A 922,746-nucleotide genomic window follows, 5' to 3' on the forward strand; every position below is an offset into this window, starting at 1 on the left:
TATCCAAAGAGGAGAAAAATCTGCTGTGAAAAGAATTATTAAAAATTGATTTGAAGCGTATCTAAAAGGAAAGCCCGCCTACTTGGCGGGCTTTTTTATGTCATCAAGGGGGAGATAATTACCTCCTTCTCAAAATAGTTGTTCCACCTATCCAGCAGCCAACTTCTATTTCTGCGCCTTCTTCTAGCCCGGCCGTAAAGATGTCCTGAATAGAAGGGAATTGTTCTTTGGCAGCAGCCTTTTTTGAACTGTTTCCTGCTTTTTCATAGGCATCATAGGCCGCTAGGTAAATAGCCCTTTGTTTTACAGGATTCATCTCTTTACAGCTTTCTCCTGAATGCATGTACATATCACCTATGACAGTATACGCTTCCGAAATTTTGGACTTGTCAAGGGAGACGGCTTCATAAGCCATCGACCGCGCCTTGGTGAATTGTCCGTTTTTTGAGAGTATTTTAGCATATACGAGATAGTATTTTGCCGCTTTTATAGGATCTTCTTTTGCAAGGCTGATCGATTTTTGGTACCATTCCTCTGCTTCTTTGTAATTTTTATCAGAGGCAAATGACCTAGCTATGATCGATGCCATACCAGCGGTAGGTTCGGCATTGAAAGCACCTTTGGCAGCCGTAATGAAATTGGGGTTGTCATAACATTTGGCAAGTGCGTAATATTTAAGCGCCCTTTTGTTCAGTGCTCCATCTTCAGGATGGGCAAGGATTTTTTCAGCAAAAAACTCATCTACTTTTTCACAATTAATCTCGGTTACTTTTACCAACAGCTCATCTACTTTCTTACCAGCCTCTTTCCATTTCTCCACTTCTTCTTCCTCTGTTTCACTTTCTATATGAAAATCGATTACATTCATTATTTTTTCATAATGATCAAACACTTCTGCCTCTTCAATCTCTTTTGACTGCTTCATGAGGGCGACAGAAGCCATGTAATATTGCAGATTATACCTTTTGCTTTCCGTTCCTTGCAGGTCGTAAAGCCCTGTGTATAGTTCATAAAGGGCTTTGTAATATCCGCTGCCACGATTTACGAGGTAAGGGTAGGCTTTGCTTCCTTTAATGCTCAATACTTTAGCGGAGTTTCCGAAGTACTTATACCGATTGTCTAAAAGCATTAAAACCTTGTCTTCCAGTTCGGTTTTCCTTTCTGGAGTTTCAGCCTTTTTAAGGCAGAAATTATAAATCTTGTATCCATTGATATAAAGAGACTCGTGAAGGTAAGGGATATTTGTTATCAGCCAGGTGAGTGGTTCTTCGGCAGATTCCCAATACTCTTCGCCCCAGCTAAACCTGTCTGAGTAAATGGCAAATTTATCTTTGCCTTCATCTCTGTTCTCTCCCCAGCAGTAACCATCTTCGTCGCAGTTGGTGGCATCTGGGTGCTCACTTTTTTGTGCCGAGGTAAAAAATGGTGCAGAAAGAGAAAAAACAAAAATGGCAGTTTTAATCAAGTCGCTAATAGTTGTTGACACTGACTTTTTCATGAGAGAGTTTCGCTAAATTTATTGTAAAAAAATGTTACAGGTATAAACTTACGATTCCCCTATGGAATGGTTATGAATTTTACATGACTAAATTGCTATAAAAAAAGCACCCAAACGAATGGACTCGTTTAGGTGCTTGAAATGGTTGAAATATTATATTGTTTACTGAACAATAACTTTGAAAACCGCCCCCTCAAGGTCAATAAAGTACAATCCCGCTGGCCATGTTTGTACATCCACCGTAGCTTTACCATTTTGGGTTTGTCCTCTGGCCACTTCTCTGGCAGACGAATTTTTGATTATGAATGGTAAATCCCTTTCGCCATGCTCAATTTTGAAAATACTATTGGCAGGATTTGGGTATACAACCGTATTTGCCAACAACTCATCTTTAATTGAAGTTACCACACCTTCATCTATTTCTAAGGTTATCGGTTCGGTAGCATCAGTTGTCTGGTTCTCGTCTTCGTTAAAAGCAACAACAGAGATTTCGATGTCTTCTTCATACCCGCTAACATCAAATGTGTATTGTTCAGTATTTGCTGGTACAGTGGCAAGGGTGTCTACAATTCCTTCAGCTGACTTAACAATTATTTTAAAGCCACTTTCTTGAGTTGAATTATCCTGCCATTTTACCGTAGTTTCGGTTTGGGTTATATTAGTGAAAGAAATATTTGATGGAGCTAACATCCTAGTGAGTTCATCTACTGTTTCATAGTAATATGAAGAGTTGTTTTTATAATAGGACGTCAGTGAAATTTCAATGGTTTCCGTAAGTTCAAATCCTATCTGGGCAAGGTTAAAGGATACCTCGTTGATTGTTTTTGGTAATAAAGTGTCAAAAGCAATGTCATTAGTTCTGTAGAGGGTTACTTTATATCCTTCTGAAAGGCTAGAGTTGTTCTTCCATGATACCAATATTTCTGTCTTGTCCTTTTCCCATGTTGCCATTGCATCAGTTGGTACTTTAAATTTCGTGAGTTCTAGCGTATCTGATGTATAGGTATTGCCTTGTATTGATGATACCATCCTTGCTTGTGTAACTTCTGCTGAATCTGGTATTGAATAATCGTAGAAATAACTATTATTCGATATAGAATCGATAAAAACAAATGGACCATAGTTGTTAGCAATTTCAATTTTAACGCTCATCTCTTGATTTTGGATGCCAAAACTTGCCCTAGCTGTTTTTTTTGTATCATTAAATTCGTATTTGTATAGATTAGGCGCACCTGGAATCATTGCCGTGGCTGTATTGCTTCCTGAGGATGTCCTGTCCTCATTAAATTGCACTAATTTATAATGGTGGGTAGAGTTCTCTTCTAAATTATATAAAGTATAGCTGTTTTTATCACTGCCAATAGTATCTATAGAAATGACAGTGTCTGGTAACACTTCTTGTACAATAAGTTGTTCTGATCGAGAGTCAATACCAGTCCAATTCAGAACGACACTATCTGGAAGAACTGTCGAAGCTGATAAGGTTTGAACATCACTTAATTGCAATGGGTCAAATTTGAAAATGCTATAACTGTTCCAATCGCCCTCGGCTATTACGTAGAAATCAGAATCTGTTTGGAAACTTGTTTGAGGCTGATAACTATCATCAGTGAAGTAGGGAATAGACACCCATTTGTTTGTGTTTGGTAGATATTTCCAAAAATCCCCTCGCACATTATTGGTTACCTCACCTCCACCAAAAAGACCACTAGAATTGTTAGAGCCTGAGACAGAATAATAGCTCAGGTTACCTGGGAAATCTGCCATTTGTTTCCATGTATCGTTTGCTTGATCGTAAAGATATAAGTCGTTGTATTTTTTATAATACTGCCACTGGTTTCTGATGGTAGCTCCACTGTAGTTTTGTCCAAGTCCTACAAAAACCGAATCTCCTATAACTATCGTTGCCATCGCTTCTCTATTTCCACCAACAAACGGTTTTTTCTCTGTCCATTTGTCCATTGAAGGATCATACTCCCAAAAATCAGATGTTTGTACATTGCCCGAGGTGCTTACAACTGTATCCCCACAAACTATATATCCTTTGTTTTTGATAGCAAATGCCGTTGCACTTATTCGCCCTGCACTTGGAAAGTCGTTCAAACGTTTCCATTTATCAAGTTCGCTATCATATTCATATACTTCTTGCGACATGAAAGCTTTTTGGTTTTCGTATACTTGACCTGATATAAAATAGGCTTTTTTACCAATGACGAATACATTAGCTAACTCGAGTAATTTTGGGAAAGAGCTCTTCTCAGAAAATTCACCTTTAGTGAGATCATACATCAATACCGAAAGCTGGTCAGATTCTTTAGATGTGAGGTAAAGTTTATCCTCAATTGAAAAAGAGTGTCTAAAGTCAATCCACTTGTTTTCCTTAAAAGAGAAAACTTCCGACCAACCTCCTAGGGCTTTCTTGGTTACACCAGGATATTCTAATGAATATAAAGATAAAAGGGAGTCTTGGATATAAGCTGCTACTCTAAAGTAATAAGTATTGCCTTCAGAAAGCCCTTCGTATAAATAACTAGTGGTATTAATAGGCAAAGAGTCGACTACCGTGAAGGTTGATGTGTCGTTAACAGACATTTCTACCACAAACCCATCTTCTCTTGTGGAATAATCTTCCCAGGTCAATTTGGCTGTGTTGCCTTGCAGTGACTTGGCTATTAGTTTTCTAGGCTCTTCTAAATATTTTTTAGTGGTAGGGTAATAGTATTTTTTGTCTGAATCTCCAATATTGTTGTAAGCCCAGATTCTTGCCGTATATTTAGTATCTGACGATACATTGTAAGTGGTAAAAGAAGTACTGTCAGCAGGAATGGTGTCTAATGAGATTAGATCGTAACTATTGTAATCAAGAAGCTCAATAATGTATCCTAATTCATTATCCGATTCGTCTGACCAATAAAAGGTGATGAAATCGTAGTCTAGGTCATAAAGCTCATTGTCTTCAGCGTAACCCGGCTTATTAGGTTTGGTTGGTGGGTTGATGTAATAAGTCCATACATCAGCTTTTTTCTCGTCAGAAAACCCACTTAGGTTAAAATAATTACCTCCTACAACTAAGGCATAACTGCCAAAAGCAAGTGCAGAGCTATTGGTTCTATTACCTTCACTGCCAACTACAAGTGATTCTCCTTCAGTCCAGCTATTACTGCCAGCATGATATTTCCATAAGTCTAGTCCTGTGCTTCCTCCAAAAACATAGGCCGTATCACCAAGTACAAAAGCTGTTGCATTGAGGCTAGTCAAATGATTTTCTGCAAAAGATTTTTCTTCCCAACTATCATCTTCTGGATTATAAGCATAAAAATCATTTGTCATCATAGTTCCGCCATCCGTATTTTGTCCTCCACCTACAAACACAAGGCTGTCCAAGGAAAATGCGTTGGCAGATTGTCTTTTTTCTGCGGTTAAATTTGCTTTTTGTACCCAAGTAGCATTTGTTGGGTTATATTCCCACCAGTCTTTCAACTGATCATTACTGTTTCTACCTGTTCCAATGTACGCCTTTCCATTTGCGACAGCCGAAACAGCTAAGCTACGCCCAGAGCCAGGAAAGTCCGAAAGCTGTTGCCAGCTATTCTCGGCTGGCAAATACATGTAGAAATCATTGTGATAAACTCTTGTTCCAAGAGAGTCACCTTGGCCAGTTACAACGTAAACCGTATCGTTCAAGGTGAAGGCTAGGGCATTTTGCCGGCTTTCACCAGGGAAATTGGCTTTTTGTGTCCATGTTAGGGTGAGTGGGTCGTATTCCCACCAGTCGGCTAAATAATTGGTACCGTCTGAACCTGTTCCATAGTACCCTTTTCCACTTGCCTCTGCAAAAACGGCACCCGATCTAGCTGTTCCGGGAAAATCATTTGATTGAAGCCATTTTGTCTGTGAAAAAGCCAAATACTGAGAAAAAGTTAGTACAAGACTTAGAAGAATAGTAATCCTTGGGGTCATAATTCTAGTTTAAAGTTAAGTGTTATATGTAATTAACCCTTTGACCCCTGTCAATATTTTGTACTTTTCGTGTTTTATAAATATGATGTTTATAGCATGTTAAATATGCATGAAAGTATGTTGTAACTTATCAACAACAATCTGCTTTAAGAAGTTGTTGATATTCAATTATTTCGTAGAGATCAGGCTTGGTTTTGTTCCCAATTCCAAGAACACTGGTAGGTGATCGGAACCGATATTATTGCCTATTTCTCTTTTTAGGGTGATGAGATCGTTGCTGAGAAGGCAATGGTCTATGCTTATACGCAACGGGTAGAAGCCCGAAGGCCATGAGGTCTGTAAGCCAAAACCCTTGCGGGAATCGTAAAGCCCAGCTGTTTTTTTCCATGAACGGAAATTTTTTGAGAAGGAGGTGTTGTTAAAATCCCCAATAATTATTTTGCTTCCCTTTTGAGTGTTCAAGTATTCGGTAATTGCCTTCATCTGACTATTCCTAGATTGATAGTGCTGAGGACTTTTAGGAGGACACGGGTGAGTGTTGACCAAGGTGATATTTCTTCCATCTACTTGGAAATGTATGACGATGGAGGGCAGGTTTCGGAGTGAATCAAAATACGCTATTTCGCTTTTTTCTAATGGCAATTTGCTGTACACCCCAATACCAAATTTATCTTCTCTAGCTATCACTTTTGAATAGGGGTACTTGCCGCCAAGCGGCTGGAGTGCTAACTTCCATTGGGCATCAATTTCCTGAATGAGCACAATGTCTGCATCTTTGCTTTCTATTTCGTCCAATACTTTTTCAATCTCTTGGTTAGGCGACCAAATATTCATTTGGAGGAGGGTAAAGGAGGTTTCGGCAACGGCTGCTTGGTTTGGAATATATAAACCCACTGTGGGTGTGATGTTGAACAAAAGCAAAACCCAACTAAGCATGAGCAACAAATATTTCTTTTTGAAAAAGAAATAACCAACAGGAAGTAAGGCTAAATATGCGGTCTGTACCTGAAACTGAGAGAAAATATCGCAAATGTAATGATCAAAAAAATTGAAAGAAAGAAAGGTTGCGACGGTAAGAAGGAAGAAAGAAATGTAAAAAAAAATGTCTAATATTTTCCGAGCCATATAAGGTTTGTTTGGTATCAAGCTTCGAAAATATCAGGCTTTGCCGAGCTTCGCAAATTAATAACTCATGAACTCTTTATTAGTAAGTAGTCTGCCCTTGGAAAACCCTAGACTCGGATAGGGGAACAAGCTCTCCCGCAAATGTGATTTTGTCCCCAAAGTCACCCGAGATAAATGCCCTTACAGTTCCTTCTGCGGGAATGGTCAGCGACATGGTTGCCGAACCTGTTGAACCGCTGGTGCGCAAACGAACCGTGATGGACTGGTTAGGTTTTCCTTCTATCACTTCCCATCGGCTAGTATTTCCTTCTAACGTGATCCCGCCTACGCCGTTCCAGCCTACAATTCCCATAAAGGAAAGCTGAATCACCGATTTGTCTTCGTTGAGCATAACAAAATTAGTGGTGGGTGACATCTGGTAGCTCATTCCTCGACTACCGTAAACTGTATGTGCTTCAATCACAAACTTTTTAGAGTTTATGATATCCATTTTTAATTTCTTGTTCTCAATGGTTTTTTGCTCACGCAAGGCTTTTCGTTCCTTTTTGCTCAGCTTTTTGTTTTCTTGAGCCAAAAGAGCAGCTGAGGAAAGCAATGTAACTACTAAAAATAGAGTCAGTTTTTTCATTGTTTTAAGCATTAGGTATAGTATTGGATTTCACCTAAATTAATAAGTATTTAGGTGAAAAACCAAGTCACCAATAAGTTTAGCCTTTTGCTTTACAGGTATTATTTTCCTGGCAATGTTTCATAGGAAAGAGTTCCTGTTCTGTAGTCTAAAATGATTTTTTGGAACAGCAACGTATAACGAGCACTAGCCTTGTCTACCGAGGCCGAAATGAAATTGTTGGTAGCAGTGGTCACATCTACAATAGTTGCGTTCCCTAGCTTGTATCGCTCTTTTTGGGTGTTCATATTAAGTTCTGCGGCATCGAACTGTGCCACGGAAGCCTCGTAGGTAGCAATTGCTGCTTCGTAATCTTGCAGAGCGGTGAGCACTTCTGTATAAATCGTGTTTTTTAGCCTGTCAATTTCCAGCATTGAATTTTTATGGGTCACTTTCGACTGGGCAATATTCAGCCTGTTTTGGTAGCGGCTGAATATTGGGATATTGAGTGTCACGCCATATGCTTTTGAAGGGTTTATTTCTCTCACTTGCTCATTGAACGAAAGGTCTTCACCATCTCTTTGTGCCGAACTGTTGTAATAAGAATCGTAGTTGAAAAAAGCAGCGACCCTAGGCATCAGATTCGATTTTGCCATACTCACCGAATACCCGTTTGCTTTTTCTAAAGATGTTAGTTGCTTAAGGTCTTCTCTATTTGCAAGAGCCGTTTGGTACAAGCTTTCAAGCGTGTATTCATTGATCATTTGATCTTCTAATGTCCAATTTGGCTCAACTACTTTTATATCGGAAAGAGGATCTAACAATAAAATTCTAGCTAAAACCGCCTTGTCATTTTTCAGCTGGTTGATGGCTTGAACTTCCGCCAACTCAAGGCTTTTTATTTCTGCTTCTTGGTTGTATTGGTCGCCTACGAAAGTGATACCTGCATCTACAAAGCCCTTTATCCTATTAAGGAGCGTTTCTTGGGCTTCTATATTTTCCTTGGCAATTTTGACATATTCTTGGTCGAGCAACACGGTCATGTACTGGTTTGTGACCAAAGCGATGATTTCTTGCTCAGTATTTTTTATATTGTGGTGCTGTGCTTCAAATCGGTGGTTGGCTCGCTTCAGATTATTCACATTGCTCATTCCATTGAATAATGTGAGGTCGGCAGAAAACTGTGGGAAAAAGTCATCTGCAGTGGTTTGGATAAGTTCTGCTTGCTGGGGAATGAAAATATTACCGCTTTGTCTTCTGAACTGCATGAAAGCGCTGGCCGATGGAGCGAACTGCGCACGACTTTGCACTTTCTCCATTTTTACCGCATCCATTTCATTGACTTGGATTTTGAGCGTAATGTTTTCATCGAGTGCCCTCGTAACGGCTTCTTTGTAAGTGAATGTTTGTTCTTGGGCCTTGCTCTCCGAAAAAAATGCCAAGATTCCCATTGCGATGATAAACGTAATTTTCAAGCTAGATATAGTTCCTTTCAATTGTCTTATTGTTTAGTAATTAACTCCACTATCTTTTTACAATCCAAATGCCACAAATAAAGTACATATAATCAGTAGGTTATGTAAATTGTGATTAGAAAAGGTGTCCGCAAGCGGATAGTTTTGTTCGTAGCAGAACAGAAATTTCTATATCGGGGAGAGTATCCGCAGCTATATTTCAGCCTTTTGAGAAATTGATTTGAAAGGACTTTCCAAGAAAAGGGCAAAGAGTTGGCTGCTTTTTAGGAATTGAATTTATATTTGCCCGTGGAACATTTTTGTTTCACGCAGAAATACCATCACACATTTGTTTTACAATAGCACAGGCTAGGGTAGAAAAAGTTTTGAAATAGAACAAAACAATGCCCTATTTTTAATTAGTCAAGTTTTTTTATACCTATTAAAATAAAGAAAACGCATAGATGGGTAAAATAATAGCAATAGCCAATCAGAAAGGAGGAGTTGGGAAAACGACCACAGCCGTAAACTTGGCCGCAAGTTTTGCCGCTTTGGAGTATAAGTCATTGGTAGTTGACGCAGATCCGCAAGCAAACTCAACTTCAGGTTTAGGTCTCGATCCTAAACAACCTCGCAAGACCATTTACAATTGTATGGTGGATGGTACTCCTGTAAAAGAGGTGATAGAACCGTCGGAATTTGATTACCTTGATGTGATCCCTTCGCACATAGATTTGGTAGGTGCCGAAGTTGAGATGATTGAAGACGAGGACAGGGAAGATAGGATGAAAAATGCATTACTTCCTATTAAGGATGAGTACGACTTTATTCTGATCGACTGTTCTCCATCGCTAGGCCTCATCACAGTAAACTCCCTTACAGCTGCCGATTCGGTGATAGTGCCTGTGCAATGTGAGTATTACGCATTGGAAGGGTTAGGTAAGTTGTTGAGTACCATCAAAATCATACAGTCTAGGCTCAATCCCGAGATGTTGATTGAAGGTATTTTGCTTACTATGTACGATGTAAGGCTTAGGTTGGCAAGCCAAGTAGTGGAAGAAGTGAACACTCATTTTTTGGATATCGCCTTCAAAACCATCATTCCAAGGAATATTAAACTTAGTGAAGCTCCTAGCTTTGGTGTACCTGCTTTGGCACACGATGCCGAGAGCAAAGGGAGTATTGCTTACCTAAATTTGGCGCAAGAGATTTTGGAAAAAAACAACATGGTTTAAGGCTGTAACTATTGCTTTGACCAGTGTTTTTATAACAATATTAGTATATTCATTTTTTGTGTAGGACATTAGTTATTCTACACTTAGCTTATGTGAAAAAAAGAATTAGGCAACGTTTTGTTTCTTTTGAAATGGATGAACATTACTTGCTTATTCGGAAAGATAAAAAGGATCCATGGCAGAAGAACCACAAAAGAAAGTATTGAAGAAAAGGCAAGCCTTGGGAAAAGGGTTGGGGGCTCTGCTTTCCGACTCTGACTATACCAAGAAAGACCATTCTAACCAACCTGAAAAGTCAGTTTCTGATAGCGTTTCGGAGGTTTTGTTAGCAAATATTGAAATGAACCCCTTCCAACCGAGGCAAGATTTTGATAAGGAGCTCTTGGAAGAACTTGGCGCTTCGATCAAACTTCATGGAATTATACAGCCTGTTACCCTAAGAAAACTTTCTTCCGACAAGTATCAATTGATTTCGGGTGAAAGAAGGTGCCAGGCTTCCAAGTTGATTGGTCTTGAAAAAGTGCCTGCATATGTGCGCACAGCTAATGACCAGCAAATGCTGGAAATGGCACTGATTGAGAATATCCAACGGGAAAACCTTAACCCGATAGAAATAGCGTTCAGTTACCAAAGATTGTTGACAGAGTGCGAGCTTAAACAAGAGGAGCTTGGTGATAGGGTTGGCAAGAAAAGAGCCACTGTTACGAATTATTTGAGGCTGTTGAAGCTTCCTCCCGAAATTCAAGCTGCGCTTCGCGACAAGGAAATTAGTATGGGCCATGCAAGGGCATTGATCAATATTGAAAATATTGATATGCAATTGGCCATATTGAAAAAGATTCTTCACGATGACCTTTCAGTAAGGAAAGTGGAGGAGCTTGTAAAGAACATTACCAAAGGTTCACCTAAAACTGAAGAGAAGAAAGATCTGGCGCCAACTGCTGAGTTCGAATACGAGCTTAAAAGGCTTCAAGCTAAACTTTCCTCTAGGTTCAGCTCAAAAATCCAAGTGAAAGCTAGCACTGGGGAGAAAGGTGAAATTAAAATTCCTTTCGAGTCAACAGATGATTTGAACAGAATTCTTGACTTACTGAATTATTCATGATAAGGAACAACAAACAAGCATTCTATTTCTTTTTATTATCATTTGTAGGGGGATTGGTTTTTACCGCAAATGCCCAAGATGATTCTTTGAATGTTAGCCAAACCGAAGCCCAAGAAGTTGTTGATACTTCTTCGGTAATATTGGATGCATATTTGGAAACAAAGAAACTGAATGAACCAAGTGAAGCAGCTCTTTTAGGAGCGATTTTGCCTGGGTTTGGTCAGATCTATAATAAACAATATTGGAAAATACCGATAGTGTATGGTGGTTATGTAGTGTTTGCCTCACTTATCGATTATAATCATGTCCGCTATATTGGATTCAGGGATGCCTTATTTTTAAAATCAGATGGCGATCCTGATACCAATCCAGATGGTATTTATGCAGATTTTCCTGAAGATCAGCTTCGGCGTGGACGGGATTTGTATAGGCGAGACCGAGATTTTAACATAATCTTGACTTTTATGTGGTACGGACTTACCATAGCCGATGCTACGGTAGATGCACATTTAAAAGATTTTGATGTGTCTGATAATTTGTCGGCAAGCATAAAACCAGGGCTAGTTCCCAATGATGCGAATATTTTTGCCCCAGGCGTACGGTTTGTATTGACGTTTAAATAAATAAACCTAACCATTCTACTAAAATTAAGATGAAGCTCGCTTCCAAATCGATATTGGCGATTTTGATAAGCTGCCTTATCTCTGTTCCACTCTTTGCCCAATATTCTAACTTTCGCTCTTACGACCAAGCTGACGGGCTTTCCCAGTCTTATGTATATAGCGTAGCCCAAACCCCAGACGGCTACCTCTGGTCTGCCACGGGCGATGGTCTTTCTAGGTTCGATGGTTCTGTTTTCAAGACCTACACCGTAAACGATGGACTGGCAGAAGATTTTGTGACTTCCCTGTATGTGGATGCTTCGGGTACTCTTATAGCAGGGCATTACCAAGGGGCGGTAAGTATATATGATGCTTCACTAAAAAGGTTTAAAGTTGTAGCTATTGATTCTACAGCAAATAGCCGTGTGAACCAACTTTATGTTGATGAAGACAAGGCAATTTGGGTGCTTTTCCAAAACGAAGGGCTATTAAAAATTCAAGATGGAAGCACAGCATTCTACTCTCTTCCTCAGCAGTTGAGTTATTTTTCTTTTCAATTATTAGAAAACAGAAAAGTGCTTTTGGGCACGAATGAAGGTTTGTGGTTGGGAGATTTGAAGAAGGATGATCTTGGGGCAACCTCATTCCCTGAGTTCGCTTATCAAAAAATAAATGCAATTTCTGGAGATGGAGAATCTTATCTGATTGGTACGGACGGGAAAGGGCTTTTTAGATATAAAGATGGAGAAATCTTGGATTTATCTAAAACTTATCTCCTCGAAAATGAGCGAATTCAAGCAGTTTTATCTACTAAAAAAGAGATTTGGGTTGCTTTAAAATCATCAGGCTTGGTCTTATTGTCCTCCGAAGGAAGCCAAAAATATTTTAAGGAAGAAAATGGTCTGCCCAGTAATTACCCGCTTTGCCTTTTTCAAGATATGGAAGGAAATGTGTGGACAGGTTTGAATGGGGCGGGGTTGTCCATGTACATGGGCGGAGCTTTTGAACTTGACCCTCTTGGCAGTCTTCAAAATGATGTTACTGCAATTCTTCTTGCCAAAAAGGATGGAAAATGGATTGGGACATCCAAAGGCTTGCGTAACGAAAGGAAAAGTGTGGCAGTCCCTTCAAGCTTACCTAGTTCAACCGTTACTGGGATAGCCGAGGACAAGGAAGGTCGGCTGTGGGTTGGTTTTGCTGAAGAAGGACTTTTTAGGTGGGACATAGAAAAAAACAAAGTTGAGCGCTTGACTGGAAAGAATGGCTTTGATTCGAAAAATATCAATCAAGTTATAGCAGATAAAAATGGCGATGTCTGGGTTGGGACACAGTTTTTAGGTGTTTTTCATTTTATTGAAAATTCAATTGTTCAATATTCTACGGAAAATGGGCTTCTTCACAACAACGCTAAGGATTTGTATTGCGATAAGGAAAACAAGGTCTGGGTGATTACGCCTAGTACAGGTGTTTGCTATATTGGGCAAGGGAAAGTTGGTTATTTTGACACAGATCCTGTACTCAAAACAATCGGGTTCAACTGCTTGGTAGAAGACAAGGATGGAGACCTTTGGTTTGGGACAAATGGGAGCGGGGTGCTCTATTACGATGGGGCTGAATTTGTGAACTATACTTCAGCTGAAGGCTTGCTATCAAATTATATATACATGATTGTAGCTGACGAACAAAAGGTATGGGCAGGTTCGAGGAACGGTCTTTCAAGTATAAGCAAGTCGGATAATTTGATAAATGAGCATTCTTACCAAAATGAACTGAAGGATATTGAACTCTCCTCTAAGGCTGTTTTTTGCCCCATAGAAAATGTGATTTATTTTGGAACAGATAAAGGCTTGTTAGTTTACAATCCTGCTAAAAGCCCTGAAGTAGTTGAACCAATCATCCAGCTTACCCGGTTGTTGGTGTTTGATGATACACTTTCCAACCCTTCAGCTATCCAACTTCCCTACGATAGCTACCGCCTGCGTTTTTCTTTCAAAGGTATAAGTTTGAAAAAACCTGAATCGGTTAGGTATCAATACAAACTAGAAGGTTACGATATAGATTGGTCTGACGTCACCACGGAAACCCTTGCACAATACCCTCGGGTTGAAGATGGGGAATATGAGTTCAAAGTTAGGGCGCTGAACGGTGACGGGGTTTGGAGCAGCCAAGAAGCAACCATTCGGTTGGCAATCGAAAAACCTATTTGGAAACAGTGGTGGTTTTTTGTGCTTGTTGCAGTGGCGCTGAGTTCAGCTGGGTATAGTTACAACTATATAAAACTGAAAAGGCTTACCAAAAGGAACAAGGAGCTAGAGGTAAAAGTGGCTGAGCGCACTGAGCAATTGGAGGCTAGAAAAACAGAGCTTGAAGAAGCAAATGTGCAATTGGATAGCCAGAAGCAAGAAATAGAAACTGCGTATAAAAAATTAGTTGACCTAGAGTCTTTCAAAGATTCTATGACGAACATGATTGTCCATGATCTTAAGAATCCACTAAACTCTGTAATAAGCATGTCTGATGGCACACCGATAATCAGGCAAGCAGGTCAGCAAATGCTCAATATGGTAATGAATATATTGGATGTCCATAAGCTTGAAGAAGCAAGTCTAAAATTGAACTTGGAGCATTATCCAATGAAATTGGCTGTTGATGAAGCCATTTTCCAAACTGAGCTACTGGTAAGAGAAAAAGGCTTGACCTTTCGCGAAGAGCTTAAAGGTGACCTTATTGCCAATATGGATTATGACCTAATAGTGAGGGTAGTAGTGAACCTAATGACGAATGCTATAAAATACACTCCGGTTGGAGGTGAGATTTCAGTGGATTGCCATCAAGAAATGATGGATGGGAATAGCTTTGTAAAGGTAAGCGTGAACGATACTGGTCCAGGAATTCCAGCAGACTATAAAGATCAGGTTTTTGAAAAATATAAGCAGATCGATCAAAAAAGTTCTGGGCTTACGGCTTCTACAGGTTTGGGTTTGACTTTTTGCAAGCTAGCTATTGAAGCTCACGGCGGTAAGATCGGGTTAGAATCTGAAGAGGGGAAAGGGTCGGAGTTTTATTTCTTGTTAGAAAGCACCAAAGATTCGCTAGAATCGGAAGGTAAAGTGGAAGAGTTTACCATTGGGAAAGTAGAAATCTCATTGACACCAGAAGATAAGCAGGAAATAGAGCCCTACTTAGCAGAGCTCAACTCCTTAGATATTTTTGATACCAGTGAAAACATTGATATCATCAAAAAAATTGATGCGAATTCGAAGACTTTAGCCACTTGGAAGTCTGAATTTGAAATGGCTATCTATTCCTTCAATGAGAACCGCTACCGAGAGCTACTTGAGATGGTGGGTTGAGTTTTTTTAGTATAAACAGCCAATAAGTTCCGACCTTCAATAAAGTTTCTAGCATATACTTTCCTTATCGGCTTAGTGGCATTGAATAAGAAAGTCAAAAAATAGTTGTTTTTTATAGATTTTGATTCTTCATACATTGCATCCCAATATTCATTTACATTTACATGTAGTGGCTCTACTTTGAGTTCATCAAGTGTTATGTTATAATGGTCTTGAAGCCTTGATAAAGTGTCTTTATCCCATAAGCCAGCATGATGAGGGGGGAGGTTCATAGCATGGAATTTATCATATTTATACAAGTATGGGTTGCTGTTTGGCACTGCAATATAAAGTTTGCCATTTGGTTTCAATAGCCCAAGTGCTGCATCAAGAAAGCCTTTTACATCATATACATGTTCTAAAACTTGAAAGAAGCAAACAACGTCATATTTTTCATGATTATTTACCAGATGAGCGTCTGAGAGTTCATTTCTTATATCTAAACCCTGTTTACTGCAATTTTCAATTGCTGCTGGGTTTAATTCAAGACCTGTGCCTTCAATATTTTTGGTTTTCAGCAAATTCAAAAAAGCACCAAAACCAGAACCAATTTCTAATACCTTATCTTCTTTGGAAATAAAATTGATAGTTAGCTTGTGTTCCCATCTTATTTCAGGATAGTAGGCCTCTCGTTCAGCAAGTTCTACATAGAAGTTTTTATCTCCAATTGTTGAATAAGGATAATAAAATCGATACCCTGATTCATTGCATTTCAATATTTTTATAGAGGATATCCCTGTATAGTTATTTGTTACGTCTAATCCAATTTTTTTATACTCATCAATGATTTTCTTAACTGATAATTCTTCGCAAATAGAAACATCTTTTTTCCCTGTTATAGGACTTTCTATATCAAATATATTCTCCATGGGTTAACCTAGGCTAGTTTATCGTATTTATTTTTTGGTAATATGCTTGTTTAAAACATCTTGCAATTTAGAAATCTGGATTGAATTATTTCCATGTTCCTTGATATGTTTATAAGCCATTTTTGAAAAGGTATTGTATTTTTCGGGCTTAAATGAAGCTATCTCAATCATTTTTTTTCCCATTTCCTTAACATCACCTTCTTCTACTAAAAAGCCAGTAACACCTTCGACAACTTGTGATGTTATACCCATGTGTTTTGTGGATATGACAGGAAGACCATATGCGCCTGCCTCACCTACTGTAAGAGGCCAACCCTCTGCATCTCCATTTGAAGCTACTATCGAGTGTTGAACAAAAGCATCAGCTTTCAAAAGTTCTTTTTGTACTTGAATGTGAGGTAAAGGACCTTTTAAAAATATTTTATTCTTATAATCACTTTTTGAAACATAGCTTTCTACCTCTTCAAGCAATTCACCATCTCCAACAAATGTAAGGGAAACGTTAGGGTGTTTTTTTGCACAGAGCTCGAATGCTTTTATAGTATTTAATGGTGCTTTTTTTTCTACTAACCTACCAATAGCGAGAAAGCGAAAAGGCGAATGCGGTGAGTTTTGTTTGTATGGGCAACTTAAGGGAACTTCTACTCCACAGGGGATGAAATGAATTTTTTCCTTGGGAAACCCAAAGTCCAAGAATATTTGCCTCATATTTTGATTAACTACTATTATCTCTACAGCTATTTTAAGTAGCTGTTTGATTTCATGAGAGTAGTATTTATTTTGAAGTAGTTGAGAAGCATCTTTACCATGAAAATGAACCACTAGTGGTATAGATAATTCTTTGCAAACGTTCATTACATTGATACCTGTTGTGCCAAATTGTGCTAATACCACATGTATATCCATTTCTTGGAGTCTTTTCTTTAAGGTTGACTTACTATTTGGTATCCAATGGTATCCAGGGTATTTAAATACTTTCCATAAAATCACCTTGCTCCACCAATATATTTTTTTGTAGAGTGTTGGGATATTATCTGATAAGTCAACAATTTTGGGTAGCTGTTTATCCTGTTTGTTTAGAATTTCTTGTGCTATCTTATAAGCAAACACAAATCCGCCTATTTTGTAGGCCTGCTTCCTTATGAAGGTTTCGGATAGGCGAGGGTAAACCTCTGTTATGATTGCTATTTTTGACATGTTCTTAAGTAAGGTCATTTTTTTTTTGCAACTAAGCAATAACCTAATGGATAAGACTCAGAAGTTCTTTTCCTCCAGTTAGCAAACCATTTTGAGTTTCTAAACAAAGCAGTGATGCCCATAAATGCTTTTGCTAAGTAAATATTTGACACTAACTTTTTGTTAAGTAAGTCTAATAAAATATCTGGGTATCCTCCATAAGGCTCAAGTACAACTATAGATAAGTTATTGTCTTCACAAAAGCGTTGTAAGCTAAACTTTGTATATCTATAGAAGTCAAAGGGGGGTTCGTGTATCCAATAAAAGAAAGGGACGGTAATGATTAATTTTCCATTAGGCAAAAGAACTCTTTCTATCTCTTTAATTAGTTCATGAGGTTTATATATGTGCTCTAATACATCAGTGAGTAATACGGTATCATACTTTTCGCTTTCTAATGGTAGAGGTTGGTTGAGGTCTGCAAAAACATCTAGAAAACTAGTTTTATGATCACTATTTTCCCAATCGACACAGGTATTGTTTTTTATGAGATCTTTATACATAGAATAAAAAGGAACTAATCCGCATCCAAGATCAAGTAATTCACCTTTAACATGTTGTTTTATTATTTTAGCATAGACAGGTATGATTACAGAATTGAGGTAGACAGAGCGTGGGTTTACATTTTCTAATCGAACTTCGTATTTGTTGGATTTCTCTATATACCTGTACTTTTTATTTTGCCACTGATCTTTGTTTTTCATTTTTTATTCCTTCTCCCTTTTCTAATTGAAAGCAAAATTAAGAGAGAATTCTAGAATCTAAGAAGAGAAGTTTAAAACTGTTGAATTTATTTTCCAAACCCATAGGTCAAGCCAGCTGTTATTTTAAGGCCATTGATGTAAAAGTCATCATCAACGATTTTATATTGCCCGAAGATCCCGATGTATCTGGCTAGAATCTCGAGATGATAATTTTTTCCCCAAAAGTTCCCAACACCTAAGCCTAGTGAAAATTTTGTACCTGTTAAACTTTCGGTAAATGGGTTTGGTGTTGTAGACAATCGTTCAGAACCGTTTCCCCAACCTAGTTGCGCTTCCCCAAACATGCCTTTTGGAAAGTAATATCTAGTAAACCCATTGAGGCTTTGAAAGTTGAATTGGTAATTGTTGCTATAATTTATGGAAGCTAATGAAGTATAATAATCATAGGCAACCCCCACCATTAATCGTCTGAATGGATAAAAACCAACTTTAGGATTGATATTGAAGTCAAACAGTACTGTACTCTCGTTTAGAGATGTATTTTGATTCCTGACTCCTAAACCTAGGCCAAAGTTTACGCCTACGAAAATATTATATTTGGATGTTTGATGTAAAAAATTCTCTCGTTCATCAACATGTTTTAATGAGTCTGTTTTTTGAGCTTGGAGTTGAGTACACAAAATGAAGACGAAAAAGACCAGTAAAAATGTTTTGTTTGAAAGCATTCGGAACAATGATAAAAATTAGTAAGATTTACAACATAAGTCTAGTGGTTTGACTATCAAACTACGTAACTAGCAGATAGGTTGCCCAATTATTTGACAAAATTGGAAAGACGTCCCCTTAAATTTGTGAGCATGAAAATATCTTTACAAAATAGGGGAGAGGTTGTAGAAAGAAAATACGTTTTTGCAATTGATTGATATTTAGTGTTGTAGGGAATTAATAAACAAAATGAGTCTCAAAAAGAATTTTTTTAAAAATATACTCACGGTTGGCTTTTTTGCCTATTTGGCACAAGCTTTTAGTTATTTAGCATCTATTTTTATTTTTAGAATCATTAGCCCAGAAGAATATGGCGTAGTGTCAATGATCGTGGTGTTCTCTGGTTTTATTGCTATTTTTTCCGATGCAGGTTTTTCCTTTTCTGTGATTAGGGGCAATTATAACGAAGATTTTTTACAAAGACTATCGGGAGCAACTGTACTGTTTGGGCTGTTACTTTCACTAATATTAGCATTATTCGCTCAACCTATCAGTTGGTTTTACGGTTCACCAGAATTGCTGACACCTACTTTATGCCTGGCTACTACATTTTTTTTGCAATCCTTTTCAATTATACCTAAGGCAAAACTACAAAAAGAAGAAGCTTTTAAATTTATTGGTATAGCCACAGTCGCAACACAGGGAGCAAATTCTGCTGTTCAGCTTACCTTGGCGTATTTAGGGTTTTCATATTGGGCGTTCATCTGGGGGCCAATAGTTGGTTATACTATTCAGGCATGCATGTATCTTTGGAAAACAAAGCTTATCATCACATACGGAAATGCGAGAGAAACACAAAAGGTGATCAGTGAGGTGAAATCACTAGTAGGACATGTTAGTGGCTTTAATTTGATCAATTATTGGGCGAGGAATAGCGATTATTTGATGATAGGAAAGTTGTATGACAAGGCTACGCTTGGCGTATACCGAAATGCCTATTTCTTACTTATGTTGCCATTAAATTTTGTTGGTTTAGTGGTCAATCAAGTGCTTCTTCCTACCCTGCAAAAAGTAATTGATACTGGCCAAAGCATTGAAAAAGAGTATAAGTATGTAGAAGGAGCGGTTACATTATTGATGCTCCCAGTTTCATTGCTTTTTATCATTTTTCCCGAACCATTTATCCAGCTACTTTGGGGTGAAAAATGGCGCGGTGTTGCTGAGTATTTGCCCTATTTTGGGGTTCTCTGTTACTGTCAGGCAACTTTGTATCCAATAGGTGTAGCGTTTGTCTTGCTCAAAAAAGAAAAGGAGATGTTTAAGGCAGGGGGCTTTAATGCACTGGTATTGATAGTGGCGATAGTTTCTGGAGCGTTTATTTCTGTTAAAATGATGGTCTTTACTTATTCAGTGGCATATTTTCTTATTTGCTGTCCAATTGTGATTTATATTGGTTTTATCAAGTCATTTGGTTTCGATAAGCAACAAGCTATTAGTTATTGGCTACCAAGGTTACTGTTGGGGCTAGCAATGTTGATAGGCATTCATTTTGATTATTTGATGGTGGCCTATGTTGCGTTAGGTTTACTTAGTGTTTTGACAATAGTTAAAGAATATAGTAAAGTTTTTTGGGTGTGGAATTATATCTTTGAACATTTAAAGACTAAGGTATGATTATAGATTATTATAATTAAATGAACTTCACGACTTTTTTAATTGCTATAGTAACTTTTTTGTCAATTCCTGAAATGGTTTTTGCACAAAACATCAATCTTAACAGTGGATTAGTTCTTTACCTTCCTTTCAATGGAAACCTATTGGACAGTTCGGGACATGATATCAATGGAATGAGTAGTGGGGTTAGCTTTGTAGAAGATTTACTCGGAAACCCAGGTCATGCATGTTATTTTGATGGTTATGATGATTTTATTGATTTAGGCTATTCTCCCTTGTTGAAAAGGTACAAATCAGATTTTTCTTTGAATGTATGGCTGAATTTGGAGGATTATTCTCGATCAGCAGGATATATTATTCTTTCAAATAGAGGCAATGATACACCATTTACTGGTTCTGCACCTTCTATCGAAGGTTATGGTAATTCTACAAATACTTGGGGAAGACCTGTGTTAACTGTAAAAGGCTTGGGTTTCAGTAGTTGGGTATTTGCAGAAGAATCCTTAGATCTTGAAAGGTGGTATATGGTTACTATTACTTTCAATTTTAATCAGGGTCAATATAATGTAGGGCAGGTTTATGTAAACTGCAAATTAAGTAATATAAATCAGCAAATGGATGACATAATAGACCCTGGAGCGACACCAACATATATAGGATATGAGCCAGAAATTACAGCTCCAATAGAATACCATTATAAAGGTAGAATGGATGAATTGAGGCTATATGATAGGGTGTTAAACCAAGAAGAAGTAGAAGCTTTGTATTTTCAGATGAAACCAATAGACTTAGGTTTAGGTGCTGATTTGATATCTAAATGTATGGATTTTCCGTTGACTTTAAGCGCAAGAATGGCTTTGATAGCTATTTATGGAATAATGGGAGTGTACACTCTTCTATAGAAATCAGTAAGTTTGGAAAGTACTGGGTAGAGGCAGATAATGGTTGTGAAATTATCACAGATACTATTGAAGTAATACCCGAAAAAGTTTTTGTTGATTTGAATTTATTTGAAGATACAATTGAAGTATGTAACGAAACCGGGTATAACCCCCAACTTCCTGATGGTTCTTATAATATATTATGGAGCGATGAGAATACTGAAAAAGATAGAACAATTTATGAGGAAGGGGCATATTGGGTTAATATGGACAATGGTTGTGAGGTTTATTCAGACTCCTTTTATTTAAAAGAGGTAGAAAGTCGACAGCCTTTGGATATGTTTGATGATACCATAAATATTTGTGATAATGCTGGTTACCTTTTTGAAATTCCTGTAGTACAGGGAGAGGTTTTATGGAGTGATGGTAAAATTGATCACAAAAGAACTATTACAGAAAAAGGACTATACTGGGTAAATGTAATAAAAGCTTGTGATGTATTTGTAGATTCTATTTACATTAATCTTATTTCTGATGATTTATTGACTATTCCAAATGCATTTTCTCCTAATAGTGACGGAATCAATGATTTTTTTGAATTACCATTGGAACATGGAACTGTAGAACTGTTTGTTTATAACAGGTGGGGTGAAATAGTCTATGAAAGTATGGATTATCAAAATGATTGGGACGGCAATTCACTACCATCAGGAGAGTATTACTACTTTTTTAGCTCCACTGGTTTATGTAAAGAATATAAAGGAATGATTTCAATAGTTAAGTGATTCTTAATTAGGTATATAATAAATAATTGAAAAAAATCATCTTATAACGTTCATGTTACCAACTAAAAAGTAACCTAAACCTGACTTCTGTCATACTAAAAGTTTAATTGTCAAACTAAATTAGGACTCGCCCTTTCAAGCTGAGAGCATGCCTCCCTTCTCAGAAATTGTGCATAGGAAGTAAGTTGACGGAATGTTTGGGTTACTAGCAAAAAAGACCGATCCCATCGGTTTGTTTTTTCACCTTAAAACAATTGGTAAATATGAAAGTATTTGATAACAAGCACATCAAAAACGTAGTCCTGCTGGGCAGTGCCAAAGCAGGCAAAACAACCTTGGCCGAAACCATGCTATTTGAAGCAGGGATTATCGGCCGAAGAGGAACCGTTGAGGATAAGAATACGGTTTCCGATTTCCACGAAATTGAGCACGAAAGGGGCTATTCTATTTATGCGACTAGCCTTCACACCGAATGGCGGAACTACAAGATCAATATAATTGATACCCCAGGGCTAGATGACTTTTCTGGAGAGATCGTTTCTTCCGTTAGGGTGGCAGATACCTGTATAATGGTATTGAATGGACAGACTGGAGTTGAAGTTGGGACTGAGCTTATCTGGAACTATGTCGATACTTTCAAAAAACCGACGTTGATTGCGATCAATCAGGTTGATGGAGCAAAAGCTGATTTTAATAATTCTTTTGAGCAAGCTAAAGCGACTTTTGGCGATGCTGTTACTCTGATGCAATATCCTGTTGATTCGGGTGCCAATTTCAGCCGTATTGTCGACTTGCTGAAAATGAAAATGTATATTTTCCCTGCCGATGGAGGCAAGCCAGAGAAATTTCCAATTCCTGAAGCAGAACTTGAGAAAGCCAACCAATTGCACAATGAACTGGTAGAGAAAGCTGCTGAAAATGATGAGGATTTAATGGAGTTGTACTTTGAAAAAGGGAATTTAAGTGAAGATGAGCTCAGAAAAGGGTTAAAGATTGGGATGATGAACCATGATGTTTTCCCTGTATTTTGCCTTTCTGCAAAGCAAAACAAAGGAAGCGGACGAATGATGGGGTTTATTGATAATGTAGCGCCAGCCGCCAATGAATTGTACCCAGAAGTTACTGTAGATGGAAAGGAGGTCGCTTGTGATCCTTCGCGGCCAGCGTCAGTATTTGTTTTTAAAACATTAGTAGAACCATATTTGGGTAGAATCACCTTTTTTAAAGTTTGTTCAGGTGAGGTAAAAGTTGGAATGGATTTGGTCAATTCCCAAACGGATAATACCGACAGGATAAACCAGCTTTTTATAATGGATGGTAAGGAAAGACATCCTGTAGAAAAGCTGGTAGCTGGAGATATTGGGGCTACTGTAAAACTAAAAGATACGCAAACAAACCATACGCTACATGCCAAAGGGTTTGAGGTAACTTATGACCCCATGCTTTTCCCTGAGCCTAAAGTTAGGATGGCCATAAGAGCGGAAGATAAAAATGACGAGGATAAAATGGCGGAAGTGATTAGGGAAATGCATGAAGAAGACCCTACGCTTCAAGTTGAATATGCAAATGAGCTAAAGCAGTTGATTATGTCTGGCCAAGGTGAGTTGCACCTTCAGCTTGCAAAGTGGCGATTAGAGAATATTTACAAAATGGGGATAGAGTTTTACGAACCAAAAATTCCGTATAGGGAAACTATTCGCAAAAAAGCTACATCGAGTTATAGACATAAAAAACAGAGTGGGGGAGCAGGTCAGTTTGCCGAAGTGACCCTAACAGTAATACCATATAAAGAAAACATGCCTAAACCGTCCGATTTTAATATAAGGGGAGAGGAAGTAGTTGATTTGGAATGGGGAGGGAAACTAGTATTTTACAATTGTATAGTTGGAGGCGTAATTGACGCTAGGTATATTCCTTCTGTGTTAAAAGGGGTGATGGAAGTTATGGAAGATTCTCCGCTAACTCGCTCTTATGCGAGGGATGTTTGTGTTTTTCTTCATGATGGTAAAATGCACCCAGTTGACTCTAATGATATTTCCTTCAAAATAGCTGGAGCTCATGCTTTCAAAGAATGCTTTGTAAATGCTGACCCGCTTATAATGGAGCCAATTCAAAATATTGAGGTAAGGGTTCCAGAAGACTTGGTTGGAGATGTGATGACCGATTTGCAAGGTCGTCGCGCACTTATAATGGGTATAGATTCAAATGATCGTTTTCAGATCATCAATGCGAAAATCCCATTGGCAGAATTAGGAGGGTATTCAAGTTCGCTCAAGTCCCATACCCAAGGGCGGGCAAGCTTTAAAACCAGCTACAGTGGGTACGAGCAGGTTTCTAACGATATCCAGCAAAAGCTAATTAAAGAAGGTGATTTAGAGATGGCCTAAACAGCTTATAAGAATAACAACAAAAAGCATGTCTCGCAGATAGTGAGACATGCTTTTGAATTTTAAAATGTATCTGAATGAATTTAACCTATTTCTTTCAATTTTTGCTTTAGCTCGATTATAACAGTCATCCCCATTTCATAGACATTGCTTACCAAGTTTTCTACTTTGTTCAGTTGGGATTGATCTTTGCACAAATTTTCAATGTTAGATAAGTTTTTGTGCATTTTATCCACACCCATGAATTTGGCAGAGCTCTTCATAGAATGGGCAATGTCACCTGTTTGTTTCCAATTTTGATTCTCGTGAGCTGTAATAATTAGGTTTAAATCTTTGGGAAGCTGCTCGAGATAAGTGGTAAGCATTTCTTTTAAAAACTTCGTGTCATTTCCACTCAGCTCATTTAAGACATCAAAATTCGTAAGTTGACTTGTTAGTTTCATTGTGTTCATAAGTTTGTTTGATAGTGTTATGATAGATTTATGAGTGTTATTTTAAAAACGAAAAAAAATGATTTTCTGATAATTAGGCATAAAAAAGCCACAAATATTAACATTTGTGGCTTTGCAAAATATTGCAATGTAAAATTACTTTTATAAGAAATTTTCTTCTTCCATTTCCTTCAAGTATCTATAAATTGTCGACTTACCTATATCAAGTTTGTCAGCTACCTTCATCACATTTTCATCGTATTTTTTTAGGTAGTTTTTAACTATTTTAAAAGTATATTCTTTCAAAGTCATTTCTTGGGTAAGAAGATCGATTTCCTTGTTTAGTTCGTTAAACTGGATATCTTCGGCAGTGATTCTATTATCGTCGCACATCACGGCGGCCAGCTCTATCACAGCTTTTAGTTCTCTTACATTTCCAGGGAAAGGATAAGTAAGCATTTTTTTCTGGGCATCTGGGGTTAGCGTTATTTTCGGTAGTTTGTTGTCTTTACAGAAGCTATCTATCAAGTGCTTGGCAATTACTAACACATCGTTTTCTCTTTCCCTAAGTGGGGGGAGCACAATTGGAAGTCCCAAAAGCCTGTAATACAAATCTTCTCGGAAATTGCCATTTTTAACTTCTTCAGCCAAATCTCTATGAGTAGCAGTGATGATTCGCACATCAAGTTTAACTAAACTGTTGCCACCAATTCTTACTAATTCTCTTTCTTGTAGCACCCTTAAAAGCTTGGCTTGAAGCTCCTTTTCCATCTCACCTATTTCATCAAGAAAAATGGTGCCGTTTTGAGCTTCTTCAAACTTTCCAATTCTTCGGGTATTTGCTCCTGTAAAAGCACCTTTTTCATGGCCAAAAAGCTCGCTTTCTAATAATGAAGTTGGAATAGCTGCAATGTTCACAGGGACAAACGGTTGCTTTTTTCTTGGGGAATTAAAGTGTACTGCCTTAGCGATCAGCTCTTTACCTGTTCCTGTTTCGCCTGTTACTGAAACTGTGATATTAGTTTTCACCGCTTTTTCCAGCATCTTGAACACTTTGTTCATTCCACTGCTTTGACCTATAATATTTTTACTAAAGTCGTATTTTTCGGTAAGTTCTTCGCGAAGCACCTCCACCTCTTTGGCGAGTGAAATACTTTTCTTCGCATTGTTTACAGTATTAAGTAACCGTTCGCGTATATCTTCATCTTTAGTTATATAATCGTAAGCCCCTTGTTTCAATAGCTTTACAGCAGTCCTTACATTTTCTTGTCCTGATATAATGACAACAGGTAAGTCTGGGTTGTAATATTTTACACGCTTTAGCAAGTCCTCACCGGTCATATCCGGCAGGGAATAGTCTAAAGTCACAATATTGGGCTTGTAATGGAGGTTGTTAAGCAAGTCCATCCCATTGTCGAAAATCTTTACTTCATTTTCGGGATCCATTGTAAGGATGTAATGGAGCATTTTGGCAAACGCAGGATCATCTTCTACGGCAAAAATCCTTAAAGACTTTTCTTTCATACTAATATTAATTTAAAGATCACTATCTCTCCAGCTTTGTTGCCAAAGAGTAGAAACTTTTCTTGTTAAGGAAATTATTCTTTTTAGCAAGAAAAACTTCTCGTCTGGTTTATATTGTTTTGGTAAAACTTATCTATAAAACTTTTTGAACTTGATAATATTATGGCGATTCTCTTTGAGTATATTGGCGTGCCAGTTTTAGAGTATATAAGCATGTAAGAATGTACTAAACTGTGAATCTGAAGAATGAAATATTGAGTTTTTCTTCTCTTAAAATGCTATTTTTCGCAAGAGGAAATATTTGAACGCAAGTAGGATCAAGGTTTTGAAATCTTGTTTAAAATATCTTTACTAGTAGAATAGATGAATAAAAAGAGGTTTTTAAATATAAATGTAGAATGTTTTTGTGTCATTTTCTTTTTTAAGAAATTATATATGAATTCTAGTATATACAGATTTTATGATAAAGTTATTGTTAATTCAGTGTGAATCTATCATGTAAAACAGAGGGTAATGTTTTGCTGAAAAAAAACTATAATTAGATTTTAAAAGGAAAGTGGCGATTACCCTTTTTGTAAAAAAACAATGTTAAATTTCGTTTTGGGAAAATTCCCACCTTAACTATGAGAACTTCCATTTTTATACTTTTTCTCGTATTGGCATCATGCCACAATTCTTTGGATATAAATAAAAAAGATCGAAAAGAAGGTTTGGTGATAGAAGGGTGGTTGGATAATTTGAATACAAATGATGAAATCCAACTTAGTTTTTCAACAGATTTTACCAGCACAACTAATCCACCAGTCTTGAGCGATGCCAAAGTTGCAGTAGTCATAAATCAACAAGACACTTTAGCCTTTGAAGAAAAAACGGCGGGTGTTTATGTCCCCAAAGGCAGATTAATAGGTCAAGTAGGAAATGTGTACGCTTTAATAATTGAAAGTAAAGAGGGTGTGATTTATCGGTCTTCAGATGAAAAAATGCAAAGTGTGGCTGCTATAAATACAGTAGAGGTTGATCTTGAAATCTTAGATCCATTCGATGTGGAAGATGTAGATACTACTTGGGTGATTAATATTCAGTTTCAAGACCCTGCAGATGAAGTGAATTATTATAGATGGATTTTGTATATAGATGGTGAGCAACAAAATGCTGCCGAGGATTTATTTGTGAAAAATGACAAGCTGACAAATGGTCTAGTCAATACTGTGAAAATCAGGAAAAAGCAATTAAAAAGTGGTTCCAAAATCATAGTTCATCAACTTTCCCTTTCTGAAGATGGCTATGGTTTTTTAGAGGAAGTACGTGTCCATATGAATGAGCTTGGAGGTCCGTTTAGTCCTGCGCCTTCTAGCATTAGGGGAAATATGTTCAATGTAGATAATACTGCCGAATGGGTAGTTGGTTATTTTGGGGCTTCGGCAGTGAGTGTCGATTCAGTTATAGTGCCTTAAACGAACGGTCATAATTTGCTTTCGTCCAAAGGCTCCCAAAGCTCTATTTTATTCCCATCGGCATCCAGTATCCATCCAAACTTTCCATAATCATACTCTTCTATTTCACCAACTATTTCAACACCCTCTTCTTTCAATACTTTTAGCAACTCCACCAAGTTTTCTACTCGGTAGTTAAGCATGTATTCCTTTTCGGAAGGTTTGAAATACTCTGTTTTTTCATCAAAAGGCGACCAAGCTGTACCCCCAACTTTATCAGGATCATCTTTCTCTCTCCATTTGAACATTCCTCCGTATTGGTCGGTTTCAATGCCCAGGTGTTTTTGATACCATTCTTTTGTTTTGGCAGGGTCTTTTACTTTAAAGAAAACGCCGCCTAATCCTGTCACTCTTTTCATATAGATGAATTTAAAAGGTTAAGAATCTATTCTGTTTTTACTTCGGGCTGGAGCTTCCAGCTCACTGTAGTAGTGTCAAATACATATTCAGGCATAGAAATGTTGTGCTTATTGAGCAGTTTCCTCGATTGCTCTGCATATGTTTTGAAGGCGGAGCTTTGCCCTTGCTTAAAAAAATCTGCTTTGTGTTCGTACTGCGAAACAGGCATGAGGTAATATTGAGACTTCCCATTTTCTCGAGGTCTATAAACCCAGGTGAGAAAATAGCCAGCTTCGCCCAGCCAAGATTCTTCCTCACATTTACAAATCTCAAATTTCACCATCGCTCCTCCATCGGTTTTGAGTTTTCGCTGGTTAGAAATAAAATTTCCAAGGGAATAAACTAATAGGTTTTCTTTTCCTAGGGAGTCTGTTGTCCGTTCAAATGGCTGGATGACATGAGGGTGAGCGCCAATAACATAATCCGCTCCATTTTTAAAAGCAAATTGGGCAACAGTCTTTTGATCTTTGGAGGGTAGAGATTGGTATTCCAACCCCCAATGATAGAATACAATTATTTTATCTGGACTGTGCGCTTTGGCCTTTACCAAGTCATAATAGATTTGAGTGGTGTCTATCAGATTGACAATGTTTGGCGCTCTGGTAGGTAGGCCGTTGGTGCCGTAAGTATAGTTCAACAAAGCTATTCTTATGCCTTTTTTATTTATTATTAATGGGTATGTATAATCTCTTGAATAACTGTCTTTAAAAGTGCCGGTATGAACAGTGCCCAAGGTGTCAAGAATTTTTATCGTGTTTTCCACTCCTTTTTTGCCTCTATCATTAGAATGGTTGTTCGACGTAGCCAATATGTCAACCCCAGCTTTTTGTAAAGCGACTGCCAATGCTGCAGGCGAGCTGAAGCGAGGGTAACCATCGTAAGGGGTAATTCCTAGGGTTACTTCTAAGTTCCCAATACTGATGTCTGCTTCGCTCAAGAGCGGTTTGATGTAATGAAAACTGCTATCGTAGTCATAAGATTTGGTAGAATCTACATAAGCAGCATTTATCTGTGGGGAATGGCCCATTACATCTCCAAAGAAAAGAAGCGAAACACATGTTGTGTCCTCCTGAGCCAAACCAAGCCTTGTGAAACTAACAAAAAGAAAAAACAGAAAAAATTTATACATACTTTATGGGTTCTCCGTTAAGCTTAAAAAATGCATGACCAGCTTCAAATTTAACCTTTATAGCATAATTTACTAGTTAATAATTCATCAAACACACCTATCAAATATTTCTTTATCAACCAGCTCTCAGATAGTAAAGAAAGGTAAAATAATGCAATTACAAGGTAATTTTCATTAACTCTTAACCATAATAATACCCGTACTTTGAATACTGCTGACAAAATATTTCTATTTAAAGCAAGATTGATTTAAGTAACAAAGTTGTTTGAGTTAGCTTCTTACACTTTGCGCAAAGCTTTGACTTGCGAGGAGTTGAATTAATATGTTTCTTGCGTAGAACATAACTGACAAATACTAAAGAATAGCGCTACTTATGAGTAGCCGTACAACCACTAACTATTTAACTAATAAGGGTATTTTTTTACTAACCATCATTAAAAGGTTGTCAATTATGAAAATGAAAAATATGAAACTAAAGCGTTACCTACTTTTTAACTTTTCTAAGTTCCTTTAGCGAAGTTATTGCTGATATCCAGCAGCTATCGTCCTTTCAAAATTTCAGAATCTTCGACGGAATGCCTTATAGAGGCTTCTTGTATGCTAGAAAACATTCTAAAGACATCCTCTTTAGCATATGTCTTTGACCGGCTTTGTATTTTCTTTTTTAAACCAAAAAAAACAAACTGAAATAAGCTTGTAACAAAGATAAATTAATCACCTAAACCTAATTTTATGAAACACTTTAACAAAGTTTATTTAGTGTTTATTACGCTGGTCATGTTGGCTGGTTTGGTAAGCGCTCAGGATATGAAAATAACCGGAAAGGTTACCGATGATTTGGGAGAACCTTTGCCAGGTGTAAACATTGTTCAGAAAGGCACAGTAAATGGCTCAACTTCTAATATGGATGGAGAGTTTAGCGTATCTGTGGCACAAGGATCTGTATTGATCTTCAGTTATATAGGGTTTGTTACTCAGGAAGTTTCTGTTAATAGCCAGACTGTTATAAATGTATCTTTAATACCAGATTTATCTCAGCTTGATGAGGTAATTGTAGTAGGATATGGTACCGTAAAGAAGAAAGATGTAACAGGCTCAGTAGGTTCGCTTTCATCAGAAAAACTACTTGAAAACCCAATTACAGACCTTGCAACAGGTATGCAGGGTAAAATCGCAGGTGTGAGTATCCAAAATACTTCTGGTGCTCCTGGCCAAAATATGAAAATCCGAATTCGTGGTGGTAGCTCTATTAACTACAGCAACGAACCTCTTTACGTAATTGACGGCTTTATTGGGGCAAACATCAATAATATCAATCCTAATGACATTGCGTCAATCGATATATTGAAAGATGCTTCAGCAACGGCCATTTACGGTTCTAGGGGAGCAAATGGGGTGGTTTTGATTACAACTAATACGCCAGAAAGTGGCGATTTAAAAGTTTCGCTAGAGGGAAATGTTGGGTTCAGCAAGATGGTGAATAAATATGAGTTGATGCCAGCAGGAGAGATGGCTGAAACAATGAACCTACAGGATATCTCAAGGGACAAGCCAACTAACTCTTTCACTGCTGAAGAGATAGCATATTTTAAGGGAAATGGAGGGACTGATTGGCAAGATTTGGTTACTCAAACTGGTCTTACTCAAAACTATACCATTAACGCAAATGGTGGATCTGACAAGTTGAAATATTTCTTTTCAGGTAACATGGTGGATGATAAGGGTGTAATCAGAAATTCATTCTACAAAAGGTACTCTTTACGTTCAAATATTAGTGGTAAAATTTCGGATTGGATCGATGTTCAGTTTAATACATTTGCTACTCATACGTCTTCACAAGCAAACGGAAGTGGATCGAATGGAGCTGCTAACCCAATTGGTGCAGCAGTTAGGTTTCCTATATTTTGGGATGCTTATGATGAAGACGGGAATTATGCGGATCCATTGAGCTACCCTAGTTACAATGGCAGGTTCTTGCCTGGTAGAGAGCAAAGTCCATTGCAAGCTACGGATCAAAACCAAGAGTCGTTTGGGGAAAGCATCACTTCAAACTTAGATCTTAACTTTAACTTGGGGCATGGCTTCTCATTTATGGTTAAAAATGCAGGTAGTTTCTCTACTGGATTTTATGGGCAGCGTAATTTAGTAAATGGTGTGGACTTTAATCGAGAAGATGTAGCTGCGCAGCAAAACTACAATCGGGGAACAACCTATTTGAACACAGAGATTTTAACTTATAAAAAAGAATTTGGTAAGCATGATCTGAAAGTGGATGCAATTTATGAGTTCCAAAAAAGTGCATGGAGAAGTAATTCTGCTAAAGTTGCAGACCTTACTACGTTGGCCAATGAATGGTATATTTTGAACAATGGCTCACCTTCTATTACAGAGTCAGGTTATAGCGAATCTAAAATACGCTCTTATATGGGGCGTGTGAACTATGGTTACAACGATAAGTACTTATTGACTTTGAGCTTGAGGGCTGATGGAACTTCAGTGTTTGATGAATCTAACAGGTGGGGTTATTTTCCTTCGGCTGCCGTGGCTTGGAGGATTGCTGATGAGGCATTTATGGATGCTGTTGGGGTTGTTTCAGATTTGAAATTGAGGGTTGGGTATGGAGAAACTGGCAACAGGGCTGTTGGATCATACTCAACATTGCCTAAATTAGAATTCCACAATAATTATCAATGGTATGTATGGGATGGAGAAACTCCAGTATCAGGTATTCTTCCTGGTGATTTTGCCAACCCTGATTTAAGGTGGGAGACTACAAGGCAGTTAAACTTAGGTCTTGACTTTGCATTTTTGGAAGGAAAAATTAGTGGTACATTAGATTTGTACGACAAAAATACTGAGGATGTAATCATCAGTAAAACCATTCCAAATTACACAGGTAAAAACTCTTTGACGGGTAATTTTGCTGAAGTAAGAAACAAAGGTATTGAGTTTAGTATGAATGCGTACATCATGGACAAAGCTGATTTTAGATGGACGGCTAACTTCAATATCTCTAGGAATGTAAATACTATAGAAGACTTAGATGGCAATGATGAAATCTTTGTAGCGTCAGAAGAGCCATTGGGCATTTGGAATATAGTAGGAGGCAACAAGTTCATCGTAAGAAAAGGCGAGTCAATGGGTTCTTTGTTTGGCTTGAAAGCTGTTGGGATTTGGCAAGAAGACGAAGCTGAAGAAGCGAGTGCCTTTAATGCATACCCTGGTGAGGTGAAGTATGAAGACTTTGACGAAGACGGTCAGATTTCAGGTACAGACAGGCAAATTATAGGACAGGCAGCACCTGATTTCACTTATGGTATAGGAACAAACTTGTACTTCAAAAACTTCGACTTGGCTATCCAAGGTGTGGGGATGCACGGTAATGAAATCTACAACTGGTCTAGAAACCTTATGAACCAAGATATCTTAACACCTGACTATCGCAACAGATGGTCTCCAACAAACACAGGGTCTACCCAGCAGATAATGCCAAGAGGAACAGATCAGTCGTTGACTTATGTAGTGAGCCAATATGTGGAAAGTGGTTCTTTCTTCAAAATAAACTTGATTACTCTTGGGTACACACTACCTGAAAGCATTGCCAATACAATGAAGATTGGCGGGGTACGATTCTATGCTAGTGTAAACAACCTTGTTACTTTCACTAAATACTCTGGGTTAGATCCCGAAGGGTCAAGTACTCCTTTGAACAGTGATTCACAGGCTGGTATCGATGCATTCTCTTATCCTCTCACAAGAACATTTACTGGTGGTCTTAAAGTAAACTTCTAAAGAAAAAATCATGAAAAAATTCAATATATTCATAAAGTTATTTTTACTCGGGGCGTTAACTTGTGCCTCATTTACAGGGTGCGAGACCCTAGATGAAGATCCGAAAGGGGCAGTGACTGCTGCTACATATTATGCAGATCCGTTGAGTTTGGAAGCTGGTGTAATTGGTATTTATGGAACGATGCACCGGGCTAGTTGGGGTGTAGATATTTTGGCAGCTTATACAGGTGCAGATGACCTGACTTCGCACGATCAAGGCAACAAATGGGTATTTCTAGAAGGTGACCAGTTCAATAAAACTGGTGGTAACCAAAGAACTATTGGTATCTGGAACGGATATTTCCAAGCAATCCATGCAGCTAATGCGTTTATAGAAAATGCAAACCCTGAGGGCGTAGAGGAAGATGTACTCAATAAGTTTAAAGCTGATGCGCATTTTGTAAGAGCTTTACTTTACTTCCGTTTAACTACTATTTTTGGTGATATCCCAATGCCAATTGACCCAGTTCCTGATTTCGAAATGACAAAAACTTCATCTCGTGAAGTGATTGCACAGGTAATCAGCGACTTGGAATTCACGGAGCAATGGGCTGTAAACGAAAGAGATTCGAACACAGATATGCAAGATGGTCACTCTAGTAAAACTGCTGCAAAAGCATTTTTGGCAAAAGCATATATGCAACTGACTGGCTATCCTTATAATGAAGCAGACAAGTGGACTCAGGTGAAAAAATACACCAAAGAAATCATTGATGCCGGTGTGTACGGTCTGATGGAAGATTATATCCACAACTTTGCGCAACCTTGGGAAGGAAATAAAGAGCTAATTTTCTCACACCAATTCGACAAGCAACCTTGGCCAATCCTTACACAAGGTCGTTGGTATGGTTTCTTCTGGAGAGATTGGATGGATATGTACATAGAATGGGATTTCTATGACAACTACCCTGAAGGCTACCGCAAAGCAGCTACTATGAGCTCAACGAATGAATTTGCTCTTGCGTGGGAACACCCTGTACTGACTAAGTTGACCTATGGTACTATCAATGGCACTCCTGAATTTGAGCACGTGTGGCAAACTTCAAACGACATGCCTGCTATGCGTTACGCTGAAGTGCTTTTGATGTATGCCGAGGCTTGCGCCAATACAGGTGAGAATGCCGAAGCAATTGAGGCACTTAACAAAGTAAAGAGAAGGGCTTATGCGAAAGGATCGACTACTTCTGAAGAGGTGGCTCTACTTCCTGAAGGATACTGGGCTGTTCCAGATCCAGCAATAGACTACACTGCAGCTGATTTGAACACTCCAGAAAAGATAATAGACGCAATAGTAAAGGAGCGTTCTTACGAATTTGTAGCAGAGGTTGGTGGTAACCGTTGGTTGGACTTGGTCCGTTTGGAAAAAGTTGCTGAGGCAAACCAAGACAGAAGTAGAGAATTGCCAATTTTGGGTGATCCTTCTGATAAAAGCACTTGGTATGCGCCAATTCCAGAAACAGAAATTGACTTGAACCCTAACTTAGGGCAATAGTGTTTCGCTTGTATTAATTTAATACCAATTATGTAGAGGCCGTGCTTCATTCGAAGGCGGCCTCTTTTTTTATAAAAAAACTTTTTAAGTAAAAGGTTTTCACAGAATAAACTTGTCAAAAATTAGGTCGGGTGTGGTTCATTTTGGAACTTTAAAACCAAGCATTTACCTAAGGGCTTGCTTAAAATTCATGTTTTCATGCGAAACAGATAAAATTTAAATAAGCTCTGATTTACTATCTCAAAAAATATCAAAATGAAAACGTTTAGTATTTTAACTTCACTAATGCTCTTAGCATTTTTTGCACAAGCCCAGCAACCTAATGTCATAGTTGTTTTGGCAGACGATATTGGTGTTGGCGATATCTCCCACTACCGGCGCATGCACTCCGACAATATTATTTTAGAAACCCCCAATATAGATAAGTTGGCGACTTCGGGAATGGTATTTACCGATGCCCACGCACCCGCTGCCTTGTGCGCTACTTCCCGCTATTCCATCATGACGGGTAACAGCTGTTACCGAAGCCCATTTCCTTGGGGAGTTTGGTCTGCTTATGCAAAATCCCCTATTGCCGACGACCAGCTGACCTTGGGCAAGCTCATGATGCAAGCCGGTTATCAAACTGCCTTCTTTGGCAAATGGCATTTAGGAGGAGATTTTAGAAGAAAAGACAACCCAAGTAAGGTTTACAGAACAACTAAAAAAACGATGCCCGAATTGGATGTGGATATCACAAAAATGCTAGATGGTCCTCCACAAAAAGGCTTCGATTACAGTTTTACCCTCCCAGCGGGAATCCAAGACGTCCCTTATGCGGCATATGAAAACGGAGAATGGTATCCATTACAAGAAGGCGGTAAAATCGTCCATATTACCCAAGCCAAAATGGATGAAATAGGTGTGAAGCTAGACAAGGACGAAGGGCTTGGGGACAACGGCTGGGATCCTCGATTAATGGGACCTTTGTTGGCAACCAAAGCTGTCGATTATATTGCCGGTCATTCCAACAAGGAAAAACCATTTTTCATGTATTACTGCTCACAAGCGGTTCACCTTCCCCACAATCCTCCGGTCGAACTGAACGGGGTGAAAATAGCGGGAACAACCCCTTCTGCCCACATGGATATGATAAAAGAGCTGGATGTGCAGATGGGAATGATGGTGGCTGAGCTAAAAAAACAAGGAGTGTATGAAAATACTATTTTTATTTTTACTTCGGACAACGGAGGGCTTCATGTAAACAAAAAAACATTGGCATCAGGCCACAAACCAAGTGATATTTACAGAGGAAGCAAAAATACCCCATTTGAGGGTGGTCATCGTGTACCTTTCATCGTTTCTTGGCCTGCTGAAATTGCAAAGAAGCAAATAGCGACCGAGCCGATTTTGGGCTTAGATATTATGGCAACGCTGGCGGCTATCACCAAAACAAAAATAGAGGAGGGGCAAGCGATGGATTCGTACAACCTCCTTCCAATTCTTCAAAACAAGAAAAAAGCCAATACGCATCCATACCTGATGGTGCAAGGAGGCTCCCACCACGAAGTGCTCATTATAGACCAAGGTTGGAAGTTGATAGTGCAGGTGGACAAAAAGGATAAATCTGATAATACGAGGACGCCAACTGCCCTCTTCAACTTGAATGAAAATATAGTGGAAGACGAAAAGTTCAATCTAATTAAAGATCCAAAGTATCAGGCTAAGGCACAAGAGCTTTTTGAGAAGTACAATGTCACCAGAAATGGCAAAGCTTTTACAGGAAAGCATTTTTAGGATGCTCTTTTCATAAGGTATTGATTATCGTTATCAAGTTCGCCATCTAATTAACTAGGCTTCAATAAATATCAACTAAATAAGTATCCGAATTATCATTATACATTATGCAACATTTCAAATTCCTATTCACCTTGGTTTTTGTGGGTGTATTGAGCTTAAACGCAAGCAACGACCCAACAAAGAAACCTGCTCAAAAACCCAATTTTATTTTTATACTTACCGACGATCATAGGTACGATTACCTTGGCTGCACGGGAAACGAACTTATTCAAACCCCGAACATTGACAAGTTGGCTGAAGAAGGGGTTCTTTTTAATAATGCACATGTAACTAGCGCTATTTGCACGCCAAGCAGAATCTCTATTTTGCTAAGTCAATTTGAGCGCAAGCATGGGGTGAATTTCAACTCAGGAACGAGTGTGGCTGATGAGGCATGGGAACAATCGTATCCAATGGTGATGCGCAGAAATGGGTATTACACGGGGTATGTGGGAAAAAACCATGCGCCAATTGGGGAAGGAGGCTACGGAAGTGGTCTGATGGACAAATCTTTCGATTATTGGTATGCAGGCCATGGTCACCTTCGGTTTTACCCCAAGAAAGGGCATAAGATTTTTAAGGCGGCCAAGCACGATACCCAAGTTGAGATTTTGGACGAAGGGGTTACCGACTTTTTGAGCAACGAGCATAGTATGGAAGGCGCAACCCATTTTTTGGATAACCGACCAGACGATAAGCCTTTTTGCCTAAGCCTTTGCCTTAATGTTCCTCACGGGTCGAGCACGGGATCTATGAAGTTGCTCGAAACTGATTCTTCTATCTACCGCACGCTGTACCGTGACCAAGAAATTCCTCTGCCCAAGCATTATACGAAATGGGACGATATAAAAGAACCAAAGCTTCCGGCAGATATTCATTTTGCAGAGGAGAGGCAAGCGGGCTATAACTTTGTGAATACCGAAGACGAACTTAGGGAGCGGATCATCAGAACAATGCAAACCGTTACAGGTGTAGATGGGCTAGTTGGGAATTTGAGGGAAACGCTAAAAAAGAATGGCTTGGATAAAAATACCATCATTGTTTTTACTTCCGATCATGGCTTGTTCTTTGGAGAGTTTGGCTTGGGCGGAAAAGCGCTGTGCTACGAGGTAACCACGCATGTCCCTTTCATTGTTTACAACCCCATGGCTTCCAAAAAGGCAAGAGGGAAAGTTTCTGATGAACTGGTTCAGTCGATTGATGTTGCACCTACGCTTTTGGATTATGCGGGAATTGATATCCCTAAGGAGTTTCAAGGGAAATCGATCAAAGGGCTTATTGAGGGCGAAGATGCTCCTGTTCGGGAATATTTGTTTACCGAAAACCTGTGGTCTACGCAGTTTGGAAATCCCCGCTGCGAGTCGGTGCAGGACAAAGAATGGAAATATATCAGGTATTATAAAAATGAAAACCTACGGGCTTCTGTTAAAATCAACACAGCAAAGGCTTTAGGGATTCCGGTAAATGACATGTTGTACGCCCAGCATGATCCGGATATTGCCTTGTACCGAGCATTTGCCGAAGGCCCACTGAATGGAGAGGAAGCTGTATACGAAGAATTATTCCACCTAAGTGAAGATCCGGATGAGACTACTAACTTGGCAAGTGCCAAAAAGCATGAAGCGGTTTTAGAAAAAATGAGAGGAGTGTGGAAAAAGCAGATTGAGGAGGCAAGGGGGGAAGGTAGTCCTAAAGTTTTGCGCTACACCAAAGATAGCATGCTAGAAAGTGGAAAGCCTGTAGTGCATGAGTAGGGTATTATATAAAGAATGAAATTTTTTCTTTGAAAAACCTAAGGCTTTTTTACAAAAAGCTTTTTTCGACTTAACTTACCATTCTGTTCATTTTTGGAACAGAAAAAAAAATCACATTAAAAAATATGAAAAGGATGACTAGAATAAGTATTGGACTTTTTTGCCTGCTATTTTTTACAGTTACAGCTCAGGCGCAGCCAAAAGTTCTCAAAGCGCTCATAGTTGATGGGCAAAACAACCATGTGGTGTGGCCCAAGTCCACCATCATGATGAAGCAATATTTGGAAGAAACAGGTTTGTTTGAAGTAGATGTTTACCGTTCCAAATTCACATGGAAGGCAGAGCGTGAAGAGAAATACCTTGCCATGGTCGGTGTAGGGGAGACACAAAACTTGAAAGATCCAAAGTCAGACCCAGATTTTGCGCCAGATTTTTCAAAATACGATGTAGTGGTTTCAAACTTTGGTTGGAAAGCTGCTCCTTGGCCAGAATCTACTCAAAAAGCACTAGAAGAATACATGGAAAAAGGCGGTGGTTTTGTCTCGGTTCATGCTGCGGATAATTCTTTTCCCAAGTGGGAAGAATACAACAAAATGATTGGCATAGGAGGCTGGGGCAATCGTACTGAAAAAGATGGTCCTTATGTTTATTATACCGACAAAGGAGAAATTGTACGCGATTATGCTCCTGGTGGAGCTGGCGCTCATGGCCCTCAGCACAATATCCCTATCACGGTACGAGTAGCCGATCACCCAATTACCAAAGGAATGCCAGAGGTTTGGCTTACAGGTAAAGACGAATGCTATGCTAAGCTTCGCGGGCCAGCGGTAAACATGACTGTTTTGGCTACGGGCAAAGATGCTTCGGGCAAAGCTCCGACCGACCGCCATGAGCCAATGCTGATGGTACTAGATTACGGAAAAGGAAGAATCTTCCACACTACTTTGGGGCACGACGACTATTCTTGCGAAAATGTTGGCTTCATTGTTTCTTTCCTCAGAGGGACGGAGTGGGCTGCTACTGGAAAAGTTACCCAGCCAATCCCCGATGATTTCCCTACTGCCAAAGAGGCAAAAAGCAGAGAATTTATATTGAAACAGTAATTGATATGCCCCCGATGCCGACAAGTAGGCGGGGGCAATTTTATTTTTTTCTTATTAAGAAGATGTTTCCTCCCAGTTATTCCATAACACACATACAAGACATCATTTTCCTATCAACTCTTTTGTTTTTACAAACAGACAACTTCTTTTCTCTTTGCTCCATTTCCAAACTTAGGAGATAGAAAAGGTAAGTCTTGCCTAATATGAAACCAAGGTTTGAGCTAGCAGGATAAGGGGGAAGTTTGGGGTTTATGGGACTCCAGACCATAGAAGATGCGAATTTAGTATCCTCTATGGTTATTCACTTTTCCTTTTGCTTTCAATCTCTTGTAAACCCTCCCAGAAAGTATGCAATATATAATCGATTTCTTCTTTGGTGATGATTAGTGCAGGCTTAATATTTAGGATATTACCTTGGATTAGCTTCAGCGAAATATTTTTTTTCATACAAAACTCCATCAACTGATGCGCTTCTTCCACTGCTCGTTCTTTTGTAATTCGGTCTTTAACCAGATCGAGGGCAAGGTTCAAGCCCAAGCCGCTCACATTTCCGATCAGGGAAAACTCTTCTTTTAGCACCTCCAAGCCATCCTTGAAATAAACGCCAAGTTCAGCCGTACGCACTACCAAGTGATCTTCTTCTACACAGTCGATCACTGCGGTGGCAACTGCTGAGCAGAGCGGGCTTTTTTCGTGGGTATAATGGCCAATAGATTTGTCTTGAATAGTGTTAAGTCCTTCTTTTCCAATGATGCCGGCAAAGGGAACAACCCCTCCACCAAAAGCTTTGCCCACTACCAAAATATCAGGTGTAACGAAGTGCTCCGAGGCAAACATCTTTCCCGTTCTGCCAAAGGCTGTGTAGATTTCATCAAAGATTAGTAGAATTCCATTTCGTTCGCAAATATCTTTTACCCTTTGCCAGTAATATTTTGTAGGCACGGTAGAATTGTAGAAAATAGGCTCGGAGATGAGTGCGGCAATTTCTGGGTTGTATTCAATTTGGGTTTCGAGCTGGCGAAGATATTCCTCATCTATTTGTTCTTGGTTGGTCCAGCCCCAGGGGTTGCGGTAATAATCGGGCAATTCCAAATGAATAGCTCCTGGCATCACAGGGCCAAGTCGTTGCCTAAAATGTGGATCGGCTCCGATAGAGACCGCTTGGAAACCTGCTCCATGAAATGTACCATAGTACGACAAGGTTTTCCACTTTCCCGTGGTGAGTTTTGCTAACATGGTCGCCATTTCTATAGCTTCTGAGCCACCAGGGCAAAAGAGCACTCGAGAAAGCCCTTCAGGAGCGACAGCCACCAATTTCTCAGCGAGCGTAACGGCTTGTTCATTGGTGAATCTGCGGGGGGCAAAGCTCATACCAGAAGCCAATTGATTTTGGATGGCAGCTAATACCTTTGGGTTATTGTAACCTACTGTATGGACACCATTTCCGTGCAGGTCTAAATACCGATTTCCTTCTCCATCTATAAGATACGCCCCGTCCACACCGGTCACCGAATTGAAAACTGGCGAAGACAAAGCCTGGTGGAAAAAGACCGAACTATCTCGGTTGATTAACGCTTGGTTCGTTTCAGAGCGATTCACGCTTTGGTGCAAATGTGTAATATTCTCTCCTTGGTTTACAGCCATTTTATAGGGTTCTTTTAAACCGTGAAAGTAATAAATGGCAGATTACGCTTTTGTGAAGTTTTGAAAGCGAGGTTTGTGTGCTTAAATAGAGTTGCTGAATTTTTTCGTTTCGTATTTCCAAAGCAACCTAGCAAAGGGTTTTTGAATTGATTACTTTTAGGGACTCATTTTAATTAAAGAAAGCTCTGAGTCCAATTTTATCGAAATAAAACTAATGACAAATATTATGAGAAAATCTATTTATTATCTATTATTTACTTTGTTTTTGCTAAACACAATTCCTTCCCAAGCCCAATTCTTAAAAGACCTTAAAAAGTCATTGACGAAAGGTGCTGCAGCAGCTGGGTTTACGGAAGAAGAGGCAGGAGCGGCTATTAAGCAAGCATTGGAGAAAGGTGTGGTAAAAGGTGTGGAGCTAGTTGCCCAAGAAAATGGTTTTTTTGCCGATTCTCTTATAAAAATCCCTTTTCCAGCAGAGGCGAAGCTCATGGAACAAAAGCTGCGTATGATGGGGATGGACAAGCAAGTCGATCAGGTGATTTTAACATTTAACCGTGCAGCAGAAGATGCTTCTATTAAAGCGAAAGATATATTTGTTGGGGCTATTAAAGAGATGACCTTAACGGATGCGATCAATATAGTGAAGGGAGAAGAAGATGCGGCCACCCAATATTTGCAAAACCATACGACAAGTGGGCTTGTAACTGAGTTCAGCCCTATCATCGATGAATCTCTTGATAAGGTATTGGCGACAAAGTACTGGGAAGAACTAGTGACTACTTACAACAAGCTTCCTTTTGTAAGAAAGGTAAACCCTAATCTTACCGAATATGTCACTGAAAAAGCAATTGAAGGGCTGTTTGTGAAAGTAGCTGATGAGGAAAAGCTGATCCGAGAAAATCCTGCTGAACGTACGACCGAATTGCTTGAAAAAGTATTTGGAAAAAAATAAGTCGAGAATGAAATGTAGAACATAAAAGAAAGGCTGCCGAATTCAATCGGCAGCCTTTCTTGATTTGGGGAATATTGGTTTTCTTAGTTCATAACCCCAACGGCTTTTTCAATATTTTTGCTGAAACCGAGTAATACATCGGCTAAAATTTCAATTTGTTCATTGGCTTCTTGAAATTCTCGTTGTTCTATCGCTTCTCTTACTCCAGGCAAGGTTTTCACTCCATAGCCTGTATAAAAGCCAGGGGCATAAATATGGTTTCTGAACCAAGGACGCTTAGGCAATCCATGTTCCCTCGTTAAGGATTGCTCTATGCTTTTGAGCATGTTGTTTAGTGCTTTTGCTTTTTCGCTTGTTACATCAAACTTTTGATAAGCTTGCTGAAAGGCATCAGCTTGCTTTTCCAATTCAGCCATCGCATTTTCAATGGGTGCAAAATTCAGGTAGGGGACATCTTCTTTTGGTTTTGGGAGAATATTCACTTCGTTCGGGTTCGCTACCAAGGCATAAATACCATCATTAATGAGTTTGTTTTCCTTTTCGGTTTCCTTTCGCATTTCTTCTGCCAGTTTAGTCACTTCATCTATATAGGTTGAAATAGTGGAAGTAAAATGTTGGAACTCGAAGGGTAAAACTTCTGCATTTGCCAGTCGTAAACTAGTGCGCCCTGCAATTTTGACAAGTGTAACCCCATACTGGAACGTTGGATCTTTGAACCGTTTGAACAGTTCATAAGAATCGTACATGGTGTGGTATTCCCCGCCACTACTTTCCCCACCAAAGCCCATATTGAAAGAGGCAATGCCCAAGTGTTGGAAAAAGGGTGAGTAGTCAGAGCCAGAACCCAATGCACCTAATTTGTAATCTGTCCAAGCATCTTTTCCCCTTACCAATTCTAGGGCGTTCCTTCTTTCAAACACCGTCACCTCTTTTTGAGGGTCGGTCACCACTTTGGTAATTTCCCCGAAGAATTTTTCAAGTGTATGCGAGCCTCCCGCAGATAAAAAACCAGCACCATTTCCATCCGTATTGATGTAGGCAACAGCTTTTTGTTTCAACTCTTCTGAATGGGTTTCCACCCATTCGGTCGAGCCTATCAAGCCAGGTTCTTCTGCTCCCCACGCACAATAGACTAGCGTTCGTTTAGGGCGTTCGCCCTTTTTTACCAACTCGCTCACCGCCCTGGCTTCTTCCATGAGCGCCACCATTCCGCTTATGGGGTCGGCTGCTCCGTGTACCCAAGCATCGTGATGGTTTCCTCTGAGGATCCACTCGTCTGGATAGGTGCTTCCTTTCATAGTGGCAATTACATCGTAAGCAGGTTTCATATCCCAATTAAATTCTAATTTCAGATGCACTTTTGCTGGACCAGGGCCTATGTGATAAGTAATCGGTAATGCACCTTTCCAACCGTCAGGAACTACTGGTCCTTCTAAAGCTTTCAAAAGCGGCAAAGCATCGTGGTAAGAAATGGGTAAAACAGGGATTTTGGTTAGTGAAGTTGCTTCTTCTATTTTGATTCGCTTGGCATCATCGGTTGCACCGTAGCCGGGTGTAAGCACATCGCCGGGAGATGAGGGCAGGTCCATCACAGCACCTCGCTGAACACCGTATTCGTTTTTGAATGGGCCTACAGGGTACACATCTCCGCGGTAAAAACCATCATCTTTCGGGTCTGAATAAATAATGCAGCCAATTGCACCTTTTTCCGCAGCCACTTTAGGCTTTATTCCTCGCCAAGAACCATAATATTTTGCAATTACTATTTTGCCTTTTACATCAATTCCTCGCTTCTCCAGTTCTTCATAATCGGCTGGAAGACCATAGTTTACATATACCAAATCTGCAGTTACGTCACCGTCTATAGAGAAGCAATTGTAGCCGGGAAGTGCTTCTTCTATTTGAGCTGAAGAACGGTCGCCCTCAACGGCTGGCTCTTTCAGCTTGGCAGTGAATTTTGTGGGTGCTACTAACTCCAGAGATCTGATTTTAGGGGTAGGGAAGAGAACGTCAAATTTTTCGACTTTTACATCAAACCCCCATTTTTTAAATTTGGCAACCATAAAATCAACTACTTTTTTGTCATATTTGGAACCTACATGGTGCGGCTCGGCACTCATGTATTTCATCCAATCATCGAGGTTCTGGGCTTTGAGTAATTTGTCAAATTCGGCTTCCAGTGCTAGCTGTTTGTTTGTGTTTTCGGCTGAGAAACCTTGGATTTTAGCCGGTTGGGCTGTTGCAATTAACCCAGAGAGAAAAAAGGCAAGAAACAGAAATACATTTGATTGTTTAAGATTCATAGCTATTGTTTTAATTGAGGTTGTAGATACAAGATGTTGTTATCGTACTAAGATACCAAATTTGAGACAAAATGAACCTTTCTCCATTTATGAATAATTAGAATAAAGCTCCGAGGATTGTACAAGTAGTTTTAATTGAGGCTGTTTGTAACAAAAAACAATACCTCCGTATTAAAAAGGTGTTTCTCCGATTTGTGAAAGATAATTTTAGTAGATTATAGAAATTACTAATTATATCCCACAAATTTATGAAGACACTGAAACTACTCATTGCATCTGTTGCAATATGCCTTTTTTGCAACTCCCTAATAATGGCACAGGTACAGGGAATCAACTATAAAGCTTTGATAAAGAGCGAAGGAAATGATGTGCTAGCCAATCAAAATATTATTATGCAATTCACCATTTTGGAAGGGGCTGGGCAAACTGTTATCTACCAAGAGACACACAATCCAGCTACCGATGCAAACGGAATCGTTATCGTCAATATCGGTGAAGGCACGGTTGTAAGTGGTATTTTTGAAGATATAGATTGGAGCGGGGAAATCCTTTCTCTGAAAACGGAAATAAATACAGGAAACGGGCTTGTTGATATGGGAACTACCGCTTTTAAATCCGTACCCATGGCGCTATCTTCCATAACTGCTCAAAAATCAATAATAGCCAATATGGCAAAAACTGCATTTGCTTCCGACTCAGCTCAAGTTGCATTGAAAGCTGAAGAGGCAACTTTTGCTTTCAAATCGGATTCTGCAAGGGTCGCTATGAAAGCTGATTCCTCATTGGTTGCAGTAATGTCTGACACAGCAAAAGTTGCCATGAAATCGGAAGATAATAAATGGGAAATAAGTGGGGATGATATTTTTAACAACAATTCGGGAAGGCTTGGGTTTTCGGTTTCTGATCCAAAGGTCAAATACCATTTTGCGGCAGATGAAAGGCTTCTTATAGGAAACGATACGGTTGGCGCTGGCGATAAGATAATGTGGTTGCCCGATTTGCATGCGTTCCGTGTGGGTACGGTAGCGACAGGAGCAGCCAGCACTTATTGGGATAGAGATAGCACGGGGCTTTATTCCTTTGCCTCGGGCTTGAATACCAGAGCACAAGGTTTTGGCGCTACTGCAATGGGAAGGGATACGGAGGCTACCAATAGTTATGCCTTTGCCTCAGGCTTTTTCACCAATGCCGATGGGCAATATTCAACAGCTATGGGTTTCAATACCGATGCTTTTGCGTTAGGATCAACTGCTTTGGGTTATTCTACTGATGCCGAAGCTAGTTATGCATTTGCGGCAGGTTATTTTGCCGAGGCACAAGCCATTTACTCTATAGCACTTGGTAATGCTGTAAAGGCCCAATCTTACTCCTCTATTGCACTTGGTAGGTACAATGAAGGGGTAGGGAATGCTGCTTCTTGGGTTCCTACAGACCCTATTTTTGAAGTTGGGATTGGAACAGGGCCTTCAACGAGGGCAAATGCGGTAACTATTCTGAAGAACGGAGATGTAGGCATTGGTACAACCAGCCCCATAGTAAAATTACATATTGCTGGAGGTGGCGATGCTTCATTTGCCGATGGGTCGGGCTATTTACAAATAGGGAATGAATGGGGAGCGAATGTAGTGTTTGATGAAAACGAAATCATTGCACGGAGCAACGGAACAGCCTCGACTCTTTTTTTACAACATGAAGGAGGCGATGTATCGGTAGGAGGTTCTGTTGTACACTCTTCTGATAGGCGACTAAAGAAAGACATCAACCCAATTCATTATGGATTGAAAGAAGTGATGGCTTTAAGGCCTGTTGCCTATTACTGGAAAAATAGGGAGCAAGAGCATAAGTCATTAGGCTTGATAGCTCAAGATGTGAAGCCGGTTATTAGTGAAATAGTCCAGCAAAGCAATCCGGAGAATGATATGCTAAGTGTGGATTATACCGAAATCATTCCTGTGCTCATAAAGGCATTGCAAGAGCAACAAGCTATCATAGAAAAGCAGAAAAAGGAGATTGGTAGCCTAAAAACAGAAGTAAGCCAACTTAACGAATTGGATGTGCGGGTGAAAAAAATGGAGGAACTCTTAAAAGCGATGAAACAATGAAAGTGATTTATCTTATTGTAGCAATGGCTTTTAGCCAATTTGTAGTAGCGCAGAGCTTGTACAAAAGTAGTATTGATGCTGGTGGGGCAAGTGTTACCAATGAGGGGTTGGAGGTGATTTATACCATAGGTGAAATATTTGTTTCAGAGAAAAAGTCAGTAAGCACGGGTCTTTCCGAAGGCTTTATAAGCGACTGGTTTACCACGGTAGTAGCCTTGGATGATTCTGGATTTCAACAGCGTTTGATACTTTATCCAAACCCATCTTCCTCATTTTTTGCTATATCAACTGACCTCAAAATAGATAAGCTGATCATCTATGATTTGCACGGAAAGGAAGTAAGGGTAGTGGGAAAAACTGATGGGCAAATTATGATAGAAGCTTTACCCGCAGGGCTGTACACGCTCAAATTTTTCGTAGGCAAACGTTTTTTAACTAAAAGACTAGTGGTTGAGAAATAAAAAATCCCACCTAATTGTACATGGTTAGGTGGGATTTGTAACCTTCACTAATATGCAAAGCAATGATTGTGAGTGCTCATCATTATTTTCCTGACAGCCGCTGATCTTGTTGCTTTTTGTTAAGTCCTTGTGAGAAATAAACATCGGGCTTAAGCCAAATTTGTGTGTTTTTCATTCCTGGGTCGTCTACATCTAGGCTGAGGTCGCAATCGAACCTAGCCAGTGCGCTGTAGTTCCTTTCTCTTGATTGGGCAAAGTTTGTGAAATGGGAAAGTCCCCAAGTGATCCCTCTTCCGTTTCCCTTGCTATCGAATGCATCGGGGACAAAAGGACCAGCGGCAGTTGGCATTAGAGAAGTTACTGAAGCAATGTTGAAATTCACTCCATCAGGAGCGTATTGGATCGTGTTGCTTTCGTTGCCGTTTCGAATCACCAACGTCGCAATTCCTTCTTTGAAAGGGAAGTAGGCGGTCTCGTGGCTAGAGTTCAAAACCGGATTGAGGGGATGTTTGGCAAATGGTCCTAAAGGATCTTCTGCTGTCGCAAGTCCATTGGCTACCAAGTATTCGGGGCGATCTCCAAAAGCTGCTTTGTAGTAAAGGTAAATTTTGTCCTTATACACCAAAGGATAAGGATCGTGGATTGAAAATTGGTCCCAAGTGCCAGGCTTGCCGTTTTCCACCACTATTTTGCCACAAGCAGTCCAAGGGCCATCGGGCGATTCGGCTGAGGAAGCAGTTACTGGGCAATGATCGCCTTTTTTTCCACTTGCTTCCATAAACCCTTGGTAATACAGGTAGTATTTTCCCTTGTACTTCAATACATCGGGTGTGGAGACCGAGCGCCAGCCTACCTCAGGTTTTGGAGGGCGAGGGACTGCCACTCCTTGCTCTTCCCAGTTGAGCCCGTCTTCGCTTGTCGCATACCATATTTCGCACAAATCCCAGTCGGTAGAGGGGATTGTGTCGTTGCTTTTGTCTGCGCCTTGAGGGGGAACGGGGGTGTCTCTTTTTGTGTACCACACATAATATTTCCCATTTTCAAACATCACTTTGGAAGGGTCTCTTCGGGAGACTGTGCCATCTCCACCGTGGTAATCGAAGCCTTTGAGGCGTGTGTATTTGAAGCTTGAAAACAGCTCGTTGTCTTCGGGACGAGGGGTGAGGTAGTTGGTGTAAAGGCGTTCCATTGCCTCGCTCATTTCCCGGTCAGGCTTTTGCTGAGGAATGTCCCACGGAAAATCTCCTTGGGCTGGCTGACCTCCTTTTTGCTGCTGAGAACACGAACTTAAGATCAGACTTGTTGCTAAAAGCGAAAGAATGGTTGCGATATACGGATTGAATTTCTCTATCATTTTTACGGTAGTGGTTTCTTTGAAAAGGAAAAATAGTGTAGCTGAGGACTAAACTATCGCCTCAACTACACTTTGGTACAGGTGTCAAAATTATCTTCCTCCTTCGCTTACAGGAGTCATATCTTCCGAAATAAGCTGGATAAATTCATCTAAGTATTTTTCGTATACGGCTCTTGGCGAGTCGTTGTATTTTTTGCACACATAAGCGGCATAGCCAACAGCTTCACCCATCATCCCACAGGTTTTCATCACTCGGGTGCTGCCAAAGGCTATGTGGGTGGTACTTATGTCTCGCCCTGCCATAAAGAGGTTGTTCACGTTCCGTGAGTACAAGCAACGGTAAGGAATGGTGTATGGCTTTACGCGAATGTGCTTGGTAGAGGCAAAGAATTCTTGTCCTTTGAAATACTTGCTGTTTTCCTTGTTGGGGAAATGGAGGTCGATCGTCCAAGTAGCGGTTACGCAGCCATCAGGATACATTTTGCCTTCTTCTATGTCCATTTGGGTGAGGATGTGGTCACCCAAAATTCTTCTCGATTCTCTTTTTCCTCCAATGTGGGCTACCCAAGCTAGTTCTCGTTTAGCATATTCTTCAGGCTTATTTTTCTTGAGGTACGACCAGTTGCCATACACAGCTCGGAAGTTATGGTCACGTATTTTTTCTGCTTCGTAGATCGTATTGAAGTTTCCGAAGCCTGTTTCCCATTGCCAGTCTGAGCGAGGCTCGTCTATGTGGTATTCATCTGAAAACGGCAACGCCCAAGGTACTTCGGGAAAGCTGCTAACCGTATCGTGTTCCAGTGAAGCCCAAAGGTTAGAGGTTCCCAAGGTAAAATTGTCAGCTTTTTCAGGTGCATCAGGTTCGTTGGTTTCCGCCTTGCTTTCCCTTCCCATGCGGAAGTCCGCTTCAGCCAAAAAGCCAATCGTGCCATCGCCTGTGCAGTCGGCAAATAACTCACCTTCAAATCTTGATTCCTGATTCGTCTCTATATTGCGGGTAATCACCGCTTTGATTTTGTTTCCTTCTTTTTCTACTTTAAAAGCATGATTGTTCAAAAACAAGGAAAGATTTTTCTCCGCATTAACCACTTCTAGTTTCCGCTTGTCTCCGTAGTGTTTTGCTACAGGGTTTCCGTTTCCAGGATCGCCGTTATCCAGCTCACGTACAATTCTGCCGAGCTTCGAATAATGGTTCTTGTCGATCCTTCCCATGAGGTGTACCCTTATTTCTGAGCTGTTATTTCCACCCAAAACAGGGCGGTTTTGGATGAGCGCAACCTTTAGTCCCATTCTCGATGCAGAAATAGCCGAGCAAAGTCCTGCCATTCCGCCACCAACAACCACTAGGTCAAATTTGCCTGCCTCTTTAGGGGTCATTAGCTCGGGCATCATTTCCTTGCGAAAAGCCTTGAGAGCTTCGTTGTCTTGTGGAGGCGTGAATTTCTTCGATTTTGTGATCAAAATAGCGTCACACCTTCCTGCAAAACCTGTAAGGTCTTTCAGCTTTAAAGTAATGTTTTCCGAAGCTGCTTCAAATGCTCCGCCTTCGTACCACAACCATTCGTCGTTTCCACTTTCGCCAAATGTGCCACCAACTGGTTTGCCATCAATAAGCACTTGGAAAGTACCAGGTCCTTTGGGGAAGGGCGCCCAGTCTTTGGTGCGAACCCAGAGGTAATACTTGCCAGCCTTGGGCAACGTGACTTTGGTAGAAGCGTCTTTTACAGGCCTGCCCATGCCGTGGGCAAGCAAGTAAGAAGATTCTATTACATCGAAAGATTGTTGGTCTATGAGCCAACCTCCTTTTTTATCAAATGATTCTGTCTCTAGAAAGATAGGATCTTGGGCAAAGCTGCCAAATGCTATCAGAAGCATTGCTATGAATATCAGTCCTTTTTTCATATTCTATAGGTTTTGTGATTTAATCAAAGTAATAGTTAGGTGGGGAATGTTTTTTAGGGTATTTGTATTTTCTTGCTTTCCTTATTGCCTTTTTTGATTTCTTGCTTTTGGGAAAGTATTTAATTAGAGCATTTTCTGCAGGAACTGAGGTTTTTCCATAGTGGTGTTGCAGGATTTCTATATAATAGTTTTCTACTTCAAGTGGCAATGATTCTTGACGTTTAAAAATAGCATGCTTATAGGCGAAGTGACCATATGTCTCATTTTCAATATTCCCAGATAGTCTGATGATAGATTTTTCTGATATTGTAATAGATGATTCCCAAAATCTTTTGAGCAAACTAAGTTGTAAACTGTAATGGAGACTTTCGTAATTATTTAAAAATGCTAATTGGTGACTTTCTTTTTCAAGGTATGAATCAGGTATGTTTTCTATAATATACCTTGCCAAAAAATAGCTTTCACCTTCAAATTTCCTGAACACTTCCTCCTTAAGTTCTTCAAAAAGTGCAGGTTCTTCAAATACTTTATCGACAGCGAAGTAGTGGTAATGATAGTTGTCGCTTTGGAAAAAACGTAGGAGCTCTTTAGGGTTTGCTAGTTTGTCGGTTATGTTTAGTATTTCCTTTTCGATATCTCCGTTTGCCAAGTGCCAGAGGGTGTGGCAGGTATAAACCGCACCTTCTATCACCTCTTTTTTTACCGTTTTTAGCGTTGCTCCTGTTACGCCATCTACTCCATTTACCACGGTTTTGCCACCTACTAACTCCTCCATTTTATAGTCTTTGAGCAAGGAGTTTTTGTTGGCTAAAATCGCTTGCATTTTTTCATAATCTGTTGGAGCGAATTCTTCGTGATCTAATTTGGTGAGGGTTTTCCCCGGTGGGAAATCGAAGCTTAGGTAGTTCCCAACCAAGTCCCAATAGAGGTTGATGTACACAGGCTGGCATACATTGGTATGGCAAACGGGGGTGAAAATATTTCTGAAAAAATAAATAGGCTGGTTGAGAGAGTCATAAGCAAGTTTTAAAACATAAGAGCTTGTGTCATTTTCCTCAATCAAAAACTCTTTTACCTTATAAGGCACAGGCATCTGTTTACTTCCAATCTTCTGATTTTGAGGAAGCTCAAACGCCATTATAAGGAGCAAGCAAAAGGGGTATATGTGAAGTCTTTTCAATTTCAATTATTAGTAATTTTTCTGATGTGTAAACCAAATGTAGTTCATGGGAGAGCAAGAAGAAACTTTTGCCTTATCCAGAATAAACACAGAACCTGTTCATAATTTATGAACAAGTTATAACTTTGGCTATCTGTGATTTAAGCGTATAATCAAAAAGGAAACATAACAGGGATAGAGAGAGATGCCATCAAAAACTGAATCGATTTCAGAGCTGAATTATTTGAATCAGTGTTGCCAAGACATTGAATCTAAGTTGAATTGGGGGGAAGCTGGGCTTTGGACGAACAGTAATTTTTTGGATTTGAGCAATGAGGTAAAGCGAAGTTCTGGTTTGAGGATAAGTGCAGCTACGCTCAAGCGAATTTTTGGGAAGGTAAAAACAACGGAGAGATATAATCCCCAACTTGCTACCAAGAATGCCCTTGCCCAATTTTTAGGCTACGAAAGCTGGTCCGAATATAAAATAGCCAACCCGATTGTAAGCGAGGTTACGATCATAAGCCCTACCGAATTTACCGTGTTGCCAAAGGGCAACAGCCGCAGGTTTATGAAAATATCTGTTTTTGCCTTGCTGTTGGTTTCAATCTTTTTTGCTGTTTGGTATTTCAATGATTCCAAAGTTCCGCAAGGGGATTTTACTATTTCAGGGAAATACTTGGAAGGAAATGCCTACCATACGGTAGTATTTGATTACGACATAGCAAAGCTTAATGCAGAAAAAGTCTACCTGGATTTTGGAGATAGCTCAAGAAAAGTCTTGCCCAAAAGAGCCAATACCATTTCCCATTATTACCGTTCTCCTGGCTTTTATAAAGTAAAACTACTTGCAGAAAATAACGTGCTTTACGATACAACAGTTACGCTTTCTACCAATGGATGGGAAGCTTATATTTATTATGTAAGCCCTGCCAAAATCACAGAGTATTTGCCCGTTCCCAATTTTATCGATTCGCTGAGCGGAGCATTTTCTATACCGAGGAGTACCCCTGAGCAGAAAGGGATAGATACAACCAAAATGTATTGGACACAATTTGTAAATGTGCAAGAATTTGGGGTAGATGGAGATGGTTTTTCCCTAAGTGCCGAGCTCAAAAATGATTATGAAATAGTAGCTGCTCGTTGCAATCATTTAAAGATGATAGTGGTAGGTGAGCATGAAAAAATAGAGTTGTACTTTCTGAGAGAAGGTTGCTTCAAATGGTCGAAGCTTCAGTTTTCGGAAGTGGCGCTAGATGGTGAGTACGAGGATCTTTCAGCCTTTGGAAAAGACTTTTTAGATTGGAAAAAAGTAGGGCTGAACGTGGAAAAAAAAACCGCAAAGGTTTTCTATAATGGTCAGGTAATATTTGAACAGGCTTACAAAAGGCCCTTGGGCAAGATCAAAGAAGTTCGCTTCCAGTTTTCTGGGACAGGGGGCGGGGTGAGGGGGTTTCAGCTAGAGGTTGTGGAGTAATAACTAACGCCGTTGCTCTGAGCAACGGCGTTAGTAAGCTAAACTTAATCTACTTCCTCTCCCCAGCTAAAGGGCTGATCATAATATGCGCCCTGTGCGTGCCGGGGTTCATGATCCACGGATGGTTGGCGGCAACGGGCTTTTCGGGCAGGCCAGTCGACTCGGCAGTTGCCCATGGCATATAGACTACGTAGCGGTAATGTGCCCCATCTACTTCCGAGGTCTCGGGGTCGTAGTTCGTTTCTGAACCAAAGTAGATGTGTAAGGTCGTCCCTGCTTCTCCCATTGTAAGCTTGCCTGATTTCACTTCCTCTTCTCTGATGTCAAATATTTCCTTAAAGGATTTGCCTTCGGCTTTCAATTCTCTACCTCTAGCCATAAACGGCTCAAGGCTTTTGTGATAAGATGCAGTGCTAAACCCTTCTTTTTTTGGGTCGTCTGCAAGGCAGATAAATTCATTTTCCCCCTCTTTGAGCGTGACAAATTCCCCAGCCATGTGTAACCTATCACTTTGCACCCTGCTCGGCTTTCTGCGGGTGCAGCCATCAGTGCTGTTGCAATCAACGCCTCGTCTGAGTCGATTGCCTTCCATTGGATGGATGGCTCTTCGGGGGCTGTCTCAGCTATCTCCGCTGCCGATTCTTTTACTTCGGCCTTTTTCATTTTAGTTTCTGAGCTACAGGAAAATAATATTCCTGCAAAGGCAAGCATTGTAATTATTCTTTTCATGATATGGGTTTTGTGATTGAGTGTATACTCGTAATTTAACCTAAAAATCAAATTGGGACAAGGAAGGGTAGGAGATGGTAACACTTCTAGTCTCCCGATAATGTCTTCTAAGCATCGGCGATCATATAAGTAGGTCTGACCACTATCGTCCTGTCTTCCCCAAATTCCTTTTCTATGGTAAGCTCCGAATTGGCTTTCATCACTCCGTGCCAATGTTCTATTTTTCTCAATCTCCTAGGGTTCTTCCAATAGTAATCTTTGCCTCAGTCTTCCCTCTGGTGAAGGTAATTACTTTTCCCTTCTATACACTCCTGATGGGAAAACTACTTGGCTTTCCGTGCCATCTTTTCCTACAGCCGCTACACCGAAGAGGTAGTTGTCAATCACGATTCCTTCCAAAAGGAACTCGCTTATCTTGCCTACAAACCGGGAATATTGCCACTGTGGAGCGGTGGTTTCTCTCCAGTAGATTTTGTAGCCAACCAAGTTTTCGTCTTCAATGGCTTTCCATTTTAGCGAGGTAGATGGCTGAACCATCCCTGCGATTTCTACCTCGGCAGGAGCAGGCGGTGCCCACGCCAAGCCAGCCAAATTGATGGCATTCACCGCCGTGAGTTTGGCTGCATAGTCGAAGTTCACACCTTCTATCACGTCTCCATATTTGATGCCATCTTCTTCTCGCAAATCTTGGTGCTGACGAGTATAGTTCTCATTTGTTTCCATGATTCGAATGCCTGCAAAGCCTGTGTCGTTGAAGGGGCGGTGATGCCCTCCTCGCCCAAACCTATCCAGTCGGTAAATCATGGTCGGGTTCATTTCAGGCATGTACTTAGAGGTCATTTTATGGACATAGCGAGCTAGCTGCCTAGAAATGCCATCTACTTCACCTCCATAAAACCTTCTGCGGCTGCGTTGCCTTTCGGTTTCCGTAACTGGGGTTGGCTCGGAGAATATTCGGAAACTCCTGTTGTCTATCACGCCATTAACTCCTTCAATGTTGCCGATCATATCATTGTTCAATACGCCGATGATTTCCCAGCCTTCTTTTTTGGCAAATTCCGCCATGTATTTGCCTCCAAAAAGGCCCTGCTCTTCACCCGAAAGCCCTGCGAAGATAATGCTCGACTCGAAGTCGTACTTCGAAAGCACACGTGCAGCTTCCATAGCGCCAGCCATGCCCGTGGCATTATCATTTGCCCCAGGAGAGTCGGCGGTTGCGTTCATTACATCGCTCACCCGGCTATCAATATCACCCGACATAATAATGAAACGGTTCGGATATTTTGTACCTCGCTTTATCGCCAACACGCTTACTATTGTGAGGTCTTCTTTTATCCTCGTTTCAGGATCGCCTTTTACTACATTGCTCAAGAAGCTCACCTCCAAACAGCCGTCACAGTCAGTAGAAATTTTATCAAACTCAGATTTGATCCACCTTCTGGCCGCACCTATGCCTCGGGTTTCGGAAACCGTATCGGAAAGGGTATGCCTAGTGCCAAAAGAGACAAGCTTTTTAATGTCCTGTTCGATGCGGTCGGCTGAAACTGCTTGGATGATGTCGTAATACTTTTGGTCTTCCGAGTCCGCCGTTTGGGCAGATAGCGACAGTGAGAGTAAAATGGCACTGAGGGTGCTAAATAATTTCATAGTTCTATTTTTGTGGTTATTTAAGTCTTTAGAGCCTAGTTGAATATTTGCTCTTTGTAAATTTATAATATATCGGGAGAAAGTAAAGCAGTTAATGATTTCCCGTCGAGCGGGGTATGACACTGTTTTTTTTCTTTTCCTATTTTTAATCCCATCCCTAATTACAGCCATTTATCACAAATACGTTAGAATACACTTTCTTTCTCTTCAAATCTGATAATTTTAGGCAACCTTAATTGAGCTAGGGTAAAGACTTGGCCAAGGTATTTTTTTAACAATCACAATTTTAAAACTATCGATCAACAATGAAAACATTTCAAAAAACTATTCTGGTAGTATGTTCCTTCTTGCTTTCGGCAAGTTTGTGGGCGCAAGAAGCCAAGCCTACTATCAATCAGGATTCGCTCTTTATGCGGGAGAACTATATGAAAAAGGAGTTCATGATCCCGATGAGGGACGGGGTGAAGCTGTACACTGCGGTGTATATGCCCACAGATGAAAGCGAGAAATATCCTTTTTTGATGAAGAGAACTTGTTATTCTTCTAGGCCCTATGGCGAAGATATGTTCCCTAGGTCTTTGGGACCTTCGAAGTTCCTGATGCGCGATAAGTACATTTTTGTGTACCAAGATGTGCGAGGCAGGTATATGTCGGAAGGAACGTTTGATAATATGCGTCCCCACATTGAAAACAAGAAGGGCAAAAAGCAAATAGATGAAAGCTCCGATACGTACGATACCATTGAGTTTTTGCTGAAAGAGCTAAAGGGCAAGCACAACGGAAGGTTTGGCCAGTGGGGGATTTCCTACCCTGGGTTCTATACCATAGCCGGAGCGGTAGATGCGCACCCTGCGCTAAAGGCTTCTTCGCCCCAAGCGCCTATTTCAGATTTCTTCTTTGATGATTTCCACCACCACGGTGCGTACTTGCAAAGCTATTGGTTGGCTACACCAGTGTTTGGTTATCAGAAGTCGGAACAAACTACCAGCAGTTGGTACCCTATGGTAAGGCCAGAAACCAACGATGGTTATGAGTTTTATATGGACATGGGACCGCTCAAAAATGCGGATAAGTATTTTAAAGAGGACAATTTCTTCTGGCAGCAATTGAAGTCGCATCCCAATTACGATGAGTTTTGGCAGAAGAGAAGTATTTTGCCCCATTTGAAGAATATCAACCATGCAATTATGACCGTAGGCGGTTGGTTCGATGCGGAAGACTTGTTCGGCCCGCTGAATATTTACAAGACTATTGAAAGAACTTCGCCCGATACCTACAACACCATAGTGATGGGACCTTGGAGTCACGGAGACTGGGCGAGAGAAAAAGGCTACCAAGCGGTGAGCAATGTCTATTTTGGCGATAGTATCTCTACATTTTACCAACGAGAAATAGAATTTAACTTCTTTGGCAAAATGCTGAAAGATAAAACTACAGAGGCGTTGCCCGATGCCTACATGTTTGACACTGGCGTGAAGGAGTGGAAGAAGTTTGATGTATGGCCACCGAGAGATCAGAAGCCTGTTCGCTTGTTCTTCAAGGAAGGGGAGCAGCTGGTGTTTGAAGAGCCTGCGGATGCGGACAAAACCAAGTTTGAGTACTTGAGCGATCCTGCCAAGCCTGTTCCTTATACCGAAGATGTAAAGGTGGTATTTACCCCAAGGAAATACATGGCCGATGATCAGCGCTTCTCAAGCAAAAGACCAGATGTAATCACCTTTGAGACGGAAGTGCTGGAAGAGGATATGGTACTGGCTGGGGAGATCATAGCCAAGCTTATGGTAGCTACTACCGGCACAGATGCCGACTGGATAGTAAAACTGATAGATGTGTACCCTTCTGACCATGAGGATTATGATATAAACCCGAAGCACATCAAAATGGGTGGGTATCAGCAGTTGGTGCGAAGCGAAACGTTCCGTGGTAGGTTCAGAAATAGCTACGAGAAGCCTGAGCCGTTTGAGCCGGGCAAGCCTACGGAGGTAAGCTTTCCTCTGCAAGATATCTTGCATACTTTTAAGAAAGGGCACAAAGTCATGATCCAAATCCACAGCACGTGGTTTCCTTTGATAGACCGAAACCCTCAGAAATATGTAGACAACATCTTTGAGGCCAACGAAGAGGATTTCATAAAAGCTACCCAAACGGTTTATGGCTCGTCTTTTATTCAGGTAGGTGGTACGCACGGAATGAACTCGCTGGAGATTATTAAGAAGTAGTAGGAGGTTTTACGACTTCCTTTATAAACATGAAAGCCAGCCCTGTGAGTGAGGGGCTGGCTTTTTGTATGTTGAACTTGCTTAGGTTAACTCAAGAATTTCTTCTTTATTTCCTCAATTTCGTTGTCTTCTATTGGTACCATGTTGCCAATAGACAGGCTGCTGATCAGTGATTTAGCACTAAACTCTGCTACTTCCAATCTGTCGAAAGTTTCAAGCAACGATTTGCCTGTCACCAAAATAGAATCGTTTTGGATGAGGGCGATCGGTGTTTCTATAGAAATGGTTTTAGGAATCAGGTCGCTGTCTTTGAACTGGTTTCCAAATGGGATCATTGGGATGTCCTTGAGCAAAATATAACTTTCGGGAATAGTATGTGTATCCAGTTTTTCGTAGGCAATTGAATATGCCGTAGCATGTGGAGATTGCGTAAGGATGATAGAGTTTATTTCAGGATTTTCCGCATAAATTTTTGCATGCAAGTTAACTGAACGGCTAGGTATTTTTCCTTTTTCACGTTTTCCATTTTTAATTTGGACAATGTCACTCAAGTCAATATGCCTACGGTCTATGCCCGTTGGGGTAATGAGGAAATCGTTATCTTTCCATCTTACCGAAACAGTTCCGTAAGAACTGATCATCAAATGCTGACGGCAAGCCCTTCTCACAAACTTGCAGATGTCTGTCCTTATTTCCCTTTCGTCAGAAGGGTAAAAATCTACATCAAACTCGGGAAGTAAATTGTCTTGGTGTTCAAATTTATGAATCTGCTCGTCGCTGAGGTATCTTGGTGTTCCAACCTGGCTAGCTTGGATAATGGTTCTAGCACAAAACTCCAGTGTCTCGAAGCGTTGGAAGGTTTTGAACAAGCTGCTTCCGCCTACTACCGTACCGTGGTTTTCCATGATCACGGAGTTTAGCCCCTTTTTAAATTCCTCGGCTATGCTTGCGCCAAGCTCTTCGCTACCCGGAAGTTTGTACGGGGCGTAACCTACTTCTCCGCATAGGTACTTTGCTTGAGGAATTACTTTTGTGTTTGGTATTTTCCTTACTATACTGAAAGAAACCAACGCTGGTGGGTGCGCATGGATGATCGCTTTGAGATCGGGGCGGCATTCGTAAATAGCTCGGTGGAAAGGAAATTCGGAAGAAGGCTTGTGCAAACCTTCAATAGTTCCATCTTTCTTCACGCAAACTATGTCTTTTGGGGTAAGCGTACCTTTGTCTATGGCACTTGGGGTAATCCACATGTTACCGTGAACATCCAAAACTGAAACATTTCCACCCGAAGTGGTTGTCATTTCATCTTTGTAGATCAGGTCGATAATCATGTGTACCTGATCCCTAGGGTGCATCATTTCTAAATTCATAGTTTATACAGTTTAAACTGGGTATTATTTAATTTACTTAACGCAGAACAAAGTTAGGAATAAATTGCTCTTCAAAAGCTGATATTTGTTTGGTTTAGATTTGAGATGTGCTTTATTTGACTTGCCGTTCATGTTGGTGTAATGCCATATTAAATATAATTCGACAGGCTTACTTGTGCTTTATTTTGGGTAAGTTGCAGTAAAGCAGGTGGCTGAGGTTTGTTGCTTAACAATTTATTTATGAAAAAGATACTCTTATTTTCCCTGTTGATTTTTACCTCTGTTCAGGTTTTTTCCCAAGTTACTTGCACCAAAGCCGATACCGCAAGGGTAGAAGCACTTCTTATAAAAGCGAAGGCGAATGATTGGAAAGGTTTGCCCATGGGCGATTTGGTTATCCGAGTGGGAAAAGAGTTTTTGGGGACTCCCTATGTGGCTAAAACCTTGGAGGTAAATGGGCTGGAAGAGAAGTTGGTAGTTAATTTTTCGGGCTTAGATTGTACCACTTTTTTGGAGAATACGGTAGTTTTTGCTCGCATCATCAAGCAAGGAAAGTTTAGTTTTGATGCCTACCTCAAAGAGCTAGAAAATGTGCGGTACAAAGGTGGGGAGCTGAACGGATATCTTTCACGGCTGCATTATTTTTCAGATTGGATACGCGAGAAATCTGAGCTTGGGATGGTCACTAATGTAGGTGTGCAAATAGGGGAGACCTACCAAAAATCACTGGACTTTATGAGCAAGCACCGTAGTGCTTATACCCAATTGGCAGACGATGCTACTTTTGAAGCGATACAAGCTTACGAAACTACGCTGAAAAACAGTAAGATAAGCCATGTGCCTCAAACTAAAATTGAAGGTTTGGAACACCTCATTCAAGATGGCGACCTGATAGCTTTTACCACCAACCTCGATGGCTTAGATGTTACCCATGTTGCTATTGCCATTCATCAAAAGGGCAGGCTGTATTTCATGCATGCATCGAGCAAAAGCAATGAGGTGGAGATTTCCCCTAAAACCGTTGCCGATTATGTAAATGGCAGGAAAATCTCCACGGGGATAATGGTGGCTAGGCTGTTATAGACCCTTCGCTTCTTCCAAGGCTTTCTTATATGTTTCAATGGCTCTTTCCCTTGCTGGTTTGTGTTCTACAATAGGTTCAGGGTACTGATCTGTGTCGAGTTCGGGAATCCATTTGCGGATATACTTTAGGTCTTTGTCAAACTTATCGGTTTGGGAATAAGGGTTGAACACTCGGAAATAAGGCTGGGCATCAGTGCCTGTTCCCGCAGCCCATTGCCAGCCCCCGTTGTTGGACGCTAGCTCAAAATCGAGGAGCTTTTCGGCAAAATAAGCTTCGCCCCAGCGCCAGTCAATCAGCAAGTGCTTGGTGAGGAAGCTTGCCACGATCATCCGTACTCGGTTATGCATAAACCCTGTTTCGTTTAGCTCACGCATTCCCGCATCTATTATTGGGTAGCCCGTACGTCCCTCGCACCAAGCTGCAAATTCTTCCTCGTTATTTCTCCATGGTACAAAGTCGTAGTTTGATTTAAAATTCTCTTTCACTACCTGAGGGAAATGATGCAAGATCATCATGTAAAAATCTCTCCAAATAAGTTCGTTGAGCCATTTTTGACTTGTATTGTAGCCCTTTTGCGCCAAATGACGGATGCTCACCGTGCCGAAGCGCAGGTGCACGCTTAGCCTTGTAGTTCCAGCCACCGAGGGGATATCTCGTTGCTCTTCGTAGTTTTCTACAGTTGCTTTGATGAATTTCCTTTCGGGGAAGAAGCTTTTGTCAACCTCCTCAAAGCCTATTTCTTGAAGAGTAGGAAGGGGGAAGTGGTTGGTTTGCAAATAATTATCAGAGTACTTTTCGGTTGGGTAAGAGCGTGCATAGAACCCCTTTTCAGATTGGAATTTCTCTATCCATTTTCGGCTGTAGGGTGTGAAAACGGTGTAGGGCTTTCCGTCATTTTTTACCACCTCGTCCTTTTCAAAAATACATTGGTCTTTATAGGTATGAAATTTAATTCCTTTGCTTGCGAGAAACCTCTTTATTTGGGCGTCTCGCTCTAGGGCATAAGGCTCGTAATCGTGGTTGGTGTAAACAGCCTCTACCTCAAATTTTTCGGTTAATTCTTTCCAAATTGCTTTAGGGTTTCCATGCTTTACCAAAAGACTGCTGCCAATTTGCTCTAGTTTTTCCTTTAGCAAACCAATGTATTGGTGGATGAAGGCAACCCTTTTATCTTGCTTGTTTTCAAGCTTATCGAGGATGTTTTTATCAAAAATAAAAAGAGGTAAAACGGGGCTGTTGCTTTTGAGGGCGTGATATAATCCTGCATTGTCAGCCATGCGGATGTCCCGCCTATGCCAAAAAATTGTTACTTTCATACAAAGTTTTCTTTACAGAATGCTTAATTCGAGTGTTAACTCACTGTAGAGAAAGAATGTTTGTAAGAGATGTTTTTGTTTGATTAAGAGTTTGATCAGCTAATGAAAAGTAACCAGATTTTCTTTTTGGGTGTAGTAGGTATTGTAGTGCTTATCATGTTTTATGCTTTCAGTGGCGAGCAGCTGACCCATACCTATGTGGATGAAATAGAGGAGTATAGGAAGGATAAAGATGTGATGTTTAAAACGGGGGCGGCTTCTCCGCTAGACAGGCATAGCAAAGAGCTTTTTGACTCCTTATCTTATTTTGATGTGAATCAGGCTTATAAAGTGGAGGCAGAACTGACTAAATATGCTGTGCCGGAGCTCGTGAATGTAGGGACAAACAATGGGAAAAAGCGTCGCTTCACCAAGTATGGAATTGCCAAGTTCCAGATGAATGGAAGAGAGCATAGTTTGCTCCTTTTGCGCTCCATGGACAGAAGAGCCAAAGATATTTTGTTCCTGCCCTTTACCGATGCTACCAATGGCTTTGAAACCTATGAAACAGGGAGGTATTTGGATTTGGAGATTCCTAAAACCGATAAGATTATTTTAGATTTTAATATGGCCTATAATCCGTACTGCGCCTACAATGTAACCTACGAATGCCCAGTTCCGCCTAAGGAAAATATGCTGGAAATTGAAATCTTGGCAGGAGAGAAAAAGTTTTTTAAAAGAGATTGACCATCATAAACACAACAAACCTCGGCTGCCTAGCCGAGGTTTGTTGTTCATTCAATAAATGAATTTGTTATTTTTTGAAGAAGAAATCACCCGTAAGAGAAGTAGACTCCCAAGGTGTTTGTTTTCCATTTGATTTTTCCACTACCTTGGCACGAACCCTTTGGAACATTTGCAAAATGGTTAGGTTTGGATTTTTCATCTCTTCCAAAAGGGATTCGGTATAAAGGCCGTTTGCGCCATAGCCGTCCGAAGCGGTGTTTCCTGGGGCAGTTGCATAAGCGATGATTGAGCCGCTAGGAGCATTCATGAAGGCAAGTCCCGTTCCCTTAGCGCTTCTTTGCCAGCTACGCTCAAATGGGTTGTCACGACAAGCATCTAAAATCACGATGTTTGTTTTTGCGCCAGCACTCTCCATTTTTGCCAAAACCCTGTCCGCCCTTACGCAGTCATATTCTACATCGTTAGCCGTTTCCAGCTTTGCATTGATGGGTACGAGGTAGTTGTTCCCATTTACTTGGATTCCGTGACCTGCGTAGAAAAACAACCCTATGTCATAACCTTGTAGTTTTGCACCAAACTCATCGATGGCTCTTTTCATAGAGCTTTGTGTACAGTCTTCAGCTTTCAGTACAGTAAACCCAAGTTGCTCAAGTGAAGCTTTAATCGAGCGAGCATCGTTCAATGGGTTTCTAAGGCTTCCACCGTTGGTATAGTTTGAGTTGCCTACTACTAGTGCAAGCCTTTTTTGTGGAGGTAGGGCAGCTCCGCCGCCAGTTTGAACGGCAACTGCGCCCCCGTTTCTTTCAATTTTGAAAGTTTGTTTTGCTGCCAGCATTTTTACATCAGTGGCTTTTACTTCGATCGTATTATTACCTACTGCCAGTGGTACATCTAAGCTGAAGAACCCATTAGATTGCAAGTTAGCTTCCATGCCGTTGATAAGTACTTCATATACACCGTCTGGGTCAGTTGCCATCCCCGAAACCCTCACCGTTTTGAACTGTACTACTTTGAAACCGCGGCTGATGTCTGGCTCGGTGATCACAAGCTTAGGAGGTGTGTTTTGAGCCACAACTTGGGTCACTTCCTGAGGAGCTCCGCCTTCTAAGTAATGTACATTCAGGTAATCTACGTTTATGATAGATGATGGTGGACATACAAAACCAATTCTGTCTCCATAAAAAGGCTCAAAGGGCATAGAGTGCGCAAGGACTTCATTGTAGAAGAAATACATTTGATTTCCCACTTTCCTTACAGTAAGTTTGTTGTAAGAAGTTTTGTTTACGCCATCAAAGAGTTGCCACTTTAAGAAATCAACCCATTCGCCTACATATTTATCTATAGTAATTTTACCATTTCCATTAAATCCCAGGTCATAGCGATATCCGCTTTCTCCTCTTCCCCAAAACATGGATACCATTGAAGCTTCTTTGCCTCTTACGAACCTGATCCTTGATTCTATCTCAAAATCTTTTGATTGGTCTATTTTGATTGTGTGCCAAGTTGAAGCAGCACTTTCATTTTTAGACTCCCATTGATAGTAGCCATTTATTATTTTAGCCACTCTTTGATTGCTTTCTCCAAAAGTTCCTTCTGCGAAATCTTCTGTGCTACTAGAAAAACTTTGTGTATATAATGCCCTTTTATTTGAGCTGTTGAAGTCGTAATAATTTCTTCCTTTGCTTGAGTTGTAGTTCGTATTACTTACATACGAGCTGCCACTTTTGAGGTAAGAAACTCTCAAATAATCTACATGGATCACCGATTTTTCACCAACCTGAAACCCTATTTTCGAACCGAAAAATGAGACATACCCCATCGTATGTACTAATTCTTCATTCATAAAGAAATACATGGTGGAGCCTTTCTTTCTTACCGTGAGTTTGTTGTAATCGTACTTTCTTACAATTGAGCTTTCTGTCCAGTCTTTGTATTTGTGGTATTTTCCTTTGTATTTGGTTATTTCGTATTTGCCATTGGCACTAAAGAAAAAACTATAATCGCCATAAGGGTCAGAGTTAAGCCCCCAGAGCAAGCCAATTCCAGATGTTTCCACACCACTGGCAAATTTAATCCTAGCCTCTATCTCAAAATCCCTGCTTTCATCTAGCTTGATAGACTTATGAGTAACACCCGCTTTTTCTGTTTTAGATTCGAAGTAATAATACCCGTTTTGGACAGCCCCTTTTCTAGCACCATTTCCCAGGTTATTTCCCTCGGCCCAGTCGTTGCGGTTATCCGAAAAACCATCGAAAAAGATGTCCTCTTTTTGGGAGCTATTGTAGTCGTAGTATCCCGTTTGGGCTTGTGAAAAATGGAAACAGAAAAAACTTAGGGCAATTAGTAAAATTTTAGCTTTCATTGTGGTGAACATAGTTTTATCCAAACTTAATTTCTGTGTAAACGCAAAAAACTGATTTTTAGCCAATCAAAAAAAGGTTTATTCAACGTTTTTTTTGGTATAATGTTAACATACGCAAATGAGGCTGAGCGTAAAGTGTTTTGTAAATAGACGTAAAGTCCATTTTATGTGTTTCAGCTTTGAAGAGCTGAGTTGGTAATGTTTACTAATATACTGACCGTAAGAATCCAAAATTTAAAATAGTCTACACTCTGTGGTTTAACATCAAGTTTCCTTAACTAAATTACTACGAGCTCTTTAGGAAGGTATGTGAAAAAGGACTTGAAAATAAATGCTGTGCGAAACTCAAGGATTAGGTTTATAGAATTGTTACCTATTTCCAACTCACCGCAACTTTACCAATAGACTGCCTGTTTTCCAAATACAATTGAGCATCGCCAATTTGTTCAGCGGGGAAGGTTTTTCCACAATAAGGCTTCAATTTCCCATCGGCAGCAAGTTTGATGATTTCCTTTATGCAGCGCTGGATTACTAACGGTTGGTTATCTGCCATTCGGAGCATATTTACCCCAATGAGCGATTTGGAGCTCATTATGAGCGTAGCCGGGATGATGAGACCCATTTGCCACAAAATTTTCAGCCCAGCCAAGTGACCGCCTCTTCGGGCAGCCATGCCATAAAGCACGACTCTTCCTCCGCTTCCTATCAGTTTCCAGTCTTTTTTGAAAGATTTTCCTCCAACAGCATTAAATGCTACATCTATTCTTCCTTTGCCCAAGATCTTTTTCATTTCAGCTTGGTAGTCCTGCTTGCTGTAATTGATGGCATGGTCAACCCCATTTTTCTTGATGAACTCAATCTTCGCATCGGATCCCGCTGTTCCAAAAACCTCACAACCTTGGAGCTTCGCCATCTGGGTAAGGGCAATGCCGACGCCTCCGGCAGCGCTGTGTACCAAAACTTTATCACCTGGGTGTAGGCGAACTGTTTCATAGATGGCAAAATAAGCAGTAGCATATTGAGTGGCTAGAGCTGTTGCTTCTCCCATTGGCATGTCTTCTGGAATTTCGGCAACTGCCAGTTCGTTGGTGACAGCATACTGCGCATAGCCTCCAAATCGGGTAAAGCCGACAACTCGTTTGCCTATTAGGTTTTTATCAACTTGGTTTCCTACTCCCTCGACTCTCCCTACTACTTCATAACCAAGTACGCTGGGCAAAGGTGGCGCATCAGGGTATAAGCCTTTTCTTGCCATAGTATCGGCATAGTTTATTCCGAAGCCTTCGGTTTTGATCAAGACTTCATCAGGCTTGGGGTTTGGAATAGCTCTTTCTTGTATTTCAAATGCGGTATCAGGATGCCCTGTTTTTACCAGTACGATTGCTTTCAAGGTTGTTTTTTTTGAGGTGTGAACAGTTTGAGCCTTCAATCTTTAAGAAAAAAAGCAGTAAAACAAATGTATTGCCGAAAATGCACTGAATCATTCGGCTTTCTTGCCAATTCTTTCTTCTTTATAAGCTCCCTGCTACCATTCAATTTCTTCAATTCCTTTGCTTTCCAAAAACTCATTGGTTTTACTAAAATGTTTATTCCCGAAAAAGCCACTATGCGCAGAGAAAGGGGAGGGATGAGGTGATTTGAGCACATGATGCTTTTCTGCATCTATCACCGAGCCCTTTTTTTGTGCATATGCTCCCCAAAGCAGAAAGACGAGATTTTCTTTTTGTTCAGAAAGAACTTTTATCACTTGGTCGGTAAATTCTTCCCAACCCTTTTTTTGATGCGACCCTGGGGTTTTTGCCCTTACAGTGAGTGTTGCATTCAAAAGTAATACACCTTGCTCTGCCCAGCGTTCGAGGTTGCCAGAAAGTGGGATAGGTTTTCCAAGGTCACTGTTTATCTCCTTGAAAATATTTACCAAGGAAGGAGGGGGTTTAATGCCATCATTTACTGAGAAACATAGACCGTTGGCTTGCCCCTCGCCATGGTAGGGGTCTTGCCCTATAATGACCACTTTGGTATCTTCAAAACTACACTTTTCAAATGCATTGAAGATTAGTTTGCCAGGAGGGTATACCGTATATTTTTGTACATCCTCTTTCACAAAACTGGTCAGTTCTATGAAGTAAGGTTTGGTGAATTCTGGTTCAAGTTTTTTATGCCAAGAAGGGGCGATTTTAACACTCATAGTAAGCTTGGTTAGGTTTGGGTTGAATGGGCTAAAATAACTGTTTTACAAAAAAAACTACAAAGGATTTGTAATTTGGATACTTAAGAAAAGTACTTAGCGTAATTTAAACAAGGCTTAATAAAAATTGTAAAACTGAAACATTACTTATACATTTATAAAGCATGAGGAAAATAGCATGTTTGATTTCGTGCTTTTTTGTGCCCAATTCATCAGGTTTATCGGTTTTTTGAATCAAAAAGCTCAAACCTCTCGTAAGTTACATTGTTGTCTGATGAATAAGTAGTGCTACGGGTTAAGCCTTAAAACTTAGGCATTCCTGTTAGTTCGGTAATAAGAGAATTGATGGTGAAAAGAACAAACAACAATCCGAGCCTTTTATAAATTAAACAAATTGAAGAATGGTTACAGAAATAACCCAAGGCATCAAAGTTAGTGTGGAAACTGAATACCAGCCAGAATATTCAAATCCAGAAAACAAGCACTATGTTTTTACTTATAGGGTAAGTATTGAAAACCATAGTGAGTACACCGTACAGCTACTTCGTCGCAGATGGCTCATTTCTGAGTCGGATGGAAGCAGAAAGCAAGTGGAAGGCGAAGGCGTAGTAGGTCAGCAACCTGTGTTAGAGCCTGGTGAAGCTCATCAATATGTTTCTGGCGCACATCTCAAAACAGGGTTTGGGAAGATGTGGGGCAATTATGAAGTAGAAAGAATGCTTGATGGAGATATGCTCCAAGTAGCTATTCCTGAGTTTAACTTGATAGTTCCTTATCGAATGAATTAGAATTCAGTATTTATATGAAACAAGAAAAGCTACCGGTTTAGGTAGCTTTTCTTGTTTTGCGACATAAGTACTTACCCAAAAGAAATCAGTTATGCCTAGGGCTGTGAGGTACAGATCTGTTGTTCTAAAAGTGGTTTGTGTGCCACAACCAGGGATTTTTATTGTTCGGTTATATTTGTTCACTTGCTCAATGTTCATTAAAGATATTTTTGAGATAGGTATTGAGAAAAATACCTGAAGGATCCTGCTCCTTTCTAATCTCTTTGAAAGCTCCCCAAAGGGGATAGCTTTTGTTGAACTCGTCGTGGGAAAAATTATTTAGCTTTCCATAATGAGGCCTGCCATTGTACTTTTTGAAAATAGGTTCTAACGCATCAAAGTATTCTTTATAGGGCATCCCTTTGTACATGTGGACGGCAATATATGCCGAATCTCTTTTGTAGGCAGGACTTATTGTAATGTCATCAGCTTTTACAAACCTACATTCCAATGGGAAGTGAACATTGATTTTTTTGACTTTAACCAACTCTTTTATTTCCCTGATTACTTTTTCCACATGCTCAACAGGGATGTTGTATTCCATTTCCTGAAAGCGAACTAGCCTTTTTGTAGAGAAAATTTTATGACTATCGTCTACATAAGAGCCTGTGGAAACGCCCCATGCAGATATTTTGGAAGTTTGCTTGCTGACAATTGGAAAAACCCTTGTGAACTCGCTCAGTCCCCAAAAAACACCATTGTCTACCACTAGGTCATTAAAGTTTTTAAGAGCTGTATTTTGGGTCGATTCTTCCTCAACTCTGTTCATTTTTTTAGTTTGAACTGTTTCTGTATGAGGAAACCAATAGAACTCAAAATGGCGGTTTTCAGAATTGTGCTTTTTGATATTGAGCAAGCAGTTTTCCAATGTTTCCTTTTCGCAAACATATTTCAACTTGTAGCTTGGAAGGCACTTTAGTGTCATTTGAGTAATTACTCCCAAAGAGCCTAGTGAAATTTGAGCCGCTTTGAACAACTCTGTGTTTTCATCTTCCGAGCAGTAAACCTTTTCTCCTCTTCCGTTAATAAACACAAGGGAATATAACTGATTAGCGAGTATCCCAAATGCTACGCCGCTTCCATGGGTTCCCGTACTTAAAGCACCAGCAATGGATTGGACATCGATATCTCCCAAATTTTCCATGGCCATTCCTTCCTTGTGAAGAAGCTCTCCCAATAGTTTTAATTGAGTCCCTGCTTTTGCAGTAGCGCGCATATTTTGCCGATCCACCGAGAGAAGTCCTTGGAATTTGTCGAGGCTTATTAAGATTTCATCAGTGTTAAACAACGGCATCCAACTGTGAGCAGATCCTTTGATCCTAATCTTTTTCCCATTATTGAAAGCAAACTTTACCATCCCGATGATATCTTCTTCGGATGCAGGGTACATATGGTCTTTAGGCTCGAATTCTACGGTGCCTCCCCAGTTTCTTACTTTCATAAATCTTGTGTTAAAACTGTTGTAGAAATAGTGGTTTTTTCATGATGCTGATCGAATATACTTAAAAGGCGATCTCCTCTATAAGTTGTTGCTTTTTGTAAAATTTCCTGCTTTTTGATCAAATATATACTATCAAAGTGCTCACATAGCTCCCCAGCTTTTGCGTGCCTGAAAAATATAGGGTCGCCAATGGAAAGACTTTCTTTGCTTTTAACAGGCGTTTGTACTTCTCCGAAGCCTTCATTTTTAATTATAGAAATATCTGCTGGTAAATACGGCTGGGGTTGCTTTTCTAGTCCAATAGGACCAGAGGCAATATACCCTCCACCAAAGCAGGTATAAGTGTTCTTTGCAGGTTTTCTTACAATTTCCAGAGCAAAACCTGCTGCAGGCAGGTGCTTGAAGTTGCTGAAATGGTCGAAGGTAGTTGGGCTGAAAAAACCTGAGCCGACAGTTACCTCCGTCACCAATTCTTCCATACCAGAGCTTTCGAGGCTACCCGTGCCCCCTGCATTTACAAATTCGAGTGTTGCCCCTTCATTTATTAATGCGTTTACCACTTCCGCTCTATGGATTGCAATCAAGGTTTTTGCTTTCTTCTTTAAAGCACGTATTACTACACTTTTTAGTTTACCTGAAGGCGCTCTGTCTGGAATGCCTGCTATTTGGGCTTCGTAACCCATGAGCCCTACCAAACGGATGTTTTCGTGTTTTTTAATTTTCTTGTAAAAAGCAACTGCTTTTTTCTGGCTATTGATAGAAGAACGGAAAACCCCAAAGTATATGCCAGGGAAATGGTTGCTCATGTCAAGGTCTATGCAAATGGGAATAGTTATTCCATATTCTTTGGCAGCCTTGTCCGCTGCGGCTAAATGCTCTTCTAGGTCGCACATTAGGGTGATTTGACAGCCTTTCTTTATTTCTTTGGCTATGGCGCTCAGGAAAGTGGGGTTGCTGATGGGATAGCCTATTAATAGGTTACTGAACCCTTTTTGAGCAAGGTAAACTGTATCGTAGGGAGAATATGTCATGATGCCATTTGTATTTAGCTCACTCTCCATTATCCGTTGAAGTACCGAAAGGCAACGAATAGACTTGCTCGCTATCCTTACTTTTTTACCTAGGCACCGCTGTTTTATATCCTTGATGTTCTGGTCAAGAAAATCGAGGTCTATGTAAGCAAAAGGGGCTGGGACCTCCTTAAAGATGCTGTTGTATAGTTCGTATGTTGGAGCTGTAAAGTTCATTTAGTATGTTCTTGTTCAGCAAAATAGTCTTTTTTTAACATTTTACCTTGCCAAAACACAATTTTTTAGGCTGACCTCGCTGCCATTTGTCAGGAATTTCTTCCAATTATCCTTTTTTTACCGGTTTTCTTTGCTGCTAGTGAAACATTATCTACCTTAGTGGTGTATTAGTAATGTAGTACACTAATCCACAAGGCGACATGATACGAATCAAAGGGCTGTCTTACAGCTACCAAAAAAAGAAAAAATTATTTGAAGGCTTGGACCTAGAGCTTGAAGCTGGCAATATATATGGATTGCTAGGGAAAAATGGAGCAGGTAAATCGACTTTGCTAAAGATAATAGCTGGGTTGGTCTTTCCTGACGATGGTGAGTTGGAAGTAATGGGAAGAAAGCCTTCCGACCGAAACCCGGCATTCTTGGAGGAGGTTTATTTTATACCGGAAGAGTTTTCCATGCCAAGCGTCTATATTAAGGACTTTGTGAAAATTTATGCCCCTTTCTATCCCAAGTTTGACCATGCTACTTTCAACCAAAATCTAATTGAGTTTGATCTGCCTTCCGATCAAAAACTTAACAAGATGTCTTATGGTCAGAAGAAGAAATTCTTAGTATGCTTTGGATTAGCGACTAATTGCAATTTGGTAATCTTAGATGAACCGACCAATGGTCTGGACATTCCTTCTAAAAGTAAGTTCAGGAAAATTGTAGCCTCTGCCATTACCGAAGAAAGGGCTTTCATTATTTCTACCCATCAGGTGCGCGACATGGAAAACCTTATCGACCCTATAGTGATTGTGGACAATGGGAAGATCATTTTCAACCAGACCTACGAAGAGGTTTCTAATAAGTTGGCATTTAAGACAGAGATTGAACTTTCTGATCCAGATTATACGCTCTATGCCGAATCTGCACTAGGTGGCTATACTGTGGTAAAAGAAAATACAACAGAAGAGGCTACAAGAACCGATTTGGAAACACTGTTCAATGCGGTATTGAATAATAAAGATAAAGTGTCAGAAATATTTAACAAATAACAATATGGAACTAGCATTTGATTTCAAAAGATTTGCGCTTTTGATCAGGCGGGAGAGCGCATTGAGTTATAAGCCTGTGTTGATTGCCCTTGGCGGTATTCTTGGGGCTTTGGTCTTGAACTTTATATCTATTGTAATGGATCAATATAGTTCTCCAAGGGAATTAAGCTTCCACGAAGGTGCTTATACGGCCTTCTTGCTCATTGGAGGATTTGTATTTTCTAGCCTAGCTTTTTCAAGCTTACATCATCCACTAAGGAAGTTTGGCTACTTGCTTTTACCAGCATCTAGTTTGGAGAAGTATTTAAGCATGTTGGTCTTGACATCTATTGGTTGGTTGTTAGGTTTTACGTTGGTCTATAAGGTGTTTGCTGAAGTTGCCAATGGTATTACACATGCAATTACTCCAGTAACCGTAATACCTTTCAACCCTTTTGGAGAGACTGAATTGGGTGGGATAAAGATTTATATTATAGTTCAGGCAATGTTTTTATGTGGAGCCGCTTACTTCAAAAATTATACGCTCTTTAGGACACTTTTAACTTTGTTAATTGTCGGTATGCTTCTCTCTTTTGCCGCCTATTTAGTTTTTGCAGATATGATTTATGTTGGTGAGAATATTCAGGAACCCAACGAATCTTTTAAAGAGTTTGTGGAAAAAGATTTGCCTGAGATAGCCGAATTTATGTTCCACTGGGTAATGGCTCCACTGTTTTGGGTGATAGGCTATTTTGCCGTAAAAGAAAAGGAGGTATAAGATTATGGAATTCAGAGATAACCAAGCGATTTACCTACAAATAGCAGACTACTTCTGCGAGAAAATCTTGCTGAAAAAATGGGAAAGTGGAGAAAAAATCCCTTCAGTAAGAGAGCTGGCAGTTGATATAGAAGTAAACCCTAATACGGTGGTGAGAACATATAATTTTCTGCAAGAGAAAGAGATTATTTTCAACAAAAGGGGGATTGGGTATTTTGTAGCCGAGGATGGGTTTGAGAAGACCCGTGCCTTCAAAAAATCTGCCTTTATAGAACAAGAATTACCTGCGGTTTTTAAAACCATCCGGTTGCTCAATATCGATATAGAAGATATTAAAACCATGTTTTTAGATGGCTTTTCTTCCAATGGTTTGGGCAACGCTGCAAATGTATAAAGCCTAATAGTTCAGTAACTTAGAAAATAAATACGATGAAAACAGCTAGTAAAATATTAATAGGGCTTTTTGCTTTCATGCTGGTGAGTGTGTTAGCATTTAGCATCTCCCTGCGTGCCAGTTTGACTGATGAGCATGATTTGGCAAATAAGCTCCCGCAAACTGTTTATACTCAGTCAGACTTTAATACGATTAGTGCAAAAGGGAAGCATGTTTCAGTAGAAGTGAAGCAAGGAAGGGAATTTCAAGTTGTGGCGATTGGGCTAGAAGAAGAGCTAAAAGAACAGGTTTTTGTTGTACAGAAAGATAGTGCTTTGGAATTGAGCGTGAAATCAGATTCACTATTCACTCGACGAGTTCATTTTGTAGTTACAATGCCTGACTTGGTTGCTGTTGAAGTTGTTGATGATGCCATGCTCAATCTCAACAAAATGCATTTGGATAGTGTATCAGTTGTGGTAAAAAACTGGGGACGTGTAGATGGGAATGAGAATGTGATCAAATGGCTGGGTCTTGAAAATCAAAATGCCCGAGTACAGATTGATTACAGCGATATTAGCCAAGCAGATATTTTGCTAAAAGGGGAGGGGCGAACTTCCATTTCCCTCGAAAGGGTAAAGGGCAAAGTGATGGATAAATCTAGGTTGGATTTGTATAAAGAAACAAAAAGCATGAACCTTGAAGTAGCTGAAAATGCATATGTTAGAAAATACGATTAAAACCTCTGTCAAAATTTGAATACACTAACTCTTACTCATGACAAGTGCTTGATTTACACTTGGTCAGCTGTATGCTAGAATGAGAAACCCCGCCAATTTTGGCGGGGTTTCATTTTTATTTATTATACTTTTTCTAGAGCCAACTGATTATATAATCGTCATATTCTGCTCCAAGAGCAGTTTCGTGCAGGTAATCAACTTTTACCCCACTCACGTTTGTTTTTCTTACCAGGCCATCAAGCAGTCCTAGTTGAAGCTTGCTGTTAAAGGTTTGGGTCCGGCGCATTACTATTTCTTTTTTATCAAAAGAAATGATTTCCCAACCTCTTCCCTCAGGATCTTGAATCATACTTGAAGCTACCATTTTCAAGGCATTCATGGCATCGATAGGAGTTGCATTTTCTTGGAGCATATTGAATTTTCTAAAAGTTTCATATACGGTTTCTCCAATTTTTCGTCCAACTATGATCAAGTTAAACTTACCTAAGTTTTCTTCTATCCATGCGCAAAGATTATTGTAGAGTTCCATAGATACTTTGCCATTTGGATCTGAAAGGTCTGTGCCTTCGGCCATTGCATGTAGATCTTGGTAAGATTCTTTGTCATAATAGCTGAGGATATCGCTGACAAAAACGGCGTTTAGAGTTACATCTTTTACTGAAGTGTTCATAGAATTTGTTAGAGGATTGAATATATAAAAACTTTGTTTCTATAACATGGCAGTTACTGATATCTTATGTGGGCACATGTATAATATAGCATAAAATAAGTTTGTGTTTCAAGAGCCTGAGAATAAAAAAATCCCTTACGCGTGGCTGTAAGGGATTGTGTACTAATGAAAGTATGGTTGCAAACTTATAACTTTTTGATTTTTATGCTTTTGAAATATACAGCATCACCGTGGTCTTGAAGACCAATTGGTCCCGTATTAGCTTTGCCATATTCGGGCATGTCTTTAAATTTGGTAGAAGCAACTAATTCCTTCCATTCATCGATCCAGAGCTCATAGCTTACTGTTTGCTGGCCATTGAGCCAGTGTTCTACTTTGCCTTGGTTCACTATTATTTTGCCAGTGTTCCATTCACCAGCAGGTTTGTTAGCTTTTACCGAAGGTGGGTGAAGTGCATAGTTAGCACCAGTTTTTTGCCCTTCTTCCAACTCGGCAGGGTAGCCCTCATCGTCTATCAACTGGTATTCTGGTGCGGTCAGGTAAGGGGTACTGTATTTTGGGTCTTCTATGATATTGAAAAACACTCCGCTATTGCATTTTTCATCAATCCGCCATTCAAACACCAGCTCGAAGTTTTCAAATTCAGCATCTGAAACCAAGTCTCCACTTCCTCCTTTTGTAAACAGAACGCCATTTTCCACTTCCCACCCGTTCACGTTATCCTTCAAGTAATTGTGCCAGCCTTCAGTGGTTTTTCCATCAAACAAGCTGATCCACTTCTCTTTAAGTATTTCCACCTCTATTTCCTCTTCCACTGCTACCTCTTCAGCATCTACGTCTTTTTTGGCAGTGCAGAAGACTAAGAGTGGGACTAAAAGTAAAAGATAAAATGTTTTCATAGTATAATAATGGTTTTGGTTCGGAACGGACTGTTTTAAGATATTTTTTTGCCAATTTTCATCAGTAACTCTTTGGTGGCCATAATGCCTTCATCGTCGCTTAGGTGACCTCCGCCGCCGCCCCATTCTATTCCTATAAAACCTTCAAACCCTGCAGTTTTCACAATTTGCAAAAGCTTGTAATAATCAAGTGTGGTTTCATCTCCATTGCTATCAAAATTCATGGACTTTGCACTTACACCTTTGGCGTAGGGCATTAGTTGGCTAGTGCCGAGAAGCGGATCGTACAAAATCCCTTTTTCTCTGTCAATGGCGAAGTTCCCAAAATCAGGAAGCGTTCCGCAGCGGGGGTGATTGACCATTTTCATCAATCCGCTAAGCCAATTTCCGTTTGATGAAAAACCACCATGATTTTCAATCATTACATTAATATCCAGCGGATCGGCAAATTCCACCAAGGTTCTCATACTTTCTGCCATCGTTTTTTGTGCTTCTTTGTAGACCTTCCCCCCATTCGCATTCACCCTTATTCCTTTGCAACCAAGAGCGTTTGCCGCTTCTATCCATTTGTAGTGCTTTTCAACGGCTTCCATTCTTTTGCCCTCGTCTGAAGTAGCCAATGAGCCCTCATTGTCAATCATAATCAGTACATTGTTCATCCCCAAGTCATCGGTGCGCTGTTTAAGATCCTTGAGGTATGCCTTGTCTTTGGCTTTGTCCATGAAAAACTGATTGACATATTCCACAGCGTTTATACCATAGGTTTTTTGGGTATATGAAGGGAAATCAAGGTTGGTGATTTCTTCTTTCCAAAGCTTATTTCTGAGAGACCATTCGGCTAGGGAAATTTGGAAGAACATGCTTGCATCGGTTTCAGCGGGCGCATTGGCAGTGTCTTTGGGTTGGCAAGCTTGCATTAGCCCTGGCAAAAAAGCCGACATTCCGGCTATTGCCCCAAGTTTAGATGCATTGCTCAAAAACTCTCTTCGCTGTTGTAATTTGTTGTTTTTCATATTCATGATAAAGTGTATTGATAAAGTATTTGTGAATGTAAATGAGATTCTTGCTGAGGTTAGCCCTTGTCAGAATTTTTTTTTGTAGATGGGATATCTGCAAAGGTGTAGCATGAAATTGCGGTAGCTCCTGTGGATCTTTTCTTTTTTTTCATATTCCGGAATGTATGGTTAGTATTAGCAATCTAATTAGAACATCTGAATTTAGGGTAATTCCATTTATTTATCGCAGCCTTTCAGCAAAAAAGGTTGTTTTGATTTACTTCTCATGCTCTATAATGGCTCCTTTTCTTATGGTTTGTACCTATCTGAAAGAAGCAAAATAAGCGGCAAGGAATTTTGATTTTTCCTTAAATATTTCTATATTCAAGAAATTGCGGTAGTGTTTCCAAGACCTAATCCCTAGCTAATTTTTCTTTTTTGGCTAGTTGGTAGATTACGAATTTAAATTCAACATTCTCCTCTTCAGTAGGATAGAAGCCAAACTTCATTTTTTCAACTTCCCAAAAGAATAAACTAACAGCCGGGTGTAACATTTGTTGAAAGCTCGAAAAGTACAAATTGATAATTTCTTTTGACCATCACTCCCGCAGTTGTAGAAGGTTCAAATTTTTCTAACCAAAACATCAGACCATTATGAATTTTACACCTAGAAAAGCAGATGATGACGCAACTACAACCGTTAAGCTACCTCAATACGAGTTGGTAGAAAAGTACATGGCAACCGATTTGATCACTTTTAACCTAGATAACAACATGGCCGAAGTGATAGAGAAAATGGTGCGGTACAAAATATCTGGTGCAAGTGTTGTGGATGAAAACAACAGATTGGTAGGCGTTATTTCCGAAATTGACTGCATGAGACTGATGATAGACAGTGCTTATCACAATTTGCCCCTCAGGGATAAACACGTAAAAGATTACATGACCAAGGTTATAAAAACAGTAACTCCTTATATGAACATCCTCGATGTTGCAGGTGAGTTTGTGAAAACAAATCTGAGGAGATTCCCCGTAATCAGTAATGGAAAGTTAGTTGGCCAGATCAGCCGCCACGATGTGCTGAAGGCTGCAAACAAAATGAAGAAAACAACTTGGGGCAAATAGCCCTAACCATGATTAAATCTGCTCAATCATGTTGATCGTCCTGTGGAAGCAGGACGGTTTTTTTGTGCAAAAAAGCCAATACTTCCCTTTGGAAAACGGCTAGATTTTTTTCACCCATTAAGCTGGGAATAGCCACCAAATGCCTCACCGATTTGGTAGGATGTTCAAACCCGATGGTTTTCCAAGGTAATTTGTACTCTCTTACTGTTTTTCTTATTCTGTGAAAGCTAACCACTTCGTCTTTTGGGTGCATCAAAAGCAATACAGGAGCTTCGATGTTTTCGTAAGCCGATTGGTAAAGCCCATCCCTCAATTCTATCATCGCATTATATACATTCAAAGGCATCCATCGGTAGAGGTTGAACCGCTTGGAAGCAAGGCTGTAAATACTGATGGTGTCTTTCCAAGGCAGCAATACCCTGCCTAAGTTAGCGAAAAAGCGAAATTCGATGGCAGGGGCAAGTAATAGTATTTTGGAGAAAACTGTTGGGTGCTTTTGTGCATAGGCTAAGCCTACTGTTCCGCCAAGTGAAAACCCGAGATAAATCAGAGGTAAGCCAGGGTACTTTTTAGTGAAGCAACCTACAGCTTGATCAATGTCGTTTACCAAGTCATCTTTTGTAAGTGTCTTTAATTTTTCACTATCGCCCCTGTGGCCTGATAAGCTGCCAATCAGGATATTAAATCCATTCTTCTGAAGAAACTCTCCAAGCTCATTCATAAGGCTTGGAGGATTATTGAGCCCGTGGAATAGTATGATATTGCCCTTAGCGGGTTTGCTAGTTGCTTCTAGTATCTCCATAAATCCGTTGTGGTTTCTCTCAAAGATAACAAATGATTTGTTCTGTGTTAATGTTCTGGTTTTAATATAAATTTAGATTAGGCTAAAAATATATTTAGAAAGATATAAATAAAGTATTATGTTTGTTGTAAAATTAATTATTCAATACTAAAAAGCATGCGGAATTATGTTGAAAAAATACTGTATATTATTGATATTGAGTATTGTATATGGATTTGGATATGCTCAATCTATAAAAGGAAAGGTGGTTGACAAAAATGGCGAGCCTATTTTTGCCCATGTTTTTATAGTAGGCACTACCGTAGGGGCTGCCACTGATTTAGAAGGAGCATTTGAAATAAAAGACACGCCAGCAGGTCAGGTTTTGGTGCGTGCCCAAAGTATTGGCTATTTATCTGAAGAGAGGTTGCTAAAAGTAAAAAAAGGAGAGGTGACTGAGCTAGATATCCAGCTGAAAGAAGACCTTTTTAAACTAGAAGAAGTGGTGGTGACGGGTACAAGGACAAGCCGAAAACGAACAGAAGCACCCGTGGTGGTGGATGTATTGGATAATCGAACCTTGGAAATTACGCAGTCGCTCATGCTTTCCGATGGGCTGAGCTTCCAGCCAGGGCTTCGGGTAGAAACGGATTGCCAAACATGTAACTATACCCAACTTCGCATGAACGGGTTGGGAGGAAATTATTCCCAAATACTGATCAATAGCAGACCAATTTTCAGTGCTTTGAACGGGCTGTATGGTTTGGAACAAATTCCTTCCAACATGATAGAAAGGGTAGAAGTAGTGAAAGGTGGTGGTTCGGCTGTTTTTGGCAACAATGCCATAGGCGGTACGGTAAACATCATCACCAAAGAACCGAAAGAAAATACGTTTAGCCTTTCGTATAACCATGCGTTTATAAGGGGCGAAACTCCTGATCTTCAAATGCAAGTAAATGCTTCTGCGGTGAACGATGCCCAAAATGCGGGTTTCAGCATTTTTGGAGTGTACCGCGATAGAGATGCTTGGGATGCCAATGGGGATGGCTTTTCCGAAATGCCCCTGATTAAGAATATTTCTTTGGGAATCAATACGTTTATCAAGCCTGATAATAAATCGAAGCTAACATTGGAGCTTCATACCATCAATGAAAAAAGAAGGGGAGGAGACCAAGTTGAAGCTGCACCTCATGAATCGGAGCAGGCGGAAGATCGTGTGCACAACATTGCAGGTGGGGGACTTACCTATGAGCGTTGGCTCAACCCAACTACAGAATTTTCAGTTTACACGAGCGGGCAAGTAACCGACAGGGCACACTATACAGGCTTTAAAGGAGATGATGCCTATGGCAATACGGACAACCGAACCGTGATGGCGGGGACTCAGTTGAACAAAACAATCAATAAACTTTGGGGTACAAAATATAACATATTGACAATAGGAGGAGAGTACGTATACGATTGGGTATTCGATGAAATAAAAGGATATGATTGGTTGGTTGATCAGACCACGCACCAGGTCGGCTTGTTCGCCCAGTCGGACTGGCAACTTTCTAAAAAGCTTTCCGCATTGGTAGGGCTTAGGCTTGACAATCACAACTTTTTAGAGAACTCCGTGCTGAATCCAAGGGTGAATGTGAAGTATGATCTAAGCCAATATTTGCAGCTTCGCGGTTCGGTAGGCACTGGCTTTAGAGCACCTCAGGCTTTTGATGCAGATTTGCACATTGCCTTTTCGGGCGGTGGGATAGCTTATGTTCAGCTCGACCCTGAGTTAAGGAAAGAGCGTTCCATAAGCTATAGTTCTTCGTTAAATTTCGATAAACCTTCGGAGCACTACATTTTTGGGTTCACCCTCGATGCTTTTTATACCAATCTCGATGATCCATTTATATTGGAAGAGCTGGATAACGATACCAATGGGAACACCGTGCTATTCCGAACTAACGGTGATGGGCAATTGGTACAAGGAGTTTCCGTAGAAGGCAGGGTGAATTTTGATGGTTTCGTGCAGTTTGAAACGGGAATGACTTTCCAAAAAAGTGAATACGCTTCAGTAGTATCTTGGTCACAAGAAGTAGAGGGGACAAAAAAAGCATTAAGAACTCCTGAGCAATATGGTTTCTATACGTTGACCTACATTCCCGCTCCTAAATGGGATTTGGCTCTTTCGGGCGTGATTACTGGACCTATGTTAGTCCCTCATTTTGGAGGTGCTCCTGGTGTAGATGGAGACAGGCTTTACCGTTCCCCAACCTTTTGGGAGACTAACCTGAAAATTGCTTATACTGTGTCCATGAAAAGCTTTGGGCAAGACCTAAAGCTTTTTGCCGGTATCCAGAATATCTTCGATGAATATCAGGATGATTTTGATACGGGACCTAACCGAGATTCCAATTATGTTTATGGACCTTCTCGCCCCCGTACTTTTTACTTCGGGCTTAAGTTTGGAAAGTTTTAAGCTAGCCATATGGTTTTTGCAGAGCAGTAGATATGTTGCTCTACAAAAAAACTAAACAAATCTTATCAAAGGATTCTTCTTATATTAGCGGTTGTCAAATTCATCATCAACAAGGAACAAGAATCCTCCACAATGCAAAGGCAGGGCTTTTTAACGCAAGAAACTTCCAATCAATTCAAAAAAGCCCTTGGCTTGCTTGTCAATAGCAATGTGTGGATTGCAATGAATGCTTCTGCACTTGTACTGATGAGTGGTAAAGTTTTGCATATTGCCCCCAAGATAAATGTGCTTTTGTTGGTATTCTTTTCTACTCTAGCCGACTATAATCTTCAAGCCATTGCCGACGCTAAAACCTCTTTTCAGGATAAAGGGTTTCGGATAATAGGCAGGAAGCATATATTGTTCCTTGTTGGGGTGTTGGCTATTCTTTGGCTTTGCCGAGGGTTTGACAGGTACCAACTTTTATACTTAGCCCATTTGGCTTTTATTTCTGTGCTTTATGCAATTCCTACCAAAATATTGGACTTGCCACCACTGAGAGAAATCCCTTTTCTGAAAATATTTCTGATCACTTATGTGTGGGTAGGGGCAACCGCTATTTTTCCCTTTTGGAGCTATATTGACGACCCAAAACTTTGGGCTTTAGTAGCCGAGAGAGCCTTGTTTATCTTTGCAATCACGCTGCCTTTCGATATTAGGGACGAGAAGCGGGACTTGGAGAAAATGCTTTACACTATAGCCAACCAACTAGGGGCAACCCAGACCAGATGGATAGCAATTGGCTGTCTAGTTGCCTCTTTTTTAGTAGTTGGAGTATATCTCAAAGAGCTACTATTGCCTTTTACTCTTACCTATCTAATAGCAGGATGGCTCATCTTCAAATCAGATAGAAAGCTGGATAACCTCTACTTTACGGGTCTGCTTGATGGGACGATGTTGCTGCAAACACTATTGGTTTATTGTTTTTTAGTTATGTGATGTTGCTTTTCACAATTCCCCCTCAATCAAAGGCCAAGAATCAAAATCACGGTCCATCACCTTACCATCTCCTGAAATCATGACCCATTGGTCTTTTTTGGAAAGTACATCATACGTTAGCGATTTTCCATTTGGAAACATGAAAGAATGATTGAGTTCCTCTGGCGCTGAATTTGCTTTCATTACCTCTTTAAAAATAGAAACAGGCTCAATATCTTCGAATACGGCAATGAGCCCTAATTTTTCTGAGGAATAAGCAACAACGGTCGTATTGACTGCCACCGAATAAACAGACCAGTTTCCTTTTTGAGCTTCAGGAGCCATTCCGCGAGGGATAGATACCGGACCGGCGGCACATGCAAAGTTTTTATATACCCCTGTGTTATTCCATCCCATAAAATCATCTCCTGGCCCTGCAAGGTGTATGATTTCGGAGAGATGGTCAGAGTTGTCGTTTAGAAACAAACAAATAGGTCTGGCAACTATCAATGAGCGTTTCCCTCTATTGACTCCACCTGCACTAATTAAGAAATTCTTTCCTGCACTGCTTATCTCTGGTGAAGCGCCTGGGCCATGACCTTGTTTAATAAAATACCCATCTTTTTTATGAAAGAGCATTTCTACTACTTTATCGGCAGGGCGGTAAGGCATGCATGCCCCCATTAATGCATGCTCTTTCCCTACTCCAATACTTTGTTCATAGTCCTGAAAGTCCGAAAAGCTCAGCCACGATTTCATAAAGGCGGTATGGTAGTCCACTTGTAGGTCTTGTATCGCTGCTTTTTCATACCGCCTCCGCATTGGTGGGTAATGATTCAACTTGTAACTATTTATTGCATAGCTCCAGTTCAAATAATCCAACACAGCTCTTGCATCCGCGCTCACTTTTTCAGATGCGAAAGCTTCAAGGTTCAGCAACGCTGTGATTGTATAGCCCAGGTAAGGAACAGAGTTAAATTCGTATAATCCATTTTGCTTCATTTCCCCCAAAAGTGATAGCAGCTTTTCCTCCATCCCATTTTCCTCATTATTGAAGTAGGCATCTTCATTTCCATGCAATCGAATCCATCGGTTTTTCAAATACCTGGATCCCTCGGTCATGAGCATATGGTTTTCGGTATCTGTTACCAGCCCCAACGTTTTTGGAGCTGTATAGCTGAACTTGCCCCCATCTTCCGACAATACCACATCCAACAGATGCTTTTTAGTTTCAGGATAAATTATGTCTGGGTGCTCCCCAAATTTCCAAAGTATGGTAGTAAGTATGGTTAAGGGGAAGTCATAATCTCCTTTAGGGTTCAAAGCCCAAGACGACCCGCAATTTCCCCATACGGTGAGTTTTTGTAAGATTTGGTTCACCTCGTCTACGTTCTGCTTCAGCATCAACCTGGCGAGTAAAATCCGAATGGTATAACCTTTTTTTGCAAGCATCTCTTCGGTAATGGGCCTGTCTGCTATAGATTTATAAATGCGATTGGCGAAGGCAGATTCGTCCTTCCACTGCAGGTCTCTTTTAGATGGGGTTCCAATATTCCCAGCGCTCATTTCAATACCTTTTCGGTACTTTATTGCTCCAACGACCTGTGATTTTAGTTGCTTGTTGAAGAATAGTATAAGCAGTAATAAAAACCCAAATGGAAGAGCTATGAATTTTAGTTTTTTACTTCTTTTCATTTTCAAGAAAATTATATTATCTTGTTGTTATTTAATTAGTTGTGAATATTTCTGACCAGCACAGTTTGAATTAAAAAAAATCGATATACAATGTTTTATTGGATATAAACCTCTAGTAACTATTGGTTCAGTTTTATCTTTTCTAAAAAAATTATTTAATCAATTTGCTGGGTGCATATCCAAATTGCTTTTTAAATCGTCTGCTAAAATAGAGAGGGTCATTAAACCCAACGGCATTGGCAACTTCAGACACGTTATAGTTTTTGGTTTTCAACAGAGAAGCAGATTTTTTCAGTCTTATCGTCCGTATAAACTCATTAGGCGACATATCTGTGAGTTCAGTGATTTTTCTATATAATTTTGATGAACTGAGACCCAATTTAGAACACAGAAATGCAGGGGTAAGCTCAGAGTTCCCTAGGTTTTCTTCTATGATTTCCTTGGCCTTTGATATCAGGTCAATATCAATTTGTGAATGCGCCAAGCTGGTCACATCGCTTTCTGTTTCCTCGGAAAACTGCTGCTTTATATCAAAACGAATTTTGATAATATTATCAATTCTTGATTTTAATAACGAGGGGTCGAAAGGTTTTACCAAATACCCATCTACCCCTATTTTATACCCTTTTATTCTGCTTTCGTTTTCTCCCAATGCGGTCAATAAGATCACGGCCGTATGGCTTATTTTCTCATCGCTTTTAAGTGCATTTACAAATTCAAAACCATCCATTATAGGCATCATCACGTCTACTACACAAACCACCGGCTTCACCTTCCTACAAAGCTCTAGTCCTTCTTTCCCATTTTCTGCCCCATACACTTTATAATACCCAGAAAGAAATTCCATTACATAATTTCGAAGTTCTGGGTTGTCATCAATTACTAATACAGATGATTTTACATCTGTGTTAGATTTTGGGGCTATATAAGCACCCAAGGAATCTAGTGATTTTGTGGAGCCCAAAAAAACTTCTAGTTCCGGTTTTTCAGGAACAAAACTCGATATTTCACTATCTTCAAACGCATTTCTTGAAATGGGTAATTCTACCGTAAAAATACTACCAGCATTTGTAGAGCTTTTAACGGAAATTTTACCTTTATGAACCTCTACCAGCGCTTTTACAAGTGAAAGTCCTATTCCCGTACCTGTGGTGCTTTCTTTGCTATTTCTAGCTTGGTAAAACCTGGAAAATATTTTTTCTTGGCTTTCTTGTGGAATTCCAATACCGTCATCACTGACCTCTATTAAGAGGGTTTTAGAGTCATTTTCTTTTACTCCCACAAACAGGTCAACATGCCCGTGGTTGTTAGTGAATTTTATGGCGTTAGACAGCAGATTATAAAGAATTTTATTGTACTTGTCCACGTCTATCCAACAAACAATGGATTCTTCTTCTACATTAAAATTGATGTTGATGTTTTTTGAATGGGCCAACTCTATGAAAGAATAAAAAATATCGTTCGTATTGGGAACTATGTCAACTTCTGTTGCTTTTAGTTTGATTTCCCCTGCTTCTGCACGCCTGAAATCAAGAATTTGATTGACCAACCTCAGCAGCCTATTGGTGCTATGATTTATCAGGTTAGCTTTGCTTTTTATATAATCATTGCTGTTTTCATGTTCTAAAATTTGTTTCACCGGGCCCATTATCAATGACAGCGGTGTCCTCAGTTCATGTGAAATATTGGTGAAAAAACGAAGTTTTTCATTGCTGAGCTTTTCATCACGCTCCCTTTTGACCTTTTCTGTTAATAGCTCTTGTTTTAATTTGATTCGAACCTTGACCTGCTTCCTGGTAAAATAAACTATTAAACCCGTAAGGAATAATAATAATGCAACCCCTTGGTAACTTGCCCAAAAAGGAGGAAGTATTTTGATACTGTACGACGAAGCTTCGCTCCAATTTCCATCACTATTGCTTGAGCGAATTTTGAAATTATAGGTACCATAACCCAAATTAGTATATTGTACAGTTCTTGAGTTGCTACTGGCTCTTACCCAATTATTGTCAAAACCTTCCAACATATATTCAAATTTATTTAGGTGCTGGTTGGTAAAAGACGTGTTTGAAAATTGAATAGAGAAGTTCCTGTTTTTATACTCAAGGCTTACTTCTCTAGAGTAATTTAAAGATTTAAGAAGGGGGACTTGTCCATTTATTTCTACCCCTGGCAAAACCAATTTATTATTCACTTTAAACTCAGTAATTATTGGCTTGGGAGACCATTTGTTCTCCTTAATATCCAAAGGAGAAAAACTGATAATCCCATTTTTTCCTCCTAAATAAATTTTTGAATTATTGAAGTTATAAAACCCGCTCGAGCTAAATATGTCAAGCCTGTTACCACTGCTTACATTATAGATGTTGGCAAGGTTGTTTTCAACATCATACCTAGATATATTATTATTATTCATGTTTAGCCATAAAAAGCCATTTGCGTCTTCTACAATATCTGTTACCCACTTGCTTTTCAATTCTTTAGGCTCTAGGTTTTGTTTAAATGTGTTGGTTTTTGGGTCGAAAACGCTCAGACCTTTTCTGGTAGCTGCCCATACTAATCCGCGAGAATCGATCAATATGTCACTTACGTTGTCATGTGGAAGCCCTTCATCTGAACTGATATTTGCTTTGAATTCAATGGTTTTGTCCTCAATTAAATTATACTTGATCACTCCATTTTCAGTAGCAAACCATAAGTTGTTATTGGTATCAATAGTCACTTTGTTGATTTCAAAGCTTGGTATTATATGCTTGAATGGTTTTAAGGTTTGCTTTTTTAAAAGTTTAGCACCTTCTCCAAAAGAACATACTACTAAATTGTCATCGTATTCTATAAAATTGAAGACAGGTGAGTTTGCAAAACCTACATCAATGATCTTTGACTCTTTTTGGAGATGGTTATACAGCAGTATTTTGCCATTCCATAAACCACAAAAGAAAGTGATCCCATCATAAGAATATATACTTGCTATATCATAACTTCCATTGAATAGGGGGGCAAAATCCTCGTTGTTAGAAATGAAAAGACCATTATGCCTTGTTGCAACTACTATCTCATTTAAATGAGTTTTTGAAAAGCCTCTAATTCTGGGAACTTGATTTTCGATATACTTCGATATATCCTTGTTGATTTTAAATTGATTTTCGTAAGGGTCGTACTTATCCAGACCTTCTTCGGTCCCGATCCACAGCACACCTGATGGGTCAAAATACAGGGCAGAAACCAAATTATCCACTAAAGACTTGTCTTCTGACAGTACCGAAAAATACCATTGGAAGTCTCCTTTGTTTATATCCTCCAATGCGTTACAAACTAACAAACCTCCGAGTGTGCCCACCCAGTATTTGCCATCTGGGGCTTGAGCCACACTTAAGAAATAAGGCCCTAATTTTTCCCGTATTTCATCATCGGCAATGTATAAATTTATAAAGGAATTGAGGGGTTTGTCAAATTTGTAAAGTCCTTTACGCGTCCCTACAAATATATCGCCCCTTTTATCTTCATATATGAAATTTAAATAAGGGTTAATAGCTTTAGATTTTGGTATGGACAATGTGAAATATTCTATTTTTGAAATAATTCCTGTACTACCAAGCTTGATTTTGGCAACACCGGCAGTATTATAAGCACCTACCCAAATATTGCCTTTTGTATCTTCAAAAATCTCTTTGACATAATTAAAACCTTCCAGCGGAACTTTGGTAAAGGCATTTTCATCAGGCTCAAACAAAAATAAGCCAGCATCTTTTGTACCGACCCAAACCCGATCGAATTTATCTAAATAGACAGAGCGAACTTCCTCGTCAGGCAAGCTATTTGGGTCATTTTCATCGGACAAATAGGTGGTAAATACGTGCGTATCGAGCTGCAAATGAGACAAACCTTTTCTTGTTCCAATCCATAAACTACTAGTTGTACTATCTAGTTTTAAAGCAGTAATATCAGCATTATGTAAGGTGTTAATCCCTTCTCCGTAGCTTAAATAGTTTTGGAATTGAAATCCGTCAAAACGGTTTAAACCATTGAACGTGCCTAACCAAAGAAAGCCTTGATTATCTTGAATAATATGCCTGATTGAATTATGAGATAATCCATCTTTATCATTGTAGTGTTCAAATTTTAAATGCTGTGCACTGATTTTTGCATTTAGCAAAAAAATGCAAAAATAAATTATCTTAGTTTTAAAGTTCAATTTAATATGTGCCAAGTTATAGTTTAAGCTTTACAATAAAATACCTGATTTTGGATCTAAAAGTAGGTTTATACTTGAAATTAATAAACTTATATCTTTTAAGCACCTGTTATCTTCATCACTTTATTGCTAATATAAGGCGAACAAATTCTAATTCCATTCCAATCGCTATTGCTTAATATAGATGTGTTATTGCAACTGAATTCTAAAAGCTGTAATAGGGATTTCACCCTCATTATAAATAGGCATTTTTATTTTTAACCCTTTCTTATTCTGTTTCCAGTTCACATGTTTATCACTTCCCAATTGTTCTATACTTTTTACTTTATCATTTGGAGCAAATGATTTTATAAGCACTTGAGGTTGGTGATAGCTGCATACGTAGGCATAGACATAACCTCCCTTAGTTGTGAATTGGACTTCTGGTATAATTTGTTTAGAAGTGGCATCGTTTACAGCATCTTTTAAGGTGTTTTTACTCTCTTTTTCTTGTGTTACTTCCGTTTTTTGGATGTTAGATAGTAATTCATTTTGAACTTTCCATGGTCTTGAACTATAAATACCTTCCGAATTGCCTTGCATCCATTTTCCGATTTTCCTTAGTCTTTCTTGAGCTAGGTCTGTGATTTCTCCTTTGGCTGTAGGTCCATTATTGAGCAATAAGTTACCACCCTTGCTTACTATTTCCAGTAATTGCCGCATCATCAATTCTGACGACTTATACATGGTGTCATATTCAATATACCCCCAGTTTTTCCCCATGGTTATGCATGCTTCCCAAGGTTTGGGTTCTAGCCCTTTTACAATTTTTTGTTCCTGAACTTTATAATCGCCTAAACCATTGCCAATTCGGCTGTTTATGATACAGTTTGGTTGAATATTTAAGATAAGCTCCCGCAGCTCCTTGCTTTCTTCCGGACTTATAAGCTCTGGTGTATCAAACCAAATAATATCAATTTTTCCATACTGAGTTAGCAGCTCTTTTACTTGAGGCTTTACCTTTCTCTCAAAATACTTGCTAAATACTTTTATATCTTCATTTGGGTAGTCCACTAGGTTACTTCTTCCGCCTTTATGTGGCCAATTGGTAGCAACATCTGGATCTTCCCAATCGCGACCTAAAGAATAATAAAACCCAAATTTCATGTCGTGTTTATGGCAAGCATCTACCAATTCTTTCATCGGGTCTTTGGCGTATGGTGTTCGCTCTACAATATTATAATCATTAGAAGGAGAATCGAACATAGCAAACCCATCGTGATGCTTGGACGTGATTATGATGTACTTCATGCCTGCTTGTTTTGCAGTAAGCACCCACTTTTCGGCATCGAAATTTACAGGGTTAAAATCATCAGCAATGGTAGTATACTCTTTTAATGAAATTTTTTCATGAATCATAAAATGCTCATTTCCTTTAGCGATATGCCCATCCCAATATCCAGCAGTTTTTGAATACAAACCCCAGTGCATGAACATCCCGAATTTAGCATCTTTCCACCAGTCCATTTTATCAGATGATTGGGCGGAAGCATTGTTTGCTAAAAGTACTATTAGAGTAATAATAATGTACGTTCTAAACAACAAATTAGACTTCATTGTGAATTAGTTATTTATAGGGTAGGGGAATATATTTTTATGGTTGAACAAACTCAACATTGGTAAGCTTTACCACTACTGCGTTTGGCCAAATTTTATTATTATACACTCTGTGTGCCCTGCTAATTGAAATTTCTAAACTAGCATCATGCTGTTTAAAGTAAGACGTTGGGATGTTTTCTGGCCAATACTCGACCACCAAATCGTTTTGCCCCAATACGGAGATTTCCGTCTCTTCTGTTGCCCTTATTTTTTTAAGCAAAAAATTCCTTCTAAAACCTTTGAACCAATCTTTTTGGTTTGTTATAAAAACATAGGCCGTATTTTCCTCTTTGGCTTTGGTAAACCACAAATCCCCTTCTTTAATAATAGTGGGCACAGTCCTTACATTCTTAACCGCTTCGTTGTTCACAAATATCCAAAGGGCTATTTCACGCAGGCGTTCTTCTTGCTCTATGGGAATTTCCCCGTTAGGCTTAGGGCCAACGTTCATCAAAAAATTGCCGCCCTTAGCCCTGATTTCAATCAATTTATTTATCAAATCCCCGCCGTCTTTGTATTCTTCGTTGGTCGGTTTGTAGGCCCATTGAGTACCCATGGTCATGCAAGTTTCCCACGGCCCGGGCATAGCTCCGTTAGGTATCTTTTGCTCCGGAGTGTTCATTTCGCCACGGGTCACTACAATATTTGGAGCTATTTCATGTACATATTGTGCCATAGGTTTTGCATGGAAAGCATCAAAAAACATGACATCAATTGGACCATAATTTTCTATTAGTTCCTTAACCTGAACTTTATCGTATTCAAATAACTCTTTATTGGCTGTGACTTGGGTCATAGGTCCTTTTCTGGAAATCAGGTGGCCTTGCTTGTGTATAAAGCTAAAATCTTCGGGAGAAAAATAGAACCCTACTTTCAGCCCATATTTTCTCAAGGATTTGACCAACATACCAGTAATATCTTTCCCGTAAGGGGTGTTCATGATATTAAAATCGGTGGTCTTGGTATCCCACATACAAAAGCCATTGTGGTGCTTGGTTGTGAAGACTACATATTCTGCCCCTGTTATTTTGAATAACCTTGCCCATTCGTCCGGATCAAATTTATCGGGATAAAAGGTTTTGGGGAGCTCGTTCATATAGCGTTGTACATAGTCTTCCGACGCTCCCACCATAGAGTGGCTGATGACACTTCCCAACTGCGAGTCCATGCTCCAATGGATGAAAATACCGAAGCCCATATCCATAAAGTCTTCTTCTAGCTCGGGCTTGTTTTTTAGCTGGGCAAAGGATGAGAAACTGGCTAATATGAATACTAAAAGTAATTTTAACTCTTTGTTACAAATCATTTTTAACTTCGGATTTTATTATGTTGAAGTCCATTTTTGGCTGTTTGGTCATTTGAAGAACTAGCTTCCCGCCTCTCGTGATTTGGCTATGGTAGACTACATAACCATTGACGGGTTGGCCATTTAAAACTACCGAATCTACATAAACATTTTCTTCACCATTGTTGACGGACTCTATAGTAAAAGTAGAGTTTGAATAATAGTCAGGGTTTAGCTCTATACTGACCTTGTCGAAAGAGGGGCTTCCTATCTGATATTCTGGGTCTCCATCAACACCACCGTTCATCTGAAAGAGACCTATTTTCATTAAAACTGCTAAGCTCCCCATTAATCCTTGGTCCTCGTCCCCATTATAGCCTGTTGAGGGAGATAAACCACTAAATGTTTTCTTCACCACATTGCGGGTCCAATATTGGGTAAGGTCTGGTCTGCCTATTTTATGGAAAACGTATGCCGTCTGTATGGATGGCTGGTTTCCATAATTAATGGGGATTCTCCTGTACTCAGGGTGTTCTTCCAGGTCATGGGATGTCCCTGCCGTAAAGCCCAATTTGTCGGCTGTTTCAAATTGTGAGTTTAGTTTTTCCACAGCTTTGTTTGTTCCCCCCATTAGTTTGGTCAAACCTTCTAGGTTGTGCGGTACAAACCAAGTAGCCTGTGCACCGTTGGCTTCTACAAACCCAACTTTATATTGGTAGGGGTCAAAATCTTCATACCATTTGCCATTAACATCTTTAGGGCGCATCCATCCTGAAGCTCCATCGTACACATTCTTAAAGTTTTCAGAACGCTTTAAAAAGTAATTGTAATCGTCTTGGTGCCCTAGCTTCTTAGCCAGTTGGGCGAGCGTCCAATCTTGGTAAGCATACTCCATGGTAAGGCTTGCCCCGTCTTGATGTCCTCCAAAATTTCCTTCGGGTATAGGGTAGGGGACAAAGCCATTTTCCACATAGTATTTAAAACCTCCGCCGTGATTAGTATCATGCTCATAACCTGCCTTTTCCATAATGCCGCCCAGCATATGGTTCTTTTTCAAGACCTGATAAATATTTTCTAGGTCTTCTGTAATTAACCCTTCCTGAATGGCACTGACTATAAATGGGGTGCTAGAAGAACCAGTCATCACGTAGGTATAATTTCCCCCTGATGGTCCTCTGGGGATCAGGCCGCCATCTTTTTGATATTGTAAAAGCGAATAAACAAACTCTTCTTTGATTTCTGGGTAAACAAGCCCCCATAGGGTGTTGATTGTCCATTGAGCACCCCAAAAAGAATCGGAGTTATAATGATTGAATTTAGGCTTTCCGGTTTCGTCAAGCGGTAATTGCCCTATCCTAAATTCATCTCCTGTATTGTCAGGGTAAGCACCATTTGCATCGCTTATAATTCTCCTCCCTTGCAGCGCATGCCATAAATCTGTATAAAACCTCCTCTGTTCAGTTTCCGTCCCGCCTTCAACCTTAATTCTGCCCAATAACTCGTCCCACTCTTTTTTTGATTGAGATACAACATCCTCAAAATTCCAATGCGGCAATTCTTCTGTAATATTATAATTGGCATTTTCTACAGATGTATAGGAAATACCAACTTTCATAAGAACTTTCTTTTTAGGGTTGATGAGATTCACCAAATAGTTTCCTGTCTTTTCATTTTTATCTATAGAGGCTATATCTGTATTTAATTTTACTTTAAAAAATACTGTTAATGGCTTGGGTCTTCTGCGGGTTGGCTTCATCACCACTCTTCCCGAAAGCTCATTATTACTGTTTTTTTCCATCTCCCCGCCGATGTTTTCGCATGGTCCTAACATGGTATTAAGGTTAAATAAGATGCCTGCTTGGTTGTGGTCAGTTGGGAAAGTGTATTGGTGAAACCCTACGCGTGCTGTACTGGTCAGTTCAGATGTTATTTGATACCTATCGAGTTCTACGTAATGGTAACCGGGTGATATTTTTTCGGTTTCGTGGCTAAACTTTGAATAAAAGTCTTCATAAACAGTGTTTTTGTTAGTTGCTGATATCGTAACTGGCATAACTGAAACGCCAGACATTTGCCATGCATGAATATGGCTGAATCCTTTTATTGTATCTGTTTTATACCTATAACCGCTTCCCCAAGCACCGTCTATTTCAGTATCGGGACTTAGGTTTACCATTCCAAAAGCCCTGCTCGCTGACGAAAAGAAAAACCACCTGGAATTCTCTGTATCAAGGGCAGGATACACCATTTCTGAAAAAGTAATTTGTCCTTCAGGTTTGCCTTCCGTTTTTACTTCTTGTTTGCAAGAACATATTATTCCTAAAGTGAGGTAAAGTAGTATTTGTCTATAGAGTTTGTTCTTATTCATGTGTTTTCTCATTAAATCAACTTGGTTAAAATTTTTCGTTTTAATTAGAGACCAGCAAAAAATCATCGAAGCACCCTTTGGTTTCAATGCTTTTTCTCTCAAGTTACCTGTCCATTTGATGCTTTGCGAATAGGTCTCCTCACCATTGTCTTTTTCTTCATCAAAAACATGAATTGAACGATAACCTATTTTTTCTAACCTCGGATTTTTATAAAAAGGCAGATAAAAGGTTTCATCTGCCTTTTTATATACTAATTATGAATTTGTTTTGAAAAACAAGGTTTTTAATATCCAGGATTTTGAGGAATTGATGGAATTGATCTATCAATCTCTTTCTGGGGAATTGGGCGTAAATAGTGCTTGCTCTCCATTTGACCCACTGCTGCTGTCCATGGGTTCATTAAGGTAGTTCGTTCAATCAGTTTTTCTGTTCTTTTCAGATCAAACCATCGGCTGTATTCACCCATCAATTCCCTTGCCCGCTCATCCAATATCATATCGATATCCAGGTTTCCGTTTGCACGGTAGGATACCGTATTCATGGAGGTCAAATTGGCTGGTTCTGCTGCACACAACGGGTCAGTACCTGCATTGACACCAAGTGCACGGTCAACTATAGCATTGTAGTAAACTTCTGCGTCTCCCAAATTACCATTAGCAGCTCCTTTCAAGATGGCTTCTGCAGCAATTAAATATGCTTCGGCAGAGCGGAATAGAGCTAGATCAAAGGTTCCCTGAGCATCATCGTAGGGGATGCCTGGTTCCCAGAACTTCCACATTAGTGGAGTTTTATTATCTGTGTGATAAGGAGAAATTGGATTAATACCAATTTCAGCTACATTCAGTACTGCGTAAGGCTTGCTGCCTCCTACATCCATGCCTTTATCATCGTCACTGGCTGGATTATTCCATGGTGGGAAATACAATACTGTATCACCTTTTGCAATGTTGATGGTGGTAGATGGGTCATCAAAATCCGGGACAAAACCATCAACATCTGTCATTGCGTACATCGCTTCTACAAAATTGTGGTGGTACCTTGTATCAATATCCGGATCAAACAACCTATAAGTAGCAGGGGTCACGATATAGTTCCCTTTCCCTCCATGGCGGTTATAGTGACTTGTTCTTCCCAAAGAACCTGGAATATCTTCAGCACCACCACCGAAAATCGAATGGTAATCATTTCCTATTGCATATTCGCTAGGTTCATCATCATCACTGCCATTTGTCAATATATTATCGCTGAATTGTACTGCAAATACTATTTCATCATTTTTATCATTTTTGGCTGGGAAAGTTTCTTCCAGAGGGTTCTCAGCATGAAGTGGGAATAAATTGCGGTATTCCGGCTCCAGTGGATAATCGGCTATGATCATATCGGCATATTTAACGGCCTTGTCAAAATCGGCTGCTGTTCCACCCAGGGAATTGTTGAAATTCCAGCCCCTTGTCAGGTGAACTCTTGCCAAAAGGAACTGTGCGGCACCTTTTGTAGCCCTACCATACTCGGTATTGCCTTTGGCAGGTAGTATCGCTTCTGCCTCTTCCAAGTCCTGGATAACCTGGTCATAAACCTGAGCAGCAGGTACTTTGTTAACTTCCCTACTGGCAGTGGTAGTTTCCTCTAAAGGCATAGGAATGTCACCCCATTGTTGTACTGCATAGAAATAAGCATATGCTCTGAGAAACTTAGCTTCTGCCACTCTGATGGCAAGAATATCCGGATCCATTCCCTGAACTTCTTCCTGTCTGGAGATTGCAGTATTTGTCCTGGAAATTTGCTTGTATAGCAAATCCCATAGAGCAGTGGTCGCACCTATATTAGGGGTAAAGCGGATGTCATACACGTTCAATACACCACCTTGGTTTCCATTTTGCGCTTCGTCCCAAGAAGTACTGGTAAATATATCAGTACCCATCATAACTAAATCACGCTCTTTGTGTATTTCTCTGAGCTTGGTATAGTTTGAGCGGACAAGGTCTTCGAATCCCTGCTCAGTAACATAATAATTATCTGTAGTCTGGTAAGAGACCGAATTTTCATCCAAAAAATCCTTGCAACTGGTACTTAATAAAGTCATAAAGACCAGTGTTGTAATATATTTTTTATTAAATAATTTCATATTTTAAAATTTTATCTGTCCGAAATAAAATGATTAGAATGAGAGGTTTAGACCTAACAGATAGGTTGCCGTTGGTATACCATCATTGTAAGTGCTGGAATTAAATTCCGGATCCATCCCGTCAAAATTGTGGAAAACAAATGGGTTGCTAACTTGGGCGTACATCCTAAATTTGCTAAAGCCCATTTTGTCCAACGTTGTCCGTGGCAAGGTATAACCGAGAGTAATATCAGAGACTCTTACAAAACTTGCATCCTGATATTGGATTGCGGACTTATGAGGGTTTGGAACGCCTGGTCCGTAGTAATCATTGGTAGGATTGTTAATCGTCCAGTAATTGAGGTTCAGTACATTATATCTTCCGCCACCTATATCACCCATAGTGCCACTTAGCATACTATTTCTAAACATGGCTCCTTGGCTGGTATAGATCAGGAAAGAAAGGTCGAAGTTTCCGTAAGTGAACTTATTCGTCATACCCATTGTCCAATTAGGCTGTTCTGAACCAATGATTTTCCTGTCATCCATGCCCTCATTTGAAGAAATAATGCCATCATCATTTTGATCGACTACCTTTACCGAACCTGGTACCTGACTATACTCAGCAGCCTCCGATTCTTCATCTAATTGCCAGATCCCCTCAAATTCATAGTCATAGTGCGCTTCTAAGGGATGACCTACAAAAAGACCGGTAGCTATATCTGCCTGTATTCCATCACTACCAATAGAGAGTACTTCATTAACATTTTTGGCAAAGTTGATATTTGTGGCCCAGGTGAATCTATCTTTGGCGATATTAACCGTATTAAGCGATAACTCAATTCCTCTATTGGCTACCTCACCAATGTTTGTGGTTACACTGCTAAAGCCTGAAGAAGTCGGAATTTGTTCCTGATAGATCAAATCAACTGTTTTTCGATTATAAACCTCCAAAGTAGCGGTAATCCTGTCATTGATGAATCCCATATCAATACCGATATTCAATTCCTGGCTTTTTTCCCAGCCCAGAGAATTATCAGCCAGATTTTCCGGAGCAAAACCAAAAGCCGGTGAACCATCAAAATCATAGACTGTTTTGAGCAGTCTTGCCTGGGTACTGTAAGGATCTACCGCACTATTTCCCACAAAACCATAACTCACCCGGAATTTCATGTTAGAAATAGCATCCACATTTTGGATAAAATCTTCGTCTCCCAATCTCCATGCAAGGGCGACTGAAGGGAAAAAGTCCCATTTGTTACCTTCACTAAGCTGAGAAGCGCCATCCCACCGGCCGGTAAGTGTCAGCAGGTATTTATCTTTGAAACCGTAAATAACCCTTCCCATATATGAAAGCAAAGTTCTTTCGGTTAGTTTTGTGTCTAATTGGACAGGCCTTCCAGTTCCAAAGGCATACCATAATGAACTATATGGTAGCTCATCTACATAGCTATCCATTTCTTCATTTCGCTCTTGGAAGCTACTTTGTACACCAGTAATCGTGAAATCATGATCACCACTCTTCTTTTTATAGGTGATTATATTATCCAGTGTATAATTGGATTTGTCATCCGTTTGGCGAAAGGCTCTTGGCAATAGAGTAGTTTTTCGATCCTTGGTCATTGTTCCTCTAAATTGACCCCACCTAGAATTGTTAATATTTGTAGAAAAGGAAGATCGGATCGATAATCCTTGTACAGGAACCAATTCTATATAAGCATTACCAAAGAAATTATCAGCCCTTGTTTCATCCTGAAAATTATCAGCATCTTTTTCGATAAGGGGATTTAATACCTGCTTATCATTGATGCCCATCCATGCAGCATAGCCATTCCAGGAGAAATCCTGGTTTTCATCTGGGTTAAGCACATCATCATACATGGCGACACCAGTCGGACGTGCACGGTAAGCACTTCTCAATGCCTCATTAGAACCTAATTCTGTTTTGGCAACACTATAATTAGCCGTAAAACCAACATTTAGGAACTTAGTTAACTTACTATCTAAACTTCCCTTGATGTTGTATCGCTTGAATTTTGTATTATCCAAAGCACCTCCTTCATTCAAATATCCACCTGAAAAATGGTAGTTGGTATTTTCGCTTCCTCCACCCACAGATAAGGAATGATTTGTTTGTAATGTTGATCCGGAAATTTCATCAAGCCAATCTGTGTTCCTTCCGGACTCAACCATGTCAAGTTCGGTTGAAGTGAAAGTACGACCCTGAGGATATCCATTTAATTCACGATCAGTCACGCTAGCCTTGTAGAACTGTTGCGCATTCATCATTTCGGGAAGGTGGGCAGGAGTCTTAACTCCAACATAACCATCATAGCTTACTACTGGCTTACCTTTTTTACCTCTTTTGGTAGAGATAATAATCACGCCATTTGCTCCTCTAGAGCCGTAAATAGCAGTAGATGACGCATCCTTCAGAATATCCATAGATTCAATATCCGCTGGGTTGAGCGCATTTATATCTCCGCCCATCACACCATCAATTACCACCAATGGCTCGTTGCTGTAATTAATCGAACTTAAACCTCGAATATTAATGTTATACCCTGCTCCTGGTCGGCTGTTCTGCTTAGTGACAATCACACCGGCAGCCTGACCCTGAATAGCCTTAGCAGCCTGTACTGGATTTGCACGCACAATATCCTTTGACTCAACAGAGCCTATTGCTCCTGTAACATCTTTCTTTTCAACCTCACCATAGCCAATAACTACAACTTCTTCCAGTGAGGTGATATCAAGATTCAAGGAAACGTCTATTACGGAGTTGTTTCCAACGCTGACTTCATGAGGTAGAAACCCTATAAAACTAAATACTAATACAGAGTTCTGATTTGGCACTTCAAGTGAATATTTACCTTGAACGTCTGTTATTGTACCAATTGAAGTTCCTTTAATAAGGATGTTTACGCCAGGAAGTGGATCGTTCCTTTCGTCTGTTACTACTCCTGAAATTTTGGTCTGAGCCCAGGAAATGCTCACATAGCCTAATAGTAAGGCAATCAATAATAGTTTGCGTTTTTTCATATTTACTTAATTTTAGTTTGAAATACCCCAATCAAATGCGGGCTATTGTTTCCGAAGTAAGAGGAAACGTGACATTTTGAAATGGATTTTTTCTTCAAAAATATGGACAGTCCATTTTTTTGTGAAATAAAACATGTTTAAGCCCTTTTTTCGTCATTTAAATCGGTTGCAAAACGAGAACTTAACTCAATATCAATGGATCTTGATGATTTTATCTGAGGTTCCAGAAAACCTAGCCGAAGGTTTGAGAGAGGTTAGAAAGTTGAAACTAAAGCTGATAAAAATGTTCTTTTGGAATTTTGCTCTTTTCTAACTTCTTCACTATTCGGAAGTTTTATCAGGTTGTGATCAGGATAGCATTAAATAGAAAAGCCTTATAAAGGGCTAAAGCTTTATAAGGCTGGGAATTAACAATTCGGATTCTATTTCATAGACTATACCTCAAAAGGCTGTTTATAAAAACGCTTCCCTGTAGATTGGTATAGTGCATTGGCAACCGCAGCAAAAACAGGAGGGAAGGCAGGTTCGCCCAAACCTGTAGGGTCAATTGTGTTTTGGGCAAAATGAACATCGATTGATTTGGGGGCTTCCCGCATCCTTATCATTCGGTACTGATGGAAGTTGTTTTTATCAGGCACGCCATCTTTAAAAGTCAGTCCTCCATACAGTGCATTTCCAATCCCATCTACAATTGCCCCTTCTATCAGGTTGGTGGCAGCATCTGGGTTGACCACAATTCCGCAATCAACTGCACAGCAAACATTTTCTATCGAAGGCTTGCCGTTTTCTATTTTCATATCTAACACTTCCGCAGCGTAGGTGTTATGGCAGAAGTAGGCAGAAAGCCCACGGTGAACACCCTCAGGCTTTTGATCCCAGCCCGATTTTTCACGGAGAAGTTCCAGTACACCTGCATATCGAGCTGCATCATAATCATTCTTTTCCCCAACAGGATTGTTTTTTGCCTTCTCCAAAAGTTCTAACCGAAAATCGAAAGGGTCTTTGCCAGCTTCCTCGGCCACTTCGTCCAGAAAGGATTGTTCGGCACTTGCCATAAAGTTAGAGCGTGGGGCACGGAAAGAGCCGACGGTTAAGTTGCTGTCAACCGCCCATTCTTCAGCGAGGTAATTGTCCACAGCACCGGCAGGGAAGCGGTCGGCATAAAGAGGGCTTTCCGGAATCCCGCCAGCTTTCACATGGAAAGCGATCAGGTTGTTGTTCTCGTCCAGAGCTGCGCGGTAAGTGGCATGATATGTAGAGCGATAAATACCAGAGGTCATGTCATCTTCTCGGGAATAGATAAGCTTGATAGGCGCATTCATTTTTTGTGAGATAAGTGCAGCTTCTATCAGCCAGTGGGCATACGAGCGGCGACCGTAGCCTCCGCCCAAGCGAGTCATTTTTATATCGATATTTTCCACAGGCATTCCGAGGCGAGCGGATAAAGCTTGCTCGGTGAGTTCTGGCTTTTGGAGAGGCCCTATCAATTCTGCTTTGTCGCTAGTCACATGGGCAAAGAAATTCATGGGTTCCATACAGTTATGGGCTAGGTAAGGGGCGGTGTAGCTTCGCTCAATGACCTTGCTGGCATTCTTGAAAGCGGCTTCTGGGTTGCCATCTTTCCTGCGGACTTCCCCTGGCTTAGCGGTCATATCTTCCATTTTAGCCAAATGTTTTGTTGTGCTTTCTAATCTGGCAGGTGTATGCCAGCTAAGTTTCCTGCCAAAGCGGTTAATTGTTTCCGTCTTATCCGAAATAGGTTCAAACTCTACTTGGAGCGCTTTTTTTGCGTTCATTACTTCCCAAGTAGAGTTGCCGACTATAACCGCAACCTCATTGAAGGTAAGGGTATCGAAAAATTGCTTTTCGTAGGTATCTTCAAATATTTTAATAGAGAAAATATCTTTTATGCCAGGCATTTTTCTTGCTTCCGAACCGTCTATTGATTTCAGTTTCAAACCAAAAGCTGGCGGATGAACAATCATGGCAATTAGCATTCCTTCCTTGTAGGTGTCAATGCCGAACAGTGGTTTTCCGGTTACAATGTTCTGTGCATCAATATTCTTTTTGGAAGTGCCAATGATCTTGAAATCTTGAATGTCTTTCAAGTTCACTTCTTCGGGAACAGGGAGTTTGACTGCGGTCGAAGCCAATTCGCCATAGCTTGCTGATTTACCACTTTTTTTGTGCAGCAATGTGCCCATTTCGGTAGTGACTTCTTCTACGGGGACTTGCCAAGCTTGAGCTGCGGCTTCACGTAACATATGACGAGCCGATGCGCCAGCTATTCTCAACCCCTTCCAGCTCTGGCGGATGGCTTGGCTGCCTCCTATAAACTGCCGGCTGTATAATTCTGTGTTTAAGGAAGCTTGTTCTACCACCACCTCTTCCCAGTTTATATCCAGTTCTTCTGCCACTATCATGGGCATAGAAGTTTTTACATTCTGTCCACCTTCGGGGTTGGGCGACATAAGGGTGATGAGCCCGTTATCGGCAATTTTTACGTAGCCATTGAATTCGAACCATTCTTTGGGTATGTTGGAAAGCTCTTTTTCAGAAGGGCTTTGGCAAGATGCCAGCCAGTTGAAGCTGATCATCATTCCACCTCCAGCAAGGAGGGAGCTTTTTAAAAAGGAACGCCTGTTGTAAGATGTTTTTATGATTGCCATTGATAGAGTGTAGGTTGGTGAGGGTAAGCAGATGGATTTTCGTTACAATTTCTTTTAAGGTAACTATTTTTTTAACTTTTTCAAAAACTGGAGAAACACTCTTTGCTTATGGTAGCAGTCTTGGTTTAGGGTAATTAGAAACTAATATTGTCTTTGTCAGATACTTCCTATCTTTAACTTTTCATTTTAACAAAGAAACTATTCAGACATATGCCCAATAACTCTACTGATGAAAAACTAGATGCTTTTGGTCGCCTACTCAAGATTATGGATGAGCTGCGGGAGCAATGTCCTTGGGACAAAAAACAAACGCTAGATTCCTTGCGCTACCTGAGCATAGAAGAACTTTATGAGCTTTCAGATGCCATTTTGGAGAAGGACTATGAGGAAATAAAAAAGGAAATAGGCGACCTAATGTTGCACATGGTGTTTTATGCCAAGATAGCCTCGGAAGAAGGTAAGTTTGATATCGCTGATGTGCTCCATGGGATTTGCGATAAGCTAGTGGCGAGGCATCCTCATATTTACGGAGATGTAGAGGTTAGTTCGGACGATGACGTGAAGCGGAATTGGGAGTTGCTGAAGCTAAAAGAAAAGGGGAATAAGGGGATATTGAGCGGAGTGCCCCAGTCTTTGCCAGCCGTGGTAAAGGCGATGCGGATTCAGGAAAAAGCGAGGGGAGCAGGGTTTGATTGGGAGAAAAAGGAGCAGGTTTGGGAGAAAGTGGAGGAGGAAATGCAGGAGTTCCATGAGGAATTTAAAGCAGAGGAGGGCGGCTTTTCGAAGGAAAAGGCCGAAGCAGAGTTTGGTGACTTGTTGTTCTCTCTCATCAACTACGCTCGCTTTGTAGATATCGACCCTGAAACGGCGCTGGAAAAAACCAATAAGAAATTTATCAAGCGCTTTGAGCACCTCGAAAAAGCTTCGGCAGAAGATGGCAAGAAAATGGGGGAGATGAGCCTTGAAGAGATGGATAAGTACTGGAACGATGCGAAGAAGTTGCCATAAACCCACCTCTTAAACAGATGGGTTTATATTTATTCTACTTCGGTGCTTACATGAAATAAAGCATCGCCTTTATACACAATAGGGGCGGTGTTTAAGCCGAAAACAAAACAGTCGAAAGGGGCATAGACGTTTCGTTCAAACTCACCATAAGGATCTGAAATGCGTCCGATGAGAGCTTTGTTTTTTACTTTTGAACCATTTTTGATGAGGGATTGAAATATTCCGGAATGAGGCGCGCGTACCCATTTGCTTTTTTTAATGACCATGGGGGCTCCTTTTCTGGTATTACCTTTTTGCATGTGCAAATATCGCATTACGTTCAACGCCCCTTTTACGCCACAACTGATCACATAGGGATCAAGATCAAGAGATTTCCCCCCTTCATAAAGCAAAATAGTCTTGCCCATTTTATCCATGGTTTCTCTTATAGATTTATGGATATAGGAAGAATTGACGATAAGTGGAGCGCCAAAAATTTTGGCAAGCTCTACGTTTCGCTCTTGCGTAAGCACACACCTGATGTTTGGGTAGTTGTCTCTTCCGGCCCCTCCTGTGTGGAAGTCTAGTATATAGTCTACGAAAGGAGCTATTTCCTTTGTGAATTTGTAGGCGAATTGTGCTGCCAACGAACCGTTTTTTGAGCCGGGAAATACCCGGTTTAAATCCCTGCCATCGGGAAATTCCCTGTGCTGGTTCAGATATCCAAACACATTGAAAACAGGGATGCATATTATAGTCCCATTTTTAGGCTTGTTGTATCCTTTCCTGATTATTTCACGAACAATGGCCACCCCATTTGTCTCGTCGCCGTGTACTCCTCCCATGAGCAGCAAAACAGGGCCATCGTGGATAGCCCGTTCTATAATTACTGGAATGCGCAGGCTATTTCTCGTATGGAGTTTAGCAACTTCCATCTCAAGCACCACACGCTCCCCTTTTTGTATTTCTCTACCCAGTATAGAAAACTTTTTGCTAGACGTTCCTTTCAAGGTATTTTATGATTTCCTTTGCAATATCTTTTTTGGTAGCAGCCTCAATACCTTCTAAGCCTGGAGATGAATTGACTTCGAGTACTAAAGGACCTGATGAGGACTGTAACATATCAACCCCTGCTACTCCAAGCCCCATTGCCCTAGCTGCTTTTATGGCCGTAAGCTCTTCTTGGTCCGATAGTTCAATGATGGAAGCGGACCCTCCACGGTGCAGGTTTGAGCGAAATTCCCCTTCTTTCCCTTGGCGTTTCATTGCGCCTACAACTATGCCATCCACCACAAAAGCTCGAATATCAGCACCACCAGATTCTTTGATAAATTGTTGGGCAATCACCCTGGCTTTCAGCCCATTAAATGCTTCTATTACTGAACTGGCAGCATTTTGAGTTTCGGCTAGCACAACTCCTAGGCCTTGCGTGCCTTCCAATAATTTCAACACTAAAGGAGCACCTCCTACAGAATCTATTATATGGTCAACATCTTTGGTATAATTGGCAAAAACGGTTTTAGGCAGTCCGACACCTGCTCTAGCCAATATTTGTAAGCTTCTCAATTTATCTCTGGACCTGACCAAGGCCTGCGATTCCACTGCGGAAAATACTCGCATCATTTCAAACTGGCGAACTACTGCAGTGCCATAAAATGTAACAGACGCCCCAATTCTTGGAATAATGGCATCGATACCTTCCAGATAATTACCATTATAAAATATTCTTGGGTTTTTCTTTTCCAATTCGATAATACACTTCGAATGATCTACCACTATTGCTTCGTGGCCTTTTGCTTCTGCTGCTTCTACTAGCCTTTTAGTAGAATACAATTTTGTATTTCTGGATAAGATTGCAATCTTCATGTTTCCTTTATTTTAATGTTTTTTCTTTTTGATTTTTTCTTGTTTCACTCTGAAGGAGATGTTTTTCAAAGAGGTGTCAACAACAAATTTCTCGCTTAGAAACTTTCTCCCGAGCAATATAGGATATTTCATGTTGCTTCTTTCACTTAAAGATAGTTCGATAGGATATTCCTGTTCAAAAATCAAAATATTGGTCTTGATGACGAACCGATCCTCAACAGAACCAAATGAACTTTTTACAGCTTTTTCCTTATAATTATGCACCTTAAATGCTTTGTGATTGTATTTCTGATGAGAAGGGTCCAATAGTTTGAACTCTATATATTTTACCCCATCTTCTTCAACTTCTTTAATATCATGACTATGTATGGAGGAAGTATAGGCGCCCGTGTCAACTTTTAATTGGATGTTTTTTAGGTGTAATTCTGGAAAGTCTGCTTTGTCTATTCTTCCTATTGTCTTCATATAATGTGTAAGTTAAGCAAATGCAATCAGTAAAGTAAAAAAGTAGACTGTTATAAGAATATGATAGGTAGGTTGCAGGTTTAGCGGGGGATTAAAAACAAACTCTGGCGTTCGGACATAGAGCTGAGAAATACTCTGTAAACTAAATTTTCGTACGTTTTTTAAACCTTTTGTTAATTTATGACAATCGCTGATTGTTCTTGGTTATTAGTTCTTTTAAAAAAAATGTTGAAACCATAACCTGCAACCGTCAGCAGGGTCTAACAATCAACATTATGAGTACTATTAAAAATACTCGGTTATTTAGTTTATAAGGTAGTAAATGTCTTGATCATGCTACTTGACCTATCTTCCAAAGGAAACACTGTAGGGTGTTTTTTGTTCGGAGGAAGAGGAGACCGGTAGGCAGGAAAAAAAGAATGAGGCTGAACTCTTTCTGGCCAAGCATCAAATTATAGTGGTGCTTGGCCAGTTTTTTTTAATAGTGAAGGTCATTCGAAAGGGTTAATGACCATGGCGTCTTTTTCTGGGCGGGGTTTTTCAAATTCCCAGTAGTCGAAAAGTTCAAAATTTTTATCCTTATAAGCTTCTTTTACCTTATTTATTTCAACTCTTCCGGCAACTTCATCGGCTAAGTCATTCCAGAACTTTTCGGAGGTCATGCCTATGAGCAATAGTGGAATTCCCCATCCAGAGCGTTTCGCACTTGTTTCGTATGCTGTTTTCATAGTTTTGGTCTGGAAAGCCAAAATCTTGGAAATTGGGATTGCTTTTTTCTCATTCTCTGCTTGGAAATACATAGTTTCGTTGGAAACGAAAAGTACTTCTCCGGTAGCCTCTACCACTTTATGTTTTTCCATCCAAACAAAGGTTGCTTTTTCTCCAGGCATAAGCCAGATTTCATCGCCCGTGCCCTTGTTGATCATGGTCGGATATTGTGCAAAGAGGTTGCTAACTACAAAGAAAAAGAATGCGATGGTTATGTTAAGTGGTTTCATGACTTGGTTCCTCCTAGGCTTTTGTCGCCTTTTTTAGTGGATATTTATAGGATGTTTTGCTTACATGATTTCAAAACTCCTGTTACTTATATGTACGACAAATGAACAGGTAAGTAGGGACATTTCTAATATTTGTTTGTCGAGCTGGAATAATTGCCGATAAGCAGGATGTGATGAGGTTGGGTTAAAAATTTGCTTCGTACCACTTTTTACTTTTGGCATAGCAATCGCACAAATTGTTTAATATTGAACAGGCTAACGCTATAAATTCAAACTAAAACTCGTATTTCGATTATGGACAACACAAGTGGTAAAACCAATAAAGTATTGCTAGGTATTTTGGCAACCTTAATGCTTCTGTTTTTTATACAAGATGGCTTTGCAACAACTTACGAACCTCAAGATAGCAAGATAGATACTACTTATTCTAAAAGCTTTTTCGTGAAGCTGAACGATAAGGTAGATATCAGAAACAGGTACGGTAGCATTAAACTGGATCAGTGGGATAAGGACTCTGTTTCTATTGAGGTTTCTATACAAGCCCAAGGAAAGACAGAAGAAAACACATGGAAGATAATGGACAGGATTGATGTGGATTTTCAACAGTCTGGGAAACAACTCACCATTGAGACCAAGCTAGATGGCAAGTCGAGCACGGTGGGCGGCATGCTTAAAGGTGCTGGAGATTATTCTAAAAATGTATTGGGCAAAAATCCTATGAAAATTGATTTTGTGGTCAAAGTGCCAAAGTATGTGAACCTAGAAGTTACGCAAAAAGATGGGGTGGTGACCATAAGCAAGTTAAAGAATAAAACGAAGATCAACCTTTCGGACGCTGTGCTTGAAGCTGATAGTTTTACCGAAGAATTAAACTTAGAACTTCGTTCCTCAAAGGTCAGTATCAATTCCTTGGGTTATGCTTTTTTAGATGCTAAAAGTACCGATGTGGATATTAAAGAGGTGAAAAAGGTTGATATCAATTGTACGTCTGGAGAAATCACTATTCAGAAAGCGAAGGAGGTATATATAGATGCACGAAGCGCGAAGTTGAACCTGATGGAAGTGGAAGAAGTGGATGGCGAGGCTGATATGACGAAGACTTTTATCTCCAAACTAAAGACGAGTATTGATTTCACAAACTCTCTGGGGAATGTTCAAATAGAGGAGGTAGAAAAAGGGTTTGAGAAAGTGAACATCATAAGTAAAATGGCTGATGTTGAAATAGGTTTTAATAAGAATGCGGTGGTGAATTTTGATGTGAAATGTAAGGCTGGGAAAGTTACGCTTCCAAATCCTGATACAGGTTTGAGCAAATCTGATATCAATAAGGAAACACATGTGACAGGAACGCTTGGTGGAGAGAAGGGAAAAGGCGGTGACTTGATGATAAATGCACCTAGCGGAAAAGTTATTCTTGGTTACAAATAGTTTTCCTGCATAAAAAAATGAACCGCAGCTAAACTAGCTGCGGTTCAAAACCAACTGATTCAATTGACACTTCTCAGCATTTTTTTGATTAATATTTTGTTCAATCTGATTGTTTATTAATTATTTTGGTAATAAAGGATGGCGTTCAACTTAGTTAGGTAAAATCACCTTATCTATCGCATGGATTACACCATTGGTCGCTTGTACATTAGGTATGATTACCGTAGCATCTGGCGAATCGTTGTTGCCATCTTTCAATACAACACCTGACCCTATTTCCACGGTTACTTTTGCATCAGTAAGTAAAGTTTGAACATCTCCATTGCTAAGATCTGTTGAGAATGCCCTTCCTGAAACTACGTGGTAAGACAATATTTCAGTCAATTGAGCATCTGTAAGGTCATCAGGATTAATACCTAAATCTTCGAACGCTTTGTTGGTTGGGGCAAACACGGTGAATGGTCCCTCGTCGTCTAGTAATTCTTCTAGGCTAACTCTCTGTAGCAAGCTTACTAGCGTAGAGAACTCAGGGTTAAGGCCTAATGCTACTTCTACAATGTTTTTAGATGGAGGAAGCAACACGCCATCTATCACATGAACCACGCCGTTTGACTCTTCGATATCAAGCAAACCAGCGTTTAGCGGAATCATGTTGTCATTTGCGTCTACTAGATCCAATCCATTTGCATCAAATTTGATAGCGCCGCCATTAAGTGTAGGGTAGAATTTACCATCTACTAAGTCAGAAGAAAGTGCCGGAGCGTCTAACCCAAGTACGTGGTAGGTCAAGATTGGGGTCAATGCTTCTTTGGTAAGGGTTGGGTCATCTACACCGCTAAAGCCAAGTGACTGAATAGCTGCGTCAAGTGCTGTATTTGTTGGAGCAAAAACGGTAATGTTTTCTGCCATATCTAATGTCTCAACTAACTCAGCTTTTGTTAAAGCCGCAACTAGCGAAGAAAAGCTTTCATTGTAAAGAGCAACATCAACAACTGTTCTTTTTGGCAACAATACTTCATCAACTACGTGGATAACACCATTGGTAGCTAGTATATTAGCCGAAGCTGGTTGTACGTTCAATTGATTATTCAGCGTGATTCCACTTGACAAGTCAACACTTAATGGTTTTCTTGCATTCAAGGTTGCAAAGTCTGTAGAACTTAGGTCAGATGAGAATGCTCTTGCACCAATTACGTGAAACAATAGGATGTCTTTTATTTCAGCATCACTTTTTCCTTCTATAGCTGTTTCGATTGCTTTAAAAGCCTCGTTGGTAGGGGCAAATACTGTGTAAGGGCCGTCTGCGCTCAATGCATCCACTAAGTCATATTTTTGCAACAGGGAAACTAGTGTGCTGAAGTTAGGGTTACCAACGGCAATTTCAACAATAGAGCCAGAAGCTGGTTCTAATACATTGTCAATCACATGGATAATGCCATTGTCGGTTTCTACATCTGCTTGAGTTACAGTCGCTATTCCATTAATAATCACACCATTGTTTACATTTACAAAGGCATCGCCATTGAGAGTAGGGACTGCGCCGTTGGTAAGGTCTGTGCTCATTGCAGCAGTTCCGCTTACCACATGGTATTTCAATATTTCATCCAACTGATCACTAGCAAGCAATTGGTCAGCTGTTAATCCTTTTTTAGTAAGATAAGCTTCAAATGCTTCATCGGTTGGTGCGAATACGGTAAAAGTACCTTCTGCTGCAAATGTTGAAGCTAAGTCGGCTTGGTTTAGTGCAGCTAGTAAAGTAGTAAACCTATTATCATCACCTACCACATCGGCAATAAATACTTTTGGTTCTTCTGGTGGCATGTCGTCTTCTTCGTCGTTGCATGCACTCAGAATAGTGAGTGAGAATAATAGGAATAAAACGGTCTTCCAATTCTTGACGGTAAATAGTGTTTGAAACGTTTTCATTTTCTGCTGAATTTTTTTGTTTAATTAATTTTCTTCAAATTCTGAGAAAGGATTTGCCAATACTCAGAATGTTTAATTTTATTTTTTGTTGATTCAACAGTGGGTATACTAATTGTAAATGCTATTTGTTTTGTTTTATAATATCATTAATACATTAAACAAAATAACAATTACTATAAAGTATTGATATACAGTTAAAAGTGTTTAGGTGTTTTTTTGTAAAAAAATAAAACTTTACCAGAGTGATTTGTAAGAGGTTTGTGGAAAGTAAGTTGTTTTCATGAATAAGGGAGGAAAAGATGCTGATTGCTTAATTGTGTTGAACTAAAATTAAACAAAAATAATTATCTCATTAGGCTTTTACCTGTCTCATCGCTCATATAAATGCATCTTGGAGAAGTTAATATTGGATAAAAGGGTTGGGACAAAGCAACTTGTTGTTAAAAAAAACATTTTACTGAAGTAAAGTCTTTTAAAGGATTTAATGTGTCTTAATGAAGGTGGTTTTTCCTTGAAAGCAGATTGGTTTGGTAATTTATTTGCTCCAATCTTTTTATTAGATATATTTAATATTGAATCAGGAACAACTTCGTTGATTTAATAACATCTGACTACATAACTGCAACACTAACCATCTCAAGTTTTGAAAATTTTTTGTCTGCTATTATTTTTTCTTATCGGGTATACCTGCAAGCTTCTTGCCCAGCACCATGATAAAAAATGGATGAAGGAGTTTTGCTCGCCAGGTTTATCGGGAATGACGCCAAGCAAAGGTATTTCTTACGAGAAAAATATAGCTCCAAGTTATAGACTCACCTCTGTTTCCCACCTTGGAACAGAAGGGATAAATGGATCGGATAGGGTGGAGGAGCAAGAAAGAATGAAGCTAAAGCTGAAAGTTCCTGTCTGGAATGGAGATAACTTAAAAGTTGTGATGGGTTTCCGCTATTACAAGGAAAGTTTTGAATTTGATGATGACCGCTCTATTAATCTTAATTTACACCAAGATTTAGCTTCGTATAATTTACGTACCTTAGGTTCAGAGATCAACGTTTTGAAACCGTTTAGGGGAAATAAATACTTAATTGCTAGAGGTGCTTTTACAATGAGTGGTATGTTTGACAGCTTTAGCGAGTTGAATAGAGATTACCTAAGCTATTCCTTTACTACTCTTTTTGGCAATAAATTTAGTGATGACCTTGAAATGGGTTTGGGGATTTATTACTCCAATTCACTCGGTCTTCAGAGCATTTATCCCATAATGCTCTATAACCATAACTTTAATGAGAAGTGGGGGATTGAAGCAGTTTTGCCCAAAAAGCTGACCCTCCGGAGAAACCTTAACGAAAAGCAGCTGCTTTCCCTTCAAATAGCTGGGGAATCGGGCAAATACTTTATTCCAAATGCTGATTTTGCCGGAAGCGACAATCCTATTAACCTCCGAATGGAATACACTGATGTAAAGGTTGGGCTATCCTACCAACGTGAGATTTTCTCGATATTATGGGGAGGAGTCGATGTTGGATACCGCAAAAATCTAGATCTTTCATTTGCCAAATTCGGTTCTGACAGGCGTTCTTTTATCTACCAATCCGATGTTCGCGGCGGTCTTTTTGTAGACTTCTCCTTGTACATCACCCCTCCAAAAAAATTCAGGAAATAAACCTGTCTAGGTTGTTTTATCTTTGTTTCCCGTTTCGCTCAATAAACTAGAACTCTTTCTCGGGTAGCAGCAGGAGTAAAAGTTTTTCTACGGTAACATGCGTTGAGTCAAATTATTGACCCGTCCTTCATCTTAATGGCAGAAAGAATTAGGTTTACACCTACGGGAAATTGAAAAAAAATCGTAACAAAAGAAGCCTAGGAAGCGAGACTTAGCTGAAAACGAAAAGTTGGTATTAAAAAAGTTTGAAAGAAAAGTATCGATTTACCTTTCTCTTGTAGTTCGTATAAGCATCCCCATGTACAGATTCGAGATAGGCTTCTTCTTCTAAGATCATATGGTGGAAAACCCCAACTAATATAGCGTAAAGTATAAATATGATGGCGGATGGGAAAATACATATATATCCAAAAATCAGGATGTTGTAAGAGAAAAAGTAAGGGTTGCGGCTGACCCTATAAATACCCGTAGTTACCAATTCGGTTTTTTGATCATATTTGATGCCCACACGCCAGGAGTTTTTCATGGCTATTAAGGCAAGAATCCCCATGGCAAAACCAAAGGATACCAAAATTACCCCAAAAGTTTTTATAGCTGAAAAACCTGCTAGGCCTAGTTCTAAGATCCATGAAGGGCTTAGGACGGTCAGCCTCAAAAAGATAAGGAGATAGATCAAAGTTGAAACCAGGATTGACATCGTCAGCTTCAATGACTTCCCCTTGATGGACTGTTTTGTTGCTAGGTATGTTTTTAAATTTTTAGTGGCAAAGGCTAGGATGAAAAAAAGGAGGGTCGCTCCTAAATAAAACGTTAGTATCATTTTGTCTCAGTTGGATTTACTGCCCAAGATAGCAAGCAAATATTTCTTTTTCAAGATGCTAACATTGTTTTAAAATGCAATAAAGTTGCAAAATGTATTACTAATATCTTCTTGTCTAATAATTACCTACCCTTTTAAGTAGGAACAATTTATTCGATCCCAAACATAATCCCCACCATAACCCCCAAGTTATTTCTCCAAAGGTCGTAAGGGATGTGCTTCTGCGTAATTGAAAGGAGATTGACTGAATAGGTTGGACCGAAAACAAGTTTATTTTTTGTAGATACAGGATACGATACCAAGATTTTACTTTTACCCATTACTCCATGCGTGTCAAATGTTCCATGTTCTTGAAAGGTAAGTGTTGTTCCTTCGGTATGGTCATATGTATAGCCTTCAATTTGAAAGGCGTACATATATCCAGCTTCCAACATGAGGGTTAAATCCATTTTTTTGGAAATGCTCATTACGTAGCCAACTGCTAAACTTGCCGATAGGGTATTCAGCTGATTGTTGCTATTTAGTTCTGAAGTATTGAACTTTTCATGAAAAGAATGAAAGCCAAGGTCTACAGAATATCGATAGTTGTTGCGGTGAAGTGTGAGTATGGTACCCAGTCCATAGCTGGTTTTTTGAGAAGTTGCAGCATCTATCTCATCGTAATAGATACGAAAATCACTGTGGGCTTTTACGTAGTCAAATGCATAAGCTATTTCTACATAAGGTGTGATAGAGTAGCGTAATAGTTTCGGGGTTTCTTTAGCAGGCGTAGCTTGTGGCTTTACATATATTTGCTTTTTTATAATAACAGGTTTCTTTATGATATAAGTCGTATCATTTCGGATGATGATGCTATCCTGCTCTTGGGCAAAGACTAAATTGCAAAAGAGCAGAAAGGAAGTTAAGGTTATAAGTTGCTTGGTGAATGTCATTTTTTCGGAGGTAGTTGGATAGTGTCTGTTACAACAAGTGTATCTTGTATTATCACCACGGAGACTACTTTTTTCTTGGGCTTGAGAGTATCTTTTGGCTGATTAATAGAGTCTAACAGTTGAATTTGCCCTATTTCAGAAGAATCTATTACCAATGAGTCAACAGGTATTTCTAACGGTTCTATTAAGGAATCAGATGGCAATGGTTTAACTACTTCAGGAACAGTAATAAGTATAGGCTTTTCCTCAACTACTTTAGGCAATTCAATTTGAGAAGCCTCTTGACTGACCTTCGTTTCAGCTTTTTCTAGTGTATCGGGCATACTTTGGCTTGCTGTCTCTATAGCAAGAGTATCGGCTAATGATTGAGAGGAATCAACAGCTACTAATATATTAGCATTTTCTGGAGTGTGGCTAGACTGTATTTGTGTGTCATTTCCCGTTTTTCCCCAATTGAGAATTATCACTGTGATCACTGCACTAATTGCCAAAGCAATAGCTGAAACAGTAAAAAAGTTAAGGATATTCCACCATGGTTTTACCATTGATTTAGCCAGTATTTTTGTTTGCAATTCGTTCCAAAAACTAGCAGGTTTTTCTATTGATTTCCCTTCGAGTCCCTCAAAGAAAAGATCATCTATATCTTCAAAGTCTTTCATATTAATGAACTTTTTTTGTGGCTAAATCAACTAATTTCTTTTGGAGTATTATTCGGGCTCTCAACAACCTAGACCGTGATGTCTCTGTTTTTATAGAAAGTGTTTTTGCAATTTCTTTATGACTGTATTTTTCAAAACAATATAAGTTAAACACAATTTTGAAAGGCTCTGGAAGCGATTGCAATGTCGTTAATAATTCTTCTTGCGAAAAGTTCATGCCTTTTATCCCAACAGGCTCTTCGTTGTCTGGCTCAGCTATGTTTTCATCAATAGGCTCATCGGAAGCCATCAGCTTTTTTTTCTTTCGTAATGAATTCAATGCTTCATTAATCATAATGCGCCTTATCCATCCTTCAAATGACCCTTTTGCTTTATAGGTTTTTATCGATTCAAATACTTTAATAAACCCTTCTTGCAAAATATCTTTTGCCTCGTCTTCATTATTCATGTATCGTGTGCAAACCATCAGCATTTGAGGGGCATATTTGTTAAATAAGAAAGTGCAGGCATTTTGGTCATTTTTTGAACATGCATCAATCAATTCTTTTTCTTCCATTGAGTAGAATATGCTTAGACAAAGTCTAGTGAGTTACCTGTTGTATAACTGGGCAAAGATAGTATGGAAGATTTTATTATACATAATGCTTTTCGATTCAATTATTTTTCTCTCTTTTTTAGAGAGGTAACCTGTACATATTCAGCTAGATATAAACCATACCCGAAGCCCTTGTGAAAAAAATACAAAAAAAAGCGGGAACGAAATACAACTTGCAGCATCTATAGGGCAAAAGGATTTTGATTCTCTAAAACTAGTAAGGTACCTATTAGACTTTAGAGATATTCATTTATTAAATGGTTTTGATTTAAAACACAAATTTCATGAATAAGTCACTAATAAAAATATTTTATTTTCTGTTATCAGTTGGTAGTTATAGTTGTATCACAGAATACGATTGTGGTGAAGGAGGAAAAGGACCAGGCGAACCAACATCTGATCTCCCAGAAATAATTTACTCAACTCGACCTTATGGAACTCCTAACAGTGGATGGCTATTAGGGGATGCGTATATTTTTTCTGCAACAAAGCAGGGTGATGTTAGCGATGTAAATTTGATGTACGATGTGTCGTATAGCCCTTATACAACAGATATCGCCCTTAGCCCTGAAGGAAAAGTATATTGGAGTGAACCAAATTATAAAGATGATGAAAAAACATACCATCATTCGTTTGTAGAAGGAGATGTAGCAAGTAGCCCATACAAAAAAAATGTTTTTTCCTATGAGAATCCTGAAATGTTTGAGGTTAAAGAACTGACTTATCATTTGGGAAATATCTATTTTGCTGGGTCGACAAGCTCAGGTGGTGCTATTATTCTTCGTGGTAATATTAGCACACGACAGGTTGACACTCTCTATCAGCGAACTTCAACTGATAAGGTAGAAATTGGTGGGATTAAATTTATGAACAATACTATTTATTGGGTGGAATATGATAAGGGTTCAAATTCAATGAGATTGCTAGAAGGCGATTTTACCAGTAGTAAAATAGTGCACGAACATGCGGGCATTAACCCGACCTCTTTTGCCATAGATACAAAACGTGGTAAAGTGTATGTGGTGAATAATATCTCCTATATTCCTGACCCGGAGAACTCAGAGGATGAACTGTACGTGGGAAACCTAGATGGTTCGGGGGACTTAACCAAAGTTGATTTTGATGCCCCCATGGTAGATATGGTAGATATAGAAGTCGATGCTTATGGCAAATACCTTTACTGGATGGACAGATCGCTTGATTTTGAAGAAAAAAGTGTTTTGTTGCGTGTGCCGCTCAGCGAATTTCCAGACAATTCGAATGTAGAAAAACTGTATGAAATGGAAGCCTGTTATTCCTTCGAATTGGTTTCTGAAGAGTGGTAAATGTTATAATTATTAGCAAATCAATAAATTTTAGGTTTGCTAATGATTGCACAAAAAGCAGCTTCAGATAGAACATTAATGTTCTATCTGAAGCTGCTTTTTTAAAGTGTATATAACTTTTTAGTAGTTTTTTTGAGTTCAGCTTGGGGTAAAAATTGGTCTGAAATAGTCAAAATTGCATGTAGGTTATTTCTCAATTTGTCCAAATCAATTTCCTCAGGTTTTAGTGCAGTTTGTAACAGGTGTAGCGCCATATCTGCCAATAAGATCCGCTGCTTTTCTAGCCATTCGGCATCTTCCTTTCCCGCTGGATTATTGAGGTAGCTTTGCTCTACCACGCTATGTATTTCCCAGCTTGTTTTTATCAATTCCTTTTTTTGTGTTTCCGTCATATTGTTAAATGTTTTTTATCTAAGTGCTAATCTTGTTTTTCGAATTATATCTATTTTGAGGCTGTCAAGAAAATATAAAAGAGACACTAACAAAAGCGAAACGAAGAAGGTTTCTTTTAAGCCGTCAACCCTCTTCTCTTAGAGGGTTGACGGCCATTTTACAAACCAATAAATGCGAATACATGCTAGACAAAACGAAGAAATTCGCCATTAGCGAACATGCCAACTGCAACCATATGTACGATGGGAAACCTTATGCTACTCACCTGCAAATGGTTGCTGATGTGGCAGAACGCTTTCTATACCTCATCCCTGAAGCAAAACGGGAGACGGTGCTGTGCGGATGTTGGGTGCACGACCTTATAGAAGATGCAAGGCAAACCTACAACGATGTGAAGAAAGAAACTAACGAAGAGATAGCCGAGCTCGCCTATGCGCTCACCAACGAGAAAGGGAAAAATAGGAAGGAGCGAGCAAACGATAAATATTACCAAGGTATTCGGGAGACTCCTTTTGCGTCATTTATAAAAATGTGCGACAGGATAGCAAACTTCGAATATTCAAAAAAATCGAGGAGTAGAATGACGGAAGTCTACAAAAAGGAAAATGCGGAGTTTATCAGTAAAATTTATGTAGAAGGGCTGGATGACATGGTTGATTACCTGAAACACTTATGATAAATTAATGTGTACTATACCATTTTGTAATTATTACTTGCTATTTCAATACTGATTAGTTTCTATCTTTGAACCACACAACTAAAGTCTACATAGCACGAATGATTCACAGAACAAAACAAACCATCTTTTTACTCCTCCCTTTTCTTTTTTTATTTGCCTGCAAAGATGAACCAACCCCTGTTGGAAGTAAAACGGGAGAAAAAGAGCAGTTAACCATCTTTTTTCTCAACGATCAGCACGGGCAGTTAAATGACTTCCCCAAAGTGAAGTACTTGGTAGAGAAGGAGAGGGCAGCCAAAAATACTTTACTGGTATGTGCCGGAGATATCTTCTCGGGAAACCCAATAGTCGACCAGTATTCGGAGAAGGGCTTCCCTATGGTAGATGTGATGAACAAGGTCGGGATAGATATTTCGGTGTTGGGAAACCATGAGTTTGACTACGGGATAGATGTGTTGAAAGAGCGAATGGGACAGGCAGAGTTCGAATGGGTCTGCGCCAATGTAGATATGCTGAATAGCGGAGTGCCTCAACCAAATGCCTTCAAAACCTTGGAAGTAGGGGAGTTGAAAGTAACTTTTCTGGGCTTGGTGGAAACCTTTGGAAAAGACGACGATATCATTCCTTCTACCCATCCTTGGCGAGTAGCCCAGCTGTCTTTCGAAAGACACTACGATATAGCTGGTGATTTTGAGCAACTTAAAGATGAAGAAGATGCTGACTTGCTGATAGCGCTTACCCATTTGGGGTCGAGTTCAGATATTTCCCTAGCCGAGGATTTCCCTTTTTTCGATGCGATTATTGGCGGGCATTCCCACGAAGTGATCGATAGAAAAATAAATGGAATTCCCGTGGTGCAGGCAGGCTCATATCTTTCGTATTTGGGGAAGATGGAATTGACTATCCAAGACAGGGAGATCGCAGAAACATCTGTGCAGTTCATTAACCTCGACACGGCCAGTTCTTACGATGAACCCTTGGCAAAAGTGATAGCGGATTACAATGATGCGCCCGAGTTCGATAAAGTAGTAGGCTTTGCCAACAGCCATCATTCAAGGAATGAACTAGGTTGCTTTTATACGACTGCCCTAAAAGAATACTTCGGGACGGATATATCCTTTCAAAATGGCGGCGGAATTCGGGCGAACATTGATGAAGGCGACATTACCGCTTTGGAAATCTTCAACATGGATCCGTTCAACAATCAAGGGGTGGTATTTACCCTAACAGTAGGGGAGATCAAAGAATTCTTTGCCCAAACAGGTGCAGGCTTGCATGTTTCGGGAATATCATTGGAAAGGGATGAAAGGCGCGTTGTCATCCGTGATGAAGCTGGAAAGGAACTTAGTGATGACGAAACCCTGACCATAGGCATCAATGATTATATTCCTGCCGTGTACGACAGTTATTTTTCCCTAGAAAAAGCAGAAATAAAAGAGATTACCACAGCCGAGGCAATCATCCAGTATCTTTCCAACAACCCAACGGTAGATTACGAAGGCTGCTCAAGGTACTTTGATTATGATAATTGATTAGAAAATACAGTTTTTCAACTGCTTAAGTATTTGTTTTATAAGTATTTAAGTAGTTGAAAAAGTTGATACTCTTCAATGCATTTGGTGTTTCATTCGTGATCTTTTAATCTTCATTTTTTGGAGCATCCATTCAGGATATTCAGAGCTGTCTTCTGCATTATAGATACGCACATGTTGGGATTCATCAGCTTTAATTAATTCATCTTGTTTGCAGTTAAGGATATTTGCTGCCGCTTGCACACCAGAGTAAGTTGCCCCAGCCACACCATGTGCCATTATACTTGCGCCGCATAGGTGCAAATTTTCGATTTCACTTTCTGCTTTAAAAGCAAAAGGTCCAGTTTGCTTGAAACTCTTCTCTGTGCCGTAAACGTTGCCTTCAGTTGAATTAACATAAAACTCATTCGTCAATGGAGTGCCCAGTTCTTGCAGTACAATTTTACCACTGATGCCAGGCAAAACTTTTTCGAGTCCATTGATGATTTTCTTAGATAAGGTTTCTTTAAACTCTAGATATTTCTGAGAGCGTTGATTTTCTTTTTCCTTAAATTGTCCGAATGATTCACGGTTGATGAACGTGACAACTTCAAGCACATGGTACCTGCCATCAAAACTTGTTGGGTCTTTAAGTGTGGTGCAACTGATAAACAATCCTGGGAACTCATCGCCCGATGCAATGTCAATTTTCATCATTTCTTCAAAGAGGTCATCCGTATCTTTGTCAGTCATCATCCATATATTACCCGAATCAAGCCCTGCTTTGCGCACGTCCATATCTACAGTCAAAAATAGCATGAGTGAAGTACATGAATACTTTGTCTTGGCAAGCTTCTTCGACAGTTTGGGGCTGAGGTTATCTTTGCCTACCAGGTTAAGATAGGTGGTGTTAGGATCCGCATTAGAAATAATTCTTTTTGAATAAATTTTTTCTCCGTTCTCAAGTTCTACCCCAACGGCTCGTTTTTGTTTAGTTCCTTCCAATAGAATACGTTTCACTTTCTGGCTCGTTCGTACTTCGCTGCCATTGTTTTTGATAGCCTTAGTCATTGCCTTTACAATAGCACCACCACCTCCCATCGGATAAAAACCTCCACCAGCATAATGATCCATCACAGCACAATGCAGTGGAAAGCTTGCCTTGGCAGGTGACAATCCATGATCTCCACATTGTACGTTCAAAATTTTCTTTAACAATGGGTCTTTGATATGCCAATCAATGACTCTTTTCAGACTAAATAAGCCATACTTACCTAAATGCCTCGTACGCCAAGCAATAGTGACGTTATCCCAAAAGCCACTCATCTGAGGAATGAGATGTAACTGGCTGCTTACGTTACGCACCGTAGTGAGATACTTGGCAAGCCCCTTTTTTTCCTTAGGAAAACGTTGGGAAAGTGACAGGAATAATTCATCAAAACCCGCAGGCATGTCAATACGGTCATCACCTATCCAGCAATGTTCATAAGAAGCTGGGTTCATTTGAAAAAAAACCAAGTCATTTGCAATTCCCAGTCCTTCATACAGTAGGCTTGTTGATTTGCCTTTTCCAAGCGACCCTATGTAGTGCACTCCGGGGTTAAAACGATAGCCATTCAAGTAAAAATTATGGCACCAACCACCTGGTACATCATGCTGTTCAATAACCAGCACACGCTGGCCAGCGCGAGAAAGACAAATTGCTGAGGAGAGGCCTCCTGCACCTGAACCGATAATAATAGTATCTATTTCCAAATTTTCTTTTTTACTGGCGTGTATTTACTTGTTTATTATCTATACTACTTCTAGCTTCCTTCAACAATTTCTTACAACATTCGTGTATTTGCAATTGGCATATATGTCGTAATATAATTATAAACTTGATTTTTTTGTAAAAGTCATTATTCTAAATAAACCATTTCAACTATACACCATCCATAGAGACAATACATGCCATGGGTCTACGGGTACCAGCTCAACTAGGGGGGGATATCGCTTTTCTTCTGCTTGAGTTATTGTTTTTCTTAGTACATGACAAAAAGCAAAACAACTTTATACTTATCTGCAAAAGAGTACTTTCAACCATTGTTATCCCCTTGGACAATTTAAGTATCTAAGCTAACTTGCGGGACCATTTAATAAACTCCACTGGGCTTACATAGTATGCTAGTGGCTACCGTAACAGAAGAAGCAAAAAATTCGATTAAATTAACTAATGGCTTACTACAACCTGGCTAGAAAGCGTATAGAACGAATATATAGAATAGGTAAATACATTTTATATAAAGAAACACTTGTTGATTTTAAAGATAAGTTTTGGTCGTTTTTGGGTTCTTTTTTCGGCATTGGAATTATAGCCCTTATCCAAAGTGCCTACCTAACCGAAAATGACAATGTGTTTTTAATTGGTTCATTTGGTGCAAGCTGTGTGTTGATTTATGGCGCAGTGCAAAGTCCATTGGCCCAACCAAGAAACCTGATAATAGGGCACATGGTAAGTGCTATAATAGGCGTAACCGTTTGTCAGTTTTTGCCTGACATCATCTGGTTGACCGTGCCTTTGGCAGTATCACTTTCCATTATAGCTATGCAATATACCAAATCGTTACACCCACCAGGAGGCGCAACGGCTTTAATAGCGGTAATAGGCTCAGAAAAAATAAAAACGTTAGGCTATTTATATATTGTTTTCCCTGTTTTATCAGGAGTGGTTATTTTATTTTCAGTTGCTCTCATTACAAATAACATGACTTCAAAGAGAAAATATCCAAACGATGGACGGTTTTCACGGAATTTAAAATGGATAACAACTCCAATCAGTCATTATTCACAAAAAATTAAAGTAAAAAGAGCAGATTAGATACAGACAAAAATGCTCTTTGGTATTTGTTATTCCCAAGCCGATTTTACTTTTACCAGCTAGTGCCATATTTTTCTTTCGGCTCAGTTAAAAAAAATATTTATAAGTGAGACCCTTGAATCGGACAGGCATTTCTGAAGTTGTTTGCAGCAAAATAGATGGAATTTAAATAGGCTCTTAATCAAATAGCGCTACAACTCTTGCTGGTGCCGCTGATGCCCCAACAATTTTTAGAGGGAAAACGGCAATTTTGAAACCATTGTAAGGAAGTTCGTCTAAGTTCACTAACTGTTCCATATGGCAATATTCTTTGTCTTTCCCTACTAAATGAGCCTCCCAAAACAATTCTGAATCATTAGTTTCTTTTGCTTTTTTCAGCATATAGGGCAAGGGCAAATCCCATCCCCAAGAATCAATACCCATAACTTTTATTCCACTATCAATGAGCCACTCCGTTGCTTCAGCGCTCATTCCGGTCCCTATCTTATGAAAATCTTTTGTGCCATTAAACTTATCTCTTCCCGTTTTAATAAGAACAATCATATTTGGCTCTATAGTCAATTCATTTTCATTTATGAACTTCTTGATATCGGCTACAGTAATCGGGTCAAAATCTGCTTTATGTTTCATATCGATAACTAAACCCTCTCCATAACACCATTCTAGAGGTACCTCATCTATAGTCTTAGATTTTTTTCCATTGGTTGTTGGGCAATAGTGCCAAGGGGCATCTATATGTGTGGTAGAATGTACTCCCATTTTTTGTATGGTATCATCTGCCCAGCCAATAAAACCCTTGGGAAACAGTCTAAATGGAAGTCCTAAAAAGCGAATTAGCCATTTAGCTTTTCGATGCGGTTTATGTTTTATTTTAACTTTCATAAACCAAGGGTCAGATTTATTGTATTTGATCGGCTTAGATAAATCTACAATCTTTCTCTTTGTTGTCATTGTTCTACTTTGTTGTATGTAATTATTTGAGGGCGGGATAAGTGAATAATAAAAAGTGGGTTAAATTAAATGTAAAATGCAAAAGTATAGCCCCTTCAATCCTTTTAGACTTATGATACATATAACCATAAAATATCCCCGCCAATGCAGCTGAAATTATGTAAACGACCCCTCCTTTATAGTGGACCAGTCCAAATAGAGCAGAAGCAACGGATATACTTATAGCTGCTGTGTATTTTCCCTTTGAAAAATCAGCTATTCTTTGTTGAAGAAGCTTTCTGAACAGAGCTTCTTCGGCCATACATGTAAAAAATAAGTTGGCAAGAATCCATGCCGGAGTAAAGTAAGGGAGCTTTGGGTCAAATTTAGAATAACCTAATGTTATTGCTAAAACAAAGAAAACAAGGATCATCAATACTAGATTGATAGCTAGTAATTTTAAAATCGGTCGCAACTCTATTTTCTTATAGTCAAAGCTAAAGCCAATTATACATACCCCTACTAAAGTTTTATCTAAATTGAAATACAAACTATAAGGGGTAGAACTAGCTGTTAGCGTAATATTATGCAGATACCTATAATTGTTGAAGCCGAGAATTGGGAGATGGATAAATAAGGGGATGGATAAAGCTAACACTACAAAAAACAGCCATATGTTCTTTGTTTGATAAAAGTAATAGACAGAAAGCCCAAAAAGCAGCGTATAACCTAATGATATAAATGAAGCTTTTTCAAATATGATAGCTAGAACGAATGAACTAGCTAATAAAAACATCCATAAAGGTATTTTATTAAATAGCTTGAGCCGTACCCATATAGAAATAACACTAAACAATAATAAACCATATATTAAAATAATACTTACATCCATAAGTTTATTTCCTGTTTTTTCAGTTTTGGGTCTGTTTGTGAAAGTTATATAATGGCAATAATAAGTATAATTATAACACTTTCCATGAAAGTGCGTGCGCCTTGGAAGCTAGTTTACCTATATCCATCCATTAGGTCACTGATGGACTGCTATTGCCTAAGGCATACCTTGTCTCTAACAAATGGTTGTTTTCAGGATTGAATGGATGTTGCTATAATTCCCTCGGTGTAGTTGTACCAAGTTTCTAGCTCTTCGTTGCCCTGTTATCAAACTTGGTTATTTTAAATAATTGCACTGTTTAATATTTCGGAAATTGCGATTTGTTACTTCTTGTTCCTCAAGATAATGGGATATCATTTAATAAAAATAGCGACAAGGTATCCTTGTCGCTACGGGTTATGGGTGAGACAAAAACTTATAATGCTACCTATCCTGAACTAGGACATGCAATTTTTGACTTGAACCATCTTTAAAATATACATTTAAAATGTACTGTCCAGAAATTAGTTTTTTGTCAAAAACTAATGCTAAGTCCGATTCAACATTATTTTGAAAACTCTTTTCATAAACCATTCTACCAAGAATATCTACCATAGAAATATACTCTACATCACCAGCATCTAAGCCATCTAATGCAATATGGATATCATCCCCACTAGTAGGGTTAGGGTAAACTATAATATTACCTCTTCTATTATGACTATCTAAAGTAACTGTACGTACATTGCTATATTCATGCTTTCCATCATAATCCACCTGTCTTAATCTATAATAAGTGGTGCCACTATAAGGGTAGTTATCTACATAGCTATAATTGATCAATTGATTGCTTGAGCCTGCTCCATTTACTTTGGAAAATACCTCCCAGTCCAAACCATTTTTAGATTTTTGCAATTCAAAATAATCATTATTGAACTCAGATGCAGTTGTCCAGTTTAAATGTGTTTTATTATCTATTAAAGATGTACTAAAAGACACCAGCGAAACGGGTAAAATTATAGAACAATTTATATCGGCAGAAGCTGGGCTCACTGTTATTGCGGTTATTGCAAATCTATTCGAACCACTAGTTGTCATGCCAATTTGATTGTTATCAGTGCCCACAATAGGAGAAGCTTTCGATGCCAAACCAAATCTGTAAGTTGCCCCTGATCCTTGGTCGTCCACTTCCTCAGTAGTGCCATACGCTCCATTAGTAAATGCGTTTTCGTTACCATGGGATCCCATTACTAGCATAAAATCTTCATCAGTTTCGGCTGATAATGACACAGATAAGTTATTGGTATCTCCTGTAGCACTGTCATTATCATAAATTGGGTTGGTCTGGTTCACCCCTTCTAAGGTAATGACAACAACAGCAAAATTGGTTACAGTACCATTGTTGGTTACAATTATATCATAGCTTACACCATCTGTAAGGGCTGACAAGGCCAACTCGTCTAAATAGAAAAATTGCGTATAATTATTTCTGCTACCATCAAATGCCTCTGCCAGAGGACTAGCCGCTGTCATGGCAATCCCTCCGTAAGTAATGTCAGTTACGTTGTGGAAGCCAGTATCATCCTCACCAGAAACCCCTATCACTAATAGCCTGCGTTCTCCAGAAAATAATTGGTACGCACCGATTGTTGTTACAGTACCAGTATTATCGGAATCGACCGAGAATACCGAGCCTGACACTGATGAAGCGGGACCACATCCATTGTCTATACTGTAACTAACAGTAACCGTAGTAGCCGAATTGTTGCAATCTGTAACTACATCAGCATTAACATCTATGGTAATATTTCCTGAACCGGTTGGTGTTATATCGGCTGTATAGGTATTCCCATCCACAGCAACAAAATTGGATGCTGTTCCATTCCCAACAGTAATATCTCCGATTACAAAATCTGTTACATCAGTATCAAATTCGAATGTAACATTAAATGCAGCTATTGTTGAAACTGAAGATGGCGCTCCAGAAATTACTACGTCTGGGCAAGTTGAACAATGAGCCGCTACTACAAAGCCTACCATTACGTTTTGTACGTTTGTATTCCCGTTATCAGACACTATCTGATTTGAGCCTACATTTGGCGTGCTGTTGGCAGCAAGTATATTCCTGAAGTTCCCAGCATTAACATCAAAGGACTCTATTGCCCCTGTCACAGTTACATTATTCCCCGCATCCCCATGGATATTCATGGCAACGATGAAGTCTGTAGTGGCATTCGCAGTCAAATCAATATCTACATTATCATCAGTCTCGTTGTCACTGGCATTATCAAGTATGAGCGCTGTTTGGTCTACATTTTCCAACAACATCACATTCAAGGCAAAGTCCCCGACATTCCCATTGTTGGTTACTACGATGTTATGATTTCCAATACCTAAGCCTGCAAGATCAGATTCTGCCAAGTAAAAAAATCGGGCAAAAACACTTGTTGCCCCATTTTGTGTGTGTTCAGCTAGATCCGTAGCAGCATTCATCGGTATGCCCCCATACGTAACACCCGTTACATTATTATCACCATTATTGTCCTCTCCGCCCACACCGACGACGAGCAACCTATTTGAAGCAGGCCTTAGCTGGTAGCTGTGGCTCGAGGTAGTCCCCGAAGTGTTGAAGGTGCTCTCTGAAGATGTCACTATCCCCACAGGGTCGCAACTATAGCCACAAGTAGCTTGTGAGACTACAAAGCCTACCATTACGTTTTGTACGTTTGTATTCCCGTTATCAGACACTATCTGATTTGAGCCTACATTTGGCGTGCTGTTGGCAGCAAGTATATTCCTGAAGTTCCCAGCATTAACATCAAAGGACTCTGTTGCCCCTGTCACAGTTACATTATTCCCCGCATCCCCATGGATATTCATGGCAACGATGAAGTCTGTAGTGGCATTCGCAGTCAAATCAATATCTACATTATCATCAGTCTCGTTGTCACTGGCATTATCAAGTATGAGCGCTGTTTGGTCTACATTTTCCAACAACATCACATTCAAGGCAAAGTCCCCGACATTCCCATTGTTGGTTACTACGATGTTATGATTTCCAATACCTAAGCCTGCAAGATCAGATTCTGCCAAGTAAAAAAATCGGGCAAAAACACTTGTTGCCCCATTTTGTGTGTGTTCAGCTAGATCCGTAGCAGCATTCATCGGTATGCCCCCATACGTAACACCCGTTACATTATTATCACCATTATTGTCCTCTCCGCCCACACCGACGACGAGCAACCTGTTTGAAGCAGGCCTTAGCTGGTAGCTATGGCTCGAGGTAGTCCCCGAAGTGTTGAAGGTGCTCTCTGAAGATGTCACTATCCCCACAGGGTCGCATTGAGCATACAGAAGTGAACTCAACTTTAGTGAGAATATGAATATGATTAGTAATCTTTTTTTCATTTAGGGTTGACTGATATAGTTATAGTATAATAGCTTATGAATTGTATTTTTTGGAGGAAAATTTTAAATATTCGGTTACACAAACGCATAACGTCTTATCAATCTTTGTTATTGGATTCTTTTTAAAGAAGTTGTGATTCTTAATAAAAAATTAAGGTAATAGTATATATTATATGTTGTATTCTATGTTTATTTGTCCGGAATTGCTTTTAACAAAAAGCAGGAATATAAACTATTTTAGATTTGAGTCTTCTTACTATAGTTATGGAAGGGTATTTCCTTGTTATAAGGTATGCTAATAGGTTGATTCTCTGCTTTCGGTATTTGAGCAAGATATCCAGAAAACATATTTTTGATCCTGTACACTAGTATTGTAGCTTACAGGAATAGATGGTGCATTATAGAAAGAAAAAAAAGCCAAAAAAAACTGAAGTGCACCCCAAATGTATAGTTTAACTTTTTGGGGTGCACTTCAGTTTCGCCAGGCTTTCTAGTGTTGCTAAAATGAATGCGGAACTATGCCTTTTTGAGCTTTCGCTTTTTCCATGCTTCTATAGTTCCCTCGGTGTGGCAGAACCACGTTTATAGACAAAGAAGACTTTTTTATCGTCCGTCCCTACCAATCAATTGGTCTATAGTCTTTTAGGAACTTACCGCACCAGTGCTTGCCAGTGTTTATACCGTCGAAAAGTGGGTCTAATACTCTTGCTGCTCCGTCCACAATGTCCAGCGGGGGCTGGAAGTCGTGGAGTTCTTCTTTCCGCTTGGCTAGTTCGGCAGGGTCTTCGTCTGTTACCCAACCCGTGTCTACCGCATTCATGTAAATGCCGTATTTGGCAAAGTCTGAAGCGGCGGTATGTGTCATCATGTTGAGGGCGGCCTTTGCCATATTGGTGTGCGGATGCCTATCTTCTTTGTGCCAGCGGTGGAATTTTCCTTCCATGGCCGAAACGTTGATGATATGCTTCATGCCCGTGTTCTCTTTTTTCATGAGGTTGGCCAAACGGTTGCAGAGCACGAACGGCGCTACCGAATTGACGAGCTGCACTTCCAGCATTTCATTGGTATGGATCTCACCCAGTTTCAATCTCCAGCTATTAGTCTTTCTCAGGTCGACTTGCTGCAAATCGGCATCCAGTTTGCCAATGGGGAACACCTCTTCGGTAGGCAGTGAGTTATCGATACTGTACGGAATCTGGGAAAGCTTGGCGGAGGCATGCAAGCCTATTCCTATTTGTTTTCCATGCCAGCTTACGGGCAAGTTTTTCTGCTCGTTTTTGGAAAATGTTTCGCTAAGAGACCTTAGCTCTGTCAAACATGCGGTATGGTCGGTAAGCAGTTCTTGCGCATAGGCGGGCAGCTCTCTTGTTGGCTTTTCTTCGTTGGCCATAAGGTGGTGGTAAAAACCTGCGGGCCTTCTTACGGTCTGAGCTGCGTTGTTTATCAATATGTCGAGCCTGTCGTATTGCTGCTCAATAAAGTTACAGAAAATTTCCACGCTTGGTATATGCCTGAGGTCAAGCCCGTGGATTTTCAGGCGATGTCCCCATTCTTGGAAATCGGACTCTTTGGAATATCTCAAAGCCGAGTCGACGGGGAAGCGGGTAGTGGCAATCACGGTTGCGCCAGCGCGAAGCATCATCAGCGTGATATGGTATCCAATCTTGAGCCTAGAGCCTGTCACCAAAGCAACTTGCCCCCTGAGGTCAGCCGTTTGAAAACGCTTGGCGTAGTTGAAATCGCCGCATTCCTTGCACATGGTATCGTAGAAATGGTGCAGCCTGTCAAACTTCGTTTTGCATACATAGCATTCCCTTGGCGATTCCAACTCCACTTCCTTTTCTGCTTCTTTTCCCGTGAGGGCAATCATGGCTGGAGCTTCAAATACAATTGCTTCTCGGGCAGATCGGATACCCGTAGCGTTACGTGCTTGTTTGTCTTTGAGTCTTAGCTTTTTCTTTTCCTCTTTTTTTGCAGCCCGCTTGCGTCGGGTAAACTCGTCTTTATTTGGCCGTGAGAACTGCCCCGCTGCCATAATAAGGGCAAGGCGTTTGTCTTTCGGAATATCGAAAATCTGATTGGTATCTGTGTTCAGCTTCTCCAAAACTGCCAGACATTGATCTATTTGTTCTGGTGTGACTTTTTCTTGTTTGTCCCCACTTTGTAATTCTTCCATCATAGCGTATGTTTATGCCGCAAAAGTAGTAATAAATAAATCTCAAATGCTATAAGATAAGCACGTTGCTTGTTTCTAATGCGATTGAGAGTTACTGGTTTTGTTATTTTTGGGGAGAAGAGTAAGCTGGTAAGAATTAATGAGATCACTCAAAGTGATCTCATTAATCTGTATTGGTATAAGAAATAGAGAATAAGACGTTATTTCCCCATAAAGCAAGGTGCTATGGTTTCATTTTTGCAACTGGATGTTTGAAGAGAAACCGGGGAAGAAATAACAAACAAATGACAAAGAGAACTATCAAGATCGTATTTATTTGGATGATAATTGGGTTTTTGGCGCAGTCTTGCGGACCGCCTATGTGCCCATTAAAACCCTCAGAAAAAGGAGGGAGTGGTTGCAATGTTCGGATGCAGCATGTGCACGGAGGAGAAGTGTATAAGGGGAAAGCGTGGTACAAGCCGCAGCATTTGAAATATGGGCAGAAGACCAAGCAGCCACCCAAGCATAAGTATAAAAAAACACCTTTTTGGAAAAGGATATTCCAGCCAAGGAAAAGTAAATGTATCAATAGGCAGCCTAGTTAAAACTAGGCTGCTTTTTTTGTTATTTATCAAGGCGTTATCATTTTCTGGTCAACTAACACTTCAATTTTGAAACCCGTATTTAGAACCAGAAACCAGTACTATGTTTTAAACATACTTCTCTGCTCGCATCATAAGCTCCATGCAGGCTCTGCCGTTGTGATAGGGGCATTTCCACAGCCCGGCTTTGTCTTCCTCTCGGTATGGTTTTCCTTCTTTGCTTACCTTAAAATGCCATTCTCCATCTTTTCGGTCCACAATGAACTTTGAGAGGTATTCCCAGGTTTGCTGGGCTTGGGCTAACCACTTTTCCTCTTTGGTGAGCTGCCATGCATTTACGAAACCAACTACCGCTTCGGCTTGTGGCCACCAATGCTTGTCGGTATCGAGCTTACCGCTGGCATGCAGTTCATAATATAGGCCGCCGTCTTCATCAATACCTTTTGCAAGCGTAGCTTCCGCCATTTTCACGACAACGGTCTCTACTTGTTTTATCAGGCTTTCGTCGCCAAGGGCTTCGGCAGCTTCTTGCAATAACCAACTTCCCTCTATATCGTGGCCATAGGAAACACCTTTTGATTTCAGGTGCCAATATTCATCAAAGAACAAGTTGAAATGGAAGGTTTGCGGATCGATGAATTTTTCTAGGAAAAGCTCAATCAGGTTTTTCAATTGCTTTTTCAACAGCGGGTCGCCCCACACCTGTACCAAAGTGGTATACGCCTCCAATACATGCAAGTGCGTATTCATTGTCTTCTTCTCGTTGGCATCCTTTTCGCTAAGGCGGAGATCCTCCATTAGTTGCCAATCTTTGGTATAGGCTTCAAAGTAGCCGTTTTCTTCGGTGTCAAAACTGTGCTTTTCTATGAGGTGGAAAAGGTTTTTTGCCAGCTCTAAGCTTTCAGAGCTTCTTGTTGCTTTGTAATAAGCCGTAAGGGCATAAATGCCAAAAGATTGGGCGTACACTTGTTTTTTTGTGTCGAGTGGCTTGCCTTCAAAATCAACCGACCAATAAACCCCACCAAGTTCTTTGTCAAAGAAATGGGTTTTGAGATAGCCATAAGCCCGCTGGGCAGATTCTAAATAGTCGGGATTGGGAGAGAGGAAGTAGGCTTCGGAAAATGTCCAAAGGATTCGGGTGTTGAGCACTGCACCCTTGGGCGCATTTTTTACTAGCTGGTTAGCGCCAGTGATCTGCCCGTAAAAACCACCGTTTTCGTGGTCTGTCATTCTGTCCATCCAATAGGGGAGGATGCGTTCGAAAAGCTCGCTAGAAGCTTCTTCTTTCAGTTGTTGTAAAATCATTGTTACATTTTTAAATGTTCATTTTCAATTGTGTTAGTTATCTCATCCCTATTAAAAAAAATCTCCTGCAAATCTAATCAGAATAGACTTACAGGAGAGTTGATTATAGCTATCTTGTTGATTTTATTTTTCACTTTGAACAAACACCGATTCATAAGGTGAAACCTGAACTTGATCGCCTTGTTTTAGGCTTGTGTTTCGGCTGCTGAATAATATATTTTCAAACCTTTTGGGGATTTCTATATTTTGGATTTTTTCACTTAGGTTATGAATAACAAGCACTTCTTCCTTTTCATATTTTCTAATAAAAACGAGCAGGCCAGGTGCTTTGGTTTGGTATTCGACCAACTCGCCAGAAGTGAGTGCTTTAGAGCGGTTTCTTAATTGGATAAGGGCAATGTATTGATTGAGCAGGGAGTGTGAATTTTCCAGCTGTACCGAAACAGGATCAACAGTGTTGTCGGTACTATGGATAGCTTCTTCCCATTTAGTTCTAAACTGATCATTTTCTTTAGTGTCCCACAAGAATGGTTCTCTGATATTTTCATCGGGCTTCTTGCCTCGCATACCTATTTCTTCACCGTAGTAAATGTAAGGAGTGCCGGGGAGGGAAAGCAATATGGCCGACGCTAAGCCGGCTTTTTCGAGGTTATTATCGAGCATGCTCATGATGCGGTTCTGGTCGTGGTTGCTTAAGAACACGGCATCCTGGAAATCGTCGGTCACGGCTTGGTATTTTGCCATGGTGGTGAGATAAGCCGAGGTAAGTGTCGTGTTTTCATCCACTTCCCAAGCAGAGCCTTCTATGTAGGCAGAGACATTTTTTTCACGTTTTACCGATTCTAAAATGCTGAATGCCATATCGAAATTGAACATGGCGGGAAGCCCTTCGGTAAACGGGGCAATGAAATCCGATTTGTCCCATACTTCGCCTACTATGTACACATCTGGCTTTATTTTTCTCATAGAAGCCTTGAAAGATTTCCACCATTCTACATTGTCGGTCACCCGATGGTCTTCGTAGATATGCTTGGCGGCATCCATCCTAAACCCATCTACACCAACTTCCTCAAGCCAAAACTTTCCAATGTTGATCACTTCTTCCCTCACGGCAGGGTTGTCGTAGTTGAGGTCGGGCATCTGCCCAGTGAAGTAGCCGTAGTATTTTTCTTCGCTCCCTTCCGAGTCGTGCCATTGGGTGATGTTGTCAGAGTCGCCCGTGGCTTCTTTTTCCATCGAACTGATGCTGTCAATTTGTGTTTTAGTTGCCCAAATGTAATAGTCCCTGTACGGATTGTCTTTTCCTTTTTTCGATTCTAAAAACCAAGGATGCTGATCGCTGGTGTGGTTGATGATCAGGTCAATGATGATTTTTATATCGTGATTGTGGGCTTCTTGCACCATTTTCTTGAAGGTGGGCAAATCGCCATAGTTGGGGTGGACATCTTTATAATCTACCACATCGTATTTGTGGTAGGATGGAGAAGGCATAATTGGCATTAGCCAAATGGCTTTGATGCCTAGGTTTTGTAAATATCCTAATTTTTGGGTGATGCCATTTATATCGCCAATTCCGTCGTTATTGGTATCGGCAAAAGATTGGGGGAAGATCTCGTAAGTTACGGCATCTGGAAATGCACAGACTTCTGTGTTGGAAAGTAATGTTTTATCTACATAAAACCCTTTTCCTTTTTTCTGTTCGCAGCTGCTTATAAATATCATACAAATGGTTAAAAGGCCAATACTGAATTTTAGTCGATTTTTCATATTTATAAGATTTGTGATACCGAAATTGGTAAGGTAAAAAATAGATTTGTAAAAAATGGAAATCATTGTTTAATACTCAAATAACCGAGTGCATAAGGCAATAGTTTTAGGTAGAAAACGCCATGGTCAAAAGGGATTTCTTGTTTTGGTAAGTTATCAAAATTGGATACATCTTCCATACAAGCTTCTACATTTGTTTCGTCTAAGCTGAAAAACGTGGCATTAGTCCCTTCTATCTGTACTTCTATTTCTTGCTGTTTGTGAGAGAAGTTAGCAATGCAGAGCCAAAGCGTTTCCTTTTCTTCTATTGCCAGCCCATCCGCCATAAGTGGGTGGCTGCTTTTTAAGGTAAGGAGCCGTCCGTTGGTTCTTTTCATCACTTCTCTAAATACGTAGTACATAGGAAAAACTTCACCGGCTTTTGCCCTAAACTTCTGTGGGTGAGGACTGTCTTTTTTGCCCATCATGATACCGCCAGGGCCTACCGTGTTGTAATACGTAAGGTGGCGTGCCCCAGCTTCGGTCAAGTATTTCAAGCTCCCTAGCGTCCAGCAAGCTCCGTACAATGACATTTGCCTTGGGTCGTAGAGAGAAGGGAGACCCCTTGGGGGCTTGGTGGTAAGTGGGCTAGTGGCATCAGGGTTAAACCGGGGCTTTAGGGTTATTGGGGAAATGTGGACTGGTTGCCCCCAAGAAAATTGCCTTGCCGAACCTACGGTGTAGCCCTGTGCTTCCAAGGTTTCTGTAAGAGAAGGGTTGTCGAAAGCATGTACCTGTGGATTGAGGGAATAGGTAAGGAAATCGAGCCAGTTTATGGGTACTCTGTCTTTGTTCAGTTCAGCAAAATAGGCATTGGTGCCTGCACCTATCAGAGAGTCTGGAAAGTTTCTCTGAAGAATTCCTAGTACCGACTCTATCAGTTCGTCGGGCGTTACTTTATGGGTTGCGCTATAAATGTTTATTGCAGAGATATCATATTTTTTAGCGTATTTCACGTATTTCTCAACTTCTTTCTTGGCATTTTCTGTAAAGAAGAGTGCCGACTCCAAAGAAGCCCCGAGCGACTCGGCTATAGAAGCTCCTTTTTTAAGATGTGAATGCCAATTTCGTTGGTTGAAATGGGTTTCTAACCGATAATGTGTAAAACGAGCTTGCTTCAACAAAGCGAGCTCTTTGTCCGATTTCCTGTTTTTTTGCTGTAGTTCTAGTCCAATTGATGGCAGAGGTATCCTTTTTTTTGAGTGTCTGTCAATAGAAAGGCTGACATGATCGGAATCGGAAGTATATATAGGCAAATCGCCTTTAAGTGACAAGCTTACCTTTTGCTTTACTTGCTCGCCTTTTTCTATTAAAACAGGAAAAGGGGCTGAAAGTGGGGTGCAATGGAGCTTGTAAGAAGCGTCTGTCCAATTGCGTTGATCTTTCATCTCAAATACATCACCTTCAAACTCTAAAATAGCCATGCTGTCTTTGCTAAGCTTCCAATCAAATTGAGCAATATTTTCAAATGGTTGGTGGGGGCTTATAAAATTGGGGAAGGAACTGTCCGTTCGGTTTCTGTCGGGGTCGGTAACGCTACATTGCTCTCCGGCAAAGTTCTTTATAGGGTTGAGGACACAAAATCCTATCCTATTTTTGTGGAAAGAAGTAAGGGCTTCTCCACTGATGGAAAAGGTGATGTCATTATTTGACTTGCCTTCAATTATACATTTCCACAAAAACGATATTTCGTTTTGCTGGCAAAGGCAATCGTAGGTGATCTTGAAAGAATCATCTTTTTTCTCAATCTTTTCGTTACTGATTTTATGTGGGAGCGTTCCCCAGTTCTCATCTCGGACCGCATGATAGATCATGCGGATTATTTCATAATCACCAAGGCTGATGTATCTCAAAAAACCATTTTCATAGAGCATCGATAAGTCGCCCGCTCTTAGCATCACCGGCTCTTTTATAGGCTGTGTGGTTCCGTAATAAAAAATTTCTTTGCTTCGATGCATATTGCTCTGGAAAAAATGTAAGGTAAGTGCAACTGCATCAAATTAGGTGAATTTGTTGAATTTCAAAACAAAAACCACAACAAATCTTTGTTGTGCTAAGGTAAAATGAGCTAGTCGCTTATTTACCGATTCTGATCCTTTCTATAAAGTCCTCTTTTTGGGAGGAAATATCTCCAATGACCAACTGTTTGTTATTAAAAATATCCCTAGTGGAATGGAGCAGGCAGATGGGCAATCCGTAGCCAAGAGGGTAGAGGGTTTCCATAGCTTGCACATCCATTTTGCTCAACCGCTCTATTGCCCCACCATTTGGAGAGATAAACACTCTTCCGAAATCGAGGTTTTCCAAAAAGCTTCTAAATGTTTTGCCATAGAACAAATGGGGAAAGTCCTTTGAACCATTTTCTAGCACAAAAATGATGTTCTTGCCTTTTTGGGCTAAGGCTTGTGCAATTTGTTCTTCTTTGTTTGCAGGGTTTATTTCAAAAATCTTGTATCGATCTTGTTGGGCACACCAGTCAAGTTGGGCTTGGGGGAAATTTTCTCCACGTTCTACTACCGCAACCAACGTATCCACCGGGCCAGGAGAGGCAGGAGGAGAAGGTTTCATGAGTTTGCCAGAGTGTTGGAAGTATGCGCAGATAGCTTCTGCCATTCCCGAGCTTCCGGCCAAGAGTTGCGTCCCTTGCTTTTTGAGCTCGCACACCAGTTTCCCCACTTCTTGGAGGTGCTCTTCTTTAAGAATATCAAACAAAATGAATTCGCCCGATTCAGTATGCAAGTCTCTGAAAGATTCTACCCAATTAGCATTATCTTTTATTTCCAATGAAAACACATCGAAAAGTTTGACAGGCCTGTAGGTTTGTTTGGCTAAGATGGCTTGCACATCGCTGTTGGAGGCAGTATTTGCGTCCTTTTTTAGCATTTGGTAATTACCTTTTTCCTTTTTGAACAGGCAGCCAAAAACACTTAAACAGTTTTCGGAAGGGGCCGCCATTAGCAGGGGAATGAAGTTAGAAGGATAAAATTCGTAGGCGAGGTCAATGGCATGGCCGATGCTTCCGTGGGAAGGTTCTGCATGAAGTGCATAATCGGTAACATACTGGAAAAAACCCGCATTAAGGTCGCTTATATCTTCCAAAACCTCGGGCAGCTTTTCTTCCATTTCCTCAGGAGACATTTGCGCACTATTTCCCAAAAGACCTAACGCGCCAATTCTGCCAAAAAGTTGGTTTTGGTTCCATTCGTCTTTCAACCTGAACTTTTCTACAGTAGAAGCGCTAGGAGCTTGTGTGAATAAGGCTACGGGCAAGCCGTTGAGGGCAAGCTTCATGGAAAAATCGAGGGAAGAAGCTAGGCTTTCGCCATAAAAACCGAGTAAAATCTGTGAGTCGCGCATAGTTATGCTGTTTAAGTTGGTTATTGGTCTTGTCGATAACTGTTTCAAATAAAAATGAGTAAAAAAAATCCAGTGTTATCGACTATTAATTTAATTATTAGATTTGCTTAATAAAAATTCTGTAGGAAGAACTTTTAGGTTTATCCAAGTTTTTCATTCATTTCATAACTAATCAATCATTCATCAAATCACATAATCTATTATGAAATTGGTCACAAAACATGTACACATAACTATTCTAGGGCTGCTTATCGGCATGGGCTTAGTAGGATGTGACAAAAAAGTACAAGAAGGAGCTGAGACGGCTGCTCACGATCATGATGGGCATGACCACGACCATGCAGCAGAAGAAGCTGAAATGCAAGAAGTTGCCAGCTCTGATTCTAAGCTGTTGGTTAGCTATTTTGCCTTAAAAGATGCATTAGTGGCTACCGATGTAGAAGCGGCGACAGCAGCAGCAAAAGAACTAGCAGAAAATTCAGATAATATCATTAAATCCAGTGCAGAAGCGGTTGCTTCGGTAAGCGATGTGGAAGCGCAAAGAATCGCTTTCGAGTCGGTTTCGAAAGAAGTGTATAAATATGTGAAGGCACAAGGCTCTAACATAGATGTGTATAAGCAGTATTGCCCAATGGCTTTCAACAATACGGGAGCTTTTTGGCTAAGCGATAAAGAGGAAGTATTGAATCCTTACTTTGGCGATAAAATGCTAAAATGCGGTAAGGTAGAAGAGGTGATAGCTTCTAAGTAAGTATGTTGCAAGATAGATTAAACGCCCCTAGGGAAATCCTAGGAGCGTTTTTTGTTTACAAAGCTTTCACAGGTACGCAAATATCCACGATGATCTTTCCATCCCTTGGTGGTTCTGGGTACACCTCGAAGCAAAGACCGTCCGCAGGTTGGTAGCCACTTTGGGGAAGCCAAGTTCCGAAAACCCAGCCCCAAGCTTGTTCAAATTCCATTTCCCCAAGCTCGAACCTAGCTACTATATGCTTGCCGGGCTGCAGTTCCATTTTCCCGATTTCCCCCTCGGTCTTGGTGTCGGCAGGAACGTTGATTCCTACGCTCATGCGGAGCTTGTCTTCATCGGTCACGCTCGGGTCGTCGTGATAGACCACCACTGTTTTCAAATCGTGCTGCGCCATGAGCCCTCGTGGGCCTGCCCAAGCATAAACCTTGTTGAAAAGGCTTTCAAACAGTTTGCCATCTCCTTTGTAAGGTCCTGTGTGGCGTACGTAAGCTAGATGAGTTGTAGGAAGTTCGAGCACTTCCACGCTTTTGTTTTGTTCCATAGTAGATTTCCATTTAATAGTTTTTGATTCGTTACAAAAGTACAGGGAAACCTCTCCAGCCGATTGACGGGAATTGCTATGCATTTGACTTATATTGCTTTCTTCTTTTTTGGCTCGCCACTGGGTAGGCGTGTGGCCAAAAAAGCTCTTGAAATTGCGGGAGAAAATGGAAAGGTCAGTAAACCCGCAGATGATGGCAATTTCCGAAATGGACTTCGTGGGGTTGGTGGCCAGGAGGCTTGCGGCGCGCTCCAGCCTCACCCTATTGATGAACTGGAAAGGGCTTTCACCCACCATCCCAAAAAACACCCTATGGAAATGGAACTTGGAAAAACTAGCCACTTCGGCCAGCTCTTCCAAGGTGAATTGCTTATCAAGGTTTGAATCGATGTGGTCAAACACCTTATTGATGCGGGCGGTGTATTCCCGCACCTGTGCTTGCTTTTTGTTAGAAGACATAAAAGTGAAGTGATTACTTTGGTTAAAAAATGTGTGTGCAAGTTAACTTTTATGCTTTGGTAGAACAAACCGATGTAGATATTACGCTTCTAAGCAAGAGCTTCGGCTGAGGAAATGTTGGCAGATACGTGCCCTGGCCGAAGTCTATACCTGCTCCGATTCGCAAGAGAAGTTCATCGTAGACTTTGTAGCCGCATGGGACAAAGTAATGAACCTAGACCGCTTCGGTCTGAAATAAGAATTGATTGCTGAAAATTGAGAGGCAGCCTATGAGGGGCTGCCTTTTTTTGTGCCTTGCTAATTAGTGTTGCACAAAAAGTAATTGATATTGTTGCTAGAAAGAAAATGAGCTTATTTTTAATATTTTATTTGAATGTATAAATTTCATTTTGAACAAGTCTTTCATATTAGCTTTGTCTAAAATAGATCCTGTTAGAATCTTTACATTTCAACCCGATCAATCACTTTGTTTGCTGCACCTCTGAATTTTTTAGTTTTGAGCATTTTATCAAACAGAGCCATGGTTTTATTTAGATGTTTGAGGTTCTTTGTTTCTAAACTGGATAGAGAGTTGTATATCCCGATAAGGACTTTGACAGGTTCGTCATCATAGTAGCCTGCCTGGGAAATACCAGGTTTGTCGTATGTATTCACATGTTGTAGAAGTTCAAGACATTCAACTGGATGCTTTTTTGCACATTTCAGCAGGTATTCGAAATAGTAGTGCGGCTCTTTTCTGACCACATTAGATCGAGCGTATTTTTGAAGCAATGGATAAACTTCAAGGAACATTTCAGGGGTAAGATCCAAGAATGCGAACGAATACTCTTGCGTTACTTTTTCATTGGTAGAGTGAAGAAATTTTAGAAAGATTTGGCGGCATTTTGCCCGAACACTTTCTTTTTTATCCCCAAGGTTTTTGACGGCCATATCTACCAGCTTTGCTTTTGCTTCATCACTGCTTTTAAGCAGTGAGTCTAAAAGCTGATAGCTTCCTTCTTTTTCTTTTAACCACGCTTCACCCAAAACAACGGCAATGGTATCGTGTATAGATTCCAGTTTTATTGCTCGTTGGAAGTAGTTGTTGAGCTTATCGAAGTTGTTATTGAGCAAATATTGAACCGACCAGATGGAATGCTTCATTATTTCTGGTTCGTCTGAGCTTACCAGCTTTAGAAAGACTTCTAGTGTTTTTTGCTCATTAAGGTTCATCAGCACCGCAAGGCGTGACATTATCGCAACCCGAACACTTAGATTGGGGTCTTCTGCTATTTGGTGAAGTGCTTCGAAAACAGGGTTTTCAAAAGCTGGATTGAAGTAGACCTGACTAATATTTCCTGCTGCCGATCCACGCACATTATTTAAGCTATCCATTAATGCATCATGCCGAATGGTGTTATCCTCAGGGTCCTGGTGATTCTTGGCAATTTCGATCAAGTATTCTAATACATCCTGATCAAGGATTTTGGCCTCAACGAAATATGAGGACACCCAAACGAAGTAAAGCGTGTATTCTCGATCAAATGGAATAGACAGGGCTTTTTTGTAGATACGCTGCGTTTCGGTAGGATTGTATTCTGCCTCTTTTAACCCTGTAAAACCTGCGATTATATATTTGTAATGTACTTTGTTTTCATCAATCAGATTTTCAATAAATGGAAAGAAATATGATGCCCTTTTTTTTACTTCTGCCTGAAATGCCCGGGAATGCTCTAAAAGAGACCCACTGAACGATGCGAACTCGGCTTTGTATTCTGGATCATATTTTTCAAATGCTTGCTCCCATTGATCGAATGTCATTTTATCATAGGCCGAACTATCCATAGGTGGACCAACCATCTTATTAGGTTCACTATCCGACACTTTATTGAATTTCCTTTCTAACTCTAAAAAAACCTTTTTCAATAAGGGACGTTCATACAATTCGGTTTTAGGAACTGTACTCAGATATAAGTACTTTTTGTGACCATACTCCTTTAGCCTATGGTGCTTTTTCCCGTTTTCGTCCTGAGAAATATCAAGCTCGTATTTTGATTTTATTGAAAGTAGAACCTCGTCTATTTGATCCTTTTGGGCGTTGTCAAAATGTGGATAAACCTCTTGCAACAACTGTCTGAATTGGAATTGAATCCTGTCACCTCCCTTCAGTCCACCTTTTTGATGAAATAGCTCCATTAGTTGCAAAATCTCGTTAGCATAATGAGCTGGGTTTGCCAACAACCCAAAGAATACCAACCTTAAGATGGTAATGGAATTGCTGTCCTGATAATCTGCCAAGAACTGATCAAACCATAGAGTAGTTTTTTCTGATTGCTCTTGCACTTTATTTACGAGCAGATGATATATTGCTTCGTGCCCGTGGGAACGGCTATGGCGCTCATAGTCAAACATCCAAAATCCAAAGTCGATGTATAATTTTGATTTAACCTCACCTCTTGTTTTTGTAGTAATCCGCTTAATAATATCCAATGTGAAGTCGAGTGCTTTAATAGTATCAACCTCGAATATCTTTTTAAATAGTTCTTCATCCTGATACTCAAAATTGGGCTTATCGGTTGCACCTTTAATAGCTTCAATTTTATCGAGGCAATGGATTTTGTACCTCTGTATTACCCAATCAACATTGAAGACCAAAGCATCTTCAAGTATCTTATAGTAAACAAATCGATCACTATCTGCTTCGGCTTCATATTTTTCAAAAAGCTGGAAAGCTAATAGAATATCCCACTCTTTAACATGGTAGAGTAACCTAAAAACAAACTTTGATTTCCCTTCAAATTGAGGGCAATTCGAAAGAAAATCACAAACAGGTTTTCTATTTTTGGGTAGTTGTTTGAACAAAATCTGCCTTAGTAGATTAACTTGTGAATCCCACCTTTCAGATATGCTTTTATAGTGTAGAAGGGTTTTGATTTTATCTACAATTTTATGTGCTTTTCCCCATTCATGTTCAACGAGTTTATTGAACCAGCCAATCCTCTGGGTGATCAGCTTATTCAGTTCCCCTTCTTCAAGAAGAAACGTAAACCAACTATTACCTGTAACTGACTCTAGAAAAGGCAATTCCAGTTCTTTACTCGGTAAAATATGGGATCTTACAAGATGCTTTTCCTTTGTTGTTGGGACTTCTTCAAAGCCAAGTAGATTCAATAGGATTAGTTTAATATGGAAGCGATACTTTGAGGAAAGCAGGATAGTTTCGAGAGCTTTTATATATGCAGCATGATCTTGTTCACGCAGAAAGCTGATAATCATTTTCAAGCTGGATCGAATGAAAAGACCTTGGTGGTTCTCAAGTATGTAGTTGGTTACTAGATTTCGCTTCTGGATGAATTGTTTAGCAAAAGCAAAGTCAAAAAATGTTTGATGGAAAAATTGGACTTCCTTATCTGTTTCCGTTACAATCCCTATGCTTTTCAAATAGTCCAACTCATCCGTGAACGCTACGAAAAATGACGTTGAAGAGGTGCTGATTCGCTGCGCTTCATGCATCTGTTTCGCAATAGCAAAAACTAGGCTTGTGCATTTATCACCATTGGCTGGTGATTTAATTGGAACCTTGGTTATTTGTTGAACCCAAAGACTTTCATACAAGTCATGTAATGTAGTTATTGATCGAAGGTTGATTTGCGAATCGTACACCTTGCAAAACACGTTTAGATGATGTGGTATTTGCAGAAGATTGAGCAATTGCTGGGGTACTTCATTCTCTCTTATCCTAAGTTTGGTAAGCACTTGTTTAACCTGACCTGTATCTAATAAACCAACTTTGAAGCTTTTTTGGTTTTGGTAGAACTTCAGTTCATTGTCGTAATCAAGATCGTATGCTCTAACGGAAATAACCACTCTTACCCGATCAATGGCAATAAGCTTTCTAACAAGAAGGTTGTAGGCATCGAGGTATTCTCGTTTGGCTGATAAAGACTGGGAAAGCGCATCTATCTGGTCAATAAGCACAACAACCCGTTCGCTGGCTTCGCTTAGCGTGCGAACTACTTTTTCGAATGAGTCTTCGAGGTCAATTTTGTTTTGTAGGTCTGTAATACTTTCAGCATAAAGCCTATCTGCTTTTAAGGCAATTGTAGGTATCCTGGTTTCCTTAAGCTTCAGAAACACATCTTTAAGAATAACCGTTTTTCCATTTCCGGCACCGCCAACTAGCAAAACAACTGGTTGCTCATCTTTTCCCAATGGCGACTTGATCCATTGAAGCAATTCATTCGTTTCCTTTCTTTCAATGTGCGAATTATCTACCCCTTCAAAAGAGCTATTGTAATCCGTTAAGTAGTGGGAGGCATGATCAAATTTTTGCAGAATGACATCAACAGGGATATTGGAAGTATATTGGTATTCACCCTGCTTTCTCAGCTCTTCCGTCAGCTTTTCAACTGGCTCCGATTCAATCACCATTTTAACCTCGAAAAAGGTTTTGATGACAGGTTGAAAGCCTTCTGTATTTAGTAGATCATTTAAGTCTTGAGGAATTATTTTCTTAACCGTGATTGTTTTGAGAACTGCTTTCAGGTTAGGCTCAATGTTGGTGTATTGAAGGTGCTTGAGTTCTTCGTTGTTTCTTATAACCTCCTCTGTCCAGTCTTTTAACTTAGTCTGGTTTGCTATTTCATTATTAAAGTCGGTGAGTAATTTGAGTGCTGGTTCGGAAAAACCAAATGAGACAGTAAAGTAATAGGTGAAATTTTTCGGGTCGTGAATCAGGCTATTGTCAATCTGGTAGTGTAGAACAAACTTGATGATTTCCTTCGCACATTCTGGCCTGGCAATTCTGCGGTCATCGTGAATACTATGTTTGCACTGAATTAACCCAAGTGATTTGCCATCCAAATGCAAACTACAATCTCGACCACGTTCCCGAACTCCTTGCAGAAGGTTGATTTCATCAAATTGTCTATGCCAGTCGCCTTTTTCAATTCGAAGTTTACCAATTGAGTATAGCAATTCCTCAAACCTTCGGTCGTCAAGGTCAGAATATGGATAACCTTTATTTGGCAAAGCTACAGGCTTATTCGCTGATTCTTTTATTTCTGGTTGAGTATAAGATAAGGTCATCGAGAAAGTTACAATTTTGAATTAGGGTACTTTTTTTATTGTTTTACTTAATGTTTTTGCTCCATAGTGGCTTCTCTTTCCATTATGATGCTACCCCAAGTTAAACCATAAATCTAAGTTTTTCAAAACAATAACAATGTTTCTTGGTGTTTATGTTGTATGCTTAGATAGTTAAAAGAGAAGAAGGAAGCAAGGCTTTTAACCCAAACGGCAACAAAAAAAGCCATCACCAACCGGCAACGGCTTTTCAGCAGATGTCAAAAAAAACACGTCAAAATAATTTTATTTCTGTTCTTCCTCTATCTCTATATCTCGCCAAGCTTCTATAATGTTCTTGGCTTCGTTGTACCAGTTTATCAGCTCATCGGTTTTGACAGTTACCGCTTCTCTGGCTTGCTCATACTCGACTTCAGCACTTTGTTGGATGCGTTTAAGTGCCATTGTATCTACAAATAGATCCAGCCCTTTTTGCATATGGGCTTGGGTGATGTTCTTTTTCTTAAATTCGGCTGCTATCTCAGGGTTTTCCATCCCCATTTTATAAAAAGCAAAATACTGCAATTTGATATTGTTGAATTTGGTACTCCTTCTTCCTTCTAGGTCGAGCAAGCCTATTTTTTCCCTGTCATTCTTAAAGAGTGTACGGGCTATTTTCAACAGAGGTTTGTAATGTTTTTTTATTTCAATTAAAGCATCACTCACGCCATCGGTCGCACTTTTCTGCCTGCCCAGCATTACCTCCCTCACCTGCCTAAGCTCTACTATTTCATCGTGTAGCTTCAAAGCATTGTCGATGGACTTTTTTGAATAGCCTGCTTTGTTGGCTATGGCTAGCTCACTGGGGTCTGCCAATAGTTCATTGATGTACTCCCAGGTTTCATTTACTTTTTTGATGTTCTTAAAGTTCTCCATTCTGATTGGATTTCGTTTAACAATTTATTTGCTGTATAACGCAGGTTCTTGTCCTTTATGAAGTATAAACACTGTGGACGCTATACATATGTAAGCTGTCAACGGAAATGGATACTATATTTAGACTATTTGTAAGTGGTTTATAGACAAGTATATAGGTGTATAATCGTAGTTGAAAGCGGGTTTTGTGTGATTATTGTAAGATCCTACAGCAAGCTAGGTTATGTAGTTTTTGTTTGTAAGGTTGTTAACCTTCCTAGGGATAGGATGTAATAAATGTTACAAGTGTGTGTGGTTTTTTATATTTTTGCTTCTTACTTATTCGTGAGCTTACATCTTCTTCCACTTTTGAAAAATATAACTAACTGAAACAGAATATAATATGGTGATAAGCCTGTTTTGTATGGTTATATGCGATGAAAATGTGGTAATCTATGCTCGAAAAGTAGTTGCAAGCCCTCCAAAGCAGGTCAAATACCTTCCAAAAGCAGTCGTGAACACTCAAATTATAGTCAAATGCCCTCCAATAGTAGTCGCGAGGGGTCAATAGCTGGTCAAATACCCTCCAAAAGTGGTTGCAAGCCCTCCAGCATAGGTCAAGTATCGGTCAAAAGCAGTTGTGAAGGGTCAGGAAGTGGTTAGAAGCTTTTCGAAAATAGTTATAAGGCTTTTGATTGAATAAATAACCGTTATACTTCTAGTCAAAAGTGCTCTGAACCTATTTAATCTGATATTAGGTATAGAGTATCGGCATTACTGCGTAGTAATGCCGATACTTTTTTGGAGCAGCAAGGAGGCTGCTTACTACCTATCCAAAATATGCCGTGAAATAACCAGTCGCTGAATTTCCGAAGTGCCTTCGCCAATTTGCAACAAGCGTTGGTCTCGGTAGAAACGCTCTACGTCGTATTCTTTCATTAGCCCGTAGCCACCGTGTATCTGAACGGATTCGTCTGCCACTTCTTTGGCTATTTCAGAGCAGTAGAGCTTGGCCATGGCAGCCTCTTTCCCAAAAGGTTTTTTCTTCTGTTTTAGCCAACAGGCTTTGTACAGTAGGTTTCTGGCGAGTTCAATTTTCAGTGCCATATCTGCCAGCTTGAAAGAAATGGCTTGGAATTTTGAGATTTGCCTGCCAAACTGCCTTCGCTGTTGGGCATAGGCAAGTGCCAATTCGTAAGCTCCTTGGGCGCAGCCTAGCCCCATGGCGGCAATGGAAAGTCTGCCGCTATCAAGTGTTGTAAGCATGATTTTAGAGCCTTGCCCTCTTTTCCCCAACACGTTCTTTTTGGGCACTCGGCATTGGTCAAAAAACAACTGGGCAGTATTCGAGCCTCTCCACATCAACTTGCCGTGCATAGTCTGCGTACTGAAACCTTCCGTGCCTTTTTCCACCAAAATAGTTGATATTTCCTTTCGCCCATCTTTGTGGATATCGCTGATAAGCTGAACTGTTACACCTCCTGTAATCGGCGTGTCGGCGTTGGTAATGAATATTTTAGACCCATTTATTTCCCATTCGTTGTTTTCTAATTTACCCGTAGTCTGGCTTCCACGGGAGTCTGAGCCAGCTTCTACTTCGGTAAGCCCAAAAGCCCAGAGTTTCTTGCCAGAGCATAGGTCGGGCAGGTATTTCTCCTTTTGTTCCTTGTTTCCAAATTTCATGATTGGCCCGATGCCCAAGGAATTGTGCGCCGCAACCGTAGCTGCCTGCGAGCCATCAATTCGAGCAATTTCCTCCACGGCGATGATGTAGGAAAGTACGTCCATGCCATGGCCGCCGTAGCGAGTGGGGGCGGTCATTCCAAAAATGCCCAACTCGCCCATTTGCTGAGTGATTTCTACGGAAAAGCATTCCTTTTCATCCAGTTCTCTGGCCTTGGGTTTGATGACCTGCTCGGCAAAATCTCGAACAGAGCTGCGTATAAGCTCGTGGCGTTCATTGCAATATATGTCCATGTTATGTGTGGTTGTTTTGGTTAAGGTGTTGTTGGAATTGGTTGATAGCTTAGTGTTGATTGTTTAATGAGGAGGTGAGTAAATGCTTATAGAGATTATGCTACGGAATCAATTTCCTCGGCACAAAAACTTTTTGCGCCAAGAAAGCCGCAGCAATCATTTTCCCCTGAGGATCTAGCCTCGACGATTTTGTGCCGCCGCCATCCAGTACATCGTTCAGCACAAAATTGAACCCTCGAAGGCTTTCCCATTCATGCCGAATGATTTCTCCATGGCACTGATCTTTAAACCATTGTTTAACCAAGTCGGTTTTTAGGTGCTTTTTCAAGAAATCGAATATTGCTTCGCTGCGAGCCAATACGCCTAGGTTTGCCGTGTTGCCTTTGTCACCAGACCTCGCCAAGCACAAGTCTTTCATGCTGACTTCGGCAAGCTCTACCGATGGGGTAAGCAAAGTGAAGTCGCCTTTGTCAGGTTGGATATGTGGGGAGCTAATCTGCTCATATTTTTCTTTTGCCATATGTGGATAGAACGAATTGATTTCACGCTCTTTGGCTTGGAAAGGAACGTCCCACAGGATTTGCTTTATGTTTCGTTTGTCAAGCAATGTAGGCCAGTAGGCTATCACTTCTTGGGGTTTTGGTCGCCCGCCATAAGCCGCAACGCCTTGCGGTCCAGCCAAAATGATTCCTGCTACTTCTTTGGCGAAGGTCTGCAAATGGGCACGCTCTAGATCAAAAGCGACGAATTGTAGCAGGATTTCCCTGCTTTCTTCTTTGGCCAAGGCATTGCCAAGTGCATTTGCACCAATAAAATTTGTAGCTGTTCTGTAAAATCTAGTTGAAATTCTTTTCCAAAATATTTTGCTAAGCAACTCGGCTTTCTCCAAGGCATTTTTACCGCCTACCACCACTTGCCCAACGGCTTTGTACCCATCCCTCAGTGCCATGGATACTTTCCACGTTTGTGGTGCTGGTTTTCCTTTCACTCCACTTACCGCTACTTTGTGTTCCCCAACATCTGTGATAGAGATTTCACTCATGTCGGCAACTACATCTGGTCCCATGTAGTTTGTCGGGTCAGAAACTTCGTAAATCAACTGTTCCTTCACCGTCCATTGGTTCACTAGCCCGCCTGTTCCCTCAGCTTTGGTAACTTCAAACGATCCATCGGCGTTCATTTCCACTATTGGGTAGCCCATTTCCGTCCATTGACTCACCTGTTGCCAATCGGTGAAATTCCCTCCGCAAGCTTGAGAGCCGCATTCCAAAATATGCCCTGCCACCATCCCCGCAGCAAGTTTATCCCAATCATCCAGCTCCCAATCCAGTTCATACACGCAAGGGGCGATGGTGAGCGCACTGTCCGAAGCCCTTCCCGCAATCACGATATCAGCTCCTGCTTGCAACGCTTCCACTATGCCTTGGGAACTGGTATATACATTGGCACTGACCAATTGTTCAAGCGGATAGTTAAAAGAGTTGCCCGTTTCAAAGTTCTCAAATTGCTCTCCATCTGCTTGCAGTTGATCGATCTGCTCCATGAGGTTATCGCCTGTAACCGCCATCACTTTTTTGTCGAACCCCATGCTGTGTAGGGCTTCTTGCAAAGCTTGGGCGCAAGCGATAGGGTTCATCCCACCTGCATTGGTGATGATCTTTGGGAAATATTGTTTCAGTGCATCTTCGGCTAATTTGATATGCTCGATGAAGTCGGCAACATATCCCTGTTGCGGATTTCGTAGTTGTTGCTTTGCCAAAATGCTCATGCTCACCTCGGCAAGATAATCTGCCGTGAGGTAATCGAGCTTACCAAGGAGTACCTGCCTTCGCATAGCCAACGGCTCATCGCCCCAAAAACCGCTGCTGTTTCCTATTCGGACTTTTCTTTTCATATTTTTTCGAATTAAATAAGTACGTCATGCCGCACGTAGATGCGGTATCTCTTTCCTAAGCTCATCAAACTCTCCTTTTTCGGAAAGTCGCAAGGGCTGCAGGATTTCTCTGCTTCGTAGGCTGGAGATCCCGAATCAAGTTCGGGATGACTCGAATTTTTCCACCCACTTCGGTTTTCTTTTCTCTAAGAAAGCAGCCATCCCTTCTTGCCCCTCTTCCGACTTTCGGGTTTCGGCAATCATCTTTGCCGTGTTAGAATATGCTTCTTCAAATGTCCAGTTGTTCACCACTTCGTTTATCAGCTTTTTGCACTCGGTCAAAGCCTGCGGACCAGAAGTCTTTAGTTGATTTAGAAATAGCGTTAGTTCGCTTTCTACTTCTTGGGCATTCCCAGAAAAGTTGACAAGCCCCAGTCTTTCCGCTCTTACTCCGTTGATCCTCTTTCCGCTAAGCATCAGCGATTTTGCATTGAATTCTCCGACTCTTTTGATCACATAGGGGGATATACAGGCAGGGATAAGCCCAATCTTTACTTCGCTCAAGGAAAAGACACAATCGTCGTGTGCCAATGCGAAATCACAGGCTGCAAGCAACCCGTTTGCCCCGCCAATGGCAGCTCCTTGTACCACGGCAATGGTGGGTTTGGGGAAGCTGTAAAGAAGTTGAAAGCACTTGGAAAGATTGAGGCTTTCTGCCAAATTTTGCTCGTAAGTATAAGCAAGTGCCGAACGCATCCAATTAAGATCAGCACCAGCGCAGAAGGATTTTCCTTTCCCTTTTATAAGTAAGATGTTACACGAGGTGTCTTGGGAAAGTTCTTCCAAGCAATCGATGATTTCCAAAATCATTTCTTCATGGAAGGCATTGTGCACCTCAGGTCGGTTGAGCCAAAGAGTGACAACCCCATGGTTGTTTTCGGTTGTTATGCTTTTCATTTTCTTATTATTTTTTGGGAGACAAGGCATGCATTGTCTCTACGGTTTTTCTTATTTCTAATCACATTCTGAATACCCCAAACTTTGATTCTTTGATCTTTTTGTGGAGGCAGGCTTCCAAGGCTCTAGCTATTACATTTCGGGTTTCTTTTGGTTCTATGATGCCATCGTCCCAGATGCGTGCGGTGCTGAAATAGGCACTTCCTTCTTGCTCGTATTTATCAAGAATTTTTTGCTTTAACGTTTCTAATTCTTCTTCATCCACTTCTTTTCCTGCCTTTTGAGCTTGTTCTTTTTTGATGGTAAGTAAGACGTTTGCCGCCTGCTGCCCACCCATCACCGAAGTTTTTGCATTGGGCCAGAGGAAAAGGAAGTTGGGATCGTACCCTCTGCCCGACATGGCATAATTTCCCGCCCCAAACGAACCGCCTACTACCAAAGTGATTTTGGGGACTTTGGCGTTTGCCACCGCATGGATCATTTTGGCTCCGTCTTTTGCCAAGCCGCCTTGTTCGTAGCGTTTGCCCACCATAAAACCCATGATGTTTTGTAGAAAGATAATGGGTATTTTGCGGGATGCGCAAAGGGTAACGAAGTGTGCTCCTTTGAGGGCAGATTCGGAAAACAAAATGCCGTTATTGGCAATAATGCCGACTGAAATGCCTTTGATGTGGGCAAAACCTGTGATAAGCGTGCGCCCGTATCGAGCTTTAAATTCTTGGAAATCGCTTCCATCCACTATGCGGGCGATTATTTCTTTTAGGTTGTAAGATCTCCGGAGGTCGTCGGGGATGAGGCCATGGAGCTCCTGAATATCGTATAATGGTTCTTGGTATTCCGCTAATCGGTTTTTGACTTTCTTTTGGCGGATATGACGGAAAATATCTTGACAGATTCGGAGAGCATCTTCGTCGTTTTGGGCGAGGTGGTCGGCTACTCCGCTTACTGCGGTGTGCATTTCCGCTCCACCGAGTTGCTCAGCGCTCACTTCTTCGCCCGTTGCGGCTTTCACCAGCGGAGGTCCGCCTATAAATACGGTTGCTTGGTTTTTGACCATTATCACCTCGTCGCTCATGGCGGGGACGTAGGCGCCACCTGCTGTGCAGCTACCCATCACCACGGCTACCTGCGGAATCTTTTTAGCCGAAAGGCGAGATTGGTAATAGAAGAAGCGTCCGAAATGGTTTCGGTCAGCGAAGACATCCGCTTGGTCAGGTAAGAATACGCCGCCGCTGTCCACCAAGTACACGCAAGGGAGCTTGTTTTGCAAAGCGATCTCCAATGCCCTCAAATGCTTTTTGATTCCCTCGGCTATGTACGTGCCGCCCTTTACCGTGGCATCATTGGCGATGATGACCGTGTCTATCCCATTGATTTTTCCTATGCCTGTCACCAACCCTGCGGAGGGGAATTGGTTCTTCTTGATGTCCCAAGCCGCTAGGGCAGAAAGCTCCAGAAACGAGCCGTCATCTACCAAATATTCCACCCGCAGCCGAGCCGTCCACCTTCCTTTTTCAACAAATCGCTTTACGGATGCTTCCTCGCTTCGGTCTTTCACCGACTTTAGGCGGCTGCGGTATTCTTCCAGCACGTTTTCATATAGATCGGCATTCCTTGTAAACTGTTCGGAATCCGTATCAATCTTGGTTGTTAGTATGGCCATGTTGTTCGTGGTTTGTTGGTGTAGGTAAAACCACAAAATGAAGCATCATGTTTAGGATTTATATTCGCAACTTCTTTTAGCCTTTTGGGTATTGTTTGGCGCAGGGGAATGTGGAGGGAGGTAATATTGTCTATTTTGATTGATAACAAATGATTTGAACAGGTTTGGCAGGGGGGGGGGAGTTCATCACTATTTAGAACAGAAAGATCTCGTCTCTGGAGGTAGCCAACATAGGGGGAGGGGAAATGTTTTTGTAGGAAAGAGTGTTCTCTAAACAATAAAGCCCCGCCTTAAAGCAGGGCTTTGACTTGTCTTCCAATTTTACTTAATATCCCTAACAGCTCTTACAAAATTATATACATACCGAACATCCCCCTGAGGACCAAAAAACTGGGGGTAGGCATTTTTGTCGCCACTTTTAGGGTCGCTTCTTTGGCAGCCCGAACCATGAACGTCCATTAGCATACCGTTCATCTGCCCTTGACCTTCGCCGAAGGCAATATAAACAGCACTAGCATAGGGGTTTGTTCCATCTAAATGTGTAGTACTTGTCCAAAAGAAAGGGTATTGTCCTGTATTTCCTTCTGGGTCGGCGATTTCTGTGGTGCTGAAAATAGCATCTATGGAAGGGGTATTTGAAGTTTGAGGAGATTTGGAATAATCAACAATGCTTTGTAGTTCTTTGGCATTGGGTAAACGCCAATCATTATATGCCGAAAGTTCAAGGCTTTCACAGTATTCCAAGGCTTCTTGCCAGTCACGCGAAACCCCATCGTCTGATTTTTGCCACATCAAACCTGTTGCCTTGTCGCTTACCGTGCCATCTCCATTATCGACATAATTATTTTTGCCATATTCTATGTTTCCCCTCACCAGTCGAAAATACATTGTATTAGCAGAACCTGTGCTTTTTTTAAATTTCGGATAGCCTTTAATTCGACCGTCTACGAAATTGACTCCAAACACTGTTTCATCGCCACCCATTGTCCGACCAACATATTCTGTAGAAGACCAAGTTTGGGCATCAATCTCTCGTTCCCTTACAGATAGGTCTCCTAATGCTTGGTCAAAATAATAAGTATCGATAAACATTTCTATCGCTTCGGCACCTTTCACCTGACCGGTAAAAATGATGAGAGAATACAGTTCTTTTATACTTGGGACTCTCCAATCCGAATAACCGCCCAATGTTGAATTTGCTGCTTTTTGAAATGCTTCGTCATAAGTTATTTTAGATCCCATATCTTTCTCCCACATTAACCCTGTTACATTGTCCGTTATAGTGCCATTTCCATTGTCTGTATAAGAAGGTTGATAGCCTTCATGATTTGCATCTTGTCCATAAAACTCGTCCCCCAACGACGGAGCAGGGATCATGTCAAAATCGCTGTAGGAATCTGTCACTTTGGTATCAACTATAGGGTAAGTTAAACTTGGGGTTGGTGTAACTTCTGGTGTTGGAGTATTCTTGTTTTCACAAGAAAAAAAAGCAGAGAATAGAAAGAATAACAAAAACATGGATTGTTTCATTTGTTTAAGTTTAAAAAATATGATTTTACGTTTGATCATCCATTAGAGCTTTTTTTACATAAAAGGTTTAATCTGTTTCAAGGTAACCAAAAACTTTGTTGAACTGGACGTACTTTCCCCATTGCCCTGTAAGAGTTTTGCTACATGCGGGTTTGTTTTTGTATGTGTGACCTAATAATAAGGTTTTTAAAATATCCCCGTATCATGCCCATCGATACTGGTGGTGTTTTTCTTTTGCCAGTATTCTTTTATGCGGTCTTCGCCTTGTTTGGTTGCCCAGGTGTTTAGCTCTTCCCGTTCTTCTTTGTAGTCCATAAAAGGCACTGCCATGCCGCAAGAGGTTTGCACAAGGTCGATGTCCAGCTCGAAGATCTGTCTTGCCCCAGCCAGCGGTGTGAACTTACCGATGTGCTCGTCCCATTCTTTGTCCCGCTGGTGGTAGACCTTGGCTGTACCGTAGAGTCTCAAGATCATCGGCTTGCCTTCAAAAGCGCAGAACATGATAGTCATTCGGTTGCTTTCTTGTACGTGCGTAGCAGTCTCGTTTCCGCTACCCGTTACGTTGAGCCAGATGGCCTTGTTTGGCCCCAGTACCTTGAAGCTGTCCATGCCTTTTGGGGAGATATTTACTTTTCCTTCTTTCATGGCCGTGCCTACAAAAAAGATGTGTTGGTTTTCTATGAATTCTTGGAGCTGAGGGGTGATTTCTGCGAGTTGTTTTCCCATTGGTTTATGTTTTGTTTTACGAAGGTAGAAAATTACATCTAGGTCTCGAGTTCTAAAACCTACCTCATTTCAAGGCTATCAAATTTTTCTAAGGTATCGGGGTTTACCACTTCCATGGTGACTTTTTTGCCATCTACGTGGAAAAGTACCAGAGCGTTTTGCGTGGTAAAACCAGAAACAAACGGCGTCCAAGGGGTTTGTTCTTGGGCATAATAAGGAGCACCGGCCGCACCATTGTTTATTTGGTAAATCGTTCTTTTCAATCGTATCCTTTTGGGCTCATAATCCTCATTGTACCTCTGCATTTCAGGGCTTATTTCCGTTCGGGCATAGTTATGTTCATCCCCTGTCAGTACGGCGATCACCTTCGTACTTTTGTTTACCAGCGTATTCAGCAGCTGGTCCCTTCTTTGGATGATGCCGTAAGCGAGTGGTTTTCCATTGATATAAGGCCTGTAAGAGTTGTCGCCATTGTACCACATATCGTCACTCACATGGCCTCCGTTGGGGAACATTGGCGTATGTTGGGTCACAAAAATATGGTCTATGTTTTCGTCCTTCTCCAAGTCTTTAATGGTATTTTCTAGCCATTTCAACTGCATGCTCATGATATAAGCATGCAATCCACCACTTGTATGGGGGATGGCCATATGGCTTGGCGAATAGAGGTAGTTGGAGTTTAGGACAATAACTGCAACATTGTCATAGGTGTAGTAGAATACATTTTCCTTATAACTAGGAAAATCTGTTTTCCGGCTATTGGGATCGTAAGCTGCCCCATCTTCACTTTCTGGACCATTTTCAGGGTTTACAAAATTTCTGTTAAAAACAGCTTCGCCCGATTCTGTGTCGAAAGGAAACCTGTCTACTAGGAAGTTGCCTTTGTTATCTGGTCTGGAAAACACGCGCATCAAAGCCTCGTGGTTTCCCATGCTCACGTATATTGGGAGGTGATGCCAAAATGGCTCGACCGACCTTTTCCAGTTAGCATATTGCAAATCCATTTCGTTGGGGTTGGTAAGGTATCCATTGATAAGATCGCCCGAAAACTGCAAAAATGCCATATCGTTTTGCGTGCCCAATGCCATTATTTTTTTCATGATATAAGCATTTGCACCGTAGATACTTCGCTCACCGCCACCGTTTCCATTTCTAGAGTCGCTGGCATAGGCAAAGGTAAAAGGCTTGCGAGAGCCAGGGGTGGGGGCAGTTTTAAATTCAAACTCTAAGGGAATGCCTCCATACTCTACTTTATAGCCATATTTAGTACCGGGCTTCAAGCCGGTAATGTCAATTTCATGTTGGGTTTGCCCATCTTCTCCTTCAAATGTTTTGCCGTCTACCGTTACCATACCTTTTGTTTCCCTATTGGTAGTAAAAGAAATAGTGGCACCTTCGGGTGTTACTTTGTTCACGAAAGGTCCTTCCACTATGGTCTCATCTACTTTAAAAGGACCTTTTCCTTCAAAGCAAATCCTTCCGTCGTAGATCATTTTCCCTTCGTCGTTAATGAGCCTGTACCCAATGATTCCCTGTCCTCTCTCTTCCCAACCTATCATATCATATTTCCCTCCCATCAATTTTATTTTGATGGTCGCTCTGCCAGTGACTACTTTTTCGGAAGACCGAAAATAAACGGGAAGTGGGTGTTTAGAATCTCCGTAAGGGATAAATCCATAATAAAGCGTGCCGTTCAAGTCTGGATTTTGGAAGTCCAAGAATAGCCCCAAAGGAATACCCGTAACTGTGCCTTGCGCTTGTTGCAAAGTAAAAAATGGTTTTTCAATTTTTTCGTAAGCCTTTTCCCCATTTACGTCTATGTATAATTTCCCATCTTTATCGTGCATCATGTTGCTATATATAGAGGGGATCTCTATTTTTTCGGTAGCTTGGCCTAGCGCCAAATCAAGGGAAAGCAAACCAATGATTCCCGAGAGAACGAGTGATTTCATGTATGTAATTGACTTAGTTTAATAATGATTAGTGTGGTATTGGATTATAGCAAAGCTTAAAGCTAATAGATAGAGAATTATATCACAGATTTTTTCAAAGAAATGTGACTTGTTTTGCCCCGAAAGAATAATTGAATTACTTTGCTTCTTTAATTATTAAGATGGGTCTTTATTGATTTCTTTATACCTCAGAAAACTTAGTCCATGGGGGTAGTAAGTAGGTTTTTAAAGAGTCTTAATGTGTCATTCTGATAAGGATGACAGCAAGTACAACCACAGATTTTTTTGATAAAATGAAAACGATCTACCTTTTGCGCCATGCCAAATCGAGTTGGGATGATCCAACGCTCAACGACTTTGACCGACCGCTGAACGAGCGAGGGAAAAGAGATGCGCCTTTTATGGGCAAAAAACTGAAAGAGAAGGGTATAATGCCAGATTTGATTGTTTCCTCATCTGCCAAGAGAGCTAGTAAAACAGCTAAAAAGGTGGCGGCAGAGATCGGGTATCCTAAAAATAAAATAGAATTTCAGGAAGAGATTTACGAGGCGTTCACCAAAGATCTGCTTAGGTTGGTGAGAGGGTTGGACGATCAACTCCAATCGGTGATGGTTGTGGGACATAATCCAGAGTTCACGGCCTTTTCCAATTTGCTATCCGATATTCATATTTACAACATTCCTACTTGCGGTATTTCTTGCATTTCTTTCGAGACTGAAACCTGGAAAGATATAGATCCCCAAACGGGGAAAAGCTTGTTTTTTGATTACCCAAAAAAGTATTTGTAAAAAGGGGCTTTTCCATATGCTGTATGGAAATAAAATTGACTATATTTTGGGCTTGAAAGTTCAACTCTACTAGCAATTTTTTATCATAAAACAACATGTGAAAATGGCTCAAAAACCACGATTAAGTTTTTGGCAAATTTGGAATATGAGCGTCGGGTTTCTCGGGGTTCAGTTCGGCTTTGCCCTTCAAAATGCGAATGCTAGCAGAATTTTACAAACTTTCGGTGCAGATGTAGAACACCTTTCATGGTTCTGGCTCGCTGCCCCGCTCACGGGGATGATTGTCCAACCTATTATCGGTCACTATTCTGATCGTACCTGGACAAAACTGGGAAGGAGAAGGCCTTATTTCCTTTTTGGAGCGTTGGCAGCTTCCATCGCCTTGGCATTTATGCCCAATTCAGCCATGTTGTCCCATCTTCTGGCGCCCATGTATATAGGAGCAGGCATGCTCATGATTATGGATGCTTCGTTCAATGTGGCCATGGAGCCTTTCCGAGCGTTGGTTGCCGACCTGCTTCCGGCTGATCAAACTACCTTAGGTTTTTCCATCCAAACTTTTTTGATAGGGATAGGGGCTGTGGTCGGGTCATGGTTGCCCTACGTGATGGCCGAATGGCTAGGTGTTGCCAAGGTTTCAGAAACAGGCGGCGTGCCCGACAATGTTATTTTCTCTTTTTATGTAGGTGCAATTGTTTTGGTGGGGGCAATCCTCTGGACGGTAATAAGTACCAAGGAATACCCACCAGAAGTACAGGCAACATTTCAGGAAGGTGAGGAAGTAGAGGAAGAATCAGGTGGCTTGATGCAAATCTTTAAAGACTTTGCCAAGATGCCTACAACTATGAAGCAACTTGGCTTGGTACAGTTTTTCTCATGGATAGCCCTGTTTTCCATGTGGGTATTTACCACGCCTGCCGTGGCGCAACACCACTTCGGCTTGCCTGTGACCGACACCAGCTCCGAAGCTTACAACGATGCTGGAAACTGGGTGGGAATTCTCTTTGGAGTGTACAATTTTGTAGCAATGATCTATGCGATTTTTCTCCCAACAGTTGCCAAACTGACAAGTAGGAAAATGACCCATGCCATCTCTTTGGGTATTGGGGGAATTGGAATGATTTCCATGTACTTCATCCAAGACCCTAACTGGCTTATCTTCTCCATGATTTGTATCGGTATAGCTTGGGCAAGTATTTTGGCTATGCCTTATGCCATTCTTGCTCCTTCATTACCAGCCAAAAAAATGGGGATTTACATGGGTATCTTCAACTTCTTTATCACTTTCCCACAAATAATGAACGGGATATTCGGAGGCCCTATGGTTAAAAGGTTGTTCGATTCGGAAGCTATTTTTGCTATCATATTTGCAGGCGTGGCCTTCTTGGTAGCAGCTGTTTCCGTGGTGTTTGTGAAAGACAGGGTGGGGGATTAAATCTAGGTAGTTAGAAATTAGAGGTTGGAGGTTAGAAAATAGATTGTAGAGCCAAGGCACGCCTTGGCTGCTTTTAGGTAGTAAAAAACAAGGCCGTTACGTAAAAGTAACGGCCTTGTTTTTATCCAGACATTTCTATTTTTTCCTAATTTGTACAAATGACAAACCCATAAAAAACACTATTGAAAGCACTAAAGGAAATAGTGTAGCTATCCATTCCATCTTTCCATTCACCTGAAAATATTCTGGTTTGAAACGGTCCCACTCCACACTTTCTGGATCTTTGTCAGAGAATATTTTTGGATAAAAATACAAACGGGTTTGTTCATGAAATTCATTGGTATGAGACAAGAAATCCATGTGGTCAAGCAGACCCGTTCCGGCAATATTGTTCAGCGCCAACTGGGTATGCATTGAAGGGATTACCTGTGCCCATTGCTTACTCATCTCTTCTCGCAATCGTATCTTTTGCTGCATGGCTTGGCTATCTTCCCTCGATTCTACATCGCCCAAGTGCTGCATGGCATAGTACCAACCCCAATCAAACCCTTTTTCGGGAGGGAAGCCAAAGCTGGCAAACTGTGGGTAATCCTTGTAAAATGCTTCTAATGTCTCTTTCTTGTTCGAATCCCACTTCTTATGTGTGCCATCTCGCTGCTTAATCATGGTACTCAAGGCTTCGGGGACAGGATGCTTGGTGGTGATGTAGCTATTGATAAATGCTGGAAGCAATACCACCAAAACTAGCCAGATGGAAAGCAATGCAAGTGCGTTAAAGTTCGAGTTACGCTTTAGGCAAATGAGCCAGAAGCAAAGGGCAAACCAAAAAGTGAGGTACAGCAACGAGGTCATTACAAATAGTAGCAATGCGCCGTCAAAAGAAATCCCCAATACAAGAGCGCCAACAACAAGCAAAAGTATCATCACTAAAGCCAATAACACAAAGCGAACCGAAAGTTTCGCTACTAAAAAAGCCAGTGTTGATTTTGCCATGACATTTACCAACTTCCACGTACCCGATTCCTCTTCTTCCGAAAATAGGTTATAGGTAAAGGCAATGATCAGCAAGGGAAACACATACACGATGATAAAACTAAGATCAAGGTTGCCGTACAACAGTTTTGTAGGGTTTACCAGATCGGTATCGTATTTCTGCCCTTCCAATGTCAAGATAGTGACCGATTGCACACTTGGGTTCAGGTCTCTTTGCCCAATAGAAAACCCAGATAATGGATGCGTTGCATGTACCAAGGTGAATTTTAGGTAATAAAGCAATAGGGGCAGATCGTCACCGTGCAAATCTATGTTTCGCTCAATGTGTGTCAACTGCTTTTCAACCACTTGGTCTGCAATCTTTGCCTGATTGATAAGAAATTGCTTTCCAGTAATAATGCTAATGCCTCCCAAAAGCAGCACAAGCGCCAAGCCTATTTGGCAGGTTTTCGTTCTTACAAATTGTCGAAAAAGTAATCTATACATAATTTAAAGTGCGCTTGCTTTGTTAGACCAATAATTCATCATTCCTACGGAGAACAGCATCCAACATGCGATGGACACGATAGCAATCAGCTCATTTTGAAGTGCTGGGCCAACTGTTGGGTATTCGTACGAAAAATTGGGAAAAGACTCCCATTCTTTGCTGTCCACCACATTGACTGCACCTTCAGAACTAGATACATTTGCCTTTATATACTTTACCTGAAGCTCATTCATAGTTTGCGCTAGGTTGTATCGGTAGTCTTCTGCCTGGTGCTGAAAGCCCACATAAGACTCTAAATCTGTTCCGCAAAGTGTCATGGATAGGTTTTTTACCCCTAAGTAGGGGTTGACCAATGCTAGTAATTTCGTCCATTGGTTTTGCTTCCGGTATTGGTTCAGAAGTTCACCGTGGTGACTTTTGTAAATTTCGGCACTGATTTTTTCTCCCACAGACATCTGAAATCCACCATAGTTGAAAGGCAATGAGTCTATAGATTGGACATTGTGAACTTTTAGGACTGAGTCGCGAATTGCTGTGAAATAGGGATCGTTGGGGTCGTGGCTATCGCCAAACTGAATGACTTCTTCTTCAATAGCCCCTTTGAACTCCAACTTAGTGGGTGTGGGGTGAAAATAAGACCCGACTGCTTGGGACGCCCTAGGCAGCACTACCACAAACAACAGCCACAGACCTAATAATTTTACCAACGCATTTTTAGATGATTGGCTGCTCACAGAAACAATCATCGTGAGCATGGCGAGTATTGCAAGGTAGAGCAAATACGTAAGTAGCACAATGAATAGTCGAATCCAATCATCGCTAGTGGAATGCCCATCTGTTATCAGTATCAACACCATAATCAAGGCAAAAGGCAAGTAGAACAAGGAGGAAATACTGAACAATCCTATCGCTTTTCCATAAAGTATTTCCTTCCACGTAGCTCCTTGGATGAGTAAAATCTTTAACGTACCATTTTCTCGGTCTGCCACGACGGCTGTGTAGCCAATAAAAAAGATGATCAGTGGCAAGATAGTTTGTAAAACCATGGCCATGCTTAGCTCTCCAAAACGAATGAGGCTTGTGGAAAAGCTAGCTTCTGAAAAATTGACCATGTTTTGCTTGTGGGCTTCCAGAAATACCACATTTCCTGTAAAGCTTTCTATACCGAAGTCGAATGTGCTGAGAGGGTGCTTCATACGGAAAGCAAACGTGCCAAAATGCGCCATCCTGTGAGGGTGCTTGTCTGGGTTTGCCTCCCAACTTTCCCGTGCCATTTGCTGGTGGTTTTCCCGAAAGTGGTTTTGGTCATGGTACTGTATGCCACCATAGGCGGCATACAGCAATAGCAATACCATTAGCCCTAGCAAAAAATAGATTGCTTTGGACTTAAACGCGCTAGCCCAAAATTGCTTAGCGATCAAAAAAAGGATTTCTTTTCTCATGTGATCAGAACTTATAAGTAATTGTCATGAGTAGGTTTCTGGGTGCTCCCGGTGCTAACCTAAACTGGTTCAATGCCCCAGACCAATAAGTCTTATCGGTGATATTGTTCACTTTTAGGATGAGCTGGATATCGGAATTCACAGGTTTGTAGTACAAGGCTCCATCAAAAACGGTGTATGCTGGCAAAAGCAATCGGTCATTAGAAGAATACGAATACCAAGAATATTTATCTCCTCTGTATTGCATGCCCAATCCAATGCCTAACCCTCTCAATGTGCCGGTTAAAAGATCGTACCTTCCCCAGAAGTTGGCGCTATGCTTTGGCGCACCGCCAATCCGTTCGCCAATAAGCGCTACTTCTTCATCTTCTACTATCACTGCATCGGTGTAGGCATAAGAAGCAACTACTTGTAGGTTTTGTAAAATATATCCAGACACGTCCCACTCAAAGCCTCTGCTTCGTTGCTCGCCTCTGGCAGTTAGGTTTTCCAAATCGTAGGTATCTCCAATCAATACATTTTTTTGGGTAATCTCGAACAGGGCTAAGTTTCCTTGTACTTTGCCATTAAAGAACTCTCCTTTTAGCCCTAATTCTTTCAAGTCGCTTAGCAATGGGTCAAAATCGCCCGGGGAAGCAGACCAGAAGAATCCTTCGGTAGCAGGTGAAAGGCTTACGGTATTTGTCTGAGGTTGAAAACCTTCCAGATAGGTAGCATACGCGCTCAGGCTTTTTGACAACTCATAGGTCAAGCCAATTCTGGGGATAAATGCCTCGTTCTTAAACTCTTCTTCATCGTTTTTGTAATCAAAGATATCTGAAAACCACTCATACCTAAGGTTTAGCAAAGCTGAAAACTTCCCTAGTTTAAACTGGTTTTGAATATACACGCCATGTGTAGTGGTCAAGTTGGCTGGTATTCCAAATTCACCAATCACGTAATCTTTTGTTTCCCGGATACCATTGAATTGATTCACCAAATCGAAGTGGGGGACATTAGGAACGGGCATTGTAACGCCGTCTACTTCCATCATCTGGAAATCAGCGGCATTTTCAGGGTTGTATGAAGCAGCCGTTCCATCATTCTTCAAATACCTGCGAGCCGAGTTTTGCCCACCACCAATCGTGCGTTCCCATCTACTTCCATCGTATCCAACCAACACTGTGTTTTTTATACGATCGCCACCGAGGCCTACATTGAAAAAGGCATTGAAATTATCTGTATCCCAATATTGTTCACGCTCTACGTACCGCATAGCTGCCAATGTTGGTATAGCATTTCCATCAATGTCAACCGCTGCCCTGTTTTCCGTTCTGTGCTCTACCAAGTCTTCCGTCCAAGTCTGTTTCATATAAGACGCATTGAACTCGATCTTCTCTCCAAAGGATTTTGAGAAATTAGCCATCATGGTCAGTTCCTTTGACTTGTAGTAGTCGTTGGAAGCGCCCACGTTCATAGAAGTAGGAGTGCTGTTCAAATCAAACTCACCGTTGATCCTCCCAAAGATGGGCTGCCCCCTGTCCAAATTGCCCACACCGCTGCTGTATATAAGTTCTGCATTCAATGCTGTGGAGCTATTAGGTAAATAACTGATAGAAGGGCTAATTAAGAGCGCATTATTTTGAACTAAGTCTCGAAAAGACCGTGCTTCTTGAAAAGCTGCATTGAGTCTATAGAGTAAGGTCTTTTCTTCATTTAGTGGCCCTGTAAAATCTGCAGCGCCTCTTATAGTTCCAAAACTTCCTCCGGTGATAGATACTTCGTTCCTAGCTTCTGCCAAAGGCTTTTTGGTGACCATGTTTACCGTACCTCCCGGGTCTACACTGGAAAATGTAACTGAAGAAGGTCCTTTGATCACTTCCACCCGCTCTATGTGCGAGGTAATAGGTTGAAGGAAGTAATACTGCCTCGTGCGCATTCCGTTGATAACCTGCCCATCTTCTGCTTGTGTGATTCCGCGAATGTTAAAGTGATTGTAGTTTCCTGTTGAAGTTACGCTACTCACTGCCGTTACGGCATCTGCCAATTGAAAGGCTTGCCTATCGCTGATAAACTCTTTGGTAACTGTTGAGATGGCTTGTGGCATTTCTCTGTTTTTGATGGCCACTTTTGAAGCAGAAAAAGAGTAATCACTGTTATAATCCTCTCTTTCACGTCCAATTATCTCCACTGACTGCAATTGCCTAAATTCTTCAACTAATTTGATTTCGCCCAAATCATAAGAGTTGTTTTCTTCTACTTCAAGCACTAGCGAGTGCGATTTGAAACCTATATATCTTAATTCTACATTGTACGTTCCAGCACTTTGGAACGATATATTAAACTTTCCATCCGCATTGGTGATGCCTCCTTCTGCCTTGCCATTTTTTGTAAGTGAAACAGAAACACCGGGCAATACCTCATTTTTTTTGCTTGATACGCTACCAGTTACGCTGATCTGAGCATTTGATTGAATAAAAGTAAGTAGGAATAGTATAGAGAGTAAATGTTTGATTTTCATAGATTAAATAGATTTTAGATATAATTCTTGTAATTCGCTTGCATTGATGTTGGAGGTTTCGGTAGAATAAACCAGCTTTCCTTCTTTCATTATCCCTATCCGTGTACCCACATTCACGGCATTGAAAATATCATGTGTGGCCATTAAAATAGATTTGCCCTCTGCCGCAAGTTCTTTGCAGATAGTGGTAAACTCATCTGTAGCTTTTGGGTCCAGGCCTGAGGTAGGTTCATCCATGAAAATGACCTGCGCATTTTTAGAAAGTGCAATGGCAATGCCTACCTTTTGGCGCATTCCTTTTGAATAAGACGAAAGCCTTTTGGTGTGTGCCTCTTCTTTCAGCCCCACCTTGTGGAGGAGGCCAATAAGCTCATTTTTGGTATGGCTAAACCCGGCAAGCTTGCTGAAGAATTCTAGGTTCTCAATTCCATTCATATTCCCATAGAGCTGCACCACTTCCGGGATGTAAGCAATCATGGACTGGGTCTTTCCAGCAGGTTTTACCTCTACTCCATTAATAAGGGCCTTGCCGCCCGATGGCTTGATGAGCCCAAGGAACAAATTGATAGTAGTGGTCTTGCCCGCTCCATTTTGCCCCAACAGGCAATAGACCTCGCCAGGGGCAATGGTTAGACTTAAATCTTCCAATGCAAACTGCTCCTCGTACTTTTTAGATAGATTAATTGCTTCTAGCATAATTTTAATAAGACTTATTGCAACAATGTTGCAAATATAGTCTAGCTTCTCATAAATGCAACGGTGTTGCGTTTGCAGAAAAGTTAAATTAGTAGGAATGTTGCGGATACATCGCTAATAGCTTAGCCCTTTGCATTAAATTGATAACTTGTTACGAATATTTTTCGCTTCTATTACCGATGATGTTTCTCCCTTGTGCGGCCAAGTGTTTTTGAATTAATCTAAGTTTTTTGTGTATTTCGTGTATCTTTTCAATAGAATAGCATTATGTTAATAAATGAAGTCTATTTCCTTGAATAACTTTTACATGAAATACCTCCTTGTTTTTTTATTTATTCCAACTGTAGCATTTTCTCAAAATAAATCTGAAGAATTCGGCTTAAAAAGAGCTTCGGAAAAAGAATATGCTTTATACAACAAGCTGAAAGGAAAAACTACTGCCGACAATTATAAGAGTACGTTCCTGGCAGGAAGCGAAATCTACATAGTCTTTTCTAATAAGCGTTTTTTTGAGCTGCTCTTCAGTAATAAGAACGATGGGATAGCAATAGATGTAGTTACGAAAGAGCAGTATGGTTGTGGTCAGGATATATCGTTGAAGGAAACGTCATGGCCAAACAAAGGGAGGCTATTGCCTCCTATGTACAAAGATGAGTTGCTTGAAAACAGCTATACCAGTGAAGATGGAAGGTTTGTTGTTTATTATGGGCAATTGCCGAATGAATTTGACTTACTTAATACAGAGTGTAATTTATTGACACTGCAAAAGAACTACCTGTGCGAATATCAAGTCTTCTCCAATGGAATTGCTGCCCACTGGAATATTTTGGAAATGGGCTTGTACAGAGATACACTTTCTGCGGATGAGGTAAAAAGGTTAGAAGTTGCTTCTTTGAAAAAAATGGAGTTTTCAATTCCTTTTGAAAAAAATCAATCCAGCTTTAGCCAAGAGGATATCCAACCTATTTACGATTCCCTAAATCTAACCAATTATACAATCAAGGAGATTCGAATCCTTGCCTACACCTCGGTGGAAGGTTCATACGAACGAAATATGGAGCTTCAAAAAGAAAGGGCAAACAGTATAGTAAAGGCTTTGCAGGCTTACCAATCCGATTCTATACGTTCAAAAGTGATTGCAAAAGAAAATTGGAGAGAGTTTGCGAAAGATATAAAAGGGACGGAGTATAAATTTTTGTTAGAGAAGCCATCAAAAGAATTAGTAAGAACTGAATTAAACAATAATAATGAGCTTTTAGCTAAGCTTGAGCCAATTCTTGAAAAACATAGAAAGGGTCTTGTTCGCCTTGTGTTAGAAAAAAGATTCTTATCAGAGCATGCAAGTCCTCAACAAATTAAAAAATACTTTGATCAAAGTATTAAAAGCAAAGACTTGCCTCAAGCAATCCATATCCAAAACATACTTTTCCTGAAAGCAAGGCATGATGAGATTCCTAACGATTTCATAGGAAAGCTAGATGTGCCTCAGGAATCTGATTTTGCACCTCTATTAAACAACTATGCGGTTTTCAATTTTGACGACGGAGTTTTTCTGTTTGATAATATCTCAGCCTTTGAAAACCTATTAAAAATTGCTCCTAATAGCCCTCAAATCATTTATAACCTGACTTCGCTAAATATACAAGCTTGGGCACTGGGGTTACCTTTTGGAGAGCATCATAAAATCAAAAAGTTAATTGACAGATTAAAAACTCTTGAGTTTGAGGCTTCACTTATCAAAAGACTTGAAATCAATTACTTAATTCTTCTAACGCAACATTACCAACTCACCCAAGAATACGACAAGAAAAATAGAACTATACGAAGTGTATATAATACATATAAATCTCTGGATATCAGTAACCAAGAGGTGTTGAGTTTAGCAAAATATCTAGTTGCTTATCGTATGAGGCAATGGTCAGAAGAGTTGCTGTTAGAAAAACTGCAAACGCCAATCCCAGATGAAGAATTACTATTTTATTATTTGAGCCTTACTATCCATAAAAGGGATTATTACTCAAAAGCTGACTATCAATTAATTTTAAAAAAGGTAATTGAGATAAATAAAGGAAGATTTTGCCGTTTATTCCTTCCTGTTCCGCAAGGTGGGAATACGTTCCAGCTACTTGGAGAAAAATACTTACAACATATCTATTGTAAAGAATGTAATGGCTTTGATTTTTAATTAATACCCATGAAAAAGCCCACATCCTAGATGCGGGCTTTAACTTTTAAAGTTTAAACTATTTTTATCCCAAAAAAGAAATCAATACCCCAGCGGCTACTGCCGAGCCAATTACACCGGAGATGTTACTGGCCATGGCGTATTGCAACAGGTGGTTTTTTGGGTCGTGCTTTAAGGCTATTTCATTAGCTACTCGTGATGCCATAGGTACGGCACTCAAGCCAGTTGCGCCAATCAATGGATTGATTTTTTTCTTGGCAAAAAGGTTATAAATCTTGACTGCGAAAATACCGCCTGCTATAGAAATGGCGAAAGCCAAAAATCCTCCAACAATGATCATGAGCGTTTTAGGGTTGAGGAAAGAGGTCGCTGTCATGGTTGCGCCAACGGTCAATCCTAAGAAAATAGTCGCTGCATTCATGATAGTTTTTGATGCAGCTTCGAACAAACGCTCGGTATCTGTTCCAATTTCCTTCACCAAGTTTCCGAAAAGCAACATTCCTAGTAAAGGAACAGAAGAAGGCACTAAAAGCGCTACTACTGTGGTGAGCAAAATAGGGAAGATGATCTTCACCATTCTCAAGTTTTTGATCGGTTTGGCAGAAGGGTACAGCTTATCTTGCTGACGCATGTTGATCGTAAGCTCCGACTTGCTCATGGTAAACTTCACTACCAAAGGGATGATCACTGGCACAAGTGCCATGTACGAATAAGCTGCTATGGCAATAGGCCCTAGCAAATGCGGGGCAAGCTTGATGGTGGTAAAAATAGCCGTTGGTCCATCAGCACCGCCAATAATTCCCAGCGAAGCCGCTTCTTTGAGTGTGAAGCCCAAGCCAATAGCTGCAAGCAACACGGAGAAAATCCCGATCTGGGCCGCTGCGCCAAACATAGCCAAGCGCAAGTTTCTGAGCATGGGACCAAAATCAGTAAGCGCACCCACGCCCATAAAAATGATGGGAGGGAGGAAGCCTGTTTTGATGAGGGCGTAGTATAAAAAGTTCATGATGCCATAGTCCTTGGCTATTTCTATCAAGGTCATGTGCATAATATTGTTGGCATCGTCCGAAGGGATAACACCCATCTGCCCGCCTGGGAAGTTGGCTAGCAACACCCCAAACCCAATGGGGATCAGGAGCAAAGGTTCAAACTTTTTGCCTATGCCCAAATAAAGCAAAACGAAGGCTATCAGCAACATCAGAATAGAGCCTGGGTTGGCTACGATGTCGCTAAAAGCGGTCATTTTATACAAGTTCTCTAATATGTCCATATCTTTTGGTTCTCGGTAATGTGGATAAATCAAGTTGAGTGAAAAAGTTGGCTGCTTTCTTTTCAAAGCAGCCCTGAAAATTATTTCAACTTGATGATTACGTCATCTTCTTCAACGTCGTCGCCATCTCCGAAGCAGATATCTGCAACTACGCCGTCTTGCTCCGCCACAATTGCGTTATACACTTTCATGGATTCTATGTAGCAAACAACATCGCCATTTTTCACTTGATCGCCCACTTTCACCGCCGTTTCAGCAGATGATTTGGTCAAGAAGAATTTGCCCTCGATTGGGGCAAGCACCTCAGAAACATTCACATCTGATATAGGGGCTTGGCTCTGCCCATTGGCAGTTTGTGCAGCGGGCACAGGTGCGCTAGCAGGTGCAGCCGCATCGCCGTACGCAACATTCACCAAGAATTTCTCTCCGTTTACGTCTATGTTCAAAGTTTTTGGTTCAAAGTTGGGAACAGGAGCTGCGCTTGCCGCCGGTGCTGCTGGAGTAGTTTTAGCTTCTTTCTCATCTCTTCTTTGTGCCAAGTCCTCTTCAAAAGCTTTCTTCGCTGCACCAGATTTGTAGGCTCTGTATTGCTCAGGGTGCATCGCCAACTCCATCAATTCCTCGTCGTCTTGCCCATAGTCCCATCCGTTGTCGTCCATTTCCTTTCGGTACTTGTCCAACTCGTCTGGGTAAAGATCTTGAGGCTTTCCTGAGTAAAACTCTCTCCCTTGTTTGTTCGCTAGCTCTACTAGTTCGGGAGCAAGTTTACCTGGAAGGCTTCCTGATTTGCCAACCATCATATCCCATACATTGTCAGGAATCATACTCCAACGTTCTTTACCTTTCTCCATCTGCATCACGTTCATCAAAGCGATGTTTTTCACATATTGGCTATAAGGAGTGACCAAAGGTGGGTAGCCCATTTTAGGCCAAATATATTCTACTTCGTTGAAGAGCTTGATCAGCAATTCGTCTTGGGTAATGGATGGCTTGTTGTTTTTAGCAAACCATTTGTTGAGGCTGGCTAAGTTGTTTTCAAGGTCGGCCATTAGCGAGCCCATCATGCCACCTGGCAAACCTGGTCCGATTAATAGTGAGTTCAAGAAACGGTTTCTTGGGTTAATGTAAAAGCCAAGGAAATCATCGATAAACTCTTGGGTGAGGGCGCGGACTTTCATGTAAGCGCCCATGTCGTAATCTGGAACACTGAAGCCAGCATCTTTCAGCAACTCGTAAGTTGTGATAAGATCGGCGTGACCTGTTCCCCAAGAAAGAGGCTCCATTCCTACATCTATGATTTCAGCTCCTGCGCGGGCAACTTCCAAGATAGAAGCTGGTGTGAAGCCTGGGCCTGTTTGCCCGTGGTATTGAATAAGTGTATCAGGATAAGCTGCTTTTATTCCTTCTACTATTTTACCCAAAGAAACCGGACGTCCAATTCCCGCCATGTCCTTCAAGCAAATTTCGTCAGCGCCTGCTTTTATGAGTGTATCTGCCATTTCCACGTAGTAGTCAACCGTGTGGATTTTAGAATGAGTGAGGCAAAGTGCCGCTTGGGCCACCATTCCACCTTCCTTGGCATAATTAATTGAATCTATAATGTTTCGGGTATCGTTCAGCCCATCAAATGAACGAGCTATATCCGTGCCTTGCTTTTTCTTCACTTTGAACATAAGCTTTCTTACGTCCACTGGTACAGGGCTCATTCGGATGCCGTTCAGACCTCTTTCGAGCATGTGCGTTTCAATGCCTGCATCGTTAAAAGGTTGCGTCCAATCCCTTACCGATTTGTTGGGGTTTTCTCCAAAAAGCAAATTGATTTGCTCGAAGCCCCCACCGTTGGTTTCTACCCTTGCGAAACAGCCCATATTTACTATTTCTGGGGCAACTCTTACCAATTGGTCAACTCTCGGCATATACTTGCCAGAGGATTGCCACATATCTCTATATACGAGTGAAAATCTGATATCCTTTCCCATTTTCTTTTATTTGTTGTCTTACTGATTGTGAATAATTATATAAAAAAATAGTGCCTTAGGCGGGGCACTTGTTATTTCCTCTTTTCTATACTCGAAACCTTGCCCTTGCCTTGAGTTGCTATATCAACCGCGGTGACAATTGCAGCCAGCTTAGATGCTCCAATTTCTCTTTGAGGATTTACGGTAGCTACTTGGCGGACTGGAGTTAAGGGCTTGGCCTCTTCTGGGAAGAATCGGTTGACAAGGCTTATTAGGATATTGCCCGAGACTATTACCAAAGCTAAAATAGTACCTACAGTAATCATCCCTACGGCGAGCAACATAAATGCGGAGTTGAATCCTTCTTCTAGCATATTTTTGGTGGTAGGATGGTGTTTGAAAAAAATGATTTACATGGGCAAACTAGGAAAAAAGCAGGGAACTTTAAAATGATATTTATCACTTAAGAGAATTTATTTATATGATAAAACCAACATCTATCAGGAAAGAGCAAAAAAATGAGCATTCGGTAGATGTTTGGAGCCAAACACAACCCTTTTCTTGGTTGGCTATTCTTGTTTTTCAAGTGGTAGGCAGATTATGATAGCGGTGTCCTGCCCCAGCTCAGAGGAGATCTTGATCGTCCCCCTATGTTCTTGAGCGATCCTGAAGGCAATAGAGAGACCCAGACCAGTGCCTTCCTTAGGGGGTTTGGTCGTAAAAAAGGATCGGTGATTCTACTCAAGTTTTTCTCGCTAATTCCTATGCTCGTATCGGTATGCCAAAAAACGTCGGGTTGGCTTCAAACAACTCCGACAGGGCAAATTGTTTGAGCCTTTTCTTGTGTTTGATAGTGTTTTGAAATAGTGCAAATGTTCAAAATCCTTTTGATTTTGTGCCAAGTCATTTACTCTTGAAAAGAGAAACATTAACTTGCCGCCGAAATCTATAATCATTGGAGTGTCATAACTTCGAAAACATACACAAAAGGTTCAAATGAAGATATATTACGATCAGCGAGTATTTAGGGCAAAGAGCAATTCGAGTGCGGGAGAGGTAAGCGGAGAAACAGTTTTTGAGTATTTCCAAAGGGGAACTGTTTTGACAGGGACTTATGGCGGAGGAAGCATTAGCCAAGGGCAACTTTTAGGCAACGTCAATGAAGGTGGTAGCCTTTCTTTTATTTACCAGCACCTCAATGCCGAGGGTGAGTTCCGAACAGGCAAATGTGAATCTGTGCCAAGGCTACTTGCCGATGGTCTGGTAGAATTGAGCGAGAAATGGGAATGGACCAGTGGTAAAAGCGGGAGTGGGGAATCCGTGTTGGAAGAATTTATCCCTGAAGTGATGAAGAAAAAGTATTTTCTCTTGGATGTATTTACCGATCGGAAGTTTGGGGGGAACCAGTTGGCGGTTTTTACCAATGGGGGAAATCTCAGTGGGGAAACTATGCAGAAGGTAGCCAAGGAACTTAACCTTTCGGAAACGACTTTTATCCTTCCTCCTGAAAGCCTAGAAAACGATTATAAAGTACGGATTTTTACTCCGGGTAAAGAATTGCCTACGGCAGGGCATCCGACATTGGGGACTTCCCACATCATAGTCAGTGAAAAGCTAAAAATGGTAGAAGGAGAAAAGGCTGAACTTAGGTTGGAGCAAAAAGTGGGCATGATTCCCGTTGACTTGGAACTGTCTTCTGAAGGGTTTCCACAGCGGATTACTATGGAAGCTCCTTTGCCAAATTTCTTGGATATATTTGAAGACGTGGCACAAATGGCAGAGGTATTGAATCTCCAGCCTTCTGATATTAGATTGGCTTCCCCTATGCAACTTGTCTCTTGCGGAGTTCCATTCTTGATTGTTCCGCTCAACAGCTTGGCAGCGGTGGAAAATTGCAAAGTCAATTCAGTAGCTTTGGAAAAGTACTTAGCCGATTTTCCTGTAACGGAGCTTCTGGTTTTTAGTACTGAAACTGTGGAGGGAAACTCAGATGTACATTGCCGCATGTTCGCCCCCGAGTTCGGTATAGTGGAAGATCCAGCCACGGGAAGTGCCAATGGACCGCTTGGTAGTTATTTGATTGAACACGAGGTTTTTCCTGTCAAAGAAGTGAATGAATTTGTAAGTGAGCAGGGTTTTGAAATGGGTAGGCCAAGTTATTTGTATCTTACCATTGTCATGGAAAATGATAAGATAACCAAAGTGAAAGTAGGTGGGCAGAGTGTGATAATGGGTGAAGGGATGATGGAAATAAAAAGCTGATGGTTAGCAGTGTAGGGAATGATTTATATTTATACTCTTCTTTAAAGAGTAAAACCCAAAGAATATCAATTAGTTATGTTGAAAACTATAAAGTTTATTCTATTAGCAATTACCCTTTTTGGGAGTTCTTTTTCTGGAATTGCCCAAAGAAAGAAAATTGATCCGTATAAAAATTCGAAACTTCCAATAGAAGAGCGGCTGGATGATCTTTTTGCACGTATGACCTTGGAGGAAAAAGCGATGCAGGTTTTGTGTATTTGGGATCAAAAAGCTGAATTGATTTTAGATGAAGATGGCAACTTTTCTTTGGAAAAAGCAGCACAAAACTTTCCGAATGGGTTAGGTCAAATTGCCCGTCCGAGCGAAGCATTGGAGCGTGTGCAAATGCAGAACAGGACGCCAACCCAAATGGCGGAACTTACCAATGAAATCCAACGCTATTTTGTAGAGAAAACAAGGCTGGGAATACCAGTAGTGTTCCATGAAGAAGTACTGCACGGGCATGCAGCGAGGAAAGGAACTCATTTTCCTGTTCCTATTGCCCTTGCCAGCTCGTGGGATACCGATTTGATGGAACGTAGTTTTTCTGTCATAGCCGAAGAGGCGAGGAGTAGGGGGGCGCAACTTGCCTTGGCTCCTGTATTAGATGTGGCTCGCGACCCTCGTTGGGGAAGGTTTGAAGAAACTTATGGAGAAGATCCGTTTTTGGTCTCGGAGATGGGCTTGGCAGCGGTAAAGGGGCTTCAAGGTACGGAAGAGCAAATTGGCTCTGCTAAAATGATGGCTACGCTCAAGCACTTGGCTGGTCATGGGCAACCCGAAGGTGGGGTGAATACTGCACCTGCAAATATTTCGGAAAGGTTGCTCAGGGAAGTGTTTTTGATGCCCTTCGAGAAAGCTATAAAGCAAGGTGGGGCAAAAAGTGTGATGGCTTCTTACAACGAAATTGACGGGATTCCGTCACACATCAATTCTTGGTTGCTCAAGGATGTATTGAGAAATGAGTGGGGTTTTGATGGGCAAGTTGTAGCCGATTATGGTGGGATTTCCGACTTGTATCGCAGGCATTTTGTAGTGAAAGACAGTACTGAAGCAGCTAGGGAAGCCTTGCTTGCCGGGGTAGATATAGAATTGCCAGATATGGTAGACTACCCTTCATTGTTGAAATATGCAGCACAAGATTCAGTCATTGCAACTGCATTGGACACGGCTGTTTATCGTTTGCTCAAAAACAAATTTCTGCTTGGACTGTTCGACGAACCCTATGTGGATGTTTCTTCTACCGAGAAAATAGTAGGTTCTGAAAAAAATGGAAAACTTGCCCTAGAGGCTGCCCAAAAATCCATTGTCCTTCTTAAAAATGAGATGAACTTGCTTCCCTTAAATACTTCCTTTTACAATACGATAGCTGTGATAGGACCGAATGCAAAATCGACGTTGCTGGGAGGCTACAGCGATGTGCCGCCTTATTATGTTGATTTGGTGGAAGGGTTGAAAAATCGATTGGGGAATAATGGCGAGGTGGTATTTGCAGAAGGCTGCCGGATAACCGAACCAGGTAGCTGGTATTTAGACCCTGTTCAATTGCCTTCACCCAAAGCAGATGAGGGTCGGATTGAACATGCCGTCACTATTGCGGAGCGGAGTGATTTGGTTATTTTAGCTATTGGAGGAAATGAACTTACCTCAAGAGAGGCTTGGAGCGATACACATTTAGGTGACCGCACCAGTATTGAGTTGGTAGGGAAGCAACTGGAATTATTCAATAAGTTGAAAGAAACGGGCAGGCCGGTAGTAGTGGTACTGTTTAATGGCAGGCCACTCGATTTGTCGTATTTGAAGGAAAATGCACAGGTGTTGTTGGAGTGCTGGTACTTGGGTCAAGAGACTGGAAATGCGCTTGCAGATGTATTGCTTGGCAATGTAAATCCGTCAGGAAAGCTGCCTTGCACATTCCCCAAATCTACTGGGCTTCTACCTGCTTTCTACAACCACAAACCGACTGCCAAGCGCCCCTATTTGTTTGACGAACATAAGCCTGTTTACCCTTTTGGTTTTGGCTTGAGCTATACTGATTTTTCTTATAAGGATCTTACAGTCAACCCTTCTGTTATTGGGATGAACAGCAAATCCTTGGTTTCGGTGACTGTAACGAATACTGGTGACGTGAGAGGAGATGAGATTGTCCAACTGTATATTAGGGACATGGTAAGTTCGGTTACTCGACCTGTAAAAGAGCTAAAAGGATTCCAGAAAGTACAGCTGAGACCTGGGCAGGAAAAAGTTGTGACCTTTGAGGTGACTCCTGAACTGCTAAAGTTTTACAATAAAGATATGGAAAATGTACTTGAACCCGGACGATTTAAGCTTATGGTTGGTTCTTCGTCCGAAGAGTATATAGAAGCCTATCTGAATGTGGTGAATTAGCATTTCCCTCAAATTTTATTATTTTAGGAAAATGCATTTTTAACTTTTGTTATAGAGTTGAAGAATAATTGTGTTTATTTGAGAAATAATTTAATTATTTTTAGTCAGAGACTTTTTGGTTTTCATTCCCAAACTGCTTCTAAGCAATAAACGTAGGGTGTTGATTTTACTAAAAGTAAAAGAGGAGCCTCGTAAAACTGAAATATATAAATGAAGCTCAAGATTACACTAAGTTTCCTGTTTCATCTATTTTGGCTCCCACAACTAATGGCTCAGTTTTATCAAGCTCAGGTACTTGATGATGAAGAACATGGTATGCCTGTCAGTTTGGTATATGATATTGCTCAAAGTGCTGAAGGTGAAATATGGTTTACTACTATTGCAGGGGTTTACACCTACGATGGGCAATATTGGACACTAAAGTCAGATGATACCGTGCCTTTTCCCAATTCAGAATTTAATATTATAAAGTCATTACCCGATTCTAGCATTTGGCTTACTGGCTTTGATGGAGAGGGGCATCGGATCATGTGCTATAAAAATAATCAGTGGCTTAATTTTCCTGCACCGCCCATCGATTTCGGCTTTTTTATCCACCATTTTGATTTCGATGTAAGGATTGAGGCAGATGGCTATCATATTGCCATTCATGATTATAACAATAAGTTGTACTACTTCAATACTTATCTTAATTATTGGAAAGTGATTGATGTACCTGGAGAAAATACTACTATCAACAGGTTGCGCTTCCATAAAAGTAGTTTGTACATTGGGACTAGTGTTGGGCTTTACAAAATGAAATTTGGAGGCATTTCCAAAGTAGGAAGCTTTTCCCAAAGTATTTATGGGATAGATTTTGGTGGTGATACTTGTTTTGTGAGGCTTAGTAATTCGATAGGTTACCTTTTGGAAGGAGATTATACTGAGCTAAAAAGCCCCTTGAAGAACCCCGTTGTGTTGCCATTAGAAAGCAATGAGTTTTTTATAGATAATAAGCATAACATATACTACAGTTATCGGTCTCCACTAAGTAGAATAAATAGAAAAGACAATAACAAAGAAGAAAATATTCAAGTAGACCATGACCTGATGTATTCGATAGCTTCTGGCGCTTTGGTAGATACAGACCAGAATATTTGGGTTTCAACAGTTAGGGGTTGTTATAAGATTGAGAGTGCGGCTTTTCTCAATTATACTAAAAGGAGTGGTCTGCCTGAAAATGAAGTAAGTGCTATTTTAAATTTGCAAAATGGTAAAATTGTTTTAGGAGGTGTTAAGGACTTGTCTGTTTTAGATAAAAAGGGAGAGATGCATAATTACTATTTGGCCAATCAAGATATCATATTTCAATCGAGAATATTGGATTTGGCAGAAGGAGTTGACGGTACTATATATATTGCTGCAAATAAAAAAGGCTTAGGAGTATTACCCAAAGGAGCAGAACAGATAAAATGGTACTCGACAGGTAATGACATTTATGATGCAGTTATTGCTTGCGAAGTGATTGATGGAAAAGTGATTGTCGCCCTCATAAATAGTATTTGCGAGTTCAAAAATGGGCAGTTGACATTGCTTACTAGTGGGGTTGGTTATGTCAGATCAATCTCCAAGCTATCAGGAAATAGGGGATTGTTGCTTTGTAGTAGAAATGGGCTATTCCATATAAAAAACAATAATGAAGCGCCTATAAACTATGTTAGTAAGGACATGAAGTGTACCAATACCTATTCTTCGCTTGAGTATGAAGGAAAAATATTGATAGGGACGGCAGGTGGGCTGTGTGAACTGAGAAATGATAGCATAATTGACCTTACTTTAGGAGGGTTGCAGCCAGGCATTCCAATATACAAGTTGATGTTGGATAGCAAAAAACGACTATGGGCAGGTACCAACAATGGCGTTTTTACCTATGAAAAAGGAAAAGGTTGGAGGCATTTTACGGTAAAAGATGGGTTGGTGGGCCCAGAAGTAAATAGGAAAGCCATTGAAGAAGATGAAGATGGCAGGGTGTGGATAGGCACTAATAAAGGGGCTTCTGTTTATTTTGAAGAATACGATTTCTCAAAAAAGCTTATTCCTCAAACCAAAATTGACTCAATATCTTATGGTGTGACAAATACTCGCTCAACAAATGAGTCCATAGAGGTTGCTGCAAAGGATAATGATCTTTCTTTTTATTTCCGTGGGGTGATTTTTAACCGAACCGATAGTCTGAATTATAGGGTGCAACTGGAGGGGTTTGATAAGGACTGGCGGTATATAGTGAATGGCAGGGAAAATTCAGCTAGGTACACTAACTTGCCAGGAGGGACGTACCGTTTTAGGTGTCAGTCTAGAGTAGGGGATAGGGAGTGGAGCAAGGAAGTTTCTACCGGATCTATAAAAGTGTTTAATCCTTTTTATCTCACGTGGTGGTTTGTTGCTTCAAGTATTATTGCCGTAGCCTTGTTTGTCTATTTTATATATAGGCTAAGGATGAATATATTGGAACGGCGAAACAGAGATCTTGAAAAAGAGATTAAAAAAAGGACTACAAAGATATTAGAACAAAGTACAGAGATATTAAATAAAAATAAAGCGCTTGAAGAAAAACAATACAAGGTGTTGGTGCAAAATGAAGAACTTCAAGCACAACAAGAAGAACTTTCAAATAAAAATGATCAACTAGAGGCCACACTTGAAAATCTTAAAAATACCCAAAGTCAATTAGTTCAAGCAGAAAAAATGGCTTCTTTGGGAATCCTGACGGCAGGTATAGCACATGAAATAAATAATCCAATCAATTACATCAATTCTGGTATAGAAGGCTTGCGAACTGCAATAAGCACTATTGGGGAGATTGTTGATAAATATAATGAGCTTACGGCAGAGAACTTTGTCGAGAAGATGAAGGAGATTGAAGAGCTGAAGAGCCAAGTAAAATACGAACGCTTGCTGACATTAGTAAAGAAAGCTCCTGAAAATATTGGTGTTGGGGCTAAACGGGCTGCAGCAATAGTGAAGGAATTACGAACTTTCTCTCGGATCGATTCTGATGATTCACATAAGTTTGATGTGCTGCAAGGGGTAGATTCAGCACTGGTGTTGCTCAGGCACCAATATAAAGACAGGATTGAAATTGTAAAAAGCTATGATAAAATCCCTCTGATAGAATGCTTTCCTGGGAAATTGAACCAAGTATTTATGAATGTTTTGAGCAACTCTATCCAGTCAATTCCCGAACAGGGGACAATTACGATTACTTCAAAATTATTGACCGATGGTAGCCTTCTTGACAAAGATTGTGTGTCTATTATCATTACAGATACTGGCATTGGGATTCCGAAGGAGAATCTGAACCGGATATTCGAACCGTTTTTTACTACAAAAGATGTGGGGAAAGGTACTGGGTTAGGGCTTTCCATTTCGCTAGGTGTAATTGAAGCACATGGAGGTAAAATGCTGGTAGAAAGCGAGGTGGGAAATGGTACGTCTTTTACAATTCTTTTACCTTTGCATCAGTAACGCCACAATACTGTTTCTTAAGAATATAAATGGTGATGTGTACACATAACAAACAAATATGTTAAATAATGAAATCGTTCAAGAAGTTTTTAGCAATCACAGCTGCTATTTTATTACCTTTTATACTTACTAGTTGTGAAGAAGATAACCCTACGCCAGACAATACTCCAAGTGACGAAAAATTTGAGTATTTTACTCCTAACAGCCCTCAGCCAAAAGGCGATCGGCTTTTTGGGATTAATATTACAAAAGATAAAAATGGTTTTTTTTCAGCATTTGAAAGAACGGATGAACTTCCTATTGAAATAGTTGAAATAAATATTCCATGGGACTCAATTGAAGTTTCCGAAGAGGTATATGTGAACCCTTTGGGCAATGTACTTACGGCTATCGACTATTACGCTTCAAAAAATGTAAAGGTTTCTATAAGTTTAGCCGTGTTGAATACAGTGGGAAGGACAACTCCTGATTACTTAGATGGGTTGCCTATGAATGACCCGAAAGTGATTGCCGCTTTTAATAAGCTTAGCGATTGGGTAATGAATACCGTCCCTTCATCGGTAGATGTACCAGGATTTAGTATTGGAAATGAGGTTGATTTGGTGTTGGAGGGAACTGAGTGGGATGAGTATATCGAGTTTTATGAGGCAACATCAACGCATTTTAAAACAAACCATCCTAACATAAAAGTTGGTTCAAAAGCAACAGTAATGGAAGGCGTATTGGGATCTAAGTTGGCTAAGGTTAAAGAGCTGAATCAGTATAGCGATGTAGTCATGCTTACTTATTATCCGCAAGAAGGGGATTTTAGGGTGCTAGATCCAGGGTTTGTGACGAAGCATTTCTTGAGTATCAGTGGAGCATTTACAGATAAACCAATTTGGTTGATGGAGGTTGGATATCAATCAGGCGAGGATTATTGCGGAAGCTCAGAAGAACTGCAAGCTGAATTTTACCATAATCTCTTTAAAGCTTGGGATACTAATAAAGATAAAATTGAGGTAATAAACGTGAACTGGTCACATGATCAGTCGGCAGAGCAAATTGAAGAATTTAAGGCGTATTATGGTTTATCCAGCCCTGCTTTCATTGAATACCTTTCTACTTTGGGGATTTCTAACTATGACGGTAGCTCGAAGTTTGCATTTGGTCAAATCGCAGAGGAAACTGAAGCAAGAGCTTGGTAAACGCTTCAGTAGCATAACACAAAATATCTATTCTAAAAGGGGCTTTGATTAAGTAAATCAGAGCCGCTTTTTTTTTGATTAATTAAATTTAGAAACAAGTTTTTCATGCTGGTTTGTCTGCATTTAGATAAATAAGTTAATTTAAGGCTTTCGAATTTAATCCAGATCTAACTCGTACCTATTATGCCTAAATACTTTAGAATTTTATCTATTGATGGCGGTGGAATCCGTGGTGTTTTGCCCGGGCAAGTCCTCTGTCATGTAGAAAAATATTTACAAACCATAACTCAAGACAAATCAGCTCGTTTGTCAGATTTTTTTGACATGGTAGCAGGAACAAGTACTGGCGGGATACTTGCCTGTGCATTTCTTTTACCCGATTCCAGCAGTCGCCCGAAGTTCAGGTCGAATGAAGTAGTAGATCTTTATTTGAACCGAGGTGAAGCCATTTTTGACAGACCTTTTTTCAAGAAACTGAGAACCTTAGGTGGAATTACCGATGAGAAGTATCCTGAAAAAGGCTTGGAAAAAGCGTTGGAAGAATACTTTGGGGAAACCAAAATTTCCCAGCTCTTGAAACCCTGTGTGATTCCTTCTTATGATGTCACGCGGAGAAAAGCAACGTTCTTCCGTCAACACTCAGCAAAAAAGAAAGGCGATTGCGCTGATTTCCTTGTAAAGGACATAACAAGGGCTACGTCTGCCGCACCTACCTATTTTGAATGCGCAAATATCAAATCATTAGAGGGAGATGAGTATGCGATGATAGATGGAGGAATCTTTGCCAATAATCCTGGGCTTTGTGCATATGCCGATGCAAGGCGTTTTTATGGAAAAACAGCGAGTGAAATGGTTATCTTTTCCTTGGGAACTGGCGAGAAGAAAAAAAGCTATCCTTATGATAAAGTAAAAAACTGGGGGTTGGTGCAGTGGCCTGCTCCATTGATTGATATCATGATGTCATCGGTCGCCGAAACAGTTGATTTCCAGTTAAAGCAAATTTATGAAGCGGTGGAGCAGCCTAGTCAGTATTTGCGGGTGAATGAAACCCTGCCAGAATGGGTAAATGAAGAGATGGACGATGCCAATGAAGAAAACATGAGAGCTTTGCAGCAGTTTGGCGATCAAGTTTTTGCCAAACATAAAGTTGCAATTGAGAGCTTTGCCAAAAAATACTTGGTTCAAGATGATGGCGATGATCTTATCGCTTGATGCCATACATAAAACAAACAAAAAGGGTTGCGGTAAACTACCACAACCCTTTTATTTTTCTAATCATTTACGTATTATGTCAAATTACAGCATTTTTAATTCCTTTATATACTATCAAAAAGCTGATGACGGATGGCATATTTCACCAAGCCAGCCATGTTTTTAGCTCCTGTTTTTTCTAGTAAGTTTCGCTTATGGGCATCAACTGTCCGTGGGCTGATGAACAACTTATCGGCGATTTCTTGATTGGAAAACTCTTGGACTATCAGTTCCAATACTTCTTTTTCCCTTTCGGTAAGTGGTATTTCCATATCGGAAAAAGAACGTGATTTTTTCCCGCCAAGGCTATTCATAACCGTATTGGTTACTTCTGCCGAATAGAACTTTTCTCCAGAAACAACTGATTCAATCCCCCTAATAACTTCCTCCTGCCCGCTGTTTTTTAGCAGGTAGCCCGAAGCGCCCGAAGCCATGATGCTTTTAATGTATTGGGGTTCATTGTACATGGACAGAACAAGGACTTTTATATCTGGGTACAGCTTAGAGACCTCTTTTGTGCAGGTGATCCCATCCATCACATCCATCCTAATATCCATGATGATGGCATCCACCTCTGTTTTTTCGAGCCTTGCCAATACTTGCTTGCCGTTAGAGGCCTCTGCAACAATCTGGAAGCGATCGTTTCCTTCCAAAAAAGAACGGATTCCATCTCTGATTACCTGGTGGTCATCCGCTAATAATATTTTTATCACCTCTGACATCTACTTAATTGTTTATTGGTTGATGTTTTAAGAATTATAGTAAGTGGTTTTCATTTTTAAGTGGAACCTGAACCGTGATATTTGTTCCTCTGCCCAAGTGACTATCTATGCTAAGTTCACCTGAGATAGCCTTCGTTCTGGTAGACATGCTGTTCAAGCCAAAACCGCCTGGCTTATCTGGTTCAAAACCTTTTCCATTATCCTCAACGGTCAAAATGACCATATCTTCATATTTCATAAGCTGTAATGTTACTTTGTTTGCTTCAGCGTGTTTTAGTATGTTGTTAAGTGCTTCTTGAGTGATCCTGAAAAGCCCATTCTCCATGCTTTCTTTTAGCCTTTGCTCTCCTAGGTTGTGGAAAAAATCTATGTCCATCCCATTTACTCCTTGAATACCTGTGAGTAAATCTTCTACGGCAGAAACATATCCAAAATCACTAACGGTTTTGGGCATTAGGTTATGGGCCATGTGTCTGCTGTCCGAAATAGCCTTTGTCAAAAAGTCCATGCCTTTTTTGAACATTTCTTGACTTCTTTCATCCAGTGTTTTTATTTCGTTTCTAATCACATCGAAGTTGAGCGAGGCTACTGTTAAGTGTTGCCCCATTCCGTCGTGAAGCTCGTGAGCCATACGAGTTCGCTCCTTATCTTCGGTCTCAAGTATGGTGGCAATAATCCGTTCCTCAGCTCTTCTTTCCTCGGTAATGTCTTGATGAAGAGAAAAATAATGAGGCTTGTCTTTTATTTCAATAGTGAGGGTTGATGTACGAACGATGCGTATTTTTTTATCTGACGTAAGGAATTGATGTTCAAAATTAAATAGCCTGCCTTCTGATCTGATAATGCCCATCACTCGCTCCCTTTCTACTTTTGAGCCCCAATAAGAAAGCTCTTCAATACCTTTTCCAACCAACTGCTCTTTTTTTTGCCCTACAAGATCTTCAAAGCTTTGATTCACATCCGAAAGCATCGAGCTTTCAACCTCAATCATGCTCATGGCAACAGGAGCAATGTAAAAAGCAAGAGAAAACTTCTCTTCCGATTGTTTTAGCTCTCTGTTTTTCTGCTTAAGGTTTTTGATCAATAACTCGTTTTGTTTTTTCAACCTGTAGGCACCAAGTGCATTATCTATATTGACCTGAAGTTCATTCTTCTTCCAAGGCTTGGTGATGTATCGGTAAACCCTGCCCACGTTGATAGCTTGCATCATTGCCTCGGCATCGCTATATCCAGTGAGAATTATCCGGATAGCATCTGGGAAACACTCAGCTACTTTTTCTAGGAATTCAATTCCCGTCATCTTGGGCATCCTTTGGTCAGTAATCACTAGTTGGATTTCCCTGTTATTGTGAGCGCACGACTCAAGTATTTTCATGCCTTCATCACCTGAAGAAGCCGTATATACCTCATATCGCTTACGGAATACATATTTAAAGCTGGTAAGGTTTTCTACTTCATCATCCACATAAAGTACCCTGCCGCCCTGAGAAGGGGGAGTGAATTTTTGGGTTCTGACTTCGGCATTTTCCATGTTTTGCTAGTGTTATTATATACTCAAGTTATACTGAGATAGCTAGTCCTCTTCAATTTAAGGCGTTTTTGCAAAGCTTAATAAGAAGCCGTTACTGGGAGGAATATCTTAAAGTTAGTTCCTCTGTTCTCTTCGCTTTCTAATTCAAAAACGCCATTGTGTTGCTGAATGATTCCTAGGCTGACGCTAAGCCCAAGCCCAGTTCCTTCGCCCACGTCTTTTGTTGTGAAAAAAGGTTCAAATACCTTGTCCCTAATTTCTATTGGGATTCCAATGCCCGAATCGGCTATGTTTATTTCCACCCAATCGCTAGAATTGCTCAATTTGAGTAGCTGAACGTCACCTTTGCTCAGCAGTTTTGTTTGGATGAGAATAGATCCGCTTTCAGGAAAAATATCTCCCTTTTCTTTCTCTATTGGTAACGGCTTTTTCCCCGTATAATTCTTTTCCTTAGCCTGAATTGCATGAATAGCATTCAAGATTAAGTTCATAAATACTTGGTTGAGTTTTCCAGGGAAACATTCGACCTGCGGAAGCTCGCCAAACTGCTTGTTTACTTGGATAATATCCTTGTATTGACTGCGGAGCATAACCAAGGTCGATTCTATACTTTTATGCAAGTCCACTGTTTTTACTTCTGCTTGGTCTACCCTCGAAAAGGCCTTCAATTCATTTACAATCTCAGCAGTTCTTTCCACCCCTGTGTGGATATTGTTCGTTAGAAGATCAATTCCTTCCAGCAGTTCGTCATAGCCTAGTACATGCTTTAGTTCTTCAATCTCTGTGATTTTCTCTTCTAGGTTTTCCTTATTTACCCCCTCGTACTTGTTCAATATTTCGAGTAAGTCACCCATCACATCTCGCAGCCCTTCTATGCTTGAGCTTATGAAATTGACAGGGTTGTTTATTTCGTGGGCAATGCCTGCTGTCAACTGCCCGAGAGAAGCCATTTTTTCGGAATGAATTAGCTTCGACTGCGCAGATTTTAGCTTGAGTAGTGTTTCTTGTAAATCTTTGTTTTGAGTATTGAGAATACTTTCTTTCTCTTGGAGTTGGCTCGATTGCTTTTGCGTTTCTTCCAACAGTTTTTCAAGCTCCTTTGTTCTTTCGGCAACTGTTGCTTCCAGTACTGTTTTCTGGTTAGTGATGAGCGCTTGCCTTTCTTTGTACGAAGCGATCAATTCTTCCTCAGCTTTTTTGTTATTGGTGATGTCGAACAAAAAACCTTCAACGGCTTTCAGTTTCAAGTCATCATAAATACCAATTCCCTGTTCCCAAATCCATTTTTGCTCGCCATAAAGTGTAGTGATTCGGTAATCAACTTGGTAAGAAGTGCCAAGCTCTAAAGCTGATTTTATCTTTTTAGTGACACCTTTCCGATCCTCAGGCAAGATCAGAGAACTCCATCTGACCGAGTTCTTTTTCTTCAGAAAGTCTTTCGGGGCAACTCCAGAAATCTGATGGCAGCCTTCGCTGATAAACTCCAGCTTCCAAGAATCATTGCTTCTAAACACAACCCCGGGCAAGTTTTGGATAAGTGTGGTAAATTTCCTGTTGCTTTCCTTAAGCTCAGTTTCCGCTGTTTTCCGAATGTGAAAATTACCTATTTGACTGCTCATGGTTTCGAGCATATTATTTTCTTTCAAATAAAAAGATTCTTCCACTAGCATATCAGGCGCATCGGAATGGTACACTTCCAAAGCGCCAATCCTTTTCTTTCCAGCCAATACCGGTTTTTCCGTTTTCCAAATTGTTTCAGAAAACCCTTCACTCTCAAAAGCCTTTCCTTTAAAAAGAATACGGACATGGCTTTGCCTATCATCGTCCCAAGCCGAAGGGATGAGAAGGGCAACCTGTTGCAGCACAAAATCTTCTTCTTGGGAAATATCTACCGTTAGCCTTGAGATTTTGTAAAGGCAATCTAGTTCTTTCATTCGCACCCGAATATGCTTCAATAGCTTACGCTCTCCTTCTTTCGCTTTCAGCTTTTCAGAAATATCTTTTGCTGTTACCACAGCGCCTATCACCTTCCCATTTTTATCTTTTATCCCCGTGGAAATATATTCTACAGGAAAAGTGGTGGAGTCTTGCCGCCTAAACACTTCATATTCCACCTCATTTTTTTCCCCATTTTCCAAGGTAAGGTCAATTGGATGGTTCTTTTTTGACGATAGACGTTCTTCTAAAATATCTTGGATACTAACCTCGGTGCTCAGTTTTTCCCTAGAAGAAAAACGAAGCATTTTTTTGGCAGGCTTGTTCATATAAATGACCTTACCCTGCTTGTCGAGCTGGAAAATCCCTTCTCCAGCAGCATCTAATATAAGTGTGTTCACTTGATCAGCGGCTGAGCTTGCTTCGGCTTGTTGTGCAGCTTTTCCGTGTTTCTGCACCACTTGCTTAGTGGCAGCTAAAAGCAAAGGAAGGTACGGGGCTTGGAAAAAGAGCGTGTTCTTTGCGCTTATATAAGAGGCAAGGTACTTTCTGTTTTGGATGGAGAATGGGATAAATAAAGCTTGAGTGCCTTTAGCGACCTTTCTTTTATTCTCCTCATTTACATCTTCCAACCAAAAGAAGTCTTTTTCTACTAATTCGGCTTCGTTTTTAAGCAACAAACTGATTGAGTCCGACGATAAAAACTGCTTTCCATTTGCCAGAAGTTCTATTGTTTCTTTTTGAAGAGAAAATAACTGGACAGTATCTGCCGAAAGGCTGTTGGCAAGGTGGGAAATAGCTTGTATAGATGGCTTTTGAAGCTCCCTATGCACAGCAAGGTCTTCCATTACCTTGGCTATATTATCCATAAAAGCTTTTGAATTCTCTTCCAAGTGTGTAGATGCGTTGTTGTTATAAATCTTAAAAAGCTAACGAATTAGGTTTAGCAAGGTTAAAAAACCTTAGAAGGATATGATTATAACCATATTTTCATTAGAATATTTTAAGAGTTATAGGCAATTTGCCTATTGTCTTTCTAATGGTATTTTATAAGCAAAAAAAGGAAACCGAAGCCTCCTTTGTATTCAATGAACCGCTAAAGGTTTTACCCTCGTTCCTTCAAAAAAGCATCTATCTCTGTTCGTTTGTGTGCAGAAGGTTGTGCCCCCATTTTGGTAATGGCAAGTGCCGACGCTGCCGAGGCAAATTTTACCGCTTCCTTCAAGCTCTTTCCTTCCACAATTGCCACAGCCAACGAGCCGCAATAGACATCGCCAGCAGCAGTAGTGTCAACAGCCTCCACATCAAAGGCAGAAACCCTGATTGCCTTGTCCCCATCTAAAATATACGAACCTCCAACGCCAAGGGTGATGATCACCTTTTCAGGACCGAGCTGTTGTAAGGCTTTGGCTGCCTTTTCTGTATTCTCGTCTCCATCAGGATTTATCCCACATAGAAATTCTGTTTCGCTCTCGTTCACCACCAAGTAAGTGAGCCCTTTGAAATAGCTCAGGTCAAACGCACGGGCAGGGGCAAAGTTGAGCAGAGTTGGCTTTCCTATTTTTCGGCAATAATCCAGTACATAGGTGATAGTCTCCTCTAAGATTTCGTATTGCATCACTACAATTTCCGCAGCTGCTATTTCATCTTTTATCTGGTCTATATAGGCAGGAGTGAGGCGGTAATTTGCTCCTGGGGCTACTGAGATACAATTGTCCCCTGCATCGCCAATCATGATGAGGGCAGTGCCGCTTGCAACGCCTGTTTCCTTAAATACATAGCGGGTATCCATGCCGTCCTTCTCAAAGTTTTTGACCATAACAGGAGCGAAGGCATCATCGCCCACGCAGTTTACAAAAACGACGTTTCCCCCAGCTCTGGCTGCGCTCACGGCTTGGTTCGCACCTTTGCCTCCAAACACTTGCATAAAGTCTGCATCGGTCACGGTTTCCCCACGCTTGGGCAAGCGGTCCATTTTCATGATCATATCTACATTGGAGCTGCCAATGACTACTATTTTCTCTGACATTGTTTTATGTTTTATCGGATTGCAAAATCTGTTTATCTAAAAAAATGGTTCTTCTTAGAAGCTGTTTGGGAATTATATTTAAAAATTGTTATCGCTTTCTTACAAATAGCACCTTTCTTTTAGTAGAAGTGGACTTGTAACTTTTTTTGGATAAAAAGTTGAGCCACCTTTTCATTATATGATTCTATAAATTCTGAAGGTGTTTTATACCCTAGAACTACTGGACAAAACCAAAATATTAAGAATATCAACCTCTAACTTGTTGGTTATACAGCGGTGTTACACATAAAGTCATCCTTAGGAAGATACAACTTATTGTAATACAAGGGAATATTCGCCAATACTTATCACAAAACAATCAGGTTGAATTGAAATACCTCAAATTAATAATTGGGATATTACCAATATGTGAACAAATATGTCATTATAGTAAAAATGTCTAGTATAAATTAGGAGATAATTTAAAAAAACGGCTAATTTTATATTACAATATAATACATTCACCTCATCCGCTACTAATGAGTCTGGGCGATTGAAAAAGTATTGCTAAATATGAAAATGATTTTGTGAAACCGTTTAGGCTTTACATCAAAAAAACTTTAGTCAACGCAAACTTACTATATGTAAAAATTTTACTTCTATCCCTTATGAGTAGCGAATATCTTTTTGTATACGGCACACTGATGTCAGATTTTGACAACGGTATGGCCACATTGCTTCATATGAATGCAGCGAAAATTGGAACAGGCACGGTTCCTGGGAAAATGTCGGCAGTAATGGACTGGCACTTTCCCTACCCAATGGCCTATCATATACCTTCCTCTTCCAAACTGGTAAAAGGAGAAATATATGAATTTGACGATATAGAACTATTCGATATCGTAATCCGAGAAATAGACAAATACGAGGGGGTTAAGCCCAAAAACGACATTCCCAGCGACTATGATCGCGTAAAAGTAGGAGTAACTACCGAAGATGGGAATGAGTTAGAATGTTGGATGTATGTTGCCGAGGATTTGAGAAAAGATCAAAATACGATTGCCTCAGGTGATTTTAACGAGTTTATGAAAGATAAGAAAAAGTAGCCGAGCTATATTTTCACAAAAGTCCCTTGGTCATTTTACCAAGGGACTTTTCTTTATCCTTAATTTGTGGCTTTCAATTCTTGTGCCGGCTCAGCTTGAAGAGGTAAAGAAATGATGGCTGTCGTCCCTTTGTTTTCTTCCGATTGGAACTCTAGCAACCCTTTGTGCTCTACTACAATCTTTACCGTGATAGATAAACCTAAGCCTGTACCTTCTCCTGGTCGCTTGGTGGTAAAGAATGGGTCGGTGATTTTAGAAATATATTCATCGCTAATCCCACAGCCATTATCCTTAATTCTTACTACTACTTTATCATTCTCAATGGATGAATTTATTTCTATTAGCCCCTCTTGCTCTATAGCCTGAATTGCATTTGATAAAATATTGAGGAAGACTTGGTGCAACTTTCCATCATTTCCCATTACCTCAACCAGCTCTTTTGTATAGTCTTTTTCGATTCTAATAAGCCCCTTGTGCTTGTGTTGTAGCATCACCAGGCAATTCTCAATAATGTTATGGATGTCACAAACTTCATCTTGAGCCACATTGCTTCTGCTGAACTGCCCAAGGCTTTTGACAATAGATACCACTCTTTTTATACCAGTTTTAATGGTGTTGATAAAGAAAACCGTATCTTTTTTATTTGCAATCTCTGGGTTGTTGAGCTGGTTTTCAAGTCCATTTACACCCGAATGAATAAAATTCAAGGGGTTATTTATTTCATGGGCAACGCCAGCAGTAAGCACACCTAGAGAAGCCATTTTTTCAGACTGAACCAGTTGGGTCTGTGTTTCTTTTAAATGTTCAATGATCGATTGGAGTTCTCTATTTTGATCTTTTATCTGCTTGCTTTGTAGGCTCAACTCTTTATTTGCCAACTCTAATTCTCTTGTACGCTCTTTTACCAATTCTTCAAGTTGTTCTTTATGCAAAAGCAACTGATTTTTCTGAGCTTCAATCTCTTCCTGATTGTTTATAAGCGCTTGGGTAAAATAATGTCCTATAAAAAGTAGCCCTATAGAAGCTAGAACTAAATCGACTATTCTTTCTACCAGCCACAGACTACTGTTTTCCAAATACTCGGACATATCAAATGGATATACCAAAACCCCTTCTAAAAAAAGTATACCAAAAGTCACATACATCAAAATAAGGAACAGCCACAGGATAAATGACTTTTTGATGGAAAGGTTGAACGATGCAAAAATAGGAAGGGCTACTATAAAAACAGAACTAGACGCCAAGATCCCAAAAGAATACAGTCCAGCAGCAATAGCTATAAAAACCACAAAAATCAATATGTACACCTTTAGCCCAAAAGAAAGTTTTTTCCTGTATATGGCAAGTGTAATAAGCATGAGTAAAGCACAAGTCTGTATATAGAAAGTAAGGCTTAATGCTTCTCCCCAATCTACCGCTATGGCAACGGTATGGGCAACAAAACCAATACTGGCACATGCAACTAGCGCTACATTAAGAACTTTGTTTTTTATCTCTAACAGTGCTCCCTTATTGGTATTATTCATAATAGTTGGAGAAAAATGTACTCATCATTAGGTATATAAGTAAGAACGGATAGCTTTAGGCAAGCTGTATGCCAAACAAGTAATACCTTTTTCCCTAAAAATACAAATCAAAACCTATAACCAGCGCTATCTATCAAAATTCCCGAACATAAATTTATCTAGGTTGTTTTATAGGATCGAATATTTCTATTTTTGGAAGTTTGGCATTTACCACCGCCCAACGAACTCATATTTGAATCTTTTCAAGCTAATATCCTATGGATTTCAAACTAGTCTCAAACTATCAACCGACTGGTGATCAACCAGAAGCCATCAAGCAACTGACCAAGGGAGTCAACAACAACGAGCCTGCACAGGTATTGTTAGGTGTGACCGGTTCAGGCAAAACCTTTACCATGGCCAATGTAATTGCCCAGACTAACAAGCCAACACTTGTATTGAGCCACAATAAAACCCTGGCGGCTCAGCTCTACGGAGAGTTCAAGCAGTTTTTCCCTGAAAACTCTGTAGAATACTTCGTGTCCTACTACGATTACTACCAACCTGAGGCCTATATAGCAGGCTCAGATCTATATATTGAAAAAGATTTAGCCATTAACGAAGAAATTGAAAAACTTCGGCTTTCCGCTACCTCCGCACTGCTGAGCGGAAGAAGAGATGTGATAGTAGTAGCTTCAGTTTCTTGTATTTATGGTATAGGAAATCCAGAAGAATTTGGCAAAAATGTAATTCGGTTCAAAAAAGGCGATACGATTCCCCGCAATCATTTGCTTTATGCTTTGGTAGATATTTTATATAGCCGGACCGAAGCGGATTTCAAGAGGGGAAATTTCCGAGTAAAGGGCGACACGGTTGATATCTATCCCGCTTATGCTGATTTTGCCTACCGCATTTTCTTTTGGGATGATGAAATAGAAGACATCCAACGAATAGAGCCCGATACTGGAAAGAAAATATCTAGTGAAGCTGCTATTAGTATTTTCCCAGCCAACCTGTTCGTGACTGGAAAGGATGCGGTACACAAGGCTATCTACGAAATCCAAGATGACTTAGTAGCCCAAATGACCTATTTTGAAGGGGACAGAAGATTTCTTGAAGCCAAAAGGTTGAAAGAAAGAACCGAGTTCGATTTGGAAATGATCCGTGAACTGGGTTACTGCTCAGGAGTGGAGAACTACTCAAGGTATTTTGATAGAAGAGAACCTGGTCAACGACCTTTCTGCCTGATAGATTATTTCCCAGATGATTTTCTCTTGATGGTGGACGAAAGCCATGTAACCATGCCGCAAATACGAGCCATGTGGGGAGGAGACAGGGCAAGGAAAACTTCATTGGTAGAGCACGGTTTTCGATTGCCATCTGCTTTGGATAACCGACCTTTGACCTTCAACGAATTTGAAGAGTTGGCGCACCAAAGTGTATATGTAAGCGCTACTCCAGCCGATTATGAACTAATGAAATCTGAAGGGGTAATTGTAGAACAAATCATCCGACCTACTGGCTTGTTGGATCCTGAGATTTTTGTTCGCCCAAGTGTCAACCAAATTGATGATTTGCTGGATGAGATAGACAAAACCATAAAAGCTGGAGAACGAGTCCTGATTACTACGTTGACCAAACGAATGGCAGAAGAGCTTACCAAGTACCTTGATAATATCCGTATTAAAACCCGCTATATTCACTCCGAGGTAAAAGCATTGGAAAGAGTCGAGATTTTGAGAGAGTTAAGGCTCGGCGTCTTTGATGTGCTTGTAGGTGTAAACTTGCTAAGGGAAGGACTTGATTTGCCAGAAGTTTCCCTTGTAGCAATTATGGATGCCGATAAAGAAGGCTTTTTGAGAAACGAACGTTCACTTATACAGACCATAGGACGCGCAGCAAGGAACTCCAACGGAAAGGTGTTGATGTATGCAGATAAAGTTACTGCTTCGATGCAACGGGCTATAGACGAGACCGCCCGAAGAAGGGCAAAGCAAATTGAGTACAACAAGGAGAACGGCATCACGCCTACTACAGTCATCAAATCGAAAGATGCGATCATGCAACAGACCAAGGTTGCGGATTCTAAAAAGACCACCAAGAACTATTATATAGAGGAAGAAAGCACCATTGCAGCCGATCCGGTAGTGGCGTATATGAAATCCGATGAGATAGATAAACTCATAGCCCAAACCAAAAAGAACATGGAAAAAGCAGCCAAAGACCTTGATTTCATGGAAGCTGCCCGCCTAAGAGATGAAATGTTCGAATTGGAAAAATTGAAAGCAGAGAAAAATGCTTAGAAACGAGAACTAAGACATTCTTTTATAAAAGAAATGGACGTAACCATAGAATTGATCATTATCCTTTTTTCATTTTTGGTGGCTTTTGGGATATTGATCTACAATCCAGCCAAATTTTTGGGTATTCCAAGTTTGGTGATTTTTATGGGAATAGGGCTTGCTTTGGGAAATGGAGAAGGAGGGTTGCCCGTTTTCGATTTTCCAGAATTTACCAGTTTTATTAGCTCACTTGCCCTCAACCTTATTATCTTTTCTGGAGGCTTTCAAAGCCCTATGGAAAAAATCAAAGGAGCATTTAAAGAAGGAATTGTTTTGTCCACTGTAGGGGTTCTCATCACCGCCATAACCATAGGGTTTATTACCCATTGGGTAACTGGGTTGCCCTTATTGATTTCCATACTTTTTGGGGCAATCGCATCTTCTACAGATGCGGCTTCGGTTTTCTCTATCATCGAATCTAAAAATATAAAGTTCCGACACAGAACCGATACCATCCTCGAATTTGAATCTGCTACCAATGACCCTATGGCACTCATCCTCGTGACGGTTTTTACACTGATCCTTTCCAGCAAAGAAGGTGCAGAAGTATCTTATTTCTATTATGTATTCTTGTTTTTCAAACAACTCACCCTCGGTGGGCTAGGCGGTTGGGCAATGGCTACAGGAGTTGGTAAGTTATTGCAAAAAATCACCTTGCAAGAGCGAGGCAGCGTCCCTATATTCATCATTGCAATCTTGATGATAACCGTGTTTGGAATTGATTTGCTTGGTGGAAACATGCTTATCGCAGCCTATGTATTTGGGGTTGTATTAGGAAATAAAGAATTTCAAGGAAGGCAATTGAGTGATACATTTTTCCATTCTTTCTCTTGGCTGGGGCAAGTGACCATGTATCTCTTTTTAGGCTTGCAACTTGCCCCCAATAAATTAATCGATGACTTTTGGATTGCCCTCTTACCCGCCTTGTTGCTGATTGTTATTGCCCGACCAATCGGAGTACTAATCAGCTATCTTCCTTTCAGAAAAGTGCCCTTAGGCAAAAAGCTATTCATTTCCCTCATTGGGCTAAAAGGCGCTACACCAATTGTATTTGCCTTCATGCCCATACTGGCAGGAATTGAAGGAGCGCATATTCTTTTCGATATGGTCTTCTTCGTTGTTGTCTTTTCTATCTTTATCCAAGGCAGTTTGCTTGCGCCTCTTGCCAGAAAGTTCAAGCTAATAGACGAAGAGGACTAAACCTGTCTTTTGGCTATTTTCGAGCGAACTTTCATTGTCAAAATCACCCCCGAAAGAGCAGTGGTAATCACATTGGCAATTAACAAGGGGACGTCTCCAATATAAAGCCCATAGGTACTCCAGCAAATTGTTCCAATAAACATCATTGAAAACGTGGTAAGGCTAAGGCTTTCCGTATTACCCGTCTTAATGGTTTTGAGTGCTTGTGGCAAATAAGCCCCGGTTGTCAAAACTGCTGCAATAATTCCAAAATTCTCCATCTTACAATGTTAGGTTAAAAGACATTAGACAAACCTTCTCGCTATCAAGAGGGTAAGCCCGAATAAAGACCTGCAAAACTAATCTTTTTTCAATTGATTGTTGTCAGAAAAACTAATCGTGAAGCAGATTGCCAAAACAGTTATTTCACTGCTAGCACTACTTTATACTTCCAAAGGTCTTCTTGAAGAGCCTTGTACTGATAATACCCACATTTGTAATGAGACTTGGCAAACCGGGTTACCCTTGGGTGAAAAAGGTTATATAATTCGGATGGGATTGCCCCCATAAGCGAACCGGCATACATTCGTCGAGCACTTTTTTTTATATTACGAGTATAATCGAACAGATCAACCTTGCTGAAACCAGCTTCATCAAGTTTACTTGCAAAATATGACGCCGAAACAAAATTAGGCACTCCCCAAGTATTCCCCCATTTGGTTATCCATTCATGCTTATCCTCTTGCCTTTCTTCTGTAAGGAAAAAATCACTCATGATAAGCCTTCCTCCTTTTTTTAACAAACGGTATGCTTCCTTTATAAAATCATTTTTGTCTGGAGTATGGCAAACAGATTCACAAGCCCAAACAACATCGAAAGACTCGGCAGGAAATGTTGTTTGGGTAAAATCCATAAACTGAAAGTTCAAAACTTCATCCAACTCTCTATGTGCGACAGTTCGTTGGGCAAAAGCCAGTTGCTTTTTACTTAGGGAAAGCCCCGTAACTTTAGCCCCTACTTCTTTGTGGATAAAAAAAGCAGCACCTCCTACTCCGCAACCCGCATCCAATACATTGTCCCCTTTTCGAATCCCAGCCTTTTCCAACAAAACAGCATTAGTGTTTGCCAGGGATTCTTCAAAAGTACGCGTGTTCTCATCCCATATCCCATAGTGAAGGGACAGGTTTTTTCTCAACCCCCACCACTTTTCATAATGTACGTGAGTTTGATCGTAATAATCTCCTACCTCTTTTGCTGAAAACATACATGTTTACTTCACGCCTAACCATTTTTTTGCCTCCTCAATATTGCAAAAAAACCTTGAGATATATCCCGTATCTGCTGCTTCTATTTCTTCAAACACTTGCTCTACTGCCAACTGTGGAATAAGCAGTTCGGGCAAAATGACAGCTTGTTTGAGCAAGCCAGCTGCAACTATCCTGGGTAAAACATTGTTGACAGTCCAATTTTGCAATTCAGGTGTGATGGCAAAGCGCATATCGAGTGCATCTGTCAATAAACCAACAGCCCTACATTTCTCAATCATATCCACAGATTCGCTCAGGATATTTTTGTAATCTTCTCCACTCATTTGCCCAGAGCTCGGGAACCATTTAGTATATATCAGATTATTTGTAGGGTCGAAATAACGCTCTACATGTTTATTTTCAATTTTTTTCATGTTCCAATCTCAATTTTAAATTCTTCTTCGCTACTACAACATTAGATATATCCTATACCTCCGCTCTTTTTGCCTATTTCAAATTGGCAAAAGAGCATGTTATAAAAACAAACAAAGCTAATGAGTGCAATATAAGTATTGGGGAGCGGATAGAAATTCCTCAAGCAAGCGCTGAAGAAAATCAAAACGAACAAAATGCTTTTTATATCTCTATGGCGAGCCGCTTGATATAAACAAGAGTGACATTACCATTGGAAATAGTGATGGAAAAAGGCTCGGAGCCTTCTGTTTTTGCCCGCTGCTATTATATAATTTGTTGAAGGGAGTTGTACTTGGTGCACTTGTTTTGCGCTGCTAACGATGTTATTCTAATTTCAAGAAGGTGGGGTGGTTCATCCCCACCTTCTTGAATGCTTTAAGCATTTCCCAAAGCTATTTGTTGCCCACAAACGTCTTTCCTACTACTCCGTTTGTGAACTCTTCTGAAGTAGAACACAAATATATTTGAGAGCAATACACTTCCAAAAATGGTCAGCCCAATAGGCACTAAGTCGTTAGTGTGGAACAATGCCGTGATGGAGCTGGAAAAAAAGCTGATCACAAATCGGGTTACCCCAATAGTAGCATTGGCTGACCCACTAATTTCTGGCAGCAAGTTTAATATAATTGCCGTTCCATTTCCAAACACCAAACCCAGCGTCCCAATCAGAAGGACCATGGATGGAAATATGATCCAAATGGGAGGGTGGGGAACTACCAAAACAGTAATGGCAATGACTGTACCCGCCAATAGTTGCAAGTTAATTCCCGTTCTCAAAATTTGTTCAGGTTCAAACCATTTAAGCAGTATTGTATTCAAAAAAGAAAGAATTATGCTCAAGGCGATGTTTGCCCCAAACAGAATAGGAAACATCGTTTTTGAAAAACCATAGTAGGTCAGGTACATGAATGATGAACCTGTAACAAAGACAAACAAGCTTGCTGATGAGAATCCCAAAGTAAAAAGCATCAGCACCGCTTTTTTAGATTTGAAAAAAGGAATGTATTTCCCAAAAAACTGTTTTGAGTTCAATTGCTTAGTTATCAGTTCAGGTTTCCTCGACTCTGGCAGCACTAATGTGATCACCATGAATAAGACTGTTGCAAAAAATGCTAAAAAGAAAAAGATTCCTTTCCAATCAGATTGATGGATGATAAATGTGCCGATTATCGGTGCAATCATAGGGGCAACCATCATGATCATACCAATGATTGTGGCCATGCGAGCCATTTGCTTCCCCTCAAACCAATCTCGGACAAATACCATGGAAGTTACCGTGCCAAAACCTCCGCCAAATGCTTGGATAATTCGTAAGGCCCATAATTGTTCTATCTCAGTGGTAAATGCCATTAGAATAGAGCTAATGCCGTATAATGACACCCCTATGATGGCGATGGGTTTTCTGCCGAAAGAATCGGACAGAGGGCCGCCAACAAAATTGCCCAAGGCAAAGCCTAAGAGATAAAGGGTGATGGTGAATTCGATTTTACCAATGGGTACCCCAAAGAATTCCGCCATTTCTGGCATAGCAGCCAAGTAGGTGTCGGTAGCAAAAGGCGACATAGTGGCGAGAATAGCCACTGCTATGGACATAATTGGGACAAAATATTTGTTTGATCTTTTGATGGACATAAAATTCGTATTTTGTTAAAATGTCGAAGGGTATCACTCTTCAATTGGATTTATATTGTTGAGCATTCGCTCAAGGAACTCGTAGGCTAATAGTTTTTCCCCCGGAGAAAACCCTTCTAGGAGGTTATGATTCCACTGGTTCAGTACTTCCTTTATTGCTGGGTATGTTTCTTCGCCTTTTTTTGTAGGGAAAATACACGTAGCCCTTTTGTCTTTTTCATCTGCTTTGCGGGTGATGAACCCGTTTTTTTCTAAGCTTTTTATCACCACCGAAACAGTTCCACGGTCAAGGTTGAAATAATCTTGAATTTTGTTTTGTGAGCTACCATGGTGGTGCATAATAAAATTCAAAATCCTAAACTGCCCCTGGGAAAGCTCCATTTGCTTTGCTTCTTTTTGGAAAAAAACCGCAGAAGCTCGGTGCAACATGCTGATGAGCCGCCCGATAGATTTTTGTTTGTTCTGTTTCATGATGGTGAATGAGTGAGCCTTTTCTATTTTCAATAGTTACTAACTTGTAAAAATACTTGTTTTGATAATTGGTATTCCAACTTGTTTTATGCGAATAATGTATTTAATAATGATATAACTCGACAAAACTAGTTGTAGTTCCAACTAATGTAAAAAAGTATTATTCCTTGCTCGACAAGGAATCTCCATCCAATGCATCAGCAAGCTTTGAAAATAGTGGGAAAGAGATTCCAGCTCAGGACCGAATGACTCGATATGGGACTTTTTCTGTTACCCAACCAACCCCAACAACCAACTAGGCTGGAAGAAGATCGCTAGTAGCGAAAGGGAAAGGATCGCCAAGAAAAGGATTTCAAAAATACTTGGTTGAAACGTGGTTTTACCCTCTTCTTTTTTGAAGAACATTACAAAAGGAATGCGAATGTAATAGAACAGGGCGACCAAGGTGTTGGCTAAGCCGAAGATGAACAGGGTGAGCAACAGTTGATTTCCACTGGCAGAATAGGCTTCCCACAAGCCTGAGAAAATGAATAGCTTCGCGGTGAAACCTGCTGTAGGTGGCAAGCCTGTCAACGAGATCATCACAATGATCATAAGGATGCCTAAGAAGGGCAACCTCATTCCCAAGCCGTTCATAGCGTTGAACAAGGCAGAACCTTTTTGTTCTTCCACAAAATGTACCAAGCCAAAGGCTGCGAAGTTCATGAGGAAATAAGTGCCGATGTAAAACAACACCGCTTCCTTGCCCGAATACTGCCAAGAAAACAGAACCAACATCAAAAAGCCTGCATGGGCGATGGACGAATACGCCAGCATTCGCTTGGCGTTCTTTTGCCAAATGGCGGAGAAGTTCCCAATCAACATGCTCAAGCCAGCGGCTATTGCCAAGAAGCTAAGCAAAGCGGTTTGGTCTGAGAAGTTGGCAATGCTTTGGGTCAGGTTGATGAATACGCCAATGCCCGCTGCTTTGGGTGCAACGGAAAAAAACGCTGCCAAAGGAGTGGGGGCAGACTCGTACACATCGGGCGTCCAGACGTGGAAAGGTGGTGCAGAAATCTTGAAAAGCAAACCTCCGAAGGTGAGCGCTAAGGCCACAAAAGAAACCATTGGGTTGGTAGCAGATAAATCCATGTTTAGTGAGAGCGAGCCGTTCATGCCGTAGAGCAGGGAAATCCCGTAAAGCATCACAGCAGAAGAAACTGCCCCAAATAGCAAGTATTTCATGCTTCCCTCTGCCGATTTCTTATCGAACTTGAAGAAGGTTAGGGTGTAAGAGCTGATGGAAACTAGTTCGATGGCGAGATAGACCATAAGCAGGTTGCTTGCCATTACCATCAGGTTCAAGCCCAGAATAATGGCGAGTAAAATAACGAAAAACTCGCCAGGCGTGCTTTTGGCTTTTTTGCCCATCAGGGTAAGCAGCAATGTGGCAATTCCGCTAAGGACGAAGATGTTTTTGAAGAAAGTAGCCGTAGCGCTAGGAGCGAGCATGCCCAAAAACAGATCAGCGGGAATGCCTTCCGCAGGTTGGTTGATGAAAAACAAACTTACGACCAAGCCTGCTATAGCGATGTAGAGCAAGCTGGTTTTGTTCTCCTTTTTGAGTAAAATCAAATCCAACACCAAAATAGAAGAAAGCAACAGCACTAGCCAAAGCTCGGGCGCAACCCAAGCCATACTTCCAATGATTCCCTCTAATTTTTTTGATATATCTAGCATTCTGTTTCTTAATTCTTAACTAGTTCAAGCGTCCGCTTGGACTGCTTACTTTTGCAGGCACCTCGCTTGTGGCATAAGATGTTTTTTATTTGCTGGCGCGATACCTCTGGTTCGTGCCTTTGTTACTACTTCCCAATCACTTCCAAATTTGCCGCTCCCGTTTGTTGTACGAAGTCCACAAAGTAGCTCACCGAGCTGTTCATGGTATCGAGCACTAGGTTGGGGAAAATCCCAAAGAGCAAAGCCAAAATGGCTAAGGGAACTAGCATTAATAATTCCCTGCTGCCCACATCGGTCATTTTCTCTGCCGAGAGTCCATCTTTGATGAAGAACTTGCCCAAGTACATGCGTTGCAGTGTCCAGAGGTAATAGGCAGCACCTAAGATCAATCCTAAAGTTGCGACTACTGGCATCCACATCGGTACAAGCCCGTTCACTTGATGCGAATTGAATCCACCTAAGAAAACAAACAACTCTGCTACAAAACCTGAGAAGCCTGGCAAGCCCAACGAAGCAAAAAAGGCAACGACGGTCAACGCACCATATACGGGCATCTTACCCATCAACCCTTTGTAACTTTCTATTTCTAAATTCTTATTTCTCAAATAAACCACGCCAGCTATTAAGAACAACATGGCGGAAATAATTCCATGGCTGAACATCTGGAAAATAGCTCCGTTGATGCCCTCGGTGGTGAGAGATGCCATTCCGAGCATCACAAAGCCCATGTGGGAAACGGAAGAGTAGGCAATCAATCTTTTCAAATTATGCGTGCCCAAGGCGATGTATGCGGCATAGACTATGGCGATGACGCCAAAAAGCCCAATCCACCAAGCATAGTAAATTGCTCCTTCGGGGAAAATGCTGTAGGCGATACGAAGCATTCCGTACCCGCCTATTTTCAGGAGGATTCCTGCTAACACCACCGAAATGGCAGTAGGTGCTTCCACGTGGGCATCTGGCAACCATGTATGCACGGGCACGGCAGGAAGCTTGATAGCGAAGCCTATGAAAAGCAGCAAGAATGCGATTAAACGGGCATTTCCACCCAATAGCCCTACTAAAGAACCTTTGAAGAAAATACTGTCGGGAATGAAATTCCCACCGTCCATCATGGCGGTCATGTTGAATGTTTTTACCAAATACTCAGAAGAGATTTCCCCTCTCGAAAGCATTTCTTGTACCTGTTTTATTACCTCTCCGCCCACTGGAGTATCGGCGGAAGCCAAGCCCATTTTTACCGCCGTAGCCGCTGGGTCAATCACCGAGGTATAAAGCCCAATCATCACGATGAGGATGAGGATGGAACCGGCGAGGGTATAAATGAAAAACTTGATGGAAGCATATTCGCGATTTGCCCCGCCCCAAATCCCGATGAGGAAATACATGGGGAGCAACATGAATTCGAAAAAGAGGTAAAATAAGAAGAAATCGAGCGCAGCGAAGCATCCCATTATGGCGGTGCTAAGCAGAAGGAATAGCGCATAAAACCCTTTCCTTTTTTCTTTGATCTCAAAGGAAGAAATAGCGGCAATAAACATGACCAAGGCGGTGAGCAAAATCATGGAGATACTCATGCCGTCCAAGCCAATAAGGTAGTCGATCTTGATCGTTCCCAAGCTGCCCAAGTCCACATTTATCCAGTCAGCCTGCTTGACCAGCTGATAGTTTTCCAACTGGTTGATGCCCGTTGGTGCGCTTTCTCCAGTTTGGAGCAAGGTCATGGCGAAAATAGCCAACACTAATTGCAGCCCGGTTGCCACCAGGGCGATGCCTCGGAATGCCTTCACGGCAGTGCCTGGCAAAGCCAAGACCAACAATGCTGCTGGTAGGGGTAAAAATATGATGAGTGAAAGTATGATTTGCTCCATTTGTGTTTTATATACTTTTACTAGCGAGTAGCGTTTATCGCTTTTCTCCGTCATTCCGCATTTGATGCTGAACCTCCTGCCTATTCCCCAAAAGGTTACATTTCTAGGTTTTGGTAGGAGATTCCTGCTTTCGGAGGAATGACGTTGATTTATTGTTTCATTATAAAGGTTCTAAAAAAAAGCTTACGCTGGCGCGACGCCTCTGGCTCGTGCCTTTTCATGTATCAAATTATAAAATATATCAAAAGAAAAATCAATCCAAACAAGGTCCATGCAAGGTAGGACTGAATTTTCCCTCCTTGTATAGAACTTGTATATTTTCCTACTTTTCCCGTCATGAATACAATGCCGTTCACCAATCCATCTACAAAAAAGCGGTCGAACCATGCGCTTACATGTGCCGTCACCACATGCAAAATTGCCAGATCGTTTACCGATTTATCAATGACCCTTCGGTCAAATTTTGCCGTTTTTCTACTTATCCAAAGTACCACGTTTTTGAGGTGGATTTCAAATATTTTATCCAAATACCAGAAGTTGAAAGAAAGCTTTCGCCAAAAGTTGTCTTCGGGGAAAAGACTGTTTTTCAATGCCAATAATTTTCCATTCCCATAGACCAACCATGCGATGAACAAGCCTGTGGAGGCCAATGCGAAGGATACAATTCCAGTTAGCAATTGGAAGGGGCTGTGATGACCAACATCGAACGGGTGCATGAACCAGCTGCTGTGTGCGTTCAGCGGATTGAGGGAAAAGACAAAACCGATGGTGAGAAATGCGAGCAACCCGATTGGGAACAGCATTTTTAACGGCACTTCTTTGATCGCTTCGCTTGCTTTTTCAAATTCGTTTTTCAATCTGTTCTCTCCAAAAAACACCAATAGCAATTGCCTGCCCACATAGAAAGCGGTCATGAGTGCGGAAACTAAAAGTAAAATAGGTGCGATGAATAGGAGAGGGCTTCCACTTGCAGCCATATCGAAACTTGCCGTAATGATGGCGTCTTTCGATAAGAATCCTGAAAACAAAGGCAAGCCTGCCAAACCTAATCCAGCAATGCTAAAAGCCAAAAAGGTCGTGGGCATTTTCTTTCTCAAACCTCCCATCAAGCGCATGTCTTGCGCATCGAAATGGGTGTGCAAATCGTGGGCTGCTACGTGTAAGGCATGGATAACCGCTCCTGCTGAAAGGAAAAGTCCAGCCTTGAAAAATGCGTGAGTGAGCAAGTGGAACATGGCTGCATCCATTGCTCCTGAGCCAATTCCAGCCACCATGTAGCCCAATTGGGAAATGGTGGAATAGGCTAATACTTTTTTGATATCCGTTTGGGAAAGAGCTGAGACTGCTGCCAAGAAGGCGGTAATTGCCCCAATGATGGAAATAACGACAAATACTTCTGGAGTGAAGAAAATCATCACCCTTGCTAAAAGGTAAACTCCCGCAGCAACCATAGTGGCGGCGTGGATCAAAGCTGAAACGGGCGTCGGACCTTCCATGGCATCGGGCAGCCAAACGGAAAGTGGGAATTGCGCCGATTTGCCAACTGCCCCGCAAAACAATCCTAAACCTGCAATGGTCGCCATCGTTCCTTCGGGTAGTTGCCCTGCTTCTACCAGTGGGAAAATTTCGGAAAGCTCTAAGCTGTTGAACGTGGCGTAGAGTGCCAATAGCCCAATCAGGAATCCTGCATCGCCAATTCTGTTTAGTAGAAATGCTTTCTTAGCTGCTCTTCGGGCGGTGGATTTGTGTTGCCAAAAGCCGATGAGTAAGTAGGAGGAAAGTCCCACTAATTCCCAGAAAATATAGATAATGGCAAGGTTAGAAGTAAGCACCAAGCCGAGCATGGAAAAGGTAAACAAACCGAGGTAGGCGAAGTAACGGTTGTAGTTTTCGTCGTCCTTCATGTACTCCATGCTGAAAAGATGCACGAGCGTGGAAACCAAGGTGACCACCACGAGCATAATGCTGCTTATTCCGTCAATCTGGATGTTTACAATAAAAGGTTTTGCCCCAATCTTGAACCATTCGAAGCTACTGCCTATTTCAGCCTTTCCTTCGCCCAACATCCAAACTTGGAAAAAAGCATAGAGGGAAATAAGCAAACTGATGAATACGGCTGCAAAAGCGAGCTTGTCGGCGGGGAATCCTTTTTTTCTTTCCCACAAAATATTGGGCAGAAAAATGCCAAGTGGCAAAATAGCTGCAACTATTGCCCAAAGAGGTAAGTGGGGATCAGGTAGAAAATGTTGGTCCAACGGATTAGTAATTTTGTTTCCGAGGGGTAAGCCCTCTGTATTATCTTCTTTCAAAAAAATCCAATTCTATTGCTTCAATCCTTCAAGCTATTCAGGTCATCTAGCTCAATAGAGCGATAATAATGATACGCTTTCAGGACAATCGCCAAGGCAACGGCAGCTTCTGCAGCAGCCACAATCATGACGAACAGGGCAAACATTTGACCGTTGATAGAGGGGTCGTACTTGCTGAAAGCCACTAGGTTAATGTTAGCGGCATTTAGCATTAGCTCAATCCCCATCAATACCACAATCGCATTCTTTTTCACGAGCACAATAGCCACACCTATGGAAAATAGGGCCGCACTCAGTAAAAGAAAATGTTGAAGAGGTATCATCGATCAGTATTTATTGTTTGCCAAAGATTGGGCAAATATAAATGAAATATGGAATTAAGCCTGTTTAGCAGTAGAATTGATTTCAAAGAACGTGAAAATCGCTTTCCGACCTCGTCAAATAGACTCGTGACTTAAATAGAACCAATATAGATGGTGAGGCTCGAATTAGAGGGAAGTCCCATTTTTTTGCGAATCCTGTAGCGGGAAGTATGCACGCTTTGGAGTGAAATGTTCAATATTTTAGCCATTTCGTGGCTGTTCAAGTTGAGCTTGATAAGGGCACAGTGTTTTAGCTCTGTGGAAGATAAATTAGGGTGTTTTTTGCACAAAGTAGAATAAAAATCATTGTTGACCTCTACAAATCGCCTGTTAAATTCTTCCCAGGAATTGTTTGTCCCTTTAGCATATTTTTTTTTAAGTAGCTGATAGTTTTCGGGATGGGATTTTTTTACCACATCCAAAATTGCGTTCACTGCATCCTCCATTTCTATCATCTTTATGGCATAGGATGTCAGCTCCTTGCTTTTGATTTCTAATACCGCCTTGTTTTTAGCTCTGTCAAGCTCACCTACCAATGAGAGTTTTTTGATCTTGTTGCGCTGGTAATACAAAAGGTACACACTGATGAAGATGATAAGAGTAAGTCCAAATAATAGAAAAAGCCGGAATAATTCCTCGTTTTTTTGTTCAATAAGGCTCTCTTGGCGTTCAATCAATTTTTGATTTTCGGTTATCTCAGCTTTGTATTTGTTTTTGATTTCGAATAAGCGTTGGCTGCTCTTGCTGCTTGTGCTAAATAATTGTTCGAAACTCTTTTTGGATTCCTTCATGCTGCTTACGGCTTTCAGGCATTCTCCTTTTATCGTATAGATTTCACTTATTTTTTCGAGTAGGTCTGGCTTAAACTCCAAATGGACATTTCTTTCGTCCATTAACTGGAGACTTTTGTTGTAATATACCAATGCGCTATCGTATTGAAATTGCTCTTTTTTCAGGTCGCCTATAAACGACAAGTTTGCCACTACATAAGGGGCATTCATATTAACGAGGTGGTGCTGTGCCCTAAAAAGGAGTTTTTCTGCCTCTGCAAGGTTTTCTAGTTGCAAATTGCAAAAGCCCCTATCTGCCAATATATAGGGAAGGATTCTTGGGGGATCAAAAATAATCGTACATGAATCTAAATACACCAATGCTTCCTCATAATTTTTTCGATCTCTCCAAAATGTAGCAATGGAAAAATAACTTGAAACCACCTGGTGTTTGGTGTAAGGTTTGTCTATAGCCAGTTCTTTCGACAAACTTAAAGAAGTGTATAAATGCTGTAAGGCTAAGGAGTCCTTCTCGTAAATATCATACAATATTCCAAGCCCTCTATAAATGGTGATTAGTTGATTGTCCAATTGTTGTTTTTCCGCAATAAGTAGAGCATCCCAAAGCCTGTCGAATGCAAGGTCATAATCGCCTCGGTACCTTTCTATTTGGGCAAGATCTATCAAGCACTTTACTATAGCCAAAGTATCCTTGTTTACAAGGGCACTTTGGTGTTCTTTGGTAAGCTCTTCATGTGTTTTGGTTTGCTTAGGAACCATGCCCTTATCAATACCATACATAGTATGACTTGAAATGACGCAGAAAAAAATTAAGACTGAATACCTTATTGATTTAATAACCACCATGTGCCAAATATAATCTATTGATAGAAATGGAATAGGGGTAACAGTTTTTTGAATACTTGGAATATAGCATAAGTGGCTTAAAATCAGTATAAAATCTATATGCTGAAAATAGCTTGTCTAGTATTTGACTATTGGGGACTTCGTTTTGAATAGTTATAGAATAGTAAAAAATAGAGAAATGAAGGATGGTATCGCCAATTTTAAAGCACTATAAATATTATGCTTGATATTTTTCATGCATACAACTTCACAGATACCACAAAATGAAAAGAACTGTACTAATTGCCCAACTGTATATCCTGTTCGGATTGGTTGGTTGTCAGCAAGCTTCACATCAAGAAACAAAAGATTTCTTCCTCCAAGTAAAAAATGAAAAGATAATCTCTGACCCCTCCGTAGAATGGAAAAACTTCGGTCCGGGAATGTCTGGTTACTGCGAAGAGTTTTGGTGTCACCCAACTGATACCAATGTGATGTTCATGGGACCTGATATGCACGTGAGTTTTGGTACTTGGGACAATGGAAAATCTTGGCATACCATTAAAGATTCGGACGGGATGGGGCAGGATATGAAGCGAGTGTTAGACATTGAATTTTCTCTCCAAAATCCTGATTACGGAATGTCCATTGATTGGAATGGTTGGATATATGAAACGACCGACCGAGGAAGAAGCTGGAATAGGACAGGTGAGTTCGGGAAAAGTTATAAGGATATTGGAATTGATCCAAACGACCCAAAGTCATTTGCCAAGGGTTGGTATTACGAGCAAAAAGGGACTCGGCACAGTGAATTGGCCTTAGATCCTACAAATGATAAAATATGGTATGTGGGTGCGGGTGATTTTTGGAATGTAAAGAGTAACCATCGATCTGCTGCCCAGCCAAACGGTGTTCAGCTCAAATATGCCGCTTACGGGTATATTTGGAAAACAACTGACAAGGGAGAAACTTGGACGAAAATAACCAGCGGACTTCCTGAAAATACGGAGGTAGGAAAGATCATAGTCAACCCAAATCATGCAGATAGCGTGATTATGGCGACCAACGATGGGCTGATGATCAGCGGGGATGGAGGCATGTCTTGGAAAATCAGTGCCTCAGGCCTGCCAAATAACTTGCCCCGAGATTTGACTTCTTATCACAACAAGCAAACTGGTGAGTTTGAACTTTATCTTGTAGAGCAAACAGTCTATGAAGAGAAGGAGAATACGGTAGCAGCTAAAGGTGGAGCATATAAAAGTACAGATGGAGGGGTAAGTTGGGAAAGTATTACCGGCAACCTTTATTTTGACTTGAACGCCATCACTTTTCCAGCAGAAATCGACCGCTTTCACAAAACCATGGGCTATTGGTTTGGTATCTCAAAGAAAGAATCAAAAGCCAAGTTCACACAACTTCCTAAAGAAACCCTTCCAGTCTATAACCGCATAGTTGTCAATCCACTGGACAAGGATGAAATTTATGTGACATACAACAAAAAGCATGATTTTACTTTTGGACCTGGAGATGTCTGGAAAACTGAGGACGGAGGCAAAACTTGGTTTGTGTGTGCACGCCAAGGAGCTTATTGGAAAAGTGGAAAGGATTTAGAATATTGGAAAAAGAGAAATAGTCCAGTTGGTACAAACGTAGAGTTTGCCCACCTACAATCATACATGGATGCATCTAATGCAACATCTGGCAACCGGACTTTGGTTATCAATTCCATTGGTCAAGTGTTTATAGGAATAGATCAACAAACCCTGAAATCGACTGATAATGGAAAGTCTTGGAAACAGGTAGACGACTATGAAACATCGCCCGGGAGTGGGAAATGGATAGGGCGAGGAGGGAGCAATTTGCCCGGCAGGTTTATGTTGCACGAAACAGGAATCTTGGGCAGAAGGCTGTTGTGCAGCGGAGAGCACGGCCTTTGGCAAACCACTGACCTAGACGGCTGGCCCGAGAAACAAGCAGTTGCCGTAGAACAAATCGAAGGGCAAGTCCATGATGGCAAAGGCAGGCATGGAGCGCATTCCATTTCCACAGTTGCGGTTCACCCAAAAGATCCGAATACTATTTATTTCTTAAGCTGGCGTCAAGAGCACAGGGGGAAACTCCGCAAAACAACCGATGGGGGCAAAACATGGGAAAATATCGCCACCATTTTTGACGCGGCAAACAATTCTTGGCAAGGTGTTGCTCCACAGAATTCATTGATTATCGATCCAGTAAATCCTGATAATATGTATTTCTGCTCCACTTTTCATAAGATTTCTGAAGTGGGAGGTGGCAAAGCGCAAGAGTTGACCAAAGGTGGATATGGGTTTTATCGCTCGTCTGATGGTGGTTATACTTGGGAATTGAGCAATAACGGATTTCATGAAAAATCAAGTGTGAGAAGAATTGTTTTTCATCCCGATAATCCAGAAATTATCTATGCCGCGCTAAACGACAACAATGGTGGTTTGTTCAAAACAACCAACAAAGGAGATGTCTGGGAGAAAGTGGAAATCCCATCGGTTATCAAAGCAGTGAATAATGTTTTTATTGATAGAAATACCAAAGAAATACTGATAAGTACGGGCAGGCGTACAGGCTCGTACGAAGAAGGAGGGGTTTGGCGAAGCAAAGACGACGGACAAAATTGGGAGCAGATATTTAAAGCGCCATGGGTTTGGCAAGCAGAAACATCGCCGGTTAATCCAAAACTCATTGTGATAAGTGCCGCTGGCCAAGCCGTGAGCATGGCTCATGAATTTGCAAACCCCGGTATTTATCTTTCAATGGATGAGGGTGAAAGTTGGAAAAAAATAAACAAAGGGCTAGGGCAGCCAGACAAAATAGTGGATGTAAAACCTGATCCCTATAATGAAGATGTACTTTGGCGTGCCTCGTGGGGATGCGGTTGGTTTGTGGCTTACCTCAATGGTACTGAAAAAGGGTGGATGAAGAACTAAATATAATACATTGAAAAAATGAAGAAATGAAGAAATGAAGAAATGAAGAAATTACAAAAAATTGCATTACTGATTTTTATCGCTTTTGCCGTGGTATCGTGCTCACAATCAGAAAAGAAAGCTGAGCTTGAAGCGAAGCTCGAAGCCGAAGTTACAGGCGCATTCCCGTTTGAAATGCCTGCCGAAAAACCGAACCGCCCAATGAGTGCGGCCATGGAGCGGATTTATACGGATTATGAAGCTCCGCAACCTCAAAACAACGAGCTGTTTAGCCAATTCAAATACACCGAGCTGAAAGGCTTTGATTACAACGGTTACGATGGAACCATTACCAGAAGAGATCCTTCGAAAATCATTCGGCACAATGGGAAATACTACGTATGGTACACTTATCGGAATACTCCAACACCTCCTCAAGGTGCAGAAAAGTCGACAGATTTGATTCCTTCGTCTGACTGGGACTTGTCGGAAATTTGGTATGCTACTTCTGCCGATGGCTTTACTTGGAAAGAACAAGGCGTGGCCATTAAGCGTCCTGAAAAACCCTTGGTAGGCTGGCGATCGGTAACCACGACCGATATCTTAGAATGGGAAGGAAAGTTCTATTTGTATTACCAAGGCTTTATGGAAGCCAGCGGCAAGCGTGGTGACGATTGTCCGGTAGCTGTTTCTTATGCCGATTCTCCAGAAGGACCTTGGACGCCCTACAATAAAATTGTCATTCCAAACGGAGCAGAAGGCGAATGGGACCAGTTTTCCATCCACGATCCTTATCCTTTGGTGCACGATGGCAAAGTATATATTTACTACAAATCTGATTTTGGTAAAAAACCACATTTGGTACGTATGCAAGGCTTAGCGATTGCCGACAATCCATTAGGGCCATTTACCAAGCATCCATTGAACCCGCTAATCACCTCAGGGCATGAAACTTCCCTGTTTCCATTTAAAGAAGGGGTAGCAGCTTTGGTGTATAAAGACGGCCCTGAGCACAACACTATCCAATATGCAAAGGACTGGGTGAATTTTGAAATTGCTTCTATCACTGAACTGATGCCTTATGCTGCTGCGCCTTACGTGCCAGATGCTTTTACCAATACCAAAGATGGTCGGGGGATCACTTGGGGATTGGCACACTTTATAAATACAACGGGTGATTGGAGCAAGTTTAATTCAAAACTGGTTCGGTTCGATTGCGATTTGAGCAGAGATATCCACGATCCTGAGATGAAACAGCACCGCGTAAACCATAAGCCAGATGTCTATTTCCGCCAAGGCTTGAGCAAGAAGCAACAGGAGCGAATTGAGGAACAAAATAAGGGATTGGAGTAATGAGATAGAGAATAAATATTTATTCTCTTTTAAAATAGCCAATAGATTTTTTGAATGAATTACGATAAAAAAATGAAAAAAAGCCTTCTAAACCACAAGCTTATCACTGTCCTGCCACTAATTCTGTTCTCAATAGTAGTTCATGCACAAGAGGTGGATTTTACCTTTTTCGATAACAGTCTTCCCCTCGAAGAACGAGTGGAGATCCTAGTCTCTCAAATGACAGTGGAGGAAAAAATTAGCCAATTGACCAATGGTGCAGCAGCCATCCCTCGGCTTAGCGTGCCCGATTACGATTGGTGGAACGAAGCCCTCCACGGGATCGCCCGAAATGGGAAAGCGACTATTTTCCCCCAAGGAATAGGAATGGGGGCAACTTTTGACCCGGAATTGGCAGAAAGGGTAGCTTCTGCAATTTCGACTGAGGCAAGGGCTAAATACATTATTTCCCAAAAAATGGGAAACCATAGCAAATATGCTGGACTGACCTTCTGGACACCAAATGTCAATATTTTCCGTGATCCTCGCTGGGGGCGTGGTCAAGAGACCTATGGCGAAGACCCATTTTTGATGTCGAAAATAGGAGTAGCATTTGTAAAAGGCTTGCAGGGAAACGACCCGACCTATTTGAAATCCGCCGCCTGCGCCAAGCACTTTGCCGTGCATTCAGGCCCTGAGGAGGTTAGGCATACATTCAACGCCATTCCCAACAAACAAGATTTGCACGAAACCTATTTGCCAGCCTTTGAGGCATTGGTGACCGAAGCCAAGGTTGAAGGTGTCATGGCAGCATACAATGCGGTTTATGGAATCCCATCTGCTGCGAGTCCTTTTCTTTTGCAAGATATTTTGCATAACCAGTGGGGTTTTGACGGCTACGTCACATCCGACTGCGGGGCAATAAGTGGGGTGACGGCTAAACTCAACTATGCAAAAACTCCAGCCGAAGCTGCTGCTGTTTCCCTAAAAGCTGGAACTAATCTTAACTGTGGGAAAACTTATAAAAGGCTTGTAGAAGCTCTGAAACAAGGCTTGGTAACGGAAGAGCTGATTCACGAAAGAACCAAGCAACTTTTTAAGACTCGTTTCCGATTAGGCATGTTTGACAAGGACGTAGACCACCCTTATTTCAAAGTTAGCGGAGACAATATCCACAGTGATGAGCATGTAGCCTTGGCGCGTGAAGCTGCTCAGAAGTCGATTGTTTTGCTTAAGAACAAAAACAATATTCTTCCCCTTCCAAAAGATATCAAAGTCCCGTATGTAACTGGCCCTTTTGCCAACTCAAATGACATGCTCATGGGGAGTTACTATGGCATAAGCACCAATATAGTGACCATTTTAGAAGGGATTGCTGATGCAGTTTCCTTGGGGACTTCTTTGAATTACCGTAGTGGCGCACTCCCTTTCCACGACAATATCAATCCTAAAAACTGGGCGCCATTTGTTGCTGGCGAATCGGATGTTACTATTTGTGTGGTAGGTCTCACGGCGGACAGGGAAGGAGAAGAAGTGGATGCAATAGCTTCGTCGGATATAGGAGACAAAAGGGATTTGAAACTGCCTGCCAATCAAATTAATTATGTGAAGCAAATCATTGAAAAGAAAAAAGGACCATTGATTTTGGTAGTAGCCAGCGGTAGTCCCGTTTCGCTCGAAGGAATTGAAGAAGACTGCGAGGCAGTGCTGCAAATTTGGTATCCGGGCGAGCAAGGGGGCAATGCCGTTGCCGATGTGCTGTTTGGCGATATTTCCCCTTCTGGAAAACTACCAATCACCTTCCCAAAAAATATAGCCCAGCTTCCTCCATACGAAGATTATTCCATGCAAGGACGCACCTACAAATACATGACCGAAGAACCAATGTTCCCCTTTGGCTTCGGATTAACTTATTCTACAGCTGAAATCAGCAACTTGACTCTCAGTGCTGAAAAACTAAAGAAAACCCAATCGCTAGAAGTTCAGGTAGAAATAGCAAACACAGGCGAATACGATATTGATGAAGTAGTGCAACTTTACGTTTGCCCAACGGACACCACAGGTGGAATCCCTTTGAAAAGTTTGAAAGCTTTTGAGCGTGTTCCTTTGAAAAAAGGTGAGAAGAAATCAATAGGGTTTTCCTTGGACCCTGAATCCTTAAAAGTGGTCAACGAGGAAGGCGAAAAAGTGTGGAGAAAAGGAGAATACAAAATCATAGTTGGAAATTCTTCGCCAGGAGAATTAAGTGTAAAACTAGGAGCTGCTGTTCCGCAAGAAGAAATCATCACCTTAAAATAATAAGCCATGTCAACTTATATAAAGAACTTCACACTAACAGGATTGATCGTACTGGTGTTTTTTTCATGTACAGAACCTCAAAAGCAAGAAATCCCAAAAACTGTAGAACCTCAGGTATTTCCTCACAAAATGCCAGAGGAAAAGCCCGACTTTCCAATGAGTGCTGCTGCAGAGCGCATGTTCGACTACCCAGCTCCGCGTGTGCAGGACAATGAATTGTATTCGCTTTTCAAATATACCAAATTGGAAGGGTTGGATTACAACGGCGGCGACGGCACTATCACACGCCGAGACCCTTCACGCCCCGTGTTCGTGAATGGGAAGTATTACATGTGGTACACCAAGCGGCACACAAAAGTACCGCCAGTTGGTGCAAGCAATGCCGATCAGGCTACTGATGAAATCCCTTCCACCGATTGGGATTTGTGCGATTTGTGGTATGCTACGAGTGAAGACGGCTTTACTTGGGAAGAACAGGGCATCGCAGTGGCTCGACCAGAAAAACCTGCACTAGGTTGGAGGTCTATCGCTACACCGGATATCTTGATCTGGGAAGGGAAATATTATCTCTATTTTCAAGCGTTCAACGAGCCAAGTGGTACTCGTGGCGATTGGTGCCCGATTTCTATGGCTTATGCCGACTCGCCTGACGGACCTTGGACGCATGTGGGCAAACCCGTTGTTCCTTTTGGCAAAAAAGGAGAGTGGGACCAAGACCAAACGCAAGATCCGCACCCAATTATTTATAAAGGAAAAATCTACTTGTACTACAAAGCCGCATACAACAAGTGGCCTGACAAACGAGACAAATATGCTGTTGGTCACGGCTTAGCCATTGCCGATAATCCTATGGGTCCATTTGAAAAACACCCATTGAACCCTGTGCTGAATTCCGGTCACGAGACAACGTATTTTCCATTCAAAGAAGGAATTGCCGCATTAGTCATCAAAGATGGGAACGAGCACGAAACCATGCAATACGCCGAAGATGGAGTGAATTTCAATATTGCTGCTGTGGTGGAGCTTACACCGACTGCCGCTGGGGCATTCACGCCCGATGCCTTTACGGGAACGGATTATGGCAAAGGAATCACTTGGGGAGTTTGCCATTTCATCAATGCAGGAACTACCCGTGAAAACAAACATTCCATCATAGCAAGATTCGACTGCGATTTGAGTTTGGACACCCACGAGCCTTGGCTTAAAAGCACAGGTGTTTGGCATCGACCTGAAGTATATTTCAAACAAGGTCTGGGCGGATTAAGAAAAAAACGTGAAGGGCTTCCCAAATAAGACTTCCTTAAACTATTGATATGAAAGTTTTCAACTATTTTTTATTCATCATTTTTAACCTGGTAATTGTTGCTTATGGGCAGACGCCAGAGTTCTCAACTCCCGAAATTGACGCCAAAGTAGATGCATTGCTGGCAAAAATGACCATGGAAGAAAAGCTGGCGCAAATTACGGGCACTCGGCTTAGAGAAATCATGGTAGATGGAAAAGTTTCCATAGAAAAATGCAGGGAACACATTCCACATGGTATAGGTCATTTTTGCCAGTTTTCTACTGGTCAAAATCTTTCCCCAGAAGAGTTGAGGGATTTGGTGAGGGAAGTACAACACTACCTCATGACCGAAACAAGGTTAAAAGTTCCAGCAATTTTCCATGAAGAGGCCATTACCGGTTTTACCACTTTGGGAGCTACTACTTTTCCCCAGCAAATAGGCGTAGGTTGCACTTGGAATCCTGAGTTGGTATCGCAAAATACTGCTTCAACTCGAAAGAGTATGCGGGCTGCAGGAGCTACCTTTGCCCTGTCGCCTATGCTCGACCTTAGCCGAACAGCGCACTGGAACCGCCACCAAGAGAGCTATGGCGAGGATGCTTATTTGACTTCGCGCATGGGAGTTGCATTTGTTAAAGGCTTGCAAGGTGACGATTTCAGAACAGGAGTTGCAGCCACAGTTAAGCACTTTGCGGGGTACGGCACAAAAAACAACAGCGAAAAGGTCTTGTACGAAGAATACCTCATGCCACACGAAGCGTGTATAAAGGTAGCTGGGGCAAAAAGCGTCATGCCTTCGTATGGGGTCTACAAAGCGCTCCCTATTTCGGTGAACCCCACTATGCTCACGCAAATGCTTCGGAAGGATATAGGATTTGATGGGCTGGTGGTGAGCGACTACGGCGCCATTACTCAAGTATTCAAAAAATACAAAAGAGCGCCCGACTTGATGACTGCAGGTGCCATGGCGCTGAATGCAGGCTTGGACATCGAATTATCCTCACCTACGGCATTTCCCCTTTTGCCAAAGGCACTTGAAGAAGGCTTAGTGACTGAAGAGCAGATAAATACTGCGGTAAGACGTTCGCTGACCATGAAAGCCAAATTAGGCTTGCTCGATGAACATCCTCAAATTGGTGTAGATGGAGATTTAGATTTTGACCCTCCTGCCAATAGGGAATTAGCGTACAAAACGGCTGCCCAATCCATCGTGTTGCTTAAGAACAATGGTGTTCTTCCACTAAAGAAAAATGTAAAAAAAATAGCTCTTGTAGGACCAAACGCAGCCACTGTACACGGACTTTTGGGCGATTATACCTACCAAGGAATGAGGGCTTTTTGGAAGCAAGCTGAATTTGACCAAAACAACCCCAAATTGGTTACAGTGAAGGAAGGTTTGGAGCAAAAGCTTGGCAGAAAAGTGAAATTGCAACACGAAAGAGGTTGCGATTGGAGTGCTGCGCTTGAAGCCAAAATAGATACAAAAACATTTGGCGACAGCCGAGTAGAACAGTTAAAACTACTTACTATCAAAGACTTGCCTCAGCCCGACTTGCAAAATGCGCTGAAGATTGCCAAGGAAAGCGATGTAGTGATTGCCGTAATGGGCGAAAATCTTTACCTCAACGGAGAAGGGCGTTGGAGAAAAGGTATCCGTTTGCCCGGAGAGCAAGAAGCGTTTGTTGAGAAACTAATTGAAACGGGTAAGCCAGTTGTTCTAGTAATCTTAAGCGGCAGGCAACAGGTAATCAGTGCCATTGAAGGCAAATGTGCTGCCGTTGTTCAAGGATGGTTTCCTGGCGAAGAAGGAGGCAATGCTATAGCCGATGTACTACTGGGCAACGTGAACCCATCGGGCAAATTATGTGTGTCTTATCCAAGTACCGAAGAAGAAGTGGAGATCAATTACCAAAATGGTTACCCTGATATTGCTCCCCAATATCCTTTTGGGTTTGGCTTGTCCTATACCACTTACGAATACGGAAACTTGGAAATGCAACCTCAAGCAAAGGTTACCGACGACCGGTTTTCAATTTCTTTTACTGTGAGAAATACGGGAAAAATGGATGGAGCTGAAGTTGTTCAACTATACGTTTCCCCAATTGAAAAGACGTCTGGCATGAAACCTATCCAACTAAAAGGTTTTCAACGGGTACCACTCAAGGCTGGAGAAGAGGAAAAAGTCACTTTTGAAGTTTCTCCCCAACAATTGGCGCAATATATAAATGGTGAATGGGTGATAGAAGCTGGAAAATATGAATTCAAGGTAGGGGCATCGTGTACCGATATTAAGCTTAGCGGTACTGTTGAGCTAACAGGACAAGATATTTTTCTGGAAAATGGACGTCAAGTATTTTTCTCTACTACTTCGGCAAAATAAGATGATGTTCAAATAAAAAATAATGTTACCATAACAAAATAAAAACATAAATATAATGAACGATTATTCATTAAAAAATATAATGGCACTTGGAATATTAGCTGTTGTTGTATTTGTTGCTCCTCAAGAGGTGTTTGCCCAGAAAAAAACAAACATCATTTTACTGTTTGCCGACGATGCCGGGTATCATGATTTCGGCTTCCAAGGTAGCAAAACTTTTAAGACTCCCCATCTCGATCAATTAGCATCGGAAGGGATGGTGTTTAAAGAAGCTTATACAACGGCAGCGGTTTGTGGTCCATCTAGGGCTGGTTTACTTACGGGCATGTACCAGCAGCGCTTTGGCTTTGAGGAAAATAATGTCCCCGGCTACATGAGTGCATCGTCCAAGCTGATGGGCGACGATATGGGCTTGCCGCTGAATCTGAAAACCGTTGCAGATTACTTGAATCCTTTGGGTTATCAGTCTATTATATTGGGCAAATGGCACATGGGTAATGCGGACAGGTACCACCCGCTTAGGAGAGGCTTCGATGAGTTTTACGGTTTTAGAGGCGGGGCAAGAAGTTTCTTTCCCCTCACACAAAAAGAAGCATTTGATAAGCCCGAAGATAGGTTGGAAAAAGGCTTTGGAAACTTTAAAGAACCAGAGAAATACTTGACCGATGACCTGGCAGATGAAGCCTGTGATTTTATAGATAGGAATAAAGAAAAACCATTTTTCATGTATGTTTCTTTCAATGCGGTTCATTCTCCATTGCATGCTACAAAAGAAGATTTGGCGAAAGTAGAAGGGCTTACAGGTAAGCGTAAGATATTGGCAGCAATGACCATTGCAATGGACAGGGCTTGTGGGCAGATCTTGGCAAAGCTGAAAGAGCATGGTTTGGATGAAAACACCTTGGTGGTATTTTCCAACGACAACGGAGGCCCTGACGGAACACACACCTGCAACTATCCTCTGAGCGGTTGTAAATCCAACAACCTTGAAGGTGGAATAAGAGTGCCTTGCATCATGAAACTTCCTTCGGTAATCGAAGAAGGCTCGCATTACGATAAGCCGGTGAGTATGCTCGATATGCTTCCTACTTTTGTAAACGCCGCTGGCGGTAATGCTTCAAAAATAAAAGGATTAGACGGTGTTGATCTCCTTCCTTTTGTCACTGGAGAAAACAAGTCAGCTCCTCACGAAATCCTTTTTTGGAAAAAAGAAAATAGGGGGATTGTCCGAAAAGGAGATTGGAAAATGCTCCGCTTTCCAGATCGACCGGCAGAGCTGTACAACATTGCCAAAGATGAAGAAGAAAATAACAACTTGGCTTACGAACATCCTGAAAAAGTCAGAGAAATGTTCAAGCTATTGTTTGAGTGGGAAGGGGAGTTGGAGCGACCGCTTTGGCAACTTAAGCGGATCTACGAAGTAAACGCCATGAAGCGGATGGACGAGAAAAGAACGCCGGTGCTCGATTAGAATTCTGATTAAACCTACTGCTTTAATATATTTATTATGAAGTGTTTTGCTTGTAACTGTTCAATTATAAAAATAAGTGTTTTAACAATGCTTTTTTTGGGGCTCGGGTATGTAGCCAAGGCACAAGACCGCCCAAATATGATTGTGATTATTGCCGATGATTTGGGATACAATGATGTAGGGTTTAATGGCAGTAAAGAAATCCAAACCCCAAATTTGGATAGACTTGCCGATAATGGGGTGGTCTTTACCAACGGTTATGTGACGCATCCCTACTGCGGACCTTCTAGGGCTGGGCTAATTACGGGTCGTTACCAAGCACGGTTTGGGTTGGAAATCAATTTGACTAACTCGTTTTTTGACACCCATAGTGGGTTGCCCTTGACGGAGACTACATTTGCAAAACGCCTTCAAAAATCGGGTTATCATACAGGAATTATAGGTAAATGGCACTTGGGAGGTTCCCATCCTTACCATCCTAACAACAGGGGCTTCGATTATTTCTATGGATTCCTATCTGGCGGGCATACTTACTGGCCAGAAAATGTAACCACAACTCACCCTCTTTACTTGGATAATGGAAAACCTCATTATTCAGCCAACGAAGGAGGGTATTGGCCATTGATGCGTAACAACAATGCAGCTGAGTTTGATGAATACCTCACTACTGCACTGAGCAGAGATGCAGCGAAGTTTGTGAAAAGTAGTGACAAACCATTTTGCCTTTACCTAGCTTACAATGCACCGCACGCTCCTTTGGAAGCGCCAAAAGAGTTGATCGATAAATATTCAAACATCGATCACAAACAAAGAAGAATCTATGCGGCCATGGTTGATGCGATGGATCAGGGAATTGGGATGGTAGTCCAAGCCTTGGAAGAATCTGGTAAACTTGACAATACGCTCATTTTCTTCATTTCCGACAATGGAGGAATTGTAGATAAGTCCCGTAAAGAATCAGATCCAAGAGGCGAGAAAAATGACTGGGGAGATAATTTTCCCTATCGGGGTGGAAAAGGCAGTATGCTAGAAGGAGGCCATAATGTCCCGTTTATTGCCCATTGGCCTAAGGGGTTAACTTCAGGGAAAACCTATTCTTTACCAGTATCGGCATTGGACATTGCAGCAACTTTTGTTGCCCTTGGCAATGGAGATAATTCAGGGCCTGAGCTCGAAGGCGTAAACCTTATCCCGTATGTGGTAGGTGAAAAGAGAGGGGTGCCTCATAAAGCAATCTACTGGAGAATGAAAGATGGGGTAAACTGGGCAATCCGTACACCTGAGGCAAAATACCTGTTGCCACGAAAAGAACACGGAGGTGCTCCTATGCTTTTTGATATGAACAAAGACCCTTATGAAAGTAAAAATATCATTAACGAGCGTCCCGAATTAAGGAAAAAGCTTGCAATGATGTGGAATGAGTGGAATGCTCAAAACCAACCGAATAAATACTTGCAAGCTGGGGAGTATCAAAAAGAACGCCTGAAGTTTTACGAAGAGCAAAGAAAGCGCCTTGATGAGGAGGCGAAAAAGAAGAAGCCCTTGGTCATCGAGTAAGTCTGAAAAATGATAAATAATCACTTGAAATATAAAAATGAAAAGTATATATATAGTTTGTTTTCTAGTATTACCATTCTTGACAGGTTGTGATCAGCAGTCAGAAACGGAGACTGATCCAGTGCTCGATTTCTTGAATTTAAAATTTGGCATGTTCATCCATTATAACATGGGTACGTACCATGCCGAACAATGGGCAAAGCCAAATCATGACCCTAAGTCATTTGCTCCTACCAACCTCAATTGCGATCAGTGGGCAAAAGCAGCAAAATCGGCTAAAATGAACTATGCTGTTTTTACTACAAAACACCATGATGGCTTTTGCTTATGGGACTCTAAAGTAACGACTTATGATATAGGCAGCAGTTCTTACAAAGGCGATATAGTAAAAGAGTATGTTGATGCTTTCCGAAAACAAGATATTAAAGTAGGGCTCTATTTTTCAGTATGGGACCGTCAGCACGATATTCAGCATGGATCAGTTACGCCCGAAAAAATTGAATTTACAAAAGAGCAATTACGCGAGCTTTTGTCGAACTACGGAAAGGTAGAATGTGTGGTAATAGATGGATGGGGCTCAAAATGGGGGAATGGACCTGATTTTGACGACATCCCTTTTGATACCTTGGCAAATGTAATCCATGCTTTACAGCCCAATTGCCTAGTGATTAATCATAGCTGCAAAACTGATCTGAATGTAACCCAATTGGTGCATTACGAAGCTACACACGGTCAGCATTGCCCATCTGACAACACCATTCCCTCGCAGCAAGGCCCCACCATTCAGCCAGCTTGGTTTTGGGAAAAGCATTTTGCAGACTTGGATCTAAAACCAGTTGATGATGTGGTAAAAGAGCTAAACTTTGCCAATTCGCATTATGCCAACTACCTGCTAAATGCTGCCCCAAATGATAAAGGTTTGATGGACGATAATGTAATTGAACGGCTAAAAGAAATAGGGGAAGCTGTAACGCTTTCAGAGCCTTTAGCTGCCTTGCCAGAAATAAAACCTGTTCATATGGGCGTAAAGGCAACTTCTTCTAGCTCCAACGGAGAAGAGTTTGGAGCTAGCAATGTAATCGATTGCGATTTGTTTACACGTTGGCAATACACAGAAGGAGATAGTGCACGCTGGCTCGAATTAGATTTTGGATCACCAAAGGTCTTTAATAAGGTGATTTGCGGTGAGTACAAATCAGGGGTAGAAGCTTTTAAAATTGAGGCTTTGGTAGATGACCAATGGAAGCTGCTAGTTGAAGGTGGGAAAATGACCTTCAATTTCAACCGAAGCTTTGAGGAAGTTACCGCTCAAAAATTCCGCTTGACAATACTTGAAGCAAGCCGTTTGCCGCGTGTTGCCGAATTGACGTTTGTAAAATATTAATGCTTATTGCCCTTGGATGAACATTGGGGCGAGCTATTATATGCAAACGTTTGACTATTGAGTGAAGGGGAATATAAGTAGCTTTGGTTAACTAACTACATAGGGTCATAAGTAAAGCTAGCAATGAATGGGACTCCATCTCAAGTAGAGATGGTTGTTAGTTATTATTAGACGAGTAAATATGAAATCATTTTTTCAAAGCTTAAGGCTACTTGCCTTTATTTGTTTAGCCTTCAATAGTAGTTGTACAAAAGAAAAAGAGGCTTCAGTTGGGGAAGCTGCAGAAGTAATTCCTACTACACACACCTCTGATGCATTGGCTATAGATGTGATTGTTCCTGAGCACGGCATGGCCGATCCTCACGCATGGGTTCAAAACGATACTGTATTTATCATTTGTGGTCACGATGAATCTTGGGAAGGAAAAGGTTCTTTCCGTATGGATAGGTGGGAAGTCTGGTCTTCGGCTGACTTAAAAAACTGGAATCATCACAGAGATATCCTACCTTCTCAAACCTATATAGGCGACCAAGCAAATTGCTGGGCGGGCGATATTTGCGAAAGGGATGGTAAATACTATTGGTTCTTTTCCAACAGAAATATCAATACAGGCGTGATGGTCGCCGAAAAAATTACTGGAGAATATAAAGATTTATTAGGCAAGCCTTTGTTGCCTGAAGGAATCGTCCCCGTTCACCCTTACGATCCTGAAATTTTTATTGAAGACGGAGTTTATACAATTTGTTTTGGGGCAGGCACTTATTATATGGCCACATTGGCCAAAGACATGAAGTCGTTAAGCACTGAACCAAAGCCCATCCTTATTCAAGACGAAGAGGGAAATAAATTGGGTACAGAAGACAAGCCTACCTTATTCAAGCGCAATGACTGGTATTATTTAGTGTATGGAAGCCGTTATTCAATGTCGAAAAACCTTTACGGGCCATACACATTTAAAGGAGCTTTTTTAGAAGGAGGACATACTAGTTTTTTTGAATGGCATGGGCAGCTATATGTTCTCCAAGAAAACCACGATATCAGTGCATTTTATAGAGGCGCAAGCTTAAAACCTGTCTTTTTCAATGAAGACGAAACTATCCTCATCCCCGAAGATGATCGGATGTACCCCGCTCCTGGAAGGCCGTGGAAATTTATCAATAGTACCATGGGGTGGAAAGCGCTGAGTGGGACAGACCTTGTTTTTCGAGATGGTATTCTTACTGGGAACATCTCAGATAAAAATGCGACTATCCAAAGTGCTCCTTGGCTTTATACCGATACACAAGAATGTTCTAAAGTTACCTTCAAAATAAAAAACAATAGCGAGGCAACACAAATGAAGTTTGCCATTTTTACCCGCAACCAAGGCCCTGGCTTTTGGACTGCTGGAACTGAGTCTTTGGACTGGAATAAGCAAGAATGGGTAACTATTCCTATCAAGGCAAATGATAGCGATTTTTCTACATATAGCATTGAGTTATCTCAATTCAAAGTAGTAAATGAACGACTGATGCAAGTTGCTTTGCAACCTGCTTCGACTGCGCTAAGAGGGACTTGGGAAATCGATGAAATAGTGATAGAATAAAAATAGATAATTAAACGTATAACAAAATGAAAAAAAAGACCTTAGTCTTAATGGTTTTATCTGTGCTGGGTGTATTTAGCTCAATTCAAGCACAAGAAAAAACGAAGTACAAAGAATCGTGGGAATCGCTTTCGACTGTTAATCAAACACCTGATTGGTTTTTAGATGCCAAGCTGGGGATTTATGCTCACTGGGGACCAGTTTCTGGGGCATTTGAAGGTGCTGACCCTAAGACTCACTACCGTGGATGGCATGGCATGATTATGTATTTGGATGGGAAGATTGTACCTACTAAAAATGGAAAGCCATCGAGCAATTATGTACACCACAAAAAGAAGTATGGAAAGCCTTCTAAGTATGGTTACAAATACATAATCGAGCAATTTGAACCTTCCAAGTTTGATGCGAAAGTTTGGGCGGATTTGTTTGCCAAGTCAGGGGCAAAGTTTGCAGGCCCAGTGGCTATGCACCACGATAACTTTGCTATGTGGGATGCAAAATCGACCCGTTGGAACTCGATGAACTATGGCGGAATCGATCCTTCAGCAAATTTGAAAAAAGAAATAGAAGCAAAAGGCATGAAGTTTATGGCTTCTTTCCACCATGCGTTTACATGGAAATATTATGCTCCAGCGCATGCTCACGGAAATATTGATGAAGCAGATTATGACCTTTATACTAATCCGCACAGCATAGAATCCGATGTGCCAGACGAAAGGTTTATAAAAGAATGGTGGGCAAAACTGAAGGAATACATAGATACATATCAGCCTGATTTGCTTTGGTTCGACTGGTGGTTGGAAAACCTGCCGGAAGCTGACCGCCAAAAGTTCTTGGCTTACTACTATAACGAAGCTCAAAAGTGGGGCAAAGAAGTGGGAGTGGCTTACAAAGAAACTACTTTTCCTATAGAAACAGCTATTAAAGACTACGAACGCGGCCGTCCGAACCAACCTAAAAATCCTGCTTGGTTGACCGATACATCACCAGGGGCATGGTTTTACCGCCCAGGGGCAAAGTTCAAAGAACCTAATGAACTGATCGACATTTTGGTAGATATCGTAGCCAAAAATGGCTTGATGCTTTTGAACGTACCACCCAACCCAGACGGATCTATTCCAGAAGAAATGGTCTATTTACTTACTGAAATGGGAGCGTGGTTAGATGTAAACGGTGATGCAATCTACAAAACCCGTCCTTGGACTGTTTTTGGCGAAGGACCAACCCGTTTGCCAGAAGGTGGTCACAAAGTAGAGGAGAAGATAAAAATCGCCTATACAAACACAGATATTCGTTACACCAAAAAATCGGATAAAGAATTTTATGCGATAGTGATGGATAAGCCAGAAGGCGAAATTGTGATGAAAACGCTAAGCACCGACATAGGTGCATTGAACTCAAAAATCATGAATATCAGCTTGCTTGGCAGCGAGGAAAAAATTGAATGGGAACGTGATGCAAGAGGTTTGGTTATCAAAGCACCAAAATCTTACCCAACGGATTATGCCCACTCCTTTAAAATCGTTCTCGAAGGTTACACGGAAAACGACATAGGAGGCGGAGTAGAAGCCCACGAAGATTAATAAGATGTTAGAAGCTGGAGGTCAGAAGTTAGGTAATAAAAATCTGACTTCTGACCTCCAGTTTTTACATAGAAATACTTCAACAAATACCTAAAACAAATGACTACTAGAATAGCTGTTTTTCTTTTGGCATTTTGCCAATGCTTTTTGGGTTTTTCTCAAGCCAAAGCCCAATCCAAGAAGCCAAATATCATCCTGATTTTTGCAGATGATATAAGCGCTCGAGAACTACCCATTTATGGCTCTACGGTGTGGAGTCCCGCTCCCCAAGGAGGCAATACTTCCGACCCGAAATTCAGGGCAAAAACTCCTGTGCTAGATAAACTTGCCAACGAAGGTGTTTGGATAAAAACGACGTGGGCAGCAACCATCTGCTCTCCCAGCCGGGCTATGATGATGACTGGTCGCTATGCCCATTTGCATAAGTGGTGGCACAACAAAGACAAAGGGCAGTGGACGAACAAGAAGGGCAAAAAGGAGACGATACCTCTTTACGAAAGTTCGCCACATACCATAGGCCATGTGGCCAAAGCGGGTGGATATGCTACCTATTGGGCTGGAAAAACCCAGATGGCAGGAGTGGATAATTTTGGGTTCGACGAAGCTTGTTTTACTCCAGGAGGGATTGAAACCGGTAAGGGGAACCCTTATACCGACTTCAAAATTGTGCAAAAAAAGGTAAATGGTAAAAAAATACTGATCAATGAGGATACTGGGATGGAAGTGGATTATTACCAGCAATTTGGTTGGTATTGGAAACCTCATGTAGAACTGATGAACCATCCAAGTGCTCAGAAAAAGTTTGAATTGTGGCCCAATACACCTGAGTCTAAAGCTTCTTATGGGCTGAACACGTACGGTCCTGATGTAGAATTGGAGTTTATCTTCGATTTTATGGAAAGGAAAAATAAAGAAGCAGAACCGTTTTTTATCTACCACACCAGCCACTTGGGACACGACGGTTGGGATTTTTTCAGTGCTGAAATAGACAAGGAAAAGAGAAACAAATGGCCGGGCACGCCTAAGATAAAATGGGAAGATGGGAAATATGAAAGGACGGCGCCGAATGTGACAGGAGATGCAGGCGAGTATGATACACACGGAACGGTGACCGAATCGGGAATCCACACACATGTGAACTACCTCGACTACCAAGTGTGGCAGTATTTGGAAAAACTAGAAGAACTAGGCATTGAAGATAACACTATCCTGATCTTTTGTGCGGACAATGGTACGAGTGGATATGGAAAGGGCAGTTTTACCTCTCAGCAAGGTACGCATGTCCCCCTCATTATTTATGCTCCTTGCCTCGATATGACCAAAAAAGGAGCACAAGATGTATTGGTAAATATTGCTGATATATTGCCTACCATAGCCGATGTTGCCGGTGTGGGAATTCCTGAAAGTTATGAAGTGAGCGGAGAGAGTATGCTTCCATTTCTGATCACCAACAAGGAAGAGCACAGAGAGTGGATTTATTCATACCATAAAGAAAAACAGCTTATAAGAGGAAAATATGTGTTGATAGACGGGAAAGGAAAAACTTACGATGTATCTGAAAACCCGGCTGATCTGATAAGCTTTCCGGAAATCAAAAATTGGGACAAAGCATCAAAGAATCATAAAAAAGAAAAGAAAGAATTGAAGGCTGTTCTTCCTGCTCTCGATTTACACTCCACGGCGCACGACGCCCTGGAAAGGCAGAAGCTTTGCGGTTGGGGAATGAGTAAAGGGCAGAGGCTTTATAGAGGCTGTTTTAGAACCAAAGTGAATATGAAAAATTGAATAATATCATGAAAAAGCTTTATAACATTATCATCCTTTTTGCAATTGGCTTGCTAACCCAATCTTGTTCTTCTACAGAAAAAGAAAACACGAACCAACCAACTCAGCCAAATATTATTTATATCATGTCCGACGACCATTGTGCGCAGGCTATTGGGGCGTATCAAATGCGTTTGGCAAGTTTGAATCCTACGCCTACCATCGATCGCCTTGCCAATGAAGGGATGTTGTTTGAAAATGCATTCTGTACCAATTCAATCTGCACGCCGTCGCGTGCTTCTATACTAACTGGTCAATATAGCCAAACCAATGGAGTGCTTGACCTAGGTGGGCGAATTGGCGAGGCAAAGCAATATTTGCCGAAGGAAATGAAGGCGCTGGGCTACACCACTGCGATGATGGGGAAATGGCATTTGAAGGAAGCGCCCGAGGCATTTGATTATTACAATGTGTTGCCCGGACAGGGCGATTACCATAACCCGACACTTTATGCCAAGGAAGGGGATAGCCTAACGGAATTTCGTTTTGAAGAAGATTTGGTGCGTAAAGTTTACGCTACCAAATACGAAGGGCATTCCTCAGATGTAATTACCGATTTGTCGCTCGATTGGTTAAAAAACAAACGTGACAAATCGAAGCCCTTCTTTCTGATGCAGCATTTTAAAGCACCGCACGATTTTTTCGAATTCGCCAAACGCTATGAAAACTATTTGGAAAATGATTCCATTCCTGAGCCTTCCAGCTTGTGGGACAATGAAAATAACGGTTCGGTAGCGACACGTGGGATCAACGACAGCTTGATGGATACTATTGGTTCTTCCATCGGTCATCGGAATGTGATTCGGAACATGGGCATGCACATGAAGATTGACCCGAACATTCCCGATCCTGAATACAAGCACTTGGCCTACCAAGAATACCTAAAGCGTTACTTGCGCTGTGTAAAAGGAGTGGATGACAATGTGAAACGCTTGTTCGATTACCTTGAAGAAGAGGGCTTGATGGACAATACAGTAATTATTTACACTGGCGACCAGGGTTTTATGCTGGGAGAGCACGACTACATAGATAAGCGCTGGATGTATGAGGAGTCGATGCGTATGCCGTTTTTGGTACGCTATCCAAAATCGATAAAGGCTGGTTCAAAAACCGATGCAATTATCAATAATACAGACTTTGCCTCCACTATTATCGAATTGGCAGGAGGGACTACTCCAGAGTACATGCAGGGAAATAGTTTCAAGAGCATTTTGGAATCGGGGCAAGAGCCTGAGGGTTGGCAACAGGCTACTTACTATCGCTATTGGATGCATATGGCGCACAAGCATAATAACCCGGCGCATTTTGGCATTCGCACCAAAAAACACAAACTGATTTTCTTTTATGGCAGTGATTACAAGGAACGCAATACGGCAGCACAATCGTGGGCGCATAACCCTGAATCTATGTCTGAGTTTAAAACTATTCCGGCATGGGAATTTTACGATTTAACCAAAGACCCTCATGAAATGAACAATGCTTATGGCGATGAGCAATATACAGAAGTAATAGCCGAATTGAAAACACAACTAAAAGGCTTGCGGGCGTCAAAAAACGAAGAGGATGCAGACTATCCACACATCCAAAAAATCATTGATACGCATTGGGATGATTAATGAACGTGCCTTTAACCGAACTGAAAGACGAGCTAGCCAGCTTAAGGGCTGAGTATGAAGTGGTGGAATAAGGAATGAAATATAGAAAAATGAAAATGTTCAAGGTTTTAAGCAATGTGTACATGGAAAATGGAACTCTCATATTAAATATACTCACGGCGATATTTATTTTTGTAGTCTCAACTTCTGAGGCTCAAACTAGCAAAAAATCCTCGCCCAACGTCATCTTGGTTTTGACGGACGATCAGGGAATTGGTGACCTCGGATGCCACGGCAACCCTTGGTTAAAAACGCCTAATATTGATGCGTTTTATAAGGAATCGGTCCGCATGACCGATTACCATGTAAGCCCGTATTGCGCACCAACTAGGAGTGCTATTATGACTGGTCGTTATCCAATAAACAATGGGGTTTGGGCTACGTACAAAGGGCGGGATGCCCTGACAGGAGGCGCTCCAACAATGGCGGATGTTTTCAGGCAAAATGGTTATAAGACGGGCATGTTTGGGAAGTGGCATTTGGGTGATAACTACCCAGTTCGCCCAACAGATTGCGGGTTTGATGTTGCTGTTCAGCACAAAGCTGGCGGTGTTGGCGAGCTTTCAGACTATTGGGGCAATAGCTATTTTGATGATATGTATTATGTCAATAACGAGCCTAAGCAATTCAAAGGCTATTGTACCGATGTTTGGTTTGAAGAAGCTATTAAGTTTATTGATGAGAATAAGGACAAGCCTTTCTTTGTTTACCTACCCACCAATGCCCCTCATAGCCCATGGAAAGTCGATGAAAGTTATGCCGGCCCCTACAAGGAGCTAGAGGGTGAGAAAATAGTGAATGCCAACTTCTATGGGATGATTGCCAACATCGATGAGAACTTTGGCAAACTAGAAGCATTTTTGAAAGAAAAAGATCTTGCCGATAACACAATTCTGATCTATATGACTGATAATGGCTCTAGCGGAGGCATTAGCCGCGATGGCAAAATTGGGTACAATAAAGGATTTAGGGGGATGAAAGGTGGCAAAACCGAGGGAGGTCATCGTGTGCCTTTCTTTGTTCGCTGGAAAGATGGCAAACTCAAAGGAGGGAGGGACATAAACGAATTAACCGCCCATGTAGACTTGCTTCCTACATTGGCTGCTTTGTGTGAGCTTAAACTTCCTTCAAACCTAAAACAGGACGGTGTTGACCTTTCTTCATTACTGTTAAAGAAAGAAAAAAAACTTGCTAAAAGAACCGTCTATGTGCATCATCGCCAAGATTGGCGTCCACCAATGGATGTGGAAAAAACTTGCCTGATGACTGAGAATTGGCGTCTGCTAAATGGAAAAGAGCTATACGATGTAGAGCAGGACCAATACCAAGAAAACAATCTTGCCGGTGAGTATCCGGAGATTATTAAAACCCTGCTGAGTGAGAATGCCAGATTTGTAAAAGCGGCTAAGGCTGGACTAGAGTATCAGGAATTGCCTGCACATGTGATAGGGAATGAAAACCAAGAAGAAATAACACTTACTATCCAACATGCCATAGGCGAAGATGGCGGAATTTGGAAGTCAGAGCAAGTTTCGGAAGGTATGAAAAATAGCAATAACAGGCATGCGATTAAGGTCGAAAAAGCAGGCTTATATGAAATTGCTTGTTGTAGGTGGCCAAAGGAATGCCCCGGACCAACTTGGGGAATACCTAGTAAAAACCCTAAGAATATGTACAATTACCAGCCTATTAAGCCTGAAAAAGTGAGGATTAGCATTGCAAATCAGCTACATGAAAAACAAATAACAGGAGACGAAGAGGCAGTCTTGTTTCAAGTAAAACTTCAGGAGGGAAAGACCTTTTTGGTAAATGATTTTATTGAAGGTGACGAAAAGTACGGGGTGTATTATACCTACATAAAGTACCTAGGAGCTGAATAGAGTTCTGTAAAAACGGGAAGTGAGGGTAAGCGATAATAGCAGGCAAGTTTCGACAGGATAAATGTTTTGGTAGGAAAAGTCAATTTCCGAATTACATAAAGAATTTCACAAACCCATTAACATTAAACATATTATTATTCATGAAAAAGTACACTTTAATCTTTTTGGCTCTGGGCATGAGCCATTTTCTGTTTGCCGACCCTCCAACACCACCTGTTGGGAAACGATGGGTGCTGAACCCCGATTTTTCGGATGAGTTCAATGGGACGGAACTGGACGCGAGCAAGTGGTTCAATTATCACCCAAATTGGAAAGGTCGGAAGCCAGGCTTGTTTTTGCCTTCTCAGGTTTCGGTGAAGAATGGCTATATGCAGATTAGGGGAGAGAAAATGGAGAAAGACACCATCATCCATGCGTATGGGAAGGACATGACCTTCAATATTGCTGGCGGAGCAGTGGTTTCCAAAAAGTCAGTCTATTTGGGGTATTACGAATGCAGGTCAAAAGCAGCGGCAACTACCATGTCCACCACATTTTGGTTTTCTGGTGGTGGCGGTGTTGGTCCAAACGAATGCGATACATACAAGCAAGAATGGGACATACAAGAGTGTATTGGTCGGGGCGGTGATTTCAAGGGCGACTATTTTGCTTATGGAATGCACTCGAATGCTCACTATTGGTACACCGACTGCGATGGCGAAAAGCATGACCACCGAGCGGCGCAAGTAAGGTTTGAAGACTCAGAGCTGGCTTCCGAAGATTTCCACGTGTACGGCGGATGGTGGCGCGATGATGTTTCTGCAAGTTATTACTATGACAATCGCCCACCAAAGCACCAACAGTTTTACAATAAGGTGAGCGATAAACCAATGGACAAGCCCATGTACATGCGCTTGGTTTCTGAAACCTATCCTTTCCCATGGATTGAACTTCCTAATGACGAGGAACTGGCAGACACAACTAAAAATACCGTCTATTACGATTGGGTGAGAGGGTACAAATTAGTTGATGTAGATGCGCCAAACGACAGTGACCTGAATCTAGAGTCGGAAATTGGGTTGTATGATGAAAACGTCTCATTTCCATCTGCTACTTACGAACTAAGCTCTTCTGAGACGTTAAAAATCCCATTTACTTTTCAGGCAAACGAGGACAGGGAAATCGAATTGAAACTGCATGACCCTGAAGGGAAGGTGGTTGCCAAAACGGTAGCTTCTGTTTATGCTGGTTATGGCAATATGGTCTTCGACTTTGAGGTAGGACAGACGCTAGAAGCCAAGGCAGGTTACAAACTGGTTGCCAGTGTCCTTCCTGCTGGAGGCGAGAAAACCAACAAGCTAGACACCAGCACCTTGATACTTGACCTGAAAAACTAAGCTGATTTTTTATAAAACAACAAAAATATCTAAATATGAAAAGGAGAAATTTTATCAAAAAAACTGCTGTAGTAGGAGCTGCGGCATCGGTTCTGCCACATTTTAGCATTGGAAAACCAGGGCTTTCTGCCAATAGCAAACTGAATATAGCCATGATTGGCGCTGGCAATATTGCCGGGATGGCATACGGTGGCTGCAAAGGAGAAAATATTGTTGCCTTGGCAGATGTAGATGCCGCTATGTTTGGGCAGCATGTACCTAAGAATCCTGAAATTGCTAAAGCAAAAAAGTTTGAAGATTTCCGTGAGATGCTCGACAAGATGGACAAAGAAATTGATGCGGTATGTATCAATACTCCTGACCACACGCATTTTGCCGCAACTATGCATGCCATGCAGATGGGCAAGCATGTGTGTACCCAAAAGCCATTGACCTATAGCATTTGGGAGGCGCAAACGCTGAAAAAAGCGCAGAAAAAATATGGTGTGGTTACGAATATGGCAGTTCAAGGTCATACGTTCGACGGTATCAGGCAAATGAAAGAATGGTATGAGGCAGATGTGTTTGGGCAGATCAATGAAGTGCATTCATGGAAATCCGGCCCCACTTGGGAAACAGAATATCCTGGCAAATGGGGCTATTGGCATAAAATGACATCTTTCCCACCTAAAGCAGATCCAATTCCTGATGGACTCAACTGGGACCTTTGGCTAGGGCCAAGACCAGCCGATACTACATTTAATAAGCTGTACCACCCCAAAAGCTGGAGGGGTTACAGTATGTTTGGAAATGGGATTTTTGGCGATTGGATGCCTCATATAGCAGATGGGCCTGTATTTGTCTTGGATTTGTACAAGCCTGTTGTGGTAGAGCTGGAAGAAAAAACGGGTGGTAATGAATGGATGTTCCCAGAAGGAAACCGAGTGCGATGGGAGTTCAAGAAACGTGGCAAAAAAGCCCCTTGTACGTTCTATTGGTACAACGGTCCTGTTGGCAACTCTCAGTTCATGCCTAAAACCCCCAAAGAATGGACAGGGGGCAAGAATCTTCCCGGTGGCGGAACATTGTATTATGGAGACAAGGCAGTTGGGTTTACAGATCAGCGCTCTAACAATCCAAAACTGGTCAATGCTGATGAAATGAAGGCTTTTGAAGAGAAAGGATTTCCTGCTGAGAAGTATCCGAGAGTGAAGGGAGGACCTTTTGCCGAATGGATAAGAGCTATAAAAGGAGATGGACCAACCCCAGGGGCAAACTTTGATTTTGCAGTTCCTTTTACAGAAATGATGTTGCTCGGAGTATTAGCGGCTAAGTTTGGTGGAAGGATTGAATGGCATCCTAAAAAAGGAATTACCAACAGGCCTGAGCTGAACAAATATGTAAAAGGGGCGACACCTCGGAAGGGTTGGGATTATGGTTCTGATCTTTGGAAGTAAAGTATTGCACACCTGAGCGGGTTTCCACTCAGGTGTATACCTCATTCTGCAGTTGACTAAGAAAAACCAACTTTTTAAACTAGGGTATTGATATGGAATTGAAAAGAATAATTAAAAAAGCTCTGGTAGTCAGGTCTTTCGCCTTTATGGCCTTGGCAAATATAAACCTTGCCTTTTCCCAAGAAAAAGAACCCCAAAACTGGCACATGCCAGAACTATCCGAATCAGCAAGGAGTAAGGTGGGCAGTGGTATTTTTCCAGTGTAGAATAGCCAAGCCGTGGAGTGAGTGTGGATAAGCTTACTTGGAAAGAGGCTGTAATTAGTGAATAAAATATTGACTAGAACAACAATGAAAACTTTTTTTTATTACTTGTTTTTTGTGCTATTACTATTTGCTCAAAAATCTCGTGCCCAACTAGTTCTTCTGGGCGACAATACGCCACATGCAAATGTGAATGATGGTGACTTTGAGGCTGTTAAAGGCTACTGGCGTCAGTCCAAGCAATCTCCATTTTGGACGACCAAAAACGTGGAAGGACAAGGCGAATACCCAATGGGTTTACATCACGGTTCTCTTTTTAGTGACAATGACCTTGGCATCGCCGAGTCAAAAGTGCTTGATACGAATCCAAAATACCAAACACCCAAAGCTGGGGATGTGCTGAACTGGAGCTTTGGTGCCGACTTGGAATACATAAGCAAAGGCACTATTTCCCTTAGCTTGGTATTTGGCAAACATGATCGTGTTCTGGCTAAGAAAGTGAAGCTCATCGGGTCCGACAAAACCATTGAGCATTTTAAAGGAACGTATGTGCTTTCGGAAGAAGATGCAGCGGCTGGACTACCCTTTGTACGAGCTGCTTTTTATTCGGAACAGCAGGTAAAGGTTTATCTTCACTACGTGAACATTAGTGTGGAGGATTCTTCCATTGCCGGACCAGAACTAAAGGCGGAGGTGCAAGAAGAAGGAATTCGCTTGCAGTGGAAAGATGGTTTAGCTAGCAAGAATAGCAAATTCTATATCTATCGACAGTTCAATGAAAATCAAAAACATAAGAAGCTAGGAGAAACGAATACAACTTCGTTTTTAGACAAAACGCTGATAAACGGAGTGTCCTATTCTTACGTAGTTACCCGAATTGATGCAGAAGAGTCAGGAGCTTCCAATAAAGTGGTGATTGCAAAAAAGGACAACGATGCTCCCGCACCTCCCACCGAAGTACATGCTACGGTTTATGATACAGAAATAAAACTTAGCTGGACAGAAAGCATCGACCAAGATGTGGCAACTTATTCGGTATATCGAGGCGATGCCGATGGGAATAAGTTGCAAGAGATTTCCCATGGCATAAAAGGGAAATCGTACCTGGATTTCACTCCTCCCAAAGGTATTGAGAATACGTACATCGTCTATGCCTATGATTACAGTGGGAATAAAAGCAAAGCCTCGGAAGTGATAAAGGCGAAAGTGAAAACAGTAATGGGGACTTCTTTCAGCGATTTGATTTTGCCTATGCCAATCCATAAAAAACTCCGCTCGGATATTTGGGGAGCAGATGGGGTATTGCCTCGCGATCCTGGTAATGGAATTGAGGATCCCGAATGGAGCTATTGGGGAGGGCGACCCGTGGAAGATAAAGATGGAAAGTTCCACATGTTGGTGACCCGTTGGCCTGCCAATGCGACCAAAGGACACTGGGAATGGCCGCATTCTACAGTTGCCTACGCCGTTGCGGAACTCCCAACAGGACCGTATAAAGTCCAACGGGAATTAGTGTATGATTTTGCAAAAGGGCTTGGCCATAATCCTGATGTCATTCTGCTAAACGACGGGACTTATATGTTGTATTCCCTCATAAACTGGGAAGCCACCTTGTTCACTTCTGAGTCCATGGAAGGTCCTTGGAAAAGGCTTGGCATATTAGAAGTTGACCTCAGCACTTCTAAAGACGATCCAGATAAGAGCTACCGCTATTATAGAAACTTGTCGGGTGTTCATTTGGACGATGGTAGGTTTCTTTTTGTGACCAAAGGCGGGGCTATGATGATCAGCGAAGGTAAAAACCCTTTGGGACCTTATAAGGCACTGACAAGCCCTTTGCAAGGCAACTCGATTATTCCCGAAAAGTACCGCAATTCTAATTACGAAGACCCGGTTCTTTGGAAAGACGATGTTCAGTACCACATGATGATCAATGCATTTTGGGATTACCGAGCCATTTACCTTCGCTCTCCAGATGGGATTCACTGGAAGTTCAACCCCGGAACGGCTTATACGCCAAACAATACTTTTTATGAAGACGGTACGCAAACGCATTGGTACAAACTTGAAAGACCGCATGTGTTGCAAGATAAATATGGAAGGGCGACCCATTTGTCATTAGCCGTAATTGACGTGCCAAAGGCTGACGACTTGGCGAAGGACAAGCACAATTCAAAAAATATCATTCTACCTCTTACCCTTCATAAACGGATGAAAATACTGAACAAGAAGGTTGTAAACAAGGATACAAAATCTATCAAAGTTTTGGTAATTTCAGAACCTGGTTTCGATGCGCAAAATGATATTGATCTAACTTCCTTAAGGTTTGGGGCTTCGGAAGAGGAGCTAAAGTGAGAAAAACTAAGAAAAAAGGGAAAGACCTCATCATTGAGTTTGATGGGGCAGGGAACGGCATAGACAATGGCAACTTTGCCTGCAAAATGCTGGGCAAAACGAAGGCGGGCAAACTACTGATAGGGTTTACAAAATTATCGGCACAGTAGTATGTATTAATTCAACTTCTTAAAGAGTCTCATGAATCCATTAACATTAAACATATTATTCATAAAAAGCACATTTTAATCTTTCTGGCTCTGAGCATGAGTCATTTCCTGTTTGCCGACTCTCCAACGCCGTCTATAGGAAAGCGGTGGGTGGTCAGGGTTGTTTTATCCGTCTCAGATTTCGGTTAAGAATGGACCCCGGTAGGCGTAAAATATTCCACGCGTTCTCAGGGACCGTCCCATTCGAGCAAACCATCGCTGGTAACTTTGCTTGTCAAATCAATAATACTTGATTGCCTGATTGAGCCAATTGAAATCGGCTTGTTTTTACATTGAATTGCCTATACCTACCAATACTACTGATAGAAGTATCACACCAATACCTGTGGTGATCGTCCATTTTGTCTTTGGAGCTACGCCTTTCCACTCTTTGCGATAAATCCCCCACAAATTTGCCGTAAGGATAATTGTGGACATATGGAGTATCCAAGAGCTTGCTCCATTCCCCATTTTGCTTTCTCCCATACCGTAGAAAAAGAATTGTAAAAACCAGATAGTCCCTGCCAAAGCTGAGAACATGATGTTTTTAGAAATAGGAGTGGAACGATCTGTAAAATCTTTGTACGCCTTGCTTTTCAAACTCAAAACAGTAGTCCAGATGAGGTTGGTGGTTAAGCCTCCCCAAAGTATCACCACAAAGGTTACGTTGTTTTGGTAGAGCGGGTTGAAACCAGCCTCTACAGCAGCATCGGCCAAGGGCTTTCCAGCTTCAATTCCAAAATTGAAAAATGAACTTAGAATCCCCGAAAGTATCGCTACTGCTAGCCCCTTGGTCATGTTGAATTCGGCAACACTTTTTTTCTTGTCCTCATCCGAAAGCTCATTCTCTTTCAGAATACCTGCTCTTCCAGAAATAGCAATTCCGACAAGGCAAACGAACACGCCGAAGAGTACCATTTGCCCTCCCGATGAGGCCAGCATATCTGTAAATGAAACTTTCCCTTCAGTAGGGCTAAGGTTGTAATAAATAGGGGGGACTAAAGCACCAAAAGCCGAACAGAAACCAAGTACTACCGAGTTTCCTAAAGACATGCCCAAGTACCTTACGCCAAGCCCGTATGACAATCCCCCAATTCCCCACAACAATCCCATGAGGAATGTAAAAAACAAGATTTGGCTAGAGCTAGAAACAATGATATCCATAAAGCCCGGCAGGGTAAGCCAAGCTGCAATTGGGGGAACGATCAGCCAAGAAAACAATCCGCCTACCATCCAATAACTCTCCCATGCCCAACCCTTCACTCTATTGTAAGGCATATAAAAACTGCCAGAAGCCATGCCTCCCAACGAATGGAACAAAATCCCTAGTAATGCTTGCATAAATTTATATTTAGAATATTAGTTGATTTGATGTATTTGCTATCTACAGAACCTGCCCCTCCCTTTTCGCATACTAAGAAGAAAAGCTATGCCAAAAAGCTATTTACCATTGCCGTATATACAACATGAGCTTTTGCTCAGGGAATGGTAATTGACAAGGGGTTGAGAGTTTTCAAAAAGAAATTCAGGTTGATTTAAGACATTCTTTAACAGCTCAGAAAGGCGGCTAATGAGGACTAATAACCCAATAAAATGGGAGTGATATCTTTGAGGAATACTGTGTCTTTCGGACTTTGTGCTTTTCATATTTACTGGAGGATCTTTAGGGGAGTTGTTTTATCAAAATATGCAATTCGCATAATTGATTTGATAGTTATGTTGTGTCGTCCATCCTGAATTTTGCAATTTAAGCTGCTTCTGAGGACAATGCTTGTTGTAAGTGAATTACCCCTGTTTTCTGTTATATTTTCAAATCATAAATTACGCACATAGTTACTTCAAATTCAATTGACAATCTGATATTTTTTTTAAACAAAATGGCAGGTTTATAAAACCTATCATTTGTGATGATCGAAAAAAACACCTAAAGCTTATGAGCCAGTTAGCTAAAGGGAGGCTTTTTAGACAAACGGCAGATTCCTTCCCCTCAAAGGCAGCTGCTGTTTTCAATGAATCCGTATCTTTGCGACGCAACAACTTCAGTGAATGATCTATGCGGTTTTTTTCAAAAACTATAGCGACAAGTATTCTATTTCTTCTCATTACTACCCAACTTTTTGCCCACCCTATTTCCATTACGTGGGCGGAGGTGAAAGTAGGAGCGGACAAAATAGAAGTGCGCCTTCGGGTACTTGCCGAAGACCTATTCCTCTTCCACCAACTGGAAGCAGATAACGAAGATTTTATTTCCCTCGCCCAATGCCAAAAGGCTACGGAAGAACACAAGCCTTTCCTTTTAAAGCATTTTTATCTCCACGATGGAAAGGGTAGAAAGCTTCAGGCAAAGATCACCAAGGTAGAGCCATTGGAAGCTCCAGCTAAGGGGATTAATGTTGCAGATTTGATGGAATACTCCCTCTACTACCATATAGAGTTTGCTTGCCCATCCAGGCCAGAGTCTTTGCAATTTACCCAGCATTTTGGGGGAAAAGAATCGGTGATCAATGCGATCATGATGCTGGAGATCTCCCAAGAGGGCTTAGGTGACTTGCCACCCTCAGAGGTGCGAAAAGAAAAGCCGACAATAATTGACCTTGACTGGAACAGAGCGCCCGAAACAGTAGATGGCCGCCGTCAACGCTTCGAGGCGATGAAGGCTAAGAAAGAAAAGGAGAACTTGGGAATTAGCAGTTATAGCTCCATCTACTCATTTATTTACATAGAAGACTTTGAAGTACGTCATGAAGTGCTTGTTCCCATTGCCATGGCCGAAAGTTGGTTTCCAATTGAAAGAAAAAATGCAGAGGAATTGACCGTAGCTGAACAAGAGGTTGCCAGAAAGCAATTTGAAGATTTCTTCTCCAAGCAAAACCCTGTGGAAATTGACGGAAAGCAGGTGAAACCTAAGGTAGAGCGCATCGACTTCTTTGGCTTGGACTTCAAGGACTTTGCCAAGCAAGCCGAACCTAAACCTTTAGATGTTGCTCATGCTCGTGCGGGCATTATCTTGAGCTACCCTGCAAAAGGAGCTCCGCAACAAGTGAAAATGAACTGGGATAGTTTTAACAAAAACATCCGAACGCTCAAGTCGGTGGTGTATGCCTATGAGGACAATTCCCAAGCTAAGTTTACCCGCCTAAGCCCAAGCTTTAAATGGGAAAATACGGGGCAGAGCAGTGTGGAAGAAGTAAAAGCACTTAGGTCGGAAGAGAACGAGGCTTGGTATTCTTTTTTTGTAGATGACGAAGTGGACGAGGAAGAAGCAGATAAGATTTCAGAAGCCCTTTTGGGAAATATTTACAAAGCTTTCAAGTACCAAACGGAAAGCGAGATTTACGATGCCTTGGCACTGAGTGTAGAAGGGGACTTGCTCTCCAAAATCTATCTCGACTTTAAGAAAAACCTAGTGATGCAAGAGCAAGGTGGGGCTATTTCCAAAGTAAAATCGGTGGAGGTAGTCAGTGGAAACAAGCAGGACTTGACAAACGAGGATGAAAACACCTTCGGGTACCTGTGTACGTGGAAGGTAAGTGGGACAGTGGAGCACTGGGGGCATATCCATGAGCGGGAAAACGAGTATATGGCGCTATTTTCTATCAAAGATATAGACGGAGCGTGGAAAGTAGTTGAGCTAAAGCCGCTTAACCAGAAACGCTTGAAGTTTAAGACCAGCGTAAGAGAAATGTTTTAGGCTAGTTGCTGGTTTCTGGTTTCGGGTTGCTAGTTTCTAGTACACCTCTCGCTCAGCTCTGGCCGAGTGAGGAATATTGCCGAGCGTCCTCGCTCGTAAAAAAAGTAAACGATGTCAAACAACAATAATCAATAACTAAATAAAAACAATGAAGCTACAACAGTCACTGATTTTAGCCCTGATAGTTCTTTTTTTTACAGCCTGTTCGCAGGGAAAGAAAGAGGAACAAGCAGAAGTTACCGAAGCGAAAGCTAAAAAGGTAATAGCCGTAACCAATTACCCTATTTATTATTTCACGAGCAGGATAGTAGGAGAGAAGGCAGAGGTAATCTTCCCGATGGCTGATAGCGGAGATCCTGCCTATTGGGACCCGAAACCAGAAGCCATTGCCCACATGCAAGATGCCGACCTGGTCTTGCTCAACGGTGCCGATTATGAAAAATGGCTCAATAAAGTTAGCCTTGGTTCGTCTTCATTGTTCAATACTTCCGAGGGCTTCAAAGAGAACTACATAGAAGTTGAAAACATGGTGACCCATACCCATGGTGACGAGGAAGAACACAGCCATGCAGGCATAGATTTTACCCTTTGGCTGGACTTTTCCCAAGCGGCACAGCAAGCAGAGGCTATCGCTGCTAAACTTGCCGAGCTAATGCCCGAAGACAAAACAACTATAGAAGAAAATGCGCAAACCTTGGTGGCAGAACTAATGGCGCTGGATAAAGAAGTAATAACGATAGTTGCAGGAAAAGAAGAAATGCCTTTGGTCGTTTCCCACCCTGTCTATTCTTATTTTACAAGGAAGTACGGCTTGAATGTAGAAAGCCGCCACTGGGAACCAGGCCAAATGCCCTCTGACCATGCATGGGAACACTTCGACGAGCTCTTGGAAACACACCCCGCCAAATGGATGCTGTGGGAAGGAACGCCAGACCAAGCCATAGTAGATAAGCTAGCAGAAAAAGGAGTAAGCTCGGCCGTATTCGCTCCGTGTGCCGGCAAGCCCGACTCAGGCGACTTCATGAGCGTGATGCAGGAAAATATAGAAAGGTTGAAGAAAGTTTTTGGAGAAGTATAAAAGGTTTTCTGGTTGTGTTTTTTCACCAGCCCTTTTCTGTTGATACAAAGATGAAGTAACGCCATTGCCCTGAGTTAATGGCGTTACTTTTCTTCTCTTATCTCAGGCATGTCTGATGTATTTACCAACAAGGTAATCACGAGCGACAACAAAGCAAGCTATTTTTCTATCCACCTAAGTTTGCCTTATTTGCAAGCGGTTATATGACGTTACAAAACTCAATGGCAATGGCAAAACCACGCCTAGCATTAACCAAATGTTTGTGAAAAACTACCTACACGCTCCAGAAACAAGGAAATTCACCGCCAAAAAGAGATAAAAGAAGAAAAATAAGAGCTTATGCATCTTTGATAAGTCTAACTTCCCCATTGATAAGTCATATCTCCCGGGAAATAAGTCTTCATTCCCCATTGATTTTTCATATTTCCCCATTGATAAATCCTATTTCCCGAGAAATAAGTCCTTGGTAACGGGTAAAAAGTATTGATGCAACGATGATTTTTAGTGATGCAAGCATCAAACAAAACCAGTGAGGTGTCCTGAAATAAGTTGACACCAAAAGAGTCAATAATGGAAAAAGAAGAAAAAGGGCCTGACTTATCAAAGTACAAAAAGATAGGGGTCTGCCGCACTTGATGCAGATTGGGGTGGGGAAAGAAAAAAATACAGTGTCATTCTGGCCCTGAGCCAGAATCTCCTTCCGATGCACCAACAAGCATTGCGGAACTTAACTCTTTTTTGGACCGTGCCATGACACGGCATCTCCCTCCTCCAATACGCTACAAAAAAACAGTGTCATCCTGTGCTACGACACAGGATCTCTCTCCAATACACCAACAGGCATTGCGGAACTAGGCTCTTTTTTCGGAGCTGCGGGTCATTGTTTGGCAGTAGGTCGGAGATCCCAAATCAAGTTTGGGATGACTCGAATGGGGGAGTGTGAAAAACCGGTGTCATACCGTGCCATGACACGGCATCTCCCTCCTCCAATACGCTACAAAAAAACAGTGTCATCCTGTGCTACGATACAGGATCTCCCTCCAATACACCAACAGGCATTGCGGAACTAGGCATTTATTAGGAGCGGCGTGAGTCTTCGGGTACATGGGTTGGAGATTCCCAGACTCGCCGTCGGGCGTCAAGTTCAGGATGACTCGAATGGGATGAACGACTCGGGTTGGGTAGGAGCAGGGAGAGCGATGGAAACGAGTTAAAACAAGCCATCATACAAATCAACCATTTCAGGATTTACACTTCTGATCAATTCATCCTTCCATGCCCTTTTCCAGTTCTTCAACTGCTTTTCCCTTTCAATAGCACCAAGGATGGTGTGGTGGTGCTCGTAATAGATCAAGTGGGTACAGTTGTATTTCTTGCAAAAAGCCGAACCTGTCCCTTCTTTGTGTTGGGTAATCCTAGTAGCCAGGTCTGAGGTGACGCCTATGTACAAAGTAGTGCGGCGTGCATTGCTCATGATATATACAAACCCGTCTTTTCCCATGTGTGGATAACGTGGGTTGGGTCTTCTTCTTGTTTTTTATATAAAAACACAGTCATCCCATTCCCAGTGTCATCCCGGGCACAGACCTGGGATCTTCCTCTGATACACCACAAAAAAAACAGTGTCATGCCATGTCAGGCACGGTATCTCCTTCCGATGCATCAACAGGTATTGCGGAACTAGGTTCTTGTTCCGGAGCAGCGTGAGCCTTCGGTGCGTAGGTTAGAGATCCCGTGTCAGGCACGGGATGACTCGAATGGGAGAATGATGGAAAAACCGAGTCATCCCAAACTTGATTTGGGATCTCCCACCGATACACCAACAGGCATTGCGGAACAGTAGGTCGGAGATCCCAGATCTCCGCTTTGCTACGTCTGGAATGATACGGATATATTTTTGTTTGATAATCCTTCTTTCTCCAACAAACCTTACTTGTCCTCCCCTTTCTTTTTCTTAAAAATCACTTGATAAAGCATTTGTACTATTGTAACATAAAATAGTAGGATATATAAATGGTCTTAGTTTCTGTAAAAAACAGGGTAATCTATTGCAAAAGAATAGGTTATCTTCTTGTTTGTAAATAGTTGGTTTCTTTTTTAAAAAATGTACATGGTAGTTATTGGCGTAGAAGAAGGTATAAGACTATACGTTATTTAGGCGAAGTTTTTTTATAATCTAAACCATGAAACAACATGTCATCAAAAAACACTATTGCAAGTAAGTTGGAGAATATTTGGGGTTTTATAGACCAAACCCTTACTACTCCAAAGGAATTGGAAACGGCTATTGCAGCTGGTTTTACCAAAAAGGAATTTGAAACCCGCCTCAAGCAGTTCAATGCGATTATAGCTAAAAGGCAAGAGCATAACGTGGCTATAGGCAGGAGGAAAAATGCGACTAAAGCACTCAACGAAAGTATTGAAGAGCTACAAAAGCATTATGCCAAGTTGGTCGACCTTGCCAGAAATATGTACGAAGATGATGAACCAGAAAAACATGCCTTGTTGGGCTTGGAAGGTAGGCGTGAAAAAGCATATAGCGAGATGAAATTCCAAGTCTTCCAATTCTATACGTTAGTATTGAACAATAAGCCTGTGCTGGATGATTTTGCGAATAAAAGAATTACCAAAGCATTTATAGAGAAGGGTATTACGCTTTATAAAGAAATATTGGAGCTAAAGCGTTTTCAAGAAAGTGCGGAGATGTTGCGTAGCGAAGAATATGACGAGTACGATGAAGACTTTACTGACTTGGATAAATGGTATCGCAAAACGAATAAGATGATCAAAAGCTGGAAGAAGTTGGGGATAGAGCTAGAGGAAAAAGCTGCCAAGTAATGTTTTGTTTATGAAGTTGTTTGTTGATTAAGCCCAGCGTTTGCCGGGCTTTTTTTGTTAGGTTGTTTTAAGGTTAGAGGAGAGAGAAAGTAAGAAAAAGCGAGTCATGCCACGCTTGACGCGGTATCTCCTTCCTAATATACAGTAGGCATTGTGAGACTGTGCTCTTATTAGGAGCAGCTTGGCTCTGCTGGTGTCTCGGAGGGAGATCCCGTATCAAGTACGGGATGACTCATGGGGAGGATGGGAATCCCTACTCACTCTTCAAACTCTTCACAGGGTTGGCGAGGGCGGCTTTTATCGATTGCCAGCTAATGGTCAGTAAAGCAATGGACAAAGTACCGATTCCGGCTAGGGCAAAGAGCTCTACTCGCAAACCTACTTGGTAGGCGAAGCCTTCTAGCCAGCGGGTCATCACATACCACGACAGGGGAATGGCAATGAGCAAGGCTATGAAGAATAATTTTAGGAAGCCTATGGAAAGTAGGGCTACGATATTTCCCACCGAAGCACCCAATACTTTTCTGATACCTATTTCTTTGGTGCGTTGGCTGGTGGTGTAGGCGGTAAGCCCAAAAAGACCCAAGCAGGCTATGAGAATAGCGATGCAGGCGAATACTCCGAATATCTGCCCGAACCTGTTGTCGGCTTGGTATTGCTTATTGAAGGAATCATCTAAAAAGCTGTATAAGAAAGGGCGATGGGGAACGAGTTCGTCCCACGTTTTTTCAAGCTCGGCAATGGTTTTGGGGATGTCTTTGGAATTGATCTTTATCGAAAACTTCCGCAAGCTCCTTGGGTCGTAACGGAGGGAGAGGGGTTCTACGCTTTTGTGCAAGGACTTGTAGTTGAAGTCTTTTACCACGCCTATAACCGTTCCCGATTTGCCCCATTGGTCAAATTCCTTTCCTACAATATCTTCTGGATTGCTGTATCCCCACATTTTTGCCGCTGCTTCATTTATCATGAGAGCTTGGGCAGAGTCCATAGGGAAATCCCTTGAAAATGAGCGCCCAGCAGCTAGTTCTATCTTATAGTTAGAGATAAAGTCTTGGTCAATTTCATAGATAGTAGGGGAGTACATGGTTTTCGTTCCATCTGGTGCTTCTATATAGGTGCCTGCATTTGGAAGAAAACCGCCCGGAACAGCCCTAGAGGAAGCAATGGATACCACATCTGGATTGCTCAGGTAGGTTTGTTTGATAGCATCCATCTGCCTTTTCACTTCGCTGTCCCAAGCAAAATCTACAATGACCATTTGTTCTTGGTCAAAGCCCAAATCATGGTTTCGTAAGTATTGAAGTTGGGAAAACACGACTGCCGTGCCGACCATGAGCGCTATGGAAAGGCTAAATTGGAATACCACCAAGCCTTTTCTGAGGGCAATGCCTCCACCGCTCGATTTGAATGCACCTTTTAGCACTTTTGTAGGTTGGAAGCGGGAAAGCAAAAGGGCAGGGTAGCTCCCGGCTAATAAACCGATTAATAAAATCACCCCTGTGGCTATTGGCAAGTTTTCCCACACTAGTAGGCTTTTGTAAGAAATAGGTTTTCCTGAGATGTCTTGCAGCACAGGAGAGAGCAATACGACGAGTACCATCGCCAATGCGGCAGCGAACAGGGAAAGCAAGATGAATTCGGAAAGAAATTGCCCAATCAGCGTATAGCGTCGTGCGCCAACTACCTTTCGGATGCCTACTTCTTTGGCTCGCTCAAGTGAGCGGGACGTAGAAAGGTTGATAAAGTTGATACATGCTATGAGCAAGATGAAAAGTGCTACCGAAGAGAAGATGGTGAGGTTGGCGATACTTCCTGTTTCACCCGGTTGGCGAGCTGCTTCTGAATGCAAGTAGGCATCTGCCATAGGCTCGAAGGTGATCTCGTAATCAGAATCTTCCCAGTCGCCCGTATAGCGATCTACAAACTCAGAAGTCTTGCTTTTGAGGTTGGCGATACTGGCATTTTCTTGAAGGATGAAATAGGTGTAAAAATCTACATAGCCCCAGCTATCGAAAATCCCAGGGCGGAAATCGCGGAAGGTGCTCATGGACACCAATCCGTCAAATGTAAAATGGGAATTGGCTGGTACGTTTTCCATTACCCCCGTCACTTTTATGGCTGTTTCCCCTTCTCGCAAGGTTTTCCCAATAGGATCTTCCTCGCCAAAGAATTTTTTTGCTACTTTTTCGGTAAGTACAATGGAGTAAGGCTCGTCTAGTGCCGTTGCAGGATCTCCTGCTATCATCTTCCAACTAAACATCTCGAAAGCGTTGGAATCTGCAAAAACGATGTTGTCTTCTTGGAAGCGTTTGTCTTCGTATTCGAAGAGCCAGTTAGAAGGGCTGGTAAATCGGAAATAACTCTCTACTTCGGGAAAGTCTTTGATAAGCGCAGGACCAACCGGGGCAGATCCCCATACTTGGTAGTCTTCGGGGTTGGTAGGTTTGCCCTTTTCTCCTTGGGACTTGTAGGCATGTAGCACTCTGTAAATACTATGCAAGTTGGTGTGGTACTGATCGTACGACAACTCATGTTTTACATAAAGAAGGATCAAGATACAGCAGGCCATGCCCACGCCTAGTCCCGTAATATTGATGAATGAATACAGTTTCTTTTTGAAAATATGTCTCCAGGCAATTTTGAAGTGGTTTTTGAACATGGCTTGGTGTATGAAGAGGTTAGGAATTGAAATTGGTTTGATGAAGTCTGGCCTGAAATGTCGGAGGACGAGCCAAAAGAAAGTCCAGTTGGCTTTTTTGGGTGCAGATGCTAGTTGGTTTTCAAATAGTTCTGTCAAGTCGCCTTCTATTTCCTCTATATAGTCTTCCCGACAATACCAGCGCAAGAAGTCTAGGGCAAATTTTGGAGGTGCAATTTTTTTCATCCGAATGAGATTTTAGGTATCTGGTTATAAATTCGGGTTCGCAGAGCGTATTGCTGATCTAACTTGCGTTTTCCCAAGGCTGTGATGATATAAAACTTTTTGCGCCTCCCACCTCTGTCACTGGTGATCCCGCCAAACCTAGATTTTACAAAGCCTTTGTCGTCCATGCGCTTTAAGGCTACATGAATTGCACTGATATTTAGCTTTTTACCTAGTTGATCCTCCAAACTTTCTAAGATGGACACCCCATAAGCTTCGTCGTGCTGAGCAGCCACAGTGAGCAGGACCAGTTCCTCAAATTCTCCTAGTGATGGTTCTTTCATTCTTGTATTAGATTTACTTAACAAAAGTAAAGGTAATGGATTACTTCTACTTTTGTTAAGTAAATAGGTGAAGTAATCGCTTTTTTCTGTTGAAAGGTTTCATTTTCGGATCAGAGGTAGGAGAGAAGCAAAAAAAAGGCCACAAGCATACACTTGTGGCAATTGGGCTGGTTAAACTTATCTTGAATTTTCTTCTATTCGAACTCGCCTATTAGTACGCCTGAAATGTTCCATGCGCTAAAACTTCCGCCTTCTCGCTCGCCAAGGGGAATGGCAATTTGCATGCTGTGCTTCCCTTCTTTCAGTTCGGTTAACGGAATGGTCACTGGGTTGGTGGCAGTGCCGGGACACCAGCCTGAGCGGCTAAGGTCGGAGGAGGAAATGCCGTTCCAAAAGTTTCCTGAAGCAGGGTTGAATTCTCGGTAAGTGGCACAATCCGACCTCCAAGGTATATAGGTATAAACTTTATCGCCATCTAGAAAAATCTCGTTGAGCTTTTGGTTGAACTCGTCACCGCCACCCCAGCCTCCATGGCCCGTAGAGATATATTCCATGCGTACATTTTTAAGCCCTGCTGGCACGTCGAAAGAAACTTTCAATGAATCTCCGTTGAACATCGTCCCATATTCTTGCCCAGCCATTTCCATGAGGTTCAAGGTGTTGAACAAAGGCTTGATCCATTGCTTTTTTACTTCTTCCTTTTGGACTCTATTGCTTCCAGGATGGTATTGGAGCTTGAGGGAAAGGTTGTGGCCTCCACCGTCATAATTTCCAATAAATGCTCCTATCCAAACTTCTCCTTGTAGCTTAGGAAGCAAATAAGTGACGTCTTGTTTGTACACCGTAGAATCTTTCCAGGTCAATCCAGCTACCGTCCTTTTTTCATTGAAGGCTTGTGTACCAAAGGCAGTGAAGAACCTGACCATTTCAAGGGCTGGCTCATAGTTTTCGGTGGCGACTACTCCTTGGAATTCTTTACCATTCATATCTATATATTTGGGAAGTACCTCTTTGCCATTTCTCAAACCGTCTAAAAAGCTACTTTCTTTTTCTGTTGGGATCAAAAATACGCTTCCGGTTCGGTCATAAGCATCGCCACTCGAATATTGAATTATTTCTGCAAAAACTGTATAATCCTCCGCAACTTCAGGCAGTTTTACTTTTTTGGCAATCACCGTTCCTCCTGCAAAGTGGTAGGTTATATCGGTAGTTTCTTTTTCCGGATTGACACTTTTATTTCCCCAATTGATCTGCTCATGATCAAAAACGGGAACGGTTGTTACATAATTATCGGTAATCCTTGCCTTGTAAATCGTCGCATCCACCAACTCACCCAAGTCATCGGGCAGGAGCTTTTCCATTTTTTTTTGTTTGATATATTCAACTTTCTCGGCCACTATTTCATAATTCCCATTTCTCACTGATTTCAACACAACACCTTCGGGCAAACCAGCATTGGGGTAAGGGCTTCCTTGTAAGCCTGTTTCCCCAGTAAACCACAAGTCGATGCGGTTAGAGAAAAGGACGATAGTCGCTTTTTGGCAAGTATAGCCAAGTATTTCCTGCCTTTCATCCGTAATTTCCAACTCTGGGAGCTCACTAAATGCTTTTGAGGTATGGAACCGACTGCCTGTGTTCAATATAGCTAATTGCATTAATTTGCTCGTGTTATAATCAATAAAAGCAGCTTCGTCAGGCACGGTTGGAATAAGTTCAGCACCCTTAGTTTCAGTTCGTTTGATGGTGGCAACGCCTTCATGGTAAATCACCTCTGTTTTACCAGCTCGGGCGCTTTCTTGCCCATTGACAATCGTCTTATAAATGATTTTTCCTGATTTCTCTTGGGCGTAAGCCTTACTGAAAATTGATTGGGAAATGAATGTGAGTAAAAAGTAAGAAATGATGGAATACACTTTCATGTTTTTAATGAAATTTTGTTTGCGGGATAGAAGATTTTTATCCAACCTTAAGTAGGTTGAATGGCCTAAGTTAAAATACAAAAACAGACTACGCCAACTATTTTATAAATTAGTCTGCTAAAATAGAAAATAAGGCTGTTTTCCTATGTGTGCGGGAACACTATTATGAGTTCAGTAAAGCTTTTTAAGAAAAATATAATAATTGGATTAATAAAGGGAGCTTCCTTTTGATGTAGAATGCTAACTTTTATTTTTCAGTCCATGACATAGCAAATAGACGTTTCGACTATTTGCTATGTCATGGACTGCTGATTTCAATCATTAGTACAAATGAGGTCTGTCATATTTTTCAACCTGCTAAATGTTGTTTATTTGTATTGTACGCATGAAACTAATGCACCTCATCCAATAATAACCAACAACAAACAACCATTTCAGTCCATCTAATCCTTTCGAATAGCTGGGGAAACCCTAATAGCGCTATTTGTACACTAGCAGGGGTATAATTCAAATTACACTTATTTAAAAGGCGGAATTGCTCTCCAGCCTATTCTTCACAAAATACAGTAGTAATTATTTATGTTAAGTCTGTCCGGTAAACTAAAATCACTGTTAGAAATGGGAGGTTTTAGTTTTTCTTCTATCGAAGATGGTTCATTTAGTGCACACATTGACAATGCAAAATCAGATACCTATTACTTGGTCTGTTTCAATGGATATTGTCATTTTAGTCTCAGGATAGGGGAGCAGTCCCTGCTTCTTATAGATAACTTCAAGGTTATCAGTGACAAAGAATTATTGATGTTGCTTTCTGGTAACATCAAGTTTAGGCAAGATTTTGCCCAAACAGCTTCCCTATTTGAAGGTTTTTCAGAAGATTTTCTGAGAGAGCACATGAGCGAAAATACTAATGCTCTTTTTTAAGCTAGCTATGGAAAAAGAGCTACTTTTACTCTAAAGTAAAATTGACATGACAGTTGTTACAGATGAATTACTGCAAAGCTTGAGAGAAATCGGTTTTGCCGTGGACCAAATAGGGTACACTTCTTTTGTTGCCCATATCTCCAAAGATTGGGGGACGTTTTATGCACTTAATTGTGTGAGTGGAGTTTGTGATTTGATTTATTATAGTGGTTCTCGGAAAGAAGTTCTTGTAAAAGGTTTACATGTTTCTAATGCCCAAGAAACCCTACTGTTGCTGCTGTCTTCCCAGAAGTTTGCCGCTGATTTCCCAGAAGCAAGGGAAGACTTAAAAGAGGTGCTGGCTGGTTTGCTGCAAAGTAATTGAACTCCTATAGAAAAATAAAAAAAACGGGTGGAGGCATCATATTGCTGCCACCCGTTTTCTACAGTAATTCAGCTTATTTTCCTGATAAATATATTTTTGAGGATTGCGATAGTCCTGAGCTTGTAATAACCATCAGCAAATACATTCCTTGTTTAGTGCCTTCTAAAGAAAAATCCCAAACACTGCTGCCTTTTGGAACTGATCGTTGTCCACTGGCTACCTTTTTCCCGCTTAGGTCTGTCACTATGTATTGGAAAGCGGTTGGGATATTTGTTGAAATTTCCACATCAAAACTGTTCGTTTCGGTGATGGGAAATACATGGAGGCTTGTACTTTTTCCAAAATTAATTAAAACTACTTTGCTATAGGTTGTTGTGCCATCGTAATCAACTTGCTTAAGACGGTAGTAATTCTGATGCGTAGTAGGGTGCTCATCGTAAGCCTTGTATTTCTGCACGGTTAGACTGTTTCCATCATGGCTATTGATTGTTTCAAGTGTATTGAAATTGATGCCGTCCAGTGATTTTTCTACTACAAAAAAATCATTATTGAACTCTTGTGCAGTAGCCCAGTAAATATTAATCGCTTCCCCTTCTATCACCGCTCCAAAATTCAGTAATTCAACTGGGAGTAAAATGGTAGATTGTTCTGGGCCGGTTGAAGCAAAGTCGGAAGGGTCGTTGATATTGGCATATTCTATGGAAATCCAATCAGCATCCCTAATCGAATTTTGTAAATGCAGCTCGTCTATTCCTCCCCTAAAAGGGTTAATGCCATTGGATAAAGCTCCTATAGCGAGTGGGTAATCAGTCTCGTAATTATAATAATCAACAGGCGTAGCATTGTCAGCAGTGGTTTTGGTATTTATCAGGTTTCCGTTCAAATAAAATTTTTGTTCTTTATTTGAGTCGTCGAAGGTGCCTACAAAGTGGTACCATTCAGTGTTGCTGGTGAGCGTATTGTTTGCAGACGGATTTAGCACATAATTACCATTTGTCCTGCCTGTCTGAAACCCTCCCATTGTCACATTATCCCTCAGTTCTAGTGTATAAGATGAATGGGGGGCGGCCTCTCTCCCTTTTGAGAACATCTTGGCATAGGCACCACCTTGTGTGTCATCTCTTCTAAACCAACAGGAAATGGTAAAAGTAGCAGGTTCGAGTGAAGCATTGTCGGGAATAGTAACATAATTGTTATTTCCATCAAAATCGAGGCCTTTCCCAACTTTTGAATCTATTACATTGCCGGCACCCATACCTCCATTTGCCGTTCCATTTAATCCATTTCCTGATGAATCTAAAATCTCAAAAGTGCCTCCATTGTTATCAGGAATTTGGGATAAATGCCATACGCCATTATAATTACCATCCCAAGTATCATCGGCATTGGAGGAAGAGGTGGTTTGCAAACTGTTTCCATAGTACATGTAAATCACTGTGTTAACAGTAGAAGATAAGATGGGGATTCGTACCCATGCCGTTACATCAGCTCCACCTGCTGAGCTCTCGTACCATTCAAGGTCATGATCTAGTTGTGTTCCGTAATCGGATTCAAGGGCAAATACGATATCATAACCTTCTACCTGGGTGACACGCCCTCCATCACCGGTATACCTTAAGTCAAGATCGTTAGTGTATTGGATTAGAAGGGGGAAGTTAGTTTGGTCAGAGGGAATATCTGTAGCATCAATAGTGATCACTTTGTAGTATTGATAGTCTTCGTAGAGTTGACAATATGCACTTAATTTGAAAATCAATAACAAGGTTAGTAGGTATAGGTTTTTCATAGCTAATGTTGGATTCGTAATACAATACTTGAGTAGTCATAATAAAAACTGTATAAATGCTCTTAATATTTCTAAATGAACCCTTATTTCTATGACAGAACCAACAGAATCATACTTTTTTATTTAAAGAGAGTCAAAATCATGTTTTTTTTTGCAGCGGTTTGATTAAATTCAAATTATATAAACTTAATAAGCGATGTTAAATTTTTAAATCACAAGGGCAAATAAACATGTATTTGCCCTTGTGATTTAATATTCTTGATTCTACCAATCATCCGTTCTAAAAGGAACAGCGGGGAGTTCTTCCTGATTGTAAAGGTTGCAATCAGGATTGTTGCCCCATGCATATCGCACGACCACCGGCGATTGGATGTCGGGGTGGCTAACCGCAACTTCGTTTTTGCCAACCACTACAGCTTTTGCCCACTTAAACTTCTTGTCTTCTCCAGCAATTGCAAAACCTTTGAGCTCTTGCCCTTTTACCAACAGCCTGCTCTTAGGGTTGTCAAACTTTATGGAGATTTTACCACCTTTTATCTCCATTTTCTCATACATAGGCCCTGCGTGGACAAGCTTTTTGTCGTAAGCTATTTTCAATCCTGCCAGTGCTAAGCGCTTGCCCACATCTTGTTTGTTGCGTGGGTGGATATCATGCGTTTCCCCAATGTCTATTGTGACTGCCATCCTGGTATTGGGAAGGGAAAGTGTCTTGGTTTGCGCTTCCCTAAGTTCAGCCCAGCCGCTTTGAGCAGGAGGTTCTTCGTCTTTAGGTTGAAAGTTGGCAAGTTGCACAAATAAAAAAGGCATATCGGGCTGTTGCCATTTCTCTCTCCAACTAGTAATCAGCGTTGGAAATAGCGTTTGGTATTGCTTGGCTTTGTCTGCATTAGATTCGCCTTGGTACCAAATAAACCCTTTTGAGGGGTAGCTTATGATAGGATCTACCATGGCGTTGTACAGTAGTGAAGGGATGAGGGAGGGACTTGTCTCAAAGTTGACAGTGCCTTCGCCCAATTGCACTTCCCAAGGTTTTCCTGCAAGCATCGTGTTCTTGCCGTTCATTTCTATGAAAATATCCTTGGCTGCACTTAGGAACCCTCCGTTTACAGCATTTGTCTCAGTTACTTTTACCAGCAACTCGTTTTTACCTTCTTTCAGAGCCGACGCTGCTATTTTATAAGCTCTTACAGTCTCTGGATCATCTTTTGTATTGCCCACTTTCTTTCCGTTTATCCAAACTTCATCTGAATGCCCTATTTTGCCCAAACTCAGCACAGCATCAGAAGGCTCAACCCCTTCTTGGGTTTCAAAAGTGGTCTTATACCATACTTCACCATCCCATCCATATAACCCGCTCCATTCCCAGTGGCTTGGCATGTTCATTTTTTGTGGTTTGGCGGGCTGGGTATCGCTGTTGTGCACGCCAAACTTTTCTATGTATTTCGCTTTTATATATTCCGCCTTTTCTGCTACCGAACTTTTTTGCAACACAGCCACTTCCTCTTGGTAAAAAGGGACGCTCATCATGGCTTGGCTATCTATCCAAGATTCTACTTTCGTTCCACCCCAGCTGGTATGCAAAATCCCTATGGGTACTTGCAGCTCTTCGTAAATACTTTTGGCAAAGAAATACCCAACAGCAGTGAAGTGTCCAACTGTTTCGGGGCTTGTTACTTTCCATTCGCTTTTTTTGATATCTTTTTCAGGGCTAAAAGCCACATCTCGCTCTACTTTAAAATGGCGAATAAGCGAGATATTGGAGGCTTGAATCTCTTCTTCTGCATTTTTTACATTATTCACTACCCACTCCATATTCGATTGCCCCGATGCGATCCATACATCTCCAATCATCACATTTTCAAAAGAAATTCTTTCTTTTCCCGAGCTTATTTCTACGTTGAAAGGGCCTCCTGCTTTTTGCTTGGGAAGTGCAACCAACCATTTTCCTTCTTCGGAAACCTTAGTTTGTGTTTTTACATCACCCAGCAGAACTTGTACCGAAGCTCCAGCTTTTCCCCAACCCCAAATATTGATTTCATGCCCTCTTTGAAGCACCATGTTGTCGGTAAAGATGTTTGCCGTTTTGAGTTGGGCAAAAGAAGCAGCGTATATAAAAAATGTAAATAACGTTACAAAAATTCTTTTCATTAGTTGATTTGAGTTAGTGAAAATAAGTCTTTTGGTTTGGGTAAATATACAAAGCTTAAGGTAAGGAAAAAGCCACATAACTGTCCCCCGATTTTGTTCCAATTTTACCGCCACCGCAGGCAATTACTACATATTGCTTTCCATTTACTTCGTACACACTAGGGGTGGCATAGCCCGCTGCGGGAAGTTTGTACTTCCACAACTCTTCTCCCGTTGCTTTGTCAAACACACGGAAATGTTCGTCTTTGGAAGCTGCAATAAAAATAAGCCCTCCGGCAGTGACCACAGGGCCTCCGTAGTTTTCAGTCCCTGTTTTGGGGATTCCCCGTTCGGTCAGCTCTTCAATTTCCCCCAAAGGCACTTGCCATTTTATAGTCCCATTTACCAAGTCTATGGCGGTAAGGTTCCCCCAAGGTGGCTGTATGGCTGGGTTGCCTTCTTCGTCTAAAAATCTATTGTAGCCCGTGTGGGTATAAGGCACGTCTGGGTCTACCGCATCTTTTCCTATTTCGTGCGCATCGGTGAGTTTGGCAGGCGCATCTTCTCCCATGAGCAATGTCACTATAGCCTGTTGTTTTGGATCGTCGATGTATTCAAAAGCTGGCATAAAGCCTTTTCCTTTTTTGATAATGTTCAACAATTCTTCTGGGGTGTACCTTTCACTTACAGAAAGCAAATCGGGGTAAGAAGGCGAGCCTTCCATTTCTACTCCGTGGCAAACAGCACAGTTTACTTTATAAGCCATAGCACCGACGCTTAGCTCTTCTTTTTCTTTTATATCAATCAGTGTCAGAATCCAAGGCATCTCGCTGCTGTTCACATATAAGAGACCTTCGGCTTCGTCGAAAGCTGCGCCGCCCCATTCTCCGCCGCCATCAAAACCGGGTAAGATTATCGTTCCTTCTTTGCTTGGGGGCAAATACTGTTGGCCGCTTTTTACTTTTCTAAACTGCTCCAAAGCCTTTTCGTGGATTTCTGGACTGATGTCAGAAACTAGGTCTTCGGTAAAGAGTTGCCTGGCAAATGGGGGAGGTGCTACAGGAATAGGCTGCGTAGGCCACGCTTCTTCTCCCTCTATGGTGGAAGCAGGCATAGGAATTTCTTCAATATCGAAAATAGGACCGCCTGTTTTTCTATCAAACAAGAATACATAACCCTGCTTGGTGATTTGGGCTACGGCTTCTATTTCCTTTCCGTCTTTTTTGAGGGTTATCAAGTTTGGAGGAGCGGGTATGTCCCTGTCCCAAATATCGTGGTGGGTGGTCTGGAAATGCCAGATTCTTTTGCCAGTGTTGGCATCGAGAGCCAAAAGGCAGTTAGCAAATAGGTTTTCGCCTTTTCTGTTTCCTCCGTAAAAATCGAAAGCAGCCGAGCCTGTAGGGACAAATACCATTTCATTTTCAAGGTCGAGGCTTATTCCTGCCCATGAGTTTGCGCCTCCTATTTTTTTATAGGCATCTTTAGGCCACGTGTCGTAACCAAATTCCCTGGGTTCGGGAATGGTTTTGAATGTCCAGACCACCTTTCCTGTGTGGATATCAAAAGCGCGGACATAGCCCGAAACGGCGTCGGTGCTTTCAGAAACACGCTGCCCAAGGATCAATAAGTTTTTAAAAATGACACCTGGTGTGGTAGAGACAATATATCCGTCTTCTGCTTTTACATTTAATTCTTGTCTGAGCGAAGCCTTGCCATTTGTACCAAAACTAGACACAGGCAGTCCTGAGAGGGCATCGAGGGCAAACAGTTCATCGCCCGATGTGAAATAGATGCGTTTTTCTGTTTTTGTTTCATTTTCCCAATAGCTCAGCCCTCTGTTTACATTCAGCCCGCTACCATCCGCTAGGTTTGGATCGAATTTCCAAAGCTCTTGCCCAGTGGCAGCATTGAGGGCAAATACTTCTATCCGAGGGTTTGTACCATAAAGCACACCGTCTATAATGAGCGGGTTGCATTGGATTTGAGAGTAGTTTCCTTCGCTTTTCCCACCCGATTTGTATTCCCAAGCTACCTTAAGCTCGTTTATGTTTTCTTTGTTGATGAGGGTAAGTGGGGAAGATTGGCTGCTGGCAAGGTCACCCAAATAGGCTGGCCAATCTGTACTACTTTTTACTTGAATTAATTTCTTTTCCGTCTGGTCTTGGCAAGTGATCAACAGGCTCAGGAAAAGTAAGGGAATCAGCCCTTTGGTTTTCAGTTTCATATGGTCCTTGAGTATTTGATGAGTTATAAAAAAGTAATATCCCTTCTATAAAGATTTTCGGAGGGTTTGTAACCTAAAGAATTTCAAACCAAAAATCTGCTTCTTTTCACTAATGAGTAGGAAAAGGGAGATATTTAACCCCAAAATCGGCAGAATTTCTAAAGAAAGTGAGCTCTTTCCTTATTTTTTCTATCTTTACAGTATCGCTGGAATAAAAACCAGTCCTTCTCACCTTACCACCACATATCCACTTCATTTTATTGAGTTTAATTATCCTTTCTTTTAGCAAGGATAGAGTTGATACATAACAAACCGCAAATGATTTTATCTATTATGAAAACAACTACAATTTACACTTCGATCAGTTTATTGTTTCTTACACTCTTGCTTGGCTGTGGTGGCGCTAAAGAAGCAGAAGAACCAACCTTGGCAGATGCGGAAGCATTAGCAAAAAAGTACATCATTACCGATGGTCACGTAGACTTACCATTCCGTTTAGCTGTTAAAATGTTTCGAGTAGAAAAAGTCCTTGAGGATGTAACAAAAGAGACAAAAGGTGATTTTGATTATCCGAAAGCCAAAGCAGGCGGGCTGGACGCGCCATTTATGTCCATATATGTGCCATCGTCAAGGCAACTAGATGGGACAGCCAAATCGCTTGCTGACTCTCTTATCGACATAGTGGAAAACATTACTATAGAGCATCCCGATAAATTTGCCTTGGCAAAAACCCCTGAAGATGTAGAGGCGAATTTTGCCAAAGGATTGATCTCTTTCCCAATGGGCATGGAAAATGGCGCACCTATTATGGATAGCATTTCTAATGTGAAATACTTTTACGACAGAGGCATCCGATACATCACGCTTACTCATGGAAAAGACAACCAGATTTGTGATTCTTCTTACGACACTACTTACACCTACAATGGATTAAGTGAGTTCGGTGAGGAAGTAGTAATGGAAATGAACAAGGTGGGAATCATGGTAGATATCTCTCATGTTTCAGATAGTACTTTTTACGATGTGATGAAACTGACAAAAGCTCCGGTAATTGCTTCGCATTCTTCTTGCCGTGAGTTCACCCCTGGTTTTGAGCGTAACATGAACGATGATATGATCAAGAAGCTTGGAGAAAATGGTGGAGTTATCCAAATCAACTTTGGCTCTACGTTTTTGGATGGAGCACTTCAAGAAAAGAGAAAAGCGAACAGGGAAGTGGTAATGGCTTATGCCGAAGAAAATGGTTTGGAAAGAGGTGATTCTTTGCTGACAGTTTTTTCTGATTCGGTAACAGCAGCGAACGATCCATTTTCTTCGGTACAAAAAGTGGCTGACCATATCGACCATGTGGTGAAACTTGCAGGAATTGACCATGTTGGATTAGGATCGGATTTCGATGGAGTAGGAGACTCCTTGCCAGTTGGACTGAAAAATGTATCTCAGTACCCTAACCTTATTTTGGAATTGATGAAAAGAGGATACTCTGAAGAAGACATAGTAAAAATTTGCTACCAAAATGTATTTAGAGTTTGGAAACAAACTGCAAAAGTAGCTGCTGAATTGGGAGCAGAAGCTTAAGATTCGAGATAAAATAGAAACAGGTTTAAAGGGAGGCAAGCTGATGTGAATCGGTTTACCTCCTTTTTTTGATACTACCATTTATTTTTGGCGTTTGGAACTTTGGGTAGGAATGAGTAGTTAAACACTCATATCTAGACTAAACAAATCAAACTCAAACAACTATGAACTCCAATATTATTAAAGATGCCGTGCAGTTGAATGTCTCAGCACCAAAATTCAAACTCCAAGATATATTTGATAGGGAGATTGATCTGGAAAGCTACCGAGGCAAAAAAGTGTTTATCGCGTTTTTCAGACATGCAGGCTGCCCTTTTTGTAACTTGCGTGTGCACCGACTTCAGAAAGTACACGAAGATTTGAAGGCAAAAGGATTGGAAATGATCTTTTTCTTTGAATCTCCAAAATCTGCTTTATTAAACAGTACTTTCCACCAAGAGATTTCCCCAATTCCACTTATTGCAGATCCTGAAAAAATCTGGTATAGCACATATGCGTTAGAGCCTTCCTCATCAAATACAGCTAAAAGCCACTTGACTTCATTTATTTCAACGGCGATAAAGGCTAAACTAAATTCTCTGCCCCTAGGACCTCCAAAAGACGGCGAATCGCTAACGACCATGCCAGCCGAGTTTTTGCTAGACGAGGATTTGATACTTCGCAAGTTGCATTATTCTAAAGGGTTGAACGATCGTATAGCGATTGATCATTTGTATGAATTTGCTGGACAGAAAGCGAAAAAGCTTAAAGTAGCTTGAGATTCTAGTAATTTAACTGCATAATCTTATTTTGAGAAAGACATGCTTTTTTTGTTGACGTACTATTTCAGATTCTGAAAAAAATTGGTGCGCCAAATATACTCTTGAAGAAGTACCAACCAAAAGAGATGCAAAGTTTATGGCGTCGTTTATGACATCTTACATACGGTGGGGAGAATGGAAATAAAGCATTTGTATGATTTTGTAGAAGAGAAGGCTGTATCTGAAGTAATCTTCTTCAAGGACTAAGTAGCTGCGGGGTTCCGTAGCTTTTTTTATTTCCTTTAGTGCGAAATATGAATGGAATGTTGCACCTACAACAACAAAGTTTGTACTTTTAGGCAAATATTTTTCTACCTATTAACTACCATAATGGACAGTATTTTTTCCGACCGTATCTCCGATGCCCCAAAGTCATTTATCAGAGAGATTTTAAAAGTTGCTGTGAATACAGAGATCATCTCTTTTGCAGGCGGCTTGCCTAATCGCAACTTATTTCCAGTCAAAGAATTGCAAGCTGCAACCAACAAAGTCTTTGACTTGGCAGGGAAAGATGCTTTGCAGTATAGCAACACGGAAGGGTATTTGGAACTTCGTCAGTTTATCTCCAATAGGTACAAAGAACAAAAAGGGTTTGATATTCCAGTTAAGAATATTTTGATCACTTCAGGATCGCAGCAAGGTTTGGATTTGTTGGGAAAAACATTCATCAACGAAGGAGATGACGTGATCATAGAAGAGCCAGGTTACTTGGGTGCTATCCAAGCTTTTTCCATTTATAGGGCGAAGTTCAACACGGTTACGCTCAATGAAGATGGTCTGGATTTGAACCAGCTTGCCGGGGTGTTGGATAAAAAGGAACCAAAATTGATCTATACCGTCCCTAATTTTCAAAACCCTTCTGGCATCAGCTACTCTGCGGAAAATAGAAAGGCTATTGCAGAACAGCTCAAAGAAGTGAGAACTCTTTTGGTTGAGGACGATCCCTATGGCGCCTTGCGTTATTCTGGAGAACCAAAGGCTAGTTTCTATTCGTACATACCAGAGCAAACGGTTATGCTAGGCACATTTTCCAAAACGGTTGTACCTTCCTTTAGAATAGGATGGATGGTTGCTCCAGATTCGATCATGGAGCGGTTGGTGATAGCTAAGCAAGCATCTGATTTGCATACGAACTACTTCTCTCAACGTGTGCTGGCTCAATACCTTGAAGACAATGATATTGATGAGCATATAGAAAACATCAGGTTGCTTTACGGCAAGCAAAGACAAGCAATGATAGAAAGTATTAAAGAGCATTTTCCTGAAGATGTTCATTATACCTTGCCCGAGGGCGGCATGTTTTTGTGGGTGACTTTACCCAAAGGTTATTCGACCATGAACTTGTTTGATATCGCAATTAAAAAGAATGTAGCTTTTGTACCTGGCTCACCTTTTTATGTGGGCAAAAACGATACGAATACCTTCCGCTTAAACTTCTCTTGTGTAGACGAAGGAAGCATAAAAACTGGGATTGAACGATTGGCTCAATCCATGCGAGAGCTGATTAGCTAAAATCATATTTTTGCAAGAAACAATTAGTAAGTAGGCTGGTTTTGATAGCATTGTTTTATCAAAATCAGCTTTATTTTTTCATGACCAAGACTTATAATAAAACTGCATGTATCATTGGTGCTGGCATAGCAGGTTTGGCTACAGCCATTCGCCTTTCTCAACTTGGGTACAAGGTTACAGTTTTTGAAGCAAATGCGTACCCTGGGGGAAAGCTCACCGAATTTGAACAAGATGGCTATCGGTTCGATGCTGGTCCTTCACTGTTTACCATGCCGCAATACGTGACCGAGCTTTTCCAGCTTTCGTCGAAAAACCCAGATGATTATTTCAAGCACAAAAGACTTCCCGTGATTTGCAGCTATTTCTATGAAGACGGAACTGAACTAACAGCTTATGCAGATCATAATAAATTGGTAAAAGAGTTTGAAGATAAGCTGGGGGAGGATCCGGAAAGCATCCGTAAGTTCATTGCCAAGAGCAAGGAAATGTACGATCTTACCAAGAATGTTTTCCTAAAAAAATCCTTGCACAAACTGTCTACTTATCTAAACATAGGCACATTGAAATCTTTTTTGCAGTTGTACAAATTGGACATCAATAAGACCATGGACGAGGTAAACACTAGCTATTTTAAAAACCCTAAAACTGTTCAGCTTTTTAATAGATATGCTACCTACAACGGCTCAGACCCTTATCAAGCTCCTGCAACCCTCAATATTATCCCTCATCTGGAATATGGTTATGGAGCTTTTTTGCCCAAGGGAGGTATGCACTCTATTACTAAAGCCATCTTCCGACTAGCCAAGGATGTTGGTGTCACCTTTCACTTCTCAAGTCCAGTTTCCCAGATTATGGTTGAGAAAAAAACTGTAAAAGGTATCAAAGTAGCTGGGAAAGTCCATCGTTACGATTTGGTGGTGAGCAATATGGATATGGTAAATACTTATAAAAAACTGTTGCCCAACAACCCTCATCCAAATCGTTTGTTGAATCAGCCTAAATCTAGCTCGGCACTGATTTTTTATTGGGGGATAAAAAAACAGTTTGAGCAAATGGATGTACATAACATCTTTTTTAGCGAAGAGTACCAGCAAGAGTTTGAGACGATTTTCAAGTCCAAAGACATTTTTGATGACCCTACAGTATATGTCAATATCACTTCTAAGGTTGAGAAAAAAGATGCTCCTGAAGGTTGTGAAAATTGGTTTGTGATGATAAATGTCCCTAATGACCAAGGACAGGACTGGCAGGCTTTTATTGAAAAGGCAAGGAAAAGCATTTTGGCAAAACTTAGCAGAATACTTGGTGAAGACGTTGCTGTATTGATTGAAACTGAAGCTATTTTAGATCCGCCTACTATTGAGAAAAGAACTTCTTCTTTTGGAGGGGCGCTTTATGGCAATAGCAGCAACAATCCATTTGCCGCTTTTCTCAGGCATCCTAACTTTTCAGGAAGCTTCAAAAACCTGTATTTCTGCGGAGGGAGCGTTCATCCGGGAGGTGGAATTCCTCTTTGCCTTCTTTCAGCTAAAATTGTAGGCGATTTGGTTTCAAAAAGGAAGCAGAGTAGTTGATTGAAAATATTCGAGCTTTATATCGGTATTTGGTAAGAAATCATGATAGGCGTCATAGGAAATTTGAAAAAGGAAAAGTAACTTATTAGTACCTACCAATAAAACACACTATTATGATAGAAAACCATAATAATGAGGTGGTTATATATTATAATTCTAACCACTCAGTCGACAAAGAGGTGATTGCCTACGCACAGACTCATTTTAGATTTGTCCGTACGGTAAATGTGATCGAAAGCCGCTTGACCGGAACCCGCCTTACAGAAATAGCCAGCAGATTGGGCATGCCCTTAGACTATTTAGTTTGCCTTACCAGCGATGCAGCCAAAACCATTGGTCTAGACTTTGGAAACATGGACGACATTGACCTTATAAAATTACTCCAGCATTATCCTGATTTGATAAAATCCCCAATAGTAATTTCTAAGAACAAAGCAGTTGTAGCAACTGGAGCGAAGGATATTTATGAAATGGCTGAAACCTATAGCGAGATTATGTAACCCACACTCTGCAGGGTGGAGGGCCTAAAATTTCCTCCTTAAGCTAAACTCGCCCCTTTAGCACGAACTTGTTGAATTGTTCTCTAAAGCTAGAACCAATGGGCAAATAATTGTTTTTTACCTTCACCCTGCTATTTTTAATATCTTGGATTTTGTCTATTGAAACAATATAAGAACGGTGTGTTCGGATGAACAAATCACTGTTCAGTTGCTCTCCAAATGCCTTCAAACTTTTTATGGTCAGGATTGGTCGCTCATTAGAGGTGTAAATTTTGACATATTCTTTGAAACCTTCTATATAATATATATCTGAAAGTGCTACCTTGATCATATGATGTTCTGAATTGACAAAGATAAAATCGGAAAGGAATGCATTTTGGGGAATATTTGATGAATCTTGCTTATTGTTGGCTTTGTTTACAGCTTTCAAAAAACGGTCGAAGCTGTAAGGTTTCAATAAATAATCTGTTGCATCTAAGTCGAATCCTTCAATTGCATATTCGGAATGAGCTGAGGTGAAAATCACCTTCGGCTGCGAACAAAGCGATTTCACAAAGTCAATACCGTTGATGTCGGGCATGTTTATATCTGTAAAAACAAGGTCGACAATAGTACTGTTTAACATTTCAAGCGCGTCAAATGGGCTTAAAAAAGAACCCATAAGTTTGAGGAATGGAACTTTTTGGATGTACCGCTCAATTAGCTCAAGGGCAAGTGGCTCGTCATCTATGGCTATGCAGTTCATCGGCAAGTTGGAAAGGTGTAGTAGTTTGGTTGTTGTATATACCTAGGGAAATTACAGCTTCCCTAGGTAAGGTGATGAAAGTCGATTTAATCCTCTTCGTCTTCTTCTTCAAATGGCTTGAATTCCCACATATCGTCAAAATAGGAACTCCCTGTTCTTCCAGTAGTCACAAAACCTCTGTTATTTATAGAAAATGCTGCCGCATCTATTCTTGCCGCTCCTTCAAAAGATGTTTTTTCGTACCAATAGTCGGCAGAAGGGTCATATTCCCAAACAGATCGGGAAACTGTTCCTCCAGAACCGAGCATAATATACCCAAGTCCATTCATAGAAAATGCTGATGCATTTTCCCTTGTGAGGTCATATTCGTCTTCGCTGTCGAGATCTGCCACGCGGGTCCAAGGATATTCTGGGAGTAGGGTAGGATCGAATTTCCAGAAGTCCTCTTCGTAGGTACCGTTGTCAGTTCCAGTTCCAACATACGCATATTCCCCAATCACGAACACAAGTGCATTTTCTTTTTTCTTGCCTATTCCAGGAATTTCCGTCCAAGTGTCGGTTGAAGGGTCATATTCCCAAAAATCGTTTAGGTTATTTCCATCGTCGCCAGTTCCCACATACCCTTTTCCATTTAGTGCAAAGGCCACGGCATTTTTGCGAGCTGTACCTCCGAAATCGGCAATTTGTTCCCACTCGTCCGAACTAGAGTCGTACATATAAAAGTCGCCCATTTCTTCATCTCCATCGAACCCTAATCCAACATATGCCTTGTCATCTATGGCAAATGCAACAGCAGCACTTCTGCCAACTCCCGGCATTGTACTTTTCGACTCCCAAAAATCAGTGTTTACATTGTACGCATAGAAGTCTGTGTAGTATTCGTCTTCGTCTCCATTATAGCCAGTGCCCACGTAGGCTGTTTCTCCTATCACAAAAGAAACCGTATTCGATCTTCTAATACCTTTGAAGTCACTTTTTTCAACCCAGTTGCCAAGCAACTCGTCTTCATCCTCGTCTTCACAAGCGCTAAGTGTAAATGAGAAGAAAATTACTCCTAAAGCGTAAAAAAGGATTTTGATATTCTTATTCATGTTTGTCATCATTTTTTAGTTTTCAATTGAATAGTCAAGAATTAAAAGTTCTAGATGTGATTTGTATTTATTTTCGCTATCGCCAAGTGTGAGTTGGTTTACTGTGAGCCCGAGTGTTTCGTTTCCACCTTTTAGGTAAAGTGCCTCCTCAATCTCTCCCACTTGCTCTACTTTAGACTTTATATACTCTGTTATATCGATCCTATATTCGGTAGCTTCCCCAAATTCTTCGTCTACATAAAGCGTATTGACCAAGCTCAGTTCTTGTAGAATCCTATTCTTTTTATCAATTTCATAAAAGGTTAAATTGGTAGGAAGAGGACGATAATTCCCATAAGTGCCTTGAACTGGTTTCAGTACTAAAACTGCGTCTATAACAATATTTTTACTTAGTATTTCTTTGACTTCCGTGAGGGAAGGGAAGTTGATTTTGATACCCATCCCAACACCATCATTCATGTACGATTGCCTATCTGTAAGTTTTGAAGAAATAGCATCTGTAGAAGTGAGCAGGTCCTTTAGTTCTGTATTTGATCTGTCATTTGAGATCTGGTTGAAATTAAGCCCTGAGCTTGGGATGGTAAATTCGAGATCTTCTCCAGACCTGCGGTAATGGAAAGTAAGCTTACTCTGAGTACTGAATCCCAAAAAGCAATTAGCATAGTTAGTATCAGCTTCTATTACAAAGCCTGGGTAGTTATCGTAAAAGTCTTCAATAAAATCACCTTCGTCCGTTGCTTGTGCATACTCAAAAAATGCTTGTGCAAATGATTCATCTAGAGGGACTAGTAACGATTTTTGCCTTCTGGGTTGCGGTTTGAAAATGAGCTCTCCAAGAGGTGTTTGTTCGTAGGGAAAAGTTGATGTATTGTATAAAGCATCATCTTCATCCAATTCCAATTCTTCTTTCATTGCATGAAAACTGAGGCTAAATTCTTGCGTGGTATCGTGGTAGAAATAGCCATCGTAGACCAGCTCAAATTCAGCATACTTATACCTTGCGTCTTCATCTGGGTAATTTTCGACAGAATCAGCCTGAAATTTGAAATACGCTTTTGATTGCATAGAGCCTATGTTTTCAGTTTCTACATAACCAATAAGGTGCCTAGAGCTATTGGCTGTATTTAAGGAATCTGATATAATAATAGTTGACATCCCAAGGCTTATAGTGTCAATAAACACGACATCCAACAGCTCCCTTTCTACTATATCATTCCCTATCTGAGTAGGGTCGGTGCATTGCAGCAAACTCATTGCTAGAGAAATACTAAATGCTATTTTTATCAAGTTTTGTTTGTTCATATTTTCAATTCTAATATCAAAGCATTCAGAATATATTTTGATTTGGACAACAGAAATTCATATCGCTTTGGTTAAAAAGCAAGTCAGTTTCATACGCACCTTTAATGACTTTAAATATCAAAAAGGCGATGATAAATTTCTCTTAGTGCATGCCCAAAGGGCTTGTGAGTAGTAGTAATGAGGCAGAATTTTAATACTTCTTACTTAGAGTATAGGTGATCTGTCTTAATTTGTATATTCTAAATCGTGTTTCCCTATTTACGATCCATACTTTAAATATTCTATCTACAAGTCTCCCATTTTGTGTTGGAGCAAATAAGGCTTGTTTTTTTTTGTTTCCAAAATCCTTATCTGTGGTTTAAATGCATTAATATTTTAAAACGTTGCCCAAAGAAGGGGAGTAAAAGCTTTAATGGTTAATATAATCAACTAACACCGAGGTTTTATCAACGAATAGAGTCGATTCGACCTACAAACCAGGAAAAACGAGCTTGAATAGTATTTGGGAGGCATTGCTCGCTCTTTCATTGAAGAAATGTGGCAATTCGTTGATTTTAATTTGGGTATTCAAAAAAAAACTAGTCATTTGTGCCACCAACTAATAATAGCATAGCTCTGCAGTGCCTATTATGTATGCATAATTGGTGTTATTTTTTATTTGTGTTTCCCACATACATTTCCACTAAATATTTTTCACCTTTTTAAGGCGAAAAACAGATCTCATTTTAGTTGCGAGCATAGGTTTATACATCGTTGGACTTTTAAAAACTCTGCTCACGCTAATGAATAAATATTTCTTTATAATACTTATGCTTATACCATCTACATTGGTATTGGCCCAAAACACCCCAAGCTCCCCTTATACATATTTTGGGATAGGGGATATTTACCAAAAAGGATTTGGGCATAATGCCATGAAGGGCGGCACCGGAATAGCGGATAGGGACCCATTTTCCATCAATAATTTAAACCCGGCATCGTACAGCAGTATTGCTAATTCTCCATTTACATTTCTAAATGAGTTTGGACTGAGTGCTTACATGAGCACTCGAAATGATGGAGATGAGAATGGGGTAGAATATGGGATGGATTTTCCGTATTTGGCAGTAGCGTTTAAAACAGGCAATAGTTCTGGAGCTTCCATTGGCTTAAGAAAATACAGCAATGTGAATTATAGTATTCTGAGCGAAAGTAATTTCAATGGGATTACAGGCTCTTATCAGACGAATTATGAGGGATCGGGAGGGTTGAACGAAGTGTATTTTGGCTATGGTAAAAGCTTTGGCAGAAACCTTTCCATAGGTGTGCATGGTTCGTATATTTTTGGGCAAATAGAAAACACACAAACTATCCAAAGTTCCACCGTGAATTATAGCATGCTTGTGGAAGACAAGAACTTTTTGCGAACCTTGAACTACGATTTGGGGATCCAATACACCGTCCCTATAAAATCTTCATCTATCACTATAGGAGCTACTTATGCGCCCAGTACCGATGTTACCGGCTCAAGAGATATTTTGATTGCAGATACGAGATCAGGAATTGGAAACGATCAGGATACCATCGCATACGAACCTTTAGAAGATCGCTCTTATATTTTACCTCACTCGTATGGGCTTGGTATCGCTTGGGATTACAAATCTAAGTTCAAAGTAAATGTTGACTATAAAACTCAGCTATGGGGCGAAAGCGACCTGAGCGGAAAAGATTATGAATTGCGAGACAGCCGTAGACTTGCATTTGGTTTTGAAAAGCTGCCTAACTATAAAGGAAATAGGTATGATCAATTTGTAAGCTGGGCAATTGGGGCGTATGCAGAAGAATCATATTTGGAGATAAGCGATGAAGGGCTGAACAGTGTTGGTGTTACCCTTGGCTGTAGCTTGCCAATTGGCAATAAAGGGATGCTTAGGCTTGTAGCCGAAAGAGGTACGAGAGGACAAGGGCTAGAAAACTTTTTTACTGAAAGCTATAACAAATTAACCATTGACATAACCTACATGGACAGGTGGTTTTCCAAAAGACGAATAGACTAGTTAAGATATTAAAGAAAAGCCTTTATAAGGTTTATATTAGTGTTAAAGAACGATGCTGCATTAATCCTCTTTTTTAAAGAGGATTAATGTTTTTTTAAAAAGTATCTTTTGGATATGAGCAGGGGATGCTCTTATTTTGCACGCTTCACTGACGCATGATTGAACCGCCTGTAAATTAAATCCCCTTAAATGGATAGTATTTCTATTGAGTTTTTAAAGAAGTTCATAAAGTTTGGACTTGTAGGCTCCTTTGGAGTTGTAATAGATTTTGGCTTTACATATTTGATTAAAGATGTACTCAAAAAGCACAAATATCTGGCAAATAGTGTAGGTTTTATGTTGGCAGCGTCTAGTAATTACATCCTCAATCGCATTTGGACCTTCCACGACAACAACCCCGATATTGCCCTGCAATATTCTAAGTTTCTAATTATTTCCGCTATCGGGTTGGGCATAAATAATTTCATCATTTGGGTGCTTAACGACAAGTACAAAATGAATTTCTACTTGGCTAAACTATTTGCCATTGGGGTAGTGATGCTCTGGAATTTCTTTGCCAATTATCTTTACACTTTTGCTTAAAAAACCTATTCGTTCTTAAAAGTCGAGTAAATCTAATTGATATTCTTCAATTGCTTTTTTGAGCAAAGCACACTCTTCTTCAGTTTCAGAAACGGTGAATATCCATTCGTTCATATTGTTTCCATTTGCATTTAGCATGTCGACCATTTCAGTATCTTGGATGGCAAGACTATTCGACCTAAATGCGTCCTTATAGGATGCAAAGGCACGATCGCCTTCATCAAATATGTCATTTTTGTAGACCAAAGTTCCTTTTTTGCTTTTTATTATTATCAGAGCTAGTTGAATGGAGGCGGGAATACTGCTTTTTTCTTGCTCAGCAAGCGCATACCTTACAATCCCTTTATCAAAAAGGTTGGCTAAGTCTTTAGGATAAAGGTTATTAGGAAGGTTTAATAGAATATTGTAATTAAAACTGTCCTCAATTTCCCTGTATAAATTATTTATAGAAACGGTTTTGCCATGAGCTGATGAGTTTTTCGTAAGAGAGAAAAGGGCAAAAGCCTTCTCTCTTTCTGCAATAAAAGCCCTTTTTGATTCTACTAATGCTTTTGTTGCTATTTCCTCTAATTTTTTTTCAGCAAATCTTACTTCCTCCACATTTACATCTTGAAAGGAAAATATAGCTAAGCACATCAAGATAAAAAGCTCAAAAGTATGCTTGCCTACTTTAATAGATCGAACTGTTAGGATAGGGGAGAGGCTTGCCTCTTGTGTGACGGTTACTGTGTTGGTTTCTTCCATGACTATTGTTTTTAGTATTGCCAATATTTTTAACAAAAATACTATTAAAGAAAACAAAAGTCAATATTATAAACATTTATACGCTATTTAAATTGCCTTTTGTGTATATAATGACTAATTTAGTCGCAACTTGCAACTAAAAATGTTAATTATATGAACATTCTTAAAAGATTAAATCTACTTGAGCAAATAGAAAGGGAACTTGCGAAAACATTGAAAGATGATAAAAAGAACTGGGTAAAAACAGCAAGGCTCTTATATAAAATAGAAAATGAGAATTTGTACGAACTGAAAGCAAAAAGCTATACCCAATACGTAAAACAATTGGCGACAATTAACCATATCAATGTTTCTACGCTGTGGAGAGCAAAAACTGCTGCTGGCACTTATATGGAGTTAAGCAACTTGAAAGATGTAGACTTGCTTGACGAAACTCTCATAAAGACAACACCTGAACAATTGGAAACTTTCAAAAAAGTGAGAACCATTGCCCCCACGCAAATTACCTCAGCTCTCAAAGAGAAGCTGTTGAAAGGGGAGAAGATCAGAAATGAGCTTCATGACATATGGGAGACTTACAAACCTTTGAAAAAAGGTAAAACCGAGCGAGGCAGAAAAAATTCGGCAAAGCCCGAGCCTGTGTTTGCCGAGCCTGGTTATTTTGGGCTAGGAGGGGAGGATACTGTTTCTGACGCCGAGAAAATGTCAAAATATTTCATTTCCGAAGATGAACTTACTTCTGCCAACATTAAAAACTCCTTGCGGGACAAGTCTTGGGTTCAGCGAACATTGGGAAAATATTACTTGCCTTGTTTTGCCACCTTCACCGATTTGGTAATCCGAGATGAAGAAGATAATTCGATTAACAAAATAGACATAGTAGCCATATCTAAAACAAGCAACACGAAAACAGGAAAACCTGTCACCTTAGGAGTATCAATTTTATCAGAATTAGGAAGTAATTTGGAGAGCAAATTACGCTGGGCTAAATACTTCCATTATTTTTATATAGCAGTTCCTTTGGGAACTAGCAATATAGATATTTCTGGGCAAAACAATTTTGGGTTACTCACCATTTCCCCAGAAACAAAAAAAGAGGGTTTGACTCACCATATTCAAATACTGAGCCCTGCCAGAGCCCTAGAGGTAAGCGATTCTGCTCTTTCAATGACCTACAGCCAAATTCTGCAAAGATCTTTGAGGTGGTAACAGTATTAATAATAGCTCTACGAATACTATAAAAAGAAGCAAACTGTTTTAAAAAAGATTATTCTATTATAATTGAACTGAATTTGTTTCAGCATCGAACATGAAAAAACTTTTTAAAATTTTTGGATTTATCCTATTGGGAATAATTCTTCTTTTTACAGGGCTTGTTGCTACCGCTTGGGCTATGGAAGAACGGCTGACCAAATTGGCTGTAGAAGAGCTGAGCGAGTACCTAGATGCCCCCATAGGAATGGAGAGCGTAACTTTCTCACTTATCAAAGAATTTCCATTAGCTACTTTTCAATTCAATGGATTGTGGCTAGGTGAACACATTGAAAACTATAGTGCCAGATCTATTGCACCTATCGATACGTTAGCTTATTTTGACAAACTATACATCTCCGTTATGTCTGAGCCTTTGCTAGACAATATATTTCAAGTCCGAGAAGTAGAGATCCGAGGAGGACAGCTCAAATATGAAATTGATACAGCGGGTATTTCCGGTTATGATTATTTGATCACTCAAGACTCTGTTATAGAAGAGCAGGATACGGTTGCACAAGCAACTAACTTCACTTTAGACAAGCTGACTTTAGCTGACCTTGAGCTCTACTATAGAGATGATCAAAATAGCGCTAAGGCAAAAGCGTATATTGAAGAGATTGCAGGCTATGTAATAATTGATAGCTTAACCACCGCCATAGCGACTAAGGGTGTGGTTAGATTATCAGATTGTGAATACGGAGAAACCAATCTGTACAAAATGAAACAAACTGATCTGAGCTTTGACTTTGAGCTTGTATCAGATAGTATTTCTATCGAACGATTGGATATTAGAACAGAAGGAGGTTCACTAGGAGCAACAGGCAGGGTTTCTTTTGGAAATAATGGCGAAATAGGCACAGAACTGGATCTTTCCGCATCAGATTTGATTTTAGAAGAATTGCTGAAATATGTCCCAGCAAACTATTTGAATGAATATGAACTCAGCCAGGTTAAAGGCCTAGCCAATGTTACTTCTAAGGTTCGAGGTGTATATTCGGAAGATAAGCTACCTCATGTTGAAGCTGATTTTAGCCTTTCAGAGGGGAATGCAAAATGGGCAGATTATCCTGAGTTGAACCATGTTTTCTTAAAAGGTTCAGCTACTAATGGGAATTTGCAAAACAACACAACAACTTCTATTTCAATCGATTCACTTGGCGTTCAAGCAATTGGGAATAGCTTTACCTTAAAGGGGACTTTGGCTAACCTTGATGAGCTTAAATACGATTTTCGATCAAAATTGAGCGCTAATCTACATTCATTAAACCCTTTCATACCCGATTCTGTAGCTCAAAACCTTGCTGGGAAAGTGGTAATAAATTTGCAGAGTAGGGGAGTCCTTCCCGATTCTATCAATGACGAGTTTACAGAGTATTTACTAGATAAAACTCAGGCTACAATGGATCTGAAAAATATTGGTGTTGACTTAGATTCCACACTTTCTGTGAAAGAAATGTCAGCCAAACTCGGGTATAAAAATAGAGCCCTTACCTTGGATAGCTTTGATATTAATATCCCAACATATGATATTCAGCTTTCGAAGAACTCCTTCAAAGCCAATTGGAGTGGACCAATATCAAACCTAGATTCTCTTCAGCTCAACCTGGTTTTAAACAAACTGGAAACTGTGGGGATTTCAATGAAAGGGAACATATCTGTAAAAAATTTAAACCATCCCTCTTTTGTGCTTCAAAACACAATAGATGTTGATCTCCTAAAAATAAAAAAGTTTATTCCCGATTCACTTATTGATGATATCAAAGGCTCTGTAAAAGCTGTAATTCACTCTGAGGGCACATTAGATCTTGAGTCTGATTCACTGCCCGAGCAGGTGATGAATATCGTTTATGATCAGAGTAACTTTGACCTTAATCTTTCCGACGTAACATTAGACATGCCAGATTCGTTGATGGATGTGCAGCATTTGAATGCACAAGTAGAGGTGACGCCTCAGTTGGTAAGGGTGCAAAACTTGAGTGGGACTTATAGTGGAATAGAATTCTCATCGGACTCTACTGTGATCAAAAATTTGTATACTACAGTAGTAAAAGACAAGCCTGGTAGATTGGAAATAGATGGAGTGTGGAGGGTAGGGGACTTAGATTATGCCATGCTTGAAACATTTATGGTTTCTGATAGCTCCGATGTAGAAGAAGATATTGACACGCTTACAGTAGATTCTGATACTCCAACTTGGGATATGGATTATACGGTCAAAGGAAAGTTTTATGCAAATAGCCTAAAATATGGGGATGCCCTTTTAGAAGACATTTCCACATTGATGAATATCAAACCGACTACATATATCATTGACCAGTTAAAACTCAAGGCATTCAAGGGAGACATTAATACATCTCTTAGGATAGAGATGAAGGAAAATGAGAGAATGGAGATGGATATTAAATCAAAAGTAGACGATTTAGATATCCGGACATTGCTGTTGGAAATGGAAAACCTTTACCAAGAAGAAATCTATCCTGAAAACATTGAAGGGCTTCTTTCAACAGAAGAGTTTTTTTTGAAATTGGTAATGGTTGGGGATTCAATTGTATATCCAGACATGAGGGTATCGGGCGATCTGATGCTTGAAAATGGAGCTATTCACAAATATGAACCAGTTAGTTCACTGGCACCTTTGATTCCAGGTGCCAAAAAATCTGATTTGGATCCTCTGGTGTTTAAAACCATAAACACACATTTGTTCATTTTCCAGAACGCCATATATGTTCCAAAAACATACATTGTCAGCAATGCTTTCGATATTTCGGCACTTGGAATGCAGAGTTTTGGGGATGATTATCAGTATCACCTCCGAGTTTATGTAAATGATATACTTTTTGGTAAAAGCAATAAAAGAAAAGAAGAACAAGATGAGATGGGTGATGATCAAGTTGAAGAAAAACGCACCTCTATTTACTTAAGATCGTATAGTTTAGATGGAAAAGATAAAAATGGACCAGATAGCAAAAAGGATAGAAACCTGATGGGGGTGAGGGTTAGAACTAAAGAAGCTATGTTGAATCTTATTTTCCATCCAAAATTAGTGTCTTTTGAAACAGGAGTAGAATAATTATGAAAAGTAAATATGGAGAGATGAAGTATTTAATTATTGTATTGAGTTTTCTGACGATTAACGTATCTGCGCAGCAGTTCAAAGTAGGGGATGTAGTTCCTGAAATTGTAATGTCAAATATAGATGGAGAAGAAGTTAAGCTTTCTTCTTTGAAAGGAAAGGTAGTCTTGATAGATTTTTGGGCATCTTGGTGCAAACCTTGCCGGAAAGAAAACCCTAACTTGGTAGAAGCCTACCATACCTACAAAGACAAAGAGTTTAAAGGAGGTGAAGGGTTTACTGTATTCAGTGTTTCTCTTGATACTAAAAAAGCTGCTTGGAAACGAGCTGTCCAGATGGATGATTTGGAATGGGAGTATCATGTGAGTGACCTGAAGGGCTGGAACAATGAAGTATCCAAAGCTTATAGAATTAATAGTATTCCACAAAGCTACCTCATAGATGGTTCTAGGCGAGTAATTAGTGTGAATCCTAGGGGAAAGCTCTTAGAAAAGGAACTAAAAAAAGCTACCAAGAAAAAAAGCCCTGGTTTCTTTAACTGGTGAAGGCTATTTGAGGGATAGGAGGGGCATAAAAAACAAAGCAGAATACTACTCGGCGTTCTGCTTTGTTTTTTTACTAGATGTTTGTTTTGTTTATTCTAAGCCTGATTTAGCTCTTTGAACTAAAGCTCTCAACTGGTTGATCAATTGCTCTCTTTCCTCAGAGTCTGCTGATAATCTAGCACTTGAAGCACACCCAAGATCATCCGCCAACTCGTCAAGCTGAGCTTCTGAATATTCTTTCCCATCAAATTGATAGGTACACACATCTTCATCACAGCAAGCTGTTACATTTTTTGCAGTACAAATTTCTTCTTGTGAACAAGATTTTAATGGATCATCTCCCTCGCTACAATTTGTAAGAGTTAATACCATCGCTCCAAGGAGAAGAATCAGTGCTACAATGCTACCGTTTTTCATAAACTATTTTTTTTAAATTTTGGATTCATTTAACTGTTGTAAACTTACAACGAGTTAAGTAGTCCGTACTTATTTTATACATGAAAAAATCGTGCGACTTTTTATTAGCTATAGTATTATAGTTATATTTGTTTTATAATATATATTATGTTAAATAGTAGATTCTAACTCTATCTCCATTACTTCGAATTTATTTTTCTTTCCAATTGATTTAAAAAGGGTAAAACATTTTAAGAGTAGGTGAAATAAAAAAAACAAATAAATCACAAGCCCCTCTCCTACTGAAGTGGGTTTACACGAAAAAGAAGCCTCACCATGATAAGGCTTCTTTTAAGACTCTTCTAAATGTTTTATTGGATTGATTATCTGCTAATTATACCCTGGGTTTTGCTCTAACACCGCGTCTTTATTGAGATCTATTTCATCTTGTGGAATAGGCATCAACATATGAAAGTCTTGTAAACCATTTGTGGTCTCAATATTTCCATCTGCTCTTGGCGCTGTACCATTCAATCTTTTTGCTCTTTCTACAAGCGTACCAGTACGTACAAGTGTCATCCTACGGTTTTCTTCTCCTACCAGTTCTCTTGCTCTTTCATCAAGAATAAAGTCTAAGGAGATATCACTAGCATTCACAGTGCTTGTATTTGCCCTGTTTCTCAACATATTAATATCATCTGCTGCCCCAGAAGCATTTCCTTGTTTAAATCTAGCTTCAGCTCTAAGCAGATATGTTTCTCCTAACCTCATGATCATAAAGTCTTTCCATTGCCCCCAACCAAAGGTATCTCTATCGTCAAATTGCTTCCATTTTAAGGTATATGGAGCGTATTTATAAACTGAATCAGCTTCAAATATATTAATCGTTGATCCATCGGCAAGGGTAAACTCTGCATTTTGAGCATAGGGAACTGGTAAACCTCTTATTGGATCATAGTTCTCCCCTGGATTATTGAAATAATGCTGACGCTTAATAGTGTATTGAGAGTTTCTCATATCACCGTCTTCGTACAAGCCGTACAGCACCCAGTCATTGAGCCTAATTCTCGCTAACCCTCTTCCTCCCAACGAATCGGCAGGTACCATACCTGGAATGTCGTGGTAAGAACCACCCCAAACCCTTCTTTGTTGAGGAGCGCCAGTACTACCGCCAGGCACATCAGTAGGGTTTTCTTGTTCCAACACCCAAATAGCTTCTGAATTACCCTGCGAACGACGTAGATTTCCTACATAAAACATATCGGAAAATGGGTCGCCAGGATCTCCAGCATGTACACCGTAGCGTGAATTTACAAGACTAAACCTACCACTGTTGATAATTGCCGAAAGTTGAGCTTCAGCCAAAGCTGGCTCATCCGTTCTCAAATAAGCTTCCCCTAATAATTGGCGAGCCATAGATTGGTTTGCTCGAGCTTCGTATTTAGTATCATCTATAGTAGGAAGGTTTTGGGCTGCATAAAGCAAATCTTCTACAATTAGGCTATTCACCTCGCTTATAGGGTTTCTAACAAAATCTGTTCTAGCACTTTTTACAGGTTCTGACAACAAAGGAACATCGCCATACAAAGTAGCAAGCATGTTATATGCATATGCCCTAAAGAATTTACCCTCTGCACTATACATCTTGCTTTGCTCGGCAGTGATCTGTGCATCTCCTCCCTCTGCATTTTCTATGAGTATATTTGCATTGTTTATCATCTTGTAGAGGTAAATCCATATTTTCTTTGATGCCCAATCGGTAGAGGTCAACGTTGTATAATCAAAATATGGTCTTGCGTCTCCATTTGACCTGCCACTTGGTGCCCAAGTAATATCCGTCCCCAACTGGAATACGCCAAGTAAGGTTTGATCATCTGTTCTTGTATACATAGTACTAAAGTGATTGTACAAACCAGTAGCAGCAGCTTCAAAACCCAACTCATCTCTCAAGGTTTCTGGTGCATATTGATCTTCAACAACTTCATCTAGAAAGTCATTGGAACAACTTCCTAAGATGAACAAACTTAAAAAGAGGGTTAGAATATATTTAAATAAGTATTTCATATCTATATATTTTATTATAAAAGGTGAAACCAGTGACTAAAGAGATAGGTTGACGCCAAATGAAATCGTTCTGGTCAGTGGGTAATTGTTTGTCCAATTATCAGAACCTCTTGAACTATAACTCATCTCAGGATCCCACCCGAACCAATCTGTGAAAGTGTAAAGGTTTCTACCTGTAGCATATACAGTTAAGCCCTTAATTTTATATTTTTCCAAAAGAGTGTTAGGTATATTATAGCTGAAAGTAACATCTTTGATTCTAACGTAGCTATAATCTTCATTGAAACCATATCCTCTATAATTTTTATAAGCAGACAATGAAGGCCAGTAGTTACTTGGATTTTCAGGTGTCCAATATTGGAAACCATCAGGCAAGTTTCTTCTACCTGCTTCGTCGGCATAAGTAAGGTCTCTGTTTGACCTCAAGCCACCTTGTGAAGTCTGAAGGAAAATCCTTAGGTTGAAGTTTTTATACTTAAACGTATTAGTCATACCACCAATCCACTTAGGATCTGTTCTGCCAAGAATTACCCTGTCATCAGCAGTGATTTGCCCATCTCCATCTTGATCTTTGAACTTCAGGTCGCCAGGTTTTGCTACAGGATCAGAAGATGCTGCATCCTCCCCTTCTTGCCAAATTCCTATTTTTTCGTAGTCATAAGCTATTCTCAATGGCTGACCTATAAACCACCTGTTACCAACATCATCTTGACCATCACCGTAGAGTTCTACGATTTCGTTTTTAAAGGTAGAGAAGTTTAAATTAGTTTCCCAAGTAAAGTCATCGGTACTGACATTGACGGTATTAAGGGTGAATTCAAAACCAACATTCTGCATTTTACCCAAATTATCCCACACATTGGTATAACCAGTGATCCCAGGCAAACTTCTCCTTAGCAAGATGTCATTTGTGACAGTTTTGTAGACTTCAATAGTTCCATTTATTCTACTCTGGATAACACCAAAGTCTAAGGCAAGGTTAGAGCCTGTAGTAGTCTCCCAATTAAGGTTGGAATTGCCAAGTTTGTCATACAAAACTCCAGTAAGGGCGGTGCCACCAAACGGATAACGAACAGTTGCAGCCGTAGAGGCTGTTTGGTATACACCAATTGCTTGATTACCAGATTGACCGTACGAGAACCTAAGCTTCAGCTGATCTAACCAAGAAACATCTTGCGCAAATGCTTCGTTAGCAATGTTCCATCCTAAAGCCATTGATGGAAATAAACCATACTTATCTGTATTTGAACCAAATGCAGAATATCCGTCTCTACGTGCAGTCAAGGTTAGCAAGTACCTGCCATCATAAGAATAATTAAGTCTGCCCATTTGTGAAAGCAATGTATAACTATTGCTATAAGAATCAGTACTTTGAGATGTGCCTGCGCTTAGTTCTTTGTAAGATAAAGCATCGTTGATAAAAACCCTTGAAGTAGCATAAACGCCCATATCACTTACTTCTTGGGCACTATAAAGGGCGGTAACATCAAAATGGTGTTTGTTTATGTCTTTTGTATAGGTAAGGATGTTTTCAACAACCCAGTTTAAATTTTCCCAATTGTTTATATTGGCTGTTCCGCTGTTATCATTGTTTTGACGACCACTGTATTGTGAAAAACGGCTTAACTTGTAGGTATAAGAAGCATTTAATTTGTACTTCAAACCTTCAATGGGAGTTATTTCTGCATATCCAGTTCCTGTAAGGTTTCTTTGTCTGTCAACCCTATCCACTGAAAGCCCTAACAATGGGTTTTCAAATAGCTGCTCAGGAGCCATCGGGTAAATTATATTATTACCATCTTCATCCGTCGGCACAGAATAAGGACTCATAGCAGTAGCTTCAAGTAAGTTGACTCTACCTCCATCTGAATTATTTTCGGCAAAATATGCAGATGTACCAACTTTTATAAAAGGATTTATAGTGGCATCAATGTTGGTTCTGAAGGTAGTTTTCTTAAACTCATAACCCTTAATAACACCGTCTTGCGATAAGCGAGAGCCCGAAACGTAGTATTGCAAATTATTAGTACTACCTGAAATACTTAAGTTATGCTCTGTCAATTTGCCAGGTTGCGTTGCCAAGTCTAACCAATCACTTGTAACACCGTTGTTATAATTTTCAATCTCAGCAGCATTTGGAAGAACAGTAGTTTGATCAAGATCATTTGCTTCCATAAAGTCAGCATATTTTTGGACGTATTGATCAGGTCCCATAGGAGTCAGCTTATTTGCAATACCTTCAAAACCGACATACCCATTGTACCGGATGGTAGGTTTGTTGTCTAAAGATGATCCTCTCTTGGTAGTAATCAAAATAACTCCATTTGCACCACGTGTACCATAAATAGCTACAGCAGATGCATCTTTCAAGATTTCGATTGACTCGATGTCATTCGGGTTTATATCATTTGTTACGCCAAAGAATGGCACACCATCTAGTACGATGAATGGGCTAGTATTCGCATTGATCGAGTTTACTCCCCTAATCTGAATATTGGCAGAACTACCAGGAACTGATGAAGTCTGCGTGATATTCAAACCTGCTGTAGTACCTTGAATAGCTTGTAATACGTTTGTTACAGGTAAGTTAGAGAGCCTTTCCTTAGGAACCGATGCTACAGAACCTGTAATATCAGAACGTTTTTGCGTACCATATCCAACAACAATTACTTCCTCAAGTTGAGCCAAATCGGGTAATAACGATACGTTAATTTGAGTTTGCGTGCCTACAACAACTTCTTGGGTAACAAAACCGATATAGCTAAACTGTAAAACTGCACCATCAATTACATCTAAAGAAAATTCGCCTTCAATATCCGTAGTGGTTCCAGTTGAAGTGCCTTTAACTATAATACTTACTCCTGGAAGCGGTTCCCCATCTTCTTCCGAAAGAACTCGACCAGTCACTTTTTGTTGGACCACGTCAAAATCGCTCTTTTCTTCTACATAAGCTAATGAACTATAAGATGGAGAAACGGAAATATTATCGTTTATCCTTTTAAAAGCCAAGCCTGTTTTACTTGAAACTTTACCTAGAATAAATCCTAGTGACTTATTGTTGAATTTGAAATTGAACTTCGAGTCCATTTGCTGATTCAATTCACCTTCAAAATAAGTAAACGCAAATCCTGTTTTGTGTTCAATTTCTTGAAACACCTCTGTCAAACCTGCCTCATCTACGTTGAGGCTTAATTTGATTTCATAAATCGATCCTTTCTGTCCGAGAGAGTCTTCAGGCATTAAAAAACTAGATAAGAATACCTGGATCAACACTCCATAAAACATGTACTTTGCCATGCCCCAAATTTGAAGTAATACTTTTATTTTCATATTTTTGGTTATTAATGGTGTAAATCATTATGTCTAGATCAACTTGATATTCAGTTCTCGCCAAAGTATTGATTTATCAAGTTGGTTTTTTTTATGGGAACTACTCCCCTAGCCTATTTCAGCTGCTATTGAATTTGTAGGTTTTCATATTATTTTTATGGTTAGACAAACACTTTTTTTCTTAATCTCAGGTTACTTTATAATCACTTTTTTGCCCTTTATCTCAAAGTCAAATTTCCCAGCAAAACTGATATTTTCAAGAACCTCTTCAAGAGATTCATTCTCAAAACGTCCTTTAAAGCTTTTTTTTGAGGAAATATTCCCTTTCTGAACTATGAATTCTACTCCATACCACTGCTCTAACTGATCAACTAATTCATTAAAATCTACATTCTCAAAAAACAGTATGCCCTTACTCCATACTATTTCATCTGGAGAAAAAGTTTTTTTGACAATACTATTTTTCTTTTTGTTATAAACACCCTTATCGCTTGGCTCAAGCAATAACTTAACCTCTTCACCATTGCTTACTTCTACGAGACCTGTCACCACAGAAACTTTAATATTATTTTCATCTTTGTATGCTTTGACGTTAAAAGAAGTTCCTTTTACAGTAATGTTAAGTTGTTGGGTATGAATAATAAAAGGGTGACTTTCGTCTTTAGCCACATCGAAAAATGCCTCACCTTCTAAAAACACTTCTCGAATATCCTGTGTAAACCTTTCTGGAAATTTCAACTTGCTTTCAGCATTTAAAATAATAACCGTGCCGTCAGAAAGCTTTATAGTTCTTTTCTCCCCTATCTTGTTCTCTCTGCTTATTTGGGCAACATCCTCTACTTCCACGTTCTTTGGAGGCAAAAGGTAGAAGTGATAGTACCCCAGCATAAAAAGTATTGCGGACGCGGCGACTTTAGCAAATAAGCTGAAATTAAAATATCTCTTTTTGCTATGTCCAAGTACTTTTTCTTCTTTAAAAATATTCTTATCTATTTCTACCCAAACCCTATTCATAGAGCCTTTATTTGCATACTGCTTATGTTTCCAGTACTTTTCCATCTTCGTAAAAGCATTCTTATTCTCTTCTGATTGAACCTTCCATGCTTCAAGTACCTTCTTTTCTTCCTCGTTGAGGCTGTCTTCGGAAAAAGCTTTTATCAGAATCTCATCTATATTCAACATTGTAGTTAATTCTAAGTGTAAAGAACCATTTATTTGACATAGAGGAATACATAGCCTATTTGTTGCTCAAAAGGATTTTTCCTGATACTACAAATGGTTATCAAACATTTGATTGTCTCTTCAACTATAGGACTAAATTTTTAGAAAGATAGACTACTTGTTAACTAAAAAAAGCAAAAGGTTTTGCAACAACACGAGTAAAGGAGCAAAACGCATAATGTTTTTGAATGAAGTTTTGTGGGAATTTTGTTGCTTTGCAGCCATGGTCAAGTATTCTCGAATGCGTTTTACAGCTTTCAGTACTTGATTTTTAACCGTAAATGGAGAAATTTCAAGTATCTCTCCAGCTTCGGCATATGTCAGATGGTCCTCTTTTACCAATAAAAATGCGTTTTTGCAGGCTATCGGGAGTGTATCTACCACTTTGTCAATTTCATTTCGCAGCTCTTCGGCAAAATAAGAGCTTTCAGGAGTGAAATTTTCAATGGCAAAATCAAAATGAGACTCATCTAACGACAGATGGGCATTTTTTTCTTTTAAAGACTTTTTAATGATGGTAAGTGAAAGGTTTTTCACCAATACATACAGATAGGTATCTAGGTTTTTAATTTCAAGGAGTTTGCTTCTATCGATCCAAACTTTGGTAAATACCTCAGAGACCACTTCTTCGGCCAACTCTCTTGATTTTAAGAAGCGAAGAGCAAATGAAAATAATTTTTCGAAATAAAATTCATAGAACTGCCTGAAGGCAATTTTATCATTTTTATTAGCTATTCTCTTCTTGATAGTAATTAAATCATTCATTTTCATATTATTTAATTGATGCGAAAAGAAGAGGAGACAATCGCATGCAACTAGCACAATTTACAGAAAATTATTGCTAATTAAAATCAAAATTGTACTAATACATGTTAGAAATCAACTTATCAATCATATTTGATAAGTTGCACATTACCATTTTTGAAAATTACCTTTACGGTATTTCCTTTTTGGGGCTTAATACTTTTTACAATATCAAGCTCATCATCCGCCCAAGGCTCCCCAGCAGGTTTCCATAACATCAACGTAGCCAATACTTCCTGCTGCTTTGAGGTTGGCTCATAGTTTTTGCTCAAGTTCATGATGGTACTTTCCTCGGTTTCTGGGTGTAAGCCACTGGTTGTAATAGTTTCAGCACTGTCCCACCCTGAAAGTGGAACAAGAGCTAATTGGTATTCACCATTTCCAATGATTTGCACCTTGTATTTTCCCACTTTCCGCTTTTCTTTATGTATAAAGTTATTGATGTGAGGTAGTGCATAATGCCCTAACCTAAAGTGGGTTGATGACTTGCTGTTCAATTGATCAACTCGGAGGATACCATTTTTGAGGGGAATGTCAGCAAGCTTGAATAATACATCTTTATTGCTTTCTACCTCCAAATCTCTGTAATATACTCCTTCATCAAATTTTTTGAACGTATACAATCTTCCAGCTTCCCAAGCTACTTTGCCTTCTTTGAACAAATAGTTCATGGCAACTTCTCCATTTTCCCCATCTGCTTGCCACGGAAAGGCGCTGCTGTAGGATAATCGATTGTAGTTTTCGCTGCCTCGGAATTTCTCCCATTGGTTTTTCAAAGGAACGTTACACCAAGCTCTTATTTCCGATGCTCCTATATTAGTATAATCAGTCACAAGGATTTCTGATTTTTCAAAAAAGATATTGTTTGCCTCATCAGGGCTAAGCTCTTTTCCCCATGCACCTTCAGTTTCAGTAGCAGTCCAAAACGGGCTGTCCTCAGGTGTGAGCAACCCTAGGAAAACTTTTCCCATCCAATAGACACTTCCCCTACAACTGTAGTACTGCACAGCTGGGTCAAATTCTCCATAAAAGCCGAGGGTAGGCACGCCGTCTTTCATCATGAGCGGATGCTGCAGAAACTGCTGCAATACTCCCGAAGAAATCCGCCTATTCCATCCCCAATTGGCATCCATTTCAGTATAATAACCCATAAGTGGAAATGGCACTACCGAACCAATACGGTAACTTATACTCCTGCCCCACATTATCATTTTGCCATCTTGGCTGAACATGTGGCTGTAATTTCCTTTTAACTCCTTAAAGTTTTCGATGAACTGGTCTGCTATTTCAGGAAAATGTTTTTTGCCGTATAGCTCTGCCCACAAGCTACCATACATTTGAAACGCCCACATACTATAGTAATCATAAGCAGGGTTGTCGTTGTACCAGCCGTCACCTCGGTAGTGATCCAATGACTTTTCAAGATACTCCTTGAGCAATGTTTCGTTTAATTTATAACCTTGTTCTTTGAAAAAACTCAAAATGAAAATATTAAAGAATTTCCAGTTCGACGGAACAGTTGGGCCATCGGCATAACTTATCATTTTCACTGCCAATGAGTCTTTTTGAGCTTGCGTTAGCGGTTCCCAAAGTATTTCTGGAATAGCGGATAGGGAAATAGCTAACGCTCCAAATTCTACTAGTATTTGTGAAGGACCAGCTTCTCTTTTTTTATTTTTTAAAAAAGAAGGGCTTTCAGGATTGAGCAATTGTAAAATTTGGTGGCGATAGTAGTCTGCTACTTTTATATTATTAAAAGTAAGGTCAGGATTTTCACGTAAAATTGGCGCAGCAATAAACAACGTCCGGCAAAGGCCTTCCAGTTTCTCAATTGGTATTTGTGAAGCTTCTCTTGGGTAACTCCTACCTTCGAGCTTAGGGAATTTCATTGGATCATCTATTCTTTGGATATAACCAAATGCTCCTTCCAAGACATAATTAGCTGCATCTTTCCAATGTTCACGAGTCATGCCGGTATACGGGCTTTTGTCATAATCAGGGTTTTCTATTTGAAAAATAGGTTGCCCGCCATACATTTTATAAACTTCAGATCCGGCTGATAAAAATGCCCCAGTGCCATAAACTTCAGATTTATCTGGCCAGGCACTACCTGGAGCCGCTCCAATAGGCTGCACATATCCCAACATCCCTTCTTCTGTAATATAACTCACTAATGCACTCCATGCTTTTACCACTGCTGGTTCATATGTAGCTCGATCGAGTACGCCATTATTAATTCCCCACGCTAATCCGAATGTAAAAAATGAAGTGCCACTTGTTTCAGGAGTAGGATATTTTTCTTGCCCCAACAAACTCATAGCCCAGTGACCTTCAGGAGTCTGAATTTCAAGAAGCTTTTTCGCCATTTTTTTATAAATGCCTAAAACGTATTTATATTCTTCCGAATCAGGCTCATATTCATCCATCACCAAAGTAAGTCCGCCAAACACCCAACCATTCCCTCTGGCCCAGAATATCTTATGCCCATCGTCATCAAGTCTACCTTTGAAACTCCCATCCCTGAAGTAAAGGTTTTCTTCTTGGTCAAACAAGTGTTCAGTGGTAGCCTTGTATTCTTTTAGCATAAAGTCAGAATACTTTTTGTCACCTGTTATGCTAGCCAACTTAGCCCAAACGGGAGGCGCCATAAATAGTGCATCGCACCAGCTCCACCTATCTTGGTTGTTAGGAGATTCCCATATTAACGTTGCCGGTGAGGGGTTGTCCAATATATAATCGAAACTGTTTTTTGTGCCTGCAAGCATTGCTGTATCACCGTACTTGCGATACAGCTCCAAATACATTTGACCTACCGTATGGTCATCAGCCATGTATTTGCGTTCGTGAAGCTCCCAATTCCCCTTCTCTCCTATTTCCCGAAGCCATTTGTAATAAGTATCAGTTGGAGCCATCGCTGCCCATTTGGTCATTCCCACATAGAGAGCTCCATTGGTCCAATCTCTTATATGGTGTGGGCTCTTGTAACTATAAGAATCACGGAAATGATCAATTTGCCAATCAGCTACTCTCTGCATTTCCCTGCGTACCGATGTGGGGGTGATAGTTTGAGCAATGGATAGTTGAACCCAACAAAGCAATATGGCTAAGGTAAGAATGGTAAGTTTTTTCATATCATATAAAGTGTATAAAATACAAGAATTGATGCAAGGTGTGATTTAACATGTAAATTCTGTAGCTTTATTGCTGCTTAACGGTACTTGTAACGGTTAAATAGGAGGGTTAACTAATTGATTTACAATACAAAACTCCTTCGTCTTAAACTTTAAATTACTTGAAACAAAATGCTAAGCAAACAAGATAAATTAAAATCGTTAGCTAAAGTGATCAATAGTACTACCTTTGCCCACTCACCTACAAGTAGTGCGCTGCTCCAATTTTTAGTGACTTCAACAATAGAAGGTCAGTATATAAAGGAGGCGACTATTGGCATAGAACTGCTTGGCAAAAGCTATGATCCTGAAAAAAGTAATGCCAGGGTAAGGGTAAATGTGTATAATCTTAGGAAAAAATTAAATTCTTATTACAAAACAGAAGGTAAAAATGACCTATGGCTAATCACCATAGAAAAAGGGCAGTATTTGGTAAGTTTCGAGCCAAGAAATGACAATACATCTCTTCCACCAAATGATAAAAACAAACACTACAAATATTTATGGTCTACAATTGCCATTTTGATACTTCTTCTTTGTTATACAACCTTCAAGCCTTATTATACTCCTACTATACCCATTTGGAGTTGTTTTTTTAAAAACCACCATGCCACTACGCTTTTTATTGGCGATTTTTTTGGGATAATGGGAAAGACATCAACGGGTAGCACAGGCTGGAATAGAGATTATAATATAAATAGCTTAGAAGAGTTTTATGCTTTCTGTGAAGCCCATCCGGAACTAAAAAATGAGATTTCTGCAGCTAATTACAATTATGTTACAGGAATGAGTGCAATAGCTACCAAACACCTGACAAAACTTTTCGCTAAGCAGAAACAAGACTTTTTAATTCGCTTTACAAACACTTCTCATTATCAGGATATAAATGCGGGGAATGCTATTTATGTAGGGGCAACAAAGAACAATAATAAGTTTATTGGGTTATTTAATGATCACAACAAGCATTTTGATTTTAAAAATGATACACTGATTTACCATTCTTCCTCACAGAATAATGATACTTCTTTTTACTTCGACAGCATGGCTGGTGACTCAGAATATGCCTTAGTTGTAAGTCAAAAAGGTGCGGATGATACCGAACAGTTAATGTTCTTTTCTAATCATGATATGGGTGTGATGGCAACCGTAGATTATTTTACCAATACAGATTCTCTTCAAGTTTTTGCCAACACATATTTGGTTGACAAGCCATATTTTACCGCTCTTTATCTAGTAAAAGGAAAAGAGCGGACAAACATGGAATTGGAAATGGTCTTGATAGATATAGAACCATAAAAAAACAGGAAAGCCTTATGCAAAATGCTTAAGGCTTTCTCATTTATATGTAAATATGAAGATGTTCTTAAATTAATTAACAGGTTCGATTCCTTTTAAAGTAGGTTTCACTTGAATGATTGAGCCATCTTCGGCAAATTTCAATTCATCAATGCAAACCTCTCTGTGGAAACCCGCTGACCTGCCCATCGACTTCCCTTTTGGGTAGGTGAACCGATGGTAAACTATATACCATTCGTCTCTGCCTGGAAGTTGAATCACAGAATTATGCCCTGTGGCAAAGATTTCTTGTTCAGCATCTTGTGCTATGACAATGTTGTTTCCAGGGATGGTAAAATCACCCATAGGGGACGTCGCTGTTGCATAGCGAACCTTGTAATTCGGGCTGCGTGTATCATCTTCCGACCACATGAAGTAATAAGTGCCGTTGCGATAAATCACATACGCCCCTTCTCTGTAGGTTTGATCAGGCGTCAATAATTTCAATGTTTCTTTTTTGAGTGAAACCATATCATCGTTAAGCTCTGCGGCAGCCATGTAGCCATTGCCCCAATACAAATAGCTCTTTCCAGATTGAGGGTCGGTAAATACATCAGGGTCAATTTCTTGCCCTCCTTTAACGCCTTCTGGTTTCCAATCTATCAATGCCTTGCCTGAGTCTACAAATGGACCAGTTGGATTGTCCGCCACTGCCACCCCTACTTTTTGGGCTGCCGTGAAATAGTAGAAATACTTGTATTCCCCATCTATTTCCTTCTCCACTATGCAAGGCGCCCAAGCATTTCTATTTGCCCAAGTAACCTCGCCTTCCTTTTTTAAGTCTAGAATGATTCCTTCATCTGTCCAATCAACCAAATTATCTGAAGAGAATACTTTGAAGTAATAACCGCCCCAGCCATTGAAGCCATCTGAAGTTGGATATAAGTAGTATTTTCCCGTTTTTTCAGCATACAACACATCTGGATCTGCATAGTAACCATCAAGCACTGGATTGTGATCTACCGATACTTCTACAGTACATGGTTCTGGACTTTTACCTTCAACGCTCACCGTATATTCCACTCCTCCATCTGAAAAGTCTTGCGGCCCTTTAGGGTTGATTACAACTGTAGGAAAAGAAGTGAACTCAGGATCGAATTGCGTTAAATCCGTGCCGTTTTTTACGGGCAATTTTATTTTTCGTTCTTGTCCATTTTTTACAATATTCAATTTTTTGATAGAAGACGAAGTTGCATCAACTAACGGATCTTCAGGACTTTCCCACTTTTGAATAAGTAATTTCAGCTCACTATCTGTAATGGGCAAAACTGTTCCGTGCCTTGGGTGGAAATTCATGGAAATATTCTCGTCTATCACTGCAAACTTTTTCAGATCACTACTTTTTGTAAACTGGTAGCCACCTTGTGTATAGACATCGTACATCAAAATCCACTCTTCAGAATTGTTTAATTTGAAGATCCCACTTCCTTCCACAGGGTTGGTTTCTGAATCCACACGATCATTACTCACCAGTTCATAACCTTCCGTAAGCTTGTCTGAAATAGCTAGTTTGATTCCCGGCTTTCCGTCTTCAGCTTTGTGGAAAAGATGGAATTTCCCGTCTTTATAAATAATATCTCCATCTATACAAGCTTTGTTATTGCTGGTCGCAGGAGGGAAATAAAGCTGTTTAGGGAGTGTTTCTAGCGCAGTAAAATCCTCATTTGCATAAGCATAATAAATTTTATCAGGATCTTCTTTCTGCTTCATAGAAAAATAGATCATGTATTTTTTTACTTCCTGATCGTAGATGGTTTGTGGAGCCCATACCCTCCAAACATCGCCAAATTCTTCAGGGAAAGTCTCAGGGATATTTATTTTAGAAGAAGTCCAATTGATTAGATCAGTTGATTTCAATAAAACCATTGCATAGTTTTTCCAACCCATTTCTGGTACATAAAGGTCAGTTACCACCATGTAAAAATCACCATCTGCACCTCTCAATATATGCGGATCACGCACACCGCCCGATGTACTGATTTCTTTAGAATCTATAATTGGTTTGTTATTGTTGAGCGCTCTATAATGATACCCGTCTGTACTCACCGCAAAATGAATAGCTTCTTCACCAGGTGCATTCCCTGTAAAATAAGTGAATAGGTATGCAGTAGTTTTCTCTTCCACTTGTGTGCAGCCTGTAAATACGGCAAATGCACAAACTAAAGCTAGTAAAGACCTTAGTATTCGAGAATTTGTCATTTTCATATTAGTTTTAGGGTTTTGTGATCTAAATAGATTTTGCTCGGATTACGGTAAAAGAATATGCCGGAATCTTGTATTCTAGGTTGTCTGAAATTTGAATGTTCTTTTCTATTGGAATTACGGTTTCGTCTTTTGGTTCACCTTCCATGATAGTCAAAACCCCTTCACTTTTTAGCTGAAAATCGCTCAAATCAATTGTTGAACTAACCTCAACTGGCAAAAGGTTCACTAATTTGATAATCAAATCTCCAGAGTCCTCGTCTTTCACTATGGAGACGCCAACACGTTGTTCGACTTTATTGTCTCCCGCTGATAAATCTACAAAAGATGGGATGTATTGCGTACCCACATTTTGGCCATATAGTTTTTGTACATAATAATCGACTGTTGGTTTTACTTCCGTATTGTTGAAATAAATAAGGTCAGGAGTCCAACTCATATGTTTTTCTTTGGCCAATAAAGGAGCAAATGATGTCATTGAAACTATATCTCCATTTCGCTCTACAGCAGTCAAGTATAAGGCTTCACATAAAGAAGTTTCTATGTTCATCCTTCTTCCACGAGTATGGGCTGCGTACTCTCCTAAATAGACCTTAGGCCCATTGCGGTCATATTTGTCGTAGAAATCTTGATTGTTTATAAACCATCCTGGAGGTTGGTAATAGTGCTCATCTACTATAGGCACTTCCAACTTCTTAGCCAATTCCCAACCTTGTTCGTAATCCGTTCCTCTATAAGTCGGCCCCACAGTGCCAATTACCACTATCTCTGGGTACTTTTCCTTGATCGCATCATAGATCATGGTAAAGCGCTCTTCAAAGATATCGGTGATCAAATCCTCATTTCCCACACCAAGGTATTTTAAGTTGAAAGGTTCAGGATGCCCAGCTTCAGCTCGCTTTTTCCCCCATTTGGAGTTCTTGTCTCCATTTGCCCATTCTATCAAATCTAACACGCTCTGCACATAATCACCCATCTCTTCCATAGGAATTCCACATTGTTGCCCATGACCTCCGGTCGCAGAATTTTGACAAGGCACACCCGCTGCAACAACTGGCAATGGAGCTGCTCCTAAATCTTCACAGTACTGGAAATATTCATAATAACCCAATCCTGCAGTTTGGTGATAATGCCAAATATTTTTTTGGGGCACTCTGCTCTCCAATGGACCAATGGTGTTTTCCCAACGGTAAATATTGTCTAACCCATCACCATGTGCAACACAACCACCTGGGAATCTGATGAATGTAGGATTCAGATCAGCTATTGTTTGTGCAAGATCTGCACGCAACCCATTTTTCCTGTTCTTGAACGTATGCTGAGGAAATAAGGAAATCATATCCAATTGGATTGTTCCAATTATTTCAGGAACTACTTCTAATGTAGCATTACTCGCAGTTTCAACTACTTTGATGATAGTGCTTTGCTTTTTCCATTCGCTTCCTATTTTATTTATCTTGCCCTCTCCCAGTATTTTTCCATCAACAACTAATCGGATTTTTAGCGAACCTTTATTTCCTTTGGCTGTTTTGACAAAAATGGAAAAATCATATTTTTTGTCTTTTTCTACTGGAATTCCATCCCAGCCTTCATTTGTGAGGGCAACACCTTTTTCCTTAATGTCAAGCACGGCAAAATGCCTATTATTTGGGTGGATAGGGTTAATTGTATCGATGTTGAAAGTAGCATTTCCACTTACAGTCCACGCCTTCTTGCTTGTCCAGGTTTTGTCTCTATTCTCTTTTTCATTGAGGTTGTATTCGAAGTCTCTGTTTTGAACTAGCTCTGCATAAAGCCCACCATCGGCAGCATAGCTGATGTCTTCAAAAAATATCCCGATGAGCATATCACTAATCCTTTTGGACTCATCAGACTTAGGGGTGATTTTAGCTTCTAGAGGTTTGAGGTTGGCAAACTGCATTGGATCATCTGTCAAAGTTTCCGCCCTTTCACTGTTGTGAAATTGCATCCACTCATAATTTTTAATGAGTTTATCCACCAAATCCCAACTTACTTTTTTTAGTTGCCCCTTGTGTTTTTTCCCATTAATCAACACTTCTTTTCGAACACTTAAGCGATCATTCTTTGGGTAAGACTTGGTTGCAGTATAGGTTTTGAAATCTTTAGTAGTAGCTGAAAAGTATCCTTCTTTTTCTCCTCCTTCGCTTTTCCAACTTATGAGGAAGTGATCACCTTGTTGGGTGACTTCAGGTTCCATAAAATTACCCGATGCCATTACTTGGGGGTAAGATTGTCGCCCCCATTCATATAAGTTGGAGGAGGTAGTATGAGCAAACTGCCCCGCATCCGAATTTAGTTGCCAAATGCAGTGCCAAGTCCCAGATTCTTCTTGAAACAAGTAAGGCGAGAACATCCTTTTTTGTGCTCCCCATCTTCCAAAATCGGAAAATAAAAAGCAGTGTTCTGGACCTATGGCATGCCAGTTTGTTTTATCAACACTCCAAGCCAATGTCAAGCCACTTCTTCCTTCATTGACTGAATAAGCAAACACAAAAACCGAATCTGCATTTCTTGGTGAGGAAATACTATTTCCTACCAGCAAAACCAACATGAAAATTGTCAAAACTCCTTTTCGCATCATTCTTCATATTTATTAATGTAGTATTTACATTTATAAATGTACAAACTTTTAAATTCTAAAGAAATATATAGCAAAATAAATGTTTAGGACTGAAGGTTTGAGGTAGGTGGATAGCTGTTTTTTGCATAAAAAAAGAGCCTTATAAAGTATATATAAGGCTCATTGGATTTATTTTTTTGACTATGCTCTCAAATTTTCGAAAAGTCGTAGTCGTCTAAAAACTTGGTCGTAAAATGTCCACTCTGGAACTGTTTATTGTCCATTAAGCTCAAGTGGAATGGAATTGTAGTTTTAATTCCTTCAATCACAAATTCTTCCAATGCACGTTTCATTCTTTTAATTACATCTTCACGTGTCGGTCCCGACACGATTAGCTTGGCAATCATAGAATCGTAGTTCGGAGGAATAGTATAACCTGTATATACGTGAGAATCTACTCGAACCCCCACGCCTCCGGGCATATGAAGCGTTGTTATTGTTCCTGGACTCGGTCTAAATCCGTTCCTTGGGTCTTCTGCATTGATCCTACACTCCATAGCAAACCGCTTTGGGTAGTAGTTTTTTCCTGATATTTCTATTCCAGCAGCAGCCTTTATTTGCTCTTTTATAAGGTCATGATCCACCATAACTTCTTCTGTAACAGGGTGTTCTACTTGAATTCTGGTATTCATTTCCATAAAATAGAAATCACCATGTTTATCGACCAAAAACTCAATAGTTCCTGCTCCTTCATAGTTTACAGCCTTAGTTCCAGCAATCGCGGCCTTGCCCATCCTTTCACGTAAATCGTCATCAACGGCAGGTGATGGAGCTTCCTCTACCAACTTCTGGTGTCTTCTCTGAATAGAGCAATCCCTTTCCGAAAGATGACAAGCATTACCATGGCTATCACCAAAAACCTGTATCTCTACATGCCTTGGTTCTTCCACGAACTTTTCAAGGTACAAGCCATCGTTTCCAAAAGCCGCACCAGACTCAGCTTTTGCACTGTCCCACGCTTTTTTGAAGCCACTCTCTTCTTCCACTATCCTCATTCCTTTTCCACCACCACCAGCAGTAGCTTTCAAAATAACAGGATATCCAATTTCTTTTGCAATCAACACTGCTTCCTCCATGTCATCCACTACCCCATCAGACCCAGGGATAGTCGGAACTCCAGCTTTTTGCATAGTTGCCTTTGCCGTAGCCTTATCACCCATAGAACGAATCATTTGGGCAGAAGCTCCTATGAATTTGACATTGTATTCTTCGCAAATCTCAGAAAACCTGTCGTTTTCGGCAAGAAAACCGTAGCCAGGATGGATGGCATCTGCATTGGTGATTTCTGCAGCAGCCATGAGTCTTGGAATGTTCAAATACGATTCTGAGCTGACAGCAGGACCAATACAAACGGCTTCGTCAGCAAACCGAACATGCAAGCTGTCTTTATCTGCTTTAGAGTAAACAGCCACCGTTTTTATCCCCATCTCTTTACAGGTACGGATAATTCTGAGGGCTATTTCTCCCCTGTTTGCAATTAATATTTTTTTAAACACGATAATTAGGTTTGTAATAAAATTTGACCAAATTTATTAGGAAGGATCGACCAAAAACAATGGTTGGTCATACTCAACAGGTGTTGCGTTATCTACCAAAACTTTCACGACTTTGCCAGAAATTTCTGACTCAATTTCGTTGAAAAGCTTCATGGCTTCGATAATACAAACGACTTTACCTGCACTTACTTGGTCGCCTACGCTTACAAAAGCATCGCTATCTGGATTAGGAGAATTGTAGAAAGTACCGATCATTGGTGATTTGATCGTGATATAATTATTGCTTTCAGCAGGAGGTGCTGAAGGAGCAGCGCTTTCAATTGGAGCGGCAGCAGGCTGGGCTACTGGCTGAGGAGTGGCAACAGGTTGCTGCGCAACTACTTGTTCTACTACTTGAACGCCATCAGATTTATGCTGCTTAATGATGTGAAGTTTAATCTCATCTGTTTCGATATTCACTTCTGCCAATCCAGAGCTTGATATAAAATCAATTAATTCTTTAATCTCTTTTGCTTTCATAATTAATTTCGTGTAGTTTTTTTTAACTCTTTCCCTTCTATTCTATAATCAATAAAACAAGTTATTCTTTCACCCTTTCCGAGTAAGAGCGAGTACGCGTATCAATTTTTATAAGAACATCTTGGTCCACAAACAAAGGGACTTGGATTTCAGCTCCGGTTTCTAAGGTAGCAGGTTTGGTAGCATTGGTCGCCGTATCTCCTTTTATACCAGGTTCTGTGTAAGTCACCCTCAAATTTACAAATGGGGGCAATTCACAACCCATCACTGTTTCTTCTTCTGCATGGACGATCACTTCTACTTCTTGCCCATCTTTCATGAGGTCGGCATTTGACACCAAATCCTCTTCTATGCTCATCTGCTCATAGGTTTCGGCATCCATAAAGTGGTACCCCAAATCATCCTTGTAAAGGTATTGGTATTTTCTCCTTTCAATCCGAGCTGTGGTGATCTTATGTCCGGCAGTGAAAGTGTTGTCGATTACTCTTCCGTTGCTAAGGCTTTTCAGTTTTGTCCTTACAAAAGCAGGACCTTTACCTGGCTTTACATGTTGAAACTCCACAATTGTATATATGCCGTGGTTGTATTCAATACATAAACCGTTTCTAAAATCTGCAGTAGTTGCCATAATTAATTTACTATAATTGATTTATGATATTTCGAAAAGGTATTCTATTTTGGATCATAAGCCCATTTCAGGTAAAGCGAGCCCCAAGTGAAGCCGCCGCCAAATGCAGCTAAAACTAAATTGTCTCCTTTCTTAAGTTTGTTTTCGTAGTCCCAAAGGCACAATGGAATAGTAGCAGAGGTGGTGTTTCCATAGTTTTGAATATTGAGCATAACTTTGCTGTTGTCTACTCCCATCCTGTTGGCAGTTGCTTCAATAATTCGTTTGTTAGCCTGGTGAGGTACCAAATAAGCTACGTCATCGCCGGTTAAGTTGTTTCGTTTCATGATCTCTTCTGCTGCATCGGCCATGTTGGTCACAGCAAATTTAAAGACCGTCCTCCCCTCCTGATGGATAAAATGCTCTCCATTATCCACAGTTTCGTGAGATGCAGGCCTCCTACTTCCACCAGCTTTCATGTTCAAGAATTTCTCTCCAGAACCATCTGTTTTCAAGTAAAAATCTTGAATGCCGAGCCCACTTTCGTCAGGCTCTACCAAAACTGCTGAAGCTGCATCACCAAACAAAATACAAGTAGTCCGATCGGTATAATCGACTATACTAGACATTTTCTCAGCGCCTACTACCACTACTTTTTTGCATCTCCCTGTTTCTATATATTGAGAAGCATTAGAGAGCGCAAACAAAAAGCCTGAGCAGGCGGCGTTCATGTCGAAGCTAAATGAGTTGGTTGCTCCTACTCCATTGGCTATAATATTTGCCGTAGCAGGGAACATCATATCTGGTGTAACTGTGCTACAGATGATCAGATCTATATCTGCAGGATCTGTATTGGTTTTTTCGAGCAAGTTTTTGACCGCTCTTATTCCCATATAAGAACTGCCTTTGCCTTCTCCTTTTAATATTCTTCTTTCTACAATTCCGCTTCTCTCACGAATCCATTGATCATTCGTGTCCACAAGCTTTTCAATTTCCTGGTTGGTAAGCACATATTCGGGCAAATAGCTTGCTACTCCCGTTATGGCTGCTTTTAGGTTGTTCATCTGATCTAAAAAAATGTTTGTTTTGTTTTTGAAAGCATATGCTGTCCGAAACTGTTTTGCGTCTGCCTTTATCGCACTTTAACAATACATAAAGTCTGTGAACTGCTGCATGGTTTCCAAAAACACCTGTTTAATCATGTTCGTAAACGGTGCAAAGTACAACAGGAATGGCTTAATCTCCAAATTGAGCTGGGATTATCTGCCTGATTTTGGCTTCGCAATTTAGAAAGAAAAATGGTGGTTTTTTAACAAAACATTAATCTAATGAGCACTTAAAGCTGAAAGACAAATGTTTATGTTGGGCAAAATGACAATAAAACTAGTCCACAAAAAAAGAGAAGCCGAAACTTCTCTTTTTTTAATGATCTGAATGTCGGTAGCTTATACAGCAACTTCTTTTTCCATCACAACTTTACCTTTGTAGTACAACTTACCTTCTGACCAGTGAGCATGGTGGAAAACATGAGTTTCACCAGTAGTTGGGCATGTAGCCAACGTAGGCAAAGTAAGTTTTTGGTGCGTACGTCTTTTATCTCTTCTTTGCTTGGAAATCTTTCGTTTAGGATGTGCCATTTTATTCTTACGTTTTTTGTCTTAATTAAAATTTCAAGTTTTTCAATTTATCCCATCGGGGATCAGTATTGGGCTCTTCATCTTCCGAATCACCAGCCGTGTTACTATCTTTATCTGTACTAAAAAACAGCGGTTCGCTATCTTCAGCATATTTTGGATGAATCTTTTTTGCCGGCACGCACATCATAATGAAGTCGTACAGGTACTGGGACAAATCAAGTTCGTATGTCCCCTGTGGTATTACAATGATCTCATCAGACATCTCTTCAAAGCTTTCCCCAAACTTGAAGAACAACTTTTTTTGCGTTTCGATCATAAAATCAAAAGGCTCAAGAGACCTGTCACACAAAAGCTTTACAGTTCCTTTAATGTCAAACCTTGTTTCGAGCATGGTAGCAGAGCTTACTATTTCGGCTTTCGCCTCTAGCTTCCCCCCTTCTACCAAATCTGAACCAAAGTGTTCAAAAAAACTATCTTCTATATCGAAAACAAATTCCTTTTCAGCTTTTGTTTTGAATACTATATTTACAATAAACTCTTTCAAAAGCGCCTCCTTTGATTTTTCAAGCTGCAAATTTAAAAATTATTTATTTTTTCTGAGCATGAATTTGTGATATTTTATCATTAAATCACATATTGCCCGAATAAACTAAACCCAAATTGGTAATATAATAAGGAAATGTACTTGTTTTTTGAAGAAAATATCAGCGAAACCACAGAATATTTCAATTTATCGGAAGAAGAGTCGAGGCATTGCTGTAAAGTGATGCGCCTCGGCAAAGGTAGCCAAGTTATGGTTATAAATGGGAAAGGCGGTCTGTTTACTTGCGAAATTACTGAAGCAAATTTCAAAAAGACCGGTCTTAAAGTAATGAGGCATGAAAATAAGAGCCCTAAAAAAAACTATAGTATCCATATAGCCATCGCTCCTACCAAAAACAATGACCGGATCGAATGGTTTATAGAAAAGTCGGTGGAGATTGGCATAGATCGCATTTCCTTTATTTTGTCCCAAAATTCGGAGCGAAAAGTATTGAAGCTGGACAGACTTAAAAAAATAGCGCTAAGTGCCATGAAACAGTCTTACGCATATGATATGCCTAAAATACACGAACTAGTCAAGCTTCCTGATTTTCTAGCGTCTATTGAAAAAACCAGTTTTCAGAAATTTTTAGCACATGAAGCGCAAGACCCAGACCAAACGTTGTTTAAAAAAGCAATAAAAGGCTCCAACTACCTTATATTAATAGGCCCTGAAGGAGGATTCTCGGAAGAAGAAGTGGCACAGGCTCGTCAAGAAGATTTCGAAATTGTAAGTTTAGGGGAGAAAAGGTTAAGGACAGAGACAGCCGGTGTAGTAAGCTGCACCACGCTCAATTTATTAAATCAGATATAATTCGATCATAAGCTATGTTCAAAAAAGCTCTATTACTCATAAGCACTACGTTCATTATTTGCTCAGCTTTTGGGCAAGATTATTCCTTTAAGTTGGCAAAACTTAAATACAACGGTGGTGGGGACTGGTATGCCAACAAGACCGCCTTGCCCAACCTTATTCGTTTTTGTAACCAAACCCTAAACCTGAACATAAACCCCCAAGATGAAATAGTGGAAGTAGGAAGCCCAGAGTTGTTTTCCTATCCGTGGGTGTACATGACTGGGCACGGCAACGTTGTGTTTTCGCAAGCAGAAGCCGCAAACCTTAGAAATTACTTGATCTCTGGAGGCTTTTTGCACATAGATGATAATTATGGATTAGACAAGTTCATTAGGGTTGAAATGAAAAAAGTATTCCCAGAACTAGAATTTATAGAAGTCCCATTCGACCATCCTATTTACAGTCAAAAATTTAGATTTACTGAAGGGATACCCAAAATCCATGAACATGACAACAAACCTCCCCAAGGTTTTGGCATCATTTACGAAGGCAGGCTTGTTTGTTATTATTCTTTTGAAAGCGACTTGGGAAATGGCTGGGAAGATCAAGTAATTTATAATGACCCTGAAGAAGTAAGGTTGAAAGCACTTCAAATGGGCGCAAACATTCTCTCCTACGCCCTTACCCAATTTTAGACTTCCGCTTTGAAAAAGGAGTTGTCCCAATTTCCATGTATGTCCCAATAAATCTCGCCGCTATTTACCGTTAGTGGCGAGTTGATATTATTAGAATAAAGCATGCCTGTCCCTAGTCCTTGGGGCATTTCGACAGGATATGCGGAAGTCAGTTGGCAAATAGCATTTAGACCAATATTTGATTCTAAAGCTGAAGTGATCCACCAACCAATGTTCATTTCTTCGGCAGTTCTAATCCACTCCTGAGTTGCCAAAAAACCTCCAAGTAAAGAAGGTTTCAAGATAATAAAAGGAGGTTTGATCGTTTCCAACAAATTCTTTTTGTCCTTCACCCCTATCAGCTCCTCGTCTAAGGCAATGGGAATTGGAGACAATTCGCACAAACTTGCCATGCGTTCCAGTTGTCCTTGCTTAATGGGCTGCTCTATTGAATGCAATTCAAATTCAGAAAGTCTTTTCAGCTTTTCAATAGCATTTTTAGGTGAAAAAGCACCGTTTGCATCCACCCTCAAAGTTATTTCCTCTGCTGAAAATTCATTCCGGATATATGCTAAGAGTCCGCACTCTTCTTCAAAATCAATTCCACCTACTTTTATTTTGATACACTCAAACCCCTCGTTCAACTTCTTCTTTATTTGGTCAAACATGAATTGCCTGCTTCCCATCCAGATAAGACCATTTATTGGAATTCGAGATTCCCCTTTTTCAAAACCTGTTACAAAAAATGCTCTCTTCCCTTTGCCAACAAAATCCATATAAGCCATTTCGAACCCAAATTGAATACTAGGATAAGAAGACAATTGCTCAATAATTTTGTAATAAGAAGGATTATTTGAGTTTTCCCATTGAGTGCAGGCAGACTTCAAGTAAGGCAGATAAGAAGATCCATATTCGGGACTTAAGCCAGAAAGCGGGCTGCACTCCCCCACTCCATATATATAAGGTGTACTGTCATCATACAACTTTATGAAAAATGTCTCTTTGGTTTTAAGGCTGCCCCTTGAGGTTCTTGCGTCAAAATGAAACTTGAGTGTATGTGGGATGATATCTACTTTAATTGCCATAAATAATTCTTGTCTTTAATATTCAGCGGTTTAACGAATATTTAGTCTTTAATGTTAATAAGTAAGAGAAGATGTGCACGATTTGTGCAGCACTAACGTTTGTAAACTGAGTAAAAAAATCACATGCAAATTTTAAGATAATCAACTTAAAAATCACTAAACATTATGAAAAGCATCCTTTTTATTGTTTTTCAACTTTTTGCTGTAAGTATTGTAGGTTCTGCCTTTGCTCAATGCAATGCGGATCTTTACAGTGAAAAAAGCATGAAAAATATTTCCTCTGGGTTTCTCTATGAAAAAAGTTACCGTGTAGATGGGAAAAGCGGTAGAAAAAGAACGATTGAGTATTCGTGTATTTTGAGCAAGGACACCAACTATTCTTTCACTATGAGCACCAAAGATGGTGGTGCAAATGGTTTGGTATTTAGCTTGTTGGATGGTGAACGAAATACGGTCGCCACCAATTATTACAACAACAAGTTTTTTGAAGGACTTCAGTACAAATGTAAATCGACAGGCTTGTATTTTATGAACTTCTCCTTCAAGGAGTCCAAAAGCCATTGCGGAGCGGCAGTACTTGCTTTCCGACGGTAAACAACCAATTTGAATCAATAAAAACCCCCTTCTCAAAATAAATGAGAAGGGGGTTTTTATTCAGTCCATCCCCAGCACATTCTGTACTCAAACGGACAAAATTGACCGCCAACGGTCATCAGTTGTTACATCAAACTTTTACTTTATAATGCTATACATTGATTTTCAACCTCTTGCAAAGTGGTATTAATATTGGAATTGATATAACAAATTACCTATCCACTAAAACGTGTACTGACCATGAAATCAATTGCAATTGAAATACCCAATGTGCCAGGAGAGCACGAAATTGAGGTAGATGTCAGGGTTAATGGCGTCAAAACCAGCTACAACTACAGGGTTGAAATATTCAAATGGGAAGATTGTGAAGAGCCTCAAGAAACTCGTATTGAGTGCATAAAAAAAATAGTAAACATGTATGATGACGAATGGCAACTAACTCACATTGGAATGCCTAATGATGAATACATCCCCATTACATTCCAGAAAAGAATGGGCAAAAAAACGAAGACGGGAGATGTCTAAGTTGCTTTGTTCACGAGGACTTAATTTGAATTATACCAATCAGTAATACCAGATTTTTAAAAATCCATTATTTCTAGTTAATATTGCCTATAAATTTCATAAAAACAGAGGGCAAATTACAGAGTGATGAAGAAGTATTATCTGAACAACTTAAGAGAACTGGAAGCTGAATCCATGTTTGTTATCAGGGAAGTGGCTGCTCAGTTTGAAAGACCTGCTATTCTTTTTTCAGGTGGAAAGGATTCCATAATAATGACCCACCTTGCAAGAAAAGCATTTTATCCTGCCAAAATTCCTTTCCCATTGATCCATGTGGACACCGGGCACAATTTTGAAGAAACCATCCAATTTAGGGATAACCTAGCCGAAAAAATAGGAGCAAAGCTTATTGTAGGTTCAGTTCAAAAATCTATTGACGAAGGCAAAGTACAAGAAGAAACTGGTTACTACGCAAGTAGAAATGCACTTCAAACAGTTACACTTTTAGATACCCTTGAAGAGCATAAAATTGATGCTGCTATGGGCGGCGCTCGTAGAGATGAAGAAAAAGCAAGGGCTAAAGAACGTTTTTTCTCTCACAGAGATGATTTTGGGCAGTGGGACCCTAAAAACCAAAGACCAGAGCTTTGGAACCTGTTCAATGGAAGGAAAAATATGGGCGAGCATTTTAGGGTGTTCCCTATTAGTAACTGGACCGAAATGGATGTATGGCAATATATTCAATTGGAAAACATTGACATCCCTCCTATTTATTTTACCCACGAAAGAGAAGTGATTGAACGTGATGGATCGTACCTTGGCGTGAGCCCTTTCCTTAACCTCAAAGAAACAGAGATTCCCAAGAAAATGAGAGTGCGTTTCCGCACCATTGGCGACATGACCTGTACAGGAGCTGTGGTTTCTGAAGCACACAACTTAGACGATGTGATCAAAGAAGTGGCTGCTTCAAGAGAAACAGAACGTGGCACAAGGGCTGATGATAAAAGATCGGAAACAGCCATGGAAGACCGTAAGAAAGACGGTTATTTTTAGTCAAATTATTTTCACAGGGACACTTACAAAAATTGGCATAAGCCAAAAAAAATAAAGAAATGATTGAAGATTATGCAAATATGGAGCTCCTGCGCTTCACTACCGCAGGAAGTGTGGATGATGGAAAAAGTACGCTGATCGGGCGTTTGCTTTACGATTCAAAATCAATTTTCGAAGATCAAATTGCCGCAGTAAAGACTTCAAGTGAAAAAAAAGGTCTAGAACACATTGACCTATCATTGCTAACTGACGGATTGAAAGCCGAAAGAGAGCAAGGAATCACTATTGATGTGGCGTATAGATATTTTGCCACTCCCAAAAGAAAATTTATCATAGCAGATACTCCAGGGCACGTTCAGTACACTCGTAACATGGTTACTGGTGCATCAACGGCAAACTTGGCTTTGGTTTTGGTAGATGCGAGACACGGAATAGTTGAACAAACTAACCGTCACGCTTTTATCGCTTCATTGCTAAAAATCCCTCATTTGGTTGTTTGTATCAACAAAATGGACTTGGTTGATTATGACCAAGATGTATATGAAAAGATCGTGGAGGATTTTAAGAGGATGGCCGGCAAGTTAGACGTTAAAGACATTAGCTACATCCCAATGAGTGCCTTGAACGGAGACAACGTGGTTGACCGTTCGGAGAACATGAAATGGTACGACGGCTCTACCCTGCTCCATTTATTGGAACATGTCCACATCGCAAGTGATACCAACCACTTGGACATCAGGCTTCCTGTTCAATATGTAATACGCCCTCATAGCGAAGAATATCACGATTTTAGAGGCTATGCTGGCAGATTGGCTGGAGGCATCCTTACCAAAGGCAAAGAAGTAACCGTATTGCCTTCAGGTTTCAAGTCAAAAATCAAGTCAATAACCGATCTCAACGGTGAGCTAGACGAGGCTTTTGCCCCAATGTCGGTAACTGTTGAGCTTGAAGATGATATTGACATCAGCAGAGGGGATATGCTGGTAAATGGGGAAAGCGAACCTTTTAATTCTCAAGATATTGAGGTGATGCTTTGCTGGCTAAACCCTAAATCACCTGCTCCTCGCACTAAATTCGTTGTAAAACATACTACAAGGGAAGTGAAGGCAATGATCAAAGAAGTAGTTAATAAAATTGACATTGAAACCTTGGAGAACATTCCAAACCCAGGGGAAGATTCAATTAAAATGAATGATATTGTGAGGGTGAAGTTAAGAACTACCCAGCCTTTATTTTTTGATGTTTACAAAAGAAATAGAACTACTGGGAGCTTGATCATGATCGATGACTCTACCAACGAAACAGTAGCAGCGGGAATGATTGTTAGCAGTAAGTAAGACTCAAGTTTCATAGATTGATTTTTAAACCAGCCTCAATTGGCTGGTTTTTTTATGCCCTTCCCTGAATTAACATTTAGTTCACACGCCTTCCATTCCCTCCTATCATTTTTCAACCACAACTTGTTTCCTGACTTCATAACAAGATGATTTATGATGTATATCAAAAAAACAGCCCTAATGTTAAGTTTTTAGAAAAAGATGTCTTGTTATTTTTAGTTTACGTTATATTAATATATAATTAACACATGAATTAAAAAACAGGATTGTATTCACATAAAATTCAATTTAAAAACAAAGATTCAGCACATGAAAGCTTTAAATAAAACCATCGCATCTATAGTTACTTTTGTCGCACTTTTTGCATCAGCTCAACTCGCTTTTGCCCAAATGGCAACTACAGAAATCCGTTTTTCAGAAGCAGAAGGATCTGTCACTAAAAATGTCTTGAACCCTATACCGACTAACTATGCTGAAATAGCTAACAAGATTGTGTACCCAAGAGAATTGCGAGAGACTCAAATAGAAGGAAAAGTAATAGTAGAGGTTACAGTAAACGAAAAAGGGCAAGCAGCTCAGTATAAAGTAGTCCATTCTCCAGGCCAACTACTTTCTTCTGCCTGCCTCGAGCATGTGGATGAACTGACTTTTGAGCCTGCACTGTTAGCAGGAAAAGCAACTTCCAAGGTAGTCTATGTACCATTCAGATTCAGGTTGACTGGCGAGTAGTAAGAGAAGATTGATTTTATAAGGTATTTAGTGAAAGCTTGCTAATAAAGCAAGCTTTTTTTGTGCGTTAGGATTACTTTTGACTAGCCTTGAAAGTTTTTTGCAATCTTATTAATATATTGTGCCTTACTTTTTCAAGATTCTATCGTTGTATGAAAGATAGCACAACTAGACAAACCTAACGCCTGATAAACAAGCATGAGGGAAACCGATTTTATAAAGCAAAACAAAAAGAAGTGGCAGGACTTTGAGGAACTTCTCAATCAAACAGATAAAAAACCTGACGAGCTCACAAGGCTTTTCATTGAAATAACCGACGACCTTTCCTATTCGCGTACATTCTATCCTAATCGCCTAGTTGGTGCCTACCTCAACAACGTAGCTCAGAAAATATACAAGTCGGTTTATGGAAAAAGGCATGAAAACTTTAAAGCGAAACTTAAAGACTTTTGGTTTGAAGAAGTGCCTGCGGTAGTTTATGCAAGCCGAAATGAGATGATTATTTCGCTAGTCGTATTTCTGTTTTCTGTTTTTATTGGGATTTTCTCCAGCATGCATGACCCCGAGTTTGTCAACCTGATTTTAGGAGACAGCTACGTAAACATGACCCTTGAAAATATTGAAAATGGAGACCCAATGGCAGTCTATAAAGGCATGAACGAAATAGACATGTTTTTAGGCATCACTATCAATAATTTAAGTGTCGCATTTTTGACTTTTGTGACCGGAGTGCTGATGTCCATTGGTACGTTGGCTGTTTTGCTCCGAAACGGGATCATGGTCGGTGCTTTCCAATATTTCTTTATAGAAAGAGGGCTGTTTTTAGATTCTTTCTTGACCATTTGGATGCATGGTACGCTGGAAATATCAGCTATCGTCATCGCTGGCGCAGCAGGCTTGACCATGGGAAGAGGACTTGTTTTCCCAGGCTCCTACTCACGCATTTATTCCTTTCAGCTCTCAGCCAAAAGAGGGATTAAGATCATGATGAGTATTTTCCCTGTTTTTGTATTGGCGGGTTTCATCGAAGGTTTCCTAACCCGATACACCGACCTCCCAGATATCATAAGGCTATTTATTATCCTGATATCTCTTGCTTTTATTATAGGCTACTATATTTATTACCCTTATATAAAATCTAAAAGCGGTTTCAAAAACAAGAAAGAACAACCGATCAATTTTGGTAGAAACGACAAGAAATTAGACAAAGGCGAGCTGAAAGACAACGGTCAAATCTTCACTGATATATTTGCCGTTTACCGTGTTTTCCTAAGAAAAACCTTATTGTACTTCCTGCCTCTATCAGCTGTTTTTGGGATTTATATCACTTATACCACTACGCAAGGTTTTACAGAACAATTTGGTTATATAAGCTCAAATTGGGCGTTTTCTCAAATAGAAACCATATTCAATTATGATATTTTCTTTCAGTTTGCGATAGCTAATGGGGCAATGCTGGCAGGCAGCTTGTTTTTTTGTGTAATCATTTGCAAAGTTATCTTTGGTGAGAATGGGACTATAGATCCTCGTTTTGGGAAAGAAACTATCTTTGCCACCTTCAAAAGCCACTTTGTCAAAGTCCTTTTCATTTCCTCGCTTATCACTCTCATTAGTTGCCTAGGTTGGATTGGGTATTTTTTACTGCTCATGACATATCCTTTCATCCTCTTATGGATGTTTGAAAGCATTAATAAAGGAAAGAATTTGATGTCTTCATTTAAGAACGCTACCAGTTTGCTTGGAGGGAGTTTGGCAAAGATCATTGGGCTAAACATTATACTGTTGATAATATGTACCGTTTTTCTATTTACATTAAACTCTTCCATCGTCTGGTTTTTGGTAGAATCATTAAGCATAAACTTTTTGCTTTCTGAAAATGCCATGAACTTTGTTTTCAATGGGGTCTTTAGCAGCATTGTGATGTATGGAATATGCTTGACTTTGCCGATCTTAATAATTGGCAATGGAATTCTCTATCATTCTTTAATCGAATTATCTACTGCCCAATCGCTCAAAAAAACAATCAGAGAATTTGGTTCAAACAAAAAAGTTTATGGATTTGAGACAGAGAGCTAAGAGTGTATTATTCCTTCTCGGGTTAGTTGTTACCTTAAACTTTTCTGCCAGCGGCCAAGATTTACAGGAGGAATATGAGAACTCGGAAATAGCAGAAAAAGAGCTCAATAGGGAGAAATGGAAATCTATTTCCAATACGCTAGTTTATACTCAGAAGGAGAAAAAAGAAGTTGATTTGGACAGGTCTCCTTCGTTTTCCATTCCTTCAGGGGCATTGCCCATATTGAAAGTAGTAAGCCTTTTATTGGTAGGTGGAATATTGGCATTTATGCTCTACAAACTTTTTGGTAATAGGTCAGGCTTAAATAAAAAAGTGGACAGGACAAAGCTTAGTGCGGAACTTCTTGATAACCTTGAAGACCATATTCACGAGGCCGATTTTGATAAACTTTTGAAAGAAGCGATTGGAACGGGCAATTATCAAGCAGCGTGTAGAATTCTATACATCAAATCCATAAAAACCATGAGCGACGACGGTTTGTTGGTTTGGAAAAAAGAAAAAACCAATGCTAGTTACTTAAGCGAGATAAGAGAATATTATACGTTATATAGATTGTTTTTTAGTCTAACTCTCAGCTACGAAGAGGCCTGGTATGGAAACAAGGTCATGGATAGGTTTAAGTTTGAAAGCATAAAAGATGCCTTTGATAAGTTAGAAGGCGTATTGGGAACACTAAGGAAAGGGCAAGAAGCCGGGGCAAATCCAGATTGACGTTTTTTTTTGTTGTTTCAAATTGAACACCTAAGAACACTGATCATCTAGATCAAATTTCACAAAACTGATTCATAATTTAGTATAAACATTGAAAAAGAATCCAACCATATTTGGCGTAGCCATTATCTGTATAGGTCTCTTGATTTATTTTTTCATAAATCAGGGTGAGGAGGAAACTAGTTGGTTTGAAAGTTATAAGAAAGAAAGCAAGGAACCTTATGGAACGCTACTCATAGCTAGCCTGCTAAATGGCTTTTTTCCAGAAAAAAACTACACTGAAATAGATGAACCACTAGAAACATATTTAGCCGAAAACAGCTTTGATGAAGCTACAAATTATGTATTCATTGGGCGATCCATGTACCTTTCCGATAGTTCTCAAAAAGAGCTATTATCTTTTGTGGAAAAAGGGAACAATGCCATGATCATTTCTACTGCACTTCCCCAGCTAATGTTCGATACACTTTTTTCCTATGACGATATTTATGAGCCGAACTATGATTACCTGTATGATAATGAAATTAAGCTGACTTTCAAGCACCCTAACCTAATGGATTCGGTGTTTGCGGTCAACTATTATTACGACTTTGACACAACCTCTACCTACTGGTCATACCATAACAGAGATGTTTATACACCCAAAATAGAAATGGTAGAATTGGGTATACTCAACAGAGGGCTCAGCTATTTTGTGAAGATAAAATGGGGTGAAGGGTACTTCTATTTGCACACCGTCCCACTTGCATTCAGCAACTATTTGCTGAAAAAAGAGAAAGGTTTTTCACATGCTCAAACTGTATTTTCTAACTTACCCGAAGGCGATATTCTTTGGGATGAAGTGAGTAAAATTTATGTCGAACCGCCTTTTGAACAAGAATTCTCCCCTAGCCCTCTTAAGTTTATTCTTTCTCACGAAAGCTTACGATGGGCTTGGTACCTGCTACTAGCGTTAGTTGTTTTTTATGTTCTTTTCAGATCGAAAAGAACCCAACGAATTATACCTATTTTAGATCCATATCTCAATACATCTCTAGAATTTGTCCAAACCGTGGGCAAGCTTCACTTCAAGCAGCTAGATCACAAAGGGTTAGCCCAAGAAAAAATGCAGTTGTTCCTAGGAGATATTAGACGGAAATACAGAGTTTCCACTAACAATTTGGATGATGCTTTTATCAAATCTCTTTCGGTAAAAGCGCAAGTAGAACTCGAGATTGTACAAAAAGTATTTGCCACATTCGAAACTATAAATAATTTTTACAAGGTGGGCGAAGAAGATCTCAAGAGGTTATATCTCTCGATAGAAACTTTTAACAAGCATGCTAATTCAACTAAACTGAAACCTGCCGAACAAGTTGCCAAGTAGGTTTATCATAAAATTGACCCAATATATTTAACTAATAATGATGGAAAACGAAGAAAATAATTTGAATCCAACTCCTTCGAACGAACCAGAAGAGAACAAAGAACAGCGTATTGAGCAAGAAACACCGGTTCAAGAGGCGCCAGTCCATGCGGTAAGCAACAAAAAAATTGCGGACGAACACTTGGTGAAAGTAAGCAATATTGTCCAAGGGGTGAAGGATGAAATTGGGAAGGTGATTGTAGGACAAGAGGAAACCGTTGACCTCTTGCTAGCGGCACTTTTCACCAATGGGCATGTACTGCTCGAAGGCGTTCCGGGTATAGCAAAAACACTCCTTACAAAAGTGCTTGCTAAAACACTCACGGCTAATTTTTCAAGGATTCAATTCACTCCTGACCTGATGCCAACAGATGTTTTGGGTACAACCATTTTCAACCTAAAAGACTCGGAGTTTGTGTTTAAATCAGGGCCTATTTTCTCAAATATCATCTTGATAGATGAGATAAACCGCGCCCCTGCAAAAACTCAAGCCGCTCTCTTTGAGGTGATGGAGGAATTCCAAGTCACCTATGACGGGACTACTTACCCAATGTCGAAGCCGTTTTTTGTAATGGCAACCCAAAACCCAATCGAACAAGAAGGTACGTATTCATTGCCCGAGGCTCAGTTAGATAGATTCGCATTCAAACTCCACCTCAGCTATCCTTCTGTTTCCGAAGAAATTCAAATCCTGAAAAGGTTCCAAGAGGATTTTAAGCAGACGCAAACTGAAACAGTACAACCCGTTCTTGCCCCTCAAGACATTGAGTTCTTCAAAAAGCAAGTAGAGTTGGTGTACATAAAAGATGAATTGATAGAATACATAGCCAAGGTGATTGGTCTGACAAGGGAAATCAACGACTTGTTTCTCGGGGCATCACCAAGGGCATCTCTTGCTATCCTCAAAACATCAAAAGCTCTTGCGCTCATGAACGGCAGGTATTTCGTAACGCCAGATGACATCAGACGAGTGTCCTACCCTGTTTTGAACCACAGGATTTTACTTAGTCCTGAAAAAGAAATGGAAGGTGTAGAAATTTCAGATGTAATAAACGATGTGCTCCAAAAGGTAGAGGTACCAAGGTAATTTGGCATATAGTGCTAGAAGTACGAAAAGCTTCTAGCATCTATTTTCTTCTCAAAACTCACCTTCCTACTTCTATTGCACACTAAGTAAGCGTAAGCCATGAATATTTTTAAATTTTATAAAAACCTTTATCTCCCCAATCGGTTTTTCTACGTCTACAGCGTGATTTTCGGCTTATTGGCATCTAGTTTTGCCATTCCTTTTATGTTGCCCTTTGCCCAAACTGCATTGGTAATTGGGATTATTTTCACTGCTTCAGACTGCTTTATTTTGTTCAATGGGAATGCTAAAATTTCCGCAGAAAGATCGATACCCGACTTGCTTTCACTTGGTGATGAAAACCCCATTAAAATAAGTATCACCAATAATTCTGGGCTGACTCTTTCCCTAATGGTAATAGACGAGCTGCCTTACCAGCTTCAGGAAAGAGATTTTTTCTTTGGGTTAGCATTAAAAAATGGAGAATCACAAACCCTATCTTATAAGATAAGACCAACCAGAAGAGGCGAATATCATTTTAATAAGTTGAATGTGTATTCAACATCCGTACTGGGTTTGGTAAGAAGGCGACACCCGTTTAAGGCTCATCAAATGGTTCCGGTTTTTCCTTCCGTATTACAAATGAAAAAGTATGAGCTTTTTGCTTTTTCAAGTATATCGAGATACCAAGGAATCAAAAAAATCAGGAGACTGGGGCATAATTACGAATTTGAACAGATCAAAAACTATGTTCGCGGAGACGATTACCGGTCTATCAACTGGAAAGCATCGGGTCGCAGAGGCGAACTAATGGTAAACCAGTATCAAGATGAAAGAGCACAGCAAGTGTATAGCGTAATCGATAAAAGCAGGGCAATGCGACTCCCTTTCAACGAGCTTACCTTGCTTGATTATTCTATCAACACCTCCTTGATGATATCCAATGTGGCACTTCACAAGCACGACAAGGCTGGCTTGATCACTTTCTCCGATAAAATAGGAGCAATTCTGAAAGCTGATTACAAAAAAGGGCAGTTGCACAAAATACTGCAAACCCTTTACAATCAGGAAGAGCGCAACTTGGAGTCAAACTATGAACTGCTTTACTATGCGATAAGAAATACGATAAAGGGCAGAAGCCTCCTGTTTTTATATTCTAATTTTGAAAGCATTTATGCGGCCGAAAGAGCACTGCCAATCCTAAGAAAACTGAACAAGCTGCACTTGTTGGTCATTGTATTTTTTGAGAATAGTGAGATTGAAGAATATGGACAAGAAGAAGCAAAAGACTTGGAAGAAATTTATTTGAGGACAATTGCCCAAAAATTCACAGCGGAAAAAACTCAAATCCTACAAACATTCAACCAATACGGAATCCAAACCATTTTGACCAAACCTCAAGATTTGTCTATCAATACACTCAATAAGTACTTAGAGCTAAAGTCAAGAGGACTTATCTAGCCAAGAACCAAACTAACTACATTCTGGAAATGATAGTAATAGCAGACAGTGGATCTACCAAAACAGAGTGGTGGTTTTTGAAGGGAAATGCAATAAAAAAGATTCGAACCAAAGGCATAAACCCGTATTACCAATCCTCTGAACAAATTTCTGAAAGCATCAATGACGGTTTTAAGGGAGAGGTTTTCACTAAAGTCACTTCACTGTTCTTCTATGGAGCTGGCTGCAACGAACAATCGGCAGGCAAGCTTGAATCATCATTGGAATCTCAATTTCCAAATACCAATATTTCCATTTACGACGACTTGCTAGCTGTTGCAAGAGCCACTTGCCAGCACGAACCCGGCACGGCTTGTATCTTGGGAACTGGCTCAAATTCTTGTTTTTACGATGGAGAAAAAATAATCAACCACATCCCTTCACTTGGTTTTGTTTTAGGTGATGAAGGAAGCGGAGCGGTGATGGGAAAAAAACTGATCAATCTCTACTTCAAAAAAGGGCTGACCTCCAATTTGGAAGAAGCTTTCCGTGGAAAGTTTCAATTGAGCGAAGCTGAATTGCTGCAAAAAGTATATAAAGAACCATATCCTAATAGGTACCTAGCTCAGTTTAGCAAGTTTTTAGCCGAACACAAAAAAGACCCTTTTATCAACTCATTCATTTTGCTTAATTTCAAGGAGTTTTTGAAAACAAATACCTTGAAATACGAGGATTCCCCGAAGTATCCTATTCATTTTTGCGGCTCAATTGCGTATTTCTTTCAAGATATTTTGAAAGAAGCTATCCATGAAATGGGCTTGCCTCTAGGCAGCATTCATCAAACCCCAATGGAAGGCTTAAAAGCATTTCACTTAAAAAACAAAAACCAATGATAAATACGACAGAATCATCTTCGAATCATGAAAATCTTGAAAAAAAGAGTGTTGGAGAGCTTTTAAAAGGAATAAACCAAGAAGATAAATCAGTGCCCCTGGCAGTTGAAAAAAGCATCCCTGCCATTGAAAAGCTCGTGATAGAAATAGTGAGGAGAATGAAACAAGGAGGCCGTTTGTTTTACATTGGCGCAGGTACAAGTGGAAGGCTTGGAATTGTGGATGCATCCGAATGCCCTCCTACCTACGGTGTTCCCCATGGCTTAGTGGTTGGCATCATGGCTGGCGGTGATAAAGCAATCAGAAAAGCCGTGGAGTTTGCCGAGGACGATCCTAAACAAGCTTGGCTCGACCTCGCCCCTTTCAACCCTACTACAAAGGATACATTGATAGGCATCGCTGCTTCTGGCAGGACTCCTTATGTTATTGGCGGCTTAGACCAAGCAAGAGAGTTTGGAATGCTTACGGGCTGTATAGTTTGCAACTCAGGCTCTAAAGTGGCCGCAGCAGCCGAGTTCCCTGTGGAAGTGGTCGTTGGTCCTGAATATGTGACGGGTAGTACCAGAATGAAGTCAGGAACCGCTCAAAAACTTGTGCTCAATATGATCTCCACTTCTGTGATGATCCAGCTAGGCAAGGTCAAAGGCAATAAAATGGTGGACATGCAGCTTAGCAACAAAAAACTAGTAAAAAGAGGAACACTGATGGTTATGCAAGAAACTGGTCTGGAGGAAACAGAAGCACATAAACTGCTTGAAAAATATGGTTCGGTAAGAGCTGCGGCGGATGCTTACTTCGAATCGAAGGAATAAAAAAAGAGGCTAGAAAAAGCCTCTTTTTACTTTTTATGAAACCGCCATTTCTGGTTTGTTAAATACTTGTCGGTAATCGGTTATTCTCAAGCCGCCATGCTTTCCCTTCTTATAATAACTACTACTTGAATACTTGTAACTTTCAGGGTTGAAAACCAATCCGTTTCGCAGTGGAAGAACATGTAATTCGTTAAGCGATTGTTCCAAGTCGTTATAACTTTTCAGATGAGTACTTTCGAAGTTGGTCGCCCACACTTTGTGTTTACGAGCATTGCTGCCCATCTTTATTTGGTTCAACAAATCCTTTTTTCCGTCTTCTTCCAAAAAACGTATAAGCTCCTGACGGCTTAAGTTCTTTAGTGTTTCCACAAAATTAGTCAATCTAGTTTGAGGCAAACCACAGGTAACAATCTTAATTCCATTTGGCAAAAAAACATAACCAAGCAAATTGAGCTTGTACTTTTTGGATATGATGGTAAGGCAATCGAACATTAGGTTGAAATATTTATGGTTTCTCAGTAATGGCAAACCATGGTTTGTATGCATAGTAATAGTATAGCAATGGCTGCTAATAGATAATGATACAGGTTTTTTCATAGTTGAATTTAGTTATTTAGTATGCTAGCTAGGTTACAATATATACCAATATAGGTAATTAGAAAAACTGGTTATATCTTGTTAACAGTTTGATCTTTATTCTGCTTTACCAGATTTGGTCAACATCAATAAGCCAAAAAATGTAATTGCTCCGTTCACCATTAAAATTTCAAAGCCAAACTTATACCCATTAAACAATTCTTCTGAGTAATAATTCAAGGCATAAGAAATTATGGGCGAAACCAAACAAACTAAGGGCACCCATTTTTCCCTCAACTGGAGCTTGGTAAAAAGCCCAAAGGCAAACAGACCTAGCAAAGGTCCGTAGGTATAACCCGCAGCTTTAAACACAGAACTGATCACGCTTTCATCGTTGATGGCACGGAAGATCACAATTACAAGAAACAAGACCACAGAAAAAGTGATGTGGACAATTTTGCGTTGTGATTTTCTTTGTTGTTCACTTTTGTTATCATGATCAAGGAAATCGATGCAAAAAGCTGTAGTGAGTGCTGTAAGCGAAGAATCTGCACTTGAATAGGCTGCGGAAGTGATTCCCAATAAAAACACGACCCCTGCAAAAAGGCGAAAATGGTTCAAAGCCAACAGCGGATATAGATCATCCGTTCTGGTAGGAATACTGATTCCATTTTCTCCAGCATAAATAAAAAGTAAAGCTCCCAGGCCTAAGAAAAGTAAGTTGACAAAAATGAGAGAAGTACTAAACCAAAACATATTCTTTTGGGCATCACCCAAGGTTTTACAAGTCAGGTTTTTTTGCATCATGTTTTGGTCAAGCCCAGTCATCACGATAGCGATGAACGCCCCTGAAAAGAATTGCTTAATGAAAAAACTGCCTTCTTTCCAGTCCCAAAAAAACATTTTTGAATAATTATGCTCCTCAATGGCTTGAACAATCCCCCCAAAACTTAAATCAAGATCTTGGGCAATGATATAAATACTAATACAAACCGCACTGAGCATGAAAAAAGTCTGAAGCGTATCGGTCCAGACAATGGTTTTGATACCTCCCTTGAAGGTGTACAACCAAATAAGCAAAATGGTGATAGCAACTGTTACGGCAAAAGGGATCTCATACGCATCGAAGAAGGCAAGCTGTAGCACACCTGCTACTAAGAAGAGACGAAAAGCTGCGCCAATGGTCTGCGAAAGAAGAAAAAAGAAAGAGCCTGTTTTATAAGAATAAAGTCCAAATCTATCTTTTAAATAACCGTAAATCGATACCAAATTCATGCGATAATAAAGTGGCATGAGCACGGTGGCTATCACATAATAACCCAATAAATATCCTAATACTACTTGGAAATAGGAAAACTGGGTTGCTCCAACATAACCTGGTACAGAAATAAACGTCACTCCTGAAAGGGATGCTCCTATCATCCCAAAGGCTACCAAATACCAAGGTGATTGCTTGTTTCCTGTAAAGAACGTAGCAGATGTAGCACCTTTAGAAGTTAGGTGAGAAATGATCATCAAAAAGCAGAAGTACAATACAATGACACTTAAAACCAGTATCGGGCTCATTGGCAGTTTCTTTGGTTCGAGTAGCGTTAGTCTATTTTAAACAGAAAGTGGCAAAACTATTCAAAATCGGGATAGATCAGATATTTTTTTCTCATCCCTTTGTACGTTTCTAGCTCTTTTTCCCAGCCTTGCTCAATTTCTGCCACCGTTTTACCCTCTTCCAACTCTTTTACAAGTTTATCATTCCCAGCCAGCAGATTGAAGAATTTCCGATTAGTAAAAAACTCAACCCCAAGCTGCTTCGACTTTTCATAATAATCTACCAAATAGCTCATGTTAAATTGCTTGGCTTCCACCTCTCTCAAATCCAAACCAAAACATTCCTTGTCTTGTAACTTAGGGTATTTGGACAATCCCTCTATGCTCTTGGGCGTGAAAGAGAACTCACCAAAACTTGAATCTGGATAACCCACAACTTGGAAGGGGAAAAGTGTCCCTCTGCCTATGCTCACCGAAGTTGGTTCGAAAAAGCAAAGTGAAGGATACAGCCTGATCGATTGATCATTAGGCAAGTTTGGTGAAGGCTTGATGGGCAAGGAAAATGAGTCGAGGTGAGAATAATTCGCTACGGGAATCACAGTCAAGTCGCATTGAGCTCCATTTTCCAACCATTTTTCCTGATTTATCATTTTTGCCAACTCGCCTACCGTTAATCCATGCACCACTGGAATTGGGTGCATTCCTACAAAAGACTGAAACTCTAAATCCAACACAGGACCAGCAACATATTCCCCATTCGGATTTGGGCGATCTAGTACGATGAACTGTTTTCCTTGTTCGGCGCAAGCCTCCATTACATAATGCATTGTACTTATATACGTATAAAACCGCACGCCAACATCTTGGATATCAAAAACTACCACATCAATATCTTTCAGCATCTCCTCGCTCGGCTTTTTTGTTTTTCCATAAATAGAAACAACAGGCACACCCGTTTTGGAATCTACCGAATTCTTAACCGACTCGCCCGCATCGGCATCGCCACGAAAACCATGCTCAGGAGCGAAAACAGCCTTCACCCCTACTCCTTGGCTCAGCAAGGTGTCCAATAAGTGCACTTCTCCAACTACAGAAGTCTGGTTCACTACCAACGCTACTCTTTTCCCTTTGAGCAAAGGCAAATATTCTCCAAACCTTTCCGCACCCACTTCTATGGGCGGCTTTTCTTCTTTTATTACTTCTACTTGGGCAGGTTTTTCCGCTTTTTGAGCAGAACAAGCCGAACCAAGCAACACAAATGACAACAGGATAACTTGAAATAGTCTGATCATAATTCTTCCATCTTAATATTCGGTGAAATTAACTCTAATTGATATAAATCAAAACTACACTCCGATTCCCAGCGATTTTGTATGGAACAAATGGCTTTTTTGATAAATTTGCGCTTCTTTCGCAAAACCTTGATAGTTTATTCGAGAAAAAAGCGACACTTACCAATATACAGGAGACAGTAAATGGAAAAAACGTACAATCCACAAGCAGTAGAGGACAAATGGTATAAGTATTGGCTGGACAAGAAGTTTTTTGCTTCTAAACCAAATCCAGATAAAGAGCCATATTCAATTGTGATCCCGCCACCTAACGTAACGGGTGTCCTTCACATGGGGCATATGCTCAACAATACCATCCAAGATGTGCTGATAAGAAGGGCTAGGATGCAAGGGAAAGAAGCTTGCTGGGTGCCTGGTACCGACCATGCTTCCATTGCTACCGAAGCCAAGGTGGTAAAGATGCTTCAAGATGAAAAAGGTATTTCCAAAAAAGACATCACTAGAGAGGAGTTCTTGGAATATGCGTGGGAATGGAAAGAAAAGTACGGGGGGATCATCCTTGAGCAGTTGAAGAAACTTGGTGCTTCTTGCGACTGGGATCGTACTAGGTTTACTATGGATGAAGCCTATTATGAAGAGGTGATCAAGACGTTTGTTGACCTGTACAACAAAGGCAATATCTACCGTGGAGTAAGGATGGTTAACTGGGACCCGCAAGGCAAAACAGCGCTTTCCGACGAGGAGGTAATCCACAAAGAAGTCAATTCGAAGCTTTATTATGTAAAATATAAAATAGCTGGTACAGCTGACGAATGGGTGACCATTGCGACCACCAGGCCTGAAACAATTTTGGGTGATACCGCTATCTGTGTAAACCCTACCGATGAGCGTTTCAAACACCTAATTGGCAAAAAAGCAATTGTGCCGATGGTAGAGCGCGAAATCCCTATTATAGGTGATGAGTACGTTGACCTAGAATTTGGTACGGGCTGCCTGAAAGTAACCCCAGCACACGATTTGAATGACTACGAGCTAGGCATTAAGCATAACCTCAAAGTAATCGACATCTTGAACGATGATGGTACTATGAGCGAAAAAGCTGAGTTTTACATTGGCGAAGACCGTTTTGTAGTAAGAAAGAAAATTGCCAAAGAGCTTGATGCAAAAGGGCAATTGGTGAAGGTGGAAGACATGGTGAACAAGGTTGGTTTTTCTGAAAGAACCGATGCCGTTATTGAGCCTAAACTTTCTATGCAATGGTTCATGAAAATGGACGATTTGTCTAAGCCAGCATTGGAACATGTAATGGATGACACCATCCAGTTCCATCCTGCCAAATTCAAAAACACGTACAAGCACTGGATGGAAAACATTCGTGATTGGTGTATTTCAAGACAGCTTTGGTGGGGGCACCGTATTCCAGCTTGGTACTTGCCAGATGGCACTTTTGTGGTTGCTGAAAACGAAGAAGGCGCTCTGACACTTGCTCAAGACAAAGACGCTAGCTTGAAGCTGGAAGATTTGAAGCAAGAGGAAGATGTGCTCGATACATGGGCGTCGTCTTGGTTGTGGCCTATTTCTGTTTTCAACGGAATCACCGAGCCAGATAACGAGGATATCAACTACTACTACCCTACTGCCGACCTGGTTACCGCTCCCGAGATTTTATTCTTCTGGGTAGCAAGGATGATCATTTCCGGCTATGAATATAAAGACCAGTTTCCCTTCAAAAATGTGTACCTGACGGGAATCGTTCGTGACAAGCAGCGCAGAAAAATGTCCAAGTCTTTGGGCAACTCGCCTGATCCTTTGGATTTGATCAAAACCCACGGAGCAGATGGAGTAAGGACGGGAATGCTATTCTCCTCTCCTGCCGGAAACGATTTGTTGTTCGATGAAAAGCTTTGCGAGCAAGGCAGGAACTTTAGCAATAAAATCTGGAATGCGTACCGTTTGGTGACTAGCTGGGAAGTAGATGAAAGTTTGGATGGAAAGAAAAACGAACTTGCAATCGAATGGTTTGATGCAAAGCTGAATGCTGCTATCATCGAGATTGAAGACCATTTCTCAAAATACCGAATTTCAGATGCCCTTATGACTATCTATAAGCTGATCTGGAACGACTTCTGTTCTTGGTACTTGGAAATGATCAAACCCGATTATCAGAAACCGATCGATTCGGCTACGCTTAAAGCAACGGTAGCATTTTTCGAAGAATTGATGAAAATCCTTCACCCGCTTATGCCTTTCATTACAGAAGAAATTTGGCATCAGACAAAAGAGCGTTCGGAAGATGATTGTATCATTGTTGCCGAATATCCTGTGGCAAAAACTCCAAATGCTAAGTTGATCGAGGAGGCGGATGGCATTTTTGAAGCAATTTCGACTATCAGAAATGTTAGAAACGAAAAGCAAATAGCAAAATCAAAAGCGCTTGATCTTTGTATCAAAACCGAAGACAAAGCCAAGTACGAAAGCTATTTCCCAATCATCAAAAAGTTGGCAAATATCGAAAACTTTTCTTTTGTAGAAGAGAAAGTAGAAAATGCAGCCCATTTCGTGTTGAAAGCCGATGAGTTCTACGTTCCGTTGGAAGGAAATATTGATGTAGAAAAGGAAAAGGAAAATGTGTCCAAAGAAATTTCTTACTTGGAAGGGTTCATCAAGTCGGTTGACAAAAAACTCAGCAATGAGAAGTTTGTGAACAACGCTCCTGCTGCGGTAGTAGACAAAGAGAAACAAAAAAGAGCGGATGCCGAGAGCAAACTTGCTGCACTCAAAGAATCTTTGAAGCACCTCGATTAACCTATTCTTTTTAGAATAGATACCAAAGGAGGTTCGTTGTGAACCTCCTTTTTTTGAACCCTTTCATATCTTTAGAGTTGTTTTTGAGTAAGTGCATGTACTTGTCCGCTTTGCCGCAATTAGTTTTTAAGGAAATCTTTCTAAAATTGTTTTTTTCTCAAAAAAATAGTTAAAATCATCTACTAAAAAATGACAGCTCTCTTTTACACCATCGTTTGAGACCTTAATCAAAAAAACACCTCAAACTATTCCACTTTTTATAAGTCAAAAATATCAAGATAGAAATGTTGAAAACTGGAACTCTACACATATTACTTTTAAGCTTGGCCGTGCTTTTTGCAGTGTCTTCATGTAGGCAAGATCCTAGCAAATCCCTCAAAGGCAAAAACCAAGTGAATACCGTCGACTATGAATATTTTTCGGCAAGGGGGAAAGTAAAGTTCAAAGAAGGGCTTGAGGAAACGAAAGGCGTAGCCCATGTTCGAATGAAATCTGACAGTATTGTTTGGATGTCGATGAGGACTGGCACGGGTATAGAAGGCCTCAGGATGGTCGCCTACCCCGATTCTATTTTTATAGTAGATGTAATCCACAAGGAATATTATGCTATGTCATTTGCAAGTCTGAGCGAAAAAATCAAATTCGATATTGACCTTAAAACCATCCAGTCAATCCTTACAGGCAACCCGATTTTGATTCCAAATAGAGGTGTGAGAAAAAGCTCGTCGGACAAATACTTGACGCTTACGCAAAGCATAGAAGACATAAAAGTTCAGAGTAAAGTCCTGATTGCCAACCGGAGGTTAGAAAATGTGAACGTAAGCAATACCTTTACGCTCATTAGCCTCTTAATCGACTATAAAGAATTTGAAGATTTTGACGGAGTGACTTTCCCCAAAAAAGCCATGGTTCATTTAAAGTACCCTGATGCATCAGACAAGTTTGATATCAACATTGACATAGATTATGGAAAAGTGGTCACAAGCAGTACCCCATTGAAATTCCCTCTGAGAATCCCTGAAAAATACACGCTTAAAGAATTGAAGTAGAAGATCGAAACCACAAAACTCTATTGATTTTTAGGTAAGTCAATAGTTTTTTTATGCCTCATAATTTCCTGATTTAATCAATTGCTACTTCCTGAATACGTGGTACTGCCTGTAGCCTTTATAAAACTCTAAGAAAGTCACTTTTACAATGGTGTAAGAAGGAATAGCAGCTATCATTCCTACTGGACCACCAAGGTTAGCCCCAACAAACACGATCAAGAAAATTTCCACAGGGTGTGCTTTGACAGATTTGGAAAAAATAATAGGCTGTAAAAAGATATTGTCAATAAATTGAACGAAACCAAATACGATTAAAATTTTAGCCGCAAGTAGCAAGTAACTTTCCGAAGAAGCCAAGTTCAAGTTAGTTGAGATACCCACTATCAACCCAAAAGTACCGCCAAGGATTGGTCCCAAGTAGGGAATGAGATTGGCCACAGCTGCAAATACTCCTATCGTAACCGCATACTCTACTCCTACTACCAGCAAGCCAAAAGACACGATGGAAAAAATGGAGATCATTTGGAGGAGCAATCCAAGCAGATAATTAGAAAGAAGCTTTTCCACTTTGCTAAATGCAGCTATGGTCACCTCATAATATTGGTTAGGGATCATCGCAATCAAATGGCGTTTAAACAGACCTTTCTCATTGAGTAAAAAAAAGGCGATGAAGAAAACTGCCATGAAGCCTATGAGCAAAGAACTAGTAAGGGAAAGTACGCTGTTGAGGATAGTGGTAAACTCGAAGCTTTCCAAAAATGCGGCAACAGTTTCTTTGAGCCTATTGAGTACAAAGCCCTGGTTGGTTTCACTTATCAGTCCATTTTTGAGTAAAAACTGCTCAAAGCCATTTATTGGTATCTTGATCTGAACTACAATATCGTCTAGATCAAGCTCAGATATCACATTTATCTGGTCAGAAACCAGAGGGACAAAGAGGTAGACGAAGAGTGAAAAGAGACCAATAATGAGAGAGAATGCCAATAGTGTGGCTACGGCTCTGGGAACTCTGATACCATAAACCTGAAACTGGCTTATGTAGTTAGTTGGTGTTCGTAAAATACCCGTAAGCACAAGAGCAAGGGCAATATAGGTGACAATATCTGCAAAAAACCAACCGAGGGCAAGCAGTATTACTACGCCTATCAACAGATTTAATGCAGTCTTATTAATCATTATAGTTGTCAGGTTTCAGTTAAATGGAAACAAGAAAGCCCTTGTTTCCCAACAAGAGCTTTCAAAATATTTTTACAAAAGAGCTGGGATTAGTCCCAGCTCAACTCGTTATCCTCGTCATCAGATTTTTCGTACTGATCAAAGTCGAAATCTGGCATGAGCTCTTCTTTTACATGGTCTATGCATTCAACAAGTGCATTTGAGAATTTGCTGAAATCTTCTTTATACAAGAAAATCTTGTGCTTCTCATAGAAAAAACCATCTTCTTTGTATCTTTTCTTACTCTCTGTAATCGTCAAATAATAATCATTTGAACGAGTAGCTTTTACATCAAAGAAATACGTCCTTTTACCTGCTCGTACTCTTTTTGAATAGATTTCGTCTTTTCCTGTTCCTTTGATATCCTCCACTTTACGAATAAATTGTGTTTAAAGAAAATTATATAAAATTGTAACTGTAAGCTAAATTTCTCTTTTGTACCTCTATAATACAACTTTGTGTCATAAAAATTGAATTATTTACTGTAAATCGAGCGTATTCCGCTTTGATTTTGTTCAATATTACAATTTATTGGACAAGAATATAAAATTCCAAGGTGTTTTTTTCATAATTAAACGAATTGCCGCTAGATGTAAACACTGAGTTAACTTTCGTAGAAAGTTCTTAGAAGCTAATTGGGAATTATATTCCAAAATTGTTACCGCTTTTTTGGAGGCGGAATGAGGCGAAGCCGACAAAGGTAGTGGTCCTACTCTAGTGGAATTAAATATTCCTCAATATACTTGCACCAAGATTCAATCTAATCACTTTGCTATACTGATGAAAAAAATATTTTTAACTTTTTTGACCTTAGCCTTCTTAATTCAAAGCAATTGGGCACAGGTTGTTGTAAAAGAAATAGGATTTACCCAACGAGGAAAAGCTTCTTATTATCCTGATAACAGGAAGGGGGCTGAAACCAGAAATGGAGAAACGTTTAACATGAACCATCTCACGGGAGCGCACCAGCATCTCGCTTTCAACAGCCTAGTAAAAGTAACCAACCTCGACAATGGCAAGCAGGTGATCGTAAGAATTAACGACCGTCCGTACACCAGAGAGAGGATAATTGACCTTACTCTAGCTGCTGCGAAAATGATAGGCCTCGCAGGAAAACTTTCTTCTGATGTAAAAATTGAGGTAGTTGGTCTTGATGCTGACAGAAAGCAAACTTGGCTCGCTAACCAGAAACTAGGTTTCACAATTCCCGACAGTCTCTCCTATTTGTTTGCCGCTCCCAAGCCTATCCTGCCAAAGGAACAAACAGTTACTCAGGTAGACTCGCTTGAGACAACAACAAATGCCATACTTCCTGTTAGGTCGGTTGCAGAAATAGAAACTTATGAAAGTACCATTCAAGAACGCCAGATTGATGTGTCGGCAGTAGCCAATACGCTGGCACAAAAAGCCAATTTCAAGGACGTAGGTTCGTACACTGTGGATGGAAAAAAGATTTCCTTAGAAGGTTTTGGAGTAGTGGCAAAATCTTTTCCAACCCCTGAAGAGGCCATTGAATCAGGAAAATATTATAAATCACTCCAATTTGCTCATGTATATATCCAGTCTGGCTGGTCAAGCGGGTCTAGGGAATATAGGGTGATGATTGGAGTTTTCCACAACAAAAGCGATGCTGTCTCTTTACAAAAGTATCTTTCGACTAACAACAATTCAGTGATTATTCGTTCTCATCTTAATTAAAAAACAGATCAACTATTTTGTAAATATCAAAATGTTGATTATTATAGATTGTTTTTTGACTTGAAGGACAATCCCTTAAATATCCAATTTTCAAACACTAAGACGCACTTTGCGATATGAAAAAATCAGTATTGTTTATCCTCGTATTTGTCATGTCCGTAGGCATGTCGTTTGCCCAAAAATACAAAGTGGGATACAAACAAAAAGGCCAAGCTTCCTACTATGCATCCAAGTTCCACGGCAAAAAAACAGCGAGCGGAGAAACTTATAATATGTATGCTATGACCGCTGCTCACCGCAAGCTCCCCTTCAATAGTATCATCAAAGTAACTAACAAAAAAAATGGTAAATGGGTGACGCTCAGAGTAAATGATCGTGGTCCTTTCACCCAAAAGAGAGTACTCGACGTATCTAAAAAAGCTGCATTGAAACTAGATATGGTAAAAGATGGAGTAATAGATATTGAAATCGAACTACTGAAAGTTGGCGGAGAAGAAGATACTCCTGAAGAAGTAGCTGTAGATGAGAAAAAAAGCAGAAAAGAGCGAAAGGCGGAAAAGAAGGCTGAAAAGGAAAACAAAAAGGATAAAAAAGAAGAAGCCACTGTGGCTACTGGTGTTGCCGCCGCGGGCGGAGTAGCTGGAGCCGCTACTGACAAAGAAAAAAAGAGCAAAACCCCTGAGGCAAAACCAGTCAAAACCACTCCTGTAAAAAAAGAGCCTGCAATTCCGCTTAACCAACGATTTGAGAAAGTTGGCACTTACAGCGTTTGGGGAACAAAAACGACCCCAAAAGGTTATGCTATTCAGATTGGTGCTTTTTCCACCATTGAAAAAGCGATTGAAGTAGGCAGAGAAGCTACGAACTTAGGCCTAGACGAAGTATATGTACAGACAGGCTGGGCCAATGGCAAAAAAACATACCGCTTGCTTTATGGCTCAGAAGCTGATGCCGACGACATGAAAGATCAGCTAAATAAAGTAAAGAAAAAAGGGTTTTATAAGGCTTTTGTGAAAGAACATTATAAATAAAACTTGGGTCAAACCCCTCATTTATCATTCTAAAGGATACCCAAGTCACATGGCGGCTTGGGTATTTTCATAGCTAAAAAGACTAAAAAACAATGAACCTCGATACCATTAAAGAATTTGGGAATTTAGAACTGCTCGCTCGCCAAATGGTGGAAGGGTTTATCACAGGCTTACACAAGTCCCCTTATCATGGGTTTTCGGTCGAATTTGCCGAGCACAACCTCTACAATAACGGGGAAAGCACCCGCTATATCGACTGGAAAGTATATGCCCGTACCGATAGGCTCTACACCAAAAGGTTTGAGGAAGAAACAAACCTTCGCTGCCTCTTGCTAATTGACAATTCCTCTTCCATGTATTACCCAGTTGATACACAAGAAAAGATTAGGTTCAGTATTGCCTCGGCGGCTAGCCTAGCCTATATCCTCCAAAAGCAACGGGACGCCGTAGGGCTTTGCACCTTTTCAGATAAAGTTGAAATGTTGACTCAAGTAAAGTCAACAGGCAAGCATATCCACAATCTTTTCTTGATGCTACAGCAAATGTTACAGAATACTCCTGACCAGCAAAAGACCTCTGTAGCCGATGTAATCCATGAAGTAGCAAACAGGATTCACAAAAGATCGCTAGTAGTCATCTTTAGTGACATGATGGAAAACATTAATAATCATGATGAAATCTTTTCAGCTTTAAAACATTTGAAGCACAACAATCATGAAGTATTGATCTTCCATGTGTACGACCAAAGCACCGAACTAGACTTCGATTTTCCCGAAAGACCCATCGTATTTGAAGACTTAGAAACAGGCCAAAAGGAGAAAGTACAGCCATCGCAGGTAAGAGAAGCTTATCAACGATCTATCAAAGAACGCTTCAAAGAAATCAAGTTAAAATGCGGCCAGTATAAAATTGATTTCATAGAAGCCGACAGTAAAAAAGATGTTGGGCAAATCCTTCTCCCCTATCTTATTAAGAGAAAAAAAATGCGCTAAAGCATTATCTTTTCATGAATAAGCTTTTAACTTTAGCCCTTAGGAAATAAGAAAACGTTAGTTAACTATCGCTATTTTTAGTGGGCATGAATCGCTTATTCACATCATGTTGATAACTTTGTTGATATGTTGATAACTTTTTCTAAGGAAGCAGCTCTACATGCATATCATTTTCAGAGAGTTGTATTTTTTTTGAAAAAAGGGGGAGTAAATCTTGGAAGATAAAGAACTTAAAACATTAACCAATTGCTTTGAATCACTAAGCGAGCTCGACGAGCCAGCTAGGCAACGTGTGCTTGCTTGGCTCAACAGCAGGTTTCTAGATGAGCCTTCTCCCATTCCCTCCAACACTCCTCCTACCCCCTCTCACGCACAGCCCGAAGCGGAAAAAGAAGAAGAGCCAGCTACTGAGTTAGATATTCCATACGAACACCTTAGCGAGCTCCTCTCAAAACTTTACCCCAGAACAGCAGCGGAAAAAGTATTGTACACCAGTTGCTACCTCCACAAGAAAATGGGGATGCGCTTTCTGACGGGAAGAGTGATAAACGACGAGCTCAAAAAACATGAGGAAGGAGTGAGAAACATTACCGCCACCATCAACGCCCTCATAGAAAAAACACCAGCCATGATGGCCCAACTAGAAAAGAATGGCAAAACTGCCCAAGCCCAAAAAAAGTACGTAGTGACCGAAGAAGGCAAGCGAGAGATTATGCAGAAGCTTGATTTGCTTGGGAAGAAGTAGACTTCCTGATAGACCTGATAAACATTCCTTTTTCACCAGTCATTCCAACGGAAGTTGGAATCTCCAACCCACCTAAGCACAAGAGCAACCTCCTTAGGGAAAAGCCCCTGTATAGACTGGTACAAAAAAAGTGCAGGAAATACACTCTTTTTGGTTTGAGCGTCTCGTTCGGACCTTCACGGCATTGGTTTTCAGCCACACTTGCCGCGCCCTTCTTTAGCGGACGCTGACCCAATGCCGCAGTTCCACGCGAGAGGCTTGAAACATGTACTAAAACACCTATCTTAGAGACGCCCCTATCAGGGCGTCTGCAACAAGAAACCCAGTCATCGTTTTTCTTGCGCCTGAACTACCGCCGGTACTCTTTTTTGGCAGCAAGGTTTTTTTAACCCTAATGAACGCTCACCCATCTAACAGCCCTTGCTTGACGCCAGCAAGTAACGGCGTTAGTTGTTTTTGGGCAACGCCGACGGGCAAATAGAAAACTTGGCAACAACCAGCCCCAAAAACCAAAAACGCCCTGCCAATGGTGACGGGACGTTTTCATAGTTGATTTTTGTTTTTACTTGCTCCACCCTACTTGTGAGAATTGCTACTTTACCTTCATCGATGTTTTGCTTCATATATTCAGCATTTGTGAAAGTATTTATGATATTTTCTTCGCTCCTCTTTAAATATTTAGGAAAAGTAAAAACGTACAATCCTAAAGGAATTAAATAGAAAATCAGTGAAGGAGAGTCATATACAAAGAAGTTTATGTAGCTCACCAAGAGAAAGGCTATTGAAAAGAGTATGAGGAAGCTAACTGAAATTCCTGCTTTGAGCTGAATCAATATCCCTTTTTTCTTTTCCACGATACTTCCTTCCCAAATCAGTTGGTGAAGTGATTTAACACTGAATTGTTGGATAGCCTGAATTTTGAATTGGTTATTTTCCAACTTTCCATTAAATCCATGTTTTTGTTTGAAAAATATCTCGTTGAAATCAGGTGCAAATTGGGTTTGGCTAACCCTCCGTCTTGTATTTACAACTGACTTAAACACATTTTCAAACTCCTTAGAATCGATCGGTAGTTCAAATTTACTTATTTTTATGACAATCATTTTTTTGATTTTTCTTTTTCTAACCGCTGTTTAACTTGCTCAAGAAACTTTTCACAAGAAATATTGAAAACCGTATCTATATCTTTTCCCTTAACATAAACTCGAGTAGAGTCCACATTTTTAAATAAAGTATCCCCAATTTGGATTTGTTCCCAAAAATCATTGTAAATTGAATGAGAGCTATTTATATAAAATTGACTTTTTGAATTTAATGTATCAAGTTTAATTACTCGATCACCGTGATGAGTGTCAATGAGCATTTTTTCTTGTATCACACCGTGGTGAAATTGTTTCTTTAGGGTATTTATTTCTCTATTGCAATTCCATTCAACGTAATCAAGATGAGAACAAGAAGAGTATAACAATAAAACAAAATATAACTTTTTCATTATTATAATACTTTAGATCATGTTTAAAAATTTTAAATAGGCATTTTTTTGATCCTATTAAGTATTATTTGGCAGTTTTGCCATAAAACCCAAGCTTCTTGGCTTTTGGTAGTTTTTTCATAGTCTTTGGACAGCCTCCGGAAGAAATTGAACGTGCCGAATGTCCTCTCGGTGACCCATCTCCACTTGATGGGCACAAAGCCCCTGGGGGTTGGGGGACAAGAGGATATCTCGACCTCTACGCCCCTTATGTTGTCCTCTACCCATCCGGTGAACTTCTTTTTATAGGCCTGGTCTGCCAGGATCTTTTCCATCCTGTGCAGGTAGCCCAAGAGGGGCTCCACCACCCGTTGCCCTATCGTGCCGTCATGCTCGTTGGCGCCAGTGGCGACCACTCCCCATACCAGCCCGAGCGTATCGGTGATGACGTGCCTTTTTCTCCCGTTCACCTTCTTGTTGCCGTCCAGCCCCGTGTCCTGCCCGATAAAAGGCGCGCACTTTACCGACTGGCTATCAATGGAAAGCATGCTCGGGGTCGCCTTCTTGCCCTTCCTCTTGCGCTCTAGTTGGTTGAGTGCCGCGTTCAGCCGAAAAAGCGTGTTGTCCCCCTGCCACTTGCGGAAATAATAGTATACCACATTCCAAGGAGGGCGTCCCTCGCCCGAGAGGCTGCGCCACTGCTGTCCGCTGCGCATGCAGTACAAGATCGAGTCCACCACGTCCCTGAGGTCATATTTGCGTTTCCTTTCCACGGGAAGATATTCTTTTATATATTGCCATTGCCGGGAGGTCAAGCGGGTATATCCTGTTTCCATAAACTTTGTTGTTTCGTCACTACAAAGTTTTAGCCTGCCCGGCTCTTTTCAAAATTTAAACATGCTCTTAAATGAAAAATTAATTCCAACAGATCCTCCTCCTTTTAACTTTGGTAAAAAGTTTTTTCCAGGAAGAGAACCTGAAATAGAAATATTTTCTTTCCCAATTGTTTTATAAGCAGGAGTACCAGGGATATGTTTAGTCTCATAACTACCAGAAAATTCAATATTTGCAGGGCCATATCCTCCTCCTATAAATAAACTAGTGCCTGTTTTATCATCATCATTAATTGGTGTCTCATCTTGTGAAAAGGTAATTTCTCGGGAAAAACCAACACTTCCCTCAGCCCCAATAGCAGGCGCTATACCACCAAACAATCCCAACCCATCTGCTGTATTCGCTAATTCAAGAGATACTTTTGCTCCTCCACCAACTACTAAGCCTAATTCAAATTTAACCGATTGTCCTTCTGGAATATATTCTTTTATTTTTTTAGTAGCTAATTCTATTCCTTTGTCTGTAACCTCTTCAAGTTTTTGTGCTCCTTCTTGAACCTTAGATTCTACATAGTTTCCAAAATTTTTGACAGATTCTGGTATAAGTGCTCCACCACAACAATCCCCAGGCGCCATTCCATCAGGGTCGATAAAGCGAATCGGGTTGTCAAACGCATAATTATAGACACTCTGCCTCCTCATCTGGTCTGCTAGTGGATCTACCGTATGCCATCTACCAAGCACCTCGCCCCGTAGTCCGCCCAATTGAGCCCGTGCTCTTCCTGTTTTTCCTTTCCGTTGTACTGGAACTTATGGTCCGGTTCACCCTGTTTCTCTATCCCAGCCATGTTCATGCCGTAGGGGTAGTACAGGGGTCGCGCACGACTGGTTCTCCTGCACCACCAGTTGCTGGTGCCTTACCGTAAAGTCGTCCACCCATACCGGCTCGTCCGCCTCGTTCACCACAAACACTTTGGCCCTTGCCCTCAGCCATGTGCATGAACTGCAGCTCGCCGTCCTCGTACACAAACTCGCCCACGTAGTCGGTGGTCTTTTTCAGCTCGCCGTCCTCAAATACCTTCTTCTGCAGCTTGATCCCCGCCGCATCATATAGACAGCCTCTTGGCACCCCTCCCTTTTTTTGTGTTTTTGTTGGTAGATTTGACCATTGGAATGAGGTTTAAACTTTTTTGGCAGGTAGTAGGATTGCCATAAGACCAGTGCCACGAAGGCCTGAGCGAGACGCGCGAACGAACCAGAAAAGGGTGTAGACACTACGACTAGAGGATATAAAATGAAATGATGCGAAAAAACAAATGGCTTTGGTTAGTTTTGATAAGCTTGCCTTTTCTTCTTATCCTAAAGAAGATGTTTTACAATGATAATTTGGAAATATCTCTTGAGGACATAACCCATAGAGAGCTATTTTTCTATGAGTTACCATCAGAAGTACAAGATGCGTATAAAAAATCACCTTCAGATGTGATAATAAACTTAGAAACAGCTTTTGAAATTGATGTGAAACAAACTGCAATACCAGGTTTGTGCTCTGGGAAAGTTTACTACTATATCAATGAGTGTAAATTTTATATGAAAAGCTATAAATCGAAATTCAACTCACCTATTGTGTATTTTAATAAAAGATTGTATTTCCCAACAGTATATGATCCTACTCTTAGACCAGGTGAAAAATATGCCACTATTGATTTAAGTGGATACGAGTGTATTCAATAATCTACTACACCAGCTACTCTTATGATTCAAACAGTTAGGGGTCGTGCAAAACAAAACCCCTTGTATGGAAAAGCACCAAGGGGTTCTTACGATAAAAAGTATTTTGCTATCAAATAGTCACACCAAATTCTTTTATCAAAGAATTTTACCTAACGGCAATTGTATAAATCTTGTCCGATACCCTAGGTTGATCTGGGTTAGAACTTGGTTGAGTTGTTATGACGAGAACAAGCCTACATGACCCATCTTCCTCCAGTGCTGTCTTCCAGTCATCAGTCATCAACCTCGAAAGATCAAACTGATAGTTAGTCTTGACGGAAAGTTCATCAGAATCATTTTCAAGCGCCATTACGGCTTTTGACTTACGGCCTTTTGCAGCACTAATCTCTATTTTTTTTACTGATTTTGCATACTCCTCTGGCAAGCGTACATGAAAGTACTGTGCCTCTCCTGAGCTTACTAATTCTTTGGCTATTCCTTCTTTAATATTTACTATCTGCTGATCATCCAAGAAAAATCCGACCTCATCTACTGGGTCAAATTCAGCTTGAACCTCATCAGTGAAGTTGCAGGCATAAACTGTGAGTAAAAGGATGGGTAGCGCCACCCAAAAGTACAACTTGTTTTTCTGGGATTTTTTCTGGGTCATCATATTAATTCTGTTTTTAATGGATGAAAATTGAGAAATAGGTAATGTTAAATGAAATACATTTGAAGGACTTGCTAGTTTGATCAGCAGCTTCAAATAAGGTTCTAGGGGAATTCCTTGGCTATGAAGTTTTTGGTCAACAAAGTATTCATGTTGTAAAGAAATGGCTTTTTGTAGCCACCAAACTACAGGATTGAACCAACAAAATATTTGCAAGAGTGTCACCAAGCATACATCGAAGGAATGCCGCTGCTTTACGTGCAATTGTTCGTGTTGCAGCACCCAATCTTTTTCAGCTTCGGGTAACTTCTGCCAACTGCTACCCACCACTATATTTCCAAAGAAAGAAAAAGTCAGATCAGAGGTCGACAACGATCGGAACTTTAACCCTTTCCAATAGGTAGTTTGTCCTTGTCCTATCTTTCGCAAAGTAGCGTGCAAACGAAAGGTAGTTAATACGGCAATAATGATTGCTACCGCAAAGTAACCTGCTGCGATTATTGTAAGCCAACCGATACGAGAAGTTGGGATTCCTGTAGCGGCGACACCATCGATAAAAATAGTTTCTGTACTTTGGGATAGAGGTAATAGACTAGGATTAACCAGCATCGAATCAAAAAGCAAAATATTGCCAACTTCCAGCACAGGAAGCAGCAAACAGGAGAACAAACCTATCAGTAAATACCACCTGATACCCGAAAAATGTGCGCTGCGCCGAATACCCAAGAGATATCCTAAATAAACGATGATCAAGCCCAGGTTTACCTCTAGCAAATAATTGAAAAATTGGCTCATGACTTTTTCTTGAGTTGTTGTTCCAAATGCTTGTTCAATTCTTCCGCTTCTTTTTCAGTCAGTTCTTCTTGCACCATAAAAGAGACTAGTTGCTTGTAAGAGCCCGAAAAGTACTTCTCCATCAAGCTTTTGAAAGAAGCTTTTCGGTAGGCCGATTTGCTGATCAATGGATAGTATTCATGCGTTTTGCCATATGCTTTGTGCCCCACAAATCCCTTTTTCTCCAAAATCCTCACCACCGAAGAAACAGTACTGTTGGGAGGATGGGGTTCTGGTAATTGTTTGATCACGTCCCTTACCATGGCATTTTCCAATTGCCAAATGATATTCATGATCTCTTCTTCTTTTTTGGTCAGTGTTTCCATGATTAAACGAATTATTTAGTTTTATAGCGTAAACATACGTCATGAAACGTATATTTACGCTATAAAAATCATAAAAATACATAAGTTACTGATAATCAATATTATTATTTTCTATAACAAGACCTAGGTGTGTGTGAATAGGCTGCAATAAAAAACGTCCAAACCGCTTGGGGCGACTTGGACGTTTATATTTTCAGACCTACTAAGAAAAAAGAACTACCCTCTAGTAAACACTAACTCATCTCCTGATGAAAGCTCACTATTAAAGCCATACCCTCCACTATCGAAAGCGGTTAGTTGCTCTGCATCGGTTATCTTGTTTCGGATAATCCAAGAAGTCATCATGCCCCTCGCTTTCTTGGCGAAGAAGCTGATTACCTTGTAATTCCCATTTTTAAAGTCTTTGAACACAGGGGTAATAACTTTACTTTTTAGATCAGTAACTTTAACTGACTTGAAGTATTCATTAGAAGCTAAGTTGATAACCACCTCAGAGCCAATGCTATTCAAATCGTTGTTTAATTCATTGGTTATCTTCCCATCCCAAAACTCATAAAGGTTGTTTTTTCTTCCAATTTTGAGCTTAGTCCCCATTTCTAGCCTATAGGGTTGGATAAGGTCGAGCGGCTTGAGCAAGCCATAAAAGCCCGAAAGGATACGCAAATGATCTTGAGCAAACTTTAAGTCATTATTGCTAAGTGTGTAAGCCTCAAGCCCTTCGTACACATCGCCTTTGAAAGCGAAAAGTGCTTGCCTGGCATTTTCCAAGTTAAAGTCTGGATGCCAAGCTGCAAAGCGCTCTTGGTTAAGCTCTGCCAAATTTTCACTAATACTCATCAGCTTGGCCAAATCTTTCGCTTTTTTCTTTTTTAGAGGAACTGCAAGCTTTTCAGTATCTGCCAGCATGCGGGGCAACGTATATTCACTGGTGGTTACTAGGGTTTTGTAATCTAAGGTTTTGGCTGGTGAAATTACTATGATCATTTCTCGAGTTCTTTTTATATGTGCTGTCAAATAAGAAAGCAAAACTAAGAAATAAGAAAATTAGTTTTAGATGAAATAACTAATACGTCTATTTGCACAAATTATAGTAAAATCAAGCTTTAACGTCCCTAAAGCTATTTGAGGTTGAGAAGGCATAAAATTAAAGCTATTTTGATTTTCTATGAATAACGAAATCGTTTTTTTGCAAACCAATTTTGTTTGAGTATAATTTTTACTTTTGCGGAAACGTCGACGAAAACTGGCGAGTTTATTTAAAAAAATTGACTTAGATTACATTTTAAGTTCCATCTAGATGAGTAATAAAATAACGGCAGCAATCACGGCTGTACATGGTTGGGTTCCTCCATACATCCTTGACAACAAAGAGCTAGAACAGCTTGTGGACACAAACGATGAATGGATAAGGACAAGAACTGGAATTAAGGAAAGAAGGATTTTGAAGGGAGAGGGCCAAGGAACTTCTGTGATGGCCACAAAGGCTGTGGAAGGTTTGTGCGAAAAAAGGGGTATTGACCCGAAGGAGATAGATGCTATAATTTGCGCGACTATCACACCCGATATGCCTTTTCCGTCTACTGCCAACCTTGTTTGCGAAAATGTAGGTGCTGAAAACGCACTTAGCTTCGATCTTTCGGCTGCTTGCTCTGGCTTTATTTATGCGCTGGAAACAGGCGCTAACTTTATCCGCTCGGGCAATTATAGCAAAGTGGTGATTATTGGAGCAGACAAGATGTCTTCTATAGTGAACTACGAGGACCGTGCTACTTGTATCCTTTTTGGGGATGGCGCTGCTGCTGTGCTGTTAGAGCCGAACAACGAGGGGCTTGGCGTGATGGATGCTATATTGAAAACTGATGGTTCTGGAGCGGAAATGCTAAATATGAAAGCAGGTGGTTCGGCAAGGCCAATCACCCCTGAGATTTTGGCTGCCAAAGAGCATTATTTCTACCAGGATGGCAAACACGTTTTCAAATATGCGGTAACTAATATGGCGGATGCTGCTGCGGACATCATGGAGAGAAACAAGCTCACTGGTGACGATGTGGCGTACCTCGTTCCTCACCAAGCCAATAGGAGGATCATAGAAGCAACTGCCAAAAGGATGGGAGTTTCTATGGACAAGGTGACGATGAACATTGAGCGCTATGGCAACACCACGGCGGCAACTGTCCCTTTATGCCTCTGGGATTTTGAGAAAGACTTCAAAAAAGGGGATAACTTGGTGCTGGCTGCCTTTGGCGGTGGCTTCACTTGGGGTTCTATCTACCTCAAATGGGCTTACGATAGCGAGTAGGAATTTCTTTGAAACACATATAACAAAAAGGGCTTGGGGAATTTATTCTTCAAGCCCTTTTTTATCAAAGTAATAGTTAGCTTTTTACTTGTGAATACTTCAAAAATCTAGTTTATGGTTTTTAGACGCCTGCCTGTCCGCCACGTGTAACCAACGCCGTTACTTTACTTGCAGTTAGTGCCAAAAAGAATTACTGGAGAATGAGCATTTTTTGACTTAAATAGTATGGCGTTGGTCTGAATGAATTGACAAGGGGCTAATGCTGATAGCCTACGCCTAGAAAACCTGAATTCAGCAAGTTTTCTTTATTGTAACTAAAAACAGTTTCTATAGAATCGCCCACGTATACCTGCCCTCCTGCAGCCATCAACACGGCTTGCCCGGCTGCAGTATCCCATTCCATTGTCGGGTTGTGGCGGTAATAAATATCGGCTTTGCCCTCAGCTACCATGCAGAATTTTAAGGAGCTTCCTACCGAGGTAAACTCGGTCACGCCTAGTTTATCGAACAGGGCTTCTTCACTGTCAGATGCGTGTGATTTGCTCCTGACAGCCACTTTTGGGGAAGGCAAATTGTTTATCTTAATCTCTTCTTGCTCCTCTCCTACTATTTTGGAAGCTTTTTGCCCTACCACACCTACATACATCACCTCGGTGACAGGCACATAAATGACTCCTAGTACAGGGATCTTATTTTCAAGCAAAGCGATGTTCACTGTAAACTCCCCATTTCTTTTTACAAATTCTCTCGTTCCATCCAAAGGGTCTACCAACCAAAACTGATCCCAGTCTTTCCTGTCTTCGTAAGGAATGTCTTTACCTTCTTCGGAAATGAGTGGAATATCTGGAGTAAGCTCTCCTAAGGCTTTCACAATAATGTCATGCGCTCTTTTATCTGCCAGAGTAAGCGGGGAATAGTCCGACTTCAATTCTGTTTTTTGCGAAAGCACAGGGTCTACATAGACATCCATGATAGCCTTGCCAGCCTCTACGGCAATTGCCTTTACTTTTTCAACCAACTCATCTTGAATCAACATGACGTATCTTTATTTTATTGACAAAATAGTTTAATCACTTTATTTTTTCCCTTTACCAAATTCAGGATCAATTTTAAGAAAATAGGCAACAACAAATGCCGGCAAGCCACAAAGAACTACCCATATGAAGAAATTTTTGTAGCCCAATAGTTCTTGGATGTACCCGCTAACCATACCGGGCAACATAACCCCAAGCGCCATAAAACCTGTACCTATTGCATAATGAGCGGTTTTATGCTTTCCTTCTGCAATTAAAATCAGATACATGACAAATGCGGTGAACCCAAGCCCATATCCAAATTGCTCAATAATAACTGCACTAGAGATGATTACCAAGGATTGGGGCATATATACCGCAAGGAACACATACACAAGGTTAGGCAAATTTACGGCAAGCATCATCCACCAAAACCAATATTTTAAGCCGTTTCTATAAACTAAAACCCCACCTAAAATCCCGCCTAAGGTCAAAGCAATCATACCTACAGTTCCATAAATAAACCCAATTTGGTCGGTAGCCAATCCTAACCCTCCCGCTTCAGTACTTTTTGACAAAAATGGATAGGCTATTTTCAGCAATTGAGCTTCGCCTAGCCTGTACAAGAGCAAAAAAGAAAGTATGAGCAGGATGTTTTTCTTTAGGAGAAACTCCTTAAAAACATTAAAAAACTCGACAACTACCTCCTCTACGGTTTTCACCCCTTCCTCATCCTTTTCTAAACTATCTTTAGGAAGAGTGAATTTGTGGTACAAGGAAAATATAACCATTGCAGAAGCAACAACTAACATTGTGATTAGCCAGGCGTCTTTTATTGCCATGATTAATTCCATCTTTCCAGCCAAAATAACAACCAAGCCTTGCCCAGAAACCATTGCTATTCTATAAAAAGTATTCCTAATGCCCACAAAAAAGGATTGCTGCCCTTCATTTAAGGCTTCCATATAAAATCCATCAGCCGCAATGTCGTGCGTTGCAGAGCTGAATCCAGCAAGCCAAAAGAACGCAAGTGTGTATCTGAAAAAATTATCTAAGGGCAAAGTGAGCGCTACCAACGCAAAGCTAACCCCCAAAACAAATTGCATAGTAACAACCCACCACCTCGTAGTTTTGAGTAACTCTACAATAGGACTCCAAAATGGCTTGATCACCCATGGGAAATTTAACCAGCTTGTATAAAATGCCATTTCAGCATTAGGGATTTCCAAGTTTGTGTACATGATGACCGAGAGGGTATTTACAATCACATACGGTAAGCCCTCGGCAAAATACAAGGAGGGCAGCCACACCCATGGTGATTTCAATATTTTCATTGAACGAAGATAAAGGGTCTAAAAAATGAAAAGCGAATCTAGCTTTTTTCTTTTAGCTAGGAAGGAACTGGGTAAAAAACGTATAGTTCAAATTCTCAAAGCAATTTTGGGGTTGGTTGGCAAACTACAAGAATGTTTGCCCCCAAAACCCTATAGTACTATTTAAAGATATAATTATAACATAATAATGATTTCTGGCTAATCACGCAACACAAAATGTTAATCAGATTTTTTTAAAAATAACAAAATTAAAAACATACTTAAATAGTTCCGTTATCAGTTTTCATATTGAAAAGAATCAATCAATAACCTTAAATCATAATACTTATGACCACAGATTTCTTTAGTTTAGAATTTATCGAAGATTTAGGCCTCAGTCACCTTACTTTCAAAAGGAAATGTACATCAGAAGAGTACAGGCTCGCTTATACAAAACTTATCGAGCTTTTTGAAGAAAAAGGACATCATAACCACGTTACCGATACGTCAAGTCTAGGTACTGTTGGAATTGCTGACCAACAATGGGTAAAGTCAGACGTAGTACCCAATCTGAGGAAGATTGTAGATAAAGCCCATAAATTAAATATTGCCCTAATTTTAGGGAATGATATTTTCGCCACTTTTGCTGCTAAAAATATTGCAAGAAACTTTATGGATAAGCAAAATATTGACATCCACTACTTCCCAGTTGTGGCTGAGTCTTTTGAGTGGTTCAAACAAGAAAGAGAATTAGTTTAAAAAACACCAGGTTCTATTACCAGCCTCAGTTCAGCTATATGAACTGAGGCTTTTTATTTAATGAGCCCTTATTTTCACTTTTTCCGTTTCATAAAGCAAGTTTCCTTTTTCATCAAAGAACTCAAAACGAAGAACAGGTCTATCGTTAGGGTAACCCAGTTTCACCATTAAAAACCCTCCGGATGGTTCTTTGGAAGTGTAAGGTTGCTGGATTAATCCCTCAGGATCAGTTGAATTTTCGTCTCCAGGCAGCTTGCCCAAGCGCGAATTCTGATCTACCTGCGAGCCACAGCTGAACTCTTCAAACCCAGAAGGGTGGGTAGAATGATATTGCCAATGCCTATCTCCACAGAGGATGTAAAAGTTTTTTTGCAAAAAACCATTTGCTTTCAACCAATCAAAAAATGCATCTCCCTCTACTTTGAACCCGCCAGGATTCGTATGGTTATCCGTCTTGCGTTTGTCGTCCGGACCAACCATAGGCGTTGGGGTAACCAGCAGTTTGAAAGTAGCATCGCTTTCCAAAAGCGAATTTTTCAACCATGCCATTTGTTCTTTGCCCCACATTGTTTTCTCAGGGCCGTCTTCCATGTTATTGGGGCTGCGGAAATCCCTTCCTTCCGCCATCCAAATTTGGAGGTCTTTTGATATTCTATGTGTCCTGTAAGTTTTAGACGGAACAGGCACTTGCTCTATAAAAGTATTCACCCCAAGCTCATGAGAAGGGTCGTTTCCATGTTTTTTACTAGAAGGCAAGGTATCCGAATCGTCAAACCGATGGTCGTGGTCGTCTTTCATCCAATAAGCTGGCACGGAACCCATCAAACTTGTCATCCGGTCCATATTAAATAACCTGTGCCATTTTGCCCGCATCTCTGGCAACTTCGTGGCCTTATCAAAGCCAGGATGGTCATAGTAGACATTATCGCCGTTGCCTATGTAAAAATCAGGCATTTTGCTTTCTATAGCCTCTAGGTTGGGGAAGCCGAGGCCTGCATCCGCCTCTGTGTAAGGACCTGCCCCTTGCGAGGAAGGTTTCCCTTTCCCAAAGTTGCCGCCCATATAAAACCGTTCATAATGTGAACCGGTTACCATTACAAAAGAGACCAGTTCTTCTTTTTCCTTGCCGGGCAGGGTTTTGAAAGTTTGGGTATGGGAATAAGTTGTCACTTCTTCTTTGCTCCCATAGGCTATCTTATAATAATAGCGTTGGTTGGGTTCTAAGCTATCCGCCTCCCATTTGATAATGTAATCATTTTCTGGCCTTGCAGGCATCCAGCTCGACTGTTTTGATTGTTTGAAGTCGGCGTCGGTTGATAGCTCGAAGCGGGCAAAGCCCTCCCTCCCAGGTAGGTCATTGTCAATAAGGGTATCAGATGCCACCAGCCTTGCTTGGAGCAAAATAGCGTCTACTTGGGGTTCGCCTGCAAGTAATGTAGGCAAGCCAAAATAAGAATCTTCAGGCTCTTCTGTGGTAGGCTTATCACAAGCTTGGAAAAGCAAGAAAGACATAAGGAAGAAAAAGGTACTTGATCGAAGCAAATAAGTCATTTTCATGTATAGTGGGATTAGTTTTTCTAAAATTAACAATTCCTATTTAACCCAAAACCAAGGAGCGGAAACTTCATTTGTGGTTGCTTTACCGTCCAAATTATTTTCATTCCTTTCACAAAAAAATAAAGGTCAATTTCAACATGGATTATTAATTAAGGAGGAAAGGGTATATTTTTAAGGAAAAATTGGATTATACCATCCAGTTTTTAAGGTGAAATTTTTATTGGTAGCTAGGACAAACAACGGTCTAAAGCCATCACAACCACAATCATATCAAACTACAGTACAATGAAAAAAACGATTTTACTAGCCTCTATTTTTATAGGGCTTATTGCTACGGCATTTGCCCAAGGCGGCAAACACACTGACAAATTTGAACAGTTAGGGCCAGATTTGGGAACGCCAAACGAGTACAGAACTGCTTCAGGTGCGCCAGGTGTTAAATATTGGCAAAACACTGCTGACTTCGACATGGAAATTGTGCTTGATGACGAAAAGCAGACTATCTCTGGTGTAGAAACCATCACTTACCACAACGAGTCCCCTGACGTGCTTACTTACCTTTGGATGCAGCTAGACCAAAACATGAGAGCAAAAGATTCTCATACGTACAGCACTGCTACCAATTCGGTAAACCATGGAGCTACGTACAAGCCTCAGAGAAGAAGCACTGGCGCTATCGCTTACATGATGGAGCCTGAGTTTGAGGGCGGGTTTAAAATCGAATATGTAACCGATATGGATGGCAACCCATTGCCTCACGTGATCAACAAAACAATGATGTCGGTTGATATGCCTAAGCCATTGAAAACCGGTGAATCGTTCTCGTACAAAGTTGCTTGGAGCTACAACATCAACGACAGGATGAAAATCGGTGGTCGTTCAGGTTACGAGTACTTCGAAAAAGACGACAACTACCTTTATACTATCGCACAGTTTTTCCCAAGAATGTGTGTGTATAGCGACAACGAAGGATGGCAAAACAAACAATTCCTTGGTTCTGGTGAGTTCACCCTTCCATTTGGCGATTACAAATTCAAATTGACCGTTCCTGCTGACCATGTGGTTGCAGCAACTGGCAAACTGGCAAATGCCGAGGAAGTATTGAGCGAAAAGGAAATTGAGCGATTGAAAAAAGCGGAAACTTCTGACACTCCGGTAATCATCGTTACGCAAAAAGAGGCTGAAAAAGCCGAGAAGAAAAAAGTAAAGGAAACGAAGACTTGGGTATTTGAAGCTGAAAATGTTCGTGACTTTGCATTTGCAACCTCAAGAAAGTTTATCTGGGATGCAATGGGCATTGAAATTGGCGGAAAGACCGTCATGGCAATGTCTTACTATCCTAAAGAAGGCAACCCGCTTTGGGAAGAGTATTCAACTCGTGCTGTCGCGCAAGCTTTGGAAACCTATTCTCACTACACTATCGACTACCCTTACCACAAAGCCATCTCTGTTCATACTGACAGAATTGGTATGGAGTACCCAATGATTTGCTTCAACGGTGGCCGTCCAGATGAAGATGGTACTTATAGCGACAGGGTTAAATACGGAATGATCGGTGTAATCATCCACGAAGTTGGACACAACTTCTTCCCGATGATCATCAATTCAGATGAGCGCCAGTGGACTTGGATGGACGAAGGTTTGAACACGTTCACTCAGTACTTGACCGAACTCGATTGGCAAGCTAAAAACCCTAAAGAAGCTGATTATCCTCACCGTCGTGGCCCTGCTAACAATATTGTTCCTTACATGAAAATGGACAAGTCAAGCATTAGCCCGATTATGACCAACTCTGAGCAAGTACAGATGTTAGGCCCAAATGCTTACGCAAAACCTGCAACTGCTTTAAATATTTTGAGAGAGACAGTAATGGGTAAAGAATTGTTCGATAGAGCTTTCAAAGAATACGCACAACGTTGGGCATTTAAGCACCCAACTCCTGCAGATTTCTTCAGGACTATGGAAGATGCTTCTGGTGTTGATTTGGATTGGTTTTGGAAAGGCTGGTTCTACACTGTAGACCATACAGATATTGCTATGACTGGTGTGAAAAAACTGAAAATCAGTACAGATACTACTGCAAAAAGCAAAAAATTGGTTGACAGCGAAACTGCTGATGAAGACTTCCAGGAGTTTTATGCAAACCTTTCTGAGGATGACATGAAAAAAATCGATCCTGATTTGAAGTTCTATGAAGTGTCTTTGGAAAACCTAGGAGGTTTGGTAATGCCAGTTATCTTGGAATTTACTTACAAAGATGGTAGTACCGAGATCAAACGTATTCCCGCTGAAATATGGAGAAAGAATTCTGAAAAAATCACTAAAGTATTTACCAGTACTAAAGATATTGAAAGTATCGTTCTCGATCCATTCTTGGAAACGGCCGACACCGACCTTGAAAACAATTACTGGCCTAAGAAGGAGCTTCCTTCAAGGTTTGAGCTTTTCAAAGAGTCTGGTGGCAAGTAATATTTTTTAGGAGTTTCTTAGTCCCTCAGCAATGAGGGACTTTTTCTATTGTATCCATCAACAATACGTATATGAAAAAAACAGGATTAATTTTTGCCCTTGGTTGTATGCTTTTGGGGCTTCAAAGTCTTTCTGCACAAGAAAGAAAGCACACTGACAAGTTTGAACAATTAGGCCCTAAACTTCGCAGTCCGAACGAATATAGAACTGCTTCGGGTGCGCCAGGAGTAAAGTACTGGCAAAACACTGCCGATTATGTGATTGACATCGAGCTGAACGATGAGACTCAGTCGATTAAAGGCAAGGAAACTATCACCTACCACAATAGCTCGCCAGACGTACTCGATTACCTTTGGGTGCAACTAGATCAAAATGTAAGGGCTAAAGATTCACATTCTTACAGCACTTCTACCGGTAGCGTGAGGCATGGAGCAAGGGCACGATCTATTAAAAGAGCGCTAGAACCTGAATTTGACGGTGGGTTTAAAATCAAATCGGTGACCGATACCGAAGGGAATGACCTTGATTACATCATTAACAAAACGATGATGTCAATTGATATGCCTGAGAAACTTGCTACTAGCGAAGATTTCTCTTTCTCAATTGAGTGGGAATACAACATCAATGACCGTATGAAAGACGGCGGCCGCTCCGGTTACGAATACTTCGAAAAAGACGAAAACTACCTTTATACAATTGCACAATTCTACCCAAGAATGTGTGTATATAATGACGTAGAAGGATGGCAAAACAAACAATTCCTTGGTTCTGGTGAGTTCACGCTTCCTTTTGGCAAGTTCAAAGTAAGTTTGACGCTTCCTTCCGACCATGTAGTTGCTGCAACTGGTAAGCTTCAAAACCCAGAAGAAGTTCTTTCTTCGAAACAAATCGAGCGTTTGAAAGAAGCGGAAACTTCTGAGACTCCTGTAATTATCATTACTCAAAAAGAAGCTGAAAAAGCGGAGAAGAAAAAAGCAAAAGATACCAAAACGTGGGTGTTCGAAGCAGACAGCGTGAGAGACTTTGCTTTCGCATCTTCTAGGAAATTTATTTGGGATGCGCAAGGCGTTGATGTTGGAGGCAAAACCGTGATGGCGATGTCTTACTACCCAAAAGAAGGCAACCCACTTTGGGAAGAATATTCTACCCGTGCAGTAGCTCAAACCTTGAAAACATATTCAAGCTACACGTTTGACTATCCTTACCACAAGGCAATCTCAGTTCATGCGAAAAGCATCGGCATGGAGTACCCAATGATTTGCTTCAACTTCGGTCGCCCTAGCGAGGATGGTACTTATCCTGATTATGTAAAATACGGAATGATCATGGTAGTGATCCACGAAGTAGGCCACAACTTCTTCCCTATGATTGTAAACTCTGACGAGCGCCAGTGGACATGGATGGACGAAGGGTTGAACAGTTTTATCCAGTACCTAACTGAGGTAGAATGGGCGGCAAACAACCCAAAAGAGAAAGACTATCCATTCCGTGGAGGACCTCCTAAAAACATAGTTCCTTACATGAAAATGGACAAAGATAGGCTCAGTCCAATCATGACCAACTCAGAGCAAGTCCAAAACCTTGGGCCTAACGCATACAGCAAGCCTGCTACTGCGCTGAACATCTTGAGAGAAACAGTAATGGGTAGAGAATTGTTCGACAAAGCATTCAAAGAATACTCTCGCAGGTGGGCATTTAAACACCCTACTCCAGACGATTTCTTCAGGACTATGGAAGACGCTTCTGGCGTTGACTTAGATTGGTTCTGGAAAGGTTGGTTCTACACTGTTGACCATGTAGATATAGCCATGACTGGTGTGAAAAAACTAAAAATCAGCACCGATACAACTGCTAAAGAAACAGCATTAAAACCTAGCATCACGGCTGATGAGGATTTCCAAGAATTCTATGCAGACCTTTCTGACGAAGATATAAAAAAGATAGGTTCTGACATGAAGTTTTACGAGGTTTCCCTAGAGAACAAAGGCGGTTTGGTTATGCCTGTCATCTTGGAATTCACCTATAAAGATGGATCTACGGAAATCATACGAATCCCTGCTGAGATTTGGAGAAAAAATGCTGAGCAAGTAACTAAAGTATTCACCAGCACAAAAGAAGTAGAAAGAATCGTATTAGATCCTTTCTTGGAAACTGCAGATACTGACTTAGAAAATAATTACTGGCCTAGCTCAGAAATGCCAAGCCAAATGGAGCTTTTCAAAGAAAAGAAAACTGCACCTAAAGGCTCGAAGTAATAAATACTCTACACACAAAAAGGGCTTGCCATGTATTTGGAAAGCCCTTTTTTCATGCCAAAAGACTGTTCAAGTGGGAACAAAACTCAAACAAACATGGGACAGCTAAATCAGCTTTTGTTGGATAGCTTTTTCTATAGCAGCAGCTTTGCTATTTACCTGTAGTTTATGATAGATGTTTTTGATATGAGATTTCACCGTTTCTTTGTGGATAAAAAGCTCATCAGCTATTACGGTGTAGCTTTTCCCTTTAGACAACAGCTCTAACACCTCCGTTTCTCTAGGTGTAAGCGGCGAGTTCGTATTTCGCTGAAAGGACTGTACAACCATGCGGGCGATATGGCTACTCATAGGAGCACCTCCACCTTCCACCTCATTGATAGCATCTAGCAAGCTGCCATAATCGGAATTTTTGGTGATATAACCATCTGCTCCGGCACACAGAGCATCAAAAACAGACTGGCTGTTTTCTCTCACTGTTATTACCAGGATATGAATTTCAGGGTATCGCTTCTTTATTTTTTTAATCCCCTCTATCCCGCTCATTCCGGGAAGGTCCAGATCCATGAGCATGATATTCGGCAAATTCTCGGGAATTTCTTTTAACGCAGATTCGCAGTTGATAAATGTCCCAGTCACTTCAAAGCCAACCATGCTATTAATCAGCAGTGAAAACCCATCCAGTACCACCTCATTATCTTCTACTATCGCTACTTTAGTATTTTTTTCCATTTGACACTTTTTAGGTAAAAAATTCGCTCTATGCGTATTTATGCAATTGAACATCTATAAAAATAAGAAATATCCTTTCCTTGTCAGGTGGTTTTTATGCCAAAGGGGAAAAGTATTGTTCAACGGTATACAGCATTGTTAGCAAATTAAGATTTCTACATTTAAAAGACAGGTTATCAGCAAGTATAGCTGCAATGGGGAGAATAAATCCCCCTTATTGGGTGAGGTAATTAGCACGGAATCCAGAAGCAGAAGGCAGGACTCAAAATTGATTTCCTTTATGCAAGCGGGAAATAAAAAGGATAGGCGCAAATAATACCTATACAAAGGACTGATACAAGTAGAAAAGGCAGAAGAAGGCTCATGGGAAAGTGTTAATCACCTTGCCGAACGGTATGAAAACTCCTCAAAAGAGCATAAAAAAATCCCCTTGTCTCGGGGATTTACAACATGAAATAAAAAGGCAATATTTGTAATGTAATTTAAATAATTGATCAAGCTAGCACCTCTCCGATGTACCTCTCTAAGAAGACAGTGGAGAGGTATTACTTTTTATAGGCGATTCAATTAATTGCCCCATACTTTCTCTCTATTCTTACGCTTCAAATCGTTCAAGCCATCTTCTAGCCTCCAAACAGCCTCTTTAAGCTCTAAGTAATTAGATGCTGTTTCTTCAGGGAATTCTTGGCTAATATAGGCTGAAAACTTCCATATTTCCTTCACATCTACTATTGGCACTTCGTAGGATGTATAATTGATGTTGGTCGATTTTAAGATCAGTATCCTGTCAGAAGCAATTCTATTGATTACTTTTTTCAGTACATAGCCTTCATTATTTGTCACTACCACACAAATTTGCCCATCTTTTATACTATTCCAATCCTCCACATATTCTGCAATCACAATACTCTTGGACTTGAGAGGAAGCATCGAATCCCCTTCTATTTCAAATGCCCTGTAGGTTTTCCCCTTCGGCAAAAATGGAAGGCTGTATTTAGGCAAACTGCTCATATATTCGGGATCGGCATACCCCCGTGTATATCCCGCCGATGCTTTATGAGGGACTAGCACTATGCTCTCATTATTTTCTTCATCTGTGGTGATAGTCAAAATACGCAGATTCTCTGCTTTCACATACTTCTCTGTATCTAGCTTTTTCTTGAGTTCGGAGTCTTCCATAAGTGCTAAATCCACATTGAGTAACTGATCGAGTGTCAGGTTAAAATAACCAGCCATTTTTTGTAAAGTATCTAATCTTGGTTCCGCCCGTTGGTCTTCGTAAGAGCTATACGCGCTTCTTGTTACATCAAAAGCTGCCCCCATTTTTTCTTGGCTAGGCTTTCCTATTTTCCCTCTCAAAAACTTTAAGTTTTTAGCTAGATACATACTCCACTACTGTTTAACTTATGAACACAAATATGTTATTGATTTTTGTCAATGTTTACAAAGTTAGCAACAATCGATTTATTTAACAAGTTGACCGAAAGGATTTTACACTTTGTAATTCCCTTTTACAAAAGCAAAAACCTCCTTGTTAATAGAGACAAGGAGGTTTTTGCAAAGTTACAAGTTCACTATCCGTATTTTCTAAAGAAACAGATAAAAACCTGAATCTGTGATTGGTAAGAAAAGAACTATTCTAATTTAAGCTGTTCTGCTTTCCCTTGCTCTCCTCTTATCTCTTCATATATCGTTACCATTTCTTTCAACTTCTCAGGGTTAGATTCAGCCAAGTTATTTTGTTCACCTATATCCTCCTTCACATTGTAAAGCTGATAAGCTTCAGTATTGCCTAATTCTATTTTCACTTGTTTGCTTACAGCAGGACCTTTGTATGGAGGAATCATCACCCAATCCCCCTTGCGCAATGCAGTTCTTGAAGTAGCCTCCATCACAAACTCTTCCCTACCCTCTTGGTTTTTGCCCATGAACGCATCCAATAAATTTTGGCTATCCACTGAAGGAGTTTCAGTATCTACTAACGAGGCCACAGAAGCTAACAAGTCAATTTGAGTAACCATAGCGTCTGATACCGCTGGTGTTATTTCCCCTTTCCAATAAGTAACAAATGGAACACGAGTACCTGCCTCGAACAAGCTATATTTCCCACCTCTAAGTGGACCCGCTGGCGTATGTGCCCCAAGCTTCTCAACTGCATCATCATAATAACCATCGTTTAGCACTGGGCCATTATCGCTTGACAAGACTATCAGCGTATTTTCGAGCAAGCCTTCCGCCTCTAGCGTTTTGATAAATTCACCAATGCACCAGTCAGCTTCTACTATCACATCTCCCCTTGGTCCCATTCCAGATTTACCCACAAACCTTGGGTGAGGTGTACGAGGCACGTGTGGTTGTTGCAAAGCATAATAAAGGAAGAAAGGTTCGTTTTTATGGGCTTTCACATATTCTTGAGCTTTTGCCAAGAAATTGTCGGCCATATCTTCATCTACCCACTTGGCAGCTTCTCCTCCTTTCATATAACCTATACGAGGAATCCCATTTACAATACTTTGGTTATGCCCATGATGCCACTTCATTTTTAGCAATTCTGGATTGTCTTTGCCAGTTGGCTCTCCCTCAAAGTTTTCTTTGTAACTAACTTCAATAGGGTCATTAGGATCAAGTCCTACAACATCTCCATTTTCTATGTAAACAGTTGGCACACGATCTTGAGTAGCCGCCATTATGTAAGAATAATCAAAACCAACTTCATTTGGTCCTGGAGAAACACGCTGGTTCCAATCTACAAAACCAGTACCCAATCCCAAATGCCACTTCCCAACTATACCAGTATGGTATCCCTCTTCTCTCAACAACTTAGGAATAGTAACCTGAGCAGTATCAATTATCAAAGGAGCTGTGCCCGGAAGGATTTTAGCATTTTTGTTTCGCCACGGATACATACCTGTAAGAAGCGCATATCTACTTGGTGAGCAAGTAGCTGAAGATGCATATCCATTGGTAAAACGCACACCTCCATTTGCTAACATATCAATATTAGGAGTGTTCAACTCAGTTGCGCCATATGCGCTAACATCTCCGTAACCCAAATCATCGGCATAAATAAAAATAATGTTCGGCTTTGTCGGCTCGTCGTCAACCTCTGTTATTTCAGCCTTCTTTTTCTCTCCACAAGCAGCGAGTGCAAAGGGTAGAATAAGTAATAATGTGAATCTTAAAAATTTCATTTTCTTGTTTTTTTCAAAGTGTATAAAGCGAAAAAATAGGCGGTTAAATTACTTCATTTTGAATAATAAAGCGATTGTTGGTAATTTTTCTTTGTGCGAAACCCTTTTAACTCGTATATATGAAAAAGGAATAAGGCTCACGTTTGTGCCAGATTGCAGGAGCAATGCGAATGAAAATGACAAAAAGTTGCAAATGATACTGGTTTGGGTATAATTGCGCACACGCACAAATTTTTCACACCACCCTATATAATTATCACTATCTATATGAAAACAATCATCAACAACACGGTCGCCATTACATGTATCACCCTCCTCTTTTCTTGCGAGCAAAAGCCAAAAGCCACGGAAGGAATAGCAGATGAAACCCCTGCTATTCCAAGTGAAATAGTGACACGCTCAGCTCCCGACAACCTTGTGCCTACACAAGAAGAATCATGGGAAATTGAAAGCCAAGAAGGGCAAAACCTGGTTTTTTCTAATGGGGAAACAGTGCAAACCGAACTCTATGAGCTAGAATATTTCGGCAAAATTGAGGCGAAGGGGAAAGCTCCCTTTTTGATAGTAGCTGGAAGAGGTTGTGATGAATGCGACGAGAACATTGCCATTTACCTTCATTCCCCAGATAGTAAAACTAAACTGGGCGAAACCGTAGCAATAAGATACCCTTACCCAGGAAAAGAGTTGGATTATGAAGACGGAAGCCTACTCAACGATGTTCGTTTTTTCTTTGGCGAAGTACTGCCTGGGATAAACGGAGCCATTTGGTACCAAAAAACCAAGGTAGATGGACGGTTGATGGATAATGCTTATTTGGTGACAGTAGAAAAAGGCGAGATAAAAGGTAGCACTCTTCTAAAAAAAGATATGCCTGATATAAATAAAACCCTAGAACTTGTCTCCGAAGAAAAAGCATTGGAAGTACCCGGGGTTGAGTATTATAGCGAGCCTTAAACCTCGAATATTTCTTAAATTAAAGACATGTTGGTCGCAGACCAGCTATTCGGTTGAGTTTTTTCTTGTTGCATACAGTAAAATTCATTCCTTTTGTAGACATAGCCCTTATGGGCATTTTCCCACTTTTTCAACACCTTACATAAATGATAGAAGTAATCCCAGCCATCGACTTAATAGATGGAAAATGCGTGCGCCTAAGTCAAGGCGATTTTAATACCTCTAAAATCTATAGCGAAAACCCGCTTGAAATGGCGAAAGCATTTGAAGGAATTGGGATTAAGCGACTTCACCTTGTTGACCTTGACGGGGCAAAGCATAAGAAAGTAAAAAACCTCGCTACGCTTCAAGCAATCACGTCTAACACTAATTTGGTCGTGGATTTTGGCGGTGGTATTCAGTCAAATGATGACCTTAAAAAGGTAATAGACGCTGGCGCAGAGATGGTTACATGCGGAAGTATAGCCTTGAAAAACAGGCCTCTTTTTGAAGAATGGCTTGAAAGATATGGCCCTGAGAGGATCATATTGGCTGCCGATACTAAGGATGGAAAAATAGCCGTACATGGATGGCAAGAAACCGCTTCCGTCACGTTAGACGATTTCATCTCTGACTTCTTGCTCAAAGGAATCAAGTACTTCTTGTGTACCGATATAAGCAAAGATGGAATGCTTTCTGGCCCTGCATTTAGCCTTTATAACCAAATTCAAATAAACCATCCAAGCATCAAACTGATTGCCAGCGGTGGAATAAGTAATATGGACGATATTCGCCAATTGAACACCAGCGGAATATTTGGCGTAGTAGTAGGAAAAGCCTATTATGAAGGGAAAATAGCACTAGAAGACTTCAAAGAATTTGTAGTTTAGAGCATGCCCTTAGAGATTTAATACAAAAAAACACCCATCCATGGATTTCCCCAACAGAAGAAGAAATAAGATTATAGGCTTTGCGCACCCGTTACATAGCTGGGACGTAATTGCCCTCAACTCCATGGACTACTTGAGCCAAACGGAACACGGAGAAGACCTTCTTTTTATTTCTAACTTTTGTAAAAACCATGGATGGGACAATTACATAGACTTTTTCAGCCTGCTGAGGGAGGGCAAAACCATTGTGATCACCGACAAGCACACAAATTTGGTTTGGGTAAGTAGCAACTTTAGCAAAATGACAGGCTACTTTTTGGATGAAGTGAAAGGGATGCGCCCTCCAGAACTATTGCATGGTGAGGAGACAAGTGAAGAATTAAAAACCAAGATTCGTGAGCGCCTTCAGAACCGCAAAAGGGTAAAAGCCGAAATAGTTAACTACAGGAAAAATGGGGAGCGGTACATCTGCTTACTTGATATTAGACCTGTGATCAACTTCAATGGGGATGTAGTAAACTTTTTAGCCATTGAACATGAAAAGCCAATTGGGTAACACATTAATTCCTCCTTTATTCACATTCTATTTCTCTACCCGCCTCAATAGTTGTACTTTTGCAATCATTTTTTTTTGTTAAAGGTGCTTACCACCCATTTCCATTATTGAATTTGATATATGAACAAATTGGGATCAATACTTTATACCTATAGGTATCATTTCTTTTTTCTGATAGCAGCTATTATTTACCTCATCTACATGGTCATAGACGTGATCGAAATAGATTCGGCACAATACGCCGCCCAATCTATGGAAATGTTTATGAGCAAAAGCTACTTACATGTTTTCTTGAGGGGAAAAGATTACCTTGACAAGCCTCCTATGCTGTTTTGGCTTGCCTCCTCTTCTTTCAATTTATTTGGGATCAGCAATTTCACTTACAAGCTCCCTGCCGTGTTAGTAGGAATCCTAGGCATATATTCCACTTACAAATTTACAGAGCTTTGGTATGGGAAAAAGAAAGCGCTGATAGCCGGCCTTATTCAGGCTACAGCTCAAGCGACCATGCTGGTAGTAAACGATGTAAGGACCGACGGTATTTTAACCGCTTTCGTTATCTTCGGCATTTGGCAACTCTCAGCTTTTCTGCAAAAGAAAAAACTCCATTTTTTGGTTGGAGGGGCTGTCGGCATTGCTTGCGCACTTATGTCCAAAGGACCTATTGCGCTCGTCATTCCCATCGCCGCATTTTCTATCGACTTCATCCTCAAACGAGAGTGGAAGCTCTTCTTCAAGCTAGAATGGTTGCTGTTTTTACTTCTTGTAGGAGTATTGCTAGCACCAATGCTATACGGGCTTTACACCCAATTTGACCTGCATCCCGAAAAAGAAGTATATGGGCTGAAAGGACCTTCGGGTATCAAATTTTTCTTTTGGACACAAAGTTTTGGGCGGATAACAGGCGATAATTATTGGAGCGACAATACTACATTTTTTTATTTCTTCCACACCATCTTGTGGGATTTCCAGCCTTGGGTGATCTTTTTCATCATAGCTTTCATCTCAAAAACCATAAATATTTTTAAGCAGGGATTCCGAATCTCGCAAAAGCAAGAATACATTAGCTATGCAGGCTTTTTGTTCCCATTTTTAGCGATGTCTACCTCAAGCTTTAAGCTGCCTCACTACATCTTCCCCCTCCTGCCCTTGGCGGCCATTATTACCGCCGACTTCTTAGGTGACTTGTGGGATAAAAAAAGCATTTGGCTCAAAAGGCTTGCTCGAATCCAGTTTGGAATCATGCACCTCTTTTTCCTTTTGGCAGCCATCAATTTCATCTTGTTTTTCCCGCCAGAATCAGTTATGCTTCCGGCAGTGATCGCCCTATTTTTCGTACTCTTCTGGATCGCATTTTTAAAAATAAACGATTGGTTGGAAAAACTTGTGGTCATTACCGCCATTGCCATCCTTGGGTTCAACCTACTTATGTCTGTGAACTTTTACCCAAACCTCATGAAATACCAAGGAAGCTCTTTGGCAGGAAGATTCATCAGAGAAGGACAAAAAGAGGATGTGTATTGGTACAAAGCAGTGGGGACCAGCTTGGATTTTTACGCAAGAAAAGTAGTACCCAAAATAGAAGACGAAGAAATAGAGCAATTGGCAAAAGGAGCTTGGGTCTACACAACTGATGAAGGGCTGAAAGGCCTAAAGCCCTTAGGAGTTGAATTTGATACTGTGAAGACTTTTCCTGGCTACCCAGTTTCCCAGCTCAGTATCCATTTCCTAAAGCAAAACACTCGGCAAGAACAATTACACACTTACTATTTACTCGAAAAGAAATAAACTTCCTATGAAACTATCAATTATTATCCCAGCGTACAACGAAGAAAATACTATTGAAAATATTCTTCAAAAGCTTTCGGAAGTAGAGTTAATCAATAATATTGAGAAAGAACTGATAGTGGTGAACGACTGCTCGGCAGATAACACAGAAGGCGTAGCGAAAGCCTTTATCCAAGCCAACCCGTCGCTCAATATCCAGTATTATAAGCACGAGGTAAACAAAGGAAAAGGAGCTGCCCTGCATACGGGAATACAAAACGCTAGTGGAGATTATTTGGTGGTACAAGATGCCGACCTTGAATACGACCCTCGCGAGTTCAACTACCTACTACAGCCTGTGGTGGATGGCTTTGCCGACGTGGTATATGGATCTAGGTTTATGGGCGGAAACCCTCACCGCATCCTTTTCTTCTGGCATTCTATAGGGAACAAAATCCTCACTTTTTGGTCGAACATGTTCACCAACCTCAACCTCACCGATATGGAGACTTGCTACAAACTGATCAATGCAGAAATGGCAAAATCTCTTATATTAAAAGAAAACCGCTTCGGCTTCGAACCAGAAGTAACCGCCAAACTTGCCCGCATCAAAGGTATCCGCATTTACGAAGTAGGTATTTCCTACTATGGCCGTACCTACGCCGAGGGCAAGAAAATAAACTGGAAAGATGGTTTCAGGGCACTATATTGTGTGCTTAAATATGGATTGTTTAATAGGTAAAAACGAGGCTTACTGCTGCCCGCCAAGCCCCAACGAAGCCGAAAGGTTTTTGAAGTCTTCGGGAGTATTGGCATTCGCCAAGAAACCAGCATCGCTCGGCCTCGCAAGTTCTGCCCCAATAGTTGCAAGTAGTTTGCGGGGCGAAAGCTTTCCGCTCTCTTTTGCTTTTTTTAGAGGGGCAAAGGAGTTTGGTTCCCAAATAGAAAACAACGGCTCAGGCATGCCTTCCTCTCCTAAAAAAGCCGTTGCTGGTTTTTGAGGGTTTCGCTTGGAAATCAGTTCTTCCAAATTTGACTTGCCCACCAAGGGCATATCGCAAGCGAGTACCAGCCAAGCCGAATCTGGATCGTATTCAAAAGCAGTGAGCAGAGCGCCTATTGGTCCTAATCCTTTTTCAAAGTCTACCAAAAACTTCATGTGCACAGCCCCTTCAGGCAATTTTTTGGCTACGGACAAAAACACTTCATCGCACACCGTTTCTAGCAAGCGGTAGGCAAATTCCCGCTGGGGCAAACCGTGGTAATTGAGCAAGCCTTTATCCTTTTGCATGCGCCTGCTCTTTCCTCCTGCTAGCACCAGCCCCTTTAAGGGTATTTCTTCTATTTTCATCTCCTAAAATCTTTTTTACCTCCAGTTTTCTCCATCAACTTGGTTTCCTTTATAATTATATCGTGGGACATCGCTTTGCACATATCGTAAATGGTAAGTGCTGCGACCGAAGCGCCTACTAAAGCTTCCATTTCCACTCCAGTTTTGGCCGTGATCACGGTAGTGCAATCGATTTGGACGGTATCTATCCCGTCGTTGGAAATATGGATCTTGCAATCTTCCAGACCTATTGGGTGACAAAGGGGAATGAGATCGCCCGTTTTCTTAGCTGCCATTGTCCCGGCAATTACTGCTGTTTGGAATACTGCACCTTTTTTGGTGTAAAGCTCGTTTCCTTGGAGCAGGGAAAGGATTTCTTCACCTACTTTCACTTCCGACCTGGCCGTAGCCATGCGTAAGCTCACTTTCTTCTCACTCACATTCACCATCGCCGGATTGCCTTTTGCATCTAGGTGGGAGAGTTTTTTATCCTTGTCGTTCATCTTTTTCTTCCAATTTCTATATTTGACCTCAAGTCTCACGTACTTTTATACGAACTGCTAGGCCAACGAAGCGGCAAGTTATGACCAAACAAAAGAGCTTTGCAAATTTTTAGGGCAAAATTGCTTTACCAGCCTAGGGCAGGCTCTCTCACTTTTTACACCAACTAAAGGCGTACAACGCAAAAAAACAGCATGCTAGAAACTATTGCAATACTGGGCTTAATCATTTTCATCGTAGCTTTTTTCGGGTTAAGAAAAATCTTATTTGGCGAAAACTCTCTGCTCAAAAACAGAGAAGACATACGGGCACTCATTACAGGAGGCTCACTTACTACCGACATCGACAAAGCGGAAGGGTTGGTTGGGATGACGGGCAAAGCCCAAACAGTGCTGAGGCCCGTAGGAAAGGTTCTGGTGGGCGACAATCTTTATGAAGCAGCAACGGGAGGGGAATTCATTGATAAGGGCAAAAAGATAAAGGTGATGGGCAAAAGCATGGGTACACTTAAAGTACGAGAGATTGAGGAATGAAAAACACAAAAGCAGCAACCAAAATGGCTACTGCTTTACCGATACGCTAAACTGCGCTGTTATTCGCCAATTCTAATTGAATCAATTGACACTGCCGAAACCAAAAAGAAGCCTAATGCTCCATTGCTTAGATTGTTTCTGCTGTTAGCTGGAATTGGACCAAACATCCCACCATCGTTATTGAGGTTCATGTCCATATCTTGGAAATAGACAAACCCACTTCTGGACATACTGTACATTTCCATTGTCCCTTTATCGCCTTCGCGGTAATAGCCTGGTCCTGTAACCCCTTCTATGTTTTCAGAAAGGTATTCATCGTCTGAAAAGAAAACCCCTTCTCCATCAAAATTCATGATGCTATCGTTCCTGTAGAACTTGAAGAGGTAAAAATCCTCCGTTTCAGTTGGCTCTGTAGTGTACAACAACATTTCATAAAAATAACCTTCGTCTTCTGGATCTTCCAGTTCGTCAGGGTCAATGCTCCATGTCAAGCTATCAATAGCTGTAACTCTTGCCAGCGTTTCAGTCGATTCATAAATTTGACCTTCGTAGGTTACTGAAAGCGTATAGGTTCTGCCTATTACACCTCTAAAGTCATTTGTATATACACCAGGAGCATCTTCTTGCTCCTCCATCACAAACTCGTTGCCCAAATTGTCAACGATCACCACATCGGCATCGCTTACCCTTGGTGTCCTTCCAGTTGTATAAAAATCAACTGTGTTTGAAAGGATCACATAAGGGGTCTTGTCAGGGGAGTCCGTTAGCAAAGCATCAATGATCAACTTTTTCTCGGTTTGCTTCAGGTCAAGCTCTATGGTTTTTTCTAAGGCACAAGCGCCAAAGGCTGTCATTACCACCAAGAATAGCAAACTATTTATTATTCTATTTTTCATTTTTCTAAAATTGAGTTTCATTGGAAAGATTAGAACTTGATGTTAAAAGTGTAAGAAGGAAGTATTGGGAAAAGCGATACTTGCCTTACTTCTTTTTCGGTACCATCACCTATAATGTTTCCATCGCTATCCTGCTTTGTCCTTGTATAGATAGTAAAAGGATTAGCCCTGTTATAAGCATTGTAAATAGAAAATACATGGCTAACCTTCCAGTTTCTAGTCGCATTTTTCTCTGGGTGGATAGTGAACGAAAGGTCTAAGCGATGGAAATCTGCCATCTTGTAGCCATTTCTCTCACTGTAATAATTGAGGTTGTACCCATCGTATTCGTAACGGCCAGTTGGCAAGGTGATAGGTCTTCCGGTGCTGTAGGTCCATCCACCACCCAGCACATATTTCTCAGAGATTTTATACGTACCTATTATGTTCAAACTATGGCGCCTATCGTAGTTTGCCAAGAACGGCTGGTTGCTGTTCACATCAGGCACACTCCTTTCTGTTTTAGACCAAGTGTAGCCTACAAAGCCTGTCAACCTACCTTTGTTCTTCTTCATCATCAACTCCAAACCATACGAGTTTGATGTCCCTTGCCTGAACTCCGTTTCCAAGTTTTCATTGAAGAAGACTTGTGCATTATCGGCAAAATCAGTCACATCTTTCATGTCTTTGTAGTATGCCTCTGCAGAAAACTCATAGGTGTTATTTTTGAAGTTCCTGAAGTAACCAACCGCAACCTGATCGGCTTTCTGAGGCTTCAAGTAAGTGGAACTTGGCGCCCATGTGTTGAAAGGAATAGGAACAGTCGCATTGGCAATTAGGTGAACATATTGTGCCATTCGTTGGTACGAAGCCTTAAGCGAGCTGTTTTCGTTCAAAATATACCTTGCAGAAACCCTTGGTTCAAGGTTCCAATACGTTTTTATTGGCTCAAACTTTCCATACGCTATCCTGTCAATGACATTCACATCTACATTGTCTTTGATGTCTTCATACACATCAACTGTGTCTTCGCCTACATTTTGGAAGATAGAAAGCCTTACCCCATACTCCAAAGAAAGCCTGTCCGATACTTTTTGCGTGTTGCCCACATAAAAAGCATAATCCATAGAATACATTTTGGCAAGGTTGGTCCCCTTGAAAATGGACTGATCACTGCTTGGCACAATTTTACCTGGAGAGTACCTGTGGTACGTTCCTTGAAACCCAAAGGAGATTTCGTTTCTAGAATTCAAGAAGTAGTTCAAGTCATACTTTAAGGCAACTTCTTGCATATTGGCTGTCCATTCAAAGCCTTCAACCGGATCGGCAATTTTAAGCGCATAATCGAAATCACTAAATATCAATGAAGTGTTAGAGAATAATCTTTCGTTGAAAAGGTGGTTCCAACGCAAAGTAGCTGTTTTGTTTCCCCACTCAATTCTGTTCCCATCAAAGTCGAGCACATCTCTACCAAAATAAGTAGATAGGAAAAAACGGTCTTTATTGGTCGGTTTCCAATTTACTTTCGCATTCAAATCGTAAAAATAGACAGGCACTTCTTTGCTAGCTGCTTTGGCAAGCACATCGGCATAAGATCTTCTACCCGATATTATGAACGAGCTTTTTTCATTTTTACTAATTGGTCCTTCAAGGGTAAGTTTGCTTGCCAGAAGACCGATACCAGCCGAACCTCCTAGCTTTTTGGTATTACCATCCTTCGTGCGTACATCTAGCATGGAAGAAAGCCTACCTCCGTACATGGAAGGAATACCTCCTTTATACAGGTCGGCACTTTTGAGCACATCTGCATTGAAAACAGAGAACAGCCCAAAAAAGTGTGACGGGTCATAAACTGGAGCTTCATCCAACAAAATCAAGTTTTGATCGGAACTCCCCCCTCTCACAAAAAATGCGGAAGTCCCCTCTCCTGCCGTAATTACACCTGGCTGCATTTGCACATTTTTAATGATATCTGGCTCTCCAAAAAGCGCTGGCAACTCCTTCACTTGTTGGATACTAATCTCATTTCTTCCAGCAGCAATTTCTGTGATGTTATGGTTCTCTGCTTCTCCATGCACCACTACTTCGGCTAGTTCAGTAGCCTGCTCAGTTAATTCTATGTTAAATGTAGTATTTTCAGAAAGGCTAAGTTTTTTATTTATCGTATTGTATCCTATAAAACTGAACCTCACATTGTAGTTCCCTTCAGGAAGGGTAATGGAATAAAACCCATACGGGTTGGTAGTAACTCCGTTGCTTATTTCCTCTATATACACAGTTGCACCAATGATTTCTTCACCGTTGGCTACATCTTTAATGTACCCGCTTATAGTGTATTTTTCTTGGGAAAAGGCATAATTTGACAATAGCAGGCTTATAAAAGCCATAGCGAGAATACTTCTCATAAATCGCATTGATTTAGGGGTTTAAAAAGTTAGATTTTGGCAAAACAATACCAGCCTAAGCTTTTGTGCTTAAGTAGTATCAGACGTTGTTTTAGTGTGCTTGTTTAGTTACTGATAAGTGGAAGGCAGTGACTTTCTTCGTATTCCAAAGAATACAGTTCGTAATTACATTGAGATTTCATGAATCCGTCAAAATAACTTTCAATAGACTGGAGGTGTTTCTTACCATTTCTCCTTACCTTATCCGAAATTTTTCTTACTGAAGATTTGCGTTGGGATTTCATTTAAGTATATTATTTTTTGGTTTCAGGGTTAAGACAAGTTTAGTTCAACCACCCCCCTAAAGAAATTTCTTTTTTTTAAAACAAAACAGATATATCACTGATAATCAATTGATAAAAATTTATTTTTTCTATAAAAAAAACACACACGCATTTGAAGAGAATATTTTTCCTGATGATATTTTGCAAAATTCAAATCAGTGGCTACATTTGCACTTCCAAAAACAAAACGCTCCGTTCGTCTAGGGGTTAGGACGCCAGGTTTTCATCCTGGTAACAGGGGTTCGATTCCCCTACGGAGTACCAAGTTTTTCAATTATATATATCCCCGCTCCGTTCGTCTAGGGGTTAGGACGCCAGGTTTTCATCCTGGTAACAGGGGTTCGATTCCCCTACGGAGTACCAAGTTTTTCAATTATTATATATCCCCGCTCCGTTCGTCTAGGGGTTAGGACGCCAGGTTTTCATCCTGGTAACAGGGGTTCGATTCCCCTACGGAGTACCAAGTTTTTCAATTATTATATATCCCCGCTCCGTTCGTCTAGGGGTTAGGACGCCAGGTTTTCATCCTGGTAACAGGGGTTCGATTCCCCTACGGAGTACCCAAGCCAAGTCTTTCAGACTTGGCTTTTTTTTGTTTTCCACAAATCGCTATTTCATCTTTTGTTATAGCTCTACCCATTGCACTATTTCAGAATACCCATCCCCTCTCACCATATTTGCAGGAAGCGTGTCGGCTATGGGAAGCGAACGAAAATAGCTGCTCAGCCTACATTTTGTGGTTTGCGCTACGTCACGTTTCGTTAATTCGATCCGAAGCGTATCCGATGGAAAAGCTCGCAGCCCTATAGTAACAGAAGACTCCTTGCCCCACCCACTAAACCCTACTTCTTTGCCATTCACCTTCATGCCTTTTATGTTCTGCGCATTATCCATCCAGATAGTTTTCCGAAAGCTTTCTACGGGCGAAACAAGTAAAACCAAAGAACTATCTAGCGAATCCAACTGCACAGATGGCAATGGCACATGTGGCTTCACTTCGGTTTCTTTGGCTTTGAATGTTCTGGTATTTGGGTAGTACAAAGGCACATTTTCTGCCCCTGCAATGTATTGTTCGTTTCCTGCATTTGGGTGTTTATTATAACTTGACCAATAGCCTTTTTCACTCTCTGCATTGTACGTATACTTCAACTTTGAAGGCAAAGGGTAGCTTTCGCTAGGCTCTGATGTAAGGTGGCCAATGAGTAAGCTTGAAACAATCAACATCGCCCCTACAACAGGGACAAGCCTCGATTCAGTCCAAAGCTCTGGGAAGGCCACGAGCAGCCCAAGCGAAATTACGCCAGCCAGCAGCGCAGACCCAGCCAAACCTGATAGGCTGAAAGCTAAAAACAACGTCAGGACTACAGGTGTCCAAACCCCAATGGGGACGATGCTGAAAACATGCCTAAGCACAATAGAGCTGACTGGGGCTTTTTCCAAAAACTGATCTGCAAGGCAAATGAGGGTCAATGCCAACGTAGGAAAAAGCATAAAATAGCTTGCCGTAGGCGCAAAAACATACAACAAGACCGTGACGATACTTAATATGAACAAGGAAGAAAGCTTAAGGGAAGCTATATCACTTTTTTTCACATACCATTTGGCCATGAGCCACATCGCCAACAAACCGATGCCGACACTCGTCACCAAGTACCATTTGTGGTTGTAGAACTGGCCGGCATAAAACTCTTCGTATTGGGGGTAAAACTTAAAAAGCAGTTTGCTCAGCTCAAACGCCAATCCTCCGCTCAATGCCAACCCGAGAAATAAAGACAAAAAGCCTTTCAGGAAAGAGAGTACTGAAAGCTTCTGCCCTTTGGCAACTTTGAAAATGGTAAAAACCACAAGCAAAAGAGTCGTTAGCAACAATGGTAAATCCCATGCTGACGGGTAAATGGGTAAACTTCCGAAGAAATTGAAAAAAGAAGCGTTTTCGCTCTTTACAGAAGAAAGATCTGTATTGGCAAAATGCTTTGCCAACCGAAACATATTTTCCCCAGTGTGCTGAACACTTTTTGGATTAATGTTTTCCGGTATGTCATCTGGGTTGTGGTAATAGGAAAAGCCATCAATAAATGCGTGGTTGATGCCTGCCAACCCTGCGTTTTTGAAAAGGGTAAAATCCGTTCCGTTGGGAAGCCTTTTGTAAATCTCATAAGACATTGAATTGGCTACAGGCCTATTGCCAGCTTCCTTCACTTGTTCCACTAACCAGCCATTCCCATCCGACCATTCGAAAGAAATGCTTGATCCGCTATTGCCCCGAGCTTCGTAGTTCAGTACCAATCCGATATTTGAAAGATCTTTTGTTTTGGCAAAAGCCTTTGCCCCGTATAGCCCTTGCTCCTCCCCATCGGTCACCAAAAACACAATATCGTTCTGATGCCCACCTTGCACAAGAAGCCTAGCTACCTCCAGCATACAAGCCGCTGCATGTACGTCATCAGAAGCACCAGGAGAGTCTATTACACTGTCATAGTGCGCCACCAACACCACCGCTTTCCCATCGCCCTTCCCTTTTATAGTAGCTATGATATTTTCCGTCCTGGCCAACTGGATATAATTCCCAGACTGATAGCTGTCATAACCTACAAACAACTCTGTTTCTAGCCCCAGCTTTTCAAACTCTGCCATAATATAATCCCGCACCTTTCTATTCTCCGCAGTCCCCATCATATGTACTTCAGAAGCCATTATTTCAATATGGGGCAGAGCATTCAGGGCGGAAAAACCCTCCGCGTCGGCTGGCTGTACGGGGGTTGGCTTTTCAAGCTCGAGGGCATAAAAACTTAAAACGATGATCCAGAGCAGCGGCAAGAGCTGCTTAGTTAGGTATGAGTTCATAGCAAAAATTGGTTCAGTAATGTGATTGATTCCAATTTAAGCATTCGTGCCTGTTAGGCAAAAGGAAAGCAAGAAAGATTGGCAGATTATACTCGCCAAACTCCACCAAACGGTTAGGTTAATGAATAATGAAATCAGATCTGAAAAAAAACTTCGAGATATTTGGTGATGGGCAAACAATTCCTCATTTTCCTGCTTTAATCAAGAATACCAAACCTAAACAGACAAAACCTGAAATGAGCAAAGAATATAGCTTCTTTAATGAAGTCCTCAGCTTTGTTGATAAAGCGGCAGTCCATACAGGACACCCAAGCGGACTAATCGACCAAATAAAACAGTGCAACAGCATTTATAAAATGAACTTCCCTATTAGAAAAGAAAATGGGGAGTACGAAGTAATAAAAGGATACAGGGTGCAGCACTCGCACCACAAAACCCCAACAAAAGGAGGTATCCGCTACAGCATGGGTGTGAACGAAGACGAGGTGAAAGCCCTAGCCTCGCTCATGACCTACAAATGCGCCTTGGTAAACGTACCTTTTGGAGGTGCAAAAGGCGGCATCCAGATAGACAGAAGAAATTATTCGAAGGTCGATATAGAGAAAATCACCCGAAGATACGCCTACGAGCTTACCAGAAAGAACTTCATTGGCCCGGCGGTAGATGTCCCCGCCCCTGACTTTGGCACAGGAGAGCAAGAGATGGCATGGATAGCCGACACCTATTCAGCATTTCATCCAGAGTCTATCAATGCTGTTGGCTGCGTAACGGGCAAGCCCATTTCCATGTCGGGGATAAGGGGCAGAAGAGAAGCTACGGGCAGAGGAGTGTATATCGGTCTGTATGAAGCAGTAAACAATGCCGATGACATGAAGAAACTAGGGCTTAGCACGGGGCTAGAAGGCAAGAAAGTGATTGTCCAAGGCTTTGGTAACGTGGGTTTTTATGCCGCCAAGTTTTTGCAAGAGGCAGGAGCGATCATCACAGGAATAGCCGAATACGAAGGGGGGATTTTCCACCCCGATGGGCTAGATGTAGAAGCTGTTTTCAACCACAGAAGAGAGACAAAATCAATCTTGAACTTTGACGGCGCAAAAAACATCACAAACTCGCTGGAATTGCTCGAATACGAATGCGATATCTTAGTTCCCGCAGCCCTAGAAAACCAAATCACTTCGGAAAATGCGGGAAATGTGAAGGCAAAAATAATTGGTGAAGCTGCCAACGGTCCGGTAAGTTCTGCCGCGGCACAAGTTCTTTTAGAAAAAGGCACGCTCATTATCCCTGATTTGTTTCTCAATGCTGGCGGTGTAACCGTCTCATATTTTGAGTGGCTAAAAAACCTTTCGAGGGTTTCTTTTGGGAAGTTGGAAAAACGCTACGACAAACTCAACAACCAACACTTGGTGGAGATGCTGGAAAACACTACAGGAAAATCTTTGACAGAAGCCCAAAGAAATACGGTAGTGAAAGGTGCTAGTGAATTAGACCTTGTAAATTCAGGTTTGGAAGATACCATGATCGGTGCCTACCAAGAAATGCGGGAAACAGCTTACAAATACAAAATTGACGACTTGAGGGTAGCGGCTTTTACCCTTTCTATCAACAAAATTGCCGATGATTACCTTAGCCAAGGTATTTTTCCGTGAGAAACCATTGGTATTTTTTATAAATTTGCAGCTTAGATTTTTTCTGCTTCCAACAGAATTAAATGTTTGGGAACAGAAAAGTACGAAATCGGGTTAGTTAGGTTGAATTACAAACATACCAACCCAAGGCCTGTGACCCACAGGTCTTTTCAAAAAAGCTTAAAAAGAATTAAAAGATATGATTACGGTAACAGAGAAAGCAAAAGTAAAATTAGCGGAGCTAAAGAAAGAAGAAGGCTTGGAAGACAGCTACAACGTGAGGGTTTCGGTGAAAGGTGGCGGATGCTCAGGGCTGATGTACGATCTTGATTTTGATGCCGAGATAAAGGACGGCGATGAAGTATTTGAAGACAACGGCGTAAAAGTACTGGTTGACAAAAAGAGTATGCTTTACCTCTTGGGAACTTCCCTAGATTTTAGCGATGGCTTGAACGGAAAAGGCTTCCAGTTTGTAAACCCTAACGCAACGAGAACTTGCGGCTGTGGCGAGAGCTTTTCGGTTTAAGCAAAGAAGTTTCTTAAAAAGAATCAAACGAACCCCTCTGGCAGTTGTGCTGGAGGGGTTTTGTTTTAACCATTTGTGCGCCACTTTCAATCTCGCAGACTCCTGCCGAGTGAGGGGTATTTGTATGATCCTGCGGAACAAGCTTTTTCAGGAATGGAAGAACCGTAGGGCGGAGAGCAAGCACAAGATGTCCGCCATAAACGCCATCCGCTCAAAGCTCGTCCACCGCATCTTCGCGGTCATTAACCAAGACAGGATGAAAAAATTATACGCATTCCCTTGTTTAAACCATAAGAGTAGTGGGGTAGGAACTACTTTAAGAGATTACCTTTTTCAATGAATAGTGGATCGACTTTCTGCAATTCTTTTAATGTCCAGCCATCTAGAGGTGGATCAGATACATATTCTGGAACGGGGTTATTAAATAACATGATACTTTGAGAGGGATAGTCAATTGTAAATTTTACATAATATCTCTTTCCTTCTTTTAGTCCCCTATTTTTAGGAAATGTACTTGAATTAAAATAACTCTTGTGGTCAACAATAATTTCCCAATCTGCATTTGGACCACCATTGGATGGGTATGATATGTGAAAAGTAGAAATAGTATACTTTTGGGGAAGCGATCCTGCCCAAATTTGAAATAGCCAATAACAGATGGAGCCTCCAAAAAAGAGGATAAAAAAGATTATTCTGAATATTTTCCTTGTATCCATATTTTATTTATTTTTATTCGTCTGTCTTTTAAGTCCACTTGCCCCTCCTTTATTGTAAAGCTCAATAGTTCCCTTCCATATGTCTGAATATAAGGATGACATTCCTTTTACTTTGAACCCAACATTTCCTACTGATCCATTGGCTAAGCCTGTATAAAGCTGGAATCCTTTACCTGTTATAAAGTTATGTGCCTTACCGCCAACTATACCAAATCCAGTATCAATCGCCGTTTCACTAAATGATTTGTCGACTCCAAACATCTGAGTTCCGGTTAAATTAAGAGGGATGTCAATAGCACCTCCAAAAGTAGAACTTCCTACTACTCCTAGCCCTGAACCTGCAATAATTATATCAGCTACGTCTGTCTGACCAATAGTATTTAGTACTGCCGTTGATGAAAAACCATATTCCAAAACATTATTAAAACCATTCACAGTTAGCTGTGTCCCTGTTTCAATTGCCATTTGACCTGTACTTAACGCAGGTAAGCTTTCTAATAAAATCGGAGCTCCATAAGCTGCGCCAACCGTACCAAACATTAGTTGGTTACCCCTTGTAGCTATAGCCTTTATGCCCTTCATAAAATCTGAGGCATAAAAGTCTGGCGGCTTGGTATAATGCAGCATATTGTTTTCGTTGCCCATTATATTAAATCTTTTGTTATCCCCCCTCTTATGATGAAAGTACAAGTTTCTGTAAATAGGATTGTTCATTATGGTAGACCTACTATACCCAGATGTGACAGTCACTTCGGGGAGGTTTTGTGGGGCAAGCCCACATTTAGGGCACTCAGGATCGGGAACGGGATCAGGGTCAGTTCCCATCAGGCCTAGAGGATCGTTATACTTGATCGGATTGTTGAATGCATAAGCCATAGGGTTAATCGAAGGCATTAAATCTGCCAATTGGTCTATTCCCCAAAATCTACCCAGCTGAGTATCAAGTGGTCTAAATGGGGTCATAGTCCAAGCCAACCCAAAATCGGTTTCTTTTTCACCCATACCATTAAATTGAAACATAAACTCAGGAATCCCGTTCCGCTCTATCCCGGCCATGTTCATGCCGAAGGGGTAGTAGTGGTTTTCCTGTGCTATAATACCCTTTTTGTGCGTGATCTGCAAGTCGTCGAACCAAACCTTTGTCTTGCTCTCGTTGGCCACATATACCTTGGCGTAGCCGTCTTGTCCTATTTTTATCTCGGGGTATATGTTGAGACCATGCCAACCGCCTCCACCAAGTCCGCTTACCCATCGGGTCTGGGTCTGGTCTTCCATCAGCTCGCCGTCTTGGTTATAGACCTCCACTTTGATGTATGCCGCAGGTTCGTCGTTCGCATTTTCCTTATTGCCCAAGGAGCTTATCCCAAAGCCAAGGCTTATCGGGCTACTGCCGCCATCAGGCACAAAAGTGTTTTGCATGGTTGATCCAATAGGAAGGGTGGACTCGTTGTTGGCTTGGTTGGCATCGTACAAATACTTTACAAACACACTGGCATCGATCGCATCACCTTTACCCACCTCAAACTGCTTGAACGGGCCTACTGGCAGTTGGTAGCCTTCTGCATTCCTTACCAAGGAAGATACCGATCCGCTTTTTGCAGTCACTTCCGTGTTTTGGGTGAGCTTGATGTTCTCGAAGCCGAGCTGCTCTTCCTCGTAGTCCTGCATGTCCAGCTCGGAGGTAGCTAGAAATACATCCTTTTCGTCCCCTTCCCTTACGCTCATCCTCAAGTTGCCCAGATGGTCCTTGTAGTGGTATTCGTACACAAAATCCTGCGTAAGGTCTTGGGTATCCGTTTTCCAGAGCGCCCTTCCCTCGGCGGTGTGCACAAAGCGCAGGGTGTCCTCTTCGTAGTGGAAGCCGCCCAAGTAATCGGTCACTTTAACCGGTACCCCATTTTCAAATACCTTTTTCTGGAGCTTGACCCCTGCCGCATCGTAGCGGTATTGGATCGTATTGCCCGAGCCAAAGTCGATCAGCTCCGGGAGGGATTGGTCGGAGATACCGTGTCTGGCACGGTAGGACACTGGATTATCTTGACTTGGCAAGCATTGTTGCTACCACAATTTCCCTCCCTCCCCAAAATTTCATAATATTGGCTCTTATATATTTGACCAAGGATTGGACTATGGAAAACAAAGAAGACTACCCTTTTCTATCGCTTATGATGGATGAGCAGATTTATGTGATTGAGGACAAGAGTGCAGAGAAAGTGCAGGTGGAAGAACCGATGGTGCGGGAGCTGAAAATCTATGGGGAAAACAAGAGGAAATACCTCATTTTGGTATCCTACGAAACCAATGATATTCTCAAAAGTAATGAATACGATTTTCTCATCAAAATCCTCAACGCCATTGAGCTTTCTATCAACGATATTTCCCTTGTAAACCTAAAAGAAAGCCCGATTGATTATGCTTCACTGCGGGAGGAAATCCAGTTTGACCATGCCGTGGTCTTCGGTATTTCGAAAGAGGAACTGCAGCTTACCACCGAAAAAAGTGTGGAGCGGTACGAGATACAGAAACTAGATGGGGCGCAGTTCTTGTTCGCCCACCCTCTATCTGAACTGATGGCAGACAAACACAAAAAGCTCCAGTTGTGGAAAACATTGCAACTGTTGCAAGCTATGTGATTGGAATTAACCTAAAATGCTTTATTTTAGGTTAGAGATTAAAAAATAGAACCCGTAGAGACGTCCATTTATGACGTCTCGTAAGCAACCAAAATGTAGAGACAAGACACGCCTTGTCTTTTATCAAATAATTAAATGTCAGAGGAGGAAGAAGACAAACATAAGGAAGAAGAACAGCAGCCCGAAGAGGGAAAGCCAAAGTCCTCTATAAAAGAGGAAATGAAGCGTTTCAGGGCTGATCTTGATCATTATAGAACTACCTATTTCAACGAACTGGAGGGCTATGAAAAGATCAAGAACGATGACTCCTACGACGAACTGAAAAAACAAAGCAACACCACTGACTGGGACGATGTGGAAATTACCCGCTTCTACCCAAACGTAGAAGAGATTTTCAAACCCCGCCCTCCCGTAAAAAACAGTATTTCGAGCATCAACTGGAACAAGGAAACCAACAAGGTTTATATAAAAGAATTTGACGAAGACGATGAGGTGGTAAAAGCCCAAATTGCCCAAATGAAGGGTGAGATGGATACGAGCAGTGGGTTGCTCTCTGGCGACTTGGGCAAGCAGATCAACAAACAACTGAAAGGCCTCCAAGAGGAAATACCTCTTAACAAACGGGACATTGAGCGCTACATTGGGGAAAACCTAGTATTCAAGCTAGCCGTTGCCATTATTTTGGTAGGCGTGATAGTTTTGTACCAATACTCCATAAGCATGGGGTATATCAACGAATACGCACGGGTTGCCGTTGGCATCACCATTGGTACGGCTTTTTGCGTATGGGCACATTACCATGAGCTAAACGGCAAATCGAAATTTACCCCAACCTTGGTTACGCTGGGAATCATCACGCTTTACTACACCGTACGGGTTTCCTTTTCTACCCACGAAATCCTTTCCCAAACCCAAGGCTTTATTGGCGGGATAATAGTCACGGGAATTGCTATTTTCCTCGCCATGCTCTACAATGAAAAACGGCTTTCCATCTTAGCTATTCTGGGCGGATACCTCACACCTTTTTTGGTAAGCACGGGTGAGGGGAATTATGTATATTTCTTTAGCTACGTACTCCTTTTTAACTTAGCAATGCTCATCATTGCCCACATTAAAAAGTGGCAGGTTATCAATTCTATTTCCATCCTTTCCACCTCGCTTTTCTTGGTGATTTGGACCACGCTCAACCCTTTTGACAACTACGGGGAATATATAGGCTTGCTGGCATTTTCAAGCCTTTCCTATCTTCTCTTTTTTGCTGCTATTTTTACTTATTCTAGGCACAAAAAACTAGAAGTAAAATCCTTTGATTTTTACATGCTTGCCTTTGTGTTCGGCATGTTTATTTTCAGTATTTACTACGCTGTTCCCCGCTTAGCTATTCGGGAATATATGCCACATATCTTATCCGGCATAGCAGCTTTTCAGGCATATTTTTCCTTTGTGCTGTACCGAAAAGAATCCCTAGAAGTGATCGCTTGGAGAAGACTTGCCCTTTCCTCCTTGTTGGTGGCCAACCTAGCGGGGCTTTATGGAATAAACCACCCAGAGTTTTACAACACTTTTTGGGCATTACAAGCCATTTTCCTCACGTGGCTGGGTATTCAATTAGAAGAAAAATTTGTACGAGATGCCGCAATGGTCGTCCTGCTGCTCGCCATTGCCAGCTTGCTTTATTCTTGGTCGCAAACTTACTGGAGTACTTATGAAATCACGCCAACCTTCATTATCAACAAAGGGATGTGGGCGAGTTTTGTTACACTTTGCGCTTCGCTCATAAGTGTCTTGCTCTATTCGGGGGAAGAAGAGCTGGAAGTATTGGGCATGGAAGTGATCAATTGGATAAAAATCATCAGCGTCACACTTTCCGTCATTGGCTACCTTACTGGGCTGTTCGAGTTACTTTGGCACACGCCCCAAATCCAACCAGAGCTTCGCATGCTTATGGTAGATGTTTATTCTATGGGCTACTTATTCTTCTACCGCTTCATTATTTACAACTATAAAATCGACCGGCTAAAAGTCAGCGTTGGCGGACTGATGGTCATTAGTGTGATTTTCTATATTTTCTTTGGGCAAAACCGAACACTCGAACTAAGGGATGCTTTTGTGAACAATAATGGGAACTTTTGGTCCTTTGGCTTTCATTATATAAACTTGGCCCTCTCCGCTTTGCTGGTCATCACAATCATGCGTGATATCACCTCAGGAAAAGAATGGTACCGTACAGGGAAATATGCTTTTGTGATGTGGTTCTTATGTGCCGTTATCGTTTTCCACTCCACTTATGAACTGGAACACACCATAGTTTTAATACGATATGCCTTTACCGATATCGGGATGGACGAATTCTTGTCTCAGGTCAGGCTTACCGGTTTTTCCATTCTCTGGTCTGTCATTTCTTCGGTCTTAATGTATTTTGGCATCACCAAAAAGCTCAAAGAACTTCGGGTTATCTCCTTGGTCCTTTTCACCATCACCATTGCCAAATTCTTGATTTTCGACTTTTGGTACATGCAAGCCATCTGGAAAATCATTTCAGCTATTTCCATTGGCATTTTGCTATTGATTGTATCTCAGATGTATGGTAAGCTTCGCAACCTGATAAACAGCGGGGAGCTTATATTTGACAAAGACAAAGTCTACTCCCAAGAAGAATCTGCCGAAATGATCCGCTATGCCCAAGCAAGGCGCGACATGTTGGAAGAAGACGAAGAGGACGACATCGACGATAAACTTCGCGATATTGATGATATGTACGAAGGAGACTATACCGACGATGAGGAATACGAGGATGACGAAGACGAGGATGAGTGGAGATAGAATCGTCCATTATTTCCCCGATATAACGAAGCGACCAACAGGAAATTCATTACAAATTCCGCAAGCAAAAACGCTATATATTGCAAACACGTTAGTGTTTATGCTGATTTTTTGCATAGCTCTTGGTAGTTTGGAGAATTACCTACATATTCGTTTGCTAAATTTCCCAATGGCACTCTTAGCTATTGGATTTACTATTTTTTTATCACCTTAATTTAAAAGAAAGAGGAAGAATGGCTAGGGTTTACAATTTTTCTGCGGGGCCAGCTGCCCTGCCGCAAGAAGTGCTGGAGAAAGCACAAAAGGAATTGGTCGATTACCAAGGAACAGGGATGTCTGTAATGGAAATGAGCCACCGCTCCAAGGCCTATATGGAGATCATTGGTGCCGCTCAAGCCAACTTGAGAAAGTTGATGAACATCTCCGACGATTACGAGGTGTTGTTCCTGCAAGGAGGCGCATCCATGCAGTTCGCTATGGTTCCTCTCAACTTGTTTTCCGAAAAGAAAAAAGCTGATATTATAAATACGGGGGCTTGGTCGAAGAAGGCAATTGCCGAAGCGAAGCGCTATGGAAACATCAATGTAGTTGCTTCGTCTGACGATAAGAATTTCTCGTACATTCCTAAGCTGAGCGCCGACATGTTCGATCCAGAAGCTGATTATGTCCATATCACGACCAACAACACAATTTATGGAACGCTATTCCCTTCTCTTCCAGACGTTGGGGATGTCCCTTTGGTTGCCGATATGTCATCTAACATCTTATCACAGGTGTATGATGTAAACAAGTTCGGAGTGATCTACGCTGGGGCGCAAAAGAACATCGGACCTGCGGGGCTTTGCATTGCTATTGTCCGTAAGGACTTGATTGGTTCGGCCTTGGATTTCACGCCAACCATGCTCAACTATAAAACCCATGCGGATGGCGGGTCTATGTTCAACACCCCTCCTACTTATGGTATTTACATGGCGGGCTTAGTGTTCGAGTGGTTGTTGGAAAAGGGCGGCGTAGCGGCAATGGAAAAAATCAACAAGGAAAAAGCAGCTATCCTTTACGATTTCCTAGATGAATCAAAGCTATTTAAGGCTACCGTAACCCCTTCCGATCGCTCTATCATGAACGTGCCGTTTGTAACAGGCAGCGATGAGCTTGACAAGGCATTCATTGACGGGGCAACTGCCAAAGGGCTCACCACGCTCAAAGGGCACAGAACTGTTGGCGGCATGCGGGCAAGCATTTACAACTCCATGCCTACCGAGGGCGTCGTTGCTCTGGTGGACTTTATGAAAGGGTTCGAAACGAAAAATTCATAATTCTAAACCCCAGCGCATTTGTGTTGGGGTTATTTTTTGGACACGTTGTGTCCTTTTTATTATTAATTGCCAAAAAGCGGGTGCATCTCCTGTTCTTTTCATGGCATTTTTTATCTTAATCCAACCTCCTTATCCCATGCTCAAGATCCAAACTATTGATAAAATATCTTCTGAAGGGCTGAAACGTTTTCCCTACGACGATTATGAAATCGCTTCTGAGTTTTCAAGCCCCGATGCCATTTTGGTAAGAAGCTCTAAACTTCACGAAATGAATTTCCCCACAACATTGAAAGCCATTGCCCGAGCAGGTGCTGGCGTGAACAATATTCCTCTCGATAAATGTTCCGATCAGGGAATTGTAGTATTTAATACGCCTGGGGCGAATGCCAATGCGGTAAAAGAGCTCGTACTTACGGGCATGTTGCTTTCCTCTCGGAAAATAGTGCAGGGCATCAACTGGAGCAAAAGCATAGAAGCCGGCGAAGAGGAAATTGGCAAACAAGTAGAGAAAAACAAATCCAACTTTAAAGGACCGGAAATTCAAGGAAAGACCTTGGGCGTGATCGGCTTGGGCGCTATTGGCATGCTCGTTGCTAATGCAGCCGATGCTTTGGGCATGAAAGTGATAGGGTACGACCCGTACATCTCGGTTGATACTGCCTGGAGTCTTTCCAGCAATGTAAAAAAGGCGATCAGCCTCGATAATTTACTGAGCAAAGCAGATTACATCACCTTGCATGTTCCCCTACTCGATGCTACCAAAGGATTTATCAACGAAAGCAAGTTTGCCATCATGAAAGACGGTGTGCGGATCATGAACTTCGCTCGTGGCGGTCTGGAAAAACAAGCCGATATGCTCGCAGCGCTTGACAGTGGAAAGGTGGAGGCATTCGTGACCGACTTCCCAGACGAGCAGTATTTGGTCCATGAAAAAGTCATTTGCCTACCACACCTTGGCGCATCTACACCCGAATCGGAATCGAACTGTGCGGTGATGGCAGTGGACCAAGTACGAGAATATTTGGAAAATGGAAATATCAAAAATTCCGTGAACTTCCCTAATTGCGAAATGCCCCGCAACGGCGGCTATCGGATAGTTATTGCCAACAAAAACGTACCGAACATGGTGGGGCAGATATCTTCCGTCTTAGCTTCTGAAAACATTAATATAGAAGATATGATTAATAAGCATAGGGACGGGCTGGCCTTCAACATCATTGATGTGAACTCGGCCGTATGCGAAGAGCAGGCCGAAAAGCTGAGAAACATTGAGGGCGTGATTATGGCAAGGATCCTTTCTCCTAAAAAGTAAATGATCTGATGATGTAATCATGTGATTATTTGATAAAAATATTGAAGCCTTATAGGTTTATCACAATTAATTTTGCCCAGCTACTTACTATTTTTTACCACATAAAAACCAATAAAAACGTGGCACGAATTAAAGCATTTAAGGGATTACGCCCTATAAAAGAAAAAGTAACTGAAGTTGCATCCAGGCCTTACGATGTGCTGAACACCGAAGAGGCTAAAACAGAGGCTAAAGGCAAAGAACTGTCTTTTTTGCATGTGGTGAAGCCAGAAATGGATTTCCCCGTGGGCAGCAATCCTTATGCCCCCGAAGTATATGAGAAGGGGAAAAGCAACTTCCAGAAAATGGTGGACGATGGTGTGTTTTTCCAAGATGAAAAAGACAGCATCTATATCTACGAGCTTACCATGAATGGCAGAAGCCAAACGGGAATAGTTGCCTGCGCCAGCATCGACGATTATTTCAACGACATTGTAAAAAAACATGAGCTAACTCGCCCCGACAAGGAGGAGGACAGGAAAAACCATGTACGTGTGGGAAAAATGAACGCCGAGCCAGTGTTCTTTGCCTACCCAGCCTATAAGCCTTTGGATGTGCTGATGGACGAGGTAAAAACCACCGAGCCTGTTTATGATTTTGTTGCAGAAGACAAAATCAGGCATGTGTTGTGGAAAGTGGACGATGAATTCACCGTGAACAACTTCATTGAAGAATTTGCCAAAGTTCCTGCGACATACGTAGCCGACGGGCATCACCGAACCGCAGCTGCTGCTTTGGTTGGGAAAGAGTTTAGGGAAGCAAACCTCAACCACACGGGCGAGGAAGAATACAATTATTTCTTAGCTGTACATTTCCCAGATGACCAATTGGAAATCATCGACTACAACCGAGTGGTGAAGGATTTGAATGGATTGAGCAAAAAGCAGTTTTTGGAGAAGCTCGATGAACGTTTCATCATTTGCAAAGCTGACGAGCTCTTCAAGCCAAATAAACTTCACATGTTCAGCCTTTACATTGATGGTGAATGGTATGCCTTGGAAGCTAAAGAAGGAACGTATGATGATAAAGACCCAATTGGAGTTTTGGATGTAACAGTTTTGTCAAAACAGATCCTTGAGCCTATCTTAGGCATTAAAGATTTGCGGACAGATAAACGTATTGAGTTTGTTGGGGGAATCCGCGGCTTGGACGAGTTGAAAAAAAGAGTGGATAGTGGGGAAATGGCTGCAGCTTTTGCCCTCTACCCAGTCACCATGCAGCAACTGATCAATATAGCCGATAGTGGTGCTATCATGCCTCCTAAAACAACTTGGTTTGAGCCTAAGCTTAGGAGCGGATTGGTCGTTCATGCTTTGGACTAAATAGGAAAGTCTACTTTAAAATGAATAGAACAAGAAAAAGCTTACGATCAACGTAAGCTTTTTTCATAATGCCTCAAATCATAAAAATCTTATTCAAAAGAAATACATTTGCAGGCAACCTAATGGCAATACTTTTACATTATGAACTAGAACCCTCTCTAACACTAAACTTTTCAACAATGACAAAACCTTTCATACTTTTTTTGTTTTTCATTACCGTAACTATTTCTTCATCTTTTGCCCAAAAGATATTGGTACTGGACAAATACGGCACAAAAAGAACTAGGATATCGACAGGTGAAGAAATCATCTTTAGGCAACTTAACAACAAGACAAAATACCATGACTTCATATCTTCGCTCAAAGATTCTACCTTGATCTTAGGCGAAGCTAAAATAGAGTTTCCACTCAATGATTTTGACACCTTCTATTTTCAAAGACCCGGTATCCAGTATGCCTCTATCGGGACAGCTTTTATTGGCGGTGGCTTCATGTTCGCTTCGGCAGTTCATCCACTTGTTTCAAATGCAGCATATGATCAGCGTGAATCTTTTATTATTGGGGCATCTTTCATCGCCTTTAGCCAATTAATAAAAGTATTTAAGTACAAAAAATTTAAGGTAAGGAAAAATAGCCGTGTCAGGATACTTGACCTTACCTATAGATAATCTTCAGCAAATATTGAAATGCCTACTTATCCTTCTTGCCAAAAACGGAAAAGTGAATATACCTCTTAGGGTGTTCCTCGAAATCGGTAAGGAGGGTATCTAGAGAAAGCAGGGCGGTGTTGAGGTTGTTGTACATAGCCTCATCTTTCATGAGTTTGCCCATTGTCCCCTGACCTTCGTTGATGCCATCGAGTGTGGTTTTGAGTGCCGCTAACGTAGCTTGAGCCCCTTCCACAGTCTCAACCAATGGCATTTGTTTTAAAGAGTCGGAAAAGGAGTTGAAGTTATCAATCATTGCAGGCATACCCCTGCTGGCAGTAGCCAAGTTTCCAGAAAGCAGTTTTAGACTATCGAGCATAAGCTCTATATCTCGAGAGTTTCTTTTCACGATGTTGTCAGCCCCAGCAGTCAAGCTTTCTACATTTGACATAGCTCCTTTCATATCTCCAGTCATCCCATTCAAAGAATCGAGTAATAAGTTTACTGCAGTCAATGTCTTTTCCAGCTTCATAATAATGGGCGAAGCAGTTTCTTCCAAAGAAGCGACCATCCCTCCTACTATTTCCGACTTCAGCGTATCACCTTCTTCATGGATACTGTTTTTGTCAGTGAATTTCAAATTAATCATTTTTCCTCCCAACAAGCCTTCGTCTTCGAGTGCTACTATTGACCCTTGTGCTATTTCAATATTATTTTCAATGTCTAAGGACACCAGCATCTTGTTCCCTAGCTTAGGGACAAATTCAATTTCACTCACTCGACCAACAGCAAAACCGTTGAGCATTACTGAGTTCGAAAGCTTTAGCCCTCCAATATCATCATAAACAGCGTAGTAAGTGCTAGTAGAACTGAACAAATCAATCCCTTTGAGAAATCTCACTCCAAAGTATAAAATCATTCCTGAGAGCAGAGCTATGATCCCTACTTTAAATTCTTTTGAATAGTTTTTCACGTTGATGGTGTGTTATGTATTTTGGTTCTTGAAAAGACTCCCGGCAAATGTATCATTTTTTTGTAAGCTATAAAGAGAGAAACCGAACATCTCTGCGCAACCTGCTTATTTGCCTACACTCTCTTTATAATCCCTAAAAGCTCGGTAAATGTTTGTGACAACCCGTTCTTTTCCAAGTTCTGAGTTTAAATATTTTTCTTCTTCCTTATTGCTCAAAAAACCGATCTCTATCAAAATAGAAGGCATATTGGTTTGAACCAATACCAAAAAGCCAGCCTGTTTCACACCTCTGCTCTTCCAATTATCCACATCTTGAAACATAGTTTCTACCAAACCTGCGCATTTCAAGCTTTGCTCTTTGAACGAATGTTGGTAATTAGACAATAGAATCTGCCCTATGGGCGAGGTAGGATCAAATCCATCGTATTTCTCTTGGTATCCTTCTTCATTCAAGATCACTGAGTTTTCACGCATAGCCACCAATAGGTTTTCTTCATCACCATTTTTTCCCAGCACATAGGTTTCACTTCCTTTAATGTGTTTTTTTACCGAAGCATTGCAATGAATGGAAATAAATAGATCGGCGTTTTTTTCATTGGAAATATCTGCCCTTTCGTGCAGAGGGATAAAATCATCCGTACCCCTTGTAAGAACTACTTCTACATCAGGATGCATTCGCTCAATCAGTTTTTTCAACCTAAGTGATACATCTAAGACCACTTCTTTTTCCTTGCTAAATACCCCAATACAACCAGGATCTAAGCCACCGTGTCCAGCATCTAGCACCAATACAAATTTTGAACTATCTTGCGGATCGGAAAAATTTGCCGAGATAATCAGAAAGCTTAAGAGTAGCAGAGCAATAATTGTTATATTTTTCATAAAATTGCAAAAATTTTGTTCACGGGCTTCTTGCGCTTGTCAAAAGTAGACCTTAGCACCAACTTGCTTAATTTTATTTTGAGCTAAGCTAATGCTTATAGAACCAAATAAGTGTGATTAGTATTTAACCTACTATATAAAACTTGAGCTTTGAGCCAACGGACTTACTACAAAACAACGGAAAATTACGGTAAACTGAAAATCACGAACATCCCATATAACCTAACCACACTCGCCTTGCTCTTGTGCTTTGCCCTTCCGCAGGCGAATGCACAAGAGTTCAACAATCTGGACTCTGCCAAAATTGTACAACCTGGCATAGATTCTTTATATGCATCCTTAGCCGATACGGTCGATACTCCTGCCGATTCTGTTGACGTAGATAGCTTGACTACAGAGGGTCCTATTGAAACTTATATTGACTATTCTGCAAAAGATTCCATTTACTATGATGTGATCAGCGGTAAGGTGTTTTTATACGGAGAAGCTAAAGTCACCTATGGGCAAATGTCGATAGAGGCTGCTTACATAGAATATGACATGGCCAGCAATTTGGTAACAGCTGAAGGCGTGCCAGATTCTACGGGTGAAGTAGTAGGGATGCCTATATTTAGCGAAGGTTCCCAAACCTACAATGCTGAAAAGATGACCTACAATATGGAAACCCAAAAGGGGGTCATCAATAGTATCGTAACTCAACAAGGTGATGGATATATTCAAAGTGGCAGGGTAAAGAAAAGTCCTGATGAAGCATTTTATGCTGCACAAAATATTTACACTACTTGTAACTTGGATCATCCCCACTTCGGGATTAGGGCAAGAAAGTTGAAAATTGTTCCAGATAAATATGTGATATCAGGACCTTTCAACTTCGAGCTGAACGATGTGCCAACACCTCTGGGATTTGCCTTTGGGCTTTTCCCCTTTACCAAAGAAAGAAATGCAGGTATCCTTGCTCCACAATACGGTGAGTCTGCTGACAGAGGGTTTTACTTGAGAGATGGCGGGTTTTACTTGCCTATGGGTGATTATATGGGACTAAAGCTGCTCGGGCAGATTTATTCTTACGGAGGTTGGGGATTGACAACTGACCTTTCCTACAGAAAACGATACTCCTTCAATGGCAACCTTAATTTTGCCTACAACAAAATAGTGAGGCAAACTGATGATCTTTCAAGAGATGAGTCTACCGATTACTGGCTGAGATGGTCGCATTCTCCTCAGTCGAAAGGGTCGAGCCGATTTTCTGCTAACTTGAATGTAGGTTCTACCAACTATAACCGAAACAACTCTTTTAATGCCACAGACTATATTTCGGCATCTTTTAACTCCAGTGTTTCTTATACAAAAACGTTTGAAGGAACGCCTTTTTCTATGGGGGCAAATATCAGGGTGAACCAAAACGTAAACACTCAGATAACTAACATGAACCCGCAGGCAAACTTTGCCATGAGAAGGATCTATCCTTTCAAAAAGAAGGGGTCTACATCTAAAAGCCCCCTTGCTCAATTAAACCTTTCCTATTCATTCGACACAAAGGCTACGATCACTAACAATGAAACCGGGACAAGTTTTCCATTTACAGTATATGTCGAAGAATCCGATGATGATGATATTTTTGATACAAGCACTGATGATGAAGACGATGAAATCCCTGACTTTTTCTCAAATATTGGCGATTATATACAAGATGCGGAATATGGCGCTATTCATCGAATTCCGATTTCAACAAACCTTACCTTGTTGAAATATTTTCAAATTGCCCCGAGCGTAAATTTCAATGAATATTGGTTTCCGAAAAGTTATAATTACAAGTGGTCGGATACTAAAAATGCTGTAGAAGTAGACACCCTTAATGGCTTTGCTAGGGCTTATGATTATAGCGGTGGTGCTAGTATGAGCACAAGGTTCTATTTTTTCTATTACCCTGTAGGTCAAAAAGTTGACAGGATCAGGCATATGGTCACACCTTCTATTAGCTATAACTATCGCCCAGATTTTGGTGACCCGCGTTTTGGGTTTTATCAAAATGTACAAACAGATACAACTGGAACTAATTTTAGTCAGGTATCAAGGTATTTAGGAGGTATATATGGAGGACCTAGTGCAGGAAGAAGCAGCAGTGTCAGCTTATCGCTTAATAACCAGTTGGAGGCTAAGGTCCGCTCGAATAAGGACTCCACCGACGAATATATAAAAGTACCCCTGCTTCAAAGTTTTGGAGCAAGCACAAGTTACAATTTTGCTGCAGATTCCTTCAACCTCTCCAATATTACGTTCAATGCCCGTACTACCCTTTTTAAAAATGTGCCATTCATGGACGGGGTAAGTGTAAATGTCAGCGGCACAATTGATCCGTATGCATGGGAGCTTGAAAAGATAGAATTGGATGGCGATCCTGACGATGACATTGAATACAAAACCACACAACGAAGAATCAATAAATATGCATGGAATGCTGGGCAAGGAATTGGGTCGCTTAACCGGGCAAGTCTAAACCTTTCAACATCATTTTCTCCTCCTAAAGATGATAAAAAAGGTGGAGAAGGCGGAAGTGGTCCACGTGGGCAAGGTGGCAGGGCGGAGGAAGCTGAACGCCAAGACATTGAAGACAACCCTGGAAAATATGTCGATTTTAATATCCCATGGTCGTTAAGGGTGCAATATACACTCGGTTATTCAAAACAAGGTTTTGCAGAAGCTTCTGTAGTCCAGACAATGAACTTTATGGGTGAAGTAAAGCTTACCGAAAAATGGAAAGTGGGTATTCGCTCAGGATATGACTTTGAATTGAAGGACTTTTCTTTTACCAGCTTGAACATTTGGAGAGATTTGCATTGCTGGCAAATGAACCTTAGTTGGATTCCTTTCGGTCCTCGCCAGTCATACAACATAGATATTAGTGTAAGATCTTCGTTACTGCAAGACTTGAAACTCAGCAAAAGGAATTCTTGGTATGATAGGCTCTAGTGTCGAAGTTGCAAAACAGCATTTGATTGATGGGAAACTAGTAGCAATACCTACTGAAACAGTCTATGGACTTGCTGCGAATGCGTTAAACCCAGAAGCAGTTAGCAATATTTTCAAAGCTAAAAACCGCCCTTCTTTCGACCCGCTCATTTTACATGTAGACAGTTTAGAGAAAGTTAAAGAAATTGTATTAGGGAAAATACCAGAAACGGCGATTAAATTGGCAAATGCCATTTGGCCAGGACCGCTTACCATGGTACTTCCTCGCAAACCGCACATTCCCGATTTGGTCACGAGCGGTCTGGAAACCGTAGCGATACGCATTCCCAACCACCCGCTTACACTAGAGTTGCTTTCAAAGCTTGACTTCCCTTTGGCTGCACCAAGTGCGAACCCTTTTGGGTACATAAGTCCTACGGAAGCTCAGCATGTGGAAGCTCAACTTGGAGAGAAAACAGCCTATATTTTAGATGGGGGGAAATGTAAAGTTGGTTTGGAATCGACCATTATTTCTTTTGCTGGCGAACAACCAACCGTGCTCCGCAAAGGAGGCTTGGCTATTGAAGAATTAGAAAGCTTAATGGGGGCAAAACTTGCCATACGAGAACATTCATCATCAAGGCCCGATGCCCCTGGGATGTTGCACAAGCACTATTCGCCAAAAGTCCCTTTTGAGCTTGGGGATATAGAGAGCTTACTAAAAGAACATAAAGGGAAAAATATCGCCACCCTATCTTTGAGCAAAACTTTTAAAGGAATTTCGAGTACATTGCAATTTGTACTTTCTGAAAAAGAAGACCTTTCCGAAGCTGCGAGAAACCTTTTTGCCTACCTCCGTACGCTAGACCAACTCCAGCCCGATATCATCTTGGCAGAGCTCGTGCCGGAAGAAGGTCTGGGAAGAGCCATAAATGACAGGTTGAGAAGAGCCGCGGCGAAATAAAAAAAGCCAAGCCCAAAGACAAAATTGCCTTTGGGCTAACTGATTCTTCTTTTCTCAAATTAATATTTCTCCAACATCACTTCTTCAAATTCCTTCGCTTTGCTTGGCTTAGAAGTAACCAACGTCATTTCATCTACTAGATGTTTTGCGCCATTGAGTTTGTCGATCACAAAAAGCACATAGCGGATATCCACATTTATACAGCGCTGAAGCTCAGTTTCGAAAGCAATATCGCCACTCATCGCTTCCCAGTTGCCATCAAATGCTATCCCTATCAGCTCGCCTTTCGCATTTATCACCGGGCTGCCCGAGTTGCCACCTGTAATATCATTGTTAGTAATGAAGCCAACTCGCAGCCTTCCATTGTATCCATAGCGACCAAAGTCTTTCGCTTCAATCAGCTTTTTCAATTTTGGATCAACCACAAACTCAGGGTTATTAGGATCTTCTTTTTGTAAAATCCCATCGGCTGTGGTGTAGTAGCTGTACAAAGCAGCATCTTCTGGGAAGTAATCACCTACTTGGCCATAGGTAAGCCTCAGCGTTGAGTTGGCATTTGGATAGTAGCTTTTTGCAGGGTTCATTTCCCTCAAACCAGCTACGTATAGCCTATTGCCTTTATCTATCAGTGCAGACGATTCCTTTTTAATAGGGACTATTTTAGAGAAATAGTTTCTGAGGAAAGAAGTCGTGGCTTCCATGGCCATATCGCCCATAAGGGTTTCAAAATTCGGCTCGTCCAAAAATTTATTGAGTTTTTCTTCTGAACTAAATATAGAAGTCTCAAAAAGCTTGTTGGCATATTTTGCATAATCTCCACCAAAATCATTTTTGATAACTTCAAACACATCGGGAAGTTGGTCGGCGGGAACATCTGCCTCGTACATTTCGAGCAAAGCAGTTAAAATTTTCTGATCGGTGGGAGCATTATAATCTTTAAAATGCTTTTTGGCACTTTCCCTAAAGTCAGCTATCATTTTGTCGACTGCCTCTTTATCTGCATCTGGCTGTTGGAGCGCACCTGCCAGTTCAGAATATTCGTATGCCATAGGGAGAATTTCCGTTCCAAAAACCGATTCGTTAAGGTGATTCCAAGTCATCTCGGTTTTCGCCTGCATCTTATATCCCTCTTCCAACATAATTAGAGCCTTTCCGTACTTTTCTTTTCTGGCCGCATCTGCATTTACCCAGTTTTGGAAAGCTTCCTCTTGCGCTTTTTTCTTATCGTAAATATCTAGCCTTTTCAAACCCTTGGTTTGCCCAATAAAATACTTCCAATAGTTACTTACACTCGCATATTTTGAGGCATATTGCAACCTGATTTTCTCATCAGAATCCATATCTTGCTTCATCAATTCCAGCTTCTTGCCTCTGATATCCACTCGCTTAGGGTTCGATTGTTCAATAGCTAGTTTTACTCCGTAAGAAGTAAGGTAACGGTCGGTAGAACCTGGGTAGCCCATCACCATAGTAAAATCATTTTTCTTCACGCCATCTAGCGAAACAGGCAAATGTTTTTTGGGTTTGAGTGGAACGTTGTCTTCCGCATATTCTTTAGGATTCCCGTCTTTTCCTGTATAAATCCTGAGCATGGAGAAGTCTCCTGTATGGCGAGGCCACATCCAGTTGTCGGTATCGCCACCAAACTTGCCAATCGACTCCGCAGGCGCTCCGACTAGCCTTACATCGGTGTAGGTTTGGTACACGAACATGTAAAACTCATTTCCATCAAAAAATGGTTTCACCGAAACCTCATATTTTCCATCTTCAGCAGCGCCTTCTTCGAGTCCTTTACTGATCTCTGCTATTTTCTGAGACCTTTCTTGCTCGGTCATTTCTGGCTTTAATTCGCCGAGAATCTTGCCGCTCACGTCTTCCATCCTTACCAAAAAAGAAGCTGTAAGTCCTTCGTTTGGCAATTCTTCTTTCAAGCTTTTCGCCCAAAAACCATTTTTCAGGTAATCTTTCTCTACGGTACTATGGTTTTGGATAAGGTCATAAGCACAGTGGTGATTGGTTAGGAGAAGTCCTTGGGAAGAAACCACTTCGGCAGTGCAAAACCCGCCGCCCAACATCACGATCGCATCTTTCAAACTTGCATTGTTGATGCTATAAATTTCCTCGGGGCTCAATTTCAAGCCCATTTTTTTCATATCTGCATAATTGAGCCTTTCCACAAACATGGGAAGCCACATGCCCTCGTCTGGCGGTGTAGCTTTACTCGCTAGTCCTGACACTATCAGTAGTGTAACTACTATTAATTTTTTGAACATTTTGCTGTGTTTTAATGGTTATTTAATGATTCTGAAGCTGGGTTGGGAAGCTGTAACTTTAGTTTTAAAAGGCCTAAAAAGTAGTGTCCCAGCTATTTTAAAGGATAATATTACTACATCTTTCTTATTAAAGTAAATTAATTTAGCACTTCGGTAATTATGTGTGATGGCAAGCTTTTTTTGAGGGGTGTACGGAAACATAGCAGCTTTATGCAATTTTGTTGCAAATAGTATTTTGTTGAGAGTACAACTTTCTAATCTTTAAAGTAAATTGCGGCATTGATAGTTTTTGAAACACAGCTATAACATGAAAATAAAATCAAGAAAACTCCCCGTATTACTTCTTTTATTGCTTTTATCGTCGTCAGTTTTTTCACAAGAAAACGATAAGCAATGGGAAGTTTGGGGAAAATTGACTTCTATTGACTGGGAATACAAGTACAGTGAAATGTATAAAACCGAGATCGGCTTTCCTAAATTCAACAAAGAAGTAAAAGACTTGGATGGAAAAGAGGTGACCATAAAAGGCTATGTGATTCCATTGGAGACCGAAGACAACTCTATCATAATTTCTTCCCTTCCCTACTCTAGCTGTTTCTTTTGCGGTGGCGGAGGAGTAGAAACCGTAATGGCAGTTTTCCCTGATGAGCAACGGAAATACGAACTGGAAACAGTAACCTTTAAAGGTGTATTGGAACTGAACAACGGAGAAACAGGGCTGATCTACAACCTAAAAAATGCTTTTGAAGTAGAAGAATAGTTTTGTCTTTCATAAAGACAGCCCGTCAATACTTTACTACCATTTTCATCAATAACCACTTCACACCAAGCTATGCTAGAAACTAAAAGCTTGTGCACCAGCTATGACGGATCAACTATTTTCCGTTTTCCCAACTGGAAACTCGCGCAAGGAGAACAAAGCTTAATAATAGGCAAATCAGGCACTGGGAAAACAACACTTCTTCACTTGCTGGCAGGAATCTTAAAGCCTACTGAAGGGGAAATACTGATAGCTGGGACGGATATCGGAAAATTGAAAGGTGCTACAAGAGACAAATTCAGAGGACAAAACATTGGTCTTATTTTCCAAAAACCACACCTTATCGATTCGCTGAGCGTGAAGGAAAACATGATGATGGCAAAGTATTTTGCCGGCTTGCCCCAAGATCTTGCTGCATTAAAATCATACTTAAAAGAACTGAGCATTGAACACAAGCTGAACAGCCCGGTCTATGCACTTAGCCAAGGGGAAGCTCAGCGGGTATCCATCGCTCGGGCGATGCTCAACGAGCCCAAATTGATTTTGGCTGATGAACCAACCTCCAGCCTCGACGATGAAAACTGTAAATCGGTCGCTAATTTGCTTTTGGCTCAAGCCAAAAAACATACGGCTACTTTAGTGATTTCTACTCACGATCACCGCCTCAAAAACATGATATCCAACCAATTGGAACTAAAAAAAGAAGATTTACTTTCACATTCAGCATAAACGCACCATGAACCTCATCAAAATCAGCTGGAATTATTTACTTTCAAAGCCACTCAATACCTTTCTCAATTTATTGATCCTTGCCCTTGGCTTGGCCACCATTGTGATCTTGAGTATATTGAGTGTTCAGTTTGAAGAAAAGATTGATAGTAACAGTAAAAAGATCGACTTAGTAGTGGGGGCAAAAGGCAGCCCGCTACAGTTGATTTTATGCAACATTTTTCACGTTGATTTCCCCACAGGCAATATCGAATTAGCAGAAGCAGAGACCCTTGCCAATAATCCTTTGCTCAAATCAGCAGTGCCTTTGGCTCTTGGAGATAGCTACAAAAGCTTCCGAATAGTTGGGTCAACTCCCTCCTATCCTGCTATTTATGGATGCGAACTTGCAGAAGGGAAGTTTTGGGAGAAAGAACTGGAAGTTACTGCGGGTGCTTTTGTCGCCAAGAAACTTGGATTAAAAATTGGTGACACCTTCCACAGTTCACACGGCATAGGGCAAACAAGCCACAGCCACGAAGACGACAACTTTAAAGTAGTAGGCATCTTGAAACAAAGTAATACGGTGATAGACAATTTATTACTTTGCGATATTCCAAGTGTTTGGCGAGTCCATGAAACGCACGAAGAACACGAGGAAGAAGTTCATGAAGAGGGGAGACACGATGAGCACGGTCATGAAACGGAATCTCACAAAGGGCATGACCATGAAGAAGATGAAGCCCATCACCACGGAGAAGAGGAGTATCATCACGCAGAGGCTGTTGGGAAATTGGGAGTACCCATGGAAGAAGACAAGCAAATCACCTCTATGCTTTTGAAGTTCAAAACCCCTTTAGCGGCTATTCAACTACCTCGTTTTATAAATGGGCAAACTAATATGCAAGCTGCTTCTCCAGCATTTGAAACTGCTCGGTTGTATTCAATTTTGGGCGTAGGTACTGACCTTATAAAAGGCTTTGCTTATATCATTGTATTCATCGCCATTTTGAGTATTTTCATAGCTCTGTACAATGCACTAAAAGAGCGAAAATACGATTTGGCAATTATGCGCTCACTAGGTTGCTCTAAAGAAAAATTGGTAGTAATGGTATTACTAGAGGCGACTATGCTCACCTCACTGAGCGTGTTGTTTGGCTTGTTCTTAGCTCACGGGGTAATTGAAACCATAGCGCAAACTGTTGAGGAAACGGGTAAAATTGGATTAACCGGATTCGTTTTTATTCCAGAAGAAATAATGGTGATTGCAGCCGCAATAACAATCGGTCTGGTAACAGCGTTAATACCAGCTATTCAGGCATATAAAACAGATATTTCAAAAGTTCTGGCAAAGGGATAGCGTTTATCCCTAAAATGCATTTACTTTACGAGATAGAACTCTTCAGTTAAATAGTCGCCTCCTTCTTTTCAGATTTACTTTAACTAAAAAAGCTATCATCTAAACTGAAATGTCCGCTGTATGTGTCGTTTAAGAAAAGATCATAAAGTCATGTTAGTTTTGGCAATCATTATGCTGATAGTAGCTATTACACTCACTATCTATGGTATAACTGTAAGAGGTTGGTTCAAGGGAAAGCCAGAAAAAAGCATAAAATACATGGGATATAACATCCCTGCTTCTAATCATACAAATTCCAAACCAAGCCAAATTCAAACTGTCTCGATTGCCCCATATAACCAGGTGTGATAAAATACCCATCGTCCATAATGCCTTGCAAGGCATTGGTAAGCTTTGCAAAAAAGTTCACGCTTTTGATGTTCAAATTGATGAAGATATCTGACATCAAATACCCTCCTATTTCAAAGTCGTTTTGCAGATAGAACTGTTGGGTAACAGGCATATAAGCATCAGCATAAAAAGCATTGTGCCAATGAAAATCCAGCCCAACTTGCCCAAAAAGAGCTGACTTGAAAATAGGCTTCTCCAAATAGATTTGGTAATTGCCAAAAAGCTCTGGCATCCTCAAAATATCTGGGTTTGAGTTTGAGGTATAATGGCCATAGATTTTTTGGTGCAGATCACCCAAATGGATTTGCAAGTCCAGACCTGCTTGCATCACATCTATTTTAGCTTCCGTCTGTATGGGAATAGCTTCAGTTCCGTAGTAGATATAATTGTCGTAATTGATGAGCTTGGCAAAAGGACGCACATTGAAAAATTTATTACTATAGTGGAGAGCTACTTCTGACACCGTATATAATGTATTATCAAACTTTCCATAATTGTCCCACTGGAAGTGGTTGCCATAGTAATACAGTTGATTTTGATCTGGCTGAGCCAAAACTCGTGTATGCGAAGCAACGAGGTATTTTGTATTGATTGCGGCAAAAATCTTGTTCCCTTGCTCTTCACCTATCATACTTTCATATTCTCCCCTAAACTCTATACTCGGCGTTAAGGTATATATCCCCTTGAAACCAATAAAGTTTTGTGGGTCAATTTTACGGGGAACTTTATCTTGTAGCCTATATTCAAAACGCTGTTTGAAAAGCTTGTTTTTTGCAAAAAAGGAATAGTAAAAATTGAGCGCTTTTCCTTTAAGCCCAGCAGTATTTGACAATTCCTGATAGCGCTGGTAATGAACAGACCGATCGGTATCTAAATACGTGTTCGGGTAAAAAGCACTGTTGGTCGACAGGGCTTGGTCATCATAATTGAAAAGGTGGGTAGATTTATCAATTATATGATAAAGCTGGATGTTATTTTCTCCAATGAAGGAGTATTGTTGGAAAACTCTGAACTTCTCCATCCGCCTAAAGCTTTCTACATCGGTAAGCCTATTGCTAAGCTGCCCTCTTCCTAACCTGAAAAGTTCTTGAATATCACGGGGCTCTTCAGTAGGCTCTGGATCTTCTGGTGGCACATAAGAATCCCAATAAACATCATCTATTTCTAAGCCTCCAGATTCTTGGATCGAATGTCTATACGCTTCGGCGTAAGCCAATAATTTATAGCGTTTATTTTCCGATTCGTACCTTGTATTGAATTGATATTCTTCATGCAAATTTCCCGGACGAGTGTTGCTTGCTCCTACTGCTTCATTTCCAACCAAAAATTTTGCATTTATTCTTCGAATCCTAAAACCTACATTCCACTGAGGGCTGACATTTCGGGCAAATTTAACATCTAGAATTGAGCGGCCTGCCCCACCTTGCACATAGTACCAGCTCGTATGAGGCGAACGAGTATCAAAATATTCAATTTCATCTGGGTTAAGCAAATATGGATCGAGGGCATCATACCCGAAACGTACGCCTACCTTGTCGTATTCTTTATAATAAAGCGGTTTAGTAGCACTTCCTGTTGTACCCAGATCTTGCAACTCAAACTCATCTTGAGCGACAAAATTATACCTGTGCATGTCGTTCAATAATGTATCAATAAAGCGAACAATGCCAGAATTCTCCCTCCAATCCGATTCGTAAATAAAAAAAGTTGTTCCCGTTCCATAAACTTGCTCTCCAGCTTTTTCCAAAATCAGCCTTCCTTTCTCATCTACCCTTGCCGAGTCTGGTCGGTCTTCTCCTAAAAGGCTTTCGTATTCCCCATTATCCCCTAGCTGACCCAATTCTCCTTGATTCCTTTGATTGGGGATCTGAGCCTGAACCGCATTAGTCAAGCATAAAAAGAACAATATGTTTATAAATAATTTCACAGAAATTTATCGACTTTTGGTGTTAGTTGAGTTAGGTTAAAATGCTATTATTGAAAGACTATTTGATCTCATTGACGGACAAATATTAAACTATTTTAACCATTCGTAAAGATCGTAATGTTCATTGCTCATCCCAATTGCTTTGTACACTCCTTGGGCATTTGTATTGGTTTTTTCTACATAAAGCCTGATGCCTTTGTAATTCGAAGAGTCTTCTACTATATCTTTTAGGTGGGTAAACATCCTCTTGAATATCCCTTTTTTTCTATGTTCAGCAAGCACATAAACCGAATGAACCCACATCACATCTCCATTCCTCCAATCGCTCCATTCGTACAACACCAGCGTAGAAGCCGCTATTTCACCATCCACTTCAGCTACCCAGTAATTTCCCCTCTGAGGCTCAATAAAAAGCCTTTTTACCCCTTCATGCAAAGTTGCACTATCAAGTTCAAGCTGCTCAGTTTCCCAAGCCATCTTCTGTTGAAACTCAACTATTGTCTCTATATCTTCCCTATGGGCTTTTCTAATGGTGATTGACGAGCTCATTTATTCTTAGTTTTTTTGGTTTGTGAACTCGGCAAAAATAACTAAAAAAAGGAATGATTGGAGAAATAGCCCAAGGCATGTTCAAAAATCCGGAAAGAGGGGGATAGTTGGGCAAAAAAGAAGGGTAATACTGTGAAGTATTGCCCTTCTCATCTTCGATGCTTTAAAAATGATCAAACTTCATCAAGTGTTCGTATTTCAATTTCTGAAATTTTTTCCAAGGGTTTGGACACAAGATTTGAGGATATCCATAATTTCCTTTTTTAATTCCTTTTTCTTTTGGAACAAAGCTATAGGTAATAGAAATTTCATGAGACCCAGTAGTATTTAAATTAGTAAGCCTCGAAAGGGTATAATCATAACTATAGCCAATGCTAATTGTCCCTAGTCTTATCCCCGTAAGAATAGCAACAGCATCTTGGTTCAATCCTTTGTATTGTCTTTTCTTGGTGGGAATTCCCCTGTACCAAACCCCTAACATCAAAGGATCTAATGTCAAATAAGTGCCCAAGCTCAACTGCTCAGATGCTCCTTGGCGAAGATACATAAGTGCTGGAGTGATTGATCTTTCGGGTGGCATATGACGAGGGTTGTACTTCCCTTTTGGGATTAAACTGATTTTATATCCTGTATGTACCGTAAGTTTTCTTGGCAGCTTTTCCTTACCTCCCAAAAATGACGTATTCGGTTTGTTGAGATGGCTCACAGAAAGTCCAAACCACATATTCTGAGAGAATAGCACAAAACCCGAACCTACATCGGCATACCCTTTATACTGTCCTGAAAACTGCTCACTTGTAGGGTTTAGCGGATCGCTTGGTCCAATAATTTGATCTTCGAATATAAAATCACCAAAATTCAAGGCTCTAACTCCGTAGCCTAGACTTAGACCTGTACTTATCGCATATTTATCGTTAACGGGGATATGGTAGGAATACATGACCGCAATATCGGTAGCCGTGATAGGCTTTCCAGCCCCTATGCCTTGGTCGTCTTTTTTTATCATGAACCCAACGCCACTTCTTATCTGCTCAAAAAATTGGTCGTAGGAAGCGGCATAGGTAACAAAACTAGCATCTAGCCCTGGCCACTGGTTTCTATAATTGGCAATAGCCCTTCCTCCACCAGACGCACCTGCAAAAGCAGGGTTTAGGTACAACGGAGCCGCATAGAATTGGGTAAACTGAGGATCCTGCGCCTTTAACCCTAAAGACATACCCATCAAGAAAAAAACACAGATAGTTCGTTTGATATGGCTGATCAAAAGTTTATTCATTTAGCTTATTATTGAACACATGTGATTCAAATGATCTTTTTGTTAGTTTTTCTCATCAAGACGAAACGGCAATAGAGGCTTCAGTCTAAACAAGTATAAAATCACAACGTAACATTTGTTAATTAAGTAGGTTGGTTGCCATTTAAAATTTCAATACCCCTTAAAACCCAACCTCAAACACTATTTTCCCTTCTTACCACATACCGAGCCAAATTCTTACAAGTCCATTTTAGCCAACTACACTATCCCATTTCTCCTGTTTTGAGACAATCTTTCGCATTTGCCCCCAATGCTGTTTTATAATGGTTTTGGACAGTATTGAAAAATTGAATTAAGTCCAACTAAATACATGCTAACAAGTAGCGTTAAAGAGAAAAAGCAAGGTAAAATCTTACATGGAAATGCACTAATACACTATTATGGGAACAGGAAGAGCATAGAAATGATCTATTAAAAAGCAAATCCTACATGACCTCAAAAGCGGTGCATTTTTTGACCATTTTAACATATTGTTAATGAGTGTAAATAACCATCTGGCTATAAAATCATATGACTTCAAAACTAAACCCTAACATAATTAGCAAGCTGATAATAGTGCTCAGCATGTTCCTGCCCCAGCTAGTTTTGGGGCAAGGTGAGATTCGATTCGATTATCAGAATGGAAATAGGTGCGGGCTAGGCTATGTAGACTTTTATTACTATCCTGAAGCGACGGCAGGAACTGTGACCAAATTGGAATGGGCCTTTGATGATGGTCCTATTGTTACCAAAGAAGGAGGAGCACTTATACCCTCTACTAATTATAAGGCGACTAAAAGCTATGGGCCTGGAATATATAATGTTACACTCAAAGCTTTCCACGGAAGCGTAATCAAAACATATACTGAAACAGTAGAGATTTTTCAAATACCCACGGTAGATATCAATCTTATTAGCCAATCAGGAACTTGCGCTCCCACCGAATTCATCTTCGAACCACAAGTGACACCGGCACCAGGCACTACTATCGAAGAATATTTCTGGGATTTTGGAGATGGGAATAACGTGACAGAAACTACCAATAAACAAGTAAGCCACAGCTATACAGTTCCCGGTACTTATTTTATCACTCTTGTGATTACAGATAGCAGAGGATGTGTGACAACGGAACTTTTCCCTTCATCAACTACGCCAATTGAGGTTGGTGAAGGCTTTAATGCATCTTTCAACTCATCAGGAAACCTAAATTCTTGTGTAGCACCTCAAACTATAGATTTTGCGGCAAGTCCCGCCGCAAGTAATTATACTTATGACTGGGACTTTGGAGATGGAAATACCTCAACACTTCAAAACCCATCAAACACATACACTGCAGTAGGGAATTATAATGTTGAGTTAATAATCACTAACACTGACAATGGCTGCCAAAGAGTTGTAACTAAAAATAACCATGTCAATATAAGCACCTTTACTCCTGATTTTCAAGTAAATACATCCCCTATTGGTTGCGCTCCCTCATCCGTTCAATTTCAAAATATTTCAAATGTAATTACTAGTTCGCAAACTGTAACTTGGAACTTTGGAGATGGTACAGTCATATCCGGAAGGGCAAATAGTGGGTCTTATGAAAGACCTACACATGAATATGCAGCGCCTGGTACATATTCAGTAACAATGACTATAGTCGATGGTGGCTATGGCTGCAATGGGATTATTACTCAACCAAATATTGTCATTGTCCCTCCCCCTATAGAAGGTGCTTTTTCTGCTGATAAAACTAGTTTTTGTGAACTAGGCAATCCCGTTTCAACAGTGACTTTTACTCCTGATAGTCTTTCTACAGGAATTACAAGCTACGAATGGGATTTTGGAGATGGGAATACTTCCACAGCAATAAACCCATCACATACTTACACTGCATTTGGGAGCTACGAAGTGACCCTCACTATCAGAGATGCAAACGGCTGTTCGGTCACTATTACCAAGAACAACTATATAAATGGAGGTCCTATAGATGCAGATTTTGAAGCAGTTGCCACAGGAGGTTGCCTTCCTAATTTCGATGTACAACTTACAGACTTGAGCACATCTTTTGTACCTATCACAGGATGGGACTGGGAGATAATAAACGATGCGAATGTGGTTGTTGCAACATCCACCGACCAAAACCCTACCATGACGTTGGTGGATCATGGCGACTACGATGTGAGGTTAACCATCACCACTGCGGAAGGTTGCACAGATACACACTTGCTCACAGATTATCTCGAAGTTGGTTTCAAGCCTGACTTTATGGACTTCACTCCTTCTGTTACAGAAATATGTAATGGGGAAAATGTGATCTTCACAAATTCATCTACAATGCCTGCCAATCCATACCCTACGGAATGGCACTGGGATTATTTCAATGCTGGAACAATTAATAACACAGGGTATCATGGTGGTCATACCTATGACGATCTTGACCCAATGCTGATTTCCGTTGCACTCTATTCGGAAAACAATGGCTGTTTTGATACATTAGTAAAAAACAACCTTATCGAACTTGCCCCTCCTAGAGCTAACTTCATTTATAATATGCCAGCTTGTACCGACGGGCTAATCAGTTTTACAAACACATCTGTAGGAGCTTTAAGCTATGAATGGGAAATTACAATTGATGGGCAAGCCCCATACACCGAAACTACAGAGCATATTGATATAGATGTTGACCCAGGAACTGCTTGGGAGGTTACACTTACAGCATCCAACAATACTTCAAAAGGTGGGTTAGGTTGTGACCACTCTATGACTGCTGATGACATCTTCCCTTCCTTAACCCCAGATTTTAGCACTATCACATCGAATAATGTGACTGGTGGAAATTGCTACCCGGTTACTTACGACTTTGATGCCACTGCTTTTGAAATAGTCGGAACTACAATTACTAATTATGATTGGGACTTTGGAAATGGGGACACAGGTTCTGGAGATAGTCCTTCTGTAACTTACACTGGCTATGGCACTTTCGCAGTCACCCTTGAAGTCACTACAAACGAAGGCTGTACCTACGACTTTACTTTCCCCGATATAAATGTATATGGGCCGCAAGTAGATTTTTCCATCAACGATACAGACGCTTGCAAAGACTTTGAATTTGAATTCACCGACAATACCACATCCCTTGCTCCTATTGTAAAAAGGATTTGGGATATGGGCGATGGTTCAGCTCCTGATACTATAACTACTATTTCGGAAACAACCTACAGATACACTTATAATAAAGTAAGCTCGCCCAATCAAAGCGATGGCTTTGATGTTATGTTAACCGTAATAGATTCTGTAGGTTGCTCTAAAAGTATTATAAAAACAGTAACACCAAGCTTTCCAGTTCCTGATTTTAATATTCAGCGAGAAGGAGCTTGTGGGGGCGAAAATATCAAACCGATAAATGCATCAAGTATGTCTGATGTAATAAATCCTAAATCTATCAAATGGACATATAGTGATGGAAGGACCGCTACTGGATTTAGTCCAGGAAATCTATTCTTTGCTGGTTCAAGTACAGGCACTGACTATACTGTTACGCTTGAGCTAATAGATGTAAATGATTGTGTTGACTCTGTCACCAAATCATTTAAAGTCTATGCTGATGAATTAACAGCGGATTTCACAGCTCCAGCTGCAATAGGCAGCTGCCCTCCATTTAATGTTAAGTTTTATGATACAAGTATTTTGAATATACCAACTGGCAGCTTGCCTAATGAAATCGTGAGATGGAAATGGGATTTTGGAGATGGCTCAATTGTAGAAGACACAATCCCCAACCCTAGCCATACTTATGTAACAATAGATAGTTTTGATGTTTCTTTAGAAGTGTTTGATGCAAAAGGGTGTAGCTCTAAGGTTACGATGGAAAATATGGTAATTTTGGTACAGCCAAATGCTACATTTGATGTGACACCAAAACTTGGTTATCCAGGGTTAACGGTAAATATGAACTCAACCCCTATCCCTGACTCAGCTACCTATAACTTTATCTGGGAATATGGTGATGCAACTATTGGGAATGATCAAAATACAGCCTATACATACTATAAGCCTGGCCTATACGATGTAGAGCTTACAGTAAATAAAGGGCAATGTTTTATTCCAGTTGATAGCACACAAATAGAAATCCTCCCCTGCCCCGCGCTGGATATTAGCAATATCGAAGTTTGCCCAAGCGATGGAGCAGTGATGTTAGACATATTTGATTCTACTCATAACGTCATATTAGGTGCGGTTTATTACGAATGGAAGGATACTGATTCTAACGCCACATTATCCAATACTTCAGACCTAACCTTAAACCAGCCAGCCAATATTACCACAAACCAAGTGAGAAATATTGAAGTAAGCGTTTGGGTAGATGTAGCGGGGGATATATCCTGTATGACTACAGAAACTTTTACTGTAACTTTCAAACCCAAACCAATAACAGACTTTACTTTTCCCCCAACTTGTGTCCAAACAACTGATGGGAAATTTCAGGTAAACGTGGAAAACATCAGTCAGCCACAAGGAAAAGATTCTTTAGGAGTCGACAATACAATTGATTTCTTTGAATGGGATCATGATGAAGATAGTGTTTTCACAAATTCAAATCAGAAAAACGTAACCTTTGAATATTCTAATCCAGGAGAAAAAACCATTACATTGATAACTCTACAATCTAATGGTTGTGCCGATACCCTCAGCAAGAGCATATTCATCCCTGAAGCAGATTTCGTATATTCAGACCCCTGCGCAAGACAAACTGTCCAATTTTCCGCCGATTCCTCAACTGTCCAAGACAGTGTATTTTACTCTTGGGACTTGGATAATGATGGCATAGTAGACGACACAACAAAGAACCCTACATTTACATATGCGGAACCTGGAGACTACGTCGTGACGCTTGAGATTAAAGTAGGCCTGTTGGATAATAGCGTCTCTAGTTGCTCAGTGCTGAAGAAGGACACCATAACGGTAAACCCTACCCCCAAACTAGATCTTAAAATTGATACTTCTTGTGTAAACAATGAAACCGGTTTCAAAGCAAACGGGACGATCGATACAGGCAATATAGAAACTTACCAATGGTATTTCTATTACAATGGCAGCCTGATTGATTCGGCATTATCTACCACAGACACAACCACGTATACTTTCGACAACATAGGGGCACATACGGTAACCGTGACCGCAACAAGTGATTCGAGCTGTGCCCAAACTGTTACCCAAGACTTTACCGTATACCCTGTACCCATAGCGGACTTCAATTTTGTCAATGCTTGTGAAAATGACACGGTAATGTTCACCGATGCCTCTACCATTGACAGCTTGGTCGTAAATGATGCTGAAATAGTCTTTATCGAAATAGACTTTGACAACGATGGGCAATTTGAAGAGAGCTACGTGCCAGGCCAGCTTATGAAGCATGCCTTTACTACCGCTGGAGATTCTATCATCAACTACAGGGTCACCTCTGACAAAGGTTGCTCGCACATAACCACCGATACCATTACCATCTTTCCCGTTCCAATTGCAGATTTTGATGTTTTGGATGTCTGCGACGGAGAAACCGTTTATGTGGAAGACAAAACCAACGACAGGGGAACAGCTATCGCTACTTATGAGTGGGAGTTTCACCTAAATGATGGCAGTCCAAGTATTTATGCTACTGGCCCTACCGCTCAAAACCTGTATGCATCGTATGGAAAATATGACATTACACTTCGAGTGACTAATAACGAGAAGTGCTATGAGAGTATCACGAAAACGGTGACCGTAAAGGAGAATCCTATTTCTAATTTTGAACTATTGTCAACCTGTATACAGACATCCGATGGGACATCATTCCAAGTAACTGCTGAAAACATCAGCCAGCCACAAGGTAAAGACTCATTGGGGGTTGATAATACAATAACATCGTTTAAATGGCTGTCCAATAGTGCCGTTATCAGCCAAAGTGGTGCTCATGCAACCTTTACTTACCCAACGCCAGAAGAAAAAGAAATTAGCTTGATCGTAGAACAGTCTAACGGTTGTATCGATACTCTTACAAAGAGCATATTCATCCCTGAAGCAGATTTCGTATATTCAGACCCCTGCGCAAGACAAACTGTCCAATTTTCCGCCGATTCCTCAACTGTCCAAGACAGTGTATTTTACTCTTGGGACTTGGATAATGATGGCATAGTAGACGACACAACAAAGAACCCTACATTTACATATGCGGAACCTGGAGACTACGTCGTGACGCTTGAGATTAAAGTAGGCCTGTTGGATAATAGCGTCTCTAGTTGCTCAGTGCTGAAGAAGGACACCATAACGGTAAACCCTACCCCCAAACTAGATCTTAAAATTGATACTTCTTGTGTAAACAATGAAACCGGTTTCAAAGCAAACGGGACGATCGATACAGGCAATATAGAAACTTACCAATGGTATTTCTATTACAATGGCAGCCTGATTGATTCGGCATTATCTACCACAGACACAACCACGTATACTTTCGACAACATAGGGGCACATACGGTAACCGTGACCGCAACAAGTGATTCGAGCTGTGCCCAAACTGTTACCCAAGACTTTACCGTATACCCTGTACCCATAGCGGACTTCAATTTTGTCAATGCTTGTGAAAATGACACGGTAATGTTCACCGATGCCTCTACCATTGACAGCTTGGTCGTAAATGATGCTGAAATAGTCTTTATCGAAATAGACTTTGACAACGATGGGCAATTTGAAGAGAGCTACGTGCCAGGCCAGCTTATGAAGCATGCCTTTACTACCGCTGGAGATTCTATCATCAACTACAGGGTCACCTCTGACAAAGGTTGCTCGCACATAACCACCGATACCATTACCATCTTTCCCGTTCCAATTGCAGATTTTGATGTTTTGGATGTCTGCGACGGAGAAACCGTTTATGTGGAAGACAAAACCAACGACAGGGGAACAGCTATCGCAACTTACCAATGGGACTTTGGCGACGGATCTGCAGTGCTTTTTGGAGCAAACAGCCAACATCTCTACAGCGGGCCAGGGAAGTATGACGTTACCCTAACCGTGACCAACGAAGAAGGTTGTTCGGAGAGCATCACAAAAACCGTTACTGTAAAAGAAGACCCAATTGCTGATTTTGCACCATCTCTGACCTGTACTCAAGTTGGTGATGGCACATTCCAAATCCATGCGAAGAACACTAGCCAGCCGCAAGGAGATGGCAATACCATTACCCTCATCCAATGGGATCAGAATAACAACAATAACTATTCTGATGACAATCAAAATAACATAACATTCACATATACAAGTGCTGGCGAAAAAATAATTAACCTCAGGGTAGAACAATCAAACGGTTGTGCCGATACCGTTTCCAAAAGCATTTACATTCCTGAAGCAGATTTTGACTATACCGACCCTTGTTCCGAACAACTAGTTCAGTTTACCGATCAATCGATCTACAAAGACAACATCAGCTATTCTTGGGATTTTGATGGTGATGGGAATGAGGATGCCACTTCAGCTAATCCTTCTTTCGTATACGAGAAACCAGGAGATTACGAGGTAACACTTACTATTCAAGTGAGCTTGAATAGTAAGCGAAGCTTCTCTTGTTCCGTCCTTAAAAAGGATACGATCACAGTTGATCCTACTCCAAAAATGAACCTTGAAATAAGCACATCTTGCTTGGGATTTGATACAGGGTTCAAAGCGAATGGAAAGATTGCCTCAGGCAATATTGCTACATACGAATGGGATTTTAATGACGATGGGGTAATCGATCTGACTACCACAACTGACTCTGCTACGTATGTTTTCAATACAATGGGTGTACACACCATGAGCGTTATCGCTACTAGCGATCTTGGTTGTGCTTTTTCCATCACCCAAGACTTCATCGTAAACCCTGTTCCGGTTGCTGATTTTACTTTTAGAGATGCTTGTGAAAATGATATCGTAACTTTTACGAATACATCAACCATTGACAGCAGCATAGTCGATTCTGAAATTGTATTAATAGAAGTTGACTTTGACGATGATGGTCAGTTTGAAGAAAGCTACACTCCAGATCAAGTCATTGAACATCAATATTTAAAAGAGGGGACATATCCTATCAACTATCGAGTGACCTCAGACAAAGGCTGTGCGGACATCATCAACAAAGAAATCATCATTAGCCCTATTCCAATAGTTGAATTCGAAATTGCCGATGTCTGCGATGGAGAGTTTGTGAATATAGTAGATAAATCCAAGGCAGGAAACAGGCAAATTATTTCCTACGAATGGGATTTCCAAAGCGATGGGAATTACGACGCCAAGGGAACTACAGCTTCAAACAAATATGACACTTTCGGAACATATGATGTAACACTTCTTGTGACCAATATTTCAGGTTGCCAAGACATGATCACCAAAACGGTTGAAGTGTTTGAAATACCTAAAGTAGATGCTGGAGAAGATGCATTCATTTGCCAAGGTGAATTCTATGACTTAAAAGCATCTTCTAGTTTCAATATAGTAAATTGGGATTGGGACAAGGGTTCGCAAACTGGTGCAAATTACCGGGTAAACCCTGAGAAAACCACCACCTACTATGTAGAGGGTTTGGATGAAAACGGCTGTACAGGAATCGACTCAGTAACGATCATCGTTATTGAAGCTCCAGATATCGTTTCCGATACGGTAGGCTGCGATGGTGATGTAATTACTTTTGACGGAACTATCAACGGCGATTATTTTGCCACCTATGCATGGAGCACGGGAGAAACAACCCCTAAAGTGCACATCACCCAACCGGGAGAATACAACCTTATTGTACATGTTTCTGGTTTTGATGATACAGGCAAGGAATGTCATTTTGAACATACCGTTAATGTAGACTACAATGCTGTACCCGAGCCGTACCCAGTCGATTCCTTAATCTTTTGTTTTGATAATCCATATCATGCTACTCCACAAGACACGGTAATCAACTACGAAGGTGATTTCAAAAAAATCGCTTGGGTAGAAGAAGAATACCCTACTGACTCAGTCTTTGCGAGTGACATTACCATTTCGGCACCTGGAGTTTACATTGTGAATGTGACCAACAAGAATAATTGCACTACGGTAGATTCGGTAAGAATTGTAGAGCTATGTCCTGCGGTAATTCTTTACCCAAATGCCTTTACCCCAAACAAGGATAACCTCAACGACTCCTTCAGAATTAAAGGCGACAACTTCACCGATTTTGAACTGACTGTTTTCAACCGATGGGGAGAGATCATTTTCCAAACCAAAAACCAAGAAGAAGGTTGGCCAGGAACATCAGGTGGAGTAGACATGCCAATGGGAGTCTACCCTTTCATGGTTGTCTATGAAGAAGAGCTTTATCCAGGACAAGTAAGAACTGTCCATGGTTCGGTCACCATTATTCGTTGATATCATCCAACCTACACTATTTATATCTCAAGCCATTCAGTTTTTCTGGATGGCTTTTTTTATTAAATTTCCAAACGGAAAGCCTTCAACATAGTTTACCAACATACAAGGCTTTCACAAAAGCCTATTTATCAACCCTTACCAAAAACACAGCAGATTAACATGGAAAAAGTATATATCTTATCATCCGTCAGGACTCCAATTGGAAGCTTTGGAGGGATCTTATCATCACAATCAGCCACTCAACTGGGGGCAGCAGCCATAAAAGGTGCATTAGCCAAAGCTGGTGTAGAGGCAAGTGATGTAGAAGAAGTGATTATGGGGAATGTCATTTCTGCAAACCTAGGTCAAGCACCGGCCAGACAAGCAGCCATATTCGCAGGAATTGGGCAAGATGTCCCCTGCACCACCATCAATAAAGTATGTGCATCTGGCACAAAAGCCATTATGTTGGCAGCGCAAAGCATCATGTTAGGTAATGCAGATGTAATAGTAGCCGGTGGCATGGAAAGCATGTCGAATATCCCCTATTACCTCCCAAAGGCGCGCTATGGCTATAAATTTGGAGATGGGAAATTGGTAGACGGCCTTACCAAAGATGGCCTTACCGATGTCTACAGCGATAAAATAATGGGGATTTGCGCCGACCAGACTGCAACAGAGTATGAAATAAGCCGAGAAGCGCAAGATGAATACACCATCAATTCATACAAGCGTGTAGCAGAAAATACTGAAAATGGATTTTTCAAAAATGAGATCATTCCTGTAGAAATCGCCCAACGAAAAGGCGAGCCGCTCATAATAAGTGAAGACGAAGAGTTCAAAAAAGTAAAGTTCGAGAAAATCCCAAGCCTGCGCCCTGTGTTCAGCACGAATGGAACAGTGACTGCCGCAAATGCCTCTACTATAAATGACGGTGCTTCTGCTGCTGTATTGATTTCTGAAACCAAAATGAGGAAACTTGGCTTGCTGCCCCAAGCTGAAATCATTGCTTTTGCCGATGCTGCCCGAGAGCCCGAATGGTTCACCATTGCCCCTGTACTTGCCGCAAAAAAAGCACTTGAAAAATCAGGGCTTTCATTAGATGAAATCGACTATTTTGAAGTAAACGAAGCCTTTTCTGTGGTACCACTTGCCTTTAACCAACTTATGGGGGTTGACCCTGCCAAGGTGAACGTTGTAGGAGGTTCGGTAGCAATTGGTCATCCGTTAGGAGCCTCAGGAGCAAGAATTGTAACCACACTCAATAATGTATTGCACCAGAAAAGTGGTAATTTGGGAATGGCTGCAATTTGCAACGGAGGAGGGGGGGCTTCTGCAATTATTATAAAAAGAGAAATATAAACCCACGGAGTCAGCTTACTTCGAAGAAGTTGTTTGAAGCCATTATTTTATCCTATAAATAGAAGTATTTTGGCTTAGATGAGGCAAAATACTTCTATTTTCGCTGGTAAACAAAAATTTCAAACAACTTCAGAAGCTATTTTTTGGCATTAAAAATTAACCACCTACATATTTTTTATCCCTTTGGTGCAATTTCATTTAATTCAGCATTTTTACATGTCTTATTATTGATTAACTATTAGTAGAAAAATGAATTTTCACACAATAGATACGTGTTGAATTCAAACTATTTAAATTTGAAAAAATCATTTTTAAAACTACTTTTTTAATAAACTGAAGGATCGTCTGATGTTAGTAAACAACATACATTTCCAACAGATTTTTACACTAGCGATTCATTTTCTTTAAGCAAAATTTGACAAGCGTTTAACTCTATAACTCACAGTAATGGCTAAAAAAAAGAGTAATACTAAAATTTATATTATACTGGGTTCACTTCTTGTTCTAGTGGTGTTGGCTGGGTTCATTGGAAGAAAACAGGGCTGGATTGGCGGTGAAAAAGCCAAGAAAGTTGTATTTGGTAAGGTAAAAAGAGAAACAATTGTAGAGAAAGTAAGTGCCTCGGGTAGGGTTCAACCAGAAAATGAAGTACGAATTAGCCCTCTAGTTCCTGGTGAAATAGATGAAATCTATATAGAAGAAGGTGATTCCGTTGTTGCAGGTCAGCTCTTGCTCAAAATCAAACCTGACAATTTACGCTCAGCACTTGACAGATCTATTGCTGCGCTCAATACTCAAAAAGCGAATTACGCTCAGTCACAAGCAAGGCTTTCCCAAGCAAAAGCTCGATTTATCAACTCTGAACTTACCTTCAAAAGGAACAAATCCCTTTTTGATGAAAAAGTAATCTCTGAACAAGAATATGAACAAAGCTTAGCCGATTTTGAAGTGTCAAAAGCCGAACTTGAAGCTGCTGAAAAAAGCGTAGAATCATCTATGTTTACTGTAAAAAGTGCAGAAGCTACTGTTAAAGAAGCGAAGGAAAACCTAGGCTTTACCGAAATTTATGCGCCCATGGGCGGTATCATCACCAAGCTTTTGGTTGAAAAGGGAGAACGAGTGGTAGGTACTCAACAAATGTCAGGTACGGAGCTTTTAAGAGTTGCCAACCTGAATGTGATGGAAGTAAGGGTGAATGTGAACGAAAACGACATTATAAGAGTGAACGAAGGCGATACTGCAATTATAGATGTTGACTCCTATTCTTTCTTAGAAGCGGAATTTAAAGGAGTGGTAACTGCTATTGCCAATTCAGCAAACGAAGGGGTAAATGGGTTGAGCACTGACGCAGTAACAGAGTTTGAAGTAAAAATCAGGATTTTAAGAGACTCATACAGAAGCCTTTCACAGAACAAAAAAGAGGACACCTTCTCTCCCACTATCAATCCTTTCCGCCCAGGTATGACAGCCAGCGTGGATATCATTACAGCCAGAAAAGCTGGAGCGTTATCAGTTCCATTAGCTTCAGTAACCACCAGAAAGATAGAGATGAAAGAAGGTGAAGAAAAGAAAAAAGCTGCTAAAGACGATGACGATATGAAAGAAGTTGTCTTTCTTCACTTAGGTGATTCGGTTATGCAAGTGGAGGTGGTAACTGGAATAAGTGACTTCGAAAATATTGAAATATTAGAAGGGCTAGAAGAAGATCAAGAAATAGTAAAAGGTCCGTTCTTACAAGTTTCCAAAACACTTAAAAATGGAGACAAAGTAGAAAGAATGGAGGATCGCAAGCCAGGTGGTAAAGGTCCTAAGGTTGATTAATTTGATGGTTCAAAAAAAACAGTGCTCCTCAAGTTTTGTCTGAGGAGCACTGTTTTTTTTGAACCTATTTTCTCTTAGCCCAAATCTCATGGATAGGATCACCTTTGCTGCTCAAGCCCTTATGGTGCCATTCTCCATCTTTTAGCTCGTAATCAAAAGTCAGGGAAGCCCCTACCCGACTACTATCTTTGGAAAAGAACTCAATATTCTCCGTGTATTTTCCATCCACAGTTGTGTAGGTCCCCCCACCTGTTCCGCTAAATTTAGCCGTCTCTACATTGTAAGCCACCCACTGAAAGCGAGTGCCCGAAAGGATTTTCAATGTCCTTCTTGCCCCAAACTCTCTTCGAGTCATCTCCCCGTCCCGTTCTCTTCCACTAAAAAACCAAGCTCCTACCAAAGCACCGGGTTCATTGGAGTCAACCTTTGTCCAAACTTTATCATCTCCTTCAAATAGGATCGTATCACCTTTCAAGTCAAATGTCAACACCCGAGTTTGCCCTACTGAAGTACTATCATTAGTATCAAATTCTGTTGTAATAGAAAAAACGTTTCCTTTTGATAGCCAAGTTCCTCCAAAAGTCCTAACAAACTCCCTTCTCTCTAAACTGTAGAATGTTTCCGCCAAATACCCATCTTCTACTATTGTCATAATTTCAACTTCTTCTCCCTTTTCATTAGTATAAGATGTAGTCCATGCCCCTGTCAACAGAGAAGATTGATCAACATCTCCTGCAACTTGTTCCGCTTCGGGTGTTTCAGCCTGATCATCAGTCTTCTTTTTTTCACAACTGGAAAAAACAGTGATCATAAGTAGCATCAATAAATAGTATTTCATAGGGTTAGAGTTTAGGTTAAATAAAAATGATTAAAGGATGAAACCCAATTTAGTTTAGAAATAAGGAGAGTACAAGGAGTATTTATAAATGAACAATACAAGACTAAAAAATATCTCGATTTTTTTTTAGAAAACATGAAATATTATCGTTGCAAAGGATTCTTTTCTACTTTTCCCCGTATTCAACTCCTATTCCTTATCCCCAAAAGAGACCTTTGACAGCAAAGAAGTCAAACACTATTTGCCTTTTAGGAGTATGATTTTATACCTTAGAGCAGTATTTGCAACGTCCCGGTTAATATGAAAATTGAAATTGAATTAATTAAAAACCTTAAAGAAGGTGATCATCTAGCCTTTAAAGAGCTGTATTCCAAGTATGCTGATAAACTATTTTACTTCTCTTTAAAATACACCAAAAACACTGATGATGCCAATGAAATAGTCCAAACTATTTTTTTGAAGGTTTGGGAAAACAGAAAAAAACTCAACCCAGAACTTTCTTTTAATGCTTACCTCATTCAAATTGGTAAAAACATAATTTACCGTCAATATCAAAAAAGGCAACTGGAAATAAAATACCAGACCCTTCAAAAAGAAACTCCACTTAGCATCACTCATAATACTGAAGAGTACATTATTTTTTCAGAATTAGAGCAAAAAACAAAAGATTATATTGGTGACATGCCGGAGAAAAGAAAGCAAGTGTTTATGCTGAGCAGAATTGAAGGGTTTACTCACGAAGAGATTGCAAAAAAGCTTGGGATATCTGTAGGGACCGTTAAACAACATATGAACCAGGCACTTAAATCACTCAACAAAAAAATGCTCAACGATGGACTTCTGACACTTATGCTCTTTGCTGCTATGTATGTTTAAGAAATTCGATTCAAACTTCCTTTTTTTTAAAAAACATTTTTTTGTTCTTGACTATAACCTTGTCTCTACTTCATGATATCTATTATAGATAAATATGAAAACAGTGGACAAGATATTAATAGATAAGTATTTTAATAACAAGTGTACCCCTGAAGAAGAGGAAAAGGTCAAAGCTTGGCTAGCGTCTATGAAAGCTGACTTTGAAGGGTTATCTTCTTTGGAAAAAACTTGGTACAAGTTTGAGCCTCCTAAAGAGCCTGAAGTATCTTGGGACAAAGAAGAGCTTTATAAAAAAATAAAGTCGATCATAAACGCTAGTGATGAGGCAGGAAATACACCTGTCAGAAAACTGTACCCTGAAACCAAGAGCATTTCCTCTAATAAAAGGAATAACTCTGTTTATACTTTCAGGAAAAAAGAGGGTTTCAATAGCTATGCCGCAGCTATCACTTTCTTTTTGATCGCTGGAATTGCAGCATATTTTGCGATTCTCGAACCTCCTAAAAAGCAGCTTGCCCAGTACAAAGAAGAAATACAAACTAAATCAAACCCTAAGGGGATCAAATCTAGTATTACTTTTCCGGACGGAACTGTTGTAAAGTTAAATTCCGACAGCAAAATAAGTTTTCCTAAAAAATTCAATGCCTACAAGAGAGTCGTTACTCTAGAAGGAGAAGCCTTTTTTGAGGTAACCCCCGACTCCACCCGCCCATTTATAGTAAAAGTGGGAAATGTAGAAGCTAAAGTACTTGGTACTTCCTTCAATATAAACACCCTTGCCGACCCTAATAAAGTTGATATTGCTCTACTTACAGGAAAGCTCGCAGTTTACTCTCCTAATGAGCAAAAAGAAATACTACTCCCTACTGAAAGGGCCGTTTATGATAAAAATTCAGGTCAGATTAGTACTGGACACTTCGATGCGGAACAAGTTCTATCTTGGAAAGAGGGAATCTTGATTTTCAAAGGAGCTTCAATCGATGAAATTACCGCTCGCTTAGAAAGATGGTATAACTGCGAAATAGTATTTGCAGACAATGCCAACTTAAAAGCATATAACAAAATAAACTTCACTGGAAAGTTTAATCATAAAACCTTGAAAGAAGTGCTCGAAGGAATGGCAATTGCTTCTGGGTTACAATTCGAGCTCAAAAACAAGAAGGTTTTTTTCTATTGATCGATAACTCCGAATAACTATCGAGCACAAAAAAATGCCTGCCCTACAGTTTGGCGACCATGAGCAGACATTCGGTTTTGTGCTATTTAAACCATCAAAACTTATTCAAAAATATGAAAAAGAAACTACTTAGACAATTACTAAAGATGTCAGGATTTGCAGTAGGCAGTATTATTGTCCAGTGCCTTTGTTTCACCGTTCTTTTTGCCTCTGATATAAACGCTCAGAAAGTAAGCATCGAGGACATCTATGTGAAAATGGAAGGAGGCAACAAAGAGCTAAAGGTTCTCTTCGATGAGATTGAAAACAAGACTGATTTTTATTTCAATTTTGATGAAAAAACGTTAAAGAATTTGCAGGCTGTGCAAATTACTTCCTCAGTTAAGAGTTTAAAAGAGGTATTGATTGATATAGCTTATCAAGCTAACCTATCTTTCAAAAGAGTAAATGACAATATATATGTCATCAAAAACAAAAAAAAGACTCCTACCTCTAGGAAAAACCTCGTCTTTGAGATACAACAAACTAAGGTTACTGGAAAAGTAACTTCCGTTGAAGATGGAGAGCCTCTTCCTGGAGTCAGTATAATTATAAAGGGCACTTCGACTGGTGCCGTTACTGATGTAGATGGCAATTATTCTTTAAACGTTGACAATAATTCTATTTTACAGTTCAGCTACATTGGTTTCGCAACACAAGAAGTAGAAGTAAGCAATCAAACTATCATTAATGTTGTGATGGAATATGACTTGGAGCAATTGAAAGAAGTTGTTGTTATAGGCTATGGTTCCCAAAAAAAGGAAGACCTAACAGGAGCCGTTTCAAGTGCAGACCTGAAGTCATTTGAAAATGCGCCAAACGTAAACATTGCCCAAAGTCTTCAAGGAACTATCCCTGGATTGAATGTCGGGCAAGTTAGTCAAGCGGGAACAACCCCTAACATCTCTATCAGGGGTCGGACGTCCTTAGGAGGCAACAATTCAGTACTGATTGTGGTAGATGGAATCATCTATACTGGTTCTATCACCGCTATCAACCCAGATGACATTGCTTCTATAGATGTGCTTAAGGACGCAAGTTCTGCTGCTGTATATGGTGCACAAGGTGCAAACGGAGTTATGCTTATTACAACAAAAAAAGGGAGGCGTGATAGAAAACCAACTATTTCTTATACTACCTCCTATACAACACAAAACCCTAGTAGTGATTACAGACCTTTAAACCGTGAAGGATATCTTGAAAAAGTTCGTAATCAATATTACGACGAAGCCTTTTTAGCTCCTAATTATACAGAACCAAATCCAGATTTTAACTTGGCTGATTATGTAGATGGATCTATGGTAGATGAGAATGGCAACATTTTAGACAATGATTTTAGCTGGTGGGACGCAGCAACCAATACAGGATATATCATGGATCACCAAATCAGTATTTCAGGAGGTAGTGAAAGTTCTAGCTATCTGCTATCAGCCGGTTATACCAAACAAAAGGGATTTATCATCAATGATTTGTATGAAAGGAAAAGTATTCGGGCTAATGTGGATTCTGACGTAAAAAATTGGTGGACTATTGGTATGCAATCTTTTGCTTCTTTCGGTGATTATAGTGGTGCAGAACCCCAACTGTCTAACATCACAAGGTTTTCTCCATTATTGACGCCATATGATGAAAATGGAGACATGATCCCATTCCCTACCAATACAATTGAACCTAATCCATTTTTGACGTATGATGTAACTGACCTCAATAATCAGAACTACATTTTTGGCAATTTTTATTCTGAAATCAAATTCCCATTTCTTGAAGGGCTGTCGTACAGAATAAACTTTGGGAATACCTATCGTTGGGACAAATATTACTATGCCAGCGAATACAGTGCAGGGCAAACTGGACGTGCCTCTAAAGACAATCAGTTCAGGTATGACTATACACTAGACAATATTTTAACATACAAGAAAACTATCAACAATAAGCATAATATCACTGCAACATTGCTCTATGGAGCTACAGAAAGAAATTTTGATCGCACTTACGCTTCCGTAGAAGGTTTTTCAAGCCTTACATTAGGCTATAATAGTCTTCAGCAAGCTACTAACCAGTTCGCTACATCAAGTGCTTGGAGCGAGGCATTGAATTATCAGATGATAAGACTCAATTATGTATTATCTGAAAAGTACTTGGCTACAGTTACTGTTCGTAGAGATGGCTTTTCTGGTTTTGCGGCAAATAAAAAATGGGGAGTATTCCCTTCTGCAGCCCTTGGCTGGGTAGTATCAAATGAAAAATTATTTAATGTTGATTTTATTGACTTTCTAAAACTGAGAGCTGGCTATGGTTCTATTGGCAATCTTACAAGTAGGTATTTTTCACTTTCCAGAATTAGCCGGAGTTCTGCTTATGTATTTGGTGATGGCGGATCGCCTTTATTTGGACAACAAGTATCATCATTGTCAAATAACGATCTTGAATGGGAGTCTACTACTGGAATAAATTTTGGCTTAGACTTTAGGTTATTTAGTGACCGATTGAGCGGAAGCTTTGAGTATTATAACACAGAAACAGAGAATCAACTTTTCAAACGTTCTATTCCTTCTATTACAGGCGTGAATAGTATAAATGTCAACTTGGGTAACATCAAAAATAAAGGGGTTGAGTTATCTTTAACCTCTATAAATGTTCAAAAAAGTGATTTTCTATGGGAAACCACATTGAACTTTTCTAGAAACGCCAATGAAATAGTATCATTAACAGGTGAAGATTTAGACGGTGATGGTGTAGAGGATGATATCATAGCAGATGGTCGTTTTATTGGAGAATCTATTGGAACTTTATATGGATATGAAGCTGGGCCTATGTACCAATTAGATGATGAAATCCCAGCAGGGTATTACCCAGGAACATACAGCGTAATCGACCAAAATGGTGACGGTGAAATCACTCCCGATGACCGAAAAATCATAGGTCGTAGAGAGCCAGCCTATCGAATAAGTATGCTTAATTCTTTCTCTTATAAAAACTTCACTCTTACAGTTTTCCTCAATTCGATACAAGGAGGAAAAAATGGTTATTTACAAAATAACAATCCTAGTATGACAAGGACTGATAATGACATTCGAAATAACTATTATCAGCAAATTGATTTTTGGTCTCCATCGAACCCTGATGGAAAGTATGCTCGCTCAATTCAAAACCCAACCCTACGCCCTGGACTATACCAAGATAGGAGCTTTGTCAGACTTCAGGATATATCTTTATCTTATAACTTTTCGGGAGAATTGCTGGATAAAACAGGCTTGAGTGGGTTAAGCTTATTTGTGAGTGGAAAGAACCTTGCTACTTGGACCAAGTGGGAAGGATGGGATCCTGAAGGATCTAATCCCGATCCAGAATACGCTCAAGGTCTTAGTGCTGGAAGCAGACCTATTATGAAAGGATATTCATTTGGTTTAAATGTAAAATTTTAAGAGATATGAAAAATAAATATATATTAATTACCTTATTTTTAATTGTAAACTTATTTGCTTGCAACGAAGAGTTTTTAGAAGAAAAACCACTAGACTTTATTGCAGCAGAAAATGCATTTGAAACTTACAGCGATTTCCAATTATCTGTAAATAATTTGTACAAACTGGTAAGAAGGGAGTTTTATGGAAGAGATGAAAACTACCCGATGGACTACATTTATGGTACAGACCTTGTCTTTGACGGTCAGCCCAGTGTGAGAAGATTTACTCCTTATACGAGCTCAATGCAACCTAGCGGAGGGGCAAATATTCCCCGAACACACTGGCAGGATTTATATAAAATTGTTGCAGAAAGCAATACGATTATATCGAGGCTTGAAGAAGCTTCCTTAAGCGACGCTGAAAAAAAGCAAGTCGAAGCTGAAGCAAAATTCTTTAGAGCTTTTACCTATCGTACCTTAGCCTATTTATTTGGTGGTGTCCCCTTGAGTCTTGAAGAAGTTAAATCTCCTCGCTATGATTATACCAGAGCTACTAAAAAAGAAGTATTAGAACAGTGTATAGCTGATGCTAATTTTGCTGCAGAAAACTTGAAAGGAGCTTCTGAAGTTCAGGATGGGCAAATCAACCCTCTTATTGCTCAACACTTACTAGCAGAACTTTACCTAGCCAATGACGAACCACAAAAAGCTATTACCGCTGCAACTATTGTAATAGATGACCCAAATACAGCATTGATGCAAGAAAGGTTTGGTAGTCGTGCAAACGAAGAACCTGGAGATGTTTATTGGGATTTATACCGAAGACAAAACCAAAATCGTGCTGCTGGAAATACGGAAGGTATTTGGGTAATACAGTTTGAACTTGATATTATAGGTGGTAGCCTAAGCTCTACAGGTCGAGGTGGAGCAGCTTTATACGAAAGACATCACCCTCCAATGGTTAGAGATTACTCTGAAGATGGCAAGCGACTGTTCTCTTGGCCTATGGGAGATTATACTGGAGGAAGAGGTATAGGCTGGGCAGTATCTACAACCTATTTCACAAATACGATTTGGGAAAGTGATTGGGATAATGATATAAGAAATGCCAACCACAACTTTGTAAGAGAATATGTTTATACAAACAAATCATATCCAGACAGTTTTGGAAAAACTGTTTCTACAGAAAATCCGCCAGCGGGTGTAACCGTACCTAGCCGTGCATTCTATGCTTACCAATCTAAGGTGACTACGCCATTCAATCACCCATCTGCACTCTATGCTAACTCAGAATCGGTAGCTTTAAAAAGCTCTGCAGGCGCTACCTATACCGATCAATATATGTTCCGCCTTGCAGAAACTTATTTGCTAAGAGCAGAAGCCTACCTTAAAGCTGGCAATGCAGGAGCTGCCGCTGCTGATATCAATGCAATCAGAAACAGGGTAAATGCCGCACCTGTAAGCGGTGCTGATGTAGACATCGAGTATATATTAGATGAGAGGATGAGAGAGCTAGGTATTGAAGAAAAAAGAAGGTTAACACTTATGAGACTGGGTTTACTATACGATAGGGTAAAAAAATGCAACCCTTACTATGAGACCATAGAACCACATCATAATTTGTGGCCTATCCCATTTAGCGAAATTGAAAGAAATACAGAAGCAGAAATCACACAAAACCCAGGTTACCTACAATAAAAATGATTCGAAAGTACATTCTTTGTTCAATTCAACCTCTATGTATTCTATTATTCTTTACCCTAAATCTAGAGGCAAAGTCTAGTACGTTTGAAATCTATGAAAAGGGAGGAGATGTCACTTCTATTCTTTACGATAGAGAAGGCTCCTCTCTAGATTCTATCACTGCTTTTTTACTTGCAAAGGATATTTATAACGTGGTGGGTAAGAGACCCTTGCTCACCACACTTCCTTCGGAAGTAAAAGGCAATTGTATTGTAATTGGAGAAATAAATTCAAAACTGATCACCAGTCTTTTGCATAAACAAGTAGCTGATGATCAGTTCTTAACCCAAAAAGAGAGCTATTTATACAAAATAATTGAAAGCCCTTTTTCAAAGCAAAACAAATGTTTGGTTATTGCCGGGACTGACCCTAGGGGAACAGCTTTTGGTGTATTCGATCTATCCAAGAAAATAGGAGTTTCGCCTTGGTACTGGTGGGCCGATGTTCCTGTTCAGAAAAATGAAGAACTCGTCATCGAGCAAGATGATTTCTATTCAAAAGAGCCTTCAGTAGCCTACAGAGGTATTTTTCTAAATGATGAAGACTGGGGCTTACAACCTTGGGCGGCAAAAACCTTCGAACCTGAAATTGGCGATATCGGTCCAAAAACTTATGCTAAAATTTTTGAGCTATTGCTTCGCCTCAAGGCAAATATGATTTGGCCAGCCATGCACCCAAGCACAAAAGCCTTTTTCCATTACCCTGGCAATCCAAAAATTGCGGAGCTTTACGACATCGTATTGGGCAGTTCACATGCAGAACCCATGCTCCGAAATAATGTAGATGAGTGGAAAAAAGATTCGTTGGGAGCCTTTAATTATGTGGCAAACAAAGAAACCGTTATCAATTATTGGGATAAGCGAGTAGAAGAAGCCAAAAACATAGATGGGATTTATACCATGGGAATGCGAGGAGTCCACGATAGTGGTATGGAAGGGGTAAAAAGTATCGAACAAGCTGCCCAAGTTCTCGACGATGTAATTGCCACCCAACGAGGTTTATTGGAAAAGCATCTTGACAAGAAAATCACTGATGTACCTCAAGTCTTTACCGTTTACAAAGAAGTATTAGCACTTTACGACCACGGATTGAACTTGCCTGAAGACATTACCATCATGTGGACCGACGATAACTACGGCTACATAAGAAGGCTAAGCGACGAAGAGGAACGCAAACGCTTAGGCGGCGGGGTGTATTACCATGCTTCTTACTGGGGCAGACCTCACGATTACTTGTGGTTGAATACTACTTCTCCCGCTCTTATCAGAGAGGAAATGCTAAAGGCTTACCAAACCAACAGTCGAAAAATATGGATATTGAACGTGGGCGATATCAAGCCCGCCGAATACACCATTGACCTGTTTATGGACATGGCTTTTGATACGGAAAAATACCTCATTACACAATCCTTAGACCACCATAGCCAAGCATTTTATACATCTATATTTGGAAATGAATTAGGAAAAGAAATTTCTTCTATCCAAAAAGAATATTACCACCTTGCCTTTGAGCGTAAACCTGAATTTATGGGCTGGAACCAAACAGAACCAACCAAGCAAGTTAACCTGACCGATTATACTCCTTTCTATTGGGGAGATGAAATCGACAAGCGTTTGGCTGATTATAAAGAGCTTGAAGAAGGAATAGAAAATCTACAACAACAACTTCCAAAAAGTTTAACTGATACTTATTTTGAGCTGGTTTATTACCCTGTAAAAAGTGCTGCTTTGATGAATAAAAAGTCGCTTTATCGAGATAAAGCATTGAAATATTCCGAACAAAACCGCCTCATTGCTGAAGATTTCAAAACTCTTTCAGCATCAAGTTACGATAGTATTCAATCGCTAACTAATATTTATAACACCTCCGTTTCCAATGGAAAATGGAATAATATGATGCATCCCGCACCTAGAAATTTACCTGTTTTCCAAAAACCAGAAATCAATTTGGAAAAAGGACACTCAACAAATGGAAATGCTGGAATTTCCGTGGAAAACAACTCAGTCACCAAAACTGGGTTTGCTCTTCCAACCTTCTACCCCCACTCCGACCAATCCCATTTCCTTGACTTGTATTTAACAAAAGAAGGCAAGGTTTCTTGGGCAATAGAAAAAATACCAGACTGGGCACTCCTCACTTCCACCAAAGGAGAACTGGATTCAAGTAGCCGTACATTGCAACAACGGGTTTATGTGAAAATAGATGGGGGAAAATGGCGAGCAGCAAAGCAGCCTTCAAAAGGAAAATTTAAGGTCAAAATGGGTAAAGAAGCATTTTCCATTTCCTTGAATATCAAAGAATATCAATTTGAAACAAATAAGAGCAATTTGTTTGTGGAGGAAAATGGTGTTGTTTCCATTTATGCAGAAAATTTTACAGGAAAAGCAGATTACCAAGAATTTAGCTGGGAACAAATTCCCAACCTAGGCTATTCAGATCAACTGATGCAGGCAAGCCCTCTCACAGAAATGCCTTTGGACACCCTCCAACTAAAAGAAAAAGCCCCCTACTTAAGCTATTCTATATTTACCGAGTCCGTTAACGAAAATACCGAACTGATTATCCATGCACTTCCTACCCACCCCATCACCAACAAGCATAGCGTGAGGATCGGCGTACAATGGGACGATGACCCTATCCGCATGGTAGATTTTAGGACACAAGGAAGAAGCGAGACATGGAAACTGAATGTGTTAAGCAATCTGGCGAAAGTAAAAATTCCGCTATCTATAGAAGAAGTAGGAAAACATGAACTGAAAATCTTCATGGTAGACGAGGGAGTTGCCTTGGACTTTTTCTATCTCAATATGAAAAATGTCCCGCTTCCCTACGCTCTGCTAGATGAAACAAGGTATTAAATAATAATCCCCATGACGGATAAAGCTGTCATGGGGATTATTATTAATATCAGCTAATTATATCAACGTCACTATTGCTTGACCGCCTTAAGCACTGCCTGTTTATCACCAGATGAAATCTCAACAAGGTAAATTCCAGAAGGACTATCTAGCTCCAATTTTATCTCACTAGTATTTTTAAACCCTTCCCTACTGATAACTTTTCCTGACACAGACCTTATCACCACTTTGATATCGTTGTACAAACTTCCTAAATCAATTGAAAGTAATCCATCTGTAGGATTAGGATAGAGTGTCAACGTAGTAGTAAATGTATTTTTTGCAAGTCCTACCGTCGTAATTTCCACACATGCTGAAGTATCGATACAGCTGTTGGAAGTAATCTCTACGGCAAAACTGCCATTTTCAGTTGCGGTAAAACTCTGCCCTACCTCTCCTTCTATCAATTCCATTACATTTCCACTACACTTGAACCAACGATATGCATCAGCTTCATTTGCAGTAATCACAGTTCCTGACAAAGTTGTTTCAGCTTCTATCGAATTGATAGTAAGATCCAAAGTAACTATCGAGTCACAACCGACCGCGTTTGGCAAAGTAAAGGTAGCTGAGTTGTTTGATGAAGTATATGTAATACCATCTATCCAAGTAAAACTACCGCATGCCTCCTGAATATCAATTGACGAAGTGGGTTGAATTATGGTCAGATCAAGCGTAATCAGCGAATCACCGCCTTCTACATTGGGAATAATATGCGTAGCTGAATTATTGCTTTCAGTATATGTGATCCCATCTATCCATGTGAAACTTTCACAAGCAGTTTGCACATCAGTACCCGAAGTGTTTTCGGGGATATTATTTACAATCACAGTCATGAAAACCGAAGAAGTCGTCTCTACTCCATCCGTTACCTTCACTGGCACTTTTAATTCTCCATAGAAATCAGGGTCAGGGGTAATAGTAGAATCATTAACAGTGTAATTACTTCCACCTGATATAATTAGGAATAGATCATCGCCATCAACATCCGATGCGTCGGTCATTGACACATTCAATTGTAAAGAAGTATCCTCATCCATTTCTTGGGCATTAGCTGACGTTAAAGCTGGGATATCGTTTACTGGATTCACCGTCACGACCATATCAACACTTGCCGTTGTATCTATTCCATCGGTAACTTTTACGGGCACAGAGAGTGTCCCATTGAAGTTTGCCGCTGGGGTGATGGTAGAATCGCTTACCGTATAATTCTCCCCATCTCCAACTATAAGAATCAATCCATCGTCATCGATATCTACAGCATCCGTCATCGAGACTGTCAAGCCAAGCGAGGTATCTTCATCCATGCTTTGAGCTGTGACTGAAGTTAGAGTTGGAGCATCGTTTACATTTTCAACCGTGATAGTGAATGTCTGCTCTATTGATTCTATCCCATCGCTTACTACTAAGGTGATTTCGTGATTGCCTACTTCGGAGTTAGACGGAGTCCCTAAAAGACCCACTTTTTTCGATTCTACCTTTCTAATACGATGATTATCACTATCGGCAACATAAATAACCCCAGTCATGTCAACTGCCAATCCCCATGCCATACTGAACTTAGCAAGGTTGCCAGCCCCATCCACAAAACCACTGTCACCTTGACCAGCTATAGTTGATACAGTACCATTTGACAGTACCTTGCGGATTCTTTGGTTTTCGGAATCTGCAACATATATATTCCCATATTCATCGATAGCTATTCCATGGGGGAAATAAAAAATGGCAGCATCTCCCTTACCCTCTGCAAAACCGAGCTCCCCATTTCCAGCCAAGGTCGATACTGTACCATCTGGCAAGATCTTACGAATTCGGTTATTGTATGTATCTGCAACGTAAACTTGTCCATGTAAATCAACTGCCACACCATAAGGATATTTAAACATAGCTGATGATCCATTACCATCAGCAAAACCCTCATTTCCATTTCCAGCAAGGGTTCTCACCATACCGTCTGGCAAGATCTTACGAATTCGGTTATTTAAAACATCTGATACATATATGTTTTCTGAATCATCGATTGCTATTCCAAAAGGAGCGCTAAACATCGCTGAAGAACCTACTCCATCTGCGAACCCGGCTTCTCCACCTGCAATAGTTGTCACTATTCCATTTGGCAAGATCTTACGTATTCTATTATTTCCCGTATCAGCGACATAAATATTACCCAACTCATCAACTGCCACACCAGAAGGCGAGTTGAAATTAGCAGATTGACCAACACCATCTTTAAATCCTGCATCTCCATTACCAGCTAAAGTTGATACGGTACCATCTGGTAAGATCTTACGAATCCTATTATTGTATGTATCTGCAACATATATTTGTCCTGAAGAATGTACAGCTACACTATAAGGATTTTTAAACATTGCTGATACGCCTACTCCATCCACAAAACCGAAACTTCCATTACCAGCAACCGTGGCTACGTCCATGTCATTAATACCACCTATCTTAATTAAAGATATCCACCCTGGCAACTCCCCCTTCACAGAAACTGTCAACTCATCCCCATCCAAGTCTTCCACTTCTATTTCGTAGGAGTATAGGGAGTCTTCTTTTACAGTAAGGACTGGAGTTGATTTGAAAGTAGGGACATCATTTACATTTTCAACTGTAATAGTGAATGCCTGCTCTACTGAATCTATGCCATCGCTGACTATTAGAGTTATTTCGTGATCACCAACGTCTTGGTTTGCAGGTTTTCCAGAAAGATTTAGACCATCAACTGTTGAAACAAGCTTTCTGACGAGATTATTGTTCGTGTCAATTATATAGAAGTCCCCGTTCTTATCAATAGCCATCCCAAAAGGATAATAAAATGATGCGTCTATAGCTTTCCCATCTTTTGTTCCTAATAATCCAGAACCTGCTATTGTTGTAACCTCCCCTTTCTTTGAAAGCCTTCGCAATTTATGGTTATAAGTATCGACTATGATAAAATCTTTATTCTTATCTAGAATAATCTCACTTGGTCTATAAAACGAAGCATTTATTCCTTGACCATCTTGGCTTCCTTGAGAACCACTACCTGCAAAAGAACTTACTTGACCATCAGGAGTAATTTTACGAATCAAATTATTCCAACTATCAGTAATAAATAAATTTTTATGCTCATCTATAGCAACTCCAATTGGGCTATAAAATGATGCTTCATTTGCTGATCCATTATTTGATCCTTGTTGACCTGATCCAGCTACAGTTGACACTATCCCGCCTGAAGTGATTTTCCTAATCTTATTATTTCCAGTATCTGCAACATAAATATTACCTTCACTATCAATTGCAAGTCCTGATGGATATAAAAAAGAAGCTGTTGCTCCACTACCATCTATAGAACCTTGGGAGCCATTGCCAGCTAAAGTACTTACTGTTCCATCAGAAGATATTTTCCTTATTTTTTGGTTTCCATTATCTGCCACGAACAAATTTCCATTTTGATCTATGACAATTCCTTGTGGAGACTGAAAAGAAGCGGATTCTCTATCTCCATCCTCCGATCCAGGTACGCCTATTCCTGCATAGACTGTAACATTCCCATCTGCGTCAATTTTTCTAATCAAGTGATTATACATGTCAGAAACATAAATATTATTATTTGCACCAATAGCGGCATATCTTGGATTATAAAAAGATGCTTCGTTTCTAAATCCATTAGACTTCCCATTTGTGCCGGACCCTGCCCATGTAATTACTTTTTTTTCCGAAGTAAGACTCAACCACTCCGGCAATCCCCCTTTAACCGATACCGACAACTCATCCCCGTCTAAGTCCTCCACTTCTATTTCATAAGAATAAAGCGAGTCTTCTTTTACGGTGAGAACTGGTGACGACTTAAAAGATGGTGGCGTATTAACCGCTGCGCTCTTTTTTGCTTTTTTCTTTGTTGGTTCTTTTGAACTTGGGTCGCCTGCTATACTCAATAGCTGCCCAGCCAACAAAACCATAAACAATGTAAATAATAGTTTTTTCATTTGAAATTAATCGTTGTTTATATAAGCCAATAGTTAAGATAGTTATTAGAGCATATTAGTTACTTAATACCCTTTAGGGCTATTTCAACTAAATATGATTTGATTAGTGGTCAGTGGTTGATTTGGTAAAAAATCAACCAAACGGCAGTATAGTTATATCCAAAAAAATCTTCTTATTATTCAACGCCAAAAGTATGGAATTTATTCCTTCTCGACAAAAAATTAACATCCAAACATTTCTCTCAACCAATACAGCACGTTACAATGACAGTCCTCAATAAAAAACAGGGCAAAAATCACCTATAAGTGACATTTGCCCTGTTTTTTTATATCATAAGGGTTAATTCTAATGATGATGCCCTGCCTCACCTTTTTTCATTTCGGCAATGAGGTAATAGGCTGAACCTAGTGCAAACAAGGTGTTATTGGGAAGGGTTTTTAACGGTTTTATACCTATCCAACCGTCGTGAGTTTCTCCTACCAGTACTTCCACAGGGGTGAACATCCATTCCTCTTTCCCGTTGTTTACTTCCCTTACTGCGGTGAACGCTGTAAAGGCATCGCCAACTCGTGTGATGGCATCTTCGGGCAGAGCGGTGGTAAGCTCTTCGGATGTCAGTATCTCTCCTTTTATGTACATGCCTTGGATGAGCAGCTCAGGTTTTTCAACAATATCTGCGTGGATATGCACCGCCTTTGGGTCTTCTTCAAACTTCTTTCCCACCGAAAAAATCTCAGCATGAAGCTCCTGCTCTACCATAGACGTGGTAAACCGTACCTTCTGTCCCACTTTTACTTTATGCACATCTTTTTCATATACCATAAGGTCGGCATGCACGTGGTCGGTATTGATTATTTCGAACATGCTGGTTTGGGGCTGGACAAACTGCCCAGTTTTTATATCGACCAAGGTGATGCTACCAGGTATTGGGCTTAACACGGGTATTTGCCGCACAAGCTCTCCCTCAGCAACTTTTTTGGCATTTATGTGCAATTGAGAAAGCTGTATTTCCAAACTTTTTACCCTCGCTTGGTTGGCAAAATACTCCTGCTCGGTTTCTTGGAAACTCTTCCCCGACCCTACTTTTTCATCGTACAACCGCTTTTGCCTACTGTATTCCTTTTCTAAATAATTCATTTGGTGAAAAGCGTTAAGATAATCGCTTTGGAGCTGAATAAGGCTTGGGTGGGCAAGATACGCCAACACTTGTCCTTTCTTCACTATTTCCCCCTCTATTACCTTAATGGACACCACATTTGCCCCTACAATGGCCGTTACCGTCGCTTCGTTTTGCGGAGGGACCCGCAGCTCCCCATTTGCTTTCACATACGAAGTCATATTCCGTCTGGGAAGGGTATCTATTTTGATGCCCAACAACTCAACTTGCTCGGGGGAAAGATGGACTGCACCTTTGTGATGCTCTTCTTCTGTAAGTGTGCCGTCATGATTTCCCGAATCTGTTTCTTTGCTGTTATCCGAACAAGCTACAAGGCTTAAAAGGAAAACAATTGCTATATATTTAGATAATGATTTCATAATCTTGAATTTGAATATTGATACGTTCTGTTTCAATTCACTTGCCAATGCTCATTTGGTTATCGACCAGTAGTTAAGTAATAATCTAGCTTGAATTTTGCAGCTAGGTAGCTTGCCAAAGCTTCTTGTGCTCCCAGTTCTACAAACACCGCCTCTTTCATATTTTGGATAAAAGCTACGTAATCAATAGCCCCCTCTTCAAAAGCGACAACTGCTCCTTGGCGCTGTTCCCTAGCCAAAGGCAGGGCTTCTTCCTGATAAAACTGCCACGAAGCTTCCCATTTCCTATATTCCAACAACATGCTTTGGTAGGCCGTGTTCAGCTCAAACTTGGTTTGCATCAATTGGTACTCGGCTATTTTTTGTTGGATCTTTGCTGACTGTGCCCATCCTTGCTCCTTATTAAAAAACAAAGGAATGGTCAAGCCTAGCTGATACTGGTAAAACCCAGAAACATCGCCAATTTTCTGGCTTCCGTACATCCCATTGAGCTTGGGAAAGAAACTTGCATTTGCTGCTTTCAACTGAGCATTTGCCACCTCAATATTTTGCTGGCCAATCGCCAATAAAGGATGGCTTTGCACCGAATCTACTACCACTATTGGGCCTAACCAGCTATCGTCATCCGAAGCATCAATTTCAAACACAGTATCGCTTACAAGCCAAAGGTTGAGTTTTTGCAAAGCAGCGGCATAATCGTAAGCCGCCTGCCCTTTTTGCAAGGCAATCTGTTTGGTTTGGTTGCTAGCTGCTAAATATTCCAGGCGAGAGCTTGCTTCCACTTCGTACCGCAACTCTGCTGCACGTTGAAATTCCAGGTAAATGGAATCGACCGAGGCATAGAGTACCAATTTGTTCCTTGCCACAAATGCTTGGGCATAAGCTTGCTTTACTTGCTGTTCCAACTCTGCTTCGCTAAGGTGGTAAGCGGCTTCCGCCAAAAGCACTTTTTGCTTTTGAAGCTTCACGTTGGGAGAAATACCAAACACATCTATGTTTTGCTGTTGGATACCCAAAACGGTGTAAACTCCATTTCCCACCCCATCTACTTCTTCCCCACTGGTGAGCACTTGCGTTTGCCCCAAGTCCCAAGCTGATTTCTTCAGCGAGCTTTGCTTTTCCACTTCCAACTTTGCCACTTGCAACTGAGGGTAGTTTACCTTTGCCCTCTCAAGCGCCTGCTCCATGCTAATAGGAACTCTCACCTGTTCTTGAGCTTGGGAAGAAGTTGGATACAACATTCCTGCAAAAAGGAGTAACGCTACCGCCACAGCAGGTGTGAGTTTTACTTTTTTAGAAGAACTTTTCTCCGTCCAGCGGTAAAGAATGGGCAGAACGAAAAGGGTAAGTAATGAAGAAGTCATTAAACCACCGATAACCACTGTAGCAAGTGGTTGCTGCACTTCAGCTCCTGCCGAAGAGGAAAGCGCCATGGGCAAAAAACCAAGCACATCGGTAAGGGCAGTGAGCAAAATAGGGCGCAGCCTTCTTTTTGCCCCTAGGTGAATACGCTCATCGAGATCGGTAATCCCTTCGGCTTTCAACTCATTCCACCCGCTGATGAGCACCAGCCCGTTCAGTACCGCTACACCAAAAAGCACAATAAAACCAACCCCTGCCGAAATGCTAAAAGGCATTCCCCGCAGCCAAAGGGCAAAAATGCCTCCAATGGTTGCCAATGGAATAGCCATGTAAATCATAAAGGTTTGCTTCATGGAGCGCAAGGCAAAGAAGATAAGAATGAAAATGAGCACAAGGGCAAGGGGAACTACTACCTGAAGGCGCTTGCTGGCCCTCTCCAAGTTTTCAAATGCACCGCCATAGCGGATGTAATAGCCTGCGGGCAAATCAAATTGCCCTTCTAGCTTTTGCTTTATTTCATTCACCAAAGACTTTACATCCCTGCCACGCACATTTATCCCCACATACGTTCTGCGGTTTGTGTTGTCCCTACTTATTTGCATAGGTCCAGGTTCGTAACTGATTTCAGCCACTTCTTTCAATGGGATCTGCGAACCATTCGGCGTGTGGATGTAGAGGTTTTTAAGATCGTTGATATTGTTTCGCAAACCATTTTCTAAACGAACTACAATATCGAACCTTCTTTCCCCTTCAAAAAGCACCCCTGCTTTTCCACCTGCAAAAGCAGCTTGAACCGTGCTGTTTATCTCTTCGATGTTCAGTCCATATTGCGCCAGCTTGTCCCGCTGGTATTTTATGGTCATGAGCGGAAGCCCGCCCGTTGCTTCTACCCGCATATCGGCAACGCCATCTACAGTAGCGATGATCATTGACATTTCTTGTGCCTTATCCGCTAAGACCTGCAAGTCTTCGCCATAGAGCTTTATAGCAATATCTTCTCGCACGCCCGTAAGCAGCTCGTTGAAACGCATTTCTATGGGTTGGGTAAATTCGTAGTTCACGCCGGGAATTTTTCCCAATTTATCTTTCATCTTTTCAATCAACTTTCCCTTCGTCTCTGCGCTTGTCCATTCCTCTTTAGGTTTTAGCACAACAATCACATCAGCTATATCCATTGGCATGGGATCGGTGGGGAGTTCTGCCACGCCAATTCTGCTTAAGACTTGCTCTACTTCAGGGAAATTGTCTATTACCAACTGCTCTATCTTAGTCGTGGTCTTTATAGTCTCATCTAGCGAACTTCCGGGCATAAGTGCGGCATGAAAAGCGATATCCCCTTCATCGAGCTGGGGGATAAACTCTCCTCCCATCTTCGTAAAGACAAAGACACTCAAAGCCAAGAAGGCTAGCGCCGAACAAACAATAATGACTGCTCTTTTCAAGGCTTTCGCCAACAATAGCTCATAGCGATCTTCTAACCAGTGGACAATTTTATCCCCTAAAGACTCTTTTTCCTTATCTGGCACCCTTATGAACCATGCGGAAACCATAGGGACATAGGTAAGGCACAAAATCATAGCTCCGACCATGGCAAACATAAAAGTGAGCGCCATAGGCTTAAACATTTTCCCCTCTACGCCTTCTAAGAACAAAATGGGAAGAAAAACAATCAAGATAATCAGTTGCCCAAAGAATGCGGAGTTCATCATTTTGGCAGAAGCTTCCTTTGCAACTTCGTCTCTCGTCTGAGCAGTATTCTTACCTAACTTCTTAATCTGCTGCACCAACATGAACACCGTACTTTCCACAATGATTACTGCCCCGTCTACGATGATCCCGAAGTCAATTGCCCCAAGGCTCATTAGGTTTGCCCAAACATCAAATACATTCATGAGGATAAAGGCAAAAAGCAAGGAAAGGGGAATTGTAGAAGCGACAATCAGCCCTCCACGCCAGTTCCCAAGCAAGATGACCAATACAAAGATCACAATCAGCGCCCCTTCCATTAGGTTGCCAGTTACCGTACTTGTAGTTTTAGAAATCAGCGAAGTACGGTCTATGAAAGGTTCGATAGTCACACCCTCGGGCAAGGAAAGCTTGATTTGCTCTATTCGCTCCTTCACTTCCGCTATTACATTGTTAGAGTTCGCCCCTTTCAGCATCAAAATCATTCCGCCAACAGCTTCGCCCTTTCCATTTTTGGTCAACCCACCATAGCGCACTGCCGAGCCAAATTTTACCTTGGCAACATCCTTTACCAAGATGGGCATCCCTCCTTCGTTTGTAACCACTATTTCTTCTAGGTCTGAAATACTTCTTGCTAAACCTTCCCCACGGATAAAGTTTGCCATATGCCCCTTTTCGATATAAGCCCCACCCATATTTTGATTGTTGGCTTTAAGGGCATTAAAAATATCAGTAATAGAAATACCAATGGCTTTCAATTTATCGGGGTCGACAGTCACTTCATATTGTTTGAGTTCACCACCAAAAGCATTTACTTCTACCACACCCGGCACCATAGACATTTGCCTGCTCACTATCCAGTCTTGAAAAGTCCTCAAGTCCATAGCTGAGTAGGCATCTTCGTACCCGGGCAATACCTCCAAGGTGTACTGATAGATTTCTCCCAAACCTGTGGATATGGGTCCCATAAATGGCTCACCAAAGCCTTGGGGAATATCTTCCTTCACCAAAATTAATTTTTCACCTACCAACTGCCGTGGCAAGTACGTGCCCATATCATCTTCAAATACGATGGTAACGACCGAAAGCCCAAAGCGGGATACTGACCGAAGTTCAAGCAAGCCCGGCAGGTTTGCCATTGCTACCTCCACAGGGTAGGTCACAAATTGTTCAATATCTTCCGTGCCCAAGTTGGGGGCAACGGTAATTACTTGTACCTGATTGTTAGTAATATCAGGAACGGCATCGATAGGCACTTTGGTAATGCTCCATAAGCCCATACCTATTAATGCTAAGGTGAACAAGCCAATAAACAGCTTATTCTTGATTGAAAAAGCAATGATACGATCTATCATAAGTTTTATTTAATTCCAAAAATAAACACAACTCCCCACAGCTTTTACAAGCCAAAGATTAGACTATATCACAGTTTGTATCAGTAAGTTTTTTAAATCAGTACTTACAGAATGTAGGCTATAAAGCCGAATAAATAGGCTTTAGCCTAAACTAAATTTTAAACCAATAAGTCAATACAAATCAAAACGTGATAAACTCTATTTAACAAAGGAGATTGAAAAAGGGTGTTCGCCGCCTAGATGCAGCAATTATGCAACTAAATAAGACGAAGCTATCCCAGAAGAAATGGAATTAAACTTTTGGGGGATGAAAAGGCGGGTTTGTCGGCGCATCACAAAAAAGCTCTTTATACACTGAATTATGCTTATCTAACCCAAGGCTTGCAACTATATGAACCAGCTCAAACTTTGGGCTTTCAACATGAATAGGGACGGCACGGCAGAAGCATAATGGGGAGCAACTCTCCGTATCCTCGTGCTCATGGTCTCCACAAGGAACACTATGTTGGCTCACAACAGCTATTGCTCTTTCTTTTTGAAGAGATTCAGATGCTTCGGGATCTGCACAGGGCGTTACCGAAAGCACAAGGAAGTACAAGGACAATATGGTGGCTAAGCTTTTCATTTAGGGCTACAAAGGTAATGCATTGCTTGAGAAAAAGTAATGAATGGACGAAAGAGGAAAAAAACACACTAAAGTAAGTGTGCGGCGGTAATATAAAAATCCCCCTTTCAAAATAACCAGGGGGATTTTGGGAAATCTAGATCCGTTTACAACTCTACTACCCCGCCTGCTCTTCTATCAGCGTAGCCGATATCTTACTCCAATTCTTCAGTCTCTTTTTGGTTTTGCTGTACCACTTTTCCAAGCCCAACTTGCTTTCCTCAAACTCGTCGTGCTCTTCACTGCGGAGTAATTCTGCACTTTCTTGGAACTTCTTTAGCTCCAACATATCCTGGTACAACTTGATGCCATACTCAATATGGGTTTTGCTTATGTTTTTCCTTCATGAATGCGTTCAAAATAGGCTTATTTTGCAAAATAGCTGTGTAAAACTGAAAAGCTTGGAACTTCATCTCCTTGTAGTCCTTATCACGCTCACCTTCCAAGCTCAGAAAAGTATATTTCTCAGTATCGTCTTCAAAAATATCCCGAGCATAGCCTACCAAACTGATATAATGTTCCCAAAGGGCATCCTTAGCCCCGTTTAGAGCTTTGGTGGCAGCTTTCCTTCGGTTGAAAGCAAATGTGTATTCCTGCCGCTTTTCCACTATCTGGTTGTATTGGCTTAGCTTGGCTTCAAACTCTTTTTTGGTAAAACCTGCGGCAACCGCTACTTCCAACTCATTTGTGTTGGACAAGGTAAGCTCTATAAACTTCCTCATCTCTTCCATTTTCGCTGTTATACTTTTCTTAGACATGCTATATGCTTTTAATATCAACTTAGAAATCCACGCTCTATGAGCGTGGTTAATAACCGCTCTGCGTGGCTAAGCCAGAAAACGGCCCAATGATTATATTCAAGAGTTGTCCCCACAACCGAAGAATATATTATGAGCCGTTTTCACAAATTGTCACATTCGATCTGGTATTGCAAGTACCATATAGTTTGGACACCTAAATATAGGTATAGAATCCTCGAAGGAGCAATAAAAAGGGCAGCAATAGAGCATATAATGCAGTACGCCTCCCAAAAGAAATGTATTATCGATACGCTGAACGTCCAAAAGGGCCATGTTCACTTGATTATCGATATCCCTCCCAAATATTCGGTTTCCGATGTGGTGGGGATCTTGAAGGGCCGGACAGCCATACGGTTGTTTTCAAAGTTCAAGAAGCTGAAGCAACGCCCCTATTGGGGCAACCGTTTTTGGGCAACAGGCTATTGTGTTGATACGGTAGGGCTTGACCCAGAAAAGATAAGGCTTTACGTGGAGTATCAAGAAGAACAGGAAAAAAAGAACGAGAGCTAAGAATAACAAAGTAATAAAATAGATTTATAACCGGGGACAATGAATTCCTTTGCCTCCTTTGGGGGCAAGGGCAGTTTACCCCCAGGGGTTATCACAATTCCCCGCCCTTTGGGTGGGGATCTTTTAATAATGAATAAAATTTACACATCCATATGACACGGAGTTTTTACGGCTTTCTACGTAATTCCACTTCCTGTACCTTGGGCAGGTCTGCCTTTTTAGGATTCATCCATGACATTTTTAAACTTATCCAAGCTATTTGCTCATCCTCCTTGCCAAGTCAAGCCTCCTCCCTGCCTTTTTACCCCTCCCTCTTGCCTTGTTGGTATAATTCCCTGCCTTACCGTTGTTCCCTTTAGGATTACCAACAAACTTGGGCAGAGCATTGTCCCTCTTTATTTGGGCTCGCCTATCTATTGTTCCAGAAAAAGGTTGGGGCTTCGGGATTTATAACCCCGATAGCCACAAAAAAAGTCGGCAGCATCTTTGCTACCGACTTCACTTAAAATCTCATAAAATCACAGCCTACTTCTCTTACTCGCCTACTATTGCCGTTATTTCTTCACCCACAGTTTTCTCGTTGCTGTAGTCGAGTCCTAAAAGAGTGGCTACGGTTTTGGCTACTTGGTTTTGGTAGAGCTGAACAGGTTCTTTCACTTCGCCCAGCGCCTCGGTATGTGGCCCTATAGCGGCTATCCATATAGCACCAGCACCTTCTATCTTCAAGCCGTGGCTTTTCCACTCTTTGCCCTTGCCTCTACCATGGTCTGTGGTAATAATAAAGGTTGTTTTACCAGCATATGCTTCTTGGCTCTGCGTCCAGTCCCACAGTTCTTTGATGAAGCCATCCGTACGGTGGGCAGCATGTAGGTAGGCATCGTATTTGCCATCATGCGCAAAATCATCAGTTTCCCCATAAGCTATGTAGAGGAGCTTGGGCTGCTTTTTCTTCAGGTATTCGAGGGCATAATTATGTGTAAAGGCATCGAGGCGAACAGCTGCCCAAGGGCTGGGTACTTGCGGCTGCAATTCGTTCAAGAACTTTTCCTTATCGCTCAATTTCCTGCCCGTTGCCAGTTCAAACCCTGCATTCACAGGTATCTTGCTCCTTTTCTCATTGATAATAAATGGGAACACATCCCACGAACCGAAAGCGGCAACCTTGCCTTTGTATGCTGGAGAGTTGTTAGCAAATTCCAACACCGTCTTGTTGGGGTTCTGGATTTTATCGTTGCTTTTGATGCGTTTGTCATCGGAAAACCCTGTAAGAATCTCATTGTAGCCCGGATAAGAGAACCACATTTGGTTTGATGCATCTACTTGGTTGTCATAAGCACGGTTTCCGTGGATCTGCCCTTTACTTGCCAAGGTGCTCCAAAAGAAAGGCATCAGTTTTTTTCTCCTTTCTAGCGGATCTTTATCCCAAAAAGCCTCTTTTAGGGCTTTTACATCATGCACATAGTCCTTTTTATCGATCAGGTCGGGGTCGACACCAGTAAAGAGTTCCTCCCAGCGCAACCCGTCGAGGGAGATCAGGATAACATTTTCAGTAGGTGCTTCATCTTGGGCAAATAGCCCGATGGAAAGCAAAAAAATAGGTAAGAGAATGGTAAGTTTTTTCATGTTTTCAATAACTATTGGTAGCAAGTTTCAGTCAACTCATTCAAATAAACGACTTATAAAAAGTACTTGAATGAAGCTGAAAAGGTATCGATAAAACCACGATCTATCAATCTTAACCCCTAAGATTAGGAATATGTTAAAACTCAAGTCTTCTTCCATTCATATATTCCTTGTATAAGTTGGATTCTTGGCAAGCTTTGGCATTGCCCTATAACAAACCTTTGCCTACCGCATTAAATTTGGTAAACTTGTATGCTCATAAGTGAGGCTAGAAGTTAGAAAAAAAAGTATTTGACTAAAGTAGCAAGTAGATTTATAAAGAACTATAAAACAGAACCCTTTTAACAAGCATTTAACCTACACTCAACCACTATGCTAACTTGCCAGAAAGAATTATTTGATTTACCTGAAGAAGTCACCTACCTCAATGCTTCTTATATGTCTCCCTTGCTCAAATCGGCAGCCGAAGAGGGTATTAAAGGCTTGAACAAGAAGCTAAGACCATTTGAGATTTACCCAAAAGACTTTTTTGAACATGCTGCATTGGTCAAGAAGGAGTTCGCCCAGCTCATCAATACTCCCGAGCCAGATAGAATCGCCCTGATCCCTGCGGTATCTTATGGAATGGCCGTTGTTGCCAATAACCTTCCTCTCAAAGAAGGTCAGAACATCGTAGTAGTTGGCGAGCAGTTCCCCAGCAATGTGTATCCATGGAGGGCACTAGCTTCTGACAAAGGAGCAAGCATACGAACTGTTTGTGCGCCAAGCTCAACCGAAAAAAGGGGGCTGCTATGGAACGAGCAATTGTTAGAAGCCATAGATGAGCAAACTGCGCTAGTTGCCATTGCTCCTTTGCACTGGGCAGATGGAACGCTGTTTGATTTGATGGCAATCCGCAAAAAAACAAAGGACGTTGGGGCATGGATGGCGATCGATGGCACCCAATCGGTTGGTGCATTGCCTATTGATGTCTCCGAACTGCAGCCAGAGGCTTTGGTCTGCTCGGGGTACAAATGGCTATTGGGTTCTTATGGCTCTGGGCTGGCTTACTTCAGCAAGATCTTGGATAACGGGAAACCCATTGAAGAAGGTTGGATTGGAAGGAAAGACAGCGAGAACTTTTCGGGCTTACTGAACTACAAAGATAACTATTTACCAGCTGCGAACCGCTACGAAATGGGTGGAAGAAGTAATTTCATTAGCCTACCCATCCAGCTTGAATCTCTTAGGCAACTCAACAAATGGGGAGTGGAAAATATACAGGCTTATTGCAAGGCTATTTCAGAAAAAGCCATAGAGCGGATGAAAAATGCAGGGCTGATTATAGAAAAAGATTGCCTCGCTTACCACCTCTTTGGTGTAAGGCTTCCCGAAGGGATGGATTTGGAAAAAGTGAAAGAAGCCCTACAAGAAAAACAGGTTTTTGTTTCGTACCGAGGGAATTCTATTCGGGTCTCTCCACACCTTTACAATACCGAAGAACAGCTGAAGCTCTTTGTGGATACAATCTTAAATAAGTCATAAAAAAACAGCCCCAATGCAAGTCATTGGGGCTGTTTTTCATTTTCTACCGCTAACTTATACCCATGGACCTGTGATGGCCACGGTTAGCCCAGCATGTTGGATATTTACAAAGAAAGTTTTTCCTGATGGAGAAAAACAACCGCCGGCAAACTCGGAAGAATAGCCTACGTTTTCGGCAAGCTTATAAAAACTCCCGTCAGGCTTCACTCCTACTATTCTCGGGTGCTCATCGTCCTCGCAAGTGACCACATCGCCCCAAGGAGCGACCGTAAGGTTGTCGCAGTTGTTGACAATATTCGTATTGTTAGGCTCTACAAAAAGCTCTAGCGTGCCCGGTTGATCATTTTCGCTTGTTGTACCTTCTTTGGGGCTTGGCGTGTACCTAAATATCTGCCCTTTCTCAATTTTGCCTCCATTGGTGCAGGCAAAATAAACCCCATCGTTTCCATACCACATCCCTTCTCCTCTGGCAAACCGTGCTGCACCATTTTCGAAGCCTCTTATTCTCAAATCATCTTTGGGGGAATCAATCTCGTCGATATCTAGCCATTCTACTGGCAGTTTTTCGCCAATTGGCATAGGATTATCCAACTTCAACCTCTTCCAGTTCCTCGTATCAAAACTTTTCTTTCCTTTCAAAGCTAATACCTGTAGCTTTCCTCCTTGTGCTAGTTCGCCCGGAACGTTTGGAATGTACCTGTAAATCAAGCCATCGTGCCTGTCTTCGGTTTGGTACACAATCCCCGAGTTGGGGTCTACCGAGATGGCTTCGTGGTTGAACCTGCCCATTTCCTTGAGGGGAATGGGCTGAGCCATGCCAGGTTTCATCAAAGCTGGTACTTCAAAATTATAGCCATGGTCTTTTTCCACATCTCCCCCGGCTTTTTCCACTGTTTCCTCACAAGTCACCCAACTACCCCAAGGGGTTTTCCCTCCAGCGCAGTTGCGGATCGTCCCGGCCAAGCTCAAGTACTCCTCTTCAACTTCTCCAGTTTCCTCATTGTAGATCACCGTAGTGGTTCCTCCTAGTCCTGGGGTAACCCCTGAGCCATATTCATAGATCATCGATTTTTCTAAGTTGGGAAGCAACTCGTAATCTTTTCCAAACGGACCGTTTTCTGCATCGTCGCGGCTCACCTCATGGTTTCTTACAATGATCACTCGCCCACCTTCTCCTTCAAAAGTCGCCATTCCATCTGGCTTGCCCGGTACTACAAACCCGTCTGACATGGGAGTTCCTGAGCGGGATATGATCTTATAAGAAAAGCCTTCTGGAAGCTTCAGTATTCCTTCTGGATCACGCTTAAGCTTTCCGTAACCAACTTGTATAGCGCCTTCAGCTACTTCTTGTCCCTTTGTGCCCGCTGAGCAAGCGAAGTTTTGCAAACCGATAAACCCAAGGCTCACGATCCCTGATGTTTTTAAAAATGTTCTTCTGGTGTTGTTGTTTTTCATTTGTGAATAGTTTTGAGAAGTTCACCTTTGACGAAAGCCAATAGGCAATACTTAAAATGAGGGAAAAAATTGAGGTAGTTCTATTGCTTATAAAGTACCAAATATAACCGCTTTGGTATTACACCAAAATGATGCGTATGTTTTCTTTTTGCGAATAGACTATATACAGCTTGTGGCAATAAAGGTATTTCTCAAAACTAATGACGGAAATAGTTTGGGATAAATACAAATACTTACAATGTTATCAAACAAAACAAAACACTTTCCATAGTGATAAAAACTCAATAAGGGAAGTTATCAGCGCATAAACCCTCCCTTTTTTTGGATGGATTATGCCAAAAAGAATAAGAAAATGAGTGGGAATACAGCTCCAGCAAGGGCCATCCACCAGCCACGTTTTTTAAAGCTAAACTTCCCAGAAGAAATGAACATTCCTGAAATTGCGATAAAAATCATGGCTACGCCAAAAATATCTGAGTACCAAATCCAAGCAGGGTTGGTGGTTTGGTGAAGGTCTGCCATTTCCGCCAAGCCATATCTCCTCCCAAAAAAATCGAGTTGCCCCTCCCCTGTTTCAAGGCTCACATCGGCCATCGCATCTTCAAAATAAATCTTCAGCCTGCCTTCTTGCACACGCACTCTACGGTATTCATTCCCAATCCCTATCTGCGGAATAAGCGATTTGGCCACTTCGTCATCGTATTCCTCTACACCCTGAGGAAGCTTGAGCGTAAGCGACTCTGAAGTCATGGTAAACTGCCTCGAATTAAAGGATCTCCTATGGTTCAATGCTATTCCTGATATGGAAAAAGCGAGAATAAGCCCTACAAATACATAAGCAATGTCTCTGTGGTAATTGCGGCAAAAAGTCTTGAATTTCTTACTCATTTTATTTAGACTGGTTAAAAACAAAAGGTCAAAGATAAGTTATCTTAAGTATTTAATGTGCTTGTGAGCCTATAGAAATATCGAAATTCCTGTGATTTTGGAAGAAAAGTGCTTTCTACAAAAATTGGTTGGGCAATTCGGAGGGGTGTGATAGAAACCCATTTGCCACCGAAGACGAGAAGTTTTTAATCTTTACAAGCGGCAGTGGAAGTATTGAAGAAAAGACTATTTTCAATATTACATCATTCCTTTTAAACCTTCCGAATTTAAAGTCAATAAAAAAGAGGGCTAGCGCCCTCTCGGTTTAGTTTAGTAGTTACATGCAGATTCAACAAATTATACTTTTAACGCCTACGTCTTTTATGAGTCTTACTTTTCTTTTGGTTTGGAATAATTCCTACTTGTAAGCCCGCAGCTCCAAATTGAGTTTTAACATTGTTGTAGGTTGAATGAGAGAATGTAAAAACAGGTCCGAATTTCATATTTTTCACCACAAAAAGAAAGTCAAACTTCCCCCCGGTTACTCCCCTTGTACTAAGCAAAGCACTTGCTCCTACTTCGGCATGAAACCTAAAGTCTCCTGGAATAATCACTCCGGCACCTATGGGCATATGAATCTGAAATTGACTTACTTCAGGCAATTCTGGAAAAGGTGTTTTCATATACATCAAGCCCAAAGTAATAAAATATCCTTTGTAGGCATATTCATCAACATCCCTTAATTCTGTTACAAAGCCCATTACTAAATCTCTTTTGGGTGCGGCTTCTTGGTAATTGTATTCCTCTGGAGCATCATAACTACTCCACCTAGTAGAATAATCCGCTACCTGAACAGAATTATTATACACATTTCTGTCAAAAGAAGACGAGAATGAACCTACAGATTCATTATTTAGCAATGCATTATCTCCCTCTAGTTGGAGAACTGCTTCGCTATGAATAGATGCATAATGGGCAAATACACTATAGGATGGTGTAAGTCTTTTGAAAAAACTTTTCTTACCCGAATTCCTCTTTTTCTTAAATGGAGATTTCTTCTTTGAATTATACGTGGTATTAATGCCAGCACTAGTTGGCATTTGAGAACGTGAGTTTTTTCTTGTACTGTTTGATTGAGCTACCCCTATACCTATAGTTAATAAAAATGAAATAATAAATAATGATATTCTTTTCATCATAAAATTTTGAATTGGTCAGATAACTATTTTTATAGTATGAGTTATAATCGATTTCCCTTGCTTTCGCTATAACGAGTCCTCATGACAATGATTACCTACGGCTCGTAGAAACTTGTTAATATATCTGTAGTACAGGTTTTTAATTCGATGAAATGGATATCATAAAGCACAAACCCCTCTGAAGCACATATCAGAGGGGTTTTACATAAGTAATTAATGATATAACTATCAGGGTTATACAATTCTAATTATTTCCCAAGCCTGTCTTGTTAGGGTAAGGAGGTTTTTGAGGTGTTTTAGGTGGATTTTTTTCCAATTCCTGCTTAATCACCTCTATAGCCTTGTCCAATTGAGGATCATCTCCTCTTCCCATCACATCTGCTGGGGCATCTACTTCATAGTCAGGGTCAACGCCGTAGCCCTCAACAGCCCATTTGCCATCCTCGGCAGTCCACATACCAAAGTTAGGGGAAGAGAGGAAGCCACCGTCAATCAATGGAGGAATTCCTGAGATACCCACAAGACCACCCCAAGTTCGCTTTCCTACCACAGGGCCTACACCCGCTTTTTTGAAGTAATAAGGGAAAGCATCTCCACCAGAGCCAGCCCATTCGTTGGCTATCATCACTTTTGGTCCGTTGTTGTTCACAAAAGGAGTTTGCCAATCTTTGTGGTCTCTCCTGCCCCAGTAGTTGTAAACAGGACGGTTGAGCAACTCGATGAACCTATCAGGAATCTGTCCTCCAGAATTGAAGCGTTCATCAATAATGAGAGCATCCTTATCGTACTGGCCTTGGAACATTCTTACCAGCTCGGTCTGCCCTTGTATTCCAGTATTTGGCACATAGATATACCCTACTTTCCCACCGGTCGCATCAGCCACTTTCTGGCGATTGTGCTCTATCCAAGCAAGATTTCTCAACCTCGATTCATTTGAAATGGTTTTCACCAACACATCTTTTGCACCGCTCGTGTTGGGCTCACTGTTCACTGTAAGCATCACAGTTTCATTTGCCAAACCTTGGAACGAAGCCCAAATATCTTTAGCAGCATCCACTGGGATAGTATTTACGGCTAAAACATAATCGCCTTCGCTAATGTCAACACCAGGCTGTGCCAAAGGAGATTTAACATCTATATCCCAAGGAGAGCCTTTATAGATTTTCGTGATTTTGTAAGCACCGTTTTCCAACGCAAAATCAGCCCCGAGCATTCCTACTCCTTTGAAAGAAGCATATTCAGCATCGCCCCCGCCTACATAGGCATGGCCAACGTTAAGCTCGCCAATCAGCTCACCTATGATGTAATTCACATCTTGACGAGAAGTTGCAAAAGGAAGCAATTTTTCGTAGCGGTCGCCCATCGCTTTCCAGTCAACGCCGTGCATATTTGAGGCGTAGAAAAAGTCTCGTTGATGCCTCCAAGCTTCCTTATAAATCTGAGCCCATTCTTCTTTTGGTTCAATCGTTGCCTTTAGTCCATTCAGGCTGATTTTGCCATCCCCAACTTTTTTGCCCTTTGCCACCTCTATTATTCCATAGCTTCCGCTAGCGTTGTAGATAACTTGCTTGGCATCTGCAGAAATATCGTAGTTATTAATTCCCGAAATTATCGTACCTTCTTCTTTTTCTTCCAAATCAAAAAAGCAAAGCTCGCCGTTAGGCTGACCATCTGCCCCTGCTCCCGCAGCGGGAAACTTTAGGTAAAGAACTTTGCCTTCTGAGGCAAAAACACTTCCCACATTTTTCACATCTACAGGCAAGACTGTTGAGCGATATTCAAAGCCATCAAAGTCTATGGCTACTTTCATTTCTTCGTCCTCTTCCTTTTCTTCTCCTTTTTTGTCTTTTCCTTTCTTACCTTTCCCTTCATCATCTTCTTTCTTTTTCTCTTTCACTTCTTCCATATCATTTTCTGGAGCTAAGATGGAAGGAGTGCTTTTTTGGAGCGTAGTAGCCACCAAAGCAGATCCGTTGGGGTAAATCCAAGTAGCATCGTAGTCGCTGTAAATGGGAGAAAAGTTACGAATAGAAACGTAGAACAAGTATTTTCCATCGGTACTGAAAACTGGGGAATTGTCATTGTAAAAACCACTGGTAAGGTCTTTTACCTGTTTACTTTCGCTGTCGTAAACCGCTATTTTATTTTTAATGGTATTTACACTTCTGGGAAAAACCAACCAACGGCTATCAGGCGACCATTTGAAATCAGTGATTACATTATAATCGTCTTTAAATACATTTTCCACAGCCTTGCTGGCTACATCTATTATTTTTATTTGCCCAGTTTTATCCGTAAAAGCAATCTTTTTGCTATCGGGCGACCACTCAGGGTGCATCAGGAACATCGAACCTTCTGTGGTTAATTGTTGCGCCTTTTCTTTTCCCTTCGAATCTTGGATATACAGCTCGTACTCACCTGTTTTGTCAGAGAAGTAGGCAATGTATTTGCCATCAGGCGACCATTTGGGATCGCGCTCGGCTACGCCCGAAGTGTTGGTCAAATTCAAGGTAACACCATCTTCTTTGGGCACGGTCAAAATTTCACCCCTTGCACCAAACAAAGCCCTTTTTCCAGTTGGTGAAACACAATAGGTAAACACTTGCCTACTCAAGTTTTTGGATTCTGTTCTGGTAGCCATCAGCTCCGAAGGAACTTGAATTTTCACTTCTGTGGTAGAATTGTCGCTCAGATTAAGCAAGAAAAGTTTTCCTCCATTTTCAAAAATAATCTCGCCATTTCCAATGTTCGGAAACTTCACATCAAACTCCTTGTAGTCGGTCACCTTGGCAAATTGCTTGATTTCCGTATCGTAGCTCCAGATGTTGAGCTTGGTCGTTTCCCTATCGCTCAGGAAATAAACTTTGTTGCCATCCCACATGGGCAAGGCATCGGTTCCCTTGTATGAAGTGATTTTTTCAGATTTCCCTGTACCAAAGTCATGGATCCATACATCGCTGGCCATACCACCTTGGTAGCGCTTCCACGTCCTTCCCAGCCTGTTGAGGTACTGGTACGCCAATTTGCTACCGTCGGCATTAAACGAACCAAGCTCTGCGTAAAACAATGGTAGCTTTTCGGGCAAACCACCTGCTATTGGCTGTTTGTAAAACTGGCTGAACCTCCCCGACGGGCTTTGCATTCTCGATGCTATCAACACCGATTTCCCATCAGGATACCAGCTCACCATGCGCTCGCCAGTTGGGTGGTGGGTGATCCGCTGAGCAAACCCGCCTTTGCTGGGGATGGTATAAATATCTGTGTTTCCATCGTAATTTCCACTAAAAGCGATGGTGCTGCCGTCAGGCGAAAACTGAGGGTTGGTCTCCATTCCTTTGGCAGAGGTTATTCTGCTCGCCAAACCGCCCGACTTGGGCACTACCCAAATATCTTCGGCATATACAAACGTGATTTGATTGTCGCTCACATCGGGAAAACGGAGCATCAACGCATCTGGCTGAGTGTTTTGCCCCAAAACTGATGTACTTAAAAGTGTGGCAAAAAATAGTAAAAATGAGTTCAGTGTGCTTATCTTCATTTGAGAAATAGTTAAGTTAAGATAAATGAAAAATCCATTGCGGCGTATGTAGTTGGAAGTTATATTGCTTATCAGAAGCTGACCGTAACAAGCAACTTCTTACTTGAAAGATCAAAACTTTGCCCTACAAGTCAAATTGAAGATGTTTGCATGCAGGAAATTGGATGATGGTCGGCAAATAGCTTATTTGAGCATTTCCATGAAATATATTATTGACTGGGGAAAATTAATGTCACTCAACGGTAACTTTTTACATAGCCAAAGCGTTTTAAAGGAAAGTGTTTGATAATGAGCAAGTAAAAATCTTGCAAAGAATTTTTGTATGCATGCATAATATATAAGTCTTGGTGAGTATATTTGTATAAGTTATTGAGGAAGAAAGGAATTTATTGTTCATAAAAAACATATAAAAAAATGGAAGAATTGCTGAAAAGAATACTTTATACAGGTGTTGGAATAGTATCCCTCACAGCTGAGAAACTACAAGAAGTAGTGGACGAATTGGTAAAGGACCAAAAGTTGAGCATCGACGAAGGCAAAAAAATAGTTGATGGCTTCGTGAAAGAAACAGATGGTAAAAAAGACGAATTTGAAGCTCAAGTAAAAGGCATCACTGAAAAAGTGATTAAGACATTCAGCTTTGCCACTGGGCAACAAGTAGAAGAATTGACTGCGAGAATAGAAGCGTTGGAAGCAAAACACAAACCAACCAAAACTACTCGCTCCTCTAAAAAAGAAGAGGAATTAACAGCTTAGTTTTTTTAGTTTATTTTGATAGCGTCTCTGAGTTTGGCGTAAGCCAATTATTCTTTTGCTAAAATTGATTTTATACAAGAATTGCCGAACCATATGGTTCGGCATTTTCTTTTTACAGCCTCCTTATTTCTCTCCCTCTATTTTGCTCCTTCCTTTTGGTTTTTCAAAAAAAAACTAACTTGCGAATTGACATACAACCTCATAATAAAACAAATGAAGATGAAAAGAATGTACCAATTACTATGGGCAATGGGTTTATTCCTGTTAAGCCTTACTAGCTGTAAAAATGAAAATATGGAAAAAGTAACTATCAATGAGGTGGATGGGCTAGCCGTCACTTGGGAACTGATTGGGAATATGACCGGTGGGGGAAAAGAAGACAGCTATTCATGTGCCTTCACACTCTTCAACAACACTAGCAAAACCCTCGCCTCGGACTGGACAATGTATTTCAACGACCTGCCCCGAAAATTTTTCCAAGACAGCACTGCAGCCCTCCAAGTCCAGCATATCAATGGAGATTTTTTCAAACTAAGCCCCTCCAGCACCTTTACCGACCTCCAACCCGGCGATTCCATTAGGGTTGAGATGAAAGGGCAATTTTGGGCGATAAAAGAATCGGATGCGCCTTGTGGGTTATATTTTGTATTTGAGATAGGAGAAGGAAAAGAATCAAAACCAAGTGCCGTCGTTGCCAATTTCACTGTAAAACCGTTTGACAGACCCGAGCAATACACCCGCTCTACATCCGACAAATATCCCCACCCCGACGCCAACTACCTCTTTGCCCAATACAAAGACCTTGAAAAGCTTCCGCTCAAGCAGAAAGATATTATTCCGAATGTAAAAAAAACTAAAAACAGCGAAGGGCAATTCGAGATCACAACCGAAACCATCATCCTATTCGAAAGGGAGCTGGAAAGCGAGTCTGAATTTTTGGCTGAGAAAGTAAAAGAAACTATTGGGTTGACGCTGGAAGCGCTTCAAGAAAGCAGTTCAGAGCTTAATTCTATTTCACTGTCAATCAATTCATCCCTCTCAGAAGAAGGCTATGAGCTGAAGGTAAGCCCAAGCGGCGTTTCCATAGAAGGCGGAAGTGCCGCAGGCGTTTTCTACGGAATACAGACCTTGGTTGCCATGCTACCAATAGAAGGGAAAGCGCCGCTAGAAAGCGTTGAACTAAATGACTTTCCCGACCTGAAATACAGAGGTTTACACCTCGATGTTTCAAGGAATTTCCATAGCAAAGAAAGCATACTCAAACTGCTCGACCTTATGGCGAGCTACAAGCTCAATAAGTTCCATTTCCACCTCACCGATGACGAAGGATGGCGACTGGAAATCCCGGGCTTGCCCGAGCTAACCGAGGTTGGTGCTTTCCGAGGCCATACCCAAGACGAACTTGAAAACTTATACCCTTCCTACGGTTCAGGCCCTTCTACCGAAAACACGGTTGGAAGTGGATTTTATTCGAAAGAAGAGTTTATCGAAATCTTGAACTTTGCCAAAGTAAGACACATTGAGGTCATTCCAGAAATAGACTTGCCCGGCCATGCACGTGCAGCAATAGTTGCCATGAATGTCCGCTACAAAAAACTAATGGCGGAAGGCAAACAAGCCGAAGCAGAAGAATTTTTGTTGCACGATCCCCAGGACAAATCAGTCTACGCCTCTGTCCAAAACTATACAGACAACGTAGTATGTGTTTGTCAACCCTCGCTTTATACTTTCCTAGAAAAAGTAGTTGCAGAAATAGATGAGATGTACGATGCTGCTGATTTGGAACTCAAAACCTTGCACACCGGAGGCGATGAAGTTCCCAAAGGCGTTTGGACAGCTTCACCCATCTGCGAAGACCTGAAAAAAGAAAATACTGACCTAAAAACTCCCCACGATTTGGGAAGTTATTTCCTAGAAAATTTCCACCAAATTCTTCACACTAGAGGCATCACCACAGCAGGCTGGGAAGAAATAGCTATGAAAGACCACACCACACCCAATCCTGAGTTCGCAAACAGCAACTTCCTGCCGTTTGTATGGAATACCGTAACTGGCTGGGGAGGCGAACAAACCCCTTACAAACTGGCTAACGAAGGCTATAAAGTTGTGCTCTGCAATGCGCCAAACTTGTATTTTGACATGGCTTATAGCAAACATTCCCAAGAACCCGGCTACTACTGGGCAGGATTTGTTGGAGAAAAAGAAGTCTTTGACCTTCGACCTTTCGATATATACGAATCGTTGGAAATGGGCATGAACGGAGAAAAACTTAGCCCCAGCGAAGACCAAACAAAATTGGAGAAAAAGGAAAACATCATTGGGGTGCAGGGACAGCTCTGGAGCGAAACGGTAAAGGGACAAGACATGTTGGAATACTATATTTTCCCCAAGCTGCTTAGCCTTGCCGAAAGGGCTTGGAATGCCGAGCCTACCTGGATGAAATCTGGAAAACCCGGTGCTTACAAAACAGCTTGGAATTCGTTTAAAAATGTGGTGGGGCAAAAAGAACTCCCGCGCTTAGGCAAGCAGGACGTAGCCTACCGAGTACCCCCTCCCGGGGCTAAAGTGATAGAAGGCAAGCTCGCCATCAACACGCTCTACCCCAACTTGGTGGTTAGGTACACCACCGATGGCTCAGAACCTAATGCAGACTCCCCCCTAGCTAGTGAAAGCTTGACTCCTAATAGCAACATTAAGCTAAGGGCTTTTGACCAATTAGGCAGAGGAAGCAGGACGGTGGTGATGGAGTAGAGTTTTCTTAAAAAGCTTTTATAAGATTAGAAAAGCCGGCTTAGAGAACGATATCCTCTCGCTCGGCTCTGTCGAGTGAGGAATATCTATCGGGCGTCCACGCCCAAGGTAGCCAGAGACTACAACAATACTTACCACTCCATGCTAAAGCTTGACAAGCTCTAGAGCCGAGAGGTAGGTGTACGATACAAACTCAACGATTATTTTTCATATGGAACACATCAAAAGATTAAGCCTAGTATTTTTCATTTTTATGCTGAGTTTACAGCTAACAGGTTGTAACCTTCGTCAAAAATTTCAGCAAAAAATTTGTGAAAGCGAAGTTGAAAGGCTTTCAAAAGAGAGCATTTATGGTACATTAGTAAAAAAGTACGAGGATTTGCAAAGTCATGGTATTGAGACCATACAGATTCGTCAAGAAGGCCATCTTTATGAGGTCAATTTTGCATCTCTATACCACGTACACCAGCTCTGGGATCACCTAGAAGTGGGCGACAGCCTTGTTAAAGAAAATGGCTCTGCAACGTACAAGGTGTACCGTGACGGGTACAAATCGTTCGAGGTTACTTTGGAATGCCCGAAAATGCCAGATGGGGAGTAACCTTGTATCCTAACTCTCTGTAAGACACAGGTGTAAGCTGAAACAGCGACACATAAGACATCCTAAACCCAAAAATGCCGTTGCTTAAAGCAACGGCATTTTTGGGTTTTCATCAGCACATCGGCACATTAACCAATTAGCAAATCATTACATCTTCTCAGGGACATCTACGCCTAGGAGGAACATGCCTTTGGCTATTATGCTTGAAACCTGCTCGGAAAGCAATACTCGCAACGATTTCTTTGCCACGTCCTCTTCGCCAAAGATAGAAAGCTCAGCATAGAATCGGCTGTAGGTTTTTGCCAAGTCATACACATAGTTGGCTACTACCGAAGGGGCATAATGCTCTCCAGCTTCCGCTACTTTTTGAGGATAATTGGTGATCATTGAAATTACCTCCGACTCCAACGGGTGCAACTCGGTGAGCTGAGCCGTGTCCAGTTCTTTGTAGTCTATTCCATCCAGCTCCGCTTTGCGGATAATCGCACGAATCTTTGCATGGGTGTATTGGATATAAACACCTGTGTTGCCTTGGAAATCAATCGATTCTTCTGGGTTGAAAAGCATGCGCTTCTTCGGATCGACTTTCAGCAAATAATATTTCAACGCACCTAAGGCTAGCATACTGTACAGTTTCTGTGCTTCCTCACTTGAGAAATCATCTATTTTGCCCAACACTTCGGTACGCTCTTTCGCTGTAGCGGTCATATCTGCTATCAGATCGTCTGCATCAACCACCGTTCCCTCACGAGATTTCATCTTGCCCGATGGCAAATCGACCATGCCGTAGGAAAGATGGAAAATTCCATCGGCATAGCTCCTGCCAAGCTTTTGCATGATAAGCTTCAATACTTTGAAGTGGTAATCTTGCTCATTGCCCACCACGTAGACCGACTGCTGCATGGGAAAATCCTTAAACTTCAAATCGGCCGTTCCCATATCTTGGGTCATGTATACCGAAGTACCATCCGAACGGAGCAACAACTTTTCGTCCAAGCCATCAGGAGTCAGGTCTACCCAAACAGAACCGTCATCCCTACGGTAGAAAACACCTTTTCCCAACCCTTCTTCCACTACTTCTTTCCCCAACAAATAGGTTTCAGATTCTTGGTAAATCTTGTCGAAGCTCACGCCCATAGCTGTGTAAGTAGCATTGAAGCCATCGTACACCCAACCGTTCATTTTCTTCCAAAGCGCAACAGTTTCGGTATCTCCTTCTTCCCATTTTCGCAACATTTCCTTTGCTTCCAGCATCAAAGGAGCTTCCTTTTCAGCCCGGTCTTTCAACGCTTTTTCCTCTGCTTCTGCATTCTCTGCTTTCAGCTTTTCAAGCAGCTCGCTTATTTCCTTTTTATATTCTTGGTCGTACTTTACATAGTAATTCCCAACCAGCTTATCTCCCTTCAGGTCAGCAGTTGGCGTTTCCCCATTCCCAAATTTTTGGTAAGCCAACATCGACTTACAGATGTGGATGCCACGGTCGTTCACTAAGTTGGTTTTGAGCACATCGTAACCGCAGGCTTCCATGATTCGGGCTACAGAAAAGCCTAGAAAGTTATTTCGCAAGTGCCCTAAGTGCAAGGGTTTGTTGGTGTTGGGAGAAGAATATTCCACCATCACTTTTTCCCCTTTGCTAGGCAGCTTACCAAAATCAGTATCACTTGAAATTTTCTTCAACTCACCTGCCCAAAAAGCATCGGCTATCACGAAGTTTAAGAATCCTTTCACCACATTGAACCCTGTTACCACAGAAACTTTTTCCTGCAAAAATTGCCCAATCAGTTCGCCTGTTTCCTCAGGTTTTTTCTTCGAGATTTTTAAAAATGGGAAAGTCACGAAGGTATATGTACCTTCAAAATCTTTTCTGGTAGGCTGTAGGGCAACTTTCCCTTCTTCCAATTTTTCTCCAAATACCTCTTCAAACGCTGCGTAAATCCCTTCGCAAATCTGCTTTTCTACTACCGAAGCCATGATATATATCTTATATGTTGAGTTCTAAAGATTTTCAATTCCGAATTCAAGGAGGGCAAAATTAGAATTTTTTTAACAAAATAAGGGCTTGCGTCATTCGGGCTTTATGCTTAACTTGTTTTTAATTGATAGAGGCTGAGGTTTTCAACTCACAAAACAAGGCAGCTAGAGTTTGAGAACAGCGCAACATATGGTATTTTTTTTAAACTTCAACAAACCCGAACATGAAACTTGGAACTCTAACAATGAAGGCTGAAAGTATAGACAAAGGACTTATAGCAATAATTGAGAAGAAAAACTTTCTCAATCAGCTAGGTTATGACGATGAAACCTACGACCAAGTAGAAGATGAGCTGCACGACCTAGAAGATGAATTTGTAGAAGATTATGGGTATGAATTGGAAAAGGTGCTCAAAGAAGTTCATGATGAATTTTGCCCCGACACAGATTTGCTTTCCCCCTTGAGCTACATTGCCCAAGAGTACAGGCATGTTGGGCAAAATGAAATTGGACCAACCTTCGATGTGTCCCACGATCAAGGGGTTTTTGTAGAAGTCGATAACTACGAGCAAAAGCCTACCAAGTTGGTGATCTTGCCCAATCCTCTCCGCATTATCCTCAACATAGATCAATCTACCCGAAGGAAACTTTGGTCGGTAAATGATTAGCTTACCGATAAGAAAATCACCTCTACTATACTTACTTTACTTTGCCATTCGGAAGCTTCTGAAGGGTATTTTTTATTCGTATGACGATATTGATATTGTAATGAACATTTGGGACTAATAAGGGCAAGCCTATTTTATAAGGCATGAAACAAGTTCCGCGCCTTATTGGAAAACTTTCACCCCACATATAGACCTATCATTGAAAATACCTGCCCAAATCCAGCTTCATTGTTTTTATACCCTTCCGCATATTTATTATATTCGCAAAATCCAAAACCAGCTTTGGATTGTTAAAAATACAGATAAGGTGAAACTAAACATAAACCCAATGAAGATACCAGCAAGCTTGGGCAAAGCATTGTCCCTCGTTATTTTGGCTCAACTATCCCTTTTGGCTTCGGTCTTTGCGCAAGCAGGGCCTGAGCGCTCCAAAAGTGCTTCGGAGATAAAGCAAGCCCTGCAAAAGATGCAGGTAGTAGGCACGGTGCTCTACGTAGCCGCCCATCCCGATGACGAAAATACCAGAATGATCACCTATATGGCCAACGATGTGGGCGTGGAAACAGCTTATCTTTCCCTCACCCGTGGCGACGGCGGGCAGAACCTGATAGGCAAGGAAGTCCGCGAGCAAATGGGCTTGATCCGTACGCAAGAGCTCCTTGCCGCAAGGCGTACCGATGGTGGACAGCAGTTTTTCTCCCGAGCCAATGACTTTGGTTACTCAAAGCACCCGACAGAGACCCTGAACATCTGGGACAAGGAGCAAGTACTTGGCGACGCGGTTTGGGTAATCCGAAAGTTCCGCCCCGATGTAATCATCACCCGCTTCTCTCCAGGTAGAGATGGGAAAACCCACGGACATCACACTACTTCTGCCAAGATCGCCTTAGAAGCGTTCTCGGCAGCAGCCGACCCAACTCGCTATCCTGAGCAACTGAAGTACGTAGAACCGTGGCAAGCCAAAAGAATTGTATGGAACACATCTTCTTGGTTTTTCCGTAGCCAAAAGAATCCTGATATGTCCAAGTATTTACAAGTGGATGTAGGAACATTCAACCCATTGCTAGGGAAATCGCACGGGGAAATCGCCGCAGCCAGCCGAAGTATGCACAAAAGCCAAGGCTTTGGTGCTGCCATGCAACGAGGCATGGAAATAGAATATCTAGAGCACTTAGCAGGGGACAGCGCAACCACGGATTTGTTTGAAGAAATAGATTTGACGTGGGCACGCATAAAAGGAAGTGACAAGGTGAGTAAAACCTTGAAAGCTGCGCTTACAGACTTTGACATGGAGAAGCCTCATGAAAGCATTCCCCAATTATTGGAAGCCTTGGCAGAACTCAAAAAGCTTCCTCAGGAAAATCATTATGTGAAAATAAAAATCCAGCAATTGGAATCCCTTATTGTCCAGTGCGCAGGGATTTGGGGTGAGGCGAGCAGCCCTGTTTTTAGCGTAACCCCTGGGGATAGTTTGAAAATTGATACAAGGATTATCAAGCGTAGCCCTTACAATGTAAAGATTAAGCAAATTGTTTATGGAATTGGGGAAAAGGTAAGTGCCATCAACCTTGAGGAAAATAAAATGGCGAGTTCGGAAGAGACTTTCCTTTTGCCAAAAGGGACTCCACTATCTCAGCCTTACTGGATAAAAGAAACACCTACCTTGGGGATGTTCGTGGTGAATGATCAGACGCTTATTGGTAAGCCAGAAAACGACCCGTCCTTATCTGTTGCCTTCCAGCTTCAGTTTGAAGGGGAATATCCTGCAACCATCTCTCTCAATACACCGCTGATGTACCGCTGGGTAGATCCTGTTGACGGTGAGCGTTACCGCCCATTGGCCATTACTCCACCGGTAACCGCAAATATTGAAGAGCAAGTGTACATCTATGCAGACAAAACAAATAAGAAGATCAATGTGCTGCTGAAATCCCACACAGCTGGGGCAAAAGGCGACTTGGTGCTTGAGCTACCAGAAGGTTGGGGCGTTTCTCCAGAGAAAAAGGCATTTGAACTGGCAGAAAAAGGTGATGAGCTCAACGTTACCTTCAAAATCACTCCGCCAGAAGGGCAATTTGTAGGGAAGGCAAAAGCAGTAGTGAAGATGGGGGGAGAAAGTTATAATTACTCTCTCAAAGTAATTGATTACGCACACATTCCTATCCAAACAATTTTCCCTCCTGCCGAGGCAAAGCTTGCCAAGCTGGATATTCAAACCACCAACAAGCGGATAGGCTACATTATGGGTGCTGGCGATGCCGTTCCCGAAGCTTTGCAGCAAATTGGCTACTCGGTTGACCTACTCAGCGATACCGAGATGTCCCCAGAAAATCTTAGGCAATACGATGCCATCATCGTTGGCGTAAGAGCCTACAACACAAATCCTCGTCTCAAGTATCACCAAGATATGTTGATGGATTTTGTGGAAAAAGGCGGAAACATGATCGTCCAGTACAACACTTCCCACCGATTGGTAACGGAGGACGTTGGGCCATATCCAATCACACTCTCTAGGGACAGGGTTACTGTAGAAGAAGCTCCTGTAAAGTTCTTGAAGCCAAGCCACGAGGTGCTTAGCTATCCAAATACAATTACAGAAGCCGATTTCAACGGATGGGTACAGGAACGGGGCTTGTACTTCCCCAACAAATGGGATGAAAAGTATGAGGCTATCTTAGAAATGAACGATCCTGGGGAAGATGCAAGGCAAGGCAGCTTGCTAGTCACCAAATATGGTGAAGGAAACTATATTTACACTGGACTATCCTTCTTTAGAGAGCTTCCTGCGGGTGTGCCGGGTGCTTACCGTTTGCTTTCTAACCTCATAGAATATGGCAAAAAGCCTCCTTTGAAAGTAGAAAAACCAAGATAGGTTTATCTATAAAAAGAAATTGGTCGTTATGGAAAAGGGTGTAGCAAAAGCTGCATCCTTTTTCCTTTTAAAAATTTCCTGTTGCCAGAAAAATTGCGGCAAAGAGATTGCTATTAAACCATTTTCAAATTTAATCTAGCGAAACATGATCAAAAAGACATTAACTGCACTTGCTCTTTCATTTTTACTTTTTAGCTGTAGCCAAATTGATGAACTCACACAATTCAACTTGGATTACGATGCTTCTGTTGTCATATCCTCTTCTACAGTTCTCGATTTGCCTTTTACGGTAATCACTCCAGAAATAGAATCTAATTCTGAATCGGAATTCGCTGTGAACAACACAAAAAAAGACTTGATAGAGGAAATCGTATTAACCAAATTGACGCTAACAATTACCTCTCCTACAGATGGAAACTTTGATTTCTTAGAATCTACTTCTATCTACATTTCTGCTGATGGATTGGATGATGTAGAAATTGCCTCAAAGACAAATATTGGCAATGGGGTTGGGAATTTCCTTGAACTGGAAACCTCAGGAGTGAACCTAAAAGAGTATGTGATAAAAGATAACTTCACACTCAAATTAAAGAATGTGACGGATGAACTCATCACTTCTGACCACCACATCGACATCCATTCAGAATTCTTTGTAGATGCAAAGATCTTGGGGCAGTAAAAAATTTACAGGCACATACAAAAGGGCACATCTTGAAACCAAGATGTGCCCTTTTACTTTTAAGGGAAAGCTATTCAACTACTCCACCACAATCTTCACCTCCTCAGCAATGTCTCTTGAAGAAGTGCCCACTAATAGCTTGAAAGCTCCTGCTTCAAGCTTCCAAGCCTTCGCCGACTCATCGTAAAAAGCCAAGCTACTAATAGGAAGGCTTAACTCAACCATTTTTGTTTCACCTGCTTTGAGCGCAACCTTTTGGAACGCCTTCAGCTCTTTCTCGGGACGCATCACGGAAGCTTCATTGTCGTGTGCATACACCTGAATAACCTCTGAGCCCTCTAATTCGCCTGTATTACTAATTTCCACAGTCACCTTCACCACATCTCCGCTTTTATAGTTTTCCTTATCGGCGTTTGCCTCTCCAACTTTGAAGGAAGTGTAAGACAAACCGAAGCCAAATTCAAAAAGTGGCTTGAGCTTTTTCGTATCATGCCAGCGGTATCCTACCAAGATATCCTCTTTGTATTCTTCGTTCACACCATCTCCAGGATAGCCGATTTCACCAAATTGGTGCGCTCCTACGTCGTCCAGTTTCACAGGGAAGGTAAAAGGCAATTTTCCCGAAGGGTTTACATCTCCACTTAATACATCAGCAATCGCATATCCGGCTTCGCTTCCTAAGTACCAAGCTTGCACCACAGCTTTCACATCATCTAGCCAAGGCATGGCAACGGCATTGCCACTCACTAAAACAACAGCTACATTCTTATTCACAGCTGCAATTTCCCTCAGCAACTCATCTTGCCCAAATGGCAAGTTCAAGCTTGTACGATCACCTGCTTCGCAATCTTGCTCATGGTTTTTATTCAAGCCTCCTACATACAAAACAAGATCGGCTTGCTTGGCAACTTCGATAGCAGCAGCTTTCAAAGAATCTTGGTCTAGCGAAGAGGGAATTACCCTTCCATAAGCCGAAGGTCCTGAAGAATAGCCCATTGCATGAAGAACTTTGGCGTTGGCAAATCGTTCTTTGATTCCTTCTAAAGGAGATATTTCATGGATTGTCTTTAGTTCAGAAGAACCACCACCAATGGTCATCATCCTTGTGGCATTCTCACCTATAACAGCAATCGTCTGGGTAGTTTTTGGATCAATAGGAAAAAAACCTTTCTTGTTTTTGAGTAAGACAATCCCTTCTTGAGCAATTTCCCTTGCCACGGCAAAATGCTCGTCGCTTCCTTTGCTCCCAAGCGGGCGATTTGTCGCCATATTGGTTCGGAACATCAGGCGAAGAATCCTTTTCACCTTATCGTCCACCACAGACTCTGCTATCTCTCCGTTTTTCAACATTTTCAAGAAAGGAAAAGCCAAATAATAACTGTCATATGCATTTTCAGTAGAAGAAGTAAGCCCATCAGTCCCTGTCCCCATTTCCATATCCAAGCCATACAAAGCTGCTTGCTTGGTGTCGTGAGCTGCTCCCCAGTCGGTAACTACCACACCGTCGAAACCCCAGTCGCCCTTCAATATATCATTGACAAGCACCTCGTTGTGGCTACACCATTGGCCAAGGTACTTATTGTACGCCCCCATGATAGACCAAACATTTCCTTCTTGTACTGCTGCTTTGAAAGCAGGAAGGTAAATTTCATGTAGAGCCCTATCGCTTAATTCCACGTTGATTGTCCCTCTCCAAATCTCCTGATTGTTCAGTACATAATGTTTCACGCAAGCCGCTACGCCATTTTCCTGAACACCTTTAATATAAGGCACTACTAAGGTTGAAGCCAAAAATGGATCTTCGCCCATGTACTCAAAGTTGCGACCATTCAGCGGAGTACGGTAAATATTTACACCAGGTCCAAGCAAAATATCTTTCCCCCGATAGCGAGCCTCTTCACCAATTGCCACTCCGTACCTGTGGGACAATTCTGGGTTAAAAGAAGATGCCAAGCAGGTAAGTGCTGGAAATGCAGTACACGAATCATTTGTCCAATTGGCATAGCCCCAATCATCCCAGTTGATCTCGGCTCTTACACCATGGGGACCATCGGACATCCACACCTCGGGAATTCCCAAACGCGCAACGCCAGCCGTACTAAATTTAGACTGGGCATGGCACATTTTCACTTTTTCTTCAAGTGTCAATTGCTCGATGATCGAATCTATCTTTTTCTCTATTGTTGGATCATTAACCTGTTGGGCAAATAAAGAAAGGCTTCCCAATAATAGAGAAGCCATTGTAACTAAAGTAATTTTCTTCATGTTGTAGAACACAGTTCAGTTTGAAAAATTAAAAAAATCTGCTTTAAATATATGAGTGTAGCATTCCACTTTTTTACCGTATTTATTCTTCTTTTTTTTGAAAACAATAAAAAAACAAAATGCTTAAGAAATGTTTACCCTGATTACAAACTAAAAAAATGATGACACAATAGCTCTTAGGAAACAAAAAAGCCACGCTTTTCAGTGTGGCTTTGGTAATTTATATCAGTTAGACATCCTTATTTCTTTTCCTCTGAAATACTGAAACTTACAGGATTAGAAACCTTTTCTTGCATAAGAGCTAGTTCTAAAACAGCTTTGGCATTTTCCACATAGTTAATTTCAAGGTTTTGTCTGTACACCTCATTGATTTCTTCTACATCCTTCCTGTTCTTTTTACAGAAAATCAACTGCTTCACTCCTGCCCTTCTCGCCGCAAGTAGTTTTTCCTTAATTCCACCAACTGGAAGAACTCTACCTGTAAGGGTGATTTCCCCTGTCATCGCCAAATTTGGAACAACCTTGCGCTGGGTATATACCGAGGCAATTGAAACCAGCATGGTGATACCTGCCGAAGGACCGTCTTTAGGAACAGCACCAGCCGGTACGTGCAGGTGAAGATCATAATGCTCGAATAATCGAGCATCAACCCCTAATTCTTCTGCATGAGCTTTGAGGTAAGAAAGCGCCGCCGTAGCCGATTCTTTCATCACATCCCCTAATTGACCTGAAAGGGTAATTCTTCCTTTTCCTTGGCTCAAGCTCGATTCTATGTATAAAATCTCACCGCCACTCTGTGTCCAGGCTAAGCCTGTAACCACACCGGCAATATCTCTGTCGGTATAAACTTCATGATCGTACATGGCCGCGCCCAATATCTCTTCAATTTCAGTAGCACCAATATTTTTCTTGTATTCCACTTCCATGGCCACGGACTTGGCAATGTTCCGCACTACAGAACCAATTTGCCTTTCCAAGTTACGCACACCAGACTCCCTCGTATACGCTTCTATCAGTCTCTTTAAGCCTGGTTTGGTAAGGGTGAAATGCTTGGCGGTTAAGCCATGATCTTTTCTTTGCTTAGGAATGAGATGCTTTTTGGCAATCTCCATTTTTTCCTCTTGCGTATAGCCATTCACTTCTATGATTTCCATCCTGTCTAGTAATGCTGGGTGGATAGAGTCTAAAGAGTTTGCCGTAGCGATGAATAACATTTTGGATAGGTCATATTCCACTTCCAAGTAGTTATCTACAAACGTATTGTTTTGCTCAGGATCAAGTACTTCAAGCAGTGCCGAAGCAGGATCACCTCTGAAATCTGCTCCAATTTTTTCTATCTCGTCTAAGATAAAAACAGGATTGTCAAAGCCTACTTTTTTGATGTTTTGCAAAATTCTGCCCGGCATAGCGCCTACATAGGTTTTCCTGTGTCCACGGATTTCTGCTTCGTCCCTCAGCCCGCCTAGGGACATACGAATGTATTTCCTGTTCAAGGCCTTGGCTATTGATTTGCCTAAAGAGGTTTTCCCAACGCCCGGAGGACCGTAAAGACAAAGAATAGGGCCTTTCATGTTTTTGGTCAGCTTAAGCACCGCCAAATATTCTATAATTCTATCTTTAACCTTATCCAGGCCATAATGATCTTTATCTAATATCTTTTGTGCCTTTTGCAGGTCAAACTTATCTTCGGTTTGGTTTCCCCAAGGCAAATCGACCATAAACTCACAATAACTCAATGAAATGGGATACTCCGCAGAAGCAGGGTTCATCCGCATTACCTTAGCTATTTCTTTGTCAAAGTGACGGCGAACCGTTTCAGGCCAAACCTTCTTTTTTGCCTTCACTTTTAATATTTCTATTTCCTGCTCCGAGCCTTCCATGCCCAGCTCATCTTGTAGCACTTTCATTTGCTGGCGCAAGAAATAATCACGTTGCTGCTGGTCTATATCCGAATGCACTTTACTTTGGATTTCGTGCTTCAATTCCAACATCTGGATTTCTTTGAGCATAAACTCCAAAAGGCGCGTGCCTCTTTTTTTGCCATCTTCCATTTCCAGCAACTTCTGCTTTTCTGTTACTTCAGCATTTATATTGGAAGAAAGGAAATGGGTAAGAAAACTAGGGCTTTCTATGTTTTCAAGGGCTACTTGAGCCTCTTGTGGTATTTCAGGATTGAGCTTTAGGATTTTAGCTGCCGCATCTTTAAGCGTTTGTACGAGCGCAACAGTTTCTTTCTTTTCTATATCAGGAAACTCATCGTGCTTCACCTCTACTTCAGCAGTGAAGTAAGGATCTTTCTGAACAATTCGCTCTATTTTGAACTTGCGCTTTCCTTGAATAATAATGGTCGTGTTCCCATCAGGCAATACCAATAATTTGATGATTCGCGCTACTGTACCTACTTGATAAAGGTCGTCTTGGTCTGGATCGTCTGCATTCGTGTTTTTCTGGGCTACCACCCCTATTGTTTTATCCCCTTTGTAAGCCTTCTTCACGAGTTTTACAGACTTCTGTCTGCCTACTGTTATAGGGATAACAACTCCAGGAAAAAGAACGGTATTGCGGATAGGCAATATGGGTAATTCCAACTTCGCTCCATTTTCAAACTCCTGATCATCCTCATCCTCTGGCAATACAGGGATAAGCTGGTCAGATTCCAACTCCGATATTTCACTAAACAAAAAATCTTTCTTATTACTCATATCTAATTATAAACCCTCGTAGATTTTTAGTCTCAGCTAATTAGTTTAACCGATCTTTTCACGCAAGCCTGCAAAACTATTTTTCTAAAATTACAAAACCAAATTCATAGTTAAAACTATTTGTACACGAACAAAATTTGTTCAATGGATTTTTTGCCATAAAAATCTTCGGAAAAAGTAATTCTCCAATAAAAAAGCAGATATCAAGAAGGTTTTGTCTTTTTGCCGAGATATATTTGAAATCTATTCTGCAAAAAATGAATGATTATTGTTAATTTGAATATCGAACAGTTAGGCTGGTAATCTTAAAAACTACGTACGATCATATTATTGTGAAAGATCGGCAACAACAATCTTAACCTACTATAGGGTTTTCAAGTAAAACACAACGTGTTTTAAGGTTGAGACAATTAACATCACTCTCGCAGAAATTTTGAGGGTATATTTTTAAATGTTTTTTTGAAACCGGAAACTGTAAAACACCGGCGCCACTAAAAACGATGAAGCATCAGGCAATTGACCTATCGTTTTTCACCATGAACAAGACAAACATCACACTTTCCAGCCCAATACCCAACTTGCAACTTCTAGTCGCAATCATGTTATTGCTGTCTCTTAGCTTTTCCGCTAACTCGCAAGGAAAAAAGAAAGAGGGCAAGAAAAAAGAAAAAGGCTTATTGGTAAGCGATTTTTTCCCTTCCGATTCTAGTAAAGTAGTAAAACTTCCAAAAGTCAGATTTGAGAATATAAACGTGATTCCAGATTACTATGACGCAACCAAGCTTGCCCAGATAAAACGCTTCAAAAAAAATAAGCAATGGGACGAGTTCATGGTATCGCTTTATATGTATGTGAGCAAATTCGGCATCAACAATTTCATAAAGGACATGAACCTTATTTGGGAATTGGCCAGAGTTGCCGAATACAAGGGGGAGACAGAACTCACCAAAGACCTCTACCGGCTCATCATTAAGCATTACCGAGGCGACTTGCAAGAAGCCCTTACCCATTATGATACTATCACGAAGTTTGAAAGACCTCTTTATGCCGACATAGAAGACTATTATAAGTTGGTAGAAAAGCGACGTCTCATAGACACGCTCCAACCGCCCGTTTCCATTTTGCTAGATATGGGTGAAGGCGTAAATTCACTTTACGATGATTATGGAATCACCCTCGCCGGGGAAAATGACAACATAGTAGTCTTTACTTCCAGTAGAAACCAAGATACATCAAAGTATTTTGCCGATCTGATGGGAATCCATGAGATGGAAAATATTTACATTTCTGAAAAAGACGATGCCGATGAATGGTCACCTGCAAAGCCTTTTACAGAAATGAATTCCCAGTACAAAGAAGGGTCGCCCTGCATGTCTACCGATGGAAAGACCTTTGTATTTGCTCGCTGCCTTAGCCCAGAAGGCTATGGCGACTGCGATTTGTATATTTCCCACAAAAACGAAAAGGGGGAATGGTCGCCTCCGCAAAACCTTGGCGAGGGAATAAATAGTTACGCTTGGGATTCCCACCCCGCATTTTCTATTTCCGAAGACACCTTGTTTTTCGCTTCCAACCGAAGAGGCGGATTTGGAGGCTCGGATTTGTATTATTCGGTAAAAAACAGCAAAACGGGCCAATGGGGAAAGGCCATGAACATGGGACCTGTGATAAATACTCGTGACAGCGAAGTAAGCCCGTTCCCCCACCCTGAGTTTAATGTTCTTTATTTTAGTTCAAATGGGCAAATTCTCAACTTCGGAGATTTTGATATTTTTAAAAGCTACTCAGTAGATGGAGGCTGGACAGAGCCGAAAAATGTTGGTCCCCTTGTGAATGGCGCTGGCAGTGAGCTATATTTTACCATAGACACCGATTCGAAATACCTTTTTTATGCAAAGTCCGCTTTTGACAATGGCAGAAACTTGGACTTGATGTCCTTTCCCCTGCCCATGGAAGCCAAACCCAACAATACGGTAAGGTTTTCGGGAAGGCTGATAGAGCCCGCCACTGGCGAGGTGTTCAAGGGTGTTGTTTCCGTTATTGACCTGGACGAAGGGGTTGAAGTCTCACCGAAAATCCTGCGGGAAGACGGCACGTTTGAGTTTGAGCTAATAGATAAACGAAAATATTTGTTGATAATAGAAGGAGATAACTTCTTCCGGATTGAAGAAATGTTCGATATGGAAGGAGATTTGGAAATGGAAGTGGTAGCTCAGAGAATCCAAAAGGTTTTCACTTTTGAGTCAATCGATTTTGAGAGAAATAGCAGTCGCTTGAAGCCAGAAATGGAAAATAACCTTCACTTAGTAATCGACTTTTTGGTGGCACATCCAGATTATAGCTTAAAAGTGACTGGACACACCGATTCGGACGGAGACGAGGAAATAAACATGAGGTTATCCCAAGAGCGAGCAGACGTTATTAAAAAATACATTATAGATTATGGAAGGATGTCGGACAACCGGATTATTGCGGAGGGCAAGGGAAGCAGCATGCCTATTATAGAAGAAGAACTAACCGAGGCCGACAAGAGTATGAACCGCAGAGTGGAATTTGAGCTTTTCAACCCTGATGCTAAATAGATACAATCAACCTAATTCATAGCATAATTTTTAACCAAATAACTAATAAAACATGAAAGTTGGAGTCCTTTTATCTGGAAGTGGTGTATACGATGGAACAGAAATCCATGAAGCAGTCCTAACACTTTTGGCCCTTGATAAATTAGATGCGGAAGTGCAGTGTATAGCTCCAGATATTGAGCAGCACCATGTGATAAACCACATGACCGGTGAGGAAATGCCTGAGAAAAGAAATGTATTGATAGAGTCCTCCAGAATTGCGAGGGGAAATATAAAGCCGCTATCTGAGGTAAGTGCCGATGACTTTGATGCACTAGCCATCCCTGGTGGTTTTGGAGCAGCTAAGAACCATACAAAATGGGCATTTTCCGGACCAAAAGGAGATATAAACCCTGAGGTTAAAGCACTAATTGTCGAGTTGATAAAAAAACACAAGCCAATTGCTGCTCTTTGCATGTCCCCAACTACTCTTGCGAAAGCACTTGAAGGAACGGGTGTTGAAGCAAATCTCACTGTAGGGACAACCGAAGCTCCCTCACCTTATGACATTGAAGCTATTAGCGAAGGAATGGACTCTTTGGGGGCAAAAGCTGTTTATTGCGATACAACCCATGTAATTGTAGACGACACCAACAATTTGGTTACTACTCCTTGCTACATGATGGAAGCTTCCGTAAGTGAAGTTTTTATAGGAATAGAAAAAGCAATGACGAAACTAGTAGAAATGGCAAACCTTCATGCCCAAAGTTAACTTCCTTCGTGAGAACCGTGAACTGAACAGTTTCGCATGAAAACATAAATTTTAAGTAAGTGGACAAAAGAAACCGTATAATAAAAAAGCCTTAAATTAGCTTGATGGAAAAACGCTATATCACACTAAGTGCGTCAGAAGAGATGGAACTAAAAACCTTGAAAAAGCAGGGTGGTTCTGAACGCGAGCGCGACCGTGCCCATGCGCTGCTCCTGAGCAACAAAGGACATACGATAGATATGCTCAGGGACATATTCGAGGTGCGCAGGGCCACCATCTCGGAGTGGTTTGACAGATGGGAATCCTCAAAGGCGGCAGGATTGATGGATGCCCCCAAGAGTGGGCGGCCGAGTATCTATACGGTGGAAGAGCAAAAAAAATAGCATCCCTTGCCCGGGAAGGGCCTGTCACCTGTCTCCGTTTTTTTGCCCAAGAGGTCTCCACCAAGTTCGGCAAGGACGCCTGTGGGAAGACCGTCAAGCGGAGATCGACCTGTGTTATTTTGACGAGACGGGGATAAGCCTGTGCCCGAACGTTCCGTATGCGTGGCAGCCCGTTGGCACGGCAAACAAGCTGCCCGCCCGGCGGGGCAACGGGGTCTCCGTCTTGGGCATACTCGACCCGTTGGCCAACACCTTCACGGGGAGCTATTACCATGGCGCGGCAAACTCGGCATGTGTCATACAGGTACTGGACAGTTTCTCCGAGACGATCACGAAGAAGACCGTACTGGTCTTGGACAACGCAGCGATACATAGATCCAAAGAGGTAGGGGAAGCTATGGGAAAATGGAAGAAAAAAGGCCTGTACCTACAGTTTATCCCTGCATACTGTCCCGAACTCAACCTGATAGAGATCTTGTGGAAGATGCTCAAGCATTATTGGATCAGGCCAAGGCACTATGCATCCATGCAATCTCTCATAGAGGCCACCTTGTACATCCTACAAAATTATGGAAAACAATATTCGATTTCTTTTGGGTAGGTACTTAAACATACTCTTATAAAAAACGTGGCACTTCGAGAAGTGCCACGCCATTAATTAAAAAAACAACTCTCAAAAAAAGCGGTATTATATTATTTTTCCCACCAAACTTTTGTCTCAACTACATCTGCGCCTTGTCTGCTCAATACAGCATTGTAGTTTTCGGTATTTAGCGACTGTTCCTCAGTTGGGTACTGGAAACGGCTCGGATAGTTAGGCAAGAAGGCATCCCTACCTGGCTTTATGCTACTTGGAAACCCTGTTCTTTTGAACTCGATAAAACCTTGGTAATCTGTATTTATCAATGAAATCCATTTTTGAATCATGATAGTCTCTAACTCGCCATCATAAGCAACATTTGCTTGCTCAAGGTAACCTGCCGGCATTTCAGTTTTCCAATAATCGAAAGAGGCTTTTATACCTTCTTCATAAAACGTTTTGGCATCGCCCGCAATCCAGCCTCTTTGTGCTGCTTCAGCCAAGATAAATTGAACCTCATCGTACTTGATCAACATCCCTTGGATAGTATTCGGCTCAAAGAAGAACTTGTCGGCAAATTTTGAAAGGTAAGCATCACCACCTTTGTACACATAAGCATCGCCATCAACCAAACCATTTGCCATTCCATCCCACTTTGGAGTTCCTTCCTCCACTGAGTTAGAAGTAGGGTTGAACCAAGCTTGAATCCTAGTATCATTCCTGTCTTGCAATGCACTTTGGATATTCTCGGCCATCCTATATTCGTTAAAAGAACCAGAACGGTAACCATCTGTCTCAGAAAAAGGAACTGCATTTGGCTTGTTTGTCAAGAAAGTCAAAGTGATGTTGTCATCGTTACTTTCCAACACAGGGTATTTTGTAAGGTCACCCATTATTTGCTTGATCACCGATTCAGCAGTTGCCGGTTTTGCTTCTGAAAGCCTTAAAGCAACTCTTAGTCTTAACGAGTTCGCAAATTTTCTCCACTTGTCCAAATCACCGTCCAATAAAATATCCCCTCTTATACCAGGTGCACTCGGGTCAGCCAACAAGTCATTAGCCTTAAGCAACATAGCTAATATGTCATCATAAATAACCTCTTGTGTGTCATATACTGGAGCAAAGTTTTTCTCTTTTCCTTTGATTGCCTCGGTCATAGGCACATCGCCCCACATATCAGTGAGTATCTGGAACATCCACGCTTGCATAATTAGAGAAACAGCTTCGTAGCTAGTATTTCCACTTTCGACCGCAACAGCTTCCAAATTCTTGGCATTTCGGATAGAAGTGTACAAGTTAGTCCATGCACCTGATTGGCTTCCCCACTCAAACTGGTCAAAAGAAGTAAATACGATACGAGCGCCGTATTGTGCCATCAGGTTTCCCTCACTCCAAGCAGAGCTTACCATTTCGGTAACAGGGTCGCGGAGCACACCTGTCAAGATCAGCTCAGGGCTATTGGCAACGGCATCGGCAGTAGCCACATCTGGATCTATGTTGTCAATTCCTGCTTTAAACTCATCACACGAAGTGCTGAATAACATCAGGGTGAACAGAGAAATAAATACGATATATTTTTTCATCTTTTTATCAATTTAGATTGATTGAGCTCCAATGCTACACATCAGAAACCTTGGAGCCCAATTGTTTGAAGAATTGGATTAAAACTTAAGGTTCACATTGAAGCCCCAGCTTCTTGCACTTGGGATTGGGTGAGCTTCTATACCTGGCAAGAACTGCCCATTTACATAGCCCAATACTTCTGAGTCTCCATGAGGGAAACTGTTCCAGATAGCTAGGTTACGACCAACAGCCGACACACTTACCGATTGCAAGAAGTTGTTCACAAACAAAGATGAAGGCAATTGGTAAGTCAATTTCATTTCTCTCAGTTTTATGAAAGAAGCATCGTACATACCTTCAGTCTCATTTTCTCTTTTGTAGCGTTTGTTATGATAAGATGAAGCAGCTGTCGCCACGTCATTCTTCACATAGCCAGTTACTTCACCTTCGCTGTTGAATACCTCTTTTACACCTTCGCCTATAATTCCATCAGTTCTGGTATTTCCATTTGCATCTACCCAAGACACCCCACCAAATTCAGTATCACGCCCAAATAATGTTTCATCAACGTTACCCGCAGTAGCTGCAATCAAACGTGTTTCTGAGTAAAGCTCTCCGCCTTCTCTCCAGTCAAACAAGAAGCTGAAAGACAAGTTTTTGTAACGGAACTCATTCGTCAAACCAACCATGAAATCAGGATTGTAATTGCCCAAATAACGAAGTTCGTTTGAGGCAACAGGAAGGCCTTCCCTGAAAATAACTTCTCCTTCGTGCTCCAAGAAACCAGTTCCATACATAGCACCCATTGACTGTCCTACTTCAGCGATAACATCAACCCTGTTTCCTCCAAGGCTGTACTTGTCAATTCCATCAGCTAGCTCTACCACTTCGTTGCGGTTACGAGTGAAGTTCACAAACGCATTCCACTCAAATCCGCTAGCCGTTCTGATTGGTGTAGCGTTCAACATTACCTCTACGCCTTTGTTCACTATTTCACCTGCATTGATAATCTGAGAAGTGTAACCCGTTGTGATCGGAACACCTACACCGATAATCTGGTTTTTAGAAGAAGAGTAGTAGTAGGTAAAGTCAATCCCAACTCTATTTTGCAAGAAACGCAAGTCCGTTCCCACTTCGTAAGAAGTCAAAATCTCAGGTTTCAAATCGGAGTTAGAAAGTGTACCCGACTCGCTCACGATCAAATTAGATCCCCAAGTATTTTGGTCAAAGTTATATGGAGTAGTCAATCTATAAGGATCCGTATCATTACCTACTTGTGCCCATCCAGCTCTCAACTTGAAGAAAGAAATAGCTGAAGGAAGCTGAACCATCTCACTTACTACACCGCTCAAAGTTACAGATGGGTAGAAATAAGAATTGTTGTCTGAAGGCAAGGTACTAGACCAGTCATTTCTTGCAGTCAAGTCCAAGAATAGCATGTTTTTGTAAGCAACCTGGCCAAATCCGTAAAGGCTATTGATTTGTTTCTCTGGTCTGTCAATAGAAGTAGCCAAAGGAATGTCGGTGTTGGTGAATGTGTAAACACCAGGGATCACCAACTGGTTGTTACTCACAGCATGAAATTGTCTTTCTTGGTGCATTTGGTTTCCTCCAAAAGAAACAGAGGCAAACCAATCGTCGTTAATCTGTTTTTTGTAGCTCAACAAGAAGTCTACGTTAGTTTCCTTGAAGTTGATTTTATCTTCACGGTACTGCCCCCTTGGGAAACGCTGTGTGCTATACGCTCTTTTTATTGGACGGATTTCGCCGTAGAAATCTGTACCACCTCTCACCATTAAGCTAAGGTCGTCAGTGATGTCATAAGACAAAGATATGTTACCAATCAACCTGTTCTGATCCATTCCATTAGTATTTTCATACATAGTGAAATAAGGATTGTCATGGTAGTTGTAGTTATAGTTATACTGCTGGAAACCTTCTAAGCCTTCTTGCCAATAGTTTTCCAAGCTTTTGAAATTCACTTGCTGACCCAACCAAGTAAAAAGGTACATCACACTCTCGGTTCCATATCCGTTTACATGACGGTTATCGCTATGAGAATTGATATAAGAAGCTTTTGTATTTACCCTGAACTTATCAGTCAGTTTATAAGAAGCACTTAGGTTGAAAGTATTTCTGCTCAAATCGGTATTTGGCAACATGCCTTTGTTGTCGAAGTTAGTGTAAGAAAGCCTAAAATCACCTTGGTCATTACTTCCATACAAAGAAATATTGTTGCTATAAGTAGTTCCTGTCTCAAAGAATTGCTCCACTGGATCACCATGATCAACCCATGGAGTTGGGGTGATTTCACCTCTTCTATCCAAATCGATACCACTTGGTCCCAATACTCTATCCAAACCATGGATATCGCCACCTCTTAGGCCATTTGCAGTAGGAGAATCAAACTGCTTAATGAGTCTTCCGTCCATTCTTGGCCCCCAGCTTTCATCCACACCATCAAAAGTACCTGAGCCATATCCATTTACAAACTCAAATTCTTCGGCTTTACCTTGGCCATACACCCGTTGGTAGTTTGGTGATTTCAACACCTCTTCAAAAGTTACATTTGAGTTGATGCTCACACCAATGCCTTTCTTTCCTTTACCCGATTTTGTTGTAACCAAAACCACACCGTTAGCAGCTCTTGAACCATAAAGCGCAGTTGCATTCGCACCTTTCAAAACCGATATAGTTTCTATATCGTCTGGATTGATAGCGGCAGCTCCGTTACCGTAATCAATCGCCATGTTACTAGCAATATTTTTAGAAGTAGTTCGCGCATCTGTAGAGTTGTTGATAGGAATACCATCTACTACAAACAAAGGCTGGTTATCACCTGCCAATGATGACTCTCCACGAATAGTGATCCTAGAAGTAGCGCCTACTCCATTGCTACCATTTGTGATATGCACACCAGCAACTCTACCTGCTAGCGAGTTTACCAAATTAGATTCACGTGCTTCGGTAAGATCTTCTCCTTGAACCTCTTGCACCGCATAACCCAAAGCTTTTTTCTCTCTTTCGATACCCAATGCAGTTACAATAACCTCATCAAGCTGCTCTACATCTTCAAGTAAAATTACATTGATAGATGTTTGAGAACTGATTTCTACTTCTTGAGAAGCAAAACCAACGTACGAATAAATAAGCGTTTGAGCTGTTTCGGGCACGGTCAATTTGTACTTGCCATCTAAGTCGGTAACCGTACCTAAGGTAGTACCTTTCACCAACACACTCACACCAGGAAGCATCTCGCCTGCGTTGTCTTTTATTTCACCAGTAATGGTTCTTTCCTGAGCTAACGCCAAATTGCTTATAGAAACAAAAAGCAACATGCTCATTAAAAACTTCATGAAAAGTGTTCTGTGTAATAGAATTTTCATAGATTAGTAATTAGGGTTTGAAGAATGATTTACAAGCCCCACTTTGATGTCAGGCGTCCAAACTCGACTTCATTGCAGGGTTTATTTAAAAGCCTCAATTAGGGACTGTTACAGCAGTCCTTTTTTTTAATTATGTAGTCTGCTTGTTAGAATTTTGACTTATGTAAATAAGATAAAGCAAAATTGATATATTTTACATTATTCAATGTTTTTTGTACTTATACTACATTTATTAACGCCACAAATGTAGTTTTTTAAGCTTCCCCTATTGTTTAAACTTCTTTACAGAATCTTTAATAATAATACTAAACAACACACACCCGCCCCTATTTAAATTAACAACAAGGTTAAGTTAAATAGATCATTAAATGTTATTTGCATAATTTTTATAGTCTAAAACAGGTACTAGCGCATTAAGCTTAATGTGGAAGTCATTTCAGCTCAACAAATAATTCACAAACCCAAGAGTGACCATTGAAATGTATGCTTTACAGACAGTTTATAAAAAAGAAAAATACTCGGCAACATACAAGATATCTCATTTAAGAGATTTTTTTATCTAGTCATTTTACATCAATATTACGTGGATAAAAAAGCCATATGCTAAAGTTTTTTTTGCAGAAAAGAGATAGGATAACAGCCCGAAAAAAATACAAAAAAGTGAATGTTGTCCGATTTTTACAATCATTCCTCCTTCCCCGCCCTTATTATTGTATTACATTATTACATATTGCATTAAGCCATTCTGTTTGTAACTGTTTCAGTCATAATAGATTTCTAAGGATAAGTGCGATATATAGTAGGAGCAAAATTAATTAATGTGAGCTATGAAAGGCCTTCACCTCAGGTGAGGGCCTTTTTTCATGCTTTAACAAAAATCTGTATATGGATTATATTTATCTTTTGATAAGATAGTGTAGTATTATTTTATGTTTTACAATATCCAAACATAAAAAAGGCACGAGCGATTACTCGTGCCTATTGCAAAGTTGAATATTCTAGTAAGACTTATTCCCCAGCCAACTGATACATTTCTTTGCCTGCCAAAAGAAAAGCCCCTGTGGCATACACATGCGATTCATCTTCGAAGAACGGATACGGATCGCCTGCAACTTGCTGTACAAAGCCTAATCTTCCTTCTGAGCTTACATTGTTGCAAAGGGCTTTCCAAGCTTTTTCCACCTGAGGCTGGTATTTCTTGTCTACCAATCCGTTGTTCAAGCCCCAAGCTAGAGCGAAGGTAAAGAAAGAACTACCGCTCGATTCGCCTTGGTCGAGGTATTCAGGGTCGAGCAAACTTACTCGCCACAGCCCGTCTTCGTCTTGGATGGAAAGTAGTTTATGCGCCATTTCCTTGTATTGTTGCTCAAACTTCGCCCGGTTGGCATAGTCTTTTGGAAGATGGGTCAAAAGCCTTGCAAGCCCGGCCACAACCCAACCGTTGCCCCTGCCCCACATGATTTTTTTGCCGTTGTCAGATCTTCTTTCAAAGTACCTGTCATCACGGAAATAGAGCGAATCTTCCTTTGAATACAGGTAATCGGAAGTCTTCCACCACTGGGTATCCATATAATCTAAGTATTTTTCCTGACCTGTCACTTCCCACATTTGCACAAACGACGGCGGTCCCATATACAGCGCATCGCACCAGCTCCACCATTCGAGGTGGTAAGGATTATCTTTAAAGCGAACATCGGTAATTTTCTTATACCTCCTAGCCAAATGAATATCAAAAGTATAGAGAGACTTATCGATCATTTTTGGATCTTTTTCCAAGCTATTTAGCCAAGCCCAGTTATCAATAATGGTCAATCTATCGGCATGATAAATGTCGGCAATCGGTGTCCAGTTATTGATCTGCCCCACATTCAACATTTCGTTTTTATAGCGATCTTCACCAGTAAGCTCATACAAAGCTCGTACGCCAGTCCAAAGTGCGCCATAATGCCAATCGTGGAGTTTGTATTTATACCTTGGGTTGGACAAATGCCAATCTGCCGTTTGGCGCATGATATTTTCAATGTCCTCTTTTGCCAAAGGGTTGGTAATTGCCGGAGATAAAACATCCATCTGAATTGCTGTTTGATACCTGTCTTTAAACCCTTTCCCAACTTTTTTCACATAACCTGCATAGGCAAAATGAACATACTTCGTGTTCTGCATCCAAAGTACTTGAACGGGGTTGCCCTCTTCAGCTCCTCGCACCGCAAACGGACGGATGCTGTTTTTACTAGAGCCTTCGGTGATTTTCTCCACGCTCCACGATTTCCCTAAGTTCTTGGTCGTCCATTTTTCAATCTCAAAGATGCTATCACGCTTCACGGAAAGGTACACTGTATTGGGTGTTTCATGGTCAATATTCATCCCACCAGAGTAATTTGGTTCAGGCTCTACTACGCCTTCGGGGGTTTCGGGAAACCAACCTCCAGAGTTGATCAGGTCATAATTGTTCCACTTGCCTTTGCTCCAATTTGCATAGCAATAAATATGGTTTTTATCATCAGGGAATTTTGCATAAGCAATAATCGGATTGCCGCTTTCGTCTTGGGCAATATCCCAGTTCCAAGCTTTTGCTCCACCCGCTTTTCCACTATACACCATATCAACCTCCGATGGCAACACGGGTACGTCATCCAAGTCCTTTATTTTAGAACCATCGGCTTTATAAAAAGCACCTGCTTGATAGTACATGTAATAAATGCTGTTTTCCTTTTCCCTTCGAGGGTGACCATCGGTAACGGTGATGTGGATTCTGTCTTTTCCATTCGAATAGATTTTGGTGTAAGGTCTACGGAATTTGTAAATAGCTTCGGGCATAAAGAATACTTTCCCTTTTGCCCAAGTATCGCCATTATCGTCAGAAAAAGAATAGCTAGGTTTGCCATCTACCCCTCTCCAAAAGAGGTAAATCCTACCTTTTTCCCCAGATAGCTTTATAGGGTTGGTGTAGGTATGGTTCAATGAGCCACGGTCTTTCAGCGCTTTATCGTTTAAATGAAGCTCTTTCACTTCACCCCAACTTTCAATACTTTCCGCTTCAGTCGCTTTTACTATATATAGTGGCTGCGTTCCCTGCATGTGCCGATTAAAAAACACCAATAGCTTTCCTTCTTCATCAAACAAAATAGAAGGATTGTCATGGTCATCTACTTCAAGGCTATCGAACAAAACAGTTGAATGGATTTCTTTGGTATCGTGGTCGTAATACCCAATGGCAATGTCGCCATAGTTGTCTACCCAACCCGAATAGGTGCGCTTATGTTTCCCTTCATAATACACCGCCCTTGGGTCTGAAAACCAGCACCATGCACCATTGAAAGTCATGGATTGGTACTCTTCGGAAGTAGGAGCGGGTTCTTTGGACAGTTTGTACTTTGAAAATTTCTGTGCATAGCCAAACTGGATACACACCATCATAAACACTAGTAAAATGGTAATCTTTTTCATAAACATATTTTGTAGAATTGGTTGTAATTAAAAAGTATAGCGAAAGCTTATCACTTGCGCTTGAAATTGTATTCAGTATCTTGAATCATTCGCCCTCTATTTCACTCTCCATACACTCCCGTATACCCTTTTTCTAGCAATGGCATTAATTCAGCTTCTACTTCAGGATGCATTTCAATCACGTTTTCAGTCCCATTTGGGTCGTTTAATTGGTCAAACAACTCCAATACTGGTTTTTCTTTACGGTAATATTTATTTAGCCTGTATTGAGCCGTTCTGAGGGAAAGTCCTCCTTTATAATAGCTATAAGCAGCTTCTTCCCAGTTTTCGGAAGCAGGGTTTTCTATCAGCGGGAGCAAGCTTCTTCCTTTGGTTTCATAAGGCATCGGGATTGCGCACAATTCCATCAGCGTTGGGTAAATATCGACAGTGCCTACTACTTTTTCTATTTGCTTCCCTCCTTTGTTCGGAACATGCATCATCAGCGTAGAATGAACTGCCCTGTCCATCAGTGTATGCTTGCCCCAAACCCTGTGGTCGCCGAGGTGCCAACCGTGGTCGCCCCAAACTACCACTATCGTATTTTCTGCCAAACCTAGGTCATCCAGTTCCTTCAAAACCTTTCCTATTTGAGCATCTATGTAACTTACACAAGCCGCATACGCATGTCCCAGTTTTCTGGAATACTCATCTGAAAGAGCCGAGTCCAATGTAGCTTTTTCTTCGCCCAATTTATAATTATTGAACTCGCCCATGGTTTGCAAACTGCTCCTATGGACATTTTTAGGGAGATAATTGTTAGGCGTAAGCGGAATGTCTTCTCGCTCGTACAAATCCCAGTATTTGGCAGGCGCAGTGAATGGTAAATGAGGTTTGAAAAAGCCTAGACCAAGGAAAAAAGGCTGCCCTTTTCCCTTCAATTCTTGTAACTTTCCAATGGCTTGCTGGGCAATGATACCATCTATATAGCCTTCATCCCCCACCTCGGCTTTTTCGTAGGGCTTCACCTGCCCTTTTAGTGTATTTCGGTTCGATCCATCGGCATAGCCAAAAAAGGAATTGTGCCCCGAGCCCCATTTCTTCGAATCCAGCAACATTTCATCCCAGCTATGCGGAAGCTCCCATTTATCGCTCACTGGCTCGGTATAGCCATACACCCGCCCGTCAGGATGATGGGTGATTTTACCGATCCCCACTGTATAATAGCCGTTTCTTCTTAACTGATGAATAAATGTCTCAGGCAATTCCCCTTCAGGCTTTCCTGTCAAGGCTTTTACCGAAGCACTGTTTTTAATATCATCCAGCGATTGTGGCAGCCTTCCAGTAAGCAAACTGTGGCGAGAAGCTCCGCAAGTGGGCACGGAGACAAAATGTTTTTTGAAAAGAATTCCCTTTTGGGCAAAGTTATCAAGGTTAGGAGAATGAATGTAATCTTTGCCATAGCAACCCAACTCAGGGCGAAGATCGTCCACGCAGATGAAGAGTACATTTGGCTTTTGGGTATCGGCAACGTCTTCTTTTGAAGAACAAGAAGAAAACAGGAGGAAAAAGCAAAAAAGCCCCCCATAAAAAAATACTGGGTACTTCATTATTGATAGTTTTAAGTTCAGGTATTGGTGAGTTTTTGCGAAATTTAAAACATAAAGAGGACTTTTTGGAGGAATGGGAAGGGAAAGTCCTAGTTAGCAATAAAATTGCACGACCTTAGTCGATACTACGCATGAAAAGCTACACGAAGCAAGGAAAAAAGCACTCATCTTTTTCCTCAATTACCTATAGTTCATTAGCTTTATAAAAAACCACAACCAATTGCACAGATGTACGAACTCAAAAGACTAATAGAAGCCTACAAACAAATAGATTTTTCCAATAGAAAAGCAGCTCTTGCTACCGTAGTGAAATTATATGGATCCTCTTACCGTAGGCCAGGCGCCAGGATGCTGGTGACAGACGATGGGCATTGGACGGGAGCTATCAGCGGTGGCTGCCTCGAAGGTGATGCGCTAAGGAAAGCCAGAAAGGTGATGAACGAGGGCAAGCCCGCTCTGGTCACGTACGATACTATGAGCGATGGCAGCACCGAAATGGGCATCGCCCTAGGCTGCAATGGCATCATAGATGTCCTCATTGAGCCGCTGAACCCAAACAACACCGAAAACCCAATTCATATCTTAGAAAAAGCAATAAGTGACGATAGGCTCTCGGTAATTGGTACTGTTTACAAATCGGATGAAGAAGACGTTTTTCCTGGAGAACGGTTGATGATTGACTACACAGGTAAGGAAATCTCTACTATAAAAGGGAAAAACTTGTACAACCTGCTCACCTCCGATATTCATAAAGTGGTAGAAGATGGAAAATCAGTTTCCAAAATTTATGAGATTATCCAAGGGAAAACAGAGGTCTTTTTTGAGGCAATTTTGCCGGGGATCAGACTGGTGATTTTTGGAGGAGGCTACGACGCTGTTCCTATGTGCCAGCAAGGCGCTTCCCTCGGCTGGGATGTAACCGTCACCGACAACTGCATTGCTCACCTCGCCCCCAAGCGCTTTCCTGCTGCCAAAGAAATTGTGGCCGCCGAATTTGATCAGTTCTTGGACAAAATCTCCATCAACCAATACACCGCCATCATCCTCATGAGCCACGACTACTACAAGGACTTGGCAGTACTGAAGCAAGTCCTCAAATCGGAAGCGAATTACATTGGAATTTTAGGACCGAAAAAGCGGGGAGAAAAAATGAAAGAAGACCTCTCCGCAGAAGGCATCACGCTCAGTGAATTCGATATAAAGAGAATCCATAACCCCATGGGGCTAGACATTGGCGCAGAAACGCCTGAGGAAATCGCCCTTTCTACCCTAGCCGAAATCCAAGCACATTTTAGCAACAGAAAAGGAAGCCAACTGAAGGAAAAAGATGGCTACATCCACGAAAGAACCGAACGAGGGCTAGACCCAAAACTTTCGGGTAAGTTGAAACCGACTTCTTGTAGTTTGCCTAAGAAGGGATAGGAGGTTTGTTTTCGCAATACTTAATCTTTGGAGCGGATACTAGTAAAGCTTAAAACCTATACTTGATCAACAACGTTACCCCTCACCTCTCTCCAGCAATTTAAAAAATCAGCACAACTTGATTTTGAGTGGTTTTTCCTGTAAACTCAAAGAAACAACCGCAACATAAACCGAATTTCCATGGTCTCACCAAGCACTGCTATTGCCTTTAATCGAGAAGGGTATTCAGATGACGAGTTGAAAAAACTGTACCTAGCCCTGCTCAAACCAAGAACCATTGAAGAGAAAATGTTGATTTTGCTCAGGCAGGGGAAAATCAGCAAATGGTTTTCGGGGATAGGGCAAGAAGCCGTTGCCGTTGGAGCTGCAATGGCAATGGAAAAAACTGATTTCATCCTCCCCTTGCACCGAAACCTTGGCGTTTTCACCACTCGTAACACCCCTTTGGAAAAGCTGTTTGCTCAGTTCCAAGGAAAGAAATCGGGTTTCACCAAAGGGCGTGACCGATCCTTCCATTTCGGCAGTTTGCCACACCACATCGTTGGTATGATTTCCCACCTGGGCGCACAGCTTTCCGTAGCATGCGGTATAGCCTTGGCGGAAAAACTGGATGGAAACCAAGCCGTCACCCTCGCATTTTCAGGCGATGGGGCAACTTCGGAAGGGGAATTTCACGAAGCCATGAACCTTGCCGCCGTGTGGGATTTACCTATCATCTTTGTAGTGGAAAACAATGGTTACGGCCTTTCTACCCCTTCTTCCCAGCAGTTTCGCTGCGAATATTTGTCCGACAAAGCAAAAGGCTACGGAATGGAATCGGTTAAATTGGAAGGGAACAATATTTTAGAAATGTACGATGGTATAAAGAAGGCAAGGGAGTTCGTTGTAGGCAATTCGAAGCCTATTTTTGTGGAGGCAATGACATTTCGGATGAGGGGGCACGAGGAAGCTTCAGGGAACAAATACGTCCCCAAACTGCTTTTGGAAGAGTGGGCTACAAAGGACCCAATTATCAATTTTGAGCAATTCCTACTGACTGAAAAAATCATCTCAAAAGAATTAATTGACTCATCAAAAGAGAAATTTAAATTGGAAATCAATAAGGCTTTGGAAGTAGTTTTTAAAGAATCCAAAGCTGAAAGCTGTCCCGAAGAAGAACTTGGAGAGGTATACGCCCCTTCTTCCTACAAAGAAATCCAACCCGAACTTTCTTCCACCAAAACACTCCGGCTAATAGATGCTATAAGAGATGGGTTAGATCATTCTATGGAGCAATTCCCCGAGCTTGTGCTGATGGGGCAAGATATTGCAGATTACGGAGGCGTGTTCAAAGCAACGGAAAGCTTGATGGAAAAATACGGAAGTACTCGCGTGCGAAATACACCGCTTTGCGAATCGGCTGTAGTTGGAGCAGCCTTGGGGCTTGCTATAAAGGGTAAAAAAGCGATGATGGAAATGCAGTTTGCCGACTTTGCCACTTGCGGATTCAATCAAATTATCAATAATTTGGCAAAAATCCATTACCGCTGGGGGCAAGCCGCCGATGTAGTTGTCAGGATGCCAACGGGAGCTAGCATGGGGGCTGGTCCTTTCCATTCCCAATCCAACGAAGCTTGGTTTTTCCATACCCCAGGTCTTAAAGTGGTTTATCCTTCTACTCCATCAGCGGCCAAAGGCTTGCTATGCGCTTCTTTTTCCGACCCCAATCCTGTTTTGTTTTTCGAACACAAAACGCTTTACCGCTCCATAGAAGAGGAAGTTCCCGATGGATTTTACACTTCTGAAATAGGAAAAGCAAAAATAGCGATGAAGGGAACTACATTGAGCATCATCACCTATGGTCTTGCTGTTCATTGGGCATTGGAATTAGCCGAAGAAGTTGGAGATGGGTTAATCGAGGTCATAGACTTGCAAACATTATTACCTTGGGACAAAGAGACGGTAAAAGCTTCGGTAATGAAAACAAACAAGGTATTGGTGTGCAATGAAGACTGCCTTACGGGAAGTATTTCTGGGGAAATAGCAGCATGGATAGGAGAAAACTGTTTTGAATATCTAGACGCTCCCATAATGAGGGAAGGCAGCTTGGATACTCCCATTCCTTTTTCAACCAAACTAGAGGATGAGTTTCTGCCTAAGCAGCGGATTCGAGAGAAGGTAAGAGCTTTATTGAATTATTAGGATAGCCCTAAAATAAAAACTACTTCCATTTATTAATGGAAGCAGTCCGAATAGAAGATAAATTTAACTGAAACTATAAAACTTTATACTTTGTGCCTGTTAACAGATAGTAGTTAGGCGAATGTTTTTATTATGATTGAGAATTGAAGTTCTTTTCTATCATTTGTGTTTATTACTTAACTCAAATGTAAGGGGGAAACTATAAAATTCCTAGTTTACGTCCTTTGCCCAGTCCTTACCCCATGTGCATTTAACATGTAAAATTTATAGCTTTACATACACAAAAATGGGAAAATGGCAGAAAAACAACTTCAAATCATAGCCTATCGGGAAATTCAAAAAAGACAATTATCAAAATAATTCAGTTTTAGGCGAGTTAAAACGCTCTCCAAACTATCACAGTCCTAATTTTACACCGTTTTAAGCAATTCTCTCACCCAAGTAAGGAATTCTAGCTTTTTCAACAAAAACATCCTCCAAAGTGGCGCTCTATTTTGAGAGTAGCTGCAAATGAGCAAAGATATCCATGCAAACAGCCACTCCTACATGTACAATGATCCCTCCAAACACGCTTCGGGAATAATAAGCGATTACCCCTAACACATAGCCGCCTACTATGGAGGCAAGCGTTTCGGGCATTGGTTTTCCAAAATGCAGGATGCAATACAACGTCACCATGAGCCAAACTGAAGCCCCGCCCATATATTTTTGCAACCTCATGACAATGAAGCCCCTAAAGAATAGCTCCAGACACACGAATTGGCAGATATAGAATAGTTCAAATATTAAAACTGAGCTCCAGTAGTTTGTCTGCGAAGCAAGAATAGGCACATCCGCAGGCTTGTAGAATGGATAAACTTTTTGAAAACCTGCTGAAAAAGAAGCTCCTGCCAAGAAAGGAAGAGAAATAAGCAAGAGGAAAATATAGGGCTTAGCATCAAACCCTTTCCTAGTTAATCCATAGAAGTTGTCAGGATATTTTTTTTTGTCTATGACCAGCCAATAGGAAATGGGGAGTAAAAAATATAGAAAAACACTATTGGATGAGAAAATGAGTTTCCCAAAAAAAGCAGGAATAGTTGGGGCAAATGTGCGAATAAGTTCTGGTCGGTAAAGGCTAAGGCAATACCTCAACACAAAAAGCACCGTAAGGATTAGCAAAGAATCAATCCAAAACCCTTTTTTCTTAAAGAAATTTTCCTGAGGCTTTTTGAACAGGTAATACAAGCCCGCTGCTGTGTAAAAAGGTACAGCATAAAGCAAAAATCCCCACAAATACCTATACTCAAGCCCCCAAAAGCGAACATTGGTACCTGTTGAATATTTCCAAAAAATCAGCCCTCCCAACAAAACGAGCCAAGCTAGAAGGAAGCGTGGCTCGTAAAATTCTGAATGATGTTTTTTTAGACTCGAAATAATCTTTTTCACGTGAGTATCTATCTATGGTAGGAGGAAAACAAACTCATCACTTTTAACTGGATCACTCCTAAAAAGGCTTCTTTGAATATTTTTGAAGACATTTTAGATGTCCCTTTAGTCCTATCGGTAAAGATGATAGGCACTTCTTTTATCTTAAAATCATATTTCCAAGTCTTAAATTTCATTTCGATCTGGAAAGCATACCCTACAAACTTGACCTTATCCAAATTGATCGTTTCCAACACTTTTCGGGTATAGCATTTGAAACCTGCCGTAGCATCGGCAACTGGCATTCCCGTGATAAACCTCACATACACACTAGCAAAATAAGACATCAACACTCGCTTCATGGACCAGTTGACCACATTGACACCTGTAGCGTATCGAGACCCGATCGCCATATCGAAACCTTCTTCGGCACATGCCGCATGGAGCTTTACCAAATCGTTTGGATTGTGGGAAAAATCCGCATCCATTTCGAAAATATAGTCAAAGCCATTTTCGAGGCAATACTTGAAACCGGCAATATAAGCCGTTCCTAATCCCGACTTTTCTTTCCTCTCCAACAAATGAACCCGTCCTTCAAACTCTTTTTGAAGTTTTTTCACCACATCTCCAGTTCCGTCTGGCGAATTGTCATCTACTATGAGAATATCTGCTTCTATTGGCAATGCCAACACCGTCTTCATTATAGCTTCAATATTTTCTATCTCATTGTAGGTCGGTATAACAATAATTTTCTTGTCCACTTACGTATTAGTCTGTTTGAGCTCTTGCGAGCAGTCTATATTTATATATTAATTATTGGTCTTCTATTGTTTTCAAATCCACTGCTACCACAGTTGAAACCCCCTGTTCTACCATAGTGACGCCATAAATAACATCGGTGCTGGACATGGTTCTCTTGTTGTGGGTAACGACTATGAACTGTGAGTTCTTCGAAAACTCTTTGATGATATTATTGAACTTATCAATGTTCGCATCATCAAGCGGAGCATCCACTTCATCAAAGATACAGAAAGGAGCTGGCTTGAGCAGATAAATTGAAAACAACAATGCCGTTGCTGTCAAGGTTTTTTCTCCACCAGACAACTGATTGATAGTCAATGGTTTTTTCCCCTTAGGTTGAGCAATGATTTCAATCTTTGAATTCAGAGGGTCGCTTTCGTCTACTAAAATTAAATCGCAGCTGTCTTCTTGGGTAAAAAGCGAACGAAAGACCCTTTTGAAATCCTCTCGAATCTGAAGAAAAGCAGCCATAAAATTCTCTTTGGCCACCGTATCTATTTCTGAAATAGTCTCCTCCAGTGAAGCAATTGCCTTCTCCAAGTCTTCCTTTTGTTCCAATATAAAGTCATGGCGCTCTTTTATTTCGTTATAGGCTTCTATTGCCATATGGTTGATGGCACCCATCTTGTCCATCCGCTCCTTTATCTTGGTTACCTCTTCCCGTAGGTATTCTACCGTAAGCTCAATCACTTCCGTATTCTCCAGCATCTCTTCAAAGTCCAGGTCAAACTCCACCGAGATTCTTTCCTTCACAGACGACATCTCCATACGCGTGTTGCTAACCTTTTCCTTCAACTCCATCATAACAGCACCTATACTGTCTTTCTTTTGCCTAACCTCCCTCGTTTGCTTTTCAATCTCCGAGATGTTTCCACGAGAATTATAGTATTCTTTTTCTGCTTCATTTACCGCACCTTCTATCCCCTCTTTCTCAGCATACATTTCTATAAGCAGTTGCTCATTGTCCCCAGAAGACTCTTGCAAATGGCGGATTTCATCTTCTGTGTGTTTCAGCTCGCTTTTGTTGTTGTCAATTCGGGCATTTCCCCGTTCAAATGAAGTCTCCTTATATTCAATCTCTTTTTCGGTACTTTCTAACTTATTGCTCTGCTGGTGAAAGAGTATATTTTGCTGGTTGAAAGCTGCCGATTTTTGGGCAAGCGCTTCATTTTCTTGCTCCAAATCATCTCTCAAATAATCGTATTGCTCTTTTAACTCTACCAATTCCTTTTCATCGTCTTCTAATTGCGGAGCTGTCTGATGCACACTGTCCGTTAGCTGGGCAATCTTTTCAGTGATAGCCTCCCTCCTGTTCTCCTTATCTTGCAATAGCGAGATAAATTGTTCCTTTCTCGTTTTCACTGTTGCATACTCTTGCCCCAAAAGGTTGATTTCTTCTTGCAGTGCAAGCATGTCTTCCCGTGGCAAATTTTCTTTGAGTGAAGCCAAATCATTTTGCCTTTCCTCAATGATTTTATCTAGCTCTCTGTTTTTCACCTGAAGCTCTTTTATCCGTAAAGCCAGTTTATCTATATTTTTTGCTCGCCCTATTTTTTTTCCTTCAAACAAGCCAACCGACCCCCCAGAAATGGTATATTTCTGCTTGATGATTTTTCCATTTTGGGTTATAAAAACCAACTCATCATCGGAAGGAAGGTGGTCTTGGTTCTCGGTAACCACGTAGACTTTTTCGAGAAGATAATAAGCGAGTGCTTTATACTTTTCATCGTACTCTACAATGTCAAGTGCTGAAATAGCATCTTCAAATTGTTTTTGGCTAGAAGGCTTATAATGTTTGAATTCATCAAGCAGCAAAAAATTGCCTTTCCCTTTTGCCGCATCGCTGAGCATATTTACAGCCTCAAAAGCTTGTGCTTCATTTTCCAGTACATAATAATTGAGGTAAGGCTCTAGGTAATTTTCAACCGCAACTCTGTATTTTTCATCACAGGTAATGATGTCGGAAAGTAAAGGTGCATTTTTACCCCACGGTGTATTTTTCTTTAAAAACTTGATAGCTTGCGGATATCCTTCCAAGTTGTCGAGCATGGACTTGGTAAGGCTATATTCGTTTTGTTTGGCATCAAGCTCTCTCAAAGTCTTTGCTTGCTGCTGTTGAAGCGATTGCAAGGATGCCTCATTCGATTTGATTTGAGCATCAATTTCCGTTTGCTTTTGTTGCAACGATTGCAAGCGTTCTTTTTTAACTTTTAGCTGCCCTTCAAATTCAGCGATTTTCGCATCAAAATCCTCAAGGTTAGCTGTGCTTTCCGTAGAATTTTCCGATTCCCGTTCAAGCTCCTGTTTCAAGGAATTGATCTGAACTTGGTTAATCTCCAAAGTTTTCTTTTGGTGGAAAACCGAAGCTTGCTTGCTTTGGATACGCACATCCAGCTCTTGGGAGGTTGTTTTCAAACTCGTTGTTTTTTGCTTTTGCTCCTCATATTCTTTCTTGAGTTGCTCCACCAAAAACTCCGTTTCCCTCAATATTTTTTCTAACTGCTCTTGCTCCCTCACCAAGCCTTCTAGGCTAAATTTAGCCCTATCACTACTTTTCACATCTTCGTCTAATTGGTTTTGAAGCTTGGTAGCCCGCTCAGTCAAAAACTTCAAGCGCTCGTTCTTTATCTTTTTCTCGCTTTCAAACTGACGGATTTTATGAACATGCTCGTTCAACGTTTTCTGCCGGCTCGAAAGCAGTTTTTCTTTTTGGATTAAGGAAGCTTGCTCTTTTTCAATTTCAGCATCGAACTGAGCTAACTGACTTTCTATCTGATGCTGTCTATCTGTTTCAGCATTAATTCGCTGATTGAGACTTTCCAGCAAATCAATTTGTGCACTTACCGATTTCTTTGCGAGCTGAAGGCTTAACCGGCGATATTCCTCCTTCATTTTCAAATATCGCTCAGCTTGCTTGGCTTGCCGCTCTAGCGAACGCATGTTCTTCTCAATCTCAAATACCAAGTCCTCTACCCTTTCCAGGTCTGCATTGGTATCGCTGAGCTTTTTGAGTGTTTCCTTTTTCCGTTTTTTAAACTTTGAAATACCTGCTGCTTCTTCAAAAAGCCCTCGCCTCGATTGGTTTTGATCGTTCAAAATCTCATCGACCATTTTTAGCTCTATGATAGCATAACTATCTGACCCTATGCCCGTATCCAAGAAAAGTGTTTGGATGTCTTTCAGCCTACAACTCACTCCATTGAGCAGATATTCACTTTCTCCAGAGCGGTAGTAGCGGCGGGAAATCGTTACTTCAGAATATTCGGTTGGGAGAAGGTTTTTTGTGTTTTTAAAGCTAAGGGAAACTTCTGCCATTTGGAGCGCACGCCTGTTTTTCGTCCCATTGAAAATTACGTTTTCCATCTTGTCGGAACGTAAAGCTTTTGAGCTCTGCTCACCAAGCACCCAACGAATAGCATCAACCACATTAGACTTGCCGCTACCGTTTGGCCCCACAACAGCTGTCACCCCTTCATCGAAGTTAAAAACAACCCTGTCTCCAAAACTTTTAAAACCCTTTATTTCAAGCTTTTGTAATAACATCTCCCGACAGTTTAAATCTTGCTGCCTTTTTTTTAATAGTTGGAAAAACAAAAAAACACGCTACGAAAGAAATCCTCCGCCCTCAAAAAGAGGTATTCGAGCAATTTATAAAAATTCGCTCAATCCAAATAGCTTTTTGCTAAATTGAGCTGCAAATCTACGCTGCAAAAGCTTTCTGAGAAGCTATGGTGGCAAAAATAAAATATTTTGTAGATTTGTTATGATTGGAACAGCAACTTGGAAAGGTTCAACTTATTAATCTTTTCAAGAAGTAACCCTCCAACCTACTTCAGGTTCAAAACACCGAAGCTAAAAACAAACATATGGACTCATTTGGTGAAATCATCGAAATATTAGCCTCGCTTTTAGGCATTCTTTTTTACTTCTTCCTCACATCTAGGAGAAAGAACCAGAAAAAAGCTGCACCTAAAAATACAGCACCAAAACCGTCGATGCCGGGTAGAGAGGAAGCGCCAGGACGAAATATAGAAATGCCCTCAGAAGAAATTTTTGACGAAGATGATTTCCACAAGAGCTTTGGATCCCCATCGAGTTATGAAGAAGAGGAGGATAAAGTCCCGCAAGAATCGCCAGGTGAAATTTCATTTAAAGAACTGCTCGAACAATTTACCCAGCCAAACAGGGAGGTAAAAAAGGTGCAAGAGATAGAAGAAGAGCCTGAAATCATCTATAACACACCCTTGATTTCTAATACAGAAGTTCCAGTCACTAAAACTATTAGTAAAGATTTAAGTATACCTAAGATAATTCCTGACTCACCCAAAGTTGAAATCAAACTCAAAGAAAATGACGATGAATTCAGCGCTTACAAAAAGAAGGAAAAGGAAATTAATAAATATACAAAAATGCTCAAAAACCCCGAAACGCTAAAAGACATGTTGGTGGCAAAAGAGATTTTTGACAGGAAGTATTTCTAGTATTTATTCAAAATAATGCCCCGCTTCTTACCACAAGGTAAAAAGAAGTTTTTAAGTCTAATCAGGTAGGTGTCCTCAAAACTAGTCTGCCAGTGTAGGTTATACTTCTGAAAATGATTTACGAACAAGGATTAATAACGAATAGCCATTTTAGAAGTAAAAAAACTATTGAACCACCATGGTTTTATGAAATTTAGCCTTCGAAAATCACACATCTTCATTCGTTAATCGATATTCAAATTATCAGCTTTTAGCATTCTTTACTGATTATCAGTTAATTACAAACCCTTCCAATTTCCCCTTTGAGCCCCGGGATACCTCCTAGGCTGTCGGCTAAGTGCCAGAGTTGGCAAGTTTTTGAAGTATCCTGCTCATATTCCAAAGAATTGACCCCTAAAAAATATACTGCCGCAGGGCTTTGAGGATTCACCTCTAACGACTGTTCTATCAACTCTTTAGCCGCTTGCATTTCACCTGTTTTTTGTAAAGCTATTCCTTTACCTAGCAACGCTTTAAAATCGTTTGGAAAAACAGAAAGGACTTTCTCATACGTGCCTTTTGCTTTTTCAAACTGTTGCTTTTGGTAGAGAAGAATATCACCGCAGCTATTTAAGGCATCTGCATCGTTGGGGATTTGCAGCAATACCTTTTCAAAATCAGAAAAAGCATCATCGTATCTTTCTAACTTAAGACATAGAAAACCTCTTTTTTTGTAAAATCCCACATCTACTGGCTTTTCAGCAAAAGAGATTGCTTCATTGTAATATGTCAACGCTTTTTGAAACGCTTCATCATGGTCTTCAGCCATTAGCCCGGCAAGAAAAAGCGCATCACTATTTTCATCATTATGCCCCAAGGCTATCCCTAAATAATAATTGGCATCAGAATAATTTCCAGCATTATAAGCCGCAACTGCTATTTCGTAATTATGCTCCGAAGCAATTTTCCCCATAAAGTACACAAAACTTCCAATTAACAGCATAATCCCAACAGCTCCCGCTATTACGGCATAAATAAACTTTCCGGGCTTATAGGGTACTTTTTGTTTGAAAACAGGCGGAGGTGGCTTGGGTTTAGGCTGTGCTTTTTGCTGTGGAGTTTCGGCTGTAGCAGCAAATGCATGTTCGAGTGCCGATACATCAACCGAAGTCAGAAAGTCATAATTGGCTCGCTTATTCGGATCAGACAAAACCTGATAGGCTTCGTTTATCTCGGCAAATTTGTCGTGGGCATGCTGATTGTCGGGGTTCTTGTCAGGGTGGAATTTGACAGCAAGTTGTTTGTAGGCTTTTTTAATGGCTTTTTCATCAGCATTTGTGCTTACGCCCAGTACCTTATAGTAGTTTTTCAATCCTAAAAGTTAAAAATGTGAATGCTTTGTACAGTTTATACCTATGAAACAAAATTTGTGCATTTTGTTTTGAATTAAACCGTTCTCACAAGTATAACCTCAAAAAAATATCATTCGTCTTTGTTGTCGTACATAAAATCAATAGTATCATCATCTTCATCCGATTTGTACCCAAGCCTATCTTTCAACTTTTTGTCTACCACTTTTTTATTGAGAAATTGGTTGAGCTTGTCAATAGGAAAGGTGCTTTCAATCTCCCCAAACTCATTTATCTTGATATCGAAACCATTTAAATCATTGTGAACCTTTGGTTTATCCGAATCTTTTTTGTTTGATTTTGCCATAACTTTAGCCTTTTTAATTCCACTATTTTTCCCAAGTTGCCTTATACAAGCTTACTAAAAATTCTCCTTATTCCCTATGATATGAATCAGTAAGGCAAGTAGTTATTCCTTACGTTTCACATATTATTATAGTTTTAATAGATTTGATAAGAGCTTGTTTAAAGGTTAAGTTTTTATGCGAAACCGCATAAGGTTTAAGGTTTTCGCAAAGGAAGAACAATAGGGGAATTCAAGTATTCTCTAGATTAGAATCAATATAATTACAACAAAAAAACGAAGATGGAAAAAGCAATACAAGCAACCATACCAGCAAAACAACAGCGCCTTATTTCCCTAGATGCTTTCCGAGGTTTCACAGTCATGCTGATGATCACAGTGAACAACCCGGGTTCATGGAGCCACGTTTACCCTCCCTTGCTCCATGCCGAATGGCACGGCATCACTCCTACTGACTTAGTGTTTCCCTTTTTCCTGTTTATAGTAGGCGTCTCTATCGTATTGGCTTACAACAAAAGAGTGGAAGCAGGAGCGCCTAAAAAGGATATGTACAAAAAAATCATTAGCCGGTCGCTAAAAATATTTGCGCTAGGCATGTTTCTCAGCCTTTACCCACGGTTTGATTTTATGAATATCCGAATCCCTGGGGTTTTGCCGCGTATCTCAATCGTGTTTTTTGCTTGTGCCATGCTCTTTCTAAATACCGACTGGAAAACACAGTTGAAACTCGGGGCAGGTACATTACTCGTTTACTGGCTTGCCATGGAACTAGTTCCCGTACCAGAAGTTGGCGCAGGCTCACTAGAACCAGGGAAGAACCTAGCCGCTTGGATAGATAGTGTACTGATCCCAGGAAGAATGTACCGAGGCACTTGGGACCCAGAAGGGATTTTGAGCACCTTTCCCGCAATAGTTACGGGCATCACAGGCATGCTTGCTGGTAAAATAATTGTAAGCAACAAAGAGCAAACTCAAAAATTAATTTGGCTCTTTTTCGGAGGCTTTATCGCCTTGGCAGCCGGGGCACTTTTCCATTATATCTTCCCTATCAACAAAAACCTTTGGACAAGTTCTTATGTGCTTTTCACTTCTGGTCTTGCAGCACTTACCTTGGCCGCTAGCATTTATTTTATAGACATATTGGGATATAAAAAATGGACAAAACCCGGGATTATGTTTGGGGCAAACGCCATTACCATTTACGTGCTTTCGGGCATGTTGCCTTTTTTATTTTCCTATAACTTGGGAAGCGAAGAATCTTCCTTTTCGATTATTAGCCTTATAATGGGTGCGGCAACTTCTTTAGGAGCAAGCATGAAACTCACCTCCCTTACCTATGCCATCTTCTTTATAGGCATTTGCTTTATTCCAGCATACATACTTTTCAAAAAGAAAATATTCATCAAAGTATAAGCTTCACATGCATATACATGCTAAAATCGTATATGGCATGTTTTTGCTTTATTTTTTCAAAAAGATATTACCTTTGTAATATACCTACCAAACATAAAAAGCCTTCAACTTGCTAAACCCGCACCCTTCATTTAAAGAGGGTCAATACAAATCAATCATTATCATAATGAAAACAAGAACTACTTTAGCTACACTCATTTGTCTGTTCCTTCTATGGGGCTGTTCAGAGGAAATCCCTAAATCAGAATTAATAAAACCCATTATTAAAAACATACAGGAAAACTATGCCCCAGACAAGCGCGTCGCCTTGTTCAATGTGGATATAGTTGTAAATGGGGAGAATATCATTTTCGTTGGAGAAACAGATAATCCTGAAGCCAAAAAAGCGCTTTTGGACAAGGCCAGGGGCTCAGGTTTCTTTGTGCAAGACGATATTGAATTGCTTCCAAACCAATCGGTAAAGGATGAAGAATGCGGTGTAGTAAGCGTATCTGTTGCAAATCTTCGCTCTGATCCTAAGCACTCGGCAGAACTTGCCACCCAAGCTACCTTGGGCACTCCACTTAAAGTGCTTAAGAAAAATGGTAGTTGGTATTTGGTTCAAACACCTGACAAATACATCTCTTGGGTTGACCAAGGCGGTATTGCAACCATGAGCAGAGCCAAATACAAACAATGGTTAGGTCTAAGAAAAGTAGTTTATACTCGACCTTTAGGCTTTGTATATGAAAGCAATGACAAAACAAGCCCAACAGTTTCAGATTTAGTTGGAGGAGATATCCTTACTTATTTGGAAGATGACGGCAAATTTTTTAAAGTGTTGTTTCCCGATAAAAGGATTGGATATGTTAGCATGGAAGAAGCGCAAAGCCTTAACACATGGTTGGAAAACATCGCAATTTCTGAAGAAAGCCTCGTCGCAACTTCTAAGCTTTTTATGGGTGTCCCTTACCTCTGGGGTGGAACTTCTTTCAAAGGCGTCGATTGTAGCGGTTTTACCAAATCAATTTACTTCATGAATGGTATGGTGATTCCTCGCGATGCTTCCCAGCAAGTATTTGAAGGAAAAGAAATTGAAACTACCCATGACTTCAATGACCTCAGGCCAGGTGACTTGCTGTTTTTTGGAAGACAGGCGACCGAAAGTACCAAAGAAAAAGTGGTCCACGTAGGAATGTGGATTGGCAATGATGAGTTTATCCATTCATCGGGGCAGGTGAGGGTAAGCAGCATGAACCCAAAGGCAAGCAACTACGATGCTTATGAAAAAGGAAGGTTTTTGAGGGCGAAAAGAATTCTTTCACATCAAAACGAAAACTTGCTAAGCCTTAAAAGCACAAATATTTTCCAGCAGACTTCAGCCAAAAAATAAAAGGTTTTATAACTTGGCAATCAATCTTAGCCTGTCTAAATTCAGCCTTCATTTGGGTAAAAACCTAAATGTAATCACCCTTACTAAAAAAGATAAAAACTGATGAAAATAGAAAAATTAAGTAAAATCGCCATCATTGCACACGATGGTAAAAAAGCGGAAATGGTCGCTTTCTTAAAAGATTATGTGAACGATTTGGACGGGGTAGATATAGTAGCGACAGGGACTACGGGTAAATTCGTTGCCCAAGCAGGTCTCAAAGTTGACGCTAAACTTTCAGGTCCCCTTGGTGGTGACGCACAAATTGCGGCTATGGTAGTAGAAGAGCAAATACAAGCTGTGTTCTTTTTTAGAGACCCACTTGGCAAGCATCCTCACGAACCTGATGTTCAGATGCTTATGCGACTTTGTGACTTACACAATGTACCTCTTGCTACCAATCCAGTAACCGGTCGTTTTCTGATTAAGGGAATGATCGATTCTTTTAACGAAAAGGAGGGCAAATAAACCTTTTTCCACCCAATGGCATAAGCAAGGCCAACAGGTTGAAAGCTACATCATCAGACACTCCTCAGTCAATAAAACCCACAGCCATGTCGATCAATAACCGAAGGTCATTCGTAAAGAAATTATCAGCACTTCCACTTCTCGCCACACCTACACTTATTTCATTTTCGAAGAGTAACGAGAATGCCATCATCAAGCCCCCAAAGCTTGAAAAAGGGCAGACGATTGGGATAATCACTCCTGCATCGGCAGTGCCAGATGAGGAAAAGTTGAGAGCAGCGGGGAAAACCTTAGAAGAAAAAGGCTACAAAGTAAAGTTTGGGGAACATGCTTTTGGAAGATGGGGCTACCTTTCTGGTACAGATGAAGAAAGGGCAGGCGATTTAAACAAAATGTTTGCCGACAACGAAGTGGATGCAATTATGTGTTCCAGAGGTGGCTGGGGCGGTGCTAGGCTACTCGAACTTATCGATTATAATGCCATCAAAAAGAATCCTAAAGTTTTGGTGGGCTATAGCGATGTCACTTCTTTGCTAAATGCCATCTTTGCCAAAACAGGCCTGATCGCTTTCCACGGCCCCATGGGCCTTTCCGATTGGAACCCTTTCACCAGCAAAAATTTTGACAAGGTGATTGTGAAGGAAAAGCATTACTCGCTAAAAGGAGGAAAGAAAGACGAGGAAGATTTGGTAACAGGAAGGTTCGTTATAAATGAGGGCAAAGCATCGGGCACATTGGTTGGAGGAAACCTCACAGTGCTTTGCGGAATGGTTGGTTCAAGTTATTTACCTGACTTTGAAGGCAGTATTTTGCTATTGGAAGATGTGGGAGAAGCCGTGTACCGAATTGACCGCTACTTGGTACACCTCAAGCTTGCGGGAATTTTGGATAAAGTAGCAGGTATAGTTTTTAGTAGCTGCAACGATTGCGACCAAGGACCTAGTGACAAAGGGTTTTCACTTAAACAAGTACTTGAACAACACATCAAGCCACTAGGTGTTCCAGCGTTTTATGGAACTATGGTTGGTCACCTCAATGAACAATACACCTTGCCCGTAGGTGCAAAAGTGGAGGTAAATGCTAAAAGATCAAAGATCAAGCTTTTAGAAGCTGCAGTTTCATAACAAAACACTGATATGGAAGCACAATCACTCAGGGAAGCCGCTATCCTCACCTTTACGTTCAAGTTTGTCGATAAAAATGGCAAAAGTGATGGCTTTATATCTAAGTTAGGTAGAATAAATAGAGGGGGGCTCATCTTGGACGAGAGTACTATTATGTACCAAGATATTTACCGAGTGGAGCGATTCAAAAATAAGATAGTTGTAGTGCTCATGCCTTTTTCTGCTATTGGTCCTGCAATAACGGAACATATATTTGAAGACTACACTAGCATTATGCTACATATCAGCGGTTTTGCCGAGCGGGTGCAATCCATCATCAATAAAAGGGTTTCGAACGCTCGCTTGCTTGACAAAAAGCGATCAATGACGCCAGAAGAGGTCAAGGAAAGGTTTCGGGTGATCGACTGCCCCAATTGTGATGCCACCCTCGATCTCACCGATTTGAAACCTTCTCAGTATATTTTTTGTAAATACTGCGATTCGCTTTTCGACAAGCACAAATACTTGATTCCCGGTGGGGAAGATTATAGAAATTGTCCAGAAACATCTCTTTTTGATAGGGTCAGGAGCAACTCGGAATACTCATTTTATGCAACTCGCCAATCTTTTGCCTTCCGGGTTCGTCGCTACCAATGCGGGGATACTTTTGCCCACATTCTTTTCCAAAGAAACATATTGAAAAACTTTACGCTCCTCATCGGTGTACCTTTAGCTTTGTATGCAAAATATAGGTCTACAAACGGCAGAAGCCCTGCTTACCCTGAGATGGTAAAAGCAAACCTTCTAGCACTGGAAGGAAAAATAGAAGATGCCGAGATTATTTATAGTAGCCTTTTGATGAGAAACCCAAACCATCCTGGTTTGCACCTGAACCTTGGCTTGGCATACCTCAAAGCCGAAAAAAAGCTGAAAGCACTCAGCCATTTTAGAAGGTCGTTGGAAGGATGCAGCAATTACAAACCTACCTTGAGGATATTGGAAAAATACTCGGATGAAGAATAAACGTAAAAACCCCGTAAGAGGAAACAAAATATCCTCTTACGGGGTTTTAAATATATTTAAAAGACTGACTTATTTGTCTTTTAAAGGAGTCATCATCAAGATCATCCTACGTCCTTCTTGTTTAATGTGTTGCTCCACCTTTCCATATTCGGTCAAGTTTTCGGCAAACCTCTCCAACAAGTCACGTCCTCTGTCTTTATATACAATAGTACGTCCGTAAAACTGAACATACGCTTTTACTTTATTTCCTTCTTTCAAAAAGTTGATTGCATGCTTCGTTTTGAAATCGAGGTCGTGCTGATCTGTATTAGGACCAAAACGGATTTCTTTAATTACCGTTTTGTGAGCTTTCGCTTTCATCTCCTTCTGTCTCTTCTTCTGCTCATATTTAAACTTAGAGTAATCGATTATTTTGCAAACGGGAGGTGATGCATTAGGAGAGATTTCAACTAAATCCAACCCCATATCTTTCGCAATTTTGCGAGCCTCATCAATAGGGTAAATATCACTTTGAATATCTTCTCCTACCAGTCTTACCTTTGGCGCTCTTATTTGATGGTTTATTCTGTGGCGCGGTTCGTTTGACGGTCTTCTAAATGGCTTTCTGATAACTATTAAATTTAGGTTTTACTTAAAATTACTTATTTGACTAGATAACCAAGCTAAAAATTAGTGGCATTGTATTTAGTCATCAATATAAAGATATTTTTTTTGTTAAAAAACTGTATTGCAAAATTAAAGATAAGATACCTTAAAGGAAACTATAGCGATAAGTTTATTACTATGTGCACTACAGTTTTGACTTTTGCGTTGCAAAGATACGCACAAATGCATCAAGCTCCCATCATTTTGGAAGGAATCACGTCTTTTGCTTTTCCTTTCCAAAGTAAAAACAACAAGCCCACAAAGGCAACCGCTCCTGCCATCCAAAATGTATAGGCGATATTATCCGAATTATTCCCATAGACAAACCCTGAAAGCAATGCCCCTGCTCCTATTCCTATTTCCAATGAAATGAACATGGTAGCAATTCCCCTGCCCCTGAACCTCTCATCGCTCAAGTCAACAGTCCAAGCAAAAAGGGTTGGAGAATTCATGCCAACTGAAATACCATAAAGAATGGACGCCCCTATAAAATGGAAAACAGTTGTAGCCCAACCAAGGTAAATCATTGATATACACAAGAGTGCAAGAGAAACTTTCATCACTACATATCTCCCATATTTATCAGACACCTTTCCGGCTAACACTCTTATCAAAACAGATGCGAGGGTAAAGGTAGTGTAAAACAAACCTTTATTTGCCAACCCCAAAGCCTCACTAAAATCGGGAGAGATAGTAAGTACCACGCCAAAAGAAAACACTGAGCACATCATCAATATTGATGGAACAAATACATTTGGCTCAAGTACCTCTTTTGGTGAAATCTTTAACAAGCCAAAGCTGAATTTTTGCTTCTCTTTTAGCGTCTCTTTCATTCCTGCCAAAACTAAAACAGAGAGGAATGCCATAAAGGACGATGCATAAAAAACAGTGTTCAACGAGTAGTGAAGTGCAATAGCGCTTCCAATTGCCGGTCCTGCTGCCATCCCTATACTTCCAAAAAGCCCCATAATTCCCATTGCCTCTCCCCTTTTATTGAAAGGAACCAAATCAGCAACATATGCCGAAGTGGCCGTTGGCTTAAAACCTGTCGACATCCCATGTACAAATCGGAGAAAAAGAAACCCAACAACGGTAGTGAGAATAGGGTACAAAAAACCACAAACTATACAGACGATTACACCATAAATCATGATGGGAATACGGCCGACTGTATCGGTGAGCTTGCCGCTAAAAGGGCGAGACAAGCCTGCTGTTACCGTGAACAATGAAATAATCAACCCTTTGTAATCCTCTCCGCCCAAGCTAGTAAGGTAGTTTGGCAATTCGGGTATGAGCATGTTGAAACTGGAGAAAAAGAGGAATGAGCTCAAGCAAAGCAACCAAAATTGCAATGTGTAAAAGCTTTTCATCGAAGTGATTTTTGGCATAGTTAATATTATAGTGCTGTTGAATTAAGAGCGGCAAAGTTGGTCAATTCCCCTTCCCAATACAATTTTTATTTGCGTTATATAAATAATAAATAGTGCTTACAAACAGGTAGGGATAATTTCTTTATTTTTATTTAGATTAATTATAAATAATTTGGAAATAAAATCCTCCTCTCTTATTATTGCAACATACTCATTGACAAGAAAGCTAAGTAAAACACTGCAAAATCACTTTGTTTTGATGTCAAAGAGAATGTTTTTACAATAAGCCCTCAGGAACCGCTTTGCTCAGCGGTTTCTTGAGGCACTAAAAATCACTTTTACCTATGTGTTCGATAGAAGGAAACCTAATTTTAACTGAAACCTCAAAAACTTGTCTGTCATGGTGCCGATCATGCAATACGTTTTTTCTGACCTATAAAAACTGCTGTTCATTGTTTGTAAAGAATGAACTTTGGCAATTCAGAGATGTACTGGAGGAATTGCAAGAAGCAGATTACCGCTTCTACCTAATGGGAAAATGGCACACAATTGTTAAAAATCCACAAGTTAGGGTTGGCTTTTGCATCACTCCAGAAGACACAGTACTTCTAAAGAAAACAATTGAAGAATCATTGACCTTATACGAAGCTTATCAAGTTCTTTACAATACAACAAATTAAGCGATGGAAATCCATGACTATGATGCCCTTCTAACCGAGCTATCGGATGAGATAACTAAAAAGCCCGAGCAAAAATATTGGATATTACTTAATGCCCTAGAAAAAACCAGTTGCCCCTATCTAAAAAAAATGATAGCGGAATTGGAGGTGAAATTAAGAGAGAAAACACAAAATGCTACAGGTCAAAACAACAAACAGCAACTATAAACCAATCCTCGTACCCACAAAGCTACCCTCGCTGATACTCAATAAGTTATTAGCATGCATGATCTTAACTTCTTTCACGCCTTTTCCCAAAGCATGGTAGCAGTTTTCCATCTTGGGCATCATGCCCGCCGAGATAGTCCCGTCTGCTAAAAGCTCTTTGTATATTTTGGTATCGATGGTAGAAATCCAAGAATCATCATCTTCAGGATCTTTGAGGACACCATTTTTCTCAAAGCAATACACTAGCGTTGTTTCATAAAGCTCGCTTAAACCTATAGCCGTTTCAGAAGCAATTGTATCTGCGTTGGTATTGAGTAATGTGCCATTTCCATCGTGGGTGATGGCGCACAGCACAGGTAAAAAATCTGAATCAAGCAACTTGCCCAACCCTTCTGCATTTACTTTTTCCACATCGCCTACAAAACCGAAATCAATCGGGTTAGCTGGTCTTTTAGCAGAAAGGATAGCGTTGATATCAGCTCCGCTCAAACCAAGGGCATTTTCCTCAAGTGCTTGAAGCTTGGCGGCAACTCGCTTGTTCACCCAACCTGCATACACCATGGTCACCACCTCCAATGTCGCTTTATCGGTAATGCGCCTGCCATTGTGCATTTTTGGTTCAATGCCTAGCCTTTTAGACATTTGAGAAGCTAATTTACCTCCGCCATGAACCAATACTTTTTTGCCTTTTATCTTTGAAAAATCAGCTAGGAACTTCTCCAACATTTTCTCGTTGTCTATCACGTTCCCTCCTATTTTCACTACGGTCAAATCTTCTTTTGCCATAAAAAATAACCCCTAGAGGTTTGTTAAAAATTCGCTTCTAAAATTCTTTTGAGCACCACCTGCGCAGCATACTCTCTATTTGCCGCTTCCTGAATAATCAACGAATTTGGACTATCTATCACTTCATCGCTCACGATCACATTCCGTCTCACTGGAAGGCAATGCATGAAACCTGCTTCGTTGGTCAAAGCCATTTTTGCTCCATCCACTATCCACGATTTATCTTCACATAAAACCTTGCCATACTCTTTGTAAGACGACCAGTTTTTGGCATAGATAAAATCAGCTTCTTCAAAAGCCTCGGCTTGGTTATGAGTCACTTTCGCATTTCCTGCAAATTCCTCTGCCAATTCATAGCCTTCAGGATGAGTAATTACAAAATCGACATCAGCAGCGTTCATCCACTCCGCAAAAGAATTGGGAACAGCTTGGGGTAATACCTTTGGGTGCGGCGCCCATGTCAACACTACTTTTGGTTTGGCTACTTTCTTGTGTTCCTCAATTGTCATCAAGTCGGCTAGCGACTGCAAGGGGTGGCGAGTTGCCGACTCCAAGCTGATCAATGGAATACCACAATGCTGTTTGAATTGTTCAATAATGGTCTCGGCATAGTCTGCTTCCCTGTCTTTCAAGCCTGGGAAAGAACGGATTCCCATCACATCGAAATAAGCTCCCATTACTCTCGCTGCATCCTTCACATGCTCGGCTTTATTTCCATCCATCACCACTCCATCTTCAAACTCCAATTGCCAACCCTCGCTACCAAAATTCATCACTATAGGCGACATCCCAAGGTTTTGAGCAGCTTTTTGTGTACTCAACCTTGTTCTCAAACTTGGGTTCAAAAAGATGATTCCCATCGTAAGACCTTCGCCCAATTTTTTATATCCAAAAGGATCTTTTTTCAAAGCAATCCCTTCTTTTACCAACCCATACAAATCATCTACGTCGCTTAATCCTGTAAAATTTTTCATTATGCCATGTTCGTTAGTGTCTGGTTCAATGCCTGCTTGAACGTCTCAATTTCTTTCAGCCCGATAGTCAATGGAGGGAGAAGCCTCATCACATTGGGATCCGTAGCAGATCCAGTAAAAATATTTTGTTGGTTCAATAGGTTCAGGCGAAGTTCTTTGATCGGGAATTCAAATTCCAAACCTAGCATCAAGCCCCTTCCCCTTACTTCTTTCAGCCCTTCTACCCCTTCAAGTGCATTTCGGAACACAGCTTCTTTTTCAGCAGCATTTTCAATTAAGCTTTCTCCTTTCATCACTTCCAAGACGGCAATGGCAGCAGCGCATGCCAAATGGTTTCCTCCGTATGTAGTTCCGAGCATTCCGTATTTTGGTTCAATATGCGGGGCAATGGCAATTCCCGCTACAGGAAATCCATTTCCCATACCTTTGGCCATGGTATAGATATCGGCTTTTACGCCAAAATAATCGTGGGAGAAAAACTTGCCCGAGCGCCCATAACCACACTGAACGGCGTCGGCAATAAACAATGCCCCATGTTTTTTGCACAAGGCAACAATAGTGTCCACAAACTCTTGATCAGGCATGTTAATTCCACCAATTCCCTGAATCCCTTCTAAAATCACAGAAGAAATCTCGTTTTTGGCAAAAGCTTTTTCCAGAACTTCAATGTCGTTGAGAGGAAGAATGATAGCATCATCTGTTTTGTTAACAGGAGCTTGTATCTTTGGATTGTCCGTTACGGCAACAGCCAAACTCGTCCTTCCATGGAAACCATTTCTGAAAGAAATAATTTTCTTTCTTCCAGTTACGAACGAAGCCAGCTTGAGGGCATTTTCATTCGCTTCCGCACCAGAATTACACAAAAATAACTGGTAATCGTTTAAGCCAGATATTTCGCCAAGCAAAGCGGCAAGCTCCGATTGGAGCGGGTTTATAATTGAGTTAGAATAAAACGCAAGCTGGTTGAGTTGGCGGTTGATTCTCGCTACGAAATGAGGATGGCTATGACCGATAGAAATAACCGCATGACCTCCATAGAGATCAAGGTATTTTGTCCCATTTTTATCCCAAACATATACTCCTTCCCCACGCACAGGTTCGATGTCAAATAAGGGATATACGTCAAATAATTTCATAAGTCTCTTAAGTTAAATTAGTAGATGCCGCAAAACAGAATCGAAATATATAGATCTCCACTCTATTTTGCAGCAGTATAAGCTCAAAAAAAGCCAATAAGCAGATTAAAATGCGGCAGGTTTCAGGTTAAGCCCCATCCTCTCGTCTAGTCCAAACATGAGGTTCATGTTTTGCAATGCCTGCCCCGAAGCTCCTTTCAATAAGTTATCGATCATGCTTACAATCAATGCTTTATCGCCATGTTTTTCTACAAACACAATTCCTTTGTTGGTGTTCACCACCTGCTTTAAGTCTGGGTTTGAATCTGTTACATGAACAAAGGGAGAATCTTTGTAATAATCTTTGTAAAGACTGACCAATTCTTCTTCACTTAGCTCGGTTTCTGTATAGCAAGTCGCATAAATTCCGCGGGTAAAGTTGCCCCTTACAGGAATGAAATTTAACTCATCGCTACTATCAGCTTGCAAGCTTTTGAGGCTCTGCTTTATTTCTTTCAAATGCTGATGATTGAAAGCTTTATACACCGAAATGTTGTTGTTTCTCCAACTGAAGTGGGAAGTCGCTGTTGGCTTCTGCCCAGCACCCGTCGAGCCCGTAATCGCATTTATGTGAACCGGGTTGGAAAGTGCTTGTTTACTTGCCAATGGCAAAATTGCCAACTGAATACACGTGGCAAAACAGCCTGGGTTAGCTATATTTTGAGCAGCTTTCACCGCCTCTTTTTGCATTTCTGGCAAACCATAAACAAAATCATGGCTTGGGTCAGTAATCCTGAAATCTTGGCTTAGGTCAATAATCTTGACCGAAGCAGGCACTTTATTTTCCTCCAAAAATATTTTTGAAGCCCCATGTCCCATGCACAAGAAAATAGCATCTAAGTCAAAATGCAGCTCACTTGCAAAGGCAAGCTCAGTTTCCCCTATCAGGTCCTTATGCACTGAATATACAGATGCCCCACCATTGCTGTTGCTATGTACATAACTAATTTCTACTTCTGGATGATGAATGAGCAACCGCAACAATTCCCCGCCTGTATAGCCAGCCCCTCCTATTATTCCTACTTTTATTGACATTTTTTCTTTTTTGAAAGTTAAAAAATGAGGTTCTTTATAATTTACTTGATGCCTCAAATACCTACCAAAGCAATGGTTTATAAGAAGTTTATAGATTTGGGACTAGTCTTCTAAAAATGTATTTGCTTAGCTCCATTTTTTTCTAGCCTCTTCAACATTTAAACTTCTAATTTTGAATAATCAAGTAGATCCTTAAAAAGCCTAAAAACTATTCCTCATCATTCACTTGGAAATAAATCTTAAGCTGGTTGCTCATGATTTTGGTAAAGCCTTTGACGTCTTCACCCGACCAAGCTTTGTTCATTTCTCCGTAGCTGCCAAACTTAGCTGACATTAGGTCGTACTCCGAAGTCACACCCAACACATTGAATTGGTAAGGTTTCAACTCTACATTCACCGTACCCGTTACATTCCCTTGGGTTTCTTCCAAAAAAGATTCTATGTTCCTCATTACCGGGTCGAGGTATTGCCCTTCGTGCAGCATCATGCCGTACCAGTTTGCCATTTGCTCTTTCCAATACTGCTGCCATTTGGTTTGCACATGCTTTTCTAGCAAGTGATGAGCTTTTATCAAAATCAAAGGAGCAGCAGCTTCAAAACCAACCCTGCCTTTAATTCCAATAATAGTGTCACCCACGTGCACGTCTCTGCCTACGGCAAAAGCGCCCGCCAACTCTTCTACTTTATTTATTACTTCTAGGGGCGAACTCAGCCTCTCGCCGTTCACACCTACGGGTTCCCCTTTCTCGAAGTCAATACTAATAGTTTCTGGCTCAGTTTTTTTCAATTGGGTTGGGTACGCATCCTCGGGCAAAACACCATCTGAACTCAAGGTTTCAGCACCGCCTACACTTGTTCCCCACAAACCTTTGTTGATGGAATACTTTGCCTTTGCCCAATCTTGATCTACCCCTTTGGAAGCCAAATACGCTACTTCCGCTTCACGCGAAAGCTGTTGATCCCTGATAGGTGTCAAAATCCCTATTTCGGGTGCCATTATTTGAAATACCAAATCGAAACGAACCTGATCGTTACCTGCACCCGTACTGCCATGGGCAATATATTTTGCTCCAATTTTCTTAGCATAGGTAGCAATCGCCATCGCTTGGAATACCCTTTCGGCACTCACGCTTAGCGGATATGTATTGTTTTTAAGTACATTACCAAAAATCAAGTATTTCACGCATTTGTCATAATACTCTTGAGTTTTGTCGAGAGCGACATGCGAGGCGCAACCCAAGTTTTTCGCCCTTGATTCTATTTCAACTATTTCCTCCGCCGAAAAACCACCTGTGTTCACAATTGCCGAGTGAACTTCCAAGCCTTTTTCTTCGCCAAGGTATTTTACACAATATGAGGTATCTAAACCACCACTAAACGCCAATACAACTTTATCTTTTCCCATATTCCTAACTATAAAAAATCAACATAAGCCCCAAGGAGGCATTCAACATATTTATCATTAAATCAATTAATTTATACGATGTGTTAAGCCCTTTGCTTTTTTGGAAAATACTGAATCATTAGCATTTTAGGCTTTTTCAAAAATTCAGAAAATCGTTGCCAACGCTCCCTCAAATTCGGTTTCCCTTGTTTTGCAGCATTAGTTTTTTCCTCAACCTTCGGGTCATAGACCATACCTGTACACAAGCAATGGGTACGCTCAGTCCTTGTAAGGATATCGAAATTCTTACAGCTTTGGCAGCCTTTCCAGAAAGCTTCATCTTCCGTAAGCTCCGAGAAAGTCACAGGTTTGTAGCCCAACTCGGAGTTGATTTTCATCACCGCCAAACTGGTAGTTATGCCGAAGATTTTTGAATCGGGGAATTTTTTCCTAGAAAGCTCAAATGCTTTCCTTTTAATTTGTTTTGCTAAGCCGCTGTTCCTGAATTCAGGCAGTACAATGAGCCCAGAGTTGGCTACATATTTACCATGCCCCCACGTCTCTATATAGCAAAACCCTGCTAAATTTTCTCCATATAGAGCGATAACAGCTTTGCCTTCACTAATTTTCATTTGAATGTATTCAGGAGATCTTTTGGCTATGCCCGTGCCCCTTGCCTGAGCCGCTTCGGCCATGGCATTTACTATTTTTTCGGCATAATCAAGATGCTGCTCAGCAGCTATATGAATTTGATAGTTCATTTCGGTAAAGTGATTAGAATAAAATAAAGGTGAATTTAAAGACCAAACAGGCAGGTGCAGTGTAAAACTATACACGTTGATTGTTAAAATGATATAAAAAGGAATAACAGGCACCTATGGAGGGTGTTAACTAGCGCCTGAGGGGTTTGATCACATTTGCCCTACCCATCAGCATGAAAAGAAAATTTCTTGGGTATGCTATCATTGTTGTCTTAACTAAAAATCCTTTTTTTCAATCGAGGACAAATTTACTTCTTTTTTAAAAAATCCAATACATCTGCCAAAAAAATATAGCGCATGCTCGTTTTATTTATAAAATCCATAAAGATTAAAGGGAAATATTGAACAGACCATCACGCTGTACTGTAGAAAGCTCCAATAGATCAAAAAAAACAGTGCTTTATGAGTATTTGGAGTTGAAATACCTAATACCTAATTTACATCCTTGATATAATCTTTTTTAATCTAAGAAAAAGCCTACTTTAAAGGCGTTATGTTTTCATTTGCAGAAAAGTTGCTTGAGTGGCATGATAGATTTTAGCATTACATTTACATTTGATTGTCAGATAGTATAGATGAGGGTACTACACAACAAACTTGTATTAATGGACTCTATTTGGAGGTATTTTTTATTGATACCACTCACATTTTTTTTATTGCCATCACCAACAAAAGCCCAAATTGTTGGCTTAGACCCTAATATTTCAATTAGCCAGTATAACTTCACCAAATGGGAAAGTTCTGACGGTCTTCCTACAAATGGTGTAAATGGTATAGCACAGTCTAACAATGGCTATATATGGTTGGCCACGTTCAATGGCCTTGCCCGGTTTGATGGGAATGCTTTTGAGGTTTACAACCAACGTAATTTCCCCGAAATCTCCATTAGCACTTTCAGAAGTGTATACCAAGACCCACAGCAAAATATGCTATGGGTTACTTCACATGGCAATGGGCTCATTACTATTCAAGGGACAAAAATCCTTCGTAGATATGGACTTCCAGAAGGGTTGCCCAGTGATGTCACCCACTCAGTCTTCAGGGATTCGAAAGGTGTGTTGTGGGCTGGTACCGCTAACGGCCTTGCCTATTTGGATGGTGACAAGTTTAAACCTTGGCACGGACCAAAAGAACTGGAAAACACCACAGTAACAGATATTATAGAAGATGTAGAGCAAGATCTTCTTTACCTTGCCACAAGCACCAATGGTATTTATGTTATAAAAGACGAAAAGTTGTTCGCCCACCATAACGACAACCTATCTGATCTTAATGTCGCCTCGCTTGCGCTAGATCCCAAGGGCAACCTCTGGGTAGGCAGCTATCATGGTTTAGATATTATCCACAGAAGCAACAAGAAAAATATAAACAACTCGTCGACAAATCTATTGGAGAATACCTTTATTAGAAAAGTCTTTTTTGATAAACACGGTTCGGCATGGATAGGCTCAACCAATGGCTTATATAGGTTTGTAGATGAACGGATAGAATACTTTGACAACAAAGAACAGCTTTCTGACCACGAAGTCACTAATATCACCCAAGACTCTGAAGGCAACTTATGGGTTTGTACCTATCGCGCAGGGCTTTATAAACTCACCCAAGGAAAGATTCTTACCTATTCAACAGATGAAGGACTCTTGGGCGATGTGGTTTACGGTGTAACCGAAACGGCAGACAACAAGCTTTTAATTGCCACAAAAAAGGGATTGACTATCTATTCTGATTCTTTATTTGACCCTTTTACGCTTAATGGAAAAGAATTTAATGAAGCAGTAAGATCAGTCATTGAATCTAGAGACCGGAAATATTACCTCGGAACATCCAATGGTCTATATGTGGTAGACTCAACGGGGGACTACTCCTATTATAATACAGAAAATGGGCTGTCTGACAATTACATCCGCCCCTTATTAGAAGACCACCTTGGGAATATCTGGATAGGAACTACCTATGGCATATCCATTTTGGATACTACAGGAAACTTTAAGTATGTAGGCAGAGAAGATGGGCTTAGCAACGAGTTTATACTTTCTCTTTTTGAAGATTCGCAACATCGAGTGTGGATAAGCACAAGAAGTGGGTTGAACATTTATGAAAACGGTGAGATACGAGAAGTACAACCTAAAGGGGGGACACTATATGGCTCATTCTTTTTAGCCTACGAAGATAAGGAACAGACTGTATGGATTGGTGCAAGCCAAGGGCTGATGCGGTACAAGGACGATGAATTAAAATTCATTTCGGTAAAAGATGGCTTGCCTTTCAATTTAGCATTTCAAGTATTGGAAGATAGCAGAAAGGAAATGTGGTTCACTACAAACGAGGGTATCTATAAGTTGAAAAAGAGAGATATAAATAATCGCTTTGACAACCCTAGTTCTGAGGGGTTAAAGTATCGCTTTTACAACAAAGAAGACGGAATGAAAAGCGAAAGCTGTACAGCTAACGCAAAAGCAATCGTAAGGAAAAACGGGACTTTCGTTGTCCCAACCTTCCGGGGGATCGCTACTTTCAACCCTGATTCTATTCAAAAAAGTAGCATTTCACCTGTTGTAATGATCAAAAATGTCACAGTAGATGGCAATGTTGTGGAAATAAAAGATGGCAAATGTATCATTCCACCAGAAGGTAAAAGAGTAGTTATCAATTATACGGGATTGACCTTTGCCACGCCCGGCGATGTGCTTTTTCGATACATGCTGACTGACTTAGATGAAGGGTTTCAAGCTGCTGGAAACACTCATGAAGCTTCTTACATGAACCTTTCACCAGGCTCATACGATTTCTGGGTTTTATCCACCAATGAAGACGGTACTGGAACAAACAAAGGAGATTCTGTCACTTTGGTAAAACTCCCATTTTTTTACCAAACGGTCACTTTCAAGATTCTAGCCGCTGCAATTTTCGCCACAGCATTTTTTCTTATCATTTACATACGGCTAAAAGGGGTTAAAAAATCTGAAGAAGAGCTAAAACGAAAAGTAGACGAAAAAACAAAAGAGCTTCAAGAACAAAAAAGAGAGATTTTAGCCCAAAGGGAAAGCATAGAAAAACAGAACAAACAACTTGAGTCTAAAAACGAAGAACTCATAGAACTTAATAAAGAAAAAAACCACCTCATAAGTGTGGTTGCGCATGATCTGAAAAGCCCTTTAAACCAAATCAACGGCCTTATAAGTGTCATGAGACTTGATGAGGAGTCACTTTCAAATGACCATACCAAGTACATGGATATGATCTCTGCTTCGGCAAAAAGACTCAATAATATGATCTCTAAGATATTGGATGTAAACTCTATTGAGTCGAAAAAAGCTAATTTCAAATTTTCAGTTGTAGATGCTTATGAAGTGGCTAAGGAAGCTATAGAGCCCTATGTAGAGCCAGCCAAAACCAAGCAGATAACGATCATCTCTGAAAAGGAAAACAAAGGTGATCATTTCATCAATGTTGATCCCGCTATCTATGCTCAGGTAATTGACAACCTAGTATCTAACGGAATTAAATTCTCTCCTCCAAAAAGGAGCGTGTATATCAATATTTATGATAATGAGGAAGAAGAAGTTGTTTTTTCTGTAAAAGACGAAGGCCCTGGAATCAATAAAGAAGATCAGAAAAAACTTTTTGGCAAGTACCAAAAGCTCAGCGCCCGACCAACTGGGGGAGAAAGTTCTACAGGTTTAGGTCTTTCTATCGTAAAGATGTTCGTGGAAAACATGGGTGGTAGAGTTTGGTGTGAAAGCGAAGGAAATAAAGGCGCAAATTTCTTTGTCGCATTTAAAAAAGCTGAAGTACAAAGCAATTCCTAACCATCTATTTAGCGCCTTCAAACAAAAGCACTAAAATCCTATTCGTTCATTTGATCACGCTTCTCACGAACTCAACCAAGTCAGTGTTGCCAATTTTTGCATCAATTCCTTCAGGCAGCTCTTTCACATACCAGTTCACCTCCCAAGAAGTACTGCCACCTACGGGAATAGTCCGATAGCTACTTTGCTCCTCTAGCTCTACATAATTATTTTTTTGATCAACATAAATCTCAACTTCTCCCTGATGAGGAGAAAAGTCAGATGGGGTCACGTTTTCAAATTGCTTGATAAACACTAGTCCATTCCTGACATAGGCACACCAACCTTCTGTACCATCGGCAATAATTTTAGGGCTGAAATAATTTCCCTCTGGCACACCTTCCCAAAAAACACCATCTATTGAAGAAATATCGTCAAAGTAAGGAGCTGGATTGGCTGTCAAATACCAAGTGTTTTCGTACTCTTCCCTTCCTAAAGAAGAATCAGGCATTGGCTCACCAATTGGGAAGAAAGCTACACCACCTTTAGGCAACCTAGTCACTTCCCAAAGCCCAAATTGCTGCTCTTTCTCACTTCTATTATACAGCTCGTAAAGAATTTCTATCCTATCATTTTCCTTGCTGATTTTTAGCGTCTTACAAAATTGAATGGAAAGTGCTGTATCTATTTTACTAGTCAATTTAATTCCATCTCCTTCGGCTACAGCACTATATACGCCCATGTCTAAATTATAAGGCGGAGGCCACATGCCCCACGCAAACTGTGGACTAGGCCACAAAACAGATCCGAAGGTCTGTGTTTCAGGCATTTCTATTTCCCTAGTACTAAGCACTTCTTTTCCTTCAAAAACTAAGGACGTCACCCTCCCTCCAAATTTTGGTTCGACCAACAACTCTATTCCATTTGCAAAAAGCAAAAAAGAGTCGTCTTCATTTTGTTTGATCTCTTCCATTTTCTTTTTAGGTTTCATCATGTTTTGGCGTTCCTTTCTGCTTTCCCCACAGCTGGAAAAAACATAGGCAGCCAACAAAACAAACAGGTAGTTTCTCATATTAAACAAACTTAACCATTACAGCTTTCTAAGCAAGAAAAGTTATCGCCTCTTTTGTTTTTTGGCTAACACAGGGACTTCCTTAAATCGTCACTAGTAACTATTCACTTTGCTCTAACTTCTTTAAAAGCTCATCTCTTTCAGTTTCCAACGCTTCTGTTTTTTTCTCAAAAGCCAACTTCATTTCTTCAAGTTCTTGCTGCTTTCTTTGCATTGCCTCTTGGGTAGCTTGCAATTCTTCCATATTCTGGCGCATTTCCTCCTCCCTAGTCCTTAGCTCTTCAGCTTGCTGTTGGGTGTCTTCCAAAAGCATCTTGGTCTTTTCGTTTACCCTCGCATTCGAAACTACGCTGGCAATTCCCTCCGCAACCTTTTCTACAAAAAGCAGCTTATACTCTTCCATTACATTAAAAGAAGCCAACTCGATCACGCCCACTACCCTCTCGTTGTAAATAAGAGGTACAATTATGATGTTCTTAGGTGTCGACTTACCCAAACCTGAAGTAATTTCCATATAATCTTCAGGTATTTCCGTCATGTAAATTGGTTCTTTCTCTATAAAGCATTGCCCTACCAATCCTTCTCCAGGGAGAATTTCCTTCTGCAAATATTTTTTCCTCTCATATGCATAGCAAGTCTGGAGTTCAAGCACCTCACCATCGCCATCTTTCCCATTACTAATAAACAAACCTCCTTGGTTTGCATCAAGGTATTTTACCAATTGCTTAATTACAACATCGCTCAGCTTGGCCAACTCCTCATTGTTGTTTCTTAATACTTCATTTATTTGAGATAGTCCAACCGACACCCATTGTTGTTTTTCTTCTTCCTTTTTATATTCTTCTTGCTTGCTTATATATTCTTTCAATTCCAATTCTGAATTGCTTAGTTCTACTTCCCGCTTTTTCATACTCTCGAACATCAGATCCTTTTCTTTGTTGAGTTTTGTTACCGCAAGCTGGAATAAAAACATCCCAATTGTAAGAGCACTCCCTCCTGAAACGAGCAGTATCATACTAAATAGCTGGGAGTATACCATTGTATAATCTGCCTCTATATAAAAATAAGCTGCCAGCGGTTGGGCTACCGCCAAAGTGACAATACAATAGGTGACCGAAGCCGCCAACAACCATTTTTCTCTAAAAGAAAAAACCAGCCATGGCATTACCCAAAAACCAATAGATGCAACTTGTAGATACGGATTGACCGAACCACCAGGAGCTACCGTGGTTATCTGAACCAAGAAAACTGCGGATGCTGGCATGATGCTCAACAAAAAACTTGAAAGCAAATCCCATCCTTTGCCATTCACCCAAATGGCAAACACTGAAAAAACTAACGTCCCCCAATAAATCCAGCTAATCTCGGGAAAATAAAACTGGCTAAAACCGATGTAAAATAATGTCATTGGGGTAAAGCAAATAATCATTAAATTAGTTAGTCTAACCCTCTCTTTCACATGGCTAACAGTTGTATTATCAACCCCATAATTCAATAGCTTCTTCAGCATTCCTAAAGTCAATTTTGTGATTAAATAGTGTTTTTTATCCAAACGCCACATCCACATTCATGGTATTATTTCATATCAAATTCAACAAAAAAGACCATAAAACCTAAATAGGCAACTTTATTAAAAGGAAAAAGTAAAAAGGGTCAAAAACTACAGTAGCTTTTGACCCTTTTTAAAATTGCATTTATTCAAGCTAACGTCTATTAACTTATCATACATCGCAAATCTTAATTGAAGCTTTAAGAGAATCAAGCGGTTTTTCACTTTTTGGAATAAATTCTTGTCCTACAAACCCTTTATAACCAGTTGCCAATATAGCTTTCATAATGGCCGGATAATACAACTCTTGGGTCTCATCTATCTCATTTCTGCCTGGCACACCTCCCGTGTGGTAATGCCCAAAGTACTGGTGGTTTTCTTGAATAGTGCGAATCACGTCTCCTTCCATAATTTGCATATGATAGATATCATACAGCAATTTAAAGTTTTCAGAACCAAGCTTTTCACAAAGTTTTGCGCCCCAAGGAGTATTGTCGCACATCTGATCGGGATGGTTCACTTTGCTGTTCAACAATTCCATCTGGATGGTGATGCCATGTTTCTGAGCCAGCTTTACCACTGGGTCTAAGCCCCTCGCAGCATTTTCTAGCCCAACCTCGTTGCTCATTCCATCCCTATTCCCCGAAAAGCAAATTACATTTTTCAGACCAGCATCTGCCGCTTTGGGAATCACATGCTGGTAATCTTTCAAAAGCTTTCCATGGTACTCAGGATTGTTGAAACCCTTGGGTATCCCGTATGAACCACTGTTGGCCATCGCCACGGTCAGTCCATATTTTTGAGGAATAGCCCACTCCTCTTCGCCCAGCAACTCAACCGATTCGATGCCCATATCTTTGGCTGCTTCGCATAGCTCTTCCAAAGGGATTTTATTGTAGCACCACCTGCTTACCGAATGCTTGATATTCCCTTTCAATTTGAGCGAGGAATCATTCGCTGGATCATTGCTGGCAAAAGCAGCCGCTGGAGACAAAGCCACAGCTGCTCCGCTGGCGGCTATTCCCTTTAGGGCTTGCTTTCTCGTCATTTTTTTTGAAATCATTTTCATTTTATTTTAAAAAACAAGGTTTATTGCTCAAAAATCACGATTACTTAACGTAATATTTGGCGGTAGTCGATTTATTATTAGCTTTGCACACTTCGTTTTCTCACAAGCAACTATTAAAGAACTCATGAGCCATTTATGGCTTTTTTTTGTTTCTAGACACCAGCTCCTTATCTTAGTTAAAAAATCTTTGTTGAGTCTTGAAGGCTAACAACCAAGGTGCTTAGTTTTGGGCAAAAACAAAAATAACCATTTACAGTTTCTCTATTTTTGAGAAGCTTCTTGTGGCAGATGCTTGTCAGCTAAAATTACAGATTTTTCAGTAGCAAAGCTTTTTATTCGATAAAATTAATCGGATAAAAAACAGTGATATTGATATCTGTGAAAAATGAGTAAGAATAGAAAAAAATTAGTATTTTAGTCTAAGAACAAGGGTTCTAAGTAACGGCTATCATCTTGGTAGAGCCGTTATTTTTTATTTATCAGCATAAAAAACAACTGGCATTTCACTAAGTGTGGGCTTGTTTTAATTTAATAATACAGTTTTAATTAAAGCGAAATCGCTTACAAAATTTTAATACTATGGCATATACCTATTATACAAAAGAAGGATACGAGAAATTGAAAGCAGAGCTTCATGAGATGAAGACCAAAGGCAGAGCTGCTATTTCTAAGGAGATTGCAGAAGCTCGAGACAAAGGGGATTTGAGTGAAAACGCAGAGTACGATGCGGCCAAAGATGCTCAAGGCATGTTGGAGATGAAGATTGCCAAAATGGGTGAGCTATTGTCAAATGCAAGAATCTTGGACGAATCTAAAATCGATACTTCCAAGGTGTCTATTCTTTCAAAAGTAAAGATCAAGAACAAGGCAAATAACATGACCATGGCCTACACTTTGGTAGCCGAAAAAGAAGCCAACCTCAAGGAAGGAAAAATTTCTGTAAACTCACCTATTGGCGAAGGTCTACTTGGAAAATCTGTTGGTGATGTTGCCGATATCAAAGTCCCCAGTGGTATAGTCAAATTTGAAGTCGTCGAGATTTCAAGAGCTTAATTAATTTGCTGCCCCGTTTCTCAACGGGGTTTTTTTGTGACAAACCCCAGCCTTTTTCAAATTCCCCTACCTTCCCTCCATTATTTTTTTACATTTGTCAGTATCATCTAATCCTAACCTAAAATACCATGGCTAGTATATTCACCAAAATCATTAATGGGGAAATTCCCTCCCACAAAGTTGCCGAAAACAATGACTTCTTTGCTTTTCTAGACATCTTCCCTCTTGCCAAAGGGCACACACTTGTTGTTCCTAAAAAGGAAGTAGATTATATTTTTGACTTGGGCGACGAAACCTTGGCAAACCTACATGTGTTTTCTAAGAAAGTAGGGTTGGCAATAGAGAAAGTTGTCCCTTGCCAACGCATTGGCGTATCGGTAGTTGGCTTAGAGGTGCCTCACGCCCACGTTCATCTTATTCCGCTAAATTCGATGAACGATATCAATTTTAATAAACCAAAGCTCGAGTTCACACAAGAGCAATTCGCCGAATTGGCAGCTAAAATATCAGAAAATGTTCAGCTCTAAACAACACAAACATTTTAATTCACCTTTAAAAATAGTACTGTTTGGTCCTGAATCTACTGGCAAAACTATTTTGGCAGAAAAACTTGCCGCCCATTTCAATACAGTCTGGAATCCAGAATTTGTGAGAGGGTATTTGGAAATACTCATGGAAATAAGCCCTGAAAAGAGCATGAACGAACTGCTTACCGAGTACGACCTCCAACCGATAGCCCTTGGGCAATTGGCTACTGAAAAATCGTCCTTTGCTAATGCGGGCAGGGTGGTCTTTTACGATACCAATTTACTAGAACACAAAATCTATTCGGAAAGTATTTATGGTACTTCTGCTAGCTGGATAGACCAAGCCTTAGAGACCTGGGAATATGACCAATATTTCTTAATGGACATTGATATACCTTGGGAAGCCGACCCGCAGCGGGAAAGCCCTGAGTCGCGTGAAGCCATGTTCCAGATCATGAAAAATGAACTGGAAAAGCGGGACATCACTTACACCTTGGTAAGTGGAGATTTGCAGCAACGCTTTGAAAAAATAGCTGAAGAGGTAAAAAAAATAATGGAGGGGTAGGAACAAGAGCCTGCTGAAATTTATTCAGCAGGTCGCTCTTCATCTTTATTTATAGGACCAATATCATTGGCAATTCTCGTTTCTATTTCGTCCACCAAAGAGTTGTACCAATCTTCGCCATACTTGCGGACAAATGGCACTTTTAGGAACTCGTATAATGGAACTTCAAGCTCTTCTCCGTACGAGCATGCATCGCTACAAATAGACCAGCGATCGTAGTTGATAGCATCGTATTTATCGTATTTCGTGATACGTGCAGGATACAAGTGGCAAGAAATCGGCTTTCTGTAACTGATTTTCCCATCAAAATACGCTTGTTCAATCCCACATTTCAACGAACCTTTCTCATCATAAATAGCGTAAGCACATTCTTTATCATTTATAGTCGGAGTTGAGAAATCACCTTCCCAATCTTTTATATACGCTCCTTGCTTCTCAATTTCCCTTTTCCCCTCTTCCGAAAGGTAAGGTTTTACCACTTCTTGGATTTCCTCCATCACTTCCAGTTCATCGTCGTTGAGCGGAGCGCCCAAATCTCCTTCCACGCAACATGCGCCCTTGCATTTTGCTAGGTTGCACACAAAATAGTTTTCTGCAATGTCATCGCTGATGACCGTATCGCCTATTACAATCATGTTTATTATTTAGATTAAGCCACAAAAGTAGGAAGAAGAAACGAGAGCTTGATCAAGAACAGGTTTAAAATACTAGAGAATCTTAAATTCAGTTCTCCTATTTTTTTGCCTGCCTTCTTCAGTACTGTTATCGGCAATGGGAGCGCGCAGGCCATAGCCTACAAATTCCAAGCGGGAAGCATCCACTCCTTTGCCCACCAACCAATCCACCACGGACTTGGCCCGGTCTTCGGATAGGGTCTGGTTATAGGCTTCATTGCCTACATTATCGGTATGTCCAGAAATCTCCACTCGGATTTTTGGGTTTTCCTCCAATATTTTCACAATGTTTTCCAGCTCAGAAAGGGATGAGCTTCTGAGAGAAGACTTATCTGTATCGAAGAAAATATTGTTGAGGACAATTTTACTCCCAGAAGTGACCCCTCCTAGCAAAATATCCTTTTCTATGGACTCCTGCTCAATATTGGCAGGAATCTGGAAGTTTTCCGAATGGAACAGATACCCTGGAGACTTTACCGTAATACCGTAGTTAATCCCTGCAGGAATGGTCACGGCGAACTCGCCTGAAGTAGAATCGCTGTAAAGGCGGGCAATCAATTTCCCTTGCTCATTGTCCGACAATTCCACCGCAGCTTTCAAAGGGGTTTTCGTCTCCGCCGCTAAAATCCGTCCTTTAAAAATAGTCAGCTTTGCCGAAAGCTCTTTTGCATAGGGCAAGACCAACGTCGAGGTCAGGCTATACTGAGGCAACGCTTCCGATTTAGGCAAGCCCGTGAGCAACATAGGCTTTTCAGGTCCCAAAAAGGTAACCATATACAAATCCTTTTCCCCGTTTGTATCGGGTCGGTAGGCCGAGTAATACGCCCGCTTTCCGTCAGGCATGATATTGAAATACAATTCATCGTGTGGAGTATTTACCGGTAGCCCTATGTTTTCTGGCTCGCCCCACTCCTTCCCTTCAAGCCCAGCCTCGAATACATCATAACCACCCACGGAGCTATGCCCTTTCGAACTAAAAAACAACGTTTTTCCATCAGTGGAAATCGTAACTCCTTCTTCGTCATAAGGAGAATTGATCTTGCTACCGAGGTTTACAGGCTTGCCCCATCCCATTCTCGAATTCCTTCGGCTCATGTAAATATCCAAGCCACCTTGCCCTCCTGGGCGGTCGCTGGTGAAGTACAAAATATTACCGTCAGGAGAAAAGCAACCCGAAGTTTCTCGGTGCGAGCTGTTTACCGTATTCGGCAACTTAGCAGGCTCCGACCAAGCTTTGCCTACAAAAGTGGTGAGGTACAAATCGCCATTCCCTCCACCTTTATAAAGCAATAATTGCTTGTTTTTTGGAAGGATTCCCACCACGGCATCATGACCATTAGAGTTCACTGGCTTACCCAAGTTCCTTGTCCGAGACCACTTTCCGCTCACCAACCTACTTTCGTACACATCCTCATAAAAGTACCCATCCAAATCCAGTTCTCGCCCCGTGGTTTCATAGCGGCGAGAAGTAAAATAAAGAACCGTTTCATCTGGGTTTACCACCACCCCCATCTCTGGCATTTTGGTATTGACATTTTTGCCTAGGTTGTCTATAAATGTCCGTATGGGAGAAGCAGAAAGTTCTTTGCCATATCCGCATTCTTCTATCAGTTTCTCAGTTTTGGCTAATTCCTTTTCAAGTTTTCCCTCTTTAGCTATTGCAAGATATTCGCTATACTTTTCAATTGCCAAGTCCCATTGCCCGTTCACATGCGCTGCCCTGCCATGGTAGAAAGTTATTTTTTTATCAATATCAGGTTTGAGGCTTTCAGCTTGGGAAATAAAAGTAAGAGCTGGGCTCTGATCGGGAACTTCTTCAGTAGCCAAATAAGCCAAACCTATCTTTAGGTTAAGCTCCGCATTTTTAGGATTGAACCGATAGGCTTTTTCGTATTCTTTTATAGCCCACAAGTAGGCTTTCTCAAATTCAATGTACTCATCCCCTCGCCTAATCGCCATCAACGCATCTTTCATTTGCTTCTTTTTCTTTGGAAAGTTTGCTTTGGTAAAAGCAACATCTTGCGCAAAGGTTCCTGAAAAGCTTAACAGCAAAAGAAAAAATGAGACTATATATGTATGAGATTTATTCATTTCAAACCCAAATTCTATGGAAAGACCTTCAAAAAACTATTTTTTCTTAGCTTGGCAATTCTCCTTCACATAAGGAGATGCTTGTTCTATACCCATTTCCACCGCTTTTTGCCAGTCGGCACAAGCCCCTTCTTCATCCCGAAGCATTTCCCGAATATTTCCCCTGTTCAAATATGCCTCCGCCATGTTTGGCGCTAAACTAATTGCTTGATCGCTATCTTGGACCGCACCTTCAAAATCTCCATTTTTGGATTTTACAGAAGCCCTTCCATTGTAAGCTTCGGCATAATTCGGGTTTATGGCAATCGCTTTATCAAATGCTCCCATCGCTTTTTCAAACTCCAAATTATCAAAATAGCATTTGCCCAACAAATACGCTGCTTGATAATGAGAAGAATCATTTTCGATGGTAAGTTGAAAAGCTTTGATGGCTTCTTCTCTCTCGCCTTGTCCGTAATACAACAATGCTTTTTGGAAAAGTGCTTTAGGGGAATTCTTCGATTTTTCTACAGCCAAATCGATAAAAGCCTTTGCTTCGTCTATCTTGTTAGCCTTCAAAAGATAAGCACCCTTTTCGGCTATCAATTCCCAGTTGTCGGCATCGTAGCGCAGTAGGCTGTCCAAATCGACAACCGCTTTTTCAAACTCGCCTATTTGGGCATACGCTTTGGAACGGTACGCTAATGCATCGAGCTTTCTTTGCTCATTGCCGATTTCTTTGGTAAGGTCATCAATGGCTGGTTGCCATTGCGCAGCATTAAAGCTAAGCAAAGCCCTGCCCAAATAAACACCTGGTAAAGTAGTATTTAACTCGATTGCCCTATCAAAATCGTTTCTTGCTTTAGCCGTTTGCCCTTGGTCTGCCAAAAGGCAGCCACGCACCAAATACGCTTCTGGATAAACCGGGTTCAAAGCCACAGCCTTATTCAGCTCTGAAAGAGCCAAGCGGTTGATACCATTGGAAAGATGGGCAACTGCCACTTGGTAAGCTTCTGTAGCAACTACTTTCTTTTGGGCTTCAACTTCTTCTTTTTGAGAGGGGGAAAGGTCAGCTATTTTGAGGGTATCGCCCTTGAAGACCACCGTTTTGGGGTTCAAAAAAATGATCTGGTCTTCGGTCTGTGCCGAACTCACCAAAGGCATTATCAACAGTACACAGAGAAAAGTGGAAACAGCTACTTTTTTTGTCATGTAATGATTGATTTTGGCAGCGCCACAAGGATGAGCCGCTGCCATTTATATCTATTTTAACCAATAAATACTTTTGCTACGAATACAGCTTTCTTACCTCGCTCTTGATATGTTTGGCAGCAACAGCATTTACGTCCTGTTCACTTTGCAACACATTTTCAAAAACTTTCTTAGCCAGTTCGATAGAAGGAGCTTCTTTATCAAGTTCATGTGCCGAGCTGTTAATCGTCGCTATTACTTCCTCCATCGACTTCCTTACGAAATCCCAAGACTCGTCGCTCATGTATATTTGCTGGGAAAGGTTGTGGTTATATTCCTCCCTCACTTCCTTCACCAAAATATTCTGAAGCTGGTAAACATTGAAAGAATTATCGTTCAACCTTACAATCAGATTGTTAGGTGATATTCTTTCCAAAAAGATAATAATTCGTTCGTAAGCCTGCAACCTAAGGCTAAGTGTTTCTTTAATCAGATCGATCTTCCTACTGGCTTCTATAGTCTCCAGTTGCTTCTCTAAAAATGACTTTACGATAAGATATGCCGCATACAACACAATAGCAGCGGGTATGGTAATTTTGAGCAAATCAATAATGCCTTCCATCATATTAAATAAAAAGTGTAAGGTTAGTTGGTTAAATAAATAGGTTAATCAAACAAATTGTAAGGATAACGGATTTTATTTAAGACTGGTATTGAAGAATAAAACCAATTTCAAACATTATCCAACAAAACTTCATTAGGCAAAAACCTAAATATTTTAAAATTTGATCGCAATTATGCGCTTACCAAATTCTAATCCAGTCTTGCTTTAGTATTAAATGTAAGATTAATCATTCGAACTTTAAAAAAACAGTTTAAATTTGATTTTTAAGCAGTAGTTTTTTTCTATAAAAAGGACTTAGCTTTGGAAACCAACAAGTTATTGAAAACTAGCATAAGGTGCTATTGAATGAATGCCTCTAGGATTTGGTCAAAGCTAGAAATCAACATGAAAAAAGAGATACAATATATATTCGAGAAAGACAATCTCCACAAATCAGAACCGAACCTCTACTCCGAAGGAAATATAGAATCCCACGAGATGGTGTTGAATTTTGGTCCACAGCACCCTTCTACCCACGGTGTTTTACGCTTGGAAGTACTTACCGATGGGGAGATCATAGTTGATGTAGTTCCCCACATGGGTTACTTGCACCGCTGCTTCGAGAAACACGCCGAATCGCTTACTTTCCAGCAAACTATCCCTTATGTAGACCGAATGGACTATGTAGCAGCCATGAATTCGGAACATATCTACGCCATGGGCGTGGAAAAAATGTTGGGTATTACCGATAAAATTCCGAAGCGTGTAGAATATATCCGAGTACTGGTAGCTGAACTCAATCGCTTGGCATCCCACTTTGTGGCGGTAGGCACGTATGGGATTGACATAGGCGCAGTAACCCCATTTTTATGGCTTATGCGTGACAGGGAGCACATTTTGCGCCTGCTCGAATGGGCTAGCGGGGCACGGATGCTCTATAATTATATATGGATTGGCGGTTTGTATTACGACCTTCCCATAAAATTTGAAGAGCGTTGCCGTGAATTTTCTGCTTACCTCCGCCCAAAATTGGACGAGCTAAAAGAGGTACTCATCAACAATAAGATTTTTATAGAGCGAACTGCAAATGTGGGCGTTTTACCCCTAGATATGGCAATAAACTATGGGGTAACAGGTCCAATGCTCCGTGGCTCTGGCTTAAAATATGATCTTCGGAAAGTAGATGCCTATTCTGTCTACCCCGAACTAGAATTTGATGTTCCGGTAGGAAAAGGGGAAATGGGCACAAAAGGCGATTGCTGGGACAGAACCTATGTCCGAGTAATGGAACTTTACGAATCCCTCAACATCATAGACCAATGCCTCGAAAGGCTCCAAGGCGACCTAAAAAGGACAAAGGAATTTGACCCGAGAGCAGCCGTCCCCAAAAAGCTTTGGGCAAAAGGAGGGGATTTCTACCACAGGGGCGAAGGACCAAAAGGTGAACTTGGATTCTTTTTCCGAACCCAAAAAAACAAGGATATCCCTTGGCGAGTGAAAGCACGGTCTTGCAGTTTTGTGAACCTTTCGGTACTTACAGAACTCTCACGAGGAACTATGCTCTCCGACATGGTCGCCATCATAGGCTCTTTCGATATCGTAATGGGTGAGGTTGACAGGTAAAAAAAAACAAAGATTCTTAGCCATGATCGGCGAAGATGATACCTTTGCACCAACGATGAAGTACACGAGCACGTTTAATAGTTAAAATGTGTTCTTAGTAGAAAGATAGACGAAAAAGCAAATAACACTTTGCCAAAAATTAGCGTATTCAGCAGTTTTTTCCCACCCGAGATCGGCGCAGCCTCTTCTCGCATATATGATATGTGCCAAGGCTTACATGCTGCGGGGTACGATGTGGAGGTCATAACCGCTATGCCCAACTACCCTACGGGCAAAACCCACCCCGACTATCGTGGGAAATTCTTTTCTAAAGAAGAAATGCATGGGGTTACGGTCAGAAGGCACTGGATTTTTCCTTCTCACAGCGATAAGGCAATCTTCCGGCTGCTAAACATGCTATCCATTGCACTTAGTGTATTTTTTTCCTTTTTACACATGCTACGCAAAAAGCCTGATGTAGTCATTGTGCAGTACCCTCCTGTGCTTTTACCGCTCAGCGCTTATTTAGTATCTAAAATCACAGGTGCAAAATTCATCGTAAATGTATCTGACCTATGGCCAGGTGCCATTCACCAATTGGGCAAAATCAAGAAAGGGTGGTCATACAGACTATTACTCAAGCTAGAAAAAACCTTGTACCAATCGGCAGACTACTGCATGGCACAGTCACAAGAAATTGCCGATTATATAGGAAAACGCTGCCAAACCCCTTGCTTTATTTACAGAACAGGGGCAAAATGCGATACCTTTGAGCCCAAATCAAATTACGAGGTAGAGGATCGGCCACTGAAAATTATTTATGCAGGCGTGCTAGGGCTAGCCCATGGAATCCTCAAGGTTTGTAAAAAAATAGACTTCAAAGCGCTTGGCACCGAGTTCCATATATATGGAGATGGATTTGAAAAGCAGAAACTTTTAGAGTTTGTGGAAAAAAATCCTGACAGAGGTGTGTTCATCCACGACTCCGTACCCATTCCCGAAATCCCAGAATTGTTAGGAAAATACGATGCTGCGCTAATCTCCCAAAAAACGAAAGTCTTCGGCACCGTTCCTTCTAAAACCTACGATGCTATGGCAGCAGGCCTGCCCATTATGTTCAACGGCTGTGGAGAAGGCTCGCTCATCATTAAAAACACCGAAGCAGGATTGGTTTCCCGACCAGATAGTCCTAAGGAGCTTAAGAGAAATATCTTGAAAATGCAGAAATATTCCGCTGAGAAAAGAGAAAAAATGGGAGTAAATGGACGCCAAGCGGCACTCGACATGTTTGATAGGAAAGACCAAATCCAAAAACTTCTCCAAGTAATGAAAGTACTCTGCCCAGAGGAAAAGGTGTTGGCTTAAAAAAATAAATATCTCTTTTCAATAGGTCTTCTACTATAAAAACAGCATTATTATTCAAGTCATAAAACCAAACTCATTTGTGCCCCAAGGAGTTTGCAACCGTAATGCATCATCTTTTATGGTACCAGCCTTCACAAATTCATCAAAAATGGACTGGATGCCTTTTACAAATATCCGGATAACCGAACCACCCAACAGTGGGTCGTCTTCAACGTCAGCATGCCATTGAAGGTGTAGAAAAAGCATCTAATTCACATCAAACTAAGTGATGAGGATAGTACCTGTTTAGAAAAGAAAATGTCGGATTTGTTATAGTCTAATAGGTTATAACATGAGTTTGTCGGGAAGTTTATAGTAATTGGCGGAATTGTAGTAAACAAGCGGTGTGTTAAGTACTAGTTTTGTACAATTGAAAAATGCTCATGTAGGAGTACTGTGTACGGCAAACCTATTTCCACCAAATTCAAACCTTCTATCAAAAGAAGCACTCTGGTTAGATATATATCAACATCTTTTTTTCATTGCTTTAGAACAAGAAAAAAGAACTGTGTTAACCCAAATATAACCTAACATAAACCTATCGATTATGAATCCCAAACATTACTCATTTCTATCAAAGGCTAAACTAGCTTTTTTTATCGCATCAATTAGTTCGTTGATTTTACTAAACTCTTGTAGCGACGACGGTCCTGCTGGAGATGACCCAACAGAGGAGTTGCCTTCAAATTTGGTCTATTCTGTAAACCAATTAGAGTTACAGAAAGGTTTGGCTGGAACATCTGTTGAGCCAACGCTCAAAGGGAATTCTCCATTTACTTTTAAAGTAAGCTCAGAACCCGACAACGGCGGGGCTGTCACTATTGATAATGAGGGCGTGATTTCTGTGGCAAACACCTTGGCAGTGGGAAGTTATGACCTCAAAATTACAGTAAGTAACACCGTTGGGACTGCCGAATTTGAGAATGCTTTTTCGATTGTCATCAGTGACAGGGCTGAAGTGACTTTTGCTGCAAATGTAAAAACGATCATAGAAAACAACTGTTCATCTTGCCATACTACTGGCTCACAACCTCAGTTCATCGATTATCAGACAGCAAAAAACAACGTTGATAACATTTTGGATAGAATCCAGAGAGAACAAGGCGAAGGAGGTTTTATGCCTCAGGGAAGGTCAAAACTTCCCCAAGATGATATTGATGCCATTAAGCTTTGGAAAGCAGATGGGTTGAAAGAATAACTCCCATTGACTGATTATCAAAATGTTCAATAATTTAAACTAGCTGAAGAAAACTATGAAAAAAATACTTTTAGCCCTCTTCCTGTTTGGAACTTGGGCTTGCACCTTTGAAAACGAGGAAGAATTGTTTGGAGAAGAAATTGTCGATCCTTGCGACGCCGAAGATGTTTCCTATTCCTTAGATGTTGTCCCTATTATGGTGAGTCATTGCTATACCTGCCACAGCACAGCAAACGCCCCTTCCAATGGGGCAAATATCGTGTTGGAAGGGTATGCTAGGCTGAAGGTCTTTGCAGATAATGGTTTTTTATCTAAAAGCATTAACCACGAAGCTCCTGCCGCTTCTATGCCAAGAAATGCCTCCAAGCTTTCGGATTGTAAGATAAAGACGATCGATCAGTGGATAAGTGAAGGAACTCTGGATAATTAAAAGAACATAAACCAAGAAAGATGAAAAAACTGATACTAACTCTCTGCTTATTTGTACCACTGCTGACATTTGCTCAAGATGACCTCGAAAGTTTACTTAATGAAATTTCTGCAGATTCTGCTAGAAGAAACTATGTGACTTCTGCGTACAAATCCACCCATGTGATCAACATGCAAAGTACCGAACTGAAAGCGCCCGGATCTTTAGAATTTCGTATATCCCACCGTTTCGGGCCGGTAAATGGAGGGGCATACCAGCTTTTTGGTTTGGACCAGGCTACTATCCGACTGAGCTTTGAATATGGCTTTAACGACTGGATAAGTGCAGGATTTGGACGAAGTACGTATGAGAAAACGTACGATTTCTTTTCCAAATTTGCTTTGCTCAAACAGCAAACGGGGAAGGTGAATATGCCAATATCCTTGCTCTATTATATCGATATGGCAATAAATGGATTGAGAAACGAAGACCCCACTCGGGAGTATGCTTTTTCCACTAGGATGTCGTACGTTCACCAGCTTATTATTGGCAGGAAGTTTTCAGATAGAGCATCTTTGCTTTTCTCACCAACACTTGTCCATAAAAACCTAGTAGCGACCACTGATGACCAAAATATAACCTATGCCTTGGGCTTTGCCGGAAGGCTCAAAATTTCGAACAGGGTAGCGCTTACTACCGAATATATTTACAGAGTTCCGCCAAGTGAGGAGCCTCCCTCTTATACCAATTTCCACGATTCATTTTCCGTGGGAGTTGACATAGAAACAGGCGGTCATGTATTCCAAATTCATCTAAGTAATTCACTTCCTATGTTCGACAGAGCATTTATTACCGAAACCAACCAGCGCTGGGAAGATGGTGGCGTTCATTTAGGATTTAATATCACTCGTGATTTTCAACTCAAAAAGTAGATAAAATGAAAAAGTATATTCTTATTCTATTACTGTTAACAGGTAGTTTAACAGTAAACGCCCAAGAAAAAATGAAGTTGGCAAATTCAGAAGTCAGCTTCTTCTCTTCTGCACCTATGGAAGATATCGCTGCGATGAATAAGGCTACAAGTGGAATCATAGATTTTGAGACGAAAAAATTTGTGATGGCAGTCCCTATCAAGGACTTTGAGTTTGACAAGTCGCTGATGCAAGAGCATTTCAATGAAAACTACATGGAGAGCGATAAATACCCCAAAGGCGTGTTGAAAGGTTCTTTTACGGGTGATGTTGACTTGGGAAAAGATGGAGAATACAAGCTAGAGGCTATGGGAGAATTGGACATCCATGGAAAGACAATGGAACGAACCATTCCAGTAACCCTCACAGTGAAAGATGGGAAAGCTACTATTTATTCCGAATTCACTGTAAAACTTGAAGATCATAAAATCAAAATACCTAAAGTGGTGTTTATGAATATCGCAGAAGAAATTGAAGTTAAGATCAAAAGTGAACTGGTGGAGATTTAGTACGAATACCAGTTCAATCGTTCTTTACCTTCGGAGTCTTGGAAATTTCCCCTCAAGAATCAAGGGCTTCTTGAAAGAAAGTCTCCATAGCTTCTGTTCAGCCTGGTAAGCCCCCTTTCTGAGAGGTATTTGATGGGGCATGAGTTATAGAAAAAGTAATGTGGAAGAAAACGATATGCGTTTTCGTGATTTTCAACCTATATAATTCAGATAAAATGCAAAAGTATATTCTTATACTATTTTTAACAGTTAGTAGCCAATTGGCAAGTGCTCAAGGGAAATTCAAACTTGCAGGTTCAGAAGTTAATTTTTTCTCCTCAGCTCCTTTAGAACATATTTCCGCAATCAATAAAAATGCTATTGGGGTGATAGATTTTGATAAAAAAGAATTTCTTATCCGAGTGCCTATCAAAGGTTTTGTGTTCTCCAAGTCCCTAATGCAAGAGCATTTCAACGAAAACTATATGGAAAGCGATACGTATCCGAGTGGAATTTTAAAAGGTTCTTTTACAGGTGATGTTAACTTAAAAAAAGATGGGGAATATGAGCTAGAGGCTGTAGGAGATTTGGAACTCCATGGGAAGGTAGACAAACGAACTATTCCTGTTACCTTAATTGTAAAAAAAGGAAAGGCTAGCATTCGTTCTGCATTTAATGTCAAATTGGTGGATCACGATATTGAAATCCCACAAGTGGTGTCTAGGAACATTGCCGAAGAAATAGTGGTAAAAATAAATAGTGATTTGGTAGGGATTTAGATTAGATACTCCTTCAATTGTTCTTTTATAAAGTAATTCCATCCACCTTGGCAACTTTCCCTTGAGAACTCAGGTATTTCTTGAGGGAAAGTCTCCATACCCTCTGCCGTCAGTTTTAGCAGGGTTTTCCCTTCGGTTTCTTCTAGCTCAAACGTGACCAAGCCTTCTCCTTCATATCCATCGTATTTCCAATCGTAGACTATTTTCTCTTGGGGAATTACTTCCAGAATCGTCCAGCGGTGGGGAAAATTCCGCTCCCCAGCTAGTACGTTGAAGCTCGTTTGAAATCCGACCTCAGCTTTAAAAGCAGGAATGTTTTCAAAGAACCATTTTTTCATTTGTTCCATTTCGGTAATGGCTTTCCAGAGTTCTTCTTTTGAGGAGGAAAAGGCCTGTTCTACGATTACGGGATCTTGCGATTTGCTCATTTTTATATATTTAATTTGCGGTAAGTACTTCTATGGGGAAATTCATAAATAATCCATTATCTAACACTCCTGGCAGCATATTGATTTCTTTTTCCAGCTCTTTTCCAATGTTTTTAAAATTGACATCGAGAATAAAGTTCCCATTTTCAGTCATTACAGGGCCATCTTTCTTAATCCCAATTCTTAACGAAATAGTGCTTGCTCCAAGGGACAAAAGCGAGTTTTCTAAACTATTGACCGCTATTGGCAAAACCTCGATAGGAACAGCAAACTTTTCCCCCAAGTTACTGACAAACTTAGACTTGTCTGCTAAGATATATGTTTTACTTGCAGCAGACATAAGCAGTTTTTCTTTCACCATTGCCCCACCCCTTCCTTTTATCAAATTCTTATCAGGGTCAATTTCGTCTGCCCCATCGAAACACCAATCTGGTTGATATTTTAAAAAAGAACCAGTCTGGATGTCATTTTTCACACAAGCCATTTCCACTTCATGGGAAGTCGGTATCGCAATGATTTCCAGCTTTTCCTCCCTTACCCTCTTCCCTATCGCTTCAATAGCCAACGCACTGGTTGAACCCGATCCAAAACCGATGACATCTCGATATTTGACCAACTGGACCACTTTAGCGGCTATCGCTTCTTTGTCCTCCCTATTAGAAATCTTTGTGCCCCAAGCCAAGTCTTTGATAATCGTACTTTTCCAGTTCATAGGTTTAGCTAAGTTTTTATGTTTTAACTACCTCAACAAAATAACCTATTTTCTTTTAGCAATTTTAAGATTGGGGTAATTATCTTCGCCCCTTAATTTATAGCTTAACCTGAATTGAAAATGAGCGGATTTGATCTTAGCAAAGTGATTAGGCCACATGTGTTGGCTCTCAAACCATATTCATCGGCAAGAGACGAATACTCGGGGCACGAAGGGGTGTTTTTGGATGCGAACGAGAATCCGCTTGGCTCGGTTGGTGGTGGTAATTACAACCGTTACCCTGATCCATACCAGCAAGAGATTAAGAAAAAGCTGGCGATTATAAAAGGTGTGCAGCCCCAGCAGATATTTTTGGGGAATGGCAGCGATGAAGCCATTGATCTGCTTATCAGAGCATTTTGCGAGCCTAAGGAGGAAAAAATATTGATCACACCACCTACTTATGGAATGTACAGAGTTAGCGCCGACGTGAACTTGGTTGAGGTAAAAGAAGTGCCGCTTTCTCCTGATTTCAACTTACAAGTTGATGAAATACTTAAAGAGTTGGATGAACTAACCAAGTTGGTTTTCTTGTGTTCGCCCAACAACCCTACGGGTAATTCATTGCGCAAAGCGGATGTGGAAAAGGTGCTGGAGAAGGCAAAGGGAGTTGTAGTTGTAGATGAGGCGTATATCGATTTTTCTGCTGAGGAAAGTTACATAACCTTGCTCGATCGCTACCCGAATTTGGTGGTGATGCAGACGTTTTCCAAAGCTTGGGGGCTTGCTGGGCTTCGCTTGGGTATGGCATTCGCCTCTCCAGAGCTTATCGGATTTATCAATAAAATAAAGCCTCCTTATAACATAAACCAGCTTACCCAAGAAAAAGCCTTGGAAAGTTTGGGTCAATACACTTCTCAAAAAAAGATGGTAGAAGAGATATTGAAAGAAAGGAAAGGGCTTGCCGAAGAACTTAAAAGCTTGCCTACGGTAAGGAAAATTTATCCTTCCGATGCAAATTTCCTTTTGGTAAAAATAGACGACGCTACTGAAGTTTATAACAAACTGGTAAGCAAACATGTGATTGTGAGGAACAGGTCTAGCGTTCAGCTTTGTGCAGATTGCCTAAGAATTACGGTGGGAAGCAAGTCGGAAAACAATGAGCTATTGAAGTCTTTGCGAGAGCTGTTTTAAATTAAAACAAATGCTGATAAAGACTGGTTGTTAGAAAAGTACAAGGTTTTGTGGAAAAAGTCAATTCTTTGATTTTTTTTGGGAAATCCTTGCAAGTCTTATAGAAAATTTCTTAATTGATAAGAAATAACAATAGCTTTATACAGTATATACTAATATAGTAAAATCTGCTACTTTTCAATTTTACATTTTTTTACCAAATGAACTTGTAGCATATTTCTGTTTTTTTATGTACCCCAAACACCTAACACATGATTACGAAAAAAATCTATTTCCTACTTCTTTCTTTTACTTTAGCTTTTTCTTCGCTCAGCGCCCAGTCAGACCATTATTTGTTTTTTGATGGAACGTACGAGCAGCTCCAAACCCGCGCACTCAATTCGGATAGCCCATATTTTGTTTTTGTATATGCTAACTGGAGTTTACAGGCTAAAAAAATGTATGAGAACACGTTCACTTCTCCAGAGTTTATCAAATATGCTGAAAGCAAGTGGATTGGGATGGATTTGGACGGCGAATCTATCATAACCGCTGGTTCGGCTATTACCGAAAAATATCAACTGATATTTTTCCCAACCGTGTTGTTTTTCACACCCGAAGGAAAGTACTTGGGCAGGCTTCCTGGTTACAAAAGCCCTGCTGAGCTGATAGCCAAAATGAAAGAACTGGAAAACGAGAAAGGCGCCCCGGAATTGGCACTCGATCTTTCGGACGAACAACCACAGGCTGTGCAAAAACCAGGCGAGTATTTGTTTAAAGTAGATGCTAAACTGCTTGACCGCACCGGGTATGGCGTGCAAATTGGCGTATTCAGCAACTACCGAAATGTATTCACCAAGATATTGGAATTACAAAATAAAAAGTACCACAAAAACGTCTCTGTTTTTATCAAAGATATGGGAGATGGTCAGCTTTCTTACAAAGTAATATTAGGTCCTGTACCCGATAAAAAAATTGCAGAAAATTATTTGGGTGCACTAAAGAAGAAAGACGCTACTTATTATGCCAACAGCATTTTAGTTGACCTAAAAGATTTATAACATCAAGCAAGTAAATCGTCGCAAACGTATTCGAAAAACCGCTTTTAATAGATTTAAAGCGGTTTTTTATTTTTCCCAGCTCGGTAGCGTTTGCATTTTTTTGTCTTCCCAAATTAGTTGTTATCCCCATTTTTCCTTCCTAGATTTAAGTAACTCTATAAGTAAACAGTGCTTACCTTATTCAAAAAAACATAACTGCTATGAGCAAAATAGTCACTTTTGGGGAAGTGATGATGAGACTTGCCCCACCTGGCCATGCCAAGTTTTCACAGGCTTCCAACCTTGAGCTTACCTTCGGTGGCGGCGAGGCGAATGTAGCCATTTCACTTGCATATTTTGGCGACCAAGCCACCCATGTTACCCGCTTTCCTGACAACAGCATTGGAAAGGCTGCCACCCAATTTCTCCGCCACCATTGGGTAGATACCGACGAGGTGATTTATGGAGAGGAGGAAATAGGGCTGTACTTTTTGGAAAGAGGAGCGGTACACCGGTCGAGCAAGGTTGTCTACAATCGGTTCAATTCTGCTTTTGCCACTATGCAACCCGAAATGCTTGACTGGGACCAAATTTTCAAAGATGCCGATTGGTTTCACTGGACAGGGATTACTCCTGGAATTTCCAAAAATGTTGCCGACACCTGCCTCGACGCAATTAAAGCTGCAAAAAGAAAGGGGGTTATGGTTTCTTCTGATATGACCTATAGGAAAAACCTTTGGCAATACGGGAAAAAACCTGGCGATGTAATGGGCGAGATGATTGCCAATTGCGACATCGTAATCACTGGAGCGAATGATATAAGTGAAATATTTGGGTTTCCCGAACAAGGAAAACCTAAGGACGAGGAGTTTGCCTTCCAAGCCAAAAAACTAATGGAGCGCTACCCTGACATAAAGAAAGTAGCCGACAAAGAACGGAATTCTCTCAACGCTTCGCACAACACACTAAAAGGCAGGATGTGGGATGGGGAACAACTCCTCCTTACCGAAACGCTTGATGTTACCCATATTATAGATAGAGTGGGAACTGGCGATGCATATGCCGCTGGGCTAATATACGGTTTGCTACATCTAGAAAGCGACCAGCATGCCCTTGAGTTTGCCATAGCTGCCTGCGCTCTCAAACACACCATAGAAGGTGATGCCAACATGGTGTCTGTTTCTGATGTGGAAGGTTTGGTAGGAGGAAATACTTCTGGAGCCATTATTAGGTAGAACATTTGCACAGGCCTAAATTATTTTTAATAATTTGAGGTGGATTTAAGACCTTGATCCATTTTTGTTGTCTTTCAAAAAGACGGATAACAAAAATGGATTTTTTTATCCACTAGCTCCATGATAAAGATTATGATACACCTCAACAAGCTGTGGTTAATTGCTATCTTGGAATAACTTAAGCATATGAAATAACCTCGTAAAGAGAAAGAATGAATCAACATAAAATAAGAGAGGAAATATCAAGTATAATGGTGGAGATTCCTAGCGGTGAAATCACTATGAGGGATGACCGCTTAAAGGAAGCTTGGCCTGTAGAGATTAATCCATTTTTACTTTCAAAACATGTAGTTACACAGGTATTCTACAGAGAAATAACCAACAAGAACCCGAGTGAATTTGAGGGGGAGAAAAGACCGGTAGAAGGTGTTTCGTGGAAGGATGCTATTGAGTTTTGCAACTTGCTTTCGGAGAGGTTGGGGTTGGAAAAATGCTACATTGTAACAGCTGAGAAAGAAGAAACCTCATTTGATGAAAAAGCCAACGGCTTTAGGTTACCAACCGAAGCGGAATGGGAGTTTGCTTGCAAAGCAGGGACGAAAGGAGGCAGATACGGAGAAATTGATACTATAGCTTGGTACAGAAACAATGCTGGAGGGCAAACGCAGGAAGTTGGTCTGAAAGAACCAAATAGTTTCGGACTGTACGATATGCTGGGAAATGTGTGGGAATGGTGCTCAGATATTTATGACGAGACGGTATATGGCTCTTACCGAATAATAAGAGGGGGAGGATGGAACGATGAAGAGCGAGGCTGCCTAGCAACAAATCGCAGAAGAAGCCACCCGATTGCGTTTAAGATAGATGACTTGGGTTTTCGTATCGCAAGAAATATTTTTTAGAAAGCAGAGACCTACTTCGTGCTTATATTTTGAATGCTATTTGAATTTTCAATACCTCTAATAACACTTAGACACAAACCAATTACAAAATGAGAAAACTATTTTTTTTGTTCATTATCCTATTTATCACCACTTCATGTGCCAAACAAAAACATGAAATAAACCTGACAAACGGTCTTTATATTACTAATGCAACAGTGATCAGTTCGGAAGATGGGGACTTCCAGCCTTTTACAGGATATGTAGTCGCTGAAGGAACGAAAATAGTGTATGTAGGCGAAGAAGACCCGAACATAAAGGGGCAGTTCCAAACGATAGATGGCAAGGGGAAGTATTTGATTCCCGGGCTGATTGATAGCCATGTGCATATGACTGAGGTACAAGGGATGGCGTATCATCATAAAGAAAAATTCCCAGAGCTTGCCAAGGCCTATAATATCCAAATGCCAAGAAGTTATCTGTACTTTGGCTTTACCACGTTGATCAATTTGGGCGGGGTTTCCGAGGAGCAAGTAGCGTTTTTTAATAGCCAACCGCTAAAACCGGGGTTATACCATACGGGCAGGTCTGGCGCTTCGGTAGCCAATGGTTATCCTATGAATTTTGCCCCCGCAGAATTCAGGTTTGAGTTAACACCAAATTTTATCTACTTAGAAAGCGAGGCGGAAAATATTCCTGCTAAGTTCGATCCTGCCAACCATTCACCAGAAGCTGTAGTGAGCCGGATAAAGGAGTCAGGTGCAATTGCCGTGAAATCTTACTACGAAACAGGTTTCCGAGGTATGCCAAGGTTGCCCGTTCCCACCAAAGAGATTATGAGTGATTTATTAGAAAACGCTCATAAAAACAACTTGATTTTAACAGCACATGGAAACTCCCTGGAGGCGCATTCATTTTTGAGTGATGTTGGTGTAGATGTAATAGCTCATGGGCTTTGGAACTGGGGGAAATATAGCTATGTCCCTGCTGATTCTTTTCCCAATGAAATAAAAGAAGTATTAGATATTCAGATTGAAAAACAAATTGGGTACACCCCTACCCTCACCGTAATTGAAGGGGAAAGAGTTCTGGCTGATTCCAGTTTTTTAGACGACCCCCAACTTAAAAATGTAGTCCCTAAAGAAATGCTTGACTGGTACAAAACCGAAGAGGGTCAGTGGTTTGCAAAAGACTTGTTTAGCGATCTTTCTACTGAAAGAGTGAATAAAATTTACGGCAATATCCAAACTCATGGGCAACAAGCTTTGAAGTACTTATCGGACAATGGAGGATTGGTTTTGTTTGGCACGGACACGCCTTCTGCCCCAACGTATGGAAACCAACCGGGCTACAACGGGTACAGAGAAATACAGTTGATGTATGAAGCTGGAATTTCCTTGGATAAAATCCTAGCCTCAGCTACGGTGAATAATGCTAAGGCTTTCCACCTCGATTCACTTTTGGGTTCAATTGAAACCGGAAAGCTTGCCAATATGCTGCTTTTATCAAAAAACCCCTTGGAACATGTAGAGGCCTATGATAACATCGGAACAATCATATTAGAAGGAAAGAGCATCGAAAGAAAGGAGCTAGCAATGCAGGAGTAGATTAATAGCTACCTTCCGAAACAGCTACTTTCCATCTCTTATTGAGCTTAACCGTCCTTTGGTAAGAGTTACTCAGATTGTGGAGTTGTTTTATCCCAAAATAAATTAGTGGGGCACTCACTGCAATTAATCCAACGCCAAGGACAACGCTGCTACTTAGCGCAGCAGCTCCGCCTATTAGAGAGGCTCCGCCCAAGCCAACAGAGGTAAAACCGATCAGTCCGGATAAACCTTGGAACATGCCCTTTACAGGGTTTGATTGGAAATAAACAGTGATTTTTGTGATATCAACTAGCGCAACGTAGATGTTTTTTGCAGCAGTTTTTAGTTCGATACTATCCGCTGAAATTTGGGTAAGCTCACCGGTAACCTTTATATTTTCCTTGGTGAAAACATCTAATGTCATCCCTTTTTGAACAATGATTTTATCATTCCGTTTGGTGTCCAATAAAAATAGGCTATCAGACCTTAGAAAGCGCTCCTTACTAAGCTGTCCTCCTATTTCCTCTGCAAATAGATAGGTAAGCAAATCCTTATTTTCAACAGAGTGAGCATAAGTTGAAAAAGAAAGGGTGAAAATGAATAAGCTCGTCAGAAGTAGTTTCATAAGTCAAAATATAGTTGGTTTTACTCAAAATTAAAAGACTGTTGGTAGTGATAACGACCCAGATAAAAAAAGAGAGGGAAAAATCCCCTCTCTTTTTCGAATTTTGCATTTACATGAAGATGAGAATGCAATACCGTAATGACCTTAAAAGCCTATAAGTTTTTGTAAAAAATTGACACATCAAACGGTTTATATTTTCATTCCTCCTGTATTTGCAAACGGCTGATGATACTGCCGTTGCCCCGTAGCTTTGTACATGGCATTTGCCAAAGCTCCAAAAATTGGAGGGAAAGGGGGCTCTCCAAGCCCAGTGGGGGCAATTTCATTTTTTACAAAATGAACGTCTATTGATTTTGGGGCATCGCTATGGCGGATCATGCGGTAGCTATCGAAGTTTTTCTTTTCGGGCATTCCTTCTTTAAAAGTCATCGACCCAAAGAATGCATTTCCAACGCCATCGACCACAGCTCCTTCCACCATATTGGAAGCGGCATCGGTGTTGATCACAATTCCGCAATCAATTGCGCTGCATACTTTTTTTACTATCGGCTTGCCATTTTTCATTACTATGTCCAGCACATGTGCCGCATAGGAATTGTGGCAGAAATAAGCAGCAACTCCTCGGTGAGCGTCTCCGCCTTCTTTCTTACTCCAGTTCGATTTTTCACGTACCAATTTTAACACGCCTGCATAGCGGTCAGCATCGTAATCATTTCTGTCTCCTACTGGATTTTTCTTCGACCTCTCAAAAAGCTCAAGCCTAAACTCAATCGGGTCTTTGCCCGCAGCTTCCGCCACTTCATCTAAAAAGGATTGCTCCACTCCACCTAAGAAATTAGATCTTGGCGCTCTAAATGCACCAATTGTGATGTTGGATTCTATCGCCCATTCTTCGGCAAGGTAATTATCTACCGCACCGGCAGGGAAACGGTTTGCCGCACCTCTGCCCATGGGGCTTTCAGGAATCCCACCAGCTTTCACATGATAGGCAATGAGGTTGTTGTTTTCGTCCAAGGCTGCCCGGTAAGTGGCATGATAAGCAGGGCGATATATTCCGCAGGTCATGTCGTCTTCGCGGGTGTAAATCATTTTTATGGGAGCTTTTGCCTTTTGGGAAATCAGTGCCGCTTCCACTAGGTAATGGTCATATGCCCTGCGCCCAAAACCGCCACCCATTCGTGTCATTTTAATATCTATTTTCTCTTTGGGCATCCCTAAGCGTGCAACCAAGGTTTGCTCGGCAAACTCAGGGGCTTGCAAAGGACCGACTAGTTCGGCATTGTCTTCTGTAACGTGGGCGAAAAAGTTGATAGGTTCGAGAGCATTGTGGGCAAGAAAAGGTGCGGTGTAGCTTCGTTTAATCACTTTTGCTGCTTTTTGGAAAGCAGCTTCTGGGTCACCATCTTTCCTTAGCAAATTCCCAGGTTTTGAAGCCATCTCGTTCATCTGGGCGATATGGTCACTGGTGTTTTCAAGCCCTGAAGGAACTCGGGCTTCATGTTTGTTTCCAAAAAAGTTTCTTTTTTCGATGGAATCTGGAATAGGCTCCCAATCTACTTTCAATGCTTTTTTTGCGTTCATCACTTCCCAAGTACTGTTGCCTACTATGGCGACTAGCTCGGGAAAGGCATTTGTATTAAACATTGCCTTTTCAAAATTTTCGTCAAAGGTTTTTATGGTGAATACGTCTTTAATACCTGACATAGACCTTACGGAAGCATCTTCCATCGACTTGAATTTTAGACCAAAAGCTGGAGGATGGACAATCATAGCAATGAGCATTCCTTCTCGGTGGAAATCCAGGCCAAAAGTAGCCTGCCCAGTCACGATCTTCTTTCCATCCACATTTTTCTTGGAGGAGCTCACTATTTTGAAATCTTTGACTTCTTTAAGTTCCACTTCTTCAGGAACTGGAATGCTGGCAGCAGCGGAAGCCATTTCACCATAACTGGCAGATTTCCCACTTTTTTTATGGTACAATATCCCTGCTTCTGTTGTTATTTCCTCTAGAGGAACTTGCCACGCTTCTGCGGCTGCTCCTCTGAGCATATGCCTTGCCGAAGCTCCAGCCATGCGCAAGCCATCCCAGCCTTGTCGGATAGACTGGCTGCCGCCGGCAAATTGCCTAGTATAAATATCGGTGTTAAATGCTGCCTGTTCCACTAGCACGTTTTTCCAATCTATATCCAGCTCTTCGGCAATTATCATCGGCATGGATGTTTTTACATTCTGCCCAAACTCAGGGTTAGGCGCCATAATGGTGGCAATTCCATTTTCACCTATTTTCAAAAAACCGTTTATATCGAACCATTCTTTGGGCATGGCAAGCATTTCTTTTTCAGCTGTTGGCTTGCAGGAGACCAACCAGCTAAAACCTAGCATCATCCCACCGCCAGCAAGGGCGCTCGATTTCAAAAATGAACGCCTTCCTACTTTTGTTTTTATCAATGTCATTTTCTTATTCTCTTAGATTAAAGGATAGAATTGAATTTTCTGAAGCGTACTAAGAAGCTAGCTTACAGAAGCGGCAGCGGTTTTGATGGCTGCTTTGATGCGAACATACGTTCCACAGCGGCAGATATTTCCATTCATAGCCGCTTCAATTTCCGAATCACTGGGATTAGGATTGGCTTTCAAAAAAGCAGCCGCATTCATGATCTGCCCTGTTTGACAATAGCCGCATTGGGGAACGTCGTGTTCCAGCCATGCTTTTTGCAAAGGATGGTCGCCATTCTCAGAAAGCCCTTCTATAGTGGTGACGGGTCGGTTACCTACTTGGGAGACAGGAAGTGAGCAAGCCCGCATGGCGATTCCGCCGAGATGGATGGTGCAAGCACCGCACTGGGCTACCCCGCAACCGTATTTCGTACCCGGGAGGTTGAGGTTATCTCTCAATACCCAAAGCATCGGTGTACTCGGATCTACATCTACTTCATGGTTCTTTCCATTAATATTCAGATTAAATGTTGCCATAAGTCTTTGGTTAAGTTAATAAGTCTTGAATTCTAATTTACAAATTATTGGATTAGAATGAATTACACTTTTCAAAAATCATAAAAGATAAATCCTTAGCTTCCACTCAATTACTGAGAAAAGTCGCTTAATTCATTAACCGATATTCATTTGGGGTGTAACCAGTATTCTTTTTAAACATTCGGGTAAAGTGCTGAGGATATTTAAAACCAAGCTCATAGGCTATCTCACTTAAAGTTTTGTTGGTATCAAAAATTCGTTCTTTTGCCACATCAATCAGTTTTAGCTGGATAAATTCATGGGCCGATTTACCCGTTTCTTTTTTTATCAAATCACCGAAATAGTTTGGAGAAAGGTTCAGCTCGCTGGCGCAATAGGAAACCGAGGGCAAGCCAACGGTTTGTGGTTTGTCAGAAGAAAAGAAACTGTTGAGCAGCTGTTCAAACCTTTCTAAAACCCCTTTATTGGTATTTTCCCGTGTGATAAACTGGCGGTCATAAAACCTAATACAATAATTGAGAAACAGTTCGATATTATCGGCAATGAGCATTTTGCTGTGCTTGTCAACCGTATGCTCCAGTTCATAACTGATTTTTGAAAAGGAATCCATCACCAGTTGCTTTTCCCGCTCCGAAATATGCAGTGCCTCGTTTACATTGTAGCTAAAGAAACCATACTTATCAATATGTTGCCCTAAGGAAGTGCCCTTGATCAGGTCTGGGTGAAAAGCCACCCCATGGCCTTTGGGCTGGTATAAATCATCACTGCTGTCATCCGTACCATAAATTTGCCCCGGGGCAATGAACACCAATGTTCCTTCTTGGTAATCGTAGGTATTTTTCCCATACCTGAGGTCTCCGCACTTCACCTCTTTGAGTATGGCCAAATAGAACCCAAAATAAGTTCGCTTTAACCTCCTTGGGGCTGCCTTCGAAAAATCAAATACGCTCACCAAGGGATGGAGCGTCTCGTGATTATTAAATTTGTTGTATTGGTCTATGGTGTCAAACTTCAACATCTCAGTTCTTTATGGTTCTTGATAATTCTAATTTAAGTCTTTCTTTGTGTGATTCCATATAAAAGATCTTAGATCAGTGAATTTGGTAGGCAATACAGTAATCTGTATAAGTAGCCAGCAATGCTGTTACTATACCTTTGCAACAGCAGGCATTCATAAAAGCCTGTAATTCAATTCAAACTATAAAGGCTGAGAAATATGAAAAAGAGAATAATATTCCTGTCAATACTGGTACTTGTATCCCTTTCCAATTTGGTTGTTGCCCAAAGTGTAGAGCAAGAAATAAAAGAATTGTCCAAAAACAAATGGCAATGGATGGCAGACAAAGATGTGGACAAACTTGCCACCATTTTCCACGACAAGTCAAAATTTGTCCATATGAGCGGGTCTTGGAAAAAAGACAAAGAACTTGAGATTATTGAATCGGGAAGTATTTGGTACAAGAATGCTGAGGTTCATGATGTAGCTGTTGAATTAGTTGATGACACAGCCATTCTTTGGAATAGGATTACCTTACTGGCACATGTGAGGGGAAGCGATGTATCGAATGAATTTACGGTTACGGAAGTCTATAAAAAAGAAAAAGGCAGCTGGAAGTTGCTTGCCTTGACTTTTAGCAAGGTGCGGGACACCCATAGCATAACGCATTAGCGACACTGCCCTCATTCACTTCCAACAAACTCGCCCGAAGAAGGGATGAGGGTATAAGTTGTAGTGTCCGATACCGATGCCTCATCTCTACAAAAGTTGATGTTGTATACGTCAATCATGTTGCCCTCTATATAAGAGCTTGACCTTGCACAGCTTTCTGCTATTTCATCGTAGGCAATATGTAGGAAGTCAATTAGCTCCATGTCTTTGTTGTAGCTCACCAGTGTAGTGAACAGCTCGTGTTCGCTGGGCATAAAGCTAACGACTACGGTATGAAAATCGGCAGACAACTCCAGCCTGTTTCTAATCCATATTTCCCTAAGGGTGTTCATTTCATAAGGTAGGATTTTTTGAAGGCTTAAATCTGTGAACAATTCATCGGAGAGAAAAGGTCCTTCTGTAGAATTATCAAAATTAGTGGAGTCGGTATAGGGAAGAGATTGCAACACTAAGGACCTGACAAATTGCTCTACATGTGGGCTTTTCTTGGTTTCTACAACGGGTGCTGGGGTGGTTTTAGCAATTGGGGCAACTTTATTTGCCGTATCAGCAAGTTGTTCTCTTTCATCAGCCTCATGTTTGGCCTTCTCTGCAGGTGAGCAGGCACTGAACAATATAAAAAATGCAAGTGGGCGTAAGCAATACCGAAAAACGTTGTTCATGATTTCTTTTTTGTAATGAAATAGGTCTTCAAATGATCTGGGCAAAAATAGCAATGCTTTAATTTATATAAATATTTTATTTACAAGTGAAAAAACGAAGTATAAGGCAAAGTAAAGCATTTGTGAAGGCTGTGAGATTAACTTTGAAAAACATCAATATTTAATCATGCCAATTAGTTAGTTTTGCGCTTCATCTAAATTTAGTGTTTCCCCATGGACTTAGTAATTCAGATCTTAAAACTAATTTTTGTAGTTGCCCTACTCGGAGGCATTTTGTTCTTGGCCTTTCGCTTTTTTAAGAACTTGATCAACTGGAAACCTGGTGGAAAGAAATAACATTCTCTAGCTTTTACCTCCATTCATTTACATTTCTTCACAGCTTGGCAGCAATTTTGCACTTCACTTGCCGAGCCTGCATTTACCATTATCCTATTCAATCTTTCCAAAACCATTATTCAATTGGTTTTATAGCTACTTTCCATTACTAGCTCTCTGATATGTAACCAAATTAATCTTGTTATGAGAAATAGTTCTTTGATGTTTATCATCCTATTTACCACATTTAGTTTTATTACTACACGATCTATGGCACAAATCACCAATGTGGAGTTGAAAAATTCCTCAATTGTGATTTCACGAGCTCAACTTCACACTGTAACAGTAGCCGTTTGTGGTTCTTGCAAAGTTGCAGGCTACAATGGCGCCTATGTAGTAGTGTACAGCGGTCCCAAAGCTTTAATCTACAACCACGGCGGACAGGTAAGGGGTAAACTGCAATTGAGAAACAAAGGGAAAATTATTGAAGTAGGAAAGAAAGAAATATTAGTAGAAGACGCCCTAGGGTATTACCTTTACTACGACTTTACGGGGGCATTCCTCCGAAGAGCCAGAAAGAATTTATAATCCTTATTTATCCTACACGGAAAGGTCGGTATGAAAGCCGGCCTTTTTTTATGGAACGGAACTGCTATTGCCAGATTAATTGGCTGAAACTTGCAAAGGAAGAACCTTTGGTCATAAATTGCGATCCAAGTTTTTTCTAACCAACCAATGCAATGGAATTAGCAGAAATCTATCAACTTTTTAGCGCCTCCTCTGGCGTTTGCACCGATACCCGCAAAATCACCGATGGCTGTATCTTTTTTGCCCTCAAAGGAGCAAGTTTTAACGGCAATGCCTTTGCCAAAGACGCACTTGCCAAAGGGGCATCTTATGCGGTGGTGGACGAGGAACAATTCGCTGGGATTGAAAAAGCTATTTTAGTTGAAGATGTGTTGGAATGTTTGCAAAAGCTGGCCAACCTCCATCGGAAGACTTTGGGCTTCACCATTGTTGGAATAACAGGCTCGAATGGAAAAACGACGACCAAGGAGCTAGCTTACCGAGTCCTTTCCCAAAAATATGAAACAGCAAGTACCCCGGGAAATTTCAACAACCATATAGGCGTGCCGCTTACCCTTTTGGGCATAGGCGCTGAAACGGAAATGGTAGTGCTGGAACTAGGCGATAATCACCCTGGTGAAATCATGGAGCTTTGCCAGATTTCCGAACCAGACTTCGGGCTGATCACCAACATCGGGAAAGACCATTTGGAGGGATTTGGTAGCATGGAAGCCAACATCCGAGCAAAAAGCGAATTATTTGACCACCTTTTGCGAAACGGGGGAAATGTATTTGTGAATTCTATCGATCCTATCCTCAAAAATATGTCGAAGCGTTTTGCCAGCCCAATTATGTATGGGGCTGAAGGCGATGCCCATTTTGCCCAGTTAGAAAGCGCTAATCCATTTATTCATTACCGAGCTGGAGACACATTGGTAAAAACCCAAATGACAGGAGCGTATAACTTCGAAAATATGATGGCGGCGATAGCTCTGGGGCAATATTTTGAAGTAGAAGAAGAAAAAATCCACCAAGCTATAGGGTCGTATATCCCTCAAAACAATCGATCGCAATGGATAGAAAAAGGGAGTAATACCATTCTGTTAGATGCCTACAACGCCAATCCATCGTCGGTAGAAGCTGCTATTGAAAGTTTTGCTCAGTTGGAAACGGATAAGGAGAAAGTCCTGATATTAGGAGATATGTTTGAGCTGGGAAGCATCAGCCAAAGCGAGCACCAAAATATGGTAGCACTTGCTAAGCAACAAGGTTTTGCCAAGCTTATTTTCTGTGGGAATTTGTATTATGAGCAAAAAAACAAAGACGATTTATTCTTTCCCAAAAGAGAAGAGTTAGAAAGGTTTATCCTAAAAAATCCTTTTGAAAATACCTGCTTCTTGCTAAAAGGCTCAAGAGGAATGGCTTTGGAAAAACTGGTAGAGGTTATTTAATACTCTGTAAACTAAATAACCGAATGTTTTAATAGTCTTCATTATGTTGATTTTTGAACCCTGCTGATGGTTACTGGTTTCTAGTTACTGACGGTCCGCTACGATTTTCATCAATTGAATAAGCATTACTAAAAAAACTAGCAACGAGCAACCAGTAACTAGCCACAATCATTTGGGCGAGGTTGTTTTTTCGTTAGGCAAGCAGTTCCCCGTCGGGACAAAAAATCTTGCTTTTGTGTTTAGGTACTTAAACCAGAGCATGTCAGAGCTTAGCTTTCATGCAAAATAGCTACAACTCGAACATGCTCTTCAGTAAACCTTCTGAATTATTACCTCTTAAACTGCTGGAGCATATATTCATAAAAAGCTTCTTGGTCTACATCAAAAGCATATTTTGCCTTGTAACCGCTGCTGGTCAGGAGCGTTTGCCCCTCGTTTGGCGGCCGAACGCTGATATCAACCATAGCCTCGGCTACTTCAAACTTATCTTTCAATGCTAAATAGCTTGTCGCCAAAATATCCCACATATAATAGGTGTAATGATAGCTAGGAATAGTATCAATGGTAGTTGCCCAAAACTGCCCTGTCAAGTCAGATAATTTGTACTCAGCCTGCTTGGCAAGCCTCGATAAAAAAGTTTTTCCCACCGGAACATGGTTTGTTACATCTAGCGGAATAAAAACTAGAGGAAGCTCATACGCCAACATCTTCTTTGCATTTATCGGATCCCAGAACACATTCCATTCCGCACTTCCGTTGTGCTGGAAAGTCTGCACGTTCCCTCCTACTTCAAATGCGCCACCCATCCACACTACTTCGGCTATATTCTCTTTAATGGAAGGATCTTTCTCCAAAGCCAATACCAAATTAGAACATGGCCCGGTCATAAGCACGCTTACAGGCTGGCTGGCATTCTTTATCTTCTCCACCATCAAATCCACCGCATTGGGGATACCGTAAGGATCTGGCGAAGGAGGAAGGTTGATGAGCATCGGCAAAAAGTTCACCACTTCGGGCTGCGCCCTCCATGCAGGCGGGAAAGCATTTACCCCGTGGTATTCTCCCCTTCCCAATGGAACATCTTTTTCTTTTCCCATCAACTGCAACAGTTTGTAACTGGACTCAACGCCCGGTTCCAAATAGCAGTCGGCAGGAGTGATAGAGACGCCAATCAGCTCTATCTCATCTATAGTGAGCAATAAAAGAAGGGACAGAAGATCATCGATCCCTCCGTCGTGGTCCATAAATACAAGTTTCTTCATTATTTTAATTTAGTGTTATAAGTTGGCTCAATATATTCGCTAGATAACAGCAGAGCGATGGGGTCGTTTTGAGACACCCCCCATCGCTAATTATATCCAAAAAGTCACTTACTTGCCTCATAATGGCTATTATAGCTCACAAACCATTTTTGACCCTGAGTTTAATTAGAGCTTATCAATCAACCAATTGCTTCTGATATTCCTTTGGGAACTTCTTCACCGATTTGATCTCTATATTTTTATAATATGCCTCAGCCGCTTCCGACTGAAACTGCAATTTTCCTTTGCTCAAAGGAATCTCTTCGCCATTTATTACTTTGCGAGCATTTTCCACTACCATTACCACTTTTCCATTCACCACATGGATACTTTTCCTGCCCACGCAAATCAGCTCCACCGTGTTCCATTCCCCGTTAGGTTTTTCATTATGCTTATTGATATGGCAATAGCCCGGGTTTCCTCCTCCACCGCCATAGGTAATATATTCTTTGCTATCGTCTGTTACCTGATAGAATCCATCCTTCACCTTAGAAGAGCGAATATCTGCCCTTGCATGTACCAAGCCTACAAAATCTCCCATATCCGTTTCTTGGACCTGAAATTCTAGGCTCGACATCCAAACCTTCCAAAATGTGCCATGCTCCCCATGGCAGTGGTACAAAATACCATTATCCCTTTTTTGGTTTAGCCTAGGCTCCCATTTTTTCTCGCCCCATTTAAACTCAGCTTTCAAATGATAGTCCCCAAACTCTTGGAGCGTAGTAAGCCCAGCATAAACCTCACCCGTTATTTTCAACACCAACTCGCCGTCCTCCTCTATCGTAGTCATAATATTCAGCGGATCGTTCAACCCTATGGGCTTTCCTTTCGTCACATTGGCACTTGTTTCATATCCTTTTATCTCCACAGTTTCGTGGGGCACTCCTACAAAAAGCTCGAAGTTAGAAAGCTCTTTATCGAGCAAAGGCTGCCATTTTTTACTTATTTCAAATGAATTTTGAGCTTGGGCAGGCAAAATAATAGCTGTTCCCAAACAGAACAGCAAAGTCATTACAGTTTTCATATTTAAAGTTTAATCGGTACTAATAAAATATTGCGAATAGTCTACGCTAGAAATCAGTCACTTGGAAATAGCAATCGATGGAATATTTCCCCTAACCTTTTCCAGAAGCTGGAAGTTAGAGAAAAAATCTAATATGGAAGGATTCAGGAAAAATTATTCTCTAATTTGACCTAATATTCTTGGCTACTAATTCAATTATACTACCTGACTTTAAGAAATAGCAAACCGAGTTGAAAAGTCGGGCTATAAAAACAACGACGACGTCACTCTACGTGACGTCGTCGTTGTTTTTTGTTTTATGAAAGTCGCATTATTTAGCTGCTGGTTCTTCCGCAGGCAACCTTTCTGCAATCTTCTTCCAGCTTTTTATAACCCTTTTGGTTTTTCTATGCCACGCCTCCAGTTCCGCATTATCTTCGTCAAACTCGTTATATTCCTCGCTGCGGAGCAACTCGGCACTTTCTTGGAACTTCTTCAAATCCAACATCTCGTTATAGAACGCCATGCCTTTTTCAATATACGCTTGCGTGATCTTCTTCTTGGCAAAGGCATCTATGATAGACTTGTCTTTTAGAATCTCCGAATAGAGTAAAAACGTTTGAAATTTCATTTTGCTGTACCCCTTTTCACGCTCACTCCCCAAGCCCAGCTTAGTATAAGTATCAAAATCATCCTCAAACATGTTTTTCGCAAAATCTACCAAAGGGGTGGTATGGTCCCAAAGTAATTCTTTCACATCACTAAAAGCCTTGGTGGCAGACTTCCTCCTGCCGAAAGCAACCAAATGCTCTTGCCGCTTTTCTACGATCGTTTTAAATTGCTTGAGTCTCTCCTCAAACTCCTTTTTGGGAAAACCGGCCGAAATAGCCGCTTCCAATTCTTTTGGGGCAGATAACGTAAGGTCTATAAATTTCCTCACTGCCTCCATTTTGTCCGTAACTGTGTTGCTCTTAGCCATATACGTATGTTTAAATGAAAAATTAATAAGTGGTTTAATAACGCATAGCCCAAGGCAATGTGATCCAGCAAATTAGCCCATGTACACAATTTTAAAAAGTAGCAAGCATCAAAACAGAATACTACAACCCATTCTTTTACAAGCTATTACACCAATACGCATCAAAAACAACCCTCCTCCCAAAAAAAGTCTATTGACTGTTACAATAATACAAGTACTTTATCGGAGAACTTTTTAGAAAAAGAAACAAACCATCAGGTAAGATTTGTTAAGGAATCAACTATTTTAGAGGGACATAATCCTTCTCCATCCTCAAACCCTCTGCAATCTCCCCAATTCAAGTCATCCTGCACTTGATGCAGGATCTCCCGCCTATTATTCCGCCTTACATTGATCCTCAAAAGGAAAGCTCTACAATGCCTGCGGGTGTATCGAGGGGAGATGACGTTCGCTTATCGACCTTCCTTTCGCCGAACGTCAGGAAGCGCCTGAAACGACTCCGACGTATGTGCCGCTCCGAAAAAAGGGCTCAACCGCTCGGCTCTGTCGAGTGGAAACTATTAATACAACCTCTGGCTACCTTGGGCGGGGATGCCCAATTCATAACCCTCATCATACCAAAGCTTGACAGGTGCGGCCGAGTAAAATAACACACTTGATTGAAAGAACCTAAGTTCCGCAATGCCAGCTGGTGTATCGGGGGGAGATACTGGGTCGTAGCCCGGTATGACTCGGTTTTTTCTTGGGATGACACTGGTTTGAGGTTGCCCGTCGGGGTCGTTTCAGACCGCCCCGACGTTCGCTTATCGACCTTTCTTTCGCCGAACGTCAGGAGGCGTCTGAAACGACTCCGACGTATGTGCCGCTCCGAAAAAAGGGCACAACCGATCGGCTCTGTCGAGTGGAAACTATTAGTGCAGCCTCTGGCTACCTTGGGCGGGGATGCCCAATTCATAACCCTCATCATGCCAAAGCTTGACAGCTGCGGCTGGGGCTCAATAACAAGCAAGAGAATCGTACCAAGTTTGGAAACAGGGTAACGAAGAGCTAGAAACTTGGTACGGCTACACCGAGGGAATAATAGAAGCATGAAAAAGCGAGAGACCCTAAAGGCATAGTTCTCCATTCTTTTTAGCAACCCTAAAAAGAATGGGGAAAATTGTTTTTTGTTTGTAACGTGCAATTAATTTCTGCATAGTGTTAATATCTACAAAGTAGTTTTGAAATGATGTTATTGGTGGGTAGATTGTAAGTGGCAGATATATAAATTATGCTCAAACAGGTAGAAGATAATAATATGATCCAATCAAGCCATCACGATATAAAAGTCTATCAAATAAATACGGGCTTTTACGAATTCGAAAACTTATCTAACACTCAAGAAATTGTTGAGCATATTATTAAGGATCATAAAAAGAGGTTTGAGACTCCATATGGACTTGAAGACCAGCGTTCAAGTTTAGAAATTGAACCAATCAATTATTTACTATATGTTTTCAATGAAATTGATAAGGAATCCATCTGGAAGAGTTTTCTTCCAAAAGAAATTACTGAACAACATGATTTTAGTATACAGAGCACTTCCTTCGCCCTTTTTATTCTTATTGAATCTGAGATTTTTGTTCTAATTGGTGGTAAGGGAATTTCTGTGATCAAGAAATTTATAAACCACTCCTTTGGGCTTGACTTGTATGAAAAAATTTCAGATCCTGATAATGATATTGTACATTCTCAAATGTCACGAGGAGTTACTGGTAATTTAACCTCAGAACAGAAGACCTATAGGAATGAACAAAAACTTATCGATTCATTATCAATTGGAAGAGTTCCTAACAAATTCTATTTATTACTCAGGCAGGATTTAAAAGACTCAATATTTGATTTTATTGATTTTGATGATGAGAATGTCTATTTAGAAATTGGCTCTTCATTTTGCCTTAAATGGAAGCTGTCATTCGAACAGACACATGAATTAATATTGAAATTAGTTGAAATACAGAAAAATGGAACGGGCAAACCCTTAAGTAGATTTGAACGCATAAGGGATTCCAAATTTTGCAAAGATAGCTTAGAAATGGCCCTTTATGATCATTTGCGGAATGATATGGTAAGAATGAATACACTTGGTTCTACCACTGTAAACAACTTGGATTTCGACTTTGTTCATCCGCAAAAGTTGAATCTATTTTATGAATGTGATATTTATTCGGCATATAAGAAAGGATCTAAAACTCCATTTTTTGAAACACGAGATCGCACAAGATTATATTATGAAACCCTGAAATATCTCTATGAAACTGTAGATCAGCATGACGCTTGGAGTTTTATAAAACATCTTTCAGGGGTTAGAATCAGGGGTTTTGTAGGTGAAGAGAAAAAAACTGAGGCAATGTTTATTAACCACTTAACCTGTGAGGTTCCTGTAAATGGTAGCCCTTACTTTCTTATTGACAATCTCTGGTACAAGGTAAGAGGGGATTTCATAGATACTATTAACGAACAATGCAGTTCAATGCTTCAATCAAATGAGTTGAGCCCTAACCCACTGACTAAAATCTGGTTTAGGGATATAGATGAGGGAATGTACAATTTAGAATATCTTGAAGAAGACAATTTTATAGTTCTCGATAAAATGCTAGGGCAAAATATAGAGTTGTGTGATTTGCTATATGAAACCAATGAAAATATTTACTTAATCCACGTAAAGGAGGGTTTTGATGCTAAAATCAGAGATGTGACTAACCAAGTTTCGATTTCTGCAAATAGATTATGGAATGATCTAAAATCTGATTTTCATTTCGTAAATACTGTCTATAGGCGTTATTCGGAAAGTACCAATTTTGAGTATAATAGCATTTCCGTAGAAGATTTTCGACTAAAATTTAAAAAGGACATAATCTATGTTATTGCCTTTTGTCACAACAGGATTAATAAAAAAGTATCTGAGGACATTCAGGAGTTTAAGTCGAACATTGCAAAATTTTCGATAATTCAAAGCATTAGGGATATGCAAGGCAATAACTACCCACTTAAAGTGATAGAAATAAAAAGAGAATAACATAATAATTTAATTGTGTAAATATGAATAAAAGACATTATATATTATACTATTTGGATTGCAGAGAATCTGGTTCAACCTGCTCATAGTTTATACACAAAGGACAAAGGGACTCATCATATAGATTTCCAAGAACATCCCTTTTCAGATGACAATATCTTATTTGTAGCCAATAGGCAAGTCTAAGCTTTTGATCTAAATGGAAGCTACGAAGGCTTCCTTATTCTGTTTACAAACTCCTTCTTTTTCTCTGATAATAAGCTTCCATTTATTCTTCCAAACCATGGGATCTCAACTTTCAAATAGCAAATCCTTTGTTGCCTCTATCAGATAAGAAGAAAGCAACGTTCGCCTCCCATGCCGCTCGGCTCTGTCGAGTGGAAACTATTAGTGTAGCCTCTGGCTACCTTGGGCGGGGATGCCCAATTCATAACCCTCATCATGCCAAAGCTTGACAGCTGCGGCCGAGTAAAACAACACGCTTGATTGAAAGAACCTAAGTTCCGCAATGTCAGTTGGTGTATCGGGGGGAGATACCGGGTCGTAGCCCGGCATGACTCGGTTTTTTCTTGGGATGATACTGGTTTGGGGTTGCCCCGTCGGGGTCGTTTTAGACCGCCCCCGACGTTCGCTTATCGACCTTTCTTTCGCCGAACGTCAGGAGGCGTCTGAAACGACTCCGACGTATGTGCCGCTCCGAAAAAAGGGCTCAACCGCTCGGCTCTGTCGAGTGGAAACCTCTCCCTCCTACTATTCAATCTCACATTGCTCCTCAAAAGGAAAGCTCTATAATGACTTCTGTCCTATGCATAAGGCTTGCAGTGTCCTTTTTCTTCTTTCATTAGCGACACAATTTGTGTCAACTTTTTTCGGGATGCCTTAGAAGCTATTTGGAAATATATCTTCAAAATTCTTATGTGCTTATTTCCTCATCAGATCTAAAACTTACAAACCCAAAACAACTACATATTACTGCCGGACGACTACTTTTTGGTGCCAAACAAGGACTTTTTAATGCCGGAGAAAGAGATATTTCTTCTGAAATATGAAAAATCAAAGACGATATATGAAATATTTGTGCCGATGAACGTCTTATTTTTCCCGAAATATGAAAAATCAAAGCCGTTATTAGACTTACGAAAGACGATATACTCAATATTTTTTCCTTTTTGCTCCTTTTTATTGCCTTTTTTCTTCTTTTCTGAGCCGTATGAAGGGTTATTTGCCCTTGCGGGTACATTTTTGGGTTCTTGGCAAGGGTAAATTCTAAATTTTGTGAATTTTATTAAAATGGCACGTGGGTATTATGGGGTATTTAGGCAGTTAAATCCTTTGCCCAAATGAAATCAGTAGTTCAACAGAGTAAATCTGATGAACCGATTTATAGTTTACCTGTTCGGTTTTAGCTTAAACTATTCTTGTCATTGATTCTTTCTCCACTTAATGTATCATAATAAGCCTTCCCTCACTATCTCTCCTTCTCAATTGATAAAAGCGATCTTGGCTACGTGTGTTTCTTGCCCGTCTTCAGAAGCACTGTAGACCAGATAGATGCCTGTTTGCGCACGTTGGCCGTTGTAGTTTGCCCCGTTCCAGGTAGCAGTGCCTCCCGCAGCTTGTGTTTGCCAAATAAGCTTGCCCGCAATATCGGTGATCTTGACCGTAGCGTTGTAGCTCAAGCCCGAAATACTAATCAAGCCCCCAAAACTTGGCAGCACAGGATTGGGGAATACCTTTACATTGCTATGCTCGTAGGTAGCCGAAGTAGCCGTTCCTCGGTATGAGATAATCCCCTTATCAGTAGCGAAAAAGACCTCTCCTGTTAAGGGATTTGTTTCAATATCTATGATGGTATTGGAGAGCAGCGGGCTGTTGTCTTCGTCGAAAAAGGAAATGAGCTCCGAGCCGTCGTCACTGAAGAGCCATGCACCGTTGAGCGTGCCTATCCACTTGCGGTTGCCACCGTCTACTTCCATAGCGGTTACCTTTTCCCCTTCCAGCAGCCTCCTGCCCTCGTAGCGGGGAATGGTCGCATCGCCCGAAGAGGAATCGAACACTCCGCCGGGGTTAAAGAACTCCGCAACGCCATCATCGGTCCCCACCCAGATGCTTCCGTTGATATCTTTGGCAAAGGCATTCACATTCCCATTGGGCAAGTTCCCAAAGCCCGACCCTTCTGTTAGGTAGCGGCTTTTATCCAAGTCCTCGTTGAAGACGAAAAGTCCCCCACCCCTCGCCGGGCTCACAATAGACCAAACAGAACTAAAATCATCAACCAAAACCTCCAGTGGAAAGCGGGAAAGCGTGGCATCGAAGGCAAAAGAGTCCCATGTTCCATCTGCATTGAGTCTATGGAAAGATGGCGAGCCTTCTGGAACGTTGTAGTTGGCAAACCAGAGGTCGCCTACATTCCCCACGTTCATTCCCGAAACAAATTTATTTCCTTGGAAGTCCGAAACTATGGGGGAATTGGGAACGGAGGAGACAGTATTGTCTTCTTGGTTCCAGCTAAGCAAGCCGTCACCAAAACTTGCTAAATATACTAGCCCATCAGAGAAGTTGATCTTGCTGGCTACCAAATCTGACGTTTGGGGAATAGGGGTCGCTCCAATAAAATTTGGTTGCGAAGTAAAATTCTCCCATGTCCCATCTTCATCAAAAACATAATAACCAGAAAAATTCCCAGAGGGCACCATGTCTTCGTCATATCCTCCCGACAGCGCCATCACCTTCGTGCGGAAAAAGTTCAATTTGAAAACGGAAGGGTCAAAAGTGCCAGAAGGCGTATATTTTTCAACTACCCCTTCTGAAACCTTTAACAAACCACGCTCTTGGTCGGCTACCCAAAGGTTTCCCGAGGCATCGGGGAAGGCATCGAAAGGAGCTGGCCAATCATCTGCTTTCAGCTCATCTACCTGTTCGCTTTTATCTATCAAAAATACCTCTTCTCCTGTTGAAAGAAACAACTCTTCTGCATTTGAAGTCAAGCTTTTGTACATTTTTCCTGAAGCGATGCTTGTATTGGAAACCGTTCCACTTACATAGCTATACAATCCATCGTTTTCTTGGGTGAAATAGCATTTCCCATCAAAAAAAGAAGCGTGTTGAATCTCGTTAGCGCTCTGGGCAACCACCCGCCAGTTTGTATAATCTTTGAGATTTACATCTTCCGATAAAGAACCAACCATTAGCCCATGATCGGCTGCTATGAAAATACTGTCTGCACCAAATGTAGTAGAGAGTACCTCAATTTCAGCACCCTCTGGGCCTATGTTGTTATAAGTATCTTTGATGCGGTAAGTAGCCAAGTCAAGGATAACTACCCCAAAGCCCGTGGAGAAATAGCCGTATTTCCCATTGATGCTGAGGTGATGAATTGTTTTATCATCAAAATCACTATTGAGAATGGATCGGACGTTGACAATGCCTTCTTCGTTCATCAAATCGATGTTGCCATTTTGATAGCCGATCACCAAAGTTTTCAGTGTTTCCGAATATCCCAGCGCAGCTACTTGCGAATCGCTCAACCCATCCACTTTAGAGAGTACATTCAAACTATTATCTTCCTGATCTAAAAAGAATAGAGAATTTCCAGAGGCACAATACACTTTATTGTCGCCCATGGTCAGTTTTGAACCTTTGTGGTACGTTAGGTGTACCCGCCAACTACCCACAGGGATATTCGACTGGGCAAACACTTGGAGGGAAGTTCCAATGAACAAACTGAGTATGATGGCCTGAATGAATTTCATGTAGTTTATAATAGGTGCTTAGTTTTTCAAAGACAAAAGTAAGACAGGAAACAGGAAATAAAAGATGGAAAGACTATTACTCTCCTTGACTATGTTAAAGCATGTTTAATTTTCTGTGTTTTTTAACAATGCCATCAACCTAATTCCCTTTTAAGTTGTCCTTACTTTAGCACTAAATCAACCTAACTCTACTCATGAAGCATTTTAAACTCAAATGGCTATTTCTACTCCTGCCCCTAGCCTTTTTTCTTTCCTTTACAGACCCAGGCTCTCTATACGAACCCGTCCTTATGCTCCGAAGTGAGATGGAAAAGGCCGTACAACTGAAGCCCGCTAGGGAAATCAAAACCCCTGGGAAAATATGGGTACAAGACCAGTATATTTTTGTAATAGAGAAATACAAGGGGATTCACCTGATAGATAATACCACCCCTACCCAACCCAAAAAGATAGGTTTCATCCACATAGATGGCTGCACAGATGTAGCTGTGAAGGGCGATATCATTTTTGCCAACAATGCAGTCGATCTTATCGGCATCAAAACCTCTCCCAATTTCCAATCTGTCTCCGTAGTAAGCAGAAACAGAAGTGTACTCCCAGAACTTGAGTCGCCCGAGGGCTGGAGCAACTCCGACTTTGAAAAGAACAGGCCTGAAAACTCAGTCATTGTAAGATGGGAATTATACAACAAGTAACACCTACCGACATGAAACATCTCAATAAAATATATCTTATAACTTTTCTTATTCTGCCATTACTAAGCCTTACTTCCTGCGAAAGTGGAGATGCAAGTTTTGATGTAAGCAATCCATCGACTTCCAAAGGAGGCTCTACGGCTACATTTGCCCTCAAAAATGATTATTTGTATGTGGTGGACACTGAAAACCTAATGGTTTTTGACACTCGGAATGAAAGCGATTCTAAGTTGATCAATACCATTCAGGTTGGGTGGGGCGTAGAAACCATTTTCCCTTTCCAAAACCTCTTGCTCTTGGGCACGCAAAGCGGCGTTTTTATCTACGATGTATCTTCACCAGCATCGCCAAGGTATATTTCCGACTACCAGCACATCGTTGCATGCGATCCGGTAGTTACTGATGGGAAATATGCTTACCTCACCTTGAGGGAAGGTACTGCTTGCCGAAGGGCAATCAATGAACTACAAGTTTTGGACATGACCGACATAACTAATCCACAACTTATCACTCAGGTGAACATGTCGAACCCAAAAGGCTTGGCGCTGCATGGTAACATGCTTTATGTTTGCGACGAAGGGGTTAAAGTTTATGATGTGAGCGACCAGCGCAACCCCGTTCTAATCGATCAAATTCAGGGCATACAGGCAAATGACATCATTTACCATCGCAATCAACTCTTGGTAACAGCCGAGGAAGGCTTCTACCAATTTGACATCGATAACCTACAACAGTTAAGCTACTACACCTACTTATAATGAGATATTTATACCTGCTTTTTATTCAATTATTTATCCTTCAGGCAAGTTTTGGGCAAAGCAATACAGACCCTTTCAAAAATCAAAAACAAGCAGTACTGATCCTGCCCCAATATGCTGCCGTTTCGGGTATCAGGATAGATTATGAGCGGAAATTAAAAGACAGCAACAAATGGCTTATCTTCTCACCTCAAGTTTATTTCTCGAACACCAACGATAATTTCACCGGTTTTGATGAATTGCGAGGAATAGGCCTAAACCTGTATTATAAAAAATTCTTGCATTATTCTGTGAAGGAAAACCCAAATGGTTTGCCGAGGGTTTCGCTTTACTTTTCAACGGGGCCAACCTACCAATCTTTTTCGCTAATCGACATTGAGCAAGTTCCGGTAGAATACACCGAAGAAGACGTGAGCTATATCCGGTTTGAAGAGGGCAAGGTCAAAACTCGTATCAATAGACTTGGTGCTGATGCTAATTTTGGTCTCCAGCTTAATTTCAGCAATTTCATCCTCAACCCTTATGGGGGAATTGGCCTGCGGTATTCTATGGACGAGGAGGGGAACCTAGTCGATTTCTTCAATGACGAATGGATTGACTTTGGCTATTCGGGAATTATCTTGACCGGCGGGGTTCGGCTTGGATTCTTTATTTAGAGGAAGTTATCCAATATTTTGCAGCATGAAATAATTTCATGCTGCAAATGACCTATTTTCGCTTGGTGAATTAAAACGTTAAGTACTTCTATGAAAGAACATTGGGATAACCGCTATTCATCTAAAGAATACGCTTACGGAGAAGCTCCAAACGAATATTTTAAAGAACAACTCTTGCAACTTGAACCTGGCAAGATCTTATTGCCCTCCGAAGGCGAAGGTAGAAATGCTGTATTTGCCGCCAAGATAGGTTGGGAAGTCACCGCTTTCGACATCAGCAAAGTTGGTAAAGCTAAAGCAGAAGCGCTAGCCCAAAAACAAGGGGTAAGCATAGATTACCACCTAGCTGAGTTTAGCAAAATCTCATTTGAAGAGGGATCTTTCGATGCCATCGGAATTGTATTTGCCCACTTTCCCCCTCATTTGCAAGCTACCTATTACAAAACGCTAAGCACTTACCTGAAAAAAGGAGGTGCGCTCATTGCTGAGGTTTTCAGTAAAAACCAATTAACATACCAAGCGGCAAACGAATATGCTGGCGGCCCTAAAAACATAGACATGCTCTTTTCCACCGAAGAGGTTGTCCAACTTTTTCCCGACCTAGAATTTGTAACCCTTGAAGAAAAAGAAGTAGCATTGCACGAAGGTATTTACCATGATGGCACAAGCTCCGTCATCAGAGTTTTGGGGAAGAAAAAGTAAGCTTAAGATTTTACTTCTAACCCTTTTGCCCCCTCTTTCATACTTTTTGGAAAGCATTTCCCCCTCCCCCAAAACTTTTCCATTCATTTTTTAGATTCTTTAGAAGAATCATTTAACTTTTCTCAAAATTCCCGTGTCAATTTTTTATGAAGATAAACACTTACTTTTCCATGAAGCATTTCCTCGCTATCCTACTTTTCCTAGTCGCTTTCCTTCCTCTTTCTTTTGCCCAAACCTATCCGTTGGGTCTGAATCCGCCCTCGCTCAAGTGGCAGCAGATAAACACAGACAAGGTGCAAGTTGTATTTCAACAAGGGCAGGAAGAAAAAGCCCAGCGTGTAGCCAACTTGGCACATTACCTGCACGACAATCACTTGGAAACCTTAGGAGAGGAAAATGGGAAAGTAACTATCTTTTTACAAAACCAGACCACTGTTTCCAACGGTTTTGTAGCCTTGGCACCTTTCAGGTCGGAATTTTACATGACACCTCCGCAGCAGAGCTTTTTGGGAACTGGCGATTGGCTGGATCTTTTGGCTATCCACGAATACAGGCACGTGAACCAAAATTTCAATGCTAAGAAAGGAATCTCCAAGGCGGTCACTTGGGTGTTTGGGGAAAACGGGCTTGCACTGATGAGGGCTACTGCTATTCCCCGCTGGTTTAGCGAAGGCGATGCCGTGGTAGAAGAAACGGCATTGAGCACGGCAGGCCGAGGAAGGAACCCGCTTTTCGATATGGAATATCGAGCTGTTTTTGAGCAAAAGAAATTCTACAATTATGAAAAAGCTTCAGCTGGTTCGCTCAAAGATTTTGTGCCCAACCATTATACTTTGGGGTATTATATGGTGGGAAATGCCCGAAGGCTGTACGGAAAAGAAATATGGAATAATGTTTATGAAGATGCTGCCAAATACAAAGGATTATTTTATCCGCTTAGCAGAAATTTAAAGAAACACACCGGCCTAAAGACAAAAGACCTCTACATGCAAACCATGCGAAGCTTGGATAGTATTTGGTCAGACCCTGTTGCCCAACCACAGTTAAGCCTTCCTTTAGATATCAGCACAAAAAGCACAAAGATAGTCACCAGTTACAACGTTCCCCAGTTCCTAGAAAACGGAGATCTCTTGGTGGAAAAAAGCGGGTTTAACCACATCCGAAGTTTTGTTAGAATTGACAAAAATGGCAAGGAAGAAGTGATAATAAAACCGGGATTGAATAATGGAAACAACATTGCTCTTTCCACAGCCAAAAACAAAATAGTGTGGGCTGAACAAACATTTGACGTACGCTGGGGAAGTAAAGATTTTTCGGTGATCAAAATATATGACCTTTCTACCAAGAAAAAGAAAACACTTACCAAGCAAAGCAAATACTTCACTCCTGCCCTTTCGCCCGATGCTACCAAGATAGTAGTTGCCGCCACCGAAGCTTCGGGGGAGAATGCCTTGGTGGTGCTAAGCACGGAAACGGGAGCGGTGCTCCACAAAGTAGCCAATCCTGATAATTATTTTTTCTCTCAACCAAAATGGTTGGAAGATGGGAAAACCGTAGTGACCATTGCCCAGAAAGATAACCAGCAGGCCATGCTCTTGGTAAACACCCAAACAGATGACTATAGAGAACTTTTGCCTTGGGGAGTTACCCAAATGACCTACCCTTTTCCCAAAGGAGACTTTGTGTACTTTTCGGGAGCGTACACAGGGGTGAACAACATATTTGCCGTGCGCGCTTCTTCGGGAGATGTGTACCAGCTTACTGCAAATAAGATAGGGGCATATGAACCTACTGTCTCTGCCGATGGTAAGGATTTGGTCTTTACCGAGTTCACCGCAAAAGGTTACAAACTCAAAAAAATAGCCGTGCAACCTGCCATGTGGCCAGTGATAGATGCAAAGCAAGCGCCTGCTCCTATCAATTTCCATGAGGAACTTGCCGAGCAAATAGGTGGGTCTGCGCTGGAAAATATTCCTGACGAAACCTTTTCTGTTTCTAAGTACAAGCAAACTAATGGGTTGATCTATTTGCACAGCTTTCAGCCCATTCCTTTTCACCCAAACTACACGGCGCAGCTCCAATTCGATAATAAATTCTCTACGCTAAGCGCACGGCTGGGCTTGAATTACAATGTAAACGAAAACAACACCCGCTATTTCTTTAACCTGAGTTACGGGCAGTTTTTCCCAGTGCTGAAAGCAGGGGTTGACTTTGGAGGAGAAAGAACGAGAGGCAATCCATATGTTTTTGAAGACTCAAATGGAGACCCTGATATCGCTTTTTATAACAAAAAGTGGAAAGAAAACGATTTCTATGCGGGCTTTACCTTGCCTTTTAACCTTACCCACGGCAACTATTTTTCTAACCTTTCTTTCACTGCACTTGGGCACTTTTTGGATGTCGATTATCAGCCTACAGGCTTAAATTTTGACGGCACAGAATTGCGGAGAAGTGGAAGCTTTGGGGCTGTTGACCTAGAGCTTGACTATACTAACCTTTTAACCAGAAGCCGAAGGCAATTCCACCCTAGGTGGGGGCAGATGATAGATGTTTCATTCAAACAGACGGTGGGGACAACGAATAATGAAGGAGGGACCTTAACTGCTAATGGCACTTTCTATTTTCCCGGTCTTTTGCTAGATCATAGCCTTTTCTTTATAGGTAACTATAAGCAAGAAGGGTTTACGGACAGTTATAAATTCAGAGATGACTTTACTTATGCAAGGGGGTACAACCAATTTGTGCCTTTCGATCAGATTTATAGGCTCTCTGCAAATTACGGCTTCCCTTTGATCTATCCAGACCTCGCACTTGGCTCTTTGGCTTTTATCAAACGAATAAGGACAAACCTGTTTTTTGACTACTCATCAGCTTTTCTTAATAAAATGAATGCGGCTGATCTACCAAGCGATTTTAATGGGGCTGTTGAGGGCGAAACTCGGGAACTAACTACAGTTAACAGATCTGCCGGAGTAGAATTGATCTTCGATTTTAGGGCACTCCGCCTTATCGAATTAGGGGCTGGTGTTCGCTATAGTTACCTACTCGACTCCAATTCGGAAAATGATCAGCATAAAATTGATGTTATTTTGCTTACTGTTGGTTTTTAGAATTTGAAACAAGAAAATGTATTTAGACACTGAACTGATAAAAAAACAATATCCCGCTTTGGCTGAGCCAGGCTTGGCAGAAAAAATAGTGGAACACGGCAAGCTTATGTCGGCAAAAGCTGGTGAAGATATCATCCGCTTTGGAAGCTATGTAAAATTTGTCCCACTGGTGATCCAAGGAAAAGTAAAAGTGATGCGGGAAGATGGTGAAGGCAACGAGCTATTTCTCTATTACCTCGGCGAAGGAGAAACTTGTGCTTTTTCCCTCAACTGCTGCATGCGGCAGGAAAAAAGCCAAATAAGGGCCACTGCCGAAGAAGAAACTTGGCTCATAGCCATTCCTATCCGCTACATGGACGAATGGACGAGTACTTACCCTTCATGGAAAAATATGGTGATGATGACTTTCAACTATCGCTTTGAAGAATTGATAAAAACGGTAGATGCCATCGCTTTTCTCAAAATGGACGAGCGCTTGGAAAGATACTTAGACGAAAGATCAAGAGGGCTAACACCCAAAGTATTAAACATTACCCATCAGGAAATTGCTACTGAGCTAAATACCTCACGGGAAGTAATTTCTCGCCTACTGAAACAACTGGAAAAGCATGGAAAAATAAAGCTTGGAAGAAATAAAATCTCGATAAATTGACTTGTGTGATTTTTATCACTGACCCCCATGGGCACTCCTATTAGTTTTGTATCATCATTAAGAAAATAGAACAACAACTTAAATAGGTACAATCATGAATTTGGAGCAATCGATAGCATCGGGAAAGGCAACAATTGTAGATGTAAGAAGCGAAATGGAATATCAAATGGGTCATTGCGAAGACTCCATCAACATTCCTCTTCACGAACTTCCTGAGCGAATAGATGAATTCAAAACAATGGCTAAACCGCTAGTGCTGTGTTGTGCTTCTGGTAATAGAAGTGGGCAAGCAACCGGTTTCTTGCAACAGCAAGGCGTTGATGATGTTCATAATGGTGGTCCTTGGCAAGAGGTTCAATATGTAAAATCAGGTGAAGTTCAGTAAACCCCTTCTAGCAACTCAATTTAACATACCTAACTTGTAGATAAATGTTCGGATTTTTGAAGAAAATGCTCGGTGGACCAAGTGTCGATTTGGGCGAAGTGATAAGCCAAGGAGCAGTAATCATAGATGTGCGCACCCCTGGGGAATACAAAAGCGGGCATGTAAAAGGCTCGGTAAATATCCCCTTAGACAAGGTCAGTGCTAACATTGATAAGATCAAGAAATACAACAAGCCAATCATCACTTGCTGTGCCTCGGGCATGCGAAGCGGTTCGGCGGCATCTATCTTGAGGAAAAACGGGTTAGAAGAGGTCTACAACGGTGGAAGCTGGGGTAGGGTTAACAACCTGAAAAGATAAAGGATCATCTTTTGTGTAAAAATAGGTGCAGTGATTCGCACCAATATTAATCTTTTTTAAGGGTTTGGGTTTATGCCCTTAAAAGTGTTTGATTTCTTAAAGCTGCCTCCATTCAACTGGTATATTTTGGATAAATGGGTTTAGTCAGAATGTGTGCCTTTGGCAAGGCAGCTTTTTTTTGGAAGAAGATATTTAAACGATAAGATGAAAGAATTACTGTTAAAGAATTGGTCGGTTATGCGAATTTTCAGAGTTGCTTTAGGTTCTATTGCCTTGGCAAACGGATTTGCCGCCAATGAGGTATTTATGATGATTGTTGGAGGGATTGTGCTGTACCAAGGCATAGCCAACGTGAAGTGTGGCGGAGGCGCATGTACTACAGGAAACTGTGAGATAGCTCCAAAAAACGAGAATGCCAAAAACCAACACCTCGGCAGATAAGAAATAAAGATAAGTGGGATTCAGCGTAAGTTGTATCCATGGGTATCAATTACTTCAAGCACATTAGTGAGATTATTCGAAGTAATTGCAAATAAAAAGTGATAGATGGTTATCTATCACTTTTTTTATAGGAAGCCCGTCTTGCAAACAAACTACATCACCACTGGCTCTTCATAAAAATAAGGAAGCACTTCCAGCGAATCATAACTTGGGTTTACAGCAAGTACTTCCTCCCTATTTTCCTTCAATAAATTGTTATATTCCAATACCAAAGCATTGTAATTCTTACGAATAAAGAAATCGGAGTTATAAGCTTGTCTAATATCTGTAACCAAAATATTTGCCCTACTGTACTTCGCAAAGTCAGGCGTTTCGTTTGCCAGCTCCGAAAGTAAGCCAACTAGCTTAGTGCAGTTATCGTCATAAAGTACCATTACTGTTGTATCTTGCATAGTAGCATCCGAATACAGCGATTGCTCTACCTCCTTGCTCACCGCCTTCAGCTTTGCCAATAACTGAGGGTCATAGCCTTCTACTACGCTTTCCAGCTCTTCTATCAGCATTTTGGTAGTGTGCACTTTCTCGTTTTCAGATGCTATTGCCAACTCTTTTGTAGCCCTAATGGTATCTAACAAAATTGGAAAACGTTGCCCAAGAGGTTGCACCTCCTCTTCAGTTGCCCAGGCTGCCTCTTCTTCGGTATTTACTGTTTCTTCCGCCTCGTTTGCTTCCGAAGAGCCTTTCTCTTCTGTGCATCTAGCAAAACACACAATAGATAGAATGGCAATTACAAATAGAGTGTTTTTCATTCGATTTTAAGTTAGGTAGTATAGAAAAAATAAGTTAGTAGCGTTTGAGGTGAGTTTAGTTGTAAAAACATATTCAATTATTATACCGAACCAATCCTGATTAGTGTATTTAGCAGGATGTTTTTTCTATCTTAGAAAAATAAAAAAGGAACGCCGAAGCGTTCCTTACTATCTACTATTTCCAAAAGCTTTTTGAAGCAATTAGTAAGATTTGCAGATTGCAATGAAATCTCTTGACTTAAGAGATGCGCCACCGATCAAGCCGCCGTCCACATCTGGGCAAGCAAAAAGCTCTTCCGCATTCTTAGGGTTACAGCTACCACCATAAAGGATAGAAGTTGCATCAGCTACTTCTTGGCCATATTTCCCAGCAATCATCTTACGGATAGAAGCGTGCATTTCTTGCGCTTGTGCCGAAGATGCGGTCACACCAGTTCCAATAGCCCAAACTGGCTCATAAGCAATCACTACATTGGCAAAAGCTTCTGCACTTAGGTGGAAAAGACCTTCCGCCAATTGCTTGCCTACTACTTCATCTTGCTTTTCAGCTTGGCGCTCTTCTAGCAACTCGCCACAACAGAAGATAGGCTTCAAACCACTTGCCAAAGCAGCATCGGTTTTTGCAGCCAACAATTCGTTGCTTTCGTTCCAATATTGTCTTCTTTCACTATGGCCCAAGATTACGTACTCAATTCCATAAGACTTCAGCATTGGAGCAGAGATTTCTCCCGTGAAAGCACCAGACTCTTTGCTGCTGCAATCTTGTGCACTCACACATATATTTTTTCCAGCAGGCACCAAGTTTCTCACTTTGGAAAGGTGGATGAACGGAGCGCCCATGATTACGGTCACATCGGAAGGTACTTCATCTTTGGCGATGTTCACTACTTCAGAAGCCAAGCTTTCAGCTGCTTCTTTATCCAAGTTCATTTTCCAGTTTCCTGCAACGATTTTCTTTCTCATTTCAAAAAATTAGTTAGGGTAGCTAAATGAATAATTCGATTAGCCCAAATTTACAAAATAAAGAAGCAGAACCTAGGTTAAGATCGGTAAATTGTAAGAATGGGCAAAAATGCAGGAAAAACAACTACTCTTTAATCTGACGCTTTTAAAATAATAGCAACAAATACCCCAGCAAAGCTCCACCAATAATTACCCAAAAAGTACTTACTTTAGGAAAGCGAAAGGCAATGAATACACTCAAGATCATCAAGACCAAGCCTTGCCATTCCGAACCTAACTCCACTCCTAGTTTGAGCGTCACCGCTGCCATAATCCCCACGGCACTAGCGTTTACTGCATCTAAAAACTTGGAAAGCATCTTCGATTTCCTGAGCAAGGGAATGATTTTCACCAGTACTCCTACCAAGAAGAAAGAGGGTAAAAACATGCCCAACGAACCCCAAAGTGCTCCTGATACTCCACCTAGCTGGTACCCAACAAAAGTAGCCGTAGTGAGAACCGGACCTGGCGTAAACTGCCCCATAGCTACTGCATCTAACAGCTCTTGCTTGGTGAGCCAACCCAGTTTTTCCACAAACTCTGCATCTATGTATGCAATGAGGACATACCCGCTCCCAAAGAGGACAAAAGCTATTTTCAGAAAAGCTAGAAAGATAGAAGTACTTCCCACCGATGCAGAGACAGGCTTTGCTAAGAGCATGAACGGGGTAAACATCGCCATTTTTGACTCCTTCCCTCCTATCATCCCTAGCCAAACCATCCCCACTAAACCACCTCCTATAATCAAGAGAAATTCATCGAGCCCATAAAGCGAACATCCCAAAACAACTAGCCCTATTACCCCCAACTGCCAATTCTTCAACGCTTTTTTGCCCAGCTTATAAGTAGCATTGAGGATGGTGCCGATTACGGCTGGTTTTATTCCATAAAACAGAGGCGCAATAGCGGGGACTGTTCCGTATTCCCCATATACAATGGCGAGCAACAGGGTAAAAAAAACCGCAGGCGCAATAAAAGCTGCACCACCCACTAGCAATCCTGCCCAACCTGCTCGCACATGCCCACAGTGCATGGTCATTTGGGTAGAATTAGGCCCAGGCACTAAATTAGTTGCACCAACCATATCTAAGAAGTATTGCTGGCTCATCCATTTCCGTTTGTTCACCACCTCCTCTTCCATCATGGCAATGTGAGCGGCTGGCCCTCCAAAGGCAATACAGCCGAGCTTGCCAAAAACCAAAAATACTTCTTTTATCTTCTTGAAATCCATAGTACCTTTTTTGAAAAACTAATTTGCTTCCCAAAAATATTTAATCATTTCAATTGCAGGGTATAAATATATTTTTCTTGACTACAACCCTCTATTTACCTATAAAATCCCTCATAAAACCTTTTCCCCTGCTCGCTCAAATAAGGCAGCAAGAGCTGGTTGACTTTTTTGGAAAAAGCTAATGTGTCGAATTGCTTGCCGAGGTTTTCTTGGAAATAAACCATCCTCATTCCTGCACTCAATTCCATGATGTATTCCAAGTCCTCATCTGCCAGCTTGTTTTCCAAAAAACCTTGCTTTTGCAGAACCTGCATCAAGCCTTTCCATTTCTCTTTTCTGCCTTTATTTTCCTCTTCCACTTTTTGAATAAACTCAGGGTATATCCTTTTGAGCTCCACATAATCGATAAAAAAGAACAGATACTTTACCGTGATATCGAAGCTGAACTCAGGCAATACCAAAAAGTAATGCAGCAAGTTCTCGTACCCACTATGGTCTATTTGCAACTCTTTCAGTGCAGAATTATAATCCTGAAAGAGCTCCTCTATCAGGTGCTCCTTGGTTGGGAAATGATAGGTCACATTTCCATAGCTCTTTTTGAGAGATGCCGCTACCTCCCTCAAAGTCACATTTTGGATGCCTTTTTGGTTGAAAGACTCCCTCGCTACGTCCTTTATCAATTCTTTTGTTTTCATAGTTTTTTAAAATTAGGTCAAATGGACTAATATTGCAATCAATTGATCTAAACCCTAAACCTTTGATAATGAAATCCATTTATAAAAGCGACCAAGCAAAAGTAGAGATTATGAAACTCTACGAAGAAAAGTTGGCGAGTTTAAACTTAGACTATACCGAAACAGATGTGCCCACCCAATTTGGTAACACGAGGGTAATTACCGCTGGAAACCCTAAAAGGGGAAAACTTGTGCTCTTCCACGGGATAAATGCAGGAGCTCCGCTAACCTTAGAAGCCGTGCAAGGGCTGTCTGCCGATTTCCAACTTGTTGCCATAGATACTATTGGGCAAGCGACCAAAAGCGATGAAACAGTGCTGGACATAAAAGGTGATTCTTACGCAATCTGGGCAGATGAAGTGCTGGAAAAGCTAGCTATTCAGGAAGCTGATTTCATTGGAGTTTCCTACGGCGCATACATTTTACAAAAACTCATTACCCATAAACCTCAGCGGGTAAAAAAATCTGTTTTTGTAGTGCCAAGTGGCTTGGTAAACGGAAATACCTGGGAATCAATCACCAAACTTACCTTTCCCCTCATCCGCTTTATGCTCACCAAAAAAGACGAACATCTCCGCTCGTTTATCAAAGCCTTCGTGCCCGATAAAGACGAATTTATGTTTAGGCTTCAAAAGCAATTACTATTGGGCGTGAACATAGATTATAGGAGACCTACCCTGTTGAAAAAATCGGATGTCGCTCATTTTGAAAATCCTGTGTACCTGATAGAAGCCTCCGACGATATCTTTTTCCCCGGAGAAGAGGCAGTAGCAAGGGCAAAAGAAGTATTCAATAATATAGGGGGAGTTCATTTCCTAAAAAACTCCAAACACATGCCCGCGAAGCATAATTACCCCGAAATACAGCAGAAAATACGAGAATGGATTGGGTGATTTTGGGCTTGCCAGTTTTACAAACATCCCCTTTGCAATTGGCATTTCCACTTTAGACCGGTTATCATAGGATTTTCAATCCGCCTTTTCCACTACCCCCACTTATGAAGAACATAATAGTAAGTATCCGCTTATCTTTTCCTAACTTCATCCATACATTAACCCCTCAGAAGAAGATTTGTGATGAAAATAGTTAATACACTCCTGTTTTTATATTTAGCACTACAGTGTACCACTTGTTATTCTCAAGATACTAAAATGGATAAGGAAGTAGAGGATATTATTCGCCTTGGAAAAGATTCTATTGTACAATTAGCATTGAACCTGATTGATGAAAGAATAGATGTTCAAAATTTCTCTAAAATCAAGGTAATGACCGATGGTAAAAAAGTGTATGTTTCGTTTATGAACCCAATAAAATATCTTCCTATCAACTCCGCTTTTTATTTTGATATAGGAGTGGATCTTTCAGAAAAAACAGTCGTATATGGCCCTGTTTCCAATGGAGTTGAACATGAGGAAAAAATCCCATTCTATATACACACAAATGAAACAAAGCTAAATATCCAATTCGTGATGGAGGCAATTAATAAAAGTGATGAAGTTGGCTCAATCGATGTAGATAACTTTGAGGATGATATGATAATTCGCGAATCTGAGAACTACTATAGCATTCATACAGTTTCAGAATCACAAGAATCCTCATACAAAATAGAAAAAATATCTGGGAAAATATATGATTCAGAACATGCCCATCTTGAAGCTCTCCCATTTGAGGATGAAGACCGATTGAAAGAGATTAAAAGATCCCCACCCAAAGGGCGGGGAATTGTGATAACCCCTGTAAGGGGGTAAACTGCCCTTGCCCCCAAAGGAGGCAAAGGAATTCATTGTCCCCGGTTATAAATCTATTTTATTACTTTGTTATTCTTAGCTCTCGTTCTTTTTTTCCTGTTCTTCTTGATACTCCACGTAAAGCCTTATCTTTTCTGGGTCAAGCCCTACCGTATCAACACAATAGCCTGTTGCCCAAAAACGGTTGCCCCAATAGGGGCGTTGCTTCAGCTTCTTGAACTTTGAAAACAACCGTATGGCTGTCCGGCCCTTCAAGATCCCCACCACATCGGAAACCGAATATTTGGGAGGGATATCGATAATCAAGTGAACATGGCCCTTTTGGACGTTCAGCGTATCGATAATACATTTCTTTTGGGAGGCGTACTGCATTATATGCTCTATTGCTGCCCTTTTTATTGCTCCTTCGAGGATTCTATACCTATATTTAGGTGTCCAAACTATATGGTACTTGCAATACCAGATCGAATGTGACAATTTGTGAAAACGGCTCATAATATATTCTTCGGTTGTGGGGACAACTCTTGAATATAATCATTGGGCCGTTTTCTGGCTTAGCCACGCAGAGCGGTTATTAACCACGCTCATAGAGCGTGGATTTCTAAGTTGATATTAAATTTTAAAAAATGAAAATGATTAAAAAAACATCCCTTTTTATTATCTTAAAAAGCAATGAAGGTATTGAACGCAGAATCGATAAAAATAGCTCCTATCATTCAAAAATCCACTACTAAAACTGAGCCTAACCATTACTCGGTTTGCTGGATTCAGAACGGGGTTCAGTCCATTGAGATAAATAATGTGTTGTACAAAGATGTCTCAAATGCTATTTTCTTTATGAACCCCAGTTTCGACTGGAAAATAGTAAAAACGAATACCAGCGCTTCTTCTGGGTATGTGCTATCGCTTCCTCAAAAAACATTAGACAATCCTGCCTTGAGCAACCTTCATATAAATGAAGTACGGCTTTTTGCCAATGATGAAATCCCTAAGATAAACCTTGCCCCCGGTATAGAAATAAGGATTCAGGCTATTTTAGAAATGATAGATGAGCTGGTAGGCTCACACCTCAACCATAAGGATGATGCCATTATCTCTTTATTGAATACTTTCTTTGTGTATTGTGATGGGCAATGCAATATCAAATCTGTCATTTCCGAAAATAATGCGAAAAAGACGGTAGTTTATAAGTTCAAAAAGCTAGTGAACCAATGGTTTTTTGAATACCATGGAGTGAATGAGTATGCCCAATTACTCAATGTATCTGACAAATACCTCAACGAATGTGTGAACGATATTTTGGGGGTAAATGCAAAGAGCATAATAACCGAACAACACGTGATGAGAGCGAGACATGCATTAAAGTTTACCGACAAAACAGTAAAAGAGATTTGCTTTGAAATGGGCTTCTCCTCTCCCGATTATTTCAGCTATTTCTTAAAAAAACACACCGGAATGTCCCCTTCCATGCTCAGAGAAAGCTGATTATTCCGAAATTCTAAAGCTTTACCGTGTTTTTCGCATGCCCGTATTGAAGGCTACAATTTACTATTGTATAAAAAACAATAGTATGGACAGAAAAACATTTTTAAAATCATCTAAAATTGGAATTGGGCTAGCTTTTGTACCAGGAATCAGCCAAGCATTAGTCCCTGACAGCAAACCATCGGCTACTGCCGAACCAAAAATCATCAAGGATGACCAAGGTAGCATCTTGAATGTGATAGGCGATATCCAAACCCACAAATTGGTCGGTAGCGATACTGGCAACCAACTAGTAGAATGGGTGGATAACGTTGACCCTGGTGTAGGTATCCCCCCTCACATCCACACCCTCGAAGACGAAATCTTTAGGGTAATAAAAGGAGAGCTTGAAATAATGGTGGACGGAAAAACCACTGTTTTGAAAGAAGGAGATATCGCTTTTGCCCCTAAAAATGTTCCACATGCATGGAAAGTAGTAGGAACGGAAAAGGCAAAAATGATTACTACCGCATTTCCCGCAGGCATAGAAAACATGTTCGAAGAATTAGCGAAACTTCCTGCCGGTCCGCCCGATTTCGAGAAAGTCACCAAGATTTGTGGCGAGCATGGCATTAGTTTCCTCAGCTAGTTGCAGCTATTTCACCTATACCTGTCCCGAATATTATAAGTATTTGGGACAGGTCACCAACCTGCATTCTTGCTTTAAGAAGCACTTCACAAATTACAATTCCCCATCCTCTATTTTTTTCTACCTACTGATAATTCTTTATCTCAAACAACATATTTTTGTGGGCTTTAAAGGCTAAGCAACTAAACAAAACCAATCCACCTTAAGCGCGGGAAGGAATGCTCCACAAGAATGAAAAGGACATTAGTTAGACTAAGAAACAGCAGGCTCAGGAAATTTTTGCGGAGACACGAGAAATATGCTCCCATCTTGTTTTTTATAGGAGGGTTCATTTTTGATTCTTTCACCCTTGGGCGCATAGATCGCCTGTACGACCTAAGTATCCTCTGCCTTCACATGATCTCCCTCACCATCACCCTTTTCCTTTTCAATTTGGCAGACGATGGTCTTTGGAAAAAGACATTCCTTCGGAGAATTGAAGAGTATTTCCCCTTGGCTATCCAGTTTTTCTTTGGAGGGCTTTCAAGCGCTTATGTTATCTATTTTTCCAGAAGCGTTTCTCTGTCCAAAACAGCCTCGTTCTTTCTCATCCTAGTAGCCTTGCTAGTTGCAAACGAGTTTTTGAAAAAGCGGATATCCAATAAGTACCTACAGTTTGGGGTGTACTCTTTTATCAGCTTTACCTTTTTCACGTTCATGATCCCGGTGTTCATCAAAGAGATGAATACAGAAATTTTTTTGTATTCGGGCTTAGCCAGTTTACTATTTACGCTACTACTAATCATCAGTATCTACTGGGCAAGCCCAAGTACGCGGGCAGAGGTCCGCTTAAGGAAACTTACGGGATTAGTTTTGTTGATTTATACACTTATCAATGCTTTTTACTTTCTCAAGCTCATTCCACCTGTTCCCCTTGCACTAGACAAAGGGATAGTAGCCCACGATGTCAGACTTGAAAATGGCACTTATACGGTCACTTATGAGAAAAACCTTGGCAATATATTTTGGAGAGACCATAGGCTGACATTTAACCGCAAGCCAGGTGAAAAGGTATTTGTTTTTTCCTCCATTTTTGCACCTACCGACATCAAGAAAAAGATATTCCACCGGTGGAAATGGTACAACAAGGATGCTGAAAAGTGGACAATTGTTGATGATATAGGCTATGAGATAAAAGGTGGAAGAGACGGTGGATATCGTGGTTACACCTATAAAAAAAATGTTCTTGAAGGCAAATGGAAAGTGGAAGTGATCACAGAAGAAGAACTGGTGCTAGGCGTGATTAATTTTGAAGTGATCACAAGCACTGCTTTAGCACCAGAGGGACTGGTGATTGAAGAGTTTTGACAAAAAAAGACCTATAAGGCGTTGAATACCTTATAGGTCTAGGTTACCTCAACTACTTCTTCGTGCCATGAATGGTTACGCCAAAGCTTTTTAGTGCTATGGTAATATCGGTGATGGCATCTCCTTCTCCCGTAAGGGTAATGTCCATGCTGTTGTCAAGACTTACAAAATGATTTTCCCCTTTGGGTCTCAGGTACGATTCTATTCGCGCTTCTGGAATCAAAAGTTTGATCTTCCCTCCATCGTCAACTATCTGAGCTGAAACAGGAAACTCTTTTATGCCATAGGTACCCAAAGTAGTCTCAGGAACTTCTACATCCTTGTAAATCTCTTCAAGGCTTGGGTAAAAGTTATCATCGAAGGCAACATCGACAATGTCTCCGTTCACCATGATGAATTTCGCCTTTTTATACTTATCAACCTTCACTTCAAAGTCACCTTCTAGGCCTACCCATGATTTTACACTGTAAGTTTTGTAGTCCGTATTCCCATCTTCGTATTCTACCAACACACTGACAGGCACAGGCCTCGTCCCTTTGTTTTTGATAGAAAGCGTACCCTTGTCCATTCCTGTTACTGCTACGTCCGAATAGCCAAACCCAAAGTACCAAGGCTCCCAAAACCAACCAAGATCCTGACCCGATACATTTTCAAACGTATAGAAGAAATCATAAGGAGTAGGAGACTTTTTTGCCCAGCGGCGGATATACTCTCGGTAACATTTCAAGAATAATTCATCTCCCAAGTGATCGTACAACATAGCATAAGTAAAAGAAGGCAAGGTGTACGAATGATAGCCATAGTTCCCTGCCATGTACTGGCTAGAAGTAACTGTTGGCAAGTCGCCAATTGTTCCTGACATCTGGTCCATGCCAGCTTTCATACCCGAGAACAGCGAAGAGGCATCTTTTTCATCCTTAAAAAACTTGTGCGTAACCAATGTAGTGATAAAATCTGCCCAGCCTTCGTCCATCCAAGCAAACCTTCGCTCATTAATTCTCACATACATTGGGAAATAGGTATGGAACATCTCGTGGATAGTTACCCCTCTACCAGCATTGGCATTGTTGGCCATCATGGGGAATTCCATGCCACCGCCGTTCAGCCCTATGAAGGTAGTAAACGCAGGATAAGGATAGGGAATACCCGGCACGTCTTCCGAAAAATGTTTCATGGTCTTTTGTTGAATGGCTGTTACTTTCGCATAAGCTGGCGCATCTTTTTGTGGAAATGCCGTGCTTACAAGAACAGAGTTCCCACTCACCTCTTGAGATGCCGCATCCCATAAGTAATGGTCACTCATGGCAAAAGCAAAGTCGGAAACCTCAGAGGCTTTGTAGTGCCACGTGCCCGACTTCAATACCAAGCTATCAAGATCAGTAGAGTCAACCACATGGATAGTTTCGGTAGCCGTCTTCGCCTTTTCGTATTTTGCATATATATCCTCTGGTAATATAGCCGTTGCATTTTGGAGTTCACCTGTAGCCCACACCAAAAAATTGGTTGGGGCAGTTATTTTTACATCATAATTCCCCAAGTTGTTATAAAACTCTGTATCGAAGGTATAGTCGATCATATCCCAACCAAAAACATCATCGTAAACAGACATTTGTGGATACCAGTAGGCTATGAAAAACGAAGTAGAGTCTTTTGCACCAGTCCTGCGGACAGTCAGTGGCACTTTTTGTTCCCAATCCATAAAAAGCTCTACCTTACTTCCTGTTTTGAGCGGAGTAGCCAGCGTAATAATAAGGTTCGTTCCCCTGCGGCGGACTAACTTAGGGTTATCCATCGGCATTTCTTCGCCATTTACCTTCAAGTTGGAAAGAACAACGCCGTCTCCAATGTCTTCGGGGTTGACTTGCATCCCTCTAGCATTTCCCTTTTTGAATACATCGTAATACAAACGGACCACAAGTGAATTCAGGTCATCTGGGCTGTTGTTCAAATAATTGATCACGGCAGAACCCGCTACACCCCTGGTAGAAGGATCGACAGTGACCTCCATGGTGTAATCAACCGTATTGTGCCAATATTTGACACCGGGTTTTCCATCTACAGAACGAGTTCCCTTGTCGTAGGCTTCCTTTATCTCCCTAGATACGTGCAGGTCAAAGTCTTGGGCAAAAATGACCAATGGAAAAAATACCAACAAGGTGGCACATAGTTTCTTAAGCATAATCTTCTTTCGTTAATATAATTGATGTTGAATTTTACAAATGGGTTAACATACCACTAAGCTAATAAAAAGGGAAAGATATTCAAGCTTAGATAGTACTAGTGGAAAAGATTCGTTCTTAAATGCTCTTTAGGAAGATGAAAGGAATGCTATTATTAGGTATTGTAGCCACTCCACCATGCAAAACACCCCACCAAAGGATCTTCTGTTTTACAGACAATGTAAAGAATAATACGAATGATGCAACGGCGAATTTGCTTGATGCAAAGGAATAAATGGATAATGTAAAGGGATAAATGCTATATGTAAAGCATTTTTGGCATAAATATTATAGAAAACTTGGTAATGCAACGCAAAAAACACCCTGTGCAAAGGGTTATATGCATGATGTAAAGGAGACCACCAAACTATCTTTTGTTTCAACAGTATATACAGAAGGATATTGAAGTTGTAAAGGAATAGGTTGATTTGGAAGCAAGTTTTTTGTTGTTAGCAAGCTCTTTTTTACTAAAAACAACACTTTTCCCAACATATCTTACCCAATATTGCTGTGCTGATCTCCCCTATTGGAAATGCTATACATACTTTAGATCAAGCTTCCTGCTTTATACACCCCCATCTTGTGACAATGCAAAACCGTTCGTTTGAAAGCAATTTGGTACATATGTATAGATGTTGTGAAATAAAGATGGTGATGTATTGCTTGAGCATCTCTTTTTGGAGGATTTGAAAAATGCTTGAGAGAAAGTGGATGGTAACAATTACCCTATTATGATATTATGAAGACCGTTGATACTTTGTTTGTGACAGAAGAGAGCGTTTTATATGTTGATAGAGTGTTTGTCCGTTAGTATTGGATAAAGAAAGAATATAGCCTAAAGAAAATGGGCTATCGCAAGATTTATAATCCATGTTTAACCAAAATAACTTAAAAACTAGTAGTACTGTTTAGCAGTTGCACATCATAGGGTTTCCAAATTACAAATTTTGAAAAGCCGAGGTTTGAAAATCAACGTAATAACATATTCAAAAGACAAAAATCATGAGACTTAAACTTTTAATAGTACCAATAATTTGCATTGCATTTGTTACATGTCAACAATCTACTAATGAGAAAAAACAAAACGTAGAGTCTGAACAAGAAACAAGTAAAATTAAAGTTGAAACAACAACTAAAAATGTATTAGCTGATACAATTGGCATTCATAAAATTACCAATTCGGAGGCTCGAGATTGGATAGTAGATATGAGTAAGGTTGCACAAGGCATAGAGCAAGCTCTGAATAATAATAATCCATCTAGGATGCCTAGTTTGATGGAAAAAGCAAGTAAAAATCAGAGAAGCCAACTTGCAATTCAGTCTAATCTATCTGAATCAGATAGGACGTTATTCAAGTCATATGCAAATAAATTAGCTACTAAGCTAAGTGAGTTAGGAGATAGAATGAGTAATATGTAGCTGTTAGTTTTTAAGTTATTTTGGTTAAACTCGGGTTATAAATCCTGTCGAAAAGGATAATTTCTTACTAATGCCCTCCTTATTCTTTGGAGGGCATTTTTTCAATAGAATTTCAGCTTTATCCTAAGCTACACTATATTTAAGAGAATAGGTATGTATGCAGTCCAAGTGTATATATCCATTATTAAACAAGAGAATGAACACAGCAGAATTTTATAAGCACATAACCAACCTTCCAGACAAATTCGAGAATAGAGATTTGGAGGAATACTTATTAGCTCTTCTCAAATTGATTGAGATGAATAGAACTAAAGAAGTAACCTATAAATTGATTCTTGAAATTATAAGTGAAGCATTTACCTCAGAACCTTATGCGTTTAAAAATGAGTGGTTAAAATGCGAAACAGCTCCTGATGAAAACAGGATGAGTAGAAAGTTCACTCACCCAGACATTAGTGAAGCGATTGATAAAACAAACACATCTGATTTGACAACGTACGATTTTACAATTGAAGTGTTGAGATTTCAAATTGCTGAACTTCACAAAATGAGAGGCAAGCAATTAGAAAATGAATATCGTTTTTTTGGAGTTCAGTCAGAAACTGGAAATTCTTGGTACAATTTTGACCCATTTGCAAATTTAGAATGTGGTGCGAGATGTATGGAAGATAATGAAACGGATTTTAGTTCATTGGACTGGTCGTTTATAGGTGAACTTTTAGAAAATGGAAGGATTTACGAATAATGTTACAGGATTACCTAGATGGGAAATTTAGAAATATGTTTAAATGTCACCTATTTCGCTGCAACTGCATATATATGGATATTGTGTTTCATACCCTCTAAATCGTATAAAGCATTGCCTAAGCTAGAAAAAGGCATGAAAATAGGGAAGATTTCAAGAAACGATGTGGCATATTTTTTATTGACAGAAGCGGAAAAACCAAAGATGCTTTATGAATATGTGGCATTAACGAATTAGGAAAGCACGAAAACACACAAAGTATATAATAAACAGGCGAAATAGTGATAAATTCAACGTTCTTTAATAGACTATATCATATAATACTTTGTGCTTAACCAAAAGTTTGGTAATTTGAAATCGCCTGCTTTTTATACTCGAGCCGTTACTCCTGATTACAAAAAATATCCTAAGTAGGATTGAAATTCAACCCTCAGGCTCTTCGATAGATTTTTCAAACAAAATCCCTCCCTTAAACATCCCTTTTAGGATAGGATGAATGTTTTTGCCTAGCTCGGTCAAGCTATATTCAACCCGTGGGGGAACTTCGGGGAAAACAGTACGCTCAATCAACCCATCTGATTGCAATTCTTTAAGCTGCTTGGTGAGCATGCGCTCGCTTATATCGGGCAATAGCTTCACCAATTCGCTATACCTCTTATCTCCTTGAGAAAGGTGCAGAATAATGGTTCCTTTTCGCTTTCCTTTCACTGCATTGATGAACGTATCGATTGGGCAATAACTTTTTTTCATTTTTTTTCCTTCAAAGGATTCAAATAATCAAAAACAGAAATAAATGTTCGTAAGCCAACTATTTGTAAGTTGTTGATTAACAAATTATTTATCCTGACATTTGCACAAAAATAAGGAAAATCAACCGATAAAAAGATGGCACAAAACAATTCTACATTTAAGGCATTTCGAATTGAAGAGGTGGATGGCAATTACCGTGGGGCTGTCAAAGAAATGGAATTTGGCATATTGAACAGCAATGAGATTTTAGTAAAGGTACACTACAGTTCATTGAACTATAAAGATGCTTTATCGGCTTCAGGGAACAAGGGGGTGACAAAGAGTTATCCTCACACGCCTGGTGTTGATGCGGTTGGAACCATTGAAAAATCGCACAGTGATTTATTTACCGCTGGAGAAAAGGTAATTGTCACCAGTTATGATTTGGGGATGAATACTGACGGCGGATTTGCCGAGTACATCCAAGTCCCAGCCGAATGGGCAGTGAAATTGCCTGAAGCATTGAGCATGAAAGAGGCGATGATATATGGCACTGCGGGGCTGACTGCGGGCATGTCTGTATTAAGGCTTACCGAATTGGTAAAACCAGAAGATGGAAAAATAGCTGTTTCTGGTGCAACAGGAGGCGTGGGTGCACTAAGCGTTTCCATATTGGGCAAACTAGGCTACTCAGTGGTTGCAATTACTGGAAAAGAGGCGGAAAAAGAGTATTTGATCAACCTTGGAGCAGAAGAAGTACTATTGCGCAGCGATATAGAAAACTTTGATAAAAAACCTTTGTTAAAAACGTTATTTGCAGGAGCAATTGATACAGTTGGGGGAGTGATTCTTGAAAACATCATCAAATCAACAAAGTCGACAGGTGTGGTCACTTGCTGTGGCAATGTAGCATCTCCAAAAATTGATCTAACAGTCTTCCCTTTCATCCTCAGAGGCATTGCACTTATTGGCATAGATTCTCAGAACTATCCCATGAAGTACAGGAAAACAGTATGGAACAAATTAGCCAACGAATGGAAACCCACACAATTAGCAGATACGTGCGAGGAGATTAAACTGGAAGATGTGCAGCATAAAATAGCATTGATGCTGAAAGGGAAGAACTGTCCTGACGTTGGGTGCTTAGTACGTGTATAGATGTAATCATATAGCAAAGATCCGAGGTTTGTGGAATTGGGCATCTCCCACACAAACCTCTTTTTGTTACAATAGGGCTGTGAGTCACAGCTCTAGGGGTAGATAAGGTTAAAATGTAAAAAAAGTTAAATTTAATCTGCTATAGAAACCTAGTAGGCAGGGGGAAATAAAAGAGGTAGTCCTTGAAAAGGAAAGTTCCGCAATGCCTATTGGTGTATAGGATGGAGATCCTGCAACTAGCCGTCCGCATCAAGTGCAGGATGACACTGATTTTATCCCCGTCGGGGTCGTTTTCGATCGCCCCCGACGCTAGCTTATCTATCTTCCTATCGCCCAAAACGTCAGGAGGCGTCTGAAACGGCTCCGACGTGTGTTTCGCTCCGAAAACCGCAACACCTCATCCCTCACGAGTCATGTCGCGCTTGATGCGGTATCCTCCTCCTACTATTCCGCAATGCTACGACTCGGGTTTTTGTTTGATGCTTGGGTAGGATGACACTGGTGTGAGGTTGGTTTTAGTTATTTTCCAATCAGATCTAAAACTTACAAGCCCAAAACAAGGACTTATTACTGCCGGACAACTACTTTTTGGTGCAAAACAAAGACTTATTTGTGCCGGAGAAAGAGATATTTCTTCTGAAATATGAAATATCCAAGCCGATATATGAAATATTTGTGCCGATGAACGTCTTATTTTTCCCGAAATATGAAAATTCCAAGCCGTTATTAAACTTACGAAAGACAACCTACTCGATATTTTTTCCTTTTTGCCTCTTATTTATACCTTTTTTCTTCTTTTCTGAACCGTATGAAGGTTTATTTGCCCTCGCGGGTACATTTTTGGGTTTGCGGCAAGGGGAAATTCTGAATTTTGCGGATTTTATTGAAATGGTACGTGCCTTAAAACACCTTCCGCTTAGCCAACCTTAGTGCTGAAACAAAAAATGGCAGATGGGGCACGGAAGACATGATCTTTACCTCTTCTCCAAAGCTGGTTTGTTCGTCTAAAAAGCCAAGTACTTTATGGATGGGATTGGAGGAAAAGAGGTCGGTGAAAATCCCTTTGATATTCCCTCCTGAACGTGCCATTATGTCGAGCATCATGGCATCGTAGAGCAAAAAACGACCGTAGCTTTTCCTATGTTTCTGCAAATCTTTCCCAGCCAGCAGCAATGCCACCAATTCTTCGGTATCTGCCTGCACTCGTTTAAATGCGTAGCCCGAAGAGGGTTTGCACATGCCTGCGCGCGTGCCTATGTTTATCCACCGCTTACTTTCTGCCTTGGCAAAAGGATAATCGCTCATGGGAATGACACCGTTCTCTTCTTCCACCACTTCGTAGCTTTCCAATCCCAAATATTCAGCTACATAGCTCTTTAGGGCTTGGTCATATTCCTCGTTCTTGAGCAAACTCTTTGAGAAAATGGTAAACTCAACCAAGGCTTCGGTCTCGCTATAGGGCAGCACGTACACAAACCTCACTTCATTATTTTGGGGAATGCGGAAATCGAACATGCGTGCGTTTGCTACTTCGAAAACAGGTTCATCGGTTTTTATGACCCAGCCTCTGAAGTGTTGCAAAAGCAGAAGATAGTTTTTGGTTTGTTCTTTAACCCAGTCTTCATCAAAGCGACTGTCGAATAACAAATCAGTTTGGTAGTTACCAGATGTAGTGGAAACAATCACCCTCTCTCCTACTTCCTCCACCTTGTTTATCTCGGCTTTTAGCCATTGGATATTCTTGTGCTTGGCAATTTCCTCTTTTATAAACCGATAAAAATCAGCTCCACGGACTTGGTAGTATGCTGCTGGAGAAAGATCGAAGGAATTGGAATATGAATCGGAAATAAAGCTTATTTGCGACCAACTATGAGAAATAATGGATTCAAAATGCTTAGGAGGCTCTCCCCAAAAACACCAAGTACGATCATTTTGGGTTTTGTTGTCTTTGTCTATCAGTAAAATCTTCTTATCTGAAAAGTATGGTTCGAGGGAAAGGCGATACGCTAAGCTTAAACCTGCTAAACCAGCCCCGGCAATAATGATGTCAAATTTATTTTTGTCCATTCTTAAAAAAAAATATCCAATATGTCTTTGCGTGGAAGACCTTATAGGTTTCGCCTATATTTCCTAAAAAGCATCCAACTTGCTATTATCAAATCATAAACTAAATACATTTGTTTCAAGATTGTTTAAGCTCACGCATCCTTTATGATTTTTCGCCATGAATCTACTTCAAAAAAGATATTTACTGACCGATAGCCGAAAACTTATCTCGCCCAGCGAATCCGTTTTTTTTGCCATAGACGGGGAAAGGCACGATGGGCATCAGTTCATCAAAAACTTATATGAAAAAGGGGTTCGGGAATTCGTGGTGGAAAAAGAACTGGATACTGAAACAGAACAGCTAGATGGAATCCATTTTTACAAAACTGAAAGCAGCGTTGGTTTTCTACAAGAACAAGCCAGCCTTAAACGCCAACAGTTTGTCATTCCCGTGATCGGGATTACGGGCAGCAATGGAAAGACAATTGTGAAGGAATGGTTATATCAGATGATCAGCCCTTATTTTTCGATAGTAAAAAGTCCTAAAAGCTATAATTCACAAATAGGCGTCCCCCTTTCGGTTTGGGAAATGAACGAGCACCATACGCTGGGCATTTTCGAAGCAGGTATTTCCCAAGTGGGAGAAATGGGAAAGTTGGAAAAAGTGATCCGACCAAGCTTCGGTATCTTCACCAACTTGGGCACAGCTCACGACGAAGGTTTTGAAAACCAAGTACAGAAGTTGGAAGAAAAACTAGCGCTTTTCCAACAGAGCGAAACGCTCTTGGTATCAGCCGATCAGGACGAGGTAGTTGAAGCGGCGAAGAAACTTCCTTGCAACTTGCTCAGCTGGTCGGCCAAGGGCAAGAAAGCGGATATCCAATTTGAAATAAACGAGCCGAAAAAGCTGATAGAAGCGAGGTTCGAGGAAAAAACTACCCAAGTCTTCCTTCCTTTTACCGATGCAGCTTCTTTGGAAAACTATTTCCATTGCATAGCCACTATGCTTTACCTAGGCATGAGTGAAAATCAAATAAAAGCTGCTGTAAGCCGAATCAATCCTATCCCCATGCGGCTTTCCCTCAAGCGGGGCATCAACGATTGTCTTCTCATTGATGATACTTACAACAATGATTTGGCAGGACTTTCCACTGCCTTGGATTTTCTGCAACAGCAACAGGGGAAGGAAAAGAGAACACTGATTCTCTCTGATTTTGTAGATGCGAGAGGATCAAAAGAAGAGCTTTACAAATCCGTAGCTAAGCAACTTGTTTCCAGAAAGATAGAAAGGGTAATCGGGATTGGAAAAGACATGCGTGCTTATTGGACGCTATTCAATGACCTCGACTACCAAAGTTTTGAAAACACGGCAGCCTTCTTTGCGGATAAGCGGGTGAAATTTGAAAAGGAAGTGATCTTGATAAAAGGTGCTAGAAAGTTTTCCTTCGAGAAAATAGTGGCGCAATTGGAGGAAAAAGTCCATGGTACTCGATTGGAAATCAACTTGGAAACTTTGGCAAACAACCTCAACCTTATCCGGTCGAAACTTGATTCCAACACAAAGATCATGGCGATGGTAAAAGCTTTTGCCTACGGAAGCGGAAGCTTTGAAATAGCCCAATTGCTCCAATACCACTTAGTCGATTACTTGGCGGTTGCTTATGCCGATGAAGGCGTTGCCCTGCGCAAACAGGGAATCACTATGCCCATTATGGTGATGAATCCCTCTAAAGAAACTTTCCCCTACTTACTCAGACATAAGCTTGAGCCTGAAATCTATAGTTTTTCCCAGCTCCGCTCTTTCATATATTTCCTAAGGAAGTTTCCTTCTTACCCTCCCGTTAAAATCCACATTATTTTGGATACAGGGATGCGACGCCTCGGCTTTGAAAGCCATGAAATAAAAGAACTGGCAAACATACTGGAACAGAATGGCGATGTGCGGGTAAAAAGCATCTTTTCCCACTTAGCTGCGGCTGATGATCCTGAACACGAAACTTTTACCCGTCAACAAATCTTTCTTTTTGACAAACTATCCAGCGAACTTTCAAATCAGCTGGGCTACCAACCTATTCGCCATATATTGAACTCAGCAGGTATCTTGAACTATCCCGATAGGCAATTTGACATGGTGAGGCTTGGCATCGGGCTGTATGGAATTGACCCGAGAAGCAACCCAGAGCTTGAACTGCATAATGCCGCTACTTTGAAAACATCGATTTCCCAAATAAAGGAAATTAAAAAGGGCGAAAGTGTAGGCTACGGAAGAGCATTCATCGCTGCCAAAGCAATGAAAATAGCCACCATTGCCATCGGTTATGCCGACGGCTACGACCGAAGGTTTGGCAAGGGGAATGGAAAAGTGCTGGTGAAAGGAAAGTTAGCTCCCGTAATTGGAAATGTCTGCATGGATATGTGCATGATTGATGTTTCGGGGATTGAGGATGTGAGTGAAGGGGAAGAAGTGATCGTTTTTGGGGCGAACCCGAGCGTAGTTGAGCTCGCCCAAGCCATTGGCACTATTCCTTACGAACTGCTCACCAATGTGAGCGAACGGGTGAAGCGGGTGTTTTATACGGAGTGATTACCAATATTAAGTACTAACTAACTCTTTAATACCATCTGCAAAAACGTCTAGGTGTTCGGGTAATATGAAGACAGGTGTGGCAATTCCAATCACATTGACACTTTGATAATCCACATTACTATTTTTATAGTTCTCAATTGATTGAACTACAATTTTGTATTGGTCAAAAAGCTTATTTTTTATATCAGTAGCACTCTGGTTTTCAATTGAAAAATAAGCGATTCCACAGGAGTGCTCTGCATCTATGTTAGTGACTATTTCTATCTCTGGTATAGCACTTAATTTATTTATCCAGTATTCTTTTAAAATTTGCATCCTATTTCTTTTCGCCTCGTAACCAATTTTTTCCCAAAAGTCGAGGCTGAAATTACAGGCTTCAAAAACAGGGGTAATTGATCCGAAATTCTCAAATTTTTCTATCCTTGGAGCATCTGCATTGTAATGATAGTGCCCAAATAGCGGATACGTTGCAGGAATATTTTCTTTTCTAATGTACAAAAAGCCACTCCCGAGCGGTGCAGCACACCACTTATGTAGCGATGCGCCTAAATAATCGCAACTAATTTTTGTAACATCGATGTTTAAATGTGAAAAACTTTGCGCAGCATCAACTACAGTAGCAATTCCTTTTGACCTTGCCCATTGACATATCTCTTCTATGGGATAGATTTGACCGCTAATCCAAACCATGTGCGAAATCAAAATCAGTTTTGTTTTGGGTGTGGCACTTTTTTTAAAACATTCAATAATTTGCTCTTTTGATGTGGGTTGGTACGGTATTTCTACTCTTTTCACTTCAATCCCATCTCTTTTTTGCCGTTGATACAAACTACCCATCATGCTATCATATTCATGAACAGATGCCAATACCTCGTCCCCATTTTCAAAAGGGAAACCCATCAATGCATTATTAAGAGCTTCTGTAGTGCTTCGCATTAATGCCACTTCCTCAAAAGAGCAATTCAATTCTTTGGCAATTTTCACTCTCAACAACTCCTTATTGCCTTCTGCCACTTCATGGTTTCGAATAGAAGGGAAAGATTGGACATGCCCATAGTTTTGGCTAAACTCCTCAAATGTGCCAGAAGGAATAGGGCTAGCAGCATGAGCCCTAAGGTCAATGTAACTATTATCTACGTTAAATTGGCTTCTAACCTTCTCCCAAAACGATTCTTCACTCATCTGGTCATTGGGTTTGGTAATTTTCTGTACTTGTTTTCCTTTTGTGATTTCTGGAATCATACATAGCCCCGATAGTTGTAAAATAAAGTCTGCTCTATTCATTTTGGCACATCTTTTAGCATAGAAAAGCTTCTTAATTCTCATTCATTATCCCACACCACATTGGTAGGGTTTCCTTCTTGAAAAGCTTTTACATTTCCAATAGCCATTTCTAATAAGCGTTGTCTCGCCTCTATGGTCGACCATGCTATGTGTGGCGTGATAAAACAATTTCTTACTCCTACAAGCGGGTTATTTTTAGAAGGAGGTTCTTGCGAAAGCACGTCTAACCCAGCTCCGGCAATTAGCCCCTTATCAAGCGCATCAGCCAAATCTTCTTCATTTATAAGCGGACCTCTTCCTGTATTGATCAAAAATGCCGAGGACTTCATTTTAGAAATTGTTTCTTTGTTGATAAAGCCTTTGTTGGCTTCGGTAAGCGGGCAGTTCACGCTAATAAAATCGCTTTGAGCCAGTAGTTCGTCGAGCTCCACTTGGGATGCTTTGAGACCCTCTACTTGCTTCTTGCTTCTGTTTTGGTAAATCACCTTCATCTGAAAACCTTCAGCTATTCTGGCAACCGCCTGCCCTATTCTCCCAAATCCTATAATACCCAAGGTTTTTCCAGCTATCTCTCGCTGAGGACTGAGCACATAACAGAAATCCTTACTCTTTGCCCAATCTCCATTGGCTACCGAATCGGCATGGCTTCCTACATTTTGAGTATAATGTAAGATGAAAGAGAAGACTAATTGCGCTACCGACTCTGTACTATAAGCAGGGATACTTGTCACCACTATTCCTGCATTTTTCGCAGCTGCTGTATCAACTACATTGTAGCCCGTAGCCAAAACGCCAATATATTTTAGTTTGGGAAGTTGGGCAATGGTTTCCTTAGAAAGAACCACTTTGTTTGTAAGAAGGATATCAGCTTCTTGAGCGCGTTCTAATAATTTTTTAGGCTTGGTGCGTTTGTAAATTTCACAAGACCCCAGCTGCTCTAAGCCTTCCCAAGAAAGGTCACCTGGGTTTAGGGTGAAACCATCTAGTACTACAATTTTCATTTTCGAGACAGAAAGTAGGGTTACACAAAAAAGTCCCATGGATACCCATGGGACTACATTTTATTTTTCAAGTTTCAAGGTTATGCAAGCATTGTTACAAATCCCTCCAATTGGCGGGTTGTATTTTTTCACTTTGACTTCTACGTCTAAAGCCCCGTCGAATTTATCTAATATCTTATTCGCAATTTTATAAGCTAAATGCTCCAATAGATTGACCGGATGTGCCATAATCTCCCTCACTATCGCATATAGCTCTTCGTAGTTTAGGGTACACTCTAGTTCATCGGAGTTTTCTGCCGCTGAAATATCATAACTCACCAATAAATCGATACCAAATTTATTTCCCGTATCACGCTCTGTTTTGTACACTCCGTGATAAGCAAAGAACTCCAATCCGTTCAAGGCAATTTTCCCCATAATCATCCAATTTACTTCGTTCTTAAAGATTGAACCCAAAAGTAAACATAAGCTACTAAACTTTAAAGCAAGAGCATATTTAAAGCCTTGTAATCTTCAAAGAAAAAAGCAGGTCCGGAAATATCACCTTGCAAGATTATTTAAAACCTATTAAGCAGTATGTGCCTTATTTAGAAAATTATCAAGCAAAAACTTATCGTGAAGAGTTTGTGATTCAGCAGGTTTTTCAGCTTCTGCATTCAGGTTTTGAAGCTTTTGAAGCAACGTTCCTTCTTGTTGTTTCTCTTGCTGAGGCCGAGAATGCTTTGCCGCAGGCCTGGCAGTAACCTGCTGAGGCCTTGAAGGAGCTTTTTGACCTACCGGCTGCTTAGCTCTTTTCTCTTCAAACTTTTCTGCTTTGTACGAATTATGGTTCACGAACATCTGCGGAGAAGAGTCGATGCTCCGCTCGGCATATTGGTAACGGGCTACTTTTTTAATTTTCGTCAGCCTGTTGATAGTTTCTGAAGTCTCTCTCATGATCTTGTTCAATTCGTCGATCATCGCATCGGTATGCTTATCAACTATATCAAAATCATCGCGAAGAGTTTTGGTTTCTTTCTTTTGCTTACCCACCAACTCCTGATGCTGCTGTTTTGCACTCATCATCATTTCCTTGGCCTTGTGCTCAGCCTCTTTCACCAAAAGGTCTTTGGTAAGCTCCGCTTCCTTAATAGTTAAGTCAGCTTCCTTTTTCGCTTGGCGCAAGGTTTCTTCCTTATTCCTTTCAACTTGTTCTAGGGCTTGAAGCAAAGACATTTCCATGTCTTTCATCCTTTTCAGTTCTACTGATAAGCGAGAGTTTTCGGTTTCTAAGTTTTCCCACTCAGAAGAAAGGTTTTCGAGGTAAGATTGAACTTCGGCTTTCTTTAAGCCACCTAGCAAACGTCTTTCAAAAGACTTTTGCCTGATTTGTACAGGTAAGTTTTTCATTGAGATATTTGGTTAATTGTCGTTTAATTGTTTTTGTTATTCTCTGTTGATAGTACAATTCTATTACCAAATTTAATAACTCTAGGTTTTTTACCTAACTTTTTTAGGTATTTATCGAAAATATATAGTGTTTGACCGATTTTGGAAGAATGTAGGGTTTATCGGAAATAATGAGATTTATTCCATATTAAATACTAATTCCCAAATTGAAATGGATCTGTCATCAGAACATGAAAGAAGCAAGCCATCGTTTTGCGGCCAACTTACTTTATTTACCGAAGTGCCATGCCCAGCATGCCTGGTTTTATCTATCACCTTCAGCAACCTGAACGTTTCCCCATCCCATACCTTCACCGATTTATCCTTGCTACAGGTCACAAAATACTTTCCGTCGGGACGGAAGGAAATATGATTGATGGTGTACATATGCGCCACTATCGATTCCTGCATTTTATAATCCAGTTTCACATCCCAAATCTTGAGTGTGGCATCTCTGCTCCCACTGAGGAGGAAATCACCATTAGGGCTGTAAGTTATGGCAAATACAGAGTTATCATGTCCTTCCAGTTCATTCTTCACTATAAAAGAATCTAGATCGACGATCCGAATTTTATGATCGCTATATGCCACGGCCAACTCCCTTCTCTCTTCATGTACCGCCAAAGCCCGAACCGATTTGTCCGATAAGTTCAGCTTATGTACTATCTGCTTACCGTCGCCGCTTATTATATATACCGTGCCATCACCGCTTCCTACCAATATTTTATCTTCAAATACTTTTATGTCGAATATCTGTTGGTCGGTAAGCTTGAGAGACCCTACTTCCTTGTTTGTCTCTAGGTCTACAAAATGGATTCCTTCAAAGTTCTGCCCTACAATAAGGATGTTGGACTGCGGCAAGTAGCATAAAGCATAGACCGTATTATCCACTTTTGCAATGAGTTTTCCCTCATCAGGCTTTTCCAAATCCCACCCAACCACAAACTTGTCGGACCCGCTGGTATAAAACAAGTTAGACGTTTCTCCTTCACAAAAAGCATAAATACAATCGCGATGCCCCGTAAAAACAGCTTTTTTATGTACTTGTATTTTGTTCATCCCTCTTTATTAAATTCCTCTGTTTTTTTGAATAAGCATAACCATATGCTTTTTATCTTTGCACAAAGATAAACCTGCCCGCTTCGCATACAAGTTATATGCAAAAAGCAAGTTTACTTTAAAGTCAACCACAAGAACATAACCATAGGTAAATGCCATTGTTGAAAGAAAATCAGGTGAAGCAAGGAGTTTATTGGGGCATCTGGAACATCACCGAATCTGAGGAACACCTCCATCAGGCATATCCTTTTGAAGAAGTGAAGTCTGAGCTTGGAAATATAAAAATAGAGCTCCGAAGGAAGCAATGGCTAGCAGGAAGGATATTGGTTGGCGAATTATTGAAAAAACGATCGCTACCCTTTGAAGGAATCTGGAAAGACCAGCACGAAAAGGCTTTTCTGAAAGATTCTAATTTCAGCATCTCCCTCTCCCACTCGGGCGACTACGCCGTGGCCATTGTAGATGAATACAAATCGACAGGAATTGATATTGAAATGGTACAGCCTAAGATCCACCGTGTAGCAGGCAGGATTTTGAACGAAGCAGAAATGAACCTTGCAGGAGAAAACACCAAAGAACTGACCGCCTACTGGTGCGCCAAGGAAGCACTTTACAAGCTGTACGGAAAACGAGAAGTAATTTTTAAAGAAGAGCTTTTTATTGAAAAGCCAAATGGGGACTCAAACTTTATGGGAAAAGTGAGGAAAAACGGGTTCAACAAAAACATTCCGATGAAAGCCGATGAGTTTGGCGACTTCATGATTGTCCATTCACATTAAAATATGTAGCGGCCAATTAAACTTGCCACTTGTCTGCTGTTCCTCCACCAAGACCTTGGAGAATGTTCATGTAATTGATAAAAGAATCGAAAGGAGCAGCATCTTTACCCCTATTCTTTGTTTTCATACTTTCAAAAAAAGAAGCATCTGCTAGGGCTAAAAATTCATTGCTTTTAGCCAACTCTACATCTTTATCGAAAAGCTTATGCCACTCGCCCATTGCACCGGTTTGTAAGCGGTTTTGGGCAGGTTGGTTTATTTTAGCATTGGAGGAAAAAGTTATTTTATGTTGAAAGTCCAATACATCGTTGGCTACCTTTTCAAATACATCCCGTTGTCTTTCTTTCACTTTTCCAAAAGCTAAGCTCGTAGGAATTGGTACATATCCGCAGCCTATAATTTCCACTTTACCTTCGGCATGCAACTCTTTGAGCAGAAGTACCAACTCTGGCTTTATCGTATCCATTAATTCAAGCATCACCCCTGAGCAGTTGACTTTTTGAGCACTGCTCACTTCTTCTTTTTGAAATTTCATCAGAACAGGTTTTACCTTTTTTTCCAAATAAAATTTTGCTGTGATTTTACTTTCCGCCCAATCTATATATTCTCCCAACTCGTCTATTTGGTTGAAATATACTGTTTTGAGAACTAGTGGACTATGGAATAAAAGAATGTCTTGCTTCATAAACTGCATCGGAATAATAGAATAATTGGTACCGTAAAGCTATAAACTATCCTAATATCTCCTTTGCAAGAACGCTTCTCGGGCACTAGGTTCGAGCCTTTCCTAAAAAATAGTGTACCTTTGTGGCTTCATTACGAAGCAAGCAAGTAACTATTCTTTGATTTGCTTCCTTAACACACATATATGTCATTTAACAATTTAGGATTATCCGAGCCATTGCTAAAAGCAGTGAGCGAAAAAGGATACACAACCCCATCACCCATCCAAGAAAAAGCTATCCCACTAATTTTAGAAGGAAAAGATGTTTTGGCTTCGGCGCAGACGGGAACAGGAAAAACAGCAGGATTCACCCTGCCACTTTTGCAAAACCTTTCGAGAGGTCAGGCACTTAGGCACAGACCAGTCCGAGCACTGGTACTAACCCCTACTAGGGAACTTGCCGCCCAAGTTTACGACAACGTGAAGGCTTATAGCAAATATTTAGATATCCGCTCTACAGTGATATTTGGAGGCGTAAATGCCAATCCGCAGATCAGAACCCTTAGGCAGGGAGTGGATGTGCTGGTAGCTACTCCTGGTCGCTTATTGGATCTTCATAACCAAAAGGTATTTAGGCTAGACAAAGTAGAAATACTGGTGCTAGACGAAGCTGACAGGATGCTCGACATGGGCTTTTTGAGAGATATCAAAAAAGTAATGGACTTGATGCCACCTAAAAGGCAAAACCTACTTTTCTCGGCAACTTTCTCCAAAGAGATAAAAAAACTTGCCAATAGCATCTTGCACAAACCAGTTTCGGTAGAAGCAGCTCCTGAAAACACCACGGCGGAAAAAGTTGATCAAATTGTCTATCGCGTTGACAAAGGAAGAAAACCTGCGCTACTCGTTAAGTTAGTTTCGGAAGGAAACTGGGAGCAAGTGTTGGTCTTTACCCGCACTAAGCACGGGGCAAATAGGCTGAGCGAAAAACTGAGCAAAAGCGGAATTAGCTCAGCAGCTATCCATGGTAACAAAAGCCAAGGGGCGAGAACAACAGCCCTGAAAGGGTTTAAACAAGGAAGAGTCAGGGTTCTGGTAGCCACTGACATTGCTGCCCGTGGTCTTGACATTCCCCTACTCCCACACGTAGTAAATTTTGAACTGCCCAACGTACCTGAAGATTATGTTCACCGAATAGGCAGGACAGGTAGAGCTGGCGCAAGTGGCGAAGCCATTTCGCTTGTAAGCGCAGACGAAGTCGACTATGTACGAGGAATAGAACGCTTATTGGGCGAAAAGCTCCAAAGCGAAATTATAGAAGGGTTTGAACCTACTCCAGGAGCCAATGCCAAACCACAAAAACCTGCTACTTCGGCAAGAGGTGGCGGCGGCGGTGACCAGCAAAGGAAACCAAAAACCCAAGGTGGAAACAGAAGAAGGTTTGGTAGCAACCGAGGTGGAAGCGACCACGACAGCGGAGGAAATAGTGGAAACTTCAGACGAAGAAACAGCAAACGCTCTTAATACCAACAGCCTCGAAAAATATGTTTTTCGAGGCTGTTTTTTTTTAATTAAAATATCCTTGCCTAGTTCACAATTAACTTTTTCAGCCAGCTTTTTTCTTGTGAATTGATTTTTATGAAGTACAGACCCGGTTTTTCGAACACCTTAAATGGAATGGTAACCTGTATTCCCGTTGCATCAACCAGTTGAACCCGTTGCCCCAATCCATTAAAAACCTCCACACTATTAAGGGCGATTTTACTTTTCATTTCAACCCTTACATTCTGCCCAAAACTAGGGTTCGGATATACTAAAACATTTAATTCTGCCTGTTCATAATCTTCTATCCCCGTCTCCACATCAATTATCACCTCGCCGCCAACTTCCATGTCCACGCCTGGCTTCCAAGGGCTCAGTCCGTACTCGTATGCACCCACGTCAGGCAAATCGCCTTGGAAATCATCGTTGATGCCCGCTATCTTCACCCCAGTATCAAATAAGCTTGATTCTTTTTTAGGTGTGAAATTTTGCGCAGCTAAATCCGTAAAAGGATCATTCGCATCAATCACATTGTGATCGATCAGCGTTCCTGCCCAATCGCCAATACTCGCATAATTGTTATAAATCGTATCCCGTTGCATTTCATGCTCCGCTTTTAGCCAAGTACCCATTGCTTGCTCTACGTGCCAAAATGTATTGTGGTAAATCCCATGGTCCCACACGTCCCAGTTCATCTGCAAGCCCGACCAAGTTACGTTCCAAACTACATTGTGGTGCACCGAATAGCCTTTGCTGTCATTGTCCAAATAAATCCCAGCGACTCTGCCATCAGCATAGTCAGGGCCAGCAGAATCATGAAACCAGTTGTGATGGATTTCAGTATTTTTTGGGTTATCATTACCTACAGTGTAGAAAACTCCGCCATCGTTATTGATCAGCATACAATTGGAAATATCGTTGTAAGAAATTTCACAATCTGTTCCTCCGTTGTACATCCCATCACGTCCCGTATTCATAATGGTGTTGGCATGGATTTTAACATTGGTAGCCGAAGAACGAACAGGAGAAGAATGAATCCCAACAGTGTTGAAATTCTTGATGACATTGTGCTGGATCGTCACACTAGTTACCCCGCCCCATCCTTGGACAAATACTCCGTTCAAAGATCCTCCATCAATTACATTATGTTCTATGATGGTATTACTCGCTCGCACCAACACAGTGGCATCTCCGACTTGGGCATCCGTATTGTCCAGTTCATCTAGGATTTGCAAACAATTTTTAAATGTGCCATTTCTAATCACACAGTTGCTCCCCCTTATTTCTATTTTCCCTCCAAAAGCGTTGATCCCATCCACTACTATGTAGTCGTTTCCGATGTCCATTGTCCTTACACGCTGCGCAACTTCCACTTCTAAGCCGTTTGGGTCGGCATTGCCCGGAGCTTGGAAATAGACCATTTCTTCATCTTCGTCGTAATACCACTCACGTTCAAAGTCCAAGGCATCTTTCGCCCCGAAGAGAAAAAACTGCCCCCTGTTTTCATTCCTCAAAACGGTTGGGTTGTGTGGGTTGAACGGCCATTTACTAATATCTACTTCTGTAAAACTGATCGTATTGCCTGCATTAGCTGTAATTTTTCGAGTCCAGCTAGTTCCCGAATGTGCACCCAAATACCAAATATACCCACCGACCCAATCCTTGTCGGGAATTTCCGAACCTACAATGGTAGAACCTGTTCCGCTTTCTACTTTCACGCCTTGAACCGTATAAGGGTCATCATCGTCATTGTTAGGCCACCTCGCCCAGTCCATCGGCTTCCCGTTGCAAAAAATCATGTTTTGCCTACCCAAGCCCATGGCATAATCGGCTTGATAGATATTACCAGATGAGATTGACCAAGTATCAAGCACCTCTGTCGCAGATATAACCACCGAATCATCGGCGTAGTTGGTGAACACAATGGGGCTTCCAGCCTGTCCTGCATTGGCTGGGGAAAGCACCTCACGGTAAGTCCCCGCTTTCACAAAGCAAGTATCTCCCGCCACCATCAGCGAAGCGGCTTTGCTTATTGTGAGAAAAGGGGCGGCTTTGCTCCCATCGTTAGAATCTGAGCCATCTTTGGCCACATAATAATTTGCTGCGTTCGCCTGAAAAAAAGCAAATGCTAGTAAGAATACAATAGTAAATTTAGCTTTCATTTTTATTTGTTTTCGTCGGAAATAGTTTAATGTTAGTTGTTAGAAAATATCGTCCTTTTCTATCTTAAGGTGATTTTATAGACCAAAGCTGCATCTGCTTCGGCAGGCTTATTCTTAGGCGAAGTCACTTTCAAACCTTCTGCTGTTTTTTTCCACTTCACTCTTTCCTTGCTGCCCAGTACAGTTACAGATTTCACTTTCAGATCTTTTGCCTTTCCTGCAAAAGTGCTAAGCATTGTCTCTTTGCTTTCCCCAGGCCAGCCGAGTTGGATAGCATACACCGTTTTGCCATTTTGGGTAAAACGGACATCAGCTGCGTTCAACTTGTCTAACCCTTTCTTTATCGCTCCATATTCGTTCCATGCATCGGCTGGGTCGCGAACAAGCTTTGTAGTGCCTTCGCCAAAAGCGACAAACGGACGGGTGCTGTAGATCGCCTCGCCGTAGAGCTGCATCCACGCACCTATCCCTTCCATTGCTTTTACTTGTTCTTCGGGAATAGTCCCATCGGCCATAGGTCCTGCCGAAAGCAGCATTACGCCGTTTTTACTCACTACTTCGGCAAGCATACGTATCGCCTTGTGTGGGTCAATTGCGGTTCGCTTCGCTTGGTTGTAGCACCAAGAGCTTCCTAAGATAAAATCCGTGATCCAAACATCCGCCGTAATATCCTCCATAGTCGCCCGCTCCACATTCACCACTGCCAAGTCGGTAGGGAAAAATGTACCTTTCGTATTTACCACCACCTCTTTGTTCAGCTCGGCAGCCTTATTGAAATAATTAGCCAAAAACTGTTGCCTATGCGATTCTTTCACGAAGCGCTGCCCGAAGTCCATCCAGATATAATCGGGGCAATATGCATCGATCACTTCGTTCAGTTTTGCTAGCCAAAGATCGTTCGCCTCGTCATAATCCATATTCCCATACAACTTTCGGTACTTCTCGTCTTGCGGCACTTCGCAAGAATCCTGCACGTACTGATATTTGGTAACTGGTCGCAAATACGAGTTTTCAGGCTTTGGGTAAAACATCATATTGAACCCGTGGTGAAAAGTAGTCATGTACTTCAGGTCTCTTTTCTTGGTCTCTTCGCCAATGGCTTTTACCACATCGATGCCCGGTCCCATAGCTACAGAGTTCCATTCATTCGCTTTGCTTTCCCAAAGCGAAAAACCATCGTGGTGTTCGGCTATCGAGCCAATGAATTTTGCCCCCATGTTTTCAAACATATCTACCCATTCTTTGGCAGAGAATTTCTCCCCTTTCCACTGGGGAATGAAATCGTGGTAATGGACATCATCTCCGTAGGTCTTCTTATGGTATGCGTAAATTTCGGAACCCCAGCCAACCCTATCGGGCACGTACATCCACCTTGGGTACCACTCGCTTCCCCAAGCTGGCACCGAATACACGCCCCAGTGGAAATACACACCAAGTTTAGCATCGGCAAACCATTCGGGGGCAGCTTTGTGGGTGTTCAACGACTCCCACTCTGCCTTGTATTCTTCTTGCGCATTCGCAGCTACAAAGCAAAAAATAAAAGCTGCTAGCAAGGTTGCTATTTTGAATTTAAAAAACATGATAATTCGTCGGTTTTGTAAAAAGTGTCTGCGAAAAAATAGCCAAGAACTAAAGCTTCTCTATGTACAAATAATAAGCAGGATGCAGCCTTCCGAGTTTGTCAATCAACTGCGCCTCAAGGTCGTATTTGCCCGCCGCCATATCAAGTGTATAGGAAATCTCATCTTCGCTCCCCTCTATCTTTGTCGTTTTCTTGTACCTTCCTACGTAAAGAAATGCTTCGGCAAAGTCAGATTTCTCACTTGCCGGTGCAGATTTTTCAATTCTCCTTTCTTTTGCCATAGCCGGGAAAGTCTCGTTGATTCCCAAGCCAGACTCGCGGGGGAAGCGGCGCATACTTATTTTGTATTGCCCATCTTCTACAAACTCGATCTTCCATCTACCAGCCGAAGGAGCCGCTGCAATAACACCATGTTGATGCCAACCATAACCTAGGTTTCCAGTAAGCATATCGTGGCAAGCAATGCGGGAAGGGTTTTCGTAAGGCGTGCCTACTTTAATGTAAGCATAGCGTTCGTTCACTCCTTCGTCTACCAATGACTGCCACCATCTTTCGTAGCCTCCTGCAAGGCGGGCCGCTATTTCAGGATGTTGGTCTATCACGTTATTTTTTTGCTTCAGATCGGACGTCAAATCATACAGTTCATCCCCATTTACCAAGCGCCATTCTTTTTCCATCACTGTGTAGTCCTTAAACTTGGTAAGGTTTAGCATACGCTGCGTGTCCATGAACAAAATCCTGTTTTCCCAAGCTGCTTTTTTCCCTTCCAAAAGAGGCTTCCAGCTTTTTCCATCAAGCGGTTTGATTGGATTGAGCTTGAGCCCGAGCAGGTCAACCAGCGTAGGCAGCACGTCGTAATGAGCAGCAAGTGTTTCAATGTCTTTCCCCCCAGTAAGTTCGCCATTAGGCCAGCGGATATAAAAAGGAACTCGGTGGCCGCCTTCTGTCACTTGCCCTTTTCCTCCACTCATACCAGCGTCATATACTTTATGCCCTCCGGCAGTCCCGTTATCGGTCATGAAAATAAGGATCGTATTATCAATCAAATCCAACTTTTCCAGCTTGTCTTGCAACAGTTTGAAGTTGTCATCTATGTTAGTGATCATCCCATAAAAACGCTTGAAATGCGCTGGCACATTTTCATCGTCTTTGTACATATCAATGTACTCTTCGGGGCAGTTGAGCGGGCCATGCGGCGCATTGGTAGAGATGTAGCAAAAGAACGGGTTGTCCTTGTTTTCTTCTATAAAGTCAAGGGCTTCCGAGAAAAACACATCGGTACAAAACCCTTTGTATTCTTCCACTTCTCCATTGTGCCAGTAGGTATCGTCAAAGTAATCATTGCCCCAATAATCCGGCCCTTGAGTGATTCCGCCGCCGCCATGGCGAACTACCTCATGGAAACCTCTGTCCATTGGGCGGAACGGGTAATTGTCCCCCAAATGCCATTTTCCAAACATCCCATTGGTGTAACCATTTTGAGCCAAAACTTGCGGAAGCAACACTTCGTCTTCGAACAAAAGCGAGCGACCGGCAATGGTATGGAACACGTTCAATCGGTTGGTGTGCCTACCCGTCATCAGCGAGCCACGAGAAGGCGCACAAGTAGTAGAAACATGGAAGTTGGTGAACCTGATAGATTCCGAATGGAACTTGTCGATATTGGGCGTTTTTATGTACGGATTGCCCTCGCAAGCCAAGTCGTTTTTCCCTTGGTCATCAGTAATCACCAACACTATATTTGGCTTTGATTTTTTGCTTTGTGCAAATACTGTTTGTATTGCCGAGATGCTCAAGGCGAGCAACAAAAAAAGTGATATGTTTTTATTCATTTTCTTAAATATTATTTACGCATCTGAACTAAGAAAAACCATAACATAGGCTATAGAATCCCTCTTAAAATGTAGGTTTTAGTTTAGGCTAAAGCCGAATTCGTTTTGTTTGTGAACGGGGCTTAAAAGCCCCGGATAGTGAGAAATCTGAGTAATTATTTTAATCACTAGCAAGGGGTTTCAACCTCTTGTAAACTATTTGAAACCAAACGGCTTTAGCCTAAACTAAAAACCGATTTATTGTTTTGCCCCCTTCATTGCTCAACCCCCAATATCTTCTCCCAATACTCGACAATCTCCTCGTCCGACGAAGCTCCACTCAGCCCCTTCCTCTTCATATTGTTCTCAAAATATTTACGAGAAGAGCTTTGTGCTTTTTCTATAGTTTCGGGCGACTCAGGCACCATTCCCTTTTCATAGATTTTCAACTTCTTTTTTAAAGTAGAAAAAAGCTTTTTTTGGATTTTCTTGTACTCGGCTTTCCCTGCCAAGTTATCGAACTCATCAGGATCTTTCCCGAGATCATAAAGCTCAATTTCTGGTCGAACAGCAGCCATTATCTGGTTGTATGGAGCGCCCAACTTCCCTTCCTTATACAAATGGTGGTACAAGGCAAAAGCAGGATATTGCGATTTTTTATATCCGCTCAACTGCATCCAAGGATTTTGCGGCATCCTGTTCCAAATCAATTTATACTGCCCATCGGTAATGCTTCGGATATCGTCCACCGCATCGCCAGCCCGTTGGCGAAAGCCGAAGACATACTCCCGCTCTTTTGCCTCTTCTCCCATGAAAACATTTCCATGTAAATGGCTAGGCACAGGAATGTTCGCCAAGCTCAACGAAGTTGCCGCTACATCTACCAAGCTTACCAATTGCTCGTCTACTTTTCCCGCTTCTATGCTTTTTGGATAGCGAATAATGAGAGGGATTCTCAACCCTCCTTCGTACAAAAATTGCTTATCCCGAAGGTGAGGGCGACCATGGTCACCAAACATAAATATGATGGTATTCTCCAGCAAACCCTCTTTTTCCAACTTATCCAAAACCATCCCTACCACCTTGTCGCAGTGCTGTACACTTTCTAGGTACATCGCCCAATCTGCTCGGAGCAGCGGATGATCTGGATAACAACTAGGAAACGTTACCTCGTCTGGGTTCACGGGATTTTCCTCATCTCTCGCAAAAGTGCGGTGAGGAAAATGGATTTGAACTTGGGCAAAAAATGGCTGGCCATCCTTACGTTGCGTCCAATCTGTCCCGTCAAAAATATCGTCTCCCAAAAAGTTAAAATCCTTCTTGCCCATTTTAGAAAGGTTTCCCCCTTTCCCATTGGTGCAAAAATAGCCCGCCTGCTGGAAGTAACTGGTAATGGGCTGCACACCTTCGGGCAGTTCCCTCATGTCCACCGTTCGGTGGTTGAGGCAATTGATACTTGTAGGATACATTCCCGTAATCATAGACGACCGGCTGGAAGAACAAATAGGCGCATTGGCATATGCATGGGCAAATCGTCTTCCTTCCTTTGCCAACCTGTCCATGTTAGGCGTTTTCACGTCTTTATTCCCATAGCAACCTAGCTCCGCTCCCAAATCATCACCATTTATCCAAAGGATATTAGGCTGGTCTTGCGCCAATAGGGAAATGTAAGACCAAAAGGCAATTACAACAAACACTAAAAATCTTTTCATTTTCTAACTATAGTTTAGAGGTTAGAAATTAGATACTAGATGAATTGACAATGAAACTTAGGGTCATAAATGGTTTCTCCAAAAAAAGAAGAAAGCTGGGGCAAGCATCCGCCCACAATGGAATTGTCGTACCGAAACCATTATTTCAAGCATCCGCTTGAATTGAACCCAAGTTTGCGTGCCAGTTCGGCTAAAGGTTAGAAAGCATTAAAAACTTGCAACCCGTAACTTGAAACCTGAAACACATTTTCACTCCCTACTCTCCCTTCTTCACTTTCTTATTTTCCTCAGCTATTCTGTTCTTCTGCTTCTGGTTCAGGCCATGTTTGTAATAGAAATCTGGCTTGTAATAGTTGTTGTGATGCTTCATTCCTGGGTCATCCACATCTAAGCTCAAGTCGCAATCGAACCTTAGCAAAATTGCATGATTCTCTTTCCAAGTAGTTGCGTTGGTAAGATGGGAAATCCCCCAAGTGATTCCACGCCCATCTTTTGTATCGGTAAAAGCATCGGGCATAAAAGGACCAGCAGCAGTCGGCATCAAACTCACGATAGAAGCAATTTCGAAGTTGACTCCATCAGGAGCATATTGGATGGTAAAGTGCTCATTTCCATCTTTTATCACCAAAGCAGCAATCCCTTCTTTGAAGGGGAAAAGCGTGGTTTCATGACCAGAGTTGATCACAGGATTGAGCGGATGTTTTTTGAAAGGACCTAAAGGATTGTCGGCAATAGCCAAGCCCTGCATACGCACCAAGCGAGGGTCGCCATCAAAATCAGATTTGTAATACAGATAGATTTTGCCATTGTGCACTATCGGCTGCGGATCGTGGATGGAATATTGGTCCCACTCCCCTTTTGCTCCATTTTCCACCACTACTTTATTGTAAGGTATCCAAGGACCATCGGGCGAATCGGCATACGAAACTGCTACGGGGCAGTCATCTCCACGCTTGCCACTGGCTTCCATAAAGCCTTGGTAATACAAATAAAACTTCCCTTCCCATTCCAAGATATCGGTAGTAGAAACCGAGCGCCAGCCTACTTCAGGTTTTGGAGGGCGGGGAACTGCCACACCCTGCTCTTCCCATGTAAAACCGTCGTCGCTGGTTGCATACCAGATATCGCACAAATCCCAGTCGGAAGAAGGAATGGTATCATTGCTTTTGTCTGCCCCTTGCGGAGGAGTTGGGGTTTCCCTGTGCGTGTACCACACATAGTATTTTCCCTCGTGAAAAATCACCTTAGAAGGATCGCGGCGGGAAATAGTGCCATCATGGTCGTTATAATCAAAGCCCTTCAGCTCCGTATATTTGAATTGGGTATAGAGCTCATTGTCTTCGGGGCGAGGAGCTAGATAGGCATCGTAGTTTCGCTCCATGGCCGCACTCATTTTCCTATCTGGTTTCTCCTTAGGCAATTTGAAAGGAAAGCCATCCTGGGCAGATACCGCCAAAGAGACCGAAGCCAACAAGGCACTTGTTATTAAGCTTTTTAAGATAAAATGTGTAGTTCTCATTATTTTATAGATTGTCTGTGTTATTCTTTGGTTATGATAAGTGGTATTTGAACATTGAATGATTGACGAACATTGTTTTCGTCAATAGTATCGGCAGCGCACATCAAGGCAATGGGGACGCCATCTTCTACCAGTACTTGCGGGCGCTCCAAATGATCGTATTTTTCAGTTCGGCCATCTTCCCACGTAAGACTACGATCCGAGATCATAAAATGCTTGGCTTTGTCCCACTGAATGCCATCTTCCGAATCATAGTGCACCAAGGAAAACACCCGTTTTTTACCTTCGTGTTTAATGTATTTTACGATGGCGCGGTACTTCCCATCTTGGTACCAGATGTACGGGTCTTCCGCTGGAAAGCGAACCCCTTCTTCTAAGAAAACCGGATCGGGATATTTTTTGAAAGGGCCTGTAGGAGAATCGGCAATGGCTACCATGTGCACAACAGGTCCGCCAGAAGGCAAGGGAAATTTTTTCCCCACCGCCTTATACACCATCAGGATTTTTCCATCTGCCATTTGGCAAACAGAAGGATTGGAGGTCATAAGGGCATCATGTGCCAACGAATCGCCATGGGTGATATCCAGCACGGGTTGGTCAAATCGTTTCCAAGGGCCATTTGGGCTGTCGGCTTCGGCAACCCCAATCCGCTGATTGTTCCGGTGATTCCAGTTGATCTTCGCTTTTCCGGGCACACTCACTATTTTTTTGTCCCCAAAATTCCCCATGTAGTAGAGGTAATACTTCCCGTTGAACTTATGGACAGTGGGGTTGTGCGTACAAGACCCGTCCCAAAACTCCTCGCCACGCTCTGGCAAAGCTAGATCAACAAATTTGTAAGGACCAAAAGGGGATTCGGAAACAGCATGAGCAATCTCGGAATAATTCACCCACTCCCAGCCTATGTTCTTAGGCCAACGGGAATAAAGCATGTGGTACAAGCCATCTTCCCCTTTCACCACACTTCCGCCCCAAATGCTCATCGTATCGCTCACAAAAACAGCTTGCGGGGCTACTTTTCCAAATTCGATCTTAAAGTCAGGGATTGCCTCAGTTTGGGGGGGTTCATCTTCCTTCTTTTCTTGAGAGGTGCAAGCGGCCAGGGAAATTCCTAATAAAAGAAGGAAGGTAATACGTTGTTTTAAACAAGCGATAGTCAGTATCTTGATTTTCATATTTGCGAAGTACTCGTTCGGTTTTTTGTGTTTGAACACATTTACAGTTTAAAACCGAAAAGATACCGCATATCGCTTGTATTCTCAATTCATACCTTTGCGCAGAAAAATACTAAGACATTCTCCCAACATTCTATGGCATATGAAAGTTTTTTGAATGTAAGGGTCTGTCATAGGGACTATTCCCTAAAATTCTTAAGTTTTACATGGAATATTTCAACTTCAAAAAATCAAAAAATTACTCTTCTAGCTTGAAGGTCTCATCAAACCTTGGCATATCGGCTTCTCTCCAGTCAATGCCCGTTTGTTCATCGTGAAACCAGCGTGGTTGCATATGTGTCTTGCTCCATTTTTCTCCTTCATCAACAAGTTCTTTCAATATTTCAGGATGTTCAGCACTCAAATCGTGTTCTTCACTGATATCCTCTTCTATGTTTATGAGTTTCCAAGTCTCTTGGTTAACCCTCAAGGCTTTCCACTGATCCCGACGAATCCCTACATCGCTATATCCCGTCCTGTGCCTCAACACATAAATCATCTCTCCTTTGTGGGGAGCGTTCCCCGCCTGAAAATCATCCCAAATATCGTTGCCATCCAATATTTTCCCTTCTGGAATAGCCGCACCAGCCAAACCTGCAAAGGTTGGATAGAAGTCGATTGCCGAAACTGGGTGATCGAAACGCTGACCCGCTGGGACATTTTCAGGCCAATGGAAAAACATAGGAACACGATACCCGCCCTCGTAAGCGCTTCCTTTCCCTTCTTTCAACGGATAATTTGTTGCTCCACCGTAGTCTAATTTACCACCGTTGTCACTCAAGAAAACAATCAATGTATTCTCATACTGCCCTGTAGCTTTCAGGCTTTCCACTACCTCACCTACCCCACGGTCAACTGCATGAACCATAGCGGCATAGGTTCTTCGTTTTTCATCCTCTATATGGCTGTATTTTTCTAAATCTTCTTGTTTAGCTTCCAAGGGAACATGTGGAGCATTATAGGCTAGATAAAGAAAAAATGGTTGATCGTCTTGAGCAGATTCTTTCACAAAACGAACAGCTTCGTGAGACAAGGCATCTGTCAGGTATTCGGTTTCTCGCACTTCTTTACCATTGTGTTCCAATGGCAAAAGGTATTCAAATATCACTTTACTGCCTGCTGCTTTTTGCTTCTCATATTTAGCAAAATACTCTTCGGGAAAATATTTATGACCTCCACCAAGAAAACCGTAAAAGTCATCAAAACCCCTACTGTTGGGATGATATTTAGGAACAGCACCCAAATGCCATTTCCCTACAGCTCCCGTACGGTACCCTGACTCCTGCAATACTTTACTTATAAAAGGTTCTTCTAAAGGAATGCCCTCTCCTATGGTTTCACTATTGGGCGGCAAATTAAACTGCGAGCTGATGGTATGAGGGTAACGACCGGTCATAAGAGCGGCACGGCTAGGCCCGCAAAAAGGGTGGCTCACATAGCCAGCGGAAAAAATAGTCCCGCTACTAGCAAGGCGATCAAGCTCAGGAGTTTTTATATCTTTAGCCCCGTTAAATCCCACATCCGAATAGCCCAAATCATCGCAAAGAATCAGAAGGATATTTGGGCGGCTCGACTCGGCTTTGGCTACGCTCTCTTTTTTGGTTTCATTGGATTTGCAACTTACAATGAAAAGCAGAAGAGCGGAGCAAGAGATTTTTATAAAAGTAGAAATTTTCATTCTTTGAAGTTTTAAAAATGGGAAGCCTCTTGCGCTACATAGCGCAAGAGGCAAATAATGAAGTTAGTTAGTAACCTTGGCAAGATTCCCTTTCCAACCCTGGTCAAACTGAAGCAACAACTTCTCGACTAGCTCAGGGTTTTCATCTGCAATATTTTTAGTTTCCGAAGGATCAGCTTTATGGTCAAAAAGCTCAACGTATACGGGTGCAACTTCTGGCTGTGTCCTATCTTTCCAGACAATGAGGCGGTAATTGTCTGTTCTCATGGCATAGCCCATTAGGTTGTTTTCAAACAAATCCCTGTCCCATTTCTCTTTTTGCTGGCTTATGATCCTTCCCTCTACTTCTTCTATGAGCGGACCAAAATATGTTTCCCTCATTCCTTGCGAAAGCGGGTTGGCTGCCCATTCTCTCAAAGCTGGGCTTGGAAACTGACTAAAAGCAGCATTTTTCCATTTCTTTTCGGGGCTGGAAAGTAATGGAACGAAACTCTGTCCTTCCAAATGGCTTGGCAATTCGATACCTGCAAGCTCGCACAGGGTTGGGTACATATCCACCAACTCCACCAAAGCTGGAGATTTTTTGCCACGGGTTTCAGTTGGCATATCGGGTGTCCAGATCATTAGCGGTACTCGGGTAGCTATTTCATAATTCGTTGCTTTCCCCCAAATACCCATATCTCCTAAGTGCCAACCATGGTCGCTCCATACAATGATGATGGTATTTTCTCTCACTCCGGCTTCCTCCAGCGTATCTATCATCCTTCCTATTTGCGCATCGGCATAGCTCACGCAAGCTAGGTAAGCATGCTTCAACGTATGCGCCATTTCACCGTCAATGTCACCTGATTTCGGGATTCCGTAACGCACTCTCAACTCAAAAGAAGGATGAAGCCCCATTTCCGCACCATTTTCAGGTCCTTCCATTTCCGATGCCAAAGGGATTTCCTCTCTGTCGTACATGTCCCAATATTTTTTTGGGGCAACCCAGTTTAGGTGCGGTTTTTTGAGTCCTAAACCAATAAAAAATGGTTTATCACCCGCTGCCATTTCTTTCATGGTAGCAATAGCAAGGTCGGTATTGTAGCCATCTTCGTAGGCATTGTCAGCCACATCGGCACTTTCATAAGCAGGGCCATTTCCCAAGCCTCTTTTGGCTGCATCGCCGTACTTGGCTATCATGTCTTTCTTGTTCTTCTTAAAAACCTCTTGGTTTTCGGGAAGGGCATAACCTCCGGGGAAACTCGGTTTTGGAACAGCTATTTTGGCTGGTTTTCTTGACCATGAAAGTTCGGGATCATTATATGCTCCGTGGTAAATTTTCCCTGCGTAAGCCGTTTCGTAACCATTAGCTTTGAGGTGTTGAGGAAGCGTCACGATATCTGGGTTGACATCTCGAAAATAGGTATAATTCTCGATCACATTGATAGTTTCTGGCCTAGCGCCCGTCATGAGGCTGGCACGGGAAGGGCTACAAATAGCCTGCTGACAATAAGCCCTTTCGAACAACAGCCCGCTGCTTGCGAGCTTGTCCAAGTTAGGAGATTTTGCTATTTCCGAACCGTAGCACCCTAGCTCGGGACGGAGGTCATCAATGGCAATAAAGAGGATATTAGGCTTTTTCTTTTGCTCTTCGGAAGGTTGTTTTTGCTGTTGGCAAGCACTTGCAAATAAAATAAGCAAAAGGAATGGATAAAGGATTTTCATAGTTGAAAGCTTAAAAGTGGATGATTTTGGTAAGATGCCTGCCCAAAGCTGTAATCCATTGCTATGGGCAGGCTCTTCTATTTCAGCTTAACCTATTCCCAAATGATTGGCATCCAAACCGTCATTTCGGCTTGACCTCTGTTACTCCATGCATAATAAGGCACGAATGAAACAGGGATTTTCTCCAACACAGGCTTTTTCAAGGTATAATACATTCCTTCATTTTTATCCTTTCTGAGCATCACATCCCCCTTAATGGTAGAAAGACCACCCAAAAAGTCTGGACGATATTCTGCTTCTAGCTTAGAAGACAATGGAAGGTATATATCCAAGATACTGGCTCCTTTTGGCAAGTCTGGAGATTCTACACAGTAAACAACTGGGCCTCTTTGTATGGCAACTTGGTTTCTTACTTCTTCTATCCTCTGATGACCTTCTACCAAGTTCACGTCCATAGGAAGCTCCAAAGCAACTACGTCACCTTTTTTCCATTTGCGCTCTATTTTGGCAAATTCGCCAGAAGTAATCTCAACACCGGCATCAGCTCCGTTTACAGTAATTTTAGCACTCTCAGCCCAGTTAGGGATTCTGAGCAAAAGCTCGAACGCATCTTTTTTACAATCTTCTACCGTGATTTTCACCGAGCCTTCCCAAGGGTAATTCGTTTCTTGCACAAGTTCGATTTCCGAGCCATCTAGCAAAGTTGTCTCCAGCTTGTTGCCGCCATAAAGGTTTACCGCAATCCCCTTTGCAGATTTGCTATATGCCCAGCCAGACACTTTTGCAATAGTCCTCACCAAGTTTGGAGGGCAGCAGAAACACGCCAAATAAGGCTCTCTTTTAGGAGATTCGGTCACATTCGCATGCGCATCGTAATCTCTGGTGTTGTTGACCATCCGCAACGGATTTGAATAGAAATAGTCTTTTCCTTCCAAACTAATACCAGAAAGTGCGCTGTTATACAACACCAATTCCATTACATCTGCATATTTTGAATCGCCATGAAGCCCGAGCATACGATAGCTGAACATTGAGTTACACACATTGGCACAGGTCTCGTTATATGCCGTCATGTTTGGCATCATGTACGCATCAATGAAGCCTTCTTGGATCATATCTCTGTGCGTTGAAGCTCCATAATGCGCTTGACCAACTGCACCGGTTACGTACATTTTTTTATCCGTGACGTTACTCCAAAGCCTGTCCAATGCATCAATTAATGCGTTTTCTCCAGTTTCAGCATACACATCGGCTGCGCCTGCATAGTAATACAAAGCCAATACAGCATGCCCGACCGCTTCGCTCGATTCTCTTAGGGCAGTACGCTCTTGTACCATATCGCCTATCGGATACCCTTTGGTAGTTGGGTGATCCCCTACTTTGTATTTACCACGATTGTTGATGAAAACCTCGGCTAGTTCCAAGTATCTCTTGTCATCAGTAGTTCTATAAAGCTCCACCAAGCCCATAATCTGCGTTTGGTTGAATCCGAAGCGACCGAATTGCTTCGTTTGCGGGCTGAAGATTGTGTAAAGAAGATCAGCGTGTTTGATGGCAATGTCTAAGAAATTTCGTTGACCCGTAATTCTGTAATGAATGCAGGCACTCGTAAGCAAGTGACCCGTGTTGTACATCTCATGAAACCTACGGTTTTCGTACCTATCTACATTGTCCCTCAGCTGTGTTTGAGTCTGCAAGTACCCATCCTTTTCTTGGGCTTTTCCTATAATTTCGATGTAGCCGTTAACTTCTTCCAACAATTTTTTATCTCCATTTTGGGCATACACGTACATTACTGCTTCCATGTACTTATAAAAATCGCCATCGTGCCAGTGCATTCCTTGGTGCTTCCCTTCTTTCAGCCCTGCGGCAATCTTAAAATTATTGAGGGCATGCCCCGTATCTCCAGTAAGAACTTCACCCATATACGGGAGCATGCTTTTTTCAAGAGTCTTGAACTTATCTGCCCAAAAACCCTCCGTCCATACGCAGTCTCCCATGTCTATGCTTTTCAGCTTCACATTTGGGCTAGCAGCATTATTGATAATTCCTTTTTGTTGGGCAAAGCTCAGCTGAGCCGCCATTATTCCAATAATAAAAACCAGTGTCTTTTTCATATCTGTATATTTCATTTTTCTACCTACTGCAACTCTTAAATTATTATCTATCTTAAAATCAGTTCTCTTTAGATCCGTTCCTGTATTTAGTCATCCGATCTACATCGTATTTTTCAAACTTGTTTTGAAGTAGCCACCTAGGCCGTCCCAACGTCATTTCCCAATCAAAAAGCTGCTTAAAAAGTACTTTAACTTTTTCTGGATGAACCGAAGCCAAATTGTTTTGCTCAGAAATATCTTTGCTGATATCGAACAATTCCGCTGGTCTGTCCGAATACCTGATCAGTTTCCAATCGCCGTCTCTTACCACCGCCCTTGTTCCTTTTTTCCAATAAAGCACTTGGTGGGGTCTTTCCTTGTTTTCACCTTGCAGGTAAGGTATCAAGTCCACGCCATCGATGTTGGCCAAAGTATCGACCTTGCCACCCGCCGCCGCAAAGAACGTGGGAAGCAAGTCGAGTGTGCTTACAGGGTAATCATAGTTGGTGTTCTTCTTAAGTTTTGCTGGCCAACTGATAAGGAAAGGAACTCTGATCCCTCCTTCCAAATGGTTCGATTTTGTTCCGCTCAGAGGGTTGTTCACAGAAGCGTTCTTGTCAGAAGGGCCGCCGTTGTCGTTTGTGAAAACAACTATCGTATTTTCGTCTAAGCCAAGCTCTTTCAATTTATCGAATACTTTCCCACATGCCCTGTCCAGCGCCAAGGTCATTGCAGCTACTTCTTGCCTTTTTCCCGTAAGCTGTGGAAATTGTTTCAAATCTTCTTCGGTCGCATCCATTGGCGTATGCACCGCATTGAAAGCTAAAAGAGCGAAAAAAGGCTTATCCTTATTTTTTTCGATGAAAATATTCGTTTCTTCAGCCAATACATCGGTAAGGTAGCCTTCGTGCTCGGCAAATCCACCAAGCCCTCTTTCAAGCCTGTTCAATGTTTCTGCTGGTGCTTTTTGGTAAGGAAAATAGCTCCTCGCTCCTCCCCTAAACCCGAAAAACTCATCGAAGCCTCTATTAGTAGGGTGAAACTTGTCCGTACCTCCCAAATGCCACTTGCCAAAATAAGCGGTAGCATATCCCATCGACTTCATATAATCTCCCATAGTCACCTCGCTCAGTGGGATGCCCATATTTGGGCCATCTTCGGCAGAAACTTCGCTCATAAAACCAGGTACATTATTTTCCTCAAATCCAAACTTCTGTTGGTACCTGCCCGTGAGGAGGCCAGCCCGTGAAGGTCCACAGACCGAAGCTGATACATAACCTTGGGAAAATTTCACGCTCTGGGTAGCGAACTGATCGAGGTTAGGGGTTTTCATTACTTTGCTCCCTTGGAATCCAAAATCGGCATAACCGGCATCGTCAATAAATATGAGAAGGATGTTGGGTTTGTCTTGAGCTGTGCCCAAAAGAGGACTTACCAAAAGGAAAATCAATGCAAGTATGTGTGTTGTTCTTTTCATTTATGTGTGTCTTTGACAAAAGGCTGCTGCCAAACTTGTTATTGGTAATTTTACAATTTCAAAATAAGGGAATTATACTGGCTAAGTATTGATGGAATTTACCCTGTGTTTACAGTATTTTACCTCTCTTTCGCCATTTGGAGGGAAAATGGGGTAAAATATTGCCAAATAACAAAAAAAGCCCGCCTACTTAAAGAGCAGACGGGCAGCCGGATTTACTAAACAATTGGTTAGTTTTCTTTAATCTCCATAAACTCAACTGGCGAGCCGTTGTGTGCTATAAATGCAACCCTTACTCCATCGCCAGGGGAAAATGTCTCAACTAATATTTCTTTACCCTCCAAAGCCTCTTCAATATTATCTACCAAAAAGGCCACATGCGGAAGAGTTCTAAACATCTCCGGCATTGGGCTGTCGGCATCAAACTTTATCCACTCGACCCCGAATTCATCTTTGCTAAATTCTGTATAATGGATTTTTCCCGGTTCATAAAAACCGTCCCAGTTTTTTTCTTCGGTGGTAGGGATTCCGATATGGCTAAATTTGTACACTGTCATAGTTTCTTGTTTTCATATTTTACAAGTACAAATAAACCCTTTATTACCGGCTATGAATTGATGAAAATTATCCTCTAATTACTGTATTTTACCTTTCTTTTTTGTAGTATTTGGTTTAAAGAAAATGTTCTAAAAAAGTAAGCCCATCTGCTCTCTGAAAGGTGGGCTTACTTTTTCTTAGGTCTATTAAACTTAAGAGTGCTTTAGGTGCATCTAAAGCCTATTGAGGCATAGTTCAAAAACCTCACATATACAAGCAAATAGACACTCGAAAACATTGTTAACCTTTTGGGCAACTTGGAATTATAGGCTATCTTGCAATAGAACCATAAGAAAAACAAAGGAATTGTCTGTTATACAAATGTTGTCAGTCTTAAAAAACTTGAAATGGTCAAATGTGATAACCATGAATTTGAACTTCTAAGTAAACTCGTGTTACCAATATTAGAGTCTGACCCGAACCGTTTCTCACATGCGATTACTCAATTGCAAAAAATGAGAGATGATCACGGATTAAAATTTGAAATTTCCGAACATCATACAGGTTTTGCCTCAATCCCTTTATCATTAACGTTTTTCAAAAAATCAAAAAGGTCGAAGAGCGAAGATCACTTTAGACTATCAAACATTTTCGTTCTCAATAAAGACGGACAACTCAAAGAATTAAAAATCTATATTATGGCGAACCTAATAATTGGAATCGCGATAAAAGATGAATTGAAAAACATTGATTCCTTGAGCCTAGACTATTCTAAAATGCGTCAAGATAAACCCCCAAAGAATCCGTATCTAGTATCAAATGCTGACCTAGAAGGAATGTTTGATAGAACTCCAGGTCTAATTGATTTCTTAGATTGTGAATTCACAAGCGAAATGTACAAGATAAATAATGAAACGTTATACCGGATCATTGCATTCGATGATTATAGATGCATTTGTATAAATTCAAAAAATCAGGTTTTCAAGGTAAACTTCAAGACTCCTATCGTTCAAAAACTTTTTCATAGTCTTCATGAGTTTGAGATTGCCCTTAAAGAAAATAATGATTACGTGTTTGAACTCTTTGGAGAAAAATCTAAAAATCATGTCAGTTAACAATGACTATAAAACACAAACTTAGCTAGCCGAAACGCAGGGCAAAAATCAAACCCTCATTACACAAAAAGCCCATCTACTTCAAAAGCAGATGGGCTTCAATATTTCTTACTATTGAATCTTACAAAGGCGAAAGCACAAATTCAAAACTATACTTGCCAGACTCGATCACGTATTGAGGCAGAGTATGTGATAATGTTCCGCCTAAGCCACTTTGAACTAGGTCTATATTCAAAGTATAAAACCGTTGTTCCCCCAAATCATAAGGATGTCTGGCTTCTTCAATGTTTTCAGCTGTATACGGCCAAATGGAAAACCCAAATTGTGAAGCTCCCGCAATAGTTATCCCCTCTTTTTTGTTTCCTTTGGCTAGTTTCAACCAACGAACATCCGACCTATTCCCATTCTCTTGCGGCATGGCATAGCTTGAAAACAACTCGCTAGTACCTGCACTAAACTCACCAACTTCGGCACTGCGCTTCCTATCCACATAGTTTTCGAAAGGGCCTTTTCCATAATAAGAAGCGTTACTGAGACTTTTTGAAACCCCCATGGTCATGCCTATCCTAGGCAGTCTTGGTAAAGACTCATCCGCATCCAAGTTCATTTTTACGGCAACTTTACCGTCAGCGTACACTGTATAAAAAGTTTCTAGTTTGATCTTTTTGCCAGCCTGTTGGGTTACATGTACTACCAAAGGCTTGCCTTCCTCGGCTATAGTTTTGACCGAACTAGTCTCTAACTTGGCAGCGAGGTTTTTCCAAGCTTTTCTTGACTTCCCAAAGTCTTTCGCATCTGCCCCCCTCACATCGTTATCAATAGGTGGGCGATAAAAGTTAGGCTGCAAAGGATTGACGATGTACTCCATTCCTTTTACCTTATAAGAAAACAGTTCACCGGTTTCTTTGGAAATAGAAAGCGAGAAACCTTTACCACTAAGCGCAAACTCTTGCTTGCTTTCTTCTACTTCAACAGCCGCTGAAGCGTTGACAAGTTCGACAGCTTTTTTCTCCTTTATCAGCAACTGCTCTTTGGCAACTTCGTACCCTTTTTTACACCACAATTGATCTTGCTTTTCGTGCAAGCTAATGCGGAGCCAGTAGTCGTTTTCTTCATTGAATTTGATCGATTTAAAAGGAATGGTCAGCAGAGCTGAAGCTCCAGCAGCGACATCAATTGAGGACAGCGCACCTTCCTGTAATACCTTTCCATTTTCCGAAACCGACCAACGAAGTTCATAAGCGCTCAAATTGCTAAATGCCAATCGGTTCAACACTCTCACTTGCCCCTTTTCAATATTTACCGTTTCAAAAGCAGCAGGTTGGAAAACGTATTTGCATTCCCAAGCATGAGGGTTCGGTGTGCGATCAGAAGCAAAGACTCCGTTGAGGCAAAAATTCTCATCGCTAGGCATATCTCCAAAGTCGCCTCCGTAGGCATAAAACTTCTCGCCGTTTTCATGCGTTTTTTCCAAGCCTTGGTCCACCATATCCCAAATAAAACCACCGATTAGGTTAGGTGTCACCCGTATCGAATCCCAATGATCGCCCAAGCCACCAATGGAGTTACCCATTGCATGCATGTATTCGCACATGATTATTGGTCGGTCGATATGAGGGCTTCTAGACATTCCCATCAACTGGCTAAGATCAGGATACATCCTACTGAGCACATCCACAAAATCGGGATCGTCCGGATTGGCATAGACAGGCCAGCTTGTCATTTTATAACCCACATCTGGAATCTCTACATAATGCGGATCGGTTGGATCGCCTTGTGCCCCTTCGTAATGGATGAACCTTGAAGGATCATAGTCTTTTATCCAACCAGCGGCTGCGGCAAAAGCAGGACCCGTACCAGACTCGTTGCCCATTGACCAAGAAATAACAGAAGGATTGTTTTTATCTCTTTCCACCATCCGAATAATTCTGCTAAGAATAGCAGCTGGCCAAGTCGGGCTATAAGGGATAAAACTTCCCAAATGATGGCATTCGATATTTGCCTCGTCCATCACATATAAGCCATAGTCATTGCAAAGCTCCAAGAAATACGGATCGTTGGGGTAATGCGATGTCCGCACGGCATTGAAGTTGAATTGCTTCAACAGCTCTACATCTTTTCGCATATCTTCCCTAGCAAGGGCTTTTCCACGCACAGGGTGATGATCGTGACGATTGACACCCATTATTTTTACTGATTTACCATTGATCAGCAACTCGTTCTTTTTGCTAAACTCTACTTTTCTAAAGCCAATTTTTTGGCTTCGTGCTTCAACCACCTCGCCTTTTGGATTAGTAACACTAAAAACCAATTTATAGAGATAAGGGTCTTCAGCTGACCATTTGCGAGGCATTCTGATGTTTGCTTCCATAAAGGCAAACTTGGGAATGTCACGAGGTGCCCAGCGTTCATTATATACCTTGTCGACAGAGGTCTTCAATGGATTTTCCAACACTTCATTTCCTTCGGCATCGTAAAGCATGGCTGAAATATTCCAGCCTTTCACATTCTCATCCTCTTTTTTCACCCATACACGAGGGCGGATTTCCAGTTTGGCATCGTGCAGGTTTGCATCGAACTTGGTGCGCACATAAAAATCGTTGAGCGCAACTTTGGGCTGAGCCAAAAGCATTACCTCTCGGTGAATCCCGCTCAAGCGCCACATATCTTGGTCTTCCAGATAGCTTCCATCGCTCCAACGGAAAACCTGAACAGCAATCCTGTTTTTCCCTTCCACCAAATAATCGGTGATGTCAAATTCGGCAGCCAATCTGCTGCCTTGGCTGTAGCCAATTTCTTTGCCATTTACCCAGAGATAAAAAGCGGAAGAGACCCCTCCAAAATGCAAAATAACAGACTGGTCATCCCAATCTGCTGGCAGGTCAAAATCTCTGAAATAACTCCCCACAGGGTTGTCCCTGTAAATGAAGGGTGGACGTGGAGGCTTAGGTCCTTTCCAGTCGTATTTGAGGTTAGGATCTAAAATATTTGGGGTAAAAGCGTAGGTTATGTTGGTGTAAATCGGCTGTCCGAATCCTTGCAATTCCCAGTTAGAGGGAACGTCTATATCGGCCCAGTCCCCACCTTCAAAGTCTTTCGCCATAAAATCCACAGGGCGATCTTCCGACTTCCCTACGTACTTGAACCGCCAAGTGCCGTTCAGCGATTTTAGGCGTGCATTTTCCCGGTCTCCCTTCAAAGCATCGGCTACATTCTCATAAGAATATGTAGGCACTCGTGAGGGCAATTTGTTTTTTTCAAACATCAACTCGTTTTCCCAATCGTTTTGGGCATGAGTGAGTTGGATACTAAAAGCGATAGTAACTAGTAATAATAAATATTTCATTCGTCAAGTTAGTTATGTCGGTAAAGGGCTCGTCAACCCTTTGCCTATTATAAAAAGTCTCGCAGTTCTTCCTTGAAACTTAGGAAAAACTTTGTTAATCCGTCAAAATCTCCGTCTTTAATTAGTTCCTTATGCAGCAAAGTGCTTCCCATTCCTGCTCCTACAGCTCCCGCCTCAAAAAATGATTTGATGTTTTCCAAGTTTACTCCTCCTGTAGGCAAAAGTTTGATTTGATTTAAAGGAGCCAATACATCTTTTATATAGCGCGTGCCTAGTTGCGTGGCTGGAAAAATCTTCACCGCCGTAGCCCCCAAAGACCAAGCTTTGTAGATTTCGGTAGGAGAATACGCTCCTGGGAAAATAGGAATTCCTTTGGCAACGGAAGCTTTGATAACCTCTTCGTCCATAATAGGAGTAACAATGAACTGTGCTCCTGCCCCAACAGCTTTGTTGAAATCGTCCATGGAGCAAACCGTTCCCGCACCTATCATAAGATCGGGGAATTCTTCCCTCAGCTTAGGGATCATTTCGGTTACCCCAGCCGTATTCATGGTAACTTCTAAGGTATAGAAACCTGCATCGGCAAACGATCTGGCGATGTTTCTGACTATTTCAAAGTCCATTCCCCTGATTATGCCTACCAGGGGTGCTTTTTTAAACTTTTCCCAAGAAAAGGATTCGTTATTTTCCATAAAGTGAAATTATTTTCTTTTGACCTATTAACAAGGCTTTTTCCAAAGCATTTCCTTCCAAAACAACAAGTTGATCTGGAGAAACAAGTTGGTCTAAACCTAATTTATAAAGACGAAGTATAGGATTTGGCGCCGCCAAAAATACCGGATTGGAGCTTCCTTTCAAATAGGCAAGCTCATCTCCAATGAGCAAGCCGCTCAGGAAAAAATAATTATCTTCCTTTATTTTATTTTTGATCAAATGCCTTGCCCTTACGGCAAACAAATTCGATGACATCTTCCCTTCCAACCCCAGATCCAAGCCTTCTTTAAAAGCAATTTCCCTTTCTGGCAGCCAGTCATTTGCAAGAACCGAATTGGACAAAAGACTGCTCTTGGTCAAAACCTCAAATAGCTCACCCGTCATGAAAGTTGTGAAATCGGTGAACTTCCCTTGCTCATAAATAACATGCTTGCTGTGCGTGCCTGGCAACAAAAGCGTTCCTTTTTGGTAAGTGGAAAGATGTTCTTCTAGCCCAATTGCTTGCACTTCTTCTCCTCGCATCATACCCGTTTCGCTTTTTGCTCCAGAGATGAGCAACACTTCCAGCCCATTGTGCAAATTCAAATGCTCCCACAACAGATTTTCTCCGCTCAAGCCCAATGGCATACTAGCGTAGCCCAACTCGTGAAGACCAATATTGGACGAAGCCATACCCGCTGAAACCACCAAATGCTCCCGGTGTTCTTCTGGGAGCATTTGAATTTGTTCTTTCAGGTATGTCGCAAAAAACTGGCCCTGATCTACCTCTTTTTGTTTTTGGAAAGCTTCGAAAAGAGCTTTGACTCCTTGGTTGGTCTTGTGCTCTGCCAGCACCTTCAGGGAATTTGTTTCTACTACCCTCAACCTAAAGTTGGAAGTACCCCAATCGCAGCTTATAAAAAAATTAACCAAACTCATATGTATCAGACCAGTGCTAAAGTTACTCTCTTTTTAATTAGATAATCATCTAGTGCGAAGGTAGAACAATCTACTCCAATTCCACTATTTTTTATACCTCCGTGGGGCAAATAAATATCAAATTTCAGCCCGTTGAGGTGGACTTCGCCAAATGCCAGCTTTTCAGTAAAATAAGCCAAAGTAGCTTTATCTGAAGAATAGACATAGGAAGCTAGCCCAGCATCGGTGTTGTTGGCCCATTCAATAACCTCTTCTTTTGTTTTGAAAGGTACTATGTTAGCCACAGGCCCAAATATTTCTTTCTGAAGAACAGGCGCATTCGGGTCGTCGAGACGGATTGCTGTTGGTTGGAAATAAAACCCATCTCCTACCATTTCTTCTCCGCCAAACTTCACTTCGCCACCTTGGCTTACCGCTTCTTTCACAATGCCAGAGACTTTTTCCACAGATCTTTTGTTGGTCAGCGGACCCATATCAGGTTTGTTCTCTTTCCCAAAACCAACCTTAGCAGCTTTGAACTTTTCTACGATACCTTCGGTAAAAGCGTCGATCACAGACTCGTGGATAAAGAACCTGTTAGGTGCTACACAAATTTGCCCAGAGTTCCCAAGCTTCAATGCAGCTCCGTGTGTAATTGCCACCTCCAAATCGGCATCGTCAAACACTATAAAAGGGGCATTTCCACCACATTCCATGCTATACCGTTTGATGGAAGTTTTGCTACTTTGCTCTATCAACTTTTGGGCTGTTTCCGTTGAACCAATCATGGTAATCAACTTTGGTATTTTACTCTCACACAAGGGAATACCTACATTTTGTAAATCTCCGCTTATGACTGTGATCACACCTTTGGGGAAATTAATTTCTGCACAAATCTCGCCTATAATATACGCCGAAAGAGGAGAGAATTCAGATGGTTTTAACACGATGCTGCAACCTGCTGCCAATGCTGGCCCTAACTTGAAACCAAGGTTGAGCAACGGGAAATTGTACGCCAAAAAAGCAACGGCAACGCCCAAAGGTTGAGAAACTATTTTATGTTCATGCGTTCCTTCTTTATCTTCTATGGGAAAGTCTTCTCGCTTCTGAATCTCATCGGCATAATAAGCTAGGGAATTGGTAATACTTGTAATATCCTCTTCTGTTCCTTCCCACACTTTGCCCATCTCGTGCATAATACTATTGCGAAGCAACTCTTCGTTTTCCAGAAGTTTGTCCCTAAGCTTATTTATCCACTCTACGCGCTCAGCTACCGGCAGCTTTGACCAATACTCAAACCCTGCTTGGGCGGAAGCCAATGCTCTTTCTGTATCTTCTTTGCTTGCCAATGCGACGCTTGCAACGGCTTTTTCGTCGGCAGGGCAGATCACCTCTTGCTTTGCATTTATAGACGAGTCGCAAAGCTCTCCATCTATGTATAATTTTTTATATCCGAAGTCCATGATATTATCTAACTATGTTTTATGTTATTGAAGCACCAGTGCTATTTTACTAAAATGGTTTAGTAATGACAATCAATGCTTTGTTGAAAAATAGGTTATGCTTTTTTTGATCAAACACTTAAAGACTAATAAAAACTACTATATGGGTTACTCTCTGAGGAGGTACTTGTGAAGAGCATCTTCATTGAATTCGAAGCCAAGCCCGGGCTTATCACTCACTTTTATTTCCCCATTTACTACCTTCATATCGCTACATGTCAACTCATCGCGTAAGCCATTTTCTGTTCGGTCATATTCCATAAAACAACCAGCTGACATCAACCGCCCAGGCATTGTATCTAAGTTACTAATAAAATGAGAGGCAGCGGCAATGGCTATCCCTGTACCCCATGTATGCGGCACTATTTCCACGCCATACACTGAACACAGTACTGCTATCCTTTTAGCCTCTGTAAGCCCTCCTGTAGCGCAAATATCTGGTTGCACAATATCAACCGAATTCGATTTTAGTAAAGTCTGGAAACCAAAACGTAGGTATTCGCATTCTCCACCCGAAATAGGAATATTGGTTTTTGACCTCAGCTCAGCGTACTGATCGTAATATTCGGGGGAAATAGGCTCTTCGAACCATGAGATATCATATTTTTCCACTGCTTGCGCAAGCTGAATAGCTTCCCTGAGGTTATAGGCATGGTTTGCATCTATCATCAGTTTCACATTTGGGCCAATCGCTTCCCTAATTTTTTGTACATTCTCGATGTCTTGCTCTATGGTAAGCCCAACCTTCATTTTCATGGCTTTGTAGCCTTGTTTCACATATTGCTTGGCTTCGGCAGAAAGCTTTTCGCTCATTTCACCACCATTGGTAAAATACATTCCCGTGGCGTAAGGAGTGATAGAATCACGCTTTTTCCCTCCTAACAAAAGGTGGACGGGTTGCTCCAATATTTTCCCTTTCAAATCCCAAAGCGCTACGTCTATAGCACTTATAGCCGAGACTAAAATACCACGCCTAGCAAAATCCAAGGTACGGCGGTACATCGTGCTCCATATCGTTTCTATTTGCAAAGGGTTTTGCCCAACAACAAAAGGAGTGAGAAGATCAACCCCTGCTTTTATCACGTTAGCAGGTCCATATCCTTCACCCCAACCCACATGACCTGTATCGCTTGTTATCTTCACAATGCAGATACGCCTTTCGGAATATTCCCACTGTGAAAAATAAAAGCTTTCTTTTAGTTTATCGGTTAAGATGAAACTTTCTATTGATTTGATTTTCATTTGATAAATCGGTTTCGGTATAAGATGAATTAGGATACACCATTGGAATAACCTAAAATGATAGTCGCTACTATAAGCATAAACAAGCCAGCCAACAACCAAGCAAAAGGACCAGATGCGCCCTTCCATTCTTTATTAAGATAAGCCCATACGTTACTTACCACAAGGGAAACTCCTAGCAAAATTGGCCACCCAATTACGGGACCCATATCTCCCATAAGTGTTGCGCCTTGCCCGTACACGCCAAGTGCGCCGAACCAAAGTAGCCCCGCTCCTATTGACCAAGCATAAGCTTTGGAAGAATTGGGCACTGAAAAGGAAGACCAAGTGTTGTTTTTGAAAAGCAAGAAGATGGCGTACCCAGCATTCATGATGTAAGCGCCCCAGAGCACAACTACCCAAATTGCTAAGCTACTATTTCGGGAAATAACTCCTGCAGCTTCGGCTGCCTGCCCTACTGGCTGCGCATTTACGAAACCTACATTGAGGAGCGCCGACAACACACCACTTACAATTGCGATGATTAGGCCTGTTTTGAGATTACTAGAAGAAGTGCCTTTGTCTTGCTGGGTAAGCTTGTCTTTTTTGATGCCCGCATAGGCTGTAATTGCTACGCCAACGATCATGACAAAAACCCCGAACATCACATAGGGGAAAGCTGGTAGACTTGTTACATTATCTATTTGAAAAAAAGGAATGAGGCTACCTACCGCCGAGCAAACACCCATCACTATTCCGTAGGTTAGAGAGATACCGATGAAGGGGATACTTTTTCCAAACATGATCCCGCCTATGCCCCAAAGGAATCCAAATAACATACCCAGCCAGATGGCTTGCGAAGGGGCATCGGCAATTACGCTGAACAGATCGGGGACAACCATCATTGCCCAAACGGTGGGGACAAGTACCATGGCGACTGTGGCGTGAACCAACCACCATGCTTCCCACTTGAGGGGGGACATAAATTTCATTCCAAGCCCAAAAGAACCTTGGAATATACTGGCGAATAATACTAGTAGTAAGGGTAGAAATGCAAATTCCATAGTCATATTTTTATTTCTTACAAAGAAAAGTCAATATGACAAAAACTGATTGGCTGAATTTACCCTACACTTACGCTATTTTACCCTACTTGCAAAGCTTGGAAGGGCAACTATAACGTACTGCGGTATCCCTGCGGGGTACTTCCCGTGATCTGCTTGAATTGTTTGTTGAAGTTGGTAATGGAGTTATAACCCACCCTATAGCAAATTTCGGATACGGGCAAATCGTCTTGTACCAACAAGCGCGAGGCATTCCTGACGCGCAGTTCGTTGAGGAACTGGGTAAAAGATTTGTTGGTCATTTTCTTGAAAAAACGGCAAAAGGAATTGGTTGTCATGCAGGCTACATCAGCCACATCGTCAAGAGTAATATGGTTACTGTAATTATCCGACATGTACTTTAACACAGCATCGAAACGGTGGGAATGCTTGGTAGTGTATTGGCGCATATCTGTAGAAGAAAGCACTTGTTTATCTTGTGTAACTGAAAGGCGGCAAAGAACATCTAGCATCTTTACCAATTGCTCCGCAGGTGATAAATCGATCATATTGATCAATTCTTTGTGCAGAGCTTTACTCATACTGTCACCAAAACTCAGCCCAAACTTAGATTCCTCTAGCATTTGGTTTATCCCCAGAAAAGCAGGATTATTAAACGTGCCTTCTCCTATAAAGTCCTTTGTAAATTTTAAGATAATGGTCTTTACCTTATTTGTGTCTTCTTCTTCATAATATGAAGCATCGTTTCGCCAAAGGTGCGGCACATATGGACCAACTAATACTAAATCGCCCGGAAAAAAATGGGATACACTATCTCCTACAAAACGAACACCTTTGCTTTTGGAGATGTACAATAGCTCATATTCGGAATGATAATGCCAAGAAGAATCCAGACATGGAATTTCCTTCTTAGTTATATCAAGCTTTTTATTAACGGCGCTATCCGAATTCTTCAAAATCAACTTCATGGGCACAAAACTAGTCTTTTTCTCATATTCACCATAAACCATTTTTAGGTACTTACCTAAATGGACTATGGTACAAAAACAGATTATGAAAGAATATGTTCCATAAAAATGGCTTCACCTCCCAAATGCCGGAAAGGTGAAACCCTATATTTTTTTTATCGGGTTTACTTTGTTGGTTAGTTAACTTCTACCTGAGAACCGAGCTTTATAAATGTCGCCTTTTATTGTAAAACGAATATCCTCTTCCGAATAAGACATTTGGGCAAAGTGATCGTTTGCAGCGAAATAGATAAAATTTAAACCTGCTCTAAACTCCCACCTCATTAAAATTCACTTTTATAAAATATTTTAAGAAAAGGGTGTAACTTTTTGGAAAGGGGGTAGTATCCTAATCAAATCAACGAAAAACCTCATACTCGACTTTTACTTTATGAAGCAATGACTGACGAAAATGCAATGAAAGCGGTCAGTGAAGGAGACTTGGACAAGGCGGCTATTCTATTTGAGCGATACCAGAAGAGCATGTTCAATTTCTTTTTGAAGCTAACCTACGACAGGGAGGCTAGTCAAGACATGACCCAAAATTTATTTTACAGGATAATCCGCTATCGAAAAAGCTACAACAGTCAGATGCTTTTTAGACCTTGGATTTACCAGATGGCGAGGAACGTTCAAGCCGATCATTACCGCAAGGATAAAATAAAGAAATCGGAGTTTGCCGATATGGAGTCAATCTCGATAGAACTGATGGAAAGCCATGCCGAAGCAGACCAACAAGAGCGGGAAATCAATTTGCACAAGGCTCTAGCGAAGCTTGAAAAAGAGCAACGAGAAATATTGATCATGAACAAGTTTCAAAAGTTGAAATATGAGGAAATTGCCAAAATTTTGGACACCACGCCCGGTGCGGTGAAAGTGAAAGCCCACAGAGCAATCAAAAAATTGAAAGGTATTTATTTTATGGTCGAAAAATCAAAATAAGTGTTTGATCAACAACAAGCACTCCCTAGCATTCAATAAAGTATTGATTATCAATGCATAAGTTGTTTTATTAAAATAGCACTGGTGCTTAAGTTTCAATAAACGAAGTGAATTATGGAAACTAAAAATATTAAAAACAAATTGCTGGACTACATTGAAGGTTCTCTTCCTGACAACGAAATGCTGGAAGTGAAGCAAGCGATAAAGCAAGACGATGCCCTCTTCAGGGAATACGACGAGCTACGGATTGTAATGGAAGGGATGGATAAAAGCCCGAAGCTGGATAGCCCCGAGGCAGTTGGGATGGATTTTTATAAAATGCTGGAAGGGGAAAAAGAAAAGCAAAAACTTGGGGCATTAGGCAGCACTTTCCAAGTGATAAAAAACACATGGAACGGAAGCATCACACTGAAAATAGCGGCATCTGTTGCGCTTTTCCTAATGGGCTATTTCATTGACAAGCAGATAGAAGTGAAGGATATTCAAACTACTGAAATTGCCCAGATGCGGGAGGAAATTGAGTCTACCAAAACTCTGGTGATGCTCACGCTCCTCAAGCAGCAATCTGCCAGCGAGCGGATAAAAGCAATTGGCTATACTTATGATTTTGAAAATGCCGACTCGAGGGTGGTAGATGCGCTGATCAGCACGCTTAAAGATGACAAAAATGTAAACGTTCGCTTGGCTGCAACCGAGGCTCTTGCGCATTTTGCCCACAACCCAAAAGTAGTGAATGCACTGCTGGAAACCTTGCCAGAGCAAACGGATCCGGAGATCCAAATCATCATTATAGATCTGCTGGTGAAGATGAACGAGACCCGAGCCCGGCAACCTATCGAAACACTTTTGAATGAACAAGAGCTGATCGACATAGTCCGCTCAAAAGCCCAAGAGGGAGTAAGTAAACTTTTATAAGCATCAATGCTATTTTAATAAAAAACTTGACATTGATAACCAGTACTTTATTTGAACAATAGGTTATACTCTTTTTTGATCGAACACTTAGAAAAATAAATCAACCAAAAATCATCATTTAACATCATGAGAAAATTCATCGTCTTTTTGACTGTGGCATTGCTAACTAGTGCCTATTCTTTCGCCCAAGAGTTCAAAACCAGCTTCGGTTCTTCTAATGGGAATACGATTACCATCAATATCTTTGACTGTGACCTCATCGTGCAAGGACATGATTCAAAAGATGTGATCATCACCGCCAAGGGCTATAAAGCCCCTCCCAAACGAGCCGAAGGCCTCAAGCCTCTCTACAATACGTTTTCTGACAATACCAACATTGGGCTTTCGGTGAAGGCTGAAGGCAGCAGTATTACGGTAGACAGGGCTAGCCGAGAAGATATTGACTACACCATAAAAGTACCTAAGGGCACCAATGTGATCATCAATGAGATGAACTACTACGGAGATGGTTTTACCGTGAAGGATATTTCGGGAGAAATAGAGATCAACAGCAAAAGTTCCGACATCAAATTGGTAAATGTGACTGGCCCTGTGGTAGCTAGCTCTACCAATGGAAATTTTGAGGCAGTTTTCAGTAAATTGAACCAAAACAAACCGATTTCCATCAAGTGCATCAATGGCTATATAGACATCACCTTGCCGGGCAATACCAAGGCAAATCTTGAAATGAAATCGATGAATGGGGAAGTTTACACCAACTTCGAAGTAGAGCAAGCTGCCGATGCGAATGACCCTCAATACAATACTGCCGCAAAGAAAATTGATGCCAAGATCAATGGTGGTGGAATACTTCTCAGTCTTTATGCTACCAACGACGATATTTATCTGAGGAAAAAATAACGTCTTTCATACAACCGCAGAAAATTAATTGCACACCTCTTTCTGCGGTCTCTTTTTACTTCTAACATCAGAAAAATGAAAAACTATCTTTTCATAGGTGTATTGCTTTGCCTTTTCCAACCTGCTATTGCCCAAAGAATAGTGGAAAAAACATTCCCAAGCGGAAAAATAAAGAAAGTAAAGCTAGACCTAAAAATGGCTCAGCTCATAACTGTAACAACTTGGGAGCAAGACGAGGTTTATTTCAAAGCGTCTATTGACTTGAACAATGGAAAACTAGATGACTCGCTGAAGCTTAGTTTTGAGAAAAACAACGATTTATTGTTCATTAGCTCAAAGGTTGATGTCAAATTCAACAATTGGATTAGCAAGGAGACTTTCGATAAATGGCAAAAGGAAAACAAGCCTTTTTACTGGGACGACAAGGAAAACTTTGTAGTTGCGGAATTGCTGTACGAGCTAAAAATCCCAAAAAACACTATTCTCGAAATTGCAAGCATCAATGCAGACGTGGAGTTGCGTGGAGTTAGCTCAGTTGCAAAGGTGAAAACCATCAACGGTTTTGTAGACATGGATTGGCTGGAAAAAGCAGGCGCCGATATAAGTCTCAAAACAATAAACGGAGAAGTTTATTCAGATATGGACATCTCCTTTCCTAACTTCAAAAAGTATCCCATAGTTGGTTATGAACTTCAGGGCAAATACAAGCAGGGTGGTACAAAGTTGCAACTCGAAACTATTAACGGAGATATATTCTTTAGAAAAGCTAAAAACTAGTGTCACAATTAATTTCAAAAAAAGGCTGTCCACCATGGCAGCCTTTTGAATTTCCCTCTTTATTTCGGCACTCTTTTAATATGCTGTTTAACTATGTCATAGCCTGGATCAAAAAGCTTGCACGACTTCAAATAGTAATACAACATTTCTTCTAACAAGCTCTTTGTATATGTTTCCCTTAAGTATTTTGCCTTTTCATTGAAATATAAATCCTTCAAAAAGCTGCCAATCCATAAAATATTAGTTGTTTTTACCTGCCTAGCTTCAGCTAAGTTTCCCAACAATTCTAATGCTTGATTAAACTGCAAAGTAATCATTAGCTCCTCAGCTACATGTTTTGCATAGTTGATATTATCAGTGGTATGTTTGCCACTTCTTATCTCTTCAATCGCTGTTTCTATTTGCACCTGATTTCTAGTATAGTTGCTCAAAGCTGATAGGGTTTTGAGGTTATCATTTAGTTAAACATTCCATTCCTCTCTCTTTTTAAGAAAGCATTTTGCTAGTCATTAGTTTTGGAAAAAGTATTCATTAAAAGATGAATGCCATTTTCAATGCTCTTTATAAATTCAACAAAAATCCCTAGATAAAAAGAGGAGACAACTGCCGCTGCCTAAAAAAATGAAGGACTGATTGCGAGTAATGATGAATTGCCAAAGAAAACAACGAGCGGTAGTATTTTTTTTTAACATTACACTCTCACAAAACCAATTAAGCTTTTGCAAAAGAAATTGCAATTAATACTACAGCCTGCTAGCACTTATCCCTTATGGAACAAATATCGAAGGCAATTGTTGGGAGTAAGTTGTAATTGGGACATGGCCAAGAGCAATAAATGCAATACAAGCCATGCGTTTTGTACACGTAAGCTTACGAATTTACTAATAAAATGAAATAAAACAAAGCCTTCCCCTAGGGGAAGGCTTTCAACATCCATCAGCTGTAGCTGAATAAAATTATACGTTGTCAGAAGAAAGTTTCGCCGCGAAATATTCTCTGTTCATTCTTGCAATGTTGGTAATAGAAATCTCCTTAGGGCATTCAGCTTCGCAAGCACCTGTGTTGGTACAAGCACCAAAGCCTTCATCGTCCATTTGGGCTACCATAGCCTCTACCCTTTTTTGCCTTTCAGGCTTGCCTTGTGGCAAAAGAGCAAATTGAGAAACCTTAGCAGAAACAAATAGCATTGCTGAAGCATTTTTACAAGCCGCTACACATGCACCGCAACCAATACACTGCGCCGCATCCATTGCCAATTCAGCAATTTCCTTTGAGATGGGGATTTCATTGGCATCTGGAGCGTTGCCCGTATTGATAGAAACATAGCCACCTGCCTGCTGGATTCTGTCAAAAGAACCACGGTCAACAACCAAGTCTCTTACAACTGGGAAAGCTTGTGCTCTAAATGGCTCGATGGTTACTGTATCACCATCTTTGAATTTTCTCATATGGAGCTGGCAAGTAGTAGTAGCCGCTTGTGGCCCGTGAGGTTGCCCATTGATATACATGCTACATGTACCGCAAATACCTTCCCTACAGTCATGGTCAAATGCTACTGGCTCTTCGCCTTTTTCTAGCAAATCCTCATTCAATACGTCGAGCATTTCGAGAAAAGACATATCTGGGCTAACGTCTTTTACTGGGTAAGAGACCAATTCTCCTTTGGCGTCAGCATTTTTTTGTCTCCAAATTTTAAGTGTTATGTTCATAACTTTATTTCTTTTTTAGATAAAAACCTTGATGAATAAAAAGCAAGTTGGGCAAGGAAAAACCTCGCCCCTATCTCTTACTTATAACTTCTTTGCGTAAGCTTCACATTTTCGAATTTCAACTCTTCTTTGTGCAGTTCCGCTTGTTGGTTTTCACCTTTATATTCCCAAGCAGCTACATATGCAAAGTTTTCGTCGTCCCTCAACGCTTCACCTTCTTCAGTTTGGTGCTCTTCACGGAAGTGACCACCGCACGACTCAGCTCTGTTGAGCGCATCGTCGATCATCAATTCTCCAAGCTCCATGAAGTCAGCTACTCGGTACGCTTTTTCCAAAGTAATATTCATCTCTTCACCAGTACCAATGGTTTTGAGGTCTTTCCAGTACTCGGCACGAAGTTCTTGAACCATCACCTTCGCTTTTTTCAAGCCCTCAGCAGTTCTTGACATACCACAGTATTCCCACATGATCTTTCCAAGCTCTTTGTGGAACTGATCAACCGTTTTCTTACCGTTGATGCTCAATAATTTATCTATCTGAGCTTTTACCTCTTGCTCCGATTTTTTGAACTCAGGATGGTCAGTCGAAACTTTCTCGTTTGACATCTGGGCCAAGTAGTCACCTACAGTATAGGGAGCTACGAAGTAACCATCTGCCAAACCTTGCATAAGAGCACTAGCACCGAGCCTGTTAGCACCGTGGTCAGAGAAGTTTGCTTCTCCAAGAGCGTAAAGTCCTGGTACGTTTGTCATCAAGTTATAATCGACCCAAAGACCGCCCATGGTGTAGTGAACCGCTGGGTAAATCATCATTGGCTCTTTGTATGGATTGGCATCGGTAATACGCTCGTACATTTCGAACAAGTTACCGTATTTAGCCCTGATCGTGTCTTCACCATCACGTTTGATTGCATCTGCAAAGTCAAGGTACACAGCCAAACCAGTTGAACCTACACCTCTTCCTTCGTCACAAACATATTTAGCATTCCTAGATGCAACGTCCCTCGGTACAAGGTTACCAAACGAAGGGTATCTTCTTTCCAAGTAATAATCTCTTTCGCTTTCAGGAATTTCATTTGCATGGCGTTTGTCACCTACTTTCTTAGGCACCCATACCCTACCGTCGTTTCTCAATGACTCTGACATCAAAGTCAATTTAGATTGGTATGTTCCGTGAACTGGAATACACGTTGGGTGAATTTGGGTGAAACATGGATTGGCAAACAAAGCTCCCTTTTTGTGGGCTCTCCAAGCAGCAGAACCGTTACAGCCCATTGCATTTGTAGAAAGAAAGAACACGTTTCCGTATCCACCAGTACAAAGCATTACCGCATGACCTGAGTGAGAAGTGATTTTACCTGTTACCAAGTCTCTCACCACAACCCCTCTAGCTTTTCCATCAACCAATACCACGTCAAGAACTTCAGACCTTTCGTAAAGCTTTACTTTACCAGCAGCAACTTGGCGATTCAATGCACTATAAGCACCCAAAAGCAATTGTTGCCCCGTTTGACCACGCGCATAAAACGTCCGGGATACTTGAGCACCTCCAAATGAACGGTTAGAAAGCAACCCACCGTAATCACGGGCAAAAGGAACACCTTGTGCCACACATTGGTCAATAATATCTACACTCACCTCGGCAAGGCGATGTACGTTTCCTTCTCTTGAGCGATAGTCACCACCTTTTACCGTATCGTAGAAAAGCCTGTAAACACTATCTCCATCATTTTGGTAGTTTTTTGCAGCGTTGATACCACCTTGCGCAGCAATACTGTGCGCACGACGAGAGCTATCTTGGTAGCAAAACGCTGTTACGTTGTAGCCAAGCTCCGCAAGCGATGCCGCAGCTGAAGCACCTGCCAAACCAGTACCAACTACGATGACATCGTATTTACGCTTGTTGGCAGGGTTGACAAGTTTCATGTCAAATTTATGTTTGCTCCATTTTTCAGCTAATGGGCCGTCAGGAATTTTTGATTCTAATTTCATATGTTTTTAATATCTATATCAATGAATAATTCTTTATGCTTACTTACAACATTTTGTTTAAGCTAAGAGCAACACATAAATAGGCTGAATTGCAAACAAAAGTGGAATGATGATCGCAATGACAAGCCCAACACTCTTAATTAGCGGAGTGTATTTTTTGTGATTCATACCTAAAGTTTGAAAAGCACTAGCGATACCGTGCTGCAAGTGGAAGCCAAGGAAAATCATAGAAAGTGCATAAAAGGCGGTGTAAATAGGACTTTTAAAGGCTTCGATTACTAAAACATATAGGTTTTTGTACGATTCCCCTTCATAATCTACCATTGGCACTGAACCAAATTTCATTTCAAACCAAAAGCTTTTGAGGTGGATAACCAAGAATACTAAAATGATGGCTCCCAAAAGGCCCATGTTACGAGATGCCCAAGAGCTATTTCCCGCACTTTTTGTGTACTTATATCCGATTGGGCGAGCCGAACGGTTTTTCATTGTCAACATAATAGAGTCGATCACGTGAAGAATAATCGATCCATACAAAATAAAGGATACTGCTTTGATTAGAGGGTTTGTAGTCATAAACTTGGTGTACATGTTGAATGCCTGCCCACCGTCGTCTTTTAATAATTGCATATTGCCCGATGCATGGACAATTAAGAAAGTAACCAGGAAGATTCCTGTAAGGGACATTAGAACTTTACGCCCCAGCGTACTTGATAAGGTCTGTTTCACCCAGCTCATTTTTCTATCTTTTGTGTTTGATAAATGAATAATTTTCAATCAAATTTAGGTTGCCAAAACTTAGTTGTCAAGCAAAAAACCTAAAGTGGCTTATTTGAACAGATTCTAAATAATTTATTCGGCACTTTACCATGAAAATTGATTTTTATCATTGATTGAACCTAATATATTTCCTGTTTTTTTTACAACTTTAGGTCTTGACAAAATTTTGCTCCTCACTTCACCTATATAGATTTCACTAATCATCTGTGAAAATCGAATGTTTAAAAAACCATTTTTGTTTAATTAGATACACTCTGACAATCTTGTCCGGTCGAGCTGCTGGGTTGTCAAAAACTAGCGGTGATGATAGTATAATAGATTGGGATGAAAAATACAGTGAGAGCCTTGCGGAAATTTATGGAGAAAAAGTGAAGCAATAAAAATGGGCACGGCTAAGATACCGCTTTCCTAAAATTCATTAGTTTTGCAAAACATCAAAAAAATCAGTTTAGTTATGAAAAACAAATTTTTGCTCCTTATAGCTTTTACTTTTTTAGCTTCAGCTTCGGTGAGCGCCCAGCAAATCAAAATAGCATTTGTTAATCCTGATAGCGTATTGCTCTCTTTGCCAGAGTACAAAACGCAAGTGAAAATATTGGAATCTTATGGTAAACAGTTGAGGACTCAAATCACTACAAAACAGACCACTCTTCAGAGCAAAGCTCAAGAGTATCAGCAACAACAGCCTACTTTGACTCCTCAGCAAAACCAAGACAACATGCTTGAATTGCAAAAAATGGAGCTTGAGCTTCAGCAATTTGCCCAGCAAGCACAGCAAAACCTCGGCAAAAAGGAACAAGACCTTATGGAGCCTCTTTACGAGAAAATCCAAGAAGGGATTGATGCTACAGCAAAAGAACTGGGATATGACCTAGTGGTCCAAAGACAAGCCTTCATTTATGCTAAGCCAGAATACGATATCACAACGGCAGTAATTAAGCAACTTGGTGGAACGCCAGGTGCTGGTTCGGCCGAATAAATTATACATTTCAGCATAAAAAAGGGTCTCAGAAATATTTCTGAGACCCTTTTTTATCTTTCTATATCGAGTTCGGTTACGCCTCTTCTGCCAAAAGCTTCTCGATAGTCAGGGTAAATTCATCAACAAACTTTTGGTAATACTCGCCTGTACCAGGCCCACTAAAACCAGTATGGATCTTTCTTACTTCACCCGTCTTATCTATAATAATGGTAGTAGGGAAAGACATAACATGGTTGAGCATAGGTAGCGATTTTGCCGCTTCAACTTTGCTGCTCACGCCAGCTATCAATACTTCGTAATCCACGCCAAGCTTATCTTTCATTACCGAAACTCGTTTCTTAGCTTCATTAAATTCTGGATTTCTCTCATATGCCAAACCAATTACCTCAAACCCTTTCGGCTGGTATTGTTGGTAGAAAGGTGCTAAAAACTTGGTTTCATCCATACAGTTTGGACACCAAGAACCTAACAACTGAACTACTACTACTTTACCTTTATAGCGTTGGTCTTCCAAGCTAACTGGTTCGCCATCTAGGTTCGGGAAACTGAACGCTACTTTATCGTACCCATCTTTAAGATAGGTCAACTTACCTGCATCTGGAAGGCTGGCATTTTCGTTTACGATTGCCGTCCAAGGCTGCTCCCAGTGCTTTCCAGAATAAAACATTCCGTCGGTAATCAAGCCATTATCCAGTTTGGCTGTGAACAAAAATGCATGCTCACCATCAAAACAAGATAGATGTAGCTCATTTCCAATAACACTTCCTTCCAAATATCTGTAATCGCCTGTGGTGGTCAAGAATGTGCCCAAAAGTTTACTTCCTTTCTGCTCAAATACGCCAATAGCTTGATCAGGATCACCTTCCTCATTCTCGAAGCTCACCTGCCATTTTCCAGTGATGTTCGCCATAGGTGCTATTCCTCCGTCGTCAAACCTGTGATTTACTCCAGCTACTGCTTTGAAAGGAATTTCATAGGGCTTTTTGTAACTATGCTTCACCCATTTTCCAGTGATCTTGCCACCTTGCAATTTGCCTATTATTTCTGCATCAAAAATATGCATAGGAATCGAAATAGAATCCTTCCAAATCTTTACCTCATCCAGCGATAGTTTTTCCTCACCATTGATAATATCAATCTTGGGCTCTCCCTTTCCATCAAGAGCAACGGTAAAATTAAACGGTAATTCAATACCATTTTTCAATGTCAGAACCGCTCTCCAACTCCCTTCACTTATACTCGCTTTTGTTTCTACTTTCGCTACTTCTTCTACCTTTTGTTCCGATCTTTCCGAAGGGGCACATGCCCATATTGAACAAGCAAAAAATACTAATAATGTGATTTTGGTTTTCATAGCCAATCTATGTGTTTAATGTAATTGTGTGAGTGTGTATTTTCCCTTATGTAAATTAAAAATCAATACAATCCTAAATGCAACCTTTTATTGCTTAAGCGTTTGCACATAACTTGTAAGAGCTTGGAGTTCAGCTTCCGAGAAGTTCTCCTTGTACCCTTTCATGATCCCCTTTCCTTTCACAATTACCTCTGTAATTTCTGATTCAGAAAGCTCGCTTACCGAAAGATCGGCAGCACCAGACAATCCTAATTTGCCATCTGCGCCATGGCATGCTGCACAGTTTACTACAAACAATGCTTTCCCATGCAAGGACAAATCATAATTAGCTGCCGAAGGATCATCAATCACAGACTCCGCTAACGCTTTAGGTTTTGTAAGCTTTCCCTTGTTGGCTTCTGCCATTCCGTAGGCACTGATGATCAAAACAAAAGATAAAATTGCTAGTGCTTTGTTCTCCTTCTTAAAACCTATAACGGCTAAAGGGATAGAAATTATAACAGCGCCTATTTTTATAATAAATAGTGTTGTATATTCTCCCAAAGAAAAAACCATCCAGACTCCTGTCAATAAAAAAACAAAGCTGATAATCATTTCAGGCACTTTTACCACCTTGGTGAATTTTGCTAAACCTGCCTTTTTATTGATTACCAATAAAATAGTTTTAACAAGGTAAATTAGCAAAAAAAGAGTAACCACTACTACGTGAGTATGAAATAATGTTTTGTACATGATCAATAAATATTATTTTGAGGTTTATAAATTTGAAAGGATTATTAGTTAGTTTTGACCTAACAAAAGAAACAGGCTTCATTTTTTTATAGAGCAATGAATCACAAATGCTCTCTACAACTAGCTTCAAAATTATTAAAACTAATGTTAGTTCGATCTGTTTTCTTGATTTATAACCATACAAAAATTAATCGGGAAAAATCCTATTGAAATACTTACTTCGGTTTACCGAAAAAATAGCGCGCTCCATTTTCAATTACTTCCAACCAGCTCACATAAATAGCAACCCTAACTACTTTTAGGGCAAACCCAAAGTAGAGATGTACTATTATACCCAAACCCTTAAACCCAGTAAGGCAACTTTTAACTACGGAGCAAACATGGCAGATTTTTCTTTTATACAAGAGGCTTTTGGAGAGGACAACGAGATGAAAAGCTTGTTTTTAAACTCCTTAAAAGTAGAATTAGAAAAGTACGAGCAGGCAATTCTTACCTCTATTCAACAGTCAAACCAAGAGATGTTTGAAGAAACCATACATAAATTTAAGCCTCAGGCAATTCAGTTGGGCGAAAACGATTTTGTTTCTTTCTTGGGCGAATGTAAAAATAAGTTCAGCACAAATAGTAGCGATGGGCTAGCAGAGAAACTGCGGATGAAATTCGACAAACTGACAACAGAAATAGCGGCGGAGATCGATAAGCTTTCTACCTGATGAGCGTGATCCATCCCTTATATGTATCGCTTAGGCATTCACTTTTAATCAAGTAGAAATACAGCCCGTTGGGCTCAGTGCCTCCATCCCAATCATTTTGGTAACTTTCGGACTGGTAAATAAGGTCTCCCCAGCGGCTGAAAATATCTATTTGAGAACCCAATAGCCACTCGTCTATTTCAAAATACTGGTTATAGGCATCGTTGTTTGGGGAAAAAGCATTCGCCATCGACAAACCATCATTCCCTATGGCCGTTAACATGATTTGCCCCTCGGCCTCTCCACACTCATTGGAAACCTTCACCCAATAATTCCCTTCGCCCATCACCACTTTTTCGGCATCAGTCGAGCCATCAAACCACTCAAACCATTCCAAATCCTCGCCAGTAGCAGTCAACGTTATTTCTTCGTTCACACAGACAACCCTATCTTTTCCCAAGTTTATTTCTTCGGGAGATTTCTTAAACGCCACTTCTATTTCATCTTCTTGGATACACCCGCCTAGCTTTGTCCTTACCTTGTACAAACCCGATTCTTTCACGGTCAAAAACTGCCCATTTTGTTCATCGCCCCAATCGTACCATTCAAACCCTTCTCCAGCATCAAGCACCAGCTCTTCATCATCGCAAATGGTCAAGTCATTCCCTAAGAACAAATCTGGCCGAGGTGTAGCTACCAAGCTAACGGTGTCGGTATATGTGCCACATGGGTTGCTGACCGTTACGGTGTATGTCCCTTCTTTTTGGGCAAATACCCCTGGAGTATTTTTGTTGAATGTGCTGTCTTCGAGCATCCCCCAGTCATATGTATCAAATTCTTGAGGCTTCAACAAGAAGCTTTCACCTTCACAAAATAGCGTATCTGGTCCCAAATCAACCGAGGTGGGGGCGAAAAACACATTGAAAGTATCGGTAGCGGAGCAGTTGTCAAAAGTGACCATTAGCGTATAAGTGCCTTCTTGTTTTACCTCCAAAAACCTATCGGTACTTCCCGTGCTCCACAAATAACTATCAAACTGAGGTCCCGGGTCTAGTACCGTAGCCCCTCCTGGGCAGAGCTTCACATTACTACCCGAATAAGTATTGTAGTTGGAAAAATAACCATACACCGAACTTAGCCCCAGTTCGTGCAAAATCCCCATGTGGAAAAACCCTTCGGTATTTGTGAGCAAATGTGCCCCCAAATTGAGCCTCTGCGTGCTCATGTCGGTAGAGCTATAATACCACACATCTCCGGTACCTGGCACAGCCCTAAAATTGAGAGTAATAGGATTGCCATCTAGCAAAAAAGAGTTTCTATTCTCTTTTTGGGTAAGAAGAACCAAGTTAAAATCTTGACTGCTAGACCGGACAAAGCCTACCTGCCCTGACCCTGTACAGTTGATTGGGGGTAAAATCGCATCACCTATTTCTCCCCTATGACCGGTAAGCTGGTACACATAAACAGGCTTATTGCTTTCTATCAAAAGCACATTGGATGACATGACAACTTGCCTACTTTCCCCTTTTCCTAAATTAATCTTCGTCGTAGAACCGTCTACCGAATACTGAGTTCCTTCGGCTACGCCCATCACCATCACTACTTCGTCATAAGCCTCTCCCCGCACAGCAATATATTCCGTTCCCAAAAAGTCAATGGGCACCAGTTGGTCACCCACCAAATCGTAATTCCCCCTGTTATAAATGGAATCATCGCTCATGGTCACGGCTATTTTTTTTGATGCTACAATGTGAGTTCCGAGCAGTTTATCATACACACTTTGCCCTTGTGCCCTTGCTGCAAAAGTTTCCCCTTTGTTGAGCATAATGGAGAAAGACTCATTTGCTACCCGCCCTCCTTCCAAATCGTTGGTGGGTATTATAGTCACCAACGTACTGTCCTCCGTTGCCACTATGTCAATGGAGTTTTTGCCCAGCTGGTTATGAAACAAGCGTTGCCCCGGTACATAAAACTCGTAACCCAAGGCATTTTCTCCTTTCAAAGGAAAAATCTCAGGATTATTGGAGTGGGAAACTTCATAATACGCCGTAATGGGCGCTAAAGAAGTTACAAAAATTCCTTTTGCATTTACCGAATTTGAAGGCGAATTCTCAATATCACTTACGAAAGAAGTAAGGTCAATCGAGCTGGTACTTTGGGAATCGAGTTCGATGATAATGGGCAGGAAATCTGGATTGGCGGGTTGGCTCACCCGCACCCTTGTAGGCTGATCAACGGTAGAAAGCCGAAGGTAAATAGGCCTGTCCCCATGAGCACTGGCAACCTCGGGGGCAACAAACCAAAATTCAGTACCAACCTGAGCACGCACCTCCATAAAAGAAAGTGCACACAAAAAAATCATTGTGAGTAGTTTTTTCATCTTCATATCAAAATTGCCAACTGATAGGCAGTTGTGTTGCTAGTAAATAAGTGTCGTCGATTTTTCCTTTGATGGAGAGGAATTAGTTTTGTAGGATTCTAAACAACTAGGCATCTAAAGATAGAGAATTAGGATTAATTACTAATAAAAAAAATATTTTCTAATTCTGAATATCAAACCGCCCCCTTTCAATTTCTACCTTCTCGCCTTTACCATTTTCAAGTTCAACTTCAAATGTACCAGACACAATCCATTCCGTCGTGTCAAACTTAGTAATTATTAATTCGCTCGAATTTGAATCTTTCAATTTATAAGCAAGCAAACATTTATCATCTATGTTAAAAAAGCATGTACTGTCTATACAAGATGAACTTTTCGAATTCCATATTTCAGAAAACTTATACACCCCTTCTGATTCAACACCCTCGACATAAAGGTTGATCCGCTCACGAGAAGAACTTCTATAGGCTGATATTTTCAATAATCCCTTCTCTTGGTAATAATGAAAATAAACATCTTTTATAAGAGGAGGCATAATATTGACTCCTCCATCAGCAATCCATTTTTTCCCATCTACCAGCATACCAAATGTACCCTTTCCTACTGTTGTTTCTTCTGGAAACTCATAACACCCTGACAAAAAACCTAACGCAGTTAGTGAAAGCACATGAATGACCAAGGGTGTGAATTTCAGTAAATTCTTCATTTCAAAAACCTTTCATTTGAACAGAATGCATTCATAAAAACAATATTCTAATTTAACTACTGAGCATGTTAATTCAAAAAAAACACAGACATGCACTTCAGTAGTTCACTATAAAAAAGCAAAAGCCCCGGTCGAAAACCGAGGCTTTTGCTTAACTTTTGATGAAAATACAAGCATCAACTCGCGATAGCTTCTTCTTCCTCTTGGAGAGGCTTGGTTTTGAGCGGCAAGTACAGCTCCGCTATCATGCAACGGGCACTTCCCCCACCCGCTTGCTCAATTGTATATAGGGGCGAATGGACTATTTTTGAATAACGGTTGATCACTTCTAACTGAGCTGGTGTAAATGCTTTATAAGCTTGCTCCGACATTGCTAAAATGCTTTCGCCCACTTGGCTGCCTATTTCCAACACATTTCCCGCAAACTGCCCCATCTGCTCCCTCGTAATCGCAATAATCTCTTTCCCCGTAGCGGCCAGGCTTTCAATTACCCGTTGCCTTTCATTTTCATTTTCGATAGACTCCAAACAAACAACAGCGTAGTGTTGGGCAACTGAAAACATCACGTTGGTATGATAAACTGGTGTTCCGTGCGCATCGGTAGAGGTAAAGCCTATGGTTTTATACCCTGTTTTTTCTTCAAACAACTTGAGCAGTTCTGGATGGGTACGTTCGGCAAAGCAGGCATAGCAAATCTTATTACACCTATCCAAAATCAAACTTCCCGTGCCTTCCAAATACATCCCATCTTCTTCATAATGGCTCATATCGACTTCTTGGCTGATAGTATATTGCGTAGCAAGCAGTTCCAAAACCCCTCTCCTTCGCTCTATCCGGCGGTTGAGCGCACACATAGGATACAAAATAACCGTCCCGTCTTCGTGGGTCGAAATCCAGTTATTAGGAAACACTGCATCGGGCTTTGCCGGCTCTTCTGTGTCAAATACCACATTTACTTCTACTCCCGCAGCTTTTAGCTTCTCTACAAAAGCATCAAATTCTTCCTTGGCTTTTTCGGTAAGTTCTTCTTGCTTTTTTTTAAGCGAAGGGTCTTGAAAAGCGTTTGTCAGAGCAGTTTGAGGGTTGAACCCAAAGCGGGCTGGGCGAACCATCAGAATGTGGGAAGTGAAACTGTTTATCATTGGCTGATTTGGGTTAAAATGGTTGTTGGGTCAATGGGCGAAAATATAGTTTAAAATGATAATTTCTACTCATTTGTTTAGAAATATTCGCTCTTTTAAAATTTCATTATTTGGAAAGGCAAATGCGATATTTTAAAAAAAGCTCAAGCTTTCCCTATAAAACATGAAATCTCAAAAATTAGCTCCTATATTTTGAAATATTCATTTTTTACAATAGTTTAAAGAACACAAACCTTATTCCATACCTAAGCCAAGCCTTAGGAGGCACATAGCTTCCATCAAGGACAAAGAATTTGCAAGACACCACGACTTGCTCGCTAATAATCTTTCAATCTAAAACCACTATCTCTATGGAAAAACTTCAGAACAACTGGCTCACCGAAGGACTGATCGATTTTGAATACAAAAAGTATTTGCTCCTCGCCTATTTGCAAAATGCCAAGAAAAAACTTTCCCAAAAAAAGCTCTATCCACTCCTTAGCGACCTGATTTTCCACTACCAAAACCTTCAAAAAATAAAGGAGAACAAACAGGTGCTCTACGAAAATTTTCCCAAGCAGATCACCAAGGCGGATTTCCAAAAGCTGAAACTTACCTACGAAAAAATAGTGGAAGACGATGAGAGCATGAAAGAGCTAGAAGACATTATTCTGTACGCCATGCCCCGCATAAAGGCCATGATGGAAAATGGGAAAGAGATTTATGAATACATAGACACAAACCTGGAGCTGACAACTGTTGGGATTTTCCCGCTCTACACCGACGAAGGGTACTTTTTTTTGGAGCAGTACAATTCAAAAACCACTTTAGTGTTCAAGTACCAAATAACAATATTCACCCAAGCCCAAGAGAAATTCAGGGGTATAAGCACCACTCACATAGAAAGCGTGAGAAGAGGCTTGGGGCAAACGTTTGAGAGCCTAAAACTTGACCTCATAAAGCGGTATAAACACCTACCAAACCCAGGTACATTTGCCGCTATCAGCAAAGTCCCCTGCCCGCTCGAAGAATCTCTCCTGCCCGTAGCCCAGCGCAAACTGGTGAGGGAAATAAGCAATTTGGCTGCTTAAAACATTCAGAAACCTCCAGCCCTTCCACGGGCAGGAGGTTTTACTTCCCCTTAAGCCTAGCCTTCGCCAACAGCTCAATTCCCTAAGAAAGATGGTTCACCCTTTCTTATATCAAAGGCGTCCATTCCCCAAAAGCCTCTCGCCCCAGCCCTGTTTGAAATAACTTTCCATAAGCAAACAGAACAAGCTAGCAGCCAAGTATTTCTAGACATAGTTTCATGTGATTGAATGTTATAAGAAGACGACAAACATCCTAAATCTCTGCACAATTACCTGAAAAAACAATTCTTTTCCCTCTCATTTGGGCGCACTTTTCCCAGTCCTGAAAAAAGGAGCTGGGAAAGCCCCGTCCCGGGCTGCCAAGGAACATGTAAAGAGTAAGTTATGGCAAAGTTGAGGAATTATTTTTTCTTTAATCAACGCAGAAAACGGAGGCAATGCAGCGCATTGGCGAGTATTTATAAGGAAGAGTAAAGGAAAAAGAAACCTCAAACTGCTATAAGTTATTTTTTACATGTTCCTAAACCTCCCCACGCACCAACCCATTTCGGTCTTGGCACTGCCCTCTTTCCTCAGTGCGCAAAAACTGCCCATAGCAAGCATCACCCCCTCAAAATCTCAATTGCCAATAGCCCGACTACAGCCGCAACCACAACCAAATACACCACCCTTTTCAACCATTTCCTCCAACTTGGCACTGGGTTTTCATCTCCAACTTTACAACACTTTTTCATAATCTATACTACTTCAGAAAAGTGGTTTATGCACTCACGGATTGGGGCGTTTCTATAAATATTACATGCCTTCGGGATTAATACAAAGTTAATGGCAAGCTTGCAAAGCACCATTAAACATCATTTTTTAATCCTCTCATTAGCACATCAGCACATTCCCCCATTAGCAAATTAACCAATCAGCGCATCAAAAAAATCAATGTATCACTTTTTTCACTTCTCCGCAGTTCAGCATCATATCCCCAAAATACGGGTTCAAGATCTCTTTTTCCAGACTGAGCCAATCAGCTCCCCTGTCATTATCCGCCATGGGGCATCGCTGCACATAAACCGTTTCGGAAAGAGGCTGGAAAGATTCTGCCAAGACTATCATCGCATTGGAAATTGGCATGAAAACCTTTCTTAATTCATCAATTTCATTGAAGTGACTCACATGAACCAAACCTTTTTTCAATTGATCAGCCTGCTCCATCCAGAGTTTATGAGCGTCACCTTCAAACAGCTTCATATCCACATTCACCAGTTCCACTTTCATTGTTCCCCCAGCCTCTTTAGCCTTGCCAAAATCATCTGCCGCTAAGGCTTTTTTCAATTCAAAATAAGACCTAAACAATGGCAAAAGGGCTGTTTTTGCATCTTCCCCAACGTCTACCTTCTCCTCCAAGCTCATCATGCTCGGTTTGCCTGCCAACTGCGCGGCGGCATCAATGCTAAACGTTCCGTTCACGGCCACTTCCTCACCCAATTGCAACCCTTTTTCAATAACAAATCCTTCCCCAAGGGTAGCTCCTAGCGATACTTCCCGCAACAAAAAACTCACACCTTGGGAAGTAGTATTTTTCACATACACCACCGACCTTTTCCCCGTCCACATCACCGCAGATTTCGGGACAACTACCTGTTGTTCCTTTCCACCAACTTCAGAAGAAACTATTCCACTGGCAAACATCTCTGGTTTAAGCTTCAGCTCTTTGTTCACTACTTCAACCCGCGCCTTGGCAACTCTTGTAACAGGATCAATACTTGGGTCTATGTAAGTTATTTCCCCTTCAAAAGTCTCACTAGTCAATGATTGAACAGTATAAGAAACCTTATCTCCTTTTTTTATCCAAGATAAATCACTTTCATACACCTCAAAAAGCACCCATACTTTTGAAAGATCCATTATTTCATAAATAGGCTGGCCAAGCTTTATATAATCACCCAAATTGACCAGCTTTTTGGAAACATAGCCCGACACATTAGCTAACACCGGGAACTTGCTTTTAGCCTTTCCAGATGATAAAATCTGATCAATTTGCACATCTGTCAATTTCCAATTTTTCAACTTTTCCTTTGCTGCATTGAAAAGCCCAGGCTGCGTATCTTTGATTTTCTGAGCCTCAAACAATTCCTCTTGGGCATTGACTAATTCTGGCGAGTAGATATAAGCAATCGCCTGCCCTTCTTTCACATAATCACCTGTAAAATTGGCAGTTAACTGTTCTATCCGCCCAGGAATATGCGAAGACTGGGTAAATACCTTTCGCTCATCTGCTTGTACTTTTCCATTTAAGCGGACAGCTTTTTCCGTATCTCCATATCCTACTACCATCGTTTGCACTTGTGCCAGCTGCATAGCAGTTGCCGACATACTCACCGCCATTGGGTCAACCTCGACATCTGTTTCACTTTCCAACGGGATCAAATCCATTCCGCAAATGGGGCAGTCTCCCGGCTCATTTTTTCTAATTTGTGGATGCATCGAACAAGTCCATTCTTGATGGTTTGATGGTTCGATGATATGATGATGCGATGATGGTTTGATGATAGAATTATTTGATGATTTGATTACCCACCCAATGACAACACCTACAAAAAGAGCGATTCCAACCAGTAGAATTTTATTTTCAAATAGTTTTTTCATGAGCTTAATTTCTTTCGTGAAGTAGAAATAATCTTTGCAAGAAGTTTCTTTATCGAAACAATTGTCGTCAAAAGCCTATCGGGATTCGGATAGCTTTTACTTTTTTCACAAAGCAAAAGCCAATACTCCGTTTCATCAGCTTCTTTCATTGCGATGATACACTTTGCAACAAAATCTTTAAGGCTATGAACATTTTGTGCTTCTCTGATATTTGCCCCAATCGATGTACCTGATTTTAAAAGTTGCCTTGCTATTACATACTTTCTTTTTTCTTCAAGCAAATCGACATATTCGATAACATCCAGTGCAAATTGAAAACTTAGATCAAGTATCTCATTTTTTTTCATGGTTACATTTTTTTATTTACCATCGAATCATCTCATCATTAAATGATTAAAAATCAGTAAATTACTTTGCTGTTATATAATCTAGCTCAGCCAAGGCTATGTGGTATTCTGCCAAAGCAGTAGCCCTCATTTTTTGATACTTCAATAGTTGCTGTTGCATTCGCAGTACCTCTTCAAAGTCCTTTCCCGAATTGCTATACGCTGAAAAGAGAAGATTCAACATTTGGTTTGAAGTCTGGATCTGCTGGGTGTAAAGCGTGATAAAATCCGCCTGCTTTTGAATCTCGAACCAAACCATGTCATAGGAACTGGAAAGGCGGTCGGACATATCTTCTTTTTGCAAAGCAAAAGACTCTTGCATGAGTTGAGCTTCTCTCTTCGCAGCTCTGTTCTTACCGCCATAAATAGGAAGGTTCAACGTAACCATTGGCATAAAAACATCTTTGCCATTATCTGGCAAATCAATATCTGTGCGTTGCCCAACCACCACATAATCCAAGCCTACGCCAAATTTTGGAAGTGCTTGTTTAATAGCAACTTGTTCACTTGCCTCACTTGCTTTCATTTTCAGCTCCAACTCATTTATCAAAGGATTGTCTGCCAACAAAGAATCCCTCCGATAGCCCAGTAGCAAATTTTTGACAGAAAGAGAATCCTGAACCGTAATCGGCTCGGTATCTTCCAGATGCACAAGTGCTTTGAATCGGGTTTCAAGTGGCTTTTTCTTTTGCTTCAGAATAGAAAGATTTGTGCGTGCCTCTTTCAGCATTATATCGGTCCGCAACACATCCACCATTTCCACTTTTCCATTTTGAAACTTAACTGTTGCAATGTCTTTGTAAGACGATAATACACGCAAGTTTTCCTCTTCTAATACCATCAATCTATTTAGCTCGAACAAAGGATAATAAAAAGCAGCGACCTGATAAAACAACTTATTCCTTGCCTCTAAAAACTCTTGGTATTTAGCTTCGGCAATTAAAGAAGCAGCTTCTTCCTGCGCCCTCAGCGTACCGAACCAAGGAAACATCTGCGTAAGCGAAAACTTAGACCGCTGAGGACCAACTCTTGTTTCTACGGGCGATACAAAATAGCCAAAAGAAAGATTTGGATCTGGCAAACCACCTACTTGTGCCACCTTTTCCATAGATGCTTCAAATGTTTTGTATTTGGCTTTCAAGCCGGGATTGTTCATCGCTGCCGAGTCGAGGTATGCTTCCAATGTTTGAGAATAGGAAATGGATAGAAAAAAAGTAGATATAAATAGAAGTAAAGCCGAAATACGTGGAAATAAATAGAAATAGACAGTTTTCATTTTTTAGCATTTTTCAGGGTTACAGAAATAAAATTATTGAGCTTGATTTCTAGTGGCTCATGTATTTGAGCCAGTTCATCAAACGTGTTCTGGGAAATAATTTCCCTTTCCAACATGAGTTCTGCCCAATGGTGGCAAGTTTCCGATAACGACCCTCTTGAAACATGATAAAATCGAACCTTATCTAGGTAATGGTATCGTGCATATCCTTCGGCTATATTTGCCCCAACCGAATCAGCTGATCTGATAAATTGGTCACCTATGATTTTCTTTTGCTCAAAGGTTAAGCCTGAATAAATCCCCCAAGCCAACGCAGATAATTTCCGAGAAAGCCGATAAACTTCTAAATCCTTCAAGACTATATAATTCGTGCTTTTCATAGTATTTTGACTATTTCCTTTCTTATATTTCTATATATTTCCCTATCTCCCCTTTCTGATATTTCTACCTATTTCGCTTTTTTATTTCCATTTCATTCCCCTTCTCTTAGTTCAACATCTATCCTTTTTTCCTCCCTCCAACAATACAAAACAGGAACTACGAAGTACGTAATAGCAGCTACGAGCATGCCTCCAAAAGCAGGGATAGCCATTGGTATCATAATATCTGAACCTCGCCCTTGGGAAGTGAGGATGGGCAGCAAGGCAATAATGGTAGTTGCAGAAGTCATCACTGCGGGTTTGATTCTACGCTGACCTGCTTCCACTACTGCCTCACTTATTCCCTTCAAACTGTCTGTTGTATTGCGCTTAAAACTTTGGTCCAGATAGGTCGCCATCAATACACCATCGTCGGTGGCAATTCCGAAAAGAGCTATGAACCCTACCCAAACCGCCACACTCAAATTGATGGTATGAACTTGAAACAAGTCACGGAAGTTTGTTCCAAACAAATTGAAATCACCAAACCAAGTTTGCCCATAAAGCCAGAGCATGATAAAGCCCCCGCTAAACGCCATGGCAATGCCCGTGAACACCATGAGGGAGGTAGAAATGGAGTTGAATTGGAAATAGAGGATGAGAAATACAATGACCAAAACAAGAGGGACAATGATGGATAAGCGCTTCTCCGCCCGAACTTGGTTTTCATAACTTCCAGAGAATTTATAGCTGACGCCAGCAGGTACGATCAACACTCCAGAATCAATGTTATCTTGAATTGTTTGTTGGGCTGCGTTTACCACCGTGACTTCTGAAAACCCATCTCGCTTATCAAAAAGAACATAACCCACAAGAAAGGTTTCCTCGCTCTTTATGGCTTGTGATCCTCTTATATACTCAAAATCTATTATTTGTGACAATGGAATTTGAGCACCCGTTGGTGTCGGCATCAGAATATTGCCTAGGGTTTCTGGGTCATCTCTGAGTTCTCGTGGATACCGTACCCTTACAGGAAAGCGTTCTCGACCTTCTACTGTGGAAGTTATTTTCATACCACCAATCGCCGTTTCAATAGCCTGCTGAACGTCTTCTATGTTCAAGCCATATCGAGAAATTTCATCCCTGTTTATATTGAGATGGATGTATGGCTTGCCCACAATTCTATCGGCAAACACAGCCTCTGCTTTTACAGAAGGAACTTCTTTCAGAATGTTTTCTAGCCGTAAGCCAAAATTCTCTATAGTTTTGAGATCTGGTCCGTACACCTTGATACCCATTGGGGCACGCATCCCTGTTTGAAGCATAACCAATCGGGTTTCAATTGGTTGAAGCTTTGGTGCGGAAGTGACTCCTGGCAATTTAGTGACTTTTACAATCTCATTCCAAATGTCATCAGGCGAATGGATATGGTCTCTCCAATTGCGATAATACTCGCCATTATCGTCTGCAACGAGTTCGTTTGGCTCAATACCTTTGCTTAACCCTTCTTGATTGGTTAATGAATCGCCCGAAAGTGTGATGAATCGATTGTCATTATCCACTTTAAACCTTTGCCGGTGTCCCTTCTTGTTGAGCACATACTCAGGCTTGTAATTGATGACATTTTCAAACATGGAAATAGGTGCTGGATCGAGCGCTGATTCAACTCTTCCCAACTTGCCAACTGTCAGCTCTACTTCTGGAATATTGGTCACAAGCATATCCAACTGCCCCAGCACTTTCCTATTAAACTCCATTCCCGAATGAGGCATGGATGTGGGCATCAGTAAGAAACTACCTTCATCCAAAGAAGGCATAAATTCCTTGCCTATTCCGGGGAAAGCCTCTGCCATAGTTGACCAGACCGAGGTTTCGCCAATGTTCCAACCAATCTTTTCAAACCCTCTGGAAACAAGCCCAAAAACAGTATTGAAGCCCAACCAAATATTGGTTCCTAAGAGGATAAGTAGCGTTGGGAATAGTAAAAAAGCCATTTTATTCGCCAAACACCACGTAAGGATTCTTTTGTATTGAACTTCTAAAAACCTAAAAACGCCAAGGATGAAGCCCACTAATAAGGCTACAAAAATGAAGTTAAGAGCAAAAGACTTGGAAGCGCCTAAGGGTAACCAATACGTAGCCAGCAACCAAACCACACCAAGAAGTACTGCAATTAACTCGGCGTATTTCAACAAGAATTTGATGGCAGGCAGAGTTACGCTTTTTGCTTTTACAAAACGTTTAACCAAGCCTATCAACCCAAAGAAAAGCAGTAAAACACTTGCCCAAACATGAGCGAAAAAGAGACCGATAACCCCGATCAATATCAAGCCAAAGTGACCGTATTTCTTCAGCAATTTACTTTTGACCTGAAAACCAAAAAATAGGTGGGCAAGGGTTGGTAGGATCAGCAAGGAAACCAAAAGAGCCGCCAACAGAGCAAAAGTTTTGGTAAATGCCAGTGGTCCAAAAAGCTTCCCTTCGGCAGCCTCCATAGTAAAAACAGGAATAAAACTGACAATGGTGGTTGCCACTGCCGTCAAAATAGCGGTGGCAACTTCTGAAGCACCATTATAAATAGTATCGACCAGTTTTTGACCTGGAGGTGCTTCATCAATGTGTTTGATGATATTTTCAGAGAGAATAATCCCCAAATCCACCATGGTGCCAATGGCGATGGCAATACCAGAAAGCGCCACAATATTTGCATCTACCCCAACGTAGCGCATGGCAATAAAAACCATTAGAACAGAGATAGGCAACAAACTGGATATCAGAAAAGAAGCCCTCAGGTTATACACCATCACGATAACGACCAAAATGGTGATAAGAATCTCTAAAGACAAGGCTTCTTCAAGTGTACCCAGTGTCTCATAAATGAGCTCAGAACGGTCATAAAATGGAACAATGGTCAATTGGCTTTCACGCCCATCAGGAAGGATTTTCTTCGGAAGCCCTGGGGAGATTTCCTCTATTTTATCTTTTACATTATTAATAACTTGCAAAGGATTTGCCCCATAGCGGGCAACCACTACGCCACCCACCACTTCTGCACCATCTTTGTCCAACAGTCCCCTCCGAGTGGCTGGTCCCAAGCTGACAACGGCTACATCTTTGATACGAATGGGCACATTATCCTGCACAGCCACCACAGCTTTTTCAATGTCTTCTACTTTCTTTACGTAGCCCAAACCACGCACTAAGTATTCCGCTTGGTTTATTTCGATGGTCTTCGCCCCTACGTCCTTGTTCGACTTTTGTACCGCCCTCATCACTCCTGACAAAGAAATGTTATAAGCCTTTAGCGCATCGGGATTTACATCAACCTGATATTCCTTCACAAACCCTCCAATAGAAGCCACTTCCGAAACCCCTTCGGTAGCATTTAGCCCGTATTTCACATAAAAATCTTGCACCGTACGGATCTCATGCAAATCCCAACCTCCAGTAGGATTTCCCTCTTTGTCACGTCCTTCTATGGTGTACCAATATACCTGCCCCAGTGCTGTAGCATCAGGGCCCAAAGCGGGCTGAATCCCATCGGGCAACAAGCCAGAGGGCAAGGAATTGAGTTTTTCAAGAATCCTCGATCGGGACCAATAAAACTCTACGTCTTCCGAGAAAATGATATAGATACTGGAAAACCCAAAGATGGATGAACTCCTGATTGATTTCACACCAGGAATCCCTAATAAATAGGTTGTTAACGGATAAGATATTTGATCTTCAATATCCTGTGGAGACCGTCCAGACCACTGTGTAAAAACGATTTGTTGATTCTCCCCTATGTCGGGAATAGCATCGACAGGGACAGGATCGGAAGGAAGCGCACCGACTTGCCAGCCAAACGGAGCGGTAACAATTCCCCAAGCAACAAGTCCGGTAAGAAGGAGAATAGTAACTAACTTATTCTCTAGGAAATATTTGATGATTTTATTAAGCATAATTCAGTAATAATTGAGATAAAGTGCTCCAAAACAAGCATAAAAAGATCAGGCTATCTTAAAACAAAAGGCAGCCAAAGCTCAATTATTCAATGGATTACAACAAGAAGGATTGAAAAAGGACGTAGTAGTCCTGCGCTACCGAAAGTGGTGGAGAATAAGAAGTAAATGATGTATAAGTTTCCTCAGAAGGGAAATATATTTTGAGGAAAGAATAGACAAAAGTAAGGGTGACCTTGTGATCAAAAGTAAGCTTTTGCAGCGATTGTTTGAACTCGTCTCCATTGTCAACAGAGATTACTTCATCGTCACAACAGCTCTTTTCAGAAATAGCCTCTTTTTCGCAGCCACTTGCCTTGGCAGAAGGCTCAGACATGCCGCAAGCCAACTCATGCACCCCTATAGCCAGCTCCGTCTCTACCGCTTGCCCACCGCAAAAGTGCGTGGCAAGCGTAAAGCCCATGTTGCCCATCAGGATGAGCGAAGCCAAGAATATGGAGATCAGTTGTTTCACGGTGTAAAGATAACGAGAAATGCTTTTACAAAAGCAACAAACCATGCTAAATCATACTTTAAGTGTTATTTGCTCTTTAACAATCAACCTGTTAAAGTCGTTCAATGTCGAATCCAGCTTTTTTTACTGCTTGAACCACCGCTTCTTTAAAATCACTTTTTAGATTAACCGTAAGGATTTTATCAGAGTTTTCCAAGTCAACGTCCCAACTTTCAAGATCTTCTAGTTCATTGAGATGCGGTGTTACCGTTTTTAAACATCCCTGGCAATTAATATTCGTTTTAAACTTAAAATTTTCCATTGCTAAATTATTTGATTTGTTCTTACAATTTTATTGATTTCAACCTTAAACTATTGAGCACTACCGAAACAGAACTAAGCGCCATAGCCGCTCCTGCAACCATCGGGTTTAGTAAAAAACCGTTAAAAGAATATAACACTCCTGCAGCTATGGGAATTCCGATTACATTATAGATAAATGCCCAAAATAGGTTTTGATGGATACTCTGTACCGTTTTGGTGGAAAGATGAAATGCTTTAGGGATCGATGCTAGGTCAGAAGTAATCAAAGTCATTTTTGCCACATCCATCGCTATATCTGTTCCATGCCCCATTGCTATGCTCACATCTGCTTGGGCTAGGGCTTGAGAGTCGTTAATACCATCACCCACCATTGCCACTGTTTCCCCTTTTCGTTGGAGCTCTTCAACAAAAGCTGCTTTGTCGGCAGGCAACACCTCTCCTTTGTACGCTGTGAGCCCTACTTGTTCCGATACTACTTTTGCGGTTTTGCAGTTATCCCCAGTAAGCATATACACTTTTATCCCTTTCTTTTTGAGCTTTTCAATGGCAGGTTTAGAAGTTGCTTTAATTTTATCGGCAATAGCTATAATGGTCATCACGTTTGTTTTATTGGCAAAATACACCACTGTTTTCGCTTGTTCCTGCCATTCACTTGCCTGTGATTGAAGGTCAGAGCTTACAGTGATTTTATACTCATGAATAAGTGCTAAATTCCCCACAAAGAAACTCTCCCCCGCTAAGTTATTTCCTTTTACACCTTTCCCTGTGATACTTTCAAAATAGTCAAGTGCTATGGGCTGAACCCCATCTCGTTCCAATTTCTGAACCACAGCCCCTGCCAAAGGGTGTTCCGATTGTGATTCCAATGAAAGCAGCAATCCGGCATGTCGGTAGTTATTTTTACCTTCCCAAACCATATCTGTAAGCATCGGCTTTCCCTCTGTAATCGTCCCAGTTTTGTCAAGCACAACCGCACTGACCTTATGCCCCAATTCCAAACTGATAGCATCTTTGATAAGGATATGATTTTCAGCCCCTTTGCCTATGCCAACCATAATTGCCGTGGGAGTTGCTAAACCCAATGCACAAGGGCAAGCTATAACTAGCACCGTAACAGAGGTCAAGAGGGCATGGGAAAAAGCATTTTCACCTCCAACCAACATCCAAATAACAAACGTAAGCAAGGAAACACTCATGACTATGGGCACGAAAACTCCCGCAATTTTATCAACCATTTTCTGAACTGGCGCTTTACTTCCTTGGGCTTGCTGCACCATTTTTATGATTTGAGAAAGTAAGGTTTCCTCCCCTATTTTTTCGGCAATGAACTGAAAACCTCCTTTTTGATTTACTGTTCCTGCAAAAACTTTTTCTCCTTTCACTTTTGCCACTGGCACTGGCTCGCCAGTGATCATGCTTTCATCTACATACGAACTTCCCGAAGCGACAGTACCATCCACAGGGATCTTCTCCCCAGGTCTCACCATAAGTGTAAACCCTTTTTGCACAGCTAAAATTGGCATTTCTTGTTCTTTGCCATCAAGAATTACCTTCACCGTTTTGACTTGAAGCCCCATCAGTTTCTTAAGCGCAGATGATGTGCTGGACTTTGCTTTTTCTTCCAATAATTTCCCAAAAGAAATAAAGGTAATAATCACCGTAGCAGCTTCATAGTACACATGTGGCTCAATCCCCTTGGCAAACCAAAAATCAGGAAATAATGTGTTGAAAACGCTGAAAAGAAAAGCAATACTCGTACTCAGCGCAACCAATGTGTCCATATTTGCCTTCCCATGTTTTGCTTGGTTAAGCGCATTGGTAAAAAAACTCTTTCCAAAGTAAAACAGTACCGGAACAGAAAGTCCCATGGAAACCCATTTGCCTGTCTCCCAATCCATAAAGAACATACCCAAAACAAATACGGGCAAGGTGAAAAGAGCCGCCCAAAGGGTTCTCTTTTTTACACTTTCATACTGTTTTCGTTGCAACGCTTCCTGCGTTCTTACTGGATCTTCGGTCTCAATTATGAGGTCATACCCAATTTCTCTCAACGCATTTTGTAAACCTTCTTTGGATGTAGTCTCTTCATACTCTACCAAAACCGAACTGGAAGCAAAATTCACGCTCGCCTTCAATACACCTTCCGTACTAGACAAAATAGACTCAACGCTGCTAGCGCACACCGCACAAGACATCCCTGTTACGGGAAATTGTTCTATCTTGATTTTTTTATTATCTGAAACTAAGGCATCCATAACTTTCTTTTTTAGCTATGGTACAAAGTAGGGGGATAGCCCAGAAATTAGTGTTACAGTATTTTGCGTATGTTTTATGATATTTTGATCAAATACTATCCAAGTTCCGGTGTCCAGGCTTATGCATCTTTTTAAATGCAGTGGGAGTCATACCTGTTTCCTTTTTAAATTGGGTTGAAAGATAGGCCACACTGCTATAGTCCATCTGAAATGCGATTTCGGAAAGGGTCAGCTCATTGTAAAAAAGCAATTCTTTCACTTTTTCTATCTTCTGTGCTGCAATGAATTTTTCGATAGTAACTCCTTCAACTGAAGAAAAAAGTCTGCTCATATACGAATATTCATGATGAAGCTGCTCTGCTAAAAAAGTGGAGAAATTTTCGGTCAACGCCTTTTCTTTGTGATGGACTTGCTTAATGATGAGCGTTTTTATTTTAGAAATAAGAGTAGATTTGCCCGGCTCGAGTAATTCAAACCCAAAAGCCTCTAATTTCTCTTCAAATACATTTTTTTGCTGGTCGTTCAATGTCGAATCCAGCTGCACTCGCCCCAGTTCCACCTTAAAATAAGGCACCTGCATTTCTTTCAAAACACCCTCCACTGCCAATACACACCGAGGGCAAACCATGTTTTTAATGTAAAGTATATTCTTGCTCATCATCCTTTTATTTACGCTAAAAATTCGAAACAAAAATGACAAAAACTTTAACTCTCTGGCAAAAAAAAGAGATACCTATCGTGATAGATATCTCTTTGCAACTATAATTTGTTCAACTAACCTACTCAGCTGGCTCAGCAGCCTTCTCAGCTTCGTATTTAGCGTTCAAGCCATCAATCACTTGTTGAGTGATATCAATTACGTTATTCTCAGCTCTCCAGAACACTGTACCCGGTACGTAGTTGATGATCAGGTCGTACTTTGAGTCCATGTTCATGCTGTCAAGATAAGAGTTTATATTCTCAAAAATCTCCTCGTTCAACTTTTGCTCTTCAGCCATCAAACCAGCAGAAACAGTTTGTTGGTACTGCTGCAAATCTTGCTGTTTTTTCATGAGGTCTTGCTCAGCAGCAGCAATATCGTTACGAGACATTAGACCCGCTTGCGCTCTTTGCTCAACGTTTCTAACTTCGTATTGAAGTTTAGTACCTCTTGTTTCCAACTGCTTTCTGATTTTATCACGGTTAACGTTCAGTTTTTCAGAAGCATCCTCATAAAACTTATAGTAAGTAACAAGGCTGTCGTTGTTGATATAAGCAATTTTCACACTTCCAGCAGGTGTGTCAACACTTCCTGCCGATGCTGCTTCTCCTTCACTTTTCCCACCAAATACTGTAACATAAAGAGGGATAATTGCTAGCAATACAATTGCACTAAGTATAATTGGTAAATTTTTCACTTTAGTTTTCTTTTATTTTCAATATGATAAAATGTGAACAACATAAGTTGTACTAATGATGTAGTACAATATGCAAATCTAATATATTTTCCTCTATTCTTTAAAGGAGGTTGATACCTGTATAGTTAAATGGGCTCACCTTTTTGAGTTCAGCCTTTATTTCTTCCGAAACATTTAGGGTCTCAATGAACTCATGTATGGTTTTCTCCGTCATTTTCTCGTTTTTCCTCGTCAAGTTTTTCAAGGCCTCATAAGGTTTAGGATATCCTTCCCTTCTCAAAATAGTCTGGATAGCCTCTGCAACTACCGCCCAGTTTTCTTCTAGGTCATGGGCAAACTGTGCCTCGTTTATTTGTAACTTGCCCAGCCCTTTTTGCAAAGACTTGATGGCGATGAGTAAATGTGCATACGGAGAGCCAATGTTCCTCAAAACGGTTGAATCTGTCAAATCTCGTTGAAGCCTAGAGATAGGAAGCTTCGCCGAAAGGTGCTCGAAAATAGCGATGGCAAGTCCCAAATTCCCTTCTGCATTTTCAAAGTCGATTGGGTTTACTTTATGGGGCATAGCCGAAGAACCCACTTCGTTTTTGTTAATTTTCTGTTTGAAATACCTCATGGCAACATATTGCCACACATCCCTGCTAAGGTCGATTAGAATGGTAGAGATACGTTTCAAGTTATCGAACCTTGCTGCTAGATAGTCGTAGTTTTCAATTTGGGTGGTAAGCCTTGAGCGCTTTAGCCCTAAGCTATCTTTCAAAAAAGCATTGCCAAATTCTTCCCAGTTTACTTCTGGGTAAGCCACAAAATGAGCATTGAAGTTACCTGTAGCGCCACCAAACTTGCCTGGGTAAGGAATTTCCGCCAAGGTTTTCAATTGCTCTTCTAGGCGATAAACAAATACCCCTATTTCTTTTCCTAGCCTAGTAGGCGAAGCAGGCTGCCCGTGCGTATACGCCAACATCGAAATATTTTTCCAGTCGGAAGCCAAGCCTGACAAGGTTTTTACTAATTCTGCCAACGCAGGATTTATCACATCTTCAGAAGCCTTTTTCATGCTCAAAGGCACCGATGTATTATTGATATCTTGAGATGTTAGGCCAAAGTGGATAAACTCTGAATAACCTGGGATATCTAGCTCCTCAAACTTTTCTTTGATGAAATATTCAACCGATTTCACATCGTGGTTGGTCACTTTTTCGTGCGCCTTCACTTTTTCAGCATCTTCCAAGGTAAAGTTTTCATAAATAGCCCTTAGGGGATGGTAAACCGACTTATCGATGTGCTGGAGCTGTGGAAGTGGAACTTCGCAAAGCGCAATAAAATATTCGATTTCGACCAATACTCTGTAACGAATAAGGGCAAATTCTGAAAAATAAGCTCCTAGCTCATTGGTTTTGTTCTGGTAACGTCCATCAATTGGAGAGATAGCGGTAAGCGCGTTGAGTTCCATTTCTTTTTTGTTCAAACTGAAATTTTGATTTAAAAGCCCTCGGCAATTTCCTAAAGTCAAAGGCGAGCTTTGGGTAAAAAATAAAAAAGTCTGGGGTTGCCAGACTCTAATTTTCCACAAAAATACGAAGACTCATTGAATATTTGAGACTAGAGTTTGTTTAAAATCATGTTAATCGATAAAAAAGCGTTTCTATTCGTCCTCCACCCCAAAAAGCCTCTCTATAAAATTCCGTTGCTCACCCCAATAGCTGTGCTGATAGGTCGCAATCGCATTTATTTTTCTGTAGAATGAGTTTTCTACCTCAGAGCCTCTCGCATTTTTAACCGACCCAATCAACTCTTCCTTGTTGCCATTTTCAAGAGCTGAATAATGGAATTCATGCCCTTTTATTTCCAAATCTCCCACTTTAAATTCCCTATAACCCAAATGAAGCTTAGGTTTTTTCATGGAAGTGCTAAACCCAAAAACATCCGCCATTTCATGCTTCTCTCCTTCCCCATCTTCTATTTCTTTTCCCATATACATAAGCCCTCCGCATTCTGCCAAAAGCTTTCCTCCATTCTCACAAAAGGCACGAACCGAAGCCAACATCGTTTTATTTGCAGCCAACTCTTTTACATACAGCTCTGGGTAGCCCCCCGCCAAGTACACCAAATCGGCAGCAGGAAGCTTTTCGTCTTTTAAAGGACTGAAAAAAGTGACTTCCCCAAGCTCTTCAAAAGCATCTAGGTTTTCTTTGTAAAAGAAATAAAAGGCTGCATCCTGAGCGATGACAATTCTAAAAGAGGACTTTTTATCTCTTTTAACTAACGTTACTTCAGGCGTTGGTAGCTCGACCTGTGTAACGGCAAGCAAGCGGTCGATATCCACCGTTTTTTCGATATGGGCAGCGGCTTTTTCAAAAAGAGATTCATATTCAGCCTTTCTTTGGGTATCCAAGCCCAAATGACGCGAAGGGATATTTAGTTCTGAGTTTGGAGGAACATAGCCAAGAGCCTCTACGCCTACATCTTCGCAAGCAGCTTTCAAAAAATTGTAATGACTTTCAGACTTTACAAAATTGAAGACCACCCCTACCAAATTGAGATCGGGATGAAAGTTTTTGAAACCATAGATAATAGGCGCAGCAGAATAAGCCATGGCTCTGGCATCCATCACCAGTACTACCGGCAGCCCTAACCATAATGAAATCTCGGCACTGCTACCGTTCATGCGCTCAGCTCCATCGAACAAGCCCATCACGCCTTCGGCTATGGCAACATCGGCAGAGGAACTATACTTGCCCAGCAAATGCTCCAAGTGTTTCTTGCTCGACATGTAACCATCGAGGTTGATGCTTGTTCGCCTGGCTGCCCTTGAATGATGGATAGTATCCAAATAATCAGGGCCACATTTGAACGGCTGAACTTCCAGCCCTTTATTTTTTAGAAGGCGGAGCAAGCCTAGGGTAAAAGTAGTTTTACCAGAGTTACTTGATGGCGCAGCCACCAAAAAAGCAGGTTTTGTCATGTGTTTAGTTCAAATCAGGTTTGCCTTTTCCAACTAATTATTGATGGAAAACCATGATTGGCAACTGAGCCAAAAGGGTCATTTTTTTACTTAGGCTTTCGTGGAAAAGGTTATAAAAAAAGTTATGGTGATACGTAAGCATCGCCAGCAAATCTACATCTTTCTTTCTAATATATTCCTTCAGCGCTTCCTCTACTCCTGAACCTTTTACTTGCTTAAACTTCACATCCACCGAAGTCCCAAATTGCTTGGAAATACTTGCTCGGAAATCTTTAATCAAGTTCACGTCTTCAACAATAGAACCGTGGGCTACATGTAAAACGGTCACCCTTGCTCCTACATGCTGGGCATATCCTACCAATTGCATTATGCTAGCCTTTTCACCTTTCTTATGCTCACTTGCAAATACAATATGCTTCTGGACAGTATCATAATAATCTGAAGGAACAGAAAGAATTGGGATATCACAATCTTCCATAATGTTGCTTGTGTTGCTTCCAAACAGATAGTCCCCTAGGCCAGAAGTACCATCTGTCCCCATCACCAGCAGGTCGTACTCTTTTTTAGTAGCAATTTTTACAATATCATCCATCTCGGCTTTCCTCACCAAAGCATCACAGCTTATACCAAAAGATTTTTCTGTCTCCTCACAAATATTTTCAATTTGAGCAATGGCTGCCGCTTTGGTTTGAAGCATTTCATCTGTAGCAAAATCTTCGGTTTCCATAGCTGGCAAACCAGGTTCTAAATGGAGCAAGGTTAAGAAACCATTGGTTTTTTGGATGATATTCGCAGCAAAGTTGATAGCATTCAACGACGCTTCACCGAGATCTATAGGGCATATGATTCTCATGGTTGTAGAGTTAAGGTAAAAAATGGAGTTACGTTTACTTACTTCAATATAAGGAACACCTACTTCCAAAACAATTAAAGTTGGTACTCGGTTGGGTATCGCAAAAAATCATTTTTAAACCCTAAATCTTTTGCCATACTAAAGGTTATTCCCAAACAGCTTCTTACAAAACCAATCTTTTTTCATCTAGTAGATCTAAGATAAACTGATCTCTATCATACACATCCTCTTTAAAATACACTTGCCCGTTGCTTTCCACCCCTGCTGTCCAGTAGAGCAAAAGCACGTCGAGAGGTTTGGGAAGGCGTACATTTGTCAGGTCACCTTTCGCTATCACTTTATTAATCTCTTCTTCCGACCATTTTGCATCATCTGCCAATAAATGTTTTGCCAACATAAGCGGATCTTTTACTCTTATACATCCATGGCTAAAAGCTCTTGATGCCCTAGAAAACAGGCTCTTACTTGGAGTATCATGAAGGTAGACCGAATGTGAGTTGGGAAATATGAATTTGACCCTACCCAAAGCATTATGCGGACCTGGAGTTTGAACTACTTGGTAAGGCAAGTAGTTTTTTTGCAATTGGCTAGGCGTAAGCACCGACTGCGGATATTTTTTGCCCGAATTGTCCATCAACACCATATTGTTTTTAGCTAAATAGCCAGGATCTTTCCTCATTTTGGGAATAGTTTCATTCGCCAAAATACCCGAAGGAATCGTCCAAGTAGGGTTCAAAACCAAATAGCTCATTTTACCTCTAAAAACAGGCGTTTTATGGTATGGCTTTCCTACCATTACTTCTGTTCGCCAAACCTCTTTGTTATCTTTGGTAAGAAAAAGCTCAAAACCTGCGATATTTACCAACAGAAAATCATTGCCCAAGTTACCTGTCACCCACCTTGCCCTCTCCAAATTCACCCTAATCTGATTGACACGCTGTATGGCAGTAACATTCAACGAAGCCAAAGTTCCTTTACCTACGGCGCTGTCCAGATCTAGTCCGTACACTTGCTGGAACTTCACTACTCCTTGGGCTAACTTCTTATCGAAGTAAGTAGTGGGCACATCGCTTTCCATGAGCGTATCAAGTACAAACCCTTCCACAAAAAGCCTTCTTCGCACTGCTGGAACTCGTTTATCGTCCATGCCCGGCTTCAAGGTCTCTCCATCTTCTATCTGTTGCCAACCACCTTTATCTACAATCACCCTATAGTGTTCCAACTGCTTTTTTAGATTTGTATAAACTGGTGTTTGTGGTTTAAGACCATCTAATTTTTCCGTAATACCCCCTTTTGCAATCACATCGTCCAACCTGTTAAGGGTATCTGCCCCAAAGCGTTTCTTTTCCAAGTTCCAATCAGAATCTAACGATACAGGGTCAACCTTACCATTGTAAAGATGGCTAGCGTACAACAATACCCCATCAGTTAACAAAATATCCAAAAACACAGCGTCTTTTGCCGTATTGTTTTGCCTTGACCTGTACTTCAGTATTTTTGAAAGATGATAGTCCTCAGGATTGAGCCCTTCCTTATATGCACCTTTGATAGAAGCAATTGCTTGGGCAACTGTATTTGGGTCCGTCCATGCCGGGACATATTCTCTAAAAGCATAAAAAGCGGGAATTACTTTTTTGGAAAACAAGTGAGTCCCTGCTACGGCAATAGAATCACTTTTTTCATATGCTTTCAACACACTTTTCATCTGAGCAACTAACTCATCCTGTCCCAACATTCGATCTTGTGCATGTATATTTGGAAGAATGGAAATACTAAAAAACAAGATAAAGAAAATTAATCGTTTCATAAATTTTATACAGCTTTTCACAAAAGCATTCTTCTTATATTTATTTAAATATTTCACTGATAATCAAACACTAAACTACTTAAAAAGCTTGCTTTTAATAGTGTTCTGAAGGTATGGGAAAATAGTAATTTTAAAATTCAACAGGTTAAGAAATTATGAATAATCAAAATAAAGATATTAACTTTGCACTATTGAGTAAGTCTAGCATAATAGTTTAAAAGGAATAGATATGTAGATATGGTTTGAGAATAAAACTTTTCACAACTATCTACTCCTGAATTGAGTTATTTTGTTATAATTACAATTGAGAGTCAAAAATACAATCATCAACTCTCTTAAGTGGTTTTAAAAACTAGTCTTAATTGACAGTTTAATGTAACTTAAGCAAAATGGCAATTGACTTTTTTTGTTTTTAAGCAATTCGCCAATCAAATCTACCACTCTATTTGGTTAGCAACCTTTTGGCTAACACAAAAAAACGTAACTCAGCTTTTTTTCAGGAATTTTATCTACTTTTTCCAAAATAAACAGGAGATAAAAAGTTAAATAAATATACCATTTTTAAAATTCCATGAAAGACAGAAAAACTAACTCTAATACTAATATTCTACTAACAAAAATATCAAGAACAAACTTGCGCAAGATAATTTATCTAGACTTTATCGACGCAGCTTTTATTTATAAGCAAAAGGGGTTACTTTAACACTGTTAAAAGATTAAACTATGGATCCAGAGAAAAGAGTTGCGGAAAAATATAAAGGAATCAGCATGGATGACGTAAATGTTGACAAACTTGAAAAAGATATCCGTGAAGTAGTGAAGGAAAGAAAATTAGGGCTTGTTCGTGAAATGCTTGCATCCATGGGCTCGGTACCCAAAGAAGTATATAACTTCCTCAAAAAAGTAAAAATAGACTAGATTTAAGCCTAATAAAATCAAGTTTTTAACAAAGACAAGCGCACTTTCTAGAAAGTGCGCTTGTCTTTGTTTGTGACGATATATTTCCTTATTTGCCTCCCCCTTTTTCCTTTAGAAAAATAACTTTCATAAGCTCTTCAAAATCCAAGGCTTTTGTGTAAAGCCTATCAGAATAGATATTGGCCATAAAACGGATATAACTTGGCTTATCGTCAATAAGCACATGTTCAATAATAATATTCCCATACACTTGATCTAGCAAGCCCGAGGATTCGTAGCTCTTTCTGGCAGGTGGCTTCAAATAGTATTTTTCTACAGTTTCCACATAATTTGGGCGGTCGTAGATTTTTCTGTCCGACACACACAACCTGTACCCGATGTTTAATACTTGATCTTTAAAATAATCGAACAAGTGTTGGAAATCGTGGGTAGTATAAAGTTGGTTGAACGTTATGGCAAACCCATTGGCATATTTTGATGAAAGTACATGCACCCACCAGTTTTTGGTGAGCTGTTGCTTCTTCAACTGATAGTTCTCATAAATTTCATAAAGAACAGACTTATAGGTAGATTGGTTGAGCCATTTAAAGTACCTACCTTTTTCGTTCATACTCCTGATGAGCGCTTCAGATACCAAAGGCTCTTTCGAAGTTGCTACCTCCGGCTCTGGAAACAATTGCTTAACTAATTTACTGAAGTAACTCATTAATTAAATACTGCTTAGTGAATAAAACTTGGCGAAAAATCTCTTTTCAGATACTACTCGCAACATTAATCAACCATCAAGTACCTAATTTTACAATTCAATTCAAAGTAAATGGTTCAAATAAATTAATAAAAAAAAGGCATCGCAATAAACACGATGCCTTCCTTAAAAATATTGTAATCAATTCCTTAGATAGAAATCCCCATAAACGACATAAACGCCAAGCCCATAAGACCTGTAATAATGAACGTTATACCCAATCCTCTTAAAGGGGCAGGTACATTTGAATATTTCATTTTCTCACGAATTGCTGCAAGAGCGATAATGGCTAATAACCATCCTATTCCAGATGAAAATCCAAAAACAGTTGCTTCTGAGAAAGAGTAGCCTCTTGGTACCATAAAAAGAGAAGAACCAAGAATAGCACAGTTTACAGCGATAAGTGGCAAGAAGATACCCAAAGAACCATAAAGAGCTGGTGAAAACTTCTCAATACTCATTTCTACAAGCTGAACCATTGCTGCAATAACTGCAATGAACATGATGTATTGCAGGAAGCTCAAATCAACTCTTGCAAATTGCTCCCCTACGCCAGGCAACCAACGCAAAGCGCCTTCTTTCAAAATTAATTCGTAGATCAACCAGTTTACAGGCACTGTGATTGTCAATACGAAAATCACTGCTATACCAAGCCCCATAGCAGTCGATACTTTCTTAGAAACGGCAAGGTAAGAACACATTCCCAAGAAGTAGGCAAATACCATGTTCTCGATGAAAATTGATTTTATTCCTAGGTTGAATAACTCTAACATGACCTAATGTTTTATTGATTGTAAATCTTATCTATTTCTTACTTCGGTTATTCTAATTATGCTCAACATAACCATTTCTCCATCTCTGTACCCATATAATGATACCGATAAGGATAAATGCACCTACCGGAGAGGTCATCAAACCGTTAGTTGGGAAGTTATCAATTCCAATAGCTTCAAACACTTTGAAATCGAACAATGACCCAGAACCTAGCAATTCCCTGAAGAAAGCTACTGCCAAGATCACCCAAGCATAACCAAATGAACTTCCAAAACCATCAAGTACCGAATCGTAAGGTTTATTTGCCATGGCAAACGCTTCCAAACGGCCCATTACTATACAGTTGGTTATAATAAGACCAACATATACACCTACTACTTTAGATACTTCATAAAGATAGGCTTTCAATATTTGGTCAACCAATACTACCAATGATGCAACAATGGCCAACTGAACAATGATCCTGATTCGCTGAGGAATAAGGTTCCTTATGGCAGAGATGATCAAGTTAGAGAAAACTACCACAAACATTACAGCGATGGACATTACCAAGGTAGGCTCTAGTTTGGCTGTTACCGCCAAGGCAGAACAAATACCCAATACCTGCACTGTAATGGGGTTATCGTCATCTAGAGGATCCGATACAATTTTCCTTCTTCTTTTGGAGAATAAGGCTTCGGACTGTTTTTGAACCTTTACTTCCGTATCTAGGGCTTCTGTACTCATTTCAGATTCGAGATTTAGGATTAATTATTTTAATATCTTAAAAATGGGAAAACCAAGATTAAGAAGCTTACTTCAAGCTCTTAAAGAATGAGGTATAATAGCTCATATAGTTTGTCACCATGTCGTTCACACCTTTACCAGTAATGGTTGCACCTGACATGCCATCCACTTCGTGTTCGCCAAGACCTGTGTGGTTTTCACCTTTCACCATCATTACAGACTTAAGCTCTCCACTTACGTCAAAAAGCTTTTTTCCTTGGTAGCGCTGCTGCACCTCTGCCGTGGTGATTCTTGCACCCAAACCAGGAGTTTCACCTACGTGGTCAAAAGAAACACCAGCTACTGTATTTAGGTCAGATTGTACTGAGATATATCCCCAGATGTCATTCCAAAGCCCTGATCCGTACATTGGCAAAATATAAGCCTCTACCTTGTTTGGGTCAGACTCGCTCATGTATTTGAACACAGGAAAAGTTCTTTCTTCAGAAGCTTTACTGTATTCGTTTTTGATATTAACTTTATCAGGAGTTACAGAATCACCAAATTTATCTTTTGGCTCAATTTCCTCTCCATCTATATTCACCGCTACCGCTTTGATCCTATTGTTATAAATAACCTCAAGCTCACTTTTAGCCACTCCTTCAGTTTTCATAACTGCACTGAGGATTTGCTTTTTAGTTTCTAGCTCAACCTCTCTCTGCTGCCTATCTTTTAAAGATACAGCTACAAATGCCAGTAGGCCACCTAATACTACCGTCAAGATAGCAGAAAAACCAATGATATATCCGTTAGACTGTTGCACGTTGTAACCTCCTTTTTTTGTTTGCTTGAATTACGTAAAAATCAATTAGTGGAGCGAAGACGTTCATAAGTAGAACTGCCAACATAATTCCTTCTGGGTATGCAGGGTTAAACACCCTTATAATTACGGTAAGCATACCGATCATAATACCATAAATCCACTTGCCAGTTGCTGTTTGTGTACAAGTAACTGGATCAGTTGCCATAAATACAGCACCGAAAGCCAAACCTCCAATCACTAGGTGATAGTGGGCAGGAATTTTCATAAATTCATTAGCACTGATGAGGTTGAAAAGCAAGCCCATCAAATAAGCGCCAACAAACACACTGAATATAACTCTTCCACTTGCCACTCTTGTAAGAACCAAGACCGCTGCACCTATCAAGCACATCAACACAGATGTTTCACCAATTGAACCTGGTATAAAACCCATAAATAGATTTGGGAGGTCGTACATTCCGGCAGCCCAAGACGACGTAGCTTCTGTTACAGCCTGAGCAACTGGTATTCCTTCGGAGCTAGCTGTTGCAGCCAACCCTAGGAAAGTAGCTCCTGAAAAACCTTCAACGGTCGAAGCATCTCCTAAATAAGTCCATATTTCACCAGAGATTTCTGTAGGGTAGGCAAAGTATAAGAATGCTCTAGCAGTCATTGCCACGTTCAATATATTCATCCCTGTTCCACCAAATACTTCCTTACCGATCACTACGGCAAAAATGGCCGCTAAAGCAACTTGCCAAAGCGGGATAGTAGCAGGAACAATCAATGGAATAAGCAAACCAGTCACCAAGAAGCCCTCATTAATTGGGTGCTTTCTTATAAGACCAAATGCAACTTCAACCAAACCTCCTGCTGTGTAGGAAACTAAGATAATAGGAATAACTTGGATAAGCCCCACTGTCATCATATCCACTGCTGAGGCATCAGCCTGACCAAGAGCCAAATAGTGCTGATAACCTACATTGTAGATACCAAATAGCAGACATGGCACCAAAGCTACCACTACAGTGATCATCAACCTTTTCAAATCGATAGCATCTCTGATTTGTGCACCTTTTTTACCTGCAACTGTAGGCGGGGTAAAAAGAAAAGTCTCACCAGCTTCGAATAAGTAGTGAAGCTTTTCAAGCTTCCCTCCCTTCTCGAACATAGGCTTTTGCTTATTTAATAAATCCTCGAGGAACTTCATGTTTATTTTTTATTAACTAAACTATATTTTCTTGATTGAATAGTTTCGATTATACTTCACGCATTAGCTCGATGCCCTGACGAACTATCTTTTGGACTTCGTGCTTGGAAACATCTACAAATTCGCAAAGAGCCAAATCTTCTTCAGCTACTTCATAAATACCTAGTGCTTCCATTTCATCATAATCTTCAGCCATTATAGCTTTGATCAGGTGCGTAGGCAAAATATCCATTGGAACTACCTTTTCGAAAGAACCTGACACTACAAATGCCCTTTCTTCACCATTCAAGCTCGAATCCAACTTGTATTCTTTGCTAGAGCTGTTCATAAACGAAAGCAGACCGATAGCCCTGTGCATACTCAATCTATTCTTGATAGGGCTTAACCAACCTCCCCCAAAAATAAACCTTGGCTTATCACCTTCGGGAATTACGCTCAACAAATGATCGTAAAAACCTATGTATCCATCTGTATCTATTTTTTCTCCTGAAAGCACATTCCCAGAGATAACCCTTACATGGTCGCTGTTCAAGTTATTTTCCAAGAAACCTTCCACACAAGCTCCAGTATAAGTCTTGTAGTATTGAGGAGCTTTCACTTCAGAACCTGCTACCGCAATAATCTTTGAAGCATCGTAAACTCCTTCGGCGAATAATTTACCCAACTGGATCACACCAAATGGGTTTATCGTCCAAGCCACCTCTCCTTTATTGATAGGGTCAAGGTGGTGGATTTGAACACCTACGTTTCCTACAGGATGCTTTCCGCTGAATTTATTAACCGTGATGCTTTTAGGAGCGATAAACAACTGGCTCACTTCCGCTTGACCATCTATATTTACATGAACAGGCCCAGAAGTCAGTTTCGAAAGAATTTCAACACCTAGCTCGAAATGCCTTCCCTGCTCTTTGAAGATAAAATCGTAATCTGGAGCGAGTGGACTAGAATCGAAAGCAGAGATAAATATTGCTTTAGGGGTATCTTCTGGGTTGGCAACTACAGCGAACGGACGCTGAATAATGTTTGGCCATACACCTCCTTTCAACATGATATCCTTTATCTCAGCAGGTTTTAGATTAGCTATATCAGAAACCGAGTATTTCGGGAATTCTTCGTAGCTCATTTCGCCATCAGCTTTGATAATGATTTCCAAAAGCTTGCGCTTGTCCCCACGTTTGATCTCCACTATCTCGCCACTTACAGGCGATGCATACTGAACATCAGGAACTTTTTTGTCAACCATGATTGGAGTACCCGCCTTCACTTTTTCGCCTTCTTTCAACAAAACCTTTGGTCTTTCCATTGCTGGAAAGTCTGTTGGTTTAATCGCATAAGTTTTGGCTTGTCCGGCATTCCCAATCTTTTTCTCTGCCTTACCAGCCAAATTGATCGTAAAACCCTTATTTAGTTTGATGCTTTTCGACATTTTCTTAGCCTAATACTTTGAGTTATTTATTTTGCCCTGCGAAATTATGAAAATACTATATTATTAAAAACTTCAAGCCTACTTTAGACTAATAATTAATTGTTTTTTTTCAAAACCACCTGTGAATACTAGGTGTTCTAACATTCTAGCACTTTTTTATATGGTTTACACTGTGCTTTGAAGATCAGCCCTTTGCACCTTTTTCTTCCCTCCAAAAAAGCCAAAATATGCCTACCCTAGACCAATCGAAAAAGAAAAGGTAACAAAAGACCCATGGGTTCACAAAAGAGCCTACCCCAACGGTTAAAACCGTCCCGATATGAAACATAGCCCCAAATGGCAAATAAAAATACCGAAGGCGGGGAAAGACCAAGATGACAGGAAAAGTAAGTTGGAGGGCAACCGCACCCATCGCCATCAGGGGATTTAACAAGCTGTTCAGAAAAGAATTTTCTCCATAAGAAGTCCCATGCGATTGGGCATAATGTAAAATACTGCTTCCATCCAGCCAATCAACTCCCGAAGTCAGCACTTTTTCCAACCCGGCAAAGAAATAGGCAAACACTATGGCAAGCTGGATCAGTTTCAATGCCCATCCCTCTTGTATCTTCTCCCCACTTGCTACAGCTTTCTTTTGTTGAAAAAAAAGAAAGGGCATGAGCATAGCAGCGTAACCAAACGCAGCATAAGCATGACTGATTTTCTCGAAGCTTTGCAAATATCCGTGGAACAGGAAAAACAGCCCCGCCGCTACAGAGGAACTTACCCACGATTTTATATCTAAAAATGTAAGCAAAATTGCCAGCCAGTAAACCACCCACCATACCTTTATATATATGGGTGAAGGATAGGGCAAATGGAGTAGCTTGAAAAGCAACACAGGTTTGTAAAAAGCCGAAGCAGCTCCATATTCATTTAAGTAGGTGTACCAATCGAACGTAAACCCCAACATTGCCAAGAAAAAAACTATCCTCAAAAAATGGACATTGGCAACCGAAGTATCCCCATTCCACCACTTGCCCGCCTTTTTCTTTAAAGAAGGAAACTTTTGAGGGAGGTAGAAGAACAAAGCCAAAAGCAGGGCTGACAAATTGAACCGCCAACAGACCTGTTCAGCTTTTTGGATGAAAAACTCAGCGGGAAAGCGATGCCGCTCCACTTCGAACCGTGGATAGGCAACATGCACCAATTTCGAAAGCAAACTATCAGAACCCGACCCATCGAACAAGCTGGGCAGGGCTGGATAAATCAGGAAAAAAAATACCAAGTCAAAAAGAAAGGCTGCGCCCAAGATGAGCAATAGCCATTGGTTGTGCTTAAAAAATCTCATGGCAAACTAATTGAATCGAGCGTATCGGCAGGTTGGAAATCTTGTTGGCGCAAATGCACAAGCGTCCAGTTGTTGGTCTCGCCCTCGTACAAGCCGCTCACCACCTCCAGCAACTTCTCCCCTTCCCCTCGGTAATAATAATTCCGCTTGAGGTACTCGAAACTACGGGCGTTCAGCCCCACATCAGGTGCATAAAAAAGTTGCAACTCCCCTTCCCCATCCTTATACGTGATTTCAAACTTCTCTTCAAACGCTTCCCCTTTCACCGGCTCGGCAAACATCCCAAACCGATAGAACGGGAACAAGGTACGCATAAAAATAAACGGGACAAGAAAACCCGCTACCATCACAGCAACTACTATTTTTCGGGCGATCATGCCGATAGGTTTTGGTTTGTGGAAAAGTAAATAAAAAGGAAGAGAATTTGAACTTTGTGCTAATTTAGAATTCAGATCAGTTGGAGTTTTATAAATTCTGCGACTTGACAGAAAGTAGAGCTAGCTCAAAAGAATTTATCACTGAAAGCTGATTCTGGGAATACTTCGATACAAATTTAAAACACTACATTTTTTAACCAATGAGCTACGAGATTCACATAGGGCGCTTCTCTGAAGATTTAGAAGAAGAAGTATCTATCGTTACAAAAGAATGGATTGAAAGTACTGAAATAATTGAAGATATTCAATACAATCAACTTGGGCATCAGGAGTTAATAGAAGCATTCTCAGAACAACTCAACAAATGGATACCTATATTTTGGTTAACTAAGAGAGGTGGGTCAATGCGAGCTTCTGCTTTTTTTAATAATCCAATTTGCTATGAAAAAGCAATTGAAATCGCCCAACATTTTCAAGCATTCATTTATGGGGACGAAGGTGAAATCTATTTCCTTCCTGAATATGGCATCGTATATGACGACGTTGAAAAAATTAACCCATCAATCACTCTTGATGAATTGATAAAATATAGAGACGTATGTGGCAACGACTATCAAAAAATAATAGATGTATTGGAAAGTAGAACACTAACTCATTCAGCTTCAACTGAAGTTAAGCGTCCTAAAAACAAAACGAAGTTGAACACGCAAACCTTTTGGATATTTTTCATTCCCTTCTTATTCATCCTTTACCTATTCTTCCGACTAATAAAACTCTTTTTATAATGCAAAAACTAAACTCAATCTACAAAGACTTTACCTCTATAAAAGGAGTCGCCCTATTGGTTTATGCAGTGGTTGTATATGCAGACCTGATTGTTTATTCAAGAAGCTTTTCCTACGTCATCACGGCTGAAGCTGTTCTTTTTGGGATGTACCTTGCTGCCATCAATAATGAGCGACCTTTCCGTATTTGTACTTGGCAGATCATGTTTAGTGTAGGGCAGATTGCGCTTTTCCTCTTTCTCCTTTATTTCTTCAACGACTACCGCGGCTATTACAGCAATTTTATGACAATCAAATTCTGGGGAGGAATCCAAGTAGTCTTTTTAGGACTTTTTTACCTATTCATGCTCCAACAGAATAAAAAGACGCTCATCATTTTCATCTCCCTGCTGCTTGGTGCTGTAGCCATTTCCGCTTTCTCCATAGCCAATGAAACAATCTACGGAAACAACAGGCATTTATACCTTCCTCTCACTGGCTTTGGACTACTATACTGCGCTACGGCGTACTTTTTTGGGCGGCTGTCTAAATCAGAATTGGAAACGGAGGAATAATTCTACCAACTGCCAGAAATCACAAATCCGTATTGTACAAAGTACTTAACCCTTAAAAACACAAAAAAACCTCAAGCCATCGCTTGAGGTTTACATATCTTCGATTTCTTATAAGAATTCTAGTTCGCTTCCGCAGTGCTTTTCAACTCACCTTTCTCGTATTTCTCTGTTTTCAAAAGCTTGCCTTCCTCGTCAAAATACTGCCAGTCTCCCCACTTCTTTTCCCCATACATCTTGCCTTGGCTTTCCACTTGCCCCGACTCGTAGTAGTTTTTTACTATCCCATACACCACTCCCTTATTAGTATAAGGCACTTCCGACTTCAACTTGCCCGATTCGTGGTAATGTTTGCTCACACCTCTGATCTTCCCTTTGTAAAACAACTCTTCCAGCTTCACCACCCCGTTTTCGTGGTATTGCTTTTTCACCCCTTCCAATACGCCCTCTGCATAAGGCTCTTCCATTTTCACGTTGCCATTTTCGTGGTAATATTTCCACGTACCAAAAGGCAGCTTTTCCTTAATTTCCTTTTCAGACTCAACCTTTCCGCTTTTATAATACGTCTTTGCCTTGTAGTCAATCTCTCCATTTTTGTAGTTGTACAACTGCTGCACCTCACCGCTCTCGTAGTAATCGTAGTTTGTGCCTACTTTCTTGCCTTCGTTGTACGTATAGCGATGCTTTACTTCTCCGCTAGGATAATAGCCAATATTTTCTCCTTGCATCACCCCATTGAGCATCGTTCCTTCCAGCGCAAGCGCACCGCTGCGGTCATAGCGCTTGAAAGAGCTTTTAGAAGAACCACCTATCGTTTTAAGCGCTGTTTCCAGCTGTCCATTGTCAAAATAGCTTTCGTAGTTCCCGTTCATTTTCCCCTCCACAAACTGTGCTTTGGTTTTCAACTGCCCGCTCGGATAATACGTAAGCACCAAACCATGCTCTACTCCGCTCACATAATCCGTCTCTTCCATCAGTTTTCCATCAGGATAGTATTTCTTAGTTTTTCCATCCAAAGAATCCGCTTTGAAACTGCTTTCTGTACTTACTTTTTCATCGGCAAAATAGATGTAGAAAACCCCTTCTTTCTTATCGTCAACATAACTTCCTTTCTGCGTCACTTTTCCGTCTTCCGTATAGGTAATCACTTCTCCATGGCGCTTGTCGTCCATAAACTCATGCACCGACATCAACTTGCCACTTGGGTAATATTGCTTCATTTGCCCTTGCCTCAATCCATTTTCAAAGTTCACTTCCGACTCCACCGAACCATCTTCGTAATATTTCATCATTTTCCCTTCAATCTTCCCCTTCACGTACGTACAAGTCACCAACTCACCGCCGTTGATGTTATATTTCTTATAATCACCAATAATTTTCCCGTTGTCATACGAGTATTCCACCTTCACGTTTCCATTCTCAAAATACTCCTTGTACACACCGTCTTTTATTCCATCCTTATAGTTCGCCTCCACTTCTAGGCTGTGCGAACTGGCATAGTACTGCTTGTACAAACCATCTATTCTATTGCTATCTTCGCCCTTTATATAGTACTCCGCTTTGAGTACATTCGGGTCATGATAGACCAATACTTTCTGGAGGTCTTGCGAAAATGCGGAAAATTGGATACAGGCTAATGAAAAAAGAACCGAAAATCTAATCATTATACATTGGTTTAGTGATCGATATAATAATATCTATAAAAAAACAGGAAGGTTTGTAAAATACAAGCTCACACAATGAGGCGGGCTTCTGAAGTTTAGTTTTCAATATTCATACCTAAAATGGTAAGCTTGAAAACAAAGTGAAAGCCCATTTTAGATAGAAGTTTGATAGTCAGTAATATAAAAATATCTCAACGGATATTTTGGTTGGAAAAATCACTCACTTATGTCATATCTCAACATAAATAACAAACGGCTTAGTTTCGAAGAACTCAAAAAACTGCCACTTGGCGCAGAGAGCGACTTTGAAACTAAAACACTCAAATACTGCAAAAATTGGTTGCTAGGTAAGAAAGAATTCGAAATTTCTACCTCAGGTTCTACGGGAACACCCAAAATCATCAAACTCCAACGAGCACAAATGGAAGCCTCCGCCCACATGACCATCCAGACTTTTGGGCTTGATGCAAATGACCATTTGCTCGTTAACCTCCACCCAAGTTTCATAGCAGGGCTGATGATGTTGGTACGAGGGCTGGAAAGCCGTGCAGAAATTACCGTGATAGAGCCTACTGCAAATCCATTGGAAAACTTCTCCCCAGAGGCATCCTTTTCCTTCCTTGCCCTCGTCCCGATGCAGCTCCAAAACATCATTTCCAACCCTCAAACAAAAACCATTTTTGAAAAGGCAAAAGCAGCCATCATTGGCGGGGCAGCCGTTGGGTCAAGTTTGATGAAAGAAATCAAAAACCTAAAGCCTGCCCTCTACAGCACCTACGGCATGACCGAAACCGTCACCCACATTGCTATAAAGCGAATAAACGGAACACAGCCCGACCAATATTTCCAAGCCCTACCTGGCATTCAACTTTCGCAAGACAAGGAAAGCTGTCTTTGCATAAAAGGAAAAGTCACAAGTGGAGAAACCATCGTCACCAACGATGTGGTGGAGCTTTTTGAAGGTACAAAATTCAATTGGACTGGCAGGCGTGACAACATCATCAACTCAGGTGGGATCAAAATCCAGCTGGAAAAAGTGGAAGCCGAAGCAGAGTCGATTTTGGCAAAACTTGGCTATGAAGGAAAACCCGTCGCACTCGCTATGCCCGATGAAAAACTTGGGGAAAAACTGGTGCTGGCAATTGAGCAAAAAAAAGAAGCGCTAGACCTCGAACAATTCAAAACGCAATTGAAAGAAGCCCTTCCCTCCTACCATTCCCCGAAAGAATATTTCTTTGTAGATCAAATTCCACTAACGCCTACGCAGAAGGTGGATAGGATTGGGTTGAGGAAAACACTTAGAAAAAACAGACAGCAATTGAATAGATTTGGATAAATACAGACTCCTCAAAGCTTTTACTGTTAAATTGATTAACTTTCTGTAGACAATACATGTATTCAAATAGAAGCTGCTCTCATAAATAAATTTCGTATGAAAAAAATCATATTATTGAATCTAATGCTACTTATTAGTTTGGTATCCCTCAGTCAAACCTTAAAGCAAAATGAAATAGATGAGTTTACTAATAACTCTATTAAAAGAACTTCATGGGAAACATTAAATATGACAATGAAATTTGCTGCTTATTTTAGGCTTTCAAATATAAACGGCGAATCATATTTTGACCTTAAAATGATGATTGGATCAAAAGTTTTTTCTATCGATAAGAATCAAGAATTGATGATAAAGTTATCTGATGGAGAAATTGTAAAGCTCCCGAATTTAAAATTTGCAACAACATGTAAAGGGTGTGGAGCAAAAGGAATTTCTGGGAGTGGTGCTCAAGGCATTCAGGTTTCATATCCCATCACTAAAAATCAGATCGAGAAATTGAAAACTGGAAAAGGGAACAAAATTAGAATTTATACAAATGATGGATATGTAGAAAATGATATGAAGATGAATATCTACAAAAAAATTGTAAAAGCTTTAGCTCTTATTGAATAATACAACTTACTACCTATAAAAAATTAACGCCATTACTCCAAGTAACGGCGTTAATTCAGCTCTGGTTTTCACATAAACCTAAAACGGCAATTCGTCCTCAGGAGCTTCCGAAAAACTCATCCCCGTCATGTCATCTCCACCAGCAGAGCCTTGTGCAGGAGCAGCATCGGCACTTGGTGCTTGAGACCCACCGCCAGCTTTTTCTATCCTCCAAGCATCCAAGTTGGTGAAATAGGTAGTCGTTCCGTTTTTGGTATAAGGCCTGCCTTTTAGATTGAAATGTACGTTTACCTCATCGCCAGCACCCAATCCATCTAGCATGTTGCACTTATCTTGCACCGACTGAAACTTCACGAATTCCGCATAGTTCCCATCTTTTACCTCTATTACGAACTCTCTCTTTTTAAATCTTTCCGTCACCTGTACCGTATCGTATACCTCCACTATTTTCCCCTGAACCTGAAATGCCATGTTTTGTATATTTTTATATAAATGAAAATTAATTTTTGGCGAAATTACCAATTTCCTTGGCTTTATCTAGCCATCCCTATCGATTAATAATCAAATCCATTAATTTTCGATAAAGAACTAAAAAAACACGAAGCTTTTCCACAAATATGAATAATGAAATATGGGTAATGAGCTCGGCATTTGATACGCTAACGCTACCCGAAGTACTCGATAAAACAAAAGAAATAGGAGCGCAAGGTGTAGATCTGTGCGTATTCCGCAGGGATGGCCTTCGCCAAGACCATGTAGCCACCCACCTCGACTACGAGGACTTCAACTTAGAAGAAGCCAAAAAAACTCTTGAGCTTTTTAACCAACATCAACTCCATATTTCCATTGGGGCATTTGAAAACCTCATTGGCGGACCAGAAGCCGAGCGGATCAATAACCAAAACCACTTGCTCAGGCTCATACGCATGGCACACCTCATGGGCGGAACTGAAAATGACGTGACCGTGGGCACATTTGTAGGCTACAACCACGAGCTGGGCGTGCAAGACGGAGGCTTTGAAAAGAACCTAGAAGAATACCAAAAAGTCTTTACCCCCATCATCCAATATGCGGAAGACCTCGGGGTAAAAGTACTGTACGAAAACTGCCCGATGGAAGGCTGGCAAGCCGCTTCTTTCCCCACCACGTTTAACAATCTTTCTGGAGTATTGGCAGCCCGAAAGCTTATGTACGCCCTCATCCCGAGCAAAGCCCATGGGGAAATATACGATCCTTCTCACGACGTTTGGCAGCACACCAATCCATCGGAGGTAATCAGGGCGACCGACCCCGAGCGCCTGCACCGCATCCATGTAAAGGCGACAAGAAACCTCCAAAACAGCACCCGAACGCACTGGGGAGGCATGTATCCCGCCCAGCTCGTCAACAAGGAGCTTGCCCAGAAAGCAGGAGTACCCCTTTGCAACGGAGAATGGGACAGGCACAATTACGAAGCAATGCTACCAGGCTTTGGCGGCTCCGACAGCATGGACTGGCGAGACTTTGTAGACACCTTGAAGGAAAAAGGGTTTGAAGGTGTATTCGAAATAGAAAACGAGGCCATGCTCTCCAAAGGAACGGGCAACATGGGCGCAAACATCCAAGGCTTCAAAGCCACCGTAATGAACCTCGCTCCCATGCTCTGGAACTTGGGCGAAAATGGCTACGCCTTCGACCACTCTTCCTTCCGCGAACTCAAAGAAACTGTTTCAAAAGATATACCTTTGAAAAAAATGAAAGATTTAGTGTAATGAGTTGATGTGCTAATATGCTAATGAGGGGATAGAAAAATATAGAACTAGCAACTAGCACCCAGAAACAAGTAACTAGAACATGACCAAAGAAGAAATAGCAGAATGGTTTAAAGGCTTGCAAAACCGCATTTGCCACAGCCTAGAAACCACCGATGGAAAAGGAACATTCAAAGAAGACGCTTGGGACAGAGAAGGCGGCGGAGGCGGCAGAGCCCGCGTGATAGAAAACGGCAACATCATAGAAAAAGGTGGCGTGAATTTTTCAGCCGTTCATGGGCAAACTCCTGCCAAAATCACCCAAGCCTTAGGTGTACCCGAAAACTCAGAGTTCTTCGCCACGGGCGTTTCCATCGTGATGCACCCTCAAAGCCCGATGGTGCCCATCATCCACATGAATGTGCGCTACTTCGAGATGAGCAGCGGGCACAAATGGTTCGGCGGTGGCATCGACCTCACACCGCATTACATCGACCAAGCCGATGCCGAGCATTTCCATTCTCAGTTAAAAACCGTTTGCGACAAGCATCACGAAAGTTATTACCCCAAATTCAAACCTTGGGCAGACGAGTATTTCTACATCAAACACCGAAACGAAACCCGTGGCATTGGCGGAATATTTTTCGATAGGCTATCGGAAAGTGAAGAATTTAGTTTGGAACAACGATTTGCTTTTGTGAAAGACGTTGGGGAAGCTTTTGCCCCCATCTACACCCATTTCATGAAGAAAAACAGCCAACTCCCTTTTGAGAAAAAGCACAAAGAGTGGCAACGAATTAGGCGGGGACGCTACGTGGAATTCAATTTGGTATGGGACAAGGGAACAAAGTTTGGCTTGGACACCAACGGGCGTACAGAATCCATCTTGATGAGCCTCCCACCCCAAGCCAACTGGCTCTACAATCACCAGCCCGAAGTTGGTAGCGAAGAGGCGAAAACGCTAGCGCTTCTTCAAAAAGGGATTGATTGGGCTTGATCTGAGTCAACAAACGTCCGGGATGCTTTGAGCGCCCCGGACATTTGTTTTAAAACCCATCTAAAAAGTCTTCCTTCACTCCAACCCACCCTCAAATATATCAGCTCCTGAGCCTAAGCGTATTTTGCCATTTTCTATCCAAATATCGTCTCCTTGGTAAATGGGGGCTTTCTTTTTGAAGCTGACTTTTTTTCCATTCACTTTTGCCTTGGGTATCCGACCATGATGCTCGCCCTTAGGCCATTCGGGTTGCTCAAATGGTGGAGCAGTAGCCATTACCACAGGAACTTGCACGCCCCAACCTCCATCTACCATCGGCTCTATAAAAGTCCCGTCCACCCCAAACGTTACTTCTATTTTTTCTCTGTCCTGCGTTTCGTACAGAATCGTATGCTCATCTTTTTGTACCAACTGAGCTTTTGCATTCTGGGTAAATTCCTGTAAGCTGGCAAACCTATTTTTTTCAAAAGCTTCCATCACGAATCCGCAAAGCAAGCCCGCCTCAGCTTCATCTACGTACACAAACCGCTTCCCTTTTTCCATGATTTTTACATGAGGAGAGCTGTGCACAAAACTGATCAGCAGCCAAGCATTTTCAAGCCCAACATACAGCGCTGGCCCTACCATTTTAATCTCTGTCCTTGGCAAGTTTATGTAACTTGTATTTTTATTGATCACCTTTCCCCCAAAGCTCACCGCATCTTCCTTATTGGTCTCATGCGGGTACCTACTTTTAAAATCTCGCCCCCATTTTTTAGCCCACTTTTTTACCATATCTCTCATTTCCAAGACAATATGATCACCTTCATAAGGAGTTTGGGTAAGCTGAACCAGTATGTTTTTGTATTGAAAATGTTGCGTCCAAGGATTGCGGGTCTTTCCCGACCAATCATTGTAAAAACGACCGTTTCCACTGACCACATCGGGCATTGCCCCTTCTTTTTTCACTACCAATTTCCAATTCACCAGCTCAGAAGAAGCCTCCGTCCAGCCACCGTAAGGACTTTGCGCCGAACCTAAGGTAAATCCTTGTCCAACATAAAACTGCTGATTGACAAACCCTCTTTCTTCAAACAAGTAAGAGGGCTTTGCACCTTGGTAAAGCTTAGTGATCCCGATGTTTTTCTTGGCAATAGAAAGCAACTGTGAAGGAGGGCGATAACTGCTAGTGGCCGCATGCACTACATGAACATATTCACTACCCAACCAACCTTGCAACGGGGGGCTACCTCCTTCGGAAAACCAAAACCAGCAGAAGTAGGCAATTGCCCCATCATCTATTTTACCCACACCATTTCCTCTCATTTCCGCACCGCCATATGCCCCATAGCTGTAGTGCAAAGCCATTTCGGCAGCGTAATAATCAAGCACAGCCTTGGCTATTTTTTTGATTTCTTCCGACTTGGCAAAATCATACACATTCAACCAACCAATCAAACTATAACCCCCATATTTCCCCGAGTTCCATTCACCTGCACCATAGGTAAGCAGTTGTTCAGCCCAAGATTTCATCCAGCCTTCCATCTGCTCAAGCTTGCCTTCTGCTTGCGGAAACACATCGGGAAAAGCCATGGCTTCTTGGGCAAGAATATACCCACTTGTGCGGGACATACTTACCTCGCTTTCCGTCCCTTCACCCATCCAAGCATTGTAGCTATCCCTTCGTTCAAATACCTTTTTCAGCAGTTTTACTTTATTTTTTTTCAGAGAAGGCGCAGTGGGGTATTTCGACAGCAACCTAGCCATTCCTACCAAAGAAATCTGTTTGGGGTAATCCCCCACCCTTGCTGCTACCCATTCATTTCCCGCCTTGTCCTCCTCTCCATATTGCTCAAACCGCGCAATCACTTTTGACCAAAAATACCTTTCAATACTGGCAGCACTTTGGTTGGGCAGGCGATACTTATTGGCAACTTGTTCCAGAAGTATATCAGCCCTATTATCAATTTCTTGTTCATAAAGTTGCCCCTTGGCGCTTGCTATGCTCAAGCCCCCTAACAGCAAGAATATATATTTCAACATCATTGTCCTTTCTTAGTTTGAGGATGCATATTAGCTAAGATGTCGAAAAAAAACACTTTTCTGGCCTATGTAAAATCAACTTTCTTTACGTTCGATTTTCTCCTCCCCTTCGGGTACGGGAATGCTGTCTAATTCCAAGTACCAGTCGGCATGGGGCGAAAGTTGCGAACAGGCTGGGCATTGGGTCGTTTTGTGAACATGCCCACAAGCCGGGCATTTCCCATACGTATTAAAGGTATTCCAAACGTGCATACAGTGGCATTGCCAATAATCTCCTCCATCGGGCTCCCAAGTGCATTTGGGGCACATGATTTTTTCCTCTTTATTTTCTGACATTTTATGTTGGATAAGGTTGGTGTTAATCTCGAAGCGATTTAGCTTCTGAGAAGCCGTTTGGTTACTTAAGAAACATCCCCAAGCAACTTCTTACAGAAAAATAAAAAAAATATGCATCAAATCCGAGAATAATGGTTCGCTAACCTTCCACTGACACCTAACTTTATACAAAAATATAACTGTTCATTTTTACTCTTCCTTTGTAAAAAAATAAAACCTCCAAGAGCTTTAAAACAGCCCTTGGAGGTTCTTTGATATTCTGATTTGAATGCTTACTTCCCAACTGCCACGCTATAAGCGATGCTTGCATCTTTTGTTTGTATTTGCAAAATATACAAACCATTTGGAAGGCTAGAAGTATTGATGGTTTTGGAGAAGTTTTGAGCAGTTTTAGTAAACTGATCGTGGAAATGTTTTCTGCCATCTACTCCATACAATCCCAACTCGATTAGCCCGCTATACGAATTATTGATCTCTACTTTGAAATTGCCTTGGTTCGGGTTCGGGTAAATTAAGGACGATTGCTTAAAGAGTTCATCTTCCACTCCTGTTGGCGTTGGCTCGCTTACTTCCAGCACAAAGCTATCGCTCGCTATTTCACCATTGCCATCGTCGACTGTCACTACAATAGTGAGCGAGCCAACATTTCCTACTACTGGAGTGCCTACAAATCGGTTGCCTTGTGTATAAAAGCTTAACCATATGGGCAATGCAGCACCTCCATCTAAGGCAGCGCTATAAGTAAGCTGATCTCCATTTGCATCTGAAAATGTATTCCCTGGAATACTGAATTCAAAAGCTTCTCCAACAATAGCTTGCTGATCTGGAATTTCATTAACCAATACGGGCGCAGTGTTTTCAGCAACTTCTCCATCTACATAATTTGGGACGCCATCTTTATTTTGGCTATTCGTAACCGCTGCCACCAAACTGTTCAAATAAACTTCCACGTTTGTATAGTTCGTGTTCAGCGTGAAGGTTATTCCATCTGCAGGACCGTTCTTATCCAAACTGTTCGCATCTTCCCAAGAATCAGGCATTCCGTCGCCATCGGTATCCGTAGGTGCTGTAGTGGATGCATATTCAGGCCACCCACCTACATCGTTTTGGGTGTCAATCAACCCATTTGAGCTTCCATTCGAACCAGAAAACGTATAAGTCCCATCTCGGGTTTCTTGTACAACTCTACCATCAACCGTATCTCGAACTAAGCTAGCTCCCACGTAAGACAACACCCTTTCATAAGCCATTTCTGCATCGTGGGTGGTGATTTCCCCTTGATCGATAGGCGCTGCCAACTTGAGCTCAGCCTTATCTTTGGAAGAAGGATTCGGGTCAATGCCCAACCAGTTATCTGTGGTAACCGCATTGCTGCCTACCATGTAATTCCCATTGACATAAAAACTTCCCCAAACTTCTGCTGCTTGAGAATTAGAGCCGTCATCTGGATTAGGGGCAAAAATCCTATCCGCTTTGCTTGAAGATGTTGCTGGACCTGGCTTGTAATAATTATTCACGAGGTTGTAAGAACCACCTTCTCCTCCATATCCGCTATTTCCACCCCAGTTATAAATCACATTGTTTCTAAAGTCTACATTTTCCAAGTCAGCCGTATTGGTAAAACGACTACCCGAAAAGCGTGGGTTTCTGCTGTCGTGATGAGCAAGGAGGTTGTGGTGGAAACTTGCCGGCTGACCACCCCAAATGCCTCCATAACCATGCGTTCCTTTGCCATGAACCGAAACCCGTAAGCTCTCGGAAAGAAGAGACCACTGCAAGGTGAAGTTTTCATTGTGATAAAATGAAGCACATTCATCGGTACTCCAACTCATGGAGCAGTGGTCGATAATGATGTTTTTGTGGTACCTGCCCCAAAGCGCATCTCCCTCGTTTTGAGCCGTATCACCCATACGGAAGCGCATGTACCGAATAATTACATTATCAGCATCTATGTTCACCGAGTAATTCCTTATCGCTATTCCATCACCCGGAGCAGATTGCCCGGCAATGGTCACATCTCCATTTTTGATAGAAAGATTTGAATTCAAATTGATAACCCCAGATACCTTGAACATGATAGTTCTTTTTCCACTGGTGTTGATCGCAGCTCGGAGACTTCCCGTCCCTGAGTCGTTCAGGTTGGTCACATAAATCACCTGACCTCCACGACCACCTGTTGTATAGCGTCCAAAGCCTTCTGCTCCGGGAAAAGCTACTTGCTTGGTAATTACCGTTGTATTTTCTGTAATGGTGAATGTTCCGTTTTTAACCGCATTGGTTTCAGACCCTACGGTGGTAATTGTATAATCAAAAACACCTTCTTCGGAGGGAGTTCCACTGAACGTAACCGTTTTTGCCACATTATCAATTGCAGCACCGATCCCATCAGGAAGCCCTGAAACAATTACCGTTGAAGCATTTGCCCAACTATAAGAAAACTCCGTGATGGCAGAGCCAACTTCTACCGTTTGAGACGAACTTCCTGCTCCTTGTTTGGTAAGAACTGCCGGCTCGGGATTTAGCTCTCCACCTGCACTCACCACCAAGCTCCCTCCACCTGAAATCTGTGTCGGATTTGTACTGGCTGTATACACTCCTGCCTCCATCTCCAAACCGTTCAATATAAATTTATCAACAGCTACTTCCGAAGCCAGTTCCATGAAACCGCCTTCTTCCAGCACGACAGACAAAGTATCACCTGCACTTTTTGCATGGCTAAAAATCGCCTTGTTTCCAGCTCCAACTTTGATCGTGCTATTTCCAAAAGCGTTTGCCGCAGTGCCATTGATAGCGGTAAAAGAAGCTGCATTGTAACTTGGCGTAGCAATATCCCAAGTGCCAGTGAAGTTGCTGTTATCACCACTCAACACCACCGTTGCATCACATTCGCAATCCCTTACATTTTGGGCGAAAATAGAAGATGAACCAGTAAACGTTCCGGGCAAAGTCATGCTGCTTCCAGCAACATTTGAACTATTCAATTTAAGATAAATATTACCTGTTATGGCAATAGGCGCATCAAGGGTAAAACCGGCTCCACTTGTAGCATACCTTAACGCTGAACCTTCTTGCATTTCAATCTGCCCAGTTGCTGAATGTGTTCCTCTCAAGCGGATGCCTCCAGTGCCCTTCACCGTCAAATTTGCAGGGAAAACCCAAGAAGTGGTTTCCATTTCAATTTCTGTAATTACTTGTTCGCCTTCTTCTGGCAAAAGCTGTGGCGAATAATGTTCGGCAACATCCCAGTTACCATTTTCCCCTCCTACAAAAGCAAATACATCAGGTCTACCAATAGTGATTTTGCCTGTCCCGCTGATCAAACTAGGGTTCGATGTAGCAGTGTATTCGCCCAAACCTTGGAGCACACCATCAATATAAAATTCGGAAAGGACTATATCTGCATTCAAAATCAGAGAAGAGCCCGCTACAACTTCTAGTTTCGATTCTGGATGAAAAACTTCGCTATTTCCCACCAAAAAAGTAGCCCTGTTGGCAACAGACACATCACCTTTTCCAAGCGAATGGGCTACCGCAGCACTCAATGTTCCTTCTTCCACACTAAAAGCCCCTGAATAATCAGCATTATCTGTATTGAGCACCAAACTTCCTGAACCGCTTTTTGTTAGCGTATGAACTCCTGTGATAACAGCATCGAGCGTTAGCGCATTTTCAGTAAAAACAGTCACCGCCCCTTTGGTTGATATTTTCCCTTCTAAAGAAGCTGTTGCAGTTGCACCGATAGTGGAGCCGCCAATAGCCAAATAAGCAAGCGTGCTATTTGAAGAAACACTCAATGTAGCTCCGTTGCTCAGTGCCAAATCGGCATCAAACGAACCTCCATCAGCATCTACCACAAAACTTCCGTCCACGGTAGCAGCTTCACCTGTTGCCGGCACTCCTGCCGGATTCCAGTTTGCAGCAGCTAACCAGCTACCTGAAGCATCGTTTCCTGTCCAAGTATAACTCGCTACCAAAGGAGCTTCTGCCGTTGGATCCCAATTATCATTTCCTCCCAATACAGCCTGAACTGTGTAACCAGAAGCTTCTTCATCTGTCAACGCTCTTATTCCAACCCAGTTGGCACGACCGCTCATATCGGCACCGCCACCTGTATTTTGATATTCATACAATTCTAAATTAGCACTCGTATCCGCATAATCCATATTCCAAGTAGTTGGCCAGCCAAGCGGATCTATTTTGTCGGTCATGTCGCATTTCAGCCACGTAACTTTCGGATAATTATGCCAAGGTCTTCCTAGGGCAATGGTATTCCCATCGTCGCCAGCACGTGGGCTGTCTTCCACATACGTCACGTCGCATTCGCTAAAAACAAACCCATATTTTTGAGCTAAATCGGTAGAAGGTGCGGTAATCCAACCACCTCCCCAACTTCTAATTTCGCATTTGTCGAAGAAAGCAATGCCTCCTCCATAAATATAATCGGTACGACCTAGTACCAAACAGTTTTGAAAGTACGAGCGCTTGCCCACTGACCAAAAATAAATGGTATCTTGATAGCCTTTAAGGTTGCAGTTGACGAAAACAACTTTGTCTGATCTGACCGTGATTGCTTGAGCCTGCCCTACCGGCCCTGCCGTATTTTGTATGGTCAGATTTTCTGCTCGAAAGCCGTCTCCATGGATAGTGACTGTGGCGGAAGTTCGAATATTATCACCCGTCCAGAGAGCGGCATCTTCCGTGGGGCATTTACCAGCCTCGCAGTCATAGATATGGTAACTCAAAATGGTCTCGTCCCTACTTTCACCTATGATAGAAACATTGGTTTTTGAAGCCGGAACAATGAGCTTTTCCGTATCGTACAAGCCCCTTTTAATATAGATTACCGTAGAAGTTTCACTGTTGTTGGGAACGGCATCAATTGCCGCCTGAAGGGAGGTGAAATCTCCAGAACCGTCTTGCGCCACTACAATATCGTAGGACTGGGCTTGGAGGGTGGAATAACTCAGGAAGAACAATCCTAAGAGAAAAAACATCTTTTTCATTTTCATCATTTCAGAGAATTTTTATTTGTTAATGTGTAGTTGATTATGCCTGCCTTTTTGGACAAAAAAAGCTCCAGCCCACCCAACGGATTTTTCGCATAGGAGCGCTGGAAGTATTCATTTCATAGAAACAGAACACTCATATCCGGACGGAAAACAAGCAGTAATTAGGACTCCTTAAATGGAGTGTTTGTGTAGTAAAATACCTTCTCTGCGTTGAGGAATTTTATAAAAAAGATTGATCTCTAGCTAAAGTAGTTAGAGATTTAGTAGTACATAAATACGTGTTTTGGAGGAGAGAGCCAAACAAGAATTATAAAAAAATGTAAATAATACAATTTAACATATGCTATCACAAAACACACTTTACTGTACTTGACATAATGTTTAGAAATATTCGGGAACGTTACAACAGACTCACTTTCCAAATTTATACACAGGGTAGCCACTGAAATCATCCCACTTCTGCACCAGCTTAAAGCCGCTTTTTTCCATTTGTGAAAGGAGTTCTTTTTCCGAGGCAAAAGGAACGCCGCAATCTTCTCCGGGGCAAATCTTCACTTCTCCTTCTTCCACAAACTCATCCCTGACAAAGAAATGCCCATCGTCTTTTAGCTTGGTAAAAATATCGTTCATCACCGCTTCTTTATCCTCTATCACGTGGTAAGTTGCATTGGTGTAGATCACATCAAAATAGCCGGCGGGCAAGTTAGTTTGGGTGTACGTGCCAATAGCTATCTGAAAACTGCTGTTTTCCCTCAAGGGCTTTTCGGTGAGTTTGGAATAATAGGCCAGCACTTTGCCCAGCTCCTGCTCGCTCAGGCAAGCCGTATCTATATCTTGCACATACACCTCAAGGCTATCGACCAAGCTGGAAAGCATGACAGGCACTGCTCCGTTCTGAGAGCCAACATCGGCAAAGGCATCCCCCGGTTTCAATTCCAACAGCCCTGCCAAGGTAGCGAAAGATTCTTTGATCTCTTTTTTGGTAAATACCCGACCGCATGCATAGGGTTTGTTCTTTCCCTTTTGGCTGGCGCAGGAGGAAAGGAGAACACTTAAGAAGATGAATGAGAACAGAAGGTTTTTCATAAACTAAATTTATGCAAACAGCCTGCATAAAACAAGTGAGTGGGATTGGTGATTTCGACATACCAGGGGGAATCTCCTTTAGTGGACGTTAGATATAAAATATTTTTTAGTACCCCAACCAAGCAAAATTCATCCATATAAGAGTAACAAAAGAAAATATCCCATAAATAACTCCCAATACTCTCAACCTTTGCTTCATATTTTGAGTGTAATTTTCTACCTCTTTCCTTACTAATGGACAATCACTTCTCTTTTTTCTGATGTAAAATATCACAGATAGTGTAATACCAAGACAAATAGGTAAGTAGTACAAACGGAAAATCTCAGAGTAGTCCTCTTCCACTAAAAATGATAAACATGTTAGCACAAATAGGAAGTTTGACGCCAAGAAAAAGCCAATAAACATTGCAGTAATGAGATATATTTTATTCTCACTTTGAGTTGACAGCTTTCTACATATCATGTATAGATCAACAAATAAACATTTGAAAAATCGTAGCATTAGTCGTGTTGTTTTAAAGGGTTTCCTAAGTAGCCTTTTAAGTCTAAAATATATTCCAATGTATCACCCTCATGAATTTTGTATAAAAAACACCAGTCAGTGTTGGGTTGCTTTACCAACCGATCTCCTATAGCCATGATATCATCCACATGAAGCCCGTCGTGACTCGAAACTGTCGCTATCAAATTTCTTTTGTCCCCTCCTTCTAGGGTGATGAGGCAATGCCTAGGAGAATCTCTGAATTCATTGGAAGGCATGCCGTATAGTGAAACATCGATAACCTCTGCGTTAATTCGCTCTTCAAACCCAAAAAACGGATACCTGTCATACCATTCTTCCAGTTTTTTTAGCATTTTTTTCTCTGAGTAATCCTCATATAATAACATTGAGACAACGAATAGCGAGGCAATTGCTAACAGTGAAATCTTTTTTTTCATATTGACTTTTTGTTGCTGATAAAACCGTTCTAGGAATTACCATTACTCTAATTAATTCAAGTTGCGGTGTATATAAGTAAATCTGCCAAAATGTATAAGTTTAAGAGCGACCAAGCCATTAAACTAAATACATTATGACAGATTATACGATTGCAATATATTGTTTTATTGATGGTTTTCTAAAAAACACCGGTGGCAAAGATGAAAGCAAAAGAAAAATGAACGATGCGGAGATCATGACCACCGCCCTGGTCTCGTGCAGGTATTTTTCAGGCAACCAGGCCAAGGGGATGCATTATATGAAGGCACATTTCCAAGTCGACCTGATAGACAAATCTGGTTACAACAGGCGGCTACATGGCCTTTCCCTGCAGCTTCACCTGCTTTTTATAGGCCTGGGAAATACCCTGAAAGACCTCAACACTTCTTGTGAATACCTGATCGATAGTTTTCCGGTTGCGGTATGCCGGAACATCAGAATACCGAGAAACAAAATACTGGATGGTGTAGAGGCCTATAGAGGGAAGAATGCGTCCAAGAGGGAGTATTTTTATGGTTTTAAAGTTCAAATGGTCACCACTGCGGCGGGGGTCCCGGTCGATTATTTTATCTGTGCGGGCTCCTTTGCCGATATCACGGCCTTTAAGGCGATGGATATCGACCTTCCTGAAGGGAGTACGTTATATGCCGACAGTGGCTATACAGAATATGAAATTGAAGATTTGCTCAAAGAATGTGAGGGCATTGACTTTTTGGTCGAAAGGAAGTCCAATTCGACCAGAAAAGACTCCCCAGCTTTGGCTTACATCAAAAAACATATGAGAAAGCGGATCGAGACATCCTTTAGTGAGATCAATGCATTTTTTCCCTTGAAGATCCATGCCGTGACACCGCAAGGCTATCTGCCCAAAATATTCCTGTTCTTGTTTGCTTATACTTTGAAAAGATCAATTTGATACAACGCAACTTGAATTAATTAGAGCATCTTGACGGCATTGACTTTACCACAAATCTACTACCTCTCTCTCCAACTAACCAAAAACGCCCCGCCAAAAGATGACGGGGCGTTTCGATTGTTGCTTTTTTTAATTTGCTGTCCTTGTTTGGCAAACCCGACGTGGTGGTTTGGGACGCCCACGACGATAGGTGGGTGGGGGCAAAGCGTCGGGGGCGTAAAAAAAACGACCCCGACGGGTACGACCCTTGCTGAGCGATGGGGTCGCTCCAAGCGCCCCCATCGTTATTCTTGCGCCTGAACTAGCGCCGTTACTCTTTTTAGAGCAGCAAAGGTTTATAACCCTAAAGATAGCCCCTCCATAACCCTTTTTGACGCAGCAAGTAACGGTGGTAGTTGTTTTTAGACAACGCCGACTGACAAATAGGAAACTGGGCAACGACCGGCTCCAAAAACCAAAAACGCCCCGCCAAAAATTGACGGGACGTTTCGATGGTTGCATTTTTGTTTTTACTTGCTACCCTTGTTTGGGACGAGCGGATGCTCGCCCCACCTTAGATTTGTGCAGTTGTATTATTCGAAGGATTGTGTTTAATTGGAAAACCTTGATTTCCTTTTGGCCAAGGGGGGCATGGGCGACTCAACTCGCTCCACGAACAAGATTCATCCCACTGCTGGATGCCCGTGTCCCCTCCCGTGCCCAGGCCTGTATAAGAGTTTGCCACCGTTAAGGTAGTTAGGCTACGCACCAGGTCCTTGGCCTCTAGGTTTTTTGTCCAACATAAAAATACGGATAACCATGGAATTTAAAAACTTTATCGGCATCGACATCAGCAAAGACACCATCGACCTGGCCCTCTTGGCCGAACATGGAGAGCTTGTCAACCTCAAATGGGACAACGACGGGAAAGCACTGGCCAAAGGGCTAAAGTCCCTGTTCAGGGAACACGGAATGGACAAAGAAGACACCTTGCTATGTGCCGAGCACACAGGACAGTTCGGCAACAAGCTGATGGAAGTGTCCCTGGACCTGGGGCTTTGCCTCTGGATGGAATCACCTTATTCCATCTCCCGCTCGCAGGGAATGACAAGGGGAAAGGACGACAAGGTGGATGCCGAGAGGATCGCCGGCTATGCCAAGCGGTTCGCCGACAAGGCAAGATTGGTAAAGCCTACACCCAAGACTATCAATAAGTTAAAGCTTTTGTCCTCTGAGCGGGAACTTGCCATGAAGGATCTCTCGAAATACAAAGGGCAGCTAAAACAGGAGAAAGGGTTTCTGGACAAAGAGTATTTCAAGGAAAAAGAAAAGAGGGTGAAGAAGCTCATCGCCCTCTATAAAAAAACGGTCGAGGAGATAGAGGAACAGATAGCCCAGTTGATAGAGGACGACCCGGACATCAAGGACAGTTTCGACAAGATCGTCTCCGTGGAGGGCGTGGGAAAGCAGACGGCCATCGCCACGATAGTGGCCACGGAAAACTTCCAGAAATTTGACGACCCCAAGAAGTTTGCCTGCCACATCGGCTGCGCCCCGTTCAGGTACGTGTCGGGCAGCAGCATCCGCTCACGCAACAAGGTCTCGCAAAAAGCCAACAAGGACCTGAAGAAAATATTCCACATGGCGGCACTCTCCACCCTGAGGACAAAGGGGGAGCTGCGAAAATATTACGACCGCAAAGTGGAGGAGGGCAAGCACAAGATGTCCGTCATAAACGCCATCCGATCAAAGCTCGTCCACCGCATCTTTGCGGTCATTAACCAAAACAGGAAATATGAAAAAATTTATACGCATTCCCTTGTTTAAACCATAAGAGTAGTGGGGGGCATCTTCGCAGTCATAAACCAAAATAGGAAATATGAAAAAATTTATACACATACCCTTGCTTAAACCATAAGAGTAGTTGGGGCTAATTTTTGTTCTTACGTGACAATTTTTTGTCGGCGTCTAAAACAGCAAATTCTTTTTTAAATACGTGTGTTCGTGTATCAACATATCCATTTTCTAAATACTCATATTCTTCAATAACTCCCCGAAGAGTTTTAGTTTTATTCTTAACCGAATCTATCTTAATGAAAAAACTAGCTATTGAATCTTCTCCTAATACCTGACCTAAAGTGCTACTGTCCACAACATTGAAATTTTTGTCGTAGTTTCCTATGATTACACGAAAATTTTTAAGCCTTGGTTCTTTCATTTTTACAGTAACTTTTACGGCTTCGCCTACATACATAGTATCAGACTCAGCATAAACTGTAAATGGCAATTGAGAAAAGTCCTGTAATTCCACAGAATATCCTTCTAAAGGTTTTTCTTCTGTCTTAATTACATTCTTATCACCAGCTTGTTTACATTGTGCTAATAATATTATAAGAACTAAAATTACAAGATTTCTAATCATCAGATTATGTTTTAGTAATTGATATTAAAAGTATCTTTTTTTATTATTTGCTTCTTGTCATCATAGTATTTTACCTGCTTAAGACTATCATTGATCATAGATCCCATTGCAGTGTGCGCAGCATCTTCAGCGTAAAATATACTATTAAAAGCAGAATATGGTGGATACAGCCGCTTCTGTGCCGTTTTTTGTGCACTTCTAGCAAATTCACTCTTAATGTCTTTTATCTTACTAGGTAGACCATGATAGTGTTTACTTGAAGCGGCCCAAGCTTTCCCAAATTTTTTCATCCAACATTGGGTGATACCGCTGGTAGACTTGGTCTTAATGGATCTGGCATACCTGATAAATCTTGCAATAAACTGACATCACTATAGTCAATATAAGTTAAAGGACCATTTCCACGCTGCTTTGGAAGATTAGGTTCTGGTCCTGGATTGTTCCCCTGAATTACCACCGCAGGAGGGTTTTCAACAATATCGCCGATGAATCCACGAATAGCTTTACCAATAGTAACAAGACCCATTCCAGGGTAATAACCACCCCCTGAACCTCCAAAAGAACCGCCATTACCCGTAGCTTCTGCTTGAACCAAAGCTCCAATGCTAATACCAAATTCTGCATCATTCCAAATAGAAGTGCCATCATTACTATTATCAATCGAAAAACTCCCATCTTTGTTTTTACTTATTCTACCAGATACTTCCTCATGTTCTCTTCTGTATATTCTTGCCTCTTTTCTTGTTTCAAATAAACCATTTGGGTCTATAAACGATATCGGATTATTAAACGCATATCTGTAAGGCGAAAGGTTAGAAGCTTTATGACCAAGAGGATCCACAACATGCCATCTCCCCAATGTAGCATCGTAATTTCTCCATCCATAGTCCATCCAGTGCAGCCCAAACTCTTCCTGCTTCTCCTTTCCGTTATACTGGAATATATGGTCAGGCGCGCCTTGCCTTTCAATCCCCGCCATGTTCATGCCGTAGGGGTAGTAGTGGTTCTCCTGCACCACCAGTTGCTGGTGTGCGATCTTGAAATCGTCCACCCAAACCGGCTCGCTGGACTCGTTCACTACGAACACTTTTGCATAGCCATTGTGCTTAGCCTTATCAGGGGAGGCCTTTAGTTCGATCCACTTCTTATCCGAGTCTTCACTCCTGATTTCCGTTCTGGCACTCTGCACCACCTCGTCGTTCTCGTTGTAGAACACCACCTGCACATAGGCGAGGGGCACACCATTTAAGCCATCAGTACCAGGAGGCTTCATGCCCAATCCCAAGTTACCAAAAAAGCTTCCTGTTTCCGAGCCTGTCCCAAAACTTTCCGAGAAAAATGTAGAATAGTTACCTGAACTTGGCGAAGATGCTGGGTTATCGTAATAAACCCATACGGATGCTTCTACTTTGTCGTCCTTGCTGATCTTGAACATCTTGTAAGGGCCTACCGTAGATTCTATCTTGACCGCTTTAGTCCCGCCATGCGAAAATTCCCCATCTCTTGTCCCTAATTGGTCAAAAGTGGCTTCTTCCAGTTCCTTGGTCTTTGCAGGAGTCTCCTCCATGGTCGCCACATATTCCTTGGTCGCCTCCCTAAAGCTTACCCTCAGGTTGCCGAGGTGGTCCTTGTAGTGGTACTCGTATACATAGCCGCTTCCTTCCTCGAAAGGCAGCGTGCTCTTGGGCAGCACCCTGCCTTCTGCCATGTGCATGAACTGCAGCTCGCCGTCCTCATACACAAATTCTCCTACGTAGTCGGTGGTCTTTTTCAATGCACCACCTTCAAATACCTTCTTCTGCAGCTTGATCCCCGCCGCATCATAAGTGTACTCTATCCGCTTGTCGGAAGAGCCGAACTTGATCACGCTGGGCAGGTTGAGGTGGTTATAGGTGATACCGTTCCCGCTGCCATCTTTTATGCCCTTGTTCAGGTCTTTTACCAAGTTGCCATTGGCATCGTAGGCATAGTCATTGCCACTTGTGTTCCCGTCGGTGAAGTCTCCAGCTACCTCGTGGTTGTTACCGCTGGTGCCGTCCGCCACGCTCAGTAGTCTGTTCCCATCGTAGCTATAGCTCAATTGGTCTATGTACCCGTAGCTTTTCTGCTCCTGCTGGGTTAGCCCCTTCCTATTTAGGCTAAGGATATTGCCGTTGAGGTCGTAGCTAATGTTCGATACGTCGTAGTCCTCGTCGCTGTTAAAATTTTGGTCAAAACCATAATTGGCAGCGGTGAGGCGGTTGAGCTTGTCGTAGCTGTAGCATGGAGTGGAAACTATTTCCATAGCCTCTGGCAACCTTGGGCGTGGGCGCCCTATAAATTTTCCTCATCATGCTAAAGCTTGACAGGCGCGGCTGGAGCCAAGCGAGATTGGTTGTTAAAAAGCGACGCCATCGTTTAAAACGATGGCATCGCTAGCCCTACCTAACTAACCCAGCCTACTCCAACTCCTTCAAAATCTCTTCAATAGCCTTATCTAGTTGGGGGTGATTTCCGTCCAAGCGGTCTTTGAAGTTTTTGGGTACGAAGATGTCGGGTTTTACGCCTTCGGCTTCTAGGTTTTTGCCGTCTAGGGTGTAGCAACCCCAAGAAGGCAAGCGATAGAACGAACCGTCCACCAAGCCTTTGCCCGAAGTAAAGATGATCCAGCGGTAGGTTTCCGTGCCTATGATCTTGCCCAAGCCCAGTTCTTTGAAGCCACCTGCGGTCATCTCCGCATCGCTCAACGATTGCTCGTTGATCAGCAGCACGATGGGCTTTGCCGCAGGACCAAAGTTGGATTGCTGCGTAAGTTGCCCTTCTCGGTATTTCCAATTGAGGTAGGGCTTGTGGGAGAGGAATTGCAGCACTTTGTCGTGCACATTTCCGCCCGTATTGTAGCGTAGGTCAAGAATCAGTGCATCTTTTTTATAGGCTTCGGACACCATTTCTCGCATAAAGTTATCAAGCTCGCCGCCGCCCATATTTTTCATGTGCACATAGGCTATGCGGTTTTCGCTTTTTTCGTCCACATATTTTTGGTTGGCGTCCGTCCACTCGTTGTACATCTTGAAGCGGGTGCTGTAATACGGCTCTGGGTGGAGCTTCACCTCTTTTTTCACCCCTGCCCTTTCGAAGGTCAGGAGCATTTCCTCGTCTAGCGAAGGCGTATTGAAATAGGTTTCACGGTTCGTGGTTTCAACCACCGCTACTCCGTTCACCGCCACCAATTTGTCCCCAGGCTCGATGTCTTTTTGGGGCAGGGCTGCGGGAGTTTTGCTCACCACAGTTTTTACCACATAAGGCTGCTCGTTTTCAAACACAATTCCCGCCGAAGCCGAGGCAGTTCTGTAAAACCCATTTTCTTCTTTCCCAAAGGAATAAAAACCAAGGTGAGAAGAATTCAGTTCGCCCAACATATCGTTGATGATGCGCCTTAGCTCCGCTCGGCTGGTCACGTAGGGCAAGAACTTGACGAAGTCGTCCCGCATTTTTGCCCAGTCCGTTCCGTGGAAAGTTTCGTTGTAAAAATTCTGCTCCAGGTTCGCCCAAGTTTCGTAGAACATTTGGTTGAATTCCGAAGAAAGGTTTTTGCGGAAGGTGTAAGAAATATCAATTTTCTCCACCTTGTTTCCCCCAAGGTTCAGCTTGTGGATATTTCCTCTTCCCAGTAGGTAATATTGCTTGTCGTTAAAAGCGATTTCAAAACCTCCGCTTTCCAGCCCTTCTATTTTTTTTGTCTTGGTTTTCTCAAACTCTTCGTAAGTCGTGTTCCAAATGGCATATTTCCGCTCGTCGTGGTTAGAGCCGTAGAGCACATGGATTTTGTCGTCTTTCTTTATCACATAGGGCGCGCCCTGCGAACCAAAATTGGGGCTAACCCGCTGCACCCGTTCCATTATCCCTTCCTCGCTGATCTTTATTACCAGCTCAGGTTTTTTCTCTTCCTTCTCTTCTTTTGCATCCTTGTCTTTTTTCCCCTTCTTCTTTTTGTCATCTGCATCCTCGTCGTCGCCCTTTTCCTCTTTTTCTTCAAAAAGTTCTTCGAATTTATCGGAGCGGTACGGATTTTCTAGCTCGGTAAGCGCCATGCGGTAAACCCGTGCGTCTTGCATCCCAAAAGGGTAGCTTGGCTGCGTTCGGTTAGATACATAATAAATGTACTTGCCCTCAGGCCCCCAAAACGGATCAGACTCGGCTACGCCCGTTTTGGTCAGGTTCGTTTTGGTTTTGGTGGGAATGTGATAGACAAAAATCTCTCGTTCAAAATTTCGGATGGGGGAAAATAGGACATATTTCCCATCGGGCGAGAGGTACGGCATGGGCGCATACATGTCCCACATTTCTTCTTTGAGCAAGGTCTCGCTCGCCATCGTTTCCAAATCCATCATTCGGATTTCGTCACGACCGCCTAGGTACACGCCTTTTTTCTTCTCAGCATCAAAGGTCAAGTTTCGGTTGTTATGCTCATCACTAGTCAACTGCTTTTCAGCACCTTTACCATCGGCAGCTATACTAAAATAATTAAGATAGCCACCAACAGTTTGGTTGAAAACCAAGGTTTTGTTATCGCTCAGCCATTTCACTTCCATCACCCTGCCCTCGGCACTTGTTTCCAGTTGTTTGATAAACTTTCCTTCCACATCCGAAACGAACAGCTCGCCTCTGGAAATAAAAGCTAGCTTCTTGTTATCGGGCGATACATCAAAGCCACTGATATTTCCCGAAACTTTAAAGTCTTGGGCTTTTGCCAAGGTATTGTTCGTAAAAATCTTGATGGGGACTTTTGTAGTTTCACCAGAAGCTACATCGTAGACGTGCAATTGGTAATCTTTCTCAAATACGATTTTAGAACCGTCCGCTGAAATTTTGGGATAATAAACAGAAGATTCAAAGCTAGTCAACTGGGTCTTTTGCCCATCCTTAAAGGTGTACAAGTTGTATTGCTCATTCGCTTCGGTAGAAACAAAATAGACCGTTCCTTTCTGGTCTATCATCGCCCACATATCTTTGCCAATGTAGTCGGTATATTCCTTGTATTCGCCCGTTTCGGGGTTGTACGATTTTATATCTGGGTTGTACGCACCTTTGTATTTTTTCCTGTTTACAAACCGATTGCTTTCCCATGTTTCGTTGAAGTAAATCTCCCCGCTGGTTGGGTGCTCCACCGCATTATGCACCGTATTGAAGTAATGATCAAAAAGCCTTTTTGGCGTTTTCCCATCTATTCCTACCGTGTAGGTGGTGAAGTTGTTCACCCTGCTAGAAGTAAAATAAATGGTCTGGCTATCCCAAGCCCAAGATTCCACATCGTCGGCAGCTTGGTGGAAAGTCAGTTGTTTGATCTCCCCGCCTTCCAAGGGCATGATGTACACATCGGGGTTTCCATATTGGGTGGCGGTAAAGGCGAGCCACTTGCCATCGGGGGAAATATTGGGGCGATATTCTTCGCCTTCCATGGCGGTTAACCTCATGGCTTCTCCACCTTCGCTTCGCACCATCCAAAGGTCTCCTGCATAGGAGAACACGATCTTGGAAGCATCGGGCGAGAGTGTTGGTTGGCTGGCAAAATAAAATTGGTTGCTCTGCCCAAATAGTGCTTGTGAGGCAAAGGCTAAAAGCAAAAAGAAACTAGCTATGGTTTTGTTTTCCATGAATTAACTATTCTGAGTGTAAAAGTTTTAATACACTCACAAGTTACTACTAGCAATGTTTTTTGCAAAACGATTCAACGGAATAGCAAAAAGCTTAATTATTCTTTTTAAGAAAAGCAAACACCAATAATTATACTAATAGCAATATCTTTTGTTTGTTATTACAATGTAAGAGCATGTTTAAATTTTGAAAAGAGCCGGGCAGGCTAAAACTTTGTAGTGACGAAACAACAAAGTTTATGGAAACAGGATATACCCGCTTGACCGCCCGGCAATGGCAATATATAAAAGAATATCTTCCCGTGGAAAGGAAACGCAAATATGACCTCAGGGACGTGGTAGACTCGATCTTGTACTGCATGCGCAGCGGACAGCAGTGGCGCAGCCTCTCGGGCGAGGGACGCCCTCCTTGGAACGTGGTATGGAATGTCTACATTTATTGGTACGGAAATAAGAGGTCGCAATCACGTATATTGCGATAATTATGAAACAGTACGAAAAGGAATTTAAAACAATGATAGTGGGCCTGCTCGAATCCGGACAACCAGCCAGGCAAGTGGCGGAAGACTACGGTTTGAGTGCGAGCATGATAAGGAGATGGCGAAGGGAGTCGAGGGGCGGAAAGGAAGCCTTCACCGGAAAGGGGGTGGCCTCCCTGACACCCGAGCAAAAGAAGATACAACAATTGGAAAAAGAACTTCGGGAGTCCAGGATGGAGGCCGAGATATTAAAAAAAGCCATCGGCATCTTCTCCCAAAAAGACGGGACAAATACCGGTATCCTGTTGGGAAAATGTTGGGTTGTCTAGGGGTGAGCAAAAACGGGTAAAGTGTGGGTGCCAGATATCACATATATAAGGGTAAATGACGGCTGGTGCTACCTGACCAGTATGCTCGACCTTGCCGACAGGAAAGTGGTAGGCTGGTCGCTTTCAAGCGATATGACGGCCGAGAACACGGTGATAGCGGCTTGGGTGAATGCGAGGAAAAACAGGCAGATAAAAGACGGGTTCGTCCTCCATTCGGACAGAGGTGTGCAATACGCCTGCAACAAGACAACAAGTGTTTTTTCTTTCAACAGAAAAATGAAACAGAGCATGTCAAGGAAAGGAGACTGTTGGGACAACGCCGTGGCCGAGAGTTTTTTCAAGAGCATCAAGTACGAGTGGCTCAACAGGTTCGAGTTCACTTCCTACGACGAGGTTTACAGGCAGGTGGCATGGTATATCAACTGGTACAACACCAAAAGGCTCCACGCTAGCCTTGGCTACAAAACACCTAAAGAAAAAGAAGCGGAACTTAATTTTATTCAATCAATGGCGGCCTAATCTTTTTGTACCAAATTTTGTTGCAATACCAGTCATTGATGAATATATTAACTGGTACAACAATGAAAGGCTTCATTCCAGCTTAGGTTACCTGACTCCTGCTGAAAAAGAATTACAATTGAGAATTAAACAATTTGATAAAGTGGCTTAATAAATTTGTACCATTTTTATTAGGTAGTCCAATATATGCATTTTTACTTAAATTGACAGCATTGCCAGTCCGCCCACATCTTGAAAGGACACTCAACATCTCGCCGAATATTCCGAAATACTCTTAAATTGAAGCTCCTACATTGGTTTTATTAATTCGAGCCCCTTTCGTTGCACAAAAAAATATTGAAACATGACTATCGTCACATTTTATTCAAAAAACCTATCGTACATTTGCGATAGACAATATGAAAAGAAGCTTAGAACATATAGAATATAAGGAGGATACAGAAGCATTGGCAAAATTTGCTAAAGCACTAGGTCACCCTACTCGCATAGCTATTTTAAAACATCTCGAAAACCAATCTTGCTGTTTTACGGGAGATTTAGTTGATGTATTACCGATTTCACAATCAACCGTCTCGCAACATTTAAAAGAATTGAAAAATGCAGGCTTGATTCAAGGAGAGTTAAACCCTCCAAAAATAAAGTATTGCATCAATCAAGAAAACTGGAACATTGCCAAAACGTTGTTCCAACAATTTTTTAGTTGATATTTTTTTAACAATCAAATCGTCTATTGGCGATAAACAAATTCATGTATTATGAGCAAAATAATTAAAGTTTTAGGGACAGGCTGCCCAAAATGCAAGACAATGACAAGTATTGTTCAAAATGTAGTCGAAGAAAACCATATTGATGCTACCATCGAAAAAGTAGAAGACATAATGGAAATCATGAAATTCAATGTAATGGCCACGCCAGCCTTGGTGATAAATGGCGAGATAACAATAAAAGGAAGAGTGCCTTCAAAAGAGGAAGTCTTGGCTCTTTTGAATTAAGCCCAACCTACTTACTATGAATTATCATTCGCTGGGTGTACTTGTCTATATGAGCAATCAACTATAGACATGCCATAAGCTATCTTATTCTATTAACACTATAGAAAATGTTTGATTGGGTACAACACATAGCCGATTGGCTAGTCTTTGATGTCTTGAATCTAAAAAAAGGGCAACATTTAGCAGAAGCCTTAAATTTCTTTATTTATGACACCACAAAGATTCTAATCCTACTTTTTGTCGTCATCTTTTTTATGGGAATAGTCAATAGTTACTTCCCCATAGACAAGGTTAAAAGCTATCTGTCGAGAAATAAACTATACGGATTGGAATACCTTATGGCAAGTCTTTTTGGTGTGGTAACACCTTTTTGTTCTTGCTCATCAGTTCCTTTATTCATCGGGTTTGTGAGAGGCGGAATTCCATTAGGTGTAACCTTTGCTTTTTTGGTTACTTCACCTCTGGTCAACGAAGTGGCAATTGGGCTTTTTATTGGCTTGTTTGGTTTAAAAACAACAACCATTTATGTGATTAGTGGTATTTTGTTAGGCACTGTTTCGGGCCTTATCCTCCAAAAATTAAGCTTGGAGCGTTTCTTGACCCCTTGGGTAAAAGAAGTATTGGCAAATGCGCAAAGAGAGGAAGATATCTTTCAAGCAGAAAAACAATCCCTTGTACAACGTTTGCCAATCATTTGGGCAGAAGTGCTAAAAATCCTTAAAGGCATTATCCCTTATGTTTTAGTGGGCATCGCAATTGGTGGGCTAATGCACGGTTATATTCCAGAAGGTTTTTTTGAACAATATATGGACAAAGACAACCTATTCGCTGTACCTATTGCTACTGTCTTGGCTGTGCCAATGTACTCAAATGCATCAGGCATACTTCCTGTAGTGCAAGTATTGGTCAATAAAGGAATTCCCTTAGGGACGGCTATCGCATTTATGATGGGAGTTGTTGGTCTTTCTTTGCCGGAAGCAATGCTTTTAAAAAAAGTAATGACCCTAAAGCTCATCGCTATCTTTTTTGGCATAGTCACACTCTGCATTATTGTTTCTGGGTATTTATTCAACATATTATTATAAATCAACAAAAAATGAAAACAGTTAAGATTTTTTCGGTTTTAGTATTGAGCTTACTACTCACATCTTGCTACGGACAAGGCAAAAGCACTACATCTCCCACAGATGAATCTATTTCAAAAATTGAAGTGCTGGATTTTCACTCAACACACAGGTGCATGACCTGCAAGGCAATTGAGGCAAACACAAGCTACACGCTGAACACCTTTTTTTCACAGGAATTGAAAGAAGGCCAAATCACGTTTCAGGTTATCAATATAGACGAAAAGGAGAATGAAAAAATAGCCGAAAAATTTGAGGCAGCGGGAACAGCACTATTCTTAAACGTAATTAAAAATGGAAAAGAAACTAAAATAGATCTAACCGATTTTGCTTTTATGAAGGGAACTAAGCAAGAAGCTTTTTCTAAAGAACTGAAAGAGAAAATCGCAACGGAATTAAAGACACTCTAGATGGACTTTTTGCAATCGCTTTTAGAGAACTATAATATTCCAATAGTATCGGCATTTATACTCGGACTAATGACAGCCATTAGTCCGTGCCCTTTGGCGACCAACATAACTGCCACTGCATTTATTTCTAAAAACATTTCGAGCAAGCGAAAGGTATTTTTAAGCGGAATATTATACTCCGTGGGAAGAGGGTTTAGCTATACTGCAATTGGCTTGATATTATTTTTTGGCGCAAGTAAGTTCCATATTGCCCGATTTTTCAATCAAAATGGAGAAAAGTATTTAGGTCCTTTGCTGATAATCATTGGCTTGATTATGCTAAATATTATAAAGCTCAATTTTTTAGGGACATTAAATATTCAAGAAAAACTTTCTGAAAAGTTGAAAGGCAAAGGGCTATTAGGATCTTTTTTGATAGGTGTGGTTTTCGCCTTAGCATTTTGCCCTTACAGTGGAGCATTGTTTTTTGGCATGTTGGTCCCCATGACAATCGCATCAGCAGATGGGCTTTATCTGCCTATTGTATTTGCATTTGGCACGGGCTTGCCTGTAATCCTTTTTACTTATTTATTAGCTTTTACAGCAGGAAAAGTTGGTATATTCTACAACAAAATCACAAAAATTGAAAAAGCAATGCGAACCGTCGCAGGTATTGTTTTCATCATAACTGGACTTTATTACATTTTCATTTTCACGGGAATATTGGAGTAGTCCACATTCGTAACTTTAGGTAAACTTATTAGGTCGGAGCCGTAAATCCAGAACATACTAAGGTCTTTAAAAAAAGTCATAGGCTTACTCCCAAAAAAAAAATCATTTTCTGCAATCTTTCAACAATCTCTGCTCCCTACCCTATTTTTCCAGACCACTCATATATCAGTAAAAAGACTGTCGGAAATATTGTTAGCCTACTTGGGCAATTTAAATTTGTAGGTTAATCCGCAGTATATGTATAAGAAAAAACAGCCGCTATGGAGCAGGAATTGTCCTATCATACAAGTGTTGGCAACAATAAAAAAACCACCATAAATGAAAGAACAAATCAAAAAGTATTTCAATCGATATGTTGAGTTTAGTGATGCTGAAATAGACGATGTTTGTTCTAAGTTAGCATCAAAAACATTTCAAAAAAAAGATTACATACTTAAGGAAGGGCAAGTATGTAAAAAAAAATATTTCATCATAAATGGATTAGTTCGCTCTTTTTACATTGACAATAAAGGAAATGAAAAAATAACTCAATTTGCCCTTGAAAATTGGTGGATAACAAATATGGAAAGTTTTATCAGCCAAACACCTTCTCTTTCATCTATTCAAGCCCTTGAGAAAACTCAAATATTAATGATTAACAAAGAAGACTTAGAAAATCTATACACTTCTATTCCAAAACTTGAAAGGTTATTCAGAATCATTACTGAAAATATGCTAATTGCTATTCAACGCAGAAATGACATCTATTTACAAATGAAAAGTAAAGATCGATATGATGATTTGACAAGCAGTTTTCCAAATTTTACCCAGAGAGTTCCTCAATATATGATTGCCTCATATCTGGAAATCACACCTGAATATTTAAGTGAACTAAGAAAAAATTAACTGCTTTTTCATTTCTTAAGATATCTTAATTTTTAAGATACAAGTACACGATAAGTTTGTTTCATGATTAATTAAAATAATAAAAAATTATGGAACGAATTACATTTAGCCAGATTCCAAAAGGAATGGTGGAAAAATTAATGGGAATTGAAAACTACATTAAAGAATCAGCATTAGATTTACAGCTTTTAGAGCTAATGCGCTTACGAGTGGCTCAAATTAACAAATGTGCATACTGTATTGATATGCATTACAAGGAATTAAAACATACAGGAGAAACCGAACTACGCATGTCAACTATTAGTGTTTGGAATGAAACTCCATTCTTTACCGAAAAAGAAAAAGTAGTCCTTAAATTTACAGAAGCCTTGACTGAAATAAATGAAAAAGATATTTCAGATGAAATTTTTGATCCTCTAACTAAATTCTTTGACACGGAAGAAATTTGCAACTTAACTTTTGCTGTCTCTCAATTAAATACCTGGACAAGATTAGTCAGAACCTTCAAATTTACAGCAGGGAATTATGAAGTAAAGAAATAATACTGTAGCACATCGAGTGACGGCCGTGAGCCATAGCCCCACTTTGCGCCTCACTAGCCGTTCCACTAGATCGCCAGCTAGGTCACACTACCCACTTTAGTACTAACCGACGACATTGTTTAAAACGATGTCGTCGGTTTATTTTAGACTTCGGCTCACTGAAAACATATACACATATCAACAAAAAGGCTATCGAAAACATTGTTAGCCCACTTGGACAAATTGGATTTGTAAGTTAACTTACGGTATATGTAGAAGGGAAATAACAGCCTCTGCTCCACAGCGGCTATGGAGCAGGAATTATCCTGCTATACAAATGTTAGCAAACATTTTGACAACAAAAACATCTTATGAAAAGTCCTGAAATACCAAAAAATGACTTGGAACGACTAAAAGAACTGGAAAGTTATCAATTGATTGGACTTGCCGAAGATGAAGATTATGACTTTATCACTTCTATGGCCGCTCAAATATGTGGTACAAAAATATCTTTAATTAGCCTAATCACTGAAGATAAGCAGTGGTTCCTTTCTCATCATGGCGTGGAAGTACGCGAAACGCCAAAAGACTATTCTTTTTGCGCCCACGCTATCAATAAACCTAATGAACCATTCATTGTAGAGGATGCCCGTAAAGATATGCGGTTTCAAGACAACCCTTTTACCACCGGTGATCCGTATGTCATCTTCTATGCAGGTATTCCCTTAGTCACAAACGATGGCTATCCCCTAGGTACACTTTGCACAATTGATGACACACCTAAAAAGCTCGACAAATCACAGCTAGAACAGCTTAAAAAATTAGCGAGGCAGGCAGTAAAGTTTTTTGAAGCCAGAAAAAAAAGCATTGAGCTTGATATTCTGAATGAAGAGCTGGATAAAAAGAATATATTACTCCAAAACATACAAGAAGCGAATGAGTTGGGTATGTGGGAACTGGATATTATATCGGGCAAAATTATCTGGAGCGATATCATTTATGACATACACGAAGTGCCTAAGAGTTTTAACCCTAACAAAACAAGTGGACTAGAGTTTTACCACCCTGACTACAAACCTATAATTTCAGAGGCTGTGGCACAGTGCAGTGTAGATGGTAAACCCTATGACTTAGTATGCCAAATGATCACCGCTAAAGAAAATTTGATTTGGGTACGGGCTACAGGCAGGAAAGTGGGCGATAAACTCGTTGGTAGCTTTCAGGACATCACCAACATAAAGCAGAATGAAATTAGGTATAAATCCACAATCGAGGGCACCAATGTGGGTACCTGCGAGTGGAATGTGCAAACAGGTGAGATAGTGTTCAATGATCGATGGGCTGAAATCGTGGGCTATACACTAGAAGAACTTGCTCCTTTGAGTATAGAAACCTGGATGAACTTAGCCCACCCTGATGACCTGGAAGAATCTAGACGCAGGCTAAATGATTGTTTTGAGAAAAAGGCAGAGTACTATGAGTTTGAAGCTCGTATGAAGCATAAAGAAGGGCATTGGGTATGGGTGTATGACAGGGGAAAGGTTTTTGAATGGAGTGAGGATGGAAAGCCTTTGATGATGTATGGTACCCATCAGGATATTTCCGAAAGGAAGTATGAGCAAGAGAGGCTGCGCATAAGTGAAGAAGCTTTCAGGGGAAATTTCGAAAATGCGGCGATTGGAATGGCTTTGCTGGACGAAAAGGGAAAATGGCTAGAAGTAAATACTAAAGTCTGTGAAATAGTTGGGTATACACAAGAGGAATTATTAGAACTTACATTTCAAGATATTACACATCCTGATGATTTAAATACTGATTTGGCACTTTTGCATGAACTTATTGAAGATAAAAGGGATCATTATCAAATGGAAAAACGATACTTCCATAAAGACGGACATATCGTCCATATCCTATTGGCAGTATCTATGGTAAAGAATAAAGAGGGTAATGTGCTCCATTTTATTTCGCAAATAATAGATATTTCCGAAAGCAAAAAACTCCTTTCAGATATTGAATACCAAAGAAACTTGTTATCTGCTTTATACAATTTATCTCCGATAGGAATAGCCTTAACTGAATACGAAACTGGTAAGTTTTTAGACGTAAATGATAAATTACTGGAACCAACAGGCTATGCAAAGGAGGAGTTCTTAGCACTTAGCTATTGGGATACCACCCCTAAAGAGTATGAGCCATTTGAAGCTACTGCGCTGCAACAAATTGAAAGCAAAGGAAGCTATGATCTCTTTGAAAAAGAATACATTCGTAAAGATGGCTCACGGTACCCAATAGCTCTTCAGGGAGTGATAATAAAGGATAGCAATGAAAAAAAACTAATTTGGTCTTTTGTAAGGGATATTAGCAAGGAAAAAGAACATGAAAGGAAGCTACAAGAAGCAATTTCCAGTTTGCAAGCTATTCTGGACGCAAGCAAACAGGTTGCCATTATCGCTACCGATAAAGAGGGTACAATAACTTTGTTCAACTCCGGTGCTGAACAGCTACTTGGGTACAAAGCAGAAGAAGTTGTCGGCAAACACAATCCAGGACTTATTCACCTTACCGAAGAGGTAGAAAGGCAGAGTAAAGAACTGTCAGTAAAGTACAATGAAGAAATAAAAGACTTTGAAACCTTTGTCTATGAAGCTAAAATTGGTGTACCCACAACCAGAGAATGGACCTATGTAAGAAAAGACGGTTCAACTTTTCCTGTACTACTCTCAGTTAACGCCATACTTGATCACGATGAAATAGTAGAGTATTTAGGCGTGGCAACAGACATTAGTGAATTAAAAAAGATAGAGAAAGAGATCAAGTCTTTACTTGACATTACGAATCAGCAAAATGAAAGACTCCGCAATTTTGCCCATATTGTATCGCACAACCTGCGGTCGCACAGTGGAGGTATTTCTGAAATTATTAATTTAATTCAAATGAGGCATCCAGATATATTCAATAGTGAATTATTTGATTTTCTTAATAAAGGAGCCGAAAATCTGAAACAGACTGTACATGATTTAACAAAAATAATAAAAGTGAATTTAACAAAGTCTGATGTTTCAAAAGTAAATATCCATGAAGTCATTCAAAAAAACACAGAGAGTCTGAACATACTAATAAAAAAAGCGCAATTTGAAATCATCAATAATATAGACAAAGACCTTGTTGTCAAGGGTGTTCCTGCATACCTTGATAGTATTGTGCTAAATATGATCACGAATGCTATAAAATATAGAAGCAAAGAAAGACCAGGCTATCTGAAGATTTATGCAAATATGGAAGAATCCACGGTGGCTATATCTTTCGAAGATAACGGACTGGGCATAGACCTGAAAAAACATGGTGACAAACTGTTTGGGATGTACAAAACATTCCATTATCACCATGATTCCAGAGGTGTAGGCTTATTCCTTACCAAAAACCAAATAGAAAATATGGGTGGTAAAATAGATGTAAAAAGTGAAGTAAACGTAGGTACAACTTTTAAAATAACTCTAATAAAATGAAGAAGATAGACTTAGCTTGTATTGTAGAAGATGATCCAATGCATTTGTTCATAACTCAGAATTATATCGAACTATCAGGACTTGTCGAAAAAATTATAGTTTGTGAAAATGGTAAGGAGGCATACTCCACATTAAAAATCATGATCCAGAATAGCGAAAAATTGCCCGAAATCATTTTTCTGGATTTGAACATGCCCGTTTGGGATGGATGGCAGTTTCTGGACGAATTCACTCAAATACCGATAGAACAAAAAATTACTATTTATATTTTAACAAGTTCAAATAACGAAGAAGATATTAAAAGAGCTGAACGGTATAGTTTAACAAGTAACTACTTAATCAAACCAATTGATCAAAGTCGATTGAAAAATGTTTTGACAGAGCTTGTTAATAATTAATTCTATCGACAAGCTCAAAAAACCTCTGTGCTGAAAAGTACAGAGGTTTTTGGGTGTTTTAACCCCTGTAAAACAACTTCCTTGGAAAAATTACAAACTCAACTCCTACTTGCCATTTTGTTATATTTGGAAGCATATGAATGAATATTTTAGATCAATCATCCTGCAGAGAACAGGCGCATCTTCTTTAGTTGAAAAAGAGATGATCCAGAAATTGTGGAGTGGGTACGGGAAAATCATGCGAGTTGGGTTGGAGAACGCTTCTGTCGATAGTGTAGTGGTAAAACACGTTCAGGTGCCCATCTATAAGAATCATCCCCGAGGGTGGAACACGGATATCGGTCATCAACGAAAGGTGAAATCGTACAAAGTAGAAACCACATGGTATGACCTATACAGTAAAAATAGTACCGCCCGTCTGCCCCAATGCTTGGCCATTGATACGAAAGAGGATGAGGTGCTAATGGTGTTGGAGGATTTGGATGCTGTTGGTTATCACTTGCGAAAGCATGTTGTCACATGGGAAGATATAGCTGAGTGCTTGGCATGGTTGGCGCAATTTCATGCAAGTTATTTGGGGAAACCCCCAGATGGGCTTTGGGAAATAGGCACCTATTGGCATTTGGAAACCAGATTGCAGGAATTGGCAGTATTGAATGACCAACGATTGAGGGAGGCAGCTCCGGTTATTAATGAAAAACTGAATAGCTGCACGTACCAAACGTTTGTACACGGGGATGCCAAGCTGGCAAACTTCTGTTTTGCTAATGATGGCCAAGTCGCCGGGGTAGATTTTCAGTACGTAGGCGGCGGGTGTGGGATGAAAGATGTGGCGTATTTTATAGGAAGTTGTCTGAACGAAAGTGAGTGTGAACGCTTGGAAGCACGAATCTTGGATACCTATTTCGGGCATTTACAAAATGAACTTGAGGAAAGAAATGAAGCGCTTGAGAGGGAATGGCGGTCTTTGTACCGGATAGCCTGGGCGGATTTTCATCGCTTCCTGAAAGGATGGAGCCCCGGTCACTGGAAAATTAATAGCTATAGTGAACGCATAACAGCAGAAGTGATCAATAACTTATAGAAATGGACCTGCTACAACTTAACGAAATAGCGATAGAGGCAGCCCTTTCAGCGGCAAAAGTCATTTGGAAGTATAGGAATGAGGAGGTGAAAGTGGAGAAAAAGAAAGGTGGGATAAGCTATGCTTCACAAGTAGTGACGGCAGTTGATATAGCATGCGAAAAAGTAATTCTTTCCCACCTGCTTCCCACCTGCGACCAATTTGATTTGGCACTTTTATCGGAAGAGACCGAAGATAATGGTAGTCGATTCGAAAAAGACTTTTTCTGGTGCATTGACCCGATGGATGGAACGCTTCCTTTTATCAATGGGCAACCTGGTTTTTCTGTGTCAATTGCTTTAGTCGCCAAAGATGGGACGCCGTACATTGGAATCGTATTTGATCCGAATACGGATACATTGTACCATGCCATCAAAGGAAATGGTGCTTTTAAAAATGGCAGCCCTTGGGAAATTGAGCATAGAAATGACCACCTGACCTACGTAACAGATCGAAAGCTGAAAAATACACCTCGTGCAGCAGAAATAGAAAGCTTGCTTCACGAACATGTACAAAAGTTGGGCTTGAGTGGAGTAACAGAAATTGCTGGTGCGGGTTCAGTGCTGAATGCCATCCTTGTACTGGAAAATGGACCAGCATGTATGCTGAAGTTCCCCAAAAAAGAGAATGGTGGAGGGTGCATATGGGACTTTGCCGCCACGGCATGTATTTACCAAGAACTGGGATTACCCGCAACGAATTTTGAAGGAGGAAGATTGGACTTGAATAGAAAGGACGGTACGTTTATGAACCAAGAAGGGGTCTTTTATGGTAATTTAATTAATAATGCGAATCAAGGGTAGAAATATTCCTGATATAAAGAAAAGCCATAAAGGGTTTATTTTAGGGTGTGAAACTTAAAATAATCAACCTTTATAGCTTTCTGGATGACTGCTATAATAACATATTGTGCCATCATTGCCAAAGATTCAGCAACAATACAGTGGTAAAGTTTACTGATGTTGAACTATTGACGTGTTATTTCTTTGCTCTGCTGGAAGAAGAGAAAACCCAGGTTTCTAAAATATATGGATACATCACTAAATATTGGAAAAGCTGGTTTCCTGACCTCCCTAGCTACCAAGCATTTAATAACCGTTTAAACCGATTGTCCGACGTTTTGCCATTGTTGATAGAGGTATTGCTCTGCTATAATGCTGGTTTACATATAAATGATGGGAATGACTATTCTATAGATTCGTTTCCCATTATACTCTGTAAAGGAAACCGGTATGGAAAAGTAGCCAGAAATATCTCTACAAAAACGTATTCCAAGACCAAAGGGATTTACTATTATGGCGTCAAGATGCACTGCTTGGTCCAAAACCGCCCCAACTCCTTGCCCATACCGAAATGGGTAGGTGTCACTGCCGCTACGGCACATGATATCACCGTTTTTAAAGAGCTGCTCCCACCAATGACAGCGGTAAATGTATTTGGGGACAAGGCATACCTCAGCAAGGAAGTGGCAGGGTTATGTGAGGAAAGAAATATCCGGCTTTTATGTCCTCCAAAGAGAAAAAAGGGCGGAACGGAATGGGAAAGGCGATATAATGAGGCCTTTATATCATTTTGGGGCAAAGCTGTATCAAGAACTAGACAGGCTGTAGAAGTCTTCTTTAGTTGGTTGATTGAAAAAGTCGACATTCAAAATGCATCAAAAGTAAGGTCAGAAAAAGGGCTGATGGTTCACGCTTTTGGAAAATTTGCTTCAGCCCTTTTTATTTTAATGGGATTTTAACCCTTGATTCGCATTAATAGATAAAAAAGGCATTCATTTTTGTAAACTATTGGAAGTACAAGCTTTTATAAAGATATTGAACCTTCCGTCGAAGAATTACACAATACAATTAGAATCTGGAATCTTCAAGTTCTGCCAAAAGACGTGGTTACTTTCACTCTTCTAGTAAAACTAAAGTTGATACTTAAAGGGATATCCGAATTCAATGGGCAGCTTGTTTGGGAGTAACGCTTCAAAAACAAGAAGATGGTTGGAAAATCGTACAGAGTCATATGTCTTTATCGACAAACAAAAAAAACCGTTGGGTAGCTTTTGTGGCAAAGCTACCCAACGGATAAGTTTAGAACAGGTTCGCTATTCTATGAATTAGCCAAATACGACTTCTTCTTTTGCCTCAGCATAAATCACCGAAAGAACCGTTTCTGTCTCGAAAGTAAATCCTAGGAAACCTTCAGGCATAAACCCAAGTTCAATCTTTCCATTTTGTATAACGGGAAGGTCATCCAAGAAGTCATTTTTTACTTCAAAGCCACAATTGCCAAGCTTTTCTATCCACTTAGAAGCAGGTTCATGTTTCTCAAATCGTTCCCCATTATCCTCTTTTCCAAGGATATCTTCTATCTCTCTACCAAAGAAAAGCTTAAGCCCATTTTTGATTTTTGTATCTACAGACAGATTATCCACCACTTTAAATATGTGGTAAAAATGCTGGTAACAATTCTGGAACCTTTGATAAAAATCGGGTTCGAAATGATCGGAATTAGGCTCTATAAGCACTATTCCAGCAGGATTTAACTCACGAAGCGCATTTAGTACATGCAAACGTTCTTCTTGGGTCTGAATATGGTGTAGTGCCAAAGAAGAAACCACCATTACATCGCCTTCATGCCCAGCCATCGCACCTTTTAGATCATTGGCTTTCAAGTCTTGGACGAAGGCATGTATGGGAGTAAATGCAACATTGAAAGGTACTTCTCCCGCTGTATCATAAATGATTTTCTCGGCTGTTTCAAGAGCATCCCCAAAAGGCTCAACTCCAACTACAAGCACATCTTCCAAGGTTTCTGATTGCGCTAGCTTCAAAAGCAAGTTTTTAATCTGAATCCCTTGGCCTATCCCTACATCAAGGATTACCGCTTTTTTTCTATCTTTCAGCTTATCAAACACAACCGTATTGGCTAACTCGTGCCCCCATTTCACAAAAGGGAACTCATCTATAAGCACGTTGAAAAGCTCGATTTGAGGGATTTCATACTTTTTCAAGTAAATATGTTCTTCCCCCTGTATTGGTTCAATCAAATTTTTAAGCGCTTTTATAATGAGCGTAGATAAAAACTTTTCCGAATCATCAGTGATTCCTTCAAGACAATGGTCAAGAAAAATCTCTATTTCAGTCTTAGCCTTTTCTGTAAACTTATCTGGATAATAGCTCATGATATACTCAAGAGCATCGTAGATTTTGGGTGTAGTAAACGTATACATTATTGTCTGGTTGAGTTGTTGACGCAAAAACTGAGCTATGTTTATTGCCTCATTCCTACTGCCTAGCTAGACAGCAATATTGTAAAACACTTATTTTTATAATAGGAGCATCTGTAATAAAACAGCAAGTTAAATACCAAGTCTAATATCCAACCAAGTTTCTAGGCATAGTTCTTATCTAACCAGTTTACAGCCTCTGCAATTGATTTAAAATATTGAACACTTTCAGTTGCACCCTTATCGGCAAACTTTTTTAAAGAAATTTGAGTAAAGATATTTTCGGGAAGCACAAATGCCATAGCCTCAAGACCATGTTGGAACATTTTGGGCATTGCCAAACGGGCATACTCAGTATCCTCTCGCTTTACCACCTCTTGGTTTATCGTATCGGATATTATAGTTTTCACAGTATTGCTCTCCATGAATTTGGTTGTAGCGTCAATAGCGTTTCTAAAATCAACTGACGGAGCAAACCCAGTCCAAGTTTGAGTTATCCTTTGTTTATCTTGATCATACTCAATCTTTACTTTTGAATTTTCATATACTATCATAGTATGTTTAATGTTAATTAATAAACCTGAATAGTAAACTGACAAATAATCTATATTAGATATATTAAAACACACACACTGTAATATCTTGTGTTTTAACAAAAAAACAATAATAAATTCTTAAAATAATATCAATTCTTAATGTTCTACTTTTTAAGCATAACTCGTAGTTGATTAACAGCTTAGCAAAAGCAGAAAAAATCCCGTACCAAAGTTATGCTTTTTCATCAATAACTTACGTGCAATATAAAAAATTGTCACAGCTAAAGTGTAACAAACAGCAAAACTTATACCTCCCATCAATCAACCCAATATTAGCCAGCTCATAAAACAATAAGTATTTTAAAGCAGGAACAGAGGGGGGGGGTAGGTTACCACATAATGGTCCTTCGATATCTTACCACTAAACGGGCAACAACCTCGTAAATATTGATTTGATCGGTATATGAATACTATCTAAGAAAGAAGTAAGGATTTAGTTTTTCTTTTTCTCTCGGTTTTTCTTGCGTTCTTCAAGCGTATCTTTTCTTATTTCGCCGAGATTTCTTTCTTTGTCCTGTATGTAATCAAAAAGCTTTGGAACTCCTACTTTTTGAGATGAATAGATTCCTGTATGCCCACTAAAATAATAGGCAACAAAACAGGCTACGGCAAAATACAAGGTATTTTCAGATCCAAATAATTCAACACCCATTATGGTACAAGCCAAAGGCGTATTGGTAGCTGCGGCAAATACGGCAATAAAGCCCAAGCCAGCAAACAAGTCTATGGGCGCATCCATCAGCCAGCCGAGTGTATTGCCCAAAGTGGAGCCTACAAAAAACAAGGGAGTTACTTCACCTCCTTTAAAGCCAGTACCAAGGGTAATGGCCGTAAGCACTAGCTTTTTGAGCCAACTGAATGCATCAGCCCCACCCTCTTTGAACGAGTTGAGAATGGACACTCCTCCCTCTTGATAGGCGTATACGCCGAGACCATTGTAGTCATAATTTCCATAAAGAAAAGTAACCGCAATAACTACCCCTCCACCTACTAAAGGAATGAGGTAAGGATTTTTGATAAACCGTTTTGAAAGGTCTTTGATCCGGTGGGTAAGCTCTCCAAAGAGGAAACCTGCCAAGCCAAAGGCTGCACTCGCCAAAATGACCTTGAGCATAAGCAACAGATTTACTTTTACGTGCGCATCGAAAATGGTTGTTTGCTCTTCAAAAATAATTGAATAGTGGGTATGCCCTAGCCCCCATGCAGAGCAACTCATGTCGGCAAGGATACTTGCCAAAAGTGCAGGAATAATGGCATCGTAGCGGATTTTGCCTATAGCTAATACTTCAAGGGCGAAAATAGCTCCAGTGAGAGGCGTACCAAACACAGCACCAAACCCTGCTGCAACACCTGAAATCAAAAGTATTCGGCTATCCTTTTCTTCAAGCTTTATTACCTTACTCCAAAGCGCAGAGATGCTGCCGCCTATCTGAACAGCCGTTCCCTCTCGCCCTGCCGACCCACCAAACAAATGGGTCAATATGGTACCAAAATATACCAAAGGCGCCATTCGAAAAGGGACTCCCCCACCCGGCTCGTGAACTTCATCCATAATAAGGTTATTTCCTTTGTCGGAGTTTTTCCCAAACTTGGTATATCCCCAAACAATCAACAGCCCTACCAAGGGTAAAAGATACAACAGCCAAGGGTGAGCTATTCGGTATTCGGTGGCAAGTTTTAGCGTCCAGAGGAAAAAGGCATTGGCAGTGCCAACCATAACCGACATGGGTAAGATTATCAGCAACCACTTTCCGAGTGTTTTAAATTCTTTCATTTATCACTATTTGAAGCGCAAATATAAATTTACCTTCCCTAATAAAAAAACACACTAAAAATAGGTTTATCGATCATAACAGGTACGCTATTTGGTTCTTTTATAATCTAATACTTACATCATAGTTTTATCTAGAAAACAAACATTCCCGAGCGACAATCAATCTATAATCAACTGGTTACTATCAATTTATTTAATAACAGACTAACCTTTTCTTAAATTTAACCGTACATATGTAAGCATAAATATTACATTAAGCATCACCTACTATCATCAACCTGCTCCTCAACTAGCCAACATCACATTACCTTTATTCTAATGCGTTCTGGTTCCCTCCAAAAGTCTTCTCTTTTGGTCATGGATATTCTGGTAAAACTTGAGTTATTCCGTCATTCCCCAAACTATCTCAATTATGAAAAACACCAGTAAATTTCTTGCCCTAATAATTATCTTGTTATGTGTTAGCGCTATTTCTTACTCAAGCTTTGCCCAACAAAACTTGATTGAATACAAAGTCCAAAAAAGCGAAGGCATTATCACCATTGCCAAAGCTCATAACATGGATCTTGAAAAGTTCTTGGAAATAAACAACTTGAAGATAGATAATACGATTTATCCTGACCAAGTACTCAAAGTATATGAAAAAGTAGAGAGCGCTGTCACTACGCCTCAAACGCAAAACTCTGGCAGCTTAAACACATTAAAAAAAATGAATATTGAACTAGTTGCTAGCATCCTCATTCTTATCCTCTTTTTAGTTGCAGTATTTTTCAGCATTATAAAAAAGAAAGAGGGTAGCAGCAAACAGGAAATCAACCAACTGAGAAAATTAGAAGAAGAATTAGCCAAAGATGAAATGAAACTTGACACAATCCGCAAGATCATCTTGAGCCAATAAAAAACTACATCAGTTTTAAAAAAGGCAATATTTATGTAAAATACACAAATACTCTGTTGAAAGAAAAAGCGGCATAAGCCGCTTTTTCTTTGTCAGGGCTTAAGGCTTTTTCAACAAATCCACCCATCTCTCCTAATACTTTTCTCTCATTTTCTTTCCCAATTGCTTGTACTAGCCACAAAAAGTTTAATTTTGGGGTATAAGGCATTTATTTAAAAAACACACACCCTGTTTGGTCGATAGTTAATAGCAACTCGGTCTATGCTTAAAAAAACACAACCGCATGAGAAGAACCACACTATACCTCCTAGCTTTATTGCTAGCATTTCCGCTTTTGGCTCAAAGAAAAGACAAAAAGAACAATGACAACAGCCTTGATCCAATCGAAAGAAAAGTAAAAACAGCCAAAGCTTTTGAAGGCTTTTACAATTTTTATTGGGACAACAAAAAAGGGGCGATTTTCCTTGAAATCGACCGCCTCAAAGAAGAATTTCTCTATGTAGGCTCACTCCCCGCAGGAGTAGGCTCCAACGACATAGGCTTAGACAGGGGGCAACTTGGTCCTCAGCGGGTAGTGCAGTTTGAGCGACATGGAGATAAGATATTGATGGTAGAAAATAATTATGACTACCGTGCAATAACAGACAATACCGCAGAACAGAAAGCGGTGGAAGATGCATTTGCCAAATCGGTCATTTGGGGGTTTGAGATTGTTGCCGAAGCAAAAGGCAAATTCTTGGTAGATGCAAGCAAGTTTTTGTTGCAAGATGTGCACGGGGTGGCAAGTCGGTTAGCGAGGGCAAACCAAGGTTCGTATTCGCTTGATGCAAGCAAATCAGCAGTTTATATGCCCATGACCAAAAATTTCCCCAACAACTGTGAATTTGAAGTCACCCTTACATTTTCGGGCAAACCCAAAGGTGGATACATACGCTCAGTAACACCTACAGCCTCATTGGTAACAGTACGTCAGCGCCATTCTTTCATCAAACTTCCTGACAGCAACTACACGCCTAGGAAATATGACCCAAGAAGCGGATACATCCCAACTAGTTACTACGATTATGCTACACCTATTTATTCCCCTATAAAAAGGCAATTCATACTGCGCCATAGGTTGGAGAAGCAAGATCCTACAGCCAAGGTTAGCGAGGCTATCGACCCAATTGTATATTACCTCGATCCGGGAACGCCTGAGCCTATCCGTTCGGCGCTACTTGAAGGGGCCTCTTGGTGGAACCAAGCTTATGAGGCTATTGGCTATAAAGATGCTTTCCAAGTCAAACTTCTTCCAGAAGATGCTGACCCAATGGATGCAAGGTACAACGTAATAAATTGGGTACATCGCTCAACGAGGGGCTGGTCATACGGAAGCTCTATTCGTGATCCGCGCACGGGTGAAATCATCAAAGGACACGTAAGTTTAGGCTCGCTTCGGGTTCGCCAAGATTACCTAATAGCTTCTGGACTCATTGCCTCTTTTAAAAATGGAAACATGGAATCGAAAGAAGCAATGGAAATGGCTTTGGCAAGGCTAAGGCAATTGTCTGCCCACGAAGTTGGCCATACTATTGGTTTGTTACACAACTTTGCCGCAAGTACCAATGATCGCGCCTCGGTTATGGATTATCCTCACCCACTTATAAAAATGCGAGGTAATGGAAGCATTGACCTTTCTAACGCTTACGCAACAGGTATTGGCGAATGGGACAAAATCGCCATAGCATATGGCTACCAAGATTACCCTGACAATGTAGACGAAGAAAAGGCTCTTGCCACCATTATAGAAGATTACATCAAAGATGGCTATCGCTATATCTCAGATTCGGATGCTCGTGCTAAGGGTGGTGCACACCCCAGTGCTCACCTTTGGGACAACGGCAAAAGTGCAGTGGATGAGCTCACACGTATCATGAGAATCCGTGAATTTGTACTAGCAAACTTTGATGAATCGAAAATCCAAGAAGGCATGCCAATGGCAACCATCGAAGAAATCCTTGTGCCTATGTTTATGTTGCACAGATACCAAGTGGAAGCCGCAGTGAAAACTATTGGAGGCTTAAATTATAGCTACGCCATAAAAGGGGATGATCAAATAGTGACCGAGATGATTCCAGCGCAAACACAGTTAGATGCTTTAGAAGAGCTTTTGGCAACTATTTCCCCTAGCGCTTTGACCTTACCAGAAGAATTGATCAAAAAAATCCCTCCAAGACCGGTTGGGTTTAGCCGAAGCAGGGAAACTTTTGCCAACCGCACTGGCGTTACTTTCGATCCGCTGACCGCTGCTGAAAATGCAGCCCAACTTACTCTTGGCTTGCTTTTTAACGCACAAAGGGCAAATAGGCTCGTTGAGCTTCCCGCAAGAAATGCCGAACAACCTAGTCTTTCTAAGGTAATTGACCTTACACTAGACCAGACTCTTAAAGCTTTGCCTATTCCAGAAGGGCTTGCTGGGGAAACCAGCCGAATGGTGGGAAAACTATCTATTAAAAACATCATGGCTTTGGTAATGAACAAAAATGCTTCTGAACAGGCGAAAGCGGTAGCGATGCTTAAGCTTTCGGAAACAGCAGAATGGCTTGACGAGAAACTTCCTAAAGAAAGAAATGAAAATCAAAAAGCACATTTTATGTACTTAAAATCTCAGATAAAAACCTTCTTGGACAACCCGGAAGATATCGATATTCCTGAAACATTGAATCCGCCAGCAGGTTCGCCTATTGGTAGCGATTTGCAGTGTGGAAATTAAAACTGGAAATGACGGGGTTGCACCCGTCATTTATTACCAATAACCAATACGAAGGGGTAAATCCCTACGCCTTATGTAGGGCAACAAAATCAATAGACAATGGCAGAGGAGAAGAAAAGTTTTGAGGATTTTAAATTGAACAAGCAACTGCTAAATGCAATTGCCGATGCGGGCTATACGACCCCTACTCCTATTCAAGAGAAGGCAATTCCACGTATTTTGGCGGGGCAAGATATCTTTGGGATAGCCCAAACAGGAACAGGGAAAACGGCCGCTTATCTTCTCCCCTTGCTCATGAAGGTAAAATATGCACAGGGCGAGCATCCAAGAGCGCTGATCATTGCGCCTACAAGGGAACTTGTCATTCAAATTGACAAAGAAATCTCGAAACTTGGTGCCTATACCGATCTTAGGCACGTGGCGCTTTATGGAGGAATTGGACCCACCAAGCAAATTGAAAGCATGGCTGGCGGGGTTGATATTGTAGTAGGAACACCTGGCAGAATTATCGATATTTACCAACGAGGCGGGGTCTTTTTGAGGCAAGTAAAAACTATGATCCTCGATGAAGCCGACCGCATGATGGACATGGGCTTTATGCCCCAGATAAGAAGCTTGCTCGAACTCCTGCCCGGCAAAAGGCAGCACATGCTCTTCTCGGCTACCATGCCCGAAAAAGTGGTGAAGCTCTCCGAAGAATTCCTAGAATTCCCAGAAATGATAGAAGTTACGCCCCCAGCCACCACTGCCGAAACCATTGAGCAATGCATTTACCGTATCCCAAACTTCAAGTCCAAAATCCATATGCTTCTTTATCTTTTGGAAGATACAGAGGAATTCAAAAGGGTGATTGTGTTTGTAAGGAGGAAAGAAACTGCTGACAATATCGGCAAATTTTTGACACGAAAAGCCGAAGGGGACATTCGGATTGTCCATGCAAACAAAGGGCAAAACTCACGCATCAATGCAATTGACGCTTTTAAAGATGGCGGAGTTCGAGTATTGGTTTCCACCGATGTGTCTTCACGAGGTTTAGATGTGAGCATGGTAAGCCATGTGATCAATTTTGATGTCCCTGTGATGTATGACGATTATGTCCACAGAATTGGCAGAACCGGAAGAGCTGAAAACGAAGGCAAGGCGATAACTTTTTGCAATCCGGCGGAATCGTACCACATCAATAAGATAAAGAAACTTATTCGGATGCAAGTCCCTGAGCTCCCCGTACCAGATGGAGTAGAAATCACCCCTACCGATTTCCACGAGAAGCAGGAACAAGACAGGGAAATTGATGAGCAGAAAAAGAAAGACAACCCAAATTATAAGGGTGCTTTCCATGAAAAAAAGAAACGCCCGCTTACCTCTAAGGAAGATGCCCCATGGCTTCATAGAAATGACAAAAAGAAAAAGAACTTCACGAAAAAGAAAAGGCGGAAATGAGATTTTCGGTAAGGTTCAAGCTAGTTTTACTGATCAACCTTTTGGTAGTCCCATTGGTAGCATTTCTTTCTGTTGTCTTTTACCAACAGTTTAAAGCAGCACTCGACGAGCGGACCTTGCTACACCTTTCTTCTATCCAACAACTGAAAAAAATCCAGATAGAAGACTATATAGAGGAAAAAAGAAAAGTGGTTGCAGAAATCTTCCAGTCCCAGCACGATCCTTTACCCTTATCTTTCGAGGATAGTGTTTTTTATGTAAACACTTCTGATAAAAAAACTTTAGAAAGGCTTCGTATCGATATAGACAGCTTGCGGTCCACTACTGGCATCCAGCTAAAAAACGCATGCTTTTTAACAAAAAACGGCAAGGCCAGCGTACTCTTTTGGCAACAGGCAAATGACACCACCCTTGCTGTTTGCTTTTCCCGGTTAAAAAATATCCAGCAGATTTTGGACGAGCGCACTGGAATGGGACAAACAGGGGAAAGCTATCTGGTAGGCCCTGATCGGGTGATGCTTTCCAAATCCCGTTTTTTTCCTTCTGCACCAAAGGATATACAAGTAAACACAGAAGGGGTACGAAAAGCCCAAAATGGTAAAAAGGGAATGGGTATTTTCCCCGATTACAGAAACATCAGCGTCTACAGTGTTTTTCAACGAATAGAAATCCCTGAACTCAACTGGGTCATTCTTACCGAAATAGATAAAGAAGAAGTTCTTTCCCCGCTGAATGACATGAAGCAAAAGCTCGTTTTGATCTCTTGCCTTATGCTGATTTTTACGGGCATCACCTCTTTTTTCTTAGCCAAGATAATAGTTGCCCCGCTAGTGCGGATGAAAACTTTTCTTACCGAAATGGCCAAGGGGAAATTCAACATCTATGTGCGCGAGCCACGGATGAAAGATGAAATCTACGAAATGTTTAATGCTCTGCAACAGTTGCTACAATCGATCAACGGGGCAAAAAACTTTGCGGATAGTATCGAAAATTTCGATTTCGAACAGAACTACGAGCCCCTCAGCAAATACGATACGCTGGGGAATGCGCTACTGCGGATGAGAGATAAGCTCCTAGAGTACAAAGAAAAAGAGGAACTATTCCAACTAGAAACCCAAAAAGCACTACTAGAAGGCCAAGACAAGGAACAATTTAGGCTTTCCAAGGAACTTCACGACGGATTAGGTCCTTTGCTTACCACCTTGAAAATCACCATCCAGTCCCTGCCTATTTCCGAAAAGGAAATAAACCACCTTACTGAATTGTTGGATGAAACAATTAACGAAGTAAGGAGGATGACCTACAACCTAATGCCACAAGCCCTCATCGATTTTGGCGTAGGCCCTTCGCTTTTGAAATTTGTAGAAACGGTGAAAAGTGCCAGCGGGATTGATATAAAATATGTAAGTTCGTTTGAGCCTGGGCGCACTATTGCTCCTGAAATAAATATGGGGTTATATAGAATAGCCCAAGAAGCGCTCAACAATTCCGTGAAACACGCTGATGCTACCGAAATAAAACTGTCCATTACCGAATTTGAGGACAAGGTTTCCTTCTTTTTTAAAGACAACGGAAAAGGGTTTGATATTGATGAAGTTGAGCTTGGATCGGGAATTTTGAATATGCAAGAGCGCTGTAGGGTGTTGGAAGGGGAATTTTTCTTAGATTCGGATAAAAATGGGACTACTATAGAAATTGAAATCCCAAAATCAAGTACCAGTGCTATTTTATAAAACAACCTTGGTATTGGCAGCCTACTCCTCATGGAAAATGGAATGCCTTTATTAAAGTTCAATCATTTAGTCTATGATAAAAATACTTATAGCTGACGACCACCAACTATTTAGGGATGGTATCATTTCGCTCCTTTCGAGTGTGGAAACATTTGAAGTGCTTGGCGGAGTGAGCAATGGAAAAGAACTACTTGATGAGCTTCGCGCAGGCAAAATGCCTCATGTGGTGTTGCTCGACCTTGGAATGCCTGTAATGGATGGGTTTGAGGTATTGAAAATTGCAAAAAAAGAATTCCCCAAAATAAAGTTTATAGCCATCTCTATGCACGACGACGGGCAGTATGTGGTAAAGTGTGTGCGTAGCGGAGCTTTCGGCTATTTGCTCAAAAATGCTGACAAAGAAGAACTGATTGAAGCGATAGAAACCGTTGTTGATGGGCATAAGTATTTTAACCGACGAATTACGGAGTTGATGATCAACAACATGGCGGTAGAAGGCACACAAATCAAAAAACTATCGGAACGGGAGTCGGAAATATTGGAAATGGTTTCGGATGGAAAAACTACCAAGGAAATTGCCGATGAGCTTTGCGTAAGCACCCGCACCGTGGAGACCCACCGGGTAAATATGATGAAAAAATTAGCTGTGACCAACACCGCAGAGCTAATAAAAAAAGCAGCCCACTTGGGCTTAATCTAGCGATTTTAGTTTTTTTATGCCCTTTCCAAAAAACCATCCGAATAATTACGGATGGTCGCCATCGTATCTTCTTTGTAAAAAAAAATACAATTTTATCGATATAGATTTGAGAGCTACATCAGCGTACTTTTGTATAGAGATTGGTTGAAAGGCCAATCTCCAAAAAAACAAAAAAAAGTATCACACATAAAATATTAAGATCATGTTAATCAAAGCTTCAATCATCGAGAAATACATCAAAAGCGAAAGAGGAATTGTGAGAGCGGGAATCGGCACAACAGTAATCGAAACTCGTTTCTTCTCATCAATGGACAAATTCCACGAATGGTACGATACCTTCAAAGAGCAACTTTGGGAAGACAACAAAGAAAAAGTTGACAAAGTAGAAGGTATTTATGTGAAAACTGAAGAACTCAAAATTGACGACACTTCAGCTCCTAAAAAAATCAACCAGTACGCTACTTTTAGGCCTGGTGTTTCTTACAAATACGCCCACTAAGCTCATATTTAATCAATTTTTATTGATTTCCTTATAGATTGGACAGTCCTCAAGAGTTGGGGACTGTTTTTTTGTTTGTAGAACGTTGTATAAAATTTGGCTTAGGCCTAAGTTTGGCAACTATGAACCAAACTACTACCTCAGAGCACAAAAAAGAAATTGGCGAATTGCTCAAAGAAATTGCCAATCTACAAGCAAAAAAACATCCCCTGCTGCGTGATGGCATTTTTCCTTCTACTCGCGAGCATCGCTTTTTACCCTACCACCGAATCGACGAAAACATTTTCCTTTCTGCCGCTATTTGCTTTCTCCTCCAGCGGTTTCGCCCGCTTTTGACTACAGCCCAACAGAGACTTGCCGATGATATTTGCCAAAAAGTAACCGCTTGTTATCCTTATTACAGGAAAAATACCGAACGGGAAACCTACAATTTCTTCGAGCACAAGCCCAATGCCCACTTCCCCCATGGTATTTTAGCACACCGCTTGCAGTTTCTCCGCCCTGCGGACGATGTAGACGACACCTCGCTCATTTACCTTACTTCAAAAAAAAATGAGAGACAAGTAGCTTGGCTCAAAAACAAGCTTCCACAGCATGCAAACATCAGTTCGGGAAAACAGATTGGACATACTTTTCCCCATTATTCCCACCTTCAAGCTTATTCTACTTTTTTTGGAGAGAAAATGTACATTGAGTTCGATTGCTGCGTGCTCAGCAATCTGCTAATGCTATTGCTCAACAGCGAACAGCCGCTCAATCAGCACGACCTTGACTCATTAAAATACATCACTTCGGTAATAGAGAAAGAAGAGCATATCTCCAGCCCTTTTGTAGTTGCGCCAAGCTATCCAAGGAGCAGTCATATCCTTTACCATACGAGCCGATTAGTACATGTTACCCACCGCCCAGAAGTATTTCCTTTGAGGAAAGCGTTGGTAAAAAGCGTTAGAAAAGAACTTGAAAACCCACCTCGAAACGAAATGGATAGGTTGCTCTTAAGCATTTCGGCGAAGCGCTTAAATATCCCTATTCCTCCAACTATAGCAGGATTCAAGAAGTCACAAATAATTAAAGAGGATTTCTTTTATGTAAGCCTTTGGTCACTAAGCAGCTCTCCCAAGTTTCGTAAATTAGATAAACTTGCTTTTTTTCAAGTGCGATTTCGTTGCCGTGCCTTCAACCTTGCCTTACTTATGGAAAATCACCTTTTAAGTGCAGGAAATCACTAAAGGATGCTAGTTCTGTAAATTTTCTTTCCTAACTTTATTAGAAACACAAATACACAACTACAACAATCATTACATGAACCACAAAAGAAGAAGTTTTCTCAAAAAAATCTCTGCAAGTAGCTTAGGCGCTTTTATTTTCAACCCCACATCAACATTTAGTAACCCTCCAAAAGACCAGCCCCTATACATAGACAAGGGCGAGCTTGATTGGAAAAGTATTAGAAAAACATTCCCGCTCAACACTGAGAAAGTATTTATGAACAACGGTACGATGGGACCATCGCCAACAAGAGTCCTCGATGCCGTTAAAAAAAGAATGGATGCTGTGAACGAAACAGCCTCTTATTCAAAAAAGCATAATACCAGACAAAAACTTGCCGATTTTTTCGGGGTGAAACCCTCCGAATTAGCACTCACACACAATACCTCTGAAGGAATAAATATAGTTGCAAGTGGCTTGCCTCTTTCTAAAGATGATGAAATCATTTTATGTAGCCATGAACATGTAGGAAATGCTTTGCCATGGTTGAACAGGGCAAAAAAAGACGGACTAGTTGTCAAGTCATTTGAACCTGGGGATAGTGTTGCTGAAAACTTAGAGTTGATTAACGCCCTCATTACCAAGCGCACAAAGGTGATAGCTTTGCCTCATGTCACTTGTACTACGGGGCTTGTATTTCCCATAAAAGAGATTGTGGAATTGGCTAAGCCGAAAGGAATTTACACTGCGATTGACGGCGCGCAAGCCCCTGGCTGGAAAGTGATCAATTTAGAGGAATTAGGGTGTGATTTTTATGCTGGTTGCGGACACAAGTGGATGCTCGCCCCAAAAGGAACAGGGTTTCTTTATGTTAAAGAAAGTAAGCTAGATGAACTGGAGCCCTCTTGGGTCGGTGGGTATTCGGATGCTGGATGGACTTTGCAGCCAGCAAAAATAAAAGGCTGGAACCCAACTGCCCATCGCTATGATTTTGCCACTCAAAACGATGCGCTACTGGTCGGATTTGACGAAGCCATTACCTTCTTAGATGAGTTAGGTATTGAATCAATTGAGCTAAGAACTCGGGCTCTAGCTGAAAACCTTTATGAACAACTACAAAGCCTTGGGGAGAAGGTAAAGCTATTGAGTCCCAGCGAAGAAGCTTCTAGAAGCACTTTGATTGGCTTTAGGGTAAACAACGGCATGAATTACAAAGACCTTTGGTCAGAGCTTAACAAGCAAAAATACAGAGTTAGGATGGTGCCCGAAGCAGGATTGAACTCCCTCAGAGTATCCACACATATCTATAATAGCCCCGAAGAGATAGATGGTTTTATAAATACTCTAAAAAATTATCTTTAAAAATAAGGTTGATGACCTTCTAAGCTTACAACAACTTGTTTTGTACAAAAAAGTAATGCAAGAAAAAGCTAAAACTCAAAAATTCAATACCCTAAAAAAGAATTTCTTTGAGCTTTAGCTGAGCTTAAAGAACAGGATCTTGATCTAAAGAACCTGTTTAAAGTAATTCTCAAGGTATATTGTTAACAGCAAGTAGGTTGTCTTCCAGTTTTTTATCCCCATTCACAAAAAGGCTTTCCAAGTAAGAAAAGCCTTTTTTTTATATAAAACGGATAGATTTTTACAAAATTTTAGGCAAAGACACACTGCTCTCAGCGCAAAAAGGAGCAATTACAGGTTTTTTTTTACCCTAAAACGCCAAACCTTACAAGGATTTGGCAATTCAGCTCAATACCAAATGTTCACGCTTGTTAATAGTTACCGATATAGGGTCGTTACTAAGATGCAGGTACAAAAATTGAGACTTGTTTTTGAAAACAATATATGAGCTGACAAACCTCATAAACTAATAACAAACGAAAAACTAAACAAACATGGAAAATTTCAACGCTAGATTGAGCAGCATTACCAAACTTAACTTCGGAAAATGGTCAATGATTTTTTTAATGGCACTGCTTATTGGAGGCACTTCTTGTTCTTCTAATAGCTATGCAAAAAAATCTAAGAAGGAAAACAAGCACTTGTTCTCTGTAAATGGCAGGAAAGTAAACCAATCTAAATGGAGTGTAATGGACAAACACGCAGATTGCCCAACCGGTAGGAGAAGAGAAAAATATTAATTATTGGATCGAACCAAATACCTAAGCTGAAAGCAAGTTAACTACTCGCTTTCAGCTTTTTTATTTCCCCTGCAAGCAAATCTATCTGTTGCTGCATTTCATCTTTTGAAACTGAATCCAAAGCTGGCGTGTCGCTAGCTATTATTTCCAAGTGCTCCACCCGGTTCTTCAGCTCAATCAACATTCTTTTGCTCTCTCCATCAAACCCATTATTACTTTTCAGCTTCATGCGCTGATACCCTAAAATCATTCCACCTACTATTGCTATAATAGGGATCATTAAAGCAACAAAACCTAAAAAATACTCCATAGAAAAAATAGATTAATTACTTACTTTCAACTGTTTAATCTCATTTGCTAAATAATCGATTTGATGTTGGAGTTCTTGTGTAGAAGCTCCTTCAAGTTGGCTAATATCAGGGTCGCTAGTAACCATTTCCAAGTTTTCCACCCTTTTCCTTAAGCTAGCATTTTCTTGTTTTAGCTCTTCGAGCAATCTTAAATCTCCACCGCCCAATGCTTGCCTTTCAAGCTTCATTTTTTGGACTTTGTAATAATAGCTTCCAATAATTGCCACAATTGGAATAGAAAGAGCAAACAACGGAACCAATATTCCCATAATAATTCTACGATTTAAAAAGTTGATACATTTCTACACTTTCACGGATCGCCGTTTTAGATTCTTCGTCAAGCACCATGTCCTCAAAAGAAGAGTCGCCAAGGAAGCGTACCCAAATTTCTTTATCGGTATTTTCAGCTATAAGTTGCAAAATCTGCCTATCTTTTTCGCCCCCATACCTTATAAACTCGTATTTTTCACCACTTTGAGCAGCCAATCTAGGGGTTGCGACTCTTGGCACTAACGTACTGTCTATCACTTGATCTCCTACCCTCACCAATATTTGCGTATGGTCAAGCGATTGAGCTCCTGTATAATGGCTAACCAAATAAAGTTCTCCATTTTCATTGAGGTGTGCTGCCAAACCTGTGCCTTTAGGGAGTTTCAACCCCCACCTCTTGTGGTAATACCAAATACTAGCTTCATCATCCTTGTCCTGAATAAACTTTTCTTTAAGGACCTCGTAAATCTCCAACTTTTCTTCTTCCAAGCCTGAAACGCCTACCAAATCGGCTGTTTCTATTTCCCCAACAACTTCTGCTTTTTTGCATTTATCTGCCAAGTAGGCTTCTAGATCTCTTTTTTCCAAAAAAGAGTGGTAAACACCTACGCCTATTACTAGTGAGGTAATGGAGAAAATAGTTAGGAACAGCTTCATAAGTAATTGGGGTTAGTCAAGAATAATTGGACACTGCAAAACATTTCAATCTAAAGCTAATAGAAGAAACTTTATAAAGCAAGGTGATTTTTTCTATCGGCAGCAATCTATGTTGAATGGCAGAAAAACAGAATTCATATCTAGATTTTTGAAAACAATTATCGCCTCAGGGTATTTAAAAAGTAGGTAACAAAAAACGTATTGCATTATGTGGAAAGAAGAAGATAATAAATTGGTGAGATTTTTCGAGTTCAAGAATTTTGTGGAGGCTTTCGCCTTTATGACCCAAGTGGCACTCATAGCCGAAAAGCACGACCACCACCCCTTGTGGACAAACGTGTACAACCAAGTAAAAATCAAACTCAGCACGCACGATGCTGGAGACAAAATCACCGAAAAAGACAGAAAACTTGCGAAAGCGATAGATGAAATATTTGAATAAAAGACACAATAACACCTTGCTAAGATATTTTTTTTGAATCTGCGTAGATTTAAAAAAAAAATTACCACATCACTCTCAACTAGGCTTATATGAAATTCAATATTGACCAACTTTTCCAAATAGACGAAGTAAAAGCTAAAAATGCACTCGAATACCTGCTCTATGCAGCCATCATATTTGGTGTATTAATGCTTTTTTACTTTTTATTCAATATCTACTTAAAAAAGCTAGAAGGAAAAGGAAAGTATCCGTATGTGTCCAAATTGAGAAAATCGCTCAGAGCTCCAGTTTTTTTACTCGCACTTTTTATATCGCTTATCGTTCCCCTTCAGGTAGTTGAGCTTCCCGACAAAATCAATAGTCCATTACAGATAATTTTAAAATTGATCCTGATTGGGCTAAGTGCATGGACGGCAATTCGAGCTATTAGCCTCACAAAGCACCTTGTACTAAGGAAATACGATATTACAGGAAAGGATAACCTGAAGGCCAGAAAAGTATATACACAGTTCAGGGTAATGGAGCGCATCTTGATTTTTATCATCGTGATTGTAGCCCTCTCTTTAGGTTTAATGACTTTTGAAAGCATCCGAAAGTTTGGCGTAAGCCTGATAGCATCTGCGGGTATTGCCGGAATCATCCTTGGCTTTGCGGCACAGAAAGCACTGGGAACGGTGCTAGCAGGCTTTCAAATTGCCATTACTCAACCCATTCGGCTAGAAGATGTAGTGATAGTGGAAAACGAATGGGGCTGGATAGAAGAAATAAACCTGACGTATGTGGTAGTGAGAATTTGGGATCAGCGAAGGTTGGTACTACCTACAAACTACTTCATAGAAAAACCTTTTCAGAACTGGACACGGACCAGTGCCGAAATCCTTGGAACAGTATTTATCCATACCGATTACAATGTACCTTTTGATGCCTTACGAGAAGAACTCACCCGATTGCTTGAAGCCAGCGAACTTTGGGACAGGCGAGTAAACGTATTGCAAGTGACGGATGCAAAGGAAAGAACGGTGGAAATAAGGGCGCTGATGAGCGCAGTAGACTCGCCTACCGCTTGGGATTTAAGAGTGTATGTCCGAGAAGGATTGATAAGCTTTTTACAGAAAAACTACCCTGAAAGCTTGCCAAGAACTAGGGTAGTCATGGAAGATAACTTAGCGAGCAAGCCTGATAGGATGTTGGAAAACAATCCATAGTAATTAAAAGATGAGAGCTGTATAATTCTGTTTTTTTGAAAAATAATAGTCTAATTTGCGAGACAAGCAAAACAGAAGAAAAGATGAGCAAATTAGAAAACACTCTCAAAGCATTTGATGCCGCTAACACAGAAGATCCCAACAAAGAAACATGGGAAGGGAAAGAATATCCCAAAGAGCTGATATATGGGCAAAGAATGAGCGAAATGCTCGGAAAATATAGCGAAGGAGAAACCCCAAGCGAAACACTCCAACTTGCCTCGCGCTGCCAGCACATTCGTCGCTGGACTATTCCCCGAAGCGATTACCCCATGGACAGGAAGGGTTACCTCAAATGGCGGACGCAATTAAAAATATTCCATGGCGAAGAAGCTGGGAAAATCATGGCTGAACATGGCTATGATGAGGAAACTATTCAGACAGTGAAAGATTTGCTGATGAAAAAGAACCTCAAAAAAGACCCCGAAAGCCAAGCACTGGAAGACGTAATCTGCTTGGTATTTCTACAGTATTATTATGATGACTTCCTTGCCAAGCACCCAGAAGAAAAAATCATCGAAATCCTCCAGAAAACATGGGGCAAAATGACGGAAAAAGGGCATGACCACGCTCTTCAACTTCAGTACACCGACAAGGGTTTGCTGCTAGTTAAACGGGCATTAGGATTAGCCTAAAAATGTCGCCCAAAGTCTAGTTAGTTTTACAAGAGGTAGACTTTGGGCAGTTTTTAATCATTCTCCTATACCAACGTCCCCTGTTTCAACTTCTTCCACTTCTTCGTACACCTGACCGGTAAAATCTTGATAGAACACCGCAGGCTTCAGGTCTGTATTTCCTAATATTGTCTCTATCTTTTCCTCACGAACTTCTTTATCATTTTCAGAAAGAGCCCTGTTCACCAAAACGGCAAAGGAAATATCTGTCAAGTCTGTTGAAAGGTTAGTTGATTTCACCCAGCCCGTTGTAAACCACTGGTCTTCTTTGCGCTTCCCTTTTACTTTCACCCACTCTCCTTTTTCTTCCCGAATAGCCACAAAATCCATTCGATCAAAAGCAGTTTGTGTAGAAGTAAGTAAATCTGGCCTTTTATAAATAGTTGCATCGTTGAGAATTACCCCAGGCGTAGCATCTACTGCCAAAAAATCATCTTGAGACCATCCTTCTGTGCCGTCGGTGAGGCGAATTTTGGTATACAACCTTTCCCTTTGAGAATTTGTATCCAACACAGATTCCCCCCAAGAAGTAACTGCTTCGCCAAGATAGATGGACGTGAGGTATTTGGATTTTGCACTTGGGCTTTCCCGCACCGAAAGCTCTTCCCAAAGGCAAATAGTTTTGGTTTCCTCGGAGAGCTTATGCTCTTTCTGAACCGTAGGTTTCGTATTCTGTAGCTTGTCGCAAGCAGAAAGGCTTAGCAAAAGAAGGCTGGCTAATGTAAAATATAGTTTCATGATTTTGTGAGAATGTTGGTAAAATATCTTCTTCAAATGAAGCTGTCTAAAGTTAGCAGGCAGCTTTCCTTTTACAAAGCAAGTATAGTGCAAACGAGTGTATAGAAGTTGGAAAATAGCAAAACACCAGCATTGCAAAAAAATAGCCCCAACTGAGCTGGGGCTATTGAAAATCTAAAACTATAATTGAAACCTAGGTTTTATTCACAAAAACCAGCCGCTTTTTATCGGCTTTATTTACTTTCTTAAGGAAGTCCCTAAACTCAACATACGATTCTTTTGAATACCTACCCGAGTTCATTTCCATCCTTCTGGTATACGTAACCTTATTCCCCTCTACCTTTATTCTCGATTCGTAAAGCCCAAAATCCGATTCAATTTTCTGATCTCTTGCGACCGACTCCAAATGATAATTCTCCGGAATCTGGTATACCATCGTATCTATATCTATAAAATCGTAGTACTTGCTGAGGTAAACATCATTCTTCCTCTCCTCCAATTCTTTAGGAACACCATCCCATTTCGACAATAAGTTTGGTCGAAGAAACAAGCGCTTCCCACTTTTAGATGCACATTTTCTGATAGAAATCTCCATGGCTTCTTCTACATACGGAGAATCATCCTTGTGCCTTACCAGGTTAAAATCGAGAATATCAAACGTTGAAATATCCAATTTCTCGTACAACCATTCTTTTTGATCTTCTTTTGGCACCTCTACCACAAAAGCCCTTGTACCTTCCTGCAATGCATGGTACTCATTATTTAACTTCCCCTTAGCGTTTCCTTCTTCGTCCAATACAAACTCCCCTACCCTCAAGAGCAAGTTTTCATGCTTATCGTAAGCAGGTGTGCGAACAATCTTGCCACCTTCTTCTGAAAACAGCAGCACATCCCTATCATCTGTAAAATCGCCAAGGTAATTGAATGCTTCTGTCTGGCTGGTACACTCTAGCCAAATAGTGTCGCTTTCTTGGGGTACGCAAAGAATAACATGGTTGAACTGAGCTGAAGGGAAATCTGTAAGAATTGGGTCATCATCATCGCCAGCTTTTACCAAAGCTACATGAGATTTTATCCCGACTTCTTTCAGCAGCGCATGAGTATAATTCACCAAGGCCTTGCAATCGCCATAACCTTTTTCTGCTACCAAAGAAGCTGGAAAAGGTTGCCACCCCCCTATTCCCAACTGAATACTCACGTACCTGGTGTTTTCCTGAAGATACTTGTAAACCGCCTTTATTTTGTCCACTTCATTATCCAAGCCACTTACCACCTTTTGTATTTCGGCAACTGCCTCTGGGGAAAGCTCCTGCCTGTTATCCCAAAGTTGGTAAATAAACTTTCCGTACGAATCCCAAGAACTCAAATCTCCATCAAAACCTTCTAAAGAAAAAGCGGAAGGAGCGAGTAATACATATGCCTCATCTTCATTGTTGGTATATCCTTCTGGCTTGTAAGCTTTGAGATTCCTAGCTTCCCAACGAAAAACATTCTTTCCTGCCTTTACAGTTTTTATTTCACCATTGCACTTGTCAAAGTTCATCTCCTTGTACCGAAGCTCTAGCCCCTCGGGCATAATCACCTCGTAATAAGACAATTCCACCGCCGATTTGGATGTTGGGTGCGGAAACCAAGGTCTGTAAAACATCAAGCCTTCGTATTCAACTTCCAATTCAAATTCCACTGTGTAGGGATACTGATGGTAAGTCAATTCGGCAACTTTCATTCGGTTATCATCGAACAAGGAACTGCCAGAAACTGCACTCTGATCTTTGATATCGATATTTTTCAGTTTGTCAACCTCACTACCAAAAGCATCATAAACAGTTCCCTTTATCAAGTTGATCTTTTTTAGCTTATCATAGCCTGTGGCAAGCTCCGCATGCCTTTTCCCATTCTTATTCAAAATAGTGTAGGCCCACTTGGTCTTGAACACGCCATGCCCCTTATCCTTCACTTCAAAAACGTTGCTATCGAAGCGCAAAACAGCATCTGCTCCTTCCAGCAACTCCTCTGGTATAGCACTTACAGGGTATTTGGGGTCATTTTTCGCCAGTAACCCTCCAGAACATATAGTTAGAAGTAAAAGCGATAGAATAATTGACTGTAACTTCATATGTATTGAATAATTAAAAGTTGAATTCTAAAATGCACATAGCAACATATTAAAACTATGTCCTTCTTTTTAATACTAATTGCTCGGCCTCTTTTTCTATAATTTGAGCAAAAAACTCTTTCAACACAGCATAATCTGATGGAGCAAAAAGAGTTTGGTTAATCTTGACTGTATTCGTAACCATAAGCACCCCACCTTGCTGGAAGATTCTATAAGAAAAACTACCAGCCTTGTTGGGTAATGCAATTGCTACAGATTCAGGTATTTCTTCCACATCAAAACCCTCGGGAAGAGTAAAAGTCATTTTGAATGATTGCAATATCTTAGAACCAAAATCAACAGGATATTCTCTTTCTTCTTGTTTGAAAGGGTTTTCCTCAAAAGACTTAACCAAAACAGGGTTAAGATAAAGCATATCATCTTCAGTAGTCAAGCCATCTAATGTAAATTTGATAGAGTTTTTAACAGGTTGGGCAAGGTCTTTCTTTACCCCTTCTATTTTATATTCATCTATCAAGATACCTGTTTCATCTCCGTTCCAATTCTCCTCCATGTATTTTTCCTCATCTGTTCGCAGAATTTCACTTCTCATCACCCTAGCCGCATAACTTCCCGATATCGCTCGCATTTCACCTGCAAACTCCCCATCTTCGTTCACCCTCATCACTACATTTACCACTTCGGTAATCATTCCGCCAGTATCAATATTTATCCAATCTGTATGTGCCTCAGTAATAATCCTTCCTTGCCCATTCATACATTTGTAAGGCACCATTCCTACAGGTAAAAGTGGATCTGTTGCATCAATCAAAAACTTCTGTTCACCTGTTCTCACATAAGCCAGTACATAATTAAAATCATCAAGTTTAGGGAAAAATTGATTTACCCTACCATGTTGCCTTGTGCTCAGGATAACGGGGTCCGCTTTTAGCCCAGCTTCCCTCAACATCACTATCATCATCAAATTCATATCAGCAGAATTGCCCTTATGCTCATCCAAAGCTTTCTTTATTCCATTAGAATACAGACTGTTTATTTCATCCCATTTCACATTGTTTTGTACAAATGAAACAATAGCCGCTATTTGTTCTTCTGGAGTAGAATGCTGTGCACAAATAGCTTTTACCTCACTTTTCAAAAAACCAGTCCGTCCCAATTGATACCCAAAATTTTCAGATTCCATCAGTTGTCTTGCCACTTTTGGCCAAGTAGCCGACACATCCTTCCTAGAGTCATTCGGGTAGTCCGTATAGATCAATTGATATTCGATCTTTTTCACGTAGTCTTCGTAGGTAGTCACAAAATCTTCGAGCTCCAGGGCTGGCGCATCTTTTACAACCCACAAGTCTTGGTTCACTCTATAATCCAAACTTTCCCCTTGTCCAAGGTTGATATTTCCTCTCTTTTCAGATGTTTGATGGTCAGTGAATGCAAAATGCCCCTGAGGGAATGGGCGATAACCAAAATATTCTGGAATTTCAGTTTGATATTCGCTATACAATACGGGAATATCCTCTTGGAAGTACCATTCCTGAAGATTAAAGATAAAGTCTGAAAGAATACTATATTCTATTTCATAGATGGCTCCCTCTTCAATATTCGGCATGGTAAACTTATGTCTATACCAATTACCACGGATATGCTCTTTAAACACATCTTTCTTCTCCAACTTAAACTTCTCTACTTTACCATTTTTCACTACATAAGTATGGCCTTTCAAGCTTGTTATCTTTTCATCATTTCCACCTTCATCGTAAAGAACAACAGAAAAGTCAGCGTGCTCATAACCTTGTTTGTTCAGGATTTTCACCCTACGATGCCTTTTGTGGTAAAGCTGGAAACCCTCGCTACCATACTGAATGTAACTCCTCCCCTTGTCGAAAAGAACGACCGCATTTGCAGCTGTGTCTTTTTCATAAACTTTCATATCCAGCTCACTTTGATCAAACTTCCCATACTTCACCTTAAGTTGGGCAAAAGCGGCAGTGCAATTCAACCCAATAAGAAGGGTCAGTACTAGAAAACAAGTTTTCATAATTAGCAGAAATTTAGTTGGGAAAAGGCTTCCCATATGGATTTATATATTAACAAAATATAAAATTGACTCTTTAGAGGTATCACACCAGATCGTATCGTCATAAAACTAATTGCAAAATATTATACTGCAATTTCAAAAAATATCGATAATAGTGGCTTAAATGAATTATACACAAAATGTTACATCTTGATATGTAAAACCCAATTATAATATATACTTTGTTTTACCCAAACGAGACATCGTTAATAATTGTATATTCCCCATAAAAAAATAGATTTTTATATGATTAGGTGAAATATTTTTTTTGCCTATCGCACACTTTTATTGTTGGGCTTCATTTCCTATCTTGCTAACCTTTTTTAATGGGCTGATTCTATTGATTTTTTTAACACTTCAACAACACTATTTTTTGTTTTTAAACTTAAACACATAAAAATGTCGACATTATATCCACTCAAATTCAAGACTATATTTAAAGACAAGCTTTGGGGCGGTGAAAAGATGAAAACCGTACTTGGAAAAGATTTTTCCCCCTTACCCAACTGCGGCGAGACCTGGGAGATTTCGGGTGTGGAAGGAAATATTTCTGAGGTAAGCGAAGGGGAACTAGAAGGAAAATTGCTTACTGAGCTTATAGAAACTTACAAAGACAAACTAGTGGGCAAAAAGGTTTATGAAAAGTTTGGGGATGAATTCCCACTTTTAGTAAAATTTATCGATGCCAACGATGACCTTTCTATCCAAGTCCACCCTGACGATAAACTAGCTGCCGAGCGCCATAATTCTTTTGGCAAAACCGAGATGTGGTACGTGTTCCAAGCAGATGAAGGAAGTAAACTAAATGCAGGCTTCAGCAAGGAAGTGGACAAAGAAACCTATCTCAAGCACCTAAAGGAAAATACGCTTGATGAAATCTTGAATATTGAAGAAGTCCAAGCCGACGATGTGTATTTCATTCCCGCCGGAAGAGTCCACTACATAGGCAAAGGATGCCTACTTGCGGAAATACAACAAACTTCTGACGTTACCTACAGAATTTATGATTTTGACAGGAAAGATGACAAGGGAAATGCGAGGGAGTTGCACACCGAGGAAGCACTTGATGCCATCGATTACAAGCACTATGATCAGTACAAAACCGAGTATAAAAAAGAGGAAAACACCTGCACGAAACTGGTAACTTCAGATTATTTCGAGACCAAAGTATTGAGATACACAGGTGAAGAAACCGAACGTGATTACCGCCACCTCGATTCCTTTGTTATTTATGTTTGCTTTGAAGGAAAAGTTGAATTGGAATATGCGGATGGAAAAATTACCATTGAAAAAGGAGATGCCGTTCTACTCCCCGCCAGCTTGAAATACGTGAAATTAAAGCCAAAATCGCAATACAGAATGCTTGAGTCTTATGTACCTAACTTCATTTAGCACATAAATTTACATAGAAAACAAACAAAAACAGCCCACGCATAAGCGTGGGCTGTCTAGTTTTGAAGATCTATAAAACCGTTTACAACCTGCCAAGAAGCTCAGCTTTTTTGCTATCAAACTCTTCAGCTGAAAGTATTCCCTTGTTTTTTAATCCAGCTAATTTTTCGATTTTCACAAAAATATCTTCTTCCAAATCGCTGTTGGTTTCAACTTGAGATGGTTGCTGCGCTTGATTATTTTGCGGAGCAGGATCTCGCTGAGGCTTCGGACGGTTGTCTTCACCCGATACAATCGGTAACGAGTTCAGGTCAACATTTCCATATTGGCTGGTAAACGAAACCGAATATCCTCCGCCTTGCTGCTGCCCTACCCCTCCTATCTGGTGATCCAGTGTGTCATAAATAGTCACTTTTCCATTCAGCTGAATAGCCAAGCGAGATATTTGGTTAAAGATGGCGTAGTTCATACCATTTTGGCTACCAGTCGAATTTGGAAAACCTAAATCTCCCCACCAGTTACCACCATACTGCCCACCCTGCTGACCTTGGTGCTGCTTGGGTTTTGGAAGAGGCACATACTGAACAGCGCCCTGATTTATCAGGTTTGAAATATCTATACAAAGCCCATCAACAACTGCTTTCAAATTATTGTTGAACATATCTCCTACCATAGTCATTCCGCCCTGCATCCATTGCCCACCGCCACCAAGCTCTGGAATGTTAAATTGAGCCATGCTTCCACCGCTCATCATCAGCGCATGTGCCAAGTCCTGCGCTGCGCCTGAACTCACACCGTACCTGTTCGCTATATTTGTCAAATTCTGGATGCTAACATCCGTAAATCTTGCATTCATTTCTTTATTGCGCTTTTTGTTAAAAATATCCTTGCAGATAACATTTTGATGCAAAGTTAGCGATAAGCCTTATCAATCAAGCACGTTTCTCAATAAGTTCATGGTTTGTTTTGAAACAAAAAAGCCCCACGCTGTGCGTAGGGCTTAATTCCACAAATTGACGGTGTTACAATAATTCTTTAGAATCAGCTAGGGCTTTTTCCAACCCACTTGCGTCCTTCCCACCCGCTGTAGCAAAGAAAGGTTGGCCGCCACCGCCACCTTTTATATTTTTAGCAAGCTCTTTCACGATCTTGCCAGCGTGCATTTCCTTCTCTTTCACTAGCTCATCGGAAATCATTACTGCCAACATCGGCTTGCCATTGAACTCTGTACCCAACACCATGAACAGGTTATCGACCAACTTACGAGTTTCAAAAGCTAAGGCCCGAAGGCTGTCATTGTCAGGAACGCTCACTTTAGCAGCGATGTAATTCACGCCATTAATCTCTTTTGCCTGAGCCACCAAGTCTTTCTTCAGATTTTGCAATTCCTTTTGCTGAAGCGTAGCCAAGCTTTTGGCAATTGCATTTTTTTCATCCACCAAGCTCTGCACCGCTTTCACCAAATCTTTCGGGTTTTTCAATAGCTCTTCTACTTCTTTGAGCAACGAATCTTGCTGCACCACAAACTCCTCCATCGCTTCGCCCGTGATCGCCTCTATCCTTCTCACACCTGCAGCCACTGAACTTTCTGAAGTGATTTTGAGCATGCCGATTTTGCCCGTAGCTGGCACGTGCGTACCTCCGCAAAGCTCCACCGAGTAGTCTTTGTCGAAGGTGATCATACGAACAAATTCACCGTATTTCTCTCCAAACAATGCCGTTGCGCCCATCGCTTTCGCATCCTCTATCGGTACATTTCGTTTCTCGTCTAGTGCGATATTTTCCCTGATTTTCGCATTCACTAGTTGCTCTACTTCACGAATTTCTTCGTCCGTCATTTTTGCAAAGTGCGAAAAGTCAAAGCGCAAAATACTTTCGTTTACATACGAACCTTTCTGCGCAATATGATCGCCCAATACTTGTTTCAAAGCTGCTTGGAGCAAGTGCGTAGCCGAGTGATTATTTTCCGTTGCCCTGCGCTTACTTTCATCTACCACACAACGGAAAGTAGCCGAAAGATCTTTGGGAAGTTTCGGGGCAAACTGAATAATTAAATCATTTTCCTTTTTAGTATCGAAAATGGCAATTTTCTCCCCATCGGCTTCCAAGTAGCCTTTATCGCCTACTTGCCCACCACTTTCCGCATAGAATGGAGTTGTCTCCAACACTAGTTGATAAAGCGTTTTCTTCTTCTCTTTCACCTCGCGGTAACGCAAAATTTTCGATTCCGACTCCAAGGCCTCGTATCCTACAAATTCAACTTCATCGCCTTCGTTCACCACTATCCAGTCGCCCGTTTCAGAAGTCGCATCAATTTGCGAGGTCCTCCTCTGTTCAGCCATAGCCTCTTTAAAACCTTGCTCATCTACTTCAAAGCCATTCTCCCCTGCGATCAAGGCAGTGAGGTCATAAGGGAAACCGTAAGTATCGTACAGCACAAAAGCAGCTTTTCCATCCACTTTTTTCGAGCCTTCATTTTTCTCTATGTATTCGCCCAAGATTGCCAAGCCTTTTTCCAGTGTACGCAAGAAAGAAGATTCTTCTTCCTTAATCACCTTTTGGATAAATGCTTTTTGAGAAAGAATTTCGGGGAATACCTCACCGAACTGCTCACCCAAAATATCTACCAGCTCGTACATGAAAGGTTCTTTGAAATTGAGGAAAGTCGTTCCATAGCGAACCGCCCTTCTCAAAATCCTACGGATCACATAACCCGCCTTGTTGTTCGATGGAAGTTGCCCATCGGCAATGGCGAATGAGATCGCGCGGATATGATCAGAAATCACTCGAATAGCGATATCCACTTTCTCGTCGTCACCATACTTCACATCTGCTTTCTTAGCCAAATAGCTGATGAGCGGGGTAAAAACATCCGTATCGTAGTTCGACTTTTTCTTTTGGATAGCCATCACCAAGCGCTCGAAGCCCATTCCTGTATCTACGTGCGTATCAGGAAGCTTCTTTAACTCTCCGCTTGCCAATCGGTTGAACTGGATGAAAACGAGGTTCCATATTTCCACCACCAACGGGTCATCTTGGTTCACCAAATCCTTACCAGGTACTTTTGCCACATCGGCTTCGTCCCGCAGGTCAATATGGATCTCGGAGCAAGGGCCACAAGGACCAGAATCGCCCATTTCCCAAAAATTATCTTTTTTAGAAGCATAAAGAATCCTATCTTCCTCAACAAAAGCTTTCCACAATTCAGCTGCTTCTTTATCTGGCTCCAGCCCGTCTTTTTCATCTCCTTCAAACACCGTTACGTACAAACGGTCTTTGGGCAATCTGTACACATCGGTAAGCAGCTCCCAAGCCCAAGCAATTGCTTCTTTTTTGAAATAATCGCCAAACGACCAGTTACCCAGCATCTCGAACAGCGTGTGGTGATAGGTATCCAGACCTACTTCTTCCAAATCGTTATGCTTTCCAGAAACCCTCAAACACTTTTGCGTATCGGCCACACGAGGATTTGAGGCGACCTTATTTCCCAAAAAATAATCTTTGAACTGGTTCATGCCCGCATTGATGAACATCAGCGTAGGGTCATTTTTGACCACTAGTGGCGCTGAGGGCACTATTTGGTGTTCTTTATTTTTAAAAAAGTCTAAAAACTGCTGTCTGATCTCCTTGGCTTCCATTTATTTCTCCTAAGCTTTCTTCTTTATACAAATACCCCCAAACTTTCTTCGGGGATTTCTTTTTCAATCGCTAAAATTACTGATTTTACTAGAGTAAGCGGCAAATGTAAAATAGGTTTTTGAAAAAATGTTTATTCTCCCCAACTATCCTCACAGAGGGGCAAAAAATCCTGATGCTTGCGAAGGCTTAAAATTCTGTTTACATTTGTTCCCAAATAGAACCTATATAACCTTGAGCCTGTTTTTAAGTCTGATTTAATACACAAGGAAAAACACAAATGGCAAAAATCCAATATCATTACGATACAGAAACTTGTCGGTACGAGCGAGTAAAAAAATCTAAGGTTGACATGTTGGTCAATGCCTTGGGCATTTTGTTCGTATGCGTGTTCTCAGGTTTTATCTTTTCCGTGATCTACACCACGTATTTTCCTTCTCCAAAAGTTTCTAGGCTTACACGAGAAAATAAAGAGCTGGAAGCTTATTACGAAAAACTTAGTAAGGAAATAGGCGATGCGAAACTGATGCTGAGCAGTTTGCAAGACAGGGATGATAATATTTACCGAACCATTTTTGAAGCTGAGCCAATTTCGAGAGAAACAAGCCTTTCGAGGATAGGAAGCACTGAGCGCTACAAAGACATTTTGGAGAGCCAGGACGACAAAAGTACCTTGGTGATAAGCTCGTTACAAAAAATGGATGCACTCAAGCGTCAGGTCTACGATCAAACCCAAGAATACGACGAGCTAGTCGACATTACTAAAGCAAAAGCTGAAATGCTTTCGGCCCTTCCCTCTATCCAGCCTATTGCAAATAAAGATCTTACCCGACTAGCTTCGGGTTATGGCATACGTTTCCATCCTATATTGAAAGTAAGAAGGATGCACAAAGGCTTCGACTTTGCCGCCCCACAGGGCACGCCAGTGTACGCCACTGGCAATGGAACGGTGATAAAAGTGCAAAATATAAACCGGGGTTATGGTAAAAATATTGAAATTGATCATGGCTACGGATATGTTACCAAATACGCCCACCTCTCTGATTTTGAAGTGAGAAAGGGGCAAAAAGTAAAAAGGGGACAGATTATTGGAGCAGTAGGTGCTACGGGAACAACAGTTGCCCCGCATGTACATTACGAGGTGCTTTTTGATGGGCACAACATCAACCCAATCGACTTTTTCTACAACGACCTTACACCACAAGAATACACCAAGCTTCGTGAAATAGCTTCCATAGAAAACCAATCTTTGGGGTATTGATATTTCAGCAAAGAATATTTGCCTTGGTTTGCCTAGCAGTAATTAAAATTACTGCTTTTTTTATATTCAACTTGTTAAAACACAAGTATAGGTTTATATTGAGTTCGAAAAAATGCTTTAAGAAACTTGCTTCAAACAGTACTTGAGCAATTTCGAGTTAAATAGTTGATTATCAAACAACATCCTTTCCGCAAAAGGATGTATTAATTTAGTAGAGAACTGCTTAGATGGAAATAGAAAAAAGATATTATACCATTGGTGAAGTTGCTGAACAATTTGAGGTCGCCACCTCTCTTATTCGTTTTTGGGAAAGCCAGTTCGACATTATCAAACCCAAAAAGAACAAAAATGGAGCAAGACAATACACCAAAAATGATATAGAAGCCATTCGGACAATTTACCATTTGGTGAAAGAGAAAGGGTTTACGCTCCAAGGAGCAAAAGAAACACTAAAGAAAAACCCTAAAATAAAAGCAAATGCCGAAGCAGTCCGCTCACTCAAAAAAGTGAGAGAATTCTTAATCGATCTCAGAAGCAACATAAAAGACGAGCAAGAGTAAAAATTCGAATTATTTTTTTGACTAACCTTTCAAACACCTTCCAGCAGATACTGATTTTGCCCAGTACCTTTAAACCCCTAACTGAAATGAAACTAAATTCCTATATAAAATCCCTTTTGGGGCTTTTTTGCCTATCTATTTTGGCTGCAGCTTGTGTAAAAATATCCCCTCCGGGCGGCCCGCTTTTGCTTCAGTGCGAATACCAAACCGACCCCATTGGCATAGATGCTTTGCGCCCAAGACTTTCGTGGATGGTGAATGATAGTAGCAGAGGAGCTGCTCAAACAGCTTATCAAATTTTGGTGGCTAGCAGCTTAGAGTTGCTTGAAAAAGACGAAGCAGATATTTGGGACAGTGGGAAAACACTTTCAGAAGAATCTGCCTTGGTGACGTTTACAGGTTCCGAACTCAAGTCGAATACTAAATATTACTGGAAAGTACGGACTTGGAACAACGAGGATATGATGTCGCCGTACAGCAAGCCTGCCTCTTGGCATATGGGGCTGCTGCGTTCCTTCGATGCCGATTGGTCGGCAAACTGGATTGGCAACGAGGAAACAGGCAAGCCGCCTCGTTCGATTATGCTCCGCAAAGAGTTTGAAACAAAGAAGCCCATAAAACAGGCTACAGCTTTTGTGACGGGCTTGGGCAACTATCTTTTTTACCTCAACGGAGAAAAAGTCGGCAAAGACTTGCTCACCCCAGGTTGGACACATTACCCCAAGAAAATCCAGTACCAAAGCTATGATGTTACTTCTATGCTTAAATCGGGCAAAAATGCCGCAGGAGCTATTTTGGGAAACATGTGGTGGAGTAGCGGATTAGGCTGGCAAGGCGGAAACGAACGATACAGCGAAGGTCCCCTTCGTTTTCTTCTTTCTCTCCACATCACATATACCGACGGAAGCAAAGAAAAAATAATCTCCGATAAAAACTGGCTAACGACCAACTCTCCATTTGTGAGCAATACGCTTTACCATGGCGTAACCTACGATGCTCGCTTAGAACAAAAAGGATGGGCAATGCCCGGTTTCCAAGCAGAAAATTGGGACTCGGTTGCCATAGTACCTCAAGAAAAAGTAAAACTAGTTGCCCAGCAAGGACCTCCTATCCAAGTGGTAGAAGAAGTGAAACCTATGAAAGTGACCGAAGTTTCTTCTGGAAAATTCGTTGCTGATTTTGGCATCAATATGGTAGGCTGGGTTTCCCTTAAAGTGAAAGGAGATGCTGGTAAACAAGTTACCCTCCGCTTTGCCGAACTGCTCGATGAAAAAGGAAACGTGGACCAAAGAAATTTACGTTCGGCGAAAGCCACTGACAAATACATATTGAAAGGAGAAGGGGAAGAAACGTTTGAGCCAATGTTCACCTATCACGGTTTCCGCTACGTGGAAATTTCGGGAGTCGATACGCTTGATGCAAGTAACTTGGTGGGAAAAGTGATTTATTCGGCAGCTCCTACAACGGGTACTTTTGAATGCTCCAATGAGCTACTCAATAAAATTCAGGAAAACATAGTGCGAGGTCAGCGAAGCAATATGCATAGCGTCCCCACCGACTGCCCCCAACGAGACGAGCGCTTAGGCTGGATGGGTGATGCGCAAATTTTTGCACCTACCGCTTCGTACAACATGAACATGTCAAGATTTTTTGCCAAGTGGGAAAAAGACATTACCGATAGCCAGCACGAACAGGGCTATGTTCACGATGTAAACCCTGCGATAGTTGTAAAAGGGCCGTCCAGACCTGGTTGGGGCGATGCCGTGGTAGTAGTTCCCTGGATCATGTACAAATTTTATGGCGACAAAAAAATAATCACTGATAACTATGAAGGCATGGTCAAATGGGTTACCTACATGGAGCGTAAAGCCAATAATTACCTTTACGATTGGGCAGACCCCGAAAACCCTAATGCCTTAGAATATGGGGATTGGATTGCGCCTGTTGAATCTCCCAAAAAGCCGATTGGTGCAGCGTATTTCTTTTACAGCGCAAAGCTATTGGGTGAAATGTCGCGAGTAATTGGGAAAGACGAAGAAGGTGACAAATACGATTCGCTTTGCAGCAAAATCCAAAACATATTCCAAGAGACCTATTTTGATGAATACACCGCCAATTACGATAGCAGCACCCAAACGGCAAACTTACTTCCCGTAGCCTTTGGCATAACTCCGCCAACACTCAAAAAAAGGGTGATTGACCAAGTTGCCAAAGATGTTGAAGCAAATGGATTCCATCCAAGTACGGGCTTTTTAGGAACTTCTTATCTTCTTCCGCTCCTCAGTGAATATGGGCATCATGAAGTTGCTTACAAAACCGCTACTCAGACTTCCTTCCCTTCGTGGGGCTACATGGTAGAAAATGGAGCAACTACTATGTGGGAGCTTTGGAATAGCGACAAAGAGCCGCCAGAAAGCATGAATTCCCGCAACCATTTTGCACTAGGCTGTGTGGGAGAATGGTATTTTGGGTATTTGGCAGGTATCCGTCCAGAAACTTTTGAGCCAGGCTTCAAAAGCAGCGTTATTGCCCCGATGCCCGCAGGAGATCTTACTTGGGCAAAAGCCTCGCTCAAAACAAATTACGGAACGCTCGAAAGCCATTGGCAGAAAAAAGACGGTAAATTCATTTTAGATGTAGCTATTCCAGCAAACACCGCTTCGAGAGTTCGAATTCCGCTAATGGGAATAGATAAACCAACTTTGATAGAAGGGACAGACTATTTGGTAAAAAAAGGTAGAAAAGACGATGACGTGTCGGGAATCCAGATCAGAAGTATTGACAAAGAATTTATCGAGTTGATAGTTGGGGGCGGAAGGTATTCTTTTGTTTTGAATTTGGAATAAACCAATGTTATCAAGCAGGCTTATTTGAATTAACATTGAGTTTTAAGCTAAAAAAACGTACAGGTTTGCGCAATTCTGATATATTTGTTTTTTACAACTCATCAAACTTGGCTAAGATTTAGGTTTTTGGGAGCTTTCCTTCTACCTAAATACCAATAGACTAACTTGGTATTACCAAGATTCGCCGAAAAATAATCAACTCACTATTACTGACCCTAGGGGTTACTTCTGTTTTGCTTATTAAGCAAGCGGATATTTTTTACATAAAAGAAGAAAACTATTTGAGGCTATATTTATGGAGCAATATTTCGAGACTATAAGACTTTTGCTGGCATTTCTGGTGATTTTGATTGCTGCTAATCGGATTTCCTACATGTTTTTAAAAGTCAAACTTCCCCTTATTACAGGTCTACTGATAACAGGGGTTTTTGCAGGGCCTTTCATCTTGCAGCTCATTCCCAAAGCCTCCATCACCCACCTCAATTTTCTCAATGAAATATCCTTAGCCTTCATCGCCTTTGCTGCAGGCTCGGAGCTTTACCTCAAGGAAATCCGAAGCCGGATGAAAAGCATCATCTGGATGACCTTTGGACAATTGGTAATCACCTTCGTCATTGGGGTGGTTGGCGTATATTTCATTGCCGACTACATCCCTTTTATGGATGGAATGGAAACCAGGAGCAAAATTGCCATAGCGGTGTTGGTCGCTACTATTTTTGTAGCCCGCTCACCCTCTTCAGCCATAGCTGTCATCAATGAACTTAGGGCAAAAGGTCCTTTCACTCAAACTGCGATGGGTGTTACCGTACTCAAAGATGTATTGGTAATCATCCTGTTTGCCATCAACTTCTCTTTAGCAGGAGCAACCATTACAGGTGAAAAATTTGATTTCTTTCTTTTTCTAGTCGTCTTACTAGAGCTTGCTGGCTCTTTCTTATTAGGCTATGTGCTTGGGAAAGTATTAGAAATTATTCTCAGTATAAAGGCTACCACAAATGTCAAGACGGTCTTGATCCTTTCGGTTGGCTATGGAGTTTATGTTTTCTCCTCGTTTGTAAGCCACTGGAGCGAAGGTCAGTTTGGTGTGCACTTCCACATGGAGCCTTTGCTTATCTGTATTATAGGCAGTTTTGTAGTTACAAATTACAGTAAATACCGGCCTGAGTTCTTAAAAATCATCCACGATACAGGTCCTTATATCTACCTCACCTTCTTCACCCTTACAGGTGCGGGTATGTCTATGGATATCTTGATGAACGTTTGGCAAATTGCTTTAGCTCTATTCGCCATCAGGTTGCTGGGAATGGTTTTAGGAGGCTATGTAGGCGGTATTTTGGGTGGAGACCCGATGAAATACAACCGTATTAGTTGGATGCCCTACGTTACCCAAGCGGGCGTGGGCTTAGGTTTGGTGACTGAAATAGCAGGAAGCTTTCCGAGTTGGGGTGAAGAATTTGCCACCATCATTATTGCCGTAATCGTCCTAAACCAGATAGTTGGGCCACCTCTATTCAAATGGTCGATTGCCCATGTCGATGAAGACCATTCCAAAGGAAGCACACCACTTTACGATGGGCCTAGAGATGCCATTATTTTTGGACTGGAAGGAAAAGCAATTGCCCTCGCCCGAACACTAATGAAAAACGGTTGGCAAGTAAAAATAGCCACCAACATGTCCAATATCGACCTCAGTCAGATGAAAGATGTGGATATTCACTTCGTAAAAGACTGGAGCGTTGAAACCTTAGATAAACTAGAAACGGAAAAAGCAGAAGCCATTGTAACCATGCTTTCAGACAAAGAAAGCTTCAAAATATGCGAACTAGCCTATGAAACCTACGGCACCAAAGACATGGTAGTCAGGCTCAATGACCGAACCTATTACGACCAGTTTGTGAAGCTTGGCGCAAGGATAGTAGAGCCATCCATGGCCATTGTAAATCTGCTTGACCAATTCGTCCGCTCTCCTTCTACCACTTCCCTCCTTTTGGGCATGGAAGAAAGCCAGACTACCGCAGAAATCGAAGTACGAGACCCAGATATTCACGGTATGTTTATCCGAGACCTTCGCCTACCGCCAGATATCATCATCCTTTCCATAAAGCGTGGTGAGCAAATCTTGGTTTCTCACGGTTATACCCGCTTGAGAAAGCACGATTTGGTCAATATAGTTGGTTCAAAAGAAAGCTTAGAGCAAGTGCGTATGAGGTTTGAAAGCTAATAGTTCTTCTCTGAGAAGCAAATCTGGAGTTTGTGCTAGCCATCCTTTTTACCTAGAATGGCAATATGCTCAATTCACTTCGTTTTCATAATTGAAACAGGAGCATCTATTTGGGCTTAAGTGTAAAAGAAGTAAATTTGAAATAAGCTAGGGCCTATAGCAACCATACCATTATCCTCTCTCCTACCAATTACCCATTTTTTATTCTAGAATCCACTGTACTAAAAATATTGAAAGTGAACAACGAAGTAAAAGTAGAAAGCATAGCAATAGCGAAAAACCAGCCAAAGATCATCAATGCCTGGTGTTCGTACGATTGGGCCAACTCAGTATATGCACTTACCATTTCCTCCGCCATTTTCCCGGTATACTACAACAGCACTACCCGAGCTGCTTTTGGTGGCGATAAGATCCAATTCTTCGGCTTTCCTATCGAAAACACTGTACTTTACTCCTATGCACTCTCTTTTTCATTTCTCATCATCGTATTTCTTTCGCCTATCCTTTCGGGAATGGCTGATTATGGGGGGATGAAAAAGAGAATGATGAAATTCTTTACCGCATTAGGTTCAGCGTCCTGCATCGCCCTCTACTTTTTCAATGGGCACAATGTAGAGTTTGGAATCATCGCTACCATTTTGGCAAGCACAGGCTGGGCTGGCGCACTGGTTTTTTACAACGCCTACCTCCCCGAAGTCGCCACTGAAGATCGCTTCGATTCTATAAGTGCCCGAGGCTACGCCATGGGGTATGTTGGCAGCGTACTGCAGCTTATATTTAGCCTCATGATCATCATGAACCACGAATACTTGGGCATCACCGAGGCTTTTGGTTCTAAACTCGCCTTCCTTACCGTCGGGGCTTGGTGGTTTTTATTTGCCCAAATATCCTTTCACTACCTCCCCTCCAATGTGCACCAACGCCCGCCTAAGCGTACCAACCTGTTCAAAAAAGGGTACGGCGAACTTAAAAAGGTGTATTTCTTGGTGAAGAAAATGCCCGAAATAAAGCGGTTCTTACGCTCCTTCTTTTTCTACAACGCAGGGGTGCAGACCGTGATGTTGCTAGCAGCTACATTTGGAGAGAAGGAAATGAGCCTTACCGTTGACCAGCTTATCACCACAGTGCTACTCATTCAAATAGTGGCAATAGCAGGGGCATATCTTTTTGCCCAAATCTCAGCTTGGAAGGGGAATAAATTCTCCATAGCCGTCATGGTCATCATTTGGGTGGGAGTATGCGCCTATGCTTACCTCATGCAAACTGTGTTGGATTTTTACATCCTCGCCTTTGTAATAGGCTTGATAATGGGCGGCATCCAATCCATGTCTCGCTCCACCTACTCCAAGCTAATCCCCCGCGATACTTACGATACCGCATCCTTTTTCAGCTTCTTCGATGTAGCCGAAAAACTCTCCATCGTAATGGGAACTTTCCTTTATGGATTGATAGAACAAATTACAGGGAACATGCGCTTGAGCGCCCTGTCTTTAGTCGTACTTTTCGTTATTGGGTTTATTTTGCTTATGAGGTTCAAGATGCCTGAGAGGGAGTAAAAGAGGGTACAGGCTTCTAGAGTACAGCTTTTTTAGCTTGGTTTCTTAATAAGAATATCAAAAGTACTTTTTCAGTAATGAATGCTCGACCTTTGGAACAGTATTATATCTCTGAGTTAATACATTTATCTCTTGCGCATTTTTATCGAATTCTTTCTTCGACACTTTTGGACCGATAAGGATGCTTGAAATAGTGATATTTGGAAAGATATGATCTAGCCTTTCTTGGGTAACTTTATATTTTTCAAAATCTTCTTTTCTAAGTTTTGATTCAAATTCAATTTCACAGCTATGTTTGAGCTTCAATTCTTTTTCATACAGTTTTCCTGTAAACAAAAGACGAACTTCTCTTTCCGACTTATAAATACCTGATTTATGGTTCGATAACAGGTTTCTAAGTAACTCATCTATACCACGTATTTTAAAGCCATTATTTGATTTAATAAATTCTTGGTATGCTTTTGAAAATGCAATTATCTTATCAACTCCTTCATGACCATATTTTACTTTAGAAAGCGCATAATGAACCCAATGATAAGAATAGGCTAAATCAAATTCAAGAACTAATCCAACTCCCCTACAGTTATCGCTATATATTCGCCACATATCGAGACTTTCCTCATTCTGCTCAACGTCAAACTCACAAAGTGAAAGAGCGTATAAATCCTTTTTAATAAAATAGGATTCTCTTTCTTTTAGCCCTAAGGATTCAAAAATATTATGCAAATGATCTACCTCTAACTTATCATCCATTACAGATAGAGAACTCAATAGAAACTTTTTAGATTCTAAGATTTTTAAACAAGTCTCAAATGAAGTAAAATGGATAAATTTATTCTCTCCTCGGTAATGGTAAGAAGAACCATAATATGCATCAAAACAATCTGATTGCGAAAGGGTAGCGTAATTTGCCTTTGTTGCAGCAGCAGACACTATTGCCATAGATGAAGATATTTTAAAATTGGGCAATAGATATTTACGAACCAAATCGACAAATAATTCTACTTTATCTGATTGTATCATAGATTCTCTTGATGACATAAGTTCTAACTTCATGTAAAACACCAACTCAATCCCTAGCATCCAGTGTAACACTTAGCTTTTGGATGGGGTCGACAGGGTCGCTGCTGTAGATAATAAAGGAGCGGTCTTGCTTGCCTTTTTTGTTGATGTTCAGGATGGAAACGGTCAACGTTACGCTTTCCCCCGATGGAATGGTGGTTGGGAAGCCAAGGACTTCTCCTCCGTAGTTTGCCAAGGTTTTGTAGATCAGTAGGTCGTTTTCCCCTTCATTTTTTAGTTCGAAGTCCACGGTCTTCCCATCTCCTAACGTAGTCCTTCCCAAGTGGATGGTTTTGGTAGGGATGGAAAGCACGGGGCGCTTGGGGTCGAACTTGGACTCGGGCGAGAAGTACTGGGAAATATTGGCGGTGACAGCTAGGGAAAAGGCTTCGGTCTCCATTCCTTTCGTATAAAAGGTGAGGCTATCGAGCACCACTCCGTAGTCATTTTTAAGCTCGGGATGGTAAAACAGCACAAATTTCCCCACCGAGTTTGGAGGAATCATTTCGGCTGAATCGAATATCACCTCTACAAAGTCAGGCCCTTTCACCGAATCGTCTAAGCTGATGGGAAAATTATTGGGGTTATAAAATTCGATTTCTTTCCTGATGGGAGCTTCGTTGGTGATAGAGCCTAGCAACACCTGCCTGTGCTTGAACTGGAACTCCCCGTTTTTGTGGGGAAACTCTCGGTTCGGCTCAAAATCGAAAGGCTCGATGAACCCCGTAATCTTAATGACCGTGCTGTTAGGAATTGCCCCTTTGGCATATACTTTAAAGGTTTTCTCAAATGGTCCAGCCTTATAAGGCGAATAGGAAACTGTAATGTACCCATAATCCCCCTTTGCAATTTTTCCCTTGGAAAAATCGGCAATGGCGCAGGCACAATCAGGCTCTACCTTATAAACTTCCATAGGTGTTGCCCCTTCGTTCAGAAACCTAAAATCGTAGGTAATGGGAAACTGGTCTTGGGTGAACTTTCCCAGAGGAGCAGTCGGCGTTTCAAAAAAGAAAGTGGTGTCTTGGGCAATTGCTTGAGAACTGCACATCAACACAAAAATGAATAAGAATTTTATTCTGTTAAGAATCGCCATGGTTTTAAGTTCAGTTGGGTACACGTAGGATATTTTTTTTGATTTAATATGTAGGCTAGTATTTGAACGGGGCTTTTTAAGCCCCGCCTATGAATGAGCTACGGATTTAATCCGCTGATTTCTATCAAAACATGTTTGGCTTTAGCCTAAATATTTTGTAAAACATCTCTATTATGCAGTAATCAAATCCAACACATTGGAAGTCCGCATAGCCGATTCCCCTTTGCTTGGGCAAGGCGCACCACCGTTCAATTCATCTACAATACTCTGGATCAACGGTTGCTGAATATGCTCAGGATTATCGAACCTAAAACCTTCGTTACCACTAGAGCTGGTCAGCATTACGGGCTTGCTCAGATCGAACGAAGGGAACTTCACCGTTCCTTTCGAACCTATAATTTCGGTCATATCTATTTGCGAAGACTTATCTGCAGTGAAGCACCAAATGCCCGACCCCACTACGCCCGACTCAAAGTTGAAAGCCGCTGTGGTGATATCTGGGGCATTATAAAAGCCTGCTTGATTGTGATTGATTCCGCCCGCATTGGCAATTGGACCTAGCACATAATCTAAAAAGTCGAACTGGTGCGATGCCAAATCGTGGAAATACCCACCGCCAGAAATACTTTTCTTTACACGCCAGTTATTTGGATCTCCTTTTATATCCTCTGGCTTTGGCGCCCAATATAGGCGGATGTTCACCCCTCTCACTTCCCCAATAGTACCACTTTCTACTATCTCTTTCACCTTCAAAAAAGAAGGCAACATACGGCGGTAATATGCTACAAAAAGAGGTACATCTGCATCTTTGCACACATTTACCATCTCACCGCACTGGCTCAAGGTCATTGCCATCGGCTTTTCCACATACACAGGTTTGCCAGCATTTGCCGCCATAATGGTATAGAGCGCATGGCTGGAAGGAGGTGTGGCAATATAAACAGCGTCCACCTCTTCGTCGTTTATCAACTCCTCGGCATCGGTGTACCACTTCGGCACTCCATGTCTTTCGGCATAATCTTTTACCTTCTCTTCATCCCTCCTCATCACTGCAACCAACCGTGAACCCCTTGCTTTATTAAAAGCCGGACCACTTTTCACTTCGGTTACATCTCCACAACCAATCATTCCCCATCTAATTTCTTTCATTTGTAATTCTAGATTTTTTATTCTTTAATACAATTATGTTAACTTAGGTATTTCCCTGATACATGCTTTGGATGTAGTTGGTAATATATGAAATATTTTGGTGTAAAACTTGCGCAAAAGCGAACTGGCATTTTGCCCTTACCAAATTATGTTTTTCATGCTTAATTGAATAATACTTGTTCCCACCCAAATAGTCGGTAAGGAAGCGCAAGCCCATAATAAACGTCATATAGGCTGGAGCAAAAGCTAAACTTTCAACCTCCTTTTTAGTAAAAACAGAGATTGTCTTTGCAGCAAATCCTTTTGCAAATCGCTCAAAAAACACCTTCTCAAACTGCACCTTAGCCAAGTCTTTTTCGTCTTCTTCAGCTCGATTAGCAATTGTCCGGATCGCATCGCCAAAATCGAAGGCAACGTAGCCGGGCATCACCGTATCTAAATCAACTACGCAGGGCATTTGCTGTTCGCCAACAAACAAAATATTATTGAGCTTGGTGTCATTATGAATCACTCGCAGCGGCAAAGTATTTTCATGCAAGCCCTTAAAATAAGCTTCCATTTTTTTTCGTTGGCTTTCCACAAACCCAATTTCATCCACACATTCTTCCAGCTTTTGACTTGAAGCGTTGCCCTTCGTCTCGTCCCACTGGCGAAACCGCCAGCAGATATCATGAAAATCGGGAATGGTCTCGCTCACCGCCGCAAGGGGCAAATCCGCTAGTTGAGAGATAAATTCGCCGAAGCCTTCCCCTGCCAACTCAGCCAAGCTTCCATCCGTAGGTTGGTCGTAACTTTTGCTATTTCCCACAAAATGGAACACCCGCCAAAGCCCTGCTTGTCCTTCGTAATATGGCTGACCTTGTTTGGTCAATACCAATTCCAACGCATTCCCTTTAGTGCCTTTCAAATGCTCGGAAACCGCTTGGATATTTTGCATAAGCGAAGGCACATCGGCAAATACTTCCTCGTTTATTTCTTGCAACAAATAAGGTTTATCGCTGGTCGAAACTTTAAAGGTTTGGTGGATATGCCCATTGCCAAAAAGCTCAGCAGAAAGAACTTCTCCTTCTATGGCAAATTGATTAATAACATTTGCCCATTCCATCGCCAGCTCCTTCCATCAGGTAATTTTTTACATAATCGGTTACACCATCTTCCAAGCTGGTAAACGGCTTATCATAACCAATGCCGATGAGCTTTGCCATGTTCGCTTCTGTAAAATATTGGTACTTGTCTCGGATATCGATTGGGGTGTCTATGAAAGAAATGTTCTCTTCCACTCCCATCGCCTTGAAAGTGCTTTTTACCAAATCGAGGAAAGTTCTCGCCTCACCAGTTCCCAAGTTGTAAATTCCCGAATCTTTGCGGTGGTGCATCAAGAACATCAACACTTCCAATAAGTCTTTTACATAAATGAAATCTCGCTGCTGTTCTCCGTCTTTAAAGTCAGGATTGTGCGAACGGAAAAGCTTCATCGCATTCGTTTTCTTTATTTGGTTGTAAGCATGGTAGATCACAGAAGCCATTCTACTCTTGTGATATTCATTGGGGCCGTACACATTGAAAAACTTCAGCCCAGCCCAAAAAAGAGGCTTTTCTTCTTGAGACAACGCCCAAATATCGAACAGGTTCTTTGAATCTCCGTAAGGGTTCAAAGGTTTCAGTTCGGAGATTTTTGACTCATCATCGTCGTAGCCCAACTCGCCCAGCCCGTAGGTGGCAGCCGAAGACGCATAGACCAATGGGATTTGGTATTGGCAGCAAGCTTTCCATATTTTTTTAGAATAATCGATGTTCAGATGATCGAAAATAGACATATCAAATTCCGTGGTATCGGTACGAGCACCTATGTGGAAGATGAATTCTACTTTTGCCTCATTTTTCTCTAGCCAAGTAAAAAACTCCTCTCGCTCCACTCGCTCTTGGATGTTCTTACCCTCAAGGTTGTGCAATTTCTCCGTTTTTGAAAAATCATCTACTGCGATAATATTATTGAAATTATCTTGGTTAAGGCGAGCCACCATGCAACTGCCAATAAACCCTGCTGCTCCTGTTACAACTATCATTTCTTTTTGTTTTTGCTTTTTATATAAGCTGTTTTGAAATCTAATTCCCAAATAGCTTCGTACCAAACTTGGGTCGTTTATCTTTGAGCCCAAAATAGATTTTGCCCACAAGCGACTTGCTTGAAACACTACTTTTTAAAGAGCTTGCAAGTTAGTTGTTAATCTGTTTTTGCCCAAGAAAATAAAGATTGAAAACGGGTGGGAAGCAATTTTTAGAACTCAAAAAGAAGACACATTGAAATACTACATTATATCAGGCGAGAAATCGGGCGACATGCACGCCGCCAAGTTGGTAAAACAATTAAAGTCACTTGATGTGGAAGGCGAATTTAGAGGCTGGGGCGGTGACCGAATGGAGGAAGAAGGCGTAGCTTTAGCCAAACATATCCGCGAAACTTCCTTCATGGGCTTCTTGGAAGTCGCCATGAACCTTCGCACCATCTCATCTTTCATAAAATACTGCAAATCAGATATAAAAGATTGGGACCCTGATGTAGTCATTCTGGTAGATTACGCTGGTTTCAACCTGAAAATAGCAGAGTTCACCAAAGCCCAAGGGATCAAAACCTATTACTACATTTCCCCAAAAGTGTGGGCATGGAACACGAAACGGGCTTACAAAATAAAGCGCCTGGTAGACAAGATGTTTGTGATCATGCACTTTGAAAAAGCTTTTTACAAGAAGTATGATTTTGAGGTCGATTATGTGGGCAACCCCCTGTTCGATGCGGTAGCTGAATTTTCTCCCAACGCTAATTTCTTAGAAGAAAATAAGTTGGCAGATGCGAAACCTATTGTAGCACTTTTGCCAGGAAGTCGCAAGCAGGAAGTAAAATCTATCTTGGGAAATATGGTGGAAACGGCAAGCAAGTTTCCCGATTACCAGTTTGTGGTAGCTGGGGTTTCAGAGCTTCCCGATGAGCTTTACAAACCCGCCAAAGCATTGAACCTTCCTATTGTTTTTAACCAAACATACGACCTTCTCAACCACTCCAAAGCGGCACTGGTCACTTCCGGAACAGCAACTTTGGAAACTGCCCTGCTCAAAGTACCACAGGTAGTCTGCTACAAAACAGGTACGGTTTCTTACCTCATTGCCAAGAATCTCATTCAAGTCCCTTACATTTCATTGGTGAACTTGATAGCCGACAAACCTTTGGTGAAAGAGCTGATACAAGCGGAGTTGAATGCGGAAAATCTGAAAGAAGAATTGGGGAAAGTATTAGGAAAAGAAAGAGAGAAGATGCTGAAAGGCTACGAAGAAATGATAGAAAAGATCAAAACAGAAGGCGCATCGAAGCGAACCGCCAAGCTGATGTATGGTTACTTGACCGAATAAAATAGGGCAAAAAAAGAGGCGCAACTAATTGCGCCTCTTCAATTATATATCAATAATTAAAAGCTATTTCACCGAAAAAGAATATACCGTTTTGGTATAATATTCTTCGCCAGGGTTCAACACTGTACTTGGAAAATCAGATTGGTTAGGAGAATCTGGATAGTGCTCTGGCTCAAGGCAAAGCGCATCTCTAAAATTATAACTGACACCACCTCTCCCTACAAATGAACCATCAAGGAAGTTGCCCGAATAGAATTGGATAGCTGGTTCAGTAGTATAAAGCTCCATAAACCTACCACTCTCAGGGTCGTAAACTGTAGCAGCTAGCTCTAAACTATCTTGCTTTTCTTTTTTCAACACAAAGCAGTGGTCGTAACCCAAACCATATTTTAGCTGCTCATTTTCCTCTTCTATCTTCTCCCCAATTTTTATTGGAATGTTGAAATCAAACGGAGTTCCTTCCACTGAAGTAAGCTCGCCAGTAGGAATGAGTGTTTCGTCAACAGGCACTAACTTATCCGAAGCAATCATTACCTCATGGTCCAAAATATCGGTCTTTGCATTGTCCGTAAAGTTAAAATAGGCATGCTGTGTAAGATTTACAATCGTCTTCTTATCCGTAGTAGCCTTATAGGTCACTTCCAATTCATCTGAGTTGGTCAAGAAATACAAAACCTCCACATTGAGATTTCCCGGGTATCCCTCTTCCATATCTTTACTAAGATAGGTCAAAGTCAAACCAGCACCTTCCTCGGTTTTAAATTCTTCAGCAGCCCAAACTACTTTGTCAAACCCTTTTGTTCCTCCGTGCAAGTGGTTCTTACCATTATTTTGAACCAACTCATAGTCTACACCGTCTAGGCTAAACTTCCCATTGGCTATTCGGTTGCCGTACCTGCCTATAAGCGCTCCAAAATACGGGCTGTAGTTTTCATAATCTGCAACTGAATCAAAACCTAGTGTGATTTCACCAAACTCACCTGATTTATCTGGAGTAAGAATAGAAGTAATAATCCCACCATAATTTGTGACTTTGACCACCATGCCGTTAGCATTTTCCAACGTGTAGAGATCAACATCAATCCCATCTTGTGTGGCGCCATATGCTTCTTTGGAAACAGATGCTTCTGCTTTAGGAGCTTCAGCTACTACCTCTTCCTTTTTTTCTTTTTTCTCACAAGCAGAAAAAATCGAGGCAATGGCCATCAAATAAAAAATCTTTAAAAAACCTCTTTTCATCTTTAATTTGTTCTGGGGTAAAAACATGAATACGACCCCAAATTACTCAAGAGAATCGGTTAAAAAAACTAATTCATCATAAGAAAAAACACAGTATTTGAATTTAACTGTATTTCAGACATTTATATACAATAAATGTCACTACTAATGTGAAATCTAAGCCTCATGTTGTCGTTTATTGAAAGGAATGAACTTAAAACGTAACACAATAAAATGTCTGGATTCAATAAAATTACTCACAACGGAAAAGAAATTGTCTACATAGACTACAGAGGATGCAAGGGTGATGATGCATTAATGGAGGTGTTAGTAGCGGCTCAAAAAGGGATAATTGAAGAGAACAAAGAATACTTACAACTCACTGATTTCAGAGATACTTTTGTATCACAGACCTATATGAAAAAAGCTAAGGAGGCTGTAAAAGACACCCCGAAGCTAGCCATTAAAAGAGCGGTAGTTGGTATCAATAGCCCAGCAAAAAAAATGCTCTTGATGGCCTATAACCTCATATTGGGAAGAGACAAAGCTGTAAAGCCGTTTGAAGATATAGAGGATGCTAAAGATTGGCTGACCTCCTAGATGATAGGTTTATTTCAAAAAACAACCCTTAGTTTTCGAAAAACCAAGGGCTTTTTTTTATTTCTTATAATTCGATTTTAGTTCCTAGCACTTTCAAAAAAGCAGCGATCCATTTGGGGTGCCCAGGCCATGCTGGCGATGTAACCAATTTCCCGTCCACTACTACATCATCTACGGCTACTTCTTTATATGTGCCACCAGCCATCGGCACTTCTGGCCCTACTGCTGGGTAACAAGTCAAGGTTTTCCCTTCCACCACTCCTGCCGCTGTCAAAATCTGAATACCGTGGCAAACTGCTGCAATTGGTTTGTCCTCCTTGGCAAAATGCTGTACCATTTCTATCACCTTGACATTTAGGCGAAGGTACTCCGGTGCACGCCCTCCGGCAATTACTATCGCATCGTATTCCCCAAATTCCACATCGTCGAATGAATAGTTTAACACGAAGTTATGCCCTCTTTTTTCACTGTAAGTCTGGTCTCCTTCAAAGTCGTGGATGGCAGTAGGTACAAAGTCTCCTTTCTTTTTTCCTGGGCAGACAGCATGTACATTGTGCCCCACCATCAGGAGCATTTGAAACGGCACCATCGTTTCATAATCTTCAGCATAATCGCCTGTAAGCAACAAAATATTCTTCATTTTCATTAAAGGTTTAAGGATAGAAAAAAATGATGAAAGGAAGTTTGTTTGAAAAGCCGTAAGACTTGTTACTAAATATAACAAACTGAAAGGAATATTGAAAGGAGTAGTTGGGGTAAAAATAAAAAAGCCCTTTGGAAATACCAAAGGGCTTCGAAATATGCTAATCTTCGTCGATTAGTTCAATGTCTTTTTGATGCCTTCTACTATCGCATCAGCTTTTGTATCTACATCAAATGCTATATAATAATCTGCCCAAAGCATTCCGACTTCCCCTACTTTGTTATCGCCGGCAGAAACATAATACATCAATCTTTCAGTAGGTTCAGGCATTTTAACAGGTTTCACTTTGATAGAAACAGCATCGTCAGCAGCAAGAGCGGCCTCATCTATTTTCCCATCTTTCATATAAGTAAATACACTATTTCCTTTGCTGTTGATATGCACTACCCAATCTTCATTTTCCATAGGAGTAATAAACAAGGTATAAGAACCAGCTCTTAAATCTTTGTCTCCAATTTTTACACCAGTGCTAAACGTGACTTTTGTAGCAGCATTGGCACCTGCTCTCCAAGTGACACCCCATTTCTCAAGCTCTCCGAAAACCTTACGTCCTTTCACTCCAGGTGAAGAATAATCGATGGTAATCTCGGTAAAACCTACAAGCTGAGATACACTAGCTGAAGGGCTCGGCATAGGCATTTTAGCCTGAGCATGAGCAGAAAAGGCAAATAAGAAAGATAGTGCTAGCAAACTAAGTGCTTTAAACATGTTTTTTTTCATGGTATGAAATTGAGTTTATGTTAAAAAAATATAATGTGATAGAATGTATTACAAAGTCTATAAAAGGAAAAATGTTTCGAGATTATTGAACTTCTTCCAGCAAAGGCTTCAAAATTCCCCAAACTGTTTCAGCTACAATCTTCTGCCCTTCTACATTTGGATGGATTCCATCGGGCAAATTCAAATGCGACTCACCTCCTACATCCTCGAGAAGAAAAGGGATGAGAGCTATGTTATTTTTCTCTGCAAGGGTTGGATAAATTTGCTGAAACTTTGTACCATAGTCTTCTCCCATGTTAGGAGGAGCCATCATCCCTGCCAGCACTATTTCCACATCGGGATATTTAGCCTTTGTTATATCAATAATCTTCTGCAAATTCTTTTGAGATGATTCGGGGTCAATCCCGCGAAGGGCATCGTTACCACCCAACTCCAACACAAAAATATCCACTGGCTGCTTCAGCACCCATTCTATCCTATTTGTACCACCAGCAGTAGTTTCTCCACTCAAACCCGCATTCACCACTTCATACTCCCAACCAAGCTCGTCTATCTTGTTTTGGATAAGTGCTGAAAAAGCTTGGTCAGGTTCCAGACCGTAACCAGCGGTCAAGCTATTTCCAAAAAACACAATTCTTTTCTTTCCGGCTTCCGAAGCAGATTGCACATCGCTGGCAGATGTCACGCTCTCTTTAGCCAAAGGTTGTTCAGCTATTGCTTCCCCACTCTCCTTTTTAGAGCTGTTACATGAAAAAAGTCCAAAGAGTAAAAAAGCTAACCACAGGTGAGTTGTTTTCATAATTCCTATATCTATTCGTTTGTTTTTTGCTAATGAAATTGATACCACTTCAAATAAAGAGGTGAGTAAAAACTGTTTCATAAAGCTTATTTAACTTCCTAAACCACTTTTTTCGATCTTGTGTTCGGTTTAGTTCGAATCATTTTTACCAAAAGAAGGATCGAACTTTACCTCGCCCAGTTGTTTCCCCCCTTTTATACCAAAATCCAACGTCCTGATTGGGAACGGTATGGTGATTTCATTTGCATCATAGGCTTTTTTGATGGCAATTACCACCAAGCTTCTCGCCTCCAAAAACTGGGTTTGATCATTGGTAGGCAGCCACAAAAACAACTCGAAAGTGATAGAACTATCATCAAAACTTCGAAAGCTCAAAAGTGGAGGAAGAGTGCTGTCTAACCCATTGATGTCCTTCACTGCATTTAATGTTATCTCTTTCACTCGCTCCAAGTCTTCTCCGTAGGATACCCCTACTTCTAGGTGCAGGCGCCTTTTCTGGCTAAGGCTATAATTGGTAAGAGGGCTTTCTATTATCTGCTTTGATGGCACCAAAATATCTTCCCCTGTGAAGGTTCTCAGGTGCACCACCCTAAGGTCAATTGCCTGAACCACCCCTGTTTCACCATTGGTAGAAATTAGGTCTCCTATGCTCAACGGCCGCTGGGCAGCAATGATGATCCCAGAAATAATATTGGCAGCAATGCTTTGGAAAGCGAAACTCAAACCCAAACCAATGATACCTGCACCAGCTAGCAATTGCGTGACTGTTTGGTCTAGATCTAGTGTATTGAGGGCAATAAAGAGCCCTTCGAACAATACAAAATAATAGACCGCCAGAGACAGGACGCCAAGAATAGTGTGATTGGTTATGACTTTTGAGAGCAATTTGAATGTCAGATTTTTAGCCAGCTTAGCCAGTCTAAAAAATATAAACATCACGACGCCTGCTAAGATCATATCTGGCAGCATTTCTATCAACGTTTCCGCCCAGGTCATCAGCTTTTTCTTAAGCAACCCTATTCCATCAATAAATCCTTCTTCCATTTATACTAGATGTTTCAATTAGATTCAATGTTCACAAATATTCTTGCCTGCGTATTTCTTTCTGCGAAAGATAGACAACTAGCATATAATACTAAAAGTTATATGCCTATTATTTTCCAGCAAGTTTTATGAAACAATAAATTCATCACAAATAAGTACCTTACTCAACTTTCAGCTTTACTTTTGGGGCATTACATCAACAAAAACCACATTATATGACCAAAAATACCTTAATATCAATTCTTGGGTTAGCCCTCCTCGTTCTAGGGTTTACAAGCTGCGATAAACAAACAGAAAAAAACGAGGTAACTGAACCCGCTATCACCACCATTGCCTTTGGCTCTTGCAACGAACACAGACGAGACCAAGCCATGTGGAAATCGGTACTTAACCAACAGCCCCAAGCTTGGGTCTGGTTGGGCGACAATGTCTATGGCGATACTGAAGACATGAGCTTATTGAAAGAAAAGTACGATACCCAAAAGGCAAACCCTGACTACACCAAACTGAGAGAAAACACCAAGGTGTTCGGCATTTGGGACGACCACGACTACGGCGTGAACGATGGTGGAAAAGAGTACCCAATGAAGAAAGAAAGCCGAGACCTCATGTTTGAGTTTTTGGATATATCCAGCACCGATCCCGTTTGGAACAGAGAAGGCGCCTATAATTCTTACCTTATAGGCGAAGGAGATAAAAAAGTGAAAATCATCTTATTGGATGCCCGATACTTCAGAGATACCTTAACGCCCTCTCCCGATCCTGAACTCCGCTACCAACCCCGAGAAACGGGAACTATACTAGGCGAAGAACAATGGGCATGGCTGGAAAAGGAATTTGAGAAAAACGAGGCGGCTATCCATTTGGTAGGCAGCGGCATTCAAATAATTCCCGACCAACACGGCTGGGAAAAATGGGGGAACTTCCCCCACGAAAGGCAACGCTTATTCGATCTTATCCAACAAACCAAACCCAATGGGGCTATCTTGCTCAGTGGGGACAGGCACATTGCCGAGGTCTCTAAAGTTGAGCTGGAAGACTTGGGCTATCCACTATACGAAATAACTGCAAGCGGGCTTACCCATACTTGGGGCGAAGCTGGGGAAGAATATAATCCTCACCGAGAAGGCGAACTTATAATAAAGAAAAACTTTGGGCTACTGAACATCTACTGGGAGGAAAACCCGCTAAAAGTAGAAGTGGAGATAAGAGGACTAGCCGATTCCTTGTACCAACAAAATATTTTTTATTATTAACGGCTATAGTACTTAGGTAAAATTCTGTAATATTTTGATTTAAAACGTTTATCTGTTTATATTGAGCAGGTAAACGTTTTTTTATTCTTTGGAAATACAAAAAATGCTCTAATGGGAAAGAACATAGTAGTTTGTTACGATGGAACAGGCAATGAATATGGAAAGAACAACACCAATGTGGTAAAAACATTTGAATCGATTATCCGAGACAAGGAGCAAATTGGTTTTTACGATCCTGGCGTGGGTACTTTTAGCGTGCTAGGCAGAAACTTGGGCAAAAAAGTAGGTATAATACTGGGTCAGGCATTTGGCTCAGGCTTGCAACAAAACATTGAAGATGGCTACGAATACCTCATGAACCGATACGAGCCAGGGGACAAACTTTATATCTTCGGTTTTAGCCGAGGGGCTTTTACCGCTAGGGCTTTGGCAGGTATGCTCCACAAATTCGGTTTGTTGCAGAAAGGCAGCAAAAACCTAATCCCCTATGTTTCCAAAATGTACAACGAGAAAAGGTTTGGCGTTGCCAATGATTTCAAAAAAGGATTTTGCAATGAATGCAAGCCCCACTTTGTAGGCGTATGGGATACTGTTGGCTCTCTAGGATCTATCCACAGCAAAACCTTTTACGACGCCAAGCTCAATCCTGACGTAACCTACGGCTATCATGCCATTTCCATAGACGAAAAGCGTTCGAAATTCCCTGTTAGCCTTTGGGATGAGCTTGCTCGCGAGCAAGCCTACCAAACTATAGAACAAGCATGGTTTGCTGGCGTACACTCCGATGTGGGCGGTTGGTATACCGAAACCGGTCTTTCCGACATAGCCTTGGGCTGGATGATGGACAAAGCACAAGCGGCTGGGCTTAAGCTCAAAGATGGTTGGGAGAAAAAGCTGAAGCAAGACTGCCACTGCAAATCACACGAATCGAGGGAAGGATTTTGGAAAGTATGGAAAGCAGTGATGAGGCAAATCCCCGAAAACTCCCTCATACACAAAAGCGTGGTGGACCGCATGAACAAAAATCCAGCTTACCGACCTATCCTACCCGCCAACTTCGAGGTAGTAAGCAACCCAACCTATGATAACATTCAGGCTCCGGGGGTTTGATTTGAATAGCTAAAAAATGAAACCAAAAATTATTATTGATACTAGCATTCTCAGAAAACATAAAACACTAAAGACTGATGCGATTTTACTATTAGCAGAATTATCAAAGCGTGAGTTTATAGAATTTATCATTCCTGAAATAGTTAGAATTGAGTTCTTATCACAACTCCAAGCTGAATTAGAAGAAGAGTATGACAAGATAATTAGCCATTTAAAGGCATTAACTCGAAAGTCTTTACTAAAAAACAACTCAATAACCTCTGATATTGAAAAATACAAAGCATTAAAAAATGAAGAGTTAAAGTTAATAGAAAGTAAATGGAGGAGCTTTCGCCGTAATAGCAATCTATCATATGAGAGTTATTATAGTGGCTTTCTTATTTCGAGAGTATTTAATGATTATACTAAAGGTAACCCACCGTTTTCGTCAAAAAAAAATAGAAAAGATATTCCAGATGCATTTATCTACCATAATATAAAATCAATCGATGGTAATAAATATTTCCTATGCAATGATCAAAATTTATCTAATGCTGTTATAACAATTAAAAACACTAAAGTTCTTGATTCTATAGATAAATTATTTGAAGAAGAAGAATTAAAAGCTATAATTTCCAAGTTAGAAAGTTTAGGAAACGTCAAAAGCACTATTGATCTTCTGATAAAACATGAGAAAGAAGTCAAGTCTATAATTGAATTTCATTTGTTATCTTCAGTACCTTTTGAGTTACATAAGAGGTCTGGAAAAGCACCTGACCTTTTAACAAAAATCTCAACAATAGAAGAACCTGAAATCCACTACTCGAAGGCAAGGTTATATGAAGATGGAAGTATTTTTATTCCCTTTGAATTAAAAATAGATTGTGTACTTGAGGAGGAAATATCTATTGACAAATTTGAATCAATAAAAAGCAGTCCTTTTTTTTATCTAATTACAAATTACATTGAATTTATAGAGTTCGAAGACAAAGTCATTCAACAAGATACATTTAGTGGAACTATTACTTCTTCACTAAAGATAAAAAAAGAGAATTCTTTCGATAGTATTAAAGAAAGTATTGATATTCTAGATTTTACTAGCGATTGGCTTGTTTCTAAATCTTTAAATAAATTAGCAGATGATATGTAATTGTTATTAACCCTCACAATCACACTTCGCCCTTGACTTCTAAACTCGATATTCGTTAATCCTTGTTCGTGCATCATTTTCAGAAATATAATCAACCTCACTCCCATTGAACACTACAGATTGGACAGGATTTATCGGCGTATTTCAAATCCTTTTGGCATATATCCTGAATGTGACTGGGAAGATTGGAAAGGATGATGTCGCTTTTATGGTGTTGAACCTGACAGGGGCAGGCATGGCTTGCCTCGCTTCCATCCTGATGGACTATTGGCCCTTTATTTTATTGGAAGGTGTATGGGCACTTGTATCTCTTATCTCATTGATAAAACATATAAGCAACCAAAGCACCGACAGTACGAAATGATTATTAGGAGGTGGTCGCATTAAAAACAATTTCAATCAAGCATTTTGTTTTATCTCGGCAGGAGTATTTAAACTTGCAGCAGAATAGTTTAGTTCAACAACCATTTCATTCAGACTAAGGCAAAATGAATCTTTCAAAAAACATATTATACATTTTTATTTTTTTCATATTGACAGCTTGCGGAAGCGAATCGGGCAGGCAGAACAGTACCATTCGTTTTTTCCAACGTGCCAAACTACACTTGGAAAAAGATGAATACAACGATGCCATCCGCTTTCTGGACCAAGCCATTCAAGAAGACAGCAACTTTGTAGATGCATACAACAATCGAGGGATTGCCTGGTTTGGCCTGAACGATTACATCCGTGCAGTGGAAGATTACAATAGTGCCATTAAAATTGATAGTGCTTTTGGAAATGCATATTACAACCGAGCCAATGCTTGGTTTGAACTTGGGGCATTTGAAAAAGCTTTGGAAGACCTAAACCAAGCAGTCGTCATTTTACCCGATTCGGTGGATGTATATACGAACCGAGGTACGGTTTATCAAAAGCTAGGTCAGTTTGACGAAGCAATTGCCGACTTTGACAAAGTGATAGAGCTTAACCCCGAAGACGTCACTGCCTACCTTAACAAAGGCTCTATTTATTTTTTCTTTAAAAAGTACGACGAAGCGGAAAGTCTTTTCAAAAAGTCGCTGGAAATGGGTGAAAACTCAGATTTTGCCTACAACAACCTAGGCTTGCTCATGGCGGAAAAAGGGGATTATGAAACTGCTCTCGATTATTTAGAAAAAGCCCTAAAAATAAAACCCGCTGCTCCGTATTACCTCAACAATCGAGGCTTTGTAAAACTAATGCTCGGTCAGCTAGAAGCAGGGCAAGAAGATATTAAAAACTCTTTTTTCTACGACCCAAACAACGCGATGGCTTTTAGAAACCTTGGGATTTACCAATACAAATCGGGCGATAGCACTGCTATTAGCACTCTCCAAAAAGCCTTGGAGAAAAATCCTGCCATGGATGATATTCACTTTTACTTGGGCAATGCTTATTTCACCTTTGGCGATAAAACAAAGGCTTGCCAAGAATGGGAATTTTCCATTGAAAAAGGGGAAAAAGAAACGATAGAAGACTTCGAGAAGAATTGTAAGTAAAAATAAAAAGGGTTTCGAGTGCATGTTGCTGGCTTGGGAACTTAAGAATCTAGCACTTTTTCTTTTTGAGTCCCTATTTTTTCCCATCCAAAAACCATTGGATGAGCTTACCAGCAATGCTAATAGGTGGCGGAACAGGTGGCATATTTTCTGGCGTATACCAATCGGCATCGGTGAGCTCTACTGGATCGACTTTTATTTCACCCGAAGCATATTCGGCAGTAAACCCGAGCATAAGCGAATTAGGAAAGGGCCATGGCTGGCTTCCAAAATACTTTACATTTTTCACCTTGATCCCAACTTCTTCCATCACCTCACGGGCAACGCACTCTTCCAGTGTCTCTCCCATCTCTACAAAACCTGCCAACACACTGTAAAACCTTCGGTTAAATCTATTGGCATGTGCTAGTAAAATCTGATTTCCTCTGGTAATGGCCACTATAATGGCTGGGTAAATAGAAGGGTAATGCACGCTTCCGCACTTAGGGCATTCTTTGGCAACTTCATCTTCCTTGCGCCTAGTTCTAGTACCACACTTCCCGCAAAACTTATGCCTTCCAGCCCAAAAGAGCATATGGTTAGCCCTTCCGCAAAGCAACGCCGACTCATCGGGGATTTTCCCAAAAAGCTCACGAATAGGCAGAAATGCCCAATTACTCGGAATTTCTTCTGAAGCTTCATGAAGCTCTACCACATAGCAGTTCGACTCATTGAGCAGACCGAGATATTCTTCGTTTATTATTTCCTGTTTTATCTTTTCGAATTTGTCCCTAGAAAAAAGCACCCTTGGCTGTTTTTTTACTTCCTCAACCAAAAGTTTTCCTTGGAAAAAGACAAAATAGAGATCGGGTAAGCCTACAGTAGGGTTAGCGCCAGGAGTAAAGCTGAATGGAGAAGTTAGAATGCCCATTGTTAGAATGTTTCTTAATTTTCTGCGAAAATAGCTGCTTAATGCAAATAGCGGAAATTACTCACGTATTTTCTGTAAGAAGATTTTAATCCCTCAGAAGTAACAGCATGCTAGAAAAATGGCTCACAACCTACCTAAACAAATGTACAATGTCCTCCAGTCCTTCAAAGCCCTTATCTTCTAGGCTTTGAAAGGTTCAAAAAAAACTGGCATGTGAATAACACCATTAATTCCTACCCAAAAATTCTGTTTTTTTTTTCGATACCCTGTAATAATCCTTTAGCTTCTGCCACTAACCTCTAAAAAAACAGAGATTCACTTGAGCAGCGATTTTTATACTTCTTCCATTTTACCCTTTGCCGGCATCATCATCAAAATCTGTAGGGCTTATACCAATTCTCAAGAAGATTTTGAAGATTACTACCAGGAAGTTTGTCTACAAATTTGGCGCAGCAGGGAGAATTTCAGCCAACAGTCAGAATGGTCTACTTGGATATATCGGCTAACCCTAAATGTGTGCCTCACTTTGCTAAAGAAAAAGAAAGGGCAACACTTTGCTTCCGATTATATCCCTGAGCTGTCGGTGGAAAACCATGCTTTCAAAAGCGAGGCATTGAACCAATTATACAACGCCATTAGGCAACTTTCGGAAGTGGACAGGGCGGTGATTTTACTCTATTTGGAGGAAAAATCGTATCAGGAAATTGCCGAAATCATAGGAACAAACCCAAACAACATAGGCGTGAGAATTTCAAGAATCAAAGAACGCCTAAAGAAAATATTGACCGCATAACCTTTATTCATTTCACAAAAAAGAAAACAATATGGACAATTCGATAGAAAACACCTGGAAAGACGGCTTTTTGAATGACGATGCCATGATAGCTCCCAAAATAAATAATTTGTACACACAGAAATCGAAAAATATCATAGATAAGCTCATAAAGATGTTTAAACTCAATTTCCTGTTTATAATAGGGCTTGGGCTTTTTTTCTTTGCATGGTCAGTTTTTGCAGGTACTATTTGGGTTGGTTTGTTTATGCTCCTGATCTTTATCGGCTTAGCCATGTATTCTAAAAAGCAATTTGATAGAATGGAAAACATTGAAAAAAACCTTAGCACTTATCAGTATTTGAAAGCTTTTGATAATTGGTTACAAGAAGCCATTGCAAGTTTTACACAAATATTTCGCTTTTTCTACCCCTTGATCTTCATATCGTTTATGGTAGGCTTTCGGTTTTCTACTTACGGTGAACAGGTGATGGAAAAGTTGGCCACTAAATTCCCTGACCTCCAACTAGTTTGGGGCTTTCCCCTCTACCCTTCCTTGGCTGTGCTTTTTATCGCTCTAATAATTGGAATCTTTGCTGGCCCGCTATATAGGCTTGACCTTAACCTTATGTACAAAAACTCTTTCAAAAAACTCAAAGAAATCATCACTGATATGGAAGAACTTAGAAAGTAACTAAATATCAATACTTTACATCATTCCCAATGTTAATTTTTAGCTTATCCCTCAAAACTTAACATTGGAATTTGATTCATTTAGTAACATTAGGTTAGCTTTGGGGAAATATTTAATTAACAAAAAATCCTAATTACCATGAAAAAAGCGAAGTTGAAAAAGAAGTTAAAGAAAGCTGAAAAACAATTGAAAGCCTCTAAAAAGCAACTTGCCAAATCAATAGCAAAGTTTAAAAAAGCGAAAAAGAAAGGTAAGAAGAAAGAATTGGCTAAAGCCAAAAAGAGTGTAAACAAGCAAAAAGCTGTTTTCAAAAGCTCAAAATCTGACTTCAAAGCACTCAAAAAAGTAGCTTAAAAAAACCAGGCTTTTAAAGCCTGGTACAATAAAAAAGGGGAAGCCGCTAAGCAGCTTCCCCTTTTTTGTCTCAAACGCAAATCAAGTTTATCTATGAAACCCGTTCCAAGTACCAGATGGTTTGTTTGAACCAGTATAGCCCCAAGTACCCGTAAATTTATTTTCCCCCTTTTTCATTTCAAATTGAAACCACCCACGGGTGTTTTTTTGTATCCATGTCCCTGTTAGGGAATATGAATCACCAGACTCACTTGCTTTTCCCATCATCTTACCACCCTCATGGTTGTACTCACCTTCTACTTTTCCATTGTCAACACGGATTTGGGTAAAAATCATGTCCTCTCCCCATGTTGTCTGCCAATCGCCTGCCCACACCGAAGCTGGGCTTGAAGGCGATTCGGGAGAGACTGGGTACACAACATCGTTTCCTATAACCTCATTTACCACACTTGGTCTGTTGGGGTTCTTGGTATATTTGTTATAAAGTGCCATCATCTCAGAAATATTCAACTTCCGTTCATACACCACAACATCATCGGCATATCCGTTTAAAATCGCACCCCAACCATAATTATAGAACTTGACCCCATCTGTGCCAACACCATATTTTTTAAAAAACTCTATAAATCTGTTTGAAAGATGGATATCATCGTAACGTTTTCCATTTATTACTAAGTAAATCCTTTTCGAGTAAAAATCTGTGCTAATAATGAAACTGTTCCATTGATCATATTCAAAGGGTACTTCAGACAAATAGTAATTATCATCAGAATATTCATAATCCTCGGGAGCCAACTTTCCATACAAATGGGCATTGAACATTAATTCGTCATCAAAAAGGCTAAATTCAAACTTTCTGTATCCCAGACCCAGCACAAATTTTCTTCGCTCCTCAGACTTGGAGACTTTTACATTTGCATGAACTGTGAACCCGTTTGGAAAGCCTTTTTCGCCATAGTCGAATGCTTGATAAGAACCACTTGTTCTGTTACTATCATACACACCATCAGCATAAAAAGCTCCATCTACTACTTTTGCCGTACCATGAAGCCTGAACTCTTTCCGTTGACCGGTCTCATCTGCTAGTCCGTTGTCAAAGCGGTAAATCGCATTCAGCCCTTTATTTAGGTCTACCGGTCCATTATCAGCCAACGGTTTGAGCCTAGACTGCTCAGGAATCGCCATCCTAAATGCTATGTTGTGCTTTTTTAAGGTATTATATACCCAAATTCTCTTATGATTATAGCCTCCTAATTTAGCCCCACTTTCCTCAGAGCTTTCCAAAACTTTTCCATCTTGGATAAGAACAATTGAAGATAGGTCATACGGCTTCCCTTGCATCATTTTACTAGCCGAATTTACATCAAAGGCAGAAACGTAAACCCCTTCTAAATCGTCTAATGACTCTCTAAACATTTGAGATGAAAATGACCCGACATCGCAGCCCAATGACATATAAACCAAGACAGTCTTTCCCTTGAGCTTAGTCTCCCAATTGGTTGGAGAAAGTTCGAGTATGGGGGCAGCATTTAACCCAATTGCAAAAAACAGGGATAGTAACGTGAGGGATAATCGAAGATGTGTAAGTGCCTTCATTCTAGATTGTTTATCGTTTATGATTCATAAAAATGTTATGGTTATAAAACGATAATTCAGAATGATATTTCAGGAAAGCGATAAATCTGCGAAGAAAAAAGCCCTAAAGCAAAAGAGAGAGACTCCTTCCTAGGAACCTCTCTCTCTTTTTTATACTTTTTTCGAAGTGGGTTTATGTGATAGATGGAGTAAATACTTTTCTATCGAAGAAATAAGAAGCCGCCAGTAATACCAACGCCATAGCCGCCCCGTAAAACTCACCATCGTTCACTTTGAGATGAGCAATTAACGCTAGAGTGAAATTGATTAAAAAACCTACATACGCTAGATTCTTCAGAAGAGCAGATTTTTTTGTGAGAATAGCTGTTATCCCCAATAACTTGGCAATAGCCAAAGGGTAAACCAATGCTGCTGGATAGCCAAGCCTTTCGAAAGTTGCACTTACTTCAACATTGTTGAAAAAGTACATGCCCGCCGACATAAGCATCATAGCAGATAGCAAGCCCGTCGCTATCCAGTAAATAATTTTGTTCACGTTCATTTTAATAAAATTTAAAACAATTAATTTTTTTAGAGCCTTAAAAAATTGACCACTAATAAAGAAAACAGGTCAGCCTAAATTTAGTTCAATGTATATACATATATTGTATAAAAACATTAAAGCTAAGCACTTTTTAAGTAAAAAACACAGTATTATAAAGTTACTACGATTATGTATATAAAAAAAGAGACATCCCGAAGGAAGCCTCTTATACTGTTCAGTTATAAAATGAAGTAATTAACCCATAATCACTTCAACAGAATGTTCCGTTCCAGCTTCAAAAATTGGAACTATGTTCCCTTCAACAGGATTGCCATCTACTATCATCTGCTTCACTCCTTTGCTTATATGGTCAGGGTTTTTCACCTCTATGTTGTAAGTAGCCCCACGGAATTCACGCTTCATTTTGAAGCCATCCCATTTTGTAGGAATACATGGGTTAACCAAAAGCCCTTTGTAATCTGGCTTCACGCCAAGGATATACTGAGTAACTGTATAGAAGTTCCACGCTGCTGTTCCAGAAAGCCACGAATTTTTACCCTCACCCGGTTTAAACGCATCTTTACCCGCAATCATCTGGCAATATACATACGGTTCTACTTTATGCAGATCAGAGATATCTTCAAGGTAAGCAGGGCAAATCTTCTGGAAATAATCCCAAGCCTGATCGCCTCTGCCAAGAACCGTTTCGCCAATCATTACCCAAGGGTTGTTGTGGCAGAAAATACCCGCATTTTCCTTGTAGCCTGCAGGGTAGGTAGAAATCTCACCGTACTCTATGTAATACTTGGTGAAGGCAGGGTTGTTCAATACTATTCCGTACTCACAATCGAGGCGTTCTTTCACAGAGTCGAGTGATTTTTTGACCATGCCTTCTTCAAGTCCGATCTCCGCCATGGTACACCAGCCTTGCGACTCAATAAAGATTTTTGCCTCTTCATTTTCGTTGCTTCCCACTTTCTTTCCGAAATAATCGTAGGCACGCAAGTACCACTCACCATCCCAGCCGTGAGCTTTCACCGCTTCTATCATGTTATCCACATGCTTTTGAGCTTCGGCAGCTTCTTCGTCTTTTCCTATTTGCTTACAAAGGGTAATGTAATCTTTTCCATACACCACAAACAAACCGGCAATCATCACCGACTCGGCAGTATCTCCTTTTTTATTTCCAGTAGTTTGGAACGATTCATTCGGATCGTCAGAAAAACAGTTCAAGTTCAGGCAGTCGTTCCAGTCGGCACGACCGATAAGCGGAAGCCCATGAGGACCTAAGTTATTTACCACATGGTAGAAAGAAACTTTTAGGTGGTCGAAATGTGTCTTCGCACGAGATTCATCATTGTCGAAAGGCACCATCTCATCGAGCAGACTGAAATCGCCCGTTTCTTTAATATACTCCGTGGTAGAAAGAATCAACCACATAGGGTCATCGTTGAAGTCCCCTCCTATTGCCGCATTTCCCCTTTTGGTAAGTGGCTGGTATTGGTGGTAGCAAGACCCATCTTCAAATTGGGTAGAAGCAATGTCAAAAATCCTTTCCCGAGCTCTTTCTGGAATCTGGTGCACGAAGCCAATTAAATCTTGGTTGCTATCGCGGAAGCCCATTCCACGCCCTATCCCCGACTCAAAGAATGATGCCGAACGAGACATGTTAAATGTTACCATGCATTGATACTGGTTCCAGATATTCACCATCCTATCCAGCTTTTCGTCGCCAGACTCGATGCTAACCTTGCTCAATAGGTTGTCCCAATACGCTTTCAATTCTTCAAGAGCGGCATCCACTTTTTCAGCGGTATCGAAACGAGCCATCATTTCTTTTGCCTTCTTCTTGTTGATCACGCCCTTGCTTTCCCACTTATCATCTGCTTCATTTTCCACATAGCCCAGTTGGAAAACAAGATCTTTGCTTTCACCCGGTTGCAGCTCTATTTCTATGTAGTGAGAAGCAATAGGAGACCATCCGTGGGCTTCCGTATTTTTTGGAGCTCCCTCTACTACTACCTGCGGATTTCCAAAACTATTGTACAACCCAATAAATGACTCCCTGTCGGTATCGTAGCCTTGAATAGGGACATTTACATTGTGAAATGCATAGTGATTCCTACGCTCTTTGTACTCCGTTTTGTGGTAAATAGTAGAGCCTTCAATTTCCACTTCGCCTGTAGAAAAATTTCGTTGGAAATTAGCCATATCATCTTCCGCATTCCAAAGCGCCCATTCTACAAAGGAGAAAAGCTTCAAGCTTTTTACCTCTCCCGTTGTGTTTTTAAGAGTTACTTTTCTCAGTTCTCCCCAAAACTTCAATGGAATAAAGGTCAAAACCTCAGCCTCAACTCCATCTTTCACACCCTTAATGTTAGTATAACTCAAACCATGGCGGCACTCGTAGCTATCGAGCTCCGTTTTGCATGGTTTCCAGCCCGGATTCCAAATAGTATCCCCATCTTTTATGTAGAAATACCTTCCGCCTTCATCCATCGGGACATTATTGTAGCGGTAACGAGTAAGTCTTCTAAACTTAGCATCTTTGTAAAAAGTATAACCTCCGGCAGTATTAGAGATTAAACCAAAAAAATCTTCATTTCCAAGGTAATTGATCCAAGGCCACGGGGTTTGTGGATTGGTGATCACATACTCTCTTCTTTCGTCATTAAAATGTCCGTACTTCATGTTATAGATTAATAGTTAGATAAATTCATAATCATACCCTCAAACTTCTGTGAAAATATTAAATCTGACACAAAAAATAATTGATGGTCTTTCAAAAGCTGTTTGGAATGCTTACCTCTTCCCATACTAAATTTTCAAAAACGCTAAAAACAGCAGGCTTAAGTCTGTTTTTGAAAGTATGTCGAGCATTAATAAAGACCTCAATAATATGTTTCCATTTTCTTTACTTTTACCGATTTTAAAAGCAAATTACGGTTTCAAGTGTTTTTTAAGAGCCATAAAACATTGTATTCTTATTCTATCTTTTGTTAAAAACTAGCTCAATGCATTCTCAGAAAAAACTACTCAATTATTTTATTTTAGTATTCTTAACCTGCCTTTCGGGGCAACTTTTTGGTCAGCAAGCCGACAGCCTCAGCAGCGAAGAAACCAAGGAAAAGAAAATCAAAAAAGGTTGGACTTTTGGCGCCTTGCCCGCCATCTCTTTCGATACCGATGTAGGATTTCAATACGGGGCACTCGCCAACTTTTACAACTATGGCGATGGCACAAAATACCCCGAATACCTTCAGTCAATTTATATAGAATGGTCCAGGACTACCAAAGGAAGTGGAATTAACCGATTTTATTTCGATTCGGAATACCTTATCCCCAACATTAGGGTGACTGCCGATGTGAGTTACCTCACCGAGAAGGCCATCCAGTTTTTTGGATTTAATGGCTACGATGCCGTGTATAATGCCAACTGGGAAAATGACACACACGCTGACTACAAATCGAGGGTGTTTTACCGCCACGACCGTCGCTTGTTCAGGGCGATGGCAACCTTTCAAGGGAAATTAAAAGCCGATACAGATAAGTTTAGGTGGCTAGCCGGCTTTGCCCACTACAACAACAAAGTTGGCGCTGTGGACATTGATAACCTCAACCGAGGCAAGGACGAAGCCGATAAACTTCCCCCAATTGAAGGCTTGTATGACAAATATGTGAAATGGGGCGTGCTAAGTCCAGAAGAGGCTACAGGTAACAAAACCACTTATCTTAAAGCAGGTTTGGTCTATGACTCCAGAGATTTTGAAGCCTTCCCTACCAAGGGTACTTGGGCGGAAGCTGTTTATTCCTATGCGCCAGGCTTTTTAGGAGATAGCAAGCACGATTACTCCAAACTCACATTGGTGCTGAGGCAGTACTTTTCACTTACTAATTCCAAAAATCTAGTACTAGCCTACCGCTTGGGTTACCAAGGAACTATTACGGGAAAAGTCCCTTTCCACATGCAGCCACACATAGTTCCCACCATCATGACCTCGGCTACTTCACAAGGATTGGGTGGGGCCAGTTCTCTTAGAGGTATTATGAGAAACAGGGTTGTTGGTGACGGTATCGCCCTTTTGAACACCGAGCTTCGTTGGAAATTTTTGAATACACAGGTATTCAACCAAAACCTTTACTTGGGTACAAACCTCTTCGCCGACATGGGGCAAGTAGTGCAAAAAATTGATGTAAACGTTACCCAAGCCGATATGGGCGAGGATAGGTTTGAGGATTACTTTGCCCCCGACACCGAAAAACTCCACGTAAGCACAGGCCTTGGTCTCAAAGTTGGGCTCAATGACAACTTCATCGTTTCTATCGATTATGGAGTAGCCCTAGATGAAAAAGACGGCGACTCAGGATTGTATATTAAGTTGAATTGGTTGTATTAAGAACCAATAGTAATTATCTGAAGACAAGCCCTTTGAGCCTTTCGATTCAAAGAGCTTGTTTTTATGACAAAAGTTCGCTCATGTCATTTATTAATCAAACTTTCATATTTGTTCTTTTGCTGATTTCAATCTCCTGTGAAGCCCCATCAAAAGATAACAAAAAGAGTCTTGCAGGTAGTAAAACCGAGCAAGATGTCGCTATTCAGAAGGTTGGATTATCAAATCAGCTTTTTGATAAAAACACATTTTTTTTGATTAGCCAAATCACAAAAGGAAATGATTACCCCTCTTCGGAAGAAGATACTTCAATATGCATTGGTTGGACTCTCACTGAAGAAGAAATAAACTCAATCATAGTAAGCTCACAAGAGCTCAGCGGTTCTGATTGGCACTATTTGTTCGATCATTTACCTTGCGAAATTTCAGGTAAAATAATTCAACAGCAGAATGAATTTAAGCTATCAATAAATGGAGGATCTTGGTTCACATTAGCCTCAAAAGATACAACTGTATATTTTGGATGCTTTGATAGTTCAACTGACAAGTATTTTCTTTCAACCGTATGGAAAGAAGAATTAGAAGAAAACTAAGGTTTTTAATAATTGAAACACCTTCCCAAAACTCTTTTTGATATATCTGCACAAGCTCCCTACATTTGAGCCGTATTAACCTAGTACCAACGAACAGAACAAACCTAATAAATGGAAAAAGGCAAAGTAATATTTGAAGTAGAGGGCGGTCATGCACTCAAAGGCGAAATAGAACCACAGGGAGCGAAAAACGAATGTTTGCAGATTCTGTGCGCAATTTTACTCACCAAAGAAAAAGTTACGATCCATAATGTTCCCAATATTTTAGATGTGAACAACTTGATCACCCTCTTGGGTGACTTGGGCGTGGAGGTGAACAAACTGGACGAACACACTTACGAGTTCAAAGCCGAAAATGTAGACATCCACTACCTCGAAACCAAAGAATATAAAAAACAGGCTGCATCGCTCCGAGGGTCAATCATGATCTTGGGCCCACTTTTGGCTAGGTTTGGCAAGGCAAAAATCCCTCGCCCAGGCGGGGATAAAATTGGAAGGCGTAGGTTGGATACACACTTTTTAGGTTTCCAAAAACTGGGCGCTCGTTTCGAATACAAAGACGACGATAAATTCTACACCATAGATGCTACTAATTTGCATGGCACGTACATGCTCTTGGACGAGCCTTCGGTAACGGGTACAGCCAATGTGCTGATGGCAGCTGTTTTGGCTAAAGGAACAACCACCATCTACAATGCTGCTTGCGAGCCCTACATCCAGCAGCTTTGCAAAATGCTGATCCGCATGGGGGCTAATATTCAAGGAGCAGGCTCGAACTTGCTTACAATTGAAGGAGTTGGTTACTTGGGCGGAACTAGCCACACCCTCCTACCCGACATGATCGAGATTGGAAGTTTCATTGGCATGGCTGCCATGACCAGCTCGGAAATTACTATCAAAAACGTAAGGCTAGATCAGCTTGGGCTTATCCCTTCTGTTTTCCAAAAACTTGGTATACAAATGGAATTTCGCAACGATGACATTTATATTCCTGCTCAAGAAAATTACACCATCGACACATTTATAGATGGATCGATGCTGACCATAGCCGACGGTCCTTGGCCGCTTTTTACGCCCGACCTCCTCAGTATCATTTTGGTGGTGGCTACGCAAGCAAAAGGCACAGTACTCATTCACCAAAAAATGTTTGAAAGCCGCTTGTTCTTCGTAGACAAACTCATTGACATGGGCGCTCAGATCATCTTATGCGATCCGCACCGAGCCAACGTGGTTGGGCTTAATAAACAGATAAAGCTAAAGGGAATCAACATGAGCTCGCCTGATATCAGGGCTGGGGTTTCTCTGCTCATAGCCGCACTTTCGGCAAAGGGAAAAAGCACCATTTTCAATGCAGAGCAGATTGATCGTGGCTATCAAAATATTGACACGAGACTCAAAGCACTTGGGGCTAAAATAGAACGGGTTTGATATGAACAACAAAACTTAATTACTTGGTCAACCTTAAACCTTATACTAAAGTTTTAAGGTTGACACCAACTCATAACAACTATTCAGACTCTAAATTTCATCCGACCACTACCAATCATTTCAGAGGCGAAAATTCAGAAGTAAAAAAATCATCAATATCAGAATATTTATTCATCCCCTTTCACAAACACTGTTTAAAAGTGTATTTTTTCTATGTTAATTCATAAAAGACTTGGTTTGTTCCATAATAAAGGGTAAAATTATAGGAATATAGATAAATTTAATTCCACAATTAAAGTCTTTAACTAGCATGTCCCAGCGCAAGGATGAAGAAAAGAAATTCCAGTATTCCAAGATTAAAAACATACTTATAGAACTCCCGGGCTTCCGTTACTTTCACAGCCCATCTGCAGTTGGTAAGGTAGATGATCGTTTCATTGGCAGGGAAGCTATCATAAAAAAGTTAAGATCAATTCTCTTAAATGCAGATACTAAATCTGGTGCATACTTAGTTGCAGGATTCAGGGGCATGGGTAAGACCAGTTTTGTGAACCATGTGTTGGACAGCATAAATAATACCTATTTTAGAAAATCTTTCAGAGCCAGAATACCACTAATAGCTATTCCCATGATTATTTATGGGTTTGCTGAGGTTGATTTATTCAATTTTTATGGAGAACCTGAATTCCCTAGTTCCCTACAAAACATTTTATATCTTTTATCGCTACTCACATATATTATTATTTTATTACCCTTCTTGTATTTCATTTATCTTAAAGATGAAATAAAGAAAAAAGCGCAAGGTTTTAAAAAGCTTTGGTTTAAAAAAATTCAAATATCATGGAATAAAACCTTACTAAGCAGGGCTTATCGTTACTGCTATGCGCTTTCATTGATATATTTATTTGAGATCGGTCATGTTAAATTATTGTATCTGATTTATTTGGTGTTTTTTGGCTTGGCGTTACTCATATACAACTTTAAAAATTACCGTAATAACTTCAATAGAAATGAGAAGTGGAAAATCAAAATTTCTTCTTTTACACAACTTTTCTATTTTCTTTTAAATATAGCATTCATAACAATATGTGGATACATACTGCACAGATTGTACTCGGTTGAATTGAAAGATAAGAACGTCCATTTACCTGTGATAGTAACTCTTGATTTTCTAATAACAAAATACGTTTACTCTCACCTGGAAAATCTTAGCTATAAGAGGCGTGGGCAGATGCCTGTTTTTAAAGAATTTGTAGATAACCTAGGAAAAAAAATTAGGAGTAGCCAAAAGATATTCATCAAACTCAATCTTGGTAGAAGCGGTATGGAAGAAGGAAGAGTTTTGACTTTAATTCATAAAGCTGTTCTAGCCGAGTATAGGAAAATAAATCTCCCCTTTCTATCAATGTTTCGCACCAAAGGACAGTTGATTATTTTTTTAACTGTCATTTTATCTGCCTATATTTTTTATTCATCAGAGCGTATGTCGTATATGCTAGAAGAGGACATTAGGAATGCTCACTTGGTTGAGTTTTTCCCAAGTCAAGCGTTTTTGAAAGACTCAGTGGTGATGGTAGATCCAGTGGTATTTAAAAATTTAGATATATTCAATAGTTGCTGCTATTCAATCACTAAGGGAGACTCAGTAACGTATACTCATATAGATGGCTTCATTCACCGCTACGATTCACCCCAGCTTGCTTCTGCTGAAAATAATGGATGGAAATCACATGCTACTGCCTCCCTAAGACTTGTAGATTATACGATTTTCTCCGTTAACAATTGGTTCTATCATTTCACAAAAAACATTCTAAACATCATCATACCATTTTCAAAAAAAAATAATCCTTGGGCTCTAACACTCCCAGTTCTAGACTACATTTATTTGTTTATCGTATTCCTATTTTGGATATTCCTTGTTGCCTTTACAAAACTTTTAACAAGTTTTGGAGGTGTAGTGACACATAGAAATATTTATAATCGCCTCAGAAGGTTGGATGAAATGATAGAGGCACAAGTGTCAAAAGAACATACTTCTGAATTAGGACCTAAAGGGAAAGGAATTGGAATTTTCAGAATTGGTATAAAAAAACAGTCTAGGTACCGGGTCAAAGGTAGTAGAGATATCGAATCTGAACTCATTGAAATCTTTGAAGATATGCAACGTGTTCCCAAGTTTTTTGGACGACCAGAGTTTGTTTTCATTTTTGATGAGCTAGACAAGGTACAACCAAGTTACACAGATGTAGAAAGGAATAACAAAGAGAAATTCGAATACGAGGACGAAAGAGGCAGCCTTTTTACAATAGAAAATTCCAGAAAAAGACAAGAGATGATTGCCAAACTACTCTCAGGAATGAAGCAGTTCTTCACTACTGCCATGGCAAAGTTTATTTTCATTTCTGGACATGAAATGTACGATGCGGCACTTGCGGACACTTCTGACAGAGAATCTTTCATTGGGAGCATATTCCATGATGTAATATACGTTGATAGCTTTTACTCCGATGAAAAAGAGGAACAAAGTTCTGATATTACTGCTCTCACTGAAAAGTATGTTTGCAGGATTTTATTAAATGAGACAGGTTATACAGATGCTAGCCTAGAAGGGGTCTCCGCTTATTTTAAAGAGCATGCAAAACGCCTTTTTCATAATACCGAGAATTCTCATTTTCTTGAGAAAAAGAGTGAGACTAACAACTACCATCAACGACTGATCTTGTCTAAAACCATGATGAGCCTGCAATTCTTCATCGTATATCTGGCCTACAGAAGCAACGGTGCCCCAAAAAAAATGACAAAGCTTTTTGAGAATCATATAGAAGAATGCAAAGCGGATGACCAAAAGTTGACAAATCCCAATTATCTTGTTGTAGGTACTATTACTAAGCCAAGCTTCTACTTAAATCTAGATTTCAAAGCTCAGTACAAACATGGTCTTACGACTAGGCTTTTCCATCCCTTCATGTTAGCTAAAGGACGTTATGTTACTCACTTGAGTGATAAGCTTTTGGTCTCAACTTCCTTTCTAATAGACCACCTTTATAAGTATCATAAGTATGGCTTCTCATGGAAAAATATTGAACATTCACCCGAAATAATTAGCATTAACAAATCGCCACAGTTGAGAGGGTTTATTGAGGAACTGATCTTCTATTTGTCGAATACCCATCTTAACGAAATTGTCAGTGGTCTTTACAATTTTAAGTTCGATGGGAAAATTCAAGCAGAAATTGAGTATGTGTCGAAGATATCTGAATTGGAAAGTGCTGCATTTAATTTCACTCTAGACGAATCTTTAAAGACCAAGCGATACTTCCTGAGAAAACTCTCGGAACTACGCAAGGTATACAGTGAATTACAACCCTATGGAAAGTACATTCATTCCATAGGGCTAGTGAACATGACACTTGGCGACCTCTATTACTACGACCAAGAGTACGATGTAGCGATATCCTACTACCAAGATGCCATACAAGAATTAAGGTATAAACGAGGCAACAAACCAGACCCTTCTATTTCTATATTATTGATAAACAATATGCTTAAGCTGGGCTTAACTTTTGAGAGAAAAAAAGACTATACCTCTGCTTTGAACACCTATACCGATCTTACAGAAAGTGTTATAGATTTTAGAGCAATCGATGTAAAGAAATATGGTTATAAAGAATTAGTACTTGCAAAACAGGATTTCGAAAAAAACAGCAAGAAAATAGGGACACTTGAAAATGAAGTATTTCGAAAAAACCCTTGGTTATTAAATAGCAATAACAAACTTTCCAAATGGGGTGAACATATATTTACTACAGGTAGAAGTGCCGACATGATAGTTAAAAATGAAAAAATAGAGGGGGAGAAAAAGGATATTTTCCACTCTTTTATCAATAATTTTATTCACACACTACCTTCTATCAATAAAGAAAAGTACTACAACAAGCTAACGGTCTTTGAAAACCTGCGGTTGATGTACCAACCAATCCTCACAAAGCTACAGCTGATTGAAAAACTCTCAGGAATAACAAGGTCGGATTTGAAACGATCAGGGCAAGAGTTCGAATACCTAATCAAGGTTGCCAATAAACAGGAAAAGTTCACAATAACCTCCGAATATTACAACAAAGTTGGTGATCTACTATATTATAAGAATGGCACTTTAATACCTGGCCATAAAAATAATGGTGATAGTAATGTATTACCTAAACCTATTGCTGCAAAGAATGAATATTTTAAAAGCCTACTCATTATTTACCATAGGTATTTATCAAAAAGCGATACTGAACCATCATTGGATTTAGATAATAAACTTAAAAACGAAAAACTTTTTAAAGATGACTTAAGAGTGTACTATAGAAATAGAAATAAGGATTTTCATGCCGATTCATTTGAGTGTGAAAGTCAATTTCATATAATGAAAGTTATATATGAAACTTTTTCTTTAAACAAAAGGCCCTTAGCTGAAATACATATTAATTCAGTTCTAGTTACATTAGCGAATACTCTATCAGATTTGGGAGATACTTTTTTATCTCTTGATAAAGAACAATTTGGACAATGGGATATTGACATGATTTTGAGTGCATTAAAAAAAGAAGGAAATGAATGTCCCATTTCGCTACCAATCCCTGTCAAAATTGATAATAACTATTTGAACTATGCAGTTCTATCCAATATATATGCAGCAACTGTTTATAAGAAAGCGGGGAAACATCAAAAAAGCGCATTTCAATATATAAAGATACTATACGCTATCCATATCTACTTAGCTTCTGAAAAACATAATAATATTAACAATAACCTAAAAAATAAAATATCGGATCATAATAAGTTGCCCGAATTAGTAAACAAACTATTCGAACTTGCGATCAAAGATTATCACTTTTCCACAGAACATTCCTATAGGCTGGAAGAAGAGCGTTATAAAGAAATATTTTCCATCTCACAACAACCTACTAGTGGCATCTCTACTGATTTGGGACGTCTTATGTTTGAATACTCTGCCAATAATGCCGATATCAGAGAATTAGTCATATTATACTGTGCCATTGATGCTCAGCTTACCAAAGATGAGGACACAAGTATAAGATTTCCACTTGACAAGAATATAATTAATGCCTACAATAGCATGGGTAGTATGTATGACAGGATATTAGAACTACTATTAAAGGGCTATGTGAACAAAAAGCATTTCAGATATAACAAAAAACATTATGGGAATCATATTTATATCATAGAAAAGTTCAAAAAATTTCTTGACAATATAAAAATTGACGGGGAGACACTGAGTTATGAACATACTGCCTTAAATTCTTTTTTAGAAGCTAATTTTTTTACACACAACAATAGCCTGATTGAAGAAAAGTTCAAAACCTTTTTGAAATCTATAAAAGTAAGAGGTAAAAATATACATCAACTAAATAGCATCCCCAGGAGTCTTTTACAACAAATAACATCTCCTATTATCCGTTTCAATCCCAGTTGCTTACGCAAAGTATTACTTGATTTACATAAAGCTATCTTCTCCAAATATAATCTAACATTTAAGGGGAAATCGTTTAAGAATATTCAATTTTTTGAATTAGAGAGTTTTAATAAAATCAATCATCCTCCATCAATCAATAATTATTCTAATAAAAAGTATGAATATCTAATATTAGATTCTATTTTTTGTCTGTTTGATGTATTGAACTTTGCAAGCCTTTTTAGTAACCGTTATATAGTTAGGCATTCTGTGTTGGCTCACGCACATAAAGAAATGGGATTTTGGTGTGGACAATTGTGGCATTATGTAAAGGTAATGGATGGCGAAACTGTCAACTCTATAAAAAAAGGAAGTACTAGATTGCGTATGGAAGTAAATCTTGACAAACTTATTGGAAAAAAAGAACTCAAGTACTTAAGCAAATATTACCATTACGAACAAGCTATTTCCCATTACGAAAAAGCTAAGCAGATGCACTCTGCAGGTGAAGCTTATACCCACCAACTGGACAGTATGTATTATCTAGATGATGACTTCAATGACGAACTGAGCCATTTTTTCGCAGCACTTGAACGTTTCAAAATACAATTGGGCATTGTGGATAGTAACATAGAAGAACTACAGAAAGAGCTCGAAAAGAGTGAACTTTACAACCCCAAAAGGTATACTGACTTGAAAGTCTAAAAATAGTATATGTTAAATTTTATAGGCACGTCTATTTTTATCCTCTAATAACTATGAAAAACAAAATAATCCTTCTGACAGGAGCCACCTCAGGAATTGGCAGAAGCCTTGCCAAACAATTAGCAGCCGAAGGGGCAATTTTAGCCCTGTGCGGTCGCTCAGAAGAAAAGATGGCTTCCCTTCTAGAAGAGCTTTCACTACCAAAAGGTCAAATATTCTCTAAATGCTTTTCCATCACTTCCGAGGAAGAAATCATCCGCTTTGTGGAGGAAACAAACCAAGAGCTTGGAAACATCGATACGTTGATCAACTGTGCAGGAGCAAACTCGGCACGGGGGAAGGTAGAAGAAATGAAAACCGAAGATTTGGACTACATGTATGCGCTCAACTTCCGTGCTCCCATGATTTTTATGAGAGAAGCGTATAAAAAAATAAAGGCAGTGGAAAGCGGAACTATCGTCAATATCCTCTCTACCGTCTGCCTTTTTTCCAATGAAGGAATTGGTGCTTATACCGCCACTAAATCGGGGCTAGATTCCCTCACAAAAGTATTTCGCAAGGAAGCCCGCAAAGATGGGGTTAAAGTAATCTCTGTCTATCCTGGCGGTGTCGACACCGACTTCAGAGCCGCTGACCGACCCGAATACCTCAGCCCAGAACCTGTAGCCGAATCGATCGTTTCTATGCTCAAGCTACCTGCCGAGGTGCACGAGCTAGTGCTCAGACCGATGGTGGAGGAAAATTTTTAAACTAACGTGAGGTTTTTGAAAATCGAGGACTACTTTAAAAGATTAGGGAATGAGACCTTTGGTTTATCTTCTTGATAATTGTAGGCGATGAGCGCGCATGTCATGTGCGCGATTGCATTGACAGGGCTTCTGTGCCTGGTATGGTCTATGTCGCATACGGTCATCAAGTGGAATGTCTACATTTATTGGTACGGAAATAAGAGGTCGCAATCACGTATATTGCGATAATTATGAAACAGTACGAAAAGGGATTTAAAACAATGATAGTGGGCCTGCTCGAATCCGGACAACCAGCCAGGCAAGTGGCGGAAGACTACGGTTTGAGTGCGAGCATGATAAGGAGATGGCGAAGGGAGTCGAGGGGCGGAAAGGAAGCCTTCACCGGAAAGGGGGTGGCCTCCCTGACACCCGAGCAAAAGAAGATACAACAATTGGAAAAAGAACTTCGGGAGTCCAGGATGGAGGCCGAGATATTAAAAAAAGCCATCGGCATCTTCTCCCAAAAAGGCGGGACAAATACCGGTTCATAGAGATGAACCGTCACCGGTATCCTGTTGGGAAAATGTTGGGTTGTCTAGGGGTGAGCAAAAACGGGTAAAGTGTGGGTGCCAGATATCACATATATAAGGGTAAATGACGGCTGGTGCTACCTGACCAGTATACTCGACCTTGCCGACAGGAAAGTGGTAGGCTGGTCGCTTTCAAGCGATATGACGGCCGAGAACACGGTGATAGCGGCTTGGGTGAATGCGAGGAAAAACAGGCAGATAAAAGACGGGTTCGTCCTCCATTCGGACAGAGGTGTGCAATACGCCTGCAACAAGACAACAAGTGTTTTTTCTTTCAACAGAAAAATGAAACAGAGCATGTCAAGGAAAGGAGACTGTTGGGACAACGCCGTGGCCGAGAGTTTTTTCAAGAGCATCAAGTACGAGTGGCTCAACAGGTTCGAGTTCACTTCCTACGACGAGGTTTACAGGCAGGTGGCATGGTATATCAACTGGTACAACACCAAAAGGCTCCACGCTAGCCTTGGCTACAAAACACCTAAAGAAAAAGGTTCTTTATGAATTTACTTGAAACTGGTATTTTGCAAATACAAAGTAAATCATCTTGATGAAGTTGTCTTTAGACCGAAACCCTCTAGCAACCCGTTTAATGATTTGAATTTTAGAATTGAGCCCCTCTAAGATACCGTTATTAATCTTAGATTGAGCGTATTGAACAATTCCATCAAAATGGCTTTTAATCGATTTAGTGATCGGATTGGTTTCCATGGTTTCCTGGGCGAGGTCCATAATGAAGCACAGTTGGGCTTTTAGCTCTTGAAATTGATCTTTCCGATAAAAAGTACCTATCCTTTCCATTGATAGTTCAATTTGAGCTTGAAAGCAATAAGCCTTTTCCCCAAGTCGATCTAGATGTTTGTAGAGAAGTTTGATCACATGCCATTTGTCAAAAGTAACCTTAGCCTGTGGAAAACACTGTTTGGCCCCCTTGATGAAGGCAGGGGACATATCAATGGAAATTTCTTCTACTGCTTCTGGATAGGGATGATCTTGCTTAAATCGGGCAACACATTCAGAAGATCTACCTTCGTAACTACCGGGTAGTTGCCAAGTATCTAGATCAAAAAAGCTGGTGATGTATCCATGTCCCTTACGGGTAGAGGTTTCATCATAAGCAATCCTAGAGGCTGTATGCTGACTATAGTAGTCATCTTCAAGATGTTGGGTATAATGATGATAAATATGCTCAACCCGTTGGACTCGAATGCCAAGTGTCCTGGCTACTGCCGTAAAACAATGGTGGATATGCATCAAACGCATGACTTCTTGCTCAAACATAAGTGTGAACCGCGAATAATCTCTAGAAAAGGAAACCTCTGCCTTAGATAGTTTACCGGTATCCCTATCTTTGTATATAGGAAGCTTACAATGGATAAAACAGCGGTATTGAAAAAGCTTTAAGTGTTCCCAGGTACGGTCGTAATAGCTATGAATAGAGCATTTTTTTGGGGTAGCTTCAGGTGGAACCTCTAAATATAGATGTACGGTGTTGCTAGGCTCGTCACGTTCTGCTAGAACTAACTCAAAAGGTGGTAGAACAGGAAGTAAGTCACTAAATTGAGATAGAAAATTCATCGTTTTTTGAATACAAAGATAAGCGTTCAAGTAAATTCATAAAGAGCCAAGAAAAAGAAGCGGAACTTAATTTTATTCAATCAATGGCGGCCTAATCTTTTTGTACCAAATTTTGTTGCAATACCAAAGATATCATTGACCGATTCGATCATCACCCTCTTCATGAGCCTATATCTTTCATGTAAGGGCACCAAGGCGTTCTTCATGTTCTTCCTGTTCCAAACCGCTTTAAAAGTTGGACTGGTTTAGTAGCCTAAAACCAGAAGTAGAATGATAGAAGACTTATTGAAGAACGCCCGCAGGACGGCAAGTGGCAGAAGGGTCCTAAGCTCGGCACAAAAAGCGACGGTTGTTGAGGATTGGGAAGGTTCCGGGCTATCTTGTCCCGAGTACTACCGCAGGTACGGGTTAATCGCCAGCCAACTCTACAAATGGCGTTCGGACGCAAAATCAGGGGCAATCATGGGGATCAAGAATGATGGGGACCTACATTCCAGGTCAGAGCTGGAAATGCTCAGGAGACAGAACGAGGAGCTTAAGAAAGCTTTGGGTGAGGCTACGCTGGACATCAAGATCCTAAAAAAAAAGCTGGAATGGGACGCACAGAGAAACAAGAGGTAGAATCGCTATCCCAACAGTTCCAAGTAAGCATGAACAGGGCCATGTTCCTAACCGCTTAAAAAGTTGGACTGGTTTAGTAGCCTAAAACCAGAACGATAATGATAGACGATCTACTGAAGAATGCCCGCAGGACAGCAAGTGGCAGAAGGGTCCTAAGCTCGGCACAAAAAGCCACCATTGTTGAGGATTGGGAAGGTTCCGGGCTATCTTGCCCCGAGTACTGCCGCAGGTACGGGTTAATCGCCAGCCAACTTTACAAATGGCGTTCAGACGCAAAATCAGAGGCCGTCATGGGAATCAAAAATGATGGGGAACTACATTCCAAGTCCGAGCTGGAGATGCTCAGAAGACAGAACGAAGAACTCAAGAAAGCTTTGGGAGAGGCTACGCTGGATATCAAGATCCTTAAAAAAAGTTGGAATGGGACGCACAGAGAAACAAGAAGTCGAATCGCTATCCCAACAGTTCCAAGTAAGCATGAACAGGACTATCAAGGCACTGGGAGTTGCCAAGTCGACAATATATTACAAGCCTAAATCTTGCGTACTCCCCGCAAGAAGCCCACGCCTGAAGCAGGGGAGGCGATATTGGCTATCACTGGCAGGAAATCGACTTATGGGGTGCCCAGGGTGAGGGCTATACTGAAAAGGGACTATGGGATAGAGCTTTCCAGGTATATGGTGCATAAGTTCATGAAACAGGAGAACCTATTGGTGAAAAGGGGACGCAAGCGAGGGGCGGGCCGCCCGCATACAGGCAAGATAGCAGTAGGCCAGCCCAATACCAGATGGGCAAGTGATATTACTTCCATCAAGTGCTGGAATGGGCAGAAAGTACGCTTTGCGTACGTTTTGGACTGCTGCGACAGGTCCATCATTGCATGGACGGCAGGCATCCATATCCAGGCCTGCGACATCGAGCTGATGCTCCAGGAAGCAATATTTAACCGCTTTGGAGAGGCTCTCCCCGAAAAGGGAAAGCTCCAATTCTTGCATGACAACGGGCCTGAGTATATAGAGAATAACCTAAGAAAGCAGATCGCGTTATGGCATATTGCCGATTGCAGCACACCCCTTTACTCTCCGCAGTCAAATGGCATGTGCGAGGCTTTTAATGGCACTTTCAAAAGAGATTACGTATATGAGAGCTGTCTGGACAATCCTGAAATGATATATAGCCAGATACGGGGATGGATAGATGAATACAACCAATATGCGCCACATTCGGCATTGGATATGAAAACACCGAATGAATTTTATAACTTTAAAACCGCTGCTTAGCTAGTCCAGTTTTAGAACGGAAAGAGCAACATCATACCCTACAATTTTTTTAGAATATGCATCGGTAACCAAGGATAGATACATGGGGTTTTCCCTATTCCCGATGTAGGTGATGTCAGATACCCAAACTTGTTCTGGCCCCTTTATATCAAGGTTTTCTATGAGGTTCTTATGCTTTCTAAATCGATGGTGGGAGTCGGTGGTGATATGGTATCGCCGTTTTGGGACGATAAGCATATGGTTTGCTTTCATGATAGCAAACAGCCTGTCCCTACCTGCCCCAAGTTCTCTGGGCCGGTCTTTAAGCATGTGATATAGTTTTCTTATCCCGGTACGTGGCATCTTCATACGGATTTTTTCTGCCATAGCCACTACTTGTGTGGCTATCTCTTGTTTTTGCTTAATCTTTTTGACGGATCGATAATAGGCCTGTCTATTGGTCCCCAACAGTCTACAGGTCTGGGCTACCCCTTCTTTTTGTTCGATCTTGAATCGATCGACTGTTCGGGCAAAGACTTTTTTCTGATAGGCAGTTTGAATTCTTCTTCGGCCATGTCTATCATCATATCAAAGAAGACAGCTTTCTTATCTGCATGCTCCACTTGCTTCTCAAGCTCCTTCTTTTGCTTTTCAAGAAGCCTGACTTTCTGTTCAAGCTCATAGAGCTTTTGGTCTTTGGGCTTTGGCATCTTCAATGTAGACTTGTTCACCCAGTCAAAGTTACCATATTTTCTCAACCAATTGGTGACCGTAGAGTGGGATTGGATCCCATACTTGCGCGCGGCGGCTTTTATGCCTAATTCTCCGCGCTCAACTTCTGCTACCACGGACAACTTAAAAGCATAGCTGTAATCTTGTTGGGTACGTTTAACATACTCGTTCTCTTGTCTTTTATTCATTACGTTACTTTTTGTGTATCGCTATTTCAGGACGGGACAGAAAGAAAATAAAAAAGTCCCTTGGAAAACCAAGGGGCTTAGCGTGTTATTATATGTTTGTCAAATGGCAATTAGGTAATCCTATAGATCAATTATTTGTAGCAGCTATAACTTGCTCTACTTCACCTTTTGATGCCACTATAGCCTGCTTGGGATTGGAGGGTTCTTGTGGCTTCCATTTAAGTAAGTGGACAAAAGAAACCGTATAATAAAAAAGCGTTAAATTAGTGAGATGGAAAGACGCTATATCACACTAAGTGCGTCAGAAGAGATGGAACTAAAATCCTTGGAAAAGCATGGCGACTCTGGACGCGGGCGGGACCGTGCCCATGCGTTGCTGTTGAGCAACAAAGGGTATACGATAGATATGCTCAGGGACATATTCGAGGTGCGCAGGGCCACCATCTCGGAGTGGTTTGACAGATGGGAATCCTCAAAGGCGGCAGGATTGATGGATGCCCCCAAGAGTGGGCGGCCGAGTATCTATACGGTGGAAGAGCAAAAAAAATAGCATCCCTTGCCCGGGAAGGGCCTGTCACCTGTCTCCGTTTTTTTGCCCAAGAGGTCTCCACCAAGTTCGGCAAGGACGCCTGTGGGAAGACCGTCAAGCGGATATTGAAAAAGTCGGGTCTTGTCTGGAAGCGCATGCGCAACTCCCTGGAAAACAACCGTGACGAAGAGATGTTCCGTTTCTTCCAACAAGAACTCGACTGTCTGGGACAGCAGGCCCGGCAAGGGGAGATCGACCTGTGTTATTTTGACGAGACGGGGATAAGCCTGTGCCCGAACGTTCCGTATGCGTGGCAGCCCGTTGGCACGGCAAACAAGCTGCCCGCCCGGCGGGGCAACGGGGTCTCCGTCTTGGGCATACTCGACCCGTTGGCCAACACCTTCACGGGGAGCTATTACCATGGCGCGGCAAACTCGGCATGTGTCATACAGGTACTGGACAGTTTCTCCGAGACGATCAAGAAGAAAACCGTACTGGTCTTGGACAACGCCGCGATCCACAAATCCAAAGACGTAAAGGGATATATAGAAAAATGGAAGGGAAAAGGGCTGTACCTACAGTTTATCCCCGCATACTGCCCCGAGCTCAACCTGATAGAGGTCTTATGGAAGATGCTCAAGCACTATTGGATCAAACCAAGGCATTATACCTCCATGAAATCTCTCATTGAGGCCACCTTGTCAATCCTACAAAATTATGGAAAACAATATTCGATTTCTTTTGGGTAGGTACTTAAATACTGCTATTGTACTTAAACTAGATAGGACAATCCAAAAAATATCGATAAACCAAATTTGCTGCAAGCCTTTTTCTAAACTTACCCATAGCCAATTACCACTTACAATACCATTGACAATAGGGATCATAAACCCAAAAACACTACCCAATATCAATGAGTATTTGACAGTAAAAACATTGCTTCTTTTGAAATAAAAAAACACGCTCAATACTAACCAGCCAATGAAAAATGTTTGATAAATAAAAGTCATCCCAGCATTTTGAAACACTTTCACTACTATGAACTCAAGGGCAGTCATAGGGTACATGCTCAGGCAAATTGCCAGGTACCACCAAACCACCTTCTCATTAAAACGCCTTTGTTTTTCAGGTATATTTTTTTTATCCCTTGCCACAAGCCAAATCATTACACCTGATAAAATCACATAACAGGAAATCAAGCCAAGTACAAAGGAGATAATCCTCAAGCCATAATTTGCATAATCAGCAAAATGTAAGCGATACAATAGGTTTTTGACTATATCTAAGTAACTACTAGCTAAAAGCGGATCTTTTTCATAAACTACACTACCATCAGCAACCTTATAAATAATTTTCCCTACACCATTCATTTTGTTTTCATAGGGAATATTCCCAGAAAGTGCAACATGCATGTTGGCATCACCATAGTTGAAGATTTGTACATTAGTAACCCTAAAACCTCCCCATTGGTCCTTAGTATCATCTATAAAGCTATTAATAGATACATCTGTTGGCAGCCTTTTATAATGTAGTTCATAAACTGGCGTATCATATTCCAAATCTTTGTATAGCTTTTTTTGGTCACCATCGTATAGCGCAAAAAGCACTGGGGCAATCACCATCGCTTTTAACATAAAAAAAGCCCCTGTTAAGGCATAAACAAACTGAAATGGAAAACCGATAAGCCCTAACGCTGTATGTGAATCGGTCCACAATGTCTTGAGTTTTGCCCAAGGACGAAAGACGTAGAAGTTAGAAATTATTTTGTTCCAGTGAACGATAATGCCAGTCAAGATGGCAAACAGAAAAAAGAAAGCAGTAAATCCTGAAAGGTAATAACCTACAGGATATGGGATTTGAGTAAAAAAGTGTAACCGATATAAAAACTCACCTAAAGTATAAGACTCTCGATAGGTTGCAGTGGATTTGTCACTAGTATCCATATAAAAAAAAGCACTGGATTGAGCCTCCTCACCTGCAGTAGAGTCTTTGGTAACAGCCAAGCTAACACTTATCCTTCTTTCATTATAAATATGACGCAACCCTATGTCTCTACCATAAAGCTGGTAGGTCTCACCAAGGTTTTGAATGACTGTATCTGCGTTCACATCTAGTTCATCTGTCACTGGAAAACTATGACCCCGCTCCCAGTTGACAATTTCATCTCTAAAAAAAGAAAAAGAACCCGCAAAGAAAATAACATAAAGCCCCACGCTAATCACTATACCACTAACTGTATGAGTATGAAATAATATATTGTAGATTCTTTTACCAATATTCATAGTACTATTCAACTGTTACATTAATGAATTTTTCAATAATACGATAGCTATAAACAATAAGGACACCCCTATATACAGCGCCCATAGTTTCCAGCCATTTCTAGCCAAAAAAGATAAGACCATCAAGCCCGACCAAGTTAAAAAGAAGGTGAAAGAAGCTGTTATGATCACATTTGTTCTGTCAAACCATGCAGCTATGGCAATATGTAAGGAGGCACTCACTAAAAAACCGCCTACAAAGCCTGCCGATATTTTAGCAAAACGCTGCCATTTGGAACGAGTAAGATATTTAGAATTCGCTGGCATTTATAGTAGAGTTTCAAAAATTACGGATAGCAACGATACCACCAAAAACGTAGGCTTATTCAAAATCCCTAGTGGTATAAATAAAATAACAAGACTCAAAATAGTCATCAATACAACAGAGAAAGTGAATATTCCAGCCCCAATGCCAAACTGAGCAATAGCAAGCCCACACCCTGCCAGTAAACCAAGAGAACCCAACAACTTGGATACTCTTGGATTTTGTTTTGACCATGCTTCTACTCCAAAGACGTTCTGAACTTCTATTCTTTTGGTAGTTCCATACCACAAATAAAAGCCTATAAACACTAGTATAAAAATAAATGACACCATAGTGTTACAGGTTTGCATTAACAGAAACTGTTGTAGCGTGCCAGATGAACTCATAGGCAACATCTTTATAAGTCCCAGGAACTTCTTCTTTTTTGGTAACTTCTACTACATACTTCGTTTTCCAGGGTAAGTCAAAAGAGGCAATACCATTTTGATCTGTTTCAAGAGTTTTACTCCACTGATCAGCCACAAAAACCGTTATCTCACTTTCTGGCAAAGCTTTACCTTTATAAAACACCTTTAATTTCACTTTACCTTTTTCTTCCGAAATGTTTTTTATAGCAACCCCTTCTGCATTATCTGCCACAGTATGATTTGCCTTATCACCCACCTGAATTTTAGAGACTGCGTGATAGTGGGTTTTGAAAATCCCAAAATTGTATTTTGTAAAATCAACAACGTCAATTTTGTCATTGTCTAATATTACTGTATAAGTCCCTTCGGCATCAGGAGTAAAAGCAGCCGCATAATAATCGTCTTTAGGCTCAATATTTAAACGTATCTTTTTGCCTTGGGCATCCACAACCCAGAGTGTAAAGTCTTTGACTTTCATATACGCCTCCCCTTTTATCTTTTCCTTCACTCCATAAGTATATTCACCAAAGTACACTCGAATTTCTTGTTCTTTCCCTATTTCCCCTTTTGCGCTGGTCTCAATCCAAAGATAATGCGCAAAGGACTGGACAACAGCAAATAGCATAACCCCTATAGTTAGGATAATTTTTCTCATTTGTTCTGATTTTTTATGAAAGCAATAGATTATTTGAATTATATAAGTAGGCACAAAGCTTTTAGAGGGGGCATATCGGTTCATCACACCTTTTGGCAGCATGACTCAACTTTCACCCATTACAAAGCTTCTGTAAAATATTTACCACCAGCCGGGCAAATGGTGTTAATACACCACGCCCGCCAGTAGTACAAGGAAATTATTTGAATTTGTAAGAAACCCTCAAGCGTCCATTGACGCCAGGCTCTGACTGCCAATATAAATATGAACCATAATTAGCTCCAGAATATAGATATTCGTCTAATATGTTATTCACATTCAGTTGGACTTTCATCTTCTCATTTCCCCAAAAAAGCCCGCCATCTAGCCTAAAATAATCGGGCAAGTCTGACTGATTATCAGCTGTCCAAGCCCAAGTTGAGCGATCGACCTGATACTGATAGCCAAGAGAAGCACCGAAACCTTTTACAGGGGAATTGTCTGAAAATGAATAAGTCAACCAGCCATTGGTTACGTGTTTAGCATGTCCTGCCACTTTTGTCCCTATTCTTTCAGTGTTTGTATCTTCAGTGATTTCTACATTAGTATTTGCGTAATTGAATACTACGCTGAGCCCTGGAGCAACTTCACCTTGCAAATCAAACTCAAACCCTTTTGATGTTACCTCTCCCAGTTGAACTTGAGCGTTGGGGTATTCCGGATCTGGCTCAGGATCGCCCACCAACATATTCTCTTTTGTTATTTGGTAAACACCAATCGATGTCCTTAATCTTCCATCAAAAAAGGATTTTTTAACCCCTCCTTCAATATCAGCTCCTATTATTGGCACAAAAGGCTCCCCTTCTTTCGTTTCACCTCCTTGAGGGATAAAAGACTGGTCATAAAGCGCGTAGGCAGTCATGCCTGGCAATACATCTACGTTCAGCCCTAGCCTTGGAGTGAACTTGCTATCGTCTTCATCTTTCCAATTTGAGTTTACATGTGTATATCTACCAGCAAGAGTCAAACGTACTTTATCATTCAAAAACCCAAGCTCGTCTTGTAGATAAAATGCCGTTGACTTATATCCATTATAAGGGCTTTCCGACCTATCTTTCAGCTCCTTTGACCTATCAAAAACTGGGGTATCATAACCATACGTTGGATTGTAAATATTGAAAGGAGTTGTATATGGAACGCTCTGAGACCAATCGGCCCAATATTCCTTATCTGTAAAATCTAAACCTCCTAAAATGGTATGGCTAACACTTCCTGTATTTGCTTCTCCATTTACAAAAGCTTGCGCATAATTACCTACTGAAAGCGCATCCCAAATACTTGCATATCGGATAGCATCTCCATTATCAGCCATACTAACCAACCAAGTTGAGTTTCCTTCTTGATCAAATGTTAGATGGGAATAACGAATAGTTCCTTCCCAGTTATTCGAAAACCGATGGGTAAAATCGGCAAAAAATGTTACCTCTGAGATATCTGTTGCAGGGTAGTTAGTGTCCACCATTTTAAAATTTTTGTCCACACTTGCATACCCATCAGAAGCTGGTGCAAACACATATGCTGCTCCTATGTAACTCTCAGCTTGTTGGTAATTCAGCTCTGCGGTAAGAGATGTTTTCTTCGAAAACTTATAAGTTAAAGCTGGAGCTATTGCAAAACGTTGCACATCCTCATCTCCTCTATGGCTATCTGAAGTTTGGTACATTCCATTGAACCTATAAAGCAGTTTTTTATCTTCTGTTAAAGCTCCACCTAAATCAACTTCACCGCGGTAAAGATCAAAGCTACCAACGGTTAGGGCAACATTTGCTATGGGTGTTGCTGTTGGTTTTTTAGTTACCACATTGTAAAAACCTCCTGGCTCACCAGCAGCAAGCATAAACCCAGCTGGCCCTTTTACGAATTCAACTTGTTCTACCAATGACATATCTTCTGACAAGGGTCCCCATGTGTCGTTTACATTAAACCCGTTACGAAAAGCTGGCAACCTAAAGCCTCTCATATTGACTCTAGCAAAGTGCCCCCAATGCTCTAGCATCGTCACCCCACTTACATTTCGAACCAGCCCGTCCATGATACTTGTGACTTGTTGATCTCCCAAAAGGGAACTACTTACCACCTGAATATTTTGTGGCAATTTAAGAATCTCCGTTTTTTGGCGTAACGATAAGGACGTGTTATCTGCCACGTATTTATTCTTACTCCCTACGACTGTTACTTCGGCCAGCTCTTCTGATTTTGATTTCAACTTTAACTGAGAAACGGTAGTGGTTTGTCCAGCTACTACTTCAATATCAGTTGACAATAGTTCATACCCAACCGCAGAAACAAGTAGGCTATATTTCCCAGGGGCGACCTCATCAATTTGAAATAAACCATTTTCATTGGTAGTAGCACCTTTCTTTGTTCCTTTAATACTTACATTGATCAATTCTAAAGGGCTTCCATTTGTGCTGTAAATAGAGCCTTTAACAATTCCTGTATTTTGTGCCAATACACCACTTGGCACCAATAATAATAGTATAGAGAGTACACTAAGTATTCGTTTCATCATTATTTATTTTTATTTAGACTAATTACTAATAGAAGCAAATGTAAACCCACTTCCTGTGATTCCAAAATTAATTATTAATAATTAGTCTAAATAAACATTATAGCAATACAAACAAAGTACCCATTCGCTAAAAAAACTATTCCAATAGTATTATATGACTGATACAGCTTACAAAGTATATACAGAAAGGGAAAATATGAGGATTGAGAATAAAAAAGCCCCTTGGAAAACCAAGGGGCTTAGCGTGTTATTATATGTTTGTCAAATGGCAATTAGGTAATCCTATAAATCAATTATTTATTTTTACGCTTTTTCTTCAACTACTTTCATTTCTCCTTCTATCGCTTCTTCTCCTTTAGACCTTTCTTTTAGCTTAGTGATGATGAAAGGCAACGCCCCAGCTGATACCATGATGAAGCCCAATGCCATAAGGTTGAACGGAGAGGCAAAGAACACTCCACCAATAGAACAGATGGCCAAGATGGTCATAGTTGAGAATGGAAGTGAGAAAGCCAATACGGCTAGTGCCAAATCTTTGTCAAAAGTCTCTCCTCCTTCAGTTTTGTTGGCAGTTTCCATAGCGCTAATTGCAGAGATATGGGCAAAAGGCCAGAAACTTGCAGAACTCTGAGGGAAAGCTACAGCTAACAACAATACCGCTACCGGAGTAGCTTCTGGTAAGAAAAAGATTAGTGCTGCACTACACACAAATGCCAATCCTGATCTCCAAATCAATAAACTTACTATCGTTTTCAATTGGCTACGCTTCACCCTTACTGCCAAACCGATGAACAAGAGGATTAACGGAGTCATCATAGCGCTAAGTCTGCCTGCGGCATTTTGCAAGAAGTATGGCAGAGAGTCCAAGTTCAAGCCAAGGCTTAGCAAGATCAACGCAGTGATAATTACCATATTTACAGGCTCGTTGATGAGCGAAACTAGCAGAGATTTCAATTTTGCATTTTTGGAAACCGTGGTAGTACCTGATTGTCTTTTGTAGAACCAGCTCATGGCCAACATGTACAAAATGATCAAGACAAATACTTTATTTCCTACGTCGGCCAAGGCAGCCCAAGCAAACATATCTTCTCCCAAGTATTCTAAAAGATAAGGGAAACAAGATAAGCCCGGCGCCAAAGATGGCAGCAACATACTCAGTGTCCTATTGGTAGATGAATCTTTTTCAATTCCAAAAACGGGCAACATGTACTTAGTAGCAAACAACATGATGAAGTTGAACGCAAGAGCCAAAATTGGCAGATAAAGCAAAGTCAACTCAATTTTAATATTTAGCAAGGCCACAAAGATCATTGCGGGAAGCGCTAGGCTTAAAATCAGCATCTTTATCCCACCAATTTGCTCTTTAGCTGGTAATTTTTTTCGGAGCAGGTAGCCCAATAAGATCAATAAAAGAAATCCGATAGTTTTTTGAAGAGCGAGATTCATAAAATTGTTGTTTTTGACAAAAGATTGGCAGGGTCAGGAACTATTAGAACCTACCGACTAAGTAATTGTAATCTGTATTTTGAGAGCTAAAGAAATGATGGGCAAACTTGGGCTTTATTATGCAAAAGCATTTACTTGCCCATCATTGTAGTAATTATTCGATTGATTAACCAATGGTTTTTTCAAATGCCGAAGCAAATAGTTTCATTTCATCCATAGTAGCGATACTTACACGAGACCATGTGGTATCCCAGAAGTTGAATACTCTAATACCAACACTCTGCTCGTACATTTTTTTCATGTAATCTTTACCGTCCATTTCTATTGGGAAGATGATAAAGTTTGTTTGAGAAGGCATTACATCAAAACCTTTGGCAGTAAGCATGTCCACAGCGAATTTTCTACCTTCAGCTATTTTAGCTTTAGTTGATGTCAAGAACTCAGTATCGTCCATACTTGCAGAAGCAGCCATGATAGAAGGTCCAGAAATACCCATTCCACCTCTTGTGATCGCCTGAATGTCTTTCAATGTTTCTTCAAGACCTACCATGTATCCTACACGAATACCAGCCATACCGTGGATTTTTGAGAATGTCCTTGAAACAATCACATTTTTACCTTCGGCAACTAGTGATACCATACTTGCATCTAAACCGTCATCAGCTAGCTCAAGATAAGCTTCATCAACAAATACCAATACTTTTTCTGATACCTTCGCACAGAATTTTTTAAGTTTCTTGGTATCAGTAATTGTACCAGTAGGATTATTAGGGTTAGTGATGTAAACAATTTTCGTTTCATCATCAATTTCCGCTTCCATCTTCTTCAAGTCATGCTCGTAGTCATCAGTCAATTTGACTGGCTTCCAAGTACCACCCATTTTCTTTGCAACGTTAACCAAAGACATATAAGGAGGGTCACCAGATACTATGTTACCACCATCCATAAATGACACAAGTCCAGTTTTCTCCAACAAATCTGAAGAACCAGGCCCCATCATGACATTGCTAGTCTTCACACCTTCGAAGTCTGCAATTTTATCCATCAAGTCTTTCAAAAGTGGCCATGAGTAATAGTTACCCTCAGAAGCTTGCTTTATAAAAGCCTCTAATGCTTTTGGAGATGGACCGTATGGGTTTTCGTTTGCATTTAACTTCGCTTTCAAGTCAGAAAAGCTAGGTGGTGTTAATTTCAGCTCTCTCAACCCATTACCATAGTCAATATAATCGGTAGTTTCGCCTTGAGCGTATCCTAATGAACTAAACGGAAGCGCAGCTCCTAATCCTAATGCCCCGCCAGTTGCAAGACCTCTTCTTAGCCATTCTCTTCTTGATAAATTTTTCGACATCTCTCTGATTTTTTAGTGAATAATACTGTTACCTTTTATTTTAAACAAGCATATAAATATGCTAATACCATTTTATTCCATTCTAGCATGTGCACTATACTAAGTAGTGCCAAGTGTCTTAATGATTAATTAAATTATTTGGCAAGATGATCAGCCAATTTGCTAATGGTAATACAGCGATTTTTTAATAGCCTACTGTATTTTATGGTATAATATAAGGTGAGTGAAGAAAGGAAGGCGTTCTTAGTCGTTTTGGTGTGTTTTACTTCCTATCTGACAACTAAATTAGAGGATTAAATTCACAAAACAAAAGTTGTCTGTCGTGCAAAATCACGGCTATCTCTCTCAAATCGCATACTTTCATGCATTATGTAGGGAAATCAGGTTCGTTTGTCCTGAATTTGATGTGATTCGTCTGCACTAAAAAAAGTGTATTTTTTTTGAAATTTTCTTAAAAAAAAATGAGGTTCTCTTCAAAACTGAGTCATTTCAGGCTTATTTCTACAAAATAACGGTAAAACTCCCCTAGCAAAAACTTGTTGTTAAATTTTATTTCATACACCTATATATACTGTCTTTGTAACCTTGGGGCATCGGGAGTTTTGAAACCTCGTCCAAAGTAAAAAGTCCGAGCTCTTTATGCTCGTGGCTTATAATCAATGAATCTTCGCTAAGCTCAGCATGCTTGCAACTATACGTAACGATCAGCACTTCCACTTTTCCAAGTATATTATATAACCAAGCATCCAGAATGGTAGTCACTTTGACTTTTACCCCTAATTCCTCTTCCACTTCCCGTTCAAGACATCTCTCTGGCGGCTCCCCACTTTCCAGCTTCCCACCAGGCAGCTCCCATTCCTCTCGCTCATTTTTCAGTAACACTACTTTACCCCTTATTATAATTACTGCCTTGATAGAAACAGGATATTTTTTGGCAAACATGTCGGTAGGTACAATTGGGGAGATAATCTTTAGCAACCAAAATTTTAATTTTCCTAACATTTGCATCGTATTTTCACGCCTCTACTACTTCAATTTTAAATTTCCAAAGTAGACTAAAAGTTACCCAAACTAATGAATATGAGTCAGCTATTCCAGCTTGCTATATTTTTATTTCAAAAAAAAGGGAACGCAAAAGAGGAAAACTGGTTTTGATGGTTAATTAAAAGAAGCGATCAATAGCCTATAAATTTATCCTTGTAAAAACGGTCTAGTTGATAAGCGTTCTTTTTTAGGGTGATTTTTATCCTTTCATGAAAAGAACAAACCTTATAGATTGCAATACTTTTGGAATTGGAAGTTAGCCCAAGCTCACAAAAAAATCATAACTTTGACCAAATTCTCCACCACAAATGGGGAGCAAACACATAAAAATTAATGGAAGAGAAAATCAAGCTTGATAGTATTGAAGAAGCCATAGAGGCAATAAAAAATGGAGAGATCATCATAGTAGTGGATGATGAAGACCGAGAAAATGAAGGCGATTTTGTATGTGCCGCAGAAAAGGTCACTCCTGAAATAGTTAATTTTATGGCCAAAGAAGGCAGAGGGTTGATCTGCGCACCTTTAATAGAGGAGCGCTGCGACGAACTCAACCTCGAACTGATGGTGGGAAAGAACACGGCTATCTACGAAACTCCGTTCACCGTTTCAGTTGATCTGAAAACCGATGGCTGTACCACAGGTATTTCTGCAAGTGACCGCTCCAAAACGATCCAAGCACTCGCAAACCCAAACACCGATCCTGACACCTTAGGCAAGCCAGGGCATATTTTCCCCTTGAAAGCAAAAAAAGGCGGGGTGCTTAGAAGATCGGGCCACACCGAAGCGGCAATCGACTTAGCAAGGATGGCAGGTTTACAACCCGCTGGCGCACTGGTTGAGATCATGAACGAAGATGGGACGATGGCTCGCTTACCTGACCTTAAAAAAGTAGCGGAAAAGTTCAACCTCAAACTTATCAGCATTGAGGACCTTATTAAATATAGGCTAGACAAAGAATCTCTTATCCAAAAGGAAGTAGGGGTTGACCTGCCTACCCATTGGGGAAGCTTTAGGCTAACGGCTTATAGACAAACCAACACAGGCGACCTTCATCTAGCTCTTACCAAAGGCACTTGGGATGAAAACGAACCTATACTCGTTAGGGTACACTCTTCATGTATGACTGGAGATATTTTTGGTTCGCACCGCTGCGATTGTGGGGAGCAGCTCCACGGCGCTATGCAAATGATAGACAAAGCTGGCAAAGGTGTAGTGTTATATATGAACCAAGAAGGGCGGGGAATTGGTTTGGTCAACAAACTTAAAGCCTACAAGCTACAAGAAGAAGGCATGGACACTGTAGAAGCAAACCATGCACTAGGTTTCAAAGCCGATGAACGAGACTATGGCGTAGGTGCGCAAATACTAAGGGACTTGGGCATAAGAAAAATGAAAATCATTACTAACAACCCAAAAAAGCGTGCAGCACTTTTGGGATACGGTTTAGAAATAACAGAAAGAGTCGCTATTGAATTTGCCCCTAATACGCATAACTATCGCTACCTATCTACTAAAAGAGATAAAATGGGGCACTTTATACTAGGTGACGACAGTTTTTAAAAACTTAAAGCCCGTTTAAATTGTAAACATGCTCATATCACACATATATAAAGCTTAGCCAAGCCTGATCGTTCTCCGATCAGGCTTTTTTTCTTTTAAAACAAAGGCATAGTTACTTTAATGAGCATAACCTTATCTATCTCCTCAAATAATAAGGTCACAATTCAAAAAACAACTATTCCTTGCTTGAACTTTAGGCAAGCAAATCTTTTGTAAGTGGTATTTGTTACGTTAGTATGCTCTTCTCAAGAATTTGATCAAATCTTTCAGAAGTTCTCTTTGCCAGCTAGTTTTAGCATAAATCAGAAAATCAAGTTACAGAAAAGAGAGGAAGGATCAAAATCTAAAAATACTGGTTTAAAACACAGAAAAACAAATTTCATACTGATTTTCAATACTTTATAAAAATCGATACGACAACGCTATAAAAGCTAGATTCAGGAAGCATATAAGGCGTGTAGAAACAAATACATAACAATAGTTTGCAACCAGCTCAATCAACAGCATATCGTGTAACCCAAGAGATGTTATTACAGAAAAGGGCATTTTATTGCCCTCTACATGTTAACACTTGTTAATCAGTCATTGAATCTCTTTGAGTGATTAAAACTATTGCGTAAATCCGCTTAATAAAAACATGAAACCACTAACAAGTTGATTGAGAAATCAAAAAACGAATAAGGCTTGCAACTCTACTTTTTTCAAGAAACTCCTCTATATTTGCAGCTCAAAACAGCTTGCTTCAAAGCATTTCCTACAACAAGACATAGGCGAACTAGAGGGTCTGGCAATAAATTATCACTGAAAACCTGATAAAAAGACCGATTTATCTAAGTTTTTCTTCATTTACTGAAAATTATTGCTTGTTTTTATGGGAATATACCATTAGCTTTGCAGCCTTTAATTCGAGATTAATAAAACATCATAAAATGTACGCAATAGTAGAGATAGCAGGACAGCAGTTCAAGGTAGAAAAAGATAAGTATATCTATACCAATAAGCTTAGCCAAGATGAGGGCGAAGGTATTTCTTTTGACAAAGTTCTATTGCTAGATGACGAAGGTAGTGTGAATGTTGGCACGCCAGTAGTATCAGGAGCAACCGTAAAAGGAAAAGTGTTGGAGCACGTTAAAGGTGACAAAGTACTCGTTTTCAAAAAGAAAAGAAGAAAAGGGTACAAAAAGAAAAACGGTCACAGACAACAGTATAGCAAAGTATTAATTGAAGAAATTGTAAAATAAATTAGATCATGGCACATAAGAAAGGAGCTGGTAGTTCTCGAAACGGAAGGGAGTCGGAAAGTAAGAGACTCGGTATCAAGAAATTTGGAGGTCAGGATGTTATAGCTGGAAATATTTTGGTTAGACAGCGTGGCACAACACATCACCCTGGTGTAAACGTAGGAATGGGCAAAGACCACACCCTATTTGCACTAACTGATGGTAAAGTGGAATTCAAAATAGGTTATAGAAAAAAATCTTATATCTCTGTAGTTCCTGCAACTGCTGAATAGATTTTCTCTTATACCGCAAAAAAAGAGGCTTGTTTAAAACATGCCTCTTTTTTTATACCCCTACCCTACATTTTTCACACTTCATAAAAAAGCAACAGAAGGATTTTCTGTTTTTGTACTGCTACAAAATAAAGATTACTTACTTTTGAACACCTTATTTATACATCATAAGTTTACCACTCAATTTTATCTACACCTACCTTATTTTAATTAGCAATAACCAAATTAAAGAAACTTCATTAAGCTAACCTTTAACCATTTCTCAATTTGAAAACTTGGATATTTGCCCTTCTGCTGATTCTTGGCACAAACTCTTGTCAAAAAAGGTATGTATACCAACATGTCCGCTACCCTGATGATGCAATAAACATCAACTCTGATTTGGCTGAGCAAGACTCTGCTATTCTTACGATGATCACTCCCTATAAACAACAAATGGGCGACAGGTTAGAAGAAGTGATAGGAGAATTGGACAAGGATATGCCCAAAGGGTATGGAACCGAAACCTTATTGGGCAACTTCACCAGTAATTTGATGATCGATTTTGTAGAGCAAAAAGAGGGGGTAAAGCCAGATATGGCAGTAATGAACTTTGGCGGGCTTCGCAGAGACTTGTATAAAGGTGAATTAAAAGTGGCTGATATCTATGAGCTAATGCCTTTTGACAACATTATAGTAGTCCTCACTCTTTCGGGAGAAACTGTGCAAAAGTTGTTTGAATACACCATTGAAGATGGAGGTGTCACCATAGCTGGGTCAAAAATAGTGGCAAAGGACAGTACTTTCAGTTCAGCAGAGATAGGCTCTGCCCCATTCGACAAAAGTAAAACATATGTGATTGCCGTTTCTGACTATCTTGCAAATGGCGGTGGAAACATGACATTTTTCTCAGAAGCAATCGCCACCCAAAATACGGGAGTGATGATGAGAGATGCAATCATAGAATTCTGCAAAGAGGAAACAAAAAAGAAAAAAATGCTAACGAGCAAGCTGGAAGGCCGATTGATAAAAGATTCGGATAGACTTTAAGGTTAATACGAAATTATATACTACGCTAACAAGGAGTAATACAAAATCAGATTTAGCCAAATGTTTCTTATTTGAAGATGGCAAAACAAGAAAAAATACTATCATCTCGTAAAAAAATAGTAAAGGTAAAAAAGATGGAACGACGTATATTTATAAAAGCTTCAGGACTGGTGTTGGCAGGCGGTCTTAGTGGACTTCACTCCTACGCAAAACCCTTCTCTGAAGACATAAAGTTGACTATTTTACACACGAACGATATGCACTCACGCATAGAGCCGTTTCCCAAAGGAAGTGGGAGGAATGCGGGAGCTGGCGGAGCTGCGAGAAGGGCAACGCTCATCAAGCAAATAAGGAAGGAGGTAGACAATGTTTTGCTACTAGATGCGGGAGATATTTTCCAAGGAACACCCTACTTCAATTTCTTTGGTGGAGAACTGGAAATGAAGCTGATGTCAGAAATGGGCTACGATGCTGCCACCATGGGGAACCATGACTTCGACTTAGGGATAGAAGGCTTCGTAAAACAGCTCCCCCATGCCAATTTCCCCTTTTTGGTGGCCAACTATCAATTTGACGACCCTGTATTGAAAAAGGAAATCGCACCTTATAAAATCTTCAAAAAAGCAGGGCTGAAGATTGGCGTATTTGGGTTAGGAATTGAACTGGAAGGTTTGGTGCCAGACAAGCTTTACAAAGGCACGGTTTACCAAGACCCCATCGCTATTGGAAAAGAAATGACAGCTGAGTTGAAGAGAAAAAAATGTGATTTGATCATCTGCCTTTCCCACCTTGGAAATGCTTACAGAGAAGATAAAATTTCAGATCAAGACCTAGCAAAACAAGTACCTGGATTAGATCTTATCATCGGTGGGCATACCCATACATTTTTGGACAAACCCACTGAGTTGATCGGCCCTGAAAACAAGAAAGTTTTGGTCAATCAAGTCGGTTGGGCTGGGCTTCGTCTTGGCAGGATAGATTATAAATTCAGTCCCGAAAAATCGTTAAAAAATGCGTCGGGCAGGGCTTTGGCGGTTTAGCAAAAATAAAACCAATTTCCAGTATGGTATTTTTTCAAAAAAACCTTTAAATATTTTCCCTTTGATTATCAATAAGTTACATAAGACAGATATCAAACCAACGTTTTGGTTATCAATTAGTTATTAATTAATTCACATTACCTGTCTTTTTTTTGAAGGCATGTCAACCTTTGTTTCTTGCCTTTTTTTTCAGACTTTTGTACTTACCTAATTAGCAAAAATCAGTCAGCGTAAAAATCTGAATTAATCTCCTCAAGATTGTAAATGCAACCTGCTCGTTCGAAGGAAATGAGTACAGGTATTTTTTGCGGCATTAAAAAAAGTTGAGGGAATAAAGTTTTCACCATATAAATAAAAACATGTGTTGGATCAGATGTTAAAAAATTGCCAAGCAGTTTGGAGGAACTGCCTTGAAATCATAAAGTCGGAAATACAAGAGCAGAGCTTTACAACATGGTTTGCTCCTGTAAAACCGATAAAACTTGAGGGAAAAATATTAACTATAGAAGTGCCTACACCGTTCTTTTATGAGTGGTTGGAAGAGCATTATGTTTACTTATTGAAAAAAGCCATCACCCATGAACTTGGGCCAGATGCAAAGCTTGAGTACTCTGTGGTAGTAGATCAAGGCGGCGCTTACAATGAACCAATTAGGGTAAAACTAAAAGGAGAGAACAAGCAACACCCCTCTGCACCTGCTACAAGGCAAACCAGAGAGCCTAGTATCAATAAGCCTGCACCTAAGTCTAATGCAAAATTTTTAAACAGCCCATTTGACCTACCTCATTTGGAGCCTGAGGTAGTTGACTCTCAGCTAAATCCTAGCTATACTTTCGATACGTTTATTGAAGGCGACTGTAACCGTTTGGCTCGCTCAGCGGGAATGGCCATCGCCAACAAGCCTGGCTATACTGCCTTCAACCCATTGGTTATTTATGGAGGTGTAGGTTTAGGCAAAACACATTTGGCACAAGCTATAGGGAATGAAATCAAAAGGAGTCACCCTGAAAAAGTAGTGTTATATGTCACTACTGACCAATTCACTACTCAATTCATTGATTCATTACGAAACAATAATGTTCAAAACTTTACAAATTTCTACCTCCAAGTAGATGTTTTGATCATTGACGATATTCAGTTTTTATCTAAGAAAGAAAAAACACAGGAAAACTTTTTCCATATTTTCAACCGTCTGCACCAGAGCAACAAGCAAATAATAATGACTTCTGATAAGCCTCCACGCAGTTTGGAAGGCTTGCAAGAGCGTTTGCTTTCTAGGTTCAAATGGGGGCTTACTGCCGATGTACAAACCCCTGACTATGAAACTAGGGTGGCAATTGTAAAGACCAAAATGGATTTTGAAGGAGTGGATGTTCCTGAAGATGTGGTAGACTTTTTGGCACAAAGCGTTGATTCCAACATACGTGAGCTAGAGGGTGTATTGATCTCCCTTATAGCAAATGCATCGCTTATGAGGAAGGATATCGACCTTGACCTTGCCAAAAGTACACTAATTCATTTGGTTACTTCTTCTGAAAAAGAGATCACGGTTGAGTTCATTCAACAACTCATCTCCGATTACTTTAAAGTTTCGATTGACGAACTTAAATCGAAAACAAGGAAAAAAGATATTGCCACGGCTCGTCAGGTTGCGATGTATTTTTCACAACAATATACCAACCAACCTTTAAAAGTGATTGGCGACAGGTTTGGAGGTAGAGACCACAGTACGGTGGTTCATGCTAGCAAAACGGTAAAACAAAAATCTAGCTCCGATGCTATCTATGGTAAAATGATCAAAGATATAACGGAACAGATGGAAGGGAAAGCTTAAAGAGATATACAAGAGGGTAACTCTTGCGGGAAAATGCAAATGATTGCGTTTTCCCGCATTTTTTTTTATTACCTGACTATATTTGTATTTTCATTTTTAAAGCAAGTAATTCCCTTATAGTTTTTTGGTTAATTCTTCGAAAGACCAAAAATTATTCGTGTAATTTGCGAGAACAGGCAAAGCAACTGGCTGTTTCATCTAAATAACTATAATAATTAACTAATTTGAAGGTGCAATGAGCAAACCTGAAGAAACAACACCAAAACCGACCCTCAATTTCATCGAACAAATAGTAGAGGATGACTTGAGGACGAACAAGTGGGAAGGCAGGGTGAACACGAGGTTTCCACCCGAGCCCAATGGTTATTTGCATATAGGACACGCCAAATCCATATGCCTCAACTTTGGTTTAGCTCAGAAGTACCAGGGCATTTGCAACTTACGCTTTGACGATACCAACCCTGTTACCGAAGACACCGAATATGTCGACTCTATACAAGCTGATGTAAAATGGCTGGGTTTCGAATGGGACGACAGAAAATATTACGCATCTGACTATTTTGACAAGTTGTATGCGTACGCTATGCAACTTATCAAAAAAGGCAAAGCGTATGTGGATGATTCTACTGCCGAAGAAATTGCAAATTTGAAAGGCACGCCCACCAAGCCTGGGCAAGAAAGTCCTTTCAGAAACAGAAGCATAGAAGAAAACCTTGAGCTATTTGAGGGCATGAAGAAGGGCAAGTTCGACGAAGGCTCAAAAATTTTGAGAGCTAAAATCGATATGGCCTCCCCAAACATGCATCTGCGTGACCCTGCTATTTACAGGATCAAAAAAGTGCATCATCACCGCAAGGGAGACGAATGGTGCATCTATCCAATGTACGATTTTGCCCACTGCCTTTCCGATTCTATCGAAGGCATCACGCATTCAATCTGTACTTTGGAGTTTGAAGTGCACAGGCCACTTTACGACTGGATTTTGGATGCGCTTGAGGTATATCACCCACAGCAAATCGAATTTGCAAGGCTGAACCTCAACTATACCGTAATGAGCAAAAGAAAGCTCTTACAATTGGTAAATGAAAAGTATGTTTCGGGCTGGGACGACCCCCGTATGCCTACCATTTCGGGTATGAGGAGAAGAGGTTTCACTCCTGAATCTATCCGAAACTTTGCCGAGAAAGTTGGAGTTGCTAAAAGGGACAACATCATTGATGTTGCACTCTTAGAGCACAGCATTCGTGAGGATTTGAACAAGAAAGCACCGAGGTTGATGTGCGTGCTTAACCCACTAAAAGTTGTAATTACCAACTGGGAAGAGGGAAAAGTAGAAGAGGTAGAAGGAACGATCAATCCTGAGCAACCTGAGCTTGGCAAACGCAAAATCCCTTTTTCAAATGTAGTTTACATTGAAAGAGACGATTTTATGGAAGATGCTCCCAAAAAGTTCTTTAGGTTGGCGCCAGGCAGGGAAGTCCGCCTCAAGTATGCTTACATCATAAAGTGTGAAGAAGTAATAAAGAACGCTGCAGGAGAAGTAGTTGAGCTTAGGTGTACCTACGACCCTCAGACGAGAAGTGGGCAAGATACGTCTGGAAAGAAAGTAAAAGGAACGCTTCACTGGGTTTCTGAAGTGAATGCACTAAAGCCAGAAATCAGGCTATATGACAGGCTTTTCCAAGACGAAGATCCTGCGGGAAACAAGGAAGTTGACTTTAAAGAGTTGATCAACCCTAACTCGCTAGAAGTACTGGACAACTGTTACTTAGAGCCAAGTGCAGCAAATTCACCTGCAGGTTTCCAATGTCAGTTCGAGCGTAAGGGTTATTTCTGTGTAGACCCTGATTCTACAGACGGGAAATTAGTCTTTAACAGAACCGTTAGTTTGAGAGATTCTTGGGCTAAAAAAGCGAAGAAATAGCATTACGCTTTTCTATAAAAAACAAAGGTCGTCAAAGTAATTTGACGACTTTTTCTATTTCTACTGGCACCAAAAATCAATGCCCTGCATCTGACAATTCTCCTATATAACTTCCGTAAGTCATTACCACAAAGGAAATTACTAATACGAACAAAGCGATAATTAGCGATGTATATGTCTTTTTATCTACGCCTTTCCACTCTTTCATCACTACACCTATGATGTAGCTGAAGAAGATCAGCATGGACATGTGCAATACCCAACTTGCAAACTGGAAGCTACCCATACGTACATGGCCCAAGCCGTAGAAGAAGAATTGGAAATACCACAATGAACCCGCCAAAGCAGACAGTGAAAAGTTGCTAGCATAGCGCTTGCCCCCTACTTCCTTCACACTAAATAAGTCTTTGATAGAGCCATCCCGAATGGTGCTCACCAAAAACCAAATAAGATTCGTTGCCAAACAGCCCAACGAAGACACGATCAGCTTAGCATTCCCTTCAAAGTGACCAGCACCGTGTTCGGCAGCAATATCGGCAATGGGCTGTCCTACTTCCAAAGACACTCCCCAAATGGCTGAAAGCGTACCAGCAATCAATGTCAACAACAAGCCTTTCCCCATGTTAAAACCTGTTGATCCTTTTCCAGTAGTTTTTGCAAGAAAACGCTCTTTCATGAAACCTGCTTTCCCACACAGAGCTACCCCAGCTATTGAAACTAACATTCCAACGAGTACGATTCCCCCTCCAGTTTTGGTAAATTGCTCCACCAATTGTCCATTAATAATCAATGGAATAACCGTTCCTAAAACAGCAGAAATTCCAATGGAAATGGTGTAGGTAAGTGAGTAACCAATGTTTCGGATAGCATATCCAAATGACAAGCCTCCAAACCCATAAACAGCCCCGAGCAGCAAGGCTGACCAAAAAACAGAATTCGGTGCAGCCGATAATACTTTAAATAAATCTGGAACCGTAAAATAACCTATTACAAGTGGCATTATCAGCCAAGCAAAAAATGATTGGACGATCCAAAACACGCCCCACGACCATTGTTTTACTTTCTCGAAAGGCATATAGCAACTTGCTGCGGAAATCCCCCCTACAGCATGTAAACCTGTACCAACTATTGGGTTTGGTGTTATCATATTTACTATTGGTTTTTCTGTTTGTTCGAAAAGGTGAGTGAGCGAAACCTCTCTCACCTCTTTTATGATGTTTACAAACATATAGAATAGGCTATCTTTTTTGATGCATAATCACGCTTATATTTTATACTATTTCGACATCTGTTTAATAATAAATTTTGCATTTTCATAAATAATTTGATATTTGTACAAATAGAAATAGCATGACACCTTACCTTATAGAAGAGCTTAAAGTACAATTGCTCAACACCGCTTTTTGTAATTTGGACAGCTCTTGGAACTATACAAATATTGAAAGCCCCTTCACTCGAATCTATCTTATCACGGAGGGAAAAGGTTTTATTTACCCGAACAATCAAAAAATCGAGCTAAAGCCTCAGCATTTGTACATAATCCCCAGTTATGTACATTGCAGCTACAAATGCAATTCATCCTTATCGCAGTATTACATCCATTTCACAAACCAACTTTCCGATGGCTTCAATATCTATGACAGCATTCCTATTTACCACGAAGTAGCAGCCCAAGCACTGGATTTCCAACTATTCAGGCGCTTGATCGAAATAAATAAAAATGCAGGACTTGCTCAGAGTGACCCAAGTGTATATCAACGAAAAAATTGGGCTCCTGCCCTACCTCGCCAAAATAGCAGTAGCGCCTTGCTGGAAACCAATGGCATCCTAAAACAAATCTTCTCCAGGTTCATCAGTGACAGCAATAAAAGCACTGGAAATATTACCCAGATCTCACGCCTAAGAAAAGTATTCAAACACATAAACACTCACCTTAAAAATGAAATAAGGGTAGACAAGTTAGCAGAAATAGCCTGCTATTCAGTCGACCATTTCACACGCCAATTTAAGCAGACCACTGGTCTGCTCCCCATAGAATATGTCAATAGAAAAAGAGTAGAAATGGCCCAGCTTCTTTTGCTCACCTCAACCAAAACCCAAAAGGAAATCAGCGAACAAACAGGATTTAGCAGCCAACAATACTATAGCAGGGTTTTTAAAAACCAAGTAGGATGTTCGCCAGCTCAATACCGTAAGCAAGGCGGATTTGCATAAGCTCCTTTTATCTGATATAGACAGCAATCCCCCCTGATAGGAAATCATTGTTGCCAAATAATCGGAATAGTACAAAAACACGTCGGAACTCAACAAGACAGTAATCCTCAAACACCCCACCTTTGTTCAAGGAGGATATAAGACCTTTTCTCTCAAAGTATCTTGCTCCAAGAGCAAGCAAACTCTTGGCAGAATATGCTCACTATACTGTTCGCTCACCTTGTACCGACATGAATAAAAAATTCAGAATAGCTGTAAGGAAATTTGACCCTTTTGAGTCCGCTATTGAAAAAATATGGGAGGCTTATTGCAAAAAAACAGGCTGTATTCTTACGCTCGATGCCGTACCTATGGACTTACACCCGCTGTATGATACTATTTTAAAAAATGGGGGGCTAAAAAGAGGCGACTGGGACATTGCCCTTATCAACACCGACTGGATAACCGAAGCAGTCGAGAACAATCATATAGAAAACCTTTCCCCTTTTATTTCTGAAAAGAAACCAGAGGGCTTTCCACAAGGTTGGTCAGCTTCGCTCAGGGAGATGCAAAAATTTAAAAACAACACCTACGGATTGCCTTTCCACGACGGCCCTGAATGCCTGATTTACCGTAAGGACTTATTCGAATCTAAAGTTGAAAAAGACGTTTTTTTAAAAAAACATGGAAAGAAACTTCAAGTCCCCAAAACTTGGGATGAGCTAAAGGAAGTAGCCAGTTTTTTCCACCGCCCCGAACAAAACCTTTATGGGACAACCTTCGCCGCTTACCCCGACGGGCACAACACTGTTTTTGATTTTTGCCTGCAACTATGGACACGTGGAGGGGAACTTCTCACGAAAAACAGTCAGGTTGTGGTCAATTCGGTTGAAGCACTGGAAGGAATGCAGTTTTACCGCAGCATTTTGCAAAACACGAGTGCCATCCACCCTCTATCAAGGAAATTTGACTCCGTGAAATCAGGCTTAGCCTTTGCCAAAGGCGAGCTTGCCATGATGGTCAATTGGTTTGGTTTTGCCTCCATGTGCGAGGTATTGCCAGAGTCTAAGGTAAAAGGCTGTGTGGATATAGCCAATGTGCCAGCAGGAGCAAACGGACAAGGGGTTTCGCTCAATGCTTACTGGCTCTATGCAATGGGAACTGGCTGTACACAAAAAGACACAGCTTATGATTTTATGCGCTTTGCCGTAAGCCCTACCAATGACAAACTCATGACCCTAGAAGGAGGAATAGGTTGCCGAAAGTCTACCTGGGACGATGCCGATGTCAATGCTGAAGTCCCGTACTACTACAAGCTTGAAGAACTCCATAGGAATACACGAGCCCTTCCTCGCATGAGCAATTGGTCGGAAATAGCAACGATTATCGACCAATTAGTCTTGGAAGTAATCAATACAGAAAATGATATAAAAAGCATCCTAGACTCCGCTCAGCTTCAGATTGACAAAATTTAATTATGCTTTGGCAACCTCTAAAAAAATTAAAAATGGAAATTAAATATGCCCAAACGTTACCCAAAACCAAACAGCCCATCGTCATAATTGGAGCTGGGGGAATTGTAAACGACGCCCACTTGCCCGCCTATAGGCAAGCAGGATTCGAGGTATTTGGCATTACCAACCGAACCAAGGAGAAGGCGGAAAAGCTAGCAGAAAAGTTTGATATTCCTAGGGTATTCGATTCAATAGAAGATGCAGTAGCCCAAGCTCCTTCCAATGCTGTTTTTGACCTTACCCTGATGCCCAACCAATTTGTGGCTACGCTTGAAAAACTTCCTGACAGCGCTCCTGTCCTCATCCAAAAACCATTGGGCGATTATTTTGAGCAAACCATGGAGATAATAGAGGTTTGCCGAAGGAAAAAATTGGTAGCAGCCGTGAACTGCCAACTACGATTTGCCCCCTACATCATCGCCGCCCGCAACCTTATTAATGAAGGGGCGATAGGCGAACTTTATGACATGGAGGTTCGGGTTTCGGTATATACCCCTTGGGAAATTTTCCCGAATGTGACCTTTCACCCTCGCTTAGAAATCCAACAACACAGCATCCACCACATCGATTTGGTACGTTCCTTTTTGGGCAAGCCCGGATCTATTATGGCAAAAACGTTGCGCCACCCAGCAAAAAAAATGTCATCTACCCGCACCAATGTCATTTTCGATTATGGCGATGCCATGAGGGCATTGGTCAGCACCAACCACGACCACAATTTTGGAAGGCAACACCAAGAAAGTTATGTGAAATGGGAAGGAACTAAAGGAGCAATTTATGCAAGAATGGGCTTGCTTATGGATTATCCCGAAGGCCAGCCCGACCTCTTTGAATATTGCATAGTGGAAGAAGGAAAAACCCCTGAGTGGAAAACAGAAAAAATAGAGGGTTCTTGGTTTCCCGATGCCTTTGTAGGCACTATGTCTTCCCTGATGCGCTTCGTAGAAGGCTCTGCCGATGTGTTGGAAACTTCTATAGACGACGTACTGGAAACGATGCTAATAGTAGAAGCAGCATATGCATCAAGCGATGCTGGTGGCATCAAACCCGATTACCAATAAAAACATCTTCCTACTTTTTTAAATCCATTCCCCAAAAGGAAACTTATCCAAAACAAATATGAAAGCATCTGTTTACGAAGGAAATAAAACCTTCACTGTAGTTGAAAAAGAAATAGAAAAACCAGCAAAAGGCGAGGTAAGATTAAAAGTTGCCTACTGCGGCGTATGTGGTACCGATGTCCACATTTACCATGGTGCTATGGACCAGCGCGTGAGTATTCCCCAAAGTATAGGCCACGAAATGTCAGGTGAAATCGATGCAATAGGCGAAGGGGTCAGCGGATTTTCAGTTGGTGACAAAGTAGTGGTTCGCCCTTTGGATAACCGAGGAGAAAAACCTTCTGACAAAGGCTTTAGCCATATTTGCAAAGACTTGAAATTCATAGGCATCGACAGCCCAGGTGCTATGCAGGAATATTGGAATGTGCCAGTTTTTACACTTCATAAACTCCCGCAGGATATCGACATGAAGCTAGCAGCACTTATCGAGCCTCTTTCAGTAGCCTGCCACGATGTCCGAATGGGCAAATTAATAGCCGACGAAACTGCTGTGGTTTTGGGCGGCGGCCCTATTGGGCTGCTGGTTGCAATGGTAGCCAAAGAAAAAGGCGGAAAAGTCATTATTTCTGAGGTGAACGAAACCAGAATAGCCCTTGCCGAAGAATTAGGGTTTACCGTGGTAAACCCTACCAAAATTGACTTGGTAGAGTTTGTGGAAAAAGCGACAGACGGGGCTTTGGGCGATGTAGTTTTTGAAGTAGCCGGCGTTCAGCCCGCACTCGATATCATGACCCAAGTTGCAGGTATCAGAGGGCGTATTGTGATGGTAGCTATCCACGGTCAGCCTAAAAGCGTCGACCTGTTCAAGTTTTTCTGGAAAGAACTTAAATTGATTGGGGCAAGGGTGTACGAAGGAGAAGATTATGAAGAATCGATCAAACTGATTTCGGAACAGAATATCCCTTTCGAAAAACTCATTACTCAAGTTGAACCTTTGGGCAACATTCAGCAGGTTTTTGAAACTATCGCAAACAACCCTGCGGGCATGAAATATTTGTTAGATTGTCAATCATAAATAAGTATTACCAAAATCAGGGATTTAATATGCATATAAAATCACAGTTTTTTGAAGATTATGAAATGGGACATGTCCGCAAGACGCTGGGCAGAACCATTACAGAAACAGATTTTGTGGTTCACGCTGGGCAAACTGGTGATTTCTTTCCTCACCATATGGATGCCGAATGGTGCAAAACCCAACCTTTCAAAGAGCGGATTGCACACGGAACGCTGACTTTCAGTGTAGCAATAGGAATGACCGCAACCGAAATCAACCCAGAAGCATTTTCCAAAGGGTATGATAGGTTAAGGTTTATAAAGCCAGTCCATATAGGCGACACCATCCGAGTAGAAGTGACTATTTCGGCAAAAGAAGATTCTAAAAAACCAGAATTGGGAACAGTGGTGGAGCACGTGGAAGTCTTCAACCAACGAGATGAGATCGTATTGGTTTGCGATCATATTTTGTTGGCAAAAAAGAAAGAGTTTGTTTCTTAAAAAAGACTTATCTAAACTTAATATTCTAAGGGTAGAGCCGCTTATCGGCTCTACCCTTTTTTGGTAAAGAACCAAAGCTTTGGCAGAAACAAAAGAAACTAATAGAGCCGAGCCTATGTTAGCAATCAAATTCAAGTAAATGAGCTAGTAAAATGATGAAGTTTGCGCTTATTTATTGTAATGTTTTCGATAATGGCAACATAGCTTCATCTTTATTGTGATTCTCAAATAATTACCTGTTAATTTGTACCCCCTTTCCAAACAAAGGGAGATACTATTGAAAAATAATAAAAAACGCGCCCTGAAATAACTATGGATGGGGGCTGAATGAACACCTATTTTTTTATAAAATGAACATGGAAATAATGGACACCACGCTGAGGGATGGCGAACAGACCTCAGGAGTGGCATTCACGGCAAGTGAAAAGCTGAACATCGCAAAAATGTTGTTGCAAGAAGCAAAAGTGAACAGGTTGGAAATTGCGTCGGCCCGAATTTCGGAAGGAGAGTTTGATGCTGTGAAGAAAATTGTTTCTTGGGCTGAAGATAAAGGTTACTTGGAAAACCTAGAAGTGTTAGGCTTTGTGGATGGCGGGAAATCGCTGGACTGGATGGTTGATGCTGGCGCTAAAGTATTGAACTTGCTTTGCAAAGGCTCGCTCAACCACCTCGAAAACCAGCTAAGAAAAACCCCTGAAGAACACTTGGCCGATATCCAATATTGCCTAGATAAAGCCGAAAAGCTTGGTATCAAAGTCAACGTCTATTTGGAAGATTGGTCCAATGGAATGAAAAATTCGCCTGAATATGTAATGTACATGCTTCAGCAACTCAAGGATAAAAATATCATGAGATTCATGCTGCCCGATACGCTGGGCGTGATGAACCCTTACGAAAGCCAAGAATACTATGGCAGAGTGGTAAAAGAATTCCCTGAGCTCCACTTCGATTGCCACGCCCACAACGATTATGACTTGGCAGTAGCCAATGTAATGGCGGCGGTAAAAGCGGGTGTGAAAGGAATCCATACCACGGTAAACGGCCTGGGCGAACGCTCGGGAAATGCACCACTAGCCAGCGTAATAGCCGTTTTGCACGATCAACTTAAAATAAAAACTACGGTAGAAGAGACTACACTCAACAAACTTAGCCGTTTGGTAGAAGCTTTTTCGGGAACGCGTATCCCAACAAATGAACCTATAGTAGGAGAGCATGTTTTCACCCAAACCTGCGGAGTACATGCCGATGGCGATAGCAAAGGCGGCTTGTATGTAAGCGATCTTACTCCCGAACGCTTTGGCAGGGAAAGGAAATATGCACTGGGCAAAACCTCTGGCAACGCAAGCATCAAGAAAAACTTGGAAGAACTTGGCATCGAGCTTTCTAAGGAATCGATGAGAAAAGTGACTAAGCGAGTGGTTGAACTAGGCGATAAAAAAGAAGGGATCACCACGGATGACCTTCCTTATATTATAGCAGATGTGCTAGGTAGTGAAGTGATTGAAGACAAAATAAAAGTGCATAATTATTATGTGACGCATGTCCATAACCTGAAGCCAATGGCTAACCTGAGCATAGAGATAGGCGGGAAAATCTATGAAGAAAGCTCTGTGGGTGACGGACAGTACGATGCTTTTATGAAGGCTTTGAAAAAAATCTATTTCAGGCTGGAAAAAGCTGTGCCTACCCTACTCGACTACTCGGTAACCATCCCTCCTGGCGGCATGACCAACGCTTTGGTAGAAACAGTGGTTACGTGGAAGCATGGGGACAGAGAATTCAAAACTAGGGGCTTAGAACCTGACCAAACTTCTGCTGCTATAAAAGCAACCATTAAAATGCTGAACATCATTGAAAAGTAAAAAATACATAGCTCGACCTAGTTGGTCGAGCTTTTTTGTTCCGCAGACCGCAGTTACACCATTCATTTACCTAACTCATAAACTACCACCAACATGAACACCTACATCGCACTTTTGAGGGGAATTAACGTAAGTGGGAAAAACAAGATTAAGATGGCTGAGCTGAAGGTTTCGCTTCAAAAGCTGTCGCTGGAAAAGGTGACCACCTACATCCAAAGTGGGAATATAGTTTTCCAATCCGAAAGTACTTCCCTTACCGAATTGCAAGCGCTTATTTCCGAATGCATTTTGAAAGATTTTGGGCTTACCGTGCCCACTTTGGTATTGGAGAGCAATGAGCTGGAACAAATCATTGCCAACAACCCCTACCTAAAAAACGAATCGGTTGACCCTGCTAAAGTTTACTACACGTTTCTGGAAGCAGCCCCTGCCCCAGGCTTGTTCGAAACAATAGACATAGATGCATATCTCCCAGAAGAGTTTATCCTTTCCGACCGAACTATTTATTTCCACTGCCCTACAGGCTATGGCAAAACCAAGCTGAACAACAACTTCTTTGAGAAAAAACTAAAGGTTAGGGCAACTACCCGCAATGTCAAAACTTCTAACAAGTTGCTTGAAATGGCTTCTGGGCTTGGTTGAAAAAAAAGCCATGCCTATTTTTGCACACAACTACGAAAACAGATTTGAAAAGAAGTGGCCAAGAAAAAGATAGAAGTCAACATAGACAGTTACGGCATTTATACTAAATGGGAAAGAGGAAGCAAAGCCTTGCCAAAAATCAGGAAGTTCACCAAGGAAGTGCCTGCCGTAATTGATATCGAATTCGGGTATATTTTAGAGATAAAAAGGGGAAAAGGAAAAAAGATTGAGTTCTGTATAGATCATCCACAAATCCCCGATGACGAGGGAAATATCCGCCCACCCTTTGATGACGTAGAATATGTGGGTAGCAACGATTACCGTTTTTTTATTGGCGACACCATTTGGGCTCCTGCCGAAAACAAGGTAGGACCTTGGCGGATCACCACCTATGTAGATGGAAAACTCGCAGCAGATATCACTTTTGACCTAAAACTCCCCTCCTCGCCCGAGGAAATTCCTGAATGGTTGAGATAATTTTAGTCCGATTGACAAATTTTAGTATGAACAGCCTTCGCTTGCTCAAAACCCAAGCTTATTGCCCATTGTAGATCAGCACATGCATTGTCATAGTCCCGTTCATTATAATAAGAGATACCTCTATTATAAAAGTACTTTGCCTCACTCGGTTTGTAAGCAATAGCAGTGGTATAATCTTCCGCAGCTTTTTGATATTTTTTCATTGCAAAATAAAGGCCAGCGCGCTTGGCGTAGGCTTTCTCCGACTTAGGCGATTTCTCAATTGCCAAACCATAATCCACCAAGGCTTGCTCATAGTTTTTCAACTTCTGATAGGTCAGCCCCCTGTTGAGGTAGACATCTACATCGTTATAGCCTAGTGCCAGAGCCGAGTCAAAATCGGTAAGTGCTTTTTTGTACAAGCCCGCTTCAAAATAAGAATAGCCCCTATTGAAATAGGCTTCTGAAAACCCATATTCGTTTTCAATGATCTTATCATACATCTTAATAGCGTCGAGCGTGTTTCCCTCATACTCAGCCAATGTTGCCAAATTGTACAATGCTTCCTTATTGTTTGGCTGAAGTATTAGTGCTTTGCGATAATCGACTTTAGCTTCCTTTTCCATTTCCATCCGCTCAAACAACAAGCCTCGGCTCACATAATAATCAGCTTTGGACTGTAAAGCAATGGCTTTATTGAAGGCATCTTTTGCTCCATCATAATCATTAATATCCAGCCTTACTTTTCCCATAAAGTTCAAAATCTCAGCGTGACTATCTGAAAGAGTGCCTACCCCTGATGTATAGCTTTCACCTAAACCATTTTCCGACATTTTGAAATAGACCATCTTCGTCTCCGACCTTGGAGCTTCCAATAGCTTTTCTAAATCCCTGATAGCCATGGCATGATCCCCGTTTTGAAAATATGCTTGAGCCCTACTAAAAAGGGCTTCGTAGTAGGTGGGTTCAAACCTAAGTACCGCATTATAATCCCTCACAGCCCAATCCCAGTCACCAAGTTGTTCGTGACAAGAGGCTCTATCTAGGTAATATTCTTTCTTCTTTGGACTAGAGGCTATCAGTCCATCCAGTACTTCTCTAGCTTTATCATACCTTTCCTCTGCTTTTAATACCAGTACCTTTTTATAAGAACTCGTATTGCTACCAGCGATGCCCAAGTCTTGGGCAAAGGAATATAGCCCAAGACTTGAGAAAAAAAATAGAATCAACCCGAGCTGTTTCATTTCACTTTCATTTTAGCTTAAAAATAGTAACACATCATAATTTACCCCTTTTTAGGAGGTGAAACAAGTGAAACCTTAAAAGAAATAAAGGCGCACTTTGAGCTAAAAATGGTTAGCAAATGTTATTTTTCACCGAAATAGTATATTTTTACGCCTTAATTAGGAAAATACCTTACACATTTTTTTTTAAAAATTCAATTATGGCTTACAACCTTCTCAAAGGAAAAAAAGGGATAATTACGGGAGCACTTGATGAGAACTCAATTGCTTGGAAATTGGCGGAAAAAGCTCATGAAGAAGGAGCTTCATTTGTGTTGACCAACGCTCCTGTGGCAGTTAGGATGGGTAAAATCAATGAATTGGCAGAGAAATGTAATGCTGCTGTCATTCCTGCAGATGCAACTTCAGTTGAAGATATCGAAAATCTATATAAAGAATCGGTGGATCACTTGGGTGGAAAATTCGATTTTGTTCTTCACTCTATCGGCATGAGCCCTAACGTGAGAAAAAACAGGAAATATGGTAATTTGAACTACGAGTGGTTCCACAAAACGCTCGACATTTCAGCACTTTCTTTCCATAAAATGATGCAAGTTGGCGAGCAACTAGGATCATTCAATGATAATGCTTCTATCGTAGGCTTGTCGTATATTGCCGCACAGAGAACCTTTTCTCACTACGCAGATATGGCACAAGCAAAGGCTCTTCTTGAGTCTATTGCTAGAAGCTACGGTGAAAAACTTGGGAAAGCTCAAGGCATCCGTGTAAACACAATTTCTCAGTCTCCAACCATCACTACTGCTGGCCAAGGAATTAAAGGTTTCCAAGAATTTTTGAAGTTTGCCGAAACTATGTCGCCGCTAGGCAATGCTTCTGCTGACGAGTGTGCCGACTACATCTTGACCTTGTTCTCTGACCTCACCAAAAAAGTGACAATGCAAAACTTGTTTCACGATGGAGGTTTCTCTTCTACAGGTTTCTCTGAAGAGCTATTCAAAGAATTGAACATTGAAATTGACTAAGTAACAGTCAATTAGTCAACATACAAAAAGAGCATCCACTAGCCTGGGTGCTCTTTTTATTTGCCCTGTTAGGCAAATTACCTAGAAGGATATTTAGGTCAATAGCTGATGTATGGGCAGAAACTTAGCTATACTTTTGTATTGTGATTCAATTGTATTAATAATTGCTTTTAATCGTTTGTATGTGATTTACTCAATCAATTACTCAAATTTAGTTGTGGATATCGCATGTTAACTTTTCACTTAACACTAGCTGAACTAACACGTTTACATGCACGATTAAAAAAGCACCACTTTAATAAACTAGACTAACTTACTTCATCACTTATTTTCACCTATCACCGAACGTCCTGCAATGTAGGACGCACCAATCAGAGCAACTAACAATAAGACTCCCGTCACTTCAAACGGCAATACATAATTTGACATTAGAGAAATCCCTACATCCACTGTAGTTGTTTTTTCTGTATTTTCAGCCGTATTTTCCAAGCCCAAAGTAAGTATGTACTGAATGTATCCCAAAAGCCCAAAGGTAACTATGGCAACGAGCGTTCCTACAAACGTATTTCTACTTGAGGTAAACAAACCCGTCCCATCTTTCTGATTCGTAAACATCACCCCGAAGATCAATAACACCAAAATCCCTCCTACATAGATCATTATTTGAGCTGCAGCTAAAAAATCTGCTCCAGAAAACACATAAAAAGCTGCTACAGATAAAAGCGTAAGAATTAGGGCAAATGCAGCATGAAGGATTTTCTTTGTGAAAAGAATAAATAGTGCTGATAAAACAGCTAATCCTCCGAAAAGATAAAAAACTACTATTTCAATATTCATGATTAATTATTCAAAATCTACTCCTTATCTCCATCATTTTTAGGTTTCCTCATTACCGGTCTGGGGCGAGGTCTATAAACCTTTTTAGCTTCTTCTTTGGATAAATCCTCAGCTCCTTCGCTTTGATCAGGCTCTGTAGACTTTTTTTTCATCACAGGTTTAGGCCTTGCTTTGGGCTTTGGAGTTTCCTCCCGCCCCTCAACGTCCTCCTTTTTCTCTTCTACCTTCTTCACCAAAGCCTTAGGGCGAGGTCTCGCTTTTGGTTTTCCATCAACAGGTTCGTCAGGTGTGTCTTGCTCAACTTTTTTAACCAAGGCTTTTGGCATCGGACGCTTTTTGTGTTTTGCAACTTCCTCTACTTTGTTTTCTTGCTCAGTACCTGACTCTTCTTTTTTCTTTATCAAAGCCTTCGGACGTGACCTTGCTTTTGGTTTTCCCTCGGGAGAAGCTATGTTTTCGCTCTCTGGTTTAGGCACATCTTCCACTTTTTTGCGAACAGGTCTTGACCGAGGGCGATACTTAGGCTTTTCTGTTGAAACAGTATCGCTTTCTCCTGTCGATTCTTCGGTTGCCTTTTTCCTTACAGGTTTAGGGCGAGGGCGGTAAGCAGGTTTTCCTTCCCCTTCCCCCTCTGCCTTCGCTGTCGCCTCATCTTTAGTGCTTTCCTCTGCAGATGGTGCTGGTTTTACCTTAGGCCTTACTCGCGGGCGATACGCTTTTTTGGCTTCTGATTCTTCTTCTGTAACAATTTCTGCTTTCGATGCCGCAGCTGCTATTTTTTGAGCCTTTGCTTCTTCTTTTTTCTTCTGAGCTAAATCAGCAGCTTCTTGCTTTTCCTTCACTTCTTTGGGTGTCATTTTCCCAAACTTGAAGATATGATCAAACACATCGTACTCGCTAAAGTCGTAGTCTTTGGTCATGGTAAGGCACTCGGTAGGGCACACAGTAGTACACAAGCCACAAAAGCAACATTTTGCCATATCGATATCAAACTTAGCAGCGTGCAGCCGCTTTGCTGTTCCATCTGATGTGTAGCCAATTACTTCTTCCGACTTTATGGATTCTATATCTATACAATCTACAGGACAGATTTTTGCACATTTGTCACAAACTATACAATCATCTATCTCGTTATCGAGCTTATACCTCCCATTATCAGGCACAGGGAGAGATTCGGAGGGATAACTGACGGTTATAATTCCTTCCGACCGCTCAAAATAGGAAGAGTCTTCGGGCATGATAGGCAGCCTTTTCTTCTTCCTAATTGCATTTATAAAATGTTTTAATGTAATCTTAGCTCCTGCCACAGAAGTTTTGTATGCTTCTATGATAGAACCAAAATATGAATTGTTAGCACCTTTCATCTAGTAAACCTATGGTTCATGTCGTTATTCATGTAATAGGCTCTAACTCCCATTACAGAATCTACCTTCTCTTACTCCTCCCTTTGTTTTGAAACTCAACAGTTTATACTGAATAAAGTTGATGCATCAGTTAGAGAGGTTTTAATAACTACCAAATATCATAGATAATAGAATAAAAACCTTAATTAATAGCAAGAAAAAAAGGTTTTATCGAAATACAGTTCTTTTTACATATATTTGGCATTTGATACACAACCCTTACTAACCTCAAGCTTAAGCTTAGAACACAGTTAATTAAGTAAAACTAAAGACACAACCTATTAAAAAATGAACATTCACGAATATCAAGCGAAAGAAACGCTTGCCAAATTTGGAGTTGCAATCCAAGAAGGAATAGTTGCCAATACACCCGAAGAGGCAGTAGAAGCAGCAAAAAAAATGAATGAACTGACAGGCACCACTTGGTGGGTAATTAAAGCCCAAATCCATGCTGGCGGAAGGGGAAAAGGTGGAGGAGTAAAACTTGCCAAATCCTTAGATGAAGTCAAATCAATTGCTGATGATATTCTCGGAATGCAACTAGTTACTCCACAAACTGGAGAAGAAGGGAAAAAAGTGCATAGTGTTCTTATAGCTCAAGATGTATATTACCCAGGCGAAAGTGACATCAAAGAATTTTACGTGAGCGTACTGCTTGACCGTACCACGGGAAGAAACACGATCATGTATTCTACCGAAGGTGGCATGGACATAGAAGAAGTTGCTGAAAACACGCCAGATCTTATCTACAAGGAAGAAGTTAACCCTAAAGTTGGTTTGCTTCCATTCCAAGCTAGGAAAATCGCCTTCAAACTCGGCTTGCAAGGAAAGGCTAACAAAGAAATGATGAAGTTTGTGATGGCTCTTTACAAAGCTTATGACGAAACTGACTCAGCTTTGTTTGAGATCAACCCTGTTTTGAAAACTTCTGACGACAAGGTGATTGCAGTTGATGCAAAAGTGAACCTTGACCCTACTGCTCTTTACAGACAAAAACCATTGGCTGCATTGAGAGATTTGAGAGAAGAAGATCCAATAGAAGTAGAAGCTGGTGAGCACCACCTAAACTTTGTGAAGCTTGACGGAAACGTAGGCTGTATGGTGAACGGCGCTGGTTTGGCAATGGCTACTATGGATATGATCAAGCTTTCTGGTGGTGATCCTGCTAACTTCCTAGATGTTGGAGGTGGAGCAAATGCTAAAACTGTTGAAGCTGGTTTTAGAATCATCTTGAAAGATCCAAAGGTAAAAGCAATCCTAATCAACGTATTCGGTGGCATCGTAAGGTGTGACCGTGTTGCAAACGGCGTAGTAGAGGCTTACAAAAATATCGGCGATATCAAGATCCCTATTATCGTAAGGCTACAAGGAACTAATGCTGAAGAAGCGAAGGAAATTCTTGACAACTCAGGCTTGAAAGTCACTTCAGCTATATTGCTGAAAGACGCTGCTGAGAGAGTAAAAGAAGCTGTTGCTTAAACAATAGCTTTAACGATATAAACGTCCTTGAAATAAATTTCAAGGACGTTTTTTTATTCTGTGAAAAGCAGCATTTTCACATTCTCCCAACCACTTCCCCTTCCAAGGTCAAATATTCCCTCATCAAATTTGCCGTAAGGCATGAATGGACGGGTAAAAAATAGAGGATATCCCCTATTTCGGTATTATCAAACAACTCTTTGGGCAACACTACTTTTCCATGCTCTTGGGAAAGCCCTTTTATATAAGCTCCTTCTATCGGTTGCCCCCAGTTTTTTCCTGTTTGCTCCACCATTAGACCAAAAATTGGTTCACCATTTTTCTCAAGTATATCTTTTGAAAAATGAACACCTCCCCCATAAATAACCACTTCACCCTTTTCAGGAAACTTTGCCACAACTGGGCAAGCCATAGCCACAGCAACCTGATCAAATTCACATGAGCCAATTTTCTGTTGGGTGAGGTCGTAGAACACAAAATTCCCAGGTCCAATTTCATCAATGTATTGGAAAAAATCCATTGTACTGCACGAAGGCGTATCTCCCATCACTATTTTCATTTGTGGGAATTCATCTCGAAAACCAGCTCTCAATTCTCTGAAAAGCCTGATACTCTCTATATGGATTTGATTTATCTCAGCTATTGATTGTGTTGAATAAGTATGTCCATTGTGAGTATAAAACCCTGAAAAAGTCAAGTTCGATTGGAAAACAATGTTATCTAAGCACTTCTTTATCTCATCGAACTGATCTATTGAAAAACCAGTCCGACCATAGCCAGCATTGAACTCTATAAAAATACCCACTTTTCTTTTTAAAGTAGAAAGATGGGGCAAGATACCAGCATCGGAAAGTAATAACTCTAAGTTTACCGACTCTGGAATTTGCTCTATTTCATCAAACTGAAGAGGATTTATTGGAAAAGCTATGAGGATATTTTCCCAGCCATTTTCGGCAAAGTACTTCGCCATATCTACCGAAGAAACGGTAATGTGACTTACCCCAAAATCTTTAAACCATTGCCCAACTTCGGCAGACTGATGGGTTTTAAAATGTGGCCTGAGCCTTACGTTGTGCTTATTGGCCTTTCTGACCATGTTTTCAATATTGCGAAAGCATTTCTGCTTATCCAGCAGAAGAGTTGGCTTGGTTATTTTCAAAGACATAAAAATTGGGATTATTAGAATCCTAGTGAAGCATTTTCCTTTGAGGCATACTCCAAAAGTTTATCTGCCTCTTCTTTGGTAAGTCCATTAGTGAAATAATTGACAGGATCTACTTTTCTGTTTTGATAATGTACTTCATAGTGCAAATGAGGACCTGAAGAAAGTCCTGTATTACCTACATAGCCAATAACCTGCCCCCTTTTTACGCTTTGCCCCACGGTAACATTAAAGTCCGACATGTGGGCATATTTGGTTTTGTAACCGTAACCATGAGAAATTTCAATTTGTTTTCCATATCCACCAACCCTGTTCACCAAGGTCACTTTTCCATCGCCAGTTGCATAAATGGGCGTACCTGTTTTTGCTGTAAAATCCACCCCGGTGTGAGCCCTCCAAATTTTCAGGATGGGATGAAGCCTGCGACCAAAACCTGAAGCTAATCGGGTGAGCTCTTTATTGGTAATGGGTTGGATAGCAGGGATACATTCAAGCATCTCACTTTTCGATTTGGCCAACTCAACTATCTCGTCGTAAGACTTGGTTTGGATATACATTTTCCGCTTGGTAATATCCAGTTTCTTGAAAGTTGATAAAATCAGGTTTTCTTGAGAAAGCCTTTCTTCCAACAGGTCTTTGTATCTTAAACTTCCTCCAGCTCCTGCTTGGCGAATTTCTGCTGGGATAGGCGGTGCATCGAACAAAACGCGGTAAACTTTGTCATCATTTCGCTGAAGCAAAGCCATTTGGGAGTTTATTTGTTTTAAGTCCCTATCAACCGCCTCGTATTTTTGCAAGAGAGCCGCATTTAGGTTGAGCAAAAACTGCAATCTCGAAGAAGGCATGTGCTTAGTGATGAGCACAGAAAAAATGACACCGAAAATAAGGCATATAAACACGATGCCTAGACCGTTGATGACCATCTCAAGCTTCGAGATTTTTACTTTCTCATACTTACAGGTCTTTGTATCGTAATAATATTTAATCTTTGCCATGGCTATCTTCTGAGCTAACAGAATTTTAATATACCTAAATTTGCAAATCAAATATCGAAATTACTGAACAAATAGCTGTTTTTTATATGATTTTTTTAGAAACCAAGGGAGGCATTTTCTTTTGAGGCATACTCCAAAAGCTTATCCGCTTCTTCTCTGGTAAGCCCGTTGGTGAAATAGTTAACAGGATCGACATGCCTATTTTGGTAATATACTTCGTAGTGCAAATGTGGTCCAGCTGAAAGCCCCGTATTCCCCACATACCCTATCACCTGGCCTCTTTTTACAGATTGTCCATCAACCACATTGAAGCCCGACATGTGGGCATATTTAGTTTTATAACCATAGCCGTGGGAAATTTCAATGTAATTCCCATAACTTCTGTTCATCTTTATCAACGTGGTCACTTTTCCATCTCCGGTAGCATAAATAGGCGTACCTATTTTTGCAGAAAAATCACAACCGGCATGCATCCTTGTTATTTTCAAAATTGGGTGGTAACGCATGCCATAACCAGAAGCTAACCTCCGCAGTTCTTTATTGGCAACGGGCTGAATAGCTGGGATACATTCCAACATTTCGCTTTTAGACTTAGCTAACTCCACAAGCTCATCATACGATTTTGTTTGGATATACATTCTCCGTTTGGTGATGTCTAGCTTCTTAAATGTGGAAAGAATAAGCGGCTCTTGGGAAAATCGCTTTTCTAGAATGTCTTTATATTTCAGACTGCCTCCCGCCCCTGCCTGCCGGATTTCATTGGGAATGGGTGGGGCATCAAACAAAACCCTATAGACCTTATCATCATTTCTTTGCAACAAACCCAACTGAGAATTCAACTGTTTCAAATCTCTATTGGCAGATTCGAACTTTTGCAACATGGCTACGTTCTGATTGAGCAAAAACTGTAACCTAGACGAAGGCATATACCTAGTAATGAGCATAGAAAAAAGTACCCCAAAAATGAGGCATATAAACATGATGCCTAAACCATTGATAACCATCTCTAGCTTCGAAGTTTTTACCTTCTCGTACTGACAGGTTTTTGTATCGTAATAATATTTAATCTTCGCCATAGCTATATTCTAAGCAGTGTCAGGGTTTCAACATTCCTGAATTGCGAGCCAAATATCGTAACTATTGGGCAAATAGCTATTTTTTACATAAAATATTAGAAACCAAGGGAGGCATTTTCTTTAGAGGCGTACTCCAAAAGCTTATCTGCTTCTTCTTTGGTAAGCCCGTTGGTGAAATAGTTCACTGGGTTGACGGGCCTGTTCTGATAATGTACTTCATAGTGAAGATGTGGACCTGAAGAAAGTCCTGTACTCCCCACAAAACCAATTACTTGCCCCCTTTTTACCTGTTGTCCTTTTACCACATTGAAGCCAGACATGTGTCCATACCTAGTTTTGTAGCCATAGCCGTGAGTGATTTCTATATGCTTGCCATATCCCCTACGCACTGTAGCCACCTTAGTGACTACCCCGTCGCCAGTAGCATAAATAGGTGTGCCTATTTTTGCAGAAAAATCACAACCAGCATGCATTCTTCTAATCTTCAAAATGGGATGGTAACGCATGCCAAATCCAGAAGCTAACCTTTTCAACTCTTTGTTGGCAATGGGTTGGATAGCAGGGATACGTTCCAGCATTTCACTTTTCGACTTGGCCAGCTCCATTATCTCATCATAAGATTTTGTTTGGATATACATCTTCCGTTTGGTAATATCCAGCTTATTAAATGTGGAGAGAATGAGTGATTCTTGGGAAAGCCGTTTTTCTATGATGTCTTTATATTTTTGGCTGCCCCCCGCCCCTGCTTGGCGGATTTCATCGGGAATAGGTGGGGCATCAAACAACACTCTGTAGACCTTGTCGTCATTTCTTTGCAACAAGCTCAACTGTGAGTTTATTTGTTTAAGGTCTCTATTGGCTGCTTCATACTTTTGCAAAAGCGCCACATTCTGGTTGAGCAAAAACTGCAACCTAGACGAAGGCATGTGCTTGGTGATGAGTACAGAAAAAATTACCCCAAAAATGAGGCATATAAACATGATGCCTAAACCGTTTATAACCATCTCCAGTTTCGAGATTTTTACCTTCTCGTACTGACAGGTTTTTGTATCGTAATAATATTTAATCTTCGCCATAACGTCCTTCTATTCACACATCTTAGCTACTAAGGCAGAAAAAATCAAACTAGGTATTCTTCTTAAGCAACAACAATCTATCCGATAACCAAACTTTTGAAAACTAATTGCCGCTTTGCTCACAAACTGTTTTCAATTCAGTCAAGCTTTGCTTGTAGTTTTCAGCTATTTTACCCTCAAAATCCAACAAATAAGCTACAAACCTATTGAGAGGATTCCAGCCAAACTCTCCACATTCTTTCCAAACAACCAATATGCCATCCTTGTTTGGGCTAAAATCAAAACTTATATCAGATATAAATGCTCCTTCTTGCATAATCGCCCTCATTTCAATCCTTTTTTTGGGTAGAGACTTTACTATCTCCATCCTTCCGTCACCCGATTCGGATTGCCAAGAGTAAATAGCTCCTTCACCAAAAGCTGGCCCTTCAAAGCTGGCTACCAAGGTAGAATCTAATGAAGCATTTGAAAATGCCCATTTTTCCCAATTCCGCAATTCATTCACTTGGGCAAAAACGTCACTTATTTCGGAATCAACTACAACTTCTTGCTGAACTTCATAGTTTCCGGGCAAGAAAACCCAACTTGAAACACATAACAATAAAATAGAAGCTAGTACTCCTAAAGAAAAAAAACGGAAAGATTTCATTCGATAAAAATGTTGGCTAATATGAACCTTAGTTGGTTTTATATGAAAATCTGAATATTTTTGCCTGCTCGAAGGCGGCTGAATGATTGGCAATATTACGCCAAGTGAGGGAGAAATCGTAGTGAGCTACTTAACAATACCGCAATTCAGCCCAAAATCGCCTTTTATAGATGCGAAAAAGTGAAATAGCTTTTCCATGCAAAGGCATTCATCTTAATTAAAAGACATAACAACGCAGCAATAATGTTCGAAAATTTAAGTACCAGATTAGACCAAGCAGTAAAGACCTTAAAAGGGCAAGGTAGAATTACAGAGATCAACGTAGCCAACACCGTCAAAGAAATTAGAAGGGCGTTGGTAGAAGCCGATGTAAACTACAAAGTAGCCAAAGAAATAACCAACGACATTAAAGAAGAAGCTTTCGGACGGAAAGTATTGACTTCTGTGTCGCCAGGGCAGCTTTTCATCAAGGTAGTAAACGATAAGCTTACCGAACTTATGGGTGGTACAACTGCTCCTTTTAACCCAAAAGGCAACCCTGGTATTATCCTCATTTCTGGTTTGCAAGGTTCTGGTAAAACCACTTTTACTGCCAAGCTTGCAAACCACCTCAAGAAACAAGGCAACCAAGTAATGATGACCGCGTGCGATATTTATCGCCCTGCGGCTATTGAGCAGCTCAAAACTTTGGGCGAACAGATTGATGTAGAGGTTTATTCCGAACCTGAAAACAAAAATGCTGTTGAGATTGCCAACAACGCAATCAAACATGCAAAGTCCAATGGTAAGAGCATCGTAATTGTCGATACAGCAGGTCGTTTGGCTGTGGACGAGGCGATGATGAACGAGATATCAACCCTTAAAAAAGAACTCAACCCTCAAGAAACCTTATTCGTTGTCGATTCGATGACGGGTCAAGATGCTGTGAACACTGCAAAGGAGTTCAACGATAGGCTCGATTTCGATGGCGTAGTCCTTACCAAGCTAGATGGTGATACGCGTGGTGGTGCAGCCCTTTCTATCCGTTCGGTAGTAAACAAACCTATAAAGTTCATCAGTACTGGTGAAAAAACTGATACTATTGATGTTTTCCACCCAGACAGGATGGCCAATAGGATCTTGGGCATGGGCGACGTCGTTTCTTTGGTAGAGAAAGCTCAGCAGGTTTACGACGAAGAAGAAGCACAACGTCTCAATAAGAAATTCAGAAAGAACCAACTTGACTTCAACGATATGCTTTCGCAAATCAGGCAAGTGAAGAAGATGGGTAACCTCAAAGACCTTATGGGTATGATACCGGGCATGAGTAAGATGATGGGCGATGCTGAAATTGACGATGATGCGTTCAAGCCTGTTGAAGCGATCATTTTGTCGATGACTCCAGACGAAAGGTCTAAACCTGAGCTCATGAACACAAATAGGAAAAAAAGAATTGCCGACGGAAGTGGAACTTCTATCCAGCAGGTAAACAACCTAATCAAACAGTTCCATGAAATGAAAAAAGCCATGAAAAAAATCAATACTATGAACATGGGGGGCAAAAAAAATAAATTCAAAGGACTGGCTCGGTAACCCCTAAGATTTATCGAAAAGCATTTAGCAAAAATGCCATTGGTCTTTAGCCAATGGCATTTTTTTATTACCAAGCCCAAGAACACAATTTCAAAAAACATGAAAAACAGTCAATTTAAGCATCTTATCGAATTGAACTTGGCTACAATATTTCTCTCTACTTCGGGAGTTTTGGGCAAGCTTATCACGCTTTCGGCTACTTATACCATTCTGATGCGCTGTGTTGTTGCGGTTATACTTATCTTTTTGTTTGAAAGAGTAAGAGGGAACAAACCTGTTATAAATATCAAGAAAGACTGGCTGTTTTTTGTAAAAAGTGGAGTATTGCTCGGGCTCCATTGGGCTACCTACTTCTACGCCATTCAAATATCTTCAGTCGCCGTTGCTGTATTGTCCTTGTTTACCTTCCCTATCATCACAACCCTTTTAGAGCCTTTGTTCTTCAAAACAAAACTTTCTTTGTTCAATGCTATAGGTGCGGCAATGGTATTGGTAGGTATCTTTTTTATCATCCCAGACTTTGACCTTTCTAACAAAACAACCTTAGGTGCATTTTCGGGAGTTTTTTCGGCACTTTGTTTTTCTGTAAGGAACTTGCTCAACAAGAAATATGTAGGAGTTTATTCTAGCTCTACCATAATGCTTTACCAACTTCTGGTGAGTATTATTTTACTTTCACCCACACTCTATTTTTCAGATGTCCACATATCTATTTCCAATGCAGGTTATCTGTTCCTCCTTGGCTTCATAACCACAGCGGTAGGGCAAACGATGTTTGTACAAAGCTTGAAAAACTTCAGTGCTGCCACGGCAAGCGTTATCACAAGCATCCAGCCTGTTTATGGAATTCTTATGGCATTCCTGATCATAGAGGAACGACCTGCACCACAAGTAATCATTGGTGGATCAATGATCCTTTTTACAGTATTTGCAGAAAATATCAGACAAATATCTCTGAACAAAAAAATGGAATCGAGCTAAAGGTTCGTCAGAAAATCTTTAAAACCATTAGTATCGTAATTTGCGATACCAGCTTTTTTGTACACAACTTTTCCTTCAGGCGAAACTACCACAGTTGTTGGAATAGAGCCGGTACTGTACGAAGAAGGCATTCCTTCAGAATAAAAAACAGGAAAATCAAACTCCTTCTTCTCCATAAACTTGGGAACTTTGGTTCTGTCTTGGTCAACGGAGATCATCAGAAATACCACATCATCATTTTCCTTTTGAGAAAGGTATAAATCATTAATAGAAGGCATTTCGGCAACACAAGGAGGACACCATGTAGCCCAAATATTGATAAAAACAGTTTTGCCTTTAAACTGTTCAAGGGAAATCCTTACCCCTTCCATATCGCTAAAGCTCAGGTTATAATCAGCATAATACTGCTCTTCTTCAGGCAGGCCGTCTCCCGCATTGTGCACGCCAGTTACCATCACCATGCGCTGCAAAGCTCCAAACACATCTGTAGAAAGCCCTGTGACATACAAAAAACCAAATATCCCAAGGATTACCCCAAACTCTATCAACTCCCTTTTTAAGCTTTTTTTCTTCTTTTTCATTTATGATAATTCTTTCATATGTATTACACTCCCTTAAACCTCTCTACCCCTTCCCTAGTTCCAAAAGGACATAAAAAAAGCATCACGCTTTGGCGTGATGCCTAATATTCAATTCTTTTATCTTTCTTAGAAGAATACCCCTGCACTCAAAATCACTTGGTTTTGGCGAGTGTCAAATGATCTTTCTTGACCTAATATTTTCACGCTATCGCCTAGTTTACTCAAGTTTCCTTCATACTTTAGGTCAAGTACAATTTTACCTAAATTCAGACCTACACCTGCTTGATAGCCAAAGGTAGCTCCATTGAAACTTTGCTCAAAATTTGTAAACTTATCTTCTAAATCATTTTTATCACTAATAACGATCGTGGCAATTGGTCCAGCTTGTAAAGCTACAGGTCCTAGTTTAAAACCGACCATTGCAGGAATGTCTAGCCTTGTAAATTTTACCTGAGCCTTTTCAGGAGCTGCGCCATTTTTCAAGTCTTCAACAGTATATTCACCACCAACTGAGGTGATCAACAATTCAGGTTGTACATACAAAGGCAATACAGGAATATTGATCCTCGCCATAGCGCCAACGTGAAACCCAAGTTGCGCATCACCAGCTTTTAATTTGAGCTGCTCAAATTCATCATCACTTGTTACAATTAAGTCGTCACTTGTAAGAGACGCAGAGTTTACTCCACCTCTTACACCGAACTTAATCAACTGGGCATTTGCGATTTGGAAGCTTCCTAATACAAAAAGCAGTAAAATAATTTTTTTCATCAGAGTTAGGTTTTAGTTAAAATATTATTTGGGAAACTGTCATATGGACAACTCATTTTATCTATACGACAATTTAACAAACGAATACTATTCCAATAAGGATACTCTCAATAAAGAATTTTGAAAATAAAAAATTGCCCAACGTAAATCTATACATTGGGCAATATATTTAGCACTTAGCAAAGGCTAAGTTAAGTAAGCCAAAGCTTATTACTTTGCCGCTTTTCTTCTTTCGTTCTCGTCTAGGTGAATCTTTCTGATTCTGATAGACTTAGGAGTAACCTCTACATATTCATCTTTCTTGATGTATTCTAAGGTTTCTTCCAAAGACATCGTCCTTTTAGGAGCAATCTTACTATTATCATCAGAACCTGAGGCCCTCATGTTCGTAAGTTTCTTTCCTTTTTGTACATTCACTACCAAGTCAACATTTCTACTGTGCTCACCAATTACCTGACCTAGGTAAAGGTCTTCTCCTGGATCTACGAAGAAAACTCCCCTATCTTGAAGTTTGTCAAGAGAGTAAGCTGTACTTGGACCAGTTTCCATAGAAATCAACGAACCATTGCTCCTACCTGGCAACTCACCTTTGAACGGTTGGAAATCTAAGAACCTGTGGCTCATTACCGCTTCACCAGCAGTAGCTGTCAGTACTTGGTTTCTTAAGCCTACTAAGCCTCTCGAAGGAATCTCAAACTCTAGGTGTTGTAAAATGCCCTTTGGCTCCATCACTTTAAGTTCACCTTTACGCTGGGTTGCAAGCTCGATAACCTTACCAGAAACTTCCTGAGGGACATCTACAACCAAGAGTTCAAAAGGCTCACATTTCACACCGTCAACTTCTTTAAATAGAACTTGCGGTTGGCCAACCTGAAGCTCGTACCCTTCCCTACGCATCGTTTCGATCAACACAGACAAGTGAAGGATACCACGACCGTAAACCATAAATTTATCTTCCGACTCGCCATCCACTATCTTAAGTGCGAGGTTCTTCTCTATCTCTTTGTAAAGCCTATCCCTCAAATGCCTTGAAGTAACAAACTTTCCTTCTTTACCAAAGAATGGTGAATTATTAATAGTGAAAAGCATACTCATAGTAGGCTCTTCGATTTCAATTCTTGTGATAGGTTCTGGGTTTTCAAAATCGGTAATGGTATCACCAATTTCGAAATCTTCGATTCCTACAATAGCTACAATATCTCCAGCTTTTACGCTTTCAACTTTCTTCTTACCAAGTCCGTCAAAAATTTGAAGTTCTTTGATCTTCACCTTTTTAACAGAATCATCTTTTTTACAAAGGCCTTGAACTCCACCTTCTTTCAACTCACCTTGTATCAATCTGCCAATGGCGATCCTACCTACGTAAGCTGAATAATCGAGAGAAGTAACTTGTAACCTTGGAACTCCTTCTGGCTGAGGTGCCGCAGGAATATGCTCTAATACTTTATCTAATATAGGAGTGATCGTATCTGTTGGCTTTTGCCAATCATCGCTCATCCAGCCATTCTTAGCAGAGCCATATACGGTAGGGAAATCTAGCTGATCTTCGGTCGCGTCCAAGTGGAACATCAAATCGAACACAGATTCCAATACTTCGTCTGGGCGACAATTTTCTTTATCTACCTTATTGATAACCACAATTGGTTTCAAGCCAAGGTGAATAGCCTTGCTCAAAACAAACCTTGTTTGCGGCATAGGCCCTTCAAAGGCATCGACCAAAAGCAATACGCCGTCGGCCATTTTCAATACCCTCTCTACCTCACCACCAAAATCGGCGTGACCAGGGGTATCTATAATATTAATTTTTACACCTTTATATACAACAGAAACATTTTTAGAAAGAATCGTAATTCCTCGTTCCCTTTCCAATTCGTTGTTATCCAAAATCAGTTCGTTTACCTCTTGGTTCTCTCTGAACTGGTTTGTCTCATGTAAAATCTTATCAACCAGCGTAGTTTTACCGTGGTCAACGTGCGCAATAATGGCTACATTCCTGATGCCTGACATACTTTCCAATTTTGATTAAGCCGCAAAGGTATGCATAATCAGTGGTAGTATTGATGTTGTAGCTTTCAAAAGTTTTACTATAAATGAAATAGCTCAATAAAACCTTGGAAAAACCACTTTTTGGGATGATATATCTGATTTATTATCAATAATTTAATCTTTCGCCTTGATTTGAACCACTAAAAAACTTCATTTACGCATTCTCTAAATACAAAACGTACTTTTATTGCCAAAGCATTAGCGCATGACATTCACAAATTGTACTTTTGCCGTTTGACAAACTAACTTGGCCAGTGCCAAGGAGGAATACTTCACCTTTTACACCCAATACTAAACAACATACGCATATCATCTCTTTACTCAAATTTAGTAAGGAGGAATTGGATATAAACTTATATTTTACACAATTTCAGAGAATGAGCAAAGCCTATTTATTATTAGGGAGCAACTTGGGCAACCGCGAAGAAAATCTTCAAACAGCTATTAGAGAATTAGAAACCTTGGTTGGGAGCATCACGAAGTATTCCTCAATTTACGAAACCGCACCCTGGGGCGTAGAAGACCAACCGTCCTTCTTAAACCAAGTTATTGAAGTTGATACAGCCCTTTCTCCCGAACAGGTGCTGGAAAATGCGCTTGCCATAGAAGCCGTACTGGGAAGGAAACGCTGGCACAAATGGCATGCCCGCACCATGGATATAGATATCCTTTACTACGACAACTTGGTTATACGAACGGCAAACTTGATAGTGCCCCATAAGGAAATTCAAAACAGGATGTTCACCTTGGTGCCTTTGGCAGAAATAGCGCCTGATCTTGTTCACCCGCTAATTGGGAAAAGCAACTTAGAATTGTTAGAAAATTGCGATGATGAGTTGGGTGTGGAAGATGTAAAAAACAGCAAAGCAAATATCAGATAAGAACTTAATCATCTGGTTTTAAGAATTTATACATGATCTTGATTTTTTGAGTGAAATGGCTAGGAAAAGAAAATTAATAAAAGACGTACAGATAGTTGACGTAGCCGAAGACGGCAAATGTGTTGGCAGGGTTGAAGACGGAATGGTAGTGTTTGTAAAAGGGGTAGTTCCTGGCGATGTGGTAGATGTAAAAATTACCAAAAAGAAGAAGAACTACATGGAAGGCCAGCCTGTGAATTTCAGCAAAAAAAGCGAGATACGTGTCGAGTCTTTTTGCGAGCACTTTGGCACTTGCGGAGGCTGCAAATGGCAGCACCTCGAATACAGCCAGCAGCTGGTTTACAAGCAGAAAGTTGTGGTAGATGCTATGGAACGAATTGCCCGTGTGCCAATACCAGAAACCATTCCTATCCTTCCTTCAAAAGAGACCAAGTATTACAGAAACAAACTTGAATTCACTTTCACTTCTGACCGCTGGCTTACTACGGAGGAAATAATGACCGAAATAGTCTATGAGCGAAGAGGAACAGGTTTCCACTTACCAGGCAGGTTCGATAAAGTCCTCGACCTCAACCATTGCTATTTACAAAAAGACCCTTCAAACGACATCCGTGTTGGTTTGAAAGAGTTTGCCATAAAAAATGATTTTGATTTTTTCGATCTTTATAAAAACGAAGGTTTCCTTAGGAACTTAATCATCCGAACAGCCAACACTGGCGACCTTATGCTCATCCTCCAGTTTTTTGTAGATGATGAGGAAAAAATCAAGAAAACACTGGATTACCTAATTGAAAACTTTCCTCAAATCACCTCGCTCAATTATGTAATAAACTCAAAGGTGAACGATGTGATTTCAGACTTGAATATCATCTGCGCCCATGGAAAGCCCTATATTGAGGAAGAAATGGAAGGCTTGAAATTTAGGGTTGGTCCAAAATCTTTTTACCAAACCAATTCGGAACAGGCTTACGAACTGTACAAAATTACAAGAGACTTCGCCAAGCTTTCTAAAGAAGACGTGGTGTATGATTTGTACACGGGAACGGGGACAATTGCCTTGTTTGTAGCAAGAGATGTAAAGGAAGTAGTAGGACTGGAATATGTGCATGGAGCTATTGAAGATGCCAAGGTGAATGCTGAGACAAACGGCATTGAAAACTCACGGTTCTACGCTGGGGATATTCGCTATTTGCTAGATGAAAAATTCATAAAGGCAAATAAAGAGCCCGATGTGGTCATCACCGATCCTCCAAGGGCGGGTATGCACCCAGATGTAATTAAAACATTGCTCAGAACTGGGGCAAAACGAATAGTATATGTGAGCTGTAATCCCTCTACCCAAGCTAGGGACATTGCTATGTTAAATGAAAAATATGAGTTAAAAAGAATTCAGCCTGTAGACATGTTCCCTCACACTCATCATGTGGAAAATGTTGCACTATTAGAAAAAAGATGATATGTTGCAAGTGCTAAACTTGACAAACAGACCATGACTAACATATTAAAACCAAAACTTTATGATTCATGGCTAAAGCACTTTCTGTTAGTATTTTACTATTACTCTCGTCTATTTGCCTTCAAGCACAAGATTTAAGTAAACTTTTTACATCCGTCAACAATTCTGTAGTGGTAATAGAAACCACCGAAGAAATCCCTTTGGGAGGTGGGTCAAGGCGCAACACCGCCAGTGCACAAGGTATTGGCACGGGTGTTTTGATCTCTGCAGACGGAAAAATCATGACCGCAGCTCATGTGGTTCAAACAGCTGAATCGGTTAAGGTACATTTCCAAAATGGAGAGGTAATTCCTGCTGAAGTTATTGCCTCAGCCCCTGCCGCTGATGTTGCGCTTATTAAAATAAACTGGATGCCTAAAGACCCAGTAATAGCCAAGGTAGGCGATTCAGATTTGGTATCTACAGGAGATAGGATTTGCATCATAGGCACACCCTTAGGACTTGAGCAATCATTATCGGTTGGTTATATTAGCGGAAGAAGGGATCCTAACAAAACCACAAGAGGTTTTTATCAAATCGAATATTTCCAAACAGACGCAGCTATAAACCATGGCAACTCTGGCGGTCCCATGTTCAATATGAAAGGAGAGGTCATTGGCATCGTCAGCTATATATTAAGTGAATCTGGAGGGTTTGAAGGCTTAGGCTTCGCCGCCACTTCTAATATGGCTACCAAATTGTTACTTGAAGAACAGTCTGTTTGGTGGGGAACTGAAATGCAAATTCTCCAAGGAGCTACGGCAAAAATGCTTAACGTCCCGCAGGAATATGGTCTATTAGTCCAAAAAGTCGTACCGATTTCGCCAGCAGGAGTTTTGGATTTGAGAGGCGGCTCTATCAAAGCAAACATAGAAGGCACTGACCTTTTACTAGGAGGAGATATTATTATTGCCATCAACGGCATTAGGTTTTCCAATAAAAACAGCTTGCTTGAAGCAGAAAAAACCCTCCGAGGGCTTAAAAAAGGAGATGAGGTAAGCGTCGAAATATTAAGAGAAGGAAAGATTCAGACCTTGCAAGGTGAACTTCCTTAATCAATTGCCTCAAACTAAAGAGACAAAAAAGGGAAAAGCTTTTTGAAGCTTTTCCCTTTTTTATTTAATAATTTCTGCCCCTCCTAAAAGAACGAATCTCTCAACAATGGCATACTAATGCAATGTGACCCACCTCTCGCTCTAGAAAGTTCCCCTGAAGTCAATAATATAAGCGTATTTTCCACGTCATCAGGCTTCCTTACGCCTTCTTCAAATTCCTTCAGCAAATCATTTACATGAATAACATCAAAACCCTTTTTCCTAAAAGCATCCGCCGTTCGGTTATTCCTATCGTACCCAATCACGACACCTTCTTTTAGCGCAAGCACATTACAGGAATCTGTCCATTGCTCACGCTGCACAAACGGAAATTCCCCATCTCCCGATAGTATAAATTCTGTTTTCTCGGTACTGCCTAAGTCATTTTGGCTCACATCATCCAGCAAATCTTCCAAATGGAAAAACTTCTTAGGTGTATGAGGATTGTCTTTGCTTACTTGAATTATTTCCAAAGAAAAAGGCTCAACTGGCTCTCCTAGCTCAGGAATTAAGTGTTGCTTCCCATAAGCAGTTCCACTCTTGGAAAATGGGGCAAACAGCACCCACATGTTTCTTTTTACTTGGGTAAAAGTTGTATCGATATGCATGAAAGCTCTAGTATTCGGTATTTTGATCACCGAAACCTTATCGACTACATTTCTGGCAAAAAGTTCTTGGATTACTACACTAGTCCCGTGCAACGTTGTCCTTTCGCTACAACCTATGAGCAGATGGTTTGGAGCAACCATCATCACATCTCCACCTTCCACGGAAACCGTTTTTAACTTACGTTCCTCCGCATCAAAAAGGAAGTAATCTTCACTGTTTGAGACTTCAATTACCCTATCGCGCATTTCTTTAAATGCTACATGATTGAAAAATATATAGGTTGACAAAATCCCTTCCCTACTCCGCGCAGTTGTAGCAGGCTTAGTCAGTAGCACATGATCGTTCACTACCACAGCTATGTCACGGGTAAAAATAAAGTTGGGAACGGGTGGGAAGATCATTCGTTGATCAGGCATAATCCCTGAAACCAATACCGCTGCTAACTGAACTGGCTTAAGCTCCAGCAGCTGCTCTTGCATTTTATAAGAAATACGCTCATGCGCTACTACCGATGCAACCAATTTCTTTTTTACCGAATCGTCTTCTAAAATTTGAGACAGTAAAAACTGAGGTTCTAGGACTTTATCGGAATTGAAATAATTGGGGTGTTCAGGGTTGAAACAACTCCTGTCATTTTTATCGACCCCTTCCACTTGTTTAGCTTTTTCGGGATCGAGAAAATAAAGCAAAAGCTTCGTATAGAGGTCGTATTCATCTTTTCGCAATGTTTCGAGGTGTAGGATATCTTCAAAAAGCCAATCTTGTGCTTTTGCAGGGATGATTTTCCCCAAGCCGTCATCTGGGCTATGTACCATTATTTTCCTCAACCTTCCTACTTCACAATCTACAAATACGTTATCGTTTTTCATTCCTTATCCTTTATGGTTGTTCATTTGATTGGGGCAAATTTAAAAATTCGATCATTCCCTAGCTATTAATACCGTCTTATTTCGAAGCAATTTGCACGTTGGTCATTCTATTATTTTGACCATTTACAGAATTTCTCTGAACTTTTACCCTTAAAAAATCTATTTTTAAAAAACTAAAAATGTTTTTAATAACCAGTGTAAAGTCACCTTTCGGAGAATTTTCACGCAAACAATGGCAAGCTTCATAAAGTTAAGCACAGGCATACCCATAAGCATTGGGAGATAATGTGGCTTTAAACCAATTGCTTGGCAAGCAAAAAGGCTTAAGGTTTTCTTAGCTTTTGCTTTACTCATGTTTGCCGTAATATAAACTAACAATATCACATGGAAACAACAACATCCTTGATACCAATAAAATTAACAGAAAGAGCAATCACCGAAGTAGCAAACATAGTCAACAGTAAGAAAATCCCTGAAAACTATGGGTTAAGAGTTGGCGTAAGAGGCGGCGGTTGCGGCGGAGCAGGGTTTTTTATTGGCTTTGACAAGGCGAATGATGAAGATAAAATATACCAGATACAGAATTTCGAAGTATATATTGATAGAAAGCATTTCATGTATTTACTTGATGTTGAGCTTGATTTTGAAGAAAGGGCTGAAGAACAAGGATTTGTGTTTAATACACCTCAACAAGACTAATCCGGTAAGTACAGCTGACCAAAGTTAATAGAATATTTATATGAGAGAAAAACAACCAAATAACTCCAATTACATCATTAGGCTACCTTTTCTATTGTCAATTGCCATTTGCATTGGGATTTACCTTGGTGCAAATTGGTTTAGTTCTTCTGCCCCAACATCTGGCGAGATCAATAGCAATGCAGGTAAATTCAGAGATGTACTTGGATACATTGAGCGATACTATGTAGACACGGTTGACCTTGATGAACTCACCGAGCACGCCATTGAAGAAGTACTTACCAAGCTCGATCCACACACAGCTTATATACCTGCAAAAGATTATGACATGGCCAACGCACCTCTTCAGGGTGACTTTGAAGGAATAGGTATCGAGTTCAATATTTTTAAAGATACAATCAACGTAGTTGCTGTGCTCCCAGAAGGACCTTCCGAAAAAGCAGGGCTTAAACCAGGAGACAAACTTTTGGAAGTTGATGGAGAAAACCTTGCCGGCATAAATGTGAACAACCGAAAGGTAGTTGAAAAACTTAGGGGCAAAAAAGGGACAAATGTTGAAGTAAAAATAAAGAGAAGGGCAATGGAAGAACCTCTTTCGTTTACCATAAAAAGGGATAAAATCCCAACCACTACTGTTGAAGTAGGCTACATGATAGATGAGAAAACAGGCTACATAAAAGTAACGAGGTTCGGGGCAAAGACCTACGATGAATTCGAATCTGCTCTTTCAAAACTTGTTGACCAAGGCATGGGTAGGCTTGTCCTCGATTTGAGGGATAACTTAGGTGGTTATATGGACAAGGCCATTAGCATAGCAGATGAATTTTTGGCTGGTAGCCAGCTTATTGTCTATACAGATGGACAAGGAACGCAATTCGACGACGAGGCAAATGCTAGCAAAAAAGGGTTGTTTGAAGCAGGTTCGCTTGTCGTCTTGATCAATGAAAACAGTGCAAGTGCTTCGGAAATAGTAGCAGGAGCTCTCCAAGATAATGACAGAGCTTTAATAGCAGGGCGCAGATCATTTGGCAAAGGGCTAGTACAAAGGGAAATCAGATTGGACGATAATTCCGCCTTACGTTTAACGATTTCTAGGTATTACACACCTAGTGGAAGGTCTATCCAAAAACCGTATGGAGATGGCACTGACTATTCCCACGAAATTCAACAACGCTATGCACATGGTGAGCTTTTCAACAAAGACTCTATAATACAAGACACAGAAAATCAATATGCAACTTCAAAAGGTAGAACAGTTTACGGAGGAGGTGGAATTATGCCAGATTTCTTTATTCCCCAAGATACGAGCTACTACTCTACATATCTCAACAAACTGATTTCCAAAAACCTATTGAGGGAATATGCTTATAACTATGCCGCAGAACACCGTGAGGAACTTACTGAAATGGGCTTACACAAGTTCAAACAAAAAATGTATATTAATGAAAACATCATGCGCGATTTTGTAGCTTTTTCAGCTAGCTCAGGCGTTCCTTACAACGATACGCAATTCTTGATCTCCAAAGGATATATTGAAAATTACCTGAAAGCATTTGTGGCGAGAGCCATATGGAAAGACGAAGGGTTTTATCAGGTGTACAACCAGTTTGATAACGAAGTAATAGAAGCCTTAAAGCTTTTTGATAAGGCAGAAGATATAAGCGGGATTTAGGAAAAACCTGATTTTTTTTTCAGTTTGTAAATAGGCAAAATCATTCTTCGGTTTTGCCTATTTCATTATCGTCTTCTTCAAAATCTTTGGGCACAGGAAGTTCATTTACATTGTTGATTCCAAAATACTCCAAAAACTTAGGTGATGTGCCATAGAGCATAGGACGCCCTACCCCATCGGATTTGCCCCTAATTTCGAGCAAGCCTTTTTCCAACAGTTTTTTAATGGCATAATCGCAGTTCACGCCCCGTATTTGTTCCAATTGAGATTTGGTTACAGGTTGTTTGTAGGCAACGATAGAAAGCGTTTCTAGGGAAGACAACGACAGTTTCCTTTTCGATTTTTGCTTGAGCAAAACACCGATACTTGCTTGGTAAGCAGGCTTGGTCATGAACTGAAACCCATCGCCTGCCTTCACAATTTCCATGGCAAATTCTTCGGAAGCATACTTCTGTCCTAGTAGCTCCACCGACTTTTCTATATCTTCTATAGGCACTTCCGTATCAAACATTTCAGACATGCAATTTTGCATCTCTACCGCTTTTACTGGCTGTGGAGAACAGAAAATAAGTGCTTCTAAGTGTTTTTGAAGATAATCCAAATCATTAAAATTTAAGGCATACGATTCTAGAGAAGAAGAAAGCTCCTTCTAAAAATCAAAGCCAAAGGTTGATTAGTAATATTTACTTATTCCTGTTCAGTTTAGCGTCAATAGAGTGTTGAGTATGAGGCACAGCTCTCAATCTTTCTTTTCTAATAAGCTTTCCGGTATCTATACAAATACCATAAGTACCGTTCTTGATCCTAATCAAGGCATCCTCGTTTTGCTTCATGAACTTCATTGTTCTTGCCGCAAGTTGGTTAAGCTGCTCTTTTTCCAAAGCATCTGCACCATCTTCGAGTGTCTTCGTGCTTGAGTGGTTTGAGTCCGAACCCGTATCCGAATGAGTTATAGACTCTTTCAAATGCTGTAATTCGCTCTTTGCTTTTGCAATCTTCGCCATTAATAGCTCTTCAAATTCCTTTAATTCCTCTCTGGAATACCTTTGCTGCTCTGCCGCCATAGTTATTTAGTTTACGGTTGAAATAATTAAATCCCTAGAAACATAAAACTGAAAAAAGTAATAAAAATAGTAAGGATACAATCAAAAATATAACTTTTCTAATAGTCTATAAGACGGTGACATTTCAAAAAAGTTTCTCCAATTATAAAAACTGCCCTATTTACAGTTAACCTAAAGATTTTCATTACCTTCTAGACACAAAAAATATCTGCAAAGGTAGCTTTTTTGTTCTATTTTAAGAAACTTCTTACAAACATTCCTAACCGATTATCTATATCGCACACGTTTGCATTAGCTCATCAATATGATTCGAATCTTATAAAAATAATACAATAAAATATCGAACTCTCGCCTCCAAATACTGTTATTTTACTAAAGAAACCAAAAGACTCCAACATGAGAAAACATATGTTCTTGAAAGGAATAACAAAATGGCTCGACCAAGCATAAACAATTCATTTACAACCATTTAATCATAATCTCAAATAACAAACACATCATAGCATTAAAAAACTGAATATTTAGACATGAACTACTATAACTCCATCATAGAAGCCATAGGCAACACCCCAATGGTCAAAATCAACAAATTAGCGAAAGAGGTAAAGGGAACAATCTTGGTAAAAGTTGAATATTTTAACCCTGGCAACTCTATGAAAGACCGAATGGCGCTCAAAATGATAGAAGATGCCGAAAAAAGAGGCGACTTAAAACCGGGAGGAACCATCATAGAAGGTACATCGGGAAATACAGGAATGGGGCTAGCCCTTGCCGCTATAGCCAAGGGCTACAAATGCATATTCACAATGGCGGATAAGCAATCTCAAGAAAAAATAAACATCCTGAGGGCTGTGGGAGCAGAGGTAATTGTTTGCCCCACCAATGTTTCATCAGACGACCCTCGCTCCTATTATTCCGTCGCCCAAAAGCTCAATAGAGATATCCCAAATTCCTTCTACCCCAACCAATACGATAACCTTTCCAACACGGTAGCGCATTACGAAAGCACCGGTCCCGAAATATGGGAACAGACCGAGGGGAAAATCACACACTACGTCGCAGGTGTAGGCACTGGAGGCTCCATGTGCGGCGTCTCGAAGTATTTGAAAGAACAAAACCCTAAGGTGATTTCAGTGGGGATAGACTCGTATGGCTCTGTTTTCAAAAAATACAAAGAGACAGGTGAGTTTGATGAAACTGAAATTTACCCTTACCTCACCGAGGGAATAGGTGAAGACATTTTGCCAAAAAATGTAAATTTTGATTTGATAGACACCTTCGTGAAAGTAACCGATAAAGATGCAGCCATTATGACCCGCAAACTTGCCCGAGAAGAAGGGCTTTTTGTGGGTTGGTCGTGCGGATCTGCTATGTTTGGAGCGTTGGAATACGCCAAAGAGCATTTGAAGGAAGACGATGTAATGGTCGTAATTTTACCCGATCACGGCACTCGATACCTCAATAAAATCTACAACGATGACTGGATGAAGAACCATGGATTCATAGAAGAAAGAGAGTTTGAAACGGCAAAGGACATTATTAGCAGAAGAAACGGCGAACGCTTGGTGACCATCTCAGAAACTTCGACAGTTGGTGATGCAATAAAGAAAATGCACATCTCAGGTATTTCCCAAGTACCCGTAAGCGATAGCGCAATGCAGACAATTGTCGGCAGCCTTACCGATTCCAAAATCCTCGCTTTGCTACTTGAAAACCCTGAACTTAGGAACCAACAAGTGAAGGAAATTATGGATACTCCTTTTACCTTTGTAGCCCTAGACAACACGGTAGATACACTTTCTTCTTTGATCAACAAGGAAAATCCGGCATTACTAGTTAGGGATAATTCGAACAAAATCCATATCATTACACAGCATGACTTACTCATGGCAATGAGTAATTAAAGGGGTCATATTTTTTCAAACAACCATATATAAACAGCAAAAACAACATTTATGATCGAAACTAAAACTAGTTCAGAAGCACTCATTGAGATGGAGAGCAAGTATGGGGCACATAACTACCACCCGCTACCAGTAGTTCTTTCTAAAGGAAAAGGGGTGAAAGTATGGGATGTGGAGGGGAAGGAATATTTCGATTTCTTGTCAGCCTATTCTGCTGTAAACCAAGGGCATTGCCACCCAACTATACTTAAAGCACTTGCCGACCAAGCTGCTGAGCTTACGCTTACCTCTAGGGCTTTCCACAACGACATTCTGGGACCATACGAAAAATATATCACTGAGTTTTTTGGATACGACAAGGTACTTCCCATGAACACGGGCGTAGAAGGTGGGGAAACTGCCATCAAACTTTGCCGCAAATGGGCTTACAAAGTAAAAGGTGTTGAGAAAGAGAAGGCGGTTATCCTATTTGCCAATGGAAACTTTTGGGGCAGGACGCTAGCCGCAGTTTCTTCTTCTACCGACCCTGAAAGCTATGAAGATTATGGACCATACATGCCCGGCTTCGAGCTAATTCCTTACAACAGCTTAGAAGCGTTGGAAAAAGCTTTAGAAAATCCAAATGTTGCCGGCTTCATGGTAGAGCCCATTCAAGGCGAAGCTGGCGTTGTAGTTCCAGATGATGGTTACCTCAAAAAGGCATACGAGTTATGCAAAAGCAAAAATGTGCTTTTCATTGCCGACGAAGTGCAAACAGGAATTGGAAGAACAGGAAAAATGCTTGCTTGCGACTATGAAGATGTAAAGCCTGATATTTTGATTTTGGGCAAAGCCCTTTCTGGTGGTGTGCTACCTGTTTCGGCTATCTTGGCAAACGATGAGGTCATGATGACCATTTTGCCAGGGCAACACGGGTCTACTTATGGTGGAAATCCACTTGCTTGCAAAGTAGCCATGTCAGCCTTAGAAGTGCTTAAGGATGAAAACATGACTGAAAATGCTTACAAGCTAGGAATGGTCTTTAGGGAAAGGATGCAACAGTTGGTTGATACATCTGATTTTGTGAAGCTTGTACGAGGAAGAGGCTTGCTCAATGCAATAGTGATTGACGATGAAGAAACCAGCAGCACTGCTTGGGACATTTGCGTAAAACTCAAAGAAAATGGCTTATTAGCCAAGCCAACTCACGGAAACATCATCCGCTTTGCCCCACCTTTGGTTATTACCGAAGCCGAGTTACACGAGTGTTGCGATATTATTGAAAAAACAATTTTGAACTTCTCAAAATAACAGAAAAGGCTCCCATAGTTTGGGAGCCTTTCTCTTTTGCTTTATAAGATAATTTTGCCCAAGGCTAAGCATCTACTTTTTTTCCTTTCGTGTCTACTTTGACCCTAATCTGGCTCTCTACCATTTCTTGTCTACTTTTTACAATGTCTACGGCAAAATAAATCGCCTCCCGCAAGGAAACTTCGCTAGCTAACCCTTTGCCAGCTATGCTATACGCCGTACCATGTCCTGGTGAAGTCCGAACAATTGGCAACCCTGCTGTATAATTTATTCCTTTGTCAAAAGTAAGTGCCTTAAAAGGAATAAGGCCTTGATCGTGGTACATCGCCAAAACTGCATCGTACTTTTTGAAAGAAAAGCTCCCAAAAAAACCATCTGCTGGAAATGGACCAAACACCAAGTTTCCCCTGTTCTTAAAATCGTTTATCACTGGCGCAATCACCTCTTGATCTTCTTTGCCTAGCAAACCATTTTCACCTGCATGAGGGTTCAGTCCCAAAACAGCTACACGGGGTTTCTGAATGCCAAAATCTTTCTTGAGTGTCTTGAGTAAGATTTTCAATTTAGTAGAAATCAACTCCTTTGTAATCTGTGAGGTAACTTCTTTCAAAGGAATATGACCTGTCACTACCCCAACTTTCAACTCGTCGGAGCACATGAGCATCAGCGTTTCTTCTGCCTCAAATGTTTGGGTATAATACTCCGTATGGCCTGGGAATGCAAAATCCTCACTTTGGATATTGTCTTTGTTGATAGGACATGTTACCACAGCATCAATAAAACCAGACTTCAAATCTTCAGAAGATTTTTGGAGAGCTGCCAACGCAGAATTCCCTGCTAACTCCGTCACCTTACCCGGTTCTATTTCCAACGTCTCGCTCCAGCAGTTTATAACATTTGCCTTTCGGTCGTTTATGTAGCTATTTTTGTTGTATTGGTGGTAGTTAAAAGGCTCTATTTCCAACAACCTTTTGTATTTGGTAAGAACTTTTCCCGAACCGTAAATAATGGGGGTACAGAAAGAAGTGATTTTATTGCCGCTCATCAGTTTAACTATCAACTCAGGGCCTACTCCGTTAAAATCGCCCATCGTTATGCCAATTTTAGGCTTTTTGCCTGCCTGCTTCTCCATATCTCTATTCTCTGTTATTAGATTATCTGTTATTTTCTACGTGCGAAATCATTTTTTCCTAGCCAAATCACCCAAATAAAATGTGGATGCTTAAAAATCAATTACCTTTGCCCATTCGTCAACTATCGTAAGGGTTGGTAAAGCATATTGACTAGGAGGATTTCTAAAGATATCAAAACTAAGTGATTTCATATTAAATTCATCTAAACCAGCCGTTTTTCCAAATCCCTTTTTGAACATTCCCAAAAATTAATGAAATACGTAAAGGCAAAAAAACATTTAGGGCAACATTTTTTGAATGATGATTCCGTAGCTCAAAATATAGTGGAATCCCTCACCTACCACAAGGGCTATAAAAAGCTACTGGAAATAGGGCCAGGCACCGGCGTGCTTACCAAATTTTTGCTAGAGAAAAAAGACATTGAACTGACCTTAAGCGAAATAGACATGGAGTCTATCGCTTATCTCAAAACAAATTACCAAGTACCCGATTCTATTTTTATTGGAGATTTTTTGAAGATCAACCTCGAAGAAACTTTTGACCAGCCTGTAGGAATAATTGGTAATTTCCCTTACAACATTTCTTCTCAAATTTTCTTTAAGGTTTTGGAAAACAGAGATAAAGTCCCTGAGCTAGTTGGGATGATACAGAAAGAAGTTGCCGACCGCATAGCCTCTAAACCCGGCAAGAAAACCAATGGAATCCTAAGTATCCTTTTGCAGGCATACTATGATATACAAGTAGAGTTCAACGTCCCCCCGCACCTTTTCATCCCACCTCCTAAGGTACAATCTGCGGTCATTTCCCTCAAACGAAACGACAGGCAAGCCTTAGATTGTGACGAAAAATTATTTAAGAAAGTAGTAAAGCAAGGCTTCAACAACCGAAGAAAAACGCTACGAAACTCCTTAAAATCACTTGGCTTCCCCATAGATGAAACCACTCCTTTTATGGACTTGCGGGCTGAGCAGCTCTCCGTGGAAGACTTTGAAATTCTTACCCAGCATTTCGAAAAGAAGCTAGGTTAATAACTGCCTCTAAGAGGAAGTTTATTGAAGTTTTACTTAAGCACCCAATCAAAAACATCATGTAAATTTGAATGGGTGCTTGTTTTATTGAACATTTTCTGATATAAATTTCAAAAACGACTAGGATTATCATAACTTTAGTTAGGCAAGAAACAAAACACTTGTTTTCTTAACCCAAAAAGTGTCAATCACTTTTCTGCAAATATTTTCACCTCGCCAGAACTCACCTACACATTCAAGCTGAATTCAAAAGTCCAGAAATTTCCACTATTGAAAATACACCTATTTCAAAGGTAATTGGGGCATATGATTTCTACAGCTTGGTCAAGCTAAAAGTTAAACCACAATTATTTAAAAACAAATGAGACAACTTTTTATTAAAACAGTATGCCTAAGTATTTTACTAGGCATTTTTCAATCGACTAGTGCACAGAGTAAAAAAGTGCAGAAGGACAAAAATGCTTTGCTCGCAGCGGTTGAGAAAGATCAGGAAAAATATGCTGAGATGGCGCTTAAAATTTGGGGCTATGCCGAAATGGGCTATCAGGAAAAGAAAAGTGCTGCATTATTGAGCAACACGTTAGAAGAAGCCGGTTTTACCATTGAGAAAGGCATTGCAGGAATCCCTACAGCTTTTGTAGCCTCTTGGGGAAGCGGAGAGCCCGTAATCGGCATTTTAGGGGAATACGATGCCCTTCCAGGTGTAGCTCAAGATTCTGTACCAGTACCAACCCCCATAGAAGGACAAGCAGCAGGTCATGCTTGCGGCCATCATTTATTTGGCTCCGCTTCTGCCGCTGCTAGTATTACCATCAAAAACTGGTTAGAAAGCACTGGCACTTCCGGCACAATTCGCTTTTATGGTACGCCTGCCGAAGAAGGCGGAGCTGGCAAGGTATATATGGTTCGAGAAGGGCTGTTTGACGATGTAGACGCTGTTTTACATTGGCATCCCTCTTCTGGAAATGGAGCAAGCCCGAGTTCATCATTAGCTAATAAATCTGCTAAGTTCAGATTTTATGGAGCGGCCGCCCATGCCGCCGCCTCACCAGAAAGAGGTCGCTCGGCCTTAGATGCTGTAGAGGCTATGAATATGATGGTGAACATGATGCGAGAACACGTTGATGAAAAATCAAGGATCCATTATGTAATTACACGCGGAGGCGAAGCTCCAAACGTAGTTCCAGCCTTTGCCGAGGTATATTATTATGTAAGGCACCCGCAGATCCAAGAAGTGAAAGACATGTGGGAAAGAGTGGTAAAAGCTGCTGAAGGAGCTGCTTTGGGGACAGAAACTGAAATGGACTACGAAATAATTCACGGAGTATATAACCTCTTGCCAAATACAGTTTTAGCTAAGAAGATGTACGATAACTTAGTGAGCGTAGGCGGCGTTCATTACAACGATGCCGAAATTGCTTTTGCTGAAAAGATAGCCGAATCGTTTGGTAGCAAAAAAGTACCATTGGAAAATGCTGCTAAAATCATGGGATTTGAGCCAAGAAAAGGCGGAGGAGGCTCTACAGATGTTGGAGATATCAGTTGGGTTGTCCCTACAGCTGGTTTAGGCACTGCTACTTGGGTGCCAGGAACTTCCGCGCATAGCTGGCAGGCAGTTGCAGCTGGAGGAATGTCGATAGGAAAAAAAGGGATGATCGTAGCCGCAAAAACCTTAACATTAACAGCTTATGACCTTTTCAATAACCCTGAAGTACTTGAGGAGGCAAAAAAAGAATTGAACGAAAAAACAGGTGAAGGCTTTAAATATGAGGCTCTACTAGGTGACATGAAACCACCCTTGGACTATAGGAACTAAATTAGATATTGAAGTAGAAGCTGATTTAAGTTTCACCCAAAAGGGCTTTGAACAAGTCAAGGGATGTCTTGTTCAAAGCCCAATTTTAGAAATAACAATAGTTTCTAAGCATTGCCAACTTCTTCAATCAACTTCTGCAACGACGCTTTTGCATCTCCAAAGAGCATTTTTGTTTTATCTCCAAAGAAAAGTTGGTTCTGAATACCTGCATAACCTGCACTCATACTTCTTTTCAATACGGTGACGTTTTTAGCCAACTCTACATCCAAAATAGGCATGCCGTAAATCGGGCTGGCAGGATCTTCTTTTGCCGCAGGGTTTACTACGTCGTTCGCCCCAATTACCAATACCATATCTACCGTAGGCATTTCTTTGTTCGCTTCTTCAAGCTCAAGCAACTTGGTATAGCTCACATCTGCTTCCGCCAAGAGCACGTTCATATGACCTGGCATCCTACCTGCTACTGGGTGGATGGCAAATTTCACTTGAACACCTTCTTCTTCTAGCATAGTTTCAAGCTCATGGCACGTATGCTGCGCTTGGGCAACAGCCAAACCATAACCAGGGACGATCATTACCTTTTGGGCATATTTCAGCTGGATAGCCAAATCGGCATGTCTCGCTTCTTTCACCACTTCGTCTCTACCACCTGCTGCTGCTGCTCCCGACGAGCCAAATCCGCCAATTACTACACTCACTAGCGAGCGGTTCATTGCTTTACACATCAAAACGGTTAGGATTGTACCCGAAGCTCCAACCAAAATACCACCTACCAACATCACTTGGTTGCCGTAAATCAGACCAGCTCCCGCTGCACCCAAACCTGTGAACGAGTTCAATAATGAAATCACAACGGGCATATCGCCACCACCAATTGGCGTTACAAAAGTAAAACCATAAAGCAATGAAATACCCAAGAAAGCTATTAAAAGACCTAAGCTAACCTCAGGCAACATCGCTAGGTAAATACCAAAAGCAATAGTTCCCAACAGCAAAACACCGTTGATGATCTGAGGGGCTGGCAATACCAACGAATCTCTCAAGAAGCCGTCCAGCTTGCCATAAGCAACCAAACTACCAGTAAATGAAATACTACCTATGAAAAGGGCAAACAAAGAAATTGCACCTTGACCTGAAGCCAAGGTATCCATATTGTTAATCTCTACAAAGGAAATCAACATGGCGCAGGCTCCACCCAATCCATTGAAGAGGGATACCATTTCAGGCATTTTTGTAATCTTAACTCTTTTTGCGGCAATGTAGCCAACAGCCCCACCTACAAGCATACCGCCAACTATCCACAAGTAATTATTAGATGCTCCTTCTATAGGAGTGATAAGTGAAACCACAATACCAAGCCCCATTCCTGCCGCCGCAATCAAGTTTCCTTTCTTGGCAGACTCTGGGTGGCTCAATTTTTTTAGACCTGCTATAAACAATACAATACTAAAAAGGTATGCGTATTCTGTGAGTATATCGTAAAAATCAGACATATTGATTTGGTAAAAAGTTTTTAATCAAAAATTAAACTGGGTGAAAATTGCCGATAACTTATTCGTCATCAAGTAAAAGCTCCACTTCTTATACCTCTTTCTTGGCAGAATAAGGATGAAATTTCAAGGGTTACTTTTTCTTTTTCTTGAACATATCAAGCATCCTGTCAGTTACAGCAAAGCCACCAACTACGTTTACCATGGCCAAGGCAATTCCTAAAAAGCCCAAAACAAGTTGGAAATAGGCATCAGGTTCTGATTTTCTAATCAATATAATAGCTCCGATAATCACTACACCGCTAATTGCGTTGGCACCGGACATTAGTGGCGTATGCAATACAGTCGGCACTTTGGAAATCACTTCCATTCCCAAGTAAATTGCAAAAATCAAGATGTAAATCATCAAAAGGTTTTGCTGAAAAAATTCCATCATAACATGAATAATTTATATTTTTTATTAAATAAGGTAAAGTAAGAGGTTTGTAAAAAAATGAGTGGTTAGTTTAGAAAATCTCAAAAAAAATATTCTTCTATAAAAAAAGTACTAATGAATATGATAGCTTTGCTATGAAATTCCAAAAGCGGCTCAAAGTTAATCTTTGATAATTATATATCAAAACTAAGTATTAACCTCATTATGAAAGTGTGAGTGAAATCATATTTTTGCTCTGCACTTTTTAAACTCAAAAATAAACCAACAAAAAAAGACGAATAAATTAATGGAGACTTTAGCTACCGTAAAAAAAATATTAGGGAAACCTTACAAAGACCTTGAATTTCTATTAGAATGTTTTCGTGAAATTTTGATAGATGGCGGAGAACCTGCGTTGGCAGAAGTTATTCCTTGGATAAACGACCAAGAGAAAACCCAACTAGTCGAGTTCACCGACAAACACCTCCAAGTATACTCTATTGCTTTCCAGCTATTGAACATGGTGGAAGTAAATGGTGCAGTACAAAACAGAAGGTCGGTCGAGAACAACAAATCGATGGCTGCTGTAAACGGACTTTGGGCTCAAAACCTCAAAATGCTCAAAGATATGGGCATTCCAGAGAAAAAAATTGCCGAATACCTCCCGCATGTAAAAGTAGAGCCAGTCCTAACAGCCCACCCTACCGAAGCCAAACGCGCAACAGTACTGGAGCACCATAGAATGCTGTACCTTTTGTTAGTACAAAGGGAAAACAAAATGTTTACCCGCATAGAGCATGAAGAAATCCGCAGGGAGATAAAATTAGTGATAGAGCGTTTGTGGAGAACAGGTGAGATTTACATAGAAAAACCAGATGTTGCCTCCGAGCTAAGGAATATCATGCACTACTTGGTGAATGTATTCCCTGAGGTGATCAAGATCACGGACAGAAGGTTGGCACAAGCCTGGGAAGAACAAGGCTTTGACCCGAAGCTTATCGAAAATGCTAACTCGATGCCCAAAATCAGTTTTGGAGACTGGGTAGGTGGCGACAGAGACGGGCACCCATTGGTTACCGATACAGTTACCAGAGAAACGCTTGCATCCTTCAGGCTAAATGCTTTTATCAATATAAGAAGACATTTGATCGGCCTAGTGAAAAAATTGAGTTTCTCTCTTCACTACAATTATGCTGATTTTGATCTGAGAAAACGCATTGATGAAATAATTGAAGAACTTGGGCCTAGTGGTCAAAAGGCCTATTCAAGAAATGAAGGCGAAGTATTTAGGCAATTTGTAAACCTCATGATAGCCAAGCTTCCACTTGATACCAGAAAAGAACATGCAGTTGAACTTATTGAGGACGAAACTACCTACAAGTACTCCGAAGAGCTTTTAAACGACTTGAATATCCTACAAAGCTCTCTCTTTAAATACGGAGCTACTACGCTGGGAAATACCGATGTGAATGAGGTAATCCGAATTGTACAGACATTTGGTTTTCACTTAGCAAAAGTTGATATAAGGCAAAATAGCTCTTTCCACGACAAGGCAATGTCCCAGTTGATGAATGCTGCTTCTATGAACGGACAGCTTTATTTGGAATGGAAAGAACACCAACGCATAAATTACATAAACACAGAGCTTTCTTCCAACAGACCATTTACACATAGCAAAACTAAGCTAGATGAAAATGCTGCTGCAGTAGTTAGCTGCTACAATGTATTGACTGAGCATATTGACAAATATGGCCCTGAAGCTATCGGTTCACTTATTGTCAGCATGACCCGTAGCCTTTCTGACTTGCTCACGGTCTATTTACTTGCAAGAGAAGGTGGTCTTACATTCCATACCGAAGAAGGTGTTGTATGCAAACTTCCTGTAGTCCCTCTTTTTGAAACTATTGAAGATTTGAGGAACAGCCCAGAGATCTTAGATGAATTCTTGAGCCACCCTTGTACCAAAAGAAGCTTGGAATACCAGAAAATGGTAAATAAAGATCTAAAACCTGTTCAGCAGGTGATGATCGGATATAGCGATAGCAACAAAGATGGTGGTATTTTGGCCAGCCAGTGGAACTTGTACAAAGCGCAACAAGAGCTTGCGGAGATAGGTGAAAAACACGGAGTTCACATCCGTTTCTTCCATGGCAAGGGCGGTACAATTAGCCGTGGTTCAGGACCTACGCATTGGTTCTTGAGAGCACTTCCCCACTCTACCATCAACGGTGACGTGAGGCTTACAGAACAAGGCGAAACTATTGCCCAAAAATATGCGAACAAAATAAATGCTTCTTACAACATGGAAATGCTGGTAGCTGGTGCAGCTGGAGTAAGTATTGCCCATAAGTTCACCAAAAAAGAAGACCATCCGTTTGAAGCTATCCTTGATGAGCTGGCGCAAGAAAGTAAAAAACATTATACCAAACTCATAGAACACGAGTATTTCATTAAGTTCTACAGTGAAGCTACCCCTATCGATGCCATTGAGTCTACCAAAATAGGATCGAGGCCTTCGAGAAGAAGTGGTAAAAGAACTCTTGCAGACTTGAGGGCTATTCCATGGGTATTTAGCTGGAGCCAATCGAGGTTCAACATGGCAAGCTGGTATGGCTTAGGCTCAACGCTTGAAAAATTCATGAAAGACAAGCCAGACGACTTCGCTAGGTTCAAAGAAGCCACTAACTATGATCCATTTATCCGTTATGTACTCACCAACGTGGATACTAGCCTAATGGCCACAAACGAGGAAATAATGAAAGCTTATGCTTCTTTGGTAGAAGACGAGGAAGTAAGAACCACGGTTCTTAACTTGTTCCTGAAAGAACTGAAGAAGACTCGCAAGATGCTCGATTTGATATTGGAAAAGCCTTTTAAAGAAAGGAGAGTAAATCACTATTACTCAAGTACTTTGAGGGAAAATGCAATGTTCAACTTACACCTTTTCCAAGTAGAAATGCTGAAAAGATGGAGGGAGTTCAAGGCAAGTGGAAACATAGCCGAGGCCGAAAAGGCAAACTTGAACCTGCTGCTTAGCGTAAATGCAATTGCTGGTGCAATGAGAAACACTGGTTGATACCAACCTTTGTTCAGCATAAAAAAGGAGAGACGGTTAGCCGTTCTCTCCTTTTTTATTCGCGACCTTATCTTATCCGGTAAGGCCAATCTACATTTTCTTGGATTATCAGCTCCATGCTATTTAGCTCTAGGCAAAGCAACTTGCCCATGCCCGGGTAATAATCGCTAAAAACACAACCATTGTCTAGGCAAATCAAGTCTGATTTGTTCATTATATTTTCGTTTATTTCCCTAAAGCGGGTAGGTGTATGTCCATACAAGACCTTCTTCTTTTTAAATACCTTTTTATCGTAATAAAAATCCCGAATCCAGATCATAGATTCGTAATCGGTAAAAGGCTGGTCGTCCATGGTATTGAAACCTGCATGTACCAAAAAAAAATCTTCTAGCTCAAAGTAATAGGGTAAGCTGTTGAGGAAATTGAGGTATTCTTTCTTGAACTTTCCGTTTTCGTCTAAATATTCCTCTAACTCTGAATTACTGCCCGCTTCTACCCCATGGGAAAAAGAAATAGTGTTGAGCAGCATCTGCTCATGATTACCCCTAAGCGGAAAAACTTGGAACCCCTCATTTTTCATTTTCAAGATCAAATCAATCACTCCAGCACTATCAGGGCCACGGTCTACATAATCGCCCAAAAAGAATAGTTGATCTTCTGCTTTAAGCTTTAGGTTATGGATAAGCATCAGAAGAGAATCCCTACAGCCGTGCACATCGGGAACGACAAACCTCCGCCCTTTCCCCTCGGGTATTGAATAAGTGTACTTAGCTAATTGATTATGGCTCATTTTTGAGATTATTTATTTAAAATTCCTTCCCTCCAAGTTCTAAACCCCGATATCTAGTTTCTTTTGCAAGTCCATAATCAGCGAATCCTGTACCCTTATTCGCCCACATAGTACTTGCACTATTCCCTTGGCAACTTCTGGGCGCTGGGCCATCAGGTCGTAAAATGCATCTTGATCCAAACGAAGCAATAATGTATCCCTTTCGGCAGTGGCTGTGGCCGAACGAGGATTAGTATCCAACAAACCCAAATCGCCAAAGAAATCCCTGTTTATCAGTGTATTGAGCCTATAAGTACCAATGTGGATTTTTACTTCACCTTCATAGATTACATACATACAGTTGCCAATATCCCCCTTCTTAAAAATAACTTCCCCTTTTTGCACCCGCTCTTCTTTCACTATTTTTGCAACATCGGTAAGCACTATTTCCGGAGTCTCCGAAAACAAGCTCGTACTTTTCAGAATTATCACTTTCTCTATTTCGAGAAGCGTTTGGGTTTGGTCTTTTATATTTTTCATAATGACTTTAATCCTGTCGCTATCCAACACATCCGATAGCAATTCTTTCATATCGAAAAACCTATCTTCACAAAACTCTCTCAGAGTTCGAATAGCCGCTTGTTGCAATAACAAATCATCGCTGAGCAAATAAGGTTTAAAAGATTTGAGCAGACTTGGATAAAAGGACTTGGACATGGAAAACAAAGCTGTTGCCCTCGTCCACCTATTAAAATTATTGTCCTTTTTCTGCTCATGCAAAACGGTGAGCACTACTGTAATCTCATCGAGCAAGTGGCTTGAATAAAACCTACTGAGCTTCTCTATTTTTTTTGCCCTCACATATTCCCCAAATATGATCAGCAGCTTATCGGCATTCCCGCTAGATAGCTTCTCCTCTAAAATCTCATAAGCCTCTTGCTTGTCTTCTTTTTCCAAAGATCCAAGGTTAGCCCTAAGTACCCTAAGCTTCTCCTCTTCATCCCCATACAAAAAGCCTATCAAATAGTCTGTTTTTACCTTTTCTGTCTTCAGCTCAAACTCCAACGCTCTGTGTAATAGACTAAAATTTTTATTTCCTTGGAGCAAGGTTACGGCATTATACAACCAAAAAACCTGTTTGCATTGCCGGTCAATTTTATCTGTTACCTTATAAAGGTTAAGCTTATCGTTGGCTATATAACCTGACGTTTTGAGCGAGAGCAGCGCTTCCGTTTGCAGCTCTACCCACGGGTATTTCACCAACCACCAAAGCATTTCATGCGCTTTTTCCCCACCTATATTCCCACATACCTGACACAGATGCACAAGAAAACGGTCTTGTTGATAATTTGCCTGCCCAAACTCTTCGTCTATAATGGGCAATGCCAATTCCCCATACATCTCTAAAGCTCTTTTAGCTTCATTGGTGAAATGCCCACATTTTATCAAGTCTATCAGCAACGGCAGGTACTTTTCATCTTGAATCTTGCCAGTTGCCTCAATAGCCGCTTTTACTACCACTTCATCTTCATCATGCATAAAACCCATGATGGTATCAAAAAAGCTGGTATCTTCTAATTCGGCTATTATCTGGATAGCCATTTTCTTCTCAGACACCTCTTCAGATTTTGTCATTTCTTGCAGCCGCTCTTCTGCCAATAACCTGGCATTACCTTCCCCATGTTGCATAAGTGCCGTAACCGCCCCTTTCCTAAGAAAATGGTCTTCTGCTTCTATCATTGGAACAATTTCAGAAACGTACCCTTTGTCCAAAGATGCCACGGCTTTAATAGAAGCCTCTTTAACTTCGGCTTTGCTGTCCTCTTCCATCAAGAACATCACATCGGCCGAAAGCTCTTTTATATCTAATGATTTGATTTTTAATATGGTGTGAATTTTCACTTCTGACGAAGGGTGCTTCAAAAGTTTCCTCAAGCGCTCCAGTACATTTTCTTCATCGAACCTGTAAAGTAATTCTAGGGAATAAATCACCTCTTCCGAATGGTCAGATTCCAGTTTCCTGTCCAGCACATCGAGCACACCTTTATCTTTTATAGCTTCTTCAGCTCCTTTAAAAAACCGAACTCCAACAGCATTTTGAAGAATTTGGACATAATTTTTGCCTGATGAAAAAATTACCACTACCCAGCAAAATATGGAGAAAATAGCCGCATAGATTACGGGATCAAAAAGGAGAGAATTTGATTTTTGATACACAAACAGGAGAAACAAGCCCGAAAGCCCAAGGACAAAGGGCGATACCAACCCATTCATGATCGTGTCTCCCCTGAACCTTAAGTTTTGCACCAAGGGCGTTAGCAATGCCTGGAAAATGGGCCGGTGCATGGAATTGAAAAGAGCCATAAATACTAATATGAGCGTACAGACTACCCAAAAAGACTTGGCAAAATCACCCATATAATTCAAAATGAGCAATACGCCAGACAGTACCAAAAGGACAATGGGTAAGACCAGCAACTTCGTACGGATACCCATTTCTCTCACCGATGTGGTGATCAACAAAAACCGGAACAGTAACACCACGGCACTCGTTAGGCTCATAAACATCCCTATGAACATTAGCACTTCTGTCCTGTCTTCAAAGAAATAGCTTAGGTTCTCTAGAAAAGCAAAATGCAACAAGGCTAGCGAAAGAGTGACAAAAGCCGATAGGGTAATAAGAGAACGAATAAATTTATTCCCAAAAAACTTTCTCAAATCCAAGCCTTCATCTCGCAAGGAAAGCCTTCCGAAAGACCCTTTCTTACTTTCTTTCAAAAACACATCTGTATTGATGAGTTTGATCACAAAATAAAAGCTCCCCATAAAGCTCAGCAAGGCCAGAAATAGCAGCACACCTTCTCCCACTAAGGAAACAACTAAGGGAATAAGAATAAATCCAATAAACCGCCCAGGAAGTTCGCCAGCAAAATACCAGGTAACGCTATACTTTTCACCTATTTTTTCTTTATAATATTCTGTAAGCGAGCGGGAAGCAAACAAAGAGAGGGAAAACACCCACAACATTGACACGATAAGCAAAAACACGTACCAGTCGGCCGGTTGGAATAGCCAAAGCACCGTAAGTGCAAGCAAAAGGCTAAGTAATGGCGCATATAAGGTTTTGAGTAATATCTTCAGCGAAAAATAATACTCCAGGTAGGCAAAGATCCTTCCGCTTAGAAGTAAAATAACAGAGCCGAGGATTAAAATGGCAGGAAATTGCCCAATAGACAACTCAGAGATAAACAAAGCCAAGGCAATACTATATAGAAAGGCTGTCCCCATTCCCTGGAAAAAGTTAAAATAGAACAAAGCCATGGAAGGCTTCTCTCCTACTTTCTTTTCAGCTCCTATATCTATACTTGACTCCACCATAATTCTCTCTATGCCAAAACATACCGATGTTGCTACGAATCCTTGATTTTAGATAAAAATCTAGTTATTGCCAAGTTTATAAGAAAAACAGTTGAGCATCTATACGTAATTTGGACGCATAGATTAATGCCAACAAGTATCTTTGTCCAAATAAAATTTTGATTATAGCACATGAATCCGCTACTTTGGTAGCTTAATACAGTTAACAAATTCGCAATAAGTCATAAAAAAATGGAAAATTTTTTAGGTGTAGACATAGGTGGTACAAATGTGAAGTTTGGTGTGGTTTCAGAAAAAGGAGAGTTGCTAAACAAGGTAAAGTTCCCCACGGCCAAAATGAAGGAAGAAGGTAATTTTGTAGAGAAATTCAAAAAAGCCTTGGGAAAACAACTTAACGAATACCCCGAAATCAAAAAAGTAGGCATAGGTGTTCCCGGTACCACATCCAAAGACAGGTCGACTACCTTAGAACTCCCAAACATCCCCCAACTCAACGGAGTACGCTTTTTGGATAAACTTAAAGCAAGTTTCCCTGAGATCATTTTCCATTTAGACAACGATGCGAACGCAGCAGCGCTGGGAGAGTATTATTTTTCAAAATCTAAAATGCCCGACAACTTTATATTCATTACCCTAGGCACAGGCGTAGGTGGAGGAGCGATCATAGATGGGCAAATATTTAAGGGTGGTGACGGAAATGGAATGGAAATCGGCCACATCATCTCTAGCAATGGAAAAAGCATTGAACAAAATATTGGGAAAAAAGGAATTCTAGGCATGGCACTTACCACACTCGAAGGCTACGAAGGCTACTCCGTGCTTTCGGACAGAGGTGTGCTAAATTCTAAAAAGGTAGTAAAGGCAGCGCATGAAAGCGACGAACTTGCTCTTGAAATCTTCCAAGAAGTTGGCAAATATATAGGCGAGGCAATTGTTTCTTCGGTAAGGCTTCTCGACATCAAAACCATCCTGATTGGTGGCGGCGTTTCGGAAACCTTTGATTATGTGAAAAAGGATATGTACAGGATTATTAAGAAACACTTAACCCCGTATTATACCAACGAACTTGAGATTAAGCTCGCAACGCTTGGCAATAATGCCGGTATTGTAGGCGCAGCATCCTTGTGCTTCATTAATGACTAAAAAAACACTTGGCCTTCAAAGAAATGCATCGGTTTATTTATTAACCGATGCATTTCTTTTATACATAGTAATGTGCTCGTCTTTATGCACCCCAGGGTTCAAAAAGTGTAAAATAGCATCGTAAACGCTCACCGAAATTTCCCTGTCATATTCCAACCCAGGAAACTCTTGTTTCAATTTCGCCACTCTCTGCTCCAAACTATCCCTGCCTTTAAAAATAACATAATCGGGAATTCTGCCCATGTCTTCCAGTTCTATCAGCACCGTATCTAGCGGATGGTTTTTGCTAATGGGAAATACGAGCGGGTAATCAATTTCCTTGTTATCCAAATCAGCTTTCTCTGGCAAGTACGGTTTTCTGTAATAAAAATCCCGAATCTCGTAGCTCAATTTCCCCAAATAATACACGGGTGACATCTGATGATCGCCCACTGTAGACTCAACCACTATGGTAGAAACATTTTTCTCTTTTGAAAGCTGGTACAAAGGTTCAATCCTCGCCTTTTTAGAATAGGTAAGGGATAAAGCCATGGCTGCTATGAAATTGATCGTCCAGAAGAAAATCCATGATCCTCTTATCCAAGACTGCCTTTTCTGCCAAAATTTTGATCTTACCACAAACTCTTGCCAACCAACTATACCTAAAATAATTATAAGTGGAAGAAGGGGGAGAATAAAGCGCTCCTGCTTGTTGGGGAAAAGGGAATGGAACACAAAAAACACTAAACCTCCCCAAAATATTTCGGGAGATTTTTTCCATGCTTTAAAATATCCAACAGCCAACATCAAGCTCACAGGAGGAACTAAAAAACCTAAGACGGTGAATATATAACGCTCAGGCGGTCCTGTCACATAATTATAAGCATTTGCCGAATTGTATTCAAAGTAAGTAACAATGGTCTGTAGTGGGTAATCGTACAAAATCATATCGAGCACCCCCATAATTGACAACGCCAACACTACATAGCCCAAAGAGAACACTGCACTTTCTAGCCATTTCCTTTGCCAAAGCAAAGCTAAGCCCATACCTCCAGCAAAAAGGATAGTATGATAACGGATTAGGAAAGCAAAACCAAAAAGTGCCCCTGCCACAAACCATAATCCCAAAGTAGGCTTACCCACTTTTTTGCACTCTTTCACTATCAGGTAATAACCCGCTAAAAACAAGGGGATAGAAGCCATCTCTACCAAGTTCTTAACGCTCATCATTGGCATGAACCAAAGAGTTACCATGATCCACCCCACTATGCCAGCCGTTTTTCTGTTTTCAGAAAGGACCAAGGCAATTTTGTAAGAGAAATAAATGAGCGACATGCTATACACCGCATGAAAAAGCCTGACCACGACCATTCTAGCTTCAGGATCGGTGATGCCTATAGCTGAGGTAAAAAGGAAGATACCATAGTTCATGCCTGCATATACCAAACTATGCAACGGTGGCACTCCTTTTTCAAACCAATAATCCACTCCCCATTCCCAATACTGGGAAACAGTAATCACGCAAAAGTGATCGTCGTGGAAGGCAAAGCCCTTAGAAAAGAAAGCGGCAATTAACCTAAAAAGAAAGCCTGCCAGTAAAATTAGGGTAAGACTTTCCCACTCTCTATTTTTAATAGAGGCTTTGATTGAATTTAAAAATGTCATATTGATTTTTATTTTTTCATTAGCCAAGTAGCAGCATCGGCATAGCTGTCGAAGTAACAAATCCTGATACCTGTATTATCCGTAAAGCCTGTGATATGGCCATCAGGCAAGCGAAGGTAAGTCTGTGGAGGTACGATGCTTGCTATTTTCCTCACACCAGAGGGGTACAATTGAGGATGAAATTCGTTCCGTGCCCAAAGTTGGTCTTCCGTCTCGGGACCTCGAAGCCCTGTAATGTCGTTTATCCAGTTCAGATCAGGATGGTAGATTTTTTGCTTTTTATAAATCTCTAGCTTCTTTAATAACAACTCCCTGAACTCTTCCCCGTTTACCCTGCCCAACCATTGCTCATAAATAGCAGGGATCTCTTCGTCAACGCTCACATTAAACACTTCTCCTTTATATATTTTATTAATTTTCATCTTATTATAGAGGCTTTTTCTTTGGTGCGTAAATATAATGCTTAGAAACTATTTCCCAATCCTTAACCCATCCATTTCCTTGTAAAAAGTAAGTTCGAGACATATGCCATAAGTTATATTTTTTCTTAGTTTCATATAATCCTATTTTTATTTTGAAATACAGATCTATGCCACTAATTTAATGACTCGAACAGACAACTAAGTAAAGACACTCCATTGAATCAAAATAGAATTAAAGTATTGATGCTCGGCTGGGAATTCCCTCCTTTGCTTACTGGCGGGCTTGGTCAAGCAACTTTTGGCATCGCAAATGCACTTGCCCCTCTAGTAGACCTCACCCTCATTATCCCCCAAAAAAAAGGAGAGCCCCCCTTGTCCCAAGCAAGCATCGTTGGCCTCAACCAAGTCGAGTACGATGATTCATTTGAGATCCTCACACAAAAAAAAATACAGGAAAACCTTAAGATCACGTACGTAGATGCAAGTTTTGACCTTTACCCCGCAGAGCAAAGAAAGGAAATACTAGAAGTAGAAAAAAAGGAGATTGAAATTGATGTAAAAATCCCTATCGCTTCAAAAAAGAAAGCTCTTTTTGAAGAAGACAACGTATATGGACCAAACACACTTCAAAAAGTTGCGCTATATGCCCAAACTGTTGCTGAGCTGGCAAAGGATATGGAATTTGATGTTATTCACGCCCACGACTGGGTTACATTCCCTGCTGCCATGAAGCTGAAGGAAGAGACAGGCAAGCCTATTGTCATCCACGTTCATTCACTGGAAACCGACAGAGTTGACCCAACCAAACTTACCAAAATCTTTGAGATTGAGCAAAAAGCTATGGTAGCTGCCAATGCTATTGTGGCCGTAAGTGATTTTACCAAAGAAAACATTCTCAACAAATACAAAGCAGACCCGCAAAAAACATACATAGTACACAATGGAATAGATGAAATATCCGCATTACCAGCAAAGAAGAAAACCAAGAAAAATAACATTCCAAAAATCTTGTTTTTAGGGAGGATTACCCGCCAAAAAGGGCCTACTTTTTTAGTAGAAACTGCCGTATTGCTTTCCAGCAAAATTCCTAACCTGAAATTTGTAGTTGCAGGAATTGGCGAACGGCTGAGGGAAACCATGGCCTACGCCCAAAAGAGAAGCGTACTTAACTTATTTGAGTTTGTTGGCTTTTTGGACAAGCAGAAAATTGCTGAAATAGCTTCTACCGCAGACGCCTATTTTCTGCCTTCTGTCTCCGAACCATTTGGGCTTTCTACCTTGGAAGCTGCGCAAGCAGGGTTGCCCGTGGTTATTTCCAAGCAATCGGGTGCAACCGAAGTAATGCCCAATGCCCTAAAAGCCGACTACTGGGACACCCAAAAATTTGCCAACTACCTTTATGGACTTCTCACCCACAAAGGACTGAAAGAAGAGATCGTCAGCCTTAACAAGGTTGATCTCAAGACCTTGACATGGGGAAAAGCCTCTGAAGATTTACATTTTTTATACCAAAAACTTATTTCATAACTAGCACCTTTGCAACCTTATTTTCTGAATATTCATCTCTAGATTTTTATTTAGAGTTTTTAAGTACATTGCTTAATACTGACCGAAATTTCTCTTCAGATTTTTCATAAAAACATCGGCTACTCCCCCGCTTCAAGTGTCTTACAAGTGAATAAAATTCTACAACGTGCTCACATTTTTCTTTTAAAAAGAATCAATAACCAACCTAATAGTTGGTATGTAAGCAATTCCCTAAAGCTTTTGGTATTTTTTAGATGGATGAGATGTTGATCTTCAACTAAAAGCGTTGTTTGGACAAGGAGTGACTTAACTTAAAAACACTAGAAATGAAAAATGATAAATCAGTAATTATCTTAGGTATCCTGTTGGTGTTGACCTATGCCATCAGCAAAATCTATTCCCCCAACGATACTGGGAAGGACTCAAAAAGTAGGATATCAAAAAAAGTGGAGAAAATATCTCCCGTAGTCATCAATTCTGAAGCAAGCATGATGGTAAGCGATACTTTGCCTTACAAGGTATTAGAAGCTCGCTAATCAATTATTTCTTTTACACACCAAAATCCCACCTCATGCCCCTTTGCATTAGGGAAAAGTCCTTTTATAAACCATTTATCTGCTCCTTCTTTCACCCACACTTTCTTTTTACTCACATTACTTGGAACAAAAAGAGGATCATCATTCTCATCCAACCATTCCCCTAGCCATATTTCTGGTAAATATTTACCTAAGTTCCCTTTCCCCTCTTGTAGCATCACGTAAATCAGCTCCCTTTCCGTAGGAAGCCTTTTGCCTTTCCACTCGCAAAACGCATTAGCTTCAACCCATGAAAGCCCCTTCACCATACCTTTCAAATTCACCAGCGAAGAATCTTCAGCCCGACCATTCGCCGCCAAGAACTCATAATAATCATAAGTTTTCACAGGCTCGTAATCCATCAAAAAACCATTGATTTTCACCTGAGACCCATCTCCTTTTGCCATGTATCCTCCTGACACAAAAAACATCTCTTCGGGAAGGTCAAAATCATAGGAAAGCTCTTTGTGCATCACCTCATCTTTTGGCCTGATAGGGTCATTCATGAAAATAATCTCATAGATATTTTGAGAAGAATAGCCATCAACCTTTGGGCTTGGGTTTTCTAAAACTACCACTTCTGCTTTTTGGGGCTTGCAAGCAGTAAAAAGCATCAACACCAACAATGAGTATATTCTTTTCAAACCCAATCTTACGTATTCTTTGTTAAGAACTTAATTTATCTATTTATAAACCTCTAGTATAAAGCAAAAAAAACTCCTAAGAGCACTTAGGAGTCAAAATTAACAAATATATAAGTAGGATTATCTAGTGGGTTTCTCACTGAGGACAACTTCAGGTTTCGGCATGCTTCACATCGACACCTTAATCACATCGTTAATTCCTTCCAATTCATAATCCACATATGCATAGTTTTCCATAATATTGGATAACTGGTTTTTGTGGTATTGGTACTGCTCCCTCATCACCCTTACCCTAGAGGATAATTCCACATGGTGGAGGTAGAAATCATCGCCATACCCTAATAAGTTGTTTTTTTGGTAAGAAGAAAGATCGTGATCCATTTTAATTATCCTTCCCTTCAAGTCTTCTATTTCATTTTTTTTCTCAACATACTCTTCCTCTAAGCTCCGCAAGTAGCCCTTATCGGCATTTCTACTATTGATAATTTCGGTCAACCTCTTTTGATAGATACCAAATTCATTAGTGAACAATACTAACTCATTTAACCACAATTTATGATGAAAATGCAGATGGCCTGCATCGATGAATAATTTATCCATGTTTTTTTTAGTTTATTGGATTTATATGGTTTTAAAATACTTATGTTATGCTCCACCTTATCCTGTTTGAATGTTAGGTTAGTGGCAAAAAATAGAACATCTAAAAATTTGGAATAGCAGACATACTGCCCAAGTTGATTTCACACGCATCCCCTCGAAAACCCCAAGTGGGTAAAATGCCAAGCTGTCGAAGAATTCTTAGAGCAAGACTCTTAGCAAAAGCATAAAAAAGGCTGACAAAACTCTATATATATTTTAATAAATCTGTTATATAAAGATAACATTTATTTGCAATAAAAAAACTAGATTTCAAATTATAAATAACTGAAAAGCAAAAAATTACATAAAACCTTACAGACCATAAACAAATTCATATTATTTCTAAAAATAATTCAAACAACAATATTAAAACAGAGAGCCTTGAACCTGATGTTGGTAAGGCTTCACTAAACTCTCGTCATCGTTTGCCACAGAGTTTACCGATTTAGACACGGTATAATAGGTAAGTTCTTCCAGTGCATTCTCTAACAAATACTCTTCTCTACCAGCAGTTGGCAACTTGTCCTCTAGCCAACCTGCTTCAAATTCTTTTTCCAATATTAGCGGCATCCTATCATGAATGGACTCGAGCTTCCCTACACTTGGTCTAGTGATCACCGCAAAGGTGTTTACTACATTTTCAGTATCTTTATACCATTTTTCCCATAGACCTGCCATGGCAAACAGCTCACCGTTGGGTAGCGTCATTCGGTAAGGAATTTTCTCTTTCCCTATCAATTTCCATTCGTAATACCCATCTGCTATCACCAAACAGCGCCTTTGCTCATACGCATCTTTAAAAGCAGGCTTTTTGCTCAGGGTTTCTATCCGGGCATTTATCGTCTTAAATCCGATACCCAGATCTTTTGCCCAAGAAGGAACCAGCCCCCATTTCAAAAAACTAATTTCCTTACTGCATTGGTTGAGTACAACGGGGAGCTCATTTTGCGGAGCGGCATTCCATTTTCTATAATTCTTTTCCTCTTTAAACAAGACTTCAAACCTGTCCTGAATATCTTTCTTGGGCTTTGCAATGGTATATCTACCGCACATTTCTCTACTTTTAGTTAAAATCACAAATTGAATAAGAGTTTGTTTAAAACAAACAAAAGCGAAAAATACTTACATGAGTAAGATATTTTGTTCTGGGAGAACTTTTGTAAGCCTCAAATTAAACCTTTGCTTACTGAGATTTAATCTATTCTTCCTTTAATTTTACCCCAACATTAAGATTAAAAAAATCTGCTAAAGATTAGTTCAGAAGTCGATAACTCATGAATACGAAAAGAAGCCAAATATTACTTTTTTACCTTTTCGCCTACAGCTTGTTTCTCAGCTCATGCGACAATTTTAACCAAAGGAAATATGTAAAAGTTGATGACCCAACCTTTCCTTATAGCTTATGGACCGAGTCGGAAACCTATCAACTTAACGATGAGCTTTCAGAAATTTCTGGCATCCATTATATGGAAGATGGCCTTATGGCATGCATAGAGGACGAAAATGGCCTTATCTATTTCTATGACCTAAACTCCAAGTCTGTGGTAAAGAAAGTGAAATTTGCCAAATCTGGAGATTACGAAGATATAGAAATAATTGACTCCGTAGCTTATGTAATTAGGAGCGATGGCAAGCTTTACGAGATAACCAATTATTTATCTGACAAACCGCAAGTCAAAAAATATGACACGCCGCTCAATAGCAAAAATGACGTAGAGGGCATGTGCTACGACAAGGAAAACAACAGGCTGCTCCTTGCCTGCAAAAACGACGCAGGAATAGAACAAGAACTGCCAGGGCAAAGAGCGGTATATAGTTTCAACCTCGATAAAATGAAGCTGAGCAAAAAACCTGTATTCACGGTTTTCTTGGCCGACCTTTCAGAAAAGGCGAAAACTAAAGTAGATTTTGCGCCTTCTGGCATTGAAATCCACCCCATTTCCAATGAAATTTACTTGATATCTACCGTAGGCAAGTTGATGTTGATTTTAAACAAGTCGGGAAAGTTCATCAAAGCCAAAAGGTTTGGGGTTAACAATAAATTTAACCAGCCTGAAGGCATCACCTTCTCAAAATCTGGCACCATGTTCATTTCCAATGAAGCAAGAATATCTCAGGCAAACATCTTGAGATTTGATCCAATACCAGCTGATATTTCTTCTAACTAAGCACTAAATCCATGAGGAATATTTACCTACTTACACTCATTTTTATCTTGGGAGGATTTAAGTCCTCGTTTTCCCAATACTATAACCCTAACCAAAGCCAATGGCAAGAAAGAAAAGTGAGCGATACACTTCAGCTTTCACACCAAGTATTTCTCATTGGCGATGCCGGCAAGCCCCAAACAGATGGCAATGACCCTGTACTCAACTTATTGAAAAGCAAGATACGAGCTGCGGGAAAAAACAGCACGACCATTTTCCTAGGCGATAACATTTATCCTCTTGGCATGCCGGCACCCGACCACCCTAGCCGCAAGCAATCTGAAGAAAGGCTCAGCGCCCAGCTTGAAATCTTAAAAGAATACGAAGGGATGGGAATAGTAGTCCCTGGCAACCACGATTGGTCGCAAAGCGGAAAAAATGGCTACGCAAATATTCTCTACCAACAAGAGTTCATAGAAAAAGTACTGGGGCTTTCGGTTTTCTCACCTACCGACGGCTGCCCTGGTCCTGTGGAAATCCCTCTCGGTGAAGATATCGTCTTAATCATCTACGATTCGCAATGGTGGATTCACCAGCACGACAAACCTGAAGGAGAGGAATCTACCTGTGAGATAAAATCTGAGGAAGAATTCCTAATAGCGATGGACGATGCCATCAACCGTAATTACGATAAAAAAATAATTGTGGCGGCGCACCACCCTCTGTACAGCAATGGATTACATGGCGGCCATGCACCAGGCAAGTATCACCTTTTCCCGCTCACCGATATTAAGAAAAACCTTTATATCCCATTGCCCATTTTGGGGACGGGTTATGTGTTTTACAGAACAGTTCTCGGAAATATCCAAGACATCCCCCACCCTAATTATAAGCTGCTGAGGAAAAGCTTAGAAAGCATTTTCGAGCAACACCCTGACCTCATCTATGTGGCAGGACACGACCACTCGCTCCAGCTTATCAAAAAACCTTCGGCTAATTATATAATAAGCGGTGCTGGAAGCAAAGAAACATTCGTAAAACATAAAGACAAAGCCGATTTTGCCTATGCAAAAAAGGGATTTTCGGTTATAAACTTTTATAACAACGGTGAAACTTGGGTCGATTTTATCACCACAGAAGAGCCCGCAGGAAAATTGGTTTTCCGCAAACAACTGATTGGTCCAACGCCGCCCAAACCTCCTTCTATTTTCGATGGGGAAATTGATATTTCGGAGATAAATGTGGATGCCAAGGCTACCGAACACCTCAATGCTGGCTCTTTTAAAAAACTGTGGCTAGGGGAAAACTACCGAAAGGAATGGCACGAGCCTTTGCAAAATGTCCCTCTTTTTGATATTGGAACCGAAAGAGGCGGGCTTGTCATAAAAAAACGAGGCGGTGGGCAACAGACCAAATCCTTGCGCCTTGAAGCAAAAAATGAAAAACAATACGTGCTCCGGTCCATTGAGAAGTTTCCTGAAAAAGCTGTTCCACTTAGTTTGCGTGGGACAATTGCCGCCGATGTGGTAGAAGATCAAATCTCCGGCTCGCATCCTTACGGAGCTTTCGTGATCCCAAAACTAGCCGATGCCATGGGTGTTTACCACACCAACCCTAAAATAGTTTATCTGCCAGACGACCCTCGCCTAACCATTTATCGCAAAGATTTCGGCGGTGCGCTTTACCTCTACGAAGAACGACCAGATGACGACTGGAGCGATGCAGGTTTCTTTGGAAACTCAAAAAAGATTGTAAGCACGCCAGATGTCCTAGAAAAAACTAGGGAAGACAACGATGACCTTGTCGACCAAATGCATGTGTTGAAATCGAGGCTGTTTGATATGTGGATAGGCGACTGGGACAGGCACGATGACCAATGGCGCTGGGCGAGGTTCAAAGACGAGAAAAACGACACGAAAATTTACCGACCCATCCCACGCGACCGAGATCAAGCTTTTTTCAATGCGGAAGGGATTTTGATTTCTGTTGCCAACCGCAAGTGGGGCCTAAGGAAGTTCCAAGGGTTCAAACATGAAATTCGCGACCCAGAGGGCTATGGGTTCAATGCGAGGTACTTCGACCGTTCCTTCCTCACCGAACCTACGCTGGACGATTGGCTGGAAACATCTAACAAACTCCAATCGGTAATGACCAATGAGCTGATAGAAGAGGCGATCAAAGAATTTCCACCAGAAATTTATAGGTACAGTGGCGAAGAAATTATTTCCAAGCTAAAGTCCAGAAGAGATCATATGGATGAATACGCCGAGACACTTTACCGCTCAATTTCAAGAGAAGTAAATGTGACTGGAAGTGATAAACATGAGCTTTTTGAAGTCAACCGCATAAACGACACCGATACGGAGGTAAAAGTTTGGAAGGTAAAAAAAGACGACCACGAAAAGAAAAACCTGATCTACGATAGAGTTTTCAAAAGAGGAGAAACGAAAGAAATAAGGCTGTATGGTTTCGGTGGAGAAGACATTTTCAACATAAAAGGAAATGTTAACAAAGGCATCAAAATCAGAGTAATAGGCGGTGAAGACCATGATATGGTTTCAGACAGCTCGCAGGTAAAAGGGAGTAAAAAAACATTGGTTTACGACACCTTTGAAGGAAGCACCTTGTACAAAACCAAAGAAGTAAAAGATCTGAGATCCAAAAAACCAAGTGTAAATTCCTATAACAGAAAGGAGTTTCAGTACAACCTCTTAGCTCCGATAGCCACTGCAAAATATAACCCAGCTGATGGTATTTTCTTCGGGCCTGGCGCATTGATAATTCGACATGGATTTAGAAAAGAACCTTATAAATCAAAGCACACAATCCTTACCGATTTCTCACCTAAAACCCAGTCTTTTGAGTTTACCTACAAGGGAGAGTTCATCGATGCGCTGAAGGGAATGGACTACCTGATAGATTTTAGCCTCCGTGATCCAAGCTGGGTAGACTATTTTTATGGTTCTGGAAATGAAACTGAAAATATCCGTAGCGAAGAAGGTACCGAATATTACCGAGTAAGATACGATCACCTGCGTATTGTCCAAGGGTTGAGAAAACGTTACAAGGGCAAAGTCCATGAATTTGGAGGCTTTTTAGGTATTCAGCATATTCATGTACAAGAAGAACAGAATGAAAAAAGGTTTTTAGTCGATTACTTATCTGGACCAGATTCTGTAGACCTTTTTGGAAATGACAACACATTTGCAGGGCTCAACCTTACCTACCAGCTGGACTTAAGAGATAATGAAATATCCCCGACCAAAGGGATACTATTCGACATAAGCGCATGGGGCGTTTCTGGACTAAGCGACACAGACTTTGAGGAAATTTCCTATACCCGTTACAATGGGAATTTCTCTTTCTACATAAGCACTCCCCAGAAGAGGTTCAAAACAACTTTTGCAAGCCGAATGGGTGGAGGAATAAACATAAACAACTACCAAGAAGTATATCAATCGCAAACGTTGGGAGGGCTTAGAAACCTACGAGGCTACAGAAGGCAGCGTTTTGCAGGCGAAAAGTCCCTTTATTTCAACAATGAAATACGGTCACAATTACTAAACCTCAAAACGTATATATTACCCTTTCAATTTGGTATCTTAGGGTTTTACGATATTGGAAGAGTGTGGGTAAAAAATGATCCATCAACAGCAACAGGAAAATCATCTAAATGGCACAAAGGTTATGGTTTAGGAGTTTGGATCGAACCTATGGATGCAGTAGTGCTCTCCGTCGATTTTTCGAATTCTGAAGAAGAGCATTGGTATCCGTTCCTGAGACTTGGCTTTTTGTTTTAAAAATCAATCATGTACATGCTCCCCTAGCTTTTCACCGCAATGGGGGCAGTACTTAATTTTTTTAGGAGCTGCATTGTCTTCATCTTCCAGTTCCCTCAGCTCGTCTTTACGCATTTTATCTACAAAAGCCGAACTGAGGATACCCGTTGGCAAAGCGACAATCCCTATCCCAAGCAAGGCGATAATCCCGCTCATGAGCTTTCCAAAGGGTGTGATGGGATACACATCCCCATAGCCTACCGTAGTGAGCGTGGCAACCGCCCACCAAAGCGATTCGGGAATATTGGGAAAGGCTTTGGGCTGAGCATCGTGCTCTACATAATACATCAATATAGAGGAAAAAAGGAGCATGATCAACGTTACAAACATCGTAACGCCGAGGTCTTCCTTTTTATCTTTGAACACTTCCAATACCAAATTGAAGGACTTGGAATACCTCTTGAGCTTAAAGATTCGCAACAACCTAAAAAGCCTAAGCGTCCGGAGAAACCGGAGGTCGGCATGAATAATAAGAGGAAGATAAAATGGAAGGATGGCCAAGAAATCTACTAACCCTAAAGGGGAAATTACAAATTTGAAAAGAGACTTTATTTTCTTTCCCTTCGCCCCTTTCACCCAAGCCATGCGCAATCTCACAAGGTACTCGACTGAAAAAACCATGACAGAAAACACGTCAAATGCATTGAAATACATATGATAATCATCGTACCAATCGTCAAACGATTCGAGTACAATCATCGTAATATTCATTAAAATAAGAAGCGTAATAAACCGCTCCAATCTATATTTAAGGCTTTTATTTATCTCCTTCTTTTTGGGCATTCTATGGATGATTTTGGCTTGCTTTTGTAAAATCTTAGTTGCTACTTAAAGCATCTTTAAATTTCATCTATTCTAGTGAAAAACTATTAATTTTCAGGAAACTTTCCATAGTTTAAAGCTACGCCGCGAGCGAGTGGAGCTTCTGGGGCATACCAACTATGCGGTATGGCGCTTGCAAGATTGCATGGCAAAGACACCTGAAAATGCGACGGGATTGATGGAAGCGGTGTGGCCAGCAACCATTGCCCGAGTAGCCGAAGAGGTTGCCGATATGCAAGCCGTTGCGGATAAAAATGGGGACAAGATTACCATTGAGCCTTGGGATTACCGCTTCTATGCAGAGAAAGTACGAAAAGCAAAATACGACCTTGATTCCGATGAGGTGAAGCAATACCTCCAGCTAGACAAACTGACGGAAGCGATGCTCTGGGTAGCAGGCGAGTTGTTCAACTATACCTTCACACCTGTTCCAGAAGGCTCTGTACCTGTCTTCCATGAAGATGTGAAGGTATGGGAGGTTACCAACAAAGATTCGGGCGAGAGCATCGGGCTTTGCCGTATGCGAGGCAAGGCAAGCGTTCGGGAGCGTGGGCAACTACCTACCGAAGCCACACTACTTTCGATGGCAAAACCAACGTACTGGCTTCTAACAACTCTAACTTTGTGAAGCCTGCTCCGGGGGAAGCCCTGCTCGTTTCTTGGGACGATGCCACTACTTTCTTCCATGAGTTTGGCCATGCGTTACACTTCTTCTCTTCCAATGTAAAATACCCGACCCTCAACGGCGGCGTGAGAGATTACACCGAATTCCAATCTCAGCTGCTAGAGCGTTGGCTCTCTACCGATGAGGTGATCAACACCTATTTGGTGCATAATGAAACGGGCGAGCCCATGCCTGCCGAATTGGTTGCTAAAATCAAAAATGCGGCTACGTTCAAGCAAGGATTCTCTACTACAGAATACTTGGCATCGGCGCTGATGGATATGAAACTCCACTTGGCTGACCCTAGCAATATTGACATTGATGCATTTGAGCATGAAACACTTGCTGAATTAAACATGCCAAAAGAATTGCCGATGCGCCACCGCACACCGCAATTTGGGCACGTATTCTCTGGCGAAGGCTATGCAACGGCTTACTACGGCTACATGTGGGCAGATGTGCTCACAGCAGATGCAGCAGAAGCTTTTGCCGAAGCACCGGGCGGTTTTTACGACGAGGAAATGGCGGCAAAACTCGTGAAGTATTTGTTCGCCCCAAGGAACTCGATGGATCCGGCTGAAGCGTATCGCCTGTTCAGAGGCCGAGATGCAAAAATTGAGGCATTGATGCGAGACAGGGGCTTCCCTGTTCCTGCGGAGTAGCAATAGTATTCTTTTTAGCACATGGGTAAAGATAGAAAGCCTTTGCCCATGTGCTTTTTAAAAAATCGATTTTTAAGAGGCGGTCAATTCCCATTCCCATAAAAAGTAAACTCAGGTTCTTTTCCTTCAAATTTGATGAGGTTGGAGGTATCCCCCAACACTTCATCTACCAAGCCGTATTCTTTTGCTTCAATGGCATTTAAGAACTTATCCCTTCGGAAAAACTCGTCGATTTCGGTGAGAGTATGACCTGTGTTTTTACCCATGATGTGGGAAAGCTGAGCTTGAAGCCTTTCTTGTTCGTGCGTGGCAATCCGAACATCTTCAGTATACCCTTTCGCACCTCCTCCGGTAGGATGCTGATGGATGGTCGCTTGTGCCAAGGCATATCGGCGTCCTTTTTCACCAGAAGTGAGCAAGGCTGTCCCCATGCTCCCGCTAAACCCCACTGCAGTGGAGACTGGGGCGGTAATCATCTGCATGGCATCATAGATTGCCAATCCTGCATATACCGACCCTCCGGGGCAATGGATATACATATCGATTTGCCGCTTTTGGTCCTGGCTATTTAGATAAAGTAATTGGGCCACTATCAAATTAGCAACTTGGTCGTCAATAGCCGTTCCTAAAAAGATGATGCGCTCTTTTAAGAGCAAACTGAAAATATCATAAGACCTTTCCCCTCGGCTGGTTTGGTCGATAACCATAGGGATCACTTGCGAGTGTATCATATGTTTAGTATTTGAAAATGGTGCGAATACGTTCTTGAAATGTTTTGTGCTTTGTAGCAGTAAACAATCGGTGTTCAACTGCCTTTATCTCTTCTCTTAGCTTTTGCCGACCGTATAATTGTACAAGCCTGTAGGTTCTTACTTGCCACTCAACTTTTTCTCTCAATTGGGGATTGAGTAGCAGTTGCACCTCAGTCACAAGCCTTTCCGAAGGATCTCCCTCTTGCTGTAGCCAATGCTCTATTTGTTGTACCTCAGTCAATGAAGTCTTCATAGCTCAATGATTTTTGTTTTACATTATCGCGCACCTTTTCCAGGCATTTGAATTTTTGTACGGTAGCTGATCGTTCGCTGCTATACCCAAATCGGGTGGCGACATCTTTCATATTTAGCCTTTCATAATAGAAAGACTGCAATAAATCCATGCATTTTTGCCCCGATTGCCTGAGGAACAAGAGCAACTTTTCTGTCAATGGTTTTGCCTCCTCCTCACCTTCCCATTCTATATTCTCAAGCCCAATTATCGCCTTTTTTTTCTCATGGCTTTTTAGCCAAAGGTTCTTTACAATCCCTACTAAATAAGCTTTATCGCTTACTTCAGGCTGAAAAGTGTTGTCCACTCTCTTTTCATAATATAGAATAAGCGCCTCTTGGAAGAGCTCTTTGGCTTCTTCCAAATCTCCACCCCTTTTATGGAGGTACGAGCAAACCGATGGAAACACCTCGGTATACCACTCGGTAAGTTGGTCTTCTCTTGTTGTTGGGGTTTTAGGTTTTTCTACTACAAGCATGGCTAAGCTTTTTTACTATATGTCCTTGTTTTGAAAAAGTATCACCTCAAGATCAGCGTTTTTTTTCAAAGCCACAAGATTCAAGCAAAAAGTAAAACCTGTTATTTCCCTTCATACACCCTTTCACTATAAAGATACCTTTGTGGGAAACAAAGGATTTCCTATTCCTTCGAAATAGTCTTTTTGAAATATCATGTAAAGGCATTACTTTCGGTAGCATCTTTATTTTCAACAAGCGTGACACTTACAAATAGTGTAGGCACGAGCGAGACGCTCGCGCTAGTTAACTATACAATCCCATGACAAGAGACATCATAGATATCAACGATTTTACCGTGATGGTGGAAACTGCCAATTCGGAAGTGGAAATAGTTGATTCCTGCTTTTTTGAAGAGCCTGTTATCGGGGTTGCTTTCTATGGTGCCGGCAATGTTGATCTCACCGTTAAGTATGATGACAAGCAAAAAGAATTCAAGCACACAAAAGGCTTGGCGTTGTCTTTTTATGCCGATGAAAAGGTGGAGTTTATGCACACCGTCTCTGCATCTAAACCACTTGAATGTATCTTAATAGCTACAAGAGCCAACAAGCTGGAAACTTTGCCCAACCTAGAGGGGGAATTGTTTGGGGAAATGCTTCATCAATTGGTTCATCCTAAAAACCATTTTGTACAAGGACCTAATTTTTTCATGAGCCCTGAGATGCATTCTATCATAGAGCAGTTGTTTCATAGTAAGTACGAGGGAAAGGCTAAAATCATGTTTTTTAAGAGTCAAGTAACTTCCTTGCTTGCGCATTTCTTCGGTCAGCTTTCTTTATTTTCAGAAGAAACTATTCCTGCCGATGAAAGGGAGAGGCTGCAACAGGCAAAAGAAATCCTTTCCACAAATCTGGAAGCCCCTCCTTCCCTATCGGAGCTTTCCAAGCTAATAGGTTTGAACACCTTTAAGCTAAAAAAGAACTTCAAAGAATTATTCGGCGTCCCCGTGTTCAAATACCTGCAAAACGAACGGCTAACAACTGCCTACGACCTTATTCGAAACCAAAAAATGACGATTCAAGAAGCTGCCTGGCACGTAGGCTACGATAGCCTAAGCTCTTTTTCCAATGCCTTCGCCAAAAAATTTGGCTTCCGCCCAAGTGAGATAAAGGGGTGAATCCTGGTTGCTAGTTGCTAGTTGCTAGTTAATAACGGCTATAATTTAGGCTAAAGCCATTTTGTTTTAACTTTCAAACGGGGCTTGAAAGCCCCGTCTAGTTAGTTTTTCATCACTAGCAACAAGCTTTAGCCTAAACTATGAGCTAGCTTGTGAAAAGAATAAAGCCTTTACAAATCAAATTGTGATATATTCTAATAAAATAGTAGAATAACTCGTAACCTGTAACACGCAACCATCAGCCAAGGATAATACAGTGAAAAAAGGTCTTTTAAAACCCAAAAAGAATCCCTAAAACTCAGCTAATCCTTTTCGAACAAATCATGCTACTTTTCGGACAAGAGAAACCGTAGCCAAAGCCCCACATTTGTTTCATCAATCATTTACAAAAGCGATGAAACAAAAAAGAATCTCCTTTCTGAACTCTATAGTCCTTCTTCTGGGGGCAGCATGTATGTTGGCTTTTCAACTGCAAAAGCAACCGAAGCTTAGGCAGGAAACCAGCCATTCGGATACCGAACTACTGAAGCAAGCTGCTTTTGAAGTACTACAAGCAAAATGCAATATCTGCCATATAAAGAAGAACCCTCGCAAAGTCTTTTCTAAGGAAAACATGTCTGATTTAGCGCCGAAGATCTACAAGCAAGTCTTTGTAAAAAAGCGCATGCCCAAGGGCAGGAAAATCCAACTCACCACTGAAGAATATGCCGCTCTTGAAAAGTGGCTTGACGTTCAACTAGAATAAGTTTTATAGCAGGCTACAATTGTTGGCTTACTCTATTTCACTTGCTGAAAGTTACTGGTTGCTGGTAAAAAAAGGAAATATCCTGCCCAGAAACCGATAACCCTCAATCGCAACGGCGAACCATAAGAATCATCCGAAGAACTACAAAACGGATAAAAAATCAGGTCAAAAGCTTTTTGGTTTTAATATCAACTTAGAAATCCACGCTCTATGAGCGTGGTTAATAACCGCTCTGCGTGGCTAAGCCAGAAAACGGCCCAATGATTATATTCAAGAGTTGTCCCCACAACCGAAGAATATATTATGAGCCGTTTTCACAAATTGTCACATTCGATCTGGTATTGCAAGTACCATATAGTTTGGACACCTAAATATAGGTATAGAATCCTCGAAGGAGCAATAAAAAGGGCAGCAATAGAGCATATAATGCAGTACGCCGCCCAAAAGAAATGTATTATCGATACGCTGAACGTCCAAAAGGACCATGTTCACTTGATTATCGATATCCCTCCCAAATATTCGGTTTCCGATGTGGTGGGGATCTTGAAGGGCCGGACAGCCATACGGTTGTTTTCAAAGTTCAAGAAGCTGAAGCAACGCCCCTATTGGGGCAACCGTTTTTGGGCAACAGGCTATTGTGTTGATACGGTAGGGCTTGACCCAGAAAAGATAAGGCTTTACGTGGAGTATCAAGAAGAACAGGAAAAAAAGAACGAGAGCTAAGAATAACAAAGTAATAAAATAGATTTATAACCGGGGACAATGAATTCCTTTGCCTCCTTTGGGGGCAAGGGCAGTTTACCCCCTTACAGGGGTTATCACAATTCCCCGCCCTTTGGGTGGGGATCTTTTAATCATCAGAAAACAACTTTTAATAATGGGAATCTCTATCAAATCAATCACTCTGTTCAGTGCCGTTTTGTTTACAGGTCTTTCGGCGGGGCTATTTTATGCTTGGGCTGTCTCTGTTATTCCGGGCACAAAAAAGGTCATAGATATGACGTATTTGGAAACGATGCAGTCGATTAACCGAGCAATTTTAAACCCGGCATTTTTCCTTAGTTTCTTTGGAAGCTTATTACTCTTAACAATTAGTAGCATCCAGCAATATCAAACTGGTCTTACTTTTTGGATCATGCTAGCTGCTACGCTCACTTACTTGGTTGGCACATTTGGGGTCACAGCCTTTGGCAATATCCCCCTCAATAATACATTAGATGCACTTGCACTCAACAAGCTAAACATCAATCAGCTTACCGAATTTAGGACTAACTACGAAGTCAAATGGAATAAGCTACACATGATCAGAACCGCTTTTTCGATTCTCTCATTTTCACTCTCACTTATAGCGGTATTCTCTCATTCAAAAAATCTTTAAGTAAAGAATTAGAAATAAACAGTCCAAAAAAACGCAGTAGTTTTTGTCCAAGCCTAGACGCAAAAAACGAGCATAGCCGTAGTTACGTGAGTCTTTTTGCAACGAAGGGTTGGGCAAAAAGAACAAGTTTTTCGGGCTTGGTTATTTCTAATTCTTTACTAATCATATTCATAACCTATAAAATCTAATAATTATGGAACAATCTATTTTAGTAATTGGTGGAACTGGTAAAACTGGTAGAAAAGTAGTTCAACGCTTACAAGAACAAGGGCACAACCCTAGAATAGGCTCTCGAAACGCAGCTATTCCTTTCGACTGGCAAGACGCTACTACTTGGCAAACTGCAATGGAGGGAATAGAAAAGATGTATGTCACCTTCCAGCCCGATTTGGCTGTACCCGGCGCTGTAGAGATAATTACGGCATTGACCGAGCAGGCAAAACAAAGCGGGGTAAAAAAGATAGTCCTTTTGTCTGGCAAAGGAGAAATTGAAGCAGAGCGCTGCGAGCAAATAGTGATCAACTCGGGAATAGCCTATACTATCACTCGGGCAAGTTGGTTCAGCCAAAATTTCAGCGAAAGCTTTTTTATAGACCCTATACTCGCTGGGCATGTAGCCTTGCCCAAACCAGAAGCCAAAGTTCCTTATGTGGATACGGGTGACATTGCAGATGTAGTAGTTGAAGCTTTGCTAAATGAGAAGCACAATGGAAAGCTCTATGAGTTGACAGGACCTAGGTTGTTGACTTTCCCTGAGGTAGTGAATGAAATAGCTACGGCATCTGGAAGAGAGATTCCCTTCACTCCTATTTCCCTAGAAGCGTTTATAGATGCCCTAAAAAAGGCTGGTGTTCCTTCAGACTACACCTGGTTGATCAATTACCTCTTTGCCGAAGTATTGGATGCCAAGGGCAATGATATTGTTTCAAACGATATTGAAAAAGTGTTGGGAAGGAAGGCAAAAGACTTTAGCGAATATGCTCGGGAAACTGCCAAAACGGGCGTGTGGAATACTGTTTTGGAGCACAACTAAACTACCATGGATATAAAACGATTAATTCTCGCAGCGGTCGTTGCGTGGTGCTTAGGAGTAAGTGCTTATTCTTGCTCTTACTTATTCACCTTGTTGAACGACCCTGAAATGCAAGCGAATATTATACTTACCATTGCGCTAATTCCAAGCGCTATTATTGGAGCAAGATTTTACTATGCAAAAGAGGAAGTGAACGGCTTCAAACTAGGAAGTATGATGTTTTTGGTCACCATGTGTTTAGATGCGCTAATTACCGTCCCCTTACTGATTATTCCAAGTGGAGGAAGCTACCTTTCCTTCTTCTCAGATCTTGGATTTTGGTTGATTGCCGTGGAGTATATTTTGGTAGTAGGAACCTATTCGGCTTATCTAGCTCGGTCTCGTAAAAGACAAGTTTTTTGATATTGACGAGACAATTTTCGCCTCAATTCAATTGGTTTAATATATTTGCTAAGTTTTGTAAACATCTAAAAACCAGTTAAATGAATTTAATTGTATTTAAGACATTTGTAATGTTCACAATGGCTTTTGCCTTCTCATTTCAAGTGAGCTCACAATCCTTCCAGTTTGATAATCCACTAGCTGAAGAACGTGCCGACCCTTGGGTATATAAAACTGAAGATGGTATCTATTATTTAATTGCCACCGTTCCTGCCTACGACCGTATTGTAATCAGGAAAGCTGACAGCATAAATGGTTTGAAAGGTGCAAAAGAAAAAGAGGTTTGGCACAAGCACGACAAAGGTGTGATGAGCCACCACATTTGGGCACCTGAGTTACACAGAATTGATGGCAAATGGTATATCTATTTTGCCGCAGGTGAAGCTGAAAATATTTGGAATATCAGAATGTGGGCGCTGTCCAATTCTTCGGATGACCCAATGGAGGGAGAATGGAAAGAAGAAGGAAGAATAATGACCGACAGAGATTCTTTCTCTTTGGACGCTACCTCTTTTGTGCACAAAGGCAAAAGGTACATGATATGGGCACAGAACATTACAGAGGGAAAACAAGGAACTGCTTTGGTGATGTCAGAAATGAAAGACCCTACTACGCTCAAAGGACCAGAAGTGGTATTGACAGAGCCTGAGTTTTCTTGGGAAAAAGTAAAATACAATGTAAACGAAGGCCCTGCAGTGATCAATAGAAATGGGAAAATCTTTGTTACCTATTCGGCAAGTGCTACCAATTCCAATTACTGCTTGGGCTTGCTTTGGATAGATGAAGATACCGACCTGTTGGACGTCAACAACTGGCACAAATCTCCTGGACCTGTTTTCCATTCCAATGAAGATGTAAAAAGGTTTGGCCCTGGGCACAATTCATTCACCACCGCCGAAGATGGAGAAACCGTCATCATGATTTACCATGCACGTGATTATAAGGGAATAAAAGGAGATGAATTGTCAGACCCGAACCGTGCTACTCGTGCCCGTGAAGTAAAATGGACACCAAGTGGTTTCCCTGATTTTATGCAAAAGAAGGAAGACTAAGTGAAAGCTTTTCGTGAAGAAACAAAAGAGGGCATGGCAATTTAGTTATTGCTTATGCCCTCTTTTCCAATTACTAAAATATATTTTAGAACATATTTCACCCAACCCATTAATAAGAAAATGAAACTATTATCGACATTAACTATCTGCATAGTAGGCTTAGCCCTATTTTCTTGCTCGCCCAAAACGGATACCCCACCACCCATTCCTCCTCTCACCGCCGATGTATTTCCCGATGGCACAGAAATTCCTGACTGGTTTTCCGACACTACCAAAATTACCTTAGCTGAACTAGGAACACAATTCATCATTACTGACTATGGAGTGAAGGAGGACAGCACTGTGCTCCAAACCGAAGCTATTCAGCAGACAATTGACAATGCTGCCGAACAAGGTGGAGGCGTGGTCATAATTCCTAAAGGAGTTTATTTGAGCGGAGCTTTGTTCTTCAAACCGAAAACCTCTCTCTACCTTGCCGAAGGAGCTGTGCTGAAAGGCTCGGACAAGATTGAGGATTATCCTAAAATACCTTCGAGAATGGAAGGGCAAAACTTGGCCTATTTCCCAGCCTTGATCAACGCCTATGGCGTAGATGGCTTTAGTATTTCGGGAAAAGGAACGCTCAATGGAAATGGTATGAACTATTGGAAAGCTTTTTGGCAGCGCCGAGAAGAAAACCCTGACTGCACCAACTTAGAGGTTTCCCGACCTCGCTTGGTGTTCATTTGGGACTGTGATAATGTCCAATTGCAAGATGTAAAATTGATCAATGCTGGATTTTGGTCAAGCCATTATTACCAGTGCAACAATGTGAAAATACTCGACCTTTTTATCTACTCGCCTTACCAGCCCATAAAGGCGCCAAGCACCGATGCAATTGACCTTGACGTATGTTCGAATGTGCTAATAAAAGACTGCTACATGTCCGTGAACGACGATGCAATTGCCTTGAAAGGAGGAAAAGGTCCCTTAGCCGACAAAGACAGCCTCAACGGGGAGAACACCAATATCATTATAGAAAATTGTGAATTTGGCTTTTGCCACTCTGCTCTTACCTGCGGCAGTGAATCTATCCACAACAAGAACATCATTATGCGGGATTGTTTTGTGACCGAAGCAAAAAGGCTCTTATGGCTTAAAATGAGAGATGACACTCCACAGAAATACGAATACATCACCGTAAAAAACATCAAAGGACAAGTCCATAGCTGTATTTATGTAAAACCTTGGAGTCAGTTCTTCGATCTTAAAGGACAAACAGAAAGACCCATTTCGACTGGGGAACATGTAACCATGAGCAACTTGGACTTGAAATGTGATATCTTTTTCGATGTGAAAACGAATGAGTTCAACCAGCTTTCGCATTTCGTTTTTGAGGACATGGTGATTGAGACTAAAAATCCTGAGGTAGATAAAAGCATCATTGAGGATTTTACACTCAAAAATGTAATGGTAAACAACAGTCTGGTTCAGTAAACTAAAAAAGGATAGGCTTTAAAAAAAGACGTTACCCACCGTGGCGTCTTTTTTTGTCTATTTTGCAACTTCCTTTTCATAAAAGTTTATAAACTGGATTTCCTTTCTAGGTAAACACATCGATTCAACATGATTTTACCCGGTACTTGGGGAGACCTAAGTTTATAGGTGATTGTCTAAGGTTTAAAAGAAGCTGGAGGCTAGAAATTAGAAAAATCATCTCTTGGAGTTTAACTTTTTTTCCCAACCTCTTCATTATCCATCTTAAATTACTTTCCTTTAAGCATCAAGTAGGTTCATAGAGAGTTTCTATATCACTAACAAAACCACAAATTGAATGGCGAATATCCCAGCAATAGTTAGAAGCTTTGGCTCAACGTACTTATTAATCTTCTTGCTCTCAACCTTTGGGTTTGCCCAAAATATCTATATAGAAAAGAAATTTCAATTCTTGTCTTTTGAGAAAATACCAACTTGGGTTGGTGTAGCTGCTAACTGGGAAAAAGCCTCACCAAGCATTCACTTGTACGATGGCTCACGCTATAAAGGGCACGCAGAATATATCTCCAAAGGGCTACAAACAGGAATTTCCTTTCAGCAATTCAAAGACCAAGTAAGAAACCCTCAAACTCGGAAATACATGCCCTTTTTCCTCTTTGATCTCAGAGGAATGAACATCCAGCTTGGGGGAACGAACTACAACTGGGCACTCCGAATGGAAGATTACAGGTATCTTGACAACCCACAGCAAATGCAGGAAACTTGCCTGAGGTTGCTCAATACGGTCGCCCAATACATCAACCAACAAGCCGGGGGGCGTTCAAAGGGTATTCTCATTTTGCCTACCTACGAAAAGGCAACGCCAAACACTTCCATTGCCCCCGCTATTAATCAGCGTGGATACCCGAATTTGACCCTTGGGCAACTAGCGAGCAAAGCTGGTGGTAAAAAAATTGAGGTGCTCAATGCGGGAACGGCATTTGGATACCTCCGATATGTTTCTAAAAACAACACTGAGTTCCAGCCCTCTCCTCAAGATATTTTGATTTATGAAGAGCTTCCACAGCGTGTGCCACCCGTTGGGGGAATCATCACGTTACAACCACAAACTCCTCTTTCGCACATAAATTTACTCGCCAAAAACAGAGGTACTATCAACCTGTACGTTACGGACTTGAAATCACTTTTGCATGCCGACGAGCTTATCAATAAACTAGTGAAGATTGGATGTTCGGAGCGTAAGGTTTTCATTTCGGAAGCTAGCATGGAAGAGGCGAAGGCGTTTTGGGCAAAACGAGTAGTCAAAGTTGCCATTCCGCAACCCAAGCTGTCGGTGAGTTCTATTGTTGATTTGAACATGACCAATACTCAGCAGGGAATTCCTTTTGTAGGTGCGAAGGCAGCAAATTATGCCCTCATCCGCCAATCGCTCCCGGCATATGTTCGCCAAGGATACGCAATTCCGTTTACCCATTATTTTACCACTATCAAAAACTGCGGCGCAGATAAACTTATCCAAGCCCTAGCTAGCCAAAAACTTCAACGGAATGATAGAAATGCCTTTTTGAAAAAGATACGAGAAACCATTCTTGCTGCCTCCATCGATAAATCATTGCTATTGGAGGTAAATACCCTGATCTCGCAAAAGTTCAACAACGCTAAAATCAGGCTGAGAAGCTCGACCAATTGCGAAGACTTACCAGAGTTCAACGGTGCGGGACTTTACGAATCCAAAGGCTTTAAGAAAGCAGATGGGGATGAGGTATTGGAACGAAAAATCCTTCAAGTGTATGCCTCTTTGTGGAGTCCATTAGCTTATGAGGAAAGAGAATACTACTTTATTGACCACGCAAAAGTGGGGATGGCGATCTTGATTAACCAAGCATTTCCCGATGAATATGCCAATGGCGTTGCGCTTTCGATGGTAGAAAAGGAAAACATTTCTATCTATATAAATTCACAGTTTGGAGAAAATGCAGTAACCAATCCTGAGAATGGGCAAATTCCCGAATCTATTATTTTCCCAAATGGGTTGAAGGACAATTATAACGTCAGGACTCGTTCCAATATCCACGATGTCTTTGCACAACCTTTCTTAAAACATCACCTTTCTGTACTTAAAAAAGCTGCGTTGGAAATCCATTACCTCCTCACCCAAAGAGCTGAGAAAAGGGAAGACACTTCCTTTGGTATTGACATTGAGTTCAAGCTGATGGAAGAGGCAGGACAGCATAAACTTTATATAAAACAGGCACGATTGCTACAAGTCATATTACCAAGCCATTAAAAGATATTTTTACATTTTTTTTTCGATTACAAAACCACTACTCATGCTTAAAAAACACCTCCTATTTTTCGTAGCTATTCCCTTGTTGCTTTGGCAATGTGCTGAAAAGAAAGATGATACAATTAGCAAAGGAGAGTTAGCCTTGTTATCTTCCCTTGAAGAACTAGCAGGCTGGGACTGGAACCTGACTCCAGAAATAGATCCTGATAGCTTGGTTGAGGTAGCTAGCGAACAACTAACCAAGGTGTTGGCAACAAAAGTGTACGATGAAAATGATTCGATAGAAAACCTAAAAATCACGATCTCGCCTGACGGATTGGTAAGAGTGTTTACTTTCTCCTATTATTCTGGGGGGACACGGGGCGAAATCAATAATTCTGTAATTCAGTTTCAGCTTTCCAAGGGCAAATACCTTGTTGCTCCATCGGGTATTGAGGCTTCATTTCATCAAATACACAAGCTCCCTTCAGCCAATAAAACATTATATTTACTTATTGGAGAAGAGACTGGGGAAAGCAGGCTGTTAATTGGAGTTGCCAAAACCATTGAAATCACTCCTGATAATATCCATCTTGAGTATCCAGGCTTTGCAGGTAAGTACCCCACGCTAATGTATTTTGACTACCTTAACCCTGAAGCAGATTGCTTTGCCTGTATTGACTACAACCCTGATTCACATCAATTGGAGCTTGGTGTAATGGATGAAAATGATCATCTGAGAGGATGGGTAGGGAGAAAATTAATAGAAGAAGACAAAATAGCCTTTAGTCATTTAGTTTTTAAGGACGATCAATTTATTACCGAAAAGAAGAAATAAACAAACCTGTATTTGTAGAATATCAAAGCAAGAGCACGAAGTTATAAACTAATCAGGAGATCATTTCTTTTAAACTTAATTAGCAAAGCAATTAAATAGTAAAAACAACCATAACATATATTAGCAAATATAAATACCTGAAGAGTGATTGAAATCATATTTCGCCTTCACAAACAAAAAACATATGTTCTTATGACTGTATAACAGTTGTTTTAAGAGAATATCCAAATGAACAAAACTACTCCCAACCCTTCTATTTAGGTTCTATAATTAGAATTTAACTAAAAAAACTGTCCGAAATAAAGAATTCCAAGCCACCTATTCGTGAAAGAAACTGGGGATACTCCCAAAAATCGGGTATGCAAATACATATCATATAGTTAATATGATTAACTTCATAGTACAAGCAAGTTTCCCGCTCTATAATTGTAATGTTGGTGAACAGAAAGACTCATTCAAATACAATTAATAGGGTCAAATCTAAACAGCCAGCCCCAGTTCAATTTATCATACTCCAAACCAATCGTGAAACTAAAGTTAAACTATTACTATGGTTGCTGAATTAAAATTTAAAGAAGGAATATGGGCAACTTCTATTGAGCCCAAAGATTTTGTTTCCCTAAACATCACTCCTTATTACGGAGACCACCATTTTCTTTGCGGCCCTACCGACGCCACAAAAGCTTTGTGGGAAACTTGTAAGCAAGAACTCAAAAAAGAGCGTAGCAAAAAAGGCTTACACTCTGTAGACACCAGTACCATTTCTGCATCCAATGCATTTGCCGCTGGATATATCGACCAAGAAAAAGAAACAATTGTTGGCTTGCAAACAGATGCGTTGCTGAAGCGTGCCATGAAGCCTTTTGGAGGCTACAAGGTAGTGGAAAAAGCATTGTCTGAGCACGGCCTCAAACCTGCCGATAAAGTTGTAGAGGTTTTTAAATATGCTAAAACGCACAACGATGGCGTTTTTGATGCCTATACCGATGAAATAAGGAAATACCGTTCTCTTGGCTTTTTAACAGGCCTACCTGATAATTATGCACGTGGCCGTATTATTGGTGATTACCGTCGCTTAGCTCTATACGGCATCAACCGCTTGATTGAAGGAAAGAAAGAAGACCTTGCCAACATAAAAGGACCTATGACCGAAAGTGTGATCCGTTTGCGAGAAGAAGTTTCGGAGCAAATCAGAGCACTTGGCCAAATGATAGAAATGGGCAAAACCTATGGGCTAGACCTTTCCCGCCCTGCACAAAATGCCCAAGAGGCTATCCAATGGACATACATGGGCTATTTGGCTGCCGTGAAAGAGCAAGACGGTGCTGCCATGTCACTAGGAAGTGTTTCTTCATTTTTTGATGTTTACATCCAACATGACCTTGAAAACGGCATAATCACCGAAGAACAAGCGCAGGAGTATATCGACCATTTTGTAATGAAACTCCGCATGGTTCGCCATTTGCGCATGGAAGCTTACGATCAAATATTTGCCGGTGACCCAACTTGGGTTACAGAATCGCTTGGCGGCCAATTGATTGATGGGCGTACCAAAGTAACCAAAACGGCTTTCCGTTTCTTGAACACGCTTTACAACCTCGGTCCATCTCCTGAGCCAAACATTACCGTTCTTTGGTCACAAGATTTACCCGAAGGGTTCAAAAATTACTGTGCGAAGGTCTCTATCGAAACATCGTCTATTCAATACGAAAACGACGACCTGATGCGTAACAACCGCAACAGCGACGATTATGGTATCGCATGTTGTGTTTCCTTCCAAGAACTTGGCAAGCATATCCAATTCTTTGGTGCACGTACCAACCTTGCCAAAACGTTACTGTTGGCGATAAACAAAGGAAGGTGTGAAAATACAGGAACTGAAATTGTAGCAAGTATCCCTACGCTGAAAGATGGCTACCTTGATTACGATGAGGTAATGAAAAACTTTAGACATGCAATGAAGGACGTTGCTCGTGTTTACAACGAGGCGATGAACATTATCCATTACATGCATGATAAGTACTATTATGAGAAAGCGCAAATGGCGCTGATTGATACCAATCCTCGTATCAACATTGCTTATGGAATCGCAGGCCTTTCTATTGTTGCCGACTCACTATCGGCTATCAAACATGCGAAAGTGAAGCCGATAAGAAACGAAGATGGATTAACCGTTGATTTTGCCATAGAAGGTGAATTCCCGAAATATGGAAACGACGACGACCGAGTGGATTATATTGCCCGTGATATTGTAGCAGCCTTCAATGCTGAGCTGGCAAAATTACCAGTGTACAAAGGCGCTTCTCCTACTCTTTCGGTACTTACCATCACTTCAAACGTGACGTATGGTATGAAAACTGGGGCTACGCCAGACGGCAGGGCGAAAGGTGTTCCATTTGCACCGGGAGCTAACCCAATGCACGGACGAGACACTCACGGATTGATTGCATCGTTGAACTCGGTTTCTAAAATCGATTACAAAGATTCACAAGATGGAATCTCGAACACTCTGTCTGTTGTGCCTAAATCTCTTGGAGGAAGCGCTGAGGAAAGGATTGGCAATCTTGTATCTACGCTCGACGGATATTTCGGCCGCAATGCTCAGCACTTGAACGTGAACGTACTTGATCGTAAGTTGCTGGAAGATGCAATGGAACATCCAGAAGAGTATCCGCAACTCACCATTCGGGTTTCTGGATATGCGGTAAACTTTGTACGCCTAACCCGCGAGCAACAGCAGGAAGTACTCACCCGTTCGTTCCACGATTCACTTTAAGGCAACCTGCCTTCCTATGATAAAAAGCATGCTGTTCGATGAAAGTTGAACAGCATGTCTTATGTTTTTTTACTTTTGTTTGATGAACAAAAAGCTAAAAGTACATTCTATCGAATCTTTCGGGACTCATGACGGACCAGGCGTACGCATGGTAGTTTTTTTACAGGGCTGTAACATCAAGTGCCTATACTGCCAAAATGCTGATACCATACCGGGTAAAGGAGGGACAGAATACGATATAGATGATTTGGTAAAAAGAGCCGAGGGCATGAAAGGATATTTCGGCAAAAAAGGCGGAGTTACGGTTTCAGGAGGTGAGCCTCTGCTTCAGGCTGATGCATTAATCCCGTTCTTTCAAAAACTTAGCGAAAAAGGAATACATACAAACATCGATACCAACGGTACTATAGTCAACCCAGATTCGGAGAAGATCATCACCGAAATGGCTGACCTAGTCATGTTCGATATCAAACACGCTACGCCCGAAGGGTTCAAAACACTGGTTGGCAGAAACTTGTATAAGAAGTCCGAAAAACTGATTGAACTGAGGGAGAAAAGTCAAAAGCCTATTTGGTTTCGGTATGTATTAGTCCCAGGCTATACCGATAGCCACGAATACCTGCACATGATTGGCAAAAAATACAAAGACTACAAACAAATAGAACGCTTTCAGCTTCTGCCCTACCACAAGCTTGGCATCTACAAATGGGAAGCCTTGGGAGAGAAATATGAACTGAACGACACACCTGAAAATACGGAAGAACAGATTAAAGAAGCAGAAGGTATTTTAAAGAATTACTTTGAGAATGTAATCTAAAATGAGATAGGAAGTAACCAAATCGTATTCTTTCAAAAACACAACCAACTTTTTAAACTACTAAGAAGAATGAGCTTATACTCACCCAAAGAAATAATTCACGAAGCTAGCAAACTAGCTATTGACAAAGCAGGGTATTCGACCAGAAAAATTTTGGCACTTAGTTTTTTGGCAGGTGCTTACATCGCTTTTGGAGGGTTATTATCCATTTTGGTTGGCGGAGGAACTCCCGGAATTGCCGCAGAGAACCCAGGCATAGCCAAGTTTTTGTTCGGAGCAGCTTTCCCCGTAGGCCTTATGATGGTGGTAATGGCAGGCGCCGAGCTTTTTACGGGAAACAATGCCTATTTTATACCTAACGTATTAAATGGAAAACAAAAATGGTCAGCTCCCCTGCGAAACTGGAGCTTGGTATATCTTGGCAATTTTATAGGGTCGGTTTTCGTAGCGTACTTTCTCACACACCTAACCGACGTAGTAAGCCAAGAGCCATGGTCAAACACCGTACAAGCTATAGCCGAGGCAAAAACAAGCAACCCGTTCTACAAAACCTTCCTCAAAGGAATTGGGGCAAACTGGTTGGTATGCCTTGCCTTGTGGATGGGCATGTCAGCACAACATACCAGTGGAAAGATCATGGGACTTTGGTGGCCTGTCATGACCTTCGTGGCCATGGGTTTTGAACACTCCATAGCCAACATGTTCTTTATCCCGCTAGCCATGTTTGAAGGAGCAGATATCACTTGGACTACATTTGTAATCAAAAACCTAATTCCTGCAACTTTAGGAAATATAGTAGGCGGAGCTTTCTTTGTCGGCACACTCTATTGGTTTGCCTTTGGGGAGAAGAAGTAGGATTTTCCCCAATAAGTAAAGAAACTAAACATAAAAAGGATTCACGCCTCCTATTTCCTATTGGTAATTACCAAGACAAGATATTACTGACGTTACGCTCTCCTTCATGGTCAAACTTTTTGTTGTCACTTGGGCAGTTCACAACGCCCTCATTTTTACCCCAAAGGGTGGATGATCTTCCCTCATCAAGGTTGATTGCTTCTTCAAAACCCATTTTATACACAAAATCGCTCAAGTCATTGATGCTCATTCTCGTAGCATCAGCTGGATTACGACCATCTACTACTATAAATGAAATGCTGTCACTTTTGACAGCTACCAACGAGCGTAGATGGGTTGCGGTGAAAAACCTTCTTTCCCCCTACTTTAGTTAAATGCATAGCAAAACATGACTGCTGCCTTCCTATTTTGGAAAGGCAACTGTATTTTACGTACAAATTGACGATCGATCAAATTATTGAACACAACAACCATAGATGAAACAATGAAGAACATTTTCTTTTTAGGCTTAGTAATACTCTTACTAAACTCCTGCAAACAACAAGAATCACAAAATACCCAAGCACAAGAAACTGATACGTTTGATTACACACAGTACGTAAACCCACTAATAGGCACCAGTAAAATGGGGCACGTATTCCCCGGAGCAAGCGCTCCTTTTGGTATGGTGCAACTCAGCCCGCAGTCCAACTTTGAAGTGATGCATCAAGAAGATGGCAGTTACAACAAGAATACTTACGAATACTGCGCTGGCTATCAATACCGAGACACTACCATCATCGGCTTTTCCCACACCAACTTTAGTGGAACGGGGCACTCTGACCTAGGAGACTTTTTAGTAATGCCAACCACAGGCGACTTGGTGCTCGACCCGCTGGAAACAGAAGAAGGGGGAAAAGGCTTTTACTCGACCTTTTCCCACGAACAAGAAGCCGCATCTCCCGGCTATTACCAAGTAGCTTTGAAGAGTTACGGGATTAATGCGGAACTGACGGCAAGCGAGCGTGTGGGCTTTCACAAATACACTTTCCCAAAGTCTGAGGAGGCACATATTCTTTTGGACTTGGTCTATAATGTGTACCAACACGACAACAAGAACGTCTGGGCGTTTATTCGAGTGGAAAATGACTCTTTGGTCACAGGATACCGCCAAACCAAAGGCTGGGCACGCACCAAACTGGTGTATTTTGCCATGCAGTTTTCCAAGCCTTTCAAAAGCTACGGGCACAAGAAATACGACCAAGTCAAATACAACGGCTTTTACGGCCGCTTCAACGAATTTGAGAACTTTCCAGAGATGGCGGGGAAAAATATAAGAGCTTTTTTCAATTTCGATACGGAAGAAGGCGAAGCTATCGAGGTGAAATTTGCCCTATCGCCCGTGAGTGCCAAGGGAGCAATGAAAAACCTCGCTGCAGAAGTTCCGCATTGGGATTTTGACAAAACCCGTGAAGAAACGAGGGCAAAGTGGAACAAGGAACTCGCCAACATACAGGTAGAAACGATCACGGAAAAGGACAAAACGGTGTTCTATACCGCCATGTACCACGCTTCTTTGTCGCCAATTATCTACGAAGACGTGGATGGTCAATACAGAGGACTAGACCAAAACATCCATCAATCGGAAGGATTTACCAACTACACCATCTTTTCGCTGTGGGACACCTACCGTGCCTTGCACCCCTTGTTCAATATCACGCAGCCCGAGCGCAACAATGACATGATCAAAAGCATGCTCGTCCACCAAAGCCAAAGCGTCCATCATATGTTACCCATTTGGAGTCACTATGCCAATGAGAACTGGTGCATGATCGGCTACCATGCCACCTCGGTCATTGCCGATGCGATGGCAAAAGGCATAGGTGATTTCGACAAAAAAGAGGCGTTGGCAGCTTCGGTTGCTACGGCTAATGTCCGCTATTACGAAGGCATAGGCGAGTACATCGACCATCAGTTTGTGCCCGATGACAAAAGCCACTCTTCGGTTTCAAAGACCTTGGAATATGCTTATAACGACTGGTGCATAGCCCAAATGGCGATGCAAGTGGGGGACAAAGCTGCCGAAGAAACCTTTATGAAACGCTCCCAGTATTTCAATAATGTGTATGATCCGAGCATTGGGTACATGCGCCCCAAGCTTTCCGATGGTTCTTTCAGAAAAGAATTTGACCCGATGGATACGCATGGGCAAGGCTTCATAGAAGGAAATGCATGGAACTACGGTTTGTATGTCCCCCAAGACATTGACAAAATGGTGAGCATGATGGGTGGAAAAGAGCAATTCACCGCACACCTTGATTCCTTGTTCACCATGGAAATTGAGGACAAGTACATTGAGAAAAACGAGGACATCACCCGCGACGGAATCATAGGAAACTACGTGCATGGAAACGAGCCTGGCCACCATATCCCCTACCTCTACAACTGGACAGGGCATCCGAAAAAAACGCAAGAGCGTGTGCGGATGATTATGAGAAAGATGTATGGATCCACCATCAACGGCTTATGTGGAAATGATGATGCGGGGCAAATGAGCGCTTGGTATATCTTCAGTGCACTGGGCTTCTACCCAGTTACTCCTGGTTCCCCTTATTATGCATTGGGCAGCCCATTGTTGAAAGAAGCGACTATCCAATTGACAAATGGCAAGACCTTGACCATCAAAGCTACCAACCAAAGCGAAGAGAATGTCTATGTAAAAAGCGTGACAGTCAACGGAAAGAAGCTGGAAGGAACGATGCTCTCCCACCAAGACTTAATGAGCGGAGGGGAGATCATATTTGAGATGAGTGGGGAATAAACTTTAACTTGTTGCCTCCACCAGCGACGATGTCATTGCAAATGACATCGTCGCCTTGGCATGCCCCATTTAGGTGTAGTCAAAACTACGCCTTCATATCTTAAAACAGCAACCTCTGGTATCTAATCCCCCACATGGGGAATATATTCGGGCACTTAAGCGTTACGAACCTTCGCTTTGGGAGTCTATTCCGTCACATGTGGCATCCATTTCATCATGTTGGATACGTAATCTACCACTTCTGGAGCTTAATCAGCCACTTATGGGAGGCAATCGGCCGCCTCGGGAGGGCATTTGCCCTGTTTAGGTGTTTATTTGACTGGTTTAGGCACAACCATCGCCATGTTTGGCAAAATAATCCCCTACCCTTTTGTGAATTTACTCAATAAAGTTCGGAATACGAAAAGCAAAAATCTTACATTATGTTAAATAGAAGGCTATTTTTGGGCTTTTTACGGTTCCCTTGTAAGTATTTGGACCCACTTGAGGGAATTGGGTTCTTTCCCCTCCAATAAGGACAAACTCTTAACATACATTACTTTCACTATCCTAAGAATAAGTAGTATATTTTGTACTTCAAACAAACAACTTACAGACTAAATACCCCTATTTTCTGCTTTTCATTCAATTTCTTTTGATAAACCACTTATTATAAGATACTTACTGAGATTATAAAAAAGTAACGATTCTAATCTGAGTTGTTACATAAGTGAGATTTGGGGATATTTTACACTGCATACAAGGAGGGGCTTTGCGTTATAAAGGCAAAAATTTTTACCTTTAATTTATATGTTATGAAAGAATATTTTGACAAAAAGAAAGTCAATAGTATCGGAACATACATTGACCAGGTGCTTGGCACCCCAAGTGAGCTAGCCTTGGCAACTTCGGCGGGCTATCCTAAAAAAGAATTTGACAATGCAGCGAAGCTCTACAAAGAGATTATGGAACTTAGGCAAGTCAGCAAGGTAGCCCTTGGCAGGCGCTTTAGCGCCACCGATGCCTTTAACTATTCGGTAGAGCAACTGAAGGAGCATTATGGCCCTGTAAAGGAAATCGCCTATATCTTGTTTGAAGATGACAGGGAAGCCTACTACAACCTAGACCTCAGCGGACCAAGGGACGACTCTTTTGACGGGATGAAAACCCAAGTGCGCATTCTCTACGAAGGAATTTTGGGCAATGCCAACTACCTCGCCGACTTGAATAAGAAAGGTATCAGCCAAGAGCACTTGCAAGCGGGGCTAAAGCTCCATGCCGATATGCTCGAACTCAAGCGCATCCAGCTCTTCGTCGAACACGAGAGAAAGGAAGCAGTGCAGACACTCCTAGTAAAGGTGAACGAATTAGAGAAATGGCACTCCAAAGCCAAGCGGATCATCCGCGCCTACAGCAAGGTAAAACCTATCTAGGGATAAATCTCCGTATTGACTTATTTCCAAAAGGGCTGCTCTGGCAGTCCTTTTTTTGTTTGTTCTTCTCCCGAGGTTTGTGGTGCACCTTGGGTATATCACACCTTTTTAGAAAAACCTCGGAAAAGTTTCAGTTTTGTAGTTATGGGTATAAAAAAATAATCAACGCCGTAGGTGTTGCAGAAACAAACATTTTACTCAAATTATGCATTAAAGTTTAGTTTAGGCTAAAGCCAATATCTTTTTTCCTTTCAAACGGGGCTTAAAAACCCCGTCTATTGATTTTTTTTCAGAAACATCCTTACCGCAAACCGTGATATAGTCTATTGTATACAGGCTTTTCCATCTACCCCAAATCCGTCGTTCCCATGAAAGTGGGAATCTCTCTCCGACTATTCTGCAAAGCCCCAAGGTGCTCGATCCGAAATGCTTGCTGGTGCATCGGAGGGAGATCCCGGGTCTATGCCCGGGATGACTCAACTACTGCTGACTCCAGTGGTACTACCTTCATTTGAACGCCCCAACGTATTCGAGATACCTCCACAAACCAGTGTCATTCCCGGTCCGATCGGGAATCTCCCTCCTATCATTCCACAAACCAACCCATTACAAAAAAGCAAAGCTCCACAATGCCTGTTGATGCGTGGGTAGGAGATCCTGCGTCGAAGCGCAGGATGACGGAAAGTAAGAGTCATTCCGGCCCTGAGCCGGAATCTCCCTCTTACTATTCAACAGGCCTACCCATTTCAAAAGAGCAAAGCTCTACAATGCCACCCAAAATACCAGCTCTTTGCACAATAGGTCGGAGATCCCGCATCTGCGTGCGGGAAGACGAAGTGGGTGAGATGGGTGTTTTTCTTTTTTTATTCCTTCAAACTTGCCCAAATCCATCGTCCCCCCCGCCTGAAAACACAAAGCGGTTGCCACAAACATGGCAACCGCTTTTTAATGAATTGAGTGATAGCATATTTCTATTTCCCATCTACCAATTTCATCACATACGAATAGGTGTATTTCTTGTCTTCTAATCGGTATTGGCGGTGTGGGTACATGCCCCAACTATTGTCGCCACCAAGCCCTCTTTGCATCAGATCAACATGTACCGAAACAAAGTTCCTTGGTTTCACATCGGTTGGGTGCTGTTGCTTTTTGGTCAAGCCCGGGTCGAAGTCTTCTGCGAGATAGTTCAAGGTGCTGAAGCTGATCGGCTGCACACCTGTGATCTGCAAGCCTGCTCCTTGCCCGTTGGTGAGCGTGAACCAACGCGTATCGGTTTTGTAGCCGTTTTCCTGTGGGCGCATGTAGCTCTCGGTAAACTGCTCCGCTACGGTGCTTTCATACAACCCTACAAATGCCGAATGCTTTCTGTCTTGGTAGTTTTCCCAAGGGCCTCTGCCGTAATAGGCCAATTGATCGTAGTTGCCAGGCATGAGCAAACGCATCCCAAAGCGAGGCAGTTCGGGCAAGTCTCTACCGGTCATATCCAAGGTAGCGGTCACTTTGATCGATCCATCGTTTTGGATAAAATAGGTGATGGTGTACGGAGTGGCGATGTTTGCCAATTCAAAATTAGCTGTAATGGCTACGCCCTCGGCAGACTTCTCTCCTACTTCCAAGCTTTTCAATTGCTTGTTGGAATGAGCCGCTCTCCAAATCCCCAACCGCTCAGGCATATGATTGCCAAAATCGTTGTCGGTTGGGGCACGCCAGAAGTAAGGCTCTGGGTATTGCATCATCATCCATTTTCCATTCAGTCGGTAATCCACCAATCTTCCTGATCTTTTATCGAACTTTCCTGTGATTCCGCCTGCCTTAAAGCTGATGTCGTTTTCCGAGTCTTCCACGGTCAATGCTCCTTCGGTCGCTTTCGCAGCAAAGTACTTGCTCTCTCCCAACTGGAATTCTTCCCTTGCTATTTCATGCCCTTTTGGAAGCATAGGAGCTTCATTTTTGGTATAGGCATACACGTGCAAGAAATATTCTTCTCCCTCTTTTGCTTCAATACTTGGCAAATCCAATGCAACTTCTTTGGTTGCATGCGGAGCAACTGCTACGGCAAAGTTTTTTGAGGTTTGCAACTCACCATTTTTGTACAACTCCCATTTGAAATCGTACTGATCGAGGTTGGTGAAGTCGAATAGGTTTTGAAGGGTGATCGTGCCTTTGCCCAAGTCTTTTTCTTTGAACAAAATATTTTGGTACACCTTTTTGACCTCGTACAAGCCTGGGTGCGCGCTACGGTCAGGGGCAACTACGCCATTTGCACAGAAGTTCTCATCGTTTTGCCACATAAAGCCATTCAAGTCGCCGCCGTATGCCCAGAAAGGCCTGCCGTCAGCCGTTTCCGTTTTTATGCCTTGGTCTACCCAGTCCCAGATGAACCCACCTTGCATATTCTTACTGCTCATAATGATGTCCCAATATTCTTGGAAGTTCCCGCTGCTATTGCCCATGGCATGCGAATATTCACACATGATAAAAGGACGGGTTTTACCACTTTCCGCATACTCTTTCATGTGGCGAATGCTTGGGTACATGGGGCAAACGATATCGGTATCGGTATCTTCACCAGCTTGCTCAAACTGCACAAATCGGCTGTCATCTTGTTCTTTCAACCATTTGTAGGCTTTGTGGAACACTGGACCGTTTCCACACTCATTCCCCATAGACCAGAGGATCACAGAAGCATGGTTTTTATTTGCTTCAAACATGCGGGCGATACGGTCGAGGTGAGCGCCTTCCCATTCGGGCAAGTAAGCAGGGTGAATGCTTTTGTCAAATCTTCCTTGAAGCTCCGCGCCCATCGCATGTGTTTCTATGTTCGCTTCGTCCACCAAGTACAAGCCGTATTTATCGCAGAGTTGGTACCACATTGGGTCATGTGGGTAGTGGCTCATTCGCACCGCATTTACATTGAACTTTTTCATCATCTCAATGTCTTTGAGCATCGTTTCTTTACTAGGCACGTGCCCAAGTACTTCGTGGTGCTCGTGCAAATTGACGCCTTTCACCAAAATAGGCATTCCGTTCACGTGCAGTTGCGAGTCTTTGATCTCTACTTTTCTAAAGCCAATTTTTTGATTGGTTACTGTGGTTGTGCCATTTTGCAAAGTCACTACACAATTGTACAAATACGGATCTTCCCCACTCCATTTATGCACGTTTTTGAGAGTTCCCGAGACTTTTACTTCGGTTTGGGTGCTGCCCACTTTTTTCTTTTGGGAAAAGACCTTTTTATTATCGGCATCAAAGATTTCAACCGTAAGGGTTTGGCTTGCATTTCCTGTTTTTGAGAAATTCTTCAGGTCAATTTGCATGTCCAACGTACCATTTCTGTACCTCGAAGCTAAGCCTGCTTTCACAAACATATCCCAAACCGTTTGCTTAGGGTAGGCTTGCAAGAACACATCCCTTTCCAGTCCGCTTAGTCTCCAAAAATCTTGGTCTTCGAGGTAGCTACCATCGTGCCAGCGGATGACTTGCACGGCAAGGACATTTTCTCCCTCTTTCAAATACTCTGTGATATCAAATTCGGAAGGGGTTTTCGCCACTTTGGTCATCCCAGCTTTTTCCCCGTTCACGTACACCTCCGCATAGCCAGAGATAGATCCGAAATGAAGGATTACTTCCTTGTCGCCCCAGCCTTCGGGAACAGTGAAGGTTTTTCGGTACGTCCCAACAGGATTCTTCTCCCCTATGAAGGGAGGATTTTTGGGGAAAGGATAGGTTACATTGGTGTAGATCGGAATGCCAAACCCTTTCAATTCCCAGTTGGACGGAACGCTGATCTTATCCCATTTGGAATCGTCCAAGTTTGCTTTGTAAAAGTCGGTTGGGCGATCTGCCACCTTATCGGTATAAACGAATTTCCATTCCCCGTTTAAGGTGTGGAAAAAGGGCGATTTGCTGTAGTCGTTGGCAATAGCCGTTTCTTGGTTCGCATACAGCATAAAGCCCAAATGCGGCGATTCTTTCTGCTCATCTATCAACTTGGGGTTTTCCCAGTCATTTGCCGTTTGAGCCATTGACACATAGGAGTAAAAGGCTAGAATTAATGTAATTATAAAAGTTTTTTTCATTTTATTATTGAGTTGTCTAATAGTGTAAAAAGCTTGTAACTGCTATTTCAGGATTAAAAAAACGCTCTTTCTTCTTTCGAAAAGAAATCATAAAGATTTGAAAAACTGATATATAGATCATGTATCAAGCGTTTGCGGCGTATAAAAAAATAAAAAAGGCTGTTCCTCTATGAAGTGTTCCTTCTATAAGGACTATATTTTACAGAAACAGCACTATGAACCGGCTAAAAAATATTGACTTACAACACGCCTATACCTCTAAAGAGTAGAGGTTGCGCAAAAAGACCCCAAAAAACTATGGATTTAACACTATGGTCATAACAGAACGAGGAGGAAGTTCGATAGATGATGCATCAACTAAACCGACCTGTTCTAAGTCTTTGTCTTTGGAAGTGAGGTAGGCTTTTGAAGCTGCTACAGCTTGTTTATCTAACTCCAAATTGATGGAAAAAGCTTTACTGTCGGAGTTTACAAGTACTATTGTCAATTCGCCCGTATCCGGGCTTTTATATCCCGAGCACAAGAGGTTTTCATTAGGGTGACCACTACTCTGAGCAATATCTATTCGATTGAAACCTGGCCTAACAAACCTACTGAAATTCCCTAAAGCCCAGAGTATTTTACTTTCGTACACTTCCCCGTCCTCTTTTTGGTAATCCACATACACCAATCCATCTTTGTAGTTATAAGGTGATACAGCCAACCACCATTGCCAAGCCGTCGCATTTGCAACTACCAAATCATTGTGAATCACCTTCGCCACATACAAAGCCGGGTCAATACCCAAATCCCGACCGTTCCCATTGATTTCCCCATCATTTCCTCCAAGTATGCAGTATTCGGACATCCAAAACTTTAACTTTGGAACGCTACGCACAGAATTTGCTAAAGCTGCTCTTTTCTCTACAGACTTAGTATTGGGGGAAGTAGTAAAATAGCTATGTCCCGAAATTACATTCCCTACATGGGATAAATCGCCCACGTAGTTTTCAGACGATTCATCAAAAAAATCGGTAATCTGGTTCGATCTACCCGGTCGGTTACCTTGTTCGTAGAGGTAATCTATTTGTCCCGCTTCGGCAATGTCTATTTTGGCACTGATAGCCTTCTCTTCAAACTCTTTGTTCAGCACTTTTACAAAATCGGCAATCTCATTGTTCCAATATGGGCAACCCTCTTGATTACCTTTAGACCAATCCCACTGCGGTTCGTTTATTGGGCTGACATAATCCACTGTCAAGCCTTTGTTTTCCAAGCCTTGCACTACATTGGCCAGGTATTCGGCAAAATCCGGGTATTTATCTGCTGCTAGGTTCGACTTACCATCGGATGAGTAAGCTTTCCCATTCTTGGTAAAGTTCACGTGAGGGCTGTTGGGGAAAAGCAGTAATTTCCCTACCCCTCTTTCCTTTGCCGCATTGGCAAACCACACTTGCCCTTTTTGCCTGTCCCAATTATAGGTTCCGTCAAGCTCCAAAAAAGACTCTGCCCTTCTCCATTCATCGCCAATTCCACTTTCACTACCTTGCTCCGCACTTCCAGCTCCTATGTTGAACCTCCAAAGCGAAAGACCGATGCCCTTGGGCGAGCCTTCCCCATCAAGCTCTTTGCTAAAAAGCAGATCGGCAATTTTTTCTCTTTTTTGGTCTGGCCATTGCCCTACAAACTGGCAAGCCCAAGCATCCGAAGCCCCAAAGTTGTCAATCGTTTGGTAAGACTTATTGCTGTTGATTTGAAGGGTGATTTTAGGCTGTTCATTTCCCAAACCGCCTTCTTGGCTGCTATCCGATTTGGTATTACATGAAAAAATAAAATGTAAAAGAAACAGACCTACCGCCCTCTTCTTTAATAAACTAAAATATTGCATTATTTGATAGTTAAGGTATTTGCTTTAGACAAGATTGCTCTAAGTAACCATTAATATTGAAAATAAAAAATTAACATCATATGAAATATGCACTTCTCTCGGGAAGAAGTGCATATGTTTAACTAGGTAAAAACATGTTCTCGTAGAGCTTTGTCTATATGCAATAATCGTAAATCCTTCTATTCTATAAGGGGTGTAAATCGTCAGGAATAGGTGGGTAAAATGATAAAACAAGGATTTGTATATGTTCTGAGAATCGTCTTCTCTTTTTTTGTAAGAAAAACACTAGCCCAAGGAGCGATAAAATCAAGATATTTTCCCCTTTCATTATTTATCAATTAACTTTCTAACTCAAATCATTTTCCAAGCTTTTAGAGAATGTAGGCTGAAGGCTTTACACTTTTCACAACACACAATACCTCTAGTAAAATGAAAAGAAGAAATTTTGTAAAGAATGCTGCAACGGCAAGTATGATTGTAGGAAGTCTCACAAGCTCTACACTTGCCAATGCGACACCAAAAGCAACCCGAGAGCTCTACGAAATACGGGTTTACCAACTCAAAAACAGGGGTGGTCTCAACAAGTTTGGAGCATACCTGAAAGATGCCTTAATCCCTGCGATGAACCGAGCTGGAGTCAATAATATTGGCGTTTTCACCGAGCTGCACAGCCCCGAGCCTCCAAGAGTTTATGTTATCCTCCCCTATTCCTCCGAAGGCGAATTGGTAAAAGTCCCTAGCAAGCTGCAAAAAGATAGCGAGTTTGCCGAGGCAGCAAAAAAACATAACGAAACCCCTTCTGCCAATGCCGTTTATTCTCGAATGGAAAGCTCTCTATTGTATGCGTTTGAGGGAATGCCCCAAATGGAAAAGCCTACTGGGAAAGCGGGAATATTCGAACTTAGAGAGTACGAAAGCCATAATGCAGATGCTGGATTGCGGAAAATTGCCATGTTCAACAATGAAGAGATTGAGCTCTTTCGCAAAGTAAAATTGAACCCATTGTTTTTCGGACAGACGATTATTGGCAGCAAATTACCGAGCTTGACCTACATGCTTTGGTTCGAAGATATGGATGCGAGGGAAGCAAACTGGAAAAAGTTTTTAGAACACCCAGATTGGAATGAAATGAAGAATAAAAAAGAATATAAAGATAGTGTTTCTAAAGTGAACAAAATCTATCTAGAACCTGTTGAATATTCTCAAATTTAGGTCTGATATATATATTATGAGTAACCTCAACCTATTCAAAAGATAGGTTTTTGTAGCCAAATATGTCTTCAGAACCCCAAACTCACATGATTGAACCTTCATATGAGTTTGTTTGTTCGGATAATGAAATTATTTTTGCGGACGATTTCAGCACAAAAAATAGCATAACTAAAATCATACAATGGGACAGGAACGAACTAAATGTTTAATTATAGGCTCAGGACCAGCAGGTTACACAGCAGCAATCTACGCTTCTAGGGCAGGTTTGCAGCCGGTACTTTATCAAGGAGACCAACCTGGTGGCCAACTTACTATCACAAATGATGTGGAAAACTACCCTGGCTACCCCGAAGGCGTAGTAGGGCCACAAATGATGATGGATTTCCAAAAGCAAGCCGAACGCTTTGGCGCAGACATACGCCTTGGATTAATAACCAAGGTTGACTTCACTGGACCAGTCCACAAGGCTTTTACCGACAATGGAGAGGAAATTCACGCTGATACTATCATCATCTCAACTGGTGCTTCGGCAAAGTGGTTGGGTATTGAATCGGAGCAGCGCCTCAACGGAATGGGTGTTTCTGCCTGCGCAGTTTGCGATGGCTTTTTCTACAGAAATCAAGACGTAGCAGTAGTGGGTGGTGGCGATACCGCTTGTGAAGAAGCCAGCTACCTTGCCAAGATCTGTAATAAAGTTTACCTGATAGTAAGAAGAGACGAATTGAGAGCTTCTACCATCATGCAAAAAAGGGTGATGAACGACCCGAAGATCGAAATCCTATGGAACTCTTCTACCGATGAGGTTTTGGGCAAAGAAGGAGTTGATGGCGTAAGATTAATCAACAACATTACAAAAGAAACTTCTGAAATTAAAGTAACTGGATTCTTCGTTGCCATTGGTCACAAACCAAATACCGACATCTTCAAAGGTTGGTTGGAAATGGATGAAAATGGTTATTTGATAACTGAAAAAGGAAGTACCCTTACCAACGTGGAAGGTGTATTTGCTGCTGGTGATGCGCAAGACCATATTTACAGACAAGCTGTTACAGCAGCAGGAACTGGCTGCATGGCAGCGTTGGATGCAGAACGCTATCTTGCTGCTAAAGAGGTTACTGCATAAGAATTGAAGTTCGAAAAAAGGCTTTGGTGTGTGGGTCACATACTAAAGCCTTTTTCTTTCGTTAGACAGTGAGTTTAACATCAAAAAGAACAAAATTGCATTTTAATAGAAAATCAGCGTATTTTGCGTTAAGTAACACGCTTAATATTCATATTATTAACCTAAGTACTATCGTTTTGAATCGAATAAAACAACTGTTTTTGATAGCAGTACTTGTTTTTTCATTTGTATCTTCTTCTGAAGCACAGTTCTTTAAAAGGCTGAAAGCAAAGAAAAACAAGAAAAACATCGAGCAGGTAATAGAGCCTATTACCTACATCTCCGATTCTGGAGCCTATTGCTTGGATGAGCTTTTTACCGAAAAGCTTGAAGGATTAGTAGCTGACCAAGCCCAAATAGACTTCAACTTGTTGGCTAATACGCCAGCTCCTCCTCCCAAAAAAGTATGGAAAGACACATGCCTAGATGATTCTAAGGTAATGATCTACCGTAACAAAGGAGAAGATTCTACTTTTATAGATAGGAAATGGTTGGAAAACGCAGATTATTATGCGATTTGGGATAGTTGGAATTTGAACCCTTATGGCACTAAAATTGGTGACTTCAATGACTCAGTCCCCCTCAAACTCTATGATGAAAACAATTGGTCGGCACCACTCCACAACACCGAAGTGAACTCCAAATTTGGTATGAGGAGATGGAGATGGCATCACGGAACAGATTTGGGTTTGAACATTGGCGATTCGGTTTTTGCCGCTTTCGATGGAGTTATCAGAATTGCTAAATACAATTATGGCGGCTATGGCTATTACCTCATGGTAAGGCATGACAACGGTCTTGAAACGCTCTACGGCCACTTAAAGGAATACTTGGTACAAGTTGGAGATACGGTGAAGGCAGGTCAGCTCATAGGATGGGGCGGTAACACTGGCAGAAGCACAGGGCCTCACTTGCACTTTGAAGTTCGCTACAAAGGTTTTGCCTTCAACCCTACTTACCTATTTGATTTTGACAAAGATGCATTGGTAACAAGCAGTGACTTTGTTCTTACCAAAGATCATTACAAAAAACAAATAGAACAAAGCAAGGCACAATATCACCGCATTAGAAGTGGAGATTCCCTTTGGGTAATAAGCCGCAGGTACCACACCTCCATTTCCAAAATTTGCAGGTTGAATGGGATATCTAGAAATTCGACCTTGAGAATTGGGCGTAGTTTAAGAGTGAGATAGTTTCCCAACAAAAAAGAGGGGCTTACAAATTAAATTTGTAAGCCCCTCTTTTTTGTTGGGAACAAATCATTTCTTCTCAAGTATTTCATCTATCAAATTCCATGTGGAGAATTTCTTGTTTTTTATAGCATTGATGTGCTTGATTGATGAGACATTCGAAATAAAAACACTATCTGCATTCAATAGCTCTGCTCCTTTGGACTTGGTCTTGGTAACTAGCACGCCTTCTTTCCTGAGCTTCTTAATGATATTTTTCCGGGCAACACCTGCTATACAACCTGTAGATAGTTTTGGGGTAAAGACTTTATTCTTTTTCACCCAAAAAATATTGCTACTCGAACATTCAGAAATATTTCCTTTATGATCTAATAAGATTACTTCATCAAGTCCCCTGTGTTGTTTTTCAATTCCTGCCATCACATATGGGAGGGAGTTGCAGGTCTTGAACCGGGAATAGTTAGTAGGAAAAATGGTGACATTAGTAGAAAAATCTACATTTTTAAGATGTCTTTTGCTCTGTGGTTTTGCATACGTTTTATCGATGGAAATAAACAGGTTAAAATGGTAGTTGTCAGGAATGTAAAGCCCTCCATCTTTCCTCCAAACCTGAATTTTAATACGTCCGCCACCTTCTTGGACATGGTTACGCTTCACCAATTCCCAAATCTGGTGCTCGATAATGTCTTTCTTTATACCATCTACCCCTTCAAAACGAAGGGCCGTCATTCCTTTTTTCAGCCTTTTAATATGGTCAGACAAATAACAAATCGAATCATTTTTAAACATAATTGATTCGAAAAGCCCATCACCATATTTGAAAGCTCTGTTGACAAAAGGGATTTCTAGTTCGCGGTTGTCAATAAGTTTGTAATTGAAACTTACTACCATTTAAGGTTAAATTATACTGTGACTGTTAGAGCTTATTAAGAAGCTGCCCAAAGTAAAATTTTTCGGCTACGAATGACTGATTTTGCCCTAGGCGATCAATTCTCACCACGAAACCTCTTACTTTAGATAACTTCAATTGAACTTCATTCGCGAAAGCTCTCTTTTGTTATCTTTTTCTTTAATATCGTTACGTTTGTCATAGAGCTTCTTACCCTTTGCCAAGGCTATCTCAACTTTGGCAAGCCCCCTGTCATTGATAAAAAGTTTGGTGGGAATGATGGTCAGCCCCACATCTTGCATTTTCATCTGTAACTTTTTCAATTCTTTTTTCTTTAGCAAAAGCTTCCTATCTGATTTGGAAACATGGTTCATGAAACCTGCGCTCAAATAAGGGCTCACGTGCATAGAACGAATCCAAAGCTCATCGTCTATGAAAAAGCAGTAGGCTTCTTGCAAATTCACCTTGCTCATTCGTACAGACTTGATCTCTGTTCCCTTCAGCACAATCCCAGCTACATACTTATCGAGAAATATGTATTCATGAGATGCCTTTTTGTTTTTTATAACTACGGATTTTTTGAAATCCAATTTATTACCTGCCATTTCTACTCGTATTTAATCAATTGATTATTTTTGAGAACTGGTACGGAATCGAACTCATCGTGTTTGAGGCAAAAAGCAATGTCCTTTCCCCCATTAAGTTTCCCGAGCCTCTGAGCATGACTCGAAACTTCCAAAAAGCCCAACAAATTATTTTTAGCCTGCTCATAAAGCAACATAGCTGCTCTTGTTTCGTCTGATGAGACATCAAATTCTGAAGAGAGCATAGTAGCCAAAGCACCCGCAAATAATGTATCTTCTAAATTGAAACGGTTCTTCCAACCAGCACATAAGACCACAACATCTTTGCTGCTTTCGCGAAGAATTTTAGCAACTGCACTTATGTTCAAAAATGCTCCAATCAAAATCTCGTTCCCGCTTTTTGCACAATCAATGGCTTTTGTACCATTGGTCGTTGTCATCACTACCGACCTACCCTTGTACTCAGCTTGCATAAAATCGAATGGGGAATTACCAAAATCAAAGGCTGGGATTTTAACCCCGTTTCGCTCTCCTGCCGTGAGGAAGCCTTGCTCTTTGAAAGGAGGAACTTCTTCAAGCGTAAGTACTGGGACGATTGCCTTCAGCCCACTGGCTATTCCCGACACCATACAGGAAGTAGCCCTGAATATATCCGTCACTACTACTGTTTTTTCCTCAAAATCATAAGCTGGGGCTAACCCAGGCGAATAACAAATCTCTAGTTGTTTCATAAAAAGCCGGTCATGAAAGAGGTAACTAACTACCTCATCCCATATAGTCAAAAGTAATGATTTTTTAATCTTATTTTAACAAGCAGCAGTGCTAATTTCAGAAAAAAAGAAACCAAGAAACACTGGAGACTTGTTGTCAAATAATTAGCACTATTTTAGGCTTCTATTGGCTTTGCCAAAGATTGTCCGTATTGCAAAGACATTTTCTTATGCGTTTTGAAAAACCTCATCACCAAAAGTACCGATGCGATAGCCAAACCTATACAGAATCCCATCCAAACACCGTATTCGTTTAGCCCAAAATGGAAAGCTAACAAATAACCTGAAGGCAAAGAACAAACCCAATAAGAGAAAAAAGCAATGTAGGTTGGCGAAGTCACATCTGAAAGCCCTCTCAGTGAACCAATAGCTACTACTTGAACCCCATCGAATATCTGAAAAAATGCTGCGAATATCAGCAAATTAGCCGCAACAGTCAGCACCTCAGGGTCTTCCACAAACATAACTGGCAGCTCCTTATTGAACAGATAAAAGAGGAGGCCACAGAAAGCCATATAAACAACCACCAGATGTAAGGATGCTACACCAGCATTTCTCACTTCTTTGAAGTTATTTTCGCCATACAGGTTACTCACCCTCACAGTAGTGGCCGAGGCCAACCCATTGGCCATCATGTAGGTTAGGGATGCCATGCTCAGGGCTATTTGGTGAGCGGCAAGTTGCACCTCTCCTATCCAGCCAAGCATAATAGTACCTATGCTAAAAGCAGCCACTTCTAAGGTAAACTGAAAACCGATAGGCATCCCCATCTTTACCAAGTTGAGGGCTGTCTCCTTTTTCAGCAAAAGCCATTTGTAAAACTGAGTATAAATTTTGCATTTTTTGGACTGGAACACCCATAAAGCCAACAATACTCCCATAGTCACACGAGAGATCAAGGTAGCCCACCCCGCTCCGTTCAAGCCCATTGGCTCAAAGCCCATCTTCCCATAAATAAGGATGTAGTTGAGTATGATATTGATAATATTGCTCGTAATGGTAGCTACCATTGCCGGTTTGGTAATGGAAAGTCCTTCGGTAAACTGCTTAAAAGTCAAGAAAAACATCATGGGAATAAATGAAAGCCCGATGATGTTGAAATAAGGTATTGCCAATTCCACCACGTTTTCAGGCTGGCTCATCAAATGAATGAGCGGAGATCCAAAAAACAATACGATGAAAATCAGCACTCCAAGTAACATGTTGATCAGCAGGCTTTGGCTAAGTAGCTCGCCCACTTTCCTTACCTCTTTCCTAGCCGATGCTGTCCCGATTAGAGGCGTAAGACCAAAGGTGAATCCGATACCAAAAATGATGATATTGAAGAATACACTGTTAGCCAAAGAGGCCGCAGCAAGGGAGGTAGTTCCTACTCTTCCTACCATTATATTATCAACAATGCCCGTAAGCATCTGCCCTGCTTGAGATAAAATTATAGGAATAGCTATCGCTAAGTTCCTCTGATAATGCGGTTTATATGTAGACAAAAAAGACATGACGATCTTCTTTTAAAAGGTGAAATCGAAAAATGAATGAAGAGATTAAGAGGCTAGTGTGGAAAAAAACAATCCTACTTAGATAAAGTTGGGAATGTACCTCCTGTGGGAGATTGAATGCCACATCATTCCATACACCAGATCTGCTTGAAGGCTGGTGTTATTCCCTTGGGTAGGAATCATAATTTGTGGAATGAAGATTAACATAAAAGGCACTTTTGATTTAGTTTTTGAACAAGAGCTAAACGCCCTCATAAATTTTGAATGCAAAAGAAAGGGTTTTCATCTTAATTCCTAGAAAAATCTCAACTTTTTGACCCTAGGTACATATCTGACAAAATTCAGGACAATTTCTTGTTAAGAAATAATAGGGTTTGGAAGGTATAAAGAAACTACTATTGTTACGTTAGCATATCATCAGCTCCTTAAATGGATTGGACACATTTATCTAATCGCTTTTTCCATAGCTGGGCAAACACTCTTAATTGAACATTTTAAACCTATTATGACAAAAGTTAAAGGTACTGCAATAATTACCACAAGGGATTATGTAAAAAGGGAATACTCTACTCAATATACCCAATGGCTAGCATCACTTCCTGCTGATAGCAGAATACTTCTTGAAGGAGTGATTGATTCTTCTTCTTGGTACGATATGGAAAAAGCATACATAATTCCCTCTCAAAAAGTAATTGATTTATTTTTTGATGGAGACATGGAAAAAGGCTCAAAAGAAATGGGGATCAATAGTGCCGCACATGCCCTCAAAGGAGTCTACAAAGCGTTTCTTCTTTTGTCAACCCCACAGTTTTTAATGACAAAAGCCTCGAAAATCTTCACTACTTACTTCGAGCCAACGGAAATAGTATTGAGCGAAAAAGGTCGTAAGCACCTAGCTGTTAGGATATTGAAATTTCCAATGATCAATGAAATAGTTGAATATAGAATAGCAGGATGGATGAACAAGGCACTTGAAATGGCAAACTGCAAAGAGCTTGTTTTTGAGAGAAGGGCTTCACTAGCTAAGGGAGATGAATTCACAGAGTTCGCCTTCGAATGGAAATAACAAACCTGATCTTCAGGATCAGAAAAAAGGCTTCGGCAAATAATTTACCGAAGCCTTTTTTAAACTATTCAAACCTAGTTCTGAGGGATATTTTCTTCATTTTTTTTAGTTGGCTTTTTTACGCCAAACACTCTTTTGAGCCATTGAGGAAGTACAATTACGCCAATACCCAAGTAGGCATAATAAGTAAATAATCGCCAGAAAAGTGCCACAGCCAAACTAAAGGCAGCTACTTCGAAAAACTCTTTGAAGAATAAACCAAAGAAATATTCGGCGGTGCCTGTGCTTCCTGGTGTTGGGGATATCAGCATGACGATCCACATAATGATTTGCCTTCCGAAGATCACGAAATGATCGTAAGGATTGATGTTGGTAAATGCCGCAATTAGGCAGTTGAGCATAAGATACCTAGCAGACCAAATGAAAATAGTCGAGACAATCGCCTTCGACCAATACTTCCATTGCTTTTCCCTCAACACTTCAGAAGCTGTAATCACATCATCTCCTATCTGAATAGCATTTTTCCTCCATTTTTTCAACCAACGAAGCCCCGTTATTCGGATCAAAATCCACTTGAACGCTCTGGGCTTAATAAACAAGCCGTAGCTCATTACCAACGTATAAAAAGCGATCAATCCTGAACTGAGCAAGTAAACTACGACCAATGAAGTTGCTCCAGCATCTACCATCTCTCCTAGCTGTGGAAATATAATGTTATTGGGAAGAAGCATAAAAACAACAACGGAGGAAATTACAAAAAACATATTGTCGAGCACGGCTGTCAGCATCACATATGCCAAGGATTTCCCAAAAGGTATTCCTTCTTTATTTATGATAAAAACAACAACTGCCGTACCTCCCACTACAGATGGAGTAACCGCTGAGGCAAACTCCCAAAGCACGATCACAAAGGCACTTGCCCACCAGTTAAGTTGCTTATCGGTAAGGTGGCGAATACGGTAGATATAACCAAAGTCACGAGCCAAAAGAACCAATATGGCAAGTACAATCCATTTTAAATCCGCATTTCCAAAGTATTGTAGTATTTCTTCTATACTTAGCTCATCCGATGTCATAAACATAAAGATGGCTGCCCCTACTCCTATCATTACTGGAATAATGATTTTGTTAGGGCTGATAGATTTTAGTATTTTCGAGCTTTTATCATCCATGAGGCGAAGCTGCTTTTCAGCTTAAATACGTAATCGAGCGTGTTAAATTAATTAGTTAATTACCTTGAAGAAAACAGCCAGAGGCCTTCAATGTTTATTCTTCAACAATCGTTCGGTTTTCCAATGGCGTACCCGAGCATTTATTATGCTTTTTATTCATAAAAAACCTCTAATCCTTTAAAAAACTTGGCGAAAATAGATAAATACATCAGAAAGTAAAAATCCGATATGTAGGGGAGAGTTTGTTTAACAAACTATAGTATTACTGTGAATTTTTGCGAAAGAGCACTAGAATGCTTCAGCGAGGTTTATGTAAAAATTACTGACGTCCCTTCCCATGCCATAATCAACCCTTAAGTTTAGACTTTCTTTCTTATTTAATGTAAACCTTAGCCCTGCCCCCCACGATTCTTTCATCCTATCAAGGGTAAAGTTGGATGGGCTTGCAGCAACTTGCCCTACTCCACCAAACACCACCACACCAAACCTTGGGCAAACAGAATAACGGTATTCAGCTTGCAAAGCCAGCGCATTTTTATCTCGATACCTTCCTCGGTAATACCCCCTCAAAAGCTTATCGCCACCTAGGTAGCCCATCTTCTGGAAGGGAACACTTCCGGTATTGAAATTCCCCAAACTTTGGAGCGCTACAACATGTTTTGAAGCTATCTTGAAGTATTTTCTAACATCTATCTTTACCTCATTGAAATCGTGGCTACTGCCTAAAACCGAGCTGTAGAACCGGTTTGAGATTTCAAGGTACATACCCTTGCTGGCATTTAATGTATTGTCTCTCCTATCGTATGTCATGATAAACCCTAAGCCCGATAAAGAAACCCCTTCCGAGCCCAAAATATTCAAATCTGCAAGCTCGCCACCTTCTTCAGGTTTGATATTGAACATGTTATAATAATTATATTGCAAGCCTACAAACAGCCCCTTTCCCAAGTTTTTAGTAAACCGAGTGCTGAAGTTGAAAATATTATTTTCATAAACCTCTTCGTTGCCCAAATCAGTATCGTTGCCAATTCCGTAATAGTTATCTGGGAATTTCAAAAACGAGATGGAGCCTCTTAACTGATAAGCCTCTTCTTTAAAGAAAATATTATAATCTGAGTTGGTTATAAACTGGTTACGAGTAGTGTAGATGAGCGCAGTACGCGCATTGGACGTTCTTGAAATTGTATCATTTTTATTCAGCTTAAAAAAATTCATCAGAACTGCACCGAATGCTAATTGCGTTTCAGGGCTATAAAAAGCCACAGGCAGCGGAACAATATTTCCCTTCCTCCAAATGTTTTCTTTTTTTACTTTAGTAACCGTATCCCCCTCAGCCAACCACTCCTCGCCTTTGCATTCAAAAGCCGCCACAAGTAGCAGCAGTAAAACTGGGACAAACAATATCCCTTCCGATTTTTCGAAATTCATAAATCAATCTTTTCGCGGTTAAATCTAGGTACGGCTCTATAACCTTGCGTTAACGTTAATATTGGGAGTAACCATAGCCGAATACACTTCCTAAGGCTATTTCTCTCCTTACTAAAACCGTACAAGTTATGAAAATATTTGCGATAAAGTACAAAAGCCGATGAACCGATGATGATTTTTGACAAGATTGCATTTTAGAATATTCTTTAGTTTCATTTCGAATACACTTAAAGATGAAAAACTAAGATTGTATATTAATGCATGGGCAGTGGCTGTGAAGTAATTGAAAGACGTTCAGAACGATTTATCGTGGAATAATATATTTCACTTTTTTCGAGAAAAGCCTTTTATCAGAACTTTAAATTTGGCATATTTCACGCTAGGTATCAAGTTGCTATACCTAGCCTAAAACATAGCCCCATAGTGGTCATAACAAGACAACATGCCACTCAAGTGGTTAACAAGCAAGATATTAGACAAAATATAAATCCTTAATAATATGAAGTTGGGAATAGTAAGAGAAGGAAAAGTGCCTATAGACAGAAGAGTGGCCTTAACGCCAGAGCAGTGCAAAGAGGTTATAAAAAAGTACTCGAACGTAGAGGTCAAAGTCCAAAAAAGCCCACTTAGGTGCTTTAAGGATTCTGAATATAGCAAAGCTGGTTTTGAAATAGTAGATAGTGTAGCTGACTGCGACATTATTCTGGGCATAAAGGAAGTTCCTGTTTCCGACCTTCTATCAAAGAAAACATATCTATTTTTCTCTCATACCATAAAGAAACAGCCCTATAATCGCCACCTTATGATCACCATTCTCAACAATAAGGTGAAGATGATTGACTACGAAACGCTTACCGATGACAAAGGAATCAGGGTGATTGCATTTGGTAGGTTTGCCGGACTCGTAGGTGCTTACAATGGTATCATTGGTTGGGGGAAAAGATATGGTTTATTCGATTTGAAGCCAGCTTATCAATGCTTTGATATGGCAGAAATGAAGTCGGAATTTGCCAAAGTGAAACTCCCCCCAATTAAAATAGCCCTCACTGGAGGCGGAAGGGTTGCTAAAGGCGCAATGGAGACTTTGGAGGGGATGAAAATCAAACAAGTAAGTCCCAGTGATTTTTTGAAAAAAGAGTTTAAAGATGCTGTCTTTACACAACTCAACCCTGGTGATTATAATGAACATAAAGGGGGTAAAAAGTTTGAGATTGCCAACTTCTTTTCAAACCCACAAGACTATAAATCGACCTTTGCTCCTTTTACCAAGGTGACAGATATGCTCATTGCTGGCGCTTATTGGGACCCAAAAGCCCCTGTTCTTTTCACTAAAGAAGATTGCAAGCAAGAGGATTTTAGAATTAAGCTAATTGCCGATATTACTTGCGACATTGACGGCTCTATCCCTTCTACCAAAAAAGCTTCAACGATCGATACCCCTTTCTACGATTACATGCCCGAAGAAGACCTGATCACGCCTGCTTTTTCATCTAGGAAAAACATCACTGTTATGGCAGTGGATAATTTGCCTAACGAACTCCCCCGGGATGCTTCCCAAAGCTTTGGGGAACAGTTGATTGAAAATGTATTGGACAACCTGCTTGTGAAAGACGACGGGATGATTGAAAGAGCGACAATTGCCGAACATGGAAAGCTAACCGATAAATACAGCTACCTTAAGGATTACGTGGCAGGGCTTGACTAGAAAATAAGTTAAAGTAAAAAAGGTTCTGCACCAAAAGGGTTGCAGAACCTTTTCTTTATAAGAAATAGAGAAATATCTAAGCTAACGTATTCACGTTATTCAAATCCTCACAAGCTTTTTTAAGCCTTTCATTGAACGAAACCTCAGCCTTGCGAAGCCATACCCTTGGATCGTAGTATTTCTTGTTAGGAGAATCTTCACCGTCTGGGTTGCCAATTTGAGTCTGAAGATAGCCTTCATTCTCTTTATAGTAATTTCTCACTCCAGACCAGCTAGCCCATTGTTGGTCAGTATCGATGTTCATTTTTACCACACCGTAACCAATTGCTTCTCTGATCTCTTCTACACTTGATCCTGAACCACCATGGAATACAAAGTCGATAGGGCGGTCATCTTCAGTTTTATACTTCTCTTTGATATACTCCTGAGAGTCTCTTAATATTTTCGGCTCTAGTTTTACGTTACCTGGCTTGTACACACCATGAACATTACCAAATGCAGCTGCTATAGTAAATTTTGGGCTGATTTTAGAAAGTTCTTCGTAAGCATAAGCAACTTCTTCAGGTTGCGTATAAAGTTTAGAAACATCAACATCTGTATTGTCAACGCCATCTTCTTCACCACCCGTCACACCAAGCTCTATTTCCAAGGTCATACCTATTTTGCTCATACGCTCTAGGTATTTCTTACAGATCTCGATATTTTCCTCTAAAGGCTCTTCGGAAAGGTCAATCATGTGCGAGCTAAACAACGGCTTTCCATGCTCTTTATAAAAAGCTTCGCCAGCATCTAGCATGCCATCTACCCAAGGAAGAAGTTTTTTCGCACAGTGGTCAGTATGCAATACGATAACCGCACCGTAAAGTTCAGCTAGCGCGTGAACGTGCTTCGCACCAGAAACAGCACCTGCAATACAAGCCTTTTGCCCCTCGTTTGAAAGTCCTTTCCCTGCAAAAAATTGAGCACCGCCGTTAGAGAACTGGATCATTGCCGGAGCGTTGAGGTCACGAGCAGTTTCCATTACCGCATTTACGGTGTTTGTGCCAATAACGTTCACGCCTGGTAGGGCAAATCCTTTAGTTTTAGCGTATGCATATAATGCTTGTAGATCGTCTCCGGTTACAACTCCGGGCTTAAATTCAGTTTTAGCTGCCATAAAAATTGATTTACACGTATAATTAAAAATTCGATTGTATTTGAGTTTGCCAAGAAAGCTATAATTCTGCAAATTTTCAATTTTAATCTCAAAGTTCTTATGACCAACATCAGGTTTGGTCTCTATACTTTGCCACGTTTTCAAAAACTTCCTCTACAGAAACATTTCATTAATAGCCCACAAAACTTTCTTTTTTATAATTTTGAAATATCTTGCTCGATTATAAGAGCCTCTAATTTCGATTATATTTTTTAACTTTCTATTATCTTATATGATTAATGTACTTTTCGTTTGCTTGGGTAATATTTGCCGCTCTCCTATGGCCGAAGGCGTATTTGCCCACTTGGTTTCAGAAAAAGGCTTGGAAGACCAGGTTGGTTATGACTCAGCCGGCATGATCGGCTTCCATGCCGGAGAACTTGCCGACCGAAGGATGCGGAACACCGCTAGTAGCCATGGCATTGAGCTTACCCATCGCAGCAGACCATTTGAAAGCCAAGATTTTCAAAAGTTTGATTACATCATAGCAATGGATTCAAACAACAAAAAAGATATTGAAGCCGAAAAAAAAGGAGGTTTGGGAAAAGACCAGCATATTTACATGATGCGCGACTTTGATGACAAGCGCTCTGGAAAAGCTGTAGAAGACCCTTATTACCAAGGTGATACTGCCTTTGAAGATTGCTACCAAATCCTATTGGAAAGCAACAGTAATTTTTTAGATTACCTTATTAGCAAACACAACCTTAACCCAAAAAGTTAGGTCAAAAAAATGTTGATGAGCTTACGTAGAAAAAACATAGACCAGCTACAGACAAATATGAAAGTGTTTTTTTCGTATATATTTATATTTTTTGCTTGCACATTGCCTACATCCTTGTGGGCACAGCAGCAAGCAAGCACTACCCTTCCCGCTACCCCTGTAAAAAAACAATTGACACTGGTAATTGATGCCGGACACGGGGGAAGAGACCCCGGAAAGCCTCGAGGTTCTGCTAAAACCAAACATGAAAAAGATCTTAACCTCGATATAGCCCTCAAGCTAGGTAACTATGTGGAAACCAAAATCCCCGAGGTAAACGTAATCTATACTCGCAAGACGGATAAAACAGTCAGCCTAGATGATATTGTAGAAACTGCTAACAGCAATAAAGCTAATTATTTCATCAGTATTCACTGCAATTCTAACCCAAATAAAGCTATTTATGGTACCCGCACGCATATCCATAGCCACAAATTTAAGCCCAGCCAAACCTTAGCCATTCTTATTGAAAAGCAATTTTCTGAAAGGGCTGGAAGAAAGAGCCGGGGCATTATGGACGCTAGGGACAGGGGGTACAATTTACAAGTGCTGCAATACACGGAAATGTCGGGGGTATTGGTAGAAGTCGGCTTTCTTACCAACCCTACTGAAGAAAAATACCTTAACTCCGAAAAAGGGCAGGATCTTATTGCCTCAGCAATTTTCAGGGCTTTTCGAGATTTTATATCGGTAAAGCACAACATTAAAAAGAAAGAGCCTCGAAAAACGGTTTATAAAGTTCAAATAATGGCTAGTATTAAGCCCATCGCACTCGATTATCATAAGTTTAAGGACATTGGTATGAGAGTAGAAGAACATAAAATAGAAGGTGCAAAAACGGCATACAAATACCGCTATATGGTAGGCCATGAATACGAACAAGCCCTTGCCTCTAAGCTTAAGGAAAAAATGAAGGATTTAGGGTTTAAAGATGCTTTCGTGGTAAAACTTAACAACTAAAAGTTAGTTATACAAAAAGCCCCAAGCCCCTTCGATATTAATTATTGCGGGGCTTGGGGCTTTTCAATAGATGTAGAGCGTTTCTACTGTCTTTAAAATTGAGATTTATATGTTTTTTGAAAATCTTCCCATGGGGTTTTCTTGAAATGATCCTCACCTATGTATTGAAGAATAGGCGCAAGGGACTGTGGCTGTTGGTAACCTGGAATTGGCTGAATCATCCTCATTTGCTCATCAAGAAACACTACTGTGGGAAAGCTAAGTTTATTCTGTAAGAGTGCAGCAGCTAATTCGTGATACCCTCTCCTACCATTTGCTACAAACTTGAATGTATTCCCATCAAACTCGATAGCTTCTTTCTGCTCCGCATCAAGCTTTACTGCATAGTAATGTTTACTCAGCAATTTGGAAATCACTTCATTTTTAAAGGTAGTCTGATCCATCCGCTTGCACCATCCGCACCAATCGGTATAAACATCAATAAATATTTTCTTTGGCTCTTTTTTATTTCGCTCAATTGCCTCTTCAAAACTTATCCATTCAATTTCCTCAAATGAAGGTTTTTCAGGTGAAGCAACTGGAGAAAATGAAGTAAACACAAAAAGAGATATTAATAAACTGAGGATTTTCATACGTAATTGATAGTGTCTTTTCTTAAATAATACTGGCTGATCAACAGCCATTTGCCTACTTTTGGAAAATCTATTTTAATATAAACTATTCTTAAAATGAAGCCATTAGTCTTAACATCAAAGAAAACAGCACTTCAAGCGGTATTAGTTCCTGTTCTTATTAGCCTTTTACTTTCTTCTTGTATAGCCTATAAAGAGCCCGAATTCAAAACTGTGAAAAACATAACTATAGCTAAGTTCGATCAAAAAGAAATTGAACTCCAAGCAGATGCGGTTTTGTTCAATCCCAATACTTTTTCATTAACGCTAACGGAGATAGATCTTGCATTAAGTGTAAATGATATTGAGGTAAATAATATCAAGCAACTACGCTCTTCTAAGGTAAAAGCTAATTCAGATTTCGAGGTACCTCTCAGTATCAAGTTTCCTACGGAAAAGCTTTATGACAACTTCTTCACTGCCTTACAGTATATGACTTCAAACAAAAAAGTGGGGGTAAAGTATAATGGAGTGATCAAAATGAAAGCCGCCGGTATAAAATTCAATGTCCCAATTGATTATACCGGCGAACTTAAGCTTTCAAAATAATTCTTCAGCAAACGATATATTTATATTGAATGGCTTCTGATTATTTTTCAGAGGCCATTTTCTTTTCTTCATTAGTAAGGTAATGATTGACAGCTAATAGCAAAAATATAGCTATAGTAGCTAAACCTCCATAAAGTCCACCATAAGCAACAGATTTTAATAAGAAGGCTTGTTTATTTAGTTTTACTCCATTAAACCCATTCACCACTTGCACCTTTTCCAACAAGGCTAATTCTGTATTAACTTCCTGAAGCTCTTGAAAAAATTGATAATCTTGGTCAAAAATTGATAACGGATTACTCACCACATCATCATTTTTATTTTCACGAACTGAAATTTCTAATGAAGCAGCCGAAGTAAGTTCATTTTTCTTCAGCTTTTCTTTAATGATCGTTTTCAGCGAATCAAGGTTTGATAATTCTGTCTCAAGCTTCTTTTTCCTAGCTTGTAACCTACTTAACTCTGTATTATACAAACGATTGATATAAGGGTTTTTTTCAAAATAATGAAGCAAGCCCTTCTCTAACATACTCAAATTGGGAGTGGAATCTTCACTTTCAATATTGACACTTGCAGTAATTACAAATAAGCTTGACCCAAGCTCGGCAGCCAATATAACTGAGTCAATATTTTCAGTAGAGTTATAAAATGAATATATATTATAGTAATTATTTACATTCTCAGATTCAAAGCCCTTTAGAAAAATCAGTTCTGCTTCTGGAATACCCAGCTCTTGAGAAAGAAGGTCGTAATTTTTGTTTCTACAATAGTCACTTAGTTTATCTACCTCAGCTTTGAAATAAAGCCCTCTCAAATAAGTTGACCGAATGGTAATCCCTGTTTCATAACTTGGGTTTTGCATAGAATAATACCCGAAACCTAGCAAGCCTCCTAAAACACCTCCTAAAACCAAAAACTTAAACCTAGCTACCACAAAATTCCGAAGGAAAATCAGTAGTATTAAAAATGTTTTAAATATCCAACTCAAAAACTTAGCGATTCCATCTCGAATACTAAGCAAAAACTCCCTGATGTCTATTTCGTCACTAGCAGGTTTGTTCTTATTCTCTTCCATTCCTTATATGTTGATGTTTTTTGATTCAATTCTGAATGGCGCAATATTACCATTTTTTATATATTTTCAAGTAATTTTTCCCCTTTTACTTGCTTGAAAAGCTCAGCAATATAACTTTATCAAACACCAAGACCACCTGAATGAAAACAATTCTTGAAGAACCGAATGTAAGCGTTTATTTAAACGAGCAAAACGCAACAATTGTGGTGGATTGGAAAGGAGAAGCAACCTTCCCCCAATTCCAATTTGCCAACGATCATGCCCTCCTCTTCGCAGCCAAGGGAGGGATAAAAAAAATACTTCTTAACCAGGCTCTACTCAAAAACCCGGACTATAAAACCAGGTCATGGTCTCTTTTCAGCTTTTTACCCAGAGTATTCAAAGAGCTTGGTTTCAATGCTAAAGTAGCTGTAATCCCAGCAGATACAGAAAGTTCTTTCACAAAGTTATTAGCTAAAATACAATCCGATATACTCGTACATATAAGCGATGATTCAAAGGAAGCAAATCAATGGTTAGATGCCTAACCTCTACTTACCAACAACAATTTCCCCACCTGAAAAGCAGCATTTTCAAGAAGTCGCCCACATTCCTTCATGGATTTCTCTAAACTCATTGGACTATCTGCAATTGCTAGAAGTGTGTCAAAAGCTTCAAACTTCTCTAACTCCGAAGGAGGGATAGCCCCTGCAAAAGCTACCGTCAATATCCCATGTTTCTTTGCTTCTATCGCTATTCCATAAGGACCTTTCCCATCCAGGGTCTGAAAATCTAATTTACCCTCAGCGGTGATTACTACATCTGCCCATGGGAGGTGCTCATCAAAACCAAGTTGATCCATTACCAAATCAATGCCGTTGCAAAGTTCGGCGCCTAGCCACGCATAAAGCCCAGCGGCTATCCCTCCAGCTGCACCACCATGTGTTAAGCTACCTATTTCTTTTCCCAATTCTTTTTGAGTGAAATCCGCAAAGCTCTTTAAACTTTCATCAAGCTTTTGTACATCTAATTGCGAAGCCCCTTTTTGAGGCGCAAAAACTTTTGCTGCACTTCTTTCCCCTAATAACTCATTTTCCACATCGCAAGCAATTTTTATATCAACAGCTTCAAACCTAGTATCTAACCCACTCGTATCTACCGACTGGATTTTCCCAACAGCTTCACCACCCTGCCAAACTTCTTTTCCATCTTTATCAAAAAACCGAATTCCTAATGCTTTTAAAATCCCAACTCCTGCATCCGTTGTCGCACTCCCTCCTATTCCCAGAATAATTTCTTTACAACCCTCATCTACCGCTTTTTTCATCAGCTCGCCTGTGCCTATTGAACTAGCATTCAGCGCATCTAGCTCATTCGGATTGAGCAAAGCAAGCCCAGAGGCTTTAGCCATTTCTATGATAGCTACTCCTTTCGGGGTTATTCCAAACTTAGCCTTCACTTTTGCCCCCAATGGGTCTGTAACTTCCGATTCAACGAACCTTCCTCCTAGAGCCTTTGTGAGCACATCAGCAAAATGGTCACCTCCATCGGCTATGGGCACGCAACGAGTTTCAAAACTTTTGCTGGCTTTTTTTAATCCTCTTTCTATCGCCTCGGCTACTTCAAAAGCACCTAAGCTTCCTTTGAACGAATTGGGGGAAATCAGAAAATTCATGATGGCTCAGTTAGTGGTTGAAAATCTATAATCAGTTTTATATTCAACTAAAGAAAATAAAATATTGAGCAAAACCTGCTAGACAGCCTAAGAGTGCTCCTACCAAAATCAACGTAAGTTCATCTTCTTGAAAAGCAGGTCTCAAAAAAGATTCGAATTCCTCTGGAGAAAGGGCTATCATGCGCTCGCTCAGAACTGCTCGAATGTTTAGCGCATCTTCCGCATACTTAAATATGGAGCGTATGGAGATTGGTAACTCCTGCCTAAACCTAAAAAAAACAATACTTTTGATCACTTCCATCTTTTCAGGTCCAGAAACCAAATCTATGAGATTACGAGCATTTCCAGCTATTTTATCTACCACATGGTCCACATGGTTTTTTACCAATTCAGCCAGGTTCTTTGAACCTGGGCCTCGAACCATGTACTCAAAAATAGCTTCCGAAGTCAGCAGTTTTGTGGCAATGATGTTGGCATATTCCCCTGCCACTTCTTGCTGCCTTTTAAGGAACAATCCTTGCACCACCACTGGTCCAAACTTACGGGGCTGAGTAGGCTCAAAAATAAGTTTTAATGCCAACCAGTTTGTTGCATAGCCAACCAAAACCCCAAAAAGAGGAAGCATCCACCAAGGACTATAAAAATAAAAAACAATCATCTGAACCAAGCCAAAGAGTGCCCCAAAATAGAAACCTGACTTTTCAATAAAGCGAAATTCTTTTCGTCCACACTCGAAAAAAATCTGGTTTACAAGTTCCTTATCTTTCGAAAGCGTATTAACCGTAAGGGTTTTCAAGTCGATAAGTTGGTCGATATTATTCTTCATATCGTCCATAATTTGTTGGATGAGATGGGGCATTTCCTTCGCGACCGTTTCGTAAATAGCATCCCGCATACCTTGGGGAGCTTTCTCCCATAGGTCTGGAATCTGAGCCACCATCACCTCATCTATAATTTTCTTGGACATATCCTCTAGGGCGGGCTTCATTTCCTCTGAAACTCGAATAGGATCAATCCGCTCAAACTCCACTTCCATGCTAAGCAGCTTTTGCGAAAGCAAATCTACCGCTTTCCCCCCCATCTTCTTTGCCTTGCTCGGGATAATCCCCTGCCAGCCCAAATAGGGTCGAATGCCTACAAACTCAATGGGGTAAAAAGTCATTTTCACCGCCATCACGTTCGTCCACCAGCCTACCAAACCACTTACTAGCGGGATGGTCATGTACTGCAACAAGCCTACATAATCTTGGAAAATGTCCTGCATTTATTTTCGGGAACAGATATGCTTTGTAGTCGTTTGGGAATGTGTTTTCAAAACAGCATCTAAAACAAATCACTTATTCCCACAGTTGCAAACATCAGAAGCAATTCCGCAAAACTTTATGCTACTCTGTTTCTAAAAACTTACCTAAATTGCAACATTGGAAGATATATTTATAGTAGAAAGATGAAGAAAAAAATAGCCTTAACCTCCGTTTTGTCCTTCGCCGTCCTAGGCTTAGCCGCTTTTGTAGGGTATTCTAATAAATTTGATTTTAAAGAAGAAAAGCCCAAAGGCATGGTTTCCCAAGAAGAGGAAAGCAAGTTTTATAGCTTCAAAATGACTTCAATTGATGGAGAAGAAATCAGTTTTGAAAAGTACAAAGGCAAGAAGGTTTTGCTTGTGAATGTGGCTTCCAAATGTGGGTTCACGCCTCAATACGAAGACCTTCAAAAGCTTCATAAAATGTACGAAGGAAAAGTAACCGTACTTGGGTTTCCCGCCAACAACTTTATGAAACAAGAACCTGGTACAAACGAAGAGATAGCTTCTTTTTGCGAGAGAAACTATGGCGTTACATTCCAAATGTTTGAAAAAATATCCGTGAAAGGAAAAAAGCAACATCCGCTTTATCAATGGCTTTCTTCCAAAGAAGAAAATGGCTGGAATGACAAAGCTCCGTCGTGGAACTTTTGTAAATACTTGGTAGATGAAAAAGGTACGCTTATCGGCTTTTATGGTTCAAAAACAAAACCTACCGATGAAGAAATCATCTCGAAAATAATGCAGTAAGTTTCAGGTACGAGTTATAAGATTGAGAAATCTACTAGCTAGCTTTGCGACGGTTATTCCATTTGAATTTCAGACTAGCTTTGTTGTATGATTCACATTAAAAATCTTCATTTCCAATACCCTTCGGGAGAGTTCAGCCTTCATATTGAAGACTTTGAGCTTAAGAAAGCAGAAAAGGTCGCTATTATCGGACCGAGTGGTTCGGGAAAAACGACCTTGCTCAACCTGATTTCGGGAATTTTCCCCACCGAAAAAGGGGCGGTTGAGGTAGCCGAGCAACCCGTCCACCAACTGAACGATCAAGCACGAAGGGACTTCCGCATTTCCAATATCGGTTTCGTTTTCCAAGATTTTGAATTGCTCGATTACCTCAACGTGTTCGGCAATATTTTGCATCCCTACCGCATCACCAAAGCATTAAAACTAAGCTCTGAAGTGAAGGAAAGGGCAAAATTGCTTGCTCGGCAAATGGGCATTTCCGACAAGCTCAGCCGAAAACCATCGGAGCTTTCCCAAGGAGAAAAGCAACGCACAGCCATCTGCCGAGCGCTGCTGCCCAAGCCCAAGCTCATCCTCGCCGATGAAGCAACGGGCAATCTCGATCCAGTAAACAAAACCCGAATTTTAGATTTACTTTTTGATGCGGTGGAAAAGGAAAATGCAACGCTCTTAGCCGTCACCCACGACCACGAACTACTACCAAGGTTCGACCGAGTTTTCGATTTCAATACATTTACCAAAAGCAGTAATTCTTAGTTAGCCGCAAAAGTATATTGAAGCTTTTTTTATTCGTTGATCATACTTTTCAGTTCCTGCTGAAGGTCCCGAGTTACTGGTTGCTAGTATTAAATTAACCTTCAAAAAACCTAGAGCCAAACATCCTAATGATGAGAAAGTTTTAGGGCTTTTCTTAAGAAAAACTAGTAACGAGAAACGAGCAACCAGTAACTTTACGCCAAATCACAAAATGCTGCAAGGTGATAAAAACTATAAAAACCATTGCTGCTTACAATGTAGCTAATAGCATGAAAAACACTCTTTACATAGCCTCCAAATACATTCTTCACAACAAGATAAAAACCAGTATTTTAGTTGCCTGCGTAACTATTATCCTGTTTTTACCTGCTGCGCTAGAAGTGCTGCTCAATGCCAGCGAGGAGCAGCTGATGTCACGGGCAAAAGCGACCCCGCTCCTTGTAGGCTCAAAAGGGAGTGCGCTCGACCTCTGTATGAATGCCTTGTACTTTGATAATGAATCACCCGAGCTGATCAGCTTAGAGGGAACAAAAAAGATTGATGCCTCTGAACTTGCTTCGGCCGTGCCTATTTACAACCGCTTTTCCGCTCAAGGCTTCCCCATCATCGGGACTAGCTTGGACTACTTCAAGTTCAGAAAGTTAAAACTGACAAATGGAAGAAAGTTTACGATGATAGGCGAATGCATAATTGGCGCCAAAGTAGCCGAAGCTTTGCAACTTGGTGTGGGGCAAAGCATTGTTTCTTCCCCCGAAAACCTATTTGACCTAGCGGGAATCTATCCTCTCAAAATGAACATTGTGGGCGTGCTAGCTCCCTCTCATTCACCCGATGACCTCGGCATTTTTACCGATCTCAAAACCACTTGGATAATCCAAGGTTTGGGACATGGACACCAAGATGTCACCAAACTGGAAGACGAAAGCCTCATTGCTTCCCGCTCCGATTCTGTTGTACAAACAACTTCCAAGCTCATGAACTATAATGAAATCACAGAAGAAAACATTGGCTCGTTCCATTTTCACGGAGATTTGACCACCTACCCCATTACGGCAGTCATCGCTTTCCCCAAGGACCAAAAATCAGGGACGTTGCTTCAAGGAAAATACTTGCAACAGGAAGAAAAATACCAGATAGTAAAACCCACTACTGTAATAGATGGCTTGCTCCAAAACATCTTCCGAATTAGAAATGTGCTCGATGCGGTTATAGCCATTGTATCATTCGCCACTTTCTTAGCCCTGTTCTTAGTCTTCGTACTTTCTACCCGATTAAGAGAAGCTGAAATCCAAACCACGTTTAAGATTGGAGGAAGAAAAGGAACGATCGCTAAGTTTTTACTAGCCGAAATCTTGATTTCAACTCTCATTAGCGCAACATTTGCAGCTCTGCTCATCGCTATTCTTCATTCCAATATTAATGAGCTGGTTCGTATGCTTTTTATGGGATGAAAAATTTATATTTAATATTTTGAGGCTAGAAGTTGAAAAACAATTTTGTCAATATTTTTCCAATCGCATTCGTCCTTTAAGACTATCACCTCTAAGCTTTAAACCTTTTACTACTTATGAAATTCAATATCGAAAACGAAACTATAAGCGTAGCCATCAACCAAAAAGGAGCCGAATTTGCCGGAATCAAAAGCAAAGCCAGTGGCACCGAATACCTTTGGCAAGCCGACCCCGCCCACTGGGGTCGCCACTCTTGTATCTTGTTCCCCTTCGTAGGCAGGTTAAAAAACGACGAATACAAATTTGAAGGAAAAACCTACCAACTCCCTCAACATGGCTTCGCACGAAACTTGGATTTTGAAATAGAAAGCCAAAGTAAATCCCACATTAGCTTGGTATTGAAAGAGAGCGAAGAAACACTCAAGACCTACCCGTTTTCATTCGTGCTAAAAGCAATTTACGAAGTAAAGGGAAATACCCTCAGCATAGGCTACGAAGTAGAAAACCCTTCGGACAACAAGGACTTGTATTTCTCCATTGGCGCACACCCCGCCTTCAATTGCCCTATCGATCCTGCTAAAAAGCGTTCGGATTACCAATTGGTTTTTAGTGAAAAAGAAACAGCTAAAAGGTTGCTGATTGGCGATGGAGGTTTGTACACAGGGGAAACAGAAAAGACACTTGACAATCAAGATTTTCTTCCTATCACCGACAACCTTTTCGCCCAAGATGCCTTGGTCTTCGATAGCTTAAAATCCGATACCATCAGCATTCAATCGGGAAGCGAGCTTCCAAAACTGAGCGTAGGCTTCAAGGGCTTCCCCCACATGGGCATTTGGTCTAAAAATTCAGAATCGCCTTTTGTATGCATAGAGCCTTGGTTCGGCTTAGCAGATTCCACTGACCACAATGGCGACTTCACCAAAAAAACAGGCATGATAAAACTAGCACCTAAAGGGAAGTTTTCTTGTGAACATACGGTGAGTATTGAAGAGTAGGGTTTAGGAGAAAAGCTCTTCCTTAAACCCTTAGTTCAATCTTTCATATCAAAACCTTCAAAACAACCCTGTGTTAATTAAAAATGAATTAAACAATCGCAAACAGCTAAATCGACCTATTTTCCATAATATTGGCACGAAAAACAAGGACAACTTTAGACAACAATTTTACAACCTCTATGAAAAACATCTGCATCTTTTGTGGCTCTAGCCCAGGAAAGGGAAAAACGTATAAGAAAGAAGCTAAAGCTTTCGGAAAACTTCTCGCCAAGAACAATTACCGTTTGGTATACGGCGGAGGAAGTACTGGACTGATGGGAGCAGTTGCCGATGGCGTGATAGATGCTGGAGGAAAAGTGCTAGGCGTAATCCCGGAATTCCTCATCAAAAAGGAAATAGGGCACAACAAAATCCATGAGATGATAGTGACTGATACTATGCACGAGCGAAAGCAAAAAATGGCGGATATTTCCGATGCTTTTATAGCCCTACCAGGCGGAATGGGAACAATGGACGAGCTTTGTGAAATTGTTACTTGGTCGCAACTCGGCTTACATAAAAAACCTATTGGCATCTACAATATCAATGGCTTTTTCGATCTTCAACTAATGATGTTTGACAAAATGGTAGAGGAACGGTTTGTGAGCGAAGCACACAGGAAAATAATGATAAACGACTACGACCCTGTCAGACTTCTCGACAAATTGAAAAACTACAAATCCCCTGTTACAGAAAAATGGCTTGACCGAGAAAAAGTCTAAGAAGATTTTCTTTGATCTGCACTACGCATACAGTAATGGTTCAATGACAAAACTCCCCCTAGACCAAGCTTTTCCACAAGTATCGGGAGCGTTTAAAACATATTTCTCGGCCCTCAGGCTTAACAATTTGTTAACCGATACTTCTCGTTGCATTTCTCAGATTTTATCATTCATTTTGCACCTCGCTAATTCGACGACTGTAATCTCCACTACCTAATTTGAAAATCCTTCTGAAAAAGAAGGTATATTTTGTATTATTGTTATATCTGTACTTCACAAATTATCTGCAGATAATTTTTTTATAAAGCATAACTCGTAACAAACATGACAAGTCAAGAAGTAGCATTGGGCATTGACATAGGTGGAACCAACACCAAACTAGGGCTGGTAAATAGCGTAGGTAATTGCCTTTCCGAATCATCTATCCCCACCGATTCCCACAAACCCATTGAAGATTTTCTCGATAGAATTGCCACTGAAGTTGAAAAACTTAAAGCAACTGCAGGGTTGGATGTCGATATTTTTGCAGTAGGCATGGGTGCTCCCAATGGAAATTACTACACAGGTACTATCGAAAAAGCACCTAACCTTGGCTGGGGAGAGATTGTCCCTATGGCGAAGTTGATTGAAGGAAAGCTTGGTCTAAAAACCACCCTCACCAACGATGCCAATGCAGCTGCCATAGGCGAAATGATGTACGGAGTTGCCCAAGGCATGAAAAACTTTGTAGTGATCACGCTCGGCACAGGGCTGGGAAGCGGCATAGTGGTAAATGGAGATTTGGTCTATGGCCACGACGGCTTTGCCGGCGAAGTGGGCCATACCACCGTATTTTGGGGAGGTCGCGACTTGCCTACTGGCAGAAAAGGCTCGCTGGAGGCATACGCTTCAGCAACGGGAATTAGAAGAACGGTGTTCGAGCTGCTTTCTAAAAGGCTACACCCTTCCCCGCTCCGCAAAATGAGCTTTGAAGAATTAGAAGCGCATCATATTTCCGAAGCAGCCCTCAACGGCGACCCTATCGCTTTGGAAGCATTTGAATATACTGGTAAGATTTTGGGCATGAAGCTTTCCGATGTAGTTGCTATTCTTAGCCCAGAGGCTATTATCCTCTTTGGTGGCTTGGCAAAAGCAGGAGACCTCATCACCAAACCTACTAAAAAATACATGGAAGAATACAACTTGAACATCTTCCAAAACAAGGTGAAAGTTTTGGTCTCCAACCTCAAGGGCAGCAACACCGCCGTATTGGGCGCAAGCGCCTTGGCTTGGAAAGAAAGGGATAAAGCAAAATAAGGTGCAAAAAAAATACACAGTAGCAGGAATGATGTCGGGCACGTCATTAGACGGGCTCGATCTTACTTGCTGCGAGTTTGAATTCGAGGCGGGAAAATGGATATATTCCATCCTCGCTGCCGATACCTTCCCCTACTCTGCCGAATGGAAAGCCAAACTCGCTGACCTCGAAAACCAATCGGCTCTAGCCTATGCCCAAGCCAATGCAGACCTTGGCGAATTGATGGGCACAAGACTCAAAGAATTTCTAGCAACCAACAAGCTAGAGGTTGACTTTGCCGCTTCGCACGGGCATACTGTTTTCCACCAACCTGAGAAAAAGCTTACTACCCAAATAGGTAGCGGAGCAGCCATAGCGGCTGCATCAGGCACCACTACGATTTGCGATTTCCGTACGCTAGATGTAGCCCTTGGAGGACAAGGTGCACCCCTCGTACCTATTGGCGACGAACTTCTCTTTGCCCAATACGATGCCTGCCTCAACCTAGGTGGAATTGCTAATGTATCCTTCCAGAAAGACGGCAAAATGATAGCTGGGGACACTAGCGCTTGCAACATGATCTTGAACCACCTAGCAGGAAAGAAAGGTTTGGAATACGATGATAAAGGGCTACTAGCCAGAAGTGGGACGTTGGAAAATGCCCTTTTTGATCAACTCAATGCCCTACCCTATTTCCAAGAACCCTTCCCAAAATCCTTGGGAAAAGAATGGGTGCTGGAACATATTTTTCCCCTGATGGAAAACTCTACCTCGCCCCTTGCCAATCTTGCTTGCACCTTTGTGCACCACATTGCTTTTCAGTTAAGCGAAGCTTTTAGCAAAGCAGGGTTTGATGGGAAAAACCTAATTGCCACAGGAGGTGGAACGTTTAACGAGTTTTTGGTGGAAAAGCTTCAAACCTACAACCCAAACATAAAAGTAGAACTACCCGACCCACAAACCATCAACTACAAAGAAGCCCTCATCTTCGCCTTCCTCGGCGTCTTGCGCTGGAGGAATGAAACCAACTGCCTTAGCTCTGTCACTGGAGCTAGCCATGATAATTGCGGGGGAGCTATTTATTGGGCAAAGTAGGGCATTTCTAAAGAACACTTCTGATATCCTAAAACACATCGTCTCGAATGCTTTGAGCGACCGGGACAAGGTATCAATCGGGAGATTGACTGTTTTGCTTACATCGTAGAGGGAAAAACTCTACGATGAACGTTGGTGGACTATAGACGAAACACAGACGACGTGGTCGTTTTATAGAGAAGCCAAGGTCCGGCCTGAGTAGGTTTCAAATCGACGGGGGCTTTTGAAAAGACCCCGTCGTGAGCCTGTAGGTAAAATGTAACCTAGCTGTCTTTCAAGCAGCATCTGTGGTAAGCCAATGCTTTATGAGCCAATGTTGTGTGGCGTTTATTCCAATTCAAAATATAATTCTTTCACTTCAAAGTCGACCAGTTCATTTGCCTCATTAAGAAAAATAGTATAAATATCACTCTCCCCGAAAGTAATTGAATCCATGTTTTTTGAGAAAGTTAATGAGTCAAAGATAAACACGTTGCCCTTTGCTAGCTTGAGTATTAAAGAATCACCTATCGGAAGAAAATAGTGTATAAAAAGATTAGAAGTGTCAATATCAATCAAATCTGCTCCACTCTTTAAACTCATTTTCTGGATACAATTGATTTGAGATTCTTTTTTTGTGCTATAAAAGTCTAATAAGCTTTCATCGCACCGAATACCTACTTCAATCGGATCACTGCATTTATTTATAATGGTGATTTCTTTTAATGAGAAACATGCTGAAAGAGTTGAGGATACAATGAAAATCCAAATAAAACTCCGACTAATAAATTTTGGGAATAATCTCATGATACTCAGCAAATTAATGATATACTTTTTCTATCCCCACTTCTTTTGAGAGTTAGTGAAGCATCCTCTCAGAAGTTTTTATTGGGCAAATCTCCCGATTTGCAAAACTCTGTGGGCAAGACGTGACCTAGCTGCCCTTCAAGGCGTCAATCAGAAAATTGACTTGGCTTACTCCGTAGAGAGAAAAACTCTACGGAGAACGTTGGGCATAATGTCTCGTATAAGAATAGTAGCGGTTTTTTATACACTTACCATTCCGTTTGCTACTGTCGTTTAATTTATAGATTCCATTTTGTTTTAGCGATTAAACCGCTATTATTTTTATACAATGTTTTGCGTAGACATTTATCCTTCAATCTGAGCGCTTTCCAATCCACCTTTCAAATTTCCGTAAACTGTTATAATATGACCATTGAACATATCATCATCGTTATAGTAGGCTGTAAAATCTCCACCATCATAGCTTATTACTAATTCAGAGAGTTTAATTCGTCTCTCAAATTCGTCATTTGTTATTTCTTTATTTTCATCTTGAAGCCAGTCATTTGCTAAATGCGTCAACTTTTCTCCTGCAAAATTTTTGAATTCTAAATCTTTTTGTTTTTGTTCATTGAATAAAACTTTTAAAATATTCAGAGTGTCATTCCAAGTTTGCTTATCATCAATATCTACTTCTAGCGAGACACTAACATTTTCATTCAACCAGTCCATACTTCCGTCCAACATTCCATAGTCCTTATTTAGTTCAAATTCGCCCAATACTTCATCAGTGAATTTTACTGGTTTCCTATATTCTTTCAATACTTCCAATAGTTCATCATTCTGAACATTTTCCTTGACAACTTTCACAACCATAAATCGATTGTAAAAGGAAGGCAATCTTCCTTCGGGAACAGTTTTGTCTTTTAGCTCTCTAACTTTAAGGTGATAAATCGTTCCTGATTTGAAATGATATGGATAAGTTGTTCCGTGTTCATTACATTCTTTATCTGTCAAAAGCCAATTTATTCTTCCGTTACCTTTTTTAAGTTTATTTTTTTCTAAGTCGAAGTATGCTAAGAAATATTGTGAAGCATCCCAAGAATTATTTAGTTTTCCAGCTCCACCAGATTGGTCATTGGTAAGTACAAGAATTTCTTTTTCTTCTTTTCTATATTCATTTGCGAATACTTCAAAATCTTTATTTTTCTTTCTGAATAGATTTATCATTTTGGAACTTGAGTTCTTTGGTTACGCCCAACGACCTCGTATAAGAATAGTAGCCGAATTAAAAGCACATCACTATCCTAGTGGTACAAGCCGAAGCTATTGTTTTGGTTGTTAATTTAAACATTTATAATAGCCGAAGCAATAGCTTCGGCAGTGCTCATTACTTGCACAATGTAAAGCGCCTTAAACATCATGACTATTATTTTTTACATTGTTAGTTACTCGTTATTTATGAATTAGTTATAAATATGGCAATAAATATCATCATAATTACCATTCTCTAAATCGTCTGAGTTTGCAAAAAATTCCATTTTACCATCACCAAATTTAATTTCTGCATCATAGTAAGAAGATAGTGAAAGTAGCATTGACCACTTTTTACTCTCTGATTTATGATACTCTAGGTTGGACATAAATTCATCTATATATAATTTTGTATACTCCATGTCAACCAAATCCTGTTCCCAATATGGATAAATAGCTAATGTTTTATCATACTTTGCCAAACTCTCTTTCCTTTTAGCAATCACACCTTCCAATTCATTCTTTACCCATTGTGTCAAATCAATATTCTTTTCTTTTAGATATTTAATCTTATAATCTGTCGTTAAGTAATATAAGCTCTGAAATCTCCTTTTTGTTAGGTAAGCACTCCAAGGAGCTTCACTTATCCCCCAAGTTGTTGTAAACCCCCAAACTTGATCCATCGTGAAAAATTCCTCAATATCAAAATCTGCCATTGATGTTTTTTCTTTAATAATGTAATTGTCAATTACATTATCAATAAGCTCTTGTTTAATGGTATATGCTTTAGAAATAGAAAGTTTAAGTTCAGTCGTCTCGGTTCTATCCATGAACGCTTCACATCGACTTTTTTTATTCTCAGGTGGCTTTTTAATTTGAAGGTTACGAGGTTCAATATCTAGGTAAATAACCTTAGCATTCACATTTCCAACATTAAAGTCATCATCAATAAAGAAGTACAGCATACCCGTGTTTGGCAGGTAAGATATTTCATTATCATATAAGTCAGACAATTTTAATTGACCAACGAATTCGTAATAATAATCTACCTCTTGTGGATATTCGTAATCTCTCGGAAGATGTGGAAAACCACCAATCTTTGAATCACCGATCTGAATATTTTCCTTACGGGGTTCAATTAAATACCTACAGGTTAAGCTATTAATTACTTCATGCTTTATATTATCTGGTAATTCAGTCGATTTTATTCCCTTTATTACGTCTTCCTTCATGTTTATCATATAACTTTATATTAGGATTGGGCAATGGCTGTGATTTAATGACCGCTAACGGTCAGGCTATGCGCAGTGTGCCTGTGTTGCGCCTGCGGCAGAAAATATGCTGTGACCAGCCCATGTTCTATGGCGTTTTCTTTTTTATTATTTCTTCTAAACTATTTGCTTTCATTTTTTGAAGAATTGATTTTTCATATTCATCTGTTAATGGAGTGATTATTCCATTTGAGATGTTGTTTTTTAGGTATGATATTCCGTCCCTTCCAATTTCTACTTTATCAGATTTGAAACTTGCAATTGCTAAGTCAGCCAGAATCTCTGGAGTGATTTCAGTTAAATTCTTTCCAAAATTTGCTGTCAAAACTGTTTCTACGTTTCTAATGTTATTGTAGATACCAATTGCTAATTGATTGGGAGTTGGATTTTTTCTTTCAGTATAAGTACTATCGCTCCCTACTTTATTTAATTCTCTTCTGTAAAGCATATTTTTGGCTTCAATAATTCCTAATTCATCCGACAGAATTAATAGTGTTGCTTTAGCCTTTTTTCCACCTTCTGTAATTGGAATTAGAGTTGGAGCGTCTCCTCGACCACTACTTTTTCTTCCATACTCAATTTTAAATGGGGTTTCAACATTATTTATCCGCTTAGTTATGAATTTCTTCAATTCACTTCCTGGGTCGTCGATTAAAGAACCGAAAGCTAAAATTCCGAGTTTTGATACTTTATCTTTCATTTTTCTTTTTCTCTTATTTCCATACGATTTTCTCCAAATTTTTCCCTTCCTAGTTTTTCTATCACCTTTCCCCATTCTTAGAAGTTTTTCATCGTCTTTGGTTGTTTTTTATTTTTTTTAATGCCATAGAACTTGCTTATATATGCAATTGCATATATATCTATTATATCTTTTCTCCTAAATATAGTACAGAAGAATTAGTTGATTAGGGATAAAGCTTAAAATATTTAAAAAAATAAGCCCTTAGTTGCTTAGGAGGACATTATTTGAGGTTTTATTGTACTTCTCTCCTTTTCCTTTATTGAATATACAAAAAAGCTGCTTTTGTAGCCAAAACAACCGTAAGTTTATACGTTTATTTTACGTTTAATTCTACGGTTATAAAAGAGCGATGACATCGTTTGAAACAATGTCATCGCTTGTAGTATTAAGCCTTTACCGCAGCAGTTTTTTTCTTACTGCTGGCAGGGGCTCCATCATCTGCCAAACCTGTTGGCGCTGGAGTTCTTTTATAGATCGCCTTAAAATCCCTTAGCCATTTGTGGAAAGCTTTGAGCTTTCTGTTACGGTCGGTAGTAGCATCTTGAGCTATCTTTTCTTTCTTCTTGGCCAAGTGGTGGAGTTCTACTACTTCTTCCACCATCTGCAGCATTTGCTCCACTAGCTCCGTGCTCACACTCCTTGTCTTTAGCTTATTGCTAATTTCCTTTTCTTGCAGGGCAAATTGGTAGAACTTGCTGATATAATTGATGATGAGGGTAAACTTGCGCGGCCTGTCCCCTTCTAGCTTCAGCTGCCGAGCAATGCCCCTGTCCTCTTCCGACTCAAATAGTCTCCTGGCCTTTGTGAGGTGCCCCATGTATTCTTTTTCTAAGTTTCGGAAAGACTGCTTGAAAACCTTATACTGTTGGTCTTTTTCAGACTGCTTGTTTTCCCATACAAGGTCTGCTGCCCATACCTCTTTTACCATTACCTGAGCATTTACTAACTCCGCACGGCTATAGCCAGCATTGTTTGCCCTAGCTAGGGTATCCTCCTTGCCCACTATGGTGCTCAGGAAGGTATCTGCTTCCATTAGTTCTGTTTGCCAATCATTACTCTCTTTTCTTTTAGCAGTAGAGTTGATCGTGTCGTTTGTTGGATCCATTTTTTTAGGATTTTTATGAAAATTAAAATATCATCCTGTAAACGAGGTACTTAAAAATTGTTGCCACTATTCCTATCCAATATGTTCCACAATATTACATGACTACATATTGTGTTAGCCCCTACAAAAACAGTGAAATGTAAAATATAAGCAATAATAGAATTGTATTTTGCAGTTAGTTACAGGATCTTACATAAAAAACCTTGTACTTTTCCTGCGAAATATTACAGCTTGTGAAGAGACTATACATATGCAGCTGCAACTGATGCGGCTTTGCTTATAAAATTAGCAGCTTGCCCTCAAAATGATGCGCGATAGGGCTATCGGATGAGGCATTGTTTAAAATATTAGCGGCGCATGCTCCAACTCATGCGGCGCACGCTCCAAATTGTTCGGCATCTTACATGATCGAAGCGGCGCACCCTTTATTCCATGCGGCGGCCGCTTCAAATTGTCTTCCAATCGCTCAAAACGATGCCGACATGTAAGAAATAGGTGCGTACAAGGGGCTATCTCAAGCCACTTTGTTTATAAAATTAGCAGACACCCCTCCAGCCCATGCCGACAGTGCAGTAACCCTAGCGGACAACGCTATAAACGATACCTGCATCCCCCGGTTTGCCAAAGATTATGCCCCAAGCCCTCTTGACAAGCCAAAAGTGGGTAATGTAAGGAAAATGAACATCTCGGTCGTTTTTTTCACGCCTACGACACTTGGAAGGTAAAACGAAGCCCTAGTTGGAGTGTAGGTAGCCGAGCGACGGGGGCTTTTAGAAAGACCCCATCGATATCGATCCCATTGTGAGTTTTTCGCGTAACACTCTCCCAGGGTCTGCCTGCCACAGACTGTGGGAGTTTTATTTTTGTCATGTACTAAACTACAAATTATAATTTCACTTTAGCCATTCCCACCGTTCAGCCCAATCTAATAAAACATTTCTACGCCATTTCAATACTGTTTTTGCTCCTTGCCACCCATTATCAAACAATGCTGGATCAGAGGGGTCTGTATACCAATTATCCCCTAATTTGTAATCATGCTCAGAAGAATTCCCAGGCCACACATTACTAACCACAAGCTGACCTTTTTGCCCATTTAACTCAGGTATCCCCGAGCTTATTTCATAAGATAATGTTTCTGCCTTTTTTGGAGCATAACGTACTACATATTCACCATTACCCAGGTGATACCCTGACCAGTTTTGTCCACCGACAGACATAATAAGGCAAGCAGAGTCTGTAGGTATATTTAAGTCTTTGCTTTTAAAATGGTACTCAATAATTGAATATACAGGTATTGTATCACTCAATGTTGTATTGCAGTTTAAAATAGATCTTGAGCTATGTGTGAATTTCTCAAAACTACCACCCCAACTTTCTGTCAATGGATTTAAAGGATTGCCGTTCATTGCATATAACAGAGAAGGCGTATCCCCCATTTTTATTCCACCTCCGTAATAATTTTTGAACGCATTTGCCATATGTCCAGCGCCATCTATAAAGTTAGCATAGTACTTTTCATTTCTTAAACTATCTGGACTGTCTGTATTTGAGAAAAACCCACGGTATACAGCATTTGCTTCAATAAACCATAGGTCAGGGAAATTTTCGACTATATATGCATAACTGTTTGTACTCCATTTTTTATTTGGTCCACCAATCCAGTATACTTTTATTTTATGCCGAATTTCGGGAGCATCGTGTAAAGCCTGTGCCACATCGTCCAAACCACCCCATACTAATACCCACAATGGCTGCTCGCTTTCTTTTTGAGCACATTTAATAATCCAGTCCGACCCTTCAGTTGCTGTTTGGTAACCCACAAAGGGGGCTGCACCTTTTCTTCCCTGCTTGCAAATGGCTCGTAAACTTTCCGGTGTTGGAAACCTATCAGAGTGCTCTTTTAATTTAGGCAAATCCTTCTGGTAAAGGTCTATCATTTTGATAATTTCCTCCTTAGAGCCTTCGCCATAAGAGGGTGAAGAGATGAGCCCTTCGGTTTGAAACATATCACTGTACATTAAAAAATATATCATCGATTGATTGTCGTCTGGGTCAGTTCCACCAATATCTGAGCTTATTATAATGCGTGGTTTTTCAACTTCTTTAGTTGAGGTTGAGCAACTAAAAATTAGTATAAAAGTGAATACGCTTAGCAATTTATGCATAACTGGTTATTTTATACTGTTAAGGTATTTCTCCAATAGGGTATAGCCATCTGGAGTCATCTTATTTCTATCATCAGGATTTGCTTTGTCCAGTTGGTTTTTATCTTCCCATTTGTCCGGCATTCCGTCGTGGTCGGTATCTTTTGGGGCAGGTTTGCTTTTGAGCTCTGGCCACCCACCCGCATCATTTTGTGTATCGATAATTCCGCAAATCAATGTTGTGTCAGCTACTTCATGTGAAGTTTTATAGCTCTTTCCTTCATAAGTAGCAAAACCACCTTTCACTTCCTTAAGTATTCGTGCATCTACTGCATCACGTTTTGGCAAAAGCGCTCCAGCATTTTCAAGTACATTTTTATAGGCAACGTCTGCTGTGTGTTGGTTTATAGCCATAGATGCCCATGGTTTTTCAAGCTTAATTTTGCCAAAGGGAATTTTCGTTTGGACACCTCCGTTCCAATTATCGGCAGAAACTTCCTCATTGCCTTCAATTATATTTTCTGCGATAAACCATTTTCCATAATCCTCATCATTTCGAAAAGATGGATTGGCAATCCTATACATTATTTCTCCCGGCATTGTGGCAGGCCCGGGTTTATAATAATTTGCTACAATATTGAAGGTAGAAAAATTGAATTTATCATTGCCTTTTTGCTGTTTTTCACCTCCATAAAGACTTTGGTAGCCCCAATTATAAATTACATTATTCCGGTAATCGGTATTACCCGAGCCAGAAGCCATGCGTGGATTGCGACTCGAATGATGCGCCAATAGGTTGTGATGATAGGTTCCATTATTACTGCCCCATATACCACCAAAGCCATGAGAACCCTTCACGTGGTTCGACTGACTCATACTCTCTGAAATAATGCACCACTGAACAGTTATGCTATCGCAATGATAAATCGATAGACACTCATCTACACTCCAACTTGCCGATACATGGTCTAATATAATATGCTTTGTATACCTGCTTGAAATTGCATCTGAGTCTGTACCAGATTCATCTCCAAACCTCACGCGCAAATACCTTATAATTACATGGTCAGCTCCAATAGTAAGCGGATACTTACGGATACAAATACCATCACCTGGTGCGGTTTGACCTGCTATGGTAATATAAGGATGTTTAATACTTAAAGGGCTATCAAGAATAATAGTACCAGATACTCTAAAGACCACAGTTCTTGCTCCTTCTGCTTCACAAGCTTCCCGGAGGCTTCCTTTACCGCTGTCATTCAGGTTGGTTACTTCATATACAGCACCACCCCTACCGCCTTTTGAGAACTTGCCATACCCTTCAGCTGTTGGGAAAGCCAATTGTTGAGCATAGCTGTTCATACTTAGCATAAATGATAGTATAATTATTAATTGTCTCATTACGATTTTTTATAGTTATATAGTTATTATCACACGCTGATAGCGAGTTAACTGAGGCGATCCATTATCCGTCACTTCACAAATAATATGTATAGATTGCCCTTGTTCTCCTTTTTCAGAAATTATGATTGATGCATTCTGTGAATTAGCATTCACTATTTCAATACTTCCTTCAAAGTCACTGGCTTCTGTATAATACCACCAATTGAAGTTCAATTCATCATCATCTGGATCATATGTTCCTTTGGCACTTAGCTGGATAGTAGCGCCTGTTGTAGCCTTCAAGTTTGCTTCATGATCCAATATGACAACAGGCTGGTGATTTGCCTCATCGAATGGTTTCACGCACCAGTCAGCCCTAGCTGCAAAGTCGTTTTGCAGGACATCTGCCCAACGGGTTATAGGTCTAAAGTATTCTTCCATTAATCCTTGGTTTTCTGGATAGGTGTTACGCATATAACCTCGTCCCCATGCCGTGCCGGTAAACCACCTTCCTTCAGGGTAAGTATAACCTGGCTCGTGCACCGGATCGAGCCAAGTGTTCTCGCGCACCTTCACATACCGCCCACCCCAGCTACCATGATCAGGAGATTCTAGTGCGCCCAAGCCTGTGGGAATTGTATAAATAAAAGCGGGCGAGTCTCCTTCGGACCGGAAAGAACCTTTTTGTTTAGGGCTACCCGCTCTCCACCCTTCATTGTCGTCGCCACCTTTATAAGCCTTGTATAGCGAACAAAGTTGACCGTGGTCTTCCAGAATATTGGATTCCATCCATTCTACTTTAAAATAATCGATTTTATCGTTAGGAATAATTTTATCCCACTGGTAGGCAACAGCCCAAAACTGGTCGCAGACAATGGTCAGGATATTGTATTTGCCCCAATGAGGCCTAATATATGACTGATAGGTCGAATCTTGTTCCCATATAAAAAAGAAGCGGAGTTTATTGGCCACATACCCCATTTTTTCAGGATGCTTCTCTTCTATTGATTTTAGTGCCCGTGCAATAGTATTGGTTCCGCCCCATGCCTGAATCCATATTGGACGATTGTCCGATTCATCTAACAACACCTTTGCTATATGCTCAGAGCCCGGAGTGATAGAGTCCATTTCGCCTTCTGCTGCCACATTTCCAAGAAATGCTATTGATTGTATGTGTTCGGGGGTAGGGTAATTCTTATCGTGCAAAGTAAGATTAGGATACACCTCAGCATATGCTTCAAGATAAGGTTCGAGCCAATTATCACCCGCCCATTTATGACCTTGCCAATGATATTGAGAACTTGATGTAACTATTCCTTCAACATCCCATTCGTTAGCATATAATAAAAACCTAACCATAGAGCATTCATCATCTATTTCTCCATCAGAGGTTACAATCACACGTGGTTTGATTTCAATACCAGTTTTTGCTTTATTATTAGTACAAGAAATGGCCGCAGCAAAAATTATAATCAAGAAAAATGGCAGTAGTTTTAAACTTGTTCTTTTCATTTTTTTATTGTGTGAATACTCTTCGTTTACTCGATAGTTTAGGTACTCATCGACCAATTACCTGAACAGAACTATTCTCGGGAATTTTGATCTCTTGTGAGTGATTTAAAATAATCGTAAATTTAACCTCGACTTATCGGGCAAACAAGTCTTATTTCGACACAAACATGCAGCATTCCGAGAAACATCACACATTTAATAAGCATAGAAATGAATTTAGGCCTTATGGTTTGACATGCGAGGTATGGAAGCCTGATTTAATGCCAAAAGCAGACAGGCACAATGAAATCGAGATCAATTATTTTACCGAAGGCAGCTTAACCTATCTTTTTCAAGACGCTAAAATTGAAATACCGCCAAAAAGCTTCACCGTTTTTTGGGGGCTTATCCCCCATCAAATTGTCGATTATACCAACACTACCCCTTACTATGTTTGCACCATTCCATTAACCATTTTTTTGGAGTGGAAATTACCAGCCACCTTTGTAGACAAGGTTTTCAAAGGAAGAATTTTAATTGAAGATAAGGGAGACCACTCATTTTATGATGAGTATATGTTGAAAAACTGGACCAAGGACTTTTCAATTAATAAGGACAACAAGTTGATCTTACTGGAAATACATGCTAGGTTGTTAAGAATGTCCGATAGGATTCTGTCACTTCCAGAAGACGGTAATTCTAAAATATACTCAAGTGAAATAAATAAAGTTGAGCAAATTGCATTGTTCATTGCACAAAATTATCAGCAACCCATTAAAACGATAGATATTAGTAAAACAGTAGGGTTACATCCGGATTATGCCAATGTTGTTTTTAAGAAAACCTTTGGCACAACAATTAATGACTATATAATTCAGGAAAGAATATCACATGCTAAACGTAAGTTGATTACCTCTGATGACAGTATTACCAATATTCTATATGACAGTGGTTTCAATTCGATAAGCCGATTCAATGCCGCTTTTCGCAAAGTCAACAAGTGTACCCCAAGAGAATTTAAAAAGAGGTTTCAATAGAAATTATCGTAGGTATTTAATGTTTGTAAAGTCAATTGCCATAGGTTCTTTTCAATTGTGCCCAAAGATTTTACTTCTTTACTATTTAGAACTACATCTTCATACATTACTTCAAAGAAACTACCATACACTATATTTTCATTAGGCAACCAATTATTCAGCAGTTAGTATTGAACCTAGCTTTTGAGGTATCCAATAGTGTAAGCTAACAGCCAAATCAAGATTTGTTTCTTCAATAGCCCCTTTTAATAAAGATGATTTTAAAACATAACTTAACCCTTCATACATCTTAGGTTTATCGATGTTAAACCTCATTTTTCTATCGGACTTATTTCTTATTTGGAGAATAGACTCAATTTGACGTTGGTCGGAGCGGAAACAAAATGTCGTCAACTTAAGACCATTACTGAAAGTTCAGCGAGGTGCTGAACATCATTTTTAAGCACGAGTGGACACTCGCGCTAGGCTTTTTTGAAAAATTTGAGTCTCAAAAAAAGCTTAATGACAGCATTGAGCGGAAGCACCGACCAGTTAGAGAGTTCCTCCTCTACGGATCAAAAAATAGTCAATCTTCCGATTGATACCTTGACAGACAGTAAGAGTAGATTTTTCCCACAGGAGTTTCGCAAATCAAGAGATTTGCCCAATAAAAAACTTCTGAGAAGGCGCTGTGCTAACTCTCAGAAGAAACAGGCTGGCTCAACAAAGTGATCTTGGGGATAAAGGTTTAACTATTTTTTTAATAATCTTATCGAGGTAAAAAGCATAAAAGAACAAGCTGCTTCGGTTCAACCTCAATGTTTTTCATTTTTTATCGTAACTTGGATGTGTGAAGCTGCTCATCGCATACCGAAATTCGGGAGTATTCAAACTCCTTCTGGCAATAGGAATATTGATAGGAAGCAGCTCTGTTTCTTCCTATGAAGCGTATCCAGCACAGCCACGCCAACCCTATACAGTAGAAGTGCTTTTCGGTGGAAAGAAAAGGTCTCTCAAGCAGCTTTCCAGTTTTAATTCAAAGGCTCAGCGCTTCTATTTCCAGTTTTTCTTAAACAACCTACGGAAATACAACTACGTTAACCTTGCCTTACATATTACCCTCGCTACTATTTTCAAAGTATTTTCATTGGCAAATCCCCTTGGCAGCTTTGTACAGCTCCCCGTAAAAACCATCCCACAAAGCTCCAAGTCAGAATACCCACTTTTCATTGCCTAATTCACCGTAATTCACACATTTCAAAACCTAGCCTTTTGCACCAGCATCAGGCTTAAAGATATATGCAATGAAAAGTTTCAAAAAAACAATGAGGATGATAGGTTTTGTCTTTTTCCTTGTTTTAGCCGCTATGGGCGGTATTTTCCCCATGCCTTCGTGGCGAAAAAGAGATAAGTTCTTAATCAAAACAGAAATAGTGGAAGAAATAAAAGAAGAAGAAACCGATGGTTTAGAAGTTCTTCAGGTCAACAAATAGTGAATATTAGCAGCTTTTTATGCAACATCTACGACGTTGTAATTATCAAATATATAGTTGCAACAATTATGAAACTCGTACCGAATTTACATCCTTATTATATACAGATACGTTGCCTTAATTCTCTGATTATATTTTGGCAAGCACTAAATACCTTTCCAGCTAAAACCAAACGCCGCCGTCATTTTGAATGACGGTGGCGTTATTACTGAACTGCTTCCCACTAATACCCCACAGAAGTATTATCTGCACGGGTGAAGTCGGATGCGCCTTCGAGAGAGCCGTCGGGCCAGACCAAGATGCAATCCATCCTGCCGAGGCTAGAGCGTTCTTTTAGTTCGTGCCCCATGCCTGTGAGCTGGCTTACGGTGGTGCTGTCAAATGCTGTGGGCTCGTGGAACACCATATCGGGCAGCCACTGGGAGTGGAATTTTTGGGCGTTCACTGCTTCTTGCATGGTCATGCCGTGGTCCAGCACGTTCAAGATGGTTTGATACACTGAGGTGATGATGGTAGAACCTCCGGGCGTACCTACTACCATAAGCAGTTTGCCATCTTTTTCGATGATGGTTGGGGTCATGCTGCTGAGCATCCGCTTACCGGGCTGGATGGCATTCGCCTCCCCTCCTACCAAGCCGAACATGTTCGGGTGTCCTGGCTTCACACTGAAATCGTCCATTTCGTTGTTGAGGAAGAAACCTGCTCCAGCCACTACTACTTTGCACCCAAAGCCACCGTTGAGCGTGGTAGTGATAGATGCCGCATTTCCTTCTTTGTCTACCACAGAAAAGTGCGTGGTTTCCAAGCTTTCGGGAAGTGGGACTACATCGCCTGCCACTACATCTTCCGAGCTGGTCTTTTTATCAGGATCGATGTCCGACATACGCCCTTGTATGTAATTGTCGGCCAATAAACCTTCCAACGGTACATCGTAGAAATCCGCATCGCCTAGGTGGGTTGCCCTATCGGCATAGACCCTACGCTCTATCTCCACCATGGTGTGCACCGTTTGTGCCGAATTGTGACCCCAGCCTTTTATATCGAAAGGCTCAATTCCCTTGAGCAATTGCATAAGCGCCACGCCACCGCTAGAAGGAGGGCTCATCGAGATCACTTTGTGCCCTTTGTACACACCTGTAACAGGTTCACGCCATACAGCCGAATATGCTGCCAAGTCCTCTTCCGTCATAATTCCTCCACCACGCTCCATTTCTTCTACTATAAGCTTGGCAGTTTCTCCTGCATAAAATCCGTCCCTTCCATTTTCCTTAATGCGGGTAAGCGTAGCCGCAAGGTCTTTGTAATAGATGGTGTCATTTTCATGCCACACCGAATCGCTTATCAAGTTGGTTGGAGCAACCGTATTCGTTTCCAAAAAGGTTTCTTTTGTCCTGTTCAACTTGCCTGCTTCCCTTTCAGTCAATAGAAATCCATTAGCCGCCAAGTCGATGGCTGGTTGGAGAAGTTCTTCCATTGGCAAGCTTCCTAGCTTCTCATGAATCTTGAACATCCCGTCAACCGATCCTGGAACGCCCGCAGCCAAATGGCCTCTGGTACTTTTCCCTTTTATCACCTCTCCATTCTCGTCCAAATACATATCCCTACCGGCTGAACCTGGTGCTTTTTCGCGATAGTCCAACGCTCCTATTTCCCCATCGCTTTTCCTATATACCAAAAATCCGCCTCCGCCAATATTCCCCGCTCCCGGATATACTACGGCAAGGGCAAATTGCACGGCAATGGCCGCATCATAAGCGTTTCCGCCCTTTTTCAATATTTCCAACCCCACTTCAGAAGCTATTGGATGAGCCGAGGCTACCATTCCATTTTGCCCCAATACGCCTACTACTCGCTCTTCTTCCTTCGTTGCCTTTTCTTGGCAAGAAAGAAACGTGAGCAAAAACGCTAATACTAAAATTAATTTTGCTTTCATCTGATTCGTGTAGCTGATTAATGTGATTGTTAGAATTTGTTTAAACCTGTTATCTTTTTGATCCATTTAAGCCAATAGTTTGGGCTAAAGCCAAAATCACCTTGCTTCTGAACGGGGCTTAAAAGCCCCGTCTATTGAGATTTTTCATATCATGATTCGTTCAATTATTATTCTGATTATCATCAAGTAAGTAGTTGCTATTTCTATCTATTGCGAGACGCCATAAATGGATGTCCCTACCTATTTTGGTTTTTTAAGGATACAATGCTTTGTATCTCTATATTTTTTCCCATTTTCTCATCCTCAAATCCCCTCATCCTCTCATTAGTATATCAGCACATCAATCAATCGGCACATTTACCTAATACTCTCATTGCGTTTTATGGGTAGAAACGTTCTATTTGCATTCCAAAATCAAACACACACCATGGTCGTATTCCCTAATGCCAAAATCAACCTCGGTCTTAACATCACTGAAAAGAGAGCCGATGGTTTCCACAATATCCTCTCCTGCTTTTACCCCGTAAACTGGACGGATGTATTGGAAATCCTTCCTGCCGACAAGCTCCAGTTCCAAAGTTCTGGCATCCCCATTCCCGGCAACCCAACGGAAAACTTGGTGGTAAAGGCTTGGGAACTGCTCCATGCCGACTTCAACATTGACCCCGTAAACATCCACCTCCACAAGGTGATACCCATAGGTGCTGGCCTAGGTGGAGGATCTGCCGATGGCACGTTTGCCATCAAAGCGCTTAACGACCTTTTTTCCCTCGGGCTTAGTACTTCGCAAATGCAAGTTTATGCAAAGCAATTGGGAAGCGATTGCCCATTTTTTGTGGAAAACAAGCCTGTGTTAGTTAGTGGAACGGGTGATGTTTTCGAGGAAACCTCGCTGAGCCTCAAAGGCAAATTCTTGGTGTTGGTGTACCCGAACATGCATATTACCACTGGGGAAGCCTATCGGTCAATCAAGCCGAAATTCCCTGCACATGTTCCTGCAGATATATTGGTTAAGGAGATGGCTACTTGGCGTGAGTTTCTAAGCAACGACTTTGAAACTGGGCTTAACAGTAGCTATGAGGTGATAGGTGAAATAAAGCAAATGCTTTATGAATCGGGAGCTACTTATGCAAGCATGAGCGGCTCCGGTTCGGCAATTTATGGAATATTTGACAAAGAAACCAAACTCAGCTTCGATTCTTCTTTCTCAGTGTGGACTGGCTGGCTTGAGTAGTTTGTTGAAAACAAATTCTTCCAAACTAGGCCTATAAGGTTTTGAAAACCTTATAGGGCTGAAGTATTAAGTACCTTATCCTGCCAAGGGAGCTAGTTTTACTGGGTATATTTTAAGTTTATCCCAAACTTTTCCCGTAATATACGGCTCTCCTTCTAGCCATTTGTCCAATTCCTCTCTGCTATCGAAGTTTACGATCAGTGAAGAGCCCATCATGTTGCCCTCTTCGTTGAGCATAGCTGCTGCGGATATGATCGTGCCTTCGGCATAGGCTGCCTTAGCCCGTTCGAGGTGAGCATCCCTCATTGCCATTCTTCTGCCCAAGGCTTCAGGGTCGGTAAAGTCCCATGCGGTTACTACAAATTGCATATTTTTGTCTTTTATATTGAAAAAATAGAATTCCTTTCCTTGCCCTAAAGCTAGGGAATTGTTTTGTTTTTTTGAATATAATGTCTTTCCTATTGGATGTGTTCGCCTTAGCGTTTGCTTCTTAAGAAGAGCAAGAGTTTTGGAGCAGATATGGTAGGGGAAACTTGTCTACGACGGGGTCTTTCCAAAAGCCCCCGTCGATATGTAACCTACCTAAGCTGGGTATTGGCTTCTCTAAAAAGCGACGTGGGCGTAAAAAAAACGACCACGTCGTATTTTTACGCCATAGTTCTCCGTAGAGTTTTTTCCTCTTCGGAGTTATCAAAAACAGTCAATCTCCTGATTGACGGCTTGAAAAGTAGCAGGTTCACACCTCTGCCTACGGCGCTTCAGAAATCGGGAGGTCTGCCTAGCAAAAACTTCTGAGAGGACACTGCGCTAACTTTCTAAAGAACGAGACAATCCTTCTATTTAACATCTCCGAAAGTTTTGCTTCAGCTATTAGAAATAACTAAATTGGCGACCAAAACAAACACTTCGGTTCTTCGCGTCTGTCTCATGATGTACTTTTACATTCAGCTGCTATCCTTCCAAGAGTTTGTTAGGGTAATAAAAACAATTTCAAATGAATACTAAATGTTCAGACATCAAGGCAAAACCCGAACATTAAAACATAATTTACGAATTGCTACAATTCTATCATTTGTAGCCGGAACTGTAAATGTTACAGGCTTTTTATTCTTTGGGCAGTTAACTACAAATGTCACTGGGCATTTCGCCTTGTTCATTAACGACCTCGCTAATTTCAATTTCTGGAAAGGAACTAAATATTTCATCTATATCCTCTCATTTTTAACTGGTTCATTTATGTCTAGTTTCCTAATTGAAAGGTTTAGAGAAAATAAAAAAATGAACGTATTTGTGTTACCAACCATAATAGAATGCTTCATTTTATTTAGCATAGCACTACTAAGTAATCTCATTGAAATAAAATTTCCAGACATAATAGTTTGCCTTCTTCTTTTTGCAATGGGACTTCAAAACTCTTTTGTAACTAAGATTTCAAATGCAGTAGTAAGAACAACGCACTTAACTGGACTTTTTACTGACCTAGGTATCGAACTTTCTCAGTTATTCTTTCCGTCCTCGCATCCAAACACAAAAAAGCTAAAAGCAACTATAAAGCTCAGGATTTATATCATTCTCTCCTTTTTCACTGGTGGTTTAATCGGCGGATATTTTTATTCAGAAGTCCAATTACAACTGAATACATTAATCATCGGAGGTATCACTTTAGTCATAAGCCTATTTTACGATGATATCAGGTATTCATTGATCAAAACAAAAAGAAAATACCAGCAAAAGAATACGATGCAAAACAACGTCAATTAATGGAAACCAGTTGTGCCTTGAAAAATAGAAGGTTCACACCTCTCCCACTGGGTTTCAGAAATCGGGAGATCTGCCTAGCAAAAACTTCTGAGAGGACGCTATGCTAACTTTCAGAAGAACTTGTCTACGACGGGGTCTTTTCAAAAGCCCCCGTCGACATGTAACCTACCCAGGCTGGGTCTTGGCTTCTCTAAAAAGTGACGTGGGCGTAAAAAAAACGACCACGTCGTATATTTCGCCCATCGTTCTCCGTAGAGTTTTTCCCTCTGCGGAGTTATTAAAAAAACAGTTAATTCCCTGATTGACCCCTTGAAGAGCAGCAAGTTCACACTCCTTCCCCCAGGGTTTTGCAAATCGGGAGGTTATTCAATTCATCGATGTTCCCTTCCAACAAAATAAATTACTTTTCACTCCCAAAAATTTGCAAAGCTTGGCTTTTTGGGCATATCTTAAGCCCGCAACCAAAAATCTAATACATAAAATGAATTTCAAAAAACTCATCAGCTTTGCAACGCTCGCCCTAGCGGCCATGGCTTGCGATGTAGCTCAAGAAAAACCAACCGAATATTCCTCGCCTATGGAAATGCCTACGTACAATGGAAAAGATCTGGGGGTCCATTATACCCCAAAAGCTACAACTTTCAAGGTTTGGTCGCCAGTAGCTGAAGCAGCTCGGGTCATTTTCTATGACAAAGATTTGAAAAGCACCGCCGTCAGCGAATCTAAGATGAAGCATGGAGAAAATGGGGTTTGGGTATTGGTAGAAGAAGGTGACCTTGAGGGAAAATATTATACGTTCCAGCTAAAAGTAAATGGGGAGTGGTTAAAAGAAACGCCCGGTATTTATGCCAAAGCAGTAGGTTGCAACGGTATGAGAGGGCAAGTTATCGATTTTGAAAAAACGAACCCTGAAGGCTGGGAAACAGACAAAAAACCTGAGTTGAAGTCTTCGCAAGATATCGTGATCTACGAATTGCATGTGCGGGATATGACCATTCACCCTTCGTCGGGCAGCAGCTATCCGGGCAAATTCTTGGGCTTGGCAGAAACGGGAACAAGATCGCCCGAAGGGGAAAAAACGGGAATCGATCACTTGAAAGAGCTGGGCGTTACCCACGTTCACCTTTTGCCTTCTTTCGACTACCGCTCGGTAGATGAAAGCCGCTTGGACGAGCCGCAATTTAACTGGGGCTACGATCCGCAAAACTACAATGTGCCCGAAGGCTCCTATTCCACCAACCCGCACGACGGGACTACACGTGTGAAGGAGTTTAAGCAGATGGTAAAAGCACTCCACGACAATGGCATAAGGGTGATTATGGACGTGGTGTACAACCATACCTTCGACACCGAAAACTCGAACTTCAACAACGAAGTCCCCAAGTATTACTACCGCTTGCGAGAAGATGGAAGTTATTCGGATGCTTCGGCATGTGGCAATGAAACTGCCTCGGAGCTGCCGATGATGCGGAAATACATGATAGAATCAGTGCTTCACTGGGTGAACGAATACCATGTAGACGGTTTCCGGTTTGACCTAATGGGCATCCACGATGTGGAGACCATGAACCAGATCGCCGCAGCGGTCAAAAAAGTTGACCCGACCATTTTTGTGTACGGGGAAGGCTGGACGGCTTCGGACAGTCCTCTGCCTATAGACCAGCGAGGAGTTAAAGCAAATGTACCCAAACTGGTTGGCGTAGCGGCATTTTCCGATGAGATTCGCGATGGGATAAAAGGTTCATGGTCTGGACACAAAGAAAAAGGTTTTGCCTCGGGCAAAGAAGGCCTGGCGGAAAGCATCAAGTTTGGGGTAGTAGCTGCAACTAAGCACGACCAAATAGACTACCAGAAGGTGAACTATACGGATGTGCCTTGGGCAAACGAACCTTCCCAAACGATCAACTACGTTTCTTGCCACGATAACCATACCCTGCTCGATAAGCTAAAAGAGGCTAACGAAGAAGCTTCGATGGAGGAGTTAATTGCCATGCACAAATTGTCAAATGCCATTGTGCTCACTACGCAGGGCGTTTCCTTTTTGCATGCTGGCGTGGATATGCTTCGTACAAAAAGCGGGGTGGAAAATTCGTACAACAGCCCCGATTCTATCAACCAGATTTTGTGGAACTGGAAAGCTGAAAACCGAGAGGTATTTGACTACTACCAAGGGCTGATAGCGGTAAGAAAAGCGCATCCGGCATTCAGGATGCCGACCACGGAAATGATCCAGCAACACCTGAGGTTTATAGAAACTGGCGATGAGCTTTTGGTCAATTATGCAATAGAAGGCAACGCAAATGGGGACAGCGCAGCTAAAATTGTAGTTTTCTACAACGGCAGCGCAGAGGACAAACAAATTGAAATACCTGAGGGGAAATGGAAGGTCTTGATCAACGGTCAGTCTGCAAGCTCTGAAGGAGTTGGTGAACTAAATGGAGGAAAAAACAGGATGAAGAAACGCTCTGTTTTGGTATTGGCTCGAGACTGATAAAGCAAAGCCCTACTCAATAGTTATTTCACTGAGTGGGGCTTTTACTTTTATGCTTTGAAGAAATTGGTAAGCTAATCATAAACTCTGTCCCTTTCTCAACTTCACTTTTCACTACTATTTTCCCCCCATGCTCATCAATAATCCCTTTCACAATAGACAACCCTAAACCTGTCCCTCTGCCAACGTCTTTGGTGGTAAAAAATGGGTCAAATATTTTTTTCATCACCTCTTCAGGCATCCCACACCCGGTATCTCTTATCCGAACAACTAGGTTGTCTTCTTCTTTCAAAATGGAAATGCTGATTTGCCCTTTTCCTTCAATAGACTGCACTGCATTTACCAATATGTTCATGAAAACTTGGTTCAGCTTTCCAGGCATACTTTCTATCATAGGCACTTTTCCATAGTTTTTTACCAAACCTATCCTGTCTTTGGTTAGGTGAGCAATGAGAGCAAGTGCAGAATCAATATTTTCGGCGAGATCGACTTCTTTGTAACCGCCTTCATCCAGTCTTGAGAACAACCGTAGACCTTTCACTATTTCAGCAGCTCTATCAGCCCCAATGGAAATATTGTGCGATATCCTATTCGTGATCTCAACAATCTTGTCAATCTTAAGCTCTTCCTTTTTCTTTTTCAACTTTTCCATCTCTTCTGCAAACCCCTCTTCTTTAAGTGCATCATAATCGGCCATTATATCCAATATCTTTACTACAGCACTTTGCAACCCCGTAATCCCCGATTTTATAAAGTTAATTGGATTGTTTATCTCATGAGCTATTCCCGCTGTGAGCAACCCTAAAGATGCCATTTTCTCAGATTGGACCAACGTACTTTGAGTTTTTTTAAGTTCTTCTAATGTCTTTCCCAGGTTCTCATATTGAGTAGAAAGTTCTTCTTGCTGACTTTCAAGCTCCTCTTGCTGGCTTTGTAGTTCCTCGTTTTGAGCCACCACCTCTTTTGTCCTAACCATCACTTCATACTCTAATGCTTTTTTGGCTCTTTTTATCTGAATAAAGCGATAGCGGATGATGGCAAACGTTATGAACAACAGAGCAAGGGAAAGTAATATCCAAAACCAAAAAGTCTCCCAATAAGTAGGCTTCCGTATGACTAGGATCGACACACCTTCTTCGTTCCAAACCCCGTCATTGTTTGATGCTTTCACCCTAAACGTATACTCTCCTGGAGGAAGATTAGTGTAAGTTGCATCCCTTCGCTGACCTACATAGTTCCATTGTTTATCAAAGTTTTCAAGTTTATAAGCAAACTGATTTTTTTCGGGACGGATAAAGTTAATTGCGGTAAAGCTAAATGTAATGACAGATTGCAGCCTATCGAGCTCTATCTTATCTGCATAAGAGATATCAACATTTAATGGGGATCCTTCTTCATTAATAGCTACCTCTTTGTTGAAAAGCTTTAGACTGGTTAGGTACACTTTAGGAGGTACTGTATTTACACTAATACTATCGGGGTGAAACATATTAAACCCGTTTACTCCGCCCGCAAGAATATGCCCTGTTTGAGAACTACAATGGATACTAAACTGGGCAAACTGGTTACTCTGCAAACCATCCGAAATATCGTAGTTCTGGATTACTGCATCGCTCAAAGGAGCATCAGGAGGTAACACCAGCTTTGAAATCCCATTATTAGTGGTGATCCACAGATCATGGTTATGGTCTTCCACCATGGCAAAGATCAAGTCACTTGCCAATCCGTTCGATTTTGTCAGTTCTTCAAATATCTTTTTCTCCCTATCCATTTTATAAAGCCCACCTTTTGTACAAACCCAAAAACGATTAAAACTATCTTCATACATATAGCTGATATAATCATTCTGCAAGCTGAGGCTATCATCCAAATCGGCTACGAAGCGCTCAAAACTCTGGTCGCCCCTATTGAACCTATTCAGCCCTCTATCAGAGCCAATCCACAATTCCCCATTTTTATCTTCATAGATTGCTTCCAGTACATTCGAGCTTAAAGAAGCTGAATCGGATGGGTCAGAACAGAATCGGCTAAATTCTTTTGTTTGGGGATCGAGACACTCGAGTCCATTTTTATGTGAGATAAACCATATTTTATGGAACCTGTCTTCCAAACCATGGATCAGGTTATAACTAGCATCTGCATCTACAGTGTTAGGTTTAGGGTAATAGACATCTACTGTTTTTAAATCCGGATGAATATAATTAGCCCCTCCCCTCCAAGTTGCCGCCCATATCCCCCCTTTGTGATCTTCAAATAAAGAAACTACTTTATTACTGCTAAGAGAGGGAACCCCATCTTCCTCTTTGAAATAAAACTTTTGGGTTTTAGTGTCTAAATAACCCAGCCCACCACCATCAGTTGCCACCCAATAATTCCCCTTTTGGTCTTCAATAAACGAATGTACTATATTATGAGACAAACTATACTTATCATAACCAACATGTTTATAATGCTTAAACTTATCGTAATCACTCACAAGCACATTAATCCCCCCATACCAAGTTCCTACCCAAAGTATACCCTGCGAGGATACCAAAAGGCGAAGAGCTGTATGGCTTGACAGCCCCTCAATATTGTCCACATTACTTTTTACATATTTGAAATTAAACACATTCTGGCTTGCCTGCTCAGGCGGTAGTATATTCAATCCATTTCCTGTCCCAACAACTATCATCCCTTGATATTCCCTCACTTGATGGACACTCCTAGTGTTTAGCCCTACTCCTTGCTCATCAAGAAGTGGGACATTAAAAAATGCATCTTGCTCCTTATTAAAATAGATTATCCCATCATCCATTTTTACGAACCACATATTTCCCAATGAATCTTCAAATCCAGCATGGATTATGATTCCAGTAACCAAGTCACTATTTTTTTTACCACGTCCAAAAGGAACGAGAACATCTTCTTGTACATCATATTCATACACGCCATCGCTAGTACATAGTAAAAGATGCCCATTTGGCAATTCACTAATCTCCGATACTACAAATGACTTATGGCTTATTTCATTAAGCTTGATGATGTATTCCGAACTGATATCGAACAGAGAAAACCCATTGTCACCTCCTATCCAAAGCCTACCTCTATTATTCGGATCTAACAAAAGGCAGTTGATACGAAAGCCCAAAAGGCTATTGGGATCCTGAGGATCATGAACATAATTGGAAAACTTGCCCGTTTTTTTGTCCAAACGGCTAAGCCCAATGTTTGTGCCTATCCACAAGTTTGAATTTTCATCTTCAAGAAGAACATTAATTTTTTTGCCCATAATGGAGGTTGAGTCCTTCTCTATTGGCAAATACGACTGGACAGTATATCCATCATATTTATTGAGCCCATACTCTGTACCTACCCATATGTACCCTTCTTTGTCCTCATATAAAGACGTTATGTTCATGCTGCTAAGCCCTGCATCAGCATCGAGTTTCTTGAACCTCGGATTTTTTAAAAGTGTGGTCGACTGACAAAAACCTTGTTCTATTCCTGCAAATAGACAGCAACAGATAATTATCCAATATAGTTTTTCATTTCTTTTAAACATGCGTATTTGTTGTTATATCACGCAGGTCACCCATGCTGATTGGTAACAGGCAAGATAATAATAAATCAATTCTTGTACATTTCATTTGTAAACTTCTTTACCTGTAAAAGCTGTATTTTAAATGCTTTTACAGGATAGCTCCAAATCAGACCGACTAATTTTACATTGTTACTTTACAAGATAATACATTCCCCTAAGCCTTGCGAATTCCCAAGGGCTTTGCCTTCCTCCCGATTTTCTTTCTACTTCCACCCTTGTATTGATGAACACATCTACTATCCTTTGCGGCTTTTTAAGCTGATTGATAAACTCACCTGTATAAAGCCCATTTCGCCCAGTACCATTGGAGGCAGTAGAGCCAGGGGAAGTGGCAAAAGCGATGAGCGTCCCGCTTGGCGGGGCCACATCAGCCAAGCCAGTTTCCCCACTGCGTGACCAAGAGCGGAATGGATTGTTCCTACAAGCATCCAACACTATCATATTCAGCCTTTTGGCATTGCTTGTTTCCATTATCCGTTGAATTTTGGATACGCTCACACATTCAAAATCTACATCGTTTTTATTCTGGATATTCACCCCTGTGGGCATTTAGTTAATTATGTAGTTACTTTCAGAAAAAACCGATCACCAAAAGCTATATAAGAGTCAATTTTGATAGAAATTGCCAAACTATGCCAATTGGTTTTACATTTGTAGCGAATAAACTGATCGAACATTGAAAAACCTTGCCCAAAGTATCAACCTCATGCTAAATCCCTGGGTATTGCCCAGCCTCTGCCTTTTACTGATTTTCACTAGCTACCCCAGTATTTTCCCTTTTAGCGAAACGTACCTACTCATGATGCTAGGAGTAATTTTCACCTTCAGTGCCCTGCTGCCCATCATCAGTATCTTTACCCTTTACACCAGCCGGATCATAAAAAACTATCGGTTAGAAATAGGCACGGACAGAATGATTGCTATGCTTATCACCACGGTTTATTATGCCATTCTCACTTTTTTGGTGATAGATAAAATTGGTGCCATGTTGCTTATAAGCGCCATAGTGATTGCCTTTGCACTTGCAACAGCGTTCGTTACCATGCTTGCCCCTTTTTACAGCGCATGCCCTAGCAGCACAAGCGCCGGTGCCGTTTTGGGTACTTTGTTCGCTGTCAACTTACTCTTTGAAGAATACAACCTTTTGCTCCCAATTGCTGTCGGTATTTTAATGACAGGAAGTTTGATTTCGATCCGGCTCTATCTCAACCAACAAACCCTCAACGAAACAGTAGTGGGCTTCTCCATTGGTTTTTTTACCTGCCTGTTCACGGTATTTTACTTTGGGTAATAGAGAATATTTAAATCTCCCGTCTCTTTTAAATCAGCAAATAGAAAAATTAGATTTTATGAAACTACACTCATTTTTTTTACTTGTAATCATTTCAGTAGCCGGAATAATGATGCTACAAGCCTGTGGCGACAAATTCCAAGAACCTATCTTTCCCAATACCCTTACAGCCGATATCAACGAACTTACTTGGGTGGGCGACAGCAGTTTCACCTCGGCAGTGGTAAGTGAAAATAACGGGTTTGTAAATATTCTTATTTCAAGTGTGAATGGCTCCAACGAAGGAATTTACCTTGCTATTTCTTCAAGGCCAGAAGATGTATCGGGCACGCACCAAGTTACCAGCCAAGCCAACGGTACGTTCATTGCTTACAGCAAGCCTGGCTCTACCCCTGGGCTGGAAAGCCATAATTCCTTCAACTGTACCAGCACAAATGGCACCATCATCATTACTGAGTTCGACTCAAAAAACAAAGTGATCACAGGAGAGTTTACTGGAAACGTATGTAACCAAACTGGAGAACAGCTGAAAATAGCAAACGGCTTTTTCTATCGACTAGCTTATTAGCACGGGAAAAGAGTCTAAGCCGACAGCTGACTTGGGGACAATTCAAACGGAAGCTTGAAATCAATGTTAAGACACAATAATTTTATTGTGGACTGATGCTTGCACCAACATTATTTCTCAATACGTCGAAAGGTCTTTTTCTAGCTTCCAGCTTCTAATTTCTCTTAAGCTTAGGTTGCAAGTAAAATCATTACGAATCAAAATAAGTAACACAAATAGACCTCAATCCAGACAAACGTTTCTTATGATCATCTATAACCTGAGTCCAGAGCTACCCTCAAAAAACTTTGCCGTAGATTTCCATCTTCGTGCTGCCCAAAAAGCAGAAGAGTTTGAAAAGAGCAAGCAAGAACTCCTTGCCGAAGCTACTCCCAAACTCCGAGAGCTACTTGAGCTATCCGAGGGATTTGAAGTAAAAATAGTGGCATCGGAAAAAGCCCTCCTGAGCAGGTTAGACGAAATATTTAAAAATGGACTGGTAAAACTGGAAAACCCTCGGCACAACTGGAGAAATAACTCCCCATACATTTCCAATACAACAAAAGCTATTTACATAGAGCAAACCAATTTGCAGACCGGCTTTCACTTGCCTGTAAGTGAGCTTGAAGCCATGAAGATCGACCATCCCCATTCGCTCTTTTTGGTAAACGCCACGCATTCCCTTCCCTTTGCCGAGCCTTGCGCTGATTATGCCGATCTTCTGTTCTTTCGGCTTGACCTAGGTTTTGGAATGACTGGAAAAGCTATTTTGTGCATTATGAACCAAGAAATAGCAAAGCTTTTGGGTTCGATGGATGATGACCTTGCCAGCGAAGAGGATATTTTTTTGACTGGGAAAATCAGCGAGGACTACGTAATGAGGGGAGCAAAAGCTCTGAAAGGGGATATTAAGTACAAATCTGTGCTTATGTACCAACTGTTTAGCAGCAAGCCTGAGTTTACTCCTCTTGTAGGAGACAAGAAATATCGTTCGGATATGGTGATAGGCGCAACAGTGCCTGCCTCCATGGAAATAAACAAACTGCTCGAGTCAATTGGAATTCAGATAGCTTATAGCGAAATTGATGAAGACTTACATAAAATACTCATTGCCAACTCGCCCAATTATTCTAAAGAAGTATTTGAAAAATTAGTAGACTTTTTTGATGACCAGACTTCCTATTTCTTAGAAAATCATTAGCTTGGTTTTATCCAAGAAATAGACTTTACGGAAATATATTTTTTTTGTAACCTAAAAAACAAAAACACGTTCAAACCTGAAATGGCAAAAATATTGCTACATTATTTCTCAAAAAATAGTATATTTATTTTGAATTTCATAAGACTTACATAAAGCCTTATTTTTTAAACCAAGCACTTGGCACGACAAAGCCAAGGTTATTGAGAGTCAACTATTATTACTCCCTATCATTCAAACTTCATTTGATTTAAGTACCTAGTTTTGAAAAGCTAAATCCATAAGCTTACTTTACATCAATTATTTTGAGTTTAGAACACTTAGACCCAAATACCTTATATACAGTATATGCGTAACCTAACAACATCATTCCTCCTCATCGTGCTGATGAGCAACTTAGCTATTGGGCAAAACACTTTATTGGATACCGAACCAGACAAGCATTATTATGATGCCCTTGAGCTGCTTGACAAAAAGAAATATGCCTCGGCGATGCACCGCTTTGAAGATTACCTACAAGCGGGCGACAACCAAGAAAAAAAGATCCATTCCGAATTTTATACCGGTCTTTGCGCGCTGAAGCTCGGCAACCCTAATTTCGAGGAAATCTTGATGGATTTTATTAAGAAGAACCCTGCCCACCCGAAAAGAAAAAGTGCCTACTTCTTGCTTGGCGGCTATTATTTCAACGAAGCAGACTTTAAAAAATCCATTGAGCTTTATGAAAGCGCCAACATAGAAGCCATAGAAGACGATAAGGATGTAGAAGCCGCTTTTCATCTGGCCTATTCTTACTTAACCACTGGAAACAATCAGCGAGCACAGCAGCTTTTCAACCAAATAAAAGCTGGCGATCATAAATACTTGTTCCTTTCCAATTACTATGCTGGCTATCTTAACTACGAGGCGGGCAACTACGAAGCAGCGCTTTCTGACTTAGAGCTTGCCAGCAAAGACGTGAAGCTAAGAGAACAAACCTATGAGCTAATCCCTTCTATCCAATACAAGTTTTTCAAGTACGATGAAGTTTTGGCTTTTGTACAAAAGGTGGAAAACGAAGGCAGGCCGCTCCCACCTGCGCTAAACTTACTGGCAGGTGAGTGTTATTTCCGAAAGGGCGATTATACGAAGGCTGGAAAATATTTTGAACAATACCTTTCTACCAGTAAAAACCCTGAAGATAGGATAGTGAACTACCGAATAGGCTATGCTTACCTCAAGAACAGCCAACCTGCAAAAGCTGAAAGTTTCTTAAGTAAAGCCGCTGACGGACAAGATTCATTGGCGCAAGCCGCTGCATACCATGTAGGAATTACTCAAGTACAAATTGATAAAAAGCAGGATGCGCTATTGGCTTTTGAGGCTTGTAGGAAAATGGAATATGACAATATTCTTAGGGAGTTGGGAGCGTATTACTTTGTGAAAGTAAGTGCAGATGTAGGAGACTTTACCGCAGCAATCAACGGTGCCGATTATTATTTCAGCTTGTTTTCTAATGGAAGAAATGCGGAGGAGGTTTACCAAATCTCCAGCGAAGCTTACCTCAACACAGGCAACTATACCAAAGCACTAGCCAATATAGAGCGGATCAACAACAAGAATTATAGGGTCCAGTCAGCGTACCAGCAAATTGCTTTTAATAAGGCAGTGCAAGATTACAATGATGAGAACTATAGAGATGCAGTTGAATCGCTCAATAAATCGTTGACTTATCCAGTTGACCCTACTACGGCAGGAGCTGCTAACTTTTGGCTTGGTGAAATTTATTCTGTAGGAAATAAGTACGACAGTGCTTTGCTATTTTACGAGAAAATCTCGTTGAGCGCTCCTGAGTACAGGGAATCGCTTTATGGAAAAGCTTATGTATATTACAATAAGAAAGACTATGCATCTGCACTTCAGTTTTTCGACCAATACTTAAAAGCCAACCCAAGTCCCGACAAGCTCAACGATGCAGTGATCAGGCTAGCGGATTGCTATTATGTAGCTAAAAACTACAACGATGCACTTCGCAACTACGACTTTGCGCTGAATAACCAACCCGATGAACCTGATTATGTCTACTTCCAAAGAGGCTTGATTTTTAAAGCTCTCAACCAACTGAATAAGTCGGTAGGGAACTTTGATGCGGTGGTAACCCAGTTCAACGATTCAAGGTTTGCTGACCAATCGCTTTACCAAAAAGCTGAAATCTATTTCCAAAATGGAAGAAGAGACGAAGCCATTGCCATACAGACTAGGCTGATTGAGCAATTTCCTCAAAGCCCGCTCATTCCGTATACCTTGGCAAAAAGAGCCTTGGCCAGCAGCATGACGGGACAGTTTGACGTAGCAGTAAACGATTATAAAAAAATCATTGACGAACATATCACCATCCAATCTTTGGCGGAAACGGCTCTTGAGTCTTTACAAGAGATAAATGCGAAGGGGCATCCCGTATCGGAACTGGATGCGTACATAGCGAAGTTTGCAGCAACTTATGCGCAAAGCCCAGCTTTGGTAAAAAGTAATTTCCAAGCAGCACTCGTTCCTTTCAACTCAGACAATTTCCAATCAGCCATTCTTTCGCTCAGCAGTTTTATCAGCAGTAATCCTCAAACCACTTTTACCGATGAGGCCTACTACAAACTTGGATTTAGCTACGAAATGATTGGCGATGTGGAAAATGCTATCAAACATTACTTGCTAGCTGATGGAGACTTTAAAGAGCGTTCGATCAGGACTGCCGCTGACTTGGAACTGGAAAGAAAGAATTACACCGAATCAATTCAACACTTTTTGCAGCTAAAGGCAATTACTCGCAAGAAAAAATACCTAGAGCAAGCCACCATGAGCTTAATGAAAGCTTACTATGAAGTGAAAGACCTAGAAGCGGTGTCTATTTATGCCAATGAAATTCAGCAACAAAATATGACTCGCTACCTCAACGTAGCTGAGCTTTACAAAGGCAAGATCTTTTTGGACCAAGAGCAATACGGCATGGCCATCGCCCAGTTCCAAAAAACAATTGCGATGAAAGATGATAAGCACAGTGCCGAAGCTCAGTACCTGATAGGAAAAGCTAAGCGAGGTCAAGAGAAATACCAAGAGAGTATCAATGAGTTGATAAAGGTGAAAAAGGAACATGAGACCTATACCGATTGGATTTATGAAGCATTCTTGCTGCTTTCAGACAACTACGTAAGCCTTGACAATGCATTCCAAGCTAAGGCTACGCTCAACTCGATTATAGAATATGCCCAAGATCCTGCCGTGGTAGAACGGGCTAAGAAGCGCTTGGAGGAAATAGATTAAGCAAATGCATAATCTATTTTACGCAAAATCTCTTTATCCATTTGACATAAAGGAACTTAAGCCAAACAAGATACTAATCACATGAATAATATAACTAAAAAATTAGCCCTCTTCTCCTCTCTAAGTTTACTCACAATTGGAGCAGGCCTGGCACAAGACAACAAAGACTGGGGCGAGCCAAGCGGTTCGTTGGAAGATGCCCGCTTGCTTATAGAAAAAGAGACTGTGCTTGAGCTTCCCACTCGCTCTAGGTCTTATGGGAAAATGAATAAAATTGAGCGTGAGCAAAGTAACCAAGCCCAAGAATACAACCTCCAATTGATGGATATGTATTTGGGTAGCATCACACCAAAAATAGAAGCTATGCAAGTAGCTCCCGAACCGCCCGAATATATTGAAGGAAATTACCTCAAAGCTGGTTTTGGCAACTATGTCTCTCCTTATTTTGAAGGCTTTATAGGTTCGGAAAGAAATAACCAATACGAGTACAATGCCCGAATCAAGCATTTTTCTTCTATGCAAGGACCTGTTGACAAAGAGAATTCTGCGATGTCGCTTAATAATATTGACCTCGATGGAAAGTATTTTCTTACCGATGGGCAAGTCAATGCTAGCTTGGGAATAGACAGAAGAATGGCGCATTTTTATGGTTACATCCCTACTCCGGGGCAGGAAATCAACAGCGATGATATCAAACAAATCTATAGTATAGTAAAAGCAGGAGCTGGGTACGAAAGCACGAGCGTCACTTCTACCCTTGACTGGGGCGCAGGCTTCAACTTCTACCGCCTAACCGATAATTTCAATGCATCGGAAAACAACCTTGACCTTCACGCCAATGGTAGTTACGAGCTAAGCGACGAGTCGGAAGTATATGCTAACCTCAACCTTATTTTGGGTAGCCGAACGGATACGGAAAAAACCAACCGAAACCTTTACAAGTTTGGCGGCGGGTATCATTTCACCACCAATGGCTTTCAGATAAAAGCCGGGGCAAAGGTTGCCTATGCAGCCGATACCATGCTGATGAATGGAAGCCAATTTAGAATTTACCCCGATGTACATGCATCCTACAACCTTATTGACAGGAAGCTTACCGCTTTTGCCAAGCTTTCGGGTGACCTAGAGCAGATCACACTCAGAAGCTTAATTGATGAGAATATTTTCATTGGCCAGGATGTAACGCTGACCAACCAAGATACCAAACTAGCCTTTGAAGGCGGAATAAGCTCGCATCTTACGGGCAACTTGGGTATTAGCGCAAAAGTGGGGTATGCAAATGTGAAGAACCTCCCCTTCTTCCTCAACCAGCAATTCAACCAACAGCAGTTTGATGTAGTCTATGACGAACAATCTATCAACATCCTTTCTGTCAATGCAGATGTTTCGGTAGAAATACAAAAATTTAGGGGTATGTTTAGTACTGGTTTTTATAACTATGGCACGCCAAATCTAGAAGAAGCTTGGCACAGACCAAACGTGGTAAACAGGCTTTCAGGCTCTTATCAACTAGACGATAAGCTCTACGCCAACTTAGAGTTTTTTCATATGGGAGGCATCAAAGCCAAAGATTTTACTACCGATACAACAGTTGACTTAGATAATATTTTTGACTTCAACTTACGGGTCGATTATGTATTCTATGATAAATTCTCTGGTTTTTTAGCCGTGAATAATGTGCTTTCTAAAAATTATGAAAGATATTTGCATTATAAGTCAAAAGGAATCAATGCATTAATAGGTGTGACTTACTCTTTTTCTTTCCTTGACTTTTAAAAAATCACGCAAACAGCTCAATACATAACAATCAATATTTTAGTAAAATAAGCTTTGCAGCAGCGTTATTGAACTCCTGTTGCTTGATATCCCAAAATTCATAGCAAAATGATAGAAAGTTTTCTGAACGAAGCCCTTGCGAGCAGGGAAAAAGTTAGCCTACCAGATTTCGGTACCTTCTCAACTGTAGCGTCAAATGCCCAGCTCGATGAGCAAGAGGGGATTTATACACCGCCTCATCGCAAAATAGAATTTGTAGCAGACACGCCCTACACTGATGAGTATTCAGTGGTGAACTACATTGTAGAAAACAGTGCTTATACGAGGGAAGAAGCAGAAGAAGCTGCCCTAGAGCTCAGTAGAAAACTCAAAAGCCAAATAGATACCAGCAACTATGCGGAAATAGAAGGCTTTGGTTATTTCAAGAAAAACGGTCCTGTTGAGGTTGTATCTTTCTATCCTTTTGAAGAATCTACTGAACTACCCGAAAGCTTTGGTCTTCCCAAGTTGAAGGTAAACCCAATAGTTCCGGCAGCTGATACAGCAAAAGGCAAGACGAAGAAAAATGAGGAAAAGATGCTTTGGTGGGTACTTGTTCCTATCATCGTACTTACGGTAGGTGTAATCTATATTTTTGTTAGCCCTACTGCTAAAGATGCCCTATTTGCATACAATCCTTTTGACGGCGAAAAAATCGACTCCGTAGCGAAGGACACCACCCTAAAAGCGGTGAACCCATTGGCATTGCCTAAAGACTCGCTTGACAACAAACCTGATACGGTGATAAAACCTGTAGAAAAAAAACCTGTGGTAAAAGAAGAAGAGCCACAAGAAGGGGATGAATTGATTGTTCAAGAAAGAACAATGAATTACTACTTGGTTGTAGCTAGTTATTCTTCCAAAGAAAATGCATTTAAAGCAGCAAGAAAAGCGATAGAGCAAGGCTACATAGGCACACGAATTGTAGAAGCAAGTGGTGAACGTTATAGGTTGACCATTGGCAACTATCCTACTAAGCCAGAAGCTGAT

General features: G+C 40.9%; 715 protein-coding genes, 4 tRNA genes and 3 pseudogenes (2 of these 722 running past the window's edge). 353 read left to right on the plus strand and 369 right to left on the minus strand.

Annotation, left to right across the window (positions count from 1 at the left end; translation table 11 throughout):
• Positions 1 to 49 carry the 3' portion of an MBG domain-containing protein gene (locus tag R9C00_12320; GenBank protein ID WPO38237.1) on the plus strand. Its footprint begins 4,253 nt before the window's first position, so the window shows 49 of its 4,302 coding nt (coding positions 4,254-4,302); the start codon falls outside the window, past its left edge; its stop codon occupies positions 47 to 49.
• A 69-nt stretch (positions 50 to 118) separates the two neighbouring features.
• Here the strand turns inward: R9C00_12320 and R9C00_12325 are convergent, their stop codons facing one another.
• The 5 genes from R9C00_12325 to R9C00_12345 form a co-directional block, all read right to left on the minus strand.
• On the minus strand, positions 119 to 1,498 hold the full coding sequence (locus R9C00_12325; protein WPO38238.1) for a tetratricopeptide repeat protein: 1,380 nt from the start codon (positions 1,496 to 1,498) through the stop codon (positions 119 to 121).
• Positions 1,499 to 1,660: 162 nt separating this feature from the next.
• Entirely contained in the window at positions 1,661 to 5,458 is a 3,798-nt protein-coding gene (locus tag R9C00_12330; protein ID WPO38239.1) for a T9SS type A sorting domain-containing protein, read from the minus strand.
• A gap of 168 nt (positions 5,459 to 5,626) precedes the next feature.
• Positions 5,627 to 6,583 carry an endonuclease/exonuclease/phosphatase family protein gene (locus R9C00_12335; protein ID WPO38240.1) on the minus strand — a complete coding sequence of 319 codons (957 nt, stop codon included), beginning with the start codon at positions 6,581 to 6,583 and terminating at the stop codon, positions 5,627 to 5,629.
• 79 nt (positions 6,584 to 6,662) lie between these two features.
• On the minus strand, positions 6,663 to 7,211 hold the full coding sequence (locus R9C00_12340) for a DUF4251 domain-containing protein (GenBank protein ID WPO38241.1): 549 nt from the start codon (positions 7,209 to 7,211) through the stop codon (positions 6,663 to 6,665).
• A 101-nt stretch (positions 7,212 to 7,312) separates the two neighbouring features.
• On the minus strand, positions 7,313 to 8,686 hold the full coding sequence (locus R9C00_12345; protein ID WPO38242.1) for a TolC family protein: 1,374 nt from the start codon (positions 8,684 to 8,686) through the stop codon (positions 7,313 to 7,315).
• A 422-nt stretch (positions 8,687 to 9,108) separates the two neighbouring features.
• Between R9C00_12345 and R9C00_12350 the strand changes: the two genes are divergently transcribed.
• The 4 genes from R9C00_12350 to R9C00_12365 all read left to right on the plus strand — a co-directional run bounded on the left by R9C00_12350 (position 9,109) and on the right by R9C00_12365 (position 14,939).
• Positions 9,109 to 9,879, plus strand: coding sequence for an AAA family ATPase (locus tag R9C00_12350; GenBank protein ID WPO38243.1), 771 nt, complete (start codon positions 9,109 to 9,111; stop codon positions 9,877 to 9,879).
• A gap of 175 nt (positions 9,880 to 10,054) precedes the next feature.
• Entirely contained in the window at positions 10,055 to 10,984 is a 930-nt protein-coding gene (locus R9C00_12355) for a ParB/RepB/Spo0J family partition protein (protein WPO38244.1), read from the plus strand.
• Positions 10,981 to 11,607, plus strand: coding sequence for a DUF5683 domain-containing protein (locus tag R9C00_12360; protein WPO38245.1), 627 nt, complete (start codon positions 10,981 to 10,983; stop codon positions 11,605 to 11,607). Before R9C00_12355 ends, R9C00_12360 begins: the two co-directional genes overlap by 4 nt.
• A 29-nt stretch (positions 11,608 to 11,636) precedes the next feature.
• A complete protein-coding gene (locus tag R9C00_12365; GenBank protein WPO38246.1) occupies positions 11,637 to 14,939 on the plus strand; it encodes a two-component regulator propeller domain-containing protein in 3,303 nt (1,100 codons plus the stop codon).
• Here the strand turns inward: R9C00_12365 and R9C00_12370 are convergent.
• The 4 genes from R9C00_12370 to R9C00_12385 all read right to left on the minus strand — a co-directional run bounded on the left by R9C00_12370 (position 14,909) and on the right by R9C00_12385 (position 18,512).
• Positions 14,909 to 15,847, minus strand: coding sequence for a class I SAM-dependent methyltransferase (locus R9C00_12370; protein WPO38247.1), 939 nt, complete (start codon positions 15,845 to 15,847; stop codon positions 14,909 to 14,911). The two genes, R9C00_12365 and R9C00_12370, sit on opposite strands and share 31 nt — an antisense overlap.
• A gap of 27 nt (positions 15,848 to 15,874) precedes the next feature.
• Positions 15,875 to 17,044: a glycosyltransferase gene (locus tag R9C00_12375; protein ID WPO38248.1), complete on the minus strand. Its 1,170-nt coding sequence runs from the start codon at positions 17,042 to 17,044 to the stop codon at positions 15,875 to 15,877.
• A gap of 14 nt (positions 17,045 to 17,058) precedes the next feature.
• On the minus strand, positions 17,059 to 17,787 hold the full coding sequence (locus R9C00_12380) for a class I SAM-dependent methyltransferase (protein ID WPO38249.1): 729 nt from the start codon (positions 17,785 to 17,787) through the stop codon (positions 17,059 to 17,061).
• Between the two features lie 86 nt (positions 17,788 to 17,873).
• Complete coding sequence (locus tag R9C00_12385) at positions 17,874 to 18,512, minus strand: hypothetical protein (protein WPO38250.1); 639 nt, start codon at positions 18,510 to 18,512, stop codon at positions 17,874 to 17,876.
• Between the two features lie 229 nt (positions 18,513 to 18,741).
• On the opposite strand from R9C00_12385, the gene R9C00_12390 reads away from it, so the two are divergent.
• The 4 genes from R9C00_12390 (at position 18,742) to R9C00_12405 (ending at position 24,219) form a co-directional block, all read left to right on the plus strand.
• Positions 18,742 to 20,166 carry an oligosaccharide flippase family protein gene (locus R9C00_12390; GenBank protein WPO38251.1) on the plus strand — a complete coding sequence of 475 codons (1,425 nt, stop codon included), beginning with the start codon at positions 18,742 to 18,744 and terminating at the stop codon, positions 20,164 to 20,166.
• 20 nt (positions 20,167 to 20,186) lie between these two features.
• Entirely contained in the window at positions 20,187 to 21,068 is an 882-nt protein-coding gene (locus R9C00_12395; GenBank protein ID WPO38252.1) for a LamG domain-containing protein, read from the plus strand.
• Positions 20,984 to 21,832, plus strand: coding sequence for a gliding motility-associated C-terminal domain-containing protein (locus R9C00_12400; GenBank protein WPO38253.1), 849 nt, complete (start codon positions 20,984 to 20,986; stop codon positions 21,830 to 21,832). The genes R9C00_12395 and R9C00_12400 overlap by 85 nt, the downstream gene beginning before the upstream one ends.
• Positions 21,833 to 22,095: 263 nt before the next feature.
• A complete protein-coding gene (locus R9C00_12405; GenBank protein ID WPO38254.1) occupies positions 22,096 to 24,219 on the plus strand; it encodes an elongation factor G in 2,124 nt (707 codons plus the stop codon).
• A gap of 83 nt (positions 24,220 to 24,302) precedes the next feature.
• Here the strand turns inward: R9C00_12405 and R9C00_12410 are convergent, their stop codons facing one another.
• Both R9C00_12410 and R9C00_12415 read right to left on the minus strand, forming a co-directional pair.
• The gene (locus tag R9C00_12410; protein ID WPO38255.1) at positions 24,303 to 24,662 is read right to left on the minus strand and encodes an Hpt domain-containing protein; all 360 of its coding nucleotides are present in this window, start codon (positions 24,660 to 24,662) and stop codon (positions 24,303 to 24,305) included.
• Positions 24,663 to 24,812: 150 nt separating this feature from the next.
• On the minus strand, positions 24,813 to 26,174 hold the full coding sequence (locus R9C00_12415; GenBank protein WPO38256.1) for a sigma-54 dependent transcriptional regulator: 1,362 nt from the start codon (positions 26,172 to 26,174) through the stop codon (positions 24,813 to 24,815).
• Between the two features lie 623 nt (positions 26,175 to 26,797).
• Between R9C00_12415 and R9C00_12420 the strand changes: the two genes are divergently transcribed.
• A complete protein-coding gene (locus tag R9C00_12420; protein ID WPO38257.1) occupies positions 26,798 to 27,628 on the plus strand; it encodes a DUF4249 domain-containing protein in 831 nt (276 codons plus the stop codon).
• Between the two features lie 8 nt (positions 27,629 to 27,636).
• Here the strand turns inward: R9C00_12420 and R9C00_12425 are convergent, their stop codons facing one another.
• The gene (locus R9C00_12425; GenBank protein ID WPO38258.1) at positions 27,637 to 28,026 is read right to left on the minus strand and encodes a VOC family protein; all 390 of its coding nucleotides are present in this window, start codon (positions 28,024 to 28,026) and stop codon (positions 27,637 to 27,639) included.
• 26 nt (positions 28,027 to 28,052) lie between these two features.
• On the minus strand, positions 28,053 to 29,195 hold the full coding sequence (locus R9C00_12430) for a CapA family protein (GenBank protein ID WPO38259.1): 1,143 nt from the start codon (positions 29,193 to 29,195) through the stop codon (positions 28,053 to 28,055).
• Between the two features lie 732 nt (positions 29,196 to 29,927).
• Here R9C00_12430 and R9C00_12435 point away from each other — a divergent pair.
• The 5 genes from R9C00_12435 to R9C00_12455 all read left to right on the plus strand — a co-directional run bounded on the left by R9C00_12435 (position 29,928) and on the right by R9C00_12455 (position 39,193).
• Positions 29,928 to 32,987 (plus strand): TonB-dependent receptor, encoded by a 3,060-nt coding sequence (locus R9C00_12435; protein ID WPO38260.1) that lies wholly within the window; start codon positions 29,928 to 29,930, stop codon positions 32,985 to 32,987.
• A gap of 10 nt (positions 32,988 to 32,997) precedes the next feature.
• Positions 32,998 to 34,518: a RagB/SusD family nutrient uptake outer membrane protein gene (locus R9C00_12440; protein ID WPO38261.1), complete on the plus strand. Its 1,521-nt coding sequence runs from the start codon at positions 32,998 to 33,000 to the stop codon at positions 34,516 to 34,518.
• 255 nt (positions 34,519 to 34,773) lie between these two features.
• A complete protein-coding gene (locus tag R9C00_12445; GenBank protein ID WPO38262.1) occupies positions 34,774 to 36,294 on the plus strand; it encodes an arylsulfatase in 1,521 nt (506 codons plus the stop codon).
• Between the two features lie 107 nt (positions 36,295 to 36,401).
• On the plus strand, positions 36,402 to 38,090 hold the full coding sequence (locus R9C00_12450; GenBank protein WPO38263.1) for a sulfatase-like hydrolase/transferase: 1,689 nt from the start codon (positions 36,402 to 36,404) through the stop codon (positions 38,088 to 38,090).
• 125 nt (positions 38,091 to 38,215) lie between these two features.
• The gene (locus R9C00_12455; GenBank protein ID WPO38264.1) at positions 38,216 to 39,193 is read left to right on the plus strand and encodes a ThuA domain-containing protein; all 978 of its coding nucleotides are present in this window, start codon (positions 38,216 to 38,218) and stop codon (positions 39,191 to 39,193) included.
• A gap of 297 nt (positions 39,194 to 39,490) precedes the next feature.
• Here R9C00_12455 and R9C00_12460 read toward each other — a convergent pair whose 3' ends face one another.
• On the minus strand, positions 39,491 to 40,837 hold the full coding sequence (locus R9C00_12460; GenBank protein WPO38265.1) for an aspartate aminotransferase family protein: 1,347 nt from the start codon (positions 40,835 to 40,837) through the stop codon (positions 39,491 to 39,493).
• 226 nt (positions 40,838 to 41,063) lie between these two features.
• On the opposite strand from R9C00_12460, the gene R9C00_12465 reads away from it, so the two are divergent.
• The gene (locus R9C00_12465; GenBank protein ID WPO38266.1) at positions 41,064 to 41,789 is read left to right on the plus strand and encodes a DUF4197 domain-containing protein; all 726 of its coding nucleotides are present in this window, start codon (positions 41,064 to 41,066) and stop codon (positions 41,787 to 41,789) included.
• A gap of 83 nt (positions 41,790 to 41,872) precedes the next feature.
• Here R9C00_12465 and R9C00_12470 read toward each other — a convergent pair whose 3' ends face one another.
• Positions 41,873 to 44,092 carry a transferrin receptor-like dimerization domain-containing protein gene (locus R9C00_12470; protein WPO38267.1) on the minus strand — a complete coding sequence of 740 codons (2,220 nt, stop codon included), beginning with the start codon at positions 44,090 to 44,092 and terminating at the stop codon, positions 41,873 to 41,875.
• Between the two features lie 311 nt (positions 44,093 to 44,403).
• Between R9C00_12470 and R9C00_12475 the strand changes: the two genes are divergently transcribed.
• Positions 44,404 to 46,194, plus strand: coding sequence for a tail fiber domain-containing protein (locus R9C00_12475; protein WPO38268.1), 1,791 nt, complete (start codon positions 44,404 to 44,406; stop codon positions 46,192 to 46,194).
• Complete coding sequence (locus tag R9C00_12480) at positions 46,191 to 46,655, plus strand: T9SS type A sorting domain-containing protein (protein ID WPO38269.1); 465 nt, start codon at positions 46,191 to 46,193, stop codon at positions 46,653 to 46,655. The genes R9C00_12475 and R9C00_12480 overlap by 4 nt, the downstream gene beginning before the upstream one ends.
• 82 nt (positions 46,656 to 46,737) lie before the next feature.
• Here the strand turns inward: R9C00_12480 and R9C00_12485 are convergent, their stop codons facing one another.
• The 3 genes from R9C00_12485 to R9C00_12495 all read right to left on the minus strand — a co-directional run bounded on the left by R9C00_12485 (position 46,738) and on the right by R9C00_12495 (position 51,097).
• Entirely contained in the window at positions 46,738 to 48,009 is a 1,272-nt protein-coding gene (locus tag R9C00_12485; protein ID WPO38270.1) for a family 43 glycosylhydrolase, read from the minus strand.
• A 90-nt stretch (positions 48,010 to 48,099) separates the two neighbouring features.
• Positions 48,100 to 49,911 (minus strand): FAD-dependent oxidoreductase, encoded by a 1,812-nt coding sequence (locus tag R9C00_12490; protein ID WPO38271.1) that lies wholly within the window; start codon positions 49,909 to 49,911, stop codon positions 48,100 to 48,102.
• Positions 49,912 to 49,930: 19 nt separating this feature from the next.
• Entirely contained in the window at positions 49,931 to 51,097 is a 1,167-nt protein-coding gene (locus R9C00_12495; GenBank protein WPO38272.1) for a hypothetical protein, read from the minus strand.
• Positions 51,098 to 51,275: 178 nt separating this feature from the next.
• Here R9C00_12495 and R9C00_12500 point away from each other — a divergent pair, with 178 nt between their 5' ends.
• Positions 51,276 to 52,547, plus strand: a complete 1,272-nt coding sequence (locus R9C00_12500; protein ID WPO38273.1) for a hypothetical protein — start codon at positions 51,276 to 51,278, stop codon at positions 52,545 to 52,547.
• 49 nt (positions 52,548 to 52,596) lie between these two features.
• Here R9C00_12500 and R9C00_12505 read toward each other — a convergent pair whose 3' ends face one another.
• The 4 genes from R9C00_12505 to R9C00_12520 all read right to left on the minus strand — a co-directional run bounded on the left by R9C00_12505 (position 52,597) and on the right by R9C00_12520 (position 54,923).
• The gene (locus R9C00_12505; protein ID WPO38274.1) at positions 52,597 to 52,926 is read right to left on the minus strand and encodes a hypothetical protein; all 330 of its coding nucleotides are present in this window, start codon (positions 52,924 to 52,926) and stop codon (positions 52,597 to 52,599) included.
• A complete protein-coding gene (locus R9C00_12510) occupies positions 52,905 to 53,276 on the minus strand; it encodes a hypothetical protein (protein ID WPO38275.1) in 372 nt (123 codons plus the stop codon). Before R9C00_12510 ends, R9C00_12505 begins: the two co-directional genes overlap by 22 nt.
• 107 nt (positions 53,277 to 53,383) lie before the next feature.
• Positions 53,384 to 53,506, minus strand: coding sequence for a hypothetical protein (locus tag R9C00_12515; protein ID WPO38276.1), 123 nt, complete (start codon positions 53,504 to 53,506; stop codon positions 53,384 to 53,386).
• A gap of 58 nt (positions 53,507 to 53,564) precedes the next feature.
• Entirely contained in the window at positions 53,565 to 54,923 is a 1,359-nt protein-coding gene (locus tag R9C00_12520; protein ID WPO38277.1) for a M28 family peptidase, read from the minus strand.
• Positions 54,924 to 55,228: 305 nt separating this feature from the next.
• Between R9C00_12520 and R9C00_12525 the strand changes: the two genes are divergently transcribed.
• Positions 55,229 to 57,142 (plus strand): CocE/NonD family hydrolase, encoded by a 1,914-nt coding sequence (locus R9C00_12525; protein WPO38278.1) that lies wholly within the window; start codon positions 55,229 to 55,231, stop codon positions 57,140 to 57,142.
• Positions 57,143 to 57,228: 86 nt separating this feature from the next.
• Here R9C00_12525 and R9C00_12530 read toward each other — a convergent pair whose 3' ends face one another.
• Positions 57,229 to 58,512 (minus strand): class II aldolase/adducin family protein, encoded by a 1,284-nt coding sequence (locus R9C00_12530; protein ID WPO38279.1) that lies wholly within the window; start codon positions 58,510 to 58,512, stop codon positions 57,229 to 57,231.
• A 240-nt stretch (positions 58,513 to 58,752) separates the two neighbouring features.
• On the opposite strand from R9C00_12530, the gene R9C00_12535 reads away from it, so the two are divergent.
• Complete coding sequence (locus R9C00_12535) at positions 58,753 to 59,595, plus strand: DUF1460 domain-containing protein (protein ID WPO38280.1); 843 nt, start codon at positions 58,753 to 58,755, stop codon at positions 59,593 to 59,595.
• Here R9C00_12535 and R9C00_12540 read toward each other — a convergent pair.
• A complete protein-coding gene (locus R9C00_12540; GenBank protein WPO38281.1) occupies positions 59,590 to 60,912 on the minus strand; it encodes a deoxyribodipyrimidine photo-lyase in 1,323 nt (440 codons plus the stop codon). The genes R9C00_12535 and R9C00_12540 overlap by 6 nt on opposite strands.
• A gap of 102 nt (positions 60,913 to 61,014) precedes the next feature.
• On the opposite strand from R9C00_12540, the gene R9C00_12545 reads away from it, so the two are divergent.
• Positions 61,015 to 61,638 (plus strand): DUF1684 domain-containing protein, encoded by a 624-nt coding sequence (locus R9C00_12545; protein WPO38282.1) that lies wholly within the window; start codon positions 61,015 to 61,017, stop codon positions 61,636 to 61,638.
• 67 nt (positions 61,639 to 61,705) lie between these two features.
• Here R9C00_12545 and R9C00_12550 read toward each other — a convergent pair whose 3' ends face one another.
• The 3 genes from R9C00_12550 to ung form a co-directional block, all read right to left on the minus strand.
• Positions 61,706 to 64,000, minus strand: coding sequence for a caspase family protein (locus R9C00_12550; GenBank protein WPO38283.1), 2,295 nt, complete (start codon positions 63,998 to 64,000; stop codon positions 61,706 to 61,708).
• 373 nt (positions 64,001 to 64,373) lie between these two features.
• Positions 64,374 to 65,390, minus strand: coding sequence for a zinc-binding dehydrogenase (locus R9C00_12555; GenBank protein ID WPO38284.1), 1,017 nt, complete (start codon positions 65,388 to 65,390; stop codon positions 64,374 to 64,376).
• Positions 65,391 to 65,525: 135 nt separating this feature from the next.
• A complete protein-coding gene (gene ung / locus R9C00_12560) occupies positions 65,526 to 66,188 on the minus strand; it encodes a uracil-DNA glycosylase (GenBank protein WPO38285.1) in 663 nt (220 codons plus the stop codon).
• A gap of 401 nt (positions 66,189 to 66,589) precedes the next feature.
• Here ung and apaG point away from each other — a divergent pair, with 401 nt between their 5' ends.
• Positions 66,590 to 66,976, plus strand: a complete 387-nt coding sequence (gene apaG, locus R9C00_12565; protein WPO38286.1) for a Co2+/Mg2+ efflux protein ApaG — start codon at positions 66,590 to 66,592, stop codon at positions 66,974 to 66,976.
• Positions 66,977 to 67,163: 187 nt separating this feature from the next.
• Here apaG and R9C00_12570 read toward each other — a convergent pair whose 3' ends face one another.
• Entirely contained in the window at positions 67,164 to 68,456 is a 1,293-nt protein-coding gene (locus R9C00_12570) for a D-arabinono-1,4-lactone oxidase (GenBank protein WPO38287.1), read from the minus strand.
• Entirely contained in the window at positions 68,453 to 69,703 is a 1,251-nt protein-coding gene (locus R9C00_12575; GenBank protein ID WPO38288.1) for an alanine racemase, read from the minus strand. Before R9C00_12575 ends, R9C00_12570 begins: the two co-directional genes overlap by 4 nt.
• Before the next feature lie 200 nt (positions 69,704 to 69,903).
• On the opposite strand from R9C00_12575, the gene R9C00_12580 reads away from it, so the two are divergent.
• The 4 genes from R9C00_12580 to R9C00_12595 are packed head-to-tail and all read left to right on the plus strand — an operon-like array spanning position 69,904 to position 72,610.
• Positions 69,904 to 70,740 carry an ABC transporter ATP-binding protein gene (locus tag R9C00_12580; protein ID WPO38289.1) on the plus strand — a complete coding sequence of 279 codons (837 nt, stop codon included), beginning with the start codon at positions 69,904 to 69,906 and terminating at the stop codon, positions 70,738 to 70,740.
• Positions 70,741 to 70,744: 4 nt separating this feature from the next.
• Positions 70,745 to 71,497 carry a hypothetical protein gene (locus tag R9C00_12585; protein ID WPO38290.1) on the plus strand — a complete coding sequence of 251 codons (753 nt, stop codon included), beginning with the start codon at positions 70,745 to 70,747 and terminating at the stop codon, positions 71,495 to 71,497.
• 4 nt (positions 71,498 to 71,501) lie between these two features.
• A complete protein-coding gene (locus R9C00_12590; protein WPO38291.1) occupies positions 71,502 to 71,891 on the plus strand; it encodes a GntR family transcriptional regulator in 390 nt (129 codons plus the stop codon).
• A gap of 35 nt (positions 71,892 to 71,926) precedes the next feature.
• Positions 71,927 to 72,610 carry a DUF2807 domain-containing protein gene (locus R9C00_12595; protein ID WPO38292.1) on the plus strand — a complete coding sequence of 228 codons (684 nt, stop codon included), beginning with the start codon at positions 71,927 to 71,929 and terminating at the stop codon, positions 72,608 to 72,610.
• 133 nt (positions 72,611 to 72,743) lie between these two features.
• Here R9C00_12595 and R9C00_12600 read toward each other — a convergent pair whose 3' ends face one another.
• From R9C00_12600 to R9C00_12610, 3 genes are all read right to left on the minus strand, one after another.
• On the minus strand, positions 72,744 to 73,280 hold the full coding sequence (locus R9C00_12600; protein ID WPO38293.1) for a hypothetical protein: 537 nt from the start codon (positions 73,278 to 73,280) through the stop codon (positions 72,744 to 72,746).
• A gap of 185 nt (positions 73,281 to 73,465) precedes the next feature.
• The gene (locus tag R9C00_12605) at positions 73,466 to 74,179 is read right to left on the minus strand and encodes a DUF1080 domain-containing protein (protein WPO38294.1); all 714 of its coding nucleotides are present in this window, start codon (positions 74,177 to 74,179) and stop codon (positions 73,466 to 73,468) included.
• Between the two features lie 35 nt (positions 74,180 to 74,214).
• Positions 74,215 to 75,192 carry a sugar phosphate isomerase/epimerase family protein gene (locus R9C00_12610; GenBank protein WPO38295.1) on the minus strand — a complete coding sequence of 326 codons (978 nt, stop codon included), beginning with the start codon at positions 75,190 to 75,192 and terminating at the stop codon, positions 74,215 to 74,217.
• Between the two features lie 636 nt (positions 75,193 to 75,828).
• On the opposite strand from R9C00_12610, the gene R9C00_12615 reads away from it, so the two are divergent.
• Positions 75,829 to 76,299, plus strand: a complete 471-nt coding sequence (locus R9C00_12615) for a CBS domain-containing protein (GenBank protein ID WPO38296.1) — start codon at positions 75,829 to 75,831, stop codon at positions 76,297 to 76,299.
• Between the two features lie 22 nt (positions 76,300 to 76,321).
• On the opposite strand, the gene R9C00_12620 is transcribed toward R9C00_12615, so the two are convergent.
• On the minus strand, positions 76,322 to 77,101 hold the full coding sequence (locus R9C00_12620) for an alpha/beta fold hydrolase (GenBank protein WPO38297.1): 780 nt from the start codon (positions 77,099 to 77,101) through the stop codon (positions 76,322 to 76,324).
• 166 nt (positions 77,102 to 77,267) lie between these two features.
• Here R9C00_12620 and R9C00_12625 point away from each other — a divergent pair, with 166 nt between their 5' ends.
• Together R9C00_12625 and R9C00_12630 are read left to right on the plus strand one after the other, a co-directional pair.
• Positions 77,268 to 79,541, plus strand: coding sequence for a TonB-dependent receptor (locus R9C00_12625; GenBank protein ID WPO38298.1), 2,274 nt, complete (start codon positions 77,268 to 77,270; stop codon positions 79,539 to 79,541).
• 132 nt (positions 79,542 to 79,673) lie between these two features.
• Positions 79,674 to 80,519 carry a hypothetical protein gene (locus R9C00_12630; GenBank protein WPO38299.1) on the plus strand — a complete coding sequence of 282 codons (846 nt, stop codon included), beginning with the start codon at positions 79,674 to 79,676 and terminating at the stop codon, positions 80,517 to 80,519.
• Between the two features lie 9 nt (positions 80,520 to 80,528).
• Here R9C00_12630 and R9C00_12635 read toward each other — a convergent pair whose 3' ends face one another.
• The 8 genes from R9C00_12635 to R9C00_12670 form a co-directional block, all read right to left on the minus strand.
• Positions 80,529 to 82,193 (minus strand): hypothetical protein, encoded by a 1,665-nt coding sequence (locus R9C00_12635; GenBank protein WPO38300.1) that lies wholly within the window; start codon positions 82,191 to 82,193, stop codon positions 80,529 to 80,531.
• A gap of 151 nt (positions 82,194 to 82,344) precedes the next feature.
• Positions 82,345 to 86,403: a two-component regulator propeller domain-containing protein gene (locus R9C00_12640; protein ID WPO38301.1), complete on the minus strand. Its 4,059-nt coding sequence runs from the start codon at positions 86,401 to 86,403 to the stop codon at positions 82,345 to 82,347.
• A 174-nt stretch (positions 86,404 to 86,577) separates the two neighbouring features.
• On the minus strand, positions 86,578 to 87,984 hold the full coding sequence (locus R9C00_12645; GenBank protein WPO38302.1) for an alpha-L-fucosidase: 1,407 nt from the start codon (positions 87,982 to 87,984) through the stop codon (positions 86,578 to 86,580).
• A 37-nt stretch (positions 87,985 to 88,021) separates the two neighbouring features.
• Positions 88,022 to 89,332 (minus strand): alpha-L-fucosidase, encoded by a 1,311-nt coding sequence (locus tag R9C00_12650; protein WPO38303.1) that lies wholly within the window; start codon positions 89,330 to 89,332, stop codon positions 88,022 to 88,024.
• Positions 89,322 to 91,679 (minus strand): GH92 family glycosyl hydrolase, encoded by a 2,358-nt coding sequence (locus tag R9C00_12655; protein WPO38304.1) that lies wholly within the window; start codon positions 91,677 to 91,679, stop codon positions 89,322 to 89,324. The genes R9C00_12650 and R9C00_12655 overlap by 11 nt, the downstream gene beginning before the upstream one ends.
• A 284-nt stretch (positions 91,680 to 91,963) precedes the next feature.
• The gene (locus tag R9C00_12660) at positions 91,964 to 93,763 is read right to left on the minus strand and encodes a RagB/SusD family nutrient uptake outer membrane protein (GenBank protein ID WPO38305.1); all 1,800 of its coding nucleotides are present in this window, start codon (positions 93,761 to 93,763) and stop codon (positions 91,964 to 91,966) included.
• 75 nt (positions 93,764 to 93,838) lie between these two features.
• Entirely contained in the window at positions 93,839 to 96,826 is a 2,988-nt protein-coding gene (locus R9C00_12665) for a TonB-dependent receptor (protein WPO38306.1), read from the minus strand.
• 434 nt (positions 96,827 to 97,260) lie between these two features.
• On the minus strand, positions 97,261 to 99,495 hold the full coding sequence (locus R9C00_12670; protein ID WPO38307.1) for a molybdopterin cofactor-binding domain-containing protein: 2,235 nt from the start codon (positions 99,493 to 99,495) through the stop codon (positions 97,261 to 97,263).
• Positions 99,496 to 99,705: 210 nt separating this feature from the next.
• Between R9C00_12670 and mazG the strand changes: the two genes are divergently transcribed.
• On the plus strand, positions 99,706 to 100,503 hold the full coding sequence (mazG, locus tag R9C00_12675; GenBank protein WPO38308.1) for a nucleoside triphosphate pyrophosphohydrolase: 798 nt from the start codon (positions 99,706 to 99,708) through the stop codon (positions 100,501 to 100,503).
• Between the two features lie 29 nt (positions 100,504 to 100,532).
• Here mazG and R9C00_12680 read toward each other — a convergent pair whose 3' ends face one another.
• The 4 genes from R9C00_12680 to R9C00_12695 form a co-directional block, all read right to left on the minus strand.
• Positions 100,533 to 101,492, minus strand: coding sequence for a succinylglutamate desuccinylase/aspartoacylase family protein (locus R9C00_12680; GenBank protein ID WPO38309.1), 960 nt, complete (start codon positions 101,490 to 101,492; stop codon positions 100,533 to 100,535).
• Positions 101,476 to 102,348 (minus strand): 30S ribosomal protein S6--L-glutamate ligase, encoded by an 873-nt coding sequence (gene rimK, locus R9C00_12685; protein ID WPO38310.1) that lies wholly within the window; start codon positions 102,346 to 102,348, stop codon positions 101,476 to 101,478. Before rimK ends, R9C00_12680 begins: the two co-directional genes overlap by 17 nt.
• A 12-nt stretch (positions 102,349 to 102,360) precedes the next feature.
• Positions 102,361 to 102,813 carry a RimK/LysX family protein gene (locus R9C00_12690; GenBank protein ID WPO38311.1) on the minus strand — a complete coding sequence of 151 codons (453 nt, stop codon included), beginning with the start codon at positions 102,811 to 102,813 and terminating at the stop codon, positions 102,361 to 102,363.
• A gap of 491 nt (positions 102,814 to 103,304) precedes the next feature.
• A complete protein-coding gene (locus R9C00_12695) occupies positions 103,305 to 103,811 on the minus strand; it encodes a hypothetical protein (GenBank protein WPO38312.1) in 507 nt (168 codons plus the stop codon).
• Between the two features lie 294 nt (positions 103,812 to 104,105).
• On the opposite strand from R9C00_12695, the gene R9C00_12700 reads away from it, so the two are divergent.
• Positions 104,106 to 105,239: a hypothetical protein gene (locus R9C00_12700; protein ID WPO38313.1), complete on the plus strand. Its 1,134-nt coding sequence runs from the start codon at positions 104,106 to 104,108 to the stop codon at positions 105,237 to 105,239.
• A 150-nt stretch (positions 105,240 to 105,389) separates the two neighbouring features.
• On the opposite strand, the gene R9C00_12705 is transcribed toward R9C00_12700, so the two are convergent.
• On the minus strand, positions 105,390 to 107,165 hold the full coding sequence (locus R9C00_12705; protein WPO38314.1) for a fasciclin domain-containing protein: 1,776 nt from the start codon (positions 107,163 to 107,165) through the stop codon (positions 105,390 to 105,392).
• A 724-nt stretch (positions 107,166 to 107,889) separates the two neighbouring features.
• Between R9C00_12705 and R9C00_12710 the strand changes: the two genes are divergently transcribed.
• Positions 107,890 to 108,828, plus strand: coding sequence for a DUF6268 family outer membrane beta-barrel protein (locus tag R9C00_12710; protein ID WPO38315.1), 939 nt, complete (start codon positions 107,890 to 107,892; stop codon positions 108,826 to 108,828).
• Positions 108,829 to 109,063: 235 nt separating this feature from the next.
• Here the strand turns inward: R9C00_12710 and R9C00_12715 are convergent, their stop codons facing one another.
• From R9C00_12715 to R9C00_12730, 4 genes are all read right to left on the minus strand, one after another.
• A complete protein-coding gene (locus R9C00_12715) occupies positions 109,064 to 109,648 on the minus strand; it encodes an isoprenylcysteine carboxylmethyltransferase family protein (protein WPO38316.1) in 585 nt (194 codons plus the stop codon).
• A 149-nt stretch (positions 109,649 to 109,797) separates the two neighbouring features.
• Complete coding sequence (locus R9C00_12720) at positions 109,798 to 110,580, minus strand: hypothetical protein (protein WPO38317.1); 783 nt, start codon at positions 110,578 to 110,580, stop codon at positions 109,798 to 109,800.
• Positions 110,577 to 111,239, minus strand: a complete 663-nt coding sequence (locus R9C00_12725; protein ID WPO38318.1) for a hypothetical protein — start codon at positions 111,237 to 111,239, stop codon at positions 110,577 to 110,579. Before R9C00_12725 ends, R9C00_12720 begins: the two co-directional genes overlap by 4 nt.
• 1 nt (position 111,240) lies before the next feature.
• Positions 111,241 to 111,795, minus strand: coding sequence for an RNA polymerase sigma factor (locus R9C00_12730; GenBank protein ID WPO38319.1), 555 nt, complete (start codon positions 111,793 to 111,795; stop codon positions 111,241 to 111,243).
• Between the two features lie 323 nt (positions 111,796 to 112,118).
• Here R9C00_12730 and R9C00_12735 point away from each other — a divergent pair, with 323 nt between their 5' ends.
• Positions 112,119 to 113,159: a hypothetical protein gene (locus R9C00_12735; protein WPO38320.1), complete on the plus strand. Its 1,041-nt coding sequence runs from the start codon at positions 112,119 to 112,121 to the stop codon at positions 113,157 to 113,159.
• A gap of 101 nt (positions 113,160 to 113,260) precedes the next feature.
• On the opposite strand, the gene R9C00_12740 is transcribed toward R9C00_12735, so the two are convergent.
• Positions 113,261 to 113,551, minus strand: coding sequence for a hypothetical protein (locus tag R9C00_12740; protein WPO38321.1), 291 nt, complete (start codon positions 113,549 to 113,551; stop codon positions 113,261 to 113,263).
• 182 nt (positions 113,552 to 113,733) lie between these two features.
• Here R9C00_12740 and R9C00_12745 point away from each other — a divergent pair, with 182 nt between their 5' ends.
• Both R9C00_12745 and R9C00_12750 read left to right on the plus strand, forming a co-directional pair.
• Positions 113,734 to 114,228: a phosphohydrolase gene (locus R9C00_12745; GenBank protein WPO38322.1), complete on the plus strand. Its 495-nt coding sequence runs from the start codon at positions 113,734 to 113,736 to the stop codon at positions 114,226 to 114,228.
• Between the two features lie 101 nt (positions 114,229 to 114,329).
• The gene (locus R9C00_12750) at positions 114,330 to 115,763 is read left to right on the plus strand and encodes a 5'-nucleotidase C-terminal domain-containing protein (GenBank protein ID WPO38323.1); all 1,434 of its coding nucleotides are present in this window, start codon (positions 114,330 to 114,332) and stop codon (positions 115,761 to 115,763) included.
• Positions 115,764 to 115,838: 75 nt separating this feature from the next.
• Here the strand turns inward: R9C00_12750 and R9C00_12755 are convergent, their stop codons facing one another.
• A complete protein-coding gene (locus tag R9C00_12755) occupies positions 115,839 to 117,497 on the minus strand; it encodes an NAD(P)/FAD-dependent oxidoreductase (protein ID WPO38324.1) in 1,659 nt (552 codons plus the stop codon).
• 460 nt (positions 117,498 to 117,957) lie between these two features.
• Here R9C00_12755 and R9C00_12760 point away from each other — a divergent pair, with 460 nt between their 5' ends.
• Positions 117,958 to 118,602, plus strand: coding sequence for an HPP family protein (locus R9C00_12760; GenBank protein ID WPO38325.1), 645 nt, complete (start codon positions 117,958 to 117,960; stop codon positions 118,600 to 118,602).
• Between the two features lie 177 nt (positions 118,603 to 118,779).
• Here R9C00_12760 and R9C00_12765 read toward each other — a convergent pair whose 3' ends face one another.
• The 4 genes from R9C00_12765 to R9C00_12780 all read right to left on the minus strand — a co-directional run bounded on the left by R9C00_12765 (position 118,780) and on the right by R9C00_12780 (position 125,990).
• Complete coding sequence (locus R9C00_12765; protein ID WPO38326.1) at positions 118,780 to 119,553, minus strand: cyclase family protein; 774 nt, start codon at positions 119,551 to 119,553, stop codon at positions 118,780 to 118,782.
• A gap of 22 nt (positions 119,554 to 119,575) precedes the next feature.
• Positions 119,576 to 120,424 carry a type II CAAX endopeptidase family protein gene (locus R9C00_12770; GenBank protein ID WPO38327.1) on the minus strand — a complete coding sequence of 283 codons (849 nt, stop codon included), beginning with the start codon at positions 120,422 to 120,424 and terminating at the stop codon, positions 119,576 to 119,578.
• 423 nt (positions 120,425 to 120,847) lie between these two features.
• Positions 120,848 to 123,811 (minus strand): Ig-like domain-containing protein, encoded by a 2,964-nt coding sequence (locus R9C00_12775; protein ID WPO38328.1) that lies wholly within the window; start codon positions 123,809 to 123,811, stop codon positions 120,848 to 120,850.
• A gap of 616 nt (positions 123,812 to 124,427) precedes the next feature.
• A complete protein-coding gene (locus R9C00_12780) occupies positions 124,428 to 125,990 on the minus strand; it encodes an SDR family oxidoreductase (GenBank protein ID WPO38329.1) in 1,563 nt (520 codons plus the stop codon).
• A 281-nt stretch (positions 125,991 to 126,271) separates the two neighbouring features.
• On the opposite strand from R9C00_12780, the gene R9C00_12785 reads away from it, so the two are divergent.
• Positions 126,272 to 126,574, plus strand: coding sequence for a hypothetical protein (locus R9C00_12785; GenBank protein ID WPO38330.1), 303 nt, complete (start codon positions 126,272 to 126,274; stop codon positions 126,572 to 126,574).
• Between the two features lie 105 nt (positions 126,575 to 126,679).
• On the opposite strand, the gene R9C00_12790 is transcribed toward R9C00_12785, so the two are convergent.
• The 4 genes from R9C00_12790 to R9C00_12805 form a co-directional block, all read right to left on the minus strand.
• Positions 126,680 to 127,876 carry an AGE family epimerase/isomerase gene (locus R9C00_12790; protein WPO38331.1) on the minus strand — a complete coding sequence of 399 codons (1,197 nt, stop codon included), beginning with the start codon at positions 127,874 to 127,876 and terminating at the stop codon, positions 126,680 to 126,682.
• Positions 127,877 to 127,999: 123 nt separating this feature from the next.
• Positions 128,000 to 129,598 (minus strand): alpha-amylase family glycosyl hydrolase, encoded by a 1,599-nt coding sequence (locus tag R9C00_12795; GenBank protein WPO38332.1) that lies wholly within the window; start codon positions 129,596 to 129,598, stop codon positions 128,000 to 128,002.
• 107 nt (positions 129,599 to 129,705) lie between these two features.
• Entirely contained in the window at positions 129,706 to 131,640 is a 1,935-nt protein-coding gene (locus R9C00_12800) for a hypothetical protein (GenBank protein WPO38333.1), read from the minus strand.
• Between the two features lie 118 nt (positions 131,641 to 131,758).
• Positions 131,759 to 133,039 carry a four-carbon acid sugar kinase family protein gene (locus tag R9C00_12805; protein ID WPO38334.1) on the minus strand — a complete coding sequence of 427 codons (1,281 nt, stop codon included), beginning with the start codon at positions 133,037 to 133,039 and terminating at the stop codon, positions 131,759 to 131,761.
• Between the two features lie 202 nt (positions 133,040 to 133,241).
• Between R9C00_12805 and R9C00_12810 the strand changes: the two genes are divergently transcribed.
• Entirely contained in the window at positions 133,242 to 133,790 is a 549-nt protein-coding gene (locus tag R9C00_12810) for a DUF3347 domain-containing protein (protein WPO38335.1), read from the plus strand.
• A 55-nt stretch (positions 133,791 to 133,845) separates the two neighbouring features.
• Here the strand turns inward: R9C00_12810 and R9C00_12815 are convergent, their stop codons facing one another.
• The 10 genes from R9C00_12815 to R9C00_12860 all read right to left on the minus strand — a co-directional run bounded on the left by R9C00_12815 (position 133,846) and on the right by R9C00_12860 (position 151,426).
• The gene (locus R9C00_12815; GenBank protein ID WPO38336.1) at positions 133,846 to 134,790 is read right to left on the minus strand and encodes an AraC family transcriptional regulator; all 945 of its coding nucleotides are present in this window, start codon (positions 134,788 to 134,790) and stop codon (positions 133,846 to 133,848) included.
• 441 nt (positions 134,791 to 135,231) lie between these two features.
• Positions 135,232 to 139,857, minus strand: coding sequence for an AAA family ATPase (locus tag R9C00_12820; GenBank protein ID WPO38337.1), 4,626 nt, complete (start codon positions 139,855 to 139,857; stop codon positions 135,232 to 135,234).
• Positions 139,858 to 140,139: 282 nt separating this feature from the next.
• Positions 140,140 to 140,769: a hypothetical protein gene (locus R9C00_12825; protein WPO38338.1), complete on the minus strand. Its 630-nt coding sequence runs from the start codon at positions 140,767 to 140,769 to the stop codon at positions 140,140 to 140,142.
• Positions 140,770 to 141,573: 804 nt separating this feature from the next.
• Positions 141,574 to 142,725: an acyl-CoA dehydrogenase family protein gene (locus tag R9C00_12830; protein WPO38339.1), complete on the minus strand. Its 1,152-nt coding sequence runs from the start codon at positions 142,723 to 142,725 to the stop codon at positions 141,574 to 141,576.
• A gap of 100 nt (positions 142,726 to 142,825) precedes the next feature.
• Positions 142,826 to 144,619 (minus strand): acyclic terpene utilization AtuA family protein, encoded by a 1,794-nt coding sequence (locus tag R9C00_12835; GenBank protein ID WPO38340.1) that lies wholly within the window; start codon positions 144,617 to 144,619, stop codon positions 142,826 to 142,828.
• A gap of 135 nt (positions 144,620 to 144,754) precedes the next feature.
• Complete coding sequence (locus R9C00_12840; GenBank protein WPO38341.1) at positions 144,755 to 145,555, minus strand: enoyl-CoA hydratase-related protein; 801 nt, start codon at positions 145,553 to 145,555, stop codon at positions 144,755 to 144,757.
• Between the two features lie 61 nt (positions 145,556 to 145,616).
• Positions 145,617 to 147,218: a carboxyl transferase domain-containing protein gene (locus tag R9C00_12845; GenBank protein WPO38342.1), complete on the minus strand. Its 1,602-nt coding sequence runs from the start codon at positions 147,216 to 147,218 to the stop codon at positions 145,617 to 145,619.
• A 321-nt stretch (positions 147,219 to 147,539) separates the two neighbouring features.
• Positions 147,540 to 148,748: a DUF1566 domain-containing protein gene (locus R9C00_12850; GenBank protein WPO38343.1), complete on the minus strand. Its 1,209-nt coding sequence runs from the start codon at positions 148,746 to 148,748 to the stop codon at positions 147,540 to 147,542.
• Positions 148,749 to 148,934: 186 nt separating this feature from the next.
• On the minus strand, positions 148,935 to 149,474 hold the full coding sequence (locus R9C00_12855; protein ID WPO38344.1) for a pyridoxamine 5'-phosphate oxidase family protein: 540 nt from the start codon (positions 149,472 to 149,474) through the stop codon (positions 148,935 to 148,937).
• 59 nt (positions 149,475 to 149,533) lie between these two features.
• Positions 149,534 to 151,426, minus strand: a complete 1,893-nt coding sequence (locus tag R9C00_12860) for a metallophosphoesterase (protein WPO38345.1) — start codon at positions 151,424 to 151,426, stop codon at positions 149,534 to 149,536.
• A 293-nt stretch (positions 151,427 to 151,719) separates the two neighbouring features.
• Between R9C00_12860 and R9C00_12865 the strand changes: the two genes are divergently transcribed.
• On the plus strand, positions 151,720 to 152,214 hold the full coding sequence (locus R9C00_12865; GenBank protein WPO38346.1) for a histidine phosphatase family protein: 495 nt from the start codon (positions 151,720 to 151,722) through the stop codon (positions 152,212 to 152,214).
• Positions 152,215 to 152,317: 103 nt separating this feature from the next.
• Positions 152,318 to 153,649, plus strand: coding sequence for an MFS transporter (locus R9C00_12870; protein WPO38347.1), 1,332 nt, complete (start codon positions 152,318 to 152,320; stop codon positions 153,647 to 153,649).
• A 135-nt stretch (positions 153,650 to 153,784) separates the two neighbouring features.
• On the opposite strand, the gene R9C00_12875 is transcribed toward R9C00_12870, so the two are convergent.
• The 4 genes from R9C00_12875 to R9C00_12890 are packed head-to-tail and all read right to left on the minus strand — an operon-like array spanning position 153,785 to position 159,767.
• Complete coding sequence (locus R9C00_12875; protein ID WPO38348.1) at positions 153,785 to 155,128, minus strand: DUF3526 domain-containing protein; 1,344 nt, start codon at positions 155,126 to 155,128, stop codon at positions 153,785 to 153,787.
• Positions 155,129 to 155,131: 3 nt separating this feature from the next.
• Positions 155,132 to 156,571: a DUF3526 domain-containing protein gene (locus R9C00_12880; protein WPO38349.1), complete on the minus strand. Its 1,440-nt coding sequence runs from the start codon at positions 156,569 to 156,571 to the stop codon at positions 155,132 to 155,134.
• Positions 156,572 to 156,575: 4 nt separating this feature from the next.
• The gene (locus R9C00_12885; protein ID WPO38350.1) at positions 156,576 to 159,071 is read right to left on the minus strand and encodes a TonB-dependent receptor; all 2,496 of its coding nucleotides are present in this window, start codon (positions 159,069 to 159,071) and stop codon (positions 156,576 to 156,578) included.
• 3 nt (positions 159,072 to 159,074) lie between these two features.
• Positions 159,075 to 159,767: an ABC transporter ATP-binding protein gene (locus R9C00_12890; protein ID WPO38351.1), complete on the minus strand. Its 693-nt coding sequence runs from the start codon at positions 159,765 to 159,767 to the stop codon at positions 159,075 to 159,077.
• Between the two features lie 631 nt (positions 159,768 to 160,398).
• Here R9C00_12890 and R9C00_12895 point away from each other — a divergent pair.
• The gene (locus R9C00_12895; protein ID WPO38352.1) at positions 160,399 to 161,952 is read left to right on the plus strand and encodes a hypothetical protein; all 1,554 of its coding nucleotides are present in this window, start codon (positions 160,399 to 160,401) and stop codon (positions 161,950 to 161,952) included.
• Positions 161,953 to 162,016: 64 nt separating this feature from the next.
• Here R9C00_12895 and R9C00_12900 read toward each other — a convergent pair whose 3' ends face one another.
• The 3 genes from R9C00_12900 to R9C00_12910 all read right to left on the minus strand — a co-directional run bounded on the left by R9C00_12900 (position 162,017) and on the right by R9C00_12910 (position 165,554).
• Positions 162,017 to 163,222, minus strand: a complete 1,206-nt coding sequence (locus R9C00_12900; GenBank protein ID WPO38353.1) for a sodium ion-translocating decarboxylase subunit beta — start codon at positions 163,220 to 163,222, stop codon at positions 162,017 to 162,019.
• Between the two features lie 80 nt (positions 163,223 to 163,302).
• Positions 163,303 to 165,201, minus strand: coding sequence for a biotin/lipoyl-containing protein (locus R9C00_12905; GenBank protein ID WPO38354.1), 1,899 nt, complete (start codon positions 165,199 to 165,201; stop codon positions 163,303 to 163,305).
• A gap of 71 nt (positions 165,202 to 165,272) precedes the next feature.
• A complete protein-coding gene (locus R9C00_12910; GenBank protein ID WPO38355.1) occupies positions 165,273 to 165,554 on the minus strand; it encodes a hypothetical protein in 282 nt (93 codons plus the stop codon).
• 622 nt (positions 165,555 to 166,176) lie between these two features.
• Here R9C00_12910 and R9C00_12915 point away from each other — a divergent pair.
• The 5 genes from R9C00_12915 (at position 166,177) to R9C00_12935 (ending at position 175,772) form a co-directional block, all read left to right on the plus strand.
• Positions 166,177 to 167,442 carry a PhzF family phenazine biosynthesis protein gene (locus tag R9C00_12915; protein ID WPO38356.1) on the plus strand — a complete coding sequence of 422 codons (1,266 nt, stop codon included), beginning with the start codon at positions 166,177 to 166,179 and terminating at the stop codon, positions 167,440 to 167,442.
• Positions 167,443 to 167,517: 75 nt separating this feature from the next.
• Positions 167,518 to 169,869 carry a glycoside hydrolase family 3 N-terminal domain-containing protein gene (locus R9C00_12920; protein ID WPO38357.1) on the plus strand — a complete coding sequence of 784 codons (2,352 nt, stop codon included), beginning with the start codon at positions 167,518 to 167,520 and terminating at the stop codon, positions 169,867 to 169,869.
• Between the two features lie 267 nt (positions 169,870 to 170,136).
• Positions 170,137 to 173,373, plus strand: coding sequence for an ATP-binding protein (locus tag R9C00_12925; GenBank protein ID WPO38358.1), 3,237 nt, complete (start codon positions 170,137 to 170,139; stop codon positions 173,371 to 173,373).
• Positions 173,374 to 173,441: 68 nt separating this feature from the next.
• A complete protein-coding gene (locus R9C00_12930; GenBank protein ID WPO38359.1) occupies positions 173,442 to 174,560 on the plus strand; it encodes a hypothetical protein in 1,119 nt (372 codons plus the stop codon).
• A 183-nt stretch (positions 174,561 to 174,743) separates the two neighbouring features.
• On the plus strand, positions 174,744 to 175,772 hold the full coding sequence (locus R9C00_12935; protein ID WPO38360.1) for a CBASS cGAMP-activated phospholipase: 1,029 nt from the start codon (positions 174,744 to 174,746) through the stop codon (positions 175,770 to 175,772).
• A 104-nt stretch (positions 175,773 to 175,876) separates the two neighbouring features.
• Here the strand turns inward: R9C00_12935 and R9C00_12940 are convergent, their stop codons facing one another.
• The 4 genes from R9C00_12940 to rbsK form a co-directional block, all read right to left on the minus strand.
• The gene (locus R9C00_12940; protein ID WPO38361.1) at positions 175,877 to 176,533 is read right to left on the minus strand and encodes a response regulator transcription factor; all 657 of its coding nucleotides are present in this window, start codon (positions 176,531 to 176,533) and stop codon (positions 175,877 to 175,879) included.
• 34 nt (positions 176,534 to 176,567) lie between these two features.
• Positions 176,568 to 178,064: a response regulator gene (locus R9C00_12945; protein WPO38362.1), complete on the minus strand. Its 1,497-nt coding sequence runs from the start codon at positions 178,062 to 178,064 to the stop codon at positions 176,568 to 176,570.
• 77 nt (positions 178,065 to 178,141) lie between these two features.
• Complete coding sequence (locus R9C00_12950) at positions 178,142 to 180,892, minus strand: ATP-binding protein (GenBank protein WPO38363.1); 2,751 nt, start codon at positions 180,890 to 180,892, stop codon at positions 178,142 to 178,144.
• A gap of 212 nt (positions 180,893 to 181,104) precedes the next feature.
• Positions 181,105 to 182,028: a ribokinase gene (rbsK, locus tag R9C00_12955; protein WPO38364.1), complete on the minus strand. Its 924-nt coding sequence runs from the start codon at positions 182,026 to 182,028 to the stop codon at positions 181,105 to 181,107.
• A gap of 647 nt (positions 182,029 to 182,675) precedes the next feature.
• Here rbsK and R9C00_12960 point away from each other — a divergent pair.
• On the plus strand, positions 182,676 to 183,113 hold the full coding sequence (locus tag R9C00_12960; GenBank protein WPO38365.1) for a gamma-glutamylcyclotransferase family protein: 438 nt from the start codon (positions 182,676 to 182,678) through the stop codon (positions 183,111 to 183,113).
• Between the two features lie 59 nt (positions 183,114 to 183,172).
• Here R9C00_12960 and R9C00_12965 read toward each other — a convergent pair whose 3' ends face one another.
• On the minus strand, positions 183,173 to 184,639 hold the full coding sequence (locus tag R9C00_12965) for an ATP-binding protein (GenBank protein ID WPO38366.1): 1,467 nt from the start codon (positions 184,637 to 184,639) through the stop codon (positions 183,173 to 183,175).
• A 257-nt stretch (positions 184,640 to 184,896) separates the two neighbouring features.
• Between R9C00_12965 and uvrB the strand changes: the two genes are divergently transcribed.
• Together uvrB and R9C00_12975 are read left to right on the plus strand one after the other, a co-directional pair.
• Positions 184,897 to 186,921 (plus strand): excinuclease ABC subunit UvrB, encoded by a 2,025-nt coding sequence (gene uvrB / locus R9C00_12970; GenBank protein ID WPO38367.1) that lies wholly within the window; start codon positions 184,897 to 184,899, stop codon positions 186,919 to 186,921.
• A 33-nt stretch (positions 186,922 to 186,954) separates the two neighbouring features.
• Complete coding sequence (locus R9C00_12975) at positions 186,955 to 188,160, plus strand: potassium/proton antiporter (protein ID WPO38368.1); 1,206 nt, start codon at positions 186,955 to 186,957, stop codon at positions 188,158 to 188,160.
• On the opposite strand, the gene R9C00_12980 is transcribed toward R9C00_12975, so the two are convergent.
• The 10 genes from R9C00_12980 to R9C00_13025 all read right to left on the minus strand — a co-directional run bounded on the left by R9C00_12980 (position 188,157) and on the right by R9C00_13025 (position 199,795).
• Positions 188,157 to 188,420, minus strand: a complete 264-nt coding sequence (locus R9C00_12980) for a SemiSWEET transporter (GenBank protein WPO38369.1) — start codon at positions 188,418 to 188,420, stop codon at positions 188,157 to 188,159. The two genes, R9C00_12975 and R9C00_12980, sit on opposite strands and share 4 nt — an antisense overlap.
• 140 nt (positions 188,421 to 188,560) lie before the next feature.
• Positions 188,561 to 189,403 (minus strand): methyltransferase domain-containing protein, encoded by an 843-nt coding sequence (locus R9C00_12985; GenBank protein ID WPO38370.1) that lies wholly within the window; start codon positions 189,401 to 189,403, stop codon positions 188,561 to 188,563.
• A gap of 6 nt (positions 189,404 to 189,409) precedes the next feature.
• Positions 189,410 to 189,820: a hypothetical protein gene (locus R9C00_12990; protein ID WPO38371.1), complete on the minus strand. Its 411-nt coding sequence runs from the start codon at positions 189,818 to 189,820 to the stop codon at positions 189,410 to 189,412.
• A 415-nt stretch (positions 189,821 to 190,235) separates the two neighbouring features.
• Positions 190,236 to 191,492 (minus strand): multidrug effflux MFS transporter, encoded by a 1,257-nt coding sequence (locus R9C00_12995; protein ID WPO38372.1) that lies wholly within the window; start codon positions 191,490 to 191,492, stop codon positions 190,236 to 190,238.
• Between the two features lie 33 nt (positions 191,493 to 191,525).
• Positions 191,526 to 191,963, minus strand: coding sequence for a MarR family transcriptional regulator (locus tag R9C00_13000; protein WPO38373.1), 438 nt, complete (start codon positions 191,961 to 191,963; stop codon positions 191,526 to 191,528).
• 270 nt (positions 191,964 to 192,233) lie between these two features.
• Entirely contained in the window at positions 192,234 to 193,682 is a 1,449-nt protein-coding gene (locus R9C00_13005; GenBank protein ID WPO38374.1) for an NADH-quinone oxidoreductase subunit N, read from the minus strand.
• 125 nt (positions 193,683 to 193,807) lie between these two features.
• On the minus strand, positions 193,808 to 195,607 hold the full coding sequence (locus R9C00_13010; protein WPO38375.1) for an NADH-quinone oxidoreductase subunit M: 1,800 nt from the start codon (positions 195,605 to 195,607) through the stop codon (positions 193,808 to 193,810).
• A 170-nt stretch (positions 195,608 to 195,777) separates the two neighbouring features.
• A complete protein-coding gene (gene nuoL / locus R9C00_13015; GenBank protein ID WPO38376.1) occupies positions 195,778 to 197,862 on the minus strand; it encodes an NADH-quinone oxidoreductase subunit L in 2,085 nt (694 codons plus the stop codon).
• Between the two features lie 20 nt (positions 197,863 to 197,882).
• Positions 197,883 to 198,185 carry an NADH-quinone oxidoreductase subunit NuoK gene (gene nuoK, locus R9C00_13020; GenBank protein ID WPO38377.1) on the minus strand — a complete coding sequence of 101 codons (303 nt, stop codon included), beginning with the start codon at positions 198,183 to 198,185 and terminating at the stop codon, positions 197,883 to 197,885.
• A 131-nt stretch (positions 198,186 to 198,316) separates the two neighbouring features.
• Positions 198,317 to 199,795 (minus strand): hypothetical protein, encoded by a 1,479-nt coding sequence (locus R9C00_13025; protein WPO38378.1) that lies wholly within the window; start codon positions 199,793 to 199,795, stop codon positions 198,317 to 198,319.
• A 329-nt stretch (positions 199,796 to 200,124) separates the two neighbouring features.
• Here R9C00_13025 and R9C00_13030 point away from each other — a divergent pair, with 329 nt between their 5' ends.
• The 18 genes from R9C00_13030 (at position 200,125) to R9C00_13115 (ending at position 228,592) form a co-directional block, all read left to right on the plus strand.
• Positions 200,125 to 202,800 carry a hypothetical protein gene (locus R9C00_13030; protein ID WPO38379.1) on the plus strand — a complete coding sequence of 892 codons (2,676 nt, stop codon included), beginning with the start codon at positions 200,125 to 200,127 and terminating at the stop codon, positions 202,798 to 202,800.
• Positions 202,801 to 202,842: 42 nt separating this feature from the next.
• A complete protein-coding gene (locus R9C00_13035; protein WPO38380.1) occupies positions 202,843 to 204,132 on the plus strand; it encodes a family 43 glycosylhydrolase in 1,290 nt (429 codons plus the stop codon).
• 72 nt (positions 204,133 to 204,204) lie between these two features.
• Positions 204,205 to 206,409 (plus strand): glycoside hydrolase family 3 C-terminal domain-containing protein, encoded by a 2,205-nt coding sequence (locus R9C00_13040; GenBank protein WPO38381.1) that lies wholly within the window; start codon positions 204,205 to 204,207, stop codon positions 206,407 to 206,409.
• A 6-nt stretch (positions 206,410 to 206,415) separates the two neighbouring features.
• Positions 206,416 to 207,702, plus strand: a complete 1,287-nt coding sequence (locus R9C00_13045) for a family 43 glycosylhydrolase (protein ID WPO38382.1) — start codon at positions 206,416 to 206,418, stop codon at positions 207,700 to 207,702.
• A gap of 20 nt (positions 207,703 to 207,722) precedes the next feature.
• Positions 207,723 to 210,074, plus strand: a complete 2,352-nt coding sequence (locus tag R9C00_13050; protein WPO38383.1) for a glycoside hydrolase family 3 N-terminal domain-containing protein — start codon at positions 207,723 to 207,725, stop codon at positions 210,072 to 210,074.
• Positions 210,075 to 210,129: 55 nt separating this feature from the next.
• On the plus strand, positions 210,130 to 211,545 hold the full coding sequence (locus tag R9C00_13055) for a sulfatase-like hydrolase/transferase (GenBank protein WPO38384.1): 1,416 nt from the start codon (positions 210,130 to 210,132) through the stop codon (positions 211,543 to 211,545).
• 87 nt (positions 211,546 to 211,632) lie between these two features.
• A complete protein-coding gene (locus R9C00_13060; protein ID WPO38385.1) occupies positions 211,633 to 213,102 on the plus strand; it encodes a sulfatase-like hydrolase/transferase in 1,470 nt (489 codons plus the stop codon).
• Between the two features lie 37 nt (positions 213,103 to 213,139).
• Positions 213,140 to 214,486, plus strand: coding sequence for an alpha-L-fucosidase (locus tag R9C00_13065; GenBank protein ID WPO38386.1), 1,347 nt, complete (start codon positions 213,140 to 213,142; stop codon positions 214,484 to 214,486).
• Positions 214,487 to 214,667: 181 nt separating this feature from the next.
• Positions 214,668 to 216,071: a family 43 glycosylhydrolase gene (locus R9C00_13070; protein ID WPO38387.1), complete on the plus strand. Its 1,404-nt coding sequence runs from the start codon at positions 214,668 to 214,670 to the stop codon at positions 216,069 to 216,071.
• Positions 216,072 to 216,097: 26 nt separating this feature from the next.
• Complete coding sequence (locus R9C00_13075; protein WPO38388.1) at positions 216,098 to 217,654, plus strand: alpha-L-fucosidase; 1,557 nt, start codon at positions 216,098 to 216,100, stop codon at positions 217,652 to 217,654.
• Positions 217,655 to 217,753: 99 nt separating this feature from the next.
• Positions 217,754 to 219,439: a sulfatase-like hydrolase/transferase gene (locus tag R9C00_13080; GenBank protein WPO38389.1), complete on the plus strand. Its 1,686-nt coding sequence runs from the start codon at positions 217,754 to 217,756 to the stop codon at positions 219,437 to 219,439.
• Between the two features lie 8 nt (positions 219,440 to 219,447).
• Positions 219,448 to 221,094, plus strand: coding sequence for a sulfatase (locus R9C00_13085; protein ID WPO38390.1), 1,647 nt, complete (start codon positions 219,448 to 219,450; stop codon positions 221,092 to 221,094).
• 89 nt (positions 221,095 to 221,183) lie between these two features.
• Positions 221,184 to 223,013 carry an arylsulfatase gene (locus R9C00_13090; protein WPO38391.1) on the plus strand — a complete coding sequence of 610 codons (1,830 nt, stop codon included), beginning with the start codon at positions 221,184 to 221,186 and terminating at the stop codon, positions 223,011 to 223,013.
• 140 nt (positions 223,014 to 223,153) lie between these two features.
• Entirely contained in the window at positions 223,154 to 224,389 is a 1,236-nt protein-coding gene (locus R9C00_13095; GenBank protein WPO38392.1) for a family 16 glycosylhydrolase, read from the plus strand.
• Between the two features lie 35 nt (positions 224,390 to 224,424).
• The gene (locus R9C00_13100) at positions 224,425 to 225,825 is read left to right on the plus strand and encodes a Gfo/Idh/MocA family oxidoreductase (protein WPO38393.1); all 1,401 of its coding nucleotides are present in this window, start codon (positions 224,425 to 224,427) and stop codon (positions 225,823 to 225,825) included.
• Between the two features lie 92 nt (positions 225,826 to 225,917).
• A complete protein-coding gene (locus R9C00_13105; GenBank protein WPO38394.1) occupies positions 225,918 to 226,091 on the plus strand; it encodes a hypothetical protein in 174 nt (57 codons plus the stop codon).
• Positions 226,092 to 226,175: 84 nt separating this feature from the next.
• Positions 226,176 to 228,443, plus strand: coding sequence for a hypothetical protein (locus R9C00_13110; protein ID WPO38395.1), 2,268 nt, complete (start codon positions 226,176 to 226,178; stop codon positions 228,441 to 228,443).
• Entirely contained in the window at positions 228,440 to 228,592 is a 153-nt protein-coding gene (locus R9C00_13115; GenBank protein WPO38396.1) for a hypothetical protein, read from the plus strand. The genes R9C00_13110 and R9C00_13115 overlap by 4 nt, the downstream gene beginning before the upstream one ends.
• A 327-nt stretch (positions 228,593 to 228,919) precedes the next feature.
• Here R9C00_13115 and rhaT read toward each other — a convergent pair whose 3' ends face one another.
• Positions 228,920 to 229,972: an L-rhamnose/proton symporter RhaT gene (gene rhaT / locus R9C00_13120; protein WPO38397.1), complete on the minus strand. Its 1,053-nt coding sequence runs from the start codon at positions 229,970 to 229,972 to the stop codon at positions 228,920 to 228,922.
• Positions 229,973 to 230,684: 712 nt separating this feature from the next.
• On the opposite strand from rhaT, the gene R9C00_13125 reads away from it, so the two are divergent.
• Both R9C00_13125 and R9C00_13130 read left to right on the plus strand, forming a co-directional pair.
• The gene (locus tag R9C00_13125; protein WPO38398.1) at positions 230,685 to 232,322 is read left to right on the plus strand and encodes a hypothetical protein; all 1,638 of its coding nucleotides are present in this window, start codon (positions 230,685 to 230,687) and stop codon (positions 232,320 to 232,322) included.
• A 148-nt stretch (positions 232,323 to 232,470) separates the two neighbouring features.
• Entirely contained in the window at positions 232,471 to 233,400 is a 930-nt protein-coding gene (locus R9C00_13130) for a metal ABC transporter substrate-binding protein (GenBank protein WPO38399.1), read from the plus strand.
• A gap of 1,210 nt (positions 233,401 to 234,610) precedes the next feature.
• On the opposite strand, the gene R9C00_13135 is transcribed toward R9C00_13130, so the two are convergent.
• Positions 234,611 to 234,901, minus strand: a complete 291-nt coding sequence (locus R9C00_13135; GenBank protein WPO38400.1) for a GIY-YIG nuclease family protein — start codon at positions 234,899 to 234,901, stop codon at positions 234,611 to 234,613.
• 692 nt (positions 234,902 to 235,593) lie between these two features.
• Between R9C00_13135 and R9C00_13140 the strand changes: the two genes are divergently transcribed.
• Positions 235,594 to 236,238 carry a hypothetical protein gene (locus R9C00_13140; protein ID WPO38401.1) on the plus strand — a complete coding sequence of 215 codons (645 nt, stop codon included), beginning with the start codon at positions 235,594 to 235,596 and terminating at the stop codon, positions 236,236 to 236,238.
• A gap of 253 nt (positions 236,239 to 236,491) precedes the next feature.
• Here the strand turns inward: R9C00_13140 and R9C00_13145 are convergent, their stop codons facing one another.
• The 3 genes from R9C00_13145 to R9C00_13155 form a co-directional block, all read right to left on the minus strand.
• Entirely contained in the window at positions 236,492 to 239,122 is a 2,631-nt protein-coding gene (locus R9C00_13145) for an ABC transporter permease (GenBank protein ID WPO38402.1), read from the minus strand.
• Positions 239,119 to 239,445: a helix-turn-helix transcriptional regulator gene (locus R9C00_13150; GenBank protein ID WPO38403.1), complete on the minus strand. Its 327-nt coding sequence runs from the start codon at positions 239,443 to 239,445 to the stop codon at positions 239,119 to 239,121. The genes R9C00_13145 and R9C00_13150 overlap by 4 nt, the downstream gene beginning before the upstream one ends.
• A 194-nt stretch (positions 239,446 to 239,639) precedes the next feature.
• On the minus strand, positions 239,640 to 241,364 hold the full coding sequence (locus tag R9C00_13155) for a PNGase F N-terminal domain-containing protein (GenBank protein ID WPO38404.1): 1,725 nt from the start codon (positions 241,362 to 241,364) through the stop codon (positions 239,640 to 239,642).
• 618 nt (positions 241,365 to 241,982) lie between these two features.
• Between R9C00_13155 and R9C00_13160 the strand changes: the two genes are divergently transcribed.
• Together R9C00_13160 and R9C00_13165 are read left to right on the plus strand one after the other, a co-directional pair.
• Positions 241,983 to 242,288, plus strand: a complete 306-nt coding sequence (locus R9C00_13160) for a hypothetical protein (protein ID WPO38405.1) — start codon at positions 241,983 to 241,985, stop codon at positions 242,286 to 242,288.
• 46 nt (positions 242,289 to 242,334) lie between these two features.
• Entirely contained in the window at positions 242,335 to 242,652 is a 318-nt protein-coding gene (locus tag R9C00_13165) for a hypothetical protein (protein WPO38406.1), read from the plus strand.
• A 73-nt stretch (positions 242,653 to 242,725) separates the two neighbouring features.
• Here R9C00_13165 and R9C00_13170 read toward each other — a convergent pair whose 3' ends face one another.
• From R9C00_13170 to R9C00_13180, 3 genes are all read right to left on the minus strand, one after another.
• Entirely contained in the window at positions 242,726 to 244,438 is a 1,713-nt protein-coding gene (locus R9C00_13170) for a DUF2341 domain-containing protein (GenBank protein WPO38407.1), read from the minus strand.
• Positions 244,439 to 244,702: 264 nt separating this feature from the next.
• Positions 244,703 to 246,586, minus strand: a complete 1,884-nt coding sequence (locus tag R9C00_13175) for a sialate O-acetylesterase (protein WPO38408.1) — start codon at positions 246,584 to 246,586, stop codon at positions 244,703 to 244,705.
• A gap of 55 nt (positions 246,587 to 246,641) precedes the next feature.
• Positions 246,642 to 248,789 (minus strand): PQQ-binding-like beta-propeller repeat protein, encoded by a 2,148-nt coding sequence (locus tag R9C00_13180; protein WPO38409.1) that lies wholly within the window; start codon positions 248,787 to 248,789, stop codon positions 246,642 to 246,644.
• A 333-nt stretch (positions 248,790 to 249,122) separates the two neighbouring features.
• On the opposite strand from R9C00_13180, the gene R9C00_13185 reads away from it, so the two are divergent.
• The 5 genes from R9C00_13185 to R9C00_13205 all read left to right on the plus strand — a co-directional run bounded on the left by R9C00_13185 (position 249,123) and on the right by R9C00_13205 (position 254,753).
• Positions 249,123 to 250,367, plus strand: coding sequence for a dipeptidase (locus R9C00_13185; protein ID WPO38410.1), 1,245 nt, complete (start codon positions 249,123 to 249,125; stop codon positions 250,365 to 250,367).
• Positions 250,368 to 250,531: 164 nt separating this feature from the next.
• A complete protein-coding gene (locus R9C00_13190) occupies positions 250,532 to 251,125 on the plus strand; it encodes a redoxin domain-containing protein (GenBank protein ID WPO38411.1) in 594 nt (197 codons plus the stop codon).
• Between the two features lie 372 nt (positions 251,126 to 251,497).
• Positions 251,498 to 252,679: a PLP-dependent aminotransferase family protein gene (locus R9C00_13195; GenBank protein WPO38412.1), complete on the plus strand. Its 1,182-nt coding sequence runs from the start codon at positions 251,498 to 251,500 to the stop codon at positions 252,677 to 252,679.
• An 80-nt stretch (positions 252,680 to 252,759) separates the two neighbouring features.
• Complete coding sequence (gene crtD, locus R9C00_13200; protein WPO38413.1) at positions 252,760 to 254,253, plus strand: 1-hydroxycarotenoid 3,4-desaturase CrtD; 1,494 nt, start codon at positions 252,760 to 252,762, stop codon at positions 254,251 to 254,253.
• 113 nt (positions 254,254 to 254,366) lie between these two features.
• Positions 254,367 to 254,753, plus strand: a complete 387-nt coding sequence (locus tag R9C00_13205) for an ArsC/Spx/MgsR family protein (GenBank protein ID WPO38414.1) — start codon at positions 254,367 to 254,369, stop codon at positions 254,751 to 254,753.
• Positions 254,754 to 254,796: 43 nt separating this feature from the next.
• On the opposite strand, the gene R9C00_13210 is transcribed toward R9C00_13205, so the two are convergent.
• The 3 genes from R9C00_13210 to R9C00_13220 form a co-directional block, all read right to left on the minus strand.
• Positions 254,797 to 255,498: a LytTR family DNA-binding domain-containing protein gene (locus tag R9C00_13210; protein WPO38415.1), complete on the minus strand. Its 702-nt coding sequence runs from the start codon at positions 255,496 to 255,498 to the stop codon at positions 254,797 to 254,799.
• 86 nt (positions 255,499 to 255,584) lie between these two features.
• Positions 255,585 to 256,589: a kelch repeat-containing protein gene (locus R9C00_13215; GenBank protein ID WPO38416.1), complete on the minus strand. Its 1,005-nt coding sequence runs from the start codon at positions 256,587 to 256,589 to the stop codon at positions 255,585 to 255,587.
• A 15-nt stretch (positions 256,590 to 256,604) separates the two neighbouring features.
• Entirely contained in the window at positions 256,605 to 257,891 is a 1,287-nt protein-coding gene (locus R9C00_13220; GenBank protein ID WPO38417.1) for a DUF4270 family protein, read from the minus strand.
• A 782-nt stretch (positions 257,892 to 258,673) separates the two neighbouring features.
• Between R9C00_13220 and R9C00_13225 the strand changes: the two genes are divergently transcribed.
• Positions 258,674 to 259,927, plus strand: a complete 1,254-nt coding sequence (locus R9C00_13225; protein WPO38418.1) for a hypothetical protein — start codon at positions 258,674 to 258,676, stop codon at positions 259,925 to 259,927.
• A 189-nt stretch (positions 259,928 to 260,116) separates the two neighbouring features.
• Complete coding sequence (locus tag R9C00_13230) at positions 260,117 to 260,509, plus strand: GtrA family protein (GenBank protein WPO38419.1); 393 nt, start codon at positions 260,117 to 260,119, stop codon at positions 260,507 to 260,509.
• A gap of 15 nt (positions 260,510 to 260,524) precedes the next feature.
• Here the strand turns inward: R9C00_13230 and R9C00_13235 are convergent, their stop codons facing one another.
• A complete protein-coding gene (locus R9C00_13235; protein ID WPO38420.1) occupies positions 260,525 to 261,253 on the minus strand; it encodes a hypothetical protein in 729 nt (242 codons plus the stop codon).
• A gap of 153 nt (positions 261,254 to 261,406) precedes the next feature.
• Between R9C00_13235 and R9C00_13240 the strand changes: the two genes are divergently transcribed.
• From R9C00_13240 to R9C00_13250, 3 genes are all read left to right on the plus strand, one after another.
• Positions 261,407 to 262,462, plus strand: a complete 1,056-nt coding sequence (locus R9C00_13240; protein WPO38421.1) for a hypothetical protein — start codon at positions 261,407 to 261,409, stop codon at positions 262,460 to 262,462.
• A gap of 100 nt (positions 262,463 to 262,562) precedes the next feature.
• Positions 262,563 to 265,577, plus strand: coding sequence for a hypothetical protein (locus R9C00_13245; protein WPO38422.1), 3,015 nt, complete (start codon positions 262,563 to 262,565; stop codon positions 265,575 to 265,577).
• A gap of 2 nt (positions 265,578 to 265,579) precedes the next feature.
• A complete protein-coding gene (locus R9C00_13250; GenBank protein ID WPO38423.1) occupies positions 265,580 to 266,125 on the plus strand; it encodes a TlpA disulfide reductase family protein in 546 nt (181 codons plus the stop codon).
• A gap of 90 nt (positions 266,126 to 266,215) precedes the next feature.
• Here R9C00_13250 and R9C00_13255 read toward each other — a convergent pair whose 3' ends face one another.
• The 6 genes from R9C00_13255 to R9C00_13280 form a co-directional block, all read right to left on the minus strand.
• Complete coding sequence (locus R9C00_13255) at positions 266,216 to 266,542, minus strand: hypothetical protein (protein WPO38424.1); 327 nt, start codon at positions 266,540 to 266,542, stop codon at positions 266,216 to 266,218.
• Between the two features lie 369 nt (positions 266,543 to 266,911).
• Complete coding sequence (locus R9C00_13260; GenBank protein WPO38425.1) at positions 266,912 to 268,585, minus strand: RagB/SusD family nutrient uptake outer membrane protein; 1,674 nt, start codon at positions 268,583 to 268,585, stop codon at positions 266,912 to 266,914.
• 36 nt (positions 268,586 to 268,621) lie between these two features.
• A complete protein-coding gene (locus R9C00_13265) occupies positions 268,622 to 271,915 on the minus strand; it encodes a TonB-dependent receptor (GenBank protein WPO38426.1) in 3,294 nt (1,097 codons plus the stop codon).
• A 192-nt stretch (positions 271,916 to 272,107) separates the two neighbouring features.
• Positions 272,108 to 272,974 (minus strand): FecR domain-containing protein, encoded by an 867-nt coding sequence (locus R9C00_13270; GenBank protein ID WPO38427.1) that lies wholly within the window; start codon positions 272,972 to 272,974, stop codon positions 272,108 to 272,110.
• Between the two features lie 276 nt (positions 272,975 to 273,250).
• On the minus strand, positions 273,251 to 273,901 hold the full coding sequence (locus R9C00_13275; protein WPO38428.1) for a sigma-70 family RNA polymerase sigma factor: 651 nt from the start codon (positions 273,899 to 273,901) through the stop codon (positions 273,251 to 273,253).
• A 122-nt stretch (positions 273,902 to 274,023) separates the two neighbouring features.
• A complete protein-coding gene (locus tag R9C00_13280; GenBank protein ID WPO38429.1) occupies positions 274,024 to 277,071 on the minus strand; it encodes a DUF2264 domain-containing protein in 3,048 nt (1,015 codons plus the stop codon).
• A 171-nt stretch (positions 277,072 to 277,242) separates the two neighbouring features.
• On the opposite strand from R9C00_13280, the gene R9C00_13285 reads away from it, so the two are divergent.
• Positions 277,243 to 278,406 (plus strand): helix-turn-helix domain-containing protein, encoded by a 1,164-nt coding sequence (locus tag R9C00_13285; protein WPO38430.1) that lies wholly within the window; start codon positions 277,243 to 277,245, stop codon positions 278,404 to 278,406.
• A gap of 72 nt (positions 278,407 to 278,478) precedes the next feature.
• Here R9C00_13285 and R9C00_13290 read toward each other — a convergent pair whose 3' ends face one another.
• The 8 genes from R9C00_13290 to R9C00_13325 all read right to left on the minus strand — a co-directional run bounded on the left by R9C00_13290 (position 278,479) and on the right by R9C00_13325 (position 288,091).
• On the minus strand, positions 278,479 to 280,650 hold the full coding sequence (locus R9C00_13290) for a family 43 glycosylhydrolase (protein ID WPO38431.1): 2,172 nt from the start codon (positions 280,648 to 280,650) through the stop codon (positions 278,479 to 278,481).
• A gap of 22 nt (positions 280,651 to 280,672) precedes the next feature.
• Positions 280,673 to 283,249, minus strand: a complete 2,577-nt coding sequence (locus R9C00_13295; protein WPO38432.1) for an alpha-L-arabinofuranosidase C-terminal domain-containing protein — start codon at positions 283,247 to 283,249, stop codon at positions 280,673 to 280,675.
• A gap of 188 nt (positions 283,250 to 283,437) precedes the next feature.
• Complete coding sequence (accC, locus tag R9C00_13300) at positions 283,438 to 284,784, minus strand: acetyl-CoA carboxylase biotin carboxylase subunit (protein WPO38433.1); 1,347 nt, start codon at positions 284,782 to 284,784, stop codon at positions 283,438 to 283,440.
• 36 nt (positions 284,785 to 284,820) lie between these two features.
• Complete coding sequence (accB, locus tag R9C00_13305; GenBank protein WPO38434.1) at positions 284,821 to 285,303, minus strand: acetyl-CoA carboxylase biotin carboxyl carrier protein; 483 nt, start codon at positions 285,301 to 285,303, stop codon at positions 284,821 to 284,823.
• 61 nt (positions 285,304 to 285,364) lie between these two features.
• Complete coding sequence (efp, locus tag R9C00_13310) at positions 285,365 to 285,931, minus strand: elongation factor P (GenBank protein WPO38435.1); 567 nt, start codon at positions 285,929 to 285,931, stop codon at positions 285,365 to 285,367.
• A 44-nt stretch (positions 285,932 to 285,975) separates the two neighbouring features.
• Positions 285,976 to 286,974 carry a beta-ketoacyl-ACP synthase III gene (locus tag R9C00_13315; GenBank protein ID WPO38436.1) on the minus strand — a complete coding sequence of 333 codons (999 nt, stop codon included), beginning with the start codon at positions 286,972 to 286,974 and terminating at the stop codon, positions 285,976 to 285,978.
• A 381-nt stretch (positions 286,975 to 287,355) separates the two neighbouring features.
• A complete protein-coding gene (gene rpmF / locus R9C00_13320; protein ID WPO38437.1) occupies positions 287,356 to 287,547 on the minus strand; it encodes a 50S ribosomal protein L32 in 192 nt (63 codons plus the stop codon).
• Between the two features lie 25 nt (positions 287,548 to 287,572).
• Positions 287,573 to 288,091 carry a DUF177 domain-containing protein gene (locus tag R9C00_13325; GenBank protein WPO38438.1) on the minus strand — a complete coding sequence of 173 codons (519 nt, stop codon included), beginning with the start codon at positions 288,089 to 288,091 and terminating at the stop codon, positions 287,573 to 287,575.
• Positions 288,092 to 288,226: 135 nt separating this feature from the next.
• Here R9C00_13325 and R9C00_13330 point away from each other — a divergent pair, with 135 nt between their 5' ends.
• Both R9C00_13330 and R9C00_13335 read left to right on the plus strand, forming a co-directional pair.
• A complete protein-coding gene (locus tag R9C00_13330; GenBank protein WPO38439.1) occupies positions 288,227 to 288,943 on the plus strand; it encodes a 16S rRNA (uracil(1498)-N(3))-methyltransferase in 717 nt (238 codons plus the stop codon).
• A 14-nt stretch (positions 288,944 to 288,957) separates the two neighbouring features.
• Positions 288,958 to 289,620, plus strand: coding sequence for a DUF4159 domain-containing protein (locus R9C00_13335; GenBank protein ID WPO38440.1), 663 nt, complete (start codon positions 288,958 to 288,960; stop codon positions 289,618 to 289,620).
• Here R9C00_13335 and R9C00_13340 read toward each other — a convergent pair.
• On the minus strand, positions 289,617 to 290,684 hold the full coding sequence (locus R9C00_13340; protein WPO38441.1) for an o-succinylbenzoate synthase: 1,068 nt from the start codon (positions 290,682 to 290,684) through the stop codon (positions 289,617 to 289,619). The two genes, R9C00_13335 and R9C00_13340, sit on opposite strands and share 4 nt — an antisense overlap.
• A 165-nt stretch (positions 290,685 to 290,849) precedes the next feature.
• On the opposite strand from R9C00_13340, the gene R9C00_13345 reads away from it, so the two are divergent.
• The 12 genes from R9C00_13345 (at position 290,850) to murQ (ending at position 303,305) form a co-directional block, all read left to right on the plus strand.
• Complete coding sequence (locus R9C00_13345) at positions 290,850 to 291,278, plus strand: hypothetical protein (GenBank protein ID WPO38442.1); 429 nt, start codon at positions 290,850 to 290,852, stop codon at positions 291,276 to 291,278.
• A gap of 240 nt (positions 291,279 to 291,518) precedes the next feature.
• Positions 291,519 to 291,803, plus strand: coding sequence for a hypothetical protein (locus R9C00_13350; GenBank protein WPO38443.1), 285 nt, complete (start codon positions 291,519 to 291,521; stop codon positions 291,801 to 291,803).
• Between the two features lie 126 nt (positions 291,804 to 291,929).
• Complete coding sequence (gene cysD, locus R9C00_13355; GenBank protein WPO38444.1) at positions 291,930 to 292,835, plus strand: sulfate adenylyltransferase subunit CysD; 906 nt, start codon at positions 291,930 to 291,932, stop codon at positions 292,833 to 292,835.
• Positions 292,836 to 292,894: 59 nt separating this feature from the next.
• Positions 292,895 to 294,172 (plus strand): sulfate adenylyltransferase subunit CysN, encoded by a 1,278-nt coding sequence (cysN, locus tag R9C00_13360; GenBank protein ID WPO38445.1) that lies wholly within the window; start codon positions 292,895 to 292,897, stop codon positions 294,170 to 294,172.
• 309 nt (positions 294,173 to 294,481) lie between these two features.
• Complete coding sequence (locus tag R9C00_13365; protein WPO38446.1) at positions 294,482 to 294,901, plus strand: energy transducer TonB; 420 nt, start codon at positions 294,482 to 294,484, stop codon at positions 294,899 to 294,901.
• A 198-nt stretch (positions 294,902 to 295,099) separates the two neighbouring features.
• Positions 295,100 to 296,977 carry a stage II sporulation protein M gene (locus tag R9C00_13370; protein WPO38447.1) on the plus strand — a complete coding sequence of 626 codons (1,878 nt, stop codon included), beginning with the start codon at positions 295,100 to 295,102 and terminating at the stop codon, positions 296,975 to 296,977.
• Entirely contained in the window at positions 296,955 to 297,689 is a 735-nt protein-coding gene (locus R9C00_13375) for a hypothetical protein (protein WPO38448.1), read from the plus strand. The genes R9C00_13370 and R9C00_13375 overlap by 23 nt, the downstream gene beginning before the upstream one ends.
• Before the next feature lie 91 nt (positions 297,690 to 297,780).
• Positions 297,781 to 299,055, plus strand: a complete 1,275-nt coding sequence (locus R9C00_13380) for a hypothetical protein (protein ID WPO38449.1) — start codon at positions 297,781 to 297,783, stop codon at positions 299,053 to 299,055.
• Between the two features lie 37 nt (positions 299,056 to 299,092).
• Positions 299,093 to 300,181 carry a MoxR family ATPase gene (locus tag R9C00_13385; protein WPO38450.1) on the plus strand — a complete coding sequence of 363 codons (1,089 nt, stop codon included), beginning with the start codon at positions 299,093 to 299,095 and terminating at the stop codon, positions 300,179 to 300,181.
• Between the two features lie 99 nt (positions 300,182 to 300,280).
• Positions 300,281 to 301,621, plus strand: coding sequence for a DUF58 domain-containing protein (locus tag R9C00_13390; GenBank protein WPO38451.1), 1,341 nt, complete (start codon positions 300,281 to 300,283; stop codon positions 301,619 to 301,621).
• Positions 301,622 to 301,650: 29 nt separating this feature from the next.
• On the plus strand, positions 301,651 to 302,493 hold the full coding sequence (locus tag R9C00_13395; GenBank protein WPO38452.1) for an N-acetylglucosamine kinase: 843 nt from the start codon (positions 301,651 to 301,653) through the stop codon (positions 302,491 to 302,493).
• Positions 302,490 to 303,305 carry an N-acetylmuramic acid 6-phosphate etherase gene (gene murQ / locus R9C00_13400; GenBank protein ID WPO38453.1) on the plus strand — a complete coding sequence of 272 codons (816 nt, stop codon included), beginning with the start codon at positions 302,490 to 302,492 and terminating at the stop codon, positions 303,303 to 303,305. The genes R9C00_13395 and murQ overlap by 4 nt, the downstream gene beginning before the upstream one ends.
• A gap of 33 nt (positions 303,306 to 303,338) precedes the next feature.
• Here murQ and R9C00_13405 read toward each other — a convergent pair whose 3' ends face one another.
• The 3 genes from R9C00_13405 to R9C00_13415 form a co-directional block, all read right to left on the minus strand.
• Positions 303,339 to 303,902, minus strand: coding sequence for a hypothetical protein (locus R9C00_13405; GenBank protein WPO38454.1), 564 nt, complete (start codon positions 303,900 to 303,902; stop codon positions 303,339 to 303,341).
• A gap of 96 nt (positions 303,903 to 303,998) precedes the next feature.
• Entirely contained in the window at positions 303,999 to 305,447 is a 1,449-nt protein-coding gene (locus R9C00_13410) for a sodium:solute symporter (protein WPO38455.1), read from the minus strand.
• A 56-nt stretch (positions 305,448 to 305,503) separates the two neighbouring features.
• Complete coding sequence (locus R9C00_13415; protein ID WPO38456.1) at positions 305,504 to 306,718, minus strand: DUF1343 domain-containing protein; 1,215 nt, start codon at positions 306,716 to 306,718, stop codon at positions 305,504 to 305,506.
• Positions 306,719 to 306,901: 183 nt separating this feature from the next.
• On the opposite strand from R9C00_13415, the gene R9C00_13420 reads away from it, so the two are divergent.
• Together R9C00_13420 and R9C00_13425 are read left to right on the plus strand one after the other, a co-directional pair.
• Positions 306,902 to 309,523 carry a valine--tRNA ligase gene (locus tag R9C00_13420; protein ID WPO38457.1) on the plus strand — a complete coding sequence of 874 codons (2,622 nt, stop codon included), beginning with the start codon at positions 306,902 to 306,904 and terminating at the stop codon, positions 309,521 to 309,523.
• Between the two features lie 284 nt (positions 309,524 to 309,807).
• On the plus strand, positions 309,808 to 310,572 hold the full coding sequence (locus R9C00_13425) for a DUF4292 domain-containing protein (protein WPO38458.1): 765 nt from the start codon (positions 309,808 to 309,810) through the stop codon (positions 310,570 to 310,572).
• An 84-nt stretch (positions 310,573 to 310,656) separates the two neighbouring features.
• Here the strand turns inward: R9C00_13425 and R9C00_13430 are convergent, their stop codons facing one another.
• Together R9C00_13430 and R9C00_13435 are read right to left on the minus strand one after the other, a co-directional pair.
• A complete protein-coding gene (locus tag R9C00_13430; protein WPO38459.1) occupies positions 310,657 to 311,748 on the minus strand; it encodes an AI-2E family transporter in 1,092 nt (363 codons plus the stop codon).
• Positions 311,749 to 311,837: 89 nt separating this feature from the next.
• The gene (locus tag R9C00_13435; protein WPO38460.1) at positions 311,838 to 312,158 is read right to left on the minus strand and encodes a DUF3276 family protein; all 321 of its coding nucleotides are present in this window, start codon (positions 312,156 to 312,158) and stop codon (positions 311,838 to 311,840) included.
• A gap of 409 nt (positions 312,159 to 312,567) precedes the next feature.
• Here R9C00_13435 and R9C00_13440 point away from each other — a divergent pair, with 409 nt between their 5' ends.
• The 4 genes from R9C00_13440 (at position 312,568) to R9C00_13455 (ending at position 316,253) form a co-directional block, all read left to right on the plus strand.
• Positions 312,568 to 313,485 (plus strand): septal ring lytic transglycosylase RlpA family protein, encoded by a 918-nt coding sequence (locus tag R9C00_13440; GenBank protein WPO38461.1) that lies wholly within the window; start codon positions 312,568 to 312,570, stop codon positions 313,483 to 313,485.
• A 116-nt stretch (positions 313,486 to 313,601) separates the two neighbouring features.
• Positions 313,602 to 314,516, plus strand: coding sequence for a septal ring lytic transglycosylase RlpA family protein (locus tag R9C00_13445; protein ID WPO38462.1), 915 nt, complete (start codon positions 313,602 to 313,604; stop codon positions 314,514 to 314,516).
• 92 nt (positions 314,517 to 314,608) lie between these two features.
• Positions 314,609 to 315,508, plus strand: a complete 900-nt coding sequence (locus R9C00_13450; protein WPO38463.1) for a DUF58 domain-containing protein — start codon at positions 314,609 to 314,611, stop codon at positions 315,506 to 315,508.
• A 214-nt stretch (positions 315,509 to 315,722) separates the two neighbouring features.
• Entirely contained in the window at positions 315,723 to 316,253 is a 531-nt protein-coding gene (locus R9C00_13455) for a hypothetical protein (protein WPO38464.1), read from the plus strand.
• 446 nt (positions 316,254 to 316,699) lie between these two features.
• Here the strand turns inward: R9C00_13455 and R9C00_13460 are convergent, their stop codons facing one another.
• From R9C00_13460 to R9C00_13475, 4 genes are read right to left on the minus strand one after another with little or no spacing between them, the layout of a single operon-like run.
• On the minus strand, positions 316,700 to 317,356 hold the full coding sequence (locus R9C00_13460) for a hypothetical protein (GenBank protein ID WPO38465.1): 657 nt from the start codon (positions 317,354 to 317,356) through the stop codon (positions 316,700 to 316,702).
• The gene (locus tag R9C00_13465; GenBank protein ID WPO38466.1) at positions 317,353 to 317,745 is read right to left on the minus strand and encodes a hypothetical protein; all 393 of its coding nucleotides are present in this window, start codon (positions 317,743 to 317,745) and stop codon (positions 317,353 to 317,355) included. Before R9C00_13465 ends, R9C00_13460 begins: the two co-directional genes overlap by 4 nt.
• A 32-nt stretch (positions 317,746 to 317,777) precedes the next feature.
• On the minus strand, positions 317,778 to 318,560 hold the full coding sequence (locus R9C00_13470; protein WPO38467.1) for an IS5 family transposase: 783 nt from the start codon (positions 318,558 to 318,560) through the stop codon (positions 317,778 to 317,780).
• A 48-nt stretch (positions 318,561 to 318,608) separates the two neighbouring features.
• Positions 318,609 to 319,193 (minus strand): hypothetical protein, encoded by a 585-nt coding sequence (locus tag R9C00_13475; GenBank protein WPO38468.1) that lies wholly within the window; start codon positions 319,191 to 319,193, stop codon positions 318,609 to 318,611.
• A 663-nt stretch (positions 319,194 to 319,856) separates the two neighbouring features.
• Here R9C00_13475 and R9C00_13480 point away from each other — a divergent pair.
• Entirely contained in the window at positions 319,857 to 320,291 is a 435-nt protein-coding gene (locus R9C00_13480) for a hypothetical protein (GenBank protein WPO38469.1), read from the plus strand.
• Between the two features lie 145 nt (positions 320,292 to 320,436).
• On the opposite strand, the gene R9C00_13485 is transcribed toward R9C00_13480, so the two are convergent.
• The 3 genes from R9C00_13485 to yaaA all read right to left on the minus strand — a co-directional run bounded on the left by R9C00_13485 (position 320,437) and on the right by yaaA (position 323,084).
• Complete coding sequence (locus R9C00_13485; protein WPO38470.1) at positions 320,437 to 321,735, minus strand: M56 family metallopeptidase; 1,299 nt, start codon at positions 321,733 to 321,735, stop codon at positions 320,437 to 320,439.
• Complete coding sequence (locus tag R9C00_13490; GenBank protein WPO38471.1) at positions 321,732 to 322,100, minus strand: BlaI/MecI/CopY family transcriptional regulator; 369 nt, start codon at positions 322,098 to 322,100, stop codon at positions 321,732 to 321,734. The genes R9C00_13485 and R9C00_13490 overlap by 4 nt, the downstream gene beginning before the upstream one ends.
• A 216-nt stretch (positions 322,101 to 322,316) precedes the next feature.
• Positions 322,317 to 323,084: a peroxide stress protein YaaA gene (yaaA, locus tag R9C00_13495; protein WPO38472.1), complete on the minus strand. Its 768-nt coding sequence runs from the start codon at positions 323,082 to 323,084 to the stop codon at positions 322,317 to 322,319.
• 313 nt (positions 323,085 to 323,397) lie between these two features.
• Here yaaA and R9C00_13500 point away from each other — a divergent pair, with 313 nt between their 5' ends.
• Positions 323,398 to 324,399, plus strand: coding sequence for a beta-ketoacyl-ACP synthase III (locus tag R9C00_13500; protein WPO38473.1), 1,002 nt, complete (start codon positions 323,398 to 323,400; stop codon positions 324,397 to 324,399).
• A 256-nt stretch (positions 324,400 to 324,655) separates the two neighbouring features.
• Here R9C00_13500 and cysQ read toward each other — a convergent pair whose 3' ends face one another.
• Positions 324,656 to 325,435: a 3'(2'),5'-bisphosphate nucleotidase CysQ gene (gene cysQ, locus R9C00_13505; protein ID WPO38474.1), complete on the minus strand. Its 780-nt coding sequence runs from the start codon at positions 325,433 to 325,435 to the stop codon at positions 324,656 to 324,658.
• Positions 325,436 to 325,474: 39 nt separating this feature from the next.
• Entirely contained in the window at positions 325,475 to 326,746 is a 1,272-nt protein-coding gene (locus R9C00_13510; protein ID WPO38475.1) for an MFS transporter, read from the minus strand.
• A 327-nt stretch (positions 326,747 to 327,073) separates the two neighbouring features.
• On the opposite strand from R9C00_13510, the gene R9C00_13515 reads away from it, so the two are divergent.
• Positions 327,074 to 327,484: a hypothetical protein gene (locus R9C00_13515; protein WPO38476.1), complete on the plus strand. Its 411-nt coding sequence runs from the start codon at positions 327,074 to 327,076 to the stop codon at positions 327,482 to 327,484.
• A 57-nt stretch (positions 327,485 to 327,541) separates the two neighbouring features.
• On the opposite strand, the gene R9C00_13520 is transcribed toward R9C00_13515, so the two are convergent.
• Positions 327,542 to 329,041: an alkaline phosphatase D family protein gene (locus R9C00_13520; GenBank protein WPO38477.1), complete on the minus strand. Its 1,500-nt coding sequence runs from the start codon at positions 329,039 to 329,041 to the stop codon at positions 327,542 to 327,544.
• Positions 329,042 to 329,326: 285 nt separating this feature from the next.
• Between R9C00_13520 and R9C00_13525 the strand changes: the two genes are divergently transcribed.
• Entirely contained in the window at positions 329,327 to 331,510 is a 2,184-nt protein-coding gene (locus R9C00_13525; protein ID WPO38478.1) for a M1 family metallopeptidase, read from the plus strand.
• A gap of 71 nt (positions 331,511 to 331,581) precedes the next feature.
• Positions 331,582 to 333,765, plus strand: a complete 2,184-nt coding sequence (locus R9C00_13530; GenBank protein ID WPO38479.1) for a M1 family metallopeptidase — start codon at positions 331,582 to 331,584, stop codon at positions 333,763 to 333,765.
• A 105-nt stretch (positions 333,766 to 333,870) separates the two neighbouring features.
• On the opposite strand, the gene R9C00_13535 is transcribed toward R9C00_13530, so the two are convergent.
• The 3 genes from R9C00_13535 to R9C00_13545 form a co-directional block, all read right to left on the minus strand.
• A complete protein-coding gene (locus R9C00_13535; protein ID WPO38480.1) occupies positions 333,871 to 334,497 on the minus strand; it encodes a response regulator transcription factor in 627 nt (208 codons plus the stop codon).
• Between the two features lie 567 nt (positions 334,498 to 335,064).
• Positions 335,065 to 335,883 carry a helix-turn-helix domain-containing protein gene (locus tag R9C00_13540; protein ID WPO38481.1) on the minus strand — a complete coding sequence of 273 codons (819 nt, stop codon included), beginning with the start codon at positions 335,881 to 335,883 and terminating at the stop codon, positions 335,065 to 335,067.
• Between the two features lie 248 nt (positions 335,884 to 336,131).
• Complete coding sequence (locus R9C00_13545; protein ID WPO38482.1) at positions 336,132 to 337,688, minus strand: arylsulfatase; 1,557 nt, start codon at positions 337,686 to 337,688, stop codon at positions 336,132 to 336,134.
• A 267-nt stretch (positions 337,689 to 337,955) separates the two neighbouring features.
• Between R9C00_13545 and R9C00_13550 the strand changes: the two genes are divergently transcribed.
• From R9C00_13550 to R9C00_13570, 5 genes are all read left to right on the plus strand, one after another.
• Entirely contained in the window at positions 337,956 to 338,642 is a 687-nt protein-coding gene (locus tag R9C00_13550; GenBank protein ID WPO38483.1) for a hypothetical protein, read from the plus strand.
• Positions 338,643 to 338,788: 146 nt separating this feature from the next.
• Positions 338,789 to 339,511 carry a 1-(5-phosphoribosyl)-5-[(5-phosphoribosylamino)methylideneamino]imidazole-4-carboxamide isomerase gene (gene hisA / locus R9C00_13555; protein ID WPO38484.1) on the plus strand — a complete coding sequence of 241 codons (723 nt, stop codon included), beginning with the start codon at positions 338,789 to 338,791 and terminating at the stop codon, positions 339,509 to 339,511.
• Positions 339,512 to 339,551: 40 nt separating this feature from the next.
• On the plus strand, positions 339,552 to 340,067 hold the full coding sequence (locus tag R9C00_13560; protein WPO38485.1) for a PAS domain-containing protein: 516 nt from the start codon (positions 339,552 to 339,554) through the stop codon (positions 340,065 to 340,067).
• A 120-nt stretch (positions 340,068 to 340,187) separates the two neighbouring features.
• Positions 340,188 to 341,855, plus strand: coding sequence for a glycosyltransferase family 39 protein (locus tag R9C00_13565; GenBank protein ID WPO38486.1), 1,668 nt, complete (start codon positions 340,188 to 340,190; stop codon positions 341,853 to 341,855).
• Between the two features lie 7 nt (positions 341,856 to 341,862).
• Positions 341,863 to 342,576, plus strand: a complete 714-nt coding sequence (locus R9C00_13570; GenBank protein WPO38487.1) for a glycosyltransferase family 2 protein — start codon at positions 341,863 to 341,865, stop codon at positions 342,574 to 342,576.
• Between the two features lie 9 nt (positions 342,577 to 342,585).
• Here R9C00_13570 and R9C00_13575 read toward each other — a convergent pair whose 3' ends face one another.
• Together R9C00_13575 and moaC are read right to left on the minus strand one after the other, a co-directional pair.
• Entirely contained in the window at positions 342,586 to 343,185 is a 600-nt protein-coding gene (locus R9C00_13575) for an NTP transferase domain-containing protein (protein WPO38488.1), read from the minus strand.
• The gene (gene moaC, locus R9C00_13580) at positions 343,182 to 343,667 is read right to left on the minus strand and encodes a cyclic pyranopterin monophosphate synthase MoaC (protein ID WPO38489.1); all 486 of its coding nucleotides are present in this window, start codon (positions 343,665 to 343,667) and stop codon (positions 343,182 to 343,184) included. The genes R9C00_13575 and moaC overlap by 4 nt, the downstream gene beginning before the upstream one ends.
• A gap of 192 nt (positions 343,668 to 343,859) precedes the next feature.
• Between moaC and R9C00_13585 the strand changes: the two genes are divergently transcribed.
• Positions 343,860 to 344,198: an NfeD family protein gene (locus R9C00_13585; protein ID WPO38490.1), complete on the plus strand. Its 339-nt coding sequence runs from the start codon at positions 343,860 to 343,862 to the stop codon at positions 344,196 to 344,198.
• Positions 344,199 to 344,257: 59 nt separating this feature from the next.
• Here R9C00_13585 and R9C00_13590 read toward each other — a convergent pair whose 3' ends face one another.
• The 3 genes from R9C00_13590 to R9C00_13600 form a co-directional block, all read right to left on the minus strand.
• Positions 344,258 to 345,094 (minus strand): DUF4249 domain-containing protein, encoded by an 837-nt coding sequence (locus tag R9C00_13590; protein ID WPO38491.1) that lies wholly within the window; start codon positions 345,092 to 345,094, stop codon positions 344,258 to 344,260.
• Between the two features lie 29 nt (positions 345,095 to 345,123).
• Positions 345,124 to 347,478 carry a TonB-dependent receptor gene (locus R9C00_13595; protein WPO38492.1) on the minus strand — a complete coding sequence of 785 codons (2,355 nt, stop codon included), beginning with the start codon at positions 347,476 to 347,478 and terminating at the stop codon, positions 345,124 to 345,126.
• Between the two features lie 104 nt (positions 347,479 to 347,582).
• Complete coding sequence (locus R9C00_13600) at positions 347,583 to 347,762, minus strand: hypothetical protein (protein ID WPO38493.1); 180 nt, start codon at positions 347,760 to 347,762, stop codon at positions 347,583 to 347,585.
• Positions 347,763 to 347,990: 228 nt separating this feature from the next.
• Between R9C00_13600 and R9C00_13605 the strand changes: the two genes are divergently transcribed.
• The 4 genes from R9C00_13605 (at position 347,991) to R9C00_13620 (ending at position 348,361) form a co-directional block, all read left to right on the plus strand.
• Positions 347,991 to 348,065, plus strand: a tRNA-Glu gene (locus tag R9C00_13605).
• Positions 348,066 to 348,089: 24 nt separating this feature from the next.
• A tRNA-Glu gene (locus tag R9C00_13610) sits at positions 348,090 to 348,164 on the plus strand.
• A gap of 25 nt (positions 348,165 to 348,189) precedes the next feature.
• Positions 348,190 to 348,264: transfer RNA gene (locus tag R9C00_13615), tRNA-Glu, on the plus strand.
• Between the two features lie 25 nt (positions 348,265 to 348,289).
• Positions 348,290 to 348,361: transfer RNA gene (locus R9C00_13620), tRNA-Glu, on the plus strand.
• Between the two features lie 64 nt (positions 348,362 to 348,425).
• Here R9C00_13620 and R9C00_13625 read toward each other — a convergent pair.
• Entirely contained in the window at positions 348,426 to 350,645 is a 2,220-nt protein-coding gene (locus R9C00_13625) for a M28 family peptidase (protein WPO38494.1), read from the minus strand.
• 236 nt (positions 350,646 to 350,881) lie between these two features.
• Here R9C00_13625 and R9C00_13630 point away from each other — a divergent pair, with 236 nt between their 5' ends.
• Together R9C00_13630 and R9C00_13635 are read left to right on the plus strand one after the other, a co-directional pair.
• Complete coding sequence (locus R9C00_13630) at positions 350,882 to 352,294, plus strand: Glu/Leu/Phe/Val dehydrogenase (protein ID WPO38495.1); 1,413 nt, start codon at positions 350,882 to 350,884, stop codon at positions 352,292 to 352,294.
• A 178-nt stretch (positions 352,295 to 352,472) separates the two neighbouring features.
• Positions 352,473 to 352,799 carry an iron-sulfur cluster assembly accessory protein gene (locus tag R9C00_13635; GenBank protein ID WPO38496.1) on the plus strand — a complete coding sequence of 109 codons (327 nt, stop codon included), beginning with the start codon at positions 352,473 to 352,475 and terminating at the stop codon, positions 352,797 to 352,799.
• A 311-nt stretch (positions 352,800 to 353,110) separates the two neighbouring features.
• Here the strand turns inward: R9C00_13635 and R9C00_13640 are convergent, their stop codons facing one another.
• Together R9C00_13640 and R9C00_13645 are read right to left on the minus strand one after the other, a co-directional pair.
• Positions 353,111 to 353,515, minus strand: coding sequence for a hypothetical protein (locus R9C00_13640; GenBank protein ID WPO38497.1), 405 nt, complete (start codon positions 353,513 to 353,515; stop codon positions 353,111 to 353,113).
• Positions 353,516 to 353,518: 3 nt separating this feature from the next.
• Positions 353,519 to 355,564, minus strand: coding sequence for a hypothetical protein (locus tag R9C00_13645; protein ID WPO38498.1), 2,046 nt, complete (start codon positions 355,562 to 355,564; stop codon positions 353,519 to 353,521).
• 47 nt (positions 355,565 to 355,611) lie between these two features.
• Between R9C00_13645 and R9C00_13650 the strand changes: the two genes are divergently transcribed.
• The 6 genes from R9C00_13650 (at position 355,612) to R9C00_13675 (ending at position 363,628) form a co-directional block, all read left to right on the plus strand.
• On the plus strand, positions 355,612 to 356,148 hold the full coding sequence (locus tag R9C00_13650; GenBank protein ID WPO38499.1) for a hypothetical protein: 537 nt from the start codon (positions 355,612 to 355,614) through the stop codon (positions 356,146 to 356,148).
• Between the two features lie 135 nt (positions 356,149 to 356,283).
• Positions 356,284 to 358,971 (plus strand): DUF2339 domain-containing protein, encoded by a 2,688-nt coding sequence (locus R9C00_13655; protein ID WPO38500.1) that lies wholly within the window; start codon positions 356,284 to 356,286, stop codon positions 358,969 to 358,971.
• Positions 358,972 to 359,204: 233 nt separating this feature from the next.
• A complete protein-coding gene (gene serC / locus R9C00_13660) occupies positions 359,205 to 360,287 on the plus strand; it encodes a 3-phosphoserine/phosphohydroxythreonine transaminase (protein WPO38501.1) in 1,083 nt (360 codons plus the stop codon).
• A 136-nt stretch (positions 360,288 to 360,423) separates the two neighbouring features.
• A complete protein-coding gene (locus tag R9C00_13665; GenBank protein WPO38502.1) occupies positions 360,424 to 361,599 on the plus strand; it encodes a phosphoglycerate dehydrogenase in 1,176 nt (391 codons plus the stop codon).
• Between the two features lie 119 nt (positions 361,600 to 361,718).
• On the plus strand, positions 361,719 to 362,960 hold the full coding sequence (locus tag R9C00_13670; GenBank protein WPO38503.1) for a DUF1015 family protein: 1,242 nt from the start codon (positions 361,719 to 361,721) through the stop codon (positions 362,958 to 362,960).
• A 179-nt stretch (positions 362,961 to 363,139) separates the two neighbouring features.
• Positions 363,140 to 363,628, plus strand: a complete 489-nt coding sequence (locus R9C00_13675; GenBank protein ID WPO38504.1) for a hypothetical protein — start codon at positions 363,140 to 363,142, stop codon at positions 363,626 to 363,628.
• Between the two features lie 22 nt (positions 363,629 to 363,650).
• Here R9C00_13675 and R9C00_13680 read toward each other — a convergent pair whose 3' ends face one another.
• Both R9C00_13680 and R9C00_13685 read right to left on the minus strand, forming a co-directional pair.
• Complete coding sequence (locus R9C00_13680; GenBank protein WPO38505.1) at positions 363,651 to 364,580, minus strand: MlaD family protein; 930 nt, start codon at positions 364,578 to 364,580, stop codon at positions 363,651 to 363,653.
• Between the two features lie 105 nt (positions 364,581 to 364,685).
• The gene (locus R9C00_13685) at positions 364,686 to 365,462 is read right to left on the minus strand and encodes an N-acetylmuramoyl-L-alanine amidase (GenBank protein ID WPO38506.1); all 777 of its coding nucleotides are present in this window, start codon (positions 365,460 to 365,462) and stop codon (positions 364,686 to 364,688) included.
• A gap of 150 nt (positions 365,463 to 365,612) precedes the next feature.
• Here R9C00_13685 and R9C00_13690 point away from each other — a divergent pair, with 150 nt between their 5' ends.
• Positions 365,613 to 368,432: a putative LPS assembly protein LptD gene (locus R9C00_13690; GenBank protein WPO38507.1), complete on the plus strand. Its 2,820-nt coding sequence runs from the start codon at positions 365,613 to 365,615 to the stop codon at positions 368,430 to 368,432.
• Positions 368,419 to 369,375, plus strand: coding sequence for an L-threonylcarbamoyladenylate synthase (locus R9C00_13695; protein ID WPO38508.1), 957 nt, complete (start codon positions 368,419 to 368,421; stop codon positions 369,373 to 369,375). The genes R9C00_13690 and R9C00_13695 overlap by 14 nt, the downstream gene beginning before the upstream one ends.
• Positions 369,376 to 369,434: 59 nt before the next feature.
• Here the strand turns inward: R9C00_13695 and R9C00_13700 are convergent, their stop codons facing one another.
• Entirely contained in the window at positions 369,435 to 371,648 is a 2,214-nt protein-coding gene (locus tag R9C00_13700) for a S46 family peptidase (GenBank protein ID WPO38509.1), read from the minus strand.
• A gap of 307 nt (positions 371,649 to 371,955) precedes the next feature.
• Between R9C00_13700 and R9C00_13705 the strand changes: the two genes are divergently transcribed.
• From R9C00_13705 to R9C00_13715, 3 genes are all read left to right on the plus strand, one after another.
• Positions 371,956 to 372,408, plus strand: a complete 453-nt coding sequence (locus R9C00_13705) for a hypothetical protein (protein WPO38510.1) — start codon at positions 371,956 to 371,958, stop codon at positions 372,406 to 372,408.
• 72 nt (positions 372,409 to 372,480) lie between these two features.
• Positions 372,481 to 373,137 carry an ATP-binding cassette domain-containing protein gene (locus R9C00_13710; protein ID WPO38511.1) on the plus strand — a complete coding sequence of 219 codons (657 nt, stop codon included), beginning with the start codon at positions 372,481 to 372,483 and terminating at the stop codon, positions 373,135 to 373,137.
• Between the two features lie 7 nt (positions 373,138 to 373,144).
• Positions 373,145 to 374,476 carry an ABC transporter permease gene (locus tag R9C00_13715; GenBank protein WPO38512.1) on the plus strand — a complete coding sequence of 444 codons (1,332 nt, stop codon included), beginning with the start codon at positions 373,145 to 373,147 and terminating at the stop codon, positions 374,474 to 374,476.
• 280 nt (positions 374,477 to 374,756) lie between these two features.
• On the opposite strand, the gene R9C00_13720 is transcribed toward R9C00_13715, so the two are convergent.
• The 3 genes from R9C00_13720 to R9C00_13730 all read right to left on the minus strand — a co-directional run bounded on the left by R9C00_13720 (position 374,757) and on the right by R9C00_13730 (position 378,618).
• Positions 374,757 to 376,793: a putative porin gene (locus R9C00_13720; GenBank protein WPO38513.1), complete on the minus strand. Its 2,037-nt coding sequence runs from the start codon at positions 376,791 to 376,793 to the stop codon at positions 374,757 to 374,759.
• Between the two features lie 90 nt (positions 376,794 to 376,883).
• Complete coding sequence (locus R9C00_13725) at positions 376,884 to 377,342, minus strand: GNAT family N-acetyltransferase (GenBank protein ID WPO38514.1); 459 nt, start codon at positions 377,340 to 377,342, stop codon at positions 376,884 to 376,886.
• A 163-nt stretch (positions 377,343 to 377,505) separates the two neighbouring features.
• Positions 377,506 to 378,618 carry a type IX secretion system membrane protein PorP/SprF gene (locus R9C00_13730; GenBank protein ID WPO38515.1) on the minus strand — a complete coding sequence of 371 codons (1,113 nt, stop codon included), beginning with the start codon at positions 378,616 to 378,618 and terminating at the stop codon, positions 377,506 to 377,508.
• A gap of 549 nt (positions 378,619 to 379,167) precedes the next feature.
• Between R9C00_13730 and R9C00_13735 the strand changes: the two genes are divergently transcribed.
• The 3 genes from R9C00_13735 (at position 379,168) to R9C00_13745 (ending at position 391,197) form a co-directional block, all read left to right on the plus strand.
• Positions 379,168 to 388,032 carry a PKD domain-containing protein gene (locus R9C00_13735; GenBank protein ID WPO38516.1) on the plus strand — a complete coding sequence of 2,955 codons (8,865 nt, stop codon included), beginning with the start codon at positions 379,168 to 379,170 and terminating at the stop codon, positions 388,030 to 388,032.
• A gap of 162 nt (positions 388,033 to 388,194) precedes the next feature.
• A complete protein-coding gene (locus R9C00_13740; GenBank protein WPO38517.1) occupies positions 388,195 to 389,376 on the plus strand; it encodes an acetyl-CoA C-acyltransferase in 1,182 nt (393 codons plus the stop codon).
• A gap of 447 nt (positions 389,377 to 389,823) precedes the next feature.
• A complete protein-coding gene (locus R9C00_13745; protein WPO38518.1) occupies positions 389,824 to 391,197 on the plus strand; it encodes an efflux RND transporter periplasmic adaptor subunit in 1,374 nt (457 codons plus the stop codon).
• A 64-nt stretch (positions 391,198 to 391,261) separates the two neighbouring features.
• Here R9C00_13745 and R9C00_13750 read toward each other — a convergent pair whose 3' ends face one another.
• Positions 391,262 to 392,035, minus strand: coding sequence for a membrane or secreted protein (locus R9C00_13750; protein ID WPO38519.1), 774 nt, complete (start codon positions 392,033 to 392,035; stop codon positions 391,262 to 391,264).
• 300 nt (positions 392,036 to 392,335) lie between these two features.
• On the opposite strand from R9C00_13750, the gene R9C00_13755 reads away from it, so the two are divergent.
• From R9C00_13755 to R9C00_13775, 5 genes are all read left to right on the plus strand, one after another.
• Positions 392,336 to 392,911, plus strand: coding sequence for an RNA polymerase sigma-70 factor (locus tag R9C00_13755; protein WPO38520.1), 576 nt, complete (start codon positions 392,336 to 392,338; stop codon positions 392,909 to 392,911).
• Positions 392,912 to 393,014: 103 nt separating this feature from the next.
• Entirely contained in the window at positions 393,015 to 394,088 is a 1,074-nt protein-coding gene (locus tag R9C00_13760) for a FecR domain-containing protein (GenBank protein WPO38521.1), read from the plus strand.
• A gap of 113 nt (positions 394,089 to 394,201) precedes the next feature.
• The gene (locus R9C00_13765) at positions 394,202 to 397,552 is read left to right on the plus strand and encodes a TonB-dependent receptor (protein ID WPO38522.1); all 3,351 of its coding nucleotides are present in this window, start codon (positions 394,202 to 394,204) and stop codon (positions 397,550 to 397,552) included.
• A gap of 5 nt (positions 397,553 to 397,557) precedes the next feature.
• The gene (locus R9C00_13770; protein ID WPO38523.1) at positions 397,558 to 399,231 is read left to right on the plus strand and encodes a RagB/SusD family nutrient uptake outer membrane protein; all 1,674 of its coding nucleotides are present in this window, start codon (positions 397,558 to 397,560) and stop codon (positions 399,229 to 399,231) included.
• Positions 399,232 to 399,233: 2 nt separating this feature from the next.
• Entirely contained in the window at positions 399,234 to 402,134 is a 2,901-nt protein-coding gene (locus R9C00_13775; protein ID WPO38524.1) for a glycosyl hydrolase 115 family protein, read from the plus strand.
• Between the two features lie 71 nt (positions 402,135 to 402,205).
• On the opposite strand, the gene R9C00_13780 is transcribed toward R9C00_13775, so the two are convergent.
• The 5 genes from R9C00_13780 to R9C00_13800 form a co-directional block, all read right to left on the minus strand.
• Entirely contained in the window at positions 402,206 to 406,147 is a 3,942-nt protein-coding gene (locus tag R9C00_13780) for an Ig-like domain-containing protein (GenBank protein WPO38525.1), read from the minus strand.
• 346 nt (positions 406,148 to 406,493) lie between these two features.
• Entirely contained in the window at positions 406,494 to 407,684 is a 1,191-nt protein-coding gene (locus R9C00_13785) for an efflux RND transporter periplasmic adaptor subunit (GenBank protein ID WPO38526.1), read from the minus strand.
• A 59-nt stretch (positions 407,685 to 407,743) separates the two neighbouring features.
• On the minus strand, positions 407,744 to 412,087 hold the full coding sequence (locus R9C00_13790; GenBank protein WPO38527.1) for a CusA/CzcA family heavy metal efflux RND transporter: 4,344 nt from the start codon (positions 412,085 to 412,087) through the stop codon (positions 407,744 to 407,746).
• 782 nt (positions 412,088 to 412,869) lie between these two features.
• Positions 412,870 to 413,040, minus strand: coding sequence for a hypothetical protein (locus R9C00_13795; GenBank protein WPO38528.1), 171 nt, complete (start codon positions 413,038 to 413,040; stop codon positions 412,870 to 412,872).
• A gap of 25 nt (positions 413,041 to 413,065) precedes the next feature.
• Positions 413,066 to 413,509 (minus strand): hypothetical protein, encoded by a 444-nt coding sequence (locus R9C00_13800; GenBank protein WPO38529.1) that lies wholly within the window; start codon positions 413,507 to 413,509, stop codon positions 413,066 to 413,068.
• Between the two features lie 132 nt (positions 413,510 to 413,641).
• Between R9C00_13800 and tnpA (R9C00_13805) the strand changes: the two genes are divergently transcribed.
• A complete protein-coding gene (gene tnpA, locus R9C00_13805) occupies positions 413,642 to 414,061 on the plus strand; it encodes an IS200/IS605 family transposase (GenBank protein WPO38530.1) in 420 nt (139 codons plus the stop codon).
• Positions 414,062 to 414,595: 534 nt separating this feature from the next.
• Here the strand turns inward: tnpA (R9C00_13805) and R9C00_13810 are convergent.
• Complete coding sequence (locus R9C00_13810; GenBank protein ID WPO38531.1) at positions 414,596 to 415,684, minus strand: phosphoglyceromutase; 1,089 nt, start codon at positions 415,682 to 415,684, stop codon at positions 414,596 to 414,598.
• 372 nt (positions 415,685 to 416,056) lie between these two features.
• Between R9C00_13810 and R9C00_13815 the strand changes: the two genes are divergently transcribed.
• A complete protein-coding gene (locus R9C00_13815; protein ID WPO38532.1) occupies positions 416,057 to 417,208 on the plus strand; it encodes an aminotransferase class V-fold PLP-dependent enzyme in 1,152 nt (383 codons plus the stop codon).
• Positions 417,209 to 417,262: 54 nt separating this feature from the next.
• On the opposite strand, the gene R9C00_13820 is transcribed toward R9C00_13815, so the two are convergent.
• The 4 genes from R9C00_13820 to R9C00_13835 all read right to left on the minus strand — a co-directional run bounded on the left by R9C00_13820 (position 417,263) and on the right by R9C00_13835 (position 424,267).
• The gene (locus tag R9C00_13820; protein ID WPO38533.1) at positions 417,263 to 418,663 is read right to left on the minus strand and encodes a DUF839 domain-containing protein; all 1,401 of its coding nucleotides are present in this window, start codon (positions 418,661 to 418,663) and stop codon (positions 417,263 to 417,265) included.
• 330 nt (positions 418,664 to 418,993) lie between these two features.
• Positions 418,994 to 419,551: a PepSY-associated TM helix domain-containing protein gene (locus tag R9C00_13825; protein WPO38534.1), complete on the minus strand. Its 558-nt coding sequence runs from the start codon at positions 419,549 to 419,551 to the stop codon at positions 418,994 to 418,996.
• 344 nt (positions 419,552 to 419,895) lie between these two features.
• Complete coding sequence (locus tag R9C00_13830) at positions 419,896 to 420,630, minus strand: hypothetical protein (GenBank protein WPO38535.1); 735 nt, start codon at positions 420,628 to 420,630, stop codon at positions 419,896 to 419,898.
• A 343-nt stretch (positions 420,631 to 420,973) separates the two neighbouring features.
• On the minus strand, positions 420,974 to 424,267 hold the full coding sequence (locus R9C00_13835) for a PDZ domain-containing protein (protein ID WPO38536.1): 3,294 nt from the start codon (positions 424,265 to 424,267) through the stop codon (positions 420,974 to 420,976).
• Between the two features lie 414 nt (positions 424,268 to 424,681).
• Between R9C00_13835 and R9C00_13840 the strand changes: the two genes are divergently transcribed.
• The 3 genes from R9C00_13840 (at position 424,682) to R9C00_13850 (ending at position 428,375) form a co-directional block, all read left to right on the plus strand.
• Positions 424,682 to 425,023 carry a hypothetical protein gene (locus R9C00_13840; protein ID WPO38537.1) on the plus strand — a complete coding sequence of 114 codons (342 nt, stop codon included), beginning with the start codon at positions 424,682 to 424,684 and terminating at the stop codon, positions 425,021 to 425,023.
• 213 nt (positions 425,024 to 425,236) lie between these two features.
• The gene (locus tag R9C00_13845) at positions 425,237 to 427,774 is read left to right on the plus strand and encodes a family 20 glycosylhydrolase (GenBank protein WPO38538.1); all 2,538 of its coding nucleotides are present in this window, start codon (positions 425,237 to 425,239) and stop codon (positions 427,772 to 427,774) included.
• Positions 427,775 to 427,985: 211 nt separating this feature from the next.
• On the plus strand, positions 427,986 to 428,375 hold the full coding sequence (locus R9C00_13850; GenBank protein ID WPO38539.1) for a hypothetical protein: 390 nt from the start codon (positions 427,986 to 427,988) through the stop codon (positions 428,373 to 428,375).
• Positions 428,376 to 428,522: 147 nt separating this feature from the next.
• Here R9C00_13850 and argS read toward each other — a convergent pair whose 3' ends face one another.
• Entirely contained in the window at positions 428,523 to 430,346 is a 1,824-nt protein-coding gene (gene argS / locus R9C00_13855) for an arginine--tRNA ligase (GenBank protein ID WPO38540.1), read from the minus strand.
• Positions 430,347 to 430,570: 224 nt separating this feature from the next.
• Between argS and R9C00_13860 the strand changes: the two genes are divergently transcribed.
• The 3 genes from R9C00_13860 to R9C00_13870 all read left to right on the plus strand — a co-directional run bounded on the left by R9C00_13860 (position 430,571) and on the right by R9C00_13870 (position 434,565).
• Positions 430,571 to 431,014, plus strand: a complete 444-nt coding sequence (locus tag R9C00_13860; protein WPO38541.1) for a hypothetical protein — start codon at positions 430,571 to 430,573, stop codon at positions 431,012 to 431,014.
• Positions 431,015 to 431,342: 328 nt separating this feature from the next.
• Positions 431,343 to 433,886 (plus strand): PIG-L family deacetylase, encoded by a 2,544-nt coding sequence (locus R9C00_13865; GenBank protein ID WPO38542.1) that lies wholly within the window; start codon positions 431,343 to 431,345, stop codon positions 433,884 to 433,886.
• Between the two features lie 145 nt (positions 433,887 to 434,031).
• Positions 434,032 to 434,565, plus strand: a complete 534-nt coding sequence (locus tag R9C00_13870) for a hypothetical protein (protein WPO38543.1) — start codon at positions 434,032 to 434,034, stop codon at positions 434,563 to 434,565.
• Between the two features lie 78 nt (positions 434,566 to 434,643).
• Here the strand turns inward: R9C00_13870 and R9C00_13875 are convergent, their stop codons facing one another.
• Together R9C00_13875 and lon are read right to left on the minus strand one after the other, a co-directional pair.
• Positions 434,644 to 436,830 carry a glycoside hydrolase family 3 C-terminal domain-containing protein gene (locus R9C00_13875; protein WPO38544.1) on the minus strand — a complete coding sequence of 729 codons (2,187 nt, stop codon included), beginning with the start codon at positions 436,828 to 436,830 and terminating at the stop codon, positions 434,644 to 434,646.
• 239 nt (positions 436,831 to 437,069) lie between these two features.
• Complete coding sequence (gene lon / locus R9C00_13880) at positions 437,070 to 439,532, minus strand: endopeptidase La (protein WPO38545.1); 2,463 nt, start codon at positions 439,530 to 439,532, stop codon at positions 437,070 to 437,072.
• Positions 439,533 to 440,032: 500 nt separating this feature from the next.
• Here lon and R9C00_13885 point away from each other — a divergent pair, with 500 nt between their 5' ends.
• The 4 genes from R9C00_13885 (at position 440,033) to R9C00_13900 (ending at position 443,849) form a co-directional block, all read left to right on the plus strand.
• On the plus strand, positions 440,033 to 442,114 hold the full coding sequence (locus R9C00_13885; GenBank protein ID WPO38546.1) for an OmpA family protein: 2,082 nt from the start codon (positions 440,033 to 440,035) through the stop codon (positions 442,112 to 442,114).
• 52 nt (positions 442,115 to 442,166) lie between these two features.
• Positions 442,167 to 442,865 carry an isoprenoid biosynthesis glyoxalase ElbB gene (gene elbB, locus R9C00_13890; GenBank protein WPO38547.1) on the plus strand — a complete coding sequence of 233 codons (699 nt, stop codon included), beginning with the start codon at positions 442,167 to 442,169 and terminating at the stop codon, positions 442,863 to 442,865.
• 104 nt (positions 442,866 to 442,969) lie between these two features.
• Positions 442,970 to 443,248: a helix-turn-helix domain-containing protein gene (locus tag R9C00_13895; GenBank protein WPO38548.1), complete on the plus strand. Its 279-nt coding sequence runs from the start codon at positions 442,970 to 442,972 to the stop codon at positions 443,246 to 443,248.
• A complete protein-coding gene (locus R9C00_13900) occupies positions 443,193 to 443,849 on the plus strand; it encodes an IS630 family transposase (protein ID WPO38549.1) in 657 nt (218 codons plus the stop codon). The genes R9C00_13895 and R9C00_13900 overlap by 56 nt, the downstream gene beginning before the upstream one ends.
• Before the next feature lie 92 nt (positions 443,850 to 443,941).
• Here R9C00_13900 and R9C00_13905 read toward each other — a convergent pair whose 3' ends face one another.
• The 4 genes from R9C00_13905 to R9C00_13920 all read right to left on the minus strand — a co-directional run bounded on the left by R9C00_13905 (position 443,942) and on the right by R9C00_13920 (position 453,813).
• Positions 443,942 to 445,411 (minus strand): SusD/RagB family nutrient-binding outer membrane lipoprotein, encoded by a 1,470-nt coding sequence (locus R9C00_13905; GenBank protein ID WPO38550.1) that lies wholly within the window; start codon positions 445,409 to 445,411, stop codon positions 443,942 to 443,944.
• A 78-nt stretch (positions 445,412 to 445,489) separates the two neighbouring features.
• Positions 445,490 to 448,777 carry a SusC/RagA family TonB-linked outer membrane protein gene (locus tag R9C00_13910; GenBank protein ID WPO38551.1) on the minus strand — a complete coding sequence of 1,096 codons (3,288 nt, stop codon included), beginning with the start codon at positions 448,775 to 448,777 and terminating at the stop codon, positions 445,490 to 445,492.
• A gap of 1,008 nt (positions 448,778 to 449,785) precedes the next feature.
• The gene (locus R9C00_13915) at positions 449,786 to 452,224 is read right to left on the minus strand and encodes a glycoside hydrolase family 88 protein (protein ID WPO38552.1); all 2,439 of its coding nucleotides are present in this window, start codon (positions 452,222 to 452,224) and stop codon (positions 449,786 to 449,788) included.
• Positions 452,225 to 452,325: 101 nt separating this feature from the next.
• Positions 452,326 to 453,813 (minus strand): sulfatase, encoded by a 1,488-nt coding sequence (locus R9C00_13920; GenBank protein ID WPO38553.1) that lies wholly within the window; start codon positions 453,811 to 453,813, stop codon positions 452,326 to 452,328.
• 228 nt (positions 453,814 to 454,041) lie between these two features.
• Here R9C00_13920 and R9C00_13925 point away from each other — a divergent pair, with 228 nt between their 5' ends.
• Both R9C00_13925 and R9C00_13930 read left to right on the plus strand, forming a co-directional pair.
• Positions 454,042 to 455,235 carry an XdhC/CoxI family protein gene (locus R9C00_13925; GenBank protein ID WPO38554.1) on the plus strand — a complete coding sequence of 398 codons (1,194 nt, stop codon included), beginning with the start codon at positions 454,042 to 454,044 and terminating at the stop codon, positions 455,233 to 455,235.
• A 180-nt stretch (positions 455,236 to 455,415) separates the two neighbouring features.
• A complete protein-coding gene (locus R9C00_13930; GenBank protein ID WPO38555.1) occupies positions 455,416 to 457,416 on the plus strand; it encodes a dehydrogenase E1 component subunit alpha/beta in 2,001 nt (666 codons plus the stop codon).
• 489 nt (positions 457,417 to 457,905) lie between these two features.
• Here the strand turns inward: R9C00_13930 and R9C00_13935 are convergent, their stop codons facing one another.
• From R9C00_13935 to smc, 3 genes are read right to left on the minus strand one after another with little or no spacing between them, the layout of a single operon-like run.
• On the minus strand, positions 457,906 to 458,844 hold the full coding sequence (locus R9C00_13935) for a CPBP family intramembrane glutamic endopeptidase (GenBank protein WPO38556.1): 939 nt from the start codon (positions 458,842 to 458,844) through the stop codon (positions 457,906 to 457,908).
• Positions 458,845 to 458,852: 8 nt separating this feature from the next.
• Entirely contained in the window at positions 458,853 to 459,584 is a 732-nt protein-coding gene (locus tag R9C00_13940; GenBank protein WPO38557.1) for a polyprenol monophosphomannose synthase, read from the minus strand.
• 52 nt (positions 459,585 to 459,636) lie between these two features.
• Complete coding sequence (gene smc / locus R9C00_13945; protein WPO38558.1) at positions 459,637 to 463,167, minus strand: chromosome segregation protein SMC; 3,531 nt, start codon at positions 463,165 to 463,167, stop codon at positions 459,637 to 459,639.
• Positions 463,168 to 463,490: 323 nt separating this feature from the next.
• Here smc and R9C00_13950 point away from each other — a divergent pair, with 323 nt between their 5' ends.
• Positions 463,491 to 464,105, plus strand: coding sequence for a hypothetical protein (locus R9C00_13950; protein ID WPO38559.1), 615 nt, complete (start codon positions 463,491 to 463,493; stop codon positions 464,103 to 464,105).
• Positions 464,106 to 464,379: 274 nt separating this feature from the next.
• On the opposite strand, the gene R9C00_13955 is transcribed toward R9C00_13950, so the two are convergent.
• Both R9C00_13955 and R9C00_13960 read right to left on the minus strand, forming a co-directional pair.
• On the minus strand, positions 464,380 to 465,456 hold the full coding sequence (locus tag R9C00_13955) for a DnaJ domain-containing protein (protein WPO38560.1): 1,077 nt from the start codon (positions 465,454 to 465,456) through the stop codon (positions 464,380 to 464,382).
• Between the two features lie 110 nt (positions 465,457 to 465,566).
• Positions 465,567 to 465,800 (minus strand): hypothetical protein, encoded by a 234-nt coding sequence (locus R9C00_13960; protein WPO38561.1) that lies wholly within the window; start codon positions 465,798 to 465,800, stop codon positions 465,567 to 465,569.
• A 279-nt stretch (positions 465,801 to 466,079) separates the two neighbouring features.
• Between R9C00_13960 and R9C00_13965 the strand changes: the two genes are divergently transcribed.
• From R9C00_13965 to R9C00_13985, 5 genes are all read left to right on the plus strand, one after another.
• Positions 466,080 to 467,210, plus strand: coding sequence for a DUF5009 domain-containing protein (locus R9C00_13965; GenBank protein ID WPO38562.1), 1,131 nt, complete (start codon positions 466,080 to 466,082; stop codon positions 467,208 to 467,210).
• A gap of 166 nt (positions 467,211 to 467,376) precedes the next feature.
• Complete coding sequence (locus R9C00_13970) at positions 467,377 to 468,582, plus strand: C40 family peptidase (GenBank protein WPO38563.1); 1,206 nt, start codon at positions 467,377 to 467,379, stop codon at positions 468,580 to 468,582.
• 102 nt (positions 468,583 to 468,684) lie between these two features.
• Complete coding sequence (locus R9C00_13975) at positions 468,685 to 469,089, plus strand: methylglyoxal synthase (GenBank protein ID WPO38564.1); 405 nt, start codon at positions 468,685 to 468,687, stop codon at positions 469,087 to 469,089.
• An 86-nt stretch (positions 469,090 to 469,175) separates the two neighbouring features.
• Positions 469,176 to 470,213 carry an LD-carboxypeptidase gene (locus R9C00_13980; GenBank protein ID WPO38565.1) on the plus strand — a complete coding sequence of 346 codons (1,038 nt, stop codon included), beginning with the start codon at positions 469,176 to 469,178 and terminating at the stop codon, positions 470,211 to 470,213.
• Between the two features lie 12 nt (positions 470,214 to 470,225).
• The gene (locus R9C00_13985) at positions 470,226 to 471,215 is read left to right on the plus strand and encodes a hypothetical protein (protein ID WPO38566.1); all 990 of its coding nucleotides are present in this window, start codon (positions 470,226 to 470,228) and stop codon (positions 471,213 to 471,215) included.
• Positions 471,216 to 471,284: 69 nt separating this feature from the next.
• Here R9C00_13985 and infC read toward each other — a convergent pair whose 3' ends face one another.
• Complete coding sequence (gene infC, locus R9C00_13990; GenBank protein ID WPO38772.1) at positions 471,285 to 471,830, minus strand: translation initiation factor IF-3; 546 nt, start codon at positions 471,828 to 471,830, stop codon at positions 471,285 to 471,287.
• A gap of 218 nt (positions 471,831 to 472,048) precedes the next feature.
• Positions 472,049 to 473,230: an MFS transporter gene (locus tag R9C00_13995; protein WPO38567.1), complete on the minus strand. Its 1,182-nt coding sequence runs from the start codon at positions 473,228 to 473,230 to the stop codon at positions 472,049 to 472,051.
• Positions 473,231 to 473,574: 344 nt separating this feature from the next.
• Between R9C00_13995 and R9C00_14000 the strand changes: the two genes are divergently transcribed.
• Entirely contained in the window at positions 473,575 to 473,910 is a 336-nt protein-coding gene (locus R9C00_14000; GenBank protein ID WPO38568.1) for a DUF6686 family protein, read from the plus strand.
• Between the two features lie 3 nt (positions 473,911 to 473,913).
• Entirely contained in the window at positions 473,914 to 474,117 is a 204-nt protein-coding gene (locus R9C00_14005; GenBank protein WPO38569.1) for a hypothetical protein, read from the plus strand.
• On the opposite strand, the gene argB is transcribed toward R9C00_14005, so the two are convergent.
• From argB to R9C00_14035, 6 genes are all read right to left on the minus strand, one after another.
• Positions 474,112 to 474,903, minus strand: coding sequence for an acetylglutamate kinase (gene argB / locus R9C00_14010; GenBank protein ID WPO38570.1), 792 nt, complete (start codon positions 474,901 to 474,903; stop codon positions 474,112 to 474,114). The two genes, R9C00_14005 and argB, sit on opposite strands and share 6 nt — an antisense overlap.
• Before the next feature lie 23 nt (positions 474,904 to 474,926).
• Positions 474,927 to 475,877, minus strand: coding sequence for an N-acetylornithine carbamoyltransferase (locus R9C00_14015; GenBank protein ID WPO38571.1), 951 nt, complete (start codon positions 475,875 to 475,877; stop codon positions 474,927 to 474,929).
• Complete coding sequence (locus R9C00_14020; protein ID WPO38572.1) at positions 475,877 to 477,013, minus strand: aminotransferase class III-fold pyridoxal phosphate-dependent enzyme; 1,137 nt, start codon at positions 477,011 to 477,013, stop codon at positions 475,877 to 475,879. The genes R9C00_14015 and R9C00_14020 overlap by 1 nt, the downstream gene beginning before the upstream one ends.
• 105 nt (positions 477,014 to 477,118) lie before the next feature.
• Complete coding sequence (gene argC / locus R9C00_14025; GenBank protein WPO38573.1) at positions 477,119 to 478,087, minus strand: N-acetyl-gamma-glutamyl-phosphate reductase; 969 nt, start codon at positions 478,085 to 478,087, stop codon at positions 477,119 to 477,121.
• A 208-nt stretch (positions 478,088 to 478,295) separates the two neighbouring features.
• Entirely contained in the window at positions 478,296 to 479,492 is a 1,197-nt protein-coding gene (argG, locus tag R9C00_14030; protein ID WPO38574.1) for an argininosuccinate synthase, read from the minus strand.
• Positions 479,493 to 479,575: 83 nt separating this feature from the next.
• Complete coding sequence (locus R9C00_14035) at positions 479,576 to 480,232, minus strand: GNAT family N-acetyltransferase (protein WPO38575.1); 657 nt, start codon at positions 480,230 to 480,232, stop codon at positions 479,576 to 479,578.
• A 605-nt stretch (positions 480,233 to 480,837) separates the two neighbouring features.
• On the opposite strand from R9C00_14035, the gene R9C00_14040 reads away from it, so the two are divergent.
• The gene (locus tag R9C00_14040) at positions 480,838 to 484,041 is read left to right on the plus strand and encodes a two-component regulator propeller domain-containing protein (GenBank protein ID WPO38576.1); all 3,204 of its coding nucleotides are present in this window, start codon (positions 480,838 to 480,840) and stop codon (positions 484,039 to 484,041) included.
• Between the two features lie 46 nt (positions 484,042 to 484,087).
• Here R9C00_14040 and R9C00_14045 read toward each other — a convergent pair whose 3' ends face one another.
• From R9C00_14045 to R9C00_14055, 3 genes are all read right to left on the minus strand, one after another.
• A complete protein-coding gene (locus R9C00_14045) occupies positions 484,088 to 485,014 on the minus strand; it encodes a DUF4380 domain-containing protein (protein WPO38577.1) in 927 nt (308 codons plus the stop codon).
• Positions 485,015 to 485,192: 178 nt separating this feature from the next.
• Entirely contained in the window at positions 485,193 to 486,602 is a 1,410-nt protein-coding gene (locus R9C00_14050) for a GAF domain-containing protein (GenBank protein ID WPO38578.1), read from the minus strand.
• A 211-nt stretch (positions 486,603 to 486,813) separates the two neighbouring features.
• Entirely contained in the window at positions 486,814 to 487,710 is an 897-nt protein-coding gene (locus R9C00_14055; protein WPO38579.1) for a TIM barrel protein, read from the minus strand.
• 579 nt (positions 487,711 to 488,289) lie between these two features.
• Here R9C00_14055 and greA point away from each other — a divergent pair.
• From greA to R9C00_14070, 3 genes are all read left to right on the plus strand, one after another.
• Complete coding sequence (gene greA / locus R9C00_14060; GenBank protein ID WPO38580.1) at positions 488,290 to 488,763, plus strand: transcription elongation factor GreA; 474 nt, start codon at positions 488,290 to 488,292, stop codon at positions 488,761 to 488,763.
• Positions 488,764 to 488,891: 128 nt separating this feature from the next.
• Complete coding sequence (locus R9C00_14065; protein ID WPO38581.1) at positions 488,892 to 489,290, plus strand: HIT family protein; 399 nt, start codon at positions 488,892 to 488,894, stop codon at positions 489,288 to 489,290.
• Positions 489,277 to 489,855 (plus strand): ATP-binding protein, encoded by a 579-nt coding sequence (locus R9C00_14070; GenBank protein WPO38582.1) that lies wholly within the window; start codon positions 489,277 to 489,279, stop codon positions 489,853 to 489,855. Before R9C00_14065 ends, R9C00_14070 begins: the two co-directional genes overlap by 14 nt.
• 20 nt (positions 489,856 to 489,875) lie before the next feature.
• Here the strand turns inward: R9C00_14070 and R9C00_14075 are convergent, their stop codons facing one another.
• The 4 genes from R9C00_14075 to R9C00_14090 all read right to left on the minus strand — a co-directional run bounded on the left by R9C00_14075 (position 489,876) and on the right by R9C00_14090 (position 494,415).
• Positions 489,876 to 490,490, minus strand: coding sequence for a DUF3109 family protein (locus tag R9C00_14075; GenBank protein WPO38583.1), 615 nt, complete (start codon positions 490,488 to 490,490; stop codon positions 489,876 to 489,878).
• A 72-nt stretch (positions 490,491 to 490,562) separates the two neighbouring features.
• A complete protein-coding gene (locus tag R9C00_14080) occupies positions 490,563 to 492,503 on the minus strand; it encodes an OmpA family protein (GenBank protein ID WPO38584.1) in 1,941 nt (646 codons plus the stop codon).
• Between the two features lie 153 nt (positions 492,504 to 492,656).
• Entirely contained in the window at positions 492,657 to 493,811 is a 1,155-nt protein-coding gene (locus tag R9C00_14085; protein WPO38585.1) for a tetratricopeptide repeat protein, read from the minus strand.
• Between the two features lie 76 nt (positions 493,812 to 493,887).
• The gene (locus R9C00_14090; GenBank protein ID WPO38586.1) at positions 493,888 to 494,415 is read right to left on the minus strand and encodes a hypothetical protein; all 528 of its coding nucleotides are present in this window, start codon (positions 494,413 to 494,415) and stop codon (positions 493,888 to 493,890) included.
• A gap of 384 nt (positions 494,416 to 494,799) precedes the next feature.
• Between R9C00_14090 and R9C00_14095 the strand changes: the two genes are divergently transcribed.
• Together R9C00_14095 and R9C00_14100 are read left to right on the plus strand one after the other, a co-directional pair.
• On the plus strand, positions 494,800 to 496,017 hold the full coding sequence (locus tag R9C00_14095; GenBank protein WPO38587.1) for an NADH-quinone oxidoreductase subunit D: 1,218 nt from the start codon (positions 494,800 to 494,802) through the stop codon (positions 496,015 to 496,017).
• Between the two features lie 129 nt (positions 496,018 to 496,146).
• Positions 496,147 to 497,361, plus strand: coding sequence for a glycosyltransferase family 4 protein (locus R9C00_14100; protein ID WPO38588.1), 1,215 nt, complete (start codon positions 496,147 to 496,149; stop codon positions 497,359 to 497,361).
• 54 nt (positions 497,362 to 497,415) lie between these two features.
• Here the strand turns inward: R9C00_14100 and R9C00_14105 are convergent, their stop codons facing one another.
• Positions 497,416 to 497,607 (minus strand): hypothetical protein, encoded by a 192-nt coding sequence (locus tag R9C00_14105; GenBank protein WPO38589.1) that lies wholly within the window; start codon positions 497,605 to 497,607, stop codon positions 497,416 to 497,418.
• 340 nt (positions 497,608 to 497,947) lie between these two features.
• Between R9C00_14105 and R9C00_14110 the strand changes: the two genes are divergently transcribed.
• From R9C00_14110 to R9C00_14130, 5 genes are all read left to right on the plus strand, one after another.
• Positions 497,948 to 498,598 (plus strand): cytochrome c, encoded by a 651-nt coding sequence (locus R9C00_14110; GenBank protein WPO38590.1) that lies wholly within the window; start codon positions 497,948 to 497,950, stop codon positions 498,596 to 498,598.
• A gap of 55 nt (positions 498,599 to 498,653) precedes the next feature.
• Complete coding sequence (locus R9C00_14115) at positions 498,654 to 499,028, plus strand: hypothetical protein (GenBank protein WPO38591.1); 375 nt, start codon at positions 498,654 to 498,656, stop codon at positions 499,026 to 499,028.
• Positions 499,029 to 499,048: 20 nt separating this feature from the next.
• A complete protein-coding gene (locus R9C00_14120) occupies positions 499,049 to 499,939 on the plus strand; it encodes a DUF5777 family beta-barrel protein (protein ID WPO38592.1) in 891 nt (296 codons plus the stop codon).
• Between the two features lie 5 nt (positions 499,940 to 499,944).
• Complete coding sequence (locus R9C00_14125; GenBank protein WPO38593.1) at positions 499,945 to 500,487, plus strand: YceI family protein; 543 nt, start codon at positions 499,945 to 499,947, stop codon at positions 500,485 to 500,487.
• A 215-nt stretch (positions 500,488 to 500,702) separates the two neighbouring features.
• Positions 500,703 to 501,245, plus strand: a complete 543-nt coding sequence (locus tag R9C00_14130; GenBank protein ID WPO38594.1) for a YceI family protein — start codon at positions 500,703 to 500,705, stop codon at positions 501,243 to 501,245.
• Here R9C00_14130 and R9C00_14135 read toward each other — a convergent pair.
• Positions 501,242 to 501,673 carry an SRPBCC domain-containing protein gene (locus tag R9C00_14135; protein ID WPO38595.1) on the minus strand — a complete coding sequence of 144 codons (432 nt, stop codon included), beginning with the start codon at positions 501,671 to 501,673 and terminating at the stop codon, positions 501,242 to 501,244. The genes R9C00_14130 and R9C00_14135 overlap by 4 nt on opposite strands.
• Positions 501,674 to 501,683: 10 nt before the next feature.
• Positions 501,684 to 502,385, minus strand: coding sequence for a ribose 5-phosphate isomerase A (rpiA, locus tag R9C00_14140; GenBank protein ID WPO38596.1), 702 nt, complete (start codon positions 502,383 to 502,385; stop codon positions 501,684 to 501,686).
• Positions 502,386 to 502,505: 120 nt separating this feature from the next.
• Between rpiA and hisC the strand changes: the two genes are divergently transcribed.
• The 5 genes from hisC (at position 502,506) to R9C00_14165 (ending at position 508,300) form a co-directional block, all read left to right on the plus strand.
• On the plus strand, positions 502,506 to 503,558 hold the full coding sequence (gene hisC, locus R9C00_14145; protein WPO38597.1) for a histidinol-phosphate transaminase: 1,053 nt from the start codon (positions 502,506 to 502,508) through the stop codon (positions 503,556 to 503,558).
• Positions 503,559 to 503,809: 251 nt separating this feature from the next.
• Positions 503,810 to 504,598 (plus strand): SPOR domain-containing protein, encoded by a 789-nt coding sequence (locus tag R9C00_14150; protein WPO38598.1) that lies wholly within the window; start codon positions 503,810 to 503,812, stop codon positions 504,596 to 504,598.
• Positions 504,599 to 504,798: 200 nt separating this feature from the next.
• Positions 504,799 to 505,812 carry a sugar kinase gene (locus tag R9C00_14155; GenBank protein WPO38599.1) on the plus strand — a complete coding sequence of 338 codons (1,014 nt, stop codon included), beginning with the start codon at positions 504,799 to 504,801 and terminating at the stop codon, positions 505,810 to 505,812.
• A 212-nt stretch (positions 505,813 to 506,024) separates the two neighbouring features.
• Entirely contained in the window at positions 506,025 to 506,714 is a 690-nt protein-coding gene (locus tag R9C00_14160; protein ID WPO38600.1) for a formylglycine-generating enzyme family protein, read from the plus strand.
• An 89-nt stretch (positions 506,715 to 506,803) separates the two neighbouring features.
• Positions 506,804 to 508,300 carry an amidohydrolase family protein gene (locus tag R9C00_14165; protein ID WPO38601.1) on the plus strand — a complete coding sequence of 499 codons (1,497 nt, stop codon included), beginning with the start codon at positions 506,804 to 506,806 and terminating at the stop codon, positions 508,298 to 508,300.
• 1 nt (position 508,301) lies between these two features.
• On the opposite strand, the gene R9C00_14170 is transcribed toward R9C00_14165, so the two are convergent.
• From R9C00_14170 to R9C00_14185, 4 genes are all read right to left on the minus strand, one after another.
• Positions 508,302 to 508,907 (minus strand): hypothetical protein, encoded by a 606-nt coding sequence (locus R9C00_14170; protein WPO38602.1) that lies wholly within the window; start codon positions 508,905 to 508,907, stop codon positions 508,302 to 508,304.
• A gap of 189 nt (positions 508,908 to 509,096) precedes the next feature.
• The gene (locus R9C00_14175) at positions 509,097 to 511,361 is read right to left on the minus strand and encodes a molybdopterin cofactor-binding domain-containing protein (GenBank protein ID WPO38603.1); all 2,265 of its coding nucleotides are present in this window, start codon (positions 511,359 to 511,361) and stop codon (positions 509,097 to 509,099) included.
• A 57-nt stretch (positions 511,362 to 511,418) separates the two neighbouring features.
• Positions 511,419 to 511,880 carry a (2Fe-2S)-binding protein gene (locus R9C00_14180; GenBank protein ID WPO38604.1) on the minus strand — a complete coding sequence of 154 codons (462 nt, stop codon included), beginning with the start codon at positions 511,878 to 511,880 and terminating at the stop codon, positions 511,419 to 511,421.
• Between the two features lie 127 nt (positions 511,881 to 512,007).
• A complete protein-coding gene (locus tag R9C00_14185; protein ID WPO38605.1) occupies positions 512,008 to 512,898 on the minus strand; it encodes a helix-turn-helix domain-containing protein in 891 nt (296 codons plus the stop codon).
• A 198-nt stretch (positions 512,899 to 513,096) separates the two neighbouring features.
• Between R9C00_14185 and R9C00_14190 the strand changes: the two genes are divergently transcribed.
• Positions 513,097 to 513,549 carry a nuclear transport factor 2 family protein gene (locus R9C00_14190; protein WPO38606.1) on the plus strand — a complete coding sequence of 151 codons (453 nt, stop codon included), beginning with the start codon at positions 513,097 to 513,099 and terminating at the stop codon, positions 513,547 to 513,549.
• An 11-nt stretch (positions 513,550 to 513,560) separates the two neighbouring features.
• On the opposite strand, the gene R9C00_14195 is transcribed toward R9C00_14190, so the two are convergent.
• Positions 513,561 to 514,211 (minus strand): hypothetical protein, encoded by a 651-nt coding sequence (locus tag R9C00_14195; GenBank protein WPO38607.1) that lies wholly within the window; start codon positions 514,209 to 514,211, stop codon positions 513,561 to 513,563.
• Between the two features lie 519 nt (positions 514,212 to 514,730).
• Here R9C00_14195 and R9C00_14200 point away from each other — a divergent pair.
• The gene (locus R9C00_14200; GenBank protein ID WPO38608.1) at positions 514,731 to 515,114 is read left to right on the plus strand and encodes a hypothetical protein; all 384 of its coding nucleotides are present in this window, start codon (positions 514,731 to 514,733) and stop codon (positions 515,112 to 515,114) included.
• A 152-nt stretch (positions 515,115 to 515,266) separates the two neighbouring features.
• Positions 515,267 to 516,544, plus strand: a complete 1,278-nt coding sequence (murF, locus tag R9C00_14205; protein ID WPO38609.1) for a UDP-N-acetylmuramoyl-tripeptide--D-alanyl-D-alanine ligase — start codon at positions 515,267 to 515,269, stop codon at positions 516,542 to 516,544.
• Between the two features lie 329 nt (positions 516,545 to 516,873).
• On the opposite strand, the gene R9C00_14210 is transcribed toward murF, so the two are convergent.
• The 3 genes from R9C00_14210 to R9C00_14220 all read right to left on the minus strand — a co-directional run bounded on the left by R9C00_14210 (position 516,874) and on the right by R9C00_14220 (position 519,827).
• A complete protein-coding gene (locus R9C00_14210; protein ID WPO38610.1) occupies positions 516,874 to 517,806 on the minus strand; it encodes a nucleoside hydrolase in 933 nt (310 codons plus the stop codon).
• 175 nt (positions 517,807 to 517,981) lie between these two features.
• The gene (locus R9C00_14215; GenBank protein ID WPO38611.1) at positions 517,982 to 518,869 is read right to left on the minus strand and encodes a DUF1080 domain-containing protein; all 888 of its coding nucleotides are present in this window, start codon (positions 518,867 to 518,869) and stop codon (positions 517,982 to 517,984) included.
• Between the two features lie 310 nt (positions 518,870 to 519,179).
• On the minus strand, positions 519,180 to 519,827 hold the full coding sequence (locus R9C00_14220; protein WPO38612.1) for a hypothetical protein: 648 nt from the start codon (positions 519,825 to 519,827) through the stop codon (positions 519,180 to 519,182).
• 857 nt (positions 519,828 to 520,684) lie between these two features.
• Between R9C00_14220 and R9C00_14225 the strand changes: the two genes are divergently transcribed.
• Positions 520,685 to 520,867, plus strand: a complete 183-nt coding sequence (locus R9C00_14225) for a hypothetical protein (protein WPO38613.1) — start codon at positions 520,685 to 520,687, stop codon at positions 520,865 to 520,867.
• Between the two features lie 230 nt (positions 520,868 to 521,097).
• Entirely contained in the window at positions 521,098 to 522,885 is a 1,788-nt protein-coding gene (locus tag R9C00_14230) for a DUF6119 family protein (GenBank protein WPO38614.1), read from the plus strand.
• Positions 522,886 to 524,366: 1,481 nt separating this feature from the next.
• Here R9C00_14230 and R9C00_14235 read toward each other — a convergent pair.
• Positions 524,367 to 526,637, minus strand: a complete 2,271-nt coding sequence (locus R9C00_14235) for a two-component regulator propeller domain-containing protein (protein WPO38615.1) — start codon at positions 526,635 to 526,637, stop codon at positions 524,367 to 524,369.
• 194 nt (positions 526,638 to 526,831) lie between these two features.
• Between R9C00_14235 and R9C00_14240 the strand changes: the two genes are divergently transcribed.
• From R9C00_14240 to R9C00_14280, 9 genes are all read left to right on the plus strand, one after another.
• Positions 526,832 to 527,332: a hypothetical protein gene (locus tag R9C00_14240; protein ID WPO38616.1), complete on the plus strand. Its 501-nt coding sequence runs from the start codon at positions 526,832 to 526,834 to the stop codon at positions 527,330 to 527,332.
• On the plus strand, positions 527,311 to 528,090 hold the full coding sequence (locus R9C00_14245) for a hypothetical protein (GenBank protein ID WPO38617.1): 780 nt from the start codon (positions 527,311 to 527,313) through the stop codon (positions 528,088 to 528,090). Before R9C00_14240 ends, R9C00_14245 begins: the two co-directional genes overlap by 22 nt.
• Positions 528,090 to 528,746, plus strand: coding sequence for a hypothetical protein (locus R9C00_14250; protein WPO38618.1), 657 nt, complete (start codon positions 528,090 to 528,092; stop codon positions 528,744 to 528,746). Before R9C00_14245 ends, R9C00_14250 begins: the two co-directional genes overlap by 1 nt.
• A 90-nt stretch (positions 528,747 to 528,836) precedes the next feature.
• Entirely contained in the window at positions 528,837 to 529,448 is a 612-nt protein-coding gene (locus R9C00_14255; GenBank protein WPO38619.1) for a class I SAM-dependent methyltransferase, read from the plus strand.
• Between the two features lie 170 nt (positions 529,449 to 529,618).
• The gene (locus R9C00_14260; protein WPO38620.1) at positions 529,619 to 532,558 is read left to right on the plus strand and encodes a hypothetical protein; all 2,940 of its coding nucleotides are present in this window, start codon (positions 529,619 to 529,621) and stop codon (positions 532,556 to 532,558) included.
• Between the two features lie 16 nt (positions 532,559 to 532,574).
• Positions 532,575 to 533,210: a Crp/Fnr family transcriptional regulator gene (locus R9C00_14265; GenBank protein ID WPO38621.1), complete on the plus strand. Its 636-nt coding sequence runs from the start codon at positions 532,575 to 532,577 to the stop codon at positions 533,208 to 533,210.
• A 94-nt stretch (positions 533,211 to 533,304) separates the two neighbouring features.
• A complete protein-coding gene (locus tag R9C00_14270; protein ID WPO38622.1) occupies positions 533,305 to 533,595 on the plus strand; it encodes a rhodanese-like domain-containing protein in 291 nt (96 codons plus the stop codon).
• A 44-nt stretch (positions 533,596 to 533,639) separates the two neighbouring features.
• Positions 533,640 to 533,954 carry a rhodanese-like domain-containing protein gene (locus tag R9C00_14275; protein WPO38623.1) on the plus strand — a complete coding sequence of 105 codons (315 nt, stop codon included), beginning with the start codon at positions 533,640 to 533,642 and terminating at the stop codon, positions 533,952 to 533,954.
• A gap of 204 nt (positions 533,955 to 534,158) precedes the next feature.
• On the plus strand, positions 534,159 to 534,395 hold the full coding sequence (locus R9C00_14280) for a hypothetical protein (protein WPO38624.1): 237 nt from the start codon (positions 534,159 to 534,161) through the stop codon (positions 534,393 to 534,395).
• Between the two features lie 152 nt (positions 534,396 to 534,547).
• Here R9C00_14280 and R9C00_14285 read toward each other — a convergent pair whose 3' ends face one another.
• The 4 genes from R9C00_14285 to R9C00_14300 all read right to left on the minus strand — a co-directional run bounded on the left by R9C00_14285 (position 534,548) and on the right by R9C00_14300 (position 538,132).
• Positions 534,548 to 535,204 (minus strand): hypothetical protein, encoded by a 657-nt coding sequence (locus R9C00_14285; protein WPO38625.1) that lies wholly within the window; start codon positions 535,202 to 535,204, stop codon positions 534,548 to 534,550.
• 201 nt (positions 535,205 to 535,405) lie between these two features.
• Positions 535,406 to 536,167: a triose-phosphate isomerase gene (tpiA, locus tag R9C00_14290; GenBank protein ID WPO38626.1), complete on the minus strand. Its 762-nt coding sequence runs from the start codon at positions 536,165 to 536,167 to the stop codon at positions 535,406 to 535,408.
• A 145-nt stretch (positions 536,168 to 536,312) separates the two neighbouring features.
• Complete coding sequence (chrA, locus tag R9C00_14295; GenBank protein ID WPO38627.1) at positions 536,313 to 537,437, minus strand: chromate efflux transporter; 1,125 nt, start codon at positions 537,435 to 537,437, stop codon at positions 536,313 to 536,315.
• A 95-nt stretch (positions 537,438 to 537,532) separates the two neighbouring features.
• On the minus strand, positions 537,533 to 538,132 hold the full coding sequence (locus R9C00_14300; protein ID WPO38628.1) for a TetR/AcrR family transcriptional regulator: 600 nt from the start codon (positions 538,130 to 538,132) through the stop codon (positions 537,533 to 537,535).
• A gap of 68 nt (positions 538,133 to 538,200) precedes the next feature.
• Here R9C00_14300 and R9C00_14305 point away from each other — a divergent pair, with 68 nt between their 5' ends.
• Positions 538,201 to 539,064 (plus strand): alpha/beta hydrolase, encoded by an 864-nt coding sequence (locus tag R9C00_14305; protein WPO38629.1) that lies wholly within the window; start codon positions 538,201 to 538,203, stop codon positions 539,062 to 539,064.
• A 258-nt stretch (positions 539,065 to 539,322) separates the two neighbouring features.
• Positions 539,323 to 539,919, plus strand: coding sequence for a hypothetical protein (locus R9C00_14310; GenBank protein WPO38630.1), 597 nt, complete (start codon positions 539,323 to 539,325; stop codon positions 539,917 to 539,919).
• Positions 539,920 to 539,994: 75 nt separating this feature from the next.
• Here R9C00_14310 and tnpA (R9C00_14315) read toward each other — a convergent pair whose 3' ends face one another.
• On the minus strand, positions 539,995 to 540,414 hold the full coding sequence (gene tnpA, locus R9C00_14315) for an IS200/IS605 family transposase (GenBank protein WPO38631.1): 420 nt from the start codon (positions 540,412 to 540,414) through the stop codon (positions 539,995 to 539,997).
• Positions 540,415 to 540,591: 177 nt separating this feature from the next.
• Here tnpA (R9C00_14315) and R9C00_14320 point away from each other — a divergent pair, with 177 nt between their 5' ends.
• The 3 genes from R9C00_14320 (at position 540,592) to R9C00_14330 (ending at position 543,379) form a co-directional block, all read left to right on the plus strand.
• Positions 540,592 to 541,404: a helix-turn-helix domain-containing protein gene (locus R9C00_14320; GenBank protein ID WPO38632.1), complete on the plus strand. Its 813-nt coding sequence runs from the start codon at positions 540,592 to 540,594 to the stop codon at positions 541,402 to 541,404.
• An 85-nt stretch (positions 541,405 to 541,489) separates the two neighbouring features.
• Complete coding sequence (locus R9C00_14325; protein ID WPO38633.1) at positions 541,490 to 542,032, plus strand: cupin domain-containing protein; 543 nt, start codon at positions 541,490 to 541,492, stop codon at positions 542,030 to 542,032.
• Positions 542,033 to 542,263: 231 nt separating this feature from the next.
• A complete protein-coding gene (locus R9C00_14330; GenBank protein ID WPO38634.1) occupies positions 542,264 to 543,379 on the plus strand; it encodes a DUF2914 domain-containing protein in 1,116 nt (371 codons plus the stop codon).
• 52 nt (positions 543,380 to 543,431) lie between these two features.
• Here R9C00_14330 and R9C00_14335 read toward each other — a convergent pair whose 3' ends face one another.
• The gene (locus tag R9C00_14335) at positions 543,432 to 545,558 is read right to left on the minus strand and encodes a M1 family metallopeptidase (protein WPO38635.1); all 2,127 of its coding nucleotides are present in this window, start codon (positions 545,556 to 545,558) and stop codon (positions 543,432 to 543,434) included.
• Between the two features lie 1,042 nt (positions 545,559 to 546,600).
• On the opposite strand from R9C00_14335, the gene R9C00_14340 reads away from it, so the two are divergent.
• Both R9C00_14340 and R9C00_14345 read left to right on the plus strand, forming a co-directional pair.
• A complete protein-coding gene (locus R9C00_14340) occupies positions 546,601 to 547,017 on the plus strand; it encodes a hypothetical protein (protein ID WPO38636.1) in 417 nt (138 codons plus the stop codon).
• Positions 547,018 to 547,213: 196 nt separating this feature from the next.
• Positions 547,214 to 547,762: a hypothetical protein gene (locus R9C00_14345; protein WPO38637.1), complete on the plus strand. Its 549-nt coding sequence runs from the start codon at positions 547,214 to 547,216 to the stop codon at positions 547,760 to 547,762.
• 423 nt (positions 547,763 to 548,185) lie between these two features.
• Here R9C00_14345 and R9C00_14350 read toward each other — a convergent pair whose 3' ends face one another.
• Entirely contained in the window at positions 548,186 to 548,512 is a 327-nt protein-coding gene (locus R9C00_14350; protein WPO38638.1) for a helix-turn-helix domain-containing protein, read from the minus strand.
• Positions 548,513 to 548,647: 135 nt separating this feature from the next.
• On the opposite strand from R9C00_14350, the gene R9C00_14355 reads away from it, so the two are divergent.
• Positions 548,648 to 549,649, plus strand: coding sequence for a YhdH/YhfP family quinone oxidoreductase (locus tag R9C00_14355; protein ID WPO38639.1), 1,002 nt, complete (start codon positions 548,648 to 548,650; stop codon positions 549,647 to 549,649).
• 900 nt (positions 549,650 to 550,549) lie between these two features.
• On the opposite strand, the gene R9C00_14360 is transcribed toward R9C00_14355, so the two are convergent.
• Positions 550,550 to 551,716 (minus strand): lycopene cyclase family protein, encoded by a 1,167-nt coding sequence (locus tag R9C00_14360; GenBank protein WPO38640.1) that lies wholly within the window; start codon positions 551,714 to 551,716, stop codon positions 550,550 to 550,552.
• A gap of 157 nt (positions 551,717 to 551,873) precedes the next feature.
• Here R9C00_14360 and R9C00_14365 point away from each other — a divergent pair, with 157 nt between their 5' ends.
• Positions 551,874 to 554,279, plus strand: coding sequence for a bifunctional UDP-N-acetylmuramoyl-tripeptide:D-alanyl-D-alanine ligase/alanine racemase (locus tag R9C00_14365; GenBank protein ID WPO38641.1), 2,406 nt, complete (start codon positions 551,874 to 551,876; stop codon positions 554,277 to 554,279).
• 9 nt (positions 554,280 to 554,288) lie between these two features.
• On the opposite strand, the gene R9C00_14370 is transcribed toward R9C00_14365, so the two are convergent.
• The 5 genes from R9C00_14370 to R9C00_14390 form a co-directional block, all read right to left on the minus strand.
• Positions 554,289 to 555,566: an aminotransferase class V-fold PLP-dependent enzyme gene (locus R9C00_14370; GenBank protein WPO38642.1), complete on the minus strand. Its 1,278-nt coding sequence runs from the start codon at positions 555,564 to 555,566 to the stop codon at positions 554,289 to 554,291.
• A gap of 38 nt (positions 555,567 to 555,604) precedes the next feature.
• Positions 555,605 to 556,567 (minus strand): D-2-hydroxyacid dehydrogenase, encoded by a 963-nt coding sequence (locus tag R9C00_14375; protein WPO38643.1) that lies wholly within the window; start codon positions 556,565 to 556,567, stop codon positions 555,605 to 555,607.
• Between the two features lie 60 nt (positions 556,568 to 556,627).
• Entirely contained in the window at positions 556,628 to 556,990 is a 363-nt protein-coding gene (folB, locus tag R9C00_14380; GenBank protein ID WPO38644.1) for a dihydroneopterin aldolase, read from the minus strand.
• Positions 556,991 to 557,134: 144 nt separating this feature from the next.
• A complete protein-coding gene (locus R9C00_14385; protein WPO38645.1) occupies positions 557,135 to 557,956 on the minus strand; it encodes a DivIVA domain-containing protein in 822 nt (273 codons plus the stop codon).
• Between the two features lie 177 nt (positions 557,957 to 558,133).
• A complete protein-coding gene (locus R9C00_14390) occupies positions 558,134 to 559,054 on the minus strand; it encodes a WD40 repeat domain-containing protein (GenBank protein ID WPO38646.1) in 921 nt (306 codons plus the stop codon).
• Between the two features lie 152 nt (positions 559,055 to 559,206).
• Between R9C00_14390 and R9C00_14395 the strand changes: the two genes are divergently transcribed.
• Positions 559,207 to 559,833 (plus strand): 4'-phosphopantetheinyl transferase superfamily protein, encoded by a 627-nt coding sequence (locus R9C00_14395; protein WPO38647.1) that lies wholly within the window; start codon positions 559,207 to 559,209, stop codon positions 559,831 to 559,833.
• Between the two features lie 16 nt (positions 559,834 to 559,849).
• Here the strand turns inward: R9C00_14395 and R9C00_14400 are convergent, their stop codons facing one another.
• A complete protein-coding gene (locus tag R9C00_14400; GenBank protein WPO38648.1) occupies positions 559,850 to 560,518 on the minus strand; it encodes a hypothetical protein in 669 nt (222 codons plus the stop codon).
• A gap of 183 nt (positions 560,519 to 560,701) precedes the next feature.
• Between R9C00_14400 and R9C00_14405 the strand changes: the two genes are divergently transcribed.
• Positions 560,702 to 562,021, plus strand: coding sequence for a DEAD/DEAH box helicase (locus tag R9C00_14405; protein ID WPO38649.1), 1,320 nt, complete (start codon positions 560,702 to 560,704; stop codon positions 562,019 to 562,021).
• A 62-nt stretch (positions 562,022 to 562,083) separates the two neighbouring features.
• On the opposite strand, the gene R9C00_14410 is transcribed toward R9C00_14405, so the two are convergent.
• The 4 genes from R9C00_14410 to R9C00_14425 form a co-directional block, all read right to left on the minus strand.
• Positions 562,084 to 564,201, minus strand: a complete 2,118-nt coding sequence (locus R9C00_14410; GenBank protein ID WPO38650.1) for a T9SS type A sorting domain-containing protein — start codon at positions 564,199 to 564,201, stop codon at positions 562,084 to 562,086.
• A gap of 59 nt (positions 564,202 to 564,260) precedes the next feature.
• The gene (locus R9C00_14415; GenBank protein ID WPO38651.1) at positions 564,261 to 565,781 is read right to left on the minus strand and encodes an alpha-L-fucosidase; all 1,521 of its coding nucleotides are present in this window, start codon (positions 565,779 to 565,781) and stop codon (positions 564,261 to 564,263) included.
• A 49-nt stretch (positions 565,782 to 565,830) separates the two neighbouring features.
• Entirely contained in the window at positions 565,831 to 567,615 is a 1,785-nt protein-coding gene (locus R9C00_14420) for an arylsulfatase (protein WPO38652.1), read from the minus strand.
• A gap of 254 nt (positions 567,616 to 567,869) precedes the next feature.
• Positions 567,870 to 569,306, minus strand: a complete 1,437-nt coding sequence (locus tag R9C00_14425) for a sulfatase (GenBank protein WPO38653.1) — start codon at positions 569,304 to 569,306, stop codon at positions 567,870 to 567,872.
• A 69-nt stretch (positions 569,307 to 569,375) separates the two neighbouring features.
• Here R9C00_14425 and R9C00_14430 point away from each other — a divergent pair, with 69 nt between their 5' ends.
• Positions 569,376 to 569,507 carry a hypothetical protein gene (locus R9C00_14430; protein ID WPO38654.1) on the plus strand — a complete coding sequence of 44 codons (132 nt, stop codon included), beginning with the start codon at positions 569,376 to 569,378 and terminating at the stop codon, positions 569,505 to 569,507.
• A 55-nt stretch (positions 569,508 to 569,562) separates the two neighbouring features.
• Here R9C00_14430 and R9C00_14435 read toward each other — a convergent pair whose 3' ends face one another.
• From R9C00_14435 to R9C00_14465, 7 genes are all read right to left on the minus strand, one after another.
• The gene (locus R9C00_14435) at positions 569,563 to 570,825 is read right to left on the minus strand and encodes a glycoside hydrolase (GenBank protein WPO38655.1); all 1,263 of its coding nucleotides are present in this window, start codon (positions 570,823 to 570,825) and stop codon (positions 569,563 to 569,565) included.
• Between the two features lie 20 nt (positions 570,826 to 570,845).
• A complete protein-coding gene (locus R9C00_14440) occupies positions 570,846 to 572,000 on the minus strand; it encodes a glycoside hydrolase family protein (GenBank protein ID WPO38656.1) in 1,155 nt (384 codons plus the stop codon).
• A 238-nt stretch (positions 572,001 to 572,238) separates the two neighbouring features.
• On the minus strand, positions 572,239 to 573,717 hold the full coding sequence (locus R9C00_14445) for a sulfatase-like hydrolase/transferase (GenBank protein WPO38657.1): 1,479 nt from the start codon (positions 573,715 to 573,717) through the stop codon (positions 572,239 to 572,241).
• A 63-nt stretch (positions 573,718 to 573,780) separates the two neighbouring features.
• Positions 573,781 to 575,424 (minus strand): sulfatase, encoded by a 1,644-nt coding sequence (locus R9C00_14450; GenBank protein WPO38658.1) that lies wholly within the window; start codon positions 575,422 to 575,424, stop codon positions 573,781 to 573,783.
• A 92-nt stretch (positions 575,425 to 575,516) separates the two neighbouring features.
• Entirely contained in the window at positions 575,517 to 577,541 is a 2,025-nt protein-coding gene (locus tag R9C00_14455; GenBank protein WPO38659.1) for a glycoside hydrolase family 127 protein, read from the minus strand.
• Positions 577,542 to 577,599: 58 nt separating this feature from the next.
• Positions 577,600 to 578,997: a sulfatase gene (locus R9C00_14460; GenBank protein WPO38660.1), complete on the minus strand. Its 1,398-nt coding sequence runs from the start codon at positions 578,995 to 578,997 to the stop codon at positions 577,600 to 577,602.
• A gap of 230 nt (positions 578,998 to 579,227) precedes the next feature.
• Complete coding sequence (locus R9C00_14465; GenBank protein WPO38661.1) at positions 579,228 to 579,554, minus strand: hypothetical protein; 327 nt, start codon at positions 579,552 to 579,554, stop codon at positions 579,228 to 579,230.
• A gap of 432 nt (positions 579,555 to 579,986) precedes the next feature.
• Between R9C00_14465 and R9C00_14470 the strand changes: the two genes are divergently transcribed.
• Positions 579,987 to 580,649, plus strand: a complete 663-nt coding sequence (locus tag R9C00_14470; GenBank protein ID WPO38662.1) for a hypothetical protein — start codon at positions 579,987 to 579,989, stop codon at positions 580,647 to 580,649.
• A gap of 121 nt (positions 580,650 to 580,770) precedes the next feature.
• On the opposite strand, the gene R9C00_14475 is transcribed toward R9C00_14470, so the two are convergent.
• The 7 genes from R9C00_14475 to R9C00_14505 form a co-directional block, all read right to left on the minus strand.
• Entirely contained in the window at positions 580,771 to 583,995 is a 3,225-nt protein-coding gene (locus tag R9C00_14475) for a glycoside hydrolase family 2 TIM barrel-domain containing protein (GenBank protein WPO38663.1), read from the minus strand.
• 47 nt (positions 583,996 to 584,042) lie between these two features.
• Positions 584,043 to 584,687 (minus strand): bifunctional 4-hydroxy-2-oxoglutarate aldolase/2-dehydro-3-deoxy-phosphogluconate aldolase, encoded by a 645-nt coding sequence (locus R9C00_14480; protein WPO38664.1) that lies wholly within the window; start codon positions 584,685 to 584,687, stop codon positions 584,043 to 584,045.
• Positions 584,677 to 585,627 (minus strand): 2-dehydro-3-deoxygalactonokinase, encoded by a 951-nt coding sequence (locus tag R9C00_14485; protein WPO38665.1) that lies wholly within the window; start codon positions 585,625 to 585,627, stop codon positions 584,677 to 584,679. Before R9C00_14485 ends, R9C00_14480 begins: the two co-directional genes overlap by 11 nt.
• 5 nt (positions 585,628 to 585,632) lie before the next feature.
• The gene (locus tag R9C00_14490; protein WPO38666.1) at positions 585,633 to 587,069 is read right to left on the minus strand and encodes an aldehyde dehydrogenase family protein; all 1,437 of its coding nucleotides are present in this window, start codon (positions 587,067 to 587,069) and stop codon (positions 585,633 to 585,635) included.
• Positions 587,070 to 587,216: 147 nt separating this feature from the next.
• Positions 587,217 to 588,350 carry a mandelate racemase/muconate lactonizing enzyme family protein gene (locus R9C00_14495; GenBank protein WPO38667.1) on the minus strand — a complete coding sequence of 378 codons (1,134 nt, stop codon included), beginning with the start codon at positions 588,348 to 588,350 and terminating at the stop codon, positions 587,217 to 587,219.
• Between the two features lie 29 nt (positions 588,351 to 588,379).
• Complete coding sequence (locus R9C00_14500; GenBank protein ID WPO38668.1) at positions 588,380 to 589,399, minus strand: L-rhamnose/proton symporter RhaT; 1,020 nt, start codon at positions 589,397 to 589,399, stop codon at positions 588,380 to 588,382.
• Positions 589,400 to 589,503: 104 nt separating this feature from the next.
• Positions 589,504 to 590,403: an AraC family transcriptional regulator gene (locus R9C00_14505; protein WPO38669.1), complete on the minus strand. Its 900-nt coding sequence runs from the start codon at positions 590,401 to 590,403 to the stop codon at positions 589,504 to 589,506.
• A 396-nt stretch (positions 590,404 to 590,799) separates the two neighbouring features.
• Here R9C00_14505 and R9C00_14510 point away from each other — a divergent pair, with 396 nt between their 5' ends.
• From R9C00_14510 to R9C00_14525, 4 genes are all read left to right on the plus strand, one after another.
• Complete coding sequence (locus R9C00_14510; GenBank protein ID WPO38670.1) at positions 590,800 to 591,342, plus strand: sigma-70 family RNA polymerase sigma factor; 543 nt, start codon at positions 590,800 to 590,802, stop codon at positions 591,340 to 591,342.
• A gap of 114 nt (positions 591,343 to 591,456) precedes the next feature.
• Positions 591,457 to 592,257 carry a HEAT repeat domain-containing protein gene (locus R9C00_14515; GenBank protein WPO38671.1) on the plus strand — a complete coding sequence of 267 codons (801 nt, stop codon included), beginning with the start codon at positions 591,457 to 591,459 and terminating at the stop codon, positions 592,255 to 592,257.
• Positions 592,258 to 592,383: 126 nt separating this feature from the next.
• The gene (locus R9C00_14520) at positions 592,384 to 593,157 is read left to right on the plus strand and encodes a DUF4097 family beta strand repeat-containing protein (GenBank protein ID WPO38672.1); all 774 of its coding nucleotides are present in this window, start codon (positions 592,384 to 592,386) and stop codon (positions 593,155 to 593,157) included.
• A 75-nt stretch (positions 593,158 to 593,232) separates the two neighbouring features.
• Positions 593,233 to 593,934: a hypothetical protein gene (locus tag R9C00_14525; GenBank protein WPO38673.1), complete on the plus strand. Its 702-nt coding sequence runs from the start codon at positions 593,233 to 593,235 to the stop codon at positions 593,932 to 593,934.
• 59 nt (positions 593,935 to 593,993) lie between these two features.
• Here the strand turns inward: R9C00_14525 and R9C00_14530 are convergent, their stop codons facing one another.
• From R9C00_14530 to R9C00_14545, 4 genes are all read right to left on the minus strand, one after another.
• The gene (locus R9C00_14530; GenBank protein WPO38674.1) at positions 593,994 to 594,341 is read right to left on the minus strand and encodes a hypothetical protein; all 348 of its coding nucleotides are present in this window, start codon (positions 594,339 to 594,341) and stop codon (positions 593,994 to 593,996) included.
• A gap of 549 nt (positions 594,342 to 594,890) precedes the next feature.
• Positions 594,891 to 595,643 (minus strand): succinate dehydrogenase/fumarate reductase iron-sulfur subunit, encoded by a 753-nt coding sequence (locus R9C00_14535; protein WPO38675.1) that lies wholly within the window; start codon positions 595,641 to 595,643, stop codon positions 594,891 to 594,893.
• Positions 595,644 to 595,720: 77 nt separating this feature from the next.
• Positions 595,721 to 597,634, minus strand: coding sequence for a fumarate reductase/succinate dehydrogenase flavoprotein subunit (locus R9C00_14540; protein WPO38676.1), 1,914 nt, complete (start codon positions 597,632 to 597,634; stop codon positions 595,721 to 595,723).
• 57 nt (positions 597,635 to 597,691) lie between these two features.
• On the minus strand, positions 597,692 to 598,372 hold the full coding sequence (locus tag R9C00_14545; GenBank protein WPO38677.1) for a succinate dehydrogenase cytochrome b subunit: 681 nt from the start codon (positions 598,370 to 598,372) through the stop codon (positions 597,692 to 597,694).
• Between the two features lie 496 nt (positions 598,373 to 598,868).
• On the opposite strand from R9C00_14545, the gene R9C00_14550 reads away from it, so the two are divergent.
• Entirely contained in the window at positions 598,869 to 599,393 is a 525-nt protein-coding gene (locus R9C00_14550) for an OmpH family outer membrane protein (protein WPO38678.1), read from the plus strand.
• A gap of 76 nt (positions 599,394 to 599,469) precedes the next feature.
• Here the strand turns inward: R9C00_14550 and R9C00_14555 are convergent, their stop codons facing one another.
• Positions 599,470 to 600,750 carry a TlpA disulfide reductase family protein gene (locus R9C00_14555; protein WPO38679.1) on the minus strand — a complete coding sequence of 427 codons (1,281 nt, stop codon included), beginning with the start codon at positions 600,748 to 600,750 and terminating at the stop codon, positions 599,470 to 599,472.
• Positions 600,751 to 600,837: 87 nt separating this feature from the next.
• Positions 600,838 to 601,482, minus strand: a complete 645-nt coding sequence (locus R9C00_14560; GenBank protein ID WPO38680.1) for a c-type cytochrome — start codon at positions 601,480 to 601,482, stop codon at positions 600,838 to 600,840.
• 380 nt (positions 601,483 to 601,862) lie between these two features.
• Here R9C00_14560 and R9C00_14565 point away from each other — a divergent pair, with 380 nt between their 5' ends.
• Positions 601,863 to 602,195: a hypothetical protein gene (locus tag R9C00_14565; protein ID WPO38681.1), complete on the plus strand. Its 333-nt coding sequence runs from the start codon at positions 601,863 to 601,865 to the stop codon at positions 602,193 to 602,195.
• Here the strand turns inward: R9C00_14565 and R9C00_14570 are convergent.
• The 3 genes from R9C00_14570 to R9C00_14580 all read right to left on the minus strand — a co-directional run bounded on the left by R9C00_14570 (position 602,188) and on the right by R9C00_14580 (position 606,402).
• Positions 602,188 to 604,536 (minus strand): gliding motility-associated C-terminal domain-containing protein, encoded by a 2,349-nt coding sequence (locus tag R9C00_14570; protein WPO38682.1) that lies wholly within the window; start codon positions 604,534 to 604,536, stop codon positions 602,188 to 602,190. The two genes, R9C00_14565 and R9C00_14570, sit on opposite strands and share 8 nt — an antisense overlap.
• 178 nt (positions 604,537 to 604,714) lie before the next feature.
• Complete coding sequence (locus R9C00_14575; GenBank protein WPO38683.1) at positions 604,715 to 605,260, minus strand: hypothetical protein; 546 nt, start codon at positions 605,258 to 605,260, stop codon at positions 604,715 to 604,717.
• A gap of 176 nt (positions 605,261 to 605,436) precedes the next feature.
• On the minus strand, positions 605,437 to 606,402 hold the full coding sequence (locus R9C00_14580) for an arginine deiminase-related protein (GenBank protein ID WPO38684.1): 966 nt from the start codon (positions 606,400 to 606,402) through the stop codon (positions 605,437 to 605,439).
• A 350-nt stretch (positions 606,403 to 606,752) separates the two neighbouring features.
• Between R9C00_14580 and R9C00_14585 the strand changes: the two genes are divergently transcribed.
• Entirely contained in the window at positions 606,753 to 607,472 is a 720-nt protein-coding gene (locus R9C00_14585) for a hypothetical protein (GenBank protein ID WPO38685.1), read from the plus strand.
• Between the two features lie 602 nt (positions 607,473 to 608,074).
• Here R9C00_14585 and R9C00_14590 read toward each other — a convergent pair.
• The 15 genes from R9C00_14590 to R9C00_14660 all read right to left on the minus strand — a co-directional run bounded on the left by R9C00_14590 (position 608,075) and on the right by R9C00_14660 (position 626,171).
• Positions 608,075 to 608,206 (minus strand): hypothetical protein, encoded by a 132-nt coding sequence (locus tag R9C00_14590; GenBank protein ID WPO38686.1) that lies wholly within the window; start codon positions 608,204 to 608,206, stop codon positions 608,075 to 608,077.
• A 196-nt stretch (positions 608,207 to 608,402) separates the two neighbouring features.
• Positions 608,403 to 610,112, minus strand: coding sequence for an efflux RND transporter periplasmic adaptor subunit (locus R9C00_14595; GenBank protein WPO38687.1), 1,710 nt, complete (start codon positions 610,110 to 610,112; stop codon positions 608,403 to 608,405).
• Positions 610,109 to 610,459, minus strand: a complete 351-nt coding sequence (locus R9C00_14600) for a four helix bundle protein (GenBank protein WPO38688.1) — start codon at positions 610,457 to 610,459, stop codon at positions 610,109 to 610,111. The genes R9C00_14595 and R9C00_14600 overlap by 4 nt, the downstream gene beginning before the upstream one ends.
• A gap of 61 nt (positions 610,460 to 610,520) precedes the next feature.
• A complete protein-coding gene (locus R9C00_14605) occupies positions 610,521 to 611,774 on the minus strand; it encodes a TolC family protein (protein ID WPO38689.1) in 1,254 nt (417 codons plus the stop codon).
• Positions 611,771 to 612,154 carry a four helix bundle protein gene (locus R9C00_14610; protein WPO38690.1) on the minus strand — a complete coding sequence of 128 codons (384 nt, stop codon included), beginning with the start codon at positions 612,152 to 612,154 and terminating at the stop codon, positions 611,771 to 611,773. Before R9C00_14610 ends, R9C00_14605 begins: the two co-directional genes overlap by 4 nt.
• Positions 612,155 to 612,246: 92 nt before the next feature.
• Positions 612,247 to 616,077 (minus strand): efflux RND transporter permease subunit, encoded by a 3,831-nt coding sequence (locus R9C00_14615; protein ID WPO38691.1) that lies wholly within the window; start codon positions 616,075 to 616,077, stop codon positions 612,247 to 612,249.
• A 97-nt stretch (positions 616,078 to 616,174) separates the two neighbouring features.
• The gene (locus R9C00_14620; protein WPO38692.1) at positions 616,175 to 616,591 is read right to left on the minus strand and encodes a hypothetical protein; all 417 of its coding nucleotides are present in this window, start codon (positions 616,589 to 616,591) and stop codon (positions 616,175 to 616,177) included.
• Between the two features lie 91 nt (positions 616,592 to 616,682).
• Positions 616,683 to 616,892: a heavy-metal-associated domain-containing protein gene (locus tag R9C00_14625; GenBank protein ID WPO38693.1), complete on the minus strand. Its 210-nt coding sequence runs from the start codon at positions 616,890 to 616,892 to the stop codon at positions 616,683 to 616,685.
• Positions 616,893 to 616,914: 22 nt separating this feature from the next.
• Positions 616,915 to 619,149 (minus strand): heavy metal translocating P-type ATPase, encoded by a 2,235-nt coding sequence (locus R9C00_14630; protein ID WPO38694.1) that lies wholly within the window; start codon positions 619,147 to 619,149, stop codon positions 616,915 to 616,917.
• Positions 619,150 to 619,237: 88 nt separating this feature from the next.
• Positions 619,238 to 619,810 carry an AraC family transcriptional regulator gene (locus R9C00_14635; protein ID WPO38695.1) on the minus strand — a complete coding sequence of 191 codons (573 nt, stop codon included), beginning with the start codon at positions 619,808 to 619,810 and terminating at the stop codon, positions 619,238 to 619,240.
• 118 nt (positions 619,811 to 619,928) lie between these two features.
• Positions 619,929 to 620,546 carry an OmpH family outer membrane protein gene (locus R9C00_14640; protein WPO38696.1) on the minus strand — a complete coding sequence of 206 codons (618 nt, stop codon included), beginning with the start codon at positions 620,544 to 620,546 and terminating at the stop codon, positions 619,929 to 619,931.
• 100 nt (positions 620,547 to 620,646) lie between these two features.
• A complete protein-coding gene (purB, locus tag R9C00_14645; protein WPO38697.1) occupies positions 620,647 to 621,999 on the minus strand; it encodes an adenylosuccinate lyase in 1,353 nt (450 codons plus the stop codon).
• A 192-nt stretch (positions 622,000 to 622,191) separates the two neighbouring features.
• On the minus strand, positions 622,192 to 623,511 hold the full coding sequence (locus R9C00_14650) for a cobyrinate a,c-diamide synthase (GenBank protein ID WPO38698.1): 1,320 nt from the start codon (positions 623,509 to 623,511) through the stop codon (positions 622,192 to 622,194).
• A 37-nt stretch (positions 623,512 to 623,548) separates the two neighbouring features.
• Positions 623,549 to 624,364, minus strand: a complete 816-nt coding sequence (locus tag R9C00_14655) for a universal stress protein (GenBank protein ID WPO38699.1) — start codon at positions 624,362 to 624,364, stop codon at positions 623,549 to 623,551.
• A 163-nt stretch (positions 624,365 to 624,527) separates the two neighbouring features.
• Positions 624,528 to 626,171, minus strand: coding sequence for a L,D-transpeptidase family protein (locus tag R9C00_14660; protein ID WPO38700.1), 1,644 nt, complete (start codon positions 626,169 to 626,171; stop codon positions 624,528 to 624,530).
• A 723-nt stretch (positions 626,172 to 626,894) separates the two neighbouring features.
• Between R9C00_14660 and R9C00_14665 the strand changes: the two genes are divergently transcribed.
• Positions 626,895 to 627,089, plus strand: a complete 195-nt coding sequence (locus tag R9C00_14665) for a hypothetical protein (protein WPO38701.1) — start codon at positions 626,895 to 626,897, stop codon at positions 627,087 to 627,089.
• Positions 627,090 to 627,177: 88 nt separating this feature from the next.
• Here the strand turns inward: R9C00_14665 and R9C00_14670 are convergent, their stop codons facing one another.
• The 8 genes from R9C00_14670 to R9C00_14705 form a co-directional block, all read right to left on the minus strand.
• Positions 627,178 to 627,795 carry a hypothetical protein gene (locus R9C00_14670; protein WPO38702.1) on the minus strand — a complete coding sequence of 206 codons (618 nt, stop codon included), beginning with the start codon at positions 627,793 to 627,795 and terminating at the stop codon, positions 627,178 to 627,180.
• Between the two features lie 188 nt (positions 627,796 to 627,983).
• Entirely contained in the window at positions 627,984 to 628,607 is a 624-nt protein-coding gene (nqrE, locus tag R9C00_14675) for an NADH:ubiquinone reductase (Na(+)-transporting) subunit E (GenBank protein WPO38703.1), read from the minus strand.
• Positions 628,608 to 628,659: 52 nt separating this feature from the next.
• Positions 628,660 to 629,334 carry an NADH:ubiquinone reductase (Na(+)-transporting) subunit D gene (locus R9C00_14680; GenBank protein WPO38704.1) on the minus strand — a complete coding sequence of 225 codons (675 nt, stop codon included), beginning with the start codon at positions 629,332 to 629,334 and terminating at the stop codon, positions 628,660 to 628,662.
• Between the two features lie 67 nt (positions 629,335 to 629,401).
• Positions 629,402 to 630,136: an NADH:ubiquinone reductase (Na(+)-transporting) subunit C gene (gene nqrC, locus R9C00_14685; protein WPO38705.1), complete on the minus strand. Its 735-nt coding sequence runs from the start codon at positions 630,134 to 630,136 to the stop codon at positions 629,402 to 629,404.
• Positions 630,123 to 631,325, minus strand: coding sequence for an NADH:ubiquinone reductase (Na(+)-transporting) subunit B (locus tag R9C00_14690; GenBank protein ID WPO38706.1), 1,203 nt, complete (start codon positions 631,323 to 631,325; stop codon positions 630,123 to 630,125). The genes nqrC and R9C00_14690 overlap by 14 nt, the downstream gene beginning before the upstream one ends.
• 49 nt (positions 631,326 to 631,374) lie before the next feature.
• Complete coding sequence (locus tag R9C00_14695) at positions 631,375 to 632,751, minus strand: Na(+)-translocating NADH-quinone reductase subunit A (protein WPO38707.1); 1,377 nt, start codon at positions 632,749 to 632,751, stop codon at positions 631,375 to 631,377.
• A 184-nt stretch (positions 632,752 to 632,935) separates the two neighbouring features.
• Positions 632,936 to 634,081: a hypothetical protein gene (locus R9C00_14700; protein ID WPO38708.1), complete on the minus strand. Its 1,146-nt coding sequence runs from the start codon at positions 634,079 to 634,081 to the stop codon at positions 632,936 to 632,938.
• Positions 634,078 to 634,458 (minus strand): hypothetical protein, encoded by a 381-nt coding sequence (locus tag R9C00_14705; protein WPO38709.1) that lies wholly within the window; start codon positions 634,456 to 634,458, stop codon positions 634,078 to 634,080. Before R9C00_14705 ends, R9C00_14700 begins: the two co-directional genes overlap by 4 nt.
• A gap of 200 nt (positions 634,459 to 634,658) precedes the next feature.
• Between R9C00_14705 and R9C00_14710 the strand changes: the two genes are divergently transcribed.
• Both R9C00_14710 and R9C00_14715 read left to right on the plus strand, forming a co-directional pair.
• Entirely contained in the window at positions 634,659 to 635,243 is a 585-nt protein-coding gene (locus tag R9C00_14710) for a hypothetical protein (protein WPO38710.1), read from the plus strand.
• Complete coding sequence (locus R9C00_14715; protein WPO38711.1) at positions 635,243 to 635,797, plus strand: hypothetical protein; 555 nt, start codon at positions 635,243 to 635,245, stop codon at positions 635,795 to 635,797. Before R9C00_14710 ends, R9C00_14715 begins: the two co-directional genes overlap by 1 nt.
• A gap of 119 nt (positions 635,798 to 635,916) precedes the next feature.
• Here the strand turns inward: R9C00_14715 and R9C00_14720 are convergent, their stop codons facing one another.
• Positions 635,917 to 637,458, minus strand: a complete 1,542-nt coding sequence (locus R9C00_14720) for a toxin-antitoxin system YwqK family antitoxin (GenBank protein WPO38712.1) — start codon at positions 637,456 to 637,458, stop codon at positions 635,917 to 635,919.
• A gap of 226 nt (positions 637,459 to 637,684) precedes the next feature.
• Here R9C00_14720 and R9C00_14725 point away from each other — a divergent pair, with 226 nt between their 5' ends.
• The gene (locus tag R9C00_14725; protein ID WPO38713.1) at positions 637,685 to 638,794 is read left to right on the plus strand and encodes an AMP-binding protein; all 1,110 of its coding nucleotides are present in this window, start codon (positions 637,685 to 637,687) and stop codon (positions 638,792 to 638,794) included.
• 96 nt (positions 638,795 to 638,890) lie between these two features.
• Complete coding sequence (locus R9C00_14730; GenBank protein WPO38714.1) at positions 638,891 to 639,406, plus strand: hypothetical protein; 516 nt, start codon at positions 638,891 to 638,893, stop codon at positions 639,404 to 639,406.
• A 78-nt stretch (positions 639,407 to 639,484) separates the two neighbouring features.
• Here the strand turns inward: R9C00_14730 and R9C00_14735 are convergent, their stop codons facing one another.
• Positions 639,485 to 639,877 (minus strand): DUF3127 domain-containing protein, encoded by a 393-nt coding sequence (locus tag R9C00_14735; protein ID WPO38715.1) that lies wholly within the window; start codon positions 639,875 to 639,877, stop codon positions 639,485 to 639,487.
• A gap of 146 nt (positions 639,878 to 640,023) precedes the next feature.
• On the opposite strand from R9C00_14735, the gene R9C00_14740 reads away from it, so the two are divergent.
• On the plus strand, positions 640,024 to 641,157 hold the full coding sequence (locus R9C00_14740) for a sugar phosphate isomerase/epimerase (GenBank protein WPO38716.1): 1,134 nt from the start codon (positions 640,024 to 640,026) through the stop codon (positions 641,155 to 641,157).
• 82 nt (positions 641,158 to 641,239) lie between these two features.
• Entirely contained in the window at positions 641,240 to 642,133 is an 894-nt protein-coding gene (hemF, locus tag R9C00_14745) for an oxygen-dependent coproporphyrinogen oxidase (protein WPO38717.1), read from the plus strand.
• A gap of 75 nt (positions 642,134 to 642,208) precedes the next feature.
• Here the strand turns inward: hemF and R9C00_14750 are convergent, their stop codons facing one another.
• The 5 genes from R9C00_14750 to R9C00_14770 form a co-directional block, all read right to left on the minus strand.
• Positions 642,209 to 644,158, minus strand: coding sequence for a hypothetical protein (locus tag R9C00_14750; protein ID WPO38718.1), 1,950 nt, complete (start codon positions 644,156 to 644,158; stop codon positions 642,209 to 642,211).
• A 72-nt stretch (positions 644,159 to 644,230) separates the two neighbouring features.
• Positions 644,231 to 644,491 carry a hypothetical protein gene (locus R9C00_14755; GenBank protein ID WPO38719.1) on the minus strand — a complete coding sequence of 87 codons (261 nt, stop codon included), beginning with the start codon at positions 644,489 to 644,491 and terminating at the stop codon, positions 644,231 to 644,233.
• Positions 644,492 to 644,763: 272 nt separating this feature from the next.
• Positions 644,764 to 649,503: a pectinesterase family protein gene (locus tag R9C00_14760; GenBank protein ID WPO38720.1), complete on the minus strand. Its 4,740-nt coding sequence runs from the start codon at positions 649,501 to 649,503 to the stop codon at positions 644,764 to 644,766.
• Positions 649,504 to 649,911: 408 nt separating this feature from the next.
• Complete coding sequence (locus tag R9C00_14765) at positions 649,912 to 650,586, minus strand: methyltransferase domain-containing protein (protein WPO38721.1); 675 nt, start codon at positions 650,584 to 650,586, stop codon at positions 649,912 to 649,914.
• 501 nt (positions 650,587 to 651,087) lie between these two features.
• Positions 651,088 to 651,441, minus strand: a complete 354-nt coding sequence (locus R9C00_14770) for a hypothetical protein (protein ID WPO38722.1) — start codon at positions 651,439 to 651,441, stop codon at positions 651,088 to 651,090.
• A gap of 218 nt (positions 651,442 to 651,659) precedes the next feature.
• Between R9C00_14770 and R9C00_14775 the strand changes: the two genes are divergently transcribed.
• Entirely contained in the window at positions 651,660 to 652,481 is an 822-nt protein-coding gene (locus R9C00_14775) for an IS982 family transposase (protein WPO38723.1), read from the plus strand.
• A 553-nt stretch (positions 652,482 to 653,034) separates the two neighbouring features.
• Here the strand turns inward: R9C00_14775 and R9C00_14780 are convergent.
• A complete protein-coding gene (locus tag R9C00_14780) occupies positions 653,035 to 653,205 on the minus strand; it encodes a hypothetical protein (GenBank protein WPO38724.1) in 171 nt (56 codons plus the stop codon).
• A 74-nt stretch (positions 653,206 to 653,279) separates the two neighbouring features.
• On the opposite strand from R9C00_14780, the gene R9C00_14785 reads away from it, so the two are divergent.
• Positions 653,280 to 654,287: a transposase gene (locus R9C00_14785; GenBank protein WPO38725.1), complete on the plus strand. Its 1,008-nt coding sequence runs from the start codon at positions 653,280 to 653,282 to the stop codon at positions 654,285 to 654,287.
• Positions 654,288 to 654,390: 103 nt separating this feature from the next.
• Here the strand turns inward: R9C00_14785 and R9C00_14790 are convergent, their stop codons facing one another.
• The 4 genes from R9C00_14790 to R9C00_14805 form a co-directional block, all read right to left on the minus strand.
• Complete coding sequence (locus R9C00_14790) at positions 654,391 to 654,882, minus strand: hypothetical protein (GenBank protein ID WPO38726.1); 492 nt, start codon at positions 654,880 to 654,882, stop codon at positions 654,391 to 654,393.
• Between the two features lie 11 nt (positions 654,883 to 654,893).
• Positions 654,894 to 655,172: a hypothetical protein gene (locus R9C00_14795; GenBank protein WPO38727.1), complete on the minus strand. Its 279-nt coding sequence runs from the start codon at positions 655,170 to 655,172 to the stop codon at positions 654,894 to 654,896.
• On the minus strand, positions 655,169 to 657,166 hold the full coding sequence (locus tag R9C00_14800; protein ID WPO38728.1) for an RHS repeat-associated core domain-containing protein: 1,998 nt from the start codon (positions 657,164 to 657,166) through the stop codon (positions 655,169 to 655,171). The genes R9C00_14795 and R9C00_14800 overlap by 4 nt, the downstream gene beginning before the upstream one ends.
• A 154-nt stretch (positions 657,167 to 657,320) precedes the next feature.
• Positions 657,321 to 660,515, minus strand: coding sequence for a S41 family peptidase (locus tag R9C00_14805; GenBank protein WPO38729.1), 3,195 nt, complete (start codon positions 660,513 to 660,515; stop codon positions 657,321 to 657,323).
• Positions 660,516 to 660,754: 239 nt separating this feature from the next.
• On the opposite strand from R9C00_14805, the gene R9C00_14810 reads away from it, so the two are divergent.
• The 14 genes and pseudogenes from R9C00_14810 to R9C00_14875 all read left to right on the plus strand — a co-directional run bounded on the left by R9C00_14810 (position 660,755) and on the right by R9C00_14875 (position 673,253).
• Positions 660,755 to 660,997, plus strand: coding sequence for a transposase (locus R9C00_14810; protein ID WPO38730.1), 243 nt, complete (start codon positions 660,755 to 660,757; stop codon positions 660,995 to 660,997).
• Positions 660,997 to 661,842, plus strand: a pseudogene (locus R9C00_14815) (IS3 family transposase). The gene R9C00_14810 and the pseudogene R9C00_14815 overlap by 1 nt, the downstream one beginning before the upstream one ends.
• Before the next feature lie 398 nt (positions 661,843 to 662,240).
• Entirely contained in the window at positions 662,241 to 662,546 is a 306-nt protein-coding gene (locus R9C00_14820) for a metalloregulator ArsR/SmtB family transcription factor (GenBank protein WPO38731.1), read from the plus strand.
• A 51-nt stretch (positions 662,547 to 662,597) separates the two neighbouring features.
• On the plus strand, positions 662,598 to 662,834 hold the full coding sequence (locus R9C00_14825; GenBank protein WPO38732.1) for a thioredoxin family protein: 237 nt from the start codon (positions 662,598 to 662,600) through the stop codon (positions 662,832 to 662,834).
• 155 nt (positions 662,835 to 662,989) lie between these two features.
• Positions 662,990 to 663,919 carry a permease gene (locus tag R9C00_14830; GenBank protein ID WPO38733.1) on the plus strand — a complete coding sequence of 310 codons (930 nt, stop codon included), beginning with the start codon at positions 662,990 to 662,992 and terminating at the stop codon, positions 663,917 to 663,919.
• Positions 663,920 to 663,930: 11 nt separating this feature from the next.
• Positions 663,931 to 664,368, plus strand: a complete 438-nt coding sequence (locus tag R9C00_14835; protein ID WPO38734.1) for a nitrophenyl compound nitroreductase subunit ArsF family protein — start codon at positions 663,931 to 663,933, stop codon at positions 664,366 to 664,368.
• A complete protein-coding gene (locus tag R9C00_14840; GenBank protein WPO38735.1) occupies positions 664,369 to 665,079 on the plus strand; it encodes an aromatic aminobenezylarsenical efflux permease ArsG family transporter in 711 nt (236 codons plus the stop codon).
• Positions 665,080 to 665,397: 318 nt separating this feature from the next.
• Positions 665,398 to 665,964 (plus strand): Crp/Fnr family transcriptional regulator, encoded by a 567-nt coding sequence (locus tag R9C00_14845; GenBank protein ID WPO38736.1) that lies wholly within the window; start codon positions 665,398 to 665,400, stop codon positions 665,962 to 665,964.
• An 89-nt stretch (positions 665,965 to 666,053) separates the two neighbouring features.
• Positions 666,054 to 666,506 (plus strand): carboxymuconolactone decarboxylase family protein, encoded by a 453-nt coding sequence (locus R9C00_14850; protein WPO38737.1) that lies wholly within the window; start codon positions 666,054 to 666,056, stop codon positions 666,504 to 666,506.
• Between the two features lie 350 nt (positions 666,507 to 666,856).
• The gene (locus tag R9C00_14855) at positions 666,857 to 669,991 is read left to right on the plus strand and encodes a PAS domain S-box protein (protein WPO38738.1); all 3,135 of its coding nucleotides are present in this window, start codon (positions 666,857 to 666,859) and stop codon (positions 669,989 to 669,991) included.
• A complete protein-coding gene (locus R9C00_14860; GenBank protein WPO38739.1) occupies positions 669,988 to 670,389 on the plus strand; it encodes a response regulator in 402 nt (133 codons plus the stop codon). The genes R9C00_14855 and R9C00_14860 overlap by 4 nt, the downstream gene beginning before the upstream one ends.
• 136 nt (positions 670,390 to 670,525) lie before the next feature.
• Positions 670,526 to 671,473, plus strand: coding sequence for a phosphotransferase (locus R9C00_14865; GenBank protein WPO38740.1), 948 nt, complete (start codon positions 670,526 to 670,528; stop codon positions 671,471 to 671,473).
• 2 nt (positions 671,474 to 671,475) lie between these two features.
• Complete coding sequence (locus tag R9C00_14870) at positions 671,476 to 672,315, plus strand: inositol monophosphatase family protein (protein WPO38741.1); 840 nt, start codon at positions 671,476 to 671,478, stop codon at positions 672,313 to 672,315.
• Positions 672,316 to 672,455: 140 nt separating this feature from the next.
• Complete coding sequence (locus tag R9C00_14875; protein WPO38742.1) at positions 672,456 to 673,253, plus strand: transposase; 798 nt, start codon at positions 672,456 to 672,458, stop codon at positions 673,251 to 673,253.
• 366 nt (positions 673,254 to 673,619) lie between these two features.
• Here R9C00_14875 and R9C00_14880 read toward each other — a convergent pair whose 3' ends face one another.
• The 3 genes from R9C00_14880 to R9C00_14890 all read right to left on the minus strand — a co-directional run bounded on the left by R9C00_14880 (position 673,620) and on the right by R9C00_14890 (position 677,102).
• Positions 673,620 to 674,735: a GRAS family protein gene (locus R9C00_14880; protein ID WPO38743.1), complete on the minus strand. Its 1,116-nt coding sequence runs from the start codon at positions 674,733 to 674,735 to the stop codon at positions 673,620 to 673,622.
• Between the two features lie 161 nt (positions 674,736 to 674,896).
• The gene (locus R9C00_14885) at positions 674,897 to 675,286 is read right to left on the minus strand and encodes a hypothetical protein (GenBank protein ID WPO38744.1); all 390 of its coding nucleotides are present in this window, start codon (positions 675,284 to 675,286) and stop codon (positions 674,897 to 674,899) included.
• Between the two features lie 475 nt (positions 675,287 to 675,761).
• Positions 675,762 to 677,102 carry a voltage-gated chloride channel family protein gene (locus R9C00_14890; GenBank protein WPO38745.1) on the minus strand — a complete coding sequence of 447 codons (1,341 nt, stop codon included), beginning with the start codon at positions 677,100 to 677,102 and terminating at the stop codon, positions 675,762 to 675,764.
• Between the two features lie 412 nt (positions 677,103 to 677,514).
• Between R9C00_14890 and R9C00_14895 the strand changes: the two genes are divergently transcribed.
• Positions 677,515 to 678,000, plus strand: coding sequence for a LysM domain-containing protein (locus R9C00_14895; GenBank protein ID WPO38746.1), 486 nt, complete (start codon positions 677,515 to 677,517; stop codon positions 677,998 to 678,000).
• A 31-nt stretch (positions 678,001 to 678,031) separates the two neighbouring features.
• Here the strand turns inward: R9C00_14895 and R9C00_14900 are convergent, their stop codons facing one another.
• On the minus strand, positions 678,032 to 678,181 hold the full coding sequence (locus R9C00_14900) for a hypothetical protein (GenBank protein ID WPO38747.1): 150 nt from the start codon (positions 678,179 to 678,181) through the stop codon (positions 678,032 to 678,034).
• A 102-nt stretch (positions 678,182 to 678,283) separates the two neighbouring features.
• Between R9C00_14900 and R9C00_14905 the strand changes: the two genes are divergently transcribed.
• The 8 genes from R9C00_14905 (at position 678,284) to R9C00_14940 (ending at position 688,474) form a co-directional block, all read left to right on the plus strand.
• Positions 678,284 to 680,752: a zinc-dependent metalloprotease gene (locus tag R9C00_14905; protein ID WPO38748.1), complete on the plus strand. Its 2,469-nt coding sequence runs from the start codon at positions 678,284 to 678,286 to the stop codon at positions 680,750 to 680,752.
• Between the two features lie 99 nt (positions 680,753 to 680,851).
• Positions 680,852 to 682,192: a DEAD/DEAH box helicase gene (locus tag R9C00_14910; GenBank protein ID WPO38749.1), complete on the plus strand. Its 1,341-nt coding sequence runs from the start codon at positions 680,852 to 680,854 to the stop codon at positions 682,190 to 682,192.
• Complete coding sequence (locus R9C00_14915; protein ID WPO32992.1) at positions 682,189 to 683,925, plus strand: histidine kinase; 1,737 nt, start codon at positions 682,189 to 682,191, stop codon at positions 683,923 to 683,925. The genes R9C00_14910 and R9C00_14915 overlap by 4 nt, the downstream gene beginning before the upstream one ends.
• A 73-nt stretch (positions 683,926 to 683,998) precedes the next feature.
• The gene (locus R9C00_14920; protein WPO32993.1) at positions 683,999 to 684,625 is read left to right on the plus strand and encodes a response regulator transcription factor; all 627 of its coding nucleotides are present in this window, start codon (positions 683,999 to 684,001) and stop codon (positions 684,623 to 684,625) included.
• 202 nt (positions 684,626 to 684,827) lie between these two features.
• On the plus strand, positions 684,828 to 685,124 hold the full coding sequence (locus R9C00_14925) for a hypothetical protein (GenBank protein WPO32994.1): 297 nt from the start codon (positions 684,828 to 684,830) through the stop codon (positions 685,122 to 685,124).
• A gap of 122 nt (positions 685,125 to 685,246) precedes the next feature.
• Positions 685,247 to 686,353: a hypothetical protein gene (locus R9C00_14930; protein ID WPO32995.1), complete on the plus strand. Its 1,107-nt coding sequence runs from the start codon at positions 685,247 to 685,249 to the stop codon at positions 686,351 to 686,353.
• A gap of 73 nt (positions 686,354 to 686,426) precedes the next feature.
• Positions 686,427 to 687,695: an aminotransferase class V-fold PLP-dependent enzyme gene (locus tag R9C00_14935; GenBank protein ID WPO32996.1), complete on the plus strand. Its 1,269-nt coding sequence runs from the start codon at positions 686,427 to 686,429 to the stop codon at positions 687,693 to 687,695.
• A 533-nt stretch (positions 687,696 to 688,228) separates the two neighbouring features.
• Complete coding sequence (locus R9C00_14940; GenBank protein ID WPO32997.1) at positions 688,229 to 688,474, plus strand: hypothetical protein; 246 nt, start codon at positions 688,229 to 688,231, stop codon at positions 688,472 to 688,474.
• 37 nt (positions 688,475 to 688,511) lie between these two features.
• On the opposite strand, the gene R9C00_14945 is transcribed toward R9C00_14940, so the two are convergent.
• The 3 genes from R9C00_14945 to R9C00_14955 are packed head-to-tail and all read right to left on the minus strand — an operon-like array spanning position 688,512 to position 689,751.
• The gene (locus R9C00_14945) at positions 688,512 to 688,784 is read right to left on the minus strand and encodes a hypothetical protein (protein ID WPO32998.1); all 273 of its coding nucleotides are present in this window, start codon (positions 688,782 to 688,784) and stop codon (positions 688,512 to 688,514) included.
• A gap of 12 nt (positions 688,785 to 688,796) precedes the next feature.
• Positions 688,797 to 689,093 (minus strand): hypothetical protein, encoded by a 297-nt coding sequence (locus tag R9C00_14950; protein WPO32999.1) that lies wholly within the window; start codon positions 689,091 to 689,093, stop codon positions 688,797 to 688,799.
• Positions 689,094 to 689,100: 7 nt separating this feature from the next.
• Positions 689,101 to 689,751 (minus strand): hypothetical protein, encoded by a 651-nt coding sequence (locus tag R9C00_14955; GenBank protein ID WPO33000.1) that lies wholly within the window; start codon positions 689,749 to 689,751, stop codon positions 689,101 to 689,103.
• A gap of 208 nt (positions 689,752 to 689,959) precedes the next feature.
• Between R9C00_14955 and R9C00_14960 the strand changes: the two genes are divergently transcribed.
• From R9C00_14960 to R9C00_14970, 3 genes are all read left to right on the plus strand, one after another.
• Positions 689,960 to 690,193, plus strand: a complete 234-nt coding sequence (locus tag R9C00_14960; GenBank protein ID WPO33001.1) for a 4a-hydroxytetrahydrobiopterin dehydratase — start codon at positions 689,960 to 689,962, stop codon at positions 690,191 to 690,193.
• 89 nt (positions 690,194 to 690,282) lie between these two features.
• The gene (locus tag R9C00_14965; GenBank protein ID WPO33002.1) at positions 690,283 to 691,398 is read left to right on the plus strand and encodes a mechanosensitive ion channel; all 1,116 of its coding nucleotides are present in this window, start codon (positions 690,283 to 690,285) and stop codon (positions 691,396 to 691,398) included.
• An 83-nt stretch (positions 691,399 to 691,481) separates the two neighbouring features.
• The gene (locus R9C00_14970; protein WPO33003.1) at positions 691,482 to 692,072 is read left to right on the plus strand and encodes a DUF4202 domain-containing protein; all 591 of its coding nucleotides are present in this window, start codon (positions 691,482 to 691,484) and stop codon (positions 692,070 to 692,072) included.
• A gap of 57 nt (positions 692,073 to 692,129) precedes the next feature.
• On the opposite strand, the gene R9C00_14975 is transcribed toward R9C00_14970, so the two are convergent.
• The 3 genes from R9C00_14975 to R9C00_14985 form a co-directional block, all read right to left on the minus strand.
• Entirely contained in the window at positions 692,130 to 692,849 is a 720-nt protein-coding gene (locus R9C00_14975; protein WPO33004.1) for a hypothetical protein, read from the minus strand.
• Positions 692,850 to 693,042: 193 nt separating this feature from the next.
• Complete coding sequence (locus R9C00_14980) at positions 693,043 to 694,965, minus strand: DUF3857 domain-containing protein (protein WPO33005.1); 1,923 nt, start codon at positions 694,963 to 694,965, stop codon at positions 693,043 to 693,045.
• Positions 694,966 to 695,020: 55 nt separating this feature from the next.
• On the minus strand, positions 695,021 to 697,000 hold the full coding sequence (locus R9C00_14985; protein WPO33006.1) for a transglutaminase domain-containing protein: 1,980 nt from the start codon (positions 696,998 to 697,000) through the stop codon (positions 695,021 to 695,023).
• Positions 697,001 to 697,438: 438 nt separating this feature from the next.
• Between R9C00_14985 and R9C00_14990 the strand changes: the two genes are divergently transcribed.
• Entirely contained in the window at positions 697,439 to 698,431 is a 993-nt protein-coding gene (locus R9C00_14990; protein WPO33007.1) for a type I phosphomannose isomerase catalytic subunit, read from the plus strand.
• 82 nt (positions 698,432 to 698,513) lie between these two features.
• On the opposite strand, the gene R9C00_14995 is transcribed toward R9C00_14990, so the two are convergent.
• Complete coding sequence (locus tag R9C00_14995; protein WPO33008.1) at positions 698,514 to 699,287, minus strand: SHOCT domain-containing protein; 774 nt, start codon at positions 699,285 to 699,287, stop codon at positions 698,514 to 698,516.
• A 166-nt stretch (positions 699,288 to 699,453) separates the two neighbouring features.
• On the minus strand, positions 699,454 to 702,069 hold the full coding sequence (alaS, locus tag R9C00_15000) for an alanine--tRNA ligase (protein WPO33009.1): 2,616 nt from the start codon (positions 702,067 to 702,069) through the stop codon (positions 699,454 to 699,456).
• A gap of 278 nt (positions 702,070 to 702,347) precedes the next feature.
• Between alaS and R9C00_15005 the strand changes: the two genes are divergently transcribed.
• The 5 genes from R9C00_15005 (at position 702,348) to R9C00_15025 (ending at position 710,511) form a co-directional block, all read left to right on the plus strand.
• Complete coding sequence (locus R9C00_15005) at positions 702,348 to 703,328, plus strand: M23 family metallopeptidase (protein ID WPO33010.1); 981 nt, start codon at positions 702,348 to 702,350, stop codon at positions 703,326 to 703,328.
• A gap of 227 nt (positions 703,329 to 703,555) precedes the next feature.
• Positions 703,556 to 703,888: a MerR family transcriptional regulator gene (locus R9C00_15010; protein WPO33011.1), complete on the plus strand. Its 333-nt coding sequence runs from the start codon at positions 703,556 to 703,558 to the stop codon at positions 703,886 to 703,888.
• Between the two features lie 86 nt (positions 703,889 to 703,974).
• Positions 703,975 to 706,734: a family 78 glycoside hydrolase catalytic domain gene (locus tag R9C00_15015; GenBank protein ID WPO33012.1), complete on the plus strand. Its 2,760-nt coding sequence runs from the start codon at positions 703,975 to 703,977 to the stop codon at positions 706,732 to 706,734.
• A 295-nt stretch (positions 706,735 to 707,029) separates the two neighbouring features.
• Positions 707,030 to 708,955: a cation:proton antiporter gene (locus R9C00_15020; protein ID WPO33013.1), complete on the plus strand. Its 1,926-nt coding sequence runs from the start codon at positions 707,030 to 707,032 to the stop codon at positions 708,953 to 708,955.
• A 236-nt stretch (positions 708,956 to 709,191) separates the two neighbouring features.
• A complete protein-coding gene (locus tag R9C00_15025; GenBank protein ID WPO33014.1) occupies positions 709,192 to 710,511 on the plus strand; it encodes an MFS transporter in 1,320 nt (439 codons plus the stop codon).
• A 57-nt stretch (positions 710,512 to 710,568) separates the two neighbouring features.
• On the opposite strand, the gene R9C00_15030 is transcribed toward R9C00_15025, so the two are convergent.
• The 5 genes from R9C00_15030 to rfaD all read right to left on the minus strand — a co-directional run bounded on the left by R9C00_15030 (position 710,569) and on the right by rfaD (position 715,881).
• Complete coding sequence (locus tag R9C00_15030) at positions 710,569 to 711,552, minus strand: DUF2971 domain-containing protein (protein ID WPO33015.1); 984 nt, start codon at positions 711,550 to 711,552, stop codon at positions 710,569 to 710,571.
• A 28-nt stretch (positions 711,553 to 711,580) separates the two neighbouring features.
• Positions 711,581 to 712,666 carry a DUF1573 domain-containing protein gene (locus tag R9C00_15035; GenBank protein ID WPO33016.1) on the minus strand — a complete coding sequence of 362 codons (1,086 nt, stop codon included), beginning with the start codon at positions 712,664 to 712,666 and terminating at the stop codon, positions 711,581 to 711,583.
• Between the two features lie 171 nt (positions 712,667 to 712,837).
• The gene (locus R9C00_15040; GenBank protein WPO33017.1) at positions 712,838 to 713,815 is read right to left on the minus strand and encodes a Gfo/Idh/MocA family oxidoreductase; all 978 of its coding nucleotides are present in this window, start codon (positions 713,813 to 713,815) and stop codon (positions 712,838 to 712,840) included.
• A 43-nt stretch (positions 713,816 to 713,858) separates the two neighbouring features.
• The gene (locus R9C00_15045; GenBank protein ID WPO33018.1) at positions 713,859 to 714,920 is read right to left on the minus strand and encodes an aminoglycoside phosphotransferase family protein; all 1,062 of its coding nucleotides are present in this window, start codon (positions 714,918 to 714,920) and stop codon (positions 713,859 to 713,861) included.
• Positions 714,898 to 715,881 (minus strand): ADP-glyceromanno-heptose 6-epimerase, encoded by a 984-nt coding sequence (gene rfaD / locus R9C00_15050; protein ID WPO33019.1) that lies wholly within the window; start codon positions 715,879 to 715,881, stop codon positions 714,898 to 714,900. The genes R9C00_15045 and rfaD overlap by 23 nt, the downstream gene beginning before the upstream one ends.
• Positions 715,882 to 716,116: 235 nt before the next feature.
• On the opposite strand from rfaD, the gene lpxB reads away from it, so the two are divergent.
• A complete protein-coding gene (gene lpxB / locus R9C00_15055; GenBank protein ID WPO33020.1) occupies positions 716,117 to 717,220 on the plus strand; it encodes a lipid-A-disaccharide synthase in 1,104 nt (367 codons plus the stop codon).
• Between the two features lie 63 nt (positions 717,221 to 717,283).
• Here the strand turns inward: lpxB and R9C00_15060 are convergent, their stop codons facing one another.
• The gene (locus R9C00_15060; protein ID WPO33021.1) at positions 717,284 to 718,459 is read right to left on the minus strand and encodes an aldose epimerase family protein; all 1,176 of its coding nucleotides are present in this window, start codon (positions 718,457 to 718,459) and stop codon (positions 717,284 to 717,286) included.
• Between the two features lie 213 nt (positions 718,460 to 718,672).
• On the opposite strand from R9C00_15060, the gene R9C00_15065 reads away from it, so the two are divergent.
• Positions 718,673 to 719,038: a hypothetical protein gene (locus tag R9C00_15065; GenBank protein WPO33022.1), complete on the plus strand. Its 366-nt coding sequence runs from the start codon at positions 718,673 to 718,675 to the stop codon at positions 719,036 to 719,038.
• Positions 719,039 to 719,102: 64 nt separating this feature from the next.
• Here R9C00_15065 and R9C00_15070 read toward each other — a convergent pair whose 3' ends face one another.
• The 4 genes from R9C00_15070 to R9C00_15085 all read right to left on the minus strand — a co-directional run bounded on the left by R9C00_15070 (position 719,103) and on the right by R9C00_15085 (position 722,304).
• Positions 719,103 to 719,678 (minus strand): DJ-1/PfpI family protein, encoded by a 576-nt coding sequence (locus tag R9C00_15070; protein ID WPO33023.1) that lies wholly within the window; start codon positions 719,676 to 719,678, stop codon positions 719,103 to 719,105.
• Positions 719,679 to 719,855: 177 nt separating this feature from the next.
• Entirely contained in the window at positions 719,856 to 720,461 is a 606-nt protein-coding gene (locus tag R9C00_15075) for a DUF2911 domain-containing protein (GenBank protein WPO33024.1), read from the minus strand.
• Positions 720,462 to 720,543: 82 nt separating this feature from the next.
• Positions 720,544 to 721,341, minus strand: coding sequence for an arylesterase (locus R9C00_15080; GenBank protein ID WPO33025.1), 798 nt, complete (start codon positions 721,339 to 721,341; stop codon positions 720,544 to 720,546).
• A gap of 48 nt (positions 721,342 to 721,389) precedes the next feature.
• The gene (locus R9C00_15085) at positions 721,390 to 722,304 is read right to left on the minus strand and encodes a mechanosensitive ion channel family protein (GenBank protein WPO33026.1); all 915 of its coding nucleotides are present in this window, start codon (positions 722,302 to 722,304) and stop codon (positions 721,390 to 721,392) included.
• 215 nt (positions 722,305 to 722,519) lie between these two features.
• Between R9C00_15085 and R9C00_15090 the strand changes: the two genes are divergently transcribed.
• From R9C00_15090 to R9C00_15110, 5 genes are all read left to right on the plus strand, one after another.
• Positions 722,520 to 723,560, plus strand: a complete 1,041-nt coding sequence (locus tag R9C00_15090; protein ID WPO33027.1) for an alkaline phosphatase D family protein — start codon at positions 722,520 to 722,522, stop codon at positions 723,558 to 723,560.
• Positions 723,561 to 723,671: 111 nt separating this feature from the next.
• On the plus strand, positions 723,672 to 724,670 hold the full coding sequence (locus R9C00_15095; protein WPO33028.1) for a DUF2235 domain-containing protein: 999 nt from the start codon (positions 723,672 to 723,674) through the stop codon (positions 724,668 to 724,670).
• Positions 724,671 to 724,686: 16 nt separating this feature from the next.
• Complete coding sequence (locus R9C00_15100) at positions 724,687 to 725,799, plus strand: PIN domain-containing protein (GenBank protein WPO33029.1); 1,113 nt, start codon at positions 724,687 to 724,689, stop codon at positions 725,797 to 725,799.
• A 106-nt stretch (positions 725,800 to 725,905) separates the two neighbouring features.
• Positions 725,906 to 726,163 (plus strand): hypothetical protein, encoded by a 258-nt coding sequence (locus R9C00_15105; GenBank protein ID WPO33030.1) that lies wholly within the window; start codon positions 725,906 to 725,908, stop codon positions 726,161 to 726,163.
• A gap of 124 nt (positions 726,164 to 726,287) precedes the next feature.
• On the plus strand, positions 726,288 to 727,319 hold the full coding sequence (locus tag R9C00_15110) for a tetratricopeptide repeat protein (GenBank protein WPO33031.1): 1,032 nt from the start codon (positions 726,288 to 726,290) through the stop codon (positions 727,317 to 727,319).
• A gap of 73 nt (positions 727,320 to 727,392) precedes the next feature.
• Here R9C00_15110 and nudC read toward each other — a convergent pair whose 3' ends face one another.
• A complete protein-coding gene (nudC, locus tag R9C00_15115) occupies positions 727,393 to 728,229 on the minus strand; it encodes an NAD(+) diphosphatase (protein WPO33032.1) in 837 nt (278 codons plus the stop codon).
• A 319-nt stretch (positions 728,230 to 728,548) separates the two neighbouring features.
• Here nudC and R9C00_15120 point away from each other — a divergent pair, with 319 nt between their 5' ends.
• From R9C00_15120 to R9C00_15130, 3 genes are all read left to right on the plus strand, one after another.
• Entirely contained in the window at positions 728,549 to 729,022 is a 474-nt protein-coding gene (locus tag R9C00_15120; GenBank protein WPO33033.1) for a sigma-70 family RNA polymerase sigma factor, read from the plus strand.
• A gap of 31 nt (positions 729,023 to 729,053) precedes the next feature.
• Entirely contained in the window at positions 729,054 to 729,695 is a 642-nt protein-coding gene (locus R9C00_15125; GenBank protein WPO33034.1) for a hypothetical protein, read from the plus strand.
• A gap of 138 nt (positions 729,696 to 729,833) precedes the next feature.
• Positions 729,834 to 730,049: a hypothetical protein gene (locus R9C00_15130; GenBank protein ID WPO33035.1), complete on the plus strand. Its 216-nt coding sequence runs from the start codon at positions 729,834 to 729,836 to the stop codon at positions 730,047 to 730,049.
• 87 nt (positions 730,050 to 730,136) lie between these two features.
• Here the strand turns inward: R9C00_15130 and R9C00_15135 are convergent, their stop codons facing one another.
• From R9C00_15135 to R9C00_15145, 3 genes are all read right to left on the minus strand, one after another.
• A complete protein-coding gene (locus R9C00_15135) occupies positions 730,137 to 731,645 on the minus strand; it encodes a hypothetical protein (protein ID WPO33036.1) in 1,509 nt (502 codons plus the stop codon).
• A 172-nt stretch (positions 731,646 to 731,817) separates the two neighbouring features.
• Positions 731,818 to 732,186, minus strand: a complete 369-nt coding sequence (locus tag R9C00_15140) for a DoxX family protein (GenBank protein ID WPO33037.1) — start codon at positions 732,184 to 732,186, stop codon at positions 731,818 to 731,820.
• Positions 732,187 to 732,423: 237 nt separating this feature from the next.
• Positions 732,424 to 734,859 carry a hypothetical protein gene (locus R9C00_15145; GenBank protein ID WPO33038.1) on the minus strand — a complete coding sequence of 812 codons (2,436 nt, stop codon included), beginning with the start codon at positions 734,857 to 734,859 and terminating at the stop codon, positions 732,424 to 732,426.
• Positions 734,860 to 735,182: 323 nt separating this feature from the next.
• Between R9C00_15145 and R9C00_15150 the strand changes: the two genes are divergently transcribed.
• From R9C00_15150 to R9C00_15175, 6 genes and pseudogenes are all read left to right on the plus strand, one after another.
• Entirely contained in the window at positions 735,183 to 736,565 is a 1,383-nt protein-coding gene (locus tag R9C00_15150) for a BamA/TamA family outer membrane protein (GenBank protein ID WPO33039.1), read from the plus strand.
• Positions 736,566 to 736,645: 80 nt separating this feature from the next.
• Complete coding sequence (locus tag R9C00_15155; protein WPO33040.1) at positions 736,646 to 737,155, plus strand: hypothetical protein; 510 nt, start codon at positions 736,646 to 736,648, stop codon at positions 737,153 to 737,155.
• A 111-nt stretch (positions 737,156 to 737,266) separates the two neighbouring features.
• Positions 737,267 to 738,583 carry a UDP-N-acetylglucosamine 1-carboxyvinyltransferase gene (gene murA, locus R9C00_15160; protein WPO33041.1) on the plus strand — a complete coding sequence of 439 codons (1,317 nt, stop codon included), beginning with the start codon at positions 737,267 to 737,269 and terminating at the stop codon, positions 738,581 to 738,583.
• A gap of 310 nt (positions 738,584 to 738,893) precedes the next feature.
• Entirely contained in the window at positions 738,894 to 744,746 is a 5,853-nt protein-coding gene (locus R9C00_15165) for a tetratricopeptide repeat protein (GenBank protein ID WPO33042.1), read from the plus strand.
• Between the two features lie 53 nt (positions 744,747 to 744,799).
• Complete coding sequence (locus R9C00_15170; protein ID WPO33043.1) at positions 744,800 to 745,495, plus strand: SDR family oxidoreductase; 696 nt, start codon at positions 744,800 to 744,802, stop codon at positions 745,493 to 745,495.
• Positions 745,496 to 745,722: 227 nt separating this feature from the next.
• A pseudogene (locus tag R9C00_15175) lies at positions 745,723 to 746,565 on the plus strand (IS3 family transposase).
• On the opposite strand, the gene R9C00_15180 reads toward R9C00_15175, so the two are convergent.
• A complete protein-coding gene (locus R9C00_15180; GenBank protein WPO33044.1) occupies positions 746,560 to 747,639 on the minus strand; it encodes a transposase in 1,080 nt (359 codons plus the stop codon). The pseudogene R9C00_15175 and the gene R9C00_15180 overlap by 6 nt on opposite strands.
• Positions 747,640 to 747,909: 270 nt before the next feature.
• Here R9C00_15180 and R9C00_15185 point away from each other — a divergent pair, with 270 nt between their 5' ends.
• The 3 genes from R9C00_15185 (at position 747,910) to R9C00_15195 (ending at position 749,540) form a co-directional block, all read left to right on the plus strand.
• On the plus strand, positions 747,910 to 748,260 hold the full coding sequence (locus R9C00_15185; GenBank protein ID WPO33045.1) for a transposase: 351 nt from the start codon (positions 747,910 to 747,912) through the stop codon (positions 748,258 to 748,260).
• A 98-nt stretch (positions 748,261 to 748,358) separates the two neighbouring features.
• Complete coding sequence (locus R9C00_15190; GenBank protein WPO33046.1) at positions 748,359 to 748,796, plus strand: transposase; 438 nt, start codon at positions 748,359 to 748,361, stop codon at positions 748,794 to 748,796.
• Between the two features lie 3 nt (positions 748,797 to 748,799).
• Entirely contained in the window at positions 748,800 to 749,540 is a 741-nt protein-coding gene (locus R9C00_15195) for an IS3 family transposase (GenBank protein WPO33047.1), read from the plus strand.
• On the opposite strand, the gene R9C00_15200 is transcribed toward R9C00_15195, so the two are convergent.
• Both R9C00_15200 and R9C00_15205 read right to left on the minus strand, forming a co-directional pair.
• The gene (locus R9C00_15200; protein WPO33048.1) at positions 749,541 to 749,849 is read right to left on the minus strand and encodes a hypothetical protein; all 309 of its coding nucleotides are present in this window, start codon (positions 749,847 to 749,849) and stop codon (positions 749,541 to 749,543) included.
• A 155-nt stretch (positions 749,850 to 750,004) separates the two neighbouring features.
• Entirely contained in the window at positions 750,005 to 750,439 is a 435-nt protein-coding gene (locus R9C00_15205; protein ID WPO33049.1) for a helix-turn-helix domain-containing protein, read from the minus strand.
• 462 nt (positions 750,440 to 750,901) lie between these two features.
• Here R9C00_15205 and R9C00_15210 point away from each other — a divergent pair, with 462 nt between their 5' ends.
• Positions 750,902 to 751,717, plus strand: coding sequence for an IS630 family transposase (locus R9C00_15210; GenBank protein WPO33050.1), 816 nt, complete (start codon positions 750,902 to 750,904; stop codon positions 751,715 to 751,717).
• Here R9C00_15210 and R9C00_15215 read toward each other — a convergent pair.
• The 7 genes from R9C00_15215 to R9C00_15245 all read right to left on the minus strand — a co-directional run bounded on the left by R9C00_15215 (position 751,676) and on the right by R9C00_15245 (position 760,963).
• The gene (locus R9C00_15215) at positions 751,676 to 753,250 is read right to left on the minus strand and encodes a PepSY-associated TM helix domain-containing protein (GenBank protein WPO33051.1); all 1,575 of its coding nucleotides are present in this window, start codon (positions 753,248 to 753,250) and stop codon (positions 751,676 to 751,678) included. The two genes, R9C00_15210 and R9C00_15215, sit on opposite strands and share 42 nt — an antisense overlap.
• Before the next feature lie 15 nt (positions 753,251 to 753,265).
• Positions 753,266 to 753,556 (minus strand): hypothetical protein, encoded by a 291-nt coding sequence (locus tag R9C00_15220; GenBank protein ID WPO33052.1) that lies wholly within the window; start codon positions 753,554 to 753,556, stop codon positions 753,266 to 753,268.
• Between the two features lie 334 nt (positions 753,557 to 753,890).
• Positions 753,891 to 754,616 (minus strand): DUF4198 domain-containing protein, encoded by a 726-nt coding sequence (locus R9C00_15225; GenBank protein WPO33053.1) that lies wholly within the window; start codon positions 754,614 to 754,616, stop codon positions 753,891 to 753,893.
• 199 nt (positions 754,617 to 754,815) lie between these two features.
• The gene (locus tag R9C00_15230) at positions 754,816 to 757,167 is read right to left on the minus strand and encodes a TonB-dependent receptor (protein WPO33054.1); all 2,352 of its coding nucleotides are present in this window, start codon (positions 757,165 to 757,167) and stop codon (positions 754,816 to 754,818) included.
• Positions 757,168 to 757,470: 303 nt separating this feature from the next.
• Positions 757,471 to 758,613: a permease gene (locus tag R9C00_15235; protein ID WPO33055.1), complete on the minus strand. Its 1,143-nt coding sequence runs from the start codon at positions 758,611 to 758,613 to the stop codon at positions 757,471 to 757,473.
• Between the two features lie 166 nt (positions 758,614 to 758,779).
• Positions 758,780 to 759,961: a histidinol-phosphate transaminase gene (locus R9C00_15240; GenBank protein ID WPO33056.1), complete on the minus strand. Its 1,182-nt coding sequence runs from the start codon at positions 759,959 to 759,961 to the stop codon at positions 758,780 to 758,782.
• 549 nt (positions 759,962 to 760,510) lie between these two features.
• Entirely contained in the window at positions 760,511 to 760,963 is a 453-nt protein-coding gene (locus R9C00_15245; GenBank protein ID WPO33057.1) for an NUDIX hydrolase, read from the minus strand.
• Positions 760,964 to 761,338: 375 nt separating this feature from the next.
• Here R9C00_15245 and R9C00_15250 point away from each other — a divergent pair, with 375 nt between their 5' ends.
• The 7 genes from R9C00_15250 (at position 761,339) to R9C00_15280 (ending at position 769,905) form a co-directional block, all read left to right on the plus strand.
• On the plus strand, positions 761,339 to 762,565 hold the full coding sequence (locus tag R9C00_15250) for a bifunctional 3,4-dihydroxy-2-butanone-4-phosphate synthase/GTP cyclohydrolase II (GenBank protein ID WPO33058.1): 1,227 nt from the start codon (positions 761,339 to 761,341) through the stop codon (positions 762,563 to 762,565).
• Between the two features lie 929 nt (positions 762,566 to 763,494).
• Complete coding sequence (rplU, locus tag R9C00_15255) at positions 763,495 to 763,806, plus strand: 50S ribosomal protein L21 (GenBank protein WPO33059.1); 312 nt, start codon at positions 763,495 to 763,497, stop codon at positions 763,804 to 763,806.
• A gap of 8 nt (positions 763,807 to 763,814) precedes the next feature.
• Positions 763,815 to 764,078 (plus strand): 50S ribosomal protein L27, encoded by a 264-nt coding sequence (gene rpmA / locus R9C00_15260; GenBank protein ID WPO33060.1) that lies wholly within the window; start codon positions 763,815 to 763,817, stop codon positions 764,076 to 764,078.
• 267 nt (positions 764,079 to 764,345) lie between these two features.
• Positions 764,346 to 765,107: a 5'-nucleotidase gene (locus R9C00_15265; protein WPO33061.1), complete on the plus strand. Its 762-nt coding sequence runs from the start codon at positions 764,346 to 764,348 to the stop codon at positions 765,105 to 765,107.
• Positions 765,108 to 765,241: 134 nt separating this feature from the next.
• Positions 765,242 to 766,147, plus strand: coding sequence for a metallophosphatase (locus R9C00_15270; GenBank protein ID WPO33062.1), 906 nt, complete (start codon positions 765,242 to 765,244; stop codon positions 766,145 to 766,147).
• A gap of 373 nt (positions 766,148 to 766,520) precedes the next feature.
• Positions 766,521 to 767,981, plus strand: coding sequence for a chromosomal replication initiator protein DnaA (gene dnaA, locus R9C00_15275; protein WPO33063.1), 1,461 nt, complete (start codon positions 766,521 to 766,523; stop codon positions 767,979 to 767,981).
• A 235-nt stretch (positions 767,982 to 768,216) separates the two neighbouring features.
• Positions 768,217 to 769,905, plus strand: a complete 1,689-nt coding sequence (locus R9C00_15280) for a glutamine--tRNA ligase/YqeY domain fusion protein (protein WPO33064.1) — start codon at positions 768,217 to 768,219, stop codon at positions 769,903 to 769,905.
• A 76-nt stretch (positions 769,906 to 769,981) separates the two neighbouring features.
• Here the strand turns inward: R9C00_15280 and R9C00_15285 are convergent, their stop codons facing one another.
• Positions 769,982 to 771,133, minus strand: a complete 1,152-nt coding sequence (locus R9C00_15285) for an L-rhamnose/proton symporter RhaT (protein ID WPO33065.1) — start codon at positions 771,131 to 771,133, stop codon at positions 769,982 to 769,984.
• A 122-nt stretch (positions 771,134 to 771,255) separates the two neighbouring features.
• On the opposite strand from R9C00_15285, the gene R9C00_15290 reads away from it, so the two are divergent.
• From R9C00_15290 to R9C00_15325, 8 genes are all read left to right on the plus strand, one after another.
• The gene (locus R9C00_15290; protein WPO33066.1) at positions 771,256 to 772,119 is read left to right on the plus strand and encodes an AraC family transcriptional regulator; all 864 of its coding nucleotides are present in this window, start codon (positions 771,256 to 771,258) and stop codon (positions 772,117 to 772,119) included.
• A gap of 230 nt (positions 772,120 to 772,349) precedes the next feature.
• Positions 772,350 to 773,573, plus strand: a complete 1,224-nt coding sequence (locus R9C00_15295; GenBank protein WPO33067.1) for an extracellular solute-binding protein — start codon at positions 772,350 to 772,352, stop codon at positions 773,571 to 773,573.
• A 32-nt stretch (positions 773,574 to 773,605) separates the two neighbouring features.
• Positions 773,606 to 774,673 (plus strand): Gfo/Idh/MocA family oxidoreductase, encoded by a 1,068-nt coding sequence (locus R9C00_15300; protein ID WPO33068.1) that lies wholly within the window; start codon positions 773,606 to 773,608, stop codon positions 774,671 to 774,673.
• 58 nt (positions 774,674 to 774,731) lie between these two features.
• Positions 774,732 to 775,748 carry an alcohol dehydrogenase catalytic domain-containing protein gene (locus R9C00_15305; GenBank protein ID WPO33069.1) on the plus strand — a complete coding sequence of 339 codons (1,017 nt, stop codon included), beginning with the start codon at positions 774,732 to 774,734 and terminating at the stop codon, positions 775,746 to 775,748.
• A gap of 29 nt (positions 775,749 to 775,777) precedes the next feature.
• The gene (locus R9C00_15310) at positions 775,778 to 776,230 is read left to right on the plus strand and encodes a MaoC/PaaZ C-terminal domain-containing protein (protein WPO33070.1); all 453 of its coding nucleotides are present in this window, start codon (positions 775,778 to 775,780) and stop codon (positions 776,228 to 776,230) included.
• 350 nt (positions 776,231 to 776,580) lie between these two features.
• Positions 776,581 to 778,092, plus strand: coding sequence for an alpha-isopropylmalate synthase regulatory domain-containing protein (locus tag R9C00_15315; GenBank protein ID WPO33071.1), 1,512 nt, complete (start codon positions 776,581 to 776,583; stop codon positions 778,090 to 778,092).
• A 93-nt stretch (positions 778,093 to 778,185) separates the two neighbouring features.
• Entirely contained in the window at positions 778,186 to 778,734 is a 549-nt protein-coding gene (locus tag R9C00_15320) for a DUF1697 domain-containing protein (protein ID WPO33072.1), read from the plus strand.
• A 54-nt stretch (positions 778,735 to 778,788) separates the two neighbouring features.
• Positions 778,789 to 779,211, plus strand: a complete 423-nt coding sequence (locus R9C00_15325; protein WPO33073.1) for a DUF3859 domain-containing protein — start codon at positions 778,789 to 778,791, stop codon at positions 779,209 to 779,211.
• 2 nt (positions 779,212 to 779,213) lie between these two features.
• Here the strand turns inward: R9C00_15325 and R9C00_15330 are convergent, their stop codons facing one another.
• Positions 779,214 to 780,437, minus strand: coding sequence for a tetratricopeptide repeat protein (locus R9C00_15330; GenBank protein ID WPO33074.1), 1,224 nt, complete (start codon positions 780,435 to 780,437; stop codon positions 779,214 to 779,216).
• 200 nt (positions 780,438 to 780,637) lie between these two features.
• Here R9C00_15330 and R9C00_15335 point away from each other — a divergent pair, with 200 nt between their 5' ends.
• Positions 780,638 to 781,459, plus strand: a complete 822-nt coding sequence (locus tag R9C00_15335; GenBank protein ID WPO33075.1) for an SDR family oxidoreductase — start codon at positions 780,638 to 780,640, stop codon at positions 781,457 to 781,459.
• 321 nt (positions 781,460 to 781,780) lie between these two features.
• Here R9C00_15335 and R9C00_15340 read toward each other — a convergent pair whose 3' ends face one another.
• Both R9C00_15340 and R9C00_15345 read right to left on the minus strand, forming a co-directional pair.
• Positions 781,781 to 782,296, minus strand: a complete 516-nt coding sequence (locus tag R9C00_15340; protein ID WPO33076.1) for an NADH-quinone oxidoreductase subunit J — start codon at positions 782,294 to 782,296, stop codon at positions 781,781 to 781,783.
• A 17-nt stretch (positions 782,297 to 782,313) separates the two neighbouring features.
• Positions 782,314 to 783,660, minus strand: a complete 1,347-nt coding sequence (locus R9C00_15345) for a 4Fe-4S dicluster domain-containing protein (GenBank protein ID WPO33077.1) — start codon at positions 783,658 to 783,660, stop codon at positions 782,314 to 782,316.
• Between the two features lie 327 nt (positions 783,661 to 783,987).
• Between R9C00_15345 and sucC the strand changes: the two genes are divergently transcribed.
• Complete coding sequence (gene sucC, locus R9C00_15350) at positions 783,988 to 785,178, plus strand: ADP-forming succinate--CoA ligase subunit beta (protein WPO33078.1); 1,191 nt, start codon at positions 783,988 to 783,990, stop codon at positions 785,176 to 785,178.
• A 76-nt stretch (positions 785,179 to 785,254) separates the two neighbouring features.
• On the opposite strand, the gene R9C00_15355 is transcribed toward sucC, so the two are convergent.
• The 5 genes from R9C00_15355 to R9C00_15375 all read right to left on the minus strand — a co-directional run bounded on the left by R9C00_15355 (position 785,255) and on the right by R9C00_15375 (position 790,061).
• Complete coding sequence (locus R9C00_15355) at positions 785,255 to 786,343, minus strand: alanine racemase (GenBank protein WPO33079.1); 1,089 nt, start codon at positions 786,341 to 786,343, stop codon at positions 785,255 to 785,257.
• Between the two features lie 14 nt (positions 786,344 to 786,357).
• Positions 786,358 to 787,335, minus strand: coding sequence for a M23 family metallopeptidase (locus tag R9C00_15360; GenBank protein WPO33080.1), 978 nt, complete (start codon positions 787,333 to 787,335; stop codon positions 786,358 to 786,360).
• A gap of 95 nt (positions 787,336 to 787,430) precedes the next feature.
• Entirely contained in the window at positions 787,431 to 788,411 is a 981-nt protein-coding gene (locus tag R9C00_15365) for a M23 family metallopeptidase (GenBank protein WPO33081.1), read from the minus strand.
• Positions 788,412 to 788,506: 95 nt separating this feature from the next.
• On the minus strand, positions 788,507 to 789,487 hold the full coding sequence (locus tag R9C00_15370; GenBank protein ID WPO33082.1) for a M23 family metallopeptidase: 981 nt from the start codon (positions 789,485 to 789,487) through the stop codon (positions 788,507 to 788,509).
• 103 nt (positions 789,488 to 789,590) lie between these two features.
• Positions 789,591 to 790,061, minus strand: coding sequence for an SRPBCC family protein (locus R9C00_15375; protein WPO33083.1), 471 nt, complete (start codon positions 790,059 to 790,061; stop codon positions 789,591 to 789,593).
• A 318-nt stretch (positions 790,062 to 790,379) separates the two neighbouring features.
• On the opposite strand from R9C00_15375, the gene ffh reads away from it, so the two are divergent.
• Together ffh and R9C00_15385 are read left to right on the plus strand one after the other, a co-directional pair.
• Complete coding sequence (gene ffh, locus R9C00_15380) at positions 790,380 to 791,708, plus strand: signal recognition particle protein (protein WPO33084.1); 1,329 nt, start codon at positions 790,380 to 790,382, stop codon at positions 791,706 to 791,708.
• A 99-nt stretch (positions 791,709 to 791,807) separates the two neighbouring features.
• Complete coding sequence (locus tag R9C00_15385; protein ID WPO33085.1) at positions 791,808 to 792,689, plus strand: EamA family transporter; 882 nt, start codon at positions 791,808 to 791,810, stop codon at positions 792,687 to 792,689.
• On the opposite strand, the gene R9C00_15390 is transcribed toward R9C00_15385, so the two are convergent.
• The 3 genes from R9C00_15390 to typA form a co-directional block, all read right to left on the minus strand.
• Positions 792,686 to 793,270, minus strand: coding sequence for a TlpA disulfide reductase family protein (locus R9C00_15390; GenBank protein WPO33086.1), 585 nt, complete (start codon positions 793,268 to 793,270; stop codon positions 792,686 to 792,688). The genes R9C00_15385 and R9C00_15390 overlap by 4 nt on opposite strands.
• A 126-nt stretch (positions 793,271 to 793,396) precedes the next feature.
• Positions 793,397 to 794,041 (minus strand): outer membrane beta-barrel protein, encoded by a 645-nt coding sequence (locus R9C00_15395; protein ID WPO33087.1) that lies wholly within the window; start codon positions 794,039 to 794,041, stop codon positions 793,397 to 793,399.
• 210 nt (positions 794,042 to 794,251) lie between these two features.
• The gene (typA, locus tag R9C00_15400; protein WPO33088.1) at positions 794,252 to 796,048 is read right to left on the minus strand and encodes a translational GTPase TypA; all 1,797 of its coding nucleotides are present in this window, start codon (positions 796,046 to 796,048) and stop codon (positions 794,252 to 794,254) included.
• Between the two features lie 416 nt (positions 796,049 to 796,464).
• On the opposite strand from typA, the gene folK reads away from it, so the two are divergent.
• From folK to R9C00_15415, 3 genes are all read left to right on the plus strand, one after another.
• Positions 796,465 to 796,968 (plus strand): 2-amino-4-hydroxy-6-hydroxymethyldihydropteridine diphosphokinase, encoded by a 504-nt coding sequence (gene folK, locus R9C00_15405; protein WPO33089.1) that lies wholly within the window; start codon positions 796,465 to 796,467, stop codon positions 796,966 to 796,968.
• A 55-nt stretch (positions 796,969 to 797,023) separates the two neighbouring features.
• Positions 797,024 to 798,424, plus strand: a complete 1,401-nt coding sequence (gene rlmD / locus R9C00_15410) for a 23S rRNA (uracil(1939)-C(5))-methyltransferase RlmD (protein WPO33090.1) — start codon at positions 797,024 to 797,026, stop codon at positions 798,422 to 798,424.
• A 68-nt stretch (positions 798,425 to 798,492) separates the two neighbouring features.
• Positions 798,493 to 799,518 carry a trypsin-like peptidase domain-containing protein gene (locus R9C00_15415; GenBank protein ID WPO33091.1) on the plus strand — a complete coding sequence of 342 codons (1,026 nt, stop codon included), beginning with the start codon at positions 798,493 to 798,495 and terminating at the stop codon, positions 799,516 to 799,518.
• Positions 799,519 to 799,601: 83 nt separating this feature from the next.
• Here the strand turns inward: R9C00_15415 and R9C00_15420 are convergent, their stop codons facing one another.
• Entirely contained in the window at positions 799,602 to 801,035 is a 1,434-nt protein-coding gene (locus R9C00_15420; protein WPO33092.1) for an arginine deiminase family protein, read from the minus strand.
• 165 nt (positions 801,036 to 801,200) lie between these two features.
• The gene (locus tag R9C00_15425; protein WPO33093.1) at positions 801,201 to 801,389 is read right to left on the minus strand and encodes a hypothetical protein; all 189 of its coding nucleotides are present in this window, start codon (positions 801,387 to 801,389) and stop codon (positions 801,201 to 801,203) included.
• 30 nt (positions 801,390 to 801,419) lie between these two features.
• Between R9C00_15425 and R9C00_15430 the strand changes: the two genes are divergently transcribed.
• On the plus strand, positions 801,420 to 801,734 hold the full coding sequence (locus R9C00_15430; GenBank protein WPO33094.1) for an iron-sulfur cluster assembly accessory protein: 315 nt from the start codon (positions 801,420 to 801,422) through the stop codon (positions 801,732 to 801,734).
• Between the two features lie 40 nt (positions 801,735 to 801,774).
• A complete protein-coding gene (locus R9C00_15435) occupies positions 801,775 to 803,406 on the plus strand; it encodes a S41 family peptidase (protein ID WPO33095.1) in 1,632 nt (543 codons plus the stop codon).
• A 40-nt stretch (positions 803,407 to 803,446) separates the two neighbouring features.
• Here the strand turns inward: R9C00_15435 and scpB are convergent, their stop codons facing one another.
• Both scpB and R9C00_15445 read right to left on the minus strand, forming a co-directional pair.
• Positions 803,447 to 804,007: an SMC-Scp complex subunit ScpB gene (gene scpB / locus R9C00_15440; GenBank protein ID WPO33096.1), complete on the minus strand. Its 561-nt coding sequence runs from the start codon at positions 804,005 to 804,007 to the stop codon at positions 803,447 to 803,449.
• A gap of 82 nt (positions 804,008 to 804,089) precedes the next feature.
• Positions 804,090 to 804,470 carry a TraR/DksA C4-type zinc finger protein gene (locus R9C00_15445; protein WPO33097.1) on the minus strand — a complete coding sequence of 127 codons (381 nt, stop codon included), beginning with the start codon at positions 804,468 to 804,470 and terminating at the stop codon, positions 804,090 to 804,092.
• A 527-nt stretch (positions 804,471 to 804,997) separates the two neighbouring features.
• Here R9C00_15445 and R9C00_15450 point away from each other — a divergent pair.
• Together R9C00_15450 and rocD are read left to right on the plus strand one after the other, a co-directional pair.
• Complete coding sequence (locus tag R9C00_15450; protein ID WPO33098.1) at positions 804,998 to 806,374, plus strand: cystathionine beta-synthase; 1,377 nt, start codon at positions 804,998 to 805,000, stop codon at positions 806,372 to 806,374.
• 51 nt (positions 806,375 to 806,425) lie between these two features.
• Positions 806,426 to 807,664: an ornithine--oxo-acid transaminase gene (rocD, locus tag R9C00_15455; GenBank protein ID WPO33099.1), complete on the plus strand. Its 1,239-nt coding sequence runs from the start codon at positions 806,426 to 806,428 to the stop codon at positions 807,662 to 807,664.
• Between the two features lie 64 nt (positions 807,665 to 807,728).
• Here the strand turns inward: rocD and pdxA are convergent, their stop codons facing one another.
• The gene (gene pdxA, locus R9C00_15460) at positions 807,729 to 808,796 is read right to left on the minus strand and encodes a 4-hydroxythreonine-4-phosphate dehydrogenase PdxA (GenBank protein ID WPO33100.1); all 1,068 of its coding nucleotides are present in this window, start codon (positions 808,794 to 808,796) and stop codon (positions 807,729 to 807,731) included.
• A gap of 252 nt (positions 808,797 to 809,048) precedes the next feature.
• Between pdxA and rsmA the strand changes: the two genes are divergently transcribed.
• A complete protein-coding gene (gene rsmA / locus R9C00_15465) occupies positions 809,049 to 809,825 on the plus strand; it encodes a 16S rRNA (adenine(1518)-N(6)/adenine(1519)-N(6))-dimethyltransferase RsmA (protein WPO33101.1) in 777 nt (258 codons plus the stop codon).
• A gap of 361 nt (positions 809,826 to 810,186) precedes the next feature.
• On the plus strand, positions 810,187 to 811,641 hold the full coding sequence (locus R9C00_15470) for an amidohydrolase (protein WPO33102.1): 1,455 nt from the start codon (positions 810,187 to 810,189) through the stop codon (positions 811,639 to 811,641).
• Between the two features lie 104 nt (positions 811,642 to 811,745).
• Here R9C00_15470 and R9C00_15475 read toward each other — a convergent pair whose 3' ends face one another.
• The gene (locus R9C00_15475) at positions 811,746 to 813,134 is read right to left on the minus strand and encodes an NAD(P)(+) transhydrogenase (Re/Si-specific) subunit beta (protein WPO33103.1); all 1,389 of its coding nucleotides are present in this window, start codon (positions 813,132 to 813,134) and stop codon (positions 811,746 to 811,748) included.
• A gap of 130 nt (positions 813,135 to 813,264) precedes the next feature.
• The gene (locus tag R9C00_15480; GenBank protein ID WPO33104.1) at positions 813,265 to 813,567 is read right to left on the minus strand and encodes an NAD(P) transhydrogenase subunit alpha; all 303 of its coding nucleotides are present in this window, start codon (positions 813,565 to 813,567) and stop codon (positions 813,265 to 813,267) included.
• Between the two features lie 286 nt (positions 813,568 to 813,853).
• Here R9C00_15480 and R9C00_15485 point away from each other — a divergent pair, with 286 nt between their 5' ends.
• Positions 813,854 to 816,622 (plus strand): phosphoenolpyruvate carboxylase, encoded by a 2,769-nt coding sequence (locus R9C00_15485; protein WPO33105.1) that lies wholly within the window; start codon positions 813,854 to 813,856, stop codon positions 816,620 to 816,622.
• A 67-nt stretch (positions 816,623 to 816,689) separates the two neighbouring features.
• On the opposite strand, the gene R9C00_15490 is transcribed toward R9C00_15485, so the two are convergent.
• Positions 816,690 to 817,412 (minus strand): metallophosphoesterase family protein, encoded by a 723-nt coding sequence (locus tag R9C00_15490; GenBank protein WPO33106.1) that lies wholly within the window; start codon positions 817,410 to 817,412, stop codon positions 816,690 to 816,692.
• A 39-nt stretch (positions 817,413 to 817,451) separates the two neighbouring features.
• Complete coding sequence (locus R9C00_15495) at positions 817,452 to 820,769, minus strand: cyclic nucleotide-binding domain-containing protein (GenBank protein ID WPO33107.1); 3,318 nt, start codon at positions 820,767 to 820,769, stop codon at positions 817,452 to 817,454.
• A 231-nt stretch (positions 820,770 to 821,000) separates the two neighbouring features.
• Here R9C00_15495 and R9C00_15500 point away from each other — a divergent pair, with 231 nt between their 5' ends.
• Positions 821,001 to 821,912 carry an ROK family protein gene (locus tag R9C00_15500; protein WPO33108.1) on the plus strand — a complete coding sequence of 304 codons (912 nt, stop codon included), beginning with the start codon at positions 821,001 to 821,003 and terminating at the stop codon, positions 821,910 to 821,912.
• Positions 821,913 to 821,945: 33 nt separating this feature from the next.
• Here the strand turns inward: R9C00_15500 and R9C00_15505 are convergent, their stop codons facing one another.
• Both R9C00_15505 and R9C00_15510 read right to left on the minus strand, forming a co-directional pair.
• Positions 821,946 to 823,556, minus strand: a complete 1,611-nt coding sequence (locus tag R9C00_15505) for a glycosyltransferase family 39 protein (GenBank protein WPO33109.1) — start codon at positions 823,554 to 823,556, stop codon at positions 821,946 to 821,948.
• Positions 823,557 to 823,564: 8 nt separating this feature from the next.
• Entirely contained in the window at positions 823,565 to 823,978 is a 414-nt protein-coding gene (locus R9C00_15510) for a hypothetical protein (protein ID WPO33110.1), read from the minus strand.
• Between the two features lie 216 nt (positions 823,979 to 824,194).
• On the opposite strand from R9C00_15510, the gene R9C00_15515 reads away from it, so the two are divergent.
• Together R9C00_15515 and R9C00_15520 are read left to right on the plus strand one after the other, a co-directional pair.
• Positions 824,195 to 825,505 (plus strand): glycosyltransferase, encoded by a 1,311-nt coding sequence (locus R9C00_15515; GenBank protein ID WPO33111.1) that lies wholly within the window; start codon positions 824,195 to 824,197, stop codon positions 825,503 to 825,505.
• A gap of 326 nt (positions 825,506 to 825,831) precedes the next feature.
• Positions 825,832 to 826,041 (plus strand): hypothetical protein, encoded by a 210-nt coding sequence (locus R9C00_15520; GenBank protein ID WPO33112.1) that lies wholly within the window; start codon positions 825,832 to 825,834, stop codon positions 826,039 to 826,041.
• Here R9C00_15520 and R9C00_15525 read toward each other — a convergent pair.
• From R9C00_15525 to R9C00_15535, 3 genes are all read right to left on the minus strand, one after another.
• A complete protein-coding gene (locus R9C00_15525) occupies positions 826,038 to 826,724 on the minus strand; it encodes an SUMF1/EgtB/PvdO family nonheme iron enzyme (GenBank protein WPO33113.1) in 687 nt (228 codons plus the stop codon). The genes R9C00_15520 and R9C00_15525 overlap by 4 nt on opposite strands.
• A 168-nt stretch (positions 826,725 to 826,892) precedes the next feature.
• Positions 826,893 to 827,324, minus strand: a complete 432-nt coding sequence (locus R9C00_15530) for a hypothetical protein (protein WPO33114.1) — start codon at positions 827,322 to 827,324, stop codon at positions 826,893 to 826,895.
• Positions 827,325 to 827,729: 405 nt separating this feature from the next.
• Positions 827,730 to 828,416: an SOS response-associated peptidase gene (locus R9C00_15535; protein ID WPO33115.1), complete on the minus strand. Its 687-nt coding sequence runs from the start codon at positions 828,414 to 828,416 to the stop codon at positions 827,730 to 827,732.
• Between the two features lie 221 nt (positions 828,417 to 828,637).
• Here R9C00_15535 and R9C00_15540 point away from each other — a divergent pair, with 221 nt between their 5' ends.
• Together R9C00_15540 and R9C00_15545 are read left to right on the plus strand one after the other, a co-directional pair.
• Positions 828,638 to 829,531 carry an SdiA-regulated domain-containing protein gene (locus R9C00_15540; protein WPO33116.1) on the plus strand — a complete coding sequence of 298 codons (894 nt, stop codon included), beginning with the start codon at positions 828,638 to 828,640 and terminating at the stop codon, positions 829,529 to 829,531.
• Between the two features lie 11 nt (positions 829,532 to 829,542).
• Entirely contained in the window at positions 829,543 to 833,310 is a 3,768-nt protein-coding gene (locus R9C00_15545; protein WPO33117.1) for a BamA/TamA family outer membrane protein, read from the plus strand.
• A 3-nt stretch (positions 833,311 to 833,313) separates the two neighbouring features.
• Here R9C00_15545 and R9C00_15550 read toward each other — a convergent pair whose 3' ends face one another.
• Entirely contained in the window at positions 833,314 to 834,132 is an 819-nt protein-coding gene (locus R9C00_15550) for an ion transporter (protein WPO33118.1), read from the minus strand.
• A 133-nt stretch (positions 834,133 to 834,265) separates the two neighbouring features.
• On the opposite strand from R9C00_15550, the gene R9C00_15555 reads away from it, so the two are divergent.
• Both R9C00_15555 and R9C00_15560 read left to right on the plus strand, forming a co-directional pair.
• Positions 834,266 to 834,799: a M3 family metallopeptidase gene (locus tag R9C00_15555; protein ID WPO33119.1), complete on the plus strand. Its 534-nt coding sequence runs from the start codon at positions 834,266 to 834,268 to the stop codon at positions 834,797 to 834,799.
• On the plus strand, positions 834,685 to 835,497 hold the full coding sequence (locus R9C00_15560) for a M3 family metallopeptidase (GenBank protein WPO38773.1): 813 nt from the start codon (positions 834,685 to 834,687) through the stop codon (positions 835,495 to 835,497). The genes R9C00_15555 and R9C00_15560 overlap by 115 nt, the downstream gene beginning before the upstream one ends.
• 83 nt (positions 835,498 to 835,580) lie before the next feature.
• Here R9C00_15560 and R9C00_15565 read toward each other — a convergent pair whose 3' ends face one another.
• From R9C00_15565 to R9C00_15575, 3 genes are read right to left on the minus strand one after another with little or no spacing between them, the layout of a single operon-like run.
• Complete coding sequence (locus R9C00_15565; protein WPO33120.1) at positions 835,581 to 836,228, minus strand: ATP-dependent Clp protease proteolytic subunit; 648 nt, start codon at positions 836,226 to 836,228, stop codon at positions 835,581 to 835,583.
• A 4-nt stretch (positions 836,229 to 836,232) separates the two neighbouring features.
• Positions 836,233 to 836,502 (minus strand): hypothetical protein, encoded by a 270-nt coding sequence (locus R9C00_15570; protein WPO33121.1) that lies wholly within the window; start codon positions 836,500 to 836,502, stop codon positions 836,233 to 836,235.
• Positions 836,483 to 837,019 carry a sigma-70 family RNA polymerase sigma factor gene (locus tag R9C00_15575; protein WPO33122.1) on the minus strand — a complete coding sequence of 179 codons (537 nt, stop codon included), beginning with the start codon at positions 837,017 to 837,019 and terminating at the stop codon, positions 836,483 to 836,485. Before R9C00_15575 ends, R9C00_15570 begins: the two co-directional genes overlap by 20 nt.
• Positions 837,020 to 837,318: 299 nt before the next feature.
• Between R9C00_15575 and R9C00_15580 the strand changes: the two genes are divergently transcribed.
• From R9C00_15580 to R9C00_15640, 13 genes are all read left to right on the plus strand, one after another.
• Positions 837,319 to 838,176 (plus strand): AraC family transcriptional regulator, encoded by an 858-nt coding sequence (locus R9C00_15580; GenBank protein ID WPO33123.1) that lies wholly within the window; start codon positions 837,319 to 837,321, stop codon positions 838,174 to 838,176.
• A 394-nt stretch (positions 838,177 to 838,570) separates the two neighbouring features.
• Entirely contained in the window at positions 838,571 to 838,921 is a 351-nt protein-coding gene (locus tag R9C00_15585; protein ID WPO33124.1) for a hypothetical protein, read from the plus strand.
• 303 nt (positions 838,922 to 839,224) lie between these two features.
• The gene (gene tnpA / locus R9C00_15590; protein ID WPO33125.1) at positions 839,225 to 839,644 is read left to right on the plus strand and encodes an IS200/IS605 family transposase; all 420 of its coding nucleotides are present in this window, start codon (positions 839,225 to 839,227) and stop codon (positions 839,642 to 839,644) included.
• A 154-nt stretch (positions 839,645 to 839,798) separates the two neighbouring features.
• Positions 839,799 to 840,299 (plus strand): DUF1772 domain-containing protein, encoded by a 501-nt coding sequence (locus R9C00_15595; GenBank protein ID WPO33126.1) that lies wholly within the window; start codon positions 839,799 to 839,801, stop codon positions 840,297 to 840,299.
• Positions 840,300 to 840,492: 193 nt separating this feature from the next.
• A complete protein-coding gene (locus tag R9C00_15600) occupies positions 840,493 to 841,332 on the plus strand; it encodes an NAD(P)H-binding protein (protein WPO33127.1) in 840 nt (279 codons plus the stop codon).
• Between the two features lie 6 nt (positions 841,333 to 841,338).
• Positions 841,339 to 841,734 carry a DUF5367 family protein gene (locus tag R9C00_15605; GenBank protein WPO33128.1) on the plus strand — a complete coding sequence of 132 codons (396 nt, stop codon included), beginning with the start codon at positions 841,339 to 841,341 and terminating at the stop codon, positions 841,732 to 841,734.
• Between the two features lie 80 nt (positions 841,735 to 841,814).
• Positions 841,815 to 842,825 (plus strand): glycoside hydrolase family 43 protein, encoded by a 1,011-nt coding sequence (locus R9C00_15610; GenBank protein ID WPO33129.1) that lies wholly within the window; start codon positions 841,815 to 841,817, stop codon positions 842,823 to 842,825.
• A 120-nt stretch (positions 842,826 to 842,945) separates the two neighbouring features.
• The gene (locus R9C00_15615) at positions 842,946 to 844,301 is read left to right on the plus strand and encodes a glycosyl hydrolase family 28 protein (GenBank protein ID WPO33130.1); all 1,356 of its coding nucleotides are present in this window, start codon (positions 842,946 to 842,948) and stop codon (positions 844,299 to 844,301) included.
• 337 nt (positions 844,302 to 844,638) lie between these two features.
• Complete coding sequence (locus tag R9C00_15620; GenBank protein ID WPO33131.1) at positions 844,639 to 846,588, plus strand: PEP/pyruvate-binding domain-containing protein; 1,950 nt, start codon at positions 844,639 to 844,641, stop codon at positions 846,586 to 846,588.
• Between the two features lie 43 nt (positions 846,589 to 846,631).
• On the plus strand, positions 846,632 to 847,405 hold the full coding sequence (locus R9C00_15625) for a hypothetical protein (protein ID WPO33132.1): 774 nt from the start codon (positions 846,632 to 846,634) through the stop codon (positions 847,403 to 847,405).
• Positions 847,406 to 847,955: 550 nt separating this feature from the next.
• Positions 847,956 to 850,181, plus strand: a complete 2,226-nt coding sequence (gene pflB, locus R9C00_15630; protein WPO33133.1) for a formate C-acetyltransferase — start codon at positions 847,956 to 847,958, stop codon at positions 850,179 to 850,181.
• Between the two features lie 82 nt (positions 850,182 to 850,263).
• Positions 850,264 to 850,998, plus strand: a complete 735-nt coding sequence (gene pflA, locus R9C00_15635) for a pyruvate formate-lyase-activating protein (GenBank protein WPO33134.1) — start codon at positions 850,264 to 850,266, stop codon at positions 850,996 to 850,998.
• A 69-nt stretch (positions 850,999 to 851,067) separates the two neighbouring features.
• A complete protein-coding gene (locus R9C00_15640; GenBank protein ID WPO33135.1) occupies positions 851,068 to 851,853 on the plus strand; it encodes a formate/nitrite transporter family protein in 786 nt (261 codons plus the stop codon).
• A 67-nt stretch (positions 851,854 to 851,920) separates the two neighbouring features.
• Here R9C00_15640 and R9C00_15645 read toward each other — a convergent pair.
• A pseudogene (locus tag R9C00_15645) lies at positions 851,921 to 852,178 on the minus strand (phosphodiester glycosidase family protein).
• A 159-nt stretch (positions 852,179 to 852,337) separates the two neighbouring features.
• Here R9C00_15645 and R9C00_15650 point away from each other — a divergent pair.
• Positions 852,338 to 854,653 carry a GH92 family glycosyl hydrolase gene (locus R9C00_15650; GenBank protein WPO33136.1) on the plus strand — a complete coding sequence of 772 codons (2,316 nt, stop codon included), beginning with the start codon at positions 852,338 to 852,340 and terminating at the stop codon, positions 854,651 to 854,653.
• Between the two features lie 794 nt (positions 854,654 to 855,447).
• A complete protein-coding gene (locus tag R9C00_15655) occupies positions 855,448 to 856,065 on the plus strand; it encodes a hypothetical protein (GenBank protein ID WPO33137.1) in 618 nt (205 codons plus the stop codon).
• Positions 856,066 to 857,036: 971 nt separating this feature from the next.
• Here R9C00_15655 and R9C00_15660 read toward each other — a convergent pair.
• Together R9C00_15660 and R9C00_15665 are read right to left on the minus strand one after the other, a co-directional pair.
• Positions 857,037 to 860,144 carry a glycoside hydrolase family 2 TIM barrel-domain containing protein gene (locus tag R9C00_15660; protein ID WPO33138.1) on the minus strand — a complete coding sequence of 1,036 codons (3,108 nt, stop codon included), beginning with the start codon at positions 860,142 to 860,144 and terminating at the stop codon, positions 857,037 to 857,039.
• Between the two features lie 295 nt (positions 860,145 to 860,439).
• Entirely contained in the window at positions 860,440 to 862,011 is a 1,572-nt protein-coding gene (locus R9C00_15665) for a glycoside hydrolase (GenBank protein WPO33139.1), read from the minus strand.
• Positions 862,012 to 862,440: 429 nt separating this feature from the next.
• Here R9C00_15665 and R9C00_15670 point away from each other — a divergent pair, with 429 nt between their 5' ends.
• The 3 genes from R9C00_15670 (at position 862,441) to R9C00_15680 (ending at position 865,578) form a co-directional block, all read left to right on the plus strand.
• Entirely contained in the window at positions 862,441 to 863,223 is a 783-nt protein-coding gene (locus R9C00_15670; GenBank protein WPO33140.1) for an NIPSNAP family protein, read from the plus strand.
• A 181-nt stretch (positions 863,224 to 863,404) separates the two neighbouring features.
• Positions 863,405 to 864,346, plus strand: coding sequence for a thioredoxin-disulfide reductase (gene trxB, locus R9C00_15675; GenBank protein WPO33141.1), 942 nt, complete (start codon positions 863,405 to 863,407; stop codon positions 864,344 to 864,346).
• A 200-nt stretch (positions 864,347 to 864,546) separates the two neighbouring features.
• Complete coding sequence (locus tag R9C00_15680) at positions 864,547 to 865,578, plus strand: M23 family metallopeptidase (GenBank protein ID WPO33142.1); 1,032 nt, start codon at positions 864,547 to 864,549, stop codon at positions 865,576 to 865,578.
• Between the two features lie 66 nt (positions 865,579 to 865,644).
• On the opposite strand, the gene R9C00_15685 is transcribed toward R9C00_15680, so the two are convergent.
• The 4 genes from R9C00_15685 to R9C00_15700 form a co-directional block, all read right to left on the minus strand.
• On the minus strand, positions 865,645 to 866,466 hold the full coding sequence (locus R9C00_15685) for an aminotransferase class IV (protein WPO33143.1): 822 nt from the start codon (positions 866,464 to 866,466) through the stop codon (positions 865,645 to 865,647).
• A gap of 132 nt (positions 866,467 to 866,598) precedes the next feature.
• Complete coding sequence (smpB, locus tag R9C00_15690) at positions 866,599 to 867,069, minus strand: SsrA-binding protein SmpB (GenBank protein ID WPO33144.1); 471 nt, start codon at positions 867,067 to 867,069, stop codon at positions 866,599 to 866,601.
• Positions 867,070 to 867,071: 2 nt separating this feature from the next.
• Positions 867,072 to 867,779, minus strand: a complete 708-nt coding sequence (locus R9C00_15695; GenBank protein ID WPO33145.1) for a 2-phosphosulfolactate phosphatase — start codon at positions 867,777 to 867,779, stop codon at positions 867,072 to 867,074.
• Between the two features lie 155 nt (positions 867,780 to 867,934).
• A complete protein-coding gene (locus R9C00_15700; GenBank protein ID WPO33146.1) occupies positions 867,935 to 869,314 on the minus strand; it encodes an MATE family efflux transporter in 1,380 nt (459 codons plus the stop codon).
• A gap of 505 nt (positions 869,315 to 869,819) precedes the next feature.
• Between R9C00_15700 and R9C00_15705 the strand changes: the two genes are divergently transcribed.
• On the plus strand, positions 869,820 to 870,380 hold the full coding sequence (locus R9C00_15705) for a hypothetical protein (GenBank protein WPO33147.1): 561 nt from the start codon (positions 869,820 to 869,822) through the stop codon (positions 870,378 to 870,380).
• A 74-nt stretch (positions 870,381 to 870,454) separates the two neighbouring features.
• Here R9C00_15705 and R9C00_15710 read toward each other — a convergent pair whose 3' ends face one another.
• Together R9C00_15710 and R9C00_15715 are read right to left on the minus strand one after the other, a co-directional pair.
• Positions 870,455 to 871,552 carry a lysylphosphatidylglycerol synthase transmembrane domain-containing protein gene (locus tag R9C00_15710; protein ID WPO33148.1) on the minus strand — a complete coding sequence of 366 codons (1,098 nt, stop codon included), beginning with the start codon at positions 871,550 to 871,552 and terminating at the stop codon, positions 870,455 to 870,457.
• Positions 871,553 to 871,840: 288 nt separating this feature from the next.
• Complete coding sequence (locus R9C00_15715) at positions 871,841 to 872,980, minus strand: BamA/TamA family outer membrane protein (GenBank protein WPO33149.1); 1,140 nt, start codon at positions 872,978 to 872,980, stop codon at positions 871,841 to 871,843.
• Between the two features lie 499 nt (positions 872,981 to 873,479).
• Between R9C00_15715 and R9C00_15720 the strand changes: the two genes are divergently transcribed.
• Positions 873,480 to 874,685, plus strand: a complete 1,206-nt coding sequence (locus R9C00_15720; GenBank protein ID WPO33150.1) for an NAD(P)-dependent oxidoreductase — start codon at positions 873,480 to 873,482, stop codon at positions 874,683 to 874,685.
• A 76-nt stretch (positions 874,686 to 874,761) separates the two neighbouring features.
• Here the strand turns inward: R9C00_15720 and fbaA are convergent, their stop codons facing one another.
• A complete protein-coding gene (gene fbaA, locus R9C00_15725) occupies positions 874,762 to 875,841 on the minus strand; it encodes a class II fructose-bisphosphate aldolase (protein WPO33151.1) in 1,080 nt (359 codons plus the stop codon).
• Between the two features lie 271 nt (positions 875,842 to 876,112).
• On the opposite strand from fbaA, the gene R9C00_15730 reads away from it, so the two are divergent.
• Both R9C00_15730 and R9C00_15735 read left to right on the plus strand, forming a co-directional pair.
• Positions 876,113 to 876,604, plus strand: coding sequence for a low molecular weight protein-tyrosine-phosphatase (locus R9C00_15730; GenBank protein WPO33152.1), 492 nt, complete (start codon positions 876,113 to 876,115; stop codon positions 876,602 to 876,604).
• Between the two features lie 15 nt (positions 876,605 to 876,619).
• On the plus strand, positions 876,620 to 877,603 hold the full coding sequence (locus tag R9C00_15735) for an N-acetylmuramoyl-L-alanine amidase (GenBank protein WPO33153.1): 984 nt from the start codon (positions 876,620 to 876,622) through the stop codon (positions 877,601 to 877,603).
• Between the two features lie 92 nt (positions 877,604 to 877,695).
• On the opposite strand, the gene R9C00_15740 is transcribed toward R9C00_15735, so the two are convergent.
• Complete coding sequence (locus tag R9C00_15740; protein ID WPO33154.1) at positions 877,696 to 878,235, minus strand: DUF255 domain-containing protein; 540 nt, start codon at positions 878,233 to 878,235, stop codon at positions 877,696 to 877,698.
• 96 nt (positions 878,236 to 878,331) lie between these two features.
• Between R9C00_15740 and R9C00_15745 the strand changes: the two genes are divergently transcribed.
• Positions 878,332 to 878,823 (plus strand): LEA type 2 family protein, encoded by a 492-nt coding sequence (locus tag R9C00_15745; GenBank protein WPO33155.1) that lies wholly within the window; start codon positions 878,332 to 878,334, stop codon positions 878,821 to 878,823.
• Between the two features lie 40 nt (positions 878,824 to 878,863).
• Here R9C00_15745 and R9C00_15750 read toward each other — a convergent pair whose 3' ends face one another.
• Positions 878,864 to 879,736, minus strand: coding sequence for a hypothetical protein (locus tag R9C00_15750; GenBank protein WPO33156.1), 873 nt, complete (start codon positions 879,734 to 879,736; stop codon positions 878,864 to 878,866).
• Positions 879,737 to 880,038: 302 nt separating this feature from the next.
• Between R9C00_15750 and R9C00_15755 the strand changes: the two genes are divergently transcribed.
• Complete coding sequence (locus tag R9C00_15755; protein ID WPO33157.1) at positions 880,039 to 880,425, plus strand: hypothetical protein; 387 nt, start codon at positions 880,039 to 880,041, stop codon at positions 880,423 to 880,425.
• On the opposite strand, the gene R9C00_15760 is transcribed toward R9C00_15755, so the two are convergent.
• A complete protein-coding gene (locus R9C00_15760) occupies positions 880,422 to 881,552 on the minus strand; it encodes a glycerate kinase (GenBank protein ID WPO33158.1) in 1,131 nt (376 codons plus the stop codon). The two genes, R9C00_15755 and R9C00_15760, sit on opposite strands and share 4 nt — an antisense overlap.
• A 43-nt stretch (positions 881,553 to 881,595) precedes the next feature.
• Positions 881,596 to 882,816 (minus strand): hypothetical protein, encoded by a 1,221-nt coding sequence (locus tag R9C00_15765; GenBank protein WPO33159.1) that lies wholly within the window; start codon positions 882,814 to 882,816, stop codon positions 881,596 to 881,598.
• 183 nt (positions 882,817 to 882,999) lie between these two features.
• On the opposite strand from R9C00_15765, the gene R9C00_15770 reads away from it, so the two are divergent.
• The 7 genes from R9C00_15770 (at position 883,000) to R9C00_15800 (ending at position 889,942) form a co-directional block, all read left to right on the plus strand.
• Positions 883,000 to 883,605, plus strand: coding sequence for a glutathione peroxidase (locus R9C00_15770; GenBank protein WPO33160.1), 606 nt, complete (start codon positions 883,000 to 883,002; stop codon positions 883,603 to 883,605).
• 87 nt (positions 883,606 to 883,692) lie between these two features.
• Positions 883,693 to 884,361, plus strand: coding sequence for an ABC transporter ATP-binding protein (locus R9C00_15775; GenBank protein WPO33161.1), 669 nt, complete (start codon positions 883,693 to 883,695; stop codon positions 884,359 to 884,361).
• A gap of 221 nt (positions 884,362 to 884,582) precedes the next feature.
• Positions 884,583 to 885,812, plus strand: a complete 1,230-nt coding sequence (locus R9C00_15780) for an ABC transporter permease (protein ID WPO33162.1) — start codon at positions 884,583 to 884,585, stop codon at positions 885,810 to 885,812.
• Between the two features lie 116 nt (positions 885,813 to 885,928).
• Positions 885,929 to 886,810, plus strand: coding sequence for an aldose 1-epimerase family protein (locus R9C00_15785; GenBank protein ID WPO33163.1), 882 nt, complete (start codon positions 885,929 to 885,931; stop codon positions 886,808 to 886,810).
• Positions 886,811 to 886,989: 179 nt separating this feature from the next.
• Positions 886,990 to 887,571, plus strand: a complete 582-nt coding sequence (locus tag R9C00_15790; GenBank protein WPO33164.1) for a TIGR00730 family Rossman fold protein — start codon at positions 886,990 to 886,992, stop codon at positions 887,569 to 887,571.
• Between the two features lie 324 nt (positions 887,572 to 887,895).
• Positions 887,896 to 888,867, plus strand: coding sequence for an ROK family protein (locus tag R9C00_15795; GenBank protein WPO33165.1), 972 nt, complete (start codon positions 887,896 to 887,898; stop codon positions 888,865 to 888,867).
• Position 888,868: 1 nt separating this feature from the next.
• A complete protein-coding gene (locus R9C00_15800; GenBank protein ID WPO33166.1) occupies positions 888,869 to 889,942 on the plus strand; it encodes an anhydro-N-acetylmuramic acid kinase in 1,074 nt (357 codons plus the stop codon).
• Positions 889,943 to 891,073: 1,131 nt separating this feature from the next.
• Here R9C00_15800 and R9C00_15805 read toward each other — a convergent pair.
• The 4 genes from R9C00_15805 to R9C00_15820 form a co-directional block, all read right to left on the minus strand.
• Positions 891,074 to 891,937, minus strand: a complete 864-nt coding sequence (locus R9C00_15805) for a DUF2262 domain-containing protein (protein ID WPO33167.1) — start codon at positions 891,935 to 891,937, stop codon at positions 891,074 to 891,076.
• Between the two features lie 236 nt (positions 891,938 to 892,173).
• Positions 892,174 to 893,193, minus strand: a complete 1,020-nt coding sequence (locus R9C00_15810) for a DUF1963 domain-containing protein (GenBank protein ID WPO33168.1) — start codon at positions 893,191 to 893,193, stop codon at positions 892,174 to 892,176.
• A 127-nt stretch (positions 893,194 to 893,320) separates the two neighbouring features.
• Positions 893,321 to 894,007 carry a 30S ribosomal protein THX gene (locus tag R9C00_15815; protein ID WPO33169.1) on the minus strand — a complete coding sequence of 229 codons (687 nt, stop codon included), beginning with the start codon at positions 894,005 to 894,007 and terminating at the stop codon, positions 893,321 to 893,323.
• A 352-nt stretch (positions 894,008 to 894,359) separates the two neighbouring features.
• Positions 894,360 to 895,079, minus strand: a complete 720-nt coding sequence (locus tag R9C00_15820; protein WPO33170.1) for a hypothetical protein — start codon at positions 895,077 to 895,079, stop codon at positions 894,360 to 894,362.
• 524 nt (positions 895,080 to 895,603) lie between these two features.
• Between R9C00_15820 and R9C00_15825 the strand changes: the two genes are divergently transcribed.
• On the plus strand, positions 895,604 to 895,804 hold the full coding sequence (locus tag R9C00_15825; GenBank protein WPO33171.1) for a hypothetical protein: 201 nt from the start codon (positions 895,604 to 895,606) through the stop codon (positions 895,802 to 895,804).
• A 168-nt stretch (positions 895,805 to 895,972) separates the two neighbouring features.
• Here R9C00_15825 and R9C00_15830 read toward each other — a convergent pair whose 3' ends face one another.
• The 3 genes from R9C00_15830 to R9C00_15840 are packed head-to-tail and all read right to left on the minus strand — an operon-like array spanning position 895,973 to position 900,121.
• The gene (locus tag R9C00_15830; GenBank protein ID WPO33172.1) at positions 895,973 to 897,247 is read right to left on the minus strand and encodes a DUF1593 domain-containing protein; all 1,275 of its coding nucleotides are present in this window, start codon (positions 897,245 to 897,247) and stop codon (positions 895,973 to 895,975) included.
• A gap of 6 nt (positions 897,248 to 897,253) precedes the next feature.
• A complete protein-coding gene (locus R9C00_15835; protein ID WPO33173.1) occupies positions 897,254 to 898,627 on the minus strand; it encodes a pectate lyase in 1,374 nt (457 codons plus the stop codon).
• Between the two features lie 15 nt (positions 898,628 to 898,642).
• Positions 898,643 to 900,121 (minus strand): DUF1593 domain-containing protein, encoded by a 1,479-nt coding sequence (locus R9C00_15840; GenBank protein ID WPO33174.1) that lies wholly within the window; start codon positions 900,119 to 900,121, stop codon positions 898,643 to 898,645.
• Positions 900,122 to 900,381: 260 nt separating this feature from the next.
• Between R9C00_15840 and R9C00_15845 the strand changes: the two genes are divergently transcribed.
• Positions 900,382 to 901,137 carry a helix-turn-helix domain-containing protein gene (locus R9C00_15845; GenBank protein ID WPO33175.1) on the plus strand — a complete coding sequence of 252 codons (756 nt, stop codon included), beginning with the start codon at positions 900,382 to 900,384 and terminating at the stop codon, positions 901,135 to 901,137.
• Between the two features lie 153 nt (positions 901,138 to 901,290).
• Here the strand turns inward: R9C00_15845 and R9C00_15850 are convergent, their stop codons facing one another.
• Positions 901,291 to 901,452, minus strand: coding sequence for a hypothetical protein (locus R9C00_15850; protein ID WPO33176.1), 162 nt, complete (start codon positions 901,450 to 901,452; stop codon positions 901,291 to 901,293).
• Between the two features lie 514 nt (positions 901,453 to 901,966).
• Here R9C00_15850 and R9C00_15855 point away from each other — a divergent pair.
• Entirely contained in the window at positions 901,967 to 902,353 is a 387-nt protein-coding gene (locus tag R9C00_15855; protein ID WPO33177.1) for a hypothetical protein, read from the plus strand.
• 67 nt (positions 902,354 to 902,420) lie between these two features.
• Complete coding sequence (locus R9C00_15860; GenBank protein WPO33178.1) at positions 902,421 to 902,609, plus strand: hypothetical protein; 189 nt, start codon at positions 902,421 to 902,423, stop codon at positions 902,607 to 902,609.
• A gap of 223 nt (positions 902,610 to 902,832) precedes the next feature.
• Here R9C00_15860 and ggt read toward each other — a convergent pair whose 3' ends face one another.
• Entirely contained in the window at positions 902,833 to 904,542 is a 1,710-nt protein-coding gene (gene ggt / locus R9C00_15865) for a gamma-glutamyltransferase (GenBank protein ID WPO33179.1), read from the minus strand.
• A 382-nt stretch (positions 904,543 to 904,924) separates the two neighbouring features.
• On the opposite strand from ggt, the gene ispE reads away from it, so the two are divergent.
• Positions 904,925 to 905,776 (plus strand): 4-(cytidine 5'-diphospho)-2-C-methyl-D-erythritol kinase, encoded by an 852-nt coding sequence (gene ispE / locus R9C00_15870; protein WPO33180.1) that lies wholly within the window; start codon positions 904,925 to 904,927, stop codon positions 905,774 to 905,776.
• 75 nt (positions 905,777 to 905,851) lie between these two features.
• Here the strand turns inward: ispE and R9C00_15875 are convergent, their stop codons facing one another.
• On the minus strand, positions 905,852 to 906,145 hold the full coding sequence (locus R9C00_15875) for a YciI family protein (protein WPO33181.1): 294 nt from the start codon (positions 906,143 to 906,145) through the stop codon (positions 905,852 to 905,854).
• A 636-nt stretch (positions 906,146 to 906,781) separates the two neighbouring features.
• On the opposite strand from R9C00_15875, the gene R9C00_15880 reads away from it, so the two are divergent.
• Both R9C00_15880 and pulA read left to right on the plus strand, forming a co-directional pair.
• Positions 906,782 to 907,537, plus strand: coding sequence for a YoaK family protein (locus tag R9C00_15880; protein WPO33182.1), 756 nt, complete (start codon positions 906,782 to 906,784; stop codon positions 907,535 to 907,537).
• Positions 907,538 to 908,018: 481 nt separating this feature from the next.
• On the plus strand, positions 908,019 to 910,028 hold the full coding sequence (gene pulA, locus R9C00_15885; GenBank protein ID WPO33183.1) for a type I pullulanase: 2,010 nt from the start codon (positions 908,019 to 908,021) through the stop codon (positions 910,026 to 910,028).
• Positions 910,029 to 910,056: 28 nt separating this feature from the next.
• On the opposite strand, the gene R9C00_15890 is transcribed toward pulA, so the two are convergent.
• Both R9C00_15890 and R9C00_15895 read right to left on the minus strand, forming a co-directional pair.
• On the minus strand, positions 910,057 to 913,572 hold the full coding sequence (locus tag R9C00_15890) for a two-component regulator propeller domain-containing protein (protein ID WPO33184.1): 3,516 nt from the start codon (positions 913,570 to 913,572) through the stop codon (positions 910,057 to 910,059).
• Between the two features lie 168 nt (positions 913,573 to 913,740).
• Positions 913,741 to 914,160 (minus strand): caspase family protein, encoded by a 420-nt coding sequence (locus R9C00_15895; GenBank protein ID WPO33185.1) that lies wholly within the window; start codon positions 914,158 to 914,160, stop codon positions 913,741 to 913,743.
• A gap of 157 nt (positions 914,161 to 914,317) precedes the next feature.
• On the opposite strand from R9C00_15895, the gene R9C00_15900 reads away from it, so the two are divergent.
• The 6 genes from R9C00_15900 to R9C00_15925 all read left to right on the plus strand — a co-directional run.
• Entirely contained in the window at positions 914,318 to 914,902 is a 585-nt protein-coding gene (locus R9C00_15900) for a hypothetical protein (GenBank protein ID WPO33186.1), read from the plus strand.
• Between the two features lie 58 nt (positions 914,903 to 914,960).
• On the plus strand, positions 914,961 to 915,470 hold the full coding sequence (locus tag R9C00_15905; protein WPO33187.1) for a hypothetical protein: 510 nt from the start codon (positions 914,961 to 914,963) through the stop codon (positions 915,468 to 915,470).
• A 244-nt stretch (positions 915,471 to 915,714) separates the two neighbouring features.
• Positions 915,715 to 916,650, plus strand: a complete 936-nt coding sequence (locus R9C00_15910; GenBank protein WPO33188.1) for a hypothetical protein — start codon at positions 915,715 to 915,717, stop codon at positions 916,648 to 916,650.
• Positions 916,651 to 916,995: 345 nt separating this feature from the next.
• Entirely contained in the window at positions 916,996 to 919,941 is a 2,946-nt protein-coding gene (locus R9C00_15915) for a tetratricopeptide repeat protein (GenBank protein ID WPO33189.1), read from the plus strand.
• Between the two features lie 81 nt (positions 919,942 to 920,022).
• The gene (locus R9C00_15920; GenBank protein ID WPO33190.1) at positions 920,023 to 921,717 is read left to right on the plus strand and encodes a hypothetical protein; all 1,695 of its coding nucleotides are present in this window, start codon (positions 920,023 to 920,025) and stop codon (positions 921,715 to 921,717) included.
• Positions 921,718 to 921,825: 108 nt separating this feature from the next.
• A protein-coding gene (locus R9C00_15925; protein WPO33191.1) for an SPOR domain-containing protein crosses the window boundary here: on the plus strand, positions 921,826 to 922,746 show its 5' portion. 57 nt of this gene lie beyond the right edge of the window; 921 of the gene's 978 nt are visible here — the first part of the coding sequence; it begins with the start codon at positions 921,826 to 921,828; its stop codon lies beyond the right edge, outside the window.

The organism is Flammeovirgaceae bacterium SG7u.111 (genome assembly GCA_034044135.1).
Classification (GTDB): Bacteria; Bacteroidota; Bacteroidia; order Cytophagales; family Flammeovirgaceae.

What these genes read in the sequence shown, in the direction of transcription:
- R9C00_12325 (WPO38238.1), bottom strand. Translation starts at nt 1,498, where the DNA reads ATGAAAAAGTCAGTGTCAACAACTATTAGCGACTTGATTAAAACTGCC.
- R9C00_12330 (WPO38239.1), bottom strand. Translation starts at nt 5,458, where the DNA reads ATGACCCCAAGGATTACTATTCTTCTAAGTCTTGTACTAACTTTTTCT.
- R9C00_12335 (WPO38240.1), bottom strand. Translation starts at nt 6,583, where the DNA reads ATGGCTCGGAAAATATTAGACATTTTTTTTTACATTTCTTTCTTCCTT.
- R9C00_12340 (WPO38241.1), bottom strand. Translation starts at nt 7,211, where the DNA reads ATGAAAAAACTGACTCTATTTTTAGTAGTTACATTGCTTTCCTCAGCT.
- R9C00_12350 (WPO38243.1), top strand. Translation starts at nt 9,109, where the DNA reads ATGGGTAAAATAATAGCAATAGCCAATCAGAAAGGAGGAGTTGGGAAA.
- R9C00_12355 (WPO38244.1), top strand. Translation starts at nt 10,055, where the DNA reads ATGGCAGAAGAACCACAAAAGAAAGTATTGAAGAAAAGGCAAGCCTTG.
- R9C00_12360 (WPO38245.1), top strand. Translation starts at nt 10,981, where the DNA reads ATGATAAGGAACAACAAACAAGCATTCTATTTCTTTTTATTATCATTT.
- R9C00_12365 (WPO38246.1), top strand. Translation starts at nt 11,637, where the DNA reads ATGAAGCTCGCTTCCAAATCGATATTGGCGATTTTGATAAGCTGCCTT.
- R9C00_12370 (WPO38247.1), bottom strand. Translation starts at nt 15,847, where the DNA reads ATGGAGAATATATTTGATATAGAAAGTCCTATAACAGGGAAAAAAGAT.
- R9C00_12375 (WPO38248.1), bottom strand. Translation starts at nt 17,044, where the DNA reads ATGTCAAAAATAGCAATCATAACAGAGGTTTACCCTCGCCTATCCGAA.
- R9C00_12380 (WPO38249.1), bottom strand. Translation starts at nt 17,787, where the DNA reads ATGAAAAACAAAGATCAGTGGCAAAATAAAAAGTACAGGTATATAGAG.
- R9C00_12385 (WPO38250.1), bottom strand. Translation starts at nt 18,512, where the DNA reads ATGCTTTCAAACAAAACATTTTTACTGGTCTTTTTCGTCTTCATTTTG.
- R9C00_12390 (WPO38251.1), top strand. Translation starts at nt 18,742, where the DNA reads ATGAGTCTCAAAAAGAATTTTTTTAAAAATATACTCACGGTTGGCTTT.
- R9C00_12395 (WPO38252.1), top strand. Translation starts at nt 20,187, where the DNA reads ATGAACTTCACGACTTTTTTAATTGCTATAGTAACTTTTTTGTCAATT.
- R9C00_12400 (WPO38253.1), top strand. Translation starts at nt 20,984, where the DNA reads ATGTATGGATTTTCCGTTGACTTTAAGCGCAAGAATGGCTTTGATAGC.
- R9C00_12405 (WPO38254.1), top strand. Translation starts at nt 22,096, where the DNA reads ATGAAAGTATTTGATAACAAGCACATCAAAAACGTAGTCCTGCTGGGC.
- R9C00_12410 (WPO38255.1), bottom strand. Translation starts at nt 24,662, where the DNA reads ATGAAACTAACAAGTCAACTTACGAATTTTGATGTCTTAAATGAGCTG.
- R9C00_12415 (WPO38256.1), bottom strand. Translation starts at nt 26,174, where the DNA reads ATGAAAGAAAAGTCTTTAAGGATTTTTGCCGTAGAAGATGATCCTGCG.
- R9C00_12420 (WPO38257.1), top strand. Translation starts at nt 26,798, where the DNA reads ATGAGAACTTCCATTTTTATACTTTTTCTCGTATTGGCATCATGCCAC.
- R9C00_12425 (WPO38258.1), bottom strand. Translation starts at nt 28,026, where the DNA reads ATGAAAAGAGTGACAGGATTAGGCGGCGTTTTCTTTAAAGTAAAAGAC.
- R9C00_12430 (WPO38259.1), bottom strand. Translation starts at nt 29,195, where the DNA reads ATGTATAAATTTTTTCTGTTTTTTCTTTTTGTTAGTTTCACAAGGCTT.
- R9C00_12435 (WPO38260.1), top strand. Translation starts at nt 29,928, where the DNA reads ATGAAACACTTTAACAAAGTTTATTTAGTGTTTATTACGCTGGTCATG.
- R9C00_12440 (WPO38261.1), top strand. Translation starts at nt 32,998, where the DNA reads ATGAAAAAATTCAATATATTCATAAAGTTATTTTTACTCGGGGCGTTA.
- R9C00_12445 (WPO38262.1), top strand. Translation starts at nt 34,774, where the DNA reads ATGAAAACGTTTAGTATTTTAACTTCACTAATGCTCTTAGCATTTTTT.
- R9C00_12450 (WPO38263.1), top strand. Translation starts at nt 36,402, where the DNA reads ATGCAACATTTCAAATTCCTATTCACCTTGGTTTTTGTGGGTGTATTG.
- R9C00_12455 (WPO38264.1), top strand. Translation starts at nt 38,216, where the DNA reads ATGAAAAGGATGACTAGAATAAGTATTGGACTTTTTTGCCTGCTATTT.
- R9C00_12460 (WPO38265.1), bottom strand. Translation starts at nt 40,837, where the DNA reads ATGGCTGTAAACCAAGGAGAGAATATTACACATTTGCACCAAAGCGTG.
- R9C00_12465 (WPO38266.1), top strand. Translation starts at nt 41,064, where the DNA reads ATGAGAAAATCTATTTATTATCTATTATTTACTTTGTTTTTGCTAAAC.
- R9C00_12470 (WPO38267.1), bottom strand. Translation starts at nt 44,092, where the DNA reads ATGAATCTTAAACAATCAAATGTATTTCTGTTTCTTGCCTTTTTTCTC.
- R9C00_12475 (WPO38268.1), top strand. Translation starts at nt 44,404, where the DNA reads ATGGCACAGGTACAGGGAATCAACTATAAAGCTTTGATAAAGAGCGAA.
- R9C00_12480 (WPO38269.1), top strand. Translation starts at nt 46,191, where the DNA reads ATGAAAGTGATTTATCTTATTGTAGCAATGGCTTTTAGCCAATTTGTA.
- R9C00_12485 (WPO38270.1), bottom strand. Translation starts at nt 48,009, where the DNA reads ATGATAGAGAAATTCAATCCGTATATCGCAACCATTCTTTCGCTTTTA.
- R9C00_12490 (WPO38271.1), bottom strand. Translation starts at nt 49,911, where the DNA reads ATGAAAAAAGGACTGATATTCATAGCAATGCTTCTGATAGCATTTGGC.
- R9C00_12500 (WPO38273.1), top strand. Translation starts at nt 51,276, where the DNA reads ATGCCATCAAAAACTGAATCGATTTCAGAGCTGAATTATTTGAATCAG.
- R9C00_12505 (WPO38274.1), bottom strand. Translation starts at nt 52,926, where the DNA reads ATGGCTAGAGGTAGAGAATTGAAAGCCGAAGGCAAATCCTTTAAGGAA.
- R9C00_12510 (WPO38275.1), bottom strand. Translation starts at nt 53,276, where the DNA reads ATGAAAAGAATAATTACAATGCTTGCCTTTGCAGGAATATTATTTTCC.
- R9C00_12520 (WPO38277.1), bottom strand. Translation starts at nt 54,923, where the DNA reads ATGAAATTATTTAGCACCCTCAGTGCCATTTTACTCTCACTGTCGCTA.
- R9C00_12525 (WPO38278.1), top strand. Translation starts at nt 55,229, where the DNA reads ATGAAAACATTTCAAAAAACTATTCTGGTAGTATGTTCCTTCTTGCTT.
- R9C00_12530 (WPO38279.1), bottom strand. Translation starts at nt 58,512, where the DNA reads ATGAATTTAGAAATGATGCACCCTAGGGATCAGGTACACATGATTATC.
- R9C00_12535 (WPO38280.1), top strand. Translation starts at nt 58,753, where the DNA reads ATGAAAAAGATACTCTTATTTTCCCTGTTGATTTTTACCTCTGTTCAG.
- R9C00_12540 (WPO38281.1), bottom strand. Translation starts at nt 60,912, where the DNA reads ATGAAAGTAACAATTTTTTGGCATAGGCGGGACATCCGCATGGCTGAC.
- R9C00_12545 (WPO38282.1), top strand. Translation starts at nt 61,015, where the DNA reads ATGAAAAGTAACCAGATTTTCTTTTTGGGTGTAGTAGGTATTGTAGTG.
- R9C00_12550 (WPO38283.1), bottom strand. Translation starts at nt 64,000, where the DNA reads ATGAAAGCTAAAATTTTACTAATTGCCCTAAGTTTTTTCTGTTTCCAT.
- ung (WPO38285.1), bottom strand. Translation starts at nt 66,188, where the DNA reads ATGAGTGTTAAAATCGCCCCTTCTTGGCATAAAAAACTTGAACCAGAA.
- apaG (WPO38286.1), top strand. Translation starts at nt 66,590, where the DNA reads ATGGTTACAGAAATAACCCAAGGCATCAAAGTTAGTGTGGAAACTGAA.
- R9C00_12570 (WPO38287.1), bottom strand. Translation starts at nt 68,456, where the DNA reads ATGAAAGTAAGAAACTGGGGAGGCACCGTAGAATTCGAGCCTAAAGAC.
- R9C00_12575 (WPO38288.1), bottom strand. Translation starts at nt 69,703, where the DNA reads ATGAACTTTACAGCTCCAACATACGAACTATACAACAGCATCTTTAAG.
- R9C00_12580 (WPO38289.1), top strand. Translation starts at nt 69,904, where the DNA reads ATGATACGAATCAAAGGGCTGTCTTACAGCTACCAAAAAAAGAAAAAA.
- R9C00_12585 (WPO38290.1), top strand. Translation starts at nt 70,745, where the DNA reads ATGGAACTAGCATTTGATTTCAAAAGATTTGCGCTTTTGATCAGGCGG.
- R9C00_12590 (WPO38291.1), top strand. Translation starts at nt 71,502, where the DNA reads ATGGAATTCAGAGATAACCAAGCGATTTACCTACAAATAGCAGACTAC.
- R9C00_12595 (WPO38292.1), top strand. Translation starts at nt 71,927, where the DNA reads ATGAAAACAGCTAGTAAAATATTAATAGGGCTTTTTGCTTTCATGCTG.
- R9C00_12600 (WPO38293.1), bottom strand. Translation starts at nt 73,280, where the DNA reads ATGAACACTTCAGTAAAAGATGTAACTCTAAACGCCGTTTTTGTCAGC.
- R9C00_12605 (WPO38294.1), bottom strand. Translation starts at nt 74,179, where the DNA reads ATGAAAACATTTTATCTTTTACTTTTAGTCCCACTCTTAGTCTTCTGC.
- R9C00_12610 (WPO38295.1), bottom strand. Translation starts at nt 75,192, where the DNA reads ATGAAAAACAACAAATTACAACAGCGAAGAGAGTTTTTGAGCAATGCA.
- R9C00_12615 (WPO38296.1), top strand. Translation starts at nt 75,829, where the DNA reads ATGAATTTTACACCTAGAAAAGCAGATGATGACGCAACTACAACCGTT.
- R9C00_12620 (WPO38297.1), bottom strand. Translation starts at nt 77,101, where the DNA reads ATGGAGATACTAGAAGCAACTAGCAAACCCGCTAAGGGCAATATCATA.
- R9C00_12625 (WPO38298.1), top strand. Translation starts at nt 77,268, where the DNA reads ATGTTGAAAAAATACTGTATATTATTGATATTGAGTATTGTATATGGA.
- R9C00_12630 (WPO38299.1), top strand. Translation starts at nt 79,674, where the DNA reads ATGCAAAGGCAGGGCTTTTTAACGCAAGAAACTTCCAATCAATTCAAA.
- R9C00_12635 (WPO38300.1), bottom strand. Translation starts at nt 82,193, where the DNA reads ATGAAAAGAAGTAAAAAACTAAAATTCATAGCTCTTCCATTTGGGTTT.
- R9C00_12645 (WPO38302.1), bottom strand. Translation starts at nt 87,984, where the DNA reads ATGAAGTCTAATTTGTTGTTTAGAACGTACATTATTATTACTCTAATA.
- R9C00_12650 (WPO38303.1), bottom strand. Translation starts at nt 89,332, where the DNA reads ATGATTTGTAACAAAGAGTTAAAATTACTTTTAGTATTCATATTAGCC.
- R9C00_12655 (WPO38304.1), bottom strand. Translation starts at nt 91,679, where the DNA reads ATGAATAAGAACAAACTCTATAGACAAATACTACTTTACCTCACTTTA.
- R9C00_12660 (WPO38305.1), bottom strand. Translation starts at nt 93,763, where the DNA reads ATGACTTTATTAAGTACCAGTTGCAAGGATTTTTTGGATGAAAATTCG.
- R9C00_12665 (WPO38306.1), bottom strand. Translation starts at nt 96,826, where the DNA reads ATGAAAAAACGCAAACTATTATTGATTGCCTTACTATTAGGCTATGTG.
- R9C00_12670 (WPO38307.1), bottom strand. Translation starts at nt 99,495, where the DNA reads ATGGCAATCATAAAAACATCTTACAACAGGCGTTCCTTTTTAAAAAGC.
- mazG (WPO38308.1), top strand. Translation starts at nt 99,706, where the DNA reads ATGCCCAATAACTCTACTGATGAAAAACTAGATGCTTTTGGTCGCCTA.
- rimK (WPO38310.1), bottom strand. Translation starts at nt 102,348, where the DNA reads ATGAAGATTGCAATCTTATCCAGAAATACAAAATTGTATTCTACTAAA.
- R9C00_12690 (WPO38311.1), bottom strand. Translation starts at nt 102,813, where the DNA reads ATGAAGACAATAGGAAGAATAGACAAAGCAGACTTTCCAGAATTACAC.
- R9C00_12695 (WPO38312.1), bottom strand. Translation starts at nt 103,811, where the DNA reads ATGAAACCACTTAACATAACCATCGCATTCTTTTTCTTTGTAGTTAGC.
- R9C00_12700 (WPO38313.1), top strand. Translation starts at nt 104,106, where the DNA reads ATGGACAACACAAGTGGTAAAACCAATAAAGTATTGCTAGGTATTTTG.
- R9C00_12705 (WPO38314.1), bottom strand. Translation starts at nt 107,165, where the DNA reads ATGAAAACGTTTCAAACACTATTTACCGTCAAGAATTGGAAGACCGTT.
- R9C00_12710 (WPO38315.1), top strand. Translation starts at nt 107,890, where the DNA reads ATGAAGGAGTTTTGCTCGCCAGGTTTATCGGGAATGACGCCAAGCAAA.
- R9C00_12715 (WPO38316.1), bottom strand. Translation starts at nt 109,648, where the DNA reads ATGATACTAACGTTTTATTTAGGAGCGACCCTCCTTTTTTTCATCCTA.
- R9C00_12720 (WPO38317.1), bottom strand. Translation starts at nt 110,580, where the DNA reads ATGACATTCACCAAGCAACTTATAACCTTAACTTCCTTTCTGCTCTTT.
- R9C00_12725 (WPO38318.1), bottom strand. Translation starts at nt 111,239, where the DNA reads ATGAAAGACTTTGAAGATATAGATGATCTTTTCTTTGAGGGACTCGAA.
- R9C00_12730 (WPO38319.1), bottom strand. Translation starts at nt 111,795, where the DNA reads ATGGAAGAAAAAGAATTGATTGATGCATGTTCAAAAAATGACCAAAAT.
- R9C00_12735 (WPO38320.1), top strand. Translation starts at nt 112,119, where the DNA reads ATGAATAAGTCACTAATAAAAATATTTTATTTTCTGTTATCAGTTGGT.
- R9C00_12740 (WPO38321.1), bottom strand. Translation starts at nt 113,551, where the DNA reads ATGACGGAAACACAAAAAAAGGAATTGATAAAAACAAGCTGGGAAATA.
- R9C00_12745 (WPO38322.1), top strand. Translation starts at nt 113,734, where the DNA reads ATGCTAGACAAAACGAAGAAATTCGCCATTAGCGAACATGCCAACTGC.
- R9C00_12750 (WPO38323.1), top strand. Translation starts at nt 114,330, where the DNA reads ATGATTCACAGAACAAAACAAACCATCTTTTTACTCCTCCCTTTTCTT.
- R9C00_12760 (WPO38325.1), top strand. Translation starts at nt 117,958, where the DNA reads ATGGCTTACTACAACCTGGCTAGAAAGCGTATAGAACGAATATATAGA.
- R9C00_12765 (WPO38326.1), bottom strand. Translation starts at nt 119,553, where the DNA reads ATGACAACAAAGAGAAAGATTGTAGATTTATCTAAGCCGATCAAATAC.
- R9C00_12770 (WPO38327.1), bottom strand. Translation starts at nt 120,424, where the DNA reads ATGGATGTAAGTATTATTTTAATATATGGTTTATTATTGTTTAGTGTT.
- R9C00_12775 (WPO38328.1), bottom strand. Translation starts at nt 123,811, where the DNA reads ATGAAAAAAAGATTACTAATCATATTCATATTCTCACTAAAGTTGAGT.
- R9C00_12780 (WPO38329.1), bottom strand. Translation starts at nt 125,990, where the DNA reads ATGATGGAAGAATTACAAAGTGGGGACAAACAAGAAAAAGTCACACCA.
- R9C00_12785 (WPO38330.1), top strand. Translation starts at nt 126,272, where the DNA reads ATGACAAAGAGAACTATCAAGATCGTATTTATTTGGATGATAATTGGG.
- R9C00_12790 (WPO38331.1), bottom strand. Translation starts at nt 127,876, where the DNA reads ATGATTTTACAACAACTGAAAGAAGAAGCTTCTAGCGAGCTTTTCGAA.
- R9C00_12795 (WPO38332.1), bottom strand. Translation starts at nt 129,598, where the DNA reads ATGATATTTATAAGCAGCTGCGAACAGAAAAAAGGAAAAGGGTTTTAT.
- R9C00_12800 (WPO38333.1), bottom strand. Translation starts at nt 131,640, where the DNA reads ATGCATCGAAGCAAAGAAATTTTTTATTACGGAACCACACAGCCTATA.
- R9C00_12805 (WPO38334.1), bottom strand. Translation starts at nt 133,039, where the DNA reads ATGCGCGACTCACAGATTTTACTCGGTTTTTATGGCGAAAGCCTAGCT.
- R9C00_12810 (WPO38335.1), top strand. Translation starts at nt 133,242, where the DNA reads ATGAAATTGGTCACAAAACATGTACACATAACTATTCTAGGGCTGCTT.
- R9C00_12815 (WPO38336.1), bottom strand. Translation starts at nt 134,790, where the DNA reads ATGTCTTCTAACAAAAAGCAAGCACAGGTGCGGGAATACACCGCCCGC.
- R9C00_12820 (WPO38337.1), bottom strand. Translation starts at nt 139,857, where the DNA reads ATGACCTTATCTTATACTCAACCAGAAATAAAAGAATCAGCGAATAAG.
- R9C00_12825 (WPO38338.1), bottom strand. Translation starts at nt 140,769, where the DNA reads ATGGAGAACTTTAAGAACATCAAAAAAGTAAATGAAACCTGGGAGTAC.
- R9C00_12830 (WPO38339.1), bottom strand. Translation starts at nt 142,725, where the DNA reads ATGGACATATATTGCAATGAACGCCACGAGCTTATACGCAGCTCTGTT.
- R9C00_12835 (WPO38340.1), bottom strand. Translation starts at nt 144,619, where the DNA reads ATGAAAAGAAAAGTCCGAATAGGAAACAGCAGCGGTTTTTGGGGCGAT.
- R9C00_12840 (WPO38341.1), bottom strand. Translation starts at nt 145,555, where the DNA reads ATGAAAAGCATAACAACCGAAAACAACCATGGGGTTGTCACTCTTTGG.
- R9C00_12845 (WPO38342.1), bottom strand. Translation starts at nt 147,218, where the DNA reads ATGGCCATACTAACAACCAAGATTGATACGGATTCCGAACAGTTTACA.
- R9C00_12850 (WPO38343.1), bottom strand. Translation starts at nt 148,748, where the DNA reads ATGAAACAATCCATGTTTTTGTTATTCTTTCTATTCTCTGCTTTTTTT.
- R9C00_12855 (WPO38344.1), bottom strand. Translation starts at nt 149,474, where the DNA reads ATGGGAAAACAACTCGCAGAAATCACCCCTCAGCTCCAAGAATTCATA.
- R9C00_12860 (WPO38345.1), bottom strand. Translation starts at nt 151,426, where the DNA reads ATGAAATCACTCGTTCTCTCGGGAATCATTGGTTTGCTTTCCCTTGAT.
- R9C00_12865 (WPO38346.1), top strand. Translation starts at nt 151,720, where the DNA reads ATGAAAACGATCTACCTTTTGCGCCATGCCAAATCGAGTTGGGATGAT.
- R9C00_12870 (WPO38347.1), top strand. Translation starts at nt 152,318, where the DNA reads ATGGCTCAAAAACCACGATTAAGTTTTTGGCAAATTTGGAATATGAGC.
- R9C00_12875 (WPO38348.1), bottom strand. Translation starts at nt 155,128, where the DNA reads ATGTATAGATTACTTTTTCGACAATTTGTAAGAACGAAAACCTGCCAA.
- R9C00_12880 (WPO38349.1), bottom strand. Translation starts at nt 156,571, where the DNA reads ATGAGAAAAGAAATCCTTTTTTTGATCGCTAAGCAATTTTGGGCTAGC.
- R9C00_12885 (WPO38350.1), bottom strand. Translation starts at nt 159,071, where the DNA reads ATGAAAATCAAACATTTACTCTCTATACTATTCCTACTTACTTTTATT.
- R9C00_12890 (WPO38351.1), bottom strand. Translation starts at nt 159,767, where the DNA reads ATGCTAGAAGCAATTAATCTATCTAAAAAGTACGAGGAGCAGTTTGCA.
- R9C00_12900 (WPO38353.1), bottom strand. Translation starts at nt 163,222, where the DNA reads ATGGACATATTAGAGAACTTGTATAAAATGACCGCTTTTAGCGACATC.
- R9C00_12905 (WPO38354.1), bottom strand. Translation starts at nt 165,201, where the DNA reads ATGGGAAAGGATATCAGATTTTCACTCGTATATAGAGATATGTGGCAA.
- R9C00_12910 (WPO38355.1), bottom strand. Translation starts at nt 165,554, where the DNA reads ATGCTAGAAGAAGGATTCAACTCCGCATTTATGTTGCTCGCCGTAGGG.
- R9C00_12915 (WPO38356.1), top strand. Translation starts at nt 166,177, where the DNA reads ATGAAGATATATTACGATCAGCGAGTATTTAGGGCAAAGAGCAATTCG.
- R9C00_12920 (WPO38357.1), top strand. Translation starts at nt 167,518, where the DNA reads ATGTTGAAAACTATAAAGTTTATTCTATTAGCAATTACCCTTTTTGGG.
- R9C00_12925 (WPO38358.1), top strand. Translation starts at nt 170,137, where the DNA reads ATGGCTCAGTTTTATCAAGCTCAGGTACTTGATGATGAAGAACATGGT.
- R9C00_12930 (WPO38359.1), top strand. Translation starts at nt 173,442, where the DNA reads ATGAAATCGTTCAAGAAGTTTTTAGCAATCACAGCTGCTATTTTATTA.
- R9C00_12935 (WPO38360.1), top strand. Translation starts at nt 174,744, where the DNA reads ATGCCTAAATACTTTAGAATTTTATCTATTGATGGCGGTGGAATCCGT.
- R9C00_12940 (WPO38361.1), bottom strand. Translation starts at nt 176,533, where the DNA reads ATGTCAGAGGTGATAAAAATATTATTAGCGGATGACCACCAGGTAATC.
- R9C00_12945 (WPO38362.1), bottom strand. Translation starts at nt 178,064, where the DNA reads ATGGAAAATGCCGAAGTCAGAACCCAAAAATTCACTCCCCCTTCTCAG.
- rbsK (WPO38364.1), bottom strand. Translation starts at nt 182,028, where the DNA reads ATGTCAGAGAAAATAGTAGTCATTGGCAGCTCCAATGTAGATATGATC.
- R9C00_12960 (WPO38365.1), top strand. Translation starts at nt 182,676, where the DNA reads ATGAGTAGCGAATATCTTTTTGTATACGGCACACTGATGTCAGATTTT.
- R9C00_12965 (WPO38366.1), bottom strand. Translation starts at nt 184,639, where the DNA reads ATGAATAATACCAATAAGGGAGCACTGTTAGAGATAAAAAACAAAGTT.
- uvrB (WPO38367.1), top strand. Translation starts at nt 184,897, where the DNA reads ATGGATTTCAAACTAGTCTCAAACTATCAACCGACTGGTGATCAACCA.
- R9C00_12975 (WPO38368.1), top strand. Translation starts at nt 186,955, where the DNA reads ATGGACGTAACCATAGAATTGATCATTATCCTTTTTTCATTTTTGGTG.
- R9C00_12980 (WPO38369.1), bottom strand. Translation starts at nt 188,420, where the DNA reads ATGGAGAATTTTGGAATTATTGCAGCAGTTTTGACAACCGGGGCTTAT.
- R9C00_12985 (WPO38370.1), bottom strand. Translation starts at nt 189,403, where the DNA reads ATGTTTTCAGCAAAAGAGGTAGGAGATTATTACGATCAAACTCACGTA.
- R9C00_12990 (WPO38371.1), bottom strand. Translation starts at nt 189,820, where the DNA reads ATGAAAAAAATTGAAAATAAACATGTAGAGCGTTATTTCGACCCTACA.
- R9C00_12995 (WPO38372.1), bottom strand. Translation starts at nt 191,492, where the DNA reads ATGTCCATCAAAAGATCAAACAAATATTTTGTCCCAATTATGTCCATA.
- R9C00_13000 (WPO38373.1), bottom strand. Translation starts at nt 191,963, where the DNA reads ATGAAACAGAACAAACAAAAATCTATCGGGCGGCTCATCAGCATGTTG.
- R9C00_13005 (WPO38374.1), bottom strand. Translation starts at nt 193,682, where the DNA reads ATGCTAGATATATCAAAAAAATTAGAGGGAATCATTGGAAGTATGGCT.
- R9C00_13010 (WPO38375.1), bottom strand. Translation starts at nt 195,607, where the DNA reads ATGACGGAGAAAAGCGATAAACGCTACTCGCTAGTAAAAGTATATAAA.
- nuoK (WPO38377.1), bottom strand. Translation starts at nt 198,185, where the DNA reads ATGATACCTCTTCAACATTTTCTTTTACTGAGTGCGGCCCTATTTTCC.
- R9C00_13025 (WPO38378.1), bottom strand. Translation starts at nt 199,795, where the DNA reads ATGTATGGTATTGATAAGGGCATGGTTCCTAAGCAAACCAAAACACAT.
- R9C00_13030 (WPO38379.1), top strand. Translation starts at nt 200,125, where the DNA reads ATGAAAAGAACTGTACTAATTGCCCAACTGTATATCCTGTTCGGATTG.
- R9C00_13035 (WPO38380.1), top strand. Translation starts at nt 202,843, where the DNA reads ATGAAGAAATTACAAAAAATTGCATTACTGATTTTTATCGCTTTTGCC.
- R9C00_13040 (WPO38381.1), top strand. Translation starts at nt 204,205, where the DNA reads ATGAAAAAAAGCCTTCTAAACCACAAGCTTATCACTGTCCTGCCACTA.
- R9C00_13045 (WPO38382.1), top strand. Translation starts at nt 206,416, where the DNA reads ATGTCAACTTATATAAAGAACTTCACACTAACAGGATTGATCGTACTG.
- R9C00_13050 (WPO38383.1), top strand. Translation starts at nt 207,723, where the DNA reads ATGAAAGTTTTCAACTATTTTTTATTCATCATTTTTAACCTGGTAATT.
- R9C00_13055 (WPO38384.1), top strand. Translation starts at nt 210,130, where the DNA reads ATGAACGATTATTCATTAAAAAATATAATGGCACTTGGAATATTAGCT.
- R9C00_13060 (WPO38385.1), top strand. Translation starts at nt 211,633, where the DNA reads ATGCTTTTTTTGGGGCTCGGGTATGTAGCCAAGGCACAAGACCGCCCA.
- R9C00_13065 (WPO38386.1), top strand. Translation starts at nt 213,140, where the DNA reads ATGAAAAGTATATATATAGTTTGTTTTCTAGTATTACCATTCTTGACA.
- R9C00_13070 (WPO38387.1), top strand. Translation starts at nt 214,668, where the DNA reads ATGAAATCATTTTTTCAAAGCTTAAGGCTACTTGCCTTTATTTGTTTA.
- R9C00_13075 (WPO38388.1), top strand. Translation starts at nt 216,098, where the DNA reads ATGAAAAAAAAGACCTTAGTCTTAATGGTTTTATCTGTGCTGGGTGTA.
- R9C00_13080 (WPO38389.1), top strand. Translation starts at nt 217,754, where the DNA reads ATGACTACTAGAATAGCTGTTTTTCTTTTGGCATTTTGCCAATGCTTT.
- R9C00_13085 (WPO38390.1), top strand. Translation starts at nt 219,448, where the DNA reads ATGAAAAAGCTTTATAACATTATCATCCTTTTTGCAATTGGCTTGCTA.
- R9C00_13090 (WPO38391.1), top strand. Translation starts at nt 221,184, where the DNA reads ATGAAAATGTTCAAGGTTTTAAGCAATGTGTACATGGAAAATGGAACT.
- R9C00_13095 (WPO38392.1), top strand. Translation starts at nt 223,154, where the DNA reads ATGAAAAAGTACACTTTAATCTTTTTGGCTCTGGGCATGAGCCATTTT.
- R9C00_13100 (WPO38393.1), top strand. Translation starts at nt 224,425, where the DNA reads ATGAAAAGGAGAAATTTTATCAAAAAAACTGCTGTAGTAGGAGCTGCG.
- R9C00_13105 (WPO38394.1), top strand. Translation starts at nt 225,918, where the DNA reads ATGGAATTGAAAAGAATAATTAAAAAAGCTCTGGTAGTCAGGTCTTTC.
- R9C00_13110 (WPO38395.1), top strand. Translation starts at nt 226,176, where the DNA reads ATGAAAACTTTTTTTTATTACTTGTTTTTTGTGCTATTACTATTTGCT.
- rhaT (WPO38397.1), bottom strand. Translation starts at nt 229,972, where the DNA reads ATGCAAGCATTACTAGGGATTTTGTTCCATTCGTTGGGAGGCATGGCT.
- R9C00_13125 (WPO38398.1), top strand. Translation starts at nt 230,685, where the DNA reads ATGCGGTTTTTTTCAAAAACTATAGCGACAAGTATTCTATTTCTTCTC.
- R9C00_13130 (WPO38399.1), top strand. Translation starts at nt 232,471, where the DNA reads ATGAAGCTACAACAGTCACTGATTTTAGCCCTGATAGTTCTTTTTTTT.
- R9C00_13135 (WPO38400.1), bottom strand. Translation starts at nt 234,901, where the DNA reads ATGGGAAAAGACGGGTTTGTATATATCATGAGCAATGCACGCCGCACT.
- R9C00_13140 (WPO38401.1), top strand. Translation starts at nt 235,594, where the DNA reads ATGTCATCAAAAAACACTATTGCAAGTAAGTTGGAGAATATTTGGGGT.
- R9C00_13145 (WPO38402.1), bottom strand. Translation starts at nt 239,122, where the DNA reads ATGAAAAAAATTGCACCTCCAAAATTTGCCCTAGACTTCTTGCGCTGG.
- R9C00_13150 (WPO38403.1), bottom strand. Translation starts at nt 239,445, where the DNA reads ATGAAAGAACCATCACTAGGAGAATTTGAGGAACTGGTCCTGCTCACT.
- R9C00_13155 (WPO38404.1), bottom strand. Translation starts at nt 241,364, where the DNA reads ATGAAAGTGTATTCCATCATTTCTTACTTTTTACTCACATTCATTTCC.
- R9C00_13160 (WPO38405.1), top strand. Translation starts at nt 241,983, where the DNA reads ATGGGAGGTTTTAGTTTTTCTTCTATCGAAGATGGTTCATTTAGTGCA.
- R9C00_13165 (WPO38406.1), top strand. Translation starts at nt 242,335, where the DNA reads ATGACAGTTGTTACAGATGAATTACTGCAAAGCTTGAGAGAAATCGGT.
- R9C00_13170 (WPO38407.1), bottom strand. Translation starts at nt 244,438, where the DNA reads ATGAAAAACCTATACCTACTAACCTTGTTATTGATTTTCAAATTAAGT.
- R9C00_13175 (WPO38408.1), bottom strand. Translation starts at nt 246,586, where the DNA reads ATGAAAAGAATTTTTGTAACGTTATTTACATTTTTTATATACGCTGCT.
- R9C00_13180 (WPO38409.1), bottom strand. Translation starts at nt 248,789, where the DNA reads ATGAAACTGAAAACCAAAGGGCTGATTCCCTTACTTTTCCTGAGCCTG.
- R9C00_13185 (WPO38410.1), top strand. Translation starts at nt 249,123, where the DNA reads ATGAAAACAACTACAATTTACACTTCGATCAGTTTATTGTTTCTTACA.
- R9C00_13190 (WPO38411.1), top strand. Translation starts at nt 250,532, where the DNA reads ATGAACTCCAATATTATTAAAGATGCCGTGCAGTTGAATGTCTCAGCA.
- R9C00_13195 (WPO38412.1), top strand. Translation starts at nt 251,498, where the DNA reads ATGGACAGTATTTTTTCCGACCGTATCTCCGATGCCCCAAAGTCATTT.
- crtD (WPO38413.1), top strand. Translation starts at nt 252,760, where the DNA reads ATGACCAAGACTTATAATAAAACTGCATGTATCATTGGTGCTGGCATA.
- R9C00_13205 (WPO38414.1), top strand. Translation starts at nt 254,367, where the DNA reads ATGATAGAAAACCATAATAATGAGGTGGTTATATATTATAATTCTAAC.
- R9C00_13210 (WPO38415.1), bottom strand. Translation starts at nt 255,498, where the DNA reads ATGAACTGCATAGCCATAGATGACGAGCCACTTGCCCTTGAGCTAATT.
- R9C00_13215 (WPO38416.1), bottom strand. Translation starts at nt 256,589, where the DNA reads ATGAATAAGAATATCAAAATCCTTTTTTACGCTTTAGGAGTAATTTTC.
- R9C00_13220 (WPO38417.1), bottom strand. Translation starts at nt 257,891, where the DNA reads ATGAACAAACAAAACTTGATAAAAATAGCATTTAGTATTTCTCTAGCA.
- R9C00_13225 (WPO38418.1), top strand. Translation starts at nt 258,674, where the DNA reads ATGAATAAATATTTCTTTATAATACTTATGCTTATACCATCTACATTG.
- R9C00_13230 (WPO38419.1), top strand. Translation starts at nt 260,117, where the DNA reads ATGGATAGTATTTCTATTGAGTTTTTAAAGAAGTTCATAAAGTTTGGA.
- R9C00_13235 (WPO38420.1), bottom strand. Translation starts at nt 261,253, where the DNA reads ATGGAAGAAACCAACACAGTAACCGTCACACAAGAGGCAAGCCTCTCC.
- R9C00_13240 (WPO38421.1), top strand. Translation starts at nt 261,407, where the DNA reads ATGAACATTCTTAAAAGATTAAATCTACTTGAGCAAATAGAAAGGGAA.
- R9C00_13245 (WPO38422.1), top strand. Translation starts at nt 262,563, where the DNA reads ATGAAAAAACTTTTTAAAATTTTTGGATTTATCCTATTGGGAATAATT.
- R9C00_13250 (WPO38423.1), top strand. Translation starts at nt 265,580, where the DNA reads ATGAAAAGTAAATATGGAGAGATGAAGTATTTAATTATTGTATTGAGT.
- R9C00_13255 (WPO38424.1), bottom strand. Translation starts at nt 266,542, where the DNA reads ATGAAAAACGGTAGCATTGTAGCACTGATTCTTCTCCTTGGAGCGATG.
- R9C00_13260 (WPO38425.1), bottom strand. Translation starts at nt 268,585, where the DNA reads ATGAAATACTTATTTAAATATATTCTAACCCTCTTTTTAAGTTTGTTC.
- R9C00_13265 (WPO38426.1), bottom strand. Translation starts at nt 271,915, where the DNA reads ATGAAAATAAAAGTATTACTTCAAATTTGGGGCATGGCAAAGTACATG.
- R9C00_13270 (WPO38427.1), bottom strand. Translation starts at nt 272,974, where the DNA reads ATGGAAAAGTACTGGAAACATAAGCAGTATGCAAATAAAGGCTCTATG.
- R9C00_13275 (WPO38428.1), bottom strand. Translation starts at nt 273,901, where the DNA reads ATGAATGATTTAATTACTATCAAGAAGAGAATAGCTAATAAAAATGAT.
- R9C00_13280 (WPO38429.1), bottom strand. Translation starts at nt 277,071, where the DNA reads ATGAAAAAACTTACCATTCTTACCTTAGCCATATTGCTTTGTTGGGTT.
- R9C00_13285 (WPO38430.1), top strand. Translation starts at nt 277,243, where the DNA reads ATGCTAAGCAAACAAGATAAATTAAAATCGTTAGCTAAAGTGATCAAT.
- R9C00_13290 (WPO38431.1), bottom strand. Translation starts at nt 280,650, where the DNA reads ATGAAAATGACAAATTCTCGAATACTAAGGTCTTTACTAGCTTTAGTT.
- R9C00_13295 (WPO38432.1), bottom strand. Translation starts at nt 283,249, where the DNA reads ATGATGCGAAAAGGAGTTTTGACAATTTTCATGTTGGTTTTGCTGGTA.
- accB (WPO38434.1), bottom strand. Translation starts at nt 285,303, where the DNA reads ATGAAAGCAAAAGAGATTAAAGAATTAATTGATTTTATATCAAGCTCT.
- efp (WPO38435.1), bottom strand. Translation starts at nt 285,931, where the DNA reads ATGGCAACTACTGCAGATTTTAGAAACGGTTTATGTATTGAATACAAC.
- R9C00_13315 (WPO38436.1), bottom strand. Translation starts at nt 286,974, where the DNA reads ATGAACAACCTAAAAGCAGCCATAACGGGAGTAGCAAGCTATTTGCCC.
- rpmF (WPO38437.1), bottom strand. Translation starts at nt 287,547, where the DNA reads ATGGCACATCCTAAACGAAAGATTTCCAAGCAAAGAAGAGATAAAAGA.
- R9C00_13330 (WPO38439.1), top strand. Translation starts at nt 288,227, where the DNA reads ATGTACTTGTTTTTTGAAGAAAATATCAGCGAAACCACAGAATATTTC.
- R9C00_13335 (WPO38440.1), top strand. Translation starts at nt 288,958, where the DNA reads ATGTTCAAAAAAGCTCTATTACTCATAAGCACTACGTTCATTATTTGC.
- R9C00_13340 (WPO38441.1), bottom strand. Translation starts at nt 290,684, where the DNA reads ATGGCAATTAAAGTAGATATCATCCCACATACACTCAAGTTTCATTTT.
- R9C00_13345 (WPO38442.1), top strand. Translation starts at nt 290,850, where the DNA reads ATGAAAAGCATCCTTTTTATTGTTTTTCAACTTTTTGCTGTAAGTATT.
- R9C00_13350 (WPO38443.1), top strand. Translation starts at nt 291,519, where the DNA reads ATGAAATCAATTGCAATTGAAATACCCAATGTGCCAGGAGAGCACGAA.
- cysD (WPO38444.1), top strand. Translation starts at nt 291,930, where the DNA reads ATGAAGAAGTATTATCTGAACAACTTAAGAGAACTGGAAGCTGAATCC.
- cysN (WPO38445.1), top strand. Translation starts at nt 292,895, where the DNA reads ATGATTGAAGATTATGCAAATATGGAGCTCCTGCGCTTCACTACCGCA.
- R9C00_13365 (WPO38446.1), top strand. Translation starts at nt 294,482, where the DNA reads ATGAAAGCTTTAAATAAAACCATCGCATCTATAGTTACTTTTGTCGCA.
- R9C00_13370 (WPO38447.1), top strand. Translation starts at nt 295,100, where the DNA reads ATGAGGGAAACCGATTTTATAAAGCAAAACAAAAAGAAGTGGCAGGAC.
- R9C00_13375 (WPO38448.1), top strand. Translation starts at nt 296,955, where the DNA reads ATGGATTTGAGACAGAGAGCTAAGAGTGTATTATTCCTTCTCGGGTTA.
- R9C00_13385 (WPO38450.1), top strand. Translation starts at nt 299,093, where the DNA reads ATGATGGAAAACGAAGAAAATAATTTGAATCCAACTCCTTCGAACGAA.
- R9C00_13390 (WPO38451.1), top strand. Translation starts at nt 300,281, where the DNA reads ATGAATATTTTTAAATTTTATAAAAACCTTTATCTCCCCAATCGGTTT.
- R9C00_13395 (WPO38452.1), top strand. Translation starts at nt 301,651, where the DNA reads ATGATAGTAATAGCAGACAGTGGATCTACCAAAACAGAGTGGTGGTTT.
- murQ (WPO38453.1), top strand. Translation starts at nt 302,490, where the DNA reads ATGATAAATACGACAGAATCATCTTCGAATCATGAAAATCTTGAAAAA.
- R9C00_13405 (WPO38454.1), bottom strand. Translation starts at nt 303,902, where the DNA reads ATGAAAAAACCTGTATCATTATCTATTAGCAGCCATTGCTATACTATT.
- R9C00_13410 (WPO38455.1), bottom strand. Translation starts at nt 305,447, where the DNA reads ATGAGCCCGATACTGGTTTTAAGTGTCATTGTATTGTACTTCTGCTTT.
- R9C00_13415 (WPO38456.1), bottom strand. Translation starts at nt 306,718, where the DNA reads ATGATCAGACTATTTCAAGTTATCCTGTTGTCATTTGTGTTGCTTGGT.
- R9C00_13420 (WPO38457.1), top strand. Translation starts at nt 306,902, where the DNA reads ATGGAAAAAACGTACAATCCACAAGCAGTAGAGGACAAATGGTATAAG.
- R9C00_13425 (WPO38458.1), top strand. Translation starts at nt 309,808, where the DNA reads ATGTTGAAAACTGGAACTCTACACATATTACTTTTAAGCTTGGCCGTG.
- R9C00_13430 (WPO38459.1), bottom strand. Translation starts at nt 311,748, where the DNA reads ATGATTAATAAGACTGCATTAAATCTGTTGATAGGCGTAGTAATACTG.
- R9C00_13440 (WPO38461.1), top strand. Translation starts at nt 312,568, where the DNA reads ATGAAAAAAATATTTTTAACTTTTTTGACCTTAGCCTTCTTAATTCAA.
- R9C00_13445 (WPO38462.1), top strand. Translation starts at nt 313,602, where the DNA reads ATGAAAAAATCAGTATTGTTTATCCTCGTATTTGTCATGTCCGTAGGC.
- R9C00_13450 (WPO38463.1), top strand. Translation starts at nt 314,609, where the DNA reads ATGAACCTCGATACCATTAAAGAATTTGGGAATTTAGAACTGCTCGCT.
- R9C00_13460 (WPO38465.1), bottom strand. Translation starts at nt 317,356, where the DNA reads ATGATTGTCATAAAAATAAGTAAATTTGAACTACCGATCGATTCTAAG.
- R9C00_13465 (WPO38466.1), bottom strand. Translation starts at nt 317,745, where the DNA reads ATGAAAAAGTTATATTTTGTTTTATTGTTATACTCTTCTTGTTCTCAT.
- R9C00_13470 (WPO38467.1), bottom strand. Translation starts at nt 318,560, where the DNA reads ATGGAAACAGGATATACCCGCTTGACCTCCCGGCAATGGCAATATATA.
- R9C00_13475 (WPO38468.1), bottom strand. Translation starts at nt 319,193, where the DNA reads ATGGCGCCTGGGGATTGTTGTGGTGGAGCACTTATACCAGAATCTGTC.
- R9C00_13480 (WPO38469.1), top strand. Translation starts at nt 319,857, where the DNA reads ATGATGCGAAAAAACAAATGGCTTTGGTTAGTTTTGATAAGCTTGCCT.
- R9C00_13485 (WPO38470.1), bottom strand. Translation starts at nt 321,735, where the DNA reads ATGAGCCAATTTTTCAATTATTTGCTAGAGGTAAACCTGGGCTTGATC.
- R9C00_13490 (WPO38471.1), bottom strand. Translation starts at nt 322,100, where the DNA reads ATGGAAACACTGACCAAAAAAGAAGAAGAGATCATGAATATCATTTGG.
- yaaA (WPO38472.1), bottom strand. Translation starts at nt 323,084, where the DNA reads ATGATCATAGTAATTTCACCAGCCAAAACCTTAGATTACAAAACCCTA.
- R9C00_13500 (WPO38473.1), top strand. Translation starts at nt 323,398, where the DNA reads ATGAGTAATAAAATAACGGCAGCAATCACGGCTGTACATGGTTGGGTT.
- cysQ (WPO38474.1), bottom strand. Translation starts at nt 325,435, where the DNA reads ATGTTGATTCAAGATGAGTTGGTTGAAAAAGTAAAGGCAATTGCCGTA.
- R9C00_13510 (WPO38475.1), bottom strand. Translation starts at nt 326,746, where the DNA reads ATGAAAATATTGAAATCACCATGGGTGTGGCTGCCCTCCTTGTATTTT.
- R9C00_13515 (WPO38476.1), top strand. Translation starts at nt 327,074, where the DNA reads ATGACCACAGATTTCTTTAGTTTAGAATTTATCGAAGATTTAGGCCTC.
- R9C00_13520 (WPO38477.1), bottom strand. Translation starts at nt 329,041, where the DNA reads ATGAAAATGACTTATTTGCTTCGATCAAGTACCTTTTTCTTCCTTATG.
- R9C00_13525 (WPO38478.1), top strand. Translation starts at nt 329,327, where the DNA reads ATGAAAAAAACGATTTTACTAGCCTCTATTTTTATAGGGCTTATTGCT.
- R9C00_13530 (WPO38479.1), top strand. Translation starts at nt 331,582, where the DNA reads ATGAAAAAAACAGGATTAATTTTTGCCCTTGGTTGTATGCTTTTGGGG.
- R9C00_13535 (WPO38480.1), bottom strand. Translation starts at nt 334,497, where the DNA reads ATGGAAAAAAATACTAAAGTAGCGATAGTAGAAGATAATGAGGTGGTA.
- R9C00_13540 (WPO38481.1), bottom strand. Translation starts at nt 335,883, where the DNA reads ATGTATCTAGCTAAAAACTTAAAGTTTTTGAGAGGGAAAATAGGAAAG.
- R9C00_13545 (WPO38482.1), bottom strand. Translation starts at nt 337,688, where the DNA reads ATGAAATTTTTAAGATTCACATTATTACTTATTCTACCCTTTGCACTC.
- R9C00_13550 (WPO38483.1), top strand. Translation starts at nt 337,956, where the DNA reads ATGAAAACAATCATCAACAACACGGTCGCCATTACATGTATCACCCTC.
- hisA (WPO38484.1), top strand. Translation starts at nt 338,789, where the DNA reads ATGATAGAAGTAATCCCAGCCATCGACTTAATAGATGGAAAATGCGTG.
- R9C00_13560 (WPO38485.1), top strand. Translation starts at nt 339,552, where the DNA reads ATGGATTTCCCCAACAGAAGAAGAAATAAGATTATAGGCTTTGCGCAC.
- R9C00_13565 (WPO38486.1), top strand. Translation starts at nt 340,188, where the DNA reads ATGAACAAATTGGGATCAATACTTTATACCTATAGGTATCATTTCTTT.
- R9C00_13570 (WPO38487.1), top strand. Translation starts at nt 341,863, where the DNA reads ATGAAACTATCAATTATTATCCCAGCGTACAACGAAGAAAATACTATT.
- R9C00_13575 (WPO38488.1), bottom strand. Translation starts at nt 343,185, where the DNA reads ATGAAAATAGAAGAAATACCCTTAAAGGGGCTGGTGCTAGCAGGAGGA.
- moaC (WPO38489.1), bottom strand. Translation starts at nt 343,667, where the DNA reads ATGAACGACAAGGATAAAAAACTCTCCCACCTAGATGCAAAAGGCAAT.
- R9C00_13585 (WPO38490.1), top strand. Translation starts at nt 343,860, where the DNA reads ATGCTAGAAACTATTGCAATACTGGGCTTAATCATTTTCATCGTAGCT.
- R9C00_13590 (WPO38491.1), bottom strand. Translation starts at nt 345,094, where the DNA reads ATGAAAAATAGAATAATAAATAGTTTGCTATTCTTGGTGGTAATGACA.
- R9C00_13595 (WPO38492.1), bottom strand. Translation starts at nt 347,478, where the DNA reads ATGAGAAGTATTCTCGCTATGGCTTTTATAAGCCTGCTATTGTCAAAT.
- R9C00_13600 (WPO38493.1), bottom strand. Translation starts at nt 347,762, where the DNA reads ATGAAATCCCAACGCAAATCTTCAGTAAGAAAAATTTCGGATAAGGTA.
- R9C00_13625 (WPO38494.1), bottom strand. Translation starts at nt 350,645, where the DNA reads ATGAACTCATACCTAACTAAGCAGCTCTTGCCGCTGCTCTGGATCATC.
- R9C00_13630 (WPO38495.1), top strand. Translation starts at nt 350,882, where the DNA reads ATGAGCAAAGAATATAGCTTCTTTAATGAAGTCCTCAGCTTTGTTGAT.
- R9C00_13635 (WPO38496.1), top strand. Translation starts at nt 352,473, where the DNA reads ATGATTACGGTAACAGAGAAAGCAAAAGTAAAATTAGCGGAGCTAAAG.
- R9C00_13640 (WPO38497.1), bottom strand. Translation starts at nt 353,515, where the DNA reads ATGGATACAAGGAAAATATTCAGAATAATCTTTTTTATCCTCTTTTTT.
- R9C00_13655 (WPO38500.1), top strand. Translation starts at nt 356,284, where the DNA reads ATGTCAGAGGAGGAAGAAGACAAACATAAGGAAGAAGAACAGCAGCCC.
- serC (WPO38501.1), top strand. Translation starts at nt 359,205, where the DNA reads ATGGCTAGGGTTTACAATTTTTCTGCGGGGCCAGCTGCCCTGCCGCAA.
- R9C00_13665 (WPO38502.1), top strand. Translation starts at nt 360,424, where the DNA reads ATGCTCAAGATCCAAACTATTGATAAAATATCTTCTGAAGGGCTGAAA.
- R9C00_13675 (WPO38504.1), top strand. Translation starts at nt 363,140, where the DNA reads ATGACAAAACCTTTCATACTTTTTTTGTTTTTCATTACCGTAACTATT.
- R9C00_13685 (WPO38506.1), bottom strand. Translation starts at nt 365,462, where the DNA reads ATGAAAAATATAACAATTATTGCTCTGCTACTCTTAAGCTTTCTGATT.
- R9C00_13695 (WPO38508.1), top strand. Translation starts at nt 368,419, where the DNA reads ATGATAGGCTCTAGTGTCGAAGTTGCAAAACAGCATTTGATTGATGGG.
- R9C00_13700 (WPO38509.1), bottom strand. Translation starts at nt 371,648, where the DNA reads ATGTTCAAAAAATTAATAGTAGTTACACTACTGATAGTGTCAGGACTA.
- R9C00_13705 (WPO38510.1), top strand. Translation starts at nt 371,956, where the DNA reads ATGAAAATAAAATCAAGAAAACTCCCCGTATTACTTCTTTTATTGCTT.
- R9C00_13710 (WPO38511.1), top strand. Translation starts at nt 372,481, where the DNA reads ATGCTAGAAACTAAAAGCTTGTGCACCAGCTATGACGGATCAACTATT.
- R9C00_13715 (WPO38512.1), top strand. Translation starts at nt 373,145, where the DNA reads ATGAACCTCATCAAAATCAGCTGGAATTATTTACTTTCAAAGCCACTC.
- R9C00_13725 (WPO38514.1), bottom strand. Translation starts at nt 377,342, where the DNA reads ATGAGCTCGTCAATCACCATTAGAAAAGCCCATAGGGAAGATATAGAG.
- R9C00_13730 (WPO38515.1), bottom strand. Translation starts at nt 378,618, where the DNA reads ATGAATAAACTTTTGATCAGCCATATCAAACGAACTATCTGTGTTTTT.
- R9C00_13735 (WPO38516.1), top strand. Translation starts at nt 379,168, where the DNA reads ATGACTTCAAAACTAAACCCTAACATAATTAGCAAGCTGATAATAGTG.
- R9C00_13740 (WPO38517.1), top strand. Translation starts at nt 388,195, where the DNA reads ATGGAAAAAGTATATATCTTATCATCCGTCAGGACTCCAATTGGAAGC.
- R9C00_13745 (WPO38518.1), top strand. Translation starts at nt 389,824, where the DNA reads ATGGCTAAAAAAAAGAGTAATACTAAAATTTATATTATACTGGGTTCA.
- R9C00_13750 (WPO38519.1), bottom strand. Translation starts at nt 392,035, where the DNA reads ATGAAATACTATTTATTGATGCTACTTATGATCACTGTTTTTTCCAGT.
- R9C00_13755 (WPO38520.1), top strand. Translation starts at nt 392,336, where the DNA reads ATGAAAATTGAAATTGAATTAATTAAAAACCTTAAAGAAGGTGATCAT.
- R9C00_13765 (WPO38522.1), top strand. Translation starts at nt 394,202, where the DNA reads ATGAAAAAGAAACTACTTAGACAATTACTAAAGATGTCAGGATTTGCA.
- R9C00_13770 (WPO38523.1), top strand. Translation starts at nt 397,558, where the DNA reads ATGAAAAATAAATATATATTAATTACCTTATTTTTAATTGTAAACTTA.
- R9C00_13775 (WPO38524.1), top strand. Translation starts at nt 399,234, where the DNA reads ATGATTCGAAAGTACATTCTTTGTTCAATTCAACCTCTATGTATTCTA.
- R9C00_13780 (WPO38525.1), bottom strand. Translation starts at nt 406,147, where the DNA reads ATGAAAAAACTATTATTTACATTGTTTATGGTTTTGTTGGCTGGGCAG.
- R9C00_13785 (WPO38526.1), bottom strand. Translation starts at nt 407,684, where the DNA reads ATGAAATCATTATCTAAATATATAGCAATTGTTTTCCTTTTAAGCCTT.
- R9C00_13790 (WPO38527.1), bottom strand. Translation starts at nt 412,087, where the DNA reads ATGATAGATCGTATCATTGCTTTTTCAATCAAGAATAAGCTGTTTATT.
- R9C00_13795 (WPO38528.1), bottom strand. Translation starts at nt 413,040, where the DNA reads ATGTTGGAGCTAAAGAAGTTCCAAGAAAGTGCAGAATTACTCCGCAGT.
- R9C00_13800 (WPO38529.1), bottom strand. Translation starts at nt 413,509, where the DNA reads ATGTCTAAGAAAAGTATAACAGCGAAAATGGAAGAGATGAGGAAGTTT.
- tnpA (WPO38530.1), top strand. Translation starts at nt 413,642, where the DNA reads ATGAGCCGTTTTCACAAATTGTCACATTCGATCTGGTATTGCAAGTAC.
- R9C00_13810 (WPO38531.1), bottom strand. Translation starts at nt 415,684, where the DNA reads ATGAAAAAACTTACCATTCTCTTACCTATTTTTTTGCTTTCCATCGGG.
- R9C00_13815 (WPO38532.1), top strand. Translation starts at nt 416,057, where the DNA reads ATGCTAACTTGCCAGAAAGAATTATTTGATTTACCTGAAGAAGTCACC.
- R9C00_13820 (WPO38533.1), bottom strand. Translation starts at nt 418,663, where the DNA reads ATGAAAAACAACAACACCAGAAGAACATTTTTAAAAACATCAGGGATC.
- R9C00_13825 (WPO38534.1), bottom strand. Translation starts at nt 419,551, where the DNA reads ATGAGTAAGAAATTCAAGACTTTTTGCCGCAATTACCACAGAGACATT.
- R9C00_13830 (WPO38535.1), bottom strand. Translation starts at nt 420,630, where the DNA reads ATGCCAACTAGTGCTGGCATTAATACCACGTATAATTCAAAGAAGAAA.
- R9C00_13835 (WPO38536.1), bottom strand. Translation starts at nt 424,267, where the DNA reads ATGAAGATAAGCACACTGAACTCATTTTTACTATTTTTTGCCACACTT.
- R9C00_13840 (WPO38537.1), top strand. Translation starts at nt 424,682, where the DNA reads ATGGAAGAATTGCTGAAAAGAATACTTTATACAGGTGTTGGAATAGTA.
- R9C00_13845 (WPO38538.1), top strand. Translation starts at nt 425,237, where the DNA reads ATGAAGATGAAAAGAATGTACCAATTACTATGGGCAATGGGTTTATTC.
- R9C00_13850 (WPO38539.1), top strand. Translation starts at nt 427,986, where the DNA reads ATGGAACACATCAAAAGATTAAGCCTAGTATTTTTCATTTTTATGCTG.
- argS (WPO38540.1), bottom strand. Translation starts at nt 430,346, where the DNA reads ATGGCTTCGGTAGTAGAAAAGCAGATTTGCGAAGGGATTTACGCAGCG.
- R9C00_13860 (WPO38541.1), top strand. Translation starts at nt 430,571, where the DNA reads ATGAAACTTGGAACTCTAACAATGAAGGCTGAAAGTATAGACAAAGGA.
- R9C00_13865 (WPO38542.1), top strand. Translation starts at nt 431,343, where the DNA reads ATGAAGATACCAGCAAGCTTGGGCAAAGCATTGTCCCTCGTTATTTTG.
- R9C00_13870 (WPO38543.1), top strand. Translation starts at nt 434,032, where the DNA reads ATGATCAAAAAGACATTAACTGCACTTGCTCTTTCATTTTTACTTTTT.
- R9C00_13875 (WPO38544.1), bottom strand. Translation starts at nt 436,830, where the DNA reads ATGAAGAAAATTACTTTAGTTACAATGGCTTCTCTATTATTGGGAAGC.
- lon (WPO38545.1), bottom strand. Translation starts at nt 439,532, where the DNA reads ATGAGTAATAAGAAAGATTTTTTGTTTAGTGAAATATCGGAGTTGGAA.
- R9C00_13885 (WPO38546.1), top strand. Translation starts at nt 440,033, where the DNA reads ATGAAGCATCAGGCAATTGACCTATCGTTTTTCACCATGAACAAGACA.
- elbB (WPO38547.1), top strand. Translation starts at nt 442,167, where the DNA reads ATGAAAGTTGGAGTCCTTTTATCTGGAAGTGGTGTATACGATGGAACA.
- R9C00_13895 (WPO38548.1), top strand. Translation starts at nt 442,970, where the DNA reads ATGGAAAAACGCTATATCACACTAAGTGCGTCAGAAGAGATGGAACTA.
- R9C00_13900 (WPO38549.1), top strand. Translation starts at nt 443,193, where the DNA reads ATGCCCCCAAGAGTGGGCGGCCGAGTATCTATACGGTGGAAGAGCAAA.
- R9C00_13905 (WPO38550.1), bottom strand. Translation starts at nt 445,411, where the DNA reads ATGAAAAAATATATCGTATTTATTTCTCTGTTCACCCTGATGTTATTC.
- R9C00_13910 (WPO38551.1), bottom strand. Translation starts at nt 448,777, where the DNA reads ATGAAAATTCTATTACACAGAACACTTTTCATGAAGTTTTTAATGAGC.
- R9C00_13915 (WPO38552.1), bottom strand. Translation starts at nt 452,224, where the DNA reads ATGAAAAAGATTACCATTTTACTAGTGTTTATGATGGTGTGTATCCAG.
- R9C00_13920 (WPO38553.1), bottom strand. Translation starts at nt 453,813, where the DNA reads ATGAAGTACCCAGTATTTTTTTATGGGGGGCTTTTTTGCTTTTTCCTC.
- R9C00_13925 (WPO38554.1), top strand. Translation starts at nt 454,042, where the DNA reads ATGTACGAACTCAAAAGACTAATAGAAGCCTACAAACAAATAGATTTT.
- R9C00_13930 (WPO38555.1), top strand. Translation starts at nt 455,416, where the DNA reads ATGGTCTCACCAAGCACTGCTATTGCCTTTAATCGAGAAGGGTATTCA.
- smc (WPO38558.1), bottom strand. Translation starts at nt 463,167, where the DNA reads ATGTTATTACAAAAGCTTGAAATAAAGGGTTTTAAAAGTTTTGGAGAC.
- R9C00_13950 (WPO38559.1), top strand. Translation starts at nt 463,491, where the DNA reads ATGGACTCATTTGGTGAAATCATCGAAATATTAGCCTCGCTTTTAGGC.
- R9C00_13960 (WPO38561.1), bottom strand. Translation starts at nt 465,800, where the DNA reads ATGGCAAAATCAAACAAAAAAGATTCGGATAAACCAAAGGTTCACAAT.
- R9C00_13965 (WPO38562.1), top strand. Translation starts at nt 466,080, where the DNA reads ATGGAAAAAGCAATACAAGCAACCATACCAGCAAAACAACAGCGCCTT.
- R9C00_13970 (WPO38563.1), top strand. Translation starts at nt 467,377, where the DNA reads ATGAAAACAAGAACTACTTTAGCTACACTCATTTGTCTGTTCCTTCTA.
- R9C00_13975 (WPO38564.1), top strand. Translation starts at nt 468,685, where the DNA reads ATGAAAATAGAAAAATTAAGTAAAATCGCCATCATTGCACACGATGGT.
- R9C00_13980 (WPO38565.1), top strand. Translation starts at nt 469,176, where the DNA reads ATGTCGATCAATAACCGAAGGTCATTCGTAAAGAAATTATCAGCACTT.
- R9C00_13985 (WPO38566.1), top strand. Translation starts at nt 470,226, where the DNA reads ATGGAAGCACAATCACTCAGGGAAGCCGCTATCCTCACCTTTACGTTC.
- R9C00_13995 (WPO38567.1), bottom strand. Translation starts at nt 473,230, where the DNA reads ATGAAAAGCTTTTACACATTGCAATTTTGGTTGCTTTGCTTGAGCTCA.
- R9C00_14000 (WPO38568.1), top strand. Translation starts at nt 473,575, where the DNA reads ATGTGTTCGATAGAAGGAAACCTAATTTTAACTGAAACCTCAAAAACT.
- R9C00_14005 (WPO38569.1), top strand. Translation starts at nt 473,914, where the DNA reads ATGGAAATCCATGACTATGATGCCCTTCTAACCGAGCTATCGGATGAG.
- argB (WPO38570.1), bottom strand. Translation starts at nt 474,903, where the DNA reads ATGGCAAAAGAAGATTTGACCGTAGTGAAAATAGGAGGGAACGTGATA.
- R9C00_14015 (WPO38571.1), bottom strand. Translation starts at nt 475,877, where the DNA reads ATGAAAAATTTTACAGGATTAAGCGACGTAGATGATTTGTATGGGTTG.
- R9C00_14020 (WPO38572.1), bottom strand. Translation starts at nt 477,013, where the DNA reads ATGAAATTATTTGACGTATATCCCTTATTTGACATCGAACCTGTGCGT.
- argC (WPO38573.1), bottom strand. Translation starts at nt 478,087, where the DNA reads ATGTCAATAAAAGTAGGAATAATAGGAGGGGCTGGCTATACAGGCGGG.
- argG (WPO38574.1), bottom strand. Translation starts at nt 479,492, where the DNA reads ATGGGAAAAGATAAAGTTGTATTGGCGTTTAGTGGTGGTTTAGATACC.
- R9C00_14035 (WPO38575.1), bottom strand. Translation starts at nt 480,232, where the DNA reads ATGAACTATCAAATTCATATAGCTGCTGAGCAGCATCTTGATTATGCC.
- R9C00_14040 (WPO38576.1), top strand. Translation starts at nt 480,838, where the DNA reads ATGGACTCTATTTGGAGGTATTTTTTATTGATACCACTCACATTTTTT.
- R9C00_14045 (WPO38577.1), bottom strand. Translation starts at nt 485,014, where the DNA reads ATGATGAAACCTAAAAAGAAAATGGAAGAGATCAAACAAAATGAAGAC.
- R9C00_14050 (WPO38578.1), bottom strand. Translation starts at nt 486,602, where the DNA reads ATGCTGAAGAAGCTATTGAATTATGGGGTTGATAATACAACTGTTAGC.
- R9C00_14055 (WPO38579.1), bottom strand. Translation starts at nt 487,710, where the DNA reads ATGAAAATGATTTCAAAAAAAATGACGAGAAAGCAAGCCCTAAAGGGA.
- greA (WPO38580.1), top strand. Translation starts at nt 488,290, where the DNA reads ATGGCATATACCTATTATACAAAAGAAGGATACGAGAAATTGAAAGCA.
- R9C00_14065 (WPO38581.1), top strand. Translation starts at nt 488,892, where the DNA reads ATGGCTAGTATATTCACCAAAATCATTAATGGGGAAATTCCCTCCCAC.
- R9C00_14070 (WPO38582.1), top strand. Translation starts at nt 489,277, where the DNA reads ATGTTCAGCTCTAAACAACACAAACATTTTAATTCACCTTTAAAAATA.
- R9C00_14075 (WPO38583.1), bottom strand. Translation starts at nt 490,490, where the DNA reads ATGATTGTAATAGGCGATACGGTCATCAGCGATGACATTGCAGAAAAC.
- R9C00_14080 (WPO38584.1), bottom strand. Translation starts at nt 492,503, where the DNA reads ATGAAAGATGCGTTGATGGCGATTAGGCGAGGGGATGAGTACATTGAA.
- R9C00_14085 (WPO38585.1), bottom strand. Translation starts at nt 493,811, where the DNA reads ATGACAAAAAAAGTAGCTGTTTCCACTTTTCTCTGTGTACTGTTGATA.
- R9C00_14090 (WPO38586.1), bottom strand. Translation starts at nt 494,415, where the DNA reads ATGATGGAAGGCATTATTGATTTGCTCAAAATTACCATACCCGCTGCT.
- R9C00_14095 (WPO38587.1), top strand. Translation starts at nt 494,800, where the DNA reads ATGAAAAAAGAGATACAATATATATTCGAGAAAGACAATCTCCACAAA.
- R9C00_14105 (WPO38589.1), bottom strand. Translation starts at nt 497,607, where the DNA reads ATGCTTTTTCTACACCTTCAATGGCATGCTGACGTTGAAGACGACCCA.
- R9C00_14110 (WPO38590.1), top strand. Translation starts at nt 497,948, where the DNA reads ATGAATCCCAAACATTACTCATTTCTATCAAAGGCTAAACTAGCTTTT.
- R9C00_14115 (WPO38591.1), top strand. Translation starts at nt 498,654, where the DNA reads ATGAAAAAAATACTTTTAGCCCTCTTCCTGTTTGGAACTTGGGCTTGC.
- R9C00_14120 (WPO38592.1), top strand. Translation starts at nt 499,049, where the DNA reads ATGAAAAAACTGATACTAACTCTCTGCTTATTTGTACCACTGCTGACA.
- R9C00_14125 (WPO38593.1), top strand. Translation starts at nt 499,945, where the DNA reads ATGAAAAAGTATATTCTTATTCTATTACTGTTAACAGGTAGTTTAACA.
- R9C00_14130 (WPO38594.1), top strand. Translation starts at nt 500,703, where the DNA reads ATGCAAAAGTATATTCTTATACTATTTTTAACAGTTAGTAGCCAATTG.
- R9C00_14135 (WPO38595.1), bottom strand. Translation starts at nt 501,673, where the DNA reads ATGAGCAAATCGCAAGATCCCGTAATCGTAGAACAGGCCTTTTCCTCC.
- rpiA (WPO38596.1), bottom strand. Translation starts at nt 502,385, where the DNA reads ATGAACTGGAAAAGTACGATTATCAAAGACTTGGCTTGGGGCACAAAG.
- hisC (WPO38597.1), top strand. Translation starts at nt 502,506, where the DNA reads ATGAGCGGATTTGATCTTAGCAAAGTGATTAGGCCACATGTGTTGGCT.
- R9C00_14150 (WPO38598.1), top strand. Translation starts at nt 503,810, where the DNA reads ATGATTACGAAAAAAATCTATTTCCTACTTCTTTCTTTTACTTTAGCT.
- R9C00_14155 (WPO38599.1), top strand. Translation starts at nt 504,799, where the DNA reads ATGAGCAAAATAGTCACTTTTGGGGAAGTGATGATGAGACTTGCCCCA.
- R9C00_14160 (WPO38600.1), top strand. Translation starts at nt 506,025, where the DNA reads ATGAATCAACATAAAATAAGAGAGGAAATATCAAGTATAATGGTGGAG.
- R9C00_14165 (WPO38601.1), top strand. Translation starts at nt 506,804, where the DNA reads ATGAGAAAACTATTTTTTTTGTTCATTATCCTATTTATCACCACTTCA.
- R9C00_14170 (WPO38602.1), bottom strand. Translation starts at nt 508,907, where the DNA reads ATGAAACTACTTCTGACGAGCTTATTCATTTTCACCCTTTCTTTTTCA.
- R9C00_14175 (WPO38603.1), bottom strand. Translation starts at nt 511,361, where the DNA reads ATGACATTGATAAAAACAAAAGTAGGAAGGCGTTCATTTTTGAAATCG.
- R9C00_14180 (WPO38604.1), bottom strand. Translation starts at nt 511,880, where the DNA reads ATGGCAACATTTAATCTGAATATTAATGGAAAGAACCATGAAGTAGAT.
- R9C00_14185 (WPO38605.1), bottom strand. Translation starts at nt 512,898, where the DNA reads ATGTTGAAGTTTGACACCATAGACCAATACAACAAATTTAATAATCAC.
- R9C00_14190 (WPO38606.1), top strand. Translation starts at nt 513,097, where the DNA reads ATGAAAAAGAGAATAATATTCCTGTCAATACTGGTACTTGTATCCCTT.
- R9C00_14195 (WPO38607.1), bottom strand. Translation starts at nt 514,211, where the DNA reads ATGAACAACGTTTTTCGGTATTGCTTACGCCCACTTGCATTTTTTATA.
- R9C00_14200 (WPO38608.1), top strand. Translation starts at nt 514,731, where the DNA reads ATGAGAAATAGTTCTTTGATGTTTATCATCCTATTTACCACATTTAGT.
- murF (WPO38609.1), top strand. Translation starts at nt 515,267, where the DNA reads ATGGAATTAGCAGAAATCTATCAACTTTTTAGCGCCTCCTCTGGCGTT.
- R9C00_14210 (WPO38610.1), bottom strand. Translation starts at nt 517,806, where the DNA reads ATGAAGAAACTTGTATTTATGGACCACGACGGAGGGATCGATGATCTT.
- R9C00_14215 (WPO38611.1), bottom strand. Translation starts at nt 518,869, where the DNA reads ATGAAAACTGTAATGACTTTGCTGTTCTGTTTGGGAACAGCTATTATT.
- R9C00_14220 (WPO38612.1), bottom strand. Translation starts at nt 519,827, where the DNA reads ATGGCTAAGAGCAACACAGTTACGGACAAAATGGAGGCAGTGAGGAAA.
- R9C00_14225 (WPO38613.1), top strand. Translation starts at nt 520,685, where the DNA reads ATGTGCCGCTCCGAAAAAAGGGCACAACCGATCGGCTCTGTCGAGTGG.
- R9C00_14230 (WPO38614.1), top strand. Translation starts at nt 521,098, where the DNA reads ATGCTCAAACAGGTAGAAGATAATAATATGATCCAATCAAGCCATCAC.
- R9C00_14235 (WPO38615.1), bottom strand. Translation starts at nt 526,637, where the DNA reads ATGAAATTCATTCAGGCCATCATACTCAGTTTGTTCATTGGAACTTCC.
- R9C00_14240 (WPO38616.1), top strand. Translation starts at nt 526,832, where the DNA reads ATGAAGCATTTTAAACTCAAATGGCTATTTCTACTCCTGCCCCTAGCC.
- R9C00_14245 (WPO38617.1), top strand. Translation starts at nt 527,311, where the DNA reads ATGGGAATTATACAACAAGTAACACCTACCGACATGAAACATCTCAAT.
- R9C00_14250 (WPO38618.1), top strand. Translation starts at nt 528,090, where the DNA reads ATGAGATATTTATACCTGCTTTTTATTCAATTATTTATCCTTCAGGCA.
- R9C00_14255 (WPO38619.1), top strand. Translation starts at nt 528,837, where the DNA reads ATGAAAGAACATTGGGATAACCGCTATTCATCTAAAGAATACGCTTAC.
- R9C00_14260 (WPO38620.1), top strand. Translation starts at nt 529,619, where the DNA reads ATGAAGCATTTCCTCGCTATCCTACTTTTCCTAGTCGCTTTCCTTCCT.
- R9C00_14265 (WPO38621.1), top strand. Translation starts at nt 532,575, where the DNA reads ATGTATTTAGACACTGAACTGATAAAAAAACAATATCCCGCTTTGGCT.
- R9C00_14270 (WPO38622.1), top strand. Translation starts at nt 533,305, where the DNA reads ATGAATTTGGAGCAATCGATAGCATCGGGAAAGGCAACAATTGTAGAT.
- R9C00_14275 (WPO38623.1), top strand. Translation starts at nt 533,640, where the DNA reads ATGTTCGGATTTTTGAAGAAAATGCTCGGTGGACCAAGTGTCGATTTG.
- R9C00_14280 (WPO38624.1), top strand. Translation starts at nt 534,159, where the DNA reads ATGAAAGAATTACTGTTAAAGAATTGGTCGGTTATGCGAATTTTCAGA.
- R9C00_14285 (WPO38625.1), bottom strand. Translation starts at nt 535,204, where the DNA reads ATGAAAAACACTCTATTTGTAATTGCCATTCTATCTATTGTGTGTTTT.
- tpiA (WPO38626.1), bottom strand. Translation starts at nt 536,167, where the DNA reads ATGAGAAAGAAAATCGTTGCAGGAAACTGGAAAATGAACTTGGATAAA.
- chrA (WPO38627.1), bottom strand. Translation starts at nt 537,437, where the DNA reads ATGGATTTCAAGAAGATAAAAGAAGTATTTTTGGTTTTTGGCAAGCTC.
- R9C00_14300 (WPO38628.1), bottom strand. Translation starts at nt 538,132, where the DNA reads ATGAAAACAAAAGAATTGATAAAGGACGTAGCGAGGGAGTCTTTCAAC.
- R9C00_14305 (WPO38629.1), top strand. Translation starts at nt 538,201, where the DNA reads ATGAAATCCATTTATAAAAGCGACCAAGCAAAAGTAGAGATTATGAAA.
- R9C00_14310 (WPO38630.1), top strand. Translation starts at nt 539,323, where the DNA reads ATGGATAAGGAAGTAGAGGATATTATTCGCCTTGGAAAAGATTCTATT.
- tnpA (WPO38631.1), bottom strand. Translation starts at nt 540,414, where the DNA reads ATGAGCCGTTTTCACAAATTGTCACATTCGATCTGGTATTGCAAGTAC.
- R9C00_14320 (WPO38632.1), top strand. Translation starts at nt 540,592, where the DNA reads ATGAAGGTATTGAACGCAGAATCGATAAAAATAGCTCCTATCATTCAA.
- R9C00_14325 (WPO38633.1), top strand. Translation starts at nt 541,490, where the DNA reads ATGGACAGAAAAACATTTTTAAAATCATCTAAAATTGGAATTGGGCTA.
- R9C00_14330 (WPO38634.1), top strand. Translation starts at nt 542,264, where the DNA reads ATGAAAAGGACATTAGTTAGACTAAGAAACAGCAGGCTCAGGAAATTT.
- R9C00_14335 (WPO38635.1), bottom strand. Translation starts at nt 545,558, where the DNA reads ATGCTTAAGAAACTATGTGCCACCTTGTTGGTATTTTTTCCATTGGTC.
- R9C00_14340 (WPO38636.1), top strand. Translation starts at nt 546,601, where the DNA reads ATGAGACTTAAACTTTTAATAGTACCAATAATTTGCATTGCATTTGTT.
- R9C00_14345 (WPO38637.1), top strand. Translation starts at nt 547,214, where the DNA reads ATGAACACAGCAGAATTTTATAAGCACATAACCAACCTTCCAGACAAA.
- R9C00_14350 (WPO38638.1), bottom strand. Translation starts at nt 548,512, where the DNA reads ATGAAAAAAAGTTATTGCCCAATCGATACGTTCATCAATGCAGTGAAA.
- R9C00_14355 (WPO38639.1), top strand. Translation starts at nt 548,648, where the DNA reads ATGGCACAAAACAATTCTACATTTAAGGCATTTCGAATTGAAGAGGTG.
- R9C00_14360 (WPO38640.1), bottom strand. Translation starts at nt 551,716, where the DNA reads ATGGACAAAAATAAATTTGACATCATTATTGCCGGGGCTGGTTTAGCA.
- R9C00_14365 (WPO38641.1), top strand. Translation starts at nt 551,874, where the DNA reads ATGAATCTACTTCAAAAAAGATATTTACTGACCGATAGCCGAAAACTT.
- R9C00_14370 (WPO38642.1), bottom strand. Translation starts at nt 555,566, where the DNA reads ATGAATAGAGCAGACTTTATTTTACAACTATCGGGGCTATGTATGATT.
- R9C00_14375 (WPO38643.1), bottom strand. Translation starts at nt 556,567, where the DNA reads ATGAAAATTGTAGTACTAGATGGTTTCACCCTAAACCCAGGTGACCTT.
- folB (WPO38644.1), bottom strand. Translation starts at nt 556,990, where the DNA reads ATGATTATGGGGAAAATTGCCTTGAACGGATTGGAGTTCTTTGCTTAT.
- R9C00_14385 (WPO38645.1), bottom strand. Translation starts at nt 557,956, where the DNA reads ATGAAAAACTTACCTGTACAAATCAGGCAAAAGTCTTTTGAAAGACGT.
- R9C00_14390 (WPO38646.1), bottom strand. Translation starts at nt 559,054, where the DNA reads ATGAACAAAATACAAGTACATAAAAAAGCTGTTTTTACGGGGCATCGC.
- R9C00_14395 (WPO38647.1), top strand. Translation starts at nt 559,207, where the DNA reads ATGCCATTGTTGAAAGAAAATCAGGTGAAGCAAGGAGTTTATTGGGGC.
- R9C00_14400 (WPO38648.1), bottom strand. Translation starts at nt 560,518, where the DNA reads ATGAAGCAAGACATTCTTTTATTCCATAGTCCACTAGTTCTCAAAACA.
- R9C00_14405 (WPO38649.1), top strand. Translation starts at nt 560,702, where the DNA reads ATGTCATTTAACAATTTAGGATTATCCGAGCCATTGCTAAAAGCAGTG.
- R9C00_14410 (WPO38650.1), bottom strand. Translation starts at nt 564,201, where the DNA reads ATGAAAGCTAAATTTACTATTGTATTCTTACTAGCATTTGCTTTTTTT.
- R9C00_14415 (WPO38651.1), bottom strand. Translation starts at nt 565,781, where the DNA reads ATGTTTTTTAAATTCAAAATAGCAACCTTGCTAGCAGCTTTTATTTTT.
- R9C00_14420 (WPO38652.1), bottom strand. Translation starts at nt 567,615, where the DNA reads ATGAATAAAAACATATCACTTTTTTTGTTGCTCGCCTTGAGCATCTCG.
- R9C00_14425 (WPO38653.1), bottom strand. Translation starts at nt 569,306, where the DNA reads ATGAAAAGATTTTTAGTGTTTGTTGTAATTGCCTTTTGGTCTTACATT.
- R9C00_14430 (WPO38654.1), top strand. Translation starts at nt 569,376, where the DNA reads ATGGTTTCTCCAAAAAAAGAAGAAAGCTGGGGCAAGCATCCGCCCACA.
- R9C00_14435 (WPO38655.1), bottom strand. Translation starts at nt 570,825, where the DNA reads ATGAGAACTACACATTTTATCTTAAAAAGCTTAATAACAAGTGCCTTG.
- R9C00_14440 (WPO38656.1), bottom strand. Translation starts at nt 572,000, where the DNA reads ATGAAAATCAAGATACTGACTATCGCTTGTTTAAAACAACGTATTACC.
- R9C00_14445 (WPO38657.1), bottom strand. Translation starts at nt 573,717, where the DNA reads ATGAAAATTTCTACTTTTATAAAAATCTCTTGCTCCGCTCTTCTGCTT.
- R9C00_14450 (WPO38658.1), bottom strand. Translation starts at nt 575,424, where the DNA reads ATGAAAATCCTTTATCCATTCCTTTTGCTTATTTTATTTGCAAGTGCT.
- R9C00_14455 (WPO38659.1), bottom strand. Translation starts at nt 577,541, where the DNA reads ATGAAAAAGACACTGGTTTTTATTATTGGAATAATGGCGGCTCAGCTG.
- R9C00_14460 (WPO38660.1), bottom strand. Translation starts at nt 578,997, where the DNA reads ATGAAAAGAACAACACACATACTTGCATTGATTTTCCTTTTGGTAAGT.
- R9C00_14465 (WPO38661.1), bottom strand. Translation starts at nt 579,554, where the DNA reads ATGACAGTGTACAAATTTAGCCATATCGGAATCCCTACCACCGAAGAA.
- R9C00_14475 (WPO38663.1), bottom strand. Translation starts at nt 583,995, where the DNA reads ATGAAATATTTATTATTACTAGTTACTATCGCTTTTAGTATCCAACTC.
- R9C00_14480 (WPO38664.1), bottom strand. Translation starts at nt 584,687, where the DNA reads ATGGAAAATAACGAATCCTTTTCTTGGGAAAAGTTTAAAAAAGCACCC.
- R9C00_14485 (WPO38665.1), bottom strand. Translation starts at nt 585,627, where the DNA reads ATGAGTTTGGTTAATTTTTTTATAAGCTGCGATTGGGGTACTTCCAAC.
- R9C00_14490 (WPO38666.1), bottom strand. Translation starts at nt 587,069, where the DNA reads ATGGACTTCGGATATAAAAAATTATACATAGATGGAGAGCTTTGCGAC.
- R9C00_14495 (WPO38667.1), bottom strand. Translation starts at nt 588,350, where the DNA reads ATGAAAATCAAATCAATAGAAAGTTTCATCTTAACCGATAAACTAAAA.
- R9C00_14500 (WPO38668.1), bottom strand. Translation starts at nt 589,399, where the DNA reads ATGACTATGGAATTTGCATTTCTACCCTTACTACTAGTATTATTCGCC.
- R9C00_14505 (WPO38669.1), bottom strand. Translation starts at nt 590,403, where the DNA reads ATGGTTTATGGTGAATATGAGAAAAAGACTAGTTTTGTGCCCATGAAG.
- R9C00_14510 (WPO38670.1), top strand. Translation starts at nt 590,800, where the DNA reads ATGACTGACGAAAATGCAATGAAAGCGGTCAGTGAAGGAGACTTGGAC.
- R9C00_14515 (WPO38671.1), top strand. Translation starts at nt 591,457, where the DNA reads ATGGAAACTAAAAATATTAAAAACAAATTGCTGGACTACATTGAAGGT.
- R9C00_14520 (WPO38672.1), top strand. Translation starts at nt 592,384, where the DNA reads ATGAGAAAATTCATCGTCTTTTTGACTGTGGCATTGCTAACTAGTGCC.
- R9C00_14525 (WPO38673.1), top strand. Translation starts at nt 593,233, where the DNA reads ATGAAAAACTATCTTTTCATAGGTGTATTGCTTTGCCTTTTCCAACCT.
- R9C00_14535 (WPO38675.1), bottom strand. Translation starts at nt 595,643, where the DNA reads ATGAACATAACACTTAAAATTTGGAGACAAAAAAATGCTGACGCCAAA.
- R9C00_14540 (WPO38676.1), bottom strand. Translation starts at nt 597,634, where the DNA reads ATGAAATTAGAATCAAAAATTCCTGACGGCCCATTAGCTGAAAAATGG.
- R9C00_14545 (WPO38677.1), bottom strand. Translation starts at nt 598,372, where the DNA reads ATGAGCTGGGTGAAACAGACCTTATCAAGTACGCTGGGGCGTAAAGTT.
- R9C00_14550 (WPO38678.1), top strand. Translation starts at nt 598,869, where the DNA reads ATGAAAAACAAATTTTTGCTCCTTATAGCTTTTACTTTTTTAGCTTCA.
- R9C00_14555 (WPO38679.1), bottom strand. Translation starts at nt 600,750, where the DNA reads ATGAAAACCAAAATCACATTATTAGTATTTTTTGCTTGTTCAATATGG.
- R9C00_14560 (WPO38680.1), bottom strand. Translation starts at nt 601,482, where the DNA reads ATGTACAAAACATTATTTCATACTCACGTAGTAGTGGTTACTCTTTTT.
- R9C00_14565 (WPO38681.1), top strand. Translation starts at nt 601,863, where the DNA reads ATGGCAGATTTTTCTTTTATACAAGAGGCTTTTGGAGAGGACAACGAG.
- R9C00_14570 (WPO38682.1), bottom strand. Translation starts at nt 604,536, where the DNA reads ATGATTTTTTTGTGTGCACTTTCTTTTATGGAGGTGCGTGCTCAGGTT.
- R9C00_14575 (WPO38683.1), bottom strand. Translation starts at nt 605,260, where the DNA reads ATGAAGAATTTACTGAAATTCACACCCTTGGTCATTCATGTGCTTTCA.
- R9C00_14580 (WPO38684.1), bottom strand. Translation starts at nt 606,402, where the DNA reads ATGATAAACAGTTTCACTTCCCACATTCTGATGGTTCGCCCAGCCCGC.
- R9C00_14585 (WPO38685.1), top strand. Translation starts at nt 606,753, where the DNA reads ATGGAAAAACTTCAGAACAACTGGCTCACCGAAGGACTGATCGATTTT.
- R9C00_14590 (WPO38686.1), bottom strand. Translation starts at nt 608,206, where the DNA reads ATGAAAAAGTGTTGTAAAGTTGGAGATGAAAACCCAGTGCCAAGTTGG.
- R9C00_14595 (WPO38687.1), bottom strand. Translation starts at nt 610,112, where the DNA reads ATGAAAAAACTATTTGAAAATAAAATTCTACTGGTTGGAATCGCTCTT.
- R9C00_14600 (WPO38688.1), bottom strand. Translation starts at nt 610,459, where the DNA reads ATGAAAAAAAATGAGATACTTGATCTAAGTTTTCAATTTGCACTGGAT.
- R9C00_14605 (WPO38689.1), bottom strand. Translation starts at nt 611,774, where the DNA reads ATGAAAACTGTCTATTTCTATTTATTTCCACGTATTTCGGCTTTACTT.
- R9C00_14610 (WPO38690.1), bottom strand. Translation starts at nt 612,154, where the DNA reads ATGAAAAGCACGAATTATATAGTCTTGAAGGATTTAGAAGTTTATCGG.
- R9C00_14615 (WPO38691.1), bottom strand. Translation starts at nt 616,077, where the DNA reads ATGCTTAATAAAATCATCAAATATTTCCTAGAGAATAAGTTAGTTACT.
- R9C00_14625 (WPO38693.1), bottom strand. Translation starts at nt 616,892, where the DNA reads ATGGAAAATTTTAAGTTTAAAACGAATATTAATTGCCAGGGATGTTTA.
- R9C00_14630 (WPO38694.1), bottom strand. Translation starts at nt 619,149, where the DNA reads ATGGATGCCTTAGTTTCAGATAATAAAAAAATCAAGATAGAACAATTT.
- R9C00_14635 (WPO38695.1), bottom strand. Translation starts at nt 619,810, where the DNA reads ATGATGAGCAAGAATATACTTTACATTAAAAACATGGTTTGCCCTCGG.
- purB (WPO38697.1), bottom strand. Translation starts at nt 621,999, where the DNA reads ATGGAACTCAACGCGCTTACCGCTATCTCTCCAATTGATGGACGTTAC.
- R9C00_14650 (WPO38698.1), bottom strand. Translation starts at nt 623,511, where the DNA reads ATGACAAAACCTGCTTTTTTGGTGGCTGCGCCATCAAGTAACTCTGGT.
- R9C00_14655 (WPO38699.1), bottom strand. Translation starts at nt 624,364, where the DNA reads ATGAGAATCATATGCCCTATAGATCTCGGTGAAGCGTCGTTGAATGCT.
- R9C00_14660 (WPO38700.1), bottom strand. Translation starts at nt 626,171, where the DNA reads ATGAAACGATTAATTTTCTTTATCTTGTTTTTTAGTATTTCCATTCTT.
- R9C00_14665 (WPO38701.1), top strand. Translation starts at nt 626,895, where the DNA reads ATGGATCCAGAGAAAAGAGTTGCGGAAAAATATAAAGGAATCAGCATG.
- R9C00_14670 (WPO38702.1), bottom strand. Translation starts at nt 627,795, where the DNA reads ATGAGTTACTTCAGTAAATTAGTTAAGCAATTGTTTCCAGAGCCGGAG.
- nqrE (WPO38703.1), bottom strand. Translation starts at nt 628,607, where the DNA reads ATGTTAGAGTTATTCAACCTAGGAATAAAATCAATTTTCATCGAGAAC.
- R9C00_14680 (WPO38704.1), bottom strand. Translation starts at nt 629,334, where the DNA reads ATGAGTACAGAAGCCCTAGATACGGAAGTAAAGGTTCAAAAACAGTCC.
- R9C00_14690 (WPO38706.1), bottom strand. Translation starts at nt 631,325, where the DNA reads ATGAAGTTCCTCGAGGATTTATTAAATAAGCAAAAGCCTATGTTCGAG.
- R9C00_14695 (WPO38707.1), bottom strand. Translation starts at nt 632,751, where the DNA reads ATGTCGAAAAGCATCAAACTAAATAAGGGTTTTACGATCAATTTGGCT.
- R9C00_14700 (WPO38708.1), bottom strand. Translation starts at nt 634,081, where the DNA reads ATGAGATTTTTTAAGCACAACCAATGGCTATTGCTCATCTTGGGCGCA.
- R9C00_14705 (WPO38709.1), bottom strand. Translation starts at nt 634,458, where the DNA reads ATGATCGCCCGAAAAATAGTAGTTGCTGTGATGGTAGCGGGTTTTCTT.
- R9C00_14710 (WPO38710.1), top strand. Translation starts at nt 634,659, where the DNA reads ATGAGCTACGAGATTCACATAGGGCGCTTCTCTGAAGATTTAGAAGAA.
- R9C00_14715 (WPO38711.1), top strand. Translation starts at nt 635,243, where the DNA reads ATGCAAAAACTAAACTCAATCTACAAAGACTTTACCTCTATAAAAGGA.
- R9C00_14720 (WPO38712.1), bottom strand. Translation starts at nt 637,458, where the DNA reads ATGATTAGATTTTCGGTTCTTTTTTCATTAGCCTGTATCCAATTTTCC.
- R9C00_14725 (WPO38713.1), top strand. Translation starts at nt 637,685, where the DNA reads ATGTCATATCTCAACATAAATAACAAACGGCTTAGTTTCGAAGAACTC.
- R9C00_14730 (WPO38714.1), top strand. Translation starts at nt 638,891, where the DNA reads ATGAAAAAAATCATATTATTGAATCTAATGCTACTTATTAGTTTGGTA.
- R9C00_14735 (WPO38715.1), bottom strand. Translation starts at nt 639,877, where the DNA reads ATGGCATTTCAGGTTCAGGGGAAAATAGTGGAGGTATACGATACGGTA.
- R9C00_14740 (WPO38716.1), top strand. Translation starts at nt 640,024, where the DNA reads ATGAATAATGAAATATGGGTAATGAGCTCGGCATTTGATACGCTAACG.
- hemF (WPO38717.1), top strand. Translation starts at nt 641,240, where the DNA reads ATGACCAAAGAAGAAATAGCAGAATGGTTTAAAGGCTTGCAAAACCGC.
- R9C00_14750 (WPO38718.1), bottom strand. Translation starts at nt 644,158, where the DNA reads ATGATGTTGAAATATATATTCTTGCTGTTAGGGGGCTTGAGCATAGCA.
- R9C00_14755 (WPO38719.1), bottom strand. Translation starts at nt 644,491, where the DNA reads ATGTCAGAAAATAAAGAGGAAAAAATCATGTGCCCCAAATGCACTTGG.
- R9C00_14760 (WPO38720.1), bottom strand. Translation starts at nt 649,503, where the DNA reads ATGATGAAAATGAAAAAGATGTTTTTTCTCTTAGGATTGTTCTTCCTG.
- R9C00_14765 (WPO38721.1), bottom strand. Translation starts at nt 650,586, where the DNA reads ATGAAAAACCTTCTGTTCTCATTCATCTTCTTAAGTGTTCTCCTTTCC.
- R9C00_14770 (WPO38722.1), bottom strand. Translation starts at nt 651,441, where the DNA reads ATGCTAAAAAAACTGGAAGAATGGTATGACAGGTATCCGTTTTTTGGG.
- R9C00_14775 (WPO38723.1), top strand. Translation starts at nt 651,660, where the DNA reads ATGACAGATTATACGATTGCAATATATTGTTTTATTGATGGTTTTCTA.
- R9C00_14785 (WPO38725.1), top strand. Translation starts at nt 653,280, where the DNA reads ATGGAATTTAAAAACTTTATCGGCATCGACATCAGCAAAGACACCATC.
- R9C00_14790 (WPO38726.1), bottom strand. Translation starts at nt 654,882, where the DNA reads ATGATTAGAAATCTTGTAATTTTAGTTCTTATAATATTATTAGCACAA.
- R9C00_14795 (WPO38727.1), bottom strand. Translation starts at nt 655,172, where the DNA reads ATGAAAAAATTTGGGAAAGCTTGGGCCGCTTCAAGTAAACACTATCAT.
- R9C00_14800 (WPO38728.1), bottom strand. Translation starts at nt 657,166, where the DNA reads ATGGAAATAGTTTCCACTCCATGCTACAGCTACGACAAGCTCAACCGC.
- R9C00_14805 (WPO38729.1), bottom strand. Translation starts at nt 660,515, where the DNA reads ATGGAAAACAAAACCATAGCTAGTTTCTTTTTGCTTTTAGCCTTTGCC.
- R9C00_14810 (WPO38730.1), top strand. Translation starts at nt 660,755, where the DNA reads ATGGAAACAGGATATACCCGCTTGACCGCCCGGCAATGGCAATATATA.
- R9C00_14820 (WPO38731.1), top strand. Translation starts at nt 662,241, where the DNA reads ATGAAAAGAAGCTTAGAACATATAGAATATAAGGAGGATACAGAAGCA.
- R9C00_14825 (WPO38732.1), top strand. Translation starts at nt 662,598, where the DNA reads ATGAGCAAAATAATTAAAGTTTTAGGGACAGGCTGCCCAAAATGCAAG.
- R9C00_14835 (WPO38734.1), top strand. Translation starts at nt 663,931, where the DNA reads ATGAAAACAGTTAAGATTTTTTCGGTTTTAGTATTGAGCTTACTACTC.
- R9C00_14840 (WPO38735.1), top strand. Translation starts at nt 664,369, where the DNA reads ATGGACTTTTTGCAATCGCTTTTAGAGAACTATAATATTCCAATAGTA.
- R9C00_14845 (WPO38736.1), top strand. Translation starts at nt 665,398, where the DNA reads ATGAAAGAACAAATCAAAAAGTATTTCAATCGATATGTTGAGTTTAGT.
- R9C00_14850 (WPO38737.1), top strand. Translation starts at nt 666,054, where the DNA reads ATGGAACGAATTACATTTAGCCAGATTCCAAAAGGAATGGTGGAAAAA.
- R9C00_14855 (WPO38738.1), top strand. Translation starts at nt 666,857, where the DNA reads ATGAAAAGTCCTGAAATACCAAAAAATGACTTGGAACGACTAAAAGAA.
- R9C00_14860 (WPO38739.1), top strand. Translation starts at nt 669,988, where the DNA reads ATGAAGAAGATAGACTTAGCTTGTATTGTAGAAGATGATCCAATGCAT.
- R9C00_14865 (WPO38740.1), top strand. Translation starts at nt 670,526, where the DNA reads ATGAATGAATATTTTAGATCAATCATCCTGCAGAGAACAGGCGCATCT.
- R9C00_14870 (WPO38741.1), top strand. Translation starts at nt 671,476, where the DNA reads ATGGACCTGCTACAACTTAACGAAATAGCGATAGAGGCAGCCCTTTCA.
- R9C00_14880 (WPO38743.1), bottom strand. Translation starts at nt 674,735, where the DNA reads ATGTATACGTTTACTACACCCAAAATCTACGATGCTCTTGAGTATATC.
- R9C00_14885 (WPO38744.1), bottom strand. Translation starts at nt 675,286, where the DNA reads ATGATAGTATATGAAAATTCAAAAGTAAAGATTGAGTATGATCAAGAT.
- R9C00_14890 (WPO38745.1), bottom strand. Translation starts at nt 677,102, where the DNA reads ATGAAAGAATTTAAAACACTCGGAAAGTGGTTGCTGATAATCTTACCC.
- R9C00_14895 (WPO38746.1), top strand. Translation starts at nt 677,515, where the DNA reads ATGAAAAACACCAGTAAATTTCTTGCCCTAATAATTATCTTGTTATGT.
- R9C00_14905 (WPO38748.1), top strand. Translation starts at nt 678,284, where the DNA reads ATGAGAAGAACCACACTATACCTCCTAGCTTTATTGCTAGCATTTCCG.
- R9C00_14910 (WPO38749.1), top strand. Translation starts at nt 680,852, where the DNA reads ATGGCAGAGGAGAAGAAAAGTTTTGAGGATTTTAAATTGAACAAGCAA.
- R9C00_14915 (WPO32992.1), top strand. Translation starts at nt 682,189, where the DNA reads ATGAGATTTTCGGTAAGGTTCAAGCTAGTTTTACTGATCAACCTTTTG.
- R9C00_14920 (WPO32993.1), top strand. Translation starts at nt 683,999, where the DNA reads ATGATAAAAATACTTATAGCTGACGACCACCAACTATTTAGGGATGGT.
- R9C00_14925 (WPO32994.1), top strand. Translation starts at nt 684,828, where the DNA reads ATGTTAATCAAAGCTTCAATCATCGAGAAATACATCAAAAGCGAAAGA.
- R9C00_14930 (WPO32995.1), top strand. Translation starts at nt 685,247, where the DNA reads ATGAACCAAACTACTACCTCAGAGCACAAAAAAGAAATTGGCGAATTG.
- R9C00_14935 (WPO32996.1), top strand. Translation starts at nt 686,427, where the DNA reads ATGAACCACAAAAGAAGAAGTTTTCTCAAAAAAATCTCTGCAAGTAGC.
- R9C00_14940 (WPO32997.1), top strand. Translation starts at nt 688,229, where the DNA reads ATGGAAAATTTCAACGCTAGATTGAGCAGCATTACCAAACTTAACTTC.
- R9C00_14945 (WPO32998.1), bottom strand. Translation starts at nt 688,784, where the DNA reads ATGGAGTATTTTTTAGGTTTTGTTGCTTTAATGATCCCTATTATAGCA.
- R9C00_14950 (WPO32999.1), bottom strand. Translation starts at nt 689,093, where the DNA reads ATGGGAATATTGGTTCCGTTGTTTGCTCTTTCTATTCCAATTGTGGCA.
- R9C00_14955 (WPO33000.1), bottom strand. Translation starts at nt 689,751, where the DNA reads ATGAAGCTGTTCCTAACTATTTTCTCCATTACCTCACTAGTAATAGGC.
- R9C00_14960 (WPO33001.1), top strand. Translation starts at nt 689,960, where the DNA reads ATGTGGAAAGAAGAAGATAATAAATTGGTGAGATTTTTCGAGTTCAAG.
- R9C00_14965 (WPO33002.1), top strand. Translation starts at nt 690,283, where the DNA reads ATGAAATTCAATATTGACCAACTTTTCCAAATAGACGAAGTAAAAGCT.
- R9C00_14970 (WPO33003.1), top strand. Translation starts at nt 691,482, where the DNA reads ATGAGCAAATTAGAAAACACTCTCAAAGCATTTGATGCCGCTAACACA.
- R9C00_14975 (WPO33004.1), bottom strand. Translation starts at nt 692,849, where the DNA reads ATGAAACTATATTTTACATTAGCCAGCCTTCTTTTGCTAAGCCTTTCT.
- R9C00_14980 (WPO33005.1), bottom strand. Translation starts at nt 694,965, where the DNA reads ATGAAGTTACAGTCAATTATTCTATCGCTTTTACTTCTAACTATATGT.
- R9C00_14985 (WPO33006.1), bottom strand. Translation starts at nt 697,000, where the DNA reads ATGAAAACTTGTTTTCTAGTACTGACCCTTCTTATTGGGTTGAATTGC.
- R9C00_14990 (WPO33007.1), top strand. Translation starts at nt 697,439, where the DNA reads ATGTCGACATTATATCCACTCAAATTCAAGACTATATTTAAAGACAAG.
- R9C00_14995 (WPO33008.1), bottom strand. Translation starts at nt 699,287, where the DNA reads ATGAATGCAAGATTTACGGATGTTAGCATCCAGAATTTGACAAATATA.
- alaS (WPO33009.1), bottom strand. Translation starts at nt 702,069, where the DNA reads ATGGAAGCCAAGGAGATCAGACAGCAGTTTTTAGACTTTTTTAAAAAT.
- R9C00_15005 (WPO33010.1), top strand. Translation starts at nt 702,348, where the DNA reads ATGGCAAAAATCCAATATCATTACGATACAGAAACTTGTCGGTACGAG.
- R9C00_15010 (WPO33011.1), top strand. Translation starts at nt 703,556, where the DNA reads ATGGAAATAGAAAAAAGATATTATACCATTGGTGAAGTTGCTGAACAA.
- R9C00_15015 (WPO33012.1), top strand. Translation starts at nt 703,975, where the DNA reads ATGAAACTAAATTCCTATATAAAATCCCTTTTGGGGCTTTTTTGCCTA.
- R9C00_15020 (WPO33013.1), top strand. Translation starts at nt 707,030, where the DNA reads ATGGAGCAATATTTCGAGACTATAAGACTTTTGCTGGCATTTCTGGTG.
- R9C00_15030 (WPO33015.1), bottom strand. Translation starts at nt 711,552, where the DNA reads ATGTCATCAAGAGAATCTATGATACAATCAGATAAAGTAGAATTATTT.
- R9C00_15035 (WPO33016.1), bottom strand. Translation starts at nt 712,666, where the DNA reads ATGGCGATTCTTAACAGAATAAAATTCTTATTCATTTTTGTGTTGATG.
- R9C00_15040 (WPO33017.1), bottom strand. Translation starts at nt 713,815, where the DNA reads ATGAAAGAAATTAGATGGGGAATGATTGGTTGTGGAGATGTAACCGAA.
- R9C00_15045 (WPO33018.1), bottom strand. Translation starts at nt 714,920, where the DNA reads ATGGAATGGGCAAATGTTATTAATCAATTTGCCATAGAAGGAGAAGTT.
- rfaD (WPO33019.1), bottom strand. Translation starts at nt 715,881, where the DNA reads ATGATAGTTGTAACAGGAGCAGCAGGGTTTATTGGCAGTTGCATGGTG.
- R9C00_15060 (WPO33021.1), bottom strand. Translation starts at nt 718,459, where the DNA reads ATGAAAAGAGGTTTTTTAAAGATTTTTTATTTGATGGCCATTGCCTCG.
- R9C00_15065 (WPO33022.1), top strand. Translation starts at nt 718,673, where the DNA reads ATGTCTGGATTCAATAAAATTACTCACAACGGAAAAGAAATTGTCTAC.
- R9C00_15070 (WPO33023.1), bottom strand. Translation starts at nt 719,678, where the DNA reads ATGAAGAATATTTTGTTGCTTACAGGCGATTATGCTGAAGATTATGAA.
- R9C00_15075 (WPO33024.1), bottom strand. Translation starts at nt 720,461, where the DNA reads ATGAAAAAAAACATGTTTAAAGCACTTAGTTTGCTAGCACTATCTTTC.
- R9C00_15080 (WPO33025.1), bottom strand. Translation starts at nt 721,341, where the DNA reads ATGAAACAGTTTTTACTCACCTCTTTATTTGAAGTGGTATCAATTTCA.
- R9C00_15085 (WPO33026.1), bottom strand. Translation starts at nt 722,304, where the DNA reads ATGGAAGAAGGATTTATTGATGGAATAGGGTTGCTTAAGAAAAAGCTG.
- R9C00_15090 (WPO33027.1), top strand. Translation starts at nt 722,520, where the DNA reads ATGACCAAAAATACCTTAATATCAATTCTTGGGTTAGCCCTCCTCGTT.
- R9C00_15095 (WPO33028.1), top strand. Translation starts at nt 723,672, where the DNA reads ATGGGAAAGAACATAGTAGTTTGTTACGATGGAACAGGCAATGAATAT.
- R9C00_15100 (WPO33029.1), top strand. Translation starts at nt 724,687, where the DNA reads ATGAAACCAAAAATTATTATTGATACTAGCATTCTCAGAAAACATAAA.
- R9C00_15110 (WPO33031.1), top strand. Translation starts at nt 726,288, where the DNA reads ATGAATCTTTCAAAAAACATATTATACATTTTTATTTTTTTCATATTG.
- nudC (WPO33032.1), bottom strand. Translation starts at nt 728,229, where the DNA reads ATGGGCATTCTAACTTCTCCATTCAGCTTTACTCCTGGCGCTAACCCT.
- R9C00_15125 (WPO33034.1), top strand. Translation starts at nt 729,054, where the DNA reads ATGGACAATTCGATAGAAAACACCTGGAAAGACGGCTTTTTGAATGAC.
- R9C00_15130 (WPO33035.1), top strand. Translation starts at nt 729,834, where the DNA reads ATGAAAAAAGCGAAGTTGAAAAAGAAGTTAAAGAAAGCTGAAAAACAA.
- R9C00_15135 (WPO33036.1), bottom strand. Translation starts at nt 731,645, where the DNA reads ATGAAGGCACTTACACATCTTCGATTATCCCTCACGTTACTATCCCTG.
- R9C00_15140 (WPO33037.1), bottom strand. Translation starts at nt 732,186, where the DNA reads ATGAACGTGAACAAAATTATTTACTGGATAGCGACGGGCTTGCTATCT.
- R9C00_15145 (WPO33038.1), bottom strand. Translation starts at nt 734,859, where the DNA reads ATGAAGTACGGACATTTTAATGACGAAAGAAGAGAGTATGTGATCACC.
- R9C00_15150 (WPO33039.1), top strand. Translation starts at nt 735,183, where the DNA reads ATGCATTCTCAGAAAAAACTACTCAATTATTTTATTTTAGTATTCTTA.
- R9C00_15155 (WPO33040.1), top strand. Translation starts at nt 736,646, where the DNA reads ATGTCATTTATTAATCAAACTTTCATATTTGTTCTTTTGCTGATTTCA.
- murA (WPO33041.1), top strand. Translation starts at nt 737,267, where the DNA reads ATGGAAAAAGGCAAAGTAATATTTGAAGTAGAGGGCGGTCATGCACTC.
- R9C00_15165 (WPO33042.1), top strand. Translation starts at nt 738,894, where the DNA reads ATGTCCCAGCGCAAGGATGAAGAAAAGAAATTCCAGTATTCCAAGATT.
- R9C00_15170 (WPO33043.1), top strand. Translation starts at nt 744,800, where the DNA reads ATGAAAAACAAAATAATCCTTCTGACAGGAGCCACCTCAGGAATTGGC.
- R9C00_15180 (WPO33044.1), bottom strand. Translation starts at nt 747,639, where the DNA reads ATGAATTTTCTATCTCAATTTAGTGACTTACTTCCTGTTCTACCACCT.
- R9C00_15185 (WPO33045.1), top strand. Translation starts at nt 747,910, where the DNA reads ATGATAGAAGACTTATTGAAGAACGCCCGCAGGACGGCAAGTGGCAGA.
- R9C00_15190 (WPO33046.1), top strand. Translation starts at nt 748,359, where the DNA reads ATGATAGACGATCTACTGAAGAATGCCCGCAGGACAGCAAGTGGCAGA.
- R9C00_15200 (WPO33048.1), bottom strand. Translation starts at nt 749,849, where the DNA reads ATGCTTAAAGACCGGCCCAGAGAACTTGGGGCAGGTAGGGACAGGCTG.
- R9C00_15205 (WPO33049.1), bottom strand. Translation starts at nt 750,439, where the DNA reads ATGAATAAAAGACAAGAGAACGAGTATGTTAAACGTACCCAACAAGAT.
- R9C00_15210 (WPO33050.1), top strand. Translation starts at nt 750,902, where the DNA reads ATGGGAATCCTCAAAGGCGGCAGGATTGATGGATGCCCCCAAGAGTGG.
- R9C00_15215 (WPO33051.1), bottom strand. Translation starts at nt 753,250, where the DNA reads ATGAATATTGGTAAAAGAATCTACAATATATTATTTCATACTCATACA.
- R9C00_15220 (WPO33052.1), bottom strand. Translation starts at nt 753,556, where the DNA reads ATGCCAGCGAATTCTAAATATCTTACTCGTTCCAAATGGCAGCGTTTT.
- R9C00_15225 (WPO33053.1), bottom strand. Translation starts at nt 754,616, where the DNA reads ATGAGAAAAATTATCCTAACTATAGGGGTTATGCTATTTGCTGTTGTC.
- R9C00_15230 (WPO33054.1), bottom strand. Translation starts at nt 757,167, where the DNA reads ATGATGAAACGAATACTTAGTGTACTCTCTATACTATTATTATTGGTG.
- R9C00_15235 (WPO33055.1), bottom strand. Translation starts at nt 758,613, where the DNA reads ATGAATCTCGCTCTTCAAAAAACTATCGGATTTCTTTTATTGATCTTA.
- R9C00_15240 (WPO33056.1), bottom strand. Translation starts at nt 759,961, where the DNA reads ATGTCGAAAAATTTATCAAGAAGAGAATGGCTAAGAAGAGGTCTTGCA.
- R9C00_15245 (WPO33057.1), bottom strand. Translation starts at nt 760,963, where the DNA reads ATGTTAGGAAAATTAAAATTTTGGTTGCTAAAGATTATCTCCCCAATT.
- R9C00_15250 (WPO33058.1), top strand. Translation starts at nt 761,339, where the DNA reads ATGGAAGAGAAAATCAAGCTTGATAGTATTGAAGAAGCCATAGAGGCA.
- rplU (WPO33059.1), top strand. Translation starts at nt 763,495, where the DNA reads ATGTACGCAATAGTAGAGATAGCAGGACAGCAGTTCAAGGTAGAAAAA.
- rpmA (WPO33060.1), top strand. Translation starts at nt 763,815, where the DNA reads ATGGCACATAAGAAAGGAGCTGGTAGTTCTCGAAACGGAAGGGAGTCG.
- R9C00_15270 (WPO33062.1), top strand. Translation starts at nt 765,242, where the DNA reads ATGGAACGACGTATATTTATAAAAGCTTCAGGACTGGTGTTGGCAGGC.
- dnaA (WPO33063.1), top strand. Translation starts at nt 766,521, where the DNA reads ATGTTAAAAAATTGCCAAGCAGTTTGGAGGAACTGCCTTGAAATCATA.
- R9C00_15280 (WPO33064.1), top strand. Translation starts at nt 768,217, where the DNA reads ATGAGCAAACCTGAAGAAACAACACCAAAACCGACCCTCAATTTCATC.
- R9C00_15285 (WPO33065.1), bottom strand. Translation starts at nt 771,133, where the DNA reads ATGTTTGTAAACATCATAAAAGAGGTGAGAGAGGTTTCGCTCACTCAC.
- R9C00_15290 (WPO33066.1), top strand. Translation starts at nt 771,256, where the DNA reads ATGACACCTTACCTTATAGAAGAGCTTAAAGTACAATTGCTCAACACC.
- R9C00_15295 (WPO33067.1), top strand. Translation starts at nt 772,350, where the DNA reads ATGAATAAAAAATTCAGAATAGCTGTAAGGAAATTTGACCCTTTTGAG.
- R9C00_15300 (WPO33068.1), top strand. Translation starts at nt 773,606, where the DNA reads ATGGAAATTAAATATGCCCAAACGTTACCCAAAACCAAACAGCCCATC.
- R9C00_15305 (WPO33069.1), top strand. Translation starts at nt 774,732, where the DNA reads ATGAAAGCATCTGTTTACGAAGGAAATAAAACCTTCACTGTAGTTGAA.
- R9C00_15310 (WPO33070.1), top strand. Translation starts at nt 775,778, where the DNA reads ATGCATATAAAATCACAGTTTTTTGAAGATTATGAAATGGGACATGTC.
- R9C00_15315 (WPO33071.1), top strand. Translation starts at nt 776,581, where the DNA reads ATGAACATGGAAATAATGGACACCACGCTGAGGGATGGCGAACAGACC.
- R9C00_15320 (WPO33072.1), top strand. Translation starts at nt 778,186, where the DNA reads ATGAACACCTACATCGCACTTTTGAGGGGAATTAACGTAAGTGGGAAA.
- R9C00_15330 (WPO33074.1), bottom strand. Translation starts at nt 780,437, where the DNA reads ATGAAACAGCTCGGGTTGATTCTATTTTTTTTCTCAAGTCTTGGGCTA.
- R9C00_15335 (WPO33075.1), top strand. Translation starts at nt 780,638, where the DNA reads ATGGCTTACAACCTTCTCAAAGGAAAAAAAGGGATAATTACGGGAGCA.
- R9C00_15340 (WPO33076.1), bottom strand. Translation starts at nt 782,296, where the DNA reads ATGAATATTGAAATAGTAGTTTTTTATCTTTTCGGAGGATTAGCTGTT.
- R9C00_15345 (WPO33077.1), bottom strand. Translation starts at nt 783,660, where the DNA reads ATGAAAGGTGCTAACAATTCATATTTTGGTTCTATCATAGAAGCATAC.
- sucC (WPO33078.1), top strand. Translation starts at nt 783,988, where the DNA reads ATGAACATTCACGAATATCAAGCGAAAGAAACGCTTGCCAAATTTGGA.
- R9C00_15355 (WPO33079.1), bottom strand. Translation starts at nt 786,343, where the DNA reads ATGTCTTTGAAAATAACCAAGCCAACTCTTCTGCTGGATAAGCAGAAA.
- R9C00_15360 (WPO33080.1), bottom strand. Translation starts at nt 787,335, where the DNA reads ATGGCAAAGATTAAATATTATTACGATACAAAGACCTGTAAGTATGAG.
- R9C00_15365 (WPO33081.1), bottom strand. Translation starts at nt 788,411, where the DNA reads ATGGCGAAGATTAAATATTATTACGATACAAAAACCTGTCAGTACGAG.
- R9C00_15370 (WPO33082.1), bottom strand. Translation starts at nt 789,487, where the DNA reads ATGGCGAAGATTAAATATTATTACGATACAAAAACCTGTCAGTACGAG.
- ffh (WPO33084.1), top strand. Translation starts at nt 790,380, where the DNA reads ATGTTCGAAAATTTAAGTACCAGATTAGACCAAGCAGTAAAGACCTTA.
- R9C00_15385 (WPO33085.1), top strand. Translation starts at nt 791,808, where the DNA reads ATGAAAAACAGTCAATTTAAGCATCTTATCGAATTGAACTTGGCTACA.
- R9C00_15390 (WPO33086.1), bottom strand. Translation starts at nt 793,270, where the DNA reads ATGAAAAAGAAGAAAAAAAGCTTAAAAAGGGAGTTGATAGAGTTTGGG.
- R9C00_15395 (WPO33087.1), bottom strand. Translation starts at nt 794,041, where the DNA reads ATGAAAAAAATTATTTTACTGCTTTTTGTATTAGGAAGCTTCCAAATC.
- typA (WPO33088.1), bottom strand. Translation starts at nt 796,048, where the DNA reads ATGTCAGGCATCAGGAATGTAGCCATTATTGCGCACGTTGACCACGGT.
- folK (WPO33089.1), top strand. Translation starts at nt 796,465, where the DNA reads ATGAGCAAAGCCTATTTATTATTAGGGAGCAACTTGGGCAACCGCGAA.
- rlmD (WPO33090.1), top strand. Translation starts at nt 797,024, where the DNA reads ATGGCTAGGAAAAGAAAATTAATAAAAGACGTACAGATAGTTGACGTA.
- R9C00_15415 (WPO33091.1), top strand. Translation starts at nt 798,493, where the DNA reads ATGGCTAAAGCACTTTCTGTTAGTATTTTACTATTACTCTCGTCTATT.
- R9C00_15420 (WPO33092.1), bottom strand. Translation starts at nt 801,035, where the DNA reads ATGAAAAACGATAACGTATTTGTAGATTGTGAAGTAGGAAGGTTGAGG.
- R9C00_15425 (WPO33093.1), bottom strand. Translation starts at nt 801,389, where the DNA reads ATGAGTAAAGCAAAAGCTAAGAAAACCTTAAGCCTTTTTGCTTGCCAA.
- R9C00_15430 (WPO33094.1), top strand. Translation starts at nt 801,420, where the DNA reads ATGGAAACAACAACATCCTTGATACCAATAAAATTAACAGAAAGAGCA.
- R9C00_15435 (WPO33095.1), top strand. Translation starts at nt 801,775, where the DNA reads ATGAGAGAAAAACAACCAAATAACTCCAATTACATCATTAGGCTACCT.
- R9C00_15445 (WPO33097.1), bottom strand. Translation starts at nt 804,470, where the DNA reads ATGGCGGCAGAGCAGCAAAGGTATTCCAGAGAGGAATTAAAGGAATTT.
- R9C00_15450 (WPO33098.1), top strand. Translation starts at nt 804,998, where the DNA reads ATGAACTACTATAACTCCATCATAGAAGCCATAGGCAACACCCCAATG.
- rocD (WPO33099.1), top strand. Translation starts at nt 806,426, where the DNA reads ATGATCGAAACTAAAACTAGTTCAGAAGCACTCATTGAGATGGAGAGC.
- pdxA (WPO33100.1), bottom strand. Translation starts at nt 808,796, where the DNA reads ATGGAGAAGCAGGCAGGCAAAAAGCCTAAAATTGGCATAACGATGGGC.
- rsmA (WPO33101.1), top strand. Translation starts at nt 809,049, where the DNA reads ATGAAATACGTAAAGGCAAAAAAACATTTAGGGCAACATTTTTTGAAT.
- R9C00_15470 (WPO33102.1), top strand. Translation starts at nt 810,187, where the DNA reads ATGAGACAACTTTTTATTAAAACAGTATGCCTAAGTATTTTACTAGGC.
- R9C00_15475 (WPO33103.1), bottom strand. Translation starts at nt 813,134, where the DNA reads ATGTCTGATTTTTACGATATACTCACAGAATACGCATACCTTTTTAGT.
- R9C00_15480 (WPO33104.1), bottom strand. Translation starts at nt 813,567, where the DNA reads ATGATGGAATTTTTTCAGCAAAACCTTTTGATGATTTACATCTTGATT.
- R9C00_15485 (WPO33105.1), top strand. Translation starts at nt 813,854, where the DNA reads ATGGAGACTTTAGCTACCGTAAAAAAAATATTAGGGAAACCTTACAAA.
- R9C00_15490 (WPO33106.1), bottom strand. Translation starts at nt 817,412, where the DNA reads ATGAGCCATAATCAATTAGCTAAGTACACTTATTCAATACCCGAGGGG.
- R9C00_15495 (WPO33107.1), bottom strand. Translation starts at nt 820,769, where the DNA reads ATGGTGGAGTCAAGTATAGATATAGGAGCTGAAAAGAAAGTAGGAGAG.
- R9C00_15500 (WPO33108.1), top strand. Translation starts at nt 821,001, where the DNA reads ATGGAAAATTTTTTAGGTGTAGACATAGGTGGTACAAATGTGAAGTTT.
- R9C00_15505 (WPO33109.1), bottom strand. Translation starts at nt 823,556, where the DNA reads ATGACATTTTTAAATTCAATCAAAGCCTCTATTAAAAATAGAGAGTGG.
- R9C00_15510 (WPO33110.1), bottom strand. Translation starts at nt 823,978, where the DNA reads ATGAAAATTAATAAAATATATAAAGGAGAAGTGTTTAATGTGAGCGTT.
- R9C00_15520 (WPO33112.1), top strand. Translation starts at nt 825,832, where the DNA reads ATGAAAAATGATAAATCAGTAATTATCTTAGGTATCCTGTTGGTGTTG.
- R9C00_15530 (WPO33114.1), bottom strand. Translation starts at nt 827,324, where the DNA reads ATGGATAAATTATTCATCGATGCAGGCCATCTGCATTTTCATCATAAA.
- R9C00_15535 (WPO33115.1), bottom strand. Translation starts at nt 828,416, where the DNA reads ATGTGCGGTAGATATACCATTGCAAAGCCCAAGAAAGATATTCAGGAC.
- R9C00_15540 (WPO33116.1), top strand. Translation starts at nt 828,638, where the DNA reads ATGAATACGAAAAGAAGCCAAATATTACTTTTTTACCTTTTCGCCTAC.
- R9C00_15545 (WPO33117.1), top strand. Translation starts at nt 829,543, where the DNA reads ATGAGGAATATTTACCTACTTACACTCATTTTTATCTTGGGAGGATTT.
- R9C00_15550 (WPO33118.1), bottom strand. Translation starts at nt 834,132, where the DNA reads ATGCCCAAAAAGAAGGAGATAAATAAAAGCCTTAAATATAGATTGGAG.
- R9C00_15565 (WPO33120.1), bottom strand. Translation starts at nt 836,228, where the DNA reads ATGATACACTCGCAAGTGATCCCTATGGTTATCGACCAAACCAGCCGA.
- R9C00_15570 (WPO33121.1), bottom strand. Translation starts at nt 836,502, where the DNA reads ATGAAGACTTCATTGACTGAGGTACAACAAATAGAGCATTGGCTACAG.
- R9C00_15575 (WPO33122.1), bottom strand. Translation starts at nt 837,019, where the DNA reads ATGCTTGTAGTAGAAAAACCTAAAACCCCAACAACAAGAGAAGACCAA.
- R9C00_15580 (WPO33123.1), top strand. Translation starts at nt 837,319, where the DNA reads ATGACAAGAGACATCATAGATATCAACGATTTTACCGTGATGGTGGAA.
- R9C00_15585 (WPO33124.1), top strand. Translation starts at nt 838,571, where the DNA reads ATGAAACAAAAAAGAATCTCCTTTCTGAACTCTATAGTCCTTCTTCTG.
- tnpA (WPO33125.1), top strand. Translation starts at nt 839,225, where the DNA reads ATGAGCCGTTTTCACAAATTGTCACATTCGATCTGGTATTGCAAGTAC.
- R9C00_15595 (WPO33126.1), top strand. Translation starts at nt 839,799, where the DNA reads ATGGGAATCTCTATCAAATCAATCACTCTGTTCAGTGCCGTTTTGTTT.
- R9C00_15600 (WPO33127.1), top strand. Translation starts at nt 840,493, where the DNA reads ATGGAACAATCTATTTTAGTAATTGGTGGAACTGGTAAAACTGGTAGA.
- R9C00_15605 (WPO33128.1), top strand. Translation starts at nt 841,339, where the DNA reads ATGGATATAAAACGATTAATTCTCGCAGCGGTCGTTGCGTGGTGCTTA.
- R9C00_15610 (WPO33129.1), top strand. Translation starts at nt 841,815, where the DNA reads ATGAATTTAATTGTATTTAAGACATTTGTAATGTTCACAATGGCTTTT.
- R9C00_15615 (WPO33130.1), top strand. Translation starts at nt 842,946, where the DNA reads ATGAAACTATTATCGACATTAACTATCTGCATAGTAGGCTTAGCCCTA.
- R9C00_15620 (WPO33131.1), top strand. Translation starts at nt 844,639, where the DNA reads ATGGCGAATATCCCAGCAATAGTTAGAAGCTTTGGCTCAACGTACTTA.
- R9C00_15625 (WPO33132.1), top strand. Translation starts at nt 846,632, where the DNA reads ATGCTTAAAAAACACCTCCTATTTTTCGTAGCTATTCCCTTGTTGCTT.
- pflB (WPO33133.1), top strand. Translation starts at nt 847,956, where the DNA reads ATGGTTGCTGAATTAAAATTTAAAGAAGGAATATGGGCAACTTCTATT.
- pflA (WPO33134.1), top strand. Translation starts at nt 850,264, where the DNA reads ATGAACAAAAAGCTAAAAGTACATTCTATCGAATCTTTCGGGACTCAT.
- R9C00_15640 (WPO33135.1), top strand. Translation starts at nt 851,068, where the DNA reads ATGAGCTTATACTCACCCAAAGAAATAATTCACGAAGCTAGCAAACTA.
- R9C00_15650 (WPO33136.1), top strand. Translation starts at nt 852,338, where the DNA reads ATGAAGAACATTTTCTTTTTAGGCTTAGTAATACTCTTACTAAACTCC.
- R9C00_15655 (WPO33137.1), top strand. Translation starts at nt 855,448, where the DNA reads ATGAAAGAATATTTTGACAAAAAGAAAGTCAATAGTATCGGAACATAC.
- R9C00_15660 (WPO33138.1), bottom strand. Translation starts at nt 860,144, where the DNA reads ATGAAAAAAACTTTTATAATTACATTAATTCTAGCCTTTTACTCCTAT.
- R9C00_15665 (WPO33139.1), bottom strand. Translation starts at nt 862,011, where the DNA reads ATGCAATATTTTAGTTTATTAAAGAAGAGGGCGGTAGGTCTGTTTCTT.
- R9C00_15670 (WPO33140.1), top strand. Translation starts at nt 862,441, where the DNA reads ATGAAAAGAAGAAATTTTGTAAAGAATGCTGCAACGGCAAGTATGATT.
- trxB (WPO33141.1), top strand. Translation starts at nt 863,405, where the DNA reads ATGGGACAGGAACGAACTAAATGTTTAATTATAGGCTCAGGACCAGCA.
- R9C00_15685 (WPO33143.1), bottom strand. Translation starts at nt 866,466, where the DNA reads ATGGTAGTAAGTTTCAATTACAAACTTATTGACAACCGCGAACTAGAA.
- smpB (WPO33144.1), bottom strand. Translation starts at nt 867,069, where the DNA reads ATGGCAGGTAATAAATTGGATTTCAAAAAATCCGTAGTTATAAAAAAC.
- R9C00_15695 (WPO33145.1), bottom strand. Translation starts at nt 867,779, where the DNA reads ATGAAACAACTAGAGATTTGTTATTCGCCTGGGTTAGCCCCAGCTTAT.
- R9C00_15700 (WPO33146.1), bottom strand. Translation starts at nt 869,314, where the DNA reads ATGTCTTTTTTGTCTACATATAAACCGCATTATCAGAGGAACTTAGCG.
- R9C00_15705 (WPO33147.1), top strand. Translation starts at nt 869,820, where the DNA reads ATGACAAAAGTTAAAGGTACTGCAATAATTACCACAAGGGATTATGTA.
- R9C00_15710 (WPO33148.1), bottom strand. Translation starts at nt 871,552, where the DNA reads ATGGATGATAAAAGCTCGAAAATACTAAAATCTATCAGCCCTAACAAA.
- R9C00_15715 (WPO33149.1), bottom strand. Translation starts at nt 872,980, where the DNA reads ATGAATTTCGAAAAATCGGAAGGGATATTGTTTGTCCCAGTTTTACTG.
- R9C00_15720 (WPO33150.1), top strand. Translation starts at nt 873,480, where the DNA reads ATGAAGTTGGGAATAGTAAGAGAAGGAAAAGTGCCTATAGACAGAAGA.
- fbaA (WPO33151.1), bottom strand. Translation starts at nt 875,841, where the DNA reads ATGGCAGCTAAAACTGAATTTAAGCCCGGAGTTGTAACCGGAGACGAT.
- R9C00_15730 (WPO33152.1), top strand. Translation starts at nt 876,113, where the DNA reads ATGATTAATGTACTTTTCGTTTGCTTGGGTAATATTTGCCGCTCTCCT.
- R9C00_15735 (WPO33153.1), top strand. Translation starts at nt 876,620, where the DNA reads ATGAGCTTACGTAGAAAAAACATAGACCAGCTACAGACAAATATGAAA.
- R9C00_15740 (WPO33154.1), bottom strand. Translation starts at nt 878,235, where the DNA reads ATGAAAATCCTCAGTTTATTAATATCTCTTTTTGTGTTTACTTCATTT.
- R9C00_15745 (WPO33155.1), top strand. Translation starts at nt 878,332, where the DNA reads ATGAAGCCATTAGTCTTAACATCAAAGAAAACAGCACTTCAAGCGGTA.
- R9C00_15755 (WPO33157.1), top strand. Translation starts at nt 880,039, where the DNA reads ATGAAAACAATTCTTGAAGAACCGAATGTAAGCGTTTATTTAAACGAG.
- R9C00_15760 (WPO33158.1), bottom strand. Translation starts at nt 881,552, where the DNA reads ATGAATTTTCTGATTTCCCCCAATTCGTTCAAAGGAAGCTTAGGTGCT.
- R9C00_15765 (WPO33159.1), bottom strand. Translation starts at nt 882,816, where the DNA reads ATGCAGGACATTTTCCAAGATTATGTAGGCTTGTTGCAGTACATGACC.
- R9C00_15770 (WPO33160.1), top strand. Translation starts at nt 883,000, where the DNA reads ATGAAGAAAAAAATAGCCTTAACCTCCGTTTTGTCCTTCGCCGTCCTA.
- R9C00_15775 (WPO33161.1), top strand. Translation starts at nt 883,693, where the DNA reads ATGATTCACATTAAAAATCTTCATTTCCAATACCCTTCGGGAGAGTTC.
- R9C00_15785 (WPO33163.1), top strand. Translation starts at nt 885,929, where the DNA reads ATGAAATTCAATATCGAAAACGAAACTATAAGCGTAGCCATCAACCAA.
- R9C00_15790 (WPO33164.1), top strand. Translation starts at nt 886,990, where the DNA reads ATGAAAAACATCTGCATCTTTTGTGGCTCTAGCCCAGGAAAGGGAAAA.
- R9C00_15795 (WPO33165.1), top strand. Translation starts at nt 887,896, where the DNA reads ATGACAAGTCAAGAAGTAGCATTGGGCATTGACATAGGTGGAACCAAC.
- R9C00_15805 (WPO33167.1), bottom strand. Translation starts at nt 891,937, where the DNA reads ATGATAAATCTATTCAGAAAGAAAAATAAAGATTTTGAAGTATTCGCA.
- R9C00_15810 (WPO33168.1), bottom strand. Translation starts at nt 893,193, where the DNA reads ATGAAGGAAGACGTAATAAAGGGAATAAAATCGACTGAATTACCAGAT.
- R9C00_15815 (WPO33169.1), bottom strand. Translation starts at nt 894,007, where the DNA reads ATGGGGAAAGGTGATAGAAAAACTAGGAAGGGAAAAATTTGGAGAAAA.
- R9C00_15820 (WPO33170.1), bottom strand. Translation starts at nt 895,079, where the DNA reads ATGGATCCAACAAACGACACGATCAACTCTACTGCTAAAAGAAAAGAG.
- R9C00_15830 (WPO33172.1), bottom strand. Translation starts at nt 897,247, where the DNA reads ATGCATAAATTGCTAAGCGTATTCACTTTTATACTAATTTTTAGTTGC.
- R9C00_15835 (WPO33173.1), bottom strand. Translation starts at nt 898,627, where the DNA reads ATGAGACAATTAATAATTATACTATCATTTATGCTAAGTATGAACAGC.
- R9C00_15840 (WPO33174.1), bottom strand. Translation starts at nt 900,121, where the DNA reads ATGAAAAGAACAAGTTTAAAACTACTGCCATTTTTCTTGATTATAATT.
- R9C00_15845 (WPO33175.1), top strand. Translation starts at nt 900,382, where the DNA reads ATGCCAAAAGCAGACAGGCACAATGAAATCGAGATCAATTATTTTACC.
- R9C00_15850 (WPO33176.1), bottom strand. Translation starts at nt 901,452, where the DNA reads ATGAGGTTTAACATCGATAAACCTAAGATGTATGAAGGGTTAAGTTAT.
- R9C00_15860 (WPO33178.1), top strand. Translation starts at nt 902,421, where the DNA reads ATGAAAAGTTTCAAAAAAACAATGAGGATGATAGGTTTTGTCTTTTTC.
- ggt (WPO33179.1), bottom strand. Translation starts at nt 904,542, where the DNA reads ATGAAAGCAAAATTAATTTTAGTATTAGCGTTTTTGCTCACGTTTCTT.
- ispE (WPO33180.1), top strand. Translation starts at nt 904,925, where the DNA reads ATGGGTAGAAACGTTCTATTTGCATTCCAAAATCAAACACACACCATG.
- R9C00_15875 (WPO33181.1), bottom strand. Translation starts at nt 906,145, where the DNA reads ATGCAATTTGTAGTAACCGCATGGGACTTTACCGACCCTGAAGCCTTG.
- R9C00_15880 (WPO33182.1), top strand. Translation starts at nt 906,782, where the DNA reads ATGTTCAGACATCAAGGCAAAACCCGAACATTAAAACATAATTTACGA.
- pulA (WPO33183.1), top strand. Translation starts at nt 908,019, where the DNA reads ATGAATTTCAAAAAACTCATCAGCTTTGCAACGCTCGCCCTAGCGGCC.
- R9C00_15890 (WPO33184.1), bottom strand. Translation starts at nt 913,572, where the DNA reads ATGTTTAAAAGAAATGAAAAACTATATTGGATAATTATCTGTTGCTGT.
- R9C00_15895 (WPO33185.1), bottom strand. Translation starts at nt 914,160, where the DNA reads ATGCCCACAGGGGTGAATATCCAGAATAAAAACGATGTAGATTTTGAA.
- R9C00_15900 (WPO33186.1), top strand. Translation starts at nt 914,318, where the DNA reads ATGCTAAATCCCTGGGTATTGCCCAGCCTCTGCCTTTTACTGATTTTC.
- R9C00_15905 (WPO33187.1), top strand. Translation starts at nt 914,961, where the DNA reads ATGAAACTACACTCATTTTTTTTACTTGTAATCATTTCAGTAGCCGGA.
- R9C00_15910 (WPO33188.1), top strand. Translation starts at nt 915,715, where the DNA reads ATGATCATCTATAACCTGAGTCCAGAGCTACCCTCAAAAAACTTTGCC.
- R9C00_15915 (WPO33189.1), top strand. Translation starts at nt 916,996, where the DNA reads ATGCGTAACCTAACAACATCATTCCTCCTCATCGTGCTGATGAGCAAC.
- R9C00_15920 (WPO33190.1), top strand. Translation starts at nt 920,023, where the DNA reads ATGAATAATATAACTAAAAAATTAGCCCTCTTCTCCTCTCTAAGTTTA.